793 protein-coding genes, 3 tRNA genes, 1 other RNA gene, 4 pseudogenes and 1 riboswitch (2 of these 802 cut by a window edge) are annotated in these 917290 nt (G+C 72.2%); of the genes and pseudogenes, 386 read left to right on the top strand and 415 right to left on the bottom strand.

From position 1 onward, the window contains the following. Positions 1 to 983 carry the 5' portion of a protein kinase domain-containing protein gene (locus DB32_RS09200; RefSeq protein WP_053232045.1) on the bottom strand. The gene continues 379 nt to the left of window position 1, outside the view, so the window shows 983 of its 1362 coding nt (coding positions 1-983); the start codon lies at positions 981 to 983; the stop codon falls past the left edge of the window. Positions 984 to 1034: 51 nt separating this feature from the next. Here DB32_RS09200 and DB32_RS09195 point away from each other — a divergent pair, with 51 nt between their 5' ends. Then, complete coding sequence (locus DB32_RS09195; protein ID WP_169791384.1) at positions 1035 to 1787, top strand: response regulator; 753 nt, start codon at positions 1035 to 1037, stop codon at positions 1785 to 1787. Here the strand turns inward: DB32_RS09195 and DB32_RS09190 are convergent. Next, positions 1759 to 2574 (bottom strand): matrixin family metalloprotease, encoded by an 816-nt coding sequence (locus DB32_RS09190; RefSeq protein WP_053232043.1) that lies wholly within the window; start codon positions 2572 to 2574, stop codon positions 1759 to 1761. The two genes, DB32_RS09195 and DB32_RS09190, sit on opposite strands and share 29 nt — an antisense overlap. 118 nt (positions 2575 to 2692) lie before the next feature. Here DB32_RS09190 and DB32_RS09185 point away from each other — a divergent pair, with 118 nt between their 5' ends. After that, entirely contained in the window at positions 2693 to 4096 is a 1404-nt protein-coding gene (locus tag DB32_RS09185; protein ID WP_157068883.1) for a carboxypeptidase-like regulatory domain-containing protein, read from the top strand. A gap of 241 nt (positions 4097 to 4337) precedes the next feature. Here the strand turns inward: DB32_RS09185 and DB32_RS09180 are convergent, their stop codons facing one another. Next, the gene (locus DB32_RS09180; protein ID WP_157068882.1) at positions 4338 to 5246 is read right to left on the bottom strand and encodes a peptidoglycan DD-metalloendopeptidase family protein; all 909 of its coding nucleotides are present in this window, start codon (positions 5244 to 5246) and stop codon (positions 4338 to 4340) included. 104 nt (positions 5247 to 5350) lie between these two features. On the opposite strand from DB32_RS09180, the gene DB32_RS09175 reads away from it, so the two are divergent. Continuing rightward, positions 5351 to 6946: a hypothetical protein gene (locus DB32_RS09175; RefSeq protein WP_053232040.1), complete on the top strand. Its 1596-nt coding sequence runs from the start codon at positions 5351 to 5353 to the stop codon at positions 6944 to 6946. A gap of 201 nt (positions 6947 to 7147) precedes the next feature. On the opposite strand, the gene DB32_RS09170 is transcribed toward DB32_RS09175, so the two are convergent. Both DB32_RS09170 and DB32_RS09165 read right to left on the bottom strand, forming a co-directional pair. Then, a complete protein-coding gene (locus DB32_RS09170) occupies positions 7148 to 7873 on the bottom strand; it encodes a class I SAM-dependent methyltransferase (protein WP_053232039.1) in 726 nt (241 codons plus the stop codon). 88 nt (positions 7874 to 7961) lie between these two features. After that, entirely contained in the window at positions 7962 to 8534 is a 573-nt protein-coding gene (locus DB32_RS09165; RefSeq protein WP_240481183.1) for an XRE family transcriptional regulator, read from the bottom strand. A 93-nt stretch (positions 8535 to 8627) separates the two neighbouring features. Between DB32_RS09165 and DB32_RS09160 the strand changes: the two genes are divergently transcribed. Next, positions 8628 to 9098 carry an NUDIX hydrolase gene (locus DB32_RS09160; protein ID WP_053232038.1) on the top strand — a complete coding sequence of 157 codons (471 nt, stop codon included), beginning with the start codon at positions 8628 to 8630 and terminating at the stop codon, positions 9096 to 9098. A gap of 349 nt (positions 9099 to 9447) precedes the next feature. Further along, on the top strand, positions 9448 to 9864 hold the full coding sequence (locus DB32_RS09155) for a GxxExxY protein (protein ID WP_053232037.1): 417 nt from the start codon (positions 9448 to 9450) through the stop codon (positions 9862 to 9864). A gap of 453 nt (positions 9865 to 10317) precedes the next feature. Here DB32_RS09155 and DB32_RS09150 read toward each other — a convergent pair whose 3' ends face one another. From DB32_RS09150 to DB32_RS09140, 3 genes are all read right to left on the bottom strand, one after another. Further along, positions 10318 to 11079, bottom strand: coding sequence for a MerR family transcriptional regulator (locus tag DB32_RS09150; RefSeq protein WP_053232036.1), 762 nt, complete (start codon positions 11077 to 11079; stop codon positions 10318 to 10320). A gap of 74 nt (positions 11080 to 11153) precedes the next feature. Further along, positions 11154 to 12317, bottom strand: coding sequence for a fatty acid desaturase family protein (locus DB32_RS09145; protein WP_053232035.1), 1164 nt, complete (start codon positions 12315 to 12317; stop codon positions 11154 to 11156). 112 nt (positions 12318 to 12429) lie between these two features. After that, positions 12430 to 12915, bottom strand: coding sequence for an RNA polymerase sigma factor (locus DB32_RS09140; RefSeq protein ID WP_053232034.1), 486 nt, complete (start codon positions 12913 to 12915; stop codon positions 12430 to 12432). Positions 12916 to 12988: 73 nt separating this feature from the next. Here DB32_RS09140 and DB32_RS09135 point away from each other — a divergent pair, with 73 nt between their 5' ends. Next, entirely contained in the window at positions 12989 to 13321 is a 333-nt protein-coding gene (locus tag DB32_RS09135) for a thioredoxin family protein (protein WP_053232033.1), read from the top strand. 63 nt (positions 13322 to 13384) lie between these two features. Here DB32_RS09135 and DB32_RS09130 read toward each other — a convergent pair whose 3' ends face one another. From DB32_RS09130 to rimO, 3 genes are all read right to left on the bottom strand, one after another. Then, positions 13385 to 14086 carry a hypothetical protein gene (locus DB32_RS09130; protein ID WP_157068881.1) on the bottom strand — a complete coding sequence of 234 codons (702 nt, stop codon included), beginning with the start codon at positions 14084 to 14086 and terminating at the stop codon, positions 13385 to 13387. 101 nt (positions 14087 to 14187) lie between these two features. Beyond that, positions 14188 to 14493, bottom strand: a complete 306-nt coding sequence (locus DB32_RS09125; protein ID WP_053232031.1) for a YfhL family 4Fe-4S dicluster ferredoxin — start codon at positions 14491 to 14493, stop codon at positions 14188 to 14190. Between the two features lie 87 nt (positions 14494 to 14580). Continuing rightward, a complete protein-coding gene (gene rimO / locus DB32_RS09120) occupies positions 14581 to 15999 on the bottom strand; it encodes a 30S ribosomal protein S12 methylthiotransferase RimO (RefSeq protein WP_053232030.1) in 1419 nt (472 codons plus the stop codon). 61 nt (positions 16000 to 16060) lie between these two features. Here rimO and DB32_RS09115 point away from each other — a divergent pair, with 61 nt between their 5' ends. Then, entirely contained in the window at positions 16061 to 17782 is a 1722-nt protein-coding gene (locus DB32_RS09115) for a M28 family peptidase (protein ID WP_053232029.1), read from the top strand. Here DB32_RS09115 and DB32_RS09110 read toward each other — a convergent pair whose 3' ends face one another. Beyond that, positions 17783 to 18547 (bottom strand): Coq4 family protein, encoded by a 765-nt coding sequence (locus tag DB32_RS09110; RefSeq protein ID WP_053232028.1) that lies wholly within the window; start codon positions 18545 to 18547, stop codon positions 17783 to 17785. A gap of 59 nt (positions 18548 to 18606) precedes the next feature. Here DB32_RS09110 and DB32_RS09105 point away from each other — a divergent pair, with 59 nt between their 5' ends. Next, positions 18607 to 19251 (top strand): TetR/AcrR family transcriptional regulator, encoded by a 645-nt coding sequence (locus DB32_RS09105; protein ID WP_053232027.1) that lies wholly within the window; start codon positions 18607 to 18609, stop codon positions 19249 to 19251. Here DB32_RS09105 and DB32_RS09100 read toward each other — a convergent pair whose 3' ends face one another. The 3 genes from DB32_RS09100 to DB32_RS09090 all read right to left on the bottom strand — a co-directional run bounded on the left by DB32_RS09100 (position 19252) and on the right by DB32_RS09090 (position 22831). Continuing rightward, on the bottom strand, positions 19252 to 21507 hold the full coding sequence (locus tag DB32_RS09100) for a purple acid phosphatase family protein (RefSeq protein ID WP_053232026.1): 2256 nt from the start codon (positions 21505 to 21507) through the stop codon (positions 19252 to 19254). It abuts the gene before it with no gap. Then, on the bottom strand, positions 21504 to 22430 hold the full coding sequence (locus DB32_RS09095; RefSeq protein WP_157068879.1) for a tetratricopeptide repeat protein: 927 nt from the start codon (positions 22428 to 22430) through the stop codon (positions 21504 to 21506). Before DB32_RS09095 ends, DB32_RS09100 begins: the two co-directional genes overlap by 4 nt. A gap of 74 nt (positions 22431 to 22504) precedes the next feature. After that, positions 22505 to 22831 (bottom strand): YiaA/YiaB family inner membrane protein, encoded by a 327-nt coding sequence (locus DB32_RS09090; RefSeq protein WP_053232024.1) that lies wholly within the window; start codon positions 22829 to 22831, stop codon positions 22505 to 22507. 149 nt (positions 22832 to 22980) lie between these two features. Here DB32_RS09090 and DB32_RS09085 point away from each other — a divergent pair, with 149 nt between their 5' ends. Beyond that, positions 22981 to 24462, top strand: coding sequence for a sigma 54-interacting transcriptional regulator (locus DB32_RS09085; RefSeq protein ID WP_053232023.1), 1482 nt, complete (start codon positions 22981 to 22983; stop codon positions 24460 to 24462). Here DB32_RS09085 and DB32_RS48075 read toward each other — a convergent pair. Together DB32_RS48075 and DB32_RS48070 are read right to left on the bottom strand one after the other, a co-directional pair. Then, on the bottom strand, positions 24438 to 25475 hold the full coding sequence (locus DB32_RS48075) for a hypothetical protein (RefSeq protein WP_169791383.1): 1038 nt from the start codon (positions 25473 to 25475) through the stop codon (positions 24438 to 24440). The genes DB32_RS09085 and DB32_RS48075 overlap by 25 nt on opposite strands. Further along, a complete protein-coding gene (locus DB32_RS48070) occupies positions 25472 to 25840 on the bottom strand; it encodes a hypothetical protein (protein ID WP_053232022.1) in 369 nt (122 codons plus the stop codon). The genes DB32_RS48075 and DB32_RS48070 overlap by 4 nt, the downstream gene beginning before the upstream one ends. Positions 25841 to 26031: 191 nt before the next feature. Between DB32_RS48070 and DB32_RS48065 the strand changes: the two genes are divergently transcribed. The 7 genes from DB32_RS48065 (at position 26032) to DB32_RS09040 (ending at position 33720) form a co-directional block, all read left to right on the top strand. Further along, positions 26032 to 26919, top strand: coding sequence for a class I SAM-dependent methyltransferase (locus tag DB32_RS48065; protein ID WP_053232021.1), 888 nt, complete (start codon positions 26032 to 26034; stop codon positions 26917 to 26919). After that, positions 26916 to 27911, top strand: coding sequence for a ketopantoate reductase family protein (locus tag DB32_RS48060; protein WP_053232020.1), 996 nt, complete (start codon positions 26916 to 26918; stop codon positions 27909 to 27911). Before DB32_RS48065 ends, DB32_RS48060 begins: the two co-directional genes overlap by 4 nt. Further along, entirely contained in the window at positions 27908 to 28501 is a 594-nt protein-coding gene (locus DB32_RS09060; RefSeq protein WP_053232019.1) for an HAD family hydrolase, read from the top strand. The genes DB32_RS48060 and DB32_RS09060 overlap by 4 nt, the downstream gene beginning before the upstream one ends. A gap of 61 nt (positions 28502 to 28562) precedes the next feature. After that, positions 28563 to 30185: an acyl-CoA carboxylase subunit beta gene (locus DB32_RS09055; RefSeq protein WP_053232018.1), complete on the top strand. Its 1623-nt coding sequence runs from the start codon at positions 28563 to 28565 to the stop codon at positions 30183 to 30185. Between the two features lie 178 nt (positions 30186 to 30363). After that, positions 30364 to 32391: an acetyl/propionyl/methylcrotonyl-CoA carboxylase subunit alpha gene (locus tag DB32_RS49905; RefSeq protein ID WP_053232017.1), complete on the top strand. Its 2028-nt coding sequence runs from the start codon at positions 30364 to 30366 to the stop codon at positions 32389 to 32391. After that, a complete protein-coding gene (locus DB32_RS09045) occupies positions 32388 to 32795 on the top strand; it encodes a hypothetical protein (protein WP_053232016.1) in 408 nt (135 codons plus the stop codon). Before DB32_RS49905 ends, DB32_RS09045 begins: the two co-directional genes overlap by 4 nt. A gap of 37 nt (positions 32796 to 32832) precedes the next feature. After that, positions 32833 to 33720, top strand: a complete 888-nt coding sequence (locus DB32_RS09040; protein ID WP_157068878.1) for a hypothetical protein — start codon at positions 32833 to 32835, stop codon at positions 33718 to 33720. 124 nt (positions 33721 to 33844) lie between these two features. Here the strand turns inward: DB32_RS09040 and DB32_RS09035 are convergent, their stop codons facing one another. Both DB32_RS09035 and DB32_RS09030 read right to left on the bottom strand, forming a co-directional pair. Beyond that, positions 33845 to 34939: a hypothetical protein gene (locus DB32_RS09035; RefSeq protein WP_053232014.1), complete on the bottom strand. Its 1095-nt coding sequence runs from the start codon at positions 34937 to 34939 to the stop codon at positions 33845 to 33847. A 126-nt stretch (positions 34940 to 35065) separates the two neighbouring features. Next, positions 35066 to 36496: a hypothetical protein gene (locus tag DB32_RS09030; RefSeq protein ID WP_053232013.1), complete on the bottom strand. Its 1431-nt coding sequence runs from the start codon at positions 36494 to 36496 to the stop codon at positions 35066 to 35068. A gap of 188 nt (positions 36497 to 36684) precedes the next feature. Between DB32_RS09030 and DB32_RS09025 the strand changes: the two genes are divergently transcribed. Next, positions 36685 to 37824: a hypothetical protein gene (locus DB32_RS09025; protein WP_157068877.1), complete on the top strand. Its 1140-nt coding sequence runs from the start codon at positions 36685 to 36687 to the stop codon at positions 37822 to 37824. 1 nt (position 37825) lies between these two features. On the opposite strand, the gene DB32_RS09020 is transcribed toward DB32_RS09025, so the two are convergent. After that, entirely contained in the window at positions 37826 to 39178 is a 1353-nt protein-coding gene (locus tag DB32_RS09020) for a radical SAM protein (RefSeq protein ID WP_053232011.1), read from the bottom strand. A gap of 74 nt (positions 39179 to 39252) precedes the next feature. Here DB32_RS09020 and DB32_RS09015 point away from each other — a divergent pair, with 74 nt between their 5' ends. Further along, the gene (locus DB32_RS09015) at positions 39253 to 40770 is read left to right on the top strand and encodes a gluzincin family metallopeptidase (protein WP_053232010.1); all 1518 of its coding nucleotides are present in this window, start codon (positions 39253 to 39255) and stop codon (positions 40768 to 40770) included. On the opposite strand, the gene DB32_RS09010 is transcribed toward DB32_RS09015, so the two are convergent. The 4 genes from DB32_RS09010 to DB32_RS08995 form a co-directional block, all read right to left on the bottom strand. Further along, positions 40767 to 41804: a glycosyltransferase family 2 protein gene (locus DB32_RS09010; protein WP_240481182.1), complete on the bottom strand. Its 1038-nt coding sequence runs from the start codon at positions 41802 to 41804 to the stop codon at positions 40767 to 40769. The two genes, DB32_RS09015 and DB32_RS09010, sit on opposite strands and share 4 nt — an antisense overlap. After that, positions 41788 to 43716 (bottom strand): asparagine synthase (glutamine-hydrolyzing), encoded by a 1929-nt coding sequence (gene asnB, locus DB32_RS09005; protein WP_053232009.1) that lies wholly within the window; start codon positions 43714 to 43716, stop codon positions 41788 to 41790. Before asnB ends, DB32_RS09010 begins: the two co-directional genes overlap by 17 nt. Positions 43717 to 43788: 72 nt before the next feature. After that, positions 43789 to 44874: a glycosyltransferase family 4 protein gene (locus DB32_RS09000; protein WP_053232008.1), complete on the bottom strand. Its 1086-nt coding sequence runs from the start codon at positions 44872 to 44874 to the stop codon at positions 43789 to 43791. A gap of 276 nt (positions 44875 to 45150) precedes the next feature. Continuing rightward, a complete protein-coding gene (locus tag DB32_RS08995; RefSeq protein WP_053232007.1) occupies positions 45151 to 46569 on the bottom strand; it encodes an oligosaccharide flippase family protein in 1419 nt (472 codons plus the stop codon). 195 nt (positions 46570 to 46764) lie between these two features. Here DB32_RS08995 and DB32_RS08990 point away from each other — a divergent pair, with 195 nt between their 5' ends. Then, positions 46765 to 47844: a hypothetical protein gene (locus tag DB32_RS08990; RefSeq protein ID WP_053232006.1), complete on the top strand. Its 1080-nt coding sequence runs from the start codon at positions 46765 to 46767 to the stop codon at positions 47842 to 47844. Positions 47845 to 47902: 58 nt separating this feature from the next. Here the strand turns inward: DB32_RS08990 and DB32_RS08985 are convergent, their stop codons facing one another. Then, the gene (locus tag DB32_RS08985) at positions 47903 to 48442 is read right to left on the bottom strand and encodes a hypothetical protein (protein WP_157068876.1); all 540 of its coding nucleotides are present in this window, start codon (positions 48440 to 48442) and stop codon (positions 47903 to 47905) included. Between the two features lie 371 nt (positions 48443 to 48813). Further along, entirely contained in the window at positions 48814 to 49833 is a 1020-nt protein-coding gene (locus tag DB32_RS08980) for a synaptic vesicle VAT-1 family membrane protein (protein ID WP_053232004.1), read from the bottom strand. Positions 49834 to 49904: 71 nt separating this feature from the next. On the opposite strand from DB32_RS08980, the gene DB32_RS08975 reads away from it, so the two are divergent. From DB32_RS08975 to DB32_RS08940, 8 genes are all read left to right on the top strand, one after another. Beyond that, entirely contained in the window at positions 49905 to 50132 is a 228-nt protein-coding gene (locus tag DB32_RS08975) for a hypothetical protein (protein WP_053232003.1), read from the top strand. Further along, complete coding sequence (locus tag DB32_RS08970) at positions 50129 to 50821, top strand: DUF1415 family protein (RefSeq protein ID WP_053232002.1); 693 nt, start codon at positions 50129 to 50131, stop codon at positions 50819 to 50821. The genes DB32_RS08975 and DB32_RS08970 overlap by 4 nt, the downstream gene beginning before the upstream one ends. Before the next feature lie 13 nt (positions 50822 to 50834). Continuing rightward, complete coding sequence (locus DB32_RS08965; RefSeq protein WP_053232001.1) at positions 50835 to 52370, top strand: serine/threonine-protein kinase; 1536 nt, start codon at positions 50835 to 50837, stop codon at positions 52368 to 52370. 42 nt (positions 52371 to 52412) lie between these two features. Further along, positions 52413 to 53381 (top strand): tetratricopeptide repeat protein, encoded by a 969-nt coding sequence (locus tag DB32_RS08960; protein ID WP_053232000.1) that lies wholly within the window; start codon positions 52413 to 52415, stop codon positions 53379 to 53381. Then, positions 53363 to 54730, top strand: a complete 1368-nt coding sequence (locus DB32_RS08955) for a C-type lectin domain-containing protein (RefSeq protein ID WP_157068875.1) — start codon at positions 53363 to 53365, stop codon at positions 54728 to 54730. Before DB32_RS08960 ends, DB32_RS08955 begins: the two co-directional genes overlap by 19 nt. A gap of 59 nt (positions 54731 to 54789) precedes the next feature. Continuing rightward, a complete protein-coding gene (locus DB32_RS08950) occupies positions 54790 to 56106 on the top strand; it encodes a PIG-L family deacetylase (RefSeq protein WP_157068874.1) in 1317 nt (438 codons plus the stop codon). A 569-nt stretch (positions 56107 to 56675) separates the two neighbouring features. After that, positions 56676 to 58217: a glycosyltransferase family 2 protein gene (locus DB32_RS08945; RefSeq protein ID WP_053231997.1), complete on the top strand. Its 1542-nt coding sequence runs from the start codon at positions 56676 to 56678 to the stop codon at positions 58215 to 58217. 16 nt (positions 58218 to 58233) lie between these two features. Beyond that, a complete protein-coding gene (locus tag DB32_RS08940) occupies positions 58234 to 60108 on the top strand; it encodes a hypothetical protein (protein ID WP_053231996.1) in 1875 nt (624 codons plus the stop codon). Here the strand turns inward: DB32_RS08940 and DB32_RS08935 are convergent. The 3 genes from DB32_RS08935 to DB32_RS08925 form a co-directional block, all read right to left on the bottom strand. Continuing rightward, positions 60100 to 61356, bottom strand: coding sequence for a hypothetical protein (locus DB32_RS08935; protein WP_157068873.1), 1257 nt, complete (start codon positions 61354 to 61356; stop codon positions 60100 to 60102). The two genes, DB32_RS08940 and DB32_RS08935, sit on opposite strands and share 9 nt — an antisense overlap. After that, on the bottom strand, positions 61353 to 61865 hold the full coding sequence (locus tag DB32_RS08930) for a hypothetical protein (protein ID WP_053231994.1): 513 nt from the start codon (positions 61863 to 61865) through the stop codon (positions 61353 to 61355). The genes DB32_RS08935 and DB32_RS08930 overlap by 4 nt, the downstream gene beginning before the upstream one ends. Before the next feature lie 108 nt (positions 61866 to 61973). Continuing rightward, a complete protein-coding gene (locus tag DB32_RS08925; RefSeq protein ID WP_053231993.1) occupies positions 61974 to 64469 on the bottom strand; it encodes an AAA family ATPase in 2496 nt (831 codons plus the stop codon). 213 nt (positions 64470 to 64682) lie between these two features. On the opposite strand from DB32_RS08925, the gene DB32_RS08920 reads away from it, so the two are divergent. Then, the gene (locus DB32_RS08920; protein ID WP_053231992.1) at positions 64683 to 65258 is read left to right on the top strand and encodes a hypothetical protein; all 576 of its coding nucleotides are present in this window, start codon (positions 64683 to 64685) and stop codon (positions 65256 to 65258) included. A gap of 70 nt (positions 65259 to 65328) precedes the next feature. Further along, on the top strand, positions 65329 to 66372 hold the full coding sequence (holA, locus tag DB32_RS08915) for a DNA polymerase III subunit delta (protein WP_053231991.1): 1044 nt from the start codon (positions 65329 to 65331) through the stop codon (positions 66370 to 66372). On the opposite strand, the gene DB32_RS08910 is transcribed toward holA, so the two are convergent. From DB32_RS08910 to DB32_RS48055, 5 genes are all read right to left on the bottom strand, one after another. After that, positions 66369 to 66671: a DUF2288 domain-containing protein gene (locus DB32_RS08910; RefSeq protein WP_053231990.1), complete on the bottom strand. Its 303-nt coding sequence runs from the start codon at positions 66669 to 66671 to the stop codon at positions 66369 to 66371. The two genes, holA and DB32_RS08910, sit on opposite strands and share 4 nt — an antisense overlap. Before the next feature lie 128 nt (positions 66672 to 66799). Continuing rightward, a complete protein-coding gene (gene rpsT / locus DB32_RS08905; protein WP_053231989.1) occupies positions 66800 to 67063 on the bottom strand; it encodes a 30S ribosomal protein S20 in 264 nt (87 codons plus the stop codon). 53 nt (positions 67064 to 67116) lie between these two features. After that, complete coding sequence (locus tag DB32_RS08900; protein WP_053231988.1) at positions 67117 to 67959, bottom strand: 50S ribosomal protein L11 methyltransferase; 843 nt, start codon at positions 67957 to 67959, stop codon at positions 67117 to 67119. Positions 67960 to 67962: 3 nt separating this feature from the next. Further along, positions 67963 to 68769, bottom strand: a complete 807-nt coding sequence (locus DB32_RS46545; protein WP_053231987.1) for a ferritin-like domain-containing protein — start codon at positions 68767 to 68769, stop codon at positions 67963 to 67965. After that, positions 68769 to 69347: a hypothetical protein gene (locus DB32_RS48055; RefSeq protein WP_053231986.1), complete on the bottom strand. Its 579-nt coding sequence runs from the start codon at positions 69345 to 69347 to the stop codon at positions 68769 to 68771. Before DB32_RS48055 ends, DB32_RS46545 begins: the two co-directional genes overlap by 1 nt. Before the next feature lie 140 nt (positions 69348 to 69487). Between DB32_RS48055 and murJ the strand changes: the two genes are divergently transcribed. The 4 genes from murJ to DB32_RS08870 are packed head-to-tail and all read left to right on the top strand — an operon-like array spanning position 69488 to position 75322. Next, positions 69488 to 71113, top strand: a complete 1626-nt coding sequence (gene murJ, locus DB32_RS48050; RefSeq protein ID WP_053231985.1) for a murein biosynthesis integral membrane protein MurJ — start codon at positions 69488 to 69490, stop codon at positions 71111 to 71113. A 32-nt stretch (positions 71114 to 71145) separates the two neighbouring features. Beyond that, the gene (locus tag DB32_RS08880) at positions 71146 to 72363 is read left to right on the top strand and encodes an alpha/beta hydrolase family protein (protein WP_157068870.1); all 1218 of its coding nucleotides are present in this window, start codon (positions 71146 to 71148) and stop codon (positions 72361 to 72363) included. 44 nt (positions 72364 to 72407) lie between these two features. Continuing rightward, positions 72408 to 73859, top strand: a complete 1452-nt coding sequence (locus DB32_RS08875) for a hypothetical protein (protein ID WP_157068869.1) — start codon at positions 72408 to 72410, stop codon at positions 73857 to 73859. Then, on the top strand, positions 73841 to 75322 hold the full coding sequence (locus DB32_RS08870) for a hypothetical protein (RefSeq protein WP_053231982.1): 1482 nt from the start codon (positions 73841 to 73843) through the stop codon (positions 75320 to 75322). Before DB32_RS08875 ends, DB32_RS08870 begins: the two co-directional genes overlap by 19 nt. On the opposite strand, the gene DB32_RS08865 is transcribed toward DB32_RS08870, so the two are convergent. After that, positions 75276 to 75623, bottom strand: coding sequence for an OsmC family protein (locus tag DB32_RS08865; protein ID WP_205627038.1), 348 nt, complete (start codon positions 75621 to 75623; stop codon positions 75276 to 75278). The two genes, DB32_RS08870 and DB32_RS08865, sit on opposite strands and share 47 nt — an antisense overlap. A gap of 330 nt (positions 75624 to 75953) precedes the next feature. Between DB32_RS08865 and DB32_RS08860 the strand changes: the two genes are divergently transcribed. From DB32_RS08860 to DB32_RS08840, 5 genes are read left to right on the top strand one after another with little or no spacing between them, the layout of a single operon-like run. Further along, the gene (locus tag DB32_RS08860; protein WP_169791382.1) at positions 75954 to 77078 is read left to right on the top strand and encodes an efflux RND transporter periplasmic adaptor subunit; all 1125 of its coding nucleotides are present in this window, start codon (positions 75954 to 75956) and stop codon (positions 77076 to 77078) included. Between the two features lie 54 nt (positions 77079 to 77132). Continuing rightward, positions 77133 to 80312 (top strand): efflux RND transporter permease subunit, encoded by a 3180-nt coding sequence (locus DB32_RS08855; RefSeq protein ID WP_053231979.1) that lies wholly within the window; start codon positions 77133 to 77135, stop codon positions 80310 to 80312. Positions 80313 to 80358: 46 nt separating this feature from the next. Then, positions 80359 to 81552, top strand: coding sequence for a 23S rRNA (cytidine(2498)-2'-O)-methyltransferase RlmM (gene rlmM / locus DB32_RS08850; RefSeq protein WP_053231978.1), 1194 nt, complete (start codon positions 80359 to 80361; stop codon positions 81550 to 81552). A gap of 25 nt (positions 81553 to 81577) precedes the next feature. After that, positions 81578 to 81994 (top strand): hypothetical protein, encoded by a 417-nt coding sequence (locus tag DB32_RS08845; RefSeq protein WP_053231977.1) that lies wholly within the window; start codon positions 81578 to 81580, stop codon positions 81992 to 81994. Between the two features lie 33 nt (positions 81995 to 82027). Next, positions 82028 to 82657, top strand: coding sequence for an acyltransferase (locus DB32_RS08840; protein WP_075097484.1), 630 nt, complete (start codon positions 82028 to 82030; stop codon positions 82655 to 82657). 1 nt (position 82658) lies between these two features. Here DB32_RS08840 and DB32_RS08835 read toward each other — a convergent pair whose 3' ends face one another. From DB32_RS08835 to DB32_RS08820, 4 genes are all read right to left on the bottom strand, one after another. Next, positions 82659 to 82973: a four helix bundle protein gene (locus DB32_RS08835; protein ID WP_075097483.1), complete on the bottom strand. Its 315-nt coding sequence runs from the start codon at positions 82971 to 82973 to the stop codon at positions 82659 to 82661. 254 nt (positions 82974 to 83227) lie between these two features. Further along, positions 83228 to 85786: a polynucleotide kinase-phosphatase gene (locus tag DB32_RS08830; protein WP_053231976.1), complete on the bottom strand. Its 2559-nt coding sequence runs from the start codon at positions 85784 to 85786 to the stop codon at positions 83228 to 83230. Further along, complete coding sequence (locus DB32_RS08825; RefSeq protein WP_053231975.1) at positions 85783 to 87165, bottom strand: 3' terminal RNA ribose 2'-O-methyltransferase Hen1; 1383 nt, start codon at positions 87163 to 87165, stop codon at positions 85783 to 85785. Before DB32_RS08825 ends, DB32_RS08830 begins: the two co-directional genes overlap by 4 nt. Before the next feature lie 70 nt (positions 87166 to 87235). Beyond that, positions 87236 to 90277: a MopE-related protein gene (locus DB32_RS08820; RefSeq protein WP_053231974.1), complete on the bottom strand. Its 3042-nt coding sequence runs from the start codon at positions 90275 to 90277 to the stop codon at positions 87236 to 87238. A gap of 131 nt (positions 90278 to 90408) precedes the next feature. Between DB32_RS08820 and DB32_RS08815 the strand changes: the two genes are divergently transcribed. The 5 genes from DB32_RS08815 to DB32_RS08795 all read left to right on the top strand — a co-directional run bounded on the left by DB32_RS08815 (position 90409) and on the right by DB32_RS08795 (position 94682). Beyond that, positions 90409 to 90915: a hypothetical protein gene (locus tag DB32_RS08815; RefSeq protein WP_053231973.1), complete on the top strand. Its 507-nt coding sequence runs from the start codon at positions 90409 to 90411 to the stop codon at positions 90913 to 90915. Between the two features lie 92 nt (positions 90916 to 91007). Beyond that, complete coding sequence (gene tsaD / locus DB32_RS08810) at positions 91008 to 92060, top strand: tRNA (adenosine(37)-N6)-threonylcarbamoyltransferase complex transferase subunit TsaD (RefSeq protein WP_053231972.1); 1053 nt, start codon at positions 91008 to 91010, stop codon at positions 92058 to 92060. Positions 92061 to 92109: 49 nt separating this feature from the next. After that, positions 92110 to 93336 carry an AAA family ATPase gene (locus DB32_RS08805; RefSeq protein ID WP_053231971.1) on the top strand — a complete coding sequence of 409 codons (1227 nt, stop codon included), beginning with the start codon at positions 92110 to 92112 and terminating at the stop codon, positions 93334 to 93336. Beyond that, positions 93333 to 93893 (top strand): hypothetical protein, encoded by a 561-nt coding sequence (locus DB32_RS08800; protein ID WP_053231970.1) that lies wholly within the window; start codon positions 93333 to 93335, stop codon positions 93891 to 93893. The genes DB32_RS08805 and DB32_RS08800 overlap by 4 nt, the downstream gene beginning before the upstream one ends. A gap of 291 nt (positions 93894 to 94184) precedes the next feature. Beyond that, positions 94185 to 94682 carry a hypothetical protein gene (locus DB32_RS08795; RefSeq protein ID WP_053231969.1) on the top strand — a complete coding sequence of 166 codons (498 nt, stop codon included), beginning with the start codon at positions 94185 to 94187 and terminating at the stop codon, positions 94680 to 94682. A gap of 25 nt (positions 94683 to 94707) precedes the next feature. Here the strand turns inward: DB32_RS08795 and DB32_RS08790 are convergent, their stop codons facing one another. From DB32_RS08790 to DB32_RS08770, 5 genes are all read right to left on the bottom strand, one after another. Beyond that, positions 94708 to 95751, bottom strand: a complete 1044-nt coding sequence (locus DB32_RS08790; protein ID WP_157068868.1) for a hypothetical protein — start codon at positions 95749 to 95751, stop codon at positions 94708 to 94710. Continuing rightward, positions 95748 to 96227 carry a desulfoferrodoxin family protein gene (locus DB32_RS08785; RefSeq protein ID WP_053231967.1) on the bottom strand — a complete coding sequence of 160 codons (480 nt, stop codon included), beginning with the start codon at positions 96225 to 96227 and terminating at the stop codon, positions 95748 to 95750. Before DB32_RS08785 ends, DB32_RS08790 begins: the two co-directional genes overlap by 4 nt. A gap of 226 nt (positions 96228 to 96453) precedes the next feature. After that, positions 96454 to 98301: a S1 family peptidase gene (locus tag DB32_RS08780; protein ID WP_053231966.1), complete on the bottom strand. Its 1848-nt coding sequence runs from the start codon at positions 98299 to 98301 to the stop codon at positions 96454 to 96456. A gap of 44 nt (positions 98302 to 98345) precedes the next feature. Then, positions 98346 to 100172 carry a S1 family peptidase gene (locus tag DB32_RS08775; protein ID WP_053231965.1) on the bottom strand — a complete coding sequence of 609 codons (1827 nt, stop codon included), beginning with the start codon at positions 100170 to 100172 and terminating at the stop codon, positions 98346 to 98348. A 241-nt stretch (positions 100173 to 100413) separates the two neighbouring features. Continuing rightward, complete coding sequence (locus DB32_RS08770; RefSeq protein ID WP_169791381.1) at positions 100414 to 103464, bottom strand: serine/threonine-protein kinase; 3051 nt, start codon at positions 103462 to 103464, stop codon at positions 100414 to 100416. A gap of 159 nt (positions 103465 to 103623) precedes the next feature. Here DB32_RS08770 and DB32_RS08765 point away from each other — a divergent pair, with 159 nt between their 5' ends. The 10 genes from DB32_RS08765 (at position 103624) to DB32_RS08720 (ending at position 115096) form a co-directional block, all read left to right on the top strand. After that, positions 103624 to 104433 (top strand): hypothetical protein, encoded by an 810-nt coding sequence (locus tag DB32_RS08765; RefSeq protein WP_157068866.1) that lies wholly within the window; start codon positions 103624 to 103626, stop codon positions 104431 to 104433. Positions 104434 to 104476: 43 nt separating this feature from the next. Beyond that, the gene (locus DB32_RS08760) at positions 104477 to 106507 is read left to right on the top strand and encodes a DUF4388 domain-containing protein (protein WP_053231962.1); all 2031 of its coding nucleotides are present in this window, start codon (positions 104477 to 104479) and stop codon (positions 106505 to 106507) included. Positions 106508 to 106644: 137 nt separating this feature from the next. Then, on the top strand, positions 106645 to 107073 hold the full coding sequence (locus DB32_RS08755) for a hypothetical protein (RefSeq protein ID WP_157068865.1): 429 nt from the start codon (positions 106645 to 106647) through the stop codon (positions 107071 to 107073). Beyond that, a complete protein-coding gene (locus DB32_RS08750) occupies positions 107070 to 107891 on the top strand; it encodes an MlaE family ABC transporter permease (RefSeq protein ID WP_053231960.1) in 822 nt (273 codons plus the stop codon). The genes DB32_RS08755 and DB32_RS08750 overlap by 4 nt, the downstream gene beginning before the upstream one ends. Next, positions 107891 to 108208 (top strand): hypothetical protein, encoded by a 318-nt coding sequence (locus DB32_RS08745; protein ID WP_157068864.1) that lies wholly within the window; start codon positions 107891 to 107893, stop codon positions 108206 to 108208. The genes DB32_RS08750 and DB32_RS08745 overlap by 1 nt, the downstream gene beginning before the upstream one ends. After that, positions 108205 to 109374, top strand: coding sequence for an ABC transporter permease (locus DB32_RS08740; RefSeq protein WP_053231958.1), 1170 nt, complete (start codon positions 108205 to 108207; stop codon positions 109372 to 109374). Before DB32_RS08745 ends, DB32_RS08740 begins: the two co-directional genes overlap by 4 nt. Positions 109375 to 109402: 28 nt before the next feature. Beyond that, on the top strand, positions 109403 to 110092 hold the full coding sequence (locus DB32_RS08735) for an ABC transporter ATP-binding protein (protein WP_053238739.1): 690 nt from the start codon (positions 109403 to 109405) through the stop codon (positions 110090 to 110092). 58 nt (positions 110093 to 110150) lie between these two features. Then, complete coding sequence (locus DB32_RS08730) at positions 110151 to 112034, top strand: hypothetical protein (RefSeq protein WP_053231957.1); 1884 nt, start codon at positions 110151 to 110153, stop codon at positions 112032 to 112034. 24 nt (positions 112035 to 112058) lie between these two features. After that, a complete protein-coding gene (locus tag DB32_RS08725) occupies positions 112059 to 112961 on the top strand; it encodes a hypothetical protein (RefSeq protein ID WP_157068863.1) in 903 nt (300 codons plus the stop codon). Positions 112962 to 112969: 8 nt separating this feature from the next. Continuing rightward, entirely contained in the window at positions 112970 to 115096 is a 2127-nt protein-coding gene (locus DB32_RS08720; protein ID WP_053231955.1) for a hypothetical protein, read from the top strand. Between the two features lie 869 nt (positions 115097 to 115965). Here DB32_RS08720 and DB32_RS08715 read toward each other — a convergent pair. Next, the gene (locus DB32_RS08715) at positions 115966 to 116649 is read right to left on the bottom strand and encodes a hypothetical protein (RefSeq protein ID WP_053231954.1); all 684 of its coding nucleotides are present in this window, start codon (positions 116647 to 116649) and stop codon (positions 115966 to 115968) included. A 134-nt stretch (positions 116650 to 116783) separates the two neighbouring features. On the opposite strand from DB32_RS08715, the gene DB32_RS48045 reads away from it, so the two are divergent. The 6 genes from DB32_RS48045 to DB32_RS44130 all read left to right on the top strand — a co-directional run bounded on the left by DB32_RS48045 (position 116784) and on the right by DB32_RS44130 (position 122442). Beyond that, positions 116784 to 117818, top strand: coding sequence for a hypothetical protein (locus tag DB32_RS48045; protein ID WP_053231953.1), 1035 nt, complete (start codon positions 116784 to 116786; stop codon positions 117816 to 117818). Then, positions 117815 to 118357, top strand: coding sequence for an RNA polymerase sigma factor (locus DB32_RS46540; protein ID WP_075097482.1), 543 nt, complete (start codon positions 117815 to 117817; stop codon positions 118355 to 118357). The genes DB32_RS48045 and DB32_RS46540 overlap by 4 nt, the downstream gene beginning before the upstream one ends. After that, positions 118354 to 119256, top strand: coding sequence for an outer membrane protein assembly factor BamD (locus tag DB32_RS46535; protein WP_053231951.1), 903 nt, complete (start codon positions 118354 to 118356; stop codon positions 119254 to 119256). Before DB32_RS46540 ends, DB32_RS46535 begins: the two co-directional genes overlap by 4 nt. Positions 119257 to 119266: 10 nt before the next feature. After that, positions 119267 to 120679 carry an RCC1 domain-containing protein gene (locus DB32_RS08695; protein WP_053231950.1) on the top strand — a complete coding sequence of 471 codons (1413 nt, stop codon included), beginning with the start codon at positions 119267 to 119269 and terminating at the stop codon, positions 120677 to 120679. 50 nt (positions 120680 to 120729) lie between these two features. Continuing rightward, complete coding sequence (locus DB32_RS08690; protein ID WP_053231949.1) at positions 120730 to 121158, top strand: MerC domain-containing protein; 429 nt, start codon at positions 120730 to 120732, stop codon at positions 121156 to 121158. A 63-nt stretch (positions 121159 to 121221) separates the two neighbouring features. Beyond that, positions 121222 to 122442, top strand: a complete 1221-nt coding sequence (locus DB32_RS44130) for a DUF459 domain-containing protein (protein ID WP_083457249.1) — start codon at positions 121222 to 121224, stop codon at positions 122440 to 122442. Between the two features lies 1 nt (position 122443). Here the strand turns inward: DB32_RS44130 and ppk2 are convergent, their stop codons facing one another. Together ppk2 and DB32_RS08675 are read right to left on the bottom strand one after the other, a co-directional pair. After that, on the bottom strand, positions 122444 to 123241 hold the full coding sequence (gene ppk2, locus DB32_RS08680) for a polyphosphate kinase 2 (protein ID WP_053231948.1): 798 nt from the start codon (positions 123239 to 123241) through the stop codon (positions 122444 to 122446). 172 nt (positions 123242 to 123413) lie between these two features. Then, positions 123414 to 125513, bottom strand: coding sequence for a serine/threonine-protein kinase (locus DB32_RS08675; RefSeq protein WP_053231947.1), 2100 nt, complete (start codon positions 125511 to 125513; stop codon positions 123414 to 123416). A 92-nt stretch (positions 125514 to 125605) separates the two neighbouring features. Here DB32_RS08675 and DB32_RS08670 point away from each other — a divergent pair, with 92 nt between their 5' ends. Then, positions 125606 to 126511, top strand: coding sequence for a hypothetical protein (locus DB32_RS08670; protein WP_157068862.1), 906 nt, complete (start codon positions 125606 to 125608; stop codon positions 126509 to 126511). A gap of 46 nt (positions 126512 to 126557) precedes the next feature. After that, positions 126558 to 127493 (top strand): helix-turn-helix domain-containing protein, encoded by a 936-nt coding sequence (locus DB32_RS08665; protein WP_169791380.1) that lies wholly within the window; start codon positions 126558 to 126560, stop codon positions 127491 to 127493. On the opposite strand, the gene DB32_RS08660 is transcribed toward DB32_RS08665, so the two are convergent. Both DB32_RS08660 and DB32_RS08655 read right to left on the bottom strand, forming a co-directional pair. Then, on the bottom strand, positions 127494 to 128000 hold the full coding sequence (locus DB32_RS08660; protein WP_053231944.1) for a hypothetical protein: 507 nt from the start codon (positions 127998 to 128000) through the stop codon (positions 127494 to 127496). It lies immediately after the preceding gene. A 103-nt stretch (positions 128001 to 128103) separates the two neighbouring features. After that, positions 128104 to 129390, bottom strand: coding sequence for a citrate synthase (locus tag DB32_RS08655; RefSeq protein ID WP_053238738.1), 1287 nt, complete (start codon positions 129388 to 129390; stop codon positions 128104 to 128106). 185 nt (positions 129391 to 129575) lie between these two features. Here DB32_RS08655 and sthA point away from each other — a divergent pair, with 185 nt between their 5' ends. After that, on the top strand, positions 129576 to 130976 hold the full coding sequence (gene sthA, locus DB32_RS08650; RefSeq protein WP_053231943.1) for a Si-specific NAD(P)(+) transhydrogenase: 1401 nt from the start codon (positions 129576 to 129578) through the stop codon (positions 130974 to 130976). A gap of 12 nt (positions 130977 to 130988) precedes the next feature. Here the strand turns inward: sthA and DB32_RS08645 are convergent, their stop codons facing one another. The 3 genes from DB32_RS08645 to DB32_RS08635 all read right to left on the bottom strand — a co-directional run bounded on the left by DB32_RS08645 (position 130989) and on the right by DB32_RS08635 (position 133392). Continuing rightward, entirely contained in the window at positions 130989 to 131348 is a 360-nt protein-coding gene (locus DB32_RS08645; protein ID WP_157068861.1) for a hypothetical protein, read from the bottom strand. Between the two features lie 1118 nt (positions 131349 to 132466). Next, complete coding sequence (locus DB32_RS08640) at positions 132467 to 132955, bottom strand: hypothetical protein (RefSeq protein WP_053231941.1); 489 nt, start codon at positions 132953 to 132955, stop codon at positions 132467 to 132469. A 50-nt stretch (positions 132956 to 133005) separates the two neighbouring features. Next, positions 133006 to 133392: a winged helix-turn-helix transcriptional regulator gene (locus tag DB32_RS08635; protein ID WP_053231940.1), complete on the bottom strand. Its 387-nt coding sequence runs from the start codon at positions 133390 to 133392 to the stop codon at positions 133006 to 133008. A gap of 51 nt (positions 133393 to 133443) precedes the next feature. On the opposite strand from DB32_RS08635, the gene DB32_RS08630 reads away from it, so the two are divergent. Beyond that, positions 133444 to 134262: an SDR family NAD(P)-dependent oxidoreductase gene (locus tag DB32_RS08630; RefSeq protein ID WP_053231939.1), complete on the top strand. Its 819-nt coding sequence runs from the start codon at positions 133444 to 133446 to the stop codon at positions 134260 to 134262. 95 nt (positions 134263 to 134357) lie between these two features. Here DB32_RS08630 and DB32_RS08625 read toward each other — a convergent pair whose 3' ends face one another. Continuing rightward, on the bottom strand, positions 134358 to 136274 hold the full coding sequence (locus DB32_RS08625) for a S8 family serine peptidase (protein ID WP_053231938.1): 1917 nt from the start codon (positions 136272 to 136274) through the stop codon (positions 134358 to 134360). Between the two features lie 198 nt (positions 136275 to 136472). On the opposite strand from DB32_RS08625, the gene DB32_RS08620 reads away from it, so the two are divergent. Together DB32_RS08620 and DB32_RS45105 are read left to right on the top strand one after the other, a co-directional pair. Further along, on the top strand, positions 136473 to 137912 hold the full coding sequence (locus DB32_RS08620; protein WP_157068860.1) for a hypothetical protein: 1440 nt from the start codon (positions 136473 to 136475) through the stop codon (positions 137910 to 137912). A 48-nt stretch (positions 137913 to 137960) separates the two neighbouring features. Then, positions 137961 to 139310, top strand: a complete 1350-nt coding sequence (locus DB32_RS45105) for a CPBP family glutamic-type intramembrane protease (RefSeq protein ID WP_169791379.1) — start codon at positions 137961 to 137963, stop codon at positions 139308 to 139310. A gap of 6 nt (positions 139311 to 139316) precedes the next feature. Here DB32_RS45105 and DB32_RS08610 read toward each other — a convergent pair whose 3' ends face one another. From DB32_RS08610 to DB32_RS08600, 3 genes are read right to left on the bottom strand one after another with little or no spacing between them, the layout of a single operon-like run. Further along, positions 139317 to 140666, bottom strand: a complete 1350-nt coding sequence (locus tag DB32_RS08610; RefSeq protein WP_053231935.1) for a DUF7305 domain-containing protein — start codon at positions 140664 to 140666, stop codon at positions 139317 to 139319. Beyond that, on the bottom strand, positions 140663 to 141502 hold the full coding sequence (locus DB32_RS08605) for a tetratricopeptide repeat protein (protein ID WP_053231934.1): 840 nt from the start codon (positions 141500 to 141502) through the stop codon (positions 140663 to 140665). The genes DB32_RS08610 and DB32_RS08605 overlap by 4 nt, the downstream gene beginning before the upstream one ends. Beyond that, entirely contained in the window at positions 141499 to 142068 is a 570-nt protein-coding gene (locus DB32_RS08600) for an RNA polymerase sigma factor (protein WP_236514777.1), read from the bottom strand. The genes DB32_RS08605 and DB32_RS08600 overlap by 4 nt, the downstream gene beginning before the upstream one ends. Positions 142069 to 142170: 102 nt before the next feature. Here DB32_RS08600 and DB32_RS08595 point away from each other — a divergent pair, with 102 nt between their 5' ends. Next, positions 142171 to 143184: a hypothetical protein gene (locus DB32_RS08595; RefSeq protein WP_053231933.1), complete on the top strand. Its 1014-nt coding sequence runs from the start codon at positions 142171 to 142173 to the stop codon at positions 143182 to 143184. Here the strand turns inward: DB32_RS08595 and DB32_RS08590 are convergent. The 3 genes from DB32_RS08590 to DB32_RS48035 are packed head-to-tail and all read right to left on the bottom strand — an operon-like array spanning position 143181 to position 144343. Continuing rightward, positions 143181 to 143426, bottom strand: a complete 246-nt coding sequence (locus DB32_RS08590; protein ID WP_053231932.1) for a hypothetical protein — start codon at positions 143424 to 143426, stop codon at positions 143181 to 143183. The genes DB32_RS08595 and DB32_RS08590 overlap by 4 nt on opposite strands. A 48-nt stretch (positions 143427 to 143474) precedes the next feature. Beyond that, a complete protein-coding gene (locus DB32_RS48040) occupies positions 143475 to 144125 on the bottom strand; it encodes a biliverdin-producing heme oxygenase (RefSeq protein WP_053231931.1) in 651 nt (216 codons plus the stop codon). After that, a complete protein-coding gene (locus DB32_RS48035) occupies positions 144122 to 144343 on the bottom strand; it encodes a hypothetical protein (RefSeq protein ID WP_053231930.1) in 222 nt (73 codons plus the stop codon). The genes DB32_RS48040 and DB32_RS48035 overlap by 4 nt, the downstream gene beginning before the upstream one ends. 205 nt (positions 144344 to 144548) lie before the next feature. Between DB32_RS48035 and DB32_RS08575 the strand changes: the two genes are divergently transcribed. Beyond that, a complete protein-coding gene (locus tag DB32_RS08575) occupies positions 144549 to 144980 on the top strand; it encodes a GFA family protein (RefSeq protein ID WP_053231929.1) in 432 nt (143 codons plus the stop codon). Positions 144981 to 144987: 7 nt separating this feature from the next. Here DB32_RS08575 and DB32_RS08570 read toward each other — a convergent pair whose 3' ends face one another. The 18 genes from DB32_RS08570 to DB32_RS08485 form a co-directional block, all read right to left on the bottom strand. Next, positions 144988 to 146661 (bottom strand): SBBP repeat-containing protein, encoded by a 1674-nt coding sequence (locus tag DB32_RS08570; RefSeq protein ID WP_157068857.1) that lies wholly within the window; start codon positions 146659 to 146661, stop codon positions 144988 to 144990. Positions 146662 to 146711: 50 nt separating this feature from the next. Continuing rightward, positions 146712 to 147455: a hypothetical protein gene (locus DB32_RS49040; RefSeq protein WP_053231927.1), complete on the bottom strand. Its 744-nt coding sequence runs from the start codon at positions 147453 to 147455 to the stop codon at positions 146712 to 146714. A gap of 345 nt (positions 147456 to 147800) precedes the next feature. Beyond that, the gene (rodA, locus tag DB32_RS08560; RefSeq protein ID WP_053231926.1) at positions 147801 to 148919 is read right to left on the bottom strand and encodes a rod shape-determining protein RodA; all 1119 of its coding nucleotides are present in this window, start codon (positions 148917 to 148919) and stop codon (positions 147801 to 147803) included. Beyond that, entirely contained in the window at positions 148920 to 150809 is a 1890-nt protein-coding gene (mrdA, locus tag DB32_RS08555; RefSeq protein WP_053231925.1) for a penicillin-binding protein 2, read from the bottom strand. It abuts the gene before it with no gap. After that, positions 150806 to 151429 carry a rod shape-determining protein MreD gene (mreD, locus tag DB32_RS08550; protein WP_053231924.1) on the bottom strand — a complete coding sequence of 208 codons (624 nt, stop codon included), beginning with the start codon at positions 151427 to 151429 and terminating at the stop codon, positions 150806 to 150808. Before mreD ends, mrdA begins: the two co-directional genes overlap by 4 nt. Positions 151430 to 151441: 12 nt before the next feature. Next, entirely contained in the window at positions 151442 to 152341 is a 900-nt protein-coding gene (mreC, locus tag DB32_RS08545; protein ID WP_053231923.1) for a rod shape-determining protein MreC, read from the bottom strand. A gap of 129 nt (positions 152342 to 152470) precedes the next feature. Beyond that, a complete protein-coding gene (locus DB32_RS08540; RefSeq protein ID WP_053231922.1) occupies positions 152471 to 154327 on the bottom strand; it encodes an IgGFc-binding protein in 1857 nt (618 codons plus the stop codon). Between the two features lie 217 nt (positions 154328 to 154544). Then, positions 154545 to 156581, bottom strand: coding sequence for a PD40 domain-containing protein (locus tag DB32_RS08535; protein WP_053231921.1), 2037 nt, complete (start codon positions 156579 to 156581; stop codon positions 154545 to 154547). Then, a complete protein-coding gene (locus DB32_RS08530; protein ID WP_053231920.1) occupies positions 156578 to 158977 on the bottom strand; it encodes a hypothetical protein in 2400 nt (799 codons plus the stop codon). The genes DB32_RS08535 and DB32_RS08530 overlap by 4 nt, the downstream gene beginning before the upstream one ends. A 121-nt stretch (positions 158978 to 159098) precedes the next feature. Continuing rightward, the gene (locus DB32_RS08525; protein ID WP_053231919.1) at positions 159099 to 160979 is read right to left on the bottom strand and encodes an IgGFc-binding protein; all 1881 of its coding nucleotides are present in this window, start codon (positions 160977 to 160979) and stop codon (positions 159099 to 159101) included. A 93-nt stretch (positions 160980 to 161072) separates the two neighbouring features. After that, positions 161073 to 163118, bottom strand: coding sequence for a PD40 domain-containing protein (locus DB32_RS08520; RefSeq protein ID WP_053231918.1), 2046 nt, complete (start codon positions 163116 to 163118; stop codon positions 161073 to 161075). A 26-nt stretch (positions 163119 to 163144) separates the two neighbouring features. After that, a complete protein-coding gene (locus DB32_RS08515) occupies positions 163145 to 165526 on the bottom strand; it encodes a hypothetical protein (RefSeq protein WP_157068855.1) in 2382 nt (793 codons plus the stop codon). A 62-nt stretch (positions 165527 to 165588) separates the two neighbouring features. Next, a complete protein-coding gene (locus DB32_RS08510) occupies positions 165589 to 166638 on the bottom strand; it encodes a hypothetical protein (protein ID WP_053231916.1) in 1050 nt (349 codons plus the stop codon). A gap of 35 nt (positions 166639 to 166673) precedes the next feature. Then, positions 166674 to 167735 carry a FecR domain-containing protein gene (locus tag DB32_RS08505; protein ID WP_053231915.1) on the bottom strand — a complete coding sequence of 354 codons (1062 nt, stop codon included), beginning with the start codon at positions 167733 to 167735 and terminating at the stop codon, positions 166674 to 166676. After that, positions 167732 to 168304: an RNA polymerase sigma factor gene (locus tag DB32_RS08500; RefSeq protein WP_169791378.1), complete on the bottom strand. Its 573-nt coding sequence runs from the start codon at positions 168302 to 168304 to the stop codon at positions 167732 to 167734. The genes DB32_RS08505 and DB32_RS08500 overlap by 4 nt, the downstream gene beginning before the upstream one ends. Positions 168305 to 168433: 129 nt before the next feature. Further along, on the bottom strand, positions 168434 to 169030 hold the full coding sequence (locus DB32_RS08495) for a DUF6151 family protein (RefSeq protein WP_053231913.1): 597 nt from the start codon (positions 169028 to 169030) through the stop codon (positions 168434 to 168436). Between the two features lie 40 nt (positions 169031 to 169070). Further along, complete coding sequence (locus DB32_RS08490; protein WP_053231912.1) at positions 169071 to 169652, bottom strand: hypothetical protein; 582 nt, start codon at positions 169650 to 169652, stop codon at positions 169071 to 169073. Positions 169653 to 169663: 11 nt separating this feature from the next. Continuing rightward, a complete protein-coding gene (locus DB32_RS08485) occupies positions 169664 to 170695 on the bottom strand; it encodes a rod shape-determining protein (RefSeq protein ID WP_053238736.1) in 1032 nt (343 codons plus the stop codon). A gap of 400 nt (positions 170696 to 171095) precedes the next feature. On the opposite strand from DB32_RS08485, the gene DB32_RS08480 reads away from it, so the two are divergent. From DB32_RS08480 to DB32_RS08470, 3 genes are all read left to right on the top strand, one after another. Further along, entirely contained in the window at positions 171096 to 172142 is a 1047-nt protein-coding gene (locus tag DB32_RS08480; RefSeq protein ID WP_053231911.1) for an RNA polymerase sigma factor, read from the top strand. A gap of 99 nt (positions 172143 to 172241) precedes the next feature. After that, positions 172242 to 173009: a hypothetical protein gene (locus DB32_RS08475; protein WP_157068854.1), complete on the top strand. Its 768-nt coding sequence runs from the start codon at positions 172242 to 172244 to the stop codon at positions 173007 to 173009. 46 nt (positions 173010 to 173055) lie between these two features. Next, positions 173056 to 174378 (top strand): ABC1 kinase family protein, encoded by a 1323-nt coding sequence (locus tag DB32_RS08470; protein ID WP_053231909.1) that lies wholly within the window; start codon positions 173056 to 173058, stop codon positions 174376 to 174378. On the opposite strand, the gene DB32_RS08465 is transcribed toward DB32_RS08470, so the two are convergent. Continuing rightward, the gene (locus DB32_RS08465) at positions 174375 to 174977 is read right to left on the bottom strand and encodes a DJ-1/PfpI family protein (protein WP_053231908.1); all 603 of its coding nucleotides are present in this window, start codon (positions 174975 to 174977) and stop codon (positions 174375 to 174377) included. The genes DB32_RS08470 and DB32_RS08465 overlap by 4 nt on opposite strands. Positions 174978 to 175096: 119 nt before the next feature. Between DB32_RS08465 and DB32_RS08460 the strand changes: the two genes are divergently transcribed. Further along, positions 175097 to 175633, top strand: a complete 537-nt coding sequence (locus DB32_RS08460) for an SRPBCC family protein (RefSeq protein ID WP_053231907.1) — start codon at positions 175097 to 175099, stop codon at positions 175631 to 175633. 525 nt (positions 175634 to 176158) lie between these two features. Here the strand turns inward: DB32_RS08460 and DB32_RS08455 are convergent. The 3 genes from DB32_RS08455 to DB32_RS08445 form a co-directional block, all read right to left on the bottom strand. Further along, the gene (locus DB32_RS08455; RefSeq protein WP_053231906.1) at positions 176159 to 176959 is read right to left on the bottom strand and encodes a hypothetical protein; all 801 of its coding nucleotides are present in this window, start codon (positions 176957 to 176959) and stop codon (positions 176159 to 176161) included. A gap of 71 nt (positions 176960 to 177030) precedes the next feature. Then, on the bottom strand, positions 177031 to 177849 hold the full coding sequence (locus tag DB32_RS08450) for an NRDE family protein (RefSeq protein WP_075097855.1): 819 nt from the start codon (positions 177847 to 177849) through the stop codon (positions 177031 to 177033). A 40-nt stretch (positions 177850 to 177889) separates the two neighbouring features. Continuing rightward, positions 177890 to 179785 (bottom strand): c-type cytochrome, encoded by a 1896-nt coding sequence (locus DB32_RS08445; protein WP_053231904.1) that lies wholly within the window; start codon positions 179783 to 179785, stop codon positions 177890 to 177892. A 193-nt stretch (positions 179786 to 179978) separates the two neighbouring features. Here DB32_RS08445 and DB32_RS08440 point away from each other — a divergent pair, with 193 nt between their 5' ends. Both DB32_RS08440 and DB32_RS08435 read left to right on the top strand, forming a co-directional pair. Then, positions 179979 to 182132 (top strand): lytic transglycosylase domain-containing protein, encoded by a 2154-nt coding sequence (locus tag DB32_RS08440; protein WP_053231903.1) that lies wholly within the window; start codon positions 179979 to 179981, stop codon positions 182130 to 182132. Between the two features lie 66 nt (positions 182133 to 182198). Then, positions 182199 to 183035 (top strand): alpha/beta hydrolase, encoded by an 837-nt coding sequence (locus DB32_RS08435; RefSeq protein WP_169791377.1) that lies wholly within the window; start codon positions 182199 to 182201, stop codon positions 183033 to 183035. A 40-nt stretch (positions 183036 to 183075) separates the two neighbouring features. Here the strand turns inward: DB32_RS08435 and DB32_RS48030 are convergent, their stop codons facing one another. The 5 genes from DB32_RS48030 to DB32_RS08405 form a co-directional block, all read right to left on the bottom strand. Continuing rightward, the gene (locus DB32_RS48030; RefSeq protein ID WP_053231901.1) at positions 183076 to 183492 is read right to left on the bottom strand and encodes a type II toxin-antitoxin system death-on-curing family toxin; all 417 of its coding nucleotides are present in this window, start codon (positions 183490 to 183492) and stop codon (positions 183076 to 183078) included. Next, the gene (locus tag DB32_RS48025; RefSeq protein ID WP_169791376.1) at positions 183489 to 183761 is read right to left on the bottom strand and encodes a hypothetical protein; all 273 of its coding nucleotides are present in this window, start codon (positions 183759 to 183761) and stop codon (positions 183489 to 183491) included. Before DB32_RS48025 ends, DB32_RS48030 begins: the two co-directional genes overlap by 4 nt. 533 nt (positions 183762 to 184294) lie before the next feature. Next, entirely contained in the window at positions 184295 to 184927 is a 633-nt protein-coding gene (locus tag DB32_RS08415; protein WP_053231898.1) for a hypothetical protein, read from the bottom strand. Further along, positions 184924 to 186063 (bottom strand): hypothetical protein, encoded by a 1140-nt coding sequence (locus tag DB32_RS08410; protein ID WP_053231897.1) that lies wholly within the window; start codon positions 186061 to 186063, stop codon positions 184924 to 184926. Before DB32_RS08410 ends, DB32_RS08415 begins: the two co-directional genes overlap by 4 nt. Before the next feature lie 403 nt (positions 186064 to 186466). After that, a complete protein-coding gene (locus DB32_RS08405) occupies positions 186467 to 186655 on the bottom strand; it encodes a hypothetical protein (RefSeq protein WP_053231896.1) in 189 nt (62 codons plus the stop codon). 462 nt (positions 186656 to 187117) lie between these two features. Here DB32_RS08405 and DB32_RS08400 point away from each other — a divergent pair, with 462 nt between their 5' ends. Then, a complete protein-coding gene (locus tag DB32_RS08400; protein WP_157068852.1) occupies positions 187118 to 187888 on the top strand; it encodes a hypothetical protein in 771 nt (256 codons plus the stop codon). A 66-nt stretch (positions 187889 to 187954) separates the two neighbouring features. Here DB32_RS08400 and DB32_RS08395 read toward each other — a convergent pair whose 3' ends face one another. After that, positions 187955 to 188473 (bottom strand): GNAT family N-acetyltransferase, encoded by a 519-nt coding sequence (locus tag DB32_RS08395; protein WP_075097852.1) that lies wholly within the window; start codon positions 188471 to 188473, stop codon positions 187955 to 187957. 67 nt (positions 188474 to 188540) lie between these two features. Between DB32_RS08395 and DB32_RS08390 the strand changes: the two genes are divergently transcribed. After that, the gene (locus tag DB32_RS08390; protein ID WP_053231893.1) at positions 188541 to 189098 is read left to right on the top strand and encodes a helix-turn-helix domain-containing protein; all 558 of its coding nucleotides are present in this window, start codon (positions 188541 to 188543) and stop codon (positions 189096 to 189098) included. A gap of 4 nt (positions 189099 to 189102) precedes the next feature. Here the strand turns inward: DB32_RS08390 and DB32_RS08385 are convergent, their stop codons facing one another. From DB32_RS08385 to DB32_RS08370, 4 genes are all read right to left on the bottom strand, one after another. Then, the gene (locus DB32_RS08385; RefSeq protein ID WP_053231892.1) at positions 189103 to 189756 is read right to left on the bottom strand and encodes a hypothetical protein; all 654 of its coding nucleotides are present in this window, start codon (positions 189754 to 189756) and stop codon (positions 189103 to 189105) included. Next, complete coding sequence (locus DB32_RS08380; protein ID WP_053231891.1) at positions 189753 to 190385, bottom strand: RNA polymerase sigma factor; 633 nt, start codon at positions 190383 to 190385, stop codon at positions 189753 to 189755. Before DB32_RS08380 ends, DB32_RS08385 begins: the two co-directional genes overlap by 4 nt. 6 nt (positions 190386 to 190391) lie before the next feature. Beyond that, positions 190392 to 191111, bottom strand: a complete 720-nt coding sequence (locus DB32_RS08375) for a hypothetical protein (RefSeq protein ID WP_053231890.1) — start codon at positions 191109 to 191111, stop codon at positions 190392 to 190394. Between the two features lie 74 nt (positions 191112 to 191185). Further along, a complete protein-coding gene (locus DB32_RS08370; RefSeq protein WP_053231889.1) occupies positions 191186 to 193843 on the bottom strand; it encodes a CHAT domain-containing protein in 2658 nt (885 codons plus the stop codon). A gap of 113 nt (positions 193844 to 193956) precedes the next feature. On the opposite strand from DB32_RS08370, the gene DB32_RS08365 reads away from it, so the two are divergent. After that, positions 193957 to 195993, top strand: coding sequence for a M35 family metalloendopeptidase (locus DB32_RS08365; RefSeq protein ID WP_157068850.1), 2037 nt, complete (start codon positions 193957 to 193959; stop codon positions 195991 to 195993). An 87-nt stretch (positions 195994 to 196080) separates the two neighbouring features. Continuing rightward, positions 196081 to 196836 (top strand): DUF7919 family protein, encoded by a 756-nt coding sequence (locus DB32_RS08360; protein WP_157068849.1) that lies wholly within the window; start codon positions 196081 to 196083, stop codon positions 196834 to 196836. A gap of 11 nt (positions 196837 to 196847) precedes the next feature. Here the strand turns inward: DB32_RS08360 and DB32_RS08355 are convergent, their stop codons facing one another. Then, positions 196848 to 197909, bottom strand: a complete 1062-nt coding sequence (locus tag DB32_RS08355) for an isocitrate/isopropylmalate dehydrogenase family protein (RefSeq protein ID WP_053231886.1) — start codon at positions 197907 to 197909, stop codon at positions 196848 to 196850. A 44-nt stretch (positions 197910 to 197953) separates the two neighbouring features. On the opposite strand from DB32_RS08355, the gene DB32_RS45095 reads away from it, so the two are divergent. Further along, complete coding sequence (locus DB32_RS45095) at positions 197954 to 198817, top strand: hypothetical protein (protein ID WP_053231885.1); 864 nt, start codon at positions 197954 to 197956, stop codon at positions 198815 to 198817. A gap of 53 nt (positions 198818 to 198870) precedes the next feature. After that, on the top strand, positions 198871 to 199635 hold the full coding sequence (locus DB32_RS08345) for a Stp1/IreP family PP2C-type Ser/Thr phosphatase (protein ID WP_053231884.1): 765 nt from the start codon (positions 198871 to 198873) through the stop codon (positions 199633 to 199635). On the opposite strand, the gene DB32_RS08340 is transcribed toward DB32_RS08345, so the two are convergent. Further along, entirely contained in the window at positions 199607 to 200548 is a 942-nt protein-coding gene (locus DB32_RS08340; RefSeq protein WP_053231883.1) for a LysR family transcriptional regulator, read from the bottom strand. The two genes, DB32_RS08345 and DB32_RS08340, sit on opposite strands and share 29 nt — an antisense overlap. A gap of 57 nt (positions 200549 to 200605) precedes the next feature. On the opposite strand from DB32_RS08340, the gene DB32_RS08335 reads away from it, so the two are divergent. The 4 genes from DB32_RS08335 (at position 200606) to DB32_RS08325 (ending at position 204841) form a co-directional block, all read left to right on the top strand. Next, positions 200606 to 201595: an aldo/keto reductase gene (locus DB32_RS08335; RefSeq protein ID WP_053231882.1), complete on the top strand. Its 990-nt coding sequence runs from the start codon at positions 200606 to 200608 to the stop codon at positions 201593 to 201595. Between the two features lie 57 nt (positions 201596 to 201652). Next, a complete protein-coding gene (locus DB32_RS08330) occupies positions 201653 to 202162 on the top strand; it encodes a DUF2505 domain-containing protein (RefSeq protein ID WP_053231881.1) in 510 nt (169 codons plus the stop codon). A 37-nt stretch (positions 202163 to 202199) separates the two neighbouring features. After that, positions 202200 to 202337 (top strand): hypothetical protein, encoded by a 138-nt coding sequence (locus DB32_RS46520; protein WP_157068848.1) that lies wholly within the window; start codon positions 202200 to 202202, stop codon positions 202335 to 202337. A gap of 83 nt (positions 202338 to 202420) precedes the next feature. After that, positions 202421 to 204841: a serine hydrolase gene (locus DB32_RS08325; RefSeq protein ID WP_053231880.1), complete on the top strand. Its 2421-nt coding sequence runs from the start codon at positions 202421 to 202423 to the stop codon at positions 204839 to 204841. On the opposite strand, the gene DB32_RS08320 is transcribed toward DB32_RS08325, so the two are convergent. The 4 genes from DB32_RS08320 to DB32_RS08305 all read right to left on the bottom strand — a co-directional run bounded on the left by DB32_RS08320 (position 204842) and on the right by DB32_RS08305 (position 208554). After that, complete coding sequence (locus tag DB32_RS08320; protein WP_053231879.1) at positions 204842 to 205582, bottom strand: tetratricopeptide repeat protein; 741 nt, start codon at positions 205580 to 205582, stop codon at positions 204842 to 204844. Positions 205583 to 205591: 9 nt separating this feature from the next. Continuing rightward, positions 205592 to 206248, bottom strand: coding sequence for a hypothetical protein (locus DB32_RS08315; RefSeq protein ID WP_157068847.1), 657 nt, complete (start codon positions 206246 to 206248; stop codon positions 205592 to 205594). A 47-nt stretch (positions 206249 to 206295) separates the two neighbouring features. Continuing rightward, positions 206296 to 207735 (bottom strand): cation:proton antiporter domain-containing protein, encoded by a 1440-nt coding sequence (locus tag DB32_RS08310; RefSeq protein WP_205627036.1) that lies wholly within the window; start codon positions 207733 to 207735, stop codon positions 206296 to 206298. 138 nt (positions 207736 to 207873) lie between these two features. After that, positions 207874 to 208554, bottom strand: coding sequence for a methyltransferase (locus tag DB32_RS08305; protein WP_053238734.1), 681 nt, complete (start codon positions 208552 to 208554; stop codon positions 207874 to 207876). An 80-nt stretch (positions 208555 to 208634) separates the two neighbouring features. Between DB32_RS08305 and DB32_RS08300 the strand changes: the two genes are divergently transcribed. The 3 genes from DB32_RS08300 to DB32_RS08290 all read left to right on the top strand — a co-directional run bounded on the left by DB32_RS08300 (position 208635) and on the right by DB32_RS08290 (position 211318). Further along, positions 208635 to 209147, top strand: coding sequence for a DUF1993 domain-containing protein (locus DB32_RS08300; protein ID WP_053231877.1), 513 nt, complete (start codon positions 208635 to 208637; stop codon positions 209145 to 209147). Positions 209148 to 209255: 108 nt separating this feature from the next. After that, positions 209256 to 209453, top strand: coding sequence for a hypothetical protein (locus DB32_RS08295; protein WP_053231876.1), 198 nt, complete (start codon positions 209256 to 209258; stop codon positions 209451 to 209453). Between the two features lie 629 nt (positions 209454 to 210082). Continuing rightward, positions 210083 to 211318, top strand: coding sequence for a hypothetical protein (locus DB32_RS08290; RefSeq protein ID WP_157068846.1), 1236 nt, complete (start codon positions 210083 to 210085; stop codon positions 211316 to 211318). A gap of 65 nt (positions 211319 to 211383) precedes the next feature. Here DB32_RS08290 and DB32_RS08285 read toward each other — a convergent pair whose 3' ends face one another. Next, positions 211384 to 213678: a hypothetical protein gene (locus DB32_RS08285; protein WP_157068845.1), complete on the bottom strand. Its 2295-nt coding sequence runs from the start codon at positions 213676 to 213678 to the stop codon at positions 211384 to 211386. Positions 213679 to 213916: 238 nt separating this feature from the next. Here DB32_RS08285 and DB32_RS08280 point away from each other — a divergent pair, with 238 nt between their 5' ends. After that, positions 213917 to 214606, top strand: a complete 690-nt coding sequence (locus DB32_RS08280; RefSeq protein WP_075097480.1) for a TetR/AcrR family transcriptional regulator — start codon at positions 213917 to 213919, stop codon at positions 214604 to 214606. 34 nt (positions 214607 to 214640) lie between these two features. On the opposite strand, the gene DB32_RS08275 is transcribed toward DB32_RS08280, so the two are convergent. The 7 genes from DB32_RS08275 to DB32_RS08245 form a co-directional block, all read right to left on the bottom strand. Continuing rightward, positions 214641 to 216203: a DUF1501 domain-containing protein gene (locus DB32_RS08275; RefSeq protein WP_053231872.1), complete on the bottom strand. Its 1563-nt coding sequence runs from the start codon at positions 216201 to 216203 to the stop codon at positions 214641 to 214643. Next, complete coding sequence (locus tag DB32_RS08270) at positions 216200 to 217417, bottom strand: hypothetical protein (RefSeq protein WP_053231871.1); 1218 nt, start codon at positions 217415 to 217417, stop codon at positions 216200 to 216202. Before DB32_RS08270 ends, DB32_RS08275 begins: the two co-directional genes overlap by 4 nt. Then, positions 217414 to 217989: a hypothetical protein gene (locus DB32_RS08265; RefSeq protein WP_053231870.1), complete on the bottom strand. Its 576-nt coding sequence runs from the start codon at positions 217987 to 217989 to the stop codon at positions 217414 to 217416. The genes DB32_RS08270 and DB32_RS08265 overlap by 4 nt, the downstream gene beginning before the upstream one ends. Before the next feature lie 139 nt (positions 217990 to 218128). Beyond that, the gene (locus DB32_RS08260) at positions 218129 to 219139 is read right to left on the bottom strand and encodes a hypothetical protein (protein ID WP_157068844.1); all 1011 of its coding nucleotides are present in this window, start codon (positions 219137 to 219139) and stop codon (positions 218129 to 218131) included. A gap of 255 nt (positions 219140 to 219394) precedes the next feature. Further along, the gene (locus tag DB32_RS08255; RefSeq protein WP_075097479.1) at positions 219395 to 220483 is read right to left on the bottom strand and encodes a cytochrome-c peroxidase; all 1089 of its coding nucleotides are present in this window, start codon (positions 220481 to 220483) and stop codon (positions 219395 to 219397) included. A gap of 8 nt (positions 220484 to 220491) precedes the next feature. Next, the gene (locus tag DB32_RS08250) at positions 220492 to 220812 is read right to left on the bottom strand and encodes a high-potential iron-sulfur protein (RefSeq protein ID WP_053231868.1); all 321 of its coding nucleotides are present in this window, start codon (positions 220810 to 220812) and stop codon (positions 220492 to 220494) included. Between the two features lie 240 nt (positions 220813 to 221052). Beyond that, the gene (locus DB32_RS08245; RefSeq protein WP_053231867.1) at positions 221053 to 222207 is read right to left on the bottom strand and encodes an Hsp70 family protein; all 1155 of its coding nucleotides are present in this window, start codon (positions 222205 to 222207) and stop codon (positions 221053 to 221055) included. A 203-nt stretch (positions 222208 to 222410) separates the two neighbouring features. Here DB32_RS08245 and DB32_RS08240 point away from each other — a divergent pair, with 203 nt between their 5' ends. Further along, positions 222411 to 223781 (top strand): cystathionine beta-synthase, encoded by a 1371-nt coding sequence (locus DB32_RS08240; RefSeq protein WP_053231866.1) that lies wholly within the window; start codon positions 222411 to 222413, stop codon positions 223779 to 223781. A 3-nt stretch (positions 223782 to 223784) separates the two neighbouring features. On the opposite strand, the gene DB32_RS08235 is transcribed toward DB32_RS08240, so the two are convergent. Further along, positions 223785 to 224768 (bottom strand): pyridoxal phosphate-dependent aminotransferase, encoded by a 984-nt coding sequence (locus tag DB32_RS08235; RefSeq protein ID WP_053231865.1) that lies wholly within the window; start codon positions 224766 to 224768, stop codon positions 223785 to 223787. Positions 224769 to 224816: 48 nt separating this feature from the next. Here DB32_RS08235 and DB32_RS08230 point away from each other — a divergent pair, with 48 nt between their 5' ends. Together DB32_RS08230 and priA are read left to right on the top strand one after the other, a co-directional pair. Next, the gene (locus DB32_RS08230) at positions 224817 to 225887 is read left to right on the top strand and encodes an EscU/YscU/HrcU family type III secretion system export apparatus switch protein (RefSeq protein WP_053231864.1); all 1071 of its coding nucleotides are present in this window, start codon (positions 224817 to 224819) and stop codon (positions 225885 to 225887) included. Further along, positions 225884 to 228187, top strand: a complete 2304-nt coding sequence (gene priA / locus DB32_RS08225; protein WP_240481181.1) for a replication restart helicase PriA — start codon at positions 225884 to 225886, stop codon at positions 228185 to 228187. Before DB32_RS08230 ends, priA begins: the two co-directional genes overlap by 4 nt. 2 nt (positions 228188 to 228189) lie before the next feature. On the opposite strand, the gene DB32_RS46515 is transcribed toward priA, so the two are convergent. Genes DB32_RS46515 through DB32_RS08210 form a run of 3 tightly spaced genes read right to left on the bottom strand, consistent with a single transcriptional unit; the run spans position 228190 to position 230881 of the window. After that, positions 228190 to 229182, bottom strand: coding sequence for a helix-turn-helix transcriptional regulator (locus tag DB32_RS46515; protein WP_053231863.1), 993 nt, complete (start codon positions 229180 to 229182; stop codon positions 228190 to 228192). Then, positions 229179 to 229985, bottom strand: a complete 807-nt coding sequence (locus DB32_RS08215) for an SDR family NAD(P)-dependent oxidoreductase (protein ID WP_053231862.1) — start codon at positions 229983 to 229985, stop codon at positions 229179 to 229181. Before DB32_RS08215 ends, DB32_RS46515 begins: the two co-directional genes overlap by 4 nt. 2 nt (positions 229986 to 229987) lie before the next feature. Next, complete coding sequence (locus DB32_RS08210; RefSeq protein WP_053238732.1) at positions 229988 to 230881, bottom strand: oxidoreductase; 894 nt, start codon at positions 230879 to 230881, stop codon at positions 229988 to 229990. 197 nt (positions 230882 to 231078) lie between these two features. Here DB32_RS08210 and DB32_RS08205 point away from each other — a divergent pair, with 197 nt between their 5' ends. Continuing rightward, on the top strand, positions 231079 to 231351 hold the full coding sequence (locus DB32_RS08205; protein WP_053231861.1) for a hypothetical protein: 273 nt from the start codon (positions 231079 to 231081) through the stop codon (positions 231349 to 231351). On the opposite strand, the gene DB32_RS08200 is transcribed toward DB32_RS08205, so the two are convergent. Then, entirely contained in the window at positions 231348 to 232070 is a 723-nt protein-coding gene (locus DB32_RS08200) for a hypothetical protein (RefSeq protein ID WP_157068842.1), read from the bottom strand. The two genes, DB32_RS08205 and DB32_RS08200, sit on opposite strands and share 4 nt — an antisense overlap. A gap of 407 nt (positions 232071 to 232477) precedes the next feature. On the opposite strand from DB32_RS08200, the gene DB32_RS08195 reads away from it, so the two are divergent. After that, positions 232478 to 232795: a helix-turn-helix domain-containing protein gene (locus DB32_RS08195; protein WP_053231859.1), complete on the top strand. Its 318-nt coding sequence runs from the start codon at positions 232478 to 232480 to the stop codon at positions 232793 to 232795. A 161-nt stretch (positions 232796 to 232956) separates the two neighbouring features. Here DB32_RS08195 and DB32_RS08190 read toward each other — a convergent pair whose 3' ends face one another. Beyond that, the gene (locus DB32_RS08190) at positions 232957 to 233829 is read right to left on the bottom strand and encodes an aldo/keto reductase family oxidoreductase (RefSeq protein ID WP_053231858.1); all 873 of its coding nucleotides are present in this window, start codon (positions 233827 to 233829) and stop codon (positions 232957 to 232959) included. 103 nt (positions 233830 to 233932) lie between these two features. On the opposite strand from DB32_RS08190, the gene DB32_RS08185 reads away from it, so the two are divergent. The 7 genes from DB32_RS08185 (at position 233933) to ssrS (ending at position 241254) form a co-directional block, all read left to right on the top strand. Continuing rightward, the gene (locus tag DB32_RS08185) at positions 233933 to 234865 is read left to right on the top strand and encodes a LysR substrate-binding domain-containing protein (RefSeq protein WP_053231857.1); all 933 of its coding nucleotides are present in this window, start codon (positions 233933 to 233935) and stop codon (positions 234863 to 234865) included. 496 nt (positions 234866 to 235361) lie between these two features. Next, complete coding sequence (locus DB32_RS08180) at positions 235362 to 236705, top strand: hypothetical protein (RefSeq protein ID WP_053231856.1); 1344 nt, start codon at positions 235362 to 235364, stop codon at positions 236703 to 236705. A 42-nt stretch (positions 236706 to 236747) separates the two neighbouring features. After that, positions 236748 to 238925, top strand: coding sequence for a hypothetical protein (locus DB32_RS08175; protein ID WP_053231855.1), 2178 nt, complete (start codon positions 236748 to 236750; stop codon positions 238923 to 238925). Between the two features lie 42 nt (positions 238926 to 238967). Then, positions 238968 to 239483: a peptide deformylase gene (def, locus tag DB32_RS08170; protein WP_053231854.1), complete on the top strand. Its 516-nt coding sequence runs from the start codon at positions 238968 to 238970 to the stop codon at positions 239481 to 239483. Beyond that, positions 239483 to 240454, top strand: coding sequence for a methionyl-tRNA formyltransferase (gene fmt, locus DB32_RS08165; protein WP_053231853.1), 972 nt, complete (start codon positions 239483 to 239485; stop codon positions 240452 to 240454). The genes def and fmt overlap by 1 nt, the downstream gene beginning before the upstream one ends. Then, positions 240451 to 241020 (top strand): cob(I)yrinic acid a,c-diamide adenosyltransferase, encoded by a 570-nt coding sequence (locus tag DB32_RS08160; protein WP_053231852.1) that lies wholly within the window; start codon positions 240451 to 240453, stop codon positions 241018 to 241020. Before fmt ends, DB32_RS08160 begins: the two co-directional genes overlap by 4 nt. 45 nt (positions 241021 to 241065) lie before the next feature. After that, a non-coding RNA gene (gene ssrS, locus DB32_RS44110) (6S RNA) lies at positions 241066 to 241254 on the top strand. 387 nt (positions 241255 to 241641) lie between these two features. On the opposite strand, the gene DB32_RS08155 is transcribed toward ssrS, so the two are convergent. From DB32_RS08155 to DB32_RS08140, 4 genes are all read right to left on the bottom strand, one after another. Beyond that, positions 241642 to 243522, bottom strand: coding sequence for an MXAN_5187 family protein (locus DB32_RS08155; RefSeq protein ID WP_053231851.1), 1881 nt, complete (start codon positions 243520 to 243522; stop codon positions 241642 to 241644). Positions 243523 to 243574: 52 nt separating this feature from the next. Next, the gene (locus DB32_RS08150) at positions 243575 to 244294 is read right to left on the bottom strand and encodes a cupredoxin domain-containing protein (protein ID WP_157068841.1); all 720 of its coding nucleotides are present in this window, start codon (positions 244292 to 244294) and stop codon (positions 243575 to 243577) included. A 371-nt stretch (positions 244295 to 244665) separates the two neighbouring features. Then, positions 244666 to 245049 (bottom strand): hypothetical protein, encoded by a 384-nt coding sequence (locus DB32_RS08145; protein ID WP_157068840.1) that lies wholly within the window; start codon positions 245047 to 245049, stop codon positions 244666 to 244668. 13 nt (positions 245050 to 245062) lie between these two features. Continuing rightward, positions 245063 to 245668, bottom strand: a complete 606-nt coding sequence (locus tag DB32_RS08140; RefSeq protein ID WP_053231848.1) for a hypothetical protein — start codon at positions 245666 to 245668, stop codon at positions 245063 to 245065. Between the two features lie 370 nt (positions 245669 to 246038). Between DB32_RS08140 and DB32_RS46510 the strand changes: the two genes are divergently transcribed. Then, on the top strand, positions 246039 to 246437 hold the full coding sequence (locus DB32_RS46510) for a response regulator (protein WP_157068839.1): 399 nt from the start codon (positions 246039 to 246041) through the stop codon (positions 246435 to 246437). After that, positions 246434 to 246787 carry a response regulator gene (locus DB32_RS08130; protein ID WP_053231846.1) on the top strand — a complete coding sequence of 118 codons (354 nt, stop codon included), beginning with the start codon at positions 246434 to 246436 and terminating at the stop codon, positions 246785 to 246787. The genes DB32_RS46510 and DB32_RS08130 overlap by 4 nt, the downstream gene beginning before the upstream one ends. Before the next feature lie 36 nt (positions 246788 to 246823). On the opposite strand, the gene DB32_RS48020 is transcribed toward DB32_RS08130, so the two are convergent. Further along, a complete protein-coding gene (locus DB32_RS48020) occupies positions 246824 to 247198 on the bottom strand; it encodes a response regulator (RefSeq protein WP_053231845.1) in 375 nt (124 codons plus the stop codon). A 195-nt stretch (positions 247199 to 247393) separates the two neighbouring features. Between DB32_RS48020 and DB32_RS08120 the strand changes: the two genes are divergently transcribed. The 5 genes from DB32_RS08120 (at position 247394) to DB32_RS08100 (ending at position 251072) form a co-directional block, all read left to right on the top strand. Next, positions 247394 to 248551, top strand: a complete 1158-nt coding sequence (locus DB32_RS08120; RefSeq protein WP_240481180.1) for an MFS transporter — start codon at positions 247394 to 247396, stop codon at positions 248549 to 248551. A 66-nt stretch (positions 248552 to 248617) separates the two neighbouring features. Further along, entirely contained in the window at positions 248618 to 249763 is a 1146-nt protein-coding gene (locus DB32_RS08115) for a pirin family protein (protein ID WP_083457239.1), read from the top strand. Between the two features lie 167 nt (positions 249764 to 249930). Next, positions 249931 to 250128, top strand: a complete 198-nt coding sequence (locus DB32_RS46505; protein WP_157068838.1) for a hypothetical protein — start codon at positions 249931 to 249933, stop codon at positions 250126 to 250128. A gap of 143 nt (positions 250129 to 250271) precedes the next feature. Beyond that, entirely contained in the window at positions 250272 to 250619 is a 348-nt protein-coding gene (locus DB32_RS08105; RefSeq protein ID WP_053231843.1) for a hypothetical protein, read from the top strand. Between the two features lie 105 nt (positions 250620 to 250724). After that, the gene (locus DB32_RS08100) at positions 250725 to 251072 is read left to right on the top strand and encodes a hypothetical protein (protein WP_053231842.1); all 348 of its coding nucleotides are present in this window, start codon (positions 250725 to 250727) and stop codon (positions 251070 to 251072) included. 6 nt (positions 251073 to 251078) lie between these two features. On the opposite strand, the gene DB32_RS50145 is transcribed toward DB32_RS08100, so the two are convergent. Further along, positions 251079 to 252359, bottom strand: coding sequence for a GGDEF domain-containing protein (locus DB32_RS50145; RefSeq protein ID WP_420820937.1), 1281 nt, complete (start codon positions 252357 to 252359; stop codon positions 251079 to 251081). 92 nt (positions 252360 to 252451) lie between these two features. Continuing rightward, a pseudogene (locus DB32_RS50230) lies at positions 252452 to 252568 on the bottom strand (CHASE3 domain-containing protein); the annotation flags it as partial. Between DB32_RS50230 and DB32_RS48015 the strand changes: the two are divergent. After that, positions 252522 to 252659, top strand: coding sequence for a hypothetical protein (locus DB32_RS48015; protein ID WP_169791269.1), 138 nt, complete (start codon positions 252522 to 252524; stop codon positions 252657 to 252659). The pseudogene DB32_RS50230 and the gene DB32_RS48015 sit on opposite strands and share 47 nt — an antisense overlap. A 96-nt stretch (positions 252660 to 252755) precedes the next feature. Here DB32_RS48015 and DB32_RS08090 read toward each other — a convergent pair. Both DB32_RS08090 and DB32_RS08085 read right to left on the bottom strand, forming a co-directional pair. Next, positions 252756 to 254303 (bottom strand): annotated as a pseudogene (locus tag DB32_RS08090) (acyl-CoA carboxylase subunit beta); the annotation flags it as partial. A gap of 14 nt (positions 254304 to 254317) precedes the next feature. Beyond that, positions 254318 to 255550 (bottom strand): acyl-CoA dehydrogenase family protein, encoded by a 1233-nt coding sequence (locus tag DB32_RS08085; RefSeq protein WP_053231839.1) that lies wholly within the window; start codon positions 255548 to 255550, stop codon positions 254318 to 254320. A gap of 58 nt (positions 255551 to 255608) precedes the next feature. On the opposite strand from DB32_RS08085, the gene DB32_RS08080 reads away from it, so the two are divergent. Genes DB32_RS08080 through DB32_RS08070 form a run of 3 tightly spaced genes read left to right on the top strand, consistent with a single transcriptional unit; the run spans position 255609 to position 258526 of the window. Continuing rightward, entirely contained in the window at positions 255609 to 256529 is a 921-nt protein-coding gene (locus DB32_RS08080) for a LysR family transcriptional regulator (protein ID WP_053231838.1), read from the top strand. Positions 256530 to 256575: 46 nt separating this feature from the next. Next, positions 256576 to 257796, top strand: a complete 1221-nt coding sequence (locus DB32_RS08075) for an outer membrane beta-barrel protein (protein ID WP_053231837.1) — start codon at positions 256576 to 256578, stop codon at positions 257794 to 257796. A 37-nt stretch (positions 257797 to 257833) separates the two neighbouring features. Then, positions 257834 to 258526 (top strand): hypothetical protein, encoded by a 693-nt coding sequence (locus DB32_RS08070; RefSeq protein ID WP_053231836.1) that lies wholly within the window; start codon positions 257834 to 257836, stop codon positions 258524 to 258526. On the opposite strand, the gene DB32_RS08065 is transcribed toward DB32_RS08070, so the two are convergent. Continuing rightward, the gene (locus DB32_RS08065) at positions 258516 to 259448 is read right to left on the bottom strand and encodes an NAD(P)-dependent alcohol dehydrogenase (RefSeq protein WP_240481179.1); all 933 of its coding nucleotides are present in this window, start codon (positions 259446 to 259448) and stop codon (positions 258516 to 258518) included. The genes DB32_RS08070 and DB32_RS08065 overlap by 11 nt on opposite strands. An 89-nt stretch (positions 259449 to 259537) precedes the next feature. Here DB32_RS08065 and DB32_RS08060 point away from each other — a divergent pair, with 89 nt between their 5' ends. Further along, positions 259538 to 260401, top strand: a complete 864-nt coding sequence (locus DB32_RS08060; protein WP_053231834.1) for a LysR family transcriptional regulator — start codon at positions 259538 to 259540, stop codon at positions 260399 to 260401. On the opposite strand, the gene DB32_RS08055 is transcribed toward DB32_RS08060, so the two are convergent. The 4 genes from DB32_RS08055 to DB32_RS08040 form a co-directional block, all read right to left on the bottom strand. Beyond that, the gene (locus DB32_RS08055; protein ID WP_053231833.1) at positions 260383 to 261381 is read right to left on the bottom strand and encodes a 2,5-dihydroxypyridine 5,6-dioxygenase NicX family protein; all 999 of its coding nucleotides are present in this window, start codon (positions 261379 to 261381) and stop codon (positions 260383 to 260385) included. The two genes, DB32_RS08060 and DB32_RS08055, sit on opposite strands and share 19 nt — an antisense overlap. Positions 261382 to 261474: 93 nt before the next feature. Beyond that, entirely contained in the window at positions 261475 to 262167 is a 693-nt protein-coding gene (locus tag DB32_RS08050) for a hypothetical protein (protein ID WP_053231832.1), read from the bottom strand. A gap of 38 nt (positions 262168 to 262205) precedes the next feature. After that, entirely contained in the window at positions 262206 to 263078 is an 873-nt protein-coding gene (locus tag DB32_RS08045) for a hypothetical protein (RefSeq protein WP_053231831.1), read from the bottom strand. A gap of 33 nt (positions 263079 to 263111) precedes the next feature. Then, complete coding sequence (locus tag DB32_RS08040) at positions 263112 to 263918, bottom strand: dienelactone hydrolase family protein (protein ID WP_240481178.1); 807 nt, start codon at positions 263916 to 263918, stop codon at positions 263112 to 263114. 74 nt (positions 263919 to 263992) lie between these two features. Between DB32_RS08040 and DB32_RS08035 the strand changes: the two genes are divergently transcribed. The 3 genes from DB32_RS08035 (at position 263993) to DB32_RS08025 (ending at position 268173) form a co-directional block, all read left to right on the top strand. Further along, positions 263993 to 265006, top strand: a complete 1014-nt coding sequence (locus tag DB32_RS08035; protein ID WP_053231829.1) for a GlxA family transcriptional regulator — start codon at positions 263993 to 263995, stop codon at positions 265004 to 265006. Between the two features lie 64 nt (positions 265007 to 265070). Continuing rightward, on the top strand, positions 265071 to 265973 hold the full coding sequence (locus tag DB32_RS08030) for a DUF7107 domain-containing protein (RefSeq protein ID WP_157068836.1): 903 nt from the start codon (positions 265071 to 265073) through the stop codon (positions 265971 to 265973). A gap of 148 nt (positions 265974 to 266121) precedes the next feature. After that, a complete protein-coding gene (locus DB32_RS08025; protein WP_169791374.1) occupies positions 266122 to 268173 on the top strand; it encodes an RCC1 domain-containing protein in 2052 nt (683 codons plus the stop codon). Between the two features lie 7 nt (positions 268174 to 268180). On the opposite strand, the gene DB32_RS08020 is transcribed toward DB32_RS08025, so the two are convergent. Further along, positions 268181 to 269743 (bottom strand): serine/threonine-protein kinase, encoded by a 1563-nt coding sequence (locus DB32_RS08020; protein ID WP_169791373.1) that lies wholly within the window; start codon positions 269741 to 269743, stop codon positions 268181 to 268183. Positions 269744 to 269925: 182 nt separating this feature from the next. Here DB32_RS08020 and DB32_RS08015 point away from each other — a divergent pair, with 182 nt between their 5' ends. Then, on the top strand, positions 269926 to 270447 hold the full coding sequence (locus DB32_RS08015; RefSeq protein ID WP_053231825.1) for a hemerythrin domain-containing protein: 522 nt from the start codon (positions 269926 to 269928) through the stop codon (positions 270445 to 270447). 51 nt (positions 270448 to 270498) lie between these two features. Here DB32_RS08015 and DB32_RS08010 read toward each other — a convergent pair whose 3' ends face one another. From DB32_RS08010 to DB32_RS07990, 5 genes are all read right to left on the bottom strand, one after another. After that, positions 270499 to 271917 carry a dihydrolipoyl dehydrogenase family protein gene (locus DB32_RS08010; RefSeq protein WP_053231824.1) on the bottom strand — a complete coding sequence of 473 codons (1419 nt, stop codon included), beginning with the start codon at positions 271915 to 271917 and terminating at the stop codon, positions 270499 to 270501. A 16-nt stretch (positions 271918 to 271933) separates the two neighbouring features. Further along, positions 271934 to 273262 (bottom strand): Dyp-type peroxidase, encoded by a 1329-nt coding sequence (locus tag DB32_RS08005; protein WP_053231823.1) that lies wholly within the window; start codon positions 273260 to 273262, stop codon positions 271934 to 271936. Further along, positions 273262 to 274281, bottom strand: a complete 1020-nt coding sequence (locus DB32_RS08000) for a hypothetical protein (RefSeq protein WP_205627035.1) — start codon at positions 274279 to 274281, stop codon at positions 273262 to 273264. Before DB32_RS08000 ends, DB32_RS08005 begins: the two co-directional genes overlap by 1 nt. An 8-nt stretch (positions 274282 to 274289) precedes the next feature. Then, the gene (locus tag DB32_RS07995) at positions 274290 to 274817 is read right to left on the bottom strand and encodes a hypothetical protein (RefSeq protein WP_053231822.1); all 528 of its coding nucleotides are present in this window, start codon (positions 274815 to 274817) and stop codon (positions 274290 to 274292) included. A gap of 88 nt (positions 274818 to 274905) precedes the next feature. After that, positions 274906 to 276681 (bottom strand): ArnT family glycosyltransferase, encoded by a 1776-nt coding sequence (locus tag DB32_RS07990; RefSeq protein ID WP_053231821.1) that lies wholly within the window; start codon positions 276679 to 276681, stop codon positions 274906 to 274908. 143 nt (positions 276682 to 276824) lie between these two features. On the opposite strand from DB32_RS07990, the gene DB32_RS07985 reads away from it, so the two are divergent. Next, on the top strand, positions 276825 to 277820 hold the full coding sequence (locus tag DB32_RS07985) for an aldo/keto reductase (RefSeq protein WP_053238728.1): 996 nt from the start codon (positions 276825 to 276827) through the stop codon (positions 277818 to 277820). A gap of 16 nt (positions 277821 to 277836) precedes the next feature. Here the strand turns inward: DB32_RS07985 and DB32_RS07980 are convergent, their stop codons facing one another. Genes DB32_RS07980 through DB32_RS07960 form a run of 5 tightly spaced genes read right to left on the bottom strand, consistent with a single transcriptional unit; the run spans position 277837 to position 284389 of the window. Further along, positions 277837 to 278751, bottom strand: coding sequence for a LysR family transcriptional regulator (locus tag DB32_RS07980; RefSeq protein WP_053231820.1), 915 nt, complete (start codon positions 278749 to 278751; stop codon positions 277837 to 277839). 41 nt (positions 278752 to 278792) lie between these two features. Further along, the gene (locus DB32_RS07975; RefSeq protein ID WP_157068835.1) at positions 278793 to 279485 is read right to left on the bottom strand and encodes a hypothetical protein; all 693 of its coding nucleotides are present in this window, start codon (positions 279483 to 279485) and stop codon (positions 278793 to 278795) included. Between the two features lie 31 nt (positions 279486 to 279516). Continuing rightward, the gene (locus DB32_RS07970) at positions 279517 to 281904 is read right to left on the bottom strand and encodes a delta-60 repeat domain-containing protein (RefSeq protein WP_053231818.1); all 2388 of its coding nucleotides are present in this window, start codon (positions 281902 to 281904) and stop codon (positions 279517 to 279519) included. A 29-nt stretch (positions 281905 to 281933) separates the two neighbouring features. Further along, entirely contained in the window at positions 281934 to 283718 is a 1785-nt protein-coding gene (locus DB32_RS07965) for an IgGFc-binding protein (RefSeq protein ID WP_053231817.1), read from the bottom strand. Further along, positions 283715 to 284389 (bottom strand): hypothetical protein, encoded by a 675-nt coding sequence (locus tag DB32_RS07960; protein ID WP_053231816.1) that lies wholly within the window; start codon positions 284387 to 284389, stop codon positions 283715 to 283717. Before DB32_RS07960 ends, DB32_RS07965 begins: the two co-directional genes overlap by 4 nt. Positions 284390 to 284445: 56 nt before the next feature. Between DB32_RS07960 and DB32_RS45065 the strand changes: the two genes are divergently transcribed. Beyond that, a complete protein-coding gene (locus DB32_RS45065) occupies positions 284446 to 289050 on the top strand; it encodes a sigma 54-interacting transcriptional regulator (protein WP_083457234.1) in 4605 nt (1534 codons plus the stop codon). Positions 289051 to 289057: 7 nt separating this feature from the next. On the opposite strand, the gene DB32_RS07950 is transcribed toward DB32_RS45065, so the two are convergent. The 5 genes from DB32_RS07950 to DB32_RS07930 form a co-directional block, all read right to left on the bottom strand. Then, complete coding sequence (locus DB32_RS07950) at positions 289058 to 292090, bottom strand: efflux RND transporter permease subunit (protein WP_240481176.1); 3033 nt, start codon at positions 292088 to 292090, stop codon at positions 289058 to 289060. A 60-nt stretch (positions 292091 to 292150) separates the two neighbouring features. Beyond that, complete coding sequence (locus DB32_RS07945; RefSeq protein WP_053231813.1) at positions 292151 to 293335, bottom strand: efflux RND transporter periplasmic adaptor subunit; 1185 nt, start codon at positions 293333 to 293335, stop codon at positions 292151 to 292153. Continuing rightward, positions 293332 to 294483, bottom strand: coding sequence for a TolC family protein (locus tag DB32_RS07940; protein WP_169791372.1), 1152 nt, complete (start codon positions 294481 to 294483; stop codon positions 293332 to 293334). The genes DB32_RS07945 and DB32_RS07940 overlap by 4 nt, the downstream gene beginning before the upstream one ends. Positions 294484 to 294662: 179 nt before the next feature. Further along, positions 294663 to 294971, bottom strand: coding sequence for a hypothetical protein (locus tag DB32_RS07935; protein ID WP_053231811.1), 309 nt, complete (start codon positions 294969 to 294971; stop codon positions 294663 to 294665). Between the two features lie 42 nt (positions 294972 to 295013). Beyond that, on the bottom strand, positions 295014 to 296309 hold the full coding sequence (locus DB32_RS07930; protein ID WP_053231810.1) for a monooxygenase: 1296 nt from the start codon (positions 296307 to 296309) through the stop codon (positions 295014 to 295016). A 312-nt stretch (positions 296310 to 296621) separates the two neighbouring features. On the opposite strand from DB32_RS07930, the gene DB32_RS07925 reads away from it, so the two are divergent. After that, entirely contained in the window at positions 296622 to 298952 is a 2331-nt protein-coding gene (locus tag DB32_RS07925) for a glutamine--tRNA ligase/YqeY domain fusion protein (protein WP_053231809.1), read from the top strand. A gap of 132 nt (positions 298953 to 299084) precedes the next feature. Further along, positions 299085 to 300257, top strand: a complete 1173-nt coding sequence (locus DB32_RS07920) for a hypothetical protein (protein WP_053231808.1) — start codon at positions 299085 to 299087, stop codon at positions 300255 to 300257. Here the strand turns inward: DB32_RS07920 and DB32_RS07915 are convergent. Continuing rightward, on the bottom strand, positions 300235 to 300651 hold the full coding sequence (locus DB32_RS07915) for a DUF6010 family protein (protein WP_053231807.1): 417 nt from the start codon (positions 300649 to 300651) through the stop codon (positions 300235 to 300237). The genes DB32_RS07920 and DB32_RS07915 overlap by 23 nt on opposite strands. Positions 300652 to 300685: 34 nt before the next feature. Here DB32_RS07915 and DB32_RS07910 point away from each other — a divergent pair, with 34 nt between their 5' ends. Continuing rightward, entirely contained in the window at positions 300686 to 301684 is a 999-nt protein-coding gene (locus DB32_RS07910; protein ID WP_083457233.1) for a GlxA family transcriptional regulator, read from the top strand. 177 nt (positions 301685 to 301861) lie between these two features. Here the strand turns inward: DB32_RS07910 and DB32_RS07905 are convergent, their stop codons facing one another. Next, positions 301862 to 303094 carry an epoxide hydrolase family protein gene (locus tag DB32_RS07905; protein ID WP_053231806.1) on the bottom strand — a complete coding sequence of 411 codons (1233 nt, stop codon included), beginning with the start codon at positions 303092 to 303094 and terminating at the stop codon, positions 301862 to 301864. A gap of 272 nt (positions 303095 to 303366) precedes the next feature. Here DB32_RS07905 and DB32_RS07900 point away from each other — a divergent pair, with 272 nt between their 5' ends. The 6 genes from DB32_RS07900 to DB32_RS07875 all read left to right on the top strand — a co-directional run bounded on the left by DB32_RS07900 (position 303367) and on the right by DB32_RS07875 (position 309935). Beyond that, complete coding sequence (locus DB32_RS07900; protein WP_053238726.1) at positions 303367 to 304020, top strand: VOC family protein; 654 nt, start codon at positions 303367 to 303369, stop codon at positions 304018 to 304020. Next, positions 304017 to 305393, top strand: coding sequence for a dihydrolipoyl dehydrogenase family protein (locus DB32_RS07895; RefSeq protein ID WP_053231805.1), 1377 nt, complete (start codon positions 304017 to 304019; stop codon positions 305391 to 305393). The genes DB32_RS07900 and DB32_RS07895 overlap by 4 nt, the downstream gene beginning before the upstream one ends. Before the next feature lie 78 nt (positions 305394 to 305471). Next, positions 305472 to 307487 carry a serine/threonine-protein kinase gene (locus DB32_RS07890; RefSeq protein ID WP_053231804.1) on the top strand — a complete coding sequence of 672 codons (2016 nt, stop codon included), beginning with the start codon at positions 305472 to 305474 and terminating at the stop codon, positions 307485 to 307487. A 36-nt stretch (positions 307488 to 307523) separates the two neighbouring features. After that, positions 307524 to 308051 (top strand): hypothetical protein, encoded by a 528-nt coding sequence (locus DB32_RS07885; protein WP_053231803.1) that lies wholly within the window; start codon positions 307524 to 307526, stop codon positions 308049 to 308051. A gap of 82 nt (positions 308052 to 308133) precedes the next feature. Further along, a complete protein-coding gene (locus tag DB32_RS07880) occupies positions 308134 to 308931 on the top strand; it encodes an SCE4755 family polysaccharide monooxygenase-like protein (protein ID WP_053231802.1) in 798 nt (265 codons plus the stop codon). Positions 308932 to 309188: 257 nt separating this feature from the next. Beyond that, positions 309189 to 309935, top strand: a complete 747-nt coding sequence (locus tag DB32_RS07875; protein ID WP_157068833.1) for a hypothetical protein — start codon at positions 309189 to 309191, stop codon at positions 309933 to 309935. A 21-nt stretch (positions 309936 to 309956) separates the two neighbouring features. Here DB32_RS07875 and DB32_RS07870 read toward each other — a convergent pair whose 3' ends face one another. Together DB32_RS07870 and DB32_RS07865 are read right to left on the bottom strand one after the other, a co-directional pair. Continuing rightward, a complete protein-coding gene (locus tag DB32_RS07870) occupies positions 309957 to 311099 on the bottom strand; it encodes a serine/threonine-protein kinase (protein ID WP_053231800.1) in 1143 nt (380 codons plus the stop codon). Positions 311100 to 311168: 69 nt separating this feature from the next. After that, on the bottom strand, positions 311169 to 312593 hold the full coding sequence (locus DB32_RS07865) for a serine/threonine-protein kinase (RefSeq protein WP_169791371.1): 1425 nt from the start codon (positions 312591 to 312593) through the stop codon (positions 311169 to 311171). Positions 312594 to 312725: 132 nt separating this feature from the next. Here DB32_RS07865 and DB32_RS07860 point away from each other — a divergent pair, with 132 nt between their 5' ends. Beyond that, positions 312726 to 314267, top strand: a complete 1542-nt coding sequence (locus DB32_RS07860; RefSeq protein WP_053231798.1) for a hypothetical protein — start codon at positions 312726 to 312728, stop codon at positions 314265 to 314267. After that, positions 314264 to 315067: a tetratricopeptide repeat protein gene (locus DB32_RS07855; protein ID WP_053231797.1), complete on the top strand. Its 804-nt coding sequence runs from the start codon at positions 314264 to 314266 to the stop codon at positions 315065 to 315067. Before DB32_RS07860 ends, DB32_RS07855 begins: the two co-directional genes overlap by 4 nt. 10 nt (positions 315068 to 315077) lie before the next feature. On the opposite strand, the gene DB32_RS07850 is transcribed toward DB32_RS07855, so the two are convergent. The 5 genes from DB32_RS07850 to DB32_RS07830 form a co-directional block, all read right to left on the bottom strand. Further along, positions 315078 to 316160, bottom strand: a complete 1083-nt coding sequence (locus tag DB32_RS07850; RefSeq protein ID WP_083457230.1) for a BMP family ABC transporter substrate-binding protein — start codon at positions 316158 to 316160, stop codon at positions 315078 to 315080. A gap of 42 nt (positions 316161 to 316202) precedes the next feature. Beyond that, the gene (locus DB32_RS07845) at positions 316203 to 317399 is read right to left on the bottom strand and encodes a penicillin-binding protein activator (RefSeq protein WP_053231795.1); all 1197 of its coding nucleotides are present in this window, start codon (positions 317397 to 317399) and stop codon (positions 316203 to 316205) included. 54 nt (positions 317400 to 317453) lie between these two features. Then, on the bottom strand, positions 317454 to 319826 hold the full coding sequence (locus DB32_RS07840) for a TonB-dependent receptor plug domain-containing protein (protein ID WP_157068831.1): 2373 nt from the start codon (positions 319824 to 319826) through the stop codon (positions 317454 to 317456). Positions 319827 to 320091: 265 nt separating this feature from the next. Beyond that, entirely contained in the window at positions 320092 to 320811 is a 720-nt protein-coding gene (locus DB32_RS07835; RefSeq protein WP_275935461.1) for a RibD family protein, read from the bottom strand. Next, positions 320808 to 321842 carry a zinc-binding dehydrogenase gene (locus DB32_RS07830; RefSeq protein ID WP_053231793.1) on the bottom strand — a complete coding sequence of 345 codons (1035 nt, stop codon included), beginning with the start codon at positions 321840 to 321842 and terminating at the stop codon, positions 320808 to 320810. The genes DB32_RS07835 and DB32_RS07830 overlap by 4 nt, the downstream gene beginning before the upstream one ends. 279 nt (positions 321843 to 322121) lie before the next feature. Between DB32_RS07830 and DB32_RS07825 the strand changes: the two genes are divergently transcribed. Both DB32_RS07825 and DB32_RS07820 read left to right on the top strand, forming a co-directional pair. Beyond that, complete coding sequence (locus tag DB32_RS07825; protein WP_053231792.1) at positions 322122 to 323753, top strand: sensor histidine kinase; 1632 nt, start codon at positions 322122 to 322124, stop codon at positions 323751 to 323753. A gap of 69 nt (positions 323754 to 323822) precedes the next feature. Beyond that, positions 323823 to 324767: a response regulator gene (locus DB32_RS07820; protein WP_157068830.1), complete on the top strand. Its 945-nt coding sequence runs from the start codon at positions 323823 to 323825 to the stop codon at positions 324765 to 324767. A gap of 98 nt (positions 324768 to 324865) precedes the next feature. Here the strand turns inward: DB32_RS07820 and DB32_RS07815 are convergent, their stop codons facing one another. The 3 genes from DB32_RS07815 to DB32_RS07805 all read right to left on the bottom strand — a co-directional run bounded on the left by DB32_RS07815 (position 324866) and on the right by DB32_RS07805 (position 326516). Beyond that, complete coding sequence (locus tag DB32_RS07815) at positions 324866 to 325291, bottom strand: response regulator transcription factor (protein WP_157068829.1); 426 nt, start codon at positions 325289 to 325291, stop codon at positions 324866 to 324868. Positions 325292 to 325421: 130 nt separating this feature from the next. Continuing rightward, a complete protein-coding gene (locus DB32_RS07810; RefSeq protein ID WP_053231789.1) occupies positions 325422 to 325691 on the bottom strand; it encodes an RNA recognition motif domain-containing protein in 270 nt (89 codons plus the stop codon). 198 nt (positions 325692 to 325889) lie between these two features. Beyond that, entirely contained in the window at positions 325890 to 326516 is a 627-nt protein-coding gene (locus tag DB32_RS07805; RefSeq protein WP_075097476.1) for a TetR/AcrR family transcriptional regulator, read from the bottom strand. Between the two features lie 154 nt (positions 326517 to 326670). On the opposite strand from DB32_RS07805, the gene DB32_RS07800 reads away from it, so the two are divergent. Continuing rightward, positions 326671 to 327771 carry a ferredoxin reductase gene (locus tag DB32_RS07800; protein ID WP_053231788.1) on the top strand — a complete coding sequence of 367 codons (1101 nt, stop codon included), beginning with the start codon at positions 326671 to 326673 and terminating at the stop codon, positions 327769 to 327771. 12 nt (positions 327772 to 327783) lie between these two features. Next, positions 327784 to 328836, top strand: a complete 1053-nt coding sequence (locus tag DB32_RS07795; protein ID WP_053231787.1) for a fatty acid desaturase family protein — start codon at positions 327784 to 327786, stop codon at positions 328834 to 328836. A 9-nt stretch (positions 328837 to 328845) separates the two neighbouring features. Here the strand turns inward: DB32_RS07795 and DB32_RS07790 are convergent, their stop codons facing one another. After that, on the bottom strand, positions 328846 to 331116 hold the full coding sequence (locus DB32_RS07790; protein WP_053231786.1) for a PAS domain-containing sensor histidine kinase: 2271 nt from the start codon (positions 331114 to 331116) through the stop codon (positions 328846 to 328848). A 225-nt stretch (positions 331117 to 331341) separates the two neighbouring features. On the opposite strand from DB32_RS07790, the gene DB32_RS07785 reads away from it, so the two are divergent. Next, entirely contained in the window at positions 331342 to 331710 is a 369-nt protein-coding gene (locus DB32_RS07785) for a hypothetical protein (RefSeq protein WP_157068828.1), read from the top strand. Positions 331711 to 331778: 68 nt separating this feature from the next. Then, entirely contained in the window at positions 331779 to 332003 is a 225-nt protein-coding gene (locus DB32_RS07780) for a hypothetical protein (protein ID WP_157068827.1), read from the top strand. A 13-nt stretch (positions 332004 to 332016) separates the two neighbouring features. Here the strand turns inward: DB32_RS07780 and DB32_RS07775 are convergent, their stop codons facing one another. Both DB32_RS07775 and DB32_RS07770 read right to left on the bottom strand, forming a co-directional pair. Beyond that, on the bottom strand, positions 332017 to 332382 hold the full coding sequence (locus DB32_RS07775; protein ID WP_053231783.1) for a response regulator transcription factor: 366 nt from the start codon (positions 332380 to 332382) through the stop codon (positions 332017 to 332019). A 177-nt stretch (positions 332383 to 332559) separates the two neighbouring features. Next, positions 332560 to 334128: a serine/threonine protein kinase gene (locus tag DB32_RS07770; RefSeq protein ID WP_169791370.1), complete on the bottom strand. Its 1569-nt coding sequence runs from the start codon at positions 334126 to 334128 to the stop codon at positions 332560 to 332562. A gap of 256 nt (positions 334129 to 334384) precedes the next feature. Here DB32_RS07770 and DB32_RS07765 point away from each other — a divergent pair, with 256 nt between their 5' ends. From DB32_RS07765 to DB32_RS07740, 6 genes are all read left to right on the top strand, one after another. Then, positions 334385 to 335176, top strand: a complete 792-nt coding sequence (locus DB32_RS07765) for a glutathione S-transferase family protein (protein ID WP_053231781.1) — start codon at positions 334385 to 334387, stop codon at positions 335174 to 335176. Further along, a complete protein-coding gene (locus DB32_RS07760; RefSeq protein ID WP_053231780.1) occupies positions 335173 to 335499 on the top strand; it encodes an ArsR/SmtB family transcription factor in 327 nt (108 codons plus the stop codon). The genes DB32_RS07765 and DB32_RS07760 overlap by 4 nt, the downstream gene beginning before the upstream one ends. Further along, positions 335496 to 335978: an SRPBCC family protein gene (locus DB32_RS07755; RefSeq protein WP_053231779.1), complete on the top strand. Its 483-nt coding sequence runs from the start codon at positions 335496 to 335498 to the stop codon at positions 335976 to 335978. The genes DB32_RS07760 and DB32_RS07755 overlap by 4 nt, the downstream gene beginning before the upstream one ends. Before the next feature lie 215 nt (positions 335979 to 336193). Next, positions 336194 to 336865 carry an ArsR/SmtB family transcription factor gene (locus DB32_RS07750; protein WP_053231778.1) on the top strand — a complete coding sequence of 224 codons (672 nt, stop codon included), beginning with the start codon at positions 336194 to 336196 and terminating at the stop codon, positions 336863 to 336865. Beyond that, a complete protein-coding gene (locus DB32_RS07745; protein WP_053238723.1) occupies positions 336865 to 337587 on the top strand; it encodes an MBL fold metallo-hydrolase in 723 nt (240 codons plus the stop codon). The genes DB32_RS07750 and DB32_RS07745 overlap by 1 nt, the downstream gene beginning before the upstream one ends. Further along, positions 337584 to 338912, top strand: coding sequence for an MFS transporter (locus DB32_RS07740; RefSeq protein ID WP_083457227.1), 1329 nt, complete (start codon positions 337584 to 337586; stop codon positions 338910 to 338912). The genes DB32_RS07745 and DB32_RS07740 overlap by 4 nt, the downstream gene beginning before the upstream one ends. 105 nt (positions 338913 to 339017) lie before the next feature. Here the strand turns inward: DB32_RS07740 and DB32_RS07735 are convergent, their stop codons facing one another. Then, positions 339018 to 340232, bottom strand: a complete 1215-nt coding sequence (locus DB32_RS07735; protein WP_053231777.1) for a GTP-binding protein — start codon at positions 340230 to 340232, stop codon at positions 339018 to 339020. Between the two features lie 108 nt (positions 340233 to 340340). Between DB32_RS07735 and DB32_RS46500 the strand changes: the two genes are divergently transcribed. From DB32_RS46500 to DB32_RS07710, 6 genes and pseudogenes are all read left to right on the top strand, one after another. Next, on the top strand, positions 340341 to 341756 hold the full coding sequence (locus DB32_RS46500; protein ID WP_157068826.1) for a hypothetical protein: 1416 nt from the start codon (positions 340341 to 340343) through the stop codon (positions 341754 to 341756). A 1-nt stretch (position 341757) separates the two neighbouring features. Continuing rightward, positions 341758 to 344400, top strand: coding sequence for a TonB-dependent receptor (locus DB32_RS07725; RefSeq protein WP_157068825.1), 2643 nt, complete (start codon positions 341758 to 341760; stop codon positions 344398 to 344400). Next, entirely contained in the window at positions 344397 to 345200 is an 804-nt protein-coding gene (locus DB32_RS07720; protein WP_053231774.1) for a hypothetical protein, read from the top strand. Before DB32_RS07725 ends, DB32_RS07720 begins: the two co-directional genes overlap by 4 nt. Beyond that, positions 345197 to 346075, top strand: coding sequence for a hypothetical protein (locus DB32_RS07715; RefSeq protein WP_157068824.1), 879 nt, complete (start codon positions 345197 to 345199; stop codon positions 346073 to 346075). The genes DB32_RS07720 and DB32_RS07715 overlap by 4 nt, the downstream gene beginning before the upstream one ends. Before the next feature lie 77 nt (positions 346076 to 346152). Continuing rightward, a pseudogene (locus DB32_RS50225) lies at positions 346153 to 346342 on the top strand (aquaporin family protein); the annotation flags it as partial. Beyond that, positions 346339 to 346761 (top strand): arsenate reductase ArsC, encoded by a 423-nt coding sequence (locus tag DB32_RS07710; protein WP_053231772.1) that lies wholly within the window; start codon positions 346339 to 346341, stop codon positions 346759 to 346761. The pseudogene DB32_RS50225 and the gene DB32_RS07710, both read left to right, overlap by 4 nt. A gap of 65 nt (positions 346762 to 346826) precedes the next feature. On the opposite strand, the gene DB32_RS07705 is transcribed toward DB32_RS07710, so the two are convergent. The 8 genes and pseudogenes from DB32_RS07705 to DB32_RS49425 all read right to left on the bottom strand — a co-directional run bounded on the left by DB32_RS07705 (position 346827) and on the right by DB32_RS49425 (position 353592). Then, positions 346827 to 347426, bottom strand: a complete 600-nt coding sequence (locus DB32_RS07705) for a sigma-70 family RNA polymerase sigma factor (protein ID WP_169791369.1) — start codon at positions 347424 to 347426, stop codon at positions 346827 to 346829. Next, on the bottom strand, positions 347399 to 348208 hold the full coding sequence (locus DB32_RS07700; RefSeq protein ID WP_053231770.1) for an arsenite methyltransferase: 810 nt from the start codon (positions 348206 to 348208) through the stop codon (positions 347399 to 347401). The genes DB32_RS07705 and DB32_RS07700 overlap by 28 nt, the downstream gene beginning before the upstream one ends. A 55-nt stretch (positions 348209 to 348263) precedes the next feature. Continuing rightward, the gene (locus DB32_RS07695) at positions 348264 to 349106 is read right to left on the bottom strand and encodes a bile acid:sodium symporter family protein (protein WP_157068823.1); all 843 of its coding nucleotides are present in this window, start codon (positions 349104 to 349106) and stop codon (positions 348264 to 348266) included. Next, on the bottom strand, positions 349103 to 349648 hold the full coding sequence (locus DB32_RS07690; protein ID WP_053231768.1) for a hypothetical protein: 546 nt from the start codon (positions 349646 to 349648) through the stop codon (positions 349103 to 349105). Before DB32_RS07690 ends, DB32_RS07695 begins: the two co-directional genes overlap by 4 nt. A gap of 73 nt (positions 349649 to 349721) precedes the next feature. Continuing rightward, positions 349722 to 350099, bottom strand: coding sequence for an ArsR/SmtB family transcription factor (locus DB32_RS07685; protein WP_053231767.1), 378 nt, complete (start codon positions 350097 to 350099; stop codon positions 349722 to 349724). A 234-nt stretch (positions 350100 to 350333) separates the two neighbouring features. After that, the gene (locus tag DB32_RS07680; protein WP_240481174.1) at positions 350334 to 350654 is read right to left on the bottom strand and encodes a hypothetical protein; all 321 of its coding nucleotides are present in this window, start codon (positions 350652 to 350654) and stop codon (positions 350334 to 350336) included. 115 nt (positions 350655 to 350769) lie between these two features. Continuing rightward, positions 350770 to 352983 carry a trehalose-phosphatase gene (gene otsB, locus DB32_RS07675; RefSeq protein ID WP_053231765.1) on the bottom strand — a complete coding sequence of 738 codons (2214 nt, stop codon included), beginning with the start codon at positions 352981 to 352983 and terminating at the stop codon, positions 350770 to 350772. A 336-nt stretch (positions 352984 to 353319) separates the two neighbouring features. Continuing rightward, positions 353320 to 353592 (bottom strand): annotated as a pseudogene (locus DB32_RS49425) (DUF1360 domain-containing protein). Between the two features lie 120 nt (positions 353593 to 353712). Here DB32_RS49425 and DB32_RS07665 point away from each other — a divergent pair. Beyond that, on the top strand, positions 353713 to 355164 hold the full coding sequence (locus DB32_RS07665; RefSeq protein WP_083457222.1) for an ABC1 kinase family protein: 1452 nt from the start codon (positions 353713 to 353715) through the stop codon (positions 355162 to 355164). Positions 355165 to 355465: 301 nt separating this feature from the next. On the opposite strand, the gene DB32_RS07660 is transcribed toward DB32_RS07665, so the two are convergent. Then, positions 355466 to 355549, bottom strand: a tRNA-Leu gene (locus DB32_RS07660). A gap of 227 nt (positions 355550 to 355776) precedes the next feature. Here DB32_RS07660 and DB32_RS07655 point away from each other — a divergent pair. Genes DB32_RS07655 through DB32_RS07645 form a run of 3 tightly spaced genes read left to right on the top strand, consistent with a single transcriptional unit; the run spans position 355777 to position 358769 of the window. Beyond that, a complete protein-coding gene (locus DB32_RS07655; RefSeq protein WP_053231762.1) occupies positions 355777 to 356607 on the top strand; it encodes an alpha/beta hydrolase in 831 nt (276 codons plus the stop codon). A gap of 44 nt (positions 356608 to 356651) precedes the next feature. After that, entirely contained in the window at positions 356652 to 357488 is an 837-nt protein-coding gene (locus tag DB32_RS07650) for an MBL fold metallo-hydrolase (RefSeq protein WP_053231761.1), read from the top strand. Between the two features lie 18 nt (positions 357489 to 357506). Further along, a complete protein-coding gene (locus tag DB32_RS07645) occupies positions 357507 to 358769 on the top strand; it encodes a thiolase family protein (RefSeq protein WP_053231760.1) in 1263 nt (420 codons plus the stop codon). A 3-nt stretch (positions 358770 to 358772) separates the two neighbouring features. On the opposite strand, the gene DB32_RS07640 is transcribed toward DB32_RS07645, so the two are convergent. After that, positions 358773 to 360800, bottom strand: coding sequence for a PAS domain-containing sensor histidine kinase (locus DB32_RS07640; RefSeq protein WP_053231759.1), 2028 nt, complete (start codon positions 360798 to 360800; stop codon positions 358773 to 358775). A 186-nt stretch (positions 360801 to 360986) separates the two neighbouring features. Here DB32_RS07640 and DB32_RS07635 point away from each other — a divergent pair, with 186 nt between their 5' ends. The 5 genes from DB32_RS07635 to DB32_RS07615 all read left to right on the top strand — a co-directional run bounded on the left by DB32_RS07635 (position 360987) and on the right by DB32_RS07615 (position 369966). Beyond that, positions 360987 to 361616, top strand: a complete 630-nt coding sequence (locus tag DB32_RS07635) for a protoglobin domain-containing protein (protein WP_053231758.1) — start codon at positions 360987 to 360989, stop codon at positions 361614 to 361616. A gap of 35 nt (positions 361617 to 361651) precedes the next feature. Continuing rightward, positions 361652 to 362473, top strand: coding sequence for an alpha/beta fold hydrolase (locus tag DB32_RS07630; RefSeq protein ID WP_053231757.1), 822 nt, complete (start codon positions 361652 to 361654; stop codon positions 362471 to 362473). 131 nt (positions 362474 to 362604) lie between these two features. Next, positions 362605 to 363498, top strand: coding sequence for a helix-turn-helix transcriptional regulator (locus tag DB32_RS07625; protein WP_053231756.1), 894 nt, complete (start codon positions 362605 to 362607; stop codon positions 363496 to 363498). A 190-nt stretch (positions 363499 to 363688) separates the two neighbouring features. Beyond that, the gene (locus DB32_RS07620) at positions 363689 to 369049 is read left to right on the top strand and encodes an ATP-binding sensor histidine kinase (RefSeq protein WP_053231755.1); all 5361 of its coding nucleotides are present in this window, start codon (positions 363689 to 363691) and stop codon (positions 369047 to 369049) included. 62 nt (positions 369050 to 369111) lie between these two features. After that, positions 369112 to 369966, top strand: a complete 855-nt coding sequence (locus DB32_RS07615; RefSeq protein ID WP_053238722.1) for an alpha/beta fold hydrolase — start codon at positions 369112 to 369114, stop codon at positions 369964 to 369966. 30 nt (positions 369967 to 369996) lie between these two features. Here the strand turns inward: DB32_RS07615 and DB32_RS07610 are convergent, their stop codons facing one another. From DB32_RS07610 to DB32_RS07600, 3 genes are read right to left on the bottom strand one after another with little or no spacing between them, the layout of a single operon-like run. Further along, positions 369997 to 370629: a response regulator transcription factor gene (locus tag DB32_RS07610; RefSeq protein WP_053231754.1), complete on the bottom strand. Its 633-nt coding sequence runs from the start codon at positions 370627 to 370629 to the stop codon at positions 369997 to 369999. 7 nt (positions 370630 to 370636) lie between these two features. Beyond that, positions 370637 to 372007 carry a sigma-54-dependent transcriptional regulator gene (locus DB32_RS07605; protein ID WP_075097844.1) on the bottom strand — a complete coding sequence of 457 codons (1371 nt, stop codon included), beginning with the start codon at positions 372005 to 372007 and terminating at the stop codon, positions 370637 to 370639. A gap of 11 nt (positions 372008 to 372018) precedes the next feature. Continuing rightward, positions 372019 to 372390: a response regulator transcription factor gene (locus DB32_RS07600; protein WP_075097474.1), complete on the bottom strand. Its 372-nt coding sequence runs from the start codon at positions 372388 to 372390 to the stop codon at positions 372019 to 372021. A 229-nt stretch (positions 372391 to 372619) separates the two neighbouring features. Here DB32_RS07600 and DB32_RS07595 point away from each other — a divergent pair, with 229 nt between their 5' ends. Then, positions 372620 to 373411, top strand: a complete 792-nt coding sequence (locus DB32_RS07595) for a helix-turn-helix domain-containing protein (RefSeq protein ID WP_053231752.1) — start codon at positions 372620 to 372622, stop codon at positions 373409 to 373411. 44 nt (positions 373412 to 373455) lie between these two features. Here DB32_RS07595 and DB32_RS07590 read toward each other — a convergent pair whose 3' ends face one another. The 6 genes from DB32_RS07590 to dps all read right to left on the bottom strand — a co-directional run bounded on the left by DB32_RS07590 (position 373456) and on the right by dps (position 380154). Continuing rightward, positions 373456 to 374136, bottom strand: a complete 681-nt coding sequence (locus DB32_RS07590) for a phosphatase PAP2 family protein (RefSeq protein WP_053231751.1) — start codon at positions 374134 to 374136, stop codon at positions 373456 to 373458. Then, positions 374133 to 375641 carry a PorV/PorQ family protein gene (locus DB32_RS07585; protein WP_053231750.1) on the bottom strand — a complete coding sequence of 503 codons (1509 nt, stop codon included), beginning with the start codon at positions 375639 to 375641 and terminating at the stop codon, positions 374133 to 374135. The genes DB32_RS07590 and DB32_RS07585 overlap by 4 nt, the downstream gene beginning before the upstream one ends. 5 nt (positions 375642 to 375646) lie before the next feature. Beyond that, positions 375647 to 376081: an OsmC family protein gene (locus DB32_RS07580; protein WP_053231749.1), complete on the bottom strand. Its 435-nt coding sequence runs from the start codon at positions 376079 to 376081 to the stop codon at positions 375647 to 375649. Between the two features lie 50 nt (positions 376082 to 376131). After that, positions 376132 to 377565 carry a catalase gene (locus DB32_RS07575; protein WP_053231748.1) on the bottom strand — a complete coding sequence of 478 codons (1434 nt, stop codon included), beginning with the start codon at positions 377563 to 377565 and terminating at the stop codon, positions 376132 to 376134. Positions 377566 to 377617: 52 nt separating this feature from the next. After that, the gene (locus tag DB32_RS45045; protein WP_083457219.1) at positions 377618 to 379579 is read right to left on the bottom strand and encodes a ferritin-like domain-containing protein; all 1962 of its coding nucleotides are present in this window, start codon (positions 379577 to 379579) and stop codon (positions 377618 to 377620) included. A 92-nt stretch (positions 379580 to 379671) separates the two neighbouring features. Beyond that, on the bottom strand, positions 379672 to 380154 hold the full coding sequence (gene dps, locus DB32_RS07565) for a DNA starvation/stationary phase protection protein Dps (protein WP_053231747.1): 483 nt from the start codon (positions 380152 to 380154) through the stop codon (positions 379672 to 379674). 133 nt (positions 380155 to 380287) lie between these two features. On the opposite strand from dps, the gene DB32_RS07560 reads away from it, so the two are divergent. Next, on the top strand, positions 380288 to 381142 hold the full coding sequence (locus tag DB32_RS07560) for a helix-turn-helix transcriptional regulator (RefSeq protein WP_053231746.1): 855 nt from the start codon (positions 380288 to 380290) through the stop codon (positions 381140 to 381142). A gap of 6 nt (positions 381143 to 381148) precedes the next feature. On the opposite strand, the gene DB32_RS07555 is transcribed toward DB32_RS07560, so the two are convergent. The 15 genes from DB32_RS07555 to DB32_RS07485 form a co-directional block, all read right to left on the bottom strand. Beyond that, positions 381149 to 381841 (bottom strand): YoaK family protein, encoded by a 693-nt coding sequence (locus tag DB32_RS07555; RefSeq protein ID WP_205627033.1) that lies wholly within the window; start codon positions 381839 to 381841, stop codon positions 381149 to 381151. Continuing rightward, complete coding sequence (locus tag DB32_RS07550) at positions 381820 to 382296, bottom strand: DoxX family protein (protein WP_053231745.1); 477 nt, start codon at positions 382294 to 382296, stop codon at positions 381820 to 381822. Before DB32_RS07550 ends, DB32_RS07555 begins: the two co-directional genes overlap by 22 nt. 2 nt (positions 382297 to 382298) lie before the next feature. Next, positions 382299 to 384107 (bottom strand): amidohydrolase, encoded by a 1809-nt coding sequence (locus DB32_RS07545; protein WP_053231744.1) that lies wholly within the window; start codon positions 384105 to 384107, stop codon positions 382299 to 382301. Beyond that, complete coding sequence (locus DB32_RS07540; RefSeq protein WP_053231743.1) at positions 384104 to 384364, bottom strand: DUF1427 family protein; 261 nt, start codon at positions 384362 to 384364, stop codon at positions 384104 to 384106. The genes DB32_RS07545 and DB32_RS07540 overlap by 4 nt, the downstream gene beginning before the upstream one ends. Before the next feature lie 36 nt (positions 384365 to 384400). Beyond that, the gene (locus DB32_RS07535; RefSeq protein WP_053231742.1) at positions 384401 to 385057 is read right to left on the bottom strand and encodes a hydrolase; all 657 of its coding nucleotides are present in this window, start codon (positions 385055 to 385057) and stop codon (positions 384401 to 384403) included. A gap of 76 nt (positions 385058 to 385133) precedes the next feature. Then, a complete protein-coding gene (locus DB32_RS07530) occupies positions 385134 to 386438 on the bottom strand; it encodes an NTP/NDP exchange transporter (RefSeq protein ID WP_157068821.1) in 1305 nt (434 codons plus the stop codon). 50 nt (positions 386439 to 386488) lie between these two features. Then, positions 386489 to 387391, bottom strand: a complete 903-nt coding sequence (locus DB32_RS07525; RefSeq protein ID WP_053231741.1) for a cyclic nucleotide-binding domain-containing protein — start codon at positions 387389 to 387391, stop codon at positions 386489 to 386491. Next, positions 387388 to 389964: a hypothetical protein gene (locus tag DB32_RS07520; protein WP_053231740.1), complete on the bottom strand. Its 2577-nt coding sequence runs from the start codon at positions 389962 to 389964 to the stop codon at positions 387388 to 387390. Before DB32_RS07520 ends, DB32_RS07525 begins: the two co-directional genes overlap by 4 nt. Positions 389965 to 389982: 18 nt before the next feature. After that, positions 389983 to 391578 (bottom strand): Ppx/GppA phosphatase family protein, encoded by a 1596-nt coding sequence (locus DB32_RS07515; protein ID WP_053231739.1) that lies wholly within the window; start codon positions 391576 to 391578, stop codon positions 389983 to 389985. A gap of 39 nt (positions 391579 to 391617) precedes the next feature. After that, entirely contained in the window at positions 391618 to 392064 is a 447-nt protein-coding gene (locus DB32_RS07510) for a hypothetical protein (protein WP_053231738.1), read from the bottom strand. Continuing rightward, entirely contained in the window at positions 392061 to 393740 is a 1680-nt protein-coding gene (locus DB32_RS07505; protein ID WP_053231737.1) for a hypothetical protein, read from the bottom strand. The genes DB32_RS07510 and DB32_RS07505 overlap by 4 nt, the downstream gene beginning before the upstream one ends. 6 nt (positions 393741 to 393746) lie before the next feature. Continuing rightward, positions 393747 to 395069, bottom strand: a complete 1323-nt coding sequence (locus tag DB32_RS07500; RefSeq protein ID WP_157068820.1) for a BamA/TamA family outer membrane protein — start codon at positions 395067 to 395069, stop codon at positions 393747 to 393749. Then, the gene (locus DB32_RS07495; protein ID WP_053231735.1) at positions 395066 to 395530 is read right to left on the bottom strand and encodes a hypothetical protein; all 465 of its coding nucleotides are present in this window, start codon (positions 395528 to 395530) and stop codon (positions 395066 to 395068) included. The genes DB32_RS07500 and DB32_RS07495 overlap by 4 nt, the downstream gene beginning before the upstream one ends. Positions 395531 to 395590: 60 nt before the next feature. Then, a complete protein-coding gene (locus tag DB32_RS07490) occupies positions 395591 to 398707 on the bottom strand; it encodes a multidrug efflux RND transporter permease subunit (protein WP_053231734.1) in 3117 nt (1038 codons plus the stop codon). A gap of 4 nt (positions 398708 to 398711) precedes the next feature. Next, positions 398712 to 399890, bottom strand: coding sequence for an efflux RND transporter periplasmic adaptor subunit (locus DB32_RS07485; protein ID WP_075097842.1), 1179 nt, complete (start codon positions 399888 to 399890; stop codon positions 398712 to 398714). A 304-nt stretch (positions 399891 to 400194) separates the two neighbouring features. On the opposite strand from DB32_RS07485, the gene DB32_RS07480 reads away from it, so the two are divergent. From DB32_RS07480 to DB32_RS07450, 7 genes are read left to right on the top strand one after another with little or no spacing between them, the layout of a single operon-like run. Further along, positions 400195 to 400701, top strand: a complete 507-nt coding sequence (locus DB32_RS07480; RefSeq protein ID WP_420820936.1) for a 2Fe-2S iron-sulfur cluster-binding protein — start codon at positions 400195 to 400197, stop codon at positions 400699 to 400701. Beyond that, a complete protein-coding gene (locus DB32_RS07475) occupies positions 400698 to 401684 on the top strand; it encodes an FAD binding domain-containing protein (RefSeq protein ID WP_053231731.1) in 987 nt (328 codons plus the stop codon). The genes DB32_RS07480 and DB32_RS07475 overlap by 4 nt, the downstream gene beginning before the upstream one ends. Next, positions 401681 to 403807, top strand: a complete 2127-nt coding sequence (locus DB32_RS07470; protein ID WP_053231730.1) for a xanthine dehydrogenase family protein molybdopterin-binding subunit — start codon at positions 401681 to 401683, stop codon at positions 403805 to 403807. Before DB32_RS07475 ends, DB32_RS07470 begins: the two co-directional genes overlap by 4 nt. Further along, positions 403804 to 405423, top strand: a complete 1620-nt coding sequence (locus DB32_RS07465; protein ID WP_053231729.1) for an XdhC family protein — start codon at positions 403804 to 403806, stop codon at positions 405421 to 405423. Before DB32_RS07470 ends, DB32_RS07465 begins: the two co-directional genes overlap by 4 nt. A gap of 25 nt (positions 405424 to 405448) precedes the next feature. Next, positions 405449 to 406606, top strand: a complete 1158-nt coding sequence (locus tag DB32_RS07460; protein ID WP_053231728.1) for an acyl-CoA dehydrogenase family protein — start codon at positions 405449 to 405451, stop codon at positions 406604 to 406606. Then, positions 406603 to 407451, top strand: coding sequence for an SDR family NAD(P)-dependent oxidoreductase (locus tag DB32_RS07455; RefSeq protein WP_205627032.1), 849 nt, complete (start codon positions 406603 to 406605; stop codon positions 407449 to 407451). The genes DB32_RS07460 and DB32_RS07455 overlap by 4 nt, the downstream gene beginning before the upstream one ends. Positions 407452 to 407473: 22 nt before the next feature. Further along, the gene (locus DB32_RS07450) at positions 407474 to 409018 is read left to right on the top strand and encodes a Ppx/GppA phosphatase family protein (RefSeq protein ID WP_053231727.1); all 1545 of its coding nucleotides are present in this window, start codon (positions 407474 to 407476) and stop codon (positions 409016 to 409018) included. A gap of 3 nt (positions 409019 to 409021) precedes the next feature. Here DB32_RS07450 and DB32_RS07445 read toward each other — a convergent pair whose 3' ends face one another. Together DB32_RS07445 and DB32_RS07440 are read right to left on the bottom strand one after the other, a co-directional pair. Next, positions 409022 to 409882 carry a hypothetical protein gene (locus tag DB32_RS07445; RefSeq protein WP_157068819.1) on the bottom strand — a complete coding sequence of 287 codons (861 nt, stop codon included), beginning with the start codon at positions 409880 to 409882 and terminating at the stop codon, positions 409022 to 409024. A 252-nt stretch (positions 409883 to 410134) separates the two neighbouring features. Further along, on the bottom strand, positions 410135 to 411889 hold the full coding sequence (locus DB32_RS07440; RefSeq protein WP_053231725.1) for a serine/threonine-protein kinase: 1755 nt from the start codon (positions 411887 to 411889) through the stop codon (positions 410135 to 410137). 307 nt (positions 411890 to 412196) lie between these two features. Here DB32_RS07440 and DB32_RS07435 point away from each other — a divergent pair, with 307 nt between their 5' ends. The 3 genes from DB32_RS07435 (at position 412197) to DB32_RS07425 (ending at position 415994) form a co-directional block, all read left to right on the top strand. Continuing rightward, positions 412197 to 414185, top strand: coding sequence for a serine/threonine protein kinase (locus DB32_RS07435; protein ID WP_053231724.1), 1989 nt, complete (start codon positions 412197 to 412199; stop codon positions 414183 to 414185). Positions 414186 to 414284: 99 nt separating this feature from the next. Continuing rightward, positions 414285 to 415577, top strand: coding sequence for a HEAT repeat domain-containing protein (locus DB32_RS07430; protein ID WP_053231723.1), 1293 nt, complete (start codon positions 414285 to 414287; stop codon positions 415575 to 415577). Positions 415578 to 415595: 18 nt separating this feature from the next. After that, the gene (locus DB32_RS07425; RefSeq protein WP_053231722.1) at positions 415596 to 415994 is read left to right on the top strand and encodes a universal stress protein; all 399 of its coding nucleotides are present in this window, start codon (positions 415596 to 415598) and stop codon (positions 415992 to 415994) included. Here DB32_RS07425 and DB32_RS07420 read toward each other — a convergent pair. From DB32_RS07420 to DB32_RS07410, 3 genes are read right to left on the bottom strand one after another with little or no spacing between them, the layout of a single operon-like run. Further along, positions 415987 to 416979, bottom strand: a complete 993-nt coding sequence (locus DB32_RS07420) for a peptidoglycan L,D-endopeptidase MepK (protein WP_053231721.1) — start codon at positions 416977 to 416979, stop codon at positions 415987 to 415989. The genes DB32_RS07425 and DB32_RS07420 overlap by 8 nt on opposite strands. Before the next feature lie 47 nt (positions 416980 to 417026). Further along, positions 417027 to 417545: a gamma-glutamylcyclotransferase family protein gene (locus DB32_RS07415; protein ID WP_053231720.1), complete on the bottom strand. Its 519-nt coding sequence runs from the start codon at positions 417543 to 417545 to the stop codon at positions 417027 to 417029. Then, complete coding sequence (locus tag DB32_RS07410) at positions 417542 to 418114, bottom strand: hypothetical protein (RefSeq protein ID WP_053231719.1); 573 nt, start codon at positions 418112 to 418114, stop codon at positions 417542 to 417544. The genes DB32_RS07415 and DB32_RS07410 overlap by 4 nt, the downstream gene beginning before the upstream one ends. A gap of 65 nt (positions 418115 to 418179) precedes the next feature. Here DB32_RS07410 and DB32_RS07405 point away from each other — a divergent pair, with 65 nt between their 5' ends. The 3 genes from DB32_RS07405 to DB32_RS07395 are packed head-to-tail and all read left to right on the top strand — an operon-like array spanning position 418180 to position 421015. Continuing rightward, the gene (locus tag DB32_RS07405) at positions 418180 to 419559 is read left to right on the top strand and encodes an FAD-dependent oxidoreductase (protein ID WP_083457215.1); all 1380 of its coding nucleotides are present in this window, start codon (positions 418180 to 418182) and stop codon (positions 419557 to 419559) included. Further along, positions 419556 to 419831: a (2Fe-2S)-binding protein gene (locus DB32_RS49420; RefSeq protein WP_053231717.1), complete on the top strand. Its 276-nt coding sequence runs from the start codon at positions 419556 to 419558 to the stop codon at positions 419829 to 419831. Before DB32_RS07405 ends, DB32_RS49420 begins: the two co-directional genes overlap by 4 nt. Continuing rightward, complete coding sequence (locus DB32_RS07395; RefSeq protein WP_240481173.1) at positions 419828 to 421015, top strand: NAD(P)/FAD-dependent oxidoreductase; 1188 nt, start codon at positions 419828 to 419830, stop codon at positions 421013 to 421015. The genes DB32_RS49420 and DB32_RS07395 overlap by 4 nt, the downstream gene beginning before the upstream one ends. Before the next feature lie 172 nt (positions 421016 to 421187). Here the strand turns inward: DB32_RS07395 and DB32_RS07390 are convergent, their stop codons facing one another. Together DB32_RS07390 and DB32_RS07385 are read right to left on the bottom strand one after the other, a co-directional pair. After that, complete coding sequence (locus DB32_RS07390) at positions 421188 to 421406, bottom strand: hypothetical protein (RefSeq protein ID WP_053231716.1); 219 nt, start codon at positions 421404 to 421406, stop codon at positions 421188 to 421190. Between the two features lie 50 nt (positions 421407 to 421456). After that, a complete protein-coding gene (locus DB32_RS07385; protein WP_157068818.1) occupies positions 421457 to 422458 on the bottom strand; it encodes a TolB-like translocation protein in 1002 nt (333 codons plus the stop codon). 88 nt (positions 422459 to 422546) lie between these two features. Between DB32_RS07385 and DB32_RS07380 the strand changes: the two genes are divergently transcribed. Both DB32_RS07380 and DB32_RS07375 read left to right on the top strand, forming a co-directional pair. Then, a complete protein-coding gene (locus DB32_RS07380) occupies positions 422547 to 423032 on the top strand; it encodes a hypothetical protein (protein WP_157068817.1) in 486 nt (161 codons plus the stop codon). Positions 423033 to 423066: 34 nt separating this feature from the next. Continuing rightward, positions 423067 to 423735: an OmpA family protein gene (locus DB32_RS07375; protein WP_157068816.1), complete on the top strand. Its 669-nt coding sequence runs from the start codon at positions 423067 to 423069 to the stop codon at positions 423733 to 423735. Here the strand turns inward: DB32_RS07375 and DB32_RS07370 are convergent, their stop codons facing one another. From DB32_RS07370 to DB32_RS07355, 4 genes are all read right to left on the bottom strand, one after another. Next, complete coding sequence (locus tag DB32_RS07370; protein ID WP_053231712.1) at positions 423736 to 425421, bottom strand: hypothetical protein; 1686 nt, start codon at positions 425419 to 425421, stop codon at positions 423736 to 423738. Positions 425422 to 425628: 207 nt separating this feature from the next. Beyond that, entirely contained in the window at positions 425629 to 431370 is a 5742-nt protein-coding gene (locus tag DB32_RS07365) for an FG-GAP-like repeat-containing protein (RefSeq protein WP_169791368.1), read from the bottom strand. Positions 431371 to 431519: 149 nt separating this feature from the next. Beyond that, positions 431520 to 436547, bottom strand: a complete 5028-nt coding sequence (locus DB32_RS07360; protein WP_053231710.1) for a hypothetical protein — start codon at positions 436545 to 436547, stop codon at positions 431520 to 431522. A gap of 250 nt (positions 436548 to 436797) precedes the next feature. After that, on the bottom strand, positions 436798 to 437976 hold the full coding sequence (locus DB32_RS07355; RefSeq protein ID WP_053231709.1) for a 6-phosphofructokinase: 1179 nt from the start codon (positions 437974 to 437976) through the stop codon (positions 436798 to 436800). Positions 437977 to 438074: 98 nt separating this feature from the next. Between DB32_RS07355 and DB32_RS07350 the strand changes: the two genes are divergently transcribed. Then, positions 438075 to 439046 carry an ornithine cyclodeaminase family protein gene (locus DB32_RS07350; RefSeq protein ID WP_053231708.1) on the top strand — a complete coding sequence of 324 codons (972 nt, stop codon included), beginning with the start codon at positions 438075 to 438077 and terminating at the stop codon, positions 439044 to 439046. Positions 439047 to 439071: 25 nt separating this feature from the next. On the opposite strand, the gene DB32_RS46490 is transcribed toward DB32_RS07350, so the two are convergent. Together DB32_RS46490 and DB32_RS45030 are read right to left on the bottom strand one after the other, a co-directional pair. Further along, positions 439072 to 439626: a hypothetical protein gene (locus DB32_RS46490; RefSeq protein ID WP_053231707.1), complete on the bottom strand. Its 555-nt coding sequence runs from the start codon at positions 439624 to 439626 to the stop codon at positions 439072 to 439074. 4 nt (positions 439627 to 439630) lie between these two features. Next, positions 439631 to 440272 carry a hypothetical protein gene (locus DB32_RS45030; protein ID WP_053231706.1) on the bottom strand — a complete coding sequence of 214 codons (642 nt, stop codon included), beginning with the start codon at positions 440270 to 440272 and terminating at the stop codon, positions 439631 to 439633. A 554-nt stretch (positions 440273 to 440826) separates the two neighbouring features. Here DB32_RS45030 and DB32_RS07335 point away from each other — a divergent pair. Further along, positions 440827 to 442182 carry a flavin monoamine oxidase family protein gene (locus DB32_RS07335; protein ID WP_053231704.1) on the top strand — a complete coding sequence of 452 codons (1356 nt, stop codon included), beginning with the start codon at positions 440827 to 440829 and terminating at the stop codon, positions 442180 to 442182. Positions 442183 to 442239: 57 nt separating this feature from the next. Next, positions 442240 to 443403, top strand: a complete 1164-nt coding sequence (locus DB32_RS07330) for a serine hydrolase domain-containing protein (protein WP_053231703.1) — start codon at positions 442240 to 442242, stop codon at positions 443401 to 443403. Positions 443404 to 443424: 21 nt separating this feature from the next. On the opposite strand, the gene DB32_RS07325 is transcribed toward DB32_RS07330, so the two are convergent. The 9 genes from DB32_RS07325 to DB32_RS07285 form a co-directional block, all read right to left on the bottom strand. Beyond that, on the bottom strand, positions 443425 to 444045 hold the full coding sequence (locus DB32_RS07325; RefSeq protein WP_157068814.1) for a hypothetical protein: 621 nt from the start codon (positions 444043 to 444045) through the stop codon (positions 443425 to 443427). Positions 444046 to 444175: 130 nt separating this feature from the next. Then, positions 444176 to 445471, bottom strand: coding sequence for a metal-dependent hydrolase family protein (locus DB32_RS07320; protein ID WP_053231701.1), 1296 nt, complete (start codon positions 445469 to 445471; stop codon positions 444176 to 444178). A 143-nt stretch (positions 445472 to 445614) separates the two neighbouring features. Beyond that, positions 445615 to 447114: a B12-binding domain-containing radical SAM protein gene (locus DB32_RS07315; RefSeq protein WP_053231700.1), complete on the bottom strand. Its 1500-nt coding sequence runs from the start codon at positions 447112 to 447114 to the stop codon at positions 445615 to 445617. 61 nt (positions 447115 to 447175) lie between these two features. Next, on the bottom strand, positions 447176 to 448156 hold the full coding sequence (locus DB32_RS07310) for a hypothetical protein (protein ID WP_053231699.1): 981 nt from the start codon (positions 448154 to 448156) through the stop codon (positions 447176 to 447178). A 239-nt stretch (positions 448157 to 448395) separates the two neighbouring features. Beyond that, positions 448396 to 448938: a DUF4833 domain-containing protein gene (locus tag DB32_RS07305; protein WP_053231698.1), complete on the bottom strand. Its 543-nt coding sequence runs from the start codon at positions 448936 to 448938 to the stop codon at positions 448396 to 448398. A gap of 34 nt (positions 448939 to 448972) precedes the next feature. After that, positions 448973 to 449770 carry a signal peptidase I gene (lepB, locus tag DB32_RS07300; RefSeq protein WP_053231697.1) on the bottom strand — a complete coding sequence of 266 codons (798 nt, stop codon included), beginning with the start codon at positions 449768 to 449770 and terminating at the stop codon, positions 448973 to 448975. Further along, on the bottom strand, positions 449767 to 450351 hold the full coding sequence (locus tag DB32_RS07295; RefSeq protein WP_053231696.1) for a MiaE family protein: 585 nt from the start codon (positions 450349 to 450351) through the stop codon (positions 449767 to 449769). The genes lepB and DB32_RS07295 overlap by 4 nt, the downstream gene beginning before the upstream one ends. A 53-nt stretch (positions 450352 to 450404) precedes the next feature. Continuing rightward, positions 450405 to 451022 carry a hypothetical protein gene (locus tag DB32_RS07290; protein ID WP_157068812.1) on the bottom strand — a complete coding sequence of 206 codons (618 nt, stop codon included), beginning with the start codon at positions 451020 to 451022 and terminating at the stop codon, positions 450405 to 450407. Next, entirely contained in the window at positions 451019 to 451513 is a 495-nt protein-coding gene (locus tag DB32_RS07285; RefSeq protein ID WP_157068811.1) for a hypothetical protein, read from the bottom strand. The genes DB32_RS07290 and DB32_RS07285 overlap by 4 nt, the downstream gene beginning before the upstream one ends. 106 nt (positions 451514 to 451619) lie before the next feature. Between DB32_RS07285 and tsaB the strand changes: the two genes are divergently transcribed. Further along, on the top strand, positions 451620 to 452336 hold the full coding sequence (gene tsaB, locus DB32_RS07280; protein WP_053231693.1) for a tRNA (adenosine(37)-N6)-threonylcarbamoyltransferase complex dimerization subunit type 1 TsaB: 717 nt from the start codon (positions 451620 to 451622) through the stop codon (positions 452334 to 452336). Here the strand turns inward: tsaB and DB32_RS07275 are convergent. Next, a complete protein-coding gene (locus tag DB32_RS07275; RefSeq protein ID WP_053231692.1) occupies positions 452285 to 453820 on the bottom strand; it encodes a glycogen synthase in 1536 nt (511 codons plus the stop codon). The two genes, tsaB and DB32_RS07275, sit on opposite strands and share 52 nt — an antisense overlap. 70 nt (positions 453821 to 453890) lie before the next feature. Between DB32_RS07275 and DB32_RS48010 the strand changes: the two genes are divergently transcribed. Continuing rightward, complete coding sequence (locus DB32_RS48010; protein ID WP_053231691.1) at positions 453891 to 454598, top strand: hypothetical protein; 708 nt, start codon at positions 453891 to 453893, stop codon at positions 454596 to 454598. Between the two features lie 68 nt (positions 454599 to 454666). Here DB32_RS48010 and DB32_RS07265 read toward each other — a convergent pair whose 3' ends face one another. Then, positions 454667 to 455113: a hypothetical protein gene (locus tag DB32_RS07265; protein ID WP_157068809.1), complete on the bottom strand. Its 447-nt coding sequence runs from the start codon at positions 455111 to 455113 to the stop codon at positions 454667 to 454669. Between the two features lie 79 nt (positions 455114 to 455192). Between DB32_RS07265 and DB32_RS07260 the strand changes: the two genes are divergently transcribed. The 6 genes from DB32_RS07260 (at position 455193) to DB32_RS07235 (ending at position 461402) form a co-directional block, all read left to right on the top strand. Beyond that, the gene (locus DB32_RS07260; RefSeq protein ID WP_157068808.1) at positions 455193 to 455465 is read left to right on the top strand and encodes a hypothetical protein; all 273 of its coding nucleotides are present in this window, start codon (positions 455193 to 455195) and stop codon (positions 455463 to 455465) included. A gap of 19 nt (positions 455466 to 455484) precedes the next feature. Then, positions 455485 to 456300 (top strand): peptidylprolyl isomerase, encoded by an 816-nt coding sequence (locus tag DB32_RS07255; protein ID WP_053231688.1) that lies wholly within the window; start codon positions 455485 to 455487, stop codon positions 456298 to 456300. A gap of 5 nt (positions 456301 to 456305) precedes the next feature. Continuing rightward, positions 456306 to 457844, top strand: a complete 1539-nt coding sequence (locus DB32_RS07250; RefSeq protein ID WP_053231687.1) for a 5'-nucleotidase C-terminal domain-containing protein — start codon at positions 456306 to 456308, stop codon at positions 457842 to 457844. Positions 457845 to 457947: 103 nt separating this feature from the next. Continuing rightward, positions 457948 to 459633, top strand: a complete 1686-nt coding sequence (locus DB32_RS07245; protein WP_157068807.1) for a serine/threonine-protein kinase — start codon at positions 457948 to 457950, stop codon at positions 459631 to 459633. Further along, complete coding sequence (locus DB32_RS07240) at positions 459623 to 460471, top strand: hypothetical protein (RefSeq protein ID WP_053231685.1); 849 nt, start codon at positions 459623 to 459625, stop codon at positions 460469 to 460471. Before DB32_RS07245 ends, DB32_RS07240 begins: the two co-directional genes overlap by 11 nt. Next, positions 460458 to 461402: a PEGA domain-containing protein gene (locus DB32_RS07235; protein WP_157068806.1), complete on the top strand. Its 945-nt coding sequence runs from the start codon at positions 460458 to 460460 to the stop codon at positions 461400 to 461402. The genes DB32_RS07240 and DB32_RS07235 overlap by 14 nt, the downstream gene beginning before the upstream one ends. Before the next feature lie 60 nt (positions 461403 to 461462). On the opposite strand, the gene DB32_RS07230 is transcribed toward DB32_RS07235, so the two are convergent. Continuing rightward, positions 461463 to 461651 (bottom strand): hypothetical protein, encoded by a 189-nt coding sequence (locus tag DB32_RS07230; protein WP_053231683.1) that lies wholly within the window; start codon positions 461649 to 461651, stop codon positions 461463 to 461465. A gap of 27 nt (positions 461652 to 461678) precedes the next feature. Then, positions 461679 to 462335 carry a LuxR C-terminal-related transcriptional regulator gene (locus DB32_RS07225; protein ID WP_075097473.1) on the bottom strand — a complete coding sequence of 219 codons (657 nt, stop codon included), beginning with the start codon at positions 462333 to 462335 and terminating at the stop codon, positions 461679 to 461681. Between the two features lie 117 nt (positions 462336 to 462452). On the opposite strand from DB32_RS07225, the gene DB32_RS07220 reads away from it, so the two are divergent. Then, positions 462453 to 464153, top strand: coding sequence for a hybrid sensor histidine kinase/response regulator (locus tag DB32_RS07220; protein WP_053231681.1), 1701 nt, complete (start codon positions 462453 to 462455; stop codon positions 464151 to 464153). A 26-nt stretch (positions 464154 to 464179) separates the two neighbouring features. Here the strand turns inward: DB32_RS07220 and DB32_RS46485 are convergent, their stop codons facing one another. Next, positions 464180 to 467662 carry a hypothetical protein gene (locus DB32_RS46485; RefSeq protein ID WP_053231680.1) on the bottom strand — a complete coding sequence of 1161 codons (3483 nt, stop codon included), beginning with the start codon at positions 467660 to 467662 and terminating at the stop codon, positions 464180 to 464182. A gap of 316 nt (positions 467663 to 467978) precedes the next feature. On the opposite strand from DB32_RS46485, the gene DB32_RS07210 reads away from it, so the two are divergent. Next, positions 467979 to 469229: a GYF domain-containing protein gene (locus tag DB32_RS07210; RefSeq protein ID WP_053231679.1), complete on the top strand. Its 1251-nt coding sequence runs from the start codon at positions 467979 to 467981 to the stop codon at positions 469227 to 469229. Between the two features lie 4 nt (positions 469230 to 469233). Here the strand turns inward: DB32_RS07210 and DB32_RS07205 are convergent, their stop codons facing one another. Next, the gene (locus DB32_RS07205; RefSeq protein ID WP_083457207.1) at positions 469234 to 470121 is read right to left on the bottom strand and encodes a polysaccharide deacetylase family protein; all 888 of its coding nucleotides are present in this window, start codon (positions 470119 to 470121) and stop codon (positions 469234 to 469236) included. Positions 470122 to 470385: 264 nt separating this feature from the next. Between DB32_RS07205 and DB32_RS49035 the strand changes: the two genes are divergently transcribed. Next, positions 470386 to 471954 carry a hypothetical protein gene (locus DB32_RS49035; protein WP_053231677.1) on the top strand — a complete coding sequence of 523 codons (1569 nt, stop codon included), beginning with the start codon at positions 470386 to 470388 and terminating at the stop codon, positions 471952 to 471954. 9 nt (positions 471955 to 471963) lie between these two features. Here the strand turns inward: DB32_RS49035 and DB32_RS07195 are convergent, their stop codons facing one another. The 8 genes from DB32_RS07195 to DB32_RS07160 form a co-directional block, all read right to left on the bottom strand. Then, positions 471964 to 473280 carry an FAD-dependent oxidoreductase gene (locus DB32_RS07195; RefSeq protein ID WP_083457206.1) on the bottom strand — a complete coding sequence of 439 codons (1317 nt, stop codon included), beginning with the start codon at positions 473278 to 473280 and terminating at the stop codon, positions 471964 to 471966. A gap of 81 nt (positions 473281 to 473361) precedes the next feature. Continuing rightward, positions 473362 to 473901 (bottom strand): bifunctional adenosylcobinamide kinase/adenosylcobinamide-phosphate guanylyltransferase, encoded by a 540-nt coding sequence (cobU, locus tag DB32_RS07190; RefSeq protein WP_075097839.1) that lies wholly within the window; start codon positions 473899 to 473901, stop codon positions 473362 to 473364. Next, positions 473898 to 474662, bottom strand: coding sequence for an ABC transporter ATP-binding protein (locus DB32_RS07185; protein WP_053231674.1), 765 nt, complete (start codon positions 474660 to 474662; stop codon positions 473898 to 473900). Before DB32_RS07185 ends, cobU begins: the two co-directional genes overlap by 4 nt. Beyond that, positions 474659 to 475666, bottom strand: a complete 1008-nt coding sequence (locus tag DB32_RS07180; protein WP_053231673.1) for a FecCD family ABC transporter permease — start codon at positions 475664 to 475666, stop codon at positions 474659 to 474661. The genes DB32_RS07185 and DB32_RS07180 overlap by 4 nt, the downstream gene beginning before the upstream one ends. Continuing rightward, positions 475663 to 476535, bottom strand: coding sequence for an ABC transporter substrate-binding protein (locus DB32_RS07175; protein ID WP_053231672.1), 873 nt, complete (start codon positions 476533 to 476535; stop codon positions 475663 to 475665). Before DB32_RS07175 ends, DB32_RS07180 begins: the two co-directional genes overlap by 4 nt. Then, entirely contained in the window at positions 476535 to 477767 is a 1233-nt protein-coding gene (locus DB32_RS07170) for a hypothetical protein (RefSeq protein ID WP_053231671.1), read from the bottom strand. Before DB32_RS07170 ends, DB32_RS07175 begins: the two co-directional genes overlap by 1 nt. After that, a complete protein-coding gene (locus DB32_RS07165) occupies positions 477767 to 479758 on the bottom strand; it encodes a TonB-dependent receptor plug domain-containing protein (protein ID WP_053231670.1) in 1992 nt (663 codons plus the stop codon). The genes DB32_RS07170 and DB32_RS07165 overlap by 1 nt, the downstream gene beginning before the upstream one ends. A 79-nt stretch (positions 479759 to 479837) precedes the next feature. Beyond that, positions 479838 to 480055: riboswitch (cobalamin riboswitch) on the bottom strand. Between the two features lie 97 nt (positions 480056 to 480152). Next, a complete protein-coding gene (locus DB32_RS07160) occupies positions 480153 to 480800 on the bottom strand; it encodes a pyridoxamine 5'-phosphate oxidase family protein (protein ID WP_053231669.1) in 648 nt (215 codons plus the stop codon). A 65-nt stretch (positions 480801 to 480865) separates the two neighbouring features. Between DB32_RS07160 and pdxR the strand changes: the two genes are divergently transcribed. Continuing rightward, positions 480866 to 482338 carry a MocR-like pyridoxine biosynthesis transcription factor PdxR gene (pdxR, locus tag DB32_RS07155; RefSeq protein WP_053231668.1) on the top strand — a complete coding sequence of 491 codons (1473 nt, stop codon included), beginning with the start codon at positions 480866 to 480868 and terminating at the stop codon, positions 482336 to 482338. Positions 482339 to 482350: 12 nt separating this feature from the next. On the opposite strand, the gene DB32_RS07150 is transcribed toward pdxR, so the two are convergent. From DB32_RS07150 to DB32_RS07140, 3 genes are read right to left on the bottom strand one after another with little or no spacing between them, the layout of a single operon-like run. Next, positions 482351 to 484474, bottom strand: coding sequence for an ABC transporter ATP-binding protein/permease (locus DB32_RS07150; protein ID WP_053231667.1), 2124 nt, complete (start codon positions 484472 to 484474; stop codon positions 482351 to 482353). After that, on the bottom strand, positions 484471 to 487116 hold the full coding sequence (locus DB32_RS07145) for an ATP-binding cassette domain-containing protein (protein WP_053231666.1): 2646 nt from the start codon (positions 487114 to 487116) through the stop codon (positions 484471 to 484473). The genes DB32_RS07150 and DB32_RS07145 overlap by 4 nt, the downstream gene beginning before the upstream one ends. Continuing rightward, positions 487113 to 488222, bottom strand: coding sequence for an HlyD family secretion protein (locus DB32_RS07140; RefSeq protein WP_053231665.1), 1110 nt, complete (start codon positions 488220 to 488222; stop codon positions 487113 to 487115). The genes DB32_RS07145 and DB32_RS07140 overlap by 4 nt, the downstream gene beginning before the upstream one ends. A gap of 684 nt (positions 488223 to 488906) precedes the next feature. Here DB32_RS07140 and DB32_RS07135 point away from each other — a divergent pair. The 6 genes from DB32_RS07135 to DB32_RS07110 are packed head-to-tail and all read left to right on the top strand — an operon-like array spanning position 488907 to position 492952. After that, on the top strand, positions 488907 to 489866 hold the full coding sequence (locus DB32_RS07135) for an MbnB/TglH/ChrH family RiPP precursor modification enzyme (protein ID WP_053231664.1): 960 nt from the start codon (positions 488907 to 488909) through the stop codon (positions 489864 to 489866). Continuing rightward, positions 489856 to 490686: a hypothetical protein gene (locus DB32_RS07130; RefSeq protein ID WP_053231663.1), complete on the top strand. Its 831-nt coding sequence runs from the start codon at positions 489856 to 489858 to the stop codon at positions 490684 to 490686. The genes DB32_RS07135 and DB32_RS07130 overlap by 11 nt, the downstream gene beginning before the upstream one ends. Continuing rightward, on the top strand, positions 490683 to 491012 hold the full coding sequence (locus tag DB32_RS07125; RefSeq protein ID WP_053231662.1) for a DHCW motif cupin fold protein: 330 nt from the start codon (positions 490683 to 490685) through the stop codon (positions 491010 to 491012). The genes DB32_RS07130 and DB32_RS07125 overlap by 4 nt, the downstream gene beginning before the upstream one ends. 10 nt (positions 491013 to 491022) lie before the next feature. Beyond that, positions 491023 to 491322, top strand: coding sequence for a chorismate mutase (locus DB32_RS07120; protein ID WP_053231661.1), 300 nt, complete (start codon positions 491023 to 491025; stop codon positions 491320 to 491322). Next, positions 491319 to 492080 (top strand): methyltransferase domain-containing protein, encoded by a 762-nt coding sequence (locus DB32_RS07115; RefSeq protein ID WP_053231660.1) that lies wholly within the window; start codon positions 491319 to 491321, stop codon positions 492078 to 492080. The genes DB32_RS07120 and DB32_RS07115 overlap by 4 nt, the downstream gene beginning before the upstream one ends. Then, positions 492077 to 492952, top strand: coding sequence for a class I SAM-dependent methyltransferase (locus tag DB32_RS07110; RefSeq protein WP_053231659.1), 876 nt, complete (start codon positions 492077 to 492079; stop codon positions 492950 to 492952). The genes DB32_RS07115 and DB32_RS07110 overlap by 4 nt, the downstream gene beginning before the upstream one ends. Here the strand turns inward: DB32_RS07110 and DB32_RS07105 are convergent. After that, positions 492931 to 493461: a hypothetical protein gene (locus tag DB32_RS07105; protein ID WP_053231658.1), complete on the bottom strand. Its 531-nt coding sequence runs from the start codon at positions 493459 to 493461 to the stop codon at positions 492931 to 492933. The two genes, DB32_RS07110 and DB32_RS07105, sit on opposite strands and share 22 nt — an antisense overlap. A gap of 14 nt (positions 493462 to 493475) precedes the next feature. Between DB32_RS07105 and DB32_RS50220 the strand changes: the two genes are divergently transcribed. The 3 genes from DB32_RS50220 (at position 493476) to DB32_RS07095 (ending at position 495460) form a co-directional block, all read left to right on the top strand. Beyond that, complete coding sequence (locus DB32_RS50220) at positions 493476 to 493874, top strand: helix-turn-helix domain-containing protein (protein ID WP_083457204.1); 399 nt, start codon at positions 493476 to 493478, stop codon at positions 493872 to 493874. A 243-nt stretch (positions 493875 to 494117) separates the two neighbouring features. After that, positions 494118 to 494702 (top strand): GNAT family N-acetyltransferase, encoded by a 585-nt coding sequence (locus DB32_RS07100; RefSeq protein ID WP_169791367.1) that lies wholly within the window; start codon positions 494118 to 494120, stop codon positions 494700 to 494702. A gap of 32 nt (positions 494703 to 494734) precedes the next feature. Then, positions 494735 to 495460, top strand: coding sequence for an iron-containing redox enzyme family protein (locus DB32_RS07095; RefSeq protein ID WP_053231656.1), 726 nt, complete (start codon positions 494735 to 494737; stop codon positions 495458 to 495460). On the opposite strand, the gene DB32_RS07090 is transcribed toward DB32_RS07095, so the two are convergent. The 3 genes from DB32_RS07090 to DB32_RS48005 all read right to left on the bottom strand — a co-directional run bounded on the left by DB32_RS07090 (position 495461) and on the right by DB32_RS48005 (position 497219). Next, positions 495461 to 495754: a hypothetical protein gene (locus DB32_RS07090; RefSeq protein WP_053231655.1), complete on the bottom strand. Its 294-nt coding sequence runs from the start codon at positions 495752 to 495754 to the stop codon at positions 495461 to 495463. A gap of 216 nt (positions 495755 to 495970) precedes the next feature. Next, a complete protein-coding gene (locus DB32_RS07085; RefSeq protein WP_053231654.1) occupies positions 495971 to 496471 on the bottom strand; it encodes an anthrone oxygenase family protein in 501 nt (166 codons plus the stop codon). Positions 496472 to 496535: 64 nt separating this feature from the next. Continuing rightward, a complete protein-coding gene (locus DB32_RS48005) occupies positions 496536 to 497219 on the bottom strand; it encodes a TetR/AcrR family transcriptional regulator (RefSeq protein ID WP_169791366.1) in 684 nt (227 codons plus the stop codon). Between the two features lie 108 nt (positions 497220 to 497327). Between DB32_RS48005 and DB32_RS48000 the strand changes: the two genes are divergently transcribed. Both DB32_RS48000 and DB32_RS07070 read left to right on the top strand, forming a co-directional pair. Next, positions 497328 to 498113: a sterol desaturase family protein gene (locus tag DB32_RS48000; RefSeq protein WP_053231652.1), complete on the top strand. Its 786-nt coding sequence runs from the start codon at positions 497328 to 497330 to the stop codon at positions 498111 to 498113. Between the two features lie 177 nt (positions 498114 to 498290). Next, on the top strand, positions 498291 to 498971 hold the full coding sequence (locus DB32_RS07070) for a helix-turn-helix domain-containing protein (protein WP_240481171.1): 681 nt from the start codon (positions 498291 to 498293) through the stop codon (positions 498969 to 498971). On the opposite strand, the gene DB32_RS07065 is transcribed toward DB32_RS07070, so the two are convergent. The 4 genes from DB32_RS07065 to DB32_RS07050 all read right to left on the bottom strand — a co-directional run bounded on the left by DB32_RS07065 (position 498949) and on the right by DB32_RS07050 (position 503988). Beyond that, positions 498949 to 499437, bottom strand: coding sequence for a DinB family protein (locus tag DB32_RS07065; RefSeq protein WP_053231651.1), 489 nt, complete (start codon positions 499435 to 499437; stop codon positions 498949 to 498951). The genes DB32_RS07070 and DB32_RS07065 overlap by 23 nt on opposite strands. Before the next feature lie 218 nt (positions 499438 to 499655). After that, on the bottom strand, positions 499656 to 501872 hold the full coding sequence (katG, locus tag DB32_RS07060) for a catalase/peroxidase HPI (RefSeq protein WP_053231650.1): 2217 nt from the start codon (positions 501870 to 501872) through the stop codon (positions 499656 to 499658). A 309-nt stretch (positions 501873 to 502181) separates the two neighbouring features. Then, positions 502182 to 503156 carry a hypothetical protein gene (locus DB32_RS07055; RefSeq protein ID WP_053231649.1) on the bottom strand — a complete coding sequence of 325 codons (975 nt, stop codon included), beginning with the start codon at positions 503154 to 503156 and terminating at the stop codon, positions 502182 to 502184. A 103-nt stretch (positions 503157 to 503259) separates the two neighbouring features. Further along, entirely contained in the window at positions 503260 to 503988 is a 729-nt protein-coding gene (locus DB32_RS07050) for a hypothetical protein (protein ID WP_053231648.1), read from the bottom strand. A gap of 249 nt (positions 503989 to 504237) precedes the next feature. Here DB32_RS07050 and DB32_RS07045 point away from each other — a divergent pair, with 249 nt between their 5' ends. Further along, positions 504238 to 504993 carry a tRNA(His) guanylyltransferase Thg1 family protein gene (locus DB32_RS07045; protein ID WP_053231647.1) on the top strand — a complete coding sequence of 252 codons (756 nt, stop codon included), beginning with the start codon at positions 504238 to 504240 and terminating at the stop codon, positions 504991 to 504993. Continuing rightward, positions 504993 to 505421 (top strand): putative toxin-antitoxin system toxin component, PIN family, encoded by a 429-nt coding sequence (locus DB32_RS07040; RefSeq protein ID WP_053231646.1) that lies wholly within the window; start codon positions 504993 to 504995, stop codon positions 505419 to 505421. The genes DB32_RS07045 and DB32_RS07040 overlap by 1 nt, the downstream gene beginning before the upstream one ends. A 43-nt stretch (positions 505422 to 505464) precedes the next feature. Here DB32_RS07040 and DB32_RS07035 read toward each other — a convergent pair whose 3' ends face one another. Then, complete coding sequence (locus DB32_RS07035; protein WP_053231645.1) at positions 505465 to 507078, bottom strand: ABC-F family ATP-binding cassette domain-containing protein; 1614 nt, start codon at positions 507076 to 507078, stop codon at positions 505465 to 505467. A 97-nt stretch (positions 507079 to 507175) separates the two neighbouring features. Continuing rightward, entirely contained in the window at positions 507176 to 507514 is a 339-nt protein-coding gene (locus DB32_RS07030) for a hypothetical protein (RefSeq protein ID WP_157068801.1), read from the bottom strand. A 620-nt stretch (positions 507515 to 508134) separates the two neighbouring features. On the opposite strand from DB32_RS07030, the gene DB32_RS07020 reads away from it, so the two are divergent. From DB32_RS07020 to DB32_RS07000, 5 genes are all read left to right on the top strand, one after another. Beyond that, positions 508135 to 508479 (top strand): hypothetical protein, encoded by a 345-nt coding sequence (locus DB32_RS07020; protein WP_053231642.1) that lies wholly within the window; start codon positions 508135 to 508137, stop codon positions 508477 to 508479. A 375-nt stretch (positions 508480 to 508854) separates the two neighbouring features. Next, positions 508855 to 510786: a DUF1592 domain-containing protein gene (locus tag DB32_RS07015; RefSeq protein ID WP_157068800.1), complete on the top strand. Its 1932-nt coding sequence runs from the start codon at positions 508855 to 508857 to the stop codon at positions 510784 to 510786. Next, the gene (locus tag DB32_RS07010; protein WP_075097470.1) at positions 510783 to 512327 is read left to right on the top strand and encodes a DUF1552 domain-containing protein; all 1545 of its coding nucleotides are present in this window, start codon (positions 510783 to 510785) and stop codon (positions 512325 to 512327) included. The genes DB32_RS07015 and DB32_RS07010 overlap by 4 nt, the downstream gene beginning before the upstream one ends. Positions 512328 to 512377: 50 nt before the next feature. Further along, positions 512378 to 513934 carry a serine/threonine-protein kinase gene (locus tag DB32_RS07005; RefSeq protein WP_169791365.1) on the top strand — a complete coding sequence of 519 codons (1557 nt, stop codon included), beginning with the start codon at positions 512378 to 512380 and terminating at the stop codon, positions 513932 to 513934. Continuing rightward, complete coding sequence (locus DB32_RS07000; protein WP_053231638.1) at positions 513931 to 514830, top strand: hypothetical protein; 900 nt, start codon at positions 513931 to 513933, stop codon at positions 514828 to 514830. Before DB32_RS07005 ends, DB32_RS07000 begins: the two co-directional genes overlap by 4 nt. Positions 514831 to 514846: 16 nt before the next feature. Here the strand turns inward: DB32_RS07000 and DB32_RS06995 are convergent, their stop codons facing one another. Further along, on the bottom strand, positions 514847 to 515743 hold the full coding sequence (locus tag DB32_RS06995) for a hypothetical protein (protein WP_053231637.1): 897 nt from the start codon (positions 515741 to 515743) through the stop codon (positions 514847 to 514849). A gap of 57 nt (positions 515744 to 515800) precedes the next feature. Here DB32_RS06995 and DB32_RS06990 point away from each other — a divergent pair, with 57 nt between their 5' ends. Both DB32_RS06990 and DB32_RS06985 read left to right on the top strand, forming a co-directional pair. Then, complete coding sequence (locus DB32_RS06990) at positions 515801 to 516793, top strand: serine/threonine-protein kinase (protein ID WP_053231636.1); 993 nt, start codon at positions 515801 to 515803, stop codon at positions 516791 to 516793. A gap of 31 nt (positions 516794 to 516824) precedes the next feature. Further along, the gene (locus DB32_RS06985) at positions 516825 to 518168 is read left to right on the top strand and encodes a sigma 54-dependent Fis family transcriptional regulator (protein ID WP_053231635.1); all 1344 of its coding nucleotides are present in this window, start codon (positions 516825 to 516827) and stop codon (positions 518166 to 518168) included. 661 nt (positions 518169 to 518829) lie between these two features. Here DB32_RS06985 and DB32_RS06980 read toward each other — a convergent pair. From DB32_RS06980 to DB32_RS06970, 3 genes are all read right to left on the bottom strand, one after another. Next, positions 518830 to 519657, bottom strand: coding sequence for a hypothetical protein (locus DB32_RS06980; protein ID WP_169791364.1), 828 nt, complete (start codon positions 519655 to 519657; stop codon positions 518830 to 518832). Positions 519658 to 519865: 208 nt separating this feature from the next. Next, positions 519866 to 520759, bottom strand: a complete 894-nt coding sequence (locus DB32_RS06975) for a hypothetical protein (RefSeq protein WP_157068796.1) — start codon at positions 520757 to 520759, stop codon at positions 519866 to 519868. 395 nt (positions 520760 to 521154) lie between these two features. Then, positions 521155 to 521583: a hypothetical protein gene (locus DB32_RS06970; protein WP_083457200.1), complete on the bottom strand. Its 429-nt coding sequence runs from the start codon at positions 521581 to 521583 to the stop codon at positions 521155 to 521157. An 82-nt stretch (positions 521584 to 521665) separates the two neighbouring features. Here DB32_RS06970 and DB32_RS06965 point away from each other — a divergent pair, with 82 nt between their 5' ends. Continuing rightward, a complete protein-coding gene (locus tag DB32_RS06965; RefSeq protein ID WP_053231631.1) occupies positions 521666 to 522070 on the top strand; it encodes a helix-turn-helix domain-containing protein in 405 nt (134 codons plus the stop codon). Further along, positions 522058 to 522597 (top strand): IS630 family transposase, encoded by a 540-nt coding sequence (locus tag DB32_RS06960; RefSeq protein ID WP_075097469.1) that lies wholly within the window; start codon positions 522058 to 522060, stop codon positions 522595 to 522597. The genes DB32_RS06965 and DB32_RS06960 overlap by 13 nt, the downstream gene beginning before the upstream one ends. 91 nt (positions 522598 to 522688) lie before the next feature. On the opposite strand, the gene DB32_RS06955 is transcribed toward DB32_RS06960, so the two are convergent. From DB32_RS06955 to DB32_RS06940, 4 genes are all read right to left on the bottom strand, one after another. Then, entirely contained in the window at positions 522689 to 523174 is a 486-nt protein-coding gene (locus tag DB32_RS06955; protein ID WP_053231629.1) for a hypothetical protein, read from the bottom strand. A 30-nt stretch (positions 523175 to 523204) separates the two neighbouring features. Continuing rightward, the gene (locus DB32_RS06950) at positions 523205 to 524791 is read right to left on the bottom strand and encodes a hypothetical protein (RefSeq protein WP_157068795.1); all 1587 of its coding nucleotides are present in this window, start codon (positions 524789 to 524791) and stop codon (positions 523205 to 523207) included. A gap of 156 nt (positions 524792 to 524947) precedes the next feature. Then, positions 524948 to 525775 (bottom strand): hypothetical protein, encoded by an 828-nt coding sequence (locus DB32_RS06945; RefSeq protein WP_053231627.1) that lies wholly within the window; start codon positions 525773 to 525775, stop codon positions 524948 to 524950. Between the two features lie 133 nt (positions 525776 to 525908). Next, positions 525909 to 526928 carry a radical SAM protein gene (locus DB32_RS06940; RefSeq protein ID WP_053231626.1) on the bottom strand — a complete coding sequence of 340 codons (1020 nt, stop codon included), beginning with the start codon at positions 526926 to 526928 and terminating at the stop codon, positions 525909 to 525911. A gap of 737 nt (positions 526929 to 527665) precedes the next feature. On the opposite strand from DB32_RS06940, the gene DB32_RS06935 reads away from it, so the two are divergent. From DB32_RS06935 to DB32_RS06920, 4 genes are all read left to right on the top strand, one after another. Next, positions 527666 to 528073, top strand: coding sequence for a DUF4259 domain-containing protein (locus DB32_RS06935; protein WP_053231625.1), 408 nt, complete (start codon positions 527666 to 527668; stop codon positions 528071 to 528073). Beyond that, complete coding sequence (locus tag DB32_RS06930; RefSeq protein WP_053231624.1) at positions 528073 to 529131, top strand: hypothetical protein; 1059 nt, start codon at positions 528073 to 528075, stop codon at positions 529129 to 529131. Before DB32_RS06935 ends, DB32_RS06930 begins: the two co-directional genes overlap by 1 nt. Before the next feature lie 75 nt (positions 529132 to 529206). Beyond that, on the top strand, positions 529207 to 529548 hold the full coding sequence (locus DB32_RS06925; RefSeq protein WP_053231623.1) for a hypothetical protein: 342 nt from the start codon (positions 529207 to 529209) through the stop codon (positions 529546 to 529548). Positions 529549 to 529602: 54 nt separating this feature from the next. Continuing rightward, entirely contained in the window at positions 529603 to 530841 is a 1239-nt protein-coding gene (locus DB32_RS06920) for a recombinase family protein (RefSeq protein WP_053231622.1), read from the top strand. A 2175-nt stretch (positions 530842 to 533016) separates the two neighbouring features. Here the strand turns inward: DB32_RS06920 and DB32_RS06915 are convergent. From DB32_RS06915 to DB32_RS49900, 17 genes are all read right to left on the bottom strand, one after another. Beyond that, entirely contained in the window at positions 533017 to 533682 is a 666-nt protein-coding gene (locus DB32_RS06915) for a hypothetical protein (RefSeq protein ID WP_053231621.1), read from the bottom strand. Between the two features lie 556 nt (positions 533683 to 534238). Continuing rightward, positions 534239 to 534311, bottom strand: a tRNA-Asn gene (locus DB32_RS06910). Between the two features lie 42 nt (positions 534312 to 534353). After that, complete coding sequence (locus DB32_RS06905; RefSeq protein ID WP_053231620.1) at positions 534354 to 535223, bottom strand: ACP S-malonyltransferase; 870 nt, start codon at positions 535221 to 535223, stop codon at positions 534354 to 534356. Further along, positions 535220 to 536611 carry a hypothetical protein gene (locus tag DB32_RS06900; protein ID WP_053231619.1) on the bottom strand — a complete coding sequence of 464 codons (1392 nt, stop codon included), beginning with the start codon at positions 536609 to 536611 and terminating at the stop codon, positions 535220 to 535222. Before DB32_RS06900 ends, DB32_RS06905 begins: the two co-directional genes overlap by 4 nt. Beyond that, positions 536608 to 537189, bottom strand: coding sequence for a 3-hydroxyacyl-ACP dehydratase FabZ family protein (locus DB32_RS06895; protein ID WP_053231618.1), 582 nt, complete (start codon positions 537187 to 537189; stop codon positions 536608 to 536610). The genes DB32_RS06900 and DB32_RS06895 overlap by 4 nt, the downstream gene beginning before the upstream one ends. Beyond that, the gene (locus DB32_RS06890; RefSeq protein WP_053231617.1) at positions 537186 to 537923 is read right to left on the bottom strand and encodes an SDR family NAD(P)-dependent oxidoreductase; all 738 of its coding nucleotides are present in this window, start codon (positions 537921 to 537923) and stop codon (positions 537186 to 537188) included. Before DB32_RS06890 ends, DB32_RS06895 begins: the two co-directional genes overlap by 4 nt. After that, a complete protein-coding gene (locus tag DB32_RS06885; RefSeq protein WP_053231616.1) occupies positions 537920 to 538975 on the bottom strand; it encodes an aminomethyltransferase family protein in 1056 nt (351 codons plus the stop codon). The genes DB32_RS06890 and DB32_RS06885 overlap by 4 nt, the downstream gene beginning before the upstream one ends. Then, positions 538972 to 539298, bottom strand: coding sequence for an acyl carrier protein (locus DB32_RS06880; protein WP_053231615.1), 327 nt, complete (start codon positions 539296 to 539298; stop codon positions 538972 to 538974). The genes DB32_RS06885 and DB32_RS06880 overlap by 4 nt, the downstream gene beginning before the upstream one ends. Further along, entirely contained in the window at positions 539295 to 541229 is a 1935-nt protein-coding gene (locus DB32_RS06875; RefSeq protein WP_053231614.1) for a beta-ketoacyl-[acyl-carrier-protein] synthase family protein, read from the bottom strand. The genes DB32_RS06880 and DB32_RS06875 overlap by 4 nt, the downstream gene beginning before the upstream one ends. Next, complete coding sequence (locus DB32_RS06870; protein ID WP_157068793.1) at positions 541229 to 542206, bottom strand: hypothetical protein; 978 nt, start codon at positions 542204 to 542206, stop codon at positions 541229 to 541231. The genes DB32_RS06875 and DB32_RS06870 overlap by 1 nt, the downstream gene beginning before the upstream one ends. 190 nt (positions 542207 to 542396) lie before the next feature. After that, a complete protein-coding gene (locus tag DB32_RS06865) occupies positions 542397 to 543779 on the bottom strand; it encodes a nicotinate phosphoribosyltransferase (protein WP_053238714.1) in 1383 nt (460 codons plus the stop codon). Positions 543780 to 543784: 5 nt separating this feature from the next. Beyond that, complete coding sequence (locus tag DB32_RS06860; RefSeq protein ID WP_053231612.1) at positions 543785 to 544699, bottom strand: NUDIX domain-containing protein; 915 nt, start codon at positions 544697 to 544699, stop codon at positions 543785 to 543787. Positions 544700 to 544743: 44 nt separating this feature from the next. Next, complete coding sequence (pqqE, locus tag DB32_RS06855) at positions 544744 to 545826, bottom strand: pyrroloquinoline quinone biosynthesis protein PqqE (RefSeq protein WP_053231611.1); 1083 nt, start codon at positions 545824 to 545826, stop codon at positions 544744 to 544746. After that, the gene (gene pqqD / locus DB32_RS06850; RefSeq protein ID WP_053231610.1) at positions 545823 to 546092 is read right to left on the bottom strand and encodes a pyrroloquinoline quinone biosynthesis peptide chaperone PqqD; all 270 of its coding nucleotides are present in this window, start codon (positions 546090 to 546092) and stop codon (positions 545823 to 545825) included. Before pqqD ends, pqqE begins: the two co-directional genes overlap by 4 nt. Before the next feature lies 1 nt (position 546093). Further along, complete coding sequence (gene pqqC / locus DB32_RS06845) at positions 546094 to 546780, bottom strand: pyrroloquinoline-quinone synthase PqqC (RefSeq protein WP_240481170.1); 687 nt, start codon at positions 546778 to 546780, stop codon at positions 546094 to 546096. Beyond that, positions 546777 to 547661: a pyrroloquinoline quinone biosynthesis protein PqqB gene (gene pqqB / locus DB32_RS06840; RefSeq protein ID WP_053231608.1), complete on the bottom strand. Its 885-nt coding sequence runs from the start codon at positions 547659 to 547661 to the stop codon at positions 546777 to 546779. Before pqqB ends, pqqC begins: the two co-directional genes overlap by 4 nt. Positions 547662 to 547670: 9 nt before the next feature. Further along, positions 547671 to 547802 carry a hypothetical protein gene (locus tag DB32_RS49900; protein WP_275935460.1) on the bottom strand — a complete coding sequence of 44 codons (132 nt, stop codon included), beginning with the start codon at positions 547800 to 547802 and terminating at the stop codon, positions 547671 to 547673. A gap of 38 nt (positions 547803 to 547840) precedes the next feature. On the opposite strand from DB32_RS49900, the gene DB32_RS06835 reads away from it, so the two are divergent. From DB32_RS06835 to DB32_RS06805, 7 genes are all read left to right on the top strand, one after another. Then, positions 547841 to 548815: a DUF3348 family protein gene (locus DB32_RS06835; RefSeq protein WP_157068792.1), complete on the top strand. Its 975-nt coding sequence runs from the start codon at positions 547841 to 547843 to the stop codon at positions 548813 to 548815. Then, positions 548812 to 551091: a hypothetical protein gene (locus DB32_RS06830; RefSeq protein WP_053231606.1), complete on the top strand. Its 2280-nt coding sequence runs from the start codon at positions 548812 to 548814 to the stop codon at positions 551089 to 551091. Before DB32_RS06835 ends, DB32_RS06830 begins: the two co-directional genes overlap by 4 nt. Further along, the gene (locus tag DB32_RS06825; RefSeq protein WP_075097468.1) at positions 551078 to 551746 is read left to right on the top strand and encodes an OmpA family protein; all 669 of its coding nucleotides are present in this window, start codon (positions 551078 to 551080) and stop codon (positions 551744 to 551746) included. The genes DB32_RS06830 and DB32_RS06825 overlap by 14 nt, the downstream gene beginning before the upstream one ends. Then, complete coding sequence (locus DB32_RS06820) at positions 551743 to 552285, top strand: DUF2894 domain-containing protein (protein WP_053231605.1); 543 nt, start codon at positions 551743 to 551745, stop codon at positions 552283 to 552285. Before DB32_RS06825 ends, DB32_RS06820 begins: the two co-directional genes overlap by 4 nt. A gap of 115 nt (positions 552286 to 552400) precedes the next feature. After that, positions 552401 to 553009 (top strand): dihydrofolate reductase family protein, encoded by a 609-nt coding sequence (locus DB32_RS06815; protein ID WP_053231604.1) that lies wholly within the window; start codon positions 552401 to 552403, stop codon positions 553007 to 553009. Beyond that, entirely contained in the window at positions 553006 to 553365 is a 360-nt protein-coding gene (locus DB32_RS06810; protein WP_053231603.1) for a YciI family protein, read from the top strand. The genes DB32_RS06815 and DB32_RS06810 overlap by 4 nt, the downstream gene beginning before the upstream one ends. Next, complete coding sequence (locus DB32_RS06805; RefSeq protein WP_075097467.1) at positions 553362 to 554624, top strand: RNA polymerase sigma factor; 1263 nt, start codon at positions 553362 to 553364, stop codon at positions 554622 to 554624. The genes DB32_RS06810 and DB32_RS06805 overlap by 4 nt, the downstream gene beginning before the upstream one ends. Here DB32_RS06805 and DB32_RS06800 read toward each other — a convergent pair. Together DB32_RS06800 and DB32_RS06795 are read right to left on the bottom strand one after the other, a co-directional pair. Beyond that, positions 554602 to 555813: an FAD-dependent monooxygenase gene (locus tag DB32_RS06800; protein WP_053231601.1), complete on the bottom strand. Its 1212-nt coding sequence runs from the start codon at positions 555811 to 555813 to the stop codon at positions 554602 to 554604. The two genes, DB32_RS06805 and DB32_RS06800, sit on opposite strands and share 23 nt — an antisense overlap. Continuing rightward, positions 555810 to 556487, bottom strand: a complete 678-nt coding sequence (locus tag DB32_RS06795) for a hypothetical protein (RefSeq protein WP_053231600.1) — start codon at positions 556485 to 556487, stop codon at positions 555810 to 555812. The genes DB32_RS06800 and DB32_RS06795 overlap by 4 nt, the downstream gene beginning before the upstream one ends. 126 nt (positions 556488 to 556613) lie before the next feature. Between DB32_RS06795 and DB32_RS49030 the strand changes: the two genes are divergently transcribed. Then, positions 556614 to 557714 (top strand): MarR family winged helix-turn-helix transcriptional regulator, encoded by a 1101-nt coding sequence (locus DB32_RS49030; RefSeq protein WP_053231599.1) that lies wholly within the window; start codon positions 556614 to 556616, stop codon positions 557712 to 557714. Here DB32_RS49030 and DB32_RS06785 read toward each other — a convergent pair. Further along, positions 557701 to 558600: a LysR family transcriptional regulator gene (locus DB32_RS06785; protein WP_053231598.1), complete on the bottom strand. Its 900-nt coding sequence runs from the start codon at positions 558598 to 558600 to the stop codon at positions 557701 to 557703. The two genes, DB32_RS49030 and DB32_RS06785, sit on opposite strands and share 14 nt — an antisense overlap. Before the next feature lie 114 nt (positions 558601 to 558714). On the opposite strand from DB32_RS06785, the gene DB32_RS06780 reads away from it, so the two are divergent. After that, the gene (locus tag DB32_RS06780) at positions 558715 to 559737 is read left to right on the top strand and encodes a zinc-dependent alcohol dehydrogenase family protein (protein WP_053238712.1); all 1023 of its coding nucleotides are present in this window, start codon (positions 558715 to 558717) and stop codon (positions 559735 to 559737) included. Here the strand turns inward: DB32_RS06780 and DB32_RS06775 are convergent, their stop codons facing one another. Beyond that, complete coding sequence (locus DB32_RS06775) at positions 559738 to 562344, bottom strand: PAS domain S-box protein (RefSeq protein WP_053231597.1); 2607 nt, start codon at positions 562342 to 562344, stop codon at positions 559738 to 559740. Positions 562345 to 562577: 233 nt separating this feature from the next. Between DB32_RS06775 and DB32_RS06770 the strand changes: the two genes are divergently transcribed. From DB32_RS06770 to DB32_RS06740, 7 genes are read left to right on the top strand one after another with little or no spacing between them, the layout of a single operon-like run. Continuing rightward, positions 562578 to 563414 (top strand): hypothetical protein, encoded by an 837-nt coding sequence (locus tag DB32_RS06770; RefSeq protein ID WP_075097835.1) that lies wholly within the window; start codon positions 562578 to 562580, stop codon positions 563412 to 563414. 24 nt (positions 563415 to 563438) lie between these two features. Continuing rightward, positions 563439 to 564203, top strand: coding sequence for an endonuclease/exonuclease/phosphatase family protein (locus DB32_RS06765; protein ID WP_053231596.1), 765 nt, complete (start codon positions 563439 to 563441; stop codon positions 564201 to 564203). A 52-nt stretch (positions 564204 to 564255) separates the two neighbouring features. Continuing rightward, positions 564256 to 565023, top strand: a complete 768-nt coding sequence (nudC, locus tag DB32_RS06760) for an NAD(+) diphosphatase (protein ID WP_075097834.1) — start codon at positions 564256 to 564258, stop codon at positions 565021 to 565023. A 9-nt stretch (positions 565024 to 565032) separates the two neighbouring features. Then, positions 565033 to 565305 carry a DUF2277 domain-containing protein gene (locus DB32_RS06755; RefSeq protein WP_053231594.1) on the top strand — a complete coding sequence of 91 codons (273 nt, stop codon included), beginning with the start codon at positions 565033 to 565035 and terminating at the stop codon, positions 565303 to 565305. Between the two features lie 15 nt (positions 565306 to 565320). Then, positions 565321 to 566226, top strand: coding sequence for an endo alpha-1,4 polygalactosaminidase (locus DB32_RS06750; RefSeq protein WP_053231593.1), 906 nt, complete (start codon positions 565321 to 565323; stop codon positions 566224 to 566226). Further along, positions 566226 to 566717, top strand: a complete 492-nt coding sequence (locus DB32_RS06745) for a GNAT family N-acetyltransferase (RefSeq protein WP_053231592.1) — start codon at positions 566226 to 566228, stop codon at positions 566715 to 566717. The genes DB32_RS06750 and DB32_RS06745 overlap by 1 nt, the downstream gene beginning before the upstream one ends. Before the next feature lie 46 nt (positions 566718 to 566763). Continuing rightward, entirely contained in the window at positions 566764 to 568764 is a 2001-nt protein-coding gene (locus DB32_RS06740; protein WP_169791363.1) for a MopE-related protein, read from the top strand. Here DB32_RS06740 and DB32_RS06735 read toward each other — a convergent pair. Next, positions 568733 to 569662 (bottom strand): LysR family transcriptional regulator, encoded by a 930-nt coding sequence (locus tag DB32_RS06735; RefSeq protein WP_053238711.1) that lies wholly within the window; start codon positions 569660 to 569662, stop codon positions 568733 to 568735. The two genes, DB32_RS06740 and DB32_RS06735, sit on opposite strands and share 32 nt — an antisense overlap. Before the next feature lie 80 nt (positions 569663 to 569742). Between DB32_RS06735 and DB32_RS06730 the strand changes: the two genes are divergently transcribed. Both DB32_RS06730 and DB32_RS06725 read left to right on the top strand, forming a co-directional pair. After that, a complete protein-coding gene (locus DB32_RS06730) occupies positions 569743 to 570801 on the top strand; it encodes a zinc-binding dehydrogenase (RefSeq protein ID WP_083458475.1) in 1059 nt (352 codons plus the stop codon). A 100-nt stretch (positions 570802 to 570901) separates the two neighbouring features. Further along, entirely contained in the window at positions 570902 to 571762 is an 861-nt protein-coding gene (locus tag DB32_RS06725; RefSeq protein WP_075097466.1) for an MYXO-CTERM sorting domain-containing protein, read from the top strand. Here the strand turns inward: DB32_RS06725 and DB32_RS06720 are convergent, their stop codons facing one another. Next, entirely contained in the window at positions 571763 to 572473 is a 711-nt protein-coding gene (locus DB32_RS06720) for a Crp/Fnr family transcriptional regulator (RefSeq protein WP_053231589.1), read from the bottom strand. It abuts the gene before it with no gap. 85 nt (positions 572474 to 572558) lie between these two features. Here DB32_RS06720 and DB32_RS06715 point away from each other — a divergent pair, with 85 nt between their 5' ends. Then, positions 572559 to 573083, top strand: coding sequence for an Mpo1 family 2-hydroxy fatty acid dioxygenase (locus DB32_RS06715; protein ID WP_053231588.1), 525 nt, complete (start codon positions 572559 to 572561; stop codon positions 573081 to 573083). Positions 573084 to 573132: 49 nt separating this feature from the next. Here DB32_RS06715 and DB32_RS06710 read toward each other — a convergent pair whose 3' ends face one another. Next, positions 573133 to 573633 (bottom strand): GNAT family N-acetyltransferase, encoded by a 501-nt coding sequence (locus DB32_RS06710; protein ID WP_053231587.1) that lies wholly within the window; start codon positions 573631 to 573633, stop codon positions 573133 to 573135. 13 nt (positions 573634 to 573646) lie between these two features. Further along, entirely contained in the window at positions 573647 to 574978 is a 1332-nt protein-coding gene (locus DB32_RS06705; protein ID WP_053231586.1) for an APC family permease, read from the bottom strand. A gap of 80 nt (positions 574979 to 575058) precedes the next feature. On the opposite strand from DB32_RS06705, the gene DB32_RS06700 reads away from it, so the two are divergent. The 6 genes from DB32_RS06700 (at position 575059) to DB32_RS45010 (ending at position 582627) form a co-directional block, all read left to right on the top strand. Then, entirely contained in the window at positions 575059 to 575817 is a 759-nt protein-coding gene (locus tag DB32_RS06700) for a protein-L-isoaspartate(D-aspartate) O-methyltransferase (RefSeq protein ID WP_240481169.1), read from the top strand. 35 nt (positions 575818 to 575852) lie between these two features. Next, positions 575853 to 577988: a cation:proton antiporter domain-containing protein gene (locus DB32_RS06695; RefSeq protein WP_053231585.1), complete on the top strand. Its 2136-nt coding sequence runs from the start codon at positions 575853 to 575855 to the stop codon at positions 577986 to 577988. Between the two features lie 72 nt (positions 577989 to 578060). After that, entirely contained in the window at positions 578061 to 580016 is a 1956-nt protein-coding gene (locus DB32_RS06690; protein WP_053231584.1) for a GAF domain-containing sensor histidine kinase, read from the top strand. Continuing rightward, on the top strand, positions 580013 to 580645 hold the full coding sequence (locus tag DB32_RS06685) for a response regulator (protein ID WP_053238709.1): 633 nt from the start codon (positions 580013 to 580015) through the stop codon (positions 580643 to 580645). The genes DB32_RS06690 and DB32_RS06685 overlap by 4 nt, the downstream gene beginning before the upstream one ends. Before the next feature lie 94 nt (positions 580646 to 580739). Continuing rightward, positions 580740 to 581114, top strand: coding sequence for a response regulator (locus DB32_RS06680; RefSeq protein ID WP_053231583.1), 375 nt, complete (start codon positions 580740 to 580742; stop codon positions 581112 to 581114). Beyond that, positions 581011 to 582627: an ATP-binding protein gene (locus DB32_RS45010; protein ID WP_169791362.1), complete on the top strand. Its 1617-nt coding sequence runs from the start codon at positions 581011 to 581013 to the stop codon at positions 582625 to 582627. The genes DB32_RS06680 and DB32_RS45010 overlap by 104 nt, the downstream gene beginning before the upstream one ends. 3 nt (positions 582628 to 582630) lie before the next feature. Here the strand turns inward: DB32_RS45010 and DB32_RS06670 are convergent, their stop codons facing one another. Next, complete coding sequence (locus tag DB32_RS06670) at positions 582631 to 584907, bottom strand: PAS domain-containing sensor histidine kinase (RefSeq protein ID WP_053231581.1); 2277 nt, start codon at positions 584905 to 584907, stop codon at positions 582631 to 582633. Between the two features lie 282 nt (positions 584908 to 585189). Between DB32_RS06670 and DB32_RS06665 the strand changes: the two genes are divergently transcribed. Then, positions 585190 to 585555, top strand: a complete 366-nt coding sequence (locus DB32_RS06665; protein ID WP_053231580.1) for a response regulator — start codon at positions 585190 to 585192, stop codon at positions 585553 to 585555. A gap of 10 nt (positions 585556 to 585565) precedes the next feature. Here the strand turns inward: DB32_RS06665 and DB32_RS06660 are convergent, their stop codons facing one another. The 5 genes from DB32_RS06660 to DB32_RS06640 all read right to left on the bottom strand — a co-directional run bounded on the left by DB32_RS06660 (position 585566) and on the right by DB32_RS06640 (position 590440). Next, complete coding sequence (locus DB32_RS06660; RefSeq protein ID WP_053231579.1) at positions 585566 to 586213, bottom strand: hypothetical protein; 648 nt, start codon at positions 586211 to 586213, stop codon at positions 585566 to 585568. Between the two features lie 97 nt (positions 586214 to 586310). Then, positions 586311 to 586967: a hypothetical protein gene (locus tag DB32_RS06655; RefSeq protein WP_053231578.1), complete on the bottom strand. Its 657-nt coding sequence runs from the start codon at positions 586965 to 586967 to the stop codon at positions 586311 to 586313. 84 nt (positions 586968 to 587051) lie between these two features. Then, positions 587052 to 587750, bottom strand: coding sequence for a hypothetical protein (locus tag DB32_RS06650; RefSeq protein WP_157068791.1), 699 nt, complete (start codon positions 587748 to 587750; stop codon positions 587052 to 587054). Positions 587751 to 588147: 397 nt separating this feature from the next. Next, the gene (locus DB32_RS06645) at positions 588148 to 589314 is read right to left on the bottom strand and encodes a hypothetical protein (RefSeq protein ID WP_157068790.1); all 1167 of its coding nucleotides are present in this window, start codon (positions 589312 to 589314) and stop codon (positions 588148 to 588150) included. Between the two features lie 136 nt (positions 589315 to 589450). Continuing rightward, positions 589451 to 590440 carry an LLM class flavin-dependent oxidoreductase gene (locus tag DB32_RS06640; protein ID WP_053231575.1) on the bottom strand — a complete coding sequence of 330 codons (990 nt, stop codon included), beginning with the start codon at positions 590438 to 590440 and terminating at the stop codon, positions 589451 to 589453. Between the two features lie 366 nt (positions 590441 to 590806). On the opposite strand from DB32_RS06640, the gene DB32_RS06635 reads away from it, so the two are divergent. From DB32_RS06635 to DB32_RS06625, 3 genes are all read left to right on the top strand, one after another. Continuing rightward, positions 590807 to 592441 (top strand): DUF1592 domain-containing protein, encoded by a 1635-nt coding sequence (locus tag DB32_RS06635; protein WP_083457191.1) that lies wholly within the window; start codon positions 590807 to 590809, stop codon positions 592439 to 592441. Next, positions 592438 to 593979 (top strand): DUF1552 domain-containing protein, encoded by a 1542-nt coding sequence (locus DB32_RS06630; protein ID WP_053231573.1) that lies wholly within the window; start codon positions 592438 to 592440, stop codon positions 593977 to 593979. Before DB32_RS06635 ends, DB32_RS06630 begins: the two co-directional genes overlap by 4 nt. Positions 593980 to 594129: 150 nt before the next feature. Next, positions 594130 to 594774, top strand: a complete 645-nt coding sequence (locus DB32_RS06625; RefSeq protein WP_157068789.1) for a hypothetical protein — start codon at positions 594130 to 594132, stop codon at positions 594772 to 594774. A 53-nt stretch (positions 594775 to 594827) separates the two neighbouring features. Here DB32_RS06625 and DB32_RS06620 read toward each other — a convergent pair whose 3' ends face one another. Beyond that, positions 594828 to 596039, bottom strand: coding sequence for a zinc-dependent alcohol dehydrogenase (locus tag DB32_RS06620; protein WP_053231571.1), 1212 nt, complete (start codon positions 596037 to 596039; stop codon positions 594828 to 594830). 77 nt (positions 596040 to 596116) lie between these two features. After that, the gene (locus DB32_RS06615; protein ID WP_053231570.1) at positions 596117 to 597388 is read right to left on the bottom strand and encodes a phospholipase D-like domain-containing protein; all 1272 of its coding nucleotides are present in this window, start codon (positions 597386 to 597388) and stop codon (positions 596117 to 596119) included. Between the two features lie 210 nt (positions 597389 to 597598). Between DB32_RS06615 and DB32_RS06610 the strand changes: the two genes are divergently transcribed. The 10 genes from DB32_RS06610 (at position 597599) to DB32_RS06570 (ending at position 607829) form a co-directional block, all read left to right on the top strand. Then, positions 597599 to 599251 carry a TROVE domain-containing protein gene (locus tag DB32_RS06610; RefSeq protein WP_053231569.1) on the top strand — a complete coding sequence of 551 codons (1653 nt, stop codon included), beginning with the start codon at positions 597599 to 597601 and terminating at the stop codon, positions 599249 to 599251. 103 nt (positions 599252 to 599354) lie between these two features. Then, a tRNA-Ser gene (locus tag DB32_RS46465) sits at positions 599355 to 599420 on the top strand. 81 nt (positions 599421 to 599501) lie between these two features. After that, on the top strand, positions 599502 to 600185 hold the full coding sequence (locus DB32_RS46460; RefSeq protein WP_157068788.1) for a hypothetical protein: 684 nt from the start codon (positions 599502 to 599504) through the stop codon (positions 600183 to 600185). A 25-nt stretch (positions 600186 to 600210) separates the two neighbouring features. After that, positions 600211 to 600891: a DUF2293 domain-containing protein gene (locus DB32_RS06600; RefSeq protein WP_053231567.1), complete on the top strand. Its 681-nt coding sequence runs from the start codon at positions 600211 to 600213 to the stop codon at positions 600889 to 600891. 36 nt (positions 600892 to 600927) lie between these two features. After that, positions 600928 to 602280, top strand: a complete 1353-nt coding sequence (locus tag DB32_RS06595; protein WP_053231566.1) for a sigma-54 interaction domain-containing protein — start codon at positions 600928 to 600930, stop codon at positions 602278 to 602280. A 194-nt stretch (positions 602281 to 602474) separates the two neighbouring features. Next, complete coding sequence (locus DB32_RS06590) at positions 602475 to 602816, top strand: hypothetical protein (protein ID WP_157068787.1); 342 nt, start codon at positions 602475 to 602477, stop codon at positions 602814 to 602816. A gap of 112 nt (positions 602817 to 602928) precedes the next feature. Then, positions 602929 to 603366, top strand: coding sequence for an organic hydroperoxide resistance protein (locus DB32_RS06585; RefSeq protein ID WP_053231564.1), 438 nt, complete (start codon positions 602929 to 602931; stop codon positions 603364 to 603366). Positions 603367 to 603375: 9 nt separating this feature from the next. After that, positions 603376 to 603846: a MarR family winged helix-turn-helix transcriptional regulator gene (locus tag DB32_RS06580; RefSeq protein WP_053231563.1), complete on the top strand. Its 471-nt coding sequence runs from the start codon at positions 603376 to 603378 to the stop codon at positions 603844 to 603846. Between the two features lie 182 nt (positions 603847 to 604028). Next, positions 604029 to 605801: a serine/threonine-protein kinase gene (locus DB32_RS06575; protein WP_169791361.1), complete on the top strand. Its 1773-nt coding sequence runs from the start codon at positions 604029 to 604031 to the stop codon at positions 605799 to 605801. Positions 605802 to 605804: 3 nt separating this feature from the next. Then, positions 605805 to 607829, top strand: coding sequence for a tRNA(Met) cytidine acetyltransferase TmcA domain-containing protein (locus DB32_RS06570; protein WP_053231561.1), 2025 nt, complete (start codon positions 605805 to 605807; stop codon positions 607827 to 607829). On the opposite strand, the gene chrA is transcribed toward DB32_RS06570, so the two are convergent. Further along, positions 607824 to 608987 carry a chromate efflux transporter gene (gene chrA / locus DB32_RS06565; RefSeq protein ID WP_053231560.1) on the bottom strand — a complete coding sequence of 388 codons (1164 nt, stop codon included), beginning with the start codon at positions 608985 to 608987 and terminating at the stop codon, positions 607824 to 607826. The genes DB32_RS06570 and chrA overlap by 6 nt on opposite strands. Before the next feature lie 204 nt (positions 608988 to 609191). Here chrA and DB32_RS06560 point away from each other — a divergent pair, with 204 nt between their 5' ends. From DB32_RS06560 to DB32_RS06540, 6 genes are all read left to right on the top strand, one after another. Beyond that, positions 609192 to 611144, top strand: a complete 1953-nt coding sequence (locus tag DB32_RS06560) for a serine/threonine protein kinase (RefSeq protein WP_053231559.1) — start codon at positions 609192 to 609194, stop codon at positions 611142 to 611144. 477 nt (positions 611145 to 611621) lie between these two features. Then, on the top strand, positions 611622 to 611789 hold the full coding sequence (locus DB32_RS46455; protein WP_157068786.1) for a hypothetical protein: 168 nt from the start codon (positions 611622 to 611624) through the stop codon (positions 611787 to 611789). Continuing rightward, positions 611786 to 612094, top strand: a complete 309-nt coding sequence (locus tag DB32_RS06555) for a hypothetical protein (protein ID WP_053231558.1) — start codon at positions 611786 to 611788, stop codon at positions 612092 to 612094. The genes DB32_RS46455 and DB32_RS06555 overlap by 4 nt, the downstream gene beginning before the upstream one ends. A 41-nt stretch (positions 612095 to 612135) precedes the next feature. Further along, positions 612136 to 612468 (top strand): hypothetical protein, encoded by a 333-nt coding sequence (locus DB32_RS06550; RefSeq protein ID WP_053231557.1) that lies wholly within the window; start codon positions 612136 to 612138, stop codon positions 612466 to 612468. 270 nt (positions 612469 to 612738) lie between these two features. Next, on the top strand, positions 612739 to 614004 hold the full coding sequence (locus DB32_RS06545; RefSeq protein ID WP_157068785.1) for a hypothetical protein: 1266 nt from the start codon (positions 612739 to 612741) through the stop codon (positions 614002 to 614004). A 139-nt stretch (positions 614005 to 614143) separates the two neighbouring features. After that, complete coding sequence (locus DB32_RS06540) at positions 614144 to 615787, top strand: alpha/beta hydrolase (protein WP_053231555.1); 1644 nt, start codon at positions 614144 to 614146, stop codon at positions 615785 to 615787. Positions 615788 to 615791: 4 nt separating this feature from the next. On the opposite strand, the gene DB32_RS06535 is transcribed toward DB32_RS06540, so the two are convergent. Continuing rightward, a complete protein-coding gene (locus DB32_RS06535; RefSeq protein WP_053231554.1) occupies positions 615792 to 618032 on the bottom strand; it encodes a hypothetical protein in 2241 nt (746 codons plus the stop codon). Between the two features lie 80 nt (positions 618033 to 618112). Here DB32_RS06535 and DB32_RS06530 point away from each other — a divergent pair, with 80 nt between their 5' ends. Then, complete coding sequence (locus tag DB32_RS06530) at positions 618113 to 619378, top strand: chloride channel protein (RefSeq protein WP_053231553.1); 1266 nt, start codon at positions 618113 to 618115, stop codon at positions 619376 to 619378. A gap of 31 nt (positions 619379 to 619409) precedes the next feature. Continuing rightward, positions 619410 to 620243: a phytanoyl-CoA dioxygenase family protein gene (locus DB32_RS06525; protein WP_053231552.1), complete on the top strand. Its 834-nt coding sequence runs from the start codon at positions 619410 to 619412 to the stop codon at positions 620241 to 620243. Between the two features lie 244 nt (positions 620244 to 620487). Here the strand turns inward: DB32_RS06525 and DB32_RS06520 are convergent, their stop codons facing one another. Further along, positions 620488 to 621006, bottom strand: coding sequence for a cytochrome c (locus DB32_RS06520; RefSeq protein WP_053231551.1), 519 nt, complete (start codon positions 621004 to 621006; stop codon positions 620488 to 620490). Continuing rightward, the gene (locus DB32_RS06515; protein ID WP_053231550.1) at positions 621003 to 621488 is read right to left on the bottom strand and encodes a MarR family winged helix-turn-helix transcriptional regulator; all 486 of its coding nucleotides are present in this window, start codon (positions 621486 to 621488) and stop codon (positions 621003 to 621005) included. The genes DB32_RS06520 and DB32_RS06515 overlap by 4 nt, the downstream gene beginning before the upstream one ends. 155 nt (positions 621489 to 621643) lie before the next feature. Here DB32_RS06515 and DB32_RS06510 point away from each other — a divergent pair, with 155 nt between their 5' ends. Both DB32_RS06510 and DB32_RS06505 read left to right on the top strand, forming a co-directional pair. Then, positions 621644 to 622972, top strand: a complete 1329-nt coding sequence (locus DB32_RS06510) for a hemolysin family protein (protein ID WP_240481168.1) — start codon at positions 621644 to 621646, stop codon at positions 622970 to 622972. 53 nt (positions 622973 to 623025) lie between these two features. Then, a complete protein-coding gene (locus DB32_RS06505) occupies positions 623026 to 624585 on the top strand; it encodes a MopE-related protein (protein WP_157068784.1) in 1560 nt (519 codons plus the stop codon). 438 nt (positions 624586 to 625023) lie between these two features. Here DB32_RS06505 and DB32_RS06500 read toward each other — a convergent pair whose 3' ends face one another. The 4 genes from DB32_RS06500 to DB32_RS06485 all read right to left on the bottom strand — a co-directional run bounded on the left by DB32_RS06500 (position 625024) and on the right by DB32_RS06485 (position 629287). Then, on the bottom strand, positions 625024 to 625284 hold the full coding sequence (locus tag DB32_RS06500) for a phosphopantetheine-binding protein (RefSeq protein WP_053231548.1): 261 nt from the start codon (positions 625282 to 625284) through the stop codon (positions 625024 to 625026). Continuing rightward, complete coding sequence (locus DB32_RS06495; RefSeq protein ID WP_075097832.1) at positions 625281 to 626897, bottom strand: amino acid adenylation domain-containing protein; 1617 nt, start codon at positions 626895 to 626897, stop codon at positions 625281 to 625283. The genes DB32_RS06500 and DB32_RS06495 overlap by 4 nt, the downstream gene beginning before the upstream one ends. A 5-nt stretch (positions 626898 to 626902) precedes the next feature. Next, positions 626903 to 628042, bottom strand: a complete 1140-nt coding sequence (locus DB32_RS06490; RefSeq protein ID WP_053231546.1) for an acyl-CoA dehydrogenase family protein — start codon at positions 628040 to 628042, stop codon at positions 626903 to 626905. Between the two features lie 105 nt (positions 628043 to 628147). Then, positions 628148 to 629287, bottom strand: coding sequence for a hypothetical protein (locus DB32_RS06485; protein WP_157068783.1), 1140 nt, complete (start codon positions 629285 to 629287; stop codon positions 628148 to 628150). 153 nt (positions 629288 to 629440) lie between these two features. On the opposite strand from DB32_RS06485, the gene DB32_RS06480 reads away from it, so the two are divergent. The 3 genes from DB32_RS06480 to DB32_RS06470 all read left to right on the top strand — a co-directional run bounded on the left by DB32_RS06480 (position 629441) and on the right by DB32_RS06470 (position 632473). Then, complete coding sequence (locus DB32_RS06480) at positions 629441 to 630598, top strand: hypothetical protein (protein WP_157068782.1); 1158 nt, start codon at positions 629441 to 629443, stop codon at positions 630596 to 630598. Positions 630599 to 630686: 88 nt separating this feature from the next. After that, entirely contained in the window at positions 630687 to 631652 is a 966-nt protein-coding gene (locus tag DB32_RS06475; protein WP_053231543.1) for a phosphatase PAP2 family protein, read from the top strand. A gap of 35 nt (positions 631653 to 631687) precedes the next feature. After that, positions 631688 to 632473: a DUF6585 family protein gene (locus DB32_RS06470; RefSeq protein WP_053231542.1), complete on the top strand. Its 786-nt coding sequence runs from the start codon at positions 631688 to 631690 to the stop codon at positions 632471 to 632473. Here the strand turns inward: DB32_RS06470 and DB32_RS06465 are convergent, their stop codons facing one another. Next, entirely contained in the window at positions 632474 to 634045 is a 1572-nt protein-coding gene (locus DB32_RS06465; protein WP_053231541.1) for a CehA/McbA family metallohydrolase, read from the bottom strand. 68 nt (positions 634046 to 634113) lie between these two features. Here DB32_RS06465 and DB32_RS06460 point away from each other — a divergent pair, with 68 nt between their 5' ends. After that, entirely contained in the window at positions 634114 to 635391 is a 1278-nt protein-coding gene (locus DB32_RS06460; protein WP_053238707.1) for a hypothetical protein, read from the top strand. Between the two features lie 7 nt (positions 635392 to 635398). Here the strand turns inward: DB32_RS06460 and DB32_RS47995 are convergent, their stop codons facing one another. Next, on the bottom strand, positions 635399 to 635794 hold the full coding sequence (locus DB32_RS47995) for a hypothetical protein (RefSeq protein ID WP_169791360.1): 396 nt from the start codon (positions 635792 to 635794) through the stop codon (positions 635399 to 635401). Positions 635795 to 636074: 280 nt separating this feature from the next. Between DB32_RS47995 and DB32_RS06450 the strand changes: the two genes are divergently transcribed. After that, complete coding sequence (locus DB32_RS06450; protein ID WP_053231539.1) at positions 636075 to 637736, top strand: DEAD/DEAH box helicase; 1662 nt, start codon at positions 636075 to 636077, stop codon at positions 637734 to 637736. 66 nt (positions 637737 to 637802) lie between these two features. On the opposite strand, the gene DB32_RS06445 is transcribed toward DB32_RS06450, so the two are convergent. After that, the gene (locus DB32_RS06445) at positions 637803 to 638732 is read right to left on the bottom strand and encodes a LysR family transcriptional regulator (protein WP_053231538.1); all 930 of its coding nucleotides are present in this window, start codon (positions 638730 to 638732) and stop codon (positions 637803 to 637805) included. Between the two features lie 85 nt (positions 638733 to 638817). Between DB32_RS06445 and DB32_RS06440 the strand changes: the two genes are divergently transcribed. After that, entirely contained in the window at positions 638818 to 639252 is a 435-nt protein-coding gene (locus DB32_RS06440) for an SRPBCC family protein (RefSeq protein WP_053231537.1), read from the top strand. Between the two features lie 68 nt (positions 639253 to 639320). Further along, positions 639321 to 641276, top strand: a complete 1956-nt coding sequence (locus tag DB32_RS06435; protein ID WP_053231536.1) for an ATP-binding protein — start codon at positions 639321 to 639323, stop codon at positions 641274 to 641276. A gap of 2 nt (positions 641277 to 641278) precedes the next feature. Here the strand turns inward: DB32_RS06435 and DB32_RS06430 are convergent, their stop codons facing one another. Further along, entirely contained in the window at positions 641279 to 642235 is a 957-nt protein-coding gene (locus DB32_RS06430; RefSeq protein ID WP_053231535.1) for a hypothetical protein, read from the bottom strand. A gap of 84 nt (positions 642236 to 642319) precedes the next feature. Further along, entirely contained in the window at positions 642320 to 643036 is a 717-nt protein-coding gene (locus tag DB32_RS06425) for a TetR/AcrR family transcriptional regulator (RefSeq protein WP_083457188.1), read from the bottom strand. A gap of 50 nt (positions 643037 to 643086) precedes the next feature. Between DB32_RS06425 and DB32_RS06420 the strand changes: the two genes are divergently transcribed. Both DB32_RS06420 and DB32_RS06415 read left to right on the top strand, forming a co-directional pair. Further along, positions 643087 to 644451, top strand: a complete 1365-nt coding sequence (locus tag DB32_RS06420; RefSeq protein WP_157068779.1) for an ABC1 kinase family protein — start codon at positions 643087 to 643089, stop codon at positions 644449 to 644451. Between the two features lie 40 nt (positions 644452 to 644491). Beyond that, on the top strand, positions 644492 to 644881 hold the full coding sequence (locus DB32_RS06415) for a hypothetical protein (protein ID WP_053231532.1): 390 nt from the start codon (positions 644492 to 644494) through the stop codon (positions 644879 to 644881). On the opposite strand, the gene DB32_RS49025 is transcribed toward DB32_RS06415, so the two are convergent. Beyond that, positions 644882 to 645445, bottom strand: coding sequence for a hypothetical protein (locus tag DB32_RS49025; RefSeq protein ID WP_053231531.1), 564 nt, complete (start codon positions 645443 to 645445; stop codon positions 644882 to 644884). 47 nt (positions 645446 to 645492) lie between these two features. Here DB32_RS49025 and DB32_RS06405 point away from each other — a divergent pair, with 47 nt between their 5' ends. Beyond that, a complete protein-coding gene (locus tag DB32_RS06405) occupies positions 645493 to 645885 on the top strand; it encodes a hypothetical protein (RefSeq protein ID WP_053231530.1) in 393 nt (130 codons plus the stop codon). Positions 645886 to 645892: 7 nt separating this feature from the next. On the opposite strand, the gene DB32_RS06400 is transcribed toward DB32_RS06405, so the two are convergent. The 6 genes from DB32_RS06400 to DB32_RS06375 all read right to left on the bottom strand — a co-directional run bounded on the left by DB32_RS06400 (position 645893) and on the right by DB32_RS06375 (position 653811). After that, positions 645893 to 647224, bottom strand: coding sequence for a sigma 54-interacting transcriptional regulator (locus tag DB32_RS06400; protein WP_053231529.1), 1332 nt, complete (start codon positions 647222 to 647224; stop codon positions 645893 to 645895). Between the two features lie 213 nt (positions 647225 to 647437). Further along, positions 647438 to 648409, bottom strand: a complete 972-nt coding sequence (locus tag DB32_RS06395; protein ID WP_169791359.1) for a carbon-nitrogen hydrolase family protein — start codon at positions 648407 to 648409, stop codon at positions 647438 to 647440. 439 nt (positions 648410 to 648848) lie between these two features. Next, positions 648849 to 649715, bottom strand: a complete 867-nt coding sequence (locus tag DB32_RS06390; protein WP_053231527.1) for a sigma-70 family RNA polymerase sigma factor — start codon at positions 649713 to 649715, stop codon at positions 648849 to 648851. Continuing rightward, entirely contained in the window at positions 649712 to 650461 is a 750-nt protein-coding gene (locus DB32_RS06385) for an SDR family NAD(P)-dependent oxidoreductase (RefSeq protein WP_053231526.1), read from the bottom strand. The genes DB32_RS06390 and DB32_RS06385 overlap by 4 nt, the downstream gene beginning before the upstream one ends. A 180-nt stretch (positions 650462 to 650641) precedes the next feature. Beyond that, entirely contained in the window at positions 650642 to 652054 is a 1413-nt protein-coding gene (locus DB32_RS06380) for a DUF1552 domain-containing protein (RefSeq protein ID WP_053231525.1), read from the bottom strand. Next, positions 652051 to 653811: a DUF1592 domain-containing protein gene (locus tag DB32_RS06375; RefSeq protein ID WP_205627031.1), complete on the bottom strand. Its 1761-nt coding sequence runs from the start codon at positions 653809 to 653811 to the stop codon at positions 652051 to 652053. Before DB32_RS06375 ends, DB32_RS06380 begins: the two co-directional genes overlap by 4 nt. 160 nt (positions 653812 to 653971) lie before the next feature. Here DB32_RS06375 and DB32_RS06370 point away from each other — a divergent pair, with 160 nt between their 5' ends. Beyond that, the gene (locus DB32_RS06370) at positions 653972 to 655000 is read left to right on the top strand and encodes a hypothetical protein (RefSeq protein ID WP_053231524.1); all 1029 of its coding nucleotides are present in this window, start codon (positions 653972 to 653974) and stop codon (positions 654998 to 655000) included. A gap of 275 nt (positions 655001 to 655275) precedes the next feature. Here DB32_RS06370 and DB32_RS06365 read toward each other — a convergent pair whose 3' ends face one another. Further along, positions 655276 to 655962, bottom strand: coding sequence for a polyamine aminopropyltransferase (locus DB32_RS06365; RefSeq protein WP_053231523.1), 687 nt, complete (start codon positions 655960 to 655962; stop codon positions 655276 to 655278). Positions 655963 to 656019: 57 nt separating this feature from the next. On the opposite strand from DB32_RS06365, the gene DB32_RS06360 reads away from it, so the two are divergent. Next, positions 656020 to 656802, top strand: coding sequence for a DUF3025 domain-containing protein (locus tag DB32_RS06360; RefSeq protein ID WP_157068778.1), 783 nt, complete (start codon positions 656020 to 656022; stop codon positions 656800 to 656802). A gap of 93 nt (positions 656803 to 656895) precedes the next feature. Further along, positions 656896 to 658602: a cation:proton antiporter gene (locus tag DB32_RS06355; RefSeq protein ID WP_053231521.1), complete on the top strand. Its 1707-nt coding sequence runs from the start codon at positions 656896 to 656898 to the stop codon at positions 658600 to 658602. On the opposite strand, the gene DB32_RS06350 is transcribed toward DB32_RS06355, so the two are convergent. Together DB32_RS06350 and DB32_RS06345 are read right to left on the bottom strand one after the other, a co-directional pair. Next, positions 658580 to 659260 (bottom strand): potassium channel family protein, encoded by a 681-nt coding sequence (locus tag DB32_RS06350; RefSeq protein WP_053231520.1) that lies wholly within the window; start codon positions 659258 to 659260, stop codon positions 658580 to 658582. The two genes, DB32_RS06355 and DB32_RS06350, sit on opposite strands and share 23 nt — an antisense overlap. Continuing rightward, entirely contained in the window at positions 659257 to 660879 is a 1623-nt protein-coding gene (locus tag DB32_RS06345) for a cation:proton antiporter (RefSeq protein ID WP_240481167.1), read from the bottom strand. The genes DB32_RS06350 and DB32_RS06345 overlap by 4 nt, the downstream gene beginning before the upstream one ends. Positions 660880 to 660915: 36 nt before the next feature. Between DB32_RS06345 and DB32_RS44055 the strand changes: the two genes are divergently transcribed. After that, complete coding sequence (locus DB32_RS44055; protein ID WP_083458473.1) at positions 660916 to 661272, top strand: peptidoglycan-binding domain-containing protein; 357 nt, start codon at positions 660916 to 660918, stop codon at positions 661270 to 661272. A 51-nt stretch (positions 661273 to 661323) separates the two neighbouring features. Here DB32_RS44055 and DB32_RS06335 read toward each other — a convergent pair whose 3' ends face one another. Next, entirely contained in the window at positions 661324 to 662220 is an 897-nt protein-coding gene (locus tag DB32_RS06335) for a 1,4-dihydroxy-2-naphthoyl-CoA synthase (protein WP_053231518.1), read from the bottom strand. Between the two features lie 266 nt (positions 662221 to 662486). Here DB32_RS06335 and DB32_RS06330 point away from each other — a divergent pair, with 266 nt between their 5' ends. Further along, positions 662487 to 663398: a hypothetical protein gene (locus tag DB32_RS06330; RefSeq protein ID WP_053231517.1), complete on the top strand. Its 912-nt coding sequence runs from the start codon at positions 662487 to 662489 to the stop codon at positions 663396 to 663398. A gap of 7 nt (positions 663399 to 663405) precedes the next feature. On the opposite strand, the gene DB32_RS06325 is transcribed toward DB32_RS06330, so the two are convergent. The 5 genes from DB32_RS06325 to DB32_RS06305 all read right to left on the bottom strand — a co-directional run bounded on the left by DB32_RS06325 (position 663406) and on the right by DB32_RS06305 (position 669316). Further along, positions 663406 to 665010, bottom strand: a complete 1605-nt coding sequence (locus tag DB32_RS06325; RefSeq protein WP_053231516.1) for a phytoene desaturase family protein — start codon at positions 665008 to 665010, stop codon at positions 663406 to 663408. Positions 665011 to 665187: 177 nt separating this feature from the next. Next, positions 665188 to 665439, bottom strand: coding sequence for a hypothetical protein (locus tag DB32_RS06320; RefSeq protein WP_157068777.1), 252 nt, complete (start codon positions 665437 to 665439; stop codon positions 665188 to 665190). 45 nt (positions 665440 to 665484) lie between these two features. Then, a complete protein-coding gene (locus DB32_RS06315; RefSeq protein WP_053231514.1) occupies positions 665485 to 667377 on the bottom strand; it encodes a hybrid sensor histidine kinase/response regulator in 1893 nt (630 codons plus the stop codon). Continuing rightward, positions 667374 to 668006 (bottom strand): response regulator, encoded by a 633-nt coding sequence (locus DB32_RS06310; protein ID WP_157068776.1) that lies wholly within the window; start codon positions 668004 to 668006, stop codon positions 667374 to 667376. The genes DB32_RS06315 and DB32_RS06310 overlap by 4 nt, the downstream gene beginning before the upstream one ends. Further along, positions 668003 to 669316: a serine/threonine-protein kinase gene (locus tag DB32_RS06305; RefSeq protein WP_053231512.1), complete on the bottom strand. Its 1314-nt coding sequence runs from the start codon at positions 669314 to 669316 to the stop codon at positions 668003 to 668005. The genes DB32_RS06310 and DB32_RS06305 overlap by 4 nt, the downstream gene beginning before the upstream one ends. 53 nt (positions 669317 to 669369) lie before the next feature. On the opposite strand from DB32_RS06305, the gene DB32_RS06300 reads away from it, so the two are divergent. Further along, the gene (locus DB32_RS06300) at positions 669370 to 670602 is read left to right on the top strand and encodes an MFS transporter (RefSeq protein ID WP_053231511.1); all 1233 of its coding nucleotides are present in this window, start codon (positions 669370 to 669372) and stop codon (positions 670600 to 670602) included. Between the two features lie 66 nt (positions 670603 to 670668). On the opposite strand, the gene DB32_RS06295 is transcribed toward DB32_RS06300, so the two are convergent. Next, positions 670669 to 672153 carry an FAD-binding protein gene (locus DB32_RS06295; protein WP_169791358.1) on the bottom strand — a complete coding sequence of 495 codons (1485 nt, stop codon included), beginning with the start codon at positions 672151 to 672153 and terminating at the stop codon, positions 670669 to 670671. Between the two features lie 236 nt (positions 672154 to 672389). Between DB32_RS06295 and DB32_RS06290 the strand changes: the two genes are divergently transcribed. The 4 genes from DB32_RS06290 (at position 672390) to DB32_RS06275 (ending at position 677168) form a co-directional block, all read left to right on the top strand. Continuing rightward, positions 672390 to 674273, top strand: a complete 1884-nt coding sequence (locus DB32_RS06290; RefSeq protein ID WP_083457185.1) for a tryptophan dimethylallyltransferase family protein — start codon at positions 672390 to 672392, stop codon at positions 674271 to 674273. Between the two features lie 93 nt (positions 674274 to 674366). Next, positions 674367 to 674846 carry a hypothetical protein gene (locus DB32_RS06285; protein ID WP_053231508.1) on the top strand — a complete coding sequence of 160 codons (480 nt, stop codon included), beginning with the start codon at positions 674367 to 674369 and terminating at the stop codon, positions 674844 to 674846. 176 nt (positions 674847 to 675022) lie between these two features. After that, positions 675023 to 675730 carry a hypothetical protein gene (locus tag DB32_RS06280; protein ID WP_053231507.1) on the top strand — a complete coding sequence of 236 codons (708 nt, stop codon included), beginning with the start codon at positions 675023 to 675025 and terminating at the stop codon, positions 675728 to 675730. A 103-nt stretch (positions 675731 to 675833) separates the two neighbouring features. Beyond that, positions 675834 to 677168: a cytochrome P450 gene (locus DB32_RS06275; protein WP_053231506.1), complete on the top strand. Its 1335-nt coding sequence runs from the start codon at positions 675834 to 675836 to the stop codon at positions 677166 to 677168. Here DB32_RS06275 and DB32_RS06270 read toward each other — a convergent pair whose 3' ends face one another. Both DB32_RS06270 and DB32_RS06265 read right to left on the bottom strand, forming a co-directional pair. Next, positions 677169 to 678167, bottom strand: coding sequence for an LIC_10091 family protein (locus DB32_RS06270; protein ID WP_157068774.1), 999 nt, complete (start codon positions 678165 to 678167; stop codon positions 677169 to 677171). After that, a complete protein-coding gene (locus tag DB32_RS06265) occupies positions 678140 to 678961 on the bottom strand; it encodes a formylglycine-generating enzyme family protein (RefSeq protein WP_053231504.1) in 822 nt (273 codons plus the stop codon). Before DB32_RS06265 ends, DB32_RS06270 begins: the two co-directional genes overlap by 28 nt. Before the next feature lie 186 nt (positions 678962 to 679147). Between DB32_RS06265 and DB32_RS06260 the strand changes: the two genes are divergently transcribed. Beyond that, entirely contained in the window at positions 679148 to 679984 is an 837-nt protein-coding gene (locus DB32_RS06260; protein WP_053231503.1) for a hypothetical protein, read from the top strand. Positions 679985 to 680106: 122 nt separating this feature from the next. Further along, the gene (locus DB32_RS06255; protein ID WP_053231502.1) at positions 680107 to 680439 is read left to right on the top strand and encodes a hypothetical protein; all 333 of its coding nucleotides are present in this window, start codon (positions 680107 to 680109) and stop codon (positions 680437 to 680439) included. Here the strand turns inward: DB32_RS06255 and DB32_RS06250 are convergent, their stop codons facing one another. Then, complete coding sequence (locus DB32_RS06250; RefSeq protein ID WP_053231501.1) at positions 680440 to 681288, bottom strand: sigma-70 family RNA polymerase sigma factor; 849 nt, start codon at positions 681286 to 681288, stop codon at positions 680440 to 680442. It abuts the gene before it with no gap. Between the two features lie 29 nt (positions 681289 to 681317). On the opposite strand from DB32_RS06250, the gene DB32_RS06245 reads away from it, so the two are divergent. The 4 genes from DB32_RS06245 (at position 681318) to DB32_RS06230 (ending at position 687044) form a co-directional block, all read left to right on the top strand. After that, the gene (locus DB32_RS06245) at positions 681318 to 684062 is read left to right on the top strand and encodes a serine/threonine-protein kinase (protein WP_053231500.1); all 2745 of its coding nucleotides are present in this window, start codon (positions 681318 to 681320) and stop codon (positions 684060 to 684062) included. A 138-nt stretch (positions 684063 to 684200) separates the two neighbouring features. Next, positions 684201 to 684539, top strand: coding sequence for a YciI family protein (locus DB32_RS06240; RefSeq protein ID WP_053231499.1), 339 nt, complete (start codon positions 684201 to 684203; stop codon positions 684537 to 684539). A 43-nt stretch (positions 684540 to 684582) separates the two neighbouring features. Beyond that, positions 684583 to 685824 (top strand): RNA polymerase sigma factor, encoded by a 1242-nt coding sequence (locus DB32_RS06235; RefSeq protein ID WP_205627030.1) that lies wholly within the window; start codon positions 684583 to 684585, stop codon positions 685822 to 685824. After that, a complete protein-coding gene (locus DB32_RS06230) occupies positions 685821 to 687044 on the top strand; it encodes a CapA family protein (protein WP_053231498.1) in 1224 nt (407 codons plus the stop codon). The genes DB32_RS06235 and DB32_RS06230 overlap by 4 nt, the downstream gene beginning before the upstream one ends. Before the next feature lie 3 nt (positions 687045 to 687047). Here DB32_RS06230 and DB32_RS06225 read toward each other — a convergent pair whose 3' ends face one another. Next, on the bottom strand, positions 687048 to 689492 hold the full coding sequence (locus DB32_RS06225; protein WP_053231497.1) for an FG-GAP repeat domain-containing protein: 2445 nt from the start codon (positions 689490 to 689492) through the stop codon (positions 687048 to 687050). A 91-nt stretch (positions 689493 to 689583) separates the two neighbouring features. Between DB32_RS06225 and DB32_RS06220 the strand changes: the two genes are divergently transcribed. Next, positions 689584 to 691086 (top strand): hypothetical protein, encoded by a 1503-nt coding sequence (locus DB32_RS06220; protein ID WP_169791357.1) that lies wholly within the window; start codon positions 689584 to 689586, stop codon positions 691084 to 691086. Between the two features lie 94 nt (positions 691087 to 691180). After that, on the top strand, positions 691181 to 693004 hold the full coding sequence (locus DB32_RS06215) for a hypothetical protein (protein WP_157068772.1): 1824 nt from the start codon (positions 691181 to 691183) through the stop codon (positions 693002 to 693004). 9 nt (positions 693005 to 693013) lie between these two features. On the opposite strand, the gene DB32_RS06210 is transcribed toward DB32_RS06215, so the two are convergent. After that, entirely contained in the window at positions 693014 to 693658 is a 645-nt protein-coding gene (locus DB32_RS06210; protein ID WP_157068771.1) for a hypothetical protein, read from the bottom strand. A 33-nt stretch (positions 693659 to 693691) separates the two neighbouring features. Beyond that, positions 693692 to 695845 carry an adenylate/guanylate cyclase domain-containing protein gene (locus DB32_RS06205; protein WP_053231493.1) on the bottom strand — a complete coding sequence of 718 codons (2154 nt, stop codon included), beginning with the start codon at positions 695843 to 695845 and terminating at the stop codon, positions 693692 to 693694. A gap of 82 nt (positions 695846 to 695927) precedes the next feature. On the opposite strand from DB32_RS06205, the gene DB32_RS06200 reads away from it, so the two are divergent. Continuing rightward, on the top strand, positions 695928 to 696644 hold the full coding sequence (locus DB32_RS06200; RefSeq protein WP_157068770.1) for a zinc ribbon domain-containing protein: 717 nt from the start codon (positions 695928 to 695930) through the stop codon (positions 696642 to 696644). Positions 696645 to 696660: 16 nt separating this feature from the next. Then, positions 696661 to 698400 carry a polyprenyl synthetase family protein gene (locus tag DB32_RS06195; protein ID WP_053231491.1) on the top strand — a complete coding sequence of 580 codons (1740 nt, stop codon included), beginning with the start codon at positions 696661 to 696663 and terminating at the stop codon, positions 698398 to 698400. Between the two features lie 7 nt (positions 698401 to 698407). On the opposite strand, the gene DB32_RS06190 is transcribed toward DB32_RS06195, so the two are convergent. The 3 genes from DB32_RS06190 to DB32_RS06180 all read right to left on the bottom strand — a co-directional run bounded on the left by DB32_RS06190 (position 698408) and on the right by DB32_RS06180 (position 702143). Beyond that, the gene (locus DB32_RS06190; protein WP_053231490.1) at positions 698408 to 699991 is read right to left on the bottom strand and encodes a Dickkopf N-terminal cysteine-rich domain-containing protein; all 1584 of its coding nucleotides are present in this window, start codon (positions 699989 to 699991) and stop codon (positions 698408 to 698410) included. A gap of 119 nt (positions 699992 to 700110) precedes the next feature. Beyond that, the gene (locus DB32_RS06185) at positions 700111 to 700821 is read right to left on the bottom strand and encodes a spermidine synthase family protein (protein WP_053231489.1); all 711 of its coding nucleotides are present in this window, start codon (positions 700819 to 700821) and stop codon (positions 700111 to 700113) included. Positions 700822 to 700844: 23 nt separating this feature from the next. Continuing rightward, positions 700845 to 702143, bottom strand: coding sequence for a hypothetical protein (locus DB32_RS06180; protein WP_157068768.1), 1299 nt, complete (start codon positions 702141 to 702143; stop codon positions 700845 to 700847). Between the two features lie 68 nt (positions 702144 to 702211). Here DB32_RS06180 and DB32_RS06175 point away from each other — a divergent pair, with 68 nt between their 5' ends. Together DB32_RS06175 and DB32_RS06170 are read left to right on the top strand one after the other, a co-directional pair. Further along, positions 702212 to 703600, top strand: coding sequence for a serine/threonine-protein kinase (locus DB32_RS06175; protein ID WP_157068767.1), 1389 nt, complete (start codon positions 702212 to 702214; stop codon positions 703598 to 703600). Beyond that, complete coding sequence (locus DB32_RS06170) at positions 703601 to 704293, top strand: tetratricopeptide repeat protein (protein ID WP_053231486.1); 693 nt, start codon at positions 703601 to 703603, stop codon at positions 704291 to 704293. Here DB32_RS06170 and DB32_RS06165 read toward each other — a convergent pair whose 3' ends face one another. Beyond that, positions 704294 to 705637 (bottom strand): sigma 54-interacting transcriptional regulator, encoded by a 1344-nt coding sequence (locus DB32_RS06165; protein WP_053231485.1) that lies wholly within the window; start codon positions 705635 to 705637, stop codon positions 704294 to 704296. A 146-nt stretch (positions 705638 to 705783) separates the two neighbouring features. Between DB32_RS06165 and DB32_RS06160 the strand changes: the two genes are divergently transcribed. From DB32_RS06160 to DB32_RS06115, 10 genes are all read left to right on the top strand, one after another. Beyond that, positions 705784 to 707829 carry a DUF1588 domain-containing protein gene (locus DB32_RS06160; RefSeq protein ID WP_053231484.1) on the top strand — a complete coding sequence of 682 codons (2046 nt, stop codon included), beginning with the start codon at positions 705784 to 705786 and terminating at the stop codon, positions 707827 to 707829. Further along, positions 707829 to 709085 carry a DUF1552 domain-containing protein gene (locus DB32_RS06155; RefSeq protein ID WP_083457183.1) on the top strand — a complete coding sequence of 419 codons (1257 nt, stop codon included), beginning with the start codon at positions 707829 to 707831 and terminating at the stop codon, positions 709083 to 709085. The genes DB32_RS06160 and DB32_RS06155 overlap by 1 nt, the downstream gene beginning before the upstream one ends. Further along, the gene (locus tag DB32_RS06150; protein ID WP_053231482.1) at positions 709085 to 710320 is read left to right on the top strand and encodes a YncE family protein; all 1236 of its coding nucleotides are present in this window, start codon (positions 709085 to 709087) and stop codon (positions 710318 to 710320) included. The genes DB32_RS06155 and DB32_RS06150 overlap by 1 nt, the downstream gene beginning before the upstream one ends. Before the next feature lie 21 nt (positions 710321 to 710341). Then, complete coding sequence (locus DB32_RS06145; RefSeq protein WP_053231481.1) at positions 710342 to 711967, top strand: phosphatase PAP2 family protein; 1626 nt, start codon at positions 710342 to 710344, stop codon at positions 711965 to 711967. Between the two features lie 61 nt (positions 711968 to 712028). Then, positions 712029 to 714308: a hypothetical protein gene (locus tag DB32_RS06140; RefSeq protein WP_053231480.1), complete on the top strand. Its 2280-nt coding sequence runs from the start codon at positions 712029 to 712031 to the stop codon at positions 714306 to 714308. A gap of 31 nt (positions 714309 to 714339) precedes the next feature. Beyond that, on the top strand, positions 714340 to 715275 hold the full coding sequence (locus DB32_RS06135; protein ID WP_053231479.1) for a hypothetical protein: 936 nt from the start codon (positions 714340 to 714342) through the stop codon (positions 715273 to 715275). Between the two features lie 28 nt (positions 715276 to 715303). Then, positions 715304 to 716278: an AAA family ATPase gene (locus DB32_RS06130; RefSeq protein ID WP_053231478.1), complete on the top strand. Its 975-nt coding sequence runs from the start codon at positions 715304 to 715306 to the stop codon at positions 716276 to 716278. 13 nt (positions 716279 to 716291) lie between these two features. Beyond that, positions 716292 to 718052, top strand: coding sequence for a DUF58 domain-containing protein (locus DB32_RS06125; RefSeq protein WP_053231477.1), 1761 nt, complete (start codon positions 716292 to 716294; stop codon positions 718050 to 718052). Then, positions 718049 to 719368, top strand: coding sequence for a hypothetical protein (locus DB32_RS06120; protein ID WP_053231476.1), 1320 nt, complete (start codon positions 718049 to 718051; stop codon positions 719366 to 719368). The genes DB32_RS06125 and DB32_RS06120 overlap by 4 nt, the downstream gene beginning before the upstream one ends. 140 nt (positions 719369 to 719508) lie before the next feature. Further along, the gene (locus DB32_RS06115) at positions 719509 to 720273 is read left to right on the top strand and encodes a hypothetical protein (protein ID WP_053231475.1); all 765 of its coding nucleotides are present in this window, start codon (positions 719509 to 719511) and stop codon (positions 720271 to 720273) included. A gap of 6 nt (positions 720274 to 720279) precedes the next feature. Here the strand turns inward: DB32_RS06115 and DB32_RS06110 are convergent, their stop codons facing one another. Both DB32_RS06110 and ltrA read right to left on the bottom strand, forming a co-directional pair. Continuing rightward, positions 720280 to 720642 carry a Spx/MgsR family RNA polymerase-binding regulatory protein gene (locus DB32_RS06110; RefSeq protein WP_053231474.1) on the bottom strand — a complete coding sequence of 121 codons (363 nt, stop codon included), beginning with the start codon at positions 720640 to 720642 and terminating at the stop codon, positions 720280 to 720282. Positions 720643 to 720756: 114 nt separating this feature from the next. Further along, positions 720757 to 722205, bottom strand: coding sequence for a group II intron reverse transcriptase/maturase (gene ltrA, locus DB32_RS06105; protein ID WP_205627029.1), 1449 nt, complete (start codon positions 722203 to 722205; stop codon positions 720757 to 720759). Positions 722206 to 722760: 555 nt separating this feature from the next. Between ltrA and DB32_RS06100 the strand changes: the two genes are divergently transcribed. Next, positions 722761 to 723576 carry a TrmH family RNA methyltransferase gene (locus DB32_RS06100; protein ID WP_053231473.1) on the top strand — a complete coding sequence of 272 codons (816 nt, stop codon included), beginning with the start codon at positions 722761 to 722763 and terminating at the stop codon, positions 723574 to 723576. Between the two features lie 51 nt (positions 723577 to 723627). On the opposite strand, the gene DB32_RS06095 is transcribed toward DB32_RS06100, so the two are convergent. Next, positions 723628 to 725775: an RCC1 domain-containing protein gene (locus DB32_RS06095; protein WP_053231472.1), complete on the bottom strand. Its 2148-nt coding sequence runs from the start codon at positions 725773 to 725775 to the stop codon at positions 723628 to 723630. 355 nt (positions 725776 to 726130) lie between these two features. Between DB32_RS06095 and DB32_RS06090 the strand changes: the two genes are divergently transcribed. Together DB32_RS06090 and DB32_RS06085 are read left to right on the top strand one after the other, a co-directional pair. After that, a complete protein-coding gene (locus DB32_RS06090) occupies positions 726131 to 727603 on the top strand; it encodes a flavin-containing monooxygenase (RefSeq protein ID WP_240481166.1) in 1473 nt (490 codons plus the stop codon). A 49-nt stretch (positions 727604 to 727652) separates the two neighbouring features. Then, positions 727653 to 728201 (top strand): RNA polymerase sigma factor, encoded by a 549-nt coding sequence (locus DB32_RS06085; RefSeq protein WP_053231471.1) that lies wholly within the window; start codon positions 727653 to 727655, stop codon positions 728199 to 728201. Between the two features lie 212 nt (positions 728202 to 728413). Here DB32_RS06085 and DB32_RS06080 read toward each other — a convergent pair whose 3' ends face one another. From DB32_RS06080 to DB32_RS06065, 4 genes are read right to left on the bottom strand one after another with little or no spacing between them, the layout of a single operon-like run. Next, entirely contained in the window at positions 728414 to 729721 is a 1308-nt protein-coding gene (locus DB32_RS06080) for a hypothetical protein (protein WP_053231470.1), read from the bottom strand. Then, complete coding sequence (locus DB32_RS06075; protein WP_053231469.1) at positions 729718 to 730794, bottom strand: type IV pilus twitching motility protein PilT; 1077 nt, start codon at positions 730792 to 730794, stop codon at positions 729718 to 729720. The genes DB32_RS06080 and DB32_RS06075 overlap by 4 nt, the downstream gene beginning before the upstream one ends. Then, complete coding sequence (locus DB32_RS44050; protein WP_075097460.1) at positions 730794 to 733685, bottom strand: PilT/PilU family type 4a pilus ATPase; 2892 nt, start codon at positions 733683 to 733685, stop codon at positions 730794 to 730796. Before DB32_RS44050 ends, DB32_RS06075 begins: the two co-directional genes overlap by 1 nt. Positions 733686 to 733736: 51 nt before the next feature. Beyond that, entirely contained in the window at positions 733737 to 735332 is a 1596-nt protein-coding gene (locus tag DB32_RS06065; RefSeq protein ID WP_157068766.1) for an alkaline phosphatase D family protein, read from the bottom strand. Between the two features lie 99 nt (positions 735333 to 735431). On the opposite strand from DB32_RS06065, the gene DB32_RS06060 reads away from it, so the two are divergent. The 3 genes from DB32_RS06060 (at position 735432) to DB32_RS06050 (ending at position 737972) form a co-directional block, all read left to right on the top strand. Continuing rightward, positions 735432 to 736496 carry a hypothetical protein gene (locus tag DB32_RS06060; RefSeq protein ID WP_053231467.1) on the top strand — a complete coding sequence of 355 codons (1065 nt, stop codon included), beginning with the start codon at positions 735432 to 735434 and terminating at the stop codon, positions 736494 to 736496. 214 nt (positions 736497 to 736710) lie between these two features. Beyond that, on the top strand, positions 736711 to 737331 hold the full coding sequence (locus DB32_RS06055; RefSeq protein WP_157068765.1) for a hypothetical protein: 621 nt from the start codon (positions 736711 to 736713) through the stop codon (positions 737329 to 737331). A gap of 110 nt (positions 737332 to 737441) precedes the next feature. After that, on the top strand, positions 737442 to 737972 hold the full coding sequence (locus tag DB32_RS06050; RefSeq protein ID WP_053231465.1) for a hypothetical protein: 531 nt from the start codon (positions 737442 to 737444) through the stop codon (positions 737970 to 737972). On the opposite strand, the gene DB32_RS06045 is transcribed toward DB32_RS06050, so the two are convergent. Continuing rightward, positions 737973 to 741683, bottom strand: coding sequence for an FAD-dependent oxidoreductase (locus DB32_RS06045; protein ID WP_053231464.1), 3711 nt, complete (start codon positions 741681 to 741683; stop codon positions 737973 to 737975). Positions 741684 to 741809: 126 nt separating this feature from the next. Here DB32_RS06045 and DB32_RS06040 point away from each other — a divergent pair, with 126 nt between their 5' ends. Beyond that, on the top strand, positions 741810 to 742574 hold the full coding sequence (locus DB32_RS06040) for an alpha/beta fold hydrolase (protein WP_053231463.1): 765 nt from the start codon (positions 741810 to 741812) through the stop codon (positions 742572 to 742574). Positions 742575 to 742612: 38 nt separating this feature from the next. Here the strand turns inward: DB32_RS06040 and DB32_RS06035 are convergent, their stop codons facing one another. The 4 genes from DB32_RS06035 to DB32_RS06020 are packed head-to-tail and all read right to left on the bottom strand — an operon-like array spanning position 742613 to position 744927. After that, on the bottom strand, positions 742613 to 742867 hold the full coding sequence (locus DB32_RS06035) for an HP0495 family protein (RefSeq protein WP_157068764.1): 255 nt from the start codon (positions 742865 to 742867) through the stop codon (positions 742613 to 742615). Between the two features lie 29 nt (positions 742868 to 742896). After that, on the bottom strand, positions 742897 to 743253 hold the full coding sequence (locus tag DB32_RS06030) for a nucleotide pyrophosphohydrolase (protein ID WP_053231461.1): 357 nt from the start codon (positions 743251 to 743253) through the stop codon (positions 742897 to 742899). Between the two features lie 49 nt (positions 743254 to 743302). Next, positions 743303 to 743770 (bottom strand): Mut7-C RNAse domain-containing protein, encoded by a 468-nt coding sequence (locus tag DB32_RS06025; protein WP_053231460.1) that lies wholly within the window; start codon positions 743768 to 743770, stop codon positions 743303 to 743305. 38 nt (positions 743771 to 743808) lie between these two features. Continuing rightward, a complete protein-coding gene (locus DB32_RS06020) occupies positions 743809 to 744927 on the bottom strand; it encodes a 1-aminocyclopropane-1-carboxylate deaminase/D-cysteine desulfhydrase (protein ID WP_240481165.1) in 1119 nt (372 codons plus the stop codon). Positions 744928 to 744988: 61 nt separating this feature from the next. Here DB32_RS06020 and DB32_RS06015 point away from each other — a divergent pair, with 61 nt between their 5' ends. Continuing rightward, positions 744989 to 746104, top strand: coding sequence for a Rieske 2Fe-2S domain-containing protein (locus DB32_RS06015; RefSeq protein ID WP_240481164.1), 1116 nt, complete (start codon positions 744989 to 744991; stop codon positions 746102 to 746104). Further along, entirely contained in the window at positions 746101 to 747816 is a 1716-nt protein-coding gene (locus DB32_RS06010; RefSeq protein ID WP_053231458.1) for an aldo/keto reductase, read from the top strand. Before DB32_RS06015 ends, DB32_RS06010 begins: the two co-directional genes overlap by 4 nt. A 40-nt stretch (positions 747817 to 747856) precedes the next feature. Here DB32_RS06010 and DB32_RS06005 read toward each other — a convergent pair whose 3' ends face one another. The 3 genes from DB32_RS06005 to hppD form a co-directional block, all read right to left on the bottom strand. Further along, on the bottom strand, positions 747857 to 749041 hold the full coding sequence (locus DB32_RS06005) for a hypothetical protein (protein ID WP_157068762.1): 1185 nt from the start codon (positions 749039 to 749041) through the stop codon (positions 747857 to 747859). Between the two features lie 36 nt (positions 749042 to 749077). Continuing rightward, positions 749078 to 749671: a hypothetical protein gene (locus tag DB32_RS06000; protein ID WP_053231456.1), complete on the bottom strand. Its 594-nt coding sequence runs from the start codon at positions 749669 to 749671 to the stop codon at positions 749078 to 749080. A gap of 98 nt (positions 749672 to 749769) precedes the next feature. Beyond that, positions 749770 to 750810: a 4-hydroxyphenylpyruvate dioxygenase gene (hppD, locus tag DB32_RS05995; protein WP_053231455.1), complete on the bottom strand. Its 1041-nt coding sequence runs from the start codon at positions 750808 to 750810 to the stop codon at positions 749770 to 749772. On the opposite strand from hppD, the gene DB32_RS05990 reads away from it, so the two are divergent. Further along, complete coding sequence (locus tag DB32_RS05990; protein ID WP_083457179.1) at positions 750770 to 751825, top strand: LysR family transcriptional regulator; 1056 nt, start codon at positions 750770 to 750772, stop codon at positions 751823 to 751825. The genes hppD and DB32_RS05990 overlap by 41 nt on opposite strands. Positions 751826 to 751870: 45 nt before the next feature. Here the strand turns inward: DB32_RS05990 and DB32_RS05985 are convergent, their stop codons facing one another. The 3 genes from DB32_RS05985 to DB32_RS05975 all read right to left on the bottom strand — a co-directional run bounded on the left by DB32_RS05985 (position 751871) and on the right by DB32_RS05975 (position 753901). Continuing rightward, the gene (locus DB32_RS05985) at positions 751871 to 752329 is read right to left on the bottom strand and encodes a hypothetical protein (RefSeq protein ID WP_053231453.1); all 459 of its coding nucleotides are present in this window, start codon (positions 752327 to 752329) and stop codon (positions 751871 to 751873) included. A 9-nt stretch (positions 752330 to 752338) separates the two neighbouring features. Beyond that, on the bottom strand, positions 752339 to 752515 hold the full coding sequence (locus DB32_RS05980; protein ID WP_157068761.1) for a hypothetical protein: 177 nt from the start codon (positions 752513 to 752515) through the stop codon (positions 752339 to 752341). 87 nt (positions 752516 to 752602) lie between these two features. Next, complete coding sequence (locus DB32_RS05975) at positions 752603 to 753901, bottom strand: CBS domain-containing protein (RefSeq protein WP_169791356.1); 1299 nt, start codon at positions 753899 to 753901, stop codon at positions 752603 to 752605. A 109-nt stretch (positions 753902 to 754010) separates the two neighbouring features. Here DB32_RS05975 and ligD point away from each other — a divergent pair, with 109 nt between their 5' ends. The 3 genes from ligD to DB32_RS05960 all read left to right on the top strand — a co-directional run bounded on the left by ligD (position 754011) and on the right by DB32_RS05960 (position 757670). Next, positions 754011 to 755408, top strand: a complete 1398-nt coding sequence (ligD, locus tag DB32_RS05970) for a non-homologous end-joining DNA ligase (RefSeq protein ID WP_053231450.1) — start codon at positions 754011 to 754013, stop codon at positions 755406 to 755408. Then, complete coding sequence (locus tag DB32_RS05965; RefSeq protein ID WP_083457178.1) at positions 755408 to 756538, top strand: ATP-dependent DNA ligase; 1131 nt, start codon at positions 755408 to 755410, stop codon at positions 756536 to 756538. The genes ligD and DB32_RS05965 overlap by 1 nt, the downstream gene beginning before the upstream one ends. 124 nt (positions 756539 to 756662) lie before the next feature. Then, positions 756663 to 757670 carry a hypothetical protein gene (locus tag DB32_RS05960; RefSeq protein WP_157068760.1) on the top strand — a complete coding sequence of 336 codons (1008 nt, stop codon included), beginning with the start codon at positions 756663 to 756665 and terminating at the stop codon, positions 757668 to 757670. 3 nt (positions 757671 to 757673) lie between these two features. On the opposite strand, the gene DB32_RS05955 is transcribed toward DB32_RS05960, so the two are convergent. Beyond that, positions 757674 to 758531 (bottom strand): SDR family oxidoreductase, encoded by an 858-nt coding sequence (locus DB32_RS05955; protein ID WP_053231448.1) that lies wholly within the window; start codon positions 758529 to 758531, stop codon positions 757674 to 757676. 111 nt (positions 758532 to 758642) lie between these two features. On the opposite strand from DB32_RS05955, the gene DB32_RS05950 reads away from it, so the two are divergent. After that, positions 758643 to 760835, top strand: a complete 2193-nt coding sequence (locus tag DB32_RS05950) for a hybrid sensor histidine kinase/response regulator (protein WP_053231447.1) — start codon at positions 758643 to 758645, stop codon at positions 760833 to 760835. A 16-nt stretch (positions 760836 to 760851) separates the two neighbouring features. Here the strand turns inward: DB32_RS05950 and DB32_RS49415 are convergent, their stop codons facing one another. Continuing rightward, positions 760852 to 762885 carry an erythromycin esterase family protein gene (locus DB32_RS49415; protein WP_053231446.1) on the bottom strand — a complete coding sequence of 678 codons (2034 nt, stop codon included), beginning with the start codon at positions 762883 to 762885 and terminating at the stop codon, positions 760852 to 760854. A gap of 457 nt (positions 762886 to 763342) precedes the next feature. Here DB32_RS49415 and DB32_RS05940 point away from each other — a divergent pair, with 457 nt between their 5' ends. The 11 genes from DB32_RS05940 (at position 763343) to DB32_RS05890 (ending at position 775527) form a co-directional block, all read left to right on the top strand. Then, positions 763343 to 764080: a lycopene cyclase domain-containing protein gene (locus tag DB32_RS05940; RefSeq protein ID WP_053231445.1), complete on the top strand. Its 738-nt coding sequence runs from the start codon at positions 763343 to 763345 to the stop codon at positions 764078 to 764080. Further along, positions 764077 to 765390, top strand: coding sequence for an inositol-3-phosphate synthase (locus tag DB32_RS05935; protein WP_053231444.1), 1314 nt, complete (start codon positions 764077 to 764079; stop codon positions 765388 to 765390). Before DB32_RS05940 ends, DB32_RS05935 begins: the two co-directional genes overlap by 4 nt. Before the next feature lie 248 nt (positions 765391 to 765638). Further along, positions 765639 to 766754, top strand: a complete 1116-nt coding sequence (locus DB32_RS05930; RefSeq protein WP_053238700.1) for an SDR family NAD(P)-dependent oxidoreductase — start codon at positions 765639 to 765641, stop codon at positions 766752 to 766754. An 89-nt stretch (positions 766755 to 766843) separates the two neighbouring features. Continuing rightward, positions 766844 to 767911, top strand: a complete 1068-nt coding sequence (locus DB32_RS05925) for an SDR family NAD(P)-dependent oxidoreductase (RefSeq protein WP_053238699.1) — start codon at positions 766844 to 766846, stop codon at positions 767909 to 767911. A gap of 108 nt (positions 767912 to 768019) precedes the next feature. After that, positions 768020 to 769321 (top strand): TIGR04295 family B12-binding domain-containing radical SAM protein, encoded by a 1302-nt coding sequence (locus DB32_RS05920; RefSeq protein ID WP_053231443.1) that lies wholly within the window; start codon positions 768020 to 768022, stop codon positions 769319 to 769321. Next, positions 769318 to 770439 carry a glycosyltransferase family 4 protein gene (locus tag DB32_RS05915; protein ID WP_240481163.1) on the top strand — a complete coding sequence of 374 codons (1122 nt, stop codon included), beginning with the start codon at positions 769318 to 769320 and terminating at the stop codon, positions 770437 to 770439. Before DB32_RS05920 ends, DB32_RS05915 begins: the two co-directional genes overlap by 4 nt. Then, positions 770430 to 771551: a CgeB family protein gene (locus tag DB32_RS05910; protein WP_053231442.1), complete on the top strand. Its 1122-nt coding sequence runs from the start codon at positions 770430 to 770432 to the stop codon at positions 771549 to 771551. The genes DB32_RS05915 and DB32_RS05910 overlap by 10 nt, the downstream gene beginning before the upstream one ends. Further along, the gene (locus DB32_RS05905; RefSeq protein ID WP_053231441.1) at positions 771548 to 772681 is read left to right on the top strand and encodes a CgeB family protein; all 1134 of its coding nucleotides are present in this window, start codon (positions 771548 to 771550) and stop codon (positions 772679 to 772681) included. The genes DB32_RS05910 and DB32_RS05905 overlap by 4 nt, the downstream gene beginning before the upstream one ends. Further along, positions 772678 to 773781 carry a CgeB family protein gene (locus DB32_RS05900; RefSeq protein ID WP_053231440.1) on the top strand — a complete coding sequence of 368 codons (1104 nt, stop codon included), beginning with the start codon at positions 772678 to 772680 and terminating at the stop codon, positions 773779 to 773781. Before DB32_RS05905 ends, DB32_RS05900 begins: the two co-directional genes overlap by 4 nt. A 31-nt stretch (positions 773782 to 773812) precedes the next feature. Beyond that, complete coding sequence (locus DB32_RS05895) at positions 773813 to 774646, top strand: TIGR04290 family methyltransferase (RefSeq protein ID WP_083458471.1); 834 nt, start codon at positions 773813 to 773815, stop codon at positions 774644 to 774646. After that, the gene (locus DB32_RS05890) at positions 774643 to 775527 is read left to right on the top strand and encodes a beta-xylosidase (protein ID WP_240481162.1); all 885 of its coding nucleotides are present in this window, start codon (positions 774643 to 774645) and stop codon (positions 775525 to 775527) included. The genes DB32_RS05895 and DB32_RS05890 overlap by 4 nt, the downstream gene beginning before the upstream one ends. On the opposite strand, the gene DB32_RS05885 is transcribed toward DB32_RS05890, so the two are convergent. After that, positions 775518 to 776189: a GNAT family N-acetyltransferase gene (locus tag DB32_RS05885; protein ID WP_053231439.1), complete on the bottom strand. Its 672-nt coding sequence runs from the start codon at positions 776187 to 776189 to the stop codon at positions 775518 to 775520. The genes DB32_RS05890 and DB32_RS05885 overlap by 10 nt on opposite strands. Before the next feature lie 60 nt (positions 776190 to 776249). After that, on the bottom strand, positions 776250 to 776741 hold the full coding sequence (locus DB32_RS05880; RefSeq protein WP_053238696.1) for a PaaI family thioesterase: 492 nt from the start codon (positions 776739 to 776741) through the stop codon (positions 776250 to 776252). Positions 776742 to 776836: 95 nt separating this feature from the next. Here DB32_RS05880 and DB32_RS05875 point away from each other — a divergent pair, with 95 nt between their 5' ends. Continuing rightward, the gene (locus DB32_RS05875) at positions 776837 to 777526 is read left to right on the top strand and encodes a winged helix-turn-helix transcriptional regulator (RefSeq protein ID WP_075097458.1); all 690 of its coding nucleotides are present in this window, start codon (positions 776837 to 776839) and stop codon (positions 777524 to 777526) included. 4 nt (positions 777527 to 777530) lie between these two features. Here the strand turns inward: DB32_RS05875 and DB32_RS05870 are convergent, their stop codons facing one another. Then, positions 777531 to 778931: a sigma-54-dependent transcriptional regulator gene (locus tag DB32_RS05870; protein ID WP_053238694.1), complete on the bottom strand. Its 1401-nt coding sequence runs from the start codon at positions 778929 to 778931 to the stop codon at positions 777531 to 777533. Positions 778932 to 778967: 36 nt separating this feature from the next. On the opposite strand from DB32_RS05870, the gene DB32_RS05865 reads away from it, so the two are divergent. Next, on the top strand, positions 778968 to 780413 hold the full coding sequence (locus DB32_RS05865; RefSeq protein ID WP_053231438.1) for a sensor histidine kinase: 1446 nt from the start codon (positions 778968 to 778970) through the stop codon (positions 780411 to 780413). On the opposite strand, the gene DB32_RS05860 is transcribed toward DB32_RS05865, so the two are convergent. Both DB32_RS05860 and DB32_RS05855 read right to left on the bottom strand, forming a co-directional pair. After that, positions 780414 to 780995, bottom strand: a complete 582-nt coding sequence (locus tag DB32_RS05860; protein ID WP_053231437.1) for a universal stress protein — start codon at positions 780993 to 780995, stop codon at positions 780414 to 780416. Continuing rightward, positions 780992 to 782608, bottom strand: coding sequence for a SulP family inorganic anion transporter (locus DB32_RS05855; protein WP_053238693.1), 1617 nt, complete (start codon positions 782606 to 782608; stop codon positions 780992 to 780994). Before DB32_RS05855 ends, DB32_RS05860 begins: the two co-directional genes overlap by 4 nt. A gap of 191 nt (positions 782609 to 782799) precedes the next feature. Here DB32_RS05855 and DB32_RS05850 point away from each other — a divergent pair, with 191 nt between their 5' ends. From DB32_RS05850 to DB32_RS05835, 4 genes are all read left to right on the top strand, one after another. Continuing rightward, on the top strand, positions 782800 to 785853 hold the full coding sequence (locus DB32_RS05850) for a YbcC family protein (protein WP_240481161.1): 3054 nt from the start codon (positions 782800 to 782802) through the stop codon (positions 785851 to 785853). Continuing rightward, entirely contained in the window at positions 785853 to 787262 is a 1410-nt protein-coding gene (locus DB32_RS05845) for a proton-conducting transporter transmembrane domain-containing protein (protein ID WP_053231436.1), read from the top strand. The genes DB32_RS05850 and DB32_RS05845 overlap by 1 nt, the downstream gene beginning before the upstream one ends. Next, entirely contained in the window at positions 787259 to 788752 is a 1494-nt protein-coding gene (locus DB32_RS05840) for a complex I subunit 4 family protein (protein WP_053231435.1), read from the top strand. Before DB32_RS05845 ends, DB32_RS05840 begins: the two co-directional genes overlap by 4 nt. Positions 788753 to 788813: 61 nt before the next feature. Next, positions 788814 to 790073 (top strand): porin, encoded by a 1260-nt coding sequence (locus tag DB32_RS05835; RefSeq protein WP_053231434.1) that lies wholly within the window; start codon positions 788814 to 788816, stop codon positions 790071 to 790073. 3 nt (positions 790074 to 790076) lie between these two features. On the opposite strand, the gene DB32_RS05830 is transcribed toward DB32_RS05835, so the two are convergent. From DB32_RS05830 to DB32_RS05815, 4 genes are all read right to left on the bottom strand, one after another. After that, positions 790077 to 791489, bottom strand: a complete 1413-nt coding sequence (locus DB32_RS05830) for an SCO family protein (protein WP_053231433.1) — start codon at positions 791487 to 791489, stop codon at positions 790077 to 790079. Between the two features lie 2 nt (positions 791490 to 791491). Beyond that, entirely contained in the window at positions 791492 to 792463 is a 972-nt protein-coding gene (locus DB32_RS05825) for a hypothetical protein (protein ID WP_053231432.1), read from the bottom strand. 8 nt (positions 792464 to 792471) lie between these two features. Continuing rightward, the gene (locus DB32_RS05820) at positions 792472 to 793797 is read right to left on the bottom strand and encodes a tyrosinase family protein (RefSeq protein WP_053231431.1); all 1326 of its coding nucleotides are present in this window, start codon (positions 793795 to 793797) and stop codon (positions 792472 to 792474) included. Positions 793798 to 793902: 105 nt separating this feature from the next. Beyond that, positions 793903 to 794868, bottom strand: coding sequence for a DUF4202 family protein (locus DB32_RS05815; RefSeq protein ID WP_169791355.1), 966 nt, complete (start codon positions 794866 to 794868; stop codon positions 793903 to 793905). 215 nt (positions 794869 to 795083) lie between these two features. On the opposite strand from DB32_RS05815, the gene DB32_RS05810 reads away from it, so the two are divergent. From DB32_RS05810 to DB32_RS05785, 6 genes are all read left to right on the top strand, one after another. Further along, complete coding sequence (locus DB32_RS05810) at positions 795084 to 795950, top strand: MBL fold metallo-hydrolase (protein ID WP_053231429.1); 867 nt, start codon at positions 795084 to 795086, stop codon at positions 795948 to 795950. Further along, the gene (locus DB32_RS05805) at positions 795947 to 797062 is read left to right on the top strand and encodes a CgeB family protein (RefSeq protein ID WP_053231428.1); all 1116 of its coding nucleotides are present in this window, start codon (positions 795947 to 795949) and stop codon (positions 797060 to 797062) included. The genes DB32_RS05810 and DB32_RS05805 overlap by 4 nt, the downstream gene beginning before the upstream one ends. A 67-nt stretch (positions 797063 to 797129) precedes the next feature. Further along, positions 797130 to 797921, top strand: coding sequence for a nucleotidyltransferase family protein (locus DB32_RS05800; RefSeq protein WP_053231427.1), 792 nt, complete (start codon positions 797130 to 797132; stop codon positions 797919 to 797921). Positions 797922 to 797924: 3 nt separating this feature from the next. Further along, positions 797925 to 798749: a PIG-L deacetylase family protein gene (locus DB32_RS05795; RefSeq protein ID WP_053231426.1), complete on the top strand. Its 825-nt coding sequence runs from the start codon at positions 797925 to 797927 to the stop codon at positions 798747 to 798749. After that, entirely contained in the window at positions 798746 to 799798 is a 1053-nt protein-coding gene (locus DB32_RS05790) for a glycosyltransferase (RefSeq protein WP_053231425.1), read from the top strand. Before DB32_RS05795 ends, DB32_RS05790 begins: the two co-directional genes overlap by 4 nt. 1 nt (position 799799) lies before the next feature. Continuing rightward, positions 799800 to 800810: a GNAT family N-acetyltransferase gene (locus DB32_RS05785; RefSeq protein WP_169791354.1), complete on the top strand. Its 1011-nt coding sequence runs from the start codon at positions 799800 to 799802 to the stop codon at positions 800808 to 800810. 7 nt (positions 800811 to 800817) lie between these two features. On the opposite strand, the gene DB32_RS47985 is transcribed toward DB32_RS05785, so the two are convergent. Beyond that, positions 800818 to 801651, bottom strand: a complete 834-nt coding sequence (locus tag DB32_RS47985) for an HAD family hydrolase (protein ID WP_053231423.1) — start codon at positions 801649 to 801651, stop codon at positions 800818 to 800820. Between the two features lie 265 nt (positions 801652 to 801916). Here DB32_RS47985 and DB32_RS05775 point away from each other — a divergent pair, with 265 nt between their 5' ends. Next, a complete protein-coding gene (locus tag DB32_RS05775; RefSeq protein WP_053231422.1) occupies positions 801917 to 803446 on the top strand; it encodes a hypothetical protein in 1530 nt (509 codons plus the stop codon). A 60-nt stretch (positions 803447 to 803506) separates the two neighbouring features. Here the strand turns inward: DB32_RS05775 and DB32_RS05770 are convergent, their stop codons facing one another. Continuing rightward, positions 803507 to 803929 (bottom strand): hypothetical protein, encoded by a 423-nt coding sequence (locus tag DB32_RS05770; protein ID WP_157068756.1) that lies wholly within the window; start codon positions 803927 to 803929, stop codon positions 803507 to 803509. Positions 803930 to 804217: 288 nt separating this feature from the next. Here DB32_RS05770 and DB32_RS05765 point away from each other — a divergent pair, with 288 nt between their 5' ends. Continuing rightward, the gene (locus tag DB32_RS05765; RefSeq protein WP_053231420.1) at positions 804218 to 805114 is read left to right on the top strand and encodes an SDR family oxidoreductase; all 897 of its coding nucleotides are present in this window, start codon (positions 804218 to 804220) and stop codon (positions 805112 to 805114) included. 64 nt (positions 805115 to 805178) lie between these two features. Beyond that, positions 805179 to 805535, top strand: coding sequence for a hypothetical protein (locus DB32_RS05760; protein WP_157068755.1), 357 nt, complete (start codon positions 805179 to 805181; stop codon positions 805533 to 805535). Positions 805536 to 805611: 76 nt separating this feature from the next. Here the strand turns inward: DB32_RS05760 and DB32_RS05755 are convergent, their stop codons facing one another. Beyond that, positions 805612 to 806100, bottom strand: a complete 489-nt coding sequence (locus DB32_RS05755; protein WP_053231418.1) for a VOC family protein — start codon at positions 806098 to 806100, stop codon at positions 805612 to 805614. A gap of 125 nt (positions 806101 to 806225) precedes the next feature. Here DB32_RS05755 and DB32_RS05750 point away from each other — a divergent pair, with 125 nt between their 5' ends. Further along, positions 806226 to 807023 (top strand): hypothetical protein, encoded by a 798-nt coding sequence (locus DB32_RS05750; protein WP_157068754.1) that lies wholly within the window; start codon positions 806226 to 806228, stop codon positions 807021 to 807023. 460 nt (positions 807024 to 807483) lie between these two features. Beyond that, complete coding sequence (locus DB32_RS05740; protein WP_053231415.1) at positions 807484 to 808041, top strand: sugar O-acetyltransferase; 558 nt, start codon at positions 807484 to 807486, stop codon at positions 808039 to 808041. Positions 808042 to 808046: 5 nt separating this feature from the next. On the opposite strand, the gene DB32_RS05735 is transcribed toward DB32_RS05740, so the two are convergent. Beyond that, the gene (locus tag DB32_RS05735; RefSeq protein ID WP_169791353.1) at positions 808047 to 809768 is read right to left on the bottom strand and encodes an alpha-amylase family glycosyl hydrolase; all 1722 of its coding nucleotides are present in this window, start codon (positions 809766 to 809768) and stop codon (positions 808047 to 808049) included. A gap of 283 nt (positions 809769 to 810051) precedes the next feature. Here DB32_RS05735 and DB32_RS05730 point away from each other — a divergent pair, with 283 nt between their 5' ends. Next, the gene (locus DB32_RS05730; RefSeq protein WP_053231413.1) at positions 810052 to 810531 is read left to right on the top strand and encodes a hypothetical protein; all 480 of its coding nucleotides are present in this window, start codon (positions 810052 to 810054) and stop codon (positions 810529 to 810531) included. A gap of 593 nt (positions 810532 to 811124) precedes the next feature. Here the strand turns inward: DB32_RS05730 and DB32_RS05725 are convergent. The 7 genes from DB32_RS05725 to DB32_RS05695 form a co-directional block, all read right to left on the bottom strand. Next, on the bottom strand, positions 811125 to 812261 hold the full coding sequence (locus DB32_RS05725) for a c-type cytochrome (protein WP_053231412.1): 1137 nt from the start codon (positions 812259 to 812261) through the stop codon (positions 811125 to 811127). Beyond that, positions 812258 to 812878, bottom strand: coding sequence for a cytochrome c oxidase assembly protein (locus DB32_RS05720; protein ID WP_205627028.1), 621 nt, complete (start codon positions 812876 to 812878; stop codon positions 812258 to 812260). Before DB32_RS05720 ends, DB32_RS05725 begins: the two co-directional genes overlap by 4 nt. After that, the gene (locus DB32_RS47980; RefSeq protein ID WP_053231411.1) at positions 812875 to 813282 is read right to left on the bottom strand and encodes a hypothetical protein; all 408 of its coding nucleotides are present in this window, start codon (positions 813280 to 813282) and stop codon (positions 812875 to 812877) included. Before DB32_RS47980 ends, DB32_RS05720 begins: the two co-directional genes overlap by 4 nt. Beyond that, positions 813279 to 815807: a cytochrome c oxidase subunit I gene (gene ctaD / locus DB32_RS05710; RefSeq protein WP_053231410.1), complete on the bottom strand. Its 2529-nt coding sequence runs from the start codon at positions 815805 to 815807 to the stop codon at positions 813279 to 813281. Before ctaD ends, DB32_RS47980 begins: the two co-directional genes overlap by 4 nt. After that, positions 815804 to 816790 carry a cytochrome c oxidase subunit II gene (gene coxB / locus DB32_RS05705; protein ID WP_083457170.1) on the bottom strand — a complete coding sequence of 329 codons (987 nt, stop codon included), beginning with the start codon at positions 816788 to 816790 and terminating at the stop codon, positions 815804 to 815806. Before coxB ends, ctaD begins: the two co-directional genes overlap by 4 nt. A 179-nt stretch (positions 816791 to 816969) precedes the next feature. Then, the gene (locus DB32_RS05700) at positions 816970 to 818616 is read right to left on the bottom strand and encodes a hybrid sensor histidine kinase/response regulator (RefSeq protein ID WP_053231409.1); all 1647 of its coding nucleotides are present in this window, start codon (positions 818614 to 818616) and stop codon (positions 816970 to 816972) included. 173 nt (positions 818617 to 818789) lie between these two features. Then, on the bottom strand, positions 818790 to 819746 hold the full coding sequence (locus DB32_RS05695; protein ID WP_083457168.1) for a sensor histidine kinase: 957 nt from the start codon (positions 819744 to 819746) through the stop codon (positions 818790 to 818792). A gap of 159 nt (positions 819747 to 819905) precedes the next feature. Here DB32_RS05695 and DB32_RS05690 point away from each other — a divergent pair, with 159 nt between their 5' ends. Together DB32_RS05690 and DB32_RS05685 are read left to right on the top strand one after the other, a co-directional pair. After that, positions 819906 to 820340 carry a response regulator gene (locus DB32_RS05690; protein WP_053231407.1) on the top strand — a complete coding sequence of 145 codons (435 nt, stop codon included), beginning with the start codon at positions 819906 to 819908 and terminating at the stop codon, positions 820338 to 820340. 91 nt (positions 820341 to 820431) lie between these two features. Next, positions 820432 to 820788, top strand: a complete 357-nt coding sequence (locus DB32_RS05685; RefSeq protein ID WP_053231406.1) for a response regulator — start codon at positions 820432 to 820434, stop codon at positions 820786 to 820788. Between the two features lie 35 nt (positions 820789 to 820823). Here the strand turns inward: DB32_RS05685 and DB32_RS05680 are convergent, their stop codons facing one another. From DB32_RS05680 to DB32_RS05655, 6 genes are all read right to left on the bottom strand, one after another. Next, on the bottom strand, positions 820824 to 821954 hold the full coding sequence (locus DB32_RS05680; RefSeq protein WP_053231405.1) for a methanobactin export MATE transporter MbnM: 1131 nt from the start codon (positions 821952 to 821954) through the stop codon (positions 820824 to 820826). Beyond that, the gene (locus tag DB32_RS05675; RefSeq protein WP_053231404.1) at positions 821954 to 822793 is read right to left on the bottom strand and encodes an MbnP family copper-binding protein; all 840 of its coding nucleotides are present in this window, start codon (positions 822791 to 822793) and stop codon (positions 821954 to 821956) included. The genes DB32_RS05680 and DB32_RS05675 overlap by 1 nt, the downstream gene beginning before the upstream one ends. Beyond that, positions 822793 to 823200, bottom strand: coding sequence for a c-type cytochrome domain-containing protein (locus DB32_RS05670; RefSeq protein ID WP_053231403.1), 408 nt, complete (start codon positions 823198 to 823200; stop codon positions 822793 to 822795). Before DB32_RS05670 ends, DB32_RS05675 begins: the two co-directional genes overlap by 1 nt. Before the next feature lie 82 nt (positions 823201 to 823282). After that, entirely contained in the window at positions 823283 to 824557 is a 1275-nt protein-coding gene (locus DB32_RS05665; protein WP_053231402.1) for a WD40/YVTN/BNR-like repeat-containing protein, read from the bottom strand. Beyond that, the gene (locus DB32_RS05660; RefSeq protein ID WP_053231401.1) at positions 824554 to 826410 is read right to left on the bottom strand and encodes an ATP-binding response regulator; all 1857 of its coding nucleotides are present in this window, start codon (positions 826408 to 826410) and stop codon (positions 824554 to 824556) included. The genes DB32_RS05665 and DB32_RS05660 overlap by 4 nt, the downstream gene beginning before the upstream one ends. Before the next feature lie 38 nt (positions 826411 to 826448). Beyond that, complete coding sequence (locus tag DB32_RS05655; protein WP_053238689.1) at positions 826449 to 827120, bottom strand: UdgX family uracil-DNA binding protein; 672 nt, start codon at positions 827118 to 827120, stop codon at positions 826449 to 826451. Between the two features lie 244 nt (positions 827121 to 827364). Here DB32_RS05655 and DB32_RS05650 point away from each other — a divergent pair, with 244 nt between their 5' ends. Next, the gene (locus DB32_RS05650) at positions 827365 to 828972 is read left to right on the top strand and encodes an FAD-dependent oxidoreductase (protein ID WP_083457165.1); all 1608 of its coding nucleotides are present in this window, start codon (positions 827365 to 827367) and stop codon (positions 828970 to 828972) included. A gap of 33 nt (positions 828973 to 829005) precedes the next feature. Here the strand turns inward: DB32_RS05650 and DB32_RS05645 are convergent, their stop codons facing one another. Beyond that, positions 829006 to 829365, bottom strand: coding sequence for a putative quinol monooxygenase (locus DB32_RS05645; protein WP_053231399.1), 360 nt, complete (start codon positions 829363 to 829365; stop codon positions 829006 to 829008). 96 nt (positions 829366 to 829461) lie between these two features. Here DB32_RS05645 and DB32_RS05640 point away from each other — a divergent pair, with 96 nt between their 5' ends. Then, the gene (locus tag DB32_RS05640; RefSeq protein WP_157068753.1) at positions 829462 to 831756 is read left to right on the top strand and encodes an ATP-binding protein; all 2295 of its coding nucleotides are present in this window, start codon (positions 829462 to 829464) and stop codon (positions 831754 to 831756) included. 25 nt (positions 831757 to 831781) lie between these two features. Here the strand turns inward: DB32_RS05640 and DB32_RS05635 are convergent, their stop codons facing one another. Both DB32_RS05635 and DB32_RS05630 read right to left on the bottom strand, forming a co-directional pair. Beyond that, entirely contained in the window at positions 831782 to 832405 is a 624-nt protein-coding gene (locus DB32_RS05635; RefSeq protein ID WP_053231397.1) for a hypothetical protein, read from the bottom strand. 51 nt (positions 832406 to 832456) lie between these two features. Then, positions 832457 to 832699, bottom strand: coding sequence for a hypothetical protein (locus tag DB32_RS05630; protein WP_053231396.1), 243 nt, complete (start codon positions 832697 to 832699; stop codon positions 832457 to 832459). A gap of 175 nt (positions 832700 to 832874) precedes the next feature. On the opposite strand from DB32_RS05630, the gene DB32_RS05625 reads away from it, so the two are divergent. Next, on the top strand, positions 832875 to 833129 hold the full coding sequence (locus DB32_RS05625) for a hypothetical protein (protein ID WP_053231395.1): 255 nt from the start codon (positions 832875 to 832877) through the stop codon (positions 833127 to 833129). Positions 833130 to 833205: 76 nt separating this feature from the next. Here the strand turns inward: DB32_RS05625 and DB32_RS05620 are convergent, their stop codons facing one another. Further along, a complete protein-coding gene (locus tag DB32_RS05620; protein WP_053231394.1) occupies positions 833206 to 834372 on the bottom strand; it encodes a BON domain-containing protein in 1167 nt (388 codons plus the stop codon). Between the two features lie 162 nt (positions 834373 to 834534). After that, positions 834535 to 835071, bottom strand: coding sequence for a dodecin family protein (locus DB32_RS49010; protein ID WP_205627027.1), 537 nt, complete (start codon positions 835069 to 835071; stop codon positions 834535 to 834537). Between the two features lie 339 nt (positions 835072 to 835410). Here DB32_RS49010 and DB32_RS05610 point away from each other — a divergent pair, with 339 nt between their 5' ends. Then, complete coding sequence (locus tag DB32_RS05610; RefSeq protein ID WP_053231393.1) at positions 835411 to 836454, top strand: 3-oxoacyl-ACP synthase III family protein; 1044 nt, start codon at positions 835411 to 835413, stop codon at positions 836452 to 836454. A gap of 79 nt (positions 836455 to 836533) precedes the next feature. Continuing rightward, a complete protein-coding gene (locus DB32_RS05605; protein WP_075097455.1) occupies positions 836534 to 837307 on the top strand; it encodes a metallophosphoesterase family protein in 774 nt (257 codons plus the stop codon). Here DB32_RS05605 and DB32_RS05600 read toward each other — a convergent pair whose 3' ends face one another. Then, positions 837308 to 838870 (bottom strand): DUF885 family protein, encoded by a 1563-nt coding sequence (locus tag DB32_RS05600; RefSeq protein ID WP_053231392.1) that lies wholly within the window; start codon positions 838868 to 838870, stop codon positions 837308 to 837310. A gap of 55 nt (positions 838871 to 838925) precedes the next feature. On the opposite strand from DB32_RS05600, the gene DB32_RS05595 reads away from it, so the two are divergent. After that, positions 838926 to 839459: an ExbD/TolR family protein gene (locus DB32_RS05595; RefSeq protein ID WP_053231391.1), complete on the top strand. Its 534-nt coding sequence runs from the start codon at positions 838926 to 838928 to the stop codon at positions 839457 to 839459. On the opposite strand, the gene DB32_RS05590 is transcribed toward DB32_RS05595, so the two are convergent. Both DB32_RS05590 and DB32_RS05585 read right to left on the bottom strand, forming a co-directional pair. Further along, complete coding sequence (locus tag DB32_RS05590) at positions 839460 to 840128, bottom strand: dienelactone hydrolase family protein (protein WP_053231390.1); 669 nt, start codon at positions 840126 to 840128, stop codon at positions 839460 to 839462. A gap of 19 nt (positions 840129 to 840147) precedes the next feature. After that, the gene (locus DB32_RS05585) at positions 840148 to 840963 is read right to left on the bottom strand and encodes an amidohydrolase family protein (RefSeq protein WP_053231389.1); all 816 of its coding nucleotides are present in this window, start codon (positions 840961 to 840963) and stop codon (positions 840148 to 840150) included. A gap of 58 nt (positions 840964 to 841021) precedes the next feature. Here DB32_RS05585 and DB32_RS05580 point away from each other — a divergent pair, with 58 nt between their 5' ends. Then, positions 841022 to 841660 (top strand): class I SAM-dependent methyltransferase, encoded by a 639-nt coding sequence (locus DB32_RS05580; protein ID WP_075097828.1) that lies wholly within the window; start codon positions 841022 to 841024, stop codon positions 841658 to 841660. A gap of 373 nt (positions 841661 to 842033) precedes the next feature. Beyond that, entirely contained in the window at positions 842034 to 843323 is a 1290-nt protein-coding gene (locus tag DB32_RS05575; RefSeq protein ID WP_083457163.1) for a trypsin-like serine protease, read from the top strand. Positions 843324 to 843483: 160 nt separating this feature from the next. On the opposite strand, the gene DB32_RS05570 is transcribed toward DB32_RS05575, so the two are convergent. Both DB32_RS05570 and DB32_RS05565 read right to left on the bottom strand, forming a co-directional pair. Then, entirely contained in the window at positions 843484 to 844479 is a 996-nt protein-coding gene (locus DB32_RS05570) for a YihY/virulence factor BrkB family protein (protein ID WP_053231386.1), read from the bottom strand. 63 nt (positions 844480 to 844542) lie between these two features. Beyond that, a complete protein-coding gene (locus DB32_RS05565) occupies positions 844543 to 845685 on the bottom strand; it encodes a phosphodiester glycosidase family protein (RefSeq protein ID WP_053231385.1) in 1143 nt (380 codons plus the stop codon). Here DB32_RS05565 and DB32_RS05560 point away from each other — a divergent pair. The 6 genes from DB32_RS05560 (at position 845684) to DB32_RS05535 (ending at position 850166) form a co-directional block, all read left to right on the top strand. Further along, positions 845684 to 846970, top strand: a complete 1287-nt coding sequence (locus DB32_RS05560) for a hypothetical protein (RefSeq protein WP_053231384.1) — start codon at positions 845684 to 845686, stop codon at positions 846968 to 846970. The two genes, DB32_RS05565 and DB32_RS05560, sit on opposite strands and share 2 nt — an antisense overlap. 71 nt (positions 846971 to 847041) lie before the next feature. Then, entirely contained in the window at positions 847042 to 847902 is an 861-nt protein-coding gene (locus tag DB32_RS05555) for a M23 family metallopeptidase (RefSeq protein ID WP_053231383.1), read from the top strand. 40 nt (positions 847903 to 847942) lie between these two features. After that, positions 847943 to 848407, top strand: a complete 465-nt coding sequence (locus DB32_RS44995) for a rhodanese-like domain-containing protein (protein WP_053231382.1) — start codon at positions 847943 to 847945, stop codon at positions 848405 to 848407. Positions 848408 to 848488: 81 nt separating this feature from the next. Then, on the top strand, positions 848489 to 849154 hold the full coding sequence (locus DB32_RS05545) for a TetR/AcrR family transcriptional regulator (RefSeq protein ID WP_075097825.1): 666 nt from the start codon (positions 848489 to 848491) through the stop codon (positions 849152 to 849154). Positions 849155 to 849197: 43 nt separating this feature from the next. Further along, positions 849198 to 849659 carry an ExbD/TolR family protein gene (locus DB32_RS05540; RefSeq protein WP_053231380.1) on the top strand — a complete coding sequence of 154 codons (462 nt, stop codon included), beginning with the start codon at positions 849198 to 849200 and terminating at the stop codon, positions 849657 to 849659. A gap of 60 nt (positions 849660 to 849719) precedes the next feature. Continuing rightward, positions 849720 to 850166 carry a DUF4442 domain-containing protein gene (locus tag DB32_RS05535; protein WP_053231379.1) on the top strand — a complete coding sequence of 149 codons (447 nt, stop codon included), beginning with the start codon at positions 849720 to 849722 and terminating at the stop codon, positions 850164 to 850166. Between the two features lie 156 nt (positions 850167 to 850322). Here DB32_RS05535 and DB32_RS05530 read toward each other — a convergent pair whose 3' ends face one another. After that, the gene (locus DB32_RS05530) at positions 850323 to 851237 is read right to left on the bottom strand and encodes an alpha/beta fold hydrolase (RefSeq protein WP_053231378.1); all 915 of its coding nucleotides are present in this window, start codon (positions 851235 to 851237) and stop codon (positions 850323 to 850325) included. A 113-nt stretch (positions 851238 to 851350) separates the two neighbouring features. Here DB32_RS05530 and DB32_RS05525 point away from each other — a divergent pair, with 113 nt between their 5' ends. After that, entirely contained in the window at positions 851351 to 851971 is a 621-nt protein-coding gene (locus DB32_RS05525) for a class I SAM-dependent methyltransferase (RefSeq protein ID WP_053231377.1), read from the top strand. A 12-nt stretch (positions 851972 to 851983) separates the two neighbouring features. Here the strand turns inward: DB32_RS05525 and DB32_RS05520 are convergent, their stop codons facing one another. Beyond that, positions 851984 to 852364, bottom strand: coding sequence for a winged helix-turn-helix transcriptional regulator (locus tag DB32_RS05520; RefSeq protein ID WP_053231376.1), 381 nt, complete (start codon positions 852362 to 852364; stop codon positions 851984 to 851986). Positions 852365 to 852414: 50 nt separating this feature from the next. Here DB32_RS05520 and DB32_RS05515 point away from each other — a divergent pair, with 50 nt between their 5' ends. From DB32_RS05515 to DB32_RS05500, 4 genes are read left to right on the top strand one after another with little or no spacing between them, the layout of a single operon-like run. Then, positions 852415 to 852759, top strand: a complete 345-nt coding sequence (locus tag DB32_RS05515; RefSeq protein ID WP_053231375.1) for a nuclear transport factor 2 family protein — start codon at positions 852415 to 852417, stop codon at positions 852757 to 852759. Beyond that, positions 852756 to 853535, top strand: coding sequence for an SDR family oxidoreductase (locus tag DB32_RS05510; RefSeq protein WP_053231374.1), 780 nt, complete (start codon positions 852756 to 852758; stop codon positions 853533 to 853535). The genes DB32_RS05515 and DB32_RS05510 overlap by 4 nt, the downstream gene beginning before the upstream one ends. 38 nt (positions 853536 to 853573) lie before the next feature. Further along, a complete protein-coding gene (locus DB32_RS05505) occupies positions 853574 to 854170 on the top strand; it encodes a DJ-1/PfpI family protein (RefSeq protein ID WP_053231373.1) in 597 nt (198 codons plus the stop codon). A gap of 52 nt (positions 854171 to 854222) precedes the next feature. Continuing rightward, positions 854223 to 855176: a DUF1152 domain-containing protein gene (locus DB32_RS05500; RefSeq protein WP_053231372.1), complete on the top strand. Its 954-nt coding sequence runs from the start codon at positions 854223 to 854225 to the stop codon at positions 855174 to 855176. 112 nt (positions 855177 to 855288) lie between these two features. On the opposite strand, the gene DB32_RS05495 is transcribed toward DB32_RS05500, so the two are convergent. Beyond that, the gene (locus DB32_RS05495; protein ID WP_053231371.1) at positions 855289 to 856974 is read right to left on the bottom strand and encodes a DNA polymerase/3'-5' exonuclease PolX; all 1686 of its coding nucleotides are present in this window, start codon (positions 856972 to 856974) and stop codon (positions 855289 to 855291) included. 100 nt (positions 856975 to 857074) lie between these two features. On the opposite strand from DB32_RS05495, the gene DB32_RS05490 reads away from it, so the two are divergent. Next, positions 857075 to 858841, top strand: coding sequence for an ABC transporter ATP-binding protein (locus DB32_RS05490; protein WP_053231370.1), 1767 nt, complete (start codon positions 857075 to 857077; stop codon positions 858839 to 858841). Here the strand turns inward: DB32_RS05490 and DB32_RS05485 are convergent, their stop codons facing one another. Beyond that, positions 858842 to 860332 (bottom strand): carotenoid oxygenase family protein, encoded by a 1491-nt coding sequence (locus DB32_RS05485; RefSeq protein ID WP_169791352.1) that lies wholly within the window; start codon positions 860330 to 860332, stop codon positions 858842 to 858844. Between the two features lie 40 nt (positions 860333 to 860372). After that, positions 860373 to 861815, bottom strand: coding sequence for a Na+/H+ antiporter NhaA (gene nhaA / locus DB32_RS05480; protein WP_053231368.1), 1443 nt, complete (start codon positions 861813 to 861815; stop codon positions 860373 to 860375). A gap of 136 nt (positions 861816 to 861951) precedes the next feature. On the opposite strand from nhaA, the gene DB32_RS05475 reads away from it, so the two are divergent. Together DB32_RS05475 and DB32_RS05470 are read left to right on the top strand one after the other, a co-directional pair. After that, a complete protein-coding gene (locus tag DB32_RS05475) occupies positions 861952 to 863640 on the top strand; it encodes a Re/Si-specific NAD(P)(+) transhydrogenase subunit alpha (protein WP_205627143.1) in 1689 nt (562 codons plus the stop codon). Continuing rightward, entirely contained in the window at positions 863637 to 865112 is a 1476-nt protein-coding gene (locus tag DB32_RS05470; protein ID WP_053231367.1) for an NAD(P)(+) transhydrogenase (Re/Si-specific) subunit beta, read from the top strand. Before DB32_RS05475 ends, DB32_RS05470 begins: the two co-directional genes overlap by 4 nt. Before the next feature lie 7 nt (positions 865113 to 865119). Here DB32_RS05470 and DB32_RS05465 read toward each other — a convergent pair whose 3' ends face one another. The 3 genes from DB32_RS05465 to DB32_RS05455 form a co-directional block, all read right to left on the bottom strand. Further along, a complete protein-coding gene (locus tag DB32_RS05465) occupies positions 865120 to 866064 on the bottom strand; it encodes a TolB-like translocation protein (RefSeq protein ID WP_083457159.1) in 945 nt (314 codons plus the stop codon). Between the two features lie 51 nt (positions 866065 to 866115). After that, on the bottom strand, positions 866116 to 866718 hold the full coding sequence (locus tag DB32_RS05460; RefSeq protein ID WP_053231365.1) for a hypothetical protein: 603 nt from the start codon (positions 866716 to 866718) through the stop codon (positions 866116 to 866118). A gap of 583 nt (positions 866719 to 867301) precedes the next feature. Further along, the gene (locus tag DB32_RS05455) at positions 867302 to 868501 is read right to left on the bottom strand and encodes a vWA domain-containing protein (RefSeq protein WP_053231364.1); all 1200 of its coding nucleotides are present in this window, start codon (positions 868499 to 868501) and stop codon (positions 867302 to 867304) included. 141 nt (positions 868502 to 868642) lie between these two features. Here DB32_RS05455 and msrA point away from each other — a divergent pair, with 141 nt between their 5' ends. The 3 genes from msrA to DB32_RS05440 are packed head-to-tail and all read left to right on the top strand — an operon-like array spanning position 868643 to position 871692. After that, positions 868643 to 869299, top strand: a complete 657-nt coding sequence (msrA, locus tag DB32_RS05450; protein ID WP_053231363.1) for a peptide-methionine (S)-S-oxide reductase MsrA — start codon at positions 868643 to 868645, stop codon at positions 869297 to 869299. Positions 869300 to 869344: 45 nt separating this feature from the next. Beyond that, positions 869345 to 869641 carry a hypothetical protein gene (locus DB32_RS05445; protein WP_053231362.1) on the top strand — a complete coding sequence of 99 codons (297 nt, stop codon included), beginning with the start codon at positions 869345 to 869347 and terminating at the stop codon, positions 869639 to 869641. Next, positions 869638 to 871692 (top strand): fused MFS/spermidine synthase, encoded by a 2055-nt coding sequence (locus tag DB32_RS05440; protein ID WP_053231361.1) that lies wholly within the window; start codon positions 869638 to 869640, stop codon positions 871690 to 871692. Before DB32_RS05445 ends, DB32_RS05440 begins: the two co-directional genes overlap by 4 nt. 6 nt (positions 871693 to 871698) lie before the next feature. Here the strand turns inward: DB32_RS05440 and DB32_RS05435 are convergent, their stop codons facing one another. The 3 genes from DB32_RS05435 to DB32_RS46445 form a co-directional block, all read right to left on the bottom strand. After that, positions 871699 to 872103, bottom strand: coding sequence for an NINE protein (locus DB32_RS05435; protein ID WP_053231360.1), 405 nt, complete (start codon positions 872101 to 872103; stop codon positions 871699 to 871701). 173 nt (positions 872104 to 872276) lie between these two features. After that, positions 872277 to 873509, bottom strand: a complete 1233-nt coding sequence (locus DB32_RS05430; protein ID WP_157068752.1) for a hypothetical protein — start codon at positions 873507 to 873509, stop codon at positions 872277 to 872279. Between the two features lie 212 nt (positions 873510 to 873721). Beyond that, entirely contained in the window at positions 873722 to 874423 is a 702-nt protein-coding gene (locus DB32_RS46445; protein WP_157068751.1) for a hypothetical protein, read from the bottom strand. A gap of 106 nt (positions 874424 to 874529) precedes the next feature. Between DB32_RS46445 and DB32_RS46440 the strand changes: the two genes are divergently transcribed. After that, entirely contained in the window at positions 874530 to 875741 is a 1212-nt protein-coding gene (locus DB32_RS46440) for a leucine-rich repeat domain-containing protein (RefSeq protein ID WP_157068750.1), read from the top strand. A gap of 24 nt (positions 875742 to 875765) precedes the next feature. On the opposite strand, the gene DB32_RS05415 is transcribed toward DB32_RS46440, so the two are convergent. Both DB32_RS05415 and DB32_RS05410 read right to left on the bottom strand, forming a co-directional pair. Continuing rightward, on the bottom strand, positions 875766 to 877163 hold the full coding sequence (locus DB32_RS05415; RefSeq protein WP_053231356.1) for an ATP-binding protein: 1398 nt from the start codon (positions 877161 to 877163) through the stop codon (positions 875766 to 875768). Between the two features lie 105 nt (positions 877164 to 877268). Next, positions 877269 to 878531: a hypothetical protein gene (locus DB32_RS05410; protein ID WP_157068749.1), complete on the bottom strand. Its 1263-nt coding sequence runs from the start codon at positions 878529 to 878531 to the stop codon at positions 877269 to 877271. 151 nt (positions 878532 to 878682) lie between these two features. On the opposite strand from DB32_RS05410, the gene DB32_RS05405 reads away from it, so the two are divergent. Next, positions 878683 to 879108: an SMI1/KNR4 family protein gene (locus DB32_RS05405; protein ID WP_169791351.1), complete on the top strand. Its 426-nt coding sequence runs from the start codon at positions 878683 to 878685 to the stop codon at positions 879106 to 879108. A 124-nt stretch (positions 879109 to 879232) separates the two neighbouring features. Here the strand turns inward: DB32_RS05405 and DB32_RS05400 are convergent, their stop codons facing one another. Further along, positions 879233 to 879985: a double-CXXCG motif protein gene (locus DB32_RS05400; protein WP_169791350.1), complete on the bottom strand. Its 753-nt coding sequence runs from the start codon at positions 879983 to 879985 to the stop codon at positions 879233 to 879235. 104 nt (positions 879986 to 880089) lie between these two features. Here DB32_RS05400 and DB32_RS05395 point away from each other — a divergent pair, with 104 nt between their 5' ends. Then, entirely contained in the window at positions 880090 to 880407 is a 318-nt protein-coding gene (locus DB32_RS05395) for a hypothetical protein (protein ID WP_053231352.1), read from the top strand. A gap of 95 nt (positions 880408 to 880502) precedes the next feature. Here DB32_RS05395 and DB32_RS47975 read toward each other — a convergent pair whose 3' ends face one another. The 4 genes from DB32_RS47975 to DB32_RS05375 form a co-directional block, all read right to left on the bottom strand. Beyond that, positions 880503 to 880820 (bottom strand): hypothetical protein, encoded by a 318-nt coding sequence (locus DB32_RS47975; protein ID WP_169791349.1) that lies wholly within the window; start codon positions 880818 to 880820, stop codon positions 880503 to 880505. A gap of 721 nt (positions 880821 to 881541) precedes the next feature. Beyond that, complete coding sequence (locus DB32_RS05385) at positions 881542 to 882651, bottom strand: sensor histidine kinase (RefSeq protein WP_053231350.1); 1110 nt, start codon at positions 882649 to 882651, stop codon at positions 881542 to 881544. Between the two features lie 221 nt (positions 882652 to 882872). Further along, positions 882873 to 883319 (bottom strand): DUF2141 domain-containing protein, encoded by a 447-nt coding sequence (locus DB32_RS05380; protein WP_053231349.1) that lies wholly within the window; start codon positions 883317 to 883319, stop codon positions 882873 to 882875. After that, a complete protein-coding gene (locus DB32_RS05375) occupies positions 883319 to 884143 on the bottom strand; it encodes an SAM-dependent methyltransferase (RefSeq protein WP_083457156.1) in 825 nt (274 codons plus the stop codon). Before DB32_RS05375 ends, DB32_RS05380 begins: the two co-directional genes overlap by 1 nt. Positions 884144 to 884329: 186 nt before the next feature. Between DB32_RS05375 and DB32_RS05370 the strand changes: the two genes are divergently transcribed. The 3 genes from DB32_RS05370 (at position 884330) to DB32_RS05360 (ending at position 886829) form a co-directional block, all read left to right on the top strand. Next, on the top strand, positions 884330 to 885292 hold the full coding sequence (locus DB32_RS05370; protein ID WP_053231347.1) for a hypothetical protein: 963 nt from the start codon (positions 884330 to 884332) through the stop codon (positions 885290 to 885292). 116 nt (positions 885293 to 885408) lie between these two features. Next, positions 885409 to 885930 carry an RNA polymerase sigma factor gene (locus DB32_RS05365; protein WP_075097823.1) on the top strand — a complete coding sequence of 174 codons (522 nt, stop codon included), beginning with the start codon at positions 885409 to 885411 and terminating at the stop codon, positions 885928 to 885930. Further along, positions 885927 to 886829 carry a hypothetical protein gene (locus DB32_RS05360; protein WP_053231345.1) on the top strand — a complete coding sequence of 301 codons (903 nt, stop codon included), beginning with the start codon at positions 885927 to 885929 and terminating at the stop codon, positions 886827 to 886829. Before DB32_RS05365 ends, DB32_RS05360 begins: the two co-directional genes overlap by 4 nt. 104 nt (positions 886830 to 886933) lie before the next feature. Here DB32_RS05360 and DB32_RS05355 read toward each other — a convergent pair whose 3' ends face one another. The 5 genes from DB32_RS05355 to fsa all read right to left on the bottom strand — a co-directional run bounded on the left by DB32_RS05355 (position 886934) and on the right by fsa (position 894025). Then, entirely contained in the window at positions 886934 to 890827 is a 3894-nt protein-coding gene (locus DB32_RS05355) for a PAS domain S-box protein (RefSeq protein ID WP_053231344.1), read from the bottom strand. A 231-nt stretch (positions 890828 to 891058) separates the two neighbouring features. Beyond that, positions 891059 to 891988: an NAD(+)/NADH kinase gene (locus tag DB32_RS05350; protein WP_240481158.1), complete on the bottom strand. Its 930-nt coding sequence runs from the start codon at positions 891986 to 891988 to the stop codon at positions 891059 to 891061. Continuing rightward, the gene (locus DB32_RS05345) at positions 891985 to 892728 is read right to left on the bottom strand and encodes an NUDIX hydrolase (protein WP_157068747.1); all 744 of its coding nucleotides are present in this window, start codon (positions 892726 to 892728) and stop codon (positions 891985 to 891987) included. The genes DB32_RS05350 and DB32_RS05345 overlap by 4 nt, the downstream gene beginning before the upstream one ends. Beyond that, positions 892725 to 893372 carry a hypothetical protein gene (locus DB32_RS05340; protein WP_169791348.1) on the bottom strand — a complete coding sequence of 216 codons (648 nt, stop codon included), beginning with the start codon at positions 893370 to 893372 and terminating at the stop codon, positions 892725 to 892727. Before DB32_RS05340 ends, DB32_RS05345 begins: the two co-directional genes overlap by 4 nt. A 5-nt stretch (positions 893373 to 893377) precedes the next feature. Continuing rightward, positions 893378 to 894025 carry a fructose-6-phosphate aldolase gene (fsa, locus tag DB32_RS05335; RefSeq protein WP_053231340.1) on the bottom strand — a complete coding sequence of 216 codons (648 nt, stop codon included), beginning with the start codon at positions 894023 to 894025 and terminating at the stop codon, positions 893378 to 893380. A gap of 175 nt (positions 894026 to 894200) precedes the next feature. Here fsa and DB32_RS05330 point away from each other — a divergent pair, with 175 nt between their 5' ends. The 4 genes from DB32_RS05330 (at position 894201) to DB32_RS05320 (ending at position 899478) form a co-directional block, all read left to right on the top strand. Then, entirely contained in the window at positions 894201 to 896834 is a 2634-nt protein-coding gene (locus DB32_RS05330) for a substrate-binding domain-containing protein (protein ID WP_053231339.1), read from the top strand. Between the two features lie 182 nt (positions 896835 to 897016). Next, the gene (locus DB32_RS05325; protein WP_053231338.1) at positions 897017 to 898267 is read left to right on the top strand and encodes an SRPBCC family protein; all 1251 of its coding nucleotides are present in this window, start codon (positions 897017 to 897019) and stop codon (positions 898265 to 898267) included. Positions 898268 to 898419: 152 nt separating this feature from the next. Further along, positions 898420 to 898545: a hypothetical protein gene (locus DB32_RS49895; protein WP_275935458.1), complete on the top strand. Its 126-nt coding sequence runs from the start codon at positions 898420 to 898422 to the stop codon at positions 898543 to 898545. Between the two features lie 222 nt (positions 898546 to 898767). Beyond that, positions 898768 to 899478, top strand: coding sequence for a hypothetical protein (locus tag DB32_RS05320; protein ID WP_053231337.1), 711 nt, complete (start codon positions 898768 to 898770; stop codon positions 899476 to 899478). Positions 899479 to 899539: 61 nt separating this feature from the next. On the opposite strand, the gene DB32_RS05315 is transcribed toward DB32_RS05320, so the two are convergent. Together DB32_RS05315 and DB32_RS05310 are read right to left on the bottom strand one after the other, a co-directional pair. Further along, positions 899540 to 900013: a dihydrofolate reductase gene (locus DB32_RS05315; protein WP_420820935.1), complete on the bottom strand. Its 474-nt coding sequence runs from the start codon at positions 900011 to 900013 to the stop codon at positions 899540 to 899542. Between the two features lie 14 nt (positions 900014 to 900027). Further along, a complete protein-coding gene (locus tag DB32_RS05310; RefSeq protein ID WP_053231335.1) occupies positions 900028 to 900822 on the bottom strand; it encodes a thymidylate synthase in 795 nt (264 codons plus the stop codon). Positions 900823 to 900905: 83 nt separating this feature from the next. Between DB32_RS05310 and DB32_RS05305 the strand changes: the two genes are divergently transcribed. Together DB32_RS05305 and DB32_RS05300 are read left to right on the top strand one after the other, a co-directional pair. Further along, a complete protein-coding gene (locus DB32_RS05305; RefSeq protein WP_053231334.1) occupies positions 900906 to 901433 on the top strand; it encodes a PH domain-containing protein in 528 nt (175 codons plus the stop codon). 60 nt (positions 901434 to 901493) lie between these two features. Then, positions 901494 to 902567 (top strand): hypothetical protein, encoded by a 1074-nt coding sequence (locus DB32_RS05300; RefSeq protein ID WP_157068746.1) that lies wholly within the window; start codon positions 901494 to 901496, stop codon positions 902565 to 902567. A 413-nt stretch (positions 902568 to 902980) separates the two neighbouring features. Here the strand turns inward: DB32_RS05300 and dnaK are convergent, their stop codons facing one another. The 13 genes from dnaK to gspD form a co-directional block, all read right to left on the bottom strand. Beyond that, positions 902981 to 904816, bottom strand: a complete 1836-nt coding sequence (gene dnaK, locus DB32_RS05295; protein ID WP_053231332.1) for a molecular chaperone DnaK — start codon at positions 904814 to 904816, stop codon at positions 902981 to 902983. A 107-nt stretch (positions 904817 to 904923) separates the two neighbouring features. Further along, the gene (gene gspN / locus DB32_RS05290; protein ID WP_169791347.1) at positions 904924 to 905913 is read right to left on the bottom strand and encodes a type II secretion system protein GspN; all 990 of its coding nucleotides are present in this window, start codon (positions 905911 to 905913) and stop codon (positions 904924 to 904926) included. 13 nt (positions 905914 to 905926) lie between these two features. Continuing rightward, positions 905927 to 906571: a type II secretion system protein M gene (locus tag DB32_RS46430; RefSeq protein WP_053231330.1), complete on the bottom strand. Its 645-nt coding sequence runs from the start codon at positions 906569 to 906571 to the stop codon at positions 905927 to 905929. Then, a complete protein-coding gene (gene pilM, locus DB32_RS05280; RefSeq protein ID WP_157068745.1) occupies positions 906568 to 908232 on the bottom strand; it encodes a type IV pilus biogenesis protein PilM in 1665 nt (554 codons plus the stop codon). Before pilM ends, DB32_RS46430 begins: the two co-directional genes overlap by 4 nt. Next, a complete protein-coding gene (locus tag DB32_RS05275) occupies positions 908232 to 909647 on the bottom strand; it encodes a type II secretion system minor pseudopilin (protein ID WP_053231328.1) in 1416 nt (471 codons plus the stop codon). The genes pilM and DB32_RS05275 overlap by 1 nt, the downstream gene beginning before the upstream one ends. Beyond that, positions 909644 to 910348: a type II secretion system protein GspJ gene (locus DB32_RS05270; protein ID WP_053231327.1), complete on the bottom strand. Its 705-nt coding sequence runs from the start codon at positions 910346 to 910348 to the stop codon at positions 909644 to 909646. Before DB32_RS05270 ends, DB32_RS05275 begins: the two co-directional genes overlap by 4 nt. Further along, positions 910345 to 911046, bottom strand: a complete 702-nt coding sequence (locus tag DB32_RS47970) for a type IV pilus modification PilV family protein (RefSeq protein WP_053231326.1) — start codon at positions 911044 to 911046, stop codon at positions 910345 to 910347. Before DB32_RS47970 ends, DB32_RS05270 begins: the two co-directional genes overlap by 4 nt. Beyond that, positions 911046 to 911750, bottom strand: coding sequence for a pilus assembly FimT family protein (locus DB32_RS05260; protein ID WP_083457154.1), 705 nt, complete (start codon positions 911748 to 911750; stop codon positions 911046 to 911048). Before DB32_RS05260 ends, DB32_RS47970 begins: the two co-directional genes overlap by 1 nt. Positions 911751 to 911774: 24 nt before the next feature. Then, the gene (locus DB32_RS05255; RefSeq protein WP_053231324.1) at positions 911775 to 912182 is read right to left on the bottom strand and encodes a type II secretion system protein; all 408 of its coding nucleotides are present in this window, start codon (positions 912180 to 912182) and stop codon (positions 911775 to 911777) included. A 43-nt stretch (positions 912183 to 912225) separates the two neighbouring features. Beyond that, on the bottom strand, positions 912226 to 912666 hold the full coding sequence (locus DB32_RS05250) for a type II secretion system protein GspG (protein ID WP_053231323.1): 441 nt from the start codon (positions 912664 to 912666) through the stop codon (positions 912226 to 912228). A gap of 9 nt (positions 912667 to 912675) precedes the next feature. Then, positions 912676 to 913905, bottom strand: a complete 1230-nt coding sequence (gene gspF, locus DB32_RS05245; RefSeq protein ID WP_053231322.1) for a type II secretion system inner membrane protein GspF — start codon at positions 913903 to 913905, stop codon at positions 912676 to 912678. Positions 913906 to 913908: 3 nt separating this feature from the next. Next, a complete protein-coding gene (locus DB32_RS05240) occupies positions 913909 to 915828 on the bottom strand; it encodes a GspE/PulE family protein (protein WP_053238685.1) in 1920 nt (639 codons plus the stop codon). 8 nt (positions 915829 to 915836) lie between these two features. Next, positions 915837 to 917290, bottom strand: the 3' portion of a protein-coding gene (gene gspD / locus DB32_RS05235; protein ID WP_075097453.1) for a type II secretion system secretin GspD. 1174 nt of this gene lie beyond the right edge of the window; only the last 1454 of its 2628 coding nucleotides appear in the window; the start codon falls outside the window, past its right edge — the gene reads right to left on this strand; it ends in the stop codon at positions 915837 to 915839.

Raw genomic sequence — 917290 nt, 5'->3', positions numbered from 1 at the left:
TGCTGGCTCGCGCTGTCGCGCGCCTCGAGCAGCTCGCGGCGGAACGCGTCGGCGCTCGCGGTGCGTCGCGCCGGGTCCTTCTCCATCCCGCGCAGCAGCACCTCGTCGAAGGCGCGCGGCAGCTCGTGCCGGATCTCGCTCGCGCGCGGCGGCGCCTCCGTCGCGTGCCGCGTCATCATCTCGACCGCGTCGTCGGTCTCGAACGGGAGCCGCCCCGTGAGCAGCTCGAGCGCCATCACGGCGAGCGAGTAGACGTCGGCGCGGTGGTGCATCCCCGCGGGCACCACGTCGCCGCGCACCATCTCGGGAGACATGTACGCGGGCGTGCCGGACACCGTGTCGCGCTCGGCGTCGCGCGGCCGATCGAGCACCCGCGCGAGCCCGAGGTCCGCCACCGCGACGCGGAACGCCGGACCGATCAGCACGTTCGTCGGCTTCAGATCGCGGTGCACCGCGCCCGCGCGATGGATCGCGCCGAGCCCGCGGCACACCTGCTCGAGCACGCCGATCACCTCGTCGATCGAGAGCACGCCCTGGGCGCGCCGCCGCGCGTCGAGCGTGATCCCCGGCACGTACTCCATCACGAAGTACGGCGCGCGCTGCCCTCCCGCGACCCGGTGCTCGCCGAACGTGTAGATCTCGACGACGTTCTCGTGGCGCACCCGCGCCATCGTCCGCGCCTCGCCCACGAAGCGCGCGTGCGCGTCGGGGCTCGCGACGTAGTCGGGATGGATCAGCTTGATCGCGACGTCGCGCTCGAGGCGCTCGTCGCGCGCGAGCATCACCACGCCCATCGCGCCCTCCCCGAGCACGCGTGTGATGCGATACGTGTCCGCGACGAGCTCGCCCGGCCCGGGCACGCCGTCCCAGGCTCGCGCGCGCGGAGGGCGCGTCGTCTCCGGCGCCGGCACGTCGCCGGCGCGACGCGGCTGCGTCCGGGGGAGCTCGTCGTCGTCGGGGTCGGAGCGGCGCGCGCCGGACATCGGGAGCGGTCGAGCGTGCCCGCAGCGCTGGACTCCTGGCAAGATGGACGCGTGAGCGACGATCCGTCCCGGCCCTCGCTGGAAGAGCGGCTCGCGAAGCTGCGGGCGCGGATGGAAGACGGCCTCCCGACGCGCGCCGCGGAGCTGCGCGCGGCCGCCGATCGCCTGGCCTCCGGTGACTCGCGCGCGCGGGAGGACATCCGCCGCGCCGCGCATCGGCTCCGCGGCACCGCGGGCTCGCACGGACACGACGCGCTCAGCACCGAGGCCGGCGAGGTCGAGCTGCTCGCGTCGCGGGACGACGACTGCGCGCGCGTGGTCGCGCGGACGCTCGCGCTCGTCGCGTCGATCCGGCGCATCGCCAACGAGTCGCGCCCCGTCGCCCCGGTCGCCGCGCCGCCGCTCGTGACGCCGTCGGCGCGACCGCTCGTCGGCCGCAGCGTGCTCGCGCTCGACGACGACGCGCCGACCCGTCGCCTCCTCGAGCTCACGCTGGTCACGATGGGCGGCGCCGACGCGCGCGTGATCGAGGCGCCCGACGAGGCGCTCGTGCTCCTCGATCACCGCGCCTTCGACGTGATCATCGTCGATGCGATGATGCCGACGCTCACCGGGCTCGAGCTCGTCGCGGCGGCGCGCCATCGCGCGCACGGCGCGAACGGCGTCTTCGCGTTCCTCTCGGCCGCGACCCCCGAGGAGCTCGGATGGACGATCCCGCCCGGCGCGAGCTGGCTCCGCAAGCCGTTCCGACCGCGCGAGCTGCTCGACGCGCTCGTCAGGATCGTCGGCGGCGCCGCACGATGAGCGCCGCGAGCCCGAGCAGCACCGGGATCACGCCCGCTCCGCCCGCGCTCGAGACCGCACACCCGCTCGTCAGCGGCGGACGCGGTCCCACCCCGCCCGGCGTGCGCCGGCTCGCGGGATAGACCTCGCACACCGCGGTCACGTCGTCGGTCGCGAGGTCGCGCTTCACCACGTCGCCGGGATCGCTCGACGCGAACATCGTCGCGTCGGGGTCGACCACGTGCGCGAAGCCGAGCAGGTGCCCGACCTCGTGGGTGATCGTGTTCTCGAGATCGGTGGTCTCGAGCGACGGGACCGCCGCGACCGACCAGCTGTGATCGAGCGCGTTCAGGTCGATGTCCGCGTCGAGGATCTCGCCGGTGCTGCGGCGGTAGACCAGCGTCGTGATCGCGAGCGTCTCGGGCCCGAGCTCGGACGGCCACGCGTCCTCGCGGAAGACCACCCGGTTCTCGAGGTCCGGCGCCCCGCCCAGCAGGTTCGTGCGCAGGTCGGGCGGTGTCCCGAGGTCGACGAGCACGATGTCCGTGCACCCGCCCGCGCGCGTCCACGTCGTCATCGAGCGCCGGACCGCGTCGCGCACGTCGACCGGCGCCAGGTCGCGCGAGGTGTCCTCGGCGATCCGGAGCCCGAGATCACGACGCGCCCACGCGAGCGGCGTCGTGTCGCCGGTGACGGTCGCGCGCTCGTACGCGCGTGCGCGCCCCGCAGCCCCGACGGAGATGGCGAGCGCCGCGACCAGCGTCACGAGCGTGCGCACCGAGCGGTGCCGCGTCGGGGTCGAGCTCACGTGTCGAAGAATAACGTGCGGCGGCGGATGCGCTTCGACGTAGCACCTTCGGCACTCCACCAGGGCGTGCGCTCCTTTCTTCCTGGTCGGCCCTCGGCCTCGTGTTAGGGTGCGGCCCGTGGTCCGAAAGACCCGCAAGATGCCCGCCCTGATCAGCACGATCGCGCTGATCGCGGGCTGCGGATCGTCGACCCGCGCCGAGGTCACCGGCGTGGTCGTCGACGCCCGCACAGGACGCGCGATCCCAGGCGCGCGCGTCGTCGCGCACGATGGCTCGGCGACGCGCACCGACGACGAGGGCCGTTTCACGCTCTCGGTCTCGCGCGGCGACGCCCGGTCGATCCGCGCGAGCGCGGCGGGCCGCGAGGACGCGCAGACGCGCATCGACGTCGGCGTCGACGAGAGCGCGTCGATCGTGATTCGGCTCGTGCCCGCGCACGACGAGACGCCGCGCGCCGAGCACGTCGTCGCGCAGTACCACGAGGAGCACGGCACCGATCCCGACGCGGTGCTGCGGTGGATCGAGGACGTCGATCTCGAGCGCTGGCTCGTGCGCGGCGTGCGCGAGCCCGAAGGCGTCGAGACGGTCCCCTGCGGCACGTGCACCGCGTGGGGCGCGCGCGAGCAGTGGGCGCTCGGCGCGATGCGGCTCGCGGGCGACACGAGCGACGGCGCGGAGTGCGCGAGCTGCCACGACGCGTCGGCGTTCGCCGCCGCGCACGGAGAGACGACGAGCATCGCGGGCGATGCCTGCGTCGCGTGCCACGAGGGCACCGAGCTGCGCGCATTCGAGCACGTCGATCACGTCGCGGGCGCGCCGGCGAGCGGGCTCGGCACCGGCGCGGTGTGCGTCGAGTGCCACCGCGCGCCCGGCCACGCGCCGCAGGCCGACGTCGTGCTCGGTCGCGGCGCGCGCACCCTCGCGAGCGCCGACGTCGGCGAGGCGCCGCACGGTGCGATCGCGGACGCCTGCGTCGCCTGCCACGCCGCGCCGTGGCGCGAGGCGGACCCGGCGGAGCTCACGCTCGGCCACACCTTCGAGGTGCGCGAGGCGTCGGGCGGCATCGCGCGCGATGCATGCTCGTCGTGCCACGGCGAGGTCGCGCCGGAGTCGATCGCGCGCGGCGACTGGGACGGAGACGGCGCGAGCGGCGCGGTCGCGGAGGAGCACGATCGCGCGGTGGCGCGGGTGCGACGCCGGCTCGAGTCGCGCGTGCAGCAGGCGCGGGTGCGTGCGCGCTGCGGGACTCGAAGCAGCACGGCGGTCGCGTTCACCGAGCACGCCGCGGGCGGTGGGCCGGGCACGCTGGTGCTCGTCGACGTGCGCGGCGTGATGCTCGGCGACTGCGACGAGGACGGCGCGTTCGACGAGGACGAGCGCCCGGTCTCGATCGACGCGCTGCCGCGCGACGTGCGCGACTCGATGTGGGACCTGATGCTGCTCGAGCGCGACGGGTCGCGCGGCGTGCACAACCCGACGTTCAGCTTCGCCCTCCTCGGCGCGATCGAAGCCCGACTCTGAGCCCGGCGGGCCCGGGGACGCGCGCGGATCGCTTCCGGCGCGGGCTGGACGCTTCCGCTGCGCTCCGACGGCCTGATCGTGCCGCGTCGGAAGCTCCCGGAGCACGTCGGAAGCTCCCGGAGCGCGTCGGAAGCCTCCGGAGCGCGTCGGAAGCCTCCGCGGAGCGCGTCTTCCGGGCGGAAATGCGCGTCGGAAGCCTCCGGAGCGCGTCGGAAGCCCGAATGCGTCTCTGTTGATACGCTCAGGGCTCGTCTGCGCGCTCGTCGTCTTCCTCGGCGTGGCTCGGGTGCGGGCGCTCGCTGCGCCGCAGGCACTGCACGCTCTCCGGGCGCTCGTCGCGCCAGACCGCGCTCGTGACGCTGCGCGCGATCGGCGGATCGAAGAGCGGCACCGCGTCGCAGTGGGCGCCGCCGTCGACGAGCACGAAGTGCAGGTGCGGCGACTGGCTGGTCCCGGTGTTCCCGAGCCGCGCGATCGCCTCGCCACGGCGGACCACCTGGCCCGCGACGACCAGGTTCTCGCGGTTGTGGGCGTACGCGGTCACCCATCCGTTCGGGTGCACGAGGATCACGAAGTTGCCGTACCCGCTCAGCCCGTCGCCCGCGTAGGCGACGATCCCGCGCTCCGCCGCGCGGATCGTCGCGCCCACCCGGCCTCGGATGTCGATCGCCAGGTGATACCCACCCTCGCCGCTGCCCCAGCCGCGGATCAGCCGACCACGATCGACGGGCAGCCGCAGCGTCCCCGAGAGCCGCGGTCCTTCGCCCGCCGCCGCGACCCACCGGCGCTCCGGCGCGCGCACCAGCAGCGACTGCCCCGCGCGCACCGTACCGAGCCCGATCCGTCGCGCCCTGCCCCGCGCCTCGCGCTGCGCCGGGGTCTCGCGCGCCGGCGTCGCGCCTCGGCTCGAGCGGAGCGCCCGCGGGTCCTCGCCCTCGCGCGGCACGATCAGCTCCTGCCCGGCGCGCACCGCATCGCCGCGCAGCCGGTTCGCCTCGCGGATCGCCTCGACCGAGCTGCGGTGCCGCCGCGCGATGCGCGCCAGCGTGTCGCCCTCGCGGACCACGTACGTGCGTGGCCGCGGCTGCGCCTGCGTCATTCCCGGCACCGCGAGCCACATCGCGAGCACCAGCGCCCATCGCCGGATCATCCGCACCTGTCGTCGCACGAACGCGCGTCCTCGCGACACGGGTTCCCGCACCGCGAACCTTCGCGCCCAAGCGCCTTCCACGATCGGATAGACTCCGGGCGCCCATGCCGCCGATCGCGGTGATCCGCACCGAGCGTGACGTCTACGCGAACCTGCTGCGCGACACCCGCGGGCTCCGCCGCGAGCAGGCGAACGCGCGCGACGTCTGGTTCGCGTCGATGCCGTGGGAGCGCAAGGAAGAGACGCTCTTCGAGCTCGAGATGTTGCTCAAGGGGCTCGCGTGCTTCGGCAACCCGCGCAACCACCCGGGCACGCCCGCGGCGAAGAGCGCGGTCGCGCAGGACTTCCACGAAGAGCTGCGCATCCTGCGCGACGCGTCGCAGCGCGTGATCACGCTGACCAAGCAGCTCCTCGGCGACAAGGAGCGCGCGTACACGTTCACGCGCTACCTCGAGTCCGTGCTGCCCGAGGACTCGGCGCGCGGGCGCTTGATCCAGGAGCAGCTCACGCAGGACACGCCCGAGGAGGCGCTCTTCGTCCTGCGCAACGCGTTCGGGCACTTCCTCGATCTGAGCGACGGGCTCGCGCGGCTCGGGCGCGTGTCGAACCGGCTCTACTTCGCGATGCACGGCGTCGTGGTGCGCGAGATCGGGCGCAACGCGTACTTCAATCCGCTGATGGCGCTCGAGTTCCGCCCGGAGTTCGATCGCATCCGCAGCGGCGAGGTGCTCGAGGCGCTCCACGTCGTCGAGTCCGAGACCGCGCACCGCGTGCTCGCGCTGACGTTCCTCGCGCTCTTTCGCGCGCTCCGCTACGTGTCGCTCGTCGACGCGTACGCGTCGGACCCGGCGTCGACGCGCCGCGCGTACGTGATCCTCGCGGTGCTGCGATCCGATCTGCGCGCGCTGACGCGCTACCTCGGGCGGCGCGCCGGGGACGCGATCGCCGACGGGCTCGAGCGGGAGCTGCTCGCGACTCCGTCGGACGAGATCGGGGTGCGCTACACGCACCTCGCGGACGTCGCGCGCTCGCTGACGCGCATCCGCGGGACGCTCGACCACGTCGCGAACGGGCTGCGCGTCGAGGTGAAGAAGATCTTCGAGCACGACCTGCCCTCGCCGCAGGCCGAGATCTCGGCGCAGGAGCTCGGGCCACAGATGGTCATCGCCGCGGCCGAGCTGCGCGCGTCGCTGCAGAACGCGGTGCGCGCGCTGTGCAGCGAGATCCGTCCGGGCGACACGCTGCCCGAGCTCGCGGTCGATCTCGCGGGGCGTCGCGCCGCGAGCGATCGGCTGCGCCGCGAGATCTGGATGTTCCAGCAGATCCTCCGCGCGTTCCTCGCGAAGGCGGACGCGGCCGCGAGCGCAGGGAGCGACGGCGCGCACGATCGCTGGGCGGGGCACGGCAGCTTCCAGTTCGTGCGCGACTTCCTCGGGCACTTCCGCGCGATCGGGTACCAGCTCGTGCGCAGCCACGACTACGAGCGGCTCGATCCGTTCCTCACGTCGCTCGAGCGACTGCGCGACGTCGATCTCCTCGAGCCGCATCGCATGGCCGAGGCGGTGGAGGAGTGCCGCGCGCTCTCGCAGTTCCTCGGCGAGCTGTTCGAGAAGGTGTCGGGCCGCGCCGAGCTCGCGGGGCACGGCTTCGATCGCCAGAGCGCGGGCGAGACGCTGAAGATCTATCTCGGGCGCGCGTAGCTGCCTCGCATCCGTCGAGCGCTCGACGGGCGGCTACCCCAGCGCCCGGTTGAGGTGAACCTCAACTCGGGCTTGGGTTCGCTGTTCCTTCCCGGAGGGCGCGTGCGGCGCGCCCTCCCTCGTCGGGCAAAGCCCGCCGAGCCTCCCTCCCGCCCGAACCCGAGCCCGCAGCGTCGAGGATCGACGCAAGCGGTCTTCGGGTTAGCTGCGCTTCTCGAACACGAAGACGTTGCCGTGCGCGAAGCGCGCGGGCGCGTTCGCGCTGAAGTAGAGATCCCCGAGCACGCGCGCGAGCGGCTCGACCTCGGTGAGCTGCCCCGCGAAGCGCGCGACGAGCGAGAGCCCGCGACGGTCGAGGTGCTCGCAGAGCCACGCGGGATCGAAGCCGCGCACGAGCAGTCCCTCCTCGCGCCACTCCTCGAGCCCGCGCGCCGTGCGCTCGAGCCGATGACGGCGGAGCAGCCGCACCGCGCGATCCCAGGTGCGCGCCTGCAGCGACTCGCACGTGCGCTCCATGATCGCGAGCCGGCCGTGCTTCGCGAGCACCCGCGCGAGCTCGTCGAGGGCGCGCTCGACGTGCGGCACGTGCATCAGCACGCTCCAGCACGACGCGAACCGGAACGCGCGATCGCGGACGCGCAGCGCGCGGACGTCGCCGTGCGAGACCGAGACGCGCCGCTCTGCGCGCTCGCGAGCGATCCGTGAGCGCGCGCGCTCGAGCGCGAGGTGCGAGACGTCGACGCCCTTCACGCGCAGCCCGAGCCGCGCGAAGCGCAGCGCGTTCGTGCAGTCGCCGCACCCCGCGTCGAAGATCTCGTCGCCCGGCTTGGCGCCGATCTCGCGCACGATGCGCGCGAACGCGAGGTCGTGGAAGCGATCCTCGCTCGAGTGTGTGCGCGCTCGATCGAAGCGGAGGACGACGCTCACGCGGGGTGCAGATAGGTGCTCCCGACGTACCGCCAACGTCGCATCGCGCGGCTCGCCGTTCGTGTGATCGACCGAGCCCAGCGCCCGACTAGGCGTCGACGAGGATCACGACGGAGTAGCCGATCGCCGTCTCGTGCGTGGACGGGTTCGCGTACGAGTGGCGCTGGTCGCCGCGGAACGCGAGCACGTCGCCTTCGCGCAGCGTGAAGCGCTCGCCCGCGGCCGCGAGCACGATCGCGCCGCGCTCGACCGTGAGGTACTCGCGCGTGCCGGGTGTGTGGGGGATGCCGGTCATGCGCGCGCCGGGCGGCAGCTCGATGCGATCGATGTTCGAGCCGGGCAGCGGATCGGGCAGCAGGTTGCGCACGGTGACGGTGCCGCGCTTCTTGGTGGGGAGCGTCTCGCGCGGATGGAGCACGCACGCGGCGCGCGGCGCGCTGAGCAGCTCCTCGAGCGAGACGCCGAGCGCGCGCGAGACCGCGCTGATCACGTGCAGCGTGGGGTTCGCTTCGCCGGACTCGAGGTTCGCCCACGTGGCGCGCGGCACGCCCGCGCTCTTCGCGAGCTGCGCTTGGGTCAGGCCGCGCGCCGCGCGCAGCTGCCGCACGTTCTCGGCGAGCACCGCCGAGAGCGACATGACGTCCACCGGGCCTCGAGCCATCGCGCGCAGTGTACGCGGTCGGGGTTCTGCCCCATTCACGTGGTCCGCGATTTCGACGAATCTGTATCGAGCGTCTATCCTCGGGGCCATCCCGTGAGCGAGCTCGTCAACGCGCCCGTCCGCATGGTCTACCGCGCCGCGCACCTCGCGCTGCGCGCGTATTGGCTCGTCCGCAGGCCCGAGACCCACGGCGCGCTCGTCGCGCTGTGGTTCCGCGGGAAGATCCTGCTGATCCGATCGAGCTATCGCGCGACGTACTCGCTGCCCGGCGGGTACGTGAAGAGCGGCGAGGACGCGCGGCGCGCGGCGCGGCGCGAGCTCGACGAGGAGCTCGGCCTCGCGCTGCCCGACGACGCGCTGAGGCACGCATGGGCGGGCAGCTTCCCGTTCGAGCACCGGACGGACTCGCTCGACATCTTCGAAGCGGACCTCGAAGAGCCGTTCCACGTGGAGCCCAACGGGCGCGAGCTGATCTGGGCGGGATGGAAGACGCCCGAGGAAGCGCTGGCGATGGAGATCGTGCCGCACCTGCGGGACTACCTGGATCGCCGCACGAAGCGCTGATCGAGCCTCTCAGGAGAGCAGGAGCTCCACCCTCCGGAATTTCTGAGGAGGGCAGGAGGAGACAGAAGACCACGGTACTTCGCTCGACGTCGTGCTCCATGCGTCTTCTGGATCCCGCCTTTCGGAATTTTCTGAGGAGGGCAGGAGGAGAAGGAAGACCACGGTACTTCGCTCGACGTCGTGCTCCATGCGTCTTCTGGATCCCGCCTTTCGGAATTTCTGAGGAGGGCAGGAGGAGAAGGAAGGCCACGGTACTTCGCTCGACGTGGTGCTCCATGCGTCTTGGGCTCCCGCCGTGGAGGGGTTTGCGGAACGCGTCAGTCGCGCGCCGCGTGCTCGTCGGAGGCGCATGCCGCTCGAGCACGAAGAAATGACGCGCAGCCTCATTGGAGCGGCGATCGCCGTGCATCGCGCGCTGGGTCCGGGGTTTCTCGAGAGCGTGTATGCGGGCGCGCTCGCGCTCGAGCTGGGCGCGCGGGGTCTGTCGTACGAGCGTGAACGTTCGGTTCCGGTGGTGTACCGCGGCGTCGAGGTCGGGACGCACCGGCTCGATCTGCTCGTCGCTGGAGAGATCGTCGTCGAGCTCAAGGCAGTGAAGGACGTGACCGACTCGCACTTCGCGGTCGTCCGGTCGTACTTGCGCGCCGTCGGGCGCGAGCACGGTGTGATCCTGAACTTCGCCAAACCGAAGCTCGAAGCGAAGCGGGTCATCGTCACGGCCACGCCGCGCGCGCGTTCCGCACCGCCTCGTGGAAGGTCTCGCTGAGCGAGTCGACCGAGCTCGGGCGAATCCACGCGCGGCGAATCCCACCTGCCCGTCCTGCTCCCTCAGCGGCAACTCCTCATTATCAGAGCAGAGCTGCGCCACCTCGAGCTCAGACTCGTCGCTCATCGCGCGAATCCCCTCCTGCTCCTCCTGCTCTCCTTAGCGGCAACTCCTCATAATCAGAGCTGCGCAACTCGAGCCATCCGAGCTCACGCGGATCGCTCATCGCGCGAATCCCCTCCTGCTCCTCCTGCTCTCCTTAGCGGCAACTCCTCAGAGCTGCGCAACTCGAGCCATCCGAGCTCACGCGGCTCGCTCGTCGCGCGAATCCCTTCCTGCTCCTCCTGCTCTCCTTGGCGGCAACTCCTCAGAGCTGCGCCAAATCGAGCGAATGCGGATCATTCATCGCGCGAGATCCTGCGCCCCTCAGCAATCCGAGCTGGGAGGCGCTCCTCAGCGGATCTTCTTCTTCTTCCGCGTCGGGAGCCTCGCGGCGCGGCCCGAGTCGCGCAGCGCCGCGAGCGCTTTCTCCATCTCCTGCGCGAACACGATGCGCACCGCGTCGAGGCCGAGCGGACGCAGCGCTTCCACCGCGCGGCCGAGGTCGCCTTCGTACTCGCCCTCGAGGATGCGGCCCGCGTGCGACAAGAAGTGGTCGGTCAGATCCTTCGCGGCCTTCGCGAGGTGTCGCCTCAAGATGTCCGCGGCCTTCGTCGCGACCTCGAGATCGACCCCCGCGCCTTCGAGCTTCATCGCGACCTGCAGGAGCGCCGGGCTGCGCACGAGGAACACGTCGCCGTGTCGCTCCACGCCGCCGGTGCGCACCAGGTCCGCGACCAACCCCGGGCGCTTCGCGCCCGCGAGCTCGATCAGCTGCGCCTCGGTCACGGTGCGCGGCCGATCCTCGGCCCACGGCGCGCGCAGCTGCGCGTCGAGGCCGAGCCAGTCCGCGACGTCGATCTCGCCCTTGTCGAGGCGCGCCGCGAGCTCGCGGATCGTGTCGATCTTCAGCCCGCGATCCTGCAGCTGCGCGATCAGCTCGAGCCGCTCGAGGTGCTTCGGCCCGTAGTACGCGACGCGCCCGCGCAGCACCGGCGCCATGAGGACGCCCTTGCTCTGGTAGAAGCGGATCGTGCGGCTCGGGACACGCGACTCGCGCGCGAGCTCGTCGATCGTGTACTCGGGCTCGGCCGCGCTCGCCTCGGAAGAGGACATCGACGCCGTTTCTACCAGAGACGCGGCCCGCGCGAACATCGCAGCCGTCAGTCCGCCATCGGCAGGAACGGCGGTCATGCCATCGCCGCGAGCGCGGCCCGGGCGCCGCCGATCGCACCGTGATCACGCGAGAGCGTGTCGATCCACCTGAGCGCGTCCCTCAGCACCTGCGGCCACGAGCCGGTGCGGTAGTCGACGCCATATTTCTCGCAAAGCGCGCGGACCTCGGGCGCGATCGCGCGCAGGCGCTGGGGCGCGAGCTTCGGGAAGAGGTGGTGCTCGATCTGTCGATCGAGCCCGCCGCACAGCACCGACACGACCCAGGGCACCTCGAAGTCGTTGCTCGCCTCGATCTGCATCGCGTACCACTCGCCGCGGCTCTTGCTCTTCGTGCCGGGGTCGTAGCTCTTCGTGCGCTCGCCGACGTGACCGCAGAAGATCGTCGCGGCCGAGTACACGTCGCGCATCGTGTCGCTCAGCCAGTTGCCGAGCAGCACCTTCCAGAAGAAGGGCCCGGCGAGCAGCGGAAAGAGGCCGTACTCGTACGCGTAGTAGGGCACGTACTTCCGGAGCGCGCGCTTCCACGCGAGGCGACGGCTCTCGGGCGATCGATCGGGGATGAAGTCGAGCTGCTTCTCGCCGCCGGGGAGCCCGTTGTCCCAGTGGAGATCGTTCAGCCCCGTGAAGTGCAGGTTCATGAGGAACCCGAAGTTCGGGAACAGCACCGCGAGCGCGAAGAGCAGCTGGAAGCGATGCTCCGCGCGGTGCGGCGTCTGCTCGGTGAGGCGCACCGGGCCGAAGTGGATGTCGGCGTCCTTGCCCGCGACGTTGGTCGCGCCGTGGTGCCGGACGTTGTGCCCGTAGCGCCACGACTCCTCGTCGATCGGCACGCGCCACCACCACTTCTTGCTGTCGAACTTCCCGTTGCCCTCGATGCGATCGTAGGCGCCGTGCAGCACGGTGTGGCCGATCTCGGTCGCCTGCAGCTGCTTGTGGATCCACAGCGCGATCACGCCCGCGCTCCACGTGATCGGCTCGGGGCTCACGTGGATGAGCACGCGGCCGAGCACCTCCATCGTGCGCGAGAAGCGATGCATGCGGCGCACGTACGCGAGGTCCTCCGCGCCGATCTCCGCTTCGACGCGGGCTTTGATCGCGTCGAGCTCGTCGCCGAAGCGACGCAGGCGCTCGGCATCGGGAAGTGAACGCGGGTCCGTCTCGAAGTGTGCGAGCTCCATGACCAGTCCTCCTGCGGGCGTGTCGCCCACCAACTGCACCAGTCATGACGGTTACAGTTCTAACTGTCAAGATCACAGCGCGCGCTGTCATCGTGATCGCGGCCGCGCGGGCTCAGCGGTCGTTCATGCAGGCGCGGAGCGAGCGCTTCGCGCGGTGCACCAGCACGTCGACGTGGCCGCGCGCGAGACCGAGCTCGGCCGCGACGTCCTCGCCGGATCGCTCTTCGAGCAAGCGCAGCAGCACGACCTCGCGCTGCGGTCCGCGCAGCGCGGCGACGCAGCTGCGCAGGCGCGCGACGTCCTCCGCGCGCGAGACGAGCGACTCCGCGTCGGCGCACGGTGCGGCGAGCTCGTCGGCGATCGGGTCGTGGATGCGCAGTCGATGGTGTCGGCGACGCACGTTCCGCGCGGCGTTGCGCACCATCACGCAGATCGCGGCGAGCGCGTGATCGTGCGGCGGATGCGGCAGCGACAAGAACGTGCAGAGCGCGTCCTGCACGCACTCGAGCGCCTCCTCGGGGCCGAGCCCTTCGCGCCGCGCGATCGCGACGAGCGTGCGTCGATGGGTGCGCACGAGGCTGTCGATCACCGGGTCCATGCGAGCGAGAAGGTGTCGTCGAGCGACGATCTTACAGGCGTAAGAAGCGCGCCGCCCGCGACCTGTCCGCGGCATGACCAAGCATCTGATCTCGGTGGACGATCTCGGTTTCGACGTCGACGTGCTCGGGAGCGAGCTGCCCGTGCTCGTGGAAGCAACCTCGCGCTGGTGTGGGCCGTGCCGCGCGCAGCACGTGATCCTCGAGCGCATCGCGGCGCAGCTCGCGGGGCGCGTGCGCGTGGTGCTGCTCGACATCGAGCAGGCGCCGGTGACGACGGTGCGCCTCGGCATCCGCGGCACGCCGACGATCATGCTCTTCGCGGGCGGTCGCGAGATCGCGCGTCAGACCGGGCTGACGCCCGAGACGATCGTGCGACGGATGATCGAGCCCGCGCTCGCGGCGTGACGATCGTGCACGACCGCGACCACGTTCACGCCCACGCGAACGTGGTCCTGGGCGGCGGCTCGTTCAGAGCCTCAGCCGCAGCGCGAAGCCGGGCGTGAGGGCGACGCCGTGTCGCTCGATGTCGTCCTCACCGATGCCGCCGCGCCAATACTCGTAGTCCGCGGCGAGCTCGATCAGCACGTGCACGCGCCGCAGCCCGAGGCCGAGGCCGAGCACGAGCCCGCCGCGGAACGCGGTGAGCGCGCCCGACGTGCGCATCTCCGCAGGCCCGAACGATCCATCGGCGTGCTCGAACCCGACGCGCGCGCCGAGCCATCCCTCGAACACACCGCCCGCTTCGATCCCGATCGCGATCGGCGCGAGCGCACCGACGCGCCATCCTTCGCTCGTGCGCGTCGACATCGTCGCCGGCTCGGGCACGTCGGCGCGCGCATAACCGCCGTACGGCATCACGCCGCCGATCAAGCGCAGGAACGGCGAGAGGCGCAGCTCGCCGAGCGTCTCGAGGCGCACCACCGAGCCCGACACGAACAGCCCGAGATCCCAGTCGTCCGCGAGCCCCCAGCGGCCCCACGCGATCGGCGCGATGCCGCCGCTCTCCGCGTAGTGCAGCACCTGCTCGTCGCCGTCGGGCGTCTCGGGCGGCTGCAGATCGCCGAGCGGGATCCGCGCCGCGCCACCGACGCCGAGGTCGACACGATCACGCGGTGTGGTGCGACCGCCGAGCATCATCGGCTGCGGCGCCGCGCATCCCGCCGCGATCACGATCGCGAAGACGAGCGCGCCGGCGCTCGCACGAACAGGCGAACGCCGGCGACGGGAGGAACCGCGTGGATCCTGCGGGCGCAGCCCCACGCTCGCTCCGACTACTTGCGGAAGCGCGAGGGGTAGTCGTTCGCGCTCGCGCGCGACTTGAGCTGCTCGTCCTCGGGGTGCAGGTGCACCGCGCGCTCGATCAGCACGTCCTCGCTCTCGGGGCGATTCGGGTCGGGGAGACAACACTCGACCGGGCACACCGCCTGACACGCCTCGTGATCGTAGAAGCCCACGCACTCGGTGCAGAGGTTCGGGTCGATCACGTAGATGTCGGTGCCCTCGCTGATCGCTTGGTTGGGGCACTCGGGCTCGCAGGCCCCGCAGTTGATGCAGTCGCTCGTGATGTGGGTTGCCATCGAAAGCTGGCTCCTCGGACGGCGGCGAGTATGGAGCCCGCCTCCCGGGTCGTCAAAGACGAAATTCCCGCAGATTCCTTTGTGGAATCAAGCGATCGTGCGCAGCGAGATCCGCGGCTTCCGCGGCGCGCGGCGCGGGCCGTCCGGGGGCTCGGGGAGCTCGCCGTGCTCGTCCGCGAGATCCGCGACGAGATCGTGATCCGCCGCGGCCGTGATCAGCGCCTTGCGCAGCTCGCCGACCTTCGCGGTGCCGTTCGCGAGGTGCACCTCGCCGTCGATCTCGGGCGCCTGGCCCCACCACCGGCCGCGCAGGAGGAACTCGCTCTCCTCGCTGCCGCCCTCGACGAGGACCTCGACCTCCTGGCCGATCATCGCCTTCGTCTTGCGGCGCGAGATCGGGCGCTGCAGCGCGACGAGCTTGCGCGCGCGCGCGTTGCTCACCTTCGCGGGCACGTCGTCCTCCATCGCGTGGCTGCGCGTGTCCTCCTCGGGCGAGTAGCGGAACACACCGACGCGATCGAACTCGGCCCACGTGACGAAGTCGCAGAGCTCCGCGAAGTCCGCGTCGGTCTCGCCGGGATGACCGACGATGAACGCGGTGCGCATCACGAGGTTCGGCACGTTCTTGCGCAGCGTCTCGACGACCTTCCGCTGGCGGTCGAGCCCGTGCCCGCGGCGCATGATCTTCAGCATGCGATCCGACGCGTGCTGCAGCGGCATGTCGACGTAGGGCAGGACCTTCGGGTGGTTCGCGATCAGGTCGACGAGGTGGGGCTTGAGCGTCTCGGGGTACAGATAAAACAGGCGCACCCACTTCGCGCCCGGCAGGTCCGCGACGCGCTGCACGAGCGCGGCGAGCTCGGTGCCGTCCTTGAGATCGCGCCCGTAGCTGATCGTGTCCTGCGAGATCAGATTGAGCTCGGTCGCGCCGCGATCGATCAGCATCTCGCACTCGCGCACGACGTCGTCGATCGGACGGCTGCGCTGCTTTCCGCGGAACGTGGGGATCGCGCAGAACGAGCAGCTGCGGTTGCAGCCCTCGGCGATCTTCACGTAGACGGAGTGCGCGCCGAGCGAGGGCAGGCGCGGATCGGTCGCGCGGATCGTGTGATCGGCCGGGTTGCCGACGAGCATGCGCGGCGCGCGGCCCGGCGCATCGAGCACGTCCTTCAGCTTCAGCATGTCGGAGCTGCCGAGGAAGTGATCGACCTCGGGCATCTCGGCCGCGAGCTGCTCGGGATAGCGCTGCGAGAGACAGCCCGCGACGACGAGCGTCTTGCACGAGCCGCTCTCCTTCAGCTGCGACATGCCGAGGATCGTGTCGATCGACTCTTCCTTGGCGGGCCCGATGAAGCCGCAGGTGTTGACGACGATGACGTCGGCGTCGGTCGCGTCGTCGACGTGGCGATACCCCTCGAGGCCGCTGACGCCGAGCATGACCTCGGTGTCGACGCGGTTCTTCGGGCATCCCAGCGAGACGAAATGGATGGTGCGATCGGCCGCCATGAAGACCGCGAAACCTGGGAGAGCCCTGGTTTTCCGTCAAGTGGGGTACGCTCGCGCTCACATGCTCGCGGTGCGTGATCTCGCGTCGGTCTTCCTTCTTCTTCTCGCGATCGGTTGTGGAGGCGCACAGGGCGCGCGTGAGGTCGCGCCCGCGTTCCCACCGCCCACGCCGCGCCTCGCGGCCAACGCACGCGCGGTGCACGCGCACTTCGATCCCGAGCGCGCGCTCGCGACGGTCGCGTACGTCGACCGCTTCTTCCGGGTGCGCGGGAACGAGGGCTACCAGAGCTCGCTGCGTCACGTGCAGACCAGTCTGGCCGCGCAGGGCTTCGACCTCGCGTCGATGCGCCTCGTGCAGCTCGGCGAGGAGCGCGCGACGTGGACGCCACGCCGCGCGCGGCTCGCGTTGATCGGCGATGGTGGGAGCGAGACCGAGCTCGTCGCGTTCGCCGACGAGAGCGAGCGCGACCGCGCCGCGCTGCTCGTCGGGAGCGACGCGATGGCGCCCGTGGAGCTCGAGGTCGTGCGCATCGAGGCGGTGCGCGCGGGGACGAGCGCGCGCGGTCGTCTCGTGCTCGCCGAGGGCGAGCCGCGTCCGCTCTTCCGTGAGCTCGCGTCGCGCGGCGCGGTCGGCGTGCTCGTGAAGAACCTCGCGCCCTATCACCGCGGCGACGATGCGGCGCAGTTCGGGTATCTGCCCGCGCACGAGGGTCAGCTCGGGATCGGCTTCTCGCTCTCCGAGGAAGACTGGCGCGCGCTCCGAGCGGCGACCGAGCGCGGCATCGCGCGGGTGCGCGTGGAGATCGCGGTGCGCAGCGGTCGATCGGCGGCGACCGCGCTCGAAGCGCGCATCGAGGGCACGGAGCCCGACGCGGGCGCGATCGTCTTCGTCGCGCACGTCGACGAGCCCGGCGCGAACGACAACGCGAGCGGTGTGGGCGCGCTCGCGGAGCTCGCCGTGGCGCTGCGCCGCGCGATCGAAGAGGGCGCGGTGCGTCCTCCGACGCGCACGCTGGTGTTCCTGTGGGGTCAGGAGATCGAGGTCGCGCGCGAGTGGCTCGAGCGCGAGGTGATGCCGGTGAGCGCGGGGCTCGTGCTCGACATGGTCGGACAGGATCCGACCGTCGTGGGCGCGCCGTTCCTCATCGAGCGCATGCCCGATCCCGGCGCGGTGTGGCTGCGCGCGCCCGACGAGCACAGCGAGTGGGGACAGAGCGAGGTCGATCCCGCGCGGCTGCGCGGGCACTTCTTGAACGACTGGCTCCGCGCGTCGATCGCGAGCGTGCAGGGCGTCGAGGGCGCGGCGTTCCCGGCGCGCGCGCATCCGTTCGAAGGCGGCAGCGATCACGTCGCGTTCCTCGAGCGGGGGCTGCCCGCGGTGCTCGCGTGGCACTTCACCGACGACGCGTACCACACGACGCGTGATCGCCTCGATCGCGTGAGCGGCGCGGAGATGCGGCGCGTCGCGGCGGTGCTCGGTGGCGCGGCGCTCTCGATGGCGTCGGGCGAGCGCGGCGATCGCGAGGAGATGATCGCGGTGGTGCGCGCAGCCGGGCTCGAGCGGCTCGCGTGGGCGGAGCACGCGTCGCGCGAGGAGATCGCGTCGGGCGGCGCGCTCACCACCGAGCGCCTCGTGATCGGCGCGTGGGGCGACTGGTACGACGAGGCGCTGCGATCGATCGACGCGTGGGACGGCGAGGACGAGGCGCTGCGCGCGGCGATCACCGAGGCGCGCGAGGCGATCGCGGCGCGCACCCGCGAGGCCGAGGCGACGCTGCGCTGATCACGCGGCGAGCGGGCGCTCCGTGCGCTCCCACCGCGCGAGGCTGCCCGGCGCGATGTCGCGGGTGCGGAGCGGCTCGTAGGGCGGCGGAGGCGCGATGCGGAGGCGCGCGCGCACCTCGGACAGCGGGCGCGCGAGCATCGTCTCCCAGTGTTGATCGGGGAGCCACGCCGCGGTGCGCCCGCGGTGATAGCCACCGGCGATCAGGTCGCGCGCGTCGATCGCGGCGGCCTTGAGCCAGCCGATCGCGGCGATGAAACCGACGCCCGGCGTGCCCGTCTGCGCGAACGAGAACGCGAGCAGCGAGGCCTCACCGAGGAGATCACCGTGATAGCCGGTGACGACGTGCCAGAGGTCGTGCGCGTCGCGCAGGCGATCGCCGACGTAGAGCAGCTCGAGCTCGTCGGCGTTCATCGGCGCGACGTCGGTCGAGCCTTCGATGCTCGCCGCGACGAGCCCGTCCGCGGTGATGCCCTCGGCGCGCAGGAACTCGAGGTATGCGCGCCCGAGGCTGCCTTCGGGCATCGCCGCGAGCGCGTCGCGATCACGCAGCGACGCGAGGAGATCCGGGCGCTCGCGCAGGATGCGGCGGCCGTCGGCGCTCGCGCGCATGCGATCACGCGTGCGCTCGAGCTCGCGGAAGGAGAGCGCCTCGATGATCGTGAAGACGTGGCGCGTGTCGTCGGGATCGCGCAGCAGACGCCACATCGCGGGCGCGGCGTGCCAGGGCCGCAGCTTCTTGTGTGCGCTTGGCGTGTCGTGCATCGTCGTGCTCCTCTCGCTGTCGACACGATTGTTGATAGCTACCGACAGGATTGTCAACAGTGACGAGCAGGACGACGAAGAAGCGCGCGAGCAAGAAGGAGAGCGTCGCGCCGCCGCGGGTGCGTCGATCGGCGGAGGACGCGCAGCGCGCGATCCTCGACGCGGCCGAGGTGCGCCTCGCGGAGCGCGGGCCCGACTCGATCCGGCTACAGGACGTCGCGCGCGCGGTCGGGATGTCGCACTCGACGGTGCTGCACCACTTCGGCAGCCGCGAGGCGCTGCTCGAGGCGGTCGTGAAACGCGCGATGGAGCGCCTCACGAGCGACATGCTCACGTCGTTCGCGGCGGGCGAGGACGCGCGCGATCCCGCGGCGATGCTCGAGCGCGTGTTCGAGGCGTTCGGCGGCGGTCAGGCGCGCATGCTGAGCTGGCTGCGCCTCACCGGGATCGACGTGAACGTCGACGAGCGCTACCTGCTCGACGTGGCGCGTGCGGCGCACGCGCTGCGGCCGGCGGGCGCGAACGGGAAGAAGCCGCCCTTCGAGGACACGCTCTTCACGATGATCCTCGCGAGCCTCGCGGCGTACGCCGACGGCATCGCGGGCGAGCCGACGCGCAGGAGCGCGGGGCTCGCCGGCGATCCGGGCGCTGCCAAGCGCTTCCGCGCCTGGCTCGCCCGGCTGCTCTCGACGCACCTCGGATGATCAGCGCCGGCGTCGCACGACCAGCGCGAGCAGCGCGAGCACCCCGAGCGCGATCGCACCAGGCCCTTCGCCGCGGCCGGCCGCGCGACACCCGCACCCACTCGACGCCGGCTCGACCGTCGTCGCGCCATCGACCCGGTTCGATCCATCGACGCGATCGATCGCACCGTCGATCGCGCCCGCGTCCTCACCCGAGACGATCCCGCCGTCCATCTCGGGGTCGATCTCCACGCGCAGCCCGAGCTCGAGCTCGAGGTCGAACGAGAGATCGCTCGACGTCCCGTTCGACTGCTTCACGACCGCCGCGATCCAGTTCTCGCCCACCACGAATGGATTGCCCGCCGCGAGATCGAGCGTCGCATCGAGCGTCGCCTCCTCGCCTGCGCCGCTGGTCGACCATGCCTCGTGCGCGAGATCGTCGACCAGCGCCGACGCGACCTGCGTGCCGTTCACGAAGATCGCGACGCCGTCGTCGTAGACCGCGCGCACCCGCGCGAAGTCGACCTCGCTCGCGAGCTCGATGCGCCGCCGGAAGTACACGGTCGGGAAGTTCGGCGTCGCGTCGTGCAGCTCGGTCGCTTCGTCGCCGTCGCCGTAGCCGAGCTCGCCGCGCCCTTCGGGCCACGTGCCGCCCGCGCCGGTCCGCCATCCGTCGCCGTGCGCGGTGTCGTCGTCGGAGTACTGCCAGACGTCGCCGAACGCGATCACGGTGTCGCGCGCCGACGCGGCGAGGACGAAGTCCTCGCTCTCGTCGACGTTGGTCGCGTCGTCGCTCTCGCGGATGCGCACCCGCACGTGGTCGCTCTCGCGACGCGGGGTCGCCCAATCGTGCATCCCGTCATTCTCGGTGCGCTCGACCAGCGTCGACCAGCTCGCGCCGCCGTCGAGCGAGATCTCGATCGTCAAGGGCCCGACCTCGCCCACGCTCGCCCACGCGATCGGCACCACGCTCCCCGCGAGGTAGCGCTCCCCGCCGCTCGGGCGCGCGAGGAAGAGACCGTCGCGCTTCATCAGCGTGACGTGATCGGTCTCCGCGCCGTCGCTGCGGACGTTGCGCAGCGTGAGCTGCTCTCCGTCCACGTCGATGATGCAGCTGCCGTGCTCCGTCTCGCTGAAGAACATCACGGGATGCGACGCGTCACCGCCGACGCTCGCGCCGCCGTGCCCCGCGACGACGTAGAGCGTGCCCTCGGTGCCGCTGCGATAGGGCCCGTCGCCATCGAGCTGACCGTCGCCGGTGTCGACGAGATGACCGCCCGCGGTGGTCGGCGTGTCGAACGCGCCGCGCACGAGATAGCTGCGCTCGTAGATGTGCGAGTGACCGCCGAGCACGAGATCGACGCCGTGCGCCTCGAGGATCGGCAGCGCGTTCTGGCGCATGTCGATGTGCTGGCGCTCGGTGTCGGAGTCGTGCGTTCCGTCGGTGTACGGAGGGTGATGGAAGTACGCGATCACCCACGTCGCGTCGGTCGCGGCGAGGTCCTCGTCGAGCCAGCGCAGCATCGCGCCCGTGGTGCCGCGCGGGCTCTCGTGCGAGTCGAGCACGACGAAGTGCACGTTGCCCCAGTCGAACGCGTAGTAGGCCTCGGTGCCGCTCGGCAGACCACCCGCGCTGCCGTCGGTCGGCAGCGTGTACGCGTCGTAGTAGGGACCGCTCTGCGTCGCGGAGTCGGAGCTCGAGCCCTCGTGGTTGCCCATCGTCGGCCAGCACGGCGTCTGGCGGAGGATGTCCGAGTACATCGCGAAGAAGCGCGAGTCGAACTCGCTCGTCGTGCCCGAGCTGTACGCCATGTCGCCCATGTGCAGGAACAGATCGGGACGACGCCCAGTCGTCGCGCCGAGCATCGCGTCGCGCACCGCGCGCTGATCGCTTCCGCCCGTCCCGGAGTCGCCGACGACCCACATGCGGAACGGGCGCGTGCTGCCGCGGCGCGGCGCGGTGCGGAACGTGTCGCGCGCGTCGGCGGCGCTCGCGGGCGGGCACGTGCTCTGCGCGGTCGCGTAGTAGTACTGCGTGTCGGGCGTGAGGCCGGTGATGCGCACCGTGTGATCGGTCGCGCTGCCGCTGCCCGCGCGGTTCGTGAGCGCGCTCGGCGACGTGCCCCAGCACACCGACGACGGCTGCGCGCTCGCGCTGCGCCACCGCACGATGATCGACGTCTCGGTCGGGCTCTGCAGGTAGGGCGTGCGCTGCGCGTGCGCGGTGGACGCGAGCAGCGTGATCGCGATCGCGAGCATCGAGGTGCGGAGTCTCATCGCTCACCGCCTTCGATCGCGCGGCGCGCGCGGAGCTCGAGATCGATCGCATCGCCGAGCCGCGGCGCGAGCGAGCGCGCGCGCGTCGCGGCGGCGAGCGCATCGTGCGCGCGACCGAGCGCGAGCAGCGCCTCGCCGCGCTCGACGTGCAGCGCGGGCGTCGGTCGTCGCACCAATCGTCGCTCGGTCTCGGAGAGCGCCTCGTGCCGCGCAGCGCGCGCCTCGTCGCCGCGAGCGAGCGCATCGAGCGCGCGTGCGCGCAGCAGCAGCCATCGTGCGCGCGCCGGAGCGTGCGCGAGCACCTCGTCCACCCGGACGAGCGCGCGATCCGCGCGCGAGGTGCGCAGATCCAGCTCGACGCTCTCGACGCGCAGCACCGCCGCGTCGGTCGCGCGCAGTCCCTCGTCGTACCCGCGCGCCGCGTCCTCCACGCGCCCGAGCTGTTCGAGCAGTCGCCCGCGCTCGAGGTAGAGCTCGACCTCTTCGCGCAGCGCGAGCGCCGCGTCGTAGTCGGCGAGCGCGTCCTCGAGGCGCTCCATGCGCACCAGGATCCGCGCGCGCAGCGCGAGCAGATCCGGCCCCGGACCGAGCGCGCGCTCGACGTACGCGTCGAGCTCCGCGAGCGCCTCTTCGTGGCGTCCCATCGCGTGCAGCACGACCGCGCGCTGCGCGTGGACCCGTGGCTCGTCCGGCGCGAGCGCCGCCGCGACGCGCAGGTCCGCGAGCGCGCCCTCCGCGTTGCCCTCGCGGCGGTAGAGCTCGCTGCGCTCGATCAGCGCGGCGACGTCGCTGGGGTGCGATCGCAGGTGCGCGCTGAGCGCTCGCACGTCGTCGCGCACCGGTGGATCGGCGGATGCGATCGCGGGCACGAGACTGCTCAGCGCGCACACGATCGCGAGGAGGGCTCGGTAGGTGGAACGCACGGTCGATCACCCTACCCCGGTGCGCGTGACCGGGGAAAGGCAGCCCCGTTTCATTCGCTGCGCGGGTCGCGCGCTCACGACGCGACGCGCGCGGCCCCTTGGCCCTGTGCGCTCGCCTGCGCGCGCCCATCGTTCAGCTCGTACTCGCGGAGGATGCGCTCCGCCTTCGCCTCGCTGATGCGGCTGAGGAAGCGCTGCGCCTCGTGCTCGTCGCGGATCGTCTTGCTCAGCGTGAACGCGGAGCCCGTGGTGAAGAGCACGCCCATCGCGAGATAGCCCTTCATCCACGGATCGATCGGGAGGTACGCGATGCCGATCAGCGTCGTGCCGAACGCGAGCACGAACGAGGCCCAGACCTGGAAGCGCCAAGCAGCGGTGTCGCGCGGAACGTCGTGGGTCATCTCTCGAGGTCTCCTTCCCTCGAGCCGAGCCGTCAGCAGCGGACGTGCCGCGCACGGAATGCACGCGGAAACCGAAATCGCCACGATTCCATGACATTCGGCGCGCGCATCCCTTGCACACGGATGTACATCCCGTGTACACGCGGCGAATGGCAAGTCCCATCGAGCGCCTCGCCCCGCGCGAACGCGACTTCCTCGCGCGGGTCGCCGCAGCGATCGCCGCGAACCCGTTCGGCGAGGAGCGCCTCGAGATCGATCGCGCGGTCGTCGGCGCGGACGCCGACGTTCCGCGCGCCGAGGTGCTCGGCCGCATGCTCGCGAAGCTCGACGCGCGCCTCGAGGGCATCGCGCGCGGGCGTCCTCTCGATCTGCGCCGGTTCACTGGCGAGGATCGCGATCTCGTCGAAGCAGGGCTCCTCTTCGCGGTGTTCCATCGCATCGCCGACGCGCTCGACGAGCGCATCCGGCGCGAGATCGCGGGCGAGCGCGGGACCGTGGGGTTCGCGCGCGACGCGCTCGCGGAGCTCGCGTCGCGCGGCATCGACGAGCCGCAGGCGCTGCACTACCTCGCGATCTTCTGGCAGATGCGGCGCGCGTTCTTCTTCGTCGAGACGTCGCTGCCCGGCACGAGCCCCTCGATGTGGCGCCTGCGCCAGTCGCTGTGGAACGACCTCTTCACCGCGGATCTTCGACTCTACGCGCGCTTGCTCTGGCGGCGCATGGAGGACTTCTCCACGTTCCTCGCGGGCGAGACCGGCACCGGCAAGGGCACCGCGGCCGCGGCGATCGGTCGCTCCGGGTTCATCCCGTACGACGCCAAGCGCGAGCGCTTCGCGTCGTCGTTCGTCGACGCGTTCCTCGCGATCAACCTCGCGGAGTTCCCCGAGACGCTGGTCGAGAGCGAGCTCTTCGGGCACGAGAAGGGCGCGTTCACCGGCGCGATCGCGGAGCACGCCGGTGTGTTCGCGCGCGCGAAGGCACACGGCGCGATCTTCCTCGACGAGATCGGCGAGGTCTCGCAAGCCGTGCAGGTGAAGCTGCTCCACGTGCTGCAGGAGCGGACGTTCCGACCGGTCGGCTCGCGCGCGCCGCGGCGCTTCGAAGGACGTGTGATCGCCGCGACGAACCGCACCATCGCGGCGCTGCGGCGCGATGGCACGTTCCGCGACGATCTCTGGTATCGACTCTCCGCCGACGTGATCGAGATGCCGACGCTGCGGCAGCGCCTCGACGAAGATCCCGGCGAGCTCGACGTGCTGATCGCCGCGATCCTCGAGCAGATGCTCGGTGAGCAGCCGCGCGATCTGATCGCGCTGGTGCGCGAGGCGATCGCGCGCGACGTGGGCGAGGCGTATCGCTGGCCGGGAAACGTGCGCGAGCTCGCGCAGTGCGTGCGGCGCGTGCTGCTGACGCGGCGCTACGTGCCCGAGCTCGCGCGCAGCGCGGTCGCCGAGGACGCGGAGGATGCGCTGCTCGCGGCGTCGGGCGGCGGCGGATGGAGAGCCGAGGAGCTGATCGCGCGCTACTGCGCCGCGCTGCACGCGCGGCTCGGCACGTACGAGGCGGTCGCGGAGCGCGTGGGGCTCGATCGACGCACCGTGAAGCGTCACGTGCTCGCGGCGCGGCGCTGATCGATCCGCGGCCCGAGCGCGAGCACGACGATCGCGAGCACCACCAGCGCGGCGCCGATCAGCTCGCCGCGATCGGGCGTCGCACCGCCGAGCAGCCACGCGAGGAGCGCGGTCGCGAGCACGCCCGCGAGGATGCTCGAGGCGCGGTTCACCGGAACGCTGAACGTGTTCTCGCGCGCGTCGAGCAGCACGAGCGCGCCGAAGATCCCGGTCGCCTGCGAGCAGAGGCCGATCAGCACGACCCACCCGAGCGCGCCGCTCCGCGGCAGGTCGACGAGACCGTGGGCGAGCGTCGCGCCGACCGCACCACGATCGAGCAGCGCGACGGCGACGATCACGGCGAGCGCGATCGGCGTCGCGACGAGCTGCTCCTCGACGAAATAGCGATGGCTCGCGTCGGGCTCGCTCTTCGCGAGGCGGCTCATCAGGCGCAGCCGGACGAAGTACGCGCCGAGATAGACCGCGACGTCGAGCAGCGCGGGCGGCGCGATGCGCGCGTCGAGCGCGCCGAGGAGCGCGTCGCCGAGCGCGAGCGCGCTCAGCCCGAGACCGATCCACGAGTACCAGCGGACGCGGCGGCGGCTGACGAGATCGACGATCGGCGCGATCACGAGCACGCCGCCGCGCATCATCAGCATCATCGCGACGATGCTCGTGCCCTCGAACGTGTAGGCGAGCGTCGTCGTCAGCACGATCGCGGCGGTGCACACGCCCGAGAGCAGCGTCGCGCGGCGAGGCACCGGGATCGTGATGCCGGCGACGCGCACGCTCGGCGCGAGCTTCCAGAGCCCGCTCGCGCCGAGGAAGACGAGCATCCCGATCGCCGACACCGCGGTCGAGATCGGGAGCAGCGCGAGCCCGGCGACGCGCTCGGGCGCGCCGGGCAGGCGCCCCTCCGAGAGCGCCTTCGTCACGAGCCCGTAGGGCACGTACGCGAGGAAATAGCCCGCGGCGTACGCCCAGATCGCGTGCTCGCCCGATGGGAGGCGAACGGTCGTTCGCCCTTCGCTCACCGGCGCTCGGCGCTGTCGCGCGACGAGAGCTGCTCGCGGAACGAGCGCGCGACCTCCGCGAGGTTGCTCGCGACGTCGCGCACGATCTCGTCGCCGTGCACGCCGGGGGTGCTGCCGAGGAGATCGATCTTCTTCTCGATGCGGTTCCACGCGTCCTTCGCGTCGAGGCTCGCGAGGTGGAGCTGCACGCGGAGCTCGTCGCGGATCTCGGCGAGCTCGTCCCCGATGCGATCGAGGTTCGTGCGATCCCACGAGTCCTTCGCGTCGAGCCCGGCGAGGTGGACGCGGACGCGCAGCTCCTCGCCGATGCGCTCCATGCGCTCCGCGAGACGATCCAGGCTCTTCTTCGTCGTCGTGTCGGTCATAGCCTTCCTCCGAGCAAGGCGCGCGATGGCGCGTGCAGGATGGCGCCCTTCATGCGATCCGCGCGCCAGCGGGACGCGAAGTACGCGCAGCGACCGGCGTCGCAACCTTCGCGCGAGCGCGGGACATTTCGCGACGGGTTGCTGCACGACGGGCTTTTCGTCACGCCCGCGCCGGAGTAGAAGGCGCGCCGATGAGCCGTCCCCGCCAGAAGAAGAAGTCGGGCGCGAGCGCGCGCCTCGATGCGCGCACTGCCGACAAGCACGATCTCTATCAGCGCAGCGTGCAAGCGCCGGAGTACGAGATCCGGTTCCTGAACCTAGCGTTCAAGCGGCACACCGGGCGCAAGCCTCTGCACCTCCGCGAGGACTTCTGCGGCACGGCGCTGCTCTGCTCGAAGTGGGTGAAGAGCGATCCCACGCGCACCGCGCTCGGCCTGGACATCGATCGTCCGACGCTCGACTGGGGCATCGCGCACAACCTCGCGCCGATCGGCGACGCAGCGAAGCGCGTGACGCTGCTCGAGCAGGACGTGATGGTCCCGACGCGCCGCAAGGCCGAGGTGATCGGCGCGTACAACTACAGCTATCAGATCTTCCACACGCGCGAGCTGCTGCGCCGCTATTTCGAGGCAGCGCGGAAGTCGCTCACCGACGACGGGCTCTTCGTGCTCGACGCGATCGGAGGGTGGGAGTCGCAACAGGTGCTCACGGAGCGCCGTCTCTGCGACGGATTCACGTACGTGTGGGAGCAGGCGGAGTACGACCCGATCTCGAATCACTTCGTCTGTCACATCACCTACGAGTTCAAGGACGGCTCGAAGCTCGAGCGCGCGTTCACGTACGACTGGCGCCTGTGGCAGCTCGCCGAGCTGCGCGAGCTGCTGCTCGAGGCGGGCTTCGTCGCGGTCGACGCGTACTGGGAGGGCGAGGACGACGAGGGTCAGGGCACCGGCACGTTCCATCGCGTGACGAAGACGACCAACGATCCGGGGTGGAACGCGTACCTCGTCGCGAAGAAGAGCGAGCCGCTGCCGGGCAGCCCCGACGCGCAGAAGGCCGCGAAGAAGAAGGCGCGTTGAGCGAGATCCTGATCGTCGGCGCGGGCGCGATCGGACGCGTCTACGGGCACTGCCTCGCGGCCGGTGGCGCGCGCGTCTCGGTGCTGGTGCGGCCGCGCCACGTCGACGAGCTGCGCGGAGGCGTGAGCGTGCGTCGCGTGCCGATGATCGGCGCGCGGCGCGACGCGCGCTTCGTGCCGGCCGACGTGCTCACCGACGTGCGCGAGCTCGCGACGCGGCGCTTCGATCAGGTGTGGCTCGGGCTGCCGACGAACGCGCTCGACGAGCCGTGGGTCGACGCGCTGATCGACGCGGTCGGCGATGCGACGCTGGTGTCGCTCCAGCCCGGCGCGCACGTGCGCGAGCGGCTCGGTCGGGCGCGGCACCTGGTGTCGGGCGCGATCGGCGTGGTCGCGTGGGCGAGCCCGCTCGACGGATCGCGCGATCGGCGCGAGGTCGGGGCGCACGACGCGACCGCGTACTGGCTCCCGCCGCTGCAGGCGACGATGTTCTCGTCGGACGAGCACGCGCGCGCGGACGAGGTCGCGCGCGCGCTCCGCGCGGGCGGTTGTCCTGCGCGCGTGGTCCGCGACGCGTCGCTCGAGCTCGCGAAGTCGTCGGCGATCATCCTGCCGCTCGTCGCCGCGCTCGAGGCGAGCGGTTGGTCCCTGCGCGCGCTGCGTCGCGGGCCCGGGCTCTCCCGCGCGCTCGCAGGATCGCGCGCGCTGCTCGCGCTCGCGACGGGGTCGCGGCCGCCGTGGATCGCGTCGCCGCTCCGCGCTCCGCTGCTCGCGCCGCTGGTCGCGATCGTCCCCGCGATCGCGCCGTTCGATCTCGAGCGCTACCTCGAGGTGCACTTCTCGAAGGTCGGCACGCAGACGCGCGTGCTGCTCGCGGAGGCGGAGGACGACGCGCGCTCGCGCGGGATCGACCCCGCGCCGATCCACGCCCTGCGCGCATCCCTCGACCATCGACTCGCGACGGGAGACGCCTCACGATCGTCGCCGCGATGAGCCCTCCCCGCGCGATCCTCTTCGACGTGATGGACACCCTCGTGCGCGATCCCTTCCACGAGGAGATGCCCGCGTTCTTCGGCGTCACGAAGCGCGAGCTGATCGCGACGAAGCACCCGACCGCGTGGGTCGACTTCGAGCTCGGACACATCGACGAGCCGACGTTCCTCGCGATCTTCATGGGGGATCGCGAGTGGGATCGCGACGCGTTCCGCGCGTGCGTGCGCGCCGCGTACGCGTGGTTGCCCGGCATGCGCGAGCTGCTCGACGAGCTCCGCGCGCGCTCGCCGCGCCCGACGCTGCACGCGCTCTCCAACTATCCGCCGTGGTACCGGTGGATCGACGAGCAGTGCGGGCTCGCGGCGCGCCTCGACTCGGCGTTCGTCTCGTACGAGCTCGGCGTGCGCAAGCCGGATCCCGAGGCGTACCTCGGGCCGTGCCGCTCGCTGGGCCTCACGCCCGGCGAAGCGCTCTTCGTCGACGATCGCGCGAGCAACTGCGACGCGGCGCGCGCCCTCGGGATGGACACGATCGTGTTCGACGGGGCGGACGGATTGCGCGCCGCGCTCCGGGCGCGCGGCGTCTTGTGACCCAGGGTCACTGAATCGCCATTCATTGACGCGGCGTGCCCGCGTTGATTAGCCTCCGCGCATGCAAGGCAAGCTCACGCAGGCCTACCCCGTGCTGCGCTCGCGCGCCGACCTGCGCTCCGAGATCGCGCAGAAGAACCGCGAGGCGAACCTCGCGTCGCTCGCGAAGCTCGAGAAGTCCCTCGCGAAGTCGCGCGAAGGCGGCGGCGAGAAGTACAACGCCCGCCACGTCGAAGCGGGCAAGCTGCTGCCACGCGAGCGCGTGGAGCGGCTCCTCGATCGCGACGGATGGTTCCTCGAGCTCGCGCCGCTCGCGGGGCTCGACATCCAGGGGCACGCGCCGGGCGCGAGCGTCGTCGGCGGCATCGGCGTCGTCAGCGGCGTCGAGTGCATGATCACCGCGAGCGAGGCGACCGTGAAGGGCGGCGCCATGAGCGAGTACTCGGTGATCAAGTCGGGGCGCCTCTCCGACGTCGCCGAGCAGAACGGACTGCCGTCGATCTCGCTGATCGAGAGCGCGGGCGCGGATCTGCCGAACCAGTCGAAGATCTTCGTGCCCGGCGGGCGCGGCTTCCGCGATCTCACGAAGCGCAGCGAAGAGCGCACGCCGACGGTGTGCCTGGTGTTCGGAAGCTCGACCGCGGGAGGCGCCTACATCCCCGGGATGAGCGACTACGTCGTCATGGTGAAGAAGCAGGCGCAGGTCTATCTGGGCGGCCCGCCGCTCGTGAAGATGGCGACCGGCGAAGAGACGACGCACGAGGAGCTCGGCGGCGCGGAGATGCACTCGCGCGTGTCGGGCGTGAGTGATTTCCTCGCCGAGGACGAAGAGGACGCGATCCGCATCGGGCGCGAGATCGTCGCGCACCTCAACTGGAAGAAGGGCGGACCGCCGCCCTCCTCGCACGTCGAGGAACCGCTCTATTCGAGCGAGGATCTGCTCGGCATCGCGAGCGCGGACGTGCGCATCCCGTTCGACGCGCGCGAGGTGATCGCGCGCGTCGTCGACGGCTCGCGCTTCAGCGAGTTCAAGCCGCTCTACGGGCCCGAATTGGTGTGCGGCTGGGCGCACGTGCACGGGCACCCGGTGGGCATCCTCGCGAACAATGGAATCCTGTTCACGAGCTGCGCGAACAAGGGCGCTCAGTTCATCCAGCTCTGCAATCAGAGCAACGTCCCGCTGCTCTATCTGCAGAACATCGTCGGCTTCATGGTCGGCCGGAAATACGAGGAAGAGGGGATCATCAAGGCGGGCGCCAAGATGATCAACGCGGTGTCGAACAGCACCGTCCCGTCGATCACGATCATGATCGGCGCGAGCTACGGCGCGGGGAACTACGCGATGGCGGGCCGCGCGTACAAGCCGAACTTCCTGTTCACGTGGCCGAACCACCGCATCGCGGTGATGGGCGGAAAGCAGCTCGCGGGCGTGCTCGACATCATCCAGCGCGAGGCCGCGGCGAAGAAGGGCGAGACCGTCGACGAGCAGCGCCTCGGTGTCATGAAGCAGATGACCGAGGGACTGATCGATCAGGAGAGCGATCCGTTCTTCGCGACGGCGCGCGTGTGGGACGACGGAATCATCGATCCGCGCGACACCCGCAGCGTCGTCGGGATGTGCCTGTCGATCACGCACACCAAGCCGGTCCAGGGCACGACCAGCTGGGGCGTGTTCCGGCACTGATCCGCAAACCGAAGGGCTGCATTTCTCAGGAGAGCAGGAGAGATAGGAGAGCAGGAGGAAGCTCGATTTTCTGCTTCAACTCCTTCCCTCCTTCCCTGCTGGCTTCCTCAGAAATCCCCCGACTTTTCTTTCCCTGGATTCCTGCTCTCCTCAGAGGCTCTTCTCGAGAAGGCGAGAGATGCGCACCATCCGAAAGCTCCTCATCGCGAATCGAGGCGAGATCGCCATCCGCGTCATGCGCACCTGCGCGAAGATGGGGATCGCGACCGTCGCGGTGTTCTCCGACGCCGACGAGCGCGCGCTGTTCGTGCGCGAGGCCGACGAAGCGTTCCGCCTGGGGCCCGCGCCGAGCCGCGAGTCGTACCTGCGCGTCGATCGCATCCTCGCGGCGGCGAGAGCGACGGGCGCGGACGCGATCCATCCGGGCTTCGGATTCCTCGCCGAGAACGCGGAGTTCGCGCAGGCGGTGCGCGACGCGGGGCTGATCTTCGTCGGCCCGACGCCCGCGGCGATCCGCGCGATGGGCCTCAAGCGCGAGGCGAAGGTCACCGCGCAGAGGGCCGGGGTGCCGGTGGTGCCGGGCTACGGCGGCGCCGAGCAGTCGACCGACGCGATCGCGCGCGAGGCGAAGTCGATCGGATATCCGCTCTTGCTCAAAGCATCGGCGGGCGGCGGCGGAAAGGGCATGCGCGTCGTGCGCAGCGACGCCGCGCTGATCGACGCGATCGAGAGCGCGCGACGCGAGGCGGAGAGCTCGTTCGGCGACGGCACGCTGATCGTCGAGAAGTACGTCGAGCAGCCGCGCCACGTGGAGATCCAGGTGCTCGGTGACGAGCACGGCAACCTCGTGCACCTCTTCGAGCGCGAGTGCTCGATCCAGCGCCGCCACCAGAAGGTCGTCGAAGAAGCGCCCTCGCCCGTGCTCACCCCCGAAGTGCGCGCGCGCATGGGCGCGGACGCGGTGAAGCTCTGCGGCGCGATCGGCTACTCGAACGCGGGCACCGTCGAGTTCGTGCTCGACCCGAAGGGCCACTACTACTTCCTCGAAGTGAACACGCGCCTCCAGGTCGAGCACCCGGTCACCGAGGGCGTGATCGAGGGGCTCGATCTCGTGGAGGAGCAGATCCGCGTCGCGCGCGGCGAGCGCCTTCGCTTCACGCAAGACGATCTCGCGTCGCGGTGGCGTGGCGCGTCGATCGAGGTGCGCCTCTGCGCCGAAGATCCCGCGAGCGGGTTCCTCCCGCAGACCGGGCCCGTGCTCGAATTCCACGTTCCCGCGGAGCTGCTCGCGCAGGACTGGCTGCGCATCGAGTCGTCGGTGGAGAGCGGCGACGAAGTGCCGGTCCACTACGACTCGATGATCGCGAAGATCATCACCAAGGGACCGACGCGCGCCGACGCGATCCAGCGGCTGCGCCGCGCGCTCTCCGCGCTCTCGGTGCAGGGCCTCGTGACGAACCGCGCGTTCCTGCTGCGCGTGATCGATCACCCCGACTTCCACGCGGGCGACTTCGACACGCACTTCATCGAGACGCGCATGCAGGGCGCGCTCGCCGACACGATCGAGCCCGCGCGCGCGCGCATCGCGGCGCTCGCGGCGACGTTCTTCGCGCAGCACACGCGCGCCGCGTCGCGCACGATCCTTCCGAGCCTCCCGATCACCGGCTTCCGCCTGAGCCGGCTGCACGGCGAGCGCGTCGCGCACGACATCGAGGGCGTCGGGACGGTCCACGTCGAGTACGTCGATCGCGGCGGCGGCGCGTTCGACGTGAAGGTCACGGGCGACGCGGGGGCGCTCGACGGACGCGTGCGGCGCAGCGTCGACGGGCCCGAGATCGCGCTCGAGCTCCCCGACGGTCATCGCGTGCGAGCACGCGTGATCGAGCACGACGAGCGCTGGTACGTGCACGCCGACGGCGTGTCGATCGTCGTGCGCGAGCAGCCGCGCTTCCGCGATCGCGACGCCGACGCCGCAGCCGACGGATGCGTCGCCCCGATGCCCGGGAAGATCCTCCAGGTGCTCGTCTCCGAGGGCCAGCACGTCGCGGCGGGCGACACGATCGTCGTGATGGAGGCGATGAAGATGGAGCACGCGGTCAAGGCGCCGCACGAAGGTGTGATCACCGAGCTGCGCGCCCGGGTGGGCGATCAGGTCGAAGGCGGCGTGCTGATCGCCGTGGTGAGCGAGAACGGAGGAAGCGGATGAAGAAGATCGCGACGGGCTGGATGATCGTGGGCGCGATGCTCCTGGCGGCGTGCGGGGGCGACGACGAAGGCGGGGGAGCGAGCGCGCTCGAGATCTGCGAGGCCTTCGAGGCGAGCCCAAACAACTGCTCCGACGCGTGCTTCGCGACGTTGGACGCCATCGAGAGCGAGTGCGCGAGCGAGAACGCGGCGGTCGAGGCGCTCGGCGCGGATCGCGACGCGTACTTCGAGTGCACGATCGACTGCCCGACGGGCGCGACGTGCGTGCGCGGCGGTGTGACGCTCTCGAGGGACGACTGCGACTGTGCAGCGACGTGCCTCGGCGAGACCTCGACGGAGTTCCAGGAGGCCTACACCGCGAGCCGTCGCTGCGCGGAGCGCGTCTACGCCGCCGGTTGTCTCTGATCGTCCACGCGTTTTTCGGAGGCAGAGCCGGTCCGATTTGGCGACCCGCGCGTCGTGGACCACGTTTAGGGCGATGCGCCTGCGCGCCATCGTCCGGCCCCGCAGAGCGGCGACATGGCTCGCCCGCGCCGGTGTCGCGCTCTCGGTCCCGACGCTCGGGGCGCCGCTGATCGGCTGCACGAGCGTGCTGACGATCATGGCCGGCGTCGCGCTGACGCAGACACTCGGCCTCGATCCGACGTTCGCGGAAGCGAGCATCGTCGGAGGGATCCTCGTGGGGCTCGCGACCGCGATCGGCGTGGGCCGCCACGCCGCGCAGTCGTGGAACGCCGCGGGCCGTCTGCGCGAGGACGCGGGGGCGCTCGCGATCGGCGCGGACGGCGTGCGGTGGTCGTCGCGGGAGCGCGGCGACTGCTTCGTGCCGTGGTCCGAGGTCGAGCGCGTCGACGAGGAGCCGACGCTCGAGGACGAGCTCGGCACGCTCGTGCTCGTGCTGCGCGACGACGCGGCGATCCGCTTCTTCGTCGAGGACTCCGCGGAGCTCGCGGACGACGCGCAGCGCGCGCTCGACGCCTATCGCGCTGCGACGGTCGAGCGTGTGGTCGATCTCGAGCCGAACGGACGCGACGTGCGCACGTGGATCACCGACGTGAAGCGCCTGCTGCGCGCCGGTGCCGGCACGTATCGCGCGGGCGCGGTGAGCGCGGAGCGTCTGATCGCGATCGCGGTCGCGCCGACGGCGCCGCGCGCCCAGCGCATCGGCGCGGCAGCCTCGCTCTCGCGCGCGCCCGAGCCGCTGCGCGCGAAGGTGCGTGTCGCGCTCACCGACACCGCCGACGACCTGCTGCGCGACGTGATGGAGACCGCGCTCGAGGGCCGCGAGCTCGATGCGCGCGCGGTCGCGCGCGTCTTGGCGGTGCGCTGACGGGAGCGGGTCGCGCGGTACCGCCCGCGTCGACGAGCTCGAGCGCGCGGTCGAGATCGCCTGAAACGCGCGCGGCGCGCGATCCTCGAAGGACCGCGCGCCGCTCGCTCGATTCACGCCGGCTTCAGTCGCAGACCGACTGCGTCTCGCCGAGCCACGGCTCGCGCGACCAGTCGCTCCACGCCTCGTCGAGCTTCCAGATGCTCATGTCGTCCTCGAACATGACGATGTCCGTGTTGTCGCCGCTCGCGTAGAGGCCCCAGTGCCACTGGCACATCTGCTTCGTCGCGCGCGTGATGCCCGTGACGTGCTCGATGCTCTGGCCGTCCTGCCAGACGTGCATCTCACCCGAGTGGAAGTTCACGTAGACCGTGATGCGCACCCAGCGACCGAGCGGCATCGGCTGCGCGTCCGGCTCGATCGTGAGCGTGCCCTCGGGCCAGTGGTGCGCCGGGCGCAGGATCCCGTCGGGGTTGTCGAGGCCGAGCGTGATCACGCGCTCCGTGTAGCCGCACGTCGGGTTGATCGTGAAGAGGCTGACCCACCGGCCGTTGCCGAACTGGTAGCCCGGCTCGAGCCACGTGTGGAACGTCGAGACGATGCCGTTCGGCGCGTCGAGGCCGGTGCCGACGTTCGTGTGGTTCGGGAGCACGTCTTCGCCGCTGAACTGCAGACCGCCGTACCCGCGGTGCACGCCGTCGGGCGACGACGAGGGGCACACGATCTCCGAGCGCTGCGCGTAGCGGCCGCTGTGCGGGTGCACGGTGCTGACCGCGGTGCTCTGGCAGGCATCGCCCCACGGATCGCCGTAGCCCTGGCCGGTCCACGCGGAGTTGTCGCCGGTCTCGAAGTCGTCGGCCCAGAGCTCGCGCGCGCGGACGCACGTGCAGCCTTCGCCCACGCACGCGCTCGGCGGCTCGGTCGTGGGCGGCGTCGCCGGCGGCGGCGTCGGGGTGGACGGCGGCGTCGTCGTGCCCGCGTCGGCGGCGGGCGTGGTGGGCTCGGTCGGCTCGACCGGCTCGGTCGCGGTGCCCGCGTCGTCGTCGTCGGAGGTCGCGGGCACGCCTGCATCACCACCGATGTCGGTGCCCGGAGCGATCGGCTCGTCGCTCGAAGGATCGCGCGGATCGAGGCCCGCCGGGCTGGAGGTCGTCGCGCCATCGCAGCCGACGAAGAGCGCGGCGGCGAGCGCGGTGAGAATCAACTGCTTGGAATTCATCGGCGGCGTGAGTAGCCGATGAATCGAGTACGATACAAGGGACCGAGGGTGCGCGTCAGGCAGCAGCGGAACGCGTCACCAATAGCGGACTACCATTGACTTTTCGATGTGAATGTGCTCGCGGCGTCAGGCCATCGCCGGGGCGACGCTGCGGCGCGGCGGAGGCGCGGTGCGACGAGCCGCGGCGCGCGCGGCCGGGCCTCTCCCCGGCGCGCTCGTGCGCGCGGCGACGAACGCCGGGAGCACGCCCGCGAGCACGCCCGAGTAGAAGTACGGCAAGTACGAGAAGAGCCCGTTGGGCAAGAGGTCGACCGCGTTGATCGCGACGATCAGCGCGAGCGCCGCGACCATGTGCCGATCGTGCTCGTCGACGATGCGCTTGCGCGCGCGGAACGCGCTGACGATCGGCCAGAGCAGCAGCCCGAACATGCCGACGTAGCCGACCATCCCGCGCTCGCCGAGCTGGATGATCCAGTGCCCGTCGGTCACCGAGAGATCCTCGCCGGTCATCGGGTCGTACACGCGCTGGCGGCTGTACCCGCCCCACCCGAACCAGAGCCGCTCGCGCGCGCGATCGAGGAGCTGATCCTCGTTCTCGAAGCGGAACCAGAGCGAGAGCGCGCGGTCCTCGCTGATGCCCATGAAGAAGTCGGTGATCTGCCGCGTGGGGAACAGGTCGGCGTGGCGCAGCAGCGGGAACGTGAACACGAGGCCCGCGAGCACGAGCGGGAGCCACAGCTTCGGCCTCCGCACGAACGACATCAGCGGGATCAGGAAGAGCCCGTAGACGATCGCGCCGGTGCTCTTGCAGAGCACGAACACGGTCGTGAGGTACGTCGGCACGTACCACTTCGACTCGCCGGTCTTCGTGCGCGCGATCGACGCCATGATCGAGCTCAGGAAGAACATCGCGACCGCGAGGCCGGTGATCATGCAGATGGTCGGACGGTATCCGCCGCCGCGCATCATCATCTCGAAGCTCGCGGGGTGATAGCCGTAGATCTGCCAGTGCGTCTGCGGGCTCATGCGGATCTCGAAGAGCGCGAAGAGCGAGTAGACGAGCCCCGCGACGACGAGCGCCTTGAGGAAGACGCGCAGATCGTCGGGCGTGCGGAACATCGCGCGCCCGATGAAGAAGGGCAGGAAGACGAAGAGCACGTCCTTCACGACGCCGGCGAACGCGTCGTAGGTCGTGAGGCCCTGGCGCACGACGGGCCCGGTCACGACGTCGTCGGGGTTCGTCAGCGCGGTGCCGATGCTGCCGATCAGCACGAGCCAGAAGAACGAGTCGACGCCGCGCATCACCTTCGCGGAGCGGACGCGATCACGCGCGCGCCACAAGCAGCCGATGAAGACCCAGAACGTCGCGAGGGTCTGCTTGTCGATCGGCGGCAGCAGCGGCGGGTCGAAGCGGATGACCTCTGGGAGGAACATCACCGCGCCGAGCATCGTGACGACCGTCGCGAGGACCGGCTGGAGCCTCGCGAAGAGCACCATCACGAGCGGCGCGAACAGGACCAGCGCCGTCCACGAGAACCAATTCGGACTTCCATCCATCGCAGCGCCCCGAGCCCCATCGCGAGAAGTCACCTCGCGCGTTCCGGCCCCTGACGCGTGACATGAGCGCGCGAGCCGCCGACCACACCCTGGTCGTCGCGCCCACGGTGCTCATGGAGGGGTCGCCGGCACGTGACCGGACGCCGTTGCGCTGCGCGACGGGGTCCTCCACCATCCGCGACTCCGACATGCCGATTCACATCGTTCCGCACGATCCGCAGTGGAAGATGCGCGTGGACGCGTTCAACACGCGCATGCGCGAGGGCGGATCGCAGTACGGCTTCTATGTCGACGCGCTCCCGGTGTGGCTGCCGAAGCGCAGCGCGGACCAGCCGGTGTGGCGCGAGTACTGGCTCGCGGTCGAGGACGGCGAGCACGTGCGCGCGGGGTACGCGCTCAAGCCGCAGGCGTGGTGGATCCGCGGCGAGACCAAGATGGTCGCGGACTGGCAGGGGCCCTTCTCGGAGGGCGCGTACGACAACCGCTACGGCGCGCTCGGGCTGCGCTTGTTCCGCGACATGCTGAAGAAGCAGCCGCTGCTCTTCTCGTGGGGCCACGGCGGCGACGACGCGCCGGTGCTGCAGCTGCTGAACAAGCTGAAGTGGACGATGATCCCGACGCCGTTCCTGCTGCGCGTCGTGCGGCCGTTCCACTTCGCGCGGAAGAACAAGTACCTGCGCGAGCAGCCGCGCACGCGCCTCGCGCTCGACATCGCGGCGTTCACGGGCGCCGCGTCGATCGGTGGGCGCGCGCTGCACTCGGTGCTGCGGCTGCGCTCGATGCGGCGCTTCACCTCGCAGGCCGAGGTGGTGCCGAGCTTCGGCGCGTGGGCCGACGCGCTGTGGGAGCGCGCGAAGAACGACTACGACGCGATCGCGGTGCGCGACGCGCGCGTGATGAACACGCTGCTTCCGCCGGGCGAGACGCAGCCCGAGTGGTCGGAGCAGATCCGGCTGCGCGTGCGCGACGCGAAGGGCGAGGATCTCGGCTGGGCCGTCGTGTGCGTGCGCGAGATGAAGGGGCACCATCGCTACGGCGACTGTCGCGTGGGCACGGTGGTCGACTACCTCGCGCCGGTCGCGCACGCGGGCGAGGTCGTGCACGCGGCGTTCGACTTCCTGCGCGATCGGGGCGCGGAGCTCGTGATCGCGAACCAGGCCGATCCGCGCTGGGTGCGCGCCTTCGAGGACAACGGGTTCGTGAAGCTCGAGGGCAAGCGCCTCTTCTGCGCGGCGCCGCCGCTCGCGGAGGCGCTCGCGCCGCTCGAGAAGACGCGCGAGCGCTTCTTCGTGTCGAACATGGACGGTCACGGCCCGATGGGGCTGTGACTCACGCGGGGCGCGACGCGAACGGTCGCAGCCCCGCGTCGCCGAACGCGTCGAGGTGCGCGCGCAGGACGCCGACGCACGTGTCGCGCACGGCGCATGCGTCGCACGCAGCGACGTGCAGGTGCTCGCGATCGCGCTTCTGGCGCGCGTCCTCCGAGCCGTCGACGATGCCGAGATCCCAGAGGTGCACGCGCGCGATCCCCGCGATCGACTCGAGCGCGCGCAGCGCGGTGCCGGCGTGCGCGCCGGGAAAGACGCAGAGCGGGAGATCGGGATCGAAGCGATCGGCGTGACGGCGCATCACGTCGTCGAGCTCGGGGAACGGGACGGCGTCGACGAGGTGCTCGCGCTCGCCGAGGCGGTTGGGCCAGAGCATGCGCACCGTGAGGCGCAGGCCGAAGCGTCGATCCGCGAACTCGAAGAGGTCGCCGAGGTGCGCGAGTGTGCTGCGGAGCGCGAGCGTGCGCAGGACGACGCGGGGACGGCCGAGCGCGAGCGCGACGTCGAGCGCGCGGCACAGCGTGTCGAAGCTGCCGGGCGCGCCGGTCACTGCGTCGTGCACCTCGGCGCGCGCACCGTAGAGCGGGATCTCGACGCGCGTGAGCGGGCCCGACGCGATCGTGCGCGCGAACGCTTCGTCGGCGAGGCGCTGCCCGGGGGACTGGGCGATGATCTCCTCGAAGCCGAGCGCCCCGGCGCGCTCGAAGAGCTCCGCCGCGCGCGAGAAGCGGAGCACGTCGTTGCCGCCGACCTCGAGCACGCGCGCGCCGAGCGAGCGCGCCGCGCGCATCTGGTGCACGAGGTCGTCGAAGTACGTGCGCTCGTCGACGTCGGGATGCACCTCGTGCTGCTTGTCGCGAGAGGGGCAGAAGGTGCACGCCATCTCGCACGACTGCGTGACCACGAGCACCGCGCGGTCGATGCGACGTCCCTTCGCGCGCACCGCGTCGATGCCGCGATCGAACGTGGCGCGCGACCACGAGCCGCTCGCGATGCGAGGGACCACGGGAAGCCGGCGCGGCGCGGGCTCCGTCGGCGTCGGCACGAGCAGCGCGAGGCCGCCGGGATCGAGCGCCGCGAGCTTGCGCGCGAAGGAGACGACGCCGTCGAGCGCGGCGCGCGAGAGCGGATCGCCGGCGCTCGGCAGATAGGAGATCGCGAAGCTGCGCGTGTACGCGAGCGCCTTCGTGCCGCCCTCGCGCGAGCCGACGCGCACCTTCACGGTGCCGCCCGGGGTGTCGAGACGGAGATCGACCGCGGGCTCCGTCTCGCTCGCCTCGAGCGACGAGATCGCGAACGGGAGCCGGCGCACGAGCGGCTCGACCGTCGCGAGGTTGCGCGCGACCGCGGACATCCGCGTCGAATGTACCAGAGCCGCGGGCGCGGTCGGCTGGACGCGCGCGCGTTCACCTCGGACGCTGCAGCGACGTGAGGCGTGGTCTGCGTGCGCTCGTGATCGTGGTGATCGCCCTGTGCGTGGCGATCGCGGCCACGCGCTCGCTGCGTGCGCCGGAGCCGCGCGCGACCCGAGGCGACGTCGAGGACGTGCCGGAGCCGCCGCCGCTCGAAGCGCCGGCACCGCTCGAAGCGCCCGCGCCGCTCGAGGCCCTCGCGCCCGCTGCGCCGCAGGAGCCGATCGCCGCGCCGATCCCGCGAGAGCGTGCGCGCCGCGCCGGGAGCGACGATCCCTGCGCGCAGGACGACGGCGACGACGTGACCGAACGGCCGTCGATCACGCAGGTGCTCGACGCGCGGCAGAGCGAGCTCGCCGCGCGCGTGCGCGCGACCGGGGCCTCGAGCGAGCTGCTCGAGGGGCTGCGCACGATCGTGACGGGGGGCGACGCGGAGCGCGGGATCGCCCGGATCGCGAGCGCGCCGGATCGCCGCGTGTCCGGGTTCGATCACGCCGCCGCGGCGGCGCTGCACCTCGGGATCGCCGCGTTCTCCGAGGGACGGCTGCGAGACGCCGAGCGCTGGGCGCGTCGCGCCTCGTCCCTCGCGCGGGAAGATCCCGCGGGCCCGGTGCTCGAGGCGCTGGTCGCGTTCCGGAGCGACGACGAAGCGCGTGCACGCGAGGCGCTGCGCGAAGCGTTCGAGCGCGACCCCGAAGATCCGGGCGTGGCCTGGGCGCTCGCGACGCGCACCGCGCGCAGCGAGGACGTGGAGCTCGCGCTGCGCGCGCTCGACGTCTACCTCGCGGAGTATCCCGAGGACGTGCGCGCAGGACGGATGCGTGCGCGCGCGCGACAGCTCGCGATCGTGCTGCGCGGGACGACGCGGCGCCTGCGGCGCGGGGTCGTGGTGCGCGCTCCGTCCGGGCTCGACGCGGCGGTGATCGATCGTGCGCTCGCGACCGTCGACGAGGCGCTCGACGACGCCGCGCGATGGACGCGCACGACGCGCGCGAGCGAGCTGCTCGTCGTGGTGCACCCGGATGCGGTCGCGATGCGGGCCGCGACGTGCGCCCCGACGTGGAGCGGTGCGCTCTTCGACGGCTCGCTGCACGTCGACGCCGCGACGCTCGGCGGCCCCGAGGCGCGCGCGCGCATCGCGCTGCGGCACGAGTCGCTCCACGCGCAGCTCCACGCACGTCCGGGCGGCGCGCGCCGCGCGCCCTACTGGCTCGACGAGGGCATGGCGCAGCGCTTCTCGGGCGAGGAGAGCGCGGAGCACCATCGCAGCTGGGCGACGATGGTGCGCTCGCGCATGTGGATCCCGATGGACTCGATCGCGGGCTCGTTCCTCGACATCGACGATCCGACCGACGCGCGCCTCGCGTATCACCAGAGCCTCGCGATGGTGCGCTACCTCGAGGCCACGCGCGGGGAGCGCGCGATCGCGAACGCGATCGCCGAGATCGATCGCGGGACGAGCCCCGAGGAGCTGCTCGCGCGGCTCGCACCGGAGCTCGACGGCGCGCGGCTCCTCGGGTTCCTCGCCGACTAAGGGTTCGCTGCGTCGAGCAGGCGCGGCGGCCTGCGACGGATGCGCCGATTCACGATGCGCACTCCGTACTTCTTCCCGACGACGAGCTGGAAGAGCTCGAATCGGCGCAGGTACTTCAGATAACGCGGGTTGTCGTAGCGCTGATCACGGTCCCACGCGCTCTTCAGATATCCGCGCAGGATCTCGACGCCGCCGCGCACGCGCGGCCGGTCCTTCATGCGGAACACGCTCGCCGCGAGCACGTAGTACCAGGCCGAGCCCATGAAGTACTTGCCGCGCCCCCAGCGACGGCGGCCGACCAGGATGTCGCCCTGGCTCGAGCCCATCGGGCGCAGGTGCACGAAGCGCATCTCGGGATCGTCGATGCTCGCCGCGATCCATCCGTGCATGCGGCAGAGGTGTCCGTCGATGCCGTCCCACGCGACCTCGCGCACGAACCCGCCGATCTCGCGGAAGCACGGCACGCGATAGAACTTGATCGCGCCGATCGCGTTCTCGTCGCCCATGAAGAACGTCTTCAGCGACCCGTCGGGCTGACGCTCCATCATCTTGCCGCTGAGGTTGCCGAGGTGCGGCTCGGACTCCATCCGCTCCATCGCGCGCTCGAAGTAGCGCGGCGGCATCTCGAGGTCCGCGTCGTACTTGCAGACGTAGTCGTAGTCGTCGAGGTTCTCGGTGCGCAGCCCCTCGTAGAACGCCTCGATCACGCCGGGCCCGACCGCGCGTTTGCCGCGATCACCGCGCGTCACGACGCGGATGACGTCGTGCTTCGCCGCGTACTCCGCGAGGATGTGCGGCGTCTCGTCGGTCGATCCGTCGTCGACGATCACCCACCGCGCGGGCGGGATCGTCTGCGCGAGCGTCGTGTCGAGCGTGGTGCGCAGGTGCGCGGCCTCGTTGCGACACGGCGTGATCAGGAGATAGCGACGTCCCGCGGGCGGCACGTCGGGCCTCGGCAGACGCACGACGCGCGAGCTCTCGCGCTCCATCGTCGTGCGCAGCGTCTCGATCATCGATTCAGAGGTCGAGCTCATGCGTTCGACACCATCGCAAGAGGACGTAGAGAGCCCAGATCCGCGACCAGTAGATCCCGGGCGCGCCGTCGCGATACGCGCGCCATGCGCGCGCGACGGCTTCACCGTCGAGCCCCACTCGATGGCAGAGCACGACGTCGGTCAGCGTGTGCTCGATCTCGCCCGCGAGGCGCTGTCGCGTCCACGCGGCGAGCGGCAGCTCGAAGCCGCGCTTCGGTCGCTCGAAGAGCGACGGAGGCAGCCTCGAGAGCGCGAGATCTCGCAGGAGCTGCTTGCGCTGCGCCGGCAGGAAGCGGCGCGCGATCGGCACTTCGGCGAGGCGCTCGATCAGGACGTGATCGAGCAGCGGCACGCGCACCTCGAGCGAGACCGCCATGCTCGCCGCATCGGTGTCGCGCAGCAGGCGCTCGCCGAGGAACCCCGAGAGCTCGAGCATCGAGATCGCGTGCAGGTCGGGCTGACCTCCGACGAGCTCGCGCAGGTACGCGGCGCGCTCCGGCGGAAGGCCCCACTCGTTGTCGTCGCTGCGATGTCGCGTGAGCTCCGCGAGGAACGAGCGCGTGTAGAGCGCGTACGAGACCTGATAGGCCTCGAGCATCTCCCCGCCCGTCGCGAGCAGATCCTCGAGCTTGCCCCAGCGTGTCTGCGGCCTCACCTCGCCGGGCTCGCCGGTCGCCACGCGCGTCACGAGCTGCGCGAGCATCGAGCGCGCGCGATCGGGGAACACCGCGCCGACCGACGCGGCCTCGCGCGCCAGCGGGATGTCGCGGAAGCTCGCGTACCCGCCGAAGAGCTCGTCGCCGCCGGTGCCGGCGAGCGCGACCGTGATCCCGGCGCGGCGCACCGCGCGGCTCACGAGCCACGTGTTGATCCCGTCGAACGTCGGCTGATCGATCGCGCGCAGCGCGTCCTCGAGGCCTTCCTCGAAGTCCCGCTGCGTGAGGCGCACGTCGACGTGATCGGTGCCGAGCACCGTCGCGACCGCGCGCGCGTGCGTCGACTCGTCGTACTCCGCTTCCTCGAAGCCGACGTTGAACGTGCGCACCGGCGCGGAGCTGACCTCGCGCGCGAGCGCGGCGATCGCGCTCGAGTCGATGCCGCCCGAGAGGAAGACGCCGAGCGGCACGTCGCTGACGAGGTGCTGCGAGATCGCTTCGCGCAGCGCGTGCGACACCGCGCGCACCGATGCGCCCTCCTCGCGCGGTCGCGACGGCGGCAGCGACCAGTAGCGACGCTGCGCGCCGAGCGTTCCGTCGGCGCCCACCCACGCGAGCGTGCCTTCGGGCAGGAGCGAGACGTCCTTCACGATCGTGCGCGGCGATGCGACCACGCCGTTCCAGAGGAACGTCGAGAGCCCGCTGGGATCGAGCTTCCGCGGCACGAGGCCGCTCGCGAGGACCGCGCGCAGCTCGCTCGCGAAGATCAGCGTGCGACCCGCGCGCGCGCGCTCGACGCTCGCCCAGTAGAGCGGCTTGATCCCCACGCGATCACGGGCGAGCAGCACCTCGTTCCGGCGCGCGTCGTAGATCGCGATCGCGAACATCCCGCGCAGGCGCTCGATCGCGTGCTCGCCCCACTGCGCGTAGGCCTCGAGCACGATCTCCGTGTCGCTCGTCGAGCGGAAGCGCGCGCCTCTCTGCTCGAGCTCTCCGCGCAGCTCGCGGTAGTTGTAGATCTCGCCGTTGAAGCAGATGACGTGACCGTCCGCGTGCTCCATCGGTTGTTTGCCGAGCGGCGACACGTCGAGGATCGAGAGGCGGCGATGCGCGAACGCGACGCCGCGATCGCGCTCGACGCGCGCCCACTCTCCGTCGGCGTCGGGACCGCGATGCACTTGCGCCCCGTGCATGCGCACGAGCGCTTCGCGCACTCGCTCGTCGACGACGCCCACCGCTCCTGCGATGCCGCACATGGCTCTCTCGACCTCCCCTTCGCGTCCGCCCGACGCACCTCGGAAGTCAGCACGCGAGGTGCCAGATTCGATTCACGCCTTCTCGATCGCGCGGCGCAGCCCGGACTCGAACGCGCACGACGCATCGGCCCACGTATGAGAGTGCGCAGCGCGGTGTGCCGCCTCGCTCATGCGAGACCACTCGCGCTCTCGCATCGAGAGCACGTCGAGCGCGCGCATCGCGAGCGTCTCGGCGTCGTCGACGTCGACGAGATAGCCACTCTCGCCGGGCGTCACGAGATCGGGCGTCCCTCCGTAGCGCGTGGCGACGAGCGGCGTGCGACACGCCATCGCCTCGAGCGCGGGAAGGCCGAAGCCCTCGATGCGGCTCGACGACATCCACACGTCGGCGCTCGCGTAGAGCTCGGGGATGCGCGACTGCGGCGGGCGCAGCTCGAACGTCGACTCGGGCGGCAGCGGCTGGCTCGGCAGCTCGTGCTCTGCGCCGAACCCGATCACGGCGAGCTCCGGCACCTCACGACGCACGCGCGCGATCGCCTCGCGCGTGACGTCGAAGCCCTTCCAGTGCGAGGGCGAGTAGACGAACCCGAGCGTGGGGCGCGACTGCCTGCCGCGCGGCGGCGCGTCGAATTGCGATCCGTCGATCGCGTTGCGCGCGAGCGTGACGTCCTCGTCGCCCGAGACGCGCCGCACCACGTCCCCGAGGAAGCGCGAGATGACGATCTTGTGGTACGGCAGCGAGAGCGTGGCATCGACGTCGTCGCCCGGCTGACCTTCGATGAAGCGCTCCCACCCCTGGACGAAATAGGCCTTCGCGCCTTTGCGCCGCGGGAGATCGCGGATCCACTTCGCGGTCTCCCACCACGTCGCGACGATGACGTCGGCGTCGGGGAGATCGTGCTCGGTGATCGGACGGTGCTCGCGGAGCCGCGTCAGCGGCACGCCCTGCACGTCGAAGTGCGACTGCGTGCTCGGACGGCGCGGCCATGGATGGCGCTTCACGATCGCGCGCGCGTACTCGCGCATCGTCGGGCGGCGCGGCGCCGGAGCGACGACGCGGACCTCGTGGCCGCGCTCGCGCAGCCGGCGCGCGTGGATCGCGATGACTCGGCAGCCGCCCGACAGATCGGCCGCCGCGACGACGAACGTGATGCGCATGGATGTGTGCCTCGCGCCCGCGCGGCGTGCGCGCGGGACGAATCAGGAGGGAGGGACGAGGAGCCACGGCTCGAGCGCGTGTGGAGGGACGACGCTCGGGCTCGCGCCCGCGACAGGATCACGACGCGTGCCGGATCTCCGCATGAAATCCGCGCGATCCAGCGCGCCACAGCGCGCGCTCGCGCGACGCGTCAGCCGCGCCTCGATGGGCGCAGGTTGCCTCGGAGGGACGCCGTACGTGGTGTCGCGGAGCGCGCCAGTCGTCGCGCTCGCGTCTCACTCGGCAGGCGCGAGCGTGGTGCTCGCGGCCTCGCCGCGGCGCGAGCGCAACATGCGCGACATCGGCTTCCACGCGACCGGCGCCCAGCAGAGCGTGACGAGGATCGCCACGACCGCGGCCTCGATGCCCACCGGGATGCCCCACTCGCGCAGGCGCTCCGCGACCTGCCACACGACCACGCCGACGACGCCGACGACGAGCGTGAGCAGCGCGTCGAGCCCCTTCGCGTCGAGCCCGACGCGCGACACGCCCCAGAGCGAGATCGCGTAGCGGAAGAGCTCCGTGCCCGCGAACGCGACGAGCGCGCCGGGGAACCCCGCGATCGCGTAGCCCACGGGGATCAGCACGATCATCGCGAGGAGCTTCGCGAACGAGCCCGCGGCGACCCACTGCGGCTCTCCGCGCGCGAGCATCGCCGCGCCGTTCGTCGCTTCGCACACGAGGAACCACGACGACGCCGCGAGGATCTGGATCATCCATCCGGAGCCCCACCACGACTCCTCCCAGAGGAGGCGCATCGCAGTGGGACCGCCCGCGATGAGCCCGCAGAGCGCCCAGCCGCCGAGGATCTGGATCGGCAGGCGCGCGCGGCGGAACACCGGACGCAGATCGTCGCCCGCGTGGACCACGCGCGCGTAGAGCGGGAACACGACCTGACGCGAGACGTGCGAGAGCGCTTCCATCGGGAGCGACGCGAGCACGACCGCGTTGCCGTAGAGACCGAGCACCGCGAGCGGGATCATCGCGCCGAAGATCCAGCGATCCGCGTAGCCCGTGAGGAACGTGAGGAGCGTGCTGAGGAACACCCAGCGCCCGAAGCGCACGAGCTCCTTCGCGACGAGCGGATCCCAGCGCAGGCGGTTCACACGACCGGGCAGCGCGACGTGGCTGAGGATCATCTTCGCGAACTGGATCGCGAGGCCGCCCATCACGAGCGACCACACCGTCGGGCTGAGCCACGCCCACACGACCTTCACGACGAACCCCGCGACCTGCGAGCCGAGCTCGATCGCGGTGAGGCGACCGAGCACGAGCTCGCGGCTCGCGGTGTAGACCTTCGTCGAGGTGAAGCCGGTCGCGACCGCGGCGAGGCCGGCCACGGGGAGCACGTACACGAGCTCTTCGTGCCCCATCGCCATCGCGTAGGGCACGGCGCCGATGCAGACCGCGACCCAGAGCGTGAGCCCGCGGATCACCTGGATCGTCCACGCGACGTCGGTGAAGTCGGCGTCGGCGCCGCGCTTGTTCTGCACGATCGCCGGGCCGAGCCCGAGATCGCTCAGCAGCTCGAAGCCGATGACGAGTGGATTGACCAGCTCCATCAAGCCGCGGACCGCGGGCACGATGAAGTAGGAGATCAGCGGGTTCGAGATCAGCGCGAGCAAGCGCCCGCCGCCGTACCCGAGCACCGACAAGATCGCACCGCGGCGGGCACGTTGCCCGAGATCGGATCCCTCGGACGACGGCGTTTCGTTCGGAGCAGGTTCGTTCATTCGGACGCGCGACGCGTGCGCGCGGAAGGCGCGGCCGCACGTGGCTACGTACATGAGCACGCGTTCCCTGCACGCGAGCCCGTGTCGCGCGACGCGTCGTGCTCATGTGCCCGCGCGATGCGCGGAATCGTCGTGGGGATCGCCGCGATCGCGATCGCGGCCTGCAGTCATCGCGATCCATCGCCGCGGCCGCGTGCGCCGGTCGCCGTCCGTGAAGAGCGCGTGACGCCGCGCGACCACGCACCGCCGCCGGTGCACGCCGACACACCCGCACCGGCGCGCCGCGAGCTCGGACCGCTGCCGAGCGAGCTCGCCGCGCTGCGATGGCCCGAGCCGCCGCGCATCACGCGCACCGTCGGCGCACACGACGCGGCGTCGCTCCAGCGCGCCGTCGACGCGCCGGGCACGTGCGTGCGCGTCCACGGATCGATCCCGGACGCGATCGTGGTGCACGCGAGCGACGTCGAGATCCTGATGGACGACGGCGCGCGGCTCGGTCGCATCACGGTCGTGCCGGGCACGCAGCGCGTGCACCTGTCGGGCGGGACGATCGACGGCATCGAGCTCTCACCGCCGGCGCGGTGGGACCCCGAGCCGACGTACGACGAGGCGCTGATGATCAGCGACGTCCTCGTCGATCACGTGCGCGCCGAGGCGAGCGACAGCGCGTTCGTGATCCGCGGGCGTCGCGTGGCCATCGTCGACAGCGACGTGCGCGCCGAGCGCTACTCGCTCTGGGCGGGAGACACCGGCCCGCTCGACGGGGCGGATCTGATCGTCGCCGGCAACACGTTCCGCTCGGCGGGCCCGGAGGCGACGCTGCGCATCCACGACGTCGTGCGCAGCGTGGTCGTCGACAACGTGCTCTCGAACGGGCGCAAGCACGACTATCGCGTGCACGGTCGCTCGGATCTCGCGTACGCCGCGCGCAACGTGCTGCTGCGCACCGGGATCATGATCGGCAATCAGCCGGGCGACGCCGTGGGCACCGTCGTGCTCGAGCGCAACACGCTCCACCTCGAGGAGCCGAGCATGTTGGAGATCGACGAGGGCGCGATCCGCCGGCTCGTGCTGCGCGACAACGTCGTCTACACCGATCGGTGGGACACGTTCTATCCGTACCCGCGCGTGCGCGAGGGTTGGATCGTCGAGCACAACGAGCGTCATCCGTTCCGTCCCTACGTCGCGGAGCGCTGAGACGAACGAACGATCCCGGCGACGAGTCGCCGGGATCGTTCGTTCCGCGTGACGTCGATCAGAGCTCGCCGGCGCAGCAGCTCGTCTCGAACGAGCAGTCCGCGGTCTCCTGCGTGCAGCGGGTCGCGTCGCGGCCGTCGAAGCAGTTGCAGCTGGTGCCGGTCGCGTTGGTCCGGCAGCTCACGGAGCGAGTGAGATCGTCGACGGTGAGCGACGTGATGCACGCGGTCACTTCGCCGCCCGGCGCGGGATCACCGGGATCGGTCGGATCGCCGGGATCCGCGGGGTCGCCGGGATCGCTCGGCTCGCCCGCGTCTCCGTCGTCCGGAGGCGGCGGCTCGCCGACGCCCGCGTCGTCCTCGCGGTCGTCCGGACGGAGCTGCGACTCGATGCACGAGCGCAGCTGATCGCGGCAGAGATCGACCTCTTCGGACGAGCTCGCGCCGCGCACGCACGCGATGAACGGCCGGATGCAGCCGCGAACGCGCAGCTCGTCCGAGGTCGTCTCGAGATCGCTCGGTGCGCTCTGACAGCCCGCGAGGACTGCAAAGGCACTGACCGCGAGCGTGGTGGTGAATCGTCCAAAGGAAATCCGCATCGTCATCGTCCTCCCGGGCCGCGGCCTTCAGCAACGCGTGTACCGAGGTCGATCACGGGTCGGAGCAGCGCACGCTCCACCTGGCGCATCGCCGGCGTGCGATCGCAGGAGCGCCGAGGAACGTATGCGTTTCGCGCACTGCGAAGCGGCGCTCGACGCGCTCCTTCGCGCGAGGTGGGGTCGACCGTCGCCGTCGATGCGCGCGCGGAGTGCGCTCACCGAGAGCGCGCCGCGCTCTCCGCAACCGACTCCACGACTGCCTCGAAGAGTGTCAGTCCGACTGCGGATCGGGTCTCGCGAGCGACGCTATCGAGCGCGACAGTCGCGGCGCGTCCGACGCCGCGCGCCGGACGATCGCCGCGTCCCGAGCCTCACGGGACCATGATCACCTTGCCGACGTTCTTGCCGTGCTCGATGCGCGCGAAGGCGTCGGCGGCCTTCTCGAACGGATGCACCGAGTCGAGGTGCGGCTTCACGATGCCGCGCTCGTAGAGCCGCACCAGCTCGTCCATCTCGGGGCGGAGCATGTCGAGGCGATGCCAGAGGTGCCCGACGTTGAGCCCGGCGACGCCCTTGTTGTCGCCCATCATCTTCATCGGATCGAACTTCGGGATCTGCAGCACCTGCCCGAGCGCGTGCAGCAATCGACGCTTGCCCGGGACCTGCACGTTGGCCATCCCGAAGCACACCATCATCCCCGACTCGTTCAGCAGCGAATAGCCCTTCTTCCAGTCGGGCCCGCCGAGCGGATCGAACACGTAGTCGACGCCGCGCCCGCCCTGGATCCGTCGCACTTCCTCGACGTAGTCCTTGGTGCGGTAGTCGATCGGATGCTGGCACCCGTGGCTCCGCGCGTAGTCGTGCTTGCTCGCCGAGCACGTGCCGAAGGTGGTCAGTCCGTCGACGGTGCGACAGAGCTGCATCGCCGCAGTGCCGACTCCGCCGGCGACCATGTGCACGAGCACCGAGTCCCCGCTGCGCACCCGCGAGATGCGGAAGAGCATGTGATAGGCGGTCAGGTAGTTGACCGGGATCGCCGCGCCCTCTTCGAAGCTCATCGACTCCGGCATCGGCACGGCCTGGATCTCGGGCACGCACACGACGTCGGCGTGCGCGCCGAAGCGCTTCATGAAGACCACGCGTTGACCCACGCGCAGCGACGTCACGCCCGGCCCGAGCGCGTCGACGACGCCCGCCCCTTCGTAGCCGACCACGCAGGGTGGCTTCGGCGCGTCTGGATAGAGCCCCTGTCGCGCCGTGACCTCCGCGAAGTTGAGCCCCACCGCTTTCGCGCGGACGCGCACCTCGCCGGCCTGCGGCTCGGGGTCGGGCGTCTCGCGCACCTCGAGGACCTCCGGGCCCCCGTGCTTCCGGATCCACACCGCTCGCATGGAGGCCGGGACTACTGCGATGCTGACTGCACCGCAAGACGGGTTCATCCTTCTTCATCGAGGCCGCACCGATGCGAAATCATCGCGACAAGCAGCTCGATCGCACGCCCGATGCGCGCGACGGGCTCACCCGCATCGAGCGCGTCGTGCTCTGGCAGATCGCCGAGCTGCAGAAGGAGCGCGGCGGCCGAGACGTGCCCACGGCGATGCTCTACGGGCGCGTGGTCGAGCACGTCGACATCTCGGTCGACGAGCTCCAGCGCACACTGCAGCGCCTCGGAACGCTGAGGACGAAGTGAGCGCGAACGACGACGCGCTGGTGCGCGAGTGTCTGCGCGTCTATCGACGCTATGCCGTCGAGATCGTCGAGACGCTCGACTTCTGTCCGTACGCCGCGCGCTGTCGCGAAGAAGGACGCACCCGCGAGGTCGTGGTGCTCGCGCGCGAGCTCGATCTGGAGCGCGCGCTCGCCGAGGTCGCGCCGCTCGCCGCGGACACGCACGTCGAGGTCGCGCTGATGATCTGGCCGCGCGTGCGGTGCACGCGGCTCGACCTCGCGCGCTTCGTCGAGCGACTGCGCAGCGCACACCAGGCCGCGCCCGGCGGGCTCGTGATGGCGATGGAGGGGTTCCACCCCGACGCCGACGCGGACGTGCGCGCGCCCGAGCGCCTCGTACCGTTCGTGCGGCGCACTCCCGATCCGACGATCCAGCTGGTGCGCCACGCAGTGCTCGATCGCGTGCGACGCGCGACGCCGTCGGGGACCGCGTTCTTCGATCCGTCGCGGATGAGCTTCGAGGAGCTCTTGCGCTCGCCCGCGCCGCGTCCGATCCACGAGCGCATCGCGGAGGCGAACCACGCGACGGTGCAGCGGCTCACGATCGAGCGCGTGCGCGCGTCGATGGACGACATCCTGCGCGACCGCGACGCGGCGTACGCCGCGCTCGGCGAGCCTCCGCGGTCGACGGGCGAACCGCCGGGCGTGTAACATCACAGCCTGGATGACGACCCGTCCCGGCATCGAGTCACCGGGAGACCGCGCCGAGGAGGATCGCGGACGGAGCGGTCTGCGCCGTCACGCGAGCACGCGCCCGCTCGTCGGGTCGCCCTCGCTCGCGCCGGGGACCGTCGTCGCCGAGCGCTATCGCGTGCACGCGCTGATCGGCCAGGGCGGCATGGGCCACGTGTACCGCGCCGAGCAGATCGCGGTGCGTCGCGAGGTCGCGCTCAAGGTCATCCACGCGCCCGAGGGCGCGACCGAGGCGCGACTGCGCTTCGAGCGCGAGGCGCTCGCGGCGTCGCGCATCACGAGCCCGCACGTCGTCACGATCCACGACTTCGGCCACGGCGAGCACGGGCTGCTCTACCTCGCGATGGAGCTGCTCTCGGGCGAGAGCCTCGCGCAGCGCATCCTCCGCGTCGGCGCGCTCTCGGTGCACGAGTCGGTCGCGATCGCGCTGCAGATCGCGCGCGCGCTGCAGGTCGCGCACGCCGCCGGCGTGGTCCATCGCGACCTCAAGCCCGACAACATCTTCCTCGTCGCCGACGACACCGGCGCCGGTCACGTGAAGGTGCTCGACTTCGGCATCGCTCGGATCACGAGCGGTGATCTCGGCCCGAGCGAAGCGCACCTCACGAGCACCGATCTCGTCGTCGGCACGCCGCTCTACATGAGCCCGGAGGCGTGCCGTCGCGGTCCGATCAGCCCGGCCGCGGATCTCTACTCGCTCGGCGTGATCCTCTTCGAGACGATCACGGGCAAGACGCCGTTCGACGACCGCGAGCCGGTGCTCGTGATGAGCCGGCACCTCGAGATGCGCCCGCCGCGCATGCGCGACCGTCGTCCGGATCTCGACATCCCCGAAGTGCTCGACGAGCTCGTCGATCGCCTGCTGCGCAAGCGCCCCGAGGAGCGTCCGAAGAGCGCGGCGGAGCTCGCGATGTCGCTGCGCGAGATCGCGGGCGGTCGCACGCGCGTGAGCGCGCCTCCGCCGAGCGCGGTGCCGATCCGCGTCGAGCCGACGGTGGTCGAGCATCCGTCGAAGGGCGTGCGCATCTCGTCCGCGGCCACGTCGTGGATCGTCGCGGGCGTGCTCGCGTCGTGCGCGCTGCTCGCGGTGATCGTGTACCTCGCGCGCGCGCCGGAGCCCGAGATGGTGGTCGCGACGCTTCCGCCCGCGCCGCCCGAGCCGCTGCGCGCGCCGCCCCCACCGCCACCGGTGCCCACGCCGACGACGGTCGACGTGCGGCTCGACGTCACGCCCGAGGACGCGATCGTGCTCGTCGACGGCGCGGCGATCGAAGGCCGCGTGATCACGCTGCCCCGCGACGGAGCGTTGCACGTCGTCGAGCTCCGCGCGGACGGTCACGAGCCGCGCGCGCTCGAGGTGCGCGGCGACGTCGATCGGGTGATCACGGTCGAGCTCGCGGTGCTTCCCGAGCCCTCGCGCCGCCCGCGCGCGACGTCGCCGACGACGCGCAGGCCCGCACGGCCGAGCGCGCCGCGCGTGCGCGATCCGCTCGTGCGGCAGTGGTGATTCGATTGACCACGCGAGAGCGTGCCGGATAGGGTCGCTCTCGTGAGGCCCAGAGGCGTCGCGCTGCACGTCCTCGCGACGGCGACGTTGGTGATCGCGTCGGCGCTCGCGATCGGTCGCGCGAGCGCGCAGCCGGTCGAGGCCTCGGAAGCGCGCGCGCTCTTCGAGGAGGGCGTCGCGCTCTCGGATCGCGGCGACTACGAGTCCGCGGTCGATCGCTTCCAGCGCTCGCTCGCGCTCGTCGAGCGACCGAGCACGCTCTTCAACCTCGGGGTCGCGCTGCGCGAGCTGCGGCGCGACGAAGAGGCGATCGCCGCGCTCGAGCGCTTCCTCGAGATCGCCGATGCGTCGTTCGACGAGGTGCCGCGCACTCAGGCGCGCGCGTGGATCGAGTCGATGCGACGCGCGCTCGCGGAGCGCGGCGGGACGCTGGTGCTGGAGATCGATCCGCCCGACGCGCACGTGCGCGTCGACGGCTTCGACGTGACCGGCGAGAGCCCGATCGTGCTCGACGTCGCGTCGGGCACGCACCGCGTCGAGGTGAGCGCGGACGGCGTGGGGAGCGAGACCTTCGACGTGGTGCTCGCGGCCGGTGGTCGCGAGACACGTCGCGTCGCGCTGGGCCCGCGCTCGTCCCCCGGGCTCGATCTCGGGGAGCCTCACCGGCTCGCGGCGATCGTGACGACGAGCGCCGCGGCCGTCGTGCTCGGCGGCGCGATCGCGGCGACGGTCGTGCGCGAGGATCAGGTCGCGCGGTATCACGGCGAGTCGTGCGCGCCGACGACGTGGGGCACGCGCCGCGACGCTTGCCCCGAGCTGCGCGCGGACATCGACGTGAGCACCGGCGCCGCGATCGCGACGTGGACCACGGCGGGCGTCCTCGCAGGCACGGCGGTGATCCTGTGGCTGCTCGCGCCTGCAGTGTCGTCCGAAGCGCCGCCCGTCGCCGCGCTGTGCGCGCCCTCGTTCTCGACTTCGGAGATCACGATCACGTGCGCCGGTCGTCTCTGATCTTCGCGCTCGCGATGCTCGCGTGCACCACGCCGCGCGACGCGGATCGCCGTGACGGCTCGGTCGCGCTGATCGAGCACTGCACCGCGCAGGGCGCGGGCGCGACCGGCTTCGACGACGATCTCGACGGCGCGATCGACGAGGGCTGTGCGCTGGCCGTGGGCACGCCGATCCCGCTCTCCGAGGTGCACCGCACGGCCTCGCCGTTGCTCTCGCCGTGGCTCAGCCCCGACAAGCTGCGCCTCTACCTCGTGAGGTCCGACACCGGCGAGATCGTCGTCGCGCATCGGCGCAGCCGCGACTCGCGCTTCGGCGCGCCGGTGCTCGTCGCGCGATGGACCGACGTGCCGGTGGTCGCGGCGACGCTCGGCAGCGACGAGCTCGAGGTGATCGTCTCGACGCCGACCGCCGCGCTCGCGCGCGCGAGGCGCGCCTCGCGCGACGACGCGTTCGGTCCGCTCGAGCCGATCACGCTCACGGTCGCGCCGCCGCATCATCATCCGTCGATCTCGCGCGACGGTCGCGAGCTCTTCTTCGTCACCGGCGACGCGAGCGGGCTCTTCGTCGTGCAGCGCGCCGTGCGCAGCGCGCGCGGCGAGCCCTTCGGTCCCGCGGAGCTCGCGCTCGTCAGCGACGGCACGACGAACCAGCTCACGCCCTCGCTCTCCGACGACGGCCGCACGCTCTTCGTGTCGATGAACGGCGCGCTCGCGAGCGCGGATCGCCTCGCGAGCGGCACGTTCGCCGCGCCGGTGCTGCTCGGCGTGCTCGGCATCTTCCCTCACGTCGACGTGCGCACCCGCGAGCTGTTCTTCGTCACGCAGGGCGCGCAGTGGTCGCCGGTTCCCTCGGCGACCGTGTGGCGCGCGCCGATCTGTCGCGACGGTGCGTGCGCGCCGCGGACCATCGAGTGCGAGGGCGGCGCGCCGAGCCCCGACGGACAGCACTGCTACGTCGCGATCCGCACGCCGCTCTCGTGGGACGACGCGCGCGCCGACTGCGAAGCGCGCGGCGCGCACCTCGTGACGCTCGCCTCGGCCGACGAGGCCGCCGTCGCGATCTATCTGCAGGCGGGCGCGGTGCAGTGGACCGGAGGCTTCGACGCGCGCGAGGACGTGCCGGAGTGCAACCTCTCCGTCGCGCCGGCCGAAGGGTGCGCGTTCGCGTGGGTCGACGACGAGCCGTGGCTCCATGCGCCGTGGGCGATCGGTGAGCCCTCGAACACCGATGCGCTCGCGGTCGGCGCCGCGAACTGCGCCGCGCTCGGCGCCGACGGGACGATCGACGATCGCACGTGCGACACCGCGCTGCCCTTCGTGTGCGAGAGCGAGCGCGCGATCTCGTGGTGAGGGATCCGCGGCTCGTGTGCGCGTGACACACGACGCGAGCGCGTGTACCAGTCGCCGCCGTGAGGATTCGTCGGACGTGGATCGCGCTCGCGATGGCCGCGAGCATCGGGTGCGGAGAGAGCTCGCGCGACAGCGAGAGCGAGAGCGAGCAGGACGAGGCGCCGATCTGGATCGTCGCGCCGCATCCCGACGACGAAGCGCTCATGGCCGCGCACCTCATCGCGCGCGACGCGTCGCGCACGTTCGTGCACCTGATGACGAACGGCGATCTCGGATGCGAGCGCGACGGATGGCAGCGACAGCGCGAGACGCTCGCGGCGATGCGCGTGCTCGGTGTCGCGCCGGAGCGCGTCCGCTTCCTCTCGTACCCCGACGGATTCCTCGACGCGCTCGGCGTGGTCCCGCTCCCGCCGCGCGAGCGACGTCTGGAGGACGGCACGTGCGGCACCGGCGCGACGACCTACGCGCACGACGTGCACACCGCGCTCGAGGGCCGCCCCGGCGTGTACGTCGCGGAGAACGCGATCGGCGATCTCGCGACGCTCCTCGCGCGCGATCGCCCGAGCGACGTCTACGTCTCGCACCCGTTCGACGATCACCCCGATCACGCGACGACCTACGTCCTGCTCCGGCGCGCGATCGAGCGCGCGATGATCGACGCACCACCGCGCGTGCACCGCGCGCTCGTGCACGCCGGCGGTTGCTGGCCCAACGGCAGCGAGCCTCACGAGCCCTGCGGCCCTGCGGGCGAGTCGCGCGGCGCGCCCTACCCGCCGCTGCCCGGAACGCTCGCGCGCTACGTGCCGAGCGAGCGCATCCCGGTGCCCGACGGCGGCGCGCTCGCGCGACGCGCGATCGCCGAGTACCGCTCGCAGCTCCACGTCGACGTCGAGCACGACTGGCTCGGCGACTTCGCGCGCGGCGAGTCGATCTTCTGGGTCGAGTCGCTCGTGCGCGATCCGATGCACCCCGAGCGGCTCGTGCGCGAGCCCGCGGAGGGCGCGTCACCGCAGCGCGTGTCGTTCGACGCGCGCGTCGCGGCGGACGCCACCGCGACGGTGCGCCTCTCGTCGGGCCACGACGACGATGCGAGCTACACGCTCGAGATTGTCGGCGACCGCGAAGTCGCGGTGCGGTCCGGCGAGCGCGTGCTGCGACGCGTGCACATCCCCGACGATGCCGCACGGCACGCGGAGCACCGATGGGAGCTGCGCATCGATCCGCGTCCCGACGAGGGCCACGTGGTCGAGCTCGAGCTGCGTCGTGAAGGCGCGCTGCTCGCCGTCGTGATCGGCCCCGCGCCGTTCCGCCCGATCACCGGCACGCTCGCGCGCGGCGAGGTCGAGGGCGTCGCGATCGTGTCGGAGCCGCGCTGAGCACACACCTCGGCCGACCTGAACGTCGATCCCGTTCGCGACGTGCGATGGGCCCGCGGCGCGGCGGCCATGCACCACCGTGTCGCTGCGCGACGGCCAGCACAGTGGCCTCCTCCGACGCCGGATGCGGCCATCCGACACCAGCCAGCGCACGCCGAGCACGACCCCGTGGCGCGCCCGCGCATCACGGAACCCCGTGAAAACACGAGGAACTACAAACACTCACCGGTGCCCGGCGCAGCGCGCACGGTGTTTGCTCCGGAGCGCGTCGCGACGTGGGGGAGCGAGGATGCCGGAAGGACGCCCACGTCCGAGCGACCATCGACGATGCCCGAAGGAATCGGCGAGCAGAAACTAGCGAATGAGATGATCGGCGCGCCGTCCAACGCCGCACCTTCGAACCGACCCGCCGAGCCTTCGCCTGAAGAGCGGCGCACCCCCAGCGCCCGCGCTACAACCCCGCGCCGCGTGTGACCCACGTGAGCCGGTCCGACGGAGACAGGATGCCCTCGAAGAGGAATACGCTCGCGGAGCGAGCTCGTCCGCGTGCCTCGAGCCCAGGCCTCGCAGTGATCAGCAGCCAGGAGCTCGAAGAGATCGAGATGAGCGACGGCCCCGCGGCGAACGACGAGCTCGAGGCGTACGACGACGCCGAGCTCGATCTCGGTGCGCGTGAGCACGCCGAGCTCAGCGCGCGCGGATCGCACATGCGGCGCGTGCGTCGTCGCAAGTCGCGCCCCGCCGAGAGCGCGGTCGCGCCGCGCGGTGCGAGCCAGACGGGCAGTGCGAGCCAGGCCGAGAGCATCGCGTCGGACGCGGCGCTCACGAACGGACAGCTGACGTGGCGCCTCGGTGTCGCCGTCGCGGTGATCGCGGCGTTCGTCGCCGTCCTCGCGCACGGTGCGGCCTCGGTGCTGCTCGCGCCTGGCGCGTCGGCGCTGGCGATCGTGCTCACCGTGTCGGGCGCGGTGGCGACCTGGTACTTCGCGATGACCGTGTGGCACGCGCTGCGGTACCGCGCGACGCCGTCGTTCTCGGACGCGGCGCTGCCGCGCCTCACCGTGATCGTGCCCGCGTACAACGAGGGCGCGGCGGTGCGTGTGGCGCTCGAGTCGGCGCTCGCGAACGACTACCCCGCGGACAAGCTGCAGATCATCGCGATCGACGACGGGTCGAAGGACGACACGTGGTCGCACATCGAGGCGGTCGCGGCGGCGCACCCGGGCCGCGTGCTCGCGATCAAGCAGCCGAAGAACGCGGGCAAGCGCGAGGCGCTCGTCACCGGCTTCGCGCGCGCCGACGGCGATCTCGTCGTCACCGTCGACTCGGACTCGAAGCTCGAGCGCACGGCGCTGCGCGCGATCGTGGCGCCGATGATGGCGGACCCCGAGGTCGCGGCGGTCGCGGGCCGCGTGCTCGTGCTGAACCGCGAGGACAACCTGCTGACGCGCCTGCTCTCGGCGCGCTTCTTCATCACGTTCGATCTCGCGCGCGCCGCGCAGTCGGCGTACGGCGCGGTGCTCTGCACGCCGGGCGCGCTCAGCGCGTACCGCATGGACGCCGTGCGCAAGGTCGTGGAGCGCTGGTCGGCGCAGACCTTCATGGGTCAGCCGTGCACCATCGCGGAGGATCGCGCGCTCACCACGTGGCTGCTGCGCGAGGGCTATCGCTCGGTCTACCAGCGCACCGCGGTGGTCGAGACGATCATGCCGACGGACCTCAAGCGCATGGCGCGCATGCTGATCCGCTGGGAGCGCGGCAACATCCGCGAGGACATCGTGATGCTGCCGGTGCTCGCGACGCGCTGGCGCTCGCGCGACCAGTGGTGGCCGACGTTCGAGATCGTGTTCGAGCTGGTGCAGTACCCGCTCGCGTACATCGGCCTCACGCTGCTCGCGGCGCGCGTGATCGCGCAGCCCGAGGCGCTGCTGACGATCGCCGGCGTCGTGCTGCTCGGCGCGGTCGTGCAGACGCTCTACACGCTCCGCAGCCGTCGTGGCGCGGACTTCTTCTTCGGCGTGGGCTACGCGCTCTTCGCGTTCGTCGGCTTGTGGTGGGTCTTCCCGTACTCGCTCGTGACGGTGCGCGACGGCCGCTGGCTGACGCGCTGAGACGTTCCTCGATCTCGTGCTCGTACCCGTCGCCTTCGGCGCCCTGACGCTCGCGGCCGCGCTCCTCGCGGCCCGGCTCGCGCCGGAGGCGACGCGGCTTTCGAGGGCCTGCGCGACCGCGGTGCTCACGTACGCGCTGGCGATCGGCGTGGTGTACGTGCTCGGTGCGGTCGGAGCGATCACCACGGGCGCGTGGGTCGCGGCGACGCTCGTGTGCGCGCTCGCGGCGGTGATGATCGGTGGGCCCGCGGCGTGGGCCGTGCTGTGGAGCGACGGCATCGCGATCCGCGACGGGCTGCGCGCGATGCGCGGCGCGGGGCGCGATGCGATCCCGGCGTGGGGCGCGATGGTCGCGGCGTTGATCGGGGTCTCCCTCGCCGCGCTCTCGACGTATCTGCTCGCGCCGTGGGCGTGGGACTCGCTCGGCTATCACCTGCCGATCGTCCACGACGCGCTGCAGACCGGGACGCTGCGGCGCGTGCCGACGAGCGTGGTCTACGTGAACGTGTACCCGCGCCTCGTCGACGTGTTCTTCATCGCGTGGCGGCTCTCGCTCGCGGACGACACGTGGATCGAGCTCGGGCAGCTGCCGATCGCGCTCGGCGGCGTGGTCGGCATCGCGGCGCTCGCCGAGCGCGTGGGGGTGCCCGCGTGGCGAGGCCTCGCGCTGGGCTGCCTCTGGCTCGCGGTGCCCGTGACGATGCTCGAGCTCGCCGCGGCGTACGTCGACGTCGCGGTCGGCGCGCTCGGCCTGCTCGCGTTCGCGCTCGCGACGCTGCCGCCGCGCCGCGGGACGGTCGTCGTCGCGGGGATCGCGATCGGGCTCATGCTCGGGAGCAAGCCGTCCGCGCCGCCGATCGCGGCGATCGCGATGATGGCGCTGCTCGTGACGGGCGCGCGCAGCCGGCAGCAGCTCGGTGTCGCGATGGCGGGCTGCGCGATCGCGCTGGCGATCGGCGCGGGCAAGTTCGTCGAGAACGTCGTCGAGTGGCACAACCCGATCTGGCCTGCGCACGTCGAGGTCGCGGGGCACGCGCTGCTGCCCGGCAAGGCGAGCACGTCGGAGCTCGCGCTCGTGGGAATGCGTGAGCCCTACCTCTCGATGAGCTGGGCCGAGCGCGTGCTCGCGTCGTGGACCGCGTGGCCCGACGTGTGGGTCTACGACATGCGCATCGGCGGCTTCGGGCCGCTCTTCACGCTGCTTCTGCTGCCGCTCGCGATCGCGGTGCCGATCGGCGCGCTGCGATCGACGCGGCTGCGCGCGGTGGCGCGGAGCGTCGGCGTGCCTGCGCTCCTGCTCGCGATGGCGACGCTGATCAGCCCGGGCGCGTTCTGGGCGCGCTACACGCTCGCGATCCCCGGCGCGATGCTCGCGCTCGCGATCGCGGTGGCGCACGTGCTGCCGCGGCGATGGGGTCGCGTCGCGGAGGGCGCGGCGGTCGCGCTCGCGCTGCTCGGGATCGCGCTCTCGTGGCGCGGATTCACCGAGGACACCGCGCCGAGCTTGTTCGCGCTGATGTCGCGCCCGGCCGAAGAGCGGCACGCGGCGCAGGCCGTCGACGCACAGGAGCGCGACTGGCAGCAGGCGCGCGCGCTGGTGCGGCCCGGCGAGGCGTTCGGGTACGACCCGAGCTTCAACCTGCCGGGGCGCTTGTGGCGAAGCGACGGACGTGGGCGCGTCGTGTACCTCGAGCGCACCACGCCGAGCGTGGACGAGCTGCTGGCGTGGTGCGCGGAGCATCGCGTGCGCGTGATGGTGCTGGGCGAGGGCCCGACCGGCGCGGCCGACACCGCCCGTGCGCATCCGGATCGCTTCCGCGAGCTCTTCCGCTCGCGGTATCCGCAGTGGCAGCCCTCGGCGGTGTTCGAGATCCTCGACGCGTCACCGTGAAGGCTCGTCTGGGCCGACCGAGCCCTGCCGATGCGCGATCGTCTCGACGACGAGCAGCGCTGCGAGCGGCAGCACCTGCATCCACCAGCGGTTCGCGAGCGTGCCGCCGAGCGCGAACGCGGTGAGGCGCTCGCCGCCGACGAGCAGCGCGACGAAGAGCGCGGAGATCTGCGCGACGAAGGCGATCGCGAGCGCGCTCGCGCGTGGCGAGACGAGACGCGACGCCATCGCCGCGCCGATCGCGATCGGCCACGCGAGCCCCCACGAGCGCACGTCGCACATCGCACGCGCGAGCTCGAGCGCGAGCGCTCCCGCCTGTGAGAGCCCTGCGCCCTCGAGCGCGTGATCGCGGTTCGCGACGCCGTGCGTGACGAGCAGGACGCGCCAGCCGAGGGTCGCGACGAGCGCGGCCGCGATCACCAGCGCGGAATCGCGCGCCGCGTCGCGGCGACGATCGCGCGACGCGACGACGTGCGCCGAGGCGATCGCGAGCGCGTGCACCACGCCCTCGTCCTTGCAGCCGGCGAGCAGGAACGCAGCGATCATCGCCGCGCAGGTCGCCCATCGCTCGGCGCGCGCGAGGCCCGCGGCGATCGCCAGCGCGAGCAGCCCGATCGGCAGATCGAGGTACGCGCTGCGCGCGTGCACCCACACGAGCGGCACCAGCACGATCGCGAGCGCCCACGCGACGCGACGATCGGCGCGCATCGTCGAGAGCGCGAGCGCGAGGCAGAGCAGGAGCAGCGTCGCCGCGCCGGCGATCATCGAGGGCACGTCGTCGCGACCCATCGCGAACGCGATCTCGGCGAGCGAGCCCACGATCGGATAGCCGCGCGGGATGAGATCGGCGGCGGGATCGAGCGCCGCTTGACGCAGCGCGAGCGCGCCCATCCGCACCTTCGCGAGCCACACGTGCTCGTCCCAGTAGAGCGGCACCGGCGCGCGCGATGCGACGATCGCCGCCGCCGCGCCGAGCACCACCAGCCCGGCGCGCGCGGGCTCCGCCGGCGCGCCCGGCGCATCGGCGCGCGCCCACCGACGCTCGACGAGCACGAGCGCCCCGAGCGCGAGCGCGATCAGCGGATGCACGATCGCGGCGAGGACCAAGCTCGCGCCGGTCGCGATCCGGATCGCCCACCCGAGCGCGCCTGCACGATCGAGCTCCCATCGCAGCGCGCGATCGATCGCCCATCCCAGCGCGGCCGCGCCGAGGAGCGCGGGGATCGAGACCCACAGCGGGACGATCATCGCGACGGCCCACACACGAGCCGATCGCCCTGCTCCTCGCAGCGCGCGTCGAGCGCGCCCGCGCGCAGCACGATCGTGGCGGGCGCATCGCAGCGCAGCCCCGCGAGCGCGAGCCGCACCGCGGGCAAGCACTCGTCGCACGCATCGTCCTCCACGTGCGCGCAGCCGTGACGCAGCGCGAACGCGCGCATCCGATCGTGCAGCGCCGTCGAGGCGCGCGCGGTGTCGCGCACCGAGGTCGGCCGATCTCCGCGCAGCGCGAGCAGCGCGTACGCGCCGGGCATCGCGCCGATCAGCGCGATCGCGACCACACCCGCGCGGCGGGCCGCGCTCGAGACCCGACGCGTGACGAGCCACGCCGCGATCCCGATCGCGACGACGAGCACGAGCGCGACGTGCGCGACGTGGCCCGTGCCGGCCCCGAGCCGGGCCTCGCCGCACGCCCCGTTCGCGCCGTCGAGCAGCAGCGCCGCCGGCGTGTCGAGACAGGTCTCGTCGAGCTCGTGCATGGTCGGGCGGCGGAGACTACCGCCGCGGCGCGATCACGCACGCCTCCCGCATGCTCCACGTCCAGACGTCTGCGCACGCGCGTCCAGACGTCTGCACATGCGCGAGCCTCACTCGGCGGCGACGTCCTCGGGCTCGACGCGATCGAAGCGCACCAGCCCGCCCGCGCCGCGCGCCACGATGCGATCCCCGCGCCGCACGCCGCCCGAGAGCACCAGCGACGCGAGCGGCGCTTCCACGAGGCGTCCCACCGTGCGCCGCATCGGACGCGCACCGAGCGCGGGGTCGAAGCCGCCACCCGCGACCAGCGCAGCGATCGCGCTCTCGTCGATCACGAGCTCGATCGCGTGCTCGTTGCGCATGACGTCGATCACGCCGCGCAGCATGCGGTGCGCGATCTCCGCGACGTCGTCCTGCCCGAGCGGCGCGAAGAAGAGCGGCTCGTCGATGCGGTTCCACAGCTCGGGCGGCATCGCGCGACGCGCGGCGCCCATCGCGCGATCCGCCGCGCTCGAGGTGGTCCTCGCCTCGCCACCGCCGAACCCGATCGCGCGCGGCGCGCTGCTCGCGCTCTCCGACGCGCCGAGGTTCGACGTCATCACGATCACGGTGTTCGTGAAGTCGAAGGTGCGCCCGCGTCCGTCGGTGAGACGTCCTTCGTCGAGCAGCGGCAGCAGCGCGAGCAGCACGTCCGGGTGCGCCTTCTCGATCTCGTCGAGCAGCACGAGCTGGTACGGACGACGGCGCACGCTCTCCGTGAGCTGTCCTCCCTCGTCGTGCCCGACGTAGCCCGGCGGCGCGCCGAAGAGACGCGCGACGCTGTGCGGCTCGCCGTACTCGCTCATGTCGAAGCGCGACATCCCGCCGGACCCGAACATCAGCTCCGCGATCGCCTTCGCGGTCTCGGTCTTGCCGACGCCGGTCGGGCCGAGCAGCAGGAACGTGCCGAGCGGACGCCGACCGCGGAACCCCGCGGCGCCCTTGCGCAGCGCGTCCGCGACACGCGCGAGCGGCCCGCGCTGACCGACGACGCGCGACGCGAGGTGCGACTCGAGCGCGAGCAGTCGATCCGCATCGCGCACCAGCAAGCGCTCGAGCGGCACGTGCGCCTCGTCCGCGATCACCTTCGCGACCGCCTCGACGTCGACGATCGACCCACCGGCACGGCGCACGCGCGCCGCCGCGAGATCGAGCGCGCCGAGCGCCTTGTCCGGCAGGTGTCGCTCGGGGAGGAAGCGCACCGAGAGCTCGACCGCCGCGCGGATCGCCGCGGGGTCGTACGCGACCGCGTGGTGGATCTCGTAGCGCGGCGCGAGGTCGCGCAGGATGCGGATCGCGGCCTCGGGATCGGGCGCGTCGACGTCGATGCGCGTGAAGCGACGCGCGAGCGCGGGGTCGCGCTCGAGGTGCTTCTTGTGCTCGGCGTCGGTGGTCGCGCCGATGCAAGGCAGCTCGCCGCGCGCGAGCGCGCTCTTCAGCTCGCTCGCGAGATCGTCGGGACCTTCGCCGCCGGCGATCGCGTGGATCTCGTCGAGGAAGAGCAGGACGCGCCCTTCGCTCTTCGCGACCTCTTCGCGCAGCTTGCGCAGCTTGTCGGCGAGCGCGCCGCGCACGCCGGTGCCCGAGACCAGCGACCCCGCGCTGATCTCGATCAGCACCTTGCCCTCGAGGCCCGGCAGCGGCGCGCCCGGCCTCGCCATGGCGAGCGCGAGCCCCTCCACGATCGCCGTCTTGCCCACACCCGGCGGCCCGATGAGCAGCGGGTTGTTCGCGCGACGACGCCCGAGCACGTCGAGCAGTGCGTCGATCTCCTTCTCGCGACCGAAGACCGGATCGATCGCGCCGGACGCGGCGAGGGCTGTGAGGTTGCGACCGATCGCCGAGAGGATCGGGAAGCGCTCCCGATCGAGCTCGTGCGGCGAGGTGTTCGCGGCGGGCTCGTTCGCGATCGCGCGCGGCGCCTCGGGCGGCGTGGTCGCGCGCGGCCCGACACGTCGGTTGGCGGGCCGTGCCGTGCTGCTCGAGGGAGGCGCGACCGACGCGCGCGTGCGCGGCACCGGCGGAACGATCGGCGCCGGGCGCGGTCGCGCCGGACGCACGTCCTCGTCGGCACGGCTCGTCGCATCGGCACGCACGATCTCGGCGCGCGGCGCTTCGACGCGGCGCGCCGGGCGCGAGGGCTCGCTCGGCGCGATCGGAGCGATCGGAGCGATCGTCGCGACGAGCGCGTCCTCGACGCTCTCGCGCACCCGCGCGGTGTTCGCGCCCGTGTGCTCGAGGCATCGATACGCCATCGAGCGCGGCTCGCGAAGCATCGCGAGAAGGAGGTGCAGCGGACGCACGTGCGCCGCATGGGTGCGCGCCGCGAGCGCCGCCGCGCGCTCGATCGCGACCTCGAGCGCGCTCCCCGGCTCGTCGTCCGCGACCTTCAGCGCCGACACGAGATCCTGCTCGCGGACGTGATGCGCCGAGAGCACCCGCTGGGACTCGGGATCGTTCTGCAGGATCGTGAGCAGCACGTGCGCCGTGCTGGCCGGCTGCTGTCGCGCGCGCGCCGTGCGCCGCGCCACGCCGATGAGTCCTTCGAGCGCTCCCGCGTGCGTCATCCGGCGGTTCCTCCGTGTGGGACCGCGGATCGCATGGACGCTGCGCGCCCGTCCAGTTTTCGTCAGGCGCGCACCTCGCGGATGCGCGCGAGTGCGTCGGTGTCGGCGTGAATCGCGCGCTGCTCGCTGCCGTCGGGAGCCTCACGCCGCCGCGGATGACTGGCGATGCACGCGTCTGCTAGCCTCGCGGGCCGTGACGAGAAGGAGCCCTCGATGACGTCTCGGAAGCCGCGCGCCTACGCCCTTTTCGCGCTCGCATCACTGTCGGCGGTCACGTTCGCGCTCGCGGGCGCGGTGCTGCCGAGCAGCGCGGTCCCGCACGCGGAGGCGCAGCGCCTGCGCGCGACGGTGTACGTCACCCAGGCCGCGATCCCGCGCGGCCTGACCGAGAAGGCGCTCGTCGGGTTCGCGCGCGGTCACCAGGCGCGCGCGATGAACGAGAGCAGCGAGGCCGAGATCGAGCAGCGCCACTGGCTCGCGAACATGGTCGTGCAGTTCAACGCACCGCCGGGCGACCTCGAGTACCACGCGCTCTTCTACAACGTGACGGACGGCGCGCGGAACTTCGTCGACGACATGGCGATCTACCTCAACGGCCGCGATCAGCGGACGTACGTGCAGCGCCTGAATCTGCAGCGCCCGCGCTTCCAGCCCAACAAGCGCTACGAGCTCGTGATCACGGTGCGACGCGCCGAGGTGGGCAACACGCGCTTCGAGACGCGTGGTGAGGAGCCGCGCCGCTCGGGTCAGGTCGACTTCAGCGTCGAAGACACGCGCGTCAGGGAGTGAGCCCCGGCGATCTCGCCTCTCGTGACGGACGCCCCACGGCGTCCGTCGTCGTTTCCGGAGCCCCGACGTCATGAGCGAAGAGCGAGACATCCAGAGCCTCCTCGGCGACGCACGCGCGGGGAAGTGGCAGCCGATCGTCCTGCTCGTCGGCTCCGAGCGCTTCCTCGCAGAGCGCGCGGCGAAGCTGCTCAAGAAGGCGGTCGTCGGAGACGGGCCGAGCGGCTTCAACGACGATCTCTTCCACGGCGCGCAGGTCGTCGCGTCGCGCGTCGTCGGCACGGCGAAGACGCTGCCGATGATGGCGAAGGCGCGCTACGTGCTGATCCGCGACGCCGAGGACGTGCCGGCCGCGGAGCTCGACGCGCTCGCGGCGTACGTCGCGGCGCCTTCGCCGAGCACGTGCCTGGTGATGATCGCCGAGAAGATCGACGGGCGCAGCAAGCTCTCGAAGGCGGCGAAGAGCGCGGGCGCGTGGATCGAGTGCGAGCCGCTGAAGGGCCCGCTGCTCGAGCGCTTCGTGCTCGGCGAGGCGAAGCGACGCGGGCACACGATCTCGCCCGACGCGGGACAAGCGCTGCTCGACGCGCTCGGCAACGATCTCGCGGCGATCGACGACGCCGTCGAGCGGCTCTCGCTGTACGTCGGCAAGGGCGCTCCGATCGATCTCGCGGCCGTCGAGGCCTCGATCGTGCGCATCCGCGTGGACTCGATCTGGACGGTCGTCGACGCCGTCGCGGCGCGGAAGAGCGCGGTCGCGCTGGAAGCGGTCGGCTCGTTGCTCGCGGATCGCGAGCCGCCGCTGCGCATCCTCGCGATGGTCGCGCGCCAGCTCCGGATGGTCGCGAAGGCGAAGCAGGCGCTCGCGGATGGCCTCCGTGGGCCCGAGATGGCGCGCTTCGCAGGGGCGCTGCCGTTCAAGGCGCGCGATCTCGAGGCGGCCGCGCGCAAGTTCGACGACGACGCGCTTCGCGCTGCGTTCCGCGCGCTCGCCGAGGCGGACCTCGCGCTCAAGGGCAGCAAGCGCCCGCCCGAGGTCGTGATGGAAGAGGTGATCCTCGCGCTGTGCTCGGGGCGCGATCTGCCGCTCGTCTCGGAGTGGCAGTTCCGGGTCTAGTCCGCCTTCGGATCCTGGAGCAGCACGTACGGCTGCACGACCACGCTGATCCAGGTGCGACCCTCGTCGCCCGGCCACTTCTCGAGCTCGTCCGCGGTGGGCCGACGCAGATCGCCGCTGTGGATCCAGTGCTCCACGCTCGCGCGATCGTCGGTCGCGATCGCGACGCCGCACGTCACGAGATCGATCGAGGGCGCGACGACGAACACGGCGCCGCGCTTGAGGTGCGCGGCGAGGTCGCTGTAGAGGACCGGACCGCGGTGGGCCTCGAGACGCTCGCGGAGATCGTCGGATGCCATCGGAAGCACGCTGTTCCCGCGCAGTCGGAGGCGCAAGCCGGGTCGACGGAACGCCGACGGCCGCGTCCCCGTGGCTTGGGGCGCGGCCGTTCGCTGCGGTCTCGCGAGGCCAGCTCGCGAGGACCGGCTCACGCCATCTTCTGGACCTGCTCGGTCAGGCGCGAGATGTAACGCGAGCCCGTCTTGTGGTGGTAGACGCCCTTGCTCACCGCCATGTCGATCTTGCGGATCGCCTCGGCGAGCGCGGTCTGGGCCGCGGCCTTGTCGGTCTTGGCGAGCGCCTCGCGCACGCGCTTCACGTGGGTGCGCACGGTCGTGCGGATGTGACGGTTGCGCAGGGTGCGCTTCTCGGTCTGGCGGATGCGCTTCTTCGCCGATTCGACGTTGGCCATTCGGGCTCCGGAAACTGGAAAGGGCGCAGAGATTAGCCGGGTGACCCGGGGTGTCAAGGCGCGGGATCGCGCGTGAGCTCCTGGCACCCCCAGCCGCCCCGCCGCGAGCGCGCCACGACGCGCAGCCCGTGCGTCGCGAACGCGCCCGTGATCTCCCGCGAGGACGACGCCGCGAACCCCGAGATCACGAGGCGCCCGCCCGGCGCGACGCGCGCCGCCAGCCCACGCGCCTCCGCGATCAGGACGTCGCGATACAGGTTCGCGACGACGATCGGGAAGCGCTCGCGCGGCATCCCGGCGCGCACGATCACGCGATCGCCGAGCCCGTGCCGGCGCACTGCTTCGCGCGCAGCACGACGCGCGAGCGGGTCCACGTCGGTCGCGATCACGCGCGATGCACCGCGCAGCGCGCACACGATCGCGAGCACGCCCGTCCCGGTGCCGACGTCGAGCACCGACGCGCGACGCAGCGCGCGCGCGGGCCACCGCTCGATCGCCGCGACGCAGAGCGCGGTCGTGGGGTGCGCGCCGTCGCCGAACGCCTCCGATCCCGCGAGGTGCAGCGCCGTCCGCGCGCGCCATCGCGCACCGGGCTCGCCCGCGTCCGTCACGACGACGAACCCGCGCCCGAGCGGCACGTGCCGCGGCGCGCTGGTCATCGGCGCGACCTCCTCGATCACGATCGACACGCTCGACAGCGCACTGCGCAGCCGTCGCTCCGCGCGGCGCGCATCGCCCGAAGGGACCCAGAGCCGCACGACCACGCGGCCGCGCGGCGCGCCCACGTCCTCGTCGACGATCTCGAGGCCCTGCACCCCGAGCGCGTACGCCGCCTCCTCGAGCTCCTCGCGCCGCGCGCTGGGCCCCTCGATCACGATCGCGACGATCGACGACACGCGCTACGGAAGCAGATCGAGCGCGCGGAGGCGAGGCGCGAGCGTCTCGTCGATAGCGCGGCGCAGCACGAGGGACTGTCGCTCCTTGCTGAATAGGCCGAGCGCCGCGAGGTCGGGCTCCGGCAGATCCGCGAGCGTCGTCCCGGCGGCGTCGAGCTGCGCGAGGATCGGATCCGTCGCGCGTCGATGCGGCTCGAGCGTGCGACGCACCAGCTCGCGCCAGTCCGCGCGCGTGCTGGCCGGGAAGCGCGCGAGCGCCTTCTCGACGTACGCCCAGCCGAACGCGTGGTGCGTCTCCTCGTCGTCGAGCGTCGCGTCGAGCACGCGCTTCACCGCGGGATCGCCGCAGCGCGCGCGCAGGTCCTCGATGAACGCGACGGAGAGCGTCTCGTTCACGCAGAGCATCGCGATCGCGGTGTGGAGGGCGCGCTCGGCCGCGGGCGCGCGCAGGTACGCGTCGGGCTCGCGCAGCTCGATCGGATCGGGGAACACCGGCACGCCGCCGATCGCCTCGCAGAGCGCGACCGTGAGCCGCACGTGGCGCAGCTCGTCGACGACGAGATCCGCCGCGCCCGCGTACACCTCGATCGGATCGCCCGCCGCGATCACCTCGCCGAGGAAGCGGTTCATGATCTGCACGCTGCGCAGCTCGGTGCGGACGCGCTCGGCCCATACGCGACGCGCGAGCTCGATGCGCGCCGGAGGATGCGCGTCGAGGCGTAGATCCGAGAGCTCGACGACCGGCCCGAGCACGTCGTCGCTCAGCGACGCGAAGAGCCCGCGCTCGTGGCGGATCGGACGGGTCGCCATCAGCCCGGACAGCCGCTGCCCGGCGGGCTCGCGCAGTAGCCCTCGCCGCAGTCCTCGAAGAGCCCGTAATTGCACACCGCGCCCGCGGGGCAGAAGCACAGATCGACGCGGCCCTCGGCGTTGCAGCAGCGCTCCCACTCGCCAGGCTCGCCGGCGTCGGGGAGCCCGCCGTCCGGCGCGCTGCAGAACAGCTCGGGATCGCCCGTGTGATCGTACGTGCATCGACCGTCGGCGCACACGACGAGCCCGAGCCCGTAGTTGCACGACGCGCCGCCCGGGCAGAAGCACGTGTCGACGCGACCGTCGTTGCAGCACGTGTCCCAGCTGCCGCCCGCGTCGACCTCCGCATCGCGACGACCGGCGTCCTCGCCCACCCGCGCGTCGGTGCCGACCACGCGCGCGTCCTGCGCGACGCCCGCATCGCGCGTCGCCTCTCGCGACTCGCTGCACGCGCCGAGCACCAGCGCGAGCACCGCGACCATCGTCGCGATCCACGCGCCTCCCGGCCCGCACCCCGCGAGCGCGACGCCGAAGATCACCAGCGCGACCACGCGCGCGAGCCGATCGAGCTCACTCATTCGTCCTCCGGAGTGCCACGCCTCGGGGGCATCCAGCAACGGGTGTGCCTCCGAATTGCGCGGAATTCACGGATCGTGATGTGCCGCGCTGGGCCGGGAAGTTGCGGGGGTGGGCTCCGTCGTCCCAACGTCGAGGCCCCGTGACGGACGAGAAGGAACGAGCGCCGAGTGCGGCGAGCGAACGTGCGGCGCTCGCAGGGCGCGCCGGGATCGTGGCGGCGGGCACGCTCGTGTCGCGTGTGCTCGGCGTCGCGCGCGAGTCCGTGATGGCGGCGTGCTTCGACGCCGCGCTGATCGATCTCTTCGTCGTCGCGTTCACCATCCCGAACACGCTGCGCGGGCTGTTCGCGGAAGGCGCGGCGTCGGCGGCGTTCGTCCCGGTCTACTCGGATCTGCGCGCCAAAGAAGGCGCGGCGCGCGCCAAGGAGTTCCACGTGCGCGCCGCCGGCGTGCTCATGATCGCGCTCGCGGTGCTGAGCGTCGTCGGCGTGATCGCGGCGCCCGCGCTCGTGGTCGCGTTCGCGTCGGGCTACCTCGAGGATCCCGCGCGCTTCGATCAGACCGTCGCGCTCACGCGCGTGCTGTTCCCGTACATCTTCTTCATGGGCATGGCCGCGCTCTCGGCGGGCGCGCTCAACGCGAACCGGCGCTTCGCCGTGCCCGCCCTCGCCCCCGCGCTGCTCAACGTCGCGCTGATCGCGGCACCGTTCACGATGATCCCGATCGCGCTCGCGATGGGCCTGCCGGCGATCGGCGCGCTCGCGATCGGGGCGCTCGTCGGCGGCGCGCTCCAGGTGATCGCGCAGTGGCCCGCGCTCGCGCGCGCCGGGCTCTGGGTGCGCCCGCGCGCGACGCTCGACGATCCCGCGGTGCGCCGCGCGATCGCGCTGCTCGGCCCGGTCGCCGCGGGGCTCGGCGTCTATCAGGTCAACCTGATGCTCTCGCGCTCGCTCGCGTCGTGGCTGCCGGCGGGCTCGCAGGCGTACCTCTGGTTCGGCACGCGCCTCGTCGAGATCCCGCAGGGTGTCTTCGCGATCGCGTTCGCCACCGCGCTCCTGCCGACGCTCTCCGATCTCGTCGCGCGCGGCGAGCACGACGAGCTGCGACGCACCTTCACGTTCGCGCTGCGCTCGATGCTCTTCGTCGCGCTGCCCGCGAGCGTGCTCCTGATCGTGCTCGCGGAGCCGCTCGTCACCGCGGTGTACATGCATGGCCGCTTCGGATGGGACGAGACCGTGCAGACCGCGCGCTCGCTGCTCTGGCAGGCCGCGGGCGTCTGGGCGATCGCGTCGGTGCGCGTCGTGGTGCCCGTGTTCCACGCGCACGGCGACACGCGCACGCCGGTGATCGCGAGCGTGGTCAACCTCGTGGTCTTCGCCGGGCTCGGCATCGCGCTGAGCCGCGTGCTCGATCACGTCGGCATCGCGATCGCGATCAGCGCGGCCGGCGCGCTGCAGCTCGTGATGCTGCTCGCGCTGTTGCGCCGGAAGATGGGCCGCCTCGGGCTCTCCGAGGTCGCGACCGGCACGCTGCGCATCGTCGTCGCGTGCGCGGCGATGGGGGCCGCGTCGTGGGGCATCGCGCGAACGGTGCGCTGGGACGACGGCGCGAGCGTGGTCGACATGCTCGTGCTCGCGGGCGCGATCGCCGCCGGCGGGATCGTGTACCTCGGCGCGGCGTGGGTGATGCGCGCGCCCGAGCTCGACGCGGTGCTCGGTCGCGTGCTGAAGCGGTTCCGCCGGGGGCGCGCGACCGCAGCCCGTTGAAAGTGGGACTTACGACTCCTAGCATCGTCGCCATGCGGACGATGCGCGCTTGGGCGGGGGCGCTGGCCCTTCTCTCCCTGACGGGATGTGGCGACGACGATGCGAGCGCGCCGCTCGACGCAGGAGGCGTGGACGCTGCACCGACCATCGTCGACGCGGGCCCACGCGAGCGCACCGACGCGGGCGCGACGAGCGTCGGGTGCGAGGCGTCGACGCGGCTCGCCGTGCCCGACGAGCCCGAGGCGCGAGGCCCGTGGCCCGTCGGCGTGCGCACCGTGACGGTCGGCCGCCTCACCGTCGACGTCTGGTATCCCGCGCAGCTCGGCAGCGAGACCGGCGTCGCGCCCGCGACGTACGACGTGCGCGACTGGCTCCCCGAGAGCCAGCGTGGCGACGCGGTGATCCCCGACGCCGACGCCCCGATCCAGACCTGCGACTGTCATCGCGATCTGCCGATCGACGCGGAGCACGGGCCCTATCCGCTCGTCGTCTTCGTGCACGGCACCGCTGCGTTCCGCACCCAATCGCTCTCGTTCCTCACTCACTGGGCGAGCCGCGGCTTCGTCGTCGTCGCGACCGATCATCCGGGCCTCTACCTCGGCGATCTGCTCGCGATCGTCTGCGCCGATCCGCGCACCGGACCGCGCATGCTCGAGGAGGACGTCGACGCGATGCTCGACGCGATGCGCGCCACGAGCGGCGAGCTCGCATGGCTCGCCGGGCGGGTCGATCCCGCGCGCATCGGCCTCGCGGGCCACAGCGCGGGCGGGATCGTCACGAGCCTGAGCGACCGCGCCGGTGTGCGCGTCGTGATCGGCCTCTCGTCGAACGGCGCGGCGCGCGAAGATCCGGGGCTCGAAGGATCGCTCTTCGTCGCCGCGACGGACGACGCGGTGGTGCCGTACTCGTCGACCCTGAGCGCCTACGAGGGCTCGCCCGAGCCGAAGTGGTTCCTCGGCATCCAAGGCAGCGGGCACCTCGCGCCGAGCGACCTCTGCGATCTCGAGAACGAAGAGGGCCAGAACCTGCTCGCGGTCGCGCAGGAGCACGGCGTCTGCGGCGCGCAGTTCGCGGGGATGCTCTTCGACTGCCAGCCCGATCACGTCGATCCCGAGGACGCGCGCGTCGTGGGCCGCGCGATCACGACTGCGGTGCTCGAGCAGATCCTCTGGTGCGCCGATCGCAGCGCCGCGATCACCGCGATCCCGGAGCGCCTCGAGCACGTCGAAGAGCTCCGCAGCGCGCCCTGAGGGCTGGAAAACGGGCGCGCGTCGTGCGACCACCGAGCATGTCGGTGGCGCGGGGTGGGGTCGTCGTCGCGTGCGTGCTCCTGATCGCGGGCTGCACCGCTCGCGGGTCCGACGTCGGGCCCGAGCCGCCCGACGCGGGGTTCCCGATCGTCGACGACGCGGGCTGCCCAGGCGTCCGCTGTCGGGACTTCGGGTACGTGTGCCGCGACGGGCGCGTGCACGAGCGACTCACGGTGCTGCTCGCGTGCGACGAGCCGCCGACGGAGTGCCCCGAGGGGCTCGTCACGTACGTCTGCGCGCTCGGGTGCACGGAGGGCAGCTTCGATCCGCACGACCCGTTCGCGCTCTGCGCCGAGAGCGCGCTGCCGCGGGTGGGCACGCCTTGCGCGAGCGACGACGACTGCACGCCGAGCGCGCCGCACACCGAGCTCGAGTGCGACACGAGCGTCGGCCTCTGCGCGCAGGCGCGCACCGAGCTCTGCAATCGCATCGACGACGACCGCGACAGCCTCGTCGACGAAGGCTGCACCTGCACGTCGCGCGTCGTCGCGACGATCGACGCGCCCTCGATGTACCCGACGCAGGTCGCGATGACGCACGATCGCATCGCGCTGCTCTCCACGGGGCCGGACCGAACGACGGCGCGCGTGCACGTCGTCGATCGCGACGGGAACACGAGGCTCGAGCTCGACGACGCGCCGCTCGCCGCGCGCATCCAGCGGATCGGCGACGAGCTCGTCGTCGTCCAGCACGATCCCTCCAGCGGACGCACGAGCATCCTCCGCCTGAGCGAAGACGGCGCGCACGAGACGGTCGCGCTCGACAGGACGCCCGCGGGCGCGTCGCCCTTCGTGCTGGGCGACGAGCGCGGCTGGACGCTGCTGCTCCAGTCGACCGGGGGCTTCGCGATGACGCGGCACACGCTCACCGGAGAGCGCAGCACGCTGCGCGTCGCGACGGAGATGCGCGCGCTCCATCACGCGAGCAGCGACGGGCGCGGAGGCCTCGTCGGGTACACCGACGAGATCGGTCTTCCGCAGATCGCGGCGGTCGACGATCGCCTCGCGCTCCAGGCGATCACGTCCGGGGGCGGCAGCGTGGGCACGATCGACGCGGCGTACCGCGATGGAGAGCGCGTCGTGCTCGCGTCCGATCCGCGCGCCTCGCCTCGCATCGTGCGCATCGGGGCGACCGGCACCGTCATCGAGGAGCGAACGCTCGTTCCTCCGCGCCGTCCGGTCGAGGGCGCGATGCTCGCGCTCGATCCTGCGACCGGACGCACCGCGATCGCGTTCACGACGTTCGGCGAGATCATCATCGCGCGCTACGACGAGGCCGGCGAGCCGCTCGACGTCCCGGTGCTCGCGGATGGGACGGCGCACATCGCGCACGCTCTCGGCTACGTCGACGGCGCGCTGCGGCTCGTCACCGGCGACGAGGACTTCAGCGGCGGCGGGCGATGGAGGATCATCGATCCATGCGCGCCGCTGCCCTGATCACACTCGGGCTCGTCGTCCTCGCGATCGCTTGCGCGCCGGAAGAAGGCCGAACGGCCCCCGACGCGTCGATCACCGACGCGTCCGAGCCCGACGCGCCGAGCGAGTGCATGCACGAGTGCTCGCGAAGCGGGCTCCGCTGCCGCGGCGGCATGATCATCGAGGTGCCGCCCGTCCTCGTGTCGTGCGACACGACCCGATGTCCCGACGGCGAGGTCGTGTGGGAATGCGAGCGCGGCTGCCCCGAGGGCCTGCTCGCGTCGGAGGTCCACCAGATCTGCGACGAGACGCGCCCGAAAGCCGCAGGCGACCCGTGCGTGGCGGACGTCGACTGCGAGCCCGCGCTGGCGGGCACGCTCGTGTGCGACGGGCGCTCGGGGACGTGCATCGCCCGGGTCGCCGACGATTGCAACGGCCACGACGATGACTTCGACGGCATGATCGACGAGCGCTGCACGTGCTCGCCGCGCCTCGTCGCGACGGTCGGGAGGACGGCGTCGGACTCGCCGCTCGGCGTGTCGTTCGGGCCCGATCGCATCGTCTTGCTCCGCGAGAGCGAGCCCGATGCGGGGGCGCACCTCGGCTCGTTGATCGTGACCGACGGGTCGGGCGCGACGATCACCGAGATGACCGATCTGCCGGGCCCTTCGACGGTCACGCGCACCGCCGGCGAGCACCGCGTGCTCCTCCAGGACGCGCTCGGCGTCTCGACGCTGATCCGCCTCCGCGACGACGGCACCGAGGAGCGCGTGGTGCTCCAGCGCAGCTCCCCGGTGAGGCCCGCGTTCGTGCACGGCGACGACTCGGGATGGACGATGATCTCGCTCCTCAGCGGTCGGCTCACGATGACGCGTCACACGCTGGCGGGAGAGCGGACGGCGATCCGCACGACCAACGAAGTGACGATGACGTTCCAGTCGGAGCACGCGGGCGGATGGGTCGTCGGGCTCGACTCGCGCATCCTGCGCGCCAGCGCGACGCTCGAGCTCTCCGAGCACGCGACGCTGCCGCTCGCGCCCTACCGCATCGAGCCGATGCCGCTACCGGACGGGCGCACGCTGCTGCTCGTCGAGGAGACGACGGCGTTCGCGCAGCTGGTCACGCTGCATCCCGACGGCACGATCCAGGCCCACGGAGAGATCGACCTCCGCCCCACCGATGGTCCGAAGCGCGCCGCCGTCGATCCCGCGACCGAGCGCGTGGCGATCGCGGCGCGCCACGCCGGCGTGCGCGTCGCCCTCTACGAGCCGGGCAGCACGACCCCGAGCGCGCACGTCGTGTTGCAGCCGACGCAATCGTTCCAGACGCGCTCGATCGCGATCGGCCACGTCGGCACTGGTTTCCGCGTGGTGGTCGGTCATCGCGACGCGGGTGACCCGGCGTGGACGATCTTCGATCCGTGTCCCGAGTGGTCGATCACCGCGACTCGACGACCACCTCCGTCGTCACCGAGCTCGCGATGAAGCAGCCGTCGTGCGCCTGACGATGCAGTGACGCGAGCATCGCGTGGTCGGGCGTTGCTCCACCGAACGTGATCCGCGGGCGCAGCACGACGCGCGTCACGCGCGTCTTCTCACCCGGCCGTCGCTCGAGCGTCCCCCGCGCGTCGTCGTCGTACGCGTCGACCACGATGCCCTTGCGCGCGCACAGCGCGAGGAACGTCAGCATGTGACAGCTCGCGAGCGCCGCGACGAGGAGCTCCTCGGGGTTCGGCAGCGCCGCGTCCCCGAGATACGCGGCCGCCGCGCTCATCTCGTGCGCCACGCCCCCGCCGTACTCGACGCGGTGGGTGCGCGAGTACTGCGGATACGAGTGCTCCCGATTTCCGCGTCTCCATTCGATCTTCGCCACGTGCTCGCTCGCCATGTCGCGATGCGTGCGAGCCGATGAATGCGTTTGCAAGTGGCTTGCCCCACCAGATGATCGAGACCACAGTCGCTCCGCCGCGCGACGACCCCCACTCGTCTCTCCATGTCGTCCGCGCCGCGAGGTCAGAACATGTCGACCGCGGAACACGAACCGCGCGCGTCGCAGTCATCGACGCTGAGCCCGGCTCCGGCGCTCCGCCCCCCGCCGCCGCTCGCCAAGCGCCTGATGCTGTTGTTCACGGTGCTCACCCTCGCGGGATTGGGCGTCGCGCTCTCGCAGCGGCTGGGCCAGGCATCCGCGGAGCAGGCGGAGTTCGCGACGGCGCGCGAAGAAGCCGCCGCTGCGGCGGGCCGTGCGCCCGAGGTGGAGGTGGTGCGTCCGACCACCGCCGCGTTCGCGCCGCTCGTCGTGCTGCAGGGCACGCTCGAGCCCGTGCAGGCTGCGGACCTCGGGTTCGAGGTCGCGGGCCGCGTGTCGCGCGTCGACGTGGCGCTCGGTGAGCACGTCCGCGCAGGTCAGGCGCTGGTGTCGCTCGATCGCGCCAGCCTCGGCGCGCAGAGCGCGCAGAGCGAGGCCGCCATCGCGGTCGCGCAGGCGAACGTCGACATGCTGCGTGATCGCGTGACCCTCCTCGAAGGGCTCGTGCGCAGCGGTGCGTCGCCGGAGCGCGAGCTCACCACGGCGCGGCAGCAGCTCGCGGTCGCCGAGGCCCAGCTCGGCCAGGCGATGGCGAGCCGTCGTCAGCTCGCCACGCAGTCCGCGGATCACGTGCTCCGCGCGCCCTTCGACGGCGTGGTGACGCGCGTGCCGAACGGCGTCGGCGCGGTCGCGGGCCCCGGCACGACGCTGGTGCGCGTCGAGGATCTGTCGTCGCTGCGGCTGCGCACGACGGTGAGCCAATCGGAGCTCGAGGCGCTCGAGGTCGGCGCGACCGCGTCGATCGAGGGCCACGAGGGCGTGAGCGGGACGATCCGCAGCGCGGTGCGCTCGCTCGATCCGCAGACGCGCCGCGCGCCCGTCGAGGTGCTCGTGCCCAACGCGGGCACGCACCTCGTCGCGAACGCGCTCGTCCGCGCGCGCGTCGTCGTCGGCACGCCGCGACCCGCGCTGCGTCTGCCCGCGACGACGCGTCGCCCCAACGGCGAGATCCTCGTGATCGACGCCGAGGGTCGCGTCGTCACGCGCAGCGTGTCGGCGCAGTCGGACGTCGATGGCTCGTGGCTCGTGACCGACGGGCTCGCCCCCGAGGATCGCGTCGTGCTGCGTCCCGCGACCGCGCGCGAAGGCCAGATCGTCGTCCCCGTCGAGTCGCAGACCGCGCCGGCCGATCCGCCCCGCGCGGGGCTGTGATCGTCGCGTTCGCAAAAAACTGAGTCGGGCTCACTTCCGCCCTCGAGGTTCGAGATGACGTTGTCGGACGTCGCGATCAAGCGTCCCGTGTTCACCTCGATGATCTCGCTCGGGATCATCGTGCTCGGGGTCCTCGGGTACTCGCGCCTCGGCGTGAACCTGTTCCCCGACGTCGAGTTCCCCGCGGTGACGGTCACGACCGTCTACCCCGGCGCGAGCCCGGCCGAGATGGAGACGCAGGTCACCGAGAAGATCGAGGACGCGATCGTCTCGCTGCCCGGCATCGATCGCATCCAGAGCTGGTCGCGCGACTCGGTCTCGAACGTCGTCATCTTCTTCGAGCTCGACGTCGATCCGGTCGAGGCCGCGACCCAGGTGCGCGAGCGCGTCGCGCAGATCCGCGCGCAGCTGCCGCGCGAGGTCGAGGACCCGACGGTCGTGCGCCTCGACATCAGCGCGGCGCCGATCATGACGTACACGCTCTCGGGCGACGCGGACCTCAACCGGCTCCGCGACTTCGCCGAGGACGACATCCGTCCGTACCTCGAGCAGGTCGACGGCGTCGCGAGCGTGAGCGTCAACGGCGGTCGCGAGCGCCAGATCAACGTCGAGCTCGACGTCGATCGTCTGATCGCGCTCGGCATGACGCCGCTCTCGGTGGTCGAGCAGATCCAGCGCGAGAACCTCAGCGTCCCCGCGGGCGGCTTCGACGAAGGTGATCGCCGCATCGCGGTGCGCACGCTCGGCGAGCTCGTCAGCATCGACGAGCTGCGCCAGCTCCCGGTCGGCACCGGCGCGGACGGCTCACTCGTGCGCCTCGGCGACATCGGCACGGTCGAGGACGGCTTCGCGGATCAGACGACGATCGTGCGCAGCAACGGCCGTCCCGCGGTCGTGTTCGCGATCATGAAGGCGTCGGGCTCGAACACGGTCGAGATCAGCGAGGGCGTGCGCGCGCGCCTCGCGGAGCTGCCGATGCCCGCGGGCGTCAACGCGACGCTCGTGATGGATCAGGCGGAGTTCGTGCTCGAGAACGCGCACGAGGTGCAGATCGCGCTGTGGTTCGGCGGCGCGATGGCGATCCTGATCATCCTCGTGTTCCTGATGGACCTGCGCAGCACGTTCATCAGCGCGCTCGCCCTGCCCACCAGCGTGCTCGGCGCGTTCTTCTTCATGTACCTGATGGGCTTCACGCTCAACATGATGACCCTCTTGGGTCTCTCGCTCGCGATCGGTCTGCTCATCGACGACTCGATCGTGGTGCGCGAGAACATCATGAAGCACCTCGAGCGCGGCGAGGACCCCGAGGTCGCCGCGAGCAAGGGCACGCGGGAGATCACGCTCGCCGTCCTCGCGACGACCGCGACGCTCTGCGCGGTGTTCGTGCCCGTCGCGTTCACCGGCGGCATGGTCGGTCAGTTCTTCCGCGAGTTCGGCCTCACCATCGCGGCCGCGACGGTCCTCAGCGCGTGGGTCGCGTTCACGCTCGACCCGATGCTCTCGGCGCGCCTCGCGAAGAAGATCGAAGGCGGCGCGCACGCGGGCCACGACGACGGCGCGTTCGGCTTCATCAAGCGCCCGCTGCGCGGCTTCTACGAGACGCTCGACTCGCTGTACGCGTCGCTGCTCGTGTGGCTGCTCGGGAAGAAGTGGCGCATGGCCGTCGTGCTCTTCCTCGCGTTCGCGTGCTTCGTGGGCTCGCAGATGCTCGTGCCGCTGATGGGCAGCGAGTTCACGTCGGCGGAGGATCGCGGTCAGTTCAACGTCGACATCGAGCTGCCGGCGGGCACGCGCCTCGAGGAGAGCGCGCGCCTGTCCGCGCTCGCCGAGAACGAGCTCGGGCAGGACCCGCTCTTCACGAACATCTACGTCCGCGCGGGCGTGAACGGCGCGCCGAACATGGTCACCTGGACCGTGATCTGCCCGCCGAAGAACGAGCGTGACGTGACGCAGGTCGAGCTCGAGCACCGCACGCGCGACGCGATCCTGCGGCACATCCCGGAGGCCGAGATCGCGATCTCGCCGCCCGGCATCGTCGAGGGTGGTCGCGACTACGGCATGGAGCTGCACGTCGTCGGCGACGACTTCGCGTCGATCGCGGAGACCGCGAACTTCTTCTACGACACGCTGCGCGGCATCCCGGGCACGCGCGACGTCGATCGCCAGTACTCGCCGGGCAGCCCGCAGCTCGAGGTGCACGTCGATCGCGATCGCGCGTCGCAGCTGCACATCCCGCTCGCGCTCATCGCGCGCACCGCACGCGCGTCGATCGAGGGCGAGGTCGCGGGCCAGTACCGCGACGGCGACGACGAGGTCGACATCCGCGTGCGGCTGCGCCCCGAGGATCGCGCGCACGCGGGGCTGATCGCGAACCTGCGCATCGTGTCGCCGGGTGGCTTCGTGCCGCTCTCGGATCTCGCGACGGTCGGTCGCGGCGAGGGCCCGGCGGAGATCCAGCGCAGCAATCGCCGCCGCACCATCGTCGTGACCGCATCGGCCGAGGGCCGTCCGATCGGCGACGTGCTCGCCGAGTTCGAGCAGCGCATCGCCGATCACCCGATGCCCGCCGGCGTGAGCTGGGAGCTCGAGGGTCAGGCGAAGATGATGAACGAGTCGAACTCGAACATGGCGATCGCGCTGCTGCTCGGGATCGTCTTCATCTACCTGGTGCTCGCGTCGCAGTTCGAGTCGCTGATGCACCCGGTGACGATCATGATGGCGCTGCCGCTCGCGTTCGTCGGCGCGTTCGTGGCGCTCTTCCTCTCGCACTCGTCGATGTCGATGGGCGCGACGATCGGCTTCATCCTCTTGATGGGCCTCGTCACGAAGAACGGAATCTTGTTGATCGATCACGCCGTCACGAAGGTGCGCGAGGAAGGATGGTCGCCGCACGCGGCGATCCTCGACGCGGGCCCGTCGCGCATGCGCCCGATCCTGATGACGAGCGCCGCGATGGTGCTCGGCATGCTGCCGACCGCGCTCAACGACGGCCCGGGCAGCGAGTTCCGCGCGCCGATGGCGATCGGCATCATCGGCGGCGTCATCAGCTCGACACTGCTCACGCTGCTCGTCGTGCCGGTCTTCTATCTGATGATGGAAGGGCTGCGCGAGCGCACCGCGGACTTCTGGGTGCGGTGGGTGCTCGGTCGCCCGCGCGCGCCGGGCGGCGCGCGCAAGGCGGTGAGCATCGCGCGCGAGCCCGAGCAGCCGATCGCCGACGCCGCCGAGGAGTGATCGCGAGCGCGTGCGGCGCGGGTGTCGTCGAATACACTCGCGCCGCATGTCGAAGCCCCGAGGCCGTCGCGATCGCGGCAAGGAGCGAGATCGCCCGAGAGCGCGGCCCGAAGGTCCGCGGCGTCCGCTCGACGCGCGCGCGCAGCGGCCCGATGCTCGTCCGAGGCCGGATGCGCGCAAGCCGCCCGACGATCGCGCGCAGTCGATCGTGCGCGTCCCGGTCGAGCGCGGAAAGCCGCTCGACGGCGAGTGGCTCTGGACCACGCGCCCGGGCTCGGAGCAGGACCTCGTCGACGAGCTGACGATCGCGCTCGGTCGTGATCGCGCGCGCCGCGTGGGGCCCGCGCTGGTCCGCTCGAGGGGCGCGCCCACCGCGAAGGAAGGCGGCGTCGAGGTCACGTTCGCGCGCCAGGGCTTCCGCATCGCGGGCGAGGCGAGCGGCGAGCGCTCTGCGATCGTGAGCGCGATCGCCGAGCGGGCGCGCCCGCAGGGCACGTACGCGATCTCCGCGTGGGTGCCCGACACCGACGCGCTCAATCCGCTCGCGCCCGACGCCGACGCGATCGAGTCCGCGCTCGCGGCGACGCTCGACGCCCAGGCGCCGCGCCGCGTCGCGATGACCGCGCTCCCGCACGCCGGCGCGATGCTGCTGCAGGTCGCGCTCGTCGCGCGCGACCACGCGATCTTCGGCGCGAACGGAACCGAGCATTTGCTCAGTTTCTCACCGGGCGGCCGCGCCCGGATGCGCGTCGGCGGAGAGCGCCCTTCGCGCGCGGCGCGCAAGGTCGAGGAGGCGCTCGCGTGGCTCGGCGTGTCGCCCGGGCCCGGCGAGGTGTGCGTCGATCTCGGCGCCGCGCCCGGCGGCTGGACGTGGGTGCTGCTCGAGAAGCGCGCGAAGGTGATCGCGGTCGATCCCGCGGAGCTGCGCCCCGACATCGCGCGCCATCGCAACGTCGCCCACCACAAGGCGAGCGCGTTCCAGTTCGCGCCCGAGGAGCCGGTGGACTGGCTCTTCTGCGACATGGCGTGGCGCCCGCTCGAGGTCGCGCAGCTCCTCGCGAAGTGGGGCCGCCGCCGCTGGGCGCGGATCCTCGTCGCGAACCTCAAGCTGCCGATGAAGACGAAGGCGAAGACCGTCGAGGACCTCAAGCAGGTCGTCGCGGGCGGCGGATGGACGCGCATCCGTACGCGCCAGCTCTATCACGACCGCGACGAGATCACGCTGACGGCGCACCTCTGATCGCGTGCGTGCTACACCCGCGCGCATGTCGACGAGACCAGCGCTCCTCCTCCTCGGTTGCCTCCTCTTCGTCGCGTCGTGCGGCGCGCGACAGCCGCGCGTCGGGCCCGATCCGGTGCCGCGCGGCGAGTGGTGCCAGACCGTCGGCCGCACGTTCTGCAACTGGATGATCGACAGCTGCTCGAGCGGCGAAGCGCTCTGGACCGACGGCGAGTACAGCTGCGAGGACCGCTACGTCGAGCGCTGCGTGGGCGGCGGCAATCGGTTCCACGCGAGCGGCCACAGCTACGACGATCTCGCGCACTGCGTCGACCTCTTCGAGCAGACGAACTGCCTCGAGCTCGGCATGACCCACGTGCGCGCGGACGGGCATGGCAGCATGGACCTCTCGCGCCTTCCGCGGGAGCTGGTCTCGAGCTGCGAGCTGAACCTGTCGCGCTGAGCGAGCTGCGTTCTGGGATACAGTGCGGGGCGGATGGCTTCGATCCGGTCACGCATCCGCGCCGTGTTGCGCACCGTCGCGGTGGAGCGCGGCATCGGGTTCGCGCTCTACCAGCGCCTCGTCTCGAACAACGACGGGCGCGACCACGCCGAGTACCTCCGCCGCCACGGCGGCCTGCACTCGATGGGGCGCGACGTGATGATCGTCCCGGGCACGACGATCACGGACCCCGCGTACACGCGCATCGGCAACAACGTCGTGCTCAGCAAGTGCGCCCTGATCGGCCACGACGGCTCGATCGGCGTGCTCTCGCGCGCGTACAAGCGGAAGCTCGATCGCGTCGGCAAGATCGACATCCGAGACGACGTGTTCATCGGCTTCGGCGCGATCGTGATGCCCGGCGTGACCATCGGGCCCAACGCGATCGTCGCCGCGGGCGCGGTGGTGACGCGCAACGTGGAGCCCGGGACGATCGTCGCGGGCGTGCCGGCGCGCGAGGTCGGCCGCGTCGCGGAGCTCGTCGACAAGCTGGAGCGCGAGTCGCGCGATCTCCCGTGGTGGGATCTGCTCGCCCGCCGCGAGGGCGACATCGATCCCGAGCTCGAGCCCGAGCTGGTGCGCCGCCGCGTCGCCGCGTTCTACGGCCGCGGCGACGCTGAATGAATCAGCGACAGAGCTTCGTGAGCATCGCGACCTGTCGCGTGAGGAGGTCCAGTCCTCGCTCGTAGTCTCCGTCGTCGATGGCGCCGAGCACCTTGAGCGCGTCGAGCACGGCAGCACATTCCATCGCGGATCCTCGCGCGATGGTGAAGTGACGAGCGGCGTCACGATAGGACGCGCGCCCAGCAGCCTCGGCGATGTTGAGCGGGCTCGACGTCGCCGCGCGGCGCAGCTGATCGGCGAGGCTCGCGTAACCACGCGGAACAGCCGTCGAGACATCGGCCGCAAGCGCGAGGAATTCGATCGCGACGCGGTACACGTCCAGCTCTGGAAATGCAGCATGAGCGCGCTATCGGCGCCGCACTCGAGCGAGTGCTTCGAACGTCACGACCGCGAGCAGGAAGGCGAGCGGGAGGACGAGCCACGACCACGACCACGACCACGGCCACGGCCACGACCACGTCCACGTCCACGTCCACGTCCACGTCCACGTCCGGAGCGGGGCGTGCGTCAGTGTCTCGTGGACGTCGTCGTGAGCGTGGTCGTGGTCGTGGTCGGTCGTTCGTCCCGCGCTCAGAGCCGCGGATCGACCGGCTCGCTCTCCAGCGCGAGCAGCGCGAGCACACACTCGTGCACTCGCCGCAGCGGCTCGCGCCGCACGAAGCGCTCGAGCGCCTCGATCCCCAGCGCGAGCTCCTTGTGCGCCAAGCCGCGCTTGCGCCCGAGCCCACGCTGCCGCAGCCGATCGATCTGCAGCGGATACTCGGGCCCGTAGATGATCCGCAAGTACTCGGGCCCGCGACACTTGATCGCCGGCTGCAGCCAGCCCTTCGGGCCGCGCACCAGATAGTCGAGCGGCTTGACCACCATGCCCTCGCCGCCTGCGTCCGTCAGCGCGTGCCACCACTGCGTCGCGTCCGCGCACGACTGCGCGTCGCCGAGCTCGACCACGCGGTGCCGCGTCGCGACGAACAGCGGATCACCCGTCTCCGCCAGCTTCGCGAGCGTCCCCATGTGCCAGAGGTGATCGCGATCGACGTGCACACGCCCTTCGCTCGCGAGCAGGTGGAACGGCGCGAGCCGCAGATCGTCGATCGACGCGACCGGCCAGCAATACCGACGGTACGAGTCGACGTACTTCTCGAGGTGCGCGCGCCGCGACTTCGTTCGCTCCGCGAGCGCGCCGAGTTGTCCCTGGGCTGCAGCGTCGAGCCCGCGAGCCATCGCGCGATCGAGCATCGCGTCCGCATCGGCGAGCGACGCGCGGCCGACCGAGCCCACCAGCGCGTACTGCTCGCGCAGGAGCTGCTGCGCCTTCGCCGACCACGGCATCAGCTCCGCGTCGAGCACGATCCAGTCGCTCGCGAGCTCGTCCCACACACCGCTCTTCGCGAGCGCCGCATCCACACGATCGATCAGCGCTGCCTCGAGCGCGCGATCACTCCCGAAGAAGCGCCGCCCCGTCCGCGTCAGGCACACACCGCGCTCGTCGCCGCTCACGCCGAAGCGCGCCCGCGCCGCGCGCGCGTCGCGCGCCAGCACGAGCACGATGCGAGAGCCCATGTGCTTCTCTTCGCAGATCGCGCGCGCGACCCCGTTCTCGCGGTAGTACGCGAGCGCCTCCTCCGGATGCTCGAGCAGCCCCTCGCGCGACGACGTCGCCGACGGCGACATCGTCGGCGGCAGGTGCACGAGCCAGCGCGGATCCGCCGCGAACCGGCTCACGACCTCGAGCGCTGCGCGCGCGTGCGCCTCGGGCACGATCACCGTCGCCGCGAGCTTCGTGTCGACGCGCAGCCGCGACAGGAAGTCGGACACGTCGAGCAGATCGTCGGCCTCGTGCTGCGCGCTCCTCGACTCGCTCGGCTTCACCAGCGGCTTGATCGACTCCGCGTACGCGCGCTGCGCCGGCACCGACACCAGCTCGCGCTCGGGCCATCGCAGCGCGGTCAGCGCACCGCCGAACACGCACCCGGTGTCGATGCAGATCGTCTGGTTCACCCACTCCGCGCTCGGCACCGGCGTGTGCCCGTACACGACCGTCGCGCGCCCGCGGTACTCGGCGGCCCAGTCGGCGCGCACCGGCAAGCCGTACGCATCGATCTCGCCCGTCGTCTCGCCGTAGAGCGCGAACTCGCGCACGCGCCCCGACGCGCGACCTTGATAGGCCTCCTTCATCCCCGCGTGCGCGACCACGAGCTTCCCGCCGTCGAGCACGAGGTGCGACACGAGATCGTCGACGAACGTCGCGATGCGATCGCGCAGCCCCGGCTCGCGCACCTCGAGCTGCTGCATCGTCTCGGCGAGCCCGTGCGTGAGCTTCACGTCCTTGCCGCGCAGCTTGCGCAGCAGCCGCGCCTCGTGGTTGCCCGGCACGCAGAGCGCGACGCCGCCCTCGACCATGCGCATCGCGATCTCGATGCAGCCCGGCGAGTCGGGCCCGCGATCGACGAGGTCGCCGAGGAACACCGCCTTGCGCCCCTGCGGGTGCACGAACCCCGCGCGCTCGTCGCGCTGCCATCCCAGCGTCGCGAGCAGCGCCTCGAGCTCCTCGCGGCACCCGTGCACGTCGCCGATCACGTCGAAGGGCCCGCGCTCGTCGCGCCGATCGCTCCACAGCGGCTGTCGCACCACGATCGCGTCGTCGATCGCCGCGCCCTCGAGCACGTGCACCTGTCGCACGCCCTCGCGCTGCATCGATCGCAGCGAGCTCCGCAGGTCGCGCACCTGCCGCCGGATCGCGCCCTCGGGCAGACGCCGATCGGCGCGCACCATGTTGCGCTCGAGGCAGACCTCCTGCGGCACGTCGAGCACGATCGCGACCGGCAGCACGTCCCGCGAGCGCGCGAGCGCGATCAGATCGCGACGCGCCTCGGGCTGCACGTTCGTCGCGTCGATCACCACGATGCGCCCGCGCGCGAGGCGCTTGTCCGCGACGTACCGGAGCGCGTCGAACGCGTCCGGGGTCGCGCTCTGATCGTTCTCGTCGTCGGCGATCCACGCGCGGAAGCGATCCGACGAGAGCACCTCGCTCTCGAGGAAGTGCCGCCGCGCGAACGTGCTCTTGCCCGAGCTCGACGCGCCCACGAGGAGCACCAGCGACAGCTCGGGGATCTCGATGCGACGCGTCACGCTGCACCGTCCTTCCGCGTGAAGATCGCGGCCTGTGTCGGCGCGCCGTGCTCCGGGTGCTCGTCGCCGATCGGCGCGAAGCGCACGTCGTAGCCGCGTCGCTCCGCGGCCCCGCGCGCCCAGGCTTCCAGCTCGGCGCGCGTCCACTCGAAGCGGTGATCCGAGTGACGGAGCGCGCCGTGCGCGAGGCTCGGGAAGAGCGCGTTGTGCTCGCGGTTCGGCGTCGTCACCACCACGAGCCCGGGGCGCGCCGCGACGAAGAGCGCGCGCTCGAACGCGTCGAGCCGCTCCGGCTCGAGGTGCTCGATCACCTCGACGCACGTCGCCGCATCGAGCCCGACGAGCCGCGCGTCGCGATAGACCAGCGAGCCCGTCATCAGCTCCACGCGACGACGCGCGTGCTCGGGCAGCTTCGCGATGCGCTCGCCCGCGATCTCCAGCGCGCGCGCGTTCACGTCGACACCGACGACGCGCTCGAAGCGCTCCTTCGCGAGCTCCGCGACGAGCTTGCCCTCGCCGCACCCGAGGTCCGCGACCGTGCGCACGCCCGCCTCGCGCAGCGTCTCGCGCACGAACGCACGACGCCGCGCATCGAGCGAGAGCGGCCGCTCGAGCGCGTCCTCGCCCGCCGCCGCGCGCGCCTCGCTCTCCTCGTCGAGCAGCGGCTCGAGCCGCTCGAGCGCCGCGCGCACCAGCGAGCGCTGATGACGCAGATAACGACGCGTCACGAGCTCGCGCTCGGGGTGCGCCTCGAGCCAACCCTCGCCGTGCCGCAGCAGCTTGTCGATCTCCGCGGCGTCGACCCAGTAGTGTTTGTCGTCGTCGAGCACCGGCAGGAGCACGTAGAGGTGCGCGAGCAACGACGCGACCGTCTGCGTGCCGCGCAGCGCGAGCCGCAGCGCGCGCCCCTCCCCCCACTCCGGGTGCAGCTCGTCGAGCGCGATGCGCTCGATCTCCACGGTCCATCCGAGCGGCTCGAACAAGCGCCGCGCGAGCGACTCACCGCCGCGCGCCGCGACCACCGACACGGTCGCCTCGAGCGCGATCGCGCGCTCCGCGAGCTCCTGCCGCTCCTTGCTGCGCCCACCGAGCGCGGTCCCGAACGCGCGCGAGATCGCGACCGACACGAACGACGACGCGACGTAGGGCCGATCGCTCACGTACGCCGCGAGCGGCTCGCCCTCGCGATCACGCACCAGACCGATCGGGTCGACGTCGAGCAAGAGCGCTGCGGTGCAGCGTGACTCGCTCGCCTCGGGATAGAGCACGTGCGCGACGCCGAACGAGAGATCGACCGAGGTCACGCGCTCCGGATGTTTGTGCAGCAGGTACCCGAGGTCGGTCGCGGGGACGTGCGTGGTGGTGATCGTGACGAGCATGATGGCGCGCAGCGTCGCACGGCGCGGCGCTCGCGCGCACGCTCGCTGCGCGCCGTGCTCCGATCCGTGCTCAGCAGGCCTCGTCGCCGCTGTACTCGAGCTGGTAGTTGGTGCACTCCCAGCGCGGCGCCCCGACTCCGTCGACGCGGAGATAGAACGTGTGGCTGTTGTTGGTGCTCCCGACGCAGCCCGCGCTCGGCCCGTGGAACGTGACCTGGCCCGTCGTGCCGCCGTTGACGGTGATGCAGTTCCCGTAGGTCCCGGTGGCGCTGCTCGCGTAGCAGAGCCGGTACGAGCCGGCGCCCGCCGGAACGCTGAAGCGCACGGTGAGCGTGCTGTGCTCGTTGTCGAAGCACGTGGTGACGCAGTCCGAGCCGCCGTCTTCGTTCACGCGGACGCTGAAGTAGTCGACGTCGCCGTCGTAGTAGAGCTGCGAGACCGCGCTGCTGGAGCGGCTGCCGCTCGCGCCGTCGGTGGTGATCGTCGTGAGCGCGCTCGCCTGGCCGCCGCTGTTGTTCGGCTCGTGCGCGCGCACCGAGCTCGCGGTGATGTTGTCGTCGGCGACGCCGTTGCAGTCGTCGTCGAGGTCGTTGCACACCTCCGCCGCGGGCGCGCCGGGCGTGCAGACGTTGTCGGCGCCGCCCACGCAGATCGGGACGCCGGTGCGGCGACACTGGCCGACGCCGCAGCTCGTGGTGCCCGCGTCGACGTTGTCGCAGACCGGCGGGGTCGTCGCCGCGCACGAGCCGCTGCGCGGGTTCTGACAGTTGTCGTCACAGGTCTGGCGCGAGTCGCCGGCCGGCTGCAGCGGACAGACCTGGGCCGGCGTCTGGCACGCGCGCGAGCCGTCGCAGCTCACGGCGGCCCCGCCGGCCGGCGAGCGCTCGCGGCAGACGTCGCTCGTCCATCCCGCGAAGTAGCTCGAGCAGTCGAAGCCGCCGCACTCGCTCGCAGGATCCTGGCCCGCGGGCACCGGCGCGCAGGTGCCGACGCTGCCCGGCACGTTGCACGCCTCGCACAGCCCGGTGCACGCGCTGCTGCAGCAGACGCCGTCGACACAGCTCAGGCCCGACTGGCACTGGCTCGAGACCGCGCACGAGTCGCCGGGATTGCCCTGCGACTGGCACGTGTGCATCGCGTTGCAGAACGCGCCGGGATCGCACTCGGTGTCGGCGAGGCACTCCACGTCGCAGAGCGAGCCCTGGTCCGAGGTCTGGTCGCTCGCCGACGTGCAGCGCACCGACGGGAAGAGCCCGCAGGAGCTCGACTCGAGGCCCGCGCATCCGCTGTCGTCGGGCACCGGATCGCCGATCTGGCAGCTCGACGCGGCGTTGCACACCGCGTCGCGGCGCGTGCCCTGGCAGCTGCCGGGCGTGCTGCACTGCGACGCCTGCCGGTAGCTCGCCGGACAGTCGCTCGCCTGGGCGCAGCAGTCGCCGCTGCCGCAGCAGAACCCGTTGCTGCAGTAGCCGCTCGAGCAGTCGCTCGCCTCGTCGCACGCGGTGCCCGCGGGCTGATCGGCGACGCACGCGCCGCCGTCGCAGTGCGCGCTCTCGTCGCACTCGGTGTCCCCGGTGCAGCCGCTCGCGCAGACCGGCGCGCTCTGCTCGTACGCGCCGGTGCAGCGCACCGTCGGATACAGCCCGCACGCGTCGGCGACGACGCCGGTCGTGCACGCGCTGTCGTCGGCGACGTCGACCTGGGTGCCGCACTGACTGTTCAGGCAGACCGCGGCGTCGCGCGTGCCCTGGCAGGCCCGCTGGTCGTCGCACGTCGGCGCGGTCCCGTACCTCGCCGGGCACTCGCTCGCGAAGCGGCAGCAGTCGCCGGTCGCGCAGCAGAACCCGTTCTGGCAGTGGCCGCTCGCGCAGTCGCTCGCCTCGTCGCAGGCCTCGCCGTCGGGCAGGTCGGGGAAGCAGAAGCCCGAGCCGCCCACCGCGTCGCAGTGCGCGACGTCGTCGCACGCCGCGTCGTTGGCGCAGCTCGTCGGGCACGCGGGGTCGGGCTGATCCGCGGCGCCGGTGCACACGACGTCGCGGTAGAGCCCGCACGCGTCGGCGACGACGCTCGACGTGCACGCGCTGTCGTCGGGCGTGCCGGTGATCGTCTCGCACTCGAACGTCGTCGGGTTGCACGACACCATCCCGCGCGTGCCCTGGCACTCGTCGGGGTCGCCGCAGACCGTGCCCACGCCGGGATAGCCGGGACAGTGCGCGTCGGCGGCGCAGCACACGTGCCCCGCGCCGCAGCAGAACCCGTTCTCGCAGTTGCTCGACGCGCAGTCGCTGTCCTCGTCGCACGCCGTGCCGTTCGCGTAGTCCTCCTCGCAGCCGGTCCCGTCGCAGTGCGCGGCCGGGATGCAGCGCGTGTCGTCCTCGGGGCCACCCTCCGGCGCGCACGCGGTCGCGCAGAAGTCACCGCGGTCCTCGCCCCCGTCGCACGTGTAGAGACCGCACGCGACGGCCGCGGGATTGACGCACGCGCCGTCGGTGCACGCCGCCTCGCCGCGCTCCTCGTAGGTCCCGCTGCCGACCGCGTCGCAGCGCTGGACCGGGCAGTCCGTGAACTGCTCGTCGACGTGGGTGTCGCAGTCCTGGTCCGCGCTGTCGCAGAGCTCGGCCGCCTCGGGATGACGCGCGATGTCGTCGTCGTCGCAGTCGAGGCCGAGGCAGCTCCCGCCGATGCCGTAGCCGTCGGCGTCCTCGTCGATGCAGCACGCCGAGCCGACCGGCAGACACACCTCGGCGAAGTCGAGCGGCGCGTACGCAGCGCACTCGAAGCCGCGCGGGCAGTCGTTGAACTCGGGGACGCAGAGGCGCAGGCACACGCGCTCGCCGCCGCTCAGCGGGCCGCAGCGCGCGACCGAGCCGCACTGCGCGTCGACGACGCACTCACCGCACAGCGGCACCAGGTCGACCGGGCCGCCGTCGGTCCCGGCGTCGGCGAGCGGACCTCCGGCGTCCGGCGGCGGCATGCCCCCTCCGTCGAATTGCCGAGCCGCGTCGCCTGCCGGGCCGCCGTCGCGTCCGCGGTCCATGCCGCCATCGGCGCAACCGCCCACCGCCGCGCCACACGCCAGCACGAGCACCACCAAGCCGAAGCGCGTCCGCATCGTGACTCCTCGATCTCTCGGCCTCGCGATGCGAAGCCCAGGAGAGACGCCCGCAATGAAAGTTGCGGCGACAATCACACGCGAGCGGCGCTCGGCGCAATCCCGGGCCGCCGCTGCTATACCGTCTCGCGTTGCGCGCCCTCGCTCCGCTGCTGTCTCTCGTCGCGCTGTGTGCGTGCGACGACCTCTCGCGCTTCCGCACCGACGGCGAGAGCCTCTATCGCGGCGACGTCGTCGGCGACGAGGGCGAGTCGTTCCTGCGGCGCGGCTTCGCGCCGGGCACCTCGCTCGACCTCGAGTTCGACCCCACGACGCCCGACGTGCCGCAGCCCGGCACGCTCACCTCGAGCCCCGATCCCACGAGCGGCGAGCGCGTGTTCGACGCGACGCCGCTGCGCTCGATCGCGCCGCTCCAGCACGACCTGCTCAGCGAGTACGACTTCCCGGGCGGCGGGCGCGTGCGCAACTACCTCTACGTCGTGCGCCCCGAGTCCGGCCCGCTCGCGGGGCGCGACGCGATGGTGTTCGTCTCGCTGCTCGACGACGGCGGCGTCGAGGTGCGCGTCATCGCCGGCGCGGGCGACGAGGCGAGCGGCGATCACTTCGGGCTCTTCCGCATGACGCGAGTGGATCGGTGACGAGCGCGGTCGCGTGGAGGATCGCTCGAGGTCCGTCGTCTGGCCTCGAGCGATCCTCCATGCGACCGCGCGGAGGCACCCAGGAGTAAGAGATGCGAGTGTTGGGCATCGAGTCGTCGTGCGACGAGACCGCGGCGGCGATCGTGGAGGACGGCGGTCGCGTGATCGCCGACGTGGTCGCGAGCCAGGTCGCGGTGCACGCGCCCTACGGCGGCGTGGTGCCCGAGCTCGCGTCGCGCGCGCACCTCGCGAACGTCGCGCCGGTGATCGCGAAGGCGCTCGAGGCAGTGCCCGGTGGGCTCGACGCGATCGACGGCATCGCGGTCACGCGCGGGCCCGGGTTGCTCGGCGCGCTGCTCGTCGGCATGAGCGCGGGCAAGGCGATGGCCTGGTCGCGCAACCTGCCGATCGTCTACGTCGATCACCTCGTCGCGCACTTGCTCGCGGTCTACCTGCAGCGCGACCTGCAGCCCGGCCAAGAGGTCGCGACGCCCGAGATGCCTTTCGTCGCGCTGCTCGCGAGCGGCGGGCACACCGCGATCTACGAGGTGCGCGCGCACGACGACGTCGAGCTGATCGGACAGACGCGCGACGACGCGGCGGGCGAGGCGTTCGACAAGGCGGCGAAGCTGCTCGGGCTCGGCTATCCGGGCGGCCCGGTCATCGATCGGCTCGCGAAGCTGGGTGATCGATCGAAGGTCGAGCTGCCGCTGCCGATGCCGAGCACGAAGCGCCTCGACTTCTCGTTCTCGGGGCTCAAGACCGCGATCGCGCGGCACGTCGAGAAGCACGGCGCGCCGAAGGACGAGCGCGAGCTCGCCGACGTGTGCGCGGCGTTCCAGCACGCGGTGGTCGAGGTGCTCGCGCGCAAGAGCGTCGCGGCGTGCAAGCAGCGCCGCATCCCGCGGCTCGTGCTCGCGGGCGGCGTCGCGGCGAACGCGGGGCTGCGGGCGCGCACGACCCAGCTCGCGACGAGCGTCGGCGTGAAGGTGTTCGTGCCGCCGATCGCGAGCTGCACCGACAACGCGGCGATGATCGCGTACGCGGGCTATCTGCGCCTGGCGCGCGGCGAGCGCGACGCGCTCGACGTGACCGCGTACTCGAAGAGCCCCGACCTGCGGCGCGGGAAGATCCTGGAGCGCTGACGCGGTCGGGATCTGGAGCCCGCTCGGTCATACGCGCACACTCATCGCGATGCTGACCACGCTGGCGCTTGAGGGCTGGAAGAGCTTCGGCGCGCTCGTCGAGCTCCCGCTCGCACGGACCACGCTGCTCGTCGGGCCCAACGCGTCCGGCAAGAGCAACGTGCTCGACGCGATCCGTTTTCTCCAGGGGATTGCGCTCGACCTTCCGCTCACCGACGTCCTCCGCGGCAGCTGGGACGGCGGCCGCCAGGTGTGGCCTGGCATCCGCGGCGCGGAGGTCGAAGCAGCCCACGTCGGAGCCGGGCGTTTCACGCTCGGCACCGCGTGGTCCGATGCGTCGAGCAAGATCGAGCACGGGGTGTGCGTGCAGACGCGACCGGAGGTCGCGCTCGCGGAGGAAGCTCTCTTCGATGGCGATGGGCGCGTGCGCTACTGGTTCGACACGCACGCGAAGACGCTCGGCGAGCGCAAGGGGTTGCAGGCGGGCGGCGCGATCGCGGTGGCAATTCGCGCGACCGGCGCCGGCGGACGCAACGTGAGCGCCACGTACTCCGCGAGCCGCAGCTTGCTCGGGCAGATCGAAATCACCGAGCGCGTCGATCCTCGCGTGGTCGAGAACGCGCGCGCGGTGCGCGCGCGCCTGCGCGGCATCACGCACGTCGAGATCCATCCGCAGTTGATGCGAGACCCCGCGCCGCTCCACTGGAAGCAGATGGGCGCGTCCGGCGAGCACGTCGCGGCGGTGCTGCACTCGATGAGCGACGCTCAGCGCGCCGATCTCGTCGACTGGATCTCGGAGCTGTGCGCGCCGCGCGTCGGCGCGATCGACTTCGACGTGGTCGAGTCGGTACGCGAGGTCTACTTCTTCCTCCGCGAGCAGAGCGGGGCGCGCATCTCGGCGCGCAGCCTCAGCGATGGAACGCTGCGCTTCCTCGGAATCCTCGTCGCGCTGCTCACCGCACCCGAAGGGAGTCTCATCGTCCTCGAGGAGCCCGACGTGGGCCTGCACCCGGCTCGCGTCCATTTGCTCGCGGAGATCCTCGAGAGCGTGCCGCGCGAGCGAAACATCCAGGTGCTCGCGACGACGCACTCGCCGATCCTGCTCGCGCACCTCTCCGACGAGGTACTCGCGAACGTGATCGCGTTTGATCGCGACCCGTCGACGGGCTGGTCGATCGCCAAGCGCGTCGGGACACTCCCGCATTACCCGCTGCTCCGTGACAGTGAGCAGCGCGATCACCTGATTGCCACCGGCTGGCTGGAGCGCGCGCTGTGAAGGTCTTGATCATCCCCGAGGATCAGGAGCTCGACCGCTACGTACTGAAGCCCGTCGTCGAGCGCCTGTTCGCGGAGCTCGCTCGGCCAGCGCGCATCGACGTGCTCCCCGAGCCCAGGTTGCGCGGCTCGTCACAAGCTCTCGATCCGCAGACCATCGCGGCGATCGTCCGGGACAACCCGATGACGGATCTCTTCCTCCTGATCGTCGACCGCGACTGTGATCGGGACGCTCACGTCTCGAAGCTGGCGGCGAGGGTGGCCGAGCACCCGGACAAGCTCATCGGGTGCCTCGCGGTCGAGGAAGTAGAGTGCTGGCTGCTCGCGCTCTCCGACACACTGCCCGCGAGCTGGCGCGAGATCCGCGAGCACTGCGATCCCAAGGAACGTTACGTGGAGCCCTTCTTGGCGGCCCGTGGGAGCAGCAGCCCGGGGCGTGGAAGGAAGGCCGCGATGCGCGAGCTGGCGGGGAACTGGCGTCGCCTCGTGAGCCGTTGCCCGGAGATCCAGGAGCTCTCGACGCGCATCGCGAGCTGGCTCGGCGCGCGCGAGCACTGATGTGGTCGTGCGCCGCCGAGGCGGCCGAGAGCGAGCCGGCGCGGGGTCGTGAGGCTCGGTCGGGGGCTCGCGAGGCCAGCTTCGGGGCGCGCCTGGCCGGGTCGGGGGCGCGGGTGGCTGCGCGGTGGGCACGCGAGGCCAGGATCGTGGGCGCGCGAGGCCAGGATCGTGGGCACGATTGGGGTGGATCGACCCCAATCGCGCGATCGGCGGTTTTGCTCGGAAAAACTGGCGATCTCGGGCTCGACTCGCGCGCGTGTTCGCGCGATCTTCGCGCGAGGGGGCTCGATCATGGCGACGAAGAAGAAGACCACGGCCAAGAAGACGGCGAAGAAGAGCGCGAAGGCGGCGAAGCGGACCGCGCCAGCGAAGAAGCGGACGAAGATCGTGGTGAACCCGCTCTCGAGCGAGCAGCGACGCAGCTTGCTGCGCGTGCCGGCGGGCTACTCGGACGCGGTGAGCGACACGATCGAGGCGTGGAACGACAACCGCACGGTGCTGAAGCTCGCGAACCGCACGCCCGCGCAGCTCGCGTCGATGCTGCGCAAGGCGGAGCAGGCCGCCGAGAAGGAGCGCGCGTTCCAGCAGAAGGCGGAGGAGCAGCTCCGCGCGCTCACCGACGCGCGCATGCTCGCGGAGCACGAGGTGTGGAGCACGACGCTCGCGCTCTACGGCGTGGCGAAGGCGCAGATGCGCACCGCGCCCGAGCTCGCGGGCGCGTTCGAGCACATGAGCGAGCTCTTCGCGCGCGAGTCGAAGAAGCCGAGCGAGCCCACGCCGAGCGAGTGAACGCGGACGTCGCGCAGGCGCGCCGTCAGCCGCGCGAGCGGTAGGGGCCACCCTCGCGCGTCGAGGTCTCGAGGGCGCGCGCGAGCTCGATCGCGTGATCGAGCCACGGCGCGATGTCGCGCGCCGCTTCGATCGCGATGCTGAGCACGAGCGCGCCCTCGACCGCGACGCGCCACAGGCCATCGGGCGTGGTCGCGAGCAGGTCGAGGACGGCGCGCGGCAGCGGAGCTGGGGGCGCGGAGTCGACCGCGACGAAGGGATCGTCGCGAGGGACGCCGAGCTCGGCGACGCGATCGCCGGCGGCGGCTCGGAGCGTCACCTCGACGTCCCCTGCGCGGAGGAGGGTCGCGGTCAGCGGCACGGGCAGCGCGAGCTCGACGCGCACGACGAGATCCGAGGGAACCGCGGCGGCCGGGAGCTCGATCACGAACGCGCGCGCGCCGTGGCGGCCGGTGAGCAGGAGACCGTCCGCGCTCTCGATCGCCACGCCTTGGGCGAGCCAGCGCTCGAGCATCGTCTCGCGCCACGACCGGGCGCGGACCGCACGCGCCGCCACGACGAGCACGTCCGCGAGGTGCTTCGCGATGCGCGCCGCGTGCACGAAGCGCACGTCGCTGGGCTCGCCGCGGACGACGATGCGCACGGCGTCATCGGTGACGTGGACGTCCTCGCGCGCGTGCTGCGCGATCGCGGCGCTCGCGTGCGCGAGCAGCGCGCGTGCAGCGTCGGGATCGATCGCGCGCGCAGCGCAGTGCAGCGCGGCGAGCTCGAGGGGGAGGCTCGACGACGCGATCGCGGAGGGCGCGGCGCACGTCGAGAACGTGAGGCCGGGGCCGAGCGGCGGTGTGATCGGGACGGTGAGGACACATCCGTGATCGCCCAAGCGACGCAGCGTCACGGGGACGCCCTCGAGCGAGCCCTCGAGCTCGTCGTGATTCGGCGCGTCGCGCTGCGTCAGACCGAGGCGTCGTCCGACCTCGAGCCACGCGCGAGCGCGGCGACGTCTCGCATGGAGCGCGGCGAGCGCGATCGTGGTGACGACCGCGGCGCCGACGAGCGCGGGGATCACGTCACCTGGATCGCGCGGCGGGTCATCCACACGCCGTGCTGGTTGCAGCGAGCGCGCGCGATCAGCTGCGAGGGCTCGCGCAGCGCGAGCGGCACGCGGACGATCGGGTACGCGACGTCGGGCGAGAGATCGGCGACCCACACGACGCGATCGTCGAGCCGCACCTCGAGCCACTCGATGCGGTGCTCGACGCTCATCTCGTGAGGGCGCACGCCGACCTGCACGACGAGGTCGAACGGGCGCCCGGCGCGGACGCGCTCGGGCAGCGTGAGCACGGGGGCATGGGTGCGCTCGTCCTCGGTGAGCGCGGACGCGTCGGCGACCTGGGTCCCGGTCAGAGCGCCTTCGGCGGACCACTCGGCGCGCGCGGGTGGGCATGCGCTCGTGCCGCGTCCGCGCTGTGCGACCGCGGCGGAAGGAAGCGCCAGCGTGGCAGCGCCGACGATCGAGCCTCGCAGGAAACGACGTCGCTCCATGATCGAGCGAGTGTAGACCGGGTCGGGACCGAGACCGAGACCGAGTCCGCGTCGGCGTCGGCGTCGGCGTCCGCGTCCGTGTCGGCAGCGCCCCGAATGCGAGAAAAGGCGCCGCGCGAAGCGCAGCGCCTTCTCACTCACCTACCCAGCCTTCACGCGCGCGGCAGGACGCCGCTCCGAGCACCGTCCGAGCGCGAGCCCCCTCCCCGCGCCCCTCTCCGCAGCCTCACCGCGCGCGGCGACGACCGATCACCATCGCAATCGCGATCCCCACGAGCACCATCCACATCGACGACGACGACCGCGCCCCGACCGACACCGAGCACCCGCCGGCGCTCGACCCGACCGCCGTGCACACCGACGCCGCGCCGTCCGCCGTGCGACGGCACTCGAGACCGACGCCGCACACGCGATCGGCGCTGCACGGCTCGGTGCACACGCTGCTGCCGCCGACGCGCGCGCACAGGCCGCTCGCGCACTCCTCGTTCGTGTCGCACTCCTCGCCGACGAGGCTGCCCATCGGCGCGCACACGTTCACGCCGCCCGCCGCCGCGCAGCCGAAGCCCGCGGGGCACGGCGTCGCGCCGTCGCACGTGATCGTGCACCAGTTGCGATCACCGAGGATCGCGCAGATGCCGCCGGGGCAGTCGCTGTTGTCGAGACACGCGCTGCCGACGCGCACCGTGCCGCGGTCGCCGACGCCGCGGGTGCGCATGCACGCGCCCTCGCGGCACGAGAAGCCCTCGGGGCAGCTTCCGTCCGCGCCGCACGGCGCGGTGCACTCGGACACGCCGCCGCGCTCGGCGCACGCGCCGCTGCGGCAGTCCGCGCCCTCGCTGCACGGCTCGCCGAGGCCGTGTCCGAGGCCGCCGACGATGTCCTGATCGACGCAGCCGCCGCACGCGTCGCCGAGCGGCACGCAGATCTCGCCCGCGAGACAGCGTCCCGCGTCGAGGCGGCACGGCGGGAGGCAGCGCTGCATGCCGTCGCCGGGATCCGCGCAGAAGAGCGACGCGCAGTCGGTGTCCGCCGCGCACGACGCGCCGATCGGGGCGCCGCCGGGAGCGCCCGGCACGCAGTGACCGGCGCAGCCCGTCGAGCCGCAGAAGAAGCCCGGCGGACAGCCGACGTCGGGACGCATCGGATCGCACTCCTGGGTGCAGATCTGGCCCGCCTGCGTCGTCGCGCAGAGGCCGCCGATGCACGTGGCGCTCTCGGTGCACGCGCTGCCGAGCGGCATGCAGCCCTCGTCCGCCTCGCCGTTGCAGTCGTTGTCGACGCCGTCGCAGACCTCGCCGCCCTCGTCGGGGAAGCACGCGTCGCCGACCATCTCGAGGACGCTCTGCACCCAATCCATGTGACGGTAGAGCTCGTTGTACGCGCCGGGCGCGGTGCCGCAGCGCGGCTCGGTGCGGCCGTCGGGGCTGAAGATGAAGCTCGCGACGCCGTAGATGAGCCCGTCGGGGCCGATCACCGGACCGCCCGAGTCGCCCTGACAGACCGCTGGGTCGACGAAGATGAGGCCCTGCTGGAGGCCGGTGACCGCGGCGCTGGTGCGGTACTTCGTGCCGGTCTGGCCCGAGGGCGTCTGGCCGTAGCCGATCGCCGTGATCTGCTGGCCGTTGAGCGTGCCCGGCGAGCCGAGCGCGATCTCCATCGGGGTCTCGCGCGCGGGCGTCGCGAGCTCGACGAGCGCGAGGTCGGTCGCGCGCCCGTCGCCGATGTTGCTGGTGCTGCCGGGGATCAGATAGATGGCGCGCGCGCGGTACTGCGCGGTGATCGCGCGCTGCGAGCTGCCGACGTAGAAGCTGATCGACGAGGCCGACGCCTGGGTGTCGCCGTCGGCGCGCATCACGCAGTGACGCGCCGTGAGCATGACGCGCGGCGTGATGAGCGACGCGGTGCACATGCCGCCCGACTGGTTGTAGAGGAGCATCACCGACGGGAACCCGGTCTCCGCGGTCCCGTCGACGATCTCCTCGGTGATCACCTCGGCCTCGGGCGCGATCGGCGCGCACGCACCGAGCAGCGCCGCGGCGGCGAGCGTCGCGACCAGCCCCTTCGACGTCGTCATTCCCATCACGCCCTCACCTCGCGCAATGCAGCCAAAGCGAATCATCACCCGCGGCGACGGCGCCGCGCGAACACGATCGTGCCGAGCGCGATCAGCACGAGCACCGGCGTGACGCCGGGACGCGCGCCGACGCCGACCGCGCAGCCACCGCCGCTCGTCTCGGCACGCGGCGCGACGCACGCGGCGCTCGTGCCGTCGGCGCCGCGGCGGCACTCGAAGCCGGGGCCGCACGGCGCGTCGACGCCGCACTCGCGCGTGCAGACGCCGGCGTCGCCGCAGACGCCCGAGAAGCAGTCGGTGCCGGTGGCGCACGCGTCGCCGACGAGGCCGACCTCGGGCGCGCAGACCATCACGCCGCCCGCCGCGACGCACGCGAACCCGTCGGGGCACTGCTCGGCGCTGCCGCAGAGGCTGGTGCACCACCCGCGATCGCCCTGCACCGCGCAGAACGTGCCGCTGCCGCAGTCGGCGTTGTTGACGCAGGTCTCGCCGATGCCGCCGAGCGTCCCGCGCACGCACATCGCGTCGCGGCAGTGGTAGCCGCTCGGGCACCCGATCTCGCCGTCGCACGCGCGGCTGCAGTAGCGCGCGTCGCCGTCGTCGATGCAGCTGCCCGACGCGCAGTCCGCCGCGTCGCCGCAGGGCTCGCCGAGGCCGGCGCGCAGCCCGCTCACGAGATCGGCGTCGACGCACGCGCCGCACGAGCCGGGGCCCGCGACGCACGCCTCGCCCGCGAGGCACATGCCCGAGTCGCCCTCGCAGGGCGTGAGGCACCGCCGCACGCCGTCGCCGGGATCGGTGCAGAAGAACGACGCGCACTCGTCGTCGCGCTCGCAGGGGCGATCGTTCGCGAGCGACGCGTCGCCGGTGCGCGGCACGCAGAAGCCGCCGCACGAGACCGCGCCCTCGCGCGCGCAGTAGAAGCCCTCGCCGCACCCGAGCTCGGGGCGACGCGCGTCGCACGGCTCGGTGCAGATGCGGCCCGCGATGGTGTCGCGGCAGTGGTTGCCGACGCAGATGTCGTCGCTCGCGCAGCTGCCGCCGATCGGCGTGCAGCCCTCGTCGACGGCGCCGTTGCAGTCGTTGTCGCGCGCGTCGCAGACCTCGGCGCCGTCGTTGACGCAGCCGCCGCCCTCCTCGATCGCCATGTCGATGAGATCGAGGAAGTTGTAGATCGCGTTGTAGCCGCCCTGACCGCTGCCGCAGCTGCCGTTGCCGAACGAGACGACCGCCGCGACCTCGCGGCTCTCGGTGACCATCGGGCCGCCGGAGTCGCCCTGGCAGATCAGCGAGCCGACGTAGATGACGTCGTCGGCGACGTAGGTGACGCTGCCGGTCGCGGTGTACTTCGTGCCCGAGCTGCCCGAGGGGATCTGGCCGAAGCCGATCGCCGTGACGGTCTGGCCGCGGAGATCGTCGGGCGGCGTGCGGCGCACCGGGATCGGCTCGACGTCGGTCACGCCGCTGACGAGGACGAGCACGGCGACGTCCTGGCCGACGAGCCCGCTGAGGCGCCCGTCGTCGCGATACGAGCCGGGCGTCGTGTACACCGACTGGACGCGCAGCGTCGTGCCGCTGCCCGCGCGGTCGCCGATGCCGGCGATGATCGCGCTCGCGCTCGAGGGACCGTCGGCGCCGGGCTCCTGCACGCAGTGCTTCGCGGTCAGGACGACGCGCGGCTCGATCAGCGTGCCGGTGCAGAGGCCGCCGCTGTCGCGGCTGTAGATCCAGACCACCGCGGGGTCGCCGCCGCGGGTTCCGTCGACGATCGCGCTCTCGGCGAGGCGCGCGTCGGGGCCGGGGTTCGCGCAGCCCGCGAGCGCGAGCGCGAGGAGGAATGGGACGGCGAGGAAGGACGGTCGTCGAATCATCGTAGGGCCTCGGGCGGCGCGCCCCCTGTGCAAGCTGCAGGCCCGCCTCGGTCGGCGGGATCTGCGCAACTTACGGCCAGTCGCGCCAATGAGTGTCAGGGCGCGAACGCGCGTGTTCATAGGGTCGTCAATCGGCTTACTCGGACGTGAGTCGGCTCACGCTGGGGTGCGCGTGCGAATGGATGCGCGCCGATCGACGCCATGCTGCGCCGATGGTCGCGAGGTCGGTGATCTCGCGGTGTTACGCGGCGCTCGCGGCCGCGTTCCACCGGGCGGCGGCCTCGGCGTCGCCCGCTTCCTGCGCGAGCCCGGCGGCGTCGAGGTAGAGCGAGGCCGCCTTCGCGAGCTCACCGGCGAGCTCGCGGAGCGTGCCGAGCACGCCGGTCGCGCGCGCCGCGATCGCGCTGGCGCCGGACGCCCGCGCATGGCGCAGCGCGGCCTCGAGGTGCTCGGTGGCGAGGTCGGCGTCGCCGATCTCGACGAGCGTCTCGGCGTACTCGAGCTGCGAGCTCGCGAGCGCGCTCTCGCGGTCGGCGCTCTTGTCGCTCGCGAGCAGCTCACACGCCTTGCGGAACGTGTTCGCCGCGGCGACCGCGTCGCCCTCCTCGCGGCGCAGGCGCGCGAGGTTGAGCTGCACCTCGGCCTCGCAGCGCGGATCGTCGTTCGCGGTCGCGCTCTCGATCGCCTGACCGAGCAGGCGCTGCGCGTCGCGGCGGCGCTCGCGCTTGATCGCGACGCGACCGAGGACGAGCAGCATGCGCGCGCGCTCCTTGTTGCGCGGGCCCGCGAGCTCGAGCGCCTCGCGCAGCACGCCGTCGGCGCCCGCGAGATCACCGTGCGCCTCGAGCGCCTCGCCGAGCTTGCGGCTGAACGTGACGAGCGCGCGATCGAGCGAGAGATCGCCCGAGAGGAGGAGCTCGCGCCGCGCGAGATCGAGGCCGCGCCGGAACGCGAGGGTCGCCGCCATCGCATCGCCGCGGAGCATCGCGGCGTCGCCCATCCGCTCGAGGAGCAGGAGCGCGCTCATCGGCTCGCCGGCCTTGAACGCGTGCTCGGCGCGTACCTCGAGCACCGCGCCGTTGCCCGCCGCGACCTGCAGCGCGCGCGCGTGCAGCTCCTTGCGGGCCTCGGCGGGGATCGACGCCTCGACGAGATCGCGCACGAAGGGATGCACGACCTCGACGCGATCGGCGATCGTGAACAGCAGACCGAGGCGCGTGAGCGTCTCGATCGCCGCGAGATCACCGGCCTGCGCGACCTCGCGGAGCCAGTCGATCGGGCACGAGTCGCCGAGCACCGAGACCGCCTGCAGCAAGCGGCGCGACGGGAGATCGAGGCGCTCGAGGCGCGCCATCACCGCATCCGCGAGGCGCGGCGGGAGCGTCTCGTCGTGCCCGTCCTTCCCGAGCGCGCGCACCTGCTCGAGGTAGAGCGGCAGGAGCAGCCGCTGCGTGGGCTCGGTCGAGCGCTCGCGCGAGACCGGGCGCGGCGCGGACACCGTGCCGTTCAGGAAGTCCTGCGCCTCTTCGTTGTCGAGGCCGCGCAGCACCAGGCTCATCGCCTGCGGGTGCGGGCTCGGCTCGCGGGTCGCCGCGCCGCTCGTGACGATCAGCGTCGGCGTCGGCGCGACGATGTCGACGAGGCGCGTCAGCGCGAGGCGGCTCAGCGTGTCGCAGCGCGTGAGATCGTCGATCACGAGGACCACGATGCCGGAGCGTGCGCGGCTCCCCGCGACGCGCACCGCCGCCGCGAGCGCCGCCGCGACCGCGCCCGCGCGCGGCACGCCGGGCAGCCCGGGCAGGCCCTTCGAGTCGACGATCTCGGCGATGCCCGCGCGCGCGAGCGGATCCGAGATCAGCCCGCCGGTCGCGAGCTCGGGCAGGCGGCTCTCGTCGACGTCGAGCAGCCCCGCGATCAGCGTGCGCACCGCGAAGTACGGCGCGGGCGCGCCGCTCGGGTGCGGGCCCGCCATCACGACCTGATCGCCCGAGCCCGACGCGAGCAGCGCGAGCTCCGAGAGAAGACGCGTCTTGCCGACGCCCGCCTCGCCGAGCACGCGCATCCACACCGGACGCTCGATCACGAGCTGCCGCAGGTTCGCGAGCTGCGCGAGCTCGGCATCGCGACCGACGAGCGGGCGACGCGTCGCCGGCTGCACCGAGCCGCGCGCCGGCGCGCTGACCGGAGGCGACTGCGTCACCGCGCGCTCGGGCCGCGCGCCCGGCGGGATCGTGACGATGCCGGTGAGGCGCGTGCCGCACTCGCCGCAGAAGCGCACCGTCATCGGGTTCAGGTGCCCGCACGTCGGGCACTCGATCATGCTGACGTGGCGCGTCTCGAGCGACTCCTCGGCGCGACGGACCGCGTCGTCCATCTCGTCGGCGCTCTGGAAGCGCTTGCTCGGCGCCTTCGCGAGCGAGCGCATGGTCAGCTCCGCGAGCTGATCGGGGATGCGGCGCTGCGGCGCGACGACGCGCGGATCGGGCACCGGATCGTGGATGTGCCGCAGCACGACCTTCGTCGGCGTGTCGTCGGTGAACGGCAGTCGATCGGTCAGCATCTCGAAGAGCAGCACGCCCATCGAGTAGAGGTCGCTGCGGCCGTCGAGCTCGTCCCCGCGGCCCTGCTCCGGGCTCATGTAGTCGGGCGTGCCGCACACGAGGCCCGGCGACGTGATCGACGACGAGCCGGGACCGACGATCGTCGCGAGGCCGAAGTCGACGACCTTCACGACCTCGTCGCCCTTGCGTCCCTTCTGGACGATGATGTTCTCGGGCTTGAGGTCGCGGTGCACGACGCCCAGCGCGTGCGCTTCGCCGAGCGCGGCGAGGACCTTGCGCAGGATGCGGCAGATGCGCTTGAACGGGAGCGGGCCCTCCTCCGCGAGCACCGTCGCGAGATCCTTGCCCGCGAGGTACTCCATCACGAGGTAGAGGATCCCGTCGTCGGTCCGACCGAAGTCGATGATGCCGACGCTCTCGGGGTGGTTCAGGCGGCTCGCCGCGCGCGCCTCGTTGTAGAAGCGCGCGACCGTCTGCTCGTCGCCGAGCAGGTGCGGATGGATGACCTTCACCGCCACGGTGCGGCCGAGCATGTTCTGCACGCCCTTGTAGACGCGCCCCATGCCGCCGACGCCGATCAGCTCCTGGATCAGATAGCCGCCCGCGATGGTGCGGCCGACGAGCGGATCGCCGGGAGAGCTCGGATCGTCGCGCTCCAGGTTGTGCCCACAAGCCGAGCAGAAGCGGTCGGCTTCTTCGCCCGGAGCTGCGCACTGGGGGCACGACTTCACGCGCGCGAGCATACCGGAACGCGATCGACGCCGTACATCGTGATCGCTTCGGACGTCGATTCCCCAGCACTCTCGGTACGGAGCCAATCGCGCGCGTCGCGTGCTGCTCCACGACGACACGCGACGCGCGGACGGGTGCCGCGCTACGCTGCGCGCGCGATGAAGTCCGCTGCCGCGACTCCGCGCTCCTTCCGCGCCGCGGGCTCGACCGAAGCGCTGCGCGCGGCGGCGCTCGGGGCGAACCTCTGGGCGGTCGCGCTCCTCCTGCCGGTGCTGCACGGCGGCGCACGCGGCGCGCTCGACGCGGTGATCGTGCTCTTGCCGCTCGTGCCGCTCGCGATCGGCGCGCGCGCCCTCGCGGCAGGTGTGCCGCGCCTGTCACCGGTCGCGCAGCGCGGGCTCGCGGTCTCGACGTTGCTCTTCGCGTTCCCGATCACGCTCGCGGGCGCGATCGCGTCGCGCGCCGACCTCGCGGATCGCGACGCGTGGGGACCGCTGGGCCTGCTCGTCGCGTCGATCTCGCTGCTCGCGTACGGCGCCGTGAGCGCGGAGGCGTGCGGAAGACCGGTGGTGCTGCGGACGTCGAGCGCGCAGGGCCTCGCGACGGCGCAGCCGGCGAGCGAGCCACCGCTGCGACGCTGGCTGCGGCGCGCGACCCTCGGTGGCGTGACCGGGGGCGCGCTGCTCGCGGCCGTGGTCGCGCCGGCGATCGGCGCGCGCGCGACGCTGGTGCGCACCTGGGGCGAGTCGGCGGACGAGGCGACGGTGCTCGCGTCGATCGTCGGCGCGGCGGCGGGGTCGATCGGGCTCGCCGCGTTCGTGGGGCCGCGGCTCCGCGCGCCGCGCGCGGGGGAGCTGCCGTCGGCGTCGCGCCGCGCGGTGCGGGTGAGCGTCGCGATGCTCCTCGCGGCGGTCGCGCTCGTGGCGTTCTTCCTCCTGCGCGCGTGGGAGCGGACGGTCGCCACGTGAGCGGCGATCGCGACCGCGGAACCCGCTATCATCGGGCGCGCACGTGACGACCACGGCGAGCAAGGGGAGCCCCGGCGGCGTACGCATCCTCGATCGACTGCGCGACGAGGGGCGCATCACCGCGCCGCAGTACGAGAGCTTCTACCACCAGGCGAAGCGCACCGGAGAGCGCGTCGAGGAGTCGATCCTCGAGTCCGGCGCGATGACCGAGGCCGACCTGCTCAAGTTCGTCGCGTCGCTCTACAAGACGCGCTTCGTCTCGACCGAGCGCCTCTCGAAGGCGGAGATCGATCGCGCCACGCTCGACCTCGTGCCCCGGCGCATCGCGGAGCGCCTGCAGTGCGTGCCGATCCTCTACGACCGGCGCGCGCAGGTGCTCTCGGTCGTCACCTACGAGCTCGAGGAGGACGTCGGAAAGCAGCTCGCGGTCGCGACCGGCGCGCGCGAGGTGCGCGTGTTCGCGGCGCGGCCGGCGACGGTGCGCGCGGCGCTGCGTCGCTTCTACGGCGGCGATCCCCACGCGTTCGCGCAGGTGCAGGGCGCGCCGACGAGCTACGCGCTCGGGCTCGACGCGTTCGAGCGCGGCAGCGGCGGCGGGCCCTCGATCTCGCTCGATCCTTCGCCGCGCGGCGTCGGGATCGATCTCGAGCTCGACGATCGCACGCCCGCGCTCGGGTTCGCGCCCGCTCCGCCGGTGGCCCCGCGTCCTGCTGCGCCCGCGCGCGGCGCCGCGCCCCCGACGCCGCCCGAGCTGAAGATCGAGATGCCGCGCTTCGAGGTCGCGCCCGACTGGGCCGCGTACCTCGAGACCGTGAACGTGCTGGTCACCGTGCTCGACGGCTCGCGCGCGGAGCTGCGCGGCCACTCGTCGCAGGTCGCGCGCCTCTGCGGACAGCTCGCCGATCGGCTCTCGATCAGCGGCGGCGATCGCCACGCGATCGTGCTCGCCGCGCACCTCCACGACGTGGGCAAGGCGAGCAGCTACCACCTCACCGCGCTCAACGTCTCGCGCTTCGACGGCCATCGCCTGCAGGCGCAGCGCAGCTACCTCACGCCGCTGCGCATGCTCGAGTCCGCGCGCCTTCCCCCCGCGACGATCGACGCGCTCACGCACCTCTACGAGCGCTACGACGGTCAGGGCTTCCCCGATCGCCAGGCGGGCAACGCGATCCCGATCGGCGCGCGCATCGTGTCGCTCGTCGAGACCTACTGCGACCTCACGGTCAATCCGAAGAACCCGTATCGCCGTACGCTCACGCCGCGCGAGGCGCTCGACGTGCTGCGACAGCTCGGATCGCAGCTCTTCGATCCCGGGCTGGTCGGCGCGCTGCGGCAGGTCGTCGTCGGCGACGAGACCAGCGGCAAGAACGGCGCGCGCACGCGCGTGCTGATCGTCGATCCCGATCGCGAGGAGACCACGATCCTCGAGCTGCGCCTCGCCGAGGCGGGCCACGGCGTCGTCGTGGTGCGCGATCGCGCCGAGGCGATCGCGGCGATCGCGAAGGAGCGCTTCCAGCTGATCGTCTCGGAGCTCGAGCTCGGCGGCGACGACGGCTTCACGCTCCTCGCCGCGCTGCGCGCGGAGCCGAGCGCGGCCGAGATCCCGTTCGTGTTCCTCACGCGCAAGGCGGATCGCGAGTCGGTGGCGCGCGGGCTCGAGCTCGGCGCGGCGGACTTCCTGATGAAGCCCGCGTCGGCGGAGCTCGTGGTCGCGAAGACCGCGCAGCTGATCGAGGCGGGCGTACGCCGGCGCGGCGGAGGGCTCGCGGGGAACCTGCGCGACATCTCGCTGCCCGACGTGATCCAGGCGCTCGGCAACGGCCGCAAGACGGGGCTCCTGCACGTCTCGGCGGGCGGCACGATCGGCGAGATCCACTTCCTCGAGGGCGCGGTCGCCGACGCGCGCTTCGGACAGAGCGCGCGGCAAGAGGCGATCTACGCGATGCTCGCGCTCAAAGAGGGCGAGTTCTCGCTCGACCCCGCGTTCAAGCCCGCCGCGCGCGTGATCAACGAGAGCACGGAGGCGCTCCTCCTCGAAGGAATGCGCCGCATGGACGAAGCCGGGCTGAGCTGATCCTCGTTGCAACCGTGGAGATCCGCCCTTATACCGCGGCCGTGCCAGCCCCCGGTCGGGCCATCTCCGCCCAGCTCTGCTCCGTCTGCGTCGCGGCGCTGGTCAGCGCGTGCGGCGGACCCACATTGCAGGGCGGCGTGTTCCGCGACGCAGAAGCTCACTATCGCATCGGCGATCTCGGGCCGGGCTGGTCGCAGCTCTCGGTCGCGGGGCAGAACGACCTCGCGTGGCACAACGAGTCGCTCGGCGCGATCGTGCAGGTGAACGCGACCTGCGATCCGTCGCGCGACGTCCCGCTCACCGCGCTCACGAACCACCTGCTCATCGGGTTCCGCGAGCGCGAGATCGTCGAGCAGGAGTTCGTGCCGATGGACGCGCGCGAGGCGCTGCGCACCCATGCGGTCGCGACCCTCGACGGAGTCCCCCGCGAGCTGCTCTTCGTCGTGCTCAAGAAGGACGACTGCGTCTACGACTTCGCGCTGATCACGCCGCCGGGCACGCCCTTCGGCGGCGCGCAGCCCGCGTTCGAGCGCTTCGTGTCGGAGTTCACGACGGAGGTCCGGTGAGCGCGCAGCCGACGCCGGCCGAGAAGTCGCTCGTCGTCCGCGCGATCGAGGCGCAGGGCGCGCGGATGATCCGCGCGATGAACCAGATGGGCGGCATCGCGGCGATGACGCTCCGCGCGTTCCGCGCGCTCTTCACGACGCGCTTCGAGATGCGCTCGTTCCTCTACCAGCTCGAGCAGATGGGCGTGAAGTCGTTCGGCATCGCCGCGGCGACCGCGATCTTCGTCGGCATCGTCATGGCGATCCAGTTCGCGTTCTCGCTCGAGCGCTTCGGCGCGCGCGAGAGCACGGGACGCATCGTCGGCCTGTCCGAGGCGCGCGAGCTCGCGCCCTCGCTCACCGCGCTCGTCGTCGGGTGCCGCATCGGCGCGGGCATCGCGGCGGAGCTCGGATCGATGGCGGTCACCGAGCAGATCGACGCGATCCGCGCGCTCGGCGCCGACCCGATCAAGAAGCTCGTCGTGCCGCGCATGCTCGCGGGCATCGTGATGATGCCGATGCTCACCGTGTTCGCGCTGGTGCTCGGCATCGGCAGCGCGGCGATCGTCTGCAACCTCTCGTTCGGGATGGCGATCCCGTTCTTCGTGACCAGCGCGCTCGATTCGATCTGGGTCGAGGACTTCCTCTCGGGCATCGGCAAGACGCCGTTCTTCGGGTTCTTGATCGCGGTGCTCGGCTCGTACTACGGCATCACGACGCGCGGCGGCACCGAGGGCGTCGGGCGCGCGACGACGACGTCGGTCGTGGTCGTCGCGATCAGCATCCTGATCGCCGACGCGCTGCTCACCCAGTTCTTCATGCAGTTCATGACGCGGTGATGCGCCTGCGCGTGCTCGCGGCTGCGCTCACGGTGCTCGCGCTGATGATCGCGGGCGTGGTGATCGATGCAGTGCGGCGGCGCGCCGACGACGCCGCGGGACGCGCGCAGCGTGTCGCGCTCGCGAGGACGATCGGGCTGCCCGATCTCGCGCTCTCGAGCGGTGCGCGGTGGCTGCGTCATCCCTCGCAGGTCGAGCCCGCGGGCGCGCTCTCCGACGCGCCGGGCGCGCTCGACGTCGATCCCGCCGGCGCGTGGATCGCACCGCCGCGCGAGGTGCTGCGCGCAGGCGCGACCGGAAGGCTCGAGCGGCGATGAAGCGCCAGCTCGCGCTGCTCGATCACGCGCTGGGCGCGCTGCGGCGCCGCGCCGGGCGCAACGCCGCGATCGTGGTCGGGCTCGCCGCGGTCGTCGCGCTCTTCGGATCGACGGCGTTCCTCGCCGAGGCGATGCGCGCCGAGTACCGCGCGCTCGCGGAGGGGCTCCCCGATCTCACGGTGCAGCGCTTGATCGCCGGACGTCCCGCGCTGATCGCGGAGAGCGAAGCGCAGACGATCGAGGCGCTCGATCTGCCCGGCGTGCGCAGCGTGCGCCCGCGGGTGTGGGGCTATCTCTTCGTCGCGCCGATCGAGGGCAACGTCGTGGTGATCGGGATGGGCGCGCGCGACGACGCCGACATCGTCGATGGGCGGTGGCCCGAGCGCGACGACGAGATCGTCGTGGGCTCGGGCATCGCGCGGCTGCTCGGCGCGCGCGCCGGCGATCAGATCGCGCTCACCGCGACCGAGGGCGCGACGCCCGTCGTGCTGACGATCTCCGGCGTGCTCGACGCGCGCACCGCAGCGCTCGGGAGCGATCTCGTGATCGCGACCGACACCCGCGCGCGCTCGCTGCTCGGCGTACCCGACGCGATGGCGACCGACCTCGCGATCGACCTCGCGCGCGACGAAGAAGCCGCGGTGGTCACCGCCGAGATCGCGCAGGCGATCAGCGGCGCGCGGGTGATCGATCGGCAGCTGCTCGAGCGCACGTACGAGCTCACGTTCGACGCGCGCGCCGGGCTGGTGGGCGCGATGCTGGTCCCGGCGCTGCTCGCGCTGCTCCTGCTCGCGTGGGATCGCCTCACCGGGCTCGGCGAAGCGGAGCGCCGCGAGATCGGCGTGCTCAAGGCGACGGGCTGGAGCACCCATGACGTGCTCACGGCACGGATGTGGGAGTCGGGCCTGGTCGCGCTCGTGGGCTCGGTCGCGGGCGTCGTGCTCGGCTACGTGCACGCGTTCTGGCTCGGCGCGCCCGGCATCGCCGACGCGCTCTTCGGATGGAGCGTGCTCCACGCCGATCTCGCGCTCGCGCCCGCGGTCGATCTCGCGCAGGTGCTCGCGATCGTGAGCGCGGTGGTCGTGCCCTTCGTCGCGGTGAGCGTCGTGCCCGCGTGGCGCGCCGCGATGCTCGATCCCGATCGCTTGCTGCGGGGTGGCGCGTGAGCGCCATCGACCAGGTCGGGAGGCCGCGGTGAGCGCGCTGCTCGAGACCGTCGACGTCACCAAGCGCTACCTCGATGGCGAGCGTCGTCACCTCGCCGTCGATCGCGTCTCGATCACGATCGACGCGGGCTCGCTCGTCGCGCTGCGCGGCCCGAGCGGCTCGGGCAAGACCACGCTGCTCGGCCTCCTCGGCGGCATGATCGCACCGACGAGCGGCGACGTGCGCGTCGAGGGCGAGTCGATCGTCCACCTGCGCGATCGCCATCGCACCGAGCTGCGCCGCACCAAGATCGGCTTCGTCTTCCAGGAGCTCGCGCTCGTCCCGGACATGACGCTCGACGAGAACGTGCTCCTGCCGCTCGTCCCCACCGGCGGCGCGACGCGCGACGAGCGCGCCCGCGCGACCTCCCTGCTCGAGCGCTTCGGCCTCGCGAGCAAGGCGAAGGCGCGCGCGAGCAAGCTCTCGGGCGGCGAGCGCCAGCGCGGCGCGATCGTGCGCGCGCTGGTGCGCGATCCCCGCGTGCTCCTCCTCGACGAGCCCACCGCGCACCTCGACGCCGCGAACGCCACCGAGGTCGTCGCGCTGCTCGCGGCGCTGCGCGACGAGGGCCGCGCGATCGTCTGCGCGACCCACGATCCCCGCCTCGCCGACGACCCCCGCGTCGACCGCGCGATCGCGATGGCGGACGGCCGCCTGGTGACCCCGCCGAACGGCTGAGCGCCAGGCGTGACGGATGCGGCGGGGGCCGCCCAATCCTTCCCCGGAGCCCCGCCGAATGCTCACTCGTCTCCGCGCGCGCGCCGCCTTCGCCGGCGTCCTCCTCGCCGCGTGCTCGAACGATCCCGTCGCGCCCACGCTCGACGCGTCCACCGGCGACGCGGGCGATCCGAACGCGGTCGTCGCGATCCGCGTCGAGCCCGAGCGCCTCGAGCTCCTCTCGCGCGACGGCGAGCCTGCGAGCGGCACCGTGCGCGCCATCGCGATCGAGGCCGACGGCGACGAGCGTCCCGCCGAGGGCATCACCTGGATCCTCGGCTCGCCCTCGCTCGCGACGATCACGCCCGAGGGGGTCGCGACGATCGACGGCTCGCGCGGCGGCGAGAGCGCGGTGCTCGCGCGGCTCGACCGCGGCGTGACCACGATCGTCGGCGAGGGTCGCCTCGTCGCGCGCATCGAGCGGCGCACCCGCGGCGATCTCACCGACGACGAGGTCGCGCGCTTCGACGCCGAGCCGGTCGTCGACGCCGCAGCCGCGCCGCGCATCCTCTACCCGCTCGAGGGCGCGGTGATGCCGCGCAACCTCCGCGCGCCGGTCGTCCAGTGGCAGCCGCAGACCGGCGACGGCGACCTCTATCGCGTCCGCGCGCGCAGCACCCACGTCGAGCTCGTCACGTACCTGCGCAGCAGCGACACGTTCGAGCATTCTTGGACGATCGCTCAAGAACGATGGCGCTTGCTCGCGGACGCCGATCCCGACGCGCCGATCACGTTCGAGATCGATCGCTGGCAGGCCGCCCACGAGCGCGTGGTGCGTGGCGCCGCGCCGGTGACGATGCACGTCGCGCGCGGGGGCGTGCTCGGCGAGGTCTACTACTGGGCGCTCGAGCGCGGCCGCATCCTCGCGATCGATCCCCAGACCGCGACCCCGCGCGACGTCGTGCCGAACCCGCCGCGCGCCGACGCCGGCGGCCAGCGCTGCATGGCCTGCCACACCGTCTCGCGCAACGGGCGCTGGCTCTTCGGGCGCCGCTTCGACGACGACGCGAGCTGGATCGTCGATCTCGCCGAGGACACGACGACCGATCCCCCGCCGATGCGCTACGAGCCGCGCCCCGGGATCGACACCGCGTCCTTCGATCCCACCGGCGAGCGCCTCCTCGCGGCGTGGGAAGGCCGCCTCTTCGTCGTCGACGCGCGCACCGGGCTCGAGGTCGCGAGCAGCGGCCTGCCCACCACGCTCGCCTCGATGCCGACGTGGTCGCCCTCGGGTGATCTCGCCGCGTGGATCGTCGCCGACGCGAGCGAGAGCGACGCGCCCTCCACGCTGCACGTCGCGACCCGCGAGGACGCCGACACCAGCGCCTTCGCGACCTCGCGCGCGCTGCACGCCGGGGCCGATCTCTCGAGCGCGCCCGAGGGTGGCTCGCGCGACGCGCTCCCGAGCTGGACGCCCGACGATCGCTTCCTCGTCTTCCAGCACGGCGCGCAGGCGTTCACCTCCGGCGCGCCCGGCGCGCGCGCCGCGCTCTACCTCGCGCGCGTCGAGGACGGACACACCGCGCGCCTCGACGCGGCGAGCGGCGGCACCGACGCGTTCTGGCCCACGGTCTCGCCCTACGTCACCGACGAGGCCGACGATCGACGCTTCTACTGGGTCGCGTTCCACTCGCGCCGCGACTACGGCAACGCGCGCGCCGGCACCTGGGGCCGCCGCATCCGGCAGCTCTGGATCACCGCGGTCGACGCCGATCCCGACGACGGAGTCGACGCTTCGCATCCGCCCGTCTGGCTGCCCGGCCAAGAGCGCGACTACGACAACGTCGCTGCCTATTGGGCGCCGGAGTCGTGCCGCGGAGGAGGCCAGTCGTGCGCGGATGGATCGGAGTGCTGCTCCGGAGAGTGCACCGATGAAGGCATCTGTACCGCTCCGCCGATCTGACTCGAATCACGAGGGGGCATGTCGATGACTCGCACGCTGACTCTGACGCTCACGCTCGCGCTCGTGTCCGGATGCACCGGCCGCGGCGACGACACCGACACCGACTCCGGTGCCCCGACCGACGCCGGCGTCGACGCCCAGACGCTCGTCGTCGACGCCGGAAGCGACGCCGGCGACACCGACGAGCCGGACGCCGGCGGCTGCGAGCTCGACTGCGTCGAGCTCCCGCCCGAGTGCCACTACGAAGGTCGCGACTGCGCGACGGAGTCGTGCGGCGAGATCGTCTGTCCCGACCCGTCGCGGATGTGCGGCAGTCTCTTCCACGGACGCTGCGCGAGCGACGAGTACTGCGACTTCTACATCGAGGGCGCGTGCGGCGCGCTCGACGAGGTCGGGCTCTGCCGTGAGCGCCCGACGTCGTGCGACGAGCAGCCCGAGCAGCCCGTCTGCGCGTGCAACGGCACGACCTACGACAACGCGTGCGAGGCGCACCGCGCCGGCTTCGAGGTCGTCATGGAAGGCGAGTGCCCGCCGCCCAGCGTGTGCAACGGCGACGACGCGTGGGGCGAGGGCGAGGGCTGCACCACCGAGCTCGGCTGGAAGTGGGACGGCAACACCTGCGCGCCCGTCGTCGGCTGCACCTGCACCGGCACCTTCTGCCCGAGCCTCTTCGCGAGCCGCGACGCGTGCCGCGTCGGATCCGAGACCTGCATCGCGCACCGCTGTCAGGCGCAGGACGCCGCGGCGGTCACCACCGGATGCGACGAGCCCTCGAGCATCGGGTGGCGCTGGGACGGCACCGCGTGCGTGGAGCTCGTCGGGTGCAGCTGCGACGGCACCTCGTGCTGGCGCGTCGAGGGCACCGACCGCGCGGGCTGCGAGGCCGAGTACGTGACCGAGTGCGAGCCGATCCCCGCCGCGCGCTGAGAGCCGTCATGCACCACCTCCGTCTCGCGTTGCTCCTCGCGCTCGCGCTCCCCGCGTGCACCGTCCCTCGCGACACGCCCCCCGGCGACGGCGGTCCCGGCGCGTGCGAGCAGAGCCCCGATCGCGACGGCGACGGAGTGCCCGACGTGCTCGAGGAGCTGCTCGACACCGATCGCGACTTCGTCTCCGACGCCGACGAGACCGACAGCGACGGCGACGGACGCGACGACGCGCTCGAGGCGGGCGACACGCCCTGCGTCTCGCTGCCCGATCGCGACGGCGACGGCGTGCCCGACGTGCGCGACGTCGACGGCAACGACGACAGCGTCCTCGACGCGACGCAGTGGGAGACCGACCTCGACGGCGACGACGTCGTCGACGGCCTCGACACCGACACCGACGGCGACGGCATCGCGAACACGATCGAGCAGGACGCGAGCGAGCCCGTCGACACCGACGACGACGGCACGCCCGACGCGCTCGATCCCGACAGCGACGGCGACACCATCTCCGACGCCCACGAGGCCGCGGGCGATCCCGACGCCGACGACGTGCCCTCGTTCCGCGATCTCGACGCCGACGGCGACGGCATCCTCGACGCCGACGAGGCCGGCGACGGCGAGCTCACCACGCCGCCGATCACCTGCGACGACGAGATCGACGTCGCGACCGGCGAGCCCGCGGACGACGAGCTCGTCGACGCGCTCGACGTCGATCGCGACGGCGACGGAGTGCGCGACGGCGACGAGCGCGACGCCGGGATGGACCCCTGCGATCCCGACAGCGACGACGACGGCTTCGGCGATCTCGTCGAGTACGCGCGCCACGACGTCGAGTGCGAGGACGGCACCGAGGAGGCGTGCGGCTGCGCGATCGATCCCGACTGCGGGATCCCGAGCGACGACTACTACGTCGTGCTCCCGTACGAGGCGCCGAGCGTGGTGCGCGAGCTCGAGCTCTCGACGCTGCTGCGCGTCGCCGACGTGCTGCTCCTCGCCGACACCACCGGCTCGATGGGGCGCGTGCTCGAGCACATCCAGGACACCGTCGCGGTGCCGGGCACCGGCCTGATCGATCGCATCCGCGACCGCGTGCCGAGCGCGTGGCTCGGGGGCGGCTACCACGACGACTTCCCGCTCGGTATCTACGGCAGCGGCGACGATCGCGTCTTCGGCATCGCGATCGAGATGAGCCCGCCCGAGCGCGCGGCCGACGTGCAGGCCGCGTTCGAGGCGCTGCAGATCCACGTCGGCGGCGACTGGCCCGAGTCGAACAGCGAGGCGCTGCTCCAGGTCGCGACCGGGCGCGGCGGCGCGTGGTCGATGAACGGCTACTTCTACACGATCCCGCGCCTCTCCGAGGACTGCGAGGACGGACGCTGGGGCGCGCCCTGCTTCCGCTCGAACGCGCTGCCGATCGTCGTGCACTTCAGCGACGCGTGCGCGCACAACGGGCCGCCCGGCGATCACGCGTCGTGCTCGCCGTACCAGGGCTTCACGCCCGCGCCGGCGACCTGGAGCGACGCGATCGCGGCGATGAACGCGCGCGCCATGCGCTACGTCGGCATCAACGCCGGCGAGTCGCACTGCGAGGACGAGCCCGGGCCCGCCGAGAGCGCGCCGTGCTTCTTCATGCACCAGACCGCGATCGCGACCGGCACCGTCGACCTCGACGGGCGCGCGCTCGTCTACGACATGCCGCAGGGCGCGACGAGCACCCAGGAGTTCGTCGACACGGTGACCGAAGCGATCGACACGGTCGCGACGCGCATCCCGTTCGACATCGACACCGCGCTGCGCGCCGAGCCCTCGCCGCGCCCCGAGATCGATCCGCGCGCGTTCGTGCGCGACCGTCGCCCCGGCTGCCGCGCGACGCCGCCGATCGAGCCGTGCTGGGACGCGCCGGACGGCATCCCCCACGACCGCGCGGTCGGCGAGGTGACCGACGAGGGCTTCACCGAGGTGATCCCGGGCACGACGGTGCGCTTCCAGGTCGAGCTCGCGAACGAGGTGCACCGCGGCGGGCCGCACCCCGAGGTGTTCGTGACGTGGATCGACCTGCGGGGAGACGGGGTGACGGTGTTGGACTCTCGGGCGGTCTACGTCGTGGTGCCCGCGGGTGATGGACCCGGCTGAGGGCTCGGCATGAGGCGCTTCGGCGTGAGGCGGGAGGGGGTGGGTCTGGCGGCCTGAGTGCTCGCGGGCTGCCTCTCGATCGCGGTGGCGACGGCACGCGCGGAGCGCGGGACGGCGACGGTCCGGAGAGCGGAGGCGACGGCACGCGCGGAGCGCGGGACGGCGACGGTCGGGAGAGCCGAGGCGACGGCACGCGTGGAGCGCGGGACGGCGACGGTCCGGAGAGCGGAGGCGACGGCGCGCGCGGAGCGCGGGACGGCGACGGTCGGGAGAGCGGAGGCGACGGCACGCGCGGAGCGCGGGACGGCGACGGTCGGGAGAGCGGAGGCGACGGCACGCGCGGAGCGCGGGACGGCGACGGTCGGGAGAGCGGAGGCGACGGCACGCGCGTTAGCGCGGGGCGGCGACGGGGGTGGAGCGGGGACCTCCGTGTACGGTGACGTTTCGGAGGGTCGTGGCCGGGCGGGACGCGCGATGCGCGGTGCGGGCGATGGCGCGAAATGCTCGGTGCTTTCGCCGGGATCACGAGCGCGCGGGCGGGTCCTGGACGCGCGCGGCGGTCGCGGGTCGTCGGGTCGGGGTAGAGCGCGCCCACACGCCGATCTTCACTGTGACGATCGGGGGTCGCGCCGGCTCCACCCCCGATCCCCACACCGAGGATCGGGGGTCGCGCCGGCTCCACCCCCGATCCCCACACTGAGGATCGCCCATGGCGTCCGCTCCACCCCCGATCCCCACGCTGCGGATCGTGCCTCGGGCCGGCTCTACCCCCGATCCCCACACTGGGGATCGCGCCTCGGGCCGGCTCCACCCCCGATCCGCACAGTGCGGATCGCCCCGCGGGCCGGCGCCACGACGGGTCGACGCGCTCAGGTCGCCGGCGGGGACGCCGGGTCGCCGCCCTCGTCCTCCGCCGTGCTCCGGCCGCTGCTGCGGAACGTGTCGAAGAACAGGTCCTGCTGGTCGCGGTCCTTCGGGTAGCGCTGGCGAAGGGCGCCGGCGCTGGCGTCGTACGCGCGGCAGAAGTCCTCGCGCGCCGCGAGCTCGAGGCCGAACGCGCTGCCCGCCGTCTCCGCCGCCCGCTGGCGCGCGGTGAGCGCCGCGGCGAACGCGTCCTTCGCAGCCGTGAGCCGGGGCGTGTGCTCGACGCGCAGGGGCGCGGCGCTGGTGGTCGCGCTCAGCCGGTTGAGCACGCGCGTCGCGGCGTCGAGCTGGCCCTGGCCGCGCGTGCGCACCTCGGCGTCGAGGCCGTTCGGGAAGAGCGCGCCGAACACCGGGCCGCCGCGCTTGCCGTCGAGCGCGTTGGCGCCGGCCGCGAGCGCGCGGATCTCGCGCTCGAGGTCGATCTCGGTGAAACGCACGAGCACGCGTGGCTGCACCGCCGACGCGTCGGCGGCGTCGCGCGCGGCGAGGCGCGCGGAGAGCTGGTCGTGCATCGGCTGGAACGCCGCGAGGAGATCCGCGTGCTCGGGCCGGACGGCGAGCGCGGCGAGGTGCCAGCGCCCGAGCGCGAGGAGGATGGACGACGAGAGATCGGACGTGGGGATCTGCATGGCGCGGAGGCTGCCAAGCGCACAGGAGCGCTGGTAGTCCCCGCCTCGGGGCCGCCGTGCTCTGCGGCTCGGCTGTTTTCCGATCTTTCCGGTCTGGTTGGCCTCCTCGCGCGCCCCGTCCTACCCTGCCGCACGTGCGTCTCCCGCTCGCCGGCGCCGTCGCCGGGCTCGCTCTGCTGCTCGCGCTCGCGCCGATCCTCGTGCTCGCCCAGCACGACGCGCCGGTCGCGACGCTGCGCGTCGAGCGCGCCGACGACGCCGGGGCGTGCCTCGACGAGGAGTCCCTGCGCGAGCTCGTCGCCGCGCGCCTCGGACGCGATCCCTTCGTCGACGAGGCGCCGCTCTCGATCACGGTGCGCATCGAGCGGGCGCGGCGCGGCTACGTCGCGCGGGTCGACACCGCGAGCGAGGGCGGCGAGCCCGGCCGCCGCGAGCTGACCTCCGAGCGCGACGACTGCCGCGATCTCGGCGACGCGCTCGCCCTCGCGCTGAGCCTCACCGTGGACCCCGCGAGCCTGCTCCGCCCGCCGCCTCGCCCCGAGGCGAACCCCGAGGCGATCGCCGACGCGGGCGTCGTCGAAGCGCCCGACGCCGGGCCCCCGATCGCCGACGCCGGGGTGGACGCCGCGCCACCCGTCGCGCCCGACGCCGGCCCTCCGCCCGACGCGGCCAACGCCCAGGACGAGGGCGACGGCCCGGCGCTGCTGCTGACCGCGACGCTGCTCGCGTCGTACGGGATCGCGCCCGGGGTGTCGGCGGGGCTGGTCCTCGGCGCGGGCGTCCACGTGGACGCGTTCTCGGTCGCGCTCGAGCTGCGCGGCGAGCTCCCGACGGTCGAGTCCTCGGTGCGCGGCGCGCCCTACGTGGCGTCGGTGGTGCCCTGCGGGCACCTCGACATCGTGGGGCTCTGCGGGATCGTCTCCGCCGGGGTGTTCTGGGGCGAGGGTGTGGACGTGCCGTCGGCGCGCTCGGGGTTCGCGCCGTACGTCGCGCTCGGAGCACGGGCGTTGGTGGCGGTGCCGCTCGGGGCCGAGCTGGCCCTGCGGCTCCACGGCGAGCTGACGGTGCCGGTGGTGGGCGCGACCCTGCAGCTCGGCGGGACGCGTGCGTGGGAGACCCCCGCGGTAGGGCTGGCGCTGGGCGTCGGCGTGGGAGCGAGGCTGCGGTGACGGATCCCGGGAGTCGCGACCAATCCTCGGCTGAAGTGGATTTCCGGGCGGTGTTCCGCGCCGAGCTGGGCTGGGTGTGCAACACGCTGCGGCGTTTGGGCGTGCGGGAGGCGGACGTGGAGGATGCAGCGCACGACGTCTTCGTGACGTTCCATCGGCGGCTCGCCGACTACGACCCGGCGCGCCCGGTGCGCGCGTGGCTGGGCGGGATCGCGTACCGTGTCGCCTCGGACCACCGCCGGCGCGCCCACGTCCGGCGGGAGTTCGCGGACGACACGATCGAAGTGGTGGACCCCCAGGGCGGCGCCGACGACGCGCTGGCCGAGAAGCAGACCCGCGCGCTCGTGCTGAGCGCGCTCCAGGAAGTGCAGGAGGAGCGACGCCCGGTGCTGGTGCTCCACGACATCGACGGCATCGCCATGCCCGCCATCGCGGAGTCGCTCTCCATCCCGCTCAACACCGCCTACTCGCGGCTCCGGCTGGCGAGGGCGGACTTCCGACGCGCGGTCGAGCGACTGCGCGCGCAGGAGCAGGCGTGACGCGCCCCGAGGACTTCGGCGACGAGCCGCTCGACCCCGAGCTCGATCGGCTGCTCGAGGCCGAGCGCGCGCGCCCCGAGCGCGCGGGCGAGGGCCCGGAGGCGGATCGCCTGTACGCGCGCATCATCGCGGCGGTCGGGCCGGTGCCCGGCGCGGGTGCGCCTCCGGCGCCGACCGGCGGCGGAGGCGGTGCCGCGGGTGGCGGCGCGGCGGGTGGCGGTGCGGCGGGCGGCGGTGCGGCGGGCGGCGCGGCGTTCGCGCACCCGGCGCTGGTCGGCGGGCTCGCGCTGGTGATCGGCATGGCCGCGGGCGCGGTGCTCCATGCGACGCTCACGCCGCCCGAGGTGCGCGTCGTGGTGCGCGAGGTGGTCGTCGACGCGGGCCCGGCGGCGCCGGCGCCCGAGGCGGAGCCGCGGATCGCGATCGCCGAGGCGCCGATCGCCGAGGCGCCGATCGCCGAGGCGCCGGTCGCCGAGGCGCCGGTCGACGACGCGCTGGTCGAGGAGGCGGAGCCCGTCGCGGCCGAGGTCGCGCCGGCCGCCCGCCCCGAGATCGCCGAGCGCGCGGCCGGGCGTCGCCCCGACGCGGGCGCGCCGACCACGCTGGCCCGCGAGTCGGCGCTCCTCGCGCGCGCCCAGTCCGCGCTGGCGCGCGGCGCGCCGGAGCTCGCGATCTCCGCGCTGCGCGAGCACGACGCGCGACACCCCGAGGGCCAGCTCCGCGAGGAGCGCGAGGCGCTCTGGATCTCGGCCCTGGTCGCCGCGGGCGATCACGACGCCGCGCGCGAGCGCGCCGCGCGCTTCCGCCGGCGCTTCCCGGGATCACCGCTCCAGGCGGCGATCGACGCGACGCTCCGTGAGAGCCCCCCTGGCACGCCGAGAGACCCGAGCACACCCTAGCTTCGCGCGGATGCTGCACGCCGCCCTCCACCGACGCCGATCCACGGCTGCGCTCGTCGCAGCGCTGGTGACGCTCGTGTGCGCGGCATGTGATCGCCTCCCGATCGACGCCGGGGACGGAGTCGACGGCGGCGGCACGCGCCCCGACGAGATGGCGCCGATCCTCGTGCGCGAGCTCGCGATGGGCACCGACTTCTCGTGCGCGCTGCTGCACGACGGCGACGTCGCGTGCTGGGGCTCGGACACCCATGGCCAGCTCGGCATCGACATCACGGTGCGCCTCGGCGAGCGCTGCGACGGGCTCTACTGCGCGACGGCGCCGGTCGTGCTCGAGACGATCGCGCGCGTCGCCGAGGTCGACGCGGGCGAGGCGTTCGCGTGCGCGCGCAGCACGCTCGGCGTGGTGTCCTGCTGGGGCAGCAACCGCTTCGGCGAGCGCGGCGACGGGACCGCGAGCGATCTCGAGCGGCACTCCGATCCCAGCCGCGTGCTCGAGGACGCGCTCGACATCGCGGTCGGCCGCCACCACGCGTGCGTGCTCGGCGCTGATCACCGCGTGCGCTGCTGGGGCCTCGGCGAGCACGGTCAGCTCGGCCGCGCCGCGCCCGAGCGGTGCGCGATCCCGGAGGGCAAGCACGTGGCGCTGGGCGTCGACGAGAGCGTGCGCGACGTCGCGTGCGCGTCGATGCCCGCGCTGGTCGAAGGGCTCGACGGAGCGCCGGTCGAGCGCATCGTCGCGGGCGACTACCACACGTGCGCGGTGAGCGGCGGGAACGTGTGGTGCTGGGGCCGCGACGATCTCGGGCAGCTCGGCGACGGGATCCCCGGCGAGTCGCGCGCGACGCCGGGCGTGGTGATGGCGGAGGACGGGCCGCTGGGCGCGATCCGCGAGCTCGCGCTGGGCGGCGCGACGTCGATCGCGCTGCAGTCCTCGGGGACGGCGGCGCGCTGGGGCGACGCGACGAGCGGCGTGCTCGGCATCCCGCCGATCGAGGCCGAGCCCTGCGACGACGGCGCGGCGTGGTGCGCGCCGAGCCCGCGCGTCGACGTGTCGAGCCTGACGAGCGTCGCGGTCGGTCGCGGGTTCGGGTGCGGGCTGGACGTGCGCGGTCGCGCGTCGTGCTGGGGCCTGGCGCGCGACGGGCGCCTCGGGACGGGGATCCAGCCGCGCTCGCGGTGCGAGGGCGTCGCGGGCGAGGACGTGCCGTGCGCGCTCGAGCCCATCGTGATCGAGGGGCTGCCCGAGGGACTGCGCTCGGTCGCGCTCGGGGACGGGCACGCGTGCGCGCTGGCCTACGCGCGCGACGAGGAGGCCGACGTCGCGTCGGTCTACTGCTGGGGCCTGAACGACTTCGGGCAGCTGGGGCTGGGCCGCTCCGGCGGGGCCGAGATGGTCCCCGTCGCGGTCCGCAACACGCGCTGAGCGGCACGGGCTCGACGCAGCGAGGCGTCTGAGGTACGACTGCGCTTCCCGTGCAACCCGGTTGCAACAACGACACGATCGCAGCGAGCCCTGGGCGCCGGAGCGTCCTCGATCGCATCGGAATCGGCGTCTCGCTCGCGTGCGCGATCCACTGCGTGCTCGCGGCGCTGCTCGCGGCGGCGCCTGCGTTCGCGGCGACGGCGGCGCCAGGGCTCGGCGAGGGCTTCGAGTGGCTCGAGACGGCGCTGCTCTGGATCGCGCTGGGCGTCGGCGCGTTCGCGCTGGTGCCCGCGTACCTGCGCGAGCACCGCAGCGCGTGGCCGCTGGTGCTCTTCGTGGTCGGGCTGGGGTTCGTCGCGGCGGTGCGCACGGTCGACAGCCACGTGCTCGAGCTGGTCGGGACGGTCAGCGGCGTCGCGCTGATCGCGAGCGCGCACCTCGTGAACCTGCGCGCGAGCCACCGCGGCCACGCGCACTGAGCCGCTCCGGGGCCGGTCCCCGGAAATCGACGGCGCGACGATCGGCCTCTACGCTGTGTCGCCATGTCCGCCGAGGACGCAGCTCGTTCTCCCTCCCTCCGGGTCCACCACCTCGCGGTGAAGGTCCGCGACCTCGCGCGCGCCGAGTCGTTCTACGCGGGCGCGCTCGGGCTCCCGATCATCCGCCGCCAGGAGGCCGACGACGGCACGCCGCGCTCGATCTGGCTCTCGCTGCACGACGGCGCGTTCCTCGCGGTCGAGCGCGCCGAAGAGGCGCAGCCGCAGCGCATCGACGGCTCGCCCGGCTGGCACTGCGTCGCGCTCGGCATCGACGCGAGCGAGCGCGAGACCTGGCGCGCGCGCCTGACGTCCCGCGGGCACCCGGTGGTGCGCGAGACGCCCTACACGCTCTACGTGCGCGACCCCGAGGGCGCGATCGTCGCGCTCAGCCACTATCCTCACGCGATCGCGGAGGCGGTCGTCGCGCGCGGCTCGCAGCCGCCGCCCCCGCCGAGCGAGCCCACGAGCGCGTCGGCGATCGAGATCGGCCCGGATCGCGCGCTCGAAGGCGGCGCGCCCTCGGGCGTCACCTCGCGGCTCGCGGCGCTGGTGACGCTCTCGCTCGCGCTGCTCGCCTTCGTCGGGAGCGCGCTGCCGGTCAGCGCGCAGCGCGCGCCCGCCGACGTGCTGGTGATCGGCTCGTCGTCGGTGTTCGGCCCGTTCGGACGCCTGATGGAGGAGCAGCTCGAGGCCGCGGGCCTCCGCGTGCGCCGTCACTCGCATCGCTCGACCGGCTTCGCGCGCCCCGACTTCTTCGACTGGCAGCGCGAGCTCGGTCGGGTGCGCGGGCTCGGCGAGGCGCGCGCGGTCGTGGTGATGATGGGCGGCAACGACACGATGGCGCTGCGGCTGCGGCCCGAGGAGTCGCGCGATCGCGGTCCGGCGTCGTGGGTCGCGTGGCGCGACGAGGCGCGCTGGCGCGAGCTCTACACGGCGCGGGTGCGCACGTTCGTCGACGCGATCTGCGACGCGGGCGTGAGCCGCGCGATCGTGGTGCTCCCTGCCGACGGCGACCGCGAGGGCTGGGCGGATCGCATCGCGCGCGTGCAGGAGGCGCAGGCCGCGGGCGTGCGCGGGACGCGCTGCGGGATCGTGCTCGACCCGCGGAGCGACGCGCCGGTGCGCGCGGGCGACACGATCGACGGCGTGCACCTCTCGACGCGCGGCGCGCGTCAGGTGCTCACGCGCATCGGCCCCGCGCTGCTCGCCGCGATCTCGAGCTGACTCAGAACACCGGCTCGACGTACCGGTACGGGTGGCTCGGCTCGTGGTAGCCGCCGCGCTTCTGGCGCTTCGGGAGCTTGATCTTCTCCCTCGGCGGCGACTCGTACGGCACGGTCCTCAGGATGTGGTGGATCACGTTGAGCCGAGCGCGCCGCTTGTCGTCGCTGGGCACCACGTACCAGGGCGCGTGCGGCGAGTCGGTGGCCGCGAACATGTCGTCGCGCGCGCGCGAGTAGTCGTACCAGCGGCTGTACGAGTCGAGATCCATCGGCGAGAGCTTCCAGATCTTCCGCGGATCATCGATGCGATCCTGCAGGCGCCGGGTCTGCTCCTCCTCGCTGACCTCGAGCCAGAGCTTGATGAGGACGACACCGGACTCGACGATCGCCTTCTCGACCGACGGAACGATGCGGAGGAAGCGCTCGACGTCGTCCATCTTCGTGAAGCCCATCACGCGCTCCACGCCGGCGCGGTTGTACCAGCTGCGATCGAAGATCACGATCTCGCCGGCCGCCGGCAGGTGCGGGATGTAGCGCTGGATGTACATCTGGCTGCGCTCGCGCGAGCTGGGTGAGGGCAGCGCGATCACGCGGAACACACGCGGGCTCACGCGCTCGGTGATCGCCTTGATGCAGCCGCCCTTGCCGGCGCCGTCGCGGCCCTCGAACACGATGCAGACCTTGAGCCCCTCGCGCACGACCCATTGCTGGAGCGCGACCAGCTCGCCGTGGAGCTTCTTCAGCTCCTTCTCGAAGTCCTTGCGCGCGAGCTTGTCCTTCGCCCGGTCGTCCTTGCTCATGAGGGCACCGCTTCTCCTGGTCGTCGTCGCGCATCGGGCAGCGCGCCGCCCTCGTGATCTTCGCCCCGCACGCTCGGATCGCGAGACCGACGTGTGATCGCCGCATCGCACGCCACGCGGGTGGCGACTCACCGCGACGGGCGGCCAGCGATCCGCCGCGATCACGAGCGGATCACGCGTCGGGCACCAGCGTCGCGCCGTCCCAGCGGTACCAGGTGCGCTCGCCGCCCAGCCGGCGCACCCGCAGCGGCCAGAACCCGGGCACGTCGCCCTCGCCCTGCGTCATCGGCCCGCCGATGTGCTCGCGGCGCGTCTCCGGAAGCTGCTGTCCGCTGCGCAGCTCGATCGTCCACGCCGACTGCTGCGCCCCGATCGGATACGCCGACCACCGCATGCGCCCGTCGCGCCCGGCGCGCGTGCCGACGACGAGCAGCGTCCGCCCGCCCTCCGCCGCGGTGCGCGTGACGAAGAGATCCTCGACGATCTCCGCACCCGCGCGCGGCACCTCGAAGAGCTCCGACGCTCCACACGACGCGTCCGCGCGCACCATCCGCACGCGCGACGACGCAGGCTCGAAGAGCACCAGCGCGTCGCTCGCGCCCTCGCCCTCCTCGTCGAGGCGCGCCCACGCGATCACCACGCGCTCGCCGCCCACGTCGCCGGTGCGCGGCACGCAGCGCTCCCAGCCGCGCAGCAGGCCCGAGCCGATCCAGCCTTCGACGCCCTCGGCCGCGACGACGCGCGTCCAGGTCCCGCGCCCGCCGGCCTCGGAGCGCATCGCGCCGACGTCGCCGTAGAGCCCGACGACGAGCGTCTCGTCGGGCAACGTCGTGATCAGCGCGTGCTCGGGGCCCGCGCCCTCGCGCAGGTTCGAGCGCGTGGTCGTGCGCAGCACCACGGGCTCGAGCGCCGCTGCGAGCTGGGTCGCGTCGGGCTCGCCCTCCGCGCTCTCGGCGCCGAACGCCGCGCGCAGCGCCGAGGCGTGCGCCTCGCACGACGCGATCGAGAGCGCCGCCCACGCGCTCCCACGAGGCGCGATGCGCACGCAGCCGCGCTGCTCCGCCGAGAGCTCGCGCGCGCGCAGCGCGAGCGTCGCGAGCGACGACGGCGCCGACACGAAGCGCGGCGTCCCGCTCGGCGCGACGGGCTGGATCGCAGCGGGCGCGCCCGGAGGCGCGATCGCGGGCGTGGGCGAGGTCGTCGGCGCCATCGGCGCGGGCGCGACCGCGACGTCGGGGCCACCGCCCGACATCGTCATCGACCCGGCGATCCCCACCACGAGGATCGTCGAGAGCATCCCGAGCACCGCGAAGAACCCGCGCCGTCCGGTGCGCTTCGCCGGCGCGGGCGCGATGCCGACCGCGCTGCCCAGCGACACCGCGGGCATCGTCGGCGCGCTCGCTGCGTCGGCCGCGGTCACCGCGTCGACGTCGTGCCCCTGCGCGGCGCGCGTGAGCGCCTGGCGCATCGTGCGCGCGTCGGGGAACCGGAACGACGGATCGCGCGCCATCGCGCGATGCACGAGCTCCGCGACGCCGCGCGGCAGATCGGGCCGCAGCGTCGCGACGCGCTCGGGATCGTCGGTGACGATCGCCGCGATCACCGCGGTCGCGCTCGGTCCGTCGAACGGCAGCCGTCCGGTGAGCGCTTGGTAGAGGATCACGCCCATCGCGTAGAGGTCGCTGCGCGCGTCGACCTTCTTCGCGCTGCGCACCTGCTCGGGGCTCATGTAGTGCGGCGTCCCGAGCGTCTGCATCGAGTGCGTGATCGTCGCGCCCTCGGCCTCGCTCGATCGCGCGATGCCGAAGTCGAGCACCTTCGGGATCACGCCGTCCGCGTCGCGCGCGAGGAACAGGTTCGCGGGCTTGAGGTCGCGATGCACGAGCCCCGCGTCGTGGATCGCGGCGAGCCCTCCGAGCGCGCCCGCGATCCACTCGGTGATCTCCGCGAGCGTCGGCGCCGGCGTGCGCTCGAGCCGCTGCGCGAGGCTCTCGCCGTCGAGGCACTCCATCACGAGGAACGGGCGGCCGTGCTCCTCGCCGAAGTCGATCACGTCGACGACGTTGCGGTGCCGCACCGACGCGAGGCTGCGCGCCTCCCGCAGGAACCGCTGCAGGGTCTCGGGCGGCGGCGCGTCACCGAGCACCATCTTCACCGCGACCGCGCGGCCCAGCGTCAGGTGCGTGGCGCGCCACACCGCGCCCATCCCGCCCTTCCCGATCGGGCTCTCCAGCCGGTACTTCCCGGCGATCACGCTCCCCGCACCGAGCACGCGGGGCGACCCTATCACGCGCCCCCTCCGAGCGGTGCCCCCCAGCTCGGCGCGTCGATGCGATGGACGCGGCGGCGCCTACGCATCGCAGCATGCGGCTCGCTCCATGCGCGCGCTCGGTGCTCCTCGTCGCGGTGCTGGCCGGCTGCGGAGGGTCGCTCGATCGCGTGCGGCACCTCGAGCCGGTGCGACGCGCCGCCTCGTGCGCGCGGATCACCGACGTGCCGTGGACCGCGCTCGATCGCGCGGCGGGCGCGGACCGCACGCGCGTCGAGGCGATGCCCGACGACGTGCGTCGCGTCGCCGACGCCGCGCGTCTCGACGACGCGATGCTCGGCGATCAGGTCGTGCTCGTGGAGCACCTGCTCGTGCTCCACGCCGATCTCGGCGGCGCGATCGCCGAGGTCGACTGTCTCTCCGATCAGCTCGAGGATCTCCAGAGCGAGCTCGCCGAGCGCGAGAGCGCGTTCTCGCTGACGCTCACGCTCGTGTCGATCGGCGTCGGCGCGCTCACCGCGATCGCGTCGGGCGTGATCGATCTCGTGAGCGACGACGACATCTCGTCGCCGATCATCCAGATCGTCGGCGGCGTGGGCGCGACGGCGCTCGGTGTGATCGCGTTCTTCCCGCCCGACGAGTCGGTCACGCTCGACCACGAGCGCAACGTGCTCCGCGTGGTGCGCGACGCGCGCGACGCCGAGGACGTGATGCGCGCGCCCTTCGTCATGCGCCTGCTCGTGGCGCCGCGCGTCGACGGACCGAGCCCGCGCGACGAGCTCGAGCGTCGCTGGTCCGACACGTTCGCGCTCGTCGACGACGACATGCCCGCGCTCCTCTTCGGGAACGGCGGGCGCTACGACCGCGAGGCGCTCCGCACCCGCGAGCTCGTGCTCGAGCAGCTCGAGGCCGAGCTGCAGCTGCTGCGTCAGGACTTCGAGCTGCTGTCGCGCTTCCTCTTCGAGCGACCTCGCGACGCCTCTCGTCCGACGACGCCTTGATGGCGCCTTGACTCTCCATCAGGGGGAGACCGCAGGGTCGCGCGTGGTGTCGAGGAAGCTCACGATCGGAGCGCTCTCGCGGCGCACCGGCGTCTCGGTGAAGACGCTGCGGTTCTATTCGGACGAGGGGCTCCTGCCTCCCGCCGGGCGGACCCGCAGCGGCTACCGCCTCTACGACGAGGCGCAGGTCGTGCGCATCGATCTGATCCGCACGCTGCGCGACGCCGGCATCGGTCTCGAGACGATCGCGCGCGTGCTGGACCGCGAGCTCACGATCGAGGAGGCGCTGCGCATCCGCCTCCGCACGATCGAGGCGCACGTCACGTCGCTCACGCGCGTCGCGGGAGCGATCCGCGCGGCGCTGCGATCGCGAGCCTCCTCGGACGCACCGGACATCCGCGAAGAAGACCTGAGGAGGTTGTCGATGGTGACGAAGCTGTCGTTCGAGGAGAGGAAGCGCGCGATCGAGCGCTTCTACACGAAGGTGATGGAGGGCGCGCCGGTGCCCGCCGAGTGGATCGATCACATGGTCGCGACGAGCACGCCCGAGCTCCCCGACGAGCCGAGCGCCGAGCAGCTCGACGCGTGGATCGAGCTCGCGTCGATGCTCGACGATCCCGAGTTCGTCGCCGCGATGCGCGTGAACGCGGCGAGCTTCTGGGCGCAGGACGTCGACGTCGCGGCGCTGCGCGCGATCCAATCGGAGATCGTGCGCGCCGCGTCCGACGCGCGTGCGCGCGGCGTCGACCCGCGCTCCGACGAAGCGCGCGCGCTGGTCCGCGGGTACGTGGCGCGCACGGCGGCGGCATCGGGCGACGCCGACGAGGCGACGATGCTCGCGCGGCTGCGCGCGCAGTACGATCGGCGCGCCGAGCGCTACTGGGAGCTGGTCGCCATCATGGGCGGCGCGCAGCCCTCGGACGGCTTCGCGGACCAGCAGTGGCTCGGTGAGGCGACGCGCGGCGTCCTGCTCGAGCGCTGATCAGCGCACGCGCGCGAGGCGCTGATCGCTGGTCGACCACGCGGTCGTCTGCACCAGCGTGACGTGATCTCCATCGCGCGACCCGACCTGCAGCATCGGCACTCCGAAGAGCGCGAGGTGGTACGTGGCGCGGCGTCCGTCCGCGTCCACCTCGCCCTCGAAGGGCCCGCTCTCGCGCGCGACGAAGAAGGGCGCCATGCGATGGTGCACGTGCATCGTGAAGGTGCGCCCGTCCTCGCGCAGCGTGATCACCTCGCGCCCGACGAGCGACGGCATCCCGAGCTGCGTGATGCGCGTCGTGTGCAGCACCTCGCGCTCGGAGAGCACGGTGACGCTCGTATCGATGCGCGCCCGGATCGCGCACGTCGCGCGCACGCGCGCGCGGTCGATCGCCGAGAGCGACGCCGCCGCGAAGCGCGCGGGATCGCTGATCGCGAACGTCACGTCGCCGCGCCACGCGCCGGCGCAGGCGCGGTAGTACGAGAGCGCCGGAGTCTCGCGGCTCATCCTCCCGGAAGCTGGTGTCGAACGCGCGCTCCGGCGAGCGGAACGACGAAGGCCGCTGCGATCGCTCGCAGCGGCCTTCGGTTCGTCGCCGGTCGACGCGCCCTCAGCGCTTGTCGATCGCCACGAAGTCGCGCTGGTCGTACCCGAGGTAGACCTGGCGCGGGCGGGCGATCTTCTGCTCGCTGTCGAGCAGCATCTCCTCCCACTGCGCGAGCCAGCCCGGCGTGCGGCCGATCGCGAAGAGCACCGGGTACATGTCCATCGGCAGGCCCATCGCCTGGTAGATGAGGCCCGAGTAGAAGTCGACGTTCGGGTAGAGCTTGCGCTTGACGAAGTACTCGTCCTCCAGCGCGATGCGCTCGAGCTCGACCGCGATGTCGATCAGCGGGTTCTTGCCGATCGCGTCGAACACCTCGTCCGCCAGGCGCTTGATGACCTTCGCGCGCGGGTCGTAGTTCTTGTAGACGCGGTGGCCGAAGCCCATCAGGCGGCCCTCGCCCTTCTTCACGCTCTCGATGAACTCGGGGACCTTCGACTTGCTCCCGATCTTGTGGAGCATGTGGATGACCTCCTCGTTCGCGCCGCCGTGCAGCGGGCCGTAGAGCGCCGCGCAGGCCGCCGCGAGGGCCGAGTAGGGATCCACCTTCGAGCTGCCGACGCCGCGCATCGCGTTCGCCGAGCAGTTCTGCTCGTGATCGGCGTGCAGGGTGAAGAGCACGTCGAGCGCGTTCTCCACGGCGGGGTTCGGCTTGTACTTCGTCTCGGTCATCTTGAACATCATGTTCAAGAAGTTCCCGGCGTAGCTGAGGTCGTTGTCCGGGTAGACGACCGGCAGCCCACGACGATGGCGGTACGCGTACGCCGCGAGCGTCGGGATCTTCGCGATCATCCGGACCATCTGGAGGCGGCGGTTCTCCGCGTCCTCGATCTTCTTGGCCTCGGGGTAGAACGTGCTGAGCGCGCTGACGGTGCTGATCAGCATGCCCATCGGGTGCGCGTCGTAGCGGAACCCGTCCATGAGCTCGCGGATGTTCTCGTGCACCATCGTGTGCATCACGATCTCGTGCGCGAACGTGTCGAGCGCCTTCTTCTGCGGGAGCTCGCCGTTCATCAGGAGGTACACGACCTCGAGGAACGACGCGCCCTCCGCGAGCTGCTCGATGGGGTACCCGCGGTAACGAAGGATGCCCGCGTCGCCGTCGATGAACGTGATCTTCGATGAACAGCTGGCGGTGTTCGTGAACGCCGGGTCGTAGGACATCATCCCGAAGTCGTTCGCGTCGGTCTTGATCTGGCGCAGGTCCATCGCCCGGATCGTCCCGTTCGTGATCGGGACTTCGTAGGTCTTGCCGGTCCGGTTGTCGGTGATGGTCAGCGTGTCCTTCGCCATGTCCTGCTCCTCGGCCCCCACCTGCGACGCGCACTGGGTTGGGCCCGCGACGGGCGCTCCCTTCGGGAGCGCGACCTCGTGCCGCGGGCGCGCCGATTCTGGAGAGCCATCGGGGCCCTGTCCAGCGGGATCCTGTCGTTTCGCGCCGGCAACGGACGCGTGCTCGCCCGTGTAGAATCCTGGGCGTGGAAGCTCCTCACGACCTCGTCGTCCTGGGCTCTGGCCCAGCGGGCGAGAAGGGAGCGGTACAGGCCGCGTACTTCGGTCATCGCGTGGTCGTCGTGGAGAAGGCGCCCGAGCCCGGCGGCGCCGCCGTCCACACCGGCACGCTGCCCAGCAAGACGCTGCGCGAGACCGCCCTCTACCTCTCCGGGTTCCGGGCGCGCGATCTGTACGGCGTCTCGGTCCGGCTCGACGATCCCCACGCCGCCGTCCCGCGGCTGATCGCACGCAAGGACGCGATCGCGCGCCAGGAGTCCGAGCGCATCCGGCACAACCTCGCGCGGCACGACGTCGAGCTGGTGCGGGGCGACGCGCGCTTCGTCTCGCCCCACACGATCGAGGTGCGGACGCCCGAGGGCGCTCGGCGCATCGACGGTCGGTACTTCCTGATCGCGACCGGCTCGTCCCCGCGGAACCCGCCGGACGTGCCGATCCACGAGCCCGACGTCTACGACAGCGACGAGATCCTCGCGCTGAGCCACCTGCCGAAGTCGATGGTCGTGCTCGGCGCCGGCGTGATCGGGTGCGAGTACGCGTGCATGTTCGCCGCGCTCGGGGTGCAGGTCGTGCTGGTCGAGGCGCGCACCCAGTTCCTTCCGTTCCTCGATCACGAGGTCGGGCGCCGGCTCGAGTCGGCGATGCAGCACCTCGGCATCGAGATCCGCAAAGGACACCGGTGGGGACGCATCCACCGCGCCGCCAACGGGCGGATCCTCTGCGACCTCGCCGACGGCTCGGTGCTCGAGAGCGAGACCTTGCTGTTCGCCGCGGGGCGCGTGGGGAACACCGCCGGGCTCGGCCTCGAGCACGTCGGGCTCACCGCGGACGATCGCGGCGCGCTGAAGGTGGATCGCCACTACCGCACCGCGGTGCCGCACGTCTACGCGGCGGGCGACGTGATCGGGTTCCCGGCGCTCGCCTCGACGTCGATGGAGCAGGCGCGGGTCGCCGTCTGTCACGCGTTCGGCATCGACTACAAGCAGTCGATCGGGCCCATGCTGCCCTACGGCATCTACACGATCCCCGAGGTCAGCTGCGTCGGCGAGACCGAGGAGAGCTGCAAGGAGCAAGGGGTCGACTACGTCGTCGGCCGCGCGCTCTATCGCGAGAACGCGCGCGGGCTGATCACCGGAGATCTCGAGGGCATGACCAAGCTGGTCGTGCACACGAAGACGCGGCGGCTGATCGGCACCCACGTGATCGGCGAGCGCGCCTCCGAGCTGGTGCACATCGGGCAAGCCGTGATGCACCTCGGCGGGACGGTCGACACGTTCATCGAGATGGTCTTCAACTACCCGACGCTCTCCGAGTCGTTCAAGTACGCCGCCTACAGCGCGCTCGGCGAGCTCGCGAAGCGCCGCTGATCTCTCCGCGCCTCAACTCTCCGCACCTCCAGCCTCGGCCGCGACCAGCCGCACCCCGAGGCGGTCGAGCACCGCGCCCACCGTCCAGCCCACCGGGGCCGAGGCGCGCGCGCCGGACAGCGCCACGTCGAGGTCGAGCGACCACCGCGGCTGCTTCGCCTTGCGGGCGCAGAAGTCGCGGAGCTCGGCCGGGAACACGCGGTCCGACTCCGCCCCGGTCACCAGCGCGCTCCACTCCGCCGCGTCGAAGACGACGGTGCCCGACTCGCGCTCACTCTGGACCACCTCGGGCGACGTCGCGACCGAGACGATCCCGTCGTGACCGGGCACCTCGAGGCGCAGCGTGGGCGGCAGCGGGAGGGACGCGAGCATGTGGGCAGGAAGGCTCCGCACCTCCGTCTCCCACACCCGCTCCTCGCCGAGGCGCGGACGCTCGATCCGGAGCAGCTTCGCCGCCCGACGCGCCCGACGGACCCGCGTCGGCTGCTGCAACTCTGCGGAATCGTGCTGGATCTCGATCTTGCGCGCGGTGCTGGACATGGGGCTCGCCGTCTCCCGACACCCCCGATGACGACCCGTCGACGGGCCGACACCGGTGGTTCGTTCAGTGTTGGGCCCTGAACGGAGGCGGGGTGATGGCAGGCCCCGCGCTCCGTTCAGGCCTGCTCCCGACGCGGGGGCCACCACTGAACTGACGCACAGGACGGATGGCGGCGAAAAAAGATCGCGTCGCCCCGGCGGAGGGGTCCCAGCCGATGGGTCCGACCCTCCCGATCGACTTCCAACTCGCCGGCGATGGGTCCGACCCATCCGGATCGCCTTCGAAGTCGCCAGCGATGGGTCCGACCCATCGAGGTCGACTTCAAGCTCGCCGGCGATGGGTCCGACCCATCCAAGGTCGACTTCAAGCTCGCCGAGCGATGGGTCCGACCCATCGAGGTCGACTTCAAACTCCATCGCCGATGGGTCCGACCCATCCAAGATCGACTTCAAACTCCATCGCCGATGGGTCCGACCCATCCAAGGTCGACTTCCAGCTCGCCGACGATGGGTCCGACCCATCCAAGGTCGACTTCCAGCTCGCCGACGATGGGTCCGACCCATCCAAGGTCGACTTCCAGCTCGCCGCCGATGGGTCCGACCCATCCAAGGTCGACTTCCAACTCGCCGCCGATGGGTCCGACCCATCCCGGTCGACTTCCAGCTCGCCGGCGATGGGTCCGACCCATCCAAGGTCGACTTCCAGCTCGCCGACGATGGGTCCGACCCATCCAAGGTCGACTTCCAGCTCGCCGCCGATGGGTCCGACCCATCCAGGTCGACTTCCAGCTCGCCGGCGATGGGTCCGACCCTTCCCGATCGACTTCCAGCTCGCCGACGATGGGTCCGACCCATCCAGGTCGACTTCCAGCTCGCCGGCGATGGGTCCGACCCATCCAGGTCGACTTCGAGCTCGCCGACGATGGGTCCGACCCATCGGGGCCCGACCTTCAGCCGCGCCACGTCCCGTGGCGCGTGAACACCTCGACGAGCGCGGCGTCGTCGTCGATCACGCGGGTCGGGATCGTCCCTCGCGCCGAGCCGCGGACCTCGAACCAGACGTAGCCCTTCCCGCGCCCGGCCGCGGTGATCGCGCCCCAGTCGAGCTGCGTCTCCTTCGCGCCGTCCGAGACCCCCACCCCGGACTCGTCGATGCGGACCCGCATCCGCTGCGACGCCGCGCCCTTGTCGCGCCGGGCTCGCAGCAGCGCGCGCACCAGGAGGAAAGGCCGCAGCAGCTGCCACATCCCGAGCACGATCGCGGCCATCCCGATGCCGCGCGCGGTCAGCTCGGTCGCGCCCTGCGACGTCTGGATGCCGAGCCCGATGAGCACGAGCCCCGCGAGCCCGCGCAGGATCGGGAGCGCGGGGCGCCGGAAGTACTCGGCGAGCCACGCACGGCGGAACTCCTCGTCGGTGAGCTCGAACTCGTAGACCACGGTCCTCGCAGCGTGCGCCCTCGGCCCTCGGACGACCAGCCGCGCCGCGCTCACTCCTTCGTGGCGCGCGCTCGCTTGGTGTCGAAGCTGCGCCGTGAGCGCTCCACCCGAGCTCGGTTCCGGAGCGCCCACTCCGCGAGCGCGTTGAGCGGGACCATCACGTCGCGGCCCATCGCGGTGAGCTCGTAGTCGACGCGCGGCGGGATGCTCGGGGTCACGTGGCGCGTGACGAAGCCGTCGCGCTCGAGGTTGCGCAGCGTCGACGTGAGCATCTTCTGGGAGACCGACCCGATGTCGCGCTTGAGCTCGCTGAACCGGAGCGGCCCGTCCGACAGCATGCGGATCACCAGGATCGCCCACTTGTCGCCGATGTGATCGAGCACGCCCCCGACGGCCCGGCAGACGTCGTGAGGGAGACCGAGGTGACTTGGTTTCACGAAAGTGCCTCCTTGTGGAGCCCGTAGTCACGTCTCCACACTCGGTTTCGAATGGATACCACGTCACGCTCTCCGGTCGCGCTCGTCACCGGCGCCAGCTCGGGCGTCGGGCTCGCGCTCACCTCGCGGCTCCTCGCCGAGCGCTGGAGCGTCGTCACGCTCACGCGCTCGCCCCTTCCCCAGCACGACCCCGCGCTCGCCGCGGCGCGCGCGGAGGGCAGGCTGCGCGCGCACCACGCGGATCTCGCCGACCTGCGCGGGCTCGCGCGCGCGCTCGAGGGGATCGCCGCCGCCGAGCCGCGGATCGATCTCCTCGTGAACAACGCGGGTGTGTCGCTCGACGCGCCGCGGGCCGCGGCGAGCGGGCGCGACGTGCACTTCGACGTGAACGTGCTCGCGCCGTACGTCATCGCTCGCGCGCTCGCGCCGAACGTCGCGAAGGGCGAGCACCGGACGATCCTGAACGTGTCGTCGAACGCGCTGCTCCAGGTGAAGGAGCTCGATCTCGACGAGCTGATGCGCCCGACGCGGTTCACCAAGCTCTTCGGGAGCTACGCCGCGTCGAAGCTCGCGCTCTCGCTCTGGACCCACGAGATGGCCGCATTGCTCCCCGGCGGAGTCGAGATGCGCAGCGTGTGCCCGGGCGCGAACGACACGCCGATGACGCGCGGCGCGGGCATGCCCGGCTGGCTGCGCGTGCTGGTGCCCATCCTCTTCCGAGACCCGAAGCACGGCGCGGCGCGGGTGCTCGACGCGGCGCGCGGAGGGCTCCCGCGCGGCGCGTTCCTCCATCGCGGCCGACCGGCGGCGATCCCGCACCTGCATCGAGCGCGCGAGGTGCACGACCTGGTCGCCTCGCTCGCCGGCTGACGGGCTCGCTCGGCTTCGCTCGCGTCGATCGACCCGAGCGAAGCCGAGCGCGGAGCGAGCCGAGTCAGAGCGAGCCGAGTCAGCGCGAGCCGAGCTCAGCGCGCCGACGCGACGCGTCCTGCGCGCGGGCGCTCGCGACGAACACGCTGCAGCGCGCGCTCCTCGTTCGCGATCACGCCACCGAACGGCGCGGCGATCGCGTCGCCGGTGCCGAGCATGATCTCGATCGTGCGCGCCGGGGTCAGCGCCGGGTCGACCGAGATCATCTTCGCCGCGAGGTTCGCCGCGTTCGGCGACGCCATCGACGTGCCCGAGAGCGGCACGTGCTCGCCGTTCGGGATCAGCGAGTCCACCTCGACGCCGAAGTCGAAGAGGCGCACGCGATCCGGGCTCGAGTTCGTGAACGTCGCCCAGTTCCCGAAGCGATCGACCGCGCCGACGACCAGCACGTTCGGCGACTGGATCGAGGCGGGCACGTCGCCGTACTCGACGACGTCGCGGTTCGAGTTGCCCGCCGCGATCACGAAGAGCGTCTCGGGGCAGTGCTCGAAGATCCACTGCCAGTTCGCGCGACGGCGCGCGTGGATCTCAGCGGCGCGACGGCGGACCTGCTCGTCGCTCGTGTAGACGCTCGACTCGTGGCCGAGCTCGGCCTCGAGGTAGTCCTGCGCGAACCCGAGCGACGCGTTCACGACGCGCACGTGGTGCGTGTTGATGAAGTCGGCGATCGCCTCGACGTTCGCGCGCTCGGCCGCGAGCTCCGCGTCGGTCGGGCCGCGATGACGGTAGACGCGCGTCTCGCCCGCCCACGCGCTGCGGAACACCGCGACGCGCGCCTGGGGCAGGCCCTGCACCAGGATGCCCGCGACGTGCGTGCCGTGGGCCCACTCGCCGACCGCGTCGAGGTTCGACTCGAGGACCTCGAGGCTCGCGGCGTCGGTCGCGCCGCGCATCAGCGTGAGCACGCGCTGGGCCGCCTCGGTCGACGCCATGCCCGCGCGCAGATCCATCACGCCGCGGAGGAACGGCGCGTACTGGGTGATCACCTCGGCGCCCGGGTCGTAGGTCAGGCCGGTCTGCGCGGCGTCGGGGTCGGAGACCACGCCGTGCACGTCGTCGACGAGGCCGTTTCCGTCGTCGTCCTGGCCGTTCGGCTGCTCGTTCGGGTTCGTGAAGAGCTGCTGCGGGAACAGGTCGCCCGCGGTGCCGGTGTCCCACACGCCGACCAGCACCGGCTGCGCGTCGCGGGCGCGGGCCAGGTCGACCGTGGAGAAGCGGTAGTCGCGATCGGCCGGGCGCGCGTCGTGCGCGGTGCGGACGTTCGTGATCGCCTCGAGGTAGACCGGGCGGTTCGCCACCGCGTCGGCGAGCACGTGCGAGGTGAAGAGGTAGCTCGCGGCGGTCTCGAGCGTCAGGAGCTGCTGGCGCGTCTGCTCGAGCGACGCGTCGATCTGGGTGCGCTCCTGGTAGAGCTGGAAGACGACGGTCGACGCGCCGAAGCGGGCGCGCGGCAGCTCGTTCAGCACCGCCTCGACGGCCGTACGCTGGGCGGCGGGGTCTTCCCCTGCAGAGCGGCGCGCGATCACCGAGAGCAGCGTGGTCCCGACGTACGCCATGTTGCGGTTGCGGGCCTTCGCGCGGACGAGGCGCACGGTCTGCGCGGCGCCCTCGAGGTCGCCCGCCGCGAAGTCGGCGGCGGCGAGGTAGAGCATCTGCTCGCACACGCGATCGCCGAGCGGGGGCGCGCTCGCGGGGTCGCGGCGCCACGCCTGGAAGCCGTCGATCGCGAGCTGGGGATCGGCCTCGCGGATGCGCGCGACGGCGCCGGCGCGGACACGATCGATCAGCTCTTCGTCGGTGATGCTCGCCCAGGGCGACGCGGGGGCGGCCTCGGGGCCGGGCTCGGCGGTGGCGGTGGTGGGCGCGGGCTCGGCAACGGTGGTCGGCGTGCTCGACGCGCCGCCGCAGCCGGCGAGCCCGAGCACGAGGAGAAGTCGGAGGGTGCGACGCATGTCTGCTGCTTCCTCGTTGTGAGTTTCGGGGCGCGCATTGGAGCACGGGAGCCCGAGACGTCCAAGGCCGCCGCGTCGCTGGCGGTCGACGTCCGGAGCGGGGCATACTCGGCCCGCTTCGTTTTGAATGAGACAGGACTTCTGCTCCGTCTCCGTACGACACGGGGACCCAAGCGGCGGGGAGGCAGGATGAGCTCGATGCGTGGAGCGCTGGCGACGATGGCGATCGCGAGCGCGTTGCTCGGAGGCGTCGCGAACCGCGCCGACGCGCAGTACGTGATGCCGGGCGCGCCACCCCAGTACGGCGTGCTGCAGGTGCGCGGCGGGGTGGCGCCGGATCCGACGGTCGCCGACGGCGTCGCGGGCGGGCCGGTCTCGCTCTCGGGCGCGAATTCGAGCTGCCGCGGGTACGCGCAGAGCGCGCCGAGCCACGTGATCATGGCGCAGTCGGGCCTGCGCTTCCTCGCGATCATGGTGAACTCGTCGTTCGACTCGACGCTGATGGTGCAGACGCCCGACGGGCAGGTGTACTGCAACGACGACACCGACGGGCTGCTGCCCCGCGTCGAGATCAGCTCGCCGCCGGGCGCGATCCGGGTGTGGGTCGGCGCGTACTCGTCGAGCGGCGGCGGGCCGTACCGGCTCGGGCTCTCGAACAACCCCGGGATCCGCGCGCAGCAGCTCGGACCGCCGGGCAGCGGTGGTGGCGTGGTGGTGACGCCGCCGCCCGGGCGCCCGCCGGTCGTCGGTGGGATCACGCCGGGCGCGCCTCCGCTCTTCGGCAACACCGGCGTGCGCCAGGGCTTCCAGCCGGACCCCGTCGTGCTGACGGGCTCGGCGGGCGGGCCGATCGACGCGAGCATGCTCGACAGCAGCTGCCGCGGCTGGATCACCCCTCAGCCGAGCCACGTGGTCATGGCGCAGTCGGGCTTCCCGAACCTGCGCATGCTGGTTTCGGCGGGGCACGACACGACGCTCGTCGTGCAGTACCCGGACGGCCGCATCGCGTGCAACGACGACGGCGCGGGCTCGCTGAACCCGCTGATCGAGGGGCCGACCGGGCCGGGACCGATCCGCGTGTGGGTCGGCAGCTACTCGAGCGGTCGCGCCGGGCCGTACACGTTCGGCGTGACCGAGTACCCGCACGTCGGTCCGGGGCACTTGGTCGGCGGTGGCGGTGGTGGCGTGGTGGTGGCGCCGCCGCCCCAGCCTCCGCCGCAGCCGCCGCGCGGTGAGGTCACGATGGTGGACCTCCAGCCGCGCATCCCGGTCACGCTGTTCGGGCCGGGCATGTCGTCGGCGACGTTCGCGGTGTGGAGCCCGCGCGGTGGGCCGCGGATCGAGATCGTGGTGACGCCCGCGGGTCCCTCGCTGAGCGTGTCGGCGCGCGTCGGCGGCAACGAGATCGCGCTGGGCACCGTGCCCCAGGAGATCGCGCGCGATGCGGTGGTCACGGTGACGCAGCAGCCGAACTCGACGCTGCTGGTCCGCGCGGAGCGTCCGCCGGACTCGCGTCGCTCCGATCCGGGCGCGCAGATGCTGCTCTCGGTGCGCTGGGACGCGCGCTCGGCGGCGCCGACGCTCGTGGACCAGTGGAGCGGGACGTTCAGCGATCGCGCGCCGCGCTGGGCGCGGTGAGCGACACGGGCCCGCTGGGCCTATGTCGCGTCGAGTGAGGGCGGCGTGGTGAGCGATGCGGACGAGGGCGCGCCGCCCTCGGGGTCGTGGCTCTTCCACGCCGCGCTGATCGCGGGGGTGCTGCCGGTCCTGGGGCTGCCGATCGTGGCGCTCGCGACGGCGGTCGCGTGGCGCGCGTCGCAGGGGCGGGACGCGCGCGAGCGGCGCTGGGCGAAGCGGCTCTCGGGGCTGCTCGCGATCGATGTGATCGCGGCGGTCGTGGTGGTCGCGACGTCGCTCGGCGTATTGCCCGCGGCGGAGCAGACGCTCGCGCCGAGCGGGCCGCGGATCGGGGTCGCGATCGACGAGGCGCACACCGGCGAAGGGCTCCGCGTCGCAGACGTGCTGGAAGGGTCGCCCGCCGACGACGCGGGGATCGTCGCGGGCGATGTGCTCTTGCGCGCGAACGGCGCGCCGATCGCGTCGCTCGAGGCGCTGCGAGGCGCGCTGGGTGCGAGCGAGGGTGACGTCGCGATCGAGCTACGTCGCGGCGATGCGATCGAGCGCGTGGAGGTCGCGCCGGTGGAAGGCGCGCTCGGCGCGCGCGAGCGATGTGGCGAGGTGCGCGCGGCCGATCTCGTGCCCGGGCTCGGATCGCTGGTGTCGTACGGCGTGGTGCTGCTCGGCGCGATGGCGCTCGCGGTGCTCGGATGGCGGCGCGGCGTGCGCGGCGGCGTGCCCACCCTCGTGCCGTTCGTGGCGATCCCGCCGCTCGGTGCGCTCGTGGGGAGCGGGATCGCGGTGCTCGCGTGCCGGTTCGGGGGCGAAGACCTGGTGCTCGAGATCGCGCTCCTGGGCTCGGAGATCGTGCTCGTCGCGATGGCCGCGGGCGCGGTGTGGCTGGCATCGCGTAGATGGGAAGGCGACACGCCGACGCTCGACGGCGATCCGCCGATGTCGGTGCCGCGCGTCGTGGCGCTCGGCGTGATGTACGTCGCGACGTGGGTGCCGCGCGTGCTCGTGCTCGCGATGCCGCTCTTCGCGGCGGCGCGCGCGCTGGGCGTCGAGGGCGGGTCGGAGGCGCTCGGCGAGGTGCTGGGGGGTGATCGCGCGCCGATCGCGCTGGTGATGACGTTCGTCGCGGGCGCGGTGCTCGCGCCGCTCGGCGAGGAGCTGCTCTTCCGCGGTCTGCTCGTGCCGTGGCTCGCGCGGGTGGTCACGCCGTGGAGCGCGATCGTGGTGTCGGCGCTGCTGTTCGGCGCGCTGCACGATGCGCACGGGATGGCGCGCATCGGGCCGATGACGATCGGGCTCGTGCTCGGCTGGGCGCGGCTGCGCTCGGGCACGCTGATCGCGCCGATCGCGATCCACGCGATCGTGAATTCGATCGCGCTGACGATCGGCTGGCTGACGAGCTAGCGACGATCAGAACGGCTCGGGCACGCAGGTGCCCGATGCGCAGAGCAGCGGCGCGCAGCAGTCGGTGTCGACGACGCACGCGCCGCACGTCCCGCCGACGCAGGCCTGGTTGCGGCAGTCGAGGCAGCTCGTGCACTCGGGGCGCGTCGGAGGCGGACACGGATCGGCGGCGCGCAGGACGCTGGTGTCGTAGTGGAGCGTGACCGGGCCCGACGCCGACACCCGACGCACGAACGCGCTGCCGTACACCTCGAGCTCGCCCGCCGCGACGAGCTCGGCGCGCGGCGCATAGAGGTTGCCGCCAAAGAAGCCGTTGTCGGAGAGGCTCACGTTGCCCGCGCCGCCCACGTAGAGACGCGCCTGCGCCGGACGCAGCGCGTCGCCGATGCGCAGCACGCGCATCGCGCCGAGGTCGCCCGCGACGAACATGTCGATCTCCGCGCCCGGACCCTCGAGCAGGACCGTGAACTCGCCGTTGAACGAGAGATCGCCCGCGATGAACAGCGCGGTGCGGCCGGTGACGACGAGCGTGAGATCGCCCTCCCCGGCGACGCGCTCGAGGTACAGGCGACCGCAGGGCAACGTGAGCGTCGTGTCGCCGGTGTAGCCGTCGAGCTCGCGCGGATCGAAGTCGACGAGCGCGTCGTCGTTGTCGGTCGCGTGCGCCGCGACGAGCGCCGCGACGTCGAGCAGATCGCCGGGCGCGCACGAGCAGGGCGGCGGCGTCGCGACGGGGACGCGTCGCTCCATGCCGAGCGTCGGCGGGAACGTCGTCTCGAGCGGCGCGCCCTCGGGCATCGTGAGCGTTCCGCCGACGCGCAGCGTGCGGGCGCGGAGCGACACGTCGACGTACGCGTCGCGCCCGACGTCGAGCCCGTTGTCGCAGGTCACGGCCGCGCCCGAGCGCAGGTCGGAGCCGACCCTCAGGTCGACGCTCGAGTGCACGCCGCCGAGCGTCCACAGCGCGCCCGACACGTCGGCGCCCGCGTTGAACTCGATGCGCCCGTTGCTGCCGATCGAGCCCGCGCGACCGGCGCGATCCGACGAGTACGGGCCGTCGGCGCTCGCGAACGAGTCGGTGGTGATCGGCGCCGCGGAGACCCAGCCCTCGCAGGTGCACAGCGCGAAGCGGAACGTCGCCTCCGCGAGCCCACCGCTGCAGAGCGGCAGGCCGCGATCCGACACCAGCACGGGCGGGCCCTCGCCCTCGCAGTAGCTCGGGAGCCTCGCGTCGACCGGCGCGTCGCGTGGGACGTTCGCGTCGAGGCCACGCTGCACCGCGACCACGTCGTCGACGCTGCACGCCGCGAGCAGCAGCGAGGCAGAGAGTGAAGCGAGTCGGGCGCGCGGCGTCACTCCCCCGAGGATTCCAGCTCCGCGAGCCTCGCGCGAGCCCTCGTCGCCGCGGGCGTGGTCGGGTGCGCCGAGATCAGCGCGCGCAGCGTGTCGCGCTCGCCGCGCGGATCGCCGAGGCGGCGCAGCGCGCGCGCGATGCCCTCGCGGGCCTCGGCGTCGAGCGGACCACCCGGGCGCGCCGCGAGCGCGCGGCGATAGAGGCGCAGCGCGCCGCGCGGATCACGCAGGTGCGCGAGGCGCACGTCGCCCGCCGCGACCTGCGCGACGTACGCCGAGAACGAGTCGGGATGCTCGCGCGGCACGCGCGCGTAGGTCGCCTCGGCCTCGCGCCAGCGACCGGCGCTGCGCAGCGCGTTCGCCTCGGCGAGCAGATCGTCGGGCGTGCGCGGCGCGGGACGACGGCGCGCGGGCGCGTCGGCGCGCTCGTTCTCCTCGGGCTCCTCGACGACCGGCGGCGCCTCGATCGCGGGCTCCGGCGGCGGCTCGGGCGCGACCGGCTCCTCGATCGCCTCGTCGCGCGGCGACTCCTGCGGGAGCACCATCACCGGCTCCTCGCTGCGCTCGGGCCCGCGGCTCAGCACGATCGTCATCGCCGCGACCGAGCCGACCGCGATCAGCGCCGAGATCGCCGCGACGAGGTACGCGAGACGCACCGGCGCCGCGCTGCGCACCGGCGCGCTCACGTTCGCCGCGGGCGTGCCCTGCCACGCGTCGAGCGCACCCGCGATCAGCGCCGCGCTCTGCTGCGGCGTGATCCGGCGCGCCGGACCGGGCTCGTCGTCGAGGCCCAGGCCGAGCTGTGCTGCGAGGGCGTCGTCGAATTCGTCGTGGCTCATGATGCTTCTCCCCCCACGCCCATCCCCTCACGGAGCTTCTTCATCCCGAGCCGCAGTCGGCTGCGCGCCGTCTCGAACGGCACCCCGAGCGTCTCCGCGAGCTCGGGGGCGCTGAGACCGACGACGTGATGCAGGACCACGGCCTCGCGCTGTTCGTCGGGCAGCGCGTCGAGCAAGCGCGCGACGTCGCGGCGCTGCACGTAGGTGTCGGGCGGCGCGTCGGGATCGCGCACCGCACGGAGATCGGGCGCGTGACGCTCGCGCGCGCCGGCCTCGGCGCGGCGGCGTCGCAGGTGCGCCATCGTCGTGCGCACCGTGATCCGATCGGCCCACGCGCGGAGCGAGCCCTCGCCGCGGTAGCCGTGGAGCGCGTGCAGGATCGCGATCAGCGACTGCTGCGCCATGTCGTCGACGTCGGCGTCTCCGCGCACCAAGTAGCGCACCAGGTTGCGGACGCGCGGCAGGAGCTCGGAGAGGAGCTCCTGCGCCGCGCGGCGATCGCCGGACGCGGCGGCCGCGATCCGCGGATCGGGCGCTTCGGACTGCTCGGGGATGCGCTCCGCCACGCTCACGAGGGTACAGTGGCAGGCGTGGTTTCGATCGGGTCACGGCGGCGCGGCGGGCGAGCGGATCGTTCCTGCGCCCGCGATCGTCGTGTTCTCGCTGGGTTGGCGCTCGTGGTCCTCGCGGTCGTCGCGATGGCCGGAAGAGCGGACGCGCAGGACGTGCGTCGCGCGGTGCTGCTCGGGCACATCGAGCCACGCCTGCTCGGACGCGTTCGCGGACAGACCGGCGATCTGCCTTGGGCCCTCGATCGCGTGGAGAACGGCGCGGGCGACTTCGAGCGCGCGCTCGCGATCGGGCGCGCGCGGCGCGCGCAGGTCGTCGTGTGGTTCGAGCGCGAGGGCGGCGCGATCGTGGTGAACGTCGCCGAGGTCGACGAGCGACGGCTCTTCGCGCGCAGCATCGAGGTGCCGATGGGCGAGGCGTCGGCGGCGCTCGAGGCCGCGGCGCTCGTCGTGCGCGGCGCGCTCTCGGATCTCGCGCAGGGCGGTCACGTCGGGATCGTGATGCCCGCGCCGCCGCCGGTGGCCCCCGAGCCGGAGCCCGAGCCCCAGCCGCCACCGGCGCTGCCGCGCGAGGAGCCCGACGCTCGCTTGCTCGTGTCGCTCGGCGCGGGGATCGCGATCGACGGCGAGGCGCCGCGCGCGCACGTCGGTCCCGCGGCGCGCATCGCGGTCGACGTCGGCATCGTGGAGCTCGCCGTGGAAGGGCGCAGCGGCGTGCAGGAGGAGCTCGATCGCGACGCGCTCACGGTGCTGGTCACGCGGTTCGCGGCGCGCGCGGGCGCGGCGATCGAGCTGATCGACGACGGCGAGTGGCGCGCGACGATCGGCGCGGGGCTCGGCATCGCGGGCCACCTGCGCTCGACCGACGTGCGCGACGACTCGCTCGAGCCGACGAGCCCGTCGACGGTCGCGACGTTCCTCGCGAGCGGCGAGGTGCGCGGCCAGTGGTTCCCGGGCGCCGGCCCGGTGGGCCTCGAGCTCGCGGTGGGCGCGGACGTGCTCGCGATCGCGCCGCGCTTCGTGGTGCAGCGCGCGGACGGGCTCGAGGTGCTGCACGCGCCGTGGTCGGTGCAGCCGACGGTCTCGCTCGGGCTGGTGATCCGCGCGCCCTAACGCCGGCGGTCCGCGCGGAGCTCCGCGATCGCGAGGCGCAGCACGGTGCGCTCGCTCGCGTCGGGATGGCGGCGCCGCATGCGATCGACGAGGCGCTCGGCGACGTCGGCGTCGTGGGTCATGCGGCGCAGCTGATCGCGCAGCTCGGCGACGCTCCGTGCGCGCGGACGCGGAGGGCGCGCGAGGACGTAGAGCACCGCGCACGCGACGATGGCGAGCGCGATCGCGACGACGAGCTGCATGCCTCGGCACCCTACGCGAGGCCGAGGCGGACCCTTCCGCGGCGCGGCTCAGGGCGGTCGGTCGGGCACCAGCGCGCGGGGCGGCGTGCTCGTGCGCTCGAGCTCGTCGAAGAGCGCGTCGACGAGCTCTCGATGGAGGAGGAACGCGCGGCGCGCCTCGTCGACGACGACGTCGTGGTGCATGCGCGGGATCGCATCGAGGTATGCGCGCAGCTCGTCCTTGTACGCGGTGCGATCCTCGATCGCGGGGAACGCGAAGTATGCCGGCTCGAGCCCGCGCGGGAGCCGGAAGAGGCGCGGCGCGACGCGTCCGACGACCGCACCGCCCGAGAGGTCGGCGAAGTACCGCACGTAGAAGTGCCCGAGCAGCGCGATCGGCTCGTCGCGCGCGACGAGCCGGATACGCGCGGCGTACGCGTTCGGCGTCGTCGGTGACGGTCGGCCGAGCGCCGCGAGATCGGAGCGCAGCGCGGCGAGCCGGTGGAGCTCTGGCCGATCGAAGGCGCGGAGCAGCGGCTCGGCGCTGGTGGCGAGCGACGTCTCGAGCGCCTCGTAGACCGGCTCCATCCGCACGAGGCCGAGCGCGTACGCGTGCGCGTCGAGGCGCCCGGCGAAGAACGCGCGGGCGAGCCGCGTGGCCTCCGCGAGGACGTGCTCGCGACGCGTCTCCGAGCGAAGCCTCGCGGAGAGCGCGGTCACGCGGTCCCCCGGATGCCCTCGCGGTGGCCGGTCCGACGCGTCGCGAGGGCGCGACGCGCGGCGGACATCGTGTCGTGCACCGCGCGGAAGGCGCGCTCGTCGAGGCGCACCGAGACGAAGCCGACGTTCAGCGTGAGCCCGCCGCACTCGGTGCAGCGATGGACGGAGAACGCGCCCTCGGCGGCGAGCGTCTCGTAGTGGCAAGGCACGCTCGTCACGGCGCCTCCTGCGAGGTGCGACGACGGAGCGAACGACTGGGATGGCAGCGGAGCACCATCTCGTCGGTCTACCACGCATGAGAACGATTCTCAAAGTCGCGGAACGCGCGGCGGGCGGGGAGCGCCGACAAAACATGACAGAAGGCTGACATCGGGTAGAGATAGACCTTCTGGGTGGGCGACGGAGCCCGCGGAGGAGACCTCGATGACGGACACGCAGAAGGCGGCGGAGACCAAGAAGTACGTGGGCGGATGTCACTGCGGCGCGGTGCGCTTCGAGGTGGCGCTCGACCTGAGCCAGCCGCTGAGCCGCTGCAACTGCTCCATCTGCGCGAAGGTCGCGCAGACCGGCACCAACGTGAAGCCCGCCGCGTTCCGCCTGACGAGCGGCTCGAGCTCGCTGAGCACGTACCGCTGGGGCGACGTCGGCGCGCGCTACTTCTGCAAGGTGTGCGGCATCCACGTGTACGGCGACGGGCACCTCGAATACCTCGGCGGTGACTTCGTCTCGGTGAACTGCAACACGCTCGACGACGTCGACCCGAACCACGACACGAAGGTCATCTACTTCGACGGGCGTCACGACAACTGGATGGCCGGCCCGCGCGAGACGCCGTGGCCGATCCACTCGCGCTGAGCGCGGGTCACGGGAGGATGCGGGCGACGAAGAGGTCGGTCCCGCCCGCGTTCGTCTGATCGGGGAACGTGCCGCCGGTGTCGCCGGCGACGTGCACGCCGCCGTCGCTGCCGACCGCGACGCCGTGCGCGTAGTCGGGCCCGGTGGTGCCGAGCTGCTGGCTGCGGAGGAGCGCGCCCGATGCGTCGTGGTGCGCGACGAACGCGTCCGAATTGCCCGCGTTCGTCTGGCCCGGGAAGACGCCGAGCGTCTCGCCGACGACGTAGGCGTTCCCGTGCGCGTCCACCGCGACGGCCTGGGCGACGTCGTACCCGGTCGAGCCGAGCTGACGCGTCCAGACGAGCGTGCCCGACGCGTCGAAGCGCAGCAGGAACGCGTCGGCCCCGCCCACGCTGGTCTGCTCGGGGAGCGCCCCGAGCGTGTAGCCGGTGACGTACGCGTGGCCGGTGGCGTCGACCGCGACGTCGCGCGCCGAGTCGCCGTCGGTCGAGCCGAGCTGCCGAGTCCACGCGAGCGTGCCCGACGCGTCGTAGCGCGCGACGAACAGGTCGTTGTCGCCGGCGCGGGTCTGGCCCGGGAGCGTCCCGTCCGTGTGGCCCACGACGTACGCGTTCCCGCTCGCGTCGACGGCGACGCCGAGCGCTTGCTCGTTGCCCGTGGAGCCCAGCTGGCGCGTCCAGCGCAGCGTGCCCGACGCGTCGTAGCTCGCGACGAACGCGTCGCTGCTCCCGCCGCGCGTCTCTCCGGGGAACGTGCCGGACGTGACGCCCGCGAGGAACACGTTGCCACTCGCGTCGACCGCGACCGCGTGGCCGTGCTCGTTGCCCGCGACGGCTCCGAGCTGCCGGGTCCAGACCGCGGTCCCCGATGCGTCGTAGCGAACGACGAACGCGTCGGTGCCGCCCGCGCTGGTCTGCCCGTGCAGCGCGCCGGGGGTCGTGCCCGCGACGTAGACGTCGCCGGCCGCGTCGACGGCGACGTCGTCGGCGAGGTCGCCGGAGCTCGTCCCGAGCTGCCGCGTCCACGCGTGCGCTCCCGACGCGTCGTAGCGCACGAGGAACGCGTCGGTGCCGCCCGCGCTCGTCTGCTCGGGCAGCGCGCCGTACGTGGAGCCCGCGACGTAGACGTTCCCGCCGGCGTCGACCGCGACGCCGCCGACCAGATCGCCCGCGGTCGAGCCGAGCTGCCGCGTCCACTCGCCCACCGCGCACGTGCGATCGCGGGTGCTCGAGCCCGGCGTCACTTCGACCATGCCCTCGGCGCACGTCGTCCACGGCGTGCACGACGGCGCGTTCGCCGACGTGCTGAACGTCGCTTCGGCGCACGTGGCGCACGCGCGGTCGGACGTCGCGGTGCCCACGCTCCCGACGTGCTCGCCGGGGGCGCAGTCGATCCACGCGACGCACGCGGTCGACGCGTCTTCGTCGTGGTCCCACGCGTCGACGCAGGGCTCGGCCGGCGCATCGCCGCCGGGGCAGTGCTCGCCCGGTCCGCACGGCTCGCAAGCGCTCGCGCCGCGCACGGTGCCAGGCGGACATGGCGTGCTCGCGTCCGGCTCCGCGACGTGCGCGTCGTGCTCCACGACGTGCGCGTCGGGGGCGGCGGGGACGGCGTCGTCGCCGCAGCCTGCCGCGACGAGCGCCGCGCACACCGTGATGCCCAGGACCGATCTCCGCGCCATCGACACCTCCGTGCGCGGAGGATGCCAGTTGTCGCGCGAGGGCGGGAGCGTCAGAGGCAGTGGATCAGGAAGCGGTGCGACGAGCAGGCGGTGTCGATGTCTGCGTACTCGTCGTGCGGATTCGGCCCGAGGCAGTGCCCGATGGGCTCGTTCCACGTCGCGCCGGGCGCGAGCTCGGTGTAGCCGCCGCCATAGGAGAGCCACACGTCGATCTCGTAGTCGCGCGAGCGATTGCGCCAGCAGAAGTACGCAGTCTGTCCGGCGGGAATCGTGATCTCGCGCGGCGAGACCGACATCACGCACGTATTCGACACGTCGATGTCGACGCAATACCGCATCTCGGCAGGAGGACCGGAGTCGGGAGGACCGGAGTCGGGAGGACCGGAGTCGGGAGGACCGGAGTCGACGCTCGTGCTCGAGTCGACCGGAACGCTCGAGTCCGACGGAGCGCCGGAGTCGGTCGGGATGCCCGAGTCGGGAGCACCGGAGTCCTCGACGCCCGAATCCAATGTCGGCGCGGCATCGACGCTCGGACCGGAGTCGAACGAGTCGACCGCTGCGTCAACGCCCGCATCATGCGACGAGACGCCGCCGTCGCGTGGCGCATCGCAGAACCACTCCATCTCACGCTCTCCGTCCCAGCACACGTAGCGATCGACCATGAGCTCGCCGCGCAGGCATTGCCGCCCGAGCTCCCCGCAGTCCGCGTGGCGCTCGTTGCACGCACCGACGACGAGCAGCGTCAAGACCGCGACCGCGTCGCGCAGCGGGGTTCTGCCAACGAGCACGTTCATGTTCGGCAGAGACCAATATCACGCCACACGGGGCGAGTGCGAAGCAGAGCCCGAACCGCGAGCGACTGCGCCGCGGCCGAGCGCGGACCAGTCGCGAGCCACTCCATCCCCACCCATCGAGGCGGCAGAACCGCGGTATCGGGCGCGGGGTGGTGGTTCCGACGCCCTCGTGCGACGGGGGCTCGCAGACTCCGACCACATGCTGATCGAAGCATCGCGGCAGAGCGCGAAGCGCGCGCCGCGATGCGACCACCGCGTCCCGACGCTCACGCCCTCATCGAGCGGCAGCCCGGGAGCACTCAGGGCGGCGGAGCCACCACCCCGCGCCTTCCACCGAAGCGCTGCCTAGAAGCTGAACCGCCGGATCGACACGTTCATCAGCAGCCCGATCCCCACCATGCTGACGAGCACGCTCGAGCCGCCATACGAGAAGAGCGGCAGCGTGATCCCGACGACCGGCAAGAGCCCGCACACCATCCCGAGGTTGATCACGGTGTGCCAGAAGAAGAACGCGCTCACGCCGACCGCGATGACCGCGCCGAAGCGATCCTTCGCCGTGCTCGCGACCTTCAGGCCCCAGAGGATCAGGAACACGTAGAGCCCGAAGAGCAGCATCACGCCGAGGAAGCCGTGCTCCTCGGCCCACACCGAGAACGGGAAGTCGGAGTGCTGGTCGGGCAGGAAGTGATGCTGGTTCTGCGTGCCCTGCATGAACCCCTTGCCCCAGAAGCCACCGCTGCCGATCGCGACCATCGACTGGTACGTGTGCCAGCCGTCGCCGAGGATGTCGGGGTTCTCGCCGAACATCATGTCGAAGTACGAGAGGAAGCGACCGCGCTGGTACTCCTCGAGCCCCACGAGCCAGATCAGCGGCGCGCTCACCACGAACGCCATCACGAGCGTGAAGAGCGAACGCAGCTTCAGGTTCGTGAGCATCATGATGCTCGTGAAGATGAACGCGCACATGAGCGCGGTGCCGAGATCGGGCTGACGCAGGATCAACAGCATCGGCACGCCGAGGATGATCCCGGGGATCACGAGATCCTTGAGCGTGCGTCCCTCGGTCTTCGGATCGTTGTGCAGGTACTTCGCGAGCGCGACGATCAGGAACATCTTCATCAGCTCGCTCGGCTGGAGCGAGAACGCGCCGATGCGGATCCATCGCTGCGAGCCGCGCACTTCTGGCGCGAGCAGGAAGACGAGGATCAACAGCACGATCCCCGCGCCGTACGCGAACCACGCGAAGCGCTCGAAGTGGCGATAGTCGATCGCGACGATCAGCACCGCGACGCCGGCGCCCAGCGTGAGCCAGTAGATCTGCTGGATGTAGAGCTCGGAGAGCGCGGCGCGCGCCGCGCTGGTCGCGGAGTAGAGGTTCGTGACACCGATCACCGACAACGCGGCGACCGCGACGAAGAGCGGCCAGTCGAACTGATCACGGAAGCCCTTGCCCAGCGTCGCCATCTATCGCGCTCCGACCGCGGGCACTCCCACGCTCGCGGTGACGGTCTGCTCTCGACCGCCGAGGTACTCCTGCAGGATGCGGATCGCGATCGGCGCGGCCTGTCGACCACCCGCGCCGCCGTGCTCGACGAGCACCACGATCGCGACCTCCGGGTGATCCGCGGGCGCGAACCCCGCGAACCACGCGTGCGGCCGGTTGAGGTACCACGCGCGATCGGGATCGATGTCGTGGCGCGCGCGCTCGCTGACCTGCGCGGTGCCGGTCTTGCCCGCCACGATGATGCCGCCGTCGATGCGCGCGTCGTACGCGGTGCCGCCCTGGTCGTTGACCGCGCCGTAGAGCGAGTCGACGACGTACTCGAGGTGATCGCGATCGACGTGCACGCGACGCCGCACGCGCGGCTGGAACTCCTCGACGATCGATCCGTCGGGCGAGCTCACGGTCTCCACGAGCTGCGGCACGTACAGCGTCCCGCCGTTCGCGATGGCCGCGTACGACATCGCGAGCTGCAGCAGCGTCACGCGGGTGTCGCCCTGACCGATCGCGGTGTTCAGCGCGTAGCCGGCGCGCCAGTGCTGATCGCCGCGCTCGTACCACTCGCGCGTCGGGATGAAGCCCGACGCTTCCGTGTTGATTCCGACGCCGCTGCGGCGGCCGAGCCCGAAGTCCTGCGCGACGCGCGCGAGACGATCGAGGCCGACCTGCTGCGCGAGCACGTAGAAGTAGACGTTGCACGAGTGGACCATCGCCTCGCGCATGTCCATCTCGCCGTGCTGCGCGGTGCACCGGAAGCGCGTGCGGCCGAGCGTGTACGCGCCGAAGCACTCGACGCGCGCCGCGGGATCGACGAGCTGATCCTGGAGCGCGGCGAGCGCGGTGATCGGCTTGAACGTCGAGCCCGGGAAGTAGCTCTCGTAGATCGTGCGATCGATCAGCGGACGGAACGATCGCGGGTCGCGCATCTCCGCGTAGCGATCGCGGCTCATGCCGCTCGTGAGCTCGTTGAGGTCGTAGCTCGGCTTGCTGAAGAGCGCGCGCACCGCGCCGGTGTTCACGTCGACGACGACGACCGCGCCGCTCGGATGGCCACGGAACGCGCGCTCCGCGATGCGCATCAGATCCATGTCGAGCGTGAGCGTCATGTCGCGCCCGGGCACCGGATCGACGCGCGTCGGACGTCCGTCTTCGATCGCGACGCCCTCCATGATGCGACCGCGCGCGTCGACGGGGACGCGGCGATAGCCGCGACGGCCGCGCAGGAAGCTCTCCCACGCGCGCTCGACGCCGCTTCGCCCGATGCGGTCACCGAGGCGGTATCCGGCGGGGCGCAGCTCGTCGAGCTCTTCGGCGGTGAGCTCGTTGAGGTAGCCGATCGCGTGCGCGCCGAGGTGCTCGTAGGGGTACGTGCGGAGGGGTGAGACCACGACGTCGATCGCGGGGAGGTCGAGCTCGTGGGTCTCGAGCGACGCGAGCTGGTCCCGGCGCACGTCGGTGAAGAAGCGGATCTGGTGCGCGAGCCGGTGCTCGGGGACGTTCCCGAGGCGGCGCTCGAATTCGGCGCGCTCCTCGCCGGTGAGCCCCATCAGCTCGACGATGCGCTCGACGTCGCCTTCGCGGAGGAGGCGCGGCGTGACGTAGACGTCGTACGCAGGGCGGTTCGTGACGACGATGCGCCCGGTGCGATCGCGGATCACGCCGCGCGTCGCGGGCAGCGTGAGCGTCTTCGTGATGTTCTCGCGCGCGATCGCGCCGTAGTGATCGTGCTCGACGACCTGGAGCTGGAACGCGCGGCCGAGCAGGAACGTGAACGCGCAGATGACGAAGAGCGCCATCCACTTGTAGCGCTTGCGGAACTCGCCGACCTCGCGACGTACGCTGAGGAGGTTCATTCTGCCGGCGCTCCTTCCGCGGCGTCGCGGCGGCGGGTCTCGAGGGCGTCGAGGCGGCGCATCGTCGCGAAGATCGCGGGCGCGACCACCGCGGTCGCGAGCGCCGAGCCGAGCATCGTCGTGATCGTGCCGACGACGCTGCCCACGCGGGGCGCATCGTCTCCCGCGCTCGACGTGAAGAGCGCGACGAGATCGCCGGCGAGGCCGCTCGCGGGCATGTCGAGCGGGAACGGATCGGGCGGCGAGAAAATGGCACGCAGTGCCAGGATCGTCCCACCCGCGAGGATCGACGCGACGAACACCAGCGCGATCTGGAACAGCGAGCCGCGCAGGAAGAGCCGGATGCCCGCGCCGCGCGCGACCATGAACGTCGCGACGAGCACGAACGTGGAGAGGCCGAGCGGCGAGCCGCAGAACGCGTCGAGCAGGTAGCCGAGGATGAACGAGAGCGACGCGCCACGGAGCAGGCCGACGTCGGGCTGCACGCCGAGGAAGATCACCATCGGGAGCACGAGGTTCGGCGTGAACGGGTGCAGCGAGACGCGCGCGGCGAGCGAGGCCTGCAGCGCGAGCAGCACGAACCCGAACGCGAGGATCGCTCCGTTGGCGAAGAACCGCATCGCCTCGTGTCCTCAGAGCTCCGCGGCACGCGCGCGCGCGTCGCGCTCGTCCTCACCCTGCGCCGGCGCGAGGCTCTGCTCGCGCGAGCCCTCGGTCAGCACGAGCACTTCCTCGAGGCTCGAGAAGTCGACGGCCGGCGTGACCTCGACCTCCTGCCACAGCCCGAACTCCTGGCGCACGATGCGCGTGACGCGACCGACGAGGATCGACGCGGGGAAGCGCTGGCCGAGGCCGCTCGTGTGCACGAGATCGCCGACGCGCACCGCGTCCTCGCGGCCGAGGTACTGGATGCGCGCCATGTAGCGCTCGCTCTCGCCGGTGCCGCGCAGCATGCCGCGCGCGCCGGTGCGCTGGACCGTGACGTCGACGGCGCTCGTGCGGTCGACGACGAGCAGCACGTCGCAGTAGCGACCGAAGGTGCGGCGCACCTGACCGACCAGGCCCTGCGCGGCGACGACCGGCATGCCCGGCCGCACGTGATCGCGCTCGCCGCGATCGATCTCGATGCGCGTGACGCGGAAGAACGGCGAGACGTCCTTGCCGATCACCTGCGCCGCGAGGACCTCGCCGCCGAGGCGCTCGCGCAGCTGGAGCAGCGAGCGCAGGCGCCGGTTCTCGATGCCCTGCGACGCGAGGCGCTGCCGCTCTTCCTCGAGGCGCGCGACCTGCGCGCGCAGGCGGTCGTTCTCCTCGCGGACCTCGACGAGATAGACGTAGTCCTCGAAGACGTCGGAGGTCCATCGCGCGGCGGTCGCGGCGACCGACTGGAAGTTCGACGTGCCGCCGAGGATCCACTCGTCGACGCTGTTGATGCGCGCGGGATCGCGCAGGTGCGCGCTGAGGACGAAGAACGGGAGCGCCAGCAGCACGAAGCTGATGATCCCGTCGCGCACGCGCTTGATCTGGTTCACGGCACCGTCTCGCCAGGGCCAGCCCCTGAAAGGGGCCGGAGCGACCGGACTGTGTAACCGACGGGCGGGGGGGGCGCCAATCCCGCATTTCGCGGCGCCAAGAGGGTCGCCGTGCGCGCCGTCACGCGATCAGATGGGGATCACGCGGAGATCGAGCCCCGCGGGGTAGGCGTACGACGTGTAGAGGCCCAGGCCGTACACCATCACGCCCACCGGCGTCGCCGCTCGCACCTCGTGCGTGCCGCCCGGGACGGGCACGGTCGCGATCTCGCGCTCACCGACGGTCGTCCACGTCGCCTCGAGCGCGCGGCCGTCGAGCGTGATCGGCTCGTTCGGCTCGCGCGAGATCACGAGGTACGACTGGCCGTTGACGACCGGCGTGTACGAGGACGGCGTGACGAAGACGTAGTCGCGGCGGAACTGCTCGGTGGGCACGAGGTGCGTCATCGACGGATCGCCGCGCTCGAGCGGCGGGTCGGTGATCATCTGACCGACCGAGAGCTGCACGACCTGGATCGGCAGGCTCGCGGTGATCGAGACGGGATGATCGAACGTGACCTCGATCCACTCGCCCGCGTCGAGCGACGCGTCCTCGAGGCGCACGTCGGGGGCGATCGTGATCTCGGTGCCGTCGTGCGCGGCGATGATGCGCAGCGTGTTGGGCACGTCGGTGTCGGGATCGCGCATCGGCATCGTCTGGTAGCTGCGGCCCCAGGTCTCGACGGGCGCGAGCGTCGTCTCGAGGTGATCGCACATGCCGACGTCGAAGGGGACGAACGCGCAGACGTGTCCGCCGAAGACGGAGATCGGGCGATCGCTCGTGACGCGCGAGCCGGTGAGGTCGTACTCGTCCTCGCGGCACGCGCCGGCGACGATCTCGGGCTCGGGGCTGGCGTTGCTGAACACGGGGCGCTCGGGGCCGCAGTCGGGCGGGACCGCGGCCGCGACCTGCGCGACCTCGCCGCGCGCGAGCGTGAAGCGAATCGTCCCGCCGCGCGGCGTTTCGGGCCAGCGACCGCCGGAGTCGGCGGCGACGTGCGCGCCGACGACGATCTCGACGTTCGTCGGCTCGCTCGAGGTGCCCACGAGCGCGACGTAGCCGGGCGCGCGGTGGTAGACGCGCTCGCCGTCGAAGTTGGTGCCGACGGTCGAGATCGGCACGTACGAGGCAGCGACGTGATCGCGGCCGAGGACGTGCGAGGGGAGCAGCAGCGACGCGTCGTTGCTGAACGAGTTGCGCGTCAGGCGCGCGTAGTGGAACGGGTTGAACTGCGAGACGATCACGGGGCGCGACGACATCACGCGGTACGCGCCGTCGGCGGTCGTGACGCTCTCCCAGTCGTTGGGCTCGATCGGGAACGACACGCCGTCGACCCAGGGCAGCGGGATCTCGGTGAGACCTCCGGGCGCGACGCGCTCGCGCGCGATCAGGCGCGCGCCGCGCGTGATCGTGACGTCCGCGGGCGCGGCGCTCGGGTTCGCCACGACGACGCGGAAGTCGAACACGTCGCGATCGAGCTCGAGGGTGTTCGCGAGCGGCACCGCCCAGTACTCGCAGCCGACGTTCGAGCGCACGGCCTCGGCGAGACCGCACGCGTCGTCGCAGAGGCCGGAGCCGCCGCACGCGACGTCCCACTCGGAGCAGTCGCGGACGGGCAGCCATCGATGCTCCTCGTCGCAGCGCATCGAGACGTCGCCGTCGCAGCGGAACGAGCCGGGGACGCACTCGATGCAGCCCGTCGCGGGATCGCAGCCGCCTTCGCAGAGCTCCTCGTCGGTGCGCGAGTGGCCGTCGGCGCCGCAGACGTAGTGGACGTAGCCGAAGCAGCCGGGCGCATCGGGCTCGCAGGCGAAGCCGGCGTCGCCGGGACCGGTGTCGGGCTGCGGCGCGTCGGTGCCGGCGTCGCGGCTCGGGAGGAGCGGGCCGTCGTCGACGACGCACGCGGAGGTGGCGAGCGAGAGCAGAAGGCAAGCGAGACGACGCATGAGGACCTCACGAAGCGAAGCTCGAGACGTGCAAGAGCGCGCACGAGCGGCCGTCGCGCTCACGCGAGCGCGCGTTCCGTCGAGCGAGCGAGCCCAGGCCGCGCTCGCGCGCGAGAGCAAGCGGGGCTGGGGCCCCGCGCGCAGCGTTTGGGGAGGGGGGCCCCGATCCGGCTTTGCCGGTCGGGGGGAGGGGTCTTCCAAGACCCCTCCCGCAAGCTCAGATCGGCGGGACGTATCCGCAGACGCCGAGGTTGCACTCGAGGCCGCTGCAGCAGTCGGCCGCGGTCTCGCACGACTCGCCGCCGCGACGGCACACGCTCGGCGGCCGGCAGGTGAGCACGTCGGGCATCGACGGGTCCGCCGCCGCGCACTCGCCCGAGCAGCACTCGCTCGACGTGCTGCACGACTCGCCCTGCCCGCGGCACCCGGTGGGCGCCCACAGCGCGGCGATGTCGTCGGCGCGCGTGTCCTGGCCCGGCAGCCAGTACGGCGGCGAGCTCGGGTCCTCGCCGCGCTCGACGAGCGTCGGATCGATCGCGGTCACCCAGAGCTGACGACGTCCGGTGCCGCGCGTGCCGGCGTACGCGTTGCCGTAGTCCTGGCGCGAGTAGAACGCGAGCCAGTAGAGGCGCGTGCCGTCGGCCTCTTCGGTGACGAAGGGCGAGAAGACGGGCCAGAACGCGTCGATCTGGCCCTCGACGCCCATGCCGCGCTCGAGGCGGATCGGATCGCCACCGTCGCGCGAGACGACGTAGAGCGCGGCGCGCGGCGGCTCGCTGCCGAATTCCGTCGCGGACACCGAGCTCGTGCCGTGCGCGAACGCGAGGAAGCGCGAGTCGGGCGACCACGTCGGGCGCGAGTCGGTCGATCCGCCTTCGAACGACTCCGAGAGCGACGCGCCCTCGTGCACGGCGCGCGGTGCGCCGAGCGCGTCGTCGCCTTCGACGGGCGCGACCACGATGCTCGTCGGCGCGCGCGTGCCGCGCGGACCGTCGCCGCCGCCCTGCATCCACGCGACCCACTCGGCGTCCGGCGACCACGCGGGATAGCCCGCTTCGCCCTCGGGGATGCCCGACGCCGCGGCCGGCAGACCGGTCGCTCCGTCGAGCATCACGAGGCGCGAGACGCCGCTCGCCTCGGTGCCCTCGGCGCGGCTCGCGAGGATGCGCGCGCCGTCGGGTCGGAACGCGAGGAAGTGATACGAGGGCTCGAAGGGCCCGAGCAGATCCGGCGGGGGCGCGCTGCTGCTCGCGGTGTCGACGATCGTCGTCGCCCACGTCGCGGCGCGCGAGTCGAGCGTCGACGCGAGGCGGCGCCCGTCGTGCGAGAGCGAGTGACAGCCCACGCACGCGCCGCTCTCGGTGCCGAACACGCTCGCGCGCGCGCCGGTCGCGGCGTCGAGCCGGAACACGTCGCTCGACTGCGGGTCGGGTCGGACCTGCCAGTAGTAGACGGTGCCGTAGAGGCCGTCCTCGCTGAGCCAGACGCGCACCGGCTGGCCTCGGAAGACGGTGGTGCCGCCGGACGCGACACGATCGACGCGCAGCGCGAGCTCCTCGCCGCGCGCGCTGTCCGCGAGGATGCGCCACGTCTCGCGATCGCTCGCCCAGCTCGACGTGAAGCCGCGCCCGCTGTCGTAGGCGTAGGCGCGCACCGTCGCGTAGGGGCTCGAGAGCACGATGCGATACGCGTCGTCGGCGCCGCCGCGCGGGAGCGGATCCCACTGCACGACCGGCGGCGCGACGTTGTTCGGCATGCGCGCGCCGTCGAGCGGGTACTCGAGGAGCACGCTCTCGAACGGATCTTCCACCTCGGGGAGGTCGAAGCGGTCGCGCACGCTCGGAGGCACGCTCGGATCGAGCGGGGCCTCGCGCTCGATGTGCACGCGGATCGTCGCGCGACCCTCGATCGCGGCGATCGCGCCGGGCGCGCGCGCGACGACCTCGACCATGCCGCCGGCGCGCCCGTTCGCGGTGAACGTGCCGCTGGTGTCGACCGCGCCGATGCGGTCGTGCGTGAGCCGCCACGACTCGGGCGTCACCTCGACCATCTCGCCGTCGAGCGTGCGCGCGTACGCGCGGAAGCTGGCGGTCGGCATCGCGCCTTCGACGCTGGTGAGCTCGACCTCGGCGGGCTCGAGCACGAGGCTCGCGGTCTGCAGGCCTCCGTCGGGCTCACCGAGCGGCGCCTCGCCGGTCGTGCACGCCGCGAGCGCGAGCGCCACGCCGATGGAGATCGAGATCCTCGCCGTCATCGCTCGCCTCCGCCGAACGCGAAGTGCGCGAGGCCGACGCTCGGTCCCGTGCCCGCGCGCGCGAACCCGCCGCCCACGTAGAGGCCGTCGTCCATCACGACGAGCCCGTGCACCAGGTCGCTCACGCCGCCCGCGAAGCCGCGCCACGTGGTGCCGTCGAACACGCCGATCGACTCGTTCGGCTCGCCGGGCGCGATGCTGAACGAGCCGCCCGCGTAGAGGTGATCACCGTGCACGTGGAGCGAGTAGACCGCGCGGCCAGAGTGCTCGGGCGCGGTGCGGCTCGAGAGGCCCGCGCCGACGTTCTCCCACGCCGTGCCGTTCCACGCGGCGACCGCTTCGATCGGCTCCTCGCCGCTGCCATGGATCGTGCCGCCCGCGACGAGACGGTCGCGCCACCACACGAGCGACCACACGACCTCGAACGGCCGCGCGAGCCCGGCGCCGAGCGCGTGCCACGCCTCGCCGTCCCAGCGCGCCACGTTCATGAGCTCGAGCTCTCCGGCGCGCGCGAACGAGCCCGCGACGTAGAGATCCTCGGTGTCGGCATCGCGCGCGATCGCGAAGACGCTCGCCGCATTCGGCTCCTCGGCTCCGTCGAAGTGCCAGCCGACGAGCCCGGTGATGCCGGTCCACGACTCGCCGTCCCACACCGCGAGACCGTTCGCCGGCGTGCCTCCGCCGACCTCGGTGAAGTCGCCGCCCACGAAGAGCAGATCGGGATCGTCCGCGCCTTCGCCGAGCATGTGCAGCAGCGCGCGCACCGGCCCGTTGGTGCCGCCGCCGACCTCGCTCCAGCGTGCGCCGTCCCACGACGCGAGGTTCGCGAACAGCGTCCCGGTGTCGTTGTCGACGAACTCGCCGCCGGCGTACACACGCGCGCCGTCGGCGGTCGCCTCGATCGCGTTCACCACGCCGAGCACGCCGCGGCCGAGCGTCTCGAACCCGCCCTCGCGCGTGTAGCGCGCGACGTTGTCGGCGCGCACGTCGCCGACGTACTCGAAGTCACCGCCGAGATAGAGCGCGCACGTGCCGACTCGATCCATCGCGAACACGTTGCCGGCGATGCCCTCGGTGCGCTCTCCGGGCGTGCGCAGCGAAGACCAGTACGTGCCGTCGTAGCGCACGACGTGCGACGCGCGCGTGCTGCCCGCGTGCGTGAACAGACCGCCGAAGTACACGCTGCCGTCGGGCCCCGCGGCGACGAACCAGACGTTCTCGTCGATCGACGCGCCGATGTCCTTCCAGAGGCCCCCGATGTCGTGCCAGCGCGTCCCGTCCCAGCGCGCGACGTGCTGCGTCGCGAGCGTCTCGTACCCGCCGGCCCAGTCGAACGAGCCGCCGACGTAGAGACCGTGATCGACGACCGCGACGCCGCGCACGAGACCAGGCCCGCCGAAGAGATCCGACACGCCGTTGCCGATCAGCTCCCAGCGATCGCCGGTCCAGCGCGCGATGCTGCCTTCCATCGCGGGCTCCATCAGCTCGCCGCGCGTCGTGAGGGCGAAGTTGCCCCCGGCGATCAGCGTCACGCCGTCGCGGTCGCGCGTGAGCTGGTTCACCATCCAGTACGACATCGGCATGCTGCGCGCGCTCCACGCGACGCCGTTCCAGCACGCGACGGAGCGCGCCTCGATCGCGCCGAGCGACGTGAACGCGCCGCCGACGCAGATGTCTTCGAGCGAGCGCGCCGAGATCGTCTCGAAGCCCTGGTCGGGCGCGAGATCGGCCCACCCGCTCCACGTCGTTCCGTCGAAGCGCGCGAGGAAGTGCGCGTCGATGCCGCCGATGCGCGTGAAGTGGCCGGCGGCGATCAGCGTGGACTCGACGATCGCGAGATCGACGATCGCGCCCTCGCTGATCGCGACCTCGCTCCACGACGTTCCGTCCCAGCGCGACAGGCGCGTGGTGTCCCACTCGCCCTGCGCCGACCACGCGGCCCACACGGTCGCGCCGTCGACCGCGAGCGCGCGGACGAGTCCGTCGAGCCCCTCACCGAGCGCGCGCCAGCCGCCGGCCGCGGTCCACACGGCGACGTTCTTCGCGGGCGCGTAGCCGGCCGCGTCGAACGTGCCCGCGATGTACACCTCGCCGCTCGGCCCGAACGCGATCTCGCTGACGTTCGGGAGATCACCGCCGACGCCCGGGACGGCGAAGCGACTCTCCCACTCGCCCTGCGTCGGATCGGTCGGCGCGTCGGGCTCGAGATCCACGCACGGCGGGCCGGCGTCGACGCGCGATCCGCCGTCGCCGCCGTCGACCGGCGCGACCTCTGCGTCGAAGAGCTGCGCGTCTCCGGTCACGCCGCCGTCGCGGTCGGAGAGCAAGGGGCCGTCGTTGCACGCACAGAGCGCGACGGCAGCGGAGAAGAAAAGCAGAGAGCGAACGAGCGTCATGGAGATGCCGCCTCCTCGCGAGCCGTGATGGGGTGACGGAGACCCGACACGACCGGCTCAGAAATGTGAAAAGAGCGGCGCGATGCGCCGCTCTCTCCACGCGCTCACGATGACGCGGCGATCAGATCGGGATGACGCGCAGGTCGAGGCCCGCGGGATACGCGTACGACGTGTAGAGCCCGAGGCCGTACGCGATGAGCCCGACGGGCGACGCCGCGGTGAGACGATGATTGCCCGCGGGCACCGGAACGATCGCGAGCTCTCGATCACCGACGCGCGTCCACTCGGCCTCGAGCGTGCGTCCGTCGAGCGTGATCTCCGCGCCCGGCTCGCGGGAGACGAGCAGATACGACTGACCGCGCGCGAGCGGCGTGTACGACGACGGCATCGCGAACACGTAGTCGCGCCGGTACTGCTCCTCGGGCACGAGCGTCGTCATCCCGGGATCACCGCGCTCGAGCGGCGGGTCGGTGATGTTCTGCCCGACGAGCAGCTGCGCGACCTGCACCGGGAGCGACGAGGTGATCGTCATCGCGCGATCGAATTCGATCTCGACGTGCTCGCCCGCGGCGAGCGCCACCTCGCCGCCGCTGCGCGGCGGAGGATCGAGCGTGACGGTCGTGCCGTCGTGCGCGGCGGTGATGCGCAGCAGGTTCGCGATCGCGGTGTCGGGATCGCGCATCGGCATCGTCGAGAAGCGCTTGCCCCAGGTCTCGACGGGCGCGAGCTGCGTCTCGAGGTGATCGCACGCGACGATGTCGTACGGGATGTTCGTGCACGTGTGGCCGCCGAACACCGCGACGGGGCGATCGCTGTGCACGCGCGACCCCGTGAGGTCGAACTGCTCCTCGCGGCAGTACGCGGTGACGCGCGGCTCGTCGGGCTCGGCGTCGCGGAAGCCGGGGCGATCCGGCGCGCACACGGGCGGCACCGCGGCCGCGATCTGCGCGACCTCGCCTCGCGCGAGCGTGAAGCGGATCGTGCCGCCACGCGCGGTCGCCTCCCAGCGTCCACCCGCGTCCGCGGCGACGTCGCCCGCGACCTCGATCTCGACCGCGGTGGGCTCCGCGGAGACGCCGATCACCGCGAGGTAGCCCGGATAGCGCGCGCTCTCGGCCGGATGCTCGTCGGTGGGATCGAAGTCGTCGCTGATCGAGAACGGCACGTACGAGGTGCCGACGTGCTCGCGACCGAGCACGTGCGAGGGGAGCAGCAGCGACGCGTCGTTCGTGAACGAGTAGTCGGCGCTCGCCGACGCGTAGTGGAACGGGTTGAACTGCGTGACGATCACCGGCACCGACGAGGTCAGGCGGTACGCGCCGTTCGCGGTGACGACGCTCTCCCAATCGTTCGTCGCGAACGGGAACGACACGCCCTCGATCCACGGCAGCGAGATCTCGGCGACGCCGCCGGGCGTGACCTGCGTCGTCTCGATCGTGCGGCCCGCGCGCGAGATCGAGACCGTCGCGCGGGTCGCGCCGGGGTTCGCGACGACGACGCGGAAGTCGTACGCGCGCGAGTTCAGCTCGCGGATGTTCGCGAGCGGCACCGGCCAGTACTCGCAGCCGACGTTGGAGCGCACCGCCTCCGCGAGGCCGCACGCGTCGTCGCAGATGCCCGAGCCGCCGCACACCGAGCTCCACTCGCTGCAGTCGCGCACCGGCTGCCAGCGGTGGTCCTCGTCGCAGCGCGTCGAGACGGTTCCGTCGCACCGGAACGAGCCGGGCACGCACTCGATGCAGCCCATCGCGGGATCGCACCCGCCTTCGCAGACCTGCTCGTCCTCGCGCGACGCGCCGTCGTCGCCGCACACGTAGTGCACGTACCCGAAGCAGCCGGGCGCGTCGGGCGTGCACGAGAAGCCGCCGTCGATCGGGCCGGCGTCGGGCATCGGCGCGTCGACGCCCGCGTCGCGCATCGGGAGGAGAGGACCCTCCTCGACGATGCACGCGGACGTCACGAGCGAGAGCGCGATCGGGAGCAGAGCAGCGAGACGACGCATGGGGACCTCACGCAACGAGGCTCGAAGACAAGACGTGCACGAGCGCGCGCACCGGCACGCGTGCACGTCCACCAAGCGAAGGTGCGAGTCGGATCAAATCGGGGGGACGTATCCGCAGACGCCGAGGTTGCACTCGAGGCCGTCGCAGCAGTCGCTCGCGTCCTCGCACGAGTCGCCCGAGCGACGACACACCGTCGGAGGGCGGCACGTGAGCACGTCGGGCATCGACGGGTCCGCCGCCGCGCACTCGCCCGAGCAGCACTCCGACGACGTGCTGCACGACTCGTCGCGACCGCGGCAGCTCGTCGGCGCCCAGAGCGCCGCGATGTCGTCGGCGCGCGTGTCCTGGCCCGTCAGCCAGTACGGAGGCGAGCTCGGATCTTCACCACGCTCGGCGGCCGCGGGATCGATCGCCATGACCCAGAGCTGGCGTCGCGACGTGCCCGCCGTCCCGGCGCGCGCGTTCCCGAAGTCCTGGCGCGAGTAGAACGCGAGCCAGAAGAGCCGCGACCCATCGCGCTCCTCGGTCACGAACGGCGAGAACACGGGCCAGAACGCATCGACGGGACCGCCGTCGCCCATGCCGCGCACGAGCCGGATCGGCGTGCCGCCGTCGCGCGAGACCAGATAGAGCGACGCGGTCGGCGGCTCACCGTCGAACTGCACCGACGACACCGAGCTCGTGCCGTGCGCGAACGCGAGGAAGCGCGAGTCCGGCGACCACGTCGGGCGCGAGTCCGTGCTCCCGCCCTCGGGCGCCGACGCGAGGCTCGCGCCGTCGTGCACCACGCGCGCTTCGCCGAACGCGTCGCCCTCGGCGACGTCGCTCACGACGATGCGCGTCGGGCTGCGCGTGCCGCTCGGACCGTCACTGCCGCCGTCCATCCACGCGACGCGCGCGCCGTCGGGCGACCACGTCGGGTAGCCCGCCTGACCGGTGGGCAGACCGCTCGCGGCCATCTCCGCGCCGGTCGCTCCGTCGAGCAGGAAGAGCGCGGTCACGTCGCGCGTCGCGGGCGCGAGCGGGCGGCTCGCGAGGATGCGCGTCGCGTCGGGCGAGAACGCCATGAAGTGATAGGCCGGCGTGAACGGGCCCATCACGTCGGGCGGGGGCGCGCTGGCGCTCGTCGTGTCGACCACTGCGGTGGTCCACTGCACGCCGCGCGAGTCGAGCGTCGCGGAGAGCTGGCGTCCGTCGTGCGACAGCGCGTGGCATCCGACGCAGCCGCCCGACTCGGTGCCGAATACGCTCTGGCGCGTGCCGCTCGCCGCATCGAGGCGCAGCACGTCGCTGCCCTGCGGATCGACGCGCACCTGCCAGTAGTAGACGGTGCCGAAGACGCCGTCCTCGCTCAGCCAGATCGTCACCGGCGTGCCGCGCACGACCTCGCTGCCGCCGCTCGGGATGCGATCGACGCGGATCGTGATCTCCTCGCCGAGCGCGCTGTCCGCGACGACGCGCCACGTGTTGCGATCGATCGGATAGCTCGCGCGGAACGTGCGCCCGTCGTCGTAGGTGTACGCGCGCACGGTCGCGTGCGGCGTCTCGATGACGACGCGGAACGCGTCGCCCGCCTGCGCGAACGGCTCCCACTGCAGCTCGGGCGCGCCGACGTTGTTCGGCATGCGAGCGCCCTCGAGGGGATAGAGCAGCGCGGGCGACTCGAAGGGCTCTTCGACCTCGGGCAGCGTGTCGAACCGCTCGGGGAGCGTCGGCGGCACCATCGGATCGAGCGGGACCGAGAGCGTCAGGCGCACGCGGATCGTCGCGTGGCCGACCACCGGCGCGATCACGCCGGGCACACGCGCGGTGACCTGCACCTCGCCGCCGGCGCGCCCGCTCGCCGTGAACGTCCCGTGCTCGTCGATCGAGCCGATGCGATCGTGCGCGAGCGTCCAGCTCTCCGGCGAGACCTCGACGCGCTCGCCCTGCACCGTGCGCGCGAACGCGCGGAGCGTGACCGTCGGCGTCGAGCCGTCGCCGCTCGTCAGCTCGACCTCCGCGGGATCGAGCTCGAGCGAGACGACCTCGTTGCCGCCATCGCTCGTGTCCGGCGGATCGCCGCCGCGCTCGGTGCATGCACCGAAGGCGAGCGCGAGCGGCACGAGCCACTGCGCGTGTCTCGAGAGGAGAGTCATTGAGGCATGCTCCTCGTTCTGCGGCTTCAGGGCGCGAACTGCCAGAGCGAGAGGCCGACCGACGGAGACGTACCGGTACGGTCGAACGTGCCGCCGACGTACACGCCCTCGTCCATCCCGACGAGCGCCTCGACGAGATCGCTCGCGCCGTCGGAGAGCGGCGCCCACGTCGTGCCGTCGTAGACCGCGACGTGCGTGCCCTGGCCCTCGCCGAACTGCATGCTGCCGCCGACGTAGAGCGCGCTGCCGACCGCCTCGACCGCGATCACGTGCGGGAAGCCCTCGAGCGTGAGCTCGCCGACCGCCTCCCACGCCGTGCCGTTCCACGCCGCGACGTGGCGGACGGTCGTCTCGCCGCTGCTCTGGAAATCGCCGACCGCGACGAGGCGACCGTTCCAGAAGGTCAGCGCGTTCGGGACCTGCGAGCGCGCCCCGAGGCCGTCGCCGTAGGCGTGCCACTGCTCGCCGTCCCAGCGTGCGATGTTGTTCACCACGAGCCCGTCGGGCCCGGCGGCCCGGAAATCACCCGCGACGATGAGATCGCCGGTGGCGGGATCTCGGAGCAACGCGCGCACCGACGTGCCCGTCTCCTCGCCCCAGACGTCGAGGTGTCCGGTGAATCCGCCGCCGACCGCGGTCCAGACCTCGCCGTCCCACATCGCGAAATCCTCCGCAGGCACCTCACCGGCGTTCTCGAAGTCGCCTCCGACGTAGATCAGCTCGCGCGAGTCGGGCGAGTCCATCGGCACGCTCTCGAGCGCGGCCACCTCGCCGTCGACGCTGCCGCCGAGCGCGCGCCACTGCGATCCGTCCCAGAGCGCGACGTTGCGGAAGACGGTGCCGCTCTCGTCGGAGAACGCGCCGCCCGCGACGATGCGACCTTCACCGAGCGACTCGATGGCGCGCACGCTGCCGCTCACGCCCTGGCCGAGCGCCTGGTAGCCACCATCGCGCGTGTAGCGCGCGATGCTGTTCGCGCGGATCGGGCCGGCGTAGCTGAACGTGCCGCCGACGTAGATCGCGCACGACGCCTCGCGCTCGAGCGCGGCGACCGACCCCGCGACGCCTTCGTACTCCTCGCCGGGCGTGCGCAGCGCCGACCAGTACGTGCCGTCGTAGCGAACGATGTGCGAGACGGCGACGCTGTCCGAGCGCGTGAAGAGCCCGCCGAAGTACACGCTGCCGTCCGGGCCTCCCGCGACGAGATAGACGTTGTCGTCGCCGCCGATGAAGCCGACCTCGGCGTAGACGCCGCCGATGTCGTCCCACTCGCCGTCGCGCCACCGCGCGACCGCGTTGACCGGCCGCGGCTCCTCCGCGTCGATCGCGCGGAACGCGCCCCCGACGTACATGCCGCTCGGCACGAACGCGACGCCGCGCACCCCGCTCGTGCTCCCGGGCCCGAACACGCTCATCACGCCGCGACCGACCAGCTCCCAGCGATCGCCCACCCAGCGCGCGATGCTGCCGCCGTTCGTGCCGGTGTCGTCGAGCATGAAGTCGCCCGCGCCGACCAGCGAACCGTCGGCGGGATCACGCTGGAGATCGTAGAAGCCGATGTAGTGCTCGAACGGCAGCGGGCGCGCCTGCCACGCCGTGCCGTTCCAGCACGCCGCGCCGCGTGACGCGACGACGCCGAGCGTCGAGAAGCTGCCGCCGATGCACACGTCGGTCAGCGACGTCGCGGAGATCGCTTCCACCGTTCTGTCGGGCGCGAGCCCGGCGTAACCGGACCACGTGGTCCCGTCGAGGCGCGCGACGCCGTGCGCCTCGACGCCCTCGATCGTGTCGAACGACCCGACCGCGAACAGCGTGTCGCCGACGAACGCGATCTCCTCGATCGCGTCGTTCTCGAGCGGAAACCCGCTCGAGTCGAGCTCCGGATCGTCCGTCGCAGCGAGGTCGGTCCACGCGGTGCCGTCCCAGCTCGCGATGCGGCGCGCCTCCCAATCATCGTTGCCGGCGTAGGCCGCGAACACGCGCCCGTCGGACGCGACCGCGATCGATCGCACGCGCCCGCTCAGGCCCTCGCCCATCGGGCGCCAGCCGGTCGCGCCGTCCCACGCCGCGATGTTGCGCGCGGCCTGGTAGCCGGCGGTCGTGAACTCACCGCCGATGTAGACGGTGCCGTCCGCCGCGAAGCCGATCGAGTTCACGTTCGGCAGGTCGCCGCCGACGCCGGGATTGCCGTACCCCTGCCGCCACGCGCCCGCGGTCGGATCTTCGGGGAACTCCGGATCGCGCGTCGCGCACGCCGGTCCACCGTCGACCGGGGGCGGCCCCGCATCACCGCGACCGCCGTCGACGACCACCTCCGCGTCGCCGATGGACGCGTCGCCCGCGCCCCCGTCGCGGTCGGTGAGCACGGGATCGCTGCCGCACGCACTCAGCGCGACCGCGATGGACACGGGAACGAAGCGTCGAGTGAACGTCATCGGTGATGGAGTGACGCGCACCGCTCGAGACCGGCTCAGAATTGTGAAGGCGTGATGGCGACGCGCAGCGCTGCCGCGAAAAACGGCCCGCCGACGATGACGGGAGGCTCGTCGGTGACCTCTCCATCGGGCGCGAACGCGAGCACGCCGAGCCCCAGCGGCACCGAGATCACCACGGGCCCGACGCGCAGCGACGGCGCGACCTCGACCTGCGCCTCGGCCGCGATCGCGATCGTGGTGCCGCCCTCGACCTCCAGGGAGGCCGGACGCCCCTCGAGCACGAGCAGGTCACCCGCGACCCACACGCCGAGGTCGGCGAAGAGCGGACCGAGGTTGGGCGTGCGCCAGGCAGCGCCGATGCCGAGCGTCGCGGCGTAGACGTCGATGTCGCCGCGCATCCGCGAGGTGCGCGCGAACTCGGTCGCGAGGCGCAGCCCGACGACGATCGCGTCGTCGATCACCATCGCACCGCGGAGCCCGGCGCTCGCGGTCGCGAGCGTCTCGCCGTCGAGGCGCATGCGCGTGCCTCCCTCGAGCGAGATCTCGGCGTCGGTCCGCGGCGCTGGCGCCTCGGCCGGCGGCGTGACGGGCGGCGCGACGACGTCGACGGGCTCCGGCCGTGGCGCCTCGACGACCGGCTCGGGTGGTGGCGACGTCTGCGCCTGCTGCGCGTCTTCCATCGCGCCGCGCGCCATCCGCTCGGCTTCCTCCGCGCCCGGCGCGCCCTCGACCGCCGCGTCACCGTCGATCAGCAGCTCGAGCCACGACGTGAGGAAGAGCTGCGCGATCGCCAGCGCGAGCACCCGCTCGCGATCGACGCTCGGCCACACGAGCGTGCGCGCGACGCTCTTGTCGGTGATCGGATCGGTGATCTCGATCCGCACGCGGTCGCCGGTGCACCCGAGCAGGACCACCGGCGTCGACGCCTCGCGCCACGCGAGCGTCACGTCGGCGAGCTCCACCTCGAGCAGCCGCTGCACCTCGGCGAGATCGACCTCGCTGCACGACGGCGCAGCGATCGTCAGATCCGCGCGCGCCGTCGACGGCGCGATCGTCCAGGCCGCGAGCACGAGCGCCGCGCCCACGACGGGACTTCGACGCCACGCCTCACCGGGTCCGATCACTCGGCCAAGTGACGCACACGTTCTGCGTAGAGGCCAGAGGGGTGCAGCTCGAGATAGCGTCGCGCCGACGCGCGCGCCCGCTCGCGACGCCCCGCGGCCGACCACGACACGGCCGCCTCCGCGAGCGCGTCCTCGGCGAGCGCACCGTGCGGAGCGCGCGCGAACGCCGCCTCGAACGCCTCCGCGGCCGCGACGTCGCGCGCCCGCGCGCGCTCGACCCGGCCCAGCGTGAAGAACGCGGTCGCGACCCGCGGATCGCGAGGCTCGGCGATCGTCGCCGCACGCAGCGCGCGCGCCGCATCGTCGAGCCGCCCGGCGCGACGCGCCTCGTCGGCCTGCGCGGTCAGCTCCTCGATGCTCTCGCGACGCGAGGGGCGCGGCGAGCGCTCCGCCGACGACGTCTCGGGCTCGGGCTCGCTCGGGGCGATCTCGGGCTCCGGCACGATCTCGGGCTCGGGCGTGGGCTCGTCGGCGCGCATCCGCACCCGCAGCGCATCACCGGCGCCGAGCATGCTCGCGTCGTCACCGCGCGCGACCTCGACGCGCCCTTCCTCGACCTCGACCTCCACCTCGAGCTCGCCGCGCCGCACGACGAACTGCGTGCCGCGCACCCGCACCTCGACGGCCTCGACCACCACGACGAACGAGCGCTCCGGGCGATGGCTCACCACGTAGCGCGCCTCGCCCGCGAGCTGCGCGATGCGCACCGCGCCCTCCGACTCCGACTCGACGCGCACGTCGGCCGACGCCGCGAGGAACACCTCGGATCCGTCGCGCAGCGACAGCCGCGCCGGGCGCGACGTGCCCGCCTCGCCCTCGACCGCGACCGTCGCGACCGCACCGCCGCTCGAAGGCTGCGTCGTCGCCGGGCGCATCCACACGAGCAGCGCAGCCGCCGCGACCGCCACGCCCGCGCCGAACGCGACCGCGACTCGCGCGCGACGACGCCGCGCCGCGCCCTCTCCGCGCGCCGCGAGCACGCGCGCCAGCACACGCCGCTCGCGCAGCTCGTCCCAGTCCGGCTCGGCGCGCCGAGCCTGCTCGAGCTCGACGCTCATTCGCGGCCTCCCGCGCTCACCACGTAGCCTCGCTTCGCGAGCAGCGCCGCCGCTTCCGCGATCCTTCGCTTCACCGTCGCGAGCGACACGCCGCAGTGCTCCGCGACCTCCGGCAGCGTCAGGCCTTCGACGTGATGGAGCGTCCACGGCACGCGCCGCTCGGTCGAGAGCGTTCCCAGCGCCTGGTAGAGCGCGTACGCCTCGCCCTCCACCTCCGGCGTCACCGCGCGCGGCTCGGTGCGCCCGAAGATGCCCGCGAGCCAGCGCTGCCGCTGACGCCGCGCGAGCCGGCGCGCGACCTTGCGCACCGCGATCGTCACGAGCCAGGCCCGCAGCGTCCCGCCTTCCTTCAGGCTCGCGAGCCCTTCCGACGCCGCGACGAACGTCTCCTGCACCACGTCGTCGAGCTCTCCGTCGTCGCCCATGAGCCGATAGACGACGCCCGCCACGTAGCGCGAGTGCTTGCGATAGATCGCCGTGAAGGCGCGCTCGTCGCCGCTCGCGGCGCGCGTGGCGAGCGTGGCGTCGTCCTCCGGGACGGCGGCGATCTTGGCGGCGGCAGCGCTCATGGGCTCGGAGTCGCTCATGGAGTGCGCGCGACCCACCCCGACCGGCTCAACTCTTTTGCGAGCACCACGTCGAGACCGTGCCGCGCCTGGCGCGGCGCGGCAACGACCCACGGGGCCGGCCGAATCCGGTCAGCGCAGCGCGTCGCGCGCCGCGGCGCTCAGCACCTCGGGCTCGATCCGCGGCTTCTTCGTGTGCGCATCGAAGAACGGCGACGGTGTCGCACCTCGGGCCAGAGCCGACCGCGCGAGCATCAGCAGCGTCCGCGCGATCGTCCCGACGCCCACCGTCGGCGCGACGCCCTCGGGCACGCCGCCGATCGCGAAGCGCCCCTGCACCTTCGCGATCGGCGCGCCGAGCACGTCGTCGCGCCTGCGTCCGTCCGCGTCCCCGATGCACCGCTGGTGCATCCCGACGAACGGCGCGCCCGCCGACACCATCGTGTTCGCGATCGGCGTGCGGCAGCAGCGCGCGTACCACCGGATCATCCCGCGATCCGAGAGGCGCATCGACGCGAGCTCGCCCTCGGTGATCCGGACGAGCGAGGGACGCGTCTGCCAGATGTCGGTGCCGCCCCGCGCGTCGAGCACGTCGTCGCGCCCGAGGAACCGCCCGTACGCCTGGCAGTCGTCGCAGTAGCAGACGAGGCGCTGGCCACCGCCGGGCACGACGTCGACGTGCCCGCGGACCTGACCGCAGGCACAGCGGATCGGGAGTGTCTCGCTCATGGCGCGAGCCCTACCCTCGCGGCGATCGCGCGTCGAGCGGTCAGCGAGGCTGCTCGGCGTTCGCCCAGCCGAGCACCAGCGGCGCATCCGCTTCGCACTCGCGGTCGAGATCGCCGGTCGCGATGCCGTTCCCGCGAGCGAGCCGCACCGCGGCGCACAGCTGCTCGCCGGGCATCTCGTCGAGGAAGAAGCGGATGATGCCTTCGTCCTCGACGATCTCGAATTCGCCGGAGAGATCGCGCACTTCCTCGCCCGGCTCGCCGCGCCACAGCTGGAACGCGAACGCGCCGTTGCCCGCGTCCGTGACCTCGTTCGGCACGTAGTCCTCGCCGAGGCAGAGCACGCGACGCGATGCGCCCGACGGCGCGGTCGCGAAACAACCGAGCACCTCGAGCTCGGTCGTCTCGGTGGGCGCACCGCAGACGTCCTGGCACTCGTTGCACTCGGCGTCCGACCCACCGCTCGCGGTCGCACGACACGCGTCGATGCGCTCGGTCCCGAACAGCGAGACGACGACTGGATCGGGGCTCTCGCACGCCTCGGCGGCGCGATCACACGGCGACGAGCCACATGCCGACAGGAGCGCGAGCGCCGCGAGGCGCACCGACGGATGGATCTTCATTGGAACTGCTCTCAGCTGATGGTGACTTCGCGGAGCAGGTCGAGGTGATCGAGCGTCTTGCCCGACCCGAGCACGACCGCGCTCACGGGATCATCGCTGACCATCACCGGAAGGCCCGTCTCTTCGCGCAGCAGCACGTCGAGGTTCTTCAGCTGCGCGCCGCCGCCGGTCAGCACGATGCCCTTGTCGACGATGTCGGCGCTGAGCTCGGGCGGCGTGCGCTCGAGCGCAGCCATCACCGCCTCGACGATCGTGTTGATCGGCTCGCTCAGCGCGTCGCGGATCTCGTCCGAGTTCACGACGACCGTCTTCGGGACGCCCGCGACCAGGTCGCGTCCCTTGACCTCCATCGTCTCGACCTCGTCGCCCGGGTACGCGTTGCCGATCGTGCACTTCACGCGCTCGGCGGTCTGGTCGCCGATCAGCAGGTTGTACTTGCGCTTGAGGTACGCGACGATCGCCTCGTCCATCTTGTCGCCGCCGACGCGGACGCTCTGCGAGTAGACGATGCCCGCGAGCGAGATGACCGCGACCTCGGTCGTGCCGCCGCCGATGTCGACGACCATGTTGCCGCTCGGCTCGGTGATCGGGAGGCCCGCCCCGATCGCCGCCGCCATGGGCTCCTCGATCAGGAAGACCTCGCGCGCGCCGGCGCTCTCGGCGCTCTCCTTCACCGCGCGCTTCTCGACCTCGGTGATGCCGAACGGAACGCAGATGATGATGCGCGGCTTGACGAGCGTGCTGCGGTTCTGGGCGCGCCGGATGAAGTACCGGAGCATCGCCTCGGTGATCTCGAAGTCGGCGATGACTCCGTCGCGCAGCGGGCGCACCGCGGAGATGTTGCCGGGGGTGCGCCCGAGCATCTCCTTCGCTTCCTTGCCGACCGCGAGCACCTTCTTCCCGCCGCGCGCGTCGGTCTGGACCGCGACCACGCTGGGCTCGCACGACACGATGCCGCGGCCCTTCACGTAGATGAGGGTCGTCGCGGTCCCCAGGTCGATCGCGAGATCGTTGGAGAAGAGGCCGTATACCCAGTCGAACAGCACGTTGGATTCGCTCGCAGGCGCGTGTAGATCGTGCGGAGCGCCGCGTTCTAACTGATCGAACAGTGCCGATCAAGCGTGTGTCCGAGCGACCGGACGGGCGGAGCGGAGCGCCATCGCGAGATGCCGCGCCCGCGGAGAGGGCCGGCGGCGTCCGACCAGCCGCGGCGAAACAGCAGGGAAGAGAGAGGTGGACAGCTCACGATCGATCCGTCACTCTCGTCCGCCTGCATCAACTTTGGTCCGCTTCGCCTCTCCCTCGGTTCGACCCACTTCAGCTCGCCTGGCTTTCTCCCGAGTCACCCAAGGACCGCCCCTTCGAGGGGTTCAGAGGCCCGACATGCACTCGACGCGACGCCCTCCGCCTCTGCCTCCGAGGCGAGACGCCGCGGTGGCTACGATGAGCGCCGCCCACGGCGCCGAAGCCACGAAAGCTGCTCCCACTCCTGCGCACGTCGCGCCCCCGGCGCGCACGCCGTCGCAGCCCGCGCCGCCGTCCGCCGCTGCGCGCGCCGTCCCGCCGCTGCCGCCGAGCGCCCGCGTCGCGCGACCGGCCGGTCCGCCGCCGGTCCCGAAAGCGCCGCGCCCCGAGGACGTCACGCTGGTGCGTCCCAAGGCGCCGCGTCCGCCGGCCAAGAAGGCCGCCACGACCGACGCGCCGACCGCCGATCCGCGCGCCGAGCTCGCCGCCGCGCTCGACGCGCTCGAGGCGAAGGTCGCCGCGCCGCTCGTCGAAGAAGAGAGCAGCGAGGCGCGCGCCCGCGAGGCCCACGAGCTCGTCGAGGCCGCGAAGAGCGGCGATCCGCGCGCGTTCGAGGCGCTGGTGAAGCGCTATCGCCACCGCATCTTCGCGCTCGCCCTCCACATGACGGGCAGCCCGAGCGACGCGGACGACATCACGCAGGACGCGTTCGTGCGCGCGTACCGCAACATCGACCGCTTCGAGGGCCGCAGCGAGTTCTTCACGTGGCTCTACCGCATCGCGCTGAACCGCGCGCTCAACGTGCGTCGCGATCGCAACCGCCGTCGCACCGCGGACCTCGACGATCCGCGCGTCACCGTCGCGGTCGCGGTCGACTCGGGCGGTGATCCGCATCGCGCGCTCGAGCTGCGTCAGACCTACGTCTATCTCGTGCGCGCGTTCGATCGCCTCTCGCCGCTGCTCAAGACGACGGTCGCGCTCACGATGATGCAGGGCCTCAGCTATCCCGAGGCCGCCGTCGTGCTCGAGACCACCGAGGGCACCATCGCGTGGCGCATCCACGAGTCGCGCAAGCAGATGCGCAACGCGCTCGACGCGATGTTCAAGGACCCCTCGGCGCTCCGTCCCGCGGAGCTCGAGCGCGCGCGCAAGGCCGCCGCCGAGGCGCGCGCAAAGGGCGAGGCCGAGGCGCAGCCGCCGCCCGCGCTCGAGATGGCGCTCGCGCTGCTCGCGCCCTCGGTGTGATCGAGCGCGTCGGGGAGATCCCCGACGCGCGCCGATTAACCCCTGATTAATCACCGACCGCACCTCCCAGAGCACAGCCTCTGCGTCGGGGAGGTGCCGATGCGGTCCGGGGTCCCGATGCACGACGCTGGCTCGTCGCCCGAGAGCGGCGAGGTGAACCTCGAGGCCGCGGTGCTCGACGCGCTCGAGGGTGTGATGTCGCCCGCGACCGCGATGCGCGTGGTGCTCACCGCGCTGCGTTACGCCGAGCGCGCCGCGCTCCCCCGCGATCCCGAGGCGATGTCGCGCTTCGTGATCGGCCCGCTGCGCGAGGCCGTCGAGGAGTGCGTCGGATCGGTCGCGTACGACGCGGTGTCCGATCGCCTCTCGCCGCTCCTGCTGATGGCGAGCAGCGGCGTGCGCCCGCGCCACCGCACGTGGCACGAGGAGAGCGGCGTCGTGAACGTCGAGAGAGCGCGCGAGCGGGAGACGATCCGCCCTCCCCGCGGCGTCGACTCGATGCTCGTCGTCACGCGCGACCCCGCGTTCGTCGAGCGGATGCGCGCGGCGACCACCGACACCATCGAGGTCGCGCCGGTCGAGCGCGCGATCGATCTCGTCACGCGCTCGCAGCGCGCGCACGCGTCGGGCCTGGCGGCGATCGCGGTCGTCGACGCGCTGCTTCCCTCGGTCGATCTCACGACGATCGCGGCGCTCGCGACGCGTCCCGACGCGCCCTTCGACGTCGTGCTCGTCGGCGCGACCGGCGGGCAGCTGCGACGCATCCGCTACCAGATCGCGGCGAGCCATCGCTGGGTCGCGTGCGAGATCGAGCACGCCGCCGACATCGCGGTGCGCGAGCTCGCGCGGGCCCGCGCGGCGGGCTGATCGAGCGCCCGTCGCGATCCGGCGTGCACGGCCCCATACTCCCGGTGTGCTGAAGCGCGCCTGGTTGTTGGTCTCTCGCGCCCTGATCGCGTCGCTGACGCTCTTGCCGATCTGGATCGCCTACGTCGTCCCGTTCGTGCGGATGCGACGCGGCGCCACGATCCCGAGCGAGCGATGGAGGGCGCTGCACGAGAAGCACGCGCCGCGGTTCTACCGCCTCGCGGTGCACATGCGCGGCGGGCTCATCAAGGTCGGGCAGATCCTGTCGACGCGCGTCGACATCCTGCCCGTCGAGTGGACCAGCACCCTCAGCGGTCTCCAGGATCGTGTCGATCCGCTGCCGTGGATCGAGCTCGAGCCGCACGTCCGGCGCGCGTACGGGCGCTCGCCGCACGAGCTCTTCGAGACGATCGACACGCAGCCCACCGCGGCCGCGAGCTTCGGTCAGGTGCACAAGGCGGTCACGCCCGACGGCGAGCGCGTCGCGCTCAAGATCCGCTATCCCGACGCCGAGGCGAAGCTCGCGGCGGACATGTTCACGCTGCGGATGATGCTGCCGCTCTTCTCGGTGTTCGTGCCGCAGATGTCGCTGCGTCCGATCTTCGAGGAGGTGCGGCGCGCGCTGTTCACCGAGCTCGACTACGAGCAGGAGGCGCGCTTCACGCAGACCGTTCACGAGAACTTCCGCGACGTGGAGCGCATCCACGTGCCGCGCGTGCTCACCGAGTACACGCGGCGCGACGTGATCTGCACCACGTGGTTCGAGGGCAAGAAGATCACCGACCCCGCGCTGCTCTCGGACGAGCGCATGGATCGCCGCGCGCTGCTCGAGCTCGTGATCGAGGCGTGGGTGAAGATGATGTACGTCGACGGCGTGTTCCAGAGCGACCCGCACCCCGGGAACCTGCTCGCGCGCATCGGCGCGGACGGTCGCCCCGAGGTCTGCATCGTCGACTTCGGTCAGGTGAAGATCCTGACGCGCGCGTTCCACCAGACGCTGGTGCGCAGCGTGATGTGCTTCGTGACCCAGGACGTCGACGGGTTCGCGGCGACGCTCAGCGAGCTCGGGCTCTTCGGAGAGAAGGACATCCCGCGCGTGAAGCCGCTGCTCGAGAAGATCCTCGGGCGCTACGCGACGATGACGCCCGAGCAGACGCAGGCGATGGACTTCACGTGGGTGCGCGAGGAAGTGCTCTCGCAGATCTCGTCGGTGCGCGGGATCGTCATCCCGCAGGAGCTCGTCCTCTACGGCCGCACGTTCGCGCTGCTCGCGGGGCTGTCGCGCGCGATCGATCCGACCGTCGACGCGTTCGCGCTCGCGAAGCCGCACTTCCTGCGCGCGATGCTCGCGGGCGGCCCGCCCGCCTAACGCGCCACCGCGTACTGTCGGCTCGGCAGCGGGCGCGCGTCGAACCCGAGGCCGCGCCCGACCGGCTGCACCGAGCGCAGGACGATCTCGCGCTGCTCCGCGCCCGCGAGCTCTTCGATGATCCAGCCGACGAGATCGAGCGCGGCGAGACAGCCCGCGGCCGTCGCGACGTGGCCCTGCTGCACGAAGGGCTCTTCGACGACGTCGACGTCCATCGCGGCGAGGCGCTCGCGCTGGGTCGGATAGGTCGTCGCGCGTGCGCCGCGCAAGAGGCCCTTCGCGGCGAGCACGAGCGCGCCCGAGCACATCGAGCCGATGCGCTGGCGCGACGGATCGAGCGCGAGCGCGTCGAGCCACGCGGGCTCGAGCAGCTTCGCGCGGAGGCCGGGGCCGCTCGCGATCACGACCGCGTCGGCGCGCGAGGCGTCGTCCAGCGTGCCGTGCGTCGCGATCGGCAGGCCCGCGATCGACGTGACGGTCGTCGCGTCGGCGACGATGCGCACGCGCCATCCGGGCGCGTCGACGCGGTTCAGCAGATCCCACGGCAGGAACACGTCGACGTCGGTGAACCCGTCGAACGCGACGATCGCGATCTCCATGCGCGCATCGCTAGCACGCGCGTGATCGCGCGCAGCGAGCCAACGGTGCGATGACGTCGAGCCAGCTCCATGCGCGTGGACTCTCGACAACGCGCGCAGCGCCTATGCACCCTGCGCGCATGCCTCTCCTCTATGGTGCGTTGGGTGTGATCGGGCTCGGCGCGGCGGTCGTCGTCGCGCTCGCGTCGCGCAAACCGTCGTCGTTCCGGATCGAACGCAAGAAGCTGATCGCGGCGAAGCCCGACGTGATCTTCCCGAAGCTCGAAGACCTGCATCGATGGACCGAGTGGTCCCCGTGGGAGAAGCTCGATCCCGCGCTGCAGCGCACGTACGGCGGCTCGGAGCGCGGCGTCGGCGCGACCTACGCGTGGAAGGGAAACAACAAAGCGGGCGAAGGCCGCATGGAGATCGTCGAGAGCCAGCCGAGCGAGCGCGTCGCGCTGAAGCTCCAGTTCATCAAGCCCTTCCCTGCGACGAACACCACGGTCTTCACGCTCACGCCGAGCGGCGAAGGCACCGAGGTCTCGTGGACGATGGAGGGCGAGAACACGTTCATGGGCAAGCTGTTCTCGGTCTTCGCCGACATGGATGCGATGATCGGCAAGGACTTCGACGAAGGCCTCGCGAACCTCGAACGCGCCGCCACGAACCGCTGAGCATCCGACCCTCTGAGGAGGGCAAGCGGGTTTCGGAACACCACGTCGACGGGTCTTCCTGTCGACTCACCGAGCGACGAATGCCTCCACGGATTCCGGACATCTAAGGAAAGCAGGAGGGTTAGGAAGACCACGGCGAAGCGTCTTCCTGTCGACTCAGCGCGACGCGAATTGCCTCCACGCATTCCGGACATCCAAGGAAGGTAGGAGGGTTAGGAAGACCACGTCGAAGCGTCTTCCTGTCGACTCACCGTGCACCGATTTACTCGAACGAGGTTCTTCGTTCGAGCGCTGCGCGCGACTCGAGTCCCACCACGCGCACGGCGACGTGGTCTTCCTAACCCTCCTGCTTTCCTCAAAAAACTCAGGAGTGGGCACGACGCGCCATTCGAGTCCCACCACGCGCACAGCGACGTGGCCTTCCTAACCCTCCTGCTTTCCTCAAAAACTCCGAAGCAGGCACGGCGCGCGAGTCGAGTCGCACCTCGTGCGCAGCGACGTGGTGTTCCTCGGCTTCCTGCGCTCCTAGTGCCCGTTCGTGACCGAGATGTACGCGATGTCTCGCAGCTCCTCCGCGAGGTCGCGCGACATGCGGTGCGGGCGCCACGGGCTGCGGCGCGGATCGTCGTGCGCGATCGTCGCGTACAGCACCGCCGCCGCGAGGAACGTCCCGTTCGGGCTCGGGTGCGCGCCGTCGCTTCGATACAGATCGGGATCGCGCAGGCGCTGCTGCGCGAGCAGGAACGCGCGGCCAGCGGGCGCGAGGTCCGCGTCGATGTCGCGCGCGAGCTGCAGGTAGCACTCGCTGACGCGCGCCTGCATGTCGACCGGGCTCTCCGCGATGTGCGGCACGTCGCGGCGACGGCGGTACGCGCCGGAGCGCGGCGAGCGGGCCCACGTCTCGAACAGCACCGAGCGCGCCCCGATGCGGTCGATCTCGCCGTCGAAGAGCCGCGCGTACCCCTCGAACTCGTCGCGGTGCTGCAGCGCCGTGAGCGAGTGGCCCTGCAGCACGACGTGCGTGAAGCCGCCCTGCGCGAGCGCGTGGCGCGTCTCGTCGACGTACCAGTGGCGCTGCAGATCCCACCCCGGGTTCGCGATCTTCGTCACGCGGAACGGCGCGGTGTCGGGGATCGTCTCGGCGATGCGCCGCACCATGTACGGCAGGTTGTTCGAGCGTGTGTAGCTGTTGCCGATGAACAGCACGTGGATCGGCTGCGCGCGCGGGATGCCGGCGCGTAGGCGCGCGGCCGCGGGCGATGCGAGGACCACGAGCACGAGCGCGAGCGAAGAGAGCGCGAGCGCGAGACGCGACCGATGGGGCACGGCGGGCCTCCGTGACTCCAACACTGTCGCTCAGAAACGGACTTGTTGCCAGAATTCCGATGCGATTCCGGCTATTCGGCCGACGAATCGAGGTTCGATCGGGGTTCTGCGCCCACCAACAGCGACGTGACGTCGTCGAACGCCACGCGACAGGGCGGTCCGGGCGCGAAGAGGTACCGCGCGATGTGGCGATCGGCGCCGTACAGGATCGCCGTCGACGAGACGGTGCCGTACTCGGGCAGGTGGATGCACAGCGCCTGGAGCTCGCGCAGCACCTCGCGCGGGAAGCGCGACGTCGTCTCCGGGATCGCGGCGTCGTCGGGCCTGTCGTGATCGGCGAGCACGCGCAGCAGCGCGGGCTCGATCTGGCTCGCGCACATCGCGTCGCGGGTGCGGGCCTCGGCGCGCGCGATCTTCGGGAACTCGGGCGAGCCGAGGCGATCGTTCGGCAGCACGATCACGCCCGGCGCGACGGGCTCGATGTCGATCGCGGCGCGATCGTCGCGCGCATAGGCGACGCGCACGTCGCCGGGTACGCCGAAGATCAGGTTGAACGCGTTGTACGCGCGCGCATCGATCGTGCGGAGGAACGACGCGACCTCGCTCGGATCGCGCAGCGCGAGCGCGCGCAGCACCACGTCGCCGCGCGAGCGCCGCGTGCGATCGGGCGCCTCCGCGCCGCGCTGGTTGGTCAGCCCGACGAAGAGCCCGAGCGCGTTCGCGCCCATCCAGGTGCCGCCCGAGACCAGATCGACGCCGCCGATCGCGCGCGGATGCTCGTGCAGCACGCGCGGCGCGCTCGACGCACGCGCGTGCCACTCGTCCCGGTTCGCCACGATCGCGAGCGGATGCTCGGGGAGCACGTCGTGCAGCACGACGATGGTGCACATCGCGCGCATCGTATCGCTCGAGCGCGCGACGAGCCCGCGTTCACAGCGTCTGCAGGTACGCGACGAGATCGTCGATCTGCGCGCTGGTCAGGTGGCTGGTGCGGCCGTGCGCATCGCCGCCGGTGCACGCGCCCGGCGTGAAGCGATCGCGCAGCGTGGGCGCGCAGCCGTCGTGCATGTAGGGCGCGCGGTACACGATGCCGAGCAGCGTCGGGACCTGCAGCGCCTTGCCGGTGCCGACGTCGACGGTCGCGCTGTTCGTGAGCGCGCTGCCGGCGTGGCACGTCGCGCACGCGACCGTCGCGTCGTGGAAGAGCGCGCGGCCGCGCTCGACGCGATCGGTGTCGGCGTCCGCGGGGCGCGGCAGCGCGGGCAGCGCGTCCATCCACGCGCCGAACGCGCCGATCTCGCCCTCCTCGAACACCGCGCCGCCCATGCGGCCCACGAACACGCCGTGCACGAGGTCGCGGAACTCGCGCATGTCGCCGTCCCAGTGGAACGGCGCGGTGTCGAGCAGACCGCCGCGCATCGTCTGGGTGCGTCGCGGACCGATGCCGGCGAAGCGCCAGGTGCGCGCGTCGTCGCCGCCCTCGGGGTGACACGACGCGCACGCGATGCCGCCGCCCGCCGCGGCGTGGAAGAGCATGTGGCCGGTGTCGTACGTGTCCTCGTCGCCGAGCGCGACGACCGGCCCGACGAGCGCGTCGGGATCGGGCGCCTCGAAGAGCACGCGCGAGGGCGCGCGCGTCTGCGCGACGACACGCCCGTCGGGCAGGAAGAGCACCGCGATCGCGGCGCCGACGTCCTCGAGGCGCGGCATGCTCCCGTTGGCGCAGGTCGGCGTCTCCGAGGAGGTCGTCGCCTCGCTGCGCGAGTAGACGAGCACGTCGCCGCTCGACCGCGTGACCGTCGTGATCCCGCCGTTGCGCGGGTACGCGTTGGCCGGCGCCGCGACCGCGATGCGCAGCCCGTCGGGCGACAGCGCGACGTCGACGCCGAGCACCACTCCGCCCAGCGGATCGCCGCTGCGCATCTCGCCGGCCACCAGCTCGGACACCGACGTGTGCACGATCGCGCCGCCGCAGCCGCCGCCTCCGTAGCCGCCCTCCGCGACGAACTCCGCGGAGAGCGCGCGCTGGTGCAGCATCATCACGCCCTCCCCGCTCGACAGCGCGCGCCACGCGACCGCCGGCTGGAACGGCCCGGGCGCGGTGAGCCGCATCGGGATGAGTCCCTCGATCGCGATCTCGCGCGGCGCCGCGTCGGACACGATCGTGCCGGCCGCGTCGAGCCGCAGCAGGTGCGCGGTGCGGAACGTCGTGACGTAGAGATCGCTGCCGTCGACCACCACGTCGCGCAGATCGTCGGCGACGTGCACGCGCCGCGTGGGCTCGCCGCCCGACGCGGGGAGCGACACCAGCGTGCCCTCGGTGCACGCGACGTGGAGGCTGTCGTCGCTCGCCCGCCACGCGATGCCGCGCGGCACCGCGCACACCGGTCGCCGCGCGATCAGGGCGCCGCTCGCGAGATCGACGTCGGCGATCGCGCCCGCGCTGCGCAGCACGACGTGCCCGCGGCCCGCGCCGTCGATCACCACGCGGCCCGGCTCGTCTCCGTCGGTGAGCTCGATCGTGTCGCGCAAGGTCGCGGTCTCGACGTCGACGATCGAGATCGTGTCGAGCTCGGGATCCGCCGCGACGAGCCACGTTCCGTCGGGGGTGAGCGCGAGCGTGCCACCCGAGATCGGCGGCGGTGGCTCGGCGGCCTGGATGATCGTGCCGCCGTCGTGCACCGGCGGGGGCGAGACACCCGAGTCCACGCGCGGCCGGTCGATCGGCGGTGTGCCCGGCGTCGGCCGCGCCGGGCCGTCCTCGTTCCTCGCACACGCCGCGAGACCCACCAGCGCGACCGCGATCGCGACCGTCCTCGTCCGCATCGTCCGTCCCCCTCTCACGGGCGCGTCGCGCCCGCACGCGGTGCGTCGTCGGCCGGCACCGCGTTCTCCAAAGGTACTCCGAGAACGTGACGACCGGGCGGGGCCTCGATCACGATGCGCGCCTCGGATCGTGGATCGTTGGAGCTCATACCATCGGGGAATCGCGCCGCCGCGCGGTCGCGTTCGAGGCGCGATGCGCGCGTGCGTGCTCACGATCCTCGTCGTGCTCTCGGTGACGAGCGCCGCGCGCGCGCAGGAGGTGCCCGACGCGATCCGCCCGATTGCCGCGATGGTGCGGCGCGGCGACGAGGCGGGCGCGCTCGCCGCGCTGCGAGCCCTGCCCGAGGAGACGCGCGCGCATCCCGCGGTGCGCTACCTCGAGGGCCGGCTCGCCGAGCGCACCGGCGCGCTCGACGCCGCGATCGATGCGCTCACCGGCGGAGACACGCTGCCTCCGGCGATCCTGCGCGATGCGCGCGGCCGCCGGGCCCGGCTGCTCGCGCGCCGTGGGCGCTGTGACGAGGCCGAGGCGCTGCTCGCGGCGCTCGAGCGGCCCGATGCGATCGAGCGCGCCGTGCGCGCCGAGTGCGCGCTGGTGCGTGGTGATCTCGCGGGCGCCGAAGCACAGCTCGCGCGCGAGGCGAGCGCCGACGAGCGCGACGTCGACGCGTTCGCGCTGCGCATGGCGCTCGCCGAGGCACAGCTCCGCGCCGGCCATCGCGATCGTGCGCGCGACACGCTGCGCGCGCTGTGGCTCGAGCGGCCCGAGCACCCCGACGCGCCGCGCGCCGAAGAGGCGTACGTCGCGATCACCGGGAGCACGATCGAGCCGAGCGTCGAGGAGCGTGTCGATCGCGCCGAGCGGCTCTCGCGCGCGCTGCTGCACGACGACGCGGTGCGCGCGCTCGAGGGCATCGCGCGCCCGCGCGATCGCGCGCTCGCCGCGCGTCTCCTCCACGTGCGGGGCATGGCGCTCTTCCAGTCGCGCCACGCCTACGCCGAGGCCGCCGACGTGCTCACCCAGGCGGCCGCGCTGCCCGGCCCCACCGCGGTCGCCGACGCGTTCCACGCCGCGCGCGCGCGATCGCGCGCCGGCGACGACGCCGGCGCGATCCGCGCGTATCGCGCGCTGGTGCGTCGCGCCCCGCAGAGCGATCAAGCCGCGGAGGCCGAGTACCTCGCGGCGTGGCTCGAGCTGCGCCTCGGTCGTCGCACCGGCGCCCGCGCGATGGAGCGCTTCGTGTCGGGCCCCCGCGCCGCGCGCGCTCCGCGCCTCGCGCGCGAAGGCGCGTGGCAGCTCGCGATCGACGCGTTCCGGCGCGCGCGGGATCGCCGCGCGTACCTGCGCGCGGCGGCGCGCTTCGAGGCGTACGCGCGGATGGACGCCGACGTGCTCGTGCGTGGCCGCGGGACGTACTGGCGCGCGCGAGCGCTCGCCGAGGGCGGTGATCGAGCAGGCGCGATCGCGGCGTACCGACAGGCCCTGCACGTCGAGCCGCTCCACTGGTACGCGCTGCTCGCGCGACAGCGGCTGATCGCGCTGGGCGAAGAGCCCGGCTCGCCCTTCGCGCGCGAGGCGCGCGGCGACGCCACCGAGACCACCGCCCTCGCGCTGCCCGCGGAGGTGTCGCTCCTGCTCGCGCTCGGCCTCGATCGCGATGCGCGCGAGCGCCTGCGCTCCGAAGAGCGCGCGCTGCGCGCGCAGGGCGATCTGCGTCAGGTCGCCGACGCGTTCGTGCGCATCGGTGATGCGAACCGCGCGTACCGACTCACCGCGCAGCACGAGTCGCTCGCGCGCCCGGCGCTGCGCGGCGAGCGATGGGCGTGGGAGGCCGCGTACCCGCGCGCGTTCGAGAGCGCGGTGAGCGAAGCGGCGCGCGCGCAGCGCCTCGAGCCCGAGCTCCTCTGGGGCATCATGCGGCAGGAGAGCGCCTACGATCCCGACGCGCTCTCGTACGCCGACGCGATCGGCCTCTTGCAGATGTTGCCGTCGACCGCGTCGCGCGTCGCGCGCGGGCTCGGCGTGCGCTTCGAGCGCGAGATGCTCTTCGTGCCCGAGTGGAACGCGCGGCTCGGCGCCGCGTACGTGCGCGGCCTGGTCGACGCGCACGGCGTGCCGCTCTGCTTCGCCGCGTTCAACGCGGGCGGCCATCGCGTGCAGGAGTGGCTCGAGCGGGCCGGAGCGCGCGGTGTGGAATTGGATCTCTTCGTCGAGGAGATTCCGTTCGATCAGACGCGCAACTACGTGCGCCGCGTCACCACGCACTACGCGCACTACCTCTACCTGCGCGATCCGTCGCGCGGCTGGCCCGCGATCGAGCTGCCCGAGCGCGTCGCCCCGCGCTGACGCGATGCGCCTCGCGCCTCGCGCATGGCACCTGCGATGCAGCCCGCCGTGCGCATGAGGGACGAGATGATCCGCAGCAACGACGGCACGAACATCTTCACGCGCGCGTGGCGGCCCTCCGGCCCGGCGCGCGCCGTCGTCGCGCTGGTGCACGGCTTCAAGGCGCACGGCGGGCTCTACGAGTGGGCCGGCATCGAGCTCGCGAAGCGCGGCATCGCCGCGTACGCGCTCGACCTGCGCGGCCACGGTCGCTCCGAGGGCGCGCGGCTCTGGGTCGAGTCGTTCTCGAAGTACCTCGAGGACGTCGACGCGCTGGTGCAGATGGCGCGCGGGCGCGAGCCGGGACTGCCGATCTTCGTGCTCGGACACAGCGCCGGGGGCGTCATCTCGTGCGGCTACGTGCTCGAGCACCAACGCGAGCTCGCAGGGTTCGTCTGCGAGAGCTTCGCGCACGAGATCCCCGCGCCCGACGTCGCGCTCACGGTCATCAAGGGCCTCGATCGCATCGCGCCGGCCCTCCACCTCCTGAAGCTCGAGGACGAGGCGTTCTCGCGCGATCCCGCGTTCGTCGCGCGCATGAAGAGCGATCCGCTGATCGATCGCCAGGGCTACCCCGCGCACAGCGTCGCGGAGCTGGTGCGCGCCGACGAGCGCCTCAAGAAGGGCGACTTCGCGAAGATCACGCTGCCCGTCCTCATCCTGCACGGCAGCGCGGATCGGGTGACCAAGCCGAGCGGCAGCCGGCGCTTCGAGCAGATGGGGGGCTCGGGCGACAAGACGCTCAAGGTCTACGAGGGGCACTACCACGACCTGCTCAACGACATCGGCCGCGAGCAGGTGCTCGACGACGTCGTGAAGTGGATGCTCGCGCGCATCCCGCGCGCGGTCGTGACGACGGCGTGAGCGTCGGATGCGCCGCACCGAGAACGATCGGTGCGGCGCGTCAGCTCGGATCCCAGGCGACGAGACGATCGGGCGCGGCGAGCCAGGCGAGCACGTCGCTCGCGCCGATCCGCTTGTTCGAGACCGCGAGCACGAGCTCGGCGGCCTCCTGCGGCGTCGCGACGATCTGGAGCCCGGCCGCGTGGAGCTGCTCGTTCATCGCGGCCCACGCGACGCGCTTCGAGCCGTCGACGAAGCACTGGCTCTGCGCGAAGTACACGAGGAGGTGCACCGCGACGCTCAGGACGTCGGGCTCCTCGCCCTCGTCGCACGCGTAGAGCGCGGCGGTGAGCGCGCCGTCGATCTTCGCGTCGACGCATCCGCGCTCGCGCTCGCCGGGGAGACCGCCCCAGCGCGCGATGATCGTCGCGTGGAGCTCCCAGACGCGCGCCGGCGCGATCAGCTCGTCGGCGTTCACTTCGCGAGCTCCGCGAAGGTGTCGGCCCAGCGCGTCGAGATCGCCTCCCAGCGCTGCTCGGGCGTGCCACCGAGCGGCGCGCCGATGGGGTCGACGCGCAAGAGGCGCGGCGGATCGACGTCGAGGAACGTCACGCGCACCGGCTGCGCGCGGAGCGCGCGGGCGCGCTCGACGAGCGCCGGGGTCGCGGCGAGGGTGTGCAGCTTGGCGCCGAGTCGCAGCGAAACGTCGTCGTCGCCGACGTCGTCGATCATGGCACTGACGCTCATCACTCGCGCGCTCATCCGTCCCCCTCACGGCGCTCGCGCTTGGCGCGAGGCCCGCGGTCGTTCAACTGCCGGTCCCGCGCAAGTCCTCGTAGATCCTGCGCGCGAGATACTCGGACAGATATCGCTTGAAGTCGTCTTCGTTGAGGAAATTCGTCACGATGCTCGCGCTCCGGTCCATGCGATCGATCATCAGCCCTTCGATCTTGTCCTTGGTCGGCAGGGCGAAATTGTCGAAGATGTTCGCGTAAGCGCTATCCGAGTACGAGCGCGATGTGCGTCTCGCCGATACATGCACAGGCGATTGCGGTGGAGATCGACCTCGCCATCCAGGTCCAAAGGATCTCGCGGCGCGGCAGCCGCTCCAACGGCGCGCGCACCTCGTCCGCCCGCGTCGCGTCGACCCGGCTGCATTCGAGGAGTCCCGCTCGATTGCATCCTCGAGCCGCCTCGGTGTGGATCGCCACCGTATGCGAGTGCGACAGCTCCTGCCGTCGAGCGCATCAGCGAGCCGGTCCGAGCGTGGCTCAGCGTTCCTACGGCGCGGCGGCGCGTTCGAGCGCGCGCCTGACCTCGTCCAGCCGGGCTTCGAGCCCGAGGCGCGACACGTCATCGGCCGCACACGCGGCGATCAACCGTTCCAGCTCCGCTCGCTCCGATTCCAGCGCGGCCAGCGCGAAAGCCTGAGCGCTCGGCTCGGATCGAGGACTCCCGTCTGCATCGCGCTCGTTCGAGGCGTCGTCGCGCGCAGGCGTTTCACCTCCGGACGGCGGCCACAACCGACCACGCGCACGAGCCAGCTCCGCGAGCCGCGTCGCCTTGTTCTTCGTCTGCCCAAGCGACAGCCCCGTGAAGTCGATGAAGGCGTGGGCCGGGTCGGGGGTGGGCGCTGGCGGGCTCATCACGGGATCGCCCGTCGCGTGCAACCCGACCTGAACGACCTCCCCAACTGTCACGGCCCACGTGCCGAGCGATTGATGCCCAAGACGCAGCGTGTGGTGGTCGTACGCAGCCTGCGCGGTGGTCAGCGAGCCACGACTGACCGACAGTCTCTGCTCGTCCTTGCGGCTCGGGTTGAACGCTTGGCTCGAGAGGCGTCCGTCGACGAGAAACGCCGATGGGACCTGACGAAAGAGAAGCTCCTCGGGATCCTCGAGTCGCGCGCTCACCGCTCGCCTCGCAGCCAGCGTTCGAGCTGACGTCCGAGACGAAGCTCGGCACCAGGCTGCTTCAGATCGATCTCCAGCTCTTCGAAGTCGTCACTGTCGAGCGAAGTGAGCAGGCAATGCGCCGTCCACGCCACGAGATCGAAGACGACGGCGACCTCCACACCGGCGAGCGACCACTCCGCCTGCAGGTCGCACTCGGGCTTGGGATAAAGGTACGGAGTGGGAAGCCCGTCCGGCTCGACGAGCGCTCGCAGCAACCCGCCCGCGCGATCGAGCGCCGTGGGATCGAGGGCCTTCCCTTCCCCGTCGAGCCAGCCGTCGCCAAGCTCCCTCAGGCGCGAGATCTGTTCCACGATCGAAATCGAGCACCCCTCGTCGCCCTCTTCGGCGAGCGTGACATCCGCCGCTCCGATCACCCGGAGCAAGGCGCCCGACGGGTCGTACACGCCCGTGCCGCGCACGCGGACGACGCTCTCCTCGGCGAGTGAATCCAGCGCCGTCTCGAACAGTGGCCCGGTCGACACGACGTGCACTGCACGACCATCGAGCGTGCGCAGCCGGAAGCCCTCGCGATCGCGATCGGCGGCGCGAACGCGTCCGACGAGCTCCACCGCCTCTTCGTAGGGGCCGCCGACTTCCTGCTGGAGCCGCCGGCGGAGCTTCCTGTCGACGACGGGACCTTCGCGCCCTCCAGGCGGGGCGATGATGACGGACTCGTCGTCCCGCAGCGTCTTTCCGAACGCCAGCATTCGCGGGATCAACGCCGCCGACACGACCGTCGGCCGCGAATCGTGCGCTGCCTGCTCGAACGCGACACGCACGATGTCGGCAGCGCGGTCGAACAGATCGAGGGGGCTCTCGACGCCCGGCAGCATCTCGTTGCGCGGCCGCAGCACTCGCTCGACATTCGGAACGGTGCTCCCGCGCTCCTGACTCCCGAGCACGAGCCTGAGTGACTCGGCGAAGTTCTTGGGCAGACGGACGCGGTCCGGGTTCTCCTGCCGGAAGAGCGACATGGCGACGGCCAAAACGAGCTCGCGATACGTCTCGAGCTCCACGAGGACTTCTAGGGGCATGGCAGCGTCCTCGAAGCGCTTGCCTCGGAACACGAAGGTGCTGAACGGAACGCGGCTCATCGGGGCTCCAACCGCTCAGGCTGAGCGTTCATCCCCGAGGTGTCCACTTCGAGCCGCAGGAGGCTCACTCCAGCCCGAGGTCATGACGCGACGGGCGCTCGTACGCGAGGTTCAAGATCAAATAGGGCGATCTCGGAAGGCGCTCGAATCCGAGCTGACTCCATTACCGAGTCAGCTTGCGCGTCGCGGCGCGACGATGCTGTCACGTTGCGCCCTCGCCGCCGGTGAGAGCTGCTCGAGCTCGTCGCCGACTCCCTCGAATTGAAGCGGGAACGGCTTGCACGCGACCAGCCCTCGTCCCCGGCCGAACGCCTCGATGTCCGCATCGGCCGCTGCCAGGCCGAGCCGATGCCACGCGCGCTGCGGACGACTTCGATCCTGTCCAGGATCAGCACGTCGATCGTCATCGCGGCGTCGACGACGCGCTCATCGCCTCGCGCAACGCGCCGGTGCGCAGGTCGTACAGCGCGACGTGGTAGTCGAGCGCGGCCTGCGAGTACTCGTCGCACTGATCGTCGCCCGCACGTTCCGCATCGTGCTCCTTCCGACCACGTGGCCTGCTGCGATGCTCATCGGACGCAGCGAAGACCACGACTGACGCGGTGCGGGGGCTAGGCGGCGACGATGGCGGAGCAGGAAGAGGCGACCATACCAAGCCACCGCCCCGGGGTGGCGACCCGCGCGCCCAACCACCGGCGGCCACCTCGTCGAGGCGGTCGCCGGCCACCGAACCATGGACGACCACCTCGACGCGGTGGTCGCTCGTGGTTCGATGGCCCGAGACCACCTCGTCGAGGCGCCTCGCCGTGGTCCGGAGCGCGACGGACCACCTCGACGAGGCACCTCGCCGTGGTCTGGAGCGCCCGAGACCACCTCCGCGAGGAGGTCGGCCGTGGTTCGGAGGCGTCGCGACCACCTCGCGAGGTGTCGCCCCGTGGTTCGGTGAGCGCGCGACACCACGCAACGGCGGTCGCGAGTGGTCGAGACCAGGGCCGCGCGTCGCGAACGTCTCGCGAGCGCTCCCGACCACCGAGATCCCGAGGAGAAACGAACGATGGCCCTGAAGAGACTGAGCACCGAGAACATGGCGACCCTGGGCGCCGACCTGATCCGCCGCGGATCGCCCGAGCGCATCGCGATCGAGGCGGTGCCCGCCGCCGCGGCGCTGCTCCCCGATATCGAGGCAGCCAACCGGGGGCTGATCGAGTCGCAGCCGATCACCAACGCCGCCGTCGCAAAGCTCACGGCGCAGCTCCACGCCGACGACGTCGTCCACGACGAGCTCGTTCACGCGATGTTCGGACGCCTCGAGTCGGAGCGTCGGTTCGCGCAGGCCGACGACGAGCGCGCGAAGTACACGCAGCTGCGCGATCGCCTCTTTCCCACCGGCGTCGCCGTCGTGAACCTCTCGTGGACCGAGCAGGGGGGTGAAGCGAAGCTCCGGGCGGGGCGCGTGACCGAGAGCGACGAACGACTGCTCGCGAAGCTCAAGATCCACGACGGCACCACGCTGCTCGATCGCTATCGGGCGCTGCAGCAGGTCGCGACGACCATCGACGCGAACGAGAAGTCGCGCGCTGCGATGGTCGCAGAGACGATCACCGGCTCGAGCACGGTGCGCGCGCGCAACCAGTGGATCCGCGTCGTCAACGCGCTCGCGATGGTGCTCGCCGCGACCGGCACCGACGAGGCCCCGATCCTCGGGCGCGTGCGCGCGCTCGAGGCGAGGGCGGAGGGACGCGCCGCGCCGAGCGAGCCCGAAGCCCCCGGAGTCGAGCCGATCGAACCGGTGACGCCCGCGCCGGTCGAGCCGAGCGCAGACTGAGCGCCAGCCAGGGATACGAGACGAAGGCCACGACGGTGACGTGCTGGCCTTCGTCGTCCTTCGCGCTCAGCGCGCGAGCGATCGCGACATCAGCGTCAGCGGGAACGCGACGCCGCCGGGGAGCATCGCGACGTGCGCGCCGCGCTCGACGTAGCCCGCGGCGCGATAGAGCTCGAGGCCGCTGTGGGTCGCGACGAGGTACGCGGAGTCGAAGCCCGCGTCGCGGATCGCGCGCTCCGCGCGCTCGAGCAGCGCGCGACCGAGCCCGCGCCGCGTGTGCTCCGACGCGACGAACATCGCGCGCACCTCCGCGCGAGGCGTCGGGAGGTCCGCGCCCTTCACGGTCGGCACCCGCGCGCTCCAGCCGCCGCACGCCGCGAGCTGGCCGTCGATCTCGGCGACGAAGTACGTGCCGTCCTCGACGAGCGCGGGGTCGACGCGGATCGCGACGCCGAGCGCGGCCTCGATCACGTCGGGCGCGTAGCTGCGCGCGGCGAGGGCGCGCCACGAGCGCGCGACGAGGGCTCGGAGCGCGTCGAGCTCGCGGGTGCGGGCCACGCGGAGCACCGGAACGTCGTTCGGCATGCTGGTCACTCGTTCCAGTCTACTGGACCGTTCGGTATGAGCAACGATCGTCCGGTATAACGAACGCGTGAAGGAACCGAACGCCGTCCGCGCCCACCTCGGCGCCGCGCTGCGCCGCGCGCGCGAGAGCAAGGGGCTCACCGTGTCCGAGCTCGCGCGCCGCTCGGGCATCGCCAAGGCCACGCTCTCCGAGCTCGAGGCGGGCCGCGCGAACCCGACGCTCGAGACGCTCTGGGCGCTCGCGGTGCCCCTCGAGGTGTCGCTCGGGGAGCTGGTGGATCCGCCCGCGCCCTCGATGACGGTGGTGCGCGCGACCGAGGGCACGAAGGTGCGCGGCGACGCGGTGGTGGGCCGGCTGATCGACGCGTTCGAGAGCGGCGGGATGCGCTGCGAGATGTTCGAGGCCGAGGTGCTGCAGAAGCGCCAGGAGTCACCGGCCCACGCGCGCGGCGTGGTCGAGCACCTCGTGTGCACGTCGGGCCGGCTGCGCGTGGGGCCGATCGACGCGCCGGTCGATCTCGGCCCCGGCGACTACGTGCGGATGAGCCCGACGTGGCCGCACGTCTATCAAGGCCTGCGCCGCGGCACCCGCATGGTGCTGCTGATGCAGTTCCCGACGCGCTGAGCGCTCACTCGACGAGGCGCACCGACCACACGAGGCGCTGCGCGCCCTCGGAGGTCTCGCCCTCGGGCGCGACCACGAACACCAGGCGCGCAGTGCCCGCACGATCGAGCGCGGTGCCTTCGCCCGTGGGCACGCGCACGACGAGCGTGCCTCCGTCGGCCGGCTCGACCGACGCATCGAGCGGCGTGAGCGCCTCGCTGCGCTCCACGAGCACCTGCGCGCCGACGCGCTCCACGCGGCGCGCGGGGCGCAGCACGACCTCGAGCTCGCGGCCGAGCGCGTAGCCTTCTTCGCTCGCCGGCTGCTCGTCGCCGCGGTGCGTCGCGTCGGGTCGCGGCGGCACCAGCTCGTACGCCGGGAGCTCGGGGCCGCGGCGCGGCAGCAGCACGAGCACCAGCGCCGCGGCGACCGCGACCGCGCCGGCGATCGCCGGCCACGTCCGCACGCGCCGCCGCGGCGCGAGCGGCACCACGTTCGCGCCGGGCTCCTCCGTGGCGCGCCCGATGCGATCGAGCACGCCGTCGGCGAGCGCGCGCTCCTCGTCGGGCGAGAGCGGCCCGAACGCGTCCATCGAGGTCTCCTGTTCTTCTTCGCGAAGCAGCGCCCCGATGTCGCGGAGCAGCGCGTCGTCGTCCTCGTCGTCACGTCGCGTGGTCACGCGAGCCCTCCCGCGCGCACCGGCGGCGACGAGAGCTCGCGCTGGATCTCGCCGAGGTCGCGGCGCAGCCGACTCCGGAACGTGTACAGCGCGTTCGAGGTCATCGAGAAGGTCTCGGCCACGTCGTCGATCTCCCGCTCCTGCACGTAGAGCGCGTGGAACAGCGCGAAGTCGCGCGCGCTGAGGCGCTCGCGGAGGCGCTCGGCCAGCCGCTCGAGCAGCTGTCGCGCCGCGAGGCTCGGCTCCGGTCCGGCGTCGGCCTCGGTCTCGCCGTGGAGCGCGAGATCCTCGGTCGGCGCCTCGGCCCACGCGCTGCGGCGACCGCTCTTGAGGAACGCGCTCGCCTCGCGCTCGGCGACGAGCCCGACGAAGTTCGCGAGCGAGAGCCCGCGCTCGGGATCCCAGCTGCGCAGCACGCGCCCGTCGCGATCGAGGAGCACCACGAAGATCTCCTGGATCAGATCGAGCACCTCCTGCCGCTCCGCGGGCCGACCGCGCCGCGCGGCGTGCTTGCCCAGCACGCGCGCGACGCGAGCGCGGAGGATCGGGGTGAGGCGCGTGATCAGCGCGCGGCACGCCGCGGGATCACGAGCGAGCGCGGCCTCGACGAGCGTGCGGTCGTCGTCCAACGGACGTCACTCGCTCGGAAGGACGACGCACTCGCCGCCGCCCGCGGGACAGTAGAACCAGCTCCAGAACGGATAGGGGCCGGTCTCGTACTCGCGGCTGACGAACACGTAGAGCGGCTCGTCGAGATCGACGCTGCCCGACTGATCGACGACGGCGGCGAGGTCGAGATCGACGGTGACCTCGCCGAGGTCCCCGCTGCGCGGGATCAGCATGTCCTTCACCTGCCAGCTCGAGGCGCCGTTCGAGAGCAGCACGTACGGCGAGAGCTGCGGGATGTCGAAGGTGAGCACGCGCGGATCGAGCGTGTCGCGCTGGAGGCACTGCGGGCACGCGACGATGCCGTCGGTCGGCGGACAGACCGGCGGCGCGGCGAGATCGGTCGGCCCACCGAACGGGCTCGAGGAGCGCGGCGTCGTGGGCGTCGTCGTGGTCGTGATGGTGATAGGCGGCGTGGTGCTCGACGCGACGCGCCGCGGCGGGGTGCGCGGCGCGGGCTGGCGCGGAACGCAGTTGGGCTCGACGCCGCAGAGCTCCGGCTGGTCCTCGGGCACCCACCAGCACTCGGGGATCTCGGTGTCCGGGAGATCGGGCGTGGGCGCGGCGAAGTCGAGGTCGGCCTCGGTGACGCCGGCTGGGACGACCTCCGCGGCGCAGCCCGGCGTGATCGCGAGGGCGAGCGAGAGGAGGAGGATCGTGCGGCGAGTCGAGCTCGTGACGTCGTGCATGCGTGCTCCGGGGAACGAGAAGGGCCTTCGAGAGAGGCCTTGGAGGCGAGGCGGCGAGATCTTGCAGCGGCCCGTCACGGCGCGAGCAGGACGAACGTGGACCAGGGGTGGCCGGCGGCGGCGAGCGCGCGCGACGCGTGGTGGACGCGCTCGGGCGCGCGGCCCGACGTCGCGTGGTAGGCGCGGCTGAAGGCGAGCGCCGCGGCGTCCTCGACCGCGTCGAGGGTCGCGACGACGTGATCGGCGCCCGCGACGACGAACGCCTGCGCGATGCCGACGGTCGCGACGTGGCGCGCGGGATCGCTGCGCGCGGTGTCGCACGCGGCGAGGACGATCTCTTCGGGCACCGCGCGCGCCGCGAGGACGTCGCTCACCGTCAGCATCGAGCGCTCGCCGAGGAGCAGGCCACTCTCCCACCATACGTCGCGCACATGCACCGCATGCCCCGCGTAGTGGAGGAAGCGCGCGCGCTCGAGCGCAGCGAGGACCGCGGCGCGGGTCGCGTCGCGCCCGAGCAGCCACGTGTGCGGGCTCGCGTCGCCGAGGTGCTCGCGCAGCCACGCCGCCTCGCGGCGCGCGCCCGGGAGATCGCCGCGCGGGTCGAAGACGAAGACGCCGGCGCCGCGATCGCGGGGGGCGCTCGTCGTGCGCGGGAGATCGACGACGTGCTCGATCGGCATCGCGAGGCCGAGCGGGCCGCGATCGCCGAGCGCGAGCTCGTGCACGCGCGCGAGCGGTCCTTCGGTGGGTGCGATCACACGCAGCGAGCGCGGCGCGGCGCGCGCGACGTCCGCGAGCATCGACGCGGGCGGCGCGTCGCCGGGGTGCGTGGACGCGCGCACGCCCGACGCGTCCTGCACGAACACGAAGGTGCGATCGCCGAGCGGGAAGAGGCCGAGGACGACCTCGCCGGGCGCGACGACGAGCGGCCGCGGGCGGGTGTGGATGGCGGGGAACAGCCGCTCGAGCTGGGCGGCGAGGCGCGCGCGCTGCTCGGCCTGGGCGCGCTCGATCGCGGGCAGCTCGTCGGCGGGCACCGTGAACGCCTGGCGCGCGAGCGACTCGATGCGCTGGCGGACCGCCCAGTAGTCGGCGATCGCGCGCTCGCGCGCACGGCGCTCGTCGTCGGGCAGCGCGGTGAGCGTCGACGCGAGCCGCGGCAACGAGCCCAGCACACGGGCCCGCGCGCGCCGCGCGGCGAGGAACGCGTCGTCGGCGCGCCCGCGATCGATCAGCGCCTCCACGAGCAGGCGCGCGCTCTCGCTGCGACCGACCGAGAGCGAGGCGCGGCCCATGCCGAGCGACACGCTGGCGATCTGTCGGTCGAGCTCGTCCTCGCTCTCCGCGAGCGCGTCGATCGCATCGTCCTCGCGACCGAGCGCCAGCAGCGCGCGGGCACGACCGAGCGCGCCGACGGGCACGCTCTCTCCTGCCGCGCGCGCACGCGAGACGAGCTCGTCGTAGATGACGAGCGCGCCGCGCGCGTCGCCCGCGTCGAGCGCGAGCCGGCCGCGCACGTCGAGCAGCGCGATCGCCAGCGATCCGTCGGCGCTCGACGCGCCCTCCCCGGCGCGCTGCAGCGCACGCTCGGCCTCGGCGAGCGCGCCCTCGAGCACCGCGACGCGCGCGAGCGTGAGGTGCACCTGCGAGCGCCACGCGCCGTCGGGACACGCCGCGTCGGGGATCTCGAGCGCGAGGGCGAGCGGCGCGCGCGCGTCGGACGGCGCGCCCTGCCCCGCCTCCGCGGCGAGCAAGCGCTGCCAGCCGAGGTTGCCGAGCAGGCGCGCGCGATCGCAGGGCGCCTCCGCGTCCCACGACGCGCTCGCCTCGGAGACCGACGACGCGGCGCGGTCGTGTCGGCCGAGCAGCCCGTAGATCCAGCCGCGCATCTGGAGCAGGTCGGAGCGGAGCCCGGCGAGGGCGATCCGCTCGGTGCGCTGCTCGGCGTCGTCGAGGTGCTGCATCGCGGCGCCGAGCTCGCCGAGGCGCATCGCGAGCGACGCGCGCTGGTAGGCGATCCACGCCGCGCCCTCGGCGAACGGCGCGCTGCGCGGCGCGATCGCGTCGAGCGTCGCGCGCGCCGCCGCGAAGTCGCGGAGCTGCATGTTCTGGGTGTACGCGCGGGCCAGTGCGTCGTTGACGGCCTCCGAGACGCGACCGCACGCGAGGAGCGCGGGGATCGACGCGGCGTAGAGCGCGTCGACGCGCTCGGGCTCGCCGCGCGAGAACGCGACGCGCGCTTGCACGCCGACGAGGCGCGCGCGGTCGCAGTCATCGAGCGAGGGCTCCCGCTCCCACGCGTCGAGGGCGCGCTCGACCTCGTCGAGCTCACCGCGCCGGCGCATCGCGAGCAGCGTCGCGACGCGCGCGGGGACCTGGAGGGGACGCACCACGATCGCAGCGCGCGCGCCTTCGGTGGACACGACGAGCTCGCGCGCACCGCTCGGCACCCGGAGGCGGAGGCGCGTGCCGCCCTGCGCGGCGACCGACTCGAGCGGCTCGAGGGGCGCTCCGTCGGCGCTCGCGCGCACCGAGATCGCGCGCGCGAAGACCGTGACGTCGCGCGCGTCGTCGCCGAGCTCGCAGACGCTCTCGCCCGGGATCTGCGCGCACCCCGCGAGCTCGATCGCGAGCGGCGCGGGCGCGGGTGGAGGCGCGCGATCGGGGGCCCCGCACGCGCTCACCGTGGCGAGCAGCGCGATCGTGGCGAGGGCCTCGCGGGGGTCGGGCACGTGGGCACGTGTAGCAGCCGAGGCACGCGCGGCGTGTGCGCAAGATCGCGCGAGCTCGCCTCCAAGGCCTCTCCGAGGCGCGCGCGCCGACGCGCAGCGCCGGGAGGAGTCGAATGAGAACGTGGAGGAGCAAGGGCCTCTTGCTCGGCGCGCTCGTGTGCCTCGGGTGCGTGGCGTCGAGCGAGGGAGCGTCGACCGAGGGAGCGTCGAGCGAGGGAGCGTCGAGCAGCGAGTCGCTGACGTTCGTCGCGGCGACGAGCGACGGCGGGCTGACCGGGCCGGGGACGATCACCGCGCCCGACGAGGTCGAGTGCGTCGAGCCCGAGGAGGGCGATCCGCCGAGCGACTGGATCGCGGCGGCGCCGCTGCCACCGCCCGATCTGCGCGAGCTCGTCGCGCGTGGCGAGCGCGGTGAGGCGGTGCTCGTCGGGCCGGCGCCGGCACGGCGCAGGACCGTGCGGCTCGCCGAGAGCGTGCAGGCGCAGGACGAGGACGGGACGATCACGACGCGGAGCGCGCTCGTGGTCGGCGGCACGCGGATCGTGATCGGGAGCACGGCCACGCGCGTCACGAGCACGACGCGCACGCTCGACCCGGGCCGCACGCCGCTCGACGACGTCGACGTCGTCCGCACGGTCGCGCTCGAGGGCACGACGCGGCGCATCGAGCGCGTCGCGCTCGCGCAGCGGAGCACCGGGATCGTGCTCGACGAGCTCGACCTGATCGCGGATCTCGATCCCTGCGAGAGCGAGGCGTTCGACGATCTCGATCACGTCTTCCCGGCGGAGATGCCGCCGGTGCGCTTCCCGCCGATGAGCGACTGCCACCAGGACGAGTGCGTGACGATCAAGCGCTCGTGGATCCAGGCCCACCATCACGTGTGGATGGTGCATCGCGCGATCGAGGCGCTGAACGCAGCGAGCCCCGGCGTGCGCGCCCAGGCGTGGGCCCTGCGCGGCGAGCGCGGCGACGGAACGCGCCTGTCGGCGCGCGACTCGAGCTTCGCGAACTGGTTCGGTGAGTACGACGCCGATCGATTCGGCGCGGTGCGCCAGGCGATCAATCATCTCTGGAGGACGTTCAGCACTGGCGAGCACGGGCTCGTGACGCTGCGCCATCGCTGTCCGCACCAGCCGCAGAACGGCGGCAATGCGTGCTTCACCGCGATCGGCAATCCGTCGGCGCACCACAGCGTGCTCGGGTACGTGAATTATTGTCCGACGTACTTCGACAACGGCGATCTCGCGCAGGTGGAGACGACGATCCACGAGCCGCTGCACCACGTGTTCGTCGAGCTCGGAGGAATCCTGCGCTCGATCCGCGATCGTCACTCGCACTGGCACGGCAATCTGTGCATCGCGGACCTCCAGAACGGCGCGCAGTACGGCACCGCGGCGGCCGAGCACCTCGCGCAGTACGAGGCGGACGACGGGGGTGACTGCAGCCATCGCAGCAAGGCAGTCCGCAACGTCTCGAACTACGACGGCTTCATTCGTCACTTCGGCGACGCGTTCTGGCGCGGCGACATGGTGCGCTGGCCGTCGTGGCCGCCGCCGCCCCCTCCGCCCGAGCCTACGCCGCAGCCGCCCGCGCCGGGGAGCTGCACGCTGGGTGAGGAAGGATGCCAGTGCGCCGACGCGGTGTACGACGACGTGCCGGACGGAGACTCGGAGATCGGAATGACGTGCTCCGATCACGACGGCGAGATGTCGTGCGCAGCGACGGAGTTCGGCGTGCAGGTCGTGGGCATCTGCACTCGATGCGAGGGATTCGAGCGCGCCGGCGGGTGCGAGTGCACCGACACCGAGCAGTGCGCGCCGGGCCTCTTCTGCTTCGGCACAGACACGCACGGCATCGGGGGGACCGGGCACTGCTATCCGCAGGACCCGCCGAGCTGGGCGTGCCTCGCGGACTGCCAGCGGCTGTTCGACGACGACCACGCGACGTGTCTGCAGGACCACCCGACGGGCGGGCGCTGCATCGACAGCCTCTGCTCGGCGCTCGAGGCGGAGCAGTGCTTCCAGCAGGGGCTCGTGTGCCGCGACGGCGACTGCGTCGACGAGTGCGACGCCGACCAGGACTGCGTCGAGCTCGGCTATCCGAGCGAGACGTTCCACTGCGAGTCGAACGAGTGCCGCAGAGCGATCTGATCGCTCGACGGTCGTGACGAGTCAGGGCGGCATCGCGCTCGCGCTTCCTCGGTGCGAGTGATCGCGAGCGCGTGCCATCATCGGGGCGTGACGTGGTTCGAAGACCTCACGCCCTACTCGTACTTCGAGATCATGCCGATCGGCTGGTCCGAGACCGGACCACCAGGATCGCGCCCCGAGCATCTGTTCGGACACGGCGGCGACGAGCGATGCACCTACTCGGATCCCGAGGTGAACGTCGGCTGGCTCGACGCCGCGCACCCGGTGCCGACTGCGCGACCGAGCCCGCGGTTCGTGGCGCTGCTCACGACGATGTGCGAGTCGGACGAGCACCGGCTCCACCAGACCCGCGGCCATCATGGGTGTCCGTTCTGCGATCTTCGGTCACCCGTCGCGTCGGCGGAGATCCGGGTGCAGGGTGACGGCGTGGTCTACGCCGCGCCGACGTTGATCGCGCACTACGTCGCGCACCATTCCTACGCGCCTCCGCAGGCGTTCGTCGACGCGGTGCTGCGCAGCGATGGCGCGGTCGCGGAGACCGGCGGCAAGCGCGTCGTCCCCGAGGAGCTGCTGCGACGCGAGCCGATCGACTGGCGCGCCGTCGAGGCTCAGGTGCGCTCGTACCGTGACTGGCTCCCGGTGGCCGAGATCGAGCTCGAGCTGGTGCATGGAGGCGTGCACGTGCGGGCTCGCGTCGACTGCCCGAGAACACCGTTCGCGATCGACGTGGTGATCCCGGATTGGGCGTGCATGCGCACCGATCAGGTCGCGATCGGGATCGCATCGATGATCGAGACGCGTCAGCAGATCCTGCGAGGGATCCGATTCACGTCGCGCCGCTGATCATGGCGTGATCAGCTCCCCCGCACCTGCGCGAGCACCCAGTCGCCGACCGCGCGGGTCCCCATCTCGCCGCCGACGTCGCGGGTGCAGCGTCCGGTGCGCACTGCCTCGCGCACGATCTCGACGAGGCGCGCCTCTTCGCCCTCGAAGCCGAGGTGCGTGCACATCATGCCGATCGTCAGCACCGTCGCGAGCGGGTTCGCCATGTCCTTGCCCGCGATGTCGGGCGCGCTGCCGTGCACCGGCTCGAACATGCCGATGCGGCCCGGATGGATGTTCGCGCTCGCCGCCATGCCGAGCCCGCCCTGCAGCGCCGCGCCGAGGTCGGTCACGATGTCGCCGAACAGGTTGTTCGTGACGATCACGTCGAGCGTCTCGGGCGCGCGCACCATCTGCATGCACAGCGCGTCGACGTACATGTGACGCGACTCGATGCCCGCGTACTCGCCGCGCACTTCCTCGAACACGCGCTTCCACAGGCCGTGCGCGTGCGGCATCGCGTTGTTCTTGTCGCTCATCAGCACGCGCTTGCGGCCGTGCTTCACCGCGAACTCGAACGCGGCGCGGATCACGCGCTCCACGCCCTTGCGCGTGTTCACGTCCTCGGTGATCGCGACCTCGTCCGGCGTGCCCTTCTTGAAGTTGCCGCCGACGCCGACGTAGACGCCCTCGGTGTTCTCGCGGAACACCACCATGTCGCAGTCCTTCGCGCCCTTGCCCTTGATGGGCATGAGGCGATCGTCGAGGCACTGGATCGGGCGCACGTTGCAGTAGAGATCGAGCCCGAAGCGCAGCCCGAACAAGATGTCGCGCGCATAGTCGAGCGAGGGCACGCGCGGATCGCCGATCGCGCCGAGCAGCACCGCGTCGCAGGTCTCGCGGATCGTCCTCTGGTCGTCCGCGGGGAACGTCGCGCCGTCGCGCAGGAAACGATCCGCACCGAGGTCGAACGGCACGAGCTCGATCGCATACCCGCGCACCTCGCGCAGCGTCTCGAGCAGCTGGACGCCGATCGCGACCACCTCCTTGCCGATGCCGTCACCAGGGATGATCGCGATGCGCTTCTTGCTCATGGTGCCCGCGACGCTATCACCGGCATCGGGGGGACGCTGAGAGCATGCGCACCGATCGAACCTTCGTGTGCACCCACTGCCGCGTGCGCTCGTGGCCGGTGCGCCGTTGCCCGGCGTGCGGCGAGACGACGTCGCTGGTCGATCTCGAGCAGCACCCCGACGCGATCGCGCGCGGGCCGCGCGTTCCGACGAGCGAGCCGCCGAGCGGCGCCGCGCTCACGACGATGCTCGGCGGTGCGGGCCTGCTCGGCTCCGTGATCGCGCTCGGCATCGGCGCGATCGCGATCAGCGAGGTCGGCTTCTTCGTGTCGATCCCGCTCATGGTGATCGGCGCGGCGCGCATGAAGAACGCGCCCGACTCGCCGCCCGGCGATCTGCGCTACCGGGTGCTCGAGTCGCCGATCGTGCGCGCGCGCGCCGAGCGTGTGGTGCACACCGGCAGCGTGAAGGCGCGCGGGATGCTGCGCGCGCCGCTCTCGGGGCGCGAGTGCGTCGCGTGGCGGCTCTGGGGCGAGGGCCCGTACGGCGCGATCGACGACGCGATGGCGGTTCCGTTCGCCGTCGCGATCGGCGGCGGTGAGCCCGACGTGGAGGTCGATGCGGCGATCGCGACGATCGATCTGCCCGCGCCCGAGCGCGATCCCGAGCCGCTGCCGCGCGTCGACGAGACACTCGCGCGATGGCTGCTCGCGCGCGGCGTGCATCGCCCCGAGTCGCTGCGCGTGCGCGAGGCGATCGTCGAGCCGGGCGCGCTCGTCGAGGTCGCGGCGAGCGCGCGCACCGAGACGAAAGCGGACGGCTATCGCGGCGCGCGCACCCGCGACGTGCTCGCCGACCTGCCCGGCTCACCCCTGATCGTGCGTTGCCCCCCGCCGGTTCTCGCGCGTCCGAGCGCGTCGAACGCTTGACACCGCGTGACATCCCGGCGAGGTTTCTCACCGAGGCTCCGGGGTCCAAGCGCATGCAAATCGTCGCCGCAGGGCTCTCCGACGTCGGCCAGCAGCGGGAGCACAACGAAGACAGCTTCGTGATCCTGCCGGAGTTCGACCTGTACATCGTCGCCGACGGCATGGGCGGGCACCGCGCCGGAGACGTCGCGAGCAAGATGGCCACGCACACCATCGCGTCGTTCTTCCAAGCGACGGCGAAGGAAGACGCGACCTGGCCGTTCCACTTCGACCCGCACCTGTCGGTCGAGGAGAACCGCCTCATCACCGGCATCAAGGTCGCGAACAAGCGCATCTTCGAGGCATCGACGCGCTATCGCGAGGTGCACGGGATGGGCACGACGGTGGTCGGCGCGCTGGTCGCGCGCGAGCGCGGGCGGATGTACGTCGCGCACGTCGGTGACAGCCGCTGCTATCGCGTCCGCGGCGGGCACATCACGCTGCTCACGCGCGATCACTCGCTGCTGAACGACTACCTGCTCGTGATGCCCGACATGACGCCGGAGCAGCGCGAGGAGCTGCCGAAGAACGTCATCACGCGCGCGCTCGGCATGCAGGACTCGGTGGTGGTCGATCTGGTGCCCGAGCAGCCGCAGCCCGGCGACGTCTACGTGCTGTGCTCGGACGGGCTGAGCGGGATGATCACCGACGAGCAGATCCTCGAGACCGTGCAGAGCAGCGGCGCCGACGTCGAGAAGATGTCGCAGCTCCTGGTGCAGCGCGCGAACGAGCACGGCGGCGAGGACAACGTCACGGTCGTCGTCCTGCGCGTCGCGTGAGCCGCACGCTCGCGCGCGCGATGCGGACCAGGTGATCGCGCACGAAGCGGATCGCGGGATCGTCCGCGATCGCGCTGCGCGTGATGAGCTCGACGGCCGAGCCGCGTAGCTCGAACGGGAGCTTCGCGGTGCGCAGCGCCGGGCGCGTGCTGCGGATGTCGTGCGCGACGACCTCGGGGATCGTGGCGACGAGCGCGCTGCCCTCGACGATCGCGCCGAGCACGTGAAACGTGCTGACCGAGCAGCGCACGCGGCGCGTGACCTTCGCGAAGTCCTCGACGACGCCGCGCAGATCGCCGTTGTACGAGACGATCACGTGATCCTGCGCGAGGTACTTCGCGAGCGAGGGACGCGATCCGAGGCGCGCGTGCCGGGGATCGAAGAGCGCACAGAAGCCGCCGGTGAAGAGCGCCTCGCGATGGGTGCCGGCGGGGAGCTCGTCGGCAACCGTGACCGCGAGGTCGATGCGACCGGACGCGAGCGCGTCGCCGACGGTGCGGAACTGCACCGGCAGCACGACCACCCGCATGCGCGGCGCTTCGTCGGCGAGCACGCGCAGGAGCGGCGGCAGGAGCGTCGCTTCGTTCGCGTCGGAGAGGCCGAGGCGCACCGTGCGCTCGCTGGTCGCGGGATCGAACGACGGCGGTGAGAGCGCGGCCGCGACGAGCGCGGAGAGGTGCGGCTTCACCTCGGCGTGGAGCCGCTCGCCGCGCGCGGTGAGCGCGAGGCCGCGCCCTTGTCGCGCGAAGAGCGGCGCGCCGACCGCGTCGGTCAGGCGCTTGAGCGCCGCGCTGATCGCGGGCTGGGTCAGATAGAGGCGCGCGGCTGCGCTGGTCACGCTGCCGCTCTCCGCGACGACCACGAACACGCGCAGCAGGTTGAGATCGAGGTCGCGCGCATAAATCTCGTTCATGGGTCGCATGCATCCTATTCGCTGGTTGGATGGGACGCGAACGGCCAGTGTGGGCGCATGACGAACACGACGAAGCTGGGCGCGACGGGTCCCGAGGTCCTCTCCATCGGTCTCGGATGCATGGGCATGTCCGGGATGTACGGCGCGACCGACGACGCCGAGAGCATCCGGACGATCCACGCCGCGCTCGAGCGGGCACCGATGCTGATCGACACCGGCGACTTCTACGGGATGGGCCACAACGAGATGCTGATCGGGCGCGCGCTCGCCGGTGGTGGGCGGCGAGAGCGCGCGGTGATCTCGGTGAAGTTCGGCGCGCTGCGGGCGCCCGACGGGCGCTGGATCGGCGTCGACACGCGACCGGCGGCGGTCGCGACGTTCGCGGCGTACTCGCTGAAGCGGCTCGGCGTCGAGGTGATCGACGTGTACCGCCCGGCGCGCCTCGATCCGAGCGTGCCGATCGAGGAGACGATCGGCGCGATCGCGGACCTCGTGAAGGCGGGATACGTGCGGCACGTGGGCCTGTCGGAGGTCGGCGTCGACACGATCCGGCGCGCGCACGCGGTGCATCCGATCGCCGATCTGCAGATCGAGTACTCGCTCGCGAGCCGCGGGCCCGAGCGCGCGATCTTCCCGGCGCTCGAGGAGCTCGGGATCGGCGCGACGCTCTACGGCGTGCTCTCGCGCGGGCTGCTCGCGGGCAGCAAGCCGACGGGATCGAGCGACTTCCGCGCGCACCTGCCCCGCTTCACCGGCGACGCGCGCGAGAAGAACGAGACGGTCGTCGACGCGCTTCGCACGTTCGCGCAGGAGAGCGGGCGCACGCCGGGGCAGCTCGTGATCGCGTGGGCGCTCGCGAAGCAGCCGCGCCTCGTCACGCTCGTCGGCGCGAAGACGCGCGCGCAGTGGGACGACGCGCTGGCCGCGATGGCGAAGCCGCTCTCGAAGGACGAGCTCGCGGCGCTCGAGCGGATCGCGCCGGCGAGCGCGTTCGAGGGCGAGCGGTACCAGCCGGCGCAGATGGCGCACCTCGACAGCGAACGCTGAGCGTGTGTCGGGCGGCCGCGGTTGCGTGCTACATGGCGAGGCAGTGGAGGGACTGCCTTGGCCAAGTTCACGCTGAAGAACATCTTCGAGACCGACAAGGACACGTTCTGGGCGAAGGTCTTCTTCGACGAGGAGTACAACCGCCGGCTCTACCTCGAAGCGCTCGGCTTCAAGGGCTACGAGCTGCTCGAGCTGAAGGAGCTGCCCGGCGGCGTTCGCACACGGCGCATCCGCACCGAGCCGAAGAGCGAGGCGCCCGCGGTCGTGACGAAGCTGATCGGCGGCGACATCAGCTACACGGAAGAGGGCCGCTGGGATCCGTCGACGGGGATCTGGAAGTACACGATCACGACGTCGAAGCTCAGCGACAAGATCAGCATCGCGGGCACGTTCTGGGTCGAGCCGCGCGGTGACAAGCGCATCGAGCGCATCTGCGAGAACGACATCCAGGTGAAGATCTTCGGGGTCGGCGGGACCGTCGAGGGCTTCATCGAGAAGACGACGCGCGACAGCTACGCGAAGACCGAGGCGTTCACGAACGCGTTCATCCGCGAGAAGGGCCTCTGAGCGCTGTCTCGGCGCGGCGGCGATCGCGCTGCTCTTCGTGATCGGGCGCGGGGTGATCGATCCCGCGCTCACGCCGCTCTCGCTCGAGGTCGCCGCGCTCGCGGGCTCGCTGCTCGTCGCGGGCGCGGTGCAGCGCGTCCAGCCTTGGACCGAGGACGCCGAGATCGTGGTGTAACGCGCTCGCGACGCTCGGTGCGCTCGCGCTACGGTTTCTGTAGCGCCAGGACGCGCGCGGGCGAGCTGCTACGCTGACGCTCGATGCGCGCGCGCCTGATGTTCACGGCGCTCCGTTGGCTGGTCCGCGGACTGATCGCCGCGGAGTCTCTCTCGCTGGCCGCGTGTGGCAGCGCGCGCTCGACCGCGCCGCGCGCCGAGGAGACGATCACGCGCGCGGTCGTCGAGCCGTCGAGCGCGGAGACCTCCGCGGGCGCGGCGCCCGTCGTGGTGGACGAGGCTCCGCGCGACGACGTGGTCGCGATCCGGATCCCGGTCGACGTCGAGCGCGCGATCGACGATGCGGTGCACACCGCGATCACCCAGCGCGCGCTGCCCGGCGCGGTGGTCGCGATCGGACGGCGCGACGGGCTCGTGTTCCTCCGCGCGTACGGCGCGCGCGCGATCGATCCCGAGCTCGAGCGCAACGACGTGGGCACGATCTACGACCTCGCGTCGCTCACGAAGCCGATCGCGACCGCGACGTCGATCGCGCTCCTCGCCGAGCGCGGCGTGCTCTCGTTCGACGATCCCGCGTCGCGCTTCGTCGCGGAGATCGATCGGCGTATCACCATCCGTCACCTGCTCGATCACACGAGCGGGCTGCCCGCGGCCGATCCCCTCGCGCGCTACGAGGGCGAGACGCGCGAGCAGTCGATCGCGCGCATCGCGTCGCTGCGACCGGAGCACGTCCCGGGCACGCAGATGCTCTACAGCGATCTCGGGTTCGTGCTGCTCGGAGAGATCGTGACGCGCGCGTCGGGCGTGCCGCTCGATCAGCTCGTCGCGCGCGAGATCCTCGCGCCGCTCGGGATGCGCTCGTCGTCGTACCGACCGGACGCGTCGTGGCTGCCGCGCATCGCGCCCACCGAGCGCGCGGAGCGGCGCGGCGGTGTGCTGGTGCGCGGCGACGTGCACGACCCGCGGGCGTGGCGGCTCGGCGGTGTGTCGGGGAACGCGGGGCTCTTCGCGAGCGCGCCCGATCTCGCGCGCTTCGCGCGGATGATGCTCGGAGAGGGCGAGCTCGACGGCGTGCGCGTGCTCGCGCCGGAGAGCGTGCGCGCGCTGATCGCGGGACAGCCGCGCGCGCTCGGGTGGGATCGACGCACCGCGGAAGAAGCGCGCACCCGCGGGCTCGGGGAAGGCTCGATCGGGCACCTCGGGTGGACCGGCACCGCGATCCGGATCGATCCCGCGCGCGACGTGTTCGTGGTGCTCCTCTCGAACGACGTGCACCCCGATGGACGCGGCGACGTGCGCCCGCTCTTCGCGGAGCTCGATCGCTTGGTGGGCCACCACGTCCAACGCTTCCTGCCCGCGCCCGCGCGCGAGGTGCGCGCGGGGATCGACGTGGAGCTCGCGAGCGAGATGACGCACCTGCGCGGCGCGAACGTGGTGCTCGTCACTCACGATGCAGCGCGCACGCGCGACGGACGTCGCACGCTCGACGTGCTCGCGGAGCGCGACGAGCTCGAGGTGCTGCGCGTGCTCGCGCCCGAGCACGGCCTCGGCTCGGATCGCGAGGGCGCGATCGGCGACGGGCGCGACGTGCGCACCGGGATCGAGGTGCGCGGCGTCTTCGGACCGCGGCGTCGTCCCGACGACGCGATGCTCGAAGGCGCCGACACGCTCGTCGTCGATCTCGTCGACGTGGGCGCGCGCTTCTACACGTACGCGTCGACGATGCACCAGGTGCTGCTCACCGCGGCGTCGCGCCCCGGCCTGCGCGTGGTGATCCTCGATCGACCCGATCCGCTCGGCGGTGTGATCGTCGAAGGTCCCGGGCTCGACGACGCGCTCCTGTCGTTCGTGAACCATCACACGCTGCCGCTGCGCCACGGGATGACGATGGGCGAGCTCGCGCGGCTGCTCGATCACGAGCTCGGGCTCGCGCTCGGCGAGCGGCTCGTGATCGTGCGCGCGGAAGGATGGCAACGCGCGCACGACGGCGTCGACGTCGGCGCGCGGTGGGTCGCGCCCTCCCCCAACCTGCCCGATCTCGACGCGGTGTCGCTGTATCCCGCGGTCGCGCTGCTCGAGGGCGCCGACGTGTCGGTCGGACGCGGCACCGACGCGCCGTTCCGCGTGCTCGGCGCGCCGTGGATGGACACGACGCGCGTGCTCGAGATGCTGCGCGCGTCGAGCGTGCCCGGCGTCTCGTTCGAGGAGACGCGCTTCACGCCGCGCGAGGCGCGCCACCGCGGTCGCGCGTGCCGTGGGATCCGCGTCGCGATCACCGATCGTGCGACATACCGCGCGTCGATCACGGGGCTCGCGATCGTGCGCGCGGTCGTCGCGGCGCATCGTGAGCGCCTCGATCGTGCGCGCGTGCTCGCGATGGTCGGCCGCGCCGAGGTGCTCGAGGCGATCGAGCGCGGCGAGCCCTGGGATGCGGTGCTCGCGCGTGTCGACGCGGACGCGCGCGCGTTCGAAGCGCGTCGCGCGCCGTTCCTGCTCTACGAGTGATCAGAACGCGAGGCGCAGCGAGCCCGGCCCGATGCGCATCGCCGTCCCGCTCGGGAGCCGTAGGTCGACGAAGTAGAGCGTCCACGCGACCGCGGTGCTCACGCCCGCGATGATCGCGGTGACGATCATCGCGTTCGTCGCGTCGACGAGCTCGGGCGCGCTCGATGCGTCGATCTGCGCGCCGCTGCATCCGAGCTCGCCGCAGCGCCGGTCGAGATCGTCGTACGCGTCGTCCGCGGCGGACCACGTGATCGGCGCCGCGATCGCGGCCGCGATGCCGACTCCCGCCGAGATCCACGCCCAGATCTCGTAGCCCTCCTGAGGGCGCGGCGAAGGCGGCGGCGGGATCGGCGCGGCCTCTTGCACCGGCGGCGGCGCCGCGACCTGGGTGCGCAGGATCGCGATGCGCGCTTCCACGTCCGCGCGGTTCTCCGCGTCCGGCACCGCCTCGAGGTAGCGCTCGAACGCGTCGAGCGCCTCCGCGTCGCGGCGCAGTCGATCGAGCACGATCCCGATGTTGTAGAGGATCAGCGGTCGCTGGCTGAGCTCGTACGAGCGGCGGAAGTCGGCGAGCGCCTCTTCGTAGCGGCCCGACTCGAACGCGAGGCGGCCCGACTCGAAGCGCGCCTGCGCCTCGACGTCGCTGCGATCGCGCGGTGGCTGAGGTTGTGCGTGCGCGGTCGAGACCGCGAGCACGAAGGCGATCGACGCGAGCACGAACGCGACGCAGCAATCACGCATCCGACTTCCTCAGTACGTGCAGTGCCCGCTCGCGACGACGCAGGTCTGTCCCGTCGCGCACTGCGCGTTCGTCATGCACGCGCAGCGGCCTCCGAGGCACTGCTGACCCAGCGGGCAGCCGGCGTTCGTCACGCACGTGCAGCGCGGCGGGAGCTCGGCGGAGCACGTCTCTTCTTCGCACGAGAGCCCGCAGCCGCCGCAGCTCCCGCTGTCGCGCAGCATCGAGCAACGACCGAAGCAGCAGCGACCGCCGACGCAGATCGTCGCGTCGGGCATGGTGCGGATCGCGCGGCACTCGCCGGTGTCCTCTTCGCACGTCGCGACGCTGCATCCGTCCGTCGGACACTCGACCGGCGTGCCGCGACAGAGCCCGGTGCTGCACACGTCGTTCGACGTGCAGCGAAGTCCGTCGTCGCACGCCTGACCGGCGCAGCGCGGGTCGGCACAGTCGGGCGGCGTGGTCGGACAGAGGGACGCGGCGTCCTCGGGCTCGCTCGCGTCGCTCTCGCCGGCGTCGTCGCGGCTCGCGTCGCTCGTCGACGCGTCGAGCGAGCTCGCGTCCATGCCGTCGCCCGCGTCCGCACGCCCGCGCCGGAGCGCGTCGAAGTCGAGGCTGCACGCGTGACACGCGACGACGAGGCAGAGAACGCCCGAGATCCGACTCACGCAGCGACTGTCGCCGGGCGTCGCGCTCGGGCGCAAGTCCGTGGCGATCACGGCGTCCGCTCGGCAGCCATCGTCTCCGCGGGCGCACGACCGAGCCGCGTGATCAGCGCGAGCACCGGCGTCGTCGCGAACGTCGTGACGAGCGCCATCAGCACGAGCATCGCGAAGAGCGTCGGCGAGAGCACGCCCATGTCGAGCCCGACGTTGAGCACGATGAGCTCCATCAGGCCGCGCGTGTTCATCAGGATCCCGAGCGCGCTCGCGTCGCGCCATCCGAGCCCCGCGAAGCGCGCCGCGACGAGCGTGCCGCCGAACTTCCCGAGCGTCGCGACCAGGATGATCACAGCGCAGATCAGCCAGTCGGTCGCGCCGGAGACGAGCCCGATCTGGGTGCGCATCCCGGTGAACGAGAAGAAGATCGGTACGAGCAGGACACCGACGACGTCCTCGAGGCGCGCGCGGACCTGCTCGGCGAGGCGACCGTCGTGCGGGATCACGACGCCGAAGAGGAACGCGCCGAAGAGCGCGTGGATGCCGATGGCCTCGGTCGCGGCCGCCGAGAGGAGCAGCATCCCGAGCACGATCGCGAGCGTCGTGATCGAGACCGGATCGTTCGAGCGCTCCTCGCGCGCCGCGAGCCAGCGCGCGAGCGGACGCACCGCGAGCAGCACGAACGCGACGTACGCGACGACGAGGCCGATCGTGAGCCAGGCGCCATCGAGCTCCGCCGTCGCGACGCCCGACACGAACGCGAGCAAGCACCACGCGCTCGCGTCGTCGACGGCGGCGCATGCGAGCGCGGTGACACCGAGCGCGCTGCTCTGCATGCGTCGATCGGTGAGGATCCGCGCGAGCACCGGGAACGCGGTGACCGACATCGAGACGCCGAAGAAGAGCGCGAACACCGTGAAGTCGATGCCGGCATGCGAGTAGATCGGATAGACCGCGAGCGCGAGCGTCGCGCCGAGGAGGAACGGCGCGATGATGCTCGCGTGCGAGATCGCGAGCGTCGCGTGCGACGAGCCGCGCAGGAGCTTCGGGTCGAGCTCGAGGCCGACGAGGAACATGAAGAGCACGACGCCGATCTTCGCGACGACGCCGAGCGACGGCGCGACGGCCGCGGGCAGCAAGAACGCCTGGACGTCGGGCGCGATCGCGCCGAGCACCGACGGGCCGAGCACCAGGCCTGCGACGATCTCGCCCATCACCGCGGGCTGCTTCAGCCAGCGCTCGAACGCCGCGCCCGTGAGGCGCGCGACGATCACCACGACCGCGATCGCGAGCAGCAGATGCGCGAGATCCGACGCGTGCCCAGCGGCTGCCGCGTGCCCCGTCGCGCCTTCGGGCGCCGGCGGCGCGACCAGCGTCGCGCCCTGTGCGCGGATGACGAAGAAGAGCGCGATCGTGATCGCGATCATCGCGGCGTAGCCGAACAGCGTGCGGCCCGCGTTCAGCGGTCCGAGCAGCGTCCTGCGCGTCGAGCTCATCGATCGTGCCCTCGCGGTCCCCGAGCGCGCCCATCGCGCTCTGCCGATGCACCGCCGCACCGGAGCGAGCAGCCTAGCGCGCGTTGCCGCCGATTTCGCGGCACCTTCGTGCACTGCCGATGGACGATGACGCGCGCCTCATCGACTTTCGTCGATGCGAGACGGGGCGCCGATCAGCAGGCGGTTCTTCGGCGTGACGTCCGCCGGGATCGTCTGCGTCCGCACGTCGTAGCCGCTCGCGCGCAGCCGCGCGGCGCGCGTGACGTCGATCGCGAGCGCGGGGTCGAGCCATCCCTCGAGCCCGCCGCGATCGTTGCGACCGACGTCGTGACAGCACGGGAGCACCGCTACGCGCGCTCGTGCCGCGATCGCGCGCGTGAGCACGACGTCGGTCAGCGCACCGCAGGCGTGCGCCGCGACGACGACGTCGTCCTCCTCGATCGCGACGTCGTCGATCGCGCGCTCCTCGAGCGTCACGCGTCCCTCGAGGCGCGGCCACGCGCGCCTGATCGCGGCGGCCACGAACGACGCGCTCGGAGGCAGGCGTCGATCGATCGCGAGCGCGCACGGCGACGAGTCGTCGAGCAGCATCATCAGCTGCGCGACGAGCCCGTGCCCGCACGCGAGATCGACGACGCGCCCTCCCCGGAAGCGACGGCGCACGCGGCGCGCGACCTCCCACGACTCGTAGAGCTCCTTCCGCGGCAAGCACTCGGCCTCGCAGAGCACGCGCGCGATGCGATCGAAGAGCGTCTCGCCCGTGAAGAGATGGAGGTCGTGCCGCGTGAGGAAAGAACGGCGCGAGACGTCGAACGCCATGCTCTCCTCTACCGCGCGGCGACGCTTGACGCTGCCGTCCGCCGGCAACAGGCCCCGCTGCTCGAACCGGAGGAGACCGCATGTCGCTTCATTCCCAGATCGTCCCGCCGATCACGAAGCTGCTCACGAACGTCGAGACGTGGATCGACCTCGCGCACGAGCACGCGAGCAAGAAGTCGTTCGACCCCGCAGTGCTGCTCGCCGCGCGCCTCGCGCCCGATCAGTTCCCGCTGCTGAAGCAGCTCCAGGCGACGTGTGATCACGGGAAGTTCGCGGCGGCGCGCGTCGCGGGGAAGGACCCGCCGAAGCACCCCGACACCGAGCAGACGTGGGACGAGATCCGCGCGCGCATCCGGGTGGTCCGCGAGTACGTCGCGTCGTTCACGCCCGCCGACTTCGAGGGCGCGGAGCAGCGCATCGTCCCGCTGTCGTTCATGCCGGGCAAGGCGCTGAGCGCGCCCGACTACCTGCATCACTCGGCGCTGCCGAACCTCTACTTCCACGCGACGACCGCGTACGCGATCCTGCGCCACAACGGCGTGGACGTCGGCAAGCGTCACTTCATCGGCGCGCTCCCGCTCCGCGATCTCTGAGCGGTTCTCGCGCATCGTCGCGGCCGAGCTGCGCAAGATGCCGGCGTCGGAGCCGGTCTCGAGCGCGAGCGCGCTGCAGGCACGGGCCGACGCGAAGGCATCGACTCGATGCTGCTGCGGCTCGTGTCGCCGCGCGTGCTGGTCTCGAAGCTCGGCGCGATCGCGTCACCGTACTTCGGTCACGGCGCGGTCGAGGCCGAGCGCCTCGACGCGACGCACGTCCACGCGCGCTTCGGCTCGCGGGCGCGCGCGACGTGCACATCCACTGCGGTCTCTTGCGCAGCGACGCGCCCGATGATCCGCTGAGGATCGGTCGCTTCGCGGTCCGCGTGCGCTGGGTCTGATCGCTCCTAGGCTACGCAACGTAGCGCGGGGTCGACGCGATGGGGCGCGTCGGAGGGAGCGACATGAGAGCGAGAGCTTGGTGGGTGTCGGGGCTTGCGTGCCTGCTCGGCGCGTGTCTGCCCGACGTGGAGTGCGGCGCGCTCGAGTTCAATCACGAGACGCGACGGTGCCAGTGTCCAATGGGCGCGCCGTACGATGCGGACGCAGGCGGTTGCGTGCTCCCGGACGGCGGCGTGATCCCGGTCGACGGGGGCGCTCCGGGCGTGCCGGACGCGGGAACGCCGCAGACGATGGATGCGTGCACCGCGCAGCCCGAGCAGTGCAACGCCGTCGACGACGACTGCGATGGCGACGCCGACGAGAGCGCGGCGAGCGCCGCGTGCGCGGCCGTGAGCGGCTCGACACGGCGCGCGTGCAGCGCGGGCGAGTGCGTGATCGTGGAGTGCGCGAGCGGCAGCGACGACTGCGACGACGAGTACGAGAACGGATGCGAGTCCGTGCTCGCGACGGACGACGCGCACTGCGGGAGCTGCGGTCACGCGTGCGCGGCGGGTGAGTCGTGCGAGGGCGGCGAGTGCGTCGAGCTGCCGGTGATCGAGTGGCTGACGCCGCTGGCTGCGGGTGCGAGCAACGCCGCGGTGACTGCGGCGGACGTCGCGGACGACGGGTCCATCTGCGCTGCCGGTGCGTTCACCGGAACGTTCCGATTCTCGGGAAGCGGGTGCTTCGGCAGCGATCACAGGAGCTCCGGCGACCAGGACGTGTTCGTCGCGCGCATGACGGCGACGGGCGGGATCACGTGGATCGCCCAGATCGGCGGTGACTCTCGCGAGGAAGCACACAGTGTCGCAGCGTTGTCGGACGGGCGCTGTGTCGTGGCCGGGCGGGTGACGTCGACGTCCGTGACGATCGCCAGGCAAGCGATCGCCATCCCGAGCGGCGATTCGCACTTCGTCGCGGCGATCAGCGGATGCGCCAGCGCAGCGCCGATCGAGCTGACCGGGAGTCTCGAGACATGGCAGCTGTTCGCGACGGGGACGGGCATGGTGGCGAACGCGCGAGCACACAGCGAGCAAACGGTGCACGGCATCGCGGTCCCGCCGGGAAGCGTGATCGCTCGCTTCGACCTCGACACGCTTCGGCTGTCCGGCGTGAGCTCGATCGGAGACGCTGCGGGCGCGATCGACGTCGGGTCCACGAGCGTCGTCGCGGCTCAGCAGTTCTCGAACGAGCTCCGCATCGGAGCTCGTTCTTTCGTCGCCGATGGCCCTGGCGACGTCTTGATCACGCTCTGGCGGCTCGACGGCGAGTTCGTCGACGCGTGGCAGGCCGGTCGAGCAAGGAACGACGCGCCGAGTGCAATCGATGTCGGCGATGACGGAACGATCCGAGTGGCAGGCACCTCGGAGATCGACGATACCGAGGCGAACGACACGGTGATCTGGACGCTGGAGCCAGGTAGCGACACGCCACGAATGCAAGTCGTCGCGGCCGCGGGAGGCTACGTCGCGCTCGCATCGATCGCCGCCCGAGGAGACCGTGTGTTCTTGGCAGGTGGCTTCAGCGGCTCGCCTCGGATCGGCGGCGTGTCCCTGCCGTCCACCGGCAGCTTCGACGGCTTCGTCAGCGAGTGGAACGACGAGCACGAGATGCTGTGGGCTCGCGCACTGGGCTCGTCGGGTCCGGACCACGTCTTCTGGACGCACGCGGCGGACGCGGTCGTCGCGTTCGGTCTGATCGGTGCGCGCTTCGCCGCCGCCGGGCAGAGCGTCGAGCCGCTCGGTGACGGTGGTGCGGCCTTCGTGCTTCGCGCAGCGCTGGATTGACGAAAACGAACGCGGCGGTCCCGTGCATGGGCCGCCGCGTTCGCGCTCATCGGGATGACGCGCGCTCAGTCACACGCGCCGGTGGACTCACGCGTGATCGGGTTGATGCACGGCGCGCACCGCTCGCCCACCGCGCACGTCGATTGGCCATACGAGTCGCGCTCCACGCCCGCTTCGAGCAAGCAGTCGGGGACACACGCGCCGGGGGCGGGCGGGAAGAAGATGCCCAGCCCCATCGGCTGCGTCGTGCACGACCCGAACGAGTGGTTCGGGTCCGCGAGGAACGGGTTCGGCACGCACAGGTTCGTGTCCCCCGTGCACGTGTCCGCCGGCAGCGAGCTGCGACGATCCTCGGGCACGAGCGCCGGCGGAACGCAGCGGCCGCGCGCCCCCGCAGTCGCGTGAGCGCAGCACGTCGGGAACGTGTACGCCGGGCGGCTCGGCATGTCGCCGTTCACTCGGCACGCGCCGCTCTCCGCGCCCGTGATCGGGTCGAAGCAGGGCGCGCAGCGATGGGTCGCGGGGCACGTCGACTGCGGGAGTCGATCTCCCTGGCTGCTCACCGCCGGCAGGCAGCTCGGCAGACAACGTCCCTCCGCGCCGGCGACCGAGTCGCACGTCATCGGGCGGAACGTCGGATCCGTGAAGTCGTCGGGCGCGCAGAGGCGCGGCGCCGTGCAGCCCGTGGAGTCGAGCTGACCGCGCTGCGCAGGCGACACGAGGTCGGGCGGCACGCACGAGCCGAGGCCACCGCAGCAGTTCGGGAACGTGTACGCGGGCTCGTCCGGCATGTCCCCGTTGAGCCGGCACGCGCCGGTGTCCGCGCCGCTGATCGGATCGAAGCACGGCGCGCACAGGTGCCCCGCACCGCACGTGCCCTGCGACAGGCGATCCGCCTGCGCGCCGATCGCCGGCAGACACGCCGGCAGACAGCGCCCTTCCGAGTCGTCGATCGAGCGGCACGTCGTCGGCTCGCTGCCCGCGATCAGCGCATCGGGCGCGCAGAGCGCACCGGTCTCGGTGCAGGTGTCCGTGCCGAGCTGCGAGCGTTGCGCCTCCGGCACCAACGTCGACGGCACGCACGCGCCGATGCCGCCGCAGCAGCGATCGAACGTGTTGGCGGGCTCGTCCGGCATGTCGCCGTTGAGCCGGCACGCGCCCGTGTCCTCACCGCTGATCGGGTCGTAACAAGGCGCGCACAGATGCGCCTCGGTGCACGTGCTCTGCGGCAGTCGATCGGCCTGCGCGGCGATCGACGGGAGGCACGACGGCAGACAGCGTCCCTCGGCATCGCCGAGCGATCGGCACGACGTCGGCTCCGCGCCCGCGATCAGCGCGTCGGGCGCGCAGAGCAGCCCCTCGTCCTCGCAGGTGTCGGTGCCGAGCTGCGAGCGCTGCGCCTCGGGCACCAGCGCCGAGGGCACGCACGCGCCGATGCCGCCGCAGCAGCGATCGAACGTGGTCGGCGGATCTTCGGGCTCGTCGCCGTTGAGCCGGCACGCGCCCGTGTCCTCGCCGTTCGTCGGGTCGAAGCACGGCGCGCAGAGCTCACCCGCGTCGCACGAGCCCTGCGACAGACGATCCGCCTGCGCGCCGATCGCCGGCAGACACGCGGGCAGACAGCGTCCCTCCACGCCCGCGATCGAGTCGCAGCGATCGGGCCGCGACGCAGGATCGATCAGCGCGCTCGGCGCGCAGAGCGTGTTCTCCTCGGTGCACGTGTCGACGCCGAGCTGCTCGCGCTGCGCCTCGGGCACGAGATCCGTGGGCACGCACGAGCCCGCGCCGCCGCAGCACTCCATGAACATGTTCGGCGGCTCCTGCGGGCCGGGATCGCAGCCGAGGTTGCACACGCCGGTGCTCTCGCCGGTGCGCGGATCGAAGCAGGGCGCGCACTCCTCGCCCGCCTGGCAGCCCTCTTCCGGCAGCATCTCCGCCTGGTCCGCGATCTGCGGGATGCAGCGCGACACGCAGCGACCTTCCGCGCCGCCGACCGAGCGGCACGTCGCGAGCAGGAACTCGCCGCTCGTCTCGATGAACGGATCGGGCACGCACTTGCTGCCCTCGTCGCAGTTGCCGAGCAGCGCCGCCTGCTCCTCGGACACGAAGCTGTTGGGCACGCAGTGGGCGTCGACGCAGCCCTCCAGCATGCACACCGGGAGCAGCTCCGGATCGATCGGAGGCGGCATCGCGTTCGGGCACGCGAAGCCCGCATCGACCCCCGCATCTCCTGGGCCCGCGTCGAACGGCATGCTCGCGTCGGGCGAGCCACCGCCGTCGTCGTCACCGCAGCCGACGAGAGAGGCCGCGACGAGTCCCGCGAGCCACCACGTGCAACGCTCGGCCGAAGGCCGTCGCATGGTGCGCGCCATCACCCATCCCCTGTTCTTCCGGCTTCCCCAGCCGGAGCGCATGAGCCAAGAAACCGTGAGAGTTACGGCTCGCCCGCCGTTCCCTACCGTCCGCGCGCTTCGCGCGCTGCCGTCCGGGACCTGCGGGACGAGCACTCCGCCAGAAGACAAGACAGCGTGAGTTAACACGCGCATTATCGATGCGCGAACATACGTGTCAACGCCATCCCCTGATAAACCAGTTCCAGTGGAATTCCGCGACAAGATCCTAATTGGCGCAGCGACCGCGTTCGGCGCGCTCGGTTATGCGAACACGCGCGTGGAGGACATCCTCCAGGAGTCCGGCGTGTCTCGCCCGACGTTCTACAAGCTCTTCGAGAGCAAGGACGACGTGTTCGAGACGCTCTCCGCGATGCATCACGCGGACGCGCTCGAGCGCATGCACCACGCGCTCGTCAGCGCCGAGGGCGGCATGGCGCGTCTCGCCGCGGTCATCGAGGCGTACCTGCGGTGGCGCGCCGGGCTCGGTCGCCTCGGGCGCGTGCTCGACATGGAGACGCGCAGCCCGCACAGCCATCTCGTGCGTCATCGCGAGGTCGTCATGAAGACGCTGCGCGATCAGTGGCAGCACGAGATGGTCGTCGGTGGACGGCCGCAGGTCGACCCGCTGATCTTCGAGGCGTTCATGGCGGCCGCGGAGCGCGTCGCCGACACGCTGCCGTTCGATCGCACGATCAACGAGCACGACATCGCGCGGCGCAAGGCGGTGCTGCTCCGCATCGTGTCGGCGACGCTCACCGACGGCGACGAGCGCACGCCCGCGCTGCCGCTCCATCCCGATCACGCGCAGCCCTCGCCGCGCGCGAAGAAGTCGTCGGGCAAACATCGCCGCGTGACCCCGACGACCGGCACGAGCGGCTCGACCAGCCGCCGCTGATCGGCGCCCGCGACCCGCGCGGGCGCACCCTCGTTCAGCGCAGCACGAAGCCGAGCGGCGTCTTGCCCTGCACCTGCGCGTGCTCGTCGCACATCGCGTCGGGCACGCCCGCCGCGCGCATCACGGTCCGCCACACGCGCGCGCTGTCGAGGCGTCCGTCGGTGCCGCGGAAGGAGCCGGTCGGCGCGCCGGTCTCGGCATCCGGCGGGTGATAGGTGAACCCGTTGCGCCCGCTCTCGTTCGTCAGGCGGATGTCGCCCCAGTAGCCGCCGCGGATCTTCCCGCCCGCGAGGATCAGCGTGTTCTTGCCGTCGTTGCCGTAGCTCGCGGCCTTCGGGCTGCGGCTGCCGTCGAGCGTGTACACCGCGATCACCGTGCGCTCGTAGAGGCCTGCCTCCTTGAGCTTCGTGATCAGGCGCGCGAGCGGCTTCGAGATCTGCTTCGCCTGCGTGCGCACCGAGAGCTCGGGGCGGAAGCCGTGCAGATCCATGTAGTCGAACTCGAGCGCGACGGTGCGCGTCACGCCCGCGTTCACGAGCTTGAACGCGTACGCGGTCTGCTCCCAGATGTGCGCCTTCACGCGATCGTCGGGGCACTCGAAGCTCTCGGTGTCGGCCTCGGTGCACATCTGGTTGGGCACGCCCTCGCTCCAGAACGCGCGCTCTTCGTCGGTGAGCGGCAGCGAGAGCACGCGCGGCTCGCGCACGTGGAGGATCTCGCGCGCCTCGTCGATCTGCTGCGCGTGCCCGGTGCGCACGCTGTCGACGAACCCGCGGCGCGACAGGAAGCGCTGATCGAGGCGCCCGAGCACCGCACGCAGCGCGTCGGCCTGCTCGGGGGTCGGCACCACGTTGAGGTCCTCGACGAACGCGGGGAACGCATCGAAGAGCTGCGAGCGCGAGCGGATGCGATCGAGCTCCGCGCCCGGCAGCCCCGCGCCGAAGTGGAAGACGGTGTGGTTCGAGCGCGAGAGGCCCTTGAACGCGACGCCGTTGCGCAGCGACGGATCGGTGAGCTTCGCCCAGTGGTTGTGCAGCGACGCGGGCGTCGGGACGCTCGCGTACCAGCGCATGTTCCCGCCGTCGCCCGTCGCGGGATCGTTCTCGAACATCGCCATCGTGCCGGCGAGCCGTTCTTCCGCGCGACCGGGCGAGCGGATCGCGTTGCCCGCTTCGTGCCCGTGGATCGCGCCGCTCGAGGCCTCGCAGTGATCGATCTGCGCGATCGTGTCGAGGTGAGGCTCGAGCTCGTACGAGTCGGCGGTGAGGTACACGCCGCTCGCGGTGCGACGGATCTCGCTCTGCTGCGCGAACATCGTGATGCCGTCGCCGGTCTCGCCGCGCACCACGTTCGAGTGCGTCGCGATCCCCGGCGGCACCATCACGTGCATCTGGTCCCACTGATCACGGAGATCGATCTCGATGAAGATCGTCTCCATCTCGCGATCCTGCGCGTACGCGGTGCCGCCGACCATCTCGTTCGCGGCGAAGCGCAGCGCGCTGGGCACGGCGGGCGCGGCGAGCGCGACGCCGAGGAGCTTCAGGAACGAGCGCCGCTGCACCGCGCTCATGCGCTCGATCTCGTAGAGCTTCTTCACGGGGCCTCCGAGGGCGACGACGAGAGCTGACGGGCGACCGCGTACGCGACGCGCGGATGCGCGAGCGCGGCGACGACGAGGTCGATGAACGTGGGGCTCGCAGCGCGCGCGCGCGCCGCATCGGCGATGTCGACGAGCAGCTCGGCCTCGACGCCGCGGTCGGGATCGAGATCGAGCGCGGCCTCGAGCACGCGCTGTGACGCGCACTCCCAGAACGCGTCGCTCTCGGTGAGCGCGGCCATCGCCTCGGAGAGGTTCGCGACCTCGCGCCCGACCATCTGCGACGTCTCGTTCGCGCGCCACGGCGGCTCGAGGTGCGAGGCCATGAGCCCGCCGAACGACTCCCCGGGCATGCCGCCCTCGCGCTGCTCGCCGGTCGCGTCCTCGCGCCAGCGCCCGCTCACGTCGAAGCGCACGAAGAGCTGCGCGTGCGCGCCGAACTGTCCGTGGCACGCGTAGCAGTGGAACCCGTTCGCGAGCCCGCTCATCGCGGCCTCGGGATCCGTCTGCTCTTCGGCGGTGAGCGCGCGGAACATCGGCATCAGTCGATCGCGCTCGAGCGGCGGCTCGAGCTCGACCTCGAGCGGGTAGTTGCGGCAGAGGAACGTGCGCGTGATCGTGCCCGCGCGCGTGAGGTTGAAGCGCCCCTGGCGCGCCGCCATGAACGCGCGCGTCGTGATCACACCGGCCGCGTAGGGCGCCCCGGTGTCGCACTCGGCGGCCGCGCCGCTCGCGTCGAAGCACTGCGTGCTCGTGAGGATCTCGGGCCACGGACGGCCCTCGCGCACGACGTGCTCGACGATGCGCCCCGGCGCGCCGAAGTCGATGCCGCTCGGATCGACGCCGCCGCTCACGCCGAGCGCGGTCTCGATCATCCGTCGCGCCGCGCGCGGCAGGCCCGGCTCTTCGGCCCACGACGCGATCACGCTCGGGATCGCCGCGCCGCCCATCGCCGCGATCTCGCTCCGCTCGTCGTCCGAGAGCGTGCGCTCGACCATCACCGGCGCGATCAGCGCGAGGTACGCCTCGGCCTGCGTCGCGGAGACGTCGTCGAGCGTCACCTCGCGCTCCTCCGGCGTGAACGGCTCGGGCTGGTTCGGCTCGGCGGGATCGCGTGGATCGTTCGGGACCGGCGGGTGCGTCATGCCCTCGCCGGGCTCACCGAGCGACGCGCTGCATCCGGCGAGCAGCGTCGCGAGCAGCAGGCGCTTCACTGGAGCACCGCCTCGCCCGCCGAGAGCACCGCGAGACACGCGCTCTCGCGCGCCGCGTCCTCGGGCAGCCCCGCGACCGCGCTCTCGATCTCGCTGCGATCCTCGGCCGTCGCGGCGCGTCCCCACGCCGCCTGGATCAGCGCGTCGAGATCCGCGCCCGGCAACGCCGGATAGCGCGTGCGCATCGCGTCCGACTGGCAGACCGGCCGCAGCGCGCGCACCCAGCCCGCGATGCGCGTCGCGTTCCACGAGGAGTCCGGGAGGATGCCGCGCGAGTGATCGTAGCCGCCGAGCGCGACCGCCTGATCGCGCATCGGCGCGAGCAAGGGATCGCCGGTCTCGATGCCCGCGACCGCCGCGACGCGTGCGAGGCGCGTCTCGAACGGCAGGAGTCGCGGCGTCTCGCGATCGAGCGCGAAGGGATCGTCGGGGATCGTCGGCTCGCCGGGCTCGCTCGGATCGCCCGGGCCTGGATCGCTCGGCGCGCTGGCGGTCGGACCGGCCGCACCACCGAGGACGACGCCGTCACAGCCGGCGAGGAGCATCGCGAGGAGGAGCGCACGAGCACGCATGTGGGGGCGCCAGAGCAGCGCCCGTGCCGCACACGATCCGCGCTGAAACTGGGGACGGAACGCCGAAGGCGCAGGCCCGGAGCAGAACATGCTCCGTTCCCGCGCCTTCGTGTGGGGTGCTCAGTTCCCTGGGCGTCGATCAGTGACCGCGGCCGCGGCCGCGACCACCGCCACCACCGCCGCCGCGCACTTCGACGCCAGCGCTCACCGACACGCGGCCGGGGCTCGGCGGCGCCACGATCACCGCGCCAGGACGGGGAGGCGAGACCACGACGCTCGCCTCGGCCTCGCGACCGCGGCGACCGTACGCGTGACCGCGACCACGGCCGGGATGACCGTCACCCTCGACCACGATCACGCCCGGACGCGGCGGCGCGACCACCACCGGCGGCGGCGGCGGGGCGACCACGACCGTCGCACGCGGCGCGGTCGGCGGCGTCACGACGACCTGCGCGCTCGCGCGCGGGCGCTCCACGACGATCGCAGCGCGCGGCGGCTCCGGCGCCTGCACCACCACGCTCGCGCGCGGCGGCTCGGGCGCCTGCACCACGACGGTCGCGTGCGGCGGCTGCGGCGGCTGCACCACCACGGTCGCGCTCGGCGGCTGCGGCGGCTGCACCACCACGGTCGCCTGCGGGGCCTGCGGGCGCTCGACCACCACGGTCGCGCGCGGCGGCTGCGGCGCGCCGACGACGACCGTCGCGCTCGGCGGCGTCGGCGGCACGAGCACGACCTGCGGCGCGCGCGCGCGACGCGGCTGACCGCGCACCACGAGCTGCACCTCGGCGGGCGCGGCGACCGGCGTCACCTCGACGCGGCCCGCGTACCGGCGCTGCCCTTCGTCCCACGCGAGCGCGACGTCGTGCGGGCGGCCATCGCTGCCCTGCACCTGCACCGTCGTCACCTGCGCCTGCTCGTGCGGCAGCGGCGCGCCGGTCGCGTCGACGACGTAGGCCTCGACTTGTCCGTCCTGCTTCGTGACCAGCTCGATCCAGGCGTCGTCGCTCGCAGCGACCATCACTCCGCCGTGCTGCGCGGTCACCGTCAGCGCGCCCGTGGCGGCTGCTCCAACGGGCGGCGTGGGTTGTTCACTCGATCCACAGAGCTTCATCAGCGCGAAGAACGCCATCGAGAGCGTCAGAGAGCGCATCGATCCTCCTTGCGTGCGCCGCCGCCGAGGGCCCCGCGGGAGCCACCGCCCGCACGCTCCGGAGAGCGCGCGGGCCTCGACGTCGACGAACCATTTCGTGCGGAGCAGGAGCCTCCGCAGCCGGGCCAGGTTAGCGCCCCTTCGATGGCCAACCCCACGCGTTTCTTCAAAAAGGAAAGAGGTGCCACGTCACCGCGGCACCTCTCCCGACGCGTGCTCACATGCACGCATCCGTCGTCGCTCGATGGAATCCGATCAGGGCGTCGCGGGCGCCTCGGGCGCGGTCGGCGCAGGTGCGTCCGCCGGCGCCGTCGTGGGCATGCGCGCATGTGCGGGCAGCTCGCCGGTCAGTGAATTCAGGAACGCGACGATCACGCGGACCTGCTCCGCCTCGAGCTCGCGGCCCAGCTGGTAGCGACCCATCACGCGCACCGTGTCGTCGAGCGTCTGCTGCGAGCCGTCGTGGAGATACGGCGCGGTCAGCGCGACGTTGCGCAGCGTCGGCACCTTGAACATGTGCCGGTCCGCCTCCGCGTGCGTGACGTTGAAGCGGCCCATGTCGGCCTCGGTGAGCGGCCCGCCGCGATCCTCGAAGTACGTGCGGCGCACCAGGCCCATCCGCTGGTACATCGTGCCGCCGACGTTCACGCCCCGGTGGCAGCTCGTGCAGCCGACCTGCTGGAACGTCTCGTAGCCGCGGCGCTCGTCGTCGGTCAGCGCGCTCTGCTCACCGCGCAGGAAGCGATCGAAGCGCGACGGCGTCACGAGCGAGCGCTCGTACTCGGCGATCGCGTCGGTCACGTTCGCCTGCGTGACCGCGGCCGCGCCCTCGCCGCCGTAGATCGCGGCGAGCTCCGCGGTGATCTCGGCGTCCGCCGCGAGACGCTGCGTCACCTGCTCCCAGGTCGCGCCCATCTCGATCGGGTTCGCGACCGGGCCCGCGGCCTGCGCCTGGAGATCCGCGGCGCGCCCATCCCAGAACTGCACGAAGTTGAAGCCCGCGTTGAGCACGGTCGGCGAGTTGATCGGACCGATCTGCCCGCGGATGCCCGTCGACGTGCGGCGCGGCTCGGCGCCGCCGTGGTCGAGCGAGTGGCACGTCGAGCACGAGAGCGTCTCGTCCCCCGACAAGCGCGTGTCGTGGAAGAGCCGCCGGCCGAGCGCGACCTTGCGCGCGTCGGTCTGCACCTCGGGCAGCGGCTCGATCACCGGCGTGGGCGGCGTCGTCGGCGCGCTCGCGACCGTCGGCGTCTCGGTGGTCGCTGGCGACGATGCGCTCTCGCCCGAGCCGCACGCGGCGAGCGAGAGCGCGCTCGTGATGAGAAGGAAGCGACGGATGTTCATCGGATGTCTCAGCTCCTCGCGACGTAGCTCGAGCAATAGCCCTGGGGGTTCACGTCGCCGAGGTTCAGCGTGCATCCGCCGCACTGACCGGCCTGCGCGGGCGCCGTGAAGAAGTTGCAGGTCTCGCAGCGCTGGGTCGTGTTCGGCGAGCGATCGACGTAGCTCAGCGCCTGGCGCTGCTGGCGCTGGGCATCGGTGAGCCCGGGCGGGTTCGTGCAGTCGAGCTCCGCACCGCCGCAGCCGATGCCGGCGCTCGCGCCGACCACCACCAGGCCCAGCACCGCACCGCGTTCGAGCATGGCGCGACGCGTCAGCTTCTTGGTCTCCATGTTCCTCGTTCCCTCCGTTGGCGTCGCTTGGGGCCGTCGGCGGCCGCCGACGAGCCCTCGAGCGCCCGCTCCGAGCAGCACGCGTGCCGGCGAGCGAATCGCGTTTGTGCCCTGGATCCGCGCGATCTCGCAAGAACGGCGTGGTTCGGGCACACCGAAACCGCGGTGTGCACCGGCCCATCGGTGGCGCGAGCGCGCGAAAACACCGCACGCGGGTGGGACCCGCACGCAGCTCACCGCTCAGCGCACGTAGGCGGGATCGAGCAGCGCCGACAGATCGGGGCGCGCTGCCGCGACGCTCGCGCCGATCGCGACGACGTGCATCGGATCGAGATCGAAGCGCGCGCGCTTGCCGAAGTACTCGCGCACGTCGTCGCGCAACCCCGGGAGCAGCGTGCTGCCGCCCGCGAGGAACACCGCGTCCACCTCGCGCGCGCGGATGCCCGCGTCGCACAGCACCTGATCGCAGATCAGGAACGTGCGGCGGATCAGATCCTCCGCGCGATCACGCAGCACGCGCCGATCGATCCCGAGCGTCGTCAGCTGGGTCGGCGCCGCGGGATCGACCACCGCGAGATCGATCGTCGTGTGCTCCTCGACCGCGAGGCGCAGCTTCGCGCGCTCGGCCTCGATCAAGAGGCGCTGCCACACCTCGTCGTCGGTCGAGAGGTCCCAACCGCTCTCGCGCAGCACACGATCCGCGACCAGCTCCGCGAGCGCGAGATCGACGTCGTCGCCCCCGAGGTACGCGTCACCGCCGTGCGCGATCACGCGGAAGGGGTACTTCGAGCAGTCGACGATCGCGACGTCGAACGTGCCGCCGCCGAGGTCGTAGACCACCGCGTACTTGAGGCTGCTGCGCGCGAGGTACGCGATCGCCGTGGCGACGGGCTCCTCGACGACTCGCGCCTCCGCGAAGCCCGCCGCGCGCACCGCCTCGACCGTGGCCGCGCGCTCCGGCTCCGCGAACGCCGCGGGGACCGACACCACCGCCGAGAGCCGCGATGGGTCCATCTGGCCCGCCTGCGCGAGCTCGCGCAGCACGTGCGTCGCGACGTCGACCGGCGTGACGATCCCCGCGCGCGTCTCGAACGCGGTTCCGCCGCTCGACGTGCGCACCACCGGCACCGCGCTGCGCTCGAGATAACGCTGCACCGAGTACGACGAGTACGAGCGCCCGATCACGCGCTTCGCGCTCACGATCGTGTTCGCGGGATCGTTGCCGCGGCGCTCGCGCGCCGCCTGTCCGACGAGCACGCCGCCGGCCGGCGGGAACGCGACGATCGACGGGAGCAGCGAGTTGCCCTTCGCCGAGTCGCCGCGCAGCGGGACGATCGAGGCGGTCGCAGCGGCGACGGTGTGCGTGGTCCCGAGATCGATCCCCAGCGTTCGCATCGGCGCGCGTGCGCATTAGCACAGGACGCGCTCTCGAGCCGCGAGAAAGTAGGAGCGTGCGGCGACGGACGCGTGCGAAGAGAAGGCGTGTCGGATAGAGTCGCCGCGCCTCGCGGGACCTAAGAAAAGCAAGGCAGATCTCATCGCGCGCGCTGCCTGCACGGCAGGCGCTCGCGACAAAGAAGGCGCGAAGGGGACAGCCAATGATGAAGGGCGCGGTACCGAGCATCCTCGGCGCGATCGGACACACGCCGATCGTGAAGCTTGAGCGCGTCGCGAACGACGTCGCGGCGAACGTCTACGTGAAGTGCGAGTTCATGAACCCGGCCGGCTCGATGAAGGACCGGATGGTCATGAACATGATCGAGAGCGCCGAGAAGCGCGGCGAGCTCAAGCCGGGCGGCACGATCATCGAGGCGACCAGCGGGAACACCGGCGCCGCCATCGCGATGATCGCCGCGGTGAAGGGCTACAAGTGCATCTTCGTGATGCCCGACAAGATGTCGCAGGAGAAGATCCTCTCGCTGCGTGCTTGGGGCGCGAAGGTCGTGGTCTGCCCGACCGCGGTCGAGCCGGAAGATCCGCGCTCGTACTACTCGGTCGCGAAGCGGCTCGCGCAGGAGACGCCGAACAGCTTCTACGCGAACCAGTACCACAACCAAGACAACCCCGGCGGCCACTACCGCTCGACGGGCCCGGAGATCTGGGAGCAGACCGGCGGTGAGGTCGACGTGCTCGTCGCGGGCCTCGGCACCGGCGGGACCATCACCGGCACCGGCAAGTTCCTCAAGGAGAAGAAGCCGACGACGCAGATCGTCGGCGTCGATCCGGTCGGCTCGCTCTACTACGACTACGTGAAGAGCGGGCGCGTGACCCAGCCCTTCACCTACAAGGTCGAGGGCATCGGCGAGGACTTCTTCCCGAGCACGATCGATCTCTCGATCCTCGACGAGATCATCCGCGTCGACGACAAGGAGTGCTTCCTCATGACGCGTGATCTCGTGCGCCTCGAGGGGCTCTACGTCGGCGGCAGCTGCGGCGCGGCGGTCGCGGGCGCGCTGAAGTACGCGCGGCAGACGCAGAAGAAGGAGAACATCCTCGTCATCCTTCCGGACGCGGCGTCGAAGTATCTCTCGAAGATCTTCAACGACGACTGGATGCGCGAGAACGGCTTCCTCGGCGAGAGCAAGCTCGGCGTCGTCGGCGATCTACTCAAGCACAAGAGCAACGAGATCATCACCGCGTCGCCGCACGATCGCGTGCGCGACGTGATCGGCCGCATGAAGGCGCACGGCATCTCGCAGCTGCCGGTGACCGACGGGGGCAAGCTGATGGGCGCGGTCGCCGAGGTCGATCTGCTCCGTTACCTCGTGAGCGGTGAGCACTCGCTCGACAGCGCGGTCGGGCCGCTCGTCGAGAGCGACTACGCGACGGTCTCGCCGCGCACCAGCATCGAGAACCTGCAGGGCCTGCTCAACGACGCGCGCATGGCGGTCGTGACCGACGACGACAAGATCGTCGGCGTGGTCACGAAGATCGATCTGATCGACTACCTCGCGCGCAAGGCCGCGTGACGCTCACGCGAGGAGCTCGTCGAGGCCCGCGTCGAACGTCGCGGGCTCGGTGAGCAGGCTGACGACGACCCAGTCGGACGAGAGGTCGTAGAGGACGCCGGGGCGCGCATGCGCTCCGGCGTTCTCGTTCCGGTAGCGCAGGCACGCGAGCCATCCACCTTCGATGCGCGCGCCGTCCGGCACGCGCGCGCGCAGCGCGTCGAGGTTGCGGCGGATGCGCGCCGTGATCGCGTCGCGCGTCGCCGACGCGGACTCGAGCAGACGGGGCACCGCCGCGAGCAGCGGGGACGCGATCGCGCCGTGGGTCGCGGCCGTCGCGTCGAGCTTCGCGACGGCGTCCTCGACGTCGTGCGCGGGACCGCCGACGCCGAGCCACGCGAGCTCGAGCGCAGGCGCGATCTCGAAGCACGAGCTCGCGATCGCGAGGGTCTCGAGCGGGCGCGCGAGCACGCTCGAGACGCGATCCTCCGGTGCATCGAGCACGTAGCGCGCGCGCGACTCGTCGACGATCAGCGGGACGCCGAGCGCGACGAGCGCCTCGTGGGTGTCCTCGGTGAGCACCACGCCGGTCGGCTCGTGCGGCGCGCTCAGCACGATCGCGCGCGTGCGATCCGAGATCGCGTCGTAGATCGCGGCGACGTCGAGCTCGAAGCCGTGCTCGGCGCGCGCGAGCGGCACCTGCGCGACGTGCACGCCCGCGAGGCGCGCGATCGCGGCGACCCGCGGCGTGAGCGTGATGATCTCCTCGTGCGGCTCGCAGAGCGTCGCGATCGCGCGCGCGAGCGCGCTGTCACGCCCCGCCGCGAGCACGATGCGCGCGGGATCGATCGACACTCCGAGCGCGGCCCAGTCGCGCGCGATCGCGGCACGCGCGGGCGCATCGTCTCGCGTGGTGAGCGCCGAAGGATCGGAGAGCGCCGCCAGCATCGCGCGCTCGTCGACGGGCAGCGCCGCGCGCATCGGATCGTCGATCGTCAGGTCGAGCACGTCGCGCGCAACGTAGCGCGCGAGAAGGTACGCTGCGACGCGCGCACGATGGCGGACGAGCGCACCGAGGAAGCGACCCCGAAGAAGCTGCGCGATGCGCGTCGCCGCGGCGACGTGTGGCGCAGCCGCGAGCTCGGCGTCGCGATCGGGCTCCTCGCGGGCGCCGCCGTGCTCGGCGCGACGGGCAGCGCGATCCTCGAAGCGCTCGTCGCGAGCTTCACCCTCGCGCTCGATGCCGCCGCGGGCCGCCTCGACGCGGGGCCGGGCGCGATCCTCGAGGCCGCGCTCGCCACCGCGGCGGGCGCGCTCGCGCCGCTGCTGATCGTGGTGATCGTCTCGGGCACGCTCGCCGCGCTCGCGCAGATCGGACCGCTCTTCGCGCCCGACGTCGTCGCGTGGAAGCTCGAGCGCCTCGACCCGATCGCGGGCGCGCGGAAGCTGCTCTCGACCCGGAGCGCGATCGAGCTCGTGAAGATCGCGCTGCTCCTCGCGATCGTGACCTCGGTCGTGCTCGCGACGCTGCGCGAGGGATGGCGCGGCGTCGCGTCGCTCGTCGCGCGCGACGCCCACGCCGCGCTATCCGCCGGGGGCTCGCTCGTCGAGGCGCTCCTGTTGCGCACCGGCGCGGCCGTGCTCGCGGTCGCCTTGCTCGACGTCGTCTACCAGCGCTGGCGGTGGCTCCGCGATCACCGGATGAGCCAGCGCGAGATCGAGCGCGAGCACCGCGAGTCGGACGGCGATCCCCACCTCCAGCACGAGCGCGAGCGGGTCCGCCGCGAGCTCGCGATGGCCTCCGATCTCGATGCGGTCGCGAGCGCGACCGTGGTGATCGTCGGCGCCGGGGTCGCGGTGGCGCTCGCGTTCGATCGCACCCGCGAGGATGCGGTCCCCGAGGTCGTCGCGCGCGGCCGCGGCGAGCTCGTCGCGCGCCTCGTCCAGGTCGCGCACGCGAGCGAGATCCCGGTGCGCACCGAGCCCGCGCTCGCGCGCGCGCTCGTCACGATCTCGCGCGGCGAGCCGATCCCTGCGCGGCACTACGAGGCGGTCGCGCAGCTGCTGCACGCGGTGTGGTCGGCGCCCTTGCCGCCTCCTGCCTCGCGTCGCACATCCGCCCCGTGACGATCGACCTGTTCGAGCCCGCCGAGCCCGCGGCGGCGCAGCGCTACGTCGACGTCGCGCTGCCGCTGCCGGTCCGTCGCGCCTTCACCTACGCGCTGCCCAGCGAGCTCGCGTCGCGCGTCGCGCTCGGCTCGCGCGTCGCCGTGCCGTTCTCGAGCCGCAAGCTCCCCGGTATCGTCACCCGCATCGACACCACGCCCGCCGAGGGCGTCTCGCCGCGCCCGATCGCGGGCGTGCTCGAGGACGAGCCGCTCTTCGATCCCGAGCTGCTCGCGCTGCTCGTCGAGGCCGCCGACTACTACCTCCATCCGATCGGCGAGGTGCTCCGCGCCGCGGCGCCCGCGCTCCGCGCCGAGGCGGTGCGTGCGCTGCGCGCGAGCGGCTTCCTCGAATCGGCGACCGAGCTCCCCGGCGCGCGTGTCGCGACCCGCAGCGTGCTCGTCGTGCGGCTCGTGCCCGACGCCGAGCGCCCCGCGCGCCTCGGTCCGCGCCAGCGCCAGCTCCTCGCGCTGCTCGAGTCACGCGGCGAGGTGACGCTCGAGGAGCTCGCGGACCACCTCAAGGAGCCGCGCGCGATCGTGCGCTCGCTCGAGCAGAAGGGCCTCGTCCACACCGAGTCGCGCGAGATCACCGCCGACCCGTTCTTCCGCGATCCCGTCGCGAGCGACGCGCCCCCCGAGCCCACGAGCGCGCAGCGCGCGGCGATCGACGCGCTCGTCGGCGCGCTGCGCGCATCACAGCCCGCGACCTTCCTGCTCCACGGCGTGACCGGCTCGGGCAAGACCGAGGTGTACCTGCGCGCGATCGCCGAGGCGCGCGCGCAGCGCAAGGGCGCGCTCCTCCTCGTGCCCGAGATCGCGCTCACCCCGCAGCTCGTCGGGCGCTTCCGCGCGCGCTTCGGCGACAGCATCGCGGTGCTCCACAGCGCGCTCACCGAGAAGGAGCGCGCCGTCGCGTGGCGCGCGCTCCGCAGCGGCGCGGTGACGCTCGCGATCGGCGCGCGCTCCGCGATCTTCGCGCCGGTGCGCGACCTCGGCATCATCGTCGTCGACGAGGAGCACGACCCTTCGTACAAGCAGGAAGAGGGCTTTCGCTATCAGGCGCGCGACCTCGCGATCCTCCGCGCGCATCGCGCCGGCGCGGTGTGCGTGCTCGGCAGCGCGACGCCCTCGCTCGAGAGCTGGAGCCTCGCGCGCGAAGGACGCCATCGCTTGCTCACGCTCGACGCGCGCCCCGGCGCGCGCGCGCTGCCGCCGGTCGAGATCGTCGATCTCGCGCGCCACGCCAAGGGACCCTCGGGCGATCGCCGCATCAGCGCGCCGCTGCACCGCGCGATCGAGCAGACGCTCGCGGCCGGCGATCAAGCGGTGCTCTTCCTCAATCGCCGCGGCTTCTCGCCGAGCCTGCGGTGCGAGGCGTGCGGCGAGCTCGAGACGTGCCCCGCGTGCAGCGTGCCGCTCACCGAGCACCGCCGCGCCGGGCTCGTGCGCTGTCACTACTGCGACTACGCCGCGCCGATCGGCACCACCTGCCGCGCGTGTGGCCAGCCCGCGCTCGAGCCGCTCGGCCTCGGCACCGAGAAGCTCGAGGAGGTGCTCGCGCACACGTTCGCGCCCGCGCGCGTCGCGCGCCTCGATCGCGACACCGCGACCGGCGCGAGCATCGAGGACGTGCTCGATCGCGTGCGACGCCGCGAGATCGATCTGCTCGTCGGCACCCAGATGGTCACCAAGGGCCACGACCTGCCGGGCGTCACGCTCGTCGGCGTGATCCTCGCGGATCAATCGCTCGCGTTCCCCGACTTCCGCGCCGCCGAGCGCACGTTCCAGCTGCTCACGCAGGTCGCCGGGCGCGCGGGGCGCGGCGAGCGCCCGGGCCGCGTGATCGTGCAGACGTACCAGCCGCACCACTTCGCGATCCGCGCCGCGGCGAAGCACGACTTCCTCGGGTTCGCGGAGAGCGAGCTCGAGGATCGCCGCGAGCTCGGCTACTCGCCGTACGGTCGCTTGGTCGCGGTGCGCATCGATCACGGCGACCCCGATCGCGCGCGCGCCGCGGCGGAGCTGATCGTCGCGCACGCCCGCGCCCACGAGCTGAGCAAGAGCGGCCGCGTCGAGGTGCTCGGCCCCGCGCCCGCGCCGATCGAGCGACTGCGCGGTCGCTGGCGCTTCCGGTTGATGCTGCGCGCGAGAGAGCGCCCTCCCCTGCGCCGCGTCGCGCAGAGCGTGATCGCGCGCATCGACGAGGGCGTGCTCGGCGCGCGCGCGTCGGTGGACGTCGACCCGGTGTCGATGCTCTGAGGTCAGCCGCGCGCGACGCGGGCGCGCCAGCGCGTCGGGGTCGTGCGCTCCCAGCCGCGGAACGCGCGCACGAACGAGTTCGGCTCCTCGAAGCCGAGCAGGAACGCGATGTCGATCGGATCGAGATCGGTGTTCGCGAGCAGGCGCCGCGCCGACGTGCGACGGACCGCATCGAGCTGCTCTTGGTAGCTCGTCCGCTCCTCGCCGAGCCGGCGCTGAAGCGTGCGCGCGCTGACGTGCATCCCGCGCGCGACCTGGTCCACGCTCGGCCTCGCGCCGCTGCTCATCTTGCGTGCGATCACCAGCCGCACCTCGTCGCGCAGCGACCTCGTCCGTGATCGTCCGACGAGCTCCGCCTCGAGCCCCGGCACGACGCGCGAGAACGCCTCCGCGTCGGCGGTGACGAAGCGCGCAGCCAGCGCGCGCTCGGCGAACGTGATCCGATCGACCGGCGCGCCGAACGCGACCGGACACCCGAGGCGCTCCCGCAGCAGCGCGGCGTCGCCCGCCGCGCGCGCGAGCTCGATCCGCAGCGGCGCCACCGCGCCCGCGGTGCCGCGCCGCGCGAGCGACGTGAACGACGCGAACGTGCTGTCGACGAGCAGCCGCGGCACCTCGCTCGTCGCGAGCACCCAGTGGAACCGCACGTGGGCCTCGCCGCGCGCGACCTCGAGCTCGACGACCTCGGGGCAGGTGAGGCGCTTGTAGCGCGCGAGCGTGTGGAGCGCGCCCGCGAGATCCGCCGCGTGCAGCGCCGCCGCGGACGCGACGCTGTAGCCGCGCTCCGACGCCTCCGCGCCCACGACGAGCCCGAGATCGCGCCGCGGCGACACCTCCTCGACGGCGCGCCAGAACGCGAAGAACTGCTCGGTCGAGAGCGCGGTCGTCGCGGCGAGCCCGGCGTGCGCGAGCACGCGATCGCGCGGCGTGCCGAGCGCCTCGAGCCGCTCGAGCAGGCGCGCCGAGATCGGCACGATGTCGCGCGCGCTCGTCACAGCGTCGGCGTCGATCCGCCGTCGATGCGGACGACGCTCCCGGTCATGAAGTCGCTCAGAGGGCTCGCGACGTAGCAGACGTACGCCGCGACGTCCTCGGGCCGGCCGAGGCGGCGCACCGTCTGCCGCGCGACGTTCGCGAGGAGGTGCTCGCGCGCCCGCGCGAGGTCCTCGCCCCAGCCCTCGCGCGCGGCGATGCCGCGGAGGAACTGCGTCACCTGGTCGGTCTCGATCAGCCCGGGCATCACCGCGTTCGCGGTGACGCCGGTGAACGCGAGCTCCTTCGACAGCGAGAGCGTCATGTTGTTGAGCGCCGCCTTCGCGGCACCGTACGCAGGCATGTTGGCGTAGGGCGAGATCGCGTTGCGTGACGAGATCTGGATCACGCGTCCCCAGCCGCGCGCCTTCATCGCGGGCACGAGGGCGCGCACGAGGCGCACCGCGGCGAGCGTGTTCGCGTCGTAGGCGTCGGACCACTCGTCGAGCGTGGTGTCGAGCCACGAGCCCTTGCTGGTGTCCGAGCCGCCGACGTTGTTCACCAGGATGTCGACGCGATCGACCACCGCGCGCACCTGATCGAGCACCGCCCTCGCACCCTCGTCGCCGCGGAGATCGCCGAGCGCGACGTGGGCGGTCCCGCCCGCGATTCGGATGCGCTCCACGACCGCCTCGGCGCGCTCCTGCGAGCGGCCGTGCACCACGACCGTCGCGCCTTCGCGCGCGAGCCCCTCCGCGATCGCCGCGCCGATCCCGGCGGTGCTGCCGGTGACGAGCGCGACGCGGTCCTCGAGCTGGAGGTCCATGCTCACGCGCCTCCGCGCGTGAGCGAGCGTCCGAGCTCGGTCGTCGCGAAGGGCGCCATGCCGTCGAAGTCGGTGCTCGACGCGAGGTCCTTCCATCGCGCGTCCTCGGCGGCGCGCTTCTGCGCGACCCACTCGGCCAGGTGAACCGCGTCGGTGCCGAGGAGCAGACGGAGCGGCGGCTCGGCGACCGACACGATGCGCAGGATCGCCTGCGCGGCCTTCGCGGGATCGCCGCGCATCATGTCGCGCGACTCGCGCGTGTGTTGGTTGTGCACGCCGACGGTCGCGCGATAGGGCGCGCTCGGCTCGTGCACCTGCATCGACGAGCCCGCCCAGTCGGTCCGCATCCCGCCGGGCTCGACGATCGTCGTGCGGATGCCGAGCGGCGTGACCTCGCGCGCCAGCACCTCGGTCAGCCCCTCGACCGCCCACTTCGCCGACTGGTACGCGCCGAGCCCCGGGCTGCCGAGCCGACCGCCGATCGACGAGATCTGGACGATGTGGCCCGAGCCCCGTCGCCGCATGACCGGGAGCACCGCGCGCGTGACGTGGAACACGCCGAAGAAGTTCGTCTCGAGCTGCGCGCGGAAGTCGTCCTCGTCGACGTCCTCGATCGCCGCGGAGTTCGCGTAGCCCGCGTTGTTCACGAGCACGTCGATGCGCCCGAAGCGCTCGACCGCGGCGTCGACGACCCGTCGCGCGTCGGCGGCTCGCGTCACGTCGAGCGCGACCGCGAGCACGCGCGCCGGGTCCTGCGCGACGAGGTCGTCGAGCGCGCGCGGATCACGCGCGGTGGCGACGAGCCGATCGCCCGCTGCGAGCACGGCGTCCGCGATCGCGCGGCCGAGACCGCGCGAGCTCCCGGTGACGAGCCAGACCTTGTCGTTGGTGTCCATGTTCACCTCCGCGCTGAACATGGGGAGCGGGGACGCGGCGCCACCAATCCGATCGCGCCAACGTCGTGAGCGTGAGCCCCCACGCTCACGCTCACGCGACACGCCTTCTCGTAGATTCCCGCCGCGCGCGAGCGGGTTGAGGGCGCCGCGCTCGCGCGGCCGTACCTCCACCGCGGGGCCTCGCGGGGGCACAGATCGTGATCACCACACTCTCGCGCGGCGAGCTCGTCGCGCAGGGCGCTGCGCTGCGCTCGTCGTATCTCGTCCAGCAGGCGGGCTACACGCTCGGGATCGCCGCGCTCGACGAGGCCGGCATCGCGGCCATCCTCGGCGACCGCAGCCTGCTCGAGGACGTCGCCACCGCGAAGACCGCGCGCGCCGACCGCTCGCTGGTCGCCGAGGAGGCCAAGGCCCGCACCGTCGGGCAGAGCGAGCACGTGCGCGACGCGAAGGCGCACCCCGCGAACTAGGGCGCGGCCACCAGCGGGGCGCACGTCGAGACGGCGGCGCCGACGACACGGATCGGCGCCTGCGTCACGACGGTCGTCAAAGACCCATCGCCGTCGTGATCGAAGCGCGTGACGTTCGAGTAGGACGGGTCCCCGTCCGACTCGGTGAACAGGATGAAGTCACCGCCGTAGAACGCGAACGCGAAGGCGTTCGTCAGGTTCATCGCGAGCGAATCGGTGGCGATGACCTCCGCCGTGTCCTTGTCGTACTCGATGATCTGCGCCGGAGCGCCTGCGAAGGCGAAGAGACGGCCGTCGCCGGTGCCCGTGAGCTCACCGCCGTTGTAGTCGATGAGCCCGATCTCCGTCAGGACGAGCTCGTCCGCGTCCATCCTGCCGAGCCGGCCGGCGTCGGGGCCCTGGCTGAACCCGCCGATGCCGTTCCAGGTGTGCGCGTAGAGCTTGTCGCACGGGTCGAGCGCGCTGTTCGAAGCGAAGCCCATCCCGAACAAGCCGAAGCCGGGCTGGCCGGTGGCATATCCCGGATCGACGCACGACGTCGGGTCGTTGACGTCGATGGCTTGGATATCGCCGTTGATGAACATCAAGTAGGCGATGCCATCGCGGCCGATGGCCATCGAGAAGAGGGAGCCTCCGGCACAGCCGAGCGACGCGGTGACCAGAGCGAAGTCGTGGGTCGTCGGGTCGTAGGTCCAGAGCTCGCCGTCGTCGCCGAGCACGTAGACGAGGTCCGTGCTCGCGGCGCACGCGCACGACTCGCCACCGGCGTCCGTGGTCGGACCGGAGTCCATGTCGCTGCCATCGGGCGCGGACGCGTCGCTCGGGCCCGCGTCCGTCGTCGGACCGGAGTCCATGTCGCTGCCATCGGGCGCGGACGCATCGCTGCCGTACGGATCAGACGCGCCGCCACCCCCGCACGCGAACGCGCCGACGAAGAGGCAACAGATGAAGGCGAGGTTCTTCATGGGCTGCGAGCGAGCTCCTACGCCGCGCGACGTGCGCGACCTCGGCGGCATGGCAACCAAGGCAAGCCGCCGCTATCCGAATTGCGCAGGCACCTGCGGAGCCACGCTACGTACGGCGCGCGGCGGAGTACCTCGACACGCACCTGGATCGTCAGGTCACGATGGCGGAGCTCACGCGCGTGACGGGCGTCAGTGTGCGGTCCCTCCAGGAGGGATTCCGGAGGTCCCGCGGATGCTCACCGCTCACCTTCGCGCGCACGCGCCGGCTCGAGCGCGCGCGTGTGCTGCTGTTGACGCACGACGACGCGCTGACCGTGAGCGAGGTCGCGCAGCGCGTCGGCATCCCGCACTTCGGTCGGTTCAGCGTGTACTACCGACAGCGCTTCGGCGAGACGCCGACGCAGACGCTGGGGCGGTCGTTCGGCGCGCGATCGACGCAGGGCGAGACGCAGGTGGGCACTGCGCCCGCCGCACCGTAACGTCGACACGGATCCGAGCTCCGGTCGACGAGCCACAGTCGAGGCAGCCTTCGAGGTGGCGTCGTCGTCCGGAGCTCGCCGCAGTCGGCGAACGCATCAGCCCGCGGCGTGCCTGCATCAGGAGCTCACGCGCCTGCGTCCAGAGCTCTCGCGCCTGCGGCTCACGCGCGCGCCGAGAGCCCGTCGAGCGTCTCGACGTCGTCGGCTCCGAGCACGAGCGACGCGCTCGCCAGGTTCTCTCGGAGGTGCGCGATCGACGACGTCCCGGGGATGAGCAGCACGTTGGGCGAGCGACGCAGCAGCCACGCGAGCGCGACTTGCATCGGCGTCGCGCCGAGCCGCGCGGCCACCGCGTCGAGCGTGCGGGACTGCAGCGGCGTGAACCCGCCGAGCGGGAAGAAGGGCACGTACGCGATCCCGAGCGCCGCGAGCTCGTCGATGACGGGGTCGTCCTCGCGGTGCCGCAGGTTGTAGTGGTTCTGCACGCACACGATCTCGGTGAGCCGGCGCGCCTCCGCGATCTGCGCGGGGGTGACGTTGCTGACGCCGATGTGCCGGACCAGCCCGCGCCGCTGCAGCTCGGCGAGCGCGGTGAGCGGCGCCTCGATCGAGCCCTCCGCCGGGCCCTCGGCGCGGTACATCACGCGGAGGTTCACGACGTCGAGCACGTCGAGGCCGAGGTTCCGCAGGTTGTCGTAGACGGAGCGCTCGATGTCCGCGGCGGACGCGGCGGCCTCCCACGACCCGCCCGGGCCTCGCACGGCGCCGACCTTCGTCGCGATGACGAGCCCATCGCGATAGGGATGCAGCGCCTCGCGGATGATCTGGTTCGTGACGTGGGGACCGTAGACGTCGCTGGTGTCGAGGTGGTCGACGCCCCGCTCGACGGCCTCGCGGAGCACCGCGACGGCGGCCCTGCGATCCGCGGGCGGACCGAAGACGCCGGGACCGGCGAGCTGCATGGCCCCGTAGCCGAGGCGACGAACGGTGAGCGTGCCGAGCGGATGGCGATCTACGACGGTGTGTTCGGGCATGGCGGCTTCCTTGTTGGAGAGAGCTCGCCGCCGATTCTGGGGAGCCGCTGCTGCGCGAGAATCCGCCGCAATCCGCACGGGCCGTGCGAGATTCCGGACAGCGATGGACGATCTCGCAGACCTCACCGCGTTCCTGGCGGTCGCTCGAGAGGGCGGGTTCCGCAGCGCCGCGCGCGTCACGGGCACGAGCGCGTCGCGCCTCGGCGACGCAGTGCGCCGGCTCGAAGCCCGGCTCGGAGTCCGGCTGCTCCACCGCACGACCCGCAGCGTCACGACGACCGACGCGGGAGCGCGCCTGCTCGAGCGGATCACGCCGGCGCTCGGCGAGGTGCGCGCCGCGCTCGACGTGGTGAACGACTTCCGCGATCGCCCCGCGGGCCGCCTGCGGCTCAACGTGCCGACCGCCGCGGCGCGGCTCGTCCTGCCTCACGTCGTGCCGGCGTTCCTCGCGAAGTACCCCGACATCCAGCTCGAGGTGAGCGCGGACGAGCGCCTGGTCGACACGGTCGCCGAGGGCTTCGACGCCGGCATCCGCTACGAGGCGTGGCTCGAGAAGGACATGGTGGCGGTGCCGATCGGCCCGCGCGTCCAGCGCTTCGCCGCGGCGGCGTCCCCCGCGTACCTGGCGCGACGAGGTCGCCCGACGCATCCGCGCGAGCTGCTCGAGCACGACTGTCTGCGGTGGCGCTTCACCCGCGGCGCGCCGCACCCGTGGGACCTCGAGCGCGACGGCGAGACGATCACGGTGGACCCGAAGGGCCCGCTCATCGCGGGCTTCGGCGGCGCCACCGATCTCGCGGTGGCGGCGGCGGTGGCGGGCACCGGGATCATCTACCTGTTCGAAGACTGGCTGCGGCCGTTCCTCGATCGCGGGGAGCTCGTGCCGGTGCTCCAGCCGTGGTGGAGGAGCGTCTCCGGGCCGTTCCTCTACTACCCCGGCCGCCGGCACCTGCCGGCGCCGCTCCGCGCGTTCGTCGACTTCGTGAGGTCGATGGAGCCGACGCAGCCGCGCGCACGTCGCCGCGCTGCGCGTTGAGCGCGGCGCGAGCGCGCTGCACGCATTCATCTTCGCGCGACACACCTGCACGAGCGCGCTGCACGGCCGCGCGGCACGCCTGCACGACCGCGCTGCACGCCTGCACGAGCGCGCTGCACGGCCGCACGACCGCGCTGCACGCTCGCTCCGAGACGCGCGGCACGCCTGCCCCAGCTCGCTGCACGCGTGCATCCACGCGTGGCACGCCTGCACCGACACGCCGCACGCCTGCGTCGACCGACGGCACGCCTGCACCGACACGCCGCACGCCCGCACCGACACGCTGCACGCCTGCACCGACCGACGGCACGCCTGCAACGGCGCGCTGCACGGCTGCGTCGCTGCGCTGCGCGGTGGGTGCGACGCGGTGACGCCGCGCGCGAGCGGCGCGTCGCGCCTCACGCTCCGTTCGGGCTCCCTCCGCGGACCACGCTCGCCCCGGACTTTCTCGCGTCTCCCCAGCTCCTAGCTGTCGTGACGACCCGGGAGGTGTGGGATGGGTACGCGACGTCTGCGTCGATGGCTCGCGCTCTGCGCGATCACCGCGGCGCTCCTCGGCTGCGACGGCGAGCTCGGCGGCTCGCCTGCCAGCTCCCGCAGCGACGTCGACGGCGATCCCGTCGTCGACAACGCGACGCGGCTCGTCGAAGAGGGACGCGAGATCTTCCGCTTCGACACGTTCGGGGACGAGGCGTTCTGGGGCGATCAGCTCCAGCTCCACCGCGCGATCGCGGGCGCCGAGAACGGCGGCGTCGGGCCCGGGCTGACGCCCACGGCCGCGCTCGGGCTCGGCCTGAAGGTCGACGCCGCGGCGATCCCCGCCGCCCTCGCCGCGAGCATCCAGGCGGGCGAGGTCGACCTCGAAGATCCCGCGACCACGCTCGCGCTGCTGCGCATCGACGCGGTGGTCGGCGTGCAGGGGTTCTTCGCCGACGACGGCTCGCTGCGCTCGGTCGGCATCACCTGCGCGATCTGCCACTCGACCGTCGACGACTCGTTCGCGCCCGGCATCGGCGTGCGGCGCGACGGCTGGCCCGCGCGCGATCTCGACATCGGGCGCATCGTCGCGCTCGCGCCGAACCTCACGCCGATCGCGGAGCTGCTCCAGGTCGACGTCGAGACCGTGCGCACCGTGCTGACGAGCTGGGGCCCCGGGAAGTACGACGCCGAGCTGCTGCTCGACGGCCGCGCGTTCCGCCCCGACGGAGGCAGCGGCGCGACGGTGCTGCCCGCGGCGTTCGGCCTGCAGGGCGTGAACCTCCACACGTACACGGGCTGGGGCTCGGTGCCGTACTGGAACGCGTTCGTCGCGAACACCCAGATGCACGGCATCGGGAACTTCTACGACCCGCGCCTCGACGACGCGACGCGGTTCCCGGTCGCGGCGCGCGCGCGCCTCGGCCACATCAGCAGGCCGCCGAGCGAGGATCGCATCACGCCGAAGCTGCCCGCGCTGCACGCGTACCAGATGGCGCTCGTGGTGCCGACGCCGCCCGCGGGCAGCTTCGACCCCGCGGCGGCCGCGCGCGGGCGGGTGGTGTTCGAGGGCCCGGCGCGCTGCGCGAGCTGCCACGTGCCGCCGCTCTTCACCGAGCCGGGCTGGAACATGCACACGCCCGAGGAGATCGGGATCGACGACTTCCAGGCGAGCCGCTCGCCCGACGGTCGCTACCGCACGACGCCGCTGCGCGGGCTCTTCACGCGGATGCGCGGCGGCTTCTATCACGACGGACGCTTCGCGACGCTCGAGGACGTGGTCGCGCACTACGAGCGCGTCTTCTCGCTGGGCCTCGACGACGCGGAGCGCCGCGACCTCGTCGAGTACCTGAAGAGCCTCTGACGCTCGCATCCGCCGGCGGGGCCGAGGTAGATTCACGGGCGGATGCCCTCGCGCATCGATCTCGTGGATCCCGGCCCCGACGGCGAGGCGCTCGCAGCCGGCCTGCGCGCCGCGGGCTTCGACGTCGCGCTGCGCGCGATGCCGGAGGTGCCGCGCACGCAGGCCGACGCGCTGGTGCTCGCGGGCGACGCGCCGAGCGCGCTCGAGACGCTGCGCGCGCTGCGCGACGACGGAGTCTCGCCGGACACGCCGGTGGTGTTGCTCGGGACGCCGCTCGGCACCGCGCATCGTGGTGAAGGCGGCGCGGGCTTCGGGGCGCAGGCGGTGCTGCTGCGGCCGATCGCGCTGGGCGCGCTGGTGGACACGCTCTCGCGCGTGCTCGCGCCGCCGGAGGAGCCGGGAAGCGACACGTCGCAGCACCGGGCGCGCGGCGAGCGCACGCTCGAGCTCGAGGCGCGCACCGGCGAGAGCATCTACCCGCGCGACCTCGACGCGCGCGAGGTCGGCCGCGACGACGACGAGCTGCCGGCGCTCGCGAGCGTGGCGCCGATGATCCCGATGACGCCGTGGCGCCAGGAGCGCACGCCGTCGTCGTCGTCGGGCTCGACGTCGTCGGGCGGGACGACCGGAGACGGCTCGTCCGCCGGCGTGATCCGCGGGCCGACGGCGGCGATCTCGGAGCGGCTGCGGCTGCTGCTCGAGGCGGCGGATCGCCGGGTGTTCCCGGGACGCCCGCCGGTCGATCTGTCGCTGCCGGGCGGCGACGAGCCCGCGATCGAGCTGGTGCCGGCGCACCTGCTCGAGGGCGACGACTTCACGGCCCCGCCGGTCGCGACGCAGCAGTCGGACGACGATCCGATCGACGCGTTCACGTTCGTGGGCGGGCCGGTGCTGCCGAGCGCGTCGGGGCTGATCGCGGAGCTACCGCCGCCGCCGCGCGCGCCGAGCGCGAGCGAGCCGCCGCCGGTGCCGGACGGCGAGGACGCGCCGCCGCCCAAGACTGCGCCGGGGACGCCGACGAGCCTGTCGAAGCGCCCGCCGCCGCGCCGCGAGCCGACGGTGCCGCCGCGCGCGTCGGAGCCACCGGGCACCGGCGTGCACTCGCGGCGCGTCAGCTCGATGGCGCCGATGATGCCGGAGCGCGAGTGGCCGGCGGAGGACTCGGTGCTCGGACGCGCGACGCCCGAGGGCGGGCGGCGAGGCGCGCTGGGCGACGGAGGCGCGCTGCGGCTGTTGCTGCGGATCGCGGAGCTGCGGCTCGACGCGCAGGTGACGATCACGCCGTCGAGCGGCGAGGCGCTCGCGATGACGCTCGTCGCGGGCGAGGTGGCGCGCATCGAGACGCCGGTCGCGCGCGGGGCGGCGGCGATCCTGCGACGGCGAGGCGCGGGCGTGGGGCTCGCGGACGACGAGGCGAGCGCGGTGCGAGCGCTCGACGACGCGCAGGAGCGCGGCGCGATCACGCGCTTCGAGCGGGCGCGCGCGATGCGCGAGGCGCACCTCGAGCGGCTGCGCGCGGTCGTGGCGCTCGAGCGCGGATCGTTCGTGCTGACGCGGCTCGAGCCGAACGAGCTGCCGCCGCCGGCGCCGTCTCCGCTGGGCGCGCCGCTGCGGCTGGCGCTGCTCGATGCGGCGCGGCGCGGGCTCGACGCGTCGCGGGCGCGCGCGGTGCTCGGCGGGCTGGTGACGCTGCGGCGGGGGCCGCGCTTCGACGCGCTGGCGATCGAGGGGCTGATCGCGCCCGAGCTGGCCGAGCTGCTGGCGCAGCACGAGGGGGCGTCGCCGGAGCGGCTGGTGGCGGCGGCGCCCGACGAGCCCGGGCTGCACGGCGTGGTGTGCGCGCTGGTCGCGGCGGGCGCGCTGGTGGCGCAGCCGGCGCTCGAGCTCGACGTCGCGCGCGACGAGCACCGCCGCCTGGCGCGACGCCTGATCGAGGAGGCGGCGCGCACCGCGGAGGACGCCGACTACTTCACGATCCTCGGGGTCGCGCACGACGCGACGGCGCGCGATCTCGACCGCGCGCACACGGCGCGGCGCGACCAGCTGCTCGCGCTGGCGCTCGAGGATCTCGACCTCTCGTCGCTCGAGGCGCTGCGCCGCGGCGCCCTCGAGAGCCTGGAGGAGGCGTACCGCGTCCTGTCCGATCCGCGGTGGCGCGAGGCCTACGCCCGCGCCCTGTCGCACACCGAGCGTCTTGCGACCACGGTGGGCGAGCACTAAACCCTTCCGTCCCTTCGGCCAAGAAGCCCCGAGGCCCACGCGATGGCGATCCGCACGATTCTCCACTACCCCGACAAGCGCCTCCGCATCCCGGGCGAGCGTGTGACCGACTTCGGGCCCGAGCTGCAGACGCTCGTGGACGACATGGCCGAGACGATGTACGCGGCCCCCGGCGTGGGCCTCGCGGCGACGCAGATCGGTGTGGCGCTGCGGGTGTTCATCATCGACGTCGCGACCGGCGACGACGAGCCGAGCGATCTCCGGGTGTTCGTGAACCCCGAGATCCTCGAGCGAAACGGGGAGGTCGTCTGGGAGGAGGGCTGCCTCTCGTTCCCCGGCGTGCACGAGGAGATCGACCGCGCCGAGCGCGTGAAGGTGCGCGCGCAGGACCGCAACGGGCAGGTCTTCGAGCTCGAGGCGGACGGGCTGCTCGCGGTGGCGGTCCAGCACGAGAACGACCACCTCGAGGGCAAGCTGATGGTCGACCATCTCGGCATGCTCAAGAAGCGGATGGTCCACCGGCAGATGATGAAGCGCGCCGCCGACGCGGCCGAGTGATGACGCGGCCGCGCGCGCTCTTCTTCGGGACGCCGCAGTTCGCCGTGCCCTGCCTCGATGCGCTGTGCGACGTCGCCGACGTCGTGCGCGTGATCTCGCAGCCGGATCGCCCGGCGGGACGCGGGCTCGCGGAGCAGGCCCCACCGGTGAAGCAGCGCGCAATCGAGCGCGGCATCCCGGTGATGCAGCCGACGAAGGTGAAGCCGCCGGAGCTGGCGGCGGAGCTGAAGGCGCTCGACGTCGAAGTGGCGCTGGTGGTCGCATATGGGCGCATCCTGCCGAAGGGCCTGCTCGAGGCGCCGCGGCGTGGGTGCGTGAACGTGCACGCGTCTCTGCTGCCGAGATGGCGAGGGGCGGCGCCGATCCAGTGGGCCGTCGCGGAGGGCGACGCCGAAAGCGGCGTGTGCCTGATGGAGATGGACGAGGGGCTCGACACCGGTCCGGTGTTCGCGCGCGCGGCCACGCCGATCGGGGCGGACGAGACGGCGGGTGAGCTGGGCCCGCGGCTGAGCGCGATGGGCGCGGAGCTGGTGCGCGCGGCGCTGCCGCGGTGGCTGGCGGGCGAGCTGCGCGCGGAGGCGCAGGACCCGTCGGGTGTGACGCTCGCGCGGCTTCTCACGAAGGAAGACGGCTTCGTCGACCTCGGGTGGAGCGCGCAGCAGGTGCACGATCGCGCGCGCGGGATGCACCCGTGGCCGGGCGCGAGCGCGATGTTGGTCGAGCCGGGGCGCGCGCCGGTGCGGGTGAAGCTGCACCGCACGCGCGTGCTCGAGCGCGAGGGCGTGCACGGCGCGCCGGGCGCGATCGTGGCGGCGGGCGGGAACGGGATCGAGATCGCGTGCGGCACCGGGCGGCTCGCGCTGCTCGAGCTGCAGCTCGAGGGCCGCAAGAAGCTGGGCGCGGCGGAGTTCCTCGCGGGGCGGCGTCTCGCGGAGGGCACGCGGCTGATCCGCGAGGGGAGCGAGCCGTGAAGATCTATACGAAGACCGGCGACGCCGGGCAGACCGGGCTCTTCGGGGGCGATCGGGTGTCGAAGGCGTGCCCGCGCGTCGAGGCGTACGGCGACGTCGACGAGCTGAACAGCGTGCTCGGGATCGTGCGCGCGGAGGGCGCGATCGGCGGGCGCTTCGACGAGCTGATCGCGTCGATCCAGAGCCGGCTTTTCGACCTCGGGGCGGAGCTCGCGAACGAGCGCGGCAAGGACCTCGGGATCCCGCTGGTCGACGAGGACGACGTGGTCGCGATGGAGCACGCGATCGACCACGCGGAGGGCGAGCTGGCGCCGCTGCGCACGTTCGTGCTGCCGGGGGGCTCGAAGCTCGCGGCGCACCTGCACCTGGGGCGCACGGTGTGCCGGCGCGCGGAGCGGCGCGTGGTGGCGCTGATGGAGAGCGGCGCGACGGTGCGGCCCGAGGTGATCCGCTACCTGAACCGGCTGAGCGATCTGCTCTTCGTGCTGGCGCGGCTGGCGAACCATCGCGCGTCGATCGCGGACGTGCCGTGGATCGGGCGCGGCACGCAGAAGCGTTCGGGGTGATCGCGCTTGACCCACCTGGGACGCACGTTCAGTCTTGGCTCACGCGTCCCTCTGTCTGGTTCGAGCAAGGTCAAACGATAAGAATCCCGTACGACCTTTGATCCTCGGGAGCCACTCTCGATCGTGGTGAGCAGACCCGGCAAACGTCACCGGGGAGCCTGAAGCGGTCGATACCGGCGCCCACCTAAGAGGCTTCAGGGGTTCTTTCGAGACCGACGGCTGGATGGTACGGACGCGGCTGTTTTTCCGGGGGGCTGCGCGCCCCCCGTGCCCCCGAGCTGCGCGCGGGTCCCCAACCCGCTTGCGATCTCGAGCGGCGGGCCGCGTGGCGAGCACGATGGCCGGTGCGCCGCCCCCCGCACCCCCGAGCTGCGCGCGGGTCCCCACCCGCTTGCGACTCGAGCGGCGGGCCGCGGGAGAACGATGGCCGGTGCGCCGCCCCCCGCACCCCCGAGCTGCGCGCGGGCCCCAACCCGCTTGCGATCTCGAGCGGCGGCCGGGGGCCGAGACCGCCGCGCCCGGTCCGCGAGCCGGTCCCACTCCCCGACCCGGTCCCGCTCCCGAACCGGATCCGCTCCCGCCCCCGCCCGGGTCCGGCCCCGGACCCCGACCCGGACTCCGTCAGTCGCGGATGGGCGTGGCCTTCAGCGCGGCCTTGCCGTCCTTCACGTAGACGGTGAAGCGCACCTTCGCGGCGTCGTGGCGCTTGAGGATCTGGTCGCGGTTCTTGCGCAGCGTGACGACGAACTTGTCGTAGGTGAGCCCGGCGGTGGGCTCGCCGCACTCCTTCTTCGTCGCGACGAACTGCTCGAACACTTCCTTGAAGTGCGCCTCCTGCTCGGCGTCGCTGTCGCCGCCGCCGGCCGCCTTCGCGAGCAGCTCCTGGGGCACGCGCGCGACCATCGTCGCGCCGTCCTCGTCGTCCGGCTCCTCGGGGCCGAGCGCAGGCAGCGGCGCCTCGACCTTGCGCGGCGCCTGCACCGGGCCGCTGCCCGCGGCCACCGGCTCCGCAGGCATGCCGAGCAGCGTGCTGCCCAGCGACGGAGCCGGTGCCGGCGTGACCGCCTGCGCCGAGCCCGGCGGCTTGGGCGGCGGAGGCTTCGGGCCGGCCGCGGGCACCGGCGGCTTGGGCGGCGGAGGCGCCGCCGGCTTGGCTTCTTCCTTGGGCGACGGAGGCGCGATCGGCTTCGCCGGCTCCGGCGCGGCGGGCGGCGCGGGCGGGATCTCCGCCGCCTCGCCTCCACCACCGCCACCCGCGAACCCGAAGAACGCGGGCGACGACTGCTCCGGCACCGGCCCGAGGATCTCGTCGAGGTCCGCTGCGCGACGCTTCGGCGCGGTCGCCGCGGTCGCCTCGATCTTCTCGATCGTCTCGTTCACGTGCGCCGCCGCCGTGCGCAGCTGGCCCGCGAACTCCACCGGGATCAGCTTGTCGACCTCGCGCTTCGCGAGGCGCGCCGTCGCGTCGCGGAACTTCCCGAGCGGGCGATCGTGCTCCAGCCACACGAAGAGCAGCCCGATCAGGAACGCGAGCAGGCCGAGCGCGATCACGCCCATGCCGAGCCCGCTCCCGAGGAACTCGGTCCAGTCCTGCGACGACGGCAGCGAGAAGATCGCGAGCGGCGAGCCGGTCGTCGGCACGGGCCGCGCGATCGCGTAGCCGACCTGCGCCTGGCCGGCGCTGCCGACGACGAACGAGTAGACCGCGAGCCCGCCGGTCGGCAGCTCCGTCGGCTCGCTGCGATCACCCTCCGCGAGCTGCGCGATCACCGTCTCGAGCGGCGCGGCGATGTCGTCCTGGCGCGGCGCGCTCGTGCCCGGCGGCAGCAGCTCCTGCCCCGCCATCGCGCTCGCGAACACCTCGGGCCCGCGGAAGAACCCGACGCTCGCGCCCGCGATCCGGTTCGGCCCCGCGAGCAGCTGCGCGAACTGCGCGTCGATGCGCTTGCCGTGGATGATCGCGCCGACGTACTGGCCGCCGTCGATCACCGGGCGAGCCGCCATCCGGTAGACCTCGCCGTTGAAGATCCAGACGTCGTCGCGCACGTAGCCGTCGAGCGCGCGCCGCACGAGCGGGAAGCCGCCGACGCCCGCGCCGCGCGGCACCGTCGGCCCGCCGAGCTGCCCGACGATGATCCCGTTCGCGTCGGTCGCGATCACGAGATCGCCCGCCATGCCCTCGAGCTGCCGGTTGAGCTCGGTGAGGCGCGTGGTCAGCCGCTGCACGACTGCCGCGTCGATGTCCTGTCCCTCGCGGCGACCCGTCGCCTCGCGCAGCGCGCTCCGCACGTCGCCGTGCGCCGCGAGCGGGGCCATCGCGTCGATGCGCGAGCGCGCGTCGAGCTTGAGGATCGCCTCGAGCTCGAAGCGATCGCGGCGGAGCGCGTCGCGCACCGCCTCTTCGCTGCGCTCGTCGAGGAGCCGCACCGAGACCATCGCGAACGCGAGGCCCATGACCGCCGCGATCGCGAGGAGCAGGTACCAGACACGGGAAAGGATCATCGGGTGACCTCGACCTGGTCAGCGCCAGGGCAGCAGGGCTCGGAGGCTCGCATCAGGGCGCGGCCGCGCCCTGCGGCGCGGAAGACGGCTGCGGCGCAGACGGCGGCGGCGGAGAAGACGACAGCGGGATCGCGGGCACCGTGAGCTGACCGCTCTCGGGCACGACGATCTCCTGCGTGTGGAGCTCGCGCGCGCCCTGGAAGACGTGCAGCTGGTACGTGCCCGCAGCGACGCCGCGGAACGTGTACGCACCGTTCGGCTCGACGAAGCCGCGCGCGACGAGATCCGGGATCGCGTGCAGGTGCCCGCGGATGTGCGGGTGCACGCGATCGCGCACCGGCCAGTTGCCGGGCTGCGGGACCGTCACCGGGCGTGCGTTGCCGGGCGCCGTCTGGATCGCGCCGAAGTCCGAGAGCCCTTCCGCGAAGAGCTCGTACGCGACTCCGTCGTCGTTCCGGATCTGGATCGCGGTGCCGGCGCGCACGACGAGCGTCGCCGGCGTGAGCGTGCCGTTGTGCACGCGATACGGCGGCTGCTCTCCCTCGGAGGGCGCGCCTGGCCCGGTCAGCACGACCGCGATCTCGCGCGCCACGTCGAGGCGCGTCGGGCGCGGGTCGAGCACGCCGTTCCACTCCTCCCAGTACCTCGCGCGCGCACGCTGGGCGTCGGTCTCGACGGGCGTGGTCTGCGACGCGAGGTCGGAGGGCACCGTGAGCGTGCCGCGCACGTCGACCGCGAGGCCGACGGCAGGAATGCCGAGGATCGCGAGCATCACCGGAAACGCGCGCAGCGCTCGTCGGACGCGCCGGTCGTTCCGTCCTCGACCCTCGGGATGTCGGACCTCGTGCGCGCTCCGATCGTCGGAGCGCCGGACCGTTCCTCTCATGGACCTCCCTGCCCTGTCGCCCGCGTGCTCCGGCACGGCTGTGCCTTCACGCCGGGCCCGCCATCGCGTCCAGAACGCGGCATGCCGCGCTGGACGGCACCGCGACGACGAGCCCGGAGCACCGTGAGCGACCTCGCGAAGCGTAAACAACGCCAGCGCGCAGGGTCAACGACGAACGAGATTCCGTCCCTGGCGGATCCGCGGATCGGCACCGCGATCCCACGTGGAGATCGCGTCGGCGCCGATCGAGGAGGCGATCAGAACAGATCGCGGAGCGTGATCTCGGGCTTCTTCTTCTGCGTGAGGACCGCGTTCACGGCCTTCACGATGCGCGTCTTCACCGGACCGCTGACGGTCTGGCCACCGAGGGCCTTCGTCATCGCGGCGCCCGTCACCGGACGGCCCGAGCGGGGCTTCTGCTTCAGGACCGCCTCGTCCTTCTCCGCCTTGCCGTCCTTCATCGCCTTCTTGGTGGCGACGAGCTTCCGGTCCTCGGCGGTGCGCTGCTCGATGTCCTTCGAGGCGAGCACCACGCGGCGCGAGTCGATCTTGTTGGTGCTGAGGAAGTCGCTGAGCTTCGACATGTCTGCTTCGATTCCGGGTTTTGCGGGGCCGAAGTAGTAGACGAAGCGCGCCGCCACCGCAAACGGCCGCTCAAGACGCGAGCGGCGCGGGCGGGATCGCCATGTCCGGCGTGAGGTCGGGACGCTCCTCGGAGACGTCGGGCATCGGCGCGACGCGCGCCTCGACGCACGGCGCGCTCAGGCGCTGCGCGAGGCCGAGCGCGGCGTCGGTCGCGATGCCGTACGCGAGGTGCGCGACGAGCCCGCGCGCGTGCGCCTGCCACGGATAGGCGCGCGGCGGTCCCGCCAGGCGCATCGCGGTGTTCAGCACCTCGTCGTTCACGACGAAGAGCGCGAGCCCGAGCGCCGCGCCCGCGAGCGGCGAGACACCACGACCGCCGCGCGCGAGCGCGTAGAGCGCGCCGGGCACGACGCCGAGCGCGTAGTGGACCCCGAGCGCGGGACGATCGAGCGCGTCGCCCGTCAGCGTCATCCCGCGCGCGGCGGCGACGCGCGTCACGACGTTGCGCGTGGGATCGAGCCCGCCGGGCCGTGCGTGCGCTTCTCGCTCGCGCTCGGCCTCGCCCTCGCGCTCGTAGAGCGCCGTCGAGACGCGATCCAACACCCAGACACCGATCGCGCCCGCGATCGCGCCCTTCAGGATCGCGCTCACCACGCTCGCCGGATCCCGCTCCATCGCCGACCTCCTCGCGGCCACGTGTCGAGCAAGACGCATGCGTGAACGGCGACGCGCGAGCTGTGACTTGCGTTCGGCGACCCACGTGTCGAGATGGGGAGTCCGCGCCGTGCCTCTCTCGCGTCGTCAGCCATGCTCGGTCGCACCCTTCGGCTCCGATGGGCTCTGCTCGCGCTCCTCGCGCGATGCGGCGACGAGCGCGCCGACGACGGCGCGCACGAGGGCTCGCGCGACGAGCGTGCCGATCGACGCCGCAGGCCGCGGCCGCGCATCCGGGCACCACCACGTCCCCGGTCGGACGCGAAGGGCACGCGCGAGCGCGACGTCGCTTGGCCTCGTGCCCGATCCGCCTCAGGATGGAGATCCACCGATGACGTCCTCTCCCATGACGATCGTCGTGATCGAAGATCACGCGGACTCGCTCGAGATGATCTGCGAGGTCCTCGAGCTCCGCGGCCTCGTCGCGCACGGGTTCTCGTCCGGGGCCGCTGCGTGGGCCGCGATCGCGCAGTCGGCGCCCGACGTCGTGATGACCGATCTGCGCATGGGGACGATGAGCGGGATCGAGCTCGCGAAGCTCGTGCGCAACGAGCCCTCGCTCGACGGAGTCGCGCTCGTCGCGCTCTCCGGTGACGTGCCGGAGCTGCAGCGACACCAGTCGGACGGGCTCTTCGACATGCTGCTCGCGAAGCCGGTCGATCTCGTCGAGCTCCCGCAGCGGCTCGAGGCGCTGCGCGGTCGTCGCGCCGCGCGCGTGGTGGATCGATGAGCGTTCTCGTCGTCGAGGACAACGACGACGTCCGCGAGCTGGTCGCGATGGTGCTCACCGACGCGGGCTTCGAGGTGCTCGAGGCATCCGACGGCGCGCGCGCGCTCGACGTGCTGCGCAATGCGCCGGTCCCGCCGTGCGTCGTGCTCCTCGACGTGATGATGCCGCGGATGGACGGCTACGGCGTCGTCGCGGCGCTGCGCGAGGAGCCGCGCCTCGCGCACGTGCCCGTGGTGTTCGTCACCGCCGACCAGCACGCGCGCGAGGTCGACGGCGTGCTCGAGGTCGTGCGCAAGCCGGTCGCGCCGGCCGCGCTGGTCGATCTCGCGTCGCGCTTCTGTCGCTGCTGATCACGCGATCGCTGCTGATCACGCGATCGCTGCTGATCACGCGATCGACGCGAGCAGCTCGAGCAGCGCGTCGAAGTCGATCGGCTTCGTGAGGACGTGCGCACAGCCCGCCTCGCGCGCGTGCTCGAGCTCGCTCGGGCGCGAGTACGCGGTGCACGCGACGATGCACGCGTGGCTCGTCGCGGGATCCTCGCGCAGCACGCGCGCGACCTCCCAACCCGACAGCACCGGCAGGCCTAAATCGAGCAGCACGACGCGCGGGCGCACGTCGCGCGCGAGCGCGATCGCCTCCTGGCCGTCGCTCGCCTCGACCGTGTGATAGCCGCGCGCCTCGAGCAGGGTGCGCAGCAAGGCGCGTGCGTCGGCGAAGTCGTCGACGATCAGCACCGTCGGCGGCGGCGTGCGGCTCACGGTGACTCCGCATCTGGGACCCCTCGCGACGGGGCGCAAGCGCGCGAGCGCACGACGCACCGCGTCACGAGATCCCGGCGGCGGCTCGGTGCGTTCGGTGCGATCGTGCTCGGTCGGAGGAGACGCGACGCAGTGGACGATGGAGCACGACGCGCCGTCGCGAGCTCGAGCCCGCCCGACCCCAGGGCGCGACGTGTGGTCAGGCTCGTCCTGCTCACCGTGTTCCTCGACATGATCGGGTTCGGGATCGTGATCCCGCTGCTGCCGCTCTACGTGCGCTCGATGGGCGGCGACGCGCAGACGGTGGGCACGCTGCTCGGCGCGTTCTCGCTCACGCAGCTGCTCGCGACGCCTGTGCTCGGGCGTCTCTCGGATCGCGTCGGACGGCGGCGGGTGATCGCGGTGAGCCTGCTCGGGAACGCGCTCTCGATGGTCGTGTTCGCGCTCGCGGCGTCGCGCGAGATGCTCCCGCTGCTCTTCGCGTCGCGCATCCTCGCGGGCGCGACCGCGGGCAACCTGAGCGCGTGCCAGGCGGCGGTCGCGGACGTCACGCCGGAGCGCGATCGAGCGCGCGCGATGGGCGTCGTCGGCGCAGGCATCGGGCTCGGCATGGTGCTCGGGCCGGTGCTCGGAGGCGTGCTCAGCGAGCACGGCGCGTGGGTGCCGCCGCTCGTCGCAGGCGCGCTCGCGGCGGTCGATCTCGCGCTGGTGCTCGTGCTGATGCCCGAGACGCACGTGCAGCGCGACGTGCCCGCATCGCACGAGGGAGTGCTCGCTCGAGCGCGCGCGTCGGTGGGGCGTCCCGGCGTGCCGCGCGTGCTCGCGCTCTACTTCCTCGTGTTCCTCGGGATGACGAACGTGCAGGTCGCGCTGCCGCTGCTCGTCGGCGCGCGCTTCTCGTGGGACGCGACCGACGTCGGGCACGTGTTCGCGCTGCTCGGGCTCGCGACGCTCGTGACGCAGCTCTTCTTGATCGGGCGGCTCTCGCGCGCGCTCGGTGACGCGCTCCTGCTCGCGCTCGGCGCGGCGTTGCTGGGCGGTGGGCTCGCGACGGTCGCGCTCGGCGCGATTCCCGTCGTGCTGCTCGCGGGCGTGCTCGCGATCGGGCTCGGGCTCGGGATGACGAACCCTGCGCTCGGCGCGCTCGCAGCGCGGCTCGCCCCGGCGGAGGCGCGCGGCGCGGTGCTCGGGCTCGCGCAGTCGAGCGGAGGTCTCGCGCGCACCGTGGGCCCGGTGTGGAGCGGGATGCTGTTCGCGCGGCTCGCGCCGTCCGCGCCGTTCCTCGCGGGCGCGATCGCGGCGGCGGTCGCGCTGGTGCTCGCGCTCGCGCTGCGGGCGCGCAGCGGCCCGTGAGCGGAACGCAGCGTTGCGCACGGCGGCGTTGTGATGCGTGCGCGCTCGGCGCAACCTGGAGCTCTCATGAGCGAGAGCCGTTCGACGCGACGTGACGTGCTGAAGGTGATCGCCGCCGCGAGCGCGGCGGCTGCGACGGGATGCGCCCCCGCGTCGGGCGGCGCGACGCATCGAGCGAGCCGCGGCGCGGCGCCGCGCGAGAGCGCGTTCGTGTCGGCGACGCCGCTCGGCGCGCTCTGGGAGACGCGCGATCCGTTCCTCTTCTGCGCGCACCACGACGATCGTTATCCCGCCGGCAACGAGCGGCTCGGGCCCGACGCGTCGCTCGCGGGGCACGACATCGGCAGCGACTTCGAGGGCGTCGACGGCTGGCGCATGTACCACGGTGACGTGGTGCCGGGGTTCCCCGAGCACCCGCACCGCGGGTTCGAGACGGTGACCGTCGTGCGCGAGGGGCTGCTCGATCACTCGGACTCGATGGGCGCCACCGCGCGCTACGGCGCGGGCGACGTGCAGTGGCTCACCGCGGGCCGCGGCATCGAGCACGCGGAGATGTTCCCGCTGCTCGAGCGCGAAGGGCCGAACCCGCTCGAGCTCTTCCAGATCTGGCTGAACCTGCCGAGCGCCGACAAGATGACGGCGCCGCATTTCTCGATGCTCTGGGGCGATCGCATCCCGCGGCACGTGGCGCGTGACGAGCAAGGACGCGAGACGCGCGTCACGGTCGTCGCAGGCACGCTCGGCAGCGCACGCCCGCCCTCGCCTCCGCCGAGCTCGTGGGCGTCACGCGAGGGATCCGACGTCGCGATCTGGACCATCGAGCTCGCGCCGCACGCGACGTGGACGCTGCCCGCCGCGCGACGCGGATCGAACCGCGACGCGTACTTCTTCGAGGGCAGCACGCTGCGGATCGACGATCGCGAGGTCGAGCGCGGCCACCGCATCGAGCTGCGCGCCGAGCTCGCGACGACGATCGAGAACGGCCCCGAGCGCAGCGAGCTGCTGCTCCTCCAAGGGCGTCCGATCGGCGAGCCGGTCGTGAAGTACGGCCCGTTCGTGATGAACACGCGCGACGAGATCCGACAAGCGATCGACGACTACCAGCGCACGCGCTTCGGTGGTTGGCCGTGGGGCCGTCGGGATCCCGTGCACGCGCGCGAGCAGGGCCGATTCGCGCGGCACGCCGACGGACGCGTCGAGCGCCCCGCGTGACGCCGTGCGCCTCGGCCGCGAGGCGCGATCGTGGCAGCAGACCCCTCGCGACGACGCACGCGCGCGAGCCCTCCGCGCGCTCGCAGGCGCGACGAGCCGCGGCACGCGCGTCGCAGTCCTCGGGCGCGCGCCGCGACACGACGTGCGGCGAGGGAGAGCGGAACGTCATGAAGAACTACTGGTGGGTGCTCGCGATCACGCTCGCGCTGCCGCTGCTCGCCGGCTGCGAGGATCGCCGGGGCACCGGCATGGGCATGGGCGAAGAGGAAGAAGAGGTCGAGGTCGAGAAGCCGAGCGGCGGCGTCGAGTACGAAGAGGACGTCGAGGAGTACGACGTCGAGCGGGAGCCCGGCGGCGGGCTCTGATCGACGACCTCTCGATCGATCCTCGATTGCGCAGCACGGGAGTCGAGCGTGCCAGTCCGATTGGCACGCTCGACTCTCGTGCTCGCGCGGCATCGACTGAATGCGTCACGCGCTCGCGGCATGGAACGAGCATCTTCGAGAGCATGCGCCCGAACGAAACGGACGAAGTCCCCGCTGCCGCGGCGTTCCATCCCGACGCGCGCACGAAGCAGCGATGTGCGGAGTACGAGGTCGCGCTCGCCGAGGCTCTACGCCTCGAGATGGAGCGCGACGCTTGCCTCGACGAGGCGCTGCTCCTCGAGGTCGCGCCGCACCCCGACGTCACGTCGGTGCTCGTCGTCGTCGTCGCGCCGGCGTCTCGGCACGTCCTGCTCCGCGATGCGCTCGAGCGCGCGCGCGAGCGCATGCAGCAGGTGATCGCGGCGCGCGTCGCGGGTGCGCCCCCCGAGCTGACGTTCGCCGTGATGCCGCCGGCCGACGTGAGCTCTTGATCGAGCGCACCTGGACGCACCCTGCAGCACGCGAGCCGTGTGACGACTCGCCGCGGGTGCGGCACGGATTCGCAACCGAGCGTGCGCGCGACTAGGATGCGGCGCATGGAACGGGACATCGAAACGCTCATCCGCAGCTTCACGCTCGATCTGCAGCGCCTCACTCGCTCGGCCGTGGTCGAGAGCGTCGCGAGCGCGCTCGGATCGAATGGCGTGCCCGCGCGTCGCGCGACCCTCGTCGCGCCGAAAGCCGGTGCGTCCTCCGCGAAGGGCGATCACGCGGTGCGGGTCCTCGAGCAGGTGCGCGCGACGCCGGGGATCCGCGTCGAGCAGCTCGCGGAGAAGCTCGCGCGTCCGAGCGCGGAGCTGAAGCCGGTCGTCGCGAAGCTCGTGGCGTCGGGCGAGCTGCGCAAGCAGGGCCAGCGTCGCGGCACGCGCTACTACGCGCGCTGACGCGGGTCACGCCTTCGGTCGCGTCCGGACGATCGCTTCTCCGGAGGTCGTCACCGCGCTGCGTCGCGCGCGCTTCTGCGCGTACATCGCTGCGTCGGCCTCCTGCACCATCGCTTCGAGATCCTTGCCGTCCCGTGCTCGCCACAGCGCCGAGCCGACGCTGAGCGAAACACGGAACGGGCGCTCCTCGCGCGCGTTGTGCGCGCGCACGAGCTCGCGCAGCCGGCGATCGAACGCGCCCGCGGCGTCCTCGTCGCGCACCATCGCCGCGACGACGAGCTCGTCGCCGCCGAGGCGCGCGACGACGTCGGTGTCTCGCGCGCACGCACGCAGCAGCGCGCCGGCATCGCGGATCACGTCGTCGCCGGCCTCGTGCCCGAGCTCGTCGTTGATCACCTTGAGCCCGTTCACGTCGCAGAAGACGAAGAGCACCGGGCGATCCTCGGCGCGGCCGCGCGCGAGCAGCGCGCCCGCGTGCTCGTGGAAGCCGCGGCGGTTGTAGAGCCCGGTGAGCTCGTCGCGGTGCATGAGCTCGACGAGCTGCGACGTCTCGCGCGAGCGGCTCGCCTCGAGCTCGACGCGCTCGGTCACGTCGCGGCTCACGGTGTGGAGCCGCTCGATCGCGCCCGACTCGTCCCGCGCGGGCTGGATACGCGTCTCGAACCAGCGCACCGATCCGTCCTTGCGCAGCATGCGGTGCAGGAGCGGCGGTGCATCGTCGCGCGCGAGCGCGTCGCGCAGCGCGGTGACGAGCGCGGCGCGATCGTCCTCGTGCACGAACGTCATCGCATCGCGCGAGACCAGCTCGTCGGGCGCGTAGCCGAGCAGCCGCGCCGCGGACGGGCTCGCGTACTCGATGTGGCCGTCGCGATCGTGGACGCGGACGAGATCGCTCGCGCCCTCCGCGATCATCCGGAACCACTGCTGGCCCTCGCGCGCCTTTCGCTCGGCGTGGGCGAGCGCGCGCGACGCGTCCTCGAGCGCGCGGAGCTCGCGCCGCACGAGCACGACGCCGTACCCGCCGATCGCGAGCGCGACGAGGACGAGCATCCCGTACGCGAGGAAGAGCTGATCGCGCGTCCGCTCGGCGCGCCGACGGAGCGACGCGACGGTCGCTTCCTGCGACGCGACGAGCTCGTGCACGAGGCCGCGCACGCGGTCCATGCGCCGTCGTCCTTCCCCCGTCGCCACCAACGCGCGCGCGCCGTCGACGTCGCGATCACGCATGCGCGACACGGTCTCGTCGGTGAACGCCGTGCGCGCGGCGATCGCGGACTCGAGCGCGATGCGCTCGGCGTCGAGCCCCTTCGCGTGCAGGAGGCCGCGAGCCGATCGAGCGTGAGCGGGAGCTGCTCGCGACGATGCTCGAGCGGCGCGAGGAACTCGGGGTTGCCGGTGAGCAGATAGCCGCGCTGCGCGGTCTCGCCGTCGACGAGGAGCTGCAGCGTCGTGCCGAGCGTCGCGCGCAGCTCGGCCGCGTCCGAGAGCTCGCCCACGACATCGTCCTGCTCGCGCGCGAGCACGTACGAGAGCGCCGCGAGCGCGAGCAACGAGCCGATGGTCGTCACGGTGATCACGAGCGCCTGACGAACCAGGCGAGCGCGCGCGCCGCGCGGATGCGTGTCGGTCCAGTCGTGCGTACTGCCGCTCACGATCTGGATGGTAGACGCTTCGCGTCGGACTTCACCAAGCGTCGACGATCCGGCGCCGTCCGTCGCGCGGCGGAGGCGGTGCGGCTCGCACGCCGCGGAGGATCCACGCGCGCGTCTCGGCAGGATCGATCACCGCGTCGAGCTCGAGCAGCGACGCCATGTTGATCGCGCTGCCGCGCCGCTGCGCCTCCGCGATCATCGCCTGCGCCGTCTGCTCGCGCTGCGTGGGATCTTCGATGGCGTCGAGCTGCTTGCGCATCCCGATGCGCACGGCGCCCTCGAGGTTCATCCCGCCGAACTCGCCGGTGGGCCACGACACCGTGAAGACCGATGCGTGGAAGTGCCCACCCGCCATCGCCTGCGCGCCGAGCCCGTAGCCGCGGCGCAGCACGACGGTGAAGTACGGCACCGAGAGGCTCGCGGCGGCGACGAACATGCGCGAGACGTGTCGCACCAGCGCGGTCTGCTCCGCCTGCGGGCCGACCATGAACCCCGGCGTGTCGACGAGCGACACGATCGGCAGCGAGAACGCGTCGCAGAGCTGGAAGAAGCGCGCGGCCTTGTCCGCCGCGTCGGCGTCGATCGCGCCGCCGAGGTGCCCGGTGTCGCTCGCGACGATGCCGAGCGGGATGCCCTCGATGCGCACGAGCGCGGTGACGAGGCTGCGCCCGAACTCGCGACGCAGCTCGAGCACCGAGCCCGTGTCCGCGATGGTCTCGACGATCGGCCGCACCTTGTAGCCGCGACGCCGGCTCGCGGGCATCGCGTCGCGGAGCGTCTCTTGGGGCGCGCACGGCCCGGGCGCGATCGGGCCCTGGAAGTACGAGAGGTACTTCTTCGCGACCGCGACCGCCTCGGCCTCGTCGCGCACCCGCACGTCGATCACGCCGTTCTTGGTCTGCACGTCGGCGGGGCCGATCTCCTCGGGCGCGAACTTCCCGAGACCGCCCGCTTCGATCATCACCGGGCCCGCCATGCCGACGTTGCTGTCGTCGGTCGCGACGATCACGTCGCAGCACCCGAGCAGCGCGGCGTTGCCCGCATAGCAGCGCCCCGAGACGATCCCGACGCGCGGCACGAGCCCCGACAACGACGCGAACGCGTGGAAGCTCGTCGTGTCGAGCGCCGCGACGGTGTGCGTGTCGGTGTCGTTGGGGCGCCCGCCGCCGCCCTCCGCGAAGAGCACGATCGGCACGCGGTGCTGCGCGGCGAGCGCGAGCATGCGATCGAGCTTGCGGTGCGACGCGAGGCCCTGCGTGCCCGCGAACACCGTGTAGTCGTAGGCGAGCACCATCGTGCGCGCGCGCGCTTCGCCGACGAGCGCGCCGTTCACGGTGCCGATGCCGCACACGATCCCGTCGGCGGGGCTCGCGCGCACGAGATCGTCGACGGTGCGCGTCGAACGCTGCGCTGCGAGCGCGAGCGCGCCGTACTCGACGAAGCTCCCCTCGTCGACGAGGTCCGCGACGTTCTCGCGCGCGGTGCGCTGCCCGGTCTTGCGCCGCTTCGCGACCGCGTCGGGGCGCGCCTCGTCGGTCGTCGCGTGGAGGCGCGCGCGCAGCTCCGCGAGCTCCGGTCGTTCGTCGCGCTCGCTCATCGAGAGACGCCGCGCTTCATGAGCTCGATCCGCGCGATCACGCCCTTGTGCACCTCGTCGGGGCCGTCGGCGAGGCGGAGGCTGCGCGCCTGCGCGAAGAACCCGGTGAGCGGCGTGTCGTCGGACATGCCCGCGCCGCCGTGGATCTGGATCGCGTCGTCGACGACCTTCTGCAGCACGTTCGGTGCGACCACCTTGATCGCCGAGATCTCCGTCATCGCGCCGAGCGCGCCGACCTGATCGAGCTTCCACGCGGCGTAGAGCGTGAGCAGGCGCGCTTGATCGATCGCGATGCGAGCCTCGGCGACGCGCTCGCGGTTGCCGCCGAGGTTGATCAGCGGCTTGCCGAACGCGGTGCGCGACGCGCCGCGCGTGATCATGAGCTCGAGCGCGCGCTCCGCCGCGCCGATGCAGCGCATGCAGTGGTGGATGCGCCCCGGGCCGAGCCTTCCCTGCGCGATCTCGAAGCCCATGCCGAGCCCCGCGATCACGTTCGCGCGCGGCACCCGCACGTTCGTGAAGTGCACCTCGCCGTGGCCGTGGGGCGCGTCGTACGCGCCGTAGACCGGGAGCATGCGCTTCACCTCGACGCCCGGCGTGTCGAGCGGGACGAGCACCATCGAGTGCTGGTGATGGCGATCCGCGCCCGCGTCGGGGGTGCGTGCCATGAAGATCGCGATCTTCGCGCGCGGATCGCCGATCCCGCTCGACCACCACTTCTTGCCGTTCAGCACGACCTCGTCGCCGTCGAGGATCGCGGTCGCCTGCATGTTCGTCGCGTCCGACGACGCGACGTCGGGCTCGGTCATGCAGAACACGGAGCGGATCTCACCGTCGAGCAGCGGGCGCAGCCAGCGCTGCTTCTGCTCGTCGCTGCCGTAGCGCCAGAGCACCTCCATGTTGCCGGTGTCGGGCGCACTGCAGTTGAAGACCTCAGGCGCGAGGAAGCTCTTGCCGGTCTCCTCGGCGACCGGCGCGTACTCGAGCGTGCTCAGGCCCGCGCCGAGCTGCGGGTCGGGCATGAAGAGGTTCCAGAGCCCTTCCTTCCGCGCCTTCGCCTTGAGCTCCTCGACGAGCGGATGGATCGTCCACGCGCGCCAGTTGCCGTCGGGGTTCGCGGCGCGCACCTCGCTCCAGTAGCGCGCCTCCACGGGCTGGACGTGCTCGGCGACGAAGCGCCGCACGCGATCGACGTACTCGACGGAACGAGGGCTCGGCGTGAAGTCCATGCGGGGATCCTGCGCGCGCGCGGTGGATGAAGGAACTGAAACGTGATCATATCGAATCATGAGCGCTGCTCATGGCTCGATCCGACGCCTCGATCTCAACCTGCTGCTCACGTTCGAGGCGATCGACGGCGAGCGGAACCTGACGCGCGCGGCGTCGCGCCTCTTCGTGAGCCAGTCCGCGGTGAGCCACGCGCTGGCGCGTTTGCGCGCGCAGCTCGGGGACGAGCTCTTCGTGCGTCACGGTCGCGGCGTCGTGCCCACCGAGGCGGCGGAGCGTCTCGCACCGGCGGTGCGCGAAGCGCTCGCGATCCTGCGCCACGCCCTCGAGCCGCACGACTTCGATCCCGCCCGCGATGTCGCGCGGGTCGCGCTCGCGGTGCACGACGAGCTCGAGCCCGCGGTGCTCCCCGCGCTCGCGGCGCGGGTCCGCGCGCACGCGCCCGACGCGACGATCGAGTGCGTGCGGCTCGATCGCGCGAGCATCGAGCAAGAGCTCGGATCGGGCAGGCTCGATCTCGTCGTCGACGTCGCCCGCGCAGCGGGCCCCGAGCTCCGGCACGCGCTCCTCGCGCGCGACAGCTTCTGCGTGGTGAGCCGGCGGCGGCGTGTGCTCGACGCGAAGAAGTACCTCGCCGCGCGGCACGTCACGGTCTCGTCGCGCCGCAGCGGATCGTCGATGGAGGATCTGCTGCTCGATCGGCTCGGGCACGAGCGTGTCGTGGTGGCGCGCTGCCAGCGCTACGAGGCGGCCTGTCGGATCGTCGCGGGGTCGGATCTGCTGCTCACCGCGCCGCGCCTGCACGCGCAGTCGATCGCGCGGCGGCTCGAGCTCGCGCTCCTGCCGGTCCCGTTGCCGCTGCCGCCGATCGAGCTGCACGTGTACTGGCACCGCCACGCGGACACCGATGCGCGCAACCGGTGGCTCCGCGCTCGGCTGCTCGAGGGCATCGAGCGCCCCACGTCCGCGCGTCGCCGCTGACCGCGACGCGCCCGACGGCGCGGTGCGTGCTGGCAATGCGTGAGCGATGGCTCGGATCTGCGCGGGCGTGGCATTCGCGACCGCCCTGCTGTGCGCGTGTCTCGCGTCGGCGCAGGTCGATGCGGCCGCACGCCCAGCCGTGGAGACCTCCGAGCCGGCGACGGTCGAGCGCGACGAGGACTCGCCGGAGCCGTTCACGATCGGCGGCTGGGTCGAGGCGTATTACGCGTTCAACTTCAACGAGCCGAGCAACGGAATCACCGATCTCCGCGGCTTCGACAATCGACACAACAGCTTCAATCTGTCGAACGTCGTCCTCGACGCGCAGTGGGATTGGGAAGGCGTCAATGGCCGGATCACGCTCCAATGGGGCTCGACGCCGGCGACGTATTATCTCTCGGAGACCACCGGGCCGAGCCTCGGCAGCGGCGTCGGCGCCCAGAGCATCGAGCTGTGGCAGTTCGTCCAGCAGGCGTTCGTCGGATATCGAATCCCCGTCGGGACGGGGCTGAACGTCCAGGCCGGGCTGTTTCTCCACCCGATCGGTGTGGAGTCGATGGCGGTCAAGGACGACTGGCTCTATTCGCGAACGAACCTGTTCTTCGGATATCCGTTCTATCACACGGGATTTCGGATCTCCTACGAGGTGATTCCCGGACTCGGCCTGAATCTCTGGCTCGTGAACGGTTGGAACACCGTGCTCGACGACAACGACGAGAAGACGGTGATCGCGCACGCGACGTTCGATCTCGGCGAGCGCTTCACCGGCGCGTTCTCGTACACGACGGGCGTCGAGCGCCCCGACGGAGCGCCCGAAGGGCGCGCGTGGCGACACACGTTCGATCTGAACGGCACGGTGGCGCTGACGGAGTGGCTCGCGCTCCAGGGCCAGGCCACCGGCGGATTCGAGCCCAACGCGTTCGGCACGAGCGGATATGCGGCGGGCATGCTCGCAGTGCGGGTGTCGGTGATCGAGTGGCTCTCGTTCGCGGCGCGCGGCGACTTCTTCTGGGAGCGCGTCGCGAGCGACGCGAGCGGGACGGCATCGCCGATCTTCTGGCCCGTCGAGTGGGTCTCGTCGGCGACGATCGGCGCGGACGTCCACCCGCACGATCACGTCTCGCTCCGACTCGAGTACCGACACGACGAGGCGGCGGGTGACGCGTATTTCGCGGGCGAGGTGATCGGCAACGGCACGACCGAGCCGTTCGTGCGGAACGCCGCGTCGCAGAACACGATCACCGTCGGCGCGACCGCGTGGTTCTGAGGCGAGCCCGCGTGGCATCCTCGACGCGAGGAGCGACATGGGCGAGTCGGCGAGCACCTTCTACGTCGCGACCGAGGACGGATCGGCGCTCGCTTCGGCGCTCTGCGCGCTGCTCGGCGACGAGCGCTACGCGAGCCAAGGCGGACGCACGCAGGTCGGATGGTGGCGCCGCGGCGCGCCGGGCTGGACCGTGATGGAGACCTCGCCGCCCGAGCTCCTGCTCGAGCGTGCGCTCGGCGCGCGAGAGCCGCGCATCGCGTCGCTCGCGCGCCGGCTCGGGCGCGACGTCGTGTACCTCGCGATCCACGACGGTACCCAGGTCCTCCTCGTCGAGGCGCGCGCCGACGGTCGATGGGCCGCGACCGGCGCGGGCGATCTCTCGGAGCGCGATCCTCAGGGCCTCGATCGCGAAGATCCGCGCGCCGGTCGCGACGGTGCGACGCCGCGCTTCGTGGTGCTCGACGTCGGCGACGATCTCCGCGCCGCGATCGCGAAAGGTCGCGGCGCGATCCGCGCGTTCGCGAAGCTGCTCGGTGGTGCGGGCGCGGACACGATCGCGATCGAGTGCTCGTCGGCGCGCAACGCGGGCGCGCGGGTGCGTCATGCGAAGTACGGCGAGGGCACGATCGTCGACGAGGTCGGCGGAGATCCGCCGAAGCTCGACGTTCGGTTCGACGACGGCCGCCGCACGGTGCTGCTCGCGCGCTTCGTCGAGCGCCTCACACCGTGACGACCGACTTCCCGCGCGCGTGACCTTCGCCCTGACGGCGCAGCGCCTCGGCCACGTCGCTCAGCGGATAACGCTGGTCGATCACCGGAGCGATCGTTCGTTCGTCGATGGAGCTTCGCAGCACGTCGAGATCCGCGGCGTTCGGGCTCGACGTCAACACCCGTGCTCGCCCGCTCGATCCGACCGACGCGAAGAGCGCTTTCAGCGACCACCCGAGTCGACCGACCGACGAGACGTAGGTGCCAGTCGGGCGCAGCGCACGGCGGCAGTCGGAGATCGACCGACTGCCCACCAGATCGAGGATCGCGTCGTATCGCGCCGCGGTGCGCGTGAAGTCCTCTCGCGCGTAGTCCACGACGTGATCGGCGCCGATCGAGCGCACCATCTCCGCATTGCGACCGCTGCACACGCCCGTGACCTCGGCGCCGAGCGACTTCGCGATCTGCACCGCGAACGTGCCCACTCCGCCCGACGCGCCGTTGATCAGCACCGCGTGGCCGGCGCGTACGCGCGCAGCGTCGCGCAGCCCCTGCAGCGCGGTCATCGCCGCGACCGGCACGGCCGCGGCCTCCTCGAACGACAGGGCCTTCGGCTTGATCGCGATCCGATCCTGGTGCGCACAGACGTGCTCGGCGTACGCGCTCCCGACCTCTCCGAACACCTCGTCGCCCGGACGGAACCGAGTGACGTTCTTGCCGACCGCCTCCACTTCGCCCGTGACGTCCATCCCCAGGACACGCTTCTTCGGGCGAAACAGCCCCGCGACCAGGCGCACCGGGTACGGCCGGCCGGTCAATAGGATCCAGTCCGCGGGATTCACCGACGACGCGCGCACGCGGATCAGCACTTCGTCGTCGCCCGGCGCCGGCCGCTCGATCTCGCGCAGCGCGATCACGTCGGGCGTTCCGTACTCGTCTCGCACGATGGCTCTCATCACGAGACGCAGCGTGGGAGTGCGCGGAGGGCGCGACCACTTGCGATTTCGTGCGCGCGCTGTGCAACGATGCACGGGTGGAGTGGGACGACCTCCGATACGTGCTCGCCATCGCGCGCGACGGAACGTTGAGCCGCGCCGCCGCGAGCCTCGGCGTGAGCCACACGACCGTCGCGCGACGCGTGCGCGCGATCGAGCAGACGCTCGGGGTGCGGCTCTTCGATCAGACGCCCGACGGATTCGTGGCGACCGCGGCGGGACGCGATGTCGCCGCGGTCGCGGAGCGCATGGAGAGCGACGTGCTCTCGCTCGAGGGCCGCGTGCTCGGCCGCGACGAGCGCCTCCAGGGCGCGCTTCGCGTCGCGACGATGGACATCCTCTTCCGCCGCTATCAGGGCGTGCTCGCGTCGTTCATGACGCGCTATCCGAGCGTCGAGCTGACGGTCGTGGTGAACGATCGCGAGGTCTCGCTCGCGCGCCGCGAGGCCGACGTCGCGCTGCGCATGACGAGCGCGCCGCCCGAGCACCTCGTCGGGCGCCGCATCGGACGCGTCGAGTTCGCGGTCTACGGCAGCAAGGCGCTCGTCGAGCACATGGGCCCCGACGCGGGATACGCGGAGTACCCGTGGATCCACTGGGACGAGCGCATGAACATGACGTGGCTCGACGCGTGGCTCGCGGCGCGTGCGCCCGGCGCCCGCATCGCGATGCGCGTCGACGCGAGCTCGATGGTGATGAGGCAGGCGATCGCCGCCGGGATCGGCGTGCACTTCCTCGCGACGTTCGATGGCGACTCCGATCCCGCGCTGCGCCGCATCGGCGCGATCGCGCCCGAATTCCAGCGCGACGTGTGGCTGCTGACGCTCCCCGATCTGCGCGGCACCAGCCGGGTGCGCGCGTTCCTGGATCACGTCGCGCGCGATCAGCCCGAGAGCACGTAGCGCCCGTTCGCGAGCACCTGGACGTCGTCGATCCAGACGCTCGCGCGACGCTGCAGGAGCTGCACGACGCGCGTGCCGTTCCACGACGCGCCGGTGAGCTCGGGCGCGCTGTAGCCGAGGATCATGTGGAAGCCGCGGAGCTTCACGTCCTGGCAGGACACGCCGATCGGCGCGACCACGCCGGTGTTGATCCCGAACGTGACCTGCCCGACGCGGCGGCCCTCCTGCCCGGCGTCGAGGTGCTCGAGCAGCGCGCGCGCCGCGTCGTCCGCACCCTCCGCGGCGACGAGGCGCCCCTTCGAGAAGCGCAGCTGCAGGCGCTGCGTCGCGACGCGACCGAGATCCGATCCGTCGGTGAGCCACACGCCGCCGTCCGGCACGAACACGCCCTCGACGTTCGCGGGCGACGTGATCACCTCGCCCGCCGGGAGGTTCGTCCAACCCGGTCCCTCGAGGATCCCGTGCTCGCAGTGCCAGCGATTCGCGGGATCGGTCTGCACGACGAGCGACGTGCCCGCGGGGCTGGTGACGCGGATCGTGCTCGACGGGCGCACGTGCGCGATCAGCTGTCGGCCGAGCTCGGACATCTCGCGAGGATCGGTGGTGAGCGACTGTCGGATCACTGCGTCGGTGAGGCCGATCAGGTGCGCGTGGCGGCGCTTGCCCTTCATCGTGACCATCGCGCGCCGCACGCCGATGTCGGCTTGGTACGACGCGAGGAACGCCGACGCGTCGCAGCGCGCGAGCGTCGGCGCGATGCGCGCTTCATCGCCCGGCTGTCCGGTCAGCTCGAACGTCTCGACCTTCGCGCCGACCGCGCGGGCGACCGCAGCGACGGCGCTCGCGAGCTCGGCGAGCTCGCGTCCGAACACGACCAGGAACGTCTCTCCGGCGGCGACGCGCAGACACTCGTTGACGGTGCGCTGCGCCGCGACGCCCACATCGGACGACGGGCTCTCGCCCTCGCTCTCACGGCTCAAGTGGGTTCGACCTCCACGCGCACGACGCATCGCTCGTCCGTGCGCAGCCCGCAGCGTAAACGTCCTCGGTCCGGGGTCCAAGCAGATGAATGCTCATCCCGACGGATGATCGGCGCCCAGCCACGCGCGGAGGATCGTTGCGTCGGCGCGCCACACGACGTCGAATCCCTCGTCGATCGCGGCGGCGAGAGCAGCGCGGAGCGCGGCGTCGTCGGGCACGTCCGCGTTCGACCCGGCACGTCGCGCGGCCTCGAGCCGCATCGCGATCAGCATCGGCGGCCAGCGCCGCATCTCGACCTGCGGTGAGCGGAGCGCGTCGATCAAGACCCGTGCATCGAGCGGTGCGCTCTCGAGCGCCTGCGCGACGCTGAGCGCGCGAAGCCGACCACGCGCCGGCGCAGAAACGAGGTACGCGATCGCCGACTCGGTCCCGAGCGCGCCGAGCGCGCCCGCTGCGACCCTGCGCACGTTGCCGTCCTCGGAAGTCTCGATGGCCTCGATCAGATCGCGCTCGGCGTCGACGCCCGCGATGCTGACCAAGCTGTGCGGCGCGTACGTCACTCCCGCGCGCATCAGCTCGAGCGCCTTCGCGTATCCCGCGGGGTGACGCAGATGGCCGAGCAGCGACGCGACGAGCCACGAGCTCGCCTCGCCGCGATCGTGCGCCTGCGCGAGCCACGTCGCCGCCGCCTCGTCGGGCTCGCACTCGTCGAGGGCGAGCGCGGCGGCCTTGTAGAGGATCGGGTCGGCGACGGCAGCGCGCACGATCGCGAGGGGATCGCGCATCGCACGAACACGCGCGATCCGGCCCAATCCTTCGCCCGTCATTCGCAGCCGATTCGCTCGTCGTCGATCGCGAGATCGTCGAAGTACGACGTGTACGGCGTGTCGGGTGTCTGGTAGTTCCGCCAGCCCAGCGCGATGCGCGAGAACGCGTCCATGCGCGCGCGGGTGTCCCCCGCGCCATGGTCGAACGCGATGTCGTCCACTTCGTCGCCGTCGATGAAGAATCGATAGCTCTGCGTCGTGCGATCGACGCGCCACTCCGCACAGTGCCAGTCGCCGTCGTACGTGCGGTGGTCGTAGCTCGAGCCCGCACAGCAGCTGTCGTCGGGCACGTTGTAGAGGAACTGATGCGCGCCGTCGTTGCGGATCACGGTGTCGACGACGCGGGCCTCGTCCGCGCCGAGCAGCGCGAGGAGCGTGTTGTGCACGACACCGCCGCTCGGCACGAACGCGGGCGTCTGCACTCGATAGAACACACGCCCCCAGTGCACGCCGCGCGCGTCCCCGAGCGACTCGATGCTGCGCTCGGCGCGACGCTGGCCGGAGATCGCGATCGACGATCGCAGCGCACGCGCGCCGGTGTGCACCGACTCCGACGTGACCTCGGGAACGCTGTCGCCCAACTGCCACCCTCCACCGACCGTCCAACCCTCGGGCAGCGAGCCCGGCGCGGCCGACTCGAAGTCTTCGCAGAAGAGGTAGTCGCGTCCCTCGCAGCCCACGCCGCCGCCGCCCGCGTCGGGCCGCGACGCGTCGACCATCGAGCCCGCGTCCTCGCGCGAGCCGGCGTCGGTCGGGGTCGCGGCGTCGGAGATCACGCCCGCGTCCACGCCGCCGCTGCTCACGTCACCGTTGCACCCCGCGACGACGCACCCGACCCCGAGCGGCACCACCCACCGTGCGCGCGACATCGCCCGAGGGTGCCACAGCGCGCGACGCGCGCGTCACGGCGAGAGGCGGTGCGCGAAGAACGAGAGGATCTCGTCGCGCGCCGCGACCGTCGGCTCGCCCGCGGCGTCGACCAGATGCGCGGTGACGACGCTGTGCGCGCAGCCGACCACCCGCGCGAAGAACGGGGGAGGATCGGGGCTCGCCGCGTCGGTCGGGAGCACGCGCGCGACGAATCGATCGCCGAGCGCGGTGCGGTACGCCGCGAAGCGCGCGGCGGTGCAGAAGCGATCACCTTCGAAGCGGTAGCCGAGGACCGTCAGGTCCTCGCGCTCCAGACGATCGCGCACCCCCGCGAGCTCGCCCGGCGCGATCTCGAGGCCCGACGGATCGTTCATCGGCAGCGAGGGCTGGCACAGCACCGGCGCGAGCATCGAGGGCTCGAGCATCATCGTGAGCGCGAAATTCCCCGTGAAGCACATGCCGATCGCGCCGACGCCCGGCCCACCACACTGCTCGTGCGCCAGTCGCGCGAGGGCGCGCAGCCAATGCGTCACCGGGCTCGACTCGTTCGCGGCGAGCGCGCGGAACTCCGCGCTCACACATGCGCGCTCGAGCACGGCGAGCCCCTGCTCGGCGTCCGGGTACGCGCCGTCGCGCCCGAAGAGCGACGGCATGTAGACGGTGAAGCCCGCGTCGCGGACCCACCGAGCGAAGCGCGCGACGTGAGGGCTGATCCCCGGCATCTCCGCCATGACGATCACGGCGGGCCCGGCGCCCGCGACGTACACGGTCTTCGTCGCGCCATCGAGGGTGATCGCGCGCCGCTCGAAGTCGTCCAGCGAGTCGTCGTGGGTCTCCATGCCGGGCATCGTGCTCGCGCGGCGCGCTCGCGCCCATTGGCAGGAACGACATCGTTCGGTCTACTCTTGCCATCGTGCCGAGCACGCTCGCCCAGCTCGTCTTCGACGGCATCCCCGACGGCCCGGTCGGCGTCGCGCTCGACATCGTGGGCACCGCGTCGCGCCTCGCGCGGGCCGGGCTCGTCGACGCGCCGTGCACCGTGCCGCGGCATCGGATCGTGTCGGTCGACGGCGCCGCGATCCGCACCGCGACGAAGCGGACGCTCGAGGTCGACGGAGCGCTCGCGCGCGCGCGGCTCGGCGCGGGTGACGTGCTCGTCGTGCCCGGGCTCGGGATGGCGACGCCGAAGCAGATCGCGGCCGCGCTCGAGCGACGAGACGTCGCGCGCGCCATCGAGCTCGTCGCGCGCGCCGCGGCGAGGGGGGCGACGATCGCGGCGTCGTGCTCCGCGACGTTCGTGCTCGCGGCGGCGGGTGTGCTCGACGGGCGCGAGGCGACGACGACGTGGTGGCTCGCCGGGACGTTCGCGCAGCGCTTTCCGCGCGTGACGCTCCGTCCGGATCGCATGGTCGTCGACGCGGACGGAGCGATCACCGCGGGCTCCGCGTTCGCGCACGCGGATCTGATGCTCGCGATCCTGGCGCGCACGACGAGCCCGTCGCTCGCGCACCTCGTCGCGAAGTATCTCGTGCTCGACGAGCGCGACTCGCAGGCGCGCTACACGGTGATGGAGCACCTGCGCGTGTCGGACCCCGTGGTGCTCGCGCTCGAGCGCTTCGTCGCGTCGAACGTCGGACGGCAGGTCACGCTCGACGAGATGGCGCGCGCGACCGCGACGTCCCCGCGCACCCTCGCGCGGAAGGTCGCTCGGGCGCTGGGCACGACGCCGCAGGGCTTCGCGCAGCGGCTCCGCATCGCGCGCGCGGTGCACCTGCTCGAGACCACGCAGCGGTCGGTCGAGGACGTCGCGGCGCGCGTCGGGTATGCGGACCCGGCGGCGTTCCGCCGCGTGTTCCGGCGCGAGACCGGCGAGACCCCACGCGCGCGGCGCGCGCGTGCGAGGCGCGATTCTTCGCACGATCGTTAGAACGGTTCGGCGCGCCGCGGGCACGCAGCGTCGCGAGCCCCGCTGAGGGCTCGGGAGGAGCCTCATGCCCACATCTCGCTCTGCGTTCGCCGTCGCCCTGATGATCCTCGCGACCACGGGCTGCCACACCTACTACGGCTGCGACGAGGACCACGACGACGACGATCGTCCGCCGGTCACTCGACGCGATGCCGGACCGCCCGACGCGCGCGTCGCCGACCCCGACGCAGGCGACGCCTCGTGCGTCGTCGACGGCGACTGTGCGCCGGGTCGGCGCTGCGACGAAGGCGTCTGCTCGCCGGCGGATCGATGCGAGTCGGACGGCGACTGCGATGCCGGGCTCGTGTGCGATCACCGCGGGACCTGCGTGCCCCCGAGCGGGTGCCGAGGCAATGCCGACTGCGACACCGGTGAGGTCTGCGTCGAGGGCGCCTGTCGTCCCGTCGACGACACCTGCGCGAACGATCTCGAGTGCGGGCCCGATCACGGCTGCATCGACAACGCCTGTCGCCCCCGCTGTGACGACGCCACCGACTGCGATGCTGGATTCGAGTGCTCGAGTGGGCTCTGCGTGCCTGCCGACGAGTGCGAGACGAGCGCCGAATGTCCCGACGGCGAGCACTGCGTCGACACGCGCTGCGTCGCGCCGTGCACCGACGACGCGGCGTGCGCGCCGGGTGAGATCTGCACCGCGGGGTGGTGTCGCCCCGATGTCTCGCCGCGTCCCTTCTGCACGAGCGACGCGGACTGCGCAGCCGGACATCCGTGCGTCGACGGCCTGTGCCGCACGACGTGCGAGTCGGGCACCGACGAGGAGTGCCAGCGCGCCGACGTGCACCTCGTGACGTGCGCGACGACGCGCACCGGGCTGCGCCTGTGCCTGACGCACCGCGAGGCGAGCCCCGAGTGCGTCACGCGCTCCGACTGCGACGCCGGCGAGGCGTGCGTCGACGCGACCTGTCGCTGATCGCGCTCGCGACTCAGCGTCCCGATTGTGCGAGCCGCGCGCGGGGTCGTCTCGCGTGGCGCCCTCGGCTCGTGGCGTTGGGCGCTGCGTGCTCGTGCTCATGTCGCGCGCGGTGCGGGGGAAGTTTCTTCTTGGACTGTGCTCGGTCGTGCTCGTGGGCTGCGTGCTCCCGCCGATCGAGCTCACGGGGCGCGCGTGCCCGTGCATCGACGGATGGATCTGCGACGTCGCACGGGATCGGTGCGTGCCGCGCGATTCGTTCGGCGATGGGGGCGTGACGAGCCCCGATCCATGCAACGCGCGCGACGACGACGGAGACGGTCGCGTCGACGAAGGCCCGAGCGCGTGCGGCACGCCACCCGCCGCGAGCGCGTCGTGCGTCGACGCGACCTGCGTCCTCGCGTGCGCCGAGGGCTTCGCGGACTGCAACGCGATCGTCGCCGACGGATGCGAAGCGTCGCTCGGCGACGTCGCGACGTGTGGTGCGTGCGAGCGCTGCCCGGATGCGCTCCCGCTCTGCGTGGACGACGGTGCCGGTCGGTTCCACTGCGTCGATCGATGCGAGTCCGATCGCACGGTGTGTGGGTCGAGCTGCGTCGATCTCGCGACCAGCGCGTCGCACTGCGGCGGCTGTGATCGCCCGTGCGAGCTGCGTCCCGGCGTCGCGAGCTCGTGCGTCGGTGGAGCGTGCGTCTATGCGTGCGCGCCCGACCTCGGCGACTGCGACGGCGACATGGAGAGCTGCGAGACCGACATCACGACGGTCGACGCGTGCGGCGCGTGCGGCGCCGCGTGCATCACCGATCACACCACCGTGCACTGCGCCGAGGGTGAGTGCGTGATCGACGCGTGCGAGAGCAGCTGGGGCGACTGCGATGACTCGAGGCGCAACGGCTGCGAGGCGAGCCTGCGGACGCTCGCGCACTGCGGCGCGTGTGACGCGGAGTGCGCGTTCGAGCACGCAGCCGCGTCGTGCGAGAGCGGCGCGTGCACGATGGGGGTGTGCGACGCGGGCTGGGCCGACTGCGACGGCCTCACCGACAACGGCTGCGAGTCCGACCTCTCGAGCACCGGGACGTGCGCGACGTGCGGCGAGGTCTGCGGTGCCGGCACGACCTGCGAGCGCGTGGGCTGCGCGGCGCCCGACGACGTGGTCGAGCTCGTCGCGGGCGACGACTTCGCGTGCGCGCGCCTCACCGACGGACGCGTGCTGTGCTGGGGCGCGGACGGCAGCGGTCAGCTCGGCAACGGCAGCGCGGGCGCGAGCGTGACCGCGGTCTCGGTCGCGGGGATCACCGACGCGATCGATCTCGCCGCGGGCGCGCACCACGCGTGTGCCGTGCGGCGCGGAGGACAGGTGCTGTGCTGGGGCGACAACGCGGCGCGACAGCTCGGCAACAACGGGCCGAGCACCGATCAGGCGGTGCCCGTCGCGGTACGCAACATCACGGACGCGGTGCAGGTCGTGGCGGGGGACGCCCACAGCTGCGCGCGACGCGCGGACGGTCGCGTCGCGTGCTGGGGCGCCAACGATCGCGGGCAGCTGGGCAACGGCTCGATCGGAGGCGGTGCCGCGCCGGGCAACGTGGACGGCGTCACCGACGCGCGCGATCTCGACGCGGGCGATGCGCACACGTGCGCGGTGCGCCGGAGCGGCGGCGTGGCGTGCTGGGGCGCCAACGCGCGCGGTCAGCTCGGCGACGGGACCACGATGCAGCGGATGTCCGCGGTCGACGCCGCGTCGATCGACGACGCGCGTGGGATCGCGCTCGGCGCGGAGCTCTCGTGCGCGCTGCGCGCGGACACGACCGTGTGGTGCTGGGGCGCGAACGCGAGCGGACAGCTCGGCGACGGACGCACCGCCGACCGCAGCACGCCGGTGCTCGTCGTGGGCGTCCCGAGCGCGCGCGCGATCGCGTGCGGCGATCAGCACGCGTGCCTCGTCGACGTGGAAGGCGCGGTGACGTGCTGGGGCGCGAACGGGAGCGGCCAGCTCGGCGACGGCACCACGTCGTCGGGCGGCCCGCGCGCGGCCGGCGTGCTCGTGGACGCCGTCGCGATCGCAGCGGGCGCGTCGCACACCTGCGCGGTGCGCGGCGAGGGCTCGGCGAAGTGCTGGGGCGGCGGCGCGGACGGGCGCCTCGGCGACGGCGGGTCGATCGATCAGCCGCTCCCGGTCGCGGTGCTCGGTCTGCCCTGAGCGCCGCTCACGGCGTGGTCGGCGTCGGGGCGACGGGCGCGCGGCGCGGCGGGCGCGGCGCGAGCTGCAGCAACAGTCGCTGGCTCTCGTCGGGCACCAGCGTCTGCGTGATCGTCGTGTGACCGCGCAGCTCGAGCGCGAGCTCGATCGGCGTGGTGCCGCGCGGCAGCTCGATCGCGAGCGGCGTCACACCGCGCGCCTCGCCCGCGATGCGCACCGTCGCGCCCGAGGGCGTCGACTCGATGCGGACGCGGATCGTCGCGGGCACCGGCGGCTCGACGATCGGCGCGGGGCTCGGCACCGGCGGCGGCGCGCTCGACTCGATCGGCGCAGCGTCGGTGCGTGGTGCCGGCGGTGGGATCGCGGCGCGCATCAGCACCGAGAGCGCGAGACCTGCGAGCGCGACGCCGGCGCCCGCACCGAGCGCGAACGCGAGCGCCCGCGTTCCGTGGCGGGGCTCGGGCGCACGCTCCTCGACCGCGACGTCGAGCTCGAGCGGCACGCTCGGCGGATCGAGGCGCGGTGGCGGCTCGGAGATCGGCGCCGGTTTGCGATCGACCTTCTCGGGCCCCGGCCGGCGCGCGCGACGCAGGAGCGCGTCGACCTCGGCGAGCCGCGGCGCGAGCACCTGCTTCGTCAGCCGCGACAACGTCTCGCGTGGATCGAGGCGAGGATCGAGCGCCGGGAGCTGCTCGCGCAGCGCTGCGCGCATCTCGCCCGCCGTGGCGAACCGATCGCCGCGATCGCGCGCCAGCGCGCGCATGCAGATCTCGTCGAGCGCCGGCGGGATCCCGCGCGCCTGCGCCAGCGCCGAAGGGCGCGGGACGGGATCGGAGAGGATCGCCATCAACATGTCTCGATCGCTCGTGCGCGCGAAGAGACGCTTTCCCGTGAGGAGCTCGTGGAGCACCACGCCGGCCGCGAACACGTCGGTGCGCCGGTCGAGCGGCTCTCCGCTGAACTGCTCGGGCGCCATGTACGCGAACTTGCCCTTCACGACGCCGCTCTTGGTGCGCGCGACGCGATCGGCGAAGCGCGCGATGCCGAAGTCGATGAGCTTCACCTCGCCGTCGAACGTGACGAACACGTTCTGCGGCGAGACGTCGCGATGGATCACGTGCAGCGGCGCGCCGTCGTCGTCGACGAGCTCGTGCGCGGCGTGCAGCCCGGCACACACGTCCGCGGCGACGTGCACGGCGAGCGCGAGGTCGATCTCGCTGCGGTGCGCGCGCACGGCGCGCATCAGGGCGAGCAGGTTGTCGCCGCGCAGGTGCTCCATCACGAGGTAGAGCTCGTCGCCCTCGCACGCGAGCTCCTGCACGGCCACGACGTTCGGATGACGAAGGCCGAGCATGATGCGCGCTTCGTCGAGCAACGCATCGCGGAGCTCGGGCTCCGAGACGAGGTCGGGCCGCATGCGCTTGAGCACCACGAGGCGCTCGAGGCCCGCGACCCCGGCGCGGCGCGCGAGCAGGATCTCGGACATCCCACCCGCGGCCAGCCGCGCGAGCACGCGATAGGGACCGACTTCATCGAGGAGGCCCGTCGTCGGAAGCGCGAGGCTCGGCACGGGGCGGGACATAGACGGTCCACGTCCCGCACCAAGCTCCTCGATCGGGCCCTCCTGGAAGGGCGCTCACGTGCCTGCGGCGACGCGCCTCACGCGACGACTCGTGCTCACGATCGTCGTCACCGCCGAGGGAGCGCCTATGGTCCGCAGAGGGAGAAATCTCCGGAGGAAAGGAGCGAACGATGGCGCGACCGACCGAGATCGCCGGCCAGGCGATGGGCAAGCTCAAGGGCGCGAAGCAGGCGCTCACGGGCGGAGCGGGGATCTTCGAGCGGCTCTCGACGGAGCACGGCGAGATCTCGACGCTGATCCGCCGCGTGGCGGCCACGACGGACGACTCGAACGTGCGGAAGGAGCTCTTCGAGCGCATCCGCACCGAGCTCGCGGCGCACGCGCGGGCCGAGGAGAAGGAGGTCTATTCGACGTTCCGCGCGATCGGCGACATCGGCGGCAAGATGGACGACTCCGCCGACGAGCATCATCGGATCGAGCGCTATCTCGAGCAGCTCGACGCGATGCCGATCACCGACGACCGGTGGATCGAGGTCTTCCGCGAGATGATGATGCTCGTGCAGCACCACGTGATCGAGGAGGAGCAGCAGATCTTCCCCGCCGCGAAGAAGGCGCTCACGAAGGAGCAGTCCTTCGCGCTCGAGGCGCGTTATCTGGAGTCGAAGTCGAAGGAGCTCGACTCGTTCACGTGATCGCCGGAGGCCGCCGAGCGAGCGCCTGCTCGCTCGGCGGTCGTCTGTTCGTCACTCGACGTCGGGCGCTCGCCACGCGCGATCGCGACGGAGCGTGCGTGCCGCCGTCGTCGCGGCGCGGCCCAGGACTCCGGCGTACGTCGGGAACGAGAACGGCACTCGCGCGAGCTCGTCGACGGTCATCCCTGCGCTGATCGCGATCGCCGCGAGCTGCACGATGTCGACCGCGCGGTCGCCGACCACGTGGCAGCCCACCACGCGCGACGTGGTGCGGTCGACGATCAGCTTGCAGAACCCGGAGGTCCGTCCGTCGATGATCGCGCGCGTGCCCGCGTCCAGTCGGATCACCGTGACGAGCGCGTCGAGCTCCGCGCGTGCCTGTGCCTCGCCGAGGCCGACCTGCGCGTACTCGGGATCCGTGAAGCTGCCGATCGGGCTCACGTGCTCGGTGCGCGGCAGGACCGCGCCGCGCACGGCGTTCGTGCCCGCGACGTAGCCCTCCTCGAGCGCCTGCGGCACGAGCATCAGGTGACCAGTGACGTCGCCGGCCGCGAAGACGTGCGGCGCGCTGGTGCGGAGGTAGTCGTCGACACGCACGCGGCCGCGCTCGTCGGCGGCGACGCCCGCGACGTCGAGGCCGAGCTCCGCGGTGTTGGCGACCCATCCGATCGCGACCACGGCGAGCGCCGCCTCCGCGGTCGATCGATCGCCGTCTCTCGACACGATCATCCGCAGGCCGCTCGCGGTCTTCTCGAACGACTCGATGACTCCGAAGTCGGTGCGCACCGTGATCCCCGCGGCGCGGAACGCGTCGGTCACCTCGGCCGCGACGTCTTCGTCCTCCGTCGGCAAGATGCGCGCGCCTGCCTGGAACAGCTGCACGTGCGTGCCGAACGCGTGGAAGATCGACGCGACCTGCACGCCGGTCGCGCCTGCCCCGATCACCAACATCGAAGGCGGCACGGACGTCAGCGCCCACGCGTCGCTGTGCGTGCTCGTCAGCTCGACGCCCGGCACCGAGAGACGTCGGTTCGTGCCGCCCGTGCACAGCACGATCGACTCCGCGTCGAGACGGAGCCCGTTCGCGGTCTCGATCGTGTGCGGCGCGACGAAGCGCGCGGCGCCGGCGTTCTCGTGGATCACGACGCCCGCGGACTCGCACTGCCCGCGCAGCGCGGACTCTCGGCCCACGTGATCGACGACCTCGCGCACGCGCGCGAGGAGACGCGGATAGTCGACGACGGGCTCGCCCGCGCAGATGCCGTATCGGTCCAGCTGGCGTGCCTCTCGGACGAGCCGCGCCGCGTGCGCGAGCGTGCGCACCGGGACGGGCCCGTCGTTCGCGGCCATCCCGCCGAACCGATCACGCGCGACGAGCGCCGTGCGCGCTCCGAGATCCGCCGCACGCAGCGCAGCGACCGCGCCCGCGGGCCCGGCCCCGATCACGACGACGTCGAAGGCGCTCGGCATCTCGGCCTCGAATCGCTCAGGGCAGCTCCGACAACCAGCGCAACGCGCGAAGGCTCGGCATGAAGCAGTACTCCCCACCTCGCGTGACGACGAAGCGCGGCAGTCCGTCGAGCCGTCGAGGAATCGGCCTGCGCGGGATCGAGAACCGACCCTGGCCGTCTGCCGAGCCCGCAATCGGATCACGCGCGTCTCCGAGGCCGATGAACTCGCCTCCGTTGACCCACTCCGACTGCACGAACTCGAATTGCCGTCCCAGATGCGCGCCGACGAACGCGAAGACGAGCCCGCGATCTGCGCCGTCGTCCTCCAGCATGCCTTCGGGGAGCAGCGGCCCGTACGCGGTGCCACGACGGATCATCCGATGGAGTCGGGCGACACCCGCCACCTCCGAGTCGCGCGGATTGCAGCGTCGGATGTGGCTCCCGATCGGCGTGTGATATCCGGTCGGATCGTCAGCGCGGTAGTCGAAGGCGTTGTTGCGCGCTCGATCGGCGCCGAGCTCGGGATCGTCGTGGAGCGGACAGCGCGCGAGCGGGGCGCCGCTGCGCCAGCGTCCCATCATCTTCGCGGCGAGCAGCTCCTCGTCCGCGGGGCTCGTCGCGCGCTCGCGCAGATATCGACGGAACGCGGCGACTCTCTGGTGCAGCTTGCGGAACACGACGTACGTGCCGTTGCGACCGAGCACGTCCGGCTGGGGCATCGGCGGGAATCCACCGAGCTCGTCGCGATATCCGAGCACGAGCTCTCCGGCCTTCAGCGGCACTTCCGCGGGATTCGTGCCCGGGACTCCACTGCCCTCGATGGCGGGATGACTGATGCCGTCGCGGAACCCGAAAGGCTCTCTCTCGGTCGGCAGAGCGTGGCAGTCCTGCTGCCAGATCGCCTCGACGCCGGGGAGCCCGCGCAACGACTCGCGCGCACGCCCGAGCGCGGTCTCGAGCAGTCCGCGATCGGGCGCGAGCGCGACCAGCACCACGTGCACGTCGGACGTCCCGAGCGGTTTCTCCCAGTGCTCCGGCGCGCTCTCGCCGGTGTCGCCCAGCGCGGAAGCGCGGCTCGCCATGCCCTGTCGGAGCTCCCACGCGAAGCTGTCGAGCGACTGCTGCGGCACGCCCAGCGCCGTGAGCCCGTGGAACGTCAGGAGCGCGTTGAGCCAGGTGTCTCCGAGCGGGCTCGCGGGGTGCGCGGCCGATGCGACTGCCACGCTCAGGCGACGCATCAGCTCCTTGCCGGCGCTGCGATCGTGGATCTTCAGGAGGATGTACGTCGCGGCGTACGGCGTGGGCCGAGGGCGCAGCGCGCCACTCTGGATGTCGTCGAGCTCGAGCGACACGTCCGCTCCCATCACGCACGCACCGACGCCGTCGCGAGGTTCCGCCAGAAGCGCTCCAAGCTCTCGTCGCCGCCGAACAACGTGCTGAAGATCGTCGAGTCCGCGACGAGCACGTCACCCGCGCGCTCTCCGCCCGGCGGGAGCCACACGAGCGCGTTGAACGTGGTGTTCCCGGCTGCGGTGAACGGGTGCGGCTTCGACGTGTCGATCGGCTGTCGCGCGAGCACGCGCGCGGAGCTCGCAGGATCGGTGACCGCGTAATGCGGAAGGTGCATGTGGAAGTTGAAGTTGGTGACGCCCGCGAGCCAACCACGAGCGTCGAGATCCCGCGCGACGTCGAGCGGCGCGATCCGCTGGGTCCCGCGCTGCACGGCGGGGCGCAGCCCGAACCGGTTCTCGATCGGGATCCCGAGACCGCGCATCAGAGAGCGCGTGTAGAGCCCGAAGCGCTGCTGTCGCGGCACCAGCGCGTCGCCGTGGTGCGCGTACTCCATCGCTCGCTCCTCGAGATCCTGCGACCCACCCACGTCGTGGTGCGGACCGATCACGAGGCACGTGCCCTCTCGCGCGAGGAACGCGCGCACGGACTCGATCTCCTCCGCGGACGCCTCCTGTCCCGTCACGACGTGGTCGAGCCCGAACACGAGCAGCGTGTCGACGTCGGCGAGCACGCGCTCGTCGAGCGGCAGTCGGAATCCCGCCTGATCGACGCGCTGGAACACCGGCACTCGATGTCCCGTCGTCTGCTCGATCACGTTCTGGAATCGCACCCACGCCCAGAAGAAGAGCTCGAGCGATCCTGCGATCCCCTGCTGGAACATCCCGGGATCGGCGAACCGCGGAGTCTCGTACTGCGGCCAGAGCACACGACGGACTTCGGTCATCGTCGAGAACCGATTGTCCATCTGAGTGACGTCGCGATTGGCCTCGCCGGGATAGCTCCACGCGATGTAGACGCTCACGCGCCGCCGGCCCGCGACGTACTTCCGGGGCGAATGACTCTGGTTGTACGTGCGCGCGGGCTCCGACACGGCCGTGCTCACTGCATCTGCTCGAGCATCCGCGAGAATGCGCTCTTCAGCTCGAGCGCCTTCTTGATCTCGTCGGTGCTGACGTACGGATACTCGCCGTACTCGAGGAAGCTCGGACACTGGTGCGCGCGGACGAATCGCACGAACGCGTCGGGGTTCGTCTTCCAGTCCTCGGGGAAGTCCTCGAGGTTCTCGAACACCGTGTCGACGCCGGCCTTCTTGAAGAGCGCGACCGCGTCCTCGGTGTACTTGTCGAAGTCGGTGTCGAAGATGCCCTGGTACATGAACCGAGTGTCGTCGTCGAAGAGCACCCAGCGCAGGTAGTGCAGCTTCAGCGGCGCGAGCAGGCTCGGATCGCTCTCCAGCGCCTTCGCGAGCTTGGCCCCGTAGCCGCGGATCGCGTCGGCGCGCCCCGGCTTCACGCGCGCGATGATCGTGAATCCGTAGTTCGCCGGAGTCTTGGGCCAGATCGGGCCGTACTTGCCCTTCTCCCACGACTCGTCGCTCTTCGGGATCGCCATCGCTGCCGGCTGCATCGGAGTCTTCCTTTGCTGGTCCCGTGGACCGGTGGGTGACTCCGACGCTAGCTGTGCCCGTCCCGAGGCGGCGCAAGTAGCGGTCTGTCTACATCCCCATCGGGCCGGGCTCGTGCGCGACGGTGAGCGACTCGCCGACGCCCGGCGGCGCGATGCGCCTCAGCGCTCCGTCGCGCCAGACGATCAGACACACACGCTCGTCGTCGAGCGAGCGATCGAGCTCGACCTCGAAGCTCGCCGGGCCCTCGGGATCCATCTCGAGCACGCGAATCGTCATCTCCTCGGCCACGACGGTGTCGCCCTCGCGCAGCGGATGCTCGTGGCTGCGGAAGACCTGCTCGAAGATGTTCTCGCCGCGCGGGCGCACCGCGGACGCGACCGTCATCGTGCGCTCGCCCGTTCGCTCGACCTGGAGATCGTGGGGCGCGGACGCGAGCACGCGGAAGCGCGCGTCGGGGCCGACCGCCTGCGGCGAGTAGTACGCGATGCTCGGCGCGGCGTAGACCGAGAGCACGGCGTCGGCGCCGTTGATCAGATAGACGAGGCCCGAGCTCGTGCAGCCGCCCGACTCGCCCTCGGTCGCGAGCCTGCGCTCGGCCTCTGCCACCGCGGCGAACGCGAAGGGAACGGTCAGCCGCACGAGCGACCCGAGCCCGACGTGCGCGATCGCGATCGCGATCGCGAGCCCTGCGAGCGCGTGACGCGCCGCACCTCGCCGCTCGCGCGACGCGCGCCATGCGACGGTGATCGCCGAGCCGACCATCGCCGACGCGCCGAAGAGGCCCATCGGCAACATACGCGGCCCGATCAGGCCCGCGACCATCGGCACCAGCGACGTCACGCACGCGACGAAGAGCCAGCGCAGGCGCCGGTATCCGTCGGCATCGCCGCTCCGCCGCACCACCGCGAGCAGCCCGAAGCTGCCGGCGATCGAGACCAGGCCCCACGTCACGAGGATCACGCGCGACGTCGGATCGGTGGAGTAGGCGAAGGTCGAGACCGCACCGATCGCCTCGGCGAGCAGCGCGGGCACCCGCGCCGACGCGACCAGCGCGAACGAGAGCGGCTCGCGGAACGGCGAGGTGTACGTGCCGCTGTGGTGCGCGCCGTAGCCTGCGAGCACGTAGAACGCGACGTACGCCCCGCACACCACGAGCGTCGGCAGCGCGGCGCGCGCGCGATCGCGCGGCGAGCCGGTCGCGACCATCGCTTCGTAGGTGAGCACGTAGATCGCGGCGGCGAGCCCGGTCTCGCTCGCGAGCAGGGAGAGCGCGAGCGCGAACGGTGCGCCGATCGCCGCGACGGGGCGGCGATCCTCGCGCCATCGCAGGTGGAGGACGAGCGCGAGCCCGCCGAGCGCGGCCGAGACCATCGTGTGGCGCGATGCAGGCCACGCGAGCGTCATCACGTGCGCGCCCGCGACCGCGTAGACGAGCGACGCGATCACCGCGGTGCGTGCGTCGAGGCAGCGGCGCATCAGCGCGGCCGCGGTGGCGAAGAGCAGCACGCCCCAGAGGAGCGAGTGCAGGTGCGAGGGGAACGCCGCGCGCCCGAAGAGCGCGTGATCGATCGCGAGCAGCGCGCTCGAGAGCGGTCGGAAGAAGCGCAGCGTGAGCTGGGGATCGGTCCACCAGTGCAGCCAGCCGCGCGCGATCATCTCGCGGTTCGAGGCCTCGCCGTGGGTGAACTCGTAGAGCCCCAGCGGGTCGTCGGGGAGATCGAACATGCCCTCGAGCACGAGCTGGTGGACCAGATCGTCGTGCAGCGGACCCACGAAGAGGTTCGGGATCGACAGCAGCGCCCCGAGGGCGACGACGGTCGCGAGGGCGCGCTTCGAGGCGCGCGGAGGACTTCGGTCGGCCACGCGGCCGCGGAGAATACTCGCTGTGGGAAGCCCCCACGACACGCGCTGCCGTGCCCGCCATCGTCCAGCGACGCTTCACGGCTCGTTCGTGGATCGACGTCTACTGCGCGGCGCGCGGCGGCGGCAGGCTGTCGCTCATGGACATGCCGAAGCGAACGTTGGGAACGAGCGGGCTCGAGGTGTCGGCGATCGGCCTCGGGTGCATGGGGATGAGCTGGGGCTACGGCGCGCCCGGCGATCGCGCCGAGATGATCGCGCTGCTGCGAAGGGCGGTGGAGCTCGGCGTCACGTTCTTCGACACGGCCGAGGTGTATGGCCCGCTGACGAACGAGGAGCTCGTCGGCGAGGCGCTCGCGCCGTTCCGCGATCGTGTGGTGATCGCGACGAAGTTCGGGTTCGCGCCGCGCGCGCCCGGCGAAGCGAGGTGGTCGGAGCTCGACAGCCGCCCCGAGCACATCCGCGAGGTCGTCGAGGGCTCGCTGCGAAGACTGAAGGTCGACGTGATCGATCTCTACTACCAGCACCGCGTCGATCCGAGCGTGCCGATCGAAGACGTCGCGGGCGCGGTGAAGACGCTGATCGAGCAGGGCAAGGTGAAGCACTTCGGCCTGTCCGAGGCCGGCGCGCAGACGATCCGGCGCGCGCACGCGGTGCAGCCGGTCGCGGCCGTGCAGAGCGAGCACTCGCTCTGGCACCGTCGGCCCGAGCAGAACGTGCTGCCGACGCTCGAGGAGCTCGGGATCGGGTTCGTCCCGTTCAGCCCGCTGGGGAAGGGGTTCCTCACCGGCGCGATGAGCACGGAGACGCGCTTCGCGACGAACGACTTCCGGAGCCAGCTCCCGCGCTTCGCGCCCGACGCGATGGAGGCGAACCAGGCGTTCGTGGATCTGCTCTCGCGCGTCGCGCGCGAGAAGGAAGCGACGTCGGCGCAGATCGCGCTCGCGTGGCTGCTCGCGAAGAAGCCGTGGATCGTGCCGATCCCCGGCACGACGAAGCGCGCGCGGCTCGAGGAGAACGTGGGCGCGGCGAGCATCGCGCTGACGCCCGACGACGTCGCGCGGATCGAGCGCGCTGCGTCGCGCATCGAGGTGCAGGGCGCGCGTTATCCCGAAACGCTCGAGCGCATGACCGGGCGCTGATCACCGCGCCGCGGGATCACGTGCTCGCGCGTGCACGCGCGGTCTCCTTCGCGACCTCGACGAACGCGCGCAGCGCCGGAGAGCTCTGCGCGCGGCTCGGGTAGTAGAGGAAGAAGCCCGGGACCGTCGGCGAGTACGCCTCGAGCACGCGCTGCAGCCGCCCTTCGCGCAGCGCCTCGCCGACCGCCGGCTCGGCGACGTACGCGAGGCCGAAGCCTCGCTCGGCGAGCGTCGACGTGAGCGCGGCGTCGTTGCTCACGACGACGCCGCCGCGCACCGCGACGCGCCAGTGCTTCTTGCCGCGCTCGAGCTCCCACGCGTAGAGCGTGTCCGTCGTGGACGAGCGGAACGTGATGCACTCGTGCTGCAGGAGATCCTCGGGGCGCTGCGGCGTGCCGTGCTGCGCGAGGTACCCGGGCGCACCGACGACCACGAAGCGGAACGCGCCCGTGAGCCGCACCTGCACCATGTCGCGCTCGATCGACTCGGTGAGCCGCACGCCCGCGTCGTATCCGTCCGCGACGATGTCGACGAAGCGATCCTCGACCGTGATCTCGACGTCGATGCGGGGGTGGCGCGCGCGGAACGTCGTGAGCAGGGGCGCGACGACGTAGGGCACGGCGGAGCGCGGGACGCTCAGTCGCACGCGCCCGGTCGTCTCGCCGGGCTGTTTCGTGAGATCGGCGAGCGCGGCGACGGCCTGCGTCAGCGCGGGCTCTGCGCTCTCGACGAGACGGCGTCCGGCGTCGGTGAGCGAGACGCTGCGCGTCGTGCGCGTCAGCAGCACGACGCGCAGCTCGTCCTCGAGCTGTCGAACGGCCTGGCTCACGGCGGAGCGCGAGACGCCCAGCTCGCGTGCCGCATCCGCGAAGCTGCGCCGGCGCGCGACGACCAGGAACACGTGGAGCTGCGGGAGGAGGCTCGCCTTCATGCGACGCGCGGAGCGTAGGCCACGCGCGCAGCGCGCACGACTCAGAACACCAGGATCGAATTCGCGATCTGCACGCCGAGCGTCGCCGCGCCCAGCGCCATGTGCCCGATCGCGAAGGCCTGGAGCGTGTCGAAGTCGTCGACCGGATCGGCCCAGCCGAAGCGCACCGCGTTCGAGACGAGGACGCCCGCGATCGCCTGCGCGACGACCATCCCGAGCACGACCCAGCGCGTCGTCTCGTAGACTCGCCAGTCCGAGTCGACCCGCGCGACACCGTCGAAGTCGATGAAGAACGACTTGAGCGTCGCGAAGATCACACCGCCCGCGGTGATGCCGGCGGCGACGGCGTGTTGCCACGGGACGTCCTCGCCGCAATTGTCGAGCACGGCAGTCCCCTGGGCACACCGCGTGTCGTCGTAGCTGTCGTGGAAGCCGTACTCGTCGGCGAATTGCACGGCGCCGATCCCGAGCGTCACGGCCATCGCGAGCGCGGTCGAGAGCACGATGCCGCGGGTCCACTGCATCTTCTCGGGCTGCAGCGGATCCTCGGGAGGCGCGAGCTCCGATGGCGTCGCGGCGACGACGACGCGCTCGCCGACGACCTCGAGATCCAGCGTGCTCGGCGGTCGGAGCGCGAAGCCCCAGATCGGAGTCGCGACGAGCAGCGCAGCGAGGCCGGGCATGCGCGGGTATCTGGCCGCGCGATCGCGCGGCCCAACGAGGCCGCGAGCCACGCGCGGCGCGCCACGCCCGCGAGCAGTGTCGTCAGTCGACGCCCTCGAGCTCGAAGAACGCGATCTGATCCGCGGGCACGCCGCCCACGCGCGAGAATCGTCCACCGAGCCACACGCCCGCGCCGGTGATCGCCGCGGAGTAGCCGAACTCACCGGAGCTGTCGTCGAAGGCGGCCCAGTGCTCGCCGTCCCACCCCGCGAGCTTCGCGGCGCGCGACAGATCGCCGTAGAGCGGGAGCTGTCCGACGAGGAGCAGCGTGTCGTCATGCGCGACCACGCGCGTGCGGCCGCCGCCGACGATGACGAAGTCGTTCGTGCCGAGGTCGTGCCACGTCGCTCCGTCGAAGCGCGCGACGAGCGGCGCCTCGTCGGGATCTCCGTCGAGGTACGACGCGACCACGATCTCGCCGCGCCAGATCGCGACGCCGCTCAGCGGGAGCGAGCGCAGGTCTCCGAGCGCGTGCCACGCACCGTCCTCGAAGATCGCGACGTGCGAGCCGACGCCCGTCACCTCGCCGAGCCGACCGACGACGATCACGCGGCCGTCGTCGGTGACCGCGACGTCCTCGAGCCAGCCGTCCACGCCGTCGCCGAGCGGCGCCCACGTCGTGCCGTCGAACACCGCGACGTTGCGCGCCGCGACACCGTCGATCGTGACGAAGCTGCCGGCGACGACGAGACGACCGTCGGGCATCGTCGCGAGCCCGAGGACCTCTCCGGCGCCGGGGTCGCGCCCCGAGGGCACCCTGCGCGCGACGCCGATCGCCTCGAGGCGATCACCGACGAGCCGACGAACGGTGTCGCCGAACGCCGTCTCGTAGAAGCCGCTCTCGGAGTACGGGAAGCCCGCGGCCCACACCTGTCCGTCGCGCCCGATCTCGAGGTGACGGACCTCGGCCTCGGCCTCGATCGCCGCCCACTCCTCGCCGGTCCAACGCGCTGCGAACGAGAGCGCGCGCCCGCTGCCGTCGCTCCGGAAGCCGCCGGCCACGTAGGGGCCGCAGCTGCCGCGCGCCGCGACCGCGTGCACCTCGCGATCGAGCCCCGACATGGGCCCGTCGTGTGCCGGCACCGGCGCCCACCGCGCGCCGTCCCACACCGCGATGCGTCGCGTCGACACGCCCTCGATGCGCGCGAAGCCACCGGTGACGACCATCCCGAGCGCGCTGCGCGCGACCGCGGAGAAGCGACCGACGCCGTAGCGGAAGCTGTCGCCGAGCCCCGCGTCGACGAGGTTCGCGCTCGGCACGTCGACCCACGCCTCGCCGGTCCACCGCGCGAGCCCGTGCACCTCGGGCGACGTCGCGGAGCCCGCGCGCGTGTAGTCGCCCGCGACCCAGATCGCGCCCTCTGCGTCGACGCCGACGCGCGCGATCACGCCCCAGTCCGCGCGATCCTCGGGCGCGTGACCGACGCCGCCGCCGAGCGGCTCCCACGCGCTGCCGCTCCATCGCGCGAGGCTGCCGAAGCCGTCCGCGAATCCGTCGAAGCGGAAGTTGCCGGCCATCACCAGCGCGCCGCTCGCGTCGTGGGCGAGCGTGACGATCGGCGGCGCGACGCGGAAGAGCCCCGCGAGCGCGACGATCGGGCGGGGCGCGAACGTCTCGGGCAGCGCGAGCTCGACGAGCGCGCCGGGCTCGCCGCACACCACGACGCTGCGCTCGATCGTGTCCATCCCGGCCGCGCACGCGCCGCTCTCGTGCGCGACGAGCGCGGTCGCAGGCACGGCGAGCGCGCGCGCTTGCTCCCAGCCGCTCGCGGTGCGCACCGCGAAGTGCTGCGCCTCGACTCCGTCGATCGCGAAGAAGTCACCGACCGCGTAGATGCGATCGCTCGTGTCGACCGCGAGCCCGAACACCGCGCCGCCCTCGATCGTCCCGACGAGCTCCCACGTGCCGCGCACGAAGCGGTGGATGCGCGCGCGCGTGAGGTCGCGCTCGGTCGCCGTCATCGTCGACCAGCGCGTCGGGTCGGGGCCTGTCGCGGCGTGCACGAGGCCGCTCGCCGACACGGTGAGCGCGGAGACCGGGCCGGGCAGGCCCTCGCCGAGCGTCTCCCACGTGCCGCTCGGCGCGAGCCGCGCGATGTGGCTCGCGGGCAGGCCGGACACGTGCACGAACGCGCCGCCGACGTAGAGCGATCCATCGGGACCCGTCGCGAGATCCCCGACGTGCTCGACGCCGGGCAGCACGAGCCCGGTGCGCCACGCGCCGGTCGCCGGCGTGATCGTCCCGACGCCGCTCGGCATGCAGACGTCGGGCACCGGCGCGCCCGCGTCCTGCATCGTGCTCGCGTCGAGCGGTGTGCTCGCGTCCGGCGTCGCCGCGTCGATCGGGACGGTCGATCCGTCGTCGTCGTCGCCGCACGCGGCGATGATCAGCGCGAACGTGAGGAGCACCGACGTTCTCTCGATGTGCATCGACTCTCTCCGGAGCAGTGGAGCCGCGCTCACTCGACGAGCGGCGCGACGGTGAGCCCGCCGAGGTGCGCGTACGACGTCCACGGCGCGTAGCCGTGCAGCGTCAGCGCGACGGGGTGATCGGCCTCGAGCTGGTGGACCGCGGCCGCGCGATCGAGGGCGATGTCGTGGAGCTCGAAGTCCGACACGCGCATCGGCGTGTCCTCGAGCGGCTCGCCGTCGAGCCAGACCGTCGTGCCCGCCGGCGCGACGACGCTCGCGTACGCCGACGTGTACGTGCCCGGCACCAAGAACACGTACTCGCGGCGCCACTGCGCGATCGGCGCCGCGAGCACCATCGCGGGATCGCCCTCGGCGCCCGGCGCCTCGAGATCGAAGCTCATCCCGACGACGAGCTGGGTCACGAGGAGCGGCGCGTCGGCGTCGATCACCAGGGGCGCGTCGTGCTCGACCAGCACGTGCTCCCCCGCGTCGAGCGTGATGGGCGCACGGATCGGCGGATCGAAGCGCACCTCGTTCGCGTCGGCGATCGAGAGCACGCGCGCGAAGCTCGGCGCGGGCTGCTCGTGCAGCGGACGGATCGTGCCGAGCACGTAACGCGCGCCGAGCGCGACGTCGGGCAGCAGCTGCTCCTCGAGGTGATCGCACGCGGGACGATCGAAGGGCACGTGCGCGCACCCGTGGCCCGAGAACACCGCGACGGGCGCGCTCGACTCGATCCGCGTGCCGGTGGGATCGAGCGAGGGCGCGTCGCACTGGCGACGCCGTCCCTGCGGCGCGCACTCCGCCGCGTCGCGCGGCGACGACGAGACGAGCTGCAGCACCGCGCCCTGCGCGAGCGTGAACGCGCGCGACGTGCCGGCCTCGAGGCGCCCGCCCTCCGGCGTGTCGAGCGGCGCCGACGCGTGCACCGTGACGGTCGTCTCGCCGGGCTCGGTCGCCGCGATCGCGAAGAGCCCGCGCCCCGGCACCACGGCGGCGTACGGCTCGCCCGCGATCGCCGGCTGCTCGAACGCGAGCGGCGCGTACGAGGCCACGTGGTACCGCGCGCCGAGCGCGTGCAGCGGCAGGAGCAGCGACGCGTCGTTGGTGAACGAGAAGCAGCCCGGACCGTCCTCGCACCGCGTGTTGTCGAGGCGGAAGTCGAGCGGGCTCCACTGCGTCGCGAGCACCGGCACGTCGGAGCGGATCCAGTACGCGCCGCGCGGCGCGATCACCGAGCGTCCGCCCTGCTCGCGCTGCTCGATCTGCGAGAGCTCGTCGATCCACGGCAGCACGAACGTCTCGGTCGTGCGCGCGGGCACGACGCGCGCGATCGCGGCGTCGAGCGCGCCGCCCTCGATCGACACGTTCGCCTCGTGGTCGCTCGCGTTCGCGATCACGACCGCGAACGAGAAGCCCGCGCGCAGCTGCGGCGTCGCGATCGGCACCGCGACGTACTCGCAGCCTGCGTAGTCGTGGCGCGCGGCGGCCTCGGCGCAGAGATCGGCACACTGTCGCGCGACGCAGCGCTCGTTCGGTGCGCACGCGCGCTGCTCGAGCGACGTGCCCTCGGCGTCGCAGATCGCGAGCGTGCGCTCGTCCTCGCACGCGACGAGCTCGGGCTCGCAGCGCAGGCAGCCGCGCCCCTCCACGCACACGTGCTCGCAGTCGCGCGCGTGCGCCGTGCCGCCGGCCTCGCAGCGCACCTCGCGCGCGTCGACGCACGTGATCACGCCTTCGTCCTCGGGCGCGCACGCGATCTCCGCTGGTGGCCGGGACCCGCTGGTGCACGCCGCGAGCAAGAGCGCGATCGCCGTCGGCGCGTTCCTCATCGGCGTCCCACCCCGTGCACCGTGATCCATCGACGCTCCGTCGCGGGCGCGCTCACGTCGAGCGCGACGACCTCTTCGCGCTCGCCCTCCGCGCTCGGTGCGATGGCGACACGCAGCGAGCCCGACGTGCCCGGCGCGATCTCGCCCGGCGCTTCGATCACCGAGACGTCGCCGGCGCGGCGCGGCGTCGCGGCGGTCACGACGAGCGGCGCGTCGCAGTCGTTCTCGATCGCGATCACGAGCTCGCTCGCCTCGCCGATGCGCGCGTCGGGCGCGCGTGCGTCGGCGGGCACGTGCCAGCAGCCGATCGCAGGGCCGAGCAGCATCACGCCGTCGACGAGCAGCACGTCGACCGGCGGCCCGCGGAGCGCCTCGACGTCGGCCTCGAGCTTCGGCTGGAGGCGATGACGCTCTCCGTCGAGCGCCGGCGCCGCGAAGCTGCCGTCCGGCGCGGGCTGCACGATCTGCGGATCGCCGGTCGTGTCGAGCGGCGTGATCCAGAGCTGCGCGTCGGGATCGAGCGCGCCCGCCACGCCGAAGAGGCGCGTCGAGCGCATCGTGCCGATGCGGCTCACGTCGAGCGCGGGCGGGTTCGGCTGCGGCGTGCCGACGCACGACGCGCTCGTGATCACGAGCGCGAGGAGGAGCGTCGAGGTCGCGGACGAGCGCATGCGGACGGTCCCCTTCGCAGGAGGCGGGCCACACGGAAACCGCGAGAATTCGCGGAGTGAGCACGCCGCGATTGCACCACTTGGTACAGTCGAGTGTACCATTTGGTACAGTGCTCGCGCCCGGGTCGATCATCGCGGATCGCTATCGCGTCGAGGGCGTGCTCGGGCGCGGCGGCGCGTCGACCGTGCTCGCGGTGCACGACGAGCGCACCGGCGACGAGGTCGCGCTCAAGCTCGTCGCGCTCGACGAGCCCGGGCTCGCCGATGCGTTCCGCGACGAGCTCGGCGCGCTCACGGGGCTCGCGCATCCGAGCCTCGTGCGCCTGCTCGACGTCGGCGTCGCGCGCATCGACGGCGCGGCGCACGGCTTCTACACCGCGCCCCGGCTCGAAGGACGCGACCTCGAGGAGCACGCACGCGGTCGCGCGTGGGACGCGGTCGAGCCGCGGCTCGCGGAGGCGCTCTCCGCGCTCTTCACGCTCCACCGCAACCTCGTGCTCCACGGCGATCTCACGCCGCGCAACGTGCTGGTCGGCGCGCGCGGCGCGACGCTGATCGATCTCAGCTGCGCGCGCAGCGTCGGCGCGCGGAGCGCGACGGGCCTGCGCAAAGGCGAACTGCGCGGCACGCCGGGGTTCGTCGCGCCCGAGTGGATGCGCGGCGAGCCGGGCGATGCGCGCTCCGATCTGTTCGCGCTCGGGCGGACGCTCGAGGTGCTCGCGAAGGCGTGTCGCGGGCGCGTGCCCGCGCACGTGCGGCGTCTCGCCGCGCGCCTGCTCGCCCTCGATCCCGCGGAGCGCCCGGTCGACGTGCTCGAGGTGTGCGACCTGCTCGCGCTGCCGCCGCCGACGTCGGGACCGGCGGACGCGTCGCGCACGATCGGTCGCGACGCGATCGTCGCGCAGCTCGAGTCGGCGCTCGACGCGCTCGTGCACGCTCGATCGGGGCCGCGCGCGATCGCGCTCGTGGGCGCGCCGGGCGCGGGTCGCACGCGCCTGCTCTCGGAGCTGCGCTGGCGCGCGCAGATGCGGGTGCGCGTCGAGGAGGCGATCGGGCGCGAGGCGCGCCTCCAGCGCGCGCTGGAGCGGATCGCGGGACAGCGCGTCGCCGATGCGCGCGACGTGATCGCGATGCTGCGACGGGTGCGCGCGGCGGGCACTCGCACCGTGCTGGTGCTCGACGACGTCCACCGGATCGAGCCGATGGAGCGCGCGCTCGCGCGCGCCCTCGTGGCGCTGCTCGAGCCGAGCGATCCGCTGCTCTTCGCGGTGACCACGCTCGAGCGCGGGGAATCGCTCGAAGGCGCGCTCGAGCTCCGCGTGCCGCCGCTCGACGACGACGCGGTGCGGCGCTGGCTCGGAGGGCGCGTGCCCGCGGCGCAGGTCGAGCCGATCGTGCGCGAGGTGCGCGGCCTGCCCGGGGAGATCGCGGCGCGCTTGCGGCGCGGCACGACCACGTCGGGCGCGATCGACGTCGCGCCGCTCTCGAGGGCTGCGCGCGAGGTGCTCGCCGAGCTCGCCGCGGGCGGCGCTGCGCCGAGCGAGCGCGAGGGCGCGATCGAGCTGGTGCACCAGGGTCTCGCGCGCGTCGAGGACGGAGCGCTGCGGATCGCGCGCGCCGAGGACGTCGAGCGCGCGCGTCGTGCGCTCGGCGACGAGGCCTTGCGCGCCGCGCACGCGCGGCTGGCCGATCGCGCGGAGAGCGCGGGATCACGCGCGCGGCACCTGCTCGGCGCGGGGCGCATCGACGAGCTCGAGCAGCTCGTGCGCGACGGAGCGTCGGGGGTCGACACCGTCGCGTCGGAGCTCGCCGCGATCGCCGTCGATCACGACGTCGTCCTGCGCTGCGCGCGCGCGCTCGAGGACGCGGGGCGCGCCGACGAGGCGATCCGCGTGCTCGCTCGTGCCCGGCGACGCGGCGCGCCCGCGGGCGCGCTCCACCTCCGTGCGGCGATCGCGCAGCTCAAGCTGAGCCGCCCCGCGATCGCGCTGCGTCACCTCGCGCGCGTCGTCGATCCCGCGCTGCGCGCCGAGGCCGCGATCGAGCGCGCGCGCGCGCTGGTCTTCTCGGGCGATCACGTCGCGGCCGAGCCGATCGCGCGCGACGCGATCGCGATGCTCCCCGAGGGGCCGCTCCTCGCGCGCGCCCACGAGATGCTGGGGGTCGCCCTCGCCTATCGCGGAGATCCCGCCGCCGATCACCACCTCGACGTCGCGGAGCGCGCCGCGACCGATCCGCGCGCCGAGGTGCGCGTGCGCAGCTACCGCGCGATCGCGGCGTACCGGCGCGGCGCGCTCGACGAGGCGGCCGAGGGATACCGGCGCGCGCTCGAGCTCGCGCGCGCGCATCGCCTGCTCGATCAGATCGCGAGCGCCGCGCTGAACCTCGCGACGATCGACCATCGCGCGGGGCGCTTCGGGGGCGCGCTCGAGCTCTACGACGAGGCGCGCGAGCTCTCCGCCGCGCTCGGCATCCCGCGCGCGGAGGCGTCGGTGCGCGGAAACCTCGCGCAGCTCTATCTCGAGATCGGCGCGCTCGATCGCGCGCGCGCCCTGGCCCGCTCGGCGTGCGCGCTCGCGGAGCGACACGCGCTGCCGTTCACCGCGCGCGCGGCCGAGCTCGTCGAGGCGGAGATCGATCTGCGCGAGGGGCATCGCGACGCTGCACGGGCGCGCCTCGCGCGGCTGCGTCGCGCGTTCGAGGCCGATCGATCGAGCCGCGAGCTCGCGGAGACGATGATCCTGACGGCGCGGCTCGGTGGCGCGGACGTCCGCGAGGCGCTCGACGTCGCGCGCGCGGCGATCGAGGCCGCGCACGCCGACGATCTCTGGGCGCGCTTCCACCTGGCGCAGGCCGAGCACGAGACCGCGCGCGGCGCGCACCACGACGCGATGCGTGCGCTCGAGCGCGCGTCGGCGCGCGCACCGCAGGAGGCGGACCTGCGCGCGCACATCGAGGCCGCGTGCGCGCGGGTCGCCGCCGCGACCGGCGCGCGTCACGCCGCCCAGGAGCACGCGCGCGCCGCGCTCGCGTCGTGGGATCGATGCGCCGCGACGCTGCCGCCCGCGCTGCGCGAGGCGTTCGCGCGGCACCCCGATCGCGCGCCGATCTTCGCGAGCATGCGCGCCGAGAGCGCGCCGAGCCCCACGCGCGACGACGGTCGCGCGCGCGAGCTGGAGCGCTTGCTCGAGCTGGCGCGCAACGTCGCGCGCGCGAAGAGCGCGGACGAGATCCTCGAGCGCGCGATGGACGCCGCGATCGAGCTCACCCGCGCCGAGCGCGGCTTCGTGCTGCTGCGCGAGGGCGACGCGCTCTCGGCCGCGGTCGCGCGCAACATCGATCGCGAGGACCTCGCGGGCTCGGCGACGAAGTACAGCCGCACGATCGCGGCGCGCGTGATCGAGCGCGGCGATCCCGTCCTGACGACCGACGCGGCCGAGGACGAGCGGTTCGCGGGCGAGCGCTCGGTGCACGCGATGCGCCTCCGCTCCGTGCTCTGCGTCCCGGTGCGCGCCCACGACGCGGTGCTCGGCGCGCTCTACCTCGACAACCGCTTCGAGCGCGCGCGCTTCGACGACACCGACGTGCGGCTGTTGGCGGGGTTCGCCGATCACGTCGCGATCGCGCTCTCGAACGCGCGCCTCCGCGCCGAGCTCGAGCAGCGCACGCTGGAGCTCGAGGACGAGCGGCATCGCATCGAGGCGCTGCTCGACGCGCGCACGCGCGAGGTCGAGCACCTCTCGCGTCACGCGCTGTCGCCGAGCGCGTCGTCGTTCCACGGGCTCGTCGGTCGCACCCCTGCGATGCGGAAGCTCGTCGCGGCGATCGAGCGGCTCGCGAGCGCGACGGCGAGCGTGCTGATCGAAGGCGAGAGCGGGAGCGGCAAGGAGCTCGTCGCGCGCGCGATCCATCGCGCCGGGCCGCGCGCCGATCGTCCGTTCGTCGGCCTGAATTGCGGCGCGGTCCCCGAGTCGCTGCTCGAGTCGGAGCTGTTCGGCCACGTGCGCGGCGCGTTCACCGGCGCCGACCGCGATCGCGCCGGGCTCTTCGTGCAGGCCGCGGACGGCACGCTCTTCCTCGACGAGGTCGGCGAGATGTCCGAGGCGATGCAGGTGAAGCTCCTGCGCGCGCTCGAGTCGCGCGAGGTGCGTCCCGTCGGCGGCGCACGCACGATCCCGGTGCGCGCGCGGATCGTGTCCGCGACGAACCGGCGGCTCGAGCACGAGGTGCGCGCCGGGCGCTTCCGCGAGGATCTCTACTACCGGCTCGCGGTCGTCGTGCTCCCCGTGCCCCCGCTGCGCGAGCGCGCGGACGACATCCCGTGGATCGCGCGAAGCCTGCTCGAGCGGATCGACCCGCGCCTCGAGCTCACGCGCGGCGCGGTGGAGCGCCTCGCGCGGCACGCGTGGCCGGGCAACGTGCGCGAGCTCGAGAACGTGCTGCGCGCCGCGAGCGTGTTCGCGCGCGGGCGGCGCATCGACGCGGACGACCTCGTGATGCCGGTGATCCACGCGAGCCCGAGCGAGGACGAGCCGGCGCGCATCGCGCGCGCGCTCGAGCGGCACGCGTGGAACGTGTCGCTCGTGTCGCGCGAGCTCGGCATCCCGCGGATGACGCTGTATCGGCGCCTCCGCGAGCACGGGCTGACGCGCCCTCGGTGAGCGCGGCTCATCGCGCGCTCGCGCGGCGCTGCCGGAGCCGCTCGACCAGCGCGTAGAACGTGGGGAGCGCGAGCAGCGTGAACAGCGTCGACGTGGCGAGCCCGCCGATCATCACGATCGCGAGCGGCCGCTCGATCTCCGTGCCGCGCAGCGGGAGCACCAGGATCGGCAGGAGCCCGAGCATCGCGGTCGCCGCGGTCATCACCTTGGGCCGCAGCCGGCCGAGGCTCGCGCGCTCGAGCGCCGCCTCGAAGGGCAAGCCCTCGGCGACGAGCCCGCGCGTCTGGGTGACGAGCACGAGCCCGTTCTGCACGGCGATCCCGAAGAGCCCGATCAGCCCGACCAGCGACGACACGTTCCACGTCTCGCCGGAGATCCAGAGCGCGAGGATCCCGCCGACGAACGCGTCGGGCAGCGTCGCGAGGATGACGAGCGTCTCCTCGAGCGAGCCGAGCGCGATGTAGAGCAGCACGAGCACCGCCGCGATCGCGACGGCGATCGCGAGCGCGAGCGATCGCGTCGCGCGCGCCTGGGTCTCGACGCGCCCACCGACGTCGAAGAAGTAGCCGGTGGGCAGCTCGAGCTGCTCGAACAGCGCAGCGCGGATCTCCGCCGCGGTGCTCGCGAGGTCGCGTCCCGAGACGCTCGACTCGACCGCGACACGACGGCTGCCCGCCTCGCGACGGATCGCGGCGGGCCCGAGCGTCTGCTCGATGCGCGCGACCTGGCCGAGCGGGATGCGCGTGCCGTCGTGCCCGTCGAGCAGCAGCCCGCGGATCGCGGCGAGGTCTCCGCGATGCGCGTCCTGCAGCCGCAGCAGGACGTCGACGCGCCGCGGACCGCGCCACAGCTCGCCCGCGACGTCGCCGACCATGCCGATGCGCACCGCCTCGACGACGTCGCCCGGCGTGAGCCCCACGCGCGCCGCGGCGGCGCGATCGACCTCGATCCGGATCTGCGGGAGCGAGCTCGCGCGCTCGGCGCGCACGTCGGCGGTGCCGGGCACGCGCTCCACGATCTCGCGCGCCTGCTCCGCGAACGTCGCGAGCCGCGCCGAGTCGGGCCCGAAGATGCGCACGGCGATGTCGGCGGGCGTGCCGCCGAGCCCCTCGTCGATGCGCATGCCGAGCGGCGTCGTGAACAGCGCCGTCACGCCGGGCACGCGCTCGAGCCGCACGCGCATCGCGTCCGCGAGCTGCTGCCCGCTGCGCGCGCGGTCGGGCCGGAGCACGACGAGCACGTCGCTGATCGTGTGCGGCATCGGGTCCTCGGTGCGCTCCGAGCGGCCGGTGCGGCGCACGACGTCGTCGACCTCGGGGAACTCGCGCAGCGCGTCCTCGACGCGGTGGTTGAGGAGATCGACCTCCTCGAGCGACGCCTCGGTCGGCAGCACCGTCTGGATGAGGAGCGCGCCCTCGTCGAGCCGCGGCATGAGGTCGCCGCCGATGCGCATCGCGATCACGACGGCGGGGACGGTGACCAGCAGCGCGGTGATGCGCACGAGCCAGGCGTGGCGCATCGCCCACGCGAGGAGCGGCTCGTACGCGCGTCGCAGCGCGCGGACCACGCCGACCTCGCTGCCGGCGCTCGCGCTCGGGCGCAGCACGATGCTCGCGAGGACGGGCGTGAACGTCAGCGCGAGCGCGAGCGACGCGCCGAGCGACGCGATCACCGCCGCCGCGAGCGGCGCGTACATGCGTCCTTCGATCCCTTGCATCGCGAAGAGCGGCAGGAACACCGCGACCACGATCAGCGTCGCGAACGCGATCGGGCGCGCGACCTCGGCCGCCGCGTCGATCGCGCGCGCGCGCAGCTCCGGTCCGCGGGCGAGCCCCTCGGTGCGATGCATGACGTTCTCGACGACGATGATCGACGCATCGACGAGCAAGCCGACCGCGATCGCGAGACCGCCGAGCGTCATCGTGTTGAGCCCGACACCGAGCCACGGCAGCACGAGCCCCGCGATCGCGATCGAGAGCGGCAGCGTGAGCGTCACGACGAACGCGCCGCGCGCGTCGCCGAGCAGCACGAAGAGCACGAGCACCACGAGCAGCGCACCGATCAGCACGGCGCGCCCCACGCCCGAGAGCGCCTCGTCCACGAGCTCGGCCTGGTCGTACGCGACCTCGAGCGACACGCCCTCGGGCAGCGTCGGCCTCAGCTCCGCGAGCGCCGCGTGGACGCCCTCCGAGACCTCGGCGGTGTCCGCGCCGAACTGACGCACGACGCGCAGGCTGACGACCTCGCCCTCGAGGCGATGCGCGAGACCGCGACGGATCGCGGGCGCGTCACGGACCTCCGCGACGTCGCCGAGCAGCACGGGCACGTCCCCGCGCATCGCGACGACCGTGCTCGCGAGATCCTCGGGGCGCTCGGCGCGACCGACCGCGCGCACGCTCCACTCGATCGAGCCCTGCACCACGAAGCCCGCGGCCGCGTTCGCGCTCGCGGTCTCGACGGCGTGCTGAACCTCGGAGAGCGTCACCCCACGCGCCGACATCCGCTCGGGGTCGAGCTGCACCTGCACCTCGCGCAGATATCCGCCGAGCCGCTCGACCGCGGCGATGCCCGGCACCGCGAGCAGACGGTTGCGGATCTCGAGCTCCGCGAGGTCCCGGAGCGTCATCGGATCCGCGGCGCCAGGCGCCGCTTCGAGCGTCAGCTCCATCACCTCGTTGAGCCGCCCGGTCAGGCTCGAGAGCAGCGGCGGCTCGCTGCCGGGAGGCAGCGAGGACGCGACCTGCGCGACGCGCTCCGCGACGAGCTGGCGACCGAGGTAGTAGTCCGCGTCGGGCTCGAGCTCGACCGTGACCTGCGCGACCCCGAGCTGCGACGACGAGCGCACGCGCCGCGCGCCGGGCAGCCCGGCGAGCGCGTTCTCGAGCGGGATCGCGATCGCCGTCTCGAGCTCTTCGGGGCCCATCGACGCGTTCTGCACGATGATGTTGAAGACCGGCGCCGACAGATCGGGGAACACGTCGCGCGGCAGGTCGGAGAAGGTCGCGGCGCCGATCGCCGCGGCCGCGAGCGTGAGGAGCACGACCAGCAGAGGCCGTCGCGCCGAGGAGCGTACGAGCGTCTCGAGCATCGTCTTCGCGCCTCAGTGGTGGTGGTGCTCGTCGCCGCCGCCCTGCGCGCGCTCGGCTTCGGCCTTGAGGAGGAACGCGCCGTCGACGACGACGCTCTCGCCTTCGGTGAGGCCCGAGACGATCTCGACCTCGCCGCCGAAGTCGCGCCCGCGCCCGACCTCGCGCGCCTCGAAGCGTCCTTCGCCACGCGGGACGAACACGACCCACCCCTCGGCGAGCCGCTGCAGCGCGCCGCTCGGCACCGCGAGCAGCCGGTCGTCGCGCTCGCCGATCGCGATCGACGCGGTCGCCGCCATCCCGGGCCGCAGCGTCCCGTCGGCGTTGCTCAGCGCCGTCACGATGTCGAGCGTGCGCGAGCGCGTGTCGACCTGCGTGCCGACCCGCGTGACCGACGCGTCGAGCGCGGCGCCGGGCCGCGCCGCGAGCGACACCCGCACCGGCGCACCGCGCTCGATGCGCACCGCGTCGCGCTCGAACACGTGCGCGACCACCCAGAGCTCCGAGATGTCGGCGACGCGGAAGAGCACGTGACCGGGCTCCACGACCGCGCCGACGATCGCGTCGCGCGCGAGCACGATGCCCGCGCGCGGGCTCGTGAGCACCACCTGACCTCGCGGCCCTCCGCGCACACCACGCGCCGCGCCGCTCGCGGCGGCCAACGCCGCGCGCGCCTGCGCGAGCTCGGCCTCCGACTCCTGCACCTCGCGCGCGGGCACGATCCGCTCTTCCGCGAGCGCCCGCCTCCGCGCGAGCGTCGACTCCGCGAGCTGCACGCGCGCGCTCGCGGCGGACACGTCGGCGCGAAGGGGCGCCGCGCCGAGGCTCACGACGTGCGCGAGCGGCTGCCCTTCCTCGACACGATCCCCGACGTTCACGAGCACCCGCTCGATGCGCGCCTCGAGCAGCGGCGCGACGTCGGTGCTGCGATCGGGATCCGTCTGCAGCTCCGCGAGCGCGGTGACCATCTCGCCGCCCGCTCGCGCCTCCACCGGCGACGTCGTGAGGCGCAGATCGCGGAGCATGCTGCGATCGATCACGAGCACGCCCTCCTCGGCCTCGCCGTGCCCTTCGTCCGCCTCGTGCTCGTCGCCGTGCGCCTCGTGCTCGTGCTCGTCCTCGTGGCGCTCGCCGGCCTCACCGCCGCCGCACCCGAGGCTCGCGGCACAGAGCAGCCACACCGCCGCGCGCGCCGTCATCGCGCACCTCCCGCCGCCGCTTCGAGCGTCATGCGCGCGCTCGCGGCGTCTCGCGCTCTCGTCACGAGCAGCGTTCGCGCCTCCACCACCTCACGACGCGCGAGGAGCACCTCGCCGAGAGGCAGCTCGCCCGCGTCCCACGCGCGCGCGACGAGCACCTCCACCTCGCCCGCCGATCGCGCCGACTCCACGCTCGCCGCGAGCGCATCGACCGCCGCGTCGTACGCCTCGCGCGCCGTCGCGATCTGCACCGCGACCGTCGACTCGCGTCGCTCGAGCTCGGCGCGTGCAGCATCGAGCCGCGCGTGCGCCTGCTCGCGCGCGCCGTGCCCCGCGTCGAACACCGGCAGCGTGAAGCCGAGCGTCAGCAGCCCCATGTGATCGTGCTCTTCGAGCTGATACGCGAGCCCTGCGACGAGCTCCGGCACCGCGAGCGCTTCGGCGACGCGGACGCGCGCGCGCGCCTCGCGCTCTCTCGCGCGCGCCGCGACGACGTCCGCACGCTCGCCGCTCTCCGTCGACGCGCGCCACGCCACCGCGATGGACGCGAGATCGCCCTCGACGTCGAGCGCGTCGGCTGCGGGGATCCCGAGCAGCAGGCGGAGCGCCCCGATCTCGCGCCGCAGCTCCGCGCGCGCATCGTCCCGCTCCGACAGCGCCGCGGCGCGCGCGAGCTCGATCCTCCGCACGTCGACGATCGACGCGTCTCCGGCGTCCACCCGGCGCTGCGCGACCTCGCGCATCGTGTCGAGCAGCTCGAGGCCCGACTCCGCGAGCGCCGCACGATCCCGCGCCGCGAGCGCAGCGAGATATCGCGACGCGACCTCCGCCGTCAGCACCCGCGCGACGTCCGCGAGCGCCGCCTCGGCCGACGCGACCCTCGCGCGCGCCGCGTCGATGCGCGCGCCGCGCGCGTCGGAGAGCTCGAACACCTGCTCGATCCCGACGCTGAGCTGCACGATCCACTCGCCGTCGGTCGTGTAGCGCGGCCCGCCCTGCGCCTCGATCAGCGGGTTCGTCCGGAGCGGCACCGCCGCCGACGTGACCTCGCCGCGCGCCTCGGCGAGCTCGGCGCGCGACGCGATCAGATCCGGCGCGCGCTCCCGGGCCCGCGCGAGCGCCTCTTCGAGCGTGAGCGCGCGAGCCACGCCGCTCGCCCCGAGCCAACACACGACAGCGCAGATCGCCGCAGCGATCGACCCGAACGAACGCATGACACACCCCGAGCGAGCGAGACCGTACGAGCGACGCTCGACGCACGCGCGATCGCGCGCTCGAGCGCCATCACGCACCGCCGCACGGACGCGGCGGTGCATCGACGGAACGCTCAGGATCTCGGGATGCGGAGGAGCCCGCGCGGATCGGGCTCCAGCGGCCTTCGCTCGACGGCGACCCCGAACGTCGAGTCGCGCTCGACGGGCAGCGTCGCCCCGGCGATCAGCGGCGCGGTGACGACCGCGATCGGGCGGTAGCACCCACCGCAGCGGTCGGTGTCACCGCAGAGCGGCGGGCACTCGTCTTCGTCGTCGCAGCCCGCGTCGTCGCACGCGCACTCCGGCGCGGCGACGATCGCGAGCAGGCCGGTCACCTGCAGTGACAGCACGACGAACAGCAGCGCCGCGACGAGGGCTCGCACTCCGTCGCGAGCTTAGTCGACGGAGCGCCGCGCGTGCCACCGTCAGTCCGCTTCGATCGTGTAGAACGTCGCGAGGCACATCTCGTCGAGCGTGCCCTCGCCCCACGTCGTCGCCTCGTCGCGCTCCATCGTCGAGTACGTGCACGTCACGTGCAGCTCGTCGTCCGGCGAGAGCGTCACCGGCCGCTCGAGGAAGTAGCTGCGCTGCCATCCGAACCGATAGTCGGGGATGTCGACGAGGCACGCGGTGCCCTCGCTCCCCGATCGCTCGATGTGCATGCGCCGCCCGAGCCCGTGCATGTGCGCGCGCACGCCCATGATCCGCAGCGGACGGCCGCCTTCGAAGAGCGGCGTCGTGCCCGCGACGCTCGAGAAGATCGTCGAGTACGTGCCCGCGCGCATGCGGACCGACTTCTCGATCTCCTGCTGGCGCGGCGGGAGGTTCAGCGCCGCGTCGGTGAAGAACCACGGGCGCATCGGGTGCTCGACCTCGGTCGCGGTGCGCATCCGGATCGTCGTGCGATCGGGCAGCGCGCCGTTCGCGTAGTGGTAGTGGACCTGCACGAGCAGCGGGCGCGCCGGATCGACCGCGACGCCGGTGCCCTCGGGGTGGTGCACCGGTCCCGTGCCCGGCGCCCAGTTCATCAGCATGCTCGCGCGCACGCTCTCGCCGGGCCCGCCGAGGCACGGATAGCCGAGCCCCTCGGCGCCGTCGTCGAGCGCGCGCGCCGCGTCCACCGCCGCGTCGTTCTGCGGCTGGAACACGACGACGTGGTGCACGACGCGCGGCTCTCCGGGCACGACCTCGTAGTCGGTCACGTAGCGCGGCACGTCGCCCTCGACGTCGTCGTCGAAGAGGAAGCAGCGATAGTCGTCGAGCAGCTCCGACGGCGGCTCGTACGCCTCGGGCATGCGCGCTTGGTGCGTCACGCCTTCGAGCGCGGGCGGCGGCGCGATCTCCGGCAGGCCGCGCGACGCATCGCCCATCGGATGTCCGGCGTCGACCCAGCGCTGGAAGAGCGCGATGTCGGCGTCCTCGAGCCACATCGCGTCGTGGTAGGTCGCGCAGTCGCCGCTGTTGTCGGGCAGGAAGGGCGGCATCGATCGGCTCGCGATCGACGCCGCGATCAGCGGCCCGCGCGCGCTCACCTCGTCGTAGGTGATCAGCGGGAAGGGCCCGATGCCGCCCGGCTGATGACAGGTCTGACAGTGCTCCGCGAGCAGCGGTGCGATCTCGCCGTAGAAGGTCGGAGCGACGTCCTCCGTCGCTCCATCACACGCAGCCAACACCCCGAGCGAGCCCCACGAGAGGCTCGCCGCGCGCTTCGCCCATCCCATGCTCCACCTCCAAGCGCCCGAGACGCGGGCCCCCTCCGCGTCGAGATGGGAGCGGACGGTACGTGAGCCGACGCACGCCACAAAGGCGCCGCGAGTGGTGACACGCAGCGCTGCGCGGCCGGCCCTCCACATCACGAATTCATGAGTAGTTACCGCGTGATACACGCGTCACGCGGGGCGCTCGCGATCTCCGACGATGTGCGCGCGCATCCCTCAGCGGTCGCGCGTCGGCGTCGCGATTGGCGCCGTCGTCGTCGAGCACGCGACGCGCGTCGTCAGCGTGTCGCCATGGTCTTAGACTCCCGCCCCCACATGTCTTCCGAACCCACGCCCACCACCGCGCGGCGCGCGCACGACTTCATCCGCGACATCATCGACGAGGACCTGCGCGCGGGGCGCCACACCCGCATCGCGACGCGGTTCCCGCCCGAGCCGAACGGCTACCTGCACATCGGACATGCGAAGTCGATCTGCCTGAACTTCGGGGTCGCGCGCGAGTACGGAGGAACGTGCAACCTCCGCTACGACGACACGAACCCGGAGAAGGAAGACATCGAGTACGTGCGCTCGATCGAAGCGGACGTGCGGTGGCTCGGGTTCGCGCCGACGGGCGTGTACTTCTCGGCCGACTACTTCCCGAAGATGTACGAGCTCGCCGAGCGCCTCGTGCGCGAAGGGAACGCGTACGTCTGCGATCTCGACGAGGAGCAGATCCGCGTCTACCGCGGATCGCTCAGCGAGCCCGGCAAGCCGAGCCCGTACCGCGATCGCTCGGTCGAGGAGAACCTCGATCTGCTGCGGCGCATGAAGGCGGGCGAGTTCCCCGACGGCGCGCGCACGCTGCGCGCGAAGATCGACATGGCGTCGCCCAACATGAAGCTGCGCGACCCGCTGCTCTATCGGATCCGCCACGCCGAGCACCACCGCACCGGCGACGCGTGGTGCATCTATCCGATGTACGACTACGCGCATCCGCTCGAGGACGCGATCGAGGGCATCACGCACTCGATCTGCACGCTCGAGTTCGAGAACAACCGCGCGGTCTACGACTGGGTGCTCGAGCACACCGGACCGTGGACGCCGCGGCCGCGCCAGTACGAGTTCGCGCGCCTCGCGCTCGACTACACGGTGATGAGCAAGCGCAAGCTGCTCACGCTCGTCGAGCGCGGTCACGTGAGCGGATGGGACGACCCGCGCATGCCGACGATCGCGGGGATGCGCCGCCGCGGCTTCAGCCCCGAGGCGCTGCGTGCGTTCGCGGAGATGATCGGCGTCGCGAAGGCGAACTCGACGGTCGACATCGGCAAGCTCGAGTACTGCGTCCGCCAGGACCTCAACCAGAGCGCGCCGCGCGTGCTCGGCGTGCTGCACCCGATCGAGGTCGAGCTCGTCGGGGCGACCCCGATGACGAGCGAGGCGCCGTTCTTCCCGCCCGACGTGGGCAAGCCGGGCTCGCGCCCGCTCGCGCTCGGATCGCGCATCTACGTCGATCGCGACGACTGGCGCGACGAGCCGCCGGCCGACTACCAGCGCCTCGCGCCGGGTCGCACGGTGCGTCTGCGCTACGGCCTCTGCATCACCGCGGACGCGGTGGTCGAGCGCGACGCGCAGGGCAACGTGACGAAGCTGCGCGCGATCGCGCATCCCGAGACCGTCGGCGGCGGCAACCCGGCCGATGGCCGCAAGGTCTCGGGCGTCGTGCACTGGGTCGACGCGGAGACGAGCGTGCCCGCGGAGGTGCGCCTCTACGATCGACTGTTCAAGAGCGCGAAGCCCGAGGAGGGCGGTGCGGACTTCCTCGAGCAGCTCGATCCCGCGTCGCTCGTGGTGGTGCGCGGCGCGCGCGTCGAGAAGAGCCTCGCGTCGGCCGAGGTCGGCTCGCGATGGCAGCTCGAGCGCGTCGGATACTTCGCCGTCGACTCCGACACGAAGCCGGGCGCGCTCGTGCTGAACCGGATCGTCACGCTGCGCGACTCGTACGCGGAGAAGACGAAGACGCCGGAGCGCGCGGACAAGAAGGACCTCGAGCCGAAGGAGAACGCGAAGGCGAAGACGCGCCCGAAGACTCGCTCGCCGAAGGAGTACCGCGCGGAGGCGCGCGCACGCGATCCGCAGCTGCAGTCGGCGCACGACGCGATGATCGCGATGGGCCTCGGCGCGGACGCGGCGGATCTGCTGAGCGGTGATCGCGCGACGGCCGATCTCTTCGTCGCGACGACGAAGCTCGGCGCGGCGCCCGACGTGACCGCGAAGTGGATGATCAACGAGCTCCCGCGCGCGCTCGGCGGCAAGGAGCTCGGCGAGGTCTCGCTCGATGCGCCGCGCTTCGCAGCGTTCCTCGCGAAGCTCGCGGGCAACGCGCTCACGGGATCGGCGGCGAAGCAGGCGCTCGCGGACATGATCGCGACCGGCAAGAGCGTCGACGACGTCGTGCGCGAGAGCGCGGCGCCGGCGTGGAGCGCGGAGCAGATCGCGGCCGAGGCCGATCGCCTGATCGCCGCGAACGCCGACAAGGCCGCGCAGGTGAAGGCGGGCAAGGTCGGTCTGCTCGGGTTCTTCGTCGGACAGATGGTGAAGGCCGCGCCGGGCGCGGATCCCAAGGAAGTGAACCGCGTCCTGCGCGAGCGCCTCGGCATCGCGTGAGCCCTGGCGGCGCTCGTCGGTGCGAGCCGACGAGCGCCGATGCACGCAGCGACGCCAACGCAGTTGGCGGGCGACCGCGCGAGCGCGCGACGTTTCTCGCGAGGCACGACTCTCGCTCTCGCGTGGTGATCGATGCCGAGGATCGAGATTGCGACGATCGCGCTCGCGCTCGCCGCGTGCGCCGAGGCGCACGTGCCCGACGACGCGCCGATGCCCACGCCGTGCGCCGACACCGACGAGCTCGATCTGCTGATCGTCATCGACAACTCGGGCTCGTTGGGCGAGGAGCAGGCGAGCCTGTCCGAAGCGCTCCCGCGCTTCGTGCAGGCGCTCTCGACCGGCGATCGCGACGACGACGGAGCGCGCGACTTCGATCCCGTGACGTCGCTGCACGTCGCGATCGTGACGACCGACATGGGCGTCGGCGGTCACGACGTCCCCACCTGCGATGGTGGCCTCTTCGGCGCCGAAGCGGGCGACGACGGCGTGATGATCACGCGCGGACGCACGGCGATCACGGGATGTCTGCCGAGCTATCCCGCGGTCTTCGAGCACCACGCGGGCGGTGACGCATCGAGCTTCGCGTTCGACGTCTCGTGCGTGCTCAACGCCACTGGCGGGTGCGGCTTCGAGCAGCCTCTCGAGGCCGCGCTGAAAGCGCTCTCCCCCGCCGCGCCGCAGCCCGGGATGATCGACGGATACACGCCGCCGCTCTTCCATCGCGGCACGCGCGGCCACGGCGACGGACGGAACGCCGGCTTCCTCCGCGAGAACTCGGTGCTCGCCGTGCTCGTCGTCACCGACGAAGAGGACTGCTCGACGACGGACCCCGGCATCTTCGATCCGAGCGACGCGCGCTTCTCCAGCGTCGATCTCAACCTCCGCTGCTTCTCGTTCCCCGACGTGCCCCATCGCGTCGCGCGCTACGCCGCGGGCGAGGACGGGCGCGCCGGGCTCCTCGGGCTGCGTCGCGATCCCAGCCGCGTCGTGCTCGGCGTGCTCGCGGGGATCCCCGTCGCCGCGACGCCGGACCCCGCGCGCCCCGACTACGACGTGATCCTCGGTCACCCCGACATGCAGGAGATCGTCGATCCGTCGATACCGACGCGACTGCGGCCGTCGTGCAACGTGCCGGGGCGCGGCTTGTCGTTCGCGCCGCGCCGCATCGTGGAGACCGCGCGCGCGCTCGAGGCGCGTGGCGCCGGCGCGATGGTCGGCTCGATCTGCCAGGAGAGCTACGACGGCACGCTCGACGCGATGGTCGACACGCTCGCCGCCGCGCTCACGCGGCCCGAGTGCTCGTGATCCGCGGAAGCGACGGCGCGCCCGCGAAGAACCAGAGCCCGATGATCGCGTCGAAGATCAGGCAGCCGAACGACGAGGTCTCCATGAACGGCCAGATCGGGTTGCCGTAGAGGTGATGCACGAGGTCCCACGCCGAGTGCATCCACCACGCGACGGCGATCGCACGATGGGAGCGCAGACCGCGATACGCGACGACGCTGCCGATCGCGGCGAACGGCAGCTCCCAGACCCCGAGCCCGCCGCTCAGGTACACGCCCATCGCCCCGCCCACGAGCACCGCGTTGAATTCGCGGCGCGCCGGCTCGCGGACGCGCGACATCACGAGCACGAACACGAGCGCGCCGATCGCCGGGCCGACGTAGTCGAGCGCATCGGATGGAAAGGGCCGGTGCATGGTCGGACGCTACGAGCGCGCGTAGATTCGGGCCATGTCCGGAAAGACATCGTTCGACGGATTCACGCCATCGCGCCGCACGCGCCCGATCGGGCGTCGCGTCGTGGTCGTCGTGTTCGACGGTGTCGTCCTCGGTGACCTCGCGATCCCGTGCGAGGTGTTCGGGCGAGCGCGCGACCGCAGCGGCACGCCCGCGTACGACGTGCGCGTCTGCGCGGAGACGCGGAGGGTCCATGCCGAGCACCTGACGCTCGAGGTGCCCCACCGGCTCACGGCGCTGCGTCGCGCCGACGTGGTCGTCGTGCCCGGGCTCGATCGCCTCGAACGTCGCGTGCCCGATGCCACGCTGCGCGCGATCGGCGCCGCGGCGAAGCGCGGCGTGCGCGTCGCCTCGATCTGCACCGGCGCGTTCGTCCTCGCCGCGACGGGCGCGCTCGATGGTCGCGCTGCGACGACGCACTGGCTGGCCGCGGACGAGCTCGCGCGACGGCATCCGAGCGTGCGGGTCGATCCGCGCGTGCTCTACGTCGACGTGGGCACGGTGCTCACGTCGGCGGGGGCCGCGGCGGCGTTCGATCTGTGCCTCCACCTCGTTCGCCGCGACCTCGGCGCCGAGGCCGCTGCGGAGACCGCGCGCGCGTGCGTGATGCCGCTCGAGCGTGCGGGCGGACAAGCGCAGTTCATCGCGCACCCGCCCGCGCCGCGGGAGTGGCCGTTCGCCGCGCTGCTCGCGTGGGTCGAGCAGCACCTCACGCGCGATCTGTCGGTGTGCGTGCTCGCGCGGAGAGCGGCGATGAGCGAGCGCAACTTCTCTCGTCGCTTCCGGAAGGAGCTCGGGACCACGCCGGCCACGTGGGTCGCACGAGCCCGCGTGCGTCGCGCGCAGCGCCTGCTCGAGACGACGGATTGGTCGATCGATCGCGTCGCGGCCGAAGCCGGGTTCGGAAGCGCGACCGTGCTGCGCGAGACCTTCGCTCGCCTCGTCGGCACGAGCCCGCGCGCGCACCGGCGCTCGTTCGGCGCGCCCGCCTGATCGCGCGCCGCACGGCCGCGCACGCCGGCGATCACCGCGCGGCGCGCGCACCAGCAGGAGCACGCAGCGGCATGCTCCGCGCTGCCGACGACATCACTGCGTAACACTCCGAGTTCGCGCGCAGGTGGCCGGCGCGCCGGGGCGTGGCTCGAACGCCCCGCGCGCGCTCGTGGCCTTTCAGCGAAGCGACCGGAACGCGGTGCGCAGCTCCCGCGTGAGCGCCTGGGGCTGCTCCCACGCTGCGAAGTGCCCGCCTTCGTCGAGCCGGTTGTAGTGGATCAGCTTGGGATACGCGCGCTCCGCCCAGCTCCTCGGCGCTTGGAAGAGCTCGTCGGGAAACGCGCTCACGGCGGTGGGGATCGAGACCTTCTTCGCGTCGAAGAACGCGAGCTCGTTCTCCCAGTACAGACGCGCCGCCGAGATCGCGGTGTTCGTCAGCCAGAACAACGTGACGTTGTCGAGCACGTCGTCGCGCGAGAGCCCTCCGGGCCGTCCGTCGAACGCGCGTGCGATCAGCTCGTAGCTGCGCGCGTCGTGATCGATCATGAACGCCGCGAGACCCACGGGAGAGTCCGCCAGGGCAGTCAGGGTCTGCGGGCGCGTCCCCATCAGGATCGCGTAGCCGATCTGCGTGTAGAAGAAGGCGAGCTGCTCGTACGCGCGCCGCTCGTCGGCCGCGAGGCTCGACGGAGGCGGCGCGCCGTCCTTCAGCGCCTTCGCGATCTCGGGCGGGACCGCGCCGGGCATGTTGGTGTGGATCGCGAGGAGCTCGGGCGCGGCTTGCTCACCCATCATGTCGGTCACGAGCGCGCCCCAGTCGCCGCCTTGCGCCACGAAGCGCGTATACCCGAGGCGCTTCATCAGCACGACCCACGCGCGCGCGATGTGCGCCGGATCCCATCCAGTGGTGGTCGGCTTGCCCGAGAACCCATATCCCGGCATCGACGGAATCACGACGTCGAACGCGTCCGCCGCACTCCCGCCATGAGCGGTCGGATTCGTGAGCGGATCGATGATCTTCAGCTGCTCGACGATCGATCCCGGCCAGCCGTGCGTGACGATGATCGGGAGCGCGTTCTCGTGCTTCGAGCGCACGTGGATGAAGTGGATGTCGAGGCCGTCGATCTCGGTGATGAATTGCGGCAGTGCGTTCAGCTTCGACTCGCACTTGCGCCAGTCGTAATCGGTCGCCCAATACCGCGCGAGCTTCTGGATCGTCGCGAGCTGCACGCCTTGGGACGCATCCGAGACGGTCTCCCGCTCGGGCCATCTCGTCGCGTCGATGCGCCGCTTCAGCTCCGTGAGCTCCGCGTCCGGGACGCTCACTCGGAACGGCCGGATCGCGCGCTCGCCGGCTCCGCTCGGAGGTCCTTTCTTCCGCGGCTCTCCGACCCTCTGCGTGTCTCTCATGGACCGTCACGTGGAGTCGCGCCCGGCCCCGGCAAGCTCCTCGGTCGACGGTCCACCGCGCGCGCTCGCCGCGGCAGAGCGGGGTGACCAGCCCCACCCGCGCAGCCGACGTGTCGTTCGCCGCATCTCGCGCAGCACGTGAGTCACACGCTTCGCCGCGGACGTCGCGCGAAGCGTGTCTCTCGGCACAGGGATCGACTGTTGCGCTCATGGGCGCGCGCGGCGGCGGTCGTTCGCAGTCGGACGTCGGCTCGCCCGCCCAGGAGGCAGAGATGGCCAGCGTTCAGCCGAGCACCGAGCGGAAGCCCACGACGAGCCCGACCACGACGACGATCGAGATGAAGCTCGAGGTCGTGGTCATCCCGGTCTCCGACGTCGATCGCGCGAAGGCGTTCTACACCGGCCTCGGCTGGCGCCTCGACGCGGAGATCGGAGACGGGAAGAGCTTCCGCGGCGTGCAGGTCACGCCTCCTGGATCGCAGTGCTCGGTCCACTTCGGCAAGGGGATCACGTCGGCCGCGCCGGGCTCGGCGGCCGGGCTCTATCTCGTCGTCTCCGACATCGCCGCGGCGCGCGCGGATCTCGTCGCGCGCGGCGTCGAGGTGAGCGATCTCTTCCAGCTCGATTTCGCGACCGGCGCACGCACGCCCGGCGCGAATCGCGAGCATCGCAGCTACACGACGCACGCGACCTTCCGCGATCCCGACGGCAACCAGTGGATCCTCCAAGAGGTCAACGGGCGACTCCCGGGACGCGTCGACGCGCCGTCGTTCACGTCCGCGAAGGACCTGGCGAGCGCGCTGCGCCGCGCGGAGACCGCGCACGGCCAGCACGAGGCGCGGACGGGGCAGAAGGACGCGGACTGGCCGAGCTGGTACGCGGACTTCCTGCTCCGAGAGCAGGCCGGTCAGGAGCCGCCCTCGTGAGCGACTTCGACGTGATCGTCATCGGCGGAGGCTCGCCCGGCGAGCACTGCGCGGGCGCGCTCGCCGAAGGAGGGCTGCGCGTCGCGCTCGTCGAGCGCGAGCTCGTGGGCGGCGAGTGCTCCTATTGGGCGTGCGTTCCGTCGAAGACGCTGCTGCGGCCCGGCGAGGCGACGCACGCCGCGAACGACGCCGCAGGGCGCGCGACGATCGACGTCGAGGCCGCGCTCGCGTGGCGCGACTTCATGGTCTCGAATTACTCCGACGCCGGTCAGGAGCGCTGGCTCGCCGAGAACCACATCACGCTGCTCCGTGGCCGTGGCCGGCTCGCGGGCGTCGGCGTCGTCGAGGTCGATGGCGCGCGGCACACGGCGGAGCACGTCGTCCTGGCGACGGGCTCGGATCCGATCGTGCCGCCGGTGCCCGGCGTGCGCGAGCTCGAGGGGCTCTGGACCAGCCGCGACGCGACGAGCATGAAGCGCGTCCCGCGGCGGCTCCTCGTGCTCGGCGGTGGCCCGGTCGGCGTCGAGATGGCGCAAGCCGTTCGTCGTCTCGGCGGTGAGGTCGCGCTGGTCGAGGGAAGCGCGCACGTGCTCCCGCGCGAGCCCGCGCCGCTCGGCGAAGCGCTGGGCGAGGTGCTGCGTCGCGACGGCGTCGAGCTCGCGTGCGGCGTGCGCGCGACGAGCGCGCGGCGTGACGGCGCGGACTACGTGCTCTCGCTCGACGACGGTCGCGAGCTGCGTGGTGATCGACTGCTCGTCGCGACCGGTCGGCGCGCGCGCGTCGACGCGATCGGCCTCGAGACGGTCGGGGCGGTCGTGAGCGAGCGCGGGATCGCCGTCGACGCACGCCTCCGCGCGGCCGAGCGGCTCTGGGCGGTCGGCGACGTCGTGCAGGGCACGTGGCAGCTCACGCACGTGGGCAAGTACCAGGCGGAGATCGTCGCGGCGAACATCCTCGGCGAGCCGCGCGAAGCGAGCTACGACGCGGTGCCGCGCATCGCGTACACCGACCCGCAGGCCGCGGCGGTGGGCGCGACCGACGGGCGGTTCCGCGCGACGGTCGAGCTGAAGTCGGTGGCGAAGACCGCGACCTATTCGCGCGCGTACGCCGAGAGCGACGGGTTCCTCACGCTGCTCGGCGATGGCCGGCGCGTGATCGGCGCGTACGCGCTGGGCCCCGACGCGGGAGAGTGGCTGCAGCAAGCGACGCTCGCGATCCGTGCGCGCGTCCCGCTCGAGGTGCTGCGCGACACGATCCAGCCGTTCCCGACGTTCTCCGAGATCTACGTCGCAGCGCTGCTCGCGCTCCATCGCGAGATCGGCGCGTCGCAGCGGGACACGCGCGCGACGCCGGCCGCCCGGCCCGCACCCTGAGCCCGCTCCGCCGCTCGATGCCGAGCACGCTCGTCGTGCGCAGCGCGTCCGGGTACCATCGTCGCCGACCGAGGCCCGATGGCGCAGCGCAGTGAGCCCAAGCCTCCCGCCGACGATGGCGCGCGCACCGACGCGCGCGCGACGAAGGTGGTGACCGGCGCCGTCATCGACGGCCGCTATCGCGTCCTCTCGCCGCTCGGCGAAGGCGGCATGGGCACGGTGCTGATCGCCGAGCACGTCGAGCTCGGGCGCCGCGTCGCGCTGAAGGTGCTGCAGGAGCGTGTCGGGGACGACCCGACCATGCGCAAGCGCTTCCAGCGCGAGGCGAAGACGCTCGCGACAATGTCGCACCCGAACATCGTCGCGCTGAACGACTACGGGATCTGGGAAGGCACGCCCTACCTCGTCATGGAGCTGCTCGAGGGGCGCACGCTGCGCGACCTCCTCGACGCGGAGCGCGTGCTCCCGCTGCGACGCGCGCTCGTCATCGCGCAGCAGATCCTGCGCGCGCTCTCGTACGCGCACGGGCTCGGCGTGATCCATCGCGACCTGAAGCCGGGCAACGTGTTCCTGCAGGCGCTGCCCGACGACGTCGATCACGTGAAGCTGCTCGACTTCGGGTTCGCGAAGTTCGTGAACCAGGCGTCGAGCTCGATGGTCTCGTCGGACGGCATCGTGCTCGGGACGCCGGCGTACATGGCGCCCGAGCAAGCGGGAGGCACCGTCGATCACCGCGCCGACGTGTACGCATCGGCGGTGTTGATCTTCGAGATGCTCTCGGGGCGTCGACCCTTCGAGGGCGAGCCGCTCGAGATGCTGCGCGCGCGGCTCGTCGCCGATCCGCCGCGGCTCGGCGAGGTGCTGCGTGACGTGGACGTCGCGCCGGAGCTCGAAGAGGCGCTGTCGCGCGCGCTCTCACGAAGGCCGGTGGATCGCACCGAGAGCGCGGCCGAGCTGTCGCGCGCGCTCGCGAAGCTCGGCCCCGACGCGATCGCGACGCGCGCGAAGGGCGCGAAGCCGAGCGCGAAGAAGCCTCCGACGACGAAGGCGACGACGCAGGAGCTCGGCTCGAAGGATCTCGGGCGCGTGCGCCCGCCAGCGCCGCGACGACGACGCCGGCGATCGGTCTCGCCGCTGTGGGCGCTCCTCGCGCTCGTGTCGCTCGCAGGGCTCGCGCTCGCGGGGTGGCGCGCGACGCCGTGGGGCGCGGAGCACGATCCGCTCGAGATGCTGCGCGAGACGTGGTCCGCCGGGGCGCCGCCTGCGAGCGTGCCCGAGGTGATCGAGGAGGCGCCCGCGCTCGAGCCCTCGCCTGCGATCGACGACGACGCGATCGTCCAAGCACCGCCGCCCGCACCCGCGCCCGAGGTGACGGAGCCTCTCGAGCTGCCGACCGACGTGCCGCCGCTGGAGCCGCCGCCCGTGATCGATCTCGCAGCGGCCGCGCTCGTCGAAGCACCGCCGGTCGATCCTGCGCTCGAGGCGATCGCACCGGACGAGGCCGCTGCGCTCGTGGCGGAGGAGCCCGCCCCGGTGGTCGCGGAGGTCGCGCCGGCCGACGAGGTCGAGCCGGTGATCGCCGAGCCCGCGCCGGTCGCCGACGAGAGCGAGCCGATCGCCGACGCGCCGAGCGAGGCGCCATCGGCCGACGTCATCGAAGATCCGTGGACGCGCCCGATCCCGACCGAGCTCGCCGCGCTGCGCGCACGCGTCCTCGACGCACCGGCCCTGCCCGCGCCGATCGATCTGCGACGCGTCGCGAGCTACGCCCGCCAGGATCCGAGCGATGCGCGCGCCATCGTCCTGCTCGCGCACGGCTACGTGCGCATTCGATGGATGGCGGAGGCGCTCGAGCGGTACGAAGAGGCGCACCGCATCGACGCGTCGCTGCGCGGCGATCCGTTGATGCAGCAGAACCTCGTCGCGCTCTCGACGTCGCCCGTCGTCGGCGCGCGCGCGAGCGCGCTCGTCACGTCGATCTACGGACGCGAAGCGCTCGTCGTGATCGACGCCGCGCTCGCGAGCCCGACGCTCGACGAGCGCGGCCGCGCGCAACTGAGCGCGCTGCGCGACGCGATCGCCGCGCTGCCCTGAGCAGCGTGGCGCTGCGGACCTGATACGGTCGTGCGAATGACCGACCGCACGCTCGAGATCCTCCGCGAGCATCTCGACGGAGACTTCCGTGTCGTCCCGCTGGCCCAGACACCCGTCTCGCGCGAGCAGATCGCGGCGATCGGCGCGCGCGTCGGCGTGACGTATCCAGTGGAGCTGGCCGATCACGTGTGCGGCCGTTTCCCCGGAATGTACGTCGAAGTGAAGGAGAGCGTCTGGCCGCGCCCGAAGCCCTACGACGTCGGGCCGTTCTGGAGCTTCCTCTACGCGCTGCACACGTACACCTCGGCGCCCGAGAGCGAGCCGTGGATGCGGCTCGACCACGCGGCGGAGAGGTTCCGCGCGAAGACGGGCCTCGACGCGGCACCGGTGCTGAGGATCGAGGGCGACGCGAACGTGTATTGCATCGACGCGCGCGGCGCGCTCTGCCGCTTCCACCACGAGCTGAACCGGCTCGAGCCGGTCGAGGGCGACTATTGGTCGCTCCTCGATCGCGAGCTGCGCGAGCTGCGCGAGCGCAAGGATCGGAAGAAGCGCGCGCCGTAGCGGGATGACGCGCAGCCGTTCCGGACCGGTCGGGCGCGGCAGCGTGGTACCGTGCTCGCGCATCCACGGTAGAGGGGGCGAGATGAGCGAGAGCAGGAACGGGCGGGCGCGAGGCGTGCGTGTCGGCGTGGTGCTCCTCGCGTGCGTCGCGCTCGCTGCGCTCGCGCCGCGCGAAGTGGGCGCGCACTTCTTCCTCGAAGATCCGCCCTCGTGGCGCGACCAGAACGCCCTCGGCGACCCGCAGAAGACGGGCCCCTGCGGGAACGAGGGGAGCGCGGCGGAGACGGGCGCGGTGACGGCGTATCGCACCGGCGAGACGATCACGATCACGCTCCGCGAGACGATCTTCCACCCCGGGCACTTCCGCATCGCGCTCGCGGTCGACGATCGCAGCGAGCTGCCTCCGCCGCCGCCCGTCACGCCCGGATCGACCGACTGCGGCAGCGTGCCGATCATGGATCCGCCGGTCTTCCCGGTGCTCGCGGACGGCGTGCTCCCGCACACGTCGCCGCTCTCGGGAGAGCAGACGATCGAGGTCACGCTGCCGCCCGGCGTCACGTGCGATCACTGCACGCTGCAGATCACCCAGTGGATGTCGAACCACGGCGCGCCGTGCTTCTACTACCACTGCGCCGACATCTCGATCACCGACGTCGTCGTCGACGCCGGGCCCGAGGTGGACGCGTCGATCCCGGGCGTCGATGCGTCGACGCCGATGGACGCAGGGAACGTCGCGCGCACCGACGCCGGCGGCTCGCCCGCAGCGACGTCGTCGTCGTGCGGCTGCGCGACGCCGGGACGCGGAGCAGGCGCGCGCGGCCTCGTCGGCGTCGTCCTCGTCGCGCTGGTGATCGCGTTCCGTCGCGGCCGTCGCGTGTGACGCGCGCGCGTCGTGTCGGCAGCCGTGAGCTGCCTCGATGCGACGCGTGAGATCGGTGGCCGAAAAGGACACGAGAACGAGCGTCGGGACGCCTCGGTCGCTGGGGCCGTGAGACCGATGCGGTGAGCGGGATCGTCAGTCCCCGCGAACGAGCTGCGCGGGGGACACGAGTCCCGCGACGCGGTCGGAAATCTGCGCGATTCGTGTCGATCACGCGCCGCATCCACGCGGGCACGTGCCGTGCTGAAGCGCCGCGCATGAACACGCGTTGGTGCCTCTCGTTGCTCGTCGTCGTCCTCGGTGGTTGCGCGGACGCGGGTACACCGTCGGGTCGCGCGGGCTCGCGCACGAACGACGCAGCCGTGCCCGCGACCGATGCCGCGACGGGACTGCAGGACGCCGCGGACGTCGACGGATCGATCTCCGCGTCGGGCGAGCGATGCGGCAACGGCCTCGACGACGACGACGATGGAGCGATCGACGAGAGCTGCTCCTGCGCGCTCGGCGAGACGCAGCCCTGCCACCCCGATCGCGCCGTCGCCGGCATCGGCGCGTGCGCGCACGGCGAGCAGACGTGCGAGGTGACCGGAGAGTTCGGCGTGTTCGGCGAGTGCACGGGCGCCGTCGCGCCGACCGACGAGATCTGCGGGAACCAGATCGACGAGAACTGCGACGGGGTCCCCGACGACGCATGCCCGACGATCGTCGAGGTCGACGTCGACCTCGACGGCGACTGCCTCACCGCGAGCTGCCCCGCCGAGGCACCCTACCCGGTCGGATGCGACATCGTGATGGACGGCCGCGATCCCCGAGGCTGCGTCGCCAGCGATCCGATGCAGCCGGTGGTGTACTTCCAGGAGGGCGACGCCTGCGGCTCGGGCCACGTGTCGGGCACGCTCTCGTGCTCGAGCGAGCCGGGCGCGGGCCTGAGCGAGACGAGCTGCATGATCAACAAGAGCACGCGCTACTACCCGCGCGATCGCGGCGGGTGCCCGGACACCTGACCCGCCCCGCGCTCCGCGACACTACGCGAAGAGATCCGCGAGCCACGCGCGCAGGCGCGCGAGCACCCCGCGACGCTCGTCGAAGCGCGGCGGACCCGAGACCTGCGTCTCGTCCTCGATCGGACCCCTGAGGCGCGTCGACTCCTCCGTCGCGCCCATGCGCGGCAGCGCCGTCACGTCGATCGTCCACGATCCGGCGCCCGCCGCAGCGGCCGCGAGCGCCTCGAGGCGTCGCAGATCGGCCCCGGCGCGTGCGCGCACCAGCGCGCCGAGCTCACCGGTCGTCGCCGGCCGCGTGACGCTCGCGCGCAGCGCCGACGCGAACGACTCCGCGTCCGCGAAGCGCTCCGCGGGCGCGCGGCGCAGCGCCCGCGCGACGACCTCCGCGAGGTCCGCGGGCACGTGCGGCGCTCGCTCGCGCACGTCGGGGATCGGTGCGATCGCGAGCGCTTGGTACGCATCGACGTAGCTCTTCGCGTGCACCAAGCGCCGGCCGGTCAGCATCTCCCAGACGACGATGCCCAGCGCGAACACGTCGGTGCGCGCGTCCACCGGCGCTCCCTCGATCTGCTCGGGCGCGAAGTAGCCGAGCTTGCCCTTCAGCTCGCCGGTGCGCGTCCGCGTGATCCGCGCGTACGCGTGCGCCACGCCGAAGTCGGCGACACGCGCGCATCCTTCGACGTCGACGAGCACGTTGGGCGGCGACATGTCGCGATGCACGATGCCGAGCGGCGCGCCGTCGGGCCCGGTCGCGCGGTGCGCGTCGTGGAGCCCGAGCGCGATCTGCGCGCCGATCTCGGCCGCGAACGGCGGAGGCAGCGCGCCGCCGTGCGCGAGCAGTCGCGAGAGCGACACGCCGACGACGAGCGGCATCACGAGATAAGGCCGGCCCTCGTCGTCCGCGCCGAGCGCGTACGTCTCGACGCAATGAGGGCTCGCCACCATCGACGCGATGCGCGCCTCGTCGAGGAACATCTCGACGAACTGGCGCTCGTCGACGACGTCGCGCCGCGGCTGCTTGATCGCGACGACGCGCGGCGTGGTGTCCCCGGCGGGCGCGCGCGCGGCGAAGACCTCCGCCATCCCACCGGCCGCGATGCGCCCGACGATCTCGTAGGGGCCGACTCGACTCGGGACCGGTGTGGAGAGCTCGCGCGCCGCCAACGGGGCGACGCTAGCACGGCGCCGCGCGCACGGCGCGAGCGTCGAGCAGCGCGTGTGCGTGGGTCGGCGTCAGGGGGCGCGCTCGGCCTCTTCGCGATCGAACGCGTCGAGGCCGAGCAGCGGCGTTCGCGGCGTCACGGGCGCTGGTTCCGGCGAGGCGGCGGGCGGCTCGCTCGGCGCTGCTTCGGGCTCGGGCTCGGTCGCGCGCTCGGCGGTGCGGGTGCCGCGTCTCGTGATCGTGCGTGGCACCGCCGGGAGCCCCGCGTCGCGGTGCGGCTCGGCGTCCGCGGCCGTCGTGTCGTCCTCGATCGCGCGCGGCGGCTCGGTGATCGGCGCGGCCGCGCGTTCCTCCGGGGGCGCCGCGCGCGTGCTCGCGGCGTCCTCCGGCGCGCGCTCCGAGAGCGCGCTCGCGGCCGTCCACGCCGCTGCGATCGCGAGCGCCGCCGAGAGCGCCGCGATGCGCACCGCACGCCCTCGTCGCTCCTGCCGCTCGCGCGACGCCGGCGACGGCACCGCGGGCTCCGCGAGCCGCTCCGCGATCGTTCGCTCCACCGCCGCGAGCCGCTCTCCCGCGAGGTCGCGCACGACCTCCGCGATGCGCGCAGGCCCCGCGAGCCCGCCGTGCTCCGCCGCCGCGCGCTCGAGACGATCCGCGAGCTCCGCCGCGCTCCCCAGCCGCGTCCCGCGCTCGCGCTCGAGCGCCGCCGTGACGATCTCGACGATCGCCTCCGGCAGATCGGGTCGTGCGTCGCGCAGGCTCGGGATCGGCCGTCGCAGCATCTGGTCGACGATCGCGAGCGGATTGTCCGCCTCGAAGAGACGACGCCCCGCGAGCGTCTCCCACGCCACCACGCCGAGCGCGAACACGTCGCTCGCCGGCTCCGCGGGCTCGCCGCGCAGCTGCTCCGGCGCGGCGTACGCGACCTTCCCCTTGAGCTCGCCGCTCTCGGTCTGCGTCGCGCGTGCCGCCGCGCGCGCCACGCCGAAGTCCGACAGCCGCGCGCGCCCGTCGATCCCGACGAGCACGTTGTGCGGCGACACGTCGCGGTGCACGAGCCGCAGCGGCGCGCCGGTCAGGCTGCGCGCCGCGTGCGCGTCCGCGAGGCCGCGCGCCGCCTGGACGAGGATCGCGAGCGCGACGTCGAGATCCATCGGCCGGCGTCGCTCCGCCTGCGCGTCGAGGAGCTGGCGCAGCGACGCGCCGAGCACGAGCTCGAGCACCTGGAACAGGATCCCGCGCTCCGGCACGCGACCGAGGTCGAGCGTCGCGACGACGTGCGAGCTCTGGACCTGCGCCGCCACGCGCGCCTCGTCCACGAACATCCGCACGAACTTCTCGTCGCTCGCGAGGTGCGGGAGCATCACCTTCAGCGCGACGAGCTTCTGGAACGACTCCTCGCCGAGGATGCGCGCCGCGTGCACGGTCGCCATGCCCCCGCTCCCGATCGGGCAGAGCACCTCGTAACGCGCGAGCACCTCCCCACGAGCGAGCACCGGGCACGACCTCCTGATGGCCCTTCGCGTCCCGCCGTCCATCCGGCGGGCGCGCGGCGATGCTACCTCGCGAGCCCGCCGCCGCGTCAAACCGAGGTTTCCGAACCGCGGCTCCTCATCTAGCATCGACCCGTGGGCATCCTCGCGCGTGTGGTCGTGTGCGCCCTCGCGTGCGCCGCGCTCGGCGGATGTGAGAGCGAGCCATCGCGCACCGAGCTCGTCGTGATCGTCGACTCCGACATGTCGGCGCTGGACCACGTCGAGATCGACGTCGACGTGGCGGGACAGAGCGTGGTCCGCGAGACCGTCGAGCTCGGCGCGTCGCCGCTGCCGATCACGTTCGGGCTCGTGTCGAGCTCGGGCCGCGATCGGATCGTGCGCGTGGAGGTGACCGGGCTCGACGGAGGCTCGCCGCGCGTGCACGCCGTGCGGCGCACCCGCTTCGTGTCGGGCGAGAGCCGCATCCTCTCGATCGTGCTCGAGGAAGCGTGCGCCGACCGCGTGCCCTGCGAGGGGAACCTGACGTGCCGCGCAGGCCAGTGCGCCGACGACTTCGTCGATCCCGACGAGCTCCCTCGCTACACCGGCGCGCTCCCCGATGCCGGCATCACGCGCGACGACGCCGGCCCGCCCGACGCAGGCCCGTCCGACGCCGGCTGCGTCGACGACCCGGGCAACGTCGGCAGGCCGGACGGCTGCGTGCTCGACCGATGGCCGGCCCGCCCGGTCTGCCGCGGCGACACCGGCGACGACGGGGTCGTGCGCTACGTCGCGCTGCTCGATCCGCTGCTCGACCAAGGCCCCGACGCGTGGCGCACGCTCGGCCACGATCTCGACGGTCTCTGCACCGATCCGCTGATGACCGACACGGTCGAGTGCCGCACCACGACCGGCCCGGTGCTCGACGGGCTCGGCGGCATCGACAACGCGACCTCGCGCGTGCTCGCGGGCACGCGGATCCTGTGGCCGACGTGGCTCGCCGACGCGCAGGCGTTCGCGCGCGAGCGGATGCGCCAGGGCGAGGTCGTGCCGATCATGCGCATCCGCGGCTGGAGCGGCGAGCCCGACGACGCGCGCGTGGAGGTGTGGGTCGCGGGCAGCGTCGACGTCCTCCACGCCGACACGCCGGCGCCCGACGGCGGCGTCCTCGAGGAAGATCCGTCGCGCCCCGATCCCGCGTGGGACGGAACCGATCGCGCGTACGTCGCGGACGGCTACTTCTCGGTGTCCGACATCGGCATGCCGCTCATCGGCGACGACGACGCGTACGTCGCCGGCGGCACGCTCGTCGCGCGCATCCCGGACCGCGCGCCCTTCGACGTCGCGGCGCGCAGCGCGGGCGGCGTGGCGCGCATGGTGCTGACCGACGCGCGCTTCGTCGGCGCGCTCGCCGCGGACGGGACGCGCTTCGATCACGCGATGGTCGTCGGTCGGTGGGGACGCAACGATCTCCTCGGCTACCTCGAGGACGTCGGGATCTGCTCGAGCGATCCGGACTTCGCGCCGCTGCGCGTCGCGATCGAGCAGGCGCTCGATCTGCGCAGCGATCCGTCGAGCACCGGGCCCGACCTCGCGTGCGACGCGACCAGCATCGCGCTGCCGTTCGACACCACCGTGCCGGTGCACTTCGGCGGGCTCGTACGCGGCGAGTTCGCGCCGACGGGTTGTCCGTGACGGCGATGACCCGCGTGCTCGCGCTCGCGATCGCGCTGAGCGTCGCGCTCGGCGCCACGGATGCACGCGCGCAGTCGGGCTCGGGCGCGTCGCTGACCGGCGCCGCGCGCGACCTCTTCCGCGAGGGCGTGCAGGCCGCGGAGGCGGGGCGCTGGGAGGACGCGCGCGCCGCGTTCGAGCGCAGCTACGAGCTCGCCCCGCGCGACGCGACGCTGCTCAACCTCGCCGTCGCGCTCGGGCAGACGGGGCGCCTCGTCGCGGCGATCGAGGCGTACCGTCGCTTCCTCGCGCGCGCCGACGACGCCGCGCGTGCCCAGGGCGGCGCGCACGCGCGAGACGCGGTCGCGGCGCTCGAGGCGCGCATCGCGCACGTCTCGCTGACCGTGCGCGGCCTCGAGGAGGGCGACGTCGTCGCGCTCGACGAGGTGCCGATCGCGCATGCCGCGATGGGGCTCGACCTCCCGGTCGATCCCGGCGCGCACGTCGTCACGATCACGCGCGACGGGCGCGAGTGCGCACGCCGCGCGCTCGAGCTGTCGGAGAGCGCGCGGCGCGACCTCGAGGTCGTGGCGACGTGCCCGCCGCCGCCGGTCGAGCCCGACCTCTCGCTCCCGCCGACACCCGCGGAGCCCGAGGACCGAGGCGAGGATCCCGCGCCGTGGATCGCGCTCGGCGTCGGCGCGGGCGTCGCGGTGATCGCCGGGATCGTGATCGCGGCCGTCGTGCTCACGTCGCAAGCGCCCGCGGATCCCGGGCCGTTCATGGGCAACCTCGGCCCGGGATCGTTCCCGGCGCCGTGACGCCGCGCCCTCAGGGCGCGACGGTGGCGCAGAACGCCATGTCGTTCGCCTCGCCGAGCTCGGGCACCGTCGCGCACGGGTCGAGGGTGCCCGCCTCGAGCTGCAGTCGGATGTCCTCCAGCATCATCGCGTTCTCGGCCGACACCAGGTGCGCGAGATCGTGGAACGGCGCGAGCGCGGAGCCGCCCGCGTAGTTGCCCGCCGGAAGCGCGCCGCGCTCGGCGTCCGCGATGAGATCCGCCACCGCGCTGACGATGCTCTTGGTCGAGCTCGACAGGATGCACTCACGAACTTCGGGCAGCGTCTGGTACTGATCGAAGTCGACGCCGATCACCCTCGCGTCGCGCTCGCACGCCGCGATCAGCGCGCCGGTTCCGGTGCCGCCGGCCGCTGCGAAGACGACGTCGGCTTGCATGTCGACCATCTGCTCCGCCGACGCCGCGCCCCAGGTCGGGTCGCTGAAGCACGTCGCGATGTCGTCCTCGTGGAACTCCGCGAGCACCGTGACGTCGGGGTTCACGTGACGCGCTCCGTTCCAGTACCCGATCGCGAAGCGCGGGATCGCCGAGATGGACGGGCAGCCGAGCACGACGCCGACCACGTCGGTCTCGGTCGTCATGCCGGCGAGCGCGCCCGCGAGGAACCCGCCGATGTCCTCGCGGAACACGATGCCGACGACGTTCGGAATGGTCGTCTCCTGGAACTGGTCGGTTCCGATGAAGCTGACGTCGGGATGCCGCAGCGCGGCGGCGCGCGTTCCTTCGCCCATCGTGGACGACTTGGTCACGATGATGTCGAAGCCCTCGGCGACGAGCTCGTCGATGCGGGCGCCCCACACCGCCGCGTCGGTCGAATTCGTCAGCTCCGCGCGCACGCACTCGTCGGGCAGCTCGAGCGCCGCGGCCCCTTGCAGCACGCCATTCCAGCCCGACGCGACGTAGCTCTGATCGTCGAGGTCGCCCGTGTCGACCACGTACGCGATCCGCGCGCGACAGGGATCCTCGGCCTCGGCCTCGCACGACGCGAGCAACACGACACATGCGAAGACGGACAGACGCCCGATCAAGGAACTCGACAGGATCCGCAACTGCATGTCTCCCCCTCCTCGTGTGGTTTGGCGCCGCCCCGAGCGGTCTCAGCCGCCGATGAAGTGGCAGAGGCTGCGGAAGACCGCGGGCTCGCGGTGGATGCGATCCTCTTCGATCGTCCAGAAGCCCAGGAACGGCATCGCGAGCTCGTGCTCGTCGGTCAGATCGACGCTGCTCGACGCGCCGCAGTAGTCGATCTCCGCGCCCTCGCGCACTGCCGCGAACGCCGCCTCGACCTCGTACCAAGCGAAGAGCTGGCCGGTGGGACGCGAGGTGTCGCGCAGCACGTCGGAGATCGATCCACCCGACTGCTCGACGCGCTCCGCGGCGAGCGCCCAGAGGATGAGCGCATCGTAGTAGAAGTGCGTGATCTGCAGCGGCCGCTCGTCGCTCCAGCGCGCTCGGAACGCGGCGCGGAACGCGGCCGCTTCGTCGCCCACCTCGGGCGACACGCCGACCGCGCCGTCGAGCAGCCCCGGCGAGATGTTCGCGACGAACGCGTCGTCGTTGAGCGTCGGCGCGAAGTACCAGCTCACGGTCGCGCCCAGCGCCGCCGCGTCCATCACGATGCGCGCGCCGGAGCGCGGATAGGCGACCAGCACGAGGGCGTCGGGCTCATCGTCGAGCGCGCGCTCGAGCACGCTGCGATCCTCGATCGCCGGGTCGAATCGCTCGTGGGAGATGATGCTCCCGCCGAGGCGGGTCAGCTCGGCGCGAACACCCTCGGCGAACGAGTCGCCATACGTCCCCTGCGCCGAGATGATCGATGCGCGCTGCCGTCGATCGCGGAACATGCGCTGCGCGAGCGCGCGGCCCTCGGCCGCTGCGGTGGGGCCGAGATGGAAGCGCAGCGCCTCGTGGGCCGAGTCCGACGACGCCGCCTCGCTGATGGTGAGCAGCGGGATCCCGCGCGCGGCGACGAGCGGCTCGAGCGCGTCGGCGAGATCGCCCTCCTCCGGCCCGATGATCACCTCGACACCGGCATCGAGCAGCGCCTGCGCGGCCGCCATGCCGCGCACCGGGTCGGAGTGGGTGTCGCGCGACACCAAGGTGAGCGGCCGCCCACCGACGCCGCCCGCCTCTTCGTTCACCGTCTCGATCGCGATCAAGAGGCCACGCTCGATGTTCTCGCCCACCGACGCGAGATCGCCGGTGAACGGCAGCAGAGCGCCGACGCGAATCGTGTCCGCCGGCTCGGGCGCGGGCCGCGACACGCAGCTCGCGAGCACGATCGACGACGCCACCAGGGCCAGAGAGCGGTCGAGTGCAGCCATGATTCGCTCCGTCTCCGAACGAATTCAGAACGTCTGTCGCCACTGCACCGAGAACGTCCGCGGTGCCGACGGGAGATCGATGCCCGAGAAGCCCGGCTGCGCTGTGTCGGTGCCCAGGATGTTCCGCGCGGTGAACGTGATCGTGGTGAGCCCGCCCGGGATCAGCTCGGCGTCGAAGACCGACGCCGTCGCATCCCAGTACCAAGCGTCGGGCAGGTGATACACGGCGCCTGCCTCGAGCACGTTGGTGTCGCTGGCGCGCCGCGACGACACATATCGAATCTGCGTTCCGAAGCGCAGCGGGAGCCCGGGGATCGTGTAGTGCGCGCCTGCGCGGAAGAGCCCGGGCGGATACGCCTCGAGGTCGGTGCCCAGCAGGTCGGCGCGATAGCCCGACACGTCCAAACCGCGCTCACCGAGCACCAGCGAGAACGACGCATAGAGGCGCAGCTGCTCGTCCCAATCGACCCTCGCCAGCGTGTCCCACGACCACACGCCGACCTCGGAGATGTTCCGAGCGACCAAGTTCGCGCCCATGCGCGTGAACTCGGCCTTGTTGATCAGATAGCTGTACGAGAGCTCGGTCTGGAGCGTCATCCACTCCCACGGTCGATAGACCACCTGGCCCTCGAACGTGTGGATCTGCTGCGGGCGCAGCTCGGGATTGCCCAGGATGTCGCCGGCGACCAGCGGCACGCCGTAGAGCAAGAGCGGCGTGGGCGCGCGGAACGCGCTGCCGTACATCACCTTCGCGCTCAGATCCTCGACGATCTCGACCGCGACCGCCGCGCGCCCGTTGATCTGTGATCCGTAGATGTTGTGCAGGTCGTAGCGAATGCCGCCGTGGATGTGCAGTCGTTCGATCGGAGTCGCGCTCGCGAGCAGATAGGCACCCAGATTGAGGAACGTGCGGCGCCCCTGTCGCGTCGACGTCGACTCGCGGATGTTGCCCGGCGCCATTCCATCGCTGGCGCCGTAGAGCACGTGCAGCACCGAGGGCAACTGCTCGTCGTCGAGCAATCCGTCCACGCCCAGCGTGAAGCGCAGGACGTCCAGCGGCGACCAGCGCGCCGTCGCGCCCAGCTCACCACCGGCGAAGTCGTTCTGTCTCCGGATCGAGTAGATGTCGCTCCCGACGTCGATGTGATCGCGGTCCGTCGGCGCACCTCCGAACACACGCGCGAACGCATCGATCGAGAGGTGCGGATCGGGCGTGCCCGAATAGGCGAGATCGACGTATCCCTGCCAGAGCGAGACTCGATTTCCGCGCGTTCGGCCGACGAGATCGGTGCCTCGAGCGAGCTGCGCCCAGTCTGCGAACTCCGCTCCACGATCGAGAATCGACGCATATCCCGTCAGCGAGATCGAGTGCTCCGGAGCGAGGCGGAGCGACACTCGCGCCAAGCCGACCGCCGAATTCAGATCCAGATCACGCGCGCGCTCCCAGCCCTCACCCGTCATGCGGTACGGCGCGACACGCTCCGCCGGCGAGCTGGCCGGCAGCGAGATGCCCGACCGGTCTCCGCGGAAGAGGCGCCACGACACGAAGAACGCGAGATCGTCGATGCGCGTGCCGACGGCGAAGTCGAGCTCTCCACCGGGCCCACCGGCCCAGCCGAGGCCTTGGGTGAAGTCCGCGCCGTCGATTCGCCCGGGATCGCGAGTGACGATGTTGACGACGCCGAGGAACGCGTCGGCGCCATACACCGTCGAGACGGGCCCTCTCACGATCTCGATGCGCTCGATGATCGAGAGCGGCACGAGCTCCGCGCCCAGCCAGTGCCCCGACGTCGCGCGATAGGACACCGCGCGTCCGTCGATCGTCAGCTGCACCAAGCCGCTCTCGGCGCGGAGACCGCCGGAGATCCCGCGCACTGCGACGTTCGGCGTGATGTGGTCGTCGACGACGTAGAAGCCGTGCACGTGCTCGAGCACTTCGGCGACCGTCGAATAGCCCCAGCGCAGCATCTCGTCGCGCGTGATGACGGTGACGTTCGCCGGCGCGTCGTCGACCGACTCGATGGTGCGCGAAACGGCAGTGACGTAGCGCCCGGAGAGGAGCGCCTCGAGATCGAGGCTCTCGATCGCCTCGACGTCGTCTCCCTCGGCGTCGGTCGCAGTCTCGCTCTCGATCGGCGGAGCGTCGGCCGTCTCGGTCGGCGGAACCGGCGGATCACCCGTGGGGGCGATGGTGGGCTCGCTTCCGATCGCCGATTCTTCTCCAGTCTCCGGCTCGCGCGGCGCATCGCTCTCGCCCGGCTGCTCTGCAGGCGGAGACAGCTCGGCAGGCGGAGACGGCTGGGACGGCGGAGACAGCTCGGCAGGCGGCGCGTCCTGCGCCGACACCGGCGCGACCCGCACACCGAGCGCGAGCGCGAGCACCAGCGCCGCACGCACGATGCGCGCGCGCAGCGGCGCGCGAGCACGCGTCTCGGCTCCTGCCGATCCGTACGAAACCAAGGAACCCCCTCACGTTCCTTGTACCGCTGAGCGCGGACGCATCTCAAGCGGAAAGTTTTAGAATTAGCGGCAATCAGCGGCAGAGTGGGGGAGCTCCATTGTTCGGCTCACGTCGCGCGCAGCCTGAGCCGAGCGGAGCGCTGCTCGCACAGAGCACCACCTGTCGAGCGCGGGATACGAGCGCGCCAATCGACTCGAGCGCTCAGCGCCTGCGTCGGTATCGAATCCAGACGAGGTCGCTCGGGAGCCGCTCGACGGACACGAGCTCGAAGTGCCGCGGCGTGCTCGCGCGCGAGCGTCGTGACGAGCTCCGATCGAAGAGCGTGGGAGTCCCCACGCTGCCATCGACCACGGGCGCGACGATCACACTGAGCTCGTCGACGAGATCCTCGTCGAGGAACGACCCGTTGATCTTCCCGCCGCCCTCGAGGAGCAGCGTCTCGATCCCGAACGACGCCCTGAGCCGAGCGAGCGCTCGACCGAGGTCGATCTCCGTGCGCCCACCGAAGACGTACGAGACACCCTTGCTGCGCAGGAACGCGAGATAGGCATCCTCCACGCCCTCGGTCAGGACGGTGATGACGTGCTCGCCGTCGATGTCGCTCGACGTCCAGCGCAGCTTGCCGCCGGGATCGACGACGATCGCGTAGGAGCTCGCGTCGCGCCGCGCGACGAAGTCGGTGCGCGGGATGCGCTCGGCCGGCGCGCGACGCGGGATCGTCGCCTTGCCCGCGTAGGGCTCCATCGAGATGCGACCGATCATCCAGGCATCGGCGCCGAACGTCGCGGCCGTGCGCTCGTACTCGGAGACGAACGTCGGGGGCAGGTCCCAGCGGTCGGTGACGATCCGTCCGTCGACCGACGGGACCATGTGACAGATGACGCGAGGTCGGTCGCTCGTGGTCCTCGGCTTCGCGCTCACGGCGTGACCATCACCTTGATCGACTCGCGCGCGTTCATCGCGCGATAACCGTCGGGCACTCCGTCGAGGCCGACGCTGCGATCGAAGACGCGCCCCGGATCGATGCGACCGTCGAGGATCTCGGGCAGCAGCTCGTCGATGTACGCGCGCACCGGCGCGGGCCCGCCGCCGACGATCACGTTCTTGAAGAACGTCCGTGCCGCGCCGGGCACCGCGTCGTAGTGCGGGACACCGACGCGCCCGACCGCGCCGCCCGGGCGCGCGATCTCGATCGACGTGAGCGTCGCGTCGCGCGTGCCGACGCACTCGAGCACCGCGTGCGCGCCGCGGCCGCCCGTGAGCGCGCGTACACGCTCCACGGCCTCCTGACCACGCTCGCTGACGACGTCGGTCGCGCCGAGCTCGCGCGCGAGCGCGATGCGATCGGGGCGACGACCGAGGATGATGATCTGCTCCGCGCCGAGACGCTTCGCCGCGATCACGCCGCACAGGCCGACCGCGCCATCACCGACGACCGCGACGCGCTGCCCGGGCGCCACGCGCGCGACGACCGCGGCGTGATGGCCGGTGCCCATCACGTCCGAGAGCGTGAGCAGCGACGGCATGCGCGCGTCCGCTTCGGTGACGTCGAGCGGGTACAGCGTTCCATCGGCGAGCGGGATGCGCAGCGCTTCGGCCTGCGCGCCGTTCAGACCCCCGTTGCCGAGGAACCCGCCGTGCACGCACGCGGTGGGGAGCCCCTCGCTGCAGAACTCGCAGGTGCCGTCGGAGAACGCGAACGGCATCACGACGACCTGCCCACGCTTCACGCGCCGCACGTCGCGGCCGACGGCTTCGACGACGCCGATCGCTTCGTGGCCCATGCTCTGCCCCGTCGTGCTGCGCGGCATGTCGTTGTACGGCCAGAGATCGCTGCCGCAGATGCAGGCGCGCACCACGCGCAGGATCGCGTCCGTGGGCTCGACGATCGACGGGTCGGGGACGTTCTCGACGCGGACGTCGCCCGCGCCGTACATGATCGTGGCTCTCATCTGTTTCCTCTCACTCGGGCGCTCGCTCGCGCCACCATCGCGTTCGGCGCTCGAACGCGTGCTGGGTGCGGACGATCCTGGCTCCGTTCGCCGCGAGACATCAGAGGCCTGCGCATGCACGAGCCGTGAAGCGCCGCTGGACAATCGTCCTACCCGCGTCGCGCTCTCGCACCACGGCGCTCCGGCGCTCGCGAGCGCCGATGCGAGGCCGTGAGCACCGCCTCTGCTCGGTACGTGCGGCGCACGGCCGCGGAACGGTGAGTGCTAGACACGGCGCGGGTGGATCCGACCGAACACACGCCGGCGTCGCACGCCGATGTGAGCGTCGCGCGCTGGATCGAGCGTGTCGGCGAGCGCGCCGCCGGCGCGATGCTGCGAACGTCGGAGGGACGAAACGTCGCGCCCGGGCTGCTCGAGGCGATCCTCGCGAGGGACGAAGCTCGGGCTCACGCGCTGCTCGGGGAACACTTGGGCGCGCGCATGCGCGGCGGTCACGAGCTCTCGGACATCCTCCAGGAGCTCACCGCCATCTCCCGCGCCGTGTCGGACGCGTGGTCGGACCTCGAGCCCGCGCGACGCCCTCCGCGGTCGGAGCTCGACCGCGCGCTGGCCGGGCTCCAGCGCTGCGTGGTGTGGGTCATCGGCACGTTCACGAAGCACATGCGAGACGACGAGCAGCGTGGCAAACGCGCGATCCACCGCCTCGAGGCCGAGCAGCGCGACGCGATCGAGCGAGGGCTCGCGAGCGACGTGCTCGCAGCACGGATGCTCGCCGTGGTGCTCGACGTGATGGAGTGCGACGCCGGCGCGCTCCTTCTCTACGACGCGTCCAGCGCGCAGCTCGTCGAGGTCGCAGCGTCGGGGCTCCCGCGCGACGCGATCGAGCGCGAGGTCGTCGACGTGGGCTCGCAGACGTTCCCGGCGACGGTGGCGCGGTCGGACGCGCCGGTCACCGAGGTCGGAGACGTCGCGACGACCGAGCTCGACGTCAGCCCGGCCCTTCGCGCGAGCGGCATCCGCGCGATGCTCGGTGTGCGCATGCCCGCGCGCACCAAGCTGTTCGGCGTGCTGTACGTCGCGATGAGGCGACCGCACGTGTTCGGCAGTCGGGAGGTCCGACGTCTCGAGCTGCTCGGCGAGCGAGTGCTCGTCCACCTCGAGATCGCCTATCTCAACGCTGCGCTGCGCGCATCGCTCGACGAAGTGCTCGCGGAGCGCAAGGCACGCGAGCAGTTCGTGTCGTTCCTGGTGCACGACCTCCGGACGCCGCTCTCGAACGCGAAGGTCAGCGCACAGCTGCTCGCGAGGTTGCCCGACGGCGACCCCCGGCGTGCCGATCTCACCAGCCGCATCGTGCGCGGCGTCGATCGCGCCGACGCGATGCTGCGAGACCTGCTCGACGTGAGCCGCATCCGCGCAGGCGGGACGTTGCCGCTCTCGCGCGCGCCCGCCGACCTCTTCGACGTGGTCCACGCCGTCGTCGCCGAGCTGCCCACCGGCAGCGCGCGCCGGATCGCGCTCGACGTCGATCACGCGCGTGGCACGTGGGACGCTCACGAGCTCGAGCGCGCCCTCGGGAACGTCGTGTCGAACGCGCTGAAGTACGGCGACGAGACCGCGCCCATCACGATCCGCGCGAAAGGCGACGCGGAGGTCGCGCGGCTCTCGGTCCACAACGCCGGCAGTCCTCTCGAGCCCGCGCAGCTGGAGCGCATCTTCGAGCCCTTCGTGCAGCAGAGCGAGGGGCGCGGCTGGGGCCTCGGGCTCGCGCTCGTGCGCGCTTGCGCGGAGGCGCACGGCGGTCGCGCGCTCGTCCAGAGCGACGCCGAGCACGGCACGGTGTTCACGATCGAGCTCCCGACGACCGCTCCCACCGCCCCCGACGACCGAGGCGCGCAACCCACCGCGTGATCCCCGAAGATCGTACCGCGCGTGTCGATTCCGGGCCTCGACGGTGGCAACGCACACCACGGGGACGAAGTGAGACGTGTGGTTTCCGCGCCCTCCTCCGGCTTCGTGATGCTCGTCGACGACGATCCGACGCGCCAAGGCGCCGTCTCCGACGCGCTGCGCGCGGCCGGGCACCACGTGCTCGCGTTCCGCGACGCCGCGGAAGCGCGCGCCGGGCTGCGCGACGTGAAGATCGACGTGGTCGTCGCGACCGCGGCCAACGCGAGCACGCTCGACGAGGCGCGCCACGACGCCACGCGGCACGCGTCCTGGGTGCTCCGCGGAAGGCCCGAGGCTCGCCTCGCTCCGAAGTTCGTCGCGAGCCTGGCGCTCGACGCATCGCCGCGCGTCGTCGCGGAGACGGTCGCGGCAGCGCTGGCCATGCGTCGGCCGAGGCCCGCTGGCGCGCCCAGCGCCGTCGCCGCGACCAAGGTTGCGCGCCCCGAGCCGGTGCGCTCCGTCGCGGCGCCGCTCCCCTCGCCCGCGCGCATCCCCACGCCCGTCCCGCCGAAGGCCGCTCCTCCGCCCGAGCGTGCGCCCACCGAGCCGGTCGCGGTGCCCGCGCCCGTCACCGCGCCGCCGCTCGCTGCGCCACGCCGCGTCGGCGTCGTCGCGCGCGACGCCACGATGGTACGCCGACTCTGCGAGACGCTCGACGCCGCGGGCCTGAGCGCCAGGGGGTTCACGGCCGCCCGCACTGCACGCGACGTCGCGATGACGGCCGGCTTCGACGCGCTGGTCCTCGAGGAGCACCTCGACGGCATGGACGCGGCCACCGTCGCAGCGCGCCTCGCGGTCGATCTCGGCGAGGACGCACCGCGCATCGTCGTCCTCGCAGGCGCCGACAGCGTCGTGACCGAGAGCGCGGTGCACACGATCGTTCGCTCGCCCACGACGCGCGAAGCGATCCTGCGCGCGGTGGTCGGCACGATGGACGCACGGGAGCGGGAGCGCGCCCAGCCCGCGCCCGGATGATCTCCGGCGCTGCACCCCAGCGCGACCCCGAGCCCCCACCGACGACGTCTACTGCCGCGCCGAGAGCGCGACACGCGCGCGGCTCGGTGGCGCGACGCTCACACGGACTCGACGGCGGCGCGCCGCGCGCGGACCACGTCTCCCAGCGTCGCGAGCAGCGCATCGTCGACGAGCGGCTCGATCAGCGTCTCGTCGAACACCGACAGGCTCGCCTCCGCGTCCGCACCTCGGAGCCGCACGAAGAACGGACGGTCGGCGCCGAGCTTCTCGCGCAGCGCCTCGCACAGCTCCGCGCCGCTCGGACGATCGAGCCCGTCCGCGAACACCACGATGTCGCACCGCGCACCGGGCAGGAGCTGCATCGCGTTCCCGGACGAGCCGAGCAGCAGCACGCGCGCGCCGCACTCCTGCAGCAGCTCGCTCAGACGGCGCACCCGCCACACGTCGGTGTCGACGATCGCGATGATCACGGCCGGCTTCAGCTCGAGCGAGCGCTCGCGGGGCGGAGTCTTGGTCTTGCTCATCGGCAGGGTCCCTTTCCCGTCGGACGCCGCGCGGCGCGGCGGTGACGGCGTCCGTGCGTACGGCGCGAGGCCGCGTCGCAGGGACGCCGGTCGATGCGCGCTCACCGCGTCGCGGCGAGCGCTCGCGCGATCACCAGCCGCTGCGGCGGGGCGGACGCTCCTGCGCGACGTTCACGCGCAGGTTGCGCCCGTCGAGCGCGGCTCCGTCGAGCTCGGAGATCGCGCGCGCCGCGTCCTGAGCGCTCGCCATCGTGACGAACGCGAAGCCGCGCACGCGCCCGGTCTCGCGATCGGTGGGGACGTCGACCCGATCGACCTCGCCGAAGGCGCGGAAGGTCGCGCGCAGCGTGTCCTCGGTGGTGTGGAACGAGAGATTGCCTACGTACAGACGATTGCTCAAAACGACTCGGAATCCGGCTCTCGGTAGTTGAACGCGCGCAGCCGCCGAGAGAGCCTCGAGCCCGGGGAAACGCTGCGACATGCCCGCATCGGCGGTGTCGTCGCAGCACGTGAATCCGTCCGAGCGAAGCGGGGACCGAAGAACGTGCTCGTCCACGGTGGACCGGTCACGACCGCGACGCAAGCGCGCATTTCGCGATCACGCGCGGCCCGAGCCGAGCTTCGGCTGCTTCGGGAGATGGCGCAGGCCCATCCACGCGAGCGCGCTCATGTGCTTCGCGACCTCTTCGATGCGCGGAGAGCGCGCGTCGGTCCACCACTTGCCGACGAACGTCACCATCCCGACCAGCGCGTGCGCGTAGATGGGGGCGGCCTTGGTGTCGTAGCCCGCCTCGCGCAGCGCCTCGACGAACACGTGGCCGACGCGCTCCGCGAGATCGTTCAGCAGGCTCGACATGCGCCCGTGCGTCGAGGTCACCGGCGAGTCCTGCGAGAGCACGGCGAAGCCGTCCGGGTGATCGCGCACGTACGTGAGGAACGCGAGCGACGCGTGCTCCACGCGCTCGCGCGGCGTGCCCGATCCGATCGCCTCGGCGATGCGGCGCACCACGTAGTCCATCTCGCGATCGACGACGACCGCGTAGAGCCCTTCCTTGCCGCCGAAGTGCTCGTACACGATCGGCTTCGAGACCTTCGCGCGCGTCGCGATCTCTTCGACCGACGCAGCCTCGTAGCCGCGCTTCGCGAACACCGCGCGCCCGACGTCGACGAGCTGCGCCCTGCGCTCGAGCGCCGGGAGCCTCCGCGTCGTCTTCCGAGCCGCCATCGCGCTCCACGATACTACGCAGACGTAGGTTTCACCATCGTTTCGTCGCGACGACGATCGAGCGCTCGTTCGCCCGATACGGAACGATGACGAGACCATGACTTGAGCCCGATGTTACGCGAGCGTAGGTATCTTTGCGGAGGACGCGGAACCCATGCCCAGGGCCGAGAGCATCGTCGATGCGTGCCGCGCGACCGGGCGCGGCGTGGCGCGCCGTCTCCTCCTCGATCGCCAGGCGGAGCTCTGGTGCAGGGAGCTCGCGCTCACGGCGTCGCTCACCGAGATCCGCGCGCGCGTGGTCTCGATCGTCGAGGAGACGCCCGACGCGCGCACGCTCGTGCTGCGCCCGAACCGACGCTGGCGCGCGCACCGGGCGGGACAGCACACGATGGTCGAGCTCGAGATCGATGGTGCGCGCGTTCGGCGCTGCTACTCGATCTCGTCGGCGCCCGTCCCTGGTGAGCGCCTCGTCTCGATCACGGCCAAGCGCGTCCCGGGCGGTCGCGTGTCCAACTGGCTGCACGACCGCGTGCGTGTCGGCGACGTGCTCGTGCTGAGCCCTCCCGCGGGCGACTTCGTGCTGCCCGAGCCGACGCCCGAGCGGCTGCTGATGCTGAGCGGCGGCTCCGGGATCACGCCGATCGCCGCGATGCTCCGCGACCTCGCCGCGCGTGATCTCGTCCGCGACGTGGTGCTCGTGCATCACGCGCGGAGCCGCCGCGACGTGATCTTCCGCGAGGCGATCGAAGCGCTCGCCGCGGCGCATCGCGGGCTGCGCGTGGTGTGGTGCCTCGACGACGAGCCGGGCGCGCCGGTCGGCTTCGACGAAGCGCGCTTCGCCGCGCTCGTGCCCGACTTCGCGTCGCGCTCGACGTGGCTCTGCGGTCCGCCCGCGATGATGGCGCGCGTCGAGCAGACGTGGCGCCGCGCCGGCGCGGAAGCGCGGCTCCGGCGCGAGCGCTTCGCGCCCCCGCCGATCGAGCCCGCCGACGACGCACGCGCGCTGTCGCTCTCACTCTCGCGCGTGGGTCGCACGATCGAGGTGAGCTCGTGCGAGAGCCTGCTCGTGCAGCTCGAGCGCGCGGGCGAGCGGCCCTCGTCGGGGTGCCGCATGGGGATCTGTCGCTCGTGCACGACCCGCAAGCGATCGGGCGTGGTGAAGAGCCTGCTCACCGGCGCGACGTCGGGCGCGGGCGACGAGGAGATCCAGCTGTGTGTCTCCGCGCCGTGCACCGATCTCGACCTCCTCCTCTGACCGGAGCGCACCATGACGCCGAGCCGAGCTCTCACGACGGACGAAGCCGACGCGCTCGGGCGCGAGCTCGACGCGATCCGAGACGAGGTGATCGCGAGCCTCGGCCAGCGCGACGTCGATCACATCCGCGGCGTGATGCGCGCTGCGAGCGCGCTCGAGATCGCAGGGCGCACGCTGCTCCACGTCGGGATCGATCCGATCAGCTTCGTGGTCGGCGCGGGCGCGCTGGGCATCTCGAAGATCCTCGAGAACATGGAGATCGGGCACAACGTGATGCACGGCCAGTACGACTGGACCGGCGATCCCGCGCTCCGCTCGAGCACGTACGAGTGGGACATCGCGTGCACGAGCGACGACTGGCGCCGCTCCCACAACTACGAGCACCACACCTTCACCAACATCCTCGGGAAGGATCGCGACGTCGGCTACATGTTCCTGCGCGTCGCGCCGGAGCAGGCGTGGCGCCCCTCGCATCTCTCGCAGCCGCTGGTCGCGGCGGGGCTCGCCCTCTCGTTCCAGTGGGGCGTGGGCACGCACGAGCTCCGCATCTTCGAGACGATGTGCGGCGACCAGTCGTGGCGTGAGCTCGCGCGGCGCGCGCGCCCCTTCCTCGCGAAGGCGAAGTGGCAGCTCGCGAAGGACTATCTCTTCTTCCCCGCGCTCGCGCTGTGGAACGCGCCGCGCGTGATCGCGGGCAACCTCGTCGCGAACGGGACGCGCAACGTGTGGGCGTTCGCCATCATCTTCTGCGGTCATTTCCCGGAGGGCGTGCGCGTCTATCGCGAGGACGAGACCGAGCACGAGAGTCGGGGCGAGTGGTACGTGCGGCAGATCAACGGCTCCGCGAACATCGAGGGTGAGCGCTGGATGCACCTGCTGAGCGGGCACCTGAGCCATCAGATCGAGCACCATCTGTTCCCGGATCTGCCTGCATCGCGATATCCGGAGGTCGCGCCGCGCGTGCGCGCGCTCTGCGAGCGCTACGGGCAGACGTACCGCTCGGCGCCGCTGCTCCGCCAGCTCGCGAGCGTCGGGCGGCAGATCGTTCGGCTCGCCCTGCCCTGAGCCGCCGTCTCACGGCGTGCGCGGATGCCGCGGGAGCGTCACCACGAACGCCGTCCCGCGCTCCGCGTCGCTCTCGACGCGCACCGCGCCGCCGTGCGCGCGCACAGCCTGATCGACGATGAAGAGACCGAGGCCGAGCCCGCCTCGGCCTCCGGTGCGCGAGCCGCGCGTGAACGGATCGAAGATGCGGTCGATCTGCTCCCGCGCGAGCGGCGCTCCCACGTTGGCGTTCCGCACCTCGAGCGTGATCTCGCTCGACGTCCCGCGGACGTTCACGCTCACCGGCGCGTCGGCGCGACCGTGCGCGAGCGCGTTGCTGATCAGGTTGCTCACGACCTGCGCGATCCGGACCGCGTCCCACTCGCCCGCAGGATCGCCTTCGAACGAGCACTCGATCTTCCGCGTCGGTTGGGCCGCTGCGGCCTCGTCCACGACGTGACGGCAGATGTCGTGGAAGCTCGCGGCGCGGAGCTGGAGCTCGATGCCGGCGCCGGAGCGCACGCGCGTGAAGTCGAGCAGGACGTCGACGAGCCCCGCGATCCGCTTCGCGCCGTTCGCGATGCGCTCGACGTTCTTCACCGCGGAATCATCGAGCCCCCGGCGCGCGAGCAGGGCCGCAGAGGTCATGATGATCGCGTTCAGCGGGTTCCGGAGATCGTGCGCGAGCACTCCGACGAAGAGCTCGCGGAGCTGGCCCTCCCGCTCGAGCGCGTCGCGCGCCTCGACTTGCTCGTTGACGTCGGTCGAGATCCCACCGGTCGCGTAGATCTCTCCGTCCTCGTCGCGGAGCGGGAACTTCACCGACAGGTTCGTCCGGAGCCTGCCGCCCACGGGCACCAGCTCCTCCACGGTGAGCGCGCTGCCGCGCGCGACGACCTCGAGATCGCTCTCCCGGAACCGCGCGACCAGGTCCGGCGAGAAGAAGTCCGCGTCGGTCTTGCCGAGCATCTGCGCGCGCGTGAGGCCGAAGACCCTCTCGAACGCGCGGTTGACCAGCAGGAATCGGCCCTCGCGATCCTTGATGTAGATGAGAGCGCTCGTGTTGTCGGCGATCTCCTCCAGGCGCGACTCCGCCTCGCGTCTCGCGCGCTCGGCGCGCACCCGCGCGCTGATGTCGCGCACGATCGCCGCGTAGTACCGAGCACCGCCGATCTCGGTCGGCGCGAACGTGACCTCGACCGGGAACTCCTCGCCATTGGCTCGGCGCGCTTCGAGCGTGGAGAACGGCCCGGCGTCCGCCACCAGACCCGGGAGCGGTCGGTGCGCGCTGCATTCCTCGGAGATGCTCGAGAGACGTGCGCCGGGCAGGAACGTCTCGATCGACCGACCGACGGCGTCGGCCGCAGTGCACCCGAACGCGCGCTCCGCGGCGCGATTGAAGAGGGCGATCCGACCGCTCGAGTCCGTCGCGATGATCGCGTCGACGGCCGACTCGAGGATCGCCGACAGTCGCTCACGCTGCATGGCCTCGGCCTCGGCCTCGACTTGCGCGGTCGCGTCACGGGTGATCTTCGAGAAGCCGCGCAGTGCGCCCGAGTCGTCGAAGACCGCAGTGAGCGTGACGTCCGCCCAGAACACGGAGCCGTCTTTGCGCAGACGGCGGTGCCGTCCTTTGTGCTCGCCGTTCACGCGTGCTTCCGCGAGCAGGCGCGAAGGCTCTCCGGATGCGCGGTCCTCGGGCAGGAAGAACACGTCGTAGGGCTGGCCGAGGATCTCCGACGCTCGATAGCCCTTGATGCGCTCGGCGCCCGAGTTCCAGCTCGCGACCCGACCGTGCGCGTCGAGCAGGAAGATCGCGTACTCGCGCGCGCCTGCGACGAGCAGCTCGTAGCGCTCCTCGGCCTCGCGGAGATGGGCGTTCGCGAGGCGCGAGAACTCGGCGGCCGACGCCGCGATCGCCTCGTCGAGCACCGTGTGGAGCACGTCCGAGCTCAGCCCTTCGGCGGCGAGCACCGCGGCGACCGCCGAGCGCAGCTGCGACATCTCTCGCACGACCTGCTCGATGTCGAAGCCGAGTCGAATGCCGGTCACCGCGTATCGATGCGCGATGTCGGTCCACGCGCTGATGCGCTCGACCGGCGAGCCGCCGCGGAGCAGCTGCGTGAGTCGATCGATGTACCCGTCCGCGAGATCGACGAGCTCGGCCGCGTCGACGTCGTGCCCACTCAGGTCCGCTCGCAGTCGCTCCAACCACGCGCGCCGGATCTCGTCGCGGCGGCGCTCGATCGCGTGCGCGAGCGTCTCTCGGCCCGCGTTCTCGCTGAAGACCTGGACCTGCACGCCTACCCGAGCACGCGACGGTGTTCCGACGTTGCGCGCGTCGGTGTCGTGCAAGGCGTACGCCCGCCGTGCCTCGCCGCGCGGCCGCTCGCATCCGCTCGAGCACGCTCGCGGTTCGCGGGGCGGCCGGCCACACGATGGGTGTGGTGCGCGCGCCGCTCTGTCGACGAGCCCACACCGCGCTCATGTCGCGTATGGGCGGCGCATGCGTCATGCGTGAGCGAGATGCCGATTCGAAGCGCGACGATCGAGCTCGTCCCGGTGACCGAGGGTCCGCCGTCGACCGTGCACGTGTTCGTCACGATCGACGGTGAGCGCGCGCGCGTGAAGGTGCCCCGCGTCGTCGCAGGCACGGCGCGGGACGACGGGCGGACGATCGAGCACGTCGTGCGCGCAGAGCTCTTCGACTTCGGCGCGCGCGGGCTCGTCGTCGTGGTGAAGCACGCGTGGCGAGCGCGTGGGCTCGAGGGACGGCGCGGGCTCGAGCAGAGCGTCTGGGCGAGCCGCGACGGACGATCGTGGGCGTCCGTCGACGCGCTCGAGCCCGGCGGAACGCCCATCGCGTGGGCCGAGGCCGGCGCGGGCTCGCTGTAGCTCGCGTGCGTTGCGTCCGCGGGTGCGGGCCCTATGTCGCCCCGCGCTCCATGACGGAGGACGAATGGGTGAACGCGTTCCGTGACCTCGCGGAGCTCGCGGGGGTCGACACGACGGTCCCGGACGACTGGTACGCGCGCTCTGCTCGTGCGCGCCACGTCGCGCGCGTGCTCGCGTCGCAGCTCGACGCGACGACCGAAGGGGACTCGCTGCGGAAGACGCTCGCGCGAGCCTACGCGCGGGCGTTCTCGCTCTTCATCGACGCGGGGACACGCGCAGACGTGCAGCGATGAAGCGCGCGAGCGCTCACCACCCGCGCCAGTGCGCTTGGCGGTACGCCATGTCTTCGACGAGCCGCTGCACGATCGTCGCGACGCTCAGCACGTCCGCGTAGCGCTGGCGCTCGCGATCGTCGTCGTCGGTCCGGACCGACAGCACGGCGATGCGCGATGCGGCGGAGCTCGCGCGGATGCGAGCGAGCAGCTCCGCGCGTGTCGTGCTCGCGATCACGACGTGAGGCGGCCGCTGCACGATCGCGTTCCACGCGGACTCGGGATCCGCGAACGCGCGCGCGCGCCAGCCGAAGCACGCGAACGCGTCGCAGAACATGTCCAGTGTCTCGGAGCGATCGACCACCACGACGACGTCGAGCACGTGATTGAAGCACTGCATCCCGCCCCACCTCGCAATTGCGCTCGTAGCGACGCGCGCACGCGACCGAAAGCCCGCGAGTCGGTCTCCCCCGCGGCGAAGCAGCCACGTGGTCATGCGGCGATCGTGCGCTCGACGTGCGAGTCCAGGCGGCCGTGCCGCAGCGACGTCACGGGCGGACCGGCGGTGCGTGGGCGCTCAGCGCGAGCCGGTGCACGTCGGCGCGAGGTGCACGACGAGCCGCTGGCTCTCGTCGGGCAGCAGCGTCTGTCGCGTGGTGACGTGACCGTCGAGCGCGAGCGCGAGATCGATCGACGCGCTCCCGCGGGGGAGCTCGAGCGCGAGCGGCGTGACGCCGCGCGCCTCGCCGGCGACGGTCACGACGGCGCCCGCAGGCTCCGAGTGGACCGACACGCGGATCGTCTCGGGCGCGTGCGAGCGCACCGCCGGCGGGTCGCTCGGTGACGCAGCAGGCGTCGTCGTGACGCCTGGCGCGCCGAACTCGGGCAGCTGCGGCCGTGGGTGGGCGGGACGCATCGCCGAGATCCCGAGCGCCGCGAGCACGAGGAGCGCAGTCGCCGCGACGACGGGAAGGACGGAGGCGGCGATCGGATCGCGCAGCATGGGCGCGCGAGGGCGCTGCGCGCGTGGCTGCGCGACGGGCTCGACGTCGAGCTCGACCACGACGTCGATCTCGAGCGGCGCAGTCGGCTCGGTGCGCGCGACGGCGCCGAGCGCGGCAGCGCGATCGAATTGGTCGGTGGTCGGCCGGCGCGCACGACGGAGCAGCGCGTCCACCTCGGCGAGCCGCGACGCGAGCACGCGGCGCGTCAGCTGCGACAACGTCTCGCGCGCATCGAGCCGTGGATCGAGCGCGGGGAGCAGCGCTCGCAGCGCGGCGCGCATCTCGCCCGCGGTCGCGAATCGATCGTTCCGATCGCGGGCGAGCGCGCGCATGCAGATCTCGTCGAGCGCGCGAGGGATGCCTCGCGACGGCGCGGCCTCGGACGGACGCGGCACCGGGTCCGAGAGGATCGCCATCAACATGTCGCGATCGTTGGAGCGCGCGAACAGGCGTCGTCCGGTCAGCAGCTCGTGCAGCACCACGCCGGTCGCGAACACGTCGATTCGTCGATCGAGCGGCTCTCCACTGAACTGCTCGGGCGCCATGTACGCGAACTTGCCCTTCACCACTCCGCTCTTCGTGCGCGCGATCTGATCGGCGAAGCGAACGATCCCGAAGTCGATCAGCTTCACCTCGCCCTCGAACGTCACGAACACGTTCTGCGGCGACACGTCGCGGTGCACGACGTCCAGCGATCGCCCATCGTCGTCGGCGAGCTCGTGCGCGGCGTGCAAGCCCGCGCAGATCTCGGCGACGATGTGCACCACGAGCGCGACGTCGAGCTCGATGCCGTGCTCTCGCGCGGCGCGCGTCAGCGCGAGCAGGTTGTCGCCTCGCAGGTACTCCATCACGAGGTAGAGCTGCTCGTCCTCGCAACCGAGCTCCTGCACCGCGACGACGTTCGGATGGCGCAGGCCGACGAGGACGCGCGCTTCGTCGATCAGCGCACCGCGCAGCTGTGGCTCGGAGATCGTCTCCGGCAACATGCGCTTGACCGCCACCAGGCGCTCGAGGCCGGCGACGCCCGCGCGACGCGCGAGGAGAATCTCCGACATCCCGCCCGCAGCGAGCCGCGCGAGCACGCGGTACGGGCCGACCGCGTCGACGACACTCGACATCGGAAGCATCGCGAGGTCGGCCACGGCCATCGACATAGGCGCGCACTCCAGGCGGCAAGCGCCGCTCGCGCGGCACCGACCGGACGCCCGCGCGCGCGCTCGGCCACGAGCCGAGGGCGTGGTGCGGCGCACGTCACCGCGCGGCCATCCCGACCGTCTGACGTCGTGCACCTTCCGACGAGCACGCAGCGCTCCGAGGTCGCTTGACAAAGACGAGCGTTAGTTGCAACTAACCGTTAGTCGCTACTAACGCTCAATCCGCTCTCGAGGAGAGGCCGTCGTGACGAACGCGCCCATCAAGCTCTTCGTGTTCCCGCGCATGTTCGCGGTCCCGAACCTCAGCCCGTTCTGCTGCAAGCTCGAGACGTGGCTGCGCATCGCGGGGATCCCTTACGAGGTGGTCGAGACACGGGATCCTCGCTCGGCCCCGAAAGGAAAGCTCCCGTTCATCGAGGACGACGGCGTGCGCATCGCCGACTCCACGCTCGTCATCGAGCATCTCGTGCGCACGCGCGGGCGCGACCCCGACGCAACGCTCGACGCGGCGCAGCGCGCCACGGCGCTGCTCGTGCAGCGCACGCTCGAAGAGCACTACGCGTTCATCCTCGCGTACACGCACCTCTTCCACGAGGACGGCGCGCGCCATACGCGCGCGCGGTTCCAGGCGGTGCCGGCGATCGTCCGCCCGTTCGTCGAGAGCGCGGTGCGGCGCGGCCTCACGAACATGCTGTGGCAGCAGGGAATCCTGCGTCACTCGCACGACGACATCGTCGAGTCGGCGATCCGAGACTGGCGCGCGGTGCTCGCGTTCATGTCGGAAGGACCGTTCTTCTTCGGCGAGGCGGCGACGAGCGTCGACGCGGTCGTCTTCGGAACGCTCGCCTCGTCCGTTCTCACACCGATCGAGTCCCCGATCCGCGCGTTCCTCGTCTCGCAGCCGAAGTGCGTAGCGTACGCGGAGCGGATGCGCGCGAAGTACTTCCCCGAGCTCGCTGCCGACGCGTCGTCGACCCCGCGCGAGTCCGGCGAGCGCTCCTCGTTCCGCGCAGAAGCTCGGGCGGAGCGTCCGTGAACGCGCACGCGGAACGGGTGTTCGACGCGCTCGGCGATCCCACGCGCCGCGCGGTCTTCACGCGTCTTCGGCGCGGACCGCGCTCGGTCGGCGAGATCGCCCAGGGGATGGACGTGAGCCGGTCCGCGGTCTCTCAGCACTTGAAGGTGCTGAAGGCGGCGCGGCTGGTCACCGATCGCGCGGAAGGGACGCGACGGCTCTACGCCGTCGACGAGCGCGGAATCGAGCAGCTGCGCGACTGGCTCGACGGCTTCTGGGACGAGACGCTCGCGGCCTTCAAGAAGGCCGTCGAGCGCGAGGCAGCGAAGGAGACGAAGCGATGACCGAGCACGATCCGAACAGCGTCCGCAAAGTGCTGACCGTCCACGCGCCCCGAGAGATCGCGTGGCGCGTGTTCACCCGCGAGATGGGCACGTGGTGGCCCCTCGCGCAGTACAAGATCGGCAGAGCGAAGGCGGTGGACGCGATCATCGAGCCCTTCGTCGGCGGCCGATGGTTCGAGCGCGGCGAGGACGGGAGCACGTGCGACTGGGGTCGCGTGCTCGCGTGGGAGCCGCCCGGGCGACTCGTGCTCTCGTGGGACATCAGCGCCGACTGGCAGCCCGACCCGAGCCTGAAGACCGAGATCGAGATTCGCTTCGTCGCGGAGAGCGGTGAGCGCACGCGCGTCGATCTCGAGCACCGGCACCTCGATCGATATGGCGCGCGCCGCGACGAGATGCGCGAGATCTTCGACAAGGGAGGCGACTGGGGCCGCCTGCTCGCGAGGTTCGCGGAGGTCGCGGCGGGCACTCGGCCTTAGCGCACGCCGCCGCCCAGAGCGTCGCCTGCACCGCGTCCTCGGCATCCTCGGTGGTGCGGCAGAAGCATAGGCCGCAGCGGAACACGGTCTCGCGGTGTGCCGTGAGGAGCCGTCCCAGGGCGCGCGCGTCGCCGCAAAAGGGTTCGCGGTCGGTGGCCGGCGGACGAGCCCGCTTGCGCGAGGGCGGCGCGAAAGGCATTCAATGCTTCAATTGAATGCCTGACCGCGCGCACAAAGACGCCTTCTTCGGGGCCTTCGCCCGCGTCGGAAAGGCCGTGGCGCACCCGGTGCGCCTCGAGCTCCTCGACCTCCTCGCGCAGACGCCGCGCACGGTCGAAGAGCTCGCGCACCTGAGCGCACAGAGCGTCGCGAACACGTCGCAGCACCTGCAGGTGCTCTTCCGCGCCGGCCTCGTGTTGCGCGAGAAGCGCGGCCAGTTCGTGACGTACGCGCTCGCGTCGGACGAGGTCGCGACGCTCTTCGCGAGCCTCCGCGACGTCGCGCGCGCGCACGTCGCGGAGGTCGAGACGGCCGCGCGGCGATTCCTGGGCGACGACGTCGACGAAGCGATCGGCGCCGACGAGCTCGCGCAGCGGATGCGCGCCGGTGACGTGCTGGTCGTCGACGTCCGACCGAGCGAGGAGTACGTGGCGGGGCACCTGCCGGGCGCGATCTCGATCCCGCTCGCCGATCTCGAGCACCGACTCGCGTCGCTACCGAAGCGCAAAGAGATCGTCGCGTACTGCCGCGGCCCGTACTGCGTGCTCGCCGTGGACGCGGTGCGCGCGCTCCGCGCGAGCGGTCGGCGCGCGCGACGTCTCGAGGACGGTGTGCGCGACTGGGCCGCACGCGGTCTGCCTGTCTCGCGAGAGGAGAGTGCCTCGTGATCTTTCGTCCGTTCCTCCGGTTCGACACCGGCTGTGCGTCGTACGTGCTCGGTTGCGGCGGGCTCGGTCGCTGCGCCGTCGTCGACCCGCGCGCCGACGACCTCGAGGCCTACGTCGCGTTCGCCGAGAGCAAAGGGATGCGCATCACGCACGTGATCGACACGCACGTGCACGCCGATCACGCCTCGGGTGGACCGGAGCTCGCGCGCCGCACCGGCGCCCGCTACTGCCTGCACGAGCGCGCCGACGTCGCGCACGCGTTCGAGCCGCTGCGTGATGGCGACGACATCGAGCTCGGGAACACGCGGATCCACGTGATGCACACGCCCGGACACACGCCCGAGAGCGTGTCGCTCCTCGTCGTCGACCTGCGGCGCGGACCCGAGCCGTGGTTCGTGCTCACGGGGGATACGCTCTTCTCGGGCGCGGTCGGGCGCCCCGACCTGCCCGGCGATGCACGGGAGAGCGCGCGCGAGCTCCACGCGAGCCTGGAGAGGCTGCTCGCGCTGCCCGACGACCTGGAAGTCTGGCCGGCGCACTTCGCGGGCTCGGCGTGCGGCGCGGGGCTCAGCGGCAAGCCCTGCTCGACGATCGGCTTCGAGAGGCGGTGGAGCCCGCTCCTCGCTCTCGATCGCGACGCGTTCGTCGCATCCGTCACGGACGTTCCGGAAAAGCCGGCGGAGATGGCGGCGCACCTCCGCGCGAATCGGGGCGCCGGATGAGCACGCCGATCCGGCTCGGACTGCGCGAGAACGCGGCGCAGTTCTCGCTGCTCGTCGTCGTCAACGCGTTCGTCGGCGCGATGGTCGGGATGGAGCGCACGATCCTGCCGCCGATCGCCGAGCGGGACTTCCAGCTCGCCGCGCGCACCGCGGTGCTCTCGTTCATCGTCGTCTTCGGCATCACGAAGGCGATCACGAACTACCTCGCGGGGCGCCTGTCCGATCGGTACGGGCGCAAGCACGTGCTCGTGTTCGGCTGGCTCGTCGCCGCGCCGGTGCCGTTCCTGCTCATGTGGGCGCCGAGCTGGGACTGGGTGCTCGTCGCGAACGCGCTGCTCGGCGTGAGCCAGGGCCTCACGTGGTCGACGACGGTCATCATGAAGATCGATCTCGCAGGCGCGAAGAACCGCGGCCTCGCGATGGGCCTGAACGAGTTCGCGGGCTACGTCGCAGTGGCCGCGAGCGCGCTCGCGACCGGATGGGTCGCGGCGCACTACGGGCTCCGGCCCGAGCCGTTCTATCTCGGCGTCGCGTTCGTCGTGATCGGCCTCGTGCTCTCCGCGCTCGCGGTGCGCGAGACGAAGCACCACGTCGGGCTCGAGTCGCGTCTCGCGGGCGATCTGCCGCGCGAGGGGATCCCGTCGCAGCGCGAGGTCTTCTGGCGGACGACGCTCGTCGATCGCGAGCTCTCGAGCGTCACGCAGGCCGGGCTCGTGAACAACCTGAACGACGGGATGGCGTGGGGCCTCTTCCCGATCGTCTTCGCCGCGGCGCACATGACGCTCGAGGAGATCGGCGTGCTCGCGGCGATCTATCCCGCGACGCAAGGGCTCGGGCAGCTCTTCACGGGCGCATGGTCCGATCGCGTCGGCAGGAAGCGCCTGATCGCGTCGGGCATGTGGGTGCAGGCGATCGGGATCGCGGTGGTGATCGTCTCGTCGCGCTTCGGGTGGTTCGCGCTCGGCGCGACGCTGCTCGGAGCCGGCACCGCGTTGGTGTATCCGACGCTGCTCGCGGCGATCGGCGACGTCGCGCATCCGACGTGGCGTGCCTCGGCGGTCGGCGTCTATCGCTTGTGGCGCGACCTCGGCTACGCGATCGGCGCGCTCGTCGCCGGCGTCACCGCGGACGCGCTGGGGCTCTCGGCGGCGATGTGGATCGTCGCGGCGCTGACGCTGGCCTCGGGCATCGTGGTCGCGGTGCGCATGCGAGAGACGCTCGGATGGCAGGCGGGCCGCGTCGCCTCAGCGGCGCGCATCGACGTGAAGGACCTCGCGCCGGGAAGCGTGGGAGGCCATTCGGGCGGACCGCCGCTCGCGTTCTGATCGGATCGGGCTCGCGGACTGGATCGCGTGATCACCGCGATGGGAGTGCCGGCTCACGACGCGCTCGGAACGGTGCGGCTCTCGCTCGGTCGATCGACGACACGCTCACGCGACGTCCTCCGGCGCTGCTGCCGCGAACGGATCGCCGAGCTTCGCCCACGCTTCGGGCCCGCCTCGCATCTCGTCCGGCGTGAGTAGCGCGCGCTCGAGCGCGGCCCGGACCTCTCGCTCGTCCATCTCTGCCGCGAGACCGATCACCACCAGCTCCTGGTGATGGTCGCCGTAGACGGGATCCCATTCCTTCTCGATGTCGGCGCGCAACGCCGGATCGTCCGGCCAGTGCGCCCGGTCGACCGCGGCCCAGAAATGTCCCGCGTGCTCGAGGCGACCGACCTTGCCGGCGAGGCTCCAGCCGAGCACCGAGCCCATCTGCGTGGCGAGCCAGAAGAAGCCCTTGCTGCGGAGCACACCGCGCCAGGGGCGGTCGAACAGCTGCTGCAGGCGCTCGGGGTGGAACGGCCGCCGCGCGGTCCACACGAACGAGCGAATCCCGTACTCCTCCGTCTCGGGGGTGTGCTCGCCCTCGAGCTCCCGCATCCAGCCCGCCGAGCGCTGCGCGCGCTCGAAGTCGAAGCTGCGGGTGTCGAGCAGCAGCTCGAGCGGTACGCGGCCCTCCGTCGCTCGCACCACGCGCGCGACCGGGTTCAGCGCGCGCACGAGGCCCTCCACACGTCGAAGCTCGTCGTCGTCGACGAGGTCGCACTTGTTCACGACGACGACGTCGGCGAGCTCGACCTGATCGACGAGCAGGTCGACGATGGTGCGGTCGTCCTCCTCGGATGCACCGAGCCCACGATCCTTCAGGTCCTCGGTCGAGCCGAGCCCGTCGAGGAATCCGCGCGCGTCGACGACGGTCGCCATCGTGTCGAGGCGCGCGGCGTCCGCGAGGCTCCTCCCGTGCTCGTCGCGAAACGCGAAGGTCTGCGCGACCGGCAGCGGCTCTCCGATCCCCGTCGACTCGATGAGCAGATAGTCGAAGCGCCTCTGGGCCGCGAGGCTCGCGACCTCGCGCAAGAGGTCGTCGCGCAGCGTGCAGCAGATGCAGCCGTTCGACATCTCGACGAGCGCCTCCTCGGTGCGCGAGAGCTCTGCGCCGCCGCCCGCGACGAGCTTCGCGTCGACGTTGATCTCGCTCATGTCGTTGACGATGACGGCGACCCTCCTGCCATCGCGGTTGTTCAGGACGTGGTTGAGGAGCGTCGTCTTCCCCGCACCGAGGAAGCCGGACAGCACCGTCACGGGCAGTCGTTCGTCGAGCATCGATGAGCTCCTTCTCGCCTTCGGCGGACGAGCGTGAGTACGCCACACGCACCACAGTCGCAACGGCAATACGACCGCACATGCATCGCAACCGCGACTTCATCTCGCTTGCATCTGCAACTGGGTTGCAGTAATTCGCCGGCCTGCTCAGGAGGCGTGATGATCGAGAGCAACCGCTGGTTCGCCCTGCTCGCAGCAGGGCCGTTGGCACTCTGGGGGTGCGGCGACGACGACGGGCCGACGGCACCGGGGCCAGATGCCGGGATGCACACGACGAGCGACGCGGGCGGCGTCGACGGCGGCGGTACGGCGGACGACGACGGCGGCACGGAACCGCACGAGCCCGAGGTCACGATGGGTCGGCTGCTCGTCGCGGATGGCACCGACGCAGTGGTGCGCGTGATCGACCTCGACGACGGAACGGTGCACGGACCGATCGCGATCGAGGCTGCGGCGAGGGTCTACGCGGACCCGTTCGCGCGCTACGGCTACGCGGTGCAGGGGTCGGCGAACCGCGTGCACATCGTCGACTCGGGCGTCCTCTTCGAGTCTCACGGAGACCACTACCACATCGCGAAGGAGGCGCCTTCGCTGCTCTCCACGCGGCTCGACGGCGATCGCCCGGTGCACTTCGTGGTGCACGGCGAGGAGGACACGCCGAGCTCGTGGTACGCGGCGTCGTTCAACGACGGCAGCGGCATCCTCGACGTCATCCAGGAGCGCTCGCTGTCGACCACCGAGCCGCGCATCGTGCACGTGCCCAGCGGTCGGCCGCATCACGGCGTCGGGCTCGTCGTCGCCGGGCACGTGCTGCTCTCGCTGCCCGACCCGGAGGACGCGACCGCTTCGCTCCCCATCGGCGTCACCGCGCGCGCGGTCGCGACGCCCGACGAGGTCGAAGACACGTTCGACGGCTGCCCGGGCCTGCACGGCGAAGCTGCCGGCCACGAGCTCGTCGCGTTCGGGTGCTCGGACGGCGTGCTCTTCCTCGAGGTCCACGGCGATCACTTCCACGAGATCAAGCGCGAGTACCCGGGCACCGTGCCCGACGACGTCCGGGTCGGGACGCTGGCAGCCGCGCACGACCTCGACGTCGTGATCGGGAACTGGAGCAACGAAGGCCTCGTCGTCATCGATCCGCACGCCGAGCCCCACTTCACGCCGATCCCGATCGAGTCGCCGGTCCTGCGCTTCGCGCTCGACGCACACGGCGAGCACCTCGTCGTGCTCACTGCGGACGGTCGGCTGCACGCGCTCGCACCGACGACGGGCGAGCCGCTCGGCGAGCCGATCCGGGTCATCGATGCGTTCGCGGTCGAGCCGGGACACGCGCAGGTGCGACCGACGTTCACGGTCGGCGCAGAGCGCGTGTTCGTCGTCGATCCCCGCGTCGACGAGGTCATCGAGGTCGAGCTCGAGGCGTGGGCGATCGAGCGTCGCATCGAGGTCGGCGGAAGCCCCGGCTCGATCGCGATCTTCAGCGTGTCGCCGGACTTCGGTGAGCACGACGGGCACGAGCACTGAGATGCGCCAGCGCGCGCCGCGACACGGCGCGCGCGCGTCGACCGCGATGAACACGCTGCGCGCGCTGCTCCTGATGGGGCTCGTCCTCGCCCCCACCTGCGCACCGCACCTCGCCCGCGCGCAGGAGCCGCCGCGCGCGCGCACCGCACTGCCGATCGACCGCCCCGACGCGACGGGCACGATGCGCGTCGAGGTCGAGCTCGAGATCGTCGTCGGCGCCGACGGCGCACTGCGAGACGCGACCCCGGTCGAGATCCGCCCCGAGCCCGTCGAGACGAGCGTCCACGACGCGCTCGCGGCACGCGCGCTCGAGCACGTGCGCGCGCTCTCGTTCGACCCCGCGACCGACGATGCCGGTCGCCCCATCCCCGCGCGCGTGCGCTACGTCGTGGTGTTTCCCGAGCGCGCCGTCGTCCGCGAGATCGCCCTGCCCCACACGACCTTCGACACCGAGGACGATCGCGCACCGGCGTCGGCGACGAGCGCCGAGACCCACGAGTCGGAGCGGGTCGGCGAAGACGCCGGCACGTCCGAAGACGCGCACGCGCCCACGTTCGGCGCGCGAGCGGAAGTCGTCGCGCCCGCGCGTGAGCGGCCCCCGAGCGCCGTCTCGGATCACGACATCGACGTCGGCGCGCTCGGTCGCGTGCCGCGCGACGACGCGCAGTCGATGCTCACGCTCGCGCCCGGCGTCTTGCTGTCGAACCACGGTGGCGAGGGTCACGCCGCGTCGATGTTCCTCCGCGGGTTCGATGCGGAAGAAGGCGAGGACCTCGAGGTGCTGGTCGATGGCATCCCGCTCAACGACGTCTCGAACGCGCACGGGCACGGGTACGTCGACTCGACGTTCATCGTCCCCGAGCTGGTCGAGTCGATCCGTGTCGTGCAGGGCCCATTCGACCCGGCGCAGGGCGACTTCGCGATCGCAGGAACTGCGGAGTACCGGCTCGGGCTGCGCGAGCGAGGGATCCACGTGGGCGCCGCCTACGGCACTTACGAGGAGCGCCGGGTCCACGCGCTCTGGGGCCCCGAAGGCGAGCCGAGCGCGACGTTCGCGGGCGCATCGTTCCGGGACGGAGCCGGCTGGGGCGCGAACCGCGCGTTCGCGCAGGGCGCGGCGATCGCTCAGGTCGAGGTGCCGATCGCGTCGCGCTTCCGCTTGCGTCTGCTCGGGCTCGGCAGCGCGGCGACCTGGAGACAGGCCGGTCCGCTGCGCGACGACGACTGGCGCGCGGGGCGCCTGCCTTGTGCGGGCGACGACTTCGCGCAGTTCTTCTGCACGTACGATCCGTCGCAGGGCGGCAGCTCGTATCGTGGCGGCGGCGCGGCGACGCTCGAGTGGTCGGAGGGTCCGACCTGGGCGCGCGCGATGCTGCAGGCGAACGCACACGGCGTTCGCGTTCGCGAGAGCTTCACGGGTTTCCTCCTCGACCCGCGAACGGACGGAGGTCCACAGCGCGGCGATGCGGTCGATCAGCGCTACGACGCAGTGACGGTCTCGGCGCGCGCGACGATGCGTCATCGCTTCGTCGTGCTCGAGCGCGCGCAGACGATCGAGCTCGGTCTCGCCGTGCGCCACGACGACGGCGCGAGCGTGCAGGACCGAGTACGGCGTGAGCTCGGCGTCCCGTATCTCGCCGACTTCGATCGTGAGATGCGCGTCACGTCCCTGGCGCTTCACGCACGTGCCGACGCGAGCGTGCTCGAGTGGCTCGCGCTCAGCGGCGGCGCACGCATCGACGGCTTCGGGTTCGGCGTCGTGGATCGCAATCGCCCCGACGTGGACCGGATCGGAGAGCGACTGCCGCGCGAGACGACGAGCGCGTTCGGCTGGTTGCTCCAGCCGCGCGGCTCGCTGCACGTGGTGTTCGCGCCCGAGCTGCGCTGGGTCACCAGCGCTGGCCTCGGTGCTCGCTCGAGCGACGCAGCGGCGCTGTCCGAGGGCGAGCTCGCACCCTTCGCCGAGGTCCTCGCGCTCGAGAGCGGGCTCGCGTGGAACGTCGGCGAGGAGACCGCGCCGCTGCGCGTCGAGGGCGGCGCGTCGGCGTTCTTCACACGGGTCTCGCGCGACCTCGTGTTCGATGCGGAGCGCGGCCGCAACACGGTGACCGGCGCATCGCATCGAAGCGGCGCGACCGTGTTCTCGCGGCTTCGCATCGACTCGTGGCTCGACGTGGACGCATCCCTCACGTACACGCGCGGCCACCTGCCGCCACCGGGCGCGGGCGCGTTCGAGCTCTTCGCCGGGCCGCGGCTTCCGTTCATCCCCGAGTGGCTCTTCCGCATCGACGCGGCGGCGCAGCACGCGGTCGTGATCGCGGGAGAGCGCGTCGCCGGGAGTGTCGCCGTCGGCTTTCTCGCGCTCGGCCAGCGCCCGCTCCCGCTCGAGCGCGTCTCGGAGCCGTGGTGGGTGCTCGACGCCGCCGTCGCGGTGCGCTGGCGCTTCGTCGAGCTCGGGGTCCGCGCGCAGAACCTGCTCGATCAGCGTTATCGCCAGGCCGAGCTCAACTACGTGTCGAGCTTCGCCCCGGACCGCGCACCGTCGCGCATGGCCGAGCGGCACTTCGTCGCAGCGCCGCCGCTGCGGGTGCTCGTGCAGCTCTCCGTCCACGTCGAGCTCTTCCGCGGTGAGGAGGAACCATGAACCGCAACGCGATCGTGCCGTCGCTGCTCGCGCTCGCCGCGCTCGGATGCGCGATCGCCGGGACCGGCGGACGCGAGGTGGAGATCACGATCGAGATCGCGCCCGAGCCGATCGACGCGGTCACGACGGTCGGTGACGCGCCCTTCGTCGTCGAGATGCTCGAGGCGCAGCTCGTCGTCGGCGCGATCTACCTGTTCCCGCCGCGACCGCGCTCGACGTCGTTGCTCGACCTCGTGCGTCCGGCGCGGGCGCTCGCGCACGCCGGCGACGACAACGAGGCGGGCACGAACGCGATCGCGGAGCACCTCGATCAGCACGTCGTCGACGCGGCACGGCCGGACGTCGTCGACCTCGGGCCGACGCTCGCGGAGGCGAGCCGCGTCGATCGCGCATCGGTGCTGCTCGATCATCCGCGCGGCGCGCTCGCGACGCTCGGCGCCGACGGGCCCACCCGCGGTCACCTGGCGTGGGTTCGTGCACGTGCGACCCGCGGCACGACGATCGTCGAGGTCGAAGCCGGGCTCGACATCCCGAACACGCCGCTGCGACGGCGCGTCGACGAGATTCCGCCGGAGAGCGCGAGGTCGCTCGAGCGCGGCGTGCGCGTGGTGCTCGGCGTGCGCGCGAGCGAGTGGCTGCGGGAGGTGGACTTCGCGGCGCTCGTCCCCGAGCACCACGACCCGGCGCACGGAGCTGCGCGAGTCGTCGTGAGCGCGCCGAGCCAGCTGCACGGCGCCTGGCAGCTGGCGCTCACACGTCCGCAGGCGTTCGCGCTGCGCATCGAGGAGGTGTCTCCGTGAGTCGTCGTTTCGTCCCAACCATCGCGCTCGCGAGCATGCTCGCAGCCTCGTGCACGTCGGAGAGGTCGAGCGGCTCGCTGATCGTCGTCGTCAGCGGCGGCCACGAAGCACGCGATGGGATCGCCGCGTCGCGCTTCGCCGATGGCTACGAAGCCCGCTTCGGTCACGTGGTGGTCGCGCTGGAGAGCCTTCACCTCGAGACGGCGAGCGGCCAGAGCGCTGGCGTCGTCGTCGAGCCCGTGCTCGTCGAGCTCGTGCCGTCGACGGCGATGGCGTGGACGATCGAGGGCGTGGCGCCGCAGCGCTGGGACGCGGTGCGCTTCGCGAGCCGCCCGGCGCGCGACGGCGTGCGCCTCGGGGACGGTGTCGATGCGTCGATTGCGGAGCGGATGATCGCCGAAGGATGGAGCCTCTATCTCGAGGGCACGCTCGTCGGGCCCGAGGGCGCGCCGGGCGAGATCCCGTTCGAGCTCGGGTTCCCCGTCGACGTCGACTACCGCGAGTGCAGCTCCGGCGACGGCACGAGAGGCATCGTCATCCCGCGTGCGAGCACCGCGAGCGCCGAGATCACGTGGCATCTGACGCACGTCTTCTTCGACTCGTACGTCGAGAACGCGAGCTTGCGCGCGGAGGCGTTCGCCGCCGCGTGGGACGGCGAAGGCCCTCTCACCACGGAAGACCTCGCGACCCAGCGCCTGAGTCGGCTCCGCGGTGTCGACGGCGAGCTGCTGACGGACGAGAGCGGCAATCCGCTCGTGTATCTGCCCGGGATGACGGGCGCGACGACGCTGCGCGAGTTCGCGTTGTCGCACCGGTTCGCGCACTGGAACGGGCTCGAGGGCGAGTGCCGCACGGAGCTCCGCATCGCGAACTGAGCAGAGGGCCGGCCCCGATTCTCGCGCGCGTGGGCCACTCGCGATGAGCTCGCGAACATCGCGCGGCGGAAAGACACGCCGCGCCGTACGCGGTGGGCGCGTCCATCACCGCCGCGTATTGGTTCACCGCGTCGACGTCCTTCGCGAACCCCGCCGTCACGGTCGCGGCGGCCGGCGGACGTCGTCGCGCAGCTCGCGGGTGCGTTCCTCGCCGCAGCGCTCGTAGGATGGATGGAGCGGGCGATTCCGACGGAGGCTGCTGAATGAGGCGTTACGTGTTCGCGTGCGTGCACAATGCGGGGCGCTCGCAGATGGCCGCGGCGTGGCTCGAGCACCTCGCCGATCCGGCGCGCGCGACCGCCGTGTCCGCGGGAACGCAGCCGGGCCCGCGCGTGCACCCCGAGGTCGCCGAGGCGATGCTCGAGGTCGGGATCGATCTGCGCGACCGCGCGCCTCGGTTGCTCACCGACGAGCTCGCGCGCGGCGCGACGATGCTGATCACGATGGGCTGCGGCGAGCAGTGCCCCGTCGTGCCCGGCGTGCGTCGTGAAGACTGGCCTCTGCCCGATCCGAAGGGACGTCCGCTCGCCGAGGTCCGCGTCATTCGCGACGAGGTGCGCGCTCGCATCGAGGACCTCGTGCGCCGCGAGGGCATCGCGCGCGAGCTCGGCACGCAGTCGACGTGAACCGCGACTCGGGACGTGGTCCGCCGGACCCGAGACCGCAGGCGTCGACGCGAGCGGTCTCCGGGTCAGCTCGGCTCGTCGGGCTTGCACCCTCCGCACGCACGCGGCGTGCACTCCGTGACTCGGCGGCGCGCATCCAGCTCGATCGCGCACGCTTCCTCGAACATCCGCCGGAGCTGCTCGCGCCCACGCTGGACGCGCGACTTCATGCCCGAGTGCGACACACCGAGCATCGCAGCGGCGTCCTTCTGCGACACGCCTTCGATCTCGGTGAGCGTGATCGCCTCGCGATACGGCGACGGGAGCATCGTGACGAACCGCGCGACGCACCCCACGAGCTCGCGCGTGAGCGCGTCGTCGCTCTCGTCGTCCGGCGCAGCTTCGATCACCACGTCGTCGCCCGCGATGGGATGGCGCGCGCGCGCGCGTCGATGCTCCGCGATCGCGCTGCGCGCGACCTGGAAGAGCCACGGCGCGAGCCGCTCCTGATCGCGTGCCTGACCGATGCCGCGCTGCATTCGCAAGAACACGTCCTGCAGCACGTCGTCCACGTCGGCGGGCGCGGCGACGCGACGCGCGACGAACGCGCGAAGGCGTCCTTCGAGCTCGCGCCACACGCGCTCCGCCTGGGGATCGTTCACGCGCAGCACTCCGGGCCGCAGCACGACTTGCCGGGCTTCACCGCTTCGATGGTGGCGGATGCGACGTAGCGCTCCGCGCCGCTGTCGGGGAACCACTCGCGGATCGTCGCGCGCGACGCTTCCTTCACCTCGACGCGCACCTCGCCGAAGCCGGCCTTCGTGAGCATGGCGCGGAGCTCCTCGACGTGCGCCGCACCCGCGACGCACCCGGTGTACGCGGCGATGTCGGCGCGCACCGCGTCGGGCAGCGTCGCAGTCGCGACGACGTCCGCGATGGCGAGACGGCCGCCCGGTCGCAGCACGCGGAACGCCTCGCGGAACACGGCGGCCTTGTCGGGCGACAGGTTGATCACGCAGTTGGAGATGATGACGTCGACGCTCGCATCCGACACCGGCATGCGCTCGATCTCGCCGAGCCGGAACTCGACGTTCGTCGCGCCCGCCTTCGTCGCGTTGGCGCGCGCCTTCGAGACCATGTCCGGCGTCATGTCGACGCCGATGACGCTCCCCTTCGGCCCGACCTGCCGCGCCGCGAGGAGCGCATCGAAGCCTCCGCCGGCCCCGAGATCGAGCACGCTCTCGCCCTCGCGCAGCGCCGCGATCGCCTGGGGGTTGCCGCAGCCGAGCCCCATGTCCGCCCCCTGCGGCACCGCGGCGAGCTCGTCGTCGCTGTAACCGAGCGCTCCGCTCGTCGGGCCGCAGCAACCGCTCGGCGCGCACCCGCACGAGCCACCTTCGCGCGCGATCTTTCCGTACGTCTCGCGCACGGTGCCCCGGATCTCGTCCATCGTCTTCGTGTCGGTCATCTCGAGCCTCCTGCTGAGGAAGACGGGCTCTCCGCCGGAAGGACGCAGACAATCGTCATCGGTCCGCGCGACGTGCGAGCTCGGCCGCGGCGCCGACGACGAGATACATCGCGAGCCCGTACACCAGGATCGCCTCCGTCGTTCGCGGCGCGGGGTACACGGTCGCCGCGAGGGCGAGCGCCAGCGAGAGGCTGCGCACGCCCGTCGAGACCCCGAGCGCCACGCGGCTCTCTCGCTCCGCGCCGCGCCCGAGCAGATGGGCCGCGACGACGCCGGCGAGCGTCAGGAGCACCGAAGCGCCGAACGTCCACGGGCCCGCGTCGAGCACCGATCGCCAGCGCGCGATCGCGATGCCGGCGATCAACGAGAGCAAGAGCAGGTTCGACGCCGCGTTCGCGAGCCGCGCAGCACGCACGGTCACGTCACCCGGCAGATGTGCGCGCGCGATCACCGCGAGCCCGAGCGGCACGAGCTGCAGCGCGATCGCGACGCCGGCTCCGCTCGCTGCGGCGACGAGCGATGCGCGCGAGCCACCGCCCGTGAGCAGCGCGACGAGCGCCGGAGTCGCGAGCGCGCTGAGCAACGTCGCGAGCACCACGAGCGCGGCCGTGAGCGCGGCGTCTCCCCGCGCGCGCAGCGTGAGCACGGTCGCCGACGCGCCGCCCGGAGCGCAGGCCGCGAGCGTCAGCCCGACGCGCGTGTCCGCGTCGATCGGCGCGAGCGCGAGCACCGCCGCGGCGGTGAGCGGCACCACGACGAGCGTCGCGATCATCGCCCGCGCGAGGAGCCCCCGCTGCGCGAGGATCGATCGCGCTCGCACGGCGTCGAGATCGAGCCCCACCGCCGCCATCGACGCGACGACGAGCAGCGCGGCGGCGACGCGCTCGAGCATCGTCATGCTCGCGCCCACTGCGCGCCGCGCACGGCGAGCCACACGTGCACGACGGCGATCACGAGGGCGCCGGGGACGAGGTTGGCTGCGATCGCTGCGCCGAACGACGAGAGCCCCGGCAGCATCGAAGGCGCGTCCCAGGCCCAGGCCTCGGCCGGACGCGCCGCGAGCGCGAGCGCGATCGCCGCGGTCCGCAAGATCGTGAGCACGACGTGCAGCACGTACTCACCGCGCGACAGGCCACCGAGCTCGCGCCGCGAGTCGGGCTCCACGAACACGTCCCAGAGCTCCACCACCGTGTCGGCCGCGGCGAGCCCCACGCCGAGCCACAGGAGCGCTCCGGCCGAGGGCAACGCGAAGAGCACGAGCGCGATCGGACCGAAGAGCATCGCGCGCGCGGTGTGCAGCGCGTGCTCGCGCCGCGTCTCCGGACATGCGTGGAGGCGGTAGCGCACGAGGTGGAGATAGATCCCGTCGATCGCGGCGAGCGCGGTGAACGCCGCGAGCACCAGCGCCGCCATCAGAGAGAGCCCTTCGTCGATCTGCATTTCGTTCTCCCGTGTACAACCATGCACAAATGAGCACGCGCGAAGTCCGAACCGTCGCGCCGCCCGCGTCGTCTCAGTCGCCGCGCACCGGTGCTTTGCGGCGCAGCGTCACGAGCGCCGGAGGCGGACAGCACAGCATCACGAGCGCGCGCGCCTCGGCGGTGATCGCCTCGAGGCGAGCGAGGAATCCGGGGCCGTCGACGTCGTAGATGCGCCGCCGGCCTTCCTTGCGCGCGCTCACCAGGCCCGCGTCCAGCAGCACTTTGAGATGACGCGAGACGACCGATCGCTCGAGCGGGAGCGGCGCCGCGATCACGCCGGCTTCGGAGGGCCCGTTCAGCAAGAGGAACTTGACGATCTCGACGCGCGCGGGCTCTGCGAGCGCCGAGAGGAGGCGCGAATCGAGCACCTTCACCAGCTCGCGCGCCGCGCGCTCTCGCTCCGTCGCCACGATGCGTGTATGGCTTTACACGCTTCACCGGTCAAGGCACACGCGTGACGCGTGCTCGATCGGCGTCAGGCTGCATCCGACCGAGGCCCCGCCCAGTCAGCATGAGGTGCGGCGCGCCGATCCGCTTCGCGGCGTTCTCGATCGCTCGGCGGACGACACACGCGCTGTCTCGTGGCCTGCCCGATGCGCCCTTCAGTCGACGTAGCGCGATCGACGGCGATATGGAGCCAGCGATCACTCGTCTCGCCGCAGCTTGAAGGCATCAGCGAACGTCCGAATCACCTCACTCGGTCTCGAGAAGATGATCTCGATGACGGTCACGGGACGTTCGCGGTAGACCCTCGCGAGCTCCGCGACTGCGGCGTCGAGCTCGCCGCTGCTCGGCGCGAAACGGTAGCGACTCTGATCGACGGCGAGGAGGCCGCGCGCGGCCAGGTCGACGACTCGGTTCCCTGCCGAGATCGCAGCCGTGCGTAGCTCCTTCGCGATCTCGCCAGGGCTCCAGTCGCGATCGCGCTGCGAGTGCAGCAGGAGAAGGGTCTCGAGCTGCTCCACCGATCCGATGTGATCGAGGAGGAAGCGTGAACGTGGTCCGGGATTCCGGCAGGGGCGGACACAGCTGAAGCGATCCGGCGGCTGTGAGGCGGAGGACGAACGAGCGGCTCGGCGGCTATCGTGCTGCCTCGAGCGCGCCGAGGAGCTCGGACGCCCAGACCTCGGGCGTGCTCGCTCTCACTCGCGCGATCATCGGTGCGTGACGCTGCACGCGCTCGTCGAGCGGCATGTCGAGGGCGCGCGCCAGATCGCGCGCCATGCCCTCTCGGTCGTGCGGGTTCGTGAGGACTGCGCCGGCGAGCTCGTCGGCCGCGCCCGCGAAGCGCGAGAGCACGAGCGCTCCCGGATTCGCGGGGTCTTGCGCAGCGACGTACTCCTTCGCGACGAGGTTCATCCCGTCGCGCAGCGGCGTGATGAACCCGACGTCCGCCGCGCGATAGAGCGCCGCGAGCTGGGCACGCCCGTACGAGCGGTAGACGTAGCGAACCGGCACCCAATGCGCCTCTCCGTGCAAGCCGTTGATGCGCCCGACGAGCGTCTCGATCGCCTTGCGCTGCTCGGCGTACTCCGGGACGTCGGCGCGCGACGGCACCGCGACCTGCAGCATCGAGACGCGGCCGCGCCACTCGGGGAAGAGCTCGAGCATCCGCCCGAACGCCTCGAGCCGCTCCACGATGCCCTTCGAGTAGTCGAGCCGATCGACGCCCAGCACGAGCCTCCGCCCGCGCAGCGCCGCTTGCAGCTCGCTCATCTCGTCCCCGCTCGCTTCGTCCGGCGCCTCGAACGGCGTCGCATCGATGCCCAGCGGGAACACCCCGACGCGCACCTCACGGCCGGCAGCGCGCACCCCACGTTCCGTGCGCGCCGCGCCGATCGCGAGCTCCTGCGCGCACCGCACGAAGTTGCTCGCGTAGCGGCGCGTGTGGAACCCGACGAGATCGAACGCGAGCATTCCTTCGATCAGCTCACGTGCCCAGGGGATCGTCTCGAACAGATCGATCGGCGGAAACGGGATGTGCACGAACAGCCCGATCGGGCCCTGGTGCCCGAGCCGACGCAGCGCCGCACCGACCAGGAGCAGGTGATAGTCGTGGGCCCACACCGTTCCGGCCTGCGACGCGAGCTTCGACGCTTGCCGTGCGAAGACGTCGTTCACCTCCACGTACGCGTTCCATTCGCTCTCGTCGTAGCGCGCACGACCGGCGAACCCGTGGAAGATGGGCCAGAGGCTGCGGTTCGCGAATCCGTTGTAGAAGCGCGCGTGCCACTCGGGCCGGAAGTCGAACGACGCGCGCACCGGGCTCGAGGACGCGTCGATCGCCAGATCGTGCGCATCGGCGTGGCGCCCTCCGCTCCAGCCGAGCCACACGCCGTTGCGGGCGCTCAACGCGGGCCCGAGCCCGGACACCAACCCGCCGACGTTGCGCGCACGCTCGCTCTCGCCCGCCGAGCTCGCCGGTGCATCGGGCAAGCGGTTCGAGATCACGACGAGGGATGCACCCTTGCTCCGGGCCCGTGGAATGAGCCGCGGCAGCGCGATCGGTCCGCTCGGCTCACGCGCTTGGCGCGCACGAAGCAGCGCGCGCAGGAACGAGTGCACCGCGCGCACGTCGTCGAGGCGGGCCTTGGCGCGCGTCGGTCGATCGGGGTGGCCGACGACGATCGAGAGATCGCTCTCGCCGAGCGCGGCGAACGTATCCTCGTCGGTGCGATCGTCCCCCAGCGCGACGAACAGGGTACCCGGGGGGACGCGCCCGCGGAGCCACGCGACGGCGCTGCCCTTGTGCGCGTCGCGGTGCCGTACTTCGAGCACCAACTCGCCCTCGAGCAGCTCGTACTCGGGGTGCTCGCGCAGCCAGGGTCCCATCGCGTCGAACGCTTCGACGATCACTGCCTCGCGGTCCGGAACGGGCACCCGACGATAGTGCAGAGAGACCGACCACGTCTTCCGCTCGACGAGCGCACCGGCTCGTGGCTCCGCGACACTCCGGAGCGCGAGCTCGATCGGCGTCGGATCTGCGCCACGCAGCGGCACTTGTGCCCATCCGTGCTCGTCGCGCCTCCAGGCGCCGTGCTCGGCGACGAGCAGCGCATCGGCAACACCGCCGAGCCGCTCGTCGAGCTCGTCGCGCTTGCGGCCGCTCACCACGGCGAGGTGGATACCCGGCGAGCGCGCGAGCGTCGCCACCAACTGCCGCGTGTCGACGTCGACCGTCGCCTCGCCGGGCGAAGTGGCGAACGGGATCAGCGTTCCGTCGAGATCGAGCATCAATGCGACGTGCGGCGCGCGCGCAACGAGCGTGAGCAAGTGCGAGTCGTGTGCGTTCATGGTCTTCGCCGAGCGTTCGGAATGCGGCGCAGCGCTGGCGCCCCCCAGCGCCCCAACGTTGGGAGCGGACTCGTCAGCCGCCGTGCCGAACGACACGAGGCAGGCCGTTTCGCGCAAGGCGTAGCATCCAGATAGTTTGAGCTCAAACTAAATCCACGCGCAGCTTCCTGCGGCGAGCAGCGCATTCGCACGACAGCCGCACGAGCTCGCGGTGGCTGGGTGGCTCGCGCACGCGCGCCCCGCGCGCGCCTTCATTCGCTCACGCTGCACGAGCGATCGATGTCGTGCTCGCCCGAGCGAGGCGATGCTGGGCGCGCGAAGCGCGGCCTGACGCGCTCAGGTCGCGCGGCGCGCGGCGCCGTAGACGAGATGCATGTGATCGGACACGGCCACCGCTGCGAACACCGACGAACCGAAGCGCGTGAGCCGCGGAGAGACGAGATACGCCGCGAAGAACGCAGACGCGACCCACCGCCCCGTGCATCACGGCACCGCACGAGGTCGCCGACCGCGCGCTCGCAGTCCGGTCCCTCGCGAGCTCTCCTTCACCTCACCGCCGCCCGCCGAGCCCTCGTAGTGCGTGAACGGCGCGCGCAGCGGGGCAGTCACCCAGTCCTTCGTCAGGATTCGCGTCAGCTTGTGCGTCGCTGCGCCGAGCAACACGACGTCGCGGAGCGACGCTCCGCGCTCCTGGGCGCGAGCGCGAGCAGGCCGCGAAGCTCGCCGTGGATGCGGTCGCGAGGACGGCGTATCCGCCGAGCGGCATCTCGTCGCCCGCGCCGTAGTCGTCTCGGACGTGCCGGACGAGGTCGTGCGTGCGCTACAACCCCTCGCGAGCTCGCGGCTCGCCGGACGGGCGCCGCGCCGGCACCGTGTGAGCGGAGGACGATCATGAGCGGGTCCGGAGATGACGAAAGCCGCGCGTTGCCGACGGGTCGCTTGGGCCGTTTCGCTCGGCTCGCCGCGCTCGGAGCTCGCAGCGGCGCGGGCCTGGTCGTGTCACGCGATCGCGGCCGCGCCGTCGCCGCGCACGCGGCAGAGGTGCTCGGCACGATGCGCGGACTGGCCGCGAAGATCGGGCAGATGGCGAGCTACGTCGACGGCTTCGTGCCGGACGCACACCACGTCGCCTTCGAGGAAGCGCTCTCGACGCTGCGCGATGCGACCGCGACCACGCCGTTCGAGGCAGTCCGCGAGCTCGTCGAGCGCGAGCTCGGCGCTCCGCTTCGAGACCTCTACGCCTCGTTCGACGAGCGCCCGTTCGCGAGCGCGTCGATCGGTCAGGTTCACCGCGCGACGCTTCACGACGGGCGTGAGGTCGCGGTCAAGCTGCAGCACCCGGGCATCGAGCGCGCGATCGCCGCGGACCTCGACAACGCGTCGGTGATCGAGCCGCTCGTGCGCGCGATGGGCGGCGCGAAGGTCGATTCCGCTCGGATCTTCCGAGAGGTTCGCGAGCGATTCGAGGAAGAGCTCGACTACACGCGCGAGGCAGCGCACCAACGCGCGTTCGCGCGCGCGTTCGCGTCCGACCCGCAGGTCGTGATCCCGTCGATCGTCGATGAGCGTTCGTCCCGCCGCGTGATGACGTCGGAGTACGTGCATGGTGCTCGGCTCGAGGACGGCGCGCGTGCCGCCGAGTCCGAGCGATCCGCTTGGGCTCGCACGCTCTGGGCGTTCACGTTCACGTCCATCCTGCGCGATGCGCGCTTCAACGCGGACCCGCACCCCGGCAATTTCCTGCTCCAACCCGAGGGGCGCGTCGCGTTCCTGGATTTCGGCTGCGTGCAGCCGCTCGACCTCGCGCACGTGACCTCCATGCGCGACATGCACCGCGCCGCGATCGCGCGCGACGAAGCGCTCTTCGCACGCGCATGCGCGACGCTCCTCGGCGCGCGGGGCGGCTCTTACGAGCGAGTGATGGTCGGCTACACGCGCCTCTGTTACGAGCCGCTCTTCGCGTCGCCGTTCCGCATCACACGCCCCTATGCTGCAGAGGTCGTGCGACGCACGCAGGAGATGAAACAGGAGATCTTCTTCGCGAAGGACGGCAGCACGGTGCCGCTTCCCTCGGGGATGCTCTTCGTCAACCGTCTGCAGTTCGGGTTCTACTCGGTCCTCGCTCGGCTCGAGTGCGAGGTCGACTACGCTGCGCTCGAGGCTCCGCTCTTGGCTTCGTGATCGGTCACCGCGCCAGCCGATCGACCCGCCGCGACGAGAGGCGTCGGAAAGCGAGAGCAGCTCGCGGAAGCGAGGCGCGACAGCCGCGTCGTGCGATTCGAACAACGGGACGAGGTGACCTCGGGAGTCACCCCGGCACGTTCTCCCGACGCTCGAACGCGTCGCCATCGGCCTGCGCAGACCGCAGGCAAAACACCCGTCGGCGACCCGAATTCGACCGTCAGCGACTGGCGTTCTGTTCAGTCCTGCGCGGTCACCCGAGTGCGCGATTTCGCGCGCTTTTCTCTGGGTTCCGTCGTGATAGCCGAGGTCGGACTCGAACCGACACTTCCTTTTGGGAAAGCGGATTTTGAATCCGCCGCGTCTGCCATTTCGCCACTCGGCCTTGGGCTGTCAGAGATCCGTCCCGCGCTCGCGCTCGGTCCGGGTTGCTGCTGTTACCACGGTGCCGTCGGGAACGCATCCGCGCCGTGCTCTGCGGACAGCCTTTGGGCACGGCGTGTCCACCCGCCGTCACCTCGCGCGCGGCCTCGCTCGAAACGCAGGCGTTCGCGCACGGCACGGGCTCTGCTCAGAGCGCTCCCCGTCACCTCGAACAAGGGAGACCTGACGATGAACGAAGAGATGATCGCGAGCGCGGACGGGACCGAGATCTTCGTGCGGTCGTGGCTGCCGCCGCGCGCGCCGCGCGCGGTGCTCGCCGTGGTGCACGGATTCAAGTCGCACAGCGGGCTCTACGACTGGGCCGGCCCACGCCTCGCCGAGACCGGGCTCGCGGTGTACGCGCTCGATCTGCGCGGACACGGCAAGTCGGGCGGCGAGCGCCTCTACGCCGAGAAGATGTCGGAGTTCACCGACGACGTGGACGCGCTCGTGAACCTCGCGCGCTCGCGCCATCCGGGGCTCGCGGTGTTCATGCTCGGACACAGCGCCGGCGGCGTCGTCTCGTGCATGTACGTGCTCGAGCACCAGAAGGAGCTCGCGGGCTTCATCTGCGAGAGCTTCGCGCACGAGGTGCCCGCGCCCGACTTCGTGCTCGCGGTGCTGAAGGGGCTCAGCCACATCACGCCGCACGCGCACGTGCTGAAGCTCGAGGACGAGGGCTACTCGCGCGATCCGAAGTTCGTGGAGCGGATCAAGAACGACCCGCTGATCCCGAAGATCGCGTATCCCGCGCTCACCGTCGCCGAGATGGTGCGCGCCGACGAGCGCCTCAAGCAGGGCGACTTCGAGAAGATCACGCTGCCCGTGCTCATCCTCCACGGCACCGCGGATCGCGTGACGCTCCCGCGCGGCAGCGAGCGCTTCCAGGAGAAGGGCGGCTCGAAGGACAAGACGCTCAAGCTCTATCCCGATCACTTCCACGATCTGCTGAACGACGTCGGTCGCGAGGGCGTGCTCGCCGACATCACGCAGTGGATCGCAGCGCGCATCCCGCGCTGACGACGGACCGAGGCCCACGCGCTCGGCACACTCGAGGAGGCTCGATGGACCTGACGTACCTCGGCACCGCGACGCTCGCGCTGCGCGCGGGCAGCACCACGCTGCTCACCGATCCCGTGTTCGATCCCGTGGGGTCGAAGTACGACTTCGGGCTCTGGTTCACGCCGCGCGCGTGGTTCGCGTCGGAGAAGCTCTACGCGTCGCCGGCGACGCCGCGTGGGCCCTTCGACGCGGTGCTGCTCAGCCACGATCACCACGCCGACAACCTCGATCAGGCGGGGCGCGATCTCGTGGCCGACGAGGCGAAGGTCTCTCGCGTGCTCACGACGGTGCCGAGCGCGCGGCGGCTCGCGCGACCGCGCGGGATGGACGACGCGCCGGGCAAGGGCCTCGGGCTCGGTGGTCGCGCGCAGGGGCTGCGGCCCGGCGCGAGCGCGCGCGTCGGAGACGTGACGATCACCGCGACGCCGGCGCGGCACGGGCCCTCGTACGCGCCGCAGGCACATCAGGTGACGGGCTTCTTGATCGACGTCGATCACGGGCCGCGCATCTGGATCTCGGGCGACACGGTGATGTTCCCCGCGCTCGACAGCGAGCTGCGACGCATCGGGCGCGATCGACCGGTCGACGTCGCGGTGGTGCACTGCGGCGCGGTCGGCTTTCCGCGCGCGCTCGGCTTCTCGCACGCGCGCTTCACGTTCGACGCTGCCGAGGCGATCACGGCGTGCGAGCTCGTCGGGGCGCGCACCGTCGTGCCGGTCCATCGCGCCGGCTGGGCACACTTCCGAGAGCCCGAGCCCACGCTGCGCGCGGCGTTCGACGCGACGCCACTGGCGGATCGAACGCGCTGGCTCGAAGTCGGCAGCACCCTCCCCTTCTGAACATCGAATCGAGCTCCCATGAAGAACAAGACGATCTTCCTCGCCGCCGGGCTCCGCACACCGTTCACGCGCGTCGACGGTGGCCTCGCGGGCCGCGACGCGATCACGATGAGCGCGCCGGTCATGCAGGCGATGGCCGCGAAGGTGCGCGGCCGCATCGACGTGGCGGCGTGGGGCACGGTCATCCCGAACCTCGGCTGGAGCAACCTCGCGCGCGAGGCCTGGCTGGAGGCGAAGCTCGATCCGACGGTGCCGACGTTCTCGGTGGTGATGCAGTGCTCGACCAGCATGGTCGCCGCCTTCAACGTCGCGGGCGTGGTCGCGCACGGCGGCGCCGAGCTCGGGATGGCGGGCGGCGTCGAGAGCATGAGCCACGTGCAGATGGGCCTGACGCCGCGGCTCTCGGACTCGTTCCGCAAGATCGCGCGCGCGCGCAGCTGGAAGGCGCGCTCCGCGGCGATCGGCGAGGTGAAGCCGCGCGACGTGCGCATCCAGGTGCAGGCGATCGCGAACCGCGCGACCGGCAAGAGCATGGGGCAGCACTCGGACGAGACCGCGTACGAGTGGAAGATCGCGCGCGCCGATCAGGACGCGCTCGCGCTCGAAGGACATCGCCGCGCGGTCGCCGCGCAGAAGCGCGGGTTCTTCGACGATTTGATCGTGAGCGTCGACGGAGTGTCGAAGGACGCGTTCCCGCGCGCCGAGACGTCGCTCGAGGCGCTCGCGAAGCTGCCGCCCGCGTTCGATCGCGAGCGCGGCACCGCGACCGCGGGCAACTCGTCGCCGCTCACCGACGGCGCGGCAGGCGTGTGGGTCGCGAGCGAAGAAGGTCTCGCGCGACTGCCCGCTTCGACGCCGCGCGCGCGGCTCGTCGACTACGAGCTCGCCGCGATCGATCTCTACAGCGAAGGGCTGCTGATGGCGCCCGCGTACGCGATCCCGCGCCTGCTCGCGCGCAACGGGCTGCGCTACGACGACATCGCGCTCTGGGAGATCCACGAGGCGTTCTCGGCGCAGATCCTCTATCAGCTCGCAGCGCTGGACTCGCCCGCGTTCCTGAAGGAGAAGGCGCGCGTCGAGGCGGACCTCGGCAAGGTGCCGCGCGATCGGCTCAACCCGAACGGCGGCAGCGTCGCGCTCGGCCATCCGTTCGGCGCGACCGGCGCGCGCATCCTCAGCCAGGCGCTGAAGGAGCTCTCGAAGCTGCCGCGCGGCTCGAAGGCGATCGTGAGCATCTGCGCGGACGGGGGCGTCGGCAGCGTGGCGCTCCTCGAGGTCTGATCGTCAGGCGCGCGGGAGCACGATCGCCATCGACGCGCCGCCCGAGGCGCGGTTGGTGGCGACGATCTTTCCGTCGAAGAGATCGAGGATCGATCGACAGATCGAGAGGCCCATGCCCATCCCCTGGGCCTTGGTCGTGAAGAACGCATCGAAGATGCGCTCGAGATCGGCCTCGGGGATGCCGGGCCCCTCGTCGTCGATCGTCATGCGCGCGCGGGTGTCGTCGAGCTCGGTGCGCACGGTGATGCGGCGCGAGCCCTCGGGCCGACCTGCCATCGCATGCACCGCGTTCGCGATCAGGTTCACGACGACCTGCTGGAGGAGCACGCGATCCGCGAGCACACGCGCCGCCGTGGGCTCGCGGTGCACGACGACCTGCTGCGCGCGGAGCTCGTGGCCGAGGAAGAGGAGCGCGTCGTCGACGATCGCGTCGAGCGCGATCTCCGCGCGCACCGGCGCGCGCAGCGCGACCATCTCGCGGATGCGAGTGATGACCGCGCCGGCGCGCTTCGCGTCCGCGTGCACGCGCGTCAGCAGCGCGCGCACCTCGTCGAGGTCGGGCTCGGGTCGGCCCATCCAGCGCGTCGCGGCGGCGGCGTTCAGCGCGATCGCGGCGAGCGGCTGGTTCACCTCGTGCGCGATCGACGCGGTGAGCTCGCCGACCATCGAGACGCGCGCGGCGTGCGCCGCCTCGCTCTGGAGGCGCGTGAGCTGCTGGCGCGCGCGCATGCGCTCCGAGATGTCGATGATGCCCACGAGGCTCACCGTCGGATCGCTCGAGGGCCCGGGACGCGCGACGGCGAAGAGCACGTCGATCACACGCCCGTCGAGCGTGTCGATCTGGGTCTCCTCCTGGAACGTCGCCTCGCCGCGATAACGAGCCTCCATCGCGCGGCGGAACGTGTCGGGGCGCGTCTTCCAGAACCGCGCGACCGAGCCCGCGAAGTCCTCGGGGTCGCGCCCGCCGAGCATCGCCATCGTCGGCTGGTTCACCTCGCGCACCACCATGCCCTCGAGGCACTGGCGCAGCAGATCGGGATCGCGATCGAAGCTCTCGGCGAGATCGGTCACGCCGGCGGCGCGAGCCGCCTTGAACACGCCGACCGTGCCGCGCGCATCGAGCTGCCACAGCGCGAGCGGCATGTGATGGAACAGGTGGCGATACCGGTGCTCGCTGCGCTCGAGCGCGTCGTGCGCGCGCTTGCGCGCCGTGATGTCGACGATGCCGACGACGACCTTGCCGCGCGCCACGGTCTCCGCGGGGAACGACGCGGTGAAGAGCGCGTCGATCTCGCGCCCGTCGATCGCGCGGAGCTTCGTCTCCTGCGAGTAGCTCGGCCGTCCTCCCATCGCGGCGAGCAGGCTCTCGAGGAACACGCCGTTGCTCTCCTCCGGCCAGAACGGCTCGACGGATCCGAGCAGCTCGTTCTTGTCGCCGCGACCGAAGAGCACGACGGTCTGATCGTTCACGTCGAGCACGCGCGTGGCGCGCATCATCGCGCGCAGCGTCTCGGGGTGCGCCGTGAGGTGCTCGCGCAGATCGCGCACGCCGCTCGCGGTGAGCTCGCGCAGCATCGCGCCGACCGTGGAGAAGTCGAGCTCCCAGAACGACGCGGCCATCGCGCCGAAGAGGTTCCGATAGCGACGCTCGCTGCGCTCGAGCGCGGTGCGCTGGCGATGGTGCTCGGTGACGTCCTGCGCGATCTCGAGGATCTCCCCGCGGCGCGTGATCGCGCGGACGAGGAGCACGCGCGCCTCGGCGCGAACGCTGCGCCGCGTGACCTGGCCCTCCCAGCGTCCGCTCGACGCGAGCGCGGCCTCCATCGTCGCGACCCCACCGTCCACGTCGGTCTCGACGAGCTCGGAGAACACGCGCCCGATCGCTTCCGACGCGGGCCATCCGTAGAGCGCATGAGCGGCTGGGTTCCACGCGAGCACGCGGCCCTCCGGCGAGCGGACGACCACCGCGTCCGGCGAGAGCTCCACTGCATCGCTCGCTCGCGCGAGATCGATCGGCTCGATCGACGACACGCGCCGACCTTGGATGGGAGCACGCGCGAGATCAACTGCGATCTCGTGACCGATGACTGTCGCCGGTGTCGATCGGCTGACACCCGATCCACGCGGAACCTCGCGCCGCGCGGGGCTCGTGGCGTGGCACGCGCGCTGCTCGGAGGGCGCACGCGACGCGCTCTGCGCGCACCACACGGAGCCTCCATGACCACCATCGGAACGACCCAGAACACGCCCGCGGCGAAGCCCACGACACCTCCCGGATATCGCCTCGGCGATCCCACGCTCGCGCGCTCGCCGGTCACGCTCGACGAGCTCGATCTGCTGCGCGGCACGCTGCTCATGGGCGACGACGATCTCGTGCACCTCCGCCTCGCGGGCGAGGTCGTGCGCGATCAGATCGAGGACATCCTCGACGTCTGGTACGGGTTCGTCGGCGCGAACCCGCACCTCGTCCGCTACTTCTCGAACCTCTCGGACGGCAAGCCCAACGCGGAGTACCTCGCGCGCGTCCGCGCGCGCTTCGGGCAGTGGATCGTCGACACGACCAACGCTCGGTACGACCAGGCGTGGCTCGACTACCAGCACGAGGTCGGGCTCCGGCACCGCAAGCCGGGGAAGAACGCGACCGACGGAGTCGCGTCGGTCCCGCACATCCCGCTCCGCTACGTCCTCGCGTTCGTGATGCCGCTCTCGGCCACGATGACGCCCTTCCTCGCGAAGAAGGGCCATCCGCCCGAGACCGTCGCGAAGATGCGCGACGCATGGACGAAGGCGGTGCTGCTCACCGCGATCCTCTGGTCCGAGCCGTACGTGAAGGACGGCGAGTTCTGATCCCCGAGCCCCCACAACGACGAGGAAACGAGACCATGCCGACGATCACGACCCGCGACGGAACGACGATCTACTACCGCGACTGGGGCAAGGGACAGCCCGTGCTCTTCAGCCACGGCTGGCCGCTCACCGGCGATGCCTGGGAAGACCAGATGATGCTGTTCGCGTCGAACGGCTTCCGCGCGATCGCCCACGACCGACGCGGCCACGGCCGCTCGAGCCAGCCCTCCGAGGGCAACCACATGGATCAGTACGCGGACGATCTGAAGGAGCTGATCGACGCGCTCGATCTCCAGAAGCTGATCCTGATCGGGCACTCGACGGGCGGCGGCGAGGTGACGCGCTACATCGGGCGCCACGGGACCAAGCGCGTCGCGAAGCTCGTGCTCGTCGGCGCGGTCCCGCCGATCATGCTGAAGACCGCGGCGGCGCCCGGTGGGCTGCCGATCGAGGCGTTCGACGCGATCCGCAAGGGTGTCGCGGACGATCGCTCGCAGTTCTACCAGGACCTCACGACGCCGTTCTTCGGCGCGAACCGCCCGGGCGCGAAGGTCTCGCAGGGCACGCGCGACAGCTTCTGGCTGCAGGGGATGATGGGCGGCCTGAAGAACCAGTACGAGTGCATCGCCGCGTTCTCCGCGACCGACTTCACGCAGGACCTCGCGCGCGTCGACGTGCCGACGCTCGTGATCCACGGCGACGACGATCAGATCGTGCCGTTCGCGAACTCGGCGAACCGCACCGTCGAGCTCGTGAAGGGAGCGACGCTGAAGGTCTATCCGGGCGGGGATCACGGGCTCGCCCAGACGCACAAGGTCGAGCTCGGCGACGACCTGCTCGCGTTCGCGCGCTCCTGAGCACCGGGGGCGCGGCATCGCCTCCCTCTCGACCGCCGTTCGACGATTGCGGATGCAACGGATCCGCACTTCGTGGACGATCGCGGAGCGTGCCGCGCCCCCTCGCAACACCCCGGGACATCCTCACTTCGATGCGCGAGACGATCGCGCATCCCGACGACCTCGTGACCGAGGGCCGCGAGTGGCCGGAGGTCTCGGTGGTCGCGATGGACTACCGAGCGTCGGGCTCGTTCATCGCTCCGCCGCTCGCGAGCTACGTCGTGTGCACGATCGAGGGGACGACCTCGTACATGGCGCGCGAGGAGTGCCACGACGGCGTGCCGCCGCACCTTCCCGACGGCAGCGCGATCGTGAACGCGGTCGGGTGCGGCGGGCACTACGTGTGGACCGGGCCGCACCGCGCGAACATGGTGAGCATCGCGCCGTCGGTGGTGGAGCGCGCGGCGATCGAGGGCGGGCTGGTGCGACCGGCGCGGCTCTCGATCGTGCCGGCGCTCGGCGTGCGCGATCCGGTGTGCGAGCACGTCGTGCACGCGCTCGCGGCGGAGCGTCGGCTCGCGCCGCACGCGATGCAGACGCTGATGATCGAGACGCTCACGAGCGCGCTCGCGATCCGGCTCGTCGCGCGCTTCAACGCGTCGACGACGGCCGCGGAGCGCGAGCTCGGCGGGCTCGGCGCGCGGACCATCGCGAAGATCGACGCGTACGTCCGCGACTCGACCGGTCCGATCGGCCTCGAGGAGCTCGCGAAGCTCGCCGGCGTGAGCCGGTTCCACTTCACGCGGCAGTTCAAGCGCGCGACCGGCGAGACGCCGATGGCCTACGTGCGACGGCTGCGCGTGGAGCGCGCGAAGGAGCTCCTGCTCGCGACCGACATGAGCCTCGCGGACGTCGCGGCGCACGTCGGCTTCGCCGATCAGAGCCACTTCACGCGCGTGTTCCGCTCGGTCGTGGGGACGACACCCGCGCGGTACGGCGAGCGGCGGCATCGTCGGCGCGATCCGTCGGGGCCTCGCTCGAGCTGAGCGGACAGCAAGCGCGTACCAAGCAAGAGCACGCACGTACAATCGTCGAGCCTGCACGGCGCGCGAATGTCCGCGAATGGACATGTCGCAGCACTCCGGCTCCGGTGCTCCGGGGCGGGGCGCAGGTGATTTCGGCGAGTACGGCGCCGTCACGTGGGCACCCGATGGGCCCTTCGCAACCTGCCGCGGTGTGCGCGCCGACGGCACGCGGGTGTTCCTCACGACCGTGACCCCGGGCGCGGCGGCGCACGAGACCGATCAGCTCGAGCGGGTGATCGCGCTGCGCGACGTGCTCGATCCCGCGTGGGCGGCGCAGCCGCTCGACCTGCTGGTGATCGACGGACGACCGGTGCTCGTGCTCGCCGATCCCGCGGCATCGCCGCTGGACGCGCTGATCGCGTCGCGCGCTGCGGGCCCGATCGACGTGGGCGCGTTCCTGCGGATCGCGATCGGCTGCGCGCGATCACTCGCGGCGCTGCACGCACGCGCGCTGGTCCACGGCGACGTGCAGCCCGCGAGCCTGCTCGTCGATCCCGAGTCGGACCGGGTGTGGCTCGCGCGGCTGCACCGCTGTGCGCCGCCCTCCGATGCGCCGCGCCGCGACCTCGACGTGCCGGCGTCGATGCTTCCCTACGTGTCGCCCGAGCGCACCGGTCGCGTGCCGAGCGGGATCGACGAGCGGAGCGATCTCTACTCGCTCGGCGTCACGCTGTACGAGCTCCTCGCCGGCACGGTGCCGTTCGCCGCCGAGGATCGCATGGAGCTGGTGCACGCCCACGTCGCGCGGCGACCGCCGCCGCTCGAGGAGCGATGCGAGGGCGTGCCCGCGATCGTGTGCGCGATCGTGACGACGCTGCTCGCGAAGCACCCCGACGATCGGTATCGGAGCGCGGCGGCGCTCGAGGCGGATCTGGTCCGCTGCGCCGAGGCGTGGGCGCAGGGCGCGCTCGAGCCGTTCCCGCTGCGCTCGGCCGAGCGCGTCGGTCAGCTGCGAGCCGCGGACGCGCTGATCGGGCGCGCGCGCGAGGTGAGCGCGCTGCGGGCCGCGCTCGATCGGGTGAAGACCACGCATGGCACGGAGCTCGTGCTGCTCCACGGCGAAGCGGGGGTCGGGAAGTCGGCGATCGTCGACGCGCTGTTCCGATCGCTCGGGAGCGAGAACGTTCTGCTCGGCGCGGGCAAGTTCGACTCGCACCGGCGCGACGTGCCGTACACGACGCTCACGCGCGCGCTCGAGAGCCTCGTGGGCTCGGCGCTCGCGCGATCCGACGACGACGTCGCGCGATGGCGGGCCGAGCTCGGCCGCGCGCTCGGACCGGCGGGCGCGGTGCTCGTCGATCTGATCCCCGGCGTCGCGCCGCTGCTCGCGATCGAAGGCACGGTGACCGAGCTGCCGCCGCAGGCCGCGAAGCAGCGCGTCCAGGCCGCGCTCCTGCGCTTCGTCGGCGTGCTCGCGCGCCCCGAGCACCCGCTCGTGCTCTTCCTCGACGACCTCCAGTGGCTCGACGCGGACACGCTCGCGCTGCTCGAGCCGATCGCCACCGCGGGGATCGGGCCGCTGCTGCTGGTGGGGTCGTACCGCGACGACGAGCTCCCCGACGACCACGCGCTCCATCGCGTGCTCGCGTCGATCGGCGAGCACGGCGGGCGCGTCGCGTCGGTGCGCGTCGAGCCGCTCGATCGCCGCGCAGTGCACGAGCTCGTCGCGACGATGCTGGGCGAGCCGGGCTCGGACTCGGTCGCGTCGCGGATCCACGAGGAAGCGGGCGGAAATCCGTTCTTCGCGATCCAGCTCGTCGTCGCGCTCGCCGAGCAAGGGGTCCTCGCGTTCGATCGCGCGCGCGGCGCGTGGGCGCTCGACGACGCGCGCATCGCGGATCGCCGCGTCGGCGACAACGTGGTCGATCTGCTGCTCCGCAAGATCGGGAGGCTCCCCGAGGACGCGCAGGCGGCGCTCGGACAGCTCGCGTGCTTCGGCAGCGAGGTGCGCGCGAAGGTCGCCGCGATCGCGCGCGGCGAGGGCGAGACCGAGCTGCACGTCGCGCTCGCGCCCGCGATGCGCGCCGGGCTCGTCGCGCGGCGCGGCGATGCGTACGTGTTCCTCCACGACCGCATCCAGGAGGCGGCCTACGCGCGCATCGATCCCGACGAGCGCGCGGAGGTGCACGTCGCGCTCGGCCGTCGCCTCGCCGACGAAGCGCCCGAGGTGACGCACGGCGAGCTCGTGTTCGAGATCGTCGATCAGCTCGGACGAGGCGCGGCGCTGATCGAGAGCCGCGACGAGCGGGAGCGGCTCGCGTCGCTCGCGCTCGTGGCGGGACGTCGCGCACGCGCTGCCACTGCCTACGCGTCGGCGAAGCGACACCTCGCGCTCGGCGACGAGCTGCTCGACGAGGAGCGATGGAGCCGCGACTACTCGCTCGCGTTCGATCTCGCGCTGCTCCGCGCGGAGTGCGAGCTCCTCACGGGCGATCGGGACGCGGCCGGCGTGCGCCTGTCGACGCTCGCCGGGCACGCTCGCGGGATCGTCGACCGCTCGCGGGTCGCGTGCCTCCGCATCGCGTTCCACGCGGCGTCGGGGATGCACCCGCAGGCGATCGCGGTCGGCCTCGAGTACCTCGCGGAGACCGGCGTCGAGTGGAACGCGAGCCCGACCCCGGCGGACGTCGCGCAGGAGATGCGCCGCTTCTGGGAGACGCTCGGTCCGCGCAAGCCACGCGATCTGCTGCAGCTGCCGCGGCTCGTCGACGCCGAGTGGCTCGCGACGCTCGAGGTGCTGCTCGAGCTCTCCGCGCCCGCGCTCTTCACGAACCCGATGCTCTACGGGCTCGTGGTCGGGCGACAGGCGAACATCGGCCTCGAGCACGGGAGCTCCGACGCGACCGCGCTCGCGTACGCGCACCTCGCGGTCGCGCTCGGCGCGCAGGGCCAGCTCGAGCCCGCGTTCGCGCTCGGCCGGCTCGCGTTCGATCTCGTCGAGGAGCGCGGCTTCGACCGGTTCCGACCGCGCGTGTTCATGCTCTTCGGAGGCTACGTCTCGTCGTTCGACAAGAACCTCCGGTGGTGTCGCGAGATCGTCGAGCGCGCGATCGAGGCCGCGGCGCGCACCGGCGACGTGCTCTTCGGCGGCTACGCCGCGTTCCACCTCGGCACGAACCTCCTCGTGAGCGCCGAGCCGCTCGGTCGCGCCGACGCGCGCATCGTCGCCTCGCTCGAGCAGACGATCCGCGCGCGCCTGCCGGGCCTGAGCCACGTGATCGCGTCGCAGCTCGAGCTGGTGCGGAGGCTCCGCGGACTGCCGTTCGACGAGCGCTTCCCGACGGGCGACGAGCTCCTGCGTGTGTTCGAGGCCGATCGCGAGAAGGGCGCGATCGGCCACCGCGTGTTCCAGCACTGGATGTTCGTGATGGAGGAGCGCGCGATCGCCGGCGACTTCGCCGCGGCGATCGACGCGACGACCCGCTGCGAGCAACAGATCGCCGGGATCTCGGGGCTCGAGCAGGGCGAGTTCCGGTTCTGGGCCGCGCTCTGCCACCTCGCGGTGTGCGACGACGTCGAGGGCGCAGCGGCCGCGCACGTCGCGGCGGCGCGTCGGTACCACACGATGCTCGAGACCTGCGCGCGCCACGGCGTCGAGACGTGGGGCTGCCGGAGCGCGCTCGTCGCGGCCGAGCTCGCGCGCGTCGAGCGCCGCGACTGGGACGCGGCGCGCGCGTACGACGAGGCGATCCGTCTCGCGCGGCAGCACGCGATGTTCCACGTCGCCGCGATCGCGTCGGAGCGCGCGTCGGCGTTCTACGCCGCGCGTGGGCTCCAGACGTCGTCGCTCGCGCACCTCCGCCGCGCGCGAGAGAGCTACGCGCGATGGGGCGCGACGGTGAAGGTGCGCGAGCTCGATCGCGCGATCTCGGCGCGCGCGGCGCCCGACGACGCGCCGGTCGCGCGCAGCGTCGACGAGGCTCACCTCGACATCGCCGCGGTGGTGAAGCTCTTCCGCGCGGTCTCGGGCGAGCTCGTGCTGCCGGAGCTCGTGAAGAAGCTCGTCGCGCTCGCGCTGGAGCACGCGGGCGCGGACCGCGCGCTCCTGCTCGTGACCGACGAGCGCGGCGCGCTGCGGATCACCGCGAGCGCGTCGACCGAGCACGAGGGCGTGATCGCACGGAACGAGAACGCACCGGCGCGCGCCGACGACCTGCCGATGACGATCGTCGACTACGTGCTGCGCACCTACGAGATGGTCGTGATCGACGACGCGCGATCGGCGCATCCGTTCGCGGGCGACGCGTACCTCGAGCGCCGCGCGTGTCGATCGGTGCTGTGCCTGCCGATGATGGTGCAGGGCCGTCCGAGCGGCGTGCTCTACCTCGAGAACAACCTCGCGCCGCAGGCCTACCCCTCGTCGCGCACCGCGGTGCTCGGGCTCCTGGTCTCGCAGGCCGCGGTCGCGCTCGAGAACGCGCGGCTCTACGCCGACCTCCAGCGCGCGCAGCTCTACATGAGCCACGCAGAGCGGCTCGGGCGGACCGGCAGCTTCAGCCTCACTCCGTCGACGGGCGAGACGTACTGGTCCGACGAGCTCTTCCGACTGCTCGAGGTCGAGCCGCCCGCCGACGTCTCGAAGGTGCGCGTGCATCCCGACGACGTGCCGATGCTGAGCGCGATGTTCGGCACCGCGCGGCTGCCCGAGGAGCTCTCGTTCGAGTACCGCTCGGTCCTCCCGAGCGGCGAGGTGCGGCACCTCGCGGTGGTCGCGCGCGACCTGAGCGAGCCCGGTGCGCCCCAGCTCTTCGCAGGCGCGGCGCGCGACGTGACCGACATGCGGCGCGCCGAGGAGAAGCTGCAGCAGACCCAGGCCGCGCTCACCGACGCCACGCGCATCGCGAGCCTCGGCGAGCTCGCGGCGGCGATCGCGCACGAGGTGAACCAGCCGATCGCGGCGATCCGGCTCGATGCGGCGACGTGCGGCCGATGGCTGAAGGCCGAGGTGCCGAACCTCGAGGAAGCGCGGGGCGCGGCGGCTCGCATCGCGCGCGCGGCGGATCGGGCGAGCGAGGTCGTGAAGCGACTGCGCGTCCTCTTCACCCAGTCGACGGGCGCGCGCGCACCGTTCGATCTCGCCGATGCGCTGTCCGAGGTGCTCGCGCTCACCCGCGGTCACACGCGCCGCGCCGGCGCGACGGTCGCGGTGCACGTCGACGACGATCTGCCGAGCGTGATGGGCGATCGCGTGCAGGTGCAGCAGGTGCTGATCAACCTCGTGACCAACGCCGCCGACGCGACCGGTGTGCGTGCGCCGGGCGCGCGCGACGTGAGCGTCACGCTGCGGCGAGACGGCGATCGCGTCGCGATCCGCGTGCGCGACAACGGGTCCGGCATCGCGCCCGCGGACGTCCGGCAGATCTTCGACGCGTTCTTCACGACGAAGTCGGGCGGCATGGGCATGGGGCTCTCGATCAGCCGCACGATCGTGGAGAGCCACGGTGGGCGGCTCGTCGCCGAAGCGAACGACGACGCCGGCACGACGTTCTCGTTCTCGCTCCCGACGAGCTAAGCCGATCCAACCGGCGCGATTCGAGCGCGCTCATCCTCCGCTCCACACACGAGGAGACAGTGATGAGCACGCTCGAGGTCGCCACCCATGCACCCAATCGCTCCGTCGAGATCGGCGGTCGCTCGCTCGCGTACCGCACGATCGGCGAGGGCAAGCCGATCGTCCTCTGCAACCGCTTCCGCGGCGTGATGGACGACTGGGATCCGCTCTTCCTCGCGTCGCTCGCGGATCGCGGCTTCCGCGTGGTGTGGTTCGACTACTCGGGCCTCGGCCTGTCGACCGGCGAGCGCACCTACGATCCGTCGAAGATGGCGCGCGATCCCCGCGACCTCGTCGAGGCGCTCGATCTGCGCGACGTCGTGATCGCGGGATGGTCGCTCGGCGGGATGGCCGCGCAGGTGCTCTTCGCGACGCACCCCGAGCGAGTGAGCCACGTCGTCCTGCTCGGGACCACGCCGCCCGGGCCGCTCGTGAAGCTCGCCGAGCAGCTGTTCTTCGACACCGCGGCGCTCGACACCTACGGCATCGAGGAGGAGACGATCCTCTTCTTCGAGCCGCGCGATCCGAAGAGCCGCGAGGCGGCGAAGCGCTCGGCCGCGCGCATCGCGGCGCGCACCGAGGCGCGGAGCCCGAGGGTCCCGACCGCGTGGGCCGCGTCGACGCTCTCGGGTCCGCGCAGCCCGATCTTCCCGGCGCCCGCGGTGCTCGCCGCGCTGCAGACCACGACGATCCCGGTGCTCCACGTGGCCGGCGATCACGACATCATCTTCCCGGTCGAGAACTGGTACGCGCTCAACCAGCAGCTCCCGACGACGCAGCTCCTCACGTACCCGCGCGCCGGCCACGGCCCGCACCACGAGCACCCCGAGGCGACCGCGGAGCACGTCGCGTCGTTCGTGCGCAGCACCGCGCGATGACCGGCAGAGGGGCGCGTCTCGCGGCGCGCCCTACTCGCCGCTGCGTCCGAGCTTCTCCGCCATCCGCACGAGATCCGCGAGCGACGCGGCGGCCATCTTCCGCATCACCTGGCCGCGCTGCATCTTCACGGTCACCTCGGAGGTCCCGAGCTCGGCCGCGATCTGCTTGTTGAGCAGCCCCGCGACGACGCGATCCATCACCTGCCGCTCGCGCGGCGTGAGCGACGCGTGACGGTCGGCGAGCTCGCGCATCGCGACGTCGTCGCGGCGCGTCCGCGAGCTGCGCTCGATCGCCTGCGTGACGCCCTGCAGCAGCGCGTCGTCGCCGAAGGGCTTCATCAGGAACTCGACGGCGCCGGCCTTCATCGCGCGCACCGACATCGGCACGTCGGCGTGCCCGGTGATGAACACGATCGGCACGCCCTGCCCGAGCCGATCCTGGAGCTCGAGGCCGCTGAGCCCCGGCAGCTCCACGTCGAGGATCAGACAGTCGGGCGCATCACCCGGCGCGCGCGCGAGGAAGTCGCGAGGCGACGCGAACGACTCGACGCGATAGCCCTCGGAGCGCAGCAGGCTGTCGAGCGCAGCGCGGATCGACGCGTCGTCGTCGACGACGACGACCAGCGGTGCCGTGCTCTCGCGCTCGTCGTGCCGCGTGGACATGGAAGAGTCAGTGCGAGCGCCGCGCGGACGGGCGCTCGATCCCGAGCTTCCTCATGCGGAAGAGCAACGTCGAGCGCTTCATGCCGAGCCGCGCCGCGGCGCCGCTGGGCCCTGCGATCACCCAGTCTGCCGCCTCGAGCACCTTGAGGATGTGAGCACGCGTGTGCTCCGCGAGCTCGTCGGATCGCGGCGGAGCGCCCGAGCTCGGCCCGGGCTCGTCGCCGAGGTCGTGCTCGATCGCGAGCTCCGGGCCCTCGGAGAGGATCACCGCGCGCTCGATCACGTTCTGCAGCTCGCGCACGTTGCCCGGCCACTCGTAGCGCACGAGCCGCTCCATCGTCGCATCGTCGACGTGCGGCATGTCCTTCCCCATCCGGGTCGCGAACTGTCGCGCGAAGTGGCTCACGAGCAGCGGCACGTCCTCCTTGCGCTCGCGGAGCGAGGGGACCGCGAGCGGGAAGACGCTGAGACGATAGTAGAGGTCCTCGCGGAACGTGCGCGCCGCGGTCATCGCCTTGAGATCGCGGTTGGTCGCCGCGACCACGCGCACGTCGCAGCGGACCGTGGTCGGGCTGCCGAGCCGCTCGAACTCGCGCTCCTGCAGCAGGCGCAGCAGCTTGGGCTGGAGGTCGAGCGCCATCTCGCCGATCTCGTCGAGGAAGATCGTGCCTTCGTGCGCCTGCTCGAAGCGGCCGATGCGGCGCGTCAGCGCGCCGGTGAACGCGCCGCGCTCGTGCCCCATGAGCTCGCTCTCGAGGAGGCTCGCGGGGATCGCCGCGCAGTTCACCTTCACGAAGGGTCCCTTGCGGCGCCCGCTCTGCTCGTGGATGGCGCGCGCGATGAGCTCCTTGCCGGTGCCGGTCTCGCCCTGGATCAGCACGGTGGAGTCGGTCGTCGCGACGGTCGCGATGCGACGCTGCATGTCCTGCAGGCGCGCGCTCCGACCGACCATCCCGTGGGTCGACGCGGGCGCGACGTCGCTACGGCGCTGCGCGGTCGCTCGTCCCTCGCGCTCGGCGAGCACGTGCTCGACCGCGTTCAGGAGCGCGTCGGGATCGAAGGGCTTCGTGAAGAATTCGACGGCGCCGGCCTTGATCGCCTGCACCGACATCCGGATGTTGCCGTGGCCGGTCACGAAGATGATCGGCACGTCGACCTGCGCCTCCGCGAGCTGCTGCTGCAGCGCGAGGCCGCTGAGCTCCGGCATGTCGACGTCGAGGATCAAGCAGCCGGGCGCGCGCGCCGTGCGCCGGCTCAGGTAGTGCTGCGCGGACTCGAACGCCTCGGCGTTCCAGCCGGCGGCGCGGATCAAACCGACGATCGCTTCCCGGGACGCGATGTCGTCGTCGACGACACAGATCGAGCTGGAGAAGGACATCGAGGCCTCCTTCACGAAGGGGGGACCAGCGCCTGCTCGATCGCGTCGAGCAGCGCTTCGTCGTCGAAGGGCTTCACGAGCAGCGCGACGGCGCGGGCGTCTCGCACGCGCGCGCGGATCTCGTCCGTGGGCTGGCCGGTGATGAACACCACCGGCAGCGCCTCTCCACGCCGCACGATCTCGGCGTAGAGATCCGGGCCGCTCATGCGCGGCATGCGCACGTCGGCGACCAGGCAGCCCGCGCCGCGACGGGCGTCGGACTCGAGGCACGCCTCGGGCGACGAGAAGGCGATCACGCGATAGCCAGCGGAGGCCAGCAGCGCCCGCAGCGACTCGCGGACCGACTCGTCGTCGTCGACGACGCACACCAGGTTGGACAACATCCGAGTGACGCGAGCCTGCGCCCCGACGCGGCCGGCGGCCATCATACCTTGGTATGGGTGCCGCTCGCGGGCGCCGATGCGCCTCGCGCCGACGCGCCGACACCGGTGTCCACGGTTGGACAGCGACGCGCGAGACCGCTGCCCCGACGGCGCGCGCCGCGCGTGATCGCGCGGCCGTCACGCGCCTGGCACGCACGCTGCTCGATGGCGGTGCGGAGGACGCATCACGATGGAACGAACTGCTCGCGCCCCACGCCCCGCTCCGTCGCGCGCGGCGCTCTCGGTCCGATGGTCTCGCGACGCGGCGCTCGAGGTGCTCGAGGTCGACGAAGCGCCGTCGCGCAGTTGGTCGTTCGTCTGGCCCGCGCGCGTGATGGTCCAGGCGCGCAGCGCGGGCGTCCGGTTCCGCGCCGGTCGGCAGCGCGGCGAGCTCGCGTGCGGCGCCGTGCTGGTGATCGACGGACCGGGCGCGCACGTCGTGCTCCACACGGATCGCGGCGCGTCGTTCCGCGTGGTGTTCGGGCGCCCGGAGGGCACATCGCCCGGCGCCGCGCTCGAGGCGCGGGTGGTCGACCTCGACGTCGACGTCGACGTCGCTCCGTCGACGCTCGACGAGCGCGCGAGAGAGGCGCTCCGCTCCGCGCCGCCCGCGCCGAGGCGGCTCGACGCGCGGCTGGCGCGCGCGTGCGCGTACATCGCGCAGACCCTCGCGGACGAGCTCCGGCTCGAGGATCTCGCGGCGGTGGCGGGTGTCCACCGCTGTCATCTCTGCCGCGTGTTCGCGCAGCACCTCGGGCTCTCGCCGCTGCGCTTCCGCGCGCAGGTGCGCGTCGCGCGCGCGCGGGCGCTCCTCGCGGCGGGCGCGGACTGCATCTCGGTCGCGCACGAGGTCGGCTACTGCGATCAGAGCCACTTCAACCGGAGCTTCCGCGAGATCACCGGCACCACGCCGGGCGCGTACGCGCGCGCAGTGCGGATCGCGTGCGACGACGGCGGCGCGCGCTGGCTCTCGGCGGCCTGATCGAATCCGCTCGCGGGCGCCGGCGGGCGCTCCGGCTCGACCGATCACCGCAGCTCCGAGGACGACGACACCAGCGCTCCGAACGCGAGGCCGCTCGCGATGCCGAGGAGCGCACCGACCACGACGTCGGTCGCGTGGTGCATGTCTCCGACGATCCGGAGCAGCGCGACCGCCGCAGCCGCGCCGATCGATCCGATGCAGATGCCGGTGTCCCACGCGTCTCCGAGCGCGCTCCGACGCGCGCACACCATCGCGGCGCCCGTCGCTGCCAGCGCCGCGTGGAGCGAGTAGAAGCTGAGCGTCGCGGCGCGCGCGTCGCACGCGAACGGAGCCTCGTCGCACGCGAGCGTGTACGGCCTCGCGCGCACCGTCGCGTGCTTGACCAGCTCGCCGAGCGTCCAGGTGAGCGCGAGCGCGGAGGCGCCGAAGAAGAGCGAGGGCCCGAGCGCGTCGGGGTCGTCGTGGGAGAGCGGGTCGAGGATCGTGTCGGTGATCGCGACGCCGAGCGTGGCGAGGAGCAGCACGTCGCTCACCGTGCGAGCGCGCCCTCGGACGTCCTCGGTGCCGCCGCGGAGCGCGGCGCGGACCGTGGAGTCGATCGTCGGCGCTCCGGGCGTCTCCGGCTCCCAGTCGAGCTGCGCGTGCGCGGTCGAGGAGAGCGCCGAGATCGCGATCACGCACATCACCGCTCGCATGCCGAGGTTCTGCGCGCGATTCGTGATCACCGTAGTACAGGGTTGATGTCGTCAGTGGGCGACTCCGATGCTGGCGCAGCATCGGAGTCAGGAGGGCAGTCCGAGGGGAGCTCGTCGGGCGCCGCGGCGATCGCGCCGGGATCGACGCCGCACGCCTCGAGGAACTCGCGGTACACGTCGCGCGCGAAGCGCCCGATCGCGCCCGCGCCGCCGGTCACGAACAGATAGATCGTCTGCCACTCGACCGTGGTGGGCGCGTATTGCATCTCCGCCGCGCCGATCGCGCCCAGCGGCCGCAGGCCCATGCCCCAGCCGAGCATCGCCATCACGCCGACTTGGATGCGATAGTCGTCACCGCGATATCCGACGCTCCCGCTCAGCCCGAATGCGTCGATGCGATCGGGACGATAGGAGTCGACGGCGTCGCTCGAGAGCGATGGTGACGCCGAGAGATTCGTGAACACGCCGAACGCGACTGGCACGATCCCGGCAATCGTCATCTCGCTGCCGAGCGCCGCTTGGAACACGGCGTCGGCGTCGTACTCGCGTGCGACCCACACGCCCGGTCGCGGCGCCGACTCGCTCGATGCGAACGGGCGCACCCGCCCCGCCGCGCCGACGACGCCGAGATCGAGCGCGACGAGGATCTCGGGATCCAGCGCGAGCGCGAGGCCGGTTCGGATCGACCACGGGATCGGCGACTCGCCCGCGAGATCGTCGCGGCGCTCGAAGGTCGCAGTGGGCGCGCCCCCGATCACCGTGCTCGCGTGGTCCACCACCGATGCGGTCTCGGTGAGCGCGATCCCCGGAAGTCGCAGCGTGACGCCCCACCGCACGCGGCCGTCGATCTGCCAGTGGAAGCCGAGCATCGCGACGAGGTGCCAGGCCTCCAGCGAGGTCGTGGTCTGTCGCGCCGCGAGCAGCTCGCTCGGCCCGATCACCGTCGCGACCTCTTCCTCGCGATGCGTCATCGATCGCCGCGCGGCGTACAGCGAGACACCGATGCCCCAGGCACGATCGGGGCGGAGGCCGTACCCGATCCCGAACCAGCGCGTTCCGTCGCGGTGCTCGACGCGGAGGCTCGTCGCGCTCGCACCATCGGCGCCGTGGAACGAGAACGCGCGCGTCTCCTGGTGCGGGTTCAACGTCGCGATCGCGAGACCGTGCCGCGGCGCCTCGTCGTCTCCGAAGTGCACGACGCCGCCGAGGAACACCGGCAGCGGCGCGTCGCCGTCGAGCCTCAGATCCTCGGCGCCGCCGATCGACGCGTAGCCGTCGTGCACCGTGAGCTGATCGGAGACGTTGAGCGAGAGGCTCGTCGCGACCGCGCCCGAGTCGCCGAACGCGAGCGCGCCGGGGTCGTGATAGACGGCGGACGCATCGTCGGCGACGCCGGTGAACGCGCCGCCGAGACCGAGCGCGTGGCTGCCCACCGGGAAGCCGGAGTAGTTGAGGGCCTGCGCGCGCGCGACCGGAGCGTGCGCGAGCAGCGCCAGCACGAGCCAGACGCCGCGCGCCGCGAGACGATCGCGCATGCGGCTCAGGCGGTCTTCAGCGACGCGCGCAGCGTGATCGTCGGAACGCCCGCGAGCGCCTTCGAGACCGGGCACGTCGCCTTCGCGGTCTCGGCGTGGCGGACGAACGTGGCCTCGTCGATGCCGGGGACCACACCCTCGAGCTCGAGCACGATCTCGGGGATCGAGAACTGTCCGCCGTCGTTCGCGAGCGTGACGCTCGCGTGGGTGCGGAGCTCGGTCGCCGTGTAGCCCGCGCCGCCGAGGATCGCGCTGAGCGCCATCGTGAAGCACGCGGCGTGCGCCGCGCCGAGCAGCTCCTCCGGGTTCGATCCCGGTCCGTCCTCCATGCGCGAGCGCACCGAGTAGCTCGCCTTCACGGCGGTGCTCTGGGTCGCGATGCTGCCGCGCCCGTCACGAAACCCGCCGTTCCACACCACGTCTGCCGTTCGCTTGGCCATGCTCGTCATCCTGCGTGGCGAGTGCGTCGCTGCCTTGGACGCTGTTTGCGTCAGCGATCGAGGCCCAGCGCGCGCGCGACGCCCGCGCCGTACTCGGGATCGGCCTTCGTGCAGTTCGCGACGTGGCGCTCGCACACCTCGCGGCTCACGCCGCGCATCGCGCGCGCGGTGTTGTCGAAGAGGCGCTGCTTCTCCTCGGGCGAGAAGAGCCGGAACAGCGCGCCGGGCTGCGCGTGATCGTCGCCGTCGAGGCGGTGATCGTAGTGCGTGGCCGCGCCCTCGAGCGGCAGCGGCGGCTCCATGCGCTCGGGGCTGTCGGTCCACTCGCCGTGCGAGTTCGGGACGTACGCGAGGCGACCGCCCTGGTTGCCGTCGACGCGCCCCTGACCGTCGCGGTGATAGCTGTGCACCGGGCACTTCGGCGCGTTCACGGGGATCTGATGGTGGTTCACGCCGAGCCGATATCGCTGCGCATCGCCGTACGAGAAGAGCCGCGCCTGCAGCATCCGATCGGGCGAGAAGCCGATCCCGGGCACGACGTTCGCGGGCGTGAACGCGGCCTGCTCGACCTCCGCGAACACGTTCTCGGGGTTGCGGTTCAGCTCGAGCACGCCGACCTCGAGCAGCGGGAAGTCGGCGTGCGGCCAGACCTTCGTCAGATCGAACGGGTTCTGGCGCCACGTGCGCGCCTGCTCCTCGCTCATGATCTGCACGAAGAGCGTCCAGCGCGGGAAGTCGCCGCGCTCGATCGCCTCGAAGAGATCGCGCTGCGAGCTCTCGCGATCACGACCGACGAGCTCCTGCGCCTCGGCGTCGGTGAGGTTCTGGATCCCCTGCTGGGTCTTCAGCGTGAATTTCACCCAGCAGCGCTCGTTCTGCGCGTTGACGAAGCTGAACGTGTGGCTGCCGAACCCGTGCATGTGGCGGTAGCTGCGCGGCAGGCCGCGATCGCTCATCACGATCGTCACCTGGTGCAGCGCCTCGGGCATGAGCGTCCAGAAGTCCCAGTTGCTCTGGGCGCTGCGCATGCCGGTGCGCGGATCGCGCTTCACCGCGTGGTTCAGATCGGGGAAGCGCAGCGGGTCGCGCAGGAAGAACACCGGCGTGTTGTTGCCGACGAGATCCCAGATGCCCTGCTCGGTGTAGAGCTTCACCGCGAAGCCGCGGATGTCGCGCTCCGCGTCGGCGGCGCCGCGCTCGCCCGCGACCGTCGAGAACCGCACGAACGCCTCGGTGCGCTTGCCGATCTCCGAGAAGAGCGCGGCCTTCGTGTAGCGCGTGATGTCGTGCGTGACCGTGAAGTGCCCGTAGGCGCCCGAGCCCTTCGCGTGCATGCGCCGCTCGGGGATCACCTCGCGATCGAAGTGCGCGAGCTTCTCGAGGAGCCAGACGTCCTCGAGCAACGTGGGACCACGCGGGCCCGCGGTGAGCGTGTTCTGGTTGTCGACGACCGGGGCGCCCGAAGCGTGCGTCAGCTTGCTCATGCGCACGGTGTGGAGCGCACCGCGCGCGCGAGGTTGGACGCCCTTTGCGCGATCACGACGAGCGGAAGCCGATGCGCGCGTGCGTGCCGTCGCACACGGGCTTCGTCGACGATCCGCCGCACCGACAGAGGCGCACGCCGCTCGTGCGCAGCACGATGCGCCCGGTGCCTGCGCAGATCTCGACGTTGCCGCGCACGTCGAGCGGGCCGTCCTCGACGGGCACGACGACCAGTGTTCCGTCGCGCACCGGCAGCGCGGTGGTCTCGATCGACGCGGGCTCCCCGCTGGCGGTGAAGCCCTCGTTGTGCGAGCCGTCGCAGTACGGCTTCTGACGGCTGCGTCCGCAGCGGCAGAGCGTGGCGCGGTGGCGCGGAGCCTCGCCTTCGATCGCGAGCGCGGCGTGGACCGCGAGCGGGCCGTTCTCGCGAATGCGGATCGTGTTGACCTCGGGCGCTTCTTCCTCGGGTCCGCCGTCGAGGCGCTCGTAGGTGATCGCGCCGCTCGGGCACGCTTGCGCGACGCGCACCAGCGCTTCGACGGGGATCGTCTCCGGGTGCAGCCACGGCCCCTGCACGTTGGCGAGGAACACCGTCGGCGCGCCGAGCACGCAGTGCCGCGCGTGGATGCACCGGCGTCCCTCGAACCGCAGCGCGACGTCGTCGGTGCGCGCCTCCTCGACGAACGCGCCGGGCTGCGGCGGGACGACGGTCAGCGTGCGGCGCGGCGCGGGCGCGGAGGTCGCGGCGGGCGCGCTCGTCGCGCGCTGTTCTTCGAGCGCTCGCTGATCTTCGAGGGCCCCCACGAGCCGCTCCATCACGCGCACCGTGTGCGCGATCGGTGCCGCGATCGACGCGACCGATCGGCACGCGCCCGCGAGCTCGCGCGCGCGCTCGGCGAGGAACGTCCACTCGCTGTGTCCGTGCGGGATCGTGTCGACCGAGCGCAGGCCCGCGAAGCTCACGCCCGCGTTCACGCCGGGATGCTCGGGGCTCGCGGGCAGGCGCGTGAGCTCGGTGGCGAGGATCGCGAACGCGCGCATTCCGTCGACGGACGACGCGAGGAGCGTGCGCTTCGCGTCGCGATCGCCTCGGCGCACGAAGCCCTGACAGAGGAGGCGGAGCGAGAGCGTGTAGATCGAGTTCGCGACGTCGAGCAGCGCGGCGGCGTCGGGCTCGACGACCCACACGCGACCGCGCGGATCGAGCGGGCTGCGCATAACCGGGCTCCGCGCGGCCGGTCGCGCGGCGCGGAACTCGGAGCGCGCGGCCGAGAGCGCGGCGTGCTCGTCGCGCACCTGCTCGAACATCGCGAAGTGCGAGCCCTCGGAGTGCCCCGGCGCGCCCTCGCCCTGGAGGACGATCGTGTCGAGCGCAACGTGCGCCGACGCGAGGTCGGTCACGGCGCGGATCCCCGGCAGCGACATCAGATCGGGGCCGACCTGCGCCGACGGATCACCGATGAACAGGCCCGTCTCGCCGAGCTCGGCCGAGAGGTGATCGAAGCCGTTCCGGATCGCCGCGTAGAGCTCGCCGACCGTGTCGTAGTCCTGCGCCGACGGCATGTAGCGCGTGGGTCGCGCGTCGCGCGCGTAGCTGCGCGTCGGCTCGAAGCCGGCGCCGTCGTGGAGCTCGACGCCCACGGGGCGCTCGAGGAAGACGAAGTGCTCGAGCGTGGCGCGATCGAACGGAGCGAGCTCGAGCACGATGCGCGACGGATGCGCGCCCGCGGCGATCGGGAAATTCGATCGATCGAAGTGCGGCGTCGCCCCGATCGCGGTCATCAGGTTCGCGACGAGCGAGAGGTGCGTCATCTCCTCGAGCGCGACCCGCAGGATGGTCCCGCGCCAGCGCTCGACCGCGGACAGCTCGTGCTCGAGCAGATCTCCGTCGCGCGCGTCCTTCAGCGAGAACGCGGCGTAGAGATAACAGCACATGAGGTCGTGCTCGACCTCGGCGGCCTCGGCGAGGAGGGCCTGCAGCTGCTCGCGGTTGTGGACCGGGACGAAGCGCTTCATCGAGAGAGCCTGCTCGCCGGACGCACCGGCGGGTTGGACGGCGTTGACGGTCGGGCGCCGCGCGCGCGCGAGCCGCGGCGCCCGATGGTGCCTCACGTATACCGGGGGTGGTGCGCTTCGACCATCCAGAGATCCTTGTCGGCCTCGCGCGAGATCTCGGTGAACAGATCGGCGGTGTCGGCATCGCCGGCGTCGGTCGCGATCTGGATCGCTCCGCGCACGAGCGCCGCGTACGCGGCGAGCACCTTCGAGAACGCCTCGACGTGCGCCGAGCCCGCCTGCAGCTCGAGCGGGTACGCGGGGAGCGACGTGCGCTCGGCCACGCGCTGCGTCGTTCCTTCGGCGTTGCCGCCGAGCGCGACCGCGCGCTCCGCGATCGTGTCGCTCCACTCCTCGACGTGCTCGGCGACGTCGTCGAAGAGCTCGTGAAGGGCGCGGAACGCAGGGCCTTTCACGTTCCAGTGCGCCTGCTTGGCCTGGTTGAAGAGATCGATGGTGGCGGAGAGGCGGTCGTTCAGGAGCTCGACCATCCGGGTCCGCACGCGCACGTCGAGATCGTTCTGGGTGGGGTACATGCCTCGCAGGATGGCGCGCGGACGTGGCCGCGCTGCAACGCGAGCGCAAGAGCGTTCCATCGAAGCGCGGGAAAGCGCAGATGCGCCAACCCGATCCAAGTGGCGAGGCCCCTCGACGGACGAGGCTCGGTGCATGTCCAGCCTGCACCTCGCGCCCCGCTTCCCGTCCGAGCTTCCTTCGCTGCGCGTCGCCGCGCGCGACCTCGAGCCCGCGGAGACGTTCGTCGGAGCGATCACCGCGACGGACTGGCGGCGCGCCTCGCACCCGCTCGTGATCGAGGTGCGCGCCGGTGATCGCACGCTGACGCTGCGACACGCGTCCATCGCGATCGCAGAGGGGTCGCTCGTGCTGATCCCGCCGCACGAGGTGCACGCGTGGAGCGCGCCTGCGCCCGGCGCGCCCAACGACGTGCTCCTGGCCCACCTCGCGCCGCCGCCGCCGGCGGTCGTCGGGATCGGGCCGACAGCGTTCGCGCCGGTGCGCGTGCGCTCGCCGCTCGAGCGCAACGCGATCGAAGACGGCTCGCTCGCGTCCCTGCTGCGCGAGATCGAGAGCGACGCCGCGACGGTGCACGGCTCGGGTCGCTGCCGCGAGCGACGCTACGTGCGGAAGGTGCGCGAGCACCTCGAGCGGGAGTGGCAGCGCAACGTGCCGCTCGACGAGCTCGGTGAGATCGCGGGCGTGTCGGTGTTCCACCTGGTGCGCGTGTTCACCCGCGAGGTCGGGCTGCCGCCGCACCTCTTCCAGGTGCAGCACCGGCTCGAGCACGCGCGCTCGCTGCTCGGGCGAGGCACCGTGTGCCGCGAGGTCGCGCTGCACTGCGGCTTCGCGGACCAGAGCCACTTCAACCGGCACTTCAAGCGCGTGATGGGCTTCACGCCCGGCGCGTACGCGGCGCTCGCGTCGCAGCCGCGCGATCGACGTGTCCTGGCGTCGTTGGGCAGGGCCGCGGGCGTGCTCGCGAGCCCGGAGCGATCGGCGGTCTGACCGCGATCAGTCGTGGCGCTTCGCGGGCTGCGCGATCGCCGTCGTCGCGCTCGCGCGCTCGAGCAGAACGATCGCCACGGCCTCGACGATCGCGGCCGCGCCGATCACCCACGCGAGCGCGAAGCGCAGCAGGAGCGCGCCCGCGAGCGCGCCGAGCAGCATCGTGACCGCGGCGGCCACGCGACGGGCCCAGCGCGGGTTCGTCCCGCCCGCGAGGGACGAGTCGGCGGCGAGGCCGGTGAGCGTGAGCGTGAGCACGGTCGTCGTCATGTCGGGGATCGCCATGCTCCGCACGACCGCGTTGCGGATCCCCATCGCGAGCCCGAGCAGCACGATCAGCACGAGCGTGATCGACGGCCCCTCGAGCGTCGCGACGCCGGTGGCGACCGCGAGGCACGCGAGCTCGATCGCGAACGCGCGGATCACACCGCGCCGCACGTGCGCGTGCGAGAGGCGGCCGCCGATCAGCGCGCCCCCGAGGAACGCGGCGATCGCGACGAGCGACGCGACGATCGACACGTTCTCCGCGCCCGCGAGCGCGAAGCCGAGGAACACGACGTTCCCCGTCATGTTCGCGACGAAGACCCGGCCCATCCCGAGCACGCTCGCCGCGTCGACGAGGCCGGTGACGAAGGTGAGCGCGAGCAGCGCGGGCACCTTCGGAGCGCCCGGCTCGCTCATGCCTCGCTCGCGATCCACGCGAGGATGCGTCGCTCGACGCGGCGACGGATCGCGCCGTAGCGATGGCGGAGCCGATGATCGAGCGAGAGGTGCCCGGGGCCCGCGACGATCGGCAACAGATAGAGCAGCGCGTAGAGCAGCGCCGATTGCACGTCGGCGCCCTCGAGCCCGCGCGCGGCGAGCATCAGCACGGTGCCCATCGTGAGCACGATCGCGAGGGCGGAGAGGCGCGTGGCGATCCCGATCGCGACCGCGACGCTGCAGAGGCCTTCGGACAGGAGGGCGAGCGCGAAGCTCGCGGGGTGACCGATGCCGAAGGGATCGGGGAAGGTCGCGAGCTCCTCGTCGAAGCGCTCGAGCTTGGGCCGCACGTGGAACGCCCACAGCAGCGCGCCCGACGCGACGCGCTGGAGCAGAAGTGCGAGGTCGACGGCGCGATCGCGCGCCGGTGTGTCGGTGGGAGCGCGGCTCATGATCAGAATGCCCAGCACGAGCAGCCGAGCGCGCCCCAGAACGCGCTCGCGTCGTCGACCGACGGAGGCGAGACGCGGCGCGGAGTCGGATGCGCGACGCAGCGCGCGCGCGTCGTCGTGCGAGGCGCGGCGCTGGCTCGCGTGCGCACCGGCGACCAGTCGGGCGCCGCGGGAGGAGGCGGCGGCGCGAGCGCTCCAAAGGGCCCTGCGCCGTGCACGACGCGGCCGCCGAGCACCGTGAGGACCGACTCGAGCTCGGCGATGCGATCGTCGGCGACTGCGAAGTAGTCGTCGGAGAGGATCGCGAAGTCCGCGAGCTGACCGGCCTCGATGCGGCCCTTCTTGCCTTCCTCCGACGAGAACCACGCGTTGCGCTCGGTGAGAAGGCGGAGCGCGGTCTCGCGATCGACGAGGTTCGACTGGCGATAGAGCGAGAGGCCGCCGAGCGTGCGACCCGTGACGAGCCACGAGAGCACGACCCACGGGTTGTACGACGCGACGCGCGTCGCGTCGGTGCCGGCGCCGACCGGCACGCCGGACGCGAGCATCGCGCGGATCGGCGGCGTGCGCTCCGCGGCCTCGGCGCCGTAGCGGCGCACGAACTCTTCGCCCTGGAACATCATGCGGTGCTGCACCGCGATGCCGCCGCCGAGCGCCGCGACGCGATCGATGTTCCGCTGCGAGATCGTCTCGGCGTGATCGATCATCCAGTGCAGGCCGTCGAACGGCACGTCGCGGCTCACGCGCTCGAGCACGTCGAGCGCGCGCGTGATCGTCTCGTCGTACGTCGCGTGGAGGCGCCACGGCCAGCGATGCTCGGCGAGCAGGCGCACGACCTGCTCGAGCTCGGGCTCCATCGAGGGCGAGAGCTCGGGGCGAGGCTCGCGGAAGTCCTCGAAGTCCGCCGCGGAGAACACGAGCATCTCGCCCGCGCCGTTGTGGCGGAAGGTGTCGTCGCCGTCGCCGGGCCGCACCATCTTCGTCCAGCGCGCGAAGTCGGCGAGCTCCTCGCCCTTGCGCTGGGTGAACAGGTTGTAGGCGATGCGCAGCGTGAGCTCGCCCCGCGCCGCGAGCTCGCGGACGATCGCGTAGTCGTCGGGATAGCTCTGGAACCCGCCGCCCGCGTCGATCACCGAGGTCACGCCGAGCCGGTTGAGCTCGCGCATGAAGTGTCGCGTCGAGCCGATCTGCTGCTCCGGCGGGAGCACCGGGCCTTTCGCGAGCGTCGCGTAGAGGATGTACGCGTTCGGCTTCGCGAGGAGGAGCCCCGTGGGCTCGCCGCGCGCGTCGCGCTCGAGCTGTCCGCCCGGCGGATCGGGCGTGTCTTTCGTGTAGCCGCACGCGCGCAGCGCGGCGCGGTTCAGCAGCGCGCGATCGTAGAGGTGGAGGATGAACACCGGCGTCTCGGGCGCGACGCGGTTGAGCTCGTCGAGCGTGGGCAGTCGCCGTTCGACGAACTGGTGCTCGGTGAAGCCGCCGACGACGCGCACCCACTGCGGCGCGGGCGTCACCTCGACCTGGCGCGCGAGCATCGCCATCGCGTCGGCGAGCGAGCGCACTCCGTCCCAGCGGAGCTCGAGGTTGTAGTGGAGCCCGCCGCGGATCACGTGGATGTGGCTGTCGACGAGGCCTGGGATCAGCCGGCGCTTGCGCCCGTCGATCACGCGCGTGTGCGGCTCGCTGAGCGCCATGATCTCCGCGTCGTCACCCACCGCGAAGAAGCGCCCGTCGCGCACCGCGAGCGCGGTCGCGGTGGGCCTGCGGGGATCGAGCGTGGTGATCGCGGCACCGTGCACGACGAGATCGGTCATCGCGCGTGCTCCTCGCGCTCGGGCTCCGAGGGCGGCGCGCCGGTGATGCGCGGCACGCACTCCGAGGCGATCCACGCCGCGGTGATCGGCTCTCCGCGCGACATCCGCCGCGCCACCGGCACGACCTGCTCGCCGAGCAGCATGCCGAGCAGACCGACGAGCGCGACGAGCGGGGGCGCGGGTGAGCGCACGTCGATCACGGCGTACACGATCCCGACCAGCGCGCCGGCCAGGAGGGACACGACGTAGAGCTTCACGGCGACCTCCCTTCGCACCCGCTCGGGCGCGTCATCTCAGTGCCCGCCTTCCGACGCGCCGAACATCGACTTCGCGTACTGGATGCCGAGCCCGTAGCCGCCGCCGTGATCCTTCGCGACGTCGATCACGGCGTCGTAGGTGCGCGCGCGGCCCCAGTCGCGCTGCAGCTCGAGCAGGTACGCGAGCGCCGTGATCGGGCGCGCACCGGCCTGCACCATGCGGCTCACCGCGCGCTCGTGCGCCTCGGGCGACACGTCGCCGCACGCGTCGGTCACGACGAACACCTCGAAGCCCTGCTCGAGCGCCGTGAGCACCGGGCCCGCGACGCACACCGAGGTCCAGAGCCCCGCGATCACGAGGCGGTCCTTGCCGAGCGCGTTGATGCGCTCGACGACGTTCGCGTCCTCGAAGGGGTTCATGGTCGTGCGATCGATCGCGGTGTGCTCGGGGAGCGCCTTCGGGATCTCGGGGAAGAGAGGCCCGGAGAAGCTCTTCTCGGCGACCGTAGTGACGATGGTCGCGACGTCGAACACGCGCGCGGAGCGCGCCACGAGCGCCGCGTTGGTGCGCAGTGTGATCCCGTCGATCGACTGCGCCGCGAACGCCATCTGCGACTGATGGTCGACGAGGAGCAGCGTGTGATCGGAGGGCGAGAGGAGCGACTTCGGAACGGTGGTCGTGGCCTTGGGCATGATCTCTCCTGAGTGGGTCTGCGGAGAGCCTGGGTCGAGAGACGCGCGCGTCGTTGAACGGCCTTGCGTGGCGCGATCAGCGCGCGCGAGACAGCGCGTCGTGCTTCTTCGCGAGCGAGGCGACGAGCACGAGCCACGCGCCGCAGAGCGCCACGTTGAGCGCCGCGAACCCCTCGACGCCGAGCTCGATCACCTCGGCCCCGACGAACACCACCGCGGCCGCGAGGACGTCACCGGCGCGCACGAAGAACGCGTCGATCGCCTGCTTCGCGCTGTACTTCTCTATCGGCGTCGTCGGCAGCCAGAGCAGCGCGCGGCCGGTGTTCATGATCGAGTAGTCGGTCGCGTTCTCCGCGACCTTCGCGGCGCGCACGATCGCGAGCGTCGCGCCCGCGGCGATCATCGCGTACGAGCCGAGCGCGACGATGGGGAGCGCGGCGATCGCGCCGCGCGTGCCGAGGAAGCGCACCAGCGACGACGCGACGAGGAGCTGGAGCGCGATCGCGACGACGTTCACCTGGAAGAAGAATTCGCCGTAGAACGCGCCGACGCGGGCCTCCACGAACGCGCGGGGATCCGCGACGCCCTCGGCGAGCGCGAGCGCGGCCTCGGCGGACTCGACCGCGGTGCGGCCGAGCACGTACTCGCCGACGGTGTTCACGAGGTTCGCGATCAGCATCATCAGCGCGATCGCGCGGAGGTACGGGCTCTTCCAGACCAGGAGGAACCCGTTGGTCTCCTCGTGGTGCTCGGCGTGCGGCGTCGGCGGATGGAGCCGCATCGCGACGACGGTGCAGACGAGGTGCAGCGCGAGGAGCGCGGCCGCGACGCCGAAGAGCGCGATCACGCCGAGGCCCGCGTCGAAGAGCCACGACGCGATCCGCGCGCCCGACGCGGCGCCGATCGTCGCGCCCGAGGCGACCACCGGGAAGATGCGCTTGCCCTGCTCCTCGGTGAGCACGTCGTTCGCGACCGACCAGAACTGCGCGACCACCGCGAGGCTGAAGATGCCGACCCACACGTAGAACGCGATGCCGATCCCGGGCGCGCGCAGGCCGGCCGCGATCGCGAAGAGACCGACGCACACGATGAACACCGCGATGACGGCGGGCACGAAGCGCTCGCGGCGGACGCGCGCGACGAGGCGGCCGTACATCGGCACGAGCGGCACGAGGACGAGCGCCTGCACCGCGGCGGCGTAGGACTTCATCTCGGCCCCGCCGGTCGCGAGCACGAGCGGCTCGCGCGCGGTCTTGAGCACGTAGTACGCGACGAGCACGACGAAGAGGTCGAGCGCGAGGAGGATCGCGATCGGCCACTCGCCGGGATGGAGATCGACGACGCGGTGCCAGCGGCGCGGTGCGGGAGTGAGATCGGCCACCGATCCGGCGTGCCGCCGATCACGATCGCCGCGTTGGATGCGCTTGTGGTTCAGCGATCGAGCGCGCGCAGCGCGGCGCCGCCCATCCGTTGGAACATCTCGTCCTGGAGCGCCGGGTGATCGCCGATGATCTCGAGGAGATCGTCGCGCTCGATGCGGAGCGCCGACGCGGTGCGCTGCACGGTCGCGTCGTACCATCGCGGCGTCGCGGCGAACGCGTCGAGCAGACCGGCGGCGTCGCCGCGCCGGTGCACGAAGGTCTGATCGGGCTCGCGGGCGCGACCGATGATCTCGCCCGACGCGAGCAGCAGGCACCAGCCGCTGCGCGCGTCGCCGGCGCGCCAGAGCGCCTGTCCCGCCGCGAGCTCGACCGGCATCGCGACCGACGCGAGGTCCGCGATCGCCTCGATGCGCGTGTTGCGCGCGCCCCCGGTGGCGTCGCGCACCAGCAGCATGCGGTCGACGGGATCGAGGAGGTCGGGCGCGCGCTCCGCGTCGGCGCCGGGCACGTAGCCTGCGCTCGCGCCGAGCCGCCTGCGGATCGCGATCGCGTCGCGCGCGACGCTGCGCAGCGAAGGCTCGAAGAGCGGCGAGCGTCCCTCGAGCAGCGTCGAGAGACGATCGGCGGGGAACGAGAGCGTGTGCGTCGTCGTGGTCGCGATCGCACCGACGCCGATCGGATCGCGCGCCCACGCGACGATCGCCGCGACGGCGTCGCCCGCGCCCGCACGACCATACGCGCGACCGAGGCGCGTCACCTCGACCGATCCGTCGAGCACCCAGTGGAGCTCGTCGAGCGGACGGCCCGGAGCCGCGAGGATGTCGCGCGGCGCGAAGCGACGCAGACGCCCACGCTGCACGAGCGGTCCCGCGCTCGCGAGCGGGAGCGCGAACAGCTGCGCGAGCCGCAGTCCCCAGAGCTCGCGCTCGGCGCTCGCCGTCGCGTCGCTCATCGACGCCCCGCTGCACGGGCGGCGACGCGTCGCACCATGTCGCTACCGTCGGCCGCGAGCTCGCGCTCGATCGCGTCGGGATCGATCGCCAGCGTCACGCCCAGCGCGGCCGCGGCGCGCGACGCCTGCGACGCCACGGGGTCGTCGTCGGTGAGCGCGAGGAGCGCATCGCGCACGCGTCCGTCGAGCGCATGATCGAGGAGCTCGCGCGCGCTCTCGCGCGACGTCCGATCGCCGGCGCGCAGGCCGCGGAAGAGCACCTCGGGATCTTCGCCGCGCAGCCCGCGGAGCCCGATCACCCGAAAGGCGCGCTCCATCGTCGCGCGCTGCTTGTCGAGGAGGAGCGCGTCGAGCAGCGCGACGTGCGCGTCCGTCCGCGCGAGCTCGCCGTAGCGTGCGTGCACGTGAGCGCGCCACGACGCGAGCTTCACGAGGCGGCGCAGCGTGCGCTCGAGCAGTCGATCCATCGTGCGAGCGACGTCGTGCGGCAGCGGTCCGCCCTCGCGTGCGAAGCGGCCCATCGCGCGCAAGATCCGGTAGCGCACCGCGCCGTCGTCCTCGGAGTCGAGCCAGTCGCGGAGCGCGGCGCCTGCTCGCGGCGTGAGGTGCGCGGCGATCGCGTCGGGGAGCAGCAGGCGCATCGCGCGCGGCGCGTCGCCGATCCGGGCGACCAGCGCCTCGAGGCCGGCATCGCCGATCGCGACGAGCGCCTGGTGCACCGCGGCGCGCGTGGGTCGCGCGGAGAGCCGGTCGACGAGCACGCCCGCCAGCGCGCGGTGAGGCCGCGAGATCGCGAGCGTCGCGAGCTCGTCGGCGATCTCGGGCCCACCGCGCGCGACGAGCCGCGTGACCAACACGTCGAGCTCGGGCCGCGCGGGCGCGTGCGCGAGCGCGCGCAAGATCGCGATCCGCGTCTCGGGGTCGGCGCTCTCGGCGGCGTCGACGAGCTCGGTGAGCCGCGCGGCCGCGTCCTCTCCGGCGCGCGTCGCAAGCACCACGCGCGCCACGGCGCGCACCGCAGCCGAGCGATCCGCGAGGAGCGGCTCGACGTCGAGCGTGCTCGCGCCGAGCTCGAGCAGCGCCGCGGCCGCGCGCGCTCGCACCACGTCGTCGGAGCGCGCGAGGAGCCGGACGAGGTGCGCCGAGGCATCGGTGCGGTCCGCGCGCACCAGGAGCTCGGTCGTCGCGAGCACCACCGCGGTGGACGGATGCGCGAGCAGCGACGTGGGCACGAGCTCGGCGCGCCCGTGTCGCTCGAGCAGGCGCAGCGCAGAGAGGCACTTCGTCGCGTCGAGCGAGAGCGAGCGGAGCACGGTCTCGAGCGCCTGCGCGCCGAGCGCGGGGCTCGGCAGCGGGATGCGCGGATCGGGCTCGAAGCCGTCGAGCCGCGAGCGGAAGATCGTGAGGTACCGGCGGTGGGTACCCACTGCGACCGCGATCCAGAGCAGGGCGAGCCCGAGCACGATCGCGAGGACGGCGGGCGACGAGGCGCTCCCACCGAGCGCGAGCGCCAGCGCGATGGTGAGCGCACCGAGGGCTTGTCCCGCGCGGTGACCGACGGTCTGGAACGTGAGCTTGAGCCGGCGGCGCAGGTCGAGCTCGAAGGGCATGAAGAGGAGCTCGGTCGCGGTGCCGTGCAGCGAGTGCTGGAGCGCGCCCGCGCTCGCGCGCAGGCCCACCGCGGCGAGCGCCGGCGCGCCGCCGATCCCGATCGCGACGAACGCGCCGAGCGACGCGGGGAGCACGATCATCGCGGTCTGGAGCCCGAAGCGGCGCAGGAGGAATGGCGTGAGCGCGAGCTGCACGACGAGCGCCGCGAGCGACGTCGACGCGGAGAGCACGCCGAACACGGCGGCGAGATCGCCGCGCGCGGTGTGCTCGGCGATCGTCGCCTTGAACACGAGATCACCGGCGGTGAGCACCGCGGCTCCGAGCGACACGAACACGAAGAGCTGCATCGCGTAGCGCGCCTGCGCGCGAACGCTGCCCGCGCTCGGCGCGCGGCCCTCCGGGATCACGGCGGGCTCGCGACGAGCGGTCCACGCGACCCCGATCGCCGCGAGGGCGAGCGCGCACGCCGCCGCGATCAGCGACCACGCGCTCGAGGCGAGGTGCCCGATCGCCGCCGCGGCGAGCGACCCCACGATCGCGCCGAGCAGCCCGCCGACACCGATGCGCGCGAAGTCGCGTCGCGCGTGGCCCACATCCGATCCCGCCGACATCCACGCCCACATCGAGCTCGTCGAGATCATCCCGAAGACGCCGGACCACACGTAGAGCGCGGTGCTCCAGCCGGAGTCGGCGCGCTGCGCGGCGATCGCGAACGAGGTCGACACGAGCGCGCCGAGCGCGAGGATCGCCACGATGCGTCGCGCCGGTCGCGATCCGTCGGGGATCCGCTGCACGACCCACGACACTGCGCCGACGACGAACGCGAGCGCCACGTACACCGCCGGCAGCGAGCCCGGCGGATGGCGCGCGAGGTAGAGGGCGTCGCGCGCCGTCTCGTTGAGCGCGTGCCCAGCGAGCAGCGTGCCGTAGAGCAGCGCGAGCCTGGTCGTGCTGGCCGGCATGCTCGAGCGCGATCGAGCTCAGCCCTCCGCGGTGCGGATCTCGAGCTCGAGCCCGATCCGCTGGATCTGCGCCGCGTGCGCCGCGAGGTCCGCGGCGACGAGCGAGCGCGATGCGATCCACTCCCGCGGGACGGTGAGCTCCACCGCGCGACGTGCCGCGCGCGCCGACGGGATCGCTGTGACCGCGGCGCGATCCGCGTGCAGCGCCACCGCGATTCGCAGCAGCACGGCGAGGCGCTTGAGCGCGCGCCGCGATCCGCGCCGCGTCGGCTCGAACATGTCGCGATCGAGCCGGCCGCGATGGGTGCGGACGAGCGTCGCGACCGCCTCGAGCTCGTCGCGCGAGAACCCCGGTGCGTCGGCGTTCGCGACGAGGTACGCGCCGTGTCGCGCGACGCCACTCCGCGACACCGAGAGCCCGAGCTCGTGCAGCTCTGCCGCCCACCCGAGCCATCGCCGGAGCTCGACGTCGCCGAGATCCCAGTCGCTCGCCACCGCGTCGAACAGCGCCTCGGCCGTCGCCCGCACCCGCCGCGCGTGTGCCGCGTCGATGCCGTGGCGCGCACGGAACGCCGCGATCGTGTCGTCGCGCACGTCGTCGCTCTCGAGGCGTCCGACGAGCTCCATCAAGAGCCCCTCGCGCAGCGCTCCGTCGGCGACGTCGATCGAGCCGAGGTCGAACGTGCGCATCACCGCGTCCACGATCGCGAGCCCGCCCGGCAGCACCGGCCGGCGCTCGTCGGCGAGGCCCTCGACGTCGATGTCCGCGAGGGTGTCGGCGTCGCACACCTTCTCGATCAGCGCGTCCACGCCGCGTCGCGTGATCGTGCCGCGCGCCGCATCGCCGCGCGCCTCCACGATGTCTCCGATCGCGCGCATCGTGCCCGACGATCCGAGCACACGATCGATCCCCGGAGCGCGCAGCCGCGCTGCGAACGGACGCAGCTCGAGCATCGCCGCGTCACGCGCGCGCTCGTAGCGCTTCCTCGAGATCCGCGCGCCGGGAAAGAAGCGCTCGGTGAAGCGGATGCAGCCCATCGGCGTGCTGTGTGCCTCGCGCGTCGTCCAGCCGGTGCCCGTCACGAGCTCGGTGCTGCCGCCGCCGACGTCGACCACGAGGCGTCGCTCGCGCGCCGCAGGCGGGTGCATCGCGGACACGCCGCGCCACACCAGACGCGCCTCTTCGGGCCCGGGCACGATCTTGACGCGGTGGCCGAGCAGCGTCTCGGCGCGCGCGACGAGCTCGGGCCCGTCCGACGCACGACGCAGCGAGTCGGTGCCGACCACCCGGACCCGTCCGACGGGCAGCGGTCGGACCAGCTCCGCGAACCGCTCGAGGCACGCGATCGCGCGCGCACGCGCGGCGCGGTCGAGCGGCCGGCCATCACGCAGACCCGAGCCGAGCGCGACGCGCTCGCGCCGGCGATCGTAGACGTGCGGCGTCCCTCGCTCGATCGACGCGAGCACGAGATGGAAGCTGTTCGATCCGAGATCGAGCGCGGCGACACGCGGGTGGTCCGCGCCCTCGGCGGGCGCGTCCGCGAGCGCGATCGAGCGCTGCGCGCAGGGAATCGGCGCGGCGCTGGTGCGCGCGCTCGCGGGGGTCCTCGCCATGTTCGGCTCCGTCGGGAAGAACGCGCGGCGTGACGCGCGCTACGCGGTTCTGCGCGCTGCGGCTGGCGCGTCGTTGGACGCGATTGCGACGTGCGCGCGTCGGGTCGGCGCGCACAGCACGAGCTCGTCGATCCCGTGCTCGATCGCCAACGCCGCGGCGCGCTCGAGCTCGCCCGGCGCGAGCTCGAAGTCCCACGGCTCGCCCAAGGGCCGCGGCCGCGCCGGTGACGCGATGCCGCGCCGCCTCGGGACCACCACCACGACGTGCAGGCGAGCGCCGATCGCGTCGCGCAGGTCGCTGAGCGCGGCTTGGATCGCGCACACGTCGTCGTCGGCCGTCGATCGGACCGGCACCGCCAGCACCACTTGCTCGCGACGCATCGCGAGCCGGCTCACGAGGCTCCTCGCGCGCGCCTGCCACTCGGGCGTCGGCGCCGCACGCAGCGCCGTGAGCCGCACGACGATCGCGGCGCCCCGCTCGGTCACGGCGCGCGCTCCGAGTCGGGACGTTCGAGACCGACCACGCGAGCCTCTCCGCTCGACAGCGCGTAGAGGTGCACCCGCGCCGGCGCGGTGCGCTCCGCGCCCTCGCTCGACGCGATCACGTCGACCACGACGTACTCCTCGCTCGCGCCGGGCGGCAGCGCGATCCGCACGCACACGCGCGCGCTCGCAGCCGACACCCTCGCGTCTGCATCGCTCGCCCGTGGAGGAAGACCGCGGTACACGCGCGCCTCGTAGCGTCGTCCGTCCGCGTCGCGGAGCCCGCTGCTCACCGCGAGATCGTCGAGGCAGATCTCGACGTCGCCTCCTTCGCGCGCCGCGACCGGCCACGCGAGCGGAGACAGGCGCGTGAGCCATCGCTCGAGGATCCGCGCACGACGCGCGAGGAGGATGCGCAGCAGCTCCGTGCCCAGCGCAGGGTCCGACCACGCGCCCTGCTCCACGAGCAACGCGAGCTCGGCCTCGCCCAGGCGCGCGACGATGCGCGTCATCCACGCGAGGTCGCGCTCGGTCCTGCGCTCGAACCCGGGGTTCGGATATCCGTTGCGCCACTGATCGGGCACGAAGTCGCGCTCGGTGTAGAAGCCGAACGTCGGATGCTCGGGGCGATCGGGCGACTCCGTGTACGCGCGCTGCGCGAGGCCGAGGCTCACGAAGTCCTCGCCGAGGTGCTGGATGTCGAGGTAGTGCGAGTGACCGAAGCGGCGCGACAGCGCGTCGTCGACCGGCCAGACGATCCCGAACGAGTCGCCGGTGTCGAGCACGTAGTGGCGGACGTAGCCGCGGCCGGGCTCGGTCTCGATCCAGCTGTCCATGTTGTTCTCGGCGCGCGAGTCGATGTGGTTCAGCCACGCCGAGAGCACGTACATCCCGCGCACCTCGCGACGGTGCTCGTGGGGCACGACGTCGTTCGGATCGTCGTCGCGCAGCCCCGCGAAGCGCCACCCGCCGAGCGGCGTGCCATCGATGTACGCGCTGAGGCTGCCGCGCCTCCGTCCGTTCGGTGCGGCGCCCGCGCGCGCGAGGATCGCGTCGACGTCGGCGCGCACCAGCGGGCGCGGTGATGACCCCGAGGTGCGCGCGTCGGGCGCGAGCGTGAAGTCCTCGGCCGCGAAGTGGATCACGCGATTGCAGGGCACGAAGTACCCCGCGGCGTGGAAGATCCGCGACGCGATCGCGTCGGCCGCGGTGGCGCGCTCGGGCTGCGAGAGATCGACCTTGAAGAGGTAGGTGCGTCCGTCGGAGGCGCGCACCACGAGCCCCGGCCCGGACCCGTCGGGCTTGCTGCGGATCACGACCCACGGAGGCGGCGGCGCCTCGACCTCGGAGCACGCGCCGCGCGCGAGGTCCTCGCGGCTCATGGCGTCGCGACCGATCCGGTTCGTGAACCACGACGAGTCCGGGACCTCGTCGAGCGCGTTCACGTTCATCGCCTCGCGATCGCGCTCGTAGGTCCAGAGCTCGGAGAGCTGGCGGAACGTGGTGTTGTCGACCGCGTCCCACGCCCACGGGTTGTAGTGGACCTGCGGTCGCGTCGAGAGCGGACGCGCGTCGTCGTCGCGCCACATCGGATCGGCCATCGGGAACGCGCGGAACGACGCGCCGCAGCCCGTGAGCAGGCAGAGCGCGACGATCGAGGTGTGGAGTCGCGAGTGCATGTCCCCTCACAGTCCGTTGCGCGCGCCGACCACGAAGCGCACCGACTCGACGCTCGTCCCGTTCTCGAACGTGCTGGTGCCGAGCGCGATCTGGAGATCGAACGGGTGCTCGCCCGCGATGCGCGGCTCGAGCCCGATGCCGAACGAGAGCCGCAGTCGCTCGACCGCGAAGTCGGCGAAGTGCCGCTCGAACACGTTGCCGCACGTGACGTGGAGGCGACCGTTCAGGAACACCCAGACCGGCCACGCGTACTCGAGGGTCATCGCGGCGACGCTCTCTCCGCGCAGCGTGCCGGCCAGGAACCCGCGCATCGCCCCGGTGCCGCCCGGATCGAGCAGCTCGTAGAACGGGATCGCGACGCCGTCGTGGCCGGTGAGCGCCGAGGCCTCGCCGCGCACCGAGATCACGTGGTGGCTCTCGATGTCGGCGGCCAGCTCGAGCTCGCCGCCCACCACGAGCCACGCGCCGCGCTGCGCTCCGTCGATCGTCCCCGTCTCGCCGAGCAGCACACCGACGCGCGCGCCACCTTGCGGCGGTGCGCCCCGAGCACGACTGTCGAGCGCCGCCGTGATGCGCCCTCCGAGCGACTGATATCCATCGGGATATCCGGTCGGTAGAGGCATGGATCGTTGTCCGAACCACTCCGACATGGTCGGGTCATCACCCCAACTCGAGTCGCGAAATCCGATGCTCCGGTGTTGCAGCGAGGCGTGCATCGAGAACGGACCGATGCCCACGGCGTCGATCCCCACGCGGGTCTCGACGATGCTCACGCCGAAGCGGGCGCGACCGTTCGCGGTCGCGGTGTGCCCGATTCCGCCGAAGATCGCGTCGGGTCGCTGCAGCAAGCGGTTCGAGACGAACAGCTCGACTCCGTCGGTGAGCGCCACGCGGTCGGCGACCGACAGAGAGAGCCAGTCTTCTCCCCACGTCGCGCCGTGCACCGAGATTCGATTCTCGCTGAAGAGGAATCGATTCCAGAATGCGTAGATACCGACGCTCGGGACGAGGCCGAAGTCGAAGAACGCAGTCGGGAAGATTCCGATGTTGCGCTCGGCGCCGAACGTCAGGACCCCCGCGATCGTCTGGAGCACGTCGGCGCGCTCGACCTCGGTCAGGAGCCAGCCGATCGGACGGCGCAGGACGAACTCCGAGATCGCGTAGAGCGGCGCCGTGACGACACGCGGGATCCACAACAGCGCGTCGACGGCGTCGTCGCCGGGCTCGACGCGACCATCGTAGTCGGGCAGCGGCCGGCGCTCCTGCGCGAGGGCCGGAGACGCGAGCGCGATCCACGCGGCGAACAGACACACTGCGCACGTCCTCATCGCGAGCCTCGCACGGTGATCTCCTCGAGCTGCCCGTCGGTGAGCAGGACGATCAGGCGGCCGATCCGCTCGGTGATCGCGGTGTCGATCCACTCCGAGGTCAGGAGGACGAGCGTGTGCACCGCGACGCGCACCGCGCGCAGCGTGGAGCGCAACGTCGCAGCCCGCGCGCGCACCGCCGCGAGCGCGTGGTGCGGCGCCGCGAGCACCAGCACGAGGCGCCCTCCGCCCCGCTGCTGGATCCCCGCGATCCACGCAGGAGCGCGAGCGAGCAGCGCGTCCGCGGCGGCCTCGTCGCGCAGCTCGATCGCCGCGAGCGCGACGTCGGCGGGGCGTCGAGGGCCGGCGTCGCGAGCCTCGTCGCGCACCTGCACCACGTCCCAGCCCGATCGCGCCTCCGCGATCGCTCGAGCACACACCTCGGCGAGCGAGCTCGCGCCGAGCACCACCACGCGCAGCATCGCCGGGACGATGGAGCGCCGGTGCTCGGCGGCGTTGCACGCTCTTGTCGCGAGCCTCGCTCAGCTCGTGCTGGGCTCGGCCGCCGCGCGCTTCCCGCGCGTCACGACCTTGCGCACCGCCACGTAGAACGCCGGCACGAGCACCACCGCGAGCACCGTCGCGCTGATCATGCCTCCGAGCACGCCGGTGCCGATCGCGCGCTGGGTCTCCGCGCTGGCGCCCGTCGCGATCGCGAGCGGGACGACGCCGAGGGTGAACGCGAGCGACGTCATCAGGATCGGCCGGAGGCGCAGCTTCGCCGCTTCGATCGCGGCGTCGGTGACCGAACGGCCCTCGTCCTCGAGCTGCTTCGCGAACTCGACGATGAGGATCGCGTTCTTCGCCGACAGGCCGATCAACGTGATCAAGCCGACCTTGAAGAACACGTCGTTGGGCATGCCGCGCATCGTCACGGCGAGCAGCGCGCCGAGCACGCCGAGCGGGACGACGAGGATGACCGAGAGCGGGATCGACCAGCTCTCGTAGAGCGCCGCGAGCACGAGGAACACGACGAGCAACGACAGCGCGAGGAGCGCGGGCGCTTCGTCGCCGCTGAGGCGCTCCTGGAACGAGAGGCCCGTCCACTCGACGCCGAAGCCCGGCGGAAGCTGCGCCGCGAGGCGCTCCATCTCCGCCATCGCCTCGCCGCTGCTGAAGCCCGGCGCCGCCGCGCCCGCGATGCGCACCGCGGGATAGCCGTTGTAGCGAACGAGCTGCAGCGGGCTGCGCTCCCACCGCGCGGTGGCGACCGCGGAGAGCGGCACCATGCGGCCCTCCTGGTTGCGCACCGGCAGCGCGAGCACGTCGTCGAGTTGCATGCGCGCCTGCGGCTCGGCCTGGAGGATCACCTGCTGCAATCGGCCGGCGTTCGGGAAGTCGTTCACGTACATCGAGCCGAGCGCTGCCGAGAGCGTCGCGTTGATCGACGCGAACGACACGCCGAGCGCCTCCGCGCTGTGACGATCGACCTCGAGCCGCACCGACGCGCCGTCGGGCAAGCCCTCGGGATAGACCGCCTGCACGACGCTGCTCTCGGCGGCCGCGGCGAGGATCTGGCCCTGCGCCGCGAGCAGCGCCTGCTGGCCCTGGTTGCGTCGATCGACGAGGCGCATCGCGAAGCCCGCGCTCGTGCCGAGCGAGTCGATCGAGGGAGGCACGACGTGGAACATCATTCCGTCACGCAGCCCCGCGAACGCAGCGTTCGCCGACGCGACCTCGCCCTGCGCGGTCGCGCCCTCGCGCGCGTCCCAGTCGTCGAGGATCGTGAACATCAGCGCCGCGTTCGGGCCGGAGCCCGAGAACCCGAAGCCACGGATCGCGACGACCGAGCGCACGCCGGGGCGCGCCTGCGCGTACTCCTCGTACGAGCGGATCACCCGATCGGTGCGCTCCGCCGTCGCATCCGACGGCAGCGCGACGCTCGAGATCCAATAGCCCTGATCTTCCTCGGGGAGGAACGAGCCGGGCAGCGCGCGGAAGAGCCATCCCGCGCCGACGCTCACCGCGAGCAGCGCGACGATGCCGATGCTGCTGCGCCGCACGATGCGCGCGACGCCCGCGCCGTAGCGCTCGGTGAGCCACGTGAACGCGCGGTTGAACGGACCGAACGCGCCGCGGTTCGGATCGTGGTGCTCCGAGACCGGCTTCAGCAGCGTCGCGCAGAGCGCGGGCGTGAGCGAGAGCGCGAGGAACGCCGAGAGCAGGATCGAGACCGCCATCGAGAGGCTGAACTGGCGGTAGATCGTGCCGACCGAGCCCGACGCGAACGCCATCGGGATGAACACCGCGGAGAGCACGAGCGTGATGCCGATGACGGCGCCCGTGATCTCGTCCATCGCCTTCTTCGTGGCCTCCTTCGGCGAGAGCTTCTCGGTCGCCATCAGGCGCTCGACGTTCTCCACGACCACGATCGCGTCGTCGACGATGATGCCGATGGCGAGCACCATGCCGAACATCGTCAGCACGTTGATCGAGAAGCCCGCCGCGTACATCACGGCGAACGTCCCGAGCAGCGCGATGGGCGCGACGATCGCGGGCACGAGCGTGTAGCGCACGCTCTGCAGGAACAGGAACATCACCGCGAAGACGAGCACCATCGCCTCGACGAAGGTCTCGAGCACCTTCTCGATCGAGACGCGCACGAAGGGCGCGGTGTCGTACGGGACGCTCGCCTCGATGCCGTCGGGGAGCGTCTCGCCGAGCTCGGCGACTCGCTCGCGCACCAGCGTCGCGGTCTCGACCGCGTTCGCGCCCGGCGAGAGCATCACGCCCGCGCCCGCCGAGGCCGTGCCGTCGGTGCGCGTCGCCGTGCCGTAGCTCTGCGCGCCGAGCTCGATGCGGGCGACGTCGCGCAACAGCACGCGCGAGCCGTCGGGCCGCGCGCGCAGCACGACGTCGCCGAACTGCTCGGGCGTCTCGAGCTCGCCTTGCACGACGAGCGGGATCGTCACGCGCTGTCCGGGCACCGTCGGCGCATCACCGACGCGGCCTGGCGAGACCTGCGCGTTCTGCGCGCGGATCGCGTTCGCGACGTCGTCGATCGACACGCCCAGCGCCGTGAGCTGCACCGGATCGAGCCACACGCGCAGCGCGCGCGGCGCGGTGAACACCTGCACGCGGCCGACGCCGGGGATGCGCTTGAGCTCCTCGACGAGGTTGCGCGACAGGAAGTCGCCCAGCGTCTGCTCGTCGTAGCGCCCGCTCGGCGAGCGCAGGTCGACGATCAGGAGGAAGTTCGACGTCGACGCTTCGACCGCGAGGCCGATCTGCCGGACCATCTGCGGAAGGCGCGGCTCGACCGTGCGCAGCCGGTTCTGCACCGCGACCTGCGCGAGCTCGGGGTCCGTGCCGGGCTCGAACGTCGCGGTGATCTGCGCGACGCCCGACGTGTCCGACGACGACTCGAAGTAGAGCAGGTGCGGGACGCCCGAGATCTCGCGCTCGATGGGCGCGAGCACGCTGTCGCTCATCGTCGACGGCGTCGCGCCCGGATACGTCGCGGTGATCGTCACCGCGGGCGGCGCGACGGTCGGATATCGCTCGACCGGCAGGCGACGGATCGCGAGCACGCCGAACAGCACGATGAAGAGCGAGACGACCCACGCGAACACGGGTCGCTCGATGAAGAAGCGCGGCATCGTCCTACTCGCTCGCGGTGTCGGGCGCCGACGTGGGCCCGTGGTCCTCGCGCGCGACCTCGACCTCCCACGGGGTCGGTCGCACGGACATGCCGGGCGCGAGACGATCCTGGCCCTCGACGATCACGCGATCGCCCGCCGCCAGGCCCTCGCGCACGATCTGATGCCCGTCGACGACCCGCCCGGTCCGCACGCTGCGCACCGCGACGACGTCGCCCTCGGCGACGACGAGCACGCTCTCGCCGAGCGCGGGATCGTGGAGCACCGCCTGCTGCGGCACGGTGATGGCGGAGGGCTCGCGGCCGAACGGGATGCGCGCGCGCACGAACATGCCGGGCAGCAGATCCAGATCCGCGTTCGGCACGAGCACGCGCAGCGTGAGCTCGCTCGTCGTGAGGTCGACGTTCACGTCGGTCGAGAGGAGCCGCCCCTCGACCTCGTAGGGCTCGCCGCGCATCGAGAGCAGGCGCACCGGCAGTCCGTCGCTGCGCTCGAGCTCGCCGCGCGCGGAGCGCTGGCGCAGCTCCTCGTAGCGCGAGGCGGGCTGACGGATGTCGACGTAGACCTCGTCGAGCTGCTGGATCGTCACCATCGGCAGCGGATCGGCGGTGCCGACGAGCGCGCCCTCGGTCACCCGCGACAGGCCGATGCGCCCGGCGATCGGCGCGGTGACGGTCGCGTAGCGCAGGCTGATGCGGCTGCGCGCGAGCGACGCCTCGCTCACCGCGAGATCGGCGCGCGCGAGATCGAGCGTGCTCTGCGCGTTGTGGAGCGCTTGCTCGGAGAGCGCGCCCATCGACGCGAGGCGGCTCGCGCGCTCGGCCTCGCGCTCGGCGGTGGCGAGCGCGGCGCGCTGGCGCTCGGTCGTCGCGGACGCGCCCGCGACCTCGGCGCGGAAGACCGTGGGATCGACGCGATACAGCGGCTGCCCCGCGGCGACGGTGTCGCCCTCGGTGAAGAGCCGCTCGCGCACGATGCCCGAGACGAGCGGTCGCACTTCCGCCACACGCACGGGCACGACGCGCCCGGGCAGCAGGTCCTCCACCACGACCGCGTGCGGCGTGACGGTGACCGTCGAGACCTCGGGCGGAGGTGGCGGCTCGCTCGGTGGCGCGGCCGCGGGGCTGCTACAGGCGAAGAGCGCTAGGAGCCCAACCGTTCCGGAGAGAAGGCGCGGAAACATCACGAAGACCTGCCGAGTCGGGAGGGTCTTCCCTATGTTGCGCGCCGGCGCCGATCGCCAGCCCTGCGTGATCGAAAACGTGACGGCGCGCTGTCGCGAGCGAGCACCGTGGAGCTTCGATCGACGTACCGCGCGTGGACTTGGTGGCTCGGCGCGCATCGCTATCTGTCCCCCAATCGCGCGTGCGCGATGTGGAGGTGACGCGATGTCGTCCGAGGCCGATGGCTCCAAGAGAGGCCGCTTCCTCCGCAAAGGGCCCGCGATGCGGACCTCGGCGCCGCCGAAGCAGGGCGGCGCGAAGACGATGACGCTCGCGATCAACGGGCACTCGTACGCGCTCGATCTGGACGTGCGCACGACGCTGCTCGACGCGCTGCGCGAGCACCTGCACCTCACGGGCACGAAGAAGGGGTGCGACCACGGGCAGTGCGGCGCGTGCACGGTGCTCGTGAACGGCCGGCGCATCAACTCGTGCCTGACGCTCGCGGTGATGCACGAGGGCGACGCGATCACGACGATCGAAGGGCTCGGATCGCCGGAGTCGTTGCACCCGATGCAGCGCGCCTTCCTCGAGCACGACGGGTTCCAGTGCGGCTATTGCACGCCGGGACAGATCTGCTCCGCGGTCGCGATGCTCGACGAGGCGCGCGCGGGCTGGCCGAGCCACGCCACCGAGGACGTCGCGGCGCCGCGCGTCGCGCTGAGCGACGCCGAGATCCGCGAGCGCATGAGCGGCAACGTCTGTCGCTGCGCGGCGTATCCGAACATCGTCGCCGCGATCCGCAGCGTCGCGGGCGGAGGCGAGCGGTGAGGGCGCTGACCTACGAGCGCGCGAGCGACCCCGTGCGCGCGGCGGCCGCGGGCGCGACGGCGGGCGCGAAGCTCATCTGCGGCGGGACGAACCTGCTCGATCTGATGAAGCTCGGGATCGAGCAGCCGTCGCACCTCGTCGACGTGAGCCGGCTGCCGCTGAAGGACATCGAGGCGACGGCCGATGGTGGCCTGCGCATCGGCGCGCTCGCCGACAACGCGACGCTCGCCGCCGACGTGCGGCTGCGCGAGCGCTACGGCGCGGTCTCGCAGGCGCTGCTCGCGGGCGCGTCGGCGCAGCTCCGCAACAAGGCGTCGACCGCGGGGAACCTGCTGCAGCGCACGCGGTGCCTCTACTTCTACGACACGCTCGCGCGCTGCAACAAGCGCAGCCCGGGCCAAGGATGCGCGGCGCTCGGCGGCATCAACCGCAATCACGCGATCCTCGGCGCGAGCGACGCGTGCATCGCGACGCATCCGTCGGACATGGCGGTCGCGATGATCGCGCTCGACGCGAGCGTCGAGATGATCGACGCGCGCGGCGCGACGCGCACGGTGTCGATCCACGATCTCTATCTCGAGCCGGGATCGACGCCGCACATCGAGACCGTGGTGCGCCCGGGGGAGCTGATCACCGCGGTGGTGATGCCCCCGCCGCCGCGAGGGCGACAGCTCTATCGCAAAGTGCGCGATCGTGCGTCGTACGAGTTCGCGCTCGTGTCCGTCGCCGCGATCGTGTCGGTCGAGAACGGGACGATCGACTCGGCGCGCGTCGCGTTCGGCGGCGTCGCGCACAAGCCGTGGCGCGCGCTCGAGGCGGAGGCCGTGCTGCGCGGTCGGCCGGCGACGATCGACACGTATCGCGCGGCGGCGGACGCCGCGCTCGCGCGCGCCGTGGGCCGCGGGCACAACGACTTCAAGATCGAGCTCGCGAAGCGCACGCTGATCGCGACGCTCGATCACGCCGCGCGGGGGCTCGCATGATCGGCGCGCCGCTGAGCCGCGTCGAAGGGCCGCTCAAGGTCTCGGGGCGCGCGACGTACGGCTACGAGGACTGGAGCTTCGGGCCGACGCTCTACGGCTTCGTGGTCGAGGCGACGATCGCGCGCGGGCGCATCACCAGCATCGACACGTCGGTCGCCGAGCGCGCGCCCGGCGTGCGCCGGGTGCTCACGCATCGCGACGCGCCGCCCCAGGGCGAGCCCGACCCGAGCGCGTCGTCGTACGCGCGGGCGATGCCGGTGCTCAAGGACACCGAGATCCGCGCGTTCGCGCAGCCGGTCGCGCTCGTCGTCGCGAGGACGTTCGAGGACGCGCGCGCCGCGGCGCGGCTGGTCCGCATCACGTACGAGATCACGCCGGGCGAGTACGAGCTCGACGAGCCGGGCGCGCCCGAGATCGAGCAGAAGAGCGTGAACGCGGGGTACTCCGCCGACTCGTCGATCGGGGATCTCGACGGCGCGCTCGCGAGCGCGCCCGTGGTGCTCGATCGCGTCTACACGACGCCGTACGCGTTCAGCCTGCCGATGGAGACCCACGCGTGCATCGCCGCGTGGGACGGCGACACGGTGATCGCCCACTGCAGCACGCAGATCGTGGCCGACGCGCGGCAGCGCATCGCGTCCACGTTGCGCCTGGATCCCGAGAAGGTGCGCGTGCTCTCGCGCTACGTCGGCGGCGGCTTCGGCTCGAAGCTCGGCGTGAGCGTCGAGACGATCCTCGCGGTGATGGCTGCGCGGATCGTCGGCGAGCCGGTGAAGGTCACGCTGACGCGACAGCAGATGTTCCACCTCACCGGCCACCGCCCCGCGTCACGGCAGCGCGTGCGGCTCGGGGCGTCGCGCGACGGGCGGCTCCACGCGTTCGGGCACGACGCCGTGCAGAAGCAGACCCGCGGCAGCGACTACGTCGAGCAGACCGCGACCGCGGGGCGCAGCCTGTACGCCGCGCCGAACCGCAGGACCACGCATCGCTCGATCGCGCTCGATCTGCCGGTCGCGGGCGACGTGCGAGCGCCCGGCGAGGCGCCCGGCCTCTTCGCCATCGAGTCGGCGATGGACGAGCTCGCGTACACGCTCGACGTGGATCCGATCGCGCTGCGGATCGCGAACGAGCCGACGATCCACCCCGAGCTGAACATCCCGTACAGCGATCGCCGCATGGTCGAGTGCATGCGCGAGGGCGCGCGACGCTTCGACTGGAATCGTCGCGCGAGGATCCCGGCGAGCACGCGCGATGGACGCTGGCTCGTGGGGCTCGGCATGGCCGCGGCGATCCGGCCGCACTACCAGAGCGAGAGCCACGTGCGCGTCCGCGTCGAGCCCGACGGCACGGTGCGCGTGCAGTGCGACATGACGGACATCGGGACCGGCACGTACACGGTCCTCGCGCAGACCGCGAGCGAGGCGCTGGGCGTCCCCGTCGATCGCGTGCGCGTCGAGCTCGGCGACTCGGCGCTGCCGCGCACCGCGGGCTCGGGCGGATCGTGGGGCGCGACGAACTCGTGCACGGCGCTGCTGCGCGCGTGCAGGACGCTCCGCGAGAAGCTCGGCGCGCCTTCGGGCGACGTGCGCGCGCACGTCGGCGCGAGCGCCGTGGACGCGATCGGGAGCGTGCCGGAGCAGACCGAGGAGCCGAGCTTCAGCAAGAGCTCGATCGCGAGCTACGGCGCGCACTTCGCGGAGATCGGCGTCGACGTGGACACCGGTGAGGTCCGCCTGCGCCGCATGCTCGGCGTGTTCGACGTCGGGCGCGTGTTCAACGCGAAGACCGCGCGCTCGCAGCTGATCGGCGGGATGATCTGGGGCGTCTCGATGGCGCTGCACGAAGAGGGGCTCGTCGATCCGCGCGTGGGCGCGTTCGTGAACCGCGACTTCGCGCAGTACCTCGTGCCGGTGCACGCGGACATCCCCGCCGTCGACGCGATCATCCTCGATGGTTTCGACGGCGCGGCGAACGAGCTCGGCGCGAAGGGCGTCGGCGAGGTCGGCAATTGCGGCGCGTCCGCGGCGATCGCGAACGCGGTCTACAGCGCGACCGGCGTTCGGGTGCGCGACCTGCCGATCACGATCGAGAAGCTCCTGCCGCACCTGCCGGCGCGATCGTGAACGAGCTCGAGCGGATCGTCGCCGAGGCGTCGCGCATCGACGGCGCGCCTCGGCTGCTCGCGACCGTGGTGCGCGTGCGCGGCTCGTCGTACCGGCGGCCCGGCGCCCGCATGCTCGTCGCGGGCGATCGATGGGTGTCGGGGTGCGTGAGCGGCGGCTGCCTCGAGGGCGACGTGATGCTGCGCGGATGGCATCGCTGTCGAGGCGGACCGGTCGTGGTCACGTACGACTCGACGAGCGACGAAGGAGCGCCGTGGGGCGTCGGGCTCGGCTGCGACGGAGTCGTCGACGTGCTGCTCGAGCCCGGCGACACGAACGACGCGCTCACGTTCGCGCGCGCGTGCTTCGCCGCGGAGACCAGCGGCGTGCTGGTGACGGTGATCGGCGGCGCGAGCGTCGGCGCGCGCGTCGCGATCGGCCCCGAGATCACGCTCGCGCGGCCGGTCGACGATCCCGCGTTGCGCGCGGCGCTGGTGCGCGCGGCGAGCGGTCCACCGGGCGTCGTCGAGGTCGGTGACGTGACCGCGCTCGTCGAGGTGATCGCGCCCTCGCCGCAGCTCTTCGTGCTCGGCAGCGGGCACGACGTGACGCCGATCGTCACGGCCGCGCAGAGCGCGGGGTTTCGCGTGACCGTGGCCGATCGCGCGATCCGCGAGCGCTCGCGCTTGCTAGCCGCCGACCACGTGATCGCGACCGGTGGTGATCTCACCGAGCTCGCGTCGCGCATCGACGCTGCGCGCGAGGCGTACGTCGTGATCATGCACCACCAGGTCGACGCCGATCGCGCAGCGCTCGCGATGTCGCTGCGATCGCGCGCTCGCTACGTCGGGCTGCTCGGGCCCGCACGGCGGACGCGCGCGCTGCTCACCGCGATCGGCGCCGAGCACGACGCGCGCGTGCATGCGCCGGTGGGCCTCGACATCGGGGCGGAGACGCCGGAGCAGATCGCGCTCGCGGTCGTCGCGGAGATGTGCGCGGTCGCGCGGGGACGGCGCGGCGGAATGCTGCGCGAGCGCGCGCGGGCGATGCACCAGGAGGTCGCGTTCGTGGTGCTCGCAGCGGGCGGGTCGACGCGGCTCGGACGTCCGAAGCAGCTCGTCGAGCTCGCGGGCGTGCCGCTGGTGCGCCGGGTCGCGCAGACGTGCCTCGCGGTCGGCGGTGGGCCGGTCGGCGTGGTGCTCGGCGCGAGCAGCGACACCGTCGCCGGCGCCCTCGATGGGCTGCGCCTCGCGAGGATCGAGAACGACGGATGGCGCGAGGGGATCGCGAGCTCGATCCGCGCGGCAGTGGCGTGGGCGCAGGCGCGCGCGTGCGGTGCGCTGACGATCGTGCTCGCGGACCAGCCGCGGATCGCGAGCTCGCACCTGATCGCGCTCCGCGACGCGTGGGCGCGCGGCGCGCCGATCGCCGCGACGCGCTGGCGCGACGATGCGCGCGACATCGTGGGCGCGCCCGCGATCTTCGATCGCGCGCGATGGGACGCGCTCTGCGCGCTCACCGGCGATCGCGGCGCGGGCGCGCTGCTCCGCGCCGAGGACGTGATCGCGATCGACTGCGCGGACGCCGCGCTCGACGTGGACACGCCCGACGACGTGTGCGCACTGCTCGGCGCGTGACGGGTGCGATACGCTCTCGCGCGTCATGACGAGCCAGCTCGACGCCACCCTCCTCTCTCGCGCCGAAGATGCAGCCCGCGCGATCGCTCCGCTCGCTGCGCGCATCGAAGCGGAGCGACAGCTGCCGCCCGAAGCGATCGACGCGCTGGTGCGCGCGGGCGCGCTGAAGCTGCTCGTCCCGCGCGCGCACGGGGGCGCGGAAGCGAGCGCCGAGACGTTCCTCGCCGTCGTCGAGACGATCGCGCGCGCCGACGGATCGGCGGGCTGGTGCACGATGATCGCGGGCGGCTCGGGGCTGATGTCGATGTTCCTCGCGCCCGACGTCGCGCGCGAGATCTACGCGCCCGACGACGCGATCACGTGCGGCGTGGTGGCGCCGATGGGCCGCGCGGCGCGGGTCGAGCACGGCTATCGCGTGAGCGGCCGGTGGCCCTTCGGCAGCGCGTCGAAGCACGCGCAGTGGATCATGGGTGGGACGATCGCGGAAGGAGACGCGCCGCTCCCGAGCGGCGCGCCCGACATCCGCAGCGTGCTCTTCCGCGCGAGCGACGTGCAGATCCTCGACACGTGGGACGTGAGCGGTCTGCGCGGCACCGGGAGCCACGACTTCGCGGTGAAGGACGTGGTCGTGCCGGCCGAGCGCACGTTCTCGCTGATCACGACGAAGCGCACGCACGAAGGGCCGCTCGCACGGCTGCCGTTCTTCGGCACGCTCGCGGCGGGCGTGGCCGCGGTGTCGCTCGGCATCGGTCGCGCCGCGATCGACGCGCTGATCGCGCTCGCGACGAAGAAGTCGCCGCTCGGCGCGAAGCAGACGATCGCGCACCGCGAGACGGTGCAGCTCGAGGTCGCGCGCATCGAGTCGCGGCTGCGCGGAGCGCGCGCGTTCTTGTTCGACGCGCTGGGCGAAGCAGGGCGCGAGATCGCGCGCGACGGCGAGGCGACGGTGCGCACGCGCGCGCTGCTGCGCGCGGCGGCGTGTCATGCCGCGAGCGAGAGCGCGCGCGTGGTGACGAGCGCGTACGAGCTCGGCGGGGGCACGTCGATCTACGCATCGAGCCCGCTGCAGCGTCACCTGCGCGACGTGCACACCGCGTCGCAGCACCTGATGGTCGCGCAGCCGACCGCGACGACCGCAGGCCGCGTGCTCCTCGGCCTCGAGACCGACACGGCGACGCTGTGAGCACGAGCGACGCGGTGGGCACGTGGGCTCCGCCCGACCTGCGCGGCAAGGTCTGCGTCGTCACCGGCGCGAGCCGCGGCGTCGGCAAGGGCATCGCGCTCGGTCTCGGCGAAGCGGGCGCGACGGTCTACGTCACCGGTCGCACCGAGCACGCCGGCGCGCTGCCCGGCACGATCGGCGAGACCGCGGACGCGGTGCGCGCGCTCGGCGGCGTGGGGATCGCGGTGCGCTGCGATCACGCGAACGACGACGAGGTCGAGGCGCTCTTCGCCCGCGTCGACGCGGAGCAGGGCCGCATCGACGTGCTCGTGAACAACGCGTTCGCCATCCCGGAAGGCGAGCTCACCGCCCCGTTCTGGCAGCTGCCGATCGCGCAGTGGGACGTCATGCATCGCGTCGGGCTGCGCTCGCACTACGTCGCGGCGTGGCACGCGGCGCAGCGCATGGTGCCGGCGCGTCGCGGGCTGATCGTGAACGTCTCGTCGTTCGGCGCGAAGATCCAGGCGGTCAACGTCGCGTACGGCGTGGGCAAGGCGGGCGTCGATCGCATGTCGCGCGACATGGGCCGCGAGCTCGCGCCGCAGGGCGTGACCGCGGTGTCGATCTGGCCCGGGATCGTGAAGACCGAGCGCTTGTTGCTCGAGCCCGAGCGGCTCGGGTTCGATCCGAGCAAGGGCGAGTCGCCGCACTTCAGCGGGCGCGCGGTCGCGTGCCTGGCGGCCGATCCGCGCGCGATCGAGCGCGCCGGAGAAGCGCTCGTCGTCGCCGAGATGGGCGAGCACTACGGCTTCCCCGACGTCGACGGCTCACGCCCGCGCTCGATGCGGCGAGACCGAGCGAGATGATCGAGTAAGGTTCGCGCCACGCATGCCGAAGTTCGCATCGATCGACGTGGGCTCGAACGCGTCGCGGCTCCTCATCGTGCAGGCCGATGCGCCTGGGCGCTTCACGACCGTGCTGCAGTCGCGCATGCCGGTGCGCCTGGGCCACTCGGTGTTCGTCACGGGCAAGCTCGATCCCGAGTCGGTCGACGAGCTCGTGCGCGCGATGCGCACGTTCAAGACCACGATGGAGAGCGAGAGCGTCGAGGCGTATCGCGCGGTGGTGACCGCGTCGGCGCGCGACGCCGAGAACGCCGAGGACATGCTGCATCGAGTCGCCGAGACGGGCGTCGAGCTCGAGGCGATCGACGGCACGGAGGAAGCGCGCCTCGTGAAGCTCGCGGTCGAGCAGCGCGTGCCGCTCGGCGACAAGCGCGCGCTGCTCTGCGATCTCGGCGGCGGGAGCCTCGAGCTGTCCGAGGTGAACCACGACGAGGTGCGCTTCTCGACGAGCCTGCAGATCGGCACGGTGCGCCTGCTCGAGTCGTTCCTCGACGACGGCAAGCCGGTCACGAAGGCGCAGGAGCGGCTCCTCGGCGAGTACCTCGATCGCATGCTGCAGCCGGTGCGCGAGAGCTTCCTCAAGCGCAGCTACGACGTGGTCGCGGGCACGGGCGGGAACTTCGAGACGATCGCGGAGCTGTGCCCGATGGCGGGCGCGCCGCTGCCGACGATCGACGTGCGGAAGGCGCGCGCGCTGCTCGCGAAGATCTCGAAGATGAAGGCGACCGATCGCCGCAAGGAGTACGGGCTGCGCCCCGATCGCGCCGACGTGATCGTGCCCGCGCTCTACGTGCTGGTGACGATCGCGGACCTCGCGCGCACCGACACGATCGTGGCACCCGGCGTGGGCCTCAAGGAAGGCATCGTCGCGGAGCTGGTGCACAAGCACTTCCGCGTCTGGGACTACAAGGTCGACGAGAGCCAGGCGGCGCGCGCCGCGGTGCAGCTCGGACGTCGCTATCACTTCGACGAGCCGCACGCGACGCAGGTGGATCGCCTCGCGACGCAGCTCTTCGATCGGCTCCGCGCGCTGCACAAGCTCGACGATCACGACCGCGTGCTCTTGCGCGTCGCGGCGTTGGTGCACGACATCGGCGACTTCGTGCACTTCGCGGCGCACCACAAGCACACGCAGTACATCGTCGAGCACAGCGACGTGATGGGCCTGTCGCCCGAGCACCGCGTCGTGGTCGGCTGCATCGCGCGTTATCACCGCCGCGCGCCGCCGAGCCCGAAGCACGCTGCGTTCGCGTCGCTGGGCCCCGAGGATCGACGGCGAGTACGGAAGCTGTCGTCGATCCTCCGGCTCGCGGATGCGCTCGACCGCGGGCACCGGAGCAAGGTGCACCAGCTCGACGTCGAGGTCGGCGCACAAGAGGTCGTGATCCGCGCGAGCGGCAGAGAAGATCTGTCGCTCGAGGCGTGGACCGTCGCGCGGAAGGCCGGGCTCTTCGAGCAGACCTTCCGCAGGACGGTGCAGGTGATCGTCGACGCGGGCGACGACGCGAGCGTCTCGGCGCGCGCGTGAGGATCACTCCGACGGCACGTCGCAGACGCCGTACTGCGCGCTGAGATAGCCGGGCACCGCGATGCAGTCGTGCGCGGGGTTCGTGCAGTCGGCGTCGCCCATCGCGGTGCGACAGACGCGCAGGCACGAGAACGGACCTGCGCCGAGGCAGATCGTGCCCGGCGCGCACGCGTTGTTCGCGACGCACGCGCCGCCCTCGGGCGTGGTGCCCGCGACGAAGCAGCCGACGGTCTCGGGCGCAGGGCCGGGATAACAGGCGCGACCGGCAGCACAGCCGGCGTTCGGCGCGAGCGTGCACGCGTCGGCGGGCGCGCAGTGGCCGATGTTCGGCGCCTCGGCGAGCTGCACGCAGGCCTGGCCGCTGGGGCAGTCGAGCGCGGCGCCGGGACAGCAATACTGACGGCAGGTGCCGGCGCGACAGGTGAGCCCGGGCGCGCACTCGTCCGCGAACTCGCACGGATCGCCATCGGTGCCGGGCACGAACACGAGCTCGCAGCGCGTCGCAGCGACGCCGCTCACCTCCGCGTAGTAGCAGGCGTGATCGGACGGACAGTCCTGCAGCGCGACGTCGCACGCGCCACCGCCGGCCGCGCAGAGCCTCGCGCCGGCATCGCCGCCCGCGTCGCTCGTGTCGGCGTCGGGCTCGCCGGCATCGACATCGCCCGCATCGAGCTCGCCCGCATCCGTCGATCCGGCATCGGCCTCGCCGGCATCGATGGCGCCGCCGTCGATCCCGGAGTCGCGTGCGCCCGCATCGAGCGCGCCCCCGGCATCGAGCTGGCCCGCGTCCACGTCCACGCGCGCGTCGTCGTCACCGCACGCCGCGAGCACCAGCACCAGCGAGAGCACGACCGCTCGTCCCACGATTCGTCCGTCCACGGTCGCCGCCTCCACAGCTCGAGCGCGCGACCCGCGCCTCGGAGCGGCCGCGAGCCTATGCGACCTCGCGTCACATCGGCAACGCGCCGCCTAACGAGCGCGTCCGGATGCACCGCCCCGCGACCGCTGAATCGAGACCATCACCGCGCGCACACGCGCGAAGCGCGGTCTACATCGCGAGCGTCCGACCCGCGCGAACGCGCGGATCGGTCGCTCGGCGCGCCACACGCCGAAGCCTCAGCCCCCGACCAGCGCCTTGTGCGCGCCCGTCTGATCGGGACGCGGCGAGTACTGCGACTGGCTCGCGTACTGCGCCTCTTCGCGGCGCATCTCTTCCATCAGCTCGCCGACCTCGGGGCGTCCCTTGAGGTGGCTCATCAGCAGCGCCGAGCAGTCCGTGAACGTCTTCTCGTACGCGAGCGCTTCGCGCACCCGCGTCGCGATGCGATCACGCCCCGCCGCGAGATCGTTCTCGAGCGCATCGCCGTAGCGCGCCAGCTGCGCGCGCAGCTCGTCGATCTGCCTGCGCAGATCGCCCGCGCTCTTCTCCTTGTGGAGCGCGCGACGCTCGTGGTCCTGCAGCACCTCCGAGAGCACCTCGGCGCGCGCACGGTTCGCCGTCGCTTCCTCGAACACGCCGCGCCACGTCCGCAGATCACCCGCCGCGCGCTCGAGCTCGAGCGCCTGCGCGTTCGCGCGCTCCCACGCACGACGCGCCTCGTCGAGCTTCGTCTTCACGCGCGACAGACGCTCGCGCTCCGCGGCCGCGTCGCGCAGCGTGCGCGACTCCTCCTCCGCGAGCTCCTCGACCTTGCGTCCGATCTCCGCGCGCAGCGCCCTGCCCCGCCGCTCGATCGCGTCCAGCTTGCGCTGGTGCGACGCGAGCTCGCCCTCGAGCTTGCTCGCGCGCGCCGAGACCTCCCAGAGCTGATCGACCGCGGTCTGCAGGTCGTCGGGCACGCGCCCGTTCGGATACGCACGCGCGACCATGCGCGAGAAGTACGCCGCGCGGCGCGACCACTCCACGACACCGGGGCTCGGCGCGGGCGGCGGCGGAGGCGGCTGCGCGGGCGCGGCGGCCTGGCCCTCCTGCTGCTGCACCTCCCACGTGTTCGGGAGCGTGCGCTGGAGCGCCTTCAGCTCTTCCTGCAGATGGTGGCCGTCGCGGAACCGACGACGCGGATCTTTCTCGAGCAGCTTGAGGATGATCGCCTCGGCGGCCTCCGGCAGATCCTTCGCGAGCGTGCGCGGGCGCGGCGGCGGCGCGGTGCGCTGCATCTCGAGCAGCGTGTCGCGATCGTTGCTGCGGAACGGGAGCTGACCCGTCGTCATCTCGAAGAACAAGATGCCGAGCGCGTAGAGATCGCTCACCGGCGCCGCGTCGTCTCCGCGCGCCTGCTCGGGCGACATGTACTCGGGCGTGCCGAACACCGCGCCCTTCGGGGCGAGGCGCGGATCCCGCGCGAGCGCCGCGAGACCGAAGTCGAGGATCTTCACGAAGTCGCGACGACCGCCGCGCGTCGTGAGCATGATGTTGTCGCTCTTCAGATCGCGATGGACGACGCCGAGGTCGTGCGCACGCGCGAGCGCCGCGCACATCTGCTCGAGGATGTCGACCGCGCGCGCGAGCTGCATCGGGCCCTTCGCGATCTCGCTCGAGAGCGCGCTGCCGACGAGGTACTCCATCACGAGGTAGAGCTCGCTCTCCTCGGTCTCGCCGACGTCGTGGATCTCGACGATGTGCGCGTGATCGACGCGGTTCGCGGCGCGCGCCTCGCGCAGCATCCACGCGCGCAGGTGGGTCTCGCTGCGCAGGTCGGGCCGGATGAGCTTCAGCGCGACCACCCGATCGATGAGGACGTGACGGGCTCGATAGACGACGCCCATGCCCCCTTCGCCGAGCAAGGCCTCGAGCCGGTAACGCCCGGCCACGACCTTCCCGAGATAGCTGTCCTTCGCCGAGCGATTGGCCGAGGTGCGCGTGGTTCCCATGGGGACCTGGCTCCGGGGTTCGAAGGGGCCGAAAACCGAACCGAGCAGCGATGATAACGCCAGTCCTCCGGGGACAGTCAGAGTTTCCGTATCGCCTCTGGCCGAACCGGGGACGTCTCCCATCGTACACCACTGGTGAACAATTGCGGATCGATCGCGACAAAGTGCAGAGTTCGTACACTTATCCTGTTGTCCGGAGCGGCCGCTCCCGTATCCTGGGTGCGAGCTTCGGCCGGGCGTGCGCCTACGCGTCGCCCCGGGTCTTCACCCGAACGGCCAGCGCTCAGGGCCACGAGCAGGAGGCGTGATGAGGGCTCGGACGCTCGGTCCGTATCGCATCGAGCGACGTCTCGCGACCGGCGGGATGGCCGAGGTGTTCGTGGCCCAGCGGCTCGGTCCTCACGGCTTCCAGAAGCGCGTCGCGCTGAAGTGCATCCTGCCGCAGCACGCGCGCGACCCCGACTTCGTCGCGATGTTCATCGACGAGGCGCGCCTCGCGGCGCAGCTCGAGCACCCGTCGATCGTGCAGGTGTTCGACTTCGGCGAGGCCGACGGCGCGCTCTTCCTCGCGATGGAGTTCGTCGACGGGACGAACGTGAACCGCCTCTTGCGCGCGGTCGCCGCGAACCGCGAGGTGGTGCCGATCTCGGCCGCGCTGCACATCGCGGCAGAGGCTGCGCGTGCGCTCGCCTATGCGCACCACCTGTGCGACGAGTCGGGCAAGCCGCTCACGATCGTGCATCGCGACGTGAGCCCCGCGAACCTGCTGCTGACCAAGCGCGGCCACGTGAAGGTCGCGGACTTCGGGATCGCGCGCTGCGCGCAGAGCGATCACCGCACCGACGACGGGCACGTGCGCGGCAAGCTCGGGTACATGTCGCCCGAGCAGGTGAGCGGGCTCGACATCGACGGGCGCAGCGACGTCTTCACGCTCGGCACGGTGCTCGCGGAGATGTTGATCGGCGAGCCGCTCTTCGGCAGCGGGACCGATCTCGACGTGCTGCTGCGCATCCGCAACGCGGATCTCGGCGTGCTCGATCGCAAGGGACGCGCGGTGCCGCAGGACGTGCGCGCGGTGCTCTGCGCGGCGCTCGCGCGACATCCCGACGATCGCCCGGAAGCAGGCGCGCTCGCGGAGGCGCTCGAGGATCTGATGCGCCGTCGTGGCAGCGCGGGGCGCGGCGCGCGCGAGCTCGCGCGGCTGCTGCACCGGCTCGATCTCGTCGCGAAGACGCCGCAGGACGAGGCCGCGCACGAGCCCGGCGCGAGGCCGACCGCGTACGTCGATCCGAACGGCGGCGCGCGCACCGGCGCGACGGTCGAGACGCCGCTCGCGACGCGCGACATGCTCGGCAAGCTCGTGCTCGAGACGCCGAGCGCGTGGGAAGTGCGGCTCGCCGACGGGCACACGCTCGGGCCGCTCACGTTCCCCGAGCTCGTGCGGCGCATCGTGTCGGGCGAGGTCGACGATCGCGCGCTGGTGAAGCGCGACGCCGGACAGCTGGTGCCGAGCGGCGAGGTGCCGGAGCTGCAGCGTTACCTCGGCTCGTCCGCGCTGCGGTGGAACCCCGCGGAGATCCGCGACGCCGACCGTCGCGGGCTCGTGATGCCCGGCGCCGTGCTCTCGCTGGTGCACCGCATCACGTCGGATCGCGAGACGGGCGTGCTGCACCTGTGGGACGGGCAGCGGCGCAAGAAGGTGTACTTCGTCGACGGCAAGCCCGACTTCGTCGCGTCGACGGTGAAGAAGGAGATGCTCGGCGAGTACCTCGTGCAGCGCGGCGTGTGCCTCCGCATGGAGGTCGACATGGCGCTCGCGCTGCTGCCGCGGTACGGCGGGCGCCTCGGCGATGCGCTCGTCGGGCTCGGCGTGCTGCGGCCCGTCGAGCTCTACCGCGCGATCTCGGGGCAGGTGCGCGAGCGCTACCTCGAGATCTTCCGGTGGCGCAACGGGCAGTGGGCGTTCCGCGCGGGCGTGCGATCGGAAGAAGAGACGTTCCCGCTCGAGCAGGGCGCGCACGAGCTGCTGCGCGACGCGGCGCTCGCGGCGGACACCTCGGAGATCGAGGCCGCGCTCTCCGACGTGCGCGAGCGCGTGCTCTCGCGCGAGTCGCGCCCACCCGCGCCGCCGAGCGCGTACGGGCTCCCCGAGCCGTGGCTGCGGCTGCTCGACGTGCGCGGCGACATGACGCTCGGGAGCATCGTCGCGCGCGAGACCGCGAGCGGCGGCGACGTCGAAGACGTGTACCGCGCCTTCTACCTCGGTCTATCCTGCCGGTTGGTGAAGGCCGCCTGAGCGCCTTCTCCGTACGGAGCGGACCGGGAGGACGTATTGAGAGGTGGATCGCGCAGGGCGCGCGGGCGCGCGCTCGTGCTGCGTATCGCTCTCTGCTGTGTGAGCGCGATCGTCGTGGCGGTGTGGCTCGGTGCGTGCGCGGGTCCAGCGCGCAGCGCCACGTCGACGGCCCTCGAGCGCGGCTCGCTCGTCGAGGCGCTCGACGAGTACGACCGCATGCGGCAGCTCGACGGTCCCGATCGCGAGCTGCTCGGGCGAATCGCGGCGCTGCTGCTCGAGCAGGAGGCGGGCGGCGCGGATCGCGAGCTGCGACGGCAGGCGATCCAGGAGCTCGCGGGCTCGGGCACCGCGGGCGAGCCGGTGCTGCAGCGCATCGCGCACGGCGATGGAGCTTCGCGCGTGATCGCGCTCGAGGCGCTCGCGCGGCGGGGCGACGATCGTGCGGCGCTCGAGCTGCGATCGTTCGCGGACGACGAGGACGCGGACGCGCGCGCGGCGTCGGTGCTCGGGATGGATCCGGAGGAGGATCGCGACGCGCTGCTCGAGGCGATCCGCTGGCCGAACGCGCGCGCGAGAGAGAACGCGGCGTCGAAGCTCGCGGCGCTGGTGCCCGACGGAGAGGCGCGCGCGGCGCTCGAGGAGACGAGCCGCGTCGATCCCGAGCCCGCGGTGCGCGGGGCGGCGGTGCGCGCGCTCGGGGGGTACGGACCGCCTGCGCTGGTCGCGCTGCGCGAGCGCCTGTCGGATCCGGTGCCGAGCGTGCGCATGGCCGCGGTCGACGCGCTGATCCGCGCCGATCGTGATCAGGCGTGGGCTGCGCTGGGATCGCTCTTCGAGACGCCGCCGAGCTCGCAGGGGATCGAGGCCGCGCGCCTGATGCTGGTGCGCGCGCGACAGGGCGACGAGGATCGCGGGGCGCGCGCGTACTTGCTCTCGGCGCTGCGCGCGGGCGAGCCCTCGCTGCGCGCGCAAGCAGGCGTCGCGCTGGTCTCGCTCGAGCCGAGCGACGATCTCCGTCGGGTGCTGAGCGAGGCGCTCGGACGCGAGGACGATCCCGGCGCGAAGCTCTCGATCGCGCGCGCGCTGCTGCAGCAGGAAGGCGCGGAGGACGAGGCGCGCGGCGCGCTGCGAGGGCTGATGCAGAGCGGGCTCGAGATGAGCGCGCTGCAGGCTGCGGGCGTGCTCGCGGAGCGCGGTGACGACGAGGCGAAGGCGATCTTGGCGGCGTTCCTGCGGCGTCCGGATCCCATGCTCCGACGTGCAGCGGCGCGCGCGCTCGCGCGCGATGCGATGCGCCCCGACGACGCGCGGAGCGCGATGCGCGATCACGACGCGCAGGTGCGGATCGGCGCGGCGGGCGCGATCCTCGCAGCGTCGAACGAGGACGCGTGAGGTAGAGTCGAGGACGGCATGTACAAGCACATCCTCGCTGCCACCGACTTCTCGGATCTCGGCGATCGCGCGCTGCAGAAGGCGTCGGAGCTCGCGATCCGGCTCGATGCGAAGCTGACCTTCGTGCACGTGATGGTCTCCGAGGAGAGCGCGAGCCCGATGTACGCGCAGCACGAGGTGCGCGCGCACGTGAAGCGGCTCGGCGAGCGGCTCCCGCAGCACAAGGACGTGCAGGTGGAGCTCGAGGTGCGCGTCGGCGATGCGCCCACCGAGATCCTCGCGGCGGCCGAGGCACACGACGCGGATCTGATCGTGATCGCGACGCGCGGCGAGCGCGGCTTCGCGGAGTGGCTGCTCGGGTCGACCGCGGAGCGCGTGGTGCGGAACGCGCGCCGCGACGTGCTGATCGTCACCTGAGCCGCGGCGGGGCCAGCGTCGGCATGCGCGCGTCGAGCTCGCGCGTGAGCGCGTCGACGATCGCGTCCGCGTCGAGGCCGAGCTCGTCGTCGCTGGGGCGCGGAGGAGGCGGCGCGGGCGCGTCGGGCGTGGGGACGCGGCGGATGCGCGCCGCGCGCGGCGGTGCGTCTTCGGGCGTGGGGCGCGGGGGCTCGCCGGGCCCGCTCGCGTCGACCCAGCGCGTGGCGCGCGTGCGCACGTCGAGGTGGAGGAACCCGCCCGCGGGATAGAGCCCGACGCCGGTGCGATCGAAGCGCGAGACGAGCTCGTGAACGGCGTCGAGGCTCGCGCCGCTCACGCGCAGGTCGAGCGCGAGGCCGTGCAGATGACGGCTCCCGGGGCGCGCATCGGGACGATCACCGGAGACGATCTCGATCGCGTGGCCGGGGAAGCGATCGGCGATGACGCGCAGGCGCTCGAGCAGGCCGGGATGGAGGCGGCGGATCGAAGGTGCGACCCATGTGGGATCGCTCGCGTGCGCGACGAGCGTCGCGGGATCGGGCAGCGGCGCGCCGGGCGGGCGCGCGAGGACGCTGAGCGCGACGAGGCTCTCGGGGTGAGGGCGACCGTCGCAGTCGAGGAGCACGAGCGAGCGTCGCTCGCTGCCGCGCACGAACGTGACGGGCGCAGCGCACGCAGAGGGCGCAGGAGGAAGCGCAGCAGGCTGGGGCGTGCGCGGAGGAGGCGGCGGCGTGATCGCGACGCGCGGCTCGGGCGTGCGCGGAGGAGGCGGCGGCGTGATCGCGATGCGCGGAGGAGGCGGCGGCGTGGGCGGCGTCGCCGCGGCGCGCGCGCACGCGCTCTCGCTCATCCCGACCGGGCACACCGGACGCGCGACGAGCGGCGCGCGCTCGCTCGGCGCCGCGTAGATGACGGTCACGTCGGCGCGCGCGATGGACGGCAACGCGAGCGCGACGAAGAGCGCGATCGAGCGGACGCGGAGCATCGGGCGAATGGTCCCGTGCCGGCGCGCGCGCGATCCAGAAAACGGATCTAATCCGGCGCGCGGCGGAGCACCCGATCGAGCGCTTCGATGATCCACGGCACGGCGTCGGACACGCCGGGGACGTGCGCGGTCGGGAAGCGCTCGAGCTCGTCGATCCACGACGCGGGCAGGCCGTGCTCGCGCGCGCCGCGCACGATCAGATCGCGATAGCGGCGCGAGGGTCGCAGGCCGTGCGTCGGGCTGCGGGTCACGTAGAGGAACGCGGGCATCACGCCTTCGCGCGCGTGCACCTCGCGCTCCACGCGCGCGTAGCCCGCCGCTTCGAGTCGATCGAGGCGCTCCATGTCGTCGTCGCGCAGCACGTGCAGCACGCCGTGCACCGTGGCGCCCGGCTGCGGGAGCACGCTCGCGAACGCGGGCTCGATCAGCGGGATGCCGCGCTGCACGAACGCGAGTCGATGGTCGCGCAGCGACGCGGGCTCGCTCGAGATCGGATCGATGCGGCGCCGTCGCACCAGCACGTCGCGGCACGTGTTCGCACCGAACGCGAAGTACGCGACGCTCATCGTGCCAGCGCGTCGAACGACGCGAAGGGGAACGTCTCGAGCACGTCGACCGCCTCTTCGGGGACGCTCGCGGGCGTGATCGTGAGCGCGACGACGAAGCGCTCCGCGATCACCACCTGCGCCTCGCTCGTCGAGGTGCCGGGCGTCCACGACGCGAGCGCGGGCCGTCCCGCGATGCCGGTCGGGACGAGCTCGTCGGGCGCGCTCGGATCGGAGGGCATCGGGATGCGCTGCGCGGCAGCGAACCCGGCGACGAGATCGGGCGCGCGCTGCGCGTCGACGACCCGCACCGTCGCGCGGCGCTCTCCGTCGGCGTACTGCGCGCTCACGCGCGTGGTCGGCGTCACTCCGAGCTCGACGTGCGGCTCGGGCGTGCCGGTCGCCTCGAACGCGCCGAGCCGCTGCGGCAGCGCCGACGCGAGCGCGCTCGCCGCGACGAGCCCTGCGGGCGTGCCCGGCGCGCTCGGCGCGGTGCGCTCGGGAGCGGGCGCCGGCTCAGCGTCGCGCGACGTTTCGCACGCGAGCGAGAGCGCGGTGAGCGAGACCAGGAACGCGGTGCGGGAGCGCACGGCGCGAGCGTAGCGGGGATCGCGCGCCCGGGAGAAGCGCTCGACGTCGTGGTAGGAGTCGCGGGATGGCGCCGCGGCGATTCGGGCCTTCCGATCGAGAGCGAGTGACGCTGCGCGTCGACGGCGACGACGTGCCCGCGCTGCGCGGCGAGCCGATCGCGATCGCGCTCGCGGCGGCGGGGCGTGTCGTGCTCGGGCGCAGCGTGAAGTACCACCGGCCGCGCGGCGCGAGCTGCTACGCGGGGCGGTGCGACGGATGCCTCATGCGCGTCGACGGCGCGCCGAGCCGCATGACGTGTCGCGTGCCGTGCGAGCACGGCATGGTCGTCGAGACGCAGAACGTGCTCGGCACCGCCGAGGTGGATCTGCTCGCCGCGACCGACTGGTTCTTCCCGGGCGGGATGAACCACCACGAGATGTTCACGTGGAGCAAGCCCGTGAACCGCGTGATGCAGAGCGTCGCGCGCCGCATCGCGGGCGTGGGCAAGCTGCCGGACGAGGCGCGCGCGCCGATCGAGCCGATGCGTCGCGAGTGCGACGTGCTGGTGATCGGCGCGGGGCCGAGCGGGCTCGCAGCGGCGGCAGCGTGTGCGCGCGCCGGGCTGCGCGTGATCGTGGCGGACGAGGAGACGCGCGCGGGCGGGCACCTCGCGCACACGCCGGGCGTCGTGCGCACCGCGGAGGACGAAGCGCCGATCGACGCGCGGGTGGTCGCGGAGCGGCTCGCGGCGCGCGCGGTCGAGCGCGGCGCGGAGCTCGCGCTCGGGTGCTCGGTGATCGCGATCGACGACGAAGATCCGTCGATGCTCGTGGCGCTCGCCGATGCGCCCGACGCGCTCGTGCGCATCGAGGCGCGACGTGTGATCGTCGCGCAGGGTCGCCACGAGGGCGCGTGGGCGTTCGAGGGCAACGACCTGCCCGGCGTGATCGGGAGCGACGCCGCGTGTCGGCTGCTCGCGCACGGCGTGCTGCCCGGCGAGCGCGTCGTGATCGCAGGGCCGACCAGCGCGAGCGCGCCGGGATCGGCGCGGCTGCGCGCGCTCGCGGCGGCGCTGGAGAGCGCGGGCGCGAGCGTGATCGGCAACTTCGAGATCTCCGCGATCGAGCGCGCGCACGGGCGCGCGGGGATCGATCGCGTGGACGTGCGCACCGTCGGTGGGATCGAGTCGCTCGAGTGCGACGCGCTCGTCGTCGCGCCGCCGAGCAGCGCGGTCTACGAGCTCGCGTCGCAAGCCGGCGCCGACGTGGTCTGGCGCGAGGGCGGCTTCGAGGTCGTCGCGTCGCACGCGGACGGCGCGACGCGCACGCCGCGGGTGCGAGTGGTCGGTCGCGCGTCGGGCGTGCCCTCGGTGCCCGCGGGCATCGCGCAGGGCGTCGCGGCAGCACGCGCCATCGCGCAGGAGCTCGCCAGTGAGATGGCGGGACGCCACGGAGGTGCGCGGTGAGCGACAAGATCCTGGCGTGTCGCTGCGAGGACGTGACGACGCACGAGATCGAAGAGGCGGTCCGCGCGGGCCATCGCGATCTCGAGTCGCTCAAGCGCTACACCGGGTTCGGCACTGGGTGGTGCCAGGGCAAGCAGTGCGTCGCGCTCTGCGCGCGCATGCTCGTCGAGCTCGGGGGCGATCCGCCCGACGCGCCGATCACGCCGCGCCCGCCGTTCCATCCGGTGTCGGTCGCGCGCCTCGCGCGGCTGCTGCCCGAGGAGGACGAGTGAGCGCGCACTTCGAGCCGATCGCGGCTCCGCCGAAGCCGCTGCCCGATCGCGCCGACGTCGTGATCGTCGGCGGCGGGATCATGGGCCTCGCGATCGCGTGGAACCTCGCGCGGCTCGGGCAGGAGCGCATCGTCGTCGTCGAGAAGAGCTACCTCTGCAGCGGCGCGTCGGGGCGCAACGGCGGGGGCGTGCGCGCGCAGTGGTCGAGCGAGACGAACGTGCGCTTGATGAAGCGCTCGATCGAGCTGTGCTCGGACTTCGCGACGAAGATGCGCATCAACGTGTGGTTCCGTCGCGGCGGGTATCTCTTCCTCGCGCGGAGCGACGAGCGCGCGAAGCAGCTCGAGGAGAGCGCGCGGCTGCAGCGCGATCACGGCCTGCCGACGCGCATCGTCGATCGCGCGGAGATGAAGGAGATCGTCCCCGAGCTCGACGTCTCGCGCTTCGTCGCGGCGAGCTGGAACCCGCACGACGGAGTGGTCTTCCCGTGGCCGTTCGTGTGGGGCTACGCGCGCGCCTGCGAGAAGCTCGGTGTCGCCCTGCACACGCACACCGACGTGAGCGCGATCGAGACGACGAACGGCCGCGTGAGCGGCGTCGTCACGTCGCGCGGGCGCGTCGCGACGCAGCGCGTGCTCGTGTGCGCGGGCGCGTGGTCGCCGGAGATCACGCGGATGGTGGGCGTCGATCTGCCGAGCCATCCGCACCGACACGAGATCTGCTCGAGCGAGCCGCTCAAGCCGTTCTTGCGCCCGCTGGTCGGCGATCTCGCGGACGGGCTGTATTTCTCGCAGTCGATGCGCGGCGAGATCGTCGGTGGGATCTCGAACGCGAAGGTGCCCGACGGAATCGATCAGCGCTCGTCGCTGCGCTTCCTGGGGCTCTACTCACGCGCGCTGGCGCGCGCGATGCCGGTGCTCGGAGAGGTGAAGATCCTCCGGCAGTGGGCCGGCTGTTACGACATCACGCCCGACGGCAATCCGCTCGTCGGGGACGTCGACGAAATGCCCGGCATGTACCTGATGAGCGGGTTCATGGGGCACGGCTTCATGATGGCGCCCGTGATGGGCGAGCTCTTCGCGCGGTGGCTGCTGCACGGCGAGGAGCGCGAGCTGTTCGAGCGCTGGAACCTGCGCCGGTATCGCCTCGGGAAGCTGCTCAGCGAGACGATGATCCTGGGCTGACCCGAAGACCGCTTGCGTCGATCCTCGACGCTGCGGTCTCGGGTTTCGGGCGGGAGGGAGGCTCGGCGGGCTTTGCCCGACGAGGGAGGGCGCGCCGCACGCGCCCTCCGGGAAGGAACAGCGAACCCAAGCCCGAGTTGAGGTTCACCTCGACCGGGCGCTGGGGTAGCGCTCAGCGCGACTTCGCGGCAGCGCGCGGCGGCTTGCGCGACTTCGGCTTGCGGCGCGCGGGCGTCGTCCTCGCGAGCTCGTAGCTCTCGACGACCCACTCGCGGACTCGCTGCGCGGCCTCGCGCCGGTCGCCGACGTCGAGCCACTGCTCCATGTCGCGCACGAGCGCGGGAGGGCTCTCGTGGTACTCGCGGAGCTCGCTGGCGCGCTGTCGGGGCACGATCGGAGTATGGGCGCAGCGCGTGCGCCCGCGCCACAACGAGCCGGGCTTCAGCGCGCGGGCGGAGCGCGGAAGACGTCGAGCCCCGACGCGCCGGGCAGCACGCCGCTCGTGAAGAAGAGCGAGCCGTCGGAGGCGAATTCGGGCGAGCAGGGATCGCCCGCATCGAGCGCCGCGCCATCGACGAAGATCGGAGGACCCCATGCCGAGCCGTCGTGCTGCGCGCACCAGAGGTTGTACGAGAGCGACGCGCGACCGAGCACCGGACGATCGGAGCACCACACCAGCGTGCGGCCGTCGGCGGAGATCGTCGGCTCGGTGTCGTGGTGCTCGCTCGCGAGCTCGGCCATCTCGGTGGGCTCGTCGAACGTGAGCCCGGTGCCGGTGCGACGCGTGACGTAGAGGCGCGTCGGCCCGCCGCCGATCGGCCGGCGCGTGAAGTAGATCGTCACGCCGTCCGCCGCGACCTCGGCGCCGCCCTCGTGATCCGGCGTGCTGAGCGCGTCGATGCGCGTCGGCGGCAGGAACGTGTACGCGCGCGAGTCGAACTCCGCGTGATAGAGGTCGAGCCCTCCGGCGCCGCCCGCGCGATCGGACGCGTAGATCATCTCCCAGCCGTCGGGCGTGAGCGCGGGGTCGACGTCGTCCGCGCTCGAGTTGACGACGGGGTACGCGGTGACCGTTCCCCACGGGGCGCTCGCGGCCGCGCGCTCGATGCAGTAGACGTCGTTGCGCCCGACGCCGCCGGGACGGTTCGACGCGAAGCAGAGCACGCGGCGATTCGCGGTGATCGTCGGGCCGTGCTCCTGACCGCTCGTCGCGACCGCGCCGACCCACTCGGGCGTGCCGAAGCGACAAGCCTCCGGCACTGGGGGACCGGCGTCGATCCCGATCCACGACGCATCGCTCGTCGTCGCGTCGGGTGGTGCCGCGTCGATCGCGGGCGACGCGGCATCGGAGGACGTCTGGTAGCCCACTCGGCCGCACGCGGGCGTGGCGAGCGCCACGAGCACGAGCGTGAGCGCACCGATCGATCGCCGCGCGAACTGCACCACAGCGAGCAGGAGCTTAAGGGGTTCGCTCGTGCGCGTCGACGCCGACGCGCTCGCAAGCGCGTGGGAGACCGCCTACGATCGCCGCGTGGCTGGGTGGCGCCGCGCTTCGCTGACCGGGCTCGCGATGTCGATCGCGGCCGCGTGCGGTGGTGCGCAGTCGCCCGACATCCAGCAGGTCGGCGCCCCACAGGTGCACGAGGGACGCGTGGTCGCGGCGCGCGGTCCGGTCGTGCCGCAGCGCGGTGACGCGTGCGTGGTCGAGGTGCTGCGGACCGACGACGCCTACTACAACTGCCGGATCCGCGTGGAGTGCAGCGGCGACACGGTCTACGGCCTCGCCGACGGCGGCTACAACGCGTGTTATCGGCAGGGCGAGGACCTCGTGTTCGCGCGCGATCGCAACGGCACGCGCGTCGACGGAGATCCCCGCCTGTACTTCGATCTCGCGGGCGGGCGCGTGTTCGTGAGCGACGACGCGCCCGACGTGGAGCTCGAGATCGATCTGAGCGGTCTGCCGCACGACTACGAGGGCCCGACCACGCCGCCGCCCGATGCGATGCCGGGCGCATAGCGGGAATCGGCCGCGGCCGCCGTACGCTGAGCGCGTGGGCAGGCGGACTGCGGTGATCGCGATGCTCGTGCTCGCCGCGTGCGGTGGAGCGCGTGATGCGGCGCGCAACGCGGCCGTCGCATCGAGCGATCGTGACGTCGACATCGTCGACGTCGATGCGCGTGTCGCCGGCGACCCGTGCCCGGGCGAGGCCGAGGACGTCGACGGCTTCGAGGACGACGACGGATGCTCGGATCTCGACGACGATCGCGATCGCATCGCGGACGCCGACGATCGCTGCCCGCGCGAGCCCGAGACGTACAACGGGCTCGACGACGAGGACGGCTGTCCCGACCACTGCGCGCTCCCGCTCACCTCCGGCCCGATCGCACCGCAGCGCGAGCGATTCTTCTTCGTGAAGGACTCCGCGCGCCTCGGCGACGGTGCGCTCGACCTCGCGCGCGCGGTCGCCGGCACGTTGAGCGGCAATCCGCAGATCAAGCGCGTCGAGCTGCACGGTCACGCAGGACGCGAAGAACGCCGACCCGTCGCGCTCGCGCGTCGACGCGCCGAGCGGCTGCGCGACGTGCTCGTCTCCCTGGGGATCGATCCCGCGCGCGTCGTGGTGATCGCGCACGGCGCGAGCGAGCCCGTCACCGCCGGCGACACACCCGAGCAGCGCGCGCTGAACCGGCGCGTCGAGCTCGTGCTCCCTGATTCGTAGTCAGGCGCTCAGCCACGCGGGCGGGCTCGGATGCGCGACCGCGCGCACCGCGCCCAGCGAGAGCCGCACGGTGCGGCCGCGATCGGTGCGCCCATCGAGCGTCCATCGCTCCTCGCGGCTCGCGTCGAGGCTCAGCACGAGCCCGTGCGCGCCGCGCGGAAGGCTGAGCTCGCGCGCCTGGCCCGACGCGTCCTTCCAGAGCGCGACCTGACGCGGCTCGGTCTCTCCCGGCATCACGGAGCGCTCCATCATCCCGAGCGACGTCAGCGTCAGCACCGAGCTCCCGGGATCGTCCGCGAGCGCGCCCGCGTAGCGCCCCGGCCAGCGACGATCGAGCTGCGGCCCGTCCATCAGCACCGCGATCACGAGCGACGGGCCCATCGCGCGCAGCACGGGCTGCACCGGATCGATCCGCGCGAGGTCTTCGCACACGAGCACCGCGATGCTCGCGTCGGGGCGGAACACGTAGAGGCTCAGCTGGCGATCGTCGACGTCGATGTCCTCCCACCAACGACGCGCGGGATCGAGCGTGTGGCCGAGGTGGTATCGACGGATCTGCCCCTCGTCCAAACGCCAGCGATGGTGCTTGCTCTGCCACCAGTGCGTGCGCACCTCGCCGCCCTCGAGCAGCGACGCGAACACGAGGTTCCGCGGCGCGCCGCTCTTCGGATAGATCGCCGACGTGCCCGCGATGAAGAGCTCGAGCGACGGCAGCTTCGCGAGCTCCTTCGCGACGCCGCGCACCGTGGGCGAGTCCAGCGCGAGCTCGGGCAGCACGACGCCGTGCACCTGACCGACCTCGCGCTCGGAGACGCGCACCAGCTCGCGCACGAGATCCGCGACGAACGCGACGCGATCCTTGTCCTTCTCGGGCAGCCACGTCTGCTTCACGCGGAAGTGACCGGCGCCGCTCGCGCCCTGCACCAGCGGGCCCGCCTCGATCGCGTCGCCGCGCATGCGGTACGGGAACGGCACGCAGAGCAGGTTGAACGGGCCCTGCGCGCGATCGAGATCGCCGACCATCCAGCGCGTCTCGATCTCGTGCTTCGCAGGCAACAGCGCGACGTGGTGCGAGAGCGCGCGCATCGCGCATCCGACCTGCGCCGCGCGCGACTTCGGCTGCACGCACGCGCGATCGTGCGGGACCGCGATGCAGAGCGAGACGCGCACGTCGGGGATCGCGCCGACGCTCGCTGCGGCGGTGCGCGAGACGAAGCGGAGGTGCTCCTCGAGCACGAACGACGTGATCGGCGATGGATGCTCGGGCGCGAAGCCGATCCCCTCGCAGGCCTCGTCGGCGATCGCGAGCAGCTCGATCGCGGCGTCGGCGACGGCGTCGCTCGTCTCGGGGCCGATGGGATCGGTCTCGCCCGCGACGATCGTCTCCCACGCCTTCTGCGCTTCGTCGGGCACGCGCATCTCGCTGCGCCAGCGCGCGCCCGCCGCGTCGGTGCGCGCGAGGTACTCGAGGCCGAAATACGGAGACCAGCGCGCGCCCGATCCGCGCGGCAAGCCGCGCCCGGAGTAGCGATCGCGGGTGTAGCAAGCCGAGCGCTCGACGAGCGTCGCCGCGGCTGCGAACGCGTCGGGTGGCCACACCGGGCACGACGCGAGCGACGTGCTCGCGCTCCCAGGCACGGTCCCGACGGGAAGGACATAACGGAGGAGATCGCCGACGGTCGGCATGAGAAGGAGGCAGACGCTACAGCGGATGCGCTCCTGACGCGAAGTGTTGGCTCGTTCGCCGCCTGACGGCGGCGAAGTGTTGGCTCGTTCGCCGCCTGACCGCGGCGAAGTGTCGGCTCGTTCGCCGCGTGACGGCGGCGAAGTGTTGGCGCGAACGCGAGCGCCCCCCGCGCGTGCTGCGCGGGGGGCGTCGTTCGTGCGGAGCGCTCAGCGTCGGACGCGCGAGTCGATGAGCGTCGCGCGGCCGAGCTGGTAGTAGTTGCGGTTTCCGTGGTTGTCGACGATCTCCATCCAGAGGCGGACCTCACTGACCCGCATCTGCGTCGGGAACGTGGACGCCGTGGTGTTCCCCGAGCCGGTCTGCACCATCCGCGAAGTTTGATGCGTGGAGGTGTCGGACGAGCTCACGCTGCTCTTCGCGCCGAAGCTCGCGCTGGGCCCGCCCGGCGCGCCGACCGCCGCGCCCACGCTGCCCTCGTTCGCGTGCGTGGTCGTGTTCGACCGAGTCGTGCCCACGGAGTCCTGCGTCTGCGTGCTCGCGTTCGCGGTGTGCGCCGTCGAGTTGTCCTGCCACGGGCCTGCGCTGTCGACCGTGTAGAGCAGACGCGCGGTGCGATCGAACGAGAGCTCGGCCTCGCGCAGCGCCGGATTGCCCACCGGCGCGAGCGCGAACCGCGTGAGCATCGTCAGGTACGTCCGGTCCGTCGAGTAGAGCGGGCGCATGTACGTGCTCGTGTCCCAGTCCCAGCTCTCGAAGAGGAAGTAGTGTCTCGACGCCTCGATGAGCGGACGGTTGCCGTTGTAGCCGTCCACCACCCCGTCGACCATGGCGCGCGTGGACTCTTCGTAGCTCTCGATGTAGCTCGTCGTGTTGATCGGCTGGGCGCCCGCGGGTCGCTCCTCGAGCCCGCTCGGGTCGACGTAGGAGAGCGGATCGTTGCTCACGTACGCGAAGAGCTGACACTGCGTGGGGCTCGACGCGCAGCGATCGATCTCCTCCATGTAGAGCGGGTCCGGCGTGCGGAAGCGACCGAGGTAGGGATCGTAGTCGCGCACGCCCATGCGCACGGTCTGGAGATCCGCGTCGTAGCCGCTCGACGCGTACTCGATCACCGCCGCGAGCGCGTCGTGCGAGCTGCGCACGCCGAACGGCGAGACGTCGATCGCGTGGCCGTCGCCGTCCGCGATCACCGTGCCGCGGGTGTCGGTCGCGAGCGGTCGCAGCGCGCCGTTCACGAGCAAGCCCACGGTGTGCCCGCCCGCGATCACCGGCTCGACGACGTCGCTGCCCACGAGGAACACGCCGCCCGGCAGCGTCGCCATCGTGATCACGCCGTTCTCGCGCTTGAGCAGGCGCTGCCCGGTCTCGTCGTAGGCGTACGTCCAGACGCGATCACCGCGCTCGGCGCGCTCGACGTCGCCGTTCGGACCGTACGTGATCGCGAGATCGTCTCGCGCGATCACACGGCCCATCCCGTCGAGCCGGTAGGTGACGCCGCCCGCCTGCAGCACGTCGCCGCTGCGCACGAATGCACGCGCGCCCGAGACGTCCTGCGCGCTCGCCATCGCGCCGGTCGCGTCGAACGCGTAGGCCGTCGTGGTGCCGCCGCCCGTCGAGCCGCGGAGGAACCGACGCGCGTCGTACGAGAGCGCGCGATCGTAGCTCGTGCTCGACGACGCCGACTCGAGCTCGACGTGCTGCGTGGTCACGAGGCCGCGCGCGTCACGCTCCTCGCGCGACGTGAGCGTCACGTCCGACGTGTCGTGGGTGTAGCCGACGCGCGTGCGCGTCGGCGGGTCGTACTCGGGCACGAAGAGATCGCCCGAGCCGATCGTCGCGTGCGAGAGGCGCCCCTGATCGTCGTACGACAGCGCGTAGAGCGTGCGCGCGTTCGTGCCGTCGGGGCTCGAGAGCACCACGCGCTCGATGCGACCGAGCGCGTCGCGCTGCGTGGTGCGACGCATCGAGGAGAGCACCGCGCCCGCGGCGTCGGTGATCAGGCGATCGACGCTGCGGATCGCGCCGTCCTCGAAATGCGTGTAGTCGAGCCGGATCGTGCGCCACCCGCCGTCGATCACGAGCTCGCTCTTCGCGATGCTGCCGTCGGGGAGGAAGCGATCCCAGCGCGCGAACGTCGGGCCGATCACCGACGTGCGACGACCGCGCTGGCCGGGGATCACGCCGCCGTCGGGACGCTCGCCGTCGTAGAGGAAGCGGAACGTCTCCTCGGCGCCGTCCGACGCGCGCACGTTCGTGCGCTCGATCTCGCGGCCCGCGGCGTCGTACGCGTACCGCGCGCTGCGCACGCGCGTGCCGTCGGGCGCGTGCCAGCTCCGCTCCGCGACGAGATCCCCCGCGCCCTGGTACACGAGGCGTACCGAGCCGACGCCGTCGTGCGCGACCTCGCTCGGACGGCCCTGTGCGTCGAAGCGCGCGGTCTGGCGGGTCGTGCCGTCGGGCAGCAGCACGCCCACCACGCGACCGAGCGCGTCGTACGCGATCTCCGCGCGCGCACCGCCGCCGTCGGTCACGGCGATCACGCGGCCCTCGGCGTCGAGCTCGCGCGTCGAGAAGAGCGCGCCGTTCTCGTACGTCGCGTGGACGAGGTGGCCGTTCGCGAGACCGACCGCGGTCGCGAGACGGCGCGTGACGCCGTCCCGCACGAGCTGCTCCTCGCCCGGCGTGTGGCCGAGCACCGAGCTCGTCGTCGTCGCGACCCAGTCGCGGCTCGCCTCGTCGAAGAGGGTCGCGAAGGCGATCTCGCCCGCGCCCGTGACCGCGATCGGAGCGCGGCGATAGACGTCGGTGCGCGCCTGCTCGCGCGTCTCGATCGTCACGTCACCGACCGCCCACCCGCTCTCGAGCCGCGAGAGGCCCGCGATCGCGCGCCCCGCCGCGGTGAAGAGCTCCGCGCTCTCCGCGTACGTTCCGGCGCTCGCGTCCACGAGCGTGCGCGTGACGATCGATCCGGGGTGCGTGGACGACGCCCAGGCGTACGAGATCGCCTCCTCGGGCATCGCCTCCGAGCCCGCTCCGACGCTGTCCCAGCGCGACGCGAGCCGCTCCATGCCGTCATAGCGCCAGTGCTCGCGCAGCTCGCCGCCCGGCCCGCGATCGAACGCGATGCGCGTCATCGCGCCGCTGCGCGCGTCGCGCTCCTCCACGCGCCCGCGCACTCCGTCCGCGCCCACGACCTCGAGCATCTCGCCGGTCCCCGGCGCGTACGCGACGGTCGTCGTGCCGCGCCCGGGCGTCGTGAGCGACACGAGCCGGTGCAGCGCGTCGTACGTGCTCTGCTGAAGCACGTGCGCCTCGCCGCCGGAGAGCATCTCGACGCGCTCGATCTGACCCACGCCGTTGCGCACGAGGCGCGCGTCGTAGCGGAAGTCGAGCGCCGCGCGCGCCGGATGCGTGCCGATCTCGGTCTCGGTCGCGATCTCGCAGTGCAGCGCGCCCGCGAGCGCTGCGACCTCGGCGCGCGTGTGCACGATCTCGAGCGTGCCGTGCTCACCCGTGGTGCGGACGTGCTCGGGGCACAGGCCGTCCTCGCTCCACGCGATCACGTCGCGCACCGCGCCGAGCGCCTCGTGGCCCTCCGCGTCGCGCAGACCGCCGCGCACGCGCACCTCGCGCATCGTGCGCACCGCGCGCACGAGCGCGTCCTCGTAGACGTGCTCGGTGAAGCGATGCAGGCCCGCCGGGAGGTCGGCCGTGAGCGTGTCGAGCGTGCGCGTCGCGACCACGAGCCCGCTCACGTCGTCGTCGTGATGGAACTCGATCTCGCCGAGCGACGTCGCGCTCGCGCGGCGCACCAGGCGATATCCGACGAGGCCCTCGGAGACCGAGTGGAACACCGGATCGTCGTAGTCGTAGTGGCTCGTGACCGAGTCCGCGCCCGCGTCGTGCGTCGTCACGCGCGCGAGCAGCGGCGGCCGCACAGTCATCCCGGGGATCGCGGGCGCGCGCACGTAGTCGAGCTCGATCGCGCCGCCGCGTCCGTCGTCGGCGCGGACCATGAGACCTGCCCGCGGCGACGTGAGCGTCACCGCGTACGCGTGGTTCGCTCCGTCGACGCGCCGCGAGACGAGCGCCTGCTCTTCTCCGCGGCCCTCGAGATCGACCGCGACCGGATAGCCGACGTCGAACGCGACCGTCGCGAGCGCGGGCACGCTCTGCTCGGAGAAGCGATCCCCGCGATGCGTGTAGAGCCGCAGCGTCGAGCCCGACGAGAGCAGCACGTCGATGAGCCCGTCGCGGTTCGCGTCGAGGAACGCGATCTGGTACGGGCGCAGGTCGCTGATCACCTCGCCCGACGCGCGACGCACCTGCAGGCGCGTGCCGCTCGCCGCGAAGCGACGGCCACCGAGCCCCGGCCACACCTGCAGCGCGGACGCGGTGCGCCCGACGAGATCGGCGATGCCGTCGCCGTTCACGTCCTGCACCCAGAGCGTGTCGACGGGCGACGGGATCGTGAGCGTGCCGCGCGTCACCGCCGCGAAGCTCAGCGCGCTCGCGTCGCCGGTGTTGCGCATCACCTCGTAGCCGCTCGACGTGACGCGCACGAGATCGGGGCGGCGATCGCGATCGACGTCGACGAGCCGCGTGCGCGCGCCGAGCGTCCATCCCGCGCCGCTCACGCTCACGCGCGAGAGCCGGTGGCCCTGGCGATCGCACATCGTCACGCGCGTCACGTCGCCGACCGCCGTGGTCCGCAGCACGCGCTGCTCGCCGTCGATGCGCGCGAGCAGGCGCGGCTGGTTGTCGAGGCTCGGCACGGGGCGGCACTCGGGGTCCTCGGTGCCGTCGCGCGGGAGCGTCTCGTACTCCAGCCCCGCGTCGGTGTGCCGCGCGAGCTCGTGGTCGTAGCGGTTCTCGAGGTCGGTGCGACCGTCGCGATCGACGTCGACGTAGCTCGAGACGTCGGGCATCAGCGCGGTCACGCCCCAGGCCTCGAGGTACGAGTCGAGCACGCTCGCCTCGGCGAGCGTCGCCTCGGCCGCGTCCTGCTCGCCGAAGCGATAGGTGAACGTGCGCGGCGAGTCCGGCTCGCCCGACGCGAAGAAGCGCTGCGCGCGGGATAGATAGAACGCGACGCCCGCGGGGCTCTCCTCGTACCCGAGCTCGTAGCGATGGCGCAGCAGATAGCTCGCGCTCGCCGGATCCCAAGTGGAAACGCGCACTTCGCGCACGCGGCGGTCGAGCGCGACGCCGACGCCCGACGCGTAGTCGACGTGGCGCGCGCCGATCGTGCCGTCGTAGTCGAAGCGCACCTCGACCTGCGGCGTGCTCTCGCGCCCGCCGTAGGTCACGCGCTGCACGTACGGGCGCTTCGCCTGATCGCTGCGCGCCGCGTACTCCCACGTGGTGCGATCCCCGAGCGGCGTGACCGCCTCCGAGACCGACCACTGGTAGATGCCGCGCGACGTGCGGATCGCGTCGGCGTCGCGGAACGTGATGCGCGTGCCGTCCTCGAGCACCGCGCTCCAGCGATCGGGCTCGCGGGTCACGCGCACGCGCGCCGCCATGCCGCGCGGGTAGTACGCGCCGTCGTCGCCCTGCACGAGCACGCCCCACGGGCTCGCGAAGTCGTCGGTCGCGAAGTCGAGGTCGCCGCGATCGCGGTGCCTTCGGATCGCGAACGACGCGCTCCATCCGACGCCCCACTCCGAGAGCCCGCGATCGGGCGCGTAGGTGGGGAAGATCGGCACGAGCGGAGCGCCGCGCTCGTCGGGCGCCTCGAACGGCCCCGCGACGTCGATCGTGCCTCGGCTCAAGGTCTCGGGGTCGAAGCCCACGGCCGCGTACGCTCCCGCGACGCTCCCGCGACCGGGCCGGCGCACCTCGGGTGCCTGCACCATCGCGTCACGACGCACTTGCGCCGCCGTCGTCTGGGGCAGTCCGAGCGCGAGCACGAGCCCGACCGCGATCCTCCGGATCGCTCGTTTCATCATCGTCTCCTTCCCTCGCGGGCCCGCGAGCACGAGCTCGTGGAAGCGCGCGCCCGCGGGCCCTCGGGCGCACGTCGCCCCGCTCGCGGAGCCGCGCGTCGTGCGGCTCCGCGAACGGGCGCGTCTTGGTTCGACCGAGCGCGCTCAGCTCACGGCGCGCAGGTGGTGATCCACGTCGGGCGCGTCGAGGGCACCGCGTCGATCTCCATCACGAGCAGGAGCTCGCTCGACTCGAACGTGCCGCTCACGCCGTCTCCGCCGCGCGCCGCGCGCAGCGTCGAGAGCGCGGAGAAGTCGACGGTGATCGGCGCGAGCACCGAGCTGCCGCGATGCCCTTGCTCGGCCGGCGTGTGCGCCGTGAACGCCGGGATGACGCGCTCGTACGTCGTGTAGACGAGCGGCATCGTGCGCTCGAGGAACGGCGCCGCGAGCAGCGTGTACCTCGTCTCCGCGTCGCGCAGCGCGAAGGGCTGCTGCGCGTCGATGCGCGCGACGACGCGGCGCCCCGTCGACATGTCCGCGAGGATCTCCGCGTCGGCGGGATCGAAGTTGCGGCCGAGCGCGAACACGAGCGCGGAGCGCTGCACGATCGGCGCGGCCGACTGACACGCGACGTGGCCGCCCGCGCCGCCGAGCGCGCGATACAGATCGCTCGCCTGGAGCGCGACGCGAGCGCGCGTCTCGCCGCGCACGCACGCCTCGGCGACGCACTGCATGCCGGGAGCGCTGCACTCCGCCGCCTGGCCGTCGCCGTCGAGGTCGACGCACGCGACCGGTCCACGGCAGCGGCCCGCGCTCGTGTCGCACGTCACGCCTTCGTCGAACGCGCCCTCGCAGATCGCGTCGCTCGTGCAGCGCACGTCGGAGGGCGCGAGCGCCGTCGCCGCGAAGACGGCGCCCCACACGCGCGCCGCGTCGGACGACGATGCGCGGGGGAACACCGAGCGCGGCGTCTCCGCGGGATCGGCGTCGGGATCCGGCGGGAACCCCTCCGGCGGGAAGGCGTAGCCCGGGCGACCGAACGAGATGCCGACGACGTAGCGATCGGCGCCGACGTGCGTCATCGGCGTCGCCGCGTACGTCGAGAGGATCGCGCGCACGACGAGCGCGACGTCGTCGACGAGCGAGAACGGCGACGCAGTGGGCGGCGGGCTCGCGAGCCGCCCGAGGGCGGCGCGCACCGCGGGGTCGCCGGTGGTCGGGCTCACGAGCGCGGGCAGCAGGTCGGGATGCCAGAGCTCGATCAGCGGGACGAGATCCTCGACCGCGAGCGCCGTGAGCGAGTCCGCGAGCCAGCGCAGGTGCGCCTCGTCGGTGCCGTCGGTGTACTCGTCGAGGTTGCGCAGCCGCCCCACCGGGAGGAGCGCCGTGATGCGGCCCTGCTCGCCGGCGTGCAGGAGATCGTCGTCGAGCGCCTGGAGCTGCGCCTGGAGCTCCTGCACGCGGCGATCACGCGCGCGGATCTCGGTGGCGAGCTCGAGCCTCGCGAGCTCGTAGCTCACGTACGCGTCGAACGCGTTGCGCACCGAGTCGGGCACGTCCGCGAGCGACACCCCGGCGCTCACCTCGAGCTCGTGGATCGCGGCCTCGCGGTACGCGGAGAGCTGCGTCGAGAGCACCGAGCCCTGCTCGACGATCAGCGCGCGATCACCGCGGATCGACTCGAGCACGCCCGCCATCGCGTCCACGACCTGCTGCGCGACGCCGGTCTCCGACTGCAGCACGCGCAGCTCGAGCGAGACGACGTTCGAGTCGCCCGGCGGCGCGAGCGTGCCGCACGAGCTCGTCCAGCCGTCGTTGACGACGAAGTAGAGATCCGCCGCGTCGGGCACGAAGAACGAGCTCGCGCCGCTGCGCAGCAGGTGGATGTCGCGGATGTCCGACGCCATCGTCGAGCCGGGCGCCATCTCGATCACCACGAGCGCGCCCGCGGGCAGCATCGGGAACGGCGTGTCGCGGAGGCGCAGCCCCGCGCTGAAGCGCGCGCTGGTCGAGGTCTCCGCGCTCGTCGTCGTCGCGACCGGGCTGACGTACTCGCCCGTCAGCCACGAGACGATCCCGGCCGCGGCGCTGCACAGCGTGCCTGCCGCCTGTCCGCGGTTGCGCTCGTTCGTCCCCGCGCTGATCCCGCCGCCGGCCGCGACGCTCGCGATCTGACACGCCGGCCCGAGCAGCCCGAGGTCCTCCTGCGTCGACTCGCCGATGCGGCGCACCTCGGCGGACGATCCGCTCACGTCGATCGTGAAGCCCTCGGGTCCGATCGTCGTGCCGGGCGCGACGGGCGGCACGATCACGCCGTCGTCGCCGTCGTGGCTCGGGATCGCGACCTGGAAGCTGCGGAGCGCGCAGAGCGGCGAGTACTCGCCCGCCGCGTGCACCGCGATCATGCGCGGGCCCGTCACCGAGAGCGTCGCGATCCGATCGGGATCGGGCTCACCGCCGTTCGCCGGGTCGATCTCGATCCCGCGCGCGATGGAGTCGACGATGTTCATGCCGCGGCGCAGCGGGAACGCGCGCGCACCGTGGAACCCGCGCACCTCGTAGTGCCGCGTGCCGCCCTCCTGCACGAACGCACCGTCGTCGAGCGTCGCGTCGAGATCGCCCATGAGGTCGACGCCGTTCTCGGGGTCGTACGTCTCGGCGTAGCGCCGCTCGTACTCCTGCAGCGTCATGCGGAGCGCCGCGTGATCGGCGTTGGTGCGCTCGAGCTCGCGCACCAGCTCCTCGCGGTGCTCGATCACCTCGTCGAGCGCGCGCGCTCCGCCGAGCATCGCGAGCAGATCGGACACCACCGCGCGCCGATCCTGCTCGTAGTCGACGATCGCGGCCTCGAGCTGCGAGACGAGCGCCCCGGCGGACTCGATGATCGCGGCGCGTCCATCGGCGCTCACGATGGTGCGCAGCCGCCGGTCGGTGCGCGTCGGATCGACGAGCCCGGTCGCCGCGTACGAGCCCGCGCGCGCGTTGCCGCGCGTGATCACGCTCGCGAGCGCGCGCGCGCCCGGCGTCAGCTGCTCGGTCGGCACGTGCGCGAGATCGACGCGCTCGCTGGCCGGCACCGCGCTCTGCTGCGAGGCCGCCGCGACGTCCTCCGCGAGCGCGACGCGACGACGCGCGATGCGCTCCCACACGCTCTGCCACGACTCGGGCTGCGTGCTCGTGCTCGCATCGGCGAGATCGGGGCCGACCTCGGTCACGAGCGCCTGGAGCTCGGCCGCGTCGTCGACGCTCCCGAGGAGCGCCCAAGTCTGCGCCCAGCGCGGCTCTTCGGACCAGTCGACGCCCGACGCGCGCGCGCCGCCGCACGCCGTGAGCCGGCACGCGAGCTGGTTGTACGGCGAGAGCGAGTCGACGCGATCGAGCGACCCGCGCAGCGCGTCCGCCGTGATCGCGAGCAGCGCCTCGCCGCGCAGCGCGTGCCCCGTGACCGCGAGCTCGGGGAGGATCGTGCCGCTCGGCCCGGTGATCGCGGGGATGCTCGTCTCCTGGAACGCGGCGAGCAGCACGTTGCGATCGAGGCGATCGGCGCGCTCGGTCGTCGTGGTGAGCGCGGCCGCGAGATCGGTGGTCACGTCGGGCGCGGTCTGTCCGTCGGGCACGCAGTCGCCGTCGAGGTCGCTGCTGGGCGCGAGCGCCGGACAGAGCGCGCCGACCACGCGACGCGCGGCGCGGGCACGGCGCCACATCGCGCCGACGAGCCGGTCGAGGTGCGATGCGGTCCACGCGGGCGCGTCCTCGTCGGCCGCGCGCGCCTCGCTCGCGCGCGCGAGCTCGTACCAGCGGCCGATGCCGTGGAGCTGACGCGCGAGCTCGGGCAGCGTGCGGTACGTGCCGGTCACGCCCGACGGCGCGGTGACGTCGACCGTCGCGAGCGCGCTCGGCCGCTCGGTGATCGCGTCGAGGCCACGCTCGATCATCCGGAACGCCGCGACCCGCGCGCGCGCCTCGATCTCCGGCGTGCTGCACGACGGATTCGCCGCGAGGTGCTCGAGGGTCGCGAGGCACTCGGGCGCGAGCACCCACGCCACGGCGCCGCGCGCGCGCGGCGCGTACCCGTCGGCGTCCTGCGCGACGCGCTCGCACATCGCGAGGCGCGCCCCGAGGAATGCGCGCGACGCGGTCGAGCACGCGGCGCCGAACGTGATCGGCTGCGCGCCGGGCTCGCACGAGAGCGGCTGCGCGCTCTCCTCGGGCGCGTACGCGGCGATCGCGTCCGCGCGCTCGATCGCCACGATCTCGTCGGCGTGGAGCTCGAGCATGGTGCGCACCCGCGCCGCGACCCGCGCGCGGTCCGCGGTGGAGAGCAGCGCGCGTCGCGACCACGAGTCGCGCAGGCGCGCCCAGCGCGTCGCGACGGTCGTCCGATCCTCGGCGGTCACGCAGCTGGGCGTCGTCGACGAGCCCGGCGCCGGCGCGGCGCCACCGGGCGGCTGGTAGAGGTAGGGCTCCTCGGTGCCGCAGGTCGCGTGGCGGCACGTCGCGCAGCCACAGACGTTCACGTCCGCGCGCGTGTTGGGATACGGGACGTTGGAGATCGTCACGTCGCAGCGCCGTTGCGTCGTCGACACCGAGATCGACTGCGCGGTCGCGGTGATCGCGGACACGGCCTGCGCCGGCGCGCCGCGCGACGAGGCCTCGCTGCGCGCGAGGTTCGTCTCGTACGACGAGCTGCAGCTGGGCTCCCACCAGCAGATCCGGCGGCGTCGATAGCAGCCGCCGTTCGGGTTCTCCTGGATGCACTCCCACTCGCAGCGCTCGCTCTGTGTGAAGCGCTTGGTGCGGCTCGTGACGTAGTGGCCGAACGCCCAGTTGCTGCAGCTCCGCGCGGCCTCGCAGTAGCCGCCGTTGCACGCGGCGTTCGGCGGGGTGGTGCAGACGCGATGGCGCTGGTACTCGCGCGAGCCGCTGCACGCGCCGCCGAGGCTCGAGTCGTCGCACGCGGCGACCTCGGGGTCGTCGAACTCGTCGCCGAGCAGGAACGACGCGGCGCCGCCATCGTCGACGCCGCCGTCGCCCGAGAGCGACGCGGCGGGCACGACGCCGGGCTCGATCGACGTCGAGCATGCGCTCGCGACCAGCGCGAGCGCGACGAGGGCGAAGCGCGATCGACGAGCGCGTGGAACGCCGGCGAAGCGCGGGTCTGGATCGCAGGTCCGGGCGAAGCGTGTGGTGGGCATCGAGGTCTCCGCCCGCGCCCCTCAGCAACCGGTGTACCTCCGCAATTTCCATGAAGAAATCGCCGCGCGCGCGGGCCGCACGCGAAGCGCACGCGCGCGCGCGCAAACCGTCCGTGCGAGCGACAAAAGTGCGGCGTGGGAGTCGCGCGGCGGCAGCGCGCGGAACGTGCACGTCGCACGAGAACGCGTGCGGGCCGGCGGCTCGGGCTCGGCCCGCCTCACCGCGCACCGGGGCGAGCCGCGCTTCGTCTCAGAGGATCTGCTCGCTCGTCGTGAAGTGATCCCTCACCCACGTGCGCAGCTTCGGCATCCCGAAGCGATCGAGCAGCGGCAGGAACGCGCGCTCGACGCGATCCTCGCGCGTGATCGTCTCGAAGCTGCGCACGCCGACGTCGTGCGCCGCGAGCACGAACGGCATCACCTCGGTGCGCCCTTCGTCGAACGCCTCGAACAGCATCGTCGCCTTCAGGTACGCGGCGGACACGTCGGCGAAGCCCGGGCGCACGCCGCGGATGTGACGGCTGAACGGCTCCGCGATCACGCGCCGATCCGGCAGGTCGCGCAGCCCGTACTGCTCGAGCTGCACCTTGAAGAACGCGCTCGCGCTCACGCCCGGCAGGTCGCGCTTCCGGCGCTCGGCCTCGTAGCCCTCGGCGACCACCACGAGCGCGTGCTCCGCCTTCGAGAGCCCCTCCGCGATCTCGCGCAGCACCTCGTCGGGGAACGAGAAGAACGGCAGCACGATCAGGTGCGCGCGCGCCGCGACGCCGCAGTTCAGCGCGTGACGCCCCGAGCGGTTGCCCATCATCTCGAGCAAGTAGATCCGCTTGTGCGTGTAGCTGTCCTCGTAGAGGCCGCGCGCGATCTCCGCGCCCGCCTCGACGCCGGTGAGGAACCCGATCGCCCGATCGCCGCCGACGTCGTTGTCGATCGACACGTTCACGAACGCCGTCGGCGGGCGCTCGTCGCCGAACGACTGGAGCCACGCCTTGCAGCCCTCGAACGTGCCGTTGCCGCCGACGCACACGAGGTGCGTGAAGCCCTGCGCGCGGAACGTCTGCGCCGCGAGGTCGCGCGTCGCGCGATCGTGGAACCCGAGGTAGCGCTCCGAGCGGAAGTCGCTGCCCGCGTCCTGCACGCGTCGCCCCATCGAGCGCGCCGGGATGTTCTGCGCGAGCAGCTCGTAGCGCTCGCGCCGCGACACCACCATGCGCTCGAAGCGCAGCTCGTGGGTCGCGTCGTTCGTGAGCGAGCGGAACCCCTCGGTCGCCGCCCACACCTCGAAGCCGCGCCGCGTTCCTTCTTCGGTCAGCGCGACCGCGACCGACGAGTATCCGGGCGCGTTGCCGCCGTCGAACACGCAGAGCAGGCGACGCTCGCCGCGCGGAACGCGCGACGGGCGGAGGAAGGGATTGGTCGGCTCGGTCATCGCACCGGATCGGTAGCGTCGAACCGGGTGTCACCGCAAGCCTGAGTGTCGCTCCCGTGGCGCATCGCCGCACCGACGCCCGTGGTACATCGCGGGCCATGAAGAGCCGACGCACCCTGGTCCTCACGCGCCGCGAGGTGGAATCGGTCGCGACGATGCCGATGGCCGTGAGCGCCGTCGAAGAGGCGTTCGCCGCGCACGGTCGCGGCGAGGCGCGAATGCCGCCGAAGGTCTACCTCGACCTGCCCGAGCACGACGGCGACTTCCGCGCGATGCCCTCCGCGCTCGCGCACGTCGCCGGCGTGAAGTGGGTCAACAGCCACCCCCAGAACCCCGCGCGCCACGGCCTGCCCTCGGTGATGGGCGTGTACGTGCTCTCCGATCCCGAGACCGCGCTCCCGCTCGCGATCCTCGACGCGACGTGGCTCACCGCGCTGCGCACCGGCGCCGCCGCGGCGGTCGCGTCGAAGCACCTCGCGTCGGGCGCGCCGCGCACCGTCGGCTTCGTCGGCTCGGGCGTGCAGGCGCGCACGATGCTCGCGGCGCATCGTGTGGTGTTCGGCGAGTCGTTCGAGCCGCTCTTCTCGGATCGTGTGCCCGCGCTCGCCGAGGGCCTCGCGCGCGAGCTCGGCGGCCGGGCGGTGAGCGTCGAAGAGGCGTGCCGCGCCGACGTCGTGAACACCTCGACGCCCTCGCGCACGCCGGTCGTCAAGCGCGCGTGGCTCGCCGCGAGCGCGCACGTGAACGCGATGGGCGCCGACGGCCCCGGCAAGCAGGAGCTCGATCCCGACATCCTCGACGCCGCGCAGGTCGTGATCGACGAGCCCCACCAGGCCGAGCACTCGGGCGAGATCAACGTGGCGATCCACGACGGGCGCTACGCGCTCTCGAAGGTCGCGGGCACGCTCGGCGAGGTGATCGTCGGCGCGGCGACGATCGATCGCGGCGCGCTCACCGTGTTCGACTCGACGGGCCTCGCCATCCAGGACGTCGCGCTCGCGTGGCGCATCGTCGAGGCGGCGCGCGCGAAGAGCGTCGGCGTCGAGCTCGATCTCGTCGGCGTGGGGTGAGACGTGTCCAGATCGGCTCGCGCGCTCAGCGCGCGACGTCGAGCCAGCTCGTCGCGCGCGTCGCGCCGATCGCGTCGAGCGCGCGCGCGTAGTCGACGATCCCGCCGAGCTCGTGCGTCGGCTGCGAGATCGGCGGGCCCGGGGGCCAGTCCGCGGGCGGGCGGTGGATCGCGCCCATCGTGAGCCGCATCGTGATCGCGGGTCCGTCGTCGCCGCGCACCTCGACCCAGAGCACGGGGAGCACGGTCGACGAGACCGGCTCGTGGAACCAGCCGACGCGATACCGCAGGGGCGCCCGCACCTCGCGCTCGCCGGCGATCCGCACGAACGCGCCCGCGCGATCGCGCCCCACCTGCACCACGCTGCGCAGCCGGCCGCGCGCGAGCCACGCGAGGAACGCGCACGCGAGCGCGAGCACGCCCGAGAGCGCGAGCACCTCGGGCAACATCGCGCGCACGTTCGCGTCGAAGACGCCGAGCACGAACGCGAGCGCGAAGAACATCGCGAGCGCGCCGGGGACCGCGTAGGTCCACTCGCCTCGCTTCCGGATCGCAGCACGCTCGAACGTCACGTCCGCCATTCGCTCACCAGAGGAAGTCGGGGCCGAGCTGGAGCACGCGCGCGCGCCCCGGGAACGCGCAGCCGCTCGCGCCGCGCGCGACCTCGTCGCCGTGCGGGTCGCGGATCGCGAGCTCGAGCTCGGCTCCGTCGCACATCTCCCACGGCGTGACGTGATCGCCGCCCGGCTCGGTGCCGCACGCGCCGCGCGTCACGGTGCTCAGCGCGAGCGAGCGCGACGTGCCGGGCGGCAGCGTGATCGCGCCTTCGGGCTCGATGCGCAGGCGCGGCCCGGGATCGCGGTGCGGGTGATCGGCGCGCGCGTCGACCTCGAGGACGCGCGGCGCGTCGCCGAGGTTGCGCAGCTCGATGCGCCCCGGCTCGCACGCGATCACGATCTGCCGCAGCTCGCGCTCGATGCGCGCCGCGTCGTGCTCGGCGCGCGCGCGGAGCGCGCCGTTCGCGAGCAGCCCGAGGCCGAGCACGAACGTCACCGGCCCGTTGAGCCAGAGCCAGACGCCGCGCGCGTCGAAGAGCGGCAGGTAGTGCCCGGCGGCGCGCGCGCCCTCGCGCGTCAGGAGGTGACGCCGCCGGATGGGCCACACGAACGCGCCGATCGCGATCGCGAGGACGCCGAAGCCCAGCGTCAGGACGGTCTCGTCGCGCACGGTGCGAGGATACGATCACCGCGCGCGCGCCCCTCCTCGGCGTCGCGCGGGCATTCGACGATCCCCACCCTCGCGCGCTCGATCCCCACGCCGGGCGCGTCGATCCCCGCTCGCGAGGGCTCGATCCCCAGCGACGGTGATTCGATCCCCGGCGACGAAATTCCGATCCCCGGCGACGAAATTCCGATCCCCGCCCGCGAGCACTCGATCCCCGGCGGCGATCACGAAGCGCCCGCGCGTCGCGCCCGCGATACCCGCCAAATCCAGCGCGATCCCCACTTCGCACGACGCGATCCCCGCCGGGGATCGTCTCGGGCGACCCGGGGAGGCGCGCTCGCCATCGAGGGACCGAATCGTCGCGCCGAGGATCGAAAAACGCCGACCGCGGATCGAAATCGTCCCAGCGAGGGATCGAATTTCCGCAGCGAGGGAGTGCGACGCCGGACCGAGGGATCGCGATCGCCGCACCGAGGAGCACGATCGCGGCACCGAGGGATCGCCGCGCCGCGCCGAGGAGCGGCCCCGCGCGGCGCGGGGAAGTACCATCGCGCGCGATGCAGCCATTCGAGTCGGACGTCATCGTCGTCGGCGCGGGCTTCGCCGGGCTCTCCGCGGCGCGTCGTCTCTGCGCCGCGGGGCGTCGCGTCGCGGTGCTCGAGGCGCGCGATCGCGTCGGCGGTCGCGTCTACACCGAGACCCACCACGGCACCGCGATCGATCTCGGCGGGCAGTGGCTCGGGCCGACGCAGGATCGCGCGCTCGCGCTCGCGAAGGAGCTCGGCCTCGCGACCCATCGCCAGCACGTCGAGGGCCACAACGTGCTGCACTTCGGCGGCAAACGACGGCTCTTCCGCGGCACCGTCCCGCGCGTCGACGCGGCGTCGCTCGCCGCGGTCGGATGGGTGTGGTTCCGCCTCGATCAGCTCGCGAAGGAAGTGCCGCTCGACGCGCCCTGGGAGGCGAAACAAGCGAGCGAGTGGGACGCGACGACGCTCGACACGTTCCTCCGCACCCACGCGCCGACCGAGGGCGCGCGCAAGCTGCTGCGCTACGCGATGGAGACCGTGTTCGCGGCGGATCCCGCGGACCTGTCGCTGCTGCACGTGCTCTTCTACATCCGCTCGGGCGGTGGGCTCGATCGGCTGCTCTCGAGCGAGAACGGCGCGCAGCAGGATCGCGTGGTGGGTGGCATGCAGCGCCTCGCGGAGGCGCTCGCCGCGAAGCTGCCCGAGGGCACGCTGCGCCTGTCGACGCCGGTGCGCGCGATCGAGCACGACCGCGACGGTGTCGTGGTGCGCAGCGACGACGCGGCGTTCTCGGGCTCGCGCGTGATCGTGGCGCTGCCGCCGATGCTCGCGGGGCGACTGCGGTATGCGCCAGCGATGCCGAGCGCGCGTGATCAGCTGACGCAGCGCGTGCCCCAGGGCGCGGTGATCAAGTGCATCGCGATCTACGAGCGCGCGTGGTGGCGCGAGGAAGGTCTGTCGGGCCACGCGATCACCGATCTCGCGCCCGCGCACGTGCAGTTCGACGCGTCGGCGCCCGAGGGCACGCCGGGCGTGCTGCTCGGGTTCATCGAGGGCGCAGCGGCGCGCGAGTGGAGCGATCGACCGCGCGGCGAGCGACGCGACGCGGTGCTCGCGTGTTTCGCGCGCTGCTTCGGAGTGCGCGCGGGGCTGCCCGTGCACTACGTCGACAAGAGCTGGACCGAGGACGAGTGGAGCCGCGGGTGTTACGCGGGGTACTTCCCGCCCGGCGTGTGGACGAGCTCGGGCAAGGCGCTGCGCGCGCCGATCGGACGGGTGCACTGGGCGGGCACCGAGACCGCGACGGTGTGGAACGGGTACATCGAAGGCGCGATTCGATCGGGCGAGCGGGCGGCGGAGGAAGTTCTCCGCAGCGAGCGGTGAGAGCGAGCGCGCGTTGAACGCACCGTCGAGGTGCGGGCACGCAGGCGAGGAGGCTTCATGCGCTCGCACTCGCCAGCTCGCTCTTCCTTCGTCCTCGGTGTCTTCACGTCGCTCGGTCTCGTCGTCGGATGCACCTCGGAGACGCCCACGTTCGACACCGCGACGGTGTCTCGCTTCGAGTCCGCGCTGGCCTCGACGCAAACGTCCGAGGGCTCCGCCGGCACGCTCATGCTCGTCGAGGACGGCGCGGGACGGCGCTGGGTCGGAGCCACCGGCGCGGCCGACCTGGAGGCCGACACGCCGGCGACCGAAGACACGCTCTTCCGCTCGGCGAGCATCGCGAAGACGTTCACGGGCGCGCTCGTGCTGTCGCTCCACGAAGAGGGCCTCCTCTCGATCGACGACCCGATCTCCACGTACGTGCCGAGGGTGCCGCGCGGCGACGAGATCACGCTGCGGATGCTGCTCCAGCACACCTCGGGGATCGTCAGCTACACGCGGACGCCGCCCTATCAAGAGGCGCTCGCGTCGGACCGGACGCGCACGTTCACGGCCGACGAGCTGATCGACATGGCGATCGCGGAGCCCGCGGACTTCCCGCCCGGCGCGGCGTGGAACTACTCGAACACCGGCTACATCCTGCTCGGCGTCGCGGTGGAGTCCGTCGTCGGCCGGTCGATCGCCGACGAGTGCACGGCGCGGTTCTTCGTGCCCCTCGGCATGACCGACACGCGCGCGCTCTCGAGCGGGACGCCCGACGCGCTCTGGAGCAGCTACGTGCCCGGCGGCGCGGCCGGGCCCGCGGCCGTCGTGACGCCGACGAGCTACGCCGCCGACGGCGGCTACGTCACGTCGCTCCACGACATGGCGATCTGGGCGCGTGAATTCCTCGGCGGGCGCCTCCATCGCCGCGAGACGCTCGCGCTCGCCGACGTGCCGGCGGGCGGCGCCGTGCTCGAGGGCGTCGCGCAGGCCTATGGCTACGAGACGGGCGGATACGGGATGGGATACGTGGTCGCGCTCGATCCTGCGCTCGGCGACGTCCGCCTGGGCGCTGGGAACACCGACGGTGCACGCACGTTCGTCGGCTATTCGACCGACGCCGACGTCGGCTTCGTCGTCGCCGTCAACGTCGGCGAGGGCGCGGCGCCGCTCGTCGAGACGCTCTCGGCCGCGCGCCCGCTGCTCGCGGCGGTGCGAGAGACGTTCGGCTCGCGCTGATCGGCCGGCGGCGGTGCGTGCTCAGAACTCGATCGTCACGCGGACCGCGGTCGGCCCGAGCGCGAGACCGACGCGGCGCTCGAGCGTGCGGCGACGCTCCTCGAGATCGTCGCGGTGGGTGTCGCTCCGGCGCTCGAGGTAGCCCGCGCGGCGATCCGCGAAGCTCGCGCCCGAGAGCAGCACCGCGCTCACCAGCGCGGTCGCGAGGCCGCCGATGATCCACTCCGGCGCGTCGTAACAGCCGAGGTCCGCCTCGGCGACACACGCGCTCTGCAGCGCCGCGATCACCAGCGTCGACACCGACGCGACCGCGAGCCCGACGCCGCCCACGTAGAGCGCGACCGCGAGCAAGCGCTCCTGGCCCGCGGCGTCCATCTCGCGCTGGAGCGCGAGCTCGTCGATCTGCAGGCTCGCGAGCTGGCGCGCCGCGCTGCGCTGCTCGGCGCTCGGGGTGACCGGCGAGTCGAGCGCGCTCGCAGGCGCGCTCGGCACCTCGTTGGCGGCCGGCGCCTCGTCCGGTCGGGCGCTCGGCGCCTCGCTGGATGGTGCGCCCAGCGCCTCCGCAGGATCCTGCGCGCGCGCGACCCCGGAGCACGCGAGCCCGAAGACCAACACACATCCCGCGAGCGCGAGTCTCGTCACCGACCTGGGGTCGACCGTGCTGCGCGGGTTTTCCAATCGACCTGACCGCCTCACGTGCGCATCTCGCCCCGTCGCGCGCGCAGACAAGCCGCTCGCGCGTCGGATCGCCCCACTCTACGACGAGCGCGGGTCACGTGCCGGACGCGCGCTGCGACGAGACGACGTCCTTCACCAGCTCCCCGTCCTTCATGATGACGAGCAGCTTCGAGCTCGGGTCCGCGAAGACGCCGAGGTCCGCGAGCGGATCGCCGTCGACCAGGAGCAGGTCCGCGAGCGCGCCCTCTTCCACGACGCCGAGCCGACCCGGGTACGGGTTGCGCTCTCCCGAAAGCGCGAGCAGCTGCGCGTTGTCGTACGTCGCGAGCCGGAGCGCCTGCGCCGTCGTGAACCAGCGCGTGAGCTTCGCGAGCTGCGCGCCCTGACGATCCGCGAGCCTCGCGTCGAAGAGCACGTCGGTGCCCCACGCGAGCTTCACGCCGTGCTTCTTCGCGAGCAAGTACGCCTGGTCGGTCCCGGAGAACACGCGTCGCGCCTTCGCGCGCCCTTCGGGCGTCGGCAGCGGATGCGCGTCCTCGTCGTCGAGGAAGGTCTGCATCGACCACCAGACGCCGCGGGCCGCCATCATCGCGGCGGTCTCGTCGTCGACGAGGTGGCCGTGCTCGATGCACCGCACGCCGGCGCGGATCGACTGCTGCACCGCGCGCGGCGTGTACGCGTGCACCATCACGTAGGTGCCCCAGTTCTCCGCGCACTCGACGGCCGCGCGCATCTCGTCCTCGGTGTACTGCGTGACGTCGATCGGGTCGTGCGGCGACGAGACCCCGCCGCCCGCCATCACCTTGATCTGCGACGCGCCGAGCATCAGCTGCTCGCGCGACGCGCGCAGCACCTCGGCGACTCCGTCCGCGAGCGCCGCGGCGCCGAGCCGCTCCGCGTACGAGAGGTGCGCGCAGCAGTCGCGGGGCACCTCGTGGCGCGCGCGGAAGTCTCCGTGGCCCGAGGTCTGCGAGATGAACGCGCCGCTCGGATAGATGCGTGGGCCGGCGCACACGCCGGTGTCGATCGCGCGCTTGAGCCCGAACGCCGGGCCGCCCGCGTCGCGCACGGTGGTGAACCCGCGCATCAGCGTGCGCTCCGCCTCGCGCGCCGCGACGATGTGGATGAACCCCGGATCGGCGGTCATCAGCACTTCGGGCGAGAGCGTCGCGAACGTCGCGTGCCAGTGCGCGTCGACGAGGCCGGGCGTCAGCGTCTTGCCGCGGCCGTCGATCACCTTCGTGTCGCCGGCGCCGGCGATCGGCGACGTGGAGATCGCGTCGATGACGTGGCCGCGCACCAGCACGTGCGAAGGCGCGGAGAGCGCGGTCGATCTCCCGTCGAAGACGCGAACGTTCGAGAAGAGCGTTGCCCTCGGCTCGGAGCTCAAGACGAGGCCTCCACGTCGCGCTGACGAAGCGTCGCGCAGACGAGGCGCTAGCTAGCCCCGGCGCGGCCGTGCGCCGACCCGCGATGCGGGGAGCACGCGCCGCGGGACCACCGCCGCGGAGCCAGCGCCGCGGAGCCAGCGCGTCAGGCGACGACCGCGAGCGCGCGGCGCGGGCGCGCCGCCGGCAGCGCCTCGAACGCGCGCTTCCAGTCCGCGAAGCGCCCGCCCGCGTGCACGGCGTCCATCACCGCGCGACCCTCGGCGCGACCGCCCTGCGCGAGCACCCACTCGATCCACGCCCAGCGCGCGCTGGTCGCGCGCACGTCGACGCGACCCTTCGTGCCGCGGCGCAGCTGCTCGAGGCGCTCCTCGACCGGCTTGATCCCCGCGAAGGGCAGCCCGTCCATCGGCGTGTTGCGCTTGCTGACGAAGGGCGCGATCCCGAGCGAGAGCGGCGCGATCTTCGAGAGCTCGGTCGCGAAGACGATCAGCTCGTCGATGTCCTGCGCTTCCTCGCCGGGCAGGCCGACCATCATGTAGAGCTTGAGCCGCTCGAGCCCGTGGGCGCGCGTGAGCTCCGCCGCGCGCAGCAGGTGTCGCTCCTGCGCCTTGCGCTGCACCTGGTCGCGAAGACGCTGGCTCGCGCCGTCGCTCGCGGTGGTCAGCGTGCGATAGCCCGCGCTCTTCAGCGCGGCGACGAAGCGATCGTTGAGGCGATCGGGGCGCAGCGACGAGAGCCCGACCTGGCGGCCCTGCCCTGCGAGCGTCTCGACGATGTCCGCGATCTTCGGGTGATCGCTGACCGCCGCGCCGACGAGACCGACGCGCCGCGCGTCGGCGGGGACGAGCCCGAGGATCTTCTCCATCGGCACGATGCGCATGCCGCCGTTCGTGCTGCGGCGCATCACGCAGTACGCGCAGCCGCGCGAGCAGCCGCGCTCGGCCTCCATCAAGAACATGTCGCGCAGCTCGGTGTTCGGCGTGCGGATCGCGGCGTACGCGGGGAGCTTCTCGAGGTCCGCCTTCGCGACGTGCGGCATCTCGTCGCCGTGGATCGAGGGCACGAAGCACGAGTCGATCTCGCGCGCGAGCGCGGCGAGGATCTCGTGCTTCGATCCGCCCGCGCCGAAGATCACGTCGAGCGCCTGGTGGATCGTCTCGTCGCACTCGCCCATCAGGATCGCGTCGGCGTACGGCGCGAGCGGCAGCGGGTTCGAGAACGTGAGCGGCCCGCCGCACAGCACGATCGGATGACGCGGACCGCGCTCCTCGGCGAGCGGCGGCATCCCCGCGAGCTCGAGGCACTGCACGACCCCGGCGAGCTCGATCTCGTACGCGACGCTCATCGCGACGACCGGGAAGTCGGAGACCGGGCGCTCGTTCTCGTAGGTGAGCAGCGGCAGGCGCGCGCGCTGCCACGCGCTCACGTCGTCGGGGAGGAACGCGCGCTCCGCGGACCGGCCGCTCGCGTGGATCTCGCGGTAGATCTGCTGGAACCCCAGCGAGCTCATGCCGGTGTGGTAGGGGCTCGGGTACACCAGCGCGACGCGCTCGGCGGCGTGGCTCGAGAGCGTGCCGATCTCCGCGGCGAGCCGCTCTCGGATCACCGCGCGCAGCGAGCTCGCGTGGGAGGACTGCTTCATGCGCGAGCGCCGAGTATGGGACGGGGCCCCGCCGAGCGGTAGCTCGGGCCCGTGATCTGGTTCAGAGCCGGAGCCAGAGCGCGAAGGTCATCGTCGTGTTGGGGAGCGCGTAGGCGAAGTACCGCACGTTCTGGTCGCCGTCGTAGCGGTGCAGCGCGAGCTGGACGACCACCGCCGAGAGGTCGAGCCGGACGTCGATCGTCGAGCGCAGCATGACGCCGGGCTGCTCGATCCACACGAACGCGCGCTGCTCGAGGCCGAGCACGAGACGCACCCCCGCGGGGTCCCCGAGGCTCAGCGCGACGCGCCCCGAGGGCTCGAGCCATGACGCGCCCGGCAGCGTGCCGGCGCGACCTCCGACGTCGCCCTCGGCCTCGATCCACGCCCACGGCGCGAGCGTCGAGCTCGTCCATCCCCCCGCGCTCGCGTCCGCCGCCACACCGACGCGGATGCCCTGCCCATCGGGGTGGTATTCGTAGAGCCACACGCCGGTGTCGAGGTCGTAGCGGCTGAACTCGTGCCACCAGCGCTGCTGTCCGGTCGCGCCGATCGCCACGACCTCCTCGCGGTTCGAGACCTCCACGGCGAGGCCCCAGCGGATGCGCCACGGCCCGAGGCCGCGCCGGATCCCGCCGCCGAGCCGCAGTCGGCTGAGCTCGTGGAAGTGGATCGGCAGCGTGGCCTCGTGCATCGGAGGCAGGCCGCTGATCGAGCGCGTGAAGAGCGCGCTCGTGAGGTCGAGCTCGAGGACGCCGCGATCCGCGATGTCGTAGGACATGCCGATCGACGACGCGTGGGTCCGCCCGAGATCGTTCCCGTCGAGCTCCGGCCCCGCCATGCGCGCGTAGGTCCCGAAGAGCAGGTTGTCGTTCTCGATCGCGAGCCTCAGCTCGAAGGGGCCGTCGCGTGGGACCGGTGGATCCGCGTGCGCGACCGACACGATCGCGAGCCACGTCATCGAGACGATGGCTGCGCGCCACGACGAGGCGCTCGCGCACGTCCGCGCGCAGGCCTCGCGCAGCGCGTGCGAGCACGCGCGCATGCTGCCGCTCCCACGACGCGTCGCCCCGCGCGCCCTGCCCGAGCGCGCGTGCGGTCGTCTCGCGCACCTCGGTGCGCTCTCGGCAGCTACGTGGGATCACGCCGAGAGCCCACAAGAACGCAGGCGTGGACGAGAATTCGGGACGCGGCTGGAGTGCTCGCGAAGCAGCCGGCGGACGGGAGCGCCCGTCTCGGGCGCGGACGGGCGCTGGCGGCGCAGCGAGCCGTTGAGATCGGGCCTCAGGGGCGCAGCCGCTCGACGAGCGGACGACCGGTCGCGCGCTCCTCGCCGCGCAGCTCGATCTCGCGGACCTGCATCGGTCCGTCGAGGTGCACGAACACGTGATCGAGCACCGCCTCCCGACCGTCGATGTCCGCGTGCACCGCGCCCACGCAGCGGTCGCCGGCGAGCTGCACGAGCGCGAGCAGGCGTCGCTGCGGGAACGCCTGCAGGCGCAGCTCGATCCAGCTCCCGTTGGGCTCGCTGACGCGCACGGACTGGTGCGCGATGCCATAGCCGCGATGATCGAGCATCGAGAGATCGGCGAGCGGCTCCTGCCCGGGCTCGAAGCGACGCCAGTACGCGTAGATCGGCGCGCGCGACGCGGGCGAGCACTGCTCGTCGAGCCTCACGCCGTAGTCGACGCGGTTCCGGTCGTCCGACTTCGCGATGTAGAAGAGCGTCGGGAGGTCGAACGCCCCGATGCGCGGATCGGCGCGCGCCATCGACACGATCACGAGCAGCGCGAGCGCGACGAGCAGGGATGCGCGAGGAGCGGTCACGGCGATGCCTCCGCCGCTCCCATCTACGCACCGTTCACTGGATCGCGCTGAAGATCCGATCCCAGCGAATGTGGGTCTCGTTCGACCAGTAGATCGCGAGCGCGCGGCCCTTCACGCGCGAGATCGGGATCATGCCGACGCGCGGGTTGCGGCTGTCGTTGCTGCGATCGCGGTGATCACCGAGCACGAAGATGTGGCCCGGTGGCACGACGACCGGGGACATGCTCTCGGGCACGCTCAGCATCGAGTGGCTGGTGCGCCACAGCTCGCCGTTCGTGCCCTCCTCGATCCACTCGCAGTCGGTCGGATCTTCGCTGCTCTCTTCCTCGAGGCAGGGCCCGAGCACGCGGCGATGGATGGGCTCGCCGTTGCGCCACACGACGTCCTCGCGGATCTCGATGCGATCGCCGGGCACGCCGATCACGCGCTTGACGATGTCGATGTCGTCGTACGGGCTCTTCACGATCACGACGTCGCCGGGGTTCGGCATGCCCCAGCTCACGACGGCGTCGCTCGTGAACGGCAGGAACAGCCCGTAGGGGAACTTCGCCACGACGACGCGATCGCCGTTGAGCAGCGTGGGCTCCATCGAGGGCCCGTCGATCTCGAACGCCTCGAAGAGGACGATGCGGATGAAGAACGCGAGCAGCACCGCGCCGCCGATCGTCTTCATGTTCGACTTCGTGCGGCGCCAGCGCTCCTCGTCGCTCTCGCGGATGGCCGCGGCCGCCTTCGCGGTGGCCTCGGCGGTGGGGTCGCGCGGGACGCCGATCTCGCCGAGCTCGTTTCGCAGGTCCGCGGGCTTCGTCGGCTTCGTGGGGTCCTCGCTCATCCGTGCACCGTGGGCCCGAGCGGGAGCGAGGTGGCGAGGCGTGCCTCGCGCTCGGCCAGGGTGCGAAGGCGCGCGCGCGCGTCGGACTCGCCGAAGCGCTGCTCCGCGAGGCGCGCGAAGAGCCGGTAGTGCGTCGCCTCGGACGCCATGAGGTCGCGGTAGAAGAGGCGCATCGTGCCGTCGCCGAGGCCCTCCGCGAGCAGCTTGAAGCGCTCGCACGAGCGCGCCTCGATCAGCGCGGAGATGAGCAGTCGATCGAGGAGCGCGGGGACCTCGTCGGCGTCCTCGCGCGCGACCTTGCGCAGCGCGACGACGTAGCCGTCGGTCGCGGGCATGCCGAGCGTGCGGCCGCGCGCGCGGAGCTTCTCCTCGACCTCGCGGAAGTGCTCGGTCTCCTCGTGCGCGAGCGCGACGAGCGGCGCGACCATCTCGGGCATCTCGCCGCCGTGGCGACCGACCAGCGAGAGCGCGGAGTGAGCAGCCTTGAGCTCGCAGTGCGCGTGATCGGAGAGCAGGCGATCGAGGTCTCCCTCGACCGCGAGCAGCCATTCGCGGTCGGTGGGTGCGAGCAGGCCCAGCATGAGGCGCCGAACGCTATTGCGACGCCCCCTCCTGGTCAAGGAAGGCAGGAAAATCAGAGCAGCGCGAGCAGGCTCGCGACGATCGAGAACGCGAAGCAGCTGAGGCCCAGCACTAGGAAGAGTCCGATCGCCTTCAGGATCAAGATGCTGCGCAGGTGGCCGAACGCGCTCACGAGCTGGTGCAGCGCGTCCGCGGTGCGCTCGTCGCGATGACGTCGCACCACGCGCCCGAAGTGCCACCCCGCGAGCAGGCTCCACAGCCCGATCGCCCCCGAGATCACGGCGAGCGCGGCGCTCGGCACGCTGCCGCGGCCCTGCGCCCACTGCGCGGCGAACACGCCGCAGATCGCGAGCGTCGCGAGGCCCGTCACGCCGAGCCAGCCCGCGAGCGAGCGCACCATGCGCGCCTCGGACTTCGCGAACGGCACCGGCTCGGCCCGCGGCACGGCAGGCGCGGGGATGGGCTCGGGCTCCGCGATCGGCGCGGGCGTCGGCGCCGGCGTCTTGGGGACCGAGGGGTCCGACTCGCGGATCGCGATCTCGCTCGAGTCGGGCGCGGGCGGCGGCTCGGAGAGCACGAGCTCGAGGCGACGCGGCGCGGGCGCAGGCGTGGGCTCGCGCGCGCTCTCTTCGCGCCGACGCCCGCGCACCTCCGGCGGCTCGCCGGTCACGCCCATCCCGGGATCGCCCAGGCGAGCAACGCCGCGAGCGCGAGCAACGTGAACAAGGCCTCGATGCGGTAGTAGCCGCGGATGCGCCGCAGCGCGTTCTCGAGGTGGTGGCGATCGAGCTCGTCGCCGTGCACCACGCGCTCGAGATCCTCGGCGCCGTCGATCAACATCACGCCGCCCCAGAGCAGCAGCGCGCCGAGCAGCGACACGGCGAGGCCGACGCCGAGCAGCATCTCGAGCGTGACCTCGCCGAGCGTGATCAGCGGCGGCGTCGCGTCGGCGGGCTGCGTCGCGCTCGGGGTCGCGAGGGCCTCGGTGGTGCCGTACGCGATGGCGATCCCCATCACCGTGAGCATCAGCGCGCCGCCCGCGAGCACCTGGAACCGGCCGAGCAGGCCCATCCAGCGCGACATGCCCTCGACGATGCGCGCGTCGCGCGGATCGAAGGGAATGCGCGAGAGCGCTCGCTCCTGAACGGACTCGCGTTCCACGGGGTCGGACATGGTACCGCGTCACGGGCTCCGACGAGCCCCGATGAGCGTGGATTCAGTGATACCGGAACCGGGCCCGCGTGGTATGAGGCGCGCTGCCTCGCGTATGCGGACGCTCGCGATCGACACTTCGGGCGACCTCGGCGTCGTCGCGATCACCGACGGCGGAGAGGTGCGCGTCGAGATGCACACGCGCGTCCGCTCGCGGCACGGCGAGACGCTGCTGCCGACGATCGAGCGCGCGCTCGCGCTCGCGGAGCTCGACGTCGCGGCGATCGATCTGCTCGCGGTCGGGCTCGGGCCGGGATCGTTCACCGGGGTGCGCATCGGGGTCTCGACGGTGAAGGGGCTCGCGCTCGCGCGCGGCACGCCGGTGGTCGGGGTGCGCACCACGCGGGTGATCGCGCGCGGGCTCTTCGGCGCGCTGCGGGTGCCGGTGATCGACGCGCACAAGGGCGAGGTGTTCGTCGCGGTCTACGAAGCCGACGCGCGCGGTGCGCTGACGACGCGCCTCGACGAGACCCACGGCCCGCCGGAGGTCGCGGCGCGCGCGATCCGCGACGCGATCGGCGACGTGCTGGCCGATTCGCGCACGCCGGTGCTCGCGGGCGGTGGGCTCGCGGTGTACGGCGATCGCGTGAGCGCGGTGCTCGGACCGCTGATCACCGCGCCGCGCGCCCTCGACGTGCCGCGCGGCGCGCTGCTCGCGCTCGAGGCCGAAGAGGCGCTCGCGGCGCGCGGGCCCGACGACCTCGCGTCGCTCGAGCCGCTCTACGTGCGCGCCTCGGACGCGGTGCTGCCCGGCTCCTCGCGCGTGCCCTGACCGCGCGCCGAGCGGTAGAGCCGCTCGTAGAGACGCGCGCTGCGATCCCACGAGTGATCGATCGTCATCACGCGGTGCTGGAGCGCGCGGAACGTCGCGGGCTGGGTGAACGCCGCGATGCCGCGCTGGATCGCCGCGAGCATCGCGTCACCGCTGTCCTCGTCCCAGAGGAAGCCGCTGCCGGAGCTGAGACGCGGATCGCAGTCGACGACCGCGTCCGCGACGCCGCCGGTGCGCCGCGCGATCGGGAGCGCGCCGTAGCGATGCGCGTGCATCGCGCGCGCGCCGCCCATGCTCTCGGTGGGCGCGGCCGCGTTCGGCCCGGCGCTGGGGCTCGGCACGATGACGAGATCGCTCGCGCCGAGCGCGCGGTGGACCATCCCCTGATCCGCGTCGTGCCGCACCGCGATGCGATCCGACCAGCGCTGCGCGAGCGCCACGAAGCGCGAGACGATCGCGGGATCGCTCCCGGGCTCGGTCACGACGACGATCTGCACGTCGTTGCGGAGCAGCTTCGTCCCGACGTCCGCGAGCACGTCGAAGCCGCTGCCCGCCGTCGCCACGCCGATCGCCGAGACGAGCGCGACGTCGCCGCGCACCGGGAGGCCGAGCTCCTTCTGCATCGCGCTCTTGCAGCGCTGCTTGCCGTACGCGCTCTTGCCCTTCTCGGTGGGCGACCCCGCGACGTCCATCGCGTCGAAGCGCGCCTCGAGCCAGGGATCGGTCGCCGCGTTCCACACCGAGACGTCGACGCCCTCGAGGATCCCGGCGAGCGCCTTGCCGCGCGCGCTCAGCGCGCCCTCGAGCCCGCCCGCGCTCTCCGTCGCCTCGCGCGCCGAGGTCGGCGACGGCGTGGTGATGCGCGACGCGGTCTGGATGCCGGCCTTGAGCGGCGAGAGCTTCCCGTAGAACTCGACGCCGTCGATGCGCCACCACTTCTCGGGCACGCCGAACGTCGCGAGCTGCGCGCGATCGTAGCGGCCGTGCGCGCCCAGGTCGTGCACCGTGAGCACCGTCGGGATCGCGGCGAGCGCGGGGTCTTCGCGCATCAGCACCGGGAGGATCGCGGTCTGCCAGCCGATGCAGTGCACGACCTCGGGCAGCGCGTCGCGGCGCTTCATCAGCTCGATCGTCGCGCGCGCGAACGCGCCCCAGCGCGCCGCGGTCTCGGGCCCGGTGTCGGTCGCGCTCGCGTTGCGCGGGAAGAGCGTCTCTTCGGCGAGGAACGCGAGATCGACGCCGCCCGAGCTGCGCCCCTCGAAGAGCGGGAGCGCGCGCTTCTGACCTTCGAGCTCGACCTCGATCTTCACGAGCCTTCGCGCGAGGTGCTTCGACGCGGGATCGATCGACGCCCACAGCGGCGAGAGCACCGTGACCTTGTGACCGAGGCCGCGCAGCGCCTTGGGCAGCGCCGCCGCGGTCTCGCCGGCGCTCGTGGCGCGGCTGTAGGGCGCGATCTCGGCGGTGACGACGAGGATGTCCATGCGGCGCCGGGCATACCACGACGACGCCCGGACCTCTACATGCGTCCCGTGAGCGATTACGCTGCGCGCCGTGGATCGTCGCGGTTGGATCGCCTTCTTGCTCGTGCTGCTCGCGATCGGCGGAGCGATCGTCGGTTGGAACGCGTGGATCGAGGCCGAGGAGCGCGCCGACGCGTCGCGACGCGAGGCGCGACGCGCCGAGCGGATGCGCGAGGCCGAGGCGCGCGTCGCGCGGCTGATCGAGGAGAGCCGCGCGCTGATGCCGGAGGTGGTCGAGGGCGTCGCGCTCGGGCTCACGATCGACGAGGTGCGCGCGGCGCGGCGGGCGATCGCGCCCGCGGGAGGCGCGAGCCGCGAGGGCCTCATCATGATGGAGGAGCGCCTCTCGAACGGCGGCCAGGCGATGTACGGCTTCGATCGCCAGGCGCAGCGGCTCGTGCAGGTGCAGGTGCTGAGCATGCTGCCGACGACGCGGGCGATCTCGCCGCACCTCACGGCGATGCGTGATACCTACGGGACGCCCACGGGCGTCTGGGACTGTCCGACCACCGGCGGCGTGCCCACGCGTCGGTTCACGTGGCGCCGCTCGTACACGACCGTCAGCGACGTCTTCCTGATCTACGGCGACCGCGCGTCGGTCACGCTCTACATCGCGACGAGCGAGCAGATCGGGCGCAGCCTGCAGATGGCGAGCTGCGTGGCGGTCCCGGCGGAGCGCATCGATCAATTCCCGGTCGCGTCGCCGGAGCAGCTGCAGCAGGTGCAGGGCGGGCGCTGACGCGATCGCGCGCGGTCGGTGCGGCGCGCTGCCCCGATGGCGGCTGCGTGCGTGACGACGCGCCCCGCTCAGGCGCTCGCGCAGATCGGCGACACGCCCTCGGAGCGCCATGCCGCGAGCAGCTGGTCGGGCTGCTCTCCCGCGACGGCCGCGGCCGCGCACGCGGCCTCCTCGACCGTTCGCGCGACCCGCGCGCGCTCGCCCCAGCCGATCGCGGTGATCGCCGCGCGAGCGAAAGCACGCGCGAGCGCACGTCCCGGCCCCGAGCCCTCGATGACGAGATAGAGCCGCTCGATCTGCGCGGCGGTCACCCGCAGCATGCTCGCGATGCACGCGCGCACGTCGGCACCGGGCGGCGCGAGCGAGCGCGGCACCGCGACGAGCACCAGCGGCGCGGACGCGCGACCGAAGCCCGAGTGCGTCTCGGCCTCGAGGCGGTCGACGTCGACCGCGGTGGGCGCGCCCATCCAGCGCACGCCGAGCACGCGCCCGGTCAGGGCGGACTTGTACGGCATCTCCTCCCGTCGCTCCTCGGCGCCGCGACGGAGCAATCGACGCGCCGACCGAGGCACGTCGGCGGCAGCGAAACGCGGCATGGACAAGCGAAGGATGGCGAAGGACATCGCGGCGCACGCCGTGCTCTGGAAGGTCGCGCGCGCGCTGCCGGTGATCGGCGTGCTCGCGTCGGCGTTCTACGTCGTGCGGCGGATCCGCGCGAAGGGCGCGCTGCGCGGGGGCGTGGACACGGCGCTCGACATGACTCCGTTCGTCGGGCGCCTGAAGGCGATCTACGAGCTCTTCGCGGGCGACGTGATCCCGCCGCGGAAGCAGACGAGCGTCACGCCCGAAGCGACCGTGATGGCGTGAGCGAGATATCCTCGCGCGCATGCGCGCGTTCCTCGCTCTCTCGTGCCTGCTCGCTCTCGCGTGCTCCTCGCCCGCCGCGGAGCCCGCACCGCCGCCGCCTGCCCCGACCGAGGCGCCGCCGCCCGCGGTGGTCGCGCCGGACACGCGCGCGACGCCCGACGAGGCGAGCGCGGCGGAGGCGTGCGCGCGCGTGATCGTCGTCGCGTGGTCGGGCGCGGCGCACGCACCGGCATCGATCACGCGCACCCAGGACGAAGCGCGTGCTCGCGCGGAGCAGCTGCGCACGCGCCTCGTCGCGGGCAGCGACGATCTCGCCACGCTCGCGCGCACCGAGAGCGACGCGGCGTCGAGCGGACCGCGCGGAGGCCTGCTCGGCACCTACACGCGCGAGGACTGGCCCGCGGCGCACGAGCCGATCCGCGATGCGGTCTGGGCGCTGCGCACCGGCGCGATCAGCGACGTGCTCGAGGCGCCCTACGGCTACGTCGTCGCGCAGCGCTGCGCGGTGGAGCACGTGCACACGCGGCACGTGCTGGTGCGCTACGCGGGCGCGCGCAACGCGGGCCCGGAGATCACGCGCACCCGCGGCGAGGCCGAAGCGAGGGCGCGCGAGCTGCTCGCGCGCGCGCAGGCGCCGGGCGCCGACTTCGCGGCGATCGCGCGCGAGGAGAGCGAGGACGCGAGCGCCGAGCGCGGCGGGGATCTCGGGGTGACCGGCCGCGGCCGCCTCGCGCAGGCGTTCGAGGATGCCGCGTACGCGCTCGACGAGAACGCGATCGCGGGGCCGATCGAGACCGAGTTCGGCTTCCACGTGATCCAGCGCCTGCCCGAGTGACCGCCATGACGCTGCGCGCGCGACTGCGGATCGTCGCGGTCAACGACGTCTACTCGCTCGACCACCTGCCGCGGCTCGTGAGCCTCGTGCGCCACCACGCGACGCACGATCCCGCGGACCGGATGCTCGTGGTCGTCGCCGGCGACTTCGTCGCGCCGAGCGTGCTCTCGAGCCTCGACTCGGGGCGCGGCATGGTCGACTGCCTGCGCCACGTGCCGATCACCCACGCGATCCTCGGCAACCACGAGGACGACATCGAGGTCGATCAGCTCCGCGCGCGCTTGCACGAGCTGCGCGCGACCGTGCTGCTGAGCAACGTGCACGGCCTCGACGAGTCGTTCCCGAAGACCGAGGTGCTCGACGTCGCGGGCGTGCGCGTCGGGCTCGTCGGCGTCACGAGCGGAGAGCCGTCGCTCTATCGACGTCCGCCCTTCGGCGGCGCGCGCGTGGACCCCGCGAACGAGACCGCGCGACGCCTCGCCGACGAGCTGCTCGCGAGCGGCTGCGCGTGCGTGCTGCCGATCACCCATCAACGCGCCGACCAGGATCGCGCGCTCGCGCGCACCACGCCGCCCTTCCCCGTGATCCTCGGCGGGCACGAGCACGACGGCTTGCTCGAGCGGATCGGCGCGACGTGGCTCGCGAAGGCTCCGTCCGACGCGGTGCGCGCGACCGTGATCGATCTCGTGTGGACGAGCGGCACGTTCCCCGAGGTGCACGCTCGCTTCGAGGCGGTCGCGGACCATCCCGAGGACGACGCGATGCGCGCGCGCGTCGACCAGCACCTCTCGCTCGTGCGCGATCTCGAGACCGCCACGGTCGCGATCCTCCCGCCCGGCGTGACGCTCTCGTCGATCGGCTCGCGCGTGCGGCAGACCTCGATGGGCACGCTGATCTGCTCGCGCCTGCGCGACGCGCTCGAGGCGGACGGCGCGATCTTCAACGGCGGCGGGATCCGCGGCGCGCGCAAGCACCGAGGACGGCTCACCTACGGCGACCTGCAGGGCGAGCTCCCGTTCGACAACGAGGTCGTCGTGGCGCCGCTGCCGGGCGCGGTGCTGCGCGACGCGATCGCGACGTCGCGCGCGCATGCGCCGGTCGAGTCCGGAGGGTTCCTCCAGGTCGACGATCGGATGATCGTCGACGCGCGACACCAGCTCGTGCAGGTCGCCGGCGCGCCGTTCGATCCCGCGCGCATCTATCGCATCGCGCTGGTGCGGAGCTTCTTCGACGGCATGGACGAGATCGAGCCGCTCGTGCGGTTCGCCGCCGCCCACCCCGACGAGATCCCGACCGCGACCACCGGGCGCGAGGTGAAGGCCGCGCTCGTCAGCGCGTTCTGCACGACGCTCTGGGCGCAGCTCGGCGGCTTCGACGCGATCGATCGCGACGACGACGGAGCCGTCACGCGCGACGAGGTCGCCGGCGCGATCGGTCGCGCCGTCGGAGCGCCGTCGGAGAGCGCGGCGCGCGTGGTGATCGACGCGCTCGATCGCGACGACGACGGCCGGCTCACGCCCGACGAGACCGGCGACGAGCGCTGACGCGTCAGGCGTCGATGTGGCCGATCGCGCGCGCGGGTGTGCCGGCGATGCGACGATCCGCTGCCGATACCGCGCTCGGACGAACCTGCTAGACCTCCGCCCGATGTTTCGCGCGTTACCAGCCCTCTCGAGCGGCGCTGCCCGCGTGGGCAAGTATCGCGTGCTCGGAAAGCTGGGCGAGGGAGGCATGGCCGAGGTCTTCCTCGCCACAGCCGATCACACGCCGGGCTTCCACAAGCTGCTCGTGCTGAAGCTGTTGCGCGAGTCGCTCGCCGAGGACCCGCACGCCGTCACGATGTTCCTCGACGAGGCGCGGCTCGCTGCGCGCCTCAACCATCGCAACGTCGTGCAGACGTACGAGGTCGGTCGCGCGGACACGCGCTACGCGATCGTGATGGAGTACCTCGAGGGCGCGTCGTGGGGCCGCCTGCGGCGGCTCGCGGAGCGCGACGAGCGCAAGCTCCCGCTCGCCGCCGGGCTGCACGTGCTGAGCGAGGCGCTCACCGGGCTCCACTACGCGCACGAGCTGCCCGACTACGACGGCAGCTCGCTCGATCTCGTCCACCGCGACTTCACGCCGAACAACATCTACCTGACGCTCGACGGCCAGGTGAAGGTGCTCGACTTCGGCATCGCGAAGACGCGCGCCAACGTGTCGGAGACGCGCACCGGCGTGTTCAAGGGGACGGTGCGCTACATGGCGCCCGAGGCGCTGCTCGCGGAGCGCGTCGATCGCCGCGCCGACGTGTACATGGCGGGCGCGATGCTCTGGGAAGTGCTCGCGGGACAGCGCATGTGGGCCGGCAAGGAAGACGCCGCGATCATGCACAGCACGGTCGCGGGCGCGGTCCCGCCGCCGTCGCGCTTCGACCCGAAGGTGCCGAGCGTGCTCGAGGCGGTCGCGCTGAAGGCGCTCGAGCGCGAGCCCGCGGCGCGCTTCGCGACCGCGCTCGAGATGCGCGACGCGCTGCGACGCGCGATGGACGAGGCCGGCATCGCGTACGGCACCGACCAGCTCGCGGCGGTGGTCGACGAGCACGCGGGCGAGAGCTGTCGCGGGCTGCGCGAGCAGGTCGCGCGCGAGCTCGCGTCGGGCGACGTCGCGCTCGTCGATCGCACCTCGCCGTCGGTGGCGAGCCTCGAAGCGCCCGCACCGACGACGACCGGCACGGGGTCGATCACGCCGGCGCCCGCGGCCCCGAGCCGCGCACCGCGTGTGATCGCCGCGGTCGCGATCGGCGTCGTCGCGGCGCTCGCGGTGTGGGTGGTCTCGTCTCGCCCGGCGGAGCCCGCGCCGGCAGCGGTGCTGCCGGTCGCGCAGTCGGCGTCGAGCGCGCCGGGCGCGCTGCCCGAGCGCGTCACGGTGCGCATCGCCGTCGAGCCGCTCGACGCGCGCATCGAGATCGACGGTCGCGCGGTCGAGGGCAACCCGGTCGAGCTGCGGACCGAGCGCGACGACGCGAGCCACGTCGTGCGAGCTCGCGCGCCCGGCCACGAGCCCCAGACGATCGAGGTGCGCTTCGATCGCGACGTGCACGCCGCGATGACGCTGACCCGCACGCAGCCGCGCGCTTCGTCGTCGCGGCCCGCGAGCTCGTCGCGCCGTCGCGCCGCGAGCCCTCCTCCGGCCGCGCACGTCGCCGCGTCGGTCGCGAGCGAGCCCGCGCTCCCCGCCGCGCCCGCGACCACGCCCGAGCCGGTGGGCGACGATCACGACTTCGATCGCTCGCTCGCGCGACGCGCTCGCGCGCCGCGTCCGATCGACACGGAGGATCCGTTTGGCGACTGAGCGCGCGCTCGTGCTGGGGGCGCTCGTGATGCTCGGCGGCTGCTCCGCGCTCTTCGATCCCGATCGCGCGCAGTGCGCCAGCGACGACGACTGCAGCGCCGAGGTCACCGGGCAGCCCGGGCTGACGTGCGTGTCGGGCCTGTGCACCGGCCGCGCCGACGATCGGTGGTACTGCGCGGGCCGCCCCGAGCTGCCGAGCCCGGCGGTGCCGATCACGCTCCACCGCGCGTTCGTCGATCTGCAGTCGGGCGCCCCGGTGCAGGTCGAAGTGCGCGTGTGCAACGGCCTCGACGCGACGTGCGCGTCGCCGGCGTTCGGTCCGGTGTCGAGCGACGCGAACGGCCTCGTCACCCTCGAGATCACCAGTGGTTTCGAGGGGTTCCTGCAGGTCACGTCGGAGACGCACCTGCCGAACGTCATCGTGCTCAGCCCCGCCGCGGTCAGCGAGACGACGCCCTCGCCGCAGCCGCAGGTGACGGCCGAGGGCTACGCGCAGCTCGGCGTCGCGGCGGGCACGCCGCCCGATCTCGCGAACGCGGGCCACGCGTTCATCGGCATCTTCGCGTGCCCCGGCGAGTCCGCGGCCGGCGTGAGCTTCGAGGTCGATCGGACCCTCAGCACGACCGCGCGCTACTACCTGCAAGCGGGCGTTCCGTCGCTCTCGCTCGATCGCACCGATCCGTCGGGGCGCGCGGGCTTCGTGAACCTGCCCGAGGGCATCGTCACGCTGATCGCGACCGACAGCGCGACCGGCGAGATGCTCGGACGCGTCCCGTTCCTCACGCGTCGTGGATGGATCACGTCGGTCGGCTTCGGCGGTGACGATGTCTCGCGTTGAACGAGCGTTCCTCGTGCTCGCGTTCGTGCTCGCGGCGCTCGCGCCGCTCTCCGCGCGCGCCGACGAGCCCGACGTCGAGCGAGCACGCGAGCACTTCGAGCGCGGCGTCGCGCTGTACGAAGAGGGCGGGTTCGACGCGGCGCTCGTCGAGTTCCAGCAGGCGTACGAGCTCGCGCCGAGCTACCGCATCCTGTTCAACCTCGGGCAGATCTACTTCCAGCTCCACGACTACGCGGAGGCGCTGCGCACCTTCGAGCGCTACCTCGAAGAGGGCGGCGACGAGATCCCCGCCGAGCGACGGCGCGCGGTCGAGCGCGACGTCGCGACGCTGCGCGAGCGCGTCGGGACGCTGGTGCTCGAAGTGAACGTCGAGGGCGCGACGGTGCTGCTCGACGACGTCGCGATCGGGACGACGCCGCTCGAGCCGCTGGTGATCGACATCGGGCGCCACGTGCTGCGCGTCGACGCCGCGGGATATCGCAGCGACACGCGGCGCATCACGGTCGCATCGCGCGAAGAGGTCGAGCTCTCGATCGTGCTCGAGTCGGGCGCGGGCGCGACGCCGCCGGACGACGCGCGATCCGACGGCGGCTCGGGTCGCGCGGCCGCGCTGTGGGCGCTCGGCGCGACGGCGCTGCTCACCGGCGCGGGCGCGGGGGTCGCGTTCGGGTTCGCATACGACGCCGACACCGATCTCGACGCGGCGCTCGGGACGTTCCCTGCGGACGCGAGCACCGTGGAGTCGGCGCGCGATCAGCTGCGCGCGTCATCGCTCGCGGCAGACATCCTCGGCGGCGTGGCGATCGCGTCGGCGGCCGCGTTCGTCATCGTGCTCGCCGCGACGAGCGACGACGATGGTCGCGAAGCCGAGCAGCCCGAAGCACGGCTCGAGCTGCGCCCCGGCGGCCTCGGGGTGCGCGGCAGGTTCTGATCGGACGAAGGCCCTCTGCGCTCGGACCGACACGCAGAGGGCGCCGCGCGACGATCGAGATCACAGTCGGAACGGAACTGCGAAGCAGGCGTCCTCGGGAATCGCGACGTTCGCGACCGCGCGATAGACCGCCTCGCCGACACCGAGCGTGCGACTGAGCGTGACGTCGGTGACCTCGGGGCTCTCGATGCAGACCTGGACGGTGTCGCGATCTCGTGCAGAAGGTTGCTTTCGCAACCACGTCTTCACGATTCCACCCGCGACTGCCCCTGCCGCCTATCCACGTCGCGAGTCGCTCGCTCCGAGGAGGATCTGCGCGGTGTGGCTCGTCGCGGCCTGGGTGCGGTTCTCCGCGCCGAGGAGCTTCAGGATCGCGCTCACGTGGACGCGTACCGTCGACGCGCTCATCTGCAGCGCGTCCGCGATCTCCTTGTTCGCGAGGCCACGCGCGAGCAGCACGAGCACGTCGGCCTGACGCGGCGTGAGGCGCGCGACCGGCGCGTCGCTCGGCACGGCGCGCGGAGCGCGCGCACGGCTCGGGAGCACGTGCGGCGGCACGTAGAGCTCGCCGCGCAGCACCACGTCGATCGCGGCGCGCAGCGCGGGCGCGGACGAGCTCTTGGGCACGTAGCCGCGCGCGCCGCGCGCGAACGCGGCGTCGATGAACGACGCGTCGTCGCCGCCCGACACGAGGACGATCGGCACGTCGGGCACGACCTCGAGGAAGCGCGCGAGCCCACCGAGCCCATCGGCGTCGGGAAGACCTGGATCGAGCAGCACGAGCCCCAGCGCCGATCCGATCGTGCGCGCCGCGTCGAGGCCCGCGGCGAGCGATGCGCGCTCGTGGCACTGCGCGAACTGGCCCGTGCCCTCCAGCATCATGCGCAGCCCTTCGCGAACCAGTGCGTGGTCCTCTACGAGAAGCGCGTGCATGGGCGCCCGACCTAGCCCACGCGCCTGAGCCGAACAAGACGAAGCGCGTAGTCCATTCGTCGCAGGAGCGCGTAGTCCACTCGTTCGATGGGCGCGCTCCGGTCAGTGTGCGCGCACATGTTCGATCCCACTCTCCGCGAAGAGCGCATCGCGCACGCGTACGCGCAGCTGCCGGGCGCGCTCGCGGGATCGGCGACCGTGACCGCGCTCTTCGCGATCACCGCGTGCGGCACCGGCGGCAGCGTGCACCTCTCGTGGTGGATCGCGCTGCAGGGGCTCGCGATCGCGGCGAACGTCGCGATCCTCGTCGCGTACCGGCGCGGGCGCTTCGAGCCTGATCGCGCGATGTGGGCGCGGCGTGGGGGCACGCTGCTCGTCGGCGTCGGATGGGGCCTCGGCGGGCTCGTGTGGCCGATGCACGCGGAGTTCGGCACCGGCATCGCGATGTCGTTCTGCCTCGCGGGGCTCGCGGCGTCGGCGACGAGCACGCTCGCTGCGGATCCGATCGGCTACGCGATGTTCGCGATCACCGCGCTCGGCCCCGACGTCGCGGCGTCGGCGGGGCCGCGGTGGTGGACGGCAGGGTTGCTCGCGGCGTTCCTCGGCGCGTCGTTCTTCATGGTCTGGCAGAACGCCGTGGTGCTGCGCGCCGCGCTCTCGCTGCGCTTCGAGAACGCGGAGCTGCTCGCGCGCGCGATCGCGGATCGCGAGGCCGCCGACGCGGCGCGCGCCAACGCCGAGTCGGCCGCGCTCGCGAAGACGCGCTTCCTCGCCGCCGCGAGCCACGACCTGCGCCAGCCGCTCCAAGCGCTCTCGCTCTTCGCCGACGTGCTCGCGACCGAGCCGCCGGTGCCCGAGGCGCGACGTCGTGCCGCGACGGACGCGCTCGTGCGCACGGTGCACGCGCTGCGCTCGATGCTCGAAGGGCTGCTCGACCTCTCGCGGCTCGACGCAGGGATCGTCGTCGCGGAGCCTCAGGTCGTGTCGCTCGCGCCGATCGTCGGCGAGGTGATCGCGGCCCTGCACGACGAAGCGGACGCGCGCGGCGTGACGCTGAGCGCGGCGGGCCCCGTGCTCGACGTACACGCCGATCCCGCGCTGCTCGCGCGCGTCGCGCACAACCTCGCGGCGAACGCGGTGCGGCACGGCGGCCGCGGGCGCGTGCTGATCGCGACGCGACGGCGCGGAGATCGCGCGTGGCTCCAGATCTTCGACCAGGGCGCAGGGATCCCGCTCGACGCGCGCGAGCGCATCTTCGAGGAGTTCGTGCAGCTCGGGAACCCGGAGCGCGATCGCACGAAGGGGCTCGGGCTCGGGCTCTCGATGGTGCGGCGCATCTGCGCGCTCGCGGGGTGGTCGCTCTCGCTGCGCAGCGACGTCGGGCGCGGGAGCGTGTTCACCGTCGAGCTTCCGCTCGCGACGAGCGCCCCGACGCGCGAGCCGAGTCGCAGCGTGCCGCCCGCGACGCGCGCCGTGAGGATCCTGCTCGTCGACGACGACGTGCTGGTGCGCCAGGCGCTCGAGGGGTGGCTCGAGCAGTGCGGGTGCGAGGTGCACGTCGTGGGGAGCGCGGAGGAGGCCCTCGACGCGCTGCGCGCAGGGTGCGCGCCCGACGCGGTGGTGAGCGATCTGCGTCTGCCGGGCGCGCTGAGCGGCGTCGATCTCGCGCAGCGGATCGATCGTCCGGTGATCCTGCTGACCGGCGACGTCGACGTGCCCGAGGAGCACCGCGCGGCGGCGGTGCTGCGCAAGCCGGTGAGCGGCGCGACGCTGTGGGCGACGATCGCCGAGACGATCGAGCGACAGCGCGCCGCGTGAGCGCGCTGCCGCTCGACGCGCTCGGTTCAGAGCGCGCAGTCGGACGTCTCGAGGATCAGCAGGCTCGACGACGGAGCCCTCGGCGCGGTCGGACCGTTCGGCCAGCCGCCCGCGCCGGGCGCGCCCGCGACGCCCGCGCTGCCGGTCGACGCGGCGAGACCGAGCACGCTGCTGCGGCACACGAGCTGCGCGATCGACGGGCCCGCCGCACCGCCGCCGCCACCACCGCCCGCGCCGCCGCGCCGGCCGTCACCGCCGCGGCCGCCACCCGCGCTGTCGCGCGCGTCGATCGCGCAGCACCACGACTCGAACGTGCGAGCGCCCGACGCGCCTGCGCCGCCCGCGCCGCCGGCTCCGCCCGCGCCGCCATCGCCGCCGTCGCCGCCGCGACCGCCCTGGCCACTGGCGAACGTGGAGCTCTCCACCACGACGCCCGTCGACGCGACCACGACGAGCCCGAACGAGCCACCGGCCGCCGTGCCGCCGCCGCCCGGCGCACCACCGCAGCCGCCCGCGCCACCACCGCCGCCTCCGCCGCCGAGCGCGCCGCCGCAGACGGTGTCGCAGTCACCGCCTCCGCCGCCCGCGCCGCCGCTGCCACCGCGGCCCGCGCCACCCGCGCTGCCGTTCCCGTGACCGCTCAGCGCCGACCAGAGGCCGCTGCTCACGGCGCCGCTGCGCGTGATCGCCCACGCGCTCGCGCCCAGCGCGCCGTCGCCGCCGCACGACTGTCCACCACCGCCATCGCTCGCCCACGTGCCGGGCACCGGGCAGCTGTACGCGGAGACGCCGCCGCCACCGCCGCCGCAGCCTCCGTCGCCTTGCGGCGCGCCGCCGTTGCCGCCGCTGTACGTGCCGCCGCACGCGCCGCCGGCGTTGTCTCCGCCGCCGCTGCCGCCGTGACCACCGGCGACGCCGCAGCTCGATCCGCCGCCCGCGCCGCCGCCCGGCCGGCTCCCGTTGCTGCCGTTCCCGCCCGATGCGCCGCTCGACCGATCCGCGCCCGAGATGCCGTCGGCGCCGCGCCCCGCATTTGCGATCACGTGACGCAACACGACCCCACCGCTCGAGTCGACGATGCGCACCGCGTACACCGACGCGCCTGCTTGCGGCGGCGCGGCGCTCGAGCCCGCGCGGATCGTGAAGCGCTCGACGATGGTCTCGTTCGTCACGCCGATCGCCGCGAGCGCTTCCACGCGTCCGCCCGCGACGTCGACGTGCTGCTGCTCGATCGTCGTCGTGGTCGATGCGCTGCGCGACCAGCCGCTCGCGCGATCGTAGCCGCCGTGGATCGAGACACCGCTCGCGAGCTGCACGCGCTCGCGGTACGTGCCCGCGCTCACCGCGACGTGACCGATGCCGCGCCCCGCGGCCGCGGTGATGCCCCGCTGGATCGTCGCGTACGGGAACTGGCGCGAGCCGTCGCCCGACGGGTCGCTGCCGTTCGCCGCGACGAAGATCAGATCGCGCAGGTCGCCGTCGATGCCGTCGCAGTTGCGGTCGAGCGACGCGGGGTCGGGCACGTCGGGCGCGCTCGGATGCGCGTCGGGATCGCTCGGCGCGCAGTCGCCCGCGACCGTCGCGAAGCGCGCCCCGAGGTGCGTGGGCTCGACGCACGCGAGGACGCGATCGGCCGCATCGCCGAAGCCGTCCTCGTCGGCGTCGCGATAGAACACGATCTCCGCGCCGTCGCAGCCGCACTCGAGGCGACCGAAGTCGGACGCATCCGCGAACGCCTCGACGAAGCCGGTCGCGCTCGACGGCGGACAGAGCTCGGGCCACTGCGACTCGTCGACGCATCCGGCGACGTTCCGCGTCGCGTCGACGTAGCGCACCGCGGCCCAGCCGACGCTCCCTGCGGTCGGGAACGGGCTCACGTCACAGCGCAGCTCCGTGCCCGCGCCGGCGTGGCACTCCTGGAACTCCAGCGATCCGCGCGCCGGGTCGAACGCGAGCTCGGGCGCGGCGTGCGGCACCGGCTCGTCGCCGACGAGCAGGCACTTGAACTGGCTGTGATGGCCGAAGCCGCGCCACGCGTCCTCGGCGCTCTCCCACGCGCGGATCTGGCAGAGCCCGTGGAGCGGCGGCTCGTCGCTGCCGGGCGCCGGCTCGACCGGCGGGACCGGCACCTCGCACGCACCGCCGCCCTCGCACGTGTGCTCGGCGAAGTCGAAGCCCGGCGCGGGATCACCGCTCGCCGGCGCGGGGTCGAAGCGCGCGTCGCGCTGTCGCGCGCAGTGACGCCAGTGGCTGCCCGCGCCCGCGCCGTACTGCAGCGGCACCAGCGGCCACGCGCCGCCCGCGTCGAGCACCTGCGAGCAGCGGCTGCGCTCGCGGATGACGAGCTGCCCCGGCGTGCCCGGCACGTAGAGGCTGTCGTGCAGCTCGAAGAAGTACGAGAACGCCGACCAGTCCGCGCGCCCCGCGCGATGCGTCGGGTGCGCCTGCAGCAGGTCCTCGGTGCCGTCGTCGTCGTAGTCCGCCTCGACGCTCACGCAGCCCTTCGTCAGGCCGTTCACCTCGGCGGCGCGCAGCGGACGACCGATCTCGCCGTAGCCGTAGATCGGCGCGCGCTCCGTCGCGATCGCGAGCTGCGCGTCGTCGTCGTTGCGATCGGACTCGACCAGCGCGAGCGGTGCGCGCGTCGCAGGACAGTCCTCGCGGCTCGGGCCGTCCTCGCAGAGATGGATCGTGAGCTGCTGTCGATACTCGTTCTGCAGCTGCACGCGATCGACGCGCGGCGCGGGACAGCTCGCCTCCGCGACGGCGCGGATCGCGGGGTCGTCGTGCGAGAGCGCGCGCATCGCGCTCTGCGCGATCCATGCGTCGCCGTCGGCGTCGCAGCGCCGTGCGCGCGCCGCGTCCGCGGCGGGCCAGAACCAACCGCTCTCGGTGTCGCAGACGCACGCGCCGGCGACGTCGGTGAGCGGGTGGATGCCGCGCTCGCCTTCGCCGTCGCAGCGCACCGCGCACGTGACGCAGCGGTCGAGCGCGGTGGAGAACGCCTCGCCCGCGCCGCACGGCATCGGCACGCACTCGCACCGCGCGGGGTCGCGCTCGAGCGGCATCGCCATCTCGTCGTCGCGACACACCTCGCCGCCGCACACGACCTGCATCACGCAGACGCCGTCGCGCTCGACGAAGCCCTCGAGGCACGCGCCGCACGCCGCGTCGTCGCACGCGCGGTGCTCCATCGCGCAGCGGCTCGCGATGCTGCCGGGCGCGGCGGGATCGCAGCTCGGCGGCGGCGTGCACGACGGATTCGCGCACTGCGTGCACGCGCCGCTCGACGCGTCGAGCTCGAAGCCGGGCTCGCACTCCGACAGACAGATCGGCCCGGTGGGCGCGTCCTCGCAGCGACGTCGCACGGGGCACGCATCGGTGCCCACGATCGTCGCGCACGTCTCGGGCTCGGTGCACCCGCCGTCCGCACATGCGTCCTCCGGTGCGCCGGAGTCCGCGGGATCGTCACCTCCGTTTCCGCCGCACCCGACGACGAACAGAGCCATCCCTGCGACGGCGATCGCCGTCGTCCTCACCCACCATCGGTCAAGCATCGTCGCTCCCCCCGAATCGCGTCGCGATCGGTGAATGCGTGCGCGCGCCGTCCCTCGCGCACCGCTGCCCTCGGCGGGCGGACCTTGGCCGCGGAGCGACGGCGCGAGAAAGGTGGACGGATGAGCTAAGCGCTTACGTCCGCGTCGCTCCCGGAGCGGAGACCGTCTGCAGCCGCGACGGGAACTTCTCGTCACGCCGGATCGTGCTCATGAGATGCCGCGAGGCATCGCGACGCTGCGTGCGATTGCGCGCCGGGGGGGAGCACGGATGGATCTCGTGTGCGGAGGTTGCGGCGCGGAGGGGCGCACCGCGGGGGATCGCTGCGATCGCTGCGAGCCGTGTTGGTACGCCGTGCTCGACGGCATGCTGATCGGACCGATCACGCGCGACGAGCTCGGAAGCGCGCTGCGCGCAAATCCCGGCAGCGCCGATGCGCCGGTCTGGCGCGAGGGGATCGACGCGTGGGCGCCCGCGCGCGAGATCCCGGACGTCGTCGACGCGATCCGCGCGGCGAGCGCCTCGGCTCGACCGCGCGTGCGTGCTGCGACGATCCCGCCGCCCGCGCCGATCCCGGATCTCGCGCGGCACGACGAGCTCACCGGATCGGGCCGCGTCGATCTCGCGGCGCTGCTCGCGACGTCGCGCGCGCTTGCGCCCGCGCGGGTCCCCGCGCCGAGGACGAACGAGTCGACCATCCCGCCCGCGGAGGTGCCGGCCCACGTCGCGCGCCCGCGGGGCGGGTCGTTCGCGCGCGGGGCGCTGATCGGCGCTTGTCTCGCAGCCGTGATCGCGATCGCGCCGACGTTCGCGTCGATCGCCGGTGAGCCGGAGCCCGCCCCGGTGCTCGTCGCGAGCGCGCCGCTCGAGCCCGGGCCGATGTTCGTCCAGCCCGCAGCGGCGGCGCCCACGGCGATCGTCGTGCCCGCCGTCGCCGAGATCGCGGCACCGAGCGCGGTCGAGCTCGACGAGGCCGAGGGCGCGCCTGAGATCGTCGCCGCGCCGCCTCCGGTGCGCGTCGCGACCTCGCCCGCGCCGGCGATGCGTGGCGATGAAGCGCCCGCGCCCGAGATCGTCGCGGAGGCGCCCGCCGCGCCCGAGGTCGTCGAGGTGACGACGCCCAGCGAGATCGTCGCGCCGCCGGAGACGAGCGAGGCGCCGGTCGCGACCATCGACGCGCTGATCGAGGCCGCGGTGGGCGCTCCGTCCGACGTCGAGGCAGCCGACGCGCCTGCCGCGCCCGCGCCCGACGCGCTGCCCGTGACGCCGGATCGCGAGGACGTCGATCACGCCCTCACGCGCGCGCACACGGCGGTCGCCGCGTGCGGCGAGCACGGCCACGGGCTCGCGATGGTGCGCATCACCGCGCGAGGCGACACCGGCCGCGTCACCAGCGCCGTCGTCGAGGGGCCGCTCGCGGGCACGGCCGCGGGCTCGTGCGTCGCGCGCGCGGTGCGCAGCGTCACCTTCACGCGCTTCGCGCGCGAGAGCTTCACGATCGAGTACCCGTTCCGGATCTGAGCGATCAGTGGATCTCGCCGCGGCAGCACATCGGCGGCTCGGGCGCGTTCACCGCGTCGTTGAGGCGCGGCAGATCCTCGAGCCGCACGAACGTGAACCCCGCGGCGCGCACGCGCTCGAGCAGCTCGGGCAGCACGGCAGCGGTATACGGCATCACGTCGTGGAGGAGGACGATGCCGCCGTCCTCCTGCTCGAGGCGCGCGAGGAGGAACCCGACCATGTCGTCGAGGTACTCCGGCGGGATCCACGTCGCGCGGCTCGCCTCGCAGCGACCTTCCTCGTCGTAACACCAGTCGGCTACGTCGATGTCGAACCCCGCGACCGCCATCCCATACGCCTCGGGCGCGCGCGTCTCTCGGCAATTCGCGGAGCCGTACGGGAAGCGGAAATAGCGCGGGAAATAACAAGGATCGCCGAGCGCCTCGCGGATCGCCTGGTTCGTCTCGTGGACTTCCGACTCGAGCTCTTCGGCGCTGAGCATCAGAGAGTCGGGGTGCGAGTACGAGTGATTCGCGACGTGGAAGAGCGGGTCCGCGTGGATCTCGCGCAGGAGCTCGCGCTGTCGCGCGTCCTCGAGCATGCGGCCGACGACGAAGAAGGTCGCGGGCACGTTCGCGGCGCGCAGCGCTTCGAGGATCGCGGGCGTGGTGCGCGACGACGGACCGTCGTCGAACGTGATCGCGACGCGGCGTCCGTCGAGGTCGTCCATCACCTCGAGACCGCTGCACCACGATCGCGCGGGCGGTGGCTGGTGGAGCCAGGTCTCGCAGAGATCTTCGTCGGTCGAGCCGACGCTTCCGTCGATCACATCGCCCGCGCTTGGATCCGAGCCCAGGCACGCACCGAGCATCGCCGAGAGCACCGCTGCCGCCGTTCGGGCCGGCCATTCCATGACGCTCGCTCATGGGCGCCGTCATCGCCGCGGACAACCACCACGGGACGATCGCGCGCCGCGCGGTGAGCACGAGAGTCCCCATCGCGCGGGACGCGCGCTGCGCCCCGAGAGCGAGCTGCGCTCCGGCCCGCGCGCCCACGAAATCGCGGCGATTTCGATGCTCCGCTCGAGGCATGCATGTTGCCAATCGAGCGACACGAGCACTCGACGAGCCGACGACGATCCGCGTCGCGCCTCTGCCGACCTCACGAGGGCCAGAGCATGACCACTCACCGGAGCTCCTTCGAAGCGACGCCGAGGGCGTCGCTCGCCGTCCTGATCGCCGCGCTCGTCGCGGCGGGATGTGCGAGCCCCACCTCGGATCTCGACTCGGACTTCTGGGCACTGTCACGCGAGTACGCGCAGCTGCGCGCGGCGGTGGAGCGCGGGAGCACGACCGCGGACGACTTCCCAGCGATCTTCGACGCGCGCGTCTGGGACATGGACCCGCGCGTCGGCGATGCGATCGAGGGCACGGAGCTCACGTTCGACGGAGGGCGCCGGCAGGGGATCCTCCAGCTCTTCGTCTTCAATACGCTCAACCTGGAGGCGTTCCTCGATCAGCAGGAAGCGCAGGTGCAGAGCGAGGTCTTCGACGTCTCGGGCGGTGTCGCGACGCTGACGCGGACGGCGCCGCGCGCACGCTTCACGCAGACCGCGCGGCTCGTCGGGGGCGAGGTCGTGTACACCGGCACGATCGTGCTCGACGGCGTGACGATCGTCTCGTTCGTGCAGAACCTGACGACGACGTCGTTCGACGGCGAGTACCGCACTCCGGCGGATCGCGACACGCGGCATCGGATGATCGCGGTCCCGCTGCAGGACGGCAATCGCATCGAGGGCAGTGCGTACGATCTCCTGAACGACGGGCGCGCGAATTACACGCACATCGGCTTGTTCGGCACGGTGCGCGAGCCGCTGCGACTGCTCGAGTTCGAGCAGGTCGATCGGGCGTTCGATCAGACCTCGCGCGACCTCGCACAGAAGGTGGCGGCGGCGGTGGCGGCAGCGGGCGGTGAGGTCGCGGGCGGCGGAGACGACGGCGCGGGCGGAGACGACGGCGCGGGTGGAGATGACGGCGCGGGCGGAGACGACGGTGGGGGTGGCGACGACGGTGCAGGCGGAGACGACGGCGCGGGTGGAGACGATGGCGCGGGTGGAGACGACGGTGGTGGCGATGTCGGTGCGGGAGAGCTCCCGCCGCTCCTCGATCTGCGCTTCTTCCAGCTCGACATGGCGCGCGTCGGGAGTCCCGGGAATTCCGGTGCGATCTTCGGCGTCGTGAACGCCGTCGCGCGGAATGCGATCGACGATCTCCAGCGCTTCGTCGACGTGACGGTCCCGACGTTCGAGACCGACGCGCGCGGTCGTCGCGTCGAGGTCCGTCGCACGACGCTCGGCGGCGTGTCGTTCGAGTCGCGACAGACGTTCGCGAACGGCGTGCAGGAAGCGGTCGTGCTCGTCGCCGGCTCGAAGCGACTGCAGTTCGTCCTCGACCACACGAGCGGCGCGTTCCGCGGCGTGATCATCGCGCCTTCGTTCGATCGCAGCGCGCCGATCTCCGCGTTCGTGACACCCAACGGCGACGGAACGTCGAATCACCTGATCATCGAAGATCTCGCGAACAATCTGACCAACGACTACCGCGGTGAGATCCGCGTCGACGCTCGCACGCTCACGCCGCAGCGATTCGTGTTCTTCCAGCAGTTCAATGGTGGGCTCGCGGCACAGCCGGAGTCCGCTGCGCTCGTGAGAGAGCTCGGATTCGCCGGAGTCGTACGCGGATTCTGATGCTCGCAGTCACGTCCAGCGCGCGGCGTGGTGCCCGCGCGCGCGCGCTGCGACGTGGCGACGGACGAGATCGAACGAGTAGCTCGTGACCGTCTCGAGCGTCGGGAACGAGAGCAGCTCTCCCGCGTAGAAGGTCCGATTGACGCCCTGGAGCGACTCGAGACGCGCGTAGAAGCCCTCCTCGATCGCCGCACCGTCGACGTGCGGGAAGTATCGCCACGCACGCACGTCGTGGATCTCGTGCGTGCGACCCCCGAGCCGCCGCACCGCGTCCTCCACGCGCTTCGCCGTCCGATCGAGCGACGGCGAGCCATCCTCGATCACGTAGAACGTCTCGACGTCCCGATCGGGCCAGCGCCGATACCAGAACACCGGCTCACCCGCGCCGGATCGGTGCATGTTCGGCACGCAGAACGTGAACGGACGCGCGGGGAGCCCGCTGACGCTCGCGGCGACGACGCGGAAGTCGATCGTGCGGATGCGCTGGAAGAGCGCGCGCTCTTCGTCCGTCGCGTCGAGGAACGCCAGCGCGTCGTCGAGCGGGCACGCGAGCACCACCCGATCGAGCTCGACGCGGCCTGCGGACGTCTCGAGCATCACGCCGTCGTCGCCTCGCACGATGCGGCGGACCTCGGTACCGGTCCGCACGTCGTCGAGCTCGCGCGCGACGCGCGCGCACAGCCCGCGCACGCCGACGCCCGGCAGCTGCGCGAACGGGAAGCCCCACACCGTCATGTACTTGAGCACGTACGCGGCGGGCATCTCTTCGAGATACCCGTAGCCGAACCCCGTGAACCACGGCCGCACGATGTCCGCGAGCTCGCGATAGCCGCGGTGCTCGGCCCACGTCTCGAACGGCACGTGGAGGTCGTCCGCGAGGTGCGCGAAGCCGGGACGCCAGAGCGCGCGAGCCCGGAGCATCTCGGCGAGACAGCGCGCGCTCTCCGCGCCGAACGACACGAAGTGTCGGTCCATCCCGGGCGGGATCACGTAGCTCTGGATCGCGCCGTTCGGCGAGACGTACGCGATCGACGCGACGGGGCTCCAGCTCGTGCTCGTCGCGTGCATCAGGCGACGGACGTGGGTGTAGAGCGGCGAGATGATCGCAGCGCCGAGCTCGTAGTCGCGGTCGGCGATGCGGACGGTGCAGCACTTGCCGCCGACGTCGGCCTCGCGCTCGAAGACGATCACACGCGCGGCACCGGAGGCGCGGAGCGCACGCGCGGCGGTGAGCCCCGCGATCCCGCCGCCCACGATCCCGATGCGCTCTCCCGTGCTCGGCAACGCGCGCGATCGCTCGAGCCGCTTCTCTCGAACCATGAGCATCGAACGCCGGCGACCCTCGAGACTCGACACCTGGTCACGGCCAGCGCTGGCGCACACCTCCCCGTCGGAGCGAAGGACGCGTCACATCGCCTCGACCGGCGAAGGGCGCACGCGCAGGATCGTCCCGATCACCGCGAGATGGACCTCGTCCGCGGCGCGCGAGAGCCGCTGATTGCACCAGCCCGCGTAGTCCTGGAATCGCCGCCCGAGCTCGGTCGGGGGATGCACCGACATGCCGACCTCGTTCGTGACCAGGATCGACGTGAACGGCGCGTCGCGCAGCGCGGCGACCAGCGCGTCGACGTGCGCGAGGATCGCGTCGCCATCGTGGCCGGCGAGCATGAGGCTCGACACGAAGAACGTCATGCAGTCGATCACCACGACGTCGGCGTCGGTGATCGTGCGAACCGCGCTCGCGAGCGCGATGGGCTCCTCGATCGTGCGGAAGTCGGGGCGCTCCTCGCGATGGCGACGGATGCGCGCTGCCATGTCGTCGTCGGTGACCTTCGCGGTGGCCACGAACACGCGTCGCTCGCCACGCTCTCGCGCGAGCCGCAGCGCGAAGCTGCTCTTGCCCGAGCGCGCGCCGCCGCCGACGAGCACGATCCGTCCTCCGCTCATCTCGTCTCCTCCCATTCCATCCGGGCCGCGACGCGCGCGCGTCCATCGCGCAGCTCGACGTCGAAGGGCACGCCGTACACGTCCTCGAGCCGGTCGGCGCGCAGCACGTCCCGAGGCGCGCCATCCGCGGCGATGCGCGCGCCGCCCGCGCCCGCGTGGAGCAGCACGCAGCGATCCACGTACGTCGCGAGCGCGAGCTCGTGGACGACGCACAGCGCGGCGGTCCCGCGCGCCGACTCGCGTCGCAACGTGCCGAGCACGTCGCGCCGGTGCCGCACGTCGAGGTGGGCGAGCGCCTCGTCGAGCAGCAGCACGTGGGCTTCCTGCGCAAGCGCGCGCGCCAGCGCCACGCGCTGCTGCTCTCCGCCCGAGAGCTCACCGATCCTGCGAAACGCGAGCGCGCTCGTGCCGGTCGCCTCGAGCGCGCGAGCGATCGCGGCGCGGTCGCGCTCCCCGTGCGCGGCGCCGAGCACGCCGTGGTGCGGGAGCCGACCGAGCCCGACGACGTCGTGCACCGTGAACTCGGCCGGCAGCGGCTCGCTCTGCCCGACGTACGCGACGGTGCGCGCCCGCGGCGCGCGCACGAGGACCTCGCCCGCGCTCGGCCGGAGCACGCCCGCGAGCGCGCGCACGAGCGTGCTCTTGCCCACCGCGTTCGGACCGATCAGCGCGACGAGCTCGCCCGGCGCGAGCTCGAGATCGATCCCCGCGAGCACACGACGCGCGCCATAGCGGACCTCGAGCCCGCGACACGAGATCATCGCGACCTCAGCACGAGCAGCACGAAGGGACCGCCCACGAGCGTGAGCACGATCCCGACCGGGAGCTCGGCGGGACGGACGATGGTGCGCGCACCGAGATCGGCGAGCACGAGGAGCAGCGCGCCGAAGAGCGCGGATGCGGGAAGGAGCGCGCGGTGGGTCGGCGCGATCAGCCGACGCGCGACGTGCGGCGCGACGAGGCCGACGAACCCGATCACCCCGACGTATGCGATCGACGCGCTGGTCGCGAGCGTCGCGGCGGCGAGGGTGATGCGTCGGATCGCGACCACGCGCACGCCGAGCGTCTCGGCGGTCTCGTCGCCGAGCTGCAGCGCATCGAGCGGACGCGCGACGAGCATCAGCGCGAGCAGCGAGACCACGACGTACGGCGCGAGCTCGCCGACTTGTCGCCAGCTCGCGAGCGCGAGGTTGCCGAGCGTCCACGTGATCACGGCGCGCAGTCGCTCGCCCTCGCGCAGCAGGAGGAACGTGGTGATCGCGGCGAGCATGTTGCCGACGACGACGCCCGCGAGGACGAGCGACTCGGTGCGGCGCGCGCGAGCACGCGCGAGCGCGGCCGTGAGCAGCACCGCGCCGAGCCCGCCCGCGAACGCGCAGAGCGGCACGATCGAGCCCGGCGAGACCGCGCCCGCGGCGGCGAGATCGGCGGGGAGCTCACCCGAGAGCTCGAAGCCCACGATCGCGCCGAGCCCGGCGCCGCTGCCCGCGCCGAGCAGATACGGATCGGCGAGCGGATTGCGGAACACCGCCTGCGTCGCGGCGCCCGACGCGCCGAGGCACGCGCCGACGAGCGCTGACATCGCCACGCGCGGCAGGCGCACCGACCACACGACGTGCGCGAGGCCCGCGTCCGATCCGTCGAGCACCGCCTCGAGGACCACGTGGATCGGGATCGTGACGGTGCCGATGCTCGCCGCGATCACCAGCACGCACGCGAGGAGCGCGACACCCGTCGCCACCGTTCCGAGCTCGCGTCGAGTCATGGCGCGAGCTCGGGGTGGATGATCTCGAGCAGCACCTGCAGGCCCTCGTCGATGCGCGTCCCCGCGCGCACGATCACGTCGCGCTCCGCATCGCTCAGCGCGCGCACGCGCCCTCGTCGCACCGCGGTCACGCTCGACCATCCGGGACGCCCGCGCGCCTCGTCGAGCGAGAGCCCGATCATCACCTCGGGGTCGCGCACCACGATCTCCTCGAGCGCGAGCCGCGGGAACTCTCCGAGCGGCTCGGGCGCGATCGTCGCGCCGCCGGCGCGCGCGATCATCTCGCCGATGAACGAGCGTGGGCCGACCGAGTACGGCGTCGGATCGACCTCGAAGTACACGCGGAGCCGCGGCGCGCCCTGCGCCCGCGCCGCGACGCGCGCGATCCGCTCGCGCAGCTCGCGCGCGATGCGCTCACCCTCGCCGGCGCGACCGACCAGCCGCGCGATCGCGTCGAGCACCTCGAAGAGCTCGTCGTAGCGCTGCGCGCTGCCCGCCCACACCGTGAGCCCGGCTTGCTCGAGCACGCCCGCCTGGGTGCCGTACTCCGCGGCGATCACCAGATCCGGCTCGAGCGCCGCGACGGCCTCGACGTTGGGCTCGAGCCCGCCGAGATCGGGCAGCGCCTCGATCTGCGGCGAGCCCGTGCTGTACGTGTCGCGCCCGACGATGCGGTCCCCGACGCCGAGCGCGACCAGCGTCTCGGTGTGCGACGCGAGCAGGCTCACGATGCGCGTCGCCGGGCGCGCGAGGCGCACGGTGCGACCGCGCTCGTCGTCGACGGAGATGGTGCTCGAGCCCGGCTCGCGCTCCGGCGCACCGCACGCGACGAGGAGCGCGAGCCAGGTCGAGATCAGCGCGCGCATCATCAGAGCCGCGCGATGTGCCGCACCGGCAGCGCGAGATCGGGCGCGAGCTCGACCGCGTCCATCTCCGTCCACGAGCCGTCGTCGTGCCGCACGAAACGTCGCAGGCCGCGCGATCCGTCGGGCACGAGCGCGAGATCCTGCGTCGCGTCGAAGAGCGGCGCGCCGAGCTCGAAGGGGCCCGCCGAGCGCGCGATCTCGGCCGACGTCGCAGTGGCGAGATCGATCTCGAACAGCTGGTCCCCGGCCACCGGGTCCAGCGAGCCCCACCCGAGCGCGAGCACCCGATCACCCTCGAGGTGCACCACACCCTGCGATGCGAGCGGGAGCTGCTCGTGCTCGCCGAACCGCAGCGTCTGCGTGACCTCTGCGCGGCCATCGACGAGCTCGACGACGACGATGCCGGCCGTCGCGCGCTTCGTCGCCGCGTCGCCGAACCCTGCGCATCCCACGATCACGCGCTCGCCCGCGGGCACCACGCGCGCGCAGTCGTGCAAACCCTCGAGCGCGATCAGCCGCGTCGCATGGCTCGCGAGCGAGACCTCGACGATCGCGCCCTCCCCTGCCCCGTCGAACGCGCCGGTCAGCCGCGCGAGCCCGACGACGAGCACGTCGCCGAGCCGCACGATCGACGACGGTCGCGCGTGAGCGGTCGCGCGCGATCCGTCGGCGCCCGCGACCTCGACGTCGTACTGCTCGAAGCCGATGCGCATCCCGCGCCGCGCCATCGACGAGGGATCGATCGCGTAGAGATCGTTGCCGCGCTCGAGCTCCGGCGCAGCGGGATCGAGGTTCGCCTCGAAGCGCGAGATCCACGCGAGATCGTCCGCGACGAGCGCGACGTCGTGCGGGTTCGACGACCATGCGCCCTCGCCGCCTGCCGCGTCGTGGGTGCGCACCTGCCCGAGCACCTCGCCGCTCGGCACCTCGATGCGCGTGAGGACGTCGGTGCGGAACCGATCGAGCAGCCACAGTGTCCCGTCGCCGATCCCCGCGCTCGGGATCGCGACGTCGCCCGAGAGCGCCGCGACGAGACCGGGCGACACGGTGCCCGACGTCACCCATCGATCGTCCACCGCGGTCCCGTCCGCGCGCACCATCGCGATCGCGGTGCTCGCGTAATCGCTCAGTACGACCGCGTAGGCCGGCTCCTCCGCGAGCGGTGCGATCCCCGCCGGCTCCGCGCCGCCGCCGCACCCGATCACCAGCACCGCGAGCCCGATCCCACGTCGCATCAGAGGTCTCCTTGGATGTCGGCCTGCGCGACGAAGCGCCGGCCGGGAAGAGGGAGGCCGAGGTAGTCCTGGCCACGCGCGTCGAGCAGGTCGCGCACCGCGCACGAGATGCCGATCACGCCGAAGAGCGCCACGCGCGCGCCGAGGTCGATCCACGTGCGATCGCCGATCACGACGAGGTTCGCGGGATCGACCGCGTTCGCCGCCGTGTAGCTCGCGCTGACGAAGCCGGAGAGCGCGACGTCGCGATCGAGCGCGCGCCCGGTGCTCGCCTCGACTCGCGCGAAGCCGTGCCACTGCGGCCGGAACGGGAGCAGCCGGCCGAGCTCGTCGCGCGCGTCGAGGAACGTGAGCGCGCCCTCGAGCCGCACGTGGTCGAGCGCGCGGAGATCGACGCCGAGCTCGAGCCCCGCGATCGTCGCGCTCGCCACGTTCTCGGCGACTGCGGTGTACTGCGCCGTGCGTCGATACCGGATCAGCGACTCCGCGAGCGACACGAACCCGCGCAGCTCGGCCTCGAGCTCGAGGCCGGGCACGATGCGCTCCTGCACCGTCACACCCGCGTCGATCGAGGTCGCGCGCTCGGGCTCGAGGCGCACGTTCGCCACCAGCGTCGCGCGATCGCCGAAGAGCTCGATCATCGACGGGATGCGCGTGCCGTGCGCGATCGACGCCGAGATCGCGATCCCGGCGATCGGCGCGATCGCCGCGCCCAGTCGGAACGTGGGCGCGATCACCTCCACGCTGCGCGCGAGCCGCGACACGAGCTCGAGCTGCTCGAGGTGCGCGTCGCTCCACTCGAGGCGCACCGAGGGCCGCAGCGCGATGCGCAGGTGATCGATGCGCGGATCGATCGCCCCCTCGAGCACCGCGACGAGCCCGTCGCGATGCGACGCGCCGAGCGACGTGCGCACCAGCGGATCGTCGGGCTCGAGCCGATCGTGACGCGCGGTGAGCAGGGCGCGCACTGCGAGCTCGCGCACCGGTGACCAGCTCCCGGCGATGCGACCGAACGCGCGGAGCTGCCGATCGTCGCTCGCGTGCTGTCCGGTGCCGAGCTCGTTGAGGCGATCGAGGAACGCCGCGCGCCCGTACCAACCGCCGCCCATCACCTCGAGCGAGAGCGACGGTCCTCCGAGCCGATACGCGACGCTGCCCGCGTAACGATCGGTCGCGCGCCGCGCTTCGCTCGCGAGCTGCGATCCCGCGCCGGGCACGCCCGAGGCGCGGCTCACCCAGAGCATCACCGCCTCGAGCTCGCCGACGTCGAGCGGCACCTCGAGGTGGAGCAGGCCGCTCGCGCCGCGCGTGCCCGCGTTGCGGCGCGCGCGCTCGCGATCGTCGGTCGGATCGAGCCGCGTGCCGCCGTCGTCGACGAAGGGATGATCGTTGTCGGCGGCGTCGAACGAGAGCGCGACGAGCGACGAGAGCCCGTCACCGCGCACCGCGCCCCACGCCCGCGCGATCCCGGTGTCGAACGATCCGTACGAGACCGATGCGCCCGCGCGACGGCCCTCGGCGCGCGAGGGCACGAGCCGGATCACGCCGCCGATCGCGCCCTCGCCGAGCATCGCCGGCGCGCCGCCGCGATAGACCTCGATCGCCGCGATCGAGCCGAGGTCGATCGCGCCCAGATCGAACGCCCCGAGATCGGGCCCGGTGAGCGGGAGATCACCGAGCATCACCGTCGAGTGCGCGACGTCCGCGCCGCGCAGGCTCAGCCCGAGCGGCTGACCGAACGCCCCGGTCCCGAGCGCACGCGCGCCGGGCACCCGCGCGAGCACGTCGCGCATCGACTCCACGCGCGTCGTGTCGATCTCCACCCGCGTGCTCGACGCCGTGGGATCGAGCGGCGTGCGTGACGCGATCGGCCGCTCGACCTCGGCACGCGCGCGGAACGTCGCATCGCCGCCGTCCTGCGCGCGCGCCAGCGCGCACGACACGACCGACCCGACGAGCCACCACGCGAGCACGAGACGCACGAACGCCACGCGACCTCCGCGGCGACGCGCGAGCGCACGCCGCCGGTGCGCGGGCCTTCCCTCGAGGCCCGAGGCACGCCGTGCGATCGACCGCACGACACCAACGGCAGGTCTTCGGGCTCGCAGGCGCGGGCCGGGATCGGCCCACCTACTGGTCGCGCCTTCCCGCGCGCCTCGCGATGGAGAACGCGCAGTGGTCGTCGCGACGGTCGTTCCTGCACACCGCTGCGGGGCAGCCCCGGATTCTCACCGGGTTCCCTCGGGGCGATCGGTCACTCCGATCGCACCGCTGGCGGGCCGGACCCTGAGCGAGCGGAGGTGCGATGTCAAATCCGAGCGCGCGCTGCGAGCCTCGCGCGACGCGCGACGTCGAGTGGTGGCGACGCCACTCCGACGAATGCGATCAGCGGAGCTGCGCGGGCACGTCCGGCGTCGGCCGCGTCGTGCTGTCGGCCTCGGGCTCCGGATCGCTCGCGACGAGGCGGAGCGGCACCACGCCGGCCCAGCACGGCTCCTTCATGTCGTCGGCATCGTCGATCGGACCGCCGCTGCGGATCTTCGCCGACGCGTGCTCGATCTCCACGGCGATCACCTTCGTCGCATCGAGCTCCCAGTCGTACGGCGCGCGCGTCTCGCGACTGCGCCCGCGCGCCATGCGGTCGACGAGCAGCGTCATCGCCTCGCCCTTCTCGTCACGGCCTTCGACGAGACGCGCCTTCCCGGTGAGCACGACCGAGCGATAGTTCATCGAGTGGTGGAACGCGCTGCGCGCGAGCACCAGCCCGTCGAGCAGCGTCACCGTGATCGAGAACGGCGCGCCGCCGAGCAGTCCATCGAGCGAGCGATTCGCGATCGCGCCGTGCACGTAGATCGTCTCTCCCGCGCGGGCGAAGGCGGTCGGCATCGCGATCACGTGCTGCCCGGTCGAGCACGCGAGATGGCAGATCAACGCTTCGTCGAGGATCGCGTGCACGACGTCGCGGTCGTAGCTCCCGCGCTCGGGGTGTCGCTTGATCCGCGTCGCGTCGGAGGCCGGGTACACGTTGCTCATGGCGTCGACTCTGCACGTGACTGGATGGTCGTGTACGTCCAGAATGCACGTGGAGACACCTCCAGTTGTCGCGCCACGAAGAAGCCCTCGCGCTCGATCCCGACGAGCTCCGGCGCACGCGCGGCCCGAGCCTCGCAGCGCGCGTCGCGAACCTCCTCGTGAGCGAAATTCGGCGCGGTCGGCTCCGCCCCGGGCAGCGGCTGCCCGGCACGCGCGCGCTCGCCGCGTCGCTCGAGGTCGAGCGCGACACGGTCGTGCGCGCGTTCGCGGAGCTCGTCGCCGAGGGCTGGCTCGCGAGCCGCCCGCAGTCCGGCACCTTCGTCGCGGCGGAGCTGCCCGAGCGCACGGTCCGACGTCCCTCGACGACGCGGACCGCGGTCCCCGAGCACGCTGCGTTCGCGCGACCTCCGCTCTCCATCGGCCCGGTCGAAGCGCTCTCCCCGGCCACGATCTACCTGGGCGGCGGGGTGCCCGACGTGCGCCTCGTGCCGCGCGAAGCGCTCGCGCGCGCGCATCGCCGCGTCCTCCGCACCTCCCCGCGAACACGCCTCGACTACGGCGACGCGCGCGGAGAAGCGACGCTGCGTCGCGCCCTCGCCTGCATGCTGGGCGAGCAGCGCGCGATCGCGACCGACGCCGACGGGGTGCTGGTCACGCACGGCAGTCAGCACGCGATCGATCTCGTCGCGCGGACCATCGTGCGTCCCGGCGATCGCGTCGCGATCGAGGACCCGGGATATCCGCCCGCGCGCCAGACCTTCCGTCTCTCCGGAGCCGCGCTGGTCCCGATTCCCGTGGACGCGCGCGGGCTCGACCTCTCGGCGCTCGAGCGCGCTTGTGACGAAGCGCCGATTCGCGCGCTCTACGTCACTCCGCACCATCAGTATCCGACGATGGTCGTGATGGCGCCCGAGCGCCGCCAGGCGCTGCTCGCGCTCGCGCGTCGCCGCCGGTTCGCGATCATCGAGGACGACTACGATCACGAGTTCCACTTCGAAGGTCGCCCGGTGCTGCCGCTCGCGAGCGCCGACGTGCACGGCTCCGTCGTGTACGTGGGCTCGCTGTCGAAGATGCTCGCGCCGGGGCTGCGGCTCGGCTTCGTCGTCCCGCCGCGCGACCTGCTCGAGGATCTCGTGCGCGTGCGGTTCGCCTCCGATCGACAGGGCGATCACGCGAAGGAGGCCGCCGTCGCGTCGTTGATCGACGACGGCGAGCTCGCGCGTCACGTGCGCCGCGTGCGCCGCGTCTATCTCGCGCGACGCGACGTGCTCCGCGCCGAGCTCCGCAGAGCGTTCGGCGAGCGCATCCACATCGAGGAGCGCTCGGGCGGGCTCGCGCTCTGGGCGAAGCTCGACGCCGACGTCGAGCGCATCCGTGACCGCGCGCTCGAGCGCGGCGTGATGTTCTTCGTCGCGCGCGACTTCACGTTCGACCGCCGCAGCCTGCCCTTCGCGCGCTTCGGCTTCGGCTCGCTCGACGAGCGCGAGCTCACGCGCGCCGTCGGCGTCGTCGCCCGCGCGGCACGCACGCGCGCGTGAGCGGCGCGGCACCTACGGGTGCGCGATCACCATCACCGCCGGCGCGCGCTCCAGGGTGGCGTGCACGCAGTGCTCGAGCGTCTCCGGATCGAGCGCGCCGAAGCTCTCGTCCAGGACGAGCACGCGCGCGCTCTGCGCGAGCAGCGCGCGCGCGAGGAACACGCGACTGCGTTCTCCGTGGGAGAGCTGCCAGCCGCTGTCGCCGACCTGCTGCATGAGCCCGGCAGGCATCCGATCGATCAACGACCCCAGCCCGAGCGCACGGCACACCTCCTCGGCGCGAGCGAGATCGGCGCCCGTCGCGGGCCATCGATCACCGAGCAGGAGATTGAACCCGAGCGTGCCCGCGAACACGTGGTTGTCGTGGAATTGCGGGACGAGCGCCACGCGCCGCCGCCACTCGTCCTCGCCGAGCGTCTTGGTATCGAGCCCGTGGCAGAGCACCAGCCCGGCGCTCGGCCGCCGCACCGCCGCGAGCAGCTGCGCGAGCGTGCTCTTCCCACCGCCCGACGGGCCCACGCACAAGATCCGATCGTTCGCGGCGATCCGCAGCGTCGCGTGCTGCAGCGCGGGCTCGAGGCGTCCCTCGTAGCGCAGCGTCGCGCCGCGCACCTCCAGCGTCGCGACGTCCGCGCCGTCGACGTTCTCGGGCGCGATCGCGAGCGACGGATCGCCGGGAGCTCCACGGGTCTCGCCGGCGCGCAGGAGCACCGCGAGCCGATCCGCGCCGATCGCCGCGCGCGCGAGCTGCTCGACGCCGCTGCCGAGCGCCGCGAGCGCCCGCTGCGCGAGGAGCGCTCCGAACACCGCCACCGCGAGCGACGTCTGACTGGCACCCACGATGAACGGATGTGCGAGCGCGGCGATCGCGAGCACCAGATACGCGCGCGAGAGGACGCGCAGCGGGAGCTCGGCCGCGTCGCTGCTGCGCGCGAGCGACATCGCGGCGCCGAGCGCGACGTCTTCCTCCTCGTGCCAGCGATCGGAGGGCTCCTGCGCGAGCCGTGTGCGGTGCCCGACCATGTGCTCCACGAGGTCGTGCGTGAGCCCGATCCGCGCATCGATCCACGCACGCCGCCGCCTCACGAACCGGCCGATCGCGACGGCGCCGACGACGATCACCACGCCCATCGCCGCGAGGAGCGGATATGCGCCGCCGAGCGCGAGCACGACCGCGGCGACCGCGAGCTCGACGAGCGCGAGCGCCGACGCGACACCGCCGTCGAGCGCGAGCGACTCGACCGCTTCGGACTCCAGCACGCGTGCGAGGAGCTGGCCCGCGCCCTCGCGTCGGATCGCGTCGCGATCGATGCGCAGCGCGCCCCACAGCAAGCGCTGCTTGAGGAGGCGTGCACAGCGGATCGCGAAGCGCCCCTGCGCCGTGGCCGCTGCCGCGCGCAGCGGAACGCGCGTGAGCGCGAGCAGCGCCGCCGCCGTGAGCCACCCGGGGTCGACGCGCCCACCGAGCACGCCGCTCCCGAGCGCGACCCACGCCAGCACGAGCGCGATCGATCCCAGCACGTGCGCGAGCAGCAGCGAGACCAGCGGCGCCACGAGGCGCGCATCGCGGACGAGCGTGCGCAGCGGCGCCGAGGGATGCGCGCGGATCATGAACGCGCGACGAACGTGCGCGTGCGCGACGAGCCGATCACGAAGCGCGCGACGCGCGCGCGAGCCACTCCGCGCGGTGACGTTCGCCGACTCGAGCAGGCCATCGACGAGCTGGTCGCCGAGCGCGTCGAATTCTCCGGCGACGCGCGCGCGTACTTCCTCGATGTGGAACGTGCGCGTCTCGTCGTCGGGCAGGAGAACGCGCAGCCGGTCGCCTTCGCGCCGGATCACGGCGAGCCATCGATGCTCGTGCTCGTCGATCGACACGATCGCGGGCGCCACGCTCGCGAGCATCCGCGCCGTCTCGGGATAACGCGCATCGACCGACTCCGCGTCGATGCGGAGCACGTCGGCGACGCGCTCGAGCCATCGGTCGACCGCTCGCCCGACGAGGCGCGCCCGCGACGGCACCACGATCCCGTGAGGCAGCGGGTCCTGCGCGAGCCCGGCGCGACTCGCGAGCGCAGCCATCGCCTCGTGCACGCGCTCGATGGGCCACGACGCGCGCTCGAGCGCGTCGGTCATTGCGCACGCTCCTCGCGCAGCGCGCCGCACGAGACGTGGATGCGGCGAAAGACGCCCTCCCCCCAGAGCCGATCCGCGAGCGCCACGTCGGCGTCGAAGAGCGCTCGATACCGAGAGCCCTCGGCGGCGAGCAGCTCGGCGGGCGCACCGTCCTCGATGACCTGCCCGTCTTCGATCACCACAACACGATCGAAGCTCGACGTGTCGCGCACGTCGTGCGTGACCGCGAGCAGCGTCGCCTCGCGGAAGATGTGCCGCGCGCGCTCGGTCAGCGTGCGCCGCGCGTCGCGGTCGAGGCCACGGAACGGCTCGTCGAGCAGCGCGAGCCGGACGTTCGAGCGCAGGAACGCGCGCGCCGCGCGCACGCGCTGCCCCTCGCCGCCGGACAGCAGCGCGCCGCCTTCGCCGAGCGGCGTCGCGAGGCCGTCAGGCAGACGCTCGAGGATCGGAAGGAGGTGCGCCTCGTCGAGCACCCGCCCCGGCGCGATCGCAGGATCGTCCGCGCCGTAGCGAAGGTTCGCGAGCAGCGATCGATTCCAGAGCTGCACCGCGGGGTCGATCCACGCGAGCTCCCGACGGAGCGACGCGAGGCGCGCAGGATCGAGCGGCGCGCCATCGACGCGCACCTCTCCGTGAATCGGTGTGTAGAAGCCGAGGAGCGTCGCGAGCAACGAGCTCTTCCCCGCGCCCGACTGCCCGACGATCGCGACGTGCTCGCCAGCCGCGATCGTGAGCTCGACGTCGTGCAGCACGCGGTGGCCTCCCGCGCGCACCTCGACCGCGTCGAACCGGAGCGCGACCGCGTCCTGCGCCGCGCCGCTCGCGACGACGTCGGGCACCGGATCTTCGGGCGCGTCGAGCGGCTCGAGCAGTCGCAAGAACGTGCCGCGCACGTGCGGATAGAGGCGCGCCGAGAGCGCGACTTGCTCACCGAGCATCGGAATCGCGAGCGCCCAATAGGCGACCAACAGCGACCCTCCGAGCGCGCCGCCGCGCGCGAGATATCCCGCGATCGACACGATGGCGAGCGCCGCGCCCGCGAGCGCGACGAGCGTGTCGACGCGCACGGCCGCGCTCGACATCGCGCGCGCGGATCGCTGCCACTCGACGAGCAGGCTCTCGTGCTCGCGCCGCACCGCACGCTCCGCGGAGTGCGCGCGCACCGCGGTGATCCCGAGGAGCGCGTCGAGGTAATACCGCGCGATCGCGCCGAGGTGCGTCTGCACGCGCAGCTCGCGCTCCGAGAGCACCGGCACGAAGACGAGCGGAAGGACGATCGCGAGCACCGCCGACTCGATCGCGATCGGTGCGCCCGCAGGGTCGAGCCACACGAGCCCGGTCACGGTCGCGATCAATCCGAAGAACGACGCGAGCAACGACCCGCCGAGCCGCGGCAATGCTTGGAGCGACGACAAAGAGTGGCTCCTCTGCGCCATGTCCGACGTGAGCCGGCTCTGGAAGAAGCGATCGGGCAGGCGCGGGATCTTCGTCTGGAGCGCGACCCGGAGCCGCGCTTCGAGGCGCCTTCCCAGCGTCTGCACCATCGCGGTCTGTGGCAGCTCCAGCGCCATCGTGGTCGCCAGGAGCGCGATCATCGCGAGCACCGCGGCGATGCGCTGCTCGCGCAGCGGGAGCATCACCCCGAGATCGAGCATGCCTCGCAGGAGCAGCGCTTCCACGAGCGCGCCGATCGCGGCCATCGCGATCGCGATCGTGCACGCGATCGGCGCGACCACACCGTCCTTCGCGAGCACGCGGACGAGCTCACGGAGCGCGGCGGGGCGAGCCTCGTCGAGCGCGCGACGCAGGACCTCGGACTCGGCAGCGTCGGGCGTGTCGAGCGCGTCGCCTTCCGTCTTCGCGATCAGTCCTTTCGCGCGCAGCACCACCGCGCCGCGCATCATCACGTGCGGCTCGTCGGCGTCGTCCGCCGGACACAGGTGCGCAGTCCACATGCGCTCGGGAATGACGTTCGGATGTTCGGCGGCGCGTCGCGCGAGCGCCGCGACGATCGTCGATGCCGATCCGCGCTCGAGCTCTCCCGCGGTCGCGAGCGCCGCCACGACGCGCACGGCCGCGTCGAGCGCCGCGATGCCCCACGGCCCGGGATCGGCGATCGCGGTCGCCCACAGCGCCGCGCGCTCCGCGCTCTCGATGCCGATCGACGCCATGCGTCGATCGAGCACCGCCGACATCTCCTTCGAGACCGCGTACTCGCGAAATGCAGCGGCCGGCACCGCCATCCGGTGTTGGTAGAGATCGCGCTGGAGCAGCGCGACGGTCGTCCACCGCCGCCCCGTCGCGGGATCCATCACCTGCACGAAGGGCCCGTGACGGCGGTAGATCACGACGAAGTGCGTGAAGCCGCTCGGGAGTCGCACGATCACGATCGCGGGCAGCGATCCGCTCTCGGGCGCGAGCACGTGATCGTAGGGAACGAGCAGCTGCTCGGCGTCGAGGCCGAGCGCACGCGCGACGTCCTCGAGCGTGTCGATCGACGTCCCATCGACGTCGGTGTGACAAGCCTCGCGCAGGCGTCCGTACCCCACGTGCACGCCGAACCCTTCGAGGAGGCACTTCAGCGCTGCAGGGCCGCAGTCCATCGACGACGTCTGCACGACCTCCGGAGCGAGCCATCTCATCGCGATGCTCCTCCGCGCCCGGTCTCGACGTCGCCGTCGAGCGCCTGACCCACCGCGCGCAGCACGAGCTCGATCGGGCTCACTCGCTCGACCGCGACTTCGACGCTGCCCTCGAGCCCGTGCGCGATCGGAATCGAGCTCGGCGCGTGCGTCACCTCGAGCTCGACGCGCACGAGGCCGTCGCGCGGCTCGTTGCCCACCCGCGCGACGACGAGCCCGATCATCCCGAACCGCGTCCACGGGAACGCGTCCATGCGCATCTGCGCGCGCTGGCCCGGGGACACGCGCCCCAGCGCGCTGCTCGCGGCGAAATGCCCGACGACCCGCAGCGGCCCGTCGGGCACCAGCGCGACCAAGCGCTCACCTTCGGTCACGACCGAGCCCGGCCGCAGCGCCGAGAGCTCCCCGACGGTCCCCGCGATCGGCGCGACGATGCGGCGGCGCGCGAGCTCGACCTCGAGGCGCTGGATCTGCGCTTCTTCCGCGGCGTGCTCGCCGCGCAGACGCACCCGCTCGCGTCGCAGGCTCTCGAGGCGGACCACCGCGTCGGCCGCGCGGGTGCGCGCGTCCGCGGCGATGCGCTGCGTCGCGTGGGCGGCCGCCAGCGCCTGCGACGTGTGCATCTCGGCCTCGAGCACCGCGCGCGCGAGATCACGCTCGGAGGTCGCGCCTGCCGAGCCCAGACGAGCGATGCGCGCCTGCTCGACGCGCGCCCAGCGCGCCTCCGCGTCCGCGCGCTCACGCTCCGCATCGGCCTCGGCGACCGCGCCGCGCGAGCCCCGTCCGATCGCGTCGACGAGCCCTCGCGCAGCATCGATCTCCTCGTCGATCGCGGCGAGCTGTGCCGCGAGCGCGTCGCGGGTCGCGACCGATTCGCGCTCCGCCGCGCGAATTTCCGCGGACTCGAGCTCGAGCAGGACGTCCCCCGCGGCGACCGGCTGCCCGAGCTCGACGTGGACCGAGAGAACACGTCCGGCGAGGGGCGCTCCGACGACGTGCGCCGCCGCGCTCGACTCCACGCGTGAGTCCGCGGAAACGTCCCAGAGCGTCACTCGCGCGAACGCGCCCCATACGACCCAGGCCACGATCACCGCGCCGATTCCCACGACGATCAGTGATGCACCTCGCGCGCGCTCACCCTCGAGAGCGCGAATCGATCGAGAAAAATGAGTCGCCAATCGACGCCCGCCCCGGAAGAGCGCCAATCATAGCATCGTCGTTCGCATTGCCAGCGATCAGCGCGACTCTCGCGTCACCGTCACCGCGGTCGGGGGCCCAATCGAGATTGCGCGATTGGACCGCAGCGAGTGCCGTGTACCAGGAGTGCGGCAGCACTTCGTTCACAAGTGAGCCCGCATTGGAACCGAGCGCCGCGGCAAGGGACTCGTCGCACCGTCAGCCGCGATCTCGAATTGCCACGGACGCGTCGCCAATCGGCGACCTCGCGCGCGCAAGAACCCCGCTGAATCACACACTCCAGGCGCGCTGTAAATCTGACCTCGACTCTCCCTTTCCAAACTGCGCTCTCGAATTCACGATTGACGTCATCGAGAACTGATTTCAATGTGCGACAGGGTGATGTCGGATAGGCCGACAACACTCCTGTGCAGTAAGAAAGAAAGAGAAAGACGATGAACAGCAAGAAGGCGAAGAAGCTCGTGGTCAAGACCGGTCTCCGCGCGGGCGTCGCCCGTCCGATCGTCGTCTGCTGATTTGATTGCGGGCGACGGAGTGCACCCGTCGCCCGCACTCACCATCCCTGGATTCGATCGAGACCGAGAGCAGAGCGAGTGACTACGAGCACGACAGTCTCCGACCTCTCCGTTCCGCAGCTCGGCGTCGGCCTGCAGTTCAATCCCGAGATCTACGACTGGTTCCCCTTCGCCCAGCACGAGGTCGACGCGTTCGAGGTGTTGCTCGACGCGGTCATGGCCCCTCTCGACGGGCGCGTCGTGATGGCGCCCGGAGCCGCCGAGCAGCTTGAGGAGCTGGCGAAACGAGCGCCGCTCGTCGCGCACTCGAACTACGGCTGCGACTTCGGGTTCGACCCGCTCGAGAGCACGCCCGCGGTTCGCCGACACGTGCCCATCGCACGGCACATCGGGAGCCCGTGGGTGTCCAACCACTGCTTCTATGCGGACGCCTCGTGGTCGGACATCTGGAGCAGTCCGCTCCAGTTCTCCCGGTCGGAGGTGGAGCGAGTCGGCCGCCGTGCGCGCGCGCTCGGAGATCTCTACGGGATCCCGCTCGCGCACGAGAACGCTGCATATTACGTCGTCTGTCCGGGCAGCGAGATGCGCGAGGCCGAGTTCCTCGCGGCGCTGGTCGAGCGCGCAGGGACGTACCTGCATCTCGACCTCCACAACGTCTACACGAACTCGGTGAACCATCCCGGGTTCGACGCGTGGGATTATCTCGCGACCATCCCGCTCGAGCGCGTGATCGCCATTCATCTCGCGGGCGGGAGCCTCCACGACGGCGTCTATCACGACTGGCACGACAGCGCGGTTCCGGAGCCCGTCTGGGAGATGCTCCAGCACGTCCTCGAGCATACCCGAGTCGGCGCCGTGTTCCTCGAATTCCAGGGTCGTGGCCACCACGACGCGACTCGAGTGCTCGATCGCGAGCGCGATCTCGACATGATCCTCGCCGACCTCACGAGGGCGCGGCGGACGTGGGACGCGGCTTATGGTCCGCGGAGCCGCCGCACGACGCGCGCCGGGGCGCGAGAGGCATGTCATGGACGCTGAGCTCGTCTGGAAGACGTGGCGGCGCATCCTGCGTGAGCCCGAGCTGCACGAGAGTGTGCTCGCAGGGGCGATCGATGGCCGCGCCCATGGTCTCTCTCCCGAAGAGGCGCGCATCGCCGCGGACTATGCAGCGCACAGCAAGATGACGCGCTGGGCAGTGGAGACGTATCGATTCCGCCTCGAGCGCGGCGCGCTCTTCGCGCTGGGCACGGGCGCGCCTCTCACGCTGCGTCTCCTGGAGTCCGCGGGTGTCGACACGCGCGAGGTCGCGCGACGATACCTGCGCTCGGTCGGGTATGGAGACGACGGACCGCACGTCTATCGGTCGTGCGCGGCCTTCCTCGATTTCCTCCGTCGTCACCCGCCGAGCGCGCCAGTGCGCGAGCTCGTCGACACGATCGCGCTCGAGAGCACCGTCGTGTCGCTGATTCGGCAGCTGGCCGACGCGCCCGAGTCCTCGTGGCCTGCACGCCCGAGCGAGGGCGAGCCGCAGCCGCGACGCTACGTGCAGTCGGGCACGGGCCGCGTCGTCTCGACGACGCACGCGCTCGCCTCGTGGCTCGCGCAGCCCGAGCTCGTCGCTGCGAACACCGCCGCAGCGGAGCCCGAGCACTTCCTCGTCTACGTGCCCTCGGTCGATAGCGACTACGACATCGCCGAGCTCTCGCGCACTGCGAAGCAGCTCTTCGACGCGCTCGCGTCGCCTCGCTCGTTCGACGAGGTCCGATCCTCCCTGCCCCCCGACGACGACGACGAGCACGACGCGGCGCTCGAGACGTTCCTGAGCCTCGGCGTCGTGCGCGCGGAGATGACGTCATGAAGATCGAGTCCGTCCCGTTCACGACCACGGATCTCCGGACGATCGCGCCGACGATCCACGCGGGCCTCCGCGGCGAGGCCATCTGGCGCACGTTCGAGATGGGCAACGTCCGGGTGCGACGCGTCGAGTACACGCCCGGCTACGAAGCCGACCATTGGTGCGAGCGCGGCCACGTGCTCCACGTGCTCGAGGGCACGCTCGTCACGCACCTCGCCGACGGTCGTGTGCTCACGCTGACCGAAGGCATGACGTACGTCGTCGCGGAAGGCGCGGAGCCGCATCGCTCGTCGGCGCCGGGCGGCGCCACGCTCTTCATCGTCGACTAGAGCGATCGCGATGAGCACGGAATCGCTCGAAGAGCTGAGGCGCCGAGTCGACGACGCGGATCGGGCGCTGCTCGAGGCGCTCGCGGCGAGACGACGGGTGGTCCTGGCGATCGCCGAGGTCAAACGCCGCTCCGGAATCGCCGTGGTGCAGCCCAATCGGTTTCTCGCGCTCGTCGACGATCGAATCGCGACCGGACTGAGCCTCGGTCTGTCTCCTGTGCTCGTGCGCGCGCTGTTCGAGCGCATCCACGAGCAGGCGATCGCAGATCAGCTCGGTGTCGCACGCATCGAGGAGACCCTCTCGAAATGACTCATCGCCTCGTCGCAGACACTGCCCCGCACGACCCCGGTGACACCAGCGCGACCGTCGGCGACGGCATCGCTGCGGGGAACGCGTCTTGGACGTTCGGGGCCGACGTGCCCAAGACGTTCAGCGCGCACGTTCGTCGCTCGGTCCCGCTCTACGACGTCGGGCACGATCTCGTCTGTCAGCTCAGCGACTTCTTCGTTCGCAACGAGTCCATCTGTTACGAGATCGGCGTCTCGGCGGGCGACCTCGTCGCGAAGCTCGCGCGGCACAATCGCACCAAGGACGCGCGGTGGGTCGGCATCGACGTCGAGCCGCGCATGATCGAGAAGGCGCGCGAGAACCTCGAGGGGCTCCCGAACGTCTCGCTCCAGGTCGCCGATGCGGTCCACTACGAGTTCGAGAAGTCGGACTTCATCGTCTCGTACTATTCGCTGCAATTCGTGCCGCCGAAATGGCGCCAGGAGCTGCTGACGAAGCTCTACGAGTCGCTCAATTGGGGCGGCGCGCTCGTGCTCTTCGAGAAGGTGCGCGCCTGTGACGCGCGCTTCCAGGACATCGCGACCACGCTGTACACGGAGTTCAAGATCCGTCAGCAGTTCGCTCCGGAAGAGATCGTCGCGAAGACGCGCAGCCTGAAAGGCGTGCTCGAGCCGTTCTCGACCCAGGGCAACCTCGATTTGCTCCGCCGCGCGGGCTTCACCGACGTCATGTCGATCATGAAGTACGTCTGTTTCGAAGGCTTCGTGGCGATCAAATGACCATCGTCTACGGCACTCGCGATCACTGGGATCGTGTCGCGGGCGTGCGCGGAGCCGCGTCGACCGACGTCAGCGTCGCGCTCGGAGCGTCGATGCTCGAGGGCCGCGCGCTCACGCGGCGTCGACTGCTCGACGTGGGCACCGGCAACGGGAATCTGCCGATCCGCGCGGCGCTCGCGGGCGCAGAGGCGCTCGGCATCGACATCACGGAGCCAGGGGTCCGGCTCGCCGCCGCCAATGCAGACGAGAAGCTCCGGGATCCCGACGTGCGCGGGCGCGTCTCCTTCCGCGCGATGGACGTCGCCGCGCTCGATCTGCCCGATCGATCGTTCGACGTGATCACGGTGCTCAAGACGATCTGGTGTCTGCCCGACATCCCCGCCGCATCGCGCGAGCTCCGGCGCGTGCTCGCACCGAACGGCGATCTCGTGATCCAGCTCTGGAGCTCGGCCGAGGACTGCAGTCTGCTGATGGTCGGCGCGACGCTGCTCGCCGAGTACGTGACCGGCATGCACATGCCGGAGGGCTATCGCGGCCCGTTCGGCGTCACGCCGCGTTACATGCGCGGCGTCCTGACGCGCGCCGGATTCACGCGCTTCTCGATGCGGCGGCACGCGTTCACCGCCGAGTTCGGCTCGCCGGAGGAGTATTGGGCGCTCGTTCGCTCGCTCGCGGGCAGTGCGTATTACGCGCTCACGCTGCTCGACGCCGCGCAGCGACGCGAGCTCGATGCACGCCTGTGGGAGGCGCTCGAGCCGGTGCGCGAGGGCGATTGTGCATCGCTCGATCTCGAGTGGATCGTGCTGACCACGGGATACGACGAGTCGCTTCGACTGCTCGGAGACTCGGGTCAGGAGCGCGGACGCACGTAGTCGAGGCGATATCGCACCGGTGCGGGCAGACGCGCGCTCACGACGGTGAAGTCCAGGTGCATCCGCGCGCCATCGGGCTCGGTCGAGCACAGCTGCTGGAGCACCGAGCCCTCGCCCTCGTACAGCAGCTCGAGCCATCCGCCCTGCAGGCGCGGAGTGACGCGGGTCCCGTCCTCGACGCCCGTGACGCGCGCGGAAGCGCCGAGCGCTCCGTCGACCACGGTCGTCCGCTGCGACTCGAGCGTGACGCGGACGCGCGAGCCGTCGATCGTCACGAGCACGCGCCGCGGCGGCTGCATGCTGCTCCGGATGCGGTCGCGCGCGAACCCCTGGAGCAGCTCCGGGAGCGTCGCGATGCTCGGCGCGAACGCCGCCTCGATGGTGCGCGCGGCGCGCGCCGGATCGCCATCGAGCACCCACGTGCCCGCGAGCGTGGCGGGGACCGACGCGGCCTGCGCGCGGCCTGAGCGAGGGCAGGTCACGACGGCGATCAGCCCGATCGCGAGCAAGCACGCGACGAGCGATGTGCGGGCGAGTGGGGTCGGAGCCGACGTCGGTGAAGCGTGCTGGTCCATCAGCCATCTCCCGCGCGGCGCGCGCTTTTCGAGCCGTAGAGTCTCGTGATTCGGTTTGCTGTATCGACGCGCGTGAGCCGGGTCAAGCCCGACGAGGCCGTCCGCGCACGTCGCGCGATCCTCGATCCGCCGCGCGATCATCTCGCGGCGCACGGTACGAGCGGCTCTCGATCCAGCAGATCGCGGACGCGGCCGGGGTCGGAAAGCAGACGATCTACCGTTGGTCGCCGACCAAGCGCGAGCTCGTCGCGGAGTGCGTGCTCGAGGGACGCGTGCTGCCCGACGACGTCGGGCTCGAGGACACCGGTGACCTGCGAGCCGACCGCTGCGCATGGGTGCGACGATGATCGCGACGCCCATGTGCGCGCACATGGGCCGCCCGGATCGTCTGCGCATCGCGTGACGCGCTCTGCTCGATTTCCGGCGTCGTCGACGATGGCATTGGGCGTGCTGAAACGTCTGCCGTCCCGAGTGCGATGGAGATCGACACTCCAGCGCACGGCGTGAGCTCGACTCGAGTCGATGCGTCGTGCGCTCGAGTCTCGTCACGAGCGCGGCACTGCTCCAGTGCCGTCACGAGAGGCCGTCTCATGCCCATCGAAGTGCGTCTCGTCCGGTCCGAGGCCGAAGCACGAGCCGTGTACCGCTTGCGTTACCGCGTGTACGTCGAAGAGCTCGGGCGCACGCAGCGACACGCGGATCACGATCGCAAGACGATCGAGGAGCCGCTCGATCGCGACTGCATGCTCTGGGCGGCGTACGACGGCGATCAGCTCGTGGGCACGGTCCGCTCGAGCTACGCGTGGCGATGCGATCTCGGCGACTACCCGGAGCTCTATCAGATGGCTCGCGTCGGCCGCGATCACCCGCGGCACACGAGCATCACGACCAAGCTCCTGGTGCTCCGTGATCATCGTCTGATGAGCGTCGCCCGCGCGCTCGCCCTCGCGACGTATCGACGAGGCCTCGCCGACGGCGTGCGCCACGACTTCATCGACGTGTACCCGGCGCGCATTCCGTTCTTCGAGCACCTCGGGTACCGCGTCCACGTGCCCGAGCTGCAGCACCCCGAGTACGGCCGTGTCGTGGTGATGTCGCTCGACCTGCACGACCGCGAGCACTTCGGGCGCGTCGGCTCGCCGTTCCTCGATCTCTCGTCCAGCGACGCCGCGTGAGCGCGAATCTCTTTCCATCGAGGAATCCCGACATGAACGCATTCGAAGAGCTGCAGTCGTCGTTTCGCTCCGTGCAGGCAGAGTTCTTGGCGTCCGCGGCGCTCCGCCGCGTCGCCGCGGGCGGCATCGGTCTCTCGCACTACGCCTCGTACCTGTCCCAGGTCTTCCATCACACGCGCGAGAACCCGCAGATCCAGGCGCTCGCGACGGTGTACTTCCGCGGAGCGCAGCGCGAGCTGATCAAGCCGTTCTTCCGCCACGCGACATCGGAGATCGGCCACGATCGACTCGCGCTGGACGACCTACGCGAGCTCGGCGCAGCGCGTGAGTCGCTGCCTTTCGAGAACCCGCTTCCCGAGACCTGCGCGCTGATCGCGTTTCCGTTCTATCAAATCCAGAACCTCGATCCGATTGGCTACCTCGGGTACTTGTATTTCCTCGAGTTCCTCCCGACCGGACACGGCGCGCAGATCATGACCGCCCTCGAGCGCGCGGGCGTGCCGCGGAGCGCGATGCGGTTCCTCCACGATCACACGACCATCGACGTCCACCACAACCGGATGATGGAGGACTACGCACGGGCGCTGATCCGCAGCGAGCGCGACCTCGCGACCGTCCTCTACGCGATGCGTGTGACGGGCCGGCTCTACGCTCGGATGATCGAGGCCGCGTTCGCCGACGCGGACGCGCCGGGCTCGTGGGGGCTCTCGACGGCGGAGCGCATCGGCGAAGAGCCGCTCGTCGCGCGCGCGACGTGACTACGGACAGAGCAGGCGGACCGAGCGGATGCGCAGCGTCGAGTCGACGCCCGGATCGTTCGTCTGGTCTCCGATCGCGATCGTGCCGCTGACGCTGAATCCGGCGCGCGTGAGCGCGGGCGACCCATCGATCGAGAGCTGCGCGTTCCCGCTCGCGTCGACGGCGAGAACGAACGTGTGATACGCGCCGTTCGTGATCGCGACGGGGCCGACGCCGTAGCGCGCGGTGAACGCGCCGAGGATCACAGCGCCGCCGTCGGAGGTGTTGTGCGTGGCCACCGAGTCGACGCGCATTTCGATCTCGAGCCGGAACGGCGTGGCGGGCGCGACGGCGCCGGACTCCGAGGGCAGGAGCCGACCGCCGGTCCGCGCGCCGCTACCGGCGCGACCGCGTCATCACCACCGCCGACCAGCACGAGCACGAACAGCAGGCAGCGCGTTCGCTTGTCCGCTGCTACGACGTTTCGACGCCCGAGCTCGAGCGCGGAACGTCGCGCTCGACCGCGAGGATCAATCGTGGATCCGCCCTTCGAGCACGAGCGCCCACACGAGGCACACGAACGACGCGACGTTCGCGATCGCGCGTGCGAGGTTCCAGCGAACCCACGGCGCTTCGAACGCGCGTCGCACGGCGGCGAGGTCCGCGATCCGATCGACCGGTCCGGCCGCGGCGAGTCGATCGTTGAGCGGAACGTTGAAGGCGATCGTGATCACGAGCACCAGCGCGTAGAGCACCGCCGCCGCCACGATCCACGGCAGGACCGGACGCGCGTCCGCGGAGCGATGCATCACGGCAGCGGCGATCGTGAGCACCAACGAGCCGCCGAACGAGAGCGCGAACCAACCGTTCAGGATCGCGACGTTGATCTCCTGCATCGTCGTGACGAACGTGCGGTCGTCGGCGCGCGCGAGCCCCGGCATCACCGAGCACACGTATCCGTAGAAGAGCCCGGCGGCGAGCCCCGTCGCGGTCGTCGCCGCGAGCAACACGATGGTTCGAAGTCCAGGCATCACGTCCTCTCGATTCGCGCGAGCATGATCCGGCGCAGTGAGACGGGCAGTCCGTCGAGCGCCACTAACGACGCGCCGGAGCGCGAGCGACGACATCGGTGCAAGGCGCCTGGAACGCGGCCACGAGCGCGCTCACGGCGCGCGTCGCGTCGCCGACCGCTTCCTCGCGCGAGAGCGTTCCGTCGATCCATCCGGCGAGCGCGGCGCGACCCGCCGCGACGATGATCCAGAGATAGTTGCCGGCGCGACGAACGGGCGTGCCGGTGAACGCAGCGAGCCGCTCCTGCCAAGGCTCGAGCAGGTGCCCGAGGACCTCGCGCCCGATGCGCGCCACCTCGGGGTCCGCGCCGCGCGCGTCGAGGAGGAGCAGCCAGGGACCGGCTCCCTTCTGATCGATCACGTCGCAACACGCTTCGACGAAGGCAGTCGTGATGCTCTCGATCGTCCCCGGGAGCGCGCGGAAGAGCGCGCGCTGGAAGCGCTCCGCGATCGCCGCCGTGAAGTCGTCGAGGATGGCGCGGACGAGCGCGTGCCGCGTGGGGAACACGCGATACACGAGCGGGCGCGAGACACCGGCGCGCTCCGCGAGCTCGGTGACCTGCAGGCGCTCGAGGCCCTCGTCCGTGAGGATGCGCGCGGCTTCGTCGAGCAGCTGGCGCCGGCGCGCGTCCGGAGGAACGCGGCGCGTCGTGACCCGCTTCGTGCGCGTCTTCTTCTTCGTTCCGGCGCCGTGGCTCGGCCTCGCCATCGCGGGCGGAACGTAGCGCACCGCGACGAGCACGACCGGTTTCGCACCGTCACGAGCACTGTTACGCTGTGTAACGACACGCGCGACGCGGTGTCCGGAGCATTCGTCATGGGGAACACACGGTGGATCGAGGGGGCCGTCCTCGTCGTGCTCGTCGGCGCGGGGCTCGCGTGCCCCGAGGGCCCATTGCGCTGGTACGGCGCGCTCGCAGTGAGCTTCGTGGGGATCGCAGGCTCGGTCATCGCGCTCGCGTCGTTCGCGGCATGGCTCGCGGAGCGCAGCCCGGCGCGTCTGCAGGGCCCGCGGCGCAGGCCGCGGCTCGCGCTGCGTGGCGCGCGCGACACCGCCGTCGCGGCGCTCGTCGCCGCGAGCTTGCTCGCGTGGCCGCTCGCGCGGATGTGGGCCGGTGAGCCGACCGGGCTGGTGTGGACGCTCCCCGAGGCCGGCGGGCCCGGCACGGTCCTCGTCGGGAACCTCGCCGCGGTGCTCGTGCTCGACGCGTGGCTCTACTGGAAGCACCGCTTGCTGCACACGCGCCTCTTCTTCCCGTTCCATCGTGCGCACCACGTCTATCGCGACCCCACGTCGCTCTCGTCGTTCGCCGTCGGCCCCGTGGAGTCGGTGCTGACGTTCTGGCCGATCGTCCTCGTCGCGTTCCCGTGGGCGCCGCACTACGCGCCGGTGTACTTCGCGTTGGTCGCGGCGTTCGTCGCGCTCAACTTCTACCTGCACTCGGGCGTCGCCTCGCGCCTCGCGGAGGCGGTGCTCCCTCGGCTGTTCGTCAACACGTCGGCGTTCCACAACCGCCACCACGCGAATGCCGAGGTGAATTTCGGCGAGGCACTGACGCTCTGGGATCATCTGCTCGGCACTCGTGAGAACGCGCGGCGCTGATTGCCGCGCTGCGGAGCAGCTCGACTGGCGCGCTCGTCGCGGCGGACGTCGCGCGCCAGCCTGCTAGAGTGACCCCCGACGGACATTCGCTCTGTCCGTCGAGGGAGCTGCGAACTGTCGAGCTCACAGGCACGGTTGGATGGCACGCTGTTCGTGTCGGAGACGCGATTGCTGTACGTGGGCCCTCTCGTCGCCACGACGCTCCACGCGCATCACGCGGCCCAGATCGTCATCGCACCGCAGGGTCTGTACGTCGAGGACGGCGCGGAGGAGCGCATCCACACCCGGGCCGCCGTGATCCCGCCGCGCGTGCCGCACGGACACGGTGCGAGCGGGCACGCTGCGCTCCTCTTCCTCGACGGAGACGACGTGGCGAGCCGAGCGCTCTCTCGCGCGGCCGAGCCGCGTTGCGCGACGTGGCGCCGAGACGCGCTCGACGTGAGCGTGCCGCGCGATCCGACGCGCGAGATGGCGCGCGCGCTCATCGCGTCGATCTTGTCCGCAGTCGACGTCCGACAGCCGCCGGAGCCGCGACATCCGGCGGCGCGCCGGATGTGCGCGGCGCTCGATGGCTCCGATCACGACAGCCTCGCGAGCCTGTCGCAGGAGGCGGGGCTCTCGCCGCGACAGATGCGTCATGCGTTCGCGCGCGACGTCGGGCTCCCGATGCGCGCCTATCAGCGATGGAAGCGCCTGCGCCGCGCCATCGCCGCGGTGGAAGCGGGAGCGAGCCTGAGCGCGGCGGCAGCCGCCGCGGGGTTCGCCGACAGCGCCCACCTGAGCCGCGTGTTCCGCGAGCAGTTCGGCATGACGCCGACGCAGGGGCTCACCGCGATCACGTGGCGGACGCTCGACTGACGAGGAACTCGGGAAATCCGTCCCTCCGCCGCGGCATGCCGCACTGGTACATGATCGCGTCGACGTTCCCGCGGTGTTGAGTCGTGTGCGTGACGACGTGGAGGATCATCGTCGCAGCGCTCATGGTCACGAGCTTTCCATCGGTGAAGCGCACTTCACGCGGTCGCGCGAGCTCGTCGGGCCGCATCGACACTGCCGTCTCCACGTACCACCGGTCGATCGTCTCCGAGCCGTGATCGAGCTCGTCGAGCGAGGGTAGGACGGGGCTCTGCGTCGACGCGTGCCCGTGCGACACGCCCTGGAGATGAGCCTGGAAGATGCGGCTCACGACGTGGACGTGATCGAGGACGCGCAAGATCAGGTCTGCGCCGCTCCGCGACTCGAACGAGTCGACGTCGCGGAGCGAGGCGAAGAGCTGTCGGTTGGCCCACGCGACGTGCGTGACGAGGGTCTCGAGGGGCAGCATGGTCACGCTCCCTCGCACGATTCGTCGAGCGTGTGCGCGTGTCGGTCGGAGTGCTTCGGCGGGACGGTCTCGAGCGGATGAGAGTGCATGTGTCGGAGCGTGCTCGGCGCTCGGACGAGGCGCTTGAACGCAACGGCGGGGCTCGGAACAGCGTGCGGCGAGAAGCCCCGCGCTCACGCGCAGGGCTCTCGATGTGCGTCTCCGCTGGGTCGATGTCGTCAGGCGCCCGACTTCGTGCGACGCGCGAGATCGAATCGGTCGAGATTCATCACCTTGTTCCACGCAGCGACGAAGTCGCGGACGAACTTGCCCTTCCCGTCCGACGACGCGTAGACCTCGGCGAGCGCGCGCAGCTGGGAGTGCGAGCCGAACACCAGGTCGACCGCGGTTGCGGTCCACTTCACCGCGCTCTTGCCGCGCTCACGGCCCTCGTACACGCCGTCGCCGGACGCTGCGGGCTCCCACTCCGTGCGACCGTCGAGCAGGTTCACGAAGAAGTCGTTCGTCAGCGTGCCGGCACGCTGCGTGAGCACGCCGTGCTTCGAGGCTCCGACGTTGGCGCCCAGCGCGCGCATGCCGCCGACGAGCACGGTCATCTCCGGCGCGGTGAGCGTGAGGAGGTTCGCCCGATCGAGCAGCAGAGTCTCGGGCGACAGCGAGTGATTCGCTCTGATGTAATTGCGGAATCCGTCCGCCTTCGGCTCGAGCACGGCGAACGTCTCGACGTCGGTCTGGTCCTGCGCGGCATCGGTGCGTCCCGGCGCGAACGGCACGGCGATCTCGTGACCACCGTCCTTCGCGGCGCGCTCGACCGCAGCGCATCCGCCGAGGACGATCAGGTCCGCGAGAGAGACCTTCTTTCCGCCCGACTGCGATGCATCGAACTTCTTCTGGATGCCCTCGAGCTTCGCGAGGACCTTCGCGAGCACGGGCGGCTCGTTGACCTCCCAGTCCTTCTGCGGCGCGAGCCGAATGCGCGCACCGTTCGCGCCACCGCGCTTGTCGGTGCCGCGGAACGACGCAGCGGATCTCCAGGCGACCGAGACCAGCTCCGAGACCGAGAGCCCGGACGCGAGGATCTGCTGTTCGAGCGCCGCGATGTCGCTCGCGTCGATCAGCGGATGATCGACCGCGGGGACCGGATCCTGCCAGAGCTGCGCCGGCGCGACCCACGGACCGAGATAACGCGACACGGGGCCCATGTCGCGATGCAGGAGCTTGTACCAGGCCTTCGCGAACGCCTCCGCGAGCTCACCGGGGTTCGCGTGGAAGCGACGCGAGATCGTCTCGTACACGGGGTCGAAGCGGAGCGCGAGATCCGTCGTCGCCATCATCGGCGCGTGCTTCTTCGACGCGTCGTGCGCGTCGGGCACGGTGCCCGCGCCCGCACCGTTCTTCGGCCGCCACTGATGCGCGCCCGCGGGGCTCTTGGTGAGCTCCCACTCGTACCCGAAGAGCGTCGCGAAGAAGCTGTCGTCCCACTTGATCGGCGTCGCAGTCCACGCGCCCTCGAGCCCGCTCGTGATCGTGTGCGAGCCCTTCCCGGTGCCGAACGAGCTCTTCCAGCCGAGGCCTTGGTGGTGGATCGGACAGCCCTCGGGCTCGGGGCCGACGTGCTTCGGATCGCCTGCGCCGTGCGTCTTCCCGAACGTGTGGCCGCCCGCGATGAGCGCGACGGTCTCCTCGTCGTTCATCGCCATGCGCCGGAAGGTCTCGCGGATGTCGCGCGCGGCGGCGAGCGGATCCGGCGTGCCGTTCGGGCCCTCCGGATTGACGTAGATGAGGCCCATCTGCACGGCGCCGAGCGGTCCTTGGAGCTCGCGATCACCGCTGTAGCGCTCGTCGCCGAGCCACGAGTCCTCCGGTCCCCAGAAGATGTCGACTGGCTCCCACACGTCCGGCCGTCCGAAGCCGAATCCGAACGTCGCGAGCCCCATCGACTCGAGCGCGACGTTGCCAGTGAACACGAGCAGATCAGCCCACGAGAGCGCTTGTCCGTATTTCTGTTTGATGGGCCAGAGGAGCCGGCGTGCCTTGTCGAGATTGGCGTTGTCGGGCCAGCTGTTGAGCGGCGCGAAGCGCTGCGCGCCCTCCCCGCCACCGCCGCGCCCGTCCTCGATGCGGTAGGTGCCCGCGGCGTGCCAGCTCATGCGGATGAAGAGCGGACCGTAGTGCCCGTAGTCGGCGGGCCACCAGTCCTGCGACGTCGTCATGAGCTGGACGAGGTCCTTCTTGAGCGCATCGACGTCGAGCTTGGCGAACGCGTCCGCGTACTCGAAATCGGTGTCCATCGGGCTCGAGCGCCGCGCGTGCTGTTGGAGCACCGAGAGATCGAGCTGCTGTGGCCACCAGTCGCGATTCGTCCGCGGTCGTGTGCGCTTCGGCGTCGGAGACGGGATCGCGGGGTTCTCGCTCTCGCTGATGCTCTTGGTCATTCGGTCGCCCTCCGGTCGCGCTGCAGGGAACGTCGCAGGCCAGACGGTGCTACCCGATCGATCCTGCGAAAGACACCGCGATCTCGCGCGACGAGCGCCGTGCGTCGCGTGTCCAACTCGGGGTGGACCGACGAGCCGGAGCCGCGCGCCGATCGCCCGACTCGTGGGCCCCGGGGCGCGCAGCGACAACACCCGCGCGTGCCGCACCGCCGGTGTGTCGGGGCGGGGTCAGCGCGCGTGCGGCGTCCTCGATACGGCGAAGGCATTCCGAGAATCGGCGACGCGCATCGCGGCGTCGCGGCGAGGTGATCACGGAGCCGCGGGATCTTCGACGTCGGGACACGCCATGCGCTGTGCGCGGCGGAAGTTGCACGCCGTCTCGTCATCGATCGGCGTCGTCGTGTCGTCGCTCAGCAGCAGCGCGAGGGCGAGGGCCGCGCCTGCACAATCGCCGTCGTGCAGAGCGCGCGCCCACGTCCGGGCGATGCGGCACCGCTCCGCGTCTGCGCGCTCGCAGAACGACGCGGCGGCATCGTCGCGCAGCTCCGCTGCGATCGGGGCGAGCACGCCGTGCGCGTCGTCGTCGGATCGCTGCGGGCGGATCTCGCGCAGCTGCTCCTGGATCGTGGGCGCCGCTGGCTCCTCGTCGAGCTGGGGGCCGGACAGCGGCTCTCCGATGCCGGTGAACGCTCCGACGATCAGGAGGAGCACGAAGCTCAGCGGCGGGCGGAAGCTCGCCGGGGGCGGCTCGCGCCAGACGAAGTCGCCGACCGCGGCGGCGATCGCCGCGGCGTGCGCGTCCAAGATCCGTCGCACGCGGTCGCGCGCCGCGACGCCGTGGCGCTCGGCGAACGAGACGAGCGCGTCGCGCGCGGACATGACGTCGCCGGCGCGGATGGCTCGCGCGATCGCGGCGCGCACCTCGAGAGGAACGCCCGCGTGCACCGCGACGAGCTCTCCCGTGAGGAGATAGAGCGCCTGCTCGTCCGAGTCGGAGCGCGCGTCGTCGAGCGCGGTCCACGTTCGGCGCGCCGCGTCGGCTTCGCCGCGCGCGATCAGCACGAGCACGACCTCGCCCCACTCGGAAGCACGGCAGAGCGCCTCGAGCAGCGAGTCGGTCGGTGGGGCACGGTAGGCGCCGGCGAGGGAGTCGGATCGCAGCGCCGAGGCAACGACGGCGGGGTCGGGAGCCGCAGCGCGCTGGCGGCGATGGGGCCACGACGAGAGGAGGCCATAGGCATCGCGGATGTGCGCTTGGGTCTCCGCCGGATGCTGCGTCGTCAATGCCCGGAGATACGCGCGACGAAGTGGCTCGAAGGCGGACTGCGGCGACCGGGCGTGCCGGCCGGGGGCGTGCGTCGCGCGCGTCCGAACCTTCGTCCTGGTATCAGTGCTCGATGCGCCATCCGAGCGACGCGCAGGCTTCCTGCACCGCGCTCGTCATGCGGGGAGAGGCGTAGGCCGCGAGCTCGTGAGGGCCGCCGCGGGTCTGCGCGACGGGGCCGTGAGTGCCGCGCGGTGCAACGGGCCAGGGTGAGCGCGCGTTGCGCGTATATCGATAGACGACGATCGCCACATCGGTCGAAGACTCGCAGAGCGCATCCAGTGCCGGTGCGAGGCTGCGCCACAGCTCAGGAGAGAGCGCGAAAGGGTCGATGTGGACGAGAAGCGGACCGGTGTCCCTCCAGCGATATTCCAGCGCGGCGACGGCTTCGTCGACGACGTGCACGCCCACGAGTCGTTCCTCGCGGATCTGCTCTTTGAGCTCGGCGCGCGTCACGACGTTGGCTTCGCCGAGCACGAGTGTGCTGCGCTGGTGCCCGAGCACGTCCAGCACGAGCCCCGACGAGCAGCGGTAGTGACTCGTGCGCGCGAGCGACGCCCGCTCCGCCGCGATGTATCGCGCGTATGCGGGATGCTCGGAGACGAGGCGCTCGACATCGGCATTCCACCGCTCGAGATCGGCGAGCGGCGCGTGGAGGAGGAACGTGTGCGTGTCGACGTAGCGAACCCTCGTGTGCGCGAGCCTCTCCGCCAGCGCGATCAGCGCGGCATGCTTGAGGACATCGCCGAGGTTCCCGACGCTCCTGCTCTGGCGATTCGTGGGGCGAGCCATGGTGTCGAGTTGCTCGCCGAGTGTATGCGAGGGACGAACCGGTGAGGCGTTCGTGATCGCCAGTGCACAGCCTGCGACCCGGCGAGGTCTGCGACGCTGCCGAGCTCGCGTGCGCCGCCGACCTCCCGGTGACGCGTGCGACCGCGAGAGTCGCGCGCGAGGAGAGCGCCCCAGAACCTTCGCCGTGCGCCGCGCGGCTCCCTCGTGTATCTGCGTATGCGTGCCGCCGCTCGCGGCGCAGGAACGCCCATGAAGTTCGAGCAGCTCGATCGCCGGATGCGAGTCTTCGAGACCGCGCACGACCACTGCGTGCTCCCCGGTGTCTACATGGTCGCGCGGATCGACGGTCGGTCGTTCTCGCATCTCACCCGTGTGGCCCACGCGTTCGACGCGCCCTACGACGAGCGCTTCCGCGACTGCATGGTCGCGGCGCTCGAGCACCTGATGGGCTGCGGCTTCGCGGTGACGTACGGCTACACGCAGAGCGACGAGATCTCGCTGCTCTTCCGCCGCGACGAGAGCCTCTTCGGACGCAAGCTGCGGAAGTACCTCTCCGTGCTCGCGGGCGAGGCGAGCGCCGCGTTCTCGTTGCGGCTCGGCGCGCCGGCCGCGTTCGACAGCCGCATCTCCCAGCTGCCGAGCGAGGCCGACGTCGTCGACTACTTCCGATGGCGGAACGAGGACGCGCACCGCAACGCGCTGAACGGTCACTGCTACTGGCTGCTGCGGCGCCAAGGGCTCGACGACGCCGCCGCGACCCGTCGCCTCGACGGAGTCTCGGTCGCTGCGCGCAACGAGCTGCTCTTCCAGCACGGCATCCAGTTCAACGAGCTGCCCAATTGGCAGAAGCGGGGGATCGGCGCGTACTGGGAGACGAGCACCGAGGAGGGCCGCGATCCGCGCACCGACGCGCCCGTGCTCTCGACACGGCGCCGGCTGCGCATCGATTTCGATCTCCCGATGAAGGAGTCCTACGAGGCGTTCGTTCGCGCGCGGATCGGCTGATGGCGCGTCGAGAGCGCTCGCCGCGGCGACTGGTGATCGACACCAACATCCTGGTCGCCGCGCTGCTGCACCCCGGTCGCACTCCGGATCGCGCGCTGGCGAAGGTCATCGAGCGCGGAATGACGCTCTTGATCGACGACCGGATCGAGGCGGAGTACCGCGACGTGCTCTGGCGTCCGAAGTTCGCCTCGATCGATCCGGCGCGGCGGGATGGTCTGCTCGACGCGCTCGGTTGCGCGGCGGAGCGCGTGGAGTGCGTCGCGTGCGACATCGCGATGATCGACCCCGCGGATCGACGCTTCGTCGAGGTGGCGCGCGCCGGTCGCGCCGACGCGCTCCTCACGGGCAACGTCAAGCACTTCCCCATCGAGCTCGGGGTGCACGTGATCTCGCCGGCCGCGCTGCTCGCCGACGAGTGGCCGCGCTGACCGCGCGTCGCCCCGCGAGGCTCGGGGGCGATGGTCCGATGACTCAGGGCGCGTGACTCTTGCCGGCCCGCGCGAGGCGCGCTTCGTCGGCGAGGTACTGCTCGTAGCCCATGTGGAGGTCGTAGTAGCGCTCGCCCGCGAGCTCGATGACGCGGGTGACGAGCGAGTCGACGAACTGCACGTCGTGAGAGCTCACGACCATGCTGCCGCCGAACTTCAGGAGGCCGTTGTTGAGCGCGGTGATCGACTCGAGGTCGAGGTGGTTGGTCGGGCCGTCGAGGAGCAGGACGTTGGGGTCCTGGAGCATCAGACGCGCGAGCATGCAGCGCACCTTCTCGCCGCCCGAGAGCACGTTGGCGCTCTTCTTCGATTCTTCGCCGGAGAACAGCATCCGTCCGAGGAAGCTGCGGACGAAGTTCTCCTCTTGGTTCGTGCTGAACTGACGCATCCACTCGATCAGGTTGAGCTGCGTCGAGAAGAAGCGATCGTGCTCCTTCGGGAAGTACCCGAGGTTCGCCGAGCGGCCCCAGCGCAGCTCGCCCTCGTCGGGCGCGACCTCTCCGGCGAGCACCTGGAGCAGCGTCGAAGTCGCGAGATCGCTGCCCGCGATCGCGACCTTCTCGCCCTTGCTGATCGAGAAACGCAGGTTCTCGAAGAGCGTCACTCCGTCGACGCGCTTGGTGATCCCGTCGACGAAGAGGACTTCCTTGCCCAGCTCTCGCTGCGTGTCGAAAACGATGTACGGATACTTGCGGGACGACGGCTTGATGTCGTCGAGCGTGATCTTCTCCAGCTGACTGCGGCGCGAGGATGCCTGTCGCGACTTCGACGCATTGGCGCTGAAGCGCTGCACGAACGCCTTCAGCTCCTTGATCTTGTCTTCCTTGCGGCGATTGGCGTCTTGCCGCTGGCGGAGCGCGAGCTGACTGCTCTCGTACCAGAAGCTGTAGTTGCCGCTGAAGAGCTGGACCTTCTGGAAGTCGACGTCTGCGACGTGAGTGCAGACCTTGTCGAGGAAATGGCGATCGTGGGAGACGACGATCACGGTGTTCTTGAACTCGAGGAGGAACTCCTCGAGCCAGAGGATCGAGTCGACGTCGAGATGGTTCGTCGGCTCGTCGAGCAGGAGGATGTCGGGATCGCCGAAGAGCGCCTGTGCGAGCAGGACGCGCACCTTCTCGCCGTCGTCCAGGTCCTTGACGAGCTTCTGGTGCTTGTCGTCGGTGATGCCGAGGGCGTTCAGGAGACTGCCCGCGTTGGCCTCGGCGTTCCATCCATCGAGCTCGCCGAACTCGGCCTCGAGCTCGGCCGCTCGAGTGCCGTCTTCATCGGTGAAGTCGGGCTTCGCGTAGATCGCGTCCTTCTCGACCATCACCTGGTGCAGCCGCGCGTGGCCCATCAGCACCGCGGTCAGCGCCTCGACGTCGTCGTAAGCGAAGTGGTTCTGGCGCAGCATGCTGAGGCGCTGGCTCTTGCCGACGACGACGCGCCCCGAGGTGGGCTCCTGCTCGCCCGCGAGACAGCGCAGGAACGTGGACTTCCCCGCGCCGTTCGCGCCGATCAGGCCGTAGCAGTTTCCGGGGGTGAACTTGATGTCGACGTTCTCGAAGAGGACGCGACTGCCATAGGAGAGCGAGAGCTGTTCGCTGGAGATCATGGGCGGGGGCCCCAGGTAGCCGGCACGGCGGAGTCGGGCAAACCGACGACCACCGGGGCGCAGGGCCCGCGAGCATGGGGAAGAGTCCACGCGTGCGTCACTGCCCGATCGTGCGGCGAGGCCCGCCCGCTGCGAGCGCTGCCATCCCGTCGATCCGGTCCAGCACCACGCGCTGCCGTCGTCGCGCAGCGCGCACATCGAGGCCACGTCGCGCTCGATCGCGACGATGCGATCGAGCGACGCGACCCGAATCGGCATCCAGGTACGCGCCAGCGGATCGCCGATCCCGAGGTTCGGTCCGGTGCCCCAGCACCATCGCGTGGACCGGCATCACGCGGACCCGCATCACCCTGCCCCGCATCGCCGGGAGCGGCATCGCGCGCGCCGCCATCGAGCGGCCCACCGTCGGGCGGGCCCGCATCTTCTTCGACGCCACCGTCGAACGAGCCCGCATCTCGCGCACTCGCATCGAAGCCCGCGTCGAGGACGCCCGCGTCGCTCGACGACGCATCCATCGACGGCTCGCGGCGGCTCCCGGTCGAGAGCCCGGTCCGGCCGCCGCACGCGCTCACGATCAACGCGCAAACCAGGAGCGCTGGCCATCGGAACACCGCGCGCATCCTCAGTCGCCGCGGACGTCGCGTCGAGGTCGGAGGCGGTCCTTGACACTCCCCGCTCGAGCCGGCTCCATCGCGCTCTCACACGGGGGCAGATCATGGGAGAGACGATTCGCAAGACCGCCGCGGCCGCCGACATCCTCGCCGACGCGAGCACCGCGCTCACCCGCGCGAGGAGCCGGGCGGAGAGTGGGAGTCCGAGGCGGACCAGAGGCTCGGGTCGACACTGGCGCTCGCCGCGACGATCGAGGCTCGGCTCACCGCCGCGCGCCGCGAGCTCGAGCCGCTCGCCGCGGCCCTCGCGACCCAGGACGACCTCGCCGACAAGTTCCTCGGCCGCATCGCGGACTCGATCTGGAACGACGTCGGGCGCCCCGCGCACGACGGCGCGCTCTCGATCCTCTTCCCGGGCGGCATCGCGTACTACGCCGACGGCGACGTGACCGAGCAGCCAGAGCGCATGCTCCTGCTCGCCGAGCTGCTCGAGTCGGGCATCCATCCGCGACTTCGCGCCGACGCCGCGCGCGCGTACGCCACCGAGGTCCGCGGTCAGGCGGAGAGCTTGCGGGCCCACGTCGGCGCGGCGGCGGCCCCGGCGCGGACCGTCGCGCTGCTCGAGAAGGTCCACGTCGCGCTCGGCCGCGTCGCGCATGCGGGCCTCGCGTCGCTGAAGCGCGCCTACAAGGCGAACGGCTTCAGCGAGGCCGAGATCCACTCCGTCATCCCGGATCGCCCCGCGTCTCGGAAGGCCACCCCGGCGGGCGGCGACCCGAACGACGCCTGAAGAGATCCCGCCGGAGCGAGATCCCCCGGAGATCACGAGACAACCAGTGGGATTCCGCCGACTTGCACACGCGTCGGCGGCCGACCCCGCGCAGCTTTCGTCACCGACGCACGCGTCACCGGCCGACCCCGCGGGGAACACGCGGTCGACGCGCGCGCCTTCGACCGGACCCGCCGGGATCGGGCGGTCGACGCAGGTGTCGTTGCGAGATCGGGCGCGGGTCGGGTCGCCGACGGCTGCGTCGTCGCCGCGCGCCGCGCGGATCGGGGCGCCGACACACGTGGGAGTCGCGATCGCCGCTCGGGCGCTCGCGGCGACGCGCGTGTTGCCCGTCGATCGCGTGCGTCTGCTCCTCGAGCAGGAGAGCTCGGCGCCGTGGTCCGCGCCCAACGGGCCGACGCGCCCGTCTGTTGTCTCGGCCCAACAGCCCGCGCCGCGATCCCCGCACGATCGCCGCGGTCCCGCGACGTCCTGCCGTGGATCGCGGCTTGCGAATCACGCCGCGCAGGAGGCGCGATGTCCCTTCGCACGAGATCCATCTGCGTCGTCGCCGCGCTCGCGCTCGGAGCGTGCATCGGCGACCTCGATGATGCCCCCGCGGGCCCGCGGGGCGGCGATCCCGTTCCCCGACCGCCAGGGACGACCCGCCCGCCGCGCGCACCGCTCTACGCCTGCGACGATCCCAGCGCGGTCGCGCCCGAGCTCCCGCTGCGCCGGCTGACGAGCACTCAGCTCCGCAACACGCTGGTGCAGCTCGTCGAGTCGAGCGCGCCGTCGAGCAGCGCCGCGATCCTCGCCTCGATCGCGCCCGCGATGGAGCGGCTGCCCGCCGACTCCGGCGCGAGCGCCGAGGGATCGCGGCACGCCGGGTTTCGCAGGCTCGATCAGGCCGTGCAGCAGCAGCACGTCGAGGTGCTCTACGACGTCGGGGTCGCGCTCGGCGCCGCGTTCACCGCGGATCCGTCGCGCGTCGGCGAGATCTTCGGCGCGTGCGCGTCCGACGACGACGATTCGAACGACGGCGTGTGCGTGCGGTCGTTCGTCCGCGTCTTCGGCGAGCGCGCGTTCCGGCGCCCTTTGACCGACGAGGACGTCGAGCTCCTCGCGAGCGCGGCCGATCCGCTGCCGCTCTCCGCGGACGCGCTCGCGAACGTCGTCGCGCTGATCGTGAACTCGCCCGAGCTGTTCTACCTGCCCGAGCACGGCGCGGACGGCGCCGTCGGTGCCACCGTTCCGCTCGACGCGTTCGAGCTCGCGGCGCGGCTCTCCTATCACTTCTGGGGCGCGCCTCCCGACGACGAGCTGCTCGAGGCGGCGCGCACCGGCGCGCTGCTCCGAAGCGACGAGTACGAGCGCCAGCTCGATCGCCTCGTCGCCGATGCGCGCGCCGACGAGGCGTTCGCCGAGTTCTTCTCCGATTGGCTCCGGCTCGGCGAGGTCGCCGAGCTCGACGTCCAGGTCGGACGGCCGCGCTTCGACGCGTTCGCGGGCGCCGACGTTCCGACACCCGAGCTCCGCACGGCGATGATCGACGACGTGCTCGACGCCGCGCGCGCCAACCTGCGCGCCGGATCGAGCCTCTCCGATCTCCTGTTCGATCGACGCTCCTACACGCGCGACCCGCTGCTCGCGCGCATCTACGGCACGAGCCCGTGGGACGGATCCGGCGAGCCTCCGACGCCGCCGGGCGCCCGCGCCGGCCTGCTGACGCGCCCCGCGTTCCTCGCGACCGGCACGCCCACGACACGGCCGATCATGAAGGGCGTGCTCGTGCGCATGGCCTTGATGTGCGAGGCCGTGCCGTCGCCCCCGGCCAACGCCGACGCGGTACGGCCCGAGGCGAGCGCGCTCGCGACGACGCGCGAGGCGACCGAGGCGCTCACCGAAGCGCCCGGCACGTCGTGCGCCGGCTGTCACGCCACCGCGATCAACCCGCTCGGCTTCGCGACCGAGGGCTTCGACGCGCTCGGCCGCGAGCGCACCGTCGAGCGCATCTTCGGAGAGGACGGCGCGCTCCTCGCGGAGCTCCCGATCGACACGCACGTCGTGCCGAGCGTGATCTTCGGCGACCCGATGGAGGCCGAGGGCGCCGAGGATCTCACGCGTCTCCTCGACGAGAGCGGTCGCGTGCACTCGTGCATGGCGCGCGAGTACTTCCGCTTCACGTTCCAGAGGACCGAGGACGCGCGCGACGACGGCTGCTCGCTCGCAGCGATCGAGGAGGCGGTGCTCGGCGGCGCCTCGCTCACCGAGATCTTCGCGAGCAGCGCGCGCCTGCGCACGTTCCGAGAGAGGAGCTTCGAATGATCTCCCGCAGGATGTTCCTCCGCGGCGCCGGCGGTGCTGCGCTCGCGATCCCGTTCCTCCCGTCGCTGCTCGAGGGAGGCACCGCGCACGCGCAGGATCGCGGGCGCACGAGCTTCGTCGCGTTCCTCTCGCAGCACGGAGGCGTGTCCGCCGCGAACATGTACCCGGCCGACGCGACGCTCACCGACGTCGCGATGGCCGCCGAGGGCCACCACGAGGTGCGGCGCGGCGCGCTCTCGCTCTCGACGTCGGGCGGGATCGCGTCGCTGAGCCCCGTGCTCTCGGCATCGAGCTCGGTGCTCACCCCCGCGATCGCGAGCAAGATGAACGTGCTGCGCGGTCTCGACATCACCTACGACATCGCCCACCACTACTGCGGCGCATCGCTCGGGAACCTCGCGATCAACAGCTCGTCGGACGATCCGTACGATCGCGGCCCACGGCGCTCGATCGATCAGGTGATGGCGTGGTCGAGCGCGGTCTATCCCGACCCGCGCGCCGTGCAGCTGCGCTCGTTCACGGTCGCGCAGAACCAGGCTGTGTCCTGGGGCTATCAGAACCCCGCGGCGGGGTCCGGGCCCATCCAGGCCGTCGGCGACTCGTGGACGTCCGCCACGCTCTTCGACCGGCTGTTCCCGACGCCGACGACGCCGCCCTCGTCTCCGCGACGGCGGCTCGTCGATCTCGTGTACGAGCGCTACCGGCGCCTGCGCGACGGACATCGCCGCCTGTCGAGCGCCGATCGCGAGCGGCTCGAGGCGCACATGGCGCGCATCGCGGAGCTCGAGCGCCGCCTCGGCGCGGCGCCGATCTCGTGCACGAGCTCGCCCGAGCGACCCGAGGACAACGGACCGCTGCTCCGCGGGGCGTACGACGGCCGTCCCGATCAGCACGTGCGCTATTTCCAGCTCTACAACGAGGTGCTCGCGGCCGCGCTCGCGTGCGGCGCGACGCGGATCGCGGTCCTCTGCGGCGACGCGTACGTCAACACGTTCTCGTCCCATCCGAGCGCGAGCTGGCACGACGAGATCGCACACCGCGTGGTCGCGATGCAGGACGTGATGGTCGGCGCGCAGCGCCGCTTCTTCGCCGACGTCGTGCTCGATCTCGCCTCGCGGCTCGAGTCGGTCGTCGAGGACGACGGCGCGACGGCGCTCGACCGCTCGCTGATCGTGTGGATGCAGGAGCACAGCAACGTGACCCACGACAACTTCTCGATCCCCGCGGTCACGCTCGGCTCGGCGGACGGGTTCTTCTCGACCGGCAACTACTGCGACTACCGCAACCGCGCGCGCCTGTTCTCGCCGTGGGAAGACACGACCGAGCGCAGCGCGCCGGGCCTCACATACCAGCAATTCTGGGCGAACTGCCTCCAGGCGATGGGCGTGCCGCACGACGAGTGGGCCGAGCCCGATCACCCCGGCTACAGCGCGCGCTTCACGCACGTGATCAACGCCGACTTCCCGGTGCGACCGGCGAGCGACTGGTCCGACGCGGTGTGGCGCACGGCGGGCGACGTCCTGCCGTTCCTCGCGCGCTGACGAGCTCGTCCGCGCGCGTGCGAGCGATGGGGCACGAGCACCGGCGCGAGGTGAGCTCTTCGGTTGACACTCCCGCGGTCGCCGAGGAATCTGGGCGGCGCCGTGCCGATCGCGATGCGCTGCCATCACCGCGGGGCGCCGTGAGAGCCGGCGATCACATCTCCGGCCACGAGATCCTCGCGCCGGTCTCTGCGGGCGGGATGGCGACCGTGTACCTCGCGCGGCGCGTGGGCGCGGCGGGCTTCGCCAAGCACGTCGCGATCAAGGTCGTGCACGCGCACCTCGCGCTCGATCGCGCGTTCGTGAAGATGTTCCTCGCCGAGGCGCGTCTGTCCGCGCGCATCGAGCACCCGAACGTCGTCCAGGTGCACGACCTCGGCGAGCACGACGGCAGCTACTTCATGGTGATGGAGTACGTCGAGGGGTGCGCGCTCAGCGAGCTCCAGCGCGTCCTCGCCGCGGAGCAGCGCCGCCTCGCGCCCGAGGTCGCGGTCGCGATCGCGATGCGCGTCGCTGCAGGGCTGCACGCGGCGCACGAGCTCGCCGACGAGCACGGGAACAACCTCTGCGTCGTCCATCGCGACGTGTCGCCGCAGAACGTGCTCCTCGCGCGGAAGGGGCACGTGAAGCTGATCGACTTCGGGATCGCGAAGGCGGCCGAGCGCACCCAGAGCACGCAGGGCGGAGTGCTCAAGGGCAAGGTGCGCTACATGGCGCCCGAGCAGGCGTCGGGCAGCGAGATCGATCGGCGCGCGGACGTGTACGCGCTCGGCGTCTTGCTGTGGGAGATGCTCACGGGGCGACGGCTCTTCGACGCGCCGACCGATCTGCTCGCGCTCAAGATGGTGCTCGACCCGAAGCCGCGCGCGCCGAGCGCGCTCGCGAGCGGCATCCCGCCGGCGCTCGACGAGGCGGTCCTCGCGGCGCTCGCGAAGGACCCGGCGCGGCGACCGGCGACCGCGCAGGCGTTCGGCGAGATGCTCGCGCGGGCGCTCCCCGCCTCGCTCGTGATCGATGCGCCGCGGATCGCCGAGATCGTCGGCGTGCTCGCCGACGTCGCGCGCGGCGACGCAGCGGATCGCCCCGACTCGACGCCCGGCGTCGCGCCGTGGAGCGATGCAGCGCGCGAGCGCGTCGAGCAGCTCACGCTGCCGGCGCTCGCCGCGACGGCGGATGCATCGCTGTCGAGCGCGGAGCCGAGCGTGCCCACGCCGGTCGTCCGCGGCGCGGGCCCCTTGCGCGTCGCGCTCGCGATGCTCGGTGCGGTCGTGATCGCAGCGTCGGCGGCGGCCTGGTACTCGGGGCGCGGCGAGCGCGCGGCCGCGGCGTCGCCGCGCGACGAGGTGCCGCCGCGCGACACAGTGCCGCCCCGCGACGCGCCGCCGTTCGATCACACCGAGGTCGAGCCGGCAGCGACAATGCCCGTGCCGCCGGCCAGCACGGCTCCGCCCGCGCCCACGGCGATGGATGCGCCCGAGCCGCGCGCGGCGTCGACGACGTCCCGCTCGACGCGCCGGACGCGGAGGCCCGATCGATCCGGCCGCGCCGGCTCGCGCGCGTCGGCCACGACGATCGACGACGTCCCGCTCGACACCGAGTTCGAATGAGAGCCCCGCGAGCGATCCTCCTGCTGCTCGCGATCGCGACGCTCGTCTCGTGCGGCAGCCCGCTGACGGAGCTCGTGGTCGTGATCACGTCCGATGTCACGGGCTCGATCTCGTCGGTGTCGATCGAGGTGACCGGACCGGACGGCGAGCTCCTCGACACGCACGTGCCGCAGGAGGACGCCCCGCTCGAGTGGCCGCTCACGCTCGGGCTCACGAGGTCGGGCGCGCCCCATCACCCGATCACGATCGACGTCCGCGGCGATGCGACGATCGGATCCGACGCGGTGCAGCTCCGGCGCAGGGTCGTGACCGGCTTCGTGCCGGGGGAGCGCCGGCTCCTCGAGATCCACCTCGACGCCGCGTGCGAGACGCCGTGCGTCGGTGAGATCGATCCCGAGGATCTCCCTCCTTTCGACGGCGAGATCCCGCCCTTCGACCCGAGCTGCGCCGCCGAGGACCTCGGGAGCGCGCTCGGGACGTTCGCTCGCGCGCTCGATCGCGACACGTCGCGGCCCGCGAGCTGCGAGCCCGGCGCCGGGCACGATCGGGTGTTCCGATGGCGCGCGCCGAGCACCGGCCGCTTCGTGATCGACACGCTGCCGGGGTCGAACGTCGACTCCGTGATCGACGTGCGCCGCGACTGCGGAGGACCGTCGATCGTGTGTCAGGACGACGTCGGCCCGGACCGCCTCTGGTCGCACGTCGAGGTCGATCTCGACGCTGGAGAGACGATCCTCGTGTACGTGTACGGCTACTTCGATGACGCTCCGTTCGACCTGACGTTCAGCGCGGCGCCGCTGCCGGCGGAGCGCTGCGCGGGCGGAGTCGACGAGGATCGCGACGGAGCGATCGACTGCGCGGATCCCGAGTGCGACGGCGACGCGACGTGTCTCTAGCGCGCGTCGCGGCGGCTCAACGAATCTCCCACGTGCCGGGCGGGACGTTGCCGCTGTAGGGCTGCGGCGCGCTGCCCGAGACGCCGAGCACGACTCCGACGATCACCGCGGCGAGCACGACGGCGCCCGCGGTCGTGCCGAGGACGATCCAGCCCGTGGGATCCTCGCCCTCGCTCGGCGGTGGAGCGGCGATCGCATCCTCGATGCTTCGCTCGCGCTGCTCGCCGGCGCTCTCGGGCGCGGCGCCGTCGCCCGCCAGCTCGAGCACGATCCGCTCGCGCTCGCCCTCGCGCAGGTGCACCGAGCTCCGCTCGATCACGACGCCGCCACGGAGGACGGCGACGGTGTGCGGACCTGGGTCGAGCAGGACCTCGTGGTCCGGCGCGGCGCTCGCGCCGTCGATGTCGAGCGCGTCCCCCGGACCGAGGTCGCACACGACCGTCAGCCGCGGGATCGCGTCTTCGAGGCGCGCGAGGACCTCTTCCACTTCCGGTCGGCGCTGGCGGTCGCGCTCGCTCGTGGCGGTGGCGAGCCACTGGCGGTACGACGCGGCCGCCGCGATCAAGCGCCCGGTCTGTCGCTGCGCTCCTGCGAGGTTCATCAACACGCTCGGCTGCGGCGCGAGCTCGTGTGCACGGGCGAATCGATCGTGCGCGCTCGCCCAGTCTCCGGCGCGCGCCGCGCGGAGGCCCGCCTCGAACTCGGCGCGCCCCTCGTCGCGGCGCGCCGACGCGCCCGGACCCTCCTGCGCGGCATGTCGCTGCGCCGCGTCGCCTTGCTGCGCCGCGCCGTCTTGCTGCGCCGCGCCGTCTTGCTGCGCCGCGCCGTCTTGCTGCGCGGTGTCCTGCGCCGCGGCGGGCCGCGGGCCGAGCAGGATCGTCGCGAGCAGCGCTGCGTGCGCGAGACGACGCATCGAGGCGCGACCCTAGCACGCCGCGCCACGCGCTCGCATCGACTACGCTCGACGCGGATGAGCTCTCGACGGCGGTACGAGCTCGCGCGCCGCCTGGCAGCGGGCGGCACGGGCGAGGTGTGGGAGGCGCGCGCCCTCGACGGACCGCATGCCGGCCGGGACGTCGCGCTCAAGCGCGCGATCGCGGCGCTCCGCGACGACCCCGCGGTCCGGCGCATGCTGCGCGACGAGGCGAGGCTCCTCGTCACGCTCGAGCATCCGAGCATCGTTCGCGCGCTCGACTTCGGCACCATCGACGGCGTCGAGCACGTCGCCTACGAGCTCGTCCGCGGCATCGACGCGGCGCGCGCAGCGAGCGTCGCCGCCGGCGCGCGCGGTGGGCGCGGTCGCTTCGCCGAAGACGTGGGGCTCTTCGTCGTGGAGCAGGTCGCGCACGCGCTCGATCACGCGCACTCGCGCTCGGGCCCCGACGGGCGATCGCTCGGCATCGTGCACCGCGACGTGTGCCCCGCGAACATCCTCGTGTCGTGGGAGGGGCGCGTGCTCCTCGCGGACTTCGGGATCGCCCGCGGCGCGCATCGCACCGACAGGACCATCACCGGTCACGTCAAGGGAACGAGCGGGTACATCGCGCCCGAGCAGATCCTCGGCGACGCGACCACGCAGGCCGTCGACGTCTACGCGCTCGGCGCGACGCTGCACGCGCTGCTCGCGGGCGAGCCTCCGCTGACGTCGTGGCGCGCGACGAGCGCATACGTCGGCGGCGGCGCGCTCCCGATCGCGTCGTCGATCGCGAGCGACGTCGCCGAGCTGATCGCGAGCTGCTGCGACGTCGACGCGGCGCGCCGTCCGAGCGCCGCCGAGGTGGCACGCGCGTCCCGAGCGCTCCGTCGCGGCGGCGATGGTGCGGACCTTCTCACGCACGCGTTCGAGAGCATCCGCCAGGCGGTCGAGCGGCGCGGGCCACTCGACGATCTCCTCGCGGGGGTGGTCGACGAGCGCACCACGCTGACGCTCGAGTCGGAGCTCGAGCCGGAGGAGCGCTCGTGAGCGCGCTCGCTCGTTATACTGCCGCCCTCGCATGAGCAGCTCGCAGCGCACGGAGCGGAGCGATCGCGCGCGGCTCGCGGGCCCGGGGCGCCTGCGGATCACGGTGACGGACGGACCGGACGCTGGCGCGACGGTCGAGCCGAGCACGTCGGGAGGAGCGTCGATCGGCGTCGCGCCCGACAACGTGCTCGTGCTCTCCGACCGCACGGTGAGCCGGTACCACGTCGAGCTTCGGCTCACGCGCGACGGGATCGACGTCGAGGATCTCGGAAGCCTGAACGGCACGTGGATCGGCGATGCGCGCGTGCAGCGCGCGACCGTGCGCGCGGGGACGCGCATCCGCGCTGGAGACACCATCCTCCAGCTGGACGACGCGACGCTCCCGCCCGACGCTCTCGCCGACGGACGATCGACCGACGAGAGCGATGCCGTTCCGGAGATCCGCGGCCTCGTCGCGGCGAGCCCTGCGATGAAGGCGCTCGTCCGGCTCCTGCAACAGCTCGCCCCGACCGAGGTGTCCGTCCTCGTGTCGGGCGAGACCGGCTGCGGCAAGGAGGTGGTCGCGCGCGCGCTCCACGATCTCGGCAAGCGCGCCGCGGGGCCCTTCGAGGTCGTCGACTGCGGCTCGATGCCCGCGACGTTGATCGCTTCCGAGCTCTTCGGGCACGAGCGCGGCGCGTTCACCGGCGCGGACAAGACGCGCGCAGGGGCCTTCGAGCGAGCGCAGGGCGGCACGATCTTCCTCGACGAGGTCGGTGAGCTGCCGCTCGAGCTCCAGCCGGTCCTCCTCGGGGCGCTCGAGCGCCGGCGGTTTCGTCGGCTCGGCGGGCAGAAGGAGATCGCGGTCGACGTCCGCGTCATCTCCGCCACGCACCGCGATCTCCGTGCCGCGGTGAACGACGGAAGCTTCCGCGCCGACCTCTACTACCGGCTCGCCGTCGCGCGCGCGACGATCCCGCCGCTGCGCGAGCGCCCCGAGGACATCGAGCCGCTGGTGCGCCACTTCGTCGACGAGCTGACCGATGCTCCGGGCGCGTTCCCGTTCGGCTTCGCGACGCTCGAAGCGCTGCGCGCGCACCGATGGACGGGCAACGTCCGAGAGCTGCGGAACGTCGTCGAGGCCGCGCTCGCGATCGGCCGCGTGCAGGTCGAGGGTCGCGAGATCGCGCACGACGACGGCACGCTGACCAGGCGCGCCGACGGAGCGCCGATCACGTACCGCGACGCGCGCGCCGCGGTGCTCGCGCGCTTCGAGCGTGCGTACCTGTCCGAGCTGATCGAATCGTGCGAGCACAACGCCTCGGAGGCCGCGCGCCGGGCGCGGGTGGATCGCCCGCACCTCCTGACGCTGCTGCGCAAGCACGGCCTCCGATGACCTCGGGATCCAGTCCTGGAGGCGCTCCGGCGCTTGCTCGCACACCTTCCGCTCGCGGCCTGCTACTCGATGACGAGCCGCCCACCCGTTCGCATTCTCGTGTGCGGGACCGGCGAGCCGCACGCTCGTCGCCGTGCGCTCGAGGGTCTCGGCCCATCTTCTACGCGCTACGCGACCGCGCTCCCGCCGCCCGGAGCGCCGACCACCTCGACCAGGCATGCGCGATCGCGATGCGCTCGAGTGCGGTCGTGCTGGTCAGCGGCTGAGACGTACCGATCGCCTCAACTCGACTCTTCCGATTCCGCCGCTTCCGCAAGCGTCCTCAATCCTCGCTTCGAAGGCCCTCGAGGAACTCGCGAAACGAACCTGCCAATTGAATCGCATCGAAACAGGCCCACGTAGTGAGTCCCGCCGGGGCCGTCGAACCAAGAGTATCTGCAGATCCCGCCATCCTGGTTCATCAGAATCGCGCGCAGATCTTCGGGAATCCGATGTCCGATCACGCGCTCGGCGTTGAGGAGGTCGTCCTCCGTGGCACCTTCCACGGAGCGATGCCAATCGTCGGATGAAGACCAGAAGTTACGAACTTTCTCATCGATAGTTCGGCACGGTGACGTGACGCTCGCGGAGTGGCGATCATCCATGAGCTCGCGCTCGTGTGTCACTGCCCGGGCTCGAACGATCGAACGATCGCCTCGAGCTCCGATTCGAGCTCGGACGACGTGTTCCGCATGTCGACGCTCCCGAGGACGCGGTACTCGACGCCTGGCACGAGATGGAGCGCGACGACGGCATAGCCGTCGATGCCACCGAACTGCGCACGCATGCGCACGAGACGTCCGCTTCCGAGCGGCTCTCGGCTCAAGACCTCCACGTTCGTCTCGCCGAGCTCCGAGAGGACACGCTGCTCGACCTCGTCCAGATCGGTGGTGCTCGGGTCGGCGCCGAGCCGCGCGGCGACCATGACGTTCCCGCCGACGTCGGGCCGAACGAGCCACGCAAGCGCGTCCGGCGCTTCGACGCGCACGAGCTCCGCGTCGCGCATGCGCCATCCGTTCGAAGGGAACGAGATGCGATACGGCAGCCCCGAGCCTTCGAGCACCGTCACCTCGGCGCCCAGCCCGTCCGCCGGCGCTCGCCAGGCGGCGAGGAAGACGACGACACCGAGGACGTGCGCGACGAAGAGCGCGACCGCTGCGCGCCGTCGTGCAGGCCCAGGCACCCCTCCGAGCGCTGCGAGCACCGCCGCGCTGCCGAGCGCATCGACGAGCGCCAGGCTGATCACACGTGCGCCAATCGCCACGAGGAGCACGACGAGCATGCCGAAGCCGACGCGCAGGAGCGCGATCGCAATCGCGCGGGCCGAGCCGACGAGGATCAGGGCGCCGAGCGCGACATCGACGACGAGCCCGGTCCAGAGCACCGCGCCGAGCGGAGCGACGCCCAGGCTCGACGCGAGCACGAGCTCGACGACAGCGCGCAGGACCAAGAGGGCTCCGCCGAGGACGAGGTGCGGAGGGACGGGTGGTGTCTCGGCGGCGGGAGCAGGCGGGCGGTCGAACATGCCGGCGAGCTTGGCGCCTGACGCGGTGCACGCCATGCGAATCCGCATGCTCGAGCGAGCGGACGCTCTTCGTCCGGCCGGCGCGGGGCGCGAGCGCAACCGAGAACAAGACAGAAGAAGCGCGACAATGCCCTCACTGGCAGAGCTGGCCCACGAGCCTCGACTCGATCACGCGCCAGCCGTCGCTCGCACGCACGACGAGGTATGCCTGGATCGAGCCGCCCCCGATACCTGCGGTGACCACGTCGACCTCCACCACCGGTGCGCTGGCGTGCGGTCCCGACCCCGGCGGGACGAACCATCCCTCGTCGAGCGCGCTCGAGAAGGCGAGCGAGGCCCGCGCCGGCGGGTCTGTGCCACGTGCCTCGACGTCGGCGCGCCTGGTCGCACGGTCCCTCGGGGCGAGGACGTCACCTCGCAGCACGAGCATGCGTTCGACCCATTGCCTGGGCGATCCACCGGCTTGGGGGGCGACTCGCCGCACCCCGTCGAGCGTCGCGAACCGGCACTGCGAGGCGCTGCCATCGATCCCGACATCGAGGGCCCACTCGACCGAGAGCTCGGAGACGTGTCGGGCGACGGCGGCGACGATCGCGACCGGATCGTCTCCGTCCCGAGGACACTCGTGCTCGAGCGGAGCGCCGCCGCGGACCGCTCGCGTGAACGCGTCGAGCACGCCGGGCTCGTCCTCTTCGCGCTCGAGCCGCGTACGGAGCGCGCGCAACATCTCGAGCGCGTCGAGGGCCTCGCGACACGGCGCCGGCGTGGTCTCGCGCTCGCTTGCGAGCGTTCCGATCACGTCCGGCGGCATGCCATCGGGCGCCGCGAACGTGCGCCTACACTCGCCGCGCGCGACGCGCTCAACCCAGCCCTCACGGCGCAGCCGCTCGAGCTCGGCGAGCGCTTCGCGCAGCTCGGCCCGAACTTGGGGATCGCGCACTGCGTCCGCGTGCGAAGCGAGCCCGCCGCCGCAGCCGATGACGAGCGCGGCGACCGCGGCAGCGACCGACCGACGAGCAGCTCGCATCAGCGCGAGCATACCCGCACCCTTGCGACGCGCGGCGGCCGAGCTCCTCGGCTTCTGCTCGGATGCTCACTCAAAGCCCGGAAATACGCTCGGCGAGGTGGTTCGATGCGAGGCAGCTCGTGGAGGCCGAGGACACGGAGCGCGCCGGCCGGGACCATCGTCCTCATGAGAGCACGACTATATCGCGCCGCGGTCTCGCTCACCCGTGAGCGGAAGCTCGTGATGGATTCGCATGCGTGACGGAATCGCGTGCTCTTCAGCGACCTCGCTCGGAGAGCGTCGGCGAGTCTCGGAACTGGCAGCCGCGCACGCGGGACTCGAGTTGATGGTCGGCGGATCACACCGGCTGCTGCCCGCCAGCGTGTAGTCGAGGGGCGATGTCGGATCGAAGCCCGCTATCGATCCCGGCGAATGATCGCCTCATCCGAGTTGAAGCACTCGGTCGACGCGTCAGGGAGCGCGTCATGTTGCTCATGAATGACTTCGTACACGCGATCGCGACGCTGCCACTCGTAGACAATCCCGCCGGTGCCCTGCAACAGCCTTTCCTGGAGAAGATCTCGTTGGACTCGCGTGCCCAACAGAACCTGATCGACGAGTTCCTCGGCGGTACTTCCGACCTGCGCATCGAAGATATTGTCGGGGTACTCGAACGTGCTGCCCTCGGCGAGGTATCGCAAATCCTTCGGCAGCTCCTGAACCACCTCGACGGCCCACCTGAGGTCGCGCGTGCCGAGCAGCCGGGTGTCCCCAACCGACTCGTGCTGATACCTGTGCGCGCGGTTCCGGTCGCGATCCTCGATGAGCGGCTCCAACTCGTCCAAGACGGTTCTAACCCGGACCCCGGTTGATGTGATCCGGGAAATGTGATCTCGTCGGCCCGTGGAAACGGCCACGCCAGAAGCAGTGCGGAAGGCGATCGTCGAGCTGCGCGAGCACGGCTATCGCACGTACGAGGAGATCGCGGCGCTGCTCGACGTTGGCCGAGCGACGGTCAGTCGCGTGCTCCGGCTACACCGTGAGTCGGGGTCGGTAGCGCCGCGGCCGCGCAGCGGAGGGAACCGCTCGCCGATTCGAGGTCGCATCGCGACGCTGCTTGTCGCGATCGTGAGCAAGATGCCCGATGCGACGGTCGCGGAGCTCACGGAGGCGCTCGAGAAAGAGGCGTCGATCTCTACGAGCCGCTCGTCCGTGCAGCGCGCGATTCAGCGACTCGGGTATTCAAAAAAAGACCCGGTCCGGGCCGTGGAGCAGACACGCCCGAGCACCGGCAGAGGCGTCGCGAGTTCTGCGCGCTCATCACGGCGCTGAGCGCGAACCGCCTCGTCTTCATCGACGAATCCTTCTGCCGGACGGGAATGCGCCGCGAGCACAGCTGGGCTCCGCGCGGCGCGCGAGCGGTTGGCAAGCGAGCGATGGGTCACTGGAAGACCGTGTCGATCGTCGGCGCGATCCGGATCGGCTCTCGTCCGCTCCTCATGACGCACCGTGGAGCGATCAACGGACGAGTCTTCCTGCGTTTCGTTCGTCAACGCCTCGTGCCTTGGCTGCGCCCCGGCGACGTCGTCGTCATGGACAACCTCAACAGCCACAAGATGGTCGCCGTGCGCGCCGCGATCGAAGCCGTCGGCGCGACGCCGGTTTACCTGCCCACCTACAGCCCGGAGCTGAACCCGATCGAGCTCCTGTGGCCGCACCTGAAGCGCGGCGTGCGCGCACTCCGAACCAACACCGAAGAGGAGCTGCGCAGCGTGCTTCGCCGACTCCGCTGCAGCGTGCCTGTCGCGCACATCGCCGCTTGGTTTCGTCACTGCCTCAGTCAGGCTCAGCTCAACTGATCTTCGGGTTAGCGTCGGCGTTCCGGAGTCGCCCCTCTCGTCGGTATTCCACATGGAGTTGGAGCATCGGCAAGCTCTCCGCGGAGCAGCGTTACTTCGCGACCCCGAGAATGCGTCGGCGGTCGTCGTCCCAGAAAGGAATTCCCTTCCTTACAGGCTCGATCACTTTAGTGCGATTCCACTTGCGTTCCATGAGGAGAGTTTCGTCTGTCCGCAGTTCAACGTCCACGTGAGGCGGCAACTGCTCCAACGCGGCCGCCACGCAGGCGAGCATCATGTTCGTCGCCTCCACCGCCTGATTCAGGTCGAGGACGCGAAAATAGAGCGTCGATCGGTTCTTGAATGCGGCCCTGCGAATGGCGCGAACAAGCAGAAGTGCCGAAGTGAGCTCAAACTTCACCGCCGGATCCGACGCGCTGCGCTCCCGCGCGTCGGCACCGAGTACGGCACGCAGCCGGCGACTGAGAGTGTCATCCAACGGGAAGATTCCGACCATACGATACTCAATCGCCATAGCCTCAATCTCTTCACGGATAGACGCGACGCACACGACCGTCACGGACAACGAGAACTTCACGAAGACCCGGAGCGTCAGCGCGACGCTGAGTCAGTTCCTGGATCTGGAAGCGATCCTCGAGATCCGCGGGATCGTGATCGCGGGGAGCGCGGGCCCGGTCACGCCGCATGCCTGCTCGTATGCGGTCGTGTCGAACGGACCCACGCCGCTCCAGCGATCGACGAAAGCCTGCCGCACTTGGGCCTGTGAGACGATTCCATCGACGAGCGACACGAGTGCGCGCTCCAGCGCGGCGCTCTCGTCTTCCGAGCGGTCCGTCATCGTCAACCGGAACCCGATGTGCGGCGCTGCACGCTCAGGAGAGCGCTCGGCCGGAATCGAGATCAGCTCAAGCGCAGCACCCGCGCTCTTTGAATCGTCCGCGAGCGACAAATCGAGGCTGGACGCGTCTCTCATCCACGTGCGGATCGCGCGCTCGGTGAGCTTCGCGGCGCTGACGCTGCACTGTCGATACCGCGACCCAGGGGCCGCGCTGAAACGCCGATAGCTCGTGTCCGGAGGAAGATCGAGCAGGCGGTGGAAACGCAAGAGAGCTTCGATGGCCACGTCGAGCGCACGGTCGCGCGGCTCGTCGAGCACGATCCAGGCGTGCACCGCGTCAGGACGCCAGAGTCCGCGGAGGGCCGCTGGATCGTCGACCGCGTGCAACGGCCTGCGGCCCTGGGTATACGAGGTCACGTCGATCGAACGCCGCGCCTCGGCGCCACTGGTCGGTGCGATCGTGAGCGTGAGCGCTCCGTCGCCCTGCGCGGCCGCCCGAACGTTCACCCGCACGCTCATCACCCAGCGACCAGCGCCCAGCGGCAGGTCCAGGTCGGCGGTCACGTCGCGTCGTGCGGCGCCATGAACCCGTCGCCAGTCGCCCTCGCGGAGGATCGAGAGCGCCTCGATTTCAACCAAACCTTTTGCGATCGCCGCACCAGCGATCGTCAGTCGCGCACCTCGCCCGGCCCCGCCATCGTTTTCGATCGTCGCGAAGATCTCCGCGCGTTCGCCAACGGCGAGCTCTTCGCGATCGAGAGAACCTCCGCTGAATCGCAGTCGCGGTTCCCCCGTGATGTGCGGTGGCTCTTCGATCTCGAACGCGAGGTCGATCCGACTCGGATGATCCTCGACCAAGGCATGCATGTTCTCGAGCGCGAGTTGACGGTCGATTCCCAAGTGGTGCGCAGTGATGGCGACTCGCTGCTCCATCGAGACGTCGGCGTCTCGCCAGGCGTTCTCAATCTCGTCGACCGCGGAGTCGTCCTCGAACAACGCCCGCCATGCGACGACGTCGCCGATGCTACTGCGCCTGAACATGCGCGGCGGCGTTGCGATCCAGCCCACCTCTTCGCCTGCGATCATCAATCGCATCTGCGCTGCGTCGCCATCGACGACGCGCGTGTGCACGACTGGACTAGCGAGGGCTGACGATAGCGGAGATGCGACGGTGTCCAGGTCGTCGAGCTCGTCGCCGAGCACGACGGTCCACACGCCCGCCGGCACGAGCACCACCTCGAACAGCTCAGCGTCCCGTGCGAGCGGCGCAATCGCCTCTGCGACGCGACGTGGCTCGGCGCACCGTACGAACAGAGAATGAACTTTCGTGCCCACAATCGCTCCTTTCGCGGTCACTTCAGCGCGCGCCGCTACGAGCCCAGGGAGCCCGACATTCGTCCGGTCGCCAATGCTGGTGGCCCTGCGACTCGTGCCGGCATGACCGCATGACAGCGGAGCCCACTCGAGACCGTGTCCGAGTGTGGATCACGGCGCGTGCGCAAGCCGCGCGTGTCACTCCACGACCGCCCCGTCACGCGCTCGCAGGTGCGCGGTCGCGCCGTGGTGGCGGACGACGCGGAGCGCGAGCTCGCCGTGCCGGCGCGACACGTGGTCGAGGACGACGCTACGAGCGGGGGACTTCCGCGGCAGGACCATCCAGGTCGCGCGCTCGGGCGGGATCCCGAGCAAATCGGTGAGCGCGCGGGCGAGCTCCTCGGGGCGCGGACCGGGATCGTCGATCTCCAGCCGGAGCGATTCCCCGCGGGCCGAGAGCGCGATCACCTCGGCGGGATCGCTCTCGTGGTCGATCCACTCGAAGAGCTCGAACGAGATGCCGAGCCCTTCGGAGATCGCCGCCGCGCGCAAGGCGCGGCTGGCGCGCGTGACATCGTAGGGCGCGACCAACGCTTCGCGACCGCCGTGCTCGTTCGGGACGAAGTGGATGCCGCGCGAGACCGTGGCCCAGCGATGCTGGAGCGACGCCTTCACCTCGGGGTCCACGCTCACCTTCGCCTCGAAGCGCGCGAGCGCATGGTGCGCACGAACGTGGTTCTCGGGGCTCCAGCCGTCTTTCATCCACACGTGGGCCCGCAGCACGAGCGGGCCGTGGGCGTGGATCAGCTCGGTCTGCACATGCCCGCCGTGTTTGGCGATCCACGCGATGAACGCCGAGGGCATCTCCGCCGCGTAGCTCTCGAGGAGCACCTGCGCGCCCAGGATCTCGCAGCGCATTCCTTCCTGCCACGGGACCCAGCCGGTCTGCATCGGCAGGCCGTGCTTCTGGGCGAACGCCATGAACGGCGAAGGATCCTTCGCCGGCGGCTCCTGCTCTCCGCCCATGCGTCGTGCGCGGCGAGCGCCTCGTTCAGCTCGGCAGCCGCGAGCTCGGCGACTTCGGCGTCGTGGAAGGAGCCGAGCAGTACGTACGCGCCGCTGTTGTTGCTGGCCCACGCGCGGAACAAGCGGATGCGCATCAACGGACCTCCATCGCGACGGGGAGCGAACGACGGGTCTCGAGCCCGTAGTCGGGATCGCGGGCGCAGCCCGGCGCCGCCGTCGCGATCGACATCGCGTCACGCCGCTCGCGCCAGATCCGCATCACGTCGTCGGCGGTCTCGAACCGCCACGCGAGGTGGTGGAACGAGCACGCGGCGACCTGGCGATCGCTGGTGATCACCAGGTGATCGACACCGGCGGCACAGGCGCGGAGATCGCGGTCGAGCGCGCGCGGCACGCTCGGGAGGCGATCGCCCCAGCACACGTCGAGCTTCAGCTCGGCCCGTCCGGCGAGGGCGCGCATCAGCGTGCGCACGTCGGCATCGAGCGCCGCGAGCGACAATGGATCGAGGTGGAGCGACGCGTCGTGCCCGTTGTACGAGAGGAGCAGGACGTCGCGCGCTCCGAGCTCGACGAGCTCGAGCACCCGATCGACGACGTGCGGCGCGCGCGCCCGCGTGACCAGGTAGTTGATGCCGAAGCGCGCGTCGTTCTCGGCGAGCAGTCGCACCTGAGCGCGCCAATCGGAGTCGTCGTAGATCGAGAGTCGGATCTGCCCGACCTTGCCGGCGATCCCGCGCACGAGCGCGCTGTCGAGTCGGGTGCCGTTGGTCGTGAAGCTCACGGCGAGCGGCGTCTCGTCGTGAAGGCGCGCCACGAGATCGGCGAACCCCTTGAGCACGAGAGGCTCGCCGCCCCCGAACGCCACCTCGAGCGTCCCCAAGACCGCCATGTCGGATAGGAACCGGAATGCGCTATCGGCCGTCCACGCGCTCCTCGCGTCGAGGTCGCGCGAGCAGAACGTGCACGCGAGGTTGCAGTGGTTCGTGAGCGCGAACTGCAGCACGCGCGGAGCCTGCCGGCGCAGGTGCGCCGTCTCCTCTCCGTCGATCAGCGCGTTCAGCCCCGTCTCGCGATCGAAGAGGAGGAGTGCGCCGTCGAGCTCGCAGCGCCGCAGGTGGCGGAGCCAGGAGGGGATTGGGATGTCGTGGTGCATCGAGGGTGTTTTAGAGTAGGCCGGCCATCAGGCTCGCATTCGTCGAGCGAGGCGACCACGAGTTTGAACGCGCGTTGATCGCGAAGGCCCGTGCACGAGCGCGATCGGATCCCGGGGTCTCCGGCTCCGCCAGTCCCGCGAGCACGATCCCGCAAGCGTTCTGACGAGAACGTGGTGGCTGCTCCTGAAGGCAGACACGATCTCCGTCGGACATTCTCCGTCGCGACGGAGAATACGACCCACGGTCGGCTATTATCTGACCGCAAGTCGCCTATCGTGCGAGCCAGCGATTCTCGCGCGAACAACTCAAGTTCTTCTTTGGCGGCGCGCCGCCTTGAATTTGTAGGGCGGGGAGACCGCCGCGCGCGCCGCGCGCTCTGGAGTTAACAGCGTCTGGACGGAGAATCGCGACCGGAGAATCGCTGTTAACCCGTCTGGCTCTGTCCGCCCCGCTGGCGCCCAGAACCGGGCCCCTCGGAGGCCCGTCCGCGCTCTCTGCCGAGCCCCCAAAGGCGAAAGCCCCGCGATTTCTCGCGGGGCTTTCTGTTTACCGGCATGTTCGCCGCCGGCCAGCTTAGCTCTTTCCTTGTCTGCCTTGCGTCAGGCTGACGCAATCGATGTTTGCTGCGTCATTTCAGGTAGATGGGCCCGTTAACCAGCAGGTCGCTGGTGAGCGACACCAGCACGCATGCATCGGTCGCTTGCGGGGCGAACCTCCGTCCGTACGATCGCGCGGCATGGGCGCATGGGGACACGGCACATTCGAGAACGATCAGGCGCTTGAGTGGCTCGCCGATCTCGTCGAGGGCAGCGCGAGCATCCGCACCACGCTCGAAGCGGTCACCGACGACGCGGACGTCGTCGATAGCGACGTCAGCAGCGGCGCCTTGGCTGCCGCCGAGGTCGTTGCCGCGTGGCGCGACCGCGATCTTCGTCGGTTGCCCGACGCGGCACGCGAATGGCTCGAGGCGAATCCGCGTGCGCTCGACGCCAGCGACGTGACGCTCGCCGCGCGCGCGATCCCGGTGGTCCTGGACGCGCAGCGCTCGGAGCTCGCACAGCTCTGGGACGAAGGCGACAGCGACGCGTGGCGGGCGGATGTCGGCCTCCTGCTCGGACGCTTGAGCGCGGCGGGAACCGGGTGATGTCCAGGCGACGACGCGAGGAAGCGAACCGTCTCGTGCTCGACGAAGCGCGCGCCACTCTCGACGAGCGCGAGGCCGCCGCTTCCGCCGCGGTTCTGCGCTGGCGCTGGGGACGCCGCCCGGCCGAGCAGATGCTCCCGCTACGGCTCGGGGGCGAGCCCATCGCGACACCGGCCACGCCACACCAAGACATCGTCGAGTATGGGGAGGACGCGGATGGACGCCTGCGGATCGTGCGCGAGTACGAGCTCGGCAAGCACGATGTCGTCCACACGTTGACCGTCTACACGTACGGGACCGCGCGCGTTACATGGAGCCAACACGACTCGAGCGCTGCGCGCCGCACGATCGTCGCCGGCACGCTCACACTCGATGACGGCCAGCCGGTCGAGGCGACCATCGTCAACCGGAACGAGCGGCGGACCGAGCGGTACATTCATCACGCGACGCGGCTGGTGCAGGTCGAGGTCGCCCGCCTCCCGAGCGCCGACCCGCGCGGGCGGGAGCTGCGATCGACGATGCACGTGTCGTCCGACACGCAGGGGATCACGGCGGTGGACGAGACGACCGACGGAGGACGCAGGCGCGCGGTGTACCGCCGGCGCAACCCGCACGACACTGTGGAGTCGGTCGCCGACGCGTTCCTCACGGCGCTCAAGACAGCAGTGGATCGCGTCGCGAGGGCGCTACCCCGAGAGCCGCCGATCGCAGCGATCGCGCTCGTCTGGTCGGGGCATCCGCCGCTGCCGCCGTTCGTGACGAGCGCCACCCCGCCCGAACGTGCCGACCCAGCGCTGCGTTGGGCGTTCGCGGACTGGGCTCGCATCCTGCCGGCTGACGAGGACCTCGACGTCCAGGACGCGGCGTTGCGTTTGTCCGCGCTCGCCGGGCCCGACGCGTTCGCGATCGGCGTCGACGTCGCCCGCCGTGCCGCCGCACGCCTGCGCGCCAATGACTGGAGTGAGCTGAACGTCACCAACGACTTCACGATCGTGGCGTGCGACTACTACCTCGAAGAGCTGGAGCGCGCGTGCCAAGACGCTGGCAGCGAGCGCTGACGCTGGCCGCTCCATGCCGAGCGCACGACGTGGGATACGAAAAGCGGTCGCGCTGGCCGCGGTAGGTCACGCAAGGTGGCGAACAGTTCTCCGCACGAGCTGGATCTGACTACGGCGATCGGGGAGTCGATTGCCGACGCCGTCGATGTCGGCACGAATGTACCCGAGGACGTCCTGTCGGAGCTCTCGCCGCAGTGGGGCTACGAGATGACGATCAAGGCGCTCGGTCGTCCCCTTTCGCCCGAGCGGTTCGCATCACTGACCTCGACGGAGATCGAGAGGCTCCGCTCGACGATCCAGGCGTCGCTCGACGCGATGCGCGAGGAGCTTGCCCCTGATGCACGCGCACTCCAGGTCACCGCGGACCAGGTTCGAGACGCGGTCGGTAGGATCGTCTCTCGATGTCCCGCGAGCTGACGTCCACCGCGCACTGGGACACAACGCCCGCACCGCTCGCGCCGATGACGGCGCGTGCCGCGGCATCACGTCAAGCGCTGCGCGATCTACACGCGACGATCGGCGGTCCATCGCGGTGACCCGCGCGTGCGCTCGTGCCTCCTCCAGTACCAGCGCTGTCTGCGGCTCATCGAGCGACGCGGGTGGATCCCGATCCCCGAGGGTTTCGACGACGACGGTTGGAGCGGCGCCGATAGTGACCGCCCGGCGCTCATCCGCATGATCGAGCGCGCAAGAGATGGCGCTTTCGATCAGGTGATCATCGATCGTGTCGACCGGCTCACGCGGAGTTTCGAGGACTGGATCTGGCTTGGTCAGATCTTCCGCCAGTTCGGAGTCGGCGTGTCGGTCGCCGATGTCGATCGCGACCTCGACAGCAACGCGCTGAGCTCGTTCCAGCTGAACACGCTCGCGATCTTCGCCGAGCTCGAGCACTCGATGATCGTCGCTCGTCTGCGCGATGCGCACGCTGCCCGTCGCGCTCACGGCGCGCGGACGTCCGGCGGAGTGCCATTCGGCTATCTCGCCGACCGATACACGAAGCAGCTCGTGCCCGTCCGCGATGAGGCCGAGGTTGTCACGTGGATGTTCGAACGCGCCGACGAGGGCGCATGCGCCGCGGACATCGCGCGAGAAGCGAACGAGCGATTCTCAGGTCGTGAGTGGCACGCTCGCGCCGTCCTGCGCGTCTTGAGGAACCCACGCTACGCCGGTCGGTTGAAGACCGGCGAGCCTGGCATCCACGCGCCAATCGTCGCGCCCGAGCTGTTCGACCGCGTCGTGGCGACAATCGAGGAGCGCCGTACGCGCGCGCCGAGCAAGAGGACGCCGCTCGAGCATGATGATTCCTTCCTGCTGAGAGGCCTACTCGTGTGCGAGCGATGCGGCTCGCGCATGACGACGACATCGACCAGTACGAAGGCCGACCCGATCGATGATCGCCGCAGAACGAAACCGCAGCGCAGGTACTACCGCTGCCGCGGTCACGGCTGTCGAGGCACACAACTTGAAGCGGGGTGGATCGAGACGGCGGTGATTCAGCTGCTCGTCAGCCCTTCGAGCTCGCTACCCACCGTCGAGCACGAGCGACTCTCGCGCGTGGGCAGGATCTGGGAGGTCCTATTGCCGCAAAACCGTCGCAGGCTGCTGCTCGCAACGTTCGAGAGCGTGACGTGGAACTCGAGGCGGCGATCGATCGTCGCAATCCTGAGAACAGAGATCGCCTCCGATGATCCGCAGAACGGCTCCGAATAGTTCGCCGCAGGCTCCGCTGGTTCGCGCGCTCGGGGACCGCGTCAGTGACGGTACAGGCGCTTCATGCCGCGATCCCATGCTCGTTTGTTCGGAAGCACGGGTGCGAGCGCCTGCTCCAGCTTCGAAAGCTCTCGCGATTCGTTTGCACGCGCAGCGTGCCGTTCTCCGCGATCCGGGTGTCGGCCACGCGTGAGACCGCTGGATCGTCGGGCACCGCCGGACGCGCGCGCCACGCGGAACGCACTCCGATCTCGAGACGCGTCGCGGGCCCTCTGCTCGCGGAGCGGCTCCGGTGCGCAACGCGCGGGGACGCCGCGCTCATGGGCAAGGCCGCGCGCACGTCGGACCTCGGCTGCCGCATCGCGCGGTCGCTCGAGCCGGGCGCGGCGCTGTCGACGGCCCAGCCCGTTTCGCCAGCATTCCGGGCTCGCGCGCGCAAGTGCAACGCTGAACGACGGGTAGGTCCTCAGCCGAAGCGCGGCGCTTGGCGCGTGGCGCCCGCGACCTCAACACGAGGCACGGCACGCTCCGTCGCAGCACATCCCCGCAGCACAATCCGCAGTGCCCTCGCAGGGCTGACCGATAAGGCTCGTGCCGCGGCACGTTCCGCTGAGACAGCTGCCCGAGCGACACTCGCTTGGATCCGCACACCGTTCCCCGTTCGCCAGCCCGTCGGCGGGGATGCATGCCTGGGCGACACGGCACCGCCCCGAGAGGCACTCGCGGTCGCGGAAGCACATCCGACCGTCGGGCTTCCTGGGATCGCACACCGACACCGCCCCCGTGCCCGAGGCCGAGGGAAGCTCAACGCAGCTGCCGGCGCGGCAGTCGAGCTCGCTCCCGCACCGTTGAACGCAGACGTTCCCGCAGGCGGCAGTCTCGCCCTCCGCGCACGCGATCGACACGCATCGACCGAGGTCACCGCAGTCGGCGTCCGCACTGCAACTCGAGGTGCAGATTTCGTTCGCGAGGCACGCACCACTCGCACAGCTGCTGTCGTCGCCGCAGAGCGTGTAGAGCGCTCGGTTGGTCGGATACTGATCGTCGCACCCGAGGCATTCACAGTAGAGTCCGCCGCCGCTCAGCGGGGAGCACCGGGTCGGACAGCCGGTGCAGTCTGGGCGACACGCCCATCCGCGAGACTCGCTTCCGATGCAGCGCGTCCCGTTGCACTCGCCGTCGTTTCGGCAAGCTCGGGTGCAAAAGCGCCAGTCGGACTCTTCGTGCACTACACAGCGGTCACAGTTGGTGTCGTCGCACCGGCTGCCGACCGGAACCCGGCACACGAACTCGCTCCGACTGCAGTTGTTAGTGAGGCAGTCGGAGTCGCGCGCGCAATCGCCACCGACGTTACTCAGCGGCAAGCACTCGCCGTTACTGCAGCGGAGCGACGAGTCTCCGCAGCCGCACACGTCACAATGCTCTTCTCGGTCAGTCTGCTCGCAGGAGACGCTCTCGCCGTCGACGCAGACGTAACTGTAGAAGCGAGACGTCGTGTCGCAGACCCGCGGTACGCACATCCGCGCGCCGGTCGGCCCGATCCCGCAGGTCATCTCGGACCCGCAGTCGGCCTCGGTTTCGCACGGCGCCGAGCAGAGCTCGTACGAGAACTCGCCTCCAGTGTTCAGGCAAACGCCGGATGCACAATCGCTTGGTTCCGCGCAGAAATCGCCCACGGGTCGTCCCCCGCGCGGAGGGAGGCCGGCGTCGGTCCCCGGGGCTCCGGGCGATGGGGAACCGGCCGAGCAGGAGGCGCAGATCGCCGCGGCGGTGAGGACCAGGAGCCTTGCGTGGAGGTGAGACATCGCCGCGCAAGGATTGTCGGCGCCCCCGCGAAGCGCAACGAACAGGTCGCGCTGGGTTGCTGCGCCTCATGAAGGCGGTCCGGGGCGCGCGGTTCTCGAGCGGCAACGACATGGCAGCTATGCACGAGCTTGCCGGCGCCGAAGCCGTGCACTTGCCCGCGGCGGCGGCACGTTGGCGGCTTCCGAAGCAGCGATCGTCCCGGCCGCGTCGCCGCTAGGACCATCGCATTCGCGATGTGGTTGTCGAGGGCCGCGATCTCGCAGTAATCCGGAAGCGCACGCTTTCCGCGTCCCCTCGACGGACCCGGCATCGCGCATCGCATCGTGTAGCTGGCGCCGCGCATCGCATTGCGGCGCAGCAGGAACTCGGTTACGGGCCCGCGTTCGCGAGCCAGTCGCGTATGACGAGAGCGTCGGCGCGCCACACGACGCCTTCCGCGCCGACCCCCTCTTTGAGCATTGCCGCCAGCGCATTCCGGAGCTCCGGATCGTCAGGCACTGCCGGACGCGCGGCGTCCCCGCGCGTTGCGGACCGGAGCCGCTCCGCGATGAGCATCGGGGGCCAGCGACGCGTCTCGAGATCCGGCGAGCGCATGGCCTCGAGTATCGTGCGCGCCTCCACCGGCGCCGTGACGAGCGCGTGAGCGACGCTCGCGCAACTCAACCTGCCACGCGCCGGTGCGCCAGCGAGAAACGCGATCGCGCTCGCGGTTCCGATGGTGCCCAGCGCATGCGCGGCTGCCCTGCGCGCGTAGCCGTCTTCGACGGCGTCGACGACCTCCATGAGATCGCGCTCGGCAGCGGCCCCGGCGATGAGCACTGCGCTGCCCGCGGCGTAGCTCTCGCTCAGCAAGGCATCCCCGCGTCGCAAGATCTCCATCACCTTCGCGTACCCGACGCGGTGGCGGACGTGGCCCAGCAACGCTGCTGCGAGCCAGGATGGCGCCTCACGGCGATCGTGCGCCTCGATCGCGAGGCGAGCCGCCTGCTCATTGGGCTCGCATTCGTCGAGCGAGGCGACGACGAACTTGATCACCCGTGAGTCAGCAAGAGCCTCGCGTACGAGCGCGGTCGGATCTCGCGACTCCCGGATGCGCCGCACTCGCGCCTCAAACGGTTCCTGCGTTGTCACGCGGCAGTGTCCCTGGGAGCGCGATGGCGGCAAGCGCCCTGCCTGACGAGCGCCGTGGCCGCGCGCTGAAGGCAGACACGATCTCCGTCAGGCATTCTCCGTGGCGACGGAGAACATGACCCTCGGTCGGCTATTATCTGACCTTGAGTCGACTATCGCGCGTACCAGCGATTCTCGCGCGAACAACTCAAGTTCTTCGTAGGCGGGGCGCCGCCTTGAATTTCTAGGGCGGGGAGACCGCCGCGCGCTCCGCGCGTTCTGGGGTTAACAGCCTCTGGACGGAGAATCTCCACGCCGAATCCCTGTTAACCCGTCTGGGCTCTGTCTGCCCCGCTGGGGCCCAGAACCGGCCCTCTCGGACACCCCTCCGGCGCTCTCTGCCGGAGCCCACAAAGGCGAAAGCCCCGCGATTTCTCGCGGGGCTTTCTGTTTACCGGCCGTTGGTCAGCGGCCAACTCAGCTCCGGGACCTGGACTCGAACCAGGGACCAATCGGTTAACAGCCGATCGCTCTACCGACTGAGCTATCCCGGAATGGGTCGCGCACTCTACCCGGAAGTCCGTCCCGGTCAAGGACTATTTCGCGCTCTCGATGTCCTCTGGCGTCGCGACGGCGCGCACCGGGAACGACGGCCCGAGCGTGCGGCGCGCGAGGCTTCGCACGACGCGCGCGGGCGCGACCACGATCATCTCGCTCACGCCTCGATGACGCGCCGCTCGCAGCGCGTCGACCCAGCGCACCGGCGACACGATCCCGCGTACGAGCACGTCCGCGGCGCGCGCTCCGTCGACGACCTCTCGCGCGTCGAGCGCCGAGATCAGCGTCGTGCGTGGCGCGCGCCCGTTCATCGCTCCGAGCGCCGCGCGGAGCGGCGCCGTCGCGGGCTCCATCGCGCGCGAGTGCCACGCACCCGCGACCGCGAGCCTTCGCGCGTGGGGCGCGAGGGCTCGCTCTGCCGCGACGAGCGCGTCGTGCCGTCCGGAGAGCACGTGCTCGTCCGGCGCGTTGTGCGCAGCGAGCACGAGACCCGGCGTGCTCGGCGTCGTCGCGCACGCGAGCATCCCTCCGGGGCTCGTCGCTGCTGCTTCGGCCATCGCGCGACCGCGTGATGCCGCGATCGCGATCGCGTCCTCGTCGGGCACGTCGAGCGCGAAGCACGCAGCGGTCAGCTCGCCCAGCGAGTGGCCGAGCACGCAGTCGATCACGAGACCGCGATCCTCGAGCGCACGCGCCACCGCCAGCGAGACCGCGACGATCGCGGGCTGGATCACCTCGGTGCGCGTCATCGCGCGCCCGCCGCGCTCGATCGCACGTCGCACGTCGACGGCGCACGCGTCCGACGCGAGCGCGAGCAGCCGTGCCGCGCGCGCATCCGCCGACGCGAGCGCGAGCCCCATCTCCGGCTCTTCCGAGCCCTGCCCCGGGAACAGCAGCGCGATCGTCACCGCGCGCCTCGCGCGTCCAGCACCGCGGCCACGACGGCTCGGACCGCGTCCGCGGGGCTCGATGCGCCACCGCTCGCGGCCGCCTCGAGCGCGCGACGATCGAGCTCCGCGCGCGGCACGCCGTCGATCCACACCTCGAGCCGACGCGCCGCCGCGTCGGGCACGAGCGCCGTCCAGTGTCGGCCCGCGTCGTCGAGCACCAACGTGTCGACGAACAGCCGCGGCACCGGCCAACGACCGCGGCGCGTCACGACGAAGCGCCGCCCGCGCTCGCGCACGACGTATGCGTGCTCGTGCCCTCTCCGTCCGAGCCGCAGCGAGCCCGCCCACTCGGCGTCCCCGACGATCACGCCGTCGATCGTGATCTCGTGACGACCTCCGCGACGACCGATCCAGCCGGCGCGTCCCGGCGCGAGCACCGGCCCGTCGATCGACTCGTAGCGCTCGCTCGCGCGATCGCCGAGCACGACGCGGATGCCTTGCGAATCCTCGGCGAGGAACACGAGCGTGCCGGTGCCGGGCACGAACGCGAGGCGCTCGCCGTCGACGCGCCGGTGGTGCGCGATCGCGGTGCCGTCGAGGAGCACGTCGATCGATCCGCCGTCGGGCGCGGGCGAGAGACACGCGACGTGGGCACCATCGTCGCCGATGCGGAGGTGCGTGAGCAGCGGGGCCTGCGTGACGCGCCGGCCGTCGAGCAGCAGCACGGTGTGATCCCCCTCCGCGACGAGCGCGGCCCAGTGCGGTGCGTCGGCGGCGATCGCGAGCTCGAGGATCTCGTCGAACGGCTCGGACAGCGTGTGATCGACCGCGAGCTGCTCGCGTCGATCCGACGTGGTCACGACGTACGCGAGCACACGGCCCTTCGCGCCGAGCGTCACGTCGCGCACGCCGAGCGGGAGCTCGGCGCTCGCGCTGCCGTCCCGCACGACGCGCTCGTGAGCACCGGCGCGCACGATCGCGGCGAACGCGCCACGTTCGTCGACGACGATGTCGCGGATGGGCGCGCTCGAGCTCGCGACCGCCGCGCCGTCGACGACGAGCTGCCACACGCTTCCGCGCGCGCCCTGGTACACGACGTGGTCGCCCGCGACCCGCAGATCCGCGATCGCGTCGAACACGTCGCCCGCGCCGTCAGGACCGAGCACGCGCCAGCGCTCGCCGTCGCGCACCGGCACGACCACGCCGCGCGACGTCCAGCGCAGCGCGTCGTACGCGACCTCGCTCCACGCGCCGCGCTCGGCGCCGTCGACGATCACGCGCGCGCCCGAGCCGTCGCGCACGACGTGCGCTTCGTGCGCGAGGTCGCGGCTCGTGCCGTGCCACACGATCGACGGGCCTCCGCACGCTGCGAGCGCGAGCGCGACGATCGCCAGACCGGCCCTCACGGAGTCGCGCTCGTCATGGTGCCGCGCGCGACCGGTCGATCCGCGACGCGCGCCTCGACGTCATAGCGGCGCGCGTTCGCGAGCTCGTGGGTGCGCGTGACGCGGTACTCGATCATCGAGCCCGCGAACACCGGCTCGATCAGCTTCACGTCGATCGCGCCCGCGAAGCCGATCCGCGCGCGAGGTGCTCCGAGGCCATCGAGGAGCTGCGTCTCGATCGCGCTCGGCGGCCGCCCGCCCAGGCGCGCGCGGGCGTCGATCGCACGGAGCGCGTCGAGGAGCGCGGCCGGCGAGGTGCCGCCCGCATCGAGCTCGCGCGCCGCGAAGTCGATCACGTCGAGCAGGTTGATGGTCTGCCCGAGGCCTTCGATCGTGTAGACGCCGGGCCACAACGAGACGCCGGGGAAATGTCCCTCGAACACCGGCTCGTTCGCGGACACGAGCTTCACCGCGCGCAACGCAGGGCGCGGGCGCAGCGTGATCGCGATCGTCGCGTCGACGAAGAGGAACGGGCGGCGGTGCGGCAGGAGCATCTGCACGACGTCGGCGCCGAGCTTCAGCGGCTCGAGCTCGATCATGCCGAGAGCCCTCCGTCGACGACGAGCGTGTGGCCGGTGACGTAGCTCGCGTCGTCGCTGAGCAGGAAGACCGCGGCACGCGCGATCTCTCGCGCGCGGCCGAGACGACCGAGAGGGATGCGAGTCATCGCCGCCGTGACGCGATCGAGCGGCGTCGCCTTGACCATGCCCGCGTCGATCAGGCCCGGTGCGAGCGCGTTCACGCGCACGCCGTGTCGCGCGACCTCCGCGGCGAGCGTGCGGGCCATCGACTCGATCGCGCCCTTCGTGGCGGCATAGCTCGCTTGTCCGGGGCTCGCGCGGCTCGCGGCGATCGACGAGAGCGCGACGATCGCGCCGGATTTCCGCGCGATCATCGGGCGGAGCGCGGCGCGCACCGTCGCCATCGTGCCGCGCAGGTTCGTCGTGACGACGTCGTCCCACTGCTCGATCGGGAGCGTGGCGAGCCAGCCGTCCGAGACGATGCCCGCCGAGGTGACGAGCCCGTCGACGCGCCCGTGCGTCTCGAGCACCTGCGCGAAGAGCCGATCGACGCTCGCCACGTCGCGCACGTCGACCGCGATCGCACACGAGGAGGGACCGATCGCGTCGACGACCTCTCGCGCCTCGCGCTCGCGACGGCGGTACGCGACGACGACGCGCGCGCCCTCGGCCGCCGCCTCGATCGCGATGGCACGGCCGAGCCCGCGCGATCCACCGGTGACGATCACGACACGGTCCTCGAGGCGCTTCATCGCGCCTCCGCGGTGCGCATCGCTGCACGCGCTGGGCGTGTCAGCGGGCCGAACGAGATCTCGTCGCGCGCCCGGTACGCGTGACGCCGTGGATCGACGTACAGGCTGCGGTTGTCGATCAACGGAGGCGCGACCGTCCGCACGCGCACGCCGCCGACCTCGAAGCGATCGATCCCGCCGTGCGCGAGCTCGCGCGGGATCATCGCGGCGGCGACCCACTCGTCGCGCACGGACGAGAACGCGGCGCGCGTGATCGTCCCGAGCTCGCGCGCGCCGAGCGTGACGCGATCGCCGACCTCGAGCGGACGCGGTGACACGATGCACACCTGTGCACGCGAGCTCGTCGCGCGGTGACGCTCGATCGCGTCGCGACCGAGGAAGTCACGATCGGTCGCGAGCCGCCACTGCAGCTGCAGCTCGATCGGGGTCGCGCCCTCGGGCACGTGCGCCGCGTCGAAGAACCAGCTCTCGAACGCGCAGAGCGCGAGCGTCTCCTGCGACACCACCGCGGCGTCGAAGTCCGCGCCGCGCGCGAGCAGGCGCGCCCACAGCGCGTCCGCCGCGCCCTTCGCGACGATGACGTGATAGCCGTACTCGCCGGTGCGTCCGGCGCGTACGCAGAGCCCTTCGTCGACGCGGAAGAAGTTGAGGTACGGGAGCGCGAGCAGGTCTTCGCCGAGCACCTCGGCGACGAGCTCCCACGCCCACGGCCCGTGCACCTCGAGCACGTCGTGATCGGTGCTGACGTCGACCACGTCGACGTCGCCTCGCGCGTGGGCGCGGAGGTGCGCGACGGCATCGCACGGGCCGTCGATCAGGAGGAGGTACTCCTCGTCGTCGGCGCACACGACGACGTCGGCGATCGGGCGGCCGTGCTCGTCGAGCAACAGCGACTGCCGTGCCTGCGCGTCGCGTAGATGCAACCGCGACGGCAGCGTCCAGAGCGCGGTGTCGCGCGCGCCGTCACCGCGCAGGCGCACCACGCGCGTCGAGCTCGCCCTGACGAGCCCGCACGCAGCGCGGATCGCGACGATCTCGGGCGGCAGGATCACGTCGCCTCCGGGCCGCGCGGGCGCGGCGGATCGAGCACGAGCTCGACGAGCGAGTGCACGGTACGGAACGCGTGCGGGCCCGCGGCGCCCTCGGCCAGCGTGAGGCCGAGCTCGGTCTCGATCGCGACGACGAGCTCGACGGCGTCGATCGAGTCGAGTCCGAGCCCCGTTCCGAAGAGCGGCGCGTCGAGCTCGATGCGCTCGGGCGGAAGCGCGACCTTCAGCGCTTCGATCAGCACACGCCGCACGCGCGCCAGCGCTTCCTCGCGCCGCGCGAGGTGCGCCGCGAGCGCGGGCTCCAGAGACGTCTCGTCAGCACTCATACGTGTCCCCTCACCAGCACGATCGCGACGGCGCCTTGCGCGCCGGACGCAGTCGCGATCACCGCGTGCGCGCCTTCGCGCACCCTCGACACCGCATCGACGAACGCGAGCGCCGTGCCGAGCGACGGGGCGCCGTCGACGCCGCGCGCCGCGAGCTCGGGCACCGACGCGCGATCGAGGCCCGCCTCCGCGAGCGCGCTCGCGATGGCCGCGTCGACGTCCCCGGCGGTCGCGACGCCTGCGATCTCGACCCCGCCCGTCTCCGCCGCGAGCACCACGAGACACGCGCCTTCCGCGTCGTACGAGCCGTCCGGTGCACGCTCGTCGATGCCGCCCGCGACCAGTCGATCCGCGTCGTCGCGATCGCGCAGCCAGCGCGCGGCGTAGGCGATCGCGAGCATTCCCGCGACGCCGTCCCCGGCGACCGTCGTCGCCGCGCCGCGCGCCCCGAGCGCACGAGACGCCGCGCCGATCGGCGCATGGCAGACGGAGCGCGCGAACGCGGGCGCGCTCGCGCGATCGAGCCCGCGCTCGAGGCTCCTGCGCAGCTCGGCGACGCTCGCGCGCGAAGGTGCGCTCACGCCCGCGAACATACCGATCCGGTCGCGCGACGACGCGTTCGCGCGCACCCGCGCGTCCGCGAGCGCGCGTTGGCTCGCCGCGATCGCGAGGCGACACGAAGGATCGGCGCCGCGCAGATCGACGTCACCGCACGCTCGCACGAGCGCGTCGTCGTCGCGCGCCGCGCCCGCCTCGACGACGAACGCGCCGACGCCCGCGACCGACACCCGTCGTGATCCCCGCGGCCGCGACGCGCGTGCCTCGCTCGAGATCGCGACGACCGCGTTCGCACCTCCGAACGCCGCGCTGTTCGAGAGCGCGATCGCAATCGCGCCCGCGCGCGCCGCGCCCGTCTCGCTCACCGTGTCGCTCGGGCCGCGTGGACGGCCACGCCCGACGCGCGCGCTCGGAGGCACCAGGCCCGCGCGCATGCACGCGAGCGTCGTGATCGTCTCGAGCACACCGGCCGCGCCCTGCGCGTGACCGAGATACCCCTTGCTCGCGCTCACCGGGATCGTCGCGGCGCGTCCTCCGAGCGCGCGCTGGATGCCGCGCCACTCCGCGTCGTCGTTCGCCGCGGTGCCCGTCGCGTGCGCGTTCACGTACTCGACGTCGTCCGGCTCGAGGCCCGCGTCGCGCAGGCACGCACGCGTCGCGCGCGCGAGCCCTTCGCCGCGCGGGTCGGGAGACGTCTCGTGCCACGCGTCGCTCGAGAGGCCGTACCCGAGCAGCACCCCGTGATGACGCACCTCGCGCGCACCCGCGCGCTCGAGCACGACGAACCCCGCGCCTTCGCCGAGCGTGGTCCCGACGTCCTCGCCGAACGGCGCGCACTTGCCTTCGCCGAGCACGCCCAGCGCCGCGAAACCCGCGAAGATCTCGGGCACCAGGATCTCCGCGCCGCCTGCGATCACGAGGTCCGCATCACCCGCGAGGATCAGATCGCGCGCGAGCCCCAGTGCGTTCGCGCTCGATGCGCAGGCGGTGGAGATCGTCCATCGCGGGCCCCGCGCGCCCACCTCGAGCGCGACCGCATCTGCGACGCCGGTGATCGCGGCATCGTCGCCGAGCGTGGTGCCCACGACGACGGCGATGCGCGACGCGCTCACGCCGGCCTCGGATGCGCGCGCATCGAGCCACGCTTCACGCGCGGCGATGCGCGACCACGCGTCGAGGCTCGCGCGCTCGCCCCGCGACCACGGCTCGCGCAGCCAGCCCGCGAGTCGGATCGGATGGAGCGCGCGCACGTCGAAGCGCTCCATCTCCGAGAGGCCGTCGCGGCCCTCGCGCATCGCGTCGACGATCGCGCTCACGCCCGTTCCGAGCGCGGAGATCGCGCCCATCCCGGTGATCACCACGGCGTCGCGCATCACGCGTTCTGCACGGCGCCGACGGTGAGGAGGATGAGCCCGATGATCACCGCGACGCCTGCCGGCGTCGCGACGACGACCATCGGAAACGCGCTCTGCATCGCGAGGCTCACGATGCCGCCGATGCCGAACACCGCGAGCCCCGCGCCCGCCATCACGCCGCCCACAGCGAGCTCCGGATCGCCCGCGCTCGACACGGTCAGCTCCGGCGCTTCGGGCGGCTGCTCGACGGGCTCATACCCGCCCAGCGGGGATGCGCCGCCGCTGCGCGGGGCTGCGTCGACCTGCTGCCAGATCGCGTCGATCAGCGCGTGCGTCTCGAGCGAGCGCGCGAGGCGCACGTCGGCGCCGCCCTGGCCCACGACGTTCTCGATCTTCCCGACGCAGTCGTCGATCAGCGCGCTCGTCGACTGCCTCCTCACACGCGCGCCGACGTTCCGTGCGACGCCGCGCAGGCGCAGCCGGCTCTCGCTCGAGATGTCGATCGCGCGGGCGCGCTCGTCGAGCACCTCGGTGACGTGCATCGCGAGATCGGGCTCGTCGCGGAACCGGCGATCGAGGTTCCGCCGCACCGCGGCCGGTGTGCGCTCGAGCAGCGCGTGATAGCCGACCACGCACTGGTCGAGCACCGGCAGCGCCTGGTCGAGCCGCTGCGCGAGCGGCTCGGGGAGGTGCGAGCCCGCAGGGATCGAGCGCGCGACGTCGGCGACCACCAACGCCTCCAGCCCGAGCCGGATCATGCGCGCGTGCGCGTCGGGCCGGAGCGACCATGGCTGAGGGCCGAGCAGACGCGCGAACGGCGCGTTGCGCACGCTCGCGACGCCGCGATCGAGCCGCTCCGCGAGGGTCTCCGCGTGCGCCGTCGCGAGATCGGTGGGCCGCGTCGGTGCGCCGCCGCAGCCCGGGAGCCAGACCGCACCGGTGCCGATCCCCGTCGCGCCGAGCGCGACCGTGGTGAGAAAGCCTCGTCGTTCCATGTCGGCGACGGCCATCGCAAGCGCCGGGCCGCTCGCGCGGAGCACCAATCTCCGCGAACGCGCGCGGAGGAACGTGCAGCGTGCGCAACACTCGTGTGCAGCGAGTTGCTCGGCGGCAACGCCGCGTGGCGCACGCTGTGTCAGCGCGATCGGCGACGCGGTCCTTCGCGAGCGACGAGCACGACGACAGTCACCCTTCCAGCGCGCGACGACGGATGTCCGAGAGCGTCTGTCGCCGCAGGATCTCGCCGTCGCGGAACACCGGCTCGAGCAGGTCGCCGGGATGCCCCGAGTCGCCGCGTGCGACCGTGCGGAACGCGCCCGCTTCGCGCACCAACGCGAGGCGCCCCGACTTCGAGCGCTTGCCGGGGTCGGTCACCGGGTCCTTCATGACCGGGCGCCACGCACCGTCGATCTCGACGGCCGAGCACTTGATCGCGAGGTTCTGCGTGTCGCGATGGACCTTCTGCAGGAGCGCGCCGCCCGATCCGAATGCGACGTTGTCCGCGGACCAACCGCGCTCCGACATCGCGGCGAGGATCTCGGCGATCATCACCGGGTCGATTCCGTCGCCCTGGATCACGCGGACGTGCGGATCGAGCACTCGATATCCTTTCGCGTTGATCGCGGTGCCGAATGCGCGGCCGAGGATCTCGAGCACGCGACAGACCACCTCGGGCGGATGACCGCTATCGGGGCGCACCACCAGCGTGCCGTCGCGCGAGAGCACGAGCTCGCGCAGCTCCCGTCCCCAGAGCTGCTCGCATGCGCGGTAGACGTCGTAGCTGTCGGAGACGACCGCGACCAGGCCGCGCGGGTACGACTCCAACATGTTTCGATATGCGCTCGACTCGCGATCACGGCCCCAGCTCGTGATCGTGCTGTGCTCGGCCGCCGGGATCGAGAATCCGGCCATCGGCTCGCCGTAGTGACGACGCGCGAGCAGGAGCGCGGGAATCGTATCGGTGCCCTCGAAGCTCACCAGGTGCGCGGCGCCGCCGATCGCGGCGGACTCGTGCGACGTGCTCCCGCGGAGACCGAAGTCGTGCAGCTCGAAGCCGACGAGCGAGGGAGTCCCGGTCTTCTCGAGATGGGCGGTGATCGTCCGGCGCATCTCGCGGCTCTGCGTCGCGACGGTGCACGGATACCAGACCTGCAAGAGCAACGACTCGAGGTAATTCGTGAGCCACGGCACGCGTGGATCGGTATTCTCGATCGTCATCAGCACGTTCGACACCGGCACCACCGTGCCTTCGGGGACGGCGCGGATCTCGACGGGCAATCGCCCGCCGTGCGCGTCGAGGACGTGTCTCCAGCCCGCCTCGTGGAACAACGTCGGATCGCCGAAGTGCGCCGCGAAGATCTCTCGCGCTTCCGCGATCCGATCCTCGGTCACCACGACACCGGCGAAGTGACGATCGAGGAGGTACTGCAGGCCGAAGAACACGACCGACGGATACACGCCGCCGCGGCTCTCGAGGAACGAGCTCACGCGCGTCGTCCCCGGCGGATACTGCCGCCAGTGCGTCACCTTGTAGCTGTCGGTGCCCAGCAGGAGATTCGAGCCCTCCATCGTGATCACCTCCGCGCTCGCAGATGCGCTGCGAGCATCTCGCCGAGGCGCCGGTGCTCGGGGACGAGACGCGCCGCGATCGCGCCGCTCGTCACGTCGAGCTCCGACACCCACTCGTTCTCGTCGACGTCGTCGGCGCCCGTCGCGCGCCCGAGCAGATAGGGCGCCACGAAGAGCGCCGTCGTGATGCGGTCGGCGCCGCCGCGATAGCGCCAGTCGTCGACTCGCGTCGAGCCGAGATACGTCGCGTCGCCGATCTCCAGTCCGCCCGACTCGGCGATCGCCTCGCGCCGCGCGGCGGCCTCGAGCGAGTCGTCTCCGGGCAGCACGAAGCCGCCGAGGAACCGCAGCGCGCCCGCGTCCTCGCGCTTCTTCGCGAAGAGGACGCGGCGCCGGCGGTCGTCGGTGATCGCGACGTCGACGGTCTGGTAGACGACCGGTGGGCGCGTCGTCGCGGCGTAGATCACGCCTCGGCGGAAGTCGTCGGTCGTCGCGGGACGCGTGACCGCCTCGAGGCGCAATGCGGTCGCGGTGTGATCCTCGATGGGATCGATCTCCTCGCACCGGTGCTCGCCCGAATAGGAGCGCAAGAAGCTGTCTCGCGAGCCGTAGAGCACCGCGTCGCCCGCCGGCGCGTGCTCGGCGACGATGGCGTCGAGCGCGCGCGACCACATCGCGTCGCCGCGGCAGTCGGGCAGCTCGGCGACGAGCGCGAGCGGGTACCGACCGCGCACCATCTCTCGCCGGGTCGCGAAGTCGAGCGGGTTCTTCGAGGTGGGCACGTACGTGCGTGCCGTGCCGAGCACGACGAGCAGCCGCGGATGGCGCGACTCGACGACGTCGAGGAGGTGACGATGGCCGTCGTGGAGCTCCGGCGACTGGAACCTCGCGACCACCACGCCGAGCGTCTCGCGTCCCATGCGCGAAACTTAGATGCACATCGCATCGAAGTCTAGACTTCGCGTCAGCGGCGCGCGCGGAGCTGAACCAGTGAGGGCGCCGAGTCGTGGAATGCGCTCACCACGACGTGGTGCATCGGGGAGCGATCGCACGCGGGATCCGTCGCGCCGGCGTCTCCCGCGAGATGGTGGGCCTGACAGCGGCATCCACCGTGATCGATCGCGCGGCGCTCGCAGCTGCGGCACGGCTCGGACATCCAAGCATCGCCGCGGAACGCGGCGAGCGCGGGGGAGCTGCGCCAGATCTCCGCCAGCGATCGCACGCCGCCGACACGCTCGAATTCGAGCGTGGGAATCGAGCCCGCGGCATGACACGGCAGCACCCGCCCATCCGGGCTCACGACGACGAACCGGCGCGCCCATCCCTCCATGCACGCTCGCGGCGCGCCCGCGTGATAGTCGGGCAGGACGAGCACGATCTCCATCCGTCCGCGGAGCCGCGCGCGCGCGGCGGAGGCGACCGACCGCGCTCGTTCGATCTGCGCGTGGGTGGGCAGCAGCGCGGATCGATTCGCGAGCGCCCACCCGAGGTACTGCGTGCTCGCGAGCTCGAGGCGATCGGCGCCGAGCGTCTCGGCGAGCGCGATGATCGCGTCCACTCCGTCGATGTTGTCGCCGCGCAGCACGACGTTGATCGTGAGCGGGATCTCGAGGCTCTGCGCCCAGCTCGCGACCTCGCGCTTGTGCGCGGCGACCGGGACGCCCGCGATGCTGTCGGCGTTCACGTCGTCGGCGTCGTGCAGCGAGAGCTGCATCGCGTCGAGACCCGCGTCGCGCAGCGCGCGCAGACGCTCGCGCGCGAGCGGGACGCCGGACGTGACGAGGTGCGTGTAGAGATCGGCGCGCCTCGCTGCGGCGATCAGCGGCTCGAGATCGCGTCGCAGCAGTGGCTCGCCGCCCGTGAGGTGCACCTGCACGACGCCGAGCTCCGCCGCCTCGGCGAGCACGCGCGACCACGCCGAGGTGTCGAGCGCATCGCGGTGTTGCGCCCAGTCGAGCGGGTTCGAGCAGTGACCGCATCGCAGCGGGCAGCGGTACGTGAGCTCCGCGATCAGCGTGTACGGCCGGTGGGGATCGCGCTCGGTCATCGACCGTCCCACGACACGAGACCGCGCTCCGCGAGCTCGTGGAGGAAGCGCTCGACGTCTCGCGCGACGCGCTCGCGATCGTGCCCGCGCGCGAGCTCGCCGACGATCGACGCGAAGGTGCGGTCGCCGTCGCACAGCGCGACGATCCGCGCGGCCGTCGCGTTCAGCGCGAGCCCGCGCTCCGGCGCGACGAGCAAGGGCTCGTCGGTGATCGGATCGCGACGCAGCCGCGCCTTGCGCGCGAGCCGCGGGCGCGCGTCGCGCACGTCAGGTCTCCTCGCACGTGGTCGCGATGCTCTCGACGACGTGCCAGAGGATGTCGGTCTTTCGCTCGAGCGCCGCGACGCACTGCTCCTGGAGCTCGGGTGTGATCGCGCGCGCAGCGACGAAGGAGAGGGCCTCGTCGGCGTCGCGCCGAGCCGCTCCGATGCGCGCACGGAAGTACGCGGTCCCGCCCGGGCCGATCCACGGATAGTGCCTCTCCCACGCGGCCGCTCGCGCGCGCATGAGGTCCGGCGCGAAGCACTCGGTGAGCGACGATGCGACCGCTTCGAGCAGGCTCCACCGCGCGACCGACGAGACGTAGTCGTCGCACGCGAAGCGCACGCCGGGCACGACGCGCCGATGCGCGATCACCTCGCCGCGATCGAGCCCGACGGCCTCGGCGAGCCGCAACCAGAGCTCGAGGCCACCGTCGCTCGCTCCGTCTCCGTCCTGCTCGCGAATGCGGCGCAGCCACGTTCGTCGGAATTCGGCGCTCTCCGATTTCGCGAGGATCAGCGCGTCCTTCAGCGGAATGCGCGTCTGATAATAGAATCGATTCGCCACCCAATGACGCAGCTGGGCCGGGCCGAGCGTCCCCTCGTGCATCGCGACGTGGAACGGATGGCGATGGTGATATCGACTCTCGCCCACCTCGCGCAGCCGCGCGACGAATGCATCGGAGGAGGTCACAGCGCGATATCCATTCCGTCCCATGCGACCTCCCAGCCGGCGGCGGACACCTCGGCGCGCTCGGCCGAGTCCTCGACGAGGATCGGATTCGTGTTGTTGATGTGGATGAAGATCTTGCGCGGCGTGCCGATTCCTCGCGCGGCTCGGAGGATTCCGTCCTCGCCTCCGATCGGCTGATGGCCCATCTGGCGCGCTCCGCGCGTCGAGAGCCCGAGCCGGATCAGCTCGTCGTCCGACCAGAACGTGCCGTCCACGAGCGCGCAGTCGGCGCTCCCGAGCGCGGCAGAGAGCGCGCCAGTCCAGGCGCGCACCGACGGCGCATGGGCGAGCGTTCGCCCGCGGCGGTCGCGGACGAGGAGACCGACGTTGTCGTCGTCGGAGGGATGCGCGTCGGCTTCGCGATAGCGGGGCGGCTTCCCGGGGACGCGGAACGCCTCGATGGAGAGCTCCGCGATCTCTCGCGTCGAGCCCGGCGCGAGCGTCACCCACTCGATTCGATCGAGCGCGCCGCACAGCACGTTGTCCTCGACGAACGCGCGACGGGTGGTGTCGGTGGACAGCACCGACAGGCGCGTCCCCTCGCGCATGCCGAGCAGTCCGAGACAGTGATCGAGATCGGCGTTGGTGAGCACGACCGCGGCGATCGGTGTGCGCCGCGGTGGACGTGGATGGAGCGGCGCGAACGCCTCGATCTGGGCGCGCACGTCGGGCGACGCGTTGAGCAGGATCCAGCGCTCGCCGTCGGCGCTCACCGCGACGGACTCCTGCGTTCGCGGGGTCGCCCGGATCGTCCCGGCGCGCACGCCGGCACACTGCGCGCAGCCGCAGTTCCATTGCGGGAAGCCACCTCCCGCGGCCGCGCCGAGGACTCGGACGAACAAGCGCGCCCCTCAGCTCGTCGCGTCGTCGCTCTGATAGGCGCCGATCTCGGCGTCCATCTTGATCTCGACGAACGTCGGCGGCGCCCACTCGTCGTCGTCCTCGTCGGGCTCCGGTGCGAGGTCGGCATCGATCGGCTCCATCCGACGCTCAGATAGAAGCCTGCTCCGCGGCGACAAGAATGTGCGCTGGGGCGATCGCCCCGTCGTGGGCTGGGGCTCGCTGCCGCATCTGCGATCGCGCGTGGGAGGCCCGGAATGCGCGCTGGACCGCGACGATCCGGGGGCGTCCACGTTGCGCGCGGGTGGCGATGTCCGCTAAGCAGCGGCGCTTGGGCCCGCTGTTCCACCGCCCCGTGTCCCCCCGCCGTCCGCTGGCGAGCGCGACTGCCGCGCTTCGCGCGTCGTCGCAGGGCTCTTCGTCGTCGCAGGGTCGCTCGTCACCCGCGCGCTCGCGGCACGGCGCGGAGCTGCTCCCCGAGCTGCTCGACTTCGAGGGCGCAGTGCAGCTGGCGCAGGCGCTCGAGACGACACCATCCGCGGCGAGCGCGAGCTGGGGCGCGAGCGAGGCGATCGCGATCGCACGGCAGCGGCTCGCGAGCGCAGAGCGCGACGTGCGACGGCCTCTCTCCGATCCGCGGACCGGCGCGTCGTTCGCGGCGCCGGATCGGATCGCGCACGCCCTGGAGCGCGCCGGCGTGCCCGCGACGCGGCAGCGCAAGGCGATCGCGAGCGCGGCGCACGATCTCTTCGCGCCGCTCGAGACCCAGATGCTGCGCAGGATCACGGCGGTGCGGCAGCTCGTCGCCGAAGTGCGTCGCGAGATCGCACCGACGATCGCCGCGAGCGCGCCGAACGCCGCGCGTCTCGAGCAGATCGACGCGGCGCTCGGGCAGGCGACCTCGGCGCGATCCGACGCGCTCTTCTCCCGTGCGATCGTCGCGATGCGCGATGCGTTCGCGGCAGACCTCGAGGTCGCGGTGCTCGCGCTGCCGAAGCCGTGCGACGAGGTGCCGCTCGCGACGTGGGCGAGCCCGAGCGGGCCGGTCGGCGAGCACGTCGCGCGCTGCGAGGCGTTCGTCGTCGCGTCGTTCCTGCACGAGCGCGCGCGCCTGGACATGCTGGTGCGCAACACGTTGGGTGAGCGGCTCGCATGAGCGCGAAGCGGGGTGGTCACCGGGGCACGCGCCTCGGCATCGTCGGCGCCGGCGCGATCGGCGTGCTGATCGCGGCGCGCACCGCGGCGTTCTATCTGGACGTCGATCGCGTGGCGTTCGGGCTCGCGCTGCTGATCGCGGCGGGGCTCGCGCTCGGCATCGTCGAGCTGCTCGGGCGCGTGGCGCGCGTCGAGCGCGTCGAGGGCGAGCTCGCGAAGCTGCCGCGGCCCGCGACGCTCGAGGCGATCGACGCGACGAGCGCGTCGCTGCGCACCGTGCTGCGCGCACGTCTCGGCGGCGTGCGCGCGACGATCCCGAGCGCGGGGTTCGCGTCGTACCTCGTCGGGCTGCTGGTGATGGTCGGTCTGCTCGGGACCTTCCTCGGCCTGGTCGACGCACTGCGCGGTGCGCGCGAGGCGCTCGGCGCGAGCAGCGACATCGACGCGCTGCGCGACGCGCTGGCGACGCCGATGCTCGGCCTGAGCCGCGCGTTCGGCACGTCGGCGGCGGGCCTGTGCGCGTCGGCGATGCTCGGCCTCGCGTCGGTGCTCGCGCGACGCGTCGAGACGTCGCTCGCGAGCGCGGTGCACGTCTACGCCGACGACGCGCTGGGACCGCTGACGATCGCGGAGCGCCAGATCGCGGTGCTCGAGGCGCTGGTGCGACAGAACGCGGAGTCGGCGGCGGCCGCGGCGCGCGCGAGCGCGGCGATCGAGAAGACGGCGGCGGCGCTGCGCAGCGACGTGGCGAGCGGGGTGGCCGACGTGGCGCGCGCGGTGGAGCGCTCGCTCACGCCCGCGCTCGAGCGCGCGGTGACGCGCGCGTCGGACGTCACGCGCGAGCGCCTCGACGACTGGACGCGCATCGTGGAGCGCGAGGCCGAGGCCCGTCGTGCGCGCGACGCCGCGCTCGCCGACGCGTGGTCGGAGGCCGCGGGGCAGAGCGCCGATCGCGTGGCGCGCGAAGGAGCGCGGGTGCTCGGTGAGCTGCGCGGCGCGCTCGGCGAGAGCCTGGTGTCGCTCGACGCGCGCCTCGGCGCGAGCATCGAGGCGCTCGCCGCGCAGCTCGGCGCACGCACCCAGCGGACGAGCGACGATCTCGAGGCGCGCCTCGCCGCGACGACGACGACCGTCGGCGCGATGATCGAGGCGCTCGCAGGAGAGCTCGAGACCACGCGCGCGCGGCTCGATCGCACGCTCGAGGGCACGAGCGCGGCGCTCGAGGCGCACGTGGAGCGGAGCCTGGCGCGCGAGCGAGCGCGAGAAGAGGCGATCGAGGCGCGGACGTCGGCGCTCGCGCGCGCCGAGGCGCACGCGCTCACGCGCCTCGAGCGCCACGTCGAAGCGGTGGACGCGGCGCTCGCGACGCACCTCGAGCGCATGAGCGCGATGCAGCGCGACGCAGCACGCGAGTCCGCCGATCGTGCGGTGGCGCTCGATGCGGTGCTGCGCGAGCACGCGGCCGCGTTGACCGAGACGACGAGCACGATGCTCGCGGAGGCGGCGCGACGCGCGGAAGAGGCGGGCGCAGCGGCGGAGCGCGTGGTGAGCGCGACGCGCGACGAGATCACGACGCGGGACGCTGCGGAGCGGGCCCAGGCCGCGCGCGCCGAGGCGGTCCTCTCCGGGCTCGCGCGAACGGCCGAGCAGGTCTCCGCGCGAGCCGGCGAGGTGCTCGCCGCGCACGCGGAGCGTCAGGGCGAGCTCGAAGCGCGCTGGATCGCCGCGCACGAGGCCGCCGAGCGCGCCCAGGCCGCGCGCACCGAGGCGGTTCTCTCCGGGCTCGCGGCGGCGGCCGAGCAGGTCGCGCAGCGCGCGGATCGCGTGCTCGACGATCAGGCGGAGCGCCAGACCGCGCTCGAGGCGCGCTGGCTCGCGGCGCACGACGCGTCGGCGGCGCGCCTCGTCGCGCTCCTCGAGCAGCACGCGGAGGGCCTCGCGCAGGGGCTCGCGGCGACGCGCTCGCTCGTCGACGACACGGCGGGGCTGCTGCGCGCGAGCGGCGTCGAGATGGGCGCCGTCGCGGAGGTGTTCACGAGCGCAGTCGATCGTTATCGCGAGGCGAGCGCCGCGTGCCTGAGCGCGCTCGCCGGGCTCGACGACGCCGTCGATCACGCGGGCAAGAAGGCCGCGATCGATCTGCTCACCGACTACCTCGACCAGACGCGCGAGGTGTTCGAGCACTCCCTCGAGGTGCAGCGCGAGCTCTTCGCGGAGCTGCGCGCGCTGCGTGGACGCGCCCAGGGCGCGGCGGAGACCACGCGTGTTCGCGCGTGACGAGGAAGAAGACGGCGAGCGCGCGCCGGTGTGGCCGGCGTTCGGCGACATGATGGCGTGCCTCTTCGGCATGTTCGCCCTCTTCTTCACGTGGGCGGTCGTGCTCGAGGTCGGCACCGCCGAAGAGCTCCGCGAGGAGCGCGCGCGCGCCGCGGAGGAGCGTGCGCGAGCGGAAGCGGATCGCGCCCGCGCCGAGGCCGAGCGCGAGCGGCTCGCCGCGCTCGAGCGCGCGCTCGCGGGGCCGCTCGCGGCCGGGAGAATCAGCCTCGAGGGCGGTCGCATCGGGATCCGCGGCAGCGTGCTGTTCGATCTCAACTCGTCGGAGCTGAAGGCCGAAGGGCGCTCGGTGCTGACCGACGTCGCGGCGCCGCTCGCGGCGTACCTCGACGCGCACGACGCGATGATCATGGTGAGCGGCTTCACCGACGATCTGCCGCGCCGTGCGGCCGACGGCGACAACTGGCAGCTCTCGGCGGAGCGCGCGCTCACCGTGGTGCGCGCGCTGATCGCCGCGGGCGTGTCGCGCGATCGCGTGTTCGGCGCCGGGTTCGGCGAGACGCATCCCGTCGCGCCCAACGACACCGACGAGAACCGCGCGCGCAATCGGCGCGTCGAGATCGCGCCCGTGCCGCGCATGGTCGGAGGCGCTTGGTGAGCGACGAGCTCGCGGCGCGGCTGCGTCTCGCCGAGAGCGAGCAGACCGGAGACGTCGAAGGGCTCGCGCTCGTCCGGACTCTGATCGAGCGCGCCGAGTCGCTGCCGGCGAGCGGCCGCGCGCGGCTGCTCGCACGCGCCGAGGCGCTGCTCGACGCCTATCGTGAGCGCCCGCCGTCGAGCGTCCCGCGGCCCGCGAGCGCGCCGGACGAGAGCGCGTGGCGCGACGCGCTCGCCGCACGCGCGCACGCGCGGCCGAAGCGCGTGTGCGCCGAGGAGCGCTCGAGCGCGATCGTGTCCGAGATCCGCGCCAGCGCGGCGACCGCGCGTGCGGCCGAGCAGGTTCCCGAGGCGGCCGGCCCGTACAACGGCGCCGCGGTCGCGGCGCGCGCGCTCGACGAGCTCGTCGCGATCGCGCCGGGGTACGTCGGCAGCTACATCGCGTGGCTCGAAGATCTCGCGTGCCTCGCCGATCTCCCGGCCGAGCGCCGCACGCAGCGCCCCAAGGCCGCGGCGAGGCGCTCGCGTCGCGACCCCTGAGCACCGACCGACCGTCGCGAAAAAAGTGTCCGGCGCGCGCCGGCTCGAACGTCGATGTCTCGACCGGCGGGCGAGCGAGGGACGTCCTCGCGCGCCACGCCGGGCCAGGAGCGCCATGCGACGCATCGTGATGTTCGAGCGAGTGAGCAGCGACGGATTCTTCGCGCGCCCCGACGGGAGCCTGGACTGGGCGGTGCCCGATCCCGAGCTCGACCGCGACGCGGCGTCCACCATCCCGCGGTTCGACACGATCCTGCTCGGCCGCCGCACGTTCGAGATGTTCGAGGTGGCGTGGCGCCCGGCCGAGGGCGCGGCACCCACCGACGAAGATCCTCACGCGCCGGGGCGTCGCTCCGACGAGATGCGCGCGATGGGCCGCATGATCGACGAAGCGACGAAGTGGGTGTTCTCGCGGACTCTCGCGACACCGACGTGGCGCAATTCGAAGCTCGTGCGCGCGTTCGAGCCGCGCGAGATCGAAGCGCTCAAGCGCAGCCCGGGCAAGGACGTGATCGTGTTCGGGAGCGGCTCGATCGTGTCGGCGCTCACCGCGCACGGGCTGATCGACGAGTACCAGCTCGTCGTGTGCCCGCTGCTGCTCGGGCGCGGTCGACCCTGGCTCGACGGTGGGTCGCTCTCGTCCGAGCTCGCACTGCAAGAGGCGAAGGCGTACCGATCGGGCAACGTGATGCTGCGCTACACGCGCCGAGGAGATCCGCGATGAGCGAGTTCGTCTTCTTCTTCCGAGCGAGCGACGACGCGCAGCGCGACGCGATGGGCACGCCCGAGCGCGCGCAGCAGAGCATGCAGAAGTGGCTCGCGTGGACGCGCGAGCTCGAAGCAGGCGGTCACCTGAAGAGCGGCGGTCTGCCGCTCGAGCGAAGCGGGCGCGTCGTCCGCGGCAAGGACGCGGTCGTCACCGACGGGCCCTACGTCGAGGTGAAGGATCTCGTCGCGGGCTTCATCGTGATCGAGGCACGCGACCTCGCGCAGGCGGTCGAGCTCTCGAAGGGCTGCCCGATGCTCGCCGGGGGAGGCTCGGTCGAGATCCGCCCGGTGATCCCGAACCTGATCTCGTGAGCGTGGAGCTCGAGGCACACCTCTTCCGGCGCGAGTCGGCGCGGCTGGTCGCCGCGCTGACGCGCATCTTCGGCGTGCACAACCTCGCGCTCGCCGAGGACGTCGCGCAGGACGCGTTCTGCCGCGCGCTCGAGGTGTGGCGTACGCGCGGTGTGCCCGAGAATCCGTCCGCGTGGCTCACCGCGACTGCGAAGCACCGCGCGCTCGACGTGATGCGCCGCGAGCGCACGGCGCGCACCTTCGCGCCCGAGCTCGCGCGCTTCCTCGACGACAAGCACGCGCTCGCGCCGCTCGTCGACGACGCGTTCGCCGCGCGCACGATTCGCGACGAGCAGCTCCGCATGATGTTCTCGTGCTGCCACGCGCGCCTGCCCGAGGAGGCGCGCATCGCGCTGATCCTGAACCTGCTCTGCGGCTTCGGCGCGAGCGAGATCGCGAGCGCGCTGCTCACCGGACACGCCGCGATCGAGAAGCGCATCGCGCGCGGCAAGAAGGTGCTCGCGAGCGCGCGCTCGCTCTTCGATCTCGACGATGCCGAGCTCGAGGCGCGCCTGCCCACGGTGCAGCGCGCGCTCTACGTGCTCTTCAACGAGGGCTACCACGGCGCATCGGAGACACCGGTGCGCGTCGAGCTGTGCGCCGAAGCGATCCGGCTCGCGGCGCTGCTCGCCGAGCACCCGCGCACCGCGAAGCCCGCGACGTTCGCGCTCGGCGCGCTCATGTGCCTGCACGCAGCGCGACTGCCGGCGCGCGTCGACGAGACCGGCGTCCCGATCGCGCTCGCCGATCAGGATCGCGCTCGCTGGGACGCACGGCTCGTCGCCGAGGGGCTCGCGCTGCTCGAGCGCTCGGCGACCGGCGACGCGATCACGACGTACCACCTCGAGTCCGCGATCGCCGCGCTGCACGCGAGCGCGCGCAGCGTCGACGAGACGGACTGGCGCACGATCGTGACGCTCTACGATCGTGCGATGCAGCTCGCGCCCTCCCCCGTGATCGCGCTCAACCGCGCGATCGCGATCGCGCAGCGCGACGGTCCGGAGCACGGCATCCGCGCGATCGAAGCGATCCCCGATCGCGCGCGGCTCGCGCGTTATCCGTTCCTTCCCGCCGCGCTCGGAGAGCTCGAGCGACGCCGCGGCGACCTCGATGGCGCGCGTGCGCACCTGCGTGCGGCGATCGCCCTGGCGCGCAGCGACGCCGAGCGGCGTTTCCTCGAGCGGCGGCTCGACGCGATCACGCCACCGCCGCGCTCGTGACGCGCGCGTCCCAGTCGATCCGGTGCTGGAACAGCCACGCGAGCGAGCGCTCGTTCGCCTCCTCGCTCTGCATGCGCAGCACCCACGGCATCACGAGATCACGCGCCCAGCGCCCGACCGGGCCGAGCGTCTTCGTGCTGCCCATGCGCGCGCCGTGCGCGACGACGCGCTCCACGCGCGCGCGCCGCATCGACTCGTACGCCGCGAGCGCCGCGCCCACGTCGTCCACGTCGCGCAGGCACCGCGCGAGCTCCACCGCGTCCTCCGCCGCCATCGACGCACCTTGACCCGACGACGGAGACGCAGCGTGCGCGGCGTCGCCGATCACGACGATCGGCCCGCGCGACCACGTCGGCACGCGCGGCACGTCGTACTGGCACGTCGCGACGAGCGCGCCGTCGGTCGCCGCGATCACCTCCGCGAGCGGGCTGCGATCGGCCGATGCGAGCTCGATCAGCTGCGCCCGCCAGTCGTCGCTCGCGAGCTCGTCGCGCGTGGGCTCCTCGCGGCGCGCCGGGTTCGCGAACCACCAGATCTCGCCCGACGTGCTCACCGTGATCCCGAAGAAGCAGCGGTGCCCGAAGATCATCCGGTACGTGCCCGGCGCGAGATCGACCGACGCGCAACGCGTGACCCCACCGACGTTCAACAGCCCCGTGTAGCGCGGCCGCGGCGCGCCGGGGTCGATCACCTCGCGCACCCGCGAGCGCACTCCGTCCGCGCCGATCAGCACGTCTCCCTCGACGCCGTCGCCGTCGTCGAACGACGCGACGACGCGCCCGCCGCGTGTGATCGTCGCGCCCGTGAAGCGCTTGCCGTGCACGATCTCGATCCCGCGGCGGCGCGCCTCCTCCGACACGACGCGATACAGGTCCGCGCGCTTGAGCGTGTGGGTGACGGTCCCGTCCGCGAGCGAGCCGCCGATCGGCACCGCGCCGAGGACGCGACCGGTGCCGCTGCACAGCTCGATCGTGCGCGAGGGAAAGCCCGCGGCCTTCACGCGCTCGTGCACGCCGATGGTGCGCATCGCGTCGAGGCCGTTCACCGCGACCGTGAGCCACGCGCCGGCGGCGAGCGACGCGCTCGCGTCGTACGTCTCGTAGATCGTCGCCGAGATCCCGGCGCGCGCGAGGGCGAGCGCGACGCACGGCCCCGCGATGCCCGCACCGATGACGATCGCGCGCTTCATGCGATCTCCACGTCGGACGCGCCGCCGCTGACCTCGATCTCGTACGCGTCGGCGCCGCGCACGGGCGCCGCGGACTCGAGCCGCGCCGCACCGCCGATCGCCTCGAAGCGACGATCGTCGAGCCGCAGCGACGACACGCCGCCGTGCACCGAGACCGACACGCCGACGTCGGCGGGGCGCCGCACGCGCAGCCGGCTCGCGCCGCCCGAGATGCGGATCGGCACGACGCCCTCGGGCTTCGGCAGCTCGAGCTCCACGTCGCTGCAGCCCCCGCCGACCTCGACGCCGCCGAGCGTCGCGCGCGAGAGGTCGCCGGTGAGCGACGACACGCCGCCGCGCACCGCGATCGACCAGGCGACCGCGGGGTGCAGCACGATCGCGAGCTCGTCGCGCGCGCCGGTGACGAGCGCGTGCAGCCAGTCCGCGGGCGACATCGGCCACGACACACGCGCCTCGCCGCCGTGCACGCGGAGCCGCGGCGCGGGGCCGACGCCGGGATCGATCGTGATCAGCGCGTCGGCGCTCGGATCGACGCGCACGTGGGCGCGGCAGAGCCCGGACGCGATCACGAGGCGCATGTGCGTCTGGCCGTCGTAGGGACTCGAGAGCGCGTGGGCGCGCTCGCTCGGAGGACGCGCGGGGGTGCGGTACGGGTCGCTGCCGGGCTCGTTCATGGCGATCTCCTCGGGTTGGCGGCGGGCGAGCGTCGCGGTAGCGTTGGTGCGCACCCAACCAGACTCTCTGACCGTCGATATCTTAGTAGCTAAGATATCGCCTCGTCAAGAAGGCGAGCGTCCGTCGTGTCCCGTCCGCGCAAGTCCGACCGTGTCCGGCCCCTCGAGCGCGCCCTCCATCGCGTCGGCGAGGCAGAGCGCCGCCTCCGCCAGGCCGCCGCGGATCGCCTCGGCCTCGGCATCACGGATCTCGAGGCGCTGCTCCTGCTCGACGAGTCGGGCCCGCTCGCCGCGGGTCGCATCGCGGAGGCGCTCGTGATCACCACGGGCGCGGTCACCGGGCTCGTCGATCGGCTCGAGCGCGCGGGCTGGGTGCAGCGCACGCGCGGCGAGGCCGATCGCCGTCAGGTGCTCGTCGAGCTCGCGCCGGCGCGGCGCGACGTGATCGACGCGCACCGCGCCTCGCGCGAGCGACTGCTCGTCGAGGCGCTCTCGGGCGTCGACGACGCGACGCTCTCCGCGAGCATCGCGCTGCTCGAGACCGCCGCCGAGCGTCTGCTCGCGGGCATCGCGACGTTCGCACAGCCCGCCGCCGACGAGAGCACCACCGAGCGCGCGAGCGACGACGGCACGCGCGCGTCGATCGGGAGCGCGGAGCGCGGGCGCCTGCGCTTCGTGTCCGGCGCGCCGAAGCTCACGATGCGCGGGGCGCGCATCCGCGACCTCTATCGCGCGACGTTCGACGGCAAGCGCCCGCAGGTGCGCGTCGAGCCCGACGGCACCGTGACCTTCCAGTACAAGGGGTTCTCGTGGCTCGGCCGGCACGACCTCGGCGCCGAGCTCGTGCTCACCAGCGCGGTGCCGTGGACGATCGAGATCAAGGGCGGCGTCGCCCAGCTCGACGCGGATCTGCGCGACGTCGACGTGCGCGCGATCGACATCACCGGCGGTGCGAGCGAGTGCGAGCTGCACCTGCCGAGGCCGCGCGGCACCGCGACGCTGCGCGTGACCGGCGGCGCGAACCACGTCGTGGTGCGGCGCCCGCGCGGCGCGGCGGCCCAGGCCGTGGTGCGCGGCGGCGCGAACAGCCTCGCCTTCGACGATCAGCGCATGGGCTCGTTCGGCGCGACCGCGCGCTTCGCGACGCGCGGCTGGGAGAGCGCGACCGATCGCTGGTCGATCGAGCTCACCGGCGGCGCGAGCGATCTCTCCGTCACCGAGGAGTGATCTCGCGGAAGACTCGCGCGAGGTGATCGAGGAACACGCGCACCTTCGGCAGGAGGTGGCGGCTCGGCGGATAGAGCGCGTGGATCGGCCACGTCGCGCCGCCGTGCTCGTCGAGCACCGTGACGAGCTCGCCGCGCTCGATCCAGCCGCGCGCGAGGAAGTCGAAGAGCGTCACGATCCCGTTCCCCGACGCCGCGAGCTGCGCGAGCACGTCGGCGTCGTTGACGTGGCACGGACCGGCGATCTCTTGGGTGTACGTGCCCTCCTCGGAGGCGAACGTGAACGGACGCGGTCGCGTCCCGTCGAGCCACCCGAGGCAGCGATGCGACGCGAGGTCCGCGGGCGTGCGCGGCTTGCCGTGCTTGCGCAGGTACCCGCGCGACGCGCAGCGCACGAGGCGCGTCTCGCCGAGCTTGCGCGCGATCAAGCTCGAGCTCGCGAGCGGCCCGATGCGCACGAGCACGTCGACGCCCTCGACCACCGGATCGACGAGCTGATCGCGCAGCGTGAGGTGGACGCGCACGTCGGGATGCCGGTCGAGGAAGCGCGGCAGCGAGGGCCCGACGATCACGCGCCCGAGGTTCGTCGCGATCTCGACGCGCAACAGGCCCGACGGGCGCTTCTTCGCGTGCGCGATCGCGTCGCACGCCTCCTCGAGCTCCGCGAGCGCGCGCACGCAGCGATCGTGGAACGCCTGCCCGTCGGGCGTGAGCCGCAACGAGCGCGTCGTGCGCGCGAGCAGCGCGACGCCGAGCTCGCGCTCGAGCTGCGCGACGCGACGGCTCACCGCCGACGGAGTGACGCCGAGCTTCCTCGCCGCCGCCGCGAAGCTGCCCGTCTCGACGCTGAGGACGAGGCAGCGGATGCCGTCGATGCCTTCGACCATCCGATTCGTTCCTTCCACGCACGAGTCACGTGCGCTGGCGCGTTCTACCGCACTCCTGCGCACGAATGCATGGTCTCGCGCATCGGTCGTCGCGGAAAAACGGAGGTGCTCGTGATGCAGGCAGTCGTGATCGGGAAGCCGGGCTCGGGCGTGGACGCGTGGACGCGGGTGGAGCGCGCGCGGCCGGAGCCCGGGCCGGGGCAGGTGCTGGTGCGGATGCGCGCGGCGTCGCTGAACTACCGCGACCTGATGATCGCGAGAGGGCTCTACGGCGGTCCGGTGAAGGAGCAGCTCGTCGTGCTCTCCGATGGCGCGGGCGAGATCGCCGCGGTCGGCGAGGGCGTGACCACGCTGCGCGTCGGCGAGCGTGTGACCAGCGCGTACTACCCCACGTGGCGCGACGGCCCCTATCGCGCCGAGCACGAGTCGAGCAGCCTCGGCATCGGTCACCGCGACGGCGTGCTCGCGCAGCACGTGGTGCTCCCCGCGAGCGGCGTCGTGAAGATGCCGGCGTCGCTCTCGTTCGAGCAGGCCGCGACGCTTCCGTGCGCCGCGGTGACCGCGTGGCAGGCGCTGTTCGAGGGCGCGGCGCGCCTGCTGCCCGGCGAGCGCGTGCTGGTGCAGGGCACCGGCGGCGTGTCGCTGTTCGCGGCGCAGCTCGCGCTCGCGAGCGGTGCGCACGTGATCGCGACGTCGTCGAGCGAGGCGAAGCTGGACCGGCTGGCCGCGCTGGGCGTGCGGGATCGCGTGCACACCGGTGCGCGCCCCGAGTGGCACGAGGAGGTGCTGCGCATCACCGGCGGCGAGGGCGTGGATCACGTGCTCGACGTCGGCGGCGCGGCGACGCTCTCGCGCTCGCTGCAGGCGGTGCGGGTCGGCGGTCACGTCGCGGTGCTGGGGCTGCTCGGCGGGATGGGCCAGGCGATCGATCCGCTGCCGATCCTGTTCCGCAGCGTGACCGTCGAGGGCATGCACGTCGGCTCGGTGTCGATGCACGAGCGCCTCGCGCGCGCGGTCGATCGGCTCGCCATCCAGCCGGTCGTCGACGAGGTGCTCGATCTCGACGACGCGCCGCGCGCGCTCGCGAAGCTCGCCGCGGGCACGCACTTCGGGAAGATCGTGATCCGCGTGCCGTGATCACGCGTGCGCGAGCTCGGCCTGTGCGCGCGGAGCGTAGGGCACCGTGAAGTGGAAGCTGGTCTCCGCGCCCGGCGTGCTCTCCGCCCAGATGCGCCCGCCGTGCGCCTCGATCAGGCCCTTGCTCAGGTAGAGGCCGAGACCGATGCCGCGCTCTCGTCCCGCTCGCGCGGAGCGCGTGCGCTCGAACCGGCGGAAGAGCTTGGGCAGCTCGTCGGGCGGAATGCCGGGGCCGCGGTTCGTCACGATCGCCTCGACCTCGCGCTCGCGCGGCACCAGCCGCACGCCGATGCGCGCGCCCGGCTCGCCGTACTTGAGCGCGTTCGTCAGCAGGTTCGTCAGCACCTGCTCGATGCGCACCGGGTCGGCGAGCACGGCGCGATCGGCGCCCGGCGCGACGTCGACGTCGCAGCACGCACCGGCGCCCGGCACGCGATCGACGACGTCGCGCACGAGCGTCGCGAGCGACGCCTCACGACGCTCGACGGTGATCCTGCGTGCCTCGATCCGCGACGCGTCGAGCAGATCGCCGATCATGCGATCGAGCGTCCCCGCGGAGCGGCCGATCGACGCGATCGCCCACCTCCGCTTGTCCTCGGGGAGCGGCACGCGCGTCTCGGCGAGCATGCCCGCCGCGAGCGTGATCACGTTCACCGGCTGACGCAGATCGTGCGCGACCACCGAGGTCCACTCCTCGCGCAGGCGCTCGAGCTCCTTCAGCGTCGAGACGTCCTGCACGATCATCACCGCGCCGGTGAGCTCCCCCGCGTCGGAGAGGACCGGCGACACGCCGACGAGCACCGCGACGACGCTTCCGTCGCGGCGGCGCACCTGGTGCTCACGGCCTGCGAAGCGCTCTCCACGCACGATCGCGGCGACGTAGGGCATCTCGTCGGGCGCGAGCGACTGCCCGTCCGCGCACAGGAGATCGAGCGGCACCGGGTTGCCGAAGGGATCGCGCGCGCGCTCGCCGGCAGGCGCGTAGGCGCGCAGGCTCCGGTTGTCGGCGACGACGTGCCCGCTCGCGTCGAGCAGCAGGACGCCCTCGGGCATCTGATCGACGACGGTGTGCATCCACGCGCGCGAGAGCGCGACCTTGCGGTAGAGGCGCGCGATCTCGAGCGCGGCGCCGGCGCGCGATGCGAGCAGATCGACGAGCCGCTCGTCGTCGTCGGTGAACGGCGGCGCGTCGTGCTCGCGGGCGAGGAAGAGGTCGCCGACGATGCCGCCGCGGTGGCGGATCGGGACGCGGAGCACGGCTCTGCCCGCGGCGCTCACGTGCTCGGGGATCGTGCCGAGCTCGATCCAGTGCTCGAAGGGCGCGCTGGGATCGGTGCCCACGCCGATCGCGACGTACTGCGTGCCGACGAGGAGGCGCGCCTGCGCGCCGATCACGTCCATGACGCTCTCGACGCTCGCATCGGGCAGTCGCGCCACCGCGTCGTTGATCGCGGCCGCGGCGTCGGAGAGCGCGCGGATGCGGTTCGCGCTCTCGACGGCGCGCCGCTCCGCGTCCTGCAGCGCGAGCTCGATGCGCTTGCGGTCCGTGACGTCCTGCGTGGTCCCGATCCCGCCGTGCACCTGGCCTTGCTCGTCGACGACGAGCTCGGCGCGCTCGCGCACCCACTTCACCTCGCCGTCGATCAACAAGCGATGCTCGATGTCGTAGTGCGCGCCCTGCATCGCCGCGCGCCACATGCGATCGACGTACTCGCGATCGTCGGGGTGCACCGCGTCGAGGAACGTCTCGTACGAGAGCTCGGTCCCGCGCGGCGTGCCGAAGATGCGATGCGTCTCCTCGGACCACACGATCTCGCCGCGGGTCACGTCGACGCGCCAGCTGCCGATCTTCGCGAGCGCCTGCGCGCTCCGCAGGTCGGCCTGTCGCTCTCGGAGCTCGCGCTCGATGCGGTGGCGCTCGCTCACGTCGCGCACGACGGCCTGCCATCGGCCGCGGGGCGGGATGCGCGCGCTGACCTCGACCGGCACGAGCACCCCGTCCTTGCGGCGGAGGAGCCACTCGCCGACCTCGATGCGACCGTCGAGCAGACGCTCGCGCGACGCACGCAGCCGCGGCACGTCCTCGGGCCGCAGCAGGTCGACGATGCTCATGCCGAGGAGCTCGTCGCGCGTGTAGCCGAGCATGCGGCAGGCGGACGGATTGACGTCGACGTAGCGGCCTTCGAGGTCCGCGACGAAGACGCCGTCGGGCGCCTGCTCGACGAGCGACGCGAGCCGCGACTCGGCGTCCCGCGCGGCGCTCTTCGCGTTGCGCGCGCGGCGCAGGCGCTCGTGGAACGCGCTGAACACGATCGCGGTCGAGAAGAACACGATCGCCGGCAGAGCGTGTCGCGCGTCTTTTCCGAGCGCTCCGTACGGCGGGACGAAGAACCACCAGATCGCGAGCGTCGTCGCCGCGCTGACGAGGATCGCCACGCGGGGCCGCGCGACGCGCGCGCTGAGGAACAGCGCCGGGACGAACATGAACCACGCGTAGGGCTCGAAGAGGCGCCACACCGCGAGCTGGAGCACGAGGACGAGCGCGGGCGGCAACATCGCCAGCACGGCTCGCCCGAGCGCCTCGGCGTGCTTCCCGATCGCGCGCATGGCTCGGAGCCCATCTAGTCCCGCGGTCTCGCGTGCTGGAACGCACCGCGCCGCGGGATCCCGGGCGAAGGACGCGGGCGTGGCACTGCGCGCCACGCGCTCGACGGATGGCGACGCCGAGGCACGGAGTGGACGCGAGCAGACGTGAGAAGAAGCTGCGGCACGTGCTCGCGCGCACGGGGGCACGTCCGCTGCACTCCGGGATCTCCGACGTGGAACGAGGAGAGCGACGAATGAGGGACCGTGCGCTCGTGCTGCGCTGGACGATCGGCAACGTGAGCACGCACGGCTACGACGTGCTGCGACGATCGCTGCACGGCGCGATGCGCGTGTTCGGACCGAGCGCGCGCTACGTCGTCTGCGTGAACACGGTCCCGCTCTCGGTCGCGCGTGCTCGCGCGGGCGCGGTGCCGGGGCACGTGGAGTGGCTCGACGTGACGGGCATGCTCGACGCACGGCTGCGCCCTCACCTCGACGGCGCGCTGACGGAGGGCACGTCGTGGAAGTTCGCGCCGGTGCGCGTCGCGCCCGACGCGTACGAGCTCGCGCTCGACAACGACTGCGTGCTCTGGCGGATGCCCGAGGCGATCCGCGCGTGGCTCGACGACCCGCGCGGAGAGTCCTGCGTGCTCGCGGAGGACGTGAGGCCCGCGTTCGGACAGTTCGCGCGAGAGTGCGGGACGGCCCCTCGCAACAGCGGCATCCGGGGGCTCCCCCCGGGGCTCGATCTCACGGCCGAGATGATCCGCGTGCTCGACTCGCGAGGGATGCTGCTCACGAGCGAGCTCGACGAGCAGGGCCTGCAGGTCGCGGCGATCACGAGCGCGCGGGAGACGCACGTCGTCACGGTGGACGAGGTCTCGATCTGCTCGCCGTTCCCGCCGCATCGGCCGGCGCTCGGCGAGTGCGGCGCGCACTTCGTCGGGCTCAACGCGCATCGGCTCTCGTGGACGCTGCCGGACGGGAGGAACGCGTGCGAGGAGACGCGCGCGCACTTCGCGCGGCTTCGGCCTGCGCTCGATCGTCTGGTCGGCATCGACGACGCGAGAGAGCGCGTGGTCGCGCTCTGATCGGGACGCGCTACGTTCGCGCGCGTGCCCACCGCGAACGACGAGCTCCGCCTGCTCACCTGGAACGTCGACGGTCTCGACGAGTCGCAGCTCGGCGACCGCATGGAGCGCCTCTGCCTCGAGATCCTGATCGGCGGCGATCTCGCGCGCGCCGCGTCGGGCGCGCCGACCGCGCCCATGCCGCACGTGCTCGCGCTGCAGGAGGTCGTGCGCGTGGCGCACCGCGCGTACTTCGCGCCGCACCTCGCGGCCGCGGGGTTCACGCTGTGGCCCGACACGCCGATCGATCGCGAGCACTACGAGGTGATCGCCGCGCGCGCGCCGTGGACGATCGAGCACTGCGAGCGTCGCGCCTTCGCCGACAGCCCGCTCGCGCGCGCGGGCACGATCGCGACGCTCCGGCACGCGCCCTCCGATCGGCGCCTGGTCGTGATCACCGCGCACATGGAGAGCCTGCGCAGCGGCGGCGAGTCACGGCTCGCGCAGGCGCGCGAGATCGCGACGTGGATGCGCGACGCGCGCGAGGGCGCGGTCTTCGCGGGCGACACGAACCTGCGCGAGAGCGAGTGGGACGTGCTCGCGCCCGAGCTCGGCGTGCACGACGTGTTCCTCGAGCTCGGTGCGCCCAAGAGCGCCCGCGCGACGTGGCGCCCGGAGAACGACCGCCGGAGCGGGCTCCGCTTCGATCGCGTGTGGACCTCGGGATCGATCGAGGCGCGCTCGATGCGCCTCCGGAGCGTGCCGCGCGCGAGCGATCACGCCGGGGTCGAGGTGTCGCTCGCCGTGTGACGCGTGGGCCATGCCTTGCCGCGCGCGCGAAGCGGTCGCAGGGTCGCGCACGATGGACATCGCGCGCGTCTTCCTCGTCACTCACCCGAAGGGCCTGGTTCTCCGCGACGCGAGCCCGCTGCTCGACGAAGGCGATCTGCTCGCGCTCGGCCTCGACGCCGCGAGCGCGCGCCGCGTCGGCGAGCTCGGCGGCGCGACGTCGTGGGTGTGCTCGCTCGCGCGCGACGCGCTCCCGCCGCCCTACTCCGCGATCGGCCTGCGCGCCCTGCACGCGATGGTCGGCGCCGAGGTGTTCGGCTGCGCGATGCGCGCGGTGCAGCTCGCGGGCTTCGTCGACACCCATCGCTTCTGCGGTCGCTGCGCGACGCCGACCGTGCCCGTCGAGGGCGAGCGCGCGCTGCGCTGCCCAGCGTGCGAGCTGACGTCGTACCCGCGCATCTCGCCCGTCGTGATCGGCCTCGTGCGACGAGGCGATCGCGCGCTGCTCGCGCGCAGCCCGCGGTTCCCGATGCCGTTCTACAGCACCCTCGCGGGCTTCGTGGAGATCGGCGAGACGCTCGAGGAAGCGCTCGCGCGCGAGGTGCGCGAGGAGGTCGGGATCGAGATCGGCGCGATCCGCTACTTCGGCAGCCAGCCCTGGCCGTACCCGCACCAGCTCATGATCGGATTCATGGCGGAGTGGACGTCCGGCGAGGTGCGCGTCGACGGCGTCGAGATCGCCGACGCGCAGTGGTTCCGCGCGGACGAGCTCCCGATGGTGCCGGCGCCGATGAGCATCGCGCGACAGCTGATCGACGCATGGGCGCGCGAGGCGCGATAACCTCTCGGCATGTGCCGCAACATCAAGGTGCTCTTCAACTTCGAGCCGCCCGCGACCGAAGAGGAGATCCGCGCTGCGTCGCTGCAGTTCGTGCGGAAGCTGAGCGGGTTCAACGCACCGTCGAAGGCGAACGAGGCCGCGTTCCAGAAGGCCGTCGACGACGTCGCGGAGGTCGCGCGCGAGCTGCTCGTCTCGCTCACGACGAACGCCGCGCCGCGCGATCGCGACGTCGAGGCCGAGAAGGCGCGCGAGCGGAACCGGATCCGCTTCGGCCGCGAATGACGTACAACGGAGCGCATGAAGCGTCTCGGCATCGCGATCGTGGTGCTCGGTCTCTCGGCGTGCGGCGGCGACGATGACGACGGCGCGACGCCGATCGACGCGGCCGTCCCCGACGCGGCGGTGATGGACGGCGCGACGCGCGGTCCAGACGCCGCGCGGCCCGGCGACGACGCCGCGACGGCGCGCGACGGAGGCAGCGCCGACGAGCCGCGCTTGCCTCCCGCGAACGCCGGCTTCGACTACCAGCTCGGCGGCGCGTACGCCCCGCCGAGCGGCGTGCAGATCGTCTCGCGTGATCGCACCGAGGCGCTCGCCGAGGGGCTCTACAACCTCTGCTACGTGAACGGCTTCCAGGCCCAGCCCGACGCGTCGGAGTGGTGGCTCGCCGAGCATCCCGACCTCGTGCTGCGCGACGCGAGCGGCGATCCCGTGATCGATCGCGACTGGGACGAGATGCTGCTCGACACGCGCACGCCCGAGAAGCGCGCGGCGCTCGCGGAGATCGTCGGCGGCTGGATCGAGCAGTGCGCGGACGACGGCTTCGACGCGATCGAGATCGACAACCTCGACTCGTACGCGCGCTCGGAAGGGCTGCTCACGCAGGACCAGGCGGTCGCGTTCATGCGTCTGCTCTCGGACGTCGCGCACGGGCGTGGGCTCGCGATCGCGCAGAAGAACTCGACCGAGCTGCTCGCGCGGCGCGACGAGATGGGCACCGACTTCGCGGTCGCCGAGGAGTGCAATCGCTACGACGAGTGCGGCGACTACGTCGACGCGTACGGCGACGGAGTGCTCGTGATCGAGTATCGCGAGGCCGACTTCACCGCGGGATGCGCGGACTTCCCGGACCTCTCGATCGTGCTGCGCGACCTCGATCTCGTGCCGCTCGGCGAAGCGGGCTACGTGCGCGACGACTGTTGATGCACCACATCCGCGAGATCGATCCCACGTCCGACGAGGAGATCGAGATCGTCGCGCGGCGCATGCGCGAGACGCTCGTCGAGGTGCTCGGCGCCGAGCGCGGGACCGCGATGTACACGATGGAGTGGCTGCGCGATCGCGTGCGCTTCCATCTCGATCCGGCGCGCAGCACCGCCGTCGTCTACCTCGCCGAGGACGCGAGCGGGCACGTCACCGGGCACACGATCGTCAGGCTCGACGTCGACGAGGCGGAGCGCCCGGTCGGGCTCTTCTCGACGACGTTCGTCGAGCCCGCGTGTCGGCGCTCGTCGATCGCGAGCGAGCTGCTCCGCCGTGGAGAAGCGTGGATCCGCGAGCAGCGCATGCCGCGCGCGATCACCTACACCGACGAGCACAACGTGAAGCTGATCCGCCTCTACGAGAAGCACGGCTACACGCGCTCGCCGATGGGCTCCGCGATGGTGCAGCTCGCGAAGCCGCTCGATGCGTGATGGCCTCGCGCGCGTCGCGGACCGACGCCTGGTACCCTCGCGCCGGATGTCGACTCGTCGGGTGCGCGCGATCGCGCTGTCGTGGTGGCTCGGGGCGCTCCTGCTCGCCGGCTGCGGCGAAGACCACGAGCGCGACGACGCGGGGATGCTCGACGCGGCGGCGCGCAACGAGTGCGAGGTCGACGACGACTGCGACGACGGCCGCTTCTGCAACGGCGCGGAGCGCTGCGATCCGAGCTCGAGCGCCGCGGCCGACGACGGCTGCGCGCCCGCGACGGCGCCCTGCCCCGCCGACGCGTGCGACGAAGCGGCCGATCGCTGCGAGGGCGACTGCGCCGAGCCCGATCGCGACGGCGACGGCGAGCGCGCGACGGCGTGCGGCGGCCCCGACTGCGACGACGACGATCGCGATCGCTTCTCCGGCAACACCGAGGTCTGCGACGCCGCCGCGCACGACGAGGACTGCGACGCGGCCACGTTCGGCGCGCGCGACGCCGACGGCGACGGGATCGACTCCGTCGCGTGCTGCAACGTCGACGGCGCGGGCGCGCGCGTCTGCGCCACCGACTGCGACGACGACGCGGCCGCCGTGTACCCGGGCGCGACCGAGGTCTGCAACGACGTCGACGACGACTGCGACATGCTCGTCGACGAGGGACGCCGCCTCACGCTCTGGCCCGACGCCGACGACGACGGTCGCGGCGACGACGACGCGGCGGCCGCGCCGATGAGCGGCTGCGCCGAGCGCGAGGGCTGGGTGCTCCTGCGCGGCGACTGCGACGACGGCGAGCCCACGCGACACACCGGCGCGAGCGAGGTGTGCAACGCGATCGACGACGACTGCGACGGCCTCGTCGACGACGTGAATCCCGGCGTCGTCGTGTGCCAGTCCGGTCAGTCGGTCGCATGCGTGAACGCGTGCGGCGCGGCGGGCACGTCGACGTGTCGCGCGGACTGTCTCGGCTACGCGACGTGCGTCGCGAGCGAGGCGTGCAACGGGTGCGACGACGACGCGAACGGCGCGATCGACGACGGCTTCGAGTGCGCGCGCGGCGTGAGCGAGGCGTGCACCAACCGGTGCGGTGTCGCCGGCACGCGCGTGTGCGCGAGCGACTGCACGTGGGCCGGCGCATGCACCGCGAGCGAGGCCTGCAACTACTGCGACGACGACGGCAACGAGGGCTTCCTCGACGAGCGACCGCTCGCGACCACCGATGCGTCGGGCACGCTGATGTGCAGCGGCGCGGGCGACACGTTCGGCGTCGCGAGCTGCGACGGCATCGGGAGCGACCCGCTCCAGATCTACGCCACGCTGCTCGATGGAAGCGCGGTCGACACCGCGGGCGCGTTCTGGCTCGACCGCAGCTGGTACGTCGGCTGGGGCCGCGTGCGCATCGAGCTCACGGTCGAGGCGCGCACGACCGGAAGCGGCATGCCGCTCGGCGGCTGGTCGCTCGTGCTCGCACGCGGCGGCAGCGGCGACCTCGGCGCGCCGTCCGACCGCGGTGTGCCCACCACGCTGCAGGGCGTGTCGTTCGACTGGCACTGGAGCGGCTTCAGCGTGTTCTCGCCGTACCCCGCGCAGAACGACGTGTTCCGCTATCGCCGCCACGGCGCGGGCGGCGGCATCCGCGGCAGCAGCAACGGCTCGGACGGCGAGGACGTCGTGAACGGCGACGCGGACCTCGACGCCGGCGGATCGAGCTGGGTCGCGCAGCGCCTGATCGTCGACTACCAGCCCGACGATCCGCGCACCGCGGCGAACGAGGAGATCGTCACGCTCACCGTGAACGGCGGCACGCAAACCCATCGCGCCGACGGGAGCAGCTCGACGATCGATCCAGCGAACGACATGCCGGTCGGCTCGCCGCTGCGCATCGGGCTCACCGCGGGGACGTTCTCGCGCACCGTCGAGGGCGTGACGTTCGGCGCGCCGGTCGAGGCGCGCGTGCACCTCGCGACGTTCGAGCCGCCGCGCGGACCGGGCTCGGGCACCTGGACGTACTACGTCCCGGTCACGCGCGAGGACGTCTGCCCGGGGCTCTGATCTCGGCGCGCGCGATGCGCACGATCTCCTGCGCGACGCGCATCGTCGCGAGGTCTCCGTCGCGACGCGGATGCCAGCCGAGCCCCACCTCGAAGCCGCTCACCGCGAGCGGTGGCTCGCGCGCGACGATGCCGGGGCACACGACCGCGCGGAGCACGCGCTCCGGCACCAGCGCGACGAGATCGCTGCCCGCGACGATCGCGGGCACCGCGAGGAAGCTCGGCACCACGAGCCCGACGCGCCGCGAGAGCCCGCGCGCCGCGAGCGCCGCGTCGAGCGCGCCGCTGGCCTGACCGCGCCCCGACACCACGACGTGCGGGAGCGCGAGCCAGCGCTCGAGCGTGAAGCGTCGCCGCGCCGGATGGTCCGCGCGCATCGCGACGACGTAGCGCTCCTCGAAGAGCCGCTGCCAGCGCAGCTCGGACGCGCCGGGCGCGTGCACCGACACCGCGAGGTCGAGCGCTCCGTCGCTCACCGCGGCGAGCGCGTCCTCGGCGCCCGACCACGGCGAGACCACGAGGTCGATCCCGGGCGCGTGCTCGGCGAGCGACGCGAGGAGCGGCGGCACGAAGAGCGGCAGCCCGTAGTCGACGACGGACCAACGCACCGTCTGCACGATCGTGGAGAGGTCGGGCCGCGCGCGCGCGACGAGGCGCGCCGTGCTCTCGAGCGCATCGCGCAGCGCGGGCCGCAGCGACTCGGCGCGCGGCGTGGGACGCAGTCCGTCGCGGGTACGCTCGAGCAGGGGGTCGCCGAACATCGCGCGCAGCCGCTCGAGCGCGTTGCTCGCCGCGGGCTGCGAGAGGCCGAGCCGCTTGCCCGCGCGCGTCACGTGGCGCTCCTCGAGCAGCGCGTCGAGCACGACGAGCAGGTTCAGGTCCACCGAGCGGAGATTCACGGAATCCATGATCGTGCATGGAGACTATCCATTTCACGAATGACCGCCACCGCCGCAGGGTGAGCGCCGTGGAGGTCACCATGAAGACGAACGAGATCGTGATGAACGGCGGAACGCTCGAGGCCCGAGAGCGCGAGCTCGCGCCGCTCGCAGGCGGCCAGGTGCTGCTGCGGGTCGAGGCGACCGGCGTGTCGTTCGCCGAGGTGCAGATGCGACGCGGGCGCTATCCGGGGCAGCCGGCCTTCCCGTTCGTGCCGGGCTACGACGTGGTCGGGCGCGTGATCGCGGTCGGCGCGGGCGTCGCGCCTTCGTGGATCGGCGCGCGCGCTGCGGCGATGACGCACGTCGGCGGCTGGGCCGCGCACGTCGTGCTCGACGCCGACGCGCTCGTGCCGGTCCCGGAGGGGCTCGACGCCGCGGAGGTGGTCGCGCTCGTCGTGAACGGCGCGACCGCGTGGAAGATGCTGCACCGCGTGGCGCGGGTGCGCGCCGGGCAGACGATCGTCGTGCACGGCGCGGGCGGCGGCGTGGGCACGATCCTCGTGCAGCTCGCGCGTCTGGCCGGGGCCCGTGTGATCGGCACGTGCCGCGGCGCGCAGCGCGCGAGCATCGAGGCGCTGGGCGCGATCGCGATCGACTACGAGACCGGACGCGTGCTCGAGCAGGTGCGCGCGATCGCGCCGGACGGAGTCGATGCGGTGTTCGATCACGTCGGCGGCGCGAGCCTGCGCGCGTCGTGGGCGATGCTCGCGACCCGCGGCACGCTGGTGTCGTACGGCAGTGCGTCGACGCGTGATGCCCAGGGCTCGGCGTGGACGCCGATCGTGCTCAACATGCTGCGCGCGCTCGCGTGGAGCGTGCTGCCGTCGCGCCGGCGCGCGCGGGTGTTCGACGTGTGGGGCCGGAGCAGCCTCGGCGCGAACGCGATGCTGCGTCCGGCGCGCTTCCGTCGCGAGCTCCGCGAGGATCTCGCGCAGGTGCTCGCGCTGCTCGAGACCGGCGCGCTGCGCGCGCAGGTCGCGGCGCGATACTCGCTGCGCGACGCGGGTCTCGCGCTCCAGCGGCACGAGCGCGGCGATCTCGTCGGCAAGATCGTGCTCGTGCCCGAGCTGCCGGCGGCCGCACGCGCCGCCGCGTGAGGTGCGCGCGACGTGGAGCACGGCGCGCTCCGTGCTCCGCGCACCTCGCGTTCTCCGACGATCCGCGCGCGGTATGCCTGTTGCGACGCGGGCGCGCTCGATGCGAGCCCGCTTCCTCCGCGCCCTTCCGCTGGCCATCGCGCTCACCCTCGCGCCCGACGTCGCTCGTGCACAGCAGTTCGTGCTGATCGACGTGATGTTCACGTTCACGAAGGAAGACGCGGACACGTCCGAGCCGAGCCGCTCGCACTACTACGTCACCGACCTCGACCCCGAGCGTCCGCGCGACTGGACCTCGCCGATCGACTACCGCAACGGCACCGTCCACATCCGCACCGAGGTGATCCACAAGCCGGCAGGCGGCGAGATCACGCAGTGGGTGCTCTGTTACATCCCGAACCGCGGGATCGGGCAGGGCTACGGCTGCACCGGCACCGGCACGTACACCGAGGAAGGCGTCTACGACGTCGACGTCGGCATGCGCGACTGGTGGGAGAACGGCTCGATCGACTGGACGCAGGGCATCCGCGAGATGCACCTCGTCATGAAGGACTCGGACAGCGGAGGCGGCTTCGCGCACCTGCGCCCCGACCCCGAGGAGTTCTTCCCGACGACGATGCGCATCACGATGGTGCAGGTCGCCGCGGGCGCGACGTACGATCCGAGCGTCATCCCGGCGACGCCCGGTGTGACGCCCGACGCCGGCGTGCCGCCGGTCGAAGAAGACGCAGGCACGATCACCGAGGACGACGCGGGCACGGCGCCGAGCGATCCCGTCGATGCGGGTCGCCCGTTCGACGCGGGCACCGAGCCCACTGCGCCGCCGCCCTCGCCGCCGGCGCCGGGCGCGAGCGGCACGATCCACGGCGGCTGCGCGGTGACCCACGATCGCCGTGATCCGTCGGCGCTCGTGCTCGTGCTGCTGGGGGCGGTCGCGCTGCTGCGACGACGACGTCGATGATCAGCCGGGCGTCGCGGCGCGCCGCAGCGCATCGAGATCGACGATCTCGATCGTGCCGTACGCGAGCCGCACCACGCCGCGCGCCTCGAGATCCTTGAGCAGCTGGTTCACGGTCTGGCGCGAGGTCGCGAGCATCGTCGCGAGCTGATCCTGTCGCAGCTCGACGACGCGGCTGCTGCGATCGTGCCAGTCGCCGTAGCGCTCGGCGGAGAGCACGAGCCGCCGCGCGAGGCGGATCGCGAGCGGGTGCGCGGCGTCCTCCATCACCGTGAAGAAGACGCGCAGCTTCGCGCTCACGAGCACGCCGAGCGGGCGCCAGTAGCGCGGCTCGCGCTCGAGGATCGCGTCGAGCGCGGGCTGCGGGACGTGCACCAGCACCGACGCGTCGTCGGCGATCGCGTCGTGGGTGCGCGCCTGTCCGTCGAGCACCGAGAGCTCGCCGAACCAGAGCGGCGGCTCGACCATGGCGAGCAGCACTTCCTTGCCGTCGTCCTTGCCGCCCGCGACGTGCCCGGTGATGCGCACGCTGCCCTCGACGCACGCGAAGAGGCCGCTCGGCGGATCGCCGCGCGCGAAGAGCCACTCGCCCTTCGCGAGCTTGCGGATCACCGCCGCGTCGATCAGCGCGCGACGGAACCCCTCGGGCAGGCTCGCGAACCATCGCCCCGCTCGGAGGAGCGCCTCGTACTTCGCTGCGCCGCGTGCGTCCATCCGCCCATTGTCCGCGTTTCGTCGGCCGCCCGACAATCTCCCTCGCGAGCGGGGCGCATGGTGCGAGGCGAAAGGGACGGAAACCATGAGGACGTTGGGTGACCACCTCTCGAGCTACGCGAGCTATCACCGCGATCGCCGCAACATCGTGACGCACTTCGTCGGCATCCCGGTGATCGTGCTCAGCGTCGCGGCGCTGCTCGCGCGCGCCGCGATCGACGTGGGCGCGGTCTCGATCTCGGCGGCGACGGTGGTCGCGATCGCGACGTGCGGGTTCTACGTCGCGCTCGATCGCCGGTTCGGTCTCGTGATGAGCGTGCTGATGTCGCTCGCGGTGTGGGGCGGCACGGCGATCGCCGCGCAGTCGTTCGGGGTGTGGCTCGGCGTGTCGCTCGGGCTCTTCGTGATCGGCTGGGCCGTGCAGTTCGTCGGGCACGGCTTCGAGGGCAAGAAGCCCGCGTTCGTCGACGATCTGATCGGCCTCGCGGTCGGGCCGCTCTTCCTGGTCGCCGAGATCGCGTTCGCGCTCGGGCTGCGCGACGACGTGCGGCGCGAGGTCGAGCGCCGCGCCGGACCGACCCGCGCTCGCACCGTCGCGATCGCGCGCTGAAGCGCTTCCTCCCGCGGGGCCCGGCCCGCGCGCGAAGGAGGAGGAGCTCTCATGCGATCGCGCGTCGCATCGCGAACGAGCGGCCACCGACGCGATTCACGATCTCGCGCTCCAGGACGAACCCCGCGCGCTCGTAGAGCCGGATCGCGGGGTTGGTCTCGCGCATCGAGAGCACGATCTCGCGATGGTGCGCGCGCGCCGCGACGACGAGCGCTTCGAGCATGCGCGTGCCGAGCCCGAGCCCGCGCGCCTCGGGGCGCGTCGCGATCGCGAGCTCCGCGATGCCCGGTGCGACGATCGCGCCCGGCACGCCGGGCTTGCCCGCGCGCACCCACGCCGCGCCGAGCGCGGCGCCGTCGTGACTGCACGCGATCACGCCGACATCGCCGTCGCGCGTGCCCCACGCGCGCACGTAGCCCTCGAGGCTCGGATCGATCTTCGCGGACGCGATCGCCTCCTCGAGCGGTGCGTCCATCGACGCCGCGTGGGTCAGCATCTGCCAGAGGAACGCCTCGTCCTCGCGGACCGCGGGGCGCATCGTGATCTGCATCGCGCGATGTGTACTACGCCGCGCGCGTGACGCGACCTCCGAGGTCGCTCCGCTCCGAGAGCACCACGTAGAGCAGCAGCCCGATCACGATCGTCGCGAGCCCGACGAGCGCCGCGATCGGACGCTGCCAGAGCGTGTGCACCGTCATCCACACGCTCAGCGCGATCGCGACCGCGGTGGTCCACGGGTGGCCCCACGCGCGATAGGGACGCGACATCGCGGGCTCGCGCGCGCGCATCACGAACACCCCCGCGAGCGTGAGCGCGTTGCTGATCGCGAGGGTGAACCCGATGTACGTGAGCAGCGCGTCGAACGTCGCCGTCGCCGCGAGCGCGAGCGCGATGCCGGTCTGCAGCACGCTCGCGCGCACCGGCCCGCGCGCGCCAGCGCGCGACGTGGTGAGCCACGCGAGCCGCGGGTGGTCGAGCCCCATCTGCTCGTACACGCGCGGCCCGGTGATCGCGATCGCACCGACCGTGGTCGCGAGCCCGACCGCGACCACCGCGCCGACCACGACGCCGACCTCGGGACCGAGCAGATGCCGCGCCGCGACCTGCGCGACGTCGACCTCCCCCGCGAGCACGCTCGGGGGCGCGCTGGCGAGGAACGCCGCGTTGAGCGCCACGTAGAGGCAAGTGACCACGGCGGTCCCGCCGAGCAGCGCGCGCGGCAGCGTTCGCTCCGGGTCCTTCACCTCGCCCGCGACGTACGCGACCGCGTTCCACCCCGTGTAGCTGAAGCTCACCCACACCAGCCCGACCGCGAGCCGACCGCTCGTCGCGAGCCCACCGAGCGATCCGCGGCCGAGCTCGAGGGCGCGCGACGGCTCACCGAGCGCGAGCCCGACGATCGCGAGCAGCGCGACGAGGCCGAGCTCGAGCGCCGTGATCGCGTCCTGGAACCGCGCACCACCGCGCGCGCCGGTCGCGTGCACGCCCGAGAAGACGAGGATCAAACCGATCGCCCAGAGCTTCGAGTCGACGCCGGGCACGAGCGGCTCGAGGTACGCGCCGAACGCGATGGCGGCCGCGGCCATCGGCGCGGAGAAGCCGACGACGAGCGAGATCCATCCGCTCACGAATCCCACCGCAGGGTGGTAGATGCGCGAGAGCAGCGCGTACTCGCCGCCGTTCTCCGGCATCGCCGCGGTGAGCTCGCCGTACGCGAGCGCGCCGCACATCGCGAGCACGCCGCCGAGCGCCCACACGATCATCACCGGCATCGCGCCGCCGAGATCGTCGAGCAGGAGCCCGGTCGTGGTGAACGCGCCGGTGCCGATCGTGCTCGCGATGACGAGCATCGTCGCGGTGCGCGCCGAGATCCGCCGACCGCGCGCGTGCGTCATCACGGCGAGCCTAGGAGCGAGCGCGAGCGCGCCAACTCTGGTGTCGCTCTTGCCGCCGCGATCGCGTCGAGGAGGAGACGATGAGAGCGATGCGGTGGCTCGTGCTCGCGACGTGTATCGGCCTGGGCTGCTCGCGCGAGCCCGCGGAGCCGCGCGCCGCGAAGGCCGATGCGCCCGCGGCGTCGACCGGCGCCGACACCTCGCACGATGCCTACGCCGACGAGCGCGAGGAGCTCGCGCGATCGATCGCGCGCGACGGGATCCACGACGATCGTGTGCTCGACGCGATCCGCACCGTGCCGCGCCACGAGCTCGTGCCCGACGATCTCCGCTCGATGGCGTACTGGGATCAGCCGCTGCCGATCGGCCACGAGCAGACGATCAGCCAGCCGTACATCGTCGCGCTGATGACGCAGCTCGCCGACGTCGATCCGGGCGACAAGGTGCTCGAGGTCGGCACCGGCTCGGGCTACCAGGCCGCGGTCCTGCGCACGATGGGCGCCGACGTGTACACGATCGAGATCGTCGAGCGGCTCGGCGAGCGCGCCAGCGAGGATCTCGAGCGCCTCGGGTACGACGTGCACGCACGCATCGGCGACGGCTATCGCGGCTGGCCCGAGGAAGCGCCGTTCGACGCGATCGTGATCACCGCGGCGCCGCCCGAGGTCCCGCGGCCTCTGCTCGAGCAGCTGCGCGTCGGAGGGCGCCTCGTGGTGCCCGTCGGCGAGCGCGCCGAGCAGGAGCTCGTCGTGATCACGCGCACCGACGACGGCTACGACCGATCGCGCGGGATCCCGGTGCTCTTCGTGCCGATGACCGGCGAGGCGCGAGGTCGTTGAGCGCTGGCCTGTGAGTTGCTCAGCAAACCCGTCCTATGGAGACCTCCGAGGTCCTTCGTTCGCTCGAGCACCACGCGCTTCTCGTCCTTCTCGTCCAGCTCGGCATCTTGCTCGCCGCTGCTCGCCTGCTCGGCGAGCTCGCGCGCAAGCTCGGGCAACCCGCGGTGATCGGAGAGCTCGCCGCGGGCGTGCTGCTCGGCCCGTCGGGGATCGGCGCGCTCGCCCCCGCGACCCACGCCGCGGTCTTCCCGCACGATCAGGCGCAGGCCGATCTGCTCGCGGTCGTGTCGTGGATCGGCGTCCTCTTCCTGATCCTCGTGACCGGCATGGAGACCGACCTCGGTCTCGTGCGGCGCCAAGGAAAAACCGCGCTCTCCGTCTCCGCGGCGGGCGTGATCGTCCCGTTCGCGACCGGCTTCGCGATCGCGTGGCTCGTGCCCGTCGACATGATCGGCGGGCCCGATCAGCGCCTCGTGTTCGCGCTCTTCCTCGCGGTCGCGATGAGCATCTCCGCGGTGCCGGTGATCGCGAAGGTGCTCATCGAGACGCGCCTCGTACGGCGCGACGTCGGACAGCTGATGCTCGCGGCAGGCATGGCCGACGACACGCTCGGCTGGATCCTGCTCTCGGTCGTCGCGGGCCTCGCGTCGCGCGGCGAGCTCGATCTCCTGCACGCAGGCGGGGCAGCGCTCACCGCGATCGTGACGATCGGCCTCGGCCTCACTCTGGGACGTCGCGTGTTCGATGCCTACCTGCGCGGCGTCGACCGCGCCTTCGGCGGCGCGCCGGCGCAGCTCTCCGCGATCCTCGTCGCCGCGTTCCTCGCGGCGGCCGGGACGCACGCCGCGGGCATCGAGGCGGTGCTCGGCACCTTCATCGTCGGCATCCTCGCGGGCCAGAGCCGCCGGCTGCGCGAGGACGTGACCGCGTCGATCGAGATGATCACGACGGGCTTCGTCGCGCCGATCTTCTTCGCGTCGGCCGGCCTGCGCGTCGACCTCGCGCTCTTGCTGCGCCCCGACGTGCTCGGCGTCGGCCTCGCGATCCTGGCGGTCGCGTGCATCGGCAAGCTCGTCGGCGCGTACGTCGGCGCGTGGATCGGCGGGCGCTCGCACTGGGAGCGCCTCGCGATGGGCGCGGGCATGAACGCGCGCGGCGCGATGGAGATCGTCGTGGCGACGATCGGCCTCGGGCTCGGCGTGCTCGGCCGCGAGACCTACTCGATCATCGTGATGATCGCGATCGTCACCTCGATGATGGCGCCGCCGCTCCTGCGCTTCTGCTTGCGCCGCGTGGAGATGACGCCCGACGAGCGTGCGCGCCTCGAGCGCGAGCAGATGGCGACCGAGAGCTTCCTGCTGCGCCTGCGTCGCGCCGTGCTCGTGCCGAGCGACGGCACCGCGTCGCTGCTCGCGGCGCGCCTGCTCGGCTTGATCGGCGTGCGTACGCCGCTCGAGGTCTCGATCGTCGATCGCACCGGAGGCGAGAGCGCGGCGGTGCGCTACGCGGAGTCGCTCGCGAAGCACCCGAAGGGCGAGCTGCGCACCGCGCAGGACGAGAAGACCGCGCGGCGCGTCGAGGAGGACGCCGACCTGCTCGCGATGGGCGCGCCGCCGCCGCGCAAGGGGATCAGCCGCTTCCTCTTCGGGCCGCGCATCGATCGCAAGGTGCTCGAGGCGAAGCAGCCGGTGCTCGTGGTCGACGCCGCGCGCGGCAGCGCGGTCGTCGATCGCCTCGCGGCGGGCGAGCCGATCCGGCGCATCGTCGTGCCGGTCATCGGCACCGAGTACAGCCGCCGCGCGGTGGAGCTCGCGAGCGGCATCGCTGCGGGATCGGGCGCTGCGCTGGAGCTCGTGCACGTGGTCGCGTCGCCCGACGCGCATCGGTTCCTGGTGCGCGCGCGGAGCGAGACGATCCGACAGGCCGCGCAGCGCTCGCTCGAGCACTTCGCGGACATCGCGCACAAGCTCGGCGCCGAGGACGTGACCACGCAGATCATCGAGGCGGACTCGACCGACGGCGCGATCGTGCGAGAGGCCGGGCGCTCCGACGTCGACCTCGTGCTCCTCGGCGTGGCGCTGCGCCCCGGCAGCGAGCGCGCGTTCTTCGGGCCCAAGCTCGAAGAGCTCGTGCGCCGCGCGACGCGACCCGTCGTCGTGCTCGCGTCCTGATCACGATCGGGAGCACGCCCGCACGGACGGCGATCGCGTCGTGGTAGATCTCGATCCTCGACGGAGGATCGCGTGGGGCCGGACGACGTCGTCGAAGCGAGGCTCGAGCGCCACCGCGAGCGCCACCTCGCGGTCGCGCAGGAGATCACGCACATCGGGAGTTGGGAGTGGGACCTCGCGACGAACGTCGTCTCGTGGTCCGACGAGCTCTATCGCATCTACGGTCTCGCACCGCGCTCGCGCCCGATCACGCTCGAGGTGTTCCTCTCGTTCCTCGAGCCCGCGGATCGGGCGCGCATCCAGGGCGAGGTGCAGCGCGCGATCGCGCGCGGCGGGCGATTCACCTACCACGAACGCATCGTCCGTCCCGACGGCAGCCGCCGCGATCTCGACACCATCGGCGAGGTGATCCCCGGCGCGGACGGGCGTCCGATCGCGCTGATCGGGAGCTGCCGCGACATCACCGAGCAGCTGCGCCGCGACGAGGCCGCGCGGCTCTACGCGGACATCGTGCAGAACATCCAGATCGGCATCGCGGTCTGGCGCGTCGACGATCCCGGCGACGTCGCGTCGGCGAAGCTCGTCGCGTTCAACCCGCACGCCGAGAAGATCGCGGGCGCGTCGATGACACCGCTCGTCGGCGCCTCGCTCGCCGACGCGTACCCGTCGGTGCTGCAGGGCGGGCTCGCCGCGACGATCGCCGAGGTCGTGCGCGACCGCTGCGTGCGCGAGGTGAGCATCACGTACCAGACCGCGCCGGCGACCTCGCACCATCTCGTGGTGCGCGTGTTCCCGCTGCCCGCGAGCAGCATCGGCCTGGCGTTCGAGGACGTCACGCGCGAGTCGCGCGCCCGCGCGATGCGCGCGTCCGAGCAGCGCGTGCTCGAGATGATCGCGTCGGGCGCGCCGCTGAGCGACGTGCTCACGGCGCTGCTCGTCGCGATCGAAGGTCACGCGCCCGGCACGTTCGGATCGGTGCTGCTCCTCGACCCGCAGGGCACGCACCTGCGCCACGGCGCGGCGCCGAGCCTCCCCCCGGACATGCTGCGCGCGATCGACGGCGCTGCGATCGGTCCGAGCCACGGATCGTGCGGCACCGCCGCGTACCGCAACGAAGCGGTGCTCGTCGAGGACGTCGAGACCAGCCCGCTGTGGAACGACTGGCGACACGTGCTGCGCCCCCACGGGCTGCGCGCGTGCTGGTCCACGCCGATCGCCGCGAGCGACGGACGCGCGGTCGGCACGTTCGCGCTCTACTACCGCGAGCCGCGCCTGCCCACGCCCGACGAGCGCGATCTCATCGCGCGCGCCACGCACCTCGCGGGCATCGCGATCCAGCGCGAGCAACGCGAGGATCGGCTCCGCGCGCTCTCCGCTCACGTCGAGGCAGTGCAGGAGCAGGAGCGCACCGCGGTCGCGCGCGAGATCCACGACGAGCTCGGGCAGGCGCTCACCGCGCTCAAGATCGACGTCGCGTGGGTCTCGCGTCGCACCCCGAACGACGAGGCGAGCGCGCCGGTGCGCGCGCGCCTCGCGTCGATGTCGACGATGATCGACGGGATCATCGACACCGTGCGTCGCATCTCGTCGGACCTGCGGCCCGGCGTGCTCGACGAGCTCGGCCTGGTCGCCGCGCTCGAGTGGAAGACGCAGCACTTCGAGGAGCACGTGGGCATCCCGTGCTCGTTCCACACCGACGTCGGCGACGTGCGCTTTCCGCGTGAATTCGGCACCGCGCTCTACCGCATGCTGCAGGAGGCGCTCACGAACGTCGTGCGCCACGCCGATGCGAGCCACGTCGAGGTCTCGCTGCATCGCGTCGGCGAGCGGCTCCGGCTCGAGGTGCTCGACGACGGAAAGGGCATCACCAGCGAGGCGGCGACGAACCCGCGCTCGCTCGGTCTGCTCGGTGTGCACGAGCGCGCGCGCCGGCTCGGGGGCGAGGTCAAGGTCGCGCGCGCGGAGCGCGGCGGCACCTCGTTCGTCGTCGACGTGCCGTGGCCCGTGATGCGTGGAGGCGCGACGTGATCAAAGTCCTCATCGCCGACGATCATCCGGTGGTGCGTCGCGGTCTGCGCGAGACGCTCTCCGAGACCGACGACATCCACGTCGCGGGCGAGGCCGCGAGCGTGCACGAGGTGCGCGAGCGTGTGCGCGCCGAGCGCTGGGACGTGATCCTGCTCGACATCAGCCTGCAGGGCGGCAACGGGATCGAGCTGCTCCCCGAGATCCGGAAGGAGCGTCCCGACGCGCGCGTCGTGATCCTCACCGTGTACTCCGAGCAGCAGTACGCGATCCGCGCGCTGCGCGCGGGCGCAGCCGGATTCCTCACGAAAGAGGCCGCGCCCGAGAAGCTCATCGAGGCGATCCGCAAGGTCGCGGGCGGAGGGCGATGGGTCAGCCCCGAGCTCGCCGAGACGCTCGCGTCGTTGCTCGCGGGCGAGACGTCGGGCGAGCCGCACGAGCGCCTCTCCAACCGCGAGCTCGAGATCCTGAAGATGATCGCGTCGGGCCGCACCGTCTCCGAGATCGCGAAGGACCTCGCGCTCAGCGTGAAGACGGTGAGCACGCATCGCACCCGCATCCTCCACAAGATGAGCATGCGGACGAACGCGGAGCTGACGCACTACGCGGTCCGGCACGGCATCGTCTCGTAGGACGAACACCGACGGCGCACCTCCGACCGTCCGACGCGCGATCGCGAGTTGCGCCGATTCGGCGCGCGCACGGACGCGTGCATCGTCTCGATCCATGAGCGTCCTGATCGTCGACGCCTGCGAGCGCACCCGCGCGCGCCTCCGCGACCTGCTCTCCCTGCAGGTCGGCGACGGCGCGCGCGTGCACGAAGCGAGCAGCCTCGACGACGCGGAGCGCGTCCTCGCGGGCGCCCCGGTGCGCGTGGTGATCGTCGACGTCGACACGCCGGCCCAGGACGGGCTCGCGCTGCTCGCGTCGCTGCGAGCGCTCGGTGCCCAGCGGCTCCTGATGGTGCTCACGAACGACGCGAGCGAGCCCCGCCGCCGTGCGTGCCTTGCGCGGGGCGCCGACCTGTTCTTCGACAAGTCGCACGAGTTCGAGCGCGCGATCGACCTCGCGATCCAGCGCGCGACGACCGAGCCGACGTAGGACGGACCGACCGCGCGCAGCGCGTGCGTCCGACGGAGCGCGGCACGAGATCCGACGCGACGACGCGCCGCGCGCCGATGCCGCGATCCCCATGCGCCACGCCATACCCCGACGCATGCATCACCCGCTCGACGACGCGCGCGCACGGCTCTTCGCTCGATTCGTGGTCGAGCACGTCTCGGATCCGGTGCTCGTCCTCGACGGCGACGGCGCGGTCCGCTCGACGAACCACGCCGTGTCTCCCGAGCTCGTGGCCTTCTTCGACGGCGCGAGCGCGTCGCCCGAGGTGCACGCGCTGCTCGCGCGATTGCGCCAGGATGGCCGCGCGAACGGCGAGCTCGCGCGCCCGCTGCCCGACGGGCGCACATCGCATCTGCGCGTCGAGGGCGCGCTCGTCGAGCAGCACGCGGTGATCATCGCGCGCGACGTGTCGACCGAGCGCGAAGCGAGCGACGAGCTGCGCGTGCTCCGCCGCGTCGAGGCGCTCGGCGCCGTCGCGACCAGCGTCGTCCACGACGTGAACAACCTGCTCACGCCGGTGCTCCTGCTGAGCGGTCATCTTGCGCGTCACCTCGACGGCTCGGCGTGGGCCGAGCTCGCGCGGCACATCGAGAGCGCCGCGCATCGCGCGTCGGTGCTCGCGCGCGACGTGCTCGCGTTCGCGCGACCCGGCCGCGCGCGTTGGACGCCGGTCGACGTGAGCCGCGTGATGCTCGAGCTGCGTCCCTTCGTCGAGCGGCTCGCGGGCGAGGCCGTCGACGTGGCGCTCGAGCTCTCGCCGGGCCTGGATCCCGTGACCCTCGATCGCACCGCGCTCGAGAACGCCGTGCTCAACCTCGTCGCGAACGCGCGCGACGCGATGCCGAACGGCGGGCGCCTCACGATCCAGAGCGTCGCCGACCCGGCCTCCCGCTCGATCGCGCTGCAGGTGCGCGACACGGGCATCGGCATGAGCGAGCACGTGCGAGCGCGCGCGTTCGATCGCTTCTTCACGACGAAGGGCCACGGCAACGGGCTCGGCCTCGCGTCGGTGCGTCGCTTCGCGGACGAGGCGGGCGCGACCATCGACGTCGAGAGCGCGCCGGGGCGCGGCACCACGGTCACGCTGCGGCTGCCGTGCGTCCCGCATGCGGCCGACGACGCCGCGCGCGCGGAGGCCGTTCGCGGTCGCGAGACCGTGCTGATCGTCGAGGCCGACGGTCAGATCCGGCGCGCGCTCGCGTACGTGCTCGAGGCCGCAGGATACGGCGTGGTCGAGGCCGACGGCCCGGACAGCGCGCTCGCCGCGCTCGCCGACGCGTCGATCTCGCTCGCGCTCGTCGATGCACGCCTCGCCTCGCCGAGCGCCGCGCTCGCGCGTGCGCTCTCCGAGCGCCCCACGCGCGTGCTCGTCATGATCGGCGATCACGGCAGCGCGAGGGGCGTCGTGCCAGGCGCGCCCACGCTCCACAAGGCGTTCTCCGAGCCCGACCTGCTCCGCGTCGTGCGCGCGGCGCTCGACGTCGCCCGCTGACGTTCACGGCCGACGCGCGCGCTCGTCGGCCTGCACGCGACGCAGCAGGCGCTCCACCTCGGCCACGTCGAACGGCTTCTCGAGGCGCGGCACCGTCACGTGCTCGAAGAACGCGCGCGCCTGATCGGTGTACGCGCCGCCGGTCATGAACACGAAGCGCTCCGTGAGATCGGGCCGCGCGCGCCGGATCTCGTCGTAGATCCCCATCCCGCTCACGTCCGGCATCATCAGATCGCACACGACGAGATCGAAGTCCTCGCCCGCGAGGAGGATCCCGAGCCCTTCGCGGCCGCTCGTCGCGAGCTGCACGTCGTGATGCGCTCCGAGCGAGGCGCGGAGCGCGCGACCGAAGCGCGTCTCGTCGTCGATGACCAGGATGCGCGACGACCTCACCGGCGCGTCGGGAGCCGGCGGCGCGGGCCGCGCGCGCGGCGTGCCGGCCGTGACGCGCCGCGCGGCGGGCAGCAGCACGCGGAACGTCGAGCCCACGCCGACCTCGCTCTCGACGTCGATGCTCCCGCCGTGGGCGCGCACGATCCCGTGCACGATCGAGAGCCCGAGCCCGGTGCCGACGCCGACCGGCTTCGTCGTCCAGAACGGCTCGAAGATCCGTCCGATCAGCTCGCGCGGGATCCCGGTGCCCGTGTCGCTGATCCGGATCTCGACGCACTCGTCGCGGTCCGCGGTCGCCACCGCGATCGTGTGCGCGCGCGGCGCGCCCTCGGGGATCGCGTGCGCCGCGTTGAGCAGCAGGTTGAGCACGACCTGACCGAGGCGCGCCTCGTCCCCGAGCACCGGCGGGAGCGGTCGCAGCTCGCGCACCACCTCCGCGCGGTTGCGCAGCTCGTTGCCCGCCATGTTCAGCGCCGACTCGATCACCGCGTTCACGTCGAGCGGCACGCGCCGGTCCTCTTCCGCGCGCGAGAAGATCCGCAGGTCGCGCACGATGACGCGCACCCGCTCGCAGCCCTCCTTCGAGTGCGCCAGCGCCTCGCGGAAGAAGCTCACCTCCTGCTCGGTCTCGGCGCTCAGGCTCGGGAGCTGCTTCGCCATGAGCTCGAGGTTCGCCATCACGTACGCGAGCGGGTTGTTGATCTCGTGCGCGACCCCGGCCGCGAGCGTCCCGACCGTCGCCATGCGATCGGCCTGCGCGAGCCGCGCCTCGAGCGCCTTGCGCTCCGTGACGTCGCGCGCGAACGCGAGGATCGCGGGACCACCTTCGTACTCGACCGCGATCGTCGCGACCTCGGTCGTGATCGTCTCGCCGCCCTTCTTGCGCAGCCGGAGCTCGCGCATCGGGAACTGCTGTCGCGCGTGGAGCATCAGCGGCACGCGGTGGCGATAGCCGTCGAGCTCGTCCGCGTGCAGCACGTCCTCGACGTGCAGCGCGTGCACCTCGTCGCGCGTCTCGTACCCGAGCAGGCGCACGAGCGCCGGGTTCACCAGCAGGAACTTCTCGCCGCGATGCACCGCGATCGCGTCGGGCGCGCTCTCGATCAGCGTGCGGAACGACTCGGCCGAGCGCCGCAGCGCCTCTTGCGCGCGCACGCGCTCGGTCACGTCCTCCGCGATGCAGACGCCACCGACGACGCGGCCCGTGGCCCCGAAGATGGGCGCGAAGTCGACCTTCACCGACGTGACCTTCCCGCCGGTCGCCGAGCGATACTCGCCCTCGTAGTGCGCGCGCTGGCCCGACAGCGCCTGCCGCATGTGGCGCTTCATCGTCGGGTCGGGGAGCGTCTCCATGCGCAGCCCGATCAAGATGCGGCGGTTCGATCCGATGATGCGCACGAAGGCGTCGTTGCACGCGGTGATCACGCCCTCGGCGTCGAAGTGGAAGATGCCCACCGGCGCGCCCTCGAACACCAGCTCGTACGTCTCGTCGTGCGCGCACACCGCGGTCGCGAGATCCGTCGCGGGCACGGGCCGCAGCATCACGATCGCGGTGCCCTCGCCCGCGCGGCTCGCCGAGATGTCGATGCGCATCTGCGTGCCGCTGCGATGCACCGCCTCGGCGGTGATGCCCTCGCCGTGCGGCAGCGCGAGCAGGTGATCGAGCAGCGTGACGCCTTGGGGCGGCCGCGCGACCGCGACCACGAGATCGGAGAGCGCCACGCCTTCGAGCTCTCCCGCCGAGCGGCCCAGCAACGTGAGCGCGAGCGCGCTCGCCCACGCGACGCGTCCGTCCAGCCGGCACACGAGGACGCGCTCCGGCAGCGCGTCGAGGAGACGTCGCTGCGCTTCGGCGAGCGGGTCGGCGCCGACCTTCGGCGCGGTCATCGAGAGCCTCCGGGCGTTCTCACAGCCTACCGCAATTAGTCTGGCGTGGGCACATTCGCGTGGTGCTCGACGAGGCGCGCGATCGCGGCGTTGCGCCACGGATCGAGCCCTGGCGACACGCTCCACGGACGAGACGAGGGCGCGATGCGACGCTCGCCGAGCTCGACACCGCAACGCGCCACCGTGGAGATCCACCATCCGCACGCTCCACGGTGACGCCTCGCAACGATCGGGCTCACCGGCGTGAGAAGCACGGCATGCCGTTCGCACTCGCGCCGCGGCATGGCTCGCCTCCTGGTTGCCGAGGACTACGACGACTTCCGCGAGCTGCTGGCGGACTACCTGCGAGCGCGTGGGCACGACGTCATCGAGGCGCGCAACGGCGCGGAAGCCGTCGAGGCTGCGCGCCTCGAGCATCCCGACGCGATCGTGATGGATCTGATGATGCCGGTGCGCGACGGCGCGTCCGCGACGCGCGAGCTGAAGTCGAGCTCGGCCACGCGCGGCATCCCGGTGGTCGCGGTGACCGCGGCCGCGCCGAGGGGCGTGCCCGCGCAGGAGATCTGCCCGGGGTGCGACGCGCTCGTCGCGAAGCCCGTCGACTTCGGGACGCTGCTCGGGACGCTCGCGTCGCTGCTGCGCTCGTGAGCGCGCGTCGTCAGGGCGCGGGCGTCGCGGGCCTCACGTCGAGCGGCCGCGGCACCGGCAGCGTCGCGCTGGGCGCCGGCGGATGGACCTCGGCGGGCGGGACGAGATCGCGGGTGGGCTCGTCGACGGTCAGCCGCATCGCGACGGAACGACGCGTCTCGTCGGGTGCGATCACGTCGTCGTCGGCGTTCGGCGCGACGAGCACCACGACGTCGTACTCGCCCGCCTCCGGCAGCGCGCACGGGAGCGCGAGCGACGCGCGCACCGACGCGCGCGGGCCGAGCACCGGCGGGACCTCGAGCTGCGTGCGCGAGCCTCCGCAGCCCTCGACGAGATCCGGCCCGCGGTACACCGCGACCGTCCCGAACGTGTCGCCCATCTCGAGCGGCTCGTCGCGCCGGTTGCGGATCAGCACCTGGACCGCGTAGTCGCGCGCGTTCTCCGGCAGCAGCGCGCCGGCCGGTGTCTCACCTTGCACCTCGACGTCGAGGTCGCCGGGGCTCGCGACGCGCGCGGGCGCGAGCTCACGTCGGATCTCGGTGCGCGCGCTCGGCGCCTCCGCGCCCGAGCTCGGCTTCGCCGCCCCTTCGTCGGGCGCCGCGTCCGCACCGCCGCACGCGGCGAGCATGCATGCGAGACCGATCGACACCGTGCGCATGGCTCCTCCTCGCTCCCGCGTTGCAGTCGCTCCTCGCATTTGCGTGTAGCCACCAGCAAGCGCTCCGAAAGGGAGGCCCAACGCCACGGTCTCGCGATCAGAACAAGATCAACGTGTTGAACACCTCGACGCCGAGCGTCGCCGCGCCGAGCCCGAGGTGCGCGATCGCGAACGCCTGCATCGTGTCGAAGTCGTCCTGCGGGTCCGCCCAGCCGAAGCGCTCGGCGTTCGCGAGGAGGAACCCACCGATCGCCTGCGCGACGAACATGCCGAGCCCGACCCAGCGCGTGACCTCGTAGATGCGCCAGTCCGCGTCGTGCCGCGCTGCGATGTCGTAGTCGACCTGCGTCGAGAGCACGAACGTCGTGAGACCGAGCCCGGCGGTCGCGCCGACCGCGATGAGGTGCGCCCACGGCGTCTGCTCGCCGCAGTGGTCGAGCAGCGCGTCGCCGCGCGCGCACGCGGTGTCCGCGTACTCGTCGTGGAACCCGTACTCGTCGTGGAATTGCAGCGCGCCGAGCGTACCCGCGGCCGCGAACACCGCCACGGTCACGGCCGAGAGCGTCCGCGTCCACTCGCGCATCGTCGCGTCGTGCTGCTCCGCGCGCATGGCCTCGGCGTCCAGCGAGAGCTCGGTCGTGTCCTCGAGCTGCGCGATCGGCGCGACCGTCAGCGCGATCGGCACGCTCGGAGGCCTCAGCGCGAGCCCCCACGTCGACGTCGTCCACAGCAGCGCGGCGAGACCGGTCATCATGCGAGCACTCCTGTCCGTCTTGCACGACGACTGGCACGCTCGCGCAGCGAGCGTGCCAGTCCAGATCCGTATTCGCTCCGACGCTCAGAAGAGCAGGATCGAATTCGCGAGGTTCATGCCGACGTTGGCGACACCGAGCGCGGCGTGCGCGACCGCGAACCCCTGCATGATGTCGAAGTCGTCGGGGTCCTCGTAGTTGAGCACGTCGGTCCGATCGATGTTCGCGAGGAACGCGCCCGCGCCCGCCTGCAGGATCCCGAGCGCGAGCGCGATCCAGCGCGTCGTCTCGTAGGTGCGCCAGTCGCCGTCGCGCCGGGCCGCTCGATCGAAGTCGATCTGCGTCGAGACGATGAACGTCGAGATCAACGCGCCGGCGCTCACGCCCGCGCCGATGAGGTGCGGGACCGGCGTCGAGTCACCGCAGTAGTCGAACACCGGATCACCCTGCGCGCCCATGCCGCACGGCGTCGCGGAGTATTCGCTCTCGAAGTGGTACTCGTCGTAGAACTGGATGATGCCGAACGCGCCCGTGACCGCCATCGCGATGGTGGTCGTGACGTTGAGCGCGCGAGTCCAGTCCATCAGCGCGAGATTGCGCGCCTCGGCGGACGCCTCGGCCGCGGTGTCGATCCCGTAGTCGTCGTCGTAATAGCCTTCCTCGACGACGACCGTGCGCACCTGCGACGCGACGTCGGGGACCACGACGGGTGCGCCGAGCACCGGGGGCTGCAGCGAGAAGCCCCAGATGGGCGTGCTGAGAGCGAGCGCGAACAGCGAGTTCATCAGGACCTCCGGACGCACGCATCCCCACGTGCGAGAACGAGTCACTCGACGTCGACCGCGAGCGTCGCGAGCGCGTCACGACGCGCGCGCCACACCGGATGGCAGCGCGATCGTCTCGACCTCCTCTGCGTCGAGCGGAACGCGACGACCATCGGCCGAGCCGCGACTGCACCGCGCATTCCAGCCCGGACGCGCGGACCTCGGCGGACCGGCGTGTCGCTGCACGCTCGGGATTTTCCGCGGGATCGACGGATGTCGCGCGCACGCACGTCCTCGTGCGCTGGGCACGCCACGCGGCGGCTCTGCCGCGTGACGTCGCCTCACCGCGCGAGCACGTCGCACGTCCGTCGTCAGCGACGAGGCGACGACCTCCGCTGCATCACGTCGCGGCGCCCGATCACGCGCCCGCGGAGCGGCGCGTCGAGGGCACGGTCCCGCGGCGCACGAACCCGCTCTCGCGGCGCTCGCGCTCGATCGCGTCGGCGCCCGCGAGCACCTCCGATGGACGCGGCACGCGAACGCGCACCGCGTCGGCACGCGGGGGCGGGATCGTTCGGGGCGGCGCGGTCCGAGGCACGGCGGGAGGCGGCGGCGCGACGCGCGTCGACGACACCCGCACCGCGGCGGGCGAAGGCGGCGGCACGAGCCGCGCGACGCGCGCCGCAGCACGCGCGATCGCAGCACGATCGAGCGCATCGCGATCGACCGCCGGCGCGGGAGCGGGCGTCACGGCGGGAGCCGGCGTCACGCGCCTTCGCGCCTCCTGCGCGCGCGCCTCGCACGCCCGACACGTCGGCTCGCGAGCAGGCGTGCGCTTCGGGGTCGTCGGCGGCACGACCGACGTGAGCTCGTCGTGCTCGTCGTCGCGCCACCGAGGCGCCGCCCACACGCCCGACATCCCGGCGGGCGAGCTCGCGTCGAACAGATCGCTCCAGTCACTCGGTCGCTCGCAGTCGATCTGATCCGCAGCCGCGAGCCGCGCTGCCTGCACGCGCCGCAGCGGCAGGAACGCCGCGATCCCCGGCGCGCTGCGCAGCGGGACGAAGCGGCGCGCGTCGCGGCTCGCCACGAGCAGCAGGTTGATCGCGGCGACGAGGGTCCACGCGTCGACGCTCGCCATGCGCGTCCCGCGGCGCACCGCGATGCGCGCGTGCGTCGCGACCCCTCGCAGCGAGACCACGTGCGCGCCGAGCCGCACGTCGCAGCCACCATCGCTCGTGCGCCTCGCCTCGAGCGGCAGCGCGAGCGCCGCGGCGCAGCGCACGAGCGCGCGCTCCACGTCGATCTCCCCGCGGCTCGGAAGATCGACGAGCCCGTCCTCGAACGCGCGCCGCGCGCACGATGCATCGCGCCCGAGGTAGTACGCGGCGAGCACCACGCCGCGCAGCACGTCGTTGGGCTCGCGGCTCAGCAGCTCGCGGTACGCCGGAGGCAGCGCGGCCGGCGCGATCCCACGCGCCACGCCCGCGTCGCGCACGTCCTCCAACCAGAAGCACCACTCCGGATGCAGCGCGCGCGCATCCGCTGGCTCGTGAGCGACCGACGAGTACGACGTTGCCGGCACGAGACCCACCTCAGCAACTCGCGTACCGCGCTCGCGGACTCCATCACTCGCATGGAAACCTCGGCGATCCCGCAGATCGGGCCGCGCGCGCTGGCGACTCGCGCGACCAGCGCGCGGCGCACGGGACGCTCCGCGCTCACGCCATCGCGTCGCGAACCTGCGCGAGCAGCTCGAACGAGCGCAGCCGCGCCGCGTGATCGAAGATCTGCGCGGTCACCACGAGCTCGTCCGCGCCCGTGCGCGCCGCGAACGCCTCGAGCCCACGGCGCACCGTCTCCGGCGATCCCGCGATGGAGCACGCGAGCGCCGAGTCGATCATCGCGCGGTCGATCGCGTCGAGCTGCGCGTCGAGGTCGCGCACCGGCGGCTTCAGCTTCGTCGGGCTCCCGCGCCGCAGCGCGACGAACGCCTGCTTCACCGACGTCGACAGGAGCTGCGCCTCCTCTTCGGTGTCCGCGACGATCACGTTCAGGCCGAGCATCAGGTGCGGCCTCTCGAGCTGCGACGAAGGGCGGAACCGGTGTCGATAGAGCTCGATCGCGTGCTCCATCTGCGCCGGCGCGAAGTGCGACGCGAACGCGTACGGCAGGCCCAGCGCGGCCGCGAGCTGCGCGCCGAAGAGGCTCGAGCCGAGGATCCACAGCGGCACGTCGAGCCCCTCTCCCGGCACCGCGCGCACCCGCGCGGCGGGGTCGGGTCGGAAGTAGTGCATCAGCTCGACCACGTCGTGCGGGAACGAGTCCGCGGCCGCCGCGAGATCGCGACGCAGCGCGCGCGCCGTGATTCCGTCGGCGCCCGGCGCGCGCCCGAGCCCGAGATCGATGCGCCCCGGGTGCAGCGCCGCGAGCGTCCCGAACTGCTCGGCGATCACGAGCGGCGAGTGGTTCGGCAGCATGATCCCGCCTGCGCCGACACGGATGGTCGACGTGCCCGCGGCGACGTGCGCGATCACGACCGACGTCGCCGCCGAGGCGATGCCCGGCATGCTGTGGTGCTCGGCGAGCCAGAAGCGCCGATAGCCCCAGCGCTCCACATGCTGCGCGAGATCGCGTGAATTCCAGAGCGCTTGCGCCGCGTCGGAGCCTTCGACGATCGGCGCGAGATCGAGAACCGAGAGAGGCACCATCCGAGGCACATGGGGCGCGCCGTCGGGAACGCAACGGGGGCGTGCCTATGCACGAGGCGCATGCGCACGCTCGTCGCCGTCGTGGTGCTCGCCTTCGTCGTCGGCGTCCTCGCGCCGGTGACCAACGGGTGTTGCTGCGTGATCCCGATCCCCGCCGCCGAGCGCTGAGCGAGATGGGCTCGCGCGAGCAGCGCTCACGTCGAGCTCCTCCACGAGCGGCTCGACATCGACGCGCTCCTGCGCACAGCGGTCTCGATCCCCCGGCCCTGGCCGGCAACACCCCGCCAAGCATCGATCCTTCGCGCAATTCAACGCGATTTCCGAGCAATTCTCGCATGGCACACGCGCTGCTCATCCGCGCGGCACATGCGTCGTCCTCGACCACCGCATCGTCGTTCTTCGTGCGCGGCGCCGCTCGTCGTGCTCGCCCTGCTCGGCTGCCAGGGCGAGCTCGGCGCCGGTCCCGCGGGCCCACGCGGCTCGCGGGATCCTCGCGATCCCGCCGAGCTCTCGATCCAGCCGTCCTCGGTGCGCCGACTCGCGCGCCACGAGTACGACCACTCGGTCACCGACCTGCTCGGGTTCGAGACGAGCGCCTCCGACGACTTCGCCGGCGACGCGCGCATCGCGGGCTACACCGCGAGCGCCGCGCTGCGCGTCGACGCGACGCTCGGCGAGCAGCTGCGCACCGCCGCCGAGGAGATCGCGACGATCGCGGTGACCGAGCACCTCACGACCGTCGTGCCGTGCGATCACAGCGCCGCCGACTGCCCACGCACGTTCGTGACGAGCCTCGCGACGCGCGCGTTCCGCCGGCCGGCGACCGAGCTCGAGATCGAAGGGCTCCTCGCGATCTTCACGCTCGCGTCGACGAACGGCGGCACCTACGAAGAGGGCGTCTCCGCGGTGCTGCAAGCCATCCTGCAGTCCGCGTCGTTCCTCTACGTCCCGCAGATCGGCGCCGGTGACGACGTCGATCGCACGCTCGACGGGTACGAGACCGCGTCGGCGCTCTCGTACTTCCTCACCGCCTCGCCGCCCGACGCCGCGCTGCTCGAGGCCGCCGCCGCGGACGCGCTGCGCACGCCCGATCAGCGCGAGGCCCAGGCACGTCGTCTCCTCGACGAGCACCCGCGCGCCCGCGCGCAGGTGGTGCGCTTCGTCCAGGAGTGGCTCGGCCTCGACACGCTCCACTACGTCGCGCGCGACTCCGAGACGCACGACTTCCAGTCGCTCCGTCCACTGATGGAAGAAGAGACGCGCCGCTTCGTCGAGGACGTCGTCTTCGCGGGCGACGGAACCTTCGAGTCGCTGATCGCCGCCGACTTCACGCTCGCGAACGGAACGCTGCGCGACTTCTACGGCCTCGAGGTCACGAGCGACGAGTGGTCGCGCGTCGCGCTCGACGGCACGCCGCGCCGTGGCCTGCTCGGTCAGGCATCGTTCCTCGCGACGCACGCCGCGCGCGACGAGAGCTCGCCGGTGAAGCGCGGCGTCACGATCCTGCGCCGCATCCTCTGCCTCGACGTGCCCGCGCCGACCGGCGACATCGCGGAGCAGGCGATGATGACGCCGCCTCCCGCGCGCACCACGCGCGAGCGCTTCTCGCAGCACTCGACGAACGCGGTGTGCGCGAGCTGTCACTCGATGATCGATCCGCTCGGCTTCGCGTTCGAGGACTTCGATCAGCTCGGCGCGTTCCGCGCGGAGGAGAACGGCACGCCCGTGGACTCGTCGGGCGAGCTCGTGGGCACCGACGTCAATGGCCCGTTCGCCGACGGCGGCGAGCTCGTCGCGAGGCTCGCGGAGAGCCCGCAAGCGCACGCGTGCTTCGCGCGCAACCTCTTCCGCTTCGCGTCGGCGCGCTCGTCGCAGGCGCTCGAGGCGTCGTTCCTCGCCGCGTGGGGCCGCATGCCCGACGAGCGTCGCTCGAGCCTGATCGAGATCTGGATCGAGCTCGTGCGCAGCGAGCTCTTCGTGCAGAGGAGGGCAGTGCCGTGAGCGAGCGTGTCAATCGGACCCGTCGAGCGTTCCTGAAGACCGTCGGAGTCGCCGCGGCTGCCCTGCCCTTCTACAAGATGCTCGAGAACGGCGTGGTGCGCGCGCAGACTGGCACGCTTCCGCAGAAGCTCGTCGGCGTCGGCATGTTCCACGCGACGTCGCAGACGTTCTATGCGCGCCGCGCAGGCGAGACCGACACGACGTTCGACATCTCGTATGCGGACTCGTGCCTGCGCCCGTTCGACGACGCCGCCACCTACGGCTCGAGCTTCCGCGACGACATCATCGTGTTCGACGGGTTCGACTACGGCGTCGGCGAGCTCGGTCCGAGCGGTGAGGACCTCCACGTCCCGATGCACGGCGCGCTCGGCCTCTTCCTCACCGGCAGCTCGGCGACCGGCGGGGACGGCACCGACTGGCACCTCCAGAACGAGTCGCTCGATCAATACCTCGCGGCGCGGCACGGCGGAGAGACGCGCTTCCGCTCGGTCGAGCTCTGCACCGAGATCGACTTCGCCCCCCTGATGTCGTCGAGCTGCATCGCATACGGCGCGGGCGGCGCGCCGCTCGCGCGGATGACCAGCCCCGAGGCGATCTGGGATCGCTACTTCGCGTCGCTCGTCATCCCCGACGACGAGGCCGCGCGCGCCGCGGCCGAGCGACGCCGGCGTGTGGGAGCGAGCGTGCTCGACTTCGTCGCAGGTGACATCCAGCGCCTGAATTCACGGCTCGCCGGAGAAGAACGGCAGAAGCTCGACCAACACCTCACCGTGATCCGCGACATGGAGCGTCGCCTCTCGGATCCGGTGATCGCGGGCATGTGCAGCATTCCGACGCGTCGCGCGGAGCGTGGCAATCCGAATCCCGCCGACGACTACGTCGTGTCGAACGGCCCGAACGGCGGCGGGCCGTACTTCGACCTGATCACCGACCTGCAGATCGAGCTCCTCGCGCAGATGCTGATCTGCGATCTCACGCGCTTCGCCACGATCGTGCTCGGCAACACCGCGGGAGAAGGCACGTCGCCCCAGATGGTCGCGGGGCTGAACCCCGACGGCGAGACACCGCTGCCCGAGGAGCTCGCCGCGACCGGCACCGACTACCTCATCCCCGCCAACTTCCACGACTCCATCGCGCACGTCTCGGGCTCGACGCGCCTCGAGGTGCAGCGCGCGGTCGCGTGCATGAACCGCTACTACTTCGGCAAGGTCGCGCGCCTCATGCAGCGCCTGCGCGCCGCGGACGCGCTCGACAGCACGCTCATCCTCGTCGGCAACGAGGGCGGGCACGGCGCCGGGCACAGCACGATGCACGTGCCCATCGTGCTCGCCGGCGGCGCGAACGGCGCGATCACGATGGGCCGTCGCGTGGTCGCGCCCGGCCGCACCGCGCAGATCGGCGAAGCGCCGATCGGCGCGAGCCGCACCTCCCACAATCCGATCCTCGTCGCCGTCGCGAACGCGTTCGGCGAGGACCTCGAGCACTACGGCACGTGCGCCGATCCCGCGCTCACCGCAGGCGTGAGCGGCCTGGTCTGAGTGCCAGTCGGCGCGACTGGACCGACACGGCGCAGCGCGTCTGATCCAATCGCGCTGCACAACTCTTGTCCTCGCCTCGGACGGCACGAAGTGCTACCCAGCCGTCGACGCTGCTCGTCCCCCACGAGGACGCGCAAGCCACGAGGCGCGATGGGAACGCGAACCACCCTTCCTCCAGCTCCTGCGGAGCCGCGCACTGCCATTCTCAGCGCGGGCAACGAGCGCGCTTATGGCCGCATCGAGCGGTGTGGGCCCAGCTACGTGCTGGTGCGCACCGCGCTGACTCCCGCGCTCGGCGAGCCGGTGCACCTGCGCATTCCGTCGACGTGCTTCGGCGAGCTGCAGCTCGACGGCATCGCGCGCTGGCAGGATCGCAACGGCGCGCTCGCGCTGCAGCTCTGCAGCCTGCGGCCGCGTGATCTCGTCGCGCTGCGGAGGCTCGTCCCGAGCCCCGAGCCCGACGGCCGGCTCGCGGTGCGGCGCCGTGGCTATCGCGTCGACGGGCGCATCGATCCCTTCGCGCCGACGCCCGATCGCACGATGCCGCTCGACGGAGTGCCGGTGTCGTTGATCCTCGTCAACGGCGAGCTCGAGGGCGTCGCGACGACGCTCGAGGACGAGCGCGCGGTCGTGCACGCGTGGATCGATCTGCGCCCCGGCTCGCACGTCGCGCTGCGCGTGTTCGAGGACGAGCTCTTCGAGCGCTGGCAGGACGTCGCGATGGTCGTCGTGAAGAGCGAGCGTGGCGTCCACGAGCTCTCGCGCCAGCAGTCGCGCTGGGCGTCGCCGGCCTGACGAGGATGCCAGTCGGAAACTGGAGCGTGCCAGTCGCCGACTGACGTGCTCGCTCACGCGCTCGGATTGAGCGCGACCTTCAGCCACCCCGGCTTGCGCGCGTCGAACGCCTCGTACGCCTTCTTCACGTCGTGAAGCGGCTCGACCTTCGTGAGGATCTCGACGGGATCGACCGCCTTCGAGCGCACGAGGTCGACGAGCTGCGGGATGTACTTCCGATGGTTGCAGTTGCCCATCCGGATCGTCAGGTTCTTGTTCATCGCCTGGCCGATCGGGAAGTGCTCCATCGCAGGCGGATAGACGCCCACGATCACCAGCGTCCCCGCCTTCGCGAGCGCCTCCACGGCCCACGAGAGCGCCTGTGCGGGCGCGTCGCCGGGCAGGAACGGCGCTTCGTCGCGATGCACCGGCGCGACCTTCTGCACGTCACCCGCGTCCTCTCGCGCGTGCTTCTTCGCGCGCTTCGCCGCGGGCCCGTGGTGCGCGTGCACCGCGTCGACGCCCACCGCGTCGATCGCACGATCGACCCCGATGCCGCCGGTCAGCGTCAGGATCGTCTCGACGGGATCCTCGCGCTCGAAGCTGACCACCTCCGCGCCCTGACGCCGCGCCATCGCGAGCCGATCCTCGTTGCCGTCGACGGCGATGATCCGCCCCGCGCCGAGCAGCTTCGCGCTCGCGATCACGAACTGCCCGACCGGGCCACAGCCGAACACCGCGACCGTGCTCCCCGCGTGGATCGCCGCGAGGTCCGCCGCGAAGTAGCCGGTCGGGAAGATGTCCGAGAGCATGATCGCCTGTTCGTCCGAGACCTCGTCCGGCAGCTTCACGAGCCCGACGTTCGCGAACGGCACTCTCGCCTTCTCCGCCTGCAGGCCGTGAAAGCCGCCGGCGCCTTCGGGCCCTCCGAAGAACGCCGTGCCGGCGCGCTTGCCCGCCGGGTTCGCCTGATCGCACTGCCCGTAATATCCCGCGCGACAGTACGCGCAGTTGCCGCACGCGATCGTCGACGCGATCACCACGCGATCGCCGACGTCGAGGTTGCGCACCTCGTCCCCGAGCTCCTCGACCACGCCGACGCCCTCGTGCCCGAGGATCGTGCCCGGTCGCATCCCGGAGAACGTGCCGCGCACGAAGTGGAGATCCGTGCCGCAGATCGCGGACGCGGTGAGGCGCACGATCGCATCGGTCGGCTGCTCGATCCGGGGCTCGGGCACGTTGTCGAGGCGGATGTCGCCGACCCCGTGATAGACGAGGGCTCGCATGCCTGTCGTTCCTTTCTGCGCGTCGTCTCGACGACGAGCGCGGGCGGGACGACGAGTGCATCACGCGCGCCGCGCGATCAGAGCTGCGCGCGCGCCGTCCAAGCGAGCCAGTCGGTCGCCTTCTCGACGAAGCTGCGCGAGCGCCACTCCTCGAGCCCGAGCAGGCGCGCGTGCGCGAGATCCGCCTCGAACGCGGCGGTGAGCTCCTGCGCGACGCCCTCGTCGAACACGCTGAGCGTGACCTCTTCGTTGATGTCCATCGATCGATCGTCGAAGTTCGTCGAGCCGATGCCCGCCCACACGCCGTCGATCACGAACACCTTCTGGTGCAGCAGCGTGCGGTCGTAGAGGTAGATCTCGATGCCGCACTCGAGCAGCGGACGCAGCGCGTGGCGCGTCGCGTGACTGACGATCTTCGCGTCGGTCGCCTCGCGCGAGGGGACCATCACTCGCACTCGCACGCCGCGCTTCCGCGCGCGACAGAGCGCGTCGCGCGCGCCGCCGAAGGGCAGGAAGTAGGGGTTCTGGATCAGGATCTCGCGCTCGGCGGACTCGATCGCGAGGTGGTGCAGGACCTTCAGTGACGAGGTGCGCCGCGCGAGGCTGAGATACGAGAGGTGCGCGGTCACGGGGCCCGACGCGCGCGGGGCGGGGAAGAGCTCCTCTCCGACGAGCAGCTCGCCCGCGGCCTCGGTCCAGTTGTCCGAGAACACGCCCTGGAGCTGCGTCACGATCGGTCCTTCGACGCGCGCGCTGGTGTCGCGGAAGTGCGCGCGGTCCTGCGCGTCGCCGAGCCAGTCGTCGGTGATGCAGTGCCCGCCGACGTACCCGATGCAACCGTCGATCACCGCGAGCTTGCGGTGATCGCGCGTGTTGTACGTGCCGAGGTTCCGGAACCGCGCGTGGTTGTAGAAGACGAGCGTCGCGCCCGAGGCCTCGATGCGCTGCCGCTCCTCGCGCGTGATCTTCCCGCCGATGCCGTCGAGCAGGACGCGCACCGGGATGCCGGCGCGCGCGCGCTCGCAGAGCGCGTCGACGAGCGCACCGCTGCACTCGCCCGTCTTCCAGAGGAACGTCTCGAAGTGGACCGACGAGCGCGCCGCGCGGATGTCGGCGAGCAGCGACGCGAAGTATGCGTCGCCGTTCTGCAGGATCCGCAGGTCGTTGCCGTGCGTGAGGCTGCTCAGCGAGAGCGTCGCGATCATCTCGTGGAAGCGCTCGCCGCGCCGCAGCGGCCCCACCTCGCACCATCGCGTGTGCAGCTCGAGCTTGATCGACCACAGCGCCCAGCCGAGGAGCAGCGTGGTCGCTCCGAGCACGACGACGAGGATCCAGGGATCGATCGACACGATGAGGATCTCTGTAGCTCCCGATCGGCGAGCCCAAACCACCGGCGCCGACTGGCACTCTCCAGCCGTATCGGCAGCTGATATTCCTGGATAGGCGCGAAGCGACAGATTCCGCGAATTCAGCCGACATCCGCACGTTCGTGCCGCGGCACGCGCGCTGCTCAGGGGCCGCCCGCCCGACGCCGCGGCGCGGGCCGAACGGAGGTCGTCATGTCGAGCTATGCCCGCCACCTCACGCCACACGCGACGCCGCAGAGCGAGCGCGCCGACGCGCGTCAGGTCCGCAATTCGGCGGGCGGCTTCACGTTCGCGCTGGACGACTTCGCGCGCCTCGAGCGCTTCCTGATCCTCGGCAGCGAGGGCGGCTCGTACTACGCGACCGAGCGTGCGCTGACGATCGAGAACGCGAGCGCGCTCGTCCGCTGCCTCGGTGTCGATGGTGCGCGCACGGTCGACACGATCGTCGCGATCAGCGAGTCGGGCCGCGCGCCCAAGAACGACCCCGCGATCTTCGCGCTCGCGCTCGCCGCGTCGCACGCGGTGCCGTCGGTGCGCGCGCGTGCGCTCGCTGCGATGCCGCGCGTCTGCCGCACCGGCACGCACCTCTTCCGCTTCGTGCGCGAGGTGCAGGCGCTGCGTGGCTGGGGCCGCGCGCTCCGCAAGGCGATCGCGGCGTGGTACGTGGCGAAGGCGCCCGACGAGCTCGCGTACCAGCTCGCGAAGTACGCGCAGCGCGACGGTGTCTCGCACCGCGACGTGCTCCGTCTCGCGCACCCGAAGGCGAAGGATCCTGCGACGCATGCGCTCCTGCGCTGGGCGGTCGCAGGTGAGGGCGCGCTCGGTCCGCGCGAGGTGAAGCGCGCGGACGCGACCACGACCTACCCCGCGGTCGACGCGGGCGCGATGCCGCGCCTCGTCGAGGGCTTCGCGCGCGTTCGTGCGCAGGACCTCTCGTCGCGCGACGTCGCGGCGCTGATCACGGAGCACGGGCTCACGCACGAGATGATCCCCTCGATCTATCTCGCACGTCCCGAGGTCTGGGAGGCGCTGCTGCCGCGCATGCCGCTGCACGCGATGCTCCGCAGCCTCGCGCGCATGACGGCGAACGGCCTCGTCGCGCCGGGCTCGGCGGCGACGTCGCGCATCGTCGCGCGTCTCGGGGATCGCGATGCGATCCGCAAGTCGCGCGTGCACCCGATGGACCTGCTCATCGCGCTGCGCACCTACGCGTCGGGCCACGGTCTCCGCGGCTCGCTCGTGTGGACGCCGGTGTCGACGATCGTCGACGCGCTCGACGCGGCGTTCGATCTCGCGTTCGTCAACGTCGAGCCCACGGGCAAGACGCTGATGCTCGCGCTCGACGTCTCGGGCTCGATGTCGATGGGCCAGCTCGCGGGCTCGCCCCTCACGCCTCGCGAGGCCGCGGCGGCGATGGCGCTGATCACGGCGCGCACCGAGCGCGACTACCAGATCATGGCGTTCTCGGATCGTTTCGTTCCGCTCGACGTGACGGCGCGCATGCGCCTGCACGACGTGGTGGAGAAGACGAGCCGACTCCCGTTCAGCGCGACGGATTGCGCGATTCCGATGCTCCACGCGACGGAGCGCAATCTTCGCGTCGACGCGTTCTGCGTCTACACCGACAACGAGACCTGGTTCGGCAGCATCCATCCGCACCAGGCGCTCGCGGCGTATCGTGCGAAGACGGGCATCCCCGCGAAGCTCGTCGTCACCGGCATGACCGCGACGAAGTTCACGATCGCGGATCCGAACGACCCGGGCATGCTCGACGTCGTCGGGTTCGACGCGGCCGCGCCGGCGATCCTCGCTGCGTTCCTCCAGGGGAACGGCGTCCGCTCTTGATCACACATCCGGGAGGTCCGGGCCGCTGCACGAGGGTTACCTCTTCACAAGGTCACCCCCCTCGCGCGTTCTCTTGTCCGGACCTTTCCGTTCTTTTTCGGATCGAGCCGCAGTCAACGGGTTATCGCCTATCAAGCGGAAATGCGGGTTCGAATCCCGCCGAGCTCGAAAGAGCTCGTCGTCCAATGGCCAGGACACCTATCCGTGACGCTCTTTGTTCGATCCTCTTCTCTGCGCGACTGACACGCTCGTGAGCACCAAAGACCTGAGTCGCACCGTCGTCGAGGGCGGCCGCTATTTCCACAACCGCGACGATCGACGCCAGTCGCACCGCGACGAGCGCGCGATCGAGCGCGCCTATCTCCGCGACGTCCAGCTCGATCCCGACCTCGCCGACGCGCGTGTGCCCGAGCGCGCGCAGCGCGTGGGTCGCGGATCGCGCGACAAGCTCTCGCCCGCCGAGCGCTGGCTCGCGAGCCACGTCGGACGGCCCTGGCGCGACGTCGAGGGCGAGATCTTCGCGACGTTCGACACGCGCACACTGATGGGCCGCCACGTGGTGCTCGAGCACCTTCTGCCGCCGCGATGGGCTCCCCGCGACTGGCCCGTCGGCGCTTGGCAGGTGCACCGACGCGGCTTCGTCGTGGACGCACGAGGAGTCCTACGGTTCACCGGACCGCTCTGGACGCGGCCGCGCGTCGAGCCCGCGGTGTCCGACGCGTTCGTGTCGGAGCTCGGGGCGCGCCGCGTCGCCGTGCACGGAGAGCGCCTGTATTGGCGCGAGCCCACCGGACGCGTCGGTCGCGACGGCAAGCTCGCCTATCGCCAGACCCACGCGCTGAGCGAGCGAGAGCGCGCGTGGTGGGCGTCGCTGCGCGACTGCGAGCGCGCTCACGCGTGCACGCCCGCAGCGCCGCCCACGCCACCTCGATGATCGCTGCGCTACATTCGCGCGCCGCATGTCGACCGAGACGCTCGTCGTTCGCGAAGGCTCGCAGCCGCGCACCGTGATCACGTCGGATGGGCGCACGCTCGCGGTGCCCGCGGGATGGGCGCTCCTGCCGCCGGGCGACGCGGGGCTCACCCGGCGCGTGAAGGCCGCAGGCCCGACGTGGACGGTCCAGGAGAAGGTCGGCCGCAAGCTCTTCTCGCGCGGCGTGTGGGCCCCGGCCGAGCACGTCGCCGCGGCGCGCGCCGCGCTCGAGACCGAGCGCGCCGCTCCCGCGTACACGAAGAAGCTCGAGGCGGGCCGCGCCCGGCGCGAGAAGAAGCAGGTCGAGTACGTCGGCGATTTCCGTGCGGCCGTCCTCGCCTATCTCGACTTCGATCCGCGGCACGCCGATCTCGCGGCGCGGCTCGCCGACGCGGTGACCGCGCACGCGACGCCGGTCGGCAGCGGCACCGTCGCGCGCACCGAGCGCATCCCGATCGAGGAGCGCGCCGAGTCCGCGGTGATCGCGTGGATGCGCCACCAGACGACGGCGTACGACGACATGCAGATCGCGCGCATCAAGGGCGAGCGACGCCGGGTGCGGCGCATGCTCGCCGAGCGATCGAAGCGATTGCTCGAGTCGTACCGGCGAGGCGCGGGCCTCGACGCGGCGGCGTGCCCGCTGCAGCGCGCGCTGCGGCCGCGCTGAACGCGCGCAACATACGTTTCACGTATCCTGCCGCCGATGAAACGCGTGAAACGTCGCGGCGCGGACGACGACGAGCCGCTCGCCGCGAGCGCGCTCGAAGACCTCGCGGGACCGGCGCTGGTGCTCGACGCGAGCCTCGCGATCGTGCTCGCGACGGCGGGCGCGGTGGAGCTCGTCGGGACCGACGTGCCGCTCGGGGTGAGCGCGCCGAAGCTGCTCTGCGGAGCCTCGGTGAACCGGCCGATCGCGGAGGCGCTCGCGAAGGGCGTCGCGGTCACCGGCACCGTCATGCGCCCGGCGCCGGGCGGCGTCGAGCGCCGTGTCGTGGTGCGCGCGACGCCGATCGAGCGCGCCGGCAACCGCATCGGCTGGGTGCTGCTGCTCGCCGCCGAGGCCAGCGAGCAGGGCGACGTGCCGGTGTTGTTCCACGGCATGTGGACGCGCGACGGCGCGATGAAACACGCGTTTCACATCGCCGAGCGCGCGGCCCGGCGCGACGCGAGCGTGCTGCTCCGCGGCGAGACCGGCACCGGCAAGGAGCTCTTCGCGCGCGCGATCCACGCGCTCTCGCCCCGCGCGAAGGGGCCCTTCGCCGCGATCAATTGCGCGGCGCTCCCCGCGACGTTGCTCGAGAGCGAGCTCTTCGGGCACGTGCGCGGCGCGTTCACCGGCGCGGTGCGCGATCAGCCCGGGTTCTTCAAGAGCGCCGATCACGGCACCGCGTTCCTCGACGAGGTCGCGGAGATGCCGCTCGACCTGCAGGCGAAGCTGCTGCGCGTCCTCGAGACGAAGACCGTGATCCCCGTCGGCGGGCGCGACCCGATCGCGGTCGACGTGCGCATCGTCGCGGCGACGCACCAGTCGCTGCGCGCCGCGGTCGAGCGAGGACGCTTCCGCGCCGATCTGATGTACCGCCTGCGCGTGATCCCGATCTTCGTGCCCCCGCTGCGCGCGCGCCCTGCCGACGTCGCGCTGCTCGCGCAGAAGATCATCGAGGAGCTCAATCGGCAGGGCGGTCGTCGCGTCACGCGCATCTCGCCGGCCGCGCTCGCAGTGCTCGAGCGTCATCCGTGGCCTGGCAACGTGCGCGAGCTCCGCAACGCGCTCGAGTACGCGTACGTCATCGGCGAGGGCCCGGTGCTCGTGCCGGGCGATCTCCCGGCGGAGATCGCGGAGCCGGGATCGTCGCCCGACGTGGTCGAAGCGGCGACGCGGGTGAACGCGCCCGCGCCCGCGCCGGAGGGCGAGCCCGCGGAGGTCACGCGCGTGCGTCGCGCGCTGGAGCGCGCAGGCGGCAACCGCGAGCGCGCGGCGCAGATCCTCGGGATCAGCCGCGTCACGCTGTGGCGACGCATGCGGGAGCTGGGCATCGACGACGGCGGCGCGTGAAACGCTCGTTTCAGCGCGTTTCAGGCGCCTGCATCGCACGTTTCACCACGCCGCACGCATGACGCGGATCACGAACGTGTGACGACCCGGCGACAAATGCTCCGTATCCATGATACCGGTCATTCGACGGGGACGCGGGAGCAGTACGGATGGGCACGTGGTCGGTGGATGGTGAGAGTCGCCCTGGGATCCTCGTGTTGCGGCTCGAGGGCCACTTCGGCGAGGACGAGATGCGCGCCTTCCTCGTCGCCCACAACGCTGCCATCGACGCGTTCCGCGGGGCCGACTATCGCGTGCTCTGCGACATCCGCGAGCTGCGCCCGCTGAGCCCGGAGGCCGCGGCGATGATGGAGAAGGCGAAGCACTACAGCAGCTTGCGGAAGAACTTCCAGGGCAGCGCGGTGCTCGTCGCGAGCAAGGTCGTCGCGATGCAGCACCAGCGAACGAGCGTCTCGGGCGGCGTGATGAGCACGGAGCTCATCTCGGAGGACGAGGCGGCCTGCGAGCGCCACCTCGCGCGCATCCGGCGCGCGTGAGCGCCGCGCGTCTCCCGAGGGCGCGGAGCCCGTCGCCAACAATTCGATTGCGCACAATCGAATCGCACGCTACTCATCGTTCATCGCGGCGCCGCCGCAGGAGGACACGACGATGAGCACGCCCCGGATCAACCTCGACAAGGCCCTCTACACCGCCACCGCGAGCGCCACGGCCGGACGCGAAGGACGCATCGCGAGCGACGACGGAACGCTCGATCTACCGGTGTCGATGCCGCGCGCGCTCGGCGGCAACGGCGCGCCGGGCACGAACCCCGAGCAGCTCTTCGCGGCCGGCTACGCGGCGTGCTTCGGCAGCGCGTACTCGCTCGTCGCGCGCATGCAGAAGATCAAGACCGGCCCGGTGACCATCACCGCGAACGTGACGATCGGCACCGCGGGCAGCGGGTTCGGTCTCGCGGTCGAGCTCGTCGCGAGCGCGCCCGAGCTCCCGCGCGAGCAGGCCGAAGCGCTCATGCACGCGGCGCACGAGGTCTGCCCGTACTCGAACGCCACGCGCGGTAACATCGCTGTGTCCCTGCGACTCGCCTGACGAGGGCCCGTGGCCGCCGACGATCCGCTCCGCCTCGACCAGCAGCTCTGCTTCGCGCTCTACACGGCGTCGCGTGCGCTCACGCGCGCCTATGGGCCGCTGCTCGAGCCGCTCGGTCTGACCTATCCGCAGTACCTCGTGATGTTGGTGCTGTGGGAGGAGGACGGCGTGCCGGTGAAGCGGCTCGGCGAGCGGCTGGTGCTCGACTCCGGCACGCTCACGCCGCTGCTCAAGAGGCTCGAACAGCAAGGCCTGCTCGAGCGGCGGCGCGACGCGGAGGACGAGCGCGTGGTGCGGATCCATCTGACGGCGCAAGGGCGCGCGCTGCGCACGAAAGCGCGGCGCGTGCCGGTGTCGCTCGCGTGCCGCGCGGGGTTCGACGTCGACGACGAGCGATCGGTCGCGCGCCTCACGAAGCTGCGCGAGGAGCTCGGTCGCCTGATCACGCGGCTCGAGCGGGACGACGGCGACGACGCGTGACGTGAGCCGGTGATTCGTGCTGGATCGGCATCGCGCTCTCGGCGACGCTCGGGATCGCGATGAGTGAACGGGACGACGAGCCGTCTTCGTCGATCGCGACCACGTGGGCATCGGATCCGCGGAGCGACGCGACCCTGTGGAGCGACGAGGCGCCGCGTGCACCGCGCGACGATCGCTCGGGGATGGCGATCGACCGAACGCGCTACCGCGGGCAGGCCGTGCTCGGTGTCGGGGGCATGGGCGAGGTCAAGCTCTGTCACGACGAGGTGATCGGTCGTGACGTCGCGCTCAAGTGCATGCTCGACGACGTGCGCGAGCGCCCGCGCGCGCGGGCTCGCTTCGCGCGCGAGGCGCTGATCCAGGCGCGCCTCGAGCACCCGTCGATCGTGCCGGTCTACGACGTCGGGCTCGCCGACGGCGAGGGTCCGTGGTTCACGATGAAGCGGATCCGGGGGCGCTCGCTCGACTCGATCCTGCGCAGCGCGCGCGATGGAGATCGGGAGAGCGTGCCGTCGCGCCGCAAGCTGCTGACGGCGTTCGTGCAGGTTTGCCTCGCGGTCGACTACGCCCATCGCCGCGGCGTGATCCATCGCGATCTGAAGCCCGGCAACGTGATGCTCGGCGAGTTCGGCGAGGTGCACCTGCTCGACTGGGGCCTCGCGAAGGTGCGCGGTGAGAGCAGCACGGAGCCGCTCGATCTCGCGGCCTCCGAGGACGACGCGACGGTCACGGGGAGCCTCATGGGCACGCCCGGGTACATGTCGCCCGAGCAGGCGCGCGGCGCGACCGATCACGTCGACGCGCGCGCGGACGTCTACGCGCTCGGCGCGATCCTTTTCGAGCTGCTCACGCTCGAGCCGATGGTGCCGGGCCAGAGCACCATCTCGCTGCTCTCCGCGACGATGCAGGGCATGCCGCGCTCGCGTTTCGATCGCGACGAGCTGCCGCCGGAGCTCGCGGATGCGTGCGCCCGCGCGACGGAGACCGAGCCCGAGGATCGCCTCCCGAGCGCGCGTGCGCTCGCGGAGATGGTCGAGCGATATCTCGACGGCGACCGCGACACGCAGCTGCGCGCGCGGCTCGCCGAGGAGCACTTCGAGCGCGCGAAGCAGCACCTGAGCACGTCGACGCCCGACGCGACCGAGGCGGCGCGGGCCGACGCGCTGCGCGAGCTCGGCCGCGTGGTCGCGCTCGATCCGACGAACGCCGCCGCGCTCGATCTGATGACGCACCTGCTCGTCGAGCCGAGCGCGAACGGCGAGGTCCCGCGCGACGTCGAGCCGGAGCTCGAGCGTGCGCGCGACGACGAGCGCAGGCGCGCGGCGAGCTCGGCGGCGCGCCGCTATCTCCTCTGGTGTGTGTTCGTTCCGGTGCTCGCGCTGATGGGCGTGAGACACCTGCCGACGGTGCTCGCGATCGGTGTGCTCGTCGCGTCGTCCGCCCTCGTCGCCGCGTTCATCGGGCGCACTCGACCGATCAGCGCGCCCCTCGGGCTCGCGCTGTTCGCGACGAGCTCGCTGGCGATCGCGTTCACCGCGGGCGTGTTCGGGCCTTTCGTGCTCGTGCCGGGCCTCGCCGCGACGAACACGATGTTCTTCGCGCTGCACGCCGACGCGCGACATCGCGTGTGGGTGACCATCGCGGGCGTCCTCGCGATCGTGCTGCCGTTCGCGCTCGACGTGCTGGGCGTCACGCCGCCGGCGTACTCGTTCTCGTCGAGCGGGCTCCACGCCGAGCCGCGGATCGTGGAGCTGCCCGAGGCGACCACGACGATCACGCTGCTGCTGACGAGCACGCTGCTCGTGGTCGTGCCGACGCTGATGAACGCGCGCATGCGCGATGCGCTCGGCGACGCAGAGCGACGGCTCACGACGCAAGCGTGGCGGCTCCGGCAGATGCTGCCCGCGGGGACGCGCGACCTCCTCGCGCGGGGATCGCGACGCCCGCCGCGTTGAGCCATGAGCCCGCGCCATCGTCGCTGCGTGGTGCTGCGCGGGAGCGCCGACGCGACGCGCGCCGCCGCGCTCGCACGGGTTGCTGCGCTCGAGGACGCTCGCGTGCTCTGGGTCGGCGAGCCGGCGACGCGCTTCGTGAGCGTGCGTGAGCACGGCGTGCGCGCGCTCGTGGGGCGAGCGTTCGACGTCGTGGTGCTCGATCTCCACGCGGGCCTCGACGCCGACGTGCTCGGGCTCGCGTGCGGGATGATCTGGGGCGGCGGCACGCTCGTGCTGCGGCTTCCGCCCGAGGGCGAGATCCCGAGCGCGCGGGACGAGGAGCTGATCGTCGCGCCGCACACCGCGACGGACGTCGCGCACCGGTTCTGGGCGCGCTTCGAGCGCGTGCTCGCGACGACGACCGCGCGCGACGACGAGGCGACGATCGGCGTGGCGCCGCACGAGGTGAGCGGCGATGCCGAGCAACGTCGCGTGATCGACGTGCTCGGGGCGGCGTTCGCCGGCGGCGCGCCGGCGCTCGCGGTGCTGCTCGCGGATCGAGGGCGCGGGAAGTCGAGCGCGCTCGGCCTCGCGATCCGCGACGCGATCGCGCGATCTCCGGCGCAGCGTGTCGCGGTGAGCGCGGCGAGCCGCGATGCGACTGCGGAGATCTTCCGGTTCGCGCTCGGTGCGCCCGATGCCGTGCGCGAAGGCGCGGTCCGCTTCGTGACCCCGCGCGCGCTCGCGCACGACGGCGAGCCGTTCGACGTGATCGTCGTCGACGAGGCGGCGCAGCTCCCCGTGCCGCTGCTGCAGCGGATCACCCGCGCGCACCCGCACGCGCGCATCGCGTTCTCGAGCACGTGCCGCGGCTACGAAGGCACCGGGCGCGGGTTCGTGCTGCGCTTCCTCGAGTGGGCGCGCAGCGAGCCGCGACCGATGGTGGAGCTCGATCTCGTGCGCCCGATCCGGTGGGGCGAGGACGACCCGCTCGAGCGCTTCGTCGAGCACGCCCTCGCGCTCGATGCCGAGCCTGCCGCCATCGACGAGATCGACGAGCACGCGCTGGAGCACGCGGTCGTCGATCGCGCACGGCTCGCGCGCGACGAGGTGCTGCTCGGAGAGCTGTTCGGGCTGCTCGTGCACGCGCACTACCGCACCACGCCGGGCGATCTGCATCGCATGCTCGATGCACCGAACCTCGCGGTGCACGCGCTGCTGCATCGAGGCCACGTCGTCGCGGCGAGCGTGATCGCGCACGAGGGCGCCCTCGCGCCGGAGCTCTGCGATCGCCTCGCGCGCGGCCGCGGGCGCATCCGAGGGCACGCCCTTCCCGACACGCTGATCTCGCACGCCGGGTTCGCCGAGGCGGGCGCGCTGCGGATGGTGCGCAGCGTGCGCATCGCGGTCCATCCGTCGCTGCGCCGGCGCGGCCTCGCGCGCCGGCTCGTCGAGCACGTGCACGCGACGTACTCGCCGGATCTCTTCGGCACGATGTTCGGCGCGACGCCGGAGCTCCTTCGGTTCCGACGCGAGCTCGGCTACGAGCTCGTGCGCGTCGGAGCCTCGCGCGGGAGCCGCACCGGCGAGCCGGCCGCGGTGATGGTGCGCCCCGCATCGGACCGCGGCGCGGCGCTCGTCGCGTCGATGCGCATCGAGCTCGCGCGCAACCTGCCGCGACAGCTCGCGCTGCTCGACGCCGATGGCGAGGTGGGCCTCGAGCCCGAGCTCGAACGCGCGCTGCGCGCAGACCTGCCCACGCCTCCGCCGCTCGACGAGGACGCGCGACGCGCGATCGTGGCGCGCTACGTCGCGGGGCCGCAGCCGTTCGACGCCGTCGCGCTCGCGGTCACGAGCTACGTCGAGGACCACGCGGACGCGATTCGTGCGCTCGACGCACGAATGCGCGCTCTGGTCGAGTCACGCGTGCGATCTGCGCACGGATGGGAGCGGGTCGCCGCCGACGCGGGGTATCCGACCGTCGCGGCCGCGATGCGCGCGTTGCGCCCCGCGATCCGCGCGCTCTTCGATCACGTCGAGCGCTCATGACGCGAGGCCGAGCGCGTGCATGCTCCAGCCGAGCGCAGCGCCGCCGAGCACGAGCCACGTCGAGCTCGGCTTCCACTTCACGAGCACGACCGCGCTGAGCAGGCCGATCGCGAGCGTCGGCACGTCGACGATCGTCGCGCGCGCGAGCTGCGCGGTGACGACGACCATCAGCGCGAGCGACGCGACGTTCACGCCGTCGAGGAACGCGGACGCGACGCGCGAGCTGCGGATGCGCGGCACCAGCGGACCGCTCATCGCCACGAACGTGAACGCAGGCAGGAAGATCCCCGCGGTCGCGACGAGCGCGCCGGCGTGGCCCGCGAGCACGTAGCCGATGAACGTCGCGGTGGTGAACACCGGGCCCGGTGTGACCTGACCGACCGCGACCGCGTCCACGAGCTGCGCCTCGGTGAGCCAGCCGAGATCCTCGACGAGGTCCGCGCGGAGGAACGCGAGGAGCACGTAGCCGCTCCCGAAGAGCACCGATCCGATCTTGCAGAACACCCAGAAGATCGCGGGCAGCGTGATCCCGCTCGCGCCGGCGGCGACCGCACCGCCGAACGGCCACCACCACATCGGCGCGGCGGGCGGCGCGTCGGTGCGCGCAGAGGGTGACGCGTCGCGCTGCGAGAGCGTCGCGAGCACACCGATGACGAAGAGGACCGCGAGCTCGTGCACGCCGATCGCGACGAGCGCCACCGCGAGCGCCGCGAGCAACCGCAGCACCCGAGTGCGTGCCGCCTTCGGCGCGAGCCCCGCGATCGCCTGCACCACGATGCCGAGGACGACGGGGGCGACGCCATACAGGATCCACCCGACCTGGGGCAGCGCCGCGTACTCGACGTACGCCCAGCCGCACGCCGCGGTGATCAACATCGCGGGCACGATGAAGCACACCCCCGCGACGACGAGCCCCGCGCCGCGACGGCGCTCCCATCCGACGTGGATCGCGAGCTCGGTCGACGTCGGCCCGGGGATCAGGTTCGCGGCGCCGAGCAGGTCGAGGAAGCGCTCCTCGCTCAGCCACTTGCGGCGCACGACGACCTCGTCGTGGATCATCGCGATGTGCGCGGCGGGGCCGCCGAACGCGGTCGCGCCGAGGCGCAGGAACAAGAGCGCCAATTCGCGCAGCGACGTCCGCGAGCCCTCGATGTCCATCGCCGCGCGTATACGTCGCGCGTCGCTGCGCCGCAAAGGATCGTGGCGGCAGATTTCCAATCTCGCCGCGTCGCCGCCGCGATCCGCGTCGGGACTACCCCCGATATCCTGATCACCCGTGCCCGCCAATACTGGCGATGACTGCAACGCAGCCGCGCTGCTCGCCGAGGCGGGCAGAGCGCGCGGAGGGGGCACGGGTGATCGATGACCGACGCGGGGCCGACCACGATCTCGACCGAACGAGCCGTCCTCGGCGAGCTCGGCCGATATCGTCTCTGCGCCGAGCTCGCCGCGGGCGGAATGGCGACTGTGTTCCTGTCGAGCACGATCTCGAGCGCGGGATTCAGCAAAGTGGTCGCGCTGAAGCGCATCCACGAGCACCTCGCGCGCGACGCGCGATTCGTGGACATGTTCCTCGACGAGGCGCGCGTCGCGTCGCGCATCACGCACCCCAACGTATGCTCCGTGTTCGATTTCGGAGCAGTCGAGAGCACGTACTTCATCGCGATGGAGTACTTGATGGGCGAGACGTTCTCGTCCATCCAGCGCTCTCTGCGCGAGCGCGGGCGCACCGAGTGGACTGCGCACCTCGCCGAGATCTTCGCGCAAGCAGCAGAGGGACTGCACGCCGCGCACGAGCTGCGCGGTGACGACGGCGCGCTGCTCGACGTGGTGCATCGCGACGTCTCTCCGCAGAATCTGTTCCTCACCTACGACGGATGCGTCAAAGTCGTCGACTTCGGTGTCGCGCGCTGTACCGGGCGCATCCAACAGACCGAGCCCGGCACGATCAAGGGCAAGCTCGCGTACATCGCGCCCGAGCAGATGCGCTGTCAGGAGGTCGACCGGCGGAGCGATCTCTGGTCCCTCGGAGTGACGCTCTGGGAGATGCTCGTCGGACGGCAGCTGTTCAAGCGTGGGAGTGACATCGAGACGCTCCAGGCGGTGCTGAGCGCCGAGATCCCCGCTCCGTCGTCGCTCAACCCGACGGTGCCTCCGGCGCTCGACACGATCGTCCTCCGAGCGCTCTCGCGCGACGTGAGCGTGCGATGGCAGACGGCGCGGGACATGAGCCGTGCGCTGCGAGAGTTCAATCGCGCGGAGCGCGCCAGTCTGGGACAAGTGGAGCTCGAGGAGTGGATGCTCGAGCTCTTCCCGCTGCAATACCGCGAGAAGCGCGCGCTCGTCCAGGCCGCGCGTGAGCGCTCCGATCCGACCGAGCGGATCCCGGTCGGCGAAGCGATCGACTCGGGAGAGATGCCCGCGCCGTCGTCGGGAGCTCCTCCGACTCCGATGCACGAGCGGATCTCCTCGACTCCGACACACGCGACTTCGATGCCGCCCGACGCGCCCGGCGCGCCTCACGCGTTCTGGGCCGGTGTCGGGTTCGCGATGACGCTCGCGGTGATGCTCGGCGGGTGGATCCTCGCGCTCACCACGCCGGTGCCGAGCATCCAGGACGCGCTGCCCGGCGCGCTCGCGTCCAGCGCGATCCGCGTGTCGATTCCGAGCGTTCCGCCCGCGATGCCGCCGTTGCCGGTGGTGCCGGCGACGCCGTCGGAGGGCGACGACGAGGCGACGCTCGCGACCACCACGCGCGCGCGGGCCCCGTCCGCTCGCACATCCCGCCGCAGCGCGGCGCGCACGACGTTCGACGAGCCGGGCGCGAGCGACTCGGCGGAGCACGAAGCGTCGGAGCCCGATGGCACGATCGTCGAGGCGCCCGCCCCGGCGCGGGCCGAGGTCCCGCCGCCCGCGCAGCCGGAGGAGCCGACTGCGCGATCGGTGCTCCCGTCCACCATCGCACCTCCGTCTCTCGATGCGCGGGTGTCGATCGACGCGTTGCGGACCGGAGGATCGATCCCGACGAGCGCAGTCCGTCAGGCGATCGAGCGGCTCGAGGACGAGTACGAGCGCTGCTATCGGAGCGCGGCACAGCGCGCACAGCGAGACGGCACTGGCACCGTCGAGGTCGGGCTCGTGGTCGACGAGATGGGCATCCCGCAGCACGTGAGCGCCAGTGGCGGCTCGCTGCCGGGCCTCTCGGAGTGCGTGCAGGACGTCACGTCCCGACTCCGCCCTCGACTGCGCCCCGACACCGGCACTGCCGACGTGTCCTACGGAGTCCGCTACACCGCGCGCGTCGGGGCTCGGTGAGCGGATGGCGCGACTCCGTGGGTCCCGCCGCGCAGCGCGCGTGTCGCCGGCGCTCGTGCTCGTCGTGGTCGCGAGCGGGTGCCTCGAGCCGCTGGTCGACGACGCCGCGACGTGGAGAGCGGTTCGTGTCGGTGCGCGGGATCGCGGATGCCGTGGAGCTCGGGCTCGTCGACGAGCCGACACCCACGCAGCGCTGGTTCAGCGCGCCGGCCACGCTGCCCGAGGTCTCGGCGGATCGCGGAGTGCGCCGCGCGCCGCGCCCGACCGAGCGCGTGTACTACCGCGGCCTCTGGGTCGCTGCGCTCGCGCCCACGGGACGGCGCGACGTGCTCACGTTCGCGCGCAGTCGGATCGTGAGCGAGGCACAGGTCTACCTGCTCGCCCGACGCGGAGACGAGGAGTACGAAGAAGTCGTCTTCGCGGAGGGCCGACGCGCCGGGATGGCGCAGTCCGACGCGTACACGCCGCTCGCGTGTCGTGAAGATCACGATGGGCGAGACCTTCGAGCCCGGCAGCGTGCGCGACGCGGACGAGCTCGTGATGCGCGCGCCCTCGGGCCCGGTCGCGGTGCACCCGGACGTCATCGCGATCGAGGTCACGAACGACCTGCGCAATTACGAGATCGAGTGGGAGGACCCGAGTTGAGCGGGCGAGTCGTCGGCCTCTCGGTCGCGGGCCTGCTCGCGCTGGGAGGATGTCTCGATCCGATCGCGCCCGATGTCGGCGGGCCGATCGTCGGACGCTGCGACCCGGCGGACTCCGATCCCGATCGCGCCGTCTCGTTCCACGTCGACGTGCTCCCGCTGCTCGCGCGCGCTCCGCGCGAAGGAGGCTGCACGTGCCACGATCAGAGTCGCAACGGTGTCGGATATCAGCTCTCGGCGCTGGACCTCACCAACTACGACGGTCTGATGCGCGGCGGGCGCAGCTCCGGGCGGGACCCCCGCTGACGATCCGGGCCGAGTACCTGCTGCGCCGCACCGAATTCGCCGTGGGCGACGATCCCGCGAGCCGCTTCGCCTGCGGGCCCGGCGAGAACGGCCGGTTCGACGACTTCTTCTTGAAGGACGGGTGGTACGTGGACCTCGAGCTACGACTGCATCCGGCGGTCGAGCTGATCGGGCGCTTCGATGGACTGCGTGGCATCGGGAACGTCGCGGCGACTTCGCCGCTGCGCTCCGAGAGCATGATCCTCCGCTATACCGCGGGGCTCAATTTCATCCCCGACAGAGCGTTTCGCATCAAGCTCTTCTCGCAGCTCTACGACTTCAGCGATTTCCCGGACGAAGTCACGATCCAGGCGGCGGTCGCCGCGAACTTCTGACGCCGTGTCCTCGCGCTGTCGGGAGATCCCCCCGTTCCTGGGCAGACTGGCGCTCCGTACCTTTCGAGCATGGGAGTCGATGCGTGCCAATCGGGACGCGACTCCTGCACTCGAGAGGGAGACCGAGAGATGCACTGGAATCGCGTTTTCACGTGGACTGCCGTCGCCGGCGCGCTCGTGTGGGGTGGATGCAGCGGAGGGACGACGCCGGGATCCGGGGCTCCCGCTCTCGAGGGAGCGACGGAGTCGACGCAGGGCCCAGGCAACGTGGTGCTGGTGCCGGGAGACGCGGGCGCGCAGCCCGTCGGCACGATCCCCGCGCCGGGCTCGGTCGTGATCGACGTGGAACGCGAGCTGATGATCACGGATCTCTCGGTCGTCGAGGACCCCGTGCGCACTGAGTGGAGCGCGCCCGAAGGCACGCCAGGCCGCGGCGTGTGGACCTTCGGGCACCTGGTGAGCGAGATGGCGGGCGACCTCCGGCCCGGCGAGCTCGTGATGCAGTGGCTGCGGGAATGGGAGGTCGAGCAGCAGTTCGGCGACTCCATCGCTCCGGCGCGCCCGCCGGTCCGGACGCTGATCATCGATCCGTGGCTGGCGCGGAGCGGATGCGCCGCCGGCGCGACGACGTGCAATCTCGATCTCACGACTGCGCCGTTCCGACTGCTCGCCATCGTGAATCGGCTCGATCTGCGCGACGCCGAGCTCTCGGGCCCTGGCGGGAGCGAGGACGCGCACACCCGGCACGCGGGAGAAGGACGCTTCGTGTTCGGCGTGCTCGGCCCGGCGGGAGAGCGACTCCGCTTCACCGTCATCTTCGAGTACACGCAGGTCGCCGACACTGCCGCGGAAGTGCAGCAGTGGGCCCAGCGCTGGCACGCGCTCGGCGCGCTTCCGTTCGGCCCCGACTACAACGCTGCGCTCGAGCAGGTGACGCATCGCTTCGCGGGCGCGAACATGGCGCCCGACCGCCCGAACGGCAGCGCGATCGCCCAGGTGCGCACGAACGAGATCGCGATCACGCCGATCTGGGAGCTGCGCGAATTCCTGCTCTCGGAGTCGGGTCTGCGGCTCGCACCGATCCAGCAGACGCCGGACTTCTCCGAGAACGGGACGAACAAGCTGCGCAATCGGATCCGCAGCCACGCGGCGGCGATCCTCGATGGGTCCTATCGAGTCCCGCCGGGACAGCTGGGCGCGATCGGCCCGACTCCCACGAGTCGGTTCTTCTGGGACGCGCCCGGGCTGACGGATCACGCCGCCGCGCGACACCAGTTCTCGCTGACGACCTGCAGCGGCTGCCACGCGGGGGAGACCGCGACGCGCTTCCTGCACGTCGGCACGCGCGAGGCCGGCGTCGAAGCGGTGCTGTCGGGCTTCCTCGTCGGCGCGCAGGTGGCGGATCCCGTGACCGGCGAAGTGCGCGCGTTCGCCGATCTCGATCGTCGTGCCGCGGACATGGTCGACGTGCTGACGGCGACGCTCGACACCGTCCCGCCGCGGGGCCGCGGGATGAGCGGCGCGCGTCCGCACTGAGGCTGGCAGGCGCACCCGTCAATCCACGCACGCCGCGAATTTCGGCTCGTTTCGGGCGAGCGCGCGAGACGCCTCGGCTAGCACCGCCTCGATGGAGGTGCGTGTGGAGAGGCTGTCCCTGGCGACGAGGAGATGGACGATGGGCGCGCTCGCGCTCGCGCTCGCGCTCGCGCTCGCGGCGTGTGGTGGAGACGAGGTCGCGGCGCTGCCGGACGCGAGCGTCGCGATGAGCGACTCCGGCGTGATGGAGGATGCGAGCGTCACGAGCGAGGCCATCGCGTGGGCGTCGTGCACGCTGCAGGACGCGCCCGGCGTGACTGCGGAGTGCGCGCGCGTGCGCGTGCCGCTCGACTGGTCGGCGCCGGAGGGCGAGCACATCGAGCTCTTCGTCGAGCGCGTCGTGGCCGCCGAGCCATCGGGCCGCGCGATGTGGGTGCTCATGGGCGGTCCCGGCCAGTCGGGACAGGACTTCGAGGGTCTGGCGGCCGCGATCGCAGCGCGAGATCCCGGGCTCGACATCTACTTCCCCGATCATCGCGGCACCGGTGACTCGACGCGGCTCGTGTGCACGAACGAAGAGGCGCCGTTCTCGCCCGGAGGCGCGCACATCGTGCCGGAGGAGTGGCCCGCGTGCCGCGACGCGATGCTCGCGCGATGGGGCGCCGAGCGCCTCGCGCACTTCTCGACGACGAGCGCCGCGCACGACGTGCAGCACCTGATCGACCTCGAGCACGACGAGGGCGATCAGGTCGTCGTGCTCGGGATCTCGTACGGCACCTATCTCGCGAATCGATACCTGCAGATCGCGCCGGATCAGGCCGACGGCGTCGTGCTCGACTCGATGTGCGCGCCCGACGACTGCTTCCTGTCCGAGCAGGATCTCTGGGAGGACGAGGCCGGGCGCGCGATCCTCGCGCGATGCACGGAGCACGAGGCGTGTCGCGCGCACCTCGGCGACGATCCGGTCGCGGCGCTCGCGACGCTGCACGAGCGCGTCGCCGCGGGTCACTGTCCGATGCTCGGTGACCCCGCCGTCGACGTGGAGCTGCTGCGCACCGCGCTCGGACAGATGATGTTCGGGTACGGCACGCGTCAGCTCGTGCCCGCGTTGATCCATCGGATGGCTCGATGCGACGACGCGGATCGCACGGTGATCCAGCACCTCTATCAGCTGTTCTTCGGACCGATCTTCGCGTCTGGCGCGAGCTTCCAGCCAGGCACGATGGGCGCACCGCCGATCGGCGGAGGGGGCGGCGGGGGACCGCGAAAGTACTCGTTCCCGCTCGCGGTCAACATCGTCGCCGGCGAGATGTGGGAGCCGAGCGATCCCTCGCGCGAGGAGCTGCAGTCGCGCTGGGAAGGAACGCTGATGTGCCGCGGAGTCTCGCGCTCGATCGGGTGGGAGATCGACGGCTGGCCGCGTTACTCGGATGCGCTCGCCGGGCAGTACGGAGAGACGTCGATTCCCGTGTTCGGGATGAACGCCGATCTCGACACCGCGACGCCCGCTCGCTACGCGCGCGCCTGGGGCGATCGGCTCGAGGGCGCGCACCAGCGCTACGTCGAGATCCCGAACGCTGCGCACTCGGTGATCGCGCAGGGCGTCCTCACCGACGATCACACCACGACGTGCGGGCGCGAGCTGCTCCTGCAGTTCGTTCGCGATCCCGAGGCCGAGCTCGACACGAGCTGTCTCGCGCAGACGCTTCCGCTTCGCTTCCACGGCTCGGATCCGTTCGTCGAGGCGCACTTCGGCACGACGAATCTCTGGGGCGATCCCTGAGCGCTCACCGCACTGCGTCGGGCGCGACGACGACGACGGCGGGATCGAGCGCGTACCCGCCGTCGCGGCGCGCGAGCACCGACGCGAGGCCGAGCCGTCGCAGCGTCGCGATCGCGGTGTAGACGCGCTCGGCGCCGCTCTCGGGGCTCATCTTCTCGCCGGGCCAGCCGATCGCGATGAGCGCCGCGGCGCTGGCCGTGCCGCCGCGCGCATGCTCGGCGGCGAGGTGCACGAGGATCCGGCGCAGGCTCGCCCGTCGCGCGAGATCGACGCGCGCGCCGCCATCGAGCACGAACGACGAGGCGTCCTCGTCGATCGTGAGCTCGACGCGGCGCGCCTCGCGCACGTCGTCCCCGAGCGCAGCGAGGAGCGCCTCGATCTCGGGGACCGTGGCGCCGGCGCGAAGCCGACGGGCCAGCGCGAGCGCCTCGTCCGCCTCGGCCCGCGCGCGCGCTCGCTCGCCACGGGCGGCATGCCGCTCCGCGCGTGCGAGGTGCGCCTCGAGCAAGAGGCCGCGATCGCCGAGCTGCTCGGCGTCGGCCGTCGCGCCCGCGATCGCGCGCTCGGCCTCGTCCAGCGCGCCGGTGCGGATGTCGACGCGCGCGGCGCGCATCGCGAGCTTCGCCGTCATCATGCGATCGCCCTGCGCCGCGAACGCGGCGATCCCTTGTGCGCTCCGAGCACGTGAGAGATCGAGCTCACCGAGCACCTCGTGCACGATCGCGAGGTTCGCGAGGCAGAGCGCTTCGATGCGGCGCATGCGCAGCTCGCGCGCCGCGGCCAGCGTCGAGAGATACAGCGCGCGGCCGGCCACGAAGTCGTTCGCGACGACGAGCGCGGAGGCGAGGTTGTGCATCGCGCGCACCTCGGCCTCGGCGTCGGCCAGCGCGCGGCTCTCCTCGATCGCGCGCTCCGCGAGGGCGCGCGCCGCGCCGGGATCGCCCATCTCGCGCGCGATCGCCGACGCGACGTTCGACACGGCGAGCGCCCCACGGCGATCACCGCCGGCGCGCGCGCGCTGCATCGCATCGGCGCACGCGGCGCGCGCCTCGGGGAGCCGACCGCGCAGGAAGAGCGCCCGCGCTCGAACGCGCGCGAGGTCGATCGCGAGCGCGAGCTCCCCCGCGCGATCCGCGGCCTCGATCGCCGCGTCGACGAGCGCGGCGTGGCGCGCTTCGGGCGCGCGCGAGAGCCACCACGCCTCGAGGCCGAGCGCGATGCGGGCCGCGATCTCCGGGGCACCATCGCGGCAGCGCTCGAACGCGAGCACGAGGTCGCGCTCGTGCGCGGCGAGCGCGCGCAGCGCGGCAGCGGGCTCTCCTTCGTGCAGATCGTGCGCCCATCGCGGTGCCTCGCGCGCGAGCCACGACGCGAGCCGCGCTTCGTTCGACGCCGCCTCGTCCCGCGCGGTGCGCGCGCGCACCCGCGTGCGGATCTCGTCGTGCAGTCGATGCCATCCGGGCGCACCGTCTGCTGCGCGCTGGATCAGCGCACGATCGCGCAGCGCCGCGATCGACGCCGGTCCATCGAGCAGCGCGTCCGCAGCGTCGTGCGCGAACCGCCCTTCCAGCGCGGCGAAGGCCCTCAGCGCGACGGCGAGCCGCGGCGCGAGCGCGTCGAGCGCGCCCTCGATCGCGGCGCCGACCGCGCCCGCGTCGCGGTGCGCTGCGATGCGCTGCGCGACGAGCATCGGGTCTTCGTCGACGAGGCGCGCCGCCGCGAGCTCGAGCGCGAGCGGCATGGCCTCGGTCGCGCGTGCGATCGCGCGCAGCGACGCCTCGTCGTGGGAGCCCGGGGCGCGCGCTCGCAGCAGCGCGATCGCATCGTCCTCGTCGAGCCCGCCGATCGCGATCACGTGCTCGTCGCGGATCCCGAGGCGCACGCGCGACGTGACGACCCACGTCGCGTCCGGCGCACCCTCGAGCAGCACGGGCAGCACCGCTGCGAGCGCGTCGACGACGCCCTCCGCACGGTCGACGAGCACGTCGACGATGCCGCGCGCATCGAGCGCCGCCGCGACCTCGCCCGCGCCGATCGCGACACTGCGCAGCCCGAGCGCTTCCGCGATCGCAGCGAGCGGATCGCGACGGCTCTCGAGCTCGACGACGACCGCGCGCGAGCGGGCGAGGTGCGCCTCGGCGAGCGTGGTCTTGCCTGCGCCGCCCGGCCCGACGAGCGTGACCACACGCGCGCCCGCAGCGAGCGCGTCCTGCATCGCGATCCGCTCGTTGCGCCGGCCGAGCACCGCTCCGTGTGTACCACGCGCGCTTGACGCGACGTCGTGCGTCTCCGAGGATCTCGGCGCCCGGCGCGCGAAGGACGCCGATGATCGATCGCGAGGGATGGAAGCGGCTGGGTCAGTGGGTCGCGCTGGGCGCGCTCGTGGGCGTCGCGTGCGGCGCAGCGTCCGCGCTCTTCCTCTGGCTGCTCGATCTCGCGACCGACTTCCGAACCGAGCACGAGATCATCGTCTTCACGCTGCCGCTCGCGGGTCTGGTGATCGGTGCGATCTACGAGCGATGGGGCGCCCCGATCGAAGGCGGCAACAACCTCGTGATCGACACGATCCACGACGAAGGCCCGCAGCTCCCGCTGCGCATGGCGCCGATGGTGCTCGTCGGGACCGTGCTCACGCACCTCTTCGGTGGCAGCGCCGGGCGCGAGGGCACCGCGGTGCAGATGGGCGCGAGCCTCGCCGACGCGATCGCGTTCCGCCTCGGCGTCGACGGTCCGGTGCGGCGCCAGCTCCTCGCAGCCGGTGTCGCCGGCGGGTTCGGCAGCGTGTTCGGCACGCCGATCGCCGGGTGCGTCTTCGGGCTCGAATTCATCGTGCTCGGGCGCCTCCAGCACGACGCGCTGGTGCCGGCGCTCGTCGCGTCGATCGTCGGCGATCTCGTCACGCGCGCGCTGGGGATCGCGCACACGCCCTACCCGACCATCGCACCGCTGGCGCTCACGCCGCTGCTGCTCGCGCAGTGGGCGCTCTTCGCGATTGCGATGGCGGCGACGACGACCGCGTTCATCGAGCTCACGCACCGGATCAAGACGACGCTGAAGGCGCGCGTCACGCGCCTGCCGTTCCGGATGTTCCTCGGCGGCGCGGCGGTCGTCGCGCTGTGGCAGCTGATGGGCACGAGCGAGTACCTCGGGCTCGGCGTGCCGACCATCGTGCGCGCGTTCTCCGATCCGTCGCTCCCGGTCTACGCCTTCGCGGCGAAGCTGCTCTTCACCGCGATCACGATCGGCGCGGGCTTCCTCGGCGGCGAGGTCACGCCGCTCTTCTTCGTCGGCGCCGCGCTGGGCAGCGTGCTCGCGCGCGCGATGGGCCTGCCGATCGACATGGGCGCGGGCGTCGGGCTCGCGGTGGTGTTCGCGGCCGCGTCGAACGCGCCGCTCGCGCTCTCGATCATGGCGGTCGAGCTGCTCGGCGCGAGCGTGCTGCCGCACGTCGTGATCGTCGCCGTGATCGCGTACCTGCTCACCGGGCATCGCGGGATCTATCCGTCGCAGCGCCTCACGCGCCCGAAGTGGGGCGGCGCGCCGTGGCCGGCGATGCGCACGCTGCGGGATCACCGCGACGAGCGACCTTGATCGCACGGCGTGCGCGTGATGGATTCACGCGATGGACGTGCTGAGCCCCGACGCGCGCGAGCGCTATCACCGCGACGGCTTCCTGGTGCTCGAGGGGTTCGTCGATCCCGCCCGCTGCGACGCGCTGCGCGCCCACGCCGATCGCCTCGTCGCGGCGTTCGATCCCGACGCGCACCGCTCCGTGTTCACGACGAACGAGCAGACGCGGCACAGCGACGACCACTTCCTCGACTCGGCGGGCGAGATCCGGTTCTTCTTCGAGGAGGACGCGTTCGACGAGACCGGCGCGCTGCGGCAGCCGAAGGAGCGCTCGATCAACAAGATCGGGCACGCCCTGCACGATCTGGATCCGGAGATCGACGCGTTCTCGCGCGATCCGAAGATCGAGACGCTCGTCGCGGAGCTCGGCCTCGCGGCGCCGCTGCTGATGCAGTCGATGTACATCTTCAAGCAGCCGTTCATCGGCGGCGAGGTGCGCTGTCATCAGGACTCGACGTTCCTCCACACCGAGCCCGAGGCGATGCTCGGGCTCTGGTTCGCGCTGGAGGACGCGCACCGCGGCAACGGGTGCCTCTGGGCGATCCCCGGCGGACATCGCGCGGGGCTCAAGTCGCGCTTCGTTCGCGAAGGGCGCTCGACGCGCTTCGAGGTCTACGACGAGACGCCGTGGGACGAGTCGCGGCTCGTGCCGCTCGAGGTCGAGAAGGGCGCGGTGATCGTGCTCGACGGGCTCGTCCCGCACATGAGCCACGCGAACCGATCGCCCGCGTCGCGCCACGCGTACACGCTCCACGTCGTCTCGGGCGAGAGCGCGTATCCGTCGACGAATTGGCTGCAGCGACCCACGCCCGCGCGCGGGTTCTGAGCCCCAGCCGGAGTGCTCGTCCGATCGGTCGCGCACGGAAGGCCGAGCGAAGCGTCGGTTGAGTGAGCGCGAGCCGGGCTTCTGTTCAGTGCGCGCCCAGCCGGAGTGCTCGCCCCGGAGGGCCCGGACGGGAGCGCGCGAAGCGCGCGGACGAAAGGGGACCGGAGCGGCGAGCCGAGTTTCGTTCACCAGCCGGAGTGCTCGCCCCGGAGGACCCGGACGGGAGCGCGAGCCGAGCTTCTGTTCAGTGCGCGCCGTGCGGCTGCGCGGCGCCCGTGAGCGCGGTCCACTGCGCCTCGTCGACGATCTGCTGCCGATACGCCGCGTGACAGCCCGTGCACGACGCGAGCGTGGTCGCGAGCGCGCGCGTCGTCGCCGCGCGATCTCCGCTGCGCGCGGCGAGCGCGATCGCGTCGGCCTGGCGATGCATCTCGAGCGCGCGCTCGGTGAAGCCGGGCGCGCCCGCGCCCATGTGCGTACACATCGCGGTCATCGAGTCGCTCGTGCCGAGGCGCGACGCGGCGCTCGCAGCGGCCTCGAGATCGTCGCGCCCGAGCGCGTCGGTGACCTCCTGCACGACGAGCAGGTGATCGCGCATCTGCGCGCGCTGGTGCGCCGCCATCCGCGGCAGCAGCGGCACCGGCGTGCGCGGATCGAGCGCGGCGAGCTCGGCCGAGGGATCGGGGCGAGGAGCCGGTGGCGGCTCGGCCGCGCTGGAGCAGCCGAGCACGAACACCGCGAGCACGAGCCGCGCGCGCGTCATCCTTCACCTCCCGGCGGCACCGCCGCCATCGCCTCGGCGAGGATCTCGATGGCGCCGAGCACCCGCGCGCGCTCGCGCCGCGGGATGGCCGCGACCAGCCGCGCGTGACGCTCGAGGCTCGCGCGCTCCACCGTGCGCGCGGCGCGCGCGCCCTTCGCGGTGAGCGCGAGCCGCACGAAGCGCGCGTTCTCCGCGTCGCGCGCGGCCTCGAGGTGGCCGGCGTCGGTCATCCGCTGCACGAGGCGCGTCGCGCTGCTCTTGTCGAGTCCCAGCGCGCCGGCGAGATCGCGCGGCGCGAGCGATCGCTCGGGCGCCGACGCGAGCAGCATCAGCGCGTGCGCGTGGGACGGCGAGAGGTCGAGGCCGCACGCCGTCCGGTCGGGCTCGAGCGCGCCGCTGAGGCGCACGACGCGCTGCAGCGAGGCACGGAGGCGCAGCGCGTCGCGCTCGCCGGTGGGCACCGTGGTCGTCGAGGTGGTCACGCCGCGAGCATGCGCGGCCAGAGTTGCAGACGCAACCGTGAGAGTTGCGCACGCAACTCCGAGGGTTGCGCGCGCAACTCCGGACGGGCAGCGGCTCGGAACGTGCGGTGGACGCGGTCCGCGGCCATGTACCGGGGCAGGAGGCCTCGACACCCTTGCCCTGGACCCTCGAGATCGCGATCGTGCTCGCCCTGATCCTCGCGAACGGGCTGTTCTCCGGCGCGGAGATCGCCATCATCTCGGTGCGCTCGACGCGCCTCGAGGAGCTCGCGACGGAGAGCCGCGCCGGGGCGTTCCTCGCGCGGCTCCGGCGCGATCCCGAGCGTTTCCTCGCGACGGTCCAGATCGGGATCACGGTGGTGGGCTCGACCGCGGCGGCGTTCGGCGGAGCGACGATCGCGGACCGGCTCGCGAGCGCGCTCGAGCCCTTCGGGCTCTCGCACCAGACCGGAGAGCGCATCGCGCTCACGATCGTAGTCGTGGTCGTCTCGTACCTCTCGCTGGTGCTCGGCGAGCTCGTGCCGAAGTCGCTCGCGCTGAAGTGGTCGGAGCGCTACGCGCTCGTCGCGGCGCGCCCGCTCTTCGCGCTGGGCCGGCTGAGCGCGCCGTTCGTGTGGCTGCTGACCGCGAGCTCGAACCTCATCCTGCGCGTGTTCGGCGATCGCACGAGCTTCACCGAGTCGCAGATCTCGCGCGACGAGGTGCTCGCCGTGATCGACCAGGCTGCGGGCGCCGGCGAGGTCTCGCAGCGCGCCGGGGACATGGCCGCGCGCGCGATCTCGCTCGACGATCTGCACGTCGGCTCGGTGATGATCCCGCGCGCGGCGATCGTGGCGATCGACGCGAGCGCGACGACCGACGAGCTCGCCGCGACGCTCGACGCGACCGACGAAGAGCGCTTCCCGGTGCGGCGTGGAGGCGAGGACATCGTCGGGTACGTGCGCTCGCGCGACGTGGCGCGCCTCATCGCGGGGCGCGTCCAGGGCGGGGTCGAGGCGATCCTCCGGCCGGTGCACGCCGTGCCCGAGACCGCGCTCGCGCTCGACGTGCTCGATCAGCTGCAGTCGCGACGCATCCCGATCGCGGTGGTGGTCGACGAGTCGGGCGGCGTCGAGGGGTTCCTCGACATCGACGATCTCGCGGAGGAGGTCGTGGGCTCGCTGCTCGTCGGCGGCGCGCACGAGGACGCGGGGTTCCTGCGCGACGAGGACGGCTCGTACGTGCTGCCGGCGACGACGCGCGTGCACGTGGTGAATCGACGCCTCGATCTCGAGCTGCCGACGAGCCCGCGGTGGGCGACGCTCGGCGGGCTCGTGCTCGCGCGCCTCGGCGCCGTGCCGAGCGTGGGCGCGCGCGTCGTGATGGAGGACGCGACGGTCCTCGAGGTCGTGGACGCGAGCGCGCGTCGCGTGCAGCGAGTGCGGATCCGCAAGCCCGAAGCGAGCGACGAGGCGCCCTCGACGACGCCGGTCCCGACGACGTGATCGTCGCTCGTCGGCGATTGACCGCTCCCGGCGCGACAGGCACGTTCGCGCGCGTGCGCACGTCTCTTCTCGTCTCGGCTCCGCTCGTCCTCGTGCTGCTGATCGCGTGCGGCGAGCCAGCTCCTGCAGCTCCGGACGGCGGCTCGACACCCGACGGCGGCCAGGGCGACGCGACGACGACCCCGACCGCGTGCGACGGCGACGAGTCGTGCGACGACGATGCTTGGTGCAACGGCGTCGAGCGCTGCGCCCCGGGCGCGCCCGGCGCCGACGCGCGTGGCTGCGTCGCGGGCGACCCGCCGTGCGCCGCCGACGGCTGCGACGAGAGCGCCGAGCGCTGCGACGCGTGCGACGCGGACGGCGACGGCAGCGAGGCGATGGGCTGCGGCGGCGACGACTGCGACGACGACGACCGCGACCGCTTCCCGGGCAGCGTCGAGGTCTGCGACGCGGAGGCGCACGACGAGGACTGCCGCCAGGACACGTTCGGCGAGCTCGATCGCGATCGCGACGGCTACTTCGCCGCGACGTGCTGCAACGTGAGCGGCGAGGGCGTGCGCACCTGCGGCGACGACTGCGCGGACGACGATCCCGAGGTGCACCCCACCGAGGCCGAGATGTGCAATCGCCGCGACGACGACTGCGACGGAGCGGTCGACGAGCGCGCGTGCGAGGTGCCGGTCGCGGTCTCGTCGGACGCGGGGCACGCGTGCGCGGTGAGCGCGCTCGGGACGGTGTGGTGCTGGGGCCGCAATCAGTACGGTCAGCTCGGCGACGGCACGCAGACGGATCGAAGCGCGGCGGTGTCGGTCGCCGGCCTCACGGATGCGGTCGAGATCGATCTCGACGGCGTCGGCTACACGTGCGCGCGCACGACGAGCGGCGACGTGTACTGCTGGGGCGGCGACGACACGTGCGGCTTCACCGAGCCCGTCGAGGTGATGACGGGCACGAACGTCGTCGACATCGACGTGTTCTATTCCGAGTTGTGCGCGGTGCGCGCGGACGGCAGCACGGCGTGCGTGTCGCTCGACTACGACTGCGTGACGAGCCCGACGACGCGCTGCGGGACGCCGCCGCGCGACGCGGTGCAGGTCGCGGTCGGCGCGGACTTCTGCTGCTGGCGGCTGCGCAGCGGCGCGGTGCAGTGCGCGGGCGGGAACACGTGGGGCCAGCTCGGCGACGGGAGCACGACGAGGCGCGACGCCGCGACGCCGGTGGTCGGTCTGACCGACGCGATCGATCTCGACGCGGGCGCGGTCTCGGCATGCGCGGTGCGCACCGGCGGCACGGTCGTGTGCTGGGGCGACAACGAGTACGACCAGCTCGGCCGCGGCGCGGGCGCGCCGGCGATGAGCACGAGCCCGGCGCCGGTCACGGGCATCGCGAGCGGCGCGACGCAGGTGTCCGTGCGCTCGCAGGACGCGTGCGCGCTGGTCGGCGGCGCGGTGCGCTGCTGGGGCCGCGACCTCGGCGGGACGCCCGAGGTGATCGTCGACGCCGACGCGACGCAGATGTCCGCAGGCACCGGCGAGTCGTGCGCGGTCATCGACGACGGCGTGTACTGCTGGGGCGCAGGCGGCACGCCCAGGCGCGTCAGCGGCATCCCCTGACGACGCGGATCCACCCCGGAGGATGGTCGAGACGCAATCTTGGCGAAACGACCACCCGGGAGGATGGTCCGACCGGTAACGTTCCGGCCGAGACCACCCCGGAGGGTGGTGAGGTCCGTGAAGTTACGGATTCGACCACCCCGGAGGGTGGTGAGATCCGTAAGGTTACGGATCCGACCACCCCGGAGGGTGGTGAGGCCCGCGCAGTTACGGATCCGATAGCTTCGAGGGTCACCGGATCGAGAAGTCTTCTCGATTCGAGAGCATCGACGGTCACCCAATCGGTAGGAGCTCTCGAGCGAGAGCTTCGAGGGTCACCGGATCGACGAGCGCTCTCGATGTGGCGCGCCGAGCGTCGCTCAATCGAAAGAACTTCTCGATCGAGCGGTGAGCGGCTCCGCGGAGCGCTCACCGCGCGTTCTCGTCGATCCTTTCGCTTCACGCCACGCGCGTGCGCGCGGTGAGGCGTTCCACGAGCGCGTCGATGCCGGCGAGCGTCCGGAAGCTCTCGGGCACGATGTCCTCGTCGCGCACCTCGATGTCGAACGCCTGCTCGAGATAGCGGATCAGGTGCACGATCGAGAGCGAGTCGAGGATTCCCGCCTCGATGAGATCGTCGTTCGGTCCGATCGTGCCGCGCGCGCGACCGCGCGCGAGGTCGCTCAGCACGTAGCGCTCGATCCGCTCGCTGTTCTTCACTCCGCAGCCTCCTCTCGTGCCGCGACGCTCTCGAGGAGCGCACGGCGGTCGGTCTTGCCGCTCGACGTGAGCGGCAGCTCGGCGACGATGTCGATCGACTCGGGCAGCATGTAGCGAGGCAGTCGCTCGGCGCAGAACTGCTCGAGGTCGCCCGGCGAGGGCGCCGCGACGCCGTCCGCGAGCACCACGAACGCGCGGATCAGGTGTCCCACCAGCGCGTCGGGCACCGGCACCGCGGCCGCGTGCGAGACCGCCGGGTGCGAGCCGAGCGTGGTCTCGATCTCCCCGAGCTCGACGCGGTATCCGCGCGTCTTCACCAAGTGGTCGTTGCGACCGAGGAACTCGTAGGTGCCGCCCGCCTCGATGCGCACGCGATCGCCGGTGCGGTACGCGAGCTCGAGCACGCCCTGGTGCAGCGGGCTCGGCACGAACGCGCGCGCCGTCTTCTCCGCGTCGCCGAAGTAGCCGCGCGCGAGGCACGCGCCGCGCACCCAGAGCTCGCCGATCGCGCCCGGCGTGGTGACGTGCGCGCCGTCCTCGTCGATCACGAACGTGTCGACGTTCTCGATCGGACCGCCGATCGACACCGGCTTGTCGCGCGTGCGCGCGTCCTCGCGGTCGACCTCGTGGTACGTGCAGACGTTCGTCTCGGTCGGACCGTAGAGGTTGTAGAAGCGCGCCTTCGGCGCGTGATCGAGCCACGCCCGCAGGTACTTCGGCGCGAACACCTCGCCCGCGAAGAGCACCGCGCGCAGCGCGCCGAGATCGCGCTTCGAGAGCTCGCCGTGCTCCGACATCATCGAGAGCGCGGAGGGCACGAGGTACGTGACGCTGATGCGCTCGCGCTCGAGGAGCTCGGCGAAGCGCACGGGGAACGTCGACGTGCCCTCGGGCACGATCACGATCGTCGCGCCCGCCGCGACGCTCGAGAACACGTCGAACGTCGACAGATCGAAGTGCAGCGGCGCGTGGCTCGTGACGCGATCGGCGTGCGTGAGCTCGAAGCGACGCGCGGCCCACGACACGAAGCACGTGCTCGCGCGGTGGTCGATCGCGACGCCCTTCGGGACGCCCGTCGAGCCCGACGTGTAGAGGATGTACGCGAGGTCGGTGTCGACACCGACCAGCGCCGACGCGCGATCCGGATCCGCGATCGCCGCGTCCCATCCGACGAGGCGCGGACCGCCGCGCGCGGTGCGCTGCGCCGCGACGGGCGCGCTCTCGTCGACGACGACGATCGCCTCGATGCCGCGCAGGTGCCCGTTCGCGCCGAGCTCCTCGAGCCGCGCGCGCGACGTGACGAGCACGCGGATGCCCGCGTTCTCGATCGCGTACGCGACGCGCGCCGGCGGCGCGCCGGGGTCGAGCGGCACGTAGGCCGCGCCCGCGCGCAGCACGCCGAACACCGCAGCGAGCGTGCGCGTCGTCTTCTTGGTGTGGATCCCGACGCGATCCCCGCGCTTCACCCCGAGCGCGCGGAGCGTGCCCGCGATCGCCGCGCTCCACCGCGCGAGCGTGCGGTAGTCGGTCGCGACCTGTCCTTCGCGGATCGCCGGGTGATCCGGGCGCTCCGCCGCGGTCCGTTCGAGCATCGCGTGCAGGAGGAACGTCATCGTCGTCACCCCACTCCCAGCGATCGCGCGATCGCGCTGCGCTGGATCTCGTTGGTCCCCGAAGCGATGCGAAGCCCGATCGCATCGCGCAGATCGGCGTGGACGCCGAGCTCGGTCGCGTAGCCCGACGCGCCGTGGAGCTGGATCGCGTCGAGCGACGACTGCACGTACGACTCGCTCACGTGCAGCTTCACGAGCGCCGCCTCGAGCGTCGCGTCGGCGCCGGTCGCGATCGTGTGCGCGAACCGGTGGAGCAAGAGGCGCGCGGTCTCGAGCCGCAGCTTCATGTCCGCGATGCGGTGCGACACCGCCTGGAACGCGCCGATCGGCGAGCCGAACTGTCTGCGCTCGACGGCGTGCTCCACGCACGCGTCGAGCTGTCGCTTCATCGCGCCGACGAAGGGCGCGGCGAGCGCGCCGCGCTCGTAGGTGAGCGCGTGCTCGAAGATCTCCGCGCCGCGCCCCCAGCGCCCGAGCATCGCGCTCTTCGGCACCTCGCAGCCGTCGAGGACCACCTCGGCCATCGGGCTCTCTTCGAGGCCGAGCTTCGGCGTGAGCGCTTCGACGATCAGCCCGGGTGTGTCGCGCTCGACGAGGAACGCGGCGGTGCGAACGAACGTGCCTGCGGCCTCGCCGACGGCCGCGAGCACGATGAACACGTCGGCGATCGGCGCGTTGGTGATCCACGCCTTGCGCCCGTGGAGCACGACGCGATCGCCGCGCTCCTCGGCGCGGGTGCGCATCGAGAAGAGATCGGATCCCGCGCCCGGCTCGCTCAGCGCGATCGCACCGACGATCTCGCCGGTGCAGAGGCGGCGGAGGTACGCGTCCTTCTGCGCGTCGCTGCCGAACGCGAGGATCGGCATCTGCACCGCCCAGACCTGCGCGCCGAGCGAGAACGCGGTGCCGCCGTCGATGCCCGCTTCACCGAGCGCCTCGAGGGCCGCGACCGCGGCGACGACGCCCGCCCCGTTGCCCCCGCTCACCTCGGGGATGGGCATGCCGAGCACGCCGAGCGTGCCCAGCTCCCGCATCGTCGCGCGCAGGTCGCGCGCCTCGCGTCGATCGCGGCGGAACATCCGCCGCGCGACGTCCATCACGTGAGCCCGGACCGCGCGCGTCTCCTCGTCCCACTCGAAGTCCATCCGCCCGTCCTCTGCACGTCTTCGTGCGTCGTTCGGGCGGTCAGATACTCGCGCGCAGTGCCCACCGTAGTCCCGGGCCGAGCGGCTCCGATCGCACGCGCGCGATCAGAGACCCATCGGCCCGTGACCATCCATGTTCGTGAGGAACAGACGCTCGCGCGTCTCCTCCCAGGGCGAGAGCACTTCGACGAGCGGCGGCGCCGCGCAGAAGAAGCGGCCGCGCTCGTAGCGCAGGAACGCGTTCTCCTCGAACGCTCGGATCCACCGCGGGTCGCTCTGGTTCGCGATGACGAGCTCGACGCCTGCGCGCTCCAGCCACTCGTACGCGGCGTGGATCACCTCGCCCGCCGAGCTCACCGGAGCGAGCGCGTCGACGATCGTGCCGACGTGGAGATCGCCGAAGCGCGGATGCTTCTCCATCTGCCGCTTGCAGACGACCGCCCAGCCGAGATCCTTGCCGTCGCGGTCACGCACGCGCAGTCGGATCTGCTCCGACCACTCGTAGTGCGCGCCGGTGACCGGCACGAGCGTGTTCATCGCGCGCGCGTCGCGCACTGCGATCGCGGCGTAGTCGTTCTTCGCGCGCTCCCACAGCTCGTCGGCCCAGGGACCGAACTCGGGCACGACCTCGGCCTTGCCGGCGAAGCTCTTCATCGACGAGATGCGCAGCGCCGTCGTGAGCGCGCGACCGCCGATCGACGCGAGCCCCGTGAACGCCAGCGCGTCGAGCGCCATGCGCTTGCGAGGATCGGCGCGCAGCACGCCGTTCTTCCGCGCGAAGTGCCCGGGCCGCACGATGCGGAACATCAGCGGCGTCGCGTAGAGCATCCAGCCGAGCCCCTTGATCAGCTTGAAGAGCGCGGCGTCCTCGCCGCCGTGCCCCCAGCTGTAGAGGAGCGGTCGCTTGCTCACCATGTCGCGCAGCATGCGCAGACCGAGCGCACCGTAGCGGTTCGACACGGCGCCTTCCGAGAACGGCCCCTGCCAATCCGTCACGGTGTGCGTCGCGCCGCGCACCCACCACTCCTGCGGCTTGAGCGCGTAACCCCCGCGCACCTCTTTGCCGTCTTCGATCACGAGGTAGTACTCGCGCCAGACGGGTTGAGCGGCCTCGCGTTTGGGAAGCCACGGAGGCTCGGGCGCGACGTAGAACCCGTAGCGCGAGCCGCCCGCGCGCATCCGTGCATTGAAGGACTCGACTGCGTCTTTCCACGACTCGCCGTGGGGCACGATGGAGATGGGCATCTTCCCTCCTCGATCGACATGAGCCCCGCAACGCCTACGCCAGCCCCTGTGTCCGCTCGCGGATGGAACCGACGACGGCGACGCGGTGTCGAGGAACCCTGCAGGCGGCACGCCGAGGAACGTCGGGCGCGCGCGGAGCGGAGGAGATCGAGCATGGAGCGAGGGCGGCGGGTGCGTGCGATCGGGTGGCTCGCGCTGCTCGGCGTCGCGGGGTGTGGTGGCGCTGCCGGCAGCGCGCGTGAGCCCCCGACCGAGCCGGTGGGGCGCGCCGCTCCGAGCGCGCGAGTGACGACGGGCGATGACGAGCGCGAAGAGGCGCGCGCGGACGCGCCACCGATCGTGCCGGCGCACGGCCCGCTGTCGGAGGACGATCTCCACCGCGGCGTGATCGCGCGGCTCGGCGATGCGCCGTTCGCCGCGTGCACGGTCGAGCCGCTGCCGCCCGCGCTGCGCCGCCGCGTGCGCAGCGGCGACGATGTCGCGTCGCTCCGCGCGCACGTGTCGATGGACGTGCCCGACGACGCGATCACCACCGCGCGCGTCGAGGGTCGCGAGGGCGTGGTGTATCGATCGGCGGCGCTCGATCCGCGCTCGGAGGTGGGCGATCTCGGGTATCGCGTGCGCCTCCGCGACGCGACGACGGGCGCCGAGGAGGATCTCGCGCTCGGGCTCACCGCGCTGCGCCCGCTGGTGCTCGTGCACAACCCCATGGTGCCGCTCGTCGAGGGCGGCGCGGTGCAGATCGAGGCGGAGCTCCGCGCGATGGACGACGCGTCGATCGACTTCCGCCCACTCGACGCGACGAGCACCACACGCGATGGCCGCGAACGGCTCGTGCGATGTCGGCTCGAGGATCTCCGTCGCGATCAGGACCGCGACGGGCTCACCGACGTCGCGGAGCAGCGGCTCCTCACCGACGCGTGGGATCCCGACACCGACGGCGACGGCACGCGTGACGGCGACGACGTCTCGCCGCTCGGCAGCGCCGCGCCCGCGAGCGACGCGGACGCGGTGTGGCTCGCGGCAGCGCGCGAGATCGCGCGCGACGAGGACGGGCTGCACGTCGTGGTGCGCTCGGGCGCACGGCTCGATCTCGGCGCGCGCGAGGAAGGTGGCGCGCGCGTGCTCGTGCTGCGCGAGGACGAGCTCGCGGCCTACCAGCGCCGCTACGGGCTGCGCGCGCCGGTGGTGATCGCGGTGCGGATGCGAGGGCGCGATCGCGCGGAGGTGACGGTCGATCGCGTGTGGTCGCAGTCGGTGCTCGACGCGCGCCGAGACGCATCGGGCGTGTGGTCGCTCGTCGCGCGCTGACGCGCGTGTCGCGACGTGCCCCGCCTCATCGCGCCGCAGCGCCGTCTCGCGACTCGCGGCATGGGCTCGCGGTCTCACGTGATCCGACGTGGCCCGAGCGATCGTCATCGCGACGCTGTTGGTGGTCGTGCCCGCGATCTCCGCGCGCGCGCAGGCACCAGGGGTCGACGCCGCGGTCGACGCGGCGAGCGAAGACGCGCCGCGACCGCGCGCGACCCCTGAGCGATGGGAGTACGGACGCTCGCACTGGCAGCCGCAGTGGGAGCGCTTCGGCTGGTGGAACGTCGCGCTGACGCTCGGGGCCGAGGCCGCGGCGCTCACGATCTACTTCGTCGCGACGGACCCGGTGGTGCGCTGGACCCAGCCGCTGCCGCTCGATCGCGCGGCGCAGCGCGCGTTCGCGCTCGACACGGTCGACGACCAGCAGATGATCAACACGGTCAGCCACGTGATCCTCGAGACGATGATCATCTGGCCGTTCCTGATGGACTCGCTCCTGCTCGCGGGCGCGGTGCACGGCGACACCGACACGATGCTGCAGATGCTGCTCATCAGCGCGGAGACGACCGCGGTCGCGCAGCTCGTGACGTGGGCGACGAATCGCCTCACGGGGCGCGTACGGCCGCGCCACATGGACTGCGCACCGAACGGGACGTGCTCGGACACGGGCATGGGCCCGGTCGCGAGCTTCGCGAGCGGGCACGCGCTGATGACGTACGCGTCGGCGGGCCTGACGTGCGTGCACCACATCATGAACCCGTGGATCCTCGGCTCGTCCGAGGGTGCCGCGGCGATGTGCGCGTCGAGCCTCACGCTCGCGACGAGCGTCGGGTTCTTGCGGCTGATGTCCGATCTGCACTGGGCGTCCGATGTCGTGATCAGCTCCGTGATCGGATCGCTGATCGGGTGGGGCATGCCGCTCGCGCTGCACTACGCGCGGCCTCGCCCGCAGGCGTCGGGCCGTCGCGCCGACGGCGCGCAATCGTTCACGATGATCGTGCGCCCCGGCGCGGGCGACGAGATCACGGGGCTCACGCTGAGCGGGATCTTCTGATCGCGTCGCGCGGCGCGACGTGGGATACGCACCGCGTGGGGCACGACTCATCGCCGTACCGCCGCGCCGCGCCGCCGGAAGCGCGCGAAGAGGTCGATCTCGGTGCGCGCCTCGGCGAGCACCGCGCGAGGCGCGACGTGGGCTCGCTCGTGGTCGCGATCGCGCTGCCGGTGATCGCGGGTCTCGCCGCGCTGCGGTTGCGCGTCCCGCTCCGCACGATGCCGATCGCGATCCTCGTCGGGTGCGTGCTCGGGCTCGGCTTCTTCGCGATCGTGCAGCTCGCTCGGCGCAGGCCGCACGTCGCGGTCCACGAGCGCGGCATCGTGATCACGCTGCGCCGGGTCGCGCACGCGATCGCGTGGGAGGACGTCGATCGTCTGGTGATCGGCCCCGAGTCGCGCGCGCTCCCGTTGGGAGCGGCGATCATCGGGCAGCCGAACGCGCGCTTCACGACGCACGACGGCCGCTCGTTCGAGCTCCGCACGGACGAGGTCCAGGATCTCGACGGGCTCGCGAGCCTGCTCGAGCTCCGCTGCTCCGATCCGCTCGTACCCGATGCGCGTGAAGCGCTCGAAGCCGGCGAGACGCTCGACTTCGGCGCGCTGCGGATGCGCGACGATCACGTCGAGGTCGACCTCGCGCGCGCGCCGTGGAGCGAGATCGACGAGGCCGTGACGCACCTCGATCGCGTCGAGCTGATGCGCGGCGGGCGCGTGTGGCGGAGCGTCCGCTTCGAGCACCTCGTGCACCGCCGCGTCGCGCTCGCGATGCTCGCGCGGCGCACCCGCGTGCGCGACGGCGTGCGCATGCTGTTCTCCTGATCACGCGCGACGTCGCGCGATCACGATCGCGAGCGCGAGCATCGCCCACGCGCCCGCGTTGCTCGGCGCGTTCATCGCGCGGCACGAGCACCCCCCGCCACCCGGCTCGCCGACCGCGCCCGCGTCGGGCACGACGCCCGCGTCGGGACCGCCGGGCGTGCTCGGCCGCACGAACACGTGGCTCGTGATGACGCGAGGCCGTCCGCCGATCAGCAGCTCGGCGCGCACGAAGTTCTCGCTCGCGCCCGCGATCATCGTGGTCTCGTGCTCGAACGGATCGCCGACGACCTCGATCTCCTCACCCGGCACACCGCTGCGCACGAGGCGCACGCTCGCGCCGAGCGCCGCGCCGGTGACGCGCACCCGGAACGTCACGGTGTCGGCGACGATCGTGTCGCTCTCCGATCCGAGCTCGGGCGACGAGAGCTCGATCATCGGATCGTCGGGCCCGCCGAGCTTCACCACGGTGCGCCCGCGACGGACGCCGTCGAGGATCGCGCCGACGCTCAGCTCCTCGGCCCACACCATCGTCGTCGGGCTGCCGATCGGACTGTCGAACGTCCCGGTGCCCATGCCCGCGCGGTGATCGTCGCTGCCGCCGAGCGCGACCACGTGGTGCCCCGCCGCGACGAGCTCCTCCCATCGCATGATCGTCCGCGGCAGGAACAAGCTCGTGACGCTCAGTGCGCCGGTCTGGATCTCGATCGCGTCGATCGCCGCGCCGTCGAGCGTCGCGCTCCACGCGCACCCGATGCACGCTTCGCCGAGGCTGAGCGAGGGATGGTTGATCGAGAAGAGCGCGCCGTCGTCGCGCACCGCGCCCGCGATCTCCGCCATCGTGATCCCCTCGTAGCCGAGCCGGTGATCGATCCACGTCGTGCCGCCGAGCGACATCGCGTGGCCCTGGTACGTCGTGACCTCGATGCCCGGCACCAGCAGCAGCGCGGGGTGCGCCGCCTGCGTCGACGCATAGAGCTCGAGCTGCGACGTGGTGTTGTGCTCACTGAGCATCACGAAGTCGAGATCGATGCTCTCGGCATACATCGCGATCTCGTCGAGCGTGCCCGACGCATCTCCGCTCTCGCGCGAGTGCACGTGGAAGTCGCCGGCGTACCAGCGCGCTCCGGTCTCGAGCGCGTCGACCGGCGCGTACGGCGCGCGCTCGGGCTGCGGCGCGAGCGTCGCGGTGTCGCGCAGCACGATCTCGACGCGATAACGCGCCGGCGTCTCGTCGACGCGCGCCTTGCCGACGTAGACGTTCCACGTGCCCGGCGTGATCGGCCCGGGGAGATAGCTGCGCGAGGCTGCCTCGATGCCGACGATCGCGGGCTCGCCGTTCCCACCGCCGTAGCCGCGGAACCCGCTGGGATCGAAGAGGCCCCAGTCCAAGATGTTCACGTCGGACAGGTCGTCGTGGCGCACCTCGATCTCGACCACGCCCTCGGGCACCTCGAAGGGGATCACGAAGTAGTCGCCCTCGCTCGGCACCTCGCCCTCGAGGACCTCTTGGGCGCGCGCGCGCGGCGCGAACAGCAGGAACGACAGACCGAGCACGATCGCGGTGCGTGACATCGAACGGGAGGATCTCATCTCGCGGTCGCGCGACCAAACGAACGTGCGGCTACGTGGTCGTCACGACCATGTCGCTGCCCCCCGGATACGACGACATGTTGCGCTTCGGGCTGATCGACGCGCTGCTCGGGCGTCGATCCCGACGCTTCTTCCGGGGCGCCGAGATCCCCGACGGCGTGTTCGCGTTCCGCTCGCGCCACGCCCCGATGCCGCTCTCCGAGCTCGAGACGATGCTCGTCGTCGCCGCGTGCGGCGCCAACACCGGCTGGCACCACCTGATCCGCCGCGCGAAGACGTACGCGCCGCACCTCTCGAGCTATGCGGGCGCCGCGGGCGGTCGCACCTTCCCCTCGGCTGCGGGCTTCCACACGAGCAAGACGTTCTTCACCGATGACACCGGCACATATGTGCTCGAAGCACGCGATTCCTCCGCGTTCGCCGAGCGCGACGAGCACGGCGCGCTCGACCTCGACGCGATCCGCCGCGCGATGGGCTCGCGCATCCGACGGCTGAGCGATCGCCGCCTGTTCCTCCCGCCCGAGCCGCCCTTCGTGGAGGCGCACAACACCTGGGTCGCGAACGCGCCCGGCTCGCTCCTCGTGATCCCCGTGGGCGACCTCTCGCAGCACGTGCTGCTCGGCATCGCGTACCTCGCGCAGAACCGCCAGGTGATCTTCGACGACGTGCACGGTCGCGCGATCCCCGGCATCGAGCGCTTCGCGCGCGTCGTCGATCCCGACGCGACGTGGCCGATCTCGTTCTTCGAGCAGTGGTGCCTCGCCGAGCTCTCGGTCGAGCTCGGCACGAGCTGCTACGCGGGCGCGCTGATGCTGCAGGCGATGGGCCTCGGCGGCTGGATGTACGACGGGATCGATCCCTTCAGCGTGCTCGGCGCGAGCGGTCGACCCGACGTGCCGGGCCTCGGGTTCCGCTTCGATCGCGATCCGCGCTGGCCCACGCCGAACCCCACGGGGCTGCCCGGCGTGATGGAGGGCTCGTGCCCGCCGCACCACCGCACGATGCGCGACGCGGTCGAGGCGATGTGCACGCGCAAGTTCGGACCGGGCGGGCCGTTCCATCCCGACACGCCGGGACCGTGGAAGGACTCGCGCCGCGTGCGCAGCGCCGCGATGCCCTACGGCGAGGCGTTCCGCGAGTGCGTCGCGCTGCAAGCGCAGTACGTGCTCGACACGTTCGGCCGCTTCCCCGGCACCGTGCCCTCGATGATCTCGGTGATGGTGCTCCAGGCGCATCACCTCGACCTCGAGTACTACGACCACTTCTACGAGAAGGGCGCGTACCTCGAGACCCACGCCCGCCACGACGAGCGCTGGCATCCCCGGTGAGCAGCGCTCAGCGATCGAGCCGCGCCCACGACTCGATCGCGCCGCCGATCACGCCGATCACGAGCGCGCCGAACCCGATCGCGGCCGAGCCGCCGTCGGTGAGCACGAGCAGCAGCACCGCGCCGCCGACCGCGAGCGAGCACACGATCGTGAACGCGAGCGACCACCCGAGCCGTGCGCCGCCTTCCGCCGCGGCGAGGCGCGTCGCGCACAGCGCGCTCCCCAGCCACGTCACGCTCGCCAGCAACCCGCCGCCCGCGACGCCGAGCGCGCGCGCCGGCCCGTCGAGCACCAACGCGCCGATCGCCAGCACGACCGCGACGCCGACGACCCATCGCGAGACGATCGCGATCGCGCCCGTCGTCATCGCATCGCTGGCCCCACTTCGTGCGGTCGCGCTCATGACGACAGTATGCAGCGCATCGCGTGCCATCCGCAGTGGGCGTGGCGACGCGCCTCGGATCGCGAGAAATCGTGAGAACGCGCGCGTTGGTCCTCGCGCACCTCACACGATCTGCTACACCCGGCCGCTCCATTTCCCACGAGGGGCGGAAGTTTCGAAATGCCCCTCCCCGCCGGAAAAAGTCCGGCGCGGCGATCACCCCGAGCACTTCGCGTCACTGGACGACGCTTCACGCGCGGGGCCCCAGCCCCGCTCACGTGAGAGCGGAACGACGAGTGTGATGACGAACGAAGCCGGGCTCCCGGACGTTCTCGAGCCGGCCCTTCGGGCCGCGCTCGAGCGCAAGGGCTACACCAATCTCACCCCCGTACAGCTCGCCGTGCTCCAGCCGAGCGCCGCGGGACGCGACCTCCGCATCAGCTCGCAGACGGGCTCGGGCAAGACGGTCGCGATCGGTCTCGTGCTGCGCGAGCTCGTGCTCGCGGGCCCGGACGCGCCCTCGCCGCGCGCGCTGGTGATCGCGCCGACGCGCGAGCTCGCGCGCCAGGTCGAGCGCGAGCTCACCTGGCTCTACGCGCAGGTCGGTGCGCGCGTGGTCTCGGTCACCGGTGGCTCGAGCTACCGCGACGAGCACCGCGCGCTCTCGTCGCGCCCCGACGTCGTCGTGGGCACGCCGGGCCGCCTGCTCGATCACGCGGAGCGCGGTGCGCTCGATCTCTCCTCGCTCGGCGCGGTGGTGCTCGACGAGGCGGATCGCATGCTCGACCTCGGCTTCCGCGAGGCGCTCGAGGCGATCCTCGCGCGCACGCCGGCGACGCGCCGCACGCACCTCGTGAGCGCGACCTTCGCCGACGAGGTCGGTGGTCTCGCCGATCGCGTGCAGAAGGACGCGCTGCGCGTCGAGGGCACGCGCCTCGGCGCGGCGAACGCCGACATCGATCACGTCGTGCACCTCGTCTCGCAGGACGAGCGCTTCGACGCGGTGGTCAACCTGCTCCTCGCGCAGCCCGACGCGCGCACGCTCGTGTTCGCGCGCACCCGCGCCGACGTCGCGTGCATCGCCGAGGATCTCGCGGAGGCGGGCTTCGCGGTCGCGCCGCTCTCGGGCGAGATGGATCAGCGCGAGCGCAACCGCGCGCTCGCCGCGTTCCGCCGCGGCAGCGTTCGCGTGCTCGTGGCGACGGACGTCGCGGCGCGCGGGCTCGACGTGCAGGAGGTCACCCTCGTGGTGCACGTCGAAGCGCCGACCGATCCCGACGACTACACGCATCGCAGCGGACGCACCGGTCGCGCCGGCCGCAAGGGCACGAGCGCGCTGCTCGTGACGCCGCGCGAGCTGCCGCGCGCCCGCTCGGTGCTGCACCGCGCGTCGGTGCGCGCGCGGTTCGAGCCGCTCCCGACCGCGATCGCGATCCGCGCGCAGCAGGACGAGCGCCTCGTCGCGCAGCTCACCGCGGCGGACGACGACATCGCGATCGATCCCCGCGCGACCGAGCTGGCGCGCCGTCTCGTCGCGGAGGGCGACGTCGAGCGCGCGATCGCGCGCCTCGTCGCGGAGAGCGCGATCCTGCGCGGCCCCGCGCCGCGCGACGTGCGCCCGATCGCGCCGCCGACCGCGGGCAACCGTGATCGCATGGGCGGTGATCGCCCGCGCCGCGAGCCGCGTCCTCAGCGTGATCTCGACCGCAACTGGGCGCGCTTCCACGTGACGTGGGGCGCGCGCCACGGCGCCGATCCGCGCCGCGTGCTCGCGATGGTGTGCCGTCGTGGTCGCATCGCGAGCGACGAGGTCGGCGGCATCCGCGTCGGTCCGTTCTCGTCCGAGGTGCAGGTCGCCGGCGAGGTCGCGGAGCGCTTCGCCGAGGCGGTGCGCCGCCCCGATCCGCGCGATCCGCGCGTGCAGATCCGTCCCGACGACGGCCAGCGCCAGCTCTCGCGCTAGCCGACGATCACGAGGCGCGTCGCGAGCAGCACCGCGACGCGCCCGTCCGATCGGACCTCGGTGCGCTCATCGCGCGCGCTTCGTCCGCACCGACCACGCCGCGCCGCCGCCGAGCCGCTCGACCGCGAGGTCGACGAACGAGCGCACGCGCGCGCTGAGATACCGCGCCGACGCGAACACGATCCACACGCCGCCCGCGTCGATCGCGAACTCGTCGAGCACGCTGCGCAGCTTTCCCGCGCGCAGATCCTCGGCGCACGCGTATTCGGGCACGATCGCGATGCCGAGGCCCGCGAGCGCCGCCGCGCGCGACATCTCGAAGCCGTTGGTGCGCAGGCGACCGTCCACCGTGATCGTCGTGGGTCCCTTCGCGCCTCGGAACGGCCAGCGCACGACCGGGCCCTCCGACGTGAGCACCACGCACTCGTGCTGCGCCAGCTGCTCCGGCGTCTTCGGCACGCCGCGACGCGCGAGGTACGCCGGGCTCGCGCAGTAGCGAACGCGCGCAGCGCCGAGGCGCGTCGCGGAGAGCGCAGTGCTCCCGTCCGGGACGTGGCCGACGCGGAAGGCGACGTCGAACCCCTCTTCGATCAGCTCGACGCGACGTCGCGTGAGCACGACGTCGACGCGCACCTCGGGCCACGCGCGCACGTGCTCGATCACCAAGGGCCCGACGAACGTCTCGCCGAAGTGCGGATCCGCGGTGATGCGCAGCAGGCCGCGCGGGGTCTCGCAGGTCTCGCGCACCGCCGCGTTCGCTTCCTCGGCGAGCCGCGCGATCTCGCTGCAGCGCGCCGCGTACGCAGCGCCCGCGTCGGTGAGGTGCAGCCTGCGCGTGGTGCGCACCAGGAGCTGCGTGCCGAGCACGTCCTCGAGCTCGGCGACGCGCCGGCTGAGCGTCTGCTTGGGCACGCCGAGCGCGCGCGCCGCGCCGGTGAAGCTGCGTGCTTCGGCGACCTTCGCGAAGAGCCGCATGTCTTCCATCCGCACGTTCATTCCGAGCGATTATCTCACGAGGGGGACGATTCGTCGCGATCTTCGATGATTGTCCGCACGCGCGCGGCCGCCTACAACGATCGCGATGAGCACCGACGTGACGAGCGAGATCGTGATCCGTCGCCCTCGCGCCGAGGTCGCGGCGTTCATGTTCGACCCGCGCCACGACGTGCAGTGGACGACCGGCGTGGTGGAGAGCCGCCCGCGCGACGCCGGCCCGCTGCGCCGCGGATCGCGCGTCGAGCGCATCTCGAAGTTCCTCGGCCGGCGCTTCGGCTACGAGTACGAGGTGGTCGACACGGACGAGCGATCGTTCGTGGAGATGAAGGTCGAGCAGCCGTTCCCGATGCACATCCGCTACGAGCTGGACGACGTGCCGGAGGGAACGCGCGCGCGCATCCGCGCGCGAGGCGATGCCGGAGGGTTCTTCCGCATCGCGAGCCCGCTGCTGAACGCGATGGTGAGGCGCAACATCACGCGCGACCTCGAGCTGCTCCGCGATTGCCTCGAGCGCGCCTGAGCGCACGCGCGGTGCTTCCACGGAGATGCGCGCGGCGCTACGTTCTGGCTCTGGGAGGGAGAGCCGGGATGACGTTGCGCACGGTGCGCGTACCCACGCCGCACGAGGCGCTGTTCGCGCAGGCCGAGGAGGTCGTCTCGCGCTACTTCGCCGCGCGGCGCGACGACCCCGAGCACGGCACGATCGAGATCTCCGGCGAGCGCTACGTGCTGGTGCGCGCGGCCTCACTCTCGGTCGAGTTCTTCGAGATGGTGCGCGGCCTGTACGGCCCGGGTCGCGAGAGCGAGGCCGACGAGTTCGCGCGCAACATCCTCTTCGATCTCGCGCACGCGGTCGGTCGCGCCGACGCGCGCACGTTCCACGAGAAGATGGGCCTCACCGACTCCGTCGCGAAGCTCTCGGCGGGCCCGGTGCACTTCGCGCACGCGGGCTGGGCGTTCGTCGACATCTCGGAGCAGTCGCAGCCCACGCCCGACGACGACTACTTCCTGCTCTACGATCATCCGTACTCGTTCGAAGCCGACGCGTGGACGCGCTCGGGACGGCAGGCGTCGTTCCCCGTCTGCATCATGAACAGCGGGTACTCGTCGGGTTGGTGCGAGCAGAGCTTCGGGCTCACGCTCGTCGCGACCGAGGTGCTCTGTCGCGGGCGCGGCGACGACGTGTGTCGGTTCGTCATGGCGCCGCCGCACCGCATCGAGGAGCACGTGACGCGCTACCTCGATGCGCGGCCCGATCTCGCCACGCGCGTGGCGGGCTACGCGATCCCCGACTTCTTCGCGCGCAAGCGGGTCGAGGAGGATCTCCGGCGTCGCTTCGCCCAGGAGCTTCGCGAGCGCGAGGCCGCGGAAGAGAGGCTGCGCCAAGCGCAGAAGCTCGAGGCGGTCGGCCGTCTCGCGGGCGGCATCGCGCACGACTTCAACAACCTGATGGCGGTCGTGATGGCGCGCGCCGAGAACCTCGCGCGCCGTCTCGAGCGCGACGATCCGCATCGCGCCGAGCTCGATCAGATCGTGCTCGCGGCCGAGAAGGCGTCGCAGCTCACGCGCCAGCTCCTCGCCTTCTCGCGCTCGCAGGTGCTGCGCCCCGAGACGCTCGATCTGCGCGCCGTGGTGAACGACACGATGGCGCTCCTCGCGCCGCTGCTCGGCGCCGACGTGACGGTCGAGCACGTGCGCGAAGGCGGCGACGCACCGGCGTGGGTCAGCGTCGATCGCAGCCAGATCGAGCAGGTGCTCGCGAACCTCGCGGTCAACGCGCGCGATGCGATGCCCGGCGGCGGCACGCTCACGCTCGCGGTGCGGCCGGTCGAGATCACGCGCGCGAGCGCGTCGGCGGAGCAGCCCGAAGGACAGTGGATCGAGCTCTCGGTGCGCGACACCGGCCAGGGCATGGACGACGCGGCGCGGGCGCGCGCGTTCGAGCCGTTCTTCACGACGAAGCCCGACGGCGAGGGCTCGGGCCTCGGGCTCGCGACGGTCTACGGCATCGTCGCCCAGTCGGGCGGCGCGGTCCGCGTCGAGAGCGAGCTCGGGCGCGGCGCGCGCTTCGTGGTGCTGCTCCCGCGCGCGAAGCCGCCGCACGGTGCGTCGCTCGACGGCGCGCAGACGGGGGTCGTCGCGGCGCGACGCGCGCCGCTGCGCGTGCTGCTCGTCGACGACGATCTGCTGCTGCGCGAGGCGCTCGCTGCGCTGCTGCGCGAGAGCGGCGCCGAGGTCGTCGTCGCGCCCGGCGCGATGGAAGCGATCGCGCTCGCCGAGACGCCGGGCACGCGCTTCGACGCGCTGATCACCGACTTCGTGATGCCGCGCATGAACGGCCGCGCGCTGACCGAGCGGGTGCGCGCGACCCACCCCGGTCTGCCGGTGCTCGTCGTCTCGGGCCATCTGCCCGATCCCACGGCGCTCGACGGCCTCGAGCGCTCGCGCTTGTTGCTCAAGCCGTTCCGCGGCGAAGAGCTGCTCGACGCGATCCGCGCGATCACCACGCCCGCGCCCGCGTCATCGGCGACGCGCATGCGCTGACGTCAGGGCGCGCGAACGCGCAGCTCGACGGTCCCGCATCCGAACCCGTCGTACTCGAACGCGTCGGCGACGACGTAGTACGTGCCGGGCGAGAGACGCTGCGCGATGCGCGACTGCCGCACCTGCACGCCGCTCGCGCATCCACCGATCGTCGGATCGCTCTCGGTGCACGGCACGTCGTCGTCGCACGCGACCTGGGTGTCTCCGTCGTCGCAGGTGCGGCGGAGATAGACGACCGTGTCGACGCCGCGCGTGCCGTCGACGTCGCGCAGGTCGATCACGTAGAAGCGGTCCTCGGTGATCGTGAGCGCGAACGTGCGATCCCCGGCGTCGGCGCGCGACGTGCCGCAGTCGCCGCTCGCCGCGTGGGTGTCGTCGTCGTCCTCGGAGCAGAGCGAGAAGCGCTCGGTGTCGCCGACCGCGATGGTGGGCAGGCCCTCGCACGCGCCGCCTTCGAGCAGGCACGTCGCCGAGGTCGCGTCGCAGAAGAGCGCGCACGGGGTCGTGGTCTGCGCGCTGCCGCGCGCGTCGCACTCGAGCACGCTACGGCGATCGGGCGAGCACGCGCGCGAGCCGGGCTCGCACACGCGCTCGACGCACGTGCCCTCGTCACAGTAGGCGTCGCGCGCGGTGCAGTCGTCGCGCAGCTCCACACCGTCCTCGCACGTCACCGCGACCTCGCCCTCGCAGCGCGCCGCGCCGGGCGGGCACCCGAGCGGCGCGTCGATGCGCGGCCCCGAGTCGCTCCCCGGCCCTGCATCGCTGCCCGGGATCGTCCCCGAGTCGACGCCCGTCGGCCCCGCATCGGGACCCTGCTGCATCGGGCCCGAGTCGACGAGCATCACGACGCGTCCGCCGTCGACTGGATCGAGGCGCGACGTGTCGGGAGCGACGACGGCGCTGCATCCGGTGGCCGGAACTGCCAGCGCGCACACGAATGCGGCACGGAGTCGAAGCATGCGCGGAGGCTATCGCCGGCTCGGAGCGCGCCACAACCGAGCGACCTCACAGCGCCGCGCGCTGTGCACGTATACGAAAATCGTCTACGCGCCGCGCCGCCTGCGGCGCTCGCCGTCGGGCGGCTCGAGCATGCGCATCAGCTCCGCCTCGACGGCGCGCGCGTCGTACGGCGCGCCGAGCTGCGTCGCGATCTGCGCGCCCATCACCAGCGCGAGCAACATGTCGGCGATCGGCTCGGCGCGCAGATCCTCGCGCACGACGCCCGCCGCTTGCGACGTGCGAAGCACCTCGGCGAGGCGCTCGCGCGCGCTGACCATCACGCCGAGGTACTTCACCGTCAGCTCCCACGAGCGCGCGCACGCCTCGAGCACCTGCGACGCGCGCATGCGCTGCGAGACCGGGAAGCGTCCTTCCTCGACCGCCTTCACGAACGCCGCGACGATGCTGCGCAGATCGCCCGCGCCCTCGGCGACGATCGCGTCGAGGAAGTCCTTCATCGCCTTCTCGACGACCGCACCGACGAGCTCGTCGCGCGACGCGAAGTGCACGTAGAACGCGCCGCGCGTGTAGCCCGCCCGCTCGCAGATCGCGTCGAGGCTCGGCGCGTCGAGCCCTTGCTCGTGGAACAACGCGGCCGCCGCGGCGATCAGCGTCTCGCGCGTTCGCTCGGGGACGCGGCGGCGCGGCTCCTCGCGCGTCTTGCTCTTCACCGAGGGCTTCTTCTTCGCGCGCTTCGACCCCATCGTCGCGCTCGTCTTCTTGACATACGACGCCGTATGTTCCAAGCAGACCATCAACATACGGCATCGTATGTTGCGTCTCCCGAGGAGGCCGTGTGAGCATCCTTGCCGTGTCGTCCGCCGTGCCCGACCGTGATCCGAACGACGTCGCGAGCCTCGCGCCGGACACGCTCTCCGCGCTCCCGCGTCCGTCCGCGCTGCAGGTGCTCGCGCGCTTCTTCGTCGTCAGCGGGATCCTCGTGTGGTTCTCGCTGCGCCGCGTCGTGGGCGCGATCACGCGCAGCCTCGACGGGCCCACCGCGATGCGCCTCGCGTTCGAGCGGCTCGGTCCGATCTACGTGAAGCTCGGGCAGCTCGTCGCGTCGGGCGAGGCGCTCTTCCCGGAGCGCTACTCCGAGGCGTTCCGCACGTTGCTCGATCGCGTGCCGCCCTTCCCGTTCGACGAGGTCGAGCGCATCGTGCGCGAGGATCTCGGCAAGGGGACGAGCGAGCTCTTCGCGGAGCTCGACCCGAAGCCGCTCGCGGCGGCGAGCATCGCGCAGGTGCACGCGGCGAAGCTCGCGGACGGTCGCGAGATCGTGGTGAAGGTGCAGCGCCCGGGCATCGGCGCGCTCGCCGCCGCGGACGTCGCGATCATGCGCTTCTTCGCGTGGATCGCGACCAAGCTCTCGCGCCTCGCGCGCAACTCGAACGTCATCGCGTTCGTCGACGACTTCGCGATCAACCTCGCGCAGGAGCTCGACTTCCGCCGCGAGGCGCAGCGCATGCGCGACTTCAACCAGGTCATGCGCGAGATGGGCAACGAGATCACCGCCGCGCCGGTGGTGCTCGACGAGCTCACGCACGCGCGCGTGCTGACGATGGAGCGCTTCCGCGGCTGGCGCATCGACGACGTCCAGGCGGTGCGCGCGACCGGCTACGACGCGGAAGAGCGGCTCCTCCAGGGGATCCGCGCGTGGTTCCAGACGTTGATCCTGCGCGGCTTCTTCCACGGCGACGTGCACGCCGGGAACTTCATGCTGCTCGAGGACGGGCGCATCGGGTTCCTCGACTTCGGCATCGTGGGCTCGTTCGGTCCGCAGTTCCGACAGGGCGTGCTCGAGTACGTGCTCGGGTTCCAGTCGCGCGACTGGAACCGCGTCGCGGAGGCGATGCTCGCGATGGAGACGGTGCCTCCCGGCGTGACCGTCGATCGCGAGGCGCTGGTGATGGATCTCGAGGTGACGTTCGCGCCGATGATCGACCCCGAGGAGGGCTTCAAGCTGCGCGACCTGGTGCCGGGGCTGGTGCGCTCGAGCCGCCGTCACGGGCTGCGCCTGCCGCGCGATCTCGTGCTGGTGACGAAGCAGCTCGTCTATCTCGATCGGTACTCGCGCGCGTACGGCGGCGCGAAGATGAACGTGCTGACGGATCAGCGGCTCACGAACCTGATCATGCAGGACATGTTCGCGGCGATGTTCGCGCGCGGGAGCTGAGCATCGTGCCGGACGATGCGGTCGGCGCCACGATCAACGGGTGCACGACGACGATGCGCTCGCCCTGGTGATCGATCTGCGCGACGAGGCGATGCGCGACGTCGCGCGCGAGGTGGATGCGGCGATGGGCGGCGCGTTCGTGCCTCGTGTGCTGCCCGACGCGCCGAGCGAGCCGATCGCGCGTGTCGTGCTGCTCGTCGACGACGTCGCGCCGATCGTGCTGCCGATCGACGCGACCGACGACGCGCGCTGGCTCGATGCGCTGGCGCGGCTGGTGCGCTTCGCCGTGCTGCGCGGTGAGACGGTGCGCGACGTCGCGTCGCGGTACGGCGAGGCGTACGAGCGCGCGATGGTGCTGCCGCGCTGGGCGTGCGGCGAGCTCGACGCGAGCGCGCGGGTGTCCGAGCGTGTGCGTCGCGCGCTCGGGTGATCAGCGCTTCTTCTTCGTCGCGGTCTTCTTCTTCGTCGCGGTCTTCTTCTTCGTCGCGGTCTTCTTCGTCGCGGTCTTCTTCGTCGCGGTCTTCTTCGTCGCGGTCTTCTTCGTCGCGGTCTTCTTCTTCTTCGCCGGTGCCTTGTTCGTCGCCGCCTTCTTCGCGGTCGGATCACGGCGCATCGTGCCGCGCGCGGCGCGCTGCTCGCGCAGCGCGGGGTCGTACTTCCAGCGCAGCGCCGACCACGTCTCGTCCACGCTGACCTGCGAGACCGGCGCCCATCCCGCAGCGGCGAACGGGCCCCACCCGCGATCACGATCGATGTCGGTGCGCGTCGCCGCGCTCTTCTTGGGGTACGCCATCCACAGCACCGCGCCGGGCGCGAGCGCGCGCACCGCCGCCTCCCATCGATCCGCGAGCTCCGCCTGCGAGCCCACGAAGCACAGCACGACGTCCGCGGGGCCCGTCCCGTCGCTCTCGATCCCCATCGCGCTCGGCGCGTGGAGCGCCCGGAACGAACGACCGGGCTTCACCTGCAGCTTCTTCGCGAGCGCTTCGTCCATGCGGCGGACTATCGCCGATCGCGCAGGGAACGCACAGAATCGGCCCCATGCAGCCGTTCGTCGAAGGTGGGTTCCCGGTCTGGATCGTCCTCGCGGTCGTGCTCGTCTCGCACCCACTCGCGATCGCCGCCGTGATCACGTCGTTCGTGAACCGATCGCGCGGCGTCGTGCTCGGCCTCTCGAGCGCCGTGCTGCTCTTCGCGCTCACCACCGTCGGCGTGGGCGTCGCGGGCTACTTCTGGAGCGTGTCGGAGATCGAGTACGCGCTCGAGCATGCGGGCGGGCTCGACCCCGCGATGCTCGACGCGATGCGCGAGCAGGGCCGCAGCGAGGCGAGCTGGAGCTGGATCTGCGGCGGCATCGGCGCTGCGCTGCCGCTCGTCCTCTCGCTCGTCGGGCTCGGGCGCGGCGTGACGATGAGCTCGACGCCGCGCCGATGACCCGACGTCAGTCGCGCTCGTCGTCGTCGCCGGCGCGCTCGCGCAGGCCGTACTGATCGAGGTAGCGCCGCACCTGACGGCGCGAGCGTCCGAGGCGGCGCGCCAGCTCCGACACGTTGCCGCCGGTCTCGCGCACCAGCTCCTCGACGTGCTCGCGCGTGATCTCGATCGGCTCGCGCACGCTCGGCGGATCCGAGATGGCGCGCGCACGCGCGGGCGGCGCGCTCGGCGGACGCGCGAAGCGCTCCTCGACCAGCGCGCGATCGAGCACCTCGCGGCCCTTGCCACGGAGGCGCAGCTCGGCCGCGATCTTCAGGAGCTCGCGCACGTTGAACGGCAGCTCGTGGGTGAGCAGCGCATCGACGAGATCGGGCGCGAGCGGCGGCGCGTCCGGGCCGAGGCCGCGCGCGAGGATCGGCAGCACGTCCTCGCGTCGCTCGCGCAGCGGCGGCGTGCGCAGCGTCAGATCCGACAGACGCGCGTAGAGGTCCCCGCGGAACGCGCCGCGCTCGACCGCGCTGCGGAGCTCCACGTGCGTCGCCGCGACCACGCGCACGTCGATCGGCACCGCGCGCTCGCCGCCGACCGGGGTGACCACGCGCTCCTCGAGCACGCGGAGCAGGCGCGCCTGCACGGTCGGCGGCGTCTCCGCGATCTCGTCGAGGAAGATCGTCCCGCGCTCCGCGCGGCGCAGCACTCCGTCGTGCGCGCCCTTCGCGCCGGTGAACGCGCCCGCGACGTGCCCGAAGAGCGTCGAGTCCGCGAGCGACTCCGGGATCGCCGCGCAGTTCACCGCGACGAGCGGCCCTTCGCGCCCGCTGCGCGCGTGGATCGCGCGCGCGACGAGCTCCTTGCCGGTGCCGCTCTCGCCGATCACCAGCACCGACGCGTCGGCCTTCGCGACGAGCGCGATGGCCTCGCGCAGCTTCGCCATCGCGGGGGCACGCCCGACGAGATCGGGCACCTCCGCGTCGCCCAGCGACGCCGGCACCTCGCGCACCACGAAGAACGTGTCGCCCGCGCGCAGGACCGAGCCGTCGGCCAGCACGGCGTCGGTCACGCGCACGCCGTCGACGAACGTCCCGTTCGAGCTCGAGTCGACGATCGTCGGCGCCTTCGCGCCGATGATCGCGATCGTCGCGTGGGTGCGCGACATGCGCGGATCCGCGATCACCAGCGCCCCGTCTCGCTGCGGCGCGCGGCCGATCGCGAGCGGGACGCGCCCGATCGCGATCTCCGGCGGGAGCCCTCGATCCGGGGAGTGAACGGTGCGCAGCACCCAGCTCGCGACCGAGCTCGTGCGCCGTGGCTCCTCTCGCTGCGTCTCGTCGAACAACATGGAGATCCCGGACGAACGTCCGTCGTTCGTTCCCCCCGCCCCTCGGGGGTGGCCGAATGTAGCGTATCGAGTCAATCCCGCGCCGCTCCTCGGAGCTCCGACGAGCTCCGAGGGCGCGAGAGATGCTCGCTGCGTGCCGACGTGAAAAAAGTGCAGCGGCTCTCGCCGAGCGCCGCGGGCGGCGCACGGAGCGCGCCGCGCATCGAGCGACGCTCAGCGCGCCGGGGGCCGCACGTACGCGCGCTGGCGCGTCGGGGTCGTGTGATAGAGCGGGCGGTAGAGATAGCCGGTCACCACGTCGACCCACTGGAACGTCGCGCGGAACGCGTTGCTCCCGTGGTTGACCCAGGGCTCCTCCGGCGCGGCCGCGGCGGGCGTGCGGTTCACACCGCGTGCACCACGCTGCACGTCCGCGATCACCACCTGCTCGCGATGATCGCCGGGGTCCTCGGCGATCGTCCCGCCGCACACCACGCGCGATCGACCGGCGAGCTTGGTCACGACCTTCGGGCCGAAGCGCGTCGCCATCACCTCGCTCGTGCCGCACGCGTTCGCGAGCACGACCGGCGCGCCGACCGCGCGCTCGATGCGCTCCGGCATCGCGCGGGTCGCCTCGACGTGCATCGCGCGGTACTCGCGCCAGAGCGGGTAGTTCGTCGCGTCGCGGTAGTCGGGCCACGCGGCGCCGATGGCGACGAGGTCGACGCCTTCGCGCGCGTAGATCGACCACGGCGTGCGGCGGATCATGTCGGCGCAGATGCCGACGCCGAGGCGGCCGAGGTCGGTCTCGATCACGTGCGCGCTCTCGCCGGCGCGCCAGTACGCGCACTCGGCGGACGCGGGGTGGAGCTTGCGATAGCGGCCGAGGAAGCCGTCGGGGCCGACCACGGCCATCGTGTTGTAGACGTGCGCGCCCTCGCGCTCGCTGAGGCCGGCGACGAGGATCATGTCGCGGGCGCGCGCGAGCTCGTGGAGGGCGTGCACCGAAGGACCGTCGGGCACCGGCTCGGCGACCTCGAAGTTCCACTCGCCGAGCTCGTAGCCGGTGAGCGCGAGCTCGGGCATCACCGCGAGCTTCGCGCCGCCGCGCTGCGCTTCCGCGAGGAGCGCGTCGATCCAAGAGATCCTCTGTTCGAGGGGTGCGCGATCGCCGCGCACCTGCACCGCAGCCACTCGTACCGTCACGGCGCGCGAGGGTATCAAGATTTACACGGAGCGCGAGGGGAAACTCTCGACGGCGCGAAAACCGGGCGGAAGCTCAACCACGGACGGCCGTAGCGGACCACGGAGGAGGAAGAATCTTCCCTCTCGGTCCTACGCGGCCCTCCGTGGGCCCTCCGTGGTTGGGCTCGGCCGTCCTCGTCTGGCGAGGGGTCGACGACGCTCCCTTTTTGACGATTTCGTCTGGCGGAGGGCGACGACACCCCCCTTTTTGACCATTTCGTCTGGCGGAGGGCGACGACACCCCCCTTTTTGACCATTTCGTCTGGCGGAGGGCGACGACACCCCCCTTTTTGACCATTTCGTCTGGCGGCGGCCGTCGACACCCCCCTTTTTGACCATTTCGTCTGGCGGCGGGCGACGACACCCCCCTTTTTGACCATTTCGTCTGGCCGGCGACCGCTCAGCCGTCGCTCGGCGTGAAGCGCGCCCCCTCGTCGGCGATGTTGGGCACGTAGTAGTAGTCGCGGATCTGCGCGATGCGGTCGCCGTCCCACTCGACGCGCACGAAGTACGCGGGGCGGTCGCCGCCGTCGCGGAACATCGCGATCGCCGGGACGCCGTCGACCGATCCCGCGACCGCGCGCAGGCGCTCGCGAGGCGCGATCTCCGCGTAGCGCGACCAGTACTCGGCGACCCGCGCGCCGCGGCGCTGGGCGCGCGAGACCAGGTCGAGGCGCGACTCCTCGGTGACGAGCGCCCGCAGCGCGTCCCAGTCGCGCGCGTCGAAGAGCCGGGCGTAGTGGCGCAGGCGCGCGTCGATCTCGGGCGGTCGCGGCGCGTCCGCGTCGCGCGGGACGCGGGCCCGCGCGCGCTGCAGCGCCGAGCTCACCGCGGGCACCGTCGTGCCCATCGCGCCGGCGGTCTCCTCGAGCGTCAGGCCGAGCACGTCCTTCAGCACGATCGCGCTGCGCTGGGCCGGCGGCAGCTCGGCGAACACGCCGAGCGCCGCCTCGACGAGCGTCGGATCGACCTCTCGCTCCTCGGGGCCGGTCACGTCGGGGACCTCGGCGACCAGGTCGACGTGCTTGCGCTCGTAGCGCCTCAGGAAGTCCATGGCGGTGTTGTGCGCGATGCGGAAGAGCCAGGGCTCGAGCGGGGGCGGCTCGTCGAGCGTCGCGAGCGCGTAGAACGCCTTGGCGAGCGTGTCCTGCACGACGTCCTCGCCGTCGAAGACCGAGCCCGTCATGCGGGCGCAGTAGCGATGCAGCTTCGGCCGCAGGTGCGCGACGAGCGCGTGGAAGCGATCGAGATCGGGCGAGGTGCTCATGCGATCGGCTCGATGCCTCGCGCCGTGACGCCGAGCGCGATGGTCTCCGGCACGGCGGCTCCGCGCAACGCGTCGACCACGGCGGCCGCGACGCCGTCGGGATCGAGCGGCACCTCGAAGCGCCGCATGTACTCGGCCGCGCTGATCCCCGCCCACGCGCCGTGGCCGGCGGCGGCGACCGCGGCGATCTCGGTCCCGACCACGAGCTGCTTCGGGAGCACCGCGCGGAAGCGCAGGCCGAGCGCGCGCCTGTCCGCTTGCTCCTGCGCGTAGCCGGCGAGCCACCAAGACGTCCGCTTCGCGCCCGCGTAGCCGCCCGCGAGGTGCGCGCCGTGGAGCGCGGCACCGCTCGAGACGATCACCATCGCGCTCCCCGGCGCGAGCGGGAGCGAGAGCGCGCCGCGCACGAAGTGGAACGCCGACTTGGTGTCGGTCTCCCAGGCCGCGGCGAAGCTCTCCCAGGTCTGCTCGGGGAGCGTGGCCATGCGCGGCGTGATGCCCGCGGCGAGCACCACGAGCTCGGGCCGCACGTCGCGCAGCAGTCGCTCGACGGTCGCGGCGTCCGCCGCGTCGCCCTGCACCGTCTCGATGCTCGGCGCCTCGGCGCGCAGCGCCGCGAGCCGCGCGGCGTCTCGCGCCACCCCGACCACCCGCGCCCCGGCCGCGGCCAAGCGCAGCGCGGTGGCCCGGCCGATACCGGAGCTCGCTCCGGTGACGATCGCCCTCTTCCCTCTCGGTTCCGTCATGCACGCCTCCGGAGAGAAGACGATCGAGGCGCGACGGACGCAGCGGTCGGGGCGCGAAATCGTTCGGGCCCTGGGGTCGACCGTGCAGCTCGCCGGAGATGGCCGGGAGCCTCGCGCGGGCATTCGCGAGGCCTTCCACGAGCTGCACGATCGGCCCCAGGGCCCGAGCCGGGAGCGACGTCAGGTGGCGATCAGCTCGTCGAGCACGCCGCGCGAGAGCGCGGGGTCGCCGAAGTTGTCGAGGTAGCCCGCGCCGTTGCGCAGGCCGACGGCGCTGCCGATCGTGTTGAGCAGCTTGTGGTGGTTGGGGTCGCCGTCGTCGATCACGACGTACTGGCCCTGGCGCAGGAAGCCGTTCGCGCTACCGGCGAGCACCCACGGCACGTTGTTGCGGCCGTGCGGCGGGCCGTTGCTGAGATCGTTGAGCCAGCACGCGACGCCGCGATCGAGCAGCGGCGTTCCGTCGGCCTGGGTGATCGCGCGGAGGCGGTTCACGAGGTGGAGGAACGTGCGCGCGAACTGGCGATCGATGTCGCCGTGCAGCGCGTCCGCGCCCGCGATGATCCCGCCCGACGAGTCGTGCGAGAGCCGGCGGTGCGAGATGTAGTGGTAGTTCTCCATCAGCACGCGCGTGGTGGAGTGGCGGAAGCGCGTCGCGCCGTCGTTGCCGCTGCCGACCTGGATCGCGACCGAGCGCGTGTAGCCGCAGGCGACCGCGAGCGCGGCGACGTCCATGTGGAGGCGCGCGGTCTCGAGCGTCTCGTCGCCGTCGGTGCTGTCGAAGCCGGGGGACGCGCCCTCGAGCGCGCGCTCCTGGTCCGCGGTCATGCGGCACGAGAGCGTGATCTCGACGTCGCGGATCGAGTCGCGGTGGAGCTCGAGGCGGCGGCGATCGGTGGTCGAGAGGCGCGGGTGCGCGAGGATGCGCGACATCTGTCCGCGCACGAGATCGTCGACGCCGCGCTGGCGCAGCGCGCTCAGGCGCGCGGCCTCGTCGCTGCCGCCGCTCGTGCCGCCGGTGATCGCGCGGTACGCGTCGAGCGGGTTGTTCAGCGCCGCACGGCGCTGCGCGGGGCCGCGGTACGAGATGCACGGACCGCCGAGCCAACCGCCGGTGCGGCCCGCGTAGAGGAAGAGCGAGTCGCGACCATCGGGGTTGAGCTCGCGGCCGATGCGGTGATCGATCGACTCGCCCGCGGCCTCGCTGTCGCCGCCCGCGCGCGGCACGGTCGGACCGCGTGCGGTGAGGCACTGCAGCGCGCCGCGCGCGTGGCCGTCGCCGTAGTCGTAGCCCTGCATGTCGAGCCCGCCGACGACCAGCAGGTGCTGCTTCACGCTCCCGAGCTCCTCGAGCGCGCGGCCCGAGATCGACGCGTCGGTGAGCGCGCCGGTGTTGCGCGGCCAGAAGCGCTCGGGCTCGTCGCCGAGCTCGGTGCGCTGCGCCTGCGCGACGCCGTTCGCCTGACGGAAGAAGATCGCGAAGGTCTCGTCCTCGGGCGCCGCCTTCGCGGTGGAGGGCGCGAGGCTCTCGAGGACGGGGAGCGCGAGGCTCACGCCCGCGGCGCGCAGGACGAAGCGTCGGGACAGCCTCACGGGAGCTCCTCCATGCTGCGCGCGCGGAAGGCGCGCGACGCGGCGATCTCGATCATCAGCTCGGTCACCGCGAGCGACCCGGCGCGCGATCCCTGCGCGAGGCGGTGCACGAGGTTCTCGTCGGTCTCGACGTGCCGGCGGCCCATCGCGTACTCGAGCCAGTGCTGCGCGTAGCAGACGTGCGCGCTGCCGCTCGCGGCGAGCGTCTCCGCGAGATCGATCGCGTCGGCGACCGGCGTCTGCTCGTGATCGATGAACGGCGAGGCGTCGGTGCGGACCGGCATGTCGTTGTCGGTGGTGCGCCACGCGCCGGTCGCGTCGTAGCCCTCGAACGGGAAGCCGAACGGGTTGATCAGCGTCTGGTGGCAGCCCGCGCAGAGCGAGTTGGTCTCGGTGTGCGCCTCGACGGTCTCGCGGTTGGTGCGGCCCATCGCGGCGGGCAGCGGCGGGATGTCGTCGGGCGGCGCGGAGATCGGCACGCACGCGATGCGCTCGGCGACGAACACGCCGCGGTGGATGGGATCGGGATCGACGCTCGTCGCGTGCGAGGCGAGGAAGCCCGAGAGCGTGAGCACGCCGCGGCGCTGCGCGGGGTCGAGCGAGGCGAGCGTGGGCTCGGCGCCGAACGTGCCGCTGAGGCCGTAGAGGCGCGCGAGCTCGGCGTCGACGAAGGTCTCGCTGGAGGTGAGCAGATCCGCGTAGGTGCCGTCGCGGGTGAAGACGACGTGCTCGACGAACTGGTCGAGCTCGCGCGTCGCGCGCGCGGCGAAGTCGGCGGGCGCGTCGGGGAAGCGCTCGGTGGACGGACGGATCTGCGCGAAGCGCGCGGCGTCGAAGAGCTGCGCGTGGAAGCGCTGGACGACGCTCACCGCGCGCGAGCGCTCGAGCAGGCGCGTCGACTCGGCGCGGATGCCTTCTTCGGTGCGCAGCGCGCCGGTGCGCGCGGCCTCGAACAGCGCGTCGTCGGGCATGGTGCCGACGAGGAAGTACGACATGCGCGAGGCGAGCTCGTAGTCCCCGAGCGGGATTGCGCCCTCGGTCGGGTCGGTCGCGCGCTCGACGCGGTAGAGGAAGTCGGGCGAGAGCAGCACGCCCTCGATCACGAGGCGGAGCCCCGCGACGTGCTGCGAGCTCGCGTCGGGATAGAGCGTGCGACCGGTCTGGTAGAGCGTGAAGAACGCCTCGCGGTCGACGTCCTCGATCGGACGGCGGAAGCCGCGCGTCACGAGGTCGGTGATGAACGAGATCGCGCGTGCATCGTCGTTCGCGCCTTCGTTGCTCGCGACGCGCGCGAGGCGCGCGGGATCGGAGGTGACGTGCTGCGCGAGGTCGGCGGCGGCGCGGCGGTACGCGCCGAGGAGGACCTCGTCGACCTCGAGCGCGGCGCCCTGGTTGTCGAAGAGGAAGCCGCTGACGCGCGGATCGTCGCGCAGCGCGACCGTGGTGGGCAGCGCGCCTTCGATGCGCAGGAGATCGGCGACCGTCGCGCGCCACTCCGCATGGGTGAGGCGAGGCGCGCGGGACTGCGGCGCGGGCGCGTCGAGCGCGGGATCGATCGGGACCGTGGGATCGGTCGGATCCGTCGGGTCGGTGGGGTCCGTCGGATCGGTGGGATCGGTGGGATCCGTGGGATCGGTCGGATCCGGCGGGGTGCGTGGCGGCGTGCCCGTCGGACCCGATGCGCCGTCGAGGAGGAACCCCTCGCAGGCACCGAGCGTGAGCAGCGCGAGCGCCGCGCCGATGCGAGCCCATCTCATCGGTCGTGCCGGGGAGCAACGATCGGTCCGCGTCACGTGCGCGCGAAACCGCTGGAGATTCGCGACCCCGCGCGACACACGGAGCGCTCCGTGCGCCGCGGCGCGGAGCGCGCGCCGTTCCGGCTTCGCGTCGTGGGCCGCGCGTCGTATACACCCGCGCATGAGCGACGACGTCCTGGTCTCGCGCGCGCTCGCGCGTCTTCGTGATCCTGGTAGCCCGCTCCTCGGAGCGGGCATCGCGCTGGTCGTCGAGGCCGCGCTCGAGCGCCCGCTGCGCGAGGTGGTGGCCCCGCAGCGCGCGATCGATCTGGTGGTCGCGGCGATCGACGACGAGAAGGTCGAGCGCGCGCTCACGACGGTCGCGCGCCCGGCGATGGATCGTCAGCGCGCGGCGCTCGCGGCGAAGGGCGACACGCTGGGCGCCTACCTGCCCGAGGGCGCGTCGGTGCTGCTCGACGACATCGCCGCGGGCACGCGACCGCCGCGTGGGGAATGGGCGCAGAAGCTGGTCGATCCGGCGCACGTGAGGGAGCTGCTCGCGCCGGTGCTGCAGGACACGCTGCTCGCGTTCGCGCGCAAGCTGCCGATGGTCGGAGGCGGCGGTGGCGGCGCGACCGAGAGCGGGGGCGCGAGCAAGCTGCTCGGTGGGCTCGCGCGCGGGCTCGCGCAGGGCGCGGGCGAGCGCGCGGCGAAGATCGCGGACCTCGGGCGCGGTGTGCTCGGCGGGCTCGGCGCGGAGATGGAGAAGCGGATCGGGACGGCGGCGAAGGACTTCTCGCAGAGCGCGTTCGAGCCGCTGCGCGGCGCGTTCGAGGAGCGCCTCGCGAGCGAAGAAGGGCGCGCGATCCTGACGAAGATGCGGCGGCGCGCGATCGACGTGCTGCTCGACGCGAAGGTGTCGGAGCTGCTCGACGATCTCGACGCGGCGCCGCGCGCGCCGGTGGATCGGCTGATCGCGCGCACCGTCGCGCACGACGTGGCGCGCCCCGAGGTGCAGGCGCTGCTGCGCGCGGAGGTGGAGGCGTTCCTCGCGGCGCGCGAGGGCTGGACGGTGCGCCAGCTGCTCGACGAGTGGGGCGTGACCGCGCAGGCGGTGGACGAAGCGAAGCGCTTCGGCGAGACGGTCGCGAGAGCGGCGGTGAAGGAAGAAGCGTTCGGAGAGTGGCTGAGGGCGCTGATCGCGGAGTGAGGGGCGGGCGCGACGGCGACGGCGACGGCGACGGCGGGGCGAGCGCGAGGAGCGGCGGCGCGTGGGGGCGAGCGCGCGAGGAGCGAGGATCCGCGCGCGCGTCGCGCCTCACCGTCGCTCACCCCGTTCTTCGAGCGATGCGGACCAGCACGCTGATCACGTGATCGAGCTCGTCGCGCAGCGCGGGGTCGATCTGCCGCACGTAGCCGAGATCCTCTGCGCAATCCGAGCAGCCGAGCGCTTCGTTGGCACTGCCCGCTGCGGCGGGCGGCTGCTCAGGACACGCTGCGCAGCCGCGCCGCTCGTCCGACGTACAGCAGATGACGCGAGCCGCGCGCGACCTTGCCGCGGGCGCGCACCCGGACGACCTCGCCGTTCAGGCCCGCCGCCCGCAGCGCGCGCGCGAAGCGCGGGCTCTCGAACGCCGACCACACGACGAGCGCGCCGCCGGGGCGCAGCGACGTGCGCAGCCGCTCGAGCCCGCGCGCGCCGTAGAGCCGCGCGTTCGACGGCACCGTCAGCGCCTCGGGGCCGTTGTCCACGTCGAGCAGGATCGCGTCGAAGCGGCTCGGCTCGAGCGCGTCACCGACGTCGCCGATCTCGACGCGCACTCGCGGATCGTCGAGCGGACGACCGGCGAGCTCGCCGAGCGTGCCTCGGTTCCACTCGACCAGCGCGGGGATCAGCTCGCGCACGACGACCTCGGCGTCCGATCCGAGCGCGTCGAGCGCGGCGCGCACCGTGTACCCGAGGCCGAGCCCGCCGATCAGCACGCGCACGCCGCGACGCTCTCGCAAGCCCGCGCAGCCGACCTCGGCCATCGCCTCCTCCGAGCCGTGCACCCGGCTCGACATCAGCACTTCGTTGCGCACGCGGACGACGAGCGAGACGCCCTCGCGCGCCAGGGTGATCGGTTCGCCGGCCGGTGTGCTCGCTTCGGCGAGGAGCTCGCGGGGCAGCATCGCAGCGGAGTATGGGCGCGCCGCGCGTGTCTGCACGTGGCAAGCTCGCCGGTCGCGATGCACGGACGGACGCCGACCGATCTGCGCGAGCCGTGGCACGGCGCGTTGCTCTCGAGCCCGGTGCTCGCGTCGGTGTCGCCGTGGGCCGCGCGCCTCGCGCGATTCGCACGGTTTCCCAGCGTCGGCGAGCTCGACGCGACGCTGCACGATCGGCTCTCGATCGAGCCCGGCGTCGCGCTGGAGCCGCAGGTGAAGACGCGGCGGCGACGCGGTCCGGTCGATCGCGACGCGCTCTACGAGGTGCGCATCGACGTGCACCGGCGCGTGCCGACCCGCGAGCGCTCGTGGCACGACCTCACGAACGCGCTGGTGTGGGCGGCGTTCCCGCGCAGCAAGCGCGCGCTGACCGCGCGCCAGCTCGCGATCCTCGACGCGGTGCTGCCGCGCGACGCCGAGCGTCTGCCCAGCGCACGGACCCGCGAGCAGGATGCGCTCGCGATGCTCGACGAGGGCGGGATCGTGGTGCTGGTCACCGGTGAGCACGTCGAGCACGCGAAGCACGCCCACGAGCGCGGCGACGAGGACGCGCTGCGCCGGCTGCGCGATGCGGGGCACGCCGCGGTGCTCGTGTTCGGGCACGCGATGATGGAGCACGCGCTCGAAGGGTCGCTCGACGTGCGCGGCTACGGCGTGGTGCTCGCCACGGGCGCGCTGCCCGACGGGCTGGAGGGACGGGTCGCTCTCGCCGACCGAACGCTCGCCGACTGGATCGTGTGCACCGACGAGCTGCTCCGCCCGTCGCCGTGGCGCGGGCTCTCGCTCCGGGGCGTCGTCGCCTGATCGCGCGCGGGCCCCTTTTCGCGGGCGCTCGCGCGCAGAGATGAAGAGCATGCATCCGCGCCGCGCCGCCCGGTCCCGCTTCTCGCGCGGGCCATGAACGTCACGGGGACGCTCTCGCTGCACCTGCTCGCGGCGCTCGCGGTCGCGCTCGTCGGCGCGACGCTCGCTTCCTGCGCGCGCCAGTCGGTCCTCAGCGGGTTCGTGCTCGCGGGCGTCGTCGTCGGCACGCTGACGCCGGGGCCCGTCGCCACGCCCAGCGTCATCGAGCAGCTCGCGGAGATCGGGATCGTGTTCCTGATGTTCGTGGTCGGCGTGCAGCTCTCGGTGCGTGATCTCTTGCGTCGGGGCCCGCGCCTGCTGGCGGTCGCCGGCACGCAGGTCGCGGCGACGATCCTGCTCGGCATGGGGATCGGTCACGCGCTCGGGTGGAGCGCGATCGAGTCGTTCGCGTTCGGTGCCGTCGTGTCGAACTCGTCGAGCACGGTGCTCGCGCGCGTGGTCTACGAGCGCAAGGAAGGCGAGCAGGAGTGGGGGCACATCGGGTTCGCGTGGTCGTCGATCCAGGATCTCTCGACGATCCTCCTCGCCGCGGCGCTGACCGCGCTCGCGCACGAGGACGATCCCGGAGGCGCGGGCATCGCGCAGTCGATCGGGAGCGCGCTCTTGTACTTGCTCGTGCTCTCGCCGTGCGCGCTCTGGCTGGTGCCGAAGCTCGTCGCGCTCGCCGCGTCGCTGCGGAACCGCGAGATCTTCCTGCTGAGCATCGCCGTCATGGCGCTCGCGATGGCGTGGCTCGCGTCGTGGCTCGGTGTCTCGCTGGCGCTCGGGGCGTTCATCGCGGGCGTGGTCGTGAGCGAGTCGGACCACGCGCACCGCGTGTTGCGCGACATGATGCCCCTGCGCGATCTCTTCTCGGGGCTCTTCTTCGTGTCGGTCGGCATGCTGGTCGACCCCGGGTTCGTGGTGTCGCACGCGCCGCTGATCGCGCTCACGGCGGGCGCGATCGTGATCGGCAAGGGGACGATCAACCTGGTGCTCGCGCGCGCGCTGCACCTGCCCAAGCGCGTCGAGCGGATGGTCGCGCTCGGGCTCGCGCAGTCCGGCGAGTTCTCGTTCCTGCTCGCGACGATCGGCGCCGAGCGCGGGGTGCTCTCGAGGGACGTCTTCGACGTGCTCGTCTCGGGGACGATCGTGAGCATCCTGCTGTCGCCGTACGTCGTGGGCGTCGGCGCGCGCGTGCTCCGTCGCATCTCCCCGCAGCGCGGCGAGAGCGAGGAGCCCGAGGGCACGTCGAAGGTGGGTCACGTCGTGGTGTGCGGCCACGGTCGCGTGGGCGAGGTCGTCGCGCGGCTGCTCGAGCGACGGCACATCCCGTACGTCGTGGTCGAGGAGGACCGCCGCATCGTGCGCTCGCTGGCCCGTCACGGGGTGCACGCGGTGCTCGGCGACGCGTCGAGCTCGGACGTGCTCGAGCGCGCGGACGTGCGCGGCGCGCGCGCGCTGGTGGTGTGTCTGCCCGATCGCATCGCCGCGCGATGTGCGGTGGAGAACGCGCTCGCGATCCGACCCGACATCGACGTGTACGTGCGCACGCACCACGCCGACGAGCAGCGCGTGCTGCACCAGACGGGCGCGACGGAGGCCGTGTTCTCGGAGCTCGAGCTCGCGCTGGCGCTCGGCGCGCGCACGCTGCGCGCGCTGGACGTGCCTCCGGTCGAGGTCGAGCGCGACGTCGCGTCGATGCGCTCCGAGAGCTCGCCGCCGCCCGCGACCGCGCCTACGACGCCCGAACCCGCGTGAGCAGATCGATCGTGGTCGCGACGTCCTCGCGGCGCGAGACGCAGAGCACCGAGTGCCCGCCGCGCACGACCGAGTCGCCGCGCGGCGCGACGACGCTCCCGTTCTCCGCGGCGATGCCCGCGATCACCGCGCCGCGAGGGAACTCCTGAGAGGTGCCGATCTCGCGCACGGTGCGTCCCGCGACCTCGGCGCGCTCGGGCACGACGATCTCGAACGCGATGGAGTCCCCGGTGCCGAGCACCATCGAGTGCGTCACGCGCGGGTGCTCCATCGCGACGGAGAGCGCGCCGACCATCGTCTCGATCTCGCCGAAGACCTGGTCGATGCCGGCGCGCGCGTAGATCGTTCGGTACGCCGGATCGCGGAGGCGGGCGAGGATGCGCTTGGCGCCGAACGAGCGCGCGATCGCGGCGACGGCGAGGTTGTCGGCGTCGCGACGGAGCATCGCCGCCACGACGTCCGCGCGGCCCACGTCGGCGTCCGTGAGCACCCGGGGATCGGTGCCGTCGCCGACGATCGCGGCGAGGCCGTGCTCCGCGAACCCACGCGCCGCGATCGAGGGATCCCGGTCGACGAGGGTCACGTCGTGTCCTGCGCCGCCCAGCGCGAGCGCGAGGTTCGTCCCCGCGAGACCACCTCCGACGATGACGATCCTCATGCCTCGTGGTGCTCCTGTTCGCGCAAGCGGAGGATGCGCTCGTCGATCGCGGCGAGCTGCGCCTCCGCCGCGTCACCCTCGAGCACGCCTCGTCGGACGGCGTCGATCAGCGCGGCGCGCTGCGCATCGAGCACCGCCGTCTCGACGTGCACGTCGTCTCCCTCGATCTCCGCGGCACGCAGCGTGCGCTCGGCCTCGAGCAGCTCGCGCTGGAGGCGGGCGCGCTTCTCCGCGTGCGCGCGCCGCGAGACGAGCCCCGCGTCGTGGAGCGCGTCGAGCTCGGCCTGGCCGCGTCGCGCCGCGACGAGCCGCGCGCGGGCGGTGGCGACGGCGGGATCGGCCCCGTGCTCGACCACGCCGAGCCAACGCAGGACGCGCGCGAAGGGCAGCGCTTGCGTGACCAGCGTGACGAACGTGACCCCGAACACGATCACGACGAGGCGCTGCTTGAACGGCACCGAGTCGGGGATCGCGAGCACGGCCGCCATCGAGAGCGAGCCCTTGATGTTCCCGGCGACCATCACGTGCTGCCAGCGCACCGGGAGGCGCTCCCGCATCGCGACGCGCAGCGCGCCGAACCCGCCGTACACCGCGAGCGCGCGGCCCGCGTGGAGCGCGGCGAGCGCGAGCAGGATCGACGGGGCTTCCTCCCAGAGCGTGGCCGCGTCGATCTGCATGCCCACGAGGAGGAACACGAAGACGTTGAGCGCGAACCCGATCGTCTCCCAGAAGCCGTGCAGCGCGAGCACGCGCGAGGGCGGCAGCGAGCGACGCGCGGCGCGGCCGAGCACGAGACCGACGATGACGACGGCGATGACCGGCGAGGTGTGGACCTCCTCGGCGATCAGCGACGCGCCGAACACGGTCACGATGGTGACGAGCACCGCGGTGAGGTGATCGGGGGTGGCGCGGAGCGCGGCGGCGCCGAGGGCGCCGAAGATCACGCCGAAGAGCGCGCCGCCGATGATCGCGATCGAGAGGGAGCGGCTCACGGTGACGGCGTCGGCGGTCCCGCCGCTCGCGATCGCGGCGGCCGTCGCGACGAGGACGAGGGCCGTACCGTCGTTGAAGAGGCTCTCGCCCTCCATGATCGCGGCGAGGCGTTGAGGAACGCGCACCGCGCGGAACGCTAGGAGCACGCTGACGGTGTCGGTGATCGCGAGGAGCGCGCCGAGGACGAGGGCGACCGCGAAGGGCAGATCGAGGACCCACGTTGCGACGAGCGCGGTGCCGACGAGCGAGATCGCGACGCCGGGGATGGCGAGCGTGAGGATCGGATTGCGGGCTTCGCGGAGGTGGTCGAGGTTGGCGAAGAGCGCGCCCTCGAACACGAGGACGGGCAGCACGCCGACCAAGATGAGCTCGGGATCGAGCGGCGAAGGTGGGAGGACGCCGAAGAGCACGAGCCCCAGGCCGACGAGCACGAGCGCGACGTTGTAGGGGACGCCGATGCGCTTGGCTGCGATCGCGACTGCCGATCCCACCGCGAGGATCAGCATCGAGCCTTCGAGCGTGTGCCTCATGCGGTGCCCGCATCCTAACGAAATCGCGAGGGATCGCGAGCAAGTTCGACGAGGAGACGCACGGCGTGGCGCGTGACCTCGCGACGGTGCCGGCACCGCGGCTGCTTCTCGGTGCGCGAGGAGGTGGACGCGATGAAGAACGAGACGCAGACGACGGGCGAGGCGCGCATCCTGAAGAAGGGCTCGCGGGGCGACGACGTGCGCGAGCTGCAGCGCGACCTGGGGCGGCTCGGCTACGACCTCGACGCCGACGGGATCTTCGGCGACGCGACCGAGCGCGCGGTGACCGAGCTGCAGACGATGTTCGGCTACACGGTCGACGGGATCGTCGGCGAAGGGACGCGCAAGCTCGTGCGGGCGCAGATCGGATACGGGTGGAGCGCGAAGCGTGCGGACGCCGAGGAGCTCGCGAAGCGCGCGCAGCGCACGCCTGGGAGCCACGCCGAGCCGGGTGGCGCATCGAACGTGGGTGCGAAGCGATCGAGCTGAAACGGCGGGTGGGTGTCGCGAGCGTCGGGCTCGTGACACCCGGGGGGCCGGTCAGTAGTGCCAGGGGAACTTCTTGAAGTCGCGGGGGCGCTTCTGGACGAACGCGTCGCGGCCTTCCTGGGCTTCTTCGGTACCGTAGGCGAGCCGGGTCGCTTCGCCGGCGAAGAGCTGCTGGCCGACGAGCCCGTCGTCGACGAGGTTGAACGCGTACTTGAGCATCCGGATCGCGGTCGGGCTCTTGGTGTTGATGTCGGCGGCCCACTCGAGCGCGACCTTCTCGAGGTCGGCGTGCGGAACCACGGCGTTCACCATGCCCATCTCGAATGCGTCGCGCGCCGAGTAGTTCTTCGAGACGAAGAAGATCTCTCGTGCGCGCTTCTGTCCGACCTGGCGCGCGAGGTACGCGGAGCCGAAGCCGCCGTCGAAGCTCGCGACGTCCGCGTCGGTCTGGCGGAAGAGCGCGTGCTCCTCGCTCGCGAGCGTCATGTCGCAGACGACGTGGAGCGAGTGCCCGCCGCCGACGGCCCAACCTGGGACGACTGCGATGACGACCTTCGGCATGAAGCGGATCAGGCGCTGCGCCTCGAGGATGTGGAGGCGGCCGAGGCGCGCGGGGTCGATCTTCCCGGCGTCGGCGCCTTCGTACTTGTAGCCGTCCTTGCCGCGGACGCGTTGATCGCCGCCCGAGCAGAAGGCCCAGCCGCCGTCCTTCGGGGACGGGCCGTTGCCGGTCAGCAACACGACGCCGACGTCGCTCGAGGTGCGGGCGTGCTCGAGCGCGGTGCAGAGCTCGTCGACGGTGTGTGGGCGGAACGCGTTGCGCACCTCGGGGCGGTGGAACGCGATGCGCACGGTGCCGCGCTCCTTCGCGCGGTGATAGGTGATGTCGGTGAAGTCGAAGCCCGGCACGGGCTCCCAGCGAGACGCGTCGAAGATCGCGGAGACCATGATGGCGCGCGATGTAGCACGGCGGTCGTGAGCGCGGACGGGCGGGGGTCGCGGTGGGCGGACGGCTCAACGTCGGTGAGTGATCCGAGACGGGCGCCGCGATGTTCGGGCGACCGGTGCACGTTTCGCGTGGGTGGCTCGGGAGCAGCGCCGTCGCGGGCTGGCGGCCGCCAGGCGCCGCCCGCCATTCCGCCCGACCCACGTTGCGTTTTCCCCGGCATTTCACCGCCGAACGACCGGCACACGTCGTGCGCATCCCGCAGCCCGTGACCCAACCTCGCCTGCTCGAGCCCGGCGCCGTCTACCTCGTCACGCGCCGCACGCTTCGTCGCTACCACCTCTTCGCGCCCGATCCGCGCATCGAGCGCATCTTCCGCTACGTGCTCGCCATCGCGGCGCAGCGCACGGGAGTGCGCGTCCACGCCGCCGTCCTGATGAGCACGCACGAGCACCTCGTCGTCTCCGATCCCGCTGGTCGCCTCCCGGTCTTCCTCCACTACCTCCATCGCCACGTCGCGCTCGCGACGAAGGTCGTGCGTCGTTGGGAAGGCGCGGTCTGGGACCACGAACCCACGAGCGTCGTCGAGCTGCGCACGCCCAGCGCGGTCGCCGAGAAGATCGCCTACGCGATCGCGAATCCCGTCGCGGCGCGGCTCGTGCCGCGGGCGAAGGACTGGCCCGGCCTGACGACGCGGCCACGCGAGATCGGCACTGCGACCTGGCGCACTCCGCGTCCGAGCGAGTACTTCGCGGCCGACGACGACAAGTGGCCTCCCCACGCCGAGCTCCGCCTCGAGATGCCGCGCGCCGCTCGCGAGCTCCGGATGGACGCCGACGAGTTCCGCACGCTGGTTGCGCACGAGCTCGCGTCGCTCGAGTCCGCTGCGCGCGCGAACGTCCGAGCGCAACAGGGCACGTTCCTCGGTGCCGATCGCTGCGCCCGGATCTCGCCATTCCGCCGGGCCCGCTCGTGGGAGCCCGTGCGCGCCACGAATCCGTCGTTCGCCGTCGGCCGCGCCGGCGACGACGTTCGACGCGAGTCTGCAGCGCGCGTCCGAGCGTTCCGCACCGCATATCGACACGCGTTCGAGGCTTGGCACCGAGGCCGGCGCGACGTCCCCTTCCCCGCCGGCACGTGGCTGATGCGCGAGCAGCACGCCGCGCCAATCGCAGCCTGAGCCGCGCTCACATCGCGATGGGGCGCAGCCAGCGCACGGCTTCGACCGGCTCCGCGCTCACCGCCGCGAGCACGCCGCCCATCATCGCGCCGATCACCCCGACCGTCGCGACCTCGCTGCCGCTGAAGAAGAGCCCGTCGATCGGCGCGCGCGGGCGCAGCCAACGGTTGTGGAACCGACGCGCGGTCGGCTCGAGACCGTAGATCGAGCCTTCCACCGGGCGCACGAAGTGGTGCGTGCTCACCGGCGTGCCGAGCTCTGCGAGCTTCACCTTCGGCGCGAGGCCGGGCATGCGCGCGGTGAGCTGCGAGAGCAGCTGCTCCGACAGCCGATCCTTGAACGCGTCGTACTCCGCGCCGCGCTTCTTCCAGCGCGCGTCCTTCCACTTCGAGAACGAGTCCCAGGGCACGAACGTGACGATCTCCCCGGTGTGCTGGAGCTCGTCGGGATCGTGCTCGGGGTCTTTCTGCGACGGGAAGCTGCAGTAGAGCACCGAGGCGCGGGGAGGCGCGTCGCGTTCGTTCACGCGCCACGCATCCTCCTCCATGTCCCACGTTTCGTAGAACCACTCGTTCGCCGCGGTCGCGCCGGCCTCGCGCGGATTGCCTTCGAAGCCGAGGTACAGGCACACGTGCGCGGGCGCAGCCGGCAGCTCGGCGACCTCGCGCGCCCAAGCGTCGTCGCGATAGGGGGGAGGCAGCAGGCGGGTCACCGTGGAGAGCACGCCCGCGGCGCTGATCACGCGCTTGCTGCGGACCTCGCGTCCGTCGCGCAGGCGCACGCCCACGGCTCGCCCGTTCTCGACGAGGATCTGCTCAACGTCGGTGCGGATCGCCGTCCATCCGCCGGCGCGCTCGACCGTCGCGAGCAGCCCGCGCGCGATGCGACCTGCCCCGCCGACCGGGTAATACGCGCCGTGCATGAAGTGCTTCGCGACGAGCGCCTGGATCGCGAACGACGAGCGGCTCGGCGTCGAGCCGTAGTAGCCCCACTGCGACGTGAGCACCGCCCGGAGCTTGGGGTCGCTCGTGAGCTCGCGAAGCACGTCCGCGGTTCGTTTCGTCAGCCATCGCTGAGCGCCGCGCGCGAGCACCGGATCGACGACGCGCCCGAGAGACGGGCCGAAGAGCCGCGCGAGGTAGTAGCTCTTCATCTCCTTCGCCACGGCGCGCACGAGGTGGAGATACCCGTCGATCGCCTCGCGCTCGTTCGGGAACGCGTCGATCAGGTTCTCGCGGAACAGCGCTGGCGAGTCGGGAAACTCGATCGTGAAGTCGTCGGGGAAGTGGAAGCGATCGTAGACGCCACCGAGCGGCGCCCACTCGAGCTCACCGCGCGTGAGCTCGCGGAGGATGCGGCCCGTCGCGGTGTGCGTCGTGACCTCCCCGACCGCGTGCACGCCGACGTCCCAATGGAACCCCGGTCGCTTGAAGACATGCGTGAACCCGCCGGGAACGTAGTGCTGCTCGAGCACCAGCACGCGACGGCCGAGCGACGCGAGGAGCGCGGCGCTCGTCATGCCGCCCATCCCGCTGCCGATGACGATGTAGTCCCACGGGCCCGGCGGAATGTCTTTGCTCCACGGGCGCTCGCCTTCGTCGTCTGCCTTCACGACCGTGGTTGATATCGGAGAACCGCCGAGACGTGAAGCGCGCCGTCGCACCACTCCGAGCGCTCGAGCCGACCGACGTTGCGCCGATCCACCCCGTCCGGACCAACCCACGTTGCGCGTCCGATGCGCGAACCGCACCACGTGATGCGATCCGCCACACCCCTACCAACGCCGCGCTCACTCGCTCAACTGCGTCGGCTCGCTCCCCTCGAGCGGCTCGTTCTCCAGAATCGTCCGCTGGTCGATGAGCGCATCCTCGGTCGGCGCCGCGCGCCCGCCGATCTCGGGCCGAGGCACGTTGCGCTCGCGCTCGTCGGCTTCGCGCCCGATCCCCATCTCCCGCTCGTAGGGGTTGTCGCAAGCGCTCGCGCATGCCGCGATCGCCAGCGCGACGAGCGCGCCCGAGAACGTCGTCGTGCGGATCTTCATCGCCATCTCCTCGCGGGAGACGAAGCACGATGCGCGCCGCGCCCATCAAGACGACGGCTCGAGCGTCGCGACCAGCTCGCGCAGCACCCGCGCCTCGAACGGCTTCTCGATGCTCCGATTGCCCACGCGCGCCAGGAAGTCCCGCCCGCCGGGGCTGAACGCGCCGCCGCTCATGAACACGATCCTCCGCGCCACCTCGGGCCGCGCGCGCGACAGCCGCTCGTGCAGCTCCATTCCGGTCATCTCGGGCATCATCACGTCGCAGAGCACGAGGTCGTACGCGCGCTCGTCCAGCCGCGAGAGCGCGAGCGCCCCGCTCGTCACCACGTCGACGTCGTGATCGCGACCGAGCATGCGTCGCACCGTCTCGCCGATCTCCGGCTCGTCGTCGACGACGAGCACACGACGTCGCGGCGCGCGCGGCGGCATCGCGACCACCGGCCGCGATCGCCCGAGCTGGCTCGGACGCGCCGCGGGCAACGTCACCCGGAACGTCGTGCCCTCCCCGACCCGGCTCGTCACGCCGATCGCGCCCCCGAGCTGCGCGACGATGTTGCGACAGATCGACAGCCCGAGACCGGTCCCCACACCGCTCGACTTCGTCGTGAAGAACGGCTCGAACACGCGCCCGAGGTGCTCCTCCGCGATGCCCTGCCCGGTGTCGTGCACCTCGACGAAGGCATCGCCGCTCGCGTCGGTGCCGGTCACGATCCGGATCTCGTGCCGGTCCGCTGCGCCCAGCGGAATGGCGTGCGCCGCGTTCTGCACGAGGTTGAGGAACACCTGCGCGAGCCGCGCTTCGCTGGCGACGACGAGCGGCGTCGCGCCGTACTCCTTCACGACGCGCGCGTGATGCCGCACCTCGTTGCGGATCATGCTGAGCGCCGAGTCGATGATCTTCGGTAGCTCGACGTTCGTCGCAGGCGCCTCGTCGGCCCGCGCGAACGCCTTCAGATCGCGCACGATCTGCCGCACGCGATCCGCCCCCCCGAGCGATGCGCGCAGCGCCTGCAGCAGCTCGCCCACCACCTCGGGCGCGAGCGTGACGGCCCCCTCGCCGCGCTCGCGCGCCGCGTCCCGCGCGCCCTCGAGCTCCTCCGCGACGTAGTCGAGGTTGCCCATCACGTACGCCATCGGGTTGTTGATCTCGTGCGCGACACCCGCCGCGACGAGCCCCATCGTGGTCAGACGATCGCCCAGCTGGAGCTGCGCCTGCGCCTGCTGGAGCTCGCGATCGTCGCGCGCCACGAGCACGATGCCCGCGAGCGCGCCGCTGCCGTCACGCTGCGCCGACGCGTTCACCGTCAGCGTGAGCACGTCGCCGCTCGACGTCACGAACGCGACGCGCCGATCGCGAAAGCGATCGTCATCGAGCGTGCCCGTCGGATCGACCGCGAGCGGGCTCTCGCGCGCCGCGAGCAGCGACGACAGCGAGCGACCGACGAGCTCGCCGTGCGGCCACCCGAGCAACCGCGCGATCGCGAGGTTCGCCCGGAGGATCCCGCCGCTCGCGTCGAGCACGAGCACTCCGTCGATCATCGAGTCGAGGATCGCGGCGAGCACCGAGCGCTGTCGCACGAGCTCCGCGAACGCGTCGCCGACCTCGGCCGCCGTGTTGTTGAAGAGGTACGCGAGCACGTCGAGGGGATCCCCCTCGAGCGAGCGCGCCGCGCGCGCCTCGAAATCCCCCGCCGCGAGCCGCAGGAACGACTCGCTGAGCGCCTGGACGCCCTGCTGCAGTCGCTGGTGATCGCGCTCGCGCTCCTCGAGCAGCCGCGCGAGCTCCTCCGCGATCAAGTTCACGAAGAACGCGAGCGTGTCCTCGGTGTCGCGGGTGTAGTCGCGCGGCAGACGCACCGAGAAGTCCGCCTTCGCGAGCCGCACGAACGCCTCGATGAGCCAGCCCGCGAGCTGGCGATCCGACTCCCCTCCGCTCATCGCTTCGCCCGCCTCGTCACGCGATCGCTCGCGTCCGCGGCGTCGACGTCGCGCGCGCTCCGCACGCTCGCGCCGGGCAGCGTCGAGAGCTCGAGCGGCATGCGCGCCCAGAGCCGCTCCGCGTCGATCGCGTACGCGCCGTCGACGCGCACCACCTCGCGTATCCCGGGATGCTCGCGCTCGAGCTCGTCGAGCATCTCCGAGCGCTCGCGCGAGCGACGATCCGCCTCGGCGATCCTCCGCAGCTCGTCGAGCCGCTCGAGCGCCTGGCGCAACATCGCGCGCAGCTCGTGCTTGTCCCACGGCTTCGTGAGGTAGCGATGCACCTCGCCCTCGTTGATCGCGCTGAGCGCCGACGGCAGCGACGCATCGCCCGTCAGCAGCACACGCACCACGTCGGGCGCGACGCGCCGGATTTCCGCGACGAGCTCGATGCCGCTCATCTCCGGCATGTCGATGTCGCTGATCACGACGTCGACCTCGCCCGCGCGCACCGACTCGAGCGCCTCGTGCGGCGACGTCGTCGTCACCAGGCGATAGGACTCGCCGCGCAGCGTGCGACGGAGGCTCTCGAGGATCTCGATCTCGTCGTCGACGACGAGCACCGTGTGCGCGCGCTCGCTCGTCATCGCGGGAGCCACCTGCGCCAGTCCGCGCGCGATGCCGCGCGCGCCGCGCGACGCAGATCCACGATCATCTCTCGCGCGCTCTGGTACCGCTCCTCGCGTCGTTTCGCCATCGCGCGATCGACGATCGCCTGGATTCCGTCGGGCACCGGCGTCCCGCCCGGTCGCACGATCCTCGGCACCGGCGCCTCGAGCTGCGCCTCGAGCAAGCGCGCGACCGGCAGCCCCGCGAACGGCGCCCGCCCGGTGAGCATCTCGAAGAGCACGCACCCCAGCGAGTAGAGATCACTGCGTCGATCCGCGGCCTCTCCGCGCACCTGCTCGGGCGCCATGTAGGCCGCGGTGCCGATGATGAGGTCGCTGCGCGGGCCCTCGCCGGTCCGCGCCGGCTCGAAGCTCGCGTCGACGATCGCGGCGAGGCCGAAGTCACCGATCTTCACGTGATCGTCGTCGTCCACGAACACGTTCGACGGCTTGAGATCCCGGTGCACCACGCCCTGCGCGTGCGCGGCGCCGAGCGCGGCCGCGATGCGCCGCGCGATGATCAGCGCGCGCCTCGGCTCGATCGGCGCGGCGTGCAGCCGCTCGTCGAGCGTCGGCGCCTCGACGAGCTCCATCACGATGAACGAGCGACCGTCGGCGAGCCGACCGAAGTCGAGCACGTCGACGATCCCGCGATGTCGCGCGCGCGCCGCTGCCTTCGCCTCCACGACGAACTGCGCGGCGAGCATCGGATCGCTCGCCGCGCCCGGCAGCAGCAGCTTGATCGCGACGTGCTTGTCGAGGACGAGGTGACGCGCGCGATGGACGGTGCCCATCCCACCGCGCCCGATCTCGTCGAGCAGTCGATATCGCCCCGCGCGCGCCGGCGCGCGCTCGTCGGCGCTCGCCTCGCTCACGTCCTCGACGTCGCGCTCGTCGAGATCCCCGATGCGTCGCAGCTCGGCCGCGAGCCCGCGCGCCGTCACGCGCGTGACGAGCAGCACGTCGATCGCGGGAGGCTCCGTGCCCGGCCCGCGCACGAGCGGCTCGGCGCGCCCATCGCGCAGCCGAACGCGAATTCGCCCGACCCGCGACTCGCTCCCACCGAGCGGCAGCTCCGCCACGAGCGCGAGCCGCGCGACGATCGCGTCCCCGAGCGCGCCATCCACGGTGATCGCGCGCGCGTACGACGGCTCGTAGCGCACCTCGTGACGGCGCGCGCCCGGCTCGATCGTCACCGCGTGCGCGTCGCGCCGCACGATCGCCAGCAGCAGCAGATCGGCGACGTCGACCGCCGAGAGCGCATCGAGCGCGGTGATCGCCTCGTGCATGAGAGTCGCCGAGGATACCGAGGAAGCGCGCGCGTGTTCTAGACTCGCGGACGATGTCGCATCCCGTCGCGCAACCGCTCACCGCGTACCAGCGCAAGCTCTTCGTGTTCCTCGGGGTCGCGACGTTCTTCGAGGGCTTCGATCAGATGGCGCTCGCGCAGATCCTGCCGACGCTGCGCGACGAGATGCACCTCGGCGAGTGGGAGACCGGCCTGCTCGTCGCGTTCGTGAACCTCGGCACCGTGGTCGCGTACCTGCTCGTGCGACAGGCCGACGTCTGGGGTCGTCGCGCCGTGCTCTCGCTGACGATCGCGGGCTACACGCTTTTCTCGTTCGCGAGCGGCCTCGTCTCGTCGCCGTGGCTCTTCGGTGCGCTGCAGTTCGTCGCGCGCATCTTCCTCATCGGCGAGTGGGCGGTCTCCGTGATCTACGCAGCCGAGGAATTCCCCGCGTCGCGGCGCGGCATGGTCATCGGCGTCATCAGCGCGTGGAGCGCGCTCGGCGCCGTGGTGTGTGCCGGCGTCGTGCCGCTGCTCGTGCGCTCTCCGTTCGGCTGGAGGACCGTGTACTTCGTGGGCACGGTGCCCCTCGTGCTCCTCGCGTTCGCGCGTCGCTCGCTGCGCGAGACCGATCGCTTCGCGGCCCTCGCGCCCGAGGAGCGCGTCGCGTCGTCGCTCACGCGCATCCTGCACACGCCTTATCGCGCTCGCGTGCTGCAGCTCGCGCTGATCTGGGGCCTCACGTACGTCTGCACCCAGACCGCGGTGACGTTCTTCAAGCAGCACGCCGTCGAGGATCTCGGCATGCCCGACACACGCGTCGGCCTGCTCATCAGCGTCGCGGCGGTGGTCTCGATGCCGCTCGTCTTCGCAGTCGGACGACTGCTCGACGTGACCGGACGACGTCGTGGCTCGGTCGTCATCTTCGTGCTCACCGCTGCAGGCGCGCTCGGCAGCTACACGCTCGAGGGCGAAGCGCTGCTCTTCGGCCCGGTCGTGCTCGCGATCTTCGGCGCGTCCGCGGTGCTGCCCGCGCTGAACGCGTTCACCACCGAGCTCTTCCCGACCGAGCTGCGCTCCGACGCGTTCGCGTGGTCCAACAACCTGCTCGGTCGCCTCGGCTACGTGGTCGCACCGATCGCGGTCGGCCTCGCCGCAGAGGAGATCGGCTGGGGGCTCGCGGTCGCGTCGACCGCGATCGGACCGATCCTCGCGCTCGTGTTGATCCTCAAGTGGCTGCCCGAGACGCGCGGGCGCGAGCTCGAGGACACGTCCGCGATGCGCTGAAGACGAGAACGCGCGCCCGGCGGTGAGCCGAGCGCGCGCTTCCGTTCCGGTCGACGTGCTTCGGGATCAGCAGTCGTCGTCGAAGATCCCGGGGCCCGGCGTCAGGATGTTGTTCGGATCGAAGTACGCCTTCGACACCTGTGCGCGGACCCACTCGGACCCGTAGTGACGACGCCAGTCGGCGCGCGTGAAGTCGAGCGTTCCGATCGGATAGCGATACCCACCGACCGCCACCGCGCGATCGAACCACTCGCGGTTCCGCGCGCGCTTCGCTTGCGCGAACGTCGGCTCGTAGCCGGGCGTGTTGTTCGCGGTCAGCACGTCGAAGAGCCACACGACGTCGTCGTCGGGCAGACGGAACATCGGCCGCGTGATCGTCGACGTCTTCAGCGGGAAGAAGAGGATGAATCCGGCGATGCCGAGATCGTCGGGCGCGAGCGACGTGAGCGTGTCGTCGACGTACTCCTCGACGTGCGTGTCGGGCAGGAACACGTCGAACCACGGCTTCATCGCGCCCGCCCAGAGCCCGATCGACGACAGGAACGCGATGCCCTGATCGACGCGCGTGTGGTAGTCGAAGTACGGGCCGTCGAGCTCGACGACGTTCGCGGGATCGAAATTCAGACCGCGCAGGAGATACGCGGTGTTGGGCGGCGAGCCCGCGTCGTACCACTGCGCCGTGTACATCTCGTAGAACCACGCGCCGGTCGCGGGGTCCTGCTTCGCGCCGCCGTACACGAGGTCGATCTCGCCGCGCGCGACGAGCGTGCGCATGTCGTCGAAGAACGGCCCGATGTCGTCGTAGCGGATCGTCTGATCACGCACGAGCGCGCCGACCGTCACGAGGCGCAGCTTCGCGCGCACGATGATCGCGTACTGACCGACGCCCGCGAGCACCGCTTCGAAGAGCGAGCGGTTGCGCGACATCGAGCAGACCTCGAGGGTGCCGCGCCCGGTCACGACCGTGAGCTCGAGGACGTGCTGCACCTGCACGCCGCGCTTGTAGGCCATGCCGCTGATGCCGCCCATCGACAGCGTGCCGCCGATCGACAGGCCCTGATAGCCCGTGAGCACCGGCGGCGACTGGCTCGATGCGAGCGTCTGCGCGAGCAGGCTGCCCCAGGTCGCGCCCGCGTCGACGACGGCGTAGCCCGCGCCGATCTCGTGCACGGTGCTGAGCGTCGCCATGTCGATGATCAGACCGCCTGCGACGAGGCCCTGACCGTCGGTCGAGTGGGCCTGACCACGCGCCGCGACTTTGATCTCGCGGTCACGACAAAAGCGCACCATGCGCTGCACATCGGCGATGGAGCCGGGCCGCAGCACCGCTGCCGGCGTCTTGAAGACGAGCGTGCCCTTGTCGTTGCTGTAGGCGGCACGTGTCGAGACGTCGGTGAGGAGCTGCCCGTCGAGGGCTGGCACTCGATCGAAGTCGCCGCAGCCCGAATCCCCCGCGCCGACCCATGCGCGCGCCGAGGAGCTGAACCCGACGACGGCTGCCGCAGCACCCACGGTGGCCGTCGCACGCAGGAACTCACGCCGATTGGTCACGTCCATGAAACCTCCTCGAGCACGAGAGTCTCCCGATACGGCGCGCGCTTCACGCGGCCGCGGGGGACTGCTTCGGTGCGGGTTTGGCGCATCCGTCTGCAGTACCGTTTTTCAGTCTGACACCACTCCCAGGTTGAGTGCAACACTCAATTGGGATCGAGCATGACATTCCTACGCTCGTGTCCCTTCGGGGATTTCCCCGACAGCAGTCTCAGACGAGTGGTGTACAAGTACGGATGGCCCCGACTCGCGCTGACCAGAGCTCGGCGCCCCCTGTGTCGGAGTCGGCGTGTCTCGCCTCGTTTTTCAAGGACCGCGAACCACGCAGAACGTCTCTCCGCTGGGCTGTTTTTTTCGCAGGAGGAGTGATGAAGCAGTACAAGCGTGATGTGGAGCATCCCACGACGGATGGAGTCCGTGTCATCCATCGCGCACATGCGCAGGGTCCGAGTCTCGTGGATTTCGGTGCTCGTCGATTGGAAGCGCTCTGTCTCGCAGCTGGATTCGAGTCTGCGACGAGTGAGGTAGTCGACACCTTTCGTGCGCTATTGGCGCCTTGGGGCGACAGACCGCTCCATCATCGCACCTCGTCGCCCGATGCCGGTTTCTGGGTCTCCGACATCAGCGACGACAACACGCCAATCGAGCTATCCGCCGCGATCGCCGCGGGCGAAGTAGAGGTTCGAGTCCTCCTCGAGGCGCAGGCCGAGGAGCCGACTCTCCCTGCTCATCGCGCCGCCGCGATCGCTTTGACGGAGCGCTTGGAGCGGGATCACGGAGCGGATCTCTCGCGCTTCCGAGTCGTCCAGGATCTCTTCCTGCCCGACGACATGCACGGGCCTTTCGCGCTCTGGCACTCCGCCGTGTTCCGGCGCGGCCGGCCGCCGGCGTTCAAGGCCTACTTCAATCCCCAGGCGTACGGACGCGGACGGGCGCAGTCGGTCGTCGAAGAGGCGCTCCACCGCCTCGGTTTCGACGGCGCGTGGGGATCGCTCTGCCGCACGGCGCGTCGCGGCCCGCACCTCGACGAGCTCAAGTACTTCGCGCTCGATCTCGTCGCCGATCCCAAGGCGCGCGTGAAGGTCTACGTGCGTCATCACGACGCGACGGCTGCCGACCTCGAGGCCGCTTGCAGCGGCGCCGAGAGCTACACGCCGGGCGAGGTGCACGAGTTCGTTCGCGCGATGGGCGGTGACCGCGAGCGCCTCGCCGCGCGCGCGACGTTCACGTGCTCTGCGCTCGTCGAGGGCAGCGTTCGTCCCGCGGCGACGACCGTCTACGTGCCGATCTGCGCGTACGCGCCCGACGATCTCGCGGTGCAGCAGCGCGTGCACGCCTATCTCGTCGAGCACGGCATGGACCCCGCGCCCTACGACGCGCTCGTGCATGGATATGCGGAGCGGCCGCTCGACGCGGGCGTCGGCATGCAGAGCTGGGTCGCGTTCCGCCGTCACCACGACGACCCGCGGCTCACCGTCTACCTCGCGACCGAGGCCGCGAAGGTGCACCCGCGCGGCTCGGTGCCCGCGGCGACCGGGGATCGCCTCGCGTTCGCGAGCGGCGAGGCCGTGCTCCGCACGATGTCGGAGTACGACGTGGCAGATCACCCGCTCGTGCGCCGGCTCTCGCGCGGAGAGGACGCGACCCACGAGCTGCTGCGCCTCACGCGCGAGCTCTGCGTGGGGCTCGCGACGCAGCGCGCGCGCTGGGTCGCGACCGCCGGGGCGAGCGCGGATGCGCCCGAGACGCGCGACGCGCTCGAGCTCGATCTCGCGCGCATCGACGCCGCGCTCGACGCGCGCGCATCGACGCGGGACGGCTTCGGAGAGGAGCTCGACGAGCTGCTCGCCGGGCGCATCGGGCCGGCGGACGCGATCGAGGCGATCGCGGCGTTGCTCGCGTGCGACGCCGCCGTGCAGCAGCTGCTCGCGATGATCGACGCGTGCGGCGCGACCTCGCTGGCGAGCGCGCCCACCGACGCACACGCCGCGCTCGCGCGCAGCGTGCCGACGGCGCGTCGCGCGATCGCATCGATGCGCAGCGGCGCGATGTCGGTGCACTCGGCGATCTGGGAGTGGCTCGACGATCGCTACGTCGAGCGCTTCGGCGCGCGCAGCTGACGCGCTCGCGGCGCTCCGCTCGCAGCGGAATGCACTTTCACCATTGCACCGTGTCGACGACATGGTGCACCATCCGCGCTGCGAGCGAGCCACATGAACGACGTCAACTTCGAAGTGCTCGAGAAGGGCTTCGGGATCGCGCTCTGGCGCAACGTCGTGATCCAGATGTCGCTGAGCGATCCGAACGAAGCGCGGATGCGCGCGACCCGTCAGGCGGGGCGCAAGCTCATGACGCAGACGCGCGGGCCGATCGGCGCGGTGATCGTCGTCGGTCCGAAGTGTCCGGTGCCCGACGCGGTCGCGCGCGAGCACGCGGTCGGGTTCCTCTCGGACATGCGCGAGCGGGCGCGCGGCGTGTGCCTCGTCTTCGAGGGCGACGGCTTCCTCGCGGCGGCGTCGCGCCTCGCGATGGTCGGGATGATCTCCGCGGCGCGTTTCCCGTTCGAGTACAAGATCGCGCGCTACGACAGCGAAGCGGACGTCTTCCTGCGCCAGCACCTCGACGCGTGGAGCGCAGGCGAGCTGGTCAGCGCGATCAATCGCCTCCGCGTCCGCATCCCCGTGGATTCCTGAGCTCGCGCGCGTTCGCGTCGGGGAAAACCCCGACGCGCGGACGCTCCTCGAGCGGATATATCGAGCGTATTGGAGAGGGCGCTCGCCTCGCGTCGCGAGGCCGTGGGCGCTCGGCGTCCGCCGGAGTGTGTGCGTCGACGCGTCGCCCTCGTCGTTCACGAAACGAGGTGTTGCCCATGAAGCGTGTTCTCGCTGCACTCGATCGGGGCTCGGAAGAGCTCGCGCGCGCTCCGCTCTTCGAGCTCCTCGCGGACACTCGAATCCCGGCGCGCACGAGGCTCTCGTTCGCGCCGCACGTTGCTCACTTCGTGATGTCGTTCGCGGACCTCTACTCGCACGTGCTCAGCGAGTACCCGCCGCGCGACAAGTACCAGGAGCTCGTGAACGCGCACGCGCGCGAGGACGAGACGCACTGGACGTGGTTCTTGAAGGACCTCGAGAAGCTCGGTGAGAGCCCGCGCGTGCCGTACACCGACTCGCTGCGCTTCGTGTGGAGCGAGCAGACGCTGAAGACGCGCATGCTCTCGTACCACATGTGCAAGCTCGGCCTCGGCGCGAGCTCGCTGCAGAAGCTCGTGCTGGTGCAGGCGATCGAGGGCGCGGGCGCGGTGACCGTGGGTCGCGTGTCGGCGGTCGGTCGCGAGGTCGCCGCGGAGAGCGGGATCAAGCTCGTCTATCTCGGGCCGCACCACTCGGACACCGAGGGCGAGCACACGCTCGAGGACGACGCGGTGCGCTCGATGATCGAGGCGATCGAGCTCGACGACGCGACGGCCGCGCAGCTCGTCGCGATGGTCGACGAGACGTACCGGCACTTCCGCGGCTTCATCGACGAGATGCACGCGCTCGTGCTCGAAGGTCGGAAGCTCGACGCGACGACCTGATCGCGCCACACGAGGAAGCACGACGAGCCACCGCGAGGTGGCTCGTCGTGTTTTCGGGCTTGTCGTCGCGGCACGGTCGCACCTATCACTCGATAGCCTCGCCATGAAGACCACGCTGCCGCCCGGTCCTCGCTGGACGCTCCCCGCGACGCTGCGCCTGATCCGCGATCCCTACGCGACGCTGCGCGAGCTGCGCGCGGAGTACGGCGACCTCGTCACGTTCCCCTCGCCCAACGGGCGCGTCGTGCTCGCGATGACGCCCGAGCTCGTGAAGCCGATCTTCACGGCGTCGCCCGATCATTTCGGCGCGTGGGCGGTCGGCACGACGAGCGTCGTGCTCGGCCCGCGCTCCCTCATCGTGAGCGAAGGCGAGACCCACAAGCGCGACCGCAAGCTGCTCACGCCCGCGTTCCACGGCGCGCGCATGCGCGCGTACGGCGACGCGATGCGCACGCTCGCGCGGCGTCGCTTCGAGACCGCGATGCAGCCCGGCGCGACGGTGACGATGCAGGACGTCACGACCGACATCACGATGGACGTGATCCTGCGGACCGTGTTCGGCGTGGGCGAGGGCGCGGCGTTCGACGAGGGCCGCGCGTTGATGGGCGAGATCGTGCGCGGCATGTCGCCGCTGCTCTTCTTCTCGAAGGCGTCGCACACCCCGCTCTTCCCGCCGTGGCGCCGGTTCGTGCGCATCCGCGAGCGCTTCCGCGCGTGGCTCGACGCGCGCATCGCCGAGGCGCGCGCGCGCGGAGACGAGGGCGACGACGTGCTCGCGATGATGCTCGCCGCGCGATACGACGACGGCAGCGCGATGAGCGACGACGACGTCGCGGCCCAGCTCGTGACGCTGCTCTTCGCAGGGCACGAGACGACGGCGATCGCGCTCGCGTGGGCGATGCACTGGCTCGGTCGGCACCCCGACGCGCTGGCGCTCGTGCGCGCGGAGATCGCGAGCGTGGGCATCGACGCGGACCCCGAGGTGATCGCGAAGCTGCCGTATCTCTCGGCGGTGTGCGACGAGACGCTGCGGCTGCATCCGATCGTGACCGAGAACCTGCGCATGCTGCGCAAGCCGCTCGCGCTCGGCGGCTACACGATCCCGCCGGGGATCGGGGTCGCGGCCGCGATCGGCGCGATCCACGCGGATCCCGCGATCTATCCCGAGCCCGATGCGTTCCGGCCCGAGCGCTTCCTCGACCGCAAGTACGGCGCGTTCGAGCACCTGCCCTTCGGCGGCGGTCATCGACGCTGCATCGGCGCGGCGTTCGCCGAGTACGAGATGCGGCTCGCGCTCGCGGTGCTCGTGGACGGGTGGGACGTGGAGCTGGTGCATCGCCACGAGCGACCGGTGCGTCGCAGCGTCACGCTCGGACCGGCGCACGGCGTGCCGGTGAAGGTCATCGGACGTCGCGCGGGCCTGCGCGCCGCGGCGTGATCACGGGCGGTGCGCGCGTCGCGGGGTGCGCTCGTCGATCGACGTCACGCCCCGCGCGTCGAGGCCCTGCGTGATCGCGTCGCGCACGATCTGGCGGACCCGGCGGTAGCCGAGCGCGAGGCGCGCTTCGAAGTCCGACGTGGTCTGGACCAGGTAGTGCCAAGTGTCGCCCGCCGGATAGACCGCGCGCGGATGGCGGAACGTGCGCAGCACGACCGAGCGCGCGTCGGTGGGAAGCGCCTCGACGTTCGCGGCGAGATCGCGCGTGTACCCGAAGAACGCCTCCGCGTTCGACAGATAGAGCACGCGCACCGGCGTGCCGAGCCGCTCGCTCGCGGCGCCCACTGCGCGCAGCGTGGTGCGCGCGGTGACGTCGCCGGTCCGCACGATCACGCGATCGCTCTCGAAGAGCGCGCGCACGCGTGCGTAGAGCGCGGGATCGGAGAGCCAGCTCGTCGCGCGACCATCGCGCCGAAGCGACGCGACGTGGCGCAGGTAGCCCTCGAAGCGCGCGCGGTTGCGGCGCAGCGTGCGCACGATCTCGACGCGCTCGGGATCGCTCGCGAGCGCGCCCTCGAGGAGCGTGCGCGTGTCGTCCGCGGCGGCGTCGGTGAAGCGCGCGAGGAAGACGTCGGGCGTCGGCGAAGCGCGCACGAGCGCGCCGTACATGCGGTGCACGCGCGCGACGAGCGGGTCGTAGTCGACGATCCACAAGAGCGACGCGCCCTGCACCGCGGCGAGCGTGTAGCACTGGTCCGTGCCGACTCCGACGAACGCTCCGCCGACGTCGCGGATCGCGTCGAAGAAGAGATCGTGTCGCCACTCGTTCGAGCCGGGATAGTGCTCGTCGGGCTCGGGCACGACCTCGGAGGGGACCGCGTCGACGATGGCGCGCTCCGCGGCGGTGAGCGGCTGCGCGTGCGCGATCGACGCGACGGAGAGCGCGAGCGCGAGCTGCGCGAGGATCGTCTTCACGGTGCGCTCACGTCCGCTGCGCATCGGAACCCGAAGCGATGCGGGTTGGGGTTGTCCGCGGGGACGCCGCGTCGCGCGGTGACGGTCGCGCGATCGACGTCGTGCCACCACGAGCCTCCGCGCACGACGCGGAGGCGCTCGCCGGATGGACCGCGGGGATCGAGCCCCGCGCACGCATCGCCGCACGCGTGATCGCAGCCGCGGTAACAAGGCGCGTACGCGTCGGCGACCCACTCCCAGACGTTGCCGCCCATGTCGTGCAGGCCGAAGCCGTGCGCGGGTCGGCTCATCACCGGCCACGTCGTGTCGCGACCGCAGCCGTGGCCCGCGTCGGTCTCGACGATGGCGTGCTCGCAGTCGCGCCCGGGTCGATCGCCCCACGGGAAGCGGGTGTCGTCGGGGCCCGACGCGGCGCGCTCCCACTCGGCCTCGGTGGGCAGTCGTGCGCCGCGTCGCGCGCAGAACGCCCGCGCTTCGTCCCAGCGCATCGCGACCGCGGGCTGCTGCGCGCCCATGTAGCCCGCGAAGCGCGTGAGTCGACGACACGCGCCCTCGGCGACGCACGCGCTCCACGCCGCGTTCGTCACCTCGTGCACGTCGAGGAGGAACGTCGAGACGGTGACGGGCTCGGCGGGCGATGCGTGGGGATCGCGATCGTCGCCGCGCACGAAAGTGCCGCCCGGGATGCAGACCATCTCGGGCGGCAGCGTCGCGGGACAGGGCGCGAAGCCGGACTGCTTCGCGCGCGACGTGCGCGGCTCGGTCGCGCCGCAGGCGCAGAGCGCGAGGAGGAGCAACGCAGGGAGCACGCGGAGCACGCGCGATGGATCGTCGCAGCCGCGCGTGATCGGTGGAAGAGGCGCCCGTGCGTCTCGTCCCTCGGATCGGGTCATCGCGCGACGCTTAATCGAGCTTAATTCGCGGCCACACGCGGCGAGGACAAGAACGAGCCCGTCATCCGGCCGGTCGTTCCAGCCAAGGCCCTCAGCTCACGGAGACGGCACATGCAGCGGCACCTCGGGCTCCTTCCGCTCACGTTCCTCATGCTCCTCGCCGCGTGCGAGGACGGGATGATCGACTACCCGCCGGGCACCGACGCAGGCACGCCGCCCGGCAACGACGGGAGCACCGCGGCCGCGACCGTCACGGTGCGGACGACGTCGGCCGGCACGCACCTCGCCGACGGCGAGGGCAACACGCTGTACGTGTTCGCGCGCGACGTGGCGAGCACCGCGAGCGCGCCCGGCTCCTCGAGCTGCGCGGGCGCGTGCCTCACGAACTGGCCCGCGTTCTCGCCCGCGTCGTTCGTGCCGGGCGAGGGCGTCAACGCGGCGGCGCTCGGATGGATCACGCGCGCCGACGGAACGCGTCAGGCGACGTACCGCGGCTGGCCGCTCTACACGTTCGCGAACGACGCAGCGCCCGGCGACGCGAACGGCGAGGGGAACAACGGTGTGTGGTTCGTCGCGCGCGCGCCGTTCTACTCGGTGATGGTGCGCGCGAGCGAGGAGAACGGTCAGTTCCTCGTCGATGGCGCGGGGCGCACGATGTACCTCTTCCGCAACGACACGCGCGGCGAGGGCGGCACCGCGCCGGTGAGCATGTGCAGCGGCATGTGCCTCAACAACTGGCCGATCGTTCCGCCGAGCGACGTGCGCCTGCCCTCGTCGATCGCGGCCGCCGACGTGACGACGCTGACGCGCGCCGACGGCACGGAGCAGCTCGTGTATCGCGGGTGGCCGCTCTACTACTTCGCGATGGACACCGCGCCCGGCGATGCGAAGGGCAAGGGCGTGAACGACGTGTGGGATCTCGTCGCGCCGCCCGCGCCCGCGGAGTGATCGTCGCGCGATGACACGCGCGCGCCGGCCCCCCGTGGGAGGGCTCGGCGCGCGTCGTCGTTTTTTCGTGCGCCGGTCGGCGCCCTCGTGCGTTCGGAGGTGAACCCGGAGAGGAGGGCTCGATGCACGCACGGTTCGTTCGTGTTCTCTCGTCGTTCGTGATGGTGGGGGCGCTGGTGCTCGGTGTGGCGGCGCCTCGTGCGCAGGCGTGTGGCGAGTACGGCGTGTCGGAGGAGGCGCGCGCGATGCAGCAGGCGGTGCGCGCGCACTTCTCGGAAGGTGCGTACGTCAGCCTCGTACAGCTCGATCGAGCGCTCGAGGAGGGCGACCGCGTCGCGCGCGGCCAGGTCATCGTGATCGAGCACGAGGCGCGGCAGCTCTACGTCGTGACGCTGCGGCGCGGCGACGACGGGTGGCGGCTGATCCGCGCGGTGCCCTACCCGTCGCGCGCCTGATCAGTCGAGGTGATCGACGCTCTCGAGCAGCCGATCGACGCTCGCGTCCATGCGGCTGCGGATCAGGTCCATCACGCTGGCGAGCTCGTCGGGACGGATGTGGAGGCGCGCGCGCAGCGCGGCCTCCGTCCGCTCGGCGAGCTTCGCGCGCGCGGCGGCGAGCTGACGCACGATCGTGGCGCGATGGACCGCGTACATCGTGGCGAGGCGATCGAGCGTGACGCGATCGAGGAAGTGCAGGCGCAGGAGGTTGCGCTCGCGCGGATCGAGCTCCGCGACTGCGCTCGCGAAGGCCTCGCGGAACGCGCCGCGGTACGCGTGCGCGAGGAACGCGAGCTCGGGATCGTGCTCGGCCGGGAGCTCGAGCACGGCGGTCTCGTCGTGCACGTCGCGGCGCGCATCGCGCACCAAGGTGAGCGCGGTGCGCACCGCGGTCACCTTGATCAGCCCCGGGAGACGGCCGAGCCCGGCATACTCGACGATGCGCGGGGGCGCGCCGACGAGGAGCTTCTCGCGGACGCGCTGGACGACCTCGTCGAGGGTGCTCTCGGAGAGCTTCATGTGAGCGAGCATCTGCGGGACGTTGACGAGATAGAGCGACTCGAAGCGTCGCACCGCGCGCTCGTCGCCAGCGGCGCAGGCGAGCGCGATCGCGAGCTCACCCGCGCCTGCCTCGGTCCAGCGGGCGGGCGGCTCGGAGAGCGCGGCGAGCGCGCGCACGAGCGCGTCGCGATCACACGGCCGCTCGAGCGCCGCGTCGGCGGCGGCGCACATCGCGTCGAGGCGCGCATCGAGGTCGGGATCGTCGAGCTCGGGACGCAGGGCTCGGTAGATCGCGGCGAGCGACATCGCGTCGAGGGTACCAGCGGAGGTCGCGCGTGACGTGCCCGGAGCCGGAGGCGCTGCTCGCGTTCGCGATCGGCGAGCTCGATGCGGGCTCGATCGACGCGCTCGACGCGCACCTCGATCGATGCGCGACGTGTCGCGAGACGGTCGCGAGCCTCGTGTCGCGGGGGGACGATGTGGCGCACGGCGGGGACGCGCTCGCGCCGGGGACGCGCGTCGCGCGCTTCGTGATCGGCGAGCCGCTCGGTCGTGGCGCGATGGGCGTGGTGTACGCGGCGCACGATCCCGAGCTCGATCGCCGCGTCGCGGTGAAGCTGTTGCGTGAGGGGATGCGCGACGCCGCGCAGGGCGCGCAGCGGCTCGGGCGAGAAGCGCAGGCGATGGCGCGGCTCTCTCATCCGCACGTCGTCGCGGTCTACGACGCGGGCGAGCACGACGGGCGGCGCTTCGTCGCGATGGAGCTGATCGAAGGGACGAGCCTGCGCGGGATGTGCGCGCGCGAGCGCGGGATCGCGCGGATCGTCGACGTGTTGGCGCAAGCGGGGCGCGGTCTCGCCGCGGCGCACGCCGCGGGGATCGTGCATCGCGACTTCAAGCCGGAGAACGTGCTCATCGATCGCACGGGCACCGCGAAGGTGAGCGACTTCGGGCTGGCGCGCGCGGAGCGCGACACGAGCGAGCGCGCGCTCGACGCGGACGTCTCGGGCCCTGCGCTGACGCGCACCGGCGCGCTGCTCGGGACGCCTGCGTACATGGCGCCCGAGCAGCTGCGTGGGCAGGACGTCGACGCGCGCGCCGATCAATTCGCGTTCTGCGTCGCGCTGTTCGAAGCGGTCGAGGAGCGTCGTCCGTTCGCGGGCGCGACGGTGCGCGAGCTGCTCGCGTCGATCGAGGCGGGCCCACCCGCGATGTCGCGCGCGGTGCCGCGGCCGGTGCGAGGCGTGGTCGCGCGTGGGCTGCGGGCGCGACGTGAGGAGCGCTTCCCGACGATGGACGCGCTGCTCGCGGCGCTCGTGCCGCGCGCGCGGTCGCCATGGCGTGTCGCGCTGCCCCTCGCAGTGGTCGCAGGCGTCGTCGCGTTCGCCGCGGCGCGTTCGGAGCCTCCGATCGATCCGTGCGCGAGCAGCGGTGATGCGCTCGGATGGGACGCCTCCGCGCGCGCGGCGATCGAGCGCGCGCTCGCGCCGGGCGGGAGCGACGTCGCCACGCGCGCGGCGGATGCGCTCGATCGGTGGGCGCGCGGTTGGAGCGACACGCGCGTCGAGACGTGTCGCGCGACGCACGTGCGGCACGAGCAGTCGGGCGCGCTCCTCGACCGGCGGATGCGCTGCCTCGACGACGAGCGCGCCGCGTTCGATGCGGTTCGGGCGCGGCTCGAGACGCCCGATGTCGCGGCGATCGCGTTCGCGCTCGATGCCGTCGCGTCGTTGCCGCCGACCGCGGCGTGCGACGCCCGTGCGATCGCGGCGCGTGAGGTGCGCGCGCCGCGTGATCTCGACGAGGCGCGCCGGGTACGGCGCGTGATCGAGTCGGCGCGCGTGCGGGTGATCACCGCGCAGTACGCGCGCGCCGAGGGAGATGCGCGAGATGCGGTCGATCGGGCGCGAGCGCTCGATCACGCGCCGTCGATCGCGGACGCGCAGCTCGTGCTCTCGGACGCGCTGCTCGGGCGCGGGATGCTCGCGCGCGCCGATGAAGCCGGGCGCGCCGGCTTGCTCGCGGCGGAGTCGGCGGGCGACGACGCGCTCATCGCGCGCGCATGGCTGCTGCTGGTGCGGGTCGCAGGCGAGACGGGACGCACCGACGTCGCGACCGAGCGCGTGCAGCACGCGGACGCGGTGCTCGCGCGGCTGGGCCGCCCCGACGAGCTCGAGGCGACGCTGCGCAACGCGTCCGGCGTGGTGCTCACGGAGCGCGGCGAGCTCGAGGACGCGGAGCGCGAGCTGCGCGCGGCGCTCGCGCTGCGGGTGCGGAGGCTCGGCGAAGAGCACCCCGAGGTCGCGCGGGTGCGCTCGAACCTCGGGAACGTGGCGCGGCTCGCAGGGCGCCTCGACGACGCGCTCGCGGAGCATCGGCGCGCCCTCGCGATCGACGAGCGCGCGCTGTCGCCGTCGCATCCGATCGTGGGTCGGCATCACCACAACCTCGGCGGCGTGCTGCGGCTCACCGGTGATCTCGACGCGGCGCTCGCGGCGTACGAGCAGGCGCTCGCGATCAAGGAAGCTGGGCTCGGCGACCACCCCGAGGTCGCGCTCACCGAGAACAGCCTTGGGCTGGTGCGCGTCGAGCGGGGCGAGCTCGACGCGGCGCGCGGGCACTACACGCGTGCGCTGCGGATCTTCGAGCGCGAGGGTCACGGCGACCGCGCGATCGTGCTGCACAACCTCGCGCTGCTCGATCGCGAGATCGGCGCGCTCGACGCGGCGCTCGAGCGCGTCCGCGCGGCGCGCGGGATCGACGCGGAGCGCGTCGGCCCGCTCTCGAAGCGCGTGGCGGGCGAGTGGCTGCTCGAGGGAGACGTGCTCGGCGATCTCGGGCGTCGCGACGAGGCGCGCGAGGCGTACGCGCAGGCCGCGATGATCGCGCGCGAGCGCGGGCTCGACGACGTGCTCGCGATGGTCGACGCGCGGATCGCGCGCACCACCGAGCGTCCTCGCGCGCGTCGTGTCGCAGGACCGCCCGACATCGCCACACGGGTCGCGCCGCGTCCCGAGCCACCGCCGCGCCCCCCGCTCGCGGGCTCGACCGTGTACCGCGCAGGACAGGCCTGGGACTGAACATCGCTGGGCGATGGAGTGCGACACGCGTGAGCGTGCTCACGAGGCCGCGAGGTCGATGTCGATCGCGGGCGGCGCCGTTCGACCCGCGCGTGAACGTCCCGAGACGAACGCGGGACGCACAACCGGAGATCACACGTGACCTATCTGCTCCTGATCTACGAGGTCGAGACCGATTGGCAGAGCAAGAGCGAGGCGCAGCGGAACGCCGACCTCGGCGAGTACATGGCCGTCAGCAAGCTGCCGCAGGCGAAGGGCGGCAACGCGCTCCAGCCGGTCGCGACCGCGAAGACGGTGCGCGTGCGCGACGGCAAGATGCTCACGACGGATGGGCCGTTCGCGGAGACGCGCGAGCAGCTCGGCGGCTACTACGTCGTGGAGGCGAAGGACTTCGAGGAGGCGTGCGCGATCGCGGCGAAGATTCCCGCGGCGCGCAACGGCTCGATCGAGGTGCGCCCGGTGATGAAGTACTCGTGATCGCGGCGAGGACGCGGGATCGCGATGGTACGATCGCGATCCCGTGTCCGACGTGCGCGACATCGTCGCCTCGGTGCATCGCGAGGAGTGGGGGCGTGTCGTCGCCTCGCTCGTCCGCACCACGCGCGACCTCGATCTCGCGGAGGAGGCCGCGCAGGACGCGTTCGAGGACGCGCTCGCGCAGTGGCCCTCCGAGGGCGTGCCTCGCGTTCCGCGTGCGTGGTTGATCACGTCCGCGCGGCGCAAGGCGATCGATCGCATCCGGCGGCGCGCGCTCTTCCGCGAGAAGGCGCGCGAGCTCGCCGCGTTGCAGGAGCGGCTCGAGGTGCCCTCACCCGACGACATCGACACGCCGGTGATCGACGACGACGTGCTGCGGCTCGTGTTCACCTGCTGTCACCCGGCGCTGCCGCCGGAGGCGCAGGTGGCGCTCACGCTGCGCACGCTGCTCGGGCTCGAGACCGAGGAGATCGCGCGCGCGTTCCTCGTGCCGATCCCTACGATGGCGCAGCGCCTGGTGCGCGCGAAGGCGAAGCTGCGCGAGGCGAACGTGCCCTACGAGGTGCCGGGCGAGGACGAGCTCCCGGCGCGCCTCGAGGCGGTGATCGCGGCGATCTACCTCGTGTTCAACGAGGGCTACGCAGCGACCCAGGGCGACGATCTGATCCGTCACGAGCTGTGCGCCGAGGCGATCCGGCTCGGGCGGCTGCTCGTCGAGCGCTGGCCGGCGCGGCCCGAGCCCGCGGCGCTGCTCGCGCTGATGTTGCTCACCGACGCGCGACGCGCCGCCCGTGTCGGTGCCGGCGGCGAGCTCGTGCTCCTCGAAGATCAGGATCGATCGAAGTGGGATCACGCTGCGATCGACGAGGGGCACGCGCTGGTGGAGCGCGCGCTGCGGGCGCGGCCGGTGCACGCGTACGCGGTGCAGGCCGCGATCGCGGCGGTGCACGCGCGCGCCGAGCGCGCGGAGGACACCGACTGGGCGCAGATCGTCGAGCTCTACGAGGTCCTGCAGCGCATCGCGTCGTCGCCGGTGATCGCGCTCAACGCAGCGGCGGCGAGCGCGTTCGTGCACGGCCCGGCGCGCGCGCTCGCGCAGATGGAGGCGCTGCGCGAGGAGCTCGCGGGCTATCACTTGTTCCACGCCGCGCGTGCCGATCTGCTCCGGCGGATGGGGCGCCTCGACGACGCGGCGAGCGCGTATCGCGAGGCGCTGGCGTGCGTCGGGAATGCACCGGAGCGCCGCTTCCTCGAGCAGCGGCTTCGGGCGCTCGGGCGCGCATGACGAGACGCGCGATCGGCGTGCTCGCGGCGATCGTCGCCGGATGCGGCGGGAGCATCGAGCCGAGCGCGCCGACACCGGCGATCACCGAGACACCGATCGCCGCGGTCGCTCCGACGCCCACGGCGCGACGCGTCGTGATCTCCGCCGCAGGTGATCTCGTGCTGAACGCGCTCGCGATGTCGTCGGTGCGCGCGCACGGCGACGAGGCCGCGGGATATCGCGCGCTGCTCGACGGATACGCGCGCGCCGTGCGCGACGACGAGATCGTGTACCTGAACCTCGAGATGCCGCTCGTCGACGACGTGATCCCGCTCGAGCCGGGATGGGCGCCTTCCGCGACCCGCGAGTCGCGCGCGCCGGTGCTCGGCGGGACGATCGCGCTCGCAGGCGTGCTCGCGTCGATCGGCGTCGACGTCGTCGGTGTCGCGAACAACCACGCGTACGATCAGGGCTACGAGGGCCTGCGTCGCACGCTCGCCGCGCTCGACGACGCGCGCGTCGCGCACGCGGGCACGTCGTCCGAGGGCCTCGAGCGCGCGCTCGAGCCGGTGATCCTCGAGCGCGACGGAGCGCGCGTGGCGTGGATCTCCGCGACGGTGCAGCTCAACCGGCGCGCCCGCGGCGCGGGCGTGATCCACCTCGGCCGCACCTCGCCGATCGAGCGCATCGAGCGCGCGATCCGCGACGCACGCGCGCGCGCCGACGTCGTCGTGGTCGCGCCGCACTGGGGACGCGACTTCGCGATGCGTGCCGACTCCGAGCAGCGCGCGCTCGCGCGCGCGTTCGTCGATGCGGGCGCGGACGTCGTCCTCGGCACCGGGCCGCACGTGCTGCACGAGGTCGCGCGCGTCCCGAGCGCGCGCGGCGAGGCGATCGTCGCGTACTCGCTGGGCAACGTCGCGAGCGGGATGGGCCGCGCGTACCGCGTCGGGCACGAACCGCCGGAGCGCGTGCACCCCGCGAACGTGCGCGCCGAGGGGCGCGACGGCCTCGTGCTGCGCGTCGCGATGACGCTCGACGACGACGGCGCGATCACGATCGAGCGCGTCGAGGGGATCCCGCTGTGGACCGAGAACGACTTCCTCGCCGATCCCGACGCGGTGCCGCACGTGCGCGTCGTGCCGCTCGACGAGGCCGCGCGCGAGGTGCGCGCCGAGCGCGAGCCGGCCATGCGCGCCGCGCTCGGCGATGCGATCGAGCTCGTCTCGATCGCGCGATGACGATCACCCGAACGAGCACGTCATCAGCGGCTCGCTCGTGATCTCGTTGTTGTCCTCGACGCACTCGTTGTAGACGCCGACGCCGGTCCCGTCGTCGTCGACCTTCGCGCGCACCGTGAACGTCTCGAACGCGAACGGCGCGCCGAGATCCCACGTCAGGACGATCGTCTCGGAGCGCCCCGGCAGCAGCGTCGTCGTGGTGCGGTGCACGCCGAGGTCGACCTCGGTGCCGTCCATCGGCGTCGCGCGCACCCACACCGGGATCCCCGGCGCGACGCCGAGCGCGCCGCGGTTCGTCACGGTGATCGCGATGCGCAGGACGCCGCTCGAGATGCACTCGCCGACGACGATCGACGTGATCTGCAGATCCGGCGCGTCGAAGAGCCCACCGGGCTGCACGTTCTGCCGGAAGTTGTTGAGGCGCGAGCTGAGCCAGTTCGCCTCTTCGAGGCGCGGGACCTGACCGTCCTCGCTGATGTTCGTCACGTGATAGCTGTGCTGGTTCCACACGCGCCGGGTGCGCACCCAGTTGTTGTCGACGTCCTCCCAGATCTCGATGCCGCCTGCGCCCGGCGTGCCGGGGTTCGGCTCGGGGATGACGACCTCGCTCTTCCCGTCGTTGTCGACGTCGACGACGATCGGCATCTCGAGGCGCGTGTTGCTGCGGTGCGTACCGTCCTCGTAGAGGATCGTGCCGGTGCGTCCGTCGAAGATGCGGAAGCTGACCTCGTCCGCGTAGATCACCTCCGCCGCGCCGTCGCCCTCGAAGTCGAACACGCTCGAGCCCGTGGCGCGGCTCGAGCAGTCCTGGTTGCGCACCTTCCACAGGATGCCGGGCGAGTCGCAGCCCGCGGGCATCGGCGTCGCGAGGCAGTCGAGGTCGACGACGACGTAGTAGTCGGCGCCCGCGGTGCCGATCTCGGGGCGTCCATCGCCGTCGAAGTCCGCGATCGTCGGAGGGCCGCTCTCGTTGTTCGCGCACGACACGCGCGGCACCGCGACTCGATGCAGCAGCGACCCGTCGGGGTTCAGCACGAACACCTCGCCCTGCCGCACGATCACGACCTCACCCTCGCGATCGCCGTCGAAGTTGCCGACGCCGTTGTAGCCGTCGCACGGCACCGTGCCGCCGCCGCACGGCGAGCCCATCGTCGTGTACGCGTACGACCATTCCTCGGCGCCGGTGCGGCCGTCGTAGACGGTGTTGCCCGCGATCACCTCCATCACGCCGTCGAGATCGACGTCGGCGATCGTGGAGACCGGCCCGAGGAACGCGTTGTTGCCGACGCCCGAGCTCGTCCCGACCGTGACGTTGCCGTCCCAGACGGTCGCGCCGGTCAGGCCGTTCAGCACGAGGTTGCCGATCACGACGTCGGGCTGGCCGTCGGAGTTCACGTCGGCGAGCGACGGCTGCGCACCGGCACTGCTCTGATCGGTGCTCGGCACGCCGTCGCGGCGCCACAGCTCGGTCCACGCGGAGCCGTCCGCGCTGACGCGCCGCCACGCGATCACGCCGTTGCGAGCGGGCGACTCCGCGCGGTAGGTCGCGACGATCTCGGGCGCGCGGTTCGCGGCGTCGCTCTCGGGATCGAGGTTGCCCAGCGCGATCCCGCCCGAGTTGTCGATGAACGGCGCATCGAGCATCGCGTGGGTCGTCATCGTCCCGTCCGCGTTGCACGCACCGCTCGCGATCACGAGGCGCGCGCGCGTCGAGCAACATCCGTCGGTCGGCCGATCGAACGCGGCGAACACGACGTCGGGGATGTCGCGGGTGTCGGTCACGCCGTCGCCGTCGTCGTCGGTGAGGTTGAGCACCGAGGGCGTCATCACGACGTCCTGGTACGCCGCGTAGGCCGCGGGCGGGCGCCACTGGCACGCGACGCGCGGCGAGAACTCACCGACGGGCGGACGGAACTCGCACACGTCGACCGCGTCGCGCGGCACGCAGCGCATCAGCGTGGGCTCGCAGAACGCGTCGATCTCGCACTCCTCGGTGCGCTCGCAGGCATCGCCGAGCATCACGCACGCATCACCGAGGCACGCCTCGCCGCTCGCGCAGCAGAGCTCGCCGCTCGCGCCACATCGCTGCGCTTCGTCCGCGCACTCGATCGCGCACCGCGCGCCGTCGACGCACTCCTCGCCGTCGCCGCAGCAGGTGCGATCGCACATCACGCGATCGCCGCAGTCGAGCGCGCACACGCCTGCGTTGCAGACGCGATCGACGCCGCAGCAGCTCGAGCCGCACGGCGCGCGACCGTCGTCGCAGACCGCGGCGTCCGAGTCGTTGCCCCCGAAGCACTCGCCGTCGATGCACTCGAAGCCGGTCGGGCAGTCGCTCGTGCGATCGCAGGGCCGACCGGCCGGCGGGGCACCTCCGCAGTCGCAGCCCGCGACGTGGAGCGTGAGCATTGCGATCACGAGGCAGGGGATCGGCGCGATGCGGTGCACGGGACCTCCGACGAGTCGCTCGATGCTACCGCCGATGCGGGAGCCCCGATCGCGAGCGCGCGCGCAGGCGTGCGGTGATGTGAGGTCGCGCGTGCAACGGCCGGTCTGGCACGATGCCGAGATGCGCAGAGCTCTCCTTCTCGGTGCCTTCACGATGGCGTTGGTCGCGGGCTGCGAGTGCGACAACGACGATCCACCCGACACCACGGAAGACGGCGGCGACGAGGTCGACGCCGGTGACGAGAACGACGGCGGCGACGACGACGACGACGGAGGAGCGCGGCCCGACGGCAGTGCGTGCGTGACCACGGGCCTGGAGTGCACCGGCGACGGCGATTGCTGCGACGGATTGCGCTGCGCCGATCTCGGCACGTCGCGCGTGTGCACCGCGGACGCGTGTGGCGTCGACGGCGAGACGTGCGCGCTCGGCTCGGACTGCTGCTCGCTCGGCTGCGTCGACGGGCGCTGCTCCGCCGACACCGCGTGCACGCCGATCGGCGACGCGTGCGACGCCGACGGTGACTGCTGCTCGTTCACGTGCGGCGACGCCGGGACCTGCGTCGACAACCCGACGACGACCTGCGACCCGATCGGCGAGGCGTGCACGTCGCGCGACGAGTGCTGCAGCGATCGCTGCGCGGCGCCGGACGGCAGCGCGTGCGCGGCGAGCGGTGACTGTCGGTGCGCGGGCTCGGCCGCGTGCCGCGCGAGCGGTGATCTGTGCACGCGCGACGCGCAGTGCTGCGTCGGGCTCTGCGACATCGCGGACGGCGAGACCGTCGGGTTCTGCGCGGCGGCGGGCGCGTGCGGCGTCGCGGGCCAGCCGTGCGGCACCGAGGGCTTCAACGGATCGTGCTGCTCGACCGCGTGCCTCGATGCCGCGGGGACCGGCACGCCGGTGTGTCAGCCCCTCGGTGGATGCCGCGTGCAGGACGAGCCGTGTCGCGCCGACGCCGAGTGCTGCTCGGGCGCGTGCGAGCAAGCGGGCACCGGGGTGAACGGCGAGCCGCTGATGCGCTGTGCGAACGCCGGCTCGTGCATCCCCGCGGGCGAGGTGTGCGGCGGCAGCGGCGCGACGTCGAACTGCTGTCCGAACGGCGGCGGCGACACGGGCTGCCTCCCGGCCAGCACCGGCGTCCGGCGGTGCCGCATCGGCGACATGTGCACGCTCGCGGGCGAGGCATGCACCACGCGCGAACAGTGCTGCACGGAGGAGTATCCGGAGATCACCTGCGCGCCCGGTCGCGGTGGCACGAACGTGTGCTGCTTGCCGGACGGTGCCGAGTGCGACTTCGGCGACACGTGCTGCGGCGGCGTCTGCGTCCCCGACGCGAGCGGCGTGCTGCGCTGCGGCTCGGAGTGCGTGCCCGACGGAGGCGCGTGCACCGCGGCATCCGACTGCTGCGGATGCGCGTGCGTGTCCGACGGCGCGGGAGGGAGCGTGTGCTCGAACCGTCCCGAGGACTGCGGCGAGTGCACCGGCCGTCAGCTCGGCGAGTCGTGCACGATGGACTCGGACTGCTGCAACACGCCGGTGGTCACGTGCAACGAGGGACCGGGCGTCGAGTTCCCGACCTGCGTGCTCGCGCCGTGAACCCAGAGCCCACACGGCGAGCTATCGTCGGTCGTCGTTCTCGTCGCGCGCAACGCGCGCCGGCGGCGACCGACAGCACGTGTGGGAGTCATCGATGCGCTACTTCTACGTCTGCCTGGGTGCCCTCGCTCTCGCCGCGTGCGGGGCGAAGACAGAATGCGGGGAGACACTCGTCCGCGACCCAGCGACGGGTCTGTGCGAGTGCCCGATTCCAGGCTCGACCTACGTCTGCACGGGGCCTGATTGCGAATGCGTTCCGCCGTCTGACGGCGCCGCGGGCTGCATGGACGATCGAGACTGCGATACGGGCACGGCGTGCGTGGAAGGCCGCTGCAGCAGCCGGCCGCCGGAGGACGCGGGCGGCATCAGAGACGCGTGCAGCTCAGCCCCCGAGACCTGCAATCGTGGCGACGACGATTGCGATGGTCGGGTCGATGAAGAGCCGACCGAGTGCTCGTACGTGAACGCCGTCGTCGGGTGCGTCGAAGCTGCGTGCACGGCAGTCGGCTGTCGTGAGGGTTTCGCTGATTGCGATGACGCGCTCGGTTGCGAACGCTCGGTGGTTTCCGACCGCACGAGCTGCGGTGGCTGCGACGTGACCTGCGCAGCCGACGAGGGATGCACCGCCGGCAGCTGTCGCCGGCCTCGCATCGCGGACTCGCTGTTCGTCGGCGCGACCGGCGCTGCATTCGGCAAGTCGCTCGGCCTCGATGCCGCCGGGAACGTCTACGTCGGCGGGTTCTTCGATGGAGGAAGCAGCGCCGGAGGCACGATCGACGCAGGCGGCGTGTCCCGGCCAGCCCGCGGTACGCGTCGGCGGAACGCGTTCGTCGTGAAGCGCAGCGCAGACGGTTCCGTCGCATGGATCGCGACGCTCGGCTCCGACACGACCGACGTGATGATCCACGGTGGCGCGACCGACCAGACGGGTACGACCTACCTCGTCGGCAACAGCGCGGCGACCTCCGTGACCGATGGCACTCGGACCTTCCCTGCGCTCGGCGGCGGATTCGCGTGGGTGGTCGCGCCCGACGGATCCACGCGAGACCTGTGGGATCTCGACTTCGTCGCGACGCGACTCGACGCCGCGGCAGTCAGCTCCGATGGCAACGTCGCGATGGTCGGCACCATGAACGGCGGAGCGACGGGAACCGATGCTTCGCTCAGCATGCTCTACGCGACGGGTGGCTATCGGATTCGCGCGCCCGACCTCCTCGCGACGAACGGTCGGGAGAGCGCAGACAGCGTGGCGATCGCGGGCGATCGCTTGTTCGTGCTCGGACGCTACAACGCCGAACCCGGCTGGATCGAAGGCACGCCAGGCAACGGAACGCTGGATCAGGTGTTCCTCGCCGCGATCGACTTCGCCGGAAATCGGCTCTGGGGAATCGGCTTCGGCGCGGCGAACGTCGCAGATCGCGCCATCGCAGTCAGCGCCGACGATGATCGCGTGTACGTGACGATCGCGTCCGCGGGGCCGATCGACTTCGGTGGCGGCGCGATCTGGGCCGGCGCGCCGTCCGTGTTCCTCGGCGCGTTCGATCACGACGGCGCGTATCAGTTCAGCTCGCGCTTCGATCTCGCGGGCGACACGGCGAACGGCTCGGTGCGAGTGGACGAACGCGGCGGGCTCTGGATCACCGGGATGACGACCCAGCGAACGGATCTCGGCGGCGGGCTTCTGCCGTGGACCGGTCAAGCGGATGCCGTCGTGCTCGCACTCGACTCCGGGCGCAACTACGTATGGGGTCGGTCGATCGGCGGGTTCGGCGACGAAGACGCGCAAAGGGTGCAGCCTCTCTCCGACGGGAGCGCATGGGTGCTGGGCTCGTTCTTCGACTCCGTCGACTTTGATGGCGACATACGGAACCCGACGAACGGAACGGGAGATCTCTTCGTCGTCCGGCTCGCGCCGTGACGTGAGCCCTCAGCGGCCGAACGGAGGATTGCCCGGCGGGATGCCGGGCCCTTCGATCGGCGGCTGACACGTTCCGAGCACGCAGTCGCCCGCGCCGCAGTCGAGACCGCACGCGCCGCAGTTGCGCGGGTCGGTCTCGACGTCGACGCAGCCATCGCCGCACACGATCTCGTCCAGATCGCAGCAGACGCCGGTGCGGCACTCGCCACCGCTCGGGCACACGACGCCGCACGCACCGCAGTTCGTCACGTCGCTCTCGAGGCTCACGCACTGCTCGCCGCAGCGCGAGAGCCCCACCGTGCACTCCCCGGCGGGCGGGACGAGGCCACCGCCGTCGCCGTCGGCGATCGCGCCGTCGAGCTGGTCACCCACACCCGCGTCGCGCGCACCGCCCTGACCGCCGCCGCCGCTCGTGCCGCCGGTGATCGGCGGGAGCGGATCTTCGGTCGTCGGGACTCCGGGCTGCTCGGTGCCGGGGATGCGCTGGCAGTAGAGGCCGTCGATGCACTCGAAGCCGTCCGGACAGCCGCTCTGCGCGCTGCACTCCGGCGCGCGCTCACCGTCGAGCTCGCCCTCGTCGTCGCACGCGGTCGTCACGCACGCCACGGCGAGCACGCCCACGAGCATCCATGCACCGGCTCCGCGCGATCCCATGACCGATCGCGAGTAGCAGCCGGCGTGCCCTCGTCATTTGCTGTGGCGCACCGACGCACCGTTCCAGTCGCTCGGGGGCGGCTCCGCGACGTACGCGCGGCAGCGCTGCGCCATCGCCGCGCTGGGCTCGTCGTCACCGCCGAACGCCTCGCGCGCCCGCTCGAACGCGGCCGCCGCCTCCTCGAAGCGGCGCGCACGATAGAGATCGAGCGCCTCACGGTAGCGCTCCACGCCGTCGCGCTGTGCCTCGCTCGACGACGCACGCGTGCCGAGCAGCTCGTGCACCAGGATCGCACGCGCCTTGCCCTTCACCGCGACCCAGTCGAGCGGGCGCACCAGCATCTCGCTCTTCACCGCGTCGGCCGTGGTCTCGCCGAGCATGATCCACGTGCCGTACGCGCCGTTGAGCCCCTCGAGGCGGCTCGCGAGGTTCACCGAGTCGCCCATCACCGTGTAGTTCATGCGCTCGTGCGAGCCGATGTTGCCCACGACGCACTCGCCGGTGTTCACGCCGATGCGCGTCTTCATCGGAGGCTTGCCCTCGGCCTGCCACTTCGCGTCGAGCGCGCGCGCCGCCTGCTGCATCGCCAGCGCGGAGCGGCACGCGCGCAGCGCGTGGTCCGAGAGCTCTCGCGGCGCGCCCCAGAACGCCATGATCGCGTCGCCGATGTACTTGTCGACGGTGCCGTGCTCGCGCTCGACGCACGACGAGAGCGCGTCGAGGTACTCGCCGAGCTGCTCGACGAGCTCCGACGGCGAGAGCTTCTCCGAGATGCTCGTGAAGCCCGCGACGTCGCTGAAGAGGATCGTCAGCTCGCGGCTGCGACCCCCGAGGACCGCCTCCTCGCCGCTGCCGATCAGCTCCTGCACCAGCGCGCGCGGCACGTACTTGCCGAACGATCGCAGCCCGTTCTTCATCCGATCGGCGACCGCGGTCATGTCGTTCACCTCGCGCACCAGCGAGCCGTCGCCCGACACCGGACGATCGCTGAGCTCGAAGCGACCGATGCGCTCCATCTCGTCCGCGATGACGCGCAGCGCGCCCGAGATGCGGTTCGAGAACACCACGCCCGCGAGCACCGCGAGGATCAGCGCGACGAGCGCGATCACCACCGCGATCGCGCCCTGTCGACGTACCTCGCCGAAGAAGTCGGCCTCGGGCGCGATCACGAGCACCGCGAGATCCATCCCGTGCTCGCCCGGGAACGGGTGCGCCATCGCGAGGTGCTCGCCGAACCGGAAGTGCCCGCCGTCCGCGAGCCACCGCGCAGCGCCGCCGCTCGCCTCCATCGCCGCGAACGCCTCGCGCAGCGCGACGTCGGGGTGCGAGGCTGCGCGCGCGATCGCGAGCGCGTCGCCCTCGCCTTCCGTGACCTGTCCATCGGGATGCGCGACGACGAGCCCGTCGTGCGTGAGCAGGTAGACGCGGCCGTTCTCGCCGACGCGCAGCGTCGCGAGGAACTCCGACAGATACGAGATCTCGTACTCGACCGCGAAGACGCCGCGCAGCTGCGCGTCATCGCGCAGCGGCATCACGTACATGAAGCCGGGCTGACGACGCGTGAAGAAGAGGAACGGGCGCACCCAGCGCCCACCCTCGCGCGACGCGGCCTCCTGGTACCAGCCGCGCGTGCGCGCGTCGTAGGTGCCGCGATGCTCGTCGCGCACGACGAACCCGGTGCTCGTCGCGTCGAGCTCGCGCCACCGCGTCGGACCTTCGCCCGAGAGCGCCCCGAACGCATCCGCATCCTGCGAGCGGATCGTGCCGCGAAGGCGTCCTTCCTCGGCGCGCTGCACCGCGACGTACGTTCCGTCGGCGCGCGCGAACGACGCCCACGTGAACGACGGGTTCGACGCGACCGCCGCGTGGAAGTGCGCGAGCAGCGCGTCCTCGTCGTCGATCGCGAGCGCGCCGTGATCCGCGAGCTCCGCCGTCATCGCGGCGTACGGCACCGCGGGCTCGAGGTAACGCAGCGTGCGCTGCGTGGTCGCGGCGCCGATGCGCGTCGCGAGATCGCGGAAGAGCCCGTCGACGACCTGCGTCGAGCTCACGTACGCCGAGAGCCCCACGCCGCCCGCGCCGAGCACGATCAGCAGCGCGACGACCGTGACGAGCGTGGGCCGCAGCGGCAAGCCGCGCTCACCGCGGTGCCGCTCGCGACGCGTCGTCTGCGCGGGCGCTCCCATCCCCGGTGCATGCGTACACGAGGTCGGCCCCGCGGCTCAAGCACGATGGTAGGAGTGCACCACCGCGCGATACGCTGGCGTCGTGCACGTGGTCTGCCCTCGGTGCGCGGCGAAGGTCCCGGCGCGCGCGGTGAGCGTCGAGCGAGCCCTCGCGAAGTGCGAGTCGTGCGACGCGGTCTTCTCGTTCGAAGCGCAGCGGAGGCGCAACGCCCATGCGCGCGAGCGCGTCGCGTGCCCCGCGTCGATCACCGTCGAGGGCGGCGCGCTCGTCGCGCCCGGCGACGCCGGCTATCGCGTGGCCGCGTCTCGTGGCCCGCTGCGCGTCACGCGTCGCTGGTTCAGCGGGCTCGGGATCTTCTTCCTCGTGTTCTCGACGATCTGGAACACGATCCTCGTGCTCTGGTACGCGGCGAGCATCGCGAGCGGCGCGCCCTGGATCATGCTCGCGTTCCCGCTCCTCCACGTCGCGGTGGGGCTCACGCTGACGTACTGGAGCATCGCGATGCTGGTGAACCGTACCGTCGTGCGCGTCGACGATCGCACGCTCGCGGTGGAGCACGGGCCGCTGTGGTGGCCCGGTGAGCGCACGATCGACGTCGCGCGGATCACGCAGCTGCTCGTGCGCAGCCGGCGCGCCGGGCGCAACGGCATGCACTACGCGCTCGCCGCGGAGGTCGACGGCACGGTGATCGATCTGCTGAGCCGCGTGCCGACGAAGGCGGAAGCGCTCTACCTCGAGCAGACGATCGAGGATCACCTCTCGATCATCGACGATCCCTCGCGCAACACGAACCGCTGAGATAACGTCGCGCGCCGTGGACGGGGGCGCCTGGTACGAACCGCTGCTCGCGCCCGTGCGGCCGACGGTGCAGGCGGCGCTGCGCGACGTGAGCGACGTGCTCGAGGGCGACCCGTGGTCGGTGCCGCGCACCGGGCTCGGCGGCGCGCTCGCGCTGCAGGTCGCGCGCGGGTTCGGTCGCGCGGGATCGCGGCGCGCGCGGCGGCTGTGCGCATCGTCGATCGAGGCGTGGAACCAGCGCGTGCATCGCCCGCGTCGTGACGCGCTCGATCGCGCGGTGGCGCGCGACACCCGCGACTTCCTGCGCGCGTGGTCGCGCTTCGTGCGCGACGACGATGCGCGTGCGCAGCGCGTCGTCGCGCGGCTGAGCCCGGCGTGGAGCGCCGAGGCGCCGGTGCCCGAGGCGGTGATCTTCCTGCGCGCCGCGATCGCGGCGGGCGTCGTCCTCGGCGAGGTGAGCGACGAGGTGCACGCGCAGCTCGATGCGTTCGCGACGTGGACCGCGCTCGCGTGGGAGGCGCGACAGGGCACGCTCGATCGCGCGCGCTGGGAAGGCGCGCTCGATGCGATCGGCGCGCGCGCTCCCTTCACGTCCGACGCCGAGTCGCACGCGCGGCGCGAGGCGCACGCCGCGCTCGCGCCCTGGACCGATCATCGCACCGCGAGCGTGCTGCGCGCGCTCCTCGATCGACTGCCCTCGGGGCCCGCCGCACCGCGCGAGCCCGAGGCGTGGCTGCCCGCGATCGCGCCCGAGCCCGCGCCGGCCGCACGTCCGGCGCGGCGCGGTGGGTGCGCGCTCGATCGATTCGTCGATGCGCATGGACGCAACGTCGAGCACGCGATCGCGGCGCTCGCCGGTGGCGCGCCGCCGCGCACACGCGGCGCGATCGAGTACCTCCGGCGCCAGGGCGGCAAGCGACTGCGTCCGTTCCTCGTGCTCGCGAGCACGCGCGCGTGTGGAGGCGATCCCGAGTGGGCCCTTCGAGAGGGCGCGATCGTCGAGTGGCTGCACCAGACGTCGCTGGTGATCGACGACGTGCTCGACGGGGCGACGCTGCGCCGCGGAGGTCCGACGCTCCACCACGCGACGAGCGTCCCGTTCGCGACGGCGGTCGCGCTGCAGCTGCTCGCGCGCCTCGCGATGGCGGCGCGCGATCTCCCGGGCGAGAGCCGCGTGCTCGTCGCCGACACCGCGGCGGCGCTCGCGGAGGGCGAGTGGTCGGAGATGCGCCACACCGGCGATCCGGCGATCTCGATCACGACGTACTGCCGCGTCATCGAGGCGAAGACCGCGCGCCTCTTCGCGACCGCGTGCGCGCTGGGTGGGCTCGCCGCGCGCGCGACGCCCGCGAGCCTCCGCGCGCTCACGCGCGCCGGTCGCGAGGCGGGGCTCGCGTTCCAGATCGTCGACGACCTGCTCGACGCGATCGGTGACGAGGCCGAGCTCGGCAAGCGCCGCGGCACCGATCTGCGCGCGCGGAAGGCGACGCTGCCGACGCTGCTCCTGCGCGATGCGCTGCCGCCGACCGAGCGCGGGCGGCTCGAGGCGCTGATCCGCGGCGAGCGTGCGTGCACCGATGCCGAGGTCGCGTGGGCGGCCGCGCGCATCGAGGAGCTCGGCGTCGACGTGCGATGCCGCGAGCGCGCCAGCGCGCATCGGTCACGCGCGCTCGCCGAGCTCGCGCGGCTCCCCGATCGCGAGGGAGCCGCGCTGCTCGAGGCGCTGTTCACGCGATGCGTGCAGCGCCGCGCGTGATCGAAGCTCAGAACGGCGGCGGCGGCGCGGGGATCGCGTTGCACACCGGGTTCTGACAGCGCCCACCGAACGGGCCGAACACGCAGAGCGAGTCGGACACGCACTCGATCGCGCAGAGCTCGCCCGCGCCCGGCAGCGGCGTGCACACGAAGGTGTGAGGGGTGGCGATGTCGAGGCACGCGAGGCCGGTGCCGCACTCGCCGGGGACACCGTCGCAGCTCGCGTTCGCCGCGCGCGCGGCCGCGCAGGTGCCCGCGTCGCAGAACGCGCCCGCGACGCACGGGCTCTGGGGCGCGGTCACGTCGCACGCCGCGCCGAGCGCGATCGGCGTGCGGCAGCGGTTGCCGGTGCCGCACACGAGGCCCGTCGCGCACTCGTTCTGATCACCGCAGGGCTGGCCCTCGGCGGGAGGAGTGCGGCAGGTGCTGCCGACGCACACGAGCCCGTCCGCGCAGACCTGGCCGAGGTGCCCGATCGGCGCGTCGCAGCCCTCGCCCTCCGCGGCCGGCGCGACGCAAGTCGCCGACGGCGAGCCGACGTCGCAGTAGCCGTCCGCGCACATCGCGGAGCGATCGCAATTCTCGCCGATCGCGACGCGCGCCGCGCACGTGCTGTAGCCCTCGCAGTACGCGCCGGGCGCGCACTGCTCGTCGACGAGACACGCGCCGCCGATCGCGACCGAGCCGCGGCCGACGCAGTGCTGCGCGGAGTACGGCTCGCACGTCGTGAGCGCGCCGCACGTCGAGTCGTCCTCGCAGCCCGCCGTCGGGTCCGCCATCACGCACTCGCCTTCGTCGCACAGCGCGCCGCCGGTGCACTCGCTCGTCGCGTCGCACGCGCCGCCGACCGCGACGCGCGACGCCGCGCACGTGCCCTCGACGCAGAGCGCGGTGCCCGCGCAGTCCGAGTCGGCTTCGCAGGTCTCGCCGACGTCGGCGCGCTCCGCGCACGTCCCGCCGCGACACACGAGGTCGCCGCGGCACGTGAAGGTGCACGTCTCACCGAGGGCCGGCGCGCGCTCGCAGGTGCCGGCCTCGTTCGCGCAGGTCCCCTCGCCGTCGAGGCAGCGCACGAGCGGCGACGCGCACTCCTCGCCCTCCGCGACTTCGTCCATCAGGAAGCGCGCGCACCACTCCGCGAGGTCGTCGACGTTCCCGCTGCACGCGGCGCCGAGGTTGTCGCGCATGCGCGCCTCGCACGCGTCGAGGGCGGCGAGGTCCACGGTGACGCGGCCCGACTCGAGGTGCTCGCGCAGCGGCTGGATCATCGAGGCGTAGCAGCGCTGCGTCTCGGTCGTCAGGCACGACGCGAGGTCGGGGCGCTCGCCGCGATCGCACTCGCAGTCGAACGCGGCGTCGCACGTCAGGTTCGCGCGCGTGCCGCAGAACCGGGCGCGCATGCGAGCGAGGAGCGCGTCGGTGTCGAGCCCCGCGTCGGGCGAGCCCGAGTCCGGTGCCCCGGCGTCGTCGTTCTCGACGGGCCCGCCGTCCACGCCGGCATCGTTGCCGGCGTCCGCGCCGGGCGCGCCATCGTCGTCGCCACACGCGACGAGCACGAGCACACACGCGGCGCACACCGCGATCGAACCCACACCCAGACCTCGCATCGATGCTCCTGCGCTCGAGAGACAGCAGGGCGCCACGCGCGCGTGATGGGGGGGAGCTGCGCGCGCGGTCGCCCGTCCCGATTGGCGAGCGCGGCGCGGGCCCGTCACGAGCGCGTGTGTTTTCTCGCGGAGGACGGACGTTGGGCGAGCGGACGGCGCGCGATCCAGATCACGTGCTCGCGCCCGCGTCCTTTGCGCGAGCCGAACACGCGGTGGACGTGCACCTCGAAGCCGCGGCGCTGGAGCCGCGCGGTGAAGCCCGCGTGATCGGCGAGCGACCACACGCCGAGCACGCCCCCGGGCCGCAGCGCGCTCCACGCGGCGTCGATGCCGCGCCCCGAGTAGAGCGCGTCGTTGCTCTCGTGCGCGACGCGGATCGGCCCGTTGTCGACGTCGAGGAGGATCGCATCGTAGCGCTCCGTCCCGCTCGCGATGCGCGCACGGACGTCGCCCACGTGCAGCTCGGTGCGCGCGTCGCGCAGCGGATGATCGGCGAGGGCGCCGAGCGGCCCCTCGTTCCACGTCACGACCTCGGGCACCAGCTCGGCGATCTCGACCACGCCGCGAGGCCCGACGCGATCGAGCGCCGCGCGCAGCGTGAACCCCATGCCGAGCCCGCCGACCAGCACGCGCGGCGAGCCGCCCTCGAGGTGCGCACACCCGAGGTCCGCGAGCGAGCGCGACGAGGGCTCGTCTTCGTTCGACATGAGCTCCACGCCGCCCGCCCAGATGCGGTACTCGTGCCCGCGCCGGCGCAGCTCGAGGCGCACTCCGTCGGGCGCGATCGCCTCTCCGAGCCGTTCCCAGGGCAACATCGACGCGCGCCTACCACGAACCTCTACAGCGCGCCCGGCGGCACGCGGATCTCGTAGAGATCGACGGCCGATCCGCTCGCGCCGCCGCTCGACACGAAGTGCACGCGATCGAGCGCGCGCGTCGCGCTCGGCACCGGCACGCTCTGCGAGCCGTCCACGGTCGCGCGGTGCCACGCGAGGTTGAGCACGCGTCGCTCGCCGCGCTCGGGCAGCAGCTCCATGAGCACCACGCGATCCTGGTGCGCGCGCGTGCCGGTCGCGCAGTCCGCGCTGCGCCAGTCGGTCTGGCAGCGGAACACCGAGATCGCGGCCCACCCCGGTCGCGCGTGGCCGGTGCCCGACACGCGCACGCCGATCGACTTCTCGCCGTCGTCCCACGTCAGATCGAGCACGTCGATCTCCTCGCCGTCCGCGAGCGCCTGCGCGCGCAGCCAGTCGAGGGTCGCGTAGAGGATCGCCTCGCGGCCGTCGTGCAGGTGCGCGAAGTCCCAGTCCTGCGGGCAGTCCTCGAACGTCGCGAAGGTGCGCACGAGGGTCGCGTCGTCCGCGCGATGCACGGTGCTCGCTCCGTCGCAGTCGAGGCGCACCGCGTGCGCGCCGCTCGGGCTCAGCGCGAGCGCGACCCGCGCGCCCGAAGTGTCGGGGAACGTGCCGAGGACCGACTGCGAGCCCGCGTCGATCACCGCGAAGCCGAGGCGCGCCTCGCTGGCGTCGAGCACCTCGATCGCCCAGCGCGAGAGATCCGCGGACGCGACGCGACCGAGCGCGCCGTAGGAAGGACGCACCGACGCGGCGTCGGGGAACGCGGCGCGCAGCGCGCTCGTGAAGTCCCACACGTCGGTGGTGATCTCGCGCAGCACGTCGCGATCGCGCAGCACGAAGCCGTCGAGGTGGCGCACCACGTTCGGCTGCGTCGGGTGCCAGTACGGCTCGTCGACCGTGTAGAGCCCGGATCCTCCGACGCGCTCGAGCGTGTCCGCCTCGTACACGATCCACTCGTAGCCGTCGGTCTGCACCATCAGCAGCGTGCGATCGGCGTTCTCGAGGGCGCGATGCGAGGGCGACGCGGTCGAATCGCCCTCGAGCGCGGTGAGGCGGCGGACGCAGCTGCGCCACGTCGGATCGTTCTCGATCGCGCCGAGCGCCGGCACCGACGTCAGCGGCGGCTCGGCGATCACGATGTCGCCTTCCCGCAGCTCGACGTCGCAGGTGCCTCCGGTGCGCGCGTCGGGCGCGCCGGCATCGCGCGCGAGCAGCGCGGGATCGAACGACCAGCATCCCGCGAGGGTCGAGGCGGAGATCAGCACGAGCGCGGCGCGCACGAGCGGAATCATACGACGCGCGGGCGCGGGGCTTGGAGCGCGTCGCGCGCGCGTGGCATCGTGAGCGGATGCTCGCGCCGGAGCGGCGAACCCCCGATCTGCCTCGCCCACCCGCGCGCGTCGATCGCTACGAGCTCGTCGCGGAGGTCGCGCAGGGCGGCATGGCGATGGTGTACGCCGCGCGCCGCCGCGACCTCCACGGGTTCGACAAGCTGCTCGCGCTCAAGCTGCTGCTCCCGCACCTCGCGCGCGAGGATCGCTTCGTCGACATGTTCCGCGACGAGCTGCGCATCGCGGCGCGCATCCAGCACGCGAACGTCGTCCAGGTGTTCGACGTCGGCGAGCACGACGGCATGCCCTTCATGGTCATGGAGTACCTGCGCGGACGCTCGTTCGCGAGCGTGCTCCAGCGCTGCGAAGAGCGTCGCGAAGACGTCCCGCGCGAGCTCGTGATCGCGGTGATCGTCGCGGTCGCGGAAGGGCTGCACGCCGCGCACGAGGCGAAGAGCGCGGACGGAGAGCCGCTCGGCGTGGTGCACCGCGACGTGAGCCCGCAGAACGTGCACCTCGGGTTCGACGGGCAGATCAAGGTCGTCGACTTCGGCATCGCCGAGGCGCGCGGGCGGCTCACGTCGACGCGCACCGGCGAGGTGAAGGGAAAGATGGCGTACCTCGCGCCGGAGCAGATCCATCGCGAGAGAACGATCGACCGCCGCACCGATCTCTGGGCGCTCGGCGTGATGGCCTGGGAGGCGCTCACGGGGCGTCGTCTCTTCCGCGCCGACACCGACGCCACGACGATGTGGAACGTGATGCACGCGACGATCCCCGATCTGCGTGCCGTCGCGCCCGACGTGCCCGACGCGGTGGCCGATCAAGTGATGGCGTGCCTCGAGCGCGACATGGATCTGCGTCCTGCGTCGGCCGCGGAGATCGTGCGCGCGCTCGACGCGCCCGATCGATGGCGCGCGGCGGCGATCGCGTCGTGGATGTCCGCATCGTTCGCGGACGAGAAGGCGCGCGACGAGGACGCGCTCGCGAAGGTGCTCGCGAGCCCGCCGATCGTCGATGCGCCGGTCGCGACGCCGCGTCGCGCGAGCGTGGGGCTCGTCGCGGCGGCGCTCGTCGTCCTCGGCGCGGGCGGGATCGCCGCGTGGGCCGCGCTCTCGTCCGCGGCGTACGGAGACACGCCCGCGACGAGCCCGCCGGTGGTCGAGGCCGCGCCGGTGATCGCGCCCGCTCCTCCGCAGGCGCCGCCGCTGATCGAAGCGCCGCCGGCGATCGCGGAGCCCGCGCCGGTCGCGCCCGAGCCGCCGCGCGCGCGGCGCGCACGCAGCGCACGATCCTCGCGCGAGCGCGAGACCGAGAGCGCGGCGACGCCGCCCGTCACCACGGCTCCGACTCCGCCGCGCGCCGCGTCGGGTCGCGCCGAGCAGCTGCTCGGCAATCCGTACTGAATGCGCTCGCTCGCCGCGATCCTCGCGCTCTTCGTCGTGCTCGTCGCGATGCCCGCGCTCGCGCAGGACGACGAAGCGACACGCGCCGCGGCGCGCGAGGCGTTCCGCGCGGGTGAAGCCGCGTTCATCGAGGAGGACGACGCGCGCGCGCTCACGCTGTTCCGCCGCGCGTTCGAGCTCGCGCCGCACGACGCGGTCCGCTTCAACATCGCGGTCTGCCTCGAGCGCCTGGGTCGGCCCGAGGAAGCGCTCCAGGAGTACGAGGCCGCTGCGATCAGCACGCAGCTCGACGAGGCGGCGCGCGCCCGGGCGCGCTCGCAGGCCGATGCGCTGCGCGCGCGGATCGTCGCGGCGCGCGTGCCGCCACCCGTGCCTCCGCTGCCACCTCCGCGCGAGCCCGAGCCCACGCTGGCGCCGGGATGGCTCACGTGGACCGGCGGCGCGCTCGCGGTGCTCGGGGCCGCGGGAATCATCGGCTTCAGCATCCGCACGAGCGATCTCGAAGCGGCCTACGTCGCGCAGCCGACGGTCGCCACGCGCGACGAGGGGCTGCTCATGGCCGGCCTCGCGTACACGTCGATCGGCGTCACCGCGCTCGGCGCGCTGCTCGTCGTGCTCGATCTCGCGTGGCTCCGCACCGGAGCCGAAGCGCGCGTCGCGATCACCGGCACCGGCGTCGCCGTTCGGTTCTGATCATTCGCGAATGCCGTGGCGCTTGATCAGATCGTTCAGGTACGAGCGATCCATCTCGCCCTCGCGCGCCGCCGCGCGCACGTTGCCGCCCGTCTTCTCGAGCAGCGCGCGCACGTAGCGCACCTCGAACGCGTCGACCAAGCGCTTGCGCGCTTCCTTGTAGGGCAGCCCGAGCACACGACCGATCACGTCGTCGTCGCTCCCCGCCGCCTCCTCGCTGCGCTCGCCCGCGACGAGCTCGGGCGTCTCGCCCACCGCGAGCGCGGCGGTCACCACGTTGCGTAGCTCGCGCACGTTGCCCGGCCATCGATGGGCGCGCAGCTCGCGCATCACCGCGGGCGAGAAGAGCGCCGACACCTCGCCCTCGTACCCGCTCGCGCGCAGGAATCGCTCGACGAGCAGCGGCACGTCCTCGACCCGCTCGCGCAGCGGCGGCACGCGCACCGTGACCACGCCGATGCGGTAATAGAGATCGAGCCGGAACCGCCCCGCGTTCACGTCCGCGCGCAGATCACGATGGGTCGCCGAGACGAGGCGCACGTCGATCGCGCGCTCGTCGCGACCGCCCACGCGACGCACCCGACGGCGCTCGAGCACGCCGAGCAGCGACGCCTGCAGCTCCGCCGGCAGCTCGCCGATCTCGTCGAGGAAGAGCGTGCCTCCGTCGGCGCGCTCGAGCGCGCCCGGATAGGCGCGATCGGCGCCGGTGAACGCGCCGCGCTCGTGCCCGAAGAGCTCCGACGCGAAGAGCGAAGGGGGCACCGCGCCGCAGTCGACGGTGACGAACGGACGATCGCGCCGCGTGCCGGGCTCGCTCGCGATCCCCTCGTGCAGCGCGCGCGCGAGCAGCTCCTTGCCGGTGCCCGACTCGCCGAGCAGCAGCACCGGCGCGTCCTTCGTCGCGAGGCCGGCGATGCGATCGAGCAGGCGCCGCATCACCACGGTGCGCCCGACGATCCCGGCCGCGCCGTCGTTCCCCGGCACGTCGACGAGCACGACCTCGCCGCCGTCGACGCGCAGCTCGGTCTGCCCGAGCCGCACCGTCGTGCCGCTCGCGAGCGCGACCGACGCGTCCTCGACCAGCGCACCGCCGACGCTCGTGCCGTTGGTCGTCGCGAGATCGGTGAGCAGGATCCGATCGCCGCGCCCGCGCAGCTCGAGGTGGTACCGCGACACCGCGCGATCCGAGAGCACGAGCGAGTTGCCGTCGGCGGTGCCCACCGTGATCGGCTCGTCGTGCGACTCGCACGCACGACCCGCGTCGGGCCCCGTCACCACGGTGACGCGCACCGCGCGCACCGGCACTCCGGTGCGTCGCGTGGGGACGGTCTTGCCATCGCTCATCGAGGCTCGATCCTACGCTGCAGAGCGCGCCCCGCGCGAGTGTCGGATCCCGCCGACATGGCGGCCCGACCCCGCCACGCGACGCCTGAATCACCGGCGAATTCGCGCATTTCGCGGCGGTACACGCGCTGCACTGCGCACCGCGCATGACGCCGCGTGCTCTCTCGCTCCTCGCGCTCCTGCTCGCGCTCGGCGCGTGCCGAGGCGGTCTGCTCGACGGCCCAGCAGGGCCCAGCGGCCACGGCCCCCGCCAGCCGACCCATCCGACCGATCCGACGGATCCCGGCCATGCTGCGGTCGCGTCGGTGCGGCGGCTCTCGGTGCACGAGCTGCGCAGCTCGATCGCGACCGTGTTCGGCGTGGAGACCGACGCGCTCGATCGCGTGCCGCCCGATCGGCGCGACTTCGTGTTCGATCGCATCGCGCAGTCGCAGACCGCCAGCGCGGTGCACGTCGAGGCGTTCGGCGCGCTCGGTCGCGCGATCGCGGAGTCGATGATCGAGAACGGCGCGCTCTCGTCGCGCGTTCCGGCGTGCTCCGCCGAGATCCTCCCGCCCGCTGCCGCGAGCGCGACCACGCGCTACCCCGGCGGCGGCATGGCGCTCTCGCCGACGTGGGCCGTGCACACCGAGACGAGCGGTCGCGTCTACCTGCAGTACCCCGAGGAGGCCGTGATCACGGTGAGCCACGCGTTCCCGAGCGCGGGGCGATATCGCTTGACCGCCGAGCTCGAGCCGCGGGTCGCGGTCGACATCGTGGTGAGCGTCGACGGGCGCGCGATCACCACGTGGTCGATCGGTCCCTCGTCGCCGGCGCAGACCGTCGAGCTCGAGCACCCGGGCGGCACCGCGATCCTCGAGCTGCGCGTCACGGGTCTCGTGTCGGGCGTGATGTACGTCGACGGCGCGAGCGTCGAGGGCCCGCTCGATCCCGGCGCGGCGCGCACCACCGAGCGACGCGCGTGCGCCGAGGCGTTCGTCGACACGATCGCGCCGCTCGCGTGGCGCCGCCCGCTGCGCGCCGAGGATCGCGCGCGCCTGCTCGCGCTCTACGACGGAGCGGGATCGTTCCGCGACGGCTTCCGGATGATCGTCGAAGCGATCATCGAGAGCCCGCGCCACCTCTATCTCGTCGAGATCGGCGAGCCGGTGCCCGATCGCGAGGGGCACCACGCGCTCGACGACTGGGAGCTCGCGTCGCGCCTCTCGTACCTCGCGTGCGAGTCGCCGCCCGACGCGATGCTGCGCGCCGATGCCGCGCGCGGTGCGCTTCGCGATCCCGAGGTGCTCGCGTCGCATGCGACGAGGCTCTTCGGATCCGCGTGCGCGGAGGCGACGGTGGTGCGCTTCTTCGAGCAGTGGCTCGGGCTCGATCGACTGCCCGAGGTGAACCGCGATCCCACGCTCTTCCCCGAGTGGAACGACGATCTGCGGCGCGCGCTGCGCGAGGACGCGTCGCGCTTCGTCGTCGAGATGGTGTTCCGGGAGCGCGCGGGGCTCGACGCGCTCTACACCGCGCGGCGCGCGTGGCCGAGCGCGCAGGTCGCCGCGATCTACGGCATCGAGAGCGCCGACGACGGCGCCGAGGTCGCGCTGCCCGAGACGCGCGCCGGGATGCTCACGCTGCCCGCGCTGATGGCGGTGCACGCGAAGCCCTCCGAGACGTCGCCGGTGCACCGCGGCGTGTTCGTGGTCGAGCGCCTGCTGTGCCAGCACCTGCCCCCGCCGCCCGCCGAGCTCGACATCGTGCCGCCGGTGTTCGATCCGACCGCGACCACGCGCGAGCGCTGGTCGCGCCACTCGAGCGACGCGAGCTGCTCGTACTGCCATCGCCTGATCGATCCCGTCGGCTTCGCGATGGAGGACTTCGACGCGATCGGCCGCCACCGCACCACCGAAGCGGGCAGGCCGATCGACGCGCGCGGCGGGCTGCCCGCGCTGTCGGTCGAGGACGGGTCGATCGAGGGCACGCGCGCGCTCGCGGAGGCGATCGCCTCGTCGGATCTCGCGGCCGAGTGCTTCGCGCGACAGTGGACGCGCTTCGGGCTCGGTCGCCTCGAGGAGGACGGCGACGCGGAGACGATCACCGCGGTGCGCGAGGCGCTGCGCACGAGCGCGATCGACGCGATGGTCGCGCTGACGCGCACCTACGCGTTCACGCACCGCGTCGAGCCGATCACGGAGGGCGAGTGATGAGGAGAATGGGACGGCGCGTCTTCGCCACGGGTGTCGCGGGCGCCGCGATCAGCCTCCCGATGCTACCGAGCCTGCTCACGCGCGCGCAGCCGACGACCTCGCCGCTGCGCTTCGTGTGCATCTACACGCCCAACGGGCAGCACCCCGACCAGTGGCTCCCGACGGGCGGCGAGCGCGACTTCGTGCTCTCGCCGGTGCTCGCGCCGCTCGCGCCGTTCCGCGATCGACTGCTCGTGATGCACGGCGCGCAGGGCTCGCACAACCACCAGCACGGCCACGCGGAGTGCCTCACCGGCGCGCCCGGCGCGCCCGACAGCTTCGTGCCCACCGGTCCGAGCCTCGATCAGCTGCTCGCCGCGCGCTCGTCGCGCGAGACCGCGATCCCCTCGCTCGAGCTCGCGGCAGGCACCGACAGCAACGCCGCGAGCGTGATCAGCTACGCGCCCGGCGCGCTCCCGGTGCCACCCGTCGTCGATCCGCGCCACGCGTTCGATCGTCTCTTCCTCGTCGCGAACGGAGATCCCGCGGTGCTCGAGCGCCTGCGCGCCCAGCGACGCAGCGTGCTCGACGGCGTGATCGGCGAGTTCACCGCGCTCGAGGCGTCGCTCTCGCCGGCGGAGCGACGCGTGCTCGACGCGCACCTCACCGCGCTGCGCGAGCAGGAGCGTCGCCTCGCCGAGCCCGTGATGGTCGACGCGTGCGAGCTCCCGCCGGGGCCGGGCGCGCCGAGCGGCGGCACGTTCGCGATGAACGACGCGGTGCGCCACCACGCCGACACGATCGCGGCCGCGTTCGCGTGCGATCTCACGCGCGTCGCGACGCTGATGGTCGGCCCGTCGGGGAGCATCCGGCGCTACGCGTGGGCCGGAGTCGACGAGGACTTCCACGAGATCGCCCACGGCAACGCGGTGAACGCGTACGACAAGCTGCTCGCGATCAACCGCTGGCACGGCGAGATGGTCGCGCATCTCTGCGCGCGGCTCGATGCGATCCCCGAGGGCGACGGCACGGTGCTCGATCACACGATCGTGTTCTGGACGAACGAGCTCGGCCTCCAGCCGTTCGGTCACGCGCGCAGCTCGGTGCCGCTCGTCGTCGCGGGCGGAACGAACGTGCTGCGCACCGGGCGCCTCCTCGATCTCGGCGGCGCGCACTACCACGACGTGCTGCTCACGCTCGCGCGGGTGCTCGGCCTGGAGCTCGACACGTTCGGCACCCAGGGCCGCACCCCGATCACGACGGTGGTGGCCTGATGCGCGCGTGGCTCGTGATCGCGCTGCTCGCCGGATGTGCCGAGCCGGTCGTGCCCGACGAGCCGGCCGACGCATCTGCGCCGCCGCGCGATGCGGGCATCGTCGCGCTCGATGCACGCACGCCGGAGCCCGACGCTGCGGTCGAGCCCGAGCCGAGCGTGCGTGTCGTCTTCCCGCCGTCGGGCGCGACCTCCGCCGAGCGCATCACGATCCGCGGGACCGCACGGAACGTCGAGCACGTGCGCGTCGCCGGCGTCGACGCGCAGAGCGACGACGGGTTCGCGACGTGGCACGCCGAGGTCCCGCTCGCGCTCGGCGCGCAGACGATCACCGTCGAGGCCGGCCACGCCCACGCCGAGATCGAGCTCGAGCGCGCCGCGTCCGACGACGACGTCGCGCGCGGCGACGGCCCGCGGAATCTGCGCATCTTCGGGCTCGCGATGAGCGACGACGCGCGCACCGCGTACGTCTGCGACGACATCGACGACGGCGTGATCACGATCGACGTCGCGACCGGCGCGCGCGTGCTCGCGACCGGCGGCGAGTCGGGCGCGACCATCGGCTACGAGCTGGTGCAGCCGACCGCGATCGCGCTCGATCCCCCGCGTCAGCGCGCGCTGCTCGCCGACGACGGAGCGCTGATCGGCGCGGATCTCGCGTCGCGCGAGCAGCGCATCGTCTCGCCCGCGCACGGCGATCTCGCAGCGATCGTCCACGACGGCGATCGCGTGATCGCGCTGGACGCCGAGCACGACGCGATCGTCGCGATCGATCTCGCGACCGGCGCGCGCACCACGCTGACCGACGAGACGAGCGGCACCGGCCCCTCGATGCGCGTCGCGTTCCGCATGGACGTCGATCGCACGGCGCGCCGCGCGTACGCGACGCTGCAGTATCGGAACGACGTGCTCGAGATCGATCTCGCGACCGGCGCGCGCCGCGTGCTCTCGGGCTCCGGCGCGCCGATGACCGAGCCCGTCGCGCTCGCGGTCGCGCCCGATCGCGGCGAGCTCTTCGTGTGGACGAGCGAGCGCACGATCGTCGCCGTCGATCTCGCGAGCGGCACCCGCCGCGCGCTCGGCGGATCGGGGTTCACGCTGGAGCGAATTCAAGCGCTGGTGATGCGCGAGGGTGTGCTCTGGGCGTACGAGCGCGGTGCCAACGCATTGCTCGCGATCGACCCCGAGACCGGCGATCGCGTGGTGCTCTCGCGCGGCGACGCGCAGCCGTACTGAGCCTGATATCGTCGCGCCCGCATGGATCGCGACCGCTTCGGCTCGTCGCTCGTCGAGCTCGGCGAGCGGCTCGCAGGCTTCGGCGTGTCGATGCTGACGATCCTCGTCTGCTACGGCGCCTCGAAGATCGGCACGCTCGCGCCGTATCGGCTGCTGCCGCTCACCGCGCTCGATCTCGCGATCCCGTACTGGCCGTGGACCGTGTGGATCTACGGCACCGCGACGTGGGCGGTCTTCCTCGCGTGGGCGATCGTCCCGAGCCGCCTCGAGGCGCGCCGGCTCTGGGCCTCGATCGCGATCGCGTCGATCACGTGCGCCGTGATCTTCATGGTCTTCCCGACCACCTATCCGCGCGCGCTCTACCCCACGCCCGACGACGGAAGCCTCACCGCGCTCGAGCTCGCGGATCTGCGCGACGCCGACACCGCCGCGAACTGCGTCCCCTCGCTGCACGTCGCGCTCGCCGCGCTGATGGCGCTCTCCGGCACCTCGTTCCCGTTCGCGCGCGCCGGAGCGCGACGCGCGCTCGTCGTGCTCTGCGTGACGTGGGCCACGCTCGTCGCGCTCGCGACGCTCACCGTCAAGCAGCACTACGTCGTCGACGTGCCGAGCGGCGCGCTCGTCGGCGCGCTCGCGTGGTGGAGCGCGCGTCGCTTGCTCCACGAGCGTCGCGCACCGTTCTGGGCGCGCTACGGGCGCCCGCTCGCGCTCCTCGACGACGCCGATCGCGACGCGGTCGCGAAGCTGCGCCGCAACGTCGAAGCGCACCAGTGGTCGCTCGACGAGATCGCGTGGCCCGAGCGCCCGCGGCGCCCGATCTCGCCGCTCATGGAGCGCCTGCTCAACGAGGTCGTCTACATCGAGGAGATCGCGCGCCTCAACTTCGAGCTGCTGCGCGACGGCAGCGCCGACGACGATCTGCGCGCGCTCTACGGTCACTTCGCCGACGAGGAGCGCCGGCACGCCGAAGCGCTCCGTCGCGTGATCGCCGCGCACGGCGGCCGCATCCTGCCGCCCGGGCTCGGCAACGCGCTCGTGCTCTCGCAGTTCGATCGGCTCGATCCGCGCAGCGACGCAGACGTCGCGCTCGTCGCGCTCTCGACTCCGGTGTTCGAGACGTTCCTCGATGCCGGCACGATCCCCTTCCTGCGCCACCACCCCGAGGTGAAGGGCGCGCTCCTCGACGCGCTCGAGCAACGCATCTCGCGCGACGAGCACGCGCACCTCGCGCTCAACTGGATCGTGAGCCGCCACCTCGCGCGCACCTCGAGCCCGCGCCGCGCGCTGCGCTGGATCGCGAATCCGATGATCCATCGCGGCATCCTCGCGGTGCCGTTCATGTCGCTCGACGTGTACGCGCTCGCGTATCGGCTCGGCTTCGACTTCCGCTCGCTGCTGCCCGCGTTCGGCCGCCTCTGGCGCCTCCACCATCGATTCCCCGAGCTCGCGTCGTTCCCGCTGTGGTGGCTGTTCCGGCTGTTCGTCGCGTGCGGCGTCGTCGCCACCACGACCGTGCTCGCGCTCCATCGCGCGAACCTCGTCATGGGCGCGCTCTGGACGACGTTCTCGCGCGTCACGCGCGCGCTCGCGATCGCGCTCTTCGGCCGCGACCTCCTCGCGCGCCGCACGTTGCCCCCCGCGCGCTGACGGAATTCGCGCGCGCTGCCAACTACCAGGTGACGCTTCTCTTCTCGTCGCCAGGTGACCCGTGCGCTCGAACCTCGTGCTCGCCGTCGCGTCCGTCCTGCTCTGTCCGGGATGCTGGCTCTTCCACGAGCGCCCGGGCGACACACCGATCGCCGACGCGGGCCCGCGCGACGCGGCGCGGCCACCGCTCCTCGATGCCGCTCCGGCGCCCGCGGACGCCGGCACCGACGCGGCCACGGCGTGCGTCGATCCCGATCCGTGCGTGCGCGCGATCCCGGCCGGCTCGGGCTGCGTCCTCGCGCCCGAGCCCGACGGAACGCCGTGCGACGACGGCCTCGCGTGCACGGTCGACGATCAGTGCGTCGCGCGCGTGTGCACCGGCGATCCGATCCCCGAGCCCCACGACGTGCTCGCGCTCGCGTCGACGTTCGGCTCGTTGCGCGCGGTCGCGGCACCGATGGGCGAGGGCCGCGTGCTCTTCGGCGATCCGCTGCGGCGCGCGAGCGCGCTCACGCTCGTCGACGCACGCGCCGGGCTCGCGCGGCGCGACCGCTACGTGCTCGACCAGCTCCGCTTCTACGACGGCACCGGCGCGCTCGTGGCGCGGGTCGGGGCCCGTACGGTCGCGTGGGTCGACGTGCTCGGCCGGACGCTGCGCATCGTCGAGCGGACGGTGGACGATCACCTCGTGGTGCACGCGCCCTTCGATCTCGGCGCGGCCTCGAGCCAGCCGCGGCGGATCGTGGCGGCGGGCGACGACCTGTGGCTCTGCGCAGGACGCACGCTGCGCCGCATCGGCATCGCCGATCCCGATGCGCCCGAGGATCGCGGCTTCATGGTGCTCGACGGCACCTGCGAGGGCCTCGCCGCGCGCGTCGGTCGCGTGTTCGCGAGCACCGAGAACGGCTCGTTCGTGGTCGACGTGCCCGCCGACCCGACGCGGCCGCCGGTGCTCGGCCCGCGGCTCGGTCGTCGCTCGTCGATCCTCGACGCCGCCGACGGCCGCGTGCTGCTCGCAGGGCGCGCCGGCACGACGATCTACCGCGACACCGATCTCGCGCAGCTCGCGCACCTCGACGGGCTCACCGCCGGCGCGGTGCTCGTCGATCGCGGCGTCGTGCTCGCACGTCCCGCGATCGGCGCGAGCGGCGGCGGCGCGCTCGATCTCGAGCTCTACTCGCTCGGCGCGGGCGGGCTCGTCCTGCTCGATCGCGAGCGCATCTTCGACGTGACGTATCGCTTCGAGCCCGAGCGCGACGCGCTCGCGACCGACGGCACGATCGTGGTCGACGGCTGGACGCGCCGCGTCTTCGCCGTCGAGGGCGACGCGCTCGTCGAGCGCCACGACGCGCAGCACGGCGAGATCCACTCGATGCACGTCGACGGCGACGAGATCTCCACGCGCTCGCGCTACGGCGCGGCTCGCTTCCAGATCGTCTCGGGCGCGATCGTCCCGCGCGCAGGCCGCGCCCACGGCGCTCCCCGGCTCACGCTCGAGGTGCGCGAGGACGGCGCGATGGAGCTCTCGCGGCACGTCGAGCCCAGCACGTTCGACGACCTCTCGTCGTACGTGTCCGAGCTCTCGATCCCCGAGGTGATCGCGGTGCGGCGCTTCGACGACGCACAGCGCGCGATCACGGTCCGCGAGGTCACGCTGCCCGGCGGCCCGAGCGTGTCGCGGTTCCTCGGGGGCGATCTGGTGCGCGGACGGATCACCGATCGCGCCTCGGGTCGCGCGCGCTTCGAGGTGCACCGCGGCGCCGATCTCGCGACGGGCAACGCCGCGCCCGAGGCCTCGATCCAAGCGGGCCCCATCCGCGGTCTGCCCGGCATCGATCTCGACCATCGCGTGCACCTCGCGTTCGACGTCGATCCGGCGTTCGATCGCATCGTCGCCGCGGTCGCGGGCTACGAGCGCGTGCCCGGCGCGGTCGTCGGCGCGCTGATGGAGATCGCGCTGCCGAGCGGCGCGGTCGTCGCGCAGGGACCGCTCGACGTCGCGCCGAGCAGCGTCGCCGCGCACGGTGATCGCGTGGCCGTGTGCGACGCGTTCTCGACGCTCGTCACGTTCGTGCGCGACGGCGACACGATGCGCGAGATCGCGCGCGTGCCCCTCGAGCACGAGTGCGGCGGGCTCTTCGCGTTCGACGGCGCGCTGCTGCACGTCGCGACCGCGCAGGGCGTGGAGGTGCGCACGTTCGCCGCGCCGTCGACGGTCGTCACGACGTACCTCCTCGACGACACGGTCAGCGATCACGCGTGGGTCGAGGACGGCCTCCTCGTCTCGACCCGCACCGGGCTCGCGCTGCTCGAGCCCGCGTGCGGCGCGAGCGCGCCCTGACGCGCGCTCGACCGGGTTATCCTCGCGCCCGGTGAGCGGGACCGGGGGCGACGACGCGTTCGAGGCGCTGAGCGACTGCGCGGCGTGCCGCGTCGAGTCGTCGGTCGTCGAGCTCATCGCGGCGCGCGGCGGCGCCGGCGTGGTGCTCGAGAGCAAGTGCCGCCTCTGTCTGCGCGAGCAGCGCGAGGGCGCGCTGGTGTTCGCGGGCGAGCGCTTCGCGGGCGACGAGGCCGCCGCACGCGCAGCGCTCGCACGATGGGCGCGCAGCGAAGGGGACGACGACGTCGAGCGGTTCGTGCAGGCCCACTTCGCGGTGGTCGGTCCGGGCGTCGACGCCGTCGGTGCCATCGCGGCGCGCCTCGCGCGCGGCGAGCCGGTCGAGACGAGCTTCGACGCGATCGCCTGGCTCTTCCCCGGCGTCGGCGCGATCGGCGGCGGCGGCGCACCGCCTGCGCGCCCCGAAGACGACGACGCGCGGGCCACGACACCGTTCGTCCGCCCCGCCCCGCAGGAGAGCGCACCACCGGTCCGACGCAGCGTTCCGCCGATCATCCCGACGACCCACGAGTCGATCCCGCTGCACAAGCAGCCGCTGCGCGTCTCGGCGCGCGCGCTCTGCGCGGTGATGCTCGCGGATGGACAGGCGAGCCCCGCGGATCGCGCGTTCCTCGACGCGACGCTGCGCGCGTGGGGGCACCCGCCGCTGCGCGACGACGACCTCGCGGTGTGGCGCCCGCACGATCTCGGCTGGCCTCACGATCCGCGAGCGGTGGTGGACGCGATGGCGCGACTCGCGTTCGTCGACGGCGAGCGCGACACCACGGAGTGGCGCGTCGCGCGCGAGTTCGCGCGTGCGTGGGGCGTCCCGCTCGAGGTGCTCGAGGCGCTCGGCCTCGAGCTCGAGCGCGAGCACGAGCGCGGCCTGCGCCGCGTCGTCTCCTCGCTCACGCGGCTATTCGTGAGATGAATCATCAGCGCATGGAGCCATTCACCGCATGAATCCTCGTCCCGCCGCCGTCTACGCGCCCGATGCCGAGCGCGCCGCGCGCGTCGCCGCATTCCGAGAGCAGTTCGAGGGCGTCGTCACCAACGTCGCGCGCATCATCAAGGGCAAGGACGAGGTCATCCGGAAGGTCCTCCTCGCGATGACCGCCAAGGGCCACGTCCTCCTCAAGGACGTGCCCGGCACCGGCAAGACGATGCTCGCGCGCGCGCTCGCGGCGTCGATCGACTGCCGGTTCCGCCGCATCCAGTTCACGCCCGATCTCCTGCCGATGGACATCACGGGCACGAACGTCTTCAACCTGCGCAGCAAGAGCTTCGAGTTCCAGCCCGGCCCCGTCTTCACGAACCTGCTGCTCGCCGACGAGCTCAACCGCGCGACGCCGAAGACGCAGTCCGCGCTGCTCGAGGTGATGGCGGAGGGCACGGTCACGGTGGAGGGCACGACGCACCGCATGGAGCCGCCGTTCCTCGCGATCGCGACGATGAACCCGCTCGATCACGAGGGCACCTACGCGCTGCCCGCCGCGCAGATGGATCGCTTCACGATGCAGCTCTCGATGGGCTTCCCGCCGCCGGACGCCGAGGTCGAGATGCTCGACGTCCATCTCGCCGACGATCCGCCCGTCGAGCACCTGCGCCCGGTCGTGCACCGCGAGGACTTCCTCGCGTGGCAGGCGACGGTGCCGCGCATCTTCATCGCCGAGCAGGGCAAGAAGTACCTGGTGGAGCTCGCGAACGCGATCCGCGCCGACGCGCGCGCGCTCTCACCGCCGTCACCGCGCGCCGTGCTCATGCTCGCGCGCACCTCGCAGGCCCACGCGATGAGCCAGGGCCGCGACTACGTCACGCCGCAGGACGTGCAGGCGATCGCGGCGGACGTCCTCGCGCACCGCATGGTCGTCAGCGGCAGCGACGTCGCGCACGGCTTCGTGCACGAGATGCTCGCGAAGGTGCCGGTGCCGTGATGCTCGAGGCGCGATGAGCGCAGCTCGCACCCATCCGCTGATCTCGATGGCGACGGTCGCGTTCCACCTCGCGGGGACGTTCGCGCTGCCGATCGTCGTCGGGCTCGTCGCGGCGCTCTTCCTCGAGGTCTCGCAGGTCGCGGAGACCGCGCCCACGCTGCTGCTCTTCACGGTCGTGTTCCTCTTCCCCGTCTTCCTGATGCAGCTCGTCGGCATCGTGCGGAAGACGCGCATCGAGGTCGCGCAGCTGCGCGCGGAGCGTCGCGAGCGCGGCGAGCCCATCGCGCTCGGCTTCGAGCGATGGATGGAGGTGCTCGCGCGCCATGCCGCCGTGATCACGCCGCGCGGATACTCGCTGCTCTTCGCGGGGCTCGTGTTCCTCGTCGCGGCGCTCGGCTTCCAGTGGGGCGATCTCGGGCTCGTCGCGACGATGGGCCTGCTGCTCTTCTACGGCGTCGTCGGCGTGACGTCGTTCCTCTCGGCGTTCCTGGTGCGCGGCTTCGCGCGCGAGGCGGAGCGACGTCGCGCGAACGTGCGGCGCGAGATGTCTCCCGCCGTCGTGCTCTCGGGCGAGCCGGGCGAAGAGCGCTTCCACCTGATCGGCGTGCCGGTCCCGCCGGGCTATCACCTGCTCGTCGAGGACGTGCTGCCCGACGAGCTCGGCACCGAGACGCGCCACGTGATCGGCGCGGGCGTGCGCACGCAGGAGGCGATCGTCTCCGGCAAGCTGCGCCGCAGCCCGCGCGGGCTCTATCGGCTCGGCCCCGCGACGATCGGGTACCAGGACGTGCTCGGCCTAACGCGCGTGTCGGTCGCGGCCGTCGCATCGTGTGAGCTCAAAGTATTGCCGCGCTTCCGGCCGCTCGAGATCGTCGAGCCGCCGCGCAGCAAACACCAGTCGCCCGACGTCGTCGTGCGGCCGCATCGCTTCCCGCAGGAGGACTTCTTCCGCTTCCGCGAGTACGCGCGCGGCGACGACACCCGGCGCATCCACTGGAAGCTCTCGGTGCGCGCGGGGCGGCTCACGCTGCGCATGCCCGAGTCGCGCGAGCAGTCGGTGCGCACCGTGGTGCTGGTGCTCGACGCGTTCCTCCCGGGGCGGGGCACCGGCGACGACGCGGTCGGCCTCGCCGACGTGCTCGACGCGCTCGTCGAGACGTGGGTCTCGCTCGCCGCGGAGCTCGTCGATCGCGGCGACGCGGTGACGCTCGTCGCGGCGGTCGACGACGGTCGTGGTGGGCTGCGCATCGAGAGCGTCTCGGGTCGCGCGCCGCGCACGCGCTGGCAGGATCTCGGCGCGCGCGCGCGCTGGCAGGATCGCTTCGATCTGCCCGCGCTGCTCGAGAGCGTCGGGCCCGCGACCGACGGTGTCGCGGTGTCGGCGCGCTTCGATGCGCCGCCCCCGCTGCCCTTCCAGGGCCAGCGCTTCACGTGGATCTACCGCAAGCCCGAGGAAGCATTGGGCCCGCCCGAGCCCGGCTTCTGGACGGTCTACCTCGGCGGCGCGGGTCTCGGTACGCGCCTGCTCGCGATGATCCGGCTGCCGTTCCCGGTGGGTAGCGACGAGAACACGCTCGGCGCGCGCTGGCGACGTTATCGGTACGAGCGCGCGCGCTACGACGCGCGGCAGCGACTGCGCGCGCGCGTGCGTCGTGGCGCGCAGAGCGTCGTCGCGGCGCTGATCGCGCGCGGTGACGCCGTGTACACGCTCGAGCCGGGACCGGTCGCGCATCGCCTCGTCGGCGTGTCCGCAGGTCGCGGAGGTGTGATGTGAGCACCGCGCGCGAGGCGTGGAGGCGCGACGCGAAGGAGCTCGCGCGGCCCGCGCTGACCTATCTCGCGTGGGTCGTGGTGATGGTCGCGATGTTCGACCTCGTGCTGCTCGTGCTCGAGGGATTCTCGGGCGAGGTCCTCGTCATGCTCGTCGTCCTCAGCGCGTCGACGATCGCGGGCGTGCTGATCGGTCAGGCGCTCGCGATCGCGCGGGTGCGCGGCTCCGCGCTCGGGTGCGCGACGATGCTCTGGTACGCGGGGAGCTGCGTGGTCAGCGGCGCGCTCGCGGCGGGCGGGCCGCTCGGGGGCGTCCTCATCGCGCTGCTCTTCCTGACGCCGATCTTCGTGAGCGGCGGCGCGTGGAGCCTCGCGTCGAGCCGCGCGCTCTTCGCCGCGTGGGTGCCGCTCATCTACGGCACCGGCGCGATGTTCGCGATCCTCGAGCGCGACGATCGCGTGGGCGTCTGGGAGCAAGGCGACAAGTGGGCGATCTGGAACGTCACGACTGCGCTCATCCTGTTCCTCACGATCGCGCTGCTGCTCGTGTACCTCGTGATGCGCGAGCGGCATCGGCTGCATCGGTGGCGCCACGCGCCGCGGGCGCTGCTCGCGGGCACGGTGATCGAGCGCGGGGCCGCGCGGCCGCGGCTCACGGTGATGGGCTGGGTCGCGCTGGTCGTCGCCGGGCTGATGCTGACCGCGGGCACGCTCTTCATCGCGCCCTACCTGTTCCGCACCGCACCGGAAGAGGGCGAGCCGGACGGTGAGTCGCAGTCGCAAGAGCAGACCGAGCAGGAAAGCGAAGAGGAGATCGAGCAGAGCGAAGACGGCGAAGGCGACGCCGCCGCGCAGGCGGAGCGCGCGGCGCGCGCGCTCGCGCAGGCGGTGTGCCCGGCGATGATCGCGCTGCTGCTGATCGCCGCGATGGCCGCGGTCGCGTGGAGGCCGGTGCGACGCCTCGTGATCGTCGAGGTGCTGCGACGACCGCGCTGGCGCGTCGCGCCGACGACGCGCATCCGGATGGGCTGGCGCCTGATCGAGATCGCGCTCGGCGATCTCGGGATCGACGCCGATCCCAGCGTCGACGCGAGCGAGCTCGTGCGACGCCACGAAGCGAAGCTCGGCGCGATCGACGCGGAGCTCCTCGCGCGTCTGCGCGCCGCGGCGGCGCTGCGAGACCGCGTCGCGTACGCGCTCGCGCTCGAGCCCGACGACGTCGAGCGGTTCGTGGGCGACGCCGAGCGCATCTGGGTGATCGCGTCGAACCGCATCGAGCTGAAGAAGGAAGCGCAGAACGCCTTCCGCGACGTCGGCTGATCGCGAGCAGCGTGAATCCCAGGCACGCCGGCACAGCCAGCACACGGTCACGCGTTGCGCGAATTCGCCGTGATTTCCGCGCCCCGATGCATGGCACGGAGCTCGCTCTGGAGCGCTCGCGTCCTTCCAAGGAGCTTGCCGTGTCTTCTTCTCCCGCGCTTCGCTTCTCCTCGCTCGCCCTCCTCGCTGCGCTCGTCGTCGGGTGCAGCTTCGACGAACTCGACGGCGACTGGTCGCGCGGCGAGCGCGGCCGCACGCGCTGGCAGATCGACGACGGGCTCTGCCCCGGATTCGCGGGCGGATGCGCGCTCGACGTGCCGCTCGCAGTCGGAGCGAGGACGCGCATCCACGTCACCGGCGTCGACGGAGACACCGTGTTCGCCGAGGCGGAGGGCAGCGTCCAGCTCGAGCTCTACGACGTGCTCTCGAGCGATCCCGCGGAGCCCTTCTTCGAGATCGCCGCGATGCACGCGGGCACCGGGACGCTGCGCCTGCGCGACCGTGTCACCGGCGACGAGATCGATCGCATCCGCGTCGAGGTGCGCGAAGCGACCGAGCTCGACTGCGGCGCGCTCGCAACCGGCGTCGACGTGATGTGGGACGTGCCGCAGCTCGCGCCGAGCGATCCGATCGAGCTGTTGATGCCCGGCATCGTCAGCTCCGAGCCCGACGCGCAGCTCGTGTGCCGCGCGCGCGACGAGCGCGGCCCGCTGCTCTCGGCCGACGCGATCCGCTGGGAGGTGATCGAGGGCGCCGACGTGATCCGCCTGCGCACCGACGGGCTCTTCTCGTTCCCGCCGGTCGAGGGCGCGCGCATCCGCTACGACGCGCTCGCGCGCGGCGAGGCGCGCATCCGCGTCACGCTCGGCGAGATCTCGCGCGACCTCGGCGTCGTGGTCCGCTGACCGCGCTCAGCGCTTCGGGAAGAGCGCGTCGTACTGCTCTTCCTTGAACCCGACGAGCACCTTGCCGCCGTGCACGAGCACCGGGCGCTTCACGAGCTTGCCGTCCTCCGAGAGCCAGCGCGTGATCGTCGCGTCGTCCGCGGCGTCGATCGTCTCCTTGCCCAGCGTGCGATAGCTCTGCCCGCTCGTGTTGAGCCACTTGCGCACCGGCAGCCCGCTCGCGGCGATCCACTTCCCGAGCTCGGCCTTCGTCGGAGGCTCGTCGACGATCGGGCGCAGCGTGATCGCGACGCCGCGATCCGAGAGCCACTTGAGCGCCTTCTTGCAAGTGCCGCAGCCGGCGTACGAGAGCACGAGCGGGGTCGTCATTGGTAGATCCTTACCTGCTACCGGCCTGCGCCGGCGGTTGGTCAAGACCCCCGTTCAAACCGTGCGTGCGGATTTCCCGCACACGGCTTACGGGCAGTCTCTCGAGTCGCTGCATTACGCGACCTCCTGGAAGAAGGCTCGCTCGGGGTACTGCACGGTCCCTCGCAGGCGATGAAGTCCGAGGCTCCAGAAGTACTCGCGCGTCCACCTGCTCGACTCCCCCGGCTTCAGATGCCGGCCCTTGCGCTCCACGCGCAGGTCCCGCAGCCGACGCCAGACGTAGCTGTCGAGTTGGTTGAATTTCTTGGCGGCATTTCCGGTGCGGAAGTAGTTGCCCCAGCCCCGCAGCACGGGGTTGAGATCGGCGATCACCTCGCGAACATCCGCGTGGCACCGCCTCCTCGGGGTCAGCTCCTTCACGCGCTGTCTCACCCGCTTCGCGCGCGCGGACGGCCAGCGATGCAGGAAATAGAGGCGTCTGCCTTTCTTCTCCCACAGCGCTCCGCTCATGCGTTTGTGCAGGTGATGTCCGAGAAAATCGAAGCCCTGCTTGCCATCGTAGAGCTCGACTCGCCTCGTCTTGTCCGGATGCAGCTCGAGACCGAGGCGCCCGAGGATGACTCGAATGCGCCTCTCTGCCTCTTCGCACTCGCGCTTCGTCTTGCACATCACGACGAAGTCGTCCGCGTAGCGCACCAGCGTCCCGGGCGGGGCGCTCCTGCGCATCCACGTCACGTCGAGCACGTGCAGGTAGATGTTCGAGAGCAGCGGAGAGATGACTCCGCCCTGCGGCGTTCCCGCGATGTTGCGAGTCACGACGCCCCCGTCCATCACGCCCGCTTCGAGCCACTGCCGCACCAGCTTGAGCATCCGCCGATCCGAGATGCGTCGAGCGACGAGCTTCATCAGCTTGTCGTGATCGATGCTCCCGAAGTAGTCGCGGATGTCGGCGTCGAGCACGTGGTGATGCCCCTTCGCGCCGAGCTTCCTCAGCGTCTCCAGCGCACCCAGCGCGCCCCGCTTCGGCCGGAAGCCCCACGAGCACGGAAGAAAGTCCGCCTCGAAGATCGGCTCCAGCACCAGCTTCGCCGCCATCTGGACCACTCGATCCCGGACCGTCGGAATCCCCAGCGGCCGCTTCCTTCCATCTGCCTTCGGAATGTACCGGCGCAGCACCACCTCGGGCCGGTACGTCTTGCTCCGCAGTGCGTCGCCGAGCTCTTCGAGGAAGCGCTCGACTCCGTACTGCTTCACCTCGGCGATCGTCTGGCCATCGACGCCCGCCGCGCCCTTGTTCGCCTCGACTCGCTTCCACGCTTCCCGAAGGACGTCACTCCTCCAGATGTGGTCATAAAGAGCGTGAAAACGTCTTCCAGGTGCTCGCTTGGCCGCGACCCACAGTCGCCTCTGCAGTTGTCGCACTTCTTCGCGCGGCCTACGGCCGCCGGGGTCGTTAGGTCCGGTCCTGCCGGCCATTCCCTCGCGCTTACCTGCTTCCTCGACGTGACTGCCCCAGGGACCCTTCCCTCCCGTCGCGTTGTTCTGCACGACGTTCGTCGACATCGCCGTGGCGATGCCGTGCGGTACTACGATCCCCTCGGACTCCCGCTGCGCGGCGGCCGATTTCGCCTTCGGCTTATACGGCGCGCTTCGCCCCGACGAGGGCTGCGCAGACGGGCCTCTCGTGTTCCGCGCTTCTCCGTGATCGCGTGCTGCGCCCCATACCCCGCCGAGACTCGATGCGCGCTCCGGAACAGACGCTTCGAGCGTGGCCTTCGCCGTGAAATGAGCGGCTCGGCTCTCGGATTGTTCATCTGACGAGGCTGCAGGCTTCACTTCATGTTGCGGCCCGCGATCTTGCTCCCCGCTGCACAGCTCTCGCTGCCTGACGGGCTTTCGACGCCCCGCTCGGGACGACGGGATCTCTCCCGACGCCCGGGGCCTGCTACTCGGCGCTCCGGCGCCTACCGAGGCGGGACTCTCACCCGCAGGAGAAGCGCAGCGCGCAGACGTCGGCCCTACGGCTCGACCTTCGTCTGCGTCACGACGCACCATCGCGCCGACTGTAGCTGCCCATCGCTCGCCAGCACGCGTGATCCGCGGTACCACCGCGCGCCGATGAAGCCGCGCCGTCCTCGCTCGCCCGATCGCCCGCGCCCGCCCGAGCGCCAGGGCCCTCCGCGACCTCCCGCCGCGAGCACGAGCGACGAGATCACGTTCGGCCTGCGCGCCGGCATCGCGGTGATCACGAAGCGGCCCGGCGACGTGCTGCGCGTCGCGTTCGCGCCTGCCGTCCAGGGCGAGCTCGGCGACGTGCTCCGTGGCTCGCCCGCACAGCGCGTCGCGTCGAGCGCGAGCGACGCGGAGCTCGCGCGCTCGTCGGGCTCGACGCACCACGAAGGGCTCGTCGTCGTCGCGAGACCGCGACGCTGGGTGCCGGCGGCCGAGCTCACCGAGCGCCTCGTGCGCGCGAAGGGCGCCGCGGTGGCGCTCGACCGCGTGCGCAATCCCTACAACGTCGGCGCGATCCTGCGCACCGCCGCGTTCTTCGGGATCGACGCGGGGCTCCTCGGCGCGATCGCGCCGCACCCGGCGCTCGCGTCGGATGCGATCCGCGTGGCCGAGGGCGGCGCCGAGCACCTCGCGCTGTCGCGCACGACCGATCTCGCGGCGACGCTCGAGCGGCTGCGCGGCGCGGGCGTGCAGGTCGTGGGCGCCGACGGCGCGGCTCGCACGGGCGCGCTCGGGTTCGCGTTCCGGCGCCCCGCGATCCTCGTGATGGGCCACGAGCGCGAGGGCCTCTCACCGCGCGTGCGCGCGCAGTGCGACGCGATCGTCGCGATCCCCGGCAGCGGCGCGATCGAGTCGCTCAACGTCGCGGTCGCCGCCGGCCTGCTGCTCGGCGAGCTGGTGCGCGATCGCTTCGTGCAGTGACCCATCACGTGCGTCGATGGATCGGCCGCGATCCATCGACACGAGTGATGATCACCACGACATCGGTCGCGGCGTCGCCGACGCGTCCCAGCAGCACACGCCGCCGGTCTGCTGCGCCGCGCAGATCTCGTGGTTCCCGGGCGCGATCGCGATCACGCGATCGATCCACTCGATGCGCCGCGGCACACCCGGCGAGGGCTCGGCGTCGCGGCGGCGCGACGAGGGAGCGCCCCGACGCGACGTCGCGCGACCCCAGCACCACGCGCTTCCGTCGGCGCCCGACACGCAGATCTCCGCGTCGTACGCCGCGATGGTGCGCGCCGCCGGGATGCCCTCGATGCGCACGGCGCGCGCCGACTCGATGCTCTGCGCCGCGCCGAGCTGTCCCTCCGCGCCGCTGCCCCAGCACCACACGCTGCCGTCGGAGAGCAGCGCGCACGCCGCGCCCTGCGCGACCACGAGCGCGCTGACCGCGCTCCCGTCGACGCCCTCGATCGCGTGGGGCGGTGCCGATCCCGTCGCCCCGCCCCAGCACACCACGTGACCGCGATCGACCGCGCACGTCGCGTCGGGGCCGGCGGCGATCGCGCTCGCCGCGCCGAGCCCGCGCACCCGCACCGGCGCCGTGCGCAGCTCGCTGGTTCCGTCGCCGAGCTGCCCGTGCTCGTTCGCGCCCCAGCACCACACCTGACCGCCCTGCGTGCGCGCGCACGCGTGCATGCGCCCCGTCGCGATCGCCTCGACGCGACCGCGCAGCGCGACCTGCATCGGCGTGCTCGAGTTGCTGCGATCGCCGCGGCCGAGCTGCCCGTAGCCGCCCTGCCCCCAGCACCACAGCGACGCGTCGTCGGTGATCGCGCACGAGAAGTGGAGCCCGGTCGCGATCGTCGTGACGGGACGCGGCACACCGGGCGCGCGCGAGCGCACGGGATCGCCCGCCATCGGACCGCCCGTCTGCCCCGACTGGTTGAGCCCCCAGCAGCGCACCGCGCCGTCGCCGAGCCGCACGCAGAAGTGCGCGTACCCCGCGCTCAACGCCTCGACCGGCACGCGATCGGGCCCGTACCCGCAGACCGGCTCGGCCGCGCTCACGCTCGACGGCGTCTCGACGCGCGGGCCCCACGCGAGCGGCGCCCACGATCCGTCGCGCTCCTTGCAGAGCCAACCGGCGTCGGTCGTGCCGGCGCACATCGCGTCGCTGCGCTCGGTGCTCACGAGCGCGCGCACGTTCGTCACCGGCTGCACGCGTGCCTCGCGCGTCCCGGCCTCGAAGCACCAGAGCGCGCCCTCGCGCGTGAGCGCGCAGAGCGTCGCGCCCGCGCTCTCGATCGCGACCGCGTCCGCGATGCCCCGCACGTCGACGACGTCGTAGCGGTAGGTGCCGCTGCGACGACGATCCTCGGCGCCGCGGATCATCCCGCGCACGCGGCCGTCGCGCGTGACCCACCAGAGGTTCTCGCGCGTGAGCGCGACGTCGATCGCGTCGCGGATCGCGCGGTGCTGATAGAAGCCGTCCTCGCGGCGCTCGCCCATGTGGTGGAAGCGCTCCCAGCCCCAGCAGACGATCTCGTGCGCGCGGGTCAGCGCACAGCGCGAGAGGTCGTGCGCGTCGAGCGCGATCACGCCGGCGAGGCCCGGCACCGTCTCGATCGACGAGAGCGGCCGCGACGCGTGCCCATTCCACGCGGTGCCCCAGCACCGCACGGTGCCGTCCTCCACGATCGCGCAGCCGCCGCTCACGCCGAACGACATCGCGCTGGGCGGCGGGATCGCGAGCACGTCTGGTCGTGACCAGCGCGATCCGGAGGCGCCGACCGCGCCCCAGCACGAGACGCGTCCTGCTTCGCCGACGCCGCAGAACGCGCCCTGTCCGCCGTAGAGACGCGTGACCGGATCGAGCCCTTCGACGCGCGTGGGGACCCGATCGCGGTCGCTCGCGTCCCAGCACCACACGCTGCCGTCGTCGAGCAGCGCGCAGCGCTCCGCGTTCTCACCGAGCGCGACCTCGCGCACGCGAGCGACGTCGGGCAGCTCGTGGATCGCGCCCTCGGCCGCGCGCGTGACGCGCACGCTCCCGCCGGTCTCTGGAACGGTCGCGCGCACCGAGATGCGCGTCTCGTCGCGCACCACGCGCTCCTGCGCCGAGCACGCGACGACGGAGAGCACGACGAGCAGCGAGACGATGGATGGTCGGCGCATGACGCGGCGGAGCCTCGCACATTCTCCGCACACGGCTCGCAGCGCGTTCCCATTCGGAGTTTCTGAGGAGAGCAGGAGGTTTAGGAAGACCACGTCGATCGGCGCGCATGTCGACTCACCCCACGCGGCCGCCCTCGACTCGCGTCGCCGTCGCACCCGCCATCGCCGTCGCACCCGCCGTCGCCATCGCCCTCCTCGTCCGAGCACCCCACGCGCATCGAGTCGCCAGCCCCGCCGATCCACGTGGTCTTCCTCCTCCCTCCTGCTCTCCTCGTCGGCCCGGAAATTCCCCTCGACATCTATTGAACCGCATTCAATAGTCTTGTTGGCAGCCCTGACGACAAGGAGGGAACGCGTGGACCAGCAGCGTCACGAGGAGCTCGAGGTCGCGATCGTCGGCAGCGGGTTCAGCGGCATCGCGATGGGCGTGCAGCTCCAGCGCGCGGGCATCGAGCGCTTCCGCATCTTCGAGAAGGCGCACGACGTCGGCGGCACGTGGCGCGAGAACACGTATCCGGGCGCGGCGTGCGACATCCCCTCGCACCTCTACTCGTTCTCGTTCGCGCCGAACGCGCGCTGGACGCGTTCGTACTCGCGACAGCCCGAGATCCTCGAGTACCTCCGCGCGACCGCGCGCGAGCACGGGCTCTATCCGCACATCACGTTCGGCGCCGAGATCGACGACGCGCGCTGGGACACGACCACGGGCACGTGGACCATCCGCGCGAAGAGCGGCGAGACGGTGCGCGCGCGCTCGCTCGTGCTCGGGTGCGGCGGCCTGCACATCCCGCAGTACCCGTCGATCGAAGGGCGCGACTCGTTCGCGGGCCCGAGCTGGCACTCCGCGACGTGGAGGCACGACGTCGATCTGCGCGGCAAGCGCGTCGCGGTGATCGGCACGGGCGCGAGCGCGATCCAGCTCGTCCCGCAGATCGCGAAGGACGTCGCGAGGCTGCACGTCTTCCAGCGCACGCCGCCGTGGATCGTGCCCAAGGCCGATCGCGCGATCCCGCCGCGCGTCCGCGAGCTCTTCGCGCGCTCTCCCGCGCTCATGCGCGCGCATCGCGCCTTGCTCTATTGGCAGCACGAGGCGCGCGCGGTCGGCTTCGTGATGGAGCCGCGCATCATGGAGCTCGCGGCGCTGCTCGCGAAGCGATACCTCGAGCACTGCGTGCCCGACCCCGTGCTGCGCGCGAAGCTCACGCCGAAGTACGTGATGGGCTGCAAGCGCGTGCTGCCCTCGAACGACTACTACCCCGCGCTGCGTCGCTCGAACGTCGAGCTCGTGACCGAGGGCATCGCGTCGATCGAGCCGAACGGTGTCCGCACCAGCGACGGCGCGCTGCGCGAGGTGGACGCGATCGTGTACGGCACCGGCTTCGCGGTCGCGGAGTACCTCTCGCCGATCACGATCGTGGGCAGCGAGGGACAGCGCCTGAACGACGTGTGGCGCGACACGGCGCCCGAGGCGTACCTCGGGATCACGGTGTCGGGCTTCCCCAACCTGTACCTGCTGATGGGCCCGAACACCGGGCTCGGGCACAACTCGATGGTCTTCATGATCGAGTCGCAGGCGCGTTACGCGCGGCAGTGCATCGAGGTGCTGCGCGACAAGCGCCTCCGCGCGCTCGACGTGCGGCCGAGCGTGCAGAGCGCGTTCAACCGCACGCTCGAGGAGAAGCTGCGACACACCGTGTGGTCGGCGGGATGCCAGAGCTGGTATCTCGCGGCGGGCGACGGCAAGAACGCGCTCACGTGGCCGGGGTTCACGTTCGACTACTGGCGCCGCACGAGGCGCGTCGATCTCGGCGACTTCAGCGCGACCTGATCGCCGGCGGAGACTCGACCTCGCGCGCGCCGCGCCCCATGACTGCCGCGTGGATCGCGCCGCCCTCGAGACCCTCGTCGCTTCTCACCGTCAGTTCCTCGCGTTCGTCGAGCGCCGCGTGAGCTCGCGCGCGGTCGCCGAGGAGATCCTCCAGGACGCGTTCGTGCGCGGCATCGAGCGCGGCGGCGCGCTGCGCGAGGACGAGTCGGCGACCGCGTGGTTCTATCGCGTGCTGCGCAACGCGATCGTCGATCACCATCGTCGTCGCGGCACCGAAGCGCGCGCGCTCGAAGCGCTCGCGCGCGAGCTCGACGAGGAGGCGCCCGAGGCCGAGGCGCTGCGCGCGACGGTGTGCGGATGCGTGAGCGAGATCGCGACGACGCTCAAGCCCGAGTACGCGGAGATCCTCCGCGCGGTCGAGGTCGAAGGACGGAGCGTGAAGGACTTCGCGGGCGCGCACGGGATCACGCCGAACAACGCGGCCGTTCGCGTGCACCGCGCGCGCGAGGCGCTCCGCACCCAGGTCGCGCGCGCGTGCGGGACGTGCGCGACGCACGGCTGCTTCGACTGCACGTGCAGCAAGGAAGCGCACGGCTGAGACCCGCTGCACGCAGAGCGCGCGCAGAGGTTTGCCGCTGAGGAGAGCAGGAGACTCAGGCGGTAGGGAGCACGAAACACGACTTCGTCGTGTTTCGTCGAAGTGCCTCTCCTCAGGAGCATTCCGAGCTACGAATGTCGAAACACGATCGCGTCGTGTTTCGGCCCTCACTCTCCTGCCTTCCTGCTCTCCTTAGAGGGCTGCTCCTCTCCTCAGCGGCTGTCGCGCCGAGGGGCGTGCTTCTTCGCTTCCGCGACGAACGCCTCGAGCGTCGGCAGCGCAGGCAGCGCGCGTGTGCCCGGCGCGACGATCGCGCGCGCCGGCATCCGAGCGGGCGGGATGCTCGTGCCGCGCTTGGGCTGCGCGGCGGGCGGTAGCGCGTCGAGCGCCGCGCGCGCTTGCTCGTGGGACGCGTCGAAGCTCAGCACCTGCTCGAGCACGCGGCGCGCGCCGTCGGCGAACCCGTTGCGCGCGTAGAGCTCGGCGAGCGTCAGGTACGTCGGCACCTCGGTCGGCTCGATCGGCGGCGCCTTCGCGAACTGCGTGAGCACGCGGTCGAGCTCGAAGTCGAAGCGGCCGAGCTTGCTCGCGATGTCGACGAGCTTCGTGCACGCGACGCGGTGACGCTTGTGGTCCGGCGAGACGCGCAGCAGCGCCTCCATCGCCTCCGCGTGACGACCGAGGTCGTAGAGCACCGCGCCCGACTCGTAGTCGAGCCCCGACTCCGCGAACCACTGCGCTGCGTCCTCGAGGCGACCCGAGTCCCACGCCACGCGCGCCGCGGCGTTCTTCTTCCCCTGCTCGAGCAGCTGCCGGATCATCTCGTCGGTCGCGCCCGAGCCCTGCGCGCCGCCGCGCCATCCCGATGCGCGTCCCCACTTGTCGGCCGAGCCCGGCGCGCGCGACGCCGACGGGGTGATGCTCGGCGCGCGCGGCTGCGACGCGGGCGCGGGCGTGCTCGGGCGCGCCGGCGACGGCGCGATCGATCGCGCGGCCGGGATGCCGACCATCGACGGCGAGCTCGACACCACGGGGCGCGTGCTCTCCGGCACCCTCATGCCCGGCGACGACGGCGACGGCGAGACCGCATGCCCGCGCGCCACGCTGGGCGGAGACGAGGCCGCAGGAGGCGCGATGCTCGGCACGGGCTCGGTCTGCGGCAGCACGTCGGGCGCGATCGAAGGATGCGCGGCGCGTGCTGCACCCTCGGGCGCGCCGAGCGCTCGCCGCACGCGCGCCGCCGTCTCCGTGTCACCTCCGAGCTCGAAGCAACGCGCGGCCTTCTCGGCGGCCGCGCGCGAGCGCCCCTCGAGCCGTCCCGCGTCGTCGGGCGAGACGCCGAGCGTCTCGAGCATCAGCGTGCCGGCCTCGACGTAGCGCTCCGCGCCGACGAGCAGGCGCACCGCCTCGCCCGGCGCGCCGGCCTTCTTGTACTGATCGATCGCCTTGTCGGCGAAGCCGCGCTGCTCGAGCTCGCGCGCGGTCTGGAGCCGGATCTCGCGAACGCGCTCGCCGCTCACGGCACCGCTCCCTTCGCCACGATCTCCTTCAGCACCGCGGGGTCGTTCGCGTGCAGCAGCGCCTCGCGCTCTTCGACCTCGCCGCTCAGCACCAGCTCGGCGAGCGCGTGCTCGAGGCTGCGCGTGCCGCTCGCGAGCTGCTCGCCGCTGCGCAGGTACGCGTCGATCTGGTGGAGCTTGTTCTCGCGCACGAGGTGCGCGACCGCGTGCGAGGGAAGGAGCACCTCCATCGCCGCGACCCGGCCGTTGCGCGTCGCGAGCTTGCAGAGGCGCTGCGCGACCACGCCGCGCAGCGTCAGCGAGAGCGTGATCCGCACCTGGTCCTGCACGTCGCCGGGGCACGCGCCCACCAGACGATCGACCGCTTTCGCCGCAGATCCCGTGTGGAGCGTCGCGATCACGAGCACGCCCGCTTCCGCCGCGCCGAGCAGCATCTTCACGGTGTCGTAGTCGCGCACCTCGCCGACGAGCAGCACGTCGGGGGCCTCGCGCAGCGCCGAGCGCAGCGCCGACGCGAAGGTCGACGCGTCGCGTCCGACCTCGCGCTGCGTGATCACCGAGCGCTGCGACTTGTGCACGTACTCGATCGGGTCCTCGATCGTCAGCACGTGCCGCTCCTGCATGCGGTTCACGCGATCGATCAGCGCCGCGACGGTCGTGCTCTTGCCCGAGCCGGTCGGTCCGGTGACGAGCACGAGCCCGTTCGACGCGGTGACGAGCTGCTGCACCGAGTGCGGCACGCGGATCTCGTCGACGCTCGGCACACGATCGGGCACGACGCGGAACACCGCGCCGGGGCCGTCGGACTGCTCGTACACGCACGCGCGGAAGCGCGCGAGCCCGTCGACCTCGTACATGAAGTCGATCTGCTGCTCGCGCTCGAGCTGCTCCTTCTGCGCGGGCGTGAGGATCTCGTCGAGGAACGCGCGCGTGTCGTGCGCGCCGAGGCGGCGATAGGGCAGCCGCACGATGTCGCCGAGGTGGCGGATCGCCGGGATCTTGCCGGCGTGGAAGTGCACGTCGCTCGCGCGCTGATCCGCGGCGATGCGCAGGAACGTGTCGATGCGCGGCATCAGCCGGTCCTCCGCGGCGGACCGCCGGGGCCGGGCGGCGCCACGCTCGGCATCGCGGGCGAGAGGCTCGGTCGCGCGCGCGAGCCCGATGCGGTCGACGCGACGCCGGGCGCGATCGACGCGCCGCGCACGCTGCGCGCTTCGTCGGCGTCGAGGAACCCGTTCGCCGCGAGCATGCTCGCGAACGCCGGGCGATCGTTCGCCTTCGAGAGCGCCTCGTCGGGCGCGACGATGCGCTGGGTCACGAGGCGCGCGAGCTCGTCGTCCATCGAGCACATCCCGAGCTCGCGGCTCGTCGCCATGATGCTCGGGAGCTGGAAGCACTTGTCCTTGCGTACGAGGTTCGAGACCGCGTCGTTCGCGATCAGGACGTCGCACGCGAGCACGCGCCCCGGCTGGCCGTCGACGCGGCGCAGGAGCTGCTGGCAGCACACCGCGCGCAGGCTGTCGGCGATCATCGAGCGCACGACGCCCTGCTGCTTGCCGGGGAACGCGTGCACGAGCCGATCGATGCTCGCGGCGGCGGACACCGTGTGCACGGTCGCGAACACGAGGTGGCCGGTCTCCGCGGCCTGGAGCGCGAACTCCATCGTCGTCACGTCGCGTAGCTCGCCGACCAGGATGACGTCGGGATCCTGACGCAGGATGCTGCGCAGCGCGTCGGCGAACGACGCGGTGTGCGCGCCGACCTCGCGCTGGTTCACGACGCTCGATCGCGACGGGTGCTGCACCTCGATCGGATCTTCGATCGTCACGATGTGGCGCGGCTCGCTGCGGTTGATCGCGTCGATCAGCGCGGCGAGCGTGGTCGACTTGCCCGAGCCGGTCGGGCCGCCGACGAGCACGAGCCCGTGCGGGAAGTCCGCGAAGCTCTTCACGATCGCGGGCAGGCCGAGCGTGTCGAGCTCGGGCACCGTGCCCGCGATGCGGCGCAGCACCGCGGCGAGCCCGGTCGACTGCCGGAAGAGGTTCACGCGGAAGCGGAGGTCGAAGCCCTTCACCTCGTACGAGAAGTCGACGTCCTCGCCGCGATCGAACTGCTCGGTCTGCCGCGGCGTGAGCAGCGGGATGAGCATCACCGCGAGCTCGTCGCCGGTGATCTCGGCGCGCGCGAGCGGGAAGACGACGCCGTGCCGCTTCGCGTGCGGAGGACGCCCCGCGTGGAGCAGCACGTCGTCCGCCTCCTGGCGCGAGGCCGCGACGAGCAAACGATCGAGCACGCCGACCGCGGCGGCGGCGTCGCGATCTGGAGAGACCTTCCACTTCGCGAGCAGCTCGCGCGCGCGCTTCGCGATCGCGGGGATCGCGTCGCCCACGCACGCCTGCACGTAGAACGCGGCGCGCGCGCCGTTGCGCGCGCGATCGAGGAGCTCGAGCATCGTCGAGCGCACCGTCGCGTCGGGATCGCCCACCAGCTCGCCGAGCTCGACGATCGCGTCCTCGCCCTCGAGCAGACCGAGCGCCTCGAGCGCCGCGACGCGCAGGTCCTCGCGCTCGCGCACCAGCGCTGCGAGGTACGGGATCGCGCGCGCGTCGGCGAGCTCGGCGATCGCGAGCACCGCCTGCTCGCGCACCCACCAGTCGTCGTCGCGCACCGCGACGAGCAGCATCGCGCCGAGCGTCTCGGGGTCGCGCAGCCGCAGGAGCCCGTAGACCGCGTAGCGCCGGATGACCGGCGACGGATCGTCGAGCAGCTGGACGATCGCGGGCGCGAGTTCGGGGAAGCGCAGCTCGACCAGCGAGTCGAGCACGCGCTCGCGCACGAACCAGTCTTCGTTGCGCAGCAGATCGAGCAGGCGCGCCGCGAGATCCACCGCGCCCGACTCGATGTTCTTCGCGAGCGCGACGGCGGTCCGGCGCGCCTCGGGGTCCGCGTGGCCGAGCAGCGCGACGAGGATGCGCGCGAGGTCGACCTTCCGCTCCTCCGCGAGCGCGATCAGGGACTCCATCGCGGCGCGTCGCAGCGACGGATCCGCGCCGTGCGCGATCTCGACGAGGTGCGGGACGACATCGCCGATCGCCATGCGGCGCAGCGCGCGCACCGCCGCGAGCCGCTGCGCCGCGCTGCCGCTGCGCGATCGCGCCGCGAGGAGGGCCGCGGTGCGCGCCGAGCGCATGCCGCCGAGCGCGTCGATCAGCACCGGATCGGCGTCGGGCGCGGCCACGCGCGCCTCGATCTCGTCGAGGATGCTCTCCTCGGGGAGCACGTTCGCGAGCGCGGCGAGCACCTCGGCGAGCACCGCCGCGTCGCGCACCGCGAGCGCGCGCCGCAGGTGGACGACGACCTCGTCGACGCGGCCCCCGACCAGCGCCGGGTCGCCGAGATAACGCAGCGCCGCGACCTGCTCGCGACGCGTGCCGTGCTCGAGCACGGCGGCGACGAGCGGGATCGCGCGGTGACGCGCCTTCGGCACCATCACCTGCATCGCCTCTTCACGGCCCGCGAAGTCGCGCTGCGCGACCAGGCGCTGCAGCGCGGTCAGCGCGGAGGGCCCGCCGACCTGCTCGAGCACCGCGGCGGCATGCGCGCGCGCATCGGGATCGGGATCGCCGAGCACGTCGCAGAGGACGCGATGCGCTTCGACGTCGTTCGCGCGCGGGAGCACGGCCGCGATCGCGCGGCGCGCGACCGGATCCGCGGTGCGCAGGGCGCGCGCGAGCGGCGCGAACAGCGCGGGCTCGACCGACGCGAACGCGATCGCCTTGAACGCCGAGCACCGATTCACGTGACGCGGGCCTTGCGACGCGAGCCCGGGCTCCGAGAGCACGGCGAGCAGCCGCTCGATCTCGGCCGCGGGCGCGGGCGCCGCGGCCGAGACGAAGCCACGCAGCTCCTCGGGCGTCGCCCAAGCAGCGTCACGGAGCGCGCGTATCTTCTCGGCCAGGAGCATCGCGAGACCGAGGCTACCATCCTCGGCGCGCGAATCACGGCGCGATCCCGCTCACCCGAGCGGGTATTCGATGGTCTCGATCGCCGAGCCGGACGCGTCGTACCACCAGACGCGCGCGCGGGTGGTCGCGGGGTCGAGATCGATCACGACGTAGTTGTTCGTCGTGCTCTGGAAGTCGAACTGATCGCCCCCGAGGATCCCGGCGAGCGGATTGCCCGTCTGCGCCCCCGGCCCGGCGAGGATCTCGACCTGCGCGCTGCCCGGGCCCGACGGCGACACACGCTGCGCGCTCGCGAGATGGAAGTCGCCCGCGACCCACAGCACGCCGGGGATCGCTTCGTCGTCGATGAAGCCGAGGATCTCGTCGCGCTGCGCGGCGTAGCCCTCCCAGCGATCGTTCGACGCCGCGTCGAAGAGCGTCGGAAAGTTCGCGATCGGCACGGAATTCACGAGGATCTTGAACACCGCGTCGCTCGCCGCGAGACCCGCCTTGAGCCAGTCCATCTGCGCGCGCGAGAGGTACTCCGCGTTCTCGTCGCGGCGCGTCGACGGCTTCCGCTCGCTGCGGCAGTCGAGCACGAAGATCTCGGCGGTGCGTCCCCAGCGCATCGACTTCCACACGCGATCGGGCGCGCTCTCGTCGCGACGCACCGGCTGGTGCTCGAAGAACGTCTGCTTCGCGGCGACGAGCTGCGCGGCGTCGAACGTCTCGGGGTTCCAGTCGTTGTCGAACTCGTGGTCGTCCCACGTCGACAGCCCGCTCGTCGCGCCACGAATCGCGCGATAGCCCGCGCGCGACAGGCTCTCGTCCCACTTGTCGCGGTACTGCGCGAGCGAGCGCGCGCCGTCGTTGTAGGTCGTGTCCCCGAGATAGAGGAACACGTCGAGATCTTCGCGCGACGCCGCGTGTGCGAGCGTGGCGACCTCGCGCGAGTTCGACGTGCACGAGCACGCACCGATGCGCAGCACGTCCGCCACGTCCCCGTCGGGCGCCGCGCGCAGGCGCCCGATGGGGCTGCGCGCCACGCGCTCACCAGCCTCGATCTCGAAGAAGACGTAGCGGTGACGCGCACCCGGGGTGAGCGCTTCCACATCGACGCGCACGACGCCGTGCTCGCCGGGCGCGACCTCGGCCGCGTGCACGGTGCGCGCATAGCGGCCCTCGTCCATCTCCCACACGACGAGCTCGAGCGCGCGATCGCCGGTGTAGCGCGTCCAGACGATCGCGCGCGTCGTGGTCGCGTCGCCGCTCGCGACGCCGAGCGGGAAGATCGCGAGCGCGGCCTCGGTCACGTCGTCGGGCGGATCGACCGGCGCGACGCCGCTGTCGGGCGGGCCCGCGTCGATCTCCGTCGACGCATCGTCGTCCTGGATGCGCGCGTCGCGCGCGAGCGCGCCGCCGTCTGGATCCGCGCCCGTCGATCCGCCGCCGCAGCCGGTGCCGAGGCCCACGGCCGCGACCACCGCTGCGCCGAGGAATTCGCGCCGTGTCTGCTTCGTCTCGCTGCGCTCGTCGTCTCGATCGCTCGGCTCCGACATCGCTCTCACCCCCGCGCGGGACGCTAACAGCGCGCGGTGTCGGGACGGAAGTGGGGGAGCGTTCGCTGCGTCGCAGGCGCGCGGCGCGGCACGGCGCCACGCCGTCACGCACGGAGGTGGCACGCACGCTGCTGAATGGAGCGCGGCTCGCCGACGCGCGATTGGACGCGCAGTCGCGACGAGAGACAAGCAGACGGAGGACAAAGCATGCGTAGCTGGAAGGGCGCCGCAGTGGCCGGCGTGTGTCTGGTCGCCGCGGCGTGCGGTGGTGAGGGCAGCGAGACGTCGCGCGCCGATCTGGAGGAAGAGACGATCGGCGGCGAAGCCGTCGCGACCGGCGAGACCCGGCGCAGCCTCGAGGACGAGTACTCCGCTGCACAGAGCGATGCGTACGGCGTCGATCCCGCGGTCACGCGCGACATGTCGACGAGCGGCACCGGCGCGTCGGGATCGATCGGCGCCGAGGGCATGGGCGCCGGCGCGGGCGTCAGCGGCTCGATCGACGAAGGCGGGCTGCAGGCGGGCGCGACCGGTGGCTCGGGCATGACCGGCGACATGGGCGCGACCGGCTCGGTCGGCCCCGAGGGCGCGACCGGCTCGATGCAGGGCCCGGGCATGGCGCAGGCCGGTGCGACGGGCACGATGCAGGAGCCCGAGCCCGGCATGGAGGAGCCCGGCATGGCGGAGCCGATGGCGCAGCAGGCGAACGTCTGCCCCGCCGACATCGAGGGCCTCAACGTGCGCGTGTCGACGATCCCGCGCGGTGGCGCGCTCGTGTTCACGACGCGCAGCGAGGAGAACGTCACGGAGCTGCGTGATCGCCTGAACCGCTTCGCCGACATGCACCGCCGTCATCACGAGCAGATGCAGCCGGGCGCGACCGGCGCGGTCGGCGCGGGCGCGGGCACGACGACGCAGCCCGGCGCGAGCGCGCAGGCCGACATCGGCGCGGGCGGCACCGGCGGCAGCGTGAGCGGCAGCGCGGGCACGACCGGCGCCGGCGTCACCGGCAGCGCGGGCACGGGCGCGCACGAGGGGCACTCGGGCATGACCGCGCAGGCCGGCGCGACGGAGGAGCAGTTCGCCGATCCGAGCGCGCTGATCCACCAGGCGAGCGAGGTGCGCGTGGTCGAGATCCCGCGCGGTGCGCGCCTCGAGGTGCGCTTCGACGACACGACGCAGGTCCGCGAGCTCCGCACCGAGCTGCGCGAGGACGCGACGATGCTGCGCGAGGGCCGCTGCCCGCTCGCGCTGCAGATCGAGAGCACCTGATCGCATCGCGCGCTCCGCGGAGCGCACGACGACACGCGACGCGCTCGCTCCCTCGGGGGGCGAGCGCGTTCGCTTCTTCTGGCGCGCATGCGTCGCAGCGACGCCACGCTCTCCACGCGCGATCACGAGGAGCAGAGCACGGCAAGCGAATTGCTCTGCTCACGTCCGCGCGAGGTCGATGCTCGACCTCGCCATCACGCAGAGGAGAGAGCACATGCAACATCGATCGTGGATGTCGATCGCCGCGCTCGCCCTCGGTCTGGCGGCGACGGCTCCCGCGGCCGCGCAAGAGGTCGAGGTCGAGCAGAACTACTACTACGAGCCCGTCGTGGTCGAGGAGCAGCACGACTTCGCGCGCCTCCGCTTCGGCATCAGCGGGCTCGGCGGTGGTCAGTGGGAGTCGGGGCCCGACCTCGGCATGGGCGGCGCCGCGGTCCGTCTGGGCGTGCAGATCGGCGACGTGTTCGCGGTCTACTACCAGCCCACCGGCATGATCGGGTCGATCATCGATCGCGATCCGGGTCGCGACTCGATCGCGGGCCTCATGTGGAACACCGCGATGGCGGAGCTGACCCTCGGCAACATGTTCCAGATCGGCGTGGGCCCCTCGGTCGACTTCATCTGGGGCTGCGAGGAGGACATCCAGGACGAGGTCGAGTGCGCGAGCAGCGACGTCTTCTTCGGCGTCGACGGTCGTCTCGCGCTCGTGCTCGGCGACTACGGCCCGGGCTCGCGCGAGGGCTTCGTGATCGAGGCGCGCATCCACCCGACCTGGTACGACGACGACGAAGCGTCGATCGCGGTGCTCGGCGGTCTGGGCTTCGAGGTGTACTGAGCGACACGGCGCGCGAGCGCCGGGAGGGAGCCGCGCGAGGGTCGCACCACTCGGTGCGGCCCTCGTGTCGTTAATTTGACCTCCGAGGTGAGGCGCGCGCGGATCACGCGGTGAGCGCGGATCGCACGCTGCTGATCATCCTCGCGGTGGTGCTCGCGACCGTCGTGATCGGCACGTCCGTCGCGCGCGCGTGGCGCCGGCTGCGCGCGCGATCGCGACAGCTGCGCGCGCGGCGTGGAGAGCGCGACGCGGAGCGCCTGCTCGCGCGCGCCGGGTGGATCGTCGAGGCGCGACAGGTCGCGCGGACGCTGCGCTTCGAGGTCGACGGCGCGCCCGCGGAGGCCCACGTGCGCTGCGATCTGCTGGTGCGGCGCGGCGCGCGACGCTGCGTCGCCGAGGTGAAGACGGGCGCGCTCGCGCCGCGCCTCGATCACGCGCCGACGCGCCGGCAGCTGCTCGAGTACCGCCTCGCGTTCGACGTCGACGGCGTGCTGCTCGTCGACGCCGAGTCGGAACGCGTGATGGAGGTGCGCTTTCCGCTCGCGACCGCGCGACGCAGCAGCGCCGCGCTGTGGCTCGTCGGCGGCGGCCTCCTCGCCGGCGCGGCGCTCGGCGCGATCACGAGCGCGCTGCTGCGCTGATCACTCCGCGGCTTGCGCTTCGTTCGGCCCGGGCGAGACGCTCTCGCTCGCGAGCACGTGCGCGAGCCACGCGTCCGCGAGCTTCTCGTGCGCCGAGCTCTGGCGCAGCCGCTGCCGCAAAAAGTCGAAGTCGACCTCGTCGAGCGGCTGGTCCTGCTCGTAACACGTGTACACGAAGCGCTCGGCACCGGTCGCCGGGTCCACGCGCCGCTGCAGGCACTGCCCGCAGATCTCTTTCATCATGCACTGCATCGGCGAGTTGATGCTGCCGAGCGCGACCTTCGCGCGGCCGAGCTGCTTCGCGAGAAGCCCCTGCCGCACGTCCCGCACCGCGCGCATCATCCCGTCGGACCCGATCGCGAGCACCCGATCGACCTCGCCGAGCGAGAACACGCGCTCGCCGAGCTCCCCGCGCTCGTAGGCCTGCATCGCCTGCACGATGTTCCCGCGGAACTGCGCGTCCTGCGGGCGTCGCGGCGCGATCGGCGCGCCGTGGTCGTTCGCCCAGATCACCTGGTCCGAGCTGGCCTCGATCTCGCCCTGCTCGAAGAGCTGCGCGCTGTCGCGATAGCCCGCGAAGTACAGCACGCGCGATCCCGCCTCGCGCAGCGCGCGCCCGATCGAGAAGAGCACCGCGTTGCCGAGCCCGCCGCCGAGCAGCAGCACGTTCTCGCCGTGACCGATCTCGGTGGGCGCGCCGGTCGGGCCCATCAGCACGATCGGATCGCCGGGGCGCATCCGCTCGCAGAGCTTCGACGACGCGCCCATCTCGAGCACGATCACCGACACGAGGCCGCGCTCGAGATCGGTGCGCGCGCCGGTGAGCGCGAGGCCCTCGGTGACCAGCGTCGTGCCCTGCGCGCGCGACGCGAGGCTCTCGAGCCCTTGAAGGCGATAGAACTGCCCGGGCCGGAACGCGCGCGCCGCGCGCGGCGCGTGCACCACGACCTCGACGATGCCCGGCGCGAGCCGCTTGGTCTCGTGCACGCGCGCGAGCAGCTCGTCGTCGAGCGTCGCGACCAGCGCGCTCCACGCCGCATCGCGCGCGCTCTGCTGCCTCGTGTCTCCTCGCGCCGCATCGAGCGCCGCGATGTCGCGCGCGAACAGACGCGAGACGTGCACGTGCCCGTCCTTCGCGCTCGCCATCGCCTTCACGACGCTGCCCGCATACTTCGGGTGGTTGTCGCCGTAGTAGCTGACGACGCGTCCGTCCTTCGCGTAGCTCGTGAAGAACCCCTCGCCGCTCGGCGCGGGCACGAGCGTGATCGTTCCGTCCTCGCCCACGCGCGCGTCGTGGCTCGCGAAGAACCCGCGGCGATCGATCGCGAACGTGCCCGGATGCTCGCGCTCGTAGGTCACGTTCGGGCGCGTGCCCGCCGCGACCAGGATCGTGCGCGCCGGTACCTTCACGTGCTCGCCGGTCCCGCGCAGCGCGCCGCCGTCCGCGATCTCCTGGCGCTCGAAGCTGATCGCCTCCGCCGCGCCGAAGCGATCGACGTGCACCTCCGCGGGCGCGAGGAGCTCGAGGTAGCGCACGCCCTCCTCGAGCGACTTCGCGACCTCTTCGTGGTTCAAGCGGTACGCCGGCGAGTCCGCGAGGCGACGTCGATACGCGAGCCGCACGCCGCCCCACGAATCCAAGAGCGCCTGGATGCGCGGCGCACGCAGCTCGCGCGCCGCCGCTGCACGCTCTTCGCGCAGCGCGCGCGCGTGCTCGAGGTGCTCGCGCACCACCTCGCGCTCTTCGTCGTCGAGCCGCGCCAGCACCGCGTCGATCGAGCGACCACGCGCCATCGCCTCGACGCGCTCGAGCGTCTTCTCGACCTGCACCACGTAGTACGCGAGCAGCTCGGTCGCGGCGTCGATCGCGGTCAGACCACCGCCGATCACCACCGCGGGCAGGCGCACCTGCAGCTGCGCGAGCGAGTCGCGCTTGAACGCGCCGCCGAGCTGCAGGCCCATCAGGAAGTCGCTCGCCTGGCGCACGCCGCGCGCGAGCCCGTTCGGCACGTCGATCATCGTCGGCTTGCCGGCGCCCGCGGCGATCGCGACGTGATCGAAGCCGAGCGACCACGCGTCCTCGAGCGTGATCGTCCCGCCGAAGCGCACGCCGCCGTACGCGCGGAACGTCGCGCGACGTGCGAGGTTGAGGTGCAGCAGCGCGAGGAACGACTTGTCCCAGCGCACCGTGATCCCGTACTCGCTCACGCCGCCGAAGCCGCCGATCACGCGCTCCTCGAGCGGCGTGCGCAGCGCATCGACGTCGCGCACCGGCACCGGCGGACGCTCGCTCGAGCCCACCAGCTCGGCGGGCAGCGGCTCGAGCTTCAGCCCGTCGATCGCGACGACGCCGAAGCCCTCGTTCACGAGGTGATGGCACAGCGTGTAGCCCGCGGGTCCGAGCCCGACGACGAGCACGCTCTTCCCGATGTTCGCGCGCGGGTACGGGCGCGTGACGTGCAGCGGGTTCCAGCGCGTCAGCAGCGACCAGATCTCGAAGCCCCACGGCAGGCGCAGCACGTCCTCGAGCACGCGCGTCTCGATCTCCGGGATGTTCACCGGCTCCGAGGTCTGGAAGACGCACGCCTTCATGCAGTCGTTGCAGATGCGGTGGCCGGTGCCCGGGCACATCGGGTTCGCGATCGTCACCGCCGCGAGCGCGCCGATCACCTCACCGCCGCGGCGCAGCTCGTTCATCTCGCCGATCGGCTCGTGCAGCGGGCAGCCCGGGAGCTCGACGCCGATCGGGTTCTTCTTGAGCGCGCCGCTCTTGTCCTTGAGGCCCTTGCTGCACGAGTCCTTCTCGCGCGCGTGGCAGTCGAGGCACAGATCGACCTCGGTCGCGATCGCGCGCGGCGAGCCGCGATGATCGGTCAGCGCGAACGGCTCGACACGCTCGCGACGATGATCACGCGGCCCCTCGAGCTCACCGGGCGCGCGCGCGTCCTCGGGCACCCGCAGCCGCACCAGCTTCTCGTGGTGCAGCTCGTGCCGCGCGCGCAGCGAAGGCCAGCGCGACACCGGATCGCCGGCATCGGCGCGACGCGCGTGGATCGACGCGACGATCGCATCGATCACCCGCGCCGCGAGCGCTCCGTCGTCGAGCGCGCTCACGTCGTCCACCGTCGCCACCGCGGCGCGCAGCCGCGACGCGTCCTCGCGCAGCGCATCCGTCCAGCTCGCGCCGCCGCCGCGCGCGACCTTGCGCGCGGTGTCGTCGATCGCGTGCACACGGAGGCCCGCGATCGCGATCGCGCGCTCCTCGTCCTCGTCGTCCGACGCGAACGTCGTGCGCGCGGCCGACGCGATCCCGTGCGCGACCTCGAGCGCGCCGCTCCACGCGGGCGCACTCTTCGCGTCGACGACGCGCTTCTTGAGCACGGCCTTGCGGAACGCGAACACCGGCTCCTCGAGCGCGATCGACCGCGAGCGCTCGTCGACCTCGCGCTCGACCCCGAAGAGCCGCGCGACGAAGCGACCGACGTACGGCGCGACCGCGACGATCGTGGCCGACACGTCCTTCGCCCCGAGCGCGTCCGGGGCCGCGCGCCATTTCGCCAGCCGCGCGTGGGCCTCCGCGTCCTGCTCGGCGAGCCAGGCGTCGAAGCGGTCGTGCAGCGCCCGAAGCCCGTCGGGATGGTGCAGATCGGGCCAGGAGAAGCCCTCGATCGCGAGGTGCAACGTCTCGGACTCGTTCAGCAAAGCGCGCATTGCTGAGTAAATCTATCGGGATTCGCGGGAAGTGGCAACCAGAGCGTCGCGCGGCACGTCCGAAGGCGCGTGTCTCCGGCCCGTGATCTCGTCGGGCGCGCGTCGGCTCGCCTACGCTGGCGAGCGATGCGCTCGTTCCATCTCCGCGTCCGAGGCGTCGAGCTCGCGTGCGAAGAGCACGGCGAGGGCCCGCGCACCCTGGTGCTGGTCCACGGCTACACCGGCACGCGGCGCGACTTCGCGTGGGTCGCGCCCGCGCTCGCCGAGCGTGAGCGTCGCGTGATCGTCATCGAGCAACGCGGGCACGGGCGCTCGACGTGGCTCCGCGACGACGAGGCGTACACGCTCGACGCGCTCACCCATGATCTCGGCGCGGCGCTCGACGCGCTGGCGCTCGAGCGCGTCGATCTCGTCGGGCACTCGATGGGCGGTCAGGTCGCGCTGCGCCTCGCGCTCGACGCGCCGCATCGCGTGCGCTCGCTCGCGTTGGTCTCGACGTGGGGCGGCTGCATCGACGTGTTCCCGAAGCCGCCGCTGCACAGCCGCGTGATCGACGCGTTCCCGCTGCTGCGTCAGGCAGCCGACGCGTACCACCGCACGCGCGGGCGCCAGGTCTCGGCACCGCCGCTCGACGTCGATCCCCACGCGTACCGCGCGCTGCCCCGCACGATGCGCGACACGGATCTGCGCGGTCGCCTCACGTCACTGCGCGTGCCGACGCGCGTGATCGTCGGAGGCGCCGACGCGCGCTTCGTCCCCCACGCCGCGGCGCTCGCGCGCGTGATCCCCGACGCGACCCTCACGGTGATCGATCACGCCGGCCACCAAGTGATGAGCGAGCGCCCGCGCGCGTTCGTCGACGTCCTCGAGCCTCACCTGGCGTCGAGCTGATTTCCTCCTGCTCTCCTCAGGAATTCCGGCTCTCCTCGCTACATGACGAGCCGCACCGCCGGGTGCGCGACGAGCTCTCGATGGAGGTCGTCGCGCTCCTGCTCGGTGTGGACGATCAACACGACGTGCAGCGAGATCCAACGGCCCTCGCGGCTCCGGCGCGGCTCCGCGACGCTGTGGGCGCGCGAGCCCATCACCGTCACGATCGCGGAGCGCAGGTCCGCCTCGTCGGCGCCGATCACCCGGTACTCCCACTCGAGCGGGTACGTCAGCGTGGGTCGCGCGTTCGACATGAGGTGATCGTAGCGCGCGCCCGCTCGGATCACAGCTCGTCGTACTTCTTCGCGTTGCCGCGTGCTTTCTCCACCGGGTACTTCTGCGCGTTCAGCGTCATCTTCGCGCGCACTGCGTCGTCGAGCGCGATGCCCGACGCGTGCGCGAGGACCAGCAGGTACACCTGCACGTCCGCGAGCTCGTGCGCGACCTTCTCGCGGTACGCGGGATCGCGCAGCGCCTCCGCGATCTCGGCGTCGTCCTTCCACAAGAAGAGCTCCGCGAGCTCGCCGGCCTCGATGCCGAGGCCCATCGCGAGGTTCTTCGGCGTGTGGAAGCGCCCCCACTCTCGCTCGTCGCGGAAGCGCAACACCTCGCGCGCGAGCTCGTCGAACGTCGTCGCCATGCGCGCACCATAGCCGGGAAGCGGGCGAGCGGCCGACGTCGCGCGGCGCTCAACGAAGCGCGTCCGACAGCGCCGATCGACGCGCCACGATCCCGTCCCAGTGAGAGCCCTTCCAGAACGGTCGCGCGCAGCGATCGCAGCGCCAGAACTCGTCGAACGCCTCGAGCGACATCGCGGGGACCTCGCTCGCGAGCGTGTCGGCGCCCACCGGCACCAGCGCGCCACCGCACGACATGCATCGCGGATCGACCACCGGCAGCGCGAGCTCGCGCAGCACGAACACGGTCTGATCGAAGAGCGGCTGAGCGCGCGGCACGAGCAGCGCGCGCACGCTGCCGCTCGTGATCGGACGCCGTCGCATCAGCGGCCCGTCCGACGTCAGCAGGATCGCCCCGCTCGCCTCGGCGCGCGCGACGAGATCTCCGTCGTCGATCGGTCCTGCGAACTCCGCGTCGTAGCCCGACGAGCGCAGCCACCGCGAGAGCCCGCCGAGCATCGAGTCGCACAGGAAGCGCACGGCGCGATCGTGGGGCCGCGGCCCGCGCGCCGGTACCCTCACGCGACCTCGGGCGCGTCGAGCAGCGCGCGCAGCCGCGGCGGCAGCTTCTCTCGCGCGTGCGGCGAGGGCGCGGGGCGCGCCGCGGAGAGCGTGCTCCAGAGCATCACGTTCTTCCCGCGCCATCGAGGCTCGGCCGCGATCGCGCGCAATCCGTCGAGCGCCTTGCCGCTGTACGTGACCTCGCCTTCGGCGCCGATGATCGCGCGCACGTGATCGATCGCGTCGATCGCCGCAGGCGTGGGGTGCCCGTAGCCGGGACCGATCGCGCCGTGGTGCAGCGAGAATCGCGCGCGGCCACGCTGTCGCTTCCAGCGCTCGGGATCGCGCGCCTCGAGGAAGCGATCCGTCGCCGCGATCACCCCGCCGATCGTCAGGCGGTTCGTCGTCAGCAGCGGCGCGATGCGCACACCGACGAGCTCGGTGTCCCAGCCGAGCCATGCCGCACCCAGCGCGAGCGCCGCGAGCGTCCCCGAGCTCCCGGTCGGCAGCACGATCGCGTCGGGCCGAGGGCACTCGCCACGCTCGACCTGCTGCGCGAGCTCGAGCATCGCGTCGATGTACCCGAGGTTCGCGAGCGGGTCCGACGCGCCGGGAAGGATCAGGAAATTCTCGCGTCGATCCCGCAGCAGCGCGTCGATCGTGCGCACGGCGGTCGTGAGGTAATTGCCGCCCCAGATCAGCTCCGCGCCGGTGTCGGCGTCGACGAGCAGCGCGTGCTTCGCGAAGCGCGTGATCGGCTGGTCGTACAGCACGACGCGCACCTCGAAGCCGAGCGCGCGGCCGAAGAGCGCCGTCGCCATCACCTGCGTCGACGCGACGCCGCCCGCGGTGACGATGCGCTTGGCGCCGCGTCGCTCCGCCTCCGCGAGCACGAGCTCGTAGCGGCGCACCTTGTTGCCACCGTAGAGCGGAGACGCGAGGTCGTCGCGTTTGATCCACAGGTCGTCGCGACCGAGCCACTTCGCCGCGTCGCTACCGATGCGCTCGACCGGTGTGGGCAGCTTCGCGAGCGGACGCCACGGCACGTCGCGCGCGAGCGCGGGCAGCGCGTCGAACAGGAGAGGTCGAGTGCGCCCGCCGACGTCGAGCGCGAGAGTGGAGGTCGCCGTGCTCACGAGCGCAGTATCGCCCGGCATCGGTCGCTCGTGGCAGGATCGCGCGCCTATGACCGAGCGCGTGGACGAGACACACGACGTGGGCACCAAGGAGCGCGACGCGTTCGCGTTCCTGCGCACGAAGGGACGCGCGTCGGTGGTGCGGCTCGCCGATCAGTGGTTCATCGCGTGCGCGGCGAGCGAGCTGAAGGACGCGCCGCGCGCCGAGACGATCCAGGACGTGCCGCTCGTGCTCTTCCGCGACGAGCGCGGACGCGCCGCGGCGCTGCTCGATCGCTGCCCTCATCGCAACGTCCCACTCTCGGGCGGGAAGGTCGTCGCGTCGGAGGGCACGATCGAGTGCCCGTACCACGGCTGGCGTTTCGATCGCGAAGGCGCGTGCCGCGCGATCCCCTCGTTCTGCGGCGAGCCGGGCGCGAAGGCGCGCACCGCGCCCGCGTTCCCGGTGATCGAGCAGGACGGTTGGATCTGGGTCTACAGCACGCCGTTCGCGCATCCGGGCGCGCCGATGCCGAGCAAGCAGCCGCACCGCTTCGCGCTCGCGAGCGAGCCCGGATACACGACGGTGCACCAGACCGTGGAGGCCGAGGGCACGATGTACTCGGCGATCGAGAACGCGCTCGACGTGCCCCACACCGCGTTCCTGCATCGCGGGTTGTTCCGCTCGGAGAGCCGCGGCGTGACGCTCACCGTGAAGGTGCGTCGCAGCAAGGATCGCGTGGAGGCCGAGTACGTCGGCGAGCCGCGCCCGCCGGGCCTCGTCGCGCGGATCCTCTCGCCCTCGGGCGGGATCGTCACGCACTTCGATCGCTTCATCCTGCCGTCGATCGCGCAGGTCGAGTACCGCATCGGCACCGAGAACCACTTCCTCGCGGACACGGTGTGCACGCCGGTGTCGGACTTCCGCACGAAGCTCCACGCGGTCGTCAGCTTCCGCTCGCGCGTGCCCGGGCACGTGATCGCGCCGTTCGTGAAGCCGCTCGCGCTCCGCGTGTTCCAGCAGGACGCCGTGGTGCTCAAGCAGCAGACCGAGACGATCAAGAAGTTCGGCGGCGAGCAGTTCGCGTCGACCGAGATCGACGTGCTCGGCAAGCACATCTGGCGCTTGCTCCGCGCGGCCGAGCGCGGCGACGCGTCGCCGCCCGAGGAAGAAGCGGAGCTGCAGCTCGTCGTGTGATCGGCCTCGGGTGCATGCGCCTCTCGGAGATCGACGAGGCGGACGCGATCGCGGTGCTCTGCGCAGCGCTCGGCGCGGGCGTGTCGCTGCTCGACACCGCCGACGTGTACGGGCGGGATCTGCACGACGTGCACGGCAACGAGCGGCTCGTCGCGCGCGCGCTCGCGTCGTGGTCGGGGCCGCGGCCGCTCGTGGTCACGAAGGCGGGGCTGATCCGCACCCGCGGCAAGTGGGCGAACGACGGACGCGTCGCGCACCTCCGCGAGGCGTGCGAGCGCAGCCGCGCGGCGCTGGGGGTCGACGCGCTCGACGCCCTGCTCCTGCACGCACCCGATCCGCGCACGCCGATCGAGACGAGCGCGCGCGCCCTCGCCGCGCTGCGCGATGCCGGTCTGGTGCGCGCGATCGGCCTGAGCAACGTGACCCTCTCCGAGCTCGATCGGGCGCGCGCGGTCGCGCCGATCGAGCTGGTCGAGGTCGCGATCGCGCCGGCTCAGGACAGCGTGCTGCGCAGCGGCGTGATCGAGCGCTGCGTCGAGCACGGGATCCGCGTCCTCGCGCACTCGCCGCTCGGCGGGCCCAAGCGCGCGCCGAAGCTCGCGAGCGACACGACCTTCGGCGCGCTCGCGGCGAAGCACGGCGTGAGCGCCGCGATCATCGTGCTCGCGTGGCTGCGCGATCTCTCGCCCGCGATCGTGCCGATCCCCGGCGCGCGATCGATCGCGCATGCGCTCGAGCTCGCGCGCGCCGCCGCGATCGCGCTCGACGACGCCGATCGCGCGGCGCTCGATGCGCGCATTCCGTCGGGCGTGCGCATCCGCGTGCCCCTCGAGCAGCGCAAGCCGCGCGCGGACGGCACACGCGAGGTCGTCGTGCTCATGGGCATCCAGGGCGCGGGGAAGTCGACGGTCGCGCGCGAGCTCGAGGGTCACCTGCGGCTCAATCGCGACGAGCTGGGCGGCAAGCTGCGCGGGCTCGTGCCAGGGCTCGATGCGGCGCTGCGCGACGGCGTCGCTCGTGTGGTGCTCGACAACACCTACGCGAGCCGCGCGTCGCGCGCCGACGTGATCGACTGCGCGTGGAAGCACGGCGTGCCCGTGCGCTGCGTGTGGCTCGACACGCCGATCGAGGTCGCGCAGGCGAACGTCGCGCGCCGCATCGTCGAGGCGCACGGGCACCTGCTCGGCCCCAACGAGATCCTCGCGATGTCGAAGGACGATCCGGGCGTGGTGCCGCCGCTCGCGCTGTTCCGCTTCCGCCGCGAGCTCGAGGCGCCGAGCGCGTCGGAGGGTTTCGAGTCGATCGAGATCGTGTCGTTCACGCGGCGCGCGCGCCCGGATCACACGCGCGCCGGCCGCATCGTCTCGGCCGACGTGATCGCGCGCGAGGACGTGCTCGATCGACTGCGCGCATCGCCCGACGCCGCGCTCTTCGCGTTCGCCTGGGCCCCCGGCGCGACCGAGCGCGAGGCCGCCGCGCTCGCGGTGCAGCGCGCGCGCGCCGCGCTCGATCGCGACGTCGAGCTGCACGTCTGTGCGCATCCCGCGGGGCCGCCGATCTGCTGGTGTCGCCCGCCCCTGCCCGGCATCGCGGTGCTCGCGGTGGAGCGCGCGAAGCTCGACGTGTCGCGCGTCGAGCTGATCTCGCCCCACGTCGCGCACCGTGCGATCGCCGACGCGCTGGGCGCGCGCTTCGTGCGCGTCGACGCCTGAGCGCACCACCGCACGGTTGCACGCGCAACCGTGCCGAGCGTCACGGCGGCTCGACCGCGCCCTCCGCGACGATCGCGAACGTCGAACCCTCGGCCTCCGAGACGCGCACGTGGATGTGGTTGTCGTGGTTGGGCCAGTGCTGCAGGTGCGCTCCGTCGGCGTACATCGGCAGCAGCTCTTCGGCGACGAGCTCCGCGGTGAGCGCCTCGTCCGCGCCCGACACCGTCTCGCCGATCAGCTCCTGGTCGAGGAAGCAATTCGTGACGCGCCCGGTCGCGAAGAAGTCGCCGAAGAACACCGCGTTCGCGAAGCCGTCGTAGCCGGAGATCGTCCCCGGCACGCACTCGCGCCCGCGATCGGTGCGCACCACGGTGCAGTAGCTCCGCCACTCCGAGCGACCATCGAGCCCGTAGAGCGAGAGGTCGACGTCCTTGCCGCGCTGGTGCGACGCGTGTCGCGGCGCGCCGACGTCTTCGCCCGGCGTGCGCCCGTCCCACTGCGAGAGATCTTCGGGCACGAACGGCTGCATCCCGAGCGACACGAGGCGTCGTCCCGCGTGACGCAGGAACATCAGCAGATCGCGGCGCCCGTATTGATATCGGAACACGGTGCTCGCGCTCGTCGCGTAGCCGTCGCGCGCGGGATCGTTGGGCAGCGGCAGCTGGAGAAGACGCGCGCAGTCGAGCTCGCAGGTCGCGCCGTCCTCGAACGGCACGCGCGTGATCGCCAGCGTCGCGGGCAGCGTGCGCGCGTCGCTGGTCACGCGCGCCCAGAACGTGCGGGGCTCGCTCGGGTCGAACACCGCGAGGGTGCGCAGCTCGGGCCCCGCGTCGGTCACGCCCAGCGACACCGCGCGCGCGCCGTCCCAGCGCAGCACCTCGAGCTCGATCCCTCCGCCCGCGCCGTCGAACGTGAGGAAGAACGTGACGTGCTCGTCGGGCGCGACGTCGATGCGCACCACCGCCGGCGACTCGGGGTCCAGCGCCAGCTCGTTCGCGCCGTCCGCGCCGGCGCGCTCACCGTCGAGCGCACCTTCGGGCGCGATGCCGCCGGGCGCCACGCCGGCGTCGACCTCGGTCGATGGGCGCGCGTCGGTCGCCACCTGGGCGTCGACCGGCGTCGACGCATCGAGCAGCGTCACGGCACCGTCGCCCGCGCACGCAGCGAGCACGCTCGACGCGACGAGCCCCCACGCACGCACGCGATCACGCCGCGAATGTTTCACCGCGCGATCATAACGTGCCCCGCCAGTCCCCTTTTCTCAGCCGTCCAGCGCCTGGTCGAGCGCGGCGTCGACCTCGTCCCAGCTCGGCTCGCGCTCCCACGGATGGCGGCCGATCTCGCGCAGCCCCACGCCGTCGTCGTCGACGGCGAAGAGCACGAGCTCGGATCGACAGAGCACCCAGACCGTCACCGCGCCCATCTTGTCGGTGACCTCGGTGATCGGCGGCGTGCGGAACCCGAGATCGCGCTGCGGATCACCCTGATAGCTGACCGGGCCGGGGTCCTCGCGATCCGCGGAGAAGTTCTCCTGGTGCTGCGCGACACCGATCTTCGTGTGCCCGTCCCACGCGCGGCACCGATCGCGATCGTAGAAGAACGCGAGCGACGACCAGCCCGCGGGATTGCCCGTGAGCAGCTCGCTCCACGCGCGCTCGACCCCACGCAGTCGCGCGACGTTGAACAGCAGCGGTCCGATCTCGGATGGATGTCCGCCGTCGTGCAGATAGACGCCCTGGAACCGCGGCCGCGGGCGGATCCCGAAGAGCTTCCCGAGCAGGCCCTCGGGCGCCGCGTCCGCACGTGGAAGTGGATCGGCCGCAGTCGGCATCGCGATCACCGCGCGCATCGTCATGCCGGCACGCGACAGCAGACTCCGTGCCTCCAGATGTGCATGCGAATCCGGCGACTCTCACCGTGCGCGCGCGCCCTCGAGCGCAAGAGTTGCGCGCCTCACACCACGCCGCGGCGCTCCTGATCGCGCTCGATCGAGCGGAAGAGCGCGCCGAAGTTTCCCTCTCCGAAGCTGCGGTGGTTCTCGCGCTGGATGAATTCGAAGAAGATCGGCCCGATCACGTTCTCGGTGAAGATCTGGAGGAGATACCCCTCCTCGTCTCCGTCGACGAGCACACCGCGCGCGCGGATCGCCTCGTGGTCCTCGCGCACGCCCGGGACGCGCGCGAACGCGGCCTCGTAATACGAAGGATCGATGTCGAGCGTCGCGACGCCCGACTCGCGCATCCCCTCGAGACTGCCGAGCAGATCGCGCGTGAGCAGCGCGACGTGCTGGATGCCCGCGCCGCGATATTCGCGCAGATATTCTTCGATCTGACTCCGCTCCTCACTGCCCTCGTTGATCGGGATGCAGAACGTCCCGCACGGCGAGCGGAGCGCGTACGACGTGAGCCCGGTCGCGGTCCCGCGGATCTCGAACGAGCGCACGTCCTCGAACCCGAAGACTTCGCGGTAGAACGCGCGATGTGCGCCGAGCGTCCCGCGCGGCACGTTGTTCGTGAGGTGATCGATCGCGAGGAACCCGCGGTCGCGCACCACCTCGGGCCGCTCCAGCGCGACGTAGTGGCGCTCCTCCCACGCGCGGCGGCGATCGACGAGGTAGATCCGCGATCCGCCGATCCCCTCGAGCGCGGGCGCGCCACCGAAGACGAGGTCGCCCGCGACCTCCACCGCGCCTCGGCGCACCGCCTCGCGCAGCGCGTGCTCTGCGTCCGCGACGTACCACGCCATCGACGCGATCGAGGGCCCGTGATCGCGCGCGAACGACGCCGCGAACGAGCGCGGATCGCGGCTCACGACGAAGCGCACGCCGTGCTGCGACCAGAGCTCGACGTCGCGCGACGCGTGGCGCCGTGTCCGCGAGAACCCGAGCGCGCGGAACACGTCACCGAGCGCATCGAGCTGCGCCTCGGTGGGCGCGCCGTACTCCAGGCACGCGATGCCTTCGAGGCCCAGCGGGTTGCGTTCGTTCGCGCTCATCGGTCGTGTCCTCCGTTCCTCGCGGAGGTACGCCCGTGGCTCGTTCGAGTACACTGCACGGATTCGAACATCTCGTTCAAGAACGTCGAACGTCTCGCTGGAGTCGATCGACGGCCTGCGCGCCCTGGACGCGATCGATCGCGCGGGCAGCTTCACCGCCGCGGCGCGCGAGCTCGGCCGCGCGACGTCGGCCGTGAGCTACGCGATCGCCGCGCTCGAGCGCGATCTCGCGTTGCGCCTCTTCGATCGCACCGGACACAAGGCGGAGCTCACGGTCGCGGGGCGGCGCGTGCTCGAGGCGGGTCGTCGCGTGCTCGAGCGCACCGCCGAGATCGAGACCCTCGCGCGCACGCTGCGCGACGAGTGGGAGCCCACGCTCGGCATCGTCGTGGACGGTCTCCTCCCGCTGCCGCCGCTGCTCGGCGCGCTGCGGCGCTTCTCGCGCGAGGGGCTGCCCACGCACGTGCAGCTGCGCGTCGAGCACCTCGCGGGCGTGCGCGAGCGCTTCCGCACGTCGTTGCCTGGGAGTGTGCGCGCCGACTTCATGATCGTGCTCGACTTCGTCGGCGACGAGCGCTTGGTCGCGCGCCCGCTCGCGCCCGTCGTGCTGCGGCTCTGCGCGCACCGCGATCACCCGCTGGTCGCCGGGCGCAAGCGGCGCGCGCGGGTCGATCGCGCCGAGCTCGCACAGCACGTCGAGATCGTCGTCGAGGACTCGCGACGCGATGCGCCGCCGGGCCCGGGACGTCTGTCGCTCGGCTCGCCGCACGTCGTGCGGCTCTCGGACTTCCACAGCAAGCGTCTCGCGCTGCTCGCGGGCGTCGGCTTCGGATGGATGCCGCTCCACCTCGTGCAGCAGGATCTCGCACGCAAGCGCCTCGTGCCGCTCGGGTTCGTCGAGGGCGACGAGCACGTGTTCGTCCCGCACCTCGCGTGGCGCCGCACGGTGCCGCTCGGGCGAGCAGCGCAGCGCTTCCTCGCGCTCCTCGAGGACGCGATGGGCGCGAAGCGCTGAGCGTCGCATCGCGCCTCGCCGAGCGCGTCGCCGTCCCACTCGAGCTCAGCGGCGGCCGCGCGGGCCGCGCATCGTGAACTCGGGCGGATCGCTCGCCGGGAACGACTCGAGCCCGGCCTCGTCGACGGGATCCGACGCGATGTCGTCCTCGCGGTTCTCACTGCTCGCCCCCGCGCGCTCGGGCTCGTGGCGCAGTCCGAGAACCGGCGTGTGCATCGGGCCCGCGGCCTCGAGCACGCGACGCGCCCAGCGTGCGTGCTCGTCGTCGGGCGCGATCACGTCGACGATCAGGTCGTCCTCGGTGACCTCGTCGGCGAGCGCGAGCGCCTGATCGGGCGCGACGCCGACCTCGATCAGCGCGCGGCGGACGTCGTCGGCGTCCTTCAGCTCGTGCGGGCGACGCACGTGGATGTGCTCGTCGGCGAACCCCGCCGCGTGCAGATCGCGAACGGCGTGATCGGCGTCGTGGCGCGTGCGGAAGATGGCTGCGACCTGCTGCGGCATGGGACCTCCTCACATCGGATCGTCGTCGTCGATGCGCCCGTCGCTGTCGATCAGCAGCGCGTCGTCGGCGCCACCGCCGAGGTCCTCCGCGCCGGTGCTCGTGGTCTCGGGCGCGCGCTGATCGGTGTCGGGCATGCACGCCGAGGCGAGCAGCATCGTGAGCACGATCAGGAGGCGCGCGCGCATGACCGCGCTCCGGTGCATGGAAGATGCCCGGAGCTCACGAGAGGCACGACGCGACGGCCGCGTGCTCCGGGTGCGCGGGCTGCTCGCTCACCCGTAGAGCAACGCGCGCAGATCACCGCGCGTGACGATGCCGACGAGCACGCCGTCGCGCATCACCGGCAGTCGCCCGATGCGGTGCTGCGCCATCCGATCGAGCGCTTCCTCGACCGATGCGCACGCGTCGACGGTGCGCACCGGCGCGGACATGCAGCTGCCCGCGGCGAGGTGGAGGCGCCCTTCGCGCTCGGCGCGCTCCACGTCGTCGCTCGACACGATGCCGACCAGCGCGCCAGCGTTCACGACCGGGACGCCCGACACGCGCCACGACGGGAGCTCGTCGCGCAGCCGCGCGAGCGGATGATCGGGCGTGATCGTCCGCACCGGGCTGCGCATCACGTCGGTCACGCGCAGAGGGCGCGGCGCATGGCGCGCGATCGCCTCGCGGAGCGCGTGAACCAGCGCGTCGCCCGTGGTGTCGCGGATCGAGAGCGAGGCCGCGGTCGGGTGCCCACCTCCGCCCATCGCGCCGAGCAGCGACGCCACGTCGATCGTGCCCTCGCGCGCTCGCGCGACGACGTTCGCGCGCCCTCGACGCGGCACCGTCGCGACCAGGAAGAGCGCGTGCGGGAGCTCGAGCCGGAAGAGCTCCGACGCGACCTCGTCGAGGCCTTCGCACGGCGCGTCGAGCTCGACCGCGGCGATCGCGACCCGGAGCCCCGACGCGCGCGTGGTCTCGAGCGCGTCGAGCGCGGACGCGAGCGCCACGCGCTGCGCCTCGGTGAACGGCACCGATAGGAAGCGGCTCATCACGCGCATGCTGGCGCCGCGCGAGAGGAGGTGCGCGAGCGCCTCGGCGTCGCGCGACGTGGTGCTCGCGTACTGCAGCGAGCCGGTGTCGGCGTGGATGCCGAGCGCGAAGAGCGTCGCCTCGACCTCGTCGATCTCGATGCCGCGCGCGCGCATCGCCTCGATCAACAGCGTCGTCGCGGAGCCCACCGGCTCGACGCGCAGCACGTCGGCGCGCACGTCGTCGTCGGACGCCGGGTGATGATCCCAGACGTGCACCTCGAGCTCGCGTTGCTCGGCCCGCGCGAGCAGCGCGGGGATCGCGCGCAGCCGCGAGGTGCGTCGCACGTCGACGATGATCAGGCGGGTGATCGCCGAGGCGTCGACGTCGGAGGGCGCGAGCCAGGGGAAGCGATCGCGATGCAGCGCCGCGAACTCGCGCACCCCGCGCGCGAGCCCGCTCGTCATCACCACCGTCGCGCCTGCGTAGAGCTTGCGCGCCGCCATCGCCGCCGCGAACGCGTCGAAGTCCGCCGAAGCGTGGGTGACGACGAGATCCACGCCCATCAACTAAGCACGACGAGGAGAGCCGGATCTCTGCGCACTCCTGCTTTCGTGAGAGGTGCGGCGAATTTTCGCGAGACGCGCGGCACGCCTATGCTGAGAGGCCGTGGCATCGAAGACCGAGAAGCGCGTGCTCGAGATCGCAGGCCGCGAGGTCGCGATCTCGAATCCGTCGAAGGTCTATTTTCCCGACGCGAAAATCACGAAGCTCGACGTCGTCGAGTACTACGTCGCGGTCGCGGAGGGCGCGCTGCGCGGCGCCGCGGGGCGGCCCAACGTGCTGGTGCGCTACGTCGACGGGATCGGCGGCGAGGTGTTCTGGCAGAAGCGCGCGCCGACCTCGCGGCCCGAGTGGATCGAGACGGTCGAGCTCAGCTTTCCCTCGGGTCGGACCGCGGAAGAGGTCGTGCCGCGCGATGCCGCCGCGCTCGCGTGGATGGTGAACCTCGGGTGCATCGAGCTGCACCCGCACCCCGTGCGCGCCGAGGACCTCGAGCATCCCGACGAGCTGCGCGTCGATCTCGATCCGGTGCCGGGCGTGCCGTGGTCGCAGCTGCGCGAGACCGCGCGGGTCGTGAAGGCGACGCTCGACGATCTCGGGCTCGTGGGCTGGCCGAAGACGTCGGGCTCGCGCGGCATCCACGTGAACGTGCGGCTGCATCCGCGCTGGACGTTCTCGCAGGTGCGTCGCTGCGCGCTCGCGCTCGCGCGCGAGGTGGAGCGTCGCGCGCCGACGATCGCGACGAGCAAGTGGTGGAAGGAAGAGCGCCACGGCGTCTTCCTCGACTACAACCAGAACGCGAAGGATCGCACCGTCGCGAGCGCGTACTCGGTGCGGCCGAAGCCCGACGCGCGCGTGTCGGCGCCGGTGACGTGGGACGAGCTCGACGACTGCGATCCTGCGGACTTCACGCTGCGCACGATGCCCGCGCGGTTCGCGCGCATCGGTGACCCGCACGCGAAGATCGACGAGACGCGGTGCACGCTCGACGCGCTGCTCGAGCTCTCGGCGAAGCAGGAAGCCGAAGGACAAGGCGACGCGCCGTGGCCGCCGCACTACGCGAAGCAGCCGGGCGAGCCGCCGCGCGTGCAGCCCTCGCGCGCGAAGTCCGGCAGCAAGCGCGCCGCGAAGAGCGCGAGCGAGGGCGCGACCGGCACCGGGCGTCGTCAGTCCACGAAGCCGCTGATCGAGATCGCGCGCGCCGCGAAGAAGGACGAGGCGCTCGCCGCGCTCGAGCGCTGGAAGGCGAAGCACCCCGAGGCCGCGTCGCACCTCGCGCCCGCCGACGTCCTCGTCGACGCGATGCGCGGCAAGAACACGACGTGGACGCGCATCCGCGTGAACCTCGAGCACGTGCCCGAGGCGCTTCGTCCCGCGCAGGAAGCGCTCGAGGTCGACTACGATCCGTGGGCCGCGCACGGCGGCGCCGACGCGATGCGCGCGCACATGCGCGACGTCTCTCGCGCGCGCAGCGCGAACCGCAAGAAGAAGAGCGAGAGCTGATGGCCACCGGACGTGCCCCGCGCTCGAAGCGCACCTCGGTCGAGGCGCCGCCGCCGCCCGACGGGCTCCCGATCGCGCCGCCGATCGAGCCGATGCTCGCGAAGCTCGGCGACGCGCTGCCGCCCGAGGGCGCGGGCTGGATCTACGAGCCGAAGTGGGACGGCTTCCGCGCGATCGTGTTCCGCGACGGCGAGCGCATCTACATCCAGAGCCGCGATCTGCGCCCGCTCGATCGCTACTTCCCGGAGCTGAGCGAGCCGCTCCGGGCGCACCTGCCGGAGCGCTGCGTCGTCGACGGCGAGATCGTGATCGCGAGCGCGTCCGGGCTCGACTTCGATCGGCTGCAGCTGCGCCTCCATCCCGCGGCGTCGCGCGTCGCCAAGCTCGCGGCGGAGACGCCTGCGTCGTTCGTCGCGTTCGATCTGCTGTGGGAAGGAGATCGCGATCTGCGCGATCGACCGACGTCGGAGCGGCGCGCCGCGCTCGAGCGCGCGCTCGCGAAGGCGAAGGCGCCGATCCACCTCACGCCCGCGACCCGTGATCGCGCGCTCGCGGACGAGTGGTTCCACCGCTTCGAGGGCGCGGGGCTCGACGGAGTGATCGCGAAGCCCGAGACGGCGAAGTACGAGCCCGGCAAGCGCGCGATGCTGAAGATCAAGCACGCGCGCACCGCCGACTGCGTCGTCGCCGGCTTCCGCTGGCACAAGCAGGGCGAGAACGAGCTCGTGGGCTCGCTGCTGCTCGGGCTCTACGACGAGAAGGGCGAGCTCCACCACGTCGGCGTGACGTCGTCGTTCACGATGGCGAAGCGGCGCGAGCTCGCGAAGGAGCTCGAGCCGCTGCGGAAGGGCGCGCTGGAGGCCCATCCGTGGCGTGAATGGGCCAGCGCGATGTCATCCACCCAGCGAATGCCCGGCGGACAGAGCCGGTGGAGCGCAGGCAAGGACCTCTCGTGGGAGCCGCTGCGGATCGAGCGCGTCTGCGAGGTGAAGTACGACCACCTCCAGGGCTCGCGGTTCCGTCACGCGACGACGTTCGTGCGATGGCGCGAGGACAAGCGTCCCGAGGGCTGCCGCTACGATCAGCTCGAGGTGACGCCGCCCTACGAGCTGCAGCGCATCTTCGGCTGAGCCCGGTGCAAGATGCCCCGGCGCCCCACGCGGACTGCGCGCGTGGTGCTCACGATGCCCCGCGAGCGGCCCGCGATCGCGTGTGCGCGCGCAGGGCACCGCGGTTGCACAGGTCACCGCCTCGATGCCGTGGCCCCACACGATGCGCGCGATCGTCATCGCTGCGCTGCTCGCGAGCGGATGCGCGCACACCGCGGGCGCGGTGGCGGGCGAAGTCGCCGAGGAGATGCCCGAGCCGCTGATCGAGTCGACGCTCGACGAGCTCGGCGACGAGGACACGCGCCGTGCGTTCGTCGAGATCCTGTCGATGCCGGAGGTGCAGGACGCGACCGCCGGGCTCATCGGCAACGTGACCGACGGCACGCTCGACGCGCTCTCCGACGAAGAGCGCGCCGCGCGGATCGCCGAGATGTCGAGCCGGTTCGTCGCGAGCGTGTCCGACGCGCTCGCGGACTCGCTCGAGCGCGACATCGGCCCGGCGGTCGCGCAGACGATGTCGCGCGCGCTGAGCGCCAGCCTGCGCCGCATCCTCGACGAGGAGAGCACGCAGGCGATCGCGGCGGCGGTCGCGCGGGTCGCGCAGGAGAGCGCGGTCGCGCTCGCCGTCGCGATGCGCGACGAGCTCGGCCCTGCGATGCGCGCCGCGCTCGCCGAGGCGCTCCAAGATCCCCAGACGCAGGCCGCGATCGCGGTCACGACGCGCACGCTCTCGCGCGAGATGGTGCTCGGCGTCCAGGACGCGTTCGAGCAGATCGAGCGCGAGAACCCGCAGACCGACACCGTCCTGACGCGACTTCAGGACGCGGCCGACGAGGGCACGAACACGCTGCAGATCGTGCTCGTGCTGGCGGTGCTCGCGCTGCTCGCGCTCGTCGCGTGGCAGGTCCACACGAGCGCGCGCGCCCGCGCCCAGGAAGCGCAGGCACAGCGCCGCGAAGCCGCGATCGTCGCGCTCACGGAGGCGCTACGCAACGCGCAGTCGCGCCCGGAGAGCGCCGAGCTGCTCGAGAGCCTCGAGCGCGCGTTCGGTCGCCGGCGCGGCCGCGAGTTCCTGCGCGAGCTCCTCGAGCGCACTCGGCGCGGGCCGGGCGGCGGTGGCCCCGGCGGGCCGCTCGAGCCCGCAGGGACGTGATCGTCACCGCGCGAAGTCGGCGACCCACGTCTCGCTGCGCGCCCACAGCTCGCGCGCGAGCGCGGCGTCGTTCGAGCGCGCGCTCGGCTCCTTCTCGCGACAGGCGTCGTAGTAGCGGCCCGTGTGCGACGCGCACTCGGGCGACGTCGCGCAGTGGAGCGAGGTCTCCGCGCCCTCGTCCGTCGAGCGCATGAAGCGCGTGATCAGCGGACGGATCGGCCACGGCACGGAGCGCCACACGTCGGACGCGATCACGCCGGGGTGCAGCGCGTAGGTGTGCACGCGGCCCTCGCCGAGCCGACGTGCGAGCTCCTTCGCGAAGAGCACGTTGCATAGCTTGCTCACCTGGTACTCGGGCAGCCCGGTGACCGTCGCCGCGGGGCGACGCAGCGCGTCCCAGTCGATGCCCTTCGCGCGGTAGTGCCCGACGCTCGACACCACGACGATGCGCGCGGGCGCGCGACGCACCGACGCGCGCTCGATCAGCGGGAGCAGCGCGGTGCTGAGCAGGAAGTGGCCGAGGTGGTTCACGCCGAACGTCAGCTCGAAGCCCTGCGCGGTGAGACCGCGTTGGCCGGCGAGCCCCGCGTTGTCGACGAGCACGTCGATCGGCTCGTCGCGCGTGCGCAGCACGTCGGCGCAGCGACGCACCGACGCGAGATCCGCGAGCTCGAGCGCGACGAAGTCGGCGCGTCCGCCCGCGCGCGTGATCTCGTCGATCACGGGGCGTGTCTTGTCCTCGGAGCGCGATGCGATCGTCACCGCGGCGCCCCGCTTCGCGAGCTCGATCGCAGTCGCGCGGCCGATGCCGGTGTTCGCGCCCGTGATCACCGCACGCATGCCTTCGAGATCTCGCGTCATCGTCGTCCTCCTCGCGCGGCGCGACTCTCGCGCGGAGCGAGCGGATCCGCAAACGCGGGCGCACACCGAAGGGGTGCATCGCACAGCACGCGAGCTGGGTATGCTGCAGCCGTGACGGCGCTCCGCGATCGCCTGCTCGACGTCACCGCTGCGCTCGCGGGCGCGGCGTCGATCGACGACATCACGCGCCTCGTGCTGCTGCACGCGCGGTACGCGGTCGCCGCGGACGCGGCGGTGATGTGGCTCGTCGAAGGCGCGCAGCTGCGCGTCGTCGCCCAGGACGCCGCGCGCGAGGACGTCGTCGCTCCCTTCGCGACGATGCGCATCGACGCGGAGCTCCCGCTCGCGGATGCGATGCGTCGGCGCGAGCCGGTGCTGATCGTGTCGCGCGCCGAGCTGGCCGCGCGTTATCCCGACGCGGAGCGGCTGCTCTCGACGCGGCGCGACGTCGGACCGTTCGCGGCGGCGTGCGTGCCGCTCGTCACCGACGGCGACGCGCTCGGCGCGTTCGTGCTCTCGTTCCGCAGAGAGCACGTGATCGACGAGGACGAGCGCGCGTTCTTGATCCTGCTGTCACGCCACTGCGCGCTCGCGCTGTGCCGCGCGACGTCGTTCGAAGCCGAGAAGCGCGCGCGTCAGAGCGCGCTGCAGACGTACGAGCTCGCCGCCGAGCTCGCGGCGGCGCTGGCGCGCGAGGACGTCGCGCGGACGATCGTGCGGCACGCGACGGCGTCGCTCGGCGCGACGCGGAGCGCGGTGTGGATCGCGGAGCCGCTCGACGGCGAGATCCTTCGCTGCATCGACGTGCACTACCCCGGCGTCGCGTTCGACGAGTACCAGCGGGTGCGCCTCGATCGCGATCTCCCGGTCTGCGAGGTCGCGCGAAGCGGGTGGCCGGTCGTGATCGCGCAGCGCGAGGAGTACGTCGCGCGGTATCCCGCTCTCGCGGCGAGCGTGGGGCGCGACACCGAGGCGCTCGTCGCGATGCCGCTGCGCGCGGGAGAGCGCGTGATCGGCGCGTACATCGCGACCTTCACCGAGCCCGGCCGGCTCACCCACGACGCGCTCGCGTCGTTCGGCGCGCTCGCGCATCACTCGTCGCTCGCGATGGAGCGCGTGATCCTCCTCGACGAGCAGCGCATCGAGCGCGCGCGCGCCGAGCACGCGAACCGCCTCAAGGACGAGTTCCTCGCGACGATCTCGCACGAGCTGCGCACGCCGCTGAACGCGATCAAGGGCTGGGTGCGCCTGCTGCGCGCCGGGACGCTGCCCGAGGAGAAGCACGCGCACGCGCTCGACGTCATCGAGCGCAACACCGACGCGCAGACGCGGCTCATCTCGGATCTGCTCGACGTCGGCCGCATCCTCTCGGGGAAGCTGCGGATGAGCACCGCCCCCGTCGACCTCGCGCGCATCGCCGCGCTCGCGCTCGACTCGGTGCGCCCGCTCGCGGAGCAACGATCGGTCGACGTCGTGACCGCGCTCGACGACGCGGGCGCGGTGCGCGGCGACGCCGAGCGACTGCAGCAGGTGGTCACGAACCTGCTCACGAACGCGATCAAGTTCTCTCCGGCCGGAGGGCGCGTGTGGCTCGCGGTGCAGCGCGAGAGCGAGGGCATGCTCTCGCTCTCGGTGTCGGATCGCGGCGAGGGGATCTCCGCGGAGTTCCTGCCCTACGTGTTCGAGCGCTTCCGGCAGGCCGACGGGAGCTTCGCGCGGCGACACGGCGGGCTCGGCCTGGGGCTCGCGATCGCGCGCAGCATCGTCGAGCAGCACGGCGGGACGATCGACGCGCGCAGCGAAGGGCTCGGACGCGGCAGCACGTTCACCGTGCGCCTCCCGATCGCATCGACGCGCACCGCCGCGACGCGGCGCAAGGCGAGCGGCAAGACCGCGGCGGTGCTGGGACCGCGCGTCGATCTGAGCGGCGTGAGAGTGCTGGTCGTCGAGGACGAGCCGGACGCGCGCGAGCTCGTCGTCTCGCTGCTCGAGGATCACGGCGCGATCGCGCGCGGCTGCGGCAACGCGCGCGCCGCGATGGAGGCGTTCGTCGAGGACACGTTCGACGTGCTGGTGTCGGACGTCGGGCTGCCCGGCGAGGACGGGCACTCGATGGTGCGGCGCATCCGCTCGCAGCAGCGCGCCGCCTCGCGCGCACGGACGCCCGCGATCGCGCTCACGGCGTACGCGCGCGACGAGGATCGCGTGCGCTCGCTCGAGTCGGGGTTCGATCGCCACCTCGTGAAGCCGATCGCGCCCGAGACCCTGCTCGCGACGGTCGCCGAGCTGGTCGCGAAGCGCTGACTCGCGCGCGGCGGCGTCAGAGGCCGGTCGGATAGGTCTCCGGCGCGTCCTCCTCGTCCCATCCCGCGATGCGATCGAGCGGCTCGAGCGCGCGCGTCTCGTCGAGGTGGAGCACGACGTCGAACTGATCGGCGAGGCGCGCGCCGAAGTAGTGGCTGCGCCGTTCGCTCTCGGGCCGATAGATCACGCCGATCGCGCGCTCGAGCCGCTGCGGGCGCAGGGCCTGCGTGAGCTCTCCACCACCGCGCAGAACGAGCAGCGCGCGGCCGACTCCGTCGCCCAGCGCGGAGGACAGCAGCGCCTCGTAGCTGCCCTCGAGGCCCGGCCGGACGCGCTTGCGCTCGACCTCGCCGCCCCAGTCGCTGGCCGCCGACACGGTGCCGTGGTGCGTCGTCTGGCCGATCAAGAGCGCGCGATCTCCGTAGCGCTCGCGCGCGAGCTGACCGAGGTTGAGCTCGCCGGTCCAGCCCATGTGCGTCGCGCGCGCGTCGCCGAGGTGCGAGTTGTGCGCCCACACGACGATGCGCGCCTCGCGCCCGCGCCGTCGCGAGAGGTGCTCGAGGAGCGCGTCGAGGGTCTCGCCCATGTGCCGATCGCGCAGGTTCCACGACGAGATCGCGCCGCGGTACATCGAGCGGTAGTAGGCCTCGGCGTTGCGCGCGAGGCGCGCGTTCTGCTCGGCGAAGAAGCGATCGTCGGCCGCGAACGGGCCGACGCGCGCGCCGGTCGTCGCGCGCGCCTGCAGCTCTCGCAGCTGCTCGACGACCTCGGCCTCGCACGTGTCGGCGCCGCGCACGCCGGTCGCGTACCCGTAGCGCTGCGGGTCGTCGCCGAACGCGTCGAAGCACGCATAACGATCGCGGGCGCGCGCTGCTGCGTCGCGATCGACGCGATCGAGATAGCGCACCACCGCGTCCATCGAGCGGTGGAGGCTGTAGAGGTCGAGCCCGTAGAAGCCGACGCGATCCTCGGGTCGCAGCGCGTCGTCGTGGGCGCGCAGCCAGGAAACGAAGTCGCGCATCACGAGGTTGCGCCACATCCAGCGAGGAAATCGCTCGAAGTCTCCGAGCGCCGCTTCGGCGTCGGCGTCCTCCTCCTCACCGCGCACGAACCGGTGGACGCGCCACGCGTCGGGCCAGTCCGCTTCCGCGGCGACGTCGGTGAAGCCGTGCTCTTCGATCAGCCACTTCGTGAGCCGGACGCGCTCCGCGTAGTGCTCGTGCGTGCCGTGCGTCGACTCGCCGATCAGCACGACGCGCGCGGTGCGCACCAGCGGCGCGAGCGGCGCGAAGTCTGCCGTCTCGCCGCGCCACGGATGCGCGTGGCGCGCGATCAACGTCGCGAGCGGATCGGACGACGTCACGCGTGCGGCCTGCGGCTTCTGCCGCGGCGGAGCGGCCTGCGCGAGCAGCGTGCGAACCTCGTCGTCCTCGGTCGCCCCGAAGTCGTCGTACCACTCGCCCACCGCGCGGAACCAGTACGGCGCCATCACGCACACGACGTCGTCGGCGATCTCGCGCATCGCGCGCAGCGCCTCTTGCGACCCGACCGGCACGGCCACGGTGATGCTCGCCGGGCCGCGCATGCGCAGCGCCGTCACCGCGGCACGCATGGTCGCGCCGGTCGCGAGGCCATCGTCGACGACGATCGCGTGTCGGCCCGTGACCGAGACAGGCGGGCGATCGCCGCGGTACTCGCGCTCGCGCCGCTCGAGCTCGTGGCGCTCGCGCTCGGTGACCTCGGCGAGGTCCTCGTCGCGCACGCCCGCGAGAAGCAGCACGTCGTCGTTCAGGACGCGCACACCGCCGGACGCGATCGCGCCCATCGCGAGCTCCTCGTGCCCGGGCACGCCGAGCTTCCGCACGACGAGCACGTCGAGCGGCGCGCCGAGCGCCCGTGCGACGTCGAACCCGACCGGCACGCCGCCGCGCGGAAGCGCGAGCACCACGCGCTCGCCGGACACCGAACGGTCGATCAGCGCCGCGAGGCGACGCCCCGCGTCGCGGCGATCCACGAAGCGCTGCCCAGGGCTCGTCGTCTGCGTCGCCATGACGTTCCTCCGGCTCCTGCGTGCGTGCCGCGGAGCGCCGTTACGATCCCGGGCTGGACATTCGATCCGCGTGCCAGGGCGGGCGAGGCGTCGAGTCGCAGCGAGGCAGAGCGGCTCGAACGGCGCGCGACGCGATGGGCCTCGCTGGAGTCGTTTCGGGACGTACACCGGCGCCACGTGGAAAAAGATCCTGCCGCCTCTTGTGACCTTCTGGGTGGCGCCTAGGAGGAGGGCAGTCGGCGGCGCGCGCGGAACGTCGCTCCCTCGGACCGCGCGCGCCGCCGACACCCACTGCGCTCGAGCCGCGTGCTGGGCTTGTGCCCATGCCGCCCAAGGCTGGCGCTCTCGTCGCCCCGAGGTTGGCGCTCACGTCCCCGAGGCTGGCGCGCTGCTCGCTCCGTCTCGCCGCAGCTCTCCGAGGAGGGCCAGGAATGCCCCTCCTGCCGGGAGTCGCAGTGTGCGTCACGCGTTCTTGTTCCTCGCGCTCGTGCTCGCGATCCCGGGCGCGCTCGCGTACCTCGTGCGCCGCGATCTGCGCGCGTCGATCCGCTTCGCGGCGCTGCTCTCGCTGCCGTTCGCGCTGACCGAGCCGCTCTTCTATCCGGAGTACTGGCGGCCCGCGTTCCTCTTCGACCTCGCCGACCGCATCGGGTTCGGCATCGAGGACGTGCTCTTCGTGACCGCGCTCGCGGCCGCGTCGGTCGCGTCGTACCCGGTGGTCGCGCGCGCGACGCCGGCACCGATCGGCGAGCTCTCTCGGAGCGCTACCGCCGTGCTCCGGCGCCTGCTCGTCCCCGGCGCCGTCGCCGTCGTGGTGACGAGCGCGCTCGTGATCGCGGGCGTGCCGGCGATCTATGCAGCGTTGATCGCGATGGTCGCCGCGGGCGCGAGCGTCTGGCTCGCTCGTCCCGACCTCATCGTGCCCTCGATCGCAGGCGCACTGATCACGATGGTCGTGTATCAGAGTGCCTGTCTGGCTCTCGCGATCGTCGATCCACACGTTTTCCACAGCGTGTGGAGAACTCGAGAGCTGAGCGCAGTCTTCGTGCTCGGAGTCCCTCTCGAAGAGCTGCTCTACGGCGCAGCGTCCGGGCTCTCGGCGTCCGCGATCGTGCCTTTTGCGCGCGGCGATCGACTCGTTCGTGCGGCGTCGGAACCGGGCACGCAGCGTGCTGCCCACGCCGGCTCACGATGAAGAAACCCGACTCGATCCCGAACGCAGAGGGCAAGCTCGGAGTGCTGCTGCCCGGCATGGGCGCGGTCGCGACCACCTTCGTCGCGGGCACGATGCTCGCGCGGCGCGGGCTCGCAGCGCCGATCGGATCGCTCACGCAGATGGGGACGATCCGGCTCGGGAAACGCACCGATCATCGGGTGCCGACGCTGCAGGAATTCCTGCCGCTCGCGCAGCTCGGCGATCTCGAGTTCGGTGGCTGGGACATCTTCCCGGAGAACGCGCTCGAGACCGCCGAGCACGCGGCCGTGCTCTCGCGCGAGCACCTCGACGCCGTCAAGGACGAGCTCGCGCGCGTCGTGCCGATGCCGGGCGCGTTCGACCCGCGCCACGTGAAGCGCCTGCAGGGAACGCACGTGAAGAAGGCGCGTCACAAGGCGGAGCTCGTCGAGCAGATCCGCCAGGACGTGCGCGAATTCCGCGCTCGCACCGGCGTCTCGCGGTGTGTCGCGATCTGGTGTGGATCGACCGAGGTCCTGCCGACGATCAACGGCGCTCATCAGACGATCGACGGATTCGAGCGCGCGCTGCTCGAGGACGACGCGGCGATCCCCGCGTCGCAGCTCTACGCGTGGGCGCTGATCAAAGAGCGCGTGCCGATCGCGAACGGCGCGCCCAACGCGATGGTCGATTTTCCTGCGGCGGTCGCGCTCGCGCGAGAGTGCGGTGTGCCGATCGCGGGCAAGGACTTCAAGACCGGGCAGACGCTGATGAAGACGATCGTCGCGCCCGGGCTGAAGGCGCGCATGCTCGGCATCCGCGGCTGGTTCTCGACGAACATCCTCGGCAATCGCGACGGCGAGGTGCTCGACGATCCCGACTCGTTCCGCTGCAAGGAAGCGACGAAGCTCGGCGTGCTCGAGGGCGTGCTGGAGCCCGAGCGTCACAAAGCGCTCTACGGCGACCTCTATCACAAGGTCCGAATCGAGTACTACCCGCCGCGAGGCGACGCGAAAGAAGGCTGGGACAACATCGATCTGTTCGGATGGCTCGGATATCCGATGCAGATGAAGGTCGATTTCCTGTGTCGTGACTCGATCCTCGCCGCGCCGCTGGTGCTCGATCTCGCGCTGTTCCTCGATCTCGCGCAGCGCGCTGGGCTCTCCGGAATCCAGGAGTGGCTCGGCTTCTACTTCAAGAGCCCGATGGCTGCGCCGGGCCTGAAGCCCGAGCACGACCTCTTCATCCAGCTGAAGAAGCTGAAGAACACGCTTCGCTGGCTCCGCGGTGAAGAGGTGATCTCGCACCTCGGTCACGAGTACTACGACTGACTCCGCACGTGGCGCGGTGCGCCCGAAACGGGCGCGCGTTGTGGAGGCGAAATGTCACACGCGTGGCGAGCAGGCGGCGAGAGCGGATGTCGAGAACCGGCTAAGTAGAACGATCGCTGTCGCATCGCGCACCCACGGAGTGGCATCACTGTCGCAAACAACACTGGACCTTCCGGAGCGCAGCAGTCCGCGACCCGGCGCATCTCAACGAGCCACTCTGGCTCCCTCACCCTACGGCGGTGTTCGCGATGGGAGAGAACGTCCTCATCACCGGTGGCGCGGGATTCATCGGATCCCACGTCGCCGACGCGCTCCTCGCGAAAGGTCACCGCGTCCGTGTGCTCGACTGCCTCCACCCGCAGGTCCACGGACCTTCCCAGAAGCGGCCGGAGTATCTCTCGCGCGACGTCGAGCTGATCATCGGTGACGTCCGCGATCGCGCCGCGGTCGAGAAGGCCTGTCGCGGAATCGACGTCGTCTATCACTTCGCGGCGCTGGTCGGCGTCGGCCAGAGCATGTATCGAATCGAGGACTACACCTCGGTGAACAACGTCGGGACTTCGGTCCTGATGGAGGTGCTCGCGCAGCGACCTCCTCGGCGCGTGATCGTCGCGTCGAGCATGAGCATCTACGGCGAGGGTCTCTACGAGCGTGTCGACGGATCGATCGTGCCCGGCCAGTCGCGCTCCCTCGCGCAGCTCGAGCGGCGGGACTGGGAGCTCCGCGACGCGCGCGGGAACGTCCTCGTCCCGGTGGCGACCCACGAGGACAAGATTCCTGCGCTCGAGTCGGTCTACGCCCTCTCGAAGTACGACCAGGAGCGAATGAGCCTGATCATCGGGAGGGCCTACGGCATTCCGACGGTCGCGCTCCGCTTCTTCAACGTCTATGGGCCGCGACAGGCGCTCTCGAATCCGTACACGGGCGTGCTCGCGATCTTCTCGTCGCGCCTCTTGAACGACAAGGCGCCGATGATCTTCGAAGATGGAAAGCAGCGCCGCGACTTCGTCAGCGTGCACGACGTCGCACAGGCGTGTGTGCTCGCGATGGAGCGCGAGCAGGCGGTGGACTCCGCGATCAACGTCGGCTCGGGCAACGCGTACACCGTGTCGGAGATCGCGGCGCGCGTCGCCGACGCGGTGGGCAAACGCGTCGACCCCGAGATCACCGGTCAGTACCGCAAGGGCGACATCCGCCACTGCGTCGCGGACATCGCGCTCGCGCGCAAGACGCTCGGATACGAGCCGCGCGTGAGCCTCGAAGCGGGGCTGCGCGAGCTCGCGGGATGGCTCGAGGGAAAGAGCGCGAAGGACGCGGTCCTCGAGGCGAAGGCGGAGCTCTCGGCGCGGGGGCTGACGCTGTGACCGCGAAGAACGGAAACGGGAACGGGAAGTCGCACGGCAACGGGCACGCATCGCGATCGAGCGTGCGTGTCGCGCGGTCGGCGGTGCCGGTGCCCGAGGGCGTGACGGTGATCACCGGAGGCGCCGGGTTCATCGGTGCGAACCTCGCGAACGCGATCGCGGGCGCGGGCGGCGAGGTGGTGCTCTTCGACAACCTCGCGCGCGGCAACGTGCAGCTCAACGCGCAGTGGCTGCGCGAGCAGCACGGACGGCGGGTGTCGCTGGTCGTCGGCGACGTGCGGGACGCGAGCGCCGTACGCCGCGTGATCGCGCGCGCCGATCGTGTGTTCCACTTCGCGGCGCAGGTCGCGGTCACGACGAGCCTCCTCGATCCGATCGCGGACTTCGACGTGAACGCGCGCGGCACGCTGAACGTGCTCGAGGCAGTGCGCGCGCGGGGCAAGGAGATTCCGGTCCTCTTCACGTCGACGAACAAGGTCTACGGCTCGCTCTCCGACGTGCCGCTCGAGCTGCGTGGCAGTCGCTGGATGCCGGTCGACACCGCGCTCTCCTCGACCGGCATCGGCGAGGCGCGCGCGCTCGACTTCCACTCTCCGTATGGCTGCAGCAAGGGCGCCGCGGACCAGATGGTGCTCGACTGGTCGCGCAGCTACGGACTGCCGAGCGTCGTGTTCCGGATGAGCTGCATCTACGGGCCGCGGCAGTTCGGCACCGAAGATCAGGGCTGGGTCGCCCACTTCCTGATCCGCGCGCTGCGCGGCGAGCCGATCGTCCTCTACGGCGACGGCATGCAGGTGCGTGACGTCCTGTTCGTCGACGATCTCGTGAATGCGATGCTCGGCGCGCTCGATCAGCTGGAGCTGGTGCGCGGACAAGCGTTCAACGTGGGCGGCGGGCCCGAGAACACCATCAGCCTGGTCGAGCTGCTCGAGCTGGTGCGCGAGCTCGGCGGCAAGCGCCCCGACGTGAAGCACGCCCCCGTCCGCATCGGCGATCAGCGCTGGTACGTCAGCGATCCGCGCAAGCTCGCGGGTGCGATCGGGTGGCGCCCGCGGACCGACGTCCGACAGGGCGTCGAGCGGCTGTTCGCGTGGCTGCGCGATCCCTCGCGCCGTCAGGCGGCGGTCCACCCCGCGATCGACGGAGTCGCAGAGTAGCGATCCGGCGTCGTTCTTCTCGAGGTTCCTCCCGAGACAGGCATCTTCGATTGCGAAGGTGCCTGTCTTCGAGTCTCTCTCGTCCGACATCCACGCCCGAGGCGTCGAATGAAAGTCGCGCTCGTCAATCCGCCCTGGAGCTTCGAAGGCAGCATCTATTTCGGGTGCCGATCACCGCACCTGCCGCTCGAGCTGGGGTACACGCGAGCGGTCCTCGAGGCCCGCGGGCACCAGGCTCTGCTGGTCGACGGACAGCTCGAGGGGCTCACGCTCGACGCGATGAAGGAGCGCGTCGCCGCGTTCGCGCCGGACGCGACGCTCGTCGTGACCGCGCCGAGCTATTTGTTCTGGCGCTGCGCGCCGCCCGAGCTCGCGATCCCGATGCGCACCGTGCGCGCGCTGCGCGAGGTCGGCGGACGGATGCTCGCCGCCGGTCCGCACTGCTCGACGACGCCTCGCGCGGCGCTGCGCAAGCTCGGCGTGGACGCGGTGATCCTCGGCGAGTGCGAGGAGATCGTGCCCGAGCTGGTCGAGAAGGATCGCGCGCAATGGGGCTCGATTGCGTCGATCGCCCATCGCGTGTCGGGCGACGTCGTCGTGCAGGGCGCGCCACACGCGAGCGACATGAAGTCGCTCCCCGCGCTCACGTGGGATCCCGCGCTCCTCGCGCGACACGCGCACCATCATCACCGCTTCGACCGCGAGCCCGAGAAGCCCGGCGGCGAGCTCGAGGCGTCGCGCGGGTGCCCGTACAAGTGCACGTTCTGCGCGAAGGAGAATTACCGCGACAAATATCGCAAGCGCCCGCTCGACGTGGTGCTCGCGGAGCTCGACGCCATGATCGAGCGCGGCGTCGAGTACGTCTATTTCGTCGACGAGATCTTCCTGCCCGACGAAGCGCTGCTGCGCGGGATCGCGGAGCGCGACGTCGCGTTCGGCGTGCAGCTCCGGGTCGACAACTGGAGCGAGCCGCAGCTCGACCTGCTCGGGATGGCGGGGTGCGTGTCGATCGAGGCCGGTATCGAGAGCATCACGCCCGAGGGGCGCTCGCTGCTGCAGAAGAAGTGCAAGCTCAGCACCGACGAGCTGAGCGCGCTGCTCGTGCACGCGAAGAAGAGCGTCGCGTTCGTGCAGGCCAATCTGCTCGACTCGCGCGCCGATCATGCGGACGACGTGCGCCGTTGGCGCGATCACCTTCGCAGCCACGGAGTCTGGGCGAACGATCCGGTGCCGCTCTTTCCGTATCCCGGTTCGCCCGAGTACGGCATTCGCTGGGGCGCGCCCGACGACGAAGCGTGGGAGCGCGCGGTCGATCACTACCTGAACGAGTTCGGCCGGATGAGCGAGATCCAGGACGCGCAGCCGCGCCGGATCGGCGAGCTCGAGCGGCCGGAGCTCGAGGGCGCATGAACACACGCCCGGAGCGCGTCCTGATGACGGCCGACGCGGTCGGCGGCGTGTGGACGTACGCGCTCGACCTCGCTCGTGCGCTCTCCGCCCGCGCCGTGCGCACCACGCTCGCGGTGATGGGCCCGCCGCCGACGAACGCGCAGCGCGCAGCTGCGGAGAGCATCGTCGATCTCCACGAGGGCGCGTTCGCTCTGGAGTGGGCGCCAGATCCGTGGGCCGACGTCGAGTCCGCGGGCCAGTGGCTGCTGGCGCTCGAGCGCGTGGTCGCGCCCGACGTGGTGCACGTCAATGGATTCTCCCACTGCGCGCTTCGCTTCGAAGCGCCGGTGTTGATGGTCGCGCACTCCTGTGTCTGCACGTGGTGGCGCGCGTGCAAGCGCGAGGCTGCACCGAGCGACTGGGATCGATACCGCGCGGCAGTGCGCGACGGCCTCGCCGGCGCGGACGCGATCGCGGCGCCCACGCGCGCGATGCTCGACGCGTTCCTCGCGGAGCACGATCCCGCGCGCGCGCATCAGCGGCGCGCGCGCGTGATCGCCAACGCGATCGATCCGACGCGCTACGCGCCCGCGGACGCGAAGGAGCCGCTCGTGCTCGCAGCAGGACGCTTGTGGGACGAGGCGAAGAACGTCGCGTCGCTCGATGCGATCGCGGGCGATCTCCCGTGGGACGTGGTGATCGCGGGGAGCGACGTCGGGCCGGACGGAGAGCGCGTGACGTTCCGCGGCGCGACGTCGCTCGGGGTGCTGACACCCGACGAGATCGCGTCGTGGATGTCGCGCGCCGCGATCTACGCCTTGCCCGCGCGATACGAGCCGTTCGGGCTCTCGGCGCTCGAGGCGGCGCTCTCGGGGTGCGCGCTGGTCCTCGGCGACGTGCCCTCGCTGCGCGAGATCTGGGGCGATGCCGCGCGATACGTCGATCCCGACGATCCCGTCGCGCTCCGCATCGCGATCGAGGGCCTGATCGACGCGCCGACGGTGCGCGCGGATCTCGCTCTCCGCGCGCGCCGTCGCGCGCTGGAGCTCGCCCGGCCCGACGTGATGGCCGACTCGTACCTCGACCTCTACTCCGCGCTGCTCACCCGGCGCGCTCGAAGGGCTGCCTCATGCGCATAGCGCTCTTCTGTCACTCACTCCTGTCCGACTGGAACCACGGCAATGCGCACTTCCTGCGCGGCCTCGTGACCGAGCTCGCGTCGCGCGGACACGACGTGAAGGTCTGGGAGCCACACGACGCGTGGAGCCTCGAGAACCTCGTCCGCGATCACGGCGAAGCGCCGCTCGCTGCGGTCGGAGAGGTCTATCCCGCGCTCGACTGCACTCGATACGATCTGCGGGGGCTCGATCTCGACGCCGCGGTCGGGAATGCCGACGTCGTCATCGTCCACGAGTGGAGCGATCACGAGCTGGTGCGACGGCTCGGCGAGGCGAAGGCGCGATTCGGATACACGCTGCTCTTCCACGACACCCACCATCGCTCGGTGACCGAGGTGGAGTCGATGGCGCGATACGATCTGCAGCACTACGACGCCGTGCTCGCGTTCGGCGCGGTGATTCGTGATCTGTATCTGCAGCACAAGTGGGCCAAGCGCGCGTTCGTCTTCCACGAGGCCGCGGATGCGCGGGTGTTCGTGCCGCGCCCCGAGATCGAAAAAGAGCTCGATCTCGTGTGGATCGGAAACTGGGGCGACGACGAGCGCGAAGAAGAGCTGCACGAGTTCCTGCTGGGCCCGGTGAAGCGCCTCGGACTGCGCGCCCGTGTGCACGGAGTGCGTTATCCCGAGCGCGCGCTCGCCGCGCTGCACGACGCAGGCGTGGAGTACGGCGGGTGGCTCCCGAACTACCGCGTGCCCGAGGCGTTCGCGAAGGCGCGGGTCACGGTGCACGTGCCGCGTCGCCCCTATGCCGAGCGGCTGAGGGGGATTCCGACGATCCGCCCGTTCGAGGCGATGGCGTGCGGCATTCCGCTCGTGAGCGCGCCGTGGCGCGACACCGAGGGTCTCTTCCGGCGCGGCCAGGACTTCCTCTTCGCGCAGAACGGCGCGGAGATGTCCGCGCACCTGCAGCGGATCCTCTCCGACTCGGCGCTCGCGGCGTCGCTCGCGCGCGCGGGCCGCGAGCGAGTCCTGTCCCGACACACCTGCGCGCATCGCGCGGACGAGCTCCTCGCCATCGTCGATCGCATCCGGCGCGAGCAGCGGGCGCCCTTGGAGACCCAGCCGGTATGACTGCCTCTCTCGACATCGCCTTCTTCGGATCGAGCATCGTCTCCGCGTACTGGAACGGCGCGGCGACCTACTACCGCGGCATCGTGCGCGCGCTCGCGGCCCGCGGACACCGCGTCACGTTCTACGAGCCCGACGCCTACGATCGCCAGAAGCATCGCGACATCGACGATCCGCCGTGGTGCCGCGTGGTGGTCTATCGCGGCGACGACGAGCGCGACGCGCTGCGACAGCTGACGATCGCGGCGCAGCACGCGGACGTCATCGTGAAGGCGAGCGGCGTCGGCGTGTACGACGCGCTGCTCGAGGCCGGCGTCCCGGAGGTGCGGCGCCCGGGACAGCTCGCGATCTTCTGGGACGTCGACGCGGCGGCGACGCTGGATCGCATCGAGGGCGACACCCGCGATCCGTTCCGCAGCGCGCTGCCGCGCTACGACGCGGTGTTCACCTACGGCGGCGGCGATCCCGTCGTGCGCCGGTATCTCGCGCTCGGCGCGCGCGCTTGTCTGCCGATCTACAACGCGCTCGATCCCGACACGCACTTCCCCGGCACGCCGGACGCGCGCTTCCGCGGTGATCTCGGCCTGCTCGCGAATCGACTGCCCGATCGCGAGCGCCGCATCGAGGAGTTCTTCCTGCGCCCTGCGTCGACGTCCCCCGAGCGCCGGTTCGTCCTCGGCGGCAATGGCTGGGGCGACAAGCACGTGACGCCGAACGTGATCAAGGTCGGCCACGTCTACACCGCGGATCACAACGCGTTCAACGCGTCGTGCCTCGCGGTGCTCAACGTCGCGCGCGACAGCATGGCGAACGTCGGGTTCTCGCCGGCGACGCGCGTGTTCGAAGCGGCGGGCGCGGCCGCGTGCCTGATCACCGACGCGTGGGAGGGCATCGAGCTCTTCCTCGAGCCGGAGCGCGAGGTGCTGGTCGCGAAGGACGGAGACGAGGTCGCGGAGCACGTCCGCCGCCTCGACGAAGCGCGTGCGCGCGCGATCGGCGAGGCCGCGCGCAGGCGCGTGATCGCGCACCACACGTACGCGCAGCGCGCCGAGCAGGTCGAGCGCGCGCTCGTGCAGGGCCTCGCGACCGAGCGCGGAATCGCAGCCCCGGTGAGCTTGGGAGCAGCGACGTGAGCGCGTTCGACTACGTGTTCCTCGGCCTCTCGATCACGAGCTCGTGGGGCAACGGGCATGCGACGACCTATCGCGGGCTGGTGCGCGAGCTCGCGGCGCGCGGTCACCGCGTGCTCTTCCTCGAGCGTGATCTCGACTTCTACGCGGCGAACCGGGACATGCCCGAGCCGCCCTACTGCACGACGCGCCTCTATCGCTCGCTCGAGGAGCTGCGCTCGGCGTATGCGCGCGAAGTGCGCGACGCCGATCTGGTCGTCGTGGGCTCGTACGTCCCGGAGGGGATCGAGGTCGGCCGCTGGGCGACCCGCACCGCGCGCGGCGCGGTCGCGTTCTACGACATCGATACGCCGGTGACGCTGGCGCGACTGGCACGCGGCGAAGAGGAGTATCTGACTCCGTCGCTCATCCCGGAATTCGATCTCTATCTCTCGTTCACCGGCGGGCCGACGCTGCGCGTGCTCGAGAAGCGCTGGGGCGCCAAGCGCGCGGAGGCGCTCCACTGCTCGGTGGATCCCGGTCTGTACGCGCCCGATCCCGATGCCGGAGTCCGCTGGGACATGGGATATCTCGGCACCTACAGCGACGATCGACAGCCGACGCTGGAGCGCCTGCTGCTCGAGCCCGCGCGCCGCTGGCGACAAGGACGCTTCCACGTCGCTGGGCCGCAGTACCCGGATGCGATCCGCTGGCCGGCGAACGTCGGCCGCGAGATCCACCTCGCGCCGCGCGAGCATCGCGCCTACTACAACGCGCAGCGCTTCACGCTGAACGTCACGCGTCGCGACATGATCGAGGCGGGTTTTTCGCCGAGCGTGCGCCTCTTCGAGGCCGCGGCGTGCGCGGTGCCGATCGTCAGCGACGAGTGGCCGGGGCTCGAGACCTTCTTCGTGCCCGGCGAGGAGATCCTCGTCGCACGCAGCACCGAGGAGTCGCTCGCGATCCTGCAGGGGATGGGCGAGGAGCAGCGCCGCCGCATCGGCGAGCGAGCGCGCGACCGCGTGCTCGCGGAGCACACCGCCGCGCACCGCGCCGAGACGGTCGAGCGCCTCACGCGCGAGATCCTCGACGCGCGCGCGCGCACCACGTCCGCGACCGCCTGATCTTCCACGACGAGAGGGGCCGACGATGTCGATGCAGACCGAACGGACGGCGCGACGCGCCCAGAGCGAGGTGTCGCGCGCGGAGGCAGAGCGGCGCATCCGCGAGCTCGGCCCGTGGTTCCACAACATGGAGCTCGCCGGCGTGATGACCGCGCCGGAGCACTTCCTGGGTGACTATCCGCGGGTGAAATTCGCGGGGTTCGCCCACGCGATTCCCGACGATCTCACGGGCCGCAGCGTGCTCGACGTCGGGTGCAACGCGGGGTTCTACAGCTTCGAGATGAAGCGCCGTGGGGCGTCGCGCGTGGTCGGGATCGACAGCGACGATCGATATCTCGCGCAGGCACGGCTCGCTGCCGATCTGACGGGGCTCGACGTCGAGTTCCAGAAGCGCAGCGTCTACGAGGTCGGCGCGATCGGAGAGCGATTCGATCTCGTGATCTTCATGGGCGTGCTCTATCACCTGCGCCACCCGCTGCTCGCGCTCGATCTGTTGCACGAGCACGTCGTCGGCGATCTGCTGCTCTTCCAGAGCCTGCAGCGCGGCAGTGATCAGGTGAAGGATCTCGAGGAGGACTATCCGTTCGTCGAGCGCGAGATCTTCGACGATCCCGGATATCCGAAGATGCACTTCGTCGAGCGGAAGTACTCGCAGGATCCGACGAACTGGTGGATCCCGAACCGTGCGTGCGTGGAGGCGATGCTGCGCAGCACCGGGTTCACGATCGTCGGTCACCCCGAGCCCGAGGTGTACGTGTGCCGCAAGGGGCGGCGAGCGCGCGAGTCGGGCGAGTGGGTGGTGCATCGCAGCGTGCGGGTCCCGGAGCACACGAGCGAGGACGGTTCGCAGGGAGGTGCCGCGTGATCGAAGCGGTGATGATCTGGAACGAGCCCAACAACCTCTCTCACTGGGACTTCCAGATGGATCCGGGCTGGAAGCAATTCGCGATGATGACGAGGATGGCCGCGAGCGCGATCCGCGCCGAGCGCCCCTCGCTGCCCAAGGTGCTGGGCGGCATCTCTCCGATCGATCCGAACTTCATCCGGACGATGGCGAGCGAGGGAGTCGTCGACGCGGTCGACGTCATCGCCGTGCACGGGTTTCCGCTCGACTGGAACCACTGGCAGATCCACGAGTGGCCCGACAAGCTCGCCGAGATCCGCGCGGTCACGGACAAGCGCCTCTGGGTCAGCGAGGTCGGAGTCTCGACGTTCGGTGCCGAGGAAGTGCAGGAGTTCGGGCTCGTGCGCACTGCCGAGCTGCTGCGCGGGAAGGTGGAGCGGATCCACTGGTACTCGCTCTACGATCTGCCGCGCGCGTGGCCCGCGACGACGCGCCATCGCGAGGCGGAAGGGTCGAGCTATTACCGCCACTTCTACATGGGCCTCTTGCGCGAGGACGGCACTCCGAAGCGCGCGCTGAAGCACTTCCACACGCTCACGCCGGACCTCGGGATCTGCCAGTGGTTCCACTTCGAGGATCACCGGCTCGAGCCCGCGGTGAAGTGGCTGAGAGAGCTCGGCGTCAAGCACCTGCGCACCGGTCTCTCGTGGGCGGACTCCCACCGTCCGAATTGGGAGCAGTGGTTCGACAAGCAGATGAAGGCGCTCGAAGGTTTCGAGACGACCATCACGTTCTGCTTCACGCCGGGCTCGCGCGGACAGCGCGACGATCACACCAGCCCGCCGAAGGATCCCGCGGAGTTCGCGGACTTCTGCGCGCGCATGGTGCGGCGCTACGCCTGATCGGCGCGGCGCAGCACGAGATATCGGAAGCGACGGCGCGTGCGGAACCCGAGGCGCTCGTAGAGCGCGATCGCGCGCGCGTTGTCGGCGCGGACGTGGAGGAACGCCGACGCGCCCGCGCCGTGGATGCGCGCGAGCTGCTCGGTGATCAGCCGCGCAGCGAGGCCGCGCCCCGCGTGCGCGGGATCGGTGCAGACCGCGCTGATCTCGATCGTGCCCGGCAGGCGCAGCCGCTGGCCGGCCATGGCGACGAGCCGCCCGCCGACGTCACGAACGCCGAGGAACGTGCCGAGCTCGACGGTGCGCGGACCGAACGGGCCGGGACGCGTCCGCTCGGCCAGCGCGAGCATCGCGGGCACGTCGGACGCGCCCAGGATCTCGACGTCGGAGGCGGGCTCCGGCGCGGGCAGCTCGTGCACCATCTGCACGAGCGGCGCACCGTCGATCTCGACCAGCAGCCTCGGGCGCACGAGCGACCCGGCCGCGAACACGCCGACGATCTCGCCGGGTGAGAGCGCTCGTGCGAGCGCATCGAGCGCGGCTTCGTCGCGCGCGCCGGCGAGCGTCGTCACCGCGGGTGGAAAGCGCGCCGCATCCTCGTGCCGCAGCGCGAGGTGCGACTGCTCCGTCGTGAGCGCGGACCAGGTCGGGTTGTCGAGCATGTCGGCGGACTCTGGAGACGCTCCCGGCGCGTCGCACTCCGGGCGTTGCGACCGAACCGTTCAGGATCGCGCGCGCGGGAAGAGCGCGCACGTGGTGGTGCCGTGGGCGAGCACCCTTCCCTCGCGATCGACGAGCTCGCCGCTCGCCGTCGCGAGCGCGCGCCCGCGGTGCACGATGCGTGCTTCGCACCGCACGCGGCCCGTCTCGACGCCGATCGGCCGCACCAGGTGCACGCCGATCTGCACGGTCCCGTACGCCGTGCCGGCGTCGAGCACGCTCATGACCGCGCTCCCGAGCGCCGAGTCGAGCAGCGTGCACGCGTATCCGCCGTGCACCGAGCCCATCGGGTTCAGCACGTGCTCGCCGGGCGTTCCCTCGAACGCGGCGAAGCCGTGGCGCGCCTCGACGATCACGAAGTCGAGCGTCGCGGAGATCGGCGGCTGCGGGATGCGCCCCGCGACGATCGCCTCGAGCCACGCGAGCCCGCTCAGCCCTTCGTGCGCCGCCGCGCTCGCGCGCGGATCGATCCAGGTCGTGGTGCGAGAGCGCATGTCCTGCATGCGGTCAGACGTGCGTCGCGACGCGGGCACGAACCAGTACGGAATCCGGACCGGTCGCCCGCCGCGCGGCGTCGTACGCTCGCAGCGTGCAGCGATACGGACAGTTCTGCGCGATCGCGCGATCGCTCGAGCTCGTGGGCGAGCGCTGGACCTTGCTCGTCGTGCGCGAGCTCTTGATGGGCAGCCGTCGATTCGGCGAGATCCGCCGAGGAATTCCGCGGATCTCGCGCACGATGCTCAGCGAGCGGCTGCGCGCGCTCACCGACGCGGGTGTGATCGTGCGCGATGGCCCCGACGCGACGCCGAGCTACCGGCTCACGCGCGCGGGCGAGGAGCTCGCGGAGGTGGTGCGCTCGCTCGGCGTGTGGGGACAGCGCTGGGTGCGAGGTCCGCTCGATGCCGACGAGCTCGACGAGGCGCCGCTCCTCTGGGACGTGCAGCGCCGAGTGGACGAGGACGCGCTGCCCGACGAGCCGGTGGTGGTGCGCTTCGAGCTCACCGACGTGCCGGCGCGACGGCGCGTGCACTACCTGCTGCTCCGGCGCGGCGAGGTGAGCCTCTGCGACGACAATCCCGGGCTCGACGTCGAGATCTGCGTGCGCAGCGATCGCCGCACGCTGATCGAGTGGTGGCGCGGCGACCGCGCGTGGCGTCGCGCGCTCGCGTCGGGCGCGCTGACGATCGAGGGACCGCGCGCGCTGGTGCGCGCGTTTCCTTCGTGGTTCCAGCGCTACGCGTTCGCCGACGTCCCGCCGGCGCACGAGGAGCGCGCGTGATCGATCACGTCGGCGGCGCGCCGAGCGGCGGATCGCTCGGACGCCAGCCGTAGCTCTTCAGCTTCGTGTAGAGCGTCTTGCGGTCGACCTTGAGGATCTCCGCGGCACGCGTGCGGTTGCCGCCGACCGCCTCGATCACGCGCAGGATGTAGCGGCGCTCGATCTCGTCGAGCGGCAGGAGCTCGTTGGGATCGTCGGCCGCGACGAGCACGTGCGAGCGCGTGAACGCCTGGATCTTCTCGGGCAGGTCCGCGACCGTGACGTCGTCGTACTCGGCGAGCGCGACCGCGCGCTCCATCGCGTTCATCAGCTCGCGCACGTTGCCCGGCCAGTCGTACGCGAGGAGCTTGCGCGCCGCCTCGGGCGCGATGCCGCGCACCGGCTTGCCGCTGCGCTGCGCGATGCGCTTGAGCGCGTGGTTCGCGATCAGGAGCACGTCGGAGCCACGCTCGCGCAGCGCGGGCAGGCGCACCTGGAGCACGTTGAGGCGGTAGTAGAGATCGTCGCGGAACTCGCCGTCGGCGACGCGCGACTCGAGATCACGATGCGTCGCGCTCACGATGCGCGCGTCGAACGCGACCTCGCGGTCGCTGCCCACCGGCCGCACCGTGTGCTCCTGGAGCGCGCGCAGGAGCTTCGCCTGGAGCGCGAGCGGCATCTCCGCGATCTCGTCGAGGAACAGCGTGCCTCCGCTCGCTTCGACGAAGAGCCCGGCGCGCGGCGCGCGCGCGTCGGTGAACGCGCCCTTGGTGTGCCCGAAGAGCTCGCTCTCGAGCAGCGCCTCGGGCAGCGCCGCGCAATTCACCGCGACGAACGGACCCGCAGCGCGGGGGCTGCGCGCGTGGAGCGCACGCGCGACCAGCTCCTTCCCGGTGCCGGTCTCGCCCGCGATCAGCACCGGCGCCTCCGAGCTCGCGACGCGCTGGATCATCGCGACCACGCGCTGCATCGTCGCGTGCTCACCGATCATCTCCTCGATGCCCGCGGGCGTGACGATGCCCTCGCGCAGCCGTCGCACCTCGGCGCGCAGCGCACGGAGCTCGGCGGCGCGCGTGACGCGGATCGCGAGCTCCTCGAGCTCGAACGGCTTGGGCAGGAAGTCGTGTGCGCCGGCGCGGATCGCGGCGATCGCGGTGTCGAGATCGCCGAACGCGGTGATCAGGATCACCGGGAGCTCGGGACGTCGCGCGACGAGCCGCTCGCATAGCTCGAGGCCGGTCATGCCGCCGAGCCGCACGTCGGACACGACGGCGTCGTAGTCCTCGACCTCGACGGCGGCGAGCGCGTCGTTCGCGCTCCGGACGTGGCGCACGCCGAACCCGCGGCGCCCGAGCTCCTTCACGAGGAGCGCGCCCATCGCCGGATCGTCCTCGACGCACAGCACGCGTGAGTGGCTTGCAGTCATGGGGCCGCCGGGATGGTAACAGTCGGATCCAGTCGCATGCAGATCGCCACCCGTCTCTGGCTCACGCTGCTCGTCACGATGTCCACCGTGCTCGTCGTGGGCGTCATCCTGCGCGTGCAGGAGGAGCAGCGCCTCCTGCTCGAGGTCACGCTCCGCGATCGTCGCTTCTTCGCGCACGCATTGCACGCGGCGATCACGCGCGACCACACCAGCGCCGATCCGCTCGACGAAGCGCGGCGGATGCTCGATCGCGAGGAGGTCGCGGCCGCGCACATCGTCGCGCGCCTCGTCTCGCTCGACGGGCACCCCGGCCTGCGCCCGCCCGCGCTGCCGGCGCGCGAGATCGCGCCGCTCTCGCGCGGAGCGGTGGTCGTGGGCGTGCACGGCGAAGAGGTCCTCACGTACATCCCGCTCGAGCAGACAGGCGGGATCGCGATCGAGCTCGCGGAGCCGCAGGCGGTGAACGAGCTGCTCGAGCGGATCGGGTGGTGGTCGCTGATCATGCAGGCGCTCACGCTGGCGATGCTCGAGGCGCTGGTCACGTGGGGCCTCGTGCGGTGGCTCGTCGGTCGTCCGCTCGGGCGGCTCGCGCTGCTCGCGCGGCGCATCGGCGGCGGAGATCTCGACGCGCGCTCGGAGCTCGCGACGAAGGCCGGCGAGGTCGGGATCCTCGCCGGCGAGATGAACCACATGGCGGAGCGGCTGCAGGACGCGCGCAAGCGCATCGAGGAGGCCGATGCCGAGCGCGTCGCCGCGCTCGAGCAGCTCCGCCATGCCGATCGGCTGCGCACGGTCGGACAGCTCGCGTCGGCGCTCGCGCACGAGCTCGGGACGCCGCTCAACGTCGTGTCGGGATACGCGCGGATCATCGAGCAGGACGATCGGGTGCCCGACGATGCGCGATCGAGCGCGCGCACGGTGCTCGAGCAGGCGAGCCGGATGGCTCGGATCATCCGCGACCTGCTCGACTTCGCGCGACGCAAGAGCACGCAGCCCGCGCCCCACGTCGTCGCGGAGATCGCGCGGCACGCGGCGGACACGCTCGCGCCGCTCGCGCGACGCCAGCGCGCGACGATCGACGTGGAGACGCGCGCGCCCGACGCGAGCGTGCGCGCCGACGCGCAGCAGATCCTCCAGGTGCTCACGAACCTCATCAACAACGCGCTGCAGGCGATGCCCGAGGGCGGGCGCGTCCACCTCGTCGTCGACCAGCGCGACGCCACGCCTCCCGAGGGTGTGCACGCGAAGGGCGGACGGTACGTGTCGGTCGCGGTCGTGGACACCGGCACCGGCATCGCGCCCGAGGACCTGCCGCACCTGTTCGAGCCGTTCTTCACGCGCAAGGGCGAAGGCGAAGGCACGGGGATCGGGCTGCCGGTCGTCGAGGGCATCGTGCGCGAGCACGGCGGATGGATCGCGGTCGAGAGCGAGCCGGGGCGTGGGAGCAAATTCGAGGTGTTCCTGCCGCGCTACGAGCGCTGATCAGTGGACGACGCGGCCGAGGCCATCGGACGCGTCCGGCGCGTCGAGGCGCCGAGGCAGGCCGGCCCCGAGAGGACGGTGATCGACGCACCACGGCCAGGTGACGTCGGGCGTGCGGCGGATCGCTTCGCACGCGACGCAGCGCCGGGCCACGAGCCCGCGCGCGTCGAGCTCGAGGTGATCGCCCGCGACGAGCACCGAGAACGGCGCGTACGGATCGTCGACGACCTGCGCGGACACGCCGCGCGCGACGCGAGGCTGCGGGCGCGCGCCGAGCACGATCGTGTCGGCGCCGAGGTCGAACGCGAGCCGCCGCAGCTCGGGACGCACGCGGCCGGCGCGGACGTGGGCCCAGGTCGGGCGGCTCGGCGCGCGCGCGCCCATCTGCGCGACGACGTCGGCGATCGCCTCGGGCACGGCGTGGAGCAGCGCCTCGTCGCGAGCGAGCTCGGGCGGGAGCACGTGAACGACGTGCACCTGCGACGCGCATCCCTTGCGCAGCATCGCGAGCGCGTGTCCCAGCGCGCGCGCCGACGCGGCGCGGAAGTCGATGCCGACGACGAGCGAGCTCTGGCTGGTCATGCGACCTCCAGCGCCTTCTTCCGTGCCGCGAGCGGATGCTCGGAGAGCCCTCGGTGCGCGTCGAGCCCGATCACCTCGAGCTGCCGCCCGACGAGGTTCCACTCGTCCATCAGCTCGTGCAGGCGCTCCATCACCGTGTGATCGACGATGTGCGTGCCCGAGAGATCGATCACGACCGAGCGCTGCGCCGGGACCTGCGCGAGGTGCCGCTTGATCGTGAGGAAGTTCGAGAAGACCGCGGCCTGGGCGATGCGCAACGTCGTGACCTCGCCGTCCTCGATCACCTCGACGTGAGGGCGGAGCACGTTCCGCAGCGGCATCCCGTTGCGCCAGTGCAGCGCGGTCTTCACGAGGATGCCGGCGAGCACGCCGACCAGCAGATCGGTGGCGAGCGTGACCAGCAGCGTCGCGCCGAAGATGACCATCTGCTCGCGCCCGATGCGCCACGTCCTCGCGAGCTCCTGCGGCGAGGCGAGACGCAGGCCGGTGTAGACGAGCATCGCGGCGAGCGCGGCGAGCGGGATCCGCTGCAGCAGCCACGGCGCGACGGACACGAAGAGCAGCAGGAACACGCCGTGCGAGAAGTTCGCGAGGCGGGTGCGCGCTCCGTTGTTCACGTTCGCCGAGCTGCGGACGATCTCGGAGATCATCGGCAGCCCGCCGATCATCCCCGCGATCACGTTGCCGATGCCGGTCGCGAGCAGGTCGCGATCGAGATCGCTCCGGCGCTTCAGCGGGTCGAGCGAGTCGACCGCCTTCGCGCTGAGCAGCGACTCGATCGAGCCGACGAGCGCGAACATCACGACGTAGCGGATCGACGTCGCGTCGAACGCGCTCGAGAAGTCGGGGAGCGTGATCGCGGAGAGGAGGCTCCCGGGCAGGCGCACGAGGAAGCTCGGGCCGACCACGTAGTCGTGCGACGCGACGTGGTAGTGGTGCTCGTGCCCGAGGTCGAAGTACGAGGCGAGCGACATCGCGAGCACGACGACGACGAGCGGCGGCGGGATCTTCTTCGTCCACGACCACGGCAGCATCGGCATGCCGAAGAGCACGATCAGCGAGAGCGTCCCGATCACGACGATCTCGGGGTTCATCGACGCGATGCTCGCGGGGATGCGCGCGAGGAGCTCGAGCGGCTCACCGCTCACGCCGGGCACGCCGAGCATGACGTGGACCTGCTTCGCGATGATGATCACGCCGATCGCGGCGAGCATCCCGTGCACGACCGACGACGGGAAGAGATCGCCGAGCGCGCCGGCGCGGACGAGCGAGAAGACGACTTGGATGACGCCCGCGATGACGATCGTCGCGAGCGCGCGGCGGTAGCCGAGGATCGGATCGCCGCCGCCGAGGTCCTGCACGGCGCCGAGCGCGATCACGATGAGGCCCGCGGCCGGACCTTTGATCGTCAGCGGCGCGCTGCCGAAGAACGTCGCGACGACGCCTCCGACGATCGCGGTGAGGATCCCCGCGACCGGCGGGAACCCGCTCGCCATCGAGATGCCGAGGCACAGCGGTAACGCGATCAAGAAGACGAGGAAGCCGGAGACGACGTCCGCGCGCCACGTCTCGCGAAGCCCTGCGAGCCCTTCGGCGGGTGCTCTCGTGTGCATGCGACGCGGCGCCGAGCAGCGCTCGTGCCACGGCGAGATCTGCAACGAACCCGTGTAGATGCGCGTCGCTCGGAGGAGAAGCTCCCGGGGAGGATCTCCCCGCGGGGGAGGATCTCCCCGAGAGCGTCCTCGCGATCCCGCAGAGAACACGAGCAAACGCGCGGGCACGGTCGATGCTGAAGGGGGCGAACGTGAGCGCTCCCTCGGGCCCGCGGCCTCTCCCGGATCTCGACGCCCTGATCGACGACGCCCTCGAGCACGCCGCGCATCTCCTCCCTGCGCAGGCGCCCATCGGCGACTTCGTCCATCACAACACGCTGCACGCGCTGCAGCACCTCGAGTTCCACGACGCGATCGCGGCCGCGCACGAGACGCACGACGCCGAGGGCTACCTGGCGGAGGACGCGTATCGCAGAGCATGGCGCGACGGACGCATCGACGATCGCGACGTCGAGCGCGCGCTCGCGTCGCGCGCGCGCCGTGTGCCCGACGAGCGGCTCGTGTGGATCTCCCGACGCGAGCTCGAGCGCCTCGTGCTGCGCCACGGCGTGGACGCGGCGTCCGCGCAGGGGCTGCGGTGGGCGAGCGACGAGCTCGGCGCGACGCATCGCTTCCGCGAGGACGTGCCGAGCGACGTGCGAGCGCGCGTGATCGCGACGACGAGGAGCTGGCTCGTCTCGCTCGATGCGCGCGACGAGGCGTCGATCGATCGCGTGCTCGCGCCCGTCGTGCGGGTGGCCGCGATTCGCGCGGAGCTCGCGCGGGATCCCGAGCGCGCAGCGGTCGAGACGTTGTGGGCGGCGTGCCGTGCGCTCGCACCGGAGAGCGAGGATCGCGAGCGAGAGACGCTGCTCGCGCGCGTCGGTCACGATCGCACGCTGCGCGATCTGATGGTCGCGATCGGCGCGCCCGATCCCGCGATCCCGGCGAACGGCGAGCTGGTGCGCTTCCTCGGCGCGTTCCTCGATCGCGGCATGGCCCGCTGGCCGATGACGGGTCGCGACGCGGGGCTGCGCGCCTCGTACCGCGCGCACCTCGGCGTCGCTCCGGCGCTCCTGCCGCCGTGGCTGCGCGCGGTGTCGCGTCGCCTCGATGCCAGCGCCGAGTTGTCGACGAACGCGCTGATCACGTCGTGCCTGGAGGAGCTCGGCGTCGCGCACGACGCGTGGCACGACCACGTCGCGCGCGTGCTGCTCGTGCTGTCGGGCTGGAGCGGGATGGTCGCGCGCCTCGAGCGCGTGGAGCGGGATCCGCGCGCGTCGCTGCGCGAGCTGCTCGCGATCCGGCTGGTGCTCGATCTCGAGTGCCTGCGCGAGTCGGCGCGCGCGATCGGACATCGCGGACCGATCGCGCGACTGCCGGAGACGGTGCGGCGCACCAGGAGGCGCGACGAGCGACGGAACGCGCACGAGGGCGCGTGGCGGCTCTTCCAGCTGTGTCAGCTCGCGGGGATCGCGGCGCCCGCGCTGCTGCTCGCGGGCGCGGATCAGACCGCGCGGATCCTCGCGGCGCTCGACGAGTTCGACGCGATGACGCGCCGGCGCGTGCTGCACGAGGCGTTCGAGCACCACCACGCGCGCGAGGTGCTCGGTGCGCTCGCGGACAACGTCGCGCGTCCCGCGGATCTCGCGTCCGGGGCGCCGCGCTTCCAGCTCGCGTTCTGCATCGACGATCGCGAAGAAGGGATTCGCCGGCACTTCGAGGCGCTCGGGCCCGATCACGTGACGTTCGGTGTCGCGGGGTTCTTCGGGGTCGCGATGCAGTACCGCGGGCTCGACGATCCGACGCTGACGCCGCTGTGCCCGGTGGTCGTGCAGCCGTCGCATCGCGTCGAAGAACATCCGCTCGCGGAGCACGCGCCCGCGTCGGAACGCCGCCGGCGACTGCGCGCGTGGATCGCGTGGCTCCGTCACGAGATCGCCGACGCGTCGCGATCGATGGCGCGCGGCGCTGCGCTGACGCCGCTGGTCGGTCTGCTCGCGGCCCTTCCGCTCGCGGCGCGCGTGCTCTTCCCACGTCTCGCGCATCGCGCGGTGGAGCGCGTCGAGCGCTGGCTGCTGCCCGGTCCGCGCACCGCTCTCGCGCTGCAGCAGGAGCACCATCATCACGAGCACGCACCGAACGCGCTCGGGTTCACGCTCGCCGAGCGCGCCGATCGGGTCGCCGGGACGCTCGTGAGCCTCGGCCTGACGCGAGACTTCGCGCCGCTCGTCGTCCTGCTCGGGCACGGCGCGAGCACCGTGAACAACCCGCACCAGTCCGCGTACGACTGCGGCGCGTGTGGAGGTCGCAACGGCGGGCCCAACGCGCGCGCCTTCGCCGCGATGGCGAACGAGCCCGCGGTGCGCGAGGCGCTGCGCGCGCGGGGCATCGACATCCCCGAGAGCACGTGGTTCCTCGGGGGCCTGCACGACACCACGACGGACGGAATCACGCTCTTCGACGTCGAGCGCGTGCCTGCGGCCCTCCGCGCGGAGCTCGCTGCGCTGCAGCGCGCTCTCGACACCGCGCGTGCGCTCTCGGCGCACGAGCGCTGCCGCCGCTTCGAGCACGCGCCGCTGCGCCTCGATCCCGAGGCTGCGCTCGCGCACGTCGAGGAGCGGTCCGTCGATCTGAGCCAGGCGCGCCCCGAGCTCGGCCACGCGACGAACGCTGCGTGCATCGTCGGCCGGCGTTCGCTGAGCCGCGGGCTCTTCCTCGATCGCCGCGCGTTCCTCGTCTCCTACGATCCGACGCAGGACGACGCGCGCGGCACCGTGCTGGAGCGCATCCTCGCGGCCGTCGTGCCCGTCGGGGCGAGCATCAGCCTCGAGTACTACTTCTCGACCGTCGACGACGAGCGCTGGGGCGCGGGCACGAAGCTGCCGCACAACCTCGCGGGCCTGCTCGGCGTGATGGAGGGGACGACGGGCGATCTGCGCACGGGTCTGCCGCGACAGATGACCGAGGTGCACGAGCCCGTCCGTCTTCTCTGCGTGATCGAAGCGAGCCCCGACGTCGTGCTCGGCATCGCGGAGCGGCAGCCCGAGGTGAAGGAGCTCGTGACGCGCGGCTGGGTGCGGCTCGCTTGTCTCGATCCGACGACGCGCGTGATCTCGTGCCTCGGGCCCGACGGATTCGCGCCGTTCGAGCACGATGCGACCGCGCTGCCGGTCGTGAGGCGGGCGATGGACTGGTACGAAGGACGGAGCGGCTTCGTGCCGCCGGCGCGCATCGAGCGCGCGAGCGCAGCACGAGGAACGTGATGGATCTGGTCGCACCGACGCTGTCGGAGCTCCGCGTCGCGCTCGCGCTCGTCGTGGCGCTACCCGCGATCGCCGGAGGCGTGCTCGGCCTCGCGATGCTCGCGCGACGCGCGCCGAGCGAGGCGACGATCGGGCGCCTCGTGTCGTGGTCGATCGGCCTCTCGACCGTGCTCTCGGTCGTGCTGACCGGCGGGTGGATCGCGCTCGGCGCGACCGCGCGCGACGTGCACCTCGCGACGTGGTTCGCAGTGCCCGGCCACGCGTTCACGATCGGCGCGCTGCTCGACGCGCTCTCGCTGACGTTGACGCTCGTCACGAACGTCGTCTGCTTCCTCGTCGCGCGCTTCTCGATCCGCTACCTGCACCGCGAGCCCGGATACGCGCGCTTCTTCCTGCTGCTCTGTGTCTTCACCACGGGCATGCACGTGCTCGTGCTCGCGGGGAGCTACGACCTGCTCTTCGTCGGGTGGGAGCTCGTCGGGCTCGCGTCGGTGCTGCTGATCGCGTTCTTCTCGCATCGCAGCGGTCCGGTCGGCGGCGCGGTGCGCGCGATGATCACGTACCGCGTCGCCGACGTCGGGCTGCTCGTCGCCGGAATCCTGCTGCACCAAGCGGCGGGCTCGGCGGAGCTCGCGGACGCGTTCGCCGGCGGCGCGCACGGGCTGCATCACGCGCACGGCATCGCGAGCGCGACGACGATCGGGCTCCTCCTGCTCCTCGCGGTGCTCGGCAAGTCCGCGCAGCTGCCGCTCGGAGGATGGCTGCCGCGCGCGATGGAAGGGCCCACTCCTTCGAGCGCGCTCTTCTATGGCGCGCTCTCGGTCCACGCCGGTGTGTACCTGCTCCTGCGCTCCGCGCCGCTGCTCGAGGCGTCGCCCGTCGCGTCCGCCGCGGTCGCGATCGTGGGCGCGCTCACCGCGGTGCACGCGACGATGGTGGCGCGCACCCAGAGCGACGCGAAGAGCCTGCTCGCGTACGCGACCATCACGCAGGTCGGGTTGATGCTCGTCGAGATCGGCCTGCACCTCTGGACGTGGGCGCTGGTGCACATGGTCGCGCACGCGTTCCTGCGCCTGCTGCAGCTGCTGCGCACGCCCTCGGCGCTGCGCGACGCGCAGGAGATCCGCGCCGCGCTCGCGACGACCCCGGCGCCGCGACCGAGCCTCTGGGCGCGCATGCTCCCGGCGACGACGCTCGCGTGGCTGCAGCACCTCGCGCTGCGCCGCTTCTTCGTCGACGAGATCCTCGCGCGCTTCGTCGTCGAGCCGGTGATGCGCGCGTCGCGCGCGCTCGATCGCGTCGAGCGCCACGGCGTCGCGGCGCTGAGCGGTTGGACGCGCGCGAGCGAGCCAGTCGAGCCGCTGTCCGTGTCCGCGAGCCCGCGCTCGCACGAGGAGCCGCTGCCGTGAGCGCGCCGGTGCTGACGATCCTGATCGCGCTGCCCGCGCTGGGCGCGCTCGCGCTGCCTGTGATCCGCGACGAGCGCTCCGCGCGCGTCGCGTCGATCCTCGTCGCCGCCGCGACCTTCACGCTCGCCTCTGCGATCGCGCTCTCCTTCGCGCGCACGCCGGGCGCGCACCTCGTCGAGCTCGGGCCGTCCGTCCCGCTCGTCGGCGCGCGTTGGCACCTCGGCGTCGACGGGCTCGCCGCGCCCTTCCTGCCGCTCGCGTCGCTGCTCGCGCTCGGCGTGCTCGTCGCGGCGCCGCGCGAGGAGACGCGCCGCGGGTCGTCGGTCGCGGTGCTGCTCACGCTCTCGATGACGCTCGGCGTGTACCTCGCGCTCGACGTGCTGCTGCTCACGGCGTTCTGGATCGCATGCCTGGTGCCGGGCGCGATGGAGCTGCACCGCGCGCGTCGCATCGAGCTCGCGCGCATGGTCGACGTGTACCTCGTGCTCGGCTCGCTCCCGATCGTCGCCGCCGCGATCGTGATCGGGGTGTCGCGCGCGAGCGCGGGCGCCGCGCTGCCCTTCGATCTCGCGAACGCGTCGGCGGCCCCGATGCCTCCATCGGGCCAGCACGTCGTGTTCGTGCTGCTCGCGCTCGCCGTGCTGATCCGCAAGGCGATCACGCCGTTCCACTCGTGGATGCCGGTGCTGATCGAGCGCGGCCCGATCGGCATCGCGACGATGATCGCGGGCACGCACCTCGGCGCGTTCCTGGTCGCGCGCCTGATGATCCCGCTGCTGCCCGAAGCGGCGCGCGCCGATCTCCCGCTGCTCGCGGGGCTCGCGCTCGTGAGCGCGCTCTACAACGCGTTCGTCGCGCTCTCGCAGCACGACATGCGGCGCATGCTCGGGTTCGTCGTGACGAGCCAGCTCGGGCTCGTGCTGGTCGGGCTCGCGGAGGTCGACTCGAACAGCGTGCACGGCGCGATGCTGCAGATGGTCGCGGTCGCGATCACCACCGCGGGCATGCTCGTGATCGCCGGCGCGATCGGCGCGCGCTGCGGCACGACGGAGATGCGTCGTCTCGGCGGCCTCGCTGCTCGCTTCCCGCGCATGGCGGCCGCGTTCTTCCTGCTCGCGCTCGCCGCAATCGGCCTGCCGGGATCGCTCCAGTACGTCGCGGAGGATCTGCTGCTGCACGGGCTGCTCGACGGGCATCCTTTCGTCGCGACGGTGTTGCTCGTCGTGACCGTGCTCAACGGCATCACGCTGCTGCGCGCGTTCTTCACCACGTTCTACGGCGCGGCGCGCGAGCCGCGCCTCGTCGGGCCCGAGGTGCGCGACCTCGTCGCGCGCGAGCGCGTCGTGGTCCTCGCGGCCATCGCGATCGGCGTCGTCTCGGGCGTCGCGCCCGCGCCGCTGCTCGCGCTGCGCGCCGACGCCGTGCGCGCGCTCGCGATCGCGAGCGAGCACGCCGGGCCCGACGCGCCGACGATCGACGCGCCTCACTGAGCTCCGCTCCGCTGCGGTCCCGTCCGTCGCGTGCGACGGCGTCACTCCGTCCGAGGAACCCATGCTCACGCGAGTCTCGTTCGCGCTGGCGTTCGTGCTGGCGTCGTCGGTCCCGGTCCGCCCCGCGTCCGCGCAGCAGGTGCCGGTCGCCGCACCAGCGCCGCGAGATCCCTCCCTCGCTCGCGATCACGTCGAGCCCGCGAGCGCGGTCCCGGCGCCGCCACCGAGCGACCCGCTCACGCTCCACGCCACCGCGCCGGGCGTGGAGCTCGGCTTCTCGCCCGACGAAGGGGCGTTCGTGCGCAACGCCGATCGCTCGTTCTCGCTGCAGATCGGGCTGCTCGTGCAGGTTCGCTACCAGCTCTCGTCGACGCCCGATCCCGCGCGCGAGAGCGAATTCATCGTCCGGATGGTGCGCCCGCAGCTGCGCGGCACCGTGCTCGCGCCGTGGATCCGCTATGTCGTGCAGGCCGAGCTCGCCGGGACGGGCGCGCGCCTGCTCGATCTCCAGATCGACGTCCAGCCGCACGAAGCGATCGGCCTCCGCGTCGGCCAATTCCTCACGCCCTTCTCGCGCACGTTCACCACGCCCGTCCCGCGCCTGCTCTTCCCCGACTTCTCGATCGCGAACGACGCCTTCCGCGCCGACCGCGACACCGGCGCGATGATCTTCGGCACGCCCTTCGACGGTTTGTTCGAGTACGACGTCGGCGTCTTCAACGGAAACCGCATCGATCAGGGCGGCAACGACGACGACGAGATGCTCTACATGGCGCGCCTCGTCGCGAGCCCGCTCGGGCGTGTCGCGCTCGACGAGACGCCGGCCCTCGCCGCGCACGTGCCGTTCCGCGTCTCGATCGGCGTGAACGGATACCTCGGTGAGATCACGCGCACCGAGCCGCGCGTCGACGCGACCACCGGGCTTCCGACCACCGCGACGCTCGGCATCGAGCACCAGCGCACGCTCGGCGCCGACGTCGCAGCGCAGTGGGAGACGCTCGCGTTCCAGGCCGAGATCTACTACCGCGACGCGACGCTCGTCGACGGCACGACACGCGACGCGATCGGCGGGTACGCGCACCTCGCGTGGATGTTCTTCCGGCCGTATCTCGACGTCGCAGCGCGCGTGAGCGTCGTCGATCCCGACCTCGCGACCGCGGGCGACGTGCTGCGCGTCGTCGAAGGACTGATCGACTTCTACGCGCTCGGGAACCACTTGAAGCTGCAGCTGCGGTACGCGAACACGACCGACGAGCGCCAGCACGAGACGGCACGCGCGACGATCCACAGCGGGACGCTGCAGACCCAGCTCGCGTTCTGATCGTCAGCGCGCGAGCGCGAACGTTCGCGCCCGCTGGGTCGACGCGAGGAACGACGCGAGCCCCACGAGCGCCGCGCCGACGTAGAGCCACGGCGCGGGCGCGTCGAGCGCGCGTCCGAGCAGGATCGTCACCGTGCCCCCGACGCCCGCGAGCAGCGCGAGCTCGCGGCCCTTCGCCGCGCGGGTGACGCGCTCGAGCACGGCGAGGTGCACGACCAAGAGCGTCGCGAGCGCGGGCAGGAGCCACGGCAGGTACGGCAGCGCGCCGACGCCGACACCGCCGAAGAGGCCCGCGTAGCCGAGCCAACACGCGGGACATTTCGGGACGAGCGCGACCAGCATCGAGAGCCCGATCGACGCGGCGGGACGCGTCCATCGTCGCGATCGATCGGCGCGAGCGCGCTCCACGCATGCGAGGACCTCGGCGTCGTCCCAGCGCAGCCGCTGGAAGCTCGCGACGACGCGCCCACGAGCGTCCAGCACGTAGAGCTCGATGCGATGTCGGTTGACGATCGATCCCGCGTACCCGACGCCGAGGCGGAGATGACGGGCGACCTCGTCGAAGCGCTCCGGGTCGACGCGCAGGAACCGATTCGAGCCGTCGAACACGAAGCCCCGGCTCGCGCCGTACGTCTTCAGGAGCGCGGGCGTGTCGTGCGACGGGTCGTAGGAGATCGCCGACACGCGCACGGACTCTCCGAGCCCCGCGGCGCGCAGCGCGCGCTGCAGCCCGGCGAGGCGCGAGATCGTGAGCGAGCACTTGTTCGGGTTCTCGCAGCGCGTGTAGAAGAACGCGACGATCGACACTGCGCCGCGGAGATGCGCGCCGAGATCGAGCTCGGCACCGCTCTGATCCGTCGCGCGGATCCCGTCGAGCCGCGTGGGGTCGCGCGCCACGTCGCGCTCGTCGCGCATCGCGCTCGGCGCTCGACAACAGCCGTCGTCCGGCGGGTCCGCAGCTCGCGCCGCGAGGTCGGCGAGCGCGCGCTCGATCTCCTCGCACGCCGTGGTGAACCGCGGGAGCGCGCCTTCGATCTGATAGCGATCGAGGTCGAGCGCGTCGTCCCGCTGGCGAATGTTACGGAGCGCGCTGCGCAGCGGCTCGGCGAGCGCCGCCGAGGGTCGCGCGAGCCCGACGACGGCACGCGCCGCAGCCGCGACGAGATAGGCGTCGCGCCCGCTCTCGAGCTCCTCGAGGACGTACGGCAGCGCTTCTTCGGGCGTGCCCCGACGAGCGAGCGCGAGCAGCACGTACCCGCGGATGCGCGTGACCTGCCGCGTGCCGCGCCCTTCGTGCACCGACGCGGCCTCGTCGAGCAGCGAGAGCAAGAACGCCGTCCCGCGATCGGCGTCCTGTGAGCTCGCGTCGATCCGAGAGCGGACCTCCGCCTCGCTCGCCTCGGGACCGAGCGCCATCGCTACGGCCGGTGACGATCGCGATAGCCGCGCGCCATGCGCTGGAGCGGCGCGGACGTGCTCGCACCGGCGATCGCCGCGACGCGCGCGCGGAACTCGCCGTCCTCGGAGGCATCGGGCGGGCAGAGATGCTCGAGCGTGTTGAGGAGCGCCGCGCGCAGCTCGTCGTCCGCCGCGTCGTTCACCACGATCTCCTTCGCGAGCTGCGCCGCGAGCGCGGGGTCGAGCTGGAACAGCGCGACGGCGCACACGTGGCGGATCTCGGGATCTTCGGCGTCGTCGCGGACGCGCTCGGCCAGCAGCGCCTTCGACTCCGGATCGATCGCGAGGTTGCGCAGCGCCTCTTTCTTCGCCGCCGCGCTCGGCGGTCGCATCGCGATCTCCCGCAGCAGCGGCACGACGTCGGAGTGGAGATCGTTCGCGAGGTACTGGATCGCGAGCTCGGGCGCGACGATCGCGCGGCCCGGCTCGCGCAGTCCGTCGAGCAGTCGGCGCTGCACGTACTCGTCCTTGTCGAGGGCGAGATACTCCGCCGCGAACTGCCGCAGGAGCGCGTCGGCGTCGTCGAGCAGTCCGCGCAGCGCGTTCTTGTAGCGAGGGCGCACTGCTGCGAGGACCGACGAGCCGAAGTGCAGGCTCTGCATCGCGAAGAGCGCGGCGTGGCGCAGCTGCGACGGCGCGCTCGTGTCCTCGAGCACGCCGAGGATCTCGCGGAGCAGCGCGTCGTCGCGCAGCAGCCGCGTGCTGAGGCCGTTCAGCGCAGCGGCGCGCAGGAGCGGGCTCGCGGTGCCGTCGCGGAAGAGCGCGATCGCGCGCGCGATCTCGTCGTCGCCGGCGAACGTGCCGGTCGACGGCGCGGACTCGAGCCGCGTCGCCTCCGGCAGTGTCGCGTCGAAGAAGCGCGCCACGGCCTGCTCGCGATGGCGACGCACGACCTCGAGCTGTGCGAGCTGTTCGTCTCGGTATTTCGACATGGCGATGCTCAGGATTCGTAGGGGATGTCCGAATAGGAGAAGCCGAGCCCGACGCCGCCGAGGAGGCCTTGGTAGTCGAGCATGGCGCCGACGGTCGGAGTCGCGGACGGACCGAGATGCGCGAGCGTCGGAAACGGACCGCCCGGCGCGGTGCCCGGTCGCGGCGGCGTTACGGCGCCGTTCCACGGCCACATCGTGTCGCGCGTGTAGTCGCCGATTCCACCCTGCCCGCCGAGCGCGGGATCTCCATCTCCGACGTGCGGATAGGACTCGACTTGCGAGCTCGAGTGTCGTTTCGCGAGCCACTGCCAGCGAGCCCACAGGCGATCGACGTTGCAGTGGAGCATGAAGAAGAGCGGGTCGGCGGGCGCGGTCGAGGGGAACGCGATCTGCCCGATGAAGCTCACGTGCGCGGCGCCGTGCGGGTCGATCTCCATCACGCCGAAGTCGTCGAATCGGTGGGTGGCGGACCCCGGCGGCTTGCCGAGGTTGATCGTGTCGTCCTGTCCGTTGCTGATGGCGGCCGCGCGCTGCGTCCTCGGATCGAACGGCACGAGCCGGACCTCGCCCGCCGGGTCGCGCACCCGAGCGATGTTGTAGCGACGCACTCGAGGGTTCCCCGAGCCTGCGAGTCGATTGCGCCAGTTCACGAGCGGGTTCGTCGCCGTGAAGTCGACGACTCCGCTGCTGAGCGGCACACCGACGAAGTCGCGCGTGAACACGTTCGGCGCGGGGAGATCGAACCGCCAATACGGCACTGCGACGCTCGGATCGATGCGCTGGAGTCGGCGCTCGAGATCCAAGATGAACGCGCGGTGCCACGGCAGGAACGACGAGCGCTGATGGATCTCGGGATCCGTCAGCTCCGTGTGCATGTTCTGGATGTCGAGGAACGGAACGACCCCGCTCGCGTCCGGCATGTTGAGGCGGACCAGCGCGGACAGGAATCGATCGCGCTCGCTCGCGCTCAGGTCGTTCGCGTTCTTCCGGACGCGCACCATCACCGGCTTGCGGCCGAGCTCCGCGCCCGTCGCGCGATCCTCGACGACGATCGCGACGTCGCGATCGCTCGTGCTCGGATGCGGGAACTTGCCCGCGACCTCGAGCGCGACGAGCCCCGCGTTCGGAGGGAGCGTGACGTCGACCACGTCGGCGAGCGGGACGCTCGGCGCGATGCGGAACTGCAGTCGTCCTCCGCCGGGCGCCGACTCGCTGCGCACGCGCACAGCGCGCGGCGCGCTCTCGGCAAGCGCCAGCGTCAGCGGGGCCGGCGCCCACGTCAGATAGCTCGCGGCGGGGTCGGCGGTGCCGTGGACCAGGATCGTCAGGGTCATGTCGCTCCGACCCGAATGCGTGCATTCGAGTGGAGCGAGCATCGGAGATGGCAGCGCGTCGCGAAATCCCCCGATGCGGCGATCCGCTGGCGGGGACGCGCGCGCTCAGCCCGTCGCTTCGACCGCGCGGAACGGCGCGTCGATCACCTCGGCGACCAGCTGCGCGACGTCCGGGCGGAGCCGCACCTTCGGCAGCTCCGAGAGCGCACGCGCGCTCATGCGCGCGATCGTGTACGCGACCTTCTTCCGCGCGTGCGTCGTGCCGAAGTAGTCCACGAACCCCGGGCTGTTCAGCGAGAAGAAGCTCATCGCGTCGGCGTCGTTGATCAGCCGCACCTCGCGCGACGCACCGGGGGTCTCGCTGTTCTCGACGAGCTCCGCGACCTCGCGCGCGAGCGCTTCGCTGCCGCCCGCCGCGAGGACGATCGCCGCCGCGCGCGGCGCGCCGGCGCGCGCGTGCGCCTCTTTGTACGCGCGGTAGTCCGGCGCGTGCTGCTCGATGCGCGCGTCGGCCTCGCTCTCGAGCCGCTCGACGTCGTGGAGCAGCGCCGCGATCTGGCAGGCCTCGCTCGCGCCCGGATCGAGCCGGAGCGCCCACTGCCACGCATCGCGCGCGTGATCGAGATCGGCGCGCACCAGCGGGCGCGACAGATCGTGCAGCGCCGCGTGCGCATCGAGGATGCGGTCGAACCGCTCGGTCGCGCTCGCCGCGTTGCGACGCTCGATGCAGCGCTGGGCGCGCGTGAGCACCTCGCTCGCGAAGCGCACCGCGTGGCGCGCCGGCGCGCGCGCGACGAGCGGCCGTCCGGCCTCCACCGCCGCGTCGACGCGGCGATCGAACGCCCAGAAGTCGAAGCGCGGCGACACCCACGCGTCGTAGTCGACGTCGGGCTCCGCGAGGCTCGCACCGCGCGTCGCCGGGACGCGCACGACCGACACCTTCACGCTCGCGAAGTCGCGCTCGAGCGATGCGAGCTCGACGTGCGCAGTGCCTTCGATCTGGAGGGTGAGCTCGGAGAGCACGCGCCGTCGCGACGAGCCCGCGGAACAGCCAACGACTCGCTGCTGCATGGGGGCGCCGACGTCGCAACGCGCATGCCCGGCACGACGCGCCTCGGCTCGCAGCTCACGCCTGCAGCACTCGCCCATGTTTGCGGGCAATTCCGCGTGATCGTGCAGTTCGGGTATGTGCAGAGATGCCTCACGTGGGGCGCGCGCGCGACGTATTCACCGCGAGTCGGTCTGCGGGGCACGAGGGCACGAGCGCTGCACCACGCCGCGCTCCGATGCGCGCGCACCACTTCGCCGCAGGCACGATGTGCCCGCGAGGACGTCGACTGATCCAGGGCTCGGGCCCGCTGGCGGATCGCGCCGACATCGTCTGTCACTGCGTCCTGCTCGAGCTCCCCGATCGTCTCGTGCTCGTCGACACCGGGCTCGGGCGCTCGGACGTGCAGCACCCCGATCGGATGTCGCGCGTCATGCGCTCGCTGCTCCAGCCGCGGCTCTCGCTCGACGAGACCGCGCACTCGCGCATCCGCGCGCTGGGCTTCGATCCGCGCGACATCCGCGACGTCGTCGTCACGCACCTCGACTTCGATCACGCGGGTGGGCTCGCCGACTTCCCCCACGCGCGCGTGCACGTCTACGCGACCGAGCACGACGCCGCGATGGAGCGCACGACGCGCATGGGCCATCGACGGTATCGACCCGCGCAGTGGTCGCACGGGCCCGACTGGGTGCTCTACGAGACGCGCGGCGACGCGTGGTTCGGGTTCGAGGCGGTGCGCGAGCTCGAGGGTCTGCCGCCCGAGATCCTCATGATCCCGCTCTTCGGGCACACACCGGGTCACTGCGGCATCGCGTTCGAGTCGGCGGGCCGCTGGCGCCTTCACGCGGGCGACGCGTACTTCTTCCACGGCGAGATCGACCCGCGCGAGCCGCACTGCCCGCCCGCGCTGCTCGCCTACGAGGCGCTGATGGACGCCGACCGCGAGGCGCGCCTCGGCAACCAGGATCGACTGCGCAAGCTCGTGCTCGATCACGCCGATCGCGTCGACGTCTTCTGCGCGCACGATCCCGTCGAGCTCGCGCGCATGCCCAAGGCGGCTGCGCGCCGCCGCGGCGCGGATCGCCTGGAGGCGCGCCGATGAAGATCGTCGTCTTCGGGCTCTCGATCTCGAGCGCGTGGGGCAACGGACACGCGACGCTCTGGCGTGGCCTCGTGCGCGCGCTCGACGCGATGGGGCACGAGGTCGTCTTCTTCGAGAAGGACGTCCCGTACTACGCGCAGCACCGCGACGTCGACAAGCTCACCGGGCGCAGCCGGCTCGTGCTCTACGCCGAGCTCGCGCACGTCGAGACGCAGATCCGCAATCACCTGCGCGACTGCGACGTCGCCATGGTCACGTCGTACTGCCCCGAGGGCGCGCTGCTCTGCGAGCGCGTGCTCGCGTCGAGCGCGAGCGTGCGCGCGTTCTACGATCTCGACACGCCGGTCACGCTCGAGCGCCTGCACGCGGGCGAGCCCGTCCCGTACCTTCCGGCGCAGGGCCTCGGCGGGTTCGATCTCGTGCTGAGCTACACCGGCGGTCGCGCGCTCGACGCGCTCCGTCGCGAGCTCGGCGCGCGCCGCGTCGCCCCGCTCTACGGCAGCGTCGATCCCGAGGTGCACGCGCCTGCACCGCCGCGCCGCGAGTGGAAGGGCGACTTCTCGTACCTCGGCACGTACGCCGCGGATCGTCAGGCCGCGCTCGACGCGCTCTTCCTCGCGCCGGCGCGCGCGCGCCCCGATCTGAAGCTCGTGATCGGCGGCTCGATGTACCCCGAGGGGTTCCCCTGGCGCTCGAACATCTGGTACGTCGCGCACGTCCCGCCGCCGCTCCATCCCGCGTTCTACGCGAGCTCGCCGCTCACGCTGAGCGTCACGCGCGGACCGATGAAGGAGATGGGCTGGTGCCCGTCGGGGCGGCTCTTCGAGGCCGCCGCGTGCGGCGTCCCGGTGCTCAGCGACGAGTTCGCCGGGCTCGAGGACTTCTACACGCCGGGCTCGGAGATCCTCGTCGCGGAGGACAGCGACGACGCGATCTGCGCGATCGAGCGACCGCGCGAAGAGCTCGCGCGCATCGCGCGTCGCGCGAGAGAGCGGACGCTCGCCGAGCACACCGCCACGAACCGCGCGCGCGAGCTGATCGCGCGTCTCGAGGAGGCGCGCAGGCCGATCGTGCACGCGGCGCCGGACGAACGACGCGCCGCCGGGGCGTGACGCGCGGCCCTCGCGTGCTCACGCATCGACACCACGGGCGCGCGAGCGCGCTCACCGAGGAGGATCGATGACCTGGGGAATCGTGCCCGCCGCCGGCCTCGGCAGCCGCATCCAGCCGCTCGCGTTCTCGAAGGAGCTCCTGCCGGTCGGCAGCCGCCTCGAGGGCGGGATCGAGCGCCCGCGCGCCGTGAGCGAGTACCTCGTCGAGCGCATGATGATCGGGGGCGCGACGAAGATCTGCTTCGTCATCTCGCCCGGCAAGAGCGACATCGTCGAGTACTACGGAGGCCGCGTCGGTGGCGCGCCGGTCTGCTACGTCGTGCAGCCCGAGCCCAAGGGGCTCTGCGACGCGATCTTCCAGTCGCTCCCGCTGATCTCCGACGACGAGCCGGTGATCGTCGGGCTGCCCGACACGGTGTGGTTCCCCGAGAACGCGCTGCGCGCGCTGCCCGACGACGAGCTCTCGTTCCTGTGCTTCCCGGTCGACGAGCCGCAGCACTTCGACGCGGTGGTGAGCGACGAGAGCGGCGCCGTGCGCGAGATCCAGGTGAAGCGCGCCGACGCGTCGAGCCGGTGGATCTGGGGCGCGTTCAAGATGCCGGGGCGCGTGCTCTCGGAGCTGCACACGCTGTGGCAGGAGCCGGATCGCGGCGATCCGTACGTGGGCACGCTCGTCAACGAGTGGCTCGCGCGCGGAGGTCGTGCGCGCGCGGTGCACGCAGGGACGGGCTACGTGGACGTGGGCACGCTGCACGGCTATCGCGACGCGCAGCGGCTGCTCGACGGCCGCGCGCGCGAGGGCGCGCCGCGTCCCTTCGCCGCGTCGGCGCGCGTGCCCGGCCTCGCGGCGACGCGCTGACGGATGCCGGTCGACGCGCTGCTCGACGCGCTCGTGCGCGGCGCTCCGATCGCCGGGGTCTGCGCGGTGGTGGCGCATCCCGACGACGAGACCGCCTTCGCGGGGCTCTGCCTCGCGGATCGCGGCGATCACCTGCACCTCGTGCACCTCACCGACGGAGCGCCCGTCGACCCGTGGTTCGCGCGCAACGCGGGCTGCGACACGCGCGAGGCGTACGCCGCGCTGCGCGCTCGGGAGCTCGACGAGGCGCTCGCCGAGCTCGGCCTCGAGCGCACACGGCGCAGCGCGCTCGGGGTGCGCGATCAGGAGGCCGCGGACGCGCTGCCCGACCTCGCACGCGAGATCGCGCGGGTGATCGCGCACCAGCGACCTGCGCTCGTGATCACGCACGCGTACGAGGGAGGTCACCCCGATCACGATGCCGCCGCGTTCGCCGTGCGCGCGGCTCTCGATCTGTTGCCCGAGGACGTGCCGCGCCCCGCGCTCGCCGAGATGGCCTCGTACCACGCCGCGCCGGGCGAGCGCATCGCGCGCGGGCTCCTGCCGCGCCCCACCGACGCACGAAGGAGGGCGCGCGCGCCTACGCACGAGGAACGAGCGCGCAAGCACCGCGCGCTCGATCGCTTCGTCTCGCAGCGCGAGGTGCTGCGCGCGCTCGAGCCCGACGGAGAGCTGTTCCGTCCGGTGGCGATCGAGGACTTCGGCGCGCCGCCGCACGAAGGGACGCTCTACTACGAGCAGCATCGCTGGAGGCTCGACGGCGCGGCGTTCCGCGCGCGGGTCGCGCGCGCGGCGTCGGCCCTCGGTGTGCAGACGGTGCTGCCGTGAACGTGCTCTCGATCTCGTACGCGCTCGCGCCGGTGAACGCCGACGCGGTCGGCGGCGCGGAGGTGGTGCTCGCGCAGCTCGACGCGGCGCTGGTGCGCGCGGGTCAGGGCTCGATCGTGGTCGCGCCCGCGGGATCGCACGTCGAGGGCGCGCTCGTCGCGACACCGCCCGTGCCCGCGGTCATCGACGACGCCGCGCGGCACCGTGCGATCGACGCGAGCCGGCGCGCCGCGGAGTACGCGCTCGCGACGTTCACGATCGACGTCGTGATCGCGCACGGGCTCGACTTCGAGGCGACGCTGCCGGCGACCACCGTGCCGACGGTCGTGGTCCTCCACATGCCGATCTCGTTCTACGCGCCGGGAACGCTCGAGCGCGCGGCGGCGCGAACGAACGTGCACCTCGTGTGCGTCTCGCGCTCGCAGGCGGCGGACGTCCCGAGCGGCGTCCCGGTGCGCGTCGTCGAGAACGGGATCGACCTCGCGCGCTACGCGCCGCGCACGCACAAGCACGGCTACGCGCTCGCGCTCGGTCGGGTCTGCCCCGAGAAGAACCTGCCGGCCGCGATCGCCGCCGCGCGGCACGCCTCCGTGCCGCTGCTGATCGCGGGCGCGGTGTTCCCCTACGACGCGCACGAGCGCCACTTCCGCGACGTGATCGCGCCCGAGCTCGGCCGCGGCGTGCGCTGGCTCGGTCCGGTGCAGGGCGCGCGGAAGCGACGTCTGCTCGCGGGCGCGCGCTGCGTGCTCGTCCCGAGCCTCGTCGCGGAGACGAGCTCGCTCGTCGCGATGGAGGCGCTCGCGTCCGCGACGCCGGTGATCGCGTATCCGAACGGCGCGCTCGCCGACGTCGTCGAGGACGGGCGCACCGGGCTCCTCGTGCGCGATGCGCACGCGATGGGCGACGCGATCGCGCGCGTGCACGAGATCGATCCCCGCGCGTGCCGCGCCGCGGCGGAGGCGCGCTTCGATCTCGCCCGCACGAGCGCGCGCTGGGTCGATCTGCTCGCGCGGATCGCGTCGGGCCGCGAGGGCGAGCGTGCCGCGTGAGATGGAGCTCGCGCCCGCCGAGCCCGCGTTGCGCGCGACGTGGATCGACGACGTGGACGCGCTCGCCGCGCTCGCGCGCGAGTGGGACGCGCTCTGCGATGCGTGCCCGTGGTCCACGCCGTTCCAGCGCCCCGCGTGGGTGATCCCCGCGCTGCGGCACCTCGGACAGCGTGCGCGCGTCGTCGTGGTGCGTCGCGGGCGCGCGCTCGTGGGCCTCCTTCCGCTCGCCGAGCTCGAGAGCGAGCCCGGCACGTGGGCGCTCGCAGGCACCGGCCCGAGCGACGCGCTCGACGTGATCGCGCGCGAGCACGACGTCGCCCGCGCCGCGCTCGAGGCGGTGTCGGCGCGTCGCGCCGAGTGGCGCGTGCTCGAGCTGCACGAGCTCGCGGACGGCTCGCCGCTGCTCGCGGCCGCGCGCGCCGGTCACGCCGGTCGCGTGATCGTCGACGACGCGCTCTCGGTCTCGCCCGTCCTCGCGTGGCCCGAGGGCGCGGAGACGCTCGACGACGTGCTCTCCGCGTCGTGGGCGCGCCGCGTTCGTTACGATCGCCGGCGCGCCGCGCGCGAGTCGATCGTGCCCGAGGTCGCGCGCGAGCACCACGTGGACGAGGCGGTGGACGAGGCGCTCCGCGCGTGGCGCGCGAACCACGAGGCACGCTGGGCCGCGCGCGGCGAGCCCGGCGCGCTCACCGGACGCCACGCGTTCCTCGACGAGGCCGTCCCCGCGCTGGTGCGCGAAGGACGCGCGGAGCTCTGGTCGCTGCGCGCGCACGGCGCGCTCGCGGCGTCGTACCTCGTGCTGCGCGAGCGCGCGTGGGCCGGGCTCTACCTCGGCGGATTCGATCCCGCGCTCGCGCGCTCGAGCCCGCTGGTCGTGCTCATCGCCGAGATCGTCGAGCGCCTCGCGCGCGACGGCGTGCGCGACTTCGACTTCCTCCGCGGAGCCGAGCCCTACAAGTACCAGTGGGGCGCGCGCGATCGCGTGCTGCGACGCGTGCGCATCGAGCCGTGAGCGCGCGTCACAGCCAGCGGTGCACCACCTCGGCGACGCCGCCGCCGCTCTCGCTCGTCGCGCGCAGCACCTCGTTCGCGTGGCGCTTCACGTCCTGCGGCGCGTGCCCCATCGCGAACGAGCGACCCGCCCACGCGAACGCCGAGATGTCGTTGTACCAGTCGCCCACGTACGCGACGTCCGTGCGGCGCACGCCGAGGCGCGCCGCGAGCGCCGACAAGCCCGCGCTCTTGGTGCAGCCGCGCGCCTGCACGCGCACGCCCCACACCTCGTCGCTCCCCATCGGGAACGCGACGGCGCCCGCCGACGGCGGTAGCGACTGCCCGAGCTCGTCGAGCGCGTTGCCCGCGACGTCGCGGTTCCCGATGCCGAGCACGATCGCCACGTCGCGCAGCTCGGGCCACGCGAGCTCCTCGGGCGCGTGCAGCCGCAGCTCGGGCGACCACCCGATCACCCACGGCGCGAGCGACTCCGCGCCTCGCCGCGCGTGGATCGCCTCGTGCGTGAGCACGAAGGGCGTGAGCCTCCGATCGGAGAACACCGTGAGCGCAGCGCGTGTCGCCTTGCCGGGAAGGCTCTTGCGCGCGATCAGCTCGCCCGTCGCCGGCTGCACCAGCTGCGCACCATCCGCGCACACGATCGGTGTGTCGATGCCGACCTCGCGCGCGGTCGGGAGCGCGCCCGACGCGATGCGCCCGGTGACGATCGTGACGTACACGCCCGCGGCGCGTGCCTCGCGGATCGCGGCGAGATCCTCGGGCGCCACGGTGCGGTCGTCCTTCAACAGCGTGCCGTCGAGATCGACGGCGAGGATTCGATGTCGCGGTGCAGTGGCGTTCACGAGTACCTCGACGCGGAACCACGTTCCGCGAGTCTCGCCAGCACGCCGATCTCGATCCCCGTTCGTGGTGTTCCCAAGTGCCCCGGAGACGACCCTCGCATCCTGCGCCTGGGCGATCGGGTGCTGGCTGGCATCGATGTCGGGATCACGAGCCGTCTCACACCTGTTTCGGCACCGCGGCCGTGCGCGCAAAGAGCGCCGGGCACGGAGGTCGCGAAAACCAGCGGAATTGGGAGCGATTTGCGACCCGTGAGGAGAGTCCCGAGTGCACGTGTTCCGCGACGGAAAGCGTGAGATCGACGTGCACGCCCGCCTGCGCGCGCTCGCCGCGTCGCGTGATCCGATCGACACCCTGCTGCGCGCCGGCGAGCTCGAGTGCGCGCTGCTCGACGCCGGCGATCCCGCCGCGCGCGACGCGATCGCCTGGACCGATGCCGCCGCCGACGCGGTGATCGCGGGCACGCGCGTCGTCGCCCCGCCCCTGCCCTCGCCGCGCGTCGATCGTGCCCGCGCCTCGGTGCCGGAAGGCTTCGCCTACTACGCGATCCATCCGCTCGAGTACGCGCACGCCGCGACGCGCGCGGTGCCGCCCGGCGTGCCCGCGCTCGTGCTCGGCATCCGCACCATCGGCACGACACTCTCCGCGATCGCCGCTGCCGCGCTGCGCGCGCGGGGCAGCCGCGTGATCCGCGCGACGGTGCGCCCGACCGGGCATCCCTTCGATCGCCGCGCGACGCTCGATCCCGACGTCGCGGCCCACGCCGCATCGACCGGCGTCGCGCTGGTGATCGACGAGGGCCCCGGGCTGAGCGGCTCGTCGTTCCTCGCCGCCGCCGACGCGCTCGTCGCCGCGGGCGCCCCGCGCGATCGCGTGATCCTCGTCGCGAGCCACGCGCCCGACGTCGATCGCCTCTGCGCGCCGAGCGCGGCCGCGCGCTGGCGCGCGCTGCGCGTCGTGGTCGCGTCGCCGACCCGCGTCACGCCCGAGGGCGCGCGCGACGAGATCTCCGCCGGCGCGTGGCGCGCGTCGATGCTCGATCCGAGCGCGCCGTGGCCCCCGAGCTGGCCCGCGATGGAGCGCCGCAAGCACCTCGCGCGCGACGGATCCGTGCTGAAGTACGAGGGCCTCGCGTGCTTCGGCGACGACGCGTGCGCGCGCGGCGAGGCGCTCGCGTCGCTCGGCATCTCACCGCGCCTGCAGCGCCTCCCCGACGGCTTCGTGCGCTGGGAGCGCGCGCCCGGTCGTCCGCTCTCGGCGCGCGACGACCCGCCGCTCGATGCGATCGCCCGCGCGATCGCCGCGCGCCTCGAGGTCGCGCCCGCCGCGCTCGACCACGTCTCGGCGCTCGAGCGCGCCACCGCGGACAACCTCCGCGCGCTGCTCCATCTCGATCGCACCATCGCGCTCCCGCTCGCGCGCCCGGTGATCGCCGACGGCCACCTCGCCCCGCACGAGTGGATCGTCGCGCCCGACGGATCGCTCCAGAAGGTCGACGCGATCGCGCACGGCGACGACCACTTCTTCCCGGGCCCGTGCGACGTCGCCTGGGACCTCGCGGGCGCGATCGTCGAGTGGGATCTCGACGACGCCCACACCACCGCGCTGCTCGATCGCTACGTGCGCGCGACCGGCGATCACGACGCGCGCGCCCGCGTGCCCTCCTGGACGATCGCGTACCTCGCGTTCCGCGCCGCGTGGCTCGCGATGGCGCGCGACGCGTGCGGCGGTGACGAGCGCGCGCGGCTCGCCTCCGCCTCGGACGCGCTCCGCGCGCGCCTGACCCGCATGCTCTAGAGGAGCGCCACGCGCTGCACGCATGGGCCCGTCACGACCCATGCGTGCAGCGCATCTCGCTCAGCGCCTCTCGATCCCGTGCTCGTCGAGGTGCTTCTTCAGCGCGGTGCCCTTGCCCGCGTCCTTCGGTCCGGGCCCGTGCGTCTTCACGGTGTCGAGGTTGCGGTCGCGCCGCTCTTCCTCGTCGAACCGTGCGTCGCCGAGGATCTCCTCCTCCGCCGCGCGCCGCTCGCTCTCGCGAGCCTCGTTCGCCTCGCGCTCGCGGCGCTCCGCGCGCTCGTCCGCAGTCTCGAGATCGGCCATCGCGTTCGACAGCTCGAACTCGCGCTCCTCACCCACGCTCTCGTCGCTCACGTTCTCGTTCTCTCCCTTCACGCCGCCCTTCTGCGGCGCCTCGCTGCGCATCCCGAGATGGCTGCGGCTCGCGGTCCCACCGCGCGTGCTGCCGCCGGTGCGGCTCGCGGTGCCGCCCTGCGCGGCCACGGGATGAAGCTCGTCGCTCTCCCGCGGCGCGTCGCCGAGCCCGTGCGTCCCGCGGACTCCTCCCTTGGTCGCAGCCGGATCCCTCGGTCGGTTCCCACGCGTCGCCATGCTCGTTACCTCCGAGCACATCGACTGCACCGTGCGTGCCTCCTCGCTCCGTGACGATGCGCGCCCGTCCTGCGTTCGAAGACGTGGCGATCCACGACATCCGCGAGGCACGTCGTCGCGCCCGCAGCGCACGCCAGAGACGTTTCACGTCGGGCGCACCCGTTGCAGCCGCGTCCGCCCATGGCGACCCAGACCACCCCGCACGTCGACCCGCGCCACGCGGGCAAGAAGCCTCCCTTCGACGAGAAGACGCAGCCGCATCCCGGCCTCGAGGCGGCGATGCGCACCAAGCCGGACTTCGGCGAAGAGACCTACGTCGGCTTCGGCCGGCTCGCCGGGCGGCGCGCGCTGATCACCGGCGGCGACAGCGGCATCGGGCGCGCGGTCGCGCTCGCGTTCGCGCGCGAGGGCGCGGACGTCGCGTTCACGTACCTGCCCGCGGAGAAGCCCGACGCCGACGAGACGCTGCGCGTCGTCGAGGCGGCGGGGCGCAAGGCGATCGCGATCGAGGCGGACCTCTCCGATCCCGCGACCTGCGAGCGCGTGGTGCGCGATGCGGCGCACGGGCTCGGCGGGCTCGACCTCCTGGTCAACAACGCCGCGTTCCAGGGCAAGGCGGTGCAGTCGTTCGAGGAGCTCGATCCCGAGCGCGTCACCCACACGTTCCAGGTGAACATCCTCGCGATGTTCCACCTCGTGCGCGCCGCGCTCACGCACCTCGCGGCGGGTGGATCGGTCATCAACGTCGCGTCGATCCAGGCGTACCAGCCGAGCGCCGCGATCCTCGACTACGCCGCGACGAAGGGCGCGATCGTGAGCTTCACGAAGGGGCTCGCGAAGGAGCTGATCGGCCGCGGCATCCGCGTGAACTGCGTCGCGCCGGGGCCGGTGTGGACGCCGATCATCCCGCAGTCGTTCGACGCGGAGAAGGTGCGCCAGGACGGCAAGGACAACCCGATGGAGCGGCCCGCGCAGCCCGCGGAGCTCGCGCCCGCGTTCGTGTTCCTCGCGAGCGACGAGGGACGGTTCGTGAACGGGGAGATCCTGGGTGTCACGGGTGGGCTGCCGCTCGGATGAAGAATCGACACGGACACGAAATGGCCCCTCGTGATCGCGCACACTGGGACTAGGTGCTTCGAGCGTGGCCCTCGCCGCACTGATCCCGCTGGCTGATCACCGCGCCCGCCGGTTGGTGGAGCGCCTCCTGGAGATCCAGGGCGAGATCGACCACGCCGCGCGCCAGCTGCTCTCCGGGCGTCGCGCCGAGGCGCGCCTCGAGGATCTGCTCGACGACATCGACCGCACGCTGGTCGACCTCGCGCGCACCGCACGCCACGTGGACTCGCCCGCGCTGCGCGAGGCGATCGACGCGACGTGCCGAGCGCACGCGCGCTGGTCGTGCGCGCGGCTCGGGAGCGAAGAAGAGCGCAGCGCGGCGGCGGTCTATCTCGAGAGCGTCGACGCGCTCGCGAAGGCCGCCGAGCGGCGGCGCGCGTAGCGCGCAACGACGGGTCGCGCACGCGTCGTCGAGCGGACAGCGAAGAGGCCCGACCAGCGGTCGGGCCTCTTCCGTTTCACTTCTTGCCCTGCCCCATCTTCGCCATGAACTCGCGGTGGCGCGCCTCCATCTCTTCGGGCGAGACGTCCTCCACGTGGGTGCCGATCGTCCACTTGTGGCCGAACGGATCGACCATCGAGCCCATGCGATCGCCGTAGAACTGATCCGCGACCGGACGCTCCTGCTTCGCGCCTTCCTTCACCGCCCGCGCGAACACCGCGTCCACGTCGGTCACGTAGAGCATCAGCCCGACCGGCGTGCCGCCCAGCGATCCCGGCGCGGTCGCGCCCATCTCCGGCGACTCGTCGGCGAGCATCACGCGCGAGTCGCCGATCTGGATCTCCGCATGGACGATGCTGCCCCCCGGACCGTCCATCCGGTACAGCTCGTTCGCGCCGAGCGCGCGCGCGTACCACTCGATCGCCTTCGCGGCGCCCTTCACGATCAAGTACGGCGTGACGCTGTGATAGCCCTCGGGGATCGCGCTCTTCGCCTTGGTCGCCATCTCGTTTCCTCCGGTCGAGACGCTCGAACGTAGTCGCGCCATCGCGCGCGCGTCTGCCCCGACGTTGCGGACATGGTCGCGCGCGCTCCGGCCAGCGATGCTCCCGCGCGAGGGAGGCATTGCTCGTGACCACCGAATTCGATCCGAACCTCTACACCCGCGCTCCGGCCACCGACGTGCCCGGCGCGTACTCGCTGGGCGTCGCGGTCCTCGCCGCGGTCCCGACCGACGCGTCGCGCGACTCACGCGTCCGCGCCAGCGCACGCGCGCTGCGCGCGTCGGTCATCGCGCTGCGCGACGCGTGGACCGCGCGCGTGAAGATCGGCGATCCCGATCGCCGCGCCTTCGACGCCGTGGCCGATGCGTCGTGGCGAGCGCTGAATTGGGCGCTCGAGTCGATCACGCTCATCACCGGCACGCCCGCCGACGACGCGCGCGCGACGCGCGCTCGCGCGATGCTCGAGCGCGTCTTCCCCGACGGGCTCGCCTTCACCCAGCTCACGTACACGAGCCAGTGGGCGCACGCCGACCGCCTGCTCGCGCAGATCGACGCCGACGGGCTCGGGGCCGAGCTCGATCGCCTCGTCGGCGCGCCGTACCTCGCGTTCATCCGTCGCGCGCACGCGTCGTACGGAGAGGCGCTCCGGATCACCGAGGCCGCCGACGCCGCGACGGTCGGCGTGCGCGAGCCGCTGCGCGCGCTGCAGGTGGCCGTCCAGGAGTACGTGTTCGCGCTGTTCGCCGAGCACCCGCCGAGCAACCCCGAGAACCACCCGCGGCTGCGCAAGGCGCTCGCGCCGATCGACGCGTTCCGCGCGTCGCAGCAGCGCGCGGAGCCCGCGACGCGGCCCGCAGGCCCGCCCGGGCCCGCCGCGCCCGAGCCCGCAGGCCCGCCGCCGAGCGACCCCATCCCCGAGGTCTGAGCGCGGTTTTTCCCACGTTTTCGGGGTGAAGACCCTCCCGCTACGCCGTCGACGGCGGGCGCGGAGGGTCTTCACCGTCTCGGCCCTCGATCGACGGCGCGTCGGGACGGTGATCACCCTCGCCCGGCGCCGTCGAACGAGGCGCGTGAGGGTCGGCACCGTCGCGCTGCGCCGTCGACGCCGCACCCCGACGGTCTCGACCCTCGGTCGCCGCGATCGACGTCGCCGTCGCGCGGTCGCGACCCTCGCGCTGCGCGGTCGACGCAGCGCGCCCGAGGTCTCGACCCTCGATCATCGCCGTCGACGTCGCGCTCGCGCGGTCGCGACCCTCGCGCCGCGCCGTCGACGCAGCGCGGCGATGGTCTCGACCCTCGCGCCGCGCCGGCGACCCGATGCGGCGAGGCGTGGCGCACGATCGACGCGCTTGTGGTCGCGGGCGTCGGGCCGATGCCGGTCTCGGATGACGTCCGAGCGCGAGAAGATGCTGGCCGGTGAGCGCTACGACGCGCTCGACCCCGAGCTCGTCGCGACGCGCGAGCGCGCGCGCGATCTCTGTCAGGCCCTCAACGCCACCCGCGAGCGCGAGGTCGACGCGCGCCGCGCGATCCTGCGCGATCTGTTCGGCCGCGGCGGCGACAGCGTGTGGATGCAGCCGCCGTTCTACTGCGACTACGGGGCGAACATCGAGCTCGGCGAGCGCGTTTACTTCAATTTCAATTGCGTGGTGCTCGACGTCTGCCGCGTGACGATCGGGGACTTCACGATGTTCGGCCCCGCGGTCCAGATCCTCACGCCGCTGCACCCGCTGAACGCCGCGGAGCGGCGCGTGAAGGAGTACGGCAAGCCGATCGAGATCGGCGCCGACGTGTGGGTCGGCGGCGGCGCGATCATCCTGCCCGGCGTGCGGATCGGGTCGCGCGCGGTGATCGGCGCGGGCAGCATCGTCACGCGCGACGTGCCCGAGGGCGTGCTCGCGGCAGGGAACCCCTGCCGCGTCATCCGCGCGATCACCGAGTGATCGAATCAACCCTCGAGGATCGCCGCGCAGCGCGGCGCAATCCGGCGCTCCTGCACCGCGTCGCCGCGCGACGCGAGCAGCACGCGCCCCGCGGGCAGGTCGCGCGGCTCGTGACCGAGGTTCCACGCGAGCACGCGGCGCTGTCCGCGCGACGCGCGCGTGACGATCAACATCTCGCCGTGCCGCGCGACCTGCCACTCCGCGCGCGCGTCGCGCAGCACGGGGTCGCTCTTGCGCAGCGACAGCGCCGCGCGATGGAGCGCGAGGATCGCGTCGTGCGGCGCGCGCTCTCGCTCGCTCCAGTCGACCTTCGCGCGCAGGAACGTCTGCTCGTCCTGGGGGTCCGGGATGCGCGCGCGCGACGCGGGGTCGCGGAACGCCGGGAACTGCGCGAACTCCGAGCGCCGGCCCTCGGAGACCTTCGCGCCGAGCTCGGGCTCGTGATCGGTGAAGTAGAGGAAGGGGACGCGCGTGCCCCACTCCTGGCCTTGGAAGAGCAGCACGCTCGACGGCGCGAAGAGCATCAGCAGCGTCGCGGCGCGCGCGTCCTCCTCGCGCGCGAGGCTCCAGAAGCGATCGCCCATCGCGCGGTTGCCGGTCTGGTCGTGGTTCTCGAGGCAGTAGACGAAGCGCTCGCGATCGCTGCGCGCCGGGCCGCGCCACCCTGCGCGCAGCACGTCGGCGAGCGTGGAGAGCGTCGGCTCGTAGGGCGCGTAGTAGCCGTCGCGCTCGCCGGTCAGCAGCACGTGGACCGCGTGGTGGAAGTCGTCGGCCCAGGTGCCGTCGAGGTGGAGCCGATCGAAGAGCATCGGATCGCGGCGCTCGTCCTCCGCGATCAACACCGGCGGCCCGGGGAGCCCGCGCGCGATCTGCGCGAGCTCCGCGATGACGTGGGTCCCGGTGCGATCGACGATGGCGTGCGTCGCGTCGAGGCGCAGCCCGTCGAAGCCGTACTCGACGACGTACAGGCGCAGCACCTCGCGCGCGAGCGCGCGCATCGCCGGATGCGCGAAGCGGGGCGCCGCGCCCCATGGCGTCGGCTCGTCCTCGTCGAACAGCGAGGGATCGATCGCGGGCAGCCAGTTCGCGTCGGGCCCGAAGTGGTTGAGCACGACGTCGAGCAGCACCGAGAGCCCGAGCCGGTGCGCCTCGTCGACGAAGCGCACGAGCTCCTCGGGCGCGCCGTACGCCGCGTGCGGCGCGAGCAGCGCGACGCCGTCGTAGCCCCAGCCGCGCGCGCCGGGGAAGCTCGCGACGGGCATCAGCTCGATCGCGTCGACGCCGAGCGCCGCGAGGTGCGGCAGCTTCTCGCGCGCCGCCGCGAACGTGCCCTCGCGCGTGAACGTGCCGACGTGGAGCTCGTAGATCACCGGCGCGCCGGCCATGTCGAGAGGGCGCCGCGGCGCGCGCGGCGCGAGCGGCGCGAGCACCTCGGCGGCGCCGCGCGGGCCCTCGGGGAGCGAGCGCGCGAACGGATCGGGCAGCTCGCGATCGCCGATGCGCAGCAGGTAGCGCGTGCCCGCGCCGATCCCGGGGACGACGGCCTCGTGCAGCCCGTCTCTCACGCGCGGGAGCGCGCGGATGCGACGCGTTCCGTCGGGCGCGACCAGCACCACCGAGACGTCGCTCGCGTGCGTCGGCACGCGGAAGCGGACTCCTCCTTCGACCACGTGCGCGCCGGGTCGCGGCATCGGGTCGGTCGGCGCGAGCGAGGCGATGCGCTGCATGCGTTCCATGTCCGAGCGCCGTCCCCAGGCAACCCGGGTACCAGCGCATCGGAGCTCCACGGCGCCGGGATCCGAGCAGCGCGTCGCGTGGACCTCTGTCACGTGCGCGCACGCGCTCGGTCCGAGGTTGCCCCAGATCGTGTGGGGCTCGCGGAGGGGCGTGGCCACGTCCACACGACACGCGTGGTGCGCGCGCGCCGCGTGGCTCGATGGCGTGGAGCTTGCGACGAGCGCCCCGGGCGGCAGCAGCGAGGCTGGCTCGAGCGGCCTCAGGGGTGGCGCGGTGGAAGCGACGAGCGTGCGAGACGTGATGCAGTGGTTGGTCGAGCGCGCGCGTACGCCGCTCGTGGTGATGGCCTCGCTGCTCGGCTTCGCGGAGCTCTTGCACGGACACTCGCTCTCGGACGCGGTCTATCGCAGCCCCTCGATCGAAGCGCGCATCCACCTGGCGGAGCACCTCGGCGGTGACGACGCCGCGCCGGTCGACATCGAGGTGCGCAACACGTCGGACGTGCCGTGCGACGTGGAGATCGCGCTGTCGGACGACCTCGCGCAGTCGTTCGAGCAGGTCGCGATGATCCCCGAGCCGAGCCCGGGCTCGCCGTTCTCGGTGCGCCTGGAGCGCGTGCTGCCCGGCGAGGAGCGCCTCGTCGCGCTCGAGCTGCAGGGCGCGGAGCCGGGCCCGCACGCGGGTCGTGTGGAGATCACCGCGTCGCCGGGAGACGGGCTCTCGATCCCGATCCGCACGTTCGTGACGCATTGAGCTCGCGGGAGGTCGTGGTCGACCGTTCGGACCGAAGAGCCGACCACGACCACGTTCCCCAACGCCGCGCGCGGCGCAGATCGCCGACGTGATCGTGGGCGTCGACGTGGTCGTGGGCGTGGGCGGCCGTTCCCCGCGAAGAGGCCGACCACGACCACGCTCACGACCACGACCACGCTCACGACCACGACCACGTCCACGTTCGCAACGACGCGCGCGGCGCAGATCGCCGACGTGATCGTGGGCGTCGGCGTGGTCGTGGTCGTGGGCGGCCGTTCCCCGCGAAGAGGCCGACCACGACCACGCTCACGTCCACGTTCGCAACGACGCGCGCGGCGCAGATCGCCGACGTGATCGTGGGCGTCGACGTGGTCGTGGGCGTGGGCGGCCGTTCCCCGCGAAGAGGCCGACCACGACCACGCTCACGACCACGACCACGACCACGTTCCCAACGCCGCGCGCGGCGCAGATCGCCGACGTGATCGTGGGCGTCGACGCGGTCGTGGGCGTGGGGGCTCTTCGACGACCGACCCGCCCCGAACGCTGCGCGCGGGGCCGCAGCCCCGCTTGCTCTCGTTCGGGCGCGTCGTGGCTCACTCGCTCGCGTGCGCCGCGTCCGACGACGGGTCGCGAGAGGCGTAGTAGAGCGCGACGTCGCGGATGTCCTCGGGCGTCAGCCGCGGCGCGACGTGGTGCATGAGCTCCGAGTACCGCGATCCGCCGCGGTGGCCCGATCGGAAGAGCTCGAGCTGGAGCGCGAGGTAGTCCGCGAACTGACCGGCGAGCCGCGGATACGCGGGATTGCGCGCCCACTCCGCGGGCCCGTGGCAGTCGCGGCACGAAGGCGCTCCGCGCTCCGCGATGCCGCGGCGCGCGATCTCCGCGCCGCGTGCGATGCGCTCCTCGGGCCCCGCGTGCTCGACCGGCGCGCCCGGAGCGAGCGCGGCGTAGTACGCGGCCGCGGCGTGACGATCGGCCTGGGTCAGATCGGCGGCGACGGGCTGCATGATCCCGCTGTGCCGATCGCCCTCCGCGTAGGCGTCGAGCGCGCGCTCGAGGTACTCGCGAGACTGCCCCGCGAGCGTGGGGAACGCGGCAAGACCGCGCCCGCGACCGTCGTTCCCGTGACAGCGCGCGCAGTTGTGCGCGACGACGTCGGGCACCTGCGCGGACTCGACGAGATCGGGGAGCGCGGCCGCGGTCGTGTCGTGCGTCGCTTCGCCGTGGACGAGCTCGAGGTACTCGGCGGCGTCGAGCTCCGGCATCGCGAGCAGGAACGCGACCATCGCGCGCACCTCGTCGTCGCGATGCGCCGCGGGCCACGCGGGCATGCCGGTGAACTTGAGGCCGTGCTTCACGACGTAGAAGAGCTCCTCGGGCTCGCGCTCCGCGATCACGTCGGGCAGGTACGGCGGGCGCGGGAGCATCGCGCGCGCGATGCGCGGGCTCGGGAGATCGGGGCTGCCGTGGCAGGGGCGACAGCCGGTCTCGTAGTGCCCGGCGCCTTTCAGCACGAGCCACGGCTCGCCGAGCTCGACGGGAGCGGCGAAGAGCGTGTGGGTCGCGATCGAGCGGCGCTTTCCGAACTGCAGCATCCACTCGGTGATCGCCCAGTGCCCTCCGCTCGCGCCGATCGGCACGATCCCGGAGAGCGCGAGCAGGAACCCGCCGAGCGCGAGCACGACGGCGAGCGCCGCGCCCCGGAGCGTCCAGCGCAGCGCGCGCTTCATGCCCGCGCCTCCCGCACGAGCCGCGCGGAGAGCGCGACCCCGCCCGCGAGGTACGACGCCGCGCCGACCGCGAGCATGATCGCGCCGCCGATCTGCTGGTCCTCGAGGGGCGTGAGCGACGACGCGCGGTGGCACGCATGCGCGTAGAGGGGGCGCGGCGCGAGCGCGATCAGCGCGCCGAGCAGCGTCATGTGCATCGACGTGAGCAGCAGCGCGACGACGCCGACCGCGCGGCGGCTCGCGGCGCGATGCTCGTCGCCGCAGAGCGCCGACGCCCACAGCCACACGCCGGTCGCGAGGAAGCTCCCCTGCTCGAGCGCGAAGCCGAGCGCGGTCTCGCGCGCGACCTGGTGCAGCGCGGGCGCGTGCCAGCCCCACACCACGACGAGCTCGCCGAACGACGCGGGGATCGGCGCGAGCCAGCGCGGCGCGCGGCGGACCGGGTCGAAGCGCGTGCCCGCGACGCCGAGCGCGAGCAGCGGCGCCGCGACCGCGACGACGCCCATGTGCATCGTCATGTGCGCGAGGAATGGGCCCGGGAGCACGTCGGCGAGCGGCACGAGCCACACCGCGGCGAGCACGACGAGCCCGAGCACGAGCGCGGAGCGCCCGCTCACCGGCACGTCCCCACGACGAGCGCCGCGATCGCGGCGTACGTGACGGCGACGACGCCGAGCGCCGAGAGCAGGAACGTCGCGAGGCCGAGGAAGCGATGCCTCGACTCCGCCGTGTCCTCGTCGTGATGGCGCCGAGCGCCGTGGGGGGGCGCGCCGGTCGCGTGGCGCCGATAGCCGCGCGCGCCGAGCACGACGAGCACGATCAGCGCGACCGCGGTGTACACGAAGATCGCGGTGCGCGCGCTCGACAGCGATCCCGCGCGGCCCACGACCTTCGCGCACCAGATCGCGGCCGTGATGTACGACGCGAGGAAGTGCGCGGCCCAGGTCGCCGGTGGGACGACGAGGTTCCACAGGCTCTCGCGCTCCTCGGAGCGGCTCTCGTGTTCCTCGGCGACGCTCATGCGACGCTCGGGAAGCCGGCGACCACGAGCGCCGTGATCACGGCGGTGAGGACCGTGAAGTGCCAATAGAGCACGACGTTGTGGAGATCGATGTCGTGCTCGGGCGTCATGTGCCCCACGATCCGACGCGCGAGACAGTGGACCTGCATGAGCACGCCGAGCACGACGTGGAGCGCCGTCCACGCGAGGAGCAGCCACACCGTCGCGTCGTACGCGTGGCGCGTCGGATCGAGCCCGCTCAGGTAGGGCCCGGCGAGCAACGCGGGCACGCTCGCCACCGCGAGCGCGATCGCGCCGAGGAGCGCGAGGTGGAACGTCCGCGCGCTCGTGCGCCGGAGCAGGCGACGGCAGAGCACCACGAGCGCCCACGCGCCGAGCACGAGCGCTGCGCCGAGCGCGGGCCACGCCACGCCGGGCCCCTCCGAGCTGGGAGGCGGGAAGTCTTCGTGGATGGTCCAGAAGAAGAAATAGCCGAACACGATCGACACGAACGCAGTGAAGTCCGCGAGCATCGTGACGAGCAGTCCCCACCACCCGACCGACTGCGATCCCGAGACCGAGATCGGCAGTCGCACGCCGAGCCCGACGTCCTTCTCCGCCTTCTCGGGCTTCCACGCGGTGCCGACCCACAGCCAGCGCCAGATCACGCACGCCGCGAGCACGAGGCTCACGAGCGCGGCCGCCCACTGCGCGAACGTGCCGAGCACGAAGAACCCACCGAGCGTCACCGCCGCGACGAGCGGGAGCCAGCTCGGACCGGGCAGTCGCTGGCACTGCAGCGGACGTGCGTCGATGACCGACGTGACGAGCGTCTCGCGCAGACCTTCCTCGGCGTCGGGCAGATAGAAACGACCTTCGTCGATGTCGCGGATCAGGTTCGGCTGATCCCAGATCGGATGGCGCGAGTCGATCTCGGGGATCGATCGGATCCCCCACGACTTGCCGGGCATCTCCTGGACCCACTCGAGCGTGCCCGCGTCCCACGGATTGCGCCGCGCGTAGGGCTCCTTGCGGCGCGGACGGAGCATGTCGAACGCGATGACGAAGAGGCCCGCCGCGAGCACGAACGCGCCGATCGTCGACGCCATGTTGAGCCCGTCGAGCCCGAGCTCCGCGGGATACGTGAACACGCGCCGTGGCATCCCGCGCATCCCGGAGAGGTGCATCGGGAGGAATGCGACGTTGAATCCGACGAACGCGAGCCAGAATGCGATCGTGCCCAGTCGGTCCGAGAGCATCTTTCCGCGGACGATCGGATAGAAGTAATAGAGCCCCGCGATGATCGGAAAGATCGCTCCTCCGATCAGCACGTAGTGGAAGTGCCCGACGACGAAGAAGCTGTCGTGCGCTTGGAAGTCGAAGGGCGCGAGCGCGAGCATCACGCCGGTGAGCCCGCCGAACACGAAGATCGCCATGCTCCCGATCACCCAGAGGAGCGGCACCGAGCGCGCGACGCGCCCGACGAGCAGCGTGGCGACGAAGCAGAAGAATTGAACGCCGGTCGGGATCGCGACTGCCGCCGACGCCGCCGAGAACAAGCCGAGCGAGATCCCCGGCAGTCCGGTCGTGTACATGTGGTGGACCCAGAGCCCGAAGCTCAGGAATCCGATCCCGATCGCGGCGAGGACGATCCACCCATATCCGACCATCGGTTTGCGCGCGAACGTCGGCACGATCATCGCGACGAGCGCAATCGACGGAAGGAAGATGATGTAGACCTCGGGATGGCCGAAGAGCCAGAAGAGGTGCTGCCAGAGGAGCGGATCGCCCCCGCGGCTCGCGTCGAAGAACGGCCAGTCGAATTCGCGCTCGAGCTCGAGCAGCATGCTCCCGGTGATCAGCGGCGGGAACGCGAACACGATCATCACCGCCGCGACGAGCGTGTACCAGACGTAGAGCGGAATGAGGTGGATGCGCATCCCGGGAGGGCGGCACTTGAGCGCACCGACGATCAGCTCCACCGCCGACGCGATCGCCGCGACCTCGATGAACGAGAATCCGAGCAGCCAGATGTCGGCGCCGATGTCCGGTTGGTAGCTCGACGTGAGCGGCGGATACATGAACCAGCCGCCGCGGGGCGCCGCGTCGAAGAAGATCGATCCGCTCAAGAAGAGACCGCCGATCACGAAGCACCAGAATCCGAACGCCGCGAGCCGCGGGAACGGCAGATCGCGCGCGCCGAGCATCTGCGGCATCAGCGTCACCGCGATCGCCTCGAAGATCGGAATCGCGAAGAGGAACATCATCACCGAGCCGTGCACGGTGAACGTCTGGTTGTAGGTCTCCGCAGAGAGGAAGTCGTTCTCCGACACCGCGAGCTGGATGCGCATCAGGAGCGCGAGCACGCCGCCGAAGAAGAAGAACAGGAACGCGACGGCGGTGTACCAGACACCGACTCGACTGTTGTTGACGTCGGAGAAGTAGCGGAGCCCCTCGGGCGATTTCCACACAGCGAGCAGTCGCTCCTCCTGGGCGCGACGGAGCGACTCCGGCGGAGCGTCGGGGAGCGGCGCGGGATCCGTCATCGCAGGCTCTCCAGGTAGGCGGCGAGCGCGTCGAGCTCGTCGCCCGGCAACATCTCGAACGCGGGCATGTGCACGCCGGACTTCAGCCGCTCGGGATCGGCGATCCAGCGCCGCAGCGCCTCGGGCCCGCGATCGAGACGGCCCGCGCCGATCGTGTGGCGGCTCCCGACGTGCGTGAGATCGGGGCCGACCGTTCCGTCCGCGGCCGTGCCCCGGATCGCGTGGCACGCGCTGCACCCGTTCTCGAGGAACAGCGATGCGCCGCGGCGCGCGATCGCGGTCGTGGGCTCGAGCGCGTCGCCGAGCTCGTGCGCGAGCCACGCCTCGTGATCGCGCTGCGTCTCGACGATCGCGGCGAACGCCATCCACGTGTGCGACGTGCCGCAGTACTCCGCGCAGACTCCGCGATAGACCCCGGGGCGCGTGGGCTCGAGCCGCAGCTGCGTGCGCCTCCCCGGGATCATGTCGACCTTGCCGCCGAGCGCGGGGATCCAGAACGCGTGGATGACGTCGCGCGTCTCGAGCGAGAGCTGCACCGGGACGCCCGCGGGCAGGCGCAGCTCGTTCGCGCTCTCGACGATGCGGCCGTCCGCGTCGCGATGACGCACGCGCCACCACCACTGCTCGCCGACGACCTCGATCTCCAGCGCACCCCGCGGCGCGGGCGCGAGCAGGCCCGGGATCATCCCGAGGCCGTGCACGAGCAGCGCGCCGAGCACGAGCGTCGGGATCACCGCGCCGAACACGACGACGAGGCGGTTCGCGGCATCGGTCGAGATCGGCGCGCGCGGGACGTACGCCGCGTACACCGCGAGCCCGACCGACGCGAGCCACACGACGGCGCTGCCCCACGTCATCAGCCAGAACAGATCGGCGAGCTGCGCCGCCTCGCGCCCTCCGGGATCGAGCGCCGACTGTGGCCCTCGGCACCCGACTGCGAGCACGAGCGCGGCGCTCGCGGTCCCCAGCGCGCCTCGCGTCACCTCGCCTCCTCGTTCCACACAGGGCGCGAGCTCGCGCGCTCTCCGCGGTCATGAGCGCGGAGCGACGAGAGACAACCACTCGCGCGCGGGCCTACGCGGCGCGCGGCCTCGACGCGGGGCGCTCGCGCAATGTCGACCTCCGAGCGCGGTCGTGCACGCTGCGATCCTGTGCCGCGCGATCAGCGCGTGATGCGGTTGTCGAACGCGGAGCGCCCCTCGATCGCGTCGCACAGATCGTCGAGCTCGATCGGCTTCAAGAGGTGCGCGTCGAACCCCGCCTCGCGCGCGCGCTGTCGGTCGGAGTCGTGCCCGAAGCCGGTCACCGCGACGAGCCGCACGAGCGCGTGCTCCGGCAGCTCGCGCAGGCGCCGCGCGAGCTCGCAGCCGTCCATCACCGGCAGGCCGAGATCGAGCACCGCGACGTGCGGCGAGAACCACCCCGCGGTCTCGAGCGCGCTCGCGCCGTCGTGCGCGGTCGCGGTCTCGTAGCCCTCGGTCGCGAGCGCGACCGCGATCAGATCGGCCGCGTCCTCGTTGTCGTCGACGACGAGCACGCGCAGCCGCGCCGCGCCGGTGGTGGGCGCCTCCACCCGTCGCATCACCGGCGCCGCGGTGCGCTCGGTCGGCTCGTCGGCGGCGGGCAACCGCACGGTGAACTCGGATCCGCGGCCCACGCCCTCGCTCGCGGCCGACACGTCGCCGCCGTGGAGGCGCACGAGGCTCCGCACGATCGCGAGCCCGAGACCGAGCCCGCCCATCGAGCGATCGAGCGTGCGACGCCCCTGCTCGAACAGATCGAAGATGCGCGGCAAGAGCTCGGAAGGGATCCCCGCGCCGTCGTCGCGCACGCGCACCGCGATGCGCCGCTGCTCGTACTTCGCCTCGATCTCGACGCACCCGCGCGGCTCGCCGTACTTCGACGCGTTCGTGATCAGGTTCGCGAAGATCTGCACGAGCCGCGCGCGATCTCCGTCGACCCAGAGCTCGCGCGCCGGCGCGTCGACGCGCAGCTCCTGCTCGCGCTTCGCGATCAGCGGGCCCGCCATCTCCACCGCGGCCTCGATCACCTCGGCGAGATCGACCGTCTCGCGGCGGAGCTCGATCTTGCCGCGATCGATCCGCGAGATGTCGAGCAGGTCGTCGACCAGCCCGACGAGGTGCTCGACCTGACGGCCGATCACCTCGAGCTCGAGGCGCGCCGTGCCGCCGTCGCGCCGCGCGAGCAGCTCGAGCGCCGTGCGGATGGGCGCGAGCGGGTTGCGCAGCTCGTGCCCCAGCATCGCGAGGAACTCGTCCTTCGCGCGGCTCGCGGACTCCGCGGTCTTCCGCGCGATCACGAGCTCGGTCACGTCCTGCGCGAACATCGCGACGAGGTCGACGCCGCCGTCCCGCGCGCGGATCGGGCGGCCGACGAGATCGAAGTAGCGCTGCGTCATCGCGCCGGTCTCGTCGCGCATCCACACCGAGACCTCGGAGCGATGCAGCTCGCGTCCGGTGCGACGGAGATCGTCGATCGCCGCGATCACCTCGTCGGTCGCGACCTCGGGCAGCGCGTCGACGAGCGCGCGACCGACGAGCACGCGGTCGCCCGCGAGGCGCTGCACCGCCTCGCTCGCGAGCACGATCTCGTTCGCGTCGCCGCGCACCGCGCAGATGAGGTTGGGCGTCGCCGCGAGGAGGCCCTCGAGACGCGTCCGCCAGTCGGCGCCGTCGGAGTACGCCGTCCGGATCTCCGAGCGCAGCGGATCGCTCCGCGTCGCCGCCGGCGCGAAGCGCGGCAGACGCGCGACGCCCCTCTCCGGCGTCGCGAGCCCAGCGGCGTCCACGCCCGGCAGCCGTTGGCCACCGTCCCCCTGCGATCGTGACATCGCACTCCCCCCGACCGCGCGCACGCGTTCGCGCCGCACGGCCGCCCCTTGGGCACCCTAGGGCCGGCGCGCGGGTCCACAAGATTCCGCGATCGACGTAGCGGCCTTCCCCCGATCGCCCGATCGAGGGATCAGCCCCGCGCTTCGTCGTCGGGGAGCCACACCACGAACGTCGAGCCTTCGCCGAGCGCGCTCTCCAGCGTGATGTCGCCGCCGAGGAGGCGCGCGAGCCGACGCGCGCTCGCGAGACCGAGCCCGGTCCCACCGACCGTTCGCGTCGGCGATCCGTCGACCTGGTGGAACGGATCGAACACGCGCGACTGCTCCTCGGGCGCGATGCCGATTCCGGTGTCGCGCACCGCGATGCTCGCACCGTGGAGCACGCGTCGGACGTCGACGCGCACCTCGCCCTCGCGCGTGAACTTCAGCGCGTTGCCCACGAGACAGCGCACGACCTTCGCGAGCTTCGCGGGATCGGTACGCAGGCGCGGCACGGTGGCGTCGATCACGAGCTCGACGCGCAGATCGGGACGCGACGACGAGGGCTCGAGGCTGCGGATCGCGTCGCGCACGGTGGCCCCGAGATCGAGGTCCTGCAGCTCCACCGTCATCGCGCCCGCGTCGAGCGCGGCGAGCTCGAGCATCTGCTCGATGACGCCGAGCAGCTCGCGCCCGTTCGCCTCGATGCGCTCGGCCTTGTGCTGCTGCTCCGGCGAGAGCGCGCCGCCGACGCCGTGAGAGAGCATCGACGCGTAGCCGAGCATCGCGTTCAGCGGTGTGCGGAGCTCGTGGGAGACCATCGCGAGGAGCTGCGCCTTCGCGCGCGAGGCCTCGCGGCGCGCCTCGTCGATCTCGCGCTCGCGCGCGTCGAGCTGCGCGCGCAGCTCGTCGATCGTGCCGAGGTCGCGCGAGAGGAGATCGATCGCGAGCGTGATCTCCTGTTCGGCGCTCTCGATCCCGTCCTCCTCCGCGAGCAACCCGAGCGCGAGCTCGAGGCGCGCACGCGCCGCCGCTGTACGACGCGCGGCGGGATGGACTCCGGACTCGATGCGCTCACGACGTGGCGATGATTGCAGTCGGGGTCGCATGGGGGGGTGAGGGGCGTTACGCGACCGCCCATCTCGTCGCGTCGCGAGTCGCCACAATCTCCAAGCGCTCGGATTGTCAGGCGACGGCGCGAGCGGAAAGATCTCCCGCGAGATCACGGGGTTGCCGCGACGTGCTCCGGACCTAGGTCGGCCGCCGTCATGCTTCGCACCGCGCGTTCGCCGCTCCGCGTCCTGGTCGTCGAGGACAACGAGGACATCGCCGACATGCTCGCACTGCTCCTCGAGCGCTGGGGCCACGAGGTCACGCTCCGACGCGACGGACGGAGCGGGCTCGCGGCGGGCCTCGCGGGGGCGTTCGATCTCGCGCTGCTGGACCTCGGGCTCCCGGAGCTCGACGGGTTCGAGCTCGCGCGCCAGCTGCGCGCGGCGCGCGGCGCGGAGTCGCCGGTGCTGATCGCGGTGTCCGGCTACGCGCAGCCGGAGGACGTCGAGGAGGCGCGGCGCGCGGGCTTCGATCGACACGTGGCGAAGCCGGTGAGCGAGCGCGGCATCCGGAGCCTGCTGCGGATGGCGCGGCGGAAGAAGGATCGCAACGCGACGATCAGCATCGACGCGGAGGAGTTCCGCACCTGAGCGCGCGGCGCGGTGCCCTTGTGATGGTAAAGGACGGGACCAGATGGTGAATACTTTGGCAGGCGGAACGGAGAACGAAGACGGCGCTCCGATGGACGTCGTCATCGTCGACGACCACGACGACACGCGCGAGGTCGCTGCGGAGGTGCTGCGGCTGCAGGGGTTCGCCGTCCGCGACTTCGCGCGCGCCGAGGACGCGCTCGACGCGATGGAGTCGGAGCCGCCGCGCGCTGCGATCATCGATCTGACGCTCGGCGCGATGAGCGGCGAGGACCTCGCGCGGAAGCTGCGCTCGACGGGCACCGCGGATCACGTCGCGCTGGTCGCGATGACCGGGCACACGAGCGCGCGCGAGAACGAAGAGCGTCTCTGGGACTGCGTGCTGATCAAGCCGGTCGATCCGTTCGACCTCGCGCGCACCCTGCGCGACATCGTCGCGCAGAAGTAGGCATCGCGCAGAAGTAGGCGTCGCGCAGAAATGACTCAGAACGGATCCGCGAAGCGCGGATCGGTGAGCACCTCGCGATCGGTCAGGCTGCGCAAGAACGCGAGCACGTCCTCGCGCTCCTGCGTCGTCAGCTCGAACCCGTGCAGGAAGATGCTCTTGAGCGGGCTCTCCGCGCCGACGCCGGCGTTCGGCCCGCCGTCGACGGTGCGTCCGCCCGCGGCGTAGTGATCGAGCACCTCGTCGAGCGTCGCGATCGAGCCGTCGTGCATGTACGGCGCGGTCAGCTCGACGTTGCGAAGGCTCGGCGCGCGGAAGCGGCCCATGTCGCGCGCATCGCGGGTGTGGTCGTAGAGACCGCGGTTGGTCTCCGGATAGCCGCCGCGCCCGTCGACGTTGTAGAGCCCGGTGTTGTGGAACCCGTTCTCGGGGAGCGGCTGCCCGTCGTGCGCCACCGAGTCGGTGAAGTTGAACCCACCGTGGCAGTGGAAGCACTCGAGGCGCTCCGAGAAGAAGAGATCCATCCCGCGCAGCGCGGACTCGCTCATCGCGCTCTCGTCGCCCTGGTGCGCCCAGCGATCGTACGGAGCGCGGGCGCTGACGATCGAGCGCTCGAAGCTCGCGAGCGCGCGCACGACGTTCGCGACGGTGATCGGATCGCCCTCGCCCGGGAACGCAGCGGCGAAGAGCTCGCCATACGTCGCGCCGGTCGGCAGCGTGGCGTCGCGCAGGCGCGCGAGCAGCTCGTCCTCGCGGCCCGAGAGGCCGAGCTCCACCGGGTGCTCGCCGAACATCGGAACGAGCGCCTGGTCCTCGAGCGAGACGAGCGCGGGGTTGGCCCACGTCAGCGTCGGCACGTAAGCGACGTTGACGAGCGACATCGATCCGCGCGGCGTGAGATCGCCGGTCGAGCCGGTCGAGACCGCGACGCCGTCGGTGAACGCGAGATCCTGTCGATGACAGCTCGCGCACGACTGCGTCTCGTTGCCCGAGAGGCGCACGTCGTAGAAGAGGAAGCGCCCGAGCTCGACCTTCTCGGCGCTCATCGGGTTGTCCTCGGGCACGCGGGGCGTGGGGAAGCCCGCGGGCAGATCCCACTGCCAGCCGCTGCGCTCCTCGCAGCCGAGCCCGATCACCAGCGCGACGAGCGCGATGCTCGCCCGTCGCATCACTCGTTGCGCGCCTCGACGCGGAAGAGCGACTGCGCGTCGCCCGTCACGCCCAGCGCGTCGAAGAGCACGGCGCACTCGGGGTCGTCGGCGTCCGACATGCAGCCCGGCGCGCCGCCGGCGTCGGCGTCGACGTCGCTCGTCGCGAGCATCGACGCGAGGTCCGCGACGATCACGTCGCGCGCGGGATCGAACGCGTCGAGCGCGATCGAGCCCTCGTTGCGCGCGGTGCAGGTGCGGGTGCCCATGCGCGCGTCGCCGCTGCAGCCGGTCGCGCCGAGGTGGAGCAGCCACGAGCTCTGCCCGGTGCTCGCGCCCTCGATGCGCACGTACTTGTAGCCGCCCTGCCAGCCCCAGTACATCGAGCTGAGGTTCATCGGCGACGGCGCGGTCGCGGAGTCGAGGTGGTTGCGCGCCTCGGGCACGCCGAGTCGGAAGCGCACGCCGGTGATCGCGCCGTCGCGATCCGGGATCGTGCCGACGAGCTGCGTGTTCGTCGGCGCGTTGCCGCCCTCGCAGCCGTCGCCGTCCTCGAAGTCGATCAGCGCGATGCCGCCGCCTTCGGAGGACACGGTCTGCCAGACGCCGTCGTCCTCGAGCTGCACCGGGACCTCTTCGCCGCCCTCGAGCACGACGCGCACGTCGTGCACGTAGAAGCGGAAGTCGAGCGCGGTGAAGGTGCTCGACGTGGTGCCGATCCCTTCGTACGCGCCACCGCACTCGAACGCGCGATCGCCGACGCGACCTTCGAGATCGATCGTCACCGGGCGTCGTGCCTCCTCACCGTCGCACGACGCGAGCGAGAGCGTGAGGATCAGCGAAGCGAAGAGACGCAGCATCAGGGAGCGCTGGCCTCGATCCAGCGTGCGATCGCACATCGAGCGGCCTCCGGGAGCGGTTCGGCAGGGGGCATCCGGACGAACGGTTCGTCCGAGGTTACTCGTCGGAACAGCTCGCTGCACGCGAGCGAGCCGGGCACGACGTAGTGCTCGAGGAGCGCGTCGCGCGAGGCCTCGACGTCGACGAACGAGAGCGGCATGCGGCTGCCTTCGCCGTGACAGCTCGGACCGTCGCGCCCGCAGCTCGGTCGCAGCACGTCGCGATGGAGCGCCTCGTACGTGGGCACCGGCACGTCCTCGCACGCGCTCGGCAGGCCCGCGTCGTCGCAGCGCGGCGAATCTCCGTCACCGCCGCACGCGAGGAGGAGGAGCACCGCGATCGACGGCATCGCGCGCGAGCCCGTCACGAGCCGTGATCGTCGTGTGCGCCGTCGTGATCGTCGTGCGCGCCACCGTCGAGCGATGCGGCGAGTCGCATGAGCGCCCGACTTAACACGCGCGCTTCGCCCGGCGCAACGCGAGCAGCGCGATGTTCACCATTCCTCCGAGAGCGAGCGGCCACGAGCCACGCGCACTCGCAGGGACGGAGCACGCACATCCACCGCCACGCGGTGGAGGCGCGGCGCCGGCGTCGCACGAAGTGATCCCTCCATCGAGCTCCGCCTCGATGCGGAAGTCGCTCCACCACGCGTCGCACAGGCAGTCGACCTCGCTCTCGCACGCGCGTCGCTCGATCTCGTCGAAGCGCAGCGCCGGCTCGCGCGCGTAGGGCGCGTCGAGCGCGAAGCGCGCGAGCGCGAACCCGTCGAGCAGGCCGTCGCCGCACATCCACATCGACGCGCCGTCGCGCGCGAGGCACGCGACCGAGACGCCTTCGTCGACGGGATCGATCGCGCCGCTCGCGCGCAACACCGAGAGCCCCGTGCCGGTGTTGCCGAAGAACACGTCGCCGCCGAGGCCGTGCGCGAGCGCGAACGGACGCTCGATCGGGCCGGGAAGCGCGGCCAGCGTGACGATCTCGGCCCACGTCTCGCCGCCGTCGGTCGTGCGCACGAGACGGTCGTGCTCGGCGCCCTGCACGACCACGAAGAGCACGTCGGGATCGCCGGGCTCGATCTCGAGGCCGCGCACCACGCGCTCGTCGTCCTCGAGCGCACCGAGATCGAGCTCGCGCCACGTCGCGCCCGCGTCGTCGCTGCGAGCGATCGCGCCGCGCAGCGCGATCGAGCCTGCCTCGCGCGTCGTGCCGACGACGTAGATGCGCGAGCCGGCGACGCGCAGCCGATCGGCGAGCAGACCCTCGGGCAGGGGCGCGCCGACCGGCGCGAACGAGAGGCCGCCGTCGTCGCTGCGCATCACGTGGTTCTCGCGCCCGCCGTCGCCCGTCACCGCGAGCACCGCACCGTCGGGCGCACGCACCACGTCGGGCACGAAGCGGTCGCGCGTCGCGTCGTCGCGCGACCACGCACACCCACGCCGCTCGCCGCGCACGATCCCGAAGTTGCCCGCGAGCAGCACGCGCTCGCCGATCACGACGCCCGGCGTCGCGATGCCCGCGACCGCGTCGGGGATCGACTCCTGGCACGTCCAGCGGAACGGCGCATCGGGCGCGTCGCGCGCGAGGAGGCCGAACGTCGCGATCGACGTGACGCGCCCGTCCTCGACGATCACGTGCTGCGTCTGCAGCCGCCCTCCGTGGGCGTGCGCGCTGGACGCCGCGAGCGCACACAGCGCGACCGCCGGCGCGACGTGCCGCGCGATCACTCGGCGACGCGCCCGGCCGCGCGCGCGACCGCGAGCGCGAGCGCGTCCACGTCGAGCGGCTTGGTCAGGAACGCGTCGTAGCCCGCGTCGACTGCGCGGACACGATCCTCCGCGCGCGCGTAGCCGGTGAGCGCGACCGCGGGCACGCGGCACGCGGGCGAGGGCATCGCGCGCACCCGCTGGATCAGCGTGAAGCCATCGAGCTCGGGCATGCCGAGATCCGACACCAGCACGTCGACCTCGCCCTCGTGCAGCAGGTCGAGCGCGCGCGAGGCGGTCGAGGTCGAGCGCACCTCCGCGCCCGCGCGCCGCAGGACCGTCTCGGCGAGCACGCACGCGTCGATCTCGTCGTCGACCACGAGGACGCGCACGCCCGCGAGGCGCGGCACTCCGGCGGCCAGGCGCACGCCGACCGACGCCGGCTCGTCGCGCTCGGGCTCGAGCGACCACGGCAGCGACACCCGCATGATCGTGCCGCGGCCGATGCCCTCGCTCCACGCGTCGATGCGGCCGCCGTGCATCTCGACGATCGCGCGCGCGATCGCGAGCCCCAGGCCGAGCCCGCCGTGACGGCGCGTCGTCGATCCGTCGGCCTGTCGATAGCGCTCGAACACGTGCGGCAGGAGCGAAGGGTCGATGCCCACTCCGTCGTCGCGCACCTCGAGCTCCGCGCGATCCTCGGTCGCGCGCACCACGACCTCGACGCGTCCCCGTGGCCCCGTGAATTTCGTCGCGTTCGAGAGCAGGTTCGCGATCACCTGGTGCAGTCGATCGGGATCGCCCGAGACCAGAGGGCGCGCCTCGAGGCGCGTGGAGAGCTGCAGGCGCTTGGCTTCGGCGGCGGGTCGGATCGAGTCGACCGCCGTCGTGACGAGCTCCGCGAGATCGACGACTCCGTCGTTCACGCCGAGCTTGCCGCTCACCATCCGCGAGAAGTCGAGCAGGTCGTCGATGAGCCGCTTCTGCACCTTCGCGTTGCGGTCGATCGCCTCGAGCGCGCGCTGCATCTGCGTGCCCTGCAGCGCGCCGGTCCGCAGGAGGTGCGACCACCCGACGATCGCGTTGAGCGGCGTGCGCAGCTCGTGGCTGAGCGTGCTGAGGAACTCGTCCTTCGCGCGGCTCGTCTCCTCGACCTGCTTGCGCGCGAGCACCGACTCGGTGACGTCGAACGCGAACGTGACGACGCCGTCGACCATGCTGCGGTCCGACTCGCGCAGGATCGGCTGGAAGACGAAGGTCAGGTAGATCGTCTCGGGGCCGTCTTCGCGCTCGACCACGCGCGGCACCTCGACCGACTCGTACGCCTCGCCGGTCTTGTGCACGTGATCGAGGCGCGCGACGAACTGCTGCGCGACGAGATCGGTGCGGTGTGCGCGCGCGCTCGTGCCGATCAGCGAGCCCGCCTCGGGGATCGTCTGCTTGAAGCGCTCGTTGATGAGCTCGTAGACGTGATCGGGCCCGCGCAGGATCGCGACCAGCGCGGGCGCGTGGTCGATGATGCGCTGCAGCCGCGCGCGCTCGCGCTCGACGGGCGAAGGCGCGCGCGTCGTGTCGCGGACCGTCGCGACGATCGTGACCGCGACGACGCGCCCCTCGGCGTCGCGCACCGGGCTCGCGCGCATCACGCGCACGACGCCGGTGTCGACCTCGACGCGCGCGCTCTCGCCGCGCTCCACCACCAGCGCGCGCGCGCGCTCGAGGCTCGCAGCGAGCGCCGCGCCGCCGATGCTCGCGCTGCGCTCCGCAGCCGCGTTGGCGAACCAGGGACGACCCTCGCGCCGGATCACCCACACCGCCTCGGCAGACTCGCCGAAGCATGCGGCGAGCGTCGGGATGTGCAGGGCGTCGTGCATCGGCGCGGTGCTCCGCCCGGAGAGCGGGGCGCGCCATTCTACGGTTCGCGCGCGCGAATGCGATCCCCCTCGCGCGACTTGCGCGACGGCTCGCCCAGGTGTGCAGCGATCACGCGGAGATCCGCGACGAGCTCGGCGCGTCGCGCGGCGCGCGAGGCCGCATCGGGGGCGCGCAGCACGACGGACGGATGGTGTGTCGCGAGCACGATCGGCGCGTGCGGGCTCGCGATCACGCGGCCGCGATCCTTGGTGACGCGGAACGCGCGACCGAGCAGCGCTTGCGCCGCGGTCGCGCCCAGCGCGACGAGCGCGCGCGGACGCACCCGCGCGAGCTCGGCCTCGAGCCACGGGCGACACGCCTCGACCTCTCGCGCGCGCGGCTTCTGGTGGATGCGTCGCTTGCCGCGCGGCTCCCACTTGAAGTGCTTCACGGCGTTCGTGACGAACACCTCGTCGCGATCGATCTCGGCCTCCTCGAGCGCCTCGTCGAGCACGCGCCCCGCGGGACCGACGAAGGGCAGGCCCTCGACGTCCTCGCGGTCGCCCGGCTGCTCGCCGATGAGCATCACGCGGGCGCGCGCCGGGCCCACACCGAGCACGCCGTGCGTCGCACGCGCATAGAGCGGACAGCCGCGGCACGACTCGACCGCGTCGCGCAGCACGCCGAGCGACGCGCTCTCCGGCACGAACGGCGCCGCGCTCCACGGCACCTCGTCCTCGAGCGACGCGTAGTCGACGAGCTCGATCGCCGGCTCGCCCTTCTCGGTGCTGCGTACGCGCTTCGCCACGCGTGCGATCGCTGCAACCGACGTTCCCCCGTGATCGCGCGGGCGGAACGCCCCGGAGGGTCGCATCGCGCCACGCTTCGCGGCGCGACGCGAGCACACGCGCGGCCCAGGACGGTGGCACGCAGCTCGCAGCCTCGGCGACGGCTCCACACGCCGAGGAACCTCGATGAAGTCGACCGTCTCGCTCTGGAACGTCTCGCCGCACCCTCGCTTTCCGATGCTCGAAGGCGAGCACCACACCGACGTCGCGATCATCGGCGCCGGCATCACCGGGCTCACCGCCGCGCTGATGCTCGCCGAGGCGGGCAAGCGCGTGTGCGTGCTCGAGGCGCGCACGATCGGCTCGGGCGTGACGGGCGGAACCACGGCGCACCTCACCGAGGCCGTCGACACTCGCTACCACAAGCTCGAGTCGAGCTTCGGCAAGGAGGGCGCGCGCCTCGTCGCGGAGTCGAGCCGCGCCGCGATCGAGCGCATCGCGCTGAACGTCTCGAGCTATCGCATCGACTGCGAGCTCGAGCGCGTGCCGGGCTGGCTCTACGCGGAGAACGACGATCCGAAGGGGCTCGACACGATCGGCAAGGAGCTCGCCGCGTCGCGCCGCGCGGGCCTGCTCGTCGCCGAGGAGCCGAGCATCCCGCTGCCTTACGCCGAGCGCATCGCGCGCGCGATCCGCTACGAGAACCAGGCGCAGATCGACGCGGGCGCGTACCTCGACGGGCTGGCGCGCGCGGCGAGCGATCGCGGTGCGCGGATCTTCGAGCACACGCGCGTGCTCGCGGTCGACGAGGGCGAGCCGTGCGTGCTGCACCTCGAGAGCGGCCACGAGGTCCGCGCGCAGAAGGTCTTCTTCGCGACCGACGCCGCGCCCCACAAGTACTTCCTGCAGACGAAGGTCTCGCCGTACCGCTCGTACGTGCTCGCGTTCGAGGCCCCGATCGAGCGCGCGCCCGGCCTCTTCTGGGACACCTACGAGCCGTACCACTACATCCGCAACGCGACGGTGCTCGGGAAGACGTTCGTCGTGATCGGCGGCTCCGACCACCGCACCGGCGGCGAGAGCGAGACCGAGCGCCACTACGACGAGCTCGCGAAGTACGTGTTCGAGCGCTTCGGCTTCGGCGGCGCCGCGCTGCGATGGTCGGCGCAGGTCTACGAGCCGGTCGACGGACTGCCGTTCATCGGCACGCGCCCGACCGGCGAGCACGTGCACTTCGCGACCGGCTTCAGCGGCAACGGCATGACGTTCGGCACGATCGCCGCGATGATCACCGCCGACGCGATCATGGGCCGCGTCTCGCCGTGGGCCGATCTCTACGCCGCGGGGCGCATCAAGCCCTTCGCGTCGGCGCAGGAGTTCGTGAAGCACACGATGATCGACGTGCCGGTCCACTACGCGAAGGACTGGGTGCTCGGTCAGGCCGAGGCGGCGAGCGTCGACGAGGTCGCGCGCGGCGAGGGCAAGATCGTGCGCGTGAACGGGCGCCGTCTCGCGGTCTACCGCGACCCGCACGGCACGCTGAGCGCGGTCTCGCCGGTGTGCACCCACCTCGGCTGCCTCGTGCACTTCAACCAGGCCGAGCGCAGCTGGGACTGCGCGTGCCACGGCTCGCGCTTCGACACCGACGGCAGCGTGCTGCACGGGCCCGCGACGACCGCGCTCGCGACCAAGCCGATCGACGAAGCGATGACGCCGATCCCGGTGCGCGTCGACGAAGAAGACGAGCGCTCGGCGCCCGACTTCCTCACGGAGCCGACGTTCCGGCGCACCTGATCCATCACCCGCCGAGCGGGCGGCCCTCGTGCGTCATGCGCGTGCCTCGAGGGCCGGCGTCAATGGCATGTGGACCGCAACACCCTCGCGGCCGGAGGTCCAGTCTCGCAAGTACTGGTTGAGCTCTCCGTAGAGGGTCGCCGACACCAGATCCGCCACCGCGAACAGCTCGCGGAGCAGCGAGCCCACGTGGTGGTTGTGGGCCTCTGCCGCATCGGCGTCGACGTACTCCTCGAGGATCGAGTAGTGACCGGGCTTCTGCGTGACGAACCACTGGTAGCGCAACGTTCCTGGCTCGGTCGCGGCGGCGGCCGCCAACGCACGCGCCACCCGTAGGAACTCTGCCTCGCTGCCGGCCTGCGCTCTGAATTCACACTGCACCACGAGAGTCATCAGGCTCTCCTAGCGCAGGCGACGGAACGACGCAGGGTCGTCGCAGGGACGACGCTCCATCACGCGTCGAGCGTGCGGTGACTTCCGTTCTGGACCGTGCGATCCGGGACGCTGACGCGTCGCGTCGTGCGGGATAGAGTCGCTCGCGTGATGGGGGACACGACGGTGGGCGACGGGGGTCGCTCGGCCGCCGAGGGCGCGCGCGTCGCTTCGGCGGCCGATGGCGACGAGCTCGCGCTCGCGCGCGCTCGGATCGAGCGGCTGGTGCGCGCGCTGGACGCGGAGCGGGAAGCGCTGCAGCGGAGCGAGGATCGCTTCCGCGCGGTGCAGGAAGCGGCGAGCACGCCCTTCCTCGTGGAGCGCGCGCTGCGCGACGCGACGGAGCGCGTGGTCGACTTCGAGCTGGTGTGGGCGAACACGGCGGCGCGCGCGAGAGGCGGCGCGTTCACGGAGCTCGGGGCGCGCCTCACGCACGTGCTCGAGAGCACCGAGCGCGACGGCACGCTCGACTGCTTCGCGCGCGTGCTCGCGTCGGGCACGACCGAGGCGCGCGCGGTGACGCTCGAGACGGGCAGCGAGCGGTGCCGCATCGAGCTGCACGCGGTGCGGCTCGGTCGCGATCTGCTCGGGCTCACCGCGCAGCTCGTCGACGAGCGGCACGCGGCGGAGCGCGAGCGCACCGCGCTGCTGGCGCGCGAGCGGCGTGCGCGCGCCGAGGCCGAGGCCGCGCTGCAGAGCTCGCAGACGACGCTCGCGCTGCTCGACGGAGTGCTCGACAACTCGCCCTCCGGCGTCGCGTTCTTCGACCGCGACCTGCGCTACATCCGCGTGAACCGCGCGCTCGCGCGGATGACCGGACGTCACCCCGAGGCGCACGTCGGGCGCACGCTGCGCGACACCGCGCCCGAGCTCGCGCCGCTGCTCGAGCCGCTGCTGATCCGCGTGCTCACCGAGGGCGCGACGTTCTCGCAGCCGATCTCGCGCGGGAGCGAGGACGACGACACGCGCCGCGACTGGCTGGGCAATCTGTTCCCGGTCTATTCGCCCGACGGCGCGATCCTCGGCGTCGGCCTCGACACGGTCGAGATCACCGAGCTCGCGCGGGCGCGACGTCACGCGGAGGAGCTCGCGCGGCAGCTCGAGGGCGCAGCGAGCGAGCGCGAGGCCCTGCTGGTGCGCGAGCGCGACGCGCGCGAAGAGGCCGAGGTCGCGAACCGGCTCAAGGACGAGTTCCTCGCGATCGTGAGCCACGAGCTGCGCACGCCGCTGCACGCGATCCGCGGCTGGGCCTCGCTCGCGAAGAACGGCGGCGCGCTGGCGAAGCAGGCGGTGCCGCTCGATCCGATGGTGCGCAAGGCGCTCGACGTGATCGATCGGAACGCGGAGGCGCAGGCGCGCATCATCGACGACCTGCTCGACGCGTCGCGCATCATCGCGGGCAAGCTCGCGCTCGAGGTGCAGACGATCGACATCGCGACGATCGCGCGCGACGCGGTCGAGGCCGCGCGGCCGAGCGCGGTGTCGAAGGGCATCACGGTCATGCACGCGATCTCGGCGCGCGACGCGTGCGTCGTCGCGGACCTCGGGCGGGTGCGGCAGGTGATGTCGAACCTGCTCTCGAACGCGCTGAAATTCACGCCGCGCGGGGGGCGCGTGACGATCGCGGTGCAGCCCGAGGCCGACGAGGTGCGCATCGAGATCCGCGACACCGGCGCGGGCATCGCGGCCGAGCTGCTCCCGCACGTGTTCGATCGCTTCCGGCAGGGCGAGCAGGCGACGACGCGACGCCACGGAGGGCTCGGGCTCGGCCTCTCGATCGTGCGTCAGATCGTCGAGCTGCACGGCGGCACGGTGCGCGCGGAGAGCGAAGGCTCGGGCCTCGGCGCGACCTTCACGATCGTCCTGCCTCGCCGCCCGCCGCGCAGCACGCCGCTCGCGGTGCGCCCGCCGAAGCCGATGCGCGCGAGCACGCCGGTGCTGCGCAGCTATCGCGTGGTGGTCGTCGACGACGAGGTCGACGCGCGCGATCTCGCGAGCGTCGCGCTGTGCGAGGCGGGCGCGGAGGTCGACGTCGCAGGCTCGGTCGCGGAGGCGCTCGAGGTGATCCGCCAGGTGCGGCCGCACGCGATCATCAGCGACATCGGCATGCCGGGCGCCGACGGCTACGAGCTCGTGCGCAGGCTCCGCGCGAGCGAGGTGCTGACGCCGATCGTCGCGCTCACTGCCTACGCGGGCGCTGCCGACGCGGAGCGCGCGCAGGCCGCGGGGTTCGACGCGCACCTCACGAAGCCGGTCGAGCCGGCGCAGCTCGTCGGCGTGATCGCCAAGCTCCTCGGCGAGGAAGAGACGATCCCGGGGTTCGGGAGCGGGCTCGGCATGGATCCGTCGTGATCGACGGCCGAGCCCGCGCTCGCCCTCACACCTGACCGAGCGCCGGCGACGAGCGCGACCCGTCGCGGTCGGCGCGGCCGAGCAGACGATCCAGCAGACCGCGCACCTTGCCGGTGTGCTGGATCGCGCTCTCCGGGTGCCACCCGAACCACGCGAGCTGCGCGCAGACCTCCTCGACGAGCGGCTCACGCACCGAGAGCCACTCGGTGCACCACGAGACGAGATCACGATCGTCCGCCGCCTCTGCCGCGCTGCGGATCAGCTTCACGAGATCGACGCCGTGGCGGATGCCGAGCAACGTCGCGCGATACGAGCGCTCCGACTCCATCACGCCGTCGGTGAAGTGGCGCCGCACCCACGAGAAGCTGTCTCCGATGCGCTTGCCCGTCCGCGACACCGGCAGCCCACGCCGCCGCGCCAGCTCGGGCAGCTCGGGACGAACCGACGCCGCATGCGACGACACGGCGCGGAGCGCGCGCGCGGGCGCGCTGTTCCCCAGACGCGCGGCCTCGAGCGGCGGGTGGATCTCCGCGGAGCGCTCGGTCTGGAAGAGCTCGTGGAAGAGGCTCGTGAGGAGCGCCCGGTGCGGGTTGAGCTCCCGCGCACGCTCCACGTCGTGCTGCTGCATCTCGACTCGGCTCGTCGTCATCGCTTCTCCTCGACACCGCCCCGGCGTCCCGTGCCTCGACATCCTCGCGGCTCAGATGGCATCCGCGACCGCAGGCGCGGGGCGCGCTTCGCGCTCGCCCTCGCGCCGATCCCGCCATCGCGCGATCGCCACGTCGAACGCGCTGCGCACCCGCTCGCGCAACGAATCGCTCGCGAGCGCCGATCCGACCGCGCCCGCGATCGCGGCGGCGCCGAGCAGCGGTGCCGCGATCGGCATCGCGCGGCGCACCGACTTGCGGATGCGCTTGCGGAGTCGCTTCGCCTTCTTCGCCACGAAGGAAGGATTTGCAGCCCGCGTACCGCGTCCCCGGCGTGCGCCCCAGGCGCGTTCGTGGGGAAATTCTCCCGGCGTCCCGCGAACCGAGATGCGCAATGTCGCCTCGCCCTGTGGCGCTCGCATGCGCAGGCGACGCGCCCCGCGGCACCTCGGTTGCACCGCACGCGTCGCGATGAGGCACAAGCTGAAGAAGAAGACGCGCAAGCGCTTGAAGCGCCTCGCGCGCACGATGGGCCGCGTCGGGGGCGCGATCGCGGTCGAGATGGTGACCGAGATGATCGCGACCTTCGCCGAGCGCAGCAGCGAGCTCACCGTGCGCATCGAGCGACACCGCGCCGAGCGCGCCGCGGCCCCGCGCCCGCGCAGCGAGAACGGTGCGCGCGAGCGCGATCACGGGCTGCCTCGCACCGCCGACGATCACGCGTGACGACGACGGAACGCGACGCGGGCGCGCCGGGCCATCCGCCCCGCGCGCCCGCGTGCTCTCGTGCTCGCGCCGTGGCTCAGGACGAGCGCGCGTTCCGACCGCGGGTGCCGCCCTCGGTCGCGTCGCCGCCGCTCGTCGTGGTCGTCGAGTACGTCCCGGCGGTGCCCGTCTGCGTGTGCAGCTCGGTGCGCTTCACACGGAGCTCGTTGCGCACGTCGTCGACGCCGTGCACGTCCTCGATCATCTGCTCGAGGCGCCGCTTGTGCTCGCGGTCCGAGACGGTTCCGGTGAGCGTCACCTCGCCGCTCGCCACCTTCACCTCGACCTCGCTCGCGTCGATCCAGCCCTGGCGCGCGATGACCTCCGAGACCTCCTCGCGGATGCGCTCGTCGCTGCGCTTGTAGCCCTTCGGGCCCTTGCCGAAGAACGGTCCGCGCTCGCGATCACCGAGGCCGAACGCGTTGCGGATCCCCTCGCCCATGCGCTGGAAGAAGCCGCCCTCCTCGCGCTCGTCGCGATCACGCTCCCAGCCGCCGCGCTCCCGATCGCGCTCGCGCTCCCAGCCGCTCGCTCCGCGCTCGCGCTGCTCACCGCGCCCGTAGGTGCTCGTGCCGTAGCCGCCCCCGCCGTAGCTGCTGCCCGCGCCGTAGCTGCCACCGCCGCCGTAGCTGCCATAGCCGCCCATGCCGGTCGCGCCGTGGCCGTAGCCGCCGCCGTACCCGGTGCTCGCGCCGTAGCCTCCGGTGCCGCCGCGCGTGTACCCGCCGTAGCCTCCCGGCGTGCCGGTCCCGCCCATTCCGTAGCTCGAGCCGCCATAGCCGCCCGACGTGCCGAACGAGCTCGTGCGACCACCGAGGCCCATGCCCGTCGTGCCGCTCTCGCGCTGGCCCGCGCCGTATCCGCCGGTCGCGTGCGAGCTGCCCCAACCGCCGCGCTCGCCGAGCCCCATGCGGCCATAGCCGTGCTCGTCGTCGCGCCCGTAGTCGCGACCGCGCCAGTCCTCCTCGCGCCGCGTCATCGAGCGCTCGTAGGTGCCGTAGTCGCGACCGCGCCAGTCGTCCTCCCGACCACCCCAGTCGCTCGACGCGCTGCGCCAGTCCTCGTCGCGCGTGCGGCCGAAGTACCCGCCGCGCTCGCGCTGGTCGTCGTCGCGCTCGCGCGAGGCTCCGCCGCGACGCTCGTCGCGGTCACGGCCCCAGCGCTCACGGTCCTCGCCCCATCCGTACCGACGATCGCGATCCATTCGATTGCCTCCGTCCGTCTTCGCTTTTTTGTTCATTCGTGCGCGTCGTGCGCCCCAGACGCGAGGAGTCGGACACACGACGTGCCCGACTCCCTCGCTCCGTCGTGCGCGACTGACGTGCTCGCGACTGGCACGCTCGACGAGCGCGCCAGTCGCCGTGGATCAGGCGTACTCGCGGCGACCCTCGCGCGCGCGGCGAGAGCGCATGTGCTCGTGCACCGCGAACGAGATCTTCGCCACGAGCCGGAACTCGACGATGCGCCCGTTCGCGACGATCGCCTGCATGTCCTTCACGTAGATCGACTTGATGTCGTCGATCGTGCGGCTCGCCTCCGCGACCGCGCGACGCGTCGCGTCCTCCCACGAGTGCGGCGACTGCGCGACGACCTCGATCACCTTCACGATCGGCGCCTCGCCGCGCTCGAGGCGCACGTCGTCGTCGCCGCGCATGCGCTCGCCGCGTCCCTCGTAGCCCCAGCCCTCGCTGCCGCCGCGTCCGTTGCCGGAGCGCCACTCGTCGCGATCGCGCATCCCGGAGCCGAAGCTCCGCTCGCGCTGATCGTCGTCGCGCGCCCAACCGCCGCGCCCGCCGCGCTCCATGTCGCGGCCGCGCATGCCCATCGAGCGGTCGTCCTCGCGCCCGTGCTGCTGGAAGCGCCAGTCGCCGCCGTACCCGTTCATTCCCCAGTCCTGACGCATGTGTCTCCTCTGGTGCTCGCCGTGCTCGGTCGTCCCCGGTAGGCCGTCCCGCGGCTGCATGGCGCGTGCCCCGACTGCAGCGTCTCGTCTCACGCCGCACGCGCGTCACACCGCGTAGACCGCGCCGCGAAACGCTCGCGAAACGTCGAGCCGTGCGACGATCACCCGAGCCCGCAGACGCGCAGCAGGCTGCCCCGCTGAGGCATTCGTGTGCGCGACGCGCGGTCGCATCCACGTCCGAACGTCCCGGGGAAGCGCGCGAGGGCTCCCTCAATCGTCCATTTGTGCAGGCTCGCCCGGACGTGCTACGCGACGCGCCTCCCTGGAGGTTTCAGAACCGTGCCGAACGCCTACATCTCGGGAACCGGTGGCTACGTGCCGCCGCGCGTGGTGACGAACGACGATCTCCGCACGCAGTACGGGATCGACACCACCCACGAGTGGATCCACCAGCGCACCGGGATCGAAGAGCGCCGCTACGCCGAGGACGGCGTGGGCTCGGCGGACATGGGCTTCGAGGCGGCGAAGATCGCGATCCAGCGCGCCGGGCTCACGCCGCGCGACATCGACATGATCCTCTTCGCGACGCTCTCGCCCGAGCATCACTTCCCGGGCAGCGGCGTGTTCATGCAGCGAAAGTTCGCGGAGCTCTTCGAGGGCGACATGCCCAAGTACGTGCCCGCGATGGACATCCGCAACCAGTGCAGCGGGTTCCTCTACGGCCTCGGCACGGCCTCCTCGATGGTGCAGTCGGGCGCGCTCAAGCACGTGCTCGTCGTCGGTGGCGAGACGCACTCGGCGGCGCTCGACATGACGACGCGCGGGCGCACCGTGACTTCGCTCTTCGGCGACGGCGCGGGCGCCGTGGTCGTGAGCGCGACCGACGACCCGAAGCGCGGCGTGCGCAAGTGGCACCTCGGCGCGGACGGCCGCTTCGCGGAGGCGCTCTGGATGCCCGTGTGGGACATCCGCAAGAAGCCCTTCGTCAACCTGCCCCACGGGCGCGACGGCAAGGCCGAGATCGATCCCGGCACGCTCTGGCCGCAGATGGACGGCAAGCAGGTCTTCCGCCACGCGGTGGAGAAGATGTGCATGTCGCTCATGCAGGTCTGCTTCGATCAGTCGCTCTCCGCGAACGACATCGATCTCTTCGTGTTCCACCAGGCGAACATGCGCATCAACACGTATGTCGCGGACACGCTCGGGATCCCGCAGGACAAGCTGATCCACAACATCCACAAGTACGGCAACACCACGGCGGCGACGATCCCGCTGCTCCTCGCCGAGGCCGAGGAGACGGGTCGCCTGAAGCCCGGCATGAAGGTCGCGATGGTCGCCTTCGGCTCGGGGTTCACGTGGGGCGCGGCGATCGCGGATTGGTGATCGCAGCCGTCCTCGATCCCGCGAAGAGGCCCGCGACTGCCGCTCGGCAGCGCGGGCCTCGCGCGTTCCGTCGGTGCGCATGATCGAGCTCGTCGACGTCGAGCCCACGCCGTGCTCGTGGGTGCGCTACCTGAACGCGAGCCCGCGCGGTCGCAGCGAGGTCTCGCGGCTGCCGGTGCACCTCGCGCGCGCGCACGGGCTGCCTCGTGACCTCGACGCGCTCGTCGCGACGAGCGACCTGCAGGGCGTCGTGCCCGACCCTCACACGCGCGCCTCGACGCTGCTCGGCGTCGCGGTCGCGGAGCACCTCGTCGCGCTCGCCGACGACGGCGTGATCCCGCGCGCCGAGCGAACGGGCGTCGTGCTCGCGGGCGACCTCTACAGCGTGCCCGAGGCGAACCGGCGCGGCGGGTTCGGCGACGTCGCGAGCGTGTGGGACGCGTTCGGCGCGTCGTTCGCGTGGGTCGTCGGCGTCGCGGGCAACCACGACGACGTGACGCGCGTGCGCGAGGGCGCGCTCGACGGCGATCACGTCGTGCTCGACGGGCTGCGCATCGGCGGCGTCGGGCGGATCGCGGGCGACCCGGCGAAGCTCGGGCGGCGCGACGAGCGCGAGCAGCACGCCCGCATCGAGCTGCTCGCGGAGACCGGCCTCGACGTGCTCGTGCTGCACGAAGGGCCGTGCGGGGATCGCGCGCAGCCCGGCGCCGATGCGATCCGCGCGCTCGTCGAGCGACATCGCGTCCCGCTGACGATCTGCGGCCACGTGCACTGGGACGAGCCGCTCGCGCGACATCGCGGCGGTCAGGTGCTGAACGTCGACACGCGCGCGATCGTGATCGTCCCCGCGTGATCACAGCAGCGCGGGCGGCACCGGCCCCGCCGCGAGCAGCGCCGCGATCGCGCGCGTCTCGTCCCCACGCGCGCGGTGCGGCGCGAGGTGTCGCTCGATCGCGAGCGCGCCCGTGAGGTACGTGAGCGCCTGCAGCGGGATGCGCTGGTAGCGCGCGACCTCGCGCGTCGCGATCGAGTCGGGCAGCAGTGCACGATCGTTCAAGAACGAGCGCGCCTCCGCGATCGACATCGTTTCGCCGTGGATCCCGAGATCGACGATCACGCGGGCCGCGCGGATCGCGCGCACGTTCCACGCGTACACCGTGGCGAGGCCCTCGTAGAAGCCGAGCTCGAGCATGCGGTGCTCGACCCACGTGGCCCAGCCCTCGATCGACAGCATCGCGCCGAAGTACGAGCGCGCCATCGCGACGTCGTCGGCGATCGCGAGGAAACGAACCGGCCGCGGATCGCGCCCGTGCGCGCGCGCGAACGCGAGGCTCTGCAGCGCGTGCCCCGGCACCGCCTCGTGCACCGCGAGCAGCGGCGCGGCCATCGCCGGATGCACGCGCGCGTCGCGCGCGACGAGGAAGTCGGCGCGCGGCTGCGGCGCGACGAGCGGGGCCGCCCAATTCTGGGCGTGACCGGCCTCGGCGATCGCCGGCGGGAGCACACCCACTCGCACCGCGAGCGCATCGTCGAAGGGCACGAGACCGTGCGCGCGCGCGAACGCGCTCGCCCGCGTGACGAGGGCCTCGTACGCCGGGATCACGTCGTCGTCGCGCGACGCGATCGAGCGCGCGTAGAGCGGCTGCATCGCCGCGCGAACGGCGGCCACGTCGCGCGCCCCGTCGAGCTCGGGCACCCGCGCGGCCGCGCGCACCAGCCCGTCGTGGGCGCGCTCGAGCTCGACGTGCGCCTCCGCGAGCGACGTCTCGAGCGAGAGCGCCATGTCCCCGAGGCGCGCGCGCGTCTCCTCGGCACCGATCGCCCCCGACGTGCGCGCGCTCGGACGTACACGATCGTTCAAGAATCGCGCGTGCGCCTCGTACGCCCTCGCCGCATCGGGCGCGCCGAGGTCGTCGAGGGCGCGCGCGATCGCCGGGAGCGATCGCTCGGCGATCCACTGCACCGTCCCCGCGTGCGCCCGCACGCCTTCCGCGATGCCCGCCGCGAGCGTGCGCTCGTGCGCCGCGAGGAACGCGGGGATCGCACGGATGCGCGACGCCGCGACCGCGCGCGCGGTCTCGTCCTCGGCGTGCACGAGGTGATGCCGGAGCAGGTGATACGGCAGCAGCCCGAGCTCGACGTTCGCGAGGTGCGCGCCGCGCGCGACGCGCCGTACCTCGTGCCGCGCCCACGACGTGATCATCCACGCATCGAGCCGCGCCTCTCCGTCGACCGGGCACGGCTCGAGCGCGCGCAGCATCGCACCGAGCGCGCGCGCTTCGTCCTCGATCGCCTCGCGCGATGGGTCGCACAGGCGCCCCACCGGATCGACGATGCCGAGCGTGCCCGCCTCGTCGGGGTGCGCGTCACGCCATCGGTCGAAGAACGCTGCGCGCAGGCCCGCGAAGTCGGTCATGCACCGAGCTTGGGGTCAGCGGGAACTTTCTCCACCACGCGCGCTCCAAGCGCCGATGGCCTCGCCGCTCTCCATCGCTCGCCACGTACGACGCGCGCTCGCACGACGCCGGTCCGATGCGCCGCTCGACGGCGAGCTGAACATCGTGCCGTTCCTCGACATCATCACGAACCTGCTGCTCTTCCTGCTCGCGACCGCAGGCTCGGTGATGATGGTCGCGCAGGTCGACGCGCAGCTCCCGCGCGGCCCGCGCGGCGCGTCCACGAACGTCGTCGCGACCCCGAGCGTCACGATCGTCGCACGCGGCGTCGTGATCGCCGGGCCCGGTGGGTTCGCGACCGCCGAGTGCACCGCGACGACGCGCACGTACGCGGTCGCGGTCCCGCGCCGCGACGGGGCGATCGACTCCGCCGCGCTCTCCGCGTGCGCCGCGCGGCTCCACGCGTCGCTCGGGCAGGACGATCGCGTGATCCTGAGCGCCGATCCGAACGTGCCCTACGACGAGCTCGTCCGCGCGATGGACGCGCTGCGCGCCGACGGTGATCGCCCGCTCTTCTCGGACATCCTGCTCTCCGCGGGCGTGCGCTGATCAGCCCTTCAGCTTCGCGGCGAGGTACGCGAGGGCGCGCGACCACGCCTCGTTCGCGGCCTTCGCGTCGTACGCGCGCTCGTCGCCCTCGCGCATGAACGCGTGGCCCGCGTCGTACACGTGCAGCTCCATCTCGCCGCCGTTCGCCTGCACCTCGCTCTGGAACTTCTGCGCGCGCGCCGGCGTGGCCCACTCGTCGCGCGCCGCGAAGTGCGCCTGGATCGGGCACTTCACCTTCGACGCATCGAAGTACCCGGGGATCGGGATCCCGTAGAACGGCACGGCCGCGCGGAGCCCCTCCACGCTCGCCGCGGCCGCGAACGCCATCGCGCCGCCCATGCAGAACCCGACGATGCCGATGCGTCCGTTGCACCGCGGGTCCTGCTCCAGCCGCGCGACCGCCGCGGCCACGTCCTGCATCGCCGCGCCGGTCGAGAGCTTCTGCATCAGCAGCGAGGCGTCCTCTTCGTTCGTCGCGCGCTCCCCGTGATAGAGGTCGGGCGCGAGTGCGAGATATCCCTCCGCCGCGAGCCGATCGCACAGGGCGCGCACGTGATCGGTGATGCCGAACCACTCGTGCACGACGATCAGGCCGGGCACCTCGCCGTCGCCCGCGGGTGTCGCGAGCTCCCCGTCGACTCCATCCGCGACCCGGATCTTCTCGCTCATCGTCCCCCCACCGAGGCCATCAGAGCCCGAAGATGCGCACCGCGTTGTCGCGCAAAAAGAGGCGGCGCGTCTCTTCGTCGAGGCCGAGCGCGTCGAGGCCCTCGAGGCACGCGCCCGGCGTGATCATCGGGTGGTTCGATCCGAAGAGCACCTTCTTGCGGCCGTTCGTGCGCATGAACGCGACGAGCGACGCGGGATATCGGCTCGCCTTGTAGGCCGACGTGTCGATGTGGACGTTCGGATATTTGGTCGCGAGCGAGATCATCTCGTCGGTCCACGGGTGTCCGACGTGGCCACCGACGATCACGAGCTCGGGGAAGTCGAGCGCGACACGATCGAGATAGGGAATCGGCCGCCCGGGCTCCGAGGGCATGAGCGGCCCGGTGTGCCCGACCTGCGTGCAGAACGGCAGTCCGAGATCCACACACGCCGCGTAGATCGGGTAATAGCGCGGGTGATCGGGCGGAAGCTCCCAGAGCCACGGGAGCATGCGCACCGCGCGGAAGCCGCGCGCCGCGCAGCGACGGATCTCGCGGACTGCCTCCATCGGTCTCCGCAGATCGGCCGACGCGACACCGATCAACCGTCCACCGCTCGCGTCCACCCACCGCGCGACGTCGTCGTTCGAGATCAGCGGGCCGCCGGGGCCCCACCACGCCGAGATCAGCGCGCGCTCGACGCCTGCGGCGTCCATCGCGCCGAGCGTCAGCTCGAGCGGGATCGCGTCCGGCACGACGTCGATGCGCATCCATCGCCGGAGCGTCTCGAACATCGGATGCGCGAGGAAGGTCGGCGTCGGATGTTGGATCCAGGCATCGATCACGCGGACGTCCATGCGCGCGACGGTACACCGGGTCGCGCCGCGTGCGCGCTCGTGCGATAGCGATCGATCGATGACGCCGCTGAAGCAGGTGTGGGATCGCGAGGTCGTCGGACGACTGCTCGATCACGGCATGTCCGGCGTCGATCCGCTGCGCGCCGAGCTGCTGCGCGACGTGCGCGGCCGCGTCGTCGAGATCGGCTTCGGCACCGGCGCGAACCTGCCGTTCTATCCCGACGCGGTCAGCGAGCTCGTCGCGGTCGAGCCGAGCGTCGGTCTCGCCGAGCGCGCACGCCCGCGGCTCGAGGCATGGGGCCGTCCACATCGCGTCGTGAGCGCGTCCGCATCGCGCCCGCTGCCGCTCGACGCGCGCTCGTTCGATGCGGCGGTCGTGACCTTCGTGCTCTGCTCGGTGAACGACGTGAAGGCGGTGCTCGGCGAGGTCGCGCGACTGCTCGCGCCCGGCGCGCCGCTCTTCCTCGCGGAGCACGTCGCGGCGCCGCGCGGTGCGCTCCGGCAGGTGCAGAAGACGATCCGTCCCGCGTGGAGCGCGCTGCTCGGCGGCTGCGATCCCGCGCGCGACACGCGCGCCCGGCTCGACGAGAACGGCTGGGACACGAGCACGCTGCGCGACGTCGCGCTCGAGCTGCCGTACCCGGTGCGCCCCGGTCTCGTCGGCACCACGCGCCTGGCGGCCCGAAGCTCGGCGTAGGCGCGCGCTCGCCGGGCCGCGCTGTGCCGCGCGGTTCTCGCCGTGTCCCGCGGTGCACACGCCCATGGGCCTGTGCTCGCGTGGGCGGCCCATGCGTTTTTCAGCGCGACACGACACGCGCTCTCGCGATGACGTCCGATTTCGTCTGCGATGCACGAAACGTCGCTGGCACTCGAGGTGCTCTACGCCGGCCCGCAACGACGAAGGCGAAGTCCGGTGCGTCGGTGGAAGTCGTTCGACGCAATCCCGACAGAGCATCGACGGGGGCGAGTGAGCGCCGGAGTCCGTCTTCGTCCGAGCAAACCCATTTCGCATGTCGTGACTGCCACGCTCGACCTTCGAGCATGCCAGTCGAGAGGGAGAGTTGCGTCCCATGAGACAACATCGTTCGTTCGGCCTTCGACTGGCACGCATGGCCACCGCGGCGGGCGCCGTGCTGGGGCTCGGCACCGGCGCGCTGGGCTGCGCGTCCGAGCGCGCACCAGAGGTCGCGGAAGAGGAGATCATCGGCGGCGTCGCCGCGAATTCTCCGAGCCTCGACGCGATCGGCAGCCTCGGCCTGATGAGCCCGTACGGCAGCATCGAGCCGTTCTGCACTGCCACGCTCGTCGGACAGGAGACCGTGCTGACGGCGCGCCACTGCTCCGAGCTCTTCGACTCGGGCATGTACACCGGCTACGGCTATCGCATCGTGTTCGCGATGGGGCCCGACGGATACGCGCCGCGTCGCACCGTCGAGGTCGTCGCGTCGACCGAGCTGCCGCGCGGTGAGCAACAGAGCTTCGTCGGCTATTGGCGCGACATCGCCGCGCTCCACCTCGACACGCCGATCACCGACATCACACCGGCGCGCATGGTGGCGCTGACCGATCGCGACATCGGGAAGGAGTTCGCGGTCATCGGCTACGGCATGCGCAACAACGCGGGCGAGTACGGCATCCGCCGCGCCGGCACGGTCGAGCTGCGCGCGCGGGAGGGCCGCATCTTCGAGATGATCTTCGGCAGCTACGAAGCGTTCCGCGAGTGGCTCGTCGGCCAGGGACACTTCGGCGTCATCCTCGATCGCGCGGCGCTCGAGCGCGAGCTCGGCATCACCTTCCCCGCGGAAGACGAGGACGGCGGCCCGCCCGACGAGGGCGATGCGGGCCCGCCGCCCGACGAGGGCGATGCCGGCGTGCCCGGCGACGGTGGCCCGCCCGACGACGGCGATGCAGGTCCCGACGACTACTACGAGCAGCTCTATCGCCAGTACTACGAGACGACGTATCTGATCCCCGAGTACGAAGCGTGGGTCGGCAACACCGAGGGTGACGCGCAGATCTGCCACGGCGACTCGGGCGGTCCGCTCACGCGCGTCGTCAACGGCCAGCTGCGCGTGTTCGGCGTCGCGTCGTGGGGCATCCACTCGCGCGAGATGTACTGCAACTACGGCGGCATGTACGCGGTGTTCGGCCAGGAGTCGCTCGACGCGGCGAACCAGGCGCGCCGCTGGCGCGACCCGTGCGGCGACGCGACGGTGCTCGGCGAGTGCCGCGGTGACGTCGCGGTGCGCTGCACGGGCGCCGGTGAAGGCCCGCGGCGCGTGACCCGCACGCGCTGCAACCTGCTCGGCCAGACGTGCGGTACCGGCGACGACGGTCAGGTCGCGTGCGTCGATCCGTGAGCCCGTCGTGAGCGACCCGCGCGCGGCGTGACGATCACTCGTCGCGCCGCGCGCGTGCTCGAAGACGAGCACTCTCGAATCGGCTCGCCCCCGGGTCCCCACCGCCGCGCGCTTCGCGCGCTCTCGTCCGCGACCCGCGGGACGAGCACTCCGGTAGGGACTATCGCGCGTACGAGGGACCGAGCGTGTCGGCCATCGTCGCGCCGCGCTCGCCCATCGGGGCCGGCTCGCCGACGGTGCTGTCCTTCGCGGTCTGGTGCTCCATCTCGGCGTTGATCTCCGCGCCGAGCAGGACCGCGTAGGAGCTGAGATAGAGCCAGAGCAGCAGCACGATCACGCCGCCGAGCGCGCCGTAGGTCTCGTTGTAGCTGCCGAAGTTGGACACGTAGAACGAGAAGAGCGCGGTCGCGCCGAGCCAGAACGCCGTCGCGACCACGCCACCGGGCGTCACCCAGCGCCACTTCGCGTGCGTGCGGCACGGCGCGAAGCGGTAGAGCGCGGAGAGCCCGATCGTCGCGAGCAGCGCGAGCAGCGGCCAGCGCCCGAACTCGAGCACGCGCTCGACGACCCGGCCCAGCCCGACGTACTCGAAGATCACCGGCAGCACGCCGACCGAGAACACCGCGAGCGCGATGAAGAGGATCGCGCCGACGGTGAGCGCGATCGAGAGCGCGCGCAGCTTGAAGAAGTTGCGCGTCTCTTGCTGGTCGTACGCGATGTTGAGGGCGTCGATCAGCGCACGCATGCCGCCCGACGCCGCCCAGAGCGCGCCGAGCAGCGACACGACGAGACCGATGCCGAGGCCCTGCCGCGGCGTGCTCACGATTCCGCGCATCTGATCCGAGAGCAGCGTGCGCGCGTCGCCGGGCAGCGCGCTCGACATGCTCGAGACCTGTCGCTCGACCTCGGCGGGATCGGAGATCAGTCCGTAGAGGAGCACCAGCGCGATCAGCGCCGGGAAGATCGCGAGGATCGTCCAGAACGCGACGCTCGCCGCGACGACCGAGATGCGGTCCTCCTTCATCTCCTTCTTCACGCGGAGCAGCACGTCCTTCCAGCCCTTCGGCGGGATCTGGGTGGGACGTTCCGCTTCGCGACCGCGATCTCGCTCGTGCGCTGCGCCCAGGTCGTGGGATCCGTGAGTCGTGTTCGCCACGCTGCGCCTCCTCCGACGTCGATGCTCGAGACGCTGCGCCACATCGCGGAGCGCATCTCGAGGTCACCGTTCGGAGTTGGCAATCGGCACGCCACGCGATCGGACGAGGGGCGCAGCGCCACGCCGTCGTCGCGCGATCACGATCGCGCCGAGCAGCACGAGCATCGCGAGCGCGACCACGGGCGCGACGAGCTCGCGCAGCGCGCCGAGCCGGAGCGGAGGCGGCTCGGGCGCGAGGCGATGTGTGCTCGGAGCATCGATCTCGGGCGCGCCGCCGAGCGCGCTCTCGAACGCAGTGGGCGCGAGCGCGGGCCACTCGGGCGCGATCACGCCGAGGTGGTTGAGGACCTCGCGCTCCACGCCGCGCACGTACCGCTCTTCGCGCCCGCTCGCGTCGCGGCGGACGTCTTCGGTCCGCGCGCCGAGCGCGAGCTCCCAGCGGCCGCGGCTCGGCACGTTCACGACGCCGCCCGAGCGCGCGACGTACATCTCGCTCGAGCCGCCTCCGTCGAGGTTGATCGCGTCGTGCGCGCCGAGCTCGATCATCGATCGCGCGAGCTCGTAGAGCGTCATCCCGCGGCTGGTCGGACGGCGGCCGTCGACGACGACGAGGATCGCGGTGCGACGATCCTCCGAGAGGCCGACGGCGGTGCGCGGCTGGCGTTGGTTCGCGGTCTCGAACGCGTCGAGCGCGGCCTGATCGATCGCCCCGGCGCGCACGAGGATCGGCCGGCCCGAAACTGCGTCGACGAGCGTCGCGAGCTCGGCGTCCGCGACTGCTTCGCCGGGCGCTCGCACCAGCGCGCGACCGCGCGCATCGATCGCGAAGAAGCCCATCTCGGGATCGGCCGCGGAGGTCGGCCACGCCTCGCCACCGCCGATCGCGAGCCCACGCGGCCGCTGCAGCGCGCCCCAGAAGCCACCGTTGATCGCGCCCGCGAGCGCGTGAGCGCGCGCATGGTCGCCGACGGTCGTCCAGCGATCGTCGTAGCGCGTCGCGACGATGCGAACACCGGGATGCGCGAGCGAGACGACGAGCGCGTGCAGCTCGGTCGGCGTCGTGGTGATGCGGAAGAGGTAGCGGACGCCGGGGTTCGGCTCGGACCACACGTCGCGCGCCTCCGCCGCGCGACGTGGCACCTCCTGCGCGCGCGCGGGCAGCGCGAGCGAGAGGAACGCGATCAGCGCGACGCACGACGCACGCATGTCGCGAGGAGCGCAGTGCAACGCACGTGCGTGGCGCGCCCGCTGCACCGAGCCCGCGCTCGTGCCGACGTTCTGCAGCGATCCTCACGCAGCGCGCGCATCGCGCGCGTCTCGATGGACACGGCCACGCGGACGCGCGCCCGCGATCGCCGACGCGCTGCTCGCGACGACGCTCCTCGCGACGACGCTGCTCGCGACGGCCTGCAACACCGGCACGAGCGCCGAGCCCGACGCTCGCGCTGCTTCCCCCGCACCCGCCGTCGCCGTCGCACCCGCACCCGCCGTCGCCGTCGCACCCGCCGTCGCCGTCGCACCCGCCGTCGCACCCGCACCCGCCGCCGCGGATCGCGCCCTCCGCGATCGCCTCGCGACCGCGCCGATCGTCCTCGTCGAGCGCGGCCACGGCGGACGCAGCCTCGCGTTCCGCGTCACGCTCGACGACGGATCCCGCGCGTACTTCAAGCCCGAGCAGACGTTCTCGGGCACCCACTGGTACGCCGAGATCGCCGCGCATCATCTCGATCGCGCGCTCGGCCTCGATCGCACTCCGCTCGTCGTCGGTCGTCGCATCGCGTGGTCACTGCTCGCGCCTGCCGCCGAGGGCGATGCCCGCGTCTCCGAGATCGTCGTCGCGGAGGACGGCACCGTGCGCGGCGCGATGGTCGCGTGGATCGAGGACCGCCTCGTGCCGCTCCGCGCGCCGCTCGGCTGGGAACGCTGGATCACCATCGACGAGCCACCCGCGATCACACCATTCCAGCAAGCGCGCGCGTGGCGTCGCGCGCGCGCCACGACGCCCGACCCCGACGCGCTCGACGCGCGCGACGAGCCGTTGCCCGACGTGCCCGACGCGTCCACGGCACCGCCCGTCGCGCTCGAGCCCGACGTGCCGTCGCGACCCGCGGAGCTCAGCGACCTCGTGCTCTTCGACTTCCTCGTCCACAACGTCGATCGCTGGAGCAGCAACTCCACGAACGTGCGCACGCGCGGCGAGCACGGCCCGCTCGTCTTCCTCGATCAAGCGGCGGGCTTCTCGCCGCGACGCGCGCGCCTCACCCTGCTCGACGAGCGCCTCGCCGCGACGCAGCGCGTCCGACGCCGCACCGTCGACGCGATCCGCGCGCTCGATCTCGACGCGTACGCCGCGACGCTCGCGCGCGATCCGCTCGCGCCCATCCTCGACGAGCGACAGCTCGCGCACCTCGCCGAGCGACGCCGCGCGCTCCTCGATCACGTCGACGCGCTCGTCGCAGATCACGGCGAAAACACGGTGTACGCGTGGTGACTTCATTTGAGCACAAACTTTCTCGATCCCCATTCCGTCGCGCGACGAGGCTCGTGTAGCGTCGATCGCGCATGAGAAACGACGCGTGTCGGTGCCTCACGATCGCCCTCGCGCTCTCCGCTCTCTTCGTCGTCGATCCAGCCACCACGAGCGCGCAGCAGCTCGATCGCCTCGGGCGCGTCGTGCTCGCGGATCGCGTTCCAGAGGCGTGGCTCTCGGACGCGTCGGACGCGTTCCCGTTGCAGCCTGCGCGACAGCGCCGCCGGATGCCGCGACAGTGCCGCACGCGCGGCGGCTATCGACGCTTCTGCCAGGGCGAGCGTCGCGTGCCCACGCCGTACGGCGCCGCGGCGGCGCTCGCGGAGCACCTCGGGCTCGGCCTGCGCGCGACCGCGATGCACGTCATGCACGCGCGTCCGTTCGACGAGTGGCTCGCCGCGGTGCGCGACCTCGACGCCGACGAGCACCTCACGTTCCCGGTGCCGTCGGGCTACCTCGGTCGCCGCTTCGGCTTCACGCGCGACGCAGGCCTCGCGCATCGTCGACACGACGGCGTCGACATCGGCGCGCCCGAGGGGGACCCCGTCGTCGCCGCGCGCGACGGGCTCGTCGTCTACAGCGACGACGGCCTCACGGGCATGGGCAACGTCGTGATCCTGCTGCACCAGGACGGCGCCTCCACGCTCTACGCGCACTGCCGCGCGACGCACGTGTTCGCGGGCCAGTACGTCGAGCGCGGCGAGGTGATCGGCGAGGTCGGCGAGACCGGCTTCGCGAACGCGCCGCACCTGCACTTCGAGTGGCGCCAGCGCGGCTGGGTGCGCGACCCCTCGCGTCGCTTCATCCGCCGCGATCGCGACCCCGCGCTCGCGATGTTCCCGCTCCCCGCCGCAGTGGCCGGCGATCGCGATCGTGATGACGACGAGAGCTGATCGGGGCCTCGTACCTACCCGGAACAAAGGAACTTCCTCGATGCGGAACGCCAGCATTGCCCTCGTCCTCGCTGCGCTCGTCGGATGCGGCGGCTCGTCGTCGTCGACGACCACCACCGAGACCGCGGAGACCACCTCGAGCGGCAGCGAGGCGCAGCCGAGCTTCGCGCAGATCACCGTCGACGAGGTCGCGACCGCGATCTCCGCGGCCGATGGTCGTGTCGCGGTGTTCGACGCGAACTCGCGCGAGACCTACGACCAGAACCACGTGCCCGGCGCGACGTGGGTCGACTACGACGCGGTCACCGCGGAGCAGCTGCCCGCCGATCGCAGCACGCAGCTCGTGTTCTATTGCGCGAACGAGCAGTGCTCGGCGAGCCACGTCGCGGCGGAGACGGCGTCGGGCCTCGGCTACACGAACGTCGCGGTGATGGGCGCGGGCATCCAGGGCTGGATCGCCGCGGGCAAGCCGGTCGAGGGTGCAGGCGCGCCGGCGGCCGAGTGATCGACGCGACGTGATCGGAGAGAGCCCGGGGCGCGTCATGCGCTCCGGGCTCTTCGTCGTTCATCCACTATGCTGCGCGCGATGAAGCGCACCTCGCGCAAGGCCGCTCCGAGCAAGCCGCCCGAGCGCGCCTACCACCACGGAGATCTCCCGAGCGCGATGATCGAGGCCGCGCTCGCGCTGATCGCCGAGGAGGGCGAGGACGCGCTCTCGCTGCGCGGCGTCGCGCGTCGTGTCGGCGTGGATCACAGCGCGGCGTACCGGCACTTCGAGGACAAGCGCGCGCTGCTCGCGGCGATCGCGGAGCGTGGGTTCCGCGATCTCATTGCGAAGATCCGCGAGGCCGTCGCCGCGGTGCCCGAGGACGATCCGCCCGCCCGCTTGATGGCGCTCGCCGATGCGTACGTGCAGTTCGCGCTCGATCGCCCCGCGCACTTCCGCGTGATGCTCGGTCCGCGCTTGAACGAGGACGAGCGCTTCCCCACGCTCGAGGCCGCGGTCGGCGACGCGTTCGGCGTGCTCAAGTCGCTGATCGCCGACGGCATCGCGCGCGGCGCGCTCGAGGACGTGCCGGTGCTCGGCGCAGCGGGCGCGGTGTGGTCCTCGGCGCACGGCTTCGCGGTGCTGCTGCTCGGCAAGCGCATCCCGATCCGGCGCGAGCGCGTGAAGGCGTACATGGGCGAGATCGTCGGGCCCGTGGTGCGCGGCCTCGAGCGTCGCGATCGACCGCTGGCCACGCCGCGCTGATCTTCTCGGGAACCGCAGGGCACGCCGCGCGGTCGTAGCGCGCATGGCATCGATCTCGACCGGCTCCTCGCACGGCGGCAAGCGCGCGCTCGATCACGACGTCCCGCTCGTCCCGTTCATCGACCTGCTGCTCTGCTGCGTGATGTTCCTGCTCGTCACCGCGGTGTGGAACCGACTCGCCGCGATGCAGGCGAGCACGCTCACGCCGAGCGACGAGGCGGAGACCATCGCCCCGCCCGACACGCCCGCGTTGACGGTGCTGCTGCGCGCCGATCGCTACGTCGTCGCGAGCGCAGCCGGGGATCGCGTCGAGCTGCCGTTCGCGAGCGGCGGCTCGGATCCCGACGCGCTGCGCGCGCACCTCGCGCTGCGGCGCGCATCGAGCGGGGACGACGTGGTGGTGAGCGCCGACGACGGCATCGCGTACGCGACGGTGATCGAGACGATGGACGCCATCGCATCCGCGGGGTTCGACGGCGTCGCGATCTCGGACGTGCGCTTCTGATCGCTTGACGCTCGTGCGCGCCCGGCCCAATGTCACCACTGGTGACATGAGGAGGCGAGCATGAGCGTGCAGGCAGTCCAGCAGGCGATCGCGGGCGTTCCGTTCAACGCGTTCCTCGGGCTCGAGGTGATCGAGGCAGAGCCCGGTCGCGCGGCGGTGAAGCTGCCCGACGTGCCCTCGCTCAAGAACCACGTCGGGGGGCCTCACGCCGCCGCGATGTACGCCGCCGCGGAGGCCGCATCGGGCGCGGTCGTGTTCTCCGCGTTCGCCGATCGCCTCGGCGAGGTGCTCCCGCTGCTCGCTGGCGCGAGCGTCGACTACCGCAAGCTCGCGATGGGCGCCGCCGTCGCGCGCGCCGAGCTCGCGACGACGCGCGAGGCCGTGCTCGACGCGCTCGCGTCGAGCCCCAAGGGCGCCGAGGTCCCGGTGCGTGTGGTGATCGAGGACGGCGCGGGGCGCGCGGTCGCGGAGATGAGCGCGCGCTGGTTCCTGCGCAAGAACGGCTGACCCCGAAGACCACTCGCGTCGAGCCTCGCCGCGAGTGGTCTCGGGTTTCGGGCGGGAGGGAGGCTCGGCGGGCTTTGCCCGACGAGGGAGGGCGCGCCGCACGCGCGCTCCGGAAAGGAAGAGGCCAACGCGGTGCCCGAGCTGAGGTTCACCTCGTTAGACGCCCGCGACGGAGCGGATCGCGTGCGCGAGCTCGTCGGGCACTTCTTCCTGGAGGAAGTGTCCGGCGCTCGTGACCTCGATGCTCGCGTGCGGCAGCGCTTCGCGATGTCGCGCGAGCGCGCGCCCGAGGATCGGATCGCGCTCGCCCCACACCAGCGCGGCGGGCCCTCGATACGCGCGCACGAACGCGCCGAGTCGATCGAGGAACGGCACCGACGGATGCTCCTCGCGGTCCGGCACCATGCGCGCGAGCCCGAGCGGTGCCGCGCGATCGCTCCATCGCCGCAGCGGCCACGCGTACGCGGCTTTCTCGCGCGAGCCGATCGAGCGCGGATCGCCCTGCACGCGATGCAGGATCGGCACCGGGAACAGCGCGCCGCGGAACGCGACGTCGCTCGCGATCGGCATGTGCGAGAAGCGATGGAACGCGGTGGTGCGGAACGGTCGCTTCGGCTCGAGCACCGCGGTGTTCGCGAGCACGAGCCCGCGCACGAAGTCGGGTCGCGACGACGCGCGCAGCATCGCCGCGCCGACGCCGATCGGCCCGCCCCAGTCCTGCGCGGCGATCACCGCGCCCTCGAGCTCGAGCGCGTCGAGCAGGCTCGCGATCGCCTGCGCGTGCACGTCGAGGCGATGATCACTCGGCGCGCGCAGCTTGTCGGAGAGCCCGAGGCCGAGCAGGTCGGGCGCGATCAGGCGCAGCCCGCCTCGATCACGCAGGCGCGTGATCACCTTGCGCCACAGGAAGCACCACGTCGGGTTGCCGTGCATCAGCACGACGGGTGTTCCCGCGCCCTCGTCGATGAAGTGGATGCGGCGACCGTCGATCCGCGCGACGCGGCGTCGGAACGGGAGCTCGTTCTCGAGCCAGCGCGGGAGCGCCGGCGCATCCTCGAAGATCGCGCTCATCGTGGGTCCTCGTCTCGGCTGTGGATCGACGGTCGTCCACATCGCTGCACGACGCAACCTCCGGGGCTGGCGGCCGACTCGACACGGCAGCGCGACAGCCTCACGTGTCGGCCATGACGTACGACCGCGCGTACTGGGAAGGGCTCTGGGCGAAGACACTGCGCGAGCACCCCGACAAGGTCGCGCGCCGTCCGCCGAACGCGCACCTGATCACCGAGATCGCGAGCCTTCGACCGGGGCGCGTGCTCGACGCGGGGTGCGGTCACGGCGCGGAGACGCTCTGGCTCGCCGCGCACGGATGGACGGTCACCGCGGTCGACTTCTCGGCGAGCGCGCTCGCGCATGCGCGATCGACGGCCGAAGCTCTGGGACCGGAGATCGCCGCGCGCATCACGTGGGTCGAGGCGGACCTCGGCGCGTGGACGCCGCCCCGCGCGCAGTTCGACCTCGTGGTGTGCCTCTACGTGCACGTCGCGGGATCGGTGGACGAGACGGTGCGGCGCATGGCGAGCGGCGTCGCGCCCGGCGGCGCGTTGCTCATGGTCGGCCACCGTCCGATCGATCCCGCGACGGGGAAGCCCACGGCCGCCTCGGGCCAGGTGCAGGTCTCGGTCGAGAGCGCCGTCGCCGCGCTCGATCGCAGCGCGTGGGAGCTCGTCGTCGCGGAGGAGCGACCGCGCGCGATCGCGGGGACGGGCGTGGACGCCGTCGTCCTCGCGAAGCGCGTGATGTGACGTCGCGAGTCGTCACGACGACCTGGGCGCGCGGCGCGGGCGCTTCGGCGTCGGGCGTTTCTCGGCCCAGGTGAGCAGCTCGTCGAGCGCGGGGCACAGCGACTGCCCCCACTCCGTCAGGTGGTACTCGACCTTCGGCGGCACCTGCGCGTAGACGGTGCGCGCGACGATGCCGTCGTGCTCGAGCTGCCGGAGCTGCTGGATGAGCATCTTCTGCGAGATGCCCGGGATCGCGCGCTCGAGGTCCGAGAAGCGCAGCGTCTTCCCTCCGAAGAGGTGGAAGAGGATGACCAGCTTCCAGCGCCCCTCGAGCATGTGGATCGCATCCTCGATGCCGCTGGCCGCCGTCGCGGGCGTGTGATGGTCATGCTTACCCAAAGGTGCGTACCCCACTTTTTCGTGTGTTCTTGCGTGATGGATACCCGCTTCTTAGAAGCATCGCCATGCACACGAACACGTCGTCCCGTCCCGAGCTGCTCGGGCCCGTCGCGCGCTTCTTCGCACACCAGACGACCGATCCGGAGGCCGTCGCTCGGTGCTTCACCGAGGACGCCGTCGTGCTGGACGAGGGGCGCCAGCACCGCGGTCGCGCCGCCATCGCGGCGTGGAGCGCGGACAGCGTCGCGAATTATCGGTTCACGACCGAGCCGCTCGGCTCCGAGACCGCAGCGGAGCGAACCACGGTCACCGCGCTGGTGCGCGGCAGCTTCCCGGGCAGCCCCATCCAGCTGCGATATCGCTTCGCCGTGCGCGGCGAGCTCATCACCCGACTCGAGATCACGCCGTGAGCTTCGACCTCGAGCTGAGCGGCCGCCGCGCGCTCGTGACCGGCGGAACGAAGGGCGTCGGGGCCGCGGTCGTACGCGCGCTCCGAGAAGCAGGCGTCCGCGTCGTCGCGACCGCGCGGTCGGCGCCGGACGACGCCGACGGCGTCCACTACGTCGCGGCGGACGTCACCACGGCCGACGGCTGCGCGCTCGTCGTGCAGGAGACGCTCGCGCACCTCGGCGGCATCGACATCCTGGTGAACCTGCTCGGAGGATCGAGCGCGCCTGCGGGTGGCTTCGCCGCGCTCGACGACGAGCAGTGGACTCGCGAGCTGGGCCTCAACCTGATGCCTGCCGTGCGCCTCGACCGCGCCCTCGTGCCCGCGATGCTGGCGCAGGGCTCCGGCGTCGTCGTGCACGTCACCTCGATCCAGCACCAGCTCCCGCTGCCCGAGTCGACCACCGCGTACGCGGCCGCGAAGGCGGCGCTGTCGACCTACAGCAAGGCGCTCTCGAAGGAAGTGAGCCCGAAGGGCGTGCGCGTCGTGCGCGTGTCCCCCGGCTGGATCGAGACCGAAGCGGCGACGCGTCTCGCGGAGCGCCTCGCTGCGCAGGCGGGCACCGACTACGAAGGCGGCAAGAAGATCATCATGGGCTCGCTCGGCGGGATCCCGCTGGGGCGGCCCGCGACGCCGCGCGAGGTCGCGGATCTGATCACGTTCGTCGCGTCCCCGCGGGCGGGCTCGATCACCGGGACCGAGATCGTCATCGACGGCGGAACGGTGCCCACGGCGTGAGCGATCGCGCCGGCGCGCGTCGGTGATAAACAACGGTGATGCGCATCGCGATCCCGGTGTTCCAAGGCGTCGACGAGCTCGACGCGATCGCTCCCTACGAGATCCTCCGCAGCGCGGCGAGCGAGCCACCGGGGCTCGAGGTCGTGCTGTGCGCGCTCGATGCACCGAGCGTGATCGAGGGCGCGCACGGGCTGCGCATCGAGGTGCGCGACGCGATCCCGAGCACGTGCGACTGGGTGATCGTGCCGGGCGGCGGATGGACGCGCGGCGATCAAGGCGTGCGCGCGCAGATCGCGCAGACGAAGCTCGCGCGCGAGCTGCAGCGGCTGCGCGCGACCGGCGCGAGCGTGGCCTCGGTGTGCACGGGCGCGATGCTGCTCTCGGCCGCGGGCTTCCTGCGCGGTCGTCCGTGCACGACGCACCAGGTCGCGCGCGACGCGCTCGAGAAGAACGGCGGCGTGCTCGTCGACGCACGCGTGGTCGACGACGGCGACGTGATCACCGCGGGCGGCGTGACGAGCGGGATCGACCTCGCGCTGCATCTGATCGCACGCCTGTGCGGCGAGGAGGCGGCACAGCGCGCATCGACGCGCGCGGAGCATCCGCGGACTGCGTCCATCTGGACGCGGAGATGAGGAGAGAGCTTTCGAGGAGAGCAGGAAGTTAGGAAAGCAGGAGGATCGCCACGTGACGTCGCTCGCGCATTCGCCACTCGTGACGCGTCTCGGCGCAGCGCGGCGGATCCTGATCGCGGGCGCGGGAGGCGGGTACGACGTCTATTGTGGAGTGCCGTTGTTCCTCGCGTTGCGCGCGCAGGGCAAGGACGTCCACCTCGCGAATCTCTCGTTCACCTACCTCGGCGATACCGACGCGGTTCGCACGCATCCCGTGATCGCGCGCGTCGATGCGCGCACGCGTGGCGCGGAGCGCTACTTCCCCGAGCAAGCGCTCTGCGAGCTCCTCTCGGCGCGCGGGATCGACGCGCCGATCCACTGCTTCGAGAAGGTCGGAGTGGCGCCCTTGCGAGAGGCGTACGCCGAGCTCGCAGCAACGCTCGATCTCGACGCGATCGTCCTGGTCGACGGCGGGACCGACATCCTGATGCGCGGCGACGAGCCGGGGCTCGGCACGCCCGAGGAGGACGCGACGAGCCTCGCCGCCGTCGCGGGGCTCGCGTCGATCGCGCATCGCCTCGTGACGTGTCTCGGGTTCGGCATCGATCACTTCCACGGCGTCTCGCACGTGTCGGTGCTCGAGGCCGTCGCCGCCCTCCAGCGCGAGCACGCGTTCCTCGGCGCGTTCTCGCTGCTTCCATCGATGCCCGAAGCGCGCGTGTTCCTCGACGCGGTGGAGCACGCGGAGCGACGCTTTCCGCGTGGCAGCATCGTGAACGGCTCGATCGCGTCGGCGCTCGCCGGCGAGTTCGGCGATGTGAAACGGCTCGCGCGCACCGAGCGCAGCGAGCTCTTCGTGAACCCGCTGATGTGTCTCTACTGGACGTTCGAGCTCGAGGCGCTCGCACGGCGCTCGCTCTATCTGAAGATGCTCGAAGGCACCGAGACCATCTTCGAGGTGAGCGCTCGAATCGAAGCGTTCCGGCGCGCCGCGCCGATCCGGCCGCGCCGGCCGATGCCGCTGTGACGCCCGCGCGGTAGCCGAACCTCTCGCCAGGAGCGGCGTCCGCAGCCGTTTCGGCTACCAGCGCGCGATCACGCAGGCGAAACGGCTGTTCTCCCGCCTCCAAAGAAGTTCCTCAGCTCGCGAGCCCCGCGCGCTGACGGCGCGCGCGGAGCCAGTCGCGGAGCGCGTCGAGCGGGCGGCAGTTGAGCACGTCGTCGGGGGTCAGCCCTCCGCGGCGCGCGATCGCGATGCCGTGCTCCAGCTGCAGGAGCTCGCCCGGTGCGTGCGCGTCTGCCGCGATCGAGACGGGCACACCGCGCTCCTTCGCCATCGCGCAGTGACGATCGTGGAGGTCGAGGCGATGGGGGCTCGCGTTGAGCTCGACCGCGCAGCCGCTCTCCGCGGCGGCGTCGAGCATCGCGCCCATGTCGAGATCGTTCGCGGGGCGGCCGAGCAAGAGACGCCCCGTCGGATGTCCGATGACGTCGGTGAACGGGTTCTTCGCGGCCGCGACCATGCGCTGCGTCGTCGCGTCGCGATCGAGCCCGAAGCGGCGGTGCACCGACGCGATCACCACGTCGATCGACGCGAGGATCGCGTCCTCGTAGTCGAGCTTGCCGTCCGCGAGGATGTCGCTCTCGACGCCGCTCAGCAGCGCGCATCCCGGCTCGCGGCGCGCCCGCTCGATCGTCGCGATCTGCGCGCGCAGTCGATCGGGCGTGAGGCCGCGCGCGTAGTCCGCGCTCTGGCTGTGATCGCTGATGCCGAGGTACTCGAGGCCCATCGTCGACGCGGCCGCGCGCATCTCCTCGAGCGTGCCCGCGCCGTCGCTCTCGGTCGTGTGGTTGTGCAGCGCGCCGCGCAGATCGCGCAGCTCGACGAGCCGCGGCCGAGCCTTGCCGATGCCGACGAGCGGCACGCCGGGATCGCGTCGCTCGGGATCCGTCGTCACGAGCTCGAGCGCGCGATAGAGCGCGTCCTCGTCCTCGCACGCGACGAGCGCGCCCTTCGAGTAGAGCCCGTCGTCGCGCAGCTCGAGGCCACGCTCGCTCGCGCGCGCACGCAGCAGCTCGAGGTGCTCGGGGCTCGTCGTGCCGAGCACCGCGATCGCGCCGAAGCGCGCCGCGTCGGTGCGCTTCACGTCGATCGTCGTCCCGTCGATGTGCCCGTCCTCGACGCCGTGCGCGCCGAGCGTCTCGTCGATCACCGCGTCGTCTCCCGCGACCACGATCGCGAGCCCGTCGACGAGCTCCATGCCGCGCCGGAAGTCCCCGAGCGCCTCGGCGCGCACGCCGCGCATGCGCAGGCTCGCGAGCAGCGGCAGCACCAGCGCGCTCGCGCGACTGCGCAACAGCACGCGATCGGCGCGATGCATCTGCTCGATCTGCTCGAGCACGTTCGCCTGCGTCTTCTTGCCGAACCCGTCGAGCAGCACCAGGCGGTTCTCGCGGCACGCGTGCTCGAGCTCGCCGATCGTCGTCACGCCGAGGCCCTGCCAGAGCTTGCGGATCTTCGCGGGGCCGAGGCCTTTGATCCGGTTGATCGCGAAGAGCCCGTCGGGCACTCGCGCCTCGAGCGCGCGCAGCTCCTCGGGCTCGCGTCCCTCGAGCACCTCGCGGATCACGCGCAGGCTCGAGCTGCCGATGCCGCGCACCTCGGCGAGCTGACCGCTCTCCATCATCGCGCGCAGATCGCCGGGGAGCTGGCGGATGACACGCGCGGCGTTCGCCCACGCCTTCGACTCGTGCGTCGATCCTTCGAGGACTTCGGTGGCGAAGGCGAGGCGCGTGAGGACGTCGGCGGCGGTGCGGTGATCCATGCGTTCCGAGAGCGAGTGTGTAGCGCCCGCGATGGAGGACGGGAAGAGCCGTCCGATCGGGTGGGGCGCCGCGCGACGGCTCGACATATAACGGGTGCGAGTGGCTGGCCCGGGCACGGAGCGTCCGCGCGTCTCGATCGGACGCTTGCTGCAGCTCGCCAAGAGCGAGTGGAAGCGGCTGGCGATCGGCACGCTCTTCCTCGCGATCGGCAGCGGCGCGAGCCTCGTCTACCCACAGGCGATCCGCTCGCTGCTCGACGACGCGCTCGGCGCCGACGCGACGGCGAGCGCCGCGCGCATCGATCGCATCGCGCTCCTGATGGGCGTCGTGCTCGCGGTGCAGGCCGTCGCGACCGGGATCCGGTACGTGCTCTTCACCACCGCGGGCGAGCGCGTCGTGACCAAGCTGCGGCGCGATCTGTACGCGCGGCTGCTCGAGCAGGAGATCGCGTTCTTCGACGAGCGCCGCACCGGCGAGCTGCAATCGCGCCTCGCGTCGGACACGACCGTCCTGCAGAACGCGGTGAGCGTGAACATCTCGATGGCGCTGCGGAACGCGGCGACCATCGCGGGCGGCGTCGCGATGCTGCTGTACACGTCGCCGCTGCTCGCCGCGATCATGCTCTCGGTCGTGCCGCCGATCGCGCTCGGCGCGGTGTACTGGGGTCGTCGGTTGCGAAGGCTCGCGCGCGACGCGCAGGACGCGCTCGCCGCGGCGAGCGCCGTCGCCGAGGAGAGCCTCGCGGGGATCCGCACGGTGCGCTCGTTCGTCGCGGAAGCCGCCGAGGCCGCGCGCTACGGCGTCGCGATCGAGCGCGCATACGCGCTCCAGGCAACGCGCATCCGTGTCGCGTCGGCGTTCATGGCCGCGGTGAGCGCCGCGGGGTTCGCGGTGGTGACGCTGGTGCTGTGGTACGGCGGGCACCTCGTGATCGACGGCGCGATGAGCGTCGGTGGGCTCACGTCGTTCCTCGTGTACACGCTGCTCGTCGCGGTCTCGCTCGGCGCGCTCACCGATCTCTACGCGGACCTCACGAAGGCGAGCGGCGCCGCGGAGCGCGTGTTCGAGCTGCTCGATCGCACGCCCGCGATGGCGCCCAAGGGCGGGCTCGCGCCGCGCGAGGCACGGGGCGAGCTGCGCTTCGAGTCGGTGCGCTTCGCGTATCCCGCGCGGCCCGACGCGCCGGTGCTCGAGGGGATGGAGCTCGTGGTCGCGCCCGGCGAGATCGTCGCGCTCGTCGGTCCGAGCGGCGCGGGCAAGTCGACGATCGCGTCGCTCGTCGCGCGGCTGTACGACCCGAGCGAGGGCCGGGTGCGGCTCGACGGGCACGATCTGCGCGAGCTCGATCCCGAGTGGCTGCGCCGTCAGGTGGGCACCGTCGCGCAGGAGCCGATCCTCTTCTCGACGTCGATCGCCGACAACATCCGCTATGCGCGCCCCGACGCGAGCGACGCCGAGGTCGAGGCCGCGGCGCGCGTGGCGAACGCGCACGAGTTCGTGTCGCGCTTCCCCGAGGGCTACGCGACGAGCGTCGGTGAGCGGGGCGTGCAGCTCTCGGGCGGACAGAAGCAGCGCATCGCGATCGCGCGCGCGGTGCTGAAGGATCCGCGCATCCTGGTGCTCGACGAGGCGACCAGCGCGCTCGACGCGGAGAGCGAGCACCTCGTGAAGGAGGCGCTCGATCGCCTGATGAAGGGGCGGACGACGCTGGTGATCGCGCATCGGCTGTCGACGGTGCGCGACGCCGATCGTGTGCTCGTGATCGACGGCGGGAAGATCGTGCAGGCAGGCGATCACGCGGCGCTGATGGCCCAAGAGGGCCTCTATCGCCGGCTCGTCGAGCGACAGCTCACCGTCGCCGCGTGATCAGCTCGGCACGAACGTCCCGTGGAACCCGAGGGGGACGTGGTGCGGCAGGGTTGCGCGCGCAACCGTCGACAGATCGCGCGCGTCGAGCACCCAGAGCTCGCTGCGGTGCGTCTCGGCGCGATAGACGATCGTGAGCACGTAGCCTTCGCCCTCGGGCGCGTAGGGACGCGGGACGTAGAGCGGCTCGCCCGGGAGATCCGGCGCGAGATCGCGCATGTGCACCTCGCGCGACGCGAGATCGAGCCGCGCGATCGCGGGGTGCGAGATGGCGCTCCATCCGCTCGGGCGCGCGACGGCGTACGCGATGCGCGCGGGGCGGGTGCGACGGCGCGGATCGATCGTGGGCAGCTCGACGTCCGCGTCGATGTGCACCTCCTCGCGCACGCGGCGCGTCGCGAGGTCGACGATCATGCGGGTCGGCACCGCGCGCGGCACGCGCACCCGGCGCAGCGCGGCAGGGTCGAGCACGTCGATCGTGCCGCCCTCGAAGTCGTCCATGCGCAGCGTGTCGATCACGATCTCGCGCGTGCCCTCGTCCCAGCCCGCGACGTGGTGGAACACGAAGCCGGCGCGCGCCTCGATCGTGCGCAGCGCACCGCCGTCGCGCGGCACCACCAGCACCGTCGTGCCGAGCGACGGATCGCGGCGCAGCGCGTCCACCGGGCTCGCGAGACCGACGATCGCGCGCGCGAGATCGAACGCGATCGGCGCGAGCAGGAACACGAGGAAGCGCTCGGTGAGCACGAAGTCGTGCACGAACGCGAGCCGCGGCAGCGCGACGAAGCGTCGCTCGATCGGCGCGCCCTCGGCATCGAGCCGATAGATCGCGAGGCGCGCCCTCGGCCCGCCGATCACGCCGAACCCCCACAGCTCGCCGCTGCGCGGATCGATCGCGGGATGCGCGGTGAACGCGTGCTCGGGGGCGAGCGCGCGCTCGATCGCGCGCTCCGGGCGCAAGAGACCTCCGAGATCGTCGACGCCGATCGTCTCGAGCGTGCGGGGATCGATGCGATGCGGCGCGCCGCCCTCCCAGAGCGCGCGCAGCACGCCGCCGTGCCAGAGCACGCTCGTGTTCGCCGCGTTCTTGAAGCGCGTGCGTCCGAGGTTCGCGAGCAGGCCGCCCGGGCGCTGCGATCCGAAGCCGCGATACAACATGCGCCCCGCGCGCTGCTCGTCGACGAAGCCGCGCGTGCGCACGTAGCGGTTGCGGTAGCGCACGCGTCCTTCGTCGAACGCGAACCGCACCACCATGCCGTCCCCGTCGAACGGATGGCCGTATCGATCGCCGCCGATCGAGACGCGCCCCGGTCCGTTGCGGAAGTACGTGCCCGAGAGATCGCGCGGGATCGCGCCGAAGGTGATCGGCACCTCGACGTCGACCTCGTCCTGCACCGGCGCGTAGGCGCGCGCGATCACCTCGAAGGGATCGCTCGGCGCACCTGCGAGCGCTTCGGAGCGGCCGTGGATCCAAGGGTCCGGAGAGCGCATCGACGCGTTGGCCATGGGGTCGCGGCGGGAGGGCGTCCAGTCATGCGACCGTCGAAGCCTCGGCCTCGCTCTCGGTGCGCGCCGCGCCCGGCACCGCGCGCGCGTCGCGCAGCACCACCGATCCGACGACCATCGCGAGCACGCCCGCGATCATCGACGCCGCGAGGATCGCGAGCTTCGTCGCGACGAGCGCCGGACCGTCGAACGCGAGGTCGCCGACGAAGATCGCCATCGTGAACCCGATGCCCGCGCAGAGACCGACGACGCCCACGCCCGCCCACGTCACTCCGCGCGGCAGCGGCGCGATGCGCAGCCCGACGACGAGCCCCGCGCCCGCGAGCACACCGAGCGGCTTCCCGATCACGAGACCGGCGACGACGCCGAGCATCACCGGCGCGTACTCGGCGTCGAACGAAGACGGGTCGAGCGGCACGCCCGCGTTGGCGAGCGCGAAGAGCGGCATGATCCCCCACGCGACCCACGGGTGCAGCTTCGCCGCGAGGCGCTCGACCGGCGAGATCGCTTCGCGACGCGCGAGCTCGAGATCGCGCAGCGGACCGAGGAGCTGCGTGGGATGCGCCTCTCCGGTGCCCACGACGCTCGACAGCCGCGTCACCGCGTGGCGCGTCAGGTGGATCGCGCCGTGCGGACCGAGCCACGCGCTCGTCGGCGTCATCAGCCCGAGCATCACGCCCGCGAGCGTCGGATGGACGCCGGCCGAGTGCATGCCCTCCCACGCGAGGATGCCCGGCAGCACGTAGAGCCACGCGCGCCGCACGCCGGCCTTCTGCAGCACGAGCGTCAGCAGCACCGCGAGCACCACGAGCAGCAGCCCGCCGAGCGCGATCCCGTTCGAGTAGAAGAGCGCGATCACGATCACCGCGCCGACGTCGTCGGCGATCGCGAGCGTCAGCAGCAGCACGCGGAGCGCGGGCGGCACGCGTCGTCCGAGCAGCGTCAGCACGCCGACCGCGAACGCGATGTCGGTCGCCATCGGCACGCCCCAACCGCTCCGCGCCGGGACGTGCGGATTGAGGGCTACGTAGATCAGCGCCGGCACGGTCATGCCGCCGATCGCGGCGGCGATCGGGAGCGCTGCGCGGCGTGGATGGCTGAGCTCGCCGTGCACGATCTCGCGCTTGATCTCGAGCCCGACGACGAAGAAGAAGAGCGTCATCAGCAGCTCGTTCACGACGAAGCGCAGGTCGGCCTCGATGCCGACGCCTCCGACGCGCAGCACGACCGGCGTCTCGAGCAGGTGCTCGTAGTCGTCGCTCCACGGTGAGCTGGCCCACACGAGCGCGATCGATGCTGCGCCCATGAGCAGGATCCCGCCGGATGCCTCGACATGGAGGAAATGCTCGATGGGGCGCAGTGCGCCGCGCACCGCGTTCCGCACGGGATCCCAAGCGCCCGGCGGGGTCGGGAGCGCGACACGCTCCACCGCGTGCTCGCCCTCGAGGTGCTCGTCGCGGTGCGTCATCGCCTGCGATCGACATGGGTCACTCGTGCCCGGGATCCCAATTGCCCGAGTGCTCGTCCCGGAGGGCGGCGAGCGGCGACCGGATTCTTCCCAATTGCGTCTGCAACGCCGTTGCGCCGCGGGCTGCGGCTCGGTGATGCTGGCCGTCGGTTCTTCGTCGCATCGATCGAGCCGCGGAAGGGGGTGTGCCATCCGGATCGGCATTCCGAGAGAGACGCGCGATCGCGAGCGCCGCATCGCCGCGACACCGGAGTCGGTCGTCAAGCTGCGCGAGCTCGGCTTCGACGTGCTCGTCGAGCGCGGCGCAGGGCGCGAGGCCGGACACGACGACGAGGCGTACGTCGCTGCGGGCGCGACGCTCGGGGACACACGCGAGGCTCTCGGCGAGAGCGACGTCGTGCTCAAGGTGCGTCCACCGACCGACGAGGAAGCACGCGCGTTGCGCGAGGGCGCGGTGCTGATCTCGCTCGTGCAGCCGGAGCGACATCCCGATCTCGTCGCGACGCTCGCGGCGCGCAAGGTGAGCGCGCTCGCGCTCGAGCGCGTCCCGCGGGTCACGCGCGCGCAGAAGATGGACGTGCTCTCGTCGCAGGCGAACCTCGCGGGCTATCGCGCGGTGGTCGAAGCGGCCGCGCACTACCAGGGCTTCTTCGGTCCGCAGGTCACGGCCGCGGGCACGACGCGACCGGCGCGCGTGCTGGTGATCGGCGCGGGCGTCGCGGGCCTCGCCGCGATCGGCGCGGCGCGCGCGCTCGGCGCGGAGGTCCGCGCGTTCGACACGCGGGCCGCGGCGCGCGAGCAGGTCGAGAGCCTCGGCGCGAAGTTCCTCGAAGTCGAGCTGAAGGAGAGCGGCGAGGGCGCGGGCGGCTACGCGAAGGTGATGAGCGAGGAGTTCATCGAGGCCGAGATGCGGCTCTTCCGCGCGCAAGCGGCCGAGGTGAACGTGATCGTCACGACCGCGCTGGTGCCCGGCGCCAAAGCGCCGCTGCTCGTCCCGCGCGACGTGGTCGAGGCGCTCGAGCCCGGCTCGATCGTCGTCGACATGGCCGCGGAGCAAGGCGGGAACTGCGAGCTCTGCGTGCCCGATCAGGTCGTCGATCACGGCGGCGTGAAGATCCTCGGCTTCACCGATCTCGCGAGCCGCATGGCGCGCGCGGCGAGCAAGTTCTTCGCGATGAACCTCGTGCACCTCGTCGCGGAGATGCGCGATCCGATCGCGCCCGGCGTGCTGCGCGTCGATCTCGAGAACGACGTCATCCGGCCCGCGATGCTCACCCACGGCGGCGAGGTGCTGCCGCCTCCGCCGCGCAAAGAGCCCTCGCCCGCGACGCCCGCACCGGTCGCGAAGACGGAGCGCGAGCCCTCGAAGAGCACGCGCCCTCCCCCGCCCGAAGGATCGAAGCCGCGTCAGACCGAGATCCTCAACCCCGCGCGCCGCGCGTGGGGCACGACGCTCGCGGGCATGGCGATCATCGGCGCGCTGTTCGCGCTCGGTCGCTTCGCGCCCGGCGACTTCCTCCAGCACTTCACCGTGTTCATCCTCGCGTGCTTCGTCGGATGGCAGGTGATCTGGAGCGTCACGCCCGCGCTCCACACGCCGCTGATGAGCGTCACCAACGCGATCAGCGGGATCATCGTCGTCGGCGGCATGCTGCAGATCGGCGAGCACGTCGATCTCGCGTCGGTGCTCGGCGCGATCGCGGTGCTCGTCGCCGCGATCAACGTGAGCGGTGGCTTCCTCGTCACGCACCGCATGCTGCGCATGTTCCGCAAGGACGAGAGCGCGAGCAGCAGCGCGCCGAAGAAGGGAGGGCACGGACGATGAGCGGCGTCAGCACCATCGCGTACCTCGTCGCGGGCGTGCTCTTCATCCGCAGTCTCGGCGGGCTCAGCAAGCAGGAGACCGCGGGGCTCGGCAACGTCTACGGCATGGCGGGCATGATGCTCGCGGTCGGCGTGACCGCGGCGATCTGGGTCGGCGAGGACGGCTCGGTGCGCGGGCTCGGCTTCGCGCTCCTCGCGGTGTCGATCACGATCGGCGGCGCGATCGGCGCGGTGCTCGCGCGTCGCGTCGAGATGACCGGGATGCCCGAGCTCGTCGCGGTGCTGCACAGCTTCGTAGGCCTCGCGGCGGTGCTCGTCGGGATCTCGTCGTACCTCTCGCCGCACGCCGATCCCACCGGCGCGCTGGTGCCCGGCGAGGACGCAGCGGGCTTCGTCGCGGCGGAGAGCGAGGCCGCGGCCGCGCGCATCGTGCACGTGGTCGAGATCTGGATCGGCGTCGCGGTCGGCGCGCTGACGTTCACGGGCTCGGTGATCGCGTGGGGCAAGCTGCGCGGCTCGATCAGCGGCAAGCCGCTGCTGCTCCCCGGGCGTCATCTGATCAACGCGGCGATCGCGATCGCGATCGTCGCGCTCGCGGTGCCCTTCGCGCGCGCCGCATCGCCGGACGACGGGCTCGTGTTCCTCGTCGTCCAGACGCTCCTCGCGAGCGCGCTCGGCGTGCACCTCGTGATGGCGATCGGCGGCGCGGACATGCCGGTCGTCGTCTCGCTGCTCAACAGCTACTCGGGCTGGGCCGCGGCGGCCGCGGGCTTCGTGCTCGCGAACGATCTGCTGATCGTCACCGGCGCGCTCGTCGGCGCGAGCGGCACGATCCTGTCGATCATCATGTGCCGCGCGATGAACCGCTCGATCCTCAACGTGGTGTTCGGCGGGTTCGGCACCGCGGACGGAGCGGCGGCCGCGAGCCCCGCGGCCGCGCAGGGCGAGGTCGTCGAGATCAAGACCGACGCGCTCGCCGCGCAGCTCCGCGAGAGCAAGCGCGTCGTGATCGTGCCCGGCTACGGCATGGCGGTCGCGCGCGCGCAGAACGCGGTGCACGACTTCATGCGCGCGCTGCGCGAGCGCGGCGTCGACGTGCGCTTCGCGATCCATCCGGTCGCGGGGCGCCTGCCCGGGCACATGAACGTGCTGCTCGCGGAGGCGGGCGTGCCCTACGACGTCGTGCTCGAGATGGAGGAGATCAACCACGACTTCCCGAGCACCGACGTGGTCCTCGTGATCGGCGCGAACGACATCGTGAACCCCGGCGCGCTCGACGATCCGTCGAGCCCCATCTACGGGATGCCGGTGCTCGAGGTGTGGAAGGCGAAGACCGTCGTCGTGCTCAAGCGCGGCATGGCCGCGGGCTACGCGGGCGTCGAGAACCCGCTCTTCTTCCTCGGCAACACGCGCATGCTCTTCGGCGACGCGCGCAAGAGCATGGAAGCGCTGGTGAGCGCGCTGCGGAATTGAGCCCGGCTCAGTTCCGCTCGGCCACGTACAAGTCGTGCTGTCCGAGGCGGCTCGACGCGAAGTAGAGCCGCCCCGGTCCGTCCGCGAGCCACGGGTCGCGCTCGTCCGACGCCGTGTTCACGTCGGTGCCGCCGACGACGCGCGTCTCGGACGTCGCGAGGTCCGCGATCCACAGATCACGCACGTCCGCCGCGCCGCGGTCGAACACGACGAGCTCGGAGAGCGACGGGTTCGACTCGTCGTCGATCGTGTTCAGGCTCGTCATCGCCACGGACGCGCTCCACGGCGCATCGACGCTCGCGCGCGTGACCACGTAGAGATCGAGCGGCCCGACCGCCGAGAACATCATCGTGAGCTCGTCGCTCGACAGCGTCGCGCAGCACGCGTTCGCGACGTCGAGCGCGACCATCGTCGGCGCCTCGAACGGCACGTCCGCGCTGGCGCGCCGCGCGACCCAGATCGCGTTCGTGCCGCTCGCGTTCGTCGTGAAGTAGAGCGTGCGCTCGTCGGGCGAGATCCACGGATCGGTCTCGTTCGCGGCCGTCGTGTTGAGCTCGGCGATCGGCGCGGGCGCGGACCACGGCGCGTCGAGCGACTCGCGCCGCGACACGTAGAGGTCGCGGCTCCCCGCACGATCCGACGCGAAGTAGATCGCGAGCTCGTCGGGCGTGAGGCAGGGATCGACGTCGGGCGTCTCGGAGCTGAGCGCGTCGATGCGCACCGGCGTCGCGAACGTGACGCGCGCGAGCGGCCCGCCCGCGTCGTCCTCGACCACGCTCGGCGCGTCGAGCGCGGCATCGCTCGGCTCCACCCGCGCATCGATCGGCGCCGCGTCGAACGTGACGAGCGACGCATCGACCGCGTCGGAGCGTGGGTCGTACCCGACGCGCCCACACCCGATCGCGAGCACCCCACACACGAACACCCGGAACAATTCCGCTCGCGGCACCACGGAGGCCGTGCATAGGCACGCCCGAACGCGGTGTCACCTGCTGGCGCCCCCTCACCGGGGCTCGACGGAGACGTTGCGGGGCCCGCTGTGACCCCACAGGACGCCGATCCCGAGCTCGAGCGCGACGTCGTGGCCGCCCGACACGGGCACCGCTCCTCGTGCGCGCACGAACGCCACGAAGCGAACGAGCTCGGTCGCCGGCGCCAGCTCGGCGTAGGTCGACGTCGAGATCTCCGACGGAATCGGCACCGCGAGCGTGACGTGCCATCCCAACCCGCCCGCATCTGGCTCGACGTCCGGCGCCCACAGCGGTCCGGCGGACCACCCGAGGCCCACGATCATCTCGATCGCGATCAACGAGAGCCCGACCTCGCCGAGCAACGAGAGCTCGCCGCGCACCGGCTCCACGACGAGCGCGGCGCCGTAGTAGAGCGCGACCGCGAAGAGCGTCCCCCACGCGCCGTAGCCGACCCCGACGCTCGGGATCCACTCCGACGCCTGCGGCGCCGACCGCCACTCGTGCCCGGCGCCGACCGTCAACGTGAGCGCGTCTCCGTCGCCGTGCCGCGTGCCTGGCGCCCACGCGCGAGCGGTCGATGCGACGAGCGAGAGCACGACGACGACGACGATCGACCCGCGCCGCAGCGAAGCCATGCGACGCACTCTGCCACGCGCGACCTCCACGGAGCCGCGCGCCGAGTGACAGGATCGTCAATCGATCCGGACGATCCAATCCAGCACGCAACGCGCACACGCGCGACGAAGTCGCGCGGTGCTACCCGCCCAATCCCGCGCGACAACGCGCACACGCGCGACGAAGTCGCGCGGTGCTACCCGCCCAATCCCGCGCGACAACGCGCACACGCGCGACGAAGTCGCGCGGTGCTACCGCCCAAATCCCGCGCGACAGCGCGCACACGCGCGACGAAGTCGCGCGGTGCTACCCGCGCGCGTCCGGGCCGCGGCGAAGCGCGGACCGGTCGCGCGCTCTCCTCACCCTACCCCAGCGAGACGGCAGAACCGCGGTACCGGGCGCGGGGTGGAGGGACCGACGGGCCCACGCAGCGACGCTCGCAGACACCTCGTCGAGACTGACGTGGTCGCTTCGCGGGAGAGCGCGAAGCGCGCCCCGCGAACGACCCTCCGCGTCCCGACGCTCGCGCCCTCTCGTAGGGCAATCGCGAGTACCGGCCCGGCGGTCCCTCCACCCCGCGCCGCACGCCGACGCCTCGCCACTTCAGATGATCAGCCGCTCGCACCCCAGCGCGATGTCGACGCGCCCGCTCGTGTCCGCCTCGACGCGCGAGCACGTGCTCGGGCACAGCCGGATCTGCGTCGGGTTCTCCGGGTCGTCGTAGTACCAGCCGTCCGCGCCGCTCGACGGGCAGTTCGCGCCGTCGTCGGTCCCGACGTACGGGAAGCGCTGCTCCGCGCCGCCGCCCGGCGTGTACACGACGTTCACGCGGCGGCTGTCGAACTCCATCCCGTCGGGCGGCTCGGGGATGTCGAACTCGCACGGGATCGCCGTCGGCACCGCGATCGACGCGAGCAGCGTCGAGAACGCCGCGCTCCAGTCCGCGGTGCAGATCGAGATGCGCTGTCCGCCGGTGCGCGTCGCGATGTCCCAGTAGTGATCGCCGTTGTCCGCGGCCTCGCCGTTGGGCCCGCTGCAGCCGTCGATCGGGAACGGGAACGGCCCGCCGCACCCGAACGGACCGCAGTTCGTCGAGCCCGGCGGCGACGCGATCGCGTGCGACGTCCACGCGTGCCCGAGCAGCCCGTTGAACATCGTCTGGAAGTCCGCCGCGCTCATCGAGCTCTCGTCGTCGGTCACGTGCACGATGTGCGTGACCGCGTCGCGACGCAGGAAGTCGCTCCACATCGAGTACGACGCGATCAGATCCGACATCGCGTCCTGCGACTGCACGTCGTACGACACGAAGCGGAAGCGCGCGGTGTCGGTGCCGAGCGGCGGGGGCACGTTCACGAAGCCCGACGCGGTGATCACGATCACGTGGTAGTCGGTGATGCCCGACGCTTCGATCGCGCTCACGAACGCGTTCATGTTGTCCTGGATGATCGCGGCCTCGCCGTCCATCGAGCCCGAGTTGTCGATGATCCAGACGATGTCGATCGGCGCGAAGCGCGTCTCCGCCTCGAAGGGCAGCTCGTCGCACGTGTCGAACCCGCCGTCGCCGCGCGGCCCCGCGTCCACGAGGCAGTTCGGCGCAGCGCCGCACGTCGCCTCGTCGCAGTCGCGCACTCCGTCGTTGTCGTTGTCGATCCCGTCGCTGCACTGCGCGCCGGTCTCGCCGCCTGGTGTGCCCGTGCCCGAGTCGCGGTTGCGGCGTCCTCCGTCACCTTCGCCGTCGTCGATGCATGCGGTCAGAGCGAGCGCCGCGAGGCACACGAAGTAGAGCGAGCGCACGTGCAGCATGGGACCCCTCCAGTGCGTCGATCAGGGTCGTCGCACGTGGTCCCACGTGTAAACCGATCTCCGGTGAGCATGCGCATTGGCCGAACCGGCCGCGGGGAGGCCCGGTTGCGGTGTGCGCACCCAGGCCCGAAGATCTCGGCCATGTACGCCTACGCCGATCCGAAGAAGCTCCGCATGCCGACCGCCGCCGAGGCGCTGCCCGGGCGCGACGAGAAGATGCGCGTGCCGTCGCAGCACTACGTGCTCGGCACGCCGCTCGAGCCGCCGTTCGCCGAGGGCATGGAGCTCGCGCTGTTCGGGCTCGGCTGCTTCTGGGGCGCGGAGAAGGCGTTCTGGAAGCTGCCCGGCGTGTACAGCACGTCGGTCGGCTACGCGGCGGGCATCACGCCGAACCCGACGTACAAGGAGGTCTGCAGCGGGCGCACCGGCCACAACGAGGTCGTGCGCGTGGTGTTCGACCCCAAGAAGATCTCGTACGAGCAGCTGCTCAAGACGTTCTGGGAGACCCACGATCCGACGCAGGGCATGCGTCAGGGCGCCGACGTGGGGACGCAGTACCGCAGCGGCATCTACGCCTACGGCGACGCGCAGAAGCGCGCGGCCGAGGAGAGCAAGCGCATGTACGAGGAGAAGCTGCGCGCCGCGGGCTACGGCGCGATCAGCACCGAGATCCTCGACGCGCCGGAGTTCTTCTACGCGGAGGACTACCACCAGCAGTACCTCGCGAAGAACCCCGACGGCTACTGCGGCATCGGCGGCACCGGCGTGAGCTGCCCCGTCGGTCTCCCCGCCGAATGACCGCATGACAGCGCGCGCTCGCTCGGCGAGAATGCGCGCGTCGTCATGCAGCCGAACGAACGCAAGCTCTACGTCCAGATCCTCGGCCAAGTGCTGATCGCCGACGGCGCGCTCTCCGACGCCGAGCGCACGTACCTCGACGGCGTGATGGACGCGCTCCAGATGAGCGCCGACGAGCGCAGAGCGGCGTTCGCCGGGATCTCGGTCGACAGCCCGATCGAAGAGCGCGTCGCGGGCCTCGGCGCGAGCGCGCGCGACCGGCTGCGCGGCGAGCTCGCGCGCGCCGTCGACGGCGGCGACGAGACCGCGATCCTCGAGCGCGTGCGCGCAGCGCTCGCATGACGGCTCTCCGCGTCTTCGTCTTCCTCGGCGCGTTCCTGCTCTTCGCGATGGAGCCGATGGTCGGGCGGCTGCTGCTGCCCGGCTTCGGTGGTGCGTTCCACGTGTGGACGACGTCGCTGATGTTCTTCCAGGGCGCGCTCTTCCTCGGCTACCTCTACGCGCACCTCGTCTCGGAGCGCGCCGGCCGCTGGCACCTCGCGCTGATCGCGATGCCGATCGTGCTCCTGCCGCCGACGGTGCGCATCGCGGGCGAGGGCGGCGGTATCGGGACGCTGCTCGCGACGATGGCGGTCGACTTCGGTCTGCCGTTCATCGCGCTCGCGACGACCGGCGTCGTCGCGCAGGGATGGCTCGCGCGCTCGACGCTGCCCGGTCGCGCGAGCCCGTTCTTCCTCTACGCGACGTCGAACGCGGGATCGCTCGTCGCGCTGCTCGCGTACGCGCTGCTGATCGAGCCGTTCGTCGGCCTGAGCGTGCAGCGCTGGGCGTGGGCCATCGGGTTCGTGCTCTATCTCGTGTCCGCGTTCTTCGCATACCGCGCGACGCACGCGGGCGGCCCCGCGCCGGTCATGGCGACGGAAGCCGTAGCGCCCGCTACGGAAACCGTAGCGCCCGGTCGCATCGTGTACTGGCTGCTGCTGAGCGCGTTCCCGAGCGTGTTCTTGATGGCGGTCACGAACCTCATCGCGCTCGACGCCGGCAACGTGCCGCTCGTGTGGGTCGTGCCGCTCGCGCTCTACCTCGGCACGTTCATCCTCGCGTTCGGCGAGCCGTCGCGCGTGCCCGCCGCGGTGCGTCGCCTGTGGCCGCACTTCGCGGCGGTGGGGCTCTTCTTCTTCGCGGGCGCGGAGACCGGCGGCACGTGGCTGCAGGTCGTGCTGCACCTCGGCGTGATGTTCGCGGTGTGCCTCGCCGCGCACGGCGAGCTGCACGCGTCGCGCCCGAGCGCGAAGCACCTGACGCTCTACTACCTCGTGATCTCGCTCGGCGGATGGCTCGGCGGCGCGTTCGTCGCGCTGGGCGCGCCCGCGTTCTTCACGGGGCTCTGGGAGTACCCGCTCGCGCTCGCCGGGCTCGCGCTCACGATGGTGATCGCGCGACGCGCCGAGCTCTTCGCGTGGATGAAGGGCCCGGGGCGCGGCGCGGTCGCGATCACGATCGTGCTGATCGGCGCGATGGCGTGGCGCATCGCGAGCGCGAGCAGCAGCGCGCAGGCGAGCGCGACGCGCACCCTCGAGGTCCGTCGCAGCTTCTACGGTCTCTACTACGTGCTCGAGCGCCCGGCGCCCAGCCAACACAGCGCGCGGGGCACCGAGCGCGATCTCGTCAGCGGCACCACGCGCCACGGACGGCAGTTCCTCGCGCCCGAGCACCGCAGCGAGCCGCTCAGCTACTACCACCGCAGCGGTCCGCTCGGCGATGCGATGGCGATCCTCGCGTCACGTCCGACGCGCGCGACGCGCCTCGGCGTGATCGGCCTCGGCGTCGGCGCGGCCGCGGCGTACGTCGAGCCCGATCAGTCGATCGACTTCTACGAGATCGATCAGGCCGTCGACGATCTCGCGCGCACGCACTTCCACTACCTCGAGGACTGCCGCGGCGACGAGCAGACGCTGGTCGGCGACGCGCGCCTCACGCTCGCGCGCGCCGACGTGCGCACCGACTATGATCTCCTGCTCGTCGACGCGTTCGCCGGCGACGCGATCCCCACGCACCTCGTGACGCGCGAGGCGGTCGAGCTCTATCGCGGCGCGGTGGCCGAGCACGGCGTGCTGCTCTTCCACATCTCGAACCGCTACTACGACCTGCGCCCGGTGCTCGCGGCGATCGCGCGCGACCTCGGGATGCACGCCGCGACGAAGCAGTTCCTGAGCCCGCCCGATCGCCAGGCCGCGGACCCGAGCGTCTACTTCGTGATGACCGAGACCGAAGGCGAGCTCGCGCCGTTCGTCGAGCGCGGCTTCACTCCGGTCACCGCGACGTGGCCCGAGCCCGCGATGGTGTGGACCGACGATCACGCGAGCACGCTGCTCGCGCTCATGCCCGACTGAGCGCCGTCAGCTCTTCCACTCGCGGTTCGCGACGCTGACCTGCTCGTTCATGGTCCAGAAGTCGTAGACGATGCCCGCGCCGAGCAGGCCGGCGGTGCACAGGTAGAGCAGGCCGCTCCAGATCTTCCCGACGTAGAAGCGGTGCAGCCCGAAGACGCCGCCGTACGTCAGCAGCAGCCACGCGACGTCGTAGCGATACGGCCCCTCGTGGTAGCGCTCGGCCGCGTCGCGCGCGAGCAGCGGCATCAGGAAGAGGTCGAGGATCCACCCGACGCCGAGCAGGCCGAGCGTGCACAGGTAGACCGTGCCGCTGATGCGACGCCCGTAATAGAAGCGGTGCGCGCCGAGGAACCCGAAGAGCCAGAGCGCGTACCCCACCAGCACCCCGTGCGAGCTCCGCTGCGTCGTCATCCCACTCCTCCTGGCCCGTACATACGCACGAGGCGCCACGAAGATTTCTAGCGCTCCGGACGCCGCGCGATCACTCGCGATCGCGAGCGAGCACGCTTCGCCTCGTGTCCGGGCAACCGATCGAGCGCGCGCTCATCGTCGCCGTCTCCCCGGCAACACGGTCTGGACTGATCTCAGCGCACGCGCTCGATCCCGAGCAGGAAGCCTCCGGTCAGCCGGAACTTCTCGGCGGTGCCGTCGGGATGCAGCTCGACGACGGCCGTGTTGCCGCCTGCGACGTAGCCCGTCTCGCTGACCTGGTAGTAGCTCACGCCGTCCACGACACGCGTCGCGCCGTCGACGTCCTCGTAGCCCTCGAGGTCGGGATACGGAACGGCGGTGCCGTCGCTCAGATCGACGAGCACCGGCTCGCGCGCGTCCGTGGTCCAGAAGTCGTCGGGGGACGCCGGCAAGGGCACCTCGGAGCTCCAGACGCGCGTGACGTACTGGTCGCCCGAGACCCAGATCCAAGGCGTGTTCACGTAGCTCCCGGTGGTCGCCTCGTAGTCGAGCACGTACGTCGGGTCGAGCTCGACCTCGCCCGCGCTCACCCTCAGGGCGCACGTGCGGCTGCCCTCGATCCCGCCGTACGCGTGGAAGTACCCGAAGTAGCCGCCGCCGTGCACGTACAGGTCGCCTCGCTCGTCGAGGAAGGACGGCCCGCCGGGCAGGCAGCGCGTGTCCTCCACGAAGCGCGGCGGACTGTCGTCCTCCGCGTTCGCGATCGCGAGCACGACGCCGGGATGCGACGTGGGGGTCGCCCAGTCACCGGAGAACATGTTCCAGATGACGCGTCCGTCGATGACGTGCGCGTCGTACGCAAACGTCTCCATGGAGTCGGGCCGCTCCGGGTAGTCGAGCTCGATGGTGCCGGTCCGGATCATCTCGTCCGGGTTCCACACGACGATCAGTCCGAGCTGTGGCGCCAGCGTGTAGGCCCGCGTCGAGGAGATGAACACCGTCGAGGTCGCGTTCGCGCTGGGGATGCCGAAGTCCGCCCAGCTGAAGCGCGGTCCTTCGATCAGCTCGAGGTCCGCGCTCACCGAGAACCGCTGCACCACCCCGTCCTGCTCGACGAAGATCCGGCCGTCGTGAACGCTCACGTTCGCGTTGCCGAACTCGCGGAACTCGCCGAAGTCGATGTCGCCTTCGGGGACCTCCGGAAACACGCGCACGTACGTCAGATAGTCTTCCGGCGTGTACGCCTGGCCGACCACGACGACCGCTGGCCCGAGCGTGCCGCCGCCACCCCCGTCGGGATCCGAGGAGTCGGGGCCGGAGGAGCACGCGCTCACCGAGGCACCGACCGCGACAGCGACGACGAAGAGGCGCGACCGGAGAGCGCTGGCCGCCGACACGAAGCTCATCGAGAAGCCTCCGCCCGGGAACATCGCCCGGGATCAGATGGAAGTGATTCGCATTCGCAATGCGAATCGTCAAGCGGCGGTGACCCGCGTTCGCGAGCGCGCTCCGCGACGTCGGTCGAGCGCTGGTCGCGTCGCGTTCGACTCGGAGCTCGCGGGCGGCGTGGCCCGCGGGACGCGCCGAGATCGCAACGGTGAGCGCGGAGGCTCGAGCCCTAGATGGGATCACGATGCACGTCGCCGACGCCGACGTGCAGCTCACGCGCGGAGAGCACGCCTCCCGCAGGTGCGGCGATGTCCTCACCGATCACGACGACGAGCTCCGACGCCGCGCCGGTGCATCGCCACGACAGAGCGAGCATCACGTCACCGGGATTCTCGAACCGCTCACACGGGCTTCCGCCGAGCGCGATCTCGATCGCCTCGGCGCCGGCCGCGGCGACGCCTTCCGAGAACTCGATGTCCACCCACACCTCGCTCGCGCTCGCCCGCGTCGATCCGAGCATGCGAATGCGAGGTGCGGAGTCGGTGCGAAAGCGCGCGGCCCAGCTTCCATCCTCGAGCGCGATGACGCCCGACGGTCGCACGTCCAGGCCGGCCTCCATCGGCGTCGCGACCACGGCATACCAGCCGGGCGATACGGCACCGTCCAGCGTCACGGTGTGCTCTGCGACGTCGCTTGCCACGTGGCTCGCGATCGTGTGGGCGACCGGGGCGCGATCCGGCCAGCTCACGACAGAGAGCTGGAACGCACCAGGGTCGCCGCCCTCGATTCGCAGCGCCGAGACCGACCCGGTCGCAGTCGCGCCGTCGGGGCCCGCCATCGTGACGAACGACCGAGTCGGTGGTCTGCCTGAGCTCGGATCGGCGCAGCCCGCGACCACGGCGCAGAGCACGATGACATCGCGCGCGTTCATCGTCGTGACTCGATCGTATCATCGACACGGATTCGAGCCGCTCCGGCGGCGCGCGCGGACCTCGAGATCGAGCACCGCGATCATCGGACGGAGCCGAGGGGACGACATGAACGGGCTGCTCGAATGGGCGCTCACCAACGCGGCGCTCGCACCGAGCGCGCCGCGATGGAGGGCCATCTGGGAGCGCGCGCCGGAGCTCTCGCCGACCGAGCTCGCGGAGCTCGACCGCGCGCTCGCGCACTGGCCCGACGGCTCGCGCGTGGCGCACGCGGCGTCGCTGGAGGACGGTCCGCAGCCCGCGCACGCGCTGGTGCGCCGCCTCGAGCTCGAGCAGGGCGTGGTGGACGCCGCGCTCGTGCGCGCGGTGCTCGGGAGCGAGCACACCGCGCGCGTCTCCTCGCTCGCGCTCTTCAGCATGGAGACCCAGCTCGACGCGATCCGCGTGCTCGCCGACGCGGCGCCGGCCGCGCTGCGCGAGCTCCAGCTCGCGGGCGACGCCATCGCGGACGACGCGTCCGAGATCCTCGCGGCCTCGGCGCTGCCGATCCGCGTCCTCACGTTCGAGGGCGCCACGACGAACCGCAGCGTGCGCGCCATCGCCGCGGGGACCGGGCTCCCGGCGCTCGATCACCTGCAGTACCACGACGTCCAGGTCGACGACGAAGGCGTCGTCGCGCTGGCCGCGTCGGAGCGGATGGCGCGCCTCGGCACGCTCCGCATCTCGTACGCGCAGGTGGGGCGGGCAGGCGCGGAGGCGCTCGCGAGCACGAGGCCGTCGCGCCTCGAGCACCTCGACCTCGGGCTGAACCACGTCGGCCACGAGGGCGCGAGAGCGCTCGTCGCGTCGAGCGCGCTCACGTCGCTCCGGTCGCTCCATCTCTCCGAGAACCGGCTCGGCGGGCCGGGGGTGCGCGCGCTCGCGGAGCACTGCAGCCTCGAGCGGCTCGCCGAGCTCTCGCTCAGCTACAACCAGGACTCGAACCGACTGCTCGACCCCGACTCGATGGTGGGCACAGACGGGGTGCGCGCGCTCGCCGCCGCGCGCTGGCTGCGGACGGTCGAGCGCCTCGAGCTCGCGGGCAACGCGATCGGCGACGAAGGCATGGACGCGCTCTGCACGTCGCCGAACCTCGGTGGGCTGCGCGAGCTCGACGTCGCAGACAACCAGCTCGGATCGCGTGGGGTCGCCGCGCTCCTCGCGAGCAGCGTGATCGACCAGCTGAAGAAGCTGCGCATCGAGCTCAACGAGCTCGGCGACGATGCGCGCGACGCGCTCTTCGATGCGTGCGAGGCGCGCGGCATCGCGCTCGTCGCGTGACGAGCCCCGCGTCGAGCTCACACGCTACCCGCCTTGCGCTCCGAGCTCGCATGCGAGGCGGATCTCGCGCGGCGTCATCGGACCGCGCAGGAGCGACATCGCCCAGCGCGGGTGCAGCAGCGCGACGTCGGAGCCCTTCGCGTCGCGCGCCACGAACCAGCGCGGCCCGAGCTTCTTCACGATGTTCGAGAGCGTGCTCTTCTTCTTGTCCTCGCCGAGCGCGTCCATCACGCGCTGGCGATCGGCGTCGGTGGGCAGTCGCCCGAGCATCCACGTCCCCGCGTTCGAGAGCGCGCGGTAGTCGAGGTCCATCGGGTTCTGCGTCGCGAGCACGCAGCCCACGCCGTACGCGCGCGCCTGCTTGAAGAGCGACACGATCGGGCGCTTCGTCGGCGGCGAGCTCGGGTGCGGCGGCACGAGCCCGTAGACCTCGTCCATCACGACGAGCGCGCGCAGTCGCGACGTGCCGGGCAGCGTGCGCACCCAGCTCAGCACCTCCTCGAGGATCACGCCGAGCGCGAGCGCGCGCTCGCTCTCGTCGAGGTGCGCGACGCTGACGATCGTCGCGGGCGTGCGGCCATCGACGGGCTCCATCCAGCGCGCGACGTCGAGGTCGCCGCCGCGGCGCCACGACGCGAGCGTGGGCGACGCGATCAGCGTGTTGAGATCCGCCGCGAGCTCCGCGCGCTGCCGCGCGCCGAGGAACTGATCGACCTCGAGCGCGCCCACCGACGCGATCGGCGGATCGAGGATCTCGAGGACCAGCGCCTCGAGCGGTGCCGCATCGCCGCGCGCGACGCGACGCTCGGCGAGCACCGAGAGGAACGCGTGCTCGCGGCTGCGCGCCGGATCGCCCTCGCGCCCCGCGAGCCGCAGCACGAGCGAGATCGCACCTGCGAGCGCAGCGCGCGCAGAGTCGGGATCGCTCTGCCAGCGCGGAGAGGGGCGCTCGAGCGCGGATAGCAGATGCAGCTCCTCGCCCGCGCGTGTGCCCGGCGTGACGATCCGGACGAAGCTGCGCGCGACGTACGAGGCGAGCTCGGCCTCGCCGAGCGACCACGCTGCGAGCTCGCGGACGTGTCGCGCGATCGCCTCGTCGACGACCGGCGGATCGGCGATGCCGTCGACGTCGCCGCGGGCGGGCTCGATCCACGGCGTGACGAGCGCGGGATCGAGCGACGGGAACGCGAGCGCGAGGTTCGGGAGATCGCCCTTCACGTCGACGACGAGCACCGGGACGCCGGCGCCGAGCGCCTCCTCGATCATCACGGTGACGAGGCCCGTCTTGCCGCTGCCGGTCGAGCCGACGATGACCGCGTGCGTGAGGAGGTCGTGGGTGGGCAGCTCGAACGGACCGAGGTCGGTGCGACCATCGACGGTGCGACGCTGACCGAGCCGGAGCGCCGGGTGGTGGCTGGACATGGCGTGCCTCGACGGAGGGGGCGCGCGCCGCGGAAGAGCGCGGGGGTGCGATCGTCCGCGGCGCGCGCCATGGGGGTGACGTGGCTCAGCGAGTGGCGAGGTGAATCAAGAGGTGAAGGGCGCGGGGCCGCTGCCCGGGACGGGATCGATCGGCGCCGGCGCGGGGGTGGGCGTGACGGCGGGCTCGGTCGGCGTGGGCTGCGTCGGCTGCGCGGGATTGGGCTGACCCGAGCCCGCGTCGGTCGAGCCGGAGCTGGTGCGGTGGAAGCCGCGGCGCGCGGCGTAGAGCGAGGGCGCGATCGCGTCGGCGTCGCCCTCGGCCCAGCGCACGTACGTGAGCATGCGCCGGACCTGGTCGTAGACCGACACCAGGTGGCTGAGCGCGCGGGTGCGCAGCTCGGCCGCCGAGATGCGCGGCGCGCCGGCGATGCGCGGCACGCCGCGGTCACGCGCGTTGAGCGTGTCGAACATCTCGGTCGCGACGCGCTCGATGTCGACGAGCGTCTCGATCGTGAGCGAGGTCTTTCCGCCGACCTCCGGCAGGATCGTGCGCGCGAGGTCGATCAGCGTGAGCGTGCTCGTGACGAGCGGCCGATAGCCCTGGATGGGCCGGCCGGGATCGATGCGCGAGGCGTCGAGCAGCTTGCGGAACGCGAGGCTCTCGAGCTCGTTGACGAGGTAGCGGTGCGACTGGGAGACGCGCGCGGCGAGCTCCGCCACCTCGGTCCCGCTCTCGGCGTTGGTGACCTCGATCTCGGCCTGGATGCACGCGTAGACGAGCCCCTGGAGCTCGTCGAGGGACGCGACGCCCTCCTCGCCGAACTGCGCCGCGATGGCGTCGCGGTGCTGCATGATCAGCGGGATCGCGCCGGAGACGATCGCGCCCGTGACCTTCACGTCGAGGCGCAGGTCGCGCTTCACCTTCTCGGTGGGCAGGAGCACGAGGAATTCGCGTCGCTGATCGAGCGCCGCGCGCAGCGCGAGCGGGCTGGGCTCGGGCGGCGAAGTGGGAGTGGGATTGAGAATCGGATCGGGCACGGCGAGCCTCCTTGGCGTTCGGCAGATCGCCGACGTGCCAGGCTCATCGCGCGCGGTCGCCAGGCGTTGCGTGGGCGCGAAGAGAAAATGTGCGCGCCGGGTCTGGAGGCGCGCCGGGACGAGTCGGATCGTCGTGGAACGCGGGAACATCGCGCGAGGACGATCGCGATCGTCGCGGGACGGTTTCAGGACGCCGCGGGACGAGTGGAGTTGCCCGGACTGGATTCGAAATCCAGAGGAGGACAACTCGAGTCGTCCGAGCTGGATTTCAAGTACGGAGAAGGGCAAGTGAAGTTGTCCGAACTGGATTTGAAATCCAGAGGAGGGCAACTCGAGTTGTTCGGACTCGACTTGAAATCCACGCGCGACAACTGAAGTCGTCCGGACCGGATTTCGCGTACGGGGCGGCCGAACTGGGATCGCCGGCCGTCATGCAGCGCGCCGACGCCGCGCTGTATAGTCGGCGGCCATGCCGAGCGATGTGTCGATCCAGGCGCTCTTTCCCCGAGCCCGCCTCGCCCCGCCCGCAACGGAGCAAGCGATCGCCGCCGCCGAAGCCACGCTGGGGGTTCGGTTCCCGGCGCAGCTGCGACGCTTCTACCTCGAGTGCGATGGCTTCCGAGAGGACCGCGGCAACGCGAAGTACCTCCTCTCGCTGGCGGAGCCCGACAGCGTCGGCTCGCTCGTCGCGACGACGCGGTTCTACTGGGAGGAGTGGCCGGGCTTCTTCCCGGAACTCGACTTCCGCCCGTTCGTGTTCTTCGGCTTCTCCGGAGGCGACGACGTCTGGGCGATCGACTGGTCGCGTGGAGACCGGATCATCCGCTACCACCACCACCTCGGGGCCGAGTACGAGGTCGCCGGCAGGGACATCCTGGAGGTCTGGCGCGCAGACTACGCGCAGTGAGCCCGCGTCGTTCATCCGTGCGGGGAACCTGCAGGCGGTGGTGCCGCGTCGCGGTCGACTCCACGGCGGGGCAAGGCGGATGTGGTCGTTCGATCGAGAGCGCCTCTGTCTGCCGACCGCGGCGCTACTCCAATCCGACAGGGAGGAAGCGCGCACCCTTCCATGCGCGCGCGCTCACCACGTCGACGAAGCGCTGAGTCGCGAGCACGACCGTGGTCGCCTCCGCACCGCGGAACAAATCGAGGTCAGTGGGAATCGACTCACGCTCGAAGCGAAGCTGGTCGCGGTCTGGCAGCGTGATTGGCAACCGCCCGCAGATCGAGCACCGGTTCGCCTCTGCCTCAGCACGCAGGCTCGACACGAGCCGTGCTCGCGGCGGAATATCGACCGCGCTGAGCTGCAGATCCTCGCCCGTACGCTTCAGCGTGAATTCACACGGAACGGGCGCGCTCCCGAGGCGAACCCCTTGGCGGCTGAGCTCCTCCCATACGGCGAGTCGCGCCAACAACTCAAAGCCGCAAGGCAGATAGAGATCGCGCGGCCGCCTGTCGACGACCGCCGCACGGGATCCCACCGAAGTCGTCGGACCGAGAACGAGCGCATCGCCGACGCGCTTGCGAAGCGCTGCGATGTGCTGGGCGAAGTCCGCCGGCGGGAGATGCTCGGTACCGGAAGCTGTGGCGAGGCCGTCCAGCTCACGCGGGTCGATCGACGGATACCATAGACCGGTCCGGCCCCACTTCCCGCATCGCGGACAATCAATGCCCGCGATCGTCCACCACCCCGTGGGCAGCGGAAGGTCGTCGGATGCGGGCTCGACCGCGTAGCACTCACTCACATCGGCAGCATAGCGATGAACGAAGCGTCCGTCGTTCACGCCGCCTCTCCGCATCAGCATCGACCCCGCGCGTCGCTGGCCGCGAATGCCGGCCGCACCGCAGTGTTGCGATCGACCGACGCGTCGAGCAGAAAGGGCATCTCATGCTCCTCCGCGACGACGACGACATCCTCCCAGACGCGGCATCCGACCTGGAGCGAGCGTTTGTCGACAGTCTCGACGCCGACGAGCGGAGAGCGGTCGAATCCAGAATCCTGTCTGCCGCACAGCGCCATTGGCTGAAGGCGGCTCGCGTCGTATGGGACGCGATCGACGCCAGCGACTACGACGTCTGGGACGCCTCCGTGGTGCACGCGCACGTGCGTGCGCTGGCCGGTCTGGTCGGGGCGGGCGAGCTGGAGTCCCGAGGCGACCTGCGCAGGCCGCGCTTCTCGGAGGTATGCCTGCCGCCACACGCTTGAGAGCGGCGCCGGGAGAGGTGCGTCGCACCGTATCCGTCTCCGACGCGACACTCCGTGCACCACAGGAGAATCGGTCGTCGACGGCCACCGCACCACTAGCGAGGTTCGTAACGAATGCAGCCGACGAGGCGCGGCTCGCCACGGTCGCAATACTGTTCGTAGCGGGCACGCAGCCGGCGCAGCACGGCACCGTCCAGCTCGATGTCGAGGATCGTGAAGCTGCCGCCCAGCGTGTTGCAGCCGCGGCCGGTTCCTCCGATCGACATCCCGGGGTGGCCCGGCTCACGGAAAGGCGCTCTCTGCGCGTCGAGATACGTTCCCGGCCCGAGCGGAACGTCGTCATCCCGAGATCGGAACTCGAACGTCCACCACCAACTCCCCTCAGGCTGTTCCCTCGCGTCCACTGGATCCACGAGGGTGAGATGGGCGTCACGGCCCAGCCATCCGAAGCGTCGCCCTGAAACGAGCCTCCGAGCGTGATGAAGTCGCCAGGGTCACCCGAGAAGACGTACGCGTTGCCGGTTCCCCCCGAGCAGTCGTAGGGATCGAGCGACCCAGCGTCCCTCCCCGCGTCGAGTGGCGCGAGGCCGCGCCGTCGTCAGGCGCCGAGCGTCCATCGTGCTCGGCCGCGCCCGCGTCACGCGGCGCTACCGCGCCGTCACGCCCGCCGTCGAGTGAATCGCGCCGGTGTGACGCCGTGCATGCAACCAGCAGCAACGGGAGCGGACTCGACAGCCAACGCGCGTGGCGGCGGCAAAGACGACTGATGAGGGCTCCGTGCTCAAGAGACTCTCACACGTTCGGGATCGTCGAGAGTCGCCGAGTTGCGATGCGAGGTCCGGTTTCGACTGCCGGCGCCTCGATCCACATCGCCGAGCTCCGCGCCGGCGCGAGCTCGAGGCACGTTCCGGCCACGAGCTCGACGAAGCTCGGTCGCGAGACCGAGCTGCTCTTCCGTGCGCGTATGCGGTGGGTCGCGATCGCGTGCGGGAGCCCCGACGGCCCGCCGCGCGACTCCGAAGCCGACTCGACGCGCATGCTCGTCGGCGCGACGACCGAGGCGCTCCGCGAGCGCACGCTGCTCGCGTTCACGTCGTACCCGGCGCGTCGGGCACGCGTGACCGCTGCACGGGGTCACCTCGTCTGCGCGCCGCCTTCGCGCGGCTCGACCTCGCGCTGCACCGTGACGCAGAACGTGCTCCCGCGTCCGGGCGCGGTGTCGAGCTCTATGCCCCCGCCGAGCGCCTGCGCGGCGTGACGCGCGATCCGCAGACCGAGCCCTGCGCCGCCCCCTCTCCCGGGCTGAATCTGATCGAACAGCGTGTCGCGCGTCGGCGCGTCGATGCCCGGCCCGGTGTCGCTGATGCGGAACACGACGACGTCGCCGCGTTCCTCGACGTCGATCAGCACGTGGCCGCGCGCGGTGTACTTCACCGCGTTGTGCACGAGGTTGCCGACCGCATCGGCCAGCAGGTCGGGATCGGTGCGCATGCGCAGCGAGCGGTCGACGTGCGCTTCGAACCGCAGTCCCTTGCGGCTCGCTTCGCGCTCGTGGTCGCTCATCATGTCGTCGAGAAGCCGCGCCGGCTCGACGTCCACCGGATGCACCGGGAGGTCCGCCGGCTCGTAGCGCTCGACGCGGAGCACGCCCTCCACGAGTGTCTTGAGGCGACCGACGTTGCGCCGAAGTCGCTCGACGTCTGCGATCCTCGGGGCGCGCTCCGGCTGGGACGCGACGAGCTCGACCGTCATCGAGAGCGCGTTCAGCGGCGTACGGAGCTGGTGCATCACGCCAGCGAGGTACTCGGCGCGCGCGTTGCTCACGAGATCGGCCTCGCGCTTCGCGTAGCGACGCACCGACTCCGCGGCGAGCTCGAACATCGCCTGGTAGAAGTACGAATACTCCGCGAACGTCACGTGGATGCCGCGCTCGTCGATCCAGTCGCGCACGATGCGCACCGCGAGCTCGAACTCCTGCACGACCTCTTCGATCGCGACTTCCTGGGTGATGCGGTTCTCCGGATCGAGCCGGTGCGGAGAGTCTCGCCACATCATCGCGGGGCGCTCGGCCTGATTGCCGCTGGCAAGCTGGTCCGCGATGACGCGGAGCTGGTCCGGCAGCGAGTCCTTCAGCGCGGCATCGCTGAGGTCGTGGTGGGGCTGTCGATCGTCGCGCCACGCGTCGTGCCAGCGCTGCACGATCTCGTCGACGTTGTCGTGGATCTCGCGCGCCAGTGCCGACATCTGCTCGACATGCGCCCTCCACGCGTTGACGCAAGTGGCGGCGTCGGAGCGCGTCGAGTGAGCAGCTCGGACGCGTCGTCGCGATCCACAGCCGGCTCTCGCGTGATCTTCGGGTCCTGCTGTCGGAAGGGTTGGAACACGCGCCCGCGGCAATATCGAATCTCACTCTATTGCAATACAAGTCGGTGCACGCCGCGTCGACCGACAGGTCGTCGCGGCGATCAGAGGCCGTACCGCGCGGCGACGCGCACGATCTCGTCCTCCTCGCGATGCGCGAAGCACGCACGCTCGAAGCTCGGCGGGCCGCCGAGGCCCACGGGTGCGTCGTTCGAGAAGGCGAATCCCTCGGTGGGAACCCCGAAGAAGTCTCGATCGAGCTCGCCGTCGCCGTCCTCGTCGTGCATCAGCGAGAGCGCGTAGCGCCCCGGTGGGAGCGTGCCGAACGAACAGCGCGCGATCCGCGCGGTGACGTCGACACGACAGCGCGCGCGCTCGTGTCCCTCGCGCAGCCACGTGCCGGTGTGCTCGAAGAGCCCCGCGCGAACCTGACCGCGCACGCTGCGCAGACCGTGCACCTCGACGACGACGCGCCCCTCGGCACCGGCGTCGACCGCTGCGGGCGAGGCCACGACGAGCGTGACGACCACCATCGCGATGCGCGCGCGCATCACGCGACCTCCGGCCGACGCGCGACGACGAGCGCGTAGTCCCACGGATAGAGCAGGTACGGTGCGAGCGCGAGATCGTCGCGGATCGCGCGGTGGCGCAGCGCGTTCCGCGCCATCCAGCGCCGGAACGCAGGGAGAACGTCGTGCGCGATCGATCGACACGACTCGACGACGAGCCCGGCGCGCCGCACGCGCGTCTGGTACGCCGCGAGGTCGTACGCGTTCGCGAGCGGGAACGCGAGAGCGCGCGAGAGATGCGAGAGCATGCCCGCCTCGACCACGTTCGCCGGTGGCGTGAGCACGAGGTCGGCGATCACGAGGCGGCCGCCCGGCGCGAGCACGCGACGCGCTTCGTCGAAGAACGCGTCGCGATCGTCGAAGTGGAACGCCGCCTCGATGCTGACGACTGCGTGCGCCGACTCGGGCTCGAGCGGCATCTGCGTCGCCGACGCGCACACGAACTGCGCGCGGCTGCCGTGCCCGGCGTTCTCGGCCAGCGCGCGCGCGTGCGCGAGCTGCGCGCGAGAGACGTTGAGGCCGATCACCGACGCGGCGCCGCGCTCGATCGCGCGCAGCGAGGCGAGCCCGAACCCGCACCCGGCGTCGACGACGCGATCGCCGGGCGTGATCGCGGCCTCGTCGAGGACGAGATCGAAGAGCGCGAGGCTCGCGTCGTGGAGGCGCGTGGGCGCGCGCGCCGCGCGCGCCGCGCGCGTCGCGCGCCAGTAGCCCATGTTCACGACCGGGGCGGGGCCGTCGGACGGAAGTGCTCGTGCCCCGCGCGCGTCGTAGTGACGCGCGACCGAAGTCGCCACCGCTGACATCGATGCCTCCTCGTGCGCAGCGCACGGCGCGCACGTCTCGATCCGGGAAATGACGAGGCATCGATCGGCTCGTCACGAATTCGAGATCGTGAGACGACGCCGCGATCGGACGCGCGCGCTCGAGACGAGCGGTGCGGCGCACGATTGCTGCGCCGCGCGTGCGCTTCCATGCTTGGAGCCGCTCGCATGGACGCGCTGGCTCGACGCCCCATCCGCGCGGATCGCGCGGCGCGCACAGGGACGCTGCTCGCGTCGGTCGTGCTGCTCCTCCTGCCACCCGCGTCGAGCGCTGCCGCGCAAGCAGCTCACGAGTCGCGCGTCGGCCTGCGCTGGATCGCGCCCCCGGAGTGCCCCGACGCGCCCACGGTGCGCGCGCAGGTGGCCGAGCTCGCGCCCGAGCGGCGGCTGACGTACGCAGTGCTCGGACACGTCGAGGTGACCGCCGGCGGGGAGTACCGCCTTTCGCTCCGCGCCGAGGGGGCTCCCGGGCTCGATCGCACGTTCGTCTCGCGAGACTGCGCGACGCTCGCGTCGACCGCCGCGCTCGTGCTCGCGACGATCGCTGCGCCCGACGCGCCGTCGGTCGAGCGCGTGGACACTCGGGACGAGGCGCAGCTGCCGAGCAGTCCGTCGGCGCGCTCGCCCCTCCGCACGATCGTCGGGCTCACGGTCGGCGCCGGCGCGGGATACCTGCCGCGCGTCTCGCCCGCGATGACGCTCTCGATCGGGATGGGGATCGAGGGCCTCGAGCTCGAGCTCTTCTCGCGCGCGAGCACGTCGACGTCGGATCCGTCGCGGCCCCAGCTCTGGTTCGTCGTCGCGGGCGTGCGCGTGGGCTGGGCGTTCGCGATCGACTGGTTCGAGATCCGGCCGTACGTGTCGGGCGACGGCGGGTTCTTCTCCGTCGCGCCGGAGCTGCGCGCAGACCCTGACCGAGAGGTCGCCGCGCCCGTCGGGATCGCGAGTGTCGGGCTCGGTACCGAGCTCCGCGCGTGGGCGGTGCGGGAGCTCGCCTTCGTGCTCGTCGTCGACGGGAGCGTCCCGCTCGTGCGGCGCACGCTCGCGCTGCCGGAGCACGACGTCGAGCACGCGGTGGCCGAGTGGGGCACGTATTTCGCGGCGCTCGGAGTCGCCCTGCGGATTCCGTGACGGCGCCGCGCGCGGCCCGCCATTTTCCGGCGATGTCGGTCTCCCGTGCGCTCCTCGGCGACTCGGATGCTCCGGGCCACGGGCCCGCGGCGGGACCGGTTCCGACGCGCGGCGTGATGCCGACTTTCGACGAGCTCTACGAGACCCACGTGGCGTTCCTGTATCGCAGCGCGCGCGGTTTCGGCGTGGGCGCGCATGCCGTGGAGGACGTCGTGCAGGACACGTTCCTCGTCGTTCACCGGCGCCTGCCCGAGTTCGACGGGAGAGGCTCGGTGCGCGCGTGGCTCCTGCGCATCCTGTTCAACGTCGTGCGGGAGCACCGGCGCCGCTTCTCTCAGCGGCGCGAGGACGAGACGCTCGACGACCAGCGCGTCGCGGACGAGCACGCCGCGAGCCCCCACGAGGACGCGGAGATCGCGGAGGCTGGCCGCATGCTGGAAGAGATCCTCACGTCGATGGACGAGGATCGACGCAAGGTGTTCGTGCTCGCCGAGATCGAAGGCCTGCCGATCCCCGAGATCGCAGAGGCGATGGAGACGAGCGCGAACACGACCTACTCGCGCTTGCGGCTCGGGCGTCGCGACTACGACGCGGCGGTCGCGAGGCTGCGCGCGCGCGCGGCACGGAGGCGACCGTGAAGGACCGTGATCTGATCACGAGCGGACGGGCGTCGTTCGAGCCCGATGCTGCGACGCGCGGTCGGATGCGCGCACGCGTCGACGCGGCGATCGCCGCGAGCGCGGTGGCCGCGGCAGCGAGTGACGTCGCAGCGAACCAGGCGGTCGGCAGCGCCGCGGGAGCGGGCACCGTCGCCGTCACGGGCGCAGCGACGCCGGCTGCCGTCGCGTCCGGTAAGGGCGTGCTCGCGATCGTGTTGCTCGGCCTGGCGGGTATCGTGCTCGCCGTGGTCGGTGTCGCGACGCGTGGGACCGACGTGCGCACCTCGTCGGCTGCGCCCGCGGTCACGGTGGAGATCCCGTCGGCGCGCGAGGGAGGGCACGACGCGACGGCGCTCGAGACGCCGTCGATCTCCGAGCCGGTGATCGCTCCGCCCGTGCTCGTCGAGCCGCGAGCGCGGCCTCCGCGTACGACACGCGCGCGCCCTCGCGGGCGCGATGTCGACGCGTCCTCCGCGAGCGCGCCCGCGCCGAGCGCCGTGCCGCCGAGCGTCACCCCTCGAGCGATCGAGGACGCGCCGCGCGCTCCGCGCGACGACGACCCGCTCGCGCTCGCGCCGAGCACACCGCCGGCCGACGATCCGCTCGCGCGAGAGCTCGCGCTGGTGCGCCGCGCGACCGATGCGCTGCGCGCAGGCGACGCGACGGGTGCGCTCCGCGCGCTCGACGAGCACGCGCGCGATCACACGCACGGTGCGCTCGCGCAAGAGCGCGAGGTCTTGCGGGTGATCGCGCTCTGCGAGCGCGGGCTCGATGCGCGCGCCACGGAGGTCGCGACGCGCTTGCTCGCACAGGGCGACGCCGCGCACGCCGAGCGCATCCGACGCTCGTGCGCGCGTGCCGCGCTCGACGCGCGCTGACGCACACGATCAGACGCGAGGACGAGGAGACCCAGGTCGCGCACCATGCGATCGCTGCGCTTCGAGGCGAGCGCTGTGCCGCGCTGAAGGCCGCCGAATCTCCCCTACCCGCGCATTCGCCGGCCCACCAACGCCGCGATCGCCGCGACCAGCTCTTGCGGCTCGGTGGGCTTCGCGACGTGGTTCTGGAAGCCCTCCATCAGCGCGCGCGTGCGGTCGTTCATCGACGCGTACGCCGTGAGCGCGATCGCCGGCACGCGGCCGCCGCGCTCCGGGGGCAGCGCGCGCACTTGGCGAATCAGCTCGTAGCCCGACGCGTCGGGCATGCCGATGTCACTGATCAACACGTCCGGCGGCGCCTCGCGGAATCGATCCAGCGCTTCGTCGACGGACGCAGCGAGCACGACGGTCGCTCTGCACTCCTCGAGGATCGACTCGATCAGATCGCGCGCGTCGGGCTCGTCCTCGCAGACGAGGATGCGAATCCCGTCGAGCTCCGGCGGGCAGCGCAGCGGCGCCTCGGGACGGCTCACTGCCTTGCGGGTCTCGGAGCCGACGAGCGACGTCGATCGCAGCGGAGAGACCGGCAGCTGCACCACGAACGTCGCGCCCTTTCCGATGCCCTCGCTCGCGACTCCGATCGTCCCGCCGTGCAGCTCGACGAGGTGCTTGACGATCGCCAGCCCGAGACCGAGCCCGCCGTGCGCGCGCGTGATCGTCGAGTCCTGCTGTCGGAACGGCTGGAACACGTGCGGGATGAACGACGGCTCGATGCCTGCCCCGGTGTCGGACACGACGATCTGCACGTGCGAGCTCTCGCGCTCCACGCGGACGTAGATGCGGCCTCCCTTCGGCGTGAACTTCACGGCGTTCGAGAGCAGGTTCCAGACGACCTGCTGGAGCCGCGCGCTGTCGCCGTTGAGCGTGCCGGCATCCGGATCGAGCAGGACCTGGAGCCGCACGTTCTTCGCGTCGGCGGCGGGTCGCACGACGTCGACCGCCGCCTCGACGACTGCGGCGGGCTCGACGGGAGCGAGGCTGAGCCGCAGCCGACCGGTCATCACGCGGCTGAAGTCGAGCAGGTCGTCGACGAGCTGGACCTGGACTCGCGCGTTGCGCTCGATCGTCTCGAGCGCGCGATCCCGCTTCTCTTCGTTGAGCGTGCCGGAGCGCAGCATGCGGCTCCAGCCGAGGATCGCGTTCAGCGGGGTCCGCAGCTCGTGCGACGTGACGCTGAGCAGCTCGTCCTTCGCACGGCTCGCTTCCTCGGCGCGCAGCCGCTCGCGCTGCGTCATCTCGAAGAGGCGCGCGTTGTCGATGGTGACGCCGACGCGACGGCCGAGCTCCTCTGCGACGTCGAGGTCGCGCTCCTCGAAGAGCCGGCCCGACTCCGACGACGCGAACGAGATGACGCCGACGACGCGCCGGTGCGCCGCGATCGGCACGGCCATCCACGAGCGCAGGCCGAGCTCGCGGAGGAGCGCGAGGTGCTCGGGGCCACGGGCGCTCGCGACGAGCATCTCGTCGGTGATCTCGCGAGCACGATCGGGCACACCGGTTCGCGCGACGCGCAGCGCGGCTTCGTGCTCGACCGAGGGGAACTGGCGGTCGAGCTCGCGGAGCAGCTCGATCCGGTTGGGATCGACGTGCGCGAGCGCGACGCGCTCGAGCCCACCCGCGTCGGTCACCAGCTCGATCGCGCACCAGTCGGCCATGTGGGGCACGGCCAGCCGCGCGAGCGTGGGCAGCGTCGCGCGGTAGTCGAGCGACGTCGTGAGCAAGGCGCCCGCTTCGGCGAGGAAGCGCTGCGTCTCCTCGGATCGCTTGCGGTCGTCGATGTCGGTGCACGAGCCGACCCAGCGGATGATCCGCCCGTCGCCGTCGCGCACCGGCGCACCGCGCGCGAGGAACCACCGGTAGCTGCCGTCGGCCGCGCGCTTGAGGCGGTACTCGACCTCGTAGGGCTCGCCGGTCGTGAGCGCGCGTGTCCATGCAGCGCTCGCCGCGGCGACGTCGTCGGGGTGGACGATCCGCTGCCACGTCGGCTCGCTTCGCATCTGCTCGAGCGAGAGCCCCACGTACGCGAGGAACTGCGGGTTGCAGTACTCCACCGCGCCGTCGGGCGAGGTGGTCCACACGAGCTGCGGCGACGACTCCGCGAGCGCGCGGTACTGCTGCTCGGCAGTCATCGTGGCGGCGTGCAGGCGCGCGTTGTCGATCGCGACCGCGGCGTGCGCGGCGACCGCGACCAGCATGCGCTCGTCCTTCTCGGTGAAGACGCCCGGCTCCGCGTGGCCGAAGAAGAGCCCTCCGTGCACCTCGCCGCTCCGCGAGACGACCGGCACCGCGAGATAGCTGCGGACCGGAAGGTGCCCGGTGGGCATGCCGTGGTAGGGCGGCTCCTGGCCGTAGCGCGCATCCTTCGTGACGTCGCTCGAGCGGACGACGCCGGCGCCGGCGAACGTGGGCGCGAAGAGCGCGGTGTTGCGCGGCATCGGGAAGCCCGCGAACCGGTCGCGCGACACGCCGCTCAGCGTGTAGAGCATGTAGCTCCCGCCGTCGGGGCTCGTGACGTTGTGGAAGAACGCGCCGAACTGCGCGCGACACACCTTCGTGGCTTCGTCGGTCAGGCGCGCGAAGATGCTGTCGAGATCGAGGTCCGCCGCGAGCGCGGTGCTGACGCGGTAGAGCGTCTCGTTGAGGCGTGCTTCTTCCGCGAGCTGCTGCTCGGCGCGCTTCGCGTCGGTCACGTCGAGCACGAGGCTGACGAAGCCCTGGACCGTGCCGTCCGGGCCGCGGTCCGGAACGTACGAGGCGCGCACCCAGCGCGTCCCGGCGTGCTCGTACGGCAGCTCCGAGACGAACGATCTCGGCTCCCCCGCGAGCGCGGCCTCGACGTGCGGGCGGACGGCGGCGTAGGCGGCGGGGCCGAGCACGTCGACGAGGTGCTTGCCGAGGAGCTCGTCGCTCGGCCGGCCGAACCACGCCTCGTAGGCGCGATTGACCTGCTGGTACGTCTGGTCGCGAGACAGGTACGCGACGAGGCCGGGGATCGCGTCGACGATGAGCCGCAGCTCGGCCTCGCGGCGCTGGAGCGTCTCGGTGAGCTCGCGGAACCGAGTGCGGTCCTGCGTGACCTTCACGAACCCCACGAGCGCGCCCGAAGACGCGTGCAGCGCCGAGAGCGACACCGCGGCGTAGAAGCGCGAGCCGTCCTTGCGCTGCCGCCACCCCTCGCCTTGATAGCGGCCCTGCGCGCGCGCGACCTCGAGCTCGGTCTCGGGCAGCCCCGACGCCCGGTCCTCGGGCGTGAAGAACATGCCGAAGTACTTCCCCTGGACCTCGTCGAGGCGATAGCCCTTGATGCGCTCGGCAGGCGCGTTGAACGTCACGACGCGTCCCTCGGGATCGAGCATCGAGATCGCGTGGTCGCGCACGCCGTCGAGGATCAGCTGGAGGCGCGTCTCGCGTTCCTGCAGCGCGTCGGTCAGCTCGCGGTAGCGAGTGCGATCTTGCGTGACCTTGACGAACCCGACGATCTCCCCGGACGGGTCGTGCAGCGCCGAGAGCGAGACGGCGGCGTAGAAGCGCGAGCCGTCCTTGCGTAGACGCCAGCCCTCGCCTTCGTAGCGGCCGTGGGCGCGCGCGGTCTCGAGCTCCAGCTCGGGCAGGCCCGAGGCGCGATCCTCTTCGGTGAAGAAGACGCGGAAGTGCTGCCCCTGCACCTCGGCGAGCTGGTAGCCCTTGATCTGCGCCGCGGCCGCGTTGAACGTGACGATGCGACCCTCGGCGTCGAGCACCGAGATCGCGTGGTCGCGAACGCCGTCGACGATGAGCCGCAGCCGCTCCTCCTGGCGCTGCAGCTCGCGCTGGACGCGCTGTCGCTCGAGCTCGGTCGGGCGCGTGGCTGCCAGCTGCTGCTCGGCCGCGACGAGGCGCTGACGGAGGCTCGCGAGCTCGTCGATGAGCGCTTCTCGGGTCTTCTCGTGATCGCTCATCGTTTCCGCAGCAGCGCGTCGGGACCGTCGTGGACGTCGGGCCCCCACGAGTCGGCGGCACGACACCACGCGACCGGCACGACGTAGGCACCGGATTGCGACGTCCAAGGCCTGGCGTACCGCGAGTACGGACAGATCGCGAGTCTCTCCACCGCGCCGCGTGCTCGGTGTCCCGCGAGATGGACCTCGTGCTCGACGGAGCTCGAGGTGCGGCGCGCGAGCCCAGCCGCGCTACCCCCGCGGAAAGCCGAGCAGCGTCAGGGGCTCGTCGCTCCTTCGGAACACCAGGCGGGCGCCCATGCGCACGTCGCGCACGTGGTGCGGGCCGTCCATGAACACGCGGCCTTCGCGCACCTTGCTGATCACCGCGAGCTCTTCGCCGGGATCGATCAACCCGCGCACCATGCGGTAGCTGCCCTCGGGCGGCAGGTACGGCTCGCGCACGATGTACTGCAGGCGCTTGCTGCCCACCGGCATCACGCGGCCGCCCGCCGAGAGCTGCGCCGCGGTCGAGCCCGCAGGCGGGCCGATCCAGATGCCGCTCGACTTGTGCTCTTCCTCGCTCACGCGTCCGTCGTCGTGCGCGTGGCGCAGCACGTAGCGCGTCGTCGCCGCCGGGCTCGAGTGCGCGAAGAGCGCGTCGTTGAGCACGCGCTTCGTGAGGATCTCGCCCTCGAGCTCGACCTCCATGCGCGTGAGGCGCGTCTCGCGCAGCTCGCCCGCGAGCGCGAGCTCGAGCGTCTTCTTCACCTCGCCCTTCGCGCCCGCGCAGAAGTGCCCGACGCTGTCCTTCGGCGCCGAGTTGATCGCGACCACCGGGATGCCCGCGCCGACCCAGCGCGCCGCCCACAGCAGCGTGCCGTCGCCGCCGATCGTGACGACGAGATCGGTGTCCTCGACGAGCCCTTCGTCGCCGCGGAAGCGGAACACCGCGCGCACACCCATCGACTCGAGCGCGGCGCGCGCCTCGTCGATCGTCGAGACGTGATCCTCGTGCGCCTCGATCAGACGCGTCACCGCGGGATCACGCCGCTCGAGCAGCTCGAGGAATCGCGCGTTCTTCCGCTCCTTGACGTTCGTCTGGTAGGCCGACTTCTTGTACACGACGAGCACGCGCGGGACGTCGCGCGCGCTCATGCGGCGCGTCGGCCGCGTGCTCACCGGGTGCCCTCCGTGTCCCAAGGGGGCTCCGCCCCCTTTCGAGCCCCGGCCGCTCCGCGATCGTCGTTTCCGCGATGATCGGCGAGACGGCGGATCGCGACCTCGGTCTTCACGTCGCCGATGCGGCCATCACGACACGCGGCGAGCGCCTCCGCGACCGGCACCCACTCGATGTTCGCGCGCTCCTCGACCGGCGAGCCGTCCATCTGCGGCACGGTCGCGCCCTCGGGATCGCACTCCGCGACGAAGAGGTGGACCTTCTCCGCGATCACGCCCGGCGTGAGGTACACCGCGGGGCCGAGCCGCACGAACGCGCTCGGCGCGACCTCGAGGCCGACCTCCTCGAGCGTCTCGCGCGCGCAGCAGCTGCGCAGTCCGTCCTCGCCCTTCTCGTCGACCTCGACGAGCCCGGCCGGCACCTCGAACAGCGTCGGATCGGCGCTCTCGTCGGCGATCGGCAGCGAGTACGTCGGACGCAGCGCGATCGGCGGACGGATCGACGAGCGCAGGCACACGCGACCATCGCGCGAGACGAGCACGATGCCGACCGCGTCGATCGCGTCGCGCTCCGCGCAGTCGTAGCGGTACTCGCGGCTCGTGCTGCCGTCGGCGTAGCGGTTGCGCAGCACGAGGCGACGCACGCGCACGAAGCCCTCGTTCGACCGCATCGACGCGCTCTCGTCGCGCACGATCTCGATCGACACCGCAGGCCGCTCCACGAGGGAACGCTTCTCGCTCATCCACCCTCCTCCGGCGTCCACGAGAGACCGACGCCCGGCGCGATCACCCACGTGCTCGCGCTGACGCCCGCGTCGGGCCCGCTCGTGTCGCTCCAAGCCTCCGACCCGATCACGCCCCAGACGTCGGCACCGACGTTCAGGAGCGCACCGTGGCCGAGCACGAACCCGAGATAACAGCCCGCGCCGAAGAACGGGCCCGCAGTCAGCTTCTCGGCCTGCGTCGCGCCGCCCCAGAGCCCCGCGCGCAGGCGCACCGAGACCGCGAGCGACTCGGTCAGGATCTCCGCGGACGCCGAGATCCCGAGCGGCATCATCACGCGGTTGCTCGCGTCGCGCTCGCTGGGGATCGCGCCGGCGCCGACGAAGCCGCCGATGCGCAGCCACTGCCACGCGGCCCACACGTCGAGCATCACGAGCCCGCCGAGGTCGAGCCCGTCGGCGATCAACAAGTGCGCGCCGAGCGCGCCCGAGGGGCGCAACGACTCCTCGGGCGGCTCCTCGAGCTCCTCGGGCGCGTCCTGCGCGACGAGCTCCTGGACCGGCTCGTCGGGCGCGCCGAACACCTGCGCCGATGCGCGCGATGGAGCGAGCGCCGCGATCACGATCGCGCTCGCGACGACGATCGATCCGGCGGCGGCGCGCACCACGATCACTTCTGCGGGATCTTCTTCGCGTCGGCGAGGAAGGTCGCCAGGCCCGCGTCGGTGAGCGGGTGCTTGAGCAGCTGGTGGATCACCTTGTGCGGGAGCGTCGCGACGTGAGCGCCGATCTCGGCCGAGCGCACGACGTGCACGGGGTGGCGGATGCTCGCCGCGAGGACCTGCGTCGCGTAGCCGTAGTTCCGGTAGATCTCGACGAGCTGCTCGACGAGCAGCATGCCCTCGCCCGCGATGTCGTCGATGCGCCCGACGAACGGCGAGATGTAGGTCGCGCCGGCCTTCGCCGCGAGCATGCCCTGCACCGCCGAGAAGCAGAGCGTGACGTTCGTCTTGATCCCCTCGCTCGAGAAGATCTTCACCGCGCGCAGGCCGTCGGCGATCAGCGGGACCTTCACCACGACGTTCGGGTGGATCTTCGCGAGGGTGCGGCCTTCCTTGAGGATCCCCTCGAGATCGGTCGCGATGACCTCGGCGCTGATCGGGCCGTCGACGACCTCGCAGATGTCGCGGATCACCGCATCGAGAGGACGACCGGCCTTGGCCACCAGCGACGGATTCGTGGTCACGCCGTCGATGACGCCCATCGCGGCCGCGTCGCGAATCTCGTTCAGGTCCGCCGAATCGATGAAGATCTGCATCTGCTTCTCGCTTGCTCCGACCCCTCGGGTCCCTCGGGAACGGGGACTTTGAGGCCCGGCTCGCCGGAGGGTCAAGCGCCGGCGTGTGATCACGGACGACGACCGTTGCGCGTCCGTCACGCGGCTTCCTCGGTCCCGGCGCGCGGGCGGAGTCCAATGCGGCTCCGGCCGGCACGTGACCAAGGACGCGCTCGCATCCCACGAGGGTCGCCACGTCGGCCGCTACGAGATCCTCCACCGGATCGCGTCGGGCGGGATGGGCAGCGTCCACCTCGCGCGAGCCCACGGCGCGGCGGGGTTCGAGCGGCTCGTCGCGGTCAAGACGCTGCACCCGCACCTCGCGCACGACGACGAGTTCGTCGCGATGTTCTTCGACGAGGCGCGCCTCGCCGCGCAGATCCGCGACCCGCACGTGGTCGCGACGATCGACGTGCTCGACGAGCCCGATCTGCTGCTCGTGATGGAGTACGTCGAAGGCGTGCACCTCGGCGTGCTCGTCCGGCGCGCGCAGGAGCGCGAGGGACGGCTCGCCGCGCCGGTGGTGCTCCGGATCGTGCTCGACGCGCTGCAGGGGCTCGCGGCGGCCCACGATCTGCGCGACGCGTCGGGTCGCCCGCTCGGGCTCGTGCACCGCGACGTGTCGCCGCAGAACGTGCTGGTCGGGCTCGACGGTGTCGCGCGGCTGACGGACTTCGGCGTGGCGCGCGCCGAGGCGAGACGCGCGACGACGCGCGAGGGGACGCTCAAGGGCAAGCTCGGCTACATGGCGCCCGAGCTCTCGGCGGGCGAGACCGCGGACGCGCGCGCGGATCTCTTCGCGATGGGCGTGGTGCTGTGGGAAGCGCTCATCGGGCGTCGCCTCTTCGACGGTGAGAGCGACGCGGAGATCGCGATCCGGGTCTCGACCGCGCCGGTCGCGACGCTCTCGTCGATCGAGCCCTCGCTCGCGGCGCTCGACGCGGTGATGTCGCGGGCGCTCGCGCGATCGCGCGACGCGCGCTTCGGATCGGCGCGCGAGATGTCGGACGCCCTCGAGCGCGCCGCGTCGAGCCTCGGGATCGCGACGCGACGCGACGTGGGCGAGGCCGTCGCGCGGCTCGCGCGCGATCTGATCGACGCGGTGCGCGAGGGCACGTCGAGCGCGGGATCGGAGCGGATCGCGAGCAGGCCCGACGACGTGACGCGCCCGGTCACGACGTCGGCGAAGCGCAAGCGCGCAGCGACGACGAGCGATCCGCCGCGCGGTCCGTCGTCGGCGGGCGCGACCTCGTCGGTGGTCGTGCCGCCGCCGAAGCCGTCGCCGGTGACGTGGATCGCGCTCGCGCTCTCCGCGCTCGCGCTGATCGTCGGCATGTCGCTGCTGGTGGATCGCGACGCGCCGGTCGCGCGCGAGCACGGCGACGCCGAGCCCGTCGTGCGCACGATGCACGCGCCGCTCGCGCCCGACGCGTCGGCTGCGCTCGTGCCCACGATCACGGTGCGCGCGCGCATCGACGTGGAAGGACGCGTCATCGAGGCGCACGTGCCGATGTCGCGCGCCGATCTCGCGACGTGGGAAGCGCGCGCGGTCGAGGCGGTGCGCGGCTGGCGCTTCGAGCCGGCGCGCCGTGACGGGCGTGAGGTCGAGGCGTGGACGCAGCTCGCGGTCGAGTTCGAGCGCGGCAGCGCGCTGCGCGGGCTCGTGCGCGTGAAGGGCTCGGACACGCTCGGAGGATCGCTGCTGCCCGACGTCGCGCGCGCGTTCCGCGAGCAGCACCCGGGCGTGCGCGTCGACGTGGAGGCGCTCGGCTCGAGCACGGCGTTCGTCGGGCTCTTCGATGGCTCGGCGGATCTCGGCGCGTCGTCGCGTCCGATCTCGCCTGTGGAGCTCGCCGAGGCGGAGCGGCTCGGAATCGTGCTGCACGAGCTCGTGATCGGCTGGGACGGGATCGCGGTGATCGCGAACCCGAGCGCGGGGATCGCGCACCTGACGCTCGACGATCTGCGCGCGGTGTACGAGGGACGCGTCGAGGACGTCGGCGCGCTCGGCGGCGCGCCCGGGCCGCTCCAGGTGCTCTCGCGGCCGCGCGAGAGCGGGACCTACGCGTTCTTCGTCGAGCGCGCGCTCGCCGGGCACACGCCGCATCCGGGCGCGCTGGTCGTCGAGCACAACGAGGAGATCGTGCGCATCGTCGCGCAGGATCGCGGCGCGCTCGGCTACGTCGGCATGGGGTGGCTCTCGCCCGACGTCGCGACGGTGCCGCTCGTGGCGAGCGTCGGTGGAGCGCCGGTCGCGCCGACACGCGCGACGATCGAGAGCGGTCGTTATCCGCTCGCGCGCACGCTGCTGCTCTACGTGCGCGAGCCGGTGCCGCCGCTCGCGCTCGAGCTCGTGCGCTTCGTGCTCTCCGACGAAGGGCGGCGTCGCATCGCGGCGCACGGGTTCGTGCCGGTCGATCGCGCGCCGGCCTCGCTCGATGCGCTCGTCGCGGCGCCCCCGGGGCGTGCGCCGCTCGAGCCGGTGCGCATCACGTTCGCGCAGGGCGCGAGCGCGCTCGACGACGCGGGACGGAGCGCGCTGGAGCGCGTGACGGAGACGCCGGGCGCGCGCTTCGTCGTGATCGGTCACGCGATGGAAGAGGACGACGTCGGGTCGCTCTCGCTCGCGCGCGCCGAGTCGGTGCGCGCCCACCTGATCGAGCAGGGTGTACCGCCCGAGCGGATCGAGGTCCGCGCGGCGTCCGACTCGCAGCCTCTCGCCGCGAGGGGCACCGAGCGCGGGCGTCGCATCGGTCGTCGCGTCGACGTCTTCGCGGTCGTGTCAGACTGAGGTTGGCGGGAGGGGTCTTGGAAGACCCCTCCCCCCGACCGGCGGAGCCGGATCGGGGCTCCCCACCCTGAACGCTGCGCGCGGGGCCCCGGCCCCGCTTGCTCTCGTTCTGCCGCGGAGTGGCGGTGGGTGACGCGTCGCAGGATCGTGAACAACGTGCTCGCGCGGGCGTCGAAGGAATCATGCGCCGAACGCATGCCGGTTGGATCGCGCTCGCTCTCCTCGTCGGGAGCGCGCCGTCGCTCGCGCGCGCGCAGATCGATCCCGAGCAGGCGGATCGCGCGCTCGCGACGTTCAGCCCGCAGGAGCTCGCCGCGATCTCGCCGCTTCTGCGCACCGGCACCGTCGCGCTCGTCGAGTTCGTCGTCGACGGAGCGCTGCCCGCGATCGTGATCGCGACCGAGGTCGACGCGCCGCCCGCGGAGGTCGCGCGCGTGATCGGTGATCCGCGTCGTTACCCCGACTTCATGCCCGCGCTCGACGAGGTGAACGTCGAGGCCGACACCGGCGATCAGCTCTCGTACTCGTGGGGATGGCACACCGCGATCTTCACGCTGCGCGGCAGCTACGCGATGCAGCGCTTCGATCCGCCCGCGGGCCACGAGGAGCGCGGCTGGCGCTTCGTGGTGCGCAGCACCGGCGGCGACCTCGGCGCGGGCCGCACCGTGTGGCGCGTGCTGCCGCGCGAGGGCAACCGCACGCTGCTGCTCACCAGCTCGCGCCTCGACTTCCGCGACGCGAACTACATCGCGCGCCAGCTCTCGAGCGCGAGCTCGTCGATGAACCGCACCGTCACGATCGCGATCAGCTTCGCGATGGTGCTGCGCACGCGCATCGAGGCCGAGCGTCGCGCCGGTCGCGTGCGCGCGCCGCTCGCGCCTCCTTCGGGCGATCCCGAGCGCCCGACGTTCGATCCGGTCGCGATCGAGCGCGTGCTCGGGCGCGGCGATCTGATGTGGGTCGAGACGACCGGCGCGGACCTCGGACGCATCGCGGTGATCGGCGCGATGCACACGCCCGTCGCGCGCACGCGCGAGGCGATGCTCGACCCGCAGGGCTTCACCCAGGGGCTCCTCCAGGGCGCGCACGCGCGCATCCTCGAGCGCGACGAGCGCGGCACGCACTTCGAGTGGGGCATCGATCTGCCGCTCGTCGGCAGCTCGGGGCAGATGCGGCTCGGCGAGCAGCCCGATGGCCGCGTGCACCTCGACGGAGTGCAGGGCGCGCTGCACGCGGCGCGCTGGCGTTTCGAGACGATCGCGCGGCCCTACGGCACGCTCGTGTTCACGTGGGGGCGCTTCGATCCCGCCGACGGGCTCTGGCTGCTCCGCGTCGTCACCGACGCCGACGCGGCATTCCGCCCCGGTCTCGGCAGCGCGACGCAGCTGATGATGGTGCGCGGCCTCCGCACGCGACTGATTCGTGGCATCTGACCACGGGCGCACACCGCGCGATCGCGAGAAAGTCGCCCAAGGACACAGCAATTCGAGGAGTCACCCATTGCGCGCCGCGAACGCCGCTCCTACACCGAGGAGCCCACGTCGCGACCGCTCGTGACCCTGAAGTTCGGGAGAGCCTTCACGTGATGACCATCCTCCTCGGCGTCCTCCTCCTCGTCGTCCTCTTCCTCGCGACCTCGAACGACGGTCCCGGCTCGCCGACGCCCGCGCCCGTGCCGGTGCGCATCGCGTCGCGCGCGCGTCGTCGCTGACGCGCGAGCCTCGTGTCGTCACGAGGCGCGCCCCCACGCGGCGCCGATCCTCGCGCGCACGAGAGCTGGGCGACAACTCGCATCGTCGCGCGCGCCGTCGCTCGACGATCCACGCCCGAAACGATTCGCATCGCGCGCGGGCATGCCCGCTGCTGACCGGGTCGCGTCCCGGCGCGCACGGATGGTCGCTCCGGGCGTGGACCTCCAGCAGAAGGAGAAGCGATGCGAGTGACGAAGCTGAGCGGTGTGCTCGCGGGCGTGGCGGTGCTCGCCGTCGGCCTGACGGTGTCGGCACAGCGCGGGGGAACGGGGGGCACCGGCACGCAGCCGCCGCCGCGCGGGAGCACGGCGCAGCCGCAGACCGGCACCACGCCGCAGCGCGGCGCGGCGGGCGGCGGCACTGCCGAGCAGATGCGCAACGAGGTGTGCCCGGTCGGCATCTCCGACATGCAGGTCCAGGCGACGAACCTCGAGGAAGGCGGCGCGCTCGTCTTCACGACCTCGACGGCGAACGTGACGCAGCTGCGCGATCGCCTGAATCGCCTGGTGCAGATGCACCAGCAGCAGATGGGTCAGCAGCAGCAGATGGGTCAGCAGCAGCAGCAGCAGATGGGCGCGACCGGCAGCGCGGGCGGCAGCGCGACCCAGCGCGGGGCCACGGGCGGCACCTCGGGCCAGATGGCGCAGCAGCAGCCGCCGCAGCAGCGCGGCGCGACGGGCGGCGCGGGCATGCAGCAGCGCCGCTTCGCCGATCCGCAGGCGCTCATCCACCAGGGTCAGATCGAGATGGTCGAGATCCCGAACGGCGCGGTGCTGCTCATCGAGATGCAGGACCAGCAGCGCGTGAGCGATCTGCGCAACGAGCTGCGCGAGGACGCGCGTGCCCTCCAGCAGGGCCGCTGCCCGCTCTCGCTGCAGGTCCAGAGCGCCTGATCGATCGGGGCTCGATCCCGAGCCTGCGCGCCGCGGAGCGATCCGCGGCGCGCACGCGTTCTCAGCGCACGCGCTCGTAGGTGACGAAGCGGAACGGGAGCGCGTGCTTCGCGTCGACCGGATGCGCGACGTCGGACACCACGCGCCACGCGTCGCGCGAGAACGACGGGAAGCGCGCATCGCCCTCGACGTCGGCGTCGACCTCGGTGAGCTCGAGCACGTCCGCGCGCGGCAGGAACGCGGCGTACACCGCCTCGCCGCCGATCACCCAGAGCTCGCGCTCGTCGCGCACCGCCGCGAGCGCCTCGTCGATCGAGCCCACCACGACGCAGCCCTCGATGGGCGCGTGGCCGCGCGTGAGCACGAGGTTCGTGCGGTTCGCGAGCGGGCGACCGATCGACTCGTACGTCTTTCGCCCCATCACGACGGGCTTGCCCGACGTGAGCTGCTTGAAGCGCTTCAGGTCGTCGGGCAGACGCCACGGCAGCGCGTTGTCGCGCCCGATGACGCCGTTGCGCGCGACCGCCGCGATCATCGCGACGCGCGTCGTCATACCGCGACCGGCGCCTTGATCGCGGCGTGGTGCTGGTAGCCCTCGAACGCGATGTGCTCGGCGCGGAACGCGTCGATGTCGCGCACGCTGGGATCGAGCACCAGCTTCGCGAGCGGCAGTGGCTCGCGCGAGAGCTGCAGGTCGGCCTGCTCGAGGTGGTTCAGGTAGAGGTGCACGTCGCCCAGCGCGTGCACGAAGTCACCGACCTCGAGGCCCGCGACCTGCGCGATCATGTGCGTGAGCAGCGCGTAGCTCGCGATGTTGAACGGCACGCCGAGGAACACGTCGGCGCTGCGCTGGTAGAGCTGGCAGCTGAGCCGACCGTCGGCGACGTAGAGCTGGAAGAGCGCGTGGCAGGGCTGGAGCGCCATGCGCGGGAGCTCGGCGACGTTCCACGCGCTCACCACGAGCCGTCGCGAGTCGGGGTTGCGGCGCAGCTCGTCGATCACGTTGCGCACCTGATCGATCGGCGCGCCGTCGGGGCCCGGCCACTTGCGCCACTGCACGCCGTACACCGGGCCGAGCTCGCCGCGATCGTCGGCCCACTCGTCCCAGATCGTCACGCCGTTCTCGCGCAGGTACGCGACGTTCGACTCGCCGCGGAGGAACCACAGCAGCTCGTGCACCACCGACTTCAGGTGGATCTTCTTCGTCGTCACGAGCGGGAAGCCCTCGCGCAGATCGAAGCGCAGCTGCTCGCCGAAGAGGCTCAGCGTGCCGGTGCCGGTGCGATCTCCTTTGCGCGTGCCGTGCTCGCGGATCTTGCGGAGGAGCTCGAGGTACTGGCGCATCGCCGCGCGAGTCTTGCGCGGAACAAGGGCACCTGCGAGCGGTTCTTTGCCGCAACGCCCGTTTTTGCGTAGTAGTCCGCCGGATGCAGCGCTGCCCTCACTGCGAGACCGACCTCCCGCAGCCGAACCCCGCGATCTGCCCGTCGTGCGGAGCGTCGCTGGGCGAGCCGCCGCGACGCGCGAGCGGCGGGGATGCAGCGCCGCCGGAGCGCGTGATCTTCGAGGGCCACCCTGCCCTCGTGCCCGGCGTGCTCGAGGCGCTCTTCGTCGCGCTGACGCTCGGGCTCGGGCTCGTGTGGCTCTGGGTCCGCTCGCGCGGCACGCACTACCGGCTCACGACGAGCCGCGTCGTGATCGAGTCGGGGATGCTGAACAAGAAGATCGAGCAGATCGATCTCTATCGCGTCGACGACTACGCGGTCGATCTCCCGCTCGGTCAGCGCCTGCTCGGCACCGGGAACCTCACGCTCGCGACGACCGATCGCAGCGCGAAGGGCGAGGTCCGGCTCGCGCACCTGCGCACCGACGTGCGCGCGCTCTACGAGCAGCTGCGCGCTGCGACCGAGGCCGACAAGGCGCGTCGCGGCGTGCGGCGCTTCGATTCCGTTTGAGAGGGCACGATGCAGATTTTGCGAGCTCGCGGACTGATCGCCGCGAAGGGTTCGATTCCGATGATGGCCGCGCTGGTGATCGCGCACGCGCTGGTCGCGTGCGGTGGCGCGAGGCCGATCCAGGACGGTGATGCGGTCGCGGCGGACGAGGAGGGCGGAGGGCGTCGCGCGCGACGCGCGCCCCGCGCCGGCGAGCGATCGGACGAGGAGCCGGAGGAGGACGCCGAGGCGCCGGCCGAGGACGACGAGGAGCCGATCGCCGAGGGCGAGGTCGACTTCCCGCTCGGCGAGCGCGTCACGATCCCGGGCACCGGCGTGAGCCTCGAGCCGCCGCGCGGCACCGAGCGCTCGGCGTCGGGATCGACGCTCGTGCACCCGCGCCGTCGGCTGCAGATCGTGATCGCGGCGGCCGAGGGTGATCTCTCCGTGCACCAGCAGTTCCGGAGCGGTCTGCGGGCGTCGGCCGAGGAGCTCGAGAGCGAGGAGATCCAGGTGAACGGCGTGCCGGCCACGCTGGTCATCGATCGCATGGAGCAGGGCCAGACCCAGCTCGAGCGCGTGTGGATCGTCGCGCGTCAGGGCACGCGCAGCGTCGCGGTGATGGGGCTCTACGCGGCGAACCGCAGCGAGCAGATGCGCGCGTACCTGCGCACGAGCGTGCTGACGACGCAGATCGATGCGGCGGTCGCGATCGATCCCGAGGCGGCGCTCGGCTACCGCATCGATCCCGGCACGGGCCTGCAGCTGGTGCGCGCCGCGAGCACGAACGTGACGTACTCGACCGACGGGCAGCCGCCGCCGGGCGTGGGCCAGCCGATGATGCTGCTGATGCCGCTGCCGATCGACGTGCCCGCGACCGAGCGCACCGAGCTGTGCCCGCAGATCCTCGGGCAGCTGGTGCAGCTCTCGGGCGGACCGGACCTCCAGCAAGGAACGATCGAAGGCGGCGAGCTGACCGGCTGCGATCGCTCGGTGACGACGACCGAGGACCCGCGGCTCGCGACGTACACGGCGCTGGTCTTCCGCGGCGACGCGGCGTTCATGATCCTCGGCAGCACCGAGGCGAGCGGCGGCACGCGCTGGCTCCCGCGCTTCCGCGCGGCAGCCCGCACCCTGGCGCCCGTCACGCGCTGAGGAACCTGCCCGCCGAGGAGCAGGACTGCCATCCTCGCGACTTCGTTTCCGCCCTCCTGCGCTCATTGCTCTCTTCGGAGGAGAGTTTTTCGAGGAAGGCAGGAGGGTCAGGAAGACCACGGTATCGCGCCCGCAGGTCGTCGCGACTCACGCGCAGTGCCTTCGAGGGTGGCTGTCGTCGTCGATGGCCGTCGTCGACGATGACCGTCGTCGTCGATGGCCCGCGTGTCGAGTCGCCGGCCTGTCGAGTCGCCGGCGTGTCCAGTCGCGGGTGTCCCCCAGCTCTCTCCCTTCTTTCGTCCGGGCGCGTGAGCGCTCCACACGTCGGCGAGAAGACCCACTCACGTGGTCTTCCTCCTCCTCCTGCTCTCCTCAGAAACTCTCGGTTCTCGCTCCTGCTCTCCTCGCAGGAGTCAGCCGAGCGCCAGCTTGATCTCGCTGGCGAGCGCTTCGAGCTCTTTCGCGTGGCGGACCAGGTCGCGCGGATCGCTGTCGCGCGCGACCGCGCGCACGTGCTCCGCGATCTCGCGAGCCTTCGTGATCGCCGTCGGCGCGATCGTGATGCGCTCGATGCGACGCTCGGCCTCGGGCAGCACGCGATCGATCTCCGCGAGCGCGACCTCGAGGCCCTGGCGCGCGCGCTCGTGCTCCTCGAGGCGGCGGCGCTCGGCCATGTACGACTGCGCCTCGTGCATCATCCGCGCGATCTCCGCCTCGTCGAGCCCGCTCTGCGCGACGACCTCGATCGTCTGCGCCTCGCCGCTCTCGACGTCCATCGCCGCGACGCGGAAGATCCCGTCCTCGTCGATCTCGAACGCGACCTCGACCTCGACCTCGCCCGCCGGCGCGCGACGCAGGCCCGTCAGCGCGAACTGCGCGAGGAAGTCGTTCTCGCGCGCGACCTCGCTCTCGCCCTGCAGCACCACGATCTTCACGATCTGCTGATCGTCGCGGCTCGTCGCGAACACACTCGTCGTGCGCGTCGGCACCGTCGTGTTCGCGGGGACCAGCACGTCGTAGCGCCCACCCGCGACCATGATGCCGAGCGAGTGCGCGGTGACGTCGCGCAGCGGCATCGTCCCTCCCGGGAACACGCCGCTCTGCGCCTCGCCCTGCAGCGAGAACGCGGTGATCGCCGCGCCGAGCGCGACGACCTCGTCGGGGTGCACGCCGCGACACGGCTCGCGCTCGAAGAACTCCGTGACCGCGCGCTGGATCGCAGGCATGCGCGTCATGCCGCCGACCAGGATCACCTCGTCGACGTCGCTCACGCGGATCTCCGCGAGCCGCAGCGCGCGCTCGCAGATCTGCAGGCTGCGCGTGACGAGATCGCCCGTCATGCGCTCGAGCTGCGCGCGCGCGAGCCGCGTCTCGAAGTGGAACGCACCGCCCTCGCCGTTCGCGAGGAACGGCAGCTGGATCTCCGCGTCGTGCGTCTCGCTGAGCTCGCACTTCGCCTTCTGCGCGGCCTCGCGCAGGCGCTGGAGCGCGGTGGGATCGTCGCGCAGCACGAGCCCGTGTCGCTTCTCGATGCTCGCGAGCAGCCACGCGAGCACGCGATGGTCGAAGTCCTCGCCGCCGAGGTACGAGTCGCCGGTGGTCGCGATCACGTCGAACCCGACGGTCGGGTCGACGCGCACGATCGACACGTCGAACGTGCCGCCGCCCATGTCGTAGACGACGATCGTCTTGCGCTCCTCGCGCTCGAAGCCGTACGCGATCGCCGCCGCCGTGGGCTCGTTGAGGATGCGGACGACCTCGAGCCCGGCGATGCGCCCCGCGTCGCGCACCGCCTGCCGCTGCGTGTCGTTGAAGTACGCGGGCACCGTCACGACCGCGCGATCGACGACGTCGCCGAGGTGCTGCTCCGCGACGACGCGCATCTCGTGGAGCAGCATCGCGGAGAGCTCGGGCACCGAGTACGCGCGGCCGCGCAGCTCGATGCGTGCGTCGCCGTTCGCACCTTCCACGATGCGGAACGCGCTGTGCTCGATCGCGTGCCGCACCTGCGGCGAGTCGTAGGGGCGGCCGATCAGGCGCTTGGCCGCGTGCACGGTGTGCTCGGGGTTCATCACCGCCTGGCGCACCGCGAGCTGTCCGACGAGGCGACGCCCGTCCTCGGTCACCGCGATGACCGACGGTGTCGTCTTGTATCCCGCGCGATTGAGGAGCGCTCTCGGACGAAATCCATCGACGGCTGCGACACAACAATTCGTCGTGCCGAGGTCGATTCCGACGACGCGGGGCATCCGGCGAAGATGCCCGTGTACCGAGACACTGTCGACAGCGATGGTGGGAGAAGTGTGAGGATCACCCGCCCGTCACGGCGACGCTCCTCACGCGTCGCGCACCGCGCTCACTGCGCGAGCGTCGCGTTTCCCGCGCCCGACGCGCGGATGCTCGAGCCGAACGAGCCGGCGACGCGCAGCTGGAACGCGCCGTCGGGCGCGCGGTACGCGCGCACGTCGGGGGCCATGTCGACCATCGTGAAGATCGCGCGGGTGCGATCGTTGCGCTCGCGGTAGGGCTGCTTGATCTCGAAGCGCAGGATCACGTCGACGTTCGACATCCGCAGCGGGCGCAACAGCCGCACCGTGCCCGCGCCGCGCAGCTCGAGATCGTCGCTCGAAGAGGTCAGCTGCTGCACGCGCCCCACGCCGCGCTCGATCTGCATGCGGAGGTTGAGGTCGCCCGCGTTGAGCTGCTCGACGGTGATGCCCGTGCCGCGCATGCCCGGGATCTCGAGGCGCGCCCGGCCGTCTCCCACGCTGAGCCCCGCGATGGTCAAGGTGACTTGACCTTCGGTGTTCGCGGCCTCGTCCGCGATGGTCACGTCGATGTCGCCGCCCAGCGTGCCGGCGATCGGCAGCTGCACGTAGCGGCGCAGCGGCCCGATGCGCTGCAGCGCGACGTCGACGAGATGCGCCTGCACCTGCGTGCTCGTCTCGCCGTCGGAGTAGCGGCCCTCGATCGTGCCGCCGCCGCCGAGCTCCGCGTAGAAGCCGACCGACGTGGTGCCGCCGATCAGATCGAGCAGCCCGACGCGCGCGGTGACGGTCGTGAGCGTGAGCGCGGTCGGGCGCTCGCCTTCTTCCTCGGCGGGCAGCGTGAGGCTCACGCCCGTGAGCTCCACACCCGTGATCCACGAGGGCGAGAGATCGACGATGTCGAGCTCCGCGCCCGGCATCGCGCGCTCGACCTCGTCCTCGATCCGATCGCGCACGCGGTCGTAGGGGAACGTGCAGTACGCGAACGTGACGAAGCAGAAGAGGAACCAGAGCGGATAGAGCACGAACCGGCGGAGGTTCGTCTTCGCGCGCTCGCTGAGGCTGAAGGGCAGGTTCACGTCGATCCTCGGATCACGGAGGAGAGGGAGGTCCCGCGCGCACGGCGCCGCCGGGGCCCACCGGGCGCACTGCGGTCGGCCGATCGCCGGGCGCTGCGCCCGCGCCCGCGTCGCGATCACCGCCGCTGCGGTCGAAGGTGACGACGCCGAGCTCGAGGTTGTAGTGATCGCCTTCCTGGAAGTGATCGACGTGCACGCGCTCGATCGCGATCGGATACGGCGCGCTCTCGAGGTCGGTCATCAGGCGGATCGCCTGGCGCAGCGTCGTGCCGGGAAAGCTCGCGCGCACGTGGCGCTTGCGGAACCGACCTTCCTGCACCTCGGGCTGGTTCGTCACCGACGCGATCTGCATCTCGCGCGCGCTCGAGCGTCCTTCGAGGAACGTGCCGAGCTCGGGCGCGCGCTGTGCGTAGCGCGCCTCGGCGGCGTTGCGCTCGGCCTCGCGCTGCGCGAGGCGATCCTCGGCGCGCTCGATCTCCGAGAGCACGCTCGCGATCTCCTCGTTCTGCTCCTCGAGCTCGCCGATCGCGCTCGAGAGCAGATAGACGGGAAGCATGATCACGACGAGCGCCGCGACGATGCCGAGCGCGCGCACCAGGCGCTTCTCGCGCTCGGTGAGCGCTTCCCACTGCGCTCGCAGGGACTCGAACCGATTCATTGCTCGCCCTCCGCGGCGCGCGAGCGGCCGCTGCGGCCGCGCTTGGTGGGACCGCCGCCGGCGGGCTCGTCACCGGGGCACAGGATGTCCGCCTCGACGCGATAGAGACGTCGATCGTTGGGCGCCTGGGTGAGCGGTCCGAGCTCGAGCTCTCGGAAGCACTCCACTTGGCCGAGCGCCTGCGCGATGCGATCGCGATCCTCGATCGAGCGCACGATGCCCGCGAGCTCGAAGTGACCACCGCTGCGGTCGTCGCCGAGATCGATGTGCAGGCGCTGCACGTCGTGCGTGACGTCGGTCGGGATCGCCGCCGAGATCGCGGCGAGCGCGTCGTACGCGGTGAAGCGCGGCATCGGATCGCTGCGCGAGCCGCCGCTCTCGAGCAGCGTGCGCGCGCGCGTCGTGCTGCGCGTCTCCTCGCCGAGCCGATCGCGGGTGACCTGCGCGAGCTGCGCCTCGAGCGCCTCGCGCCGCGAGTCGAGCACCGACCAGCGCGCGTACGTCGAGAAGAGGAACGCGCACACGATCGCCGCGGCGCACGCGGCGAAGAGCGGCGCGTGCTGCCGCACCACGCCGGTCGTGCGACGCGCGACGAACTCGCCCTTGCGCAGATCGAGGCGCTTCGCCTTGCCGAGCCCACGCGCGGCGAGCGCGAGCGCGAGCGCATAACGCGCACGCACCACCGGCTCGATCCCGGTCGGGACCGGCTGGGTGTCGGGGATCGCGAGGAGCTCGACGGGCTGACCCAGCACCGCGCCGATCCACTGCGGCACGCGCTCGTCGTGGACGCGATGACCGGACACGTGGATCGCGACCGGGGGCGCGCCGCCCTGCATGCGCCACGCGGCGAGCGTCTGTCGCAGCTCGCGCGCCAGGCGCTCGGCGAGCGAGCCCGAGAACGCGCTGCCCGCCCCGCCGCTCGTCGCGAACGCCGCGTCGCCGGCGTCGTCGACGCCCGCCGAGATCGTGCGCGCGAGCGCGGTCGTGCCGTGGCGCAGGATGCAGACGTCGGTGCGGCGCGCGCCGAGGTGCACGATCACGTGCGGCCCTTCGGTCGCGAGCGCGGGCACGACCTGCGCGAGGCCATCGAGCGCGGCGGCGCCCACCGCGAGCTCGATCGGATCGACGCGCCACGCCGCGAGCTGATCGAGGTAGCCGCGGATGCGCGTCTTCGGCACCGCGACCACGAGCGCGTGGAGCTTGCCGTTCTCGACCTCGATCGTCTGGTGATCGAGCAGCGTCTCGTCCGCGTCGAACGGCACGAGCGCTTCCATCTCGATCGGGAGCAGCTCGTCGATCTTCTTCGCGACCGCCGCGGGCAGCTCGATGCGGCGCATCGACGCCTCTTCACCGGGCAGCGCCGCGACGATCGACGGGCGCGGCGGGCTCATGCGGCGCACGAGCTCCTCGAGCGCGACGCGGATCGGATCGGGCGGCTCGGCGGGCGCCTCGGGCTCGCTCGGCGGAGGCGGCGCGGGCTCGGTGCCGGGGAAGGCCTCGGACACCGGCGCGAGCATCGGCGCGGGCGCGGGCTCGGGCGCGCTCGGCGGCAGGATCGGCACCTCTTCGAAGCGCGCGATCTGCTTGTTGCGCAGCGACGTACGAATGAGCACGCCGCGCACTGCGTCGGGCGAGATCTCGATGCCCAACAGGTTCGCCATCAGTCCACCCGGTAGTAGTAGAAGATGCCGAGCCCCGGCATCGTGCCCGCGTTGGGCGGCGGCGGGGTCCAGCGATCGTGGAAGTTCATGACGGTGCGCACGCGGACCGTCGCGCGACCGACGGTGCCGGTCGACTGGATCGTCAGGATGCGCGCCGCGGTGACGAACGCCGACTCGACCTGCGTTCCCTGCTGCGCGCTCATCGTCACGGGCCGGAAGAGGATCGGGTTGTCCGCCCCGAGGAAGCCCGCGAGCATCGGATAGAGATCGCGCTCACCGCCGCGCCCCTCGAGGAACGCACGGAAGTCGCGCGGGTGCGTGAACCACGGGATCGGCGCGATCATCCGCAGCGTGCGCATGATCTGGATGAACTTGCTCGCCTCGACGGGGTCCGTGCAGAGCGGCTGATCGGTGAGGATCGAGCAGACGCGCGCGATGAGCACCTCGGGCGTCGCCTCGTTCGGATTCACCGCGCCCGAGCCGTAGATCGTGATCGCGCGCGTGTTCGGATCGTCGGGATCGGGCTCGACGAACGTCGCCCAGAAGTCGTCGCCGACGCCGCGCACCAGGCGGATCTCCTCGATCGAGTCGAAGGCTGCGTTCTTCGCCTGATAGGGGTCGTCGAACATGCGGTACACGTCGTCCTCGGCGCCGCCGCTGGCGACGGTGCTCGCGCCGGGATCGAACGTCGTTCGGTCGCCGTCGTAGTCCCACCAGTCGATCAGCGCGCTCACGACGTCGAGCCGCGACGTGTACTGCCCGTCCGCGTCGCGCTGCTCGAAGAGCGGATCGAACGGCGACGGCGACTGATAGCCGCCCATCAGCGCGAACATCTGCATCGCGACGCCGGTGCGGGCGCGATCGCCGTCGAAGTTGAGCGGATCGCTGACGTTGAGCTTCGCGTTCTCGGCGAGCGCGATGATCTCGCAGGTGCCGCCGGTGTCGCCGAGCCCCTCGCTCGTGGCGAAGTCCACGCCGACGGTGTTGATGATCCCCGACTCCTGCATCCCCTCGTAGTCGCAGAACGGACGGAGGATCCCGTTCGCGTACGACCACACCGGGATCATCGGCGGCGCGCGACCGGTGAGCAGCTGGTAGATCGGCGCGACCGTCGCGCGGATCGCGGGCTCCTGCGAGACGAGCAGGCGCGTGAGGTTGAGCCCGCTCTTCGCCATGTACTCGGCGCGGAGCTGATCGCGCTCGGTCGTCGCCACGACGAACGACGCGGTCGTGCTCTCGTGCATGTCGGCGAGCATCACCGCGAGGATCGCGACCGCAGTCATCGCGATCACGAGCGCGATGCCGCGCTCGCGCAGGCTGTGGTGGGCCTTCGCGCCGCGGCGCACGCGACGCTCGCGATCCTTGCTGTCGCCGGCGCCGCGGAACGGCCCGATCCCGTGCGCACGCGCCGTCACGGGTTGTACACCGCGTGGTTGAGCGCCCAGGTGATCGGGATCACCGCGCGCGTCGTGTACGTCTCGGTCCGGCGCGGATCGATCACGCCCGGCACGACGAGCTGCACGCGCACCTGCGTCGGCAGGCGGTTCGCCTGGGTGCCGGTCGGCGTCGCGTCCCACGAGTCGACCCAGTCGAGCGTGAGGCCGTCGAGGTACTCGAGCGAGAACTCGCGCACGTCCTCGACCATGATCGTGAGATCGCCGCCCTCTTCGGGCGTCGCGTCGATGCGGCGCTGCTCGCGGCGCACGAGCGCGGTCTGATCGCGGTGCTCGGGGTGGCGCGCGAGGAAGTAGCTGACCTCGTTCTGATCCGACTCGTGCGCATCGCGATACAAGCGACGATGCGAGAACGACGTGAAGTCCACGCGGCTGCCGCGTCCCTGGCGATAGCCGTGGAACGTCGTGAGCATCGACTGCATCGACGGGTTCGGATTGACGTGGACCGAGACGTACGCCTGCGAGAGCTCGCGGACGATGCGCTCCATCGCGACGCGGATGACGTGCGCGCGATCGGCCTGCTGCTCGACGCGCGTCTTGTTGCGCATCGTCTGCGAGAAGCCGCCGTACACGACCGTGGTGATGATCGCGAGGATGGTCACCGCGACCATCGCCTCGATCAGCGTCATGCCGCGCGTGCGGAGACGACGACGCGCGCTCACAGCCCGCCTCCGCTGCGGCCCGGCGGCGTCTGCGTGCCGGGGGGCGGCGTGGTCGACGAGCCCGGCCCGTTGATCAGCTGATCCGCGGCCTGCTGCGTGACCGCGGCCGGCGGCTGCTCGGCCACGAGATACTGCACGACGTCGAACGAGCGCTCTTCGTCGCCCTCGTGCCAGCGCACCGTCACGCGCGCGCGCCGCACCTGCTCCTCGATCTGCGGCTTGAGCACCGGGAACGCGTACTGGAGGGCCATCTCGGCGACCATGTCGCCGCCGCCGCCCATCATCGCGCCCGACATGATCGAGGTGACGTCGGGCATCTGGGGCCCACCGCCCTCCTCGCCCTCCGCGCCTTCCGCCGCGGCGCCGAGCCCTTCCGCGAGCTCCTCTTCGCCCGTCGACGCCTGATCGGGCAGCACGATGCGCGAGATCTCCCACTCGCACTCGAAGCCCTCGACCTCGCCGTCCTCGCAGCACGCGTCGACGCTCGTCGCGCTCACCGCGGGCAGGCCCTCGCGCGCCATCTGCTCTTCGATCTCCGCCATCTTGCAGCGGGCGAGCAGCGTCGCCGTGGTCGTGAAGCGCGCGCGCGCCGCGACGCGGATCGCGCCCGCTTCGCTCGCGAAGATCGCGGTGAGCGCGATCGCGAGGATCGCGACCGCGACCATCACCTCGAGCAGCGTGAAGCCGGCGCGGCGCATCAGTCCCTCACCTCGCTGGTGCCCTGATCGAGCAGCTCGTCGGGCTCCCACGCGTGATCGCGCACGCGCGTGCGGCCGGTGAGCGGATGGATCTCGACCGAGAACACGCGATCGCCGCCGTCGCTCAGCCAGATCACCGCGTGCTCGGTCTGCCCGCCGGGGAAGAAGTAGATCGATCCGCGCCCTTCCTGGCGCGGCTCCGGCTCGTGCGGCGTGATCAGCCGCTCGATCGTGATCCCTCTCCCGAGCGGATGCGCTTCGTAGCGGCGTCCCTCGATCGCCGAGAACGGCGAAGCGCCGAACGACGGGCGCAGCGTGCTCTCGATGCGCGCCTGCGCGGCGGCCCACGGATCGACGCCCGAGATGTCGTCGCCGCTGCCGTCCTCCGCGATCTCCGCGCGACGCTCGTCGTTCGCGCGCGCGAGCGTCACGCGGCCGTGCGCCTCCTCGAAGCCCATCGTCTCCTGCTCGAGGTCGAACACGAGACGCACCGTCGTGCCCTGCGCGATGCTGCGGTTGTACGCGTAGCGCACGCCGGCGGTGATCTTCATGCACGCCGATCGGAGCTGCGTGCGCTCGAGCGCGCCGAGGCCGTAGCCGAGGCCGGTCGCCGCGAGCGCGATGATGATCACGACGACCATCATCTCGATGAGCGTCATGCCCTCTCGCGCCCTGCGCGCTCGCTCTCGACGCACGCGTCGCATCGCTCGCTCCGATCATCCGCGCGCTCACTGCGGGCGGATGTCGTCCTCCGTGCCCATCTGGCCGTCCGAGCCCGCGCTGACCACGTAGATGTCGGTGCCCTCGCACTCGATCGTGAAGTCGCGATCCCACGCGTCGGTCGTGCGGCGCGTCCGGTCGAGCACGCCGGCCTCGACGAGGTCCGCGACCGTCGGGCAGTCCGCGCCGGGCTCCTGGCTGAGGAAGAGCACCGCCGCCGACTGCACCGACTGCGCGTCGGAGCGCGTCGAGTTCACACGCGTGCGCTCGAGCTGCGGCAGGACCGCGATGCCGACCGCGGTCGCGATCAGCGCCATGATGATGACGACGATCATGATCTCGACGAGCGTCATGCCCGCGCGGCGACGGCGGCGGCGCGCACGACGGACGATCGCGTTCTGGTTCTGCTGCTGCATCTCGGCCTCTCGCGGTTCTTCGTGAATGACGTTCACTTTTCGCTCACTGGATGTTGTCGTCGTCGAGGAAGCTCCCGCTCGGCCCCGCCGACACGACGTCCACGTCCCCTTCGTCGTAGCGTCCCGGACAGCGCACCCAGAGCGGATGGCCCCACGCGTCGAGGGGCTCCTCGCGGAGGTAGTGCACGCCCGAGCGCGCGGCCGGGCCGGAGACGGGGTGCACGAGCTCGCGCATCGTGTGCGGGCAGCGGCCCATGTCCTCGCGGAACTGCGCGAGCGCGCGGCGCGTCTCCGCGATCACCGCGCGCGTGTGGCGCACCTTCTCGCGCGCCTCGACGCTCTGCCAGATCGCGACGCCCACCGCGATCACCATCAGCGCGGCCAGCACGCGACGCCACTGCCCGCCCGCGATCAGCTCGCGAAGGCGCGATCCCTGACGTTCCCAGGGGAGCGCGACGCTCGAGGTGCGAGGGCGGCGAGGCATGCGGGCGCATCAGTTCGCGATGAACTCGTTGATCGACATCAGCGGCATCAGGATGGAGAACGCGATGCCCGCCGAGATTCCTCCCATCAAGACGATCATCATCGGCTCGAGGAGCGAGGTCATGCCCTGCACGCGCGTCTCGACCTGGTTGTCGTACGCGACCGCGACGTTCTCGAGCATCTCCTCGAGCTGACCCGAGCGCTCGCCGATCGCGATCATGTGGGTGACGATCGGCGGGAAGCGACCGCTGCGCTTGAGCGGGACGGCGATGCTCTCGCCCTCGCGGATCGAGCCCGTCGCCTCCTCGACGACGCGCTGCAGCTCGACGTTGCCGAGCACGTTCTTCGTGATGTCCATCGCCTGCAGGATCGGCACGCCGCTCTTGAGGAGCGTCGAGAGCGTGCGCGAGAAGCGCGACACCGCGACCATCAGGAACAGCTTCCCGAAGAGCGGGAGGCCGAGCAGCCAGCGATCCCACTTCGAGCGGCCCTCGGTCGTGCTCACCCAGCGACGCCAGCCGTAGAAGCCGCCGATCGCGATCAGCGTGAGCAGCCACCAGTAGCCGATGAACACGTCGCTCGTGAAGATGAGGAGGCGCGTGTACCAGGGCAGCGCCTGCTCGAAGCTCTCGAAGATGCTCGTCACCTTCGGGACGACGACGACCATCATGATGCCGACGGTCGCCATGCTCATGAGCACCATGAACGCGGGATAGGCGAGCGCGGAGCTGACCTTGTTCTTCAGCTTGCTCTGCGCCTCGAGGAACTCCGCGAGCCGGCCGAGCACGGTCTCGAGCGTGCCCGAGGCCTCGCCCGCCGCGACCATGTTGACGAACAGGCTGCTGAAGATCGCCGGGTGGGCCTTGAGCGCGTCGGCGAGGCTCGAGCCCTCGTTGACCTTGTCGCGCGTCTGCGTGAGCGCGTTCTTCAGCTCGGGGTTCTCGAGCTGGTCGATCAGCGCGCTCATCGACTCGACGAGCGGCACGCCGCTCTTGAGCAGCGTCGCGAGCTGGCGCGTCATCATCGCGACGTCGAGCGCCGAGACGCGGCGGAAGAAGCGTCCGAAGTCGACCTCGCGCGCGGTCTTCTTCTTCGCCTCCGACTCCTCGAGCGCCTGCGTGAGGATCACGCCGTCCTTGCGCAGGACCGTGCGGAGCGCGCGGACGTTGTCCGCATCGCGCACGCCCTTGACCTCCTTGCCGGAGGCGGACGCGATCCCGCGCCAGACGTAGACCGCCATGCGTTACTCCAGGTCCCCCGCCTGCGTCGCGGCGAGGACCTCCTCGAGGCTCGTGATGCCGAGCACGACCTGGCGCGCGCCGTCCTCGCGGAGCGTGCGCATGCCGCGCGCGGTCGCGGCGCGCGTGATCGTCACGGCGTCGCTCTGGTTGAGGATCTCGCGGCGCACCGGCTCGTCGATCATGAGGATCTCGGCGATCGCGATTCGCCCGCGATAGCCGGTGTGCGAGCACTCGCTGCAGCCCACCGCGCGGTAGAACACGGGACGCATCGCGCCGCCGTTCGGCTTCTTCTTCGCGGGCCCCGCCGCGGCGATCGTGGGCATGCGGTGCAGGCCCGTCGGCTCGTCGTCGAGCAACGCGACGTCGTCCTCCGAGCCCCACGGCACCTGCTGTCCGTGACCGTCGCCACCGTCGGCCGGGTCCGGCGGCGTCGTGCTCGTGCGCAGGCCGGTCCACGGCTGCACGCCGGGTGAGCTCACGATGCCCGCGAGGCGGCTGCGATCGACGCCGAGCGAGCGGAAGTCTTGATCGGTCGGCTCGTAGGGCTGGCGGCAGTGCACGCACAGACGTCGCACGAGGCGCTGTGCGACCGCGGCGAGCAGCGAGCTCGAGATGAGGAAGGGCTGCGTGCCCATCTCGACGAGACGCGTGATCGCGCCGGCCGCGTCGTTGGTGTGGATCGTCGAGAGCACCAAGTGACCGGTGAGCGACGCGTGGATCGCGATCTCGGCGGTCTCGTGATCGCGGATCTCACCGACCATGATCACGTCGGGGTCCTGGCGCAGGAACGAGCGCAGCGCGGCCGCGAACGTGAGGCCGATCTTCGCCTGCACGTGCATCTGGCCGATGCCGCGCAGCTCGTACTCGACGGGATCCTCGGCGGTGAGGATGTTGAGGTCCGGCGTGTTGATGCGGCTCAGCGCGGCGTAGAGCGTCGTCGTCTTTCCGCTGCCGGTCGGGCCGGTGACGAGGATGATGCCGTTCGGGCGCGTCGCGAGGTGGTGCAACGTCTCGAGGTACGCGCCCGAGTACCCGAGATCCTCGAGGTCGAGCAGCGTCTTCTCCTTGTCGAGAAGACGCATGACGATGCGCTCGCCCTTGCTCGTCGGGATCGTCGAGACACGCACGTCGATGAGGCGGCCCGCGATCTTCTTCGTGATGCGGCCGTCCTGCGGGAGGCGCTTCTCCGCGATGTTGAGGCCCGCCTCGATCTTCACGCGCGAGACGATCGACTGGAGGAAGCCCTTGTGCGCGGTCTTCGCGACGTGGAGGTTGCCGTCGACGCGATAGCGGACCTGCACCTCCTTGTCGCTCGGCTCGATGTGGATGTCGGACGCGCGCTGCTGCGCCGCTTGGTAGAAGAGGTTGTTGACCCAGCGGATGACGGGCGCTTCGTCCGTCATGTCGATGAGGTCCTGGAGCTCCTCGACCTCCTCGCCGGCCTTCGCCTCGCCGAGCGCCTCTTCGTTCTTGCGCTCGTAGACGCGGTTGATCGCGTCCTCGATCGCCTCCGAGGTCGCCGCGATCGGCAGCACGTCGCAGCCGAGCAGCGCGCGCAGATCGTCGAGCGGCGTCGGGTCGAGCGGGTTCGCGACCGCGACGTACACGACGCGCCCGTCGTGCTTCGTCTCGAGCGGGAGCACGCGGTGCTGGCGCGCGAAGTTGATCGGCACGCGATCGATCAGCTCGGCCGGGATCTCGTTCCACGCGAGCTTGTCGCGGAACTCGATCCCGACCTCTTCCGCCAGCGCGCGGACGACGGCGTCCTGGCGAACGTCGCCCGTGACCTGCAGGAGATCGAGCAGCCGCGCGTCCTTCTCCTCCGCGGTACGGAGCAGGTCGGGCAGCTTCGACTCCTCGAGCGCACCACGGCGCACGAGGATCTCGCCGACGAACTTCTGCTGGGCTGCGCTGTTCTCCATGAGGACCTTCACTGCTGGGGCGGAGTGACCTCGACGGTATCGGTCGAAGGGCTCGGCTCGGGCGGCGTGACCTGGACCTCTGCGGGGGCCGACTCCCCTTCCGGACCGATGATCACGACGCCGCCGCTGGTGCCGCTGTCGAATTCGGCCGCACCGAGCGGGGCGCGCGGGCGGTGCTCCGGCGGCGGCCGGCTCCGCAGCTCCTCGGCGAGCGCTCGCTCTTCGTCGAGCGCGTCGAGCTCCATGAAGATCTCGCCGAGCAGGCCTCGCGTTCGCGAGTAGTCGAGCGGCGGGTCGTAGTCGTGATCGCCGAACACGAAGTAGCGATCGATGAACTCCTGACGCTCGCGCATCTTTCGCTCGAAGATCGCGCGCAGATCGTCGGGCGTGCGGATCACGTACGGCGTCAGGAAGAGCAGCAGGTTCGTCTTCTGCGTCTGCCGCGACGTCTGGCGGAAGAGCGCGCCGATGATCGGGATGTCGCCGAGGATCGGGATCTTCGTCTCGGTCGTGCTGATGCGGTCGCGCATGAGGCCGCCGATCACGACGGTCTGCTGATCGCGCACCAGCACCTGCGTCTTCGCGATGCGCTGCTGGATCGGGATCGCGCCGAGGTTGCCGGGCAGCGCCTCGCCCGCTTCGGAGATCTCTTCCTCGATCTCCATGCGGATCTCGCCCGCGTCGTTGATGTGCGGCGTGACGCGGATGATCGTACCGACCGACTGGCGCGCGAGACCTCCGCCGAGGCCTCCGCCGAGACCGCCCGCGAGGCCCGCGAGCGCGCCGAGACCGCCCGCGGCCTGGCCCGTCGCGCCCGCGCCGGTGAGCCCACCGAGCGCGCCGAGCCCGCCTGCGCCGCCGAACGGGATGCCCGACGTCTGCAGCGGCACGTTCGCGCCGACGTTGATCTCGGCCTCGGTGTTGTCCATCGCGATGAGGTGCGGCGTCGCGAGCACGTCGACGTCGCTCGACGTCGCGAGCGCGTTGAGCACGACACCGAAGCTCGGCACCGAGATTCCGACGCCGGGCACGGTGAACGAAGGACCGCGCACACCGAGCGCGAGACCCGTGAGCGTGTCACCGGCGAGCGCGCTGGCCGGGAACCCGATCGAGCTCGCCGCGCCGAAGCCGAGCACGGAGAGGCCCTGGCCTTCCACGCCGCCGACCTCGAGCTCGGGCTCCGGCAGACCGCCGTGGTAGCTGAGGCCGAGCTTCGTCGTGCGCGAGATCGACAGCTCCATCACGACGGCCTCGATGAAGACCTGTCGCGGCACCACGTCGAGGCGATCGATCACCCGCCGCAGCGACGCGTAGTCCTGCGCGGTCGCGGTGATCAGCAGCGAGTTCGTGTCCTTGTGCGCGGTGATCGAGATCTCGGCGCCCGAGAGGCCCGCGACCGCGCCCGCACCGCCGCCGCCTTCCGCGGCCGCGCGGCGCGGCGCCTTGCCCTCGCCCGCGCCGC

Source organism: Sandaracinus amylolyticus, from assembly GCF_000737325.1.
In the GTDB taxonomy this organism is placed as follows: Bacteria; Myxococcota_A; Polyangia; order Polyangiales; family Sandaracinaceae; genus Sandaracinus; species Sandaracinus amylolyticus.
This window is presented reverse-complemented; position numbering and strand designations above follow the sequence as displayed.

What these genes read in the sequence shown, in the direction of transcription:
- DB32_RS09180 (WP_157068882.1), bottom strand. Translation starts at nt 5,246, where the DNA reads ATGATCCGGCGATGGGCGCTGGTGCTCGCGATGTGGCTCGCGGTGCCG.
- DB32_RS09175 (WP_053232040.1), top strand. Translation starts at nt 5,351, where the DNA reads ATGCCGCCGATCGCGGTGATCCGCACCGAGCGTGACGTCTACGCGAAC.
- DB32_RS09165 (WP_240481183.1), bottom strand. Translation starts at nt 8,534, where the DNA reads ATGGCTCGAGGCCCGGTGGACGTCATGTCGCTCTCGGCGGTGCTCGCC.
- DB32_RS09155 (WP_053232037.1), top strand. Translation starts at nt 9,448, where the DNA reads ATGCCGCTCGAGCACGAAGAAATGACGCGCAGCCTCATTGGAGCGGCG.
- DB32_RS09150 (WP_053232036.1), bottom strand. Translation starts at nt 11,079, where the DNA reads ATGTCCTCTTCCGAGGCGAGCGCGGCCGAGCCCGAGTACACGATCGAC.
- DB32_RS09145 (WP_053232035.1), bottom strand. Translation starts at nt 12,317, where the DNA reads ATGGAGCTCGCACACTTCGAGACGGACCCGCGTTCACTTCCCGATGCC.
- DB32_RS09140 (WP_053232034.1), bottom strand. Translation starts at nt 12,915, where the DNA reads ATGGACCCGGTGATCGACAGCCTCGTGCGCACCCATCGACGCACGCTC.
- DB32_RS09135 (WP_053232033.1), top strand. Translation starts at nt 12,989, where the DNA reads ATGACCAAGCATCTGATCTCGGTGGACGATCTCGGTTTCGACGTCGAC.
- DB32_RS09125 (WP_053232031.1), bottom strand. Translation starts at nt 14,493, where the DNA reads ATGGCAACCCACATCACGAGCGACTGCATCAACTGCGGGGCCTGCGAG.
- rimO (WP_053232030.1), bottom strand. Translation starts at nt 15,999, where the DNA reads ATGGCGGCCGATCGCACCATCCATTTCGTCTCGCTGGGATGCCCGAAG.
- DB32_RS09115 (WP_053232029.1), top strand. Translation starts at nt 16,061, where the DNA reads ATGCTCGCGGTGCGTGATCTCGCGTCGGTCTTCCTTCTTCTTCTCGCG.
- DB32_RS09110 (WP_053232028.1), bottom strand. Translation starts at nt 18,547, where the DNA reads ATGCACGACACGCCAAGCGCACACAAGAAGCTGCGGCCCTGGCACGCC.
- DB32_RS09100 (WP_053232026.1), bottom strand. Translation starts at nt 21,507, where the DNA reads ATGAGACTCCGCACCTCGATGCTCGCGATCGCGATCACGCTGCTCGCG.
- DB32_RS09090 (WP_053232024.1), bottom strand. Translation starts at nt 22,831, where the DNA reads ATGACCCACGACGTTCCGCGCGACACCGCTGCTTGGCGCTTCCAGGTC.
- DB32_RS09085 (WP_053232023.1), top strand. Translation starts at nt 22,981, where the DNA reads ATGGCAAGTCCCATCGAGCGCCTCGCCCCGCGCGAACGCGACTTCCTC.
- DB32_RS48070 (WP_053232022.1), bottom strand. Translation starts at nt 25,840, where the DNA reads ATGACCGACACGACGACGAAGAAGAGCCTGGATCGTCTCGCGGAGCGC.
- DB32_RS48065 (WP_053232021.1), top strand. Translation starts at nt 26,032, where the DNA reads ATGAGCCGTCCCCGCCAGAAGAAGAAGTCGGGCGCGAGCGCGCGCCTC.
- DB32_RS09060 (WP_053232019.1), top strand. Translation starts at nt 27,908, where the DNA reads ATGAGCCCTCCCCGCGCGATCCTCTTCGACGTGATGGACACCCTCGTG.
- DB32_RS09055 (WP_053232018.1), top strand. Translation starts at nt 28,563, where the DNA reads ATGCAAGGCAAGCTCACGCAGGCCTACCCCGTGCTGCGCTCGCGCGCC.
- DB32_RS49905 (WP_053232017.1), top strand. Translation starts at nt 30,364, where the DNA reads ATGCGCACCATCCGAAAGCTCCTCATCGCGAATCGAGGCGAGATCGCC.
- DB32_RS09045 (WP_053232016.1), top strand. Translation starts at nt 32,388, where the DNA reads ATGAAGAAGATCGCGACGGGCTGGATGATCGTGGGCGCGATGCTCCTG.
- DB32_RS09035 (WP_053232014.1), bottom strand. Translation starts at nt 34,939, where the DNA reads ATGAATTCCAAGCAGTTGATTCTCACCGCGCTCGCCGCCGCGCTCTTC.
- DB32_RS09030 (WP_053232013.1), bottom strand. Translation starts at nt 36,496, where the DNA reads ATGGATGGAAGTCCGAATTGGTTCTCGTGGACGGCGCTGGTCCTGTTC.
- DB32_RS09025 (WP_157068877.1), top strand. Translation starts at nt 36,685, where the DNA reads ATGCCGATTCACATCGTTCCGCACGATCCGCAGTGGAAGATGCGCGTG.
- DB32_RS09020 (WP_053232011.1), bottom strand. Translation starts at nt 39,178, where the DNA reads ATGTCCGCGGTCGCGCGCAACCTCGCGACGGTCGAGCCGCTCGTGCGC.
- DB32_RS09010 (WP_240481182.1), bottom strand. Translation starts at nt 41,804, where the DNA reads ATGAGCTCGACCTCTGAATCGATGATCGAGACGCTGCGCACGACGATG.
- asnB (WP_053232009.1), bottom strand. Translation starts at nt 43,716, where the DNA reads ATGTGCGGCATCGCAGGAGCGGTGGGCGTCGTCGACGAGCGAGTGCGC.
- DB32_RS09000 (WP_053232008.1), bottom strand. Translation starts at nt 44,874, where the DNA reads ATGCGCATCACGTTCGTCGTCGCGGCGGCCGATCTGTCGGGCGGCTGC.
- DB32_RS08990 (WP_053232006.1), top strand. Translation starts at nt 46,765, where the DNA reads ATGCGCGGAATCGTCGTGGGGATCGCCGCGATCGCGATCGCGGCCTGC.
- DB32_RS08985 (WP_157068876.1), bottom strand. Translation starts at nt 48,442, where the DNA reads ATGCGGATTTCCTTTGGACGATTCACCACCACGCTCGCGGTCAGTGCC.
- DB32_RS08980 (WP_053232004.1), bottom strand. Translation starts at nt 49,833, where the DNA reads ATGCGAGCGGTGTGGATCCGGAAGCACGGGGGCCCGGAGGTCCTCGAG.
- DB32_RS08975 (WP_053232003.1), top strand. Translation starts at nt 49,905, where the DNA reads ATGCGAAATCATCGCGACAAGCAGCTCGATCGCACGCCCGATGCGCGC.
- DB32_RS08965 (WP_053232001.1), top strand. Translation starts at nt 50,835, where the DNA reads ATGACGACCCGTCCCGGCATCGAGTCACCGGGAGACCGCGCCGAGGAG.
- DB32_RS08935 (WP_157068873.1), bottom strand. Translation starts at nt 61,356, where the DNA reads ATGATCGTCCCGCTGTGGGTCTCGATCCCCGCGCTCCTCGGCGCGGCC.
- DB32_RS08930 (WP_053231994.1), bottom strand. Translation starts at nt 61,865, where the DNA reads ATGCACGAGCTCGACGAGACCTGTCTCGACACGCCGGCGGCGCTGCTG.
- DB32_RS08925 (WP_053231993.1), bottom strand. Translation starts at nt 64,469, where the DNA reads ATGACGCACGCGGGAGCGCTCGAAGGACTCATCGGCGTGGCGCGGCGC.
- DB32_RS08920 (WP_053231992.1), top strand. Translation starts at nt 64,683, where the DNA reads ATGACGTCTCGGAAGCCGCGCGCCTACGCCCTTTTCGCGCTCGCATCA.
- holA (WP_053231991.1), top strand. Translation starts at nt 65,329, where the DNA reads ATGAGCGAAGAGCGAGACATCCAGAGCCTCCTCGGCGACGCACGCGCG.
- DB32_RS08910 (WP_053231990.1), bottom strand. Translation starts at nt 66,671, where the DNA reads ATGGCATCCGACGATCTCCGCGAGCGTCTCGAGGCCCACCGCGGTCCG.
- rpsT (WP_053231989.1), bottom strand. Translation starts at nt 67,063, where the DNA reads ATGGCCAACGTCGAATCGGCGAAGAAGCGCATCCGCCAGACCGAGAAG.
- DB32_RS46545 (WP_053231987.1), bottom strand. Translation starts at nt 68,769, where the DNA reads ATGGCGACCCGTCCGATCCGCCACGAGCGCGGGCTCTTCGCGTCGCTG.
- DB32_RS48055 (WP_053231986.1), bottom strand. Translation starts at nt 69,347, where the DNA reads ATGAGTGAGCTCGATCGGCTCGCGCGCGTGGTCGCGCTGGTGATCTTC.
- DB32_RS08880 (WP_157068870.1), top strand. Translation starts at nt 71,146, where the DNA reads ATGCGGACGATGCGCGCTTGGGCGGGGGCGCTGGCCCTTCTCTCCCTG.
- DB32_RS08870 (WP_053231982.1), top strand. Translation starts at nt 73,841, where the DNA reads ATGCGCGCCGCTGCCCTGATCACACTCGGGCTCGTCGTCCTCGCGATC.
- DB32_RS08860 (WP_169791382.1), top strand. Translation starts at nt 75,954, where the DNA reads ATGCTGTTGTTCACGGTGCTCACCCTCGCGGGATTGGGCGTCGCGCTC.
- DB32_RS08855 (WP_053231979.1), top strand. Translation starts at nt 77,133, where the DNA reads ATGACGTTGTCGGACGTCGCGATCAAGCGTCCCGTGTTCACCTCGATG.
- rlmM (WP_053231978.1), top strand. Translation starts at nt 80,359, where the DNA reads ATGTCGAAGCCCCGAGGCCGTCGCGATCGCGGCAAGGAGCGAGATCGC.
- DB32_RS08845 (WP_053231977.1), top strand. Translation starts at nt 81,578, where the DNA reads ATGTCGACGAGACCAGCGCTCCTCCTCCTCGGTTGCCTCCTCTTCGTC.
- DB32_RS08840 (WP_075097484.1), top strand. Translation starts at nt 82,028, where the DNA reads ATGGCTTCGATCCGGTCACGCATCCGCGCCGTGTTGCGCACCGTCGCG.
- DB32_RS08825 (WP_053231975.1), bottom strand. Translation starts at nt 87,165, where the DNA reads ATGCTCGTCACGATCACCACCACGCACGTCCCCGCGACCGACCTCGGG.
- DB32_RS08820 (WP_053231974.1), bottom strand. Translation starts at nt 90,277, where the DNA reads ATGCGGACGCGCTTCGGCTTGGTGGTGCTCGTGCTGGCGTGTGGCGCG.
- tsaD (WP_053231972.1), top strand. Translation starts at nt 91,008, where the DNA reads ATGCGAGTGTTGGGCATCGAGTCGTCGTGCGACGAGACCGCGGCGGCG.
- DB32_RS08805 (WP_053231971.1), top strand. Translation starts at nt 92,110, where the DNA reads ATGCTGACCACGCTGGCGCTTGAGGGCTGGAAGAGCTTCGGCGCGCTC.
- DB32_RS08795 (WP_053231969.1), top strand. Translation starts at nt 94,185, where the DNA reads ATGGCGACGAAGAAGAAGACCACGGCCAAGAAGACGGCGAAGAAGAGC.
- DB32_RS08785 (WP_053231967.1), bottom strand. Translation starts at nt 96,227, where the DNA reads ATGGAGCGACGTCGTTTCCTGCGAGGCTCGATCGTCGGCGCTGCCACG.
- DB32_RS08780 (WP_053231966.1), bottom strand. Translation starts at nt 98,301, where the DNA reads ATGACGACGTCGAAGGGGCTGGTCGCGACGCTCGCCGCCGCGGCGCTG.
- DB32_RS08775 (WP_053231965.1), bottom strand. Translation starts at nt 100,172, where the DNA reads ATGATTCGACGACCGTCCTTCCTCGCCGTCCCATTCCTCCTCGCGCTC.
- DB32_RS08765 (WP_157068866.1), top strand. Translation starts at nt 103,624, where the DNA reads ATGAAGTCCGCTGCCGCGACTCCGCGCTCCTTCCGCGCCGCGGGCTCG.
- DB32_RS08745 (WP_157068864.1), top strand. Translation starts at nt 107,891, where the DNA reads ATGCGCCTGCGCGTGCTCGCGGCTGCGCTCACGGTGCTCGCGCTGATG.
- DB32_RS08740 (WP_053231958.1), top strand. Translation starts at nt 108,205, where the DNA reads ATGAAGCGCCAGCTCGCGCTGCTCGATCACGCGCTGGGCGCGCTGCGG.
- DB32_RS08730 (WP_053231957.1), top strand. Translation starts at nt 110,151, where the DNA reads ATGCTCACTCGTCTCCGCGCGCGCGCCGCCTTCGCCGGCGTCCTCCTC.
- DB32_RS08725 (WP_157068863.1), top strand. Translation starts at nt 112,059, where the DNA reads ATGACTCGCACGCTGACTCTGACGCTCACGCTCGCGCTCGTGTCCGGA.
- DB32_RS08720 (WP_053231955.1), top strand. Translation starts at nt 112,970, where the DNA reads ATGCACCACCTCCGTCTCGCGTTGCTCCTCGCGCTCGCGCTCCCCGCG.
- DB32_RS08715 (WP_053231954.1), bottom strand. Translation starts at nt 116,649, where the DNA reads ATGCAGATCCCCACGTCCGATCTCTCGTCGTCCATCCTCCTCGCGCTC.
- DB32_RS08695 (WP_053231950.1), top strand. Translation starts at nt 119,267, where the DNA reads ATGCTGCACGCCGCCCTCCACCGACGCCGATCCACGGCTGCGCTCGTC.
- DB32_RS44130 (WP_083457249.1), top strand. Translation starts at nt 121,222, where the DNA reads ATGTCCGCCGAGGACGCAGCTCGTTCTCCCTCCCTCCGGGTCCACCAC.
- ppk2 (WP_053231948.1), bottom strand. Translation starts at nt 123,241, where the DNA reads ATGAGCAAGGACGACCGGGCGAAGGACAAGCTCGCGCGCAAGGACTTC.
- DB32_RS08670 (WP_157068862.1), top strand. Translation starts at nt 125,606, where the DNA reads ATGCGGCTCGCTCCATGCGCGCGCTCGGTGCTCCTCGTCGCGGTGCTG.
- DB32_RS08660 (WP_053231944.1), bottom strand. Translation starts at nt 128,000, where the DNA reads ATGAGCCGCGAGACTCCGGCGCTCTCGTACTACCGCGCCTGCGCCGGC.
- DB32_RS08655 (WP_053238738.1), bottom strand. Translation starts at nt 129,390, where the DNA reads ATGGCGAAGGACACGCTGACCATCACCGACAACCGGACCGGCAAGACC.
- DB32_RS08645 (WP_157068861.1), bottom strand. Translation starts at nt 131,348, where the DNA reads ATGCTCGCGTCCCTCCCGCTGCCGCCCACGCTGCGCCTCGAGGTGCCC.
- DB32_RS08630 (WP_053231939.1), top strand. Translation starts at nt 133,444, where the DNA reads ATGGATACCACGTCACGCTCTCCGGTCGCGCTCGTCACCGGCGCCAGC.
- DB32_RS08625 (WP_053231938.1), bottom strand. Translation starts at nt 136,274, where the DNA reads ATGCGTCGCACCCTCCGACTTCTCCTCGTGCTCGGGCTCGCCGGCTGC.
- DB32_RS08620 (WP_157068860.1), top strand. Translation starts at nt 136,473, where the DNA reads ATGCGTGGAGCGCTGGCGACGATGGCGATCGCGAGCGCGTTGCTCGGA.
- DB32_RS08605 (WP_053231934.1), bottom strand. Translation starts at nt 141,502, where the DNA reads ATGAGCCACGACGAATTCGACGACGCCCTCGCAGCACAGCTCGGCCTG.
- DB32_RS08590 (WP_053231932.1), bottom strand. Translation starts at nt 143,426, where the DNA reads ATGCAGCTCGTCGTCGCGATCGCGCTCGCCATCGTCGCGTGCGCGGTG.
- DB32_RS08575 (WP_053231929.1), top strand. Translation starts at nt 144,549, where the DNA reads ATGACGGACACGCAGAAGGCGGCGGAGACCAAGAAGTACGTGGGCGGA.
- DB32_RS08570 (WP_157068857.1), bottom strand. Translation starts at nt 146,661, where the DNA reads ATGGCGCGGAGATCGGTCCTGGGCATCACGGTGTGCGCGGCGCTCGTC.
- DB32_RS49040 (WP_053231927.1), bottom strand. Translation starts at nt 147,455, where the DNA reads ATGAACGTGCTCGTTGGCAGAACCCCGCTGCGCGACGCGGTCGCGGTC.
- rodA (WP_053231926.1), bottom strand. Translation starts at nt 148,919, where the DNA reads ATGGCGACGCTGGGCAAGGGCTTCCGTGATCAGTTCGACTGGCCGCTC.
- mrdA (WP_053231925.1), bottom strand. Translation starts at nt 150,809, where the DNA reads ATGAACCTCCTCAGCGTACGTCGCGAGGTCGGCGAGTTCCGCAAGCGC.
- mreD (WP_053231924.1), bottom strand. Translation starts at nt 151,429, where the DNA reads ATGCGGTTCTTCGCCAACGGAGCGATCCTCGCGTTCGGGTTCGTGCTG.
- DB32_RS08540 (WP_053231922.1), bottom strand. Translation starts at nt 154,327, where the DNA reads ATGCGTCGTCTCGCTTGCCTTCTGCTCTCGCTCGCCACCTCCGCGTGC.
- DB32_RS08535 (WP_053231921.1), bottom strand. Translation starts at nt 156,581, where the DNA reads ATGACGGCGAGGATCTCGATCTCCATCGGCGTGGCGCTCGCGCTCGCG.
- DB32_RS08530 (WP_053231920.1), bottom strand. Translation starts at nt 158,977, where the DNA reads ATGACGCTCGTTCGCTCTCTGCTTTTCTTCTCCGCTGCCGTCGCGCTC.
- DB32_RS08525 (WP_053231919.1), bottom strand. Translation starts at nt 160,979, where the DNA reads ATGCGTCGTCTCGCTGCTCTGCTCCCGATCGCGCTCTCGCTCGTGACG.
- DB32_RS08520 (WP_053231918.1), bottom strand. Translation starts at nt 163,118, where the DNA reads ATGACTCTCCTCTCGAGACACGCGCAGTGGCTCGTGCCGCTCGCGCTC.
- DB32_RS08505 (WP_053231915.1), bottom strand. Translation starts at nt 167,735, where the DNA reads ATGAGCGTCGAGCTCGAGCAGGCTCGGCGCGCCGAGCCGGACTGGGAC.
- DB32_RS08500 (WP_169791378.1), bottom strand. Translation starts at nt 168,304, where the DNA reads ATGAGCGCTGCCGCCGCCAAGATCGCCGCCGTCCCGGAGGACGACGCC.
- DB32_RS08495 (WP_053231913.1), bottom strand. Translation starts at nt 169,030, where the DNA reads ATGAGCGAGACACTCCCGATCCGCTGTGCCTGCGGTCAGGTCCGCGGG.
- DB32_RS08490 (WP_053231912.1), bottom strand. Translation starts at nt 169,652, where the DNA reads ATGAAGATCCATCCGTCGGTGCGCCTCGCGGCGCTCGCGCTCCTGTCG.
- DB32_RS08480 (WP_053231911.1), top strand. Translation starts at nt 171,096, where the DNA reads ATGAGCGCCGCCCACGGCGCCGAAGCCACGAAAGCTGCTCCCACTCCT.
- DB32_RS08475 (WP_157068854.1), top strand. Translation starts at nt 172,242, where the DNA reads ATGCGGTCCGGGGTCCCGATGCACGACGCTGGCTCGTCGCCCGAGAGC.
- DB32_RS08465 (WP_053231908.1), bottom strand. Translation starts at nt 174,977, where the DNA reads ATGGAGATCGCGATCGTCGCGTTCGACGGGTTCACCGACGTCGACGTG.
- DB32_RS08460 (WP_053231907.1), top strand. Translation starts at nt 175,097, where the DNA reads ATGCCTCTCCTCTATGGTGCGTTGGGTGTGATCGGGCTCGGCGCGGCG.
- DB32_RS08450 (WP_075097855.1), bottom strand. Translation starts at nt 177,849, where the DNA reads ATGTGCACCATCGTCGTGCTGCACGACGTGCTCCCCGAGCATCCGCTC.
- DB32_RS08445 (WP_053231904.1), bottom strand. Translation starts at nt 179,785, where the DNA reads ATGCGGACGAGGACGGTCGCGATCGCGGTCGCGCTGGTGGGTCTCGCG.
- DB32_RS08440 (WP_053231903.1), top strand. Translation starts at nt 179,979, where the DNA reads ATGCGCGCGTGCGTGCTCACGATCCTCGTCGTGCTCTCGGTGACGAGC.
- DB32_RS08435 (WP_169791377.1), top strand. Translation starts at nt 182,199, where the DNA reads ATGATCCGCAGCAACGACGGCACGAACATCTTCACGCGCGCGTGGCGG.
- DB32_RS48025 (WP_169791376.1), bottom strand. Translation starts at nt 183,761, where the DNA reads ATGAGCGTCAGTGCCATGATCGACGACGTCGGCGACGACGACGTTTCG.
- DB32_RS08410 (WP_053231897.1), bottom strand. Translation starts at nt 186,063, where the DNA reads ATGAGCCGCGTTCCGTTCAGCACCTTCGTGTTCCGAGGCAAGCGCTTC.
- DB32_RS08400 (WP_157068852.1), top strand. Translation starts at nt 187,118, where the DNA reads ATGGCCCTGAAGAGACTGAGCACCGAGAACATGGCGACCCTGGGCGCC.
- DB32_RS08395 (WP_075097852.1), bottom strand. Translation starts at nt 188,473, where the DNA reads ATGCCGAACGACGTTCCGGTGCTCCGCGTGGCCCGCACCCGCGAGCTC.
- DB32_RS08375 (WP_053231890.1), bottom strand. Translation starts at nt 191,111, where the DNA reads ATGCACGACGTCACGAGCTCGACTCGCCGCACGATCCTCCTCCTCTCG.
- DB32_RS08365 (WP_157068850.1), top strand. Translation starts at nt 193,957, where the DNA reads ATGAGAACGTGGAGGAGCAAGGGCCTCTTGCTCGGCGCGCTCGTGTGC.
- DB32_RS08355 (WP_053231886.1), bottom strand. Translation starts at nt 197,909, where the DNA reads ATGAGCAAGAAGCGCATCGCGATCATCCCTGGTGACGGCATCGGCAAG.
- DB32_RS45095 (WP_053231885.1), top strand. Translation starts at nt 197,954, where the DNA reads ATGCGCACCGATCGAACCTTCGTGTGCACCCACTGCCGCGTGCGCTCG.
- DB32_RS08345 (WP_053231884.1), top strand. Translation starts at nt 198,871, where the DNA reads ATGCAAATCGTCGCCGCAGGGCTCTCCGACGTCGGCCAGCAGCGGGAG.
- DB32_RS08340 (WP_053231883.1), bottom strand. Translation starts at nt 200,548, where the DNA reads ATGAACGAGATTTATGCGCGCGACCTCGATCTCAACCTGCTGCGCGTG.
- DB32_RS08335 (WP_053231882.1), top strand. Translation starts at nt 200,606, where the DNA reads ATGACGAACACGACGAAGCTGGGCGCGACGGGTCCCGAGGTCCTCTCC.
- DB32_RS08325 (WP_053231880.1), top strand. Translation starts at nt 202,421, where the DNA reads ATGCGCGCGCGCCTGATGTTCACGGCGCTCCGTTGGCTGGTCCGCGGA.
- DB32_RS08320 (WP_053231879.1), bottom strand. Translation starts at nt 205,582, where the DNA reads ATGCGTGATTGCTGCGTCGCGTTCGTGCTCGCGTCGATCGCCTTCGTG.
- DB32_RS08310 (WP_205627036.1), bottom strand. Translation starts at nt 207,735, where the DNA reads ATGAGCTCGACGCGCAGGACGCTGCTCGGACCGCTGAACGCGGGCCGC.
- DB32_RS08305 (WP_053238734.1), bottom strand. Translation starts at nt 208,554, where the DNA reads ATGGCGTTCGACGTCTCGCGCCGTTCTTTCCTCACGCGGCACGACCTC.
- DB32_RS08300 (WP_053231877.1), top strand. Translation starts at nt 208,635, where the DNA reads ATGTCGCTTCATTCCCAGATCGTCCCGCCGATCACGAAGCTGCTCACG.
- DB32_RS08295 (WP_053231876.1), top strand. Translation starts at nt 209,256, where the DNA reads ATGCTGCTGCGGCTCGTGTCGCCGCGCGTGCTGGTCTCGAAGCTCGGC.
- DB32_RS08285 (WP_157068845.1), bottom strand. Translation starts at nt 213,678, where the DNA reads ATGCGACGGCCTTCGGCCGAGCGTTGCACGTGGTGGCTCGCGGGACTC.
- DB32_RS08265 (WP_053231870.1), bottom strand. Translation starts at nt 217,989, where the DNA reads ATGCGTGCTCGTGCGCTCCTCCTCGCGATGCTCCTCGCCGGCTGTGAC.
- DB32_RS08260 (WP_157068844.1), bottom strand. Translation starts at nt 219,139, where the DNA reads ATGCGCTCTCTGACGCTCTCGATGGCGTTCTTCGCGCTGATGAAGCTC.
- DB32_RS08255 (WP_075097479.1), bottom strand. Translation starts at nt 220,483, where the DNA reads ATGAACATCCGTCGCTTCCTTCTCATCACGAGCGCGCTCTCGCTCGCC.
- DB32_RS08250 (WP_053231868.1), bottom strand. Translation starts at nt 220,812, where the DNA reads ATGGAGACCAAGAAGCTGACGCGTCGCGCCATGCTCGAACGCGGTGCG.
- DB32_RS08245 (WP_053231867.1), bottom strand. Translation starts at nt 222,207, where the DNA reads ATGCGAACGCTGGGGATCGATCTCGGGACCACGCACACCGTCGCCGCT.
- DB32_RS08240 (WP_053231866.1), top strand. Translation starts at nt 222,411, where the DNA reads ATGATGAAGGGCGCGGTACCGAGCATCCTCGGCGCGATCGGACACACG.
- DB32_RS08230 (WP_053231864.1), top strand. Translation starts at nt 224,817, where the DNA reads ATGGCGGACGAGCGCACCGAGGAAGCGACCCCGAAGAAGCTGCGCGAT.
- DB32_RS08215 (WP_053231862.1), bottom strand. Translation starts at nt 229,985, where the DNA reads ATGGACCTCCAGCTCGAGGACCGCGTCGCGCTCGTCACCGGCAGCACC.
- DB32_RS08210 (WP_053238732.1), bottom strand. Translation starts at nt 230,881, where the DNA reads ATGGACACCAACGACAAGGTCTGGCTCGTCACCGGGAGCTCGCGCGGT.
- DB32_RS08195 (WP_053231859.1), top strand. Translation starts at nt 232,478, where the DNA reads ATGGCGGAGCTCACGCGCGTGACGGGCGTCAGTGTGCGGTCCCTCCAG.
- DB32_RS08190 (WP_053231858.1), bottom strand. Translation starts at nt 233,829, where the DNA reads ATGCCCGAACACACCGTCGTAGATCGCCATCCGCTCGGCACGCTCACC.
- DB32_RS08185 (WP_053231857.1), top strand. Translation starts at nt 233,933, where the DNA reads ATGGACGATCTCGCAGACCTCACCGCGTTCCTGGCGGTCGCTCGAGAG.
- DB32_RS08180 (WP_053231856.1), top strand. Translation starts at nt 235,362, where the DNA reads ATGGGTACGCGACGTCTGCGTCGATGGCTCGCGCTCTGCGCGATCACC.
- DB32_RS08175 (WP_053231855.1), top strand. Translation starts at nt 236,748, where the DNA reads ATGCCCTCGCGCATCGATCTCGTGGATCCCGGCCCCGACGGCGAGGCG.
- def (WP_053231854.1), top strand. Translation starts at nt 238,968, where the DNA reads ATGGCGATCCGCACGATTCTCCACTACCCCGACAAGCGCCTCCGCATC.
- fmt (WP_053231853.1), top strand. Translation starts at nt 239,483, where the DNA reads ATGACGCGGCCGCGCGCGCTCTTCTTCGGGACGCCGCAGTTCGCCGTG.
- DB32_RS08155 (WP_053231851.1), bottom strand. Translation starts at nt 243,522, where the DNA reads ATGATCCTTTCCCGTGTCTGGTACCTGCTCCTCGCGATCGCGGCGGTC.
- DB32_RS08150 (WP_157068841.1), bottom strand. Translation starts at nt 244,294, where the DNA reads ATGCTCGCGATCCTCGGCATTCCTGCCGTCGGCCTCGCGGTCGACGTG.
- DB32_RS08140 (WP_053231848.1), bottom strand. Translation starts at nt 245,668, where the DNA reads ATGGAGCGGGATCCGGCGAGCGTGGTGAGCGCGATCCTGAAGGGCGCG.
- DB32_RS46510 (WP_157068839.1), top strand. Translation starts at nt 246,039, where the DNA reads ATGACGTCCTCTCCCATGACGATCGTCGTGATCGAAGATCACGCGGAC.
- DB32_RS08130 (WP_053231846.1), top strand. Translation starts at nt 246,434, where the DNA reads ATGAGCGTTCTCGTCGTCGAGGACAACGACGACGTCCGCGAGCTGGTC.
- DB32_RS08115 (WP_083457239.1), top strand. Translation starts at nt 248,618, where the DNA reads ATGAGCGAGAGCCGTTCGACGCGACGTGACGTGCTGAAGGTGATCGCC.
- DB32_RS46505 (WP_157068838.1), top strand. Translation starts at nt 249,931, where the DNA reads ATGAAGAACTACTGGTGGGTGCTCGCGATCACGCTCGCGCTGCCGCTG.
- DB32_RS08105 (WP_053231843.1), top strand. Translation starts at nt 250,272, where the DNA reads ATGCGCCCGAACGAAACGGACGAAGTCCCCGCTGCCGCGGCGTTCCAT.
- DB32_RS08100 (WP_053231842.1), top strand. Translation starts at nt 250,725, where the DNA reads ATGGAACGGGACATCGAAACGCTCATCCGCAGCTTCACGCTCGATCTG.
- DB32_RS08085 (WP_053231839.1), bottom strand. Translation starts at nt 255,550, where the DNA reads ATGGACTTCACGCCGAGCCCTCGTTCCGTCGAGTACGTCGATCGCGTG.
- DB32_RS08080 (WP_053231838.1), top strand. Translation starts at nt 255,609, where the DNA reads ATGAGCGCTGCTCATGGCTCGATCCGACGCCTCGATCTCAACCTGCTG.
- DB32_RS08075 (WP_053231837.1), top strand. Translation starts at nt 256,576, where the DNA reads ATGGCTCGGATCTGCGCGGGCGTGGCATTCGCGACCGCCCTGCTGTGC.
- DB32_RS08070 (WP_053231836.1), top strand. Translation starts at nt 257,834, where the DNA reads ATGGGCGAGTCGGCGAGCACCTTCTACGTCGCGACCGAGGACGGATCG.
- DB32_RS08050 (WP_053231832.1), bottom strand. Translation starts at nt 262,167, where the DNA reads ATGCGCGATCCCCTCGCGATCGTGCGCGCTGCCGTCGCCGACCCGATC.
- DB32_RS08045 (WP_053231831.1), bottom strand. Translation starts at nt 263,078, where the DNA reads ATGTCGCGCGCACGGTGGGTGGTGCCGCTCGGGGTCGGGTGCGTCGTC.
- DB32_RS08040 (WP_240481178.1), bottom strand. Translation starts at nt 263,918, where the DNA reads ATGGAGACCCACGACGACTCGCTGGACGACTTCGAGCGGCGCGCGATC.
- DB32_RS08030 (WP_157068836.1), top strand. Translation starts at nt 265,071, where the DNA reads ATGCCCACATCTCGCTCTGCGTTCGCCGTCGCCCTGATGATCCTCGCG.
- DB32_RS08015 (WP_053231825.1), top strand. Translation starts at nt 269,926, where the DNA reads ATGGCGCGACCGACCGAGATCGCCGGCCAGGCGATGGGCAAGCTCAAG.
- DB32_RS08010 (WP_053231824.1), bottom strand. Translation starts at nt 271,917, where the DNA reads ATGCCGAGCGCCTTCGACGTCGTCGTGATCGGGGCCGGGCCCGCGGGC.
- DB32_RS08005 (WP_053231823.1), bottom strand. Translation starts at nt 273,262, where the DNA reads ATGGGAGCGGACGTGTCGCTCGAGCTCGACGACATCCAGAGTGGCGCG.
- DB32_RS07995 (WP_053231822.1), bottom strand. Translation starts at nt 274,817, where the DNA reads ATGCAGCCGGCAGCGATGGCGATCCCGAAGAGCGACGAGTCGTGGGAG.
- DB32_RS07985 (WP_053238728.1), top strand. Translation starts at nt 276,825, where the DNA reads ATGCCGAAGCGAACGTTGGGAACGAGCGGGCTCGAGGTGTCGGCGATC.
- DB32_RS07980 (WP_053231820.1), bottom strand. Translation starts at nt 278,751, where the DNA reads ATGAAGGCGAGCCTCCTCCCGCAGCTCCACGTGTTCCTGGTCGTCGCG.
- DB32_RS07970 (WP_053231818.1), bottom strand. Translation starts at nt 281,904, where the DNA reads ATGCACATCGAGAGAACGTCGGTGCTCCTCACGTTCGCGCTGATCATC.
- DB32_RS07965 (WP_053231817.1), bottom strand. Translation starts at nt 283,718, where the DNA reads ATGAGGAACGCGCCGACGGCGATCGCGCTCTTGCTCGCGGCGTGCACC.
- DB32_RS07960 (WP_053231816.1), bottom strand. Translation starts at nt 284,389, where the DNA reads ATGCGCTCGTCCGCGACCTCGACGCTCCTCCTCGCGCTCGTGATCACG.
- DB32_RS07945 (WP_053231813.1), bottom strand. Translation starts at nt 293,335, where the DNA reads ATGACGGCGCGCGCGGCGGTGTGGCTGCTCTGTGCCGCGAGCCTCGGG.
- DB32_RS07930 (WP_053231810.1), bottom strand. Translation starts at nt 296,309, where the DNA reads ATGGGATGGGCGAAGCGCGCGGCGAGCCTCTCGTGGGGCTCGCTCGGG.
- DB32_RS07925 (WP_053231809.1), top strand. Translation starts at nt 296,622, where the DNA reads ATGTCTTCCGAACCCACGCCCACCACCGCGCGGCGCGCGCACGACTTC.
- DB32_RS07920 (WP_053231808.1), top strand. Translation starts at nt 299,085, where the DNA reads ATGCCGAGGATCGAGATTGCGACGATCGCGCTCGCGCTCGCCGCGTGC.
- DB32_RS07915 (WP_053231807.1), bottom strand. Translation starts at nt 300,651, where the DNA reads ATGCACCGGCCCTTTCCATCCGATGCGCTCGACTACGTCGGCCCGGCG.
- DB32_RS07910 (WP_083457233.1), top strand. Translation starts at nt 300,686, where the DNA reads ATGTCCGGAAAGACATCGTTCGACGGATTCACGCCATCGCGCCGCACG.
- DB32_RS07905 (WP_053231806.1), bottom strand. Translation starts at nt 303,094, where the DNA reads ATGAGAGACACGCAGAGGGTCGGAGAGCCGCGGAAGAAAGGACCTCCG.
- DB32_RS07900 (WP_053238726.1), top strand. Translation starts at nt 303,367, where the DNA reads ATGGCCAGCGTTCAGCCGAGCACCGAGCGGAAGCCCACGACGAGCCCG.
- DB32_RS07890 (WP_053231804.1), top strand. Translation starts at nt 305,472, where the DNA reads ATGGCGCAGCGCAGTGAGCCCAAGCCTCCCGCCGACGATGGCGCGCGC.
- DB32_RS07885 (WP_053231803.1), top strand. Translation starts at nt 307,524, where the DNA reads ATGACCGACCGCACGCTCGAGATCCTCCGCGAGCATCTCGACGGAGAC.
- DB32_RS07880 (WP_053231802.1), top strand. Translation starts at nt 308,134, where the DNA reads ATGAGCGAGAGCAGGAACGGGCGGGCGCGAGGCGTGCGTGTCGGCGTG.
- DB32_RS07875 (WP_157068833.1), top strand. Translation starts at nt 309,189, where the DNA reads ATGAACACGCGTTGGTGCCTCTCGTTGCTCGTCGTCGTCCTCGGTGGT.
- DB32_RS07850 (WP_083457230.1), bottom strand. Translation starts at nt 316,160, where the DNA reads ATGCAGTTGCGGATCCTGTCGAGTTCCTTGATCGGGCGTCTGTCCGTC.
- DB32_RS07830 (WP_053231793.1), bottom strand. Translation starts at nt 321,842, where the DNA reads ATGAGAGCCACGATCATGTACGGCGCGGGCGACGTCCGCGTCGAGAAC.
- DB32_RS07815 (WP_157068829.1), bottom strand. Translation starts at nt 325,291, where the DNA reads ATGAGCAAGACCAAGACTCCGCCCCGCGAGCGCTCGCTCGAGCTGAAG.
- DB32_RS07805 (WP_075097476.1), bottom strand. Translation starts at nt 326,516, where the DNA reads ATGGCGGCTCGGAAGACGACGCGGAGGCTCCCGGCGCTCGAGCGCAGG.
- DB32_RS07800 (WP_053231788.1), top strand. Translation starts at nt 326,671, where the DNA reads ATGCCCAGGGCCGAGAGCATCGTCGATGCGTGCCGCGCGACCGGGCGC.
- DB32_RS07795 (WP_053231787.1), top strand. Translation starts at nt 327,784, where the DNA reads ATGACGCCGAGCCGAGCTCTCACGACGGACGAAGCCGACGCGCTCGGG.
- DB32_RS07785 (WP_157068828.1), top strand. Translation starts at nt 331,342, where the DNA reads ATGCCGATTCGAAGCGCGACGATCGAGCTCGTCCCGGTGACCGAGGGT.
- DB32_RS07775 (WP_053231783.1), bottom strand. Translation starts at nt 332,382, where the DNA reads ATGCAGTGCTTCAATCACGTGCTCGACGTCGTCGTGGTGGTCGATCGC.
- DB32_RS07755 (WP_053231779.1), top strand. Translation starts at nt 335,496, where the DNA reads ATGACCGAGCACGATCCGAACAGCGTCCGCAAAGTGCTGACCGTCCAC.
- DB32_RS07750 (WP_053231778.1), top strand. Translation starts at nt 336,194, where the DNA reads ATGCCTGACCGCGCGCACAAAGACGCCTTCTTCGGGGCCTTCGCCCGC.
- DB32_RS07740 (WP_083457227.1), top strand. Translation starts at nt 337,584, where the DNA reads ATGAGCACGCCGATCCGGCTCGGACTGCGCGAGAACGCGGCGCAGTTC.
- DB32_RS07735 (WP_053231777.1), bottom strand. Translation starts at nt 340,232, where the DNA reads ATGCTCGACGAACGACTGCCCGTGACGGTGCTGTCCGGCTTCCTCGGT.
- DB32_RS07725 (WP_157068825.1), top strand. Translation starts at nt 341,758, where the DNA reads ATGCGCCAGCGCGCGCCGCGACACGGCGCGCGCGCGTCGACCGCGATG.
- DB32_RS07720 (WP_053231774.1), top strand. Translation starts at nt 344,397, where the DNA reads ATGAACCGCAACGCGATCGTGCCGTCGCTGCTCGCGCTCGCCGCGCTC.
- DB32_RS07710 (WP_053231772.1), top strand. Translation starts at nt 346,339, where the DNA reads ATGAGGCGTTACGTGTTCGCGTGCGTGCACAATGCGGGGCGCTCGCAG.
- DB32_RS07700 (WP_053231770.1), bottom strand. Translation starts at nt 348,208, where the DNA reads ATGACCGACACGAAGACGATGGACGAGATCCGGGGCACCGTGCGCGAG.
- DB32_RS07695 (WP_157068823.1), bottom strand. Translation starts at nt 349,106, where the DNA reads ATGACGATGCTCGAGCGCGTCGCCGCCGCGCTGCTCGTCGTCGCGTCG.
- DB32_RS07690 (WP_053231768.1), bottom strand. Translation starts at nt 349,648, where the DNA reads ATGCAGATCGACGAAGGGCTCTCTCTGATGGCGGCGCTGGTGCTCGCG.
- otsB (WP_053231765.1), bottom strand. Translation starts at nt 352,983, where the DNA reads ATGAACGCACACGACTCGCACTTGCTCACGCTCGTTGCGCGCGCGCCG.
- DB32_RS07665 (WP_083457222.1), top strand. Translation starts at nt 353,713, where the DNA reads ATGCGGTCGCGAGGACGGCGTATCCGCCGAGCGGCATCTCGTCGCCCG.
- DB32_RS07655 (WP_053231762.1), top strand. Translation starts at nt 355,777, where the DNA reads ATGAACGAAGAGATGATCGCGAGCGCGGACGGGACCGAGATCTTCGTG.
- DB32_RS07650 (WP_053231761.1), top strand. Translation starts at nt 356,652, where the DNA reads ATGGACCTGACGTACCTCGGCACCGCGACGCTCGCGCTGCGCGCGGGC.
- DB32_RS07645 (WP_053231760.1), top strand. Translation starts at nt 357,507, where the DNA reads ATGAAGAACAAGACGATCTTCCTCGCCGCCGGGCTCCGCACACCGTTC.
- DB32_RS07635 (WP_053231758.1), top strand. Translation starts at nt 360,987, where the DNA reads ATGACCACCATCGGAACGACCCAGAACACGCCCGCGGCGAAGCCCACG.
- DB32_RS07630 (WP_053231757.1), top strand. Translation starts at nt 361,652, where the DNA reads ATGCCGACGATCACGACCCGCGACGGAACGACGATCTACTACCGCGAC.
- DB32_RS07625 (WP_053231756.1), top strand. Translation starts at nt 362,605, where the DNA reads ATGCGCGAGACGATCGCGCATCCCGACGACCTCGTGACCGAGGGCCGC.
- DB32_RS07615 (WP_053238722.1), top strand. Translation starts at nt 369,112, where the DNA reads ATGAGCACGCTCGAGGTCGCCACCCATGCACCCAATCGCTCCGTCGAG.
- DB32_RS07610 (WP_053231754.1), bottom strand. Translation starts at nt 370,629, where the DNA reads ATGTCCACGCGGCACGACGAGCGCGAGAGCACGGCACCGCTGGTCGTC.
- DB32_RS07605 (WP_075097844.1), bottom strand. Translation starts at nt 372,007, where the DNA reads ATGTCCTTCTCCAGCTCGATCTGTGTCGTCGACGACGACATCGCGTCC.
- DB32_RS07600 (WP_075097474.1), bottom strand. Translation starts at nt 372,390, where the DNA reads ATGTTGTCCAACCTGGTGTGCGTCGTCGACGACGACGAGTCGGTCCGC.
- DB32_RS07595 (WP_053231752.1), top strand. Translation starts at nt 372,620, where the DNA reads ATGGAACGAACTGCTCGCGCCCCACGCCCCGCTCCGTCGCGCGCGGCG.
- DB32_RS07585 (WP_053231750.1), bottom strand. Translation starts at nt 375,641, where the DNA reads ATGCGCGATCGTCTCGCGGCGCGCGGCGTCTGGCTCGTGCTGGCGCTG.
- DB32_RS07580 (WP_053231749.1), bottom strand. Translation starts at nt 376,081, where the DNA reads ATGGCCAAGCGAACGGCAGACGTGGTGTGGAACGGCGGGTTTCGTGAC.
- DB32_RS07575 (WP_053231748.1), bottom strand. Translation starts at nt 377,565, where the DNA reads ATGAGCAAGCTGACGCACGCTTCGGGCGCCCCGGTCGTCGACAACCAG.
- DB32_RS45045 (WP_083457219.1), bottom strand. Translation starts at nt 379,579, where the DNA reads ATGAAGCGCTTCGTCCCGGTCCACAACCGCGAGCAGCTGCAGGCCCTC.
- dps (WP_053231747.1), bottom strand. Translation starts at nt 380,154, where the DNA reads ATGTACCCCACCCAGAACGATCTCGACGTGCGCGTGCGGACCCGGATG.
- DB32_RS07560 (WP_053231746.1), top strand. Translation starts at nt 380,288, where the DNA reads ATGTCCAGCCTGCACCTCGCGCCCCGCTTCCCGTCCGAGCTTCCTTCG.
- DB32_RS07550 (WP_053231745.1), bottom strand. Translation starts at nt 382,296, where the DNA reads ATGAGCCGCGCTCCCACCGACACACCGGCGCGCGATCGCGCCGTCGAC.
- DB32_RS07545 (WP_053231744.1), bottom strand. Translation starts at nt 384,107, where the DNA reads ATGACCGATCTCGTCGTGCACGGTGCCGCGATCACCACGCTCGATCCC.
- DB32_RS07535 (WP_053231742.1), bottom strand. Translation starts at nt 385,057, where the DNA reads ATGCCCAAGGCCACGACCACCGTTCCGAAGTCGCTCCTCTCGCCCTCC.
- DB32_RS07525 (WP_053231741.1), bottom strand. Translation starts at nt 387,391, where the DNA reads ATGAGCGACGCGACGGCGAGCGCCGAGCGCGAGCTCTGGGGACTGCGG.
- DB32_RS07520 (WP_053231740.1), bottom strand. Translation starts at nt 389,964, where the DNA reads ATGCCGGCCAGCACGACCAGGCTCGCGCTGCTCTACGGCACGCTGCTC.
- DB32_RS07515 (WP_053231739.1), bottom strand. Translation starts at nt 391,578, where the DNA reads ATGGCGAGGACCCCCGCGAGCGCGCGCACCAGCGCCGCGCCGATTCCC.
- DB32_RS07505 (WP_053231737.1), bottom strand. Translation starts at nt 393,740, where the DNA reads ATGCACTCGCGACTCCACACCTCGATCGTCGCGCTCTGCCTGCTCACG.
- DB32_RS07500 (WP_157068820.1), bottom strand. Translation starts at nt 395,069, where the DNA reads ATGAGGACGTGCGCAGTGTGTCTGTTCGCCGCGTGGATCGCGCTCGCG.
- DB32_RS07495 (WP_053231735.1), bottom strand. Translation starts at nt 395,530, where the DNA reads ATGCTGCGCGTGGTGGTGCTCGGCGCGAGCTCGCTCGCCGAGGTGTGT.
- DB32_RS07490 (WP_053231734.1), bottom strand. Translation starts at nt 398,707, where the DNA reads ATGCCGCGCTTCTTCATCGAGCGACCCGTGTTCGCGTGGGTCGTCTCG.
- DB32_RS07485 (WP_075097842.1), bottom strand. Translation starts at nt 399,890, where the DNA reads ATGTTTCCGCGCCTTCTCTCCGGAACGGTTGGGCTCCTAGCGCTCTTC.
- DB32_RS07480 (WP_420820936.1), top strand. Translation starts at nt 400,195, where the DNA reads ATGACGCTCGCGATCAACGGGCACTCGTACGCGCTCGATCTGGACGTG.
- DB32_RS07470 (WP_053231730.1), top strand. Translation starts at nt 401,681, where the DNA reads ATGATCGGCGCGCCGCTGAGCCGCGTCGAAGGGCCGCTCAAGGTCTCG.
- DB32_RS07460 (WP_053231728.1), top strand. Translation starts at nt 405,449, where the DNA reads ATGACGAGCCAGCTCGACGCCACCCTCCTCTCTCGCGCCGAAGATGCA.
- DB32_RS07450 (WP_053231727.1), top strand. Translation starts at nt 407,474, where the DNA reads ATGCCGAAGTTCGCATCGATCGACGTGGGCTCGAACGCGTCGCGGCTC.
- DB32_RS07440 (WP_053231725.1), bottom strand. Translation starts at nt 411,889, where the DNA reads ATGGGAACCACGCGCACCTCGGCCAATCGCTCGGCGAAGGACAGCTAT.
- DB32_RS07435 (WP_053231724.1), top strand. Translation starts at nt 412,197, where the DNA reads ATGAGGGCTCGGACGCTCGGTCCGTATCGCATCGAGCGACGTCTCGCG.
- DB32_RS07425 (WP_053231722.1), top strand. Translation starts at nt 415,596, where the DNA reads ATGTACAAGCACATCCTCGCTGCCACCGACTTCTCGGATCTCGGCGAT.
- DB32_RS07420 (WP_053231721.1), bottom strand. Translation starts at nt 416,979, where the DNA reads ATGCTCCGCGTCCGCTCGATCGCGCTCTTCGTCGCGCTCGCGTTGCCG.
- DB32_RS07415 (WP_053231720.1), bottom strand. Translation starts at nt 417,545, where the DNA reads ATGAGCGTCGCGTACTTCGCGTTCGGTGCGAACACGTGCCGCGACGTG.
- DB32_RS07405 (WP_083457215.1), top strand. Translation starts at nt 418,180, where the DNA reads ATGGCGCCGCGGCGATTCGGGCCTTCCGATCGAGAGCGAGTGACGCTG.
- DB32_RS07370 (WP_053231712.1), bottom strand. Translation starts at nt 425,421, where the DNA reads ATGCCGACCGTCGGCGATCTCCTCCGTTATGTCCTTCCCGTCGGGACC.
- DB32_RS07365 (WP_169791368.1), bottom strand. Translation starts at nt 431,370, where the DNA reads ATGAAACGAGCGATCCGGAGGATCGCGGTCGGGCTCGTGCTCGCGCTC.
- DB32_RS07360 (WP_053231710.1), bottom strand. Translation starts at nt 436,547, where the DNA reads ATGCCCACCACACGCTTCGCCCGGACCTGCGATCCAGACCCGCGCTTC.
- DB32_RS07355 (WP_053231709.1), bottom strand. Translation starts at nt 437,976, where the DNA reads ATGACCGAGCCGACCAATCCCTTCCTCCGCCCGTCGCGCGTTCCGCGC.
- DB32_RS07350 (WP_053231708.1), top strand. Translation starts at nt 438,075, where the DNA reads ATGAAGAGCCGACGCACCCTGGTCCTCACGCGCCGCGAGGTGGAATCG.
- DB32_RS46490 (WP_053231707.1), bottom strand. Translation starts at nt 439,626, where the DNA reads ATGGCGGACGTGACGTTCGAGCGTGCTGCGATCCGGAAGCGAGGCGAG.
- DB32_RS07335 (WP_053231704.1), top strand. Translation starts at nt 440,827, where the DNA reads ATGCAGCCATTCGAGTCGGACGTCATCGTCGTCGGCGCGGGCTTCGCC.
- DB32_RS07330 (WP_053231703.1), top strand. Translation starts at nt 442,240, where the DNA reads ATGCGCTCGCACTCGCCAGCTCGCTCTTCCTTCGTCCTCGGTGTCTTC.
- DB32_RS07315 (WP_053231700.1), bottom strand. Translation starts at nt 447,114, where the DNA reads ATGAAGCAGTCCTCCCACGCGAGCTCGCTGCGCGCGGTGATCCGAGAG.
- DB32_RS07310 (WP_053231699.1), bottom strand. Translation starts at nt 448,156, where the DNA reads ATGCGCGCGTGCTCGCACGCGCTGCGCGAGGCCTGCGCGCGGACGTGC.
- lepB (WP_053231697.1), bottom strand. Translation starts at nt 449,770, where the DNA reads ATGAGCGAGGACCCCACGAAGCCGACGAAGCCCGCGGACCTGCGAAAC.
- DB32_RS07295 (WP_053231696.1), bottom strand. Translation starts at nt 450,351, where the DNA reads ATGCTGGGCCTGCTCGCACCCACCGACCGCGAATGGCTGCTCGCGGTC.
- tsaB (WP_053231693.1), top strand. Translation starts at nt 451,620, where the DNA reads ATGCGGACGCTCGCGATCGACACTTCGGGCGACCTCGGCGTCGTCGCG.
- DB32_RS07275 (WP_053231692.1), bottom strand. Translation starts at nt 453,820, where the DNA reads ATGGACATCCTCGTCGTCACCGCCGAGATCGCGCCCTACAGCCGCGCC.
- DB32_RS07265 (WP_157068809.1), bottom strand. Translation starts at nt 455,113, where the DNA reads ATGCCGTACAAGTCCGCCCTGACCGGGCGCGTGCTCGGCGTGCGCTGG.
- DB32_RS07260 (WP_157068808.1), top strand. Translation starts at nt 455,193, where the DNA reads ATGGACAAGCGAAGGATGGCGAAGGACATCGCGGCGCACGCCGTGCTC.
- DB32_RS07255 (WP_053231688.1), top strand. Translation starts at nt 455,485, where the DNA reads ATGCGCGCGTTCCTCGCTCTCTCGTGCCTGCTCGCTCTCGCGTGCTCC.
- DB32_RS07250 (WP_053231687.1), top strand. Translation starts at nt 456,306, where the DNA reads ATGACGCTGCGCGCGCGACTGCGGATCGTCGCGGTCAACGACGTCTAC.
- DB32_RS07245 (WP_157068807.1), top strand. Translation starts at nt 457,948, where the DNA reads ATGTTTCGCGCGTTACCAGCCCTCTCGAGCGGCGCTGCCCGCGTGGGC.
- DB32_RS07235 (WP_157068806.1), top strand. Translation starts at nt 460,458, where the DNA reads ATGTCTCGCGTTGAACGAGCGTTCCTCGTGCTCGCGTTCGTGCTCGCG.
- DB32_RS07225 (WP_075097473.1), bottom strand. Translation starts at nt 462,335, where the DNA reads ATGCACGCGCTTCTCGTAGAGGACCACGCACTGGTTCGCGAAGGGCTG.
- DB32_RS07220 (WP_053231681.1), top strand. Translation starts at nt 462,453, where the DNA reads ATGTTCGATCCCACTCTCCGCGAAGAGCGCATCGCGCACGCGTACGCG.
- DB32_RS46485 (WP_053231680.1), bottom strand. Translation starts at nt 467,662, where the DNA reads ATGGCTCTGTTCGTCGTCGGGTGCGGCGGAAACGGAGGTGACGATCCC.
- DB32_RS07210 (WP_053231679.1), top strand. Translation starts at nt 467,979, where the DNA reads ATGGATCTCGTGTGCGGAGGTTGCGGCGCGGAGGGGCGCACCGCGGGG.
- DB32_RS07205 (WP_083457207.1), bottom strand. Translation starts at nt 470,121, where the DNA reads ATGGAATGGCCGGCCCGAACGGCGGCAGCGGTGCTCTCGGCGATGCTC.
- DB32_RS49035 (WP_053231677.1), top strand. Translation starts at nt 470,386, where the DNA reads ATGACCACTCACCGGAGCTCCTTCGAAGCGACGCCGAGGGCGTCGCTC.
- DB32_RS07195 (WP_083457206.1), bottom strand. Translation starts at nt 473,280, where the DNA reads ATGCTCATGGTTCGAGAGAAGCGGCTCGAGCGATCGCGCGCGTTGCCG.
- cobU (WP_075097839.1), bottom strand. Translation starts at nt 473,901, where the DNA reads ATGAGCGGAGGACGGATCGTGCTCGTCGGCGGCGGCGCGCGCTCGGGC.
- DB32_RS07185 (WP_053231674.1), bottom strand. Translation starts at nt 474,662, where the DNA reads ATGATCTCGTGTCGCGGGCTCGAGGTCCGCTATGGCGCGCGTCGTGTG.
- DB32_RS07180 (WP_053231673.1), bottom strand. Translation starts at nt 475,666, where the DNA reads ATGACTCGACGCGAGCTCGGAACGGTGGCGACGGGTGTCGCGCTCCTC.
- DB32_RS07175 (WP_053231672.1), bottom strand. Translation starts at nt 476,535, where the DNA reads ATGATGCGCGCGCTGATCTCGACCTGGCTCGCGCTCCTCGTCGCGTGC.
- DB32_RS07170 (WP_053231671.1), bottom strand. Translation starts at nt 477,767, where the DNA reads ATGCGACGTGGGATCGGGCTCGCGGTGCTGGTGATCGGGTGCGGCGGC.
- DB32_RS07160 (WP_053231669.1), bottom strand. Translation starts at nt 480,800, where the DNA reads ATGAGCAACGTGTACCCGGCCTCCGACGCGACGCGGATCAAGCGACAC.
- DB32_RS07150 (WP_053231667.1), bottom strand. Translation starts at nt 484,474, where the DNA reads ATGACCGACGCGCTCGAGCGCGCGTCGTGGCCCATCGAGCGCGTGCAC.
- DB32_RS07145 (WP_053231666.1), bottom strand. Translation starts at nt 487,116, where the DNA reads ATGAGATGGCTCGCTCCGGAGGTCGTGCAGACGTCGTCGATGGACTGC.
- DB32_RS07130 (WP_053231663.1), top strand. Translation starts at nt 489,856, where the DNA reads ATGGACGCTGAGCTCGTCTGGAAGACGTGGCGGCGCATCCTGCGTGAG.
- DB32_RS07125 (WP_053231662.1), top strand. Translation starts at nt 490,683, where the DNA reads ATGAAGATCGAGTCCGTCCCGTTCACGACCACGGATCTCCGGACGATC.
- DB32_RS07120 (WP_053231661.1), top strand. Translation starts at nt 491,023, where the DNA reads ATGAGCACGGAATCGCTCGAAGAGCTGAGGCGCCGAGTCGACGACGCG.
- DB32_RS07115 (WP_053231660.1), top strand. Translation starts at nt 491,319, where the DNA reads ATGACTCATCGCCTCGTCGCAGACACTGCCCCGCACGACCCCGGTGAC.
- DB32_RS07110 (WP_053231659.1), top strand. Translation starts at nt 492,077, where the DNA reads ATGACCATCGTCTACGGCACTCGCGATCACTGGGATCGTGTCGCGGGC.
- DB32_RS50220 (WP_083457204.1), top strand. Translation starts at nt 493,476, where the DNA reads ATGTGCGGGCGAGTGGGGTCGGAGCCGACGTCGGTGAAGCGTGCTGGT.
- DB32_RS07100 (WP_169791367.1), top strand. Translation starts at nt 494,118, where the DNA reads ATGCCCATCGAAGTGCGTCTCGTCCGGTCCGAGGCCGAAGCACGAGCC.
- DB32_RS07095 (WP_053231656.1), top strand. Translation starts at nt 494,735, where the DNA reads ATGAACGCATTCGAAGAGCTGCAGTCGTCGTTTCGCTCCGTGCAGGCA.
- DB32_RS07090 (WP_053231655.1), bottom strand. Translation starts at nt 495,754, where the DNA reads ATGCGCGTCGACTCGGTGGCCACGCACAACACCTCCGACGGCGGCGCT.
- DB32_RS07085 (WP_053231654.1), bottom strand. Translation starts at nt 496,471, where the DNA reads ATGCCTGGACTTCGAACCATCGTGTTGCTCGCGGCGACGACCGCGACG.
- DB32_RS48005 (WP_169791366.1), bottom strand. Translation starts at nt 497,219, where the DNA reads ATGGCGAGGCCGAGCCACGGCGCCGGAACGAAGAAGAAGACGCGCACG.
- DB32_RS48000 (WP_053231652.1), top strand. Translation starts at nt 497,328, where the DNA reads ATGGGGAACACACGGTGGATCGAGGGGGCCGTCCTCGTCGTGCTCGTC.
- DB32_RS07065 (WP_053231651.1), bottom strand. Translation starts at nt 499,437, where the DNA reads ATGCTGCCCCTCGAGACCCTCGTCACGCACGTCGCGTGGGCCAACCGA.
- katG (WP_053231650.1), bottom strand. Translation starts at nt 501,872, where the DNA reads ATGACCAAGAGCATCAGCGAGAGCGAGAACCCCGCGATCCCGTCTCCG.
- DB32_RS07050 (WP_053231648.1), bottom strand. Translation starts at nt 503,988, where the DNA reads ATGGCTCGCCCCACGAATCGCCAGAGCAGGAGCGTCGGGAACCTCGGC.
- DB32_RS07045 (WP_053231647.1), top strand. Translation starts at nt 504,238, where the DNA reads ATGAAGTTCGAGCAGCTCGATCGCCGGATGCGAGTCTTCGAGACCGCG.
- DB32_RS07040 (WP_053231646.1), top strand. Translation starts at nt 504,993, where the DNA reads ATGGCGCGTCGAGAGCGCTCGCCGCGGCGACTGGTGATCGACACCAAC.
- DB32_RS07035 (WP_053231645.1), bottom strand. Translation starts at nt 507,078, where the DNA reads ATGATCTCCAGCGAACAGCTCTCGCTCTCCTATGGCAGTCGCGTCCTC.
- DB32_RS07010 (WP_075097470.1), top strand. Translation starts at nt 510,783, where the DNA reads ATGATCTCCCGCAGGATGTTCCTCCGCGGCGCCGGCGGTGCTGCGCTC.
- DB32_RS07000 (WP_053231638.1), top strand. Translation starts at nt 513,931, where the DNA reads ATGAGAGCCCCGCGAGCGATCCTCCTGCTGCTCGCGATCGCGACGCTC.
- DB32_RS06995 (WP_053231637.1), bottom strand. Translation starts at nt 515,743, where the DNA reads ATGCGTCGTCTCGCGCACGCAGCGCTGCTCGCGACGATCCTGCTCGGC.
- DB32_RS06990 (WP_053231636.1), top strand. Translation starts at nt 515,801, where the DNA reads ATGAGCTCTCGACGGCGGTACGAGCTCGCGCGCCGCCTGGCAGCGGGC.
- DB32_RS06985 (WP_053231635.1), top strand. Translation starts at nt 516,825, where the DNA reads ATGAGCAGCTCGCAGCGCACGGAGCGGAGCGATCGCGCGCGGCTCGCG.
- DB32_RS06975 (WP_157068796.1), bottom strand. Translation starts at nt 520,759, where the DNA reads ATGCGAGCTGCTCGTCGGTCGGTCGCTGCCGCGGTCGCCGCGCTCGTC.
- DB32_RS06945 (WP_053231627.1), bottom strand. Translation starts at nt 525,775, where the DNA reads ATGGGCGGAGAGCAGGAGCCGCCGGCGAAGGATCCTTCGCCGTTCATG.
- DB32_RS06940 (WP_053231626.1), bottom strand. Translation starts at nt 526,928, where the DNA reads ATGCACCACGACATCCCAATCCCCTCCTGGCTCCGCCACCTGCGGCGC.
- DB32_RS06935 (WP_053231625.1), top strand. Translation starts at nt 527,666, where the DNA reads ATGGGCGCATGGGGACACGGCACATTCGAGAACGATCAGGCGCTTGAG.
- DB32_RS06930 (WP_053231624.1), top strand. Translation starts at nt 528,073, where the DNA reads ATGTCCAGGCGACGACGCGAGGAAGCGAACCGTCTCGTGCTCGACGAA.
- DB32_RS06895 (WP_053231618.1), bottom strand. Translation starts at nt 537,189, where the DNA reads ATGATCGAGCTCGAGCCGCTGAAGCTCGGCGCCGACGTCGTGCAGATG.
- DB32_RS06890 (WP_053231617.1), bottom strand. Translation starts at nt 537,923, where the DNA reads ATGAAGCGCCTCGAGGACCGTGTCGTGATCGTCACCGGTGGATCGCGC.
- DB32_RS06880 (WP_053231615.1), bottom strand. Translation starts at nt 539,298, where the DNA reads ATGAGTGCTGACGAGACGTCTCTGGAGCCCGCGCTCGCGGCGCACCTC.
- DB32_RS06875 (WP_053231614.1), bottom strand. Translation starts at nt 541,229, where the DNA reads ATGCGCGACGCCGTGGTGATCACCGGGATGGGCGCGATCTCCGCGCTC.
- DB32_RS06870 (WP_157068793.1), bottom strand. Translation starts at nt 542,206, where the DNA reads ATGGAACGACGAGGCTTTCTCACCACGGTCGCGCTCGGCGCGACGGGG.
- DB32_RS06865 (WP_053238714.1), bottom strand. Translation starts at nt 543,779, where the DNA reads ATGGAGGGCTCGAATCTCCTGCTGGGCACCGACAGCTACAAGGTGACG.
- DB32_RS06860 (WP_053231612.1), bottom strand. Translation starts at nt 544,699, where the DNA reads ATGGGACGCGAGACGCTCGGCGTGGTGGTCGCGAGGTTCCAGTCGCCG.
- pqqE (WP_053231611.1), bottom strand. Translation starts at nt 545,826, where the DNA reads ATGACCGAGCGCGATCCCCACCGGCCGTACACGCTGATCGCGGAGCTC.
- DB32_RS49900 (WP_275935460.1), bottom strand. Translation starts at nt 547,802, where the DNA reads ATGGAGCCGATCGATGCCGACCTCGCACCGGAGCCCGACGAGGACGAC.
- DB32_RS06835 (WP_157068792.1), top strand. Translation starts at nt 547,841, where the DNA reads ATGTGCGCTGGGGCGATCGCCCCGTCGTGGGCTGGGGCTCGCTGCCGC.
- DB32_RS06830 (WP_053231606.1), top strand. Translation starts at nt 548,812, where the DNA reads ATGAGCGCGAAGCGGGGTGGTCACCGGGGCACGCGCCTCGGCATCGTC.
- DB32_RS06815 (WP_053231604.1), top strand. Translation starts at nt 552,401, where the DNA reads ATGCGACGCATCGTGATGTTCGAGCGAGTGAGCAGCGACGGATTCTTC.
- DB32_RS06810 (WP_053231603.1), top strand. Translation starts at nt 553,006, where the DNA reads ATGAGCGAGTTCGTCTTCTTCTTCCGAGCGAGCGACGACGCGCAGCGC.
- DB32_RS06800 (WP_053231601.1), bottom strand. Translation starts at nt 555,813, where the DNA reads ATGAAGCGCGCGATCGTCATCGGTGCGGGCATCGCGGGGCCGTGCGTC.
- DB32_RS06795 (WP_053231600.1), bottom strand. Translation starts at nt 556,487, where the DNA reads ATGAACGAGCCCGGCAGCGACCCGTACCGCACCCCCGCGCGTCCTCCG.
- DB32_RS06785 (WP_053231598.1), bottom strand. Translation starts at nt 558,600, where the DNA reads ATGGTCGAAGGCATCGACGGCATCCGCTGCCTCGTCCTCAGCGTCGAG.
- DB32_RS06780 (WP_053238712.1), top strand. Translation starts at nt 558,715, where the DNA reads ATGCAGGCAGTCGTGATCGGGAAGCCGGGCTCGGGCGTGGACGCGTGG.
- DB32_RS06775 (WP_053231597.1), bottom strand. Translation starts at nt 562,344, where the DNA reads ATGCGCGCGATCGGGAAGCACGCCGAGGCGCTCGGGCGAGCCGTGCTG.
- DB32_RS06770 (WP_075097835.1), top strand. Translation starts at nt 562,578, where the DNA reads ATGAGGGACCGTGCGCTCGTGCTGCGCTGGACGATCGGCAACGTGAGC.
- nudC (WP_075097834.1), top strand. Translation starts at nt 564,256, where the DNA reads ATGGACATCGCGCGCGTCTTCCTCGTCACTCACCCGAAGGGCCTGGTT.
- DB32_RS06755 (WP_053231594.1), top strand. Translation starts at nt 565,033, where the DNA reads ATGTGCCGCAACATCAAGGTGCTCTTCAACTTCGAGCCGCCCGCGACC.
- DB32_RS06750 (WP_053231593.1), top strand. Translation starts at nt 565,321, where the DNA reads ATGAAGCGTCTCGGCATCGCGATCGTGGTGCTCGGTCTCTCGGCGTGC.
- DB32_RS06745 (WP_053231592.1), top strand. Translation starts at nt 566,226, where the DNA reads ATGCACCACATCCGCGAGATCGATCCCACGTCCGACGAGGAGATCGAG.
- DB32_RS06740 (WP_169791363.1), top strand. Translation starts at nt 566,764, where the DNA reads ATGTCGACTCGTCGGGTGCGCGCGATCGCGCTGTCGTGGTGGCTCGGG.
- DB32_RS06730 (WP_083458475.1), top strand. Translation starts at nt 569,743, where the DNA reads ATGAAGACGAACGAGATCGTGATGAACGGCGGAACGCTCGAGGCCCGA.
- DB32_RS06725 (WP_075097466.1), top strand. Translation starts at nt 570,902, where the DNA reads ATGCGAGCCCGCTTCCTCCGCGCCCTTCCGCTGGCCATCGCGCTCACC.
- DB32_RS06720 (WP_053231589.1), bottom strand. Translation starts at nt 572,473, where the DNA reads ATGGACGCACGCGGCGCAGCGAAGTACGAGGCGCTCCTCCGAGCGGGG.
- DB32_RS06715 (WP_053231588.1), top strand. Translation starts at nt 572,559, where the DNA reads ATGAGGACGTTGGGTGACCACCTCTCGAGCTACGCGAGCTATCACCGC.
- DB32_RS06710 (WP_053231587.1), bottom strand. Translation starts at nt 573,633, where the DNA reads ATGCAGATCACGATGCGCCCCGCGGTCCGCGAGGACGAGGCGTTCCTC.
- DB32_RS06705 (WP_053231586.1), bottom strand. Translation starts at nt 574,978, where the DNA reads ATGACGCACGCGCGCGGTCGGCGGATCTCGGCGCGCACCGCGACGATG.
- DB32_RS06700 (WP_240481169.1), top strand. Translation starts at nt 575,059, where the DNA reads ATGAGAGCGATGCGGTGGCTCGTGCTCGCGACGTGTATCGGCCTGGGC.
- DB32_RS06695 (WP_053231585.1), top strand. Translation starts at nt 575,853, where the DNA reads ATGGAGACCTCCGAGGTCCTTCGTTCGCTCGAGCACCACGCGCTTCTC.
- DB32_RS06680 (WP_053231583.1), top strand. Translation starts at nt 580,740, where the DNA reads ATGAGCGTCCTGATCGTCGACGCCTGCGAGCGCACCCGCGCGCGCCTC.
- DB32_RS06670 (WP_053231581.1), bottom strand. Translation starts at nt 584,907, where the DNA reads ATGACCGCGCCGAAGGTCGGCGCCGACCCGCTCGCCGAAGCGCAGCGA.
- DB32_RS06665 (WP_053231580.1), top strand. Translation starts at nt 585,190, where the DNA reads ATGGCTCGCCTCCTGGTTGCCGAGGACTACGACGACTTCCGCGAGCTG.
- DB32_RS06660 (WP_053231579.1), bottom strand. Translation starts at nt 586,213, where the DNA reads ATGCGCACGGTGTCGATCGGTCTCGCATGCATGCTCGCCGCGTGCGGC.
- DB32_RS06655 (WP_053231578.1), bottom strand. Translation starts at nt 586,967, where the DNA reads ATGATGACCGGTCTCGCCGCGCTGCTGTGGACGACGTCGACGTGGGGG.
- DB32_RS06650 (WP_157068791.1), bottom strand. Translation starts at nt 587,750, where the DNA reads ATGAACTCGCTGTTCGCGCTCGCTCTCAGCACGCCCATCTGGGGCTTC.
- DB32_RS06640 (WP_053231575.1), bottom strand. Translation starts at nt 590,440, where the DNA reads ATGGTGCCTCTCTCGGTTCTCGATCTCGCGCCGATCGTCGAAGGCTCC.
- DB32_RS06635 (WP_083457191.1), top strand. Translation starts at nt 590,807, where the DNA reads ATGCGTCGTCCTCGACCACCGCATCGTCGTTCTTCGTGCGCGGCGCCG.
- DB32_RS06625 (WP_157068789.1), top strand. Translation starts at nt 594,130, where the DNA reads ATGGGAACGCGAACCACCCTTCCTCCAGCTCCTGCGGAGCCGCGCACT.
- DB32_RS06620 (WP_053231571.1), bottom strand. Translation starts at nt 596,039, where the DNA reads ATGCGAGCCCTCGTCTATCACGGGGTCGGCGACATCCGCCTCGACAAC.
- DB32_RS06610 (WP_053231569.1), top strand. Translation starts at nt 597,599, where the DNA reads ATGTCGAGCTATGCCCGCCACCTCACGCCACACGCGACGCCGCAGAGC.
- DB32_RS06600 (WP_053231567.1), top strand. Translation starts at nt 600,211, where the DNA reads ATGTCGACCGAGACGCTCGTCGTTCGCGAAGGCTCGCAGCCGCGCACC.
- DB32_RS06595 (WP_053231566.1), top strand. Translation starts at nt 600,928, where the DNA reads ATGAAACGCGTGAAACGTCGCGGCGCGGACGACGACGAGCCGCTCGCC.
- DB32_RS06585 (WP_053231564.1), top strand. Translation starts at nt 602,929, where the DNA reads ATGAGCACGCCCCGGATCAACCTCGACAAGGCCCTCTACACCGCCACC.
- DB32_RS06575 (WP_169791361.1), top strand. Translation starts at nt 604,029, where the DNA reads ATGGCGATCGACCGAACGCGCTACCGCGGGCAGGCCGTGCTCGGTGTC.
- DB32_RS06570 (WP_053231561.1), top strand. Translation starts at nt 605,805, where the DNA reads ATGAGCCCGCGCCATCGTCGCTGCGTGGTGCTGCGCGGGAGCGCCGAC.
- chrA (WP_053231560.1), bottom strand. Translation starts at nt 608,987, where the DNA reads ATGGACATCGAGGGCTCGCGGACGTCGCTGCGCGAATTGGCGCTCTTG.
- DB32_RS06560 (WP_053231559.1), top strand. Translation starts at nt 609,192, where the DNA reads ATGACCGACGCGGGGCCGACCACGATCTCGACCGAACGAGCCGTCCTC.
- DB32_RS06540 (WP_053231555.1), top strand. Translation starts at nt 614,144, where the DNA reads ATGGGCGCGCTCGCGCTCGCGCTCGCGCTCGCGCTCGCGGCGTGTGGT.
- DB32_RS06530 (WP_053231553.1), top strand. Translation starts at nt 618,113, where the DNA reads ATGATCGATCGCGAGGGATGGAAGCGGCTGGGTCAGTGGGTCGCGCTG.
- DB32_RS06525 (WP_053231552.1), top strand. Translation starts at nt 619,410, where the DNA reads ATGGACGTGCTGAGCCCCGACGCGCGCGAGCGCTATCACCGCGACGGC.
- DB32_RS06520 (WP_053231551.1), bottom strand. Translation starts at nt 621,006, where the DNA reads ATGACGCGCGCGCGGCTCGTGCTCGCGGTGTTCGTGCTCGGCTGCTCC.
- DB32_RS06495 (WP_075097832.1), bottom strand. Translation starts at nt 626,897, where the DNA reads ATGACGTTCCTCCTGCACGCGATGCTCGAACGGACCGCGGCGGAGCGC.
- DB32_RS06490 (WP_053231546.1), bottom strand. Translation starts at nt 628,042, where the DNA reads ATGGACTTCGAGTGGGACGAGGAGACGCGCGCGGTCCGGGCTCACGTG.
- DB32_RS06485 (WP_157068783.1), bottom strand. Translation starts at nt 629,287, where the DNA reads ATGCCCATCTCCATCGTGCCCCACGGCGAGTCGTGGAAAGACGCAGTC.
- DB32_RS06480 (WP_157068782.1), top strand. Translation starts at nt 629,441, where the DNA reads ATGGAGCGAGGGCGGCGGGTGCGTGCGATCGGGTGGCTCGCGCTGCTC.
- DB32_RS06465 (WP_053231541.1), bottom strand. Translation starts at nt 634,045, where the DNA reads ATGTCACGCACCGCGATCGTGCTCGGTCTGTCGTTCCTGCTGTTCGCG.
- DB32_RS06460 (WP_053238707.1), top strand. Translation starts at nt 634,114, where the DNA reads ATGTCGCTGCCCCCCGGATACGACGACATGTTGCGCTTCGGGCTGATC.
- DB32_RS47995 (WP_169791360.1), bottom strand. Translation starts at nt 635,794, where the DNA reads ATGAGCGCGACCGCACGAAGTGGGGCCAGCGATGCGATGACGACGGGC.
- DB32_RS06450 (WP_053231539.1), top strand. Translation starts at nt 636,075, where the DNA reads ATGACGAACGAAGCCGGGCTCCCGGACGTTCTCGAGCCGGCCCTTCGG.
- DB32_RS06445 (WP_053231538.1), bottom strand. Translation starts at nt 638,732, where the DNA reads ATGAACGTGCGGATGGAAGACATGCGGCTCTTCGCGAAGGTCGCCGAA.
- DB32_RS06440 (WP_053231537.1), top strand. Translation starts at nt 638,818, where the DNA reads ATGAGCACCGACGTGACGAGCGAGATCGTGATCCGTCGCCCTCGCGCC.
- DB32_RS06435 (WP_053231536.1), top strand. Translation starts at nt 639,321, where the DNA reads ATGACGTTGCGCACGGTGCGCGTACCCACGCCGCACGAGGCGCTGTTC.
- DB32_RS06430 (WP_053231535.1), bottom strand. Translation starts at nt 642,235, where the DNA reads ATGCTTCGACTCCGTGCCGCATTCGTGTGCGCGCTGGCAGTTCCGGCC.
- DB32_RS06425 (WP_083457188.1), bottom strand. Translation starts at nt 643,036, where the DNA reads ATGTTGATGGTCTGCTTGGAACATACGGCGTCGTATGTCAAGAAGACG.
- DB32_RS49025 (WP_053231531.1), bottom strand. Translation starts at nt 645,445, where the DNA reads ATGGACGAAGCGCTCGCGAAGAAGCTGCAGGTGAAGCCCGGTCGTTCG.
- DB32_RS06405 (WP_053231530.1), top strand. Translation starts at nt 645,493, where the DNA reads ATGCAGCCGTTCGTCGAAGGTGGGTTCCCGGTCTGGATCGTCCTCGCG.
- DB32_RS06400 (WP_053231529.1), bottom strand. Translation starts at nt 647,224, where the DNA reads ATGTTGTTCGACGAGACGCAGCGAGAGGAGCCACGGCGCACGAGCTCG.
- DB32_RS06390 (WP_053231527.1), bottom strand. Translation starts at nt 649,715, where the DNA reads ATGAGCACCTCGCCCGATCTCGATCGCTTCCACGCGCTCGTCGCGCAC.
- DB32_RS06385 (WP_053231526.1), bottom strand. Translation starts at nt 650,461, where the DNA reads ATGACGGAACCGAGAGGGAAGAGGGCGATCGTCACCGGAGCGAGCTCC.
- DB32_RS06375 (WP_205627031.1), bottom strand. Translation starts at nt 653,811, where the DNA reads ATGAGATGGGCTCGCATCGGCGCGGCGCTCGCGCTGCTCACGCTCGGT.
- DB32_RS06370 (WP_053231524.1), top strand. Translation starts at nt 653,972, where the DNA reads ATGAGCGACGACGTCCTGGTCTCGCGCGCGCTCGCGCGTCTTCGTGAT.
- DB32_RS06365 (WP_053231523.1), bottom strand. Translation starts at nt 655,962, where the DNA reads ATGCTGCCCCGCGAGCTCCTCGCCGAAGCGAGCACACCGGCCGGCGAA.
- DB32_RS06360 (WP_157068778.1), top strand. Translation starts at nt 656,020, where the DNA reads ATGCACGGACGGACGCCGACCGATCTGCGCGAGCCGTGGCACGGCGCG.
- DB32_RS06355 (WP_053231521.1), top strand. Translation starts at nt 656,896, where the DNA reads ATGAACGTCACGGGGACGCTCTCGCTGCACCTGCTCGCGGCGCTCGCG.
- DB32_RS06350 (WP_053231520.1), bottom strand. Translation starts at nt 659,260, where the DNA reads ATGAGGATCGTCATCGTCGGAGGTGGTCTCGCGGGGACGAACCTCGCG.
- DB32_RS44055 (WP_083458473.1), top strand. Translation starts at nt 660,916, where the DNA reads ATGAAGAACGAGACGCAGACGACGGGCGAGGCGCGCATCCTGAAGAAG.
- DB32_RS06335 (WP_053231518.1), bottom strand. Translation starts at nt 662,220, where the DNA reads ATGGTCTCCGCGATCTTCGACGCGTCTCGCTGGGAGCCCGTGCCGGGC.
- DB32_RS06320 (WP_157068777.1), bottom strand. Translation starts at nt 665,439, where the DNA reads ATGAAGATCCGCACGACGACGTTCTCGGGCGCGCTCGTCGCGCTGGCG.
- DB32_RS06315 (WP_053231514.1), bottom strand. Translation starts at nt 667,377, where the DNA reads ATGAGCGGAGGGGAGTCGGATCGCCAGCTCGCGGGCTGGCTCATCGAG.
- DB32_RS06310 (WP_157068776.1), bottom strand. Translation starts at nt 668,006, where the DNA reads ATGACGAGCGAGCGCGCGCACACGGTGCTCGTCGTCGACGACGAGATC.
- DB32_RS06305 (WP_053231512.1), bottom strand. Translation starts at nt 669,316, where the DNA reads ATGCACGAGGCGATCACCGCGCTCGATGCGCTCTCGGCGGTCGACGTC.
- DB32_RS06300 (WP_053231511.1), top strand. Translation starts at nt 669,370, where the DNA reads ATGTCGCATCCCGTCGCGCAACCGCTCACCGCGTACCAGCGCAAGCTC.
- DB32_RS06290 (WP_083457185.1), top strand. Translation starts at nt 672,390, where the DNA reads ATGGCCCCGACTCGCGCTGACCAGAGCTCGGCGCCCCCTGTGTCGGAG.
- DB32_RS06285 (WP_053231508.1), top strand. Translation starts at nt 674,367, where the DNA reads ATGAACGACGTCAACTTCGAAGTGCTCGAGAAGGGCTTCGGGATCGCG.
- DB32_RS06280 (WP_053231507.1), top strand. Translation starts at nt 675,023, where the DNA reads ATGAAGCGTGTTCTCGCTGCACTCGATCGGGGCTCGGAAGAGCTCGCG.
- DB32_RS06275 (WP_053231506.1), top strand. Translation starts at nt 675,834, where the DNA reads ATGAAGACCACGCTGCCGCCCGGTCCTCGCTGGACGCTCCCCGCGACG.
- DB32_RS06270 (WP_157068774.1), bottom strand. Translation starts at nt 678,167, where the DNA reads ATGCGCAGCGGACGTGAGCGCACCGTGAAGACGATCCTCGCGCAGCTC.
- DB32_RS06260 (WP_053231503.1), top strand. Translation starts at nt 679,148, where the DNA reads ATGCAGCGGCACCTCGGGCTCCTTCCGCTCACGTTCCTCATGCTCCTC.
- DB32_RS06255 (WP_053231502.1), top strand. Translation starts at nt 680,107, where the DNA reads ATGCACGCACGGTTCGTTCGTGTTCTCTCGTCGTTCGTGATGGTGGGG.
- DB32_RS06250 (WP_053231501.1), bottom strand. Translation starts at nt 681,288, where the DNA reads ATGTCGCTCGCCGCGATCTACCGAGCCCTGCGTCCCGAGCTCGACGAT.
- DB32_RS06230 (WP_053231498.1), top strand. Translation starts at nt 685,821, where the DNA reads ATGACGAGACGCGCGATCGGCGTGCTCGCGGCGATCGTCGCCGGATGC.
- DB32_RS06215 (WP_157068772.1), top strand. Translation starts at nt 691,181, where the DNA reads ATGCGCTACTTCTACGTCTGCCTGGGTGCCCTCGCTCTCGCCGCGTGC.
- DB32_RS06210 (WP_157068771.1), bottom strand. Translation starts at nt 693,658, where the DNA reads ATGGGATCGCGCGGAGCCGGTGCATGGATGCTCGTGGGCGTGCTCGCC.
- DB32_RS06205 (WP_053231493.1), bottom strand. Translation starts at nt 695,845, where the DNA reads ATGGGAGCGCCCGCGCAGACGACGCGTCGCGAGCGGCACCGCGGTGAG.
- DB32_RS06185 (WP_053231489.1), bottom strand. Translation starts at nt 700,821, where the DNA reads ATGTTGCCCTGGGAACGGCTCGGAGAGGCGATCGCGCCCGACGGAGTG.
- DB32_RS06175 (WP_157068767.1), top strand. Translation starts at nt 702,212, where the DNA reads ATGCTCGCGCCGGAGCGGCGAACCCCCGATCTGCCTCGCCCACCCGCG.
- DB32_RS06170 (WP_053231486.1), top strand. Translation starts at nt 703,601, where the DNA reads ATGCGCTCGCTCGCCGCGATCCTCGCGCTCTTCGTCGTGCTCGTCGCG.
- DB32_RS06165 (WP_053231485.1), bottom strand. Translation starts at nt 705,637, where the DNA reads ATGAGCGATGGCAAGACCGTCCCCACGCGACGCACCGGAGTGCCGGTG.
- DB32_RS06160 (WP_053231484.1), top strand. Translation starts at nt 705,784, where the DNA reads ATGACGCCGCGTGCTCTCTCGCTCCTCGCGCTCCTGCTCGCGCTCGGC.
- DB32_RS06155 (WP_083457183.1), top strand. Translation starts at nt 707,829, where the DNA reads ATGAGGAGAATGGGACGGCGCGTCTTCGCCACGGGTGTCGCGGGCGCC.
- DB32_RS06150 (WP_053231482.1), top strand. Translation starts at nt 709,085, where the DNA reads ATGCGCGCGTGGCTCGTGATCGCGCTGCTCGCCGGATGTGCCGAGCCG.
- DB32_RS06145 (WP_053231481.1), top strand. Translation starts at nt 710,342, where the DNA reads ATGGATCGCGACCGCTTCGGCTCGTCGCTCGTCGAGCTCGGCGAGCGG.
- DB32_RS06130 (WP_053231478.1), top strand. Translation starts at nt 715,304, where the DNA reads ATGAATCCTCGTCCCGCCGCCGTCTACGCGCCCGATGCCGAGCGCGCC.
- DB32_RS06125 (WP_053231477.1), top strand. Translation starts at nt 716,292, where the DNA reads ATGAGCGCAGCTCGCACCCATCCGCTGATCTCGATGGCGACGGTCGCG.
- DB32_RS06110 (WP_053231474.1), bottom strand. Translation starts at nt 720,642, where the DNA reads ATGACGACCCCGCTCGTGCTCTCGTACGCCGGCTGCGGCACTTGCAAG.
- ltrA (WP_205627029.1), bottom strand. Translation starts at nt 722,205, where the DNA reads ATGTCGACGAACGTCGTGCAGAACAACGCGACGGGAGGGAAGGGTCCC.
- DB32_RS06100 (WP_053231473.1), top strand. Translation starts at nt 722,761, where the DNA reads ATGAAGCCGCGCCGTCCTCGCTCGCCCGATCGCCCGCGCCCGCCCGAG.
- DB32_RS06095 (WP_053231472.1), bottom strand. Translation starts at nt 725,775, where the DNA reads ATGCGCCGACCATCCATCGTCTCGCTGCTCGTCGTGCTCTCCGTCGTC.
- DB32_RS06075 (WP_053231469.1), bottom strand. Translation starts at nt 730,794, where the DNA reads ATGCCGCGCATCGACACGTTCCTGCGCATCGCCGCGGATCAGCGCGCG.
- DB32_RS44050 (WP_075097460.1), bottom strand. Translation starts at nt 733,685, where the DNA reads ATGCTCCTGGCCGAGAAGATACGCGCGCTCCGTGACGCTGCTTGGGCG.
- DB32_RS06060 (WP_053231467.1), top strand. Translation starts at nt 735,432, where the DNA reads ATGCGTAGCTGGAAGGGCGCCGCAGTGGCCGGCGTGTGTCTGGTCGCC.
- DB32_RS06055 (WP_157068765.1), top strand. Translation starts at nt 736,711, where the DNA reads ATGCAACATCGATCGTGGATGTCGATCGCCGCGCTCGCCCTCGGTCTG.
- DB32_RS06045 (WP_053231464.1), bottom strand. Translation starts at nt 741,683, where the DNA reads ATGCGCGCTTTGCTGAACGAGTCCGAGACGTTGCACCTCGCGATCGAG.
- DB32_RS06040 (WP_053231463.1), top strand. Translation starts at nt 741,810, where the DNA reads ATGCGCTCGTTCCATCTCCGCGTCCGAGGCGTCGAGCTCGCGTGCGAA.
- DB32_RS06035 (WP_157068764.1), bottom strand. Translation starts at nt 742,867, where the DNA reads ATGTCGAACGCGCGACCCACGCTGACGTACCCGCTCGAGTGGGAGTAC.
- DB32_RS06030 (WP_053231461.1), bottom strand. Translation starts at nt 743,253, where the DNA reads ATGGCGACGACGTTCGACGAGCTCGCGCGCGAGGTGTTGCGCTTCCGC.
- DB32_RS06000 (WP_053231456.1), bottom strand. Translation starts at nt 749,671, where the DNA reads ATGACGATGCGCGCGGTGATCGCGATGCCGACTGCGGCCGATCCACTT.
- DB32_RS05990 (WP_083457179.1), top strand. Translation starts at nt 750,770, where the DNA reads ATGCCTTCGAGGCCCAGCGGGTTGCGTTCGTTCGCGCTCATCGGTCGT.
- hppD (WP_053231455.1), bottom strand. Translation starts at nt 750,810, where the DNA reads ATGAGCGCGAACGAACGCAACCCGCTGGGCCTCGAAGGCATCGCGTGC.
- DB32_RS05985 (WP_053231453.1), bottom strand. Translation starts at nt 752,329, where the DNA reads ATGCCGCAGCAGGTCGCAGCCATCTTCCGCACGCGCCACGACGCCGAT.
- DB32_RS05980 (WP_157068761.1), bottom strand. Translation starts at nt 752,515, where the DNA reads ATGCGCGCGCGCCTCCTGATCGTGCTCACGATGCTGCTCGCCTCGGCG.
- DB32_RS05965 (WP_083457178.1), top strand. Translation starts at nt 755,408, where the DNA reads ATGGCCACCGGACGTGCCCCGCGCTCGAAGCGCACCTCGGTCGAGGCG.
- DB32_RS05960 (WP_157068760.1), top strand. Translation starts at nt 756,663, where the DNA reads ATGCCGTGGCCCCACACGATGCGCGCGATCGTCATCGCTGCGCTGCTC.
- DB32_RS05955 (WP_053231448.1), bottom strand. Translation starts at nt 758,531, where the DNA reads ATGACGCGAGATCTCGAAGGCATGCGTGCGGTGATCACGGGCGCGAAC.
- DB32_RS49415 (WP_053231446.1), bottom strand. Translation starts at nt 762,885, where the DNA reads ATGGCGACGCAGACGACGAGCCCTGGGCAGCGCTTCGTGGATCGCCGC.
- DB32_RS05935 (WP_053231444.1), top strand. Translation starts at nt 764,077, where the DNA reads ATGAAGAAACCCGACTCGATCCCGAACGCAGAGGGCAAGCTCGGAGTG.
- DB32_RS05930 (WP_053238700.1), top strand. Translation starts at nt 765,639, where the DNA reads ATGGGAGAGAACGTCCTCATCACCGGTGGCGCGGGATTCATCGGATCC.
- DB32_RS05920 (WP_053231443.1), top strand. Translation starts at nt 768,020, where the DNA reads ATGAAAGTCGCGCTCGTCAATCCGCCCTGGAGCTTCGAAGGCAGCATC.
- DB32_RS05915 (WP_240481163.1), top strand. Translation starts at nt 769,318, where the DNA reads ATGAACACACGCCCGGAGCGCGTCCTGATGACGGCCGACGCGGTCGGC.
- DB32_RS05910 (WP_053231442.1), top strand. Translation starts at nt 770,430, where the DNA reads ATGCGCATAGCGCTCTTCTGTCACTCACTCCTGTCCGACTGGAACCAC.
- DB32_RS05905 (WP_053231441.1), top strand. Translation starts at nt 771,548, where the DNA reads ATGACTGCCTCTCTCGACATCGCCTTCTTCGGATCGAGCATCGTCTCC.
- DB32_RS05895 (WP_083458471.1), top strand. Translation starts at nt 773,813, where the DNA reads ATGCAGACCGAACGGACGGCGCGACGCGCCCAGAGCGAGGTGTCGCGC.
- DB32_RS05885 (WP_053231439.1), bottom strand. Translation starts at nt 776,189, where the DNA reads ATGCTCGACAACCCGACCTGGTCCGCGCTCACGACGGAGCAGTCGCAC.
- DB32_RS05880 (WP_053238696.1), bottom strand. Translation starts at nt 776,741, where the DNA reads ATGCGCTCTCGCACCACGACCTGGATCGATCCGCGCGCGAGCGCGGCG.
- DB32_RS05870 (WP_053238694.1), bottom strand. Translation starts at nt 778,931, where the DNA reads ATGACTGCAAGCCACTCACGCGTGCTGTGCGTCGAGGACGATCCGGCG.
- DB32_RS05865 (WP_053231438.1), top strand. Translation starts at nt 778,968, where the DNA reads ATGCAGATCGCCACCCGTCTCTGGCTCACGCTGCTCGTCACGATGTCC.
- DB32_RS05860 (WP_053231437.1), bottom strand. Translation starts at nt 780,995, where the DNA reads ATGACCAGCCAGAGCTCGCTCGTCGTCGGCATCGACTTCCGCGCCGCG.
- DB32_RS05855 (WP_053238693.1), bottom strand. Translation starts at nt 782,608, where the DNA reads ATGCACACGAGAGCACCCGCCGAAGGGCTCGCAGGGCTTCGCGAGACG.
- DB32_RS05845 (WP_053231436.1), top strand. Translation starts at nt 785,853, where the DNA reads ATGGATCTGGTCGCACCGACGCTGTCGGAGCTCCGCGTCGCGCTCGCG.
- DB32_RS05835 (WP_053231434.1), top strand. Translation starts at nt 788,814, where the DNA reads ATGCTCACGCGAGTCTCGTTCGCGCTGGCGTTCGTGCTGGCGTCGTCG.
- DB32_RS05830 (WP_053231433.1), bottom strand. Translation starts at nt 791,489, where the DNA reads ATGGCGCTCGGTCCCGAGGCGAGCGAGGCGGAGGTCCGCTCTCGGATC.
- DB32_RS05825 (WP_053231432.1), bottom strand. Translation starts at nt 792,463, where the DNA reads ATGTCGAAATACCGAGACGAACAGCTCGCACAGCTCGAGGTCGTGCGT.
- DB32_RS05820 (WP_053231431.1), bottom strand. Translation starts at nt 793,797, where the DNA reads ATGACCCTGACGATCCTGGTCCACGGCACCGCCGACCCCGCCGCGAGC.
- DB32_RS05815 (WP_169791355.1), bottom strand. Translation starts at nt 794,868, where the DNA reads ATGCAGCAGCGAGTCGTTGGCTGTTCCGCGGGCTCGTCGCGACGGCGC.
- DB32_RS05810 (WP_053231429.1), top strand. Translation starts at nt 795,084, where the DNA reads ATGCGCGCGCACCACTTCGCCGCAGGCACGATGTGCCCGCGAGGACGT.
- DB32_RS05805 (WP_053231428.1), top strand. Translation starts at nt 795,947, where the DNA reads ATGAAGATCGTCGTCTTCGGGCTCTCGATCTCGAGCGCGTGGGGCAAC.
- DB32_RS05800 (WP_053231427.1), top strand. Translation starts at nt 797,130, where the DNA reads ATGACCTGGGGAATCGTGCCCGCCGCCGGCCTCGGCAGCCGCATCCAG.
- DB32_RS05795 (WP_053231426.1), top strand. Translation starts at nt 797,925, where the DNA reads ATGCCGGTCGACGCGCTGCTCGACGCGCTCGTGCGCGGCGCTCCGATC.
- DB32_RS05785 (WP_169791354.1), top strand. Translation starts at nt 799,800, where the DNA reads ATGGAGCTCGCGCCCGCCGAGCCCGCGTTGCGCGCGACGTGGATCGAC.
- DB32_RS05765 (WP_053231420.1), top strand. Translation starts at nt 804,218, where the DNA reads ATGGCGACCCAGACCACCCCGCACGTCGACCCGCGCCACGCGGGCAAG.
- DB32_RS05755 (WP_053231418.1), bottom strand. Translation starts at nt 806,100, where the DNA reads ATGGCGACCAAGGCGAAGAGCGCGATCCCCGAGGGCTATCACAGCGTC.
- DB32_RS05740 (WP_053231415.1), top strand. Translation starts at nt 807,484, where the DNA reads ATGACGTCCGAGCGCGAGAAGATGCTGGCCGGTGAGCGCTACGACGCG.
- DB32_RS05735 (WP_169791353.1), bottom strand. Translation starts at nt 809,768, where the DNA reads ATGCAGCGCATCGCCTCGCTCGCGCCGACCGACCCGATGCCGCGACCC.
- DB32_RS05725 (WP_053231412.1), bottom strand. Translation starts at nt 812,261, where the DNA reads ATGAAGCGCGCGCTGCGCTGGACGCTCCGGGGCGCGGCGCTCGCCGTC.
- DB32_RS47980 (WP_053231411.1), bottom strand. Translation starts at nt 813,282, where the DNA reads ATGAGCGTCGCCGAGGAACACGAGAGCCGCTCCGAGGAGCGCGAGAGC.
- ctaD (WP_053231410.1), bottom strand. Translation starts at nt 815,807, where the DNA reads ATGACGGATCCCGCGCCGCTCCCCGACGCTCCGCCGGAGTCGCTCCGT.
- DB32_RS05695 (WP_083457168.1), bottom strand. Translation starts at nt 819,746, where the DNA reads ATGCGACCCCGACTGCAATCATCGCCACGTCGTGAGCGCATCGAGTCC.
- DB32_RS05690 (WP_053231407.1), top strand. Translation starts at nt 819,906, where the DNA reads ATGCTTCGCACCGCGCGTTCGCCGCTCCGCGTCCTGGTCGTCGAGGAC.
- DB32_RS05685 (WP_053231406.1), top strand. Translation starts at nt 820,432, where the DNA reads ATGGACGTCGTCATCGTCGACGACCACGACGACACGCGCGAGGTCGCT.
- DB32_RS05680 (WP_053231405.1), bottom strand. Translation starts at nt 821,954, where the DNA reads ATGCGACGGGCGAGCATCGCGCTCGTCGCGCTGGTGATCGGGCTCGGC.
- DB32_RS05675 (WP_053231404.1), bottom strand. Translation starts at nt 822,793, where the DNA reads ATGCTGCGTCTCTTCGCTTCGCTGATCCTCACGCTCTCGCTCGCGTCG.
- DB32_RS05660 (WP_053231401.1), bottom strand. Translation starts at nt 826,410, where the DNA reads ATGCACGACGCCCTGCACATCCCGACGCTCGCCGCATGCTTCGGCGAG.
- DB32_RS05650 (WP_083457165.1), top strand. Translation starts at nt 827,365, where the DNA reads ATGAAGTCGACCGTCTCGCTCTGGAACGTCTCGCCGCACCCTCGCTTT.
- DB32_RS05645 (WP_053231399.1), bottom strand. Translation starts at nt 829,365, where the DNA reads ATGACTCTCGTGGTGCAGTGTGAATTCAGAGCGCAGGCCGGCAGCGAG.
- DB32_RS05635 (WP_053231397.1), bottom strand. Translation starts at nt 832,405, where the DNA reads ATGACGACGAGCCGAGTCGAGATGCAGCAGCACGACGTGGAGCGTGCG.
- DB32_RS05625 (WP_053231395.1), top strand. Translation starts at nt 832,875, where the DNA reads ATGAGGCACAAGCTGAAGAAGAAGACGCGCAAGCGCTTGAAGCGCCTC.
- DB32_RS05620 (WP_053231394.1), bottom strand. Translation starts at nt 834,372, where the DNA reads ATGGATCGCGATCGTCGGTACGGATGGGGCGAGGACCGTGAGCGCTGG.
- DB32_RS49010 (WP_205627027.1), bottom strand. Translation starts at nt 835,071, where the DNA reads ATGCGTCAGGACTGGGGAATGAACGGGTACGGCGGCGACTGGCGCTTC.
- DB32_RS05605 (WP_075097455.1), top strand. Translation starts at nt 836,534, where the DNA reads ATGATCGAGCTCGTCGACGTCGAGCCCACGCCGTGCTCGTGGGTGCGC.
- DB32_RS05600 (WP_053231392.1), bottom strand. Translation starts at nt 838,870, where the DNA reads ATGACCGACTTCGCGGGCCTGCGCGCAGCGTTCTTCGACCGATGGCGT.
- DB32_RS05595 (WP_053231391.1), top strand. Translation starts at nt 838,926, where the DNA reads ATGGCCTCGCCGCTCTCCATCGCTCGCCACGTACGACGCGCGCTCGCA.
- DB32_RS05590 (WP_053231390.1), bottom strand. Translation starts at nt 840,128, where the DNA reads ATGAGCGAGAAGATCCGGGTCGCGGATGGAGTCGACGGGGAGCTCGCG.
- DB32_RS05585 (WP_053231389.1), bottom strand. Translation starts at nt 840,963, where the DNA reads ATGGACGTCCGCGTGATCGATGCCTGGATCCAACATCCGACGCCGACC.
- DB32_RS05580 (WP_075097828.1), top strand. Translation starts at nt 841,022, where the DNA reads ATGACGCCGCTGAAGCAGGTGTGGGATCGCGAGGTCGTCGGACGACTG.
- DB32_RS05575 (WP_083457163.1), top strand. Translation starts at nt 842,034, where the DNA reads ATGAGACAACATCGTTCGTTCGGCCTTCGACTGGCACGCATGGCCACC.
- DB32_RS05560 (WP_053231384.1), top strand. Translation starts at nt 845,684, where the DNA reads ATGTCGCGAGGAGCGCAGTGCAACGCACGTGCGTGGCGCGCCCGCTGC.
- DB32_RS05565 (WP_053231385.1), bottom strand. Translation starts at nt 845,685, where the DNA reads ATGCGTGCGTCGTGCGTCGCGCTGATCGCGTTCCTCTCGCTCGCGCTG.
- DB32_RS05555 (WP_053231383.1), top strand. Translation starts at nt 847,042, where the DNA reads ATGAGAAACGACGCGTGTCGGTGCCTCACGATCGCCCTCGCGCTCTCC.
- DB32_RS44995 (WP_053231382.1), top strand. Translation starts at nt 847,943, where the DNA reads ATGCGGAACGCCAGCATTGCCCTCGTCCTCGCTGCGCTCGTCGGATGC.
- DB32_RS05545 (WP_075097825.1), top strand. Translation starts at nt 848,489, where the DNA reads ATGAAGCGCACCTCGCGCAAGGCCGCTCCGAGCAAGCCGCCCGAGCGC.
- DB32_RS05540 (WP_053231380.1), top strand. Translation starts at nt 849,198, where the DNA reads ATGGCATCGATCTCGACCGGCTCCTCGCACGGCGGCAAGCGCGCGCTC.
- DB32_RS05535 (WP_053231379.1), top strand. Translation starts at nt 849,720, where the DNA reads ATGAGCGTGCAGGCAGTCCAGCAGGCGATCGCGGGCGTTCCGTTCAAC.
- DB32_RS05530 (WP_053231378.1), bottom strand. Translation starts at nt 851,237, where the DNA reads ATGAGCGCGATCTTCGAGGATGCGCCGGCGCTCCCGCGCTGGCTCGAG.
- DB32_RS05525 (WP_053231377.1), top strand. Translation starts at nt 851,351, where the DNA reads ATGACGTACGACCGCGCGTACTGGGAAGGGCTCTGGGCGAAGACACTG.
- DB32_RS05515 (WP_053231375.1), top strand. Translation starts at nt 852,415, where the DNA reads ATGCACACGAACACGTCGTCCCGTCCCGAGCTGCTCGGGCCCGTCGCG.
- DB32_RS05505 (WP_053231373.1), top strand. Translation starts at nt 853,574, where the DNA reads ATGCGCATCGCGATCCCGGTGTTCCAAGGCGTCGACGAGCTCGACGCG.
- DB32_RS05495 (WP_053231371.1), bottom strand. Translation starts at nt 856,974, where the DNA reads ATGGATCACCGCACCGCCGCCGACGTCCTCACGCGCCTCGCCTTCGCC.
- DB32_RS05485 (WP_169791352.1), bottom strand. Translation starts at nt 860,332, where the DNA reads ATGCGCTCTCCGGACCCTTGGATCCACGGCCGCTCCGAAGCGCTCGCA.
- nhaA (WP_053231368.1), bottom strand. Translation starts at nt 861,815, where the DNA reads ATGACGCACCGCGACGAGCACCTCGAGGGCGAGCACGCGGTGGAGCGT.
- DB32_RS05475 (WP_205627143.1), top strand. Translation starts at nt 861,952, where the DNA reads ATGCTGGCCGTCGGTTCTTCGTCGCATCGATCGAGCCGCGGAAGGGGG.
- DB32_RS05470 (WP_053231367.1), top strand. Translation starts at nt 863,637, where the DNA reads ATGAGCGGCGTCAGCACCATCGCGTACCTCGTCGCGGGCGTGCTCTTC.
- DB32_RS05460 (WP_053231365.1), bottom strand. Translation starts at nt 866,718, where the DNA reads ATGGCTTCGCTGCGGCGCGGGTCGATCGTCGTCGTCGTCGTGCTCTCG.
- DB32_RS05455 (WP_053231364.1), bottom strand. Translation starts at nt 868,501, where the DNA reads ATGCTGCACGTGCGCTCGCTCTACTTCGTGTGCCTCGCGGCGCTCGCT.
- msrA (WP_053231363.1), top strand. Translation starts at nt 868,643, where the DNA reads ATGTACGCCTACGCCGATCCGAAGAAGCTCCGCATGCCGACCGCCGCC.
- DB32_RS05445 (WP_053231362.1), top strand. Translation starts at nt 869,345, where the DNA reads ATGCAGCCGAACGAACGCAAGCTCTACGTCCAGATCCTCGGCCAAGTG.
- DB32_RS05440 (WP_053231361.1), top strand. Translation starts at nt 869,638, where the DNA reads ATGACGGCTCTCCGCGTCTTCGTCTTCCTCGGCGCGTTCCTGCTCTTC.
- DB32_RS05435 (WP_053231360.1), bottom strand. Translation starts at nt 872,103, where the DNA reads ATGACGACGCAGCGGAGCTCGCACGGGGTGCTGGTGGGGTACGCGCTC.
- DB32_RS05430 (WP_157068752.1), bottom strand. Translation starts at nt 873,509, where the DNA reads ATGAGCTTCGTGTCGGCGGCCAGCGCTCTCCGGTCGCGCCTCTTCGTC.
- DB32_RS46445 (WP_157068751.1), bottom strand. Translation starts at nt 874,423, where the DNA reads ATGAACGCGCGCGATGTCATCGTGCTCTGCGCCGTGGTCGCGGGCTGC.
- DB32_RS46440 (WP_157068750.1), top strand. Translation starts at nt 874,530, where the DNA reads ATGAACGGGCTGCTCGAATGGGCGCTCACCAACGCGGCGCTCGCACCG.
- DB32_RS05415 (WP_053231356.1), bottom strand. Translation starts at nt 877,163, where the DNA reads ATGTCCAGCCACCACCCGGCGCTCCGGCTCGGTCAGCGTCGCACCGTC.
- DB32_RS05395 (WP_053231352.1), top strand. Translation starts at nt 880,090, where the DNA reads ATGCTCCTCCGCGACGACGACGACATCCTCCCAGACGCGGCATCCGAC.
- DB32_RS05385 (WP_053231350.1), bottom strand. Translation starts at nt 882,651, where the DNA reads ATGTCGGCACTGGCGCGCGAGATCCACGACAACGTCGACGAGATCGTG.
- DB32_RS05380 (WP_053231349.1), bottom strand. Translation starts at nt 883,319, where the DNA reads ATGCGCGCGCGCATCGCGATGGTGGTCGTCACGCTCGTCGTGGCCTCG.
- DB32_RS05375 (WP_083457156.1), bottom strand. Translation starts at nt 884,143, where the DNA reads ATGTCAGCGGTGGCGACTTCGGTCGCGCGTCACTACGACGCGCGCGGG.
- DB32_RS05370 (WP_053231347.1), top strand. Translation starts at nt 884,330, where the DNA reads ATGGACGCGCTGGCTCGACGCCCCATCCGCGCGGATCGCGCGGCGCGC.
- DB32_RS05365 (WP_075097823.1), top strand. Translation starts at nt 885,409, where the DNA reads ATGCCGACTTTCGACGAGCTCTACGAGACCCACGTGGCGTTCCTGTAT.
- DB32_RS05355 (WP_053231344.1), bottom strand. Translation starts at nt 890,827, where the DNA reads ATGAGCGATCACGAGAAGACCCGAGAAGCGCTCATCGACGAGCTCGCG.
- DB32_RS05345 (WP_157068747.1), bottom strand. Translation starts at nt 892,728, where the DNA reads ATGAGCGAGAAGCGTTCCCTCGTGGAGCGGCCTGCGGTGTCGATCGAG.
- fsa (WP_053231340.1), bottom strand. Translation starts at nt 894,025, where the DNA reads ATGCAGATCTTCATCGATTCGGCGGACCTGAACGAGATTCGCGACGCG.
- DB32_RS05325 (WP_053231338.1), top strand. Translation starts at nt 897,017, where the DNA reads ATGCGCCGAACGCATGCCGGTTGGATCGCGCTCGCTCTCCTCGTCGGG.
- DB32_RS49895 (WP_275935458.1), top strand. Translation starts at nt 898,420, where the DNA reads ATGACCATCCTCCTCGGCGTCCTCCTCCTCGTCGTCCTCTTCCTCGCG.
- DB32_RS05320 (WP_053231337.1), top strand. Translation starts at nt 898,768, where the DNA reads ATGCGAGTGACGAAGCTGAGCGGTGTGCTCGCGGGCGTGGCGGTGCTC.
- DB32_RS05315 (WP_420820935.1), bottom strand. Translation starts at nt 900,013, where the DNA reads ATGATCGCGGCGGTCGCGCGCAACGGCGTCATCGGGCGCGACAACGCG.
- DB32_RS05310 (WP_053231335.1), bottom strand. Translation starts at nt 900,822, where the DNA reads ATGCGCCAGTACCTCGAGCTCCTCCGCAAGATCCGCGAGCACGGCACG.
- DB32_RS05305 (WP_053231334.1), top strand. Translation starts at nt 900,906, where the DNA reads ATGCAGCGCTGCCCTCACTGCGAGACCGACCTCCCGCAGCCGAACCCC.
- DB32_RS05300 (WP_157068746.1), top strand. Translation starts at nt 901,494, where the DNA reads ATGATGGCCGCGCTGGTGATCGCGCACGCGCTGGTCGCGTGCGGTGGC.
- dnaK (WP_053231332.1), bottom strand. Translation starts at nt 904,816, where the DNA reads ATGCCCCGCGTCGTCGGAATCGACCTCGGCACGACGAATTGTTGTGTC.
- DB32_RS46430 (WP_053231330.1), bottom strand. Translation starts at nt 906,571, where the DNA reads ATGAATCGGTTCGAGTCCCTGCGAGCGCAGTGGGAAGCGCTCACCGAG.
- pilM (WP_157068745.1), bottom strand. Translation starts at nt 908,232, where the DNA reads ATGGCGAACCTGTTGGGCATCGAGATCTCGCCCGACGCAGTGCGCGGC.
- DB32_RS47970 (WP_053231326.1), bottom strand. Translation starts at nt 911,046, where the DNA reads ATGCGCCGCGCCGGCTTCACGCTGCTCGAGGTGATGGTCGCGGTCGCG.
- DB32_RS05260 (WP_083457154.1), bottom strand. Translation starts at nt 911,750, where the DNA reads ATGCGACGCGTGCGTCGAGAGCGAGCGCGCAGGGCGCGAGAGGGCATG.
- DB32_RS05255 (WP_053231324.1), bottom strand. Translation starts at nt 912,182, where the DNA reads ATGCAGCAGCAGAACCAGAACGCGATCGTCCGTCGTGCGCGCCGCCGC.
- DB32_RS05250 (WP_053231323.1), bottom strand. Translation starts at nt 912,666, where the DNA reads ATGCCTCGCCGCCCTCGCACCTCGAGCGTCGCGCTCCCCTGGGAACGT.
- gspF (WP_053231322.1), bottom strand. Translation starts at nt 913,905, where the DNA reads ATGGCGGTCTACGTCTGGCGCGGGATCGCGTCCGCCTCCGGCAAGGAG.
- DB32_RS05240 (WP_053238685.1), bottom strand. Translation starts at nt 915,828, where the DNA reads ATGGAGAACAGCGCAGCCCAGCAGAAGTTCGTCGGCGAGATCCTCGTG.